The 911,817-nt window shown below is 66.8% G+C and carries 867 protein-coding genes, 11 tRNA genes, 33 pseudogenes and 1 riboswitch (2 of these 912 cut by a window edge); of the genes and pseudogenes, 428 read left to right on the top strand and 483 right to left on the bottom strand.

Annotated elements, in window-relative coordinates; translation table 11 throughout:
* Positions 1–565 carry the 5' portion of an oxidoreductase gene (locus tag G6N50_RS27825; protein WP_083092975.1) on the bottom strand. 302 nt of this gene lie to the left of the window's left edge, so only the first 565 of its 867 coding nucleotides appear in the window; its start codon is at positions 563–565; the stop codon falls past the left edge of the window.
* 22 nt (positions 566–587) lie between these two features.
* On the opposite strand from G6N50_RS27825, the gene G6N50_RS27820 reads away from it, so the two are divergent.
* The 28 genes and pseudogenes from G6N50_RS27820 (at position 588) to nuoN (ending at position 28,282) form a co-directional block, all read left to right on the top strand.
* Entirely contained in the window at positions 588–1,586 is a 999-nt protein-coding gene (locus G6N50_RS27820; protein WP_083092977.1) for an oxidoreductase, read from the top strand.
* A 78-nt stretch (positions 1,587–1,664) separates the two neighbouring features.
* Entirely contained in the window at positions 1,665–2,636 is a 972-nt protein-coding gene (locus G6N50_RS27815) for an NADPH:quinone oxidoreductase family protein (protein WP_083092979.1), read from the top strand.
* Positions 2,637–2,978: 342 nt separating this feature from the next.
* Entirely contained in the window at positions 2,979–4,076 is a 1,098-nt protein-coding gene (locus tag G6N50_RS27810) for a homogentisate 1,2-dioxygenase (RefSeq protein WP_083092981.1), read from the top strand.
* Positions 4,077–4,128: 52 nt separating this feature from the next.
* A complete protein-coding gene (locus G6N50_RS27805) occupies positions 4,129–5,334 on the top strand; it encodes an alpha/beta hydrolase (RefSeq protein WP_083092983.1) in 1,206 nt (401 codons plus the stop codon).
* A complete protein-coding gene (locus G6N50_RS27800; protein ID WP_083092985.1) occupies positions 5,331–6,542 on the top strand; it encodes a CaiB/BaiF CoA transferase family protein in 1,212 nt (403 codons plus the stop codon). Before G6N50_RS27805 ends, G6N50_RS27800 begins: the two co-directional genes overlap by 4 nt.
* The gene (locus tag G6N50_RS27795) at positions 6,539–7,444 is read left to right on the top strand and encodes a hydroxymethylglutaryl-CoA lyase (RefSeq protein WP_083092987.1); all 906 of its coding nucleotides are present in this window, start codon (positions 6,539–6,541) and stop codon (positions 7,442–7,444) included. The genes G6N50_RS27800 and G6N50_RS27795 overlap by 4 nt, the downstream gene beginning before the upstream one ends.
* Before the next feature lie 14 nt (positions 7,445–7,458).
* On the top strand, positions 7,459–8,103 hold the full coding sequence (locus G6N50_RS27790) for a TetR/AcrR family transcriptional regulator (RefSeq protein WP_083092989.1): 645 nt from the start codon (positions 7,459–7,461) through the stop codon (positions 8,101–8,103).
* A gap of 8 nt (positions 8,104–8,111) precedes the next feature.
* Positions 8,112–9,350, top strand: coding sequence for an acyl-CoA dehydrogenase family protein (locus G6N50_RS27785; protein WP_083092991.1), 1,239 nt, complete (start codon positions 8,112–8,114; stop codon positions 9,348–9,350).
* Entirely contained in the window at positions 9,350–10,342 is a 993-nt protein-coding gene (locus G6N50_RS27780) for a phosphotransferase family protein (protein ID WP_142275421.1), read from the top strand. The genes G6N50_RS27785 and G6N50_RS27780 overlap by 1 nt, the downstream gene beginning before the upstream one ends.
* Positions 10,339–10,677, top strand: coding sequence for a DUF6285 domain-containing protein (locus tag G6N50_RS28945; RefSeq protein ID WP_142275422.1), 339 nt, complete (start codon positions 10,339–10,341; stop codon positions 10,675–10,677). Before G6N50_RS27780 ends, G6N50_RS28945 begins: the two co-directional genes overlap by 4 nt.
* Before the next feature lie 25 nt (positions 10,678–10,702).
* Entirely contained in the window at positions 10,703–11,104 is a 402-nt protein-coding gene (locus tag G6N50_RS27775; RefSeq protein ID WP_083092993.1) for a nuclear transport factor 2 family protein, read from the top strand.
* A gap of 33 nt (positions 11,105–11,137) precedes the next feature.
* Entirely contained in the window at positions 11,138–11,674 is a 537-nt protein-coding gene (locus G6N50_RS27770; RefSeq protein ID WP_179970074.1) for a YceI family protein, read from the top strand.
* A 54-nt stretch (positions 11,675–11,728) separates the two neighbouring features.
* Positions 11,729–12,142 (top strand): Rv3143 family two-component system response regulator, encoded by a 414-nt coding sequence (locus G6N50_RS27765; RefSeq protein WP_083092997.1) that lies wholly within the window; start codon positions 11,729–11,731, stop codon positions 12,140–12,142.
* A 443-nt stretch (positions 12,143–12,585) separates the two neighbouring features.
* Positions 12,586–12,963, top strand: a complete 378-nt coding sequence (locus tag G6N50_RS27760) for an NADH-quinone oxidoreductase subunit A (protein WP_066989787.1) — start codon at positions 12,586–12,588, stop codon at positions 12,961–12,963.
* 8 nt (positions 12,964–12,971) lie between these two features.
* Positions 12,972–13,526 (top strand): NuoB/complex I 20 kDa subunit family protein, encoded by a 555-nt coding sequence (locus G6N50_RS27755; protein WP_007772881.1) that lies wholly within the window; start codon positions 12,972–12,974, stop codon positions 13,524–13,526.
* Positions 13,523–14,230 carry an NADH-quinone oxidoreductase subunit C gene (locus tag G6N50_RS27750; protein WP_083092999.1) on the top strand — a complete coding sequence of 236 codons (708 nt, stop codon included), beginning with the start codon at positions 13,523–13,525 and terminating at the stop codon, positions 14,228–14,230. Before G6N50_RS27755 ends, G6N50_RS27750 begins: the two co-directional genes overlap by 4 nt.
* Positions 14,230–15,555: an NADH dehydrogenase (quinone) subunit D gene (gene nuoD, locus G6N50_RS27745; protein WP_083093001.1), complete on the top strand. Its 1,326-nt coding sequence runs from the start codon at positions 14,230–14,232 to the stop codon at positions 15,553–15,555. Before G6N50_RS27750 ends, nuoD begins: the two co-directional genes overlap by 1 nt.
* Complete coding sequence (gene nuoE, locus G6N50_RS27740) at positions 15,552–16,307, top strand: NADH-quinone oxidoreductase subunit NuoE (protein WP_083093003.1); 756 nt, start codon at positions 15,552–15,554, stop codon at positions 16,305–16,307. The genes nuoD and nuoE overlap by 4 nt, the downstream gene beginning before the upstream one ends.
* Entirely contained in the window at positions 16,307–17,647 is a 1,341-nt protein-coding gene (gene nuoF / locus G6N50_RS27735; protein WP_083093005.1) for an NADH-quinone oxidoreductase subunit NuoF, read from the top strand. The genes nuoE and nuoF overlap by 1 nt, the downstream gene beginning before the upstream one ends.
* A 60-nt stretch (positions 17,648–17,707) precedes the next feature.
* Positions 17,708–20,122 (top strand): NADH-quinone oxidoreductase subunit G, encoded by a 2,415-nt coding sequence (locus tag G6N50_RS27730; RefSeq protein ID WP_083093007.1) that lies wholly within the window; start codon positions 17,708–17,710, stop codon positions 20,120–20,122.
* 8 nt (positions 20,123–20,130) lie between these two features.
* Entirely contained in the window at positions 20,131–21,402 is a 1,272-nt protein-coding gene (gene nuoH / locus G6N50_RS27725) for an NADH-quinone oxidoreductase subunit NuoH (RefSeq protein ID WP_163651023.1), read from the top strand.
* Positions 21,395–21,940: an NADH-quinone oxidoreductase subunit NuoI gene (gene nuoI / locus G6N50_RS27720; RefSeq protein ID WP_083093009.1), complete on the top strand. Its 546-nt coding sequence runs from the start codon at positions 21,395–21,397 to the stop codon at positions 21,938–21,940. The genes nuoH and nuoI overlap by 8 nt, the downstream gene beginning before the upstream one ends.
* 26 nt (positions 21,941–21,966) lie before the next feature.
* Positions 21,967–22,755, top strand: coding sequence for an NADH-quinone oxidoreductase subunit J (locus tag G6N50_RS27715; protein ID WP_179970196.1), 789 nt, complete (start codon positions 21,967–21,969; stop codon positions 22,753–22,755).
* Positions 22,752–23,051, top strand: coding sequence for an NADH-quinone oxidoreductase subunit NuoK (nuoK, locus tag G6N50_RS27710; protein ID WP_007772892.1), 300 nt, complete (start codon positions 22,752–22,754; stop codon positions 23,049–23,051). The genes G6N50_RS27715 and nuoK overlap by 4 nt, the downstream gene beginning before the upstream one ends.
* 10 nt (positions 23,052–23,061) lie before the next feature.
* Positions 23,062–24,948 (top strand): NADH-quinone oxidoreductase subunit L, encoded by a 1,887-nt coding sequence (nuoL, locus tag G6N50_RS27705; protein ID WP_083093011.1) that lies wholly within the window; start codon positions 23,062–23,064, stop codon positions 24,946–24,948.
* Positions 24,948–25,025 (top strand): annotated as a pseudogene (locus G6N50_RS29635) (16S rRNA (guanine(966)-N(2))-methyltransferase RsmD); the annotation flags it as partial. The gene nuoL and the pseudogene G6N50_RS29635, both read left to right, overlap by 1 nt.
* Before the next feature lie 102 nt (positions 25,026–25,127).
* Positions 25,128–26,693, top strand: a complete 1,566-nt coding sequence (locus G6N50_RS27700) for an NADH-quinone oxidoreductase subunit M (protein ID WP_083093012.1) — start codon at positions 25,128–25,130, stop codon at positions 26,691–26,693.
* Positions 26,693–28,282, top strand: coding sequence for an NADH-quinone oxidoreductase subunit NuoN (nuoN, locus tag G6N50_RS27695; RefSeq protein ID WP_083093014.1), 1,590 nt, complete (start codon positions 26,693–26,695; stop codon positions 28,280–28,282). Before G6N50_RS27700 ends, nuoN begins: the two co-directional genes overlap by 1 nt.
* Before the next feature lie 21 nt (positions 28,283–28,303).
* Here the strand turns inward: nuoN and G6N50_RS27690 are convergent, their stop codons facing one another.
* The 5 genes from G6N50_RS27690 to G6N50_RS27670 all read right to left on the bottom strand — a co-directional run bounded on the left by G6N50_RS27690 (position 28,304) and on the right by G6N50_RS27670 (position 32,442).
* Positions 28,304–28,696, bottom strand: coding sequence for a hypothetical protein (locus tag G6N50_RS27690; protein WP_232069023.1), 393 nt, complete (start codon positions 28,694–28,696; stop codon positions 28,304–28,306).
* 64 nt (positions 28,697–28,760) lie between these two features.
* Entirely contained in the window at positions 28,761–30,020 is a 1,260-nt protein-coding gene (locus G6N50_RS27685; protein ID WP_083093131.1) for a DUF58 domain-containing protein, read from the bottom strand.
* Between the two features lie 7 nt (positions 30,021–30,027).
* The gene (locus tag G6N50_RS27680; protein WP_083093018.1) at positions 30,028–31,005 is read right to left on the bottom strand and encodes an AAA family ATPase; all 978 of its coding nucleotides are present in this window, start codon (positions 31,003–31,005) and stop codon (positions 30,028–30,030) included.
* Between the two features lie 19 nt (positions 31,006–31,024).
* Positions 31,025–31,507: a hypothetical protein gene (locus G6N50_RS27675; protein WP_083093020.1), complete on the bottom strand. Its 483-nt coding sequence runs from the start codon at positions 31,505–31,507 to the stop codon at positions 31,025–31,027.
* Positions 31,504–32,442 (bottom strand): DUF4129 domain-containing protein, encoded by a 939-nt coding sequence (locus G6N50_RS27670; protein ID WP_163650912.1) that lies wholly within the window; start codon positions 32,440–32,442, stop codon positions 31,504–31,506. Before G6N50_RS27670 ends, G6N50_RS27675 begins: the two co-directional genes overlap by 4 nt.
* A 196-nt stretch (positions 32,443–32,638) precedes the next feature.
* On the opposite strand from G6N50_RS27670, the gene G6N50_RS27665 reads away from it, so the two are divergent.
* Positions 32,639–34,018, top strand: coding sequence for an HNH endonuclease signature motif containing protein (locus tag G6N50_RS27665; protein WP_083093024.1), 1,380 nt, complete (start codon positions 32,639–32,641; stop codon positions 34,016–34,018).
* Here G6N50_RS27665 and G6N50_RS27660 read toward each other — a convergent pair.
* Complete coding sequence (locus G6N50_RS27660; protein WP_083093025.1) at positions 34,015–34,950, bottom strand: SDR family NAD(P)-dependent oxidoreductase; 936 nt, start codon at positions 34,948–34,950, stop codon at positions 34,015–34,017. The two genes, G6N50_RS27665 and G6N50_RS27660, sit on opposite strands and share 4 nt — an antisense overlap.
* On the bottom strand, positions 34,947–35,549 hold the full coding sequence (locus G6N50_RS27655) for a TetR/AcrR family transcriptional regulator (RefSeq protein WP_083093027.1): 603 nt from the start codon (positions 35,547–35,549) through the stop codon (positions 34,947–34,949). The genes G6N50_RS27660 and G6N50_RS27655 overlap by 4 nt, the downstream gene beginning before the upstream one ends.
* Before the next feature lie 46 nt (positions 35,550–35,595).
* On the opposite strand from G6N50_RS27655, the gene G6N50_RS27650 reads away from it, so the two are divergent.
* The 3 genes from G6N50_RS27650 to G6N50_RS27640 all read left to right on the top strand — a co-directional run bounded on the left by G6N50_RS27650 (position 35,596) and on the right by G6N50_RS27640 (position 39,411).
* Positions 35,596–36,747, top strand: coding sequence for a phosphotransferase family protein (locus G6N50_RS27650; RefSeq protein ID WP_083093029.1), 1,152 nt, complete (start codon positions 35,596–35,598; stop codon positions 36,745–36,747).
* On the top strand, positions 36,747–37,862 hold the full coding sequence (locus G6N50_RS27645) for a hypothetical protein (protein WP_083093033.1): 1,116 nt from the start codon (positions 36,747–36,749) through the stop codon (positions 37,860–37,862). Before G6N50_RS27650 ends, G6N50_RS27645 begins: the two co-directional genes overlap by 1 nt.
* Positions 37,863–38,064: 202 nt before the next feature.
* Positions 38,065–39,411: a flavin monoamine oxidase family protein gene (locus tag G6N50_RS27640; protein ID WP_083093035.1), complete on the top strand. Its 1,347-nt coding sequence runs from the start codon at positions 38,065–38,067 to the stop codon at positions 39,409–39,411.
* Here G6N50_RS27640 and G6N50_RS27635 read toward each other — a convergent pair.
* Positions 39,406–40,371, bottom strand: coding sequence for an alpha/beta fold hydrolase (locus tag G6N50_RS27635; RefSeq protein WP_083093036.1), 966 nt, complete (start codon positions 40,369–40,371; stop codon positions 39,406–39,408). The genes G6N50_RS27640 and G6N50_RS27635 overlap by 6 nt on opposite strands.
* 119 nt (positions 40,372–40,490) lie before the next feature.
* Here G6N50_RS27635 and G6N50_RS27630 point away from each other — a divergent pair, with 119 nt between their 5' ends.
* On the top strand, positions 40,491–41,876 hold the full coding sequence (locus G6N50_RS27630) for a flavin monoamine oxidase family protein (protein ID WP_083093038.1): 1,386 nt from the start codon (positions 40,491–40,493) through the stop codon (positions 41,874–41,876).
* Positions 41,877–41,894: 18 nt separating this feature from the next.
* On the opposite strand, the gene G6N50_RS27625 is transcribed toward G6N50_RS27630, so the two are convergent.
* Both G6N50_RS27625 and G6N50_RS27620 read right to left on the bottom strand, forming a co-directional pair.
* The gene (locus tag G6N50_RS27625) at positions 41,895–42,983 is read right to left on the bottom strand and encodes a helix-turn-helix transcriptional regulator (protein WP_083093040.1); all 1,089 of its coding nucleotides are present in this window, start codon (positions 42,981–42,983) and stop codon (positions 41,895–41,897) included.
* A gap of 34 nt (positions 42,984–43,017) precedes the next feature.
* A complete protein-coding gene (locus tag G6N50_RS27620; RefSeq protein WP_083093041.1) occupies positions 43,018–44,184 on the bottom strand; it encodes a glycosyltransferase in 1,167 nt (388 codons plus the stop codon).
* Between the two features lie 180 nt (positions 44,185–44,364).
* Here G6N50_RS27620 and G6N50_RS27615 point away from each other — a divergent pair, with 180 nt between their 5' ends.
* A complete protein-coding gene (locus tag G6N50_RS27615; RefSeq protein ID WP_083093043.1) occupies positions 44,365–45,276 on the top strand; it encodes a chemotaxis protein CheB in 912 nt (303 codons plus the stop codon).
* On the opposite strand, the gene G6N50_RS27610 is transcribed toward G6N50_RS27615, so the two are convergent.
* From G6N50_RS27610 to G6N50_RS27600, 3 genes are read right to left on the bottom strand one after another with little or no spacing between them, the layout of a single operon-like run.
* Positions 45,273–47,114 carry a CheR family methyltransferase gene (locus G6N50_RS27610; protein WP_083093045.1) on the bottom strand — a complete coding sequence of 614 codons (1,842 nt, stop codon included), beginning with the start codon at positions 47,112–47,114 and terminating at the stop codon, positions 45,273–45,275. The two genes, G6N50_RS27615 and G6N50_RS27610, sit on opposite strands and share 4 nt — an antisense overlap.
* Positions 47,115–47,169: 55 nt before the next feature.
* The gene (locus G6N50_RS27605) at positions 47,170–47,928 is read right to left on the bottom strand and encodes an STAS domain-containing protein (protein WP_083093046.1); all 759 of its coding nucleotides are present in this window, start codon (positions 47,926–47,928) and stop codon (positions 47,170–47,172) included.
* A complete protein-coding gene (locus G6N50_RS27600) occupies positions 47,921–48,937 on the bottom strand; it encodes a chemotaxis protein CheB (protein ID WP_083093048.1) in 1,017 nt (338 codons plus the stop codon). The genes G6N50_RS27605 and G6N50_RS27600 overlap by 8 nt, the downstream gene beginning before the upstream one ends.
* Before the next feature lie 98 nt (positions 48,938–49,035).
* On the opposite strand from G6N50_RS27600, the gene G6N50_RS27595 reads away from it, so the two are divergent.
* Positions 49,036–51,138 carry a catalase gene (locus tag G6N50_RS27595; protein ID WP_083093050.1) on the top strand — a complete coding sequence of 701 codons (2,103 nt, stop codon included), beginning with the start codon at positions 49,036–49,038 and terminating at the stop codon, positions 51,136–51,138.
* Between the two features lie 75 nt (positions 51,139–51,213).
* Entirely contained in the window at positions 51,214–51,471 is a 258-nt protein-coding gene (locus tag G6N50_RS27590) for a DUF7218 family protein (RefSeq protein ID WP_083093051.1), read from the top strand.
* Here G6N50_RS27590 and G6N50_RS27585 read toward each other — a convergent pair.
* Positions 51,468–52,043, bottom strand: a complete 576-nt coding sequence (locus G6N50_RS27585) for a nucleotidyltransferase family protein (RefSeq protein WP_083093053.1) — start codon at positions 52,041–52,043, stop codon at positions 51,468–51,470. The two genes, G6N50_RS27590 and G6N50_RS27585, sit on opposite strands and share 4 nt — an antisense overlap.
* A 111-nt stretch (positions 52,044–52,154) precedes the next feature.
* Here G6N50_RS27585 and G6N50_RS27580 point away from each other — a divergent pair, with 111 nt between their 5' ends.
* Genes G6N50_RS27580 through G6N50_RS27560 form a run of 5 tightly spaced genes read left to right on the top strand, consistent with a single transcriptional unit; the run spans position 52,155 to position 56,047 of the window.
* The gene (locus G6N50_RS27580; RefSeq protein ID WP_083093054.1) at positions 52,155–52,880 is read left to right on the top strand and encodes a glycosyltransferase; all 726 of its coding nucleotides are present in this window, start codon (positions 52,155–52,157) and stop codon (positions 52,878–52,880) included.
* A complete protein-coding gene (locus G6N50_RS27575; RefSeq protein ID WP_083093056.1) occupies positions 52,877–53,830 on the top strand; it encodes an acyl-CoA dehydrogenase family protein in 954 nt (317 codons plus the stop codon). The genes G6N50_RS27580 and G6N50_RS27575 overlap by 4 nt, the downstream gene beginning before the upstream one ends.
* Positions 53,827–54,600: a PIG-L deacetylase family protein gene (locus G6N50_RS27570; protein ID WP_083093057.1), complete on the top strand. Its 774-nt coding sequence runs from the start codon at positions 53,827–53,829 to the stop codon at positions 54,598–54,600. The genes G6N50_RS27575 and G6N50_RS27570 overlap by 4 nt, the downstream gene beginning before the upstream one ends.
* Positions 54,597–55,223, top strand: a complete 627-nt coding sequence (locus G6N50_RS27565) for an SAM-dependent methyltransferase (protein WP_232068844.1) — start codon at positions 54,597–54,599, stop codon at positions 55,221–55,223. The genes G6N50_RS27570 and G6N50_RS27565 overlap by 4 nt, the downstream gene beginning before the upstream one ends.
* Before the next feature lie 59 nt (positions 55,224–55,282).
* Positions 55,283–56,047, top strand: coding sequence for an endonuclease/exonuclease/phosphatase family protein (locus tag G6N50_RS27560; RefSeq protein WP_083093059.1), 765 nt, complete (start codon positions 55,283–55,285; stop codon positions 56,045–56,047).
* Positions 56,048–56,051: 4 nt separating this feature from the next.
* On the opposite strand, the gene G6N50_RS27555 is transcribed toward G6N50_RS27560, so the two are convergent.
* Both G6N50_RS27555 and mbp1 read right to left on the bottom strand, forming a co-directional pair.
* Positions 56,052–56,348, bottom strand: coding sequence for a DUF3349 domain-containing protein (locus G6N50_RS27555; RefSeq protein WP_083093061.1), 297 nt, complete (start codon positions 56,346–56,348; stop codon positions 56,052–56,054).
* 167 nt (positions 56,349–56,515) lie between these two features.
* On the bottom strand, positions 56,516–56,752 hold the full coding sequence (gene mbp1 / locus G6N50_RS27550) for a microaggregate-binding protein 1 (RefSeq protein WP_083093062.1): 237 nt from the start codon (positions 56,750–56,752) through the stop codon (positions 56,516–56,518).
* A gap of 235 nt (positions 56,753–56,987) precedes the next feature.
* On the opposite strand from mbp1, the gene G6N50_RS27545 reads away from it, so the two are divergent.
* From G6N50_RS27545 to G6N50_RS27530, 4 genes are all read left to right on the top strand, one after another.
* Positions 56,988–57,791 carry an SDR family oxidoreductase gene (locus G6N50_RS27545; RefSeq protein ID WP_083093064.1) on the top strand — a complete coding sequence of 268 codons (804 nt, stop codon included), beginning with the start codon at positions 56,988–56,990 and terminating at the stop codon, positions 57,789–57,791.
* A 227-nt stretch (positions 57,792–58,018) separates the two neighbouring features.
* Complete coding sequence (locus tag G6N50_RS27540; RefSeq protein WP_083093065.1) at positions 58,019–58,417, top strand: heme-binding protein; 399 nt, start codon at positions 58,019–58,021, stop codon at positions 58,415–58,417.
* Positions 58,418–58,546: 129 nt separating this feature from the next.
* Positions 58,547–59,602, top strand: a complete 1,056-nt coding sequence (locus G6N50_RS27535; RefSeq protein WP_083093067.1) for a DNA topoisomerase IB — start codon at positions 58,547–58,549, stop codon at positions 59,600–59,602.
* Positions 59,603–59,848: 246 nt separating this feature from the next.
* A complete protein-coding gene (locus tag G6N50_RS27530) occupies positions 59,849–61,642 on the top strand; it encodes a thiamine pyrophosphate-requiring protein (RefSeq protein ID WP_083093068.1) in 1,794 nt (597 codons plus the stop codon).
* A gap of 12 nt (positions 61,643–61,654) precedes the next feature.
* Here G6N50_RS27530 and G6N50_RS27525 read toward each other — a convergent pair whose 3' ends face one another.
* Complete coding sequence (locus tag G6N50_RS27525; protein WP_083093070.1) at positions 61,655–62,329, bottom strand: UdgX family uracil-DNA binding protein; 675 nt, start codon at positions 62,327–62,329, stop codon at positions 61,655–61,657.
* A 75-nt stretch (positions 62,330–62,404) separates the two neighbouring features.
* On the bottom strand, positions 62,405–62,965 hold the full coding sequence (locus G6N50_RS27520) for a hemerythrin domain-containing protein (protein ID WP_083093071.1): 561 nt from the start codon (positions 62,963–62,965) through the stop codon (positions 62,405–62,407).
* Positions 62,966–63,197: 232 nt separating this feature from the next.
* Here G6N50_RS27520 and G6N50_RS27515 point away from each other — a divergent pair, with 232 nt between their 5' ends.
* The 3 genes from G6N50_RS27515 to G6N50_RS27500 all read left to right on the top strand — a co-directional run bounded on the left by G6N50_RS27515 (position 63,198) and on the right by G6N50_RS27500 (position 66,520).
* The gene (locus G6N50_RS27515) at positions 63,198–64,184 is read left to right on the top strand and encodes a hypothetical protein (protein ID WP_083093134.1); all 987 of its coding nucleotides are present in this window, start codon (positions 63,198–63,200) and stop codon (positions 64,182–64,184) included.
* A 71-nt stretch (positions 64,185–64,255) separates the two neighbouring features.
* Positions 64,256–65,263 (top strand): sensor domain-containing protein, encoded by a 1,008-nt coding sequence (locus G6N50_RS27510; RefSeq protein ID WP_083093073.1) that lies wholly within the window; start codon positions 64,256–64,258, stop codon positions 65,261–65,263.
* Between the two features lie 285 nt (positions 65,264–65,548).
* Complete coding sequence (locus G6N50_RS27500; protein ID WP_083093074.1) at positions 65,549–66,520, top strand: aldo/keto reductase; 972 nt, start codon at positions 65,549–65,551, stop codon at positions 66,518–66,520.
* A gap of 13 nt (positions 66,521–66,533) precedes the next feature.
* On the opposite strand, the gene G6N50_RS27495 is transcribed toward G6N50_RS27500, so the two are convergent.
* The 4 genes from G6N50_RS27495 to G6N50_RS27480 all read right to left on the bottom strand — a co-directional run bounded on the left by G6N50_RS27495 (position 66,534) and on the right by G6N50_RS27480 (position 72,736).
* A complete protein-coding gene (locus G6N50_RS27495; protein ID WP_083093076.1) occupies positions 66,534–67,301 on the bottom strand; it encodes an SDR family oxidoreductase in 768 nt (255 codons plus the stop codon).
* 93 nt (positions 67,302–67,394) lie between these two features.
* Complete coding sequence (locus tag G6N50_RS27490) at positions 67,395–69,149, bottom strand: sensor domain-containing diguanylate cyclase (protein ID WP_083093136.1); 1,755 nt, start codon at positions 69,147–69,149, stop codon at positions 67,395–67,397.
* Positions 69,150–69,311: 162 nt separating this feature from the next.
* Positions 69,312–71,462 (bottom strand): glycogen debranching protein GlgX, encoded by a 2,151-nt coding sequence (gene glgX / locus G6N50_RS27485; RefSeq protein WP_083093077.1) that lies wholly within the window; start codon positions 71,460–71,462, stop codon positions 69,312–69,314.
* Positions 71,463–71,554: 92 nt separating this feature from the next.
* Positions 71,555–72,736 (bottom strand): zinc-dependent alcohol dehydrogenase, encoded by a 1,182-nt coding sequence (locus G6N50_RS27480; RefSeq protein WP_083093079.1) that lies wholly within the window; start codon positions 72,734–72,736, stop codon positions 71,555–71,557.
* A gap of 99 nt (positions 72,737–72,835) precedes the next feature.
* Here G6N50_RS27480 and G6N50_RS27475 point away from each other — a divergent pair, with 99 nt between their 5' ends.
* Positions 72,836–73,990: an NAD(P)/FAD-dependent oxidoreductase gene (locus G6N50_RS27475; protein ID WP_083093080.1), complete on the top strand. Its 1,155-nt coding sequence runs from the start codon at positions 72,836–72,838 to the stop codon at positions 73,988–73,990.
* A 31-nt stretch (positions 73,991–74,021) separates the two neighbouring features.
* Here G6N50_RS27475 and G6N50_RS27470 read toward each other — a convergent pair whose 3' ends face one another.
* Positions 74,022–74,726 (bottom strand): GAF and ANTAR domain-containing protein, encoded by a 705-nt coding sequence (locus tag G6N50_RS27470; RefSeq protein ID WP_083093082.1) that lies wholly within the window; start codon positions 74,724–74,726, stop codon positions 74,022–74,024.
* A gap of 317 nt (positions 74,727–75,043) precedes the next feature.
* On the opposite strand from G6N50_RS27470, the gene G6N50_RS27465 reads away from it, so the two are divergent.
* Positions 75,044–76,354 (top strand): NAD(P)/FAD-dependent oxidoreductase, encoded by a 1,311-nt coding sequence (locus tag G6N50_RS27465; protein WP_083093084.1) that lies wholly within the window; start codon positions 75,044–75,046, stop codon positions 76,352–76,354.
* 21 nt (positions 76,355–76,375) lie between these two features.
* Here G6N50_RS27465 and G6N50_RS27460 read toward each other — a convergent pair whose 3' ends face one another.
* Both G6N50_RS27460 and G6N50_RS27455 read right to left on the bottom strand, forming a co-directional pair.
* Complete coding sequence (locus G6N50_RS27460) at positions 76,376–76,912, bottom strand: DUF1360 domain-containing protein (protein ID WP_083093086.1); 537 nt, start codon at positions 76,910–76,912, stop codon at positions 76,376–76,378.
* A 64-nt stretch (positions 76,913–76,976) separates the two neighbouring features.
* Entirely contained in the window at positions 76,977–77,342 is a 366-nt protein-coding gene (locus G6N50_RS27455; protein ID WP_083093087.1) for a MerR family transcriptional regulator, read from the bottom strand.
* Between the two features lie 163 nt (positions 77,343–77,505).
* On the opposite strand from G6N50_RS27455, the gene G6N50_RS27450 reads away from it, so the two are divergent.
* Positions 77,506–77,955 (top strand): Hsp20/alpha crystallin family protein, encoded by a 450-nt coding sequence (locus G6N50_RS27450; RefSeq protein ID WP_083093137.1) that lies wholly within the window; start codon positions 77,506–77,508, stop codon positions 77,953–77,955.
* 128 nt (positions 77,956–78,083) lie between these two features.
* A complete protein-coding gene (locus G6N50_RS27445) occupies positions 78,084–78,872 on the top strand; it encodes a PAS and ANTAR domain-containing protein (protein WP_083093089.1) in 789 nt (262 codons plus the stop codon).
* Here G6N50_RS27445 and dosR read toward each other — a convergent pair.
* Positions 78,839–79,495, bottom strand: a complete 657-nt coding sequence (gene dosR / locus G6N50_RS27440; RefSeq protein WP_083093091.1) for a hypoxia response regulator transcription factor DosR/DevR — start codon at positions 79,493–79,495, stop codon at positions 78,839–78,841. The two genes, G6N50_RS27445 and dosR, sit on opposite strands and share 34 nt — an antisense overlap.
* A 246-nt stretch (positions 79,496–79,741) precedes the next feature.
* Between dosR and G6N50_RS27435 the strand changes: the two genes are divergently transcribed.
* Together G6N50_RS27435 and G6N50_RS27430 are read left to right on the top strand one after the other, a co-directional pair.
* Positions 79,742–80,164: a pyridoxamine 5'-phosphate oxidase family protein gene (locus G6N50_RS27435; RefSeq protein ID WP_083093092.1), complete on the top strand. Its 423-nt coding sequence runs from the start codon at positions 79,742–79,744 to the stop codon at positions 80,162–80,164.
* A gap of 74 nt (positions 80,165–80,238) precedes the next feature.
* A pseudogene (locus G6N50_RS27430) lies at positions 80,239–80,778 on the top strand (DUF5931 domain-containing protein); the annotation flags it as partial.
* Here the strand turns inward: G6N50_RS27430 and G6N50_RS29825 are convergent.
* From G6N50_RS29825 to G6N50_RS27395, 8 genes and pseudogenes are all read right to left on the bottom strand, one after another.
* Positions 80,735–80,863 (bottom strand): annotated as a pseudogene (locus G6N50_RS29825) (YiaA/YiaB family inner membrane protein); the annotation flags it as partial. The pseudogenes G6N50_RS27430 and G6N50_RS29825 sit on opposite strands and share 44 nt — an antisense overlap.
* A gap of 45 nt (positions 80,864–80,908) precedes the next feature.
* Positions 80,909–82,183 carry a hypothetical protein gene (locus tag G6N50_RS27425; RefSeq protein ID WP_163650910.1) on the bottom strand — a complete coding sequence of 425 codons (1,275 nt, stop codon included), beginning with the start codon at positions 82,181–82,183 and terminating at the stop codon, positions 80,909–80,911.
* A 3-nt stretch (positions 82,184–82,186) separates the two neighbouring features.
* Positions 82,187–83,383 (bottom strand): cation:proton antiporter, encoded by a 1,197-nt coding sequence (locus tag G6N50_RS27420; RefSeq protein WP_083100197.1) that lies wholly within the window; start codon positions 83,381–83,383, stop codon positions 82,187–82,189.
* A 32-nt stretch (positions 83,384–83,415) separates the two neighbouring features.
* Positions 83,416–84,498, bottom strand: coding sequence for a PDR/VanB family oxidoreductase (locus G6N50_RS27415; protein ID WP_197748041.1), 1,083 nt, complete (start codon positions 84,496–84,498; stop codon positions 83,416–83,418).
* Between the two features lie 2 nt (positions 84,499–84,500).
* Entirely contained in the window at positions 84,501–85,430 is a 930-nt protein-coding gene (locus tag G6N50_RS27410) for an alpha/beta fold hydrolase (RefSeq protein WP_083100195.1), read from the bottom strand.
* A 3-nt stretch (positions 85,431–85,433) separates the two neighbouring features.
* A complete protein-coding gene (locus G6N50_RS27405) occupies positions 85,434–86,342 on the bottom strand; it encodes a metal-dependent hydrolase (RefSeq protein WP_083100203.1) in 909 nt (302 codons plus the stop codon).
* A 34-nt stretch (positions 86,343–86,376) separates the two neighbouring features.
* Entirely contained in the window at positions 86,377–89,628 is a 3,252-nt protein-coding gene (locus G6N50_RS27400; protein WP_083100193.1) for a thioester reductase domain-containing protein, read from the bottom strand.
* A gap of 467 nt (positions 89,629–90,095) precedes the next feature.
* Positions 90,096–91,088, bottom strand: a complete 993-nt coding sequence (locus tag G6N50_RS27395; protein ID WP_083100201.1) for a diacylglycerol/lipid kinase family protein — start codon at positions 91,086–91,088, stop codon at positions 90,096–90,098.
* A 194-nt stretch (positions 91,089–91,282) separates the two neighbouring features.
* On the opposite strand from G6N50_RS27395, the gene G6N50_RS27390 reads away from it, so the two are divergent.
* Together G6N50_RS27390 and G6N50_RS27385 are read left to right on the top strand one after the other, a co-directional pair.
* Positions 91,283–92,164, top strand: a complete 882-nt coding sequence (locus G6N50_RS27390) for an oxidoreductase (protein ID WP_083100191.1) — start codon at positions 91,283–91,285, stop codon at positions 92,162–92,164.
* A 96-nt stretch (positions 92,165–92,260) separates the two neighbouring features.
* Positions 92,261–93,178: a DMT family transporter gene (locus G6N50_RS27385; protein ID WP_083100189.1), complete on the top strand. Its 918-nt coding sequence runs from the start codon at positions 92,261–92,263 to the stop codon at positions 93,176–93,178.
* A gap of 76 nt (positions 93,179–93,254) precedes the next feature.
* Here the strand turns inward: G6N50_RS27385 and G6N50_RS27375 are convergent, their stop codons facing one another.
* A complete protein-coding gene (locus G6N50_RS27375; RefSeq protein ID WP_163650908.1) occupies positions 93,255–94,562 on the bottom strand; it encodes an MCE family protein in 1,308 nt (435 codons plus the stop codon).
* Positions 94,563–94,833: 271 nt separating this feature from the next.
* Positions 94,834–96,126 (bottom strand): MCE family protein, encoded by a 1,293-nt coding sequence (locus G6N50_RS27370; protein WP_163651021.1) that lies wholly within the window; start codon positions 96,124–96,126, stop codon positions 94,834–94,836.
* A 292-nt stretch (positions 96,127–96,418) separates the two neighbouring features.
* Between G6N50_RS27370 and G6N50_RS27365 the strand changes: the two genes are divergently transcribed.
* Entirely contained in the window at positions 96,419–96,955 is a 537-nt protein-coding gene (locus G6N50_RS27365) for a hypothetical protein (RefSeq protein WP_083096120.1), read from the top strand.
* 24 nt (positions 96,956–96,979) lie between these two features.
* Here G6N50_RS27365 and G6N50_RS29820 read toward each other — a convergent pair whose 3' ends face one another.
* Entirely contained in the window at positions 96,980–97,105 is a 126-nt protein-coding gene (locus tag G6N50_RS29820; RefSeq protein ID WP_264028819.1) for a hypothetical protein, read from the bottom strand.
* Positions 97,106–97,376: 271 nt separating this feature from the next.
* Here G6N50_RS29820 and G6N50_RS27360 point away from each other — a divergent pair, with 271 nt between their 5' ends.
* Complete coding sequence (locus G6N50_RS27360; RefSeq protein ID WP_083096122.1) at positions 97,377–97,865, top strand: glutathione peroxidase; 489 nt, start codon at positions 97,377–97,379, stop codon at positions 97,863–97,865.
* Between the two features lie 43 nt (positions 97,866–97,908).
* On the opposite strand, the gene G6N50_RS27355 is transcribed toward G6N50_RS27360, so the two are convergent.
* The 4 genes from G6N50_RS27355 to G6N50_RS27340 form a co-directional block, all read right to left on the bottom strand.
* Positions 97,909–97,985: transfer RNA gene (locus G6N50_RS27355), tRNA-Met, on the bottom strand.
* 86 nt (positions 97,986–98,071) lie between these two features.
* Positions 98,072–98,608, bottom strand: coding sequence for a cupin domain-containing protein (locus G6N50_RS27350; RefSeq protein WP_083096124.1), 537 nt, complete (start codon positions 98,606–98,608; stop codon positions 98,072–98,074).
* Positions 98,609–98,648: 40 nt separating this feature from the next.
* The gene (locus tag G6N50_RS27345) at positions 98,649–99,308 is read right to left on the bottom strand and encodes a nitroreductase family protein (RefSeq protein ID WP_083096126.1); all 660 of its coding nucleotides are present in this window, start codon (positions 99,306–99,308) and stop codon (positions 98,649–98,651) included.
* A 4-nt stretch (positions 99,309–99,312) separates the two neighbouring features.
* Positions 99,313–99,963 carry an HD domain-containing protein gene (locus G6N50_RS27340; RefSeq protein WP_083096272.1) on the bottom strand — a complete coding sequence of 217 codons (651 nt, stop codon included), beginning with the start codon at positions 99,961–99,963 and terminating at the stop codon, positions 99,313–99,315.
* A gap of 98 nt (positions 99,964–100,061) precedes the next feature.
* On the opposite strand from G6N50_RS27340, the gene G6N50_RS27335 reads away from it, so the two are divergent.
* Positions 100,062–101,042 carry a GlxA family transcriptional regulator gene (locus G6N50_RS27335; protein WP_179970072.1) on the top strand — a complete coding sequence of 327 codons (981 nt, stop codon included), beginning with the start codon at positions 100,062–100,064 and terminating at the stop codon, positions 101,040–101,042.
* A gap of 3 nt (positions 101,043–101,045) precedes the next feature.
* On the opposite strand, the gene G6N50_RS27330 is transcribed toward G6N50_RS27335, so the two are convergent.
* On the bottom strand, positions 101,046–104,036 hold the full coding sequence (locus G6N50_RS27330) for a UPF0182 family protein (protein WP_083096129.1): 2,991 nt from the start codon (positions 104,034–104,036) through the stop codon (positions 101,046–101,048).
* 74 nt (positions 104,037–104,110) lie between these two features.
* Entirely contained in the window at positions 104,111–105,133 is a 1,023-nt protein-coding gene (locus tag G6N50_RS27325) for a YlbL family protein (RefSeq protein WP_083096274.1), read from the bottom strand.
* A gap of 104 nt (positions 105,134–105,237) precedes the next feature.
* Here G6N50_RS27325 and G6N50_RS27320 point away from each other — a divergent pair, with 104 nt between their 5' ends.
* The 3 genes from G6N50_RS27320 to G6N50_RS27310 all read left to right on the top strand — a co-directional run bounded on the left by G6N50_RS27320 (position 105,238) and on the right by G6N50_RS27310 (position 109,018).
* On the top strand, positions 105,238–106,632 hold the full coding sequence (locus G6N50_RS27320; protein ID WP_163650906.1) for a zinc-dependent metalloprotease: 1,395 nt from the start codon (positions 105,238–105,240) through the stop codon (positions 106,630–106,632).
* 35 nt (positions 106,633–106,667) lie between these two features.
* Entirely contained in the window at positions 106,668–107,534 is an 867-nt protein-coding gene (locus G6N50_RS27315) for a cyclodehydratase (protein WP_083096133.1), read from the top strand.
* Positions 107,535–107,674: 140 nt separating this feature from the next.
* The gene (locus G6N50_RS27310; protein WP_083096275.1) at positions 107,675–109,018 is read left to right on the top strand and encodes a macrolide-binding ATPase MABP-1; all 1,344 of its coding nucleotides are present in this window, start codon (positions 107,675–107,677) and stop codon (positions 109,016–109,018) included.
* A 10-nt stretch (positions 109,019–109,028) separates the two neighbouring features.
* On the opposite strand, the gene G6N50_RS27305 is transcribed toward G6N50_RS27310, so the two are convergent.
* From G6N50_RS27305 to G6N50_RS27295, 3 genes are all read right to left on the bottom strand, one after another.
* On the bottom strand, positions 109,029–109,301 hold the full coding sequence (locus G6N50_RS27305; protein WP_083096135.1) for a WhiB family transcriptional regulator: 273 nt from the start codon (positions 109,299–109,301) through the stop codon (positions 109,029–109,031).
* A gap of 141 nt (positions 109,302–109,442) precedes the next feature.
* Positions 109,443–109,601, bottom strand: a complete 159-nt coding sequence (locus G6N50_RS27300) for a hypothetical protein (RefSeq protein ID WP_163650780.1) — start codon at positions 109,599–109,601, stop codon at positions 109,443–109,445.
* A 101-nt stretch (positions 109,602–109,702) separates the two neighbouring features.
* The gene (locus tag G6N50_RS27295; RefSeq protein ID WP_163651019.1) at positions 109,703–111,808 is read right to left on the bottom strand and encodes an ATP-dependent DNA helicase UvrD2; all 2,106 of its coding nucleotides are present in this window, start codon (positions 111,806–111,808) and stop codon (positions 109,703–109,705) included.
* 274 nt (positions 111,809–112,082) lie between these two features.
* Here G6N50_RS27295 and mrx1 point away from each other — a divergent pair, with 274 nt between their 5' ends.
* Positions 112,083–112,337: a mycoredoxin Mrx1 gene (mrx1, locus tag G6N50_RS27290; RefSeq protein WP_067833219.1), complete on the top strand. Its 255-nt coding sequence runs from the start codon at positions 112,083–112,085 to the stop codon at positions 112,335–112,337.
* A gap of 9 nt (positions 112,338–112,346) precedes the next feature.
* Here mrx1 and nudC read toward each other — a convergent pair whose 3' ends face one another.
* From nudC to G6N50_RS27270, 4 genes are all read right to left on the bottom strand, one after another.
* Positions 112,347–113,279 (bottom strand): NAD(+) diphosphatase, encoded by a 933-nt coding sequence (gene nudC, locus G6N50_RS27285; protein WP_083096139.1) that lies wholly within the window; start codon positions 113,277–113,279, stop codon positions 112,347–112,349.
* Positions 113,279–114,349 carry a potassium channel family protein gene (locus tag G6N50_RS27280; protein WP_083096141.1) on the bottom strand — a complete coding sequence of 357 codons (1,071 nt, stop codon included), beginning with the start codon at positions 114,347–114,349 and terminating at the stop codon, positions 113,279–113,281. The genes nudC and G6N50_RS27280 overlap by 1 nt, the downstream gene beginning before the upstream one ends.
* A gap of 94 nt (positions 114,350–114,443) precedes the next feature.
* Complete coding sequence (locus tag G6N50_RS27275) at positions 114,444–117,767, bottom strand: ATP-dependent helicase (RefSeq protein ID WP_142275607.1); 3,324 nt, start codon at positions 117,765–117,767, stop codon at positions 114,444–114,446.
* Positions 117,764–120,901, bottom strand: a complete 3,138-nt coding sequence (locus G6N50_RS27270; RefSeq protein WP_083096143.1) for an ATP-dependent DNA helicase — start codon at positions 120,899–120,901, stop codon at positions 117,764–117,766. Before G6N50_RS27270 ends, G6N50_RS27275 begins: the two co-directional genes overlap by 4 nt.
* 106 nt (positions 120,902–121,007) lie before the next feature.
* On the opposite strand from G6N50_RS27270, the gene G6N50_RS27265 reads away from it, so the two are divergent.
* From G6N50_RS27265 to G6N50_RS27255, 3 genes are read left to right on the top strand one after another with little or no spacing between them, the layout of a single operon-like run.
* Positions 121,008–121,211 (top strand): hypothetical protein, encoded by a 204-nt coding sequence (locus tag G6N50_RS27265; protein ID WP_083096145.1) that lies wholly within the window; start codon positions 121,008–121,010, stop codon positions 121,209–121,211.
* Between the two features lie 45 nt (positions 121,212–121,256).
* A complete protein-coding gene (locus G6N50_RS27260) occupies positions 121,257–122,042 on the top strand; it encodes an alpha/beta fold hydrolase (RefSeq protein WP_083096147.1) in 786 nt (261 codons plus the stop codon).
* A gap of 2 nt (positions 122,043–122,044) precedes the next feature.
* The gene (locus G6N50_RS27255; RefSeq protein WP_083096149.1) at positions 122,045–122,356 is read left to right on the top strand and encodes an MGMT family protein; all 312 of its coding nucleotides are present in this window, start codon (positions 122,045–122,047) and stop codon (positions 122,354–122,356) included.
* Here the strand turns inward: G6N50_RS27255 and G6N50_RS27250 are convergent.
* From G6N50_RS27250 to G6N50_RS27240, 3 genes are all read right to left on the bottom strand, one after another.
* A complete protein-coding gene (locus G6N50_RS27250) occupies positions 122,351–123,205 on the bottom strand; it encodes a TIGR02569 family protein (RefSeq protein WP_083096151.1) in 855 nt (284 codons plus the stop codon). The genes G6N50_RS27255 and G6N50_RS27250 overlap by 6 nt on opposite strands.
* A 91-nt stretch (positions 123,206–123,296) precedes the next feature.
* Positions 123,297–124,481 (bottom strand): adenylyltransferase/sulfurtransferase MoeZ, encoded by a 1,185-nt coding sequence (gene moeZ, locus G6N50_RS27245; protein ID WP_083096153.1) that lies wholly within the window; start codon positions 124,479–124,481, stop codon positions 123,297–123,299.
* Between the two features lie 202 nt (positions 124,482–124,683).
* The gene (locus G6N50_RS27240; protein WP_083096154.1) at positions 124,684–125,823 is read right to left on the bottom strand and encodes a DUF3152 domain-containing protein; all 1,140 of its coding nucleotides are present in this window, start codon (positions 125,821–125,823) and stop codon (positions 124,684–124,686) included.
* A 91-nt stretch (positions 125,824–125,914) separates the two neighbouring features.
* Here G6N50_RS27240 and G6N50_RS27235 point away from each other — a divergent pair, with 91 nt between their 5' ends.
* On the top strand, positions 125,915–126,601 hold the full coding sequence (locus G6N50_RS27235; protein WP_083096156.1) for a TetR/AcrR family transcriptional regulator: 687 nt from the start codon (positions 125,915–125,917) through the stop codon (positions 126,599–126,601).
* On the opposite strand, the gene G6N50_RS27230 is transcribed toward G6N50_RS27235, so the two are convergent.
* Entirely contained in the window at positions 126,588–126,857 is a 270-nt protein-coding gene (locus G6N50_RS27230) for a DUF3107 domain-containing protein (protein ID WP_142275609.1), read from the bottom strand. The two genes, G6N50_RS27235 and G6N50_RS27230, sit on opposite strands and share 14 nt — an antisense overlap.
* 223 nt (positions 126,858–127,080) lie before the next feature.
* Here G6N50_RS27230 and G6N50_RS27225 point away from each other — a divergent pair, with 223 nt between their 5' ends.
* Positions 127,081–127,797, top strand: a complete 717-nt coding sequence (locus G6N50_RS27225) for an MmpS family transport accessory protein (RefSeq protein ID WP_083096279.1) — start codon at positions 127,081–127,083, stop codon at positions 127,795–127,797.
* Positions 127,798–127,828: 31 nt separating this feature from the next.
* Here the strand turns inward: G6N50_RS27225 and G6N50_RS27220 are convergent, their stop codons facing one another.
* A complete protein-coding gene (locus G6N50_RS27220; protein WP_083096159.1) occupies positions 127,829–128,548 on the bottom strand; it encodes a ferritin-like fold-containing protein in 720 nt (239 codons plus the stop codon).
* Between the two features lie 280 nt (positions 128,549–128,828).
* Between G6N50_RS27220 and G6N50_RS27215 the strand changes: the two genes are divergently transcribed.
* Together G6N50_RS27215 and G6N50_RS27210 are read left to right on the top strand one after the other, a co-directional pair.
* Entirely contained in the window at positions 128,829–130,361 is a 1,533-nt protein-coding gene (locus tag G6N50_RS27215; protein ID WP_083096160.1) for a DEAD/DEAH box helicase, read from the top strand.
* Positions 130,362–130,377: 16 nt separating this feature from the next.
* Positions 130,378–131,604 carry an Rv3212 family protein gene (locus G6N50_RS27210; protein WP_163650904.1) on the top strand — a complete coding sequence of 409 codons (1,227 nt, stop codon included), beginning with the start codon at positions 130,378–130,380 and terminating at the stop codon, positions 131,602–131,604.
* A 501-nt stretch (positions 131,605–132,105) separates the two neighbouring features.
* Here G6N50_RS27210 and G6N50_RS27200 read toward each other — a convergent pair.
* Both G6N50_RS27200 and G6N50_RS27195 read right to left on the bottom strand, forming a co-directional pair.
* A pseudogene (locus G6N50_RS27200) lies at positions 132,106–132,732 on the bottom strand (transposase); the annotation flags it as partial.
* 178 nt (positions 132,733–132,910) lie between these two features.
* A complete protein-coding gene (locus tag G6N50_RS27195) occupies positions 132,911–133,714 on the bottom strand; it encodes a ParA family protein (RefSeq protein WP_083096166.1) in 804 nt (267 codons plus the stop codon).
* A 119-nt stretch (positions 133,715–133,833) separates the two neighbouring features.
* On the opposite strand from G6N50_RS27195, the gene G6N50_RS27190 reads away from it, so the two are divergent.
* From G6N50_RS27190 to G6N50_RS27180, 3 genes are read left to right on the top strand one after another with little or no spacing between them, the layout of a single operon-like run.
* On the top strand, positions 133,834–134,445 hold the full coding sequence (locus tag G6N50_RS27190) for an acid phosphatase (protein ID WP_083096167.1): 612 nt from the start codon (positions 133,834–133,836) through the stop codon (positions 134,443–134,445).
* Entirely contained in the window at positions 134,442–135,542 is a 1,101-nt protein-coding gene (locus tag G6N50_RS27185; protein ID WP_083096169.1) for an isochorismate synthase, read from the top strand. Before G6N50_RS27190 ends, G6N50_RS27185 begins: the two co-directional genes overlap by 4 nt.
* Complete coding sequence (locus G6N50_RS27180; protein WP_083096171.1) at positions 135,539–136,021, top strand: GNAT family N-acetyltransferase; 483 nt, start codon at positions 135,539–135,541, stop codon at positions 136,019–136,021. Before G6N50_RS27185 ends, G6N50_RS27180 begins: the two co-directional genes overlap by 4 nt.
* Here G6N50_RS27180 and G6N50_RS27175 read toward each other — a convergent pair.
* Entirely contained in the window at positions 135,973–136,404 is a 432-nt protein-coding gene (locus G6N50_RS27175; protein ID WP_083096172.1) for a hypothetical protein, read from the bottom strand. The genes G6N50_RS27180 and G6N50_RS27175 overlap by 49 nt on opposite strands.
* A gap of 176 nt (positions 136,405–136,580) precedes the next feature.
* Here G6N50_RS27175 and G6N50_RS27170 point away from each other — a divergent pair, with 176 nt between their 5' ends.
* Positions 136,581–137,546: a diacylglycerol/lipid kinase family protein gene (locus G6N50_RS27170; protein ID WP_083096174.1), complete on the top strand. Its 966-nt coding sequence runs from the start codon at positions 136,581–136,583 to the stop codon at positions 137,544–137,546.
* 281 nt (positions 137,547–137,827) lie between these two features.
* Complete coding sequence (whiB1, locus tag G6N50_RS27165; protein WP_067833154.1) at positions 137,828–138,082, top strand: transcriptional regulator WhiB1; 255 nt, start codon at positions 137,828–137,830, stop codon at positions 138,080–138,082.
* Positions 138,083–138,152: 70 nt separating this feature from the next.
* On the opposite strand, the gene G6N50_RS27160 is transcribed toward whiB1, so the two are convergent.
* A complete protein-coding gene (locus tag G6N50_RS27160; protein WP_083096176.1) occupies positions 138,153–139,652 on the bottom strand; it encodes a sensor histidine kinase in 1,500 nt (499 codons plus the stop codon).
* Positions 139,653–139,704: 52 nt separating this feature from the next.
* A complete protein-coding gene (locus G6N50_RS27155) occupies positions 139,705–139,920 on the bottom strand; it encodes a biotin/lipoyl-binding carrier protein (protein WP_067833296.1) in 216 nt (71 codons plus the stop codon).
* A 240-nt stretch (positions 139,921–140,160) separates the two neighbouring features.
* Here G6N50_RS27155 and G6N50_RS30190 point away from each other — a divergent pair, with 240 nt between their 5' ends.
* The gene (locus G6N50_RS30190; RefSeq protein ID WP_085976515.1) at positions 140,161–140,235 is read left to right on the top strand and encodes a 50S ribosomal protein bL37; all 75 of its coding nucleotides are present in this window, start codon (positions 140,161–140,163) and stop codon (positions 140,233–140,235) included.
* Between the two features lie 10 nt (positions 140,236–140,245).
* Here the strand turns inward: G6N50_RS30190 and rsrA are convergent, their stop codons facing one another.
* Positions 140,246–140,563, bottom strand: a complete 318-nt coding sequence (rsrA, locus tag G6N50_RS27150) for a mycothiol system anti-sigma-R factor (RefSeq protein WP_083096177.1) — start codon at positions 140,561–140,563, stop codon at positions 140,246–140,248.
* Complete coding sequence (locus tag G6N50_RS27145) at positions 140,560–141,222, bottom strand: sigma-70 family RNA polymerase sigma factor (RefSeq protein ID WP_083096281.1); 663 nt, start codon at positions 141,220–141,222, stop codon at positions 140,560–140,562. Before G6N50_RS27145 ends, rsrA begins: the two co-directional genes overlap by 4 nt.
* Positions 141,223–141,564: 342 nt before the next feature.
* On the opposite strand from G6N50_RS27145, the gene G6N50_RS27140 reads away from it, so the two are divergent.
* Positions 141,565–142,425, top strand: coding sequence for an SDR family oxidoreductase (locus G6N50_RS27140; protein ID WP_083096179.1), 861 nt, complete (start codon positions 141,565–141,567; stop codon positions 142,423–142,425).
* A gap of 18 nt (positions 142,426–142,443) precedes the next feature.
* Here G6N50_RS27140 and G6N50_RS27135 read toward each other — a convergent pair whose 3' ends face one another.
* Genes G6N50_RS27135 through G6N50_RS27120 form a run of 4 tightly spaced genes read right to left on the bottom strand, consistent with a single transcriptional unit; the run spans position 142,444 to position 146,665 of the window.
* Positions 142,444–143,454, bottom strand: coding sequence for a zinc-dependent alcohol dehydrogenase (locus tag G6N50_RS27135; protein ID WP_083096181.1), 1,011 nt, complete (start codon positions 143,452–143,454; stop codon positions 142,444–142,446).
* The gene (locus tag G6N50_RS27130) at positions 143,451–144,644 is read right to left on the bottom strand and encodes a sulfotransferase family protein (protein WP_083096182.1); all 1,194 of its coding nucleotides are present in this window, start codon (positions 144,642–144,644) and stop codon (positions 143,451–143,453) included. Before G6N50_RS27130 ends, G6N50_RS27135 begins: the two co-directional genes overlap by 4 nt.
* A 3-nt stretch (positions 144,645–144,647) precedes the next feature.
* Complete coding sequence (locus tag G6N50_RS27125; protein ID WP_083096184.1) at positions 144,648–145,397, bottom strand: SDR family NAD(P)-dependent oxidoreductase; 750 nt, start codon at positions 145,395–145,397, stop codon at positions 144,648–144,650.
* Positions 145,394–146,665 (bottom strand): alkyl sulfatase dimerization domain-containing protein, encoded by a 1,272-nt coding sequence (locus G6N50_RS27120; RefSeq protein WP_083096186.1) that lies wholly within the window; start codon positions 146,663–146,665, stop codon positions 145,394–145,396. The genes G6N50_RS27125 and G6N50_RS27120 overlap by 4 nt, the downstream gene beginning before the upstream one ends.
* Positions 146,666–146,754: 89 nt before the next feature.
* On the opposite strand from G6N50_RS27120, the gene G6N50_RS27115 reads away from it, so the two are divergent.
* The 3 genes from G6N50_RS27115 to G6N50_RS27105 all read left to right on the top strand — a co-directional run bounded on the left by G6N50_RS27115 (position 146,755) and on the right by G6N50_RS27105 (position 148,464).
* Positions 146,755–147,525: an SDR family NAD(P)-dependent oxidoreductase gene (locus tag G6N50_RS27115; protein WP_083096187.1), complete on the top strand. Its 771-nt coding sequence runs from the start codon at positions 146,755–146,757 to the stop codon at positions 147,523–147,525.
* A gap of 8 nt (positions 147,526–147,533) precedes the next feature.
* Positions 147,534–148,148, top strand: coding sequence for a TetR/AcrR family transcriptional regulator (locus G6N50_RS27110; RefSeq protein ID WP_083096189.1), 615 nt, complete (start codon positions 147,534–147,536; stop codon positions 148,146–148,148).
* Between the two features lie 79 nt (positions 148,149–148,227).
* Positions 148,228–148,464, top strand: coding sequence for a hypothetical protein (locus G6N50_RS27105; protein WP_067833101.1), 237 nt, complete (start codon positions 148,228–148,230; stop codon positions 148,462–148,464).
* Between the two features lie 541 nt (positions 148,465–149,005).
* Here the strand turns inward: G6N50_RS27105 and G6N50_RS27100 are convergent.
* Positions 149,006–149,155, bottom strand: a complete 150-nt coding sequence (locus tag G6N50_RS27100; protein WP_158086086.1) for a hypothetical protein — start codon at positions 149,153–149,155, stop codon at positions 149,006–149,008.
* A gap of 1,239 nt (positions 149,156–150,394) precedes the next feature.
* On the opposite strand from G6N50_RS27100, the gene G6N50_RS30185 reads away from it, so the two are divergent.
* Positions 150,395–150,667, top strand: a complete 273-nt coding sequence (locus G6N50_RS30185) for an excalibur calcium-binding domain-containing protein (protein WP_083096191.1) — start codon at positions 150,395–150,397, stop codon at positions 150,665–150,667.
* Between the two features lie 193 nt (positions 150,668–150,860).
* Here G6N50_RS30185 and G6N50_RS27090 read toward each other — a convergent pair.
* Positions 150,861–150,989, bottom strand: a pseudogene (locus G6N50_RS27090) (integrase core domain-containing protein); the annotation flags it as partial.
* A gap of 52 nt (positions 150,990–151,041) precedes the next feature.
* Between G6N50_RS27090 and G6N50_RS29625 the strand changes: the two are divergent.
* A pseudogene (locus tag G6N50_RS29625) lies at positions 151,042–151,444 on the top strand (transposase); the annotation flags it as partial.
* A 55-nt stretch (positions 151,445–151,499) separates the two neighbouring features.
* Entirely contained in the window at positions 151,500–151,841 is a 342-nt protein-coding gene (locus G6N50_RS27080; RefSeq protein ID WP_083096195.1) for a DUF2834 domain-containing protein, read from the top strand.
* Positions 151,842–151,897: 56 nt separating this feature from the next.
* Here the strand turns inward: G6N50_RS27080 and G6N50_RS27075 are convergent.
* The 3 genes and pseudogenes from G6N50_RS27075 to G6N50_RS27065 all read right to left on the bottom strand — a co-directional run bounded on the left by G6N50_RS27075 (position 151,898) and on the right by G6N50_RS27065 (position 153,782).
* Positions 151,898–153,037, bottom strand: a pseudogene (locus G6N50_RS27075) (IS3 family transposase).
* A gap of 77 nt (positions 153,038–153,114) precedes the next feature.
* On the bottom strand, positions 153,115–153,336 hold the full coding sequence (locus G6N50_RS27070) for a hypothetical protein (protein WP_158086087.1): 222 nt from the start codon (positions 153,334–153,336) through the stop codon (positions 153,115–153,117).
* A 68-nt stretch (positions 153,337–153,404) separates the two neighbouring features.
* Entirely contained in the window at positions 153,405–153,782 is a 378-nt protein-coding gene (locus G6N50_RS27065) for a DUF732 domain-containing protein (RefSeq protein ID WP_083096196.1), read from the bottom strand.
* A gap of 240 nt (positions 153,783–154,022) precedes the next feature.
* Here G6N50_RS27065 and G6N50_RS27060 point away from each other — a divergent pair, with 240 nt between their 5' ends.
* Entirely contained in the window at positions 154,023–154,565 is a 543-nt protein-coding gene (locus G6N50_RS27060) for a hypothetical protein (RefSeq protein ID WP_083096198.1), read from the top strand.
* Positions 154,566–154,822: 257 nt separating this feature from the next.
* On the opposite strand, the gene G6N50_RS27055 is transcribed toward G6N50_RS27060, so the two are convergent.
* Positions 154,823–155,344, bottom strand: coding sequence for a DoxX family protein (locus tag G6N50_RS27055; protein WP_067833719.1), 522 nt, complete (start codon positions 155,342–155,344; stop codon positions 154,823–154,825).
* Between the two features lie 206 nt (positions 155,345–155,550).
* On the opposite strand from G6N50_RS27055, the gene G6N50_RS27050 reads away from it, so the two are divergent.
* Together G6N50_RS27050 and G6N50_RS27045 are read left to right on the top strand one after the other, a co-directional pair.
* Positions 155,551–157,143 carry a pyruvate, phosphate dikinase gene (locus G6N50_RS27050; RefSeq protein ID WP_083096200.1) on the top strand — a complete coding sequence of 531 codons (1,593 nt, stop codon included), beginning with the start codon at positions 155,551–155,553 and terminating at the stop codon, positions 157,141–157,143.
* Entirely contained in the window at positions 157,140–157,754 is a 615-nt protein-coding gene (locus tag G6N50_RS27045) for a MarR family transcriptional regulator (protein ID WP_083096202.1), read from the top strand. The genes G6N50_RS27050 and G6N50_RS27045 overlap by 4 nt, the downstream gene beginning before the upstream one ends.
* A 12-nt stretch (positions 157,755–157,766) precedes the next feature.
* Here the strand turns inward: G6N50_RS27045 and G6N50_RS27040 are convergent, their stop codons facing one another.
* From G6N50_RS27040 to G6N50_RS27030, 3 genes are all read right to left on the bottom strand, one after another.
* Positions 157,767–159,008, bottom strand: a complete 1,242-nt coding sequence (locus G6N50_RS27040) for a WSD1 family O-acyltransferase (RefSeq protein ID WP_232068841.1) — start codon at positions 159,006–159,008, stop codon at positions 157,767–157,769.
* A gap of 14 nt (positions 159,009–159,022) precedes the next feature.
* A complete protein-coding gene (locus G6N50_RS27035) occupies positions 159,023–159,931 on the bottom strand; it encodes an alpha/beta fold hydrolase (protein WP_083096285.1) in 909 nt (302 codons plus the stop codon).
* Between the two features lie 114 nt (positions 159,932–160,045).
* Positions 160,046–160,516, bottom strand: coding sequence for a VOC family protein (locus tag G6N50_RS27030; protein ID WP_083096287.1), 471 nt, complete (start codon positions 160,514–160,516; stop codon positions 160,046–160,048).
* Positions 160,517–160,636: 120 nt separating this feature from the next.
* Between G6N50_RS27030 and G6N50_RS27025 the strand changes: the two genes are divergently transcribed.
* Positions 160,637–161,500: an alpha/beta fold hydrolase gene (locus G6N50_RS27025; protein ID WP_083096203.1), complete on the top strand. Its 864-nt coding sequence runs from the start codon at positions 160,637–160,639 to the stop codon at positions 161,498–161,500.
* Here the strand turns inward: G6N50_RS27025 and gnd are convergent.
* Entirely contained in the window at positions 161,497–162,519 is a 1,023-nt protein-coding gene (gene gnd / locus G6N50_RS27020) for a phosphogluconate dehydrogenase (NAD(+)-dependent, decarboxylating) (RefSeq protein ID WP_083096205.1), read from the bottom strand. The genes G6N50_RS27025 and gnd overlap by 4 nt on opposite strands.
* Positions 162,520–162,533: 14 nt before the next feature.
* The gene (locus G6N50_RS27015; RefSeq protein WP_083096207.1) at positions 162,534–163,943 is read right to left on the bottom strand and encodes a glucose-6-phosphate dehydrogenase; all 1,410 of its coding nucleotides are present in this window, start codon (positions 163,941–163,943) and stop codon (positions 162,534–162,536) included.
* Positions 163,944–164,064: 121 nt separating this feature from the next.
* Between G6N50_RS27015 and G6N50_RS27010 the strand changes: the two genes are divergently transcribed.
* On the top strand, positions 164,065–164,898 hold the full coding sequence (locus G6N50_RS27010) for an adenylate/guanylate cyclase domain-containing protein (RefSeq protein WP_083096209.1): 834 nt from the start codon (positions 164,065–164,067) through the stop codon (positions 164,896–164,898).
* Here the strand turns inward: G6N50_RS27010 and G6N50_RS27005 are convergent.
* A complete protein-coding gene (locus G6N50_RS27005) occupies positions 164,850–165,059 on the bottom strand; it encodes a hypothetical protein (RefSeq protein ID WP_083096210.1) in 210 nt (69 codons plus the stop codon). The two genes, G6N50_RS27010 and G6N50_RS27005, sit on opposite strands and share 49 nt — an antisense overlap.
* Positions 165,060–165,216: 157 nt before the next feature.
* Between G6N50_RS27005 and G6N50_RS27000 the strand changes: the two genes are divergently transcribed.
* Positions 165,217–165,897, top strand: coding sequence for a guanylate cyclase (locus G6N50_RS27000; RefSeq protein WP_083096288.1), 681 nt, complete (start codon positions 165,217–165,219; stop codon positions 165,895–165,897).
* A gap of 7 nt (positions 165,898–165,904) precedes the next feature.
* On the opposite strand, the gene G6N50_RS26995 is transcribed toward G6N50_RS27000, so the two are convergent.
* The 9 genes and pseudogenes from G6N50_RS26995 to ychF all read right to left on the bottom strand — a co-directional run bounded on the left by G6N50_RS26995 (position 165,905) and on the right by ychF (position 171,778).
* Positions 165,905–166,228 carry a putative quinol monooxygenase gene (locus G6N50_RS26995; protein WP_083096212.1) on the bottom strand — a complete coding sequence of 108 codons (324 nt, stop codon included), beginning with the start codon at positions 166,226–166,228 and terminating at the stop codon, positions 165,905–165,907.
* A 362-nt stretch (positions 166,229–166,590) separates the two neighbouring features.
* Complete coding sequence (locus G6N50_RS26990; protein WP_170298338.1) at positions 166,591–167,157, bottom strand: peptidoglycan endopeptidase; 567 nt, start codon at positions 167,155–167,157, stop codon at positions 166,591–166,593.
* 192 nt (positions 167,158–167,349) lie between these two features.
* Positions 167,350–167,661, bottom strand: a pseudogene (locus G6N50_RS29935) (hypothetical protein).
* Between the two features lie 46 nt (positions 167,662–167,707).
* Positions 167,708–168,091 carry a hypothetical protein gene (locus G6N50_RS26985; RefSeq protein ID WP_083096215.1) on the bottom strand — a complete coding sequence of 128 codons (384 nt, stop codon included), beginning with the start codon at positions 168,089–168,091 and terminating at the stop codon, positions 167,708–167,710.
* 106 nt (positions 168,092–168,197) lie between these two features.
* Positions 168,198–168,827, bottom strand: a pseudogene (locus tag G6N50_RS26980) (cation transporter).
* Between the two features lie 167 nt (positions 168,828–168,994).
* Positions 168,995–169,639 carry a class I SAM-dependent methyltransferase gene (locus G6N50_RS26975; protein ID WP_083096217.1) on the bottom strand — a complete coding sequence of 215 codons (645 nt, stop codon included), beginning with the start codon at positions 169,637–169,639 and terminating at the stop codon, positions 168,995–168,997.
* Positions 169,640–169,780: 141 nt separating this feature from the next.
* Positions 169,781–170,239, bottom strand: coding sequence for a hypothetical protein (locus G6N50_RS26970; protein WP_083096219.1), 459 nt, complete (start codon positions 170,237–170,239; stop codon positions 169,781–169,783).
* A gap of 78 nt (positions 170,240–170,317) precedes the next feature.
* Positions 170,318–170,668, bottom strand: a complete 351-nt coding sequence (locus G6N50_RS26965) for a hypothetical protein (protein ID WP_083096221.1) — start codon at positions 170,666–170,668, stop codon at positions 170,318–170,320.
* 18 nt (positions 170,669–170,686) lie between these two features.
* A complete protein-coding gene (gene ychF, locus G6N50_RS26960) occupies positions 170,687–171,778 on the bottom strand; it encodes a redox-regulated ATPase YchF (RefSeq protein WP_083096223.1) in 1,092 nt (363 codons plus the stop codon).
* Positions 171,779–171,921: 143 nt separating this feature from the next.
* Between ychF and G6N50_RS26955 the strand changes: the two genes are divergently transcribed.
* Positions 171,922–173,136, top strand: coding sequence for a DUF6542 domain-containing protein (locus G6N50_RS26955; protein ID WP_179970071.1), 1,215 nt, complete (start codon positions 171,922–171,924; stop codon positions 173,134–173,136).
* 52 nt (positions 173,137–173,188) lie between these two features.
* Here the strand turns inward: G6N50_RS26955 and G6N50_RS26950 are convergent, their stop codons facing one another.
* Positions 173,189–174,187, bottom strand: coding sequence for a 4-hydroxy-3-methylbut-2-enyl diphosphate reductase (locus tag G6N50_RS26950; RefSeq protein ID WP_083096225.1), 999 nt, complete (start codon positions 174,185–174,187; stop codon positions 173,189–173,191).
* Positions 174,188–174,276: 89 nt separating this feature from the next.
* Between G6N50_RS26950 and G6N50_RS26945 the strand changes: the two genes are divergently transcribed.
* The 4 genes from G6N50_RS26945 to G6N50_RS26930 all read left to right on the top strand — a co-directional run bounded on the left by G6N50_RS26945 (position 174,277) and on the right by G6N50_RS26930 (position 177,550).
* Entirely contained in the window at positions 174,277–174,876 is a 600-nt protein-coding gene (locus G6N50_RS26945; protein ID WP_083096227.1) for a lipid droplet-associated protein, read from the top strand.
* Positions 174,873–176,132 (top strand): exodeoxyribonuclease VII large subunit, encoded by a 1,260-nt coding sequence (xseA, locus tag G6N50_RS26940; RefSeq protein ID WP_083096229.1) that lies wholly within the window; start codon positions 174,873–174,875, stop codon positions 176,130–176,132. The genes G6N50_RS26945 and xseA overlap by 4 nt, the downstream gene beginning before the upstream one ends.
* A complete protein-coding gene (locus G6N50_RS26935; RefSeq protein WP_083096231.1) occupies positions 176,122–176,388 on the top strand; it encodes an exodeoxyribonuclease VII small subunit in 267 nt (88 codons plus the stop codon). Before xseA ends, G6N50_RS26935 begins: the two co-directional genes overlap by 11 nt.
* Positions 176,389–176,449: 61 nt before the next feature.
* Positions 176,450–177,550, top strand: coding sequence for a 3-beta-hydroxysteroid dehydrogenase (locus tag G6N50_RS26930; protein WP_083096233.1), 1,101 nt, complete (start codon positions 176,450–176,452; stop codon positions 177,548–177,550).
* Here G6N50_RS26930 and G6N50_RS26925 read toward each other — a convergent pair.
* The 3 genes from G6N50_RS26925 to G6N50_RS26915 are packed head-to-tail and all read right to left on the bottom strand — an operon-like array spanning position 177,547 to position 180,654.
* Positions 177,547–179,091: a carboxylesterase/lipase family protein gene (locus tag G6N50_RS26925; RefSeq protein WP_083096234.1), complete on the bottom strand. Its 1,545-nt coding sequence runs from the start codon at positions 179,089–179,091 to the stop codon at positions 177,547–177,549. The two genes, G6N50_RS26930 and G6N50_RS26925, sit on opposite strands and share 4 nt — an antisense overlap.
* A gap of 27 nt (positions 179,092–179,118) precedes the next feature.
* A complete protein-coding gene (locus G6N50_RS26920) occupies positions 179,119–179,916 on the bottom strand; it encodes a dienelactone hydrolase family protein (protein ID WP_083096236.1) in 798 nt (265 codons plus the stop codon).
* Positions 179,917–179,946: 30 nt separating this feature from the next.
* Positions 179,947–180,654 (bottom strand): DUF4245 domain-containing protein, encoded by a 708-nt coding sequence (locus G6N50_RS26915; protein WP_083096238.1) that lies wholly within the window; start codon positions 180,652–180,654, stop codon positions 179,947–179,949.
* Between the two features lie 55 nt (positions 180,655–180,709).
* Here G6N50_RS26915 and glpX point away from each other — a divergent pair, with 55 nt between their 5' ends.
* Genes glpX through G6N50_RS26900 form a run of 3 tightly spaced genes read left to right on the top strand, consistent with a single transcriptional unit; the run spans position 180,710 to position 184,305 of the window.
* Positions 180,710–181,789 (top strand): class II fructose-bisphosphatase, encoded by a 1,080-nt coding sequence (gene glpX, locus G6N50_RS26910; RefSeq protein ID WP_083096240.1) that lies wholly within the window; start codon positions 180,710–180,712, stop codon positions 181,787–181,789.
* A gap of 26 nt (positions 181,790–181,815) precedes the next feature.
* Entirely contained in the window at positions 181,816–183,228 is a 1,413-nt protein-coding gene (locus tag G6N50_RS26905; protein WP_083096242.1) for a class II fumarate hydratase, read from the top strand.
* 54 nt (positions 183,229–183,282) lie between these two features.
* Positions 183,283–184,305 carry a flagellar basal body-associated FliL family protein gene (locus tag G6N50_RS26900; RefSeq protein WP_083096244.1) on the top strand — a complete coding sequence of 341 codons (1,023 nt, stop codon included), beginning with the start codon at positions 183,283–183,285 and terminating at the stop codon, positions 184,303–184,305.
* A gap of 15 nt (positions 184,306–184,320) precedes the next feature.
* Here G6N50_RS26900 and G6N50_RS26895 read toward each other — a convergent pair whose 3' ends face one another.
* The 5 genes from G6N50_RS26895 to glyA form a co-directional block, all read right to left on the bottom strand.
* Entirely contained in the window at positions 184,321–185,763 is a 1,443-nt protein-coding gene (locus G6N50_RS26895) for an adenylate/guanylate cyclase domain-containing protein (RefSeq protein WP_179970194.1), read from the bottom strand.
* Between the two features lie 156 nt (positions 185,764–185,919).
* Positions 185,920–186,795, bottom strand: a complete 876-nt coding sequence (locus G6N50_RS26890) for a polysaccharide deacetylase family protein (protein ID WP_083096248.1) — start codon at positions 186,793–186,795, stop codon at positions 185,920–185,922.
* A gap of 57 nt (positions 186,796–186,852) precedes the next feature.
* Positions 186,853–188,154 (bottom strand): PhoH family protein, encoded by a 1,302-nt coding sequence (locus tag G6N50_RS26885; RefSeq protein WP_083096249.1) that lies wholly within the window; start codon positions 188,152–188,154, stop codon positions 186,853–186,855.
* Between the two features lie 251 nt (positions 188,155–188,405).
* Entirely contained in the window at positions 188,406–189,233 is an 828-nt protein-coding gene (locus tag G6N50_RS26880; RefSeq protein WP_083096291.1) for an acyl-ACP desaturase, read from the bottom strand.
* Positions 189,234–189,340: 107 nt separating this feature from the next.
* Entirely contained in the window at positions 189,341–190,621 is a 1,281-nt protein-coding gene (gene glyA, locus G6N50_RS26875; RefSeq protein ID WP_083096251.1) for a serine hydroxymethyltransferase, read from the bottom strand.
* A gap of 128 nt (positions 190,622–190,749) precedes the next feature.
* Here glyA and coaA point away from each other — a divergent pair, with 128 nt between their 5' ends.
* Entirely contained in the window at positions 190,750–191,688 is a 939-nt protein-coding gene (coaA, locus tag G6N50_RS26870; protein WP_044487112.1) for a type I pantothenate kinase, read from the top strand.
* A 24-nt stretch (positions 191,689–191,712) separates the two neighbouring features.
* Here coaA and G6N50_RS26865 read toward each other — a convergent pair.
* The 3 genes and pseudogenes from G6N50_RS26865 to G6N50_RS26855 form a co-directional block, all read right to left on the bottom strand.
* Positions 191,713–192,134: pseudogene (locus G6N50_RS26865) on the bottom strand (hypothetical protein).
* 251 nt (positions 192,135–192,385) lie between these two features.
* The gene (locus G6N50_RS26860; RefSeq protein WP_083096253.1) at positions 192,386–193,756 is read right to left on the bottom strand and encodes a hypothetical protein; all 1,371 of its coding nucleotides are present in this window, start codon (positions 193,754–193,756) and stop codon (positions 192,386–192,388) included.
* Between the two features lie 40 nt (positions 193,757–193,796).
* A complete protein-coding gene (locus G6N50_RS26855; RefSeq protein ID WP_083096293.1) occupies positions 193,797–194,585 on the bottom strand; it encodes a (2Z,6E)-farnesyl diphosphate synthase in 789 nt (262 codons plus the stop codon).
* Between the two features lie 170 nt (positions 194,586–194,755).
* On the opposite strand from G6N50_RS26855, the gene trhA reads away from it, so the two are divergent.
* Positions 194,756–195,529 (top strand): PAQR family membrane homeostasis protein TrhA, encoded by a 774-nt coding sequence (gene trhA, locus G6N50_RS26850; protein ID WP_083096255.1) that lies wholly within the window; start codon positions 194,756–194,758, stop codon positions 195,527–195,529.
* 19 nt (positions 195,530–195,548) lie between these two features.
* On the opposite strand, the gene G6N50_RS26845 is transcribed toward trhA, so the two are convergent.
* From G6N50_RS26845 to mca, 4 genes are all read right to left on the bottom strand, one after another.
* The gene (locus G6N50_RS26845) at positions 195,549–195,932 is read right to left on the bottom strand and encodes a nuclear transport factor 2 family protein (protein ID WP_083096256.1); all 384 of its coding nucleotides are present in this window, start codon (positions 195,930–195,932) and stop codon (positions 195,549–195,551) included.
* Between the two features lie 301 nt (positions 195,933–196,233).
* On the bottom strand, positions 196,234–198,249 hold the full coding sequence (locus tag G6N50_RS26835; protein ID WP_083096258.1) for a thioredoxin domain-containing protein: 2,016 nt from the start codon (positions 198,247–198,249) through the stop codon (positions 196,234–196,236).
* Positions 198,236–198,547 carry a hypothetical protein gene (locus G6N50_RS26830; protein ID WP_083096260.1) on the bottom strand — a complete coding sequence of 104 codons (312 nt, stop codon included), beginning with the start codon at positions 198,545–198,547 and terminating at the stop codon, positions 198,236–198,238. Before G6N50_RS26830 ends, G6N50_RS26835 begins: the two co-directional genes overlap by 14 nt.
* The gene (mca, locus tag G6N50_RS26825; RefSeq protein ID WP_083096262.1) at positions 198,544–199,416 is read right to left on the bottom strand and encodes a mycothiol conjugate amidase Mca; all 873 of its coding nucleotides are present in this window, start codon (positions 199,414–199,416) and stop codon (positions 198,544–198,546) included. The genes G6N50_RS26830 and mca overlap by 4 nt, the downstream gene beginning before the upstream one ends.
* Before the next feature lie 112 nt (positions 199,417–199,528).
* Here mca and G6N50_RS26820 point away from each other — a divergent pair, with 112 nt between their 5' ends.
* Positions 199,529–199,963 (top strand): DUF4307 domain-containing protein, encoded by a 435-nt coding sequence (locus G6N50_RS26820; RefSeq protein ID WP_083096264.1) that lies wholly within the window; start codon positions 199,529–199,531, stop codon positions 199,961–199,963.
* A 218-nt stretch (positions 199,964–200,181) separates the two neighbouring features.
* On the top strand, positions 200,182–200,676 hold the full coding sequence (gene greA / locus G6N50_RS26815) for a transcription elongation factor GreA (protein WP_066997513.1): 495 nt from the start codon (positions 200,182–200,184) through the stop codon (positions 200,674–200,676).
* Positions 200,677–200,736: 60 nt separating this feature from the next.
* On the opposite strand, the gene G6N50_RS26810 is transcribed toward greA, so the two are convergent.
* The 5 genes from G6N50_RS26810 to G6N50_RS26790 form a co-directional block, all read right to left on the bottom strand.
* Complete coding sequence (locus G6N50_RS26810) at positions 200,737–201,903, bottom strand: cystathionine gamma-synthase (protein ID WP_083096266.1); 1,167 nt, start codon at positions 201,901–201,903, stop codon at positions 200,737–200,739.
* 11 nt (positions 201,904–201,914) lie between these two features.
* Complete coding sequence (locus G6N50_RS26805; RefSeq protein ID WP_163650902.1) at positions 201,915–202,658, bottom strand: RDD family protein; 744 nt, start codon at positions 202,656–202,658, stop codon at positions 201,915–201,917.
* Between the two features lie 111 nt (positions 202,659–202,769).
* Entirely contained in the window at positions 202,770–204,176 is a 1,407-nt protein-coding gene (locus G6N50_RS26800) for a cystathionine beta-synthase (protein WP_083099863.1), read from the bottom strand.
* 71 nt (positions 204,177–204,247) lie between these two features.
* Positions 204,248–205,315, bottom strand: coding sequence for an alpha/beta hydrolase (locus tag G6N50_RS26795; protein ID WP_083099864.1), 1,068 nt, complete (start codon positions 205,313–205,315; stop codon positions 204,248–204,250).
* 63 nt (positions 205,316–205,378) lie between these two features.
* Positions 205,379–205,552, bottom strand: coding sequence for a hypothetical protein (locus tag G6N50_RS26790; RefSeq protein ID WP_158086122.1), 174 nt, complete (start codon positions 205,550–205,552; stop codon positions 205,379–205,381).
* A 4-nt stretch (positions 205,553–205,556) separates the two neighbouring features.
* Here G6N50_RS26790 and G6N50_RS26785 point away from each other — a divergent pair, with 4 nt between their 5' ends.
* Together G6N50_RS26785 and G6N50_RS26780 are read left to right on the top strand one after the other, a co-directional pair.
* Positions 205,557–206,519, top strand: a complete 963-nt coding sequence (locus G6N50_RS26785; RefSeq protein ID WP_142275805.1) for an SGNH/GDSL hydrolase family protein — start codon at positions 205,557–205,559, stop codon at positions 206,517–206,519.
* Positions 206,520–206,593: 74 nt separating this feature from the next.
* Positions 206,594–207,811, top strand: a complete 1,218-nt coding sequence (locus G6N50_RS26780) for an acetyl-CoA C-acetyltransferase (protein WP_083099894.1) — start codon at positions 206,594–206,596, stop codon at positions 207,809–207,811.
* Between the two features lie 181 nt (positions 207,812–207,992).
* Here the strand turns inward: G6N50_RS26780 and G6N50_RS26775 are convergent, their stop codons facing one another.
* Complete coding sequence (locus G6N50_RS26775) at positions 207,993–208,844, bottom strand: Bax inhibitor-1/YccA family protein (RefSeq protein WP_083099867.1); 852 nt, start codon at positions 208,842–208,844, stop codon at positions 207,993–207,995.
* Between the two features lie 215 nt (positions 208,845–209,059).
* On the opposite strand from G6N50_RS26775, the gene G6N50_RS26770 reads away from it, so the two are divergent.
* From G6N50_RS26770 to G6N50_RS26760, 3 genes are read left to right on the top strand one after another with little or no spacing between them, the layout of a single operon-like run.
* Entirely contained in the window at positions 209,060–210,097 is a 1,038-nt protein-coding gene (locus tag G6N50_RS26770; RefSeq protein ID WP_083099869.1) for an enoyl-CoA hydratase/isomerase family protein, read from the top strand.
* Positions 210,098–210,110: 13 nt separating this feature from the next.
* A complete protein-coding gene (locus G6N50_RS26765) occupies positions 210,111–210,902 on the top strand; it encodes an enoyl-CoA hydratase (protein WP_083099870.1) in 792 nt (263 codons plus the stop codon).
* A gap of 9 nt (positions 210,903–210,911) precedes the next feature.
* Positions 210,912–212,699: an alpha/beta hydrolase gene (locus tag G6N50_RS26760; RefSeq protein ID WP_083099872.1), complete on the top strand. Its 1,788-nt coding sequence runs from the start codon at positions 210,912–210,914 to the stop codon at positions 212,697–212,699.
* Between the two features lie 30 nt (positions 212,700–212,729).
* On the opposite strand, the gene G6N50_RS26755 is transcribed toward G6N50_RS26760, so the two are convergent.
* Both G6N50_RS26755 and G6N50_RS26750 read right to left on the bottom strand, forming a co-directional pair.
* On the bottom strand, positions 212,730–213,167 hold the full coding sequence (locus tag G6N50_RS26755) for a rhodanese-like domain-containing protein (RefSeq protein WP_083099873.1): 438 nt from the start codon (positions 213,165–213,167) through the stop codon (positions 212,730–212,732).
* Entirely contained in the window at positions 213,164–213,769 is a 606-nt protein-coding gene (locus G6N50_RS26750; RefSeq protein ID WP_142275804.1) for a cupin domain-containing protein, read from the bottom strand. The genes G6N50_RS26755 and G6N50_RS26750 overlap by 4 nt, the downstream gene beginning before the upstream one ends.
* Positions 213,770–213,884: 115 nt before the next feature.
* Here G6N50_RS26750 and G6N50_RS26745 point away from each other — a divergent pair, with 115 nt between their 5' ends.
* Positions 213,885–214,328 (top strand): lipoprotein LpqV, encoded by a 444-nt coding sequence (locus tag G6N50_RS26745; RefSeq protein WP_083099876.1) that lies wholly within the window; start codon positions 213,885–213,887, stop codon positions 214,326–214,328.
* 100 nt (positions 214,329–214,428) lie between these two features.
* On the top strand, positions 214,429–215,493 hold the full coding sequence (locus tag G6N50_RS26740) for a patatin-like phospholipase family protein (RefSeq protein WP_232068840.1): 1,065 nt from the start codon (positions 214,429–214,431) through the stop codon (positions 215,491–215,493).
* Between the two features lie 33 nt (positions 215,494–215,526).
* On the opposite strand, the gene G6N50_RS26735 is transcribed toward G6N50_RS26740, so the two are convergent.
* The 10 genes from G6N50_RS26735 to G6N50_RS29815 all read right to left on the bottom strand — a co-directional run bounded on the left by G6N50_RS26735 (position 215,527) and on the right by G6N50_RS29815 (position 224,220).
* Positions 215,527–216,396, bottom strand: a complete 870-nt coding sequence (locus G6N50_RS26735) for a patatin-like phospholipase family protein (RefSeq protein WP_083099896.1) — start codon at positions 216,394–216,396, stop codon at positions 215,527–215,529.
* Between the two features lie 24 nt (positions 216,397–216,420).
* Positions 216,421–217,311 (bottom strand): class II glutamine amidotransferase, encoded by an 891-nt coding sequence (locus G6N50_RS26730; protein ID WP_083099880.1) that lies wholly within the window; start codon positions 217,309–217,311, stop codon positions 216,421–216,423.
* Between the two features lie 25 nt (positions 217,312–217,336).
* Complete coding sequence (locus tag G6N50_RS26725; protein WP_083099882.1) at positions 217,337–217,810, bottom strand: SRPBCC family protein; 474 nt, start codon at positions 217,808–217,810, stop codon at positions 217,337–217,339.
* Positions 217,811–217,861: 51 nt separating this feature from the next.
* Positions 217,862–219,493, bottom strand: coding sequence for a long-chain fatty acid--CoA ligase (locus G6N50_RS26720; protein WP_083099883.1), 1,632 nt, complete (start codon positions 219,491–219,493; stop codon positions 217,862–217,864).
* A gap of 222 nt (positions 219,494–219,715) precedes the next feature.
* On the bottom strand, positions 219,716–220,834 hold the full coding sequence (locus G6N50_RS26715; RefSeq protein ID WP_179970070.1) for a WD40 repeat domain-containing protein: 1,119 nt from the start codon (positions 220,832–220,834) through the stop codon (positions 219,716–219,718).
* A gap of 389 nt (positions 220,835–221,223) precedes the next feature.
* Positions 221,224–221,994 (bottom strand): DUF427 domain-containing protein, encoded by a 771-nt coding sequence (locus tag G6N50_RS26710; RefSeq protein WP_083099887.1) that lies wholly within the window; start codon positions 221,992–221,994, stop codon positions 221,224–221,226.
* Positions 221,995–222,001: 7 nt separating this feature from the next.
* Positions 222,002–222,274 (bottom strand): DUF6295 family protein, encoded by a 273-nt coding sequence (locus tag G6N50_RS26705; RefSeq protein WP_083099888.1) that lies wholly within the window; start codon positions 222,272–222,274, stop codon positions 222,002–222,004.
* A gap of 9 nt (positions 222,275–222,283) precedes the next feature.
* Complete coding sequence (locus tag G6N50_RS26700) at positions 222,284–223,039, bottom strand: dienelactone hydrolase family protein (RefSeq protein ID WP_083099890.1); 756 nt, start codon at positions 223,037–223,039, stop codon at positions 222,284–222,286.
* A gap of 122 nt (positions 223,040–223,161) precedes the next feature.
* Complete coding sequence (locus tag G6N50_RS26695; protein WP_083099891.1) at positions 223,162–223,959, bottom strand: hypothetical protein; 798 nt, start codon at positions 223,957–223,959, stop codon at positions 223,162–223,164.
* 135 nt (positions 223,960–224,094) lie between these two features.
* On the bottom strand, positions 224,095–224,220 hold the full coding sequence (locus G6N50_RS29815; RefSeq protein ID WP_264028815.1) for a hypothetical protein: 126 nt from the start codon (positions 224,218–224,220) through the stop codon (positions 224,095–224,097).
* Positions 224,221–224,310: 90 nt separating this feature from the next.
* Between G6N50_RS29815 and G6N50_RS26690 the strand changes: the two genes are divergently transcribed.
* Complete coding sequence (locus G6N50_RS26690) at positions 224,311–225,489, top strand: serine/threonine-protein kinase (protein WP_163650900.1); 1,179 nt, start codon at positions 224,311–224,313, stop codon at positions 225,487–225,489.
* Between the two features lie 269 nt (positions 225,490–225,758).
* Here the strand turns inward: G6N50_RS26690 and G6N50_RS26685 are convergent.
* Positions 225,759–225,835 (bottom strand) — tRNA-Leu (locus tag G6N50_RS26685).
* Between the two features lie 31 nt (positions 225,836–225,866).
* On the bottom strand, positions 225,867–227,090 hold the full coding sequence (locus tag G6N50_RS26680) for a methyltransferase (protein WP_083100262.1): 1,224 nt from the start codon (positions 227,088–227,090) through the stop codon (positions 225,867–225,869).
* Between the two features lie 205 nt (positions 227,091–227,295).
* On the opposite strand from G6N50_RS26680, the gene G6N50_RS26675 reads away from it, so the two are divergent.
* The 5 genes from G6N50_RS26675 (at position 227,296) to G6N50_RS26655 (ending at position 231,270) form a co-directional block, all read left to right on the top strand.
* Complete coding sequence (locus G6N50_RS26675) at positions 227,296–227,607, top strand: DUF732 domain-containing protein (protein ID WP_158086125.1); 312 nt, start codon at positions 227,296–227,298, stop codon at positions 227,605–227,607.
* A 736-nt stretch (positions 227,608–228,343) separates the two neighbouring features.
* Positions 228,344–229,249 (top strand): PPE family protein, SVP subgroup, encoded by a 906-nt coding sequence (locus tag G6N50_RS26670; RefSeq protein WP_083100259.1) that lies wholly within the window; start codon positions 228,344–228,346, stop codon positions 229,247–229,249.
* 58 nt (positions 229,250–229,307) lie between these two features.
* A complete protein-coding gene (locus tag G6N50_RS26665; RefSeq protein WP_083100257.1) occupies positions 229,308–230,486 on the top strand; it encodes a PPE family protein, SVP subgroup in 1,179 nt (392 codons plus the stop codon).
* 158 nt (positions 230,487–230,644) lie between these two features.
* Positions 230,645–230,941: a WXG100 family type VII secretion target gene (locus tag G6N50_RS26660; RefSeq protein WP_007771418.1), complete on the top strand. Its 297-nt coding sequence runs from the start codon at positions 230,645–230,647 to the stop codon at positions 230,939–230,941.
* 44 nt (positions 230,942–230,985) lie between these two features.
* Complete coding sequence (locus G6N50_RS26655) at positions 230,986–231,270, top strand: WXG100 family type VII secretion target (RefSeq protein ID WP_067128747.1); 285 nt, start codon at positions 230,986–230,988, stop codon at positions 231,268–231,270.
* 230 nt (positions 231,271–231,500) lie between these two features.
* Here G6N50_RS26655 and G6N50_RS29620 read toward each other — a convergent pair.
* Positions 231,501–231,718, bottom strand: a pseudogene (locus G6N50_RS29620) (PPE domain-containing protein); the annotation flags it as partial.
* Between the two features lie 672 nt (positions 231,719–232,390).
* Between G6N50_RS29620 and G6N50_RS26645 the strand changes: the two are divergent.
* From G6N50_RS26645 to G6N50_RS26635, 3 genes and pseudogenes are all read left to right on the top strand, one after another.
* Positions 232,391–233,684, top strand: a pseudogene (locus G6N50_RS26645) (IS3 family transposase).
* A 98-nt stretch (positions 233,685–233,782) separates the two neighbouring features.
* On the top strand, positions 233,783–234,556 hold the full coding sequence (locus tag G6N50_RS26640) for a response regulator transcription factor (protein ID WP_083098015.1): 774 nt from the start codon (positions 233,783–233,785) through the stop codon (positions 234,554–234,556).
* A complete protein-coding gene (locus tag G6N50_RS26635; protein ID WP_083098013.1) occupies positions 234,553–236,073 on the top strand; it encodes a sensor histidine kinase in 1,521 nt (506 codons plus the stop codon). Before G6N50_RS26640 ends, G6N50_RS26635 begins: the two co-directional genes overlap by 4 nt.
* A 3-nt stretch (positions 236,074–236,076) precedes the next feature.
* On the opposite strand, the gene G6N50_RS30180 is transcribed toward G6N50_RS26635, so the two are convergent.
* Entirely contained in the window at positions 236,077–236,163 is an 87-nt protein-coding gene (locus tag G6N50_RS30180) for a 50S ribosomal protein bL37 (RefSeq protein WP_372510011.1), read from the bottom strand.
* A gap of 15 nt (positions 236,164–236,178) precedes the next feature.
* A complete protein-coding gene (locus tag G6N50_RS26630) occupies positions 236,179–236,970 on the bottom strand; it encodes an SDR family NAD(P)-dependent oxidoreductase (protein WP_197748040.1) in 792 nt (263 codons plus the stop codon).
* A gap of 559 nt (positions 236,971–237,529) precedes the next feature.
* On the opposite strand from G6N50_RS26630, the gene kdpA (G6N50_RS26625) reads away from it, so the two are divergent.
* Positions 237,530–239,182: a potassium-transporting ATPase subunit KdpA gene (kdpA, locus tag G6N50_RS26625; RefSeq protein ID WP_083098008.1), complete on the top strand. Its 1,653-nt coding sequence runs from the start codon at positions 237,530–237,532 to the stop codon at positions 239,180–239,182.
* 99 nt (positions 239,183–239,281) lie between these two features.
* Here the strand turns inward: kdpA (G6N50_RS26625) and G6N50_RS26620 are convergent, their stop codons facing one another.
* Positions 239,282–239,770, bottom strand: coding sequence for a DUF6611 family protein (locus G6N50_RS26620; protein ID WP_083098007.1), 489 nt, complete (start codon positions 239,768–239,770; stop codon positions 239,282–239,284).
* On the opposite strand from G6N50_RS26620, the gene G6N50_RS26615 reads away from it, so the two are divergent.
* The 9 genes and pseudogenes from G6N50_RS26615 (at position 239,744) to G6N50_RS26575 (ending at position 249,935) form a co-directional block, all read left to right on the top strand.
* The gene (locus G6N50_RS26615; protein WP_142275695.1) at positions 239,744–240,076 is read left to right on the top strand and encodes a hypothetical protein; all 333 of its coding nucleotides are present in this window, start codon (positions 239,744–239,746) and stop codon (positions 240,074–240,076) included. The genes G6N50_RS26620 and G6N50_RS26615 overlap by 27 nt on opposite strands.
* Positions 240,076–241,422 carry a DUF2254 domain-containing protein gene (locus tag G6N50_RS26610; protein WP_083098004.1) on the top strand — a complete coding sequence of 449 codons (1,347 nt, stop codon included), beginning with the start codon at positions 240,076–240,078 and terminating at the stop codon, positions 241,420–241,422. Before G6N50_RS26615 ends, G6N50_RS26610 begins: the two co-directional genes overlap by 1 nt.
* A gap of 288 nt (positions 241,423–241,710) precedes the next feature.
* A complete protein-coding gene (locus G6N50_RS26605; RefSeq protein WP_142275698.1) occupies positions 241,711–241,794 on the top strand; it encodes a potassium ABC transporter ATPase in 84 nt (27 codons plus the stop codon).
* Positions 241,791–241,880: a K(+)-transporting ATPase subunit F gene (gene kdpF / locus G6N50_RS26600; RefSeq protein WP_142275694.1), complete on the top strand. Its 90-nt coding sequence runs from the start codon at positions 241,791–241,793 to the stop codon at positions 241,878–241,880. The genes G6N50_RS26605 and kdpF overlap by 4 nt, the downstream gene beginning before the upstream one ends.
* Positions 241,880–243,550: a potassium-transporting ATPase subunit KdpA gene (kdpA, locus tag G6N50_RS26595; RefSeq protein WP_083098002.1), complete on the top strand. Its 1,671-nt coding sequence runs from the start codon at positions 241,880–241,882 to the stop codon at positions 243,548–243,550. The genes kdpF and kdpA (G6N50_RS26595) overlap by 1 nt, the downstream gene beginning before the upstream one ends.
* Complete coding sequence (gene kdpB, locus G6N50_RS26590) at positions 243,550–245,700, top strand: potassium-transporting ATPase subunit KdpB (protein WP_083098001.1); 2,151 nt, start codon at positions 243,550–243,552, stop codon at positions 245,698–245,700. The genes kdpA (G6N50_RS26595) and kdpB overlap by 1 nt, the downstream gene beginning before the upstream one ends.
* Before the next feature lies 1 nt (position 245,701).
* Positions 245,702–246,624: pseudogene (locus tag G6N50_RS26585) on the top strand (potassium-transporting ATPase subunit C).
* A gap of 13 nt (positions 246,625–246,637) precedes the next feature.
* Positions 246,638–249,205, top strand: a complete 2,568-nt coding sequence (locus G6N50_RS26580; protein WP_083097998.1) for a sensor histidine kinase — start codon at positions 246,638–246,640, stop codon at positions 249,203–249,205.
* 49 nt (positions 249,206–249,254) lie between these two features.
* Positions 249,255–249,935, top strand: coding sequence for a response regulator (locus G6N50_RS26575; protein ID WP_067834130.1), 681 nt, complete (start codon positions 249,255–249,257; stop codon positions 249,933–249,935).
* A gap of 96 nt (positions 249,936–250,031) precedes the next feature.
* Here the strand turns inward: G6N50_RS26575 and G6N50_RS26570 are convergent, their stop codons facing one another.
* From G6N50_RS26570 to mfd, 8 genes are all read right to left on the bottom strand, one after another.
* Positions 250,032–250,331 (bottom strand): hypothetical protein, encoded by a 300-nt coding sequence (locus G6N50_RS26570; RefSeq protein WP_083097996.1) that lies wholly within the window; start codon positions 250,329–250,331, stop codon positions 250,032–250,034.
* Positions 250,332–250,432: 101 nt separating this feature from the next.
* The gene (locus G6N50_RS26565; RefSeq protein ID WP_083097994.1) at positions 250,433–251,380 is read right to left on the bottom strand and encodes a Ppx/GppA phosphatase family protein; all 948 of its coding nucleotides are present in this window, start codon (positions 251,378–251,380) and stop codon (positions 250,433–250,435) included.
* Entirely contained in the window at positions 251,374–251,862 is a 489-nt protein-coding gene (locus G6N50_RS26560) for a DUF501 domain-containing protein (RefSeq protein ID WP_083097993.1), read from the bottom strand. Before G6N50_RS26560 ends, G6N50_RS26565 begins: the two co-directional genes overlap by 7 nt.
* A complete protein-coding gene (locus G6N50_RS26555) occupies positions 251,855–252,568 on the bottom strand; it encodes an FtsB family cell division protein (protein WP_083097991.1) in 714 nt (237 codons plus the stop codon). Before G6N50_RS26555 ends, G6N50_RS26560 begins: the two co-directional genes overlap by 8 nt.
* 20 nt (positions 252,569–252,588) lie before the next feature.
* Positions 252,589–253,878, bottom strand: a complete 1,290-nt coding sequence (gene eno, locus G6N50_RS26550; protein ID WP_083097990.1) for a phosphopyruvate hydratase — start codon at positions 253,876–253,878, stop codon at positions 252,589–252,591.
* Between the two features lie 57 nt (positions 253,879–253,935).
* The gene (locus tag G6N50_RS26545) at positions 253,936–254,664 is read right to left on the bottom strand and encodes a lytic transglycosylase domain-containing protein (RefSeq protein WP_142275697.1); all 729 of its coding nucleotides are present in this window, start codon (positions 254,662–254,664) and stop codon (positions 253,936–253,938) included.
* A 316-nt stretch (positions 254,665–254,980) separates the two neighbouring features.
* Positions 254,981–256,030: a nucleoside triphosphate pyrophosphohydrolase gene (locus tag G6N50_RS26540; RefSeq protein WP_083097986.1), complete on the bottom strand. Its 1,050-nt coding sequence runs from the start codon at positions 256,028–256,030 to the stop codon at positions 254,981–254,983.
* Complete coding sequence (mfd, locus tag G6N50_RS26535) at positions 256,027–259,689, bottom strand: transcription-repair coupling factor (RefSeq protein ID WP_163650898.1); 3,663 nt, start codon at positions 259,687–259,689, stop codon at positions 256,027–256,029. The genes G6N50_RS26540 and mfd overlap by 4 nt, the downstream gene beginning before the upstream one ends.
* 120 nt (positions 259,690–259,809) lie before the next feature.
* Between mfd and lysA the strand changes: the two genes are divergently transcribed.
* Positions 259,810–261,150 carry a diaminopimelate decarboxylase gene (gene lysA, locus G6N50_RS26530; protein WP_083097983.1) on the top strand — a complete coding sequence of 447 codons (1,341 nt, stop codon included), beginning with the start codon at positions 259,810–259,812 and terminating at the stop codon, positions 261,148–261,150.
* Positions 261,151–261,246: 96 nt separating this feature from the next.
* On the opposite strand, the gene G6N50_RS26525 is transcribed toward lysA, so the two are convergent.
* On the bottom strand, positions 261,247–261,840 hold the full coding sequence (locus G6N50_RS26525) for a TetR/AcrR family transcriptional regulator (RefSeq protein WP_007776775.1): 594 nt from the start codon (positions 261,838–261,840) through the stop codon (positions 261,247–261,249).
* Between the two features lie 220 nt (positions 261,841–262,060).
* Here G6N50_RS26525 and G6N50_RS26520 point away from each other — a divergent pair.
* The 8 genes from G6N50_RS26520 (at position 262,061) to pth (ending at position 268,275) form a co-directional block, all read left to right on the top strand.
* Positions 262,061–262,132: transfer RNA gene (locus G6N50_RS26520), tRNA-Gln, on the top strand.
* Positions 262,133–262,255: 123 nt separating this feature from the next.
* Positions 262,256–263,740, top strand: coding sequence for a bifunctional UDP-N-acetylglucosamine diphosphorylase/glucosamine-1-phosphate N-acetyltransferase GlmU (gene glmU / locus G6N50_RS26515; RefSeq protein ID WP_083097981.1), 1,485 nt, complete (start codon positions 262,256–262,258; stop codon positions 263,738–263,740).
* Between the two features lie 103 nt (positions 263,741–263,843).
* Entirely contained in the window at positions 263,844–264,824 is a 981-nt protein-coding gene (locus tag G6N50_RS26510) for a ribose-phosphate diphosphokinase (RefSeq protein WP_067834148.1), read from the top strand.
* Entirely contained in the window at positions 264,825–265,181 is a 357-nt protein-coding gene (arsC, locus tag G6N50_RS26505) for an arsenate reductase (glutaredoxin) (RefSeq protein WP_083097980.1), read from the top strand.
* Positions 265,182–265,219: 38 nt separating this feature from the next.
* Positions 265,220–265,840, top strand: a complete 621-nt coding sequence (locus G6N50_RS26500) for an LpqN/LpqT family lipoprotein (RefSeq protein ID WP_197748075.1) — start codon at positions 265,220–265,222, stop codon at positions 265,838–265,840.
* Positions 265,841–265,894: 54 nt separating this feature from the next.
* Positions 265,895–266,764 (top strand): oxidoreductase, encoded by an 870-nt coding sequence (locus G6N50_RS26495; RefSeq protein ID WP_083097976.1) that lies wholly within the window; start codon positions 265,895–265,897, stop codon positions 266,762–266,764.
* A 251-nt stretch (positions 266,765–267,015) separates the two neighbouring features.
* Positions 267,016–267,687 (top strand): 50S ribosomal protein L25/general stress protein Ctc, encoded by a 672-nt coding sequence (locus G6N50_RS26490; RefSeq protein ID WP_083097975.1) that lies wholly within the window; start codon positions 267,016–267,018, stop codon positions 267,685–267,687.
* Positions 267,688–267,699: 12 nt separating this feature from the next.
* Entirely contained in the window at positions 267,700–268,275 is a 576-nt protein-coding gene (gene pth, locus G6N50_RS26485; RefSeq protein WP_083097973.1) for an aminoacyl-tRNA hydrolase, read from the top strand.
* An 88-nt stretch (positions 268,276–268,363) separates the two neighbouring features.
* Here the strand turns inward: pth and G6N50_RS26480 are convergent, their stop codons facing one another.
* From G6N50_RS26480 to G6N50_RS26460, 5 genes are all read right to left on the bottom strand, one after another.
* A complete protein-coding gene (locus G6N50_RS26480; protein ID WP_083097972.1) occupies positions 268,364–269,998 on the bottom strand; it encodes a fatty acyl-AMP ligase in 1,635 nt (544 codons plus the stop codon).
* A 344-nt stretch (positions 269,999–270,342) separates the two neighbouring features.
* Complete coding sequence (locus tag G6N50_RS26475; protein WP_083097970.1) at positions 270,343–271,299, bottom strand: 4-(cytidine 5'-diphospho)-2-C-methyl-D-erythritol kinase; 957 nt, start codon at positions 271,297–271,299, stop codon at positions 270,343–270,345.
* Between the two features lie 60 nt (positions 271,300–271,359).
* The gene (rsmA, locus tag G6N50_RS26470) at positions 271,360–272,313 is read right to left on the bottom strand and encodes a 16S rRNA (adenine(1518)-N(6)/adenine(1519)-N(6))-dimethyltransferase RsmA (protein ID WP_083098025.1); all 954 of its coding nucleotides are present in this window, start codon (positions 272,311–272,313) and stop codon (positions 271,360–271,362) included.
* On the bottom strand, positions 272,277–273,404 hold the full coding sequence (locus tag G6N50_RS26465; protein ID WP_197748039.1) for a resuscitation-promoting factor: 1,128 nt from the start codon (positions 273,402–273,404) through the stop codon (positions 272,277–272,279). The genes rsmA and G6N50_RS26465 overlap by 37 nt, the downstream gene beginning before the upstream one ends.
* A gap of 157 nt (positions 273,405–273,561) precedes the next feature.
* A complete protein-coding gene (locus G6N50_RS26460) occupies positions 273,562–274,404 on the bottom strand; it encodes a TatD family hydrolase (protein WP_083097967.1) in 843 nt (280 codons plus the stop codon).
* A 32-nt stretch (positions 274,405–274,436) separates the two neighbouring features.
* Between G6N50_RS26460 and metG the strand changes: the two genes are divergently transcribed.
* On the top strand, positions 274,437–275,990 hold the full coding sequence (metG, locus tag G6N50_RS26455; protein ID WP_083097966.1) for a methionine--tRNA ligase: 1,554 nt from the start codon (positions 274,437–274,439) through the stop codon (positions 275,988–275,990).
* 165 nt (positions 275,991–276,155) lie between these two features.
* Positions 276,156–276,518, top strand: a complete 363-nt coding sequence (locus G6N50_RS26450; protein ID WP_083097964.1) for a PAS domain S-box protein — start codon at positions 276,156–276,158, stop codon at positions 276,516–276,518.
* A gap of 10 nt (positions 276,519–276,528) precedes the next feature.
* Here the strand turns inward: G6N50_RS26450 and G6N50_RS26445 are convergent, their stop codons facing one another.
* The 4 genes from G6N50_RS26445 to G6N50_RS26430 form a co-directional block, all read right to left on the bottom strand.
* Positions 276,529–277,581: a polysaccharide deacetylase family protein gene (locus G6N50_RS26445; protein WP_083097963.1), complete on the bottom strand. Its 1,053-nt coding sequence runs from the start codon at positions 277,579–277,581 to the stop codon at positions 276,529–276,531.
* Positions 277,582–277,594: 13 nt separating this feature from the next.
* Entirely contained in the window at positions 277,595–279,631 is a 2,037-nt protein-coding gene (locus G6N50_RS26440) for a hypothetical protein (protein WP_083097961.1), read from the bottom strand.
* 152 nt (positions 279,632–279,783) lie between these two features.
* A complete protein-coding gene (locus G6N50_RS26435) occupies positions 279,784–280,494 on the bottom strand; it encodes a TetR/AcrR family transcriptional regulator (RefSeq protein ID WP_083097960.1) in 711 nt (236 codons plus the stop codon).
* Between the two features lie 70 nt (positions 280,495–280,564).
* Positions 280,565–281,236: a TetR/AcrR family transcriptional regulator gene (locus tag G6N50_RS26430; RefSeq protein WP_083097958.1), complete on the bottom strand. Its 672-nt coding sequence runs from the start codon at positions 281,234–281,236 to the stop codon at positions 280,565–280,567.
* A 501-nt stretch (positions 281,237–281,737) separates the two neighbouring features.
* Here G6N50_RS26430 and G6N50_RS26425 point away from each other — a divergent pair.
* Genes G6N50_RS26425 through G6N50_RS26405 form a run of 5 tightly spaced genes read left to right on the top strand, consistent with a single transcriptional unit; the run spans position 281,738 to position 288,602 of the window.
* A complete protein-coding gene (locus G6N50_RS26425; protein ID WP_083097956.1) occupies positions 281,738–282,964 on the top strand; it encodes a PPE family protein in 1,227 nt (408 codons plus the stop codon).
* A gap of 55 nt (positions 282,965–283,019) precedes the next feature.
* Complete coding sequence (locus tag G6N50_RS26420) at positions 283,020–283,595, top strand: dTDP-4-dehydrorhamnose 3,5-epimerase family protein (protein WP_083097955.1); 576 nt, start codon at positions 283,020–283,022, stop codon at positions 283,593–283,595.
* The gene (locus G6N50_RS26415) at positions 283,580–285,163 is read left to right on the top strand and encodes a sugar transferase (protein WP_083097953.1); all 1,584 of its coding nucleotides are present in this window, start codon (positions 283,580–283,582) and stop codon (positions 285,161–285,163) included. Before G6N50_RS26420 ends, G6N50_RS26415 begins: the two co-directional genes overlap by 16 nt.
* Before the next feature lie 11 nt (positions 285,164–285,174).
* Entirely contained in the window at positions 285,175–286,638 is a 1,464-nt protein-coding gene (locus tag G6N50_RS26410; protein ID WP_083097951.1) for an oligosaccharide flippase family protein, read from the top strand.
* The gene (locus tag G6N50_RS26405) at positions 286,635–288,602 is read left to right on the top strand and encodes a glycosyltransferase (protein WP_083097950.1); all 1,968 of its coding nucleotides are present in this window, start codon (positions 286,635–286,637) and stop codon (positions 288,600–288,602) included. The genes G6N50_RS26410 and G6N50_RS26405 overlap by 4 nt, the downstream gene beginning before the upstream one ends.
* A 35-nt stretch (positions 288,603–288,637) precedes the next feature.
* Here G6N50_RS26405 and G6N50_RS26400 read toward each other — a convergent pair whose 3' ends face one another.
* Complete coding sequence (locus G6N50_RS26400; RefSeq protein ID WP_083097948.1) at positions 288,638–289,504, bottom strand: hypothetical protein; 867 nt, start codon at positions 289,502–289,504, stop codon at positions 288,638–288,640.
* Between the two features lie 339 nt (positions 289,505–289,843).
* Here G6N50_RS26400 and G6N50_RS26395 point away from each other — a divergent pair, with 339 nt between their 5' ends.
* Together G6N50_RS26395 and G6N50_RS26390 are read left to right on the top strand one after the other, a co-directional pair.
* On the top strand, positions 289,844–290,665 hold the full coding sequence (locus G6N50_RS26395) for a class I SAM-dependent methyltransferase (RefSeq protein ID WP_158086102.1): 822 nt from the start codon (positions 289,844–289,846) through the stop codon (positions 290,663–290,665).
* A gap of 11 nt (positions 290,666–290,676) precedes the next feature.
* On the top strand, positions 290,677–291,720 hold the full coding sequence (locus G6N50_RS26390) for a glycosyltransferase (protein ID WP_083098023.1): 1,044 nt from the start codon (positions 290,677–290,679) through the stop codon (positions 291,718–291,720).
* Positions 291,721–291,724: 4 nt separating this feature from the next.
* Here the strand turns inward: G6N50_RS26390 and G6N50_RS26385 are convergent, their stop codons facing one another.
* The 8 genes from G6N50_RS26385 to G6N50_RS26350 form a co-directional block, all read right to left on the bottom strand.
* Positions 291,725–293,428, bottom strand: coding sequence for an FAD-dependent oxidoreductase (locus tag G6N50_RS26385; RefSeq protein ID WP_083097944.1), 1,704 nt, complete (start codon positions 293,426–293,428; stop codon positions 291,725–291,727).
* Complete coding sequence (locus G6N50_RS26380) at positions 293,425–294,351, bottom strand: aldo/keto reductase (protein WP_083098021.1); 927 nt, start codon at positions 294,349–294,351, stop codon at positions 293,425–293,427. The genes G6N50_RS26385 and G6N50_RS26380 overlap by 4 nt, the downstream gene beginning before the upstream one ends.
* Before the next feature lie 16 nt (positions 294,352–294,367).
* Positions 294,368–295,381, bottom strand: coding sequence for a glycosyltransferase family 4 protein (locus G6N50_RS26375; protein ID WP_083097942.1), 1,014 nt, complete (start codon positions 295,379–295,381; stop codon positions 294,368–294,370).
* On the bottom strand, positions 295,378–296,853 hold the full coding sequence (locus tag G6N50_RS26370; protein ID WP_083097941.1) for an O-antigen ligase family protein: 1,476 nt from the start codon (positions 296,851–296,853) through the stop codon (positions 295,378–295,380). The genes G6N50_RS26375 and G6N50_RS26370 overlap by 4 nt, the downstream gene beginning before the upstream one ends.
* Positions 296,850–298,322 (bottom strand): polysaccharide biosynthesis tyrosine autokinase, encoded by a 1,473-nt coding sequence (locus G6N50_RS26365; RefSeq protein WP_083097939.1) that lies wholly within the window; start codon positions 298,320–298,322, stop codon positions 296,850–296,852. The genes G6N50_RS26370 and G6N50_RS26365 overlap by 4 nt, the downstream gene beginning before the upstream one ends.
* Positions 298,323–298,495: 173 nt before the next feature.
* Positions 298,496–300,193: a hypothetical protein gene (locus tag G6N50_RS26360; protein ID WP_372510010.1), complete on the bottom strand. Its 1,698-nt coding sequence runs from the start codon at positions 300,191–300,193 to the stop codon at positions 298,496–298,498.
* Positions 300,194–300,203: 10 nt separating this feature from the next.
* Positions 300,204–302,069 carry a putative bifunctional diguanylate cyclase/phosphodiesterase gene (locus G6N50_RS26355; protein WP_083097938.1) on the bottom strand — a complete coding sequence of 622 codons (1,866 nt, stop codon included), beginning with the start codon at positions 302,067–302,069 and terminating at the stop codon, positions 300,204–300,206.
* Between the two features lie 161 nt (positions 302,070–302,230).
* Positions 302,231–303,904, bottom strand: coding sequence for a hypothetical protein (locus G6N50_RS26350; protein ID WP_372510013.1), 1,674 nt, complete (start codon positions 303,902–303,904; stop codon positions 302,231–302,233).
* A 390-nt stretch (positions 303,905–304,294) separates the two neighbouring features.
* On the opposite strand from G6N50_RS26350, the gene G6N50_RS26345 reads away from it, so the two are divergent.
* From G6N50_RS26345 to G6N50_RS26335, 3 genes are all read left to right on the top strand, one after another.
* Positions 304,295–305,476 (top strand): NAD(P)/FAD-dependent oxidoreductase, encoded by a 1,182-nt coding sequence (locus tag G6N50_RS26345; protein WP_083097936.1) that lies wholly within the window; start codon positions 304,295–304,297, stop codon positions 305,474–305,476.
* Positions 305,473–306,384: an RNA polymerase sigma-70 factor gene (locus G6N50_RS26340; protein ID WP_083097935.1), complete on the top strand. Its 912-nt coding sequence runs from the start codon at positions 305,473–305,475 to the stop codon at positions 306,382–306,384. The genes G6N50_RS26345 and G6N50_RS26340 overlap by 4 nt, the downstream gene beginning before the upstream one ends.
* A gap of 109 nt (positions 306,385–306,493) precedes the next feature.
* A complete protein-coding gene (locus G6N50_RS26335; protein WP_083097933.1) occupies positions 306,494–307,744 on the top strand; it encodes an aminodeoxychorismate synthase component I in 1,251 nt (416 codons plus the stop codon).
* A gap of 14 nt (positions 307,745–307,758) precedes the next feature.
* On the opposite strand, the gene rsmI is transcribed toward G6N50_RS26335, so the two are convergent.
* Positions 307,759–308,595 (bottom strand): 16S rRNA (cytidine(1402)-2'-O)-methyltransferase, encoded by an 837-nt coding sequence (gene rsmI / locus G6N50_RS26330; protein WP_083097932.1) that lies wholly within the window; start codon positions 308,593–308,595, stop codon positions 307,759–307,761.
* Between the two features lie 24 nt (positions 308,596–308,619).
* Between rsmI and G6N50_RS26325 the strand changes: the two genes are divergently transcribed.
* Positions 308,620–310,215, top strand: a complete 1,596-nt coding sequence (locus G6N50_RS26325) for a dolichyl-phosphate-mannose--protein mannosyltransferase (RefSeq protein ID WP_083097930.1) — start codon at positions 308,620–308,622, stop codon at positions 310,213–310,215.
* Between the two features lie 102 nt (positions 310,216–310,317).
* Positions 310,318–311,164: pseudogene (locus G6N50_RS26320) on the top strand (DUF559 domain-containing protein).
* A 52-nt stretch (positions 311,165–311,216) separates the two neighbouring features.
* On the opposite strand, the gene arcA reads toward G6N50_RS26320, so the two are convergent.
* Entirely contained in the window at positions 311,217–312,428 is a 1,212-nt protein-coding gene (gene arcA / locus G6N50_RS26315; protein WP_083097929.1) for an arginine deiminase, read from the bottom strand.
* A 94-nt stretch (positions 312,429–312,522) separates the two neighbouring features.
* Here arcA and G6N50_RS26310 point away from each other — a divergent pair, with 94 nt between their 5' ends.
* Positions 312,523–313,119 (top strand): alpha-ketoglutarate-dependent dioxygenase AlkB, encoded by a 597-nt coding sequence (locus tag G6N50_RS26310; RefSeq protein ID WP_179970069.1) that lies wholly within the window; start codon positions 312,523–312,525, stop codon positions 313,117–313,119.
* A 119-nt stretch (positions 313,120–313,238) separates the two neighbouring features.
* Complete coding sequence (locus tag G6N50_RS26305; RefSeq protein WP_083100326.1) at positions 313,239–314,225, top strand: IS481 family transposase; 987 nt, start codon at positions 313,239–313,241, stop codon at positions 314,223–314,225.
* Between the two features lie 17 nt (positions 314,226–314,242).
* Here the strand turns inward: G6N50_RS26305 and G6N50_RS26300 are convergent, their stop codons facing one another.
* The 3 genes from G6N50_RS26300 to G6N50_RS26290 all read right to left on the bottom strand — a co-directional run bounded on the left by G6N50_RS26300 (position 314,243) and on the right by G6N50_RS26290 (position 316,810).
* Positions 314,243–314,893 (bottom strand): DUF5642 family protein, encoded by a 651-nt coding sequence (locus G6N50_RS26300; protein WP_083096913.1) that lies wholly within the window; start codon positions 314,891–314,893, stop codon positions 314,243–314,245.
* Positions 314,894–314,920: 27 nt separating this feature from the next.
* The gene (locus tag G6N50_RS26295) at positions 314,921–315,610 is read right to left on the bottom strand and encodes a DUF5642 family protein (RefSeq protein WP_083096924.1); all 690 of its coding nucleotides are present in this window, start codon (positions 315,608–315,610) and stop codon (positions 314,921–314,923) included.
* A gap of 213 nt (positions 315,611–315,823) precedes the next feature.
* Entirely contained in the window at positions 315,824–316,810 is a 987-nt protein-coding gene (locus tag G6N50_RS26290) for a GNAT family N-acetyltransferase (protein ID WP_083096911.1), read from the bottom strand.
* A gap of 309 nt (positions 316,811–317,119) precedes the next feature.
* Between G6N50_RS26290 and G6N50_RS26285 the strand changes: the two genes are divergently transcribed.
* The gene (locus tag G6N50_RS26285) at positions 317,120–317,866 is read left to right on the top strand and encodes a WecB/TagA/CpsF family glycosyltransferase (RefSeq protein ID WP_232068837.1); all 747 of its coding nucleotides are present in this window, start codon (positions 317,120–317,122) and stop codon (positions 317,864–317,866) included.
* Here the strand turns inward: G6N50_RS26285 and G6N50_RS26280 are convergent.
* From G6N50_RS26280 to G6N50_RS26260, 5 genes are all read right to left on the bottom strand, one after another.
* Entirely contained in the window at positions 317,863–318,417 is a 555-nt protein-coding gene (locus tag G6N50_RS26280; RefSeq protein WP_083096910.1) for a D-glycero-alpha-D-manno-heptose-1,7-bisphosphate 7-phosphatase, read from the bottom strand. The genes G6N50_RS26285 and G6N50_RS26280 overlap by 4 nt on opposite strands.
* 8 nt (positions 318,418–318,425) lie before the next feature.
* Positions 318,426–319,043: a D-sedoheptulose-7-phosphate isomerase gene (locus G6N50_RS26275; protein WP_179970068.1), complete on the bottom strand. Its 618-nt coding sequence runs from the start codon at positions 319,041–319,043 to the stop codon at positions 318,426–318,428.
* Positions 319,031–320,047: a GHMP family kinase ATP-binding protein gene (locus G6N50_RS26270; RefSeq protein ID WP_067834235.1), complete on the bottom strand. Its 1,017-nt coding sequence runs from the start codon at positions 320,045–320,047 to the stop codon at positions 319,031–319,033. Before G6N50_RS26270 ends, G6N50_RS26275 begins: the two co-directional genes overlap by 13 nt.
* A 197-nt stretch (positions 320,048–320,244) precedes the next feature.
* Positions 320,245–321,378, bottom strand: coding sequence for a M42 family metallopeptidase (locus tag G6N50_RS26265; protein WP_083096907.1), 1,134 nt, complete (start codon positions 321,376–321,378; stop codon positions 320,245–320,247).
* Between the two features lie 82 nt (positions 321,379–321,460).
* Positions 321,461–322,630, bottom strand: a complete 1,170-nt coding sequence (locus G6N50_RS26260) for an aromatic ring-hydroxylating oxygenase subunit alpha (protein WP_142275635.1) — start codon at positions 322,628–322,630, stop codon at positions 321,461–321,463.
* Positions 322,631–322,720: 90 nt separating this feature from the next.
* Here G6N50_RS26260 and G6N50_RS26255 point away from each other — a divergent pair, with 90 nt between their 5' ends.
* Positions 322,721–323,329, top strand: coding sequence for a TetR/AcrR family transcriptional regulator (locus G6N50_RS26255; protein WP_083096920.1), 609 nt, complete (start codon positions 322,721–322,723; stop codon positions 323,327–323,329).
* A gap of 11 nt (positions 323,330–323,340) precedes the next feature.
* Here the strand turns inward: G6N50_RS26255 and G6N50_RS26250 are convergent, their stop codons facing one another.
* Positions 323,341–323,694: an ArsR/SmtB family transcription factor gene (locus G6N50_RS26250; protein WP_067834241.1), complete on the bottom strand. Its 354-nt coding sequence runs from the start codon at positions 323,692–323,694 to the stop codon at positions 323,341–323,343.
* 171 nt (positions 323,695–323,865) lie between these two features.
* On the opposite strand from G6N50_RS26250, the gene G6N50_RS26245 reads away from it, so the two are divergent.
* Genes G6N50_RS26245 through G6N50_RS26235 form a run of 3 tightly spaced genes read left to right on the top strand, consistent with a single transcriptional unit; the run spans position 323,866 to position 327,216 of the window.
* A complete protein-coding gene (locus G6N50_RS26245) occupies positions 323,866–325,737 on the top strand; it encodes a heavy metal translocating P-type ATPase (protein ID WP_232069020.1) in 1,872 nt (623 codons plus the stop codon).
* Positions 325,738–325,786: 49 nt separating this feature from the next.
* Positions 325,787–326,182: an ArsR/SmtB family transcription factor gene (locus G6N50_RS26240; RefSeq protein ID WP_083096902.1), complete on the top strand. Its 396-nt coding sequence runs from the start codon at positions 325,787–325,789 to the stop codon at positions 326,180–326,182.
* A complete protein-coding gene (locus G6N50_RS26235; RefSeq protein WP_083096901.1) occupies positions 326,179–327,216 on the top strand; it encodes a cation diffusion facilitator family transporter in 1,038 nt (345 codons plus the stop codon). Before G6N50_RS26240 ends, G6N50_RS26235 begins: the two co-directional genes overlap by 4 nt.
* A gap of 4 nt (positions 327,217–327,220) precedes the next feature.
* Here the strand turns inward: G6N50_RS26235 and G6N50_RS26230 are convergent, their stop codons facing one another.
* Complete coding sequence (locus tag G6N50_RS26230; protein ID WP_083096899.1) at positions 327,221–327,832, bottom strand: cation transporter; 612 nt, start codon at positions 327,830–327,832, stop codon at positions 327,221–327,223.
* Between the two features lie 220 nt (positions 327,833–328,052).
* The gene (locus G6N50_RS26225) at positions 328,053–328,886 is read right to left on the bottom strand and encodes a hypothetical protein (protein WP_083096898.1); all 834 of its coding nucleotides are present in this window, start codon (positions 328,884–328,886) and stop codon (positions 328,053–328,055) included.
* Between the two features lie 361 nt (positions 328,887–329,247).
* On the opposite strand from G6N50_RS26225, the gene G6N50_RS26220 reads away from it, so the two are divergent.
* On the top strand, positions 329,248–329,964 hold the full coding sequence (locus G6N50_RS26220) for a Sua5/YciO/YrdC/YwlC family protein (protein ID WP_083096896.1): 717 nt from the start codon (positions 329,248–329,250) through the stop codon (positions 329,962–329,964).
* Positions 329,964–330,710, top strand: a complete 747-nt coding sequence (locus tag G6N50_RS26215) for a hypothetical protein (protein ID WP_083096894.1) — start codon at positions 329,964–329,966, stop codon at positions 330,708–330,710. The genes G6N50_RS26220 and G6N50_RS26215 overlap by 1 nt, the downstream gene beginning before the upstream one ends.
* A gap of 341 nt (positions 330,711–331,051) precedes the next feature.
* On the opposite strand, the gene G6N50_RS26210 is transcribed toward G6N50_RS26215, so the two are convergent.
* From G6N50_RS26210 to G6N50_RS29615, 3 genes are all read right to left on the bottom strand, one after another.
* Positions 331,052–331,744 carry a hypothetical protein gene (locus G6N50_RS26210; protein ID WP_142275634.1) on the bottom strand — a complete coding sequence of 231 codons (693 nt, stop codon included), beginning with the start codon at positions 331,742–331,744 and terminating at the stop codon, positions 331,052–331,054.
* Positions 331,745–332,182: 438 nt separating this feature from the next.
* Positions 332,183–332,247, bottom strand: a tRNA-Ala gene (locus G6N50_RS26205).
* Positions 332,248–332,282: 35 nt separating this feature from the next.
* Positions 332,283–332,453: a hypothetical protein gene (locus G6N50_RS29615; protein ID WP_232068836.1), complete on the bottom strand. Its 171-nt coding sequence runs from the start codon at positions 332,451–332,453 to the stop codon at positions 332,283–332,285.
* A gap of 33 nt (positions 332,454–332,486) precedes the next feature.
* Here G6N50_RS29615 and G6N50_RS26200 point away from each other — a divergent pair, with 33 nt between their 5' ends.
* A complete protein-coding gene (locus G6N50_RS26200; protein WP_142275633.1) occupies positions 332,487–333,122 on the top strand; it encodes a hypothetical protein in 636 nt (211 codons plus the stop codon).
* Between the two features lie 134 nt (positions 333,123–333,256).
* Here G6N50_RS26200 and G6N50_RS26195 read toward each other — a convergent pair.
* The 5 genes from G6N50_RS26195 to G6N50_RS26175 form a co-directional block, all read right to left on the bottom strand.
* Positions 333,257–333,332, bottom strand: a tRNA-Ala gene (locus G6N50_RS26195).
* A gap of 50 nt (positions 333,333–333,382) precedes the next feature.
* The gene (gene sepX, locus G6N50_RS26190) at positions 333,383–334,447 is read right to left on the bottom strand and encodes a divisome protein SepX/GlpR (protein ID WP_083096919.1); all 1,065 of its coding nucleotides are present in this window, start codon (positions 334,445–334,447) and stop codon (positions 333,383–333,385) included.
* Positions 334,448–334,663: 216 nt separating this feature from the next.
* The gene (locus tag G6N50_RS26185; RefSeq protein ID WP_179970067.1) at positions 334,664–335,317 is read right to left on the bottom strand and encodes a GNAT family N-acetyltransferase; all 654 of its coding nucleotides are present in this window, start codon (positions 335,315–335,317) and stop codon (positions 334,664–334,666) included.
* Positions 335,318–335,335: 18 nt separating this feature from the next.
* Positions 335,336–336,625, bottom strand: a complete 1,290-nt coding sequence (glp, locus tag G6N50_RS26180; protein WP_083096887.1) for a molybdotransferase-like divisome protein Glp — start codon at positions 336,623–336,625, stop codon at positions 335,336–335,338.
* 127 nt (positions 336,626–336,752) lie between these two features.
* The gene (locus G6N50_RS26175) at positions 336,753–337,664 is read right to left on the bottom strand and encodes a UTP--glucose-1-phosphate uridylyltransferase (RefSeq protein ID WP_083096885.1); all 912 of its coding nucleotides are present in this window, start codon (positions 337,662–337,664) and stop codon (positions 336,753–336,755) included.
* Between the two features lie 75 nt (positions 337,665–337,739).
* Here G6N50_RS26175 and G6N50_RS26170 point away from each other — a divergent pair, with 75 nt between their 5' ends.
* From G6N50_RS26170 to mscL, 4 genes are all read left to right on the top strand, one after another.
* Entirely contained in the window at positions 337,740–338,339 is a 600-nt protein-coding gene (locus G6N50_RS26170) for a 5-formyltetrahydrofolate cyclo-ligase (protein WP_083096883.1), read from the top strand.
* Between the two features lie 88 nt (positions 338,340–338,427).
* Positions 338,428–338,772 carry an FmdB family zinc ribbon protein gene (locus G6N50_RS26165; RefSeq protein ID WP_083096882.1) on the top strand — a complete coding sequence of 115 codons (345 nt, stop codon included), beginning with the start codon at positions 338,428–338,430 and terminating at the stop codon, positions 338,770–338,772.
* 65 nt (positions 338,773–338,837) lie between these two features.
* The gene (locus G6N50_RS26160) at positions 338,838–339,506 is read left to right on the top strand and encodes an SAF domain-containing protein (RefSeq protein WP_083096881.1); all 669 of its coding nucleotides are present in this window, start codon (positions 338,838–338,840) and stop codon (positions 339,504–339,506) included.
* A 67-nt stretch (positions 339,507–339,573) separates the two neighbouring features.
* Positions 339,574–340,032 carry a large-conductance mechanosensitive channel protein MscL gene (gene mscL / locus G6N50_RS26155; protein ID WP_083096879.1) on the top strand — a complete coding sequence of 153 codons (459 nt, stop codon included), beginning with the start codon at positions 339,574–339,576 and terminating at the stop codon, positions 340,030–340,032.
* Between the two features lie 59 nt (positions 340,033–340,091).
* Here the strand turns inward: mscL and G6N50_RS26150 are convergent, their stop codons facing one another.
* The 5 genes from G6N50_RS26150 to rpmF all read right to left on the bottom strand — a co-directional run bounded on the left by G6N50_RS26150 (position 340,092) and on the right by rpmF (position 344,846).
* Positions 340,092–340,589, bottom strand: coding sequence for a MogA/MoaB family molybdenum cofactor biosynthesis protein (locus tag G6N50_RS26150; RefSeq protein WP_067356524.1), 498 nt, complete (start codon positions 340,587–340,589; stop codon positions 340,092–340,094).
* A gap of 59 nt (positions 340,590–340,648) precedes the next feature.
* Complete coding sequence (locus G6N50_RS26145) at positions 340,649–342,160, bottom strand: S1C family serine protease (RefSeq protein WP_083096878.1); 1,512 nt, start codon at positions 342,158–342,160, stop codon at positions 340,649–340,651.
* A 72-nt stretch (positions 342,161–342,232) separates the two neighbouring features.
* Entirely contained in the window at positions 342,233–343,801 is a 1,569-nt protein-coding gene (locus G6N50_RS26135; protein WP_083096874.1) for a HAMP domain-containing sensor histidine kinase, read from the bottom strand.
* A gap of 16 nt (positions 343,802–343,817) precedes the next feature.
* Positions 343,818–344,504 carry a two-component system response regulator MprA gene (mprA, locus tag G6N50_RS26130; RefSeq protein ID WP_083096872.1) on the bottom strand — a complete coding sequence of 229 codons (687 nt, stop codon included), beginning with the start codon at positions 344,502–344,504 and terminating at the stop codon, positions 343,818–343,820.
* 168 nt (positions 344,505–344,672) lie between these two features.
* Entirely contained in the window at positions 344,673–344,846 is a 174-nt protein-coding gene (gene rpmF, locus G6N50_RS26125; protein ID WP_003872812.1) for a 50S ribosomal protein L32, read from the bottom strand.
* 345 nt (positions 344,847–345,191) lie between these two features.
* On the opposite strand from rpmF, the gene G6N50_RS26120 reads away from it, so the two are divergent.
* The 7 genes from G6N50_RS26120 (at position 345,192) to G6N50_RS26090 (ending at position 354,411) form a co-directional block, all read left to right on the top strand.
* Entirely contained in the window at positions 345,192–346,913 is a 1,722-nt protein-coding gene (locus G6N50_RS26120; protein WP_083096871.1) for an acyclic terpene utilization AtuA family protein, read from the top strand.
* Positions 346,910–348,058 (top strand): acyl-CoA dehydrogenase family protein, encoded by a 1,149-nt coding sequence (locus G6N50_RS26115; protein ID WP_083096869.1) that lies wholly within the window; start codon positions 346,910–346,912, stop codon positions 348,056–348,058. Before G6N50_RS26120 ends, G6N50_RS26115 begins: the two co-directional genes overlap by 4 nt.
* A gap of 91 nt (positions 348,059–348,149) precedes the next feature.
* A complete protein-coding gene (locus G6N50_RS26110; protein ID WP_142275639.1) occupies positions 348,150–349,739 on the top strand; it encodes an acyl-CoA carboxylase subunit beta in 1,590 nt (529 codons plus the stop codon).
* Between the two features lie 5 nt (positions 349,740–349,744).
* Positions 349,745–351,724: an acetyl/propionyl/methylcrotonyl-CoA carboxylase subunit alpha gene (locus tag G6N50_RS26105; RefSeq protein WP_083096866.1), complete on the top strand. Its 1,980-nt coding sequence runs from the start codon at positions 349,745–349,747 to the stop codon at positions 351,722–351,724.
* The gene (locus G6N50_RS26100; RefSeq protein ID WP_083096865.1) at positions 351,721–352,887 is read left to right on the top strand and encodes an acyl-CoA dehydrogenase family protein; all 1,167 of its coding nucleotides are present in this window, start codon (positions 351,721–351,723) and stop codon (positions 352,885–352,887) included. Before G6N50_RS26105 ends, G6N50_RS26100 begins: the two co-directional genes overlap by 4 nt.
* Positions 352,887–353,675 carry an enoyl-CoA hydratase family protein gene (locus G6N50_RS26095; protein ID WP_083096863.1) on the top strand — a complete coding sequence of 263 codons (789 nt, stop codon included), beginning with the start codon at positions 352,887–352,889 and terminating at the stop codon, positions 353,673–353,675. Before G6N50_RS26100 ends, G6N50_RS26095 begins: the two co-directional genes overlap by 1 nt.
* 133 nt (positions 353,676–353,808) lie before the next feature.
* Positions 353,809–354,411: a DUF1707 SHOCT-like domain-containing protein gene (locus tag G6N50_RS26090; RefSeq protein ID WP_083096917.1), complete on the top strand. Its 603-nt coding sequence runs from the start codon at positions 353,809–353,811 to the stop codon at positions 354,409–354,411.
* Positions 354,412–354,421: 10 nt separating this feature from the next.
* Here the strand turns inward: G6N50_RS26090 and G6N50_RS26085 are convergent, their stop codons facing one another.
* From G6N50_RS26085 to G6N50_RS26055, 7 genes are all read right to left on the bottom strand, one after another.
* Positions 354,422–355,270, bottom strand: a complete 849-nt coding sequence (locus G6N50_RS26085) for an aldo/keto reductase (protein WP_083096862.1) — start codon at positions 355,268–355,270, stop codon at positions 354,422–354,424.
* A gap of 68 nt (positions 355,271–355,338) precedes the next feature.
* The gene (locus G6N50_RS26080; RefSeq protein WP_083096860.1) at positions 355,339–357,321 is read right to left on the bottom strand and encodes a vWA domain-containing protein; all 1,983 of its coding nucleotides are present in this window, start codon (positions 357,319–357,321) and stop codon (positions 355,339–355,341) included.
* Positions 357,314–358,699, bottom strand: coding sequence for an ATP-binding protein (locus G6N50_RS26075; protein WP_083096857.1), 1,386 nt, complete (start codon positions 358,697–358,699; stop codon positions 357,314–357,316). The genes G6N50_RS26080 and G6N50_RS26075 overlap by 8 nt, the downstream gene beginning before the upstream one ends.
* A gap of 93 nt (positions 358,700–358,792) precedes the next feature.
* On the bottom strand, positions 358,793–360,376 hold the full coding sequence (gene purH / locus G6N50_RS26070; protein WP_083096855.1) for a bifunctional phosphoribosylaminoimidazolecarboxamide formyltransferase/IMP cyclohydrolase: 1,584 nt from the start codon (positions 360,374–360,376) through the stop codon (positions 358,793–358,795).
* Positions 360,373–361,020, bottom strand: coding sequence for a phosphoribosylglycinamide formyltransferase (gene purN, locus G6N50_RS26065; protein WP_083096854.1), 648 nt, complete (start codon positions 361,018–361,020; stop codon positions 360,373–360,375). The genes purH and purN overlap by 4 nt, the downstream gene beginning before the upstream one ends.
* Before the next feature lie 221 nt (positions 361,021–361,241).
* On the bottom strand, positions 361,242–362,660 hold the full coding sequence (locus G6N50_RS26060; RefSeq protein ID WP_083096852.1) for a cell division protein PerM: 1,419 nt from the start codon (positions 362,658–362,660) through the stop codon (positions 361,242–361,244).
* Between the two features lie 47 nt (positions 362,661–362,707).
* On the bottom strand, positions 362,708–363,622 hold the full coding sequence (locus G6N50_RS26055; RefSeq protein WP_083096850.1) for a DUF5336 domain-containing protein: 915 nt from the start codon (positions 363,620–363,622) through the stop codon (positions 362,708–362,710).
* A 254-nt stretch (positions 363,623–363,876) separates the two neighbouring features.
* Here G6N50_RS26055 and G6N50_RS26050 point away from each other — a divergent pair, with 254 nt between their 5' ends.
* Complete coding sequence (locus G6N50_RS26050) at positions 363,877–364,725, top strand: LLM class F420-dependent oxidoreductase (protein WP_083096849.1); 849 nt, start codon at positions 363,877–363,879, stop codon at positions 364,723–364,725.
* Between the two features lie 5 nt (positions 364,726–364,730).
* On the opposite strand, the gene G6N50_RS26045 is transcribed toward G6N50_RS26050, so the two are convergent.
* From G6N50_RS26045 to sucC, 3 genes are all read right to left on the bottom strand, one after another.
* Complete coding sequence (locus tag G6N50_RS26045) at positions 364,731–366,257, bottom strand: acetyl-CoA acetyltransferase (RefSeq protein ID WP_083096847.1); 1,527 nt, start codon at positions 366,255–366,257, stop codon at positions 364,731–364,733.
* 63 nt (positions 366,258–366,320) lie between these two features.
* Complete coding sequence (gene sucD, locus G6N50_RS26040) at positions 366,321–367,223, bottom strand: succinate--CoA ligase subunit alpha (protein WP_083096845.1); 903 nt, start codon at positions 367,221–367,223, stop codon at positions 366,321–366,323.
* A gap of 13 nt (positions 367,224–367,236) precedes the next feature.
* Entirely contained in the window at positions 367,237–368,400 is a 1,164-nt protein-coding gene (gene sucC / locus G6N50_RS26035) for an ADP-forming succinate--CoA ligase subunit beta (RefSeq protein WP_083096844.1), read from the bottom strand.
* Between the two features lie 324 nt (positions 368,401–368,724).
* Here sucC and G6N50_RS26030 point away from each other — a divergent pair, with 324 nt between their 5' ends.
* Complete coding sequence (locus tag G6N50_RS26030; protein WP_083096842.1) at positions 368,725–369,777, top strand: M23 family metallopeptidase; 1,053 nt, start codon at positions 368,725–368,727, stop codon at positions 369,775–369,777.
* A gap of 1 nt (position 369,778) precedes the next feature.
* On the top strand, positions 369,779–370,369 hold the full coding sequence (locus tag G6N50_RS29045; protein ID WP_179970066.1) for a hypothetical protein: 591 nt from the start codon (positions 369,779–369,781) through the stop codon (positions 370,367–370,369).
* 68 nt (positions 370,370–370,437) lie between these two features.
* Here the strand turns inward: G6N50_RS29045 and pcrA are convergent, their stop codons facing one another.
* On the bottom strand, positions 370,438–372,810 hold the full coding sequence (gene pcrA, locus G6N50_RS26020) for a DNA helicase PcrA (RefSeq protein ID WP_083096841.1): 2,373 nt from the start codon (positions 372,808–372,810) through the stop codon (positions 370,438–370,440).
* Positions 372,811–373,201: 391 nt separating this feature from the next.
* Between pcrA and G6N50_RS26015 the strand changes: the two genes are divergently transcribed.
* Positions 373,202–373,522 carry a chorismate mutase gene (locus G6N50_RS26015; protein WP_083096839.1) on the top strand — a complete coding sequence of 107 codons (321 nt, stop codon included), beginning with the start codon at positions 373,202–373,204 and terminating at the stop codon, positions 373,520–373,522.
* A 79-nt stretch (positions 373,523–373,601) separates the two neighbouring features.
* Positions 373,602–375,266, top strand: a complete 1,665-nt coding sequence (gene pgi, locus G6N50_RS26010; protein ID WP_083096838.1) for a glucose-6-phosphate isomerase — start codon at positions 373,602–373,604, stop codon at positions 375,264–375,266.
* A gap of 3 nt (positions 375,267–375,269) precedes the next feature.
* On the opposite strand, the gene G6N50_RS26005 is transcribed toward pgi, so the two are convergent.
* From G6N50_RS26005 to cobF, 4 genes and pseudogenes are all read right to left on the bottom strand, one after another.
* Positions 375,270–376,019: an SDR family oxidoreductase gene (locus G6N50_RS26005; RefSeq protein WP_083096836.1), complete on the bottom strand. Its 750-nt coding sequence runs from the start codon at positions 376,017–376,019 to the stop codon at positions 375,270–375,272.
* Positions 376,020–376,060: 41 nt separating this feature from the next.
* On the bottom strand, positions 376,061–376,519 hold the full coding sequence (locus G6N50_RS29610; protein WP_232069019.1) for a zinc finger domain-containing protein: 459 nt from the start codon (positions 376,517–376,519) through the stop codon (positions 376,061–376,063).
* Between the two features lie 162 nt (positions 376,520–376,681).
* Positions 376,682–376,924, bottom strand: a pseudogene (locus tag G6N50_RS29605) (DNA-formamidopyrimidine glycosylase family protein); the annotation flags it as partial.
* A gap of 4 nt (positions 376,925–376,928) precedes the next feature.
* Positions 376,929–377,687 carry a precorrin-6A synthase (deacetylating) gene (gene cobF / locus G6N50_RS25995; RefSeq protein WP_083096833.1) on the bottom strand — a complete coding sequence of 253 codons (759 nt, stop codon included), beginning with the start codon at positions 377,685–377,687 and terminating at the stop codon, positions 376,929–376,931.
* A 124-nt stretch (positions 377,688–377,811) separates the two neighbouring features.
* Here cobF and G6N50_RS25990 point away from each other — a divergent pair, with 124 nt between their 5' ends.
* From G6N50_RS25990 to G6N50_RS25975, 4 genes are all read left to right on the top strand, one after another.
* Complete coding sequence (locus tag G6N50_RS25990) at positions 377,812–378,717, top strand: AurF N-oxygenase family protein (protein WP_083096832.1); 906 nt, start codon at positions 377,812–377,814, stop codon at positions 378,715–378,717.
* Positions 378,718–378,953: 236 nt separating this feature from the next.
* Positions 378,954–379,952 carry a DUF4873 domain-containing protein gene (locus G6N50_RS25985; RefSeq protein ID WP_232069018.1) on the top strand — a complete coding sequence of 333 codons (999 nt, stop codon included), beginning with the start codon at positions 378,954–378,956 and terminating at the stop codon, positions 379,950–379,952.
* Between the two features lie 382 nt (positions 379,953–380,334).
* Complete coding sequence (locus G6N50_RS25980) at positions 380,335–381,078, top strand: STAS domain-containing protein (RefSeq protein WP_083096829.1); 744 nt, start codon at positions 380,335–380,337, stop codon at positions 381,076–381,078.
* Positions 381,079–381,195: 117 nt separating this feature from the next.
* A complete protein-coding gene (locus G6N50_RS25975; RefSeq protein ID WP_083096827.1) occupies positions 381,196–382,062 on the top strand; it encodes an LLM class flavin-dependent oxidoreductase in 867 nt (288 codons plus the stop codon).
* Positions 382,063–382,162: 100 nt separating this feature from the next.
* Here the strand turns inward: G6N50_RS25975 and G6N50_RS25970 are convergent, their stop codons facing one another.
* The gene (locus tag G6N50_RS25970) at positions 382,163–382,969 is read right to left on the bottom strand and encodes an enoyl-CoA hydratase/isomerase family protein (protein WP_083096825.1); all 807 of its coding nucleotides are present in this window, start codon (positions 382,967–382,969) and stop codon (positions 382,163–382,165) included.
* 76 nt (positions 382,970–383,045) lie between these two features.
* On the opposite strand from G6N50_RS25970, the gene G6N50_RS25965 reads away from it, so the two are divergent.
* Positions 383,046–383,963 carry an SAM-dependent methyltransferase gene (locus G6N50_RS25965; protein WP_083096824.1) on the top strand — a complete coding sequence of 306 codons (918 nt, stop codon included), beginning with the start codon at positions 383,046–383,048 and terminating at the stop codon, positions 383,961–383,963.
* 57 nt (positions 383,964–384,020) lie between these two features.
* Here G6N50_RS25965 and G6N50_RS25960 read toward each other — a convergent pair whose 3' ends face one another.
* Complete coding sequence (locus G6N50_RS25960) at positions 384,021–385,973, bottom strand: fumarylacetoacetate hydrolase family protein (protein WP_083096822.1); 1,953 nt, start codon at positions 385,971–385,973, stop codon at positions 384,021–384,023.
* Positions 385,970–388,225, bottom strand: coding sequence for an ATP-dependent DNA ligase (locus G6N50_RS25955; protein WP_083096821.1), 2,256 nt, complete (start codon positions 388,223–388,225; stop codon positions 385,970–385,972). The genes G6N50_RS25960 and G6N50_RS25955 overlap by 4 nt, the downstream gene beginning before the upstream one ends.
* A 126-nt stretch (positions 388,226–388,351) precedes the next feature.
* Here G6N50_RS25955 and G6N50_RS25950 point away from each other — a divergent pair, with 126 nt between their 5' ends.
* From G6N50_RS25950 to ku, 5 genes are all read left to right on the top strand, one after another.
* A complete protein-coding gene (locus tag G6N50_RS25950; RefSeq protein WP_083096819.1) occupies positions 388,352–389,881 on the top strand; it encodes a mannitol dehydrogenase family protein in 1,530 nt (509 codons plus the stop codon).
* On the top strand, positions 389,878–390,735 hold the full coding sequence (locus G6N50_RS25945) for an HAD family hydrolase (protein ID WP_083096817.1): 858 nt from the start codon (positions 389,878–389,880) through the stop codon (positions 390,733–390,735). Before G6N50_RS25950 ends, G6N50_RS25945 begins: the two co-directional genes overlap by 4 nt.
* Before the next feature lie 109 nt (positions 390,736–390,844).
* On the top strand, positions 390,845–392,257 hold the full coding sequence (locus G6N50_RS25940) for a mannitol dehydrogenase family protein (RefSeq protein WP_083096816.1): 1,413 nt from the start codon (positions 390,845–390,847) through the stop codon (positions 392,255–392,257).
* The gene (locus G6N50_RS25935; protein ID WP_083096814.1) at positions 392,254–393,162 is read left to right on the top strand and encodes a carbohydrate kinase family protein; all 909 of its coding nucleotides are present in this window, start codon (positions 392,254–392,256) and stop codon (positions 393,160–393,162) included. Before G6N50_RS25940 ends, G6N50_RS25935 begins: the two co-directional genes overlap by 4 nt.
* A gap of 96 nt (positions 393,163–393,258) precedes the next feature.
* Positions 393,259–394,164: a non-homologous end joining protein Ku gene (ku, locus tag G6N50_RS25930; RefSeq protein ID WP_083096813.1), complete on the top strand. Its 906-nt coding sequence runs from the start codon at positions 393,259–393,261 to the stop codon at positions 394,162–394,164.
* An 11-nt stretch (positions 394,165–394,175) separates the two neighbouring features.
* Here the strand turns inward: ku and pstA (G6N50_RS25925) are convergent, their stop codons facing one another.
* The 4 genes from pstA (G6N50_RS25925) to pstS (G6N50_RS25910) form a co-directional block, all read right to left on the bottom strand.
* The gene (gene pstA, locus G6N50_RS25925; RefSeq protein ID WP_083096811.1) at positions 394,176–395,078 is read right to left on the bottom strand and encodes a phosphate ABC transporter permease PstA; all 903 of its coding nucleotides are present in this window, start codon (positions 395,076–395,078) and stop codon (positions 394,176–394,178) included.
* Positions 395,079–395,149: 71 nt separating this feature from the next.
* Positions 395,150–396,124, bottom strand: a complete 975-nt coding sequence (pstC, locus tag G6N50_RS25920) for a phosphate ABC transporter permease subunit PstC (RefSeq protein WP_142275637.1) — start codon at positions 396,122–396,124, stop codon at positions 395,150–395,152.
* 30 nt (positions 396,125–396,154) lie between these two features.
* Entirely contained in the window at positions 396,155–397,267 is a 1,113-nt protein-coding gene (gene pstS, locus G6N50_RS25915; RefSeq protein WP_083096809.1) for a phosphate ABC transporter substrate-binding protein PstS, read from the bottom strand.
* Positions 397,268–397,527: 260 nt separating this feature from the next.
* A complete protein-coding gene (gene pstS, locus G6N50_RS25910) occupies positions 397,528–398,634 on the bottom strand; it encodes a phosphate ABC transporter substrate-binding protein PstS (protein ID WP_083096808.1) in 1,107 nt (368 codons plus the stop codon).
* Positions 398,635–398,894: 260 nt separating this feature from the next.
* On the opposite strand from pstS (G6N50_RS25910), the gene G6N50_RS25905 reads away from it, so the two are divergent.
* The 8 genes from G6N50_RS25905 (at position 398,895) to G6N50_RS25870 (ending at position 406,044) form a co-directional block, all read left to right on the top strand.
* A complete protein-coding gene (locus G6N50_RS25905; RefSeq protein WP_083096807.1) occupies positions 398,895–399,686 on the top strand; it encodes an SDR family oxidoreductase in 792 nt (263 codons plus the stop codon).
* 24 nt (positions 399,687–399,710) lie between these two features.
* Positions 399,711–400,787: an NAD(P)H-dependent amine dehydrogenase family protein gene (locus G6N50_RS25900; protein ID WP_083096806.1), complete on the top strand. Its 1,077-nt coding sequence runs from the start codon at positions 399,711–399,713 to the stop codon at positions 400,785–400,787.
* A gap of 81 nt (positions 400,788–400,868) precedes the next feature.
* On the top strand, positions 400,869–402,110 hold the full coding sequence (locus G6N50_RS25895) for an Nramp family divalent metal transporter (protein ID WP_372509924.1): 1,242 nt from the start codon (positions 400,869–400,871) through the stop codon (positions 402,108–402,110).
* Positions 402,111–403,187 carry a poly-gamma-glutamate hydrolase family protein gene (locus G6N50_RS25890; RefSeq protein WP_083096804.1) on the top strand — a complete coding sequence of 359 codons (1,077 nt, stop codon included), beginning with the start codon at positions 402,111–402,113 and terminating at the stop codon, positions 403,185–403,187.
* Positions 403,188–403,194: 7 nt separating this feature from the next.
* Entirely contained in the window at positions 403,195–404,019 is an 825-nt protein-coding gene (locus tag G6N50_RS25885; protein WP_083096803.1) for an LLM class F420-dependent oxidoreductase, read from the top strand.
* 173 nt (positions 404,020–404,192) lie between these two features.
* Positions 404,193–404,618, top strand: a complete 426-nt coding sequence (locus G6N50_RS25880; protein ID WP_142275632.1) for a hypothetical protein — start codon at positions 404,193–404,195, stop codon at positions 404,616–404,618.
* Between the two features lie 547 nt (positions 404,619–405,165).
* Positions 405,166–405,633, top strand: coding sequence for a hypothetical protein (locus G6N50_RS25875; RefSeq protein ID WP_083096799.1), 468 nt, complete (start codon positions 405,166–405,168; stop codon positions 405,631–405,633).
* 267 nt (positions 405,634–405,900) lie between these two features.
* Positions 405,901–406,044, top strand: a complete 144-nt coding sequence (locus G6N50_RS25870) for a hypothetical protein (protein ID WP_158086091.1) — start codon at positions 405,901–405,903, stop codon at positions 406,042–406,044.
* A gap of 144 nt (positions 406,045–406,188) precedes the next feature.
* Here G6N50_RS25870 and G6N50_RS25865 read toward each other — a convergent pair whose 3' ends face one another.
* Complete coding sequence (locus G6N50_RS25865) at positions 406,189–407,172, bottom strand: GNAT family N-acetyltransferase (protein ID WP_083096797.1); 984 nt, start codon at positions 407,170–407,172, stop codon at positions 406,189–406,191.
* A gap of 567 nt (positions 407,173–407,739) precedes the next feature.
* Here G6N50_RS25865 and G6N50_RS25860 point away from each other — a divergent pair.
* From G6N50_RS25860 to G6N50_RS25845, 5 genes and pseudogenes are all read left to right on the top strand, one after another.
* On the top strand, positions 407,740–408,306 hold the full coding sequence (locus G6N50_RS25860) for a polysaccharide deacetylase family protein (RefSeq protein WP_308204174.1): 567 nt from the start codon (positions 407,740–407,742) through the stop codon (positions 408,304–408,306).
* A 68-nt stretch (positions 408,307–408,374) separates the two neighbouring features.
* Positions 408,375–409,895: pseudogene (locus G6N50_RS25855) on the top strand (APC family permease); the annotation flags it as partial.
* 389 nt (positions 409,896–410,284) lie between these two features.
* Positions 410,285–410,653, top strand: a complete 369-nt coding sequence (locus G6N50_RS25850; protein ID WP_083096794.1) for an ANTAR domain-containing protein — start codon at positions 410,285–410,287, stop codon at positions 410,651–410,653.
* The gene (locus tag G6N50_RS29810; RefSeq protein WP_264028665.1) at positions 410,650–410,778 is read left to right on the top strand and encodes a hypothetical protein; all 129 of its coding nucleotides are present in this window, start codon (positions 410,650–410,652) and stop codon (positions 410,776–410,778) included. The genes G6N50_RS25850 and G6N50_RS29810 overlap by 4 nt, the downstream gene beginning before the upstream one ends.
* A 318-nt stretch (positions 410,779–411,096) precedes the next feature.
* Positions 411,097–412,215 (top strand): CapA family protein, encoded by a 1,119-nt coding sequence (locus tag G6N50_RS25845; protein ID WP_083096792.1) that lies wholly within the window; start codon positions 411,097–411,099, stop codon positions 412,213–412,215.
* A gap of 111 nt (positions 412,216–412,326) precedes the next feature.
* Here G6N50_RS25845 and G6N50_RS29805 read toward each other — a convergent pair whose 3' ends face one another.
* From G6N50_RS29805 to G6N50_RS29930, 4 genes and pseudogenes are all read right to left on the bottom strand, one after another.
* Entirely contained in the window at positions 412,327–412,452 is a 126-nt protein-coding gene (locus tag G6N50_RS29805; RefSeq protein WP_264028666.1) for a hypothetical protein, read from the bottom strand.
* A 129-nt stretch (positions 412,453–412,581) separates the two neighbouring features.
* Positions 412,582–413,016 (bottom strand): CBS domain-containing protein, encoded by a 435-nt coding sequence (locus G6N50_RS25840; RefSeq protein WP_083096790.1) that lies wholly within the window; start codon positions 413,014–413,016, stop codon positions 412,582–412,584.
* Between the two features lie 196 nt (positions 413,017–413,212).
* Positions 413,213–413,656 (bottom strand): Hsp20/alpha crystallin family protein, encoded by a 444-nt coding sequence (locus G6N50_RS25835; RefSeq protein ID WP_083096789.1) that lies wholly within the window; start codon positions 413,654–413,656, stop codon positions 413,213–413,215.
* 636 nt (positions 413,657–414,292) lie between these two features.
* Positions 414,293–414,860 (bottom strand): annotated as a pseudogene (locus G6N50_RS29930) (RtcB family protein).
* A 465-nt stretch (positions 414,861–415,325) separates the two neighbouring features.
* Between G6N50_RS29930 and G6N50_RS25825 the strand changes: the two are divergent.
* A tRNA-Arg gene (locus G6N50_RS25825) sits at positions 415,326–415,398 on the top strand.
* A 54-nt stretch (positions 415,399–415,452) separates the two neighbouring features.
* On the opposite strand, the gene G6N50_RS29600 is transcribed toward G6N50_RS25825, so the two are convergent.
* The 6 genes and pseudogenes from G6N50_RS29600 to G6N50_RS29580 form a co-directional block, all read right to left on the bottom strand.
* Positions 415,453–415,716, bottom strand: a complete 264-nt coding sequence (locus G6N50_RS29600) for a hypothetical protein (protein WP_232068834.1) — start codon at positions 415,714–415,716, stop codon at positions 415,453–415,455.
* Between the two features lie 57 nt (positions 415,717–415,773).
* Positions 415,774–415,905, bottom strand: a pseudogene (locus tag G6N50_RS29790) (integrase core domain-containing protein); the annotation flags it as partial.
* A 13-nt stretch (positions 415,906–415,918) separates the two neighbouring features.
* Positions 415,919–417,031 (bottom strand): IS110 family RNA-guided transposase, encoded by a 1,113-nt coding sequence (locus G6N50_RS25815; protein ID WP_083100310.1) that lies wholly within the window; start codon positions 417,029–417,031, stop codon positions 415,919–415,921.
* Between the two features lie 192 nt (positions 417,032–417,223).
* On the bottom strand, positions 417,224–417,451 hold the full coding sequence (locus tag G6N50_RS29590; protein ID WP_232068833.1) for a hypothetical protein: 228 nt from the start codon (positions 417,449–417,451) through the stop codon (positions 417,224–417,226).
* Complete coding sequence (locus G6N50_RS29585) at positions 417,448–417,696, bottom strand: hypothetical protein (protein WP_232069056.1); 249 nt, start codon at positions 417,694–417,696, stop codon at positions 417,448–417,450. The genes G6N50_RS29590 and G6N50_RS29585 overlap by 4 nt, the downstream gene beginning before the upstream one ends.
* A 145-nt stretch (positions 417,697–417,841) precedes the next feature.
* Positions 417,842–417,994: pseudogene (locus G6N50_RS29580) on the bottom strand (helix-turn-helix domain-containing protein); the annotation flags it as partial.
* Between the two features lie 535 nt (positions 417,995–418,529).
* Here G6N50_RS29580 and G6N50_RS25805 point away from each other — a divergent pair.
* Together G6N50_RS25805 and G6N50_RS25800 are read left to right on the top strand one after the other, a co-directional pair.
* Positions 418,530–418,895, top strand: a complete 366-nt coding sequence (locus G6N50_RS25805) for a hypothetical protein (protein ID WP_142275705.1) — start codon at positions 418,530–418,532, stop codon at positions 418,893–418,895.
* Between the two features lie 134 nt (positions 418,896–419,029).
* Entirely contained in the window at positions 419,030–419,644 is a 615-nt protein-coding gene (locus tag G6N50_RS25800; RefSeq protein WP_083098153.1) for a hypothetical protein, read from the top strand.
* A gap of 601 nt (positions 419,645–420,245) precedes the next feature.
* Here G6N50_RS25800 and G6N50_RS25795 read toward each other — a convergent pair.
* Together G6N50_RS25795 and G6N50_RS25790 are read right to left on the bottom strand one after the other, a co-directional pair.
* Positions 420,246–420,350 (bottom strand): annotated as a pseudogene (locus G6N50_RS25795) (NADH-quinone oxidoreductase subunit C); the annotation flags it as partial.
* 90 nt (positions 420,351–420,440) lie between these two features.
* Positions 420,441–420,636: pseudogene (locus tag G6N50_RS25790) on the bottom strand (NADH-quinone oxidoreductase subunit B); the annotation flags it as partial.
* Between the two features lie 490 nt (positions 420,637–421,126).
* On the opposite strand from G6N50_RS25790, the gene G6N50_RS25785 reads away from it, so the two are divergent.
* The 3 genes and pseudogenes from G6N50_RS25785 to G6N50_RS25775 form a co-directional block, all read left to right on the top strand.
* Complete coding sequence (locus G6N50_RS25785; RefSeq protein WP_169926975.1) at positions 421,127–421,285, top strand: DUF6307 family protein; 159 nt, start codon at positions 421,127–421,129, stop codon at positions 421,283–421,285.
* 138 nt (positions 421,286–421,423) lie between these two features.
* Positions 421,424–421,621, top strand: a complete 198-nt coding sequence (locus G6N50_RS25780) for a hypothetical protein (RefSeq protein WP_083098174.1) — start codon at positions 421,424–421,426, stop codon at positions 421,619–421,621.
* Between the two features lie 107 nt (positions 421,622–421,728).
* A pseudogene (locus G6N50_RS25775) lies at positions 421,729–422,362 on the top strand (pyridoxal-dependent decarboxylase); the annotation flags it as partial.
* Positions 422,363–422,754: 392 nt separating this feature from the next.
* On the opposite strand, the gene G6N50_RS25770 reads toward G6N50_RS25775, so the two are convergent.
* Together G6N50_RS25770 and G6N50_RS25765 are read right to left on the bottom strand one after the other, a co-directional pair.
* The gene (locus G6N50_RS25770; RefSeq protein ID WP_083098147.1) at positions 422,755–423,222 is read right to left on the bottom strand and encodes an Hsp20/alpha crystallin family protein; all 468 of its coding nucleotides are present in this window, start codon (positions 423,220–423,222) and stop codon (positions 422,755–422,757) included.
* Positions 423,223–423,298: 76 nt separating this feature from the next.
* The gene (locus tag G6N50_RS25765) at positions 423,299–423,442 is read right to left on the bottom strand and encodes a hypothetical protein (protein WP_158086104.1); all 144 of its coding nucleotides are present in this window, start codon (positions 423,440–423,442) and stop codon (positions 423,299–423,301) included.
* A gap of 61 nt (positions 423,443–423,503) precedes the next feature.
* Here G6N50_RS25765 and G6N50_RS25760 point away from each other — a divergent pair.
* Positions 423,504–424,286 (top strand): annotated as a pseudogene (locus G6N50_RS25760) (molybdopterin-dependent oxidoreductase); the annotation flags it as partial.
* Between the two features lie 712 nt (positions 424,287–424,998).
* On the opposite strand, the gene G6N50_RS25755 reads toward G6N50_RS25760, so the two are convergent.
* Together G6N50_RS25755 and G6N50_RS25750 are read right to left on the bottom strand one after the other, a co-directional pair.
* On the bottom strand, positions 424,999–426,204 hold the full coding sequence (locus tag G6N50_RS25755; protein ID WP_083098145.1) for a fatty acid desaturase family protein: 1,206 nt from the start codon (positions 426,202–426,204) through the stop codon (positions 424,999–425,001).
* Between the two features lie 119 nt (positions 426,205–426,323).
* Positions 426,324–427,088, bottom strand: coding sequence for a TetR/AcrR family transcriptional regulator (locus tag G6N50_RS25750; RefSeq protein WP_083098143.1), 765 nt, complete (start codon positions 427,086–427,088; stop codon positions 426,324–426,326).
* Positions 427,089–427,275: 187 nt separating this feature from the next.
* Between G6N50_RS25750 and G6N50_RS25745 the strand changes: the two genes are divergently transcribed.
* The 5 genes and pseudogenes from G6N50_RS25745 (at position 427,276) to G6N50_RS25725 (ending at position 429,659) form a co-directional block, all read left to right on the top strand.
* Positions 427,276–427,719, top strand: a complete 444-nt coding sequence (locus tag G6N50_RS25745; protein WP_232068832.1) for a hypothetical protein — start codon at positions 427,276–427,278, stop codon at positions 427,717–427,719.
* A gap of 66 nt (positions 427,720–427,785) precedes the next feature.
* Positions 427,786–427,957 (top strand): annotated as a pseudogene (locus tag G6N50_RS29575) (CsbD family protein).
* 102 nt (positions 427,958–428,059) lie between these two features.
* Positions 428,060–428,239, top strand: coding sequence for a DUF6131 family protein (locus G6N50_RS29570; protein ID WP_083098137.1), 180 nt, complete (start codon positions 428,060–428,062; stop codon positions 428,237–428,239).
* An 83-nt stretch (positions 428,240–428,322) separates the two neighbouring features.
* Positions 428,323–428,769, top strand: a complete 447-nt coding sequence (locus G6N50_RS25730) for a hypothetical protein (protein ID WP_083098135.1) — start codon at positions 428,323–428,325, stop codon at positions 428,767–428,769.
* Positions 428,770–428,843: 74 nt separating this feature from the next.
* Positions 428,844–429,659, top strand: coding sequence for a DUF1206 domain-containing protein (locus G6N50_RS25725; protein ID WP_083098133.1), 816 nt, complete (start codon positions 428,844–428,846; stop codon positions 429,657–429,659).
* Positions 429,660–430,342: 683 nt separating this feature from the next.
* Here G6N50_RS25725 and G6N50_RS25720 read toward each other — a convergent pair.
* The 3 genes from G6N50_RS25720 to G6N50_RS25710 form a co-directional block, all read right to left on the bottom strand.
* Positions 430,343–431,233 carry a universal stress protein gene (locus tag G6N50_RS25720; RefSeq protein WP_083098131.1) on the bottom strand — a complete coding sequence of 297 codons (891 nt, stop codon included), beginning with the start codon at positions 431,231–431,233 and terminating at the stop codon, positions 430,343–430,345.
* Between the two features lie 154 nt (positions 431,234–431,387).
* The gene (locus G6N50_RS25715; RefSeq protein ID WP_083098129.1) at positions 431,388–432,779 is read right to left on the bottom strand and encodes a PPE family protein; all 1,392 of its coding nucleotides are present in this window, start codon (positions 432,777–432,779) and stop codon (positions 431,388–431,390) included.
* Between the two features lie 52 nt (positions 432,780–432,831).
* Complete coding sequence (locus G6N50_RS25710) at positions 432,832–434,061, bottom strand: PPE family protein (protein WP_083098127.1); 1,230 nt, start codon at positions 434,059–434,061, stop codon at positions 432,832–432,834.
* Positions 434,062–435,007: 946 nt separating this feature from the next.
* On the opposite strand from G6N50_RS25710, the gene G6N50_RS25705 reads away from it, so the two are divergent.
* Complete coding sequence (locus G6N50_RS25705) at positions 435,008–435,223, top strand: hypothetical protein (RefSeq protein ID WP_083098125.1); 216 nt, start codon at positions 435,008–435,010, stop codon at positions 435,221–435,223.
* A 59-nt stretch (positions 435,224–435,282) separates the two neighbouring features.
* Here the strand turns inward: G6N50_RS25705 and G6N50_RS25700 are convergent, their stop codons facing one another.
* Together G6N50_RS25700 and G6N50_RS25695 are read right to left on the bottom strand one after the other, a co-directional pair.
* Complete coding sequence (locus tag G6N50_RS25700; RefSeq protein ID WP_083098123.1) at positions 435,283–435,669, bottom strand: hypothetical protein; 387 nt, start codon at positions 435,667–435,669, stop codon at positions 435,283–435,285.
* Between the two features lie 47 nt (positions 435,670–435,716).
* The gene (locus G6N50_RS25695; RefSeq protein ID WP_083098166.1) at positions 435,717–437,243 is read right to left on the bottom strand and encodes a DUF4185 domain-containing protein; all 1,527 of its coding nucleotides are present in this window, start codon (positions 437,241–437,243) and stop codon (positions 435,717–435,719) included.
* A gap of 834 nt (positions 437,244–438,077) precedes the next feature.
* Here G6N50_RS25695 and G6N50_RS25690 point away from each other — a divergent pair.
* From G6N50_RS25690 to G6N50_RS25680, 3 genes are read left to right on the top strand one after another with little or no spacing between them, the layout of a single operon-like run.
* Complete coding sequence (locus tag G6N50_RS25690; RefSeq protein ID WP_083098121.1) at positions 438,078–439,304, top strand: acetyl-CoA acetyltransferase; 1,227 nt, start codon at positions 438,078–438,080, stop codon at positions 439,302–439,304.
* Positions 439,305–439,306: 2 nt separating this feature from the next.
* The gene (locus tag G6N50_RS25685) at positions 439,307–440,821 is read left to right on the top strand and encodes a carotenoid oxygenase family protein (RefSeq protein WP_142275707.1); all 1,515 of its coding nucleotides are present in this window, start codon (positions 439,307–439,309) and stop codon (positions 440,819–440,821) included.
* On the top strand, positions 440,821–441,312 hold the full coding sequence (locus tag G6N50_RS25680; RefSeq protein ID WP_083098117.1) for a VOC family protein: 492 nt from the start codon (positions 440,821–440,823) through the stop codon (positions 441,310–441,312). Before G6N50_RS25685 ends, G6N50_RS25680 begins: the two co-directional genes overlap by 1 nt.
* Before the next feature lie 4 nt (positions 441,313–441,316).
* On the opposite strand, the gene G6N50_RS25675 is transcribed toward G6N50_RS25680, so the two are convergent.
* The 8 genes from G6N50_RS25675 to G6N50_RS25640 all read right to left on the bottom strand — a co-directional run bounded on the left by G6N50_RS25675 (position 441,317) and on the right by G6N50_RS25640 (position 449,228).
* Complete coding sequence (locus G6N50_RS25675; protein ID WP_083098115.1) at positions 441,317–441,751, bottom strand: hypothetical protein; 435 nt, start codon at positions 441,749–441,751, stop codon at positions 441,317–441,319.
* Between the two features lie 46 nt (positions 441,752–441,797).
* On the bottom strand, positions 441,798–442,568 hold the full coding sequence (locus G6N50_RS25670) for a VOC family protein (protein ID WP_083098113.1): 771 nt from the start codon (positions 442,566–442,568) through the stop codon (positions 441,798–441,800).
* Between the two features lie 63 nt (positions 442,569–442,631).
* Positions 442,632–443,126 carry a type II toxin-antitoxin system Rv0910 family toxin gene (locus G6N50_RS25665; RefSeq protein WP_083098111.1) on the bottom strand — a complete coding sequence of 165 codons (495 nt, stop codon included), beginning with the start codon at positions 443,124–443,126 and terminating at the stop codon, positions 442,632–442,634.
* Between the two features lie 2 nt (positions 443,127–443,128).
* On the bottom strand, positions 443,129–443,314 hold the full coding sequence (locus G6N50_RS25660; RefSeq protein WP_083098110.1) for an antitoxin: 186 nt from the start codon (positions 443,312–443,314) through the stop codon (positions 443,129–443,131).
* Positions 443,315–443,379: 65 nt separating this feature from the next.
* A complete protein-coding gene (locus tag G6N50_RS25655) occupies positions 443,380–445,761 on the bottom strand; it encodes a cation-translocating P-type ATPase (protein ID WP_083098108.1) in 2,382 nt (793 codons plus the stop codon).
* A complete protein-coding gene (locus G6N50_RS25650) occupies positions 445,758–447,341 on the bottom strand; it encodes a serine hydrolase (protein WP_083098106.1) in 1,584 nt (527 codons plus the stop codon). The genes G6N50_RS25655 and G6N50_RS25650 overlap by 4 nt, the downstream gene beginning before the upstream one ends.
* Positions 447,342–447,381: 40 nt before the next feature.
* Complete coding sequence (locus tag G6N50_RS25645) at positions 447,382–448,494, bottom strand: MBL fold metallo-hydrolase (protein WP_142275704.1); 1,113 nt, start codon at positions 448,492–448,494, stop codon at positions 447,382–447,384.
* Between the two features lie 2 nt (positions 448,495–448,496).
* Positions 448,497–449,228 (bottom strand): enoyl-CoA hydratase, encoded by a 732-nt coding sequence (locus tag G6N50_RS25640; protein WP_067838231.1) that lies wholly within the window; start codon positions 449,226–449,228, stop codon positions 448,497–448,499.
* 27 nt (positions 449,229–449,255) lie between these two features.
* Here G6N50_RS25640 and G6N50_RS25635 point away from each other — a divergent pair, with 27 nt between their 5' ends.
* The 3 genes from G6N50_RS25635 to G6N50_RS25625 all read left to right on the top strand — a co-directional run bounded on the left by G6N50_RS25635 (position 449,256) and on the right by G6N50_RS25625 (position 452,925).
* A complete protein-coding gene (locus G6N50_RS25635) occupies positions 449,256–450,746 on the top strand; it encodes a carboxyl transferase domain-containing protein (RefSeq protein WP_083098102.1) in 1,491 nt (496 codons plus the stop codon).
* Positions 450,747–450,862: 116 nt separating this feature from the next.
* Positions 450,863–451,573: a two-component system response regulator PrrA gene (prrA, locus tag G6N50_RS25630; RefSeq protein ID WP_083098101.1), complete on the top strand. Its 711-nt coding sequence runs from the start codon at positions 450,863–450,865 to the stop codon at positions 451,571–451,573.
* Between the two features lie 14 nt (positions 451,574–451,587).
* Positions 451,588–452,925, top strand: a complete 1,338-nt coding sequence (locus G6N50_RS25625) for a sensor histidine kinase (protein WP_083098099.1) — start codon at positions 451,588–451,590, stop codon at positions 452,923–452,925.
* Here the strand turns inward: G6N50_RS25625 and arfC are convergent.
* From arfC to arfA, 3 genes and pseudogenes are all read right to left on the bottom strand, one after another.
* Positions 452,922–453,377 (bottom strand): channel accessory protein ArfC, sunset domain variant, encoded by a 456-nt coding sequence (arfC, locus tag G6N50_RS25620; RefSeq protein WP_083098096.1) that lies wholly within the window; start codon positions 453,375–453,377, stop codon positions 452,922–452,924. The genes G6N50_RS25625 and arfC overlap by 4 nt on opposite strands.
* 29 nt (positions 453,378–453,406) lie before the next feature.
* A pseudogene (arfB, locus tag G6N50_RS29565) lies at positions 453,407–453,487 on the bottom strand (channel accessory protein ArfB); the annotation flags it as partial.
* Between the two features lie 12 nt (positions 453,488–453,499).
* Positions 453,500–454,408, bottom strand: a complete 909-nt coding sequence (gene arfA, locus G6N50_RS25615) for a channel-forming protein ArfA/OmpATb (RefSeq protein ID WP_232068831.1) — start codon at positions 454,406–454,408, stop codon at positions 453,500–453,502.
* A gap of 89 nt (positions 454,409–454,497) precedes the next feature.
* Here arfA and G6N50_RS25610 point away from each other — a divergent pair, with 89 nt between their 5' ends.
* The gene (locus G6N50_RS25610) at positions 454,498–454,761 is read left to right on the top strand and encodes a DUF2630 family protein (protein ID WP_083098092.1); all 264 of its coding nucleotides are present in this window, start codon (positions 454,498–454,500) and stop codon (positions 454,759–454,761) included.
* Positions 454,758–456,332 carry a phytoene desaturase family protein gene (locus G6N50_RS25605; RefSeq protein ID WP_083098090.1) on the top strand — a complete coding sequence of 525 codons (1,575 nt, stop codon included), beginning with the start codon at positions 454,758–454,760 and terminating at the stop codon, positions 456,330–456,332. The genes G6N50_RS25610 and G6N50_RS25605 overlap by 4 nt, the downstream gene beginning before the upstream one ends.
* Here the strand turns inward: G6N50_RS25605 and G6N50_RS25600 are convergent, their stop codons facing one another.
* Complete coding sequence (locus tag G6N50_RS25600) at positions 456,333–457,631, bottom strand: citrate synthase (RefSeq protein WP_083098089.1); 1,299 nt, start codon at positions 457,629–457,631, stop codon at positions 456,333–456,335.
* A gap of 158 nt (positions 457,632–457,789) precedes the next feature.
* The gene (pdxH, locus tag G6N50_RS25595; protein WP_083098087.1) at positions 457,790–458,452 is read right to left on the bottom strand and encodes a pyridoxamine 5'-phosphate oxidase; all 663 of its coding nucleotides are present in this window, start codon (positions 458,450–458,452) and stop codon (positions 457,790–457,792) included.
* A gap of 71 nt (positions 458,453–458,523) precedes the next feature.
* Here pdxH and G6N50_RS25590 point away from each other — a divergent pair, with 71 nt between their 5' ends.
* The 4 genes from G6N50_RS25590 (at position 458,524) to G6N50_RS25575 (ending at position 462,230) form a co-directional block, all read left to right on the top strand.
* Positions 458,524–459,648, top strand: coding sequence for a citrate synthase 2 (locus G6N50_RS25590; protein WP_083098085.1), 1,125 nt, complete (start codon positions 458,524–458,526; stop codon positions 459,646–459,648).
* A gap of 52 nt (positions 459,649–459,700) precedes the next feature.
* Positions 459,701–461,164: a serine/threonine-protein kinase gene (locus G6N50_RS25585; protein WP_083098083.1), complete on the top strand. Its 1,464-nt coding sequence runs from the start codon at positions 459,701–459,703 to the stop codon at positions 461,162–461,164.
* Positions 461,161–461,676 (top strand): hypothetical protein, encoded by a 516-nt coding sequence (locus G6N50_RS25580; RefSeq protein ID WP_083098082.1) that lies wholly within the window; start codon positions 461,161–461,163, stop codon positions 461,674–461,676. The genes G6N50_RS25585 and G6N50_RS25580 overlap by 4 nt, the downstream gene beginning before the upstream one ends.
* A gap of 95 nt (positions 461,677–461,771) precedes the next feature.
* Positions 461,772–462,230 (top strand): VOC family protein, encoded by a 459-nt coding sequence (locus tag G6N50_RS25575; protein ID WP_083098080.1) that lies wholly within the window; start codon positions 461,772–461,774, stop codon positions 462,228–462,230.
* Positions 462,231–462,356: 126 nt separating this feature from the next.
* Here G6N50_RS25575 and G6N50_RS25570 read toward each other — a convergent pair whose 3' ends face one another.
* Complete coding sequence (locus tag G6N50_RS25570; RefSeq protein WP_083098078.1) at positions 462,357–464,045, bottom strand: FAD-dependent oxidoreductase; 1,689 nt, start codon at positions 464,043–464,045, stop codon at positions 462,357–462,359.
* 17 nt (positions 464,046–464,062) lie between these two features.
* Positions 464,063–465,088: an AurF N-oxygenase family protein gene (locus G6N50_RS25565; RefSeq protein WP_083098076.1), complete on the bottom strand. Its 1,026-nt coding sequence runs from the start codon at positions 465,086–465,088 to the stop codon at positions 464,063–464,065.
* Positions 465,089–465,334: 246 nt separating this feature from the next.
* On the opposite strand from G6N50_RS25565, the gene serC reads away from it, so the two are divergent.
* Both serC and sepH read left to right on the top strand, forming a co-directional pair.
* Entirely contained in the window at positions 465,335–466,453 is a 1,119-nt protein-coding gene (gene serC / locus G6N50_RS25560; RefSeq protein WP_142275703.1) for a phosphoserine transaminase, read from the top strand.
* A gap of 122 nt (positions 466,454–466,575) precedes the next feature.
* Positions 466,576–467,346 (top strand): septation protein SepH, encoded by a 771-nt coding sequence (gene sepH, locus G6N50_RS25555; protein WP_083098073.1) that lies wholly within the window; start codon positions 466,576–466,578, stop codon positions 467,344–467,346.
* Positions 467,347–467,454: 108 nt separating this feature from the next.
* On the opposite strand, the gene G6N50_RS25550 is transcribed toward sepH, so the two are convergent.
* From G6N50_RS25550 to G6N50_RS25540, 3 genes are read right to left on the bottom strand one after another with little or no spacing between them, the layout of a single operon-like run.
* On the bottom strand, positions 467,455–467,730 hold the full coding sequence (locus tag G6N50_RS25550; protein ID WP_083098071.1) for a DUF2537 domain-containing protein: 276 nt from the start codon (positions 467,728–467,730) through the stop codon (positions 467,455–467,457).
* Between the two features lie 10 nt (positions 467,731–467,740).
* Positions 467,741–468,598: a TrmH family RNA methyltransferase gene (locus G6N50_RS25545; protein WP_083098069.1), complete on the bottom strand. Its 858-nt coding sequence runs from the start codon at positions 468,596–468,598 to the stop codon at positions 467,741–467,743.
* Positions 468,595–469,026, bottom strand: coding sequence for an Rv0880 family HTH-type transcriptional regulator (locus G6N50_RS25540; RefSeq protein ID WP_067835227.1), 432 nt, complete (start codon positions 469,024–469,026; stop codon positions 468,595–468,597). Before G6N50_RS25540 ends, G6N50_RS25545 begins: the two co-directional genes overlap by 4 nt.
* Positions 469,027–469,221: 195 nt before the next feature.
* Between G6N50_RS25540 and G6N50_RS25535 the strand changes: the two genes are divergently transcribed.
* Both G6N50_RS25535 and G6N50_RS25530 read left to right on the top strand, forming a co-directional pair.
* Positions 469,222–469,497, top strand: a complete 276-nt coding sequence (locus G6N50_RS25535) for a DUF2530 domain-containing protein (RefSeq protein ID WP_083098067.1) — start codon at positions 469,222–469,224, stop codon at positions 469,495–469,497.
* A 20-nt stretch (positions 469,498–469,517) separates the two neighbouring features.
* Entirely contained in the window at positions 469,518–469,973 is a 456-nt protein-coding gene (locus G6N50_RS25530) for an SRPBCC family protein (RefSeq protein ID WP_083098065.1), read from the top strand.
* Between the two features lie 236 nt (positions 469,974–470,209).
* On the opposite strand, the pseudogene G6N50_RS25525 reads toward G6N50_RS25530, so the two are convergent.
* Positions 470,210–471,022, bottom strand: a pseudogene (locus tag G6N50_RS25525) (DUF3027 domain-containing protein); the annotation flags it as partial.
* A 79-nt stretch (positions 471,023–471,101) separates the two neighbouring features.
* Here G6N50_RS25525 and G6N50_RS25520 point away from each other — a divergent pair.
* On the top strand, positions 471,102–472,784 hold the full coding sequence (locus G6N50_RS25520; protein ID WP_083098060.1) for an MFS transporter: 1,683 nt from the start codon (positions 471,102–471,104) through the stop codon (positions 472,782–472,784).
* A 20-nt stretch (positions 472,785–472,804) separates the two neighbouring features.
* On the top strand, positions 472,805–473,281 hold the full coding sequence (locus G6N50_RS25515; protein ID WP_142275701.1) for a DUF2771 domain-containing protein: 477 nt from the start codon (positions 472,805–472,807) through the stop codon (positions 473,279–473,281).
* Positions 473,282–473,310: 29 nt separating this feature from the next.
* Here the strand turns inward: G6N50_RS25515 and G6N50_RS25510 are convergent, their stop codons facing one another.
* The 3 genes from G6N50_RS25510 to G6N50_RS25500 form a co-directional block, all read right to left on the bottom strand.
* Positions 473,311–474,315, bottom strand: a complete 1,005-nt coding sequence (locus G6N50_RS25510; protein WP_083098056.1) for a glutathione S-transferase family protein — start codon at positions 474,313–474,315, stop codon at positions 473,311–473,313.
* Positions 474,316–474,373: 58 nt separating this feature from the next.
* Positions 474,374–476,326, bottom strand: coding sequence for an acyl-CoA dehydrogenase family protein (locus tag G6N50_RS25505; protein ID WP_083098054.1), 1,953 nt, complete (start codon positions 476,324–476,326; stop codon positions 474,374–474,376).
* 128 nt (positions 476,327–476,454) lie between these two features.
* Positions 476,455–476,862, bottom strand: a complete 408-nt coding sequence (locus tag G6N50_RS25500) for a cold-shock protein (protein ID WP_065030451.1) — start codon at positions 476,860–476,862, stop codon at positions 476,455–476,457.
* A gap of 164 nt (positions 476,863–477,026) precedes the next feature.
* On the opposite strand from G6N50_RS25500, the gene G6N50_RS25495 reads away from it, so the two are divergent.
* The 4 genes from G6N50_RS25495 to G6N50_RS25480 all read left to right on the top strand — a co-directional run bounded on the left by G6N50_RS25495 (position 477,027) and on the right by G6N50_RS25480 (position 480,062).
* Complete coding sequence (locus tag G6N50_RS25495) at positions 477,027–477,434, top strand: YccF domain-containing protein (protein ID WP_083098052.1); 408 nt, start codon at positions 477,027–477,029, stop codon at positions 477,432–477,434.
* Positions 477,431–478,525 carry a GTP 3',8-cyclase MoaA gene (moaA, locus tag G6N50_RS25490; protein ID WP_083098050.1) on the top strand — a complete coding sequence of 365 codons (1,095 nt, stop codon included), beginning with the start codon at positions 477,431–477,433 and terminating at the stop codon, positions 478,523–478,525. Before G6N50_RS25495 ends, moaA begins: the two co-directional genes overlap by 4 nt.
* Positions 478,526–478,529: 4 nt before the next feature.
* A complete protein-coding gene (locus G6N50_RS25485) occupies positions 478,530–478,808 on the top strand; it encodes a MoaD/ThiS family protein (RefSeq protein WP_083098048.1) in 279 nt (92 codons plus the stop codon).
* Positions 478,809–479,043: 235 nt separating this feature from the next.
* Positions 479,044–479,230, top strand: a riboswitch (cyclic di-AMP (ydaO/yuaA leader).
* A 13-nt stretch (positions 479,231–479,243) separates the two neighbouring features.
* On the top strand, positions 479,244–480,062 hold the full coding sequence (locus G6N50_RS25480; RefSeq protein ID WP_083098045.1) for a transglycosylase family protein: 819 nt from the start codon (positions 479,244–479,246) through the stop codon (positions 480,060–480,062).
* Positions 480,063–480,154: 92 nt separating this feature from the next.
* Here G6N50_RS25480 and G6N50_RS25475 read toward each other — a convergent pair whose 3' ends face one another.
* From G6N50_RS25475 to G6N50_RS25460, 4 genes are read right to left on the bottom strand one after another with little or no spacing between them, the layout of a single operon-like run.
* Positions 480,155–480,580 carry a molybdenum cofactor biosynthesis protein MoaE gene (locus tag G6N50_RS25475; RefSeq protein WP_083098042.1) on the bottom strand — a complete coding sequence of 142 codons (426 nt, stop codon included), beginning with the start codon at positions 480,578–480,580 and terminating at the stop codon, positions 480,155–480,157.
* Positions 480,577–481,059 carry a MogA/MoaB family molybdenum cofactor biosynthesis protein gene (locus G6N50_RS25470; RefSeq protein WP_083098164.1) on the bottom strand — a complete coding sequence of 161 codons (483 nt, stop codon included), beginning with the start codon at positions 481,057–481,059 and terminating at the stop codon, positions 480,577–480,579. The genes G6N50_RS25475 and G6N50_RS25470 overlap by 4 nt, the downstream gene beginning before the upstream one ends.
* Entirely contained in the window at positions 481,056–481,586 is a 531-nt protein-coding gene (gene moaC, locus G6N50_RS25465) for a cyclic pyranopterin monophosphate synthase MoaC (RefSeq protein ID WP_083098040.1), read from the bottom strand. Before moaC ends, G6N50_RS25470 begins: the two co-directional genes overlap by 4 nt.
* Positions 481,587–481,594: 8 nt before the next feature.
* Positions 481,595–481,795 (bottom strand): hypothetical protein, encoded by a 201-nt coding sequence (locus tag G6N50_RS25460; RefSeq protein ID WP_174320979.1) that lies wholly within the window; start codon positions 481,793–481,795, stop codon positions 481,595–481,597.
* A gap of 151 nt (positions 481,796–481,946) precedes the next feature.
* On the opposite strand from G6N50_RS25460, the gene G6N50_RS25455 reads away from it, so the two are divergent.
* Both G6N50_RS25455 and G6N50_RS25450 read left to right on the top strand, forming a co-directional pair.
* On the top strand, positions 481,947–484,205 hold the full coding sequence (locus G6N50_RS25455; RefSeq protein WP_083098036.1) for a helicase-associated domain-containing protein: 2,259 nt from the start codon (positions 481,947–481,949) through the stop codon (positions 484,203–484,205).
* Positions 484,206–484,254: 49 nt separating this feature from the next.
* Positions 484,255–485,904: a DNA repair helicase XPB gene (locus G6N50_RS25450; RefSeq protein WP_083098161.1), complete on the top strand. Its 1,650-nt coding sequence runs from the start codon at positions 484,255–484,257 to the stop codon at positions 485,902–485,904.
* Between the two features lie 16 nt (positions 485,905–485,920).
* Here the strand turns inward: G6N50_RS25450 and G6N50_RS25445 are convergent, their stop codons facing one another.
* Together G6N50_RS25445 and G6N50_RS25440 are read right to left on the bottom strand one after the other, a co-directional pair.
* Positions 485,921–487,066, bottom strand: coding sequence for a thiolase family protein (locus tag G6N50_RS25445; protein WP_083098034.1), 1,146 nt, complete (start codon positions 487,064–487,066; stop codon positions 485,921–485,923).
* Between the two features lie 76 nt (positions 487,067–487,142).
* Positions 487,143–487,556 carry a Zn-ribbon domain-containing OB-fold protein gene (locus tag G6N50_RS25440; RefSeq protein ID WP_083098159.1) on the bottom strand — a complete coding sequence of 138 codons (414 nt, stop codon included), beginning with the start codon at positions 487,554–487,556 and terminating at the stop codon, positions 487,143–487,145.
* A 333-nt stretch (positions 487,557–487,889) separates the two neighbouring features.
* On the opposite strand from G6N50_RS25440, the gene G6N50_RS25435 reads away from it, so the two are divergent.
* Positions 487,890–489,164, top strand: a complete 1,275-nt coding sequence (locus tag G6N50_RS25435) for a condensation domain-containing protein (RefSeq protein WP_142275700.1) — start codon at positions 487,890–487,892, stop codon at positions 489,162–489,164.
* 35 nt (positions 489,165–489,199) lie between these two features.
* Here G6N50_RS25435 and G6N50_RS30175 read toward each other — a convergent pair whose 3' ends face one another.
* The 3 genes and pseudogenes from G6N50_RS30175 to G6N50_RS29560 all read right to left on the bottom strand — a co-directional run.
* Positions 489,200–493,180, bottom strand: a complete 3,981-nt coding sequence (locus tag G6N50_RS30175) for a non-ribosomal peptide synthetase family protein (protein ID WP_408632522.1) — start codon at positions 493,178–493,180, stop codon at positions 489,200–489,202.
* A pseudogene (locus tag G6N50_RS30170) lies at positions 493,119–493,613 on the bottom strand (condensation domain-containing protein); the annotation flags it as partial. The gene G6N50_RS30175 and the pseudogene G6N50_RS30170, both read right to left, overlap by 62 nt.
* A 123-nt stretch (positions 493,614–493,736) precedes the next feature.
* Positions 493,737–509,349, bottom strand: a pseudogene (locus G6N50_RS29560) (amino acid adenylation domain-containing protein); the annotation flags it as partial.
* 355 nt (positions 509,350–509,704) lie between these two features.
* Here G6N50_RS29560 and G6N50_RS25420 point away from each other — a divergent pair.
* Positions 509,705–509,998: a putative quinol monooxygenase gene (locus G6N50_RS25420; protein ID WP_083093969.1), complete on the top strand. Its 294-nt coding sequence runs from the start codon at positions 509,705–509,707 to the stop codon at positions 509,996–509,998.
* A 5-nt stretch (positions 509,999–510,003) separates the two neighbouring features.
* On the opposite strand, the gene G6N50_RS25415 is transcribed toward G6N50_RS25420, so the two are convergent.
* Complete coding sequence (locus tag G6N50_RS25415) at positions 510,004–510,993, bottom strand: LLM class F420-dependent oxidoreductase (protein ID WP_083093591.1); 990 nt, start codon at positions 510,991–510,993, stop codon at positions 510,004–510,006.
* 43 nt (positions 510,994–511,036) lie between these two features.
* Entirely contained in the window at positions 511,037–511,573 is a 537-nt protein-coding gene (locus G6N50_RS25410; RefSeq protein WP_083093594.1) for a TetR/AcrR family transcriptional regulator, read from the bottom strand.
* A gap of 80 nt (positions 511,574–511,653) precedes the next feature.
* On the opposite strand from G6N50_RS25410, the gene G6N50_RS25405 reads away from it, so the two are divergent.
* The 3 genes from G6N50_RS25405 (at position 511,654) to G6N50_RS25395 (ending at position 514,422) form a co-directional block, all read left to right on the top strand.
* Positions 511,654–512,862 carry an FAD-dependent monooxygenase gene (locus tag G6N50_RS25405; protein WP_083093970.1) on the top strand — a complete coding sequence of 403 codons (1,209 nt, stop codon included), beginning with the start codon at positions 511,654–511,656 and terminating at the stop codon, positions 512,860–512,862.
* 69 nt (positions 512,863–512,931) lie between these two features.
* On the top strand, positions 512,932–513,792 hold the full coding sequence (locus tag G6N50_RS25400; protein ID WP_083093596.1) for an LLM class F420-dependent oxidoreductase: 861 nt from the start codon (positions 512,932–512,934) through the stop codon (positions 513,790–513,792).
* 24 nt (positions 513,793–513,816) lie between these two features.
* Positions 513,817–514,422: a class I SAM-dependent methyltransferase gene (locus G6N50_RS25395; protein ID WP_083093598.1), complete on the top strand. Its 606-nt coding sequence runs from the start codon at positions 513,817–513,819 to the stop codon at positions 514,420–514,422.
* Positions 514,423–514,498: 76 nt separating this feature from the next.
* On the opposite strand, the gene G6N50_RS25390 is transcribed toward G6N50_RS25395, so the two are convergent.
* Complete coding sequence (locus G6N50_RS25390; protein WP_083093600.1) at positions 514,499–516,643, bottom strand: 3-hydroxyacyl-CoA dehydrogenase NAD-binding domain-containing protein; 2,145 nt, start codon at positions 516,641–516,643, stop codon at positions 514,499–514,501.
* Between the two features lie 4 nt (positions 516,644–516,647).
* Positions 516,648–517,859 (bottom strand): acetyl-CoA C-acetyltransferase, encoded by a 1,212-nt coding sequence (locus G6N50_RS25385; protein WP_083093602.1) that lies wholly within the window; start codon positions 517,857–517,859, stop codon positions 516,648–516,650.
* A 288-nt stretch (positions 517,860–518,147) separates the two neighbouring features.
* Here G6N50_RS25385 and G6N50_RS25380 point away from each other — a divergent pair, with 288 nt between their 5' ends.
* Positions 518,148–519,335 carry a pyridoxal phosphate-dependent aminotransferase gene (locus G6N50_RS25380; RefSeq protein WP_083093604.1) on the top strand — a complete coding sequence of 396 codons (1,188 nt, stop codon included), beginning with the start codon at positions 518,148–518,150 and terminating at the stop codon, positions 519,333–519,335.
* Here the strand turns inward: G6N50_RS25380 and G6N50_RS25375 are convergent.
* The 4 genes from G6N50_RS25375 to G6N50_RS25360 are packed head-to-tail and all read right to left on the bottom strand — an operon-like array spanning position 519,332 to position 521,872.
* Positions 519,332–519,772 (bottom strand): SRPBCC family protein, encoded by a 441-nt coding sequence (locus tag G6N50_RS25375; protein WP_083093606.1) that lies wholly within the window; start codon positions 519,770–519,772, stop codon positions 519,332–519,334. The genes G6N50_RS25380 and G6N50_RS25375 overlap by 4 nt on opposite strands.
* Before the next feature lie 60 nt (positions 519,773–519,832).
* The gene (locus G6N50_RS25370) at positions 519,833–520,282 is read right to left on the bottom strand and encodes an SRPBCC family protein (RefSeq protein ID WP_083093608.1); all 450 of its coding nucleotides are present in this window, start codon (positions 520,280–520,282) and stop codon (positions 519,833–519,835) included.
* A 58-nt stretch (positions 520,283–520,340) separates the two neighbouring features.
* On the bottom strand, positions 520,341–521,423 hold the full coding sequence (locus G6N50_RS25365; RefSeq protein WP_083093611.1) for a CaiB/BaiF CoA transferase family protein: 1,083 nt from the start codon (positions 521,421–521,423) through the stop codon (positions 520,341–520,343).
* Between the two features lie 5 nt (positions 521,424–521,428).
* Positions 521,429–521,872: an SRPBCC family protein gene (locus G6N50_RS25360; protein WP_083093971.1), complete on the bottom strand. Its 444-nt coding sequence runs from the start codon at positions 521,870–521,872 to the stop codon at positions 521,429–521,431.
* Between the two features lie 65 nt (positions 521,873–521,937).
* Here G6N50_RS25360 and G6N50_RS25355 point away from each other — a divergent pair, with 65 nt between their 5' ends.
* Entirely contained in the window at positions 521,938–523,623 is a 1,686-nt protein-coding gene (locus G6N50_RS25355) for an alpha-keto acid decarboxylase family protein (RefSeq protein ID WP_083093613.1), read from the top strand.
* A gap of 5 nt (positions 523,624–523,628) precedes the next feature.
* Here the strand turns inward: G6N50_RS25355 and G6N50_RS25350 are convergent, their stop codons facing one another.
* The 5 genes from G6N50_RS25350 to G6N50_RS25330 form a co-directional block, all read right to left on the bottom strand.
* Entirely contained in the window at positions 523,629–523,814 is a 186-nt protein-coding gene (locus G6N50_RS25350) for a (2Fe-2S)-binding protein (protein WP_083093615.1), read from the bottom strand.
* Between the two features lie 10 nt (positions 523,815–523,824).
* Positions 523,825–524,451 carry a fatty-acid--CoA ligase gene (locus tag G6N50_RS25345; protein ID WP_083093618.1) on the bottom strand — a complete coding sequence of 209 codons (627 nt, stop codon included), beginning with the start codon at positions 524,449–524,451 and terminating at the stop codon, positions 523,825–523,827.
* Positions 524,448–525,851 carry a FadD3 family acyl-CoA ligase gene (locus G6N50_RS25340; RefSeq protein WP_232068830.1) on the bottom strand — a complete coding sequence of 468 codons (1,404 nt, stop codon included), beginning with the start codon at positions 525,849–525,851 and terminating at the stop codon, positions 524,448–524,450. The genes G6N50_RS25345 and G6N50_RS25340 overlap by 4 nt, the downstream gene beginning before the upstream one ends.
* 88 nt (positions 525,852–525,939) lie before the next feature.
* Positions 525,940–527,130 carry an amidohydrolase family protein gene (locus G6N50_RS25335; protein WP_083093623.1) on the bottom strand — a complete coding sequence of 397 codons (1,191 nt, stop codon included), beginning with the start codon at positions 527,128–527,130 and terminating at the stop codon, positions 525,940–525,942.
* 86 nt (positions 527,131–527,216) lie between these two features.
* Positions 527,217–527,636: a lipoprotein LpqH gene (locus tag G6N50_RS25330; RefSeq protein WP_083093625.1), complete on the bottom strand. Its 420-nt coding sequence runs from the start codon at positions 527,634–527,636 to the stop codon at positions 527,217–527,219.
* 107 nt (positions 527,637–527,743) lie between these two features.
* Between G6N50_RS25330 and G6N50_RS25325 the strand changes: the two genes are divergently transcribed.
* Together G6N50_RS25325 and G6N50_RS25320 are read left to right on the top strand one after the other, a co-directional pair.
* Complete coding sequence (locus G6N50_RS25325) at positions 527,744–528,499, top strand: enoyl-CoA hydratase/isomerase family protein (RefSeq protein ID WP_083093627.1); 756 nt, start codon at positions 527,744–527,746, stop codon at positions 528,497–528,499.
* Positions 528,500–528,567: 68 nt separating this feature from the next.
* Entirely contained in the window at positions 528,568–528,933 is a 366-nt protein-coding gene (locus G6N50_RS25320) for a hypothetical protein (protein WP_083093972.1), read from the top strand.
* Here the strand turns inward: G6N50_RS25320 and G6N50_RS25315 are convergent.
* Positions 528,849–529,568 (bottom strand): TetR/AcrR family transcriptional regulator, encoded by a 720-nt coding sequence (locus G6N50_RS25315; protein WP_083093629.1) that lies wholly within the window; start codon positions 529,566–529,568, stop codon positions 528,849–528,851. The two genes, G6N50_RS25320 and G6N50_RS25315, sit on opposite strands and share 85 nt — an antisense overlap.
* Before the next feature lie 195 nt (positions 529,569–529,763).
* Between G6N50_RS25315 and G6N50_RS25310 the strand changes: the two genes are divergently transcribed.
* On the top strand, positions 529,764–531,062 hold the full coding sequence (locus G6N50_RS25310) for a cytochrome P450 (protein WP_083093632.1): 1,299 nt from the start codon (positions 529,764–529,766) through the stop codon (positions 531,060–531,062).
* 19 nt (positions 531,063–531,081) lie between these two features.
* Here the strand turns inward: G6N50_RS25310 and G6N50_RS25305 are convergent, their stop codons facing one another.
* Genes G6N50_RS25305 through G6N50_RS25290 form a run of 4 tightly spaced genes read right to left on the bottom strand, consistent with a single transcriptional unit; the run spans position 531,082 to position 533,530 of the window.
* On the bottom strand, positions 531,082–531,363 hold the full coding sequence (locus tag G6N50_RS25305) for a cytochrome C oxidase subunit IV family protein (protein WP_083093634.1): 282 nt from the start codon (positions 531,361–531,363) through the stop codon (positions 531,082–531,084).
* 3 nt (positions 531,364–531,366) lie between these two features.
* The gene (locus G6N50_RS25300) at positions 531,367–531,945 is read right to left on the bottom strand and encodes a cytochrome c oxidase subunit 3 family protein (protein WP_083093637.1); all 579 of its coding nucleotides are present in this window, start codon (positions 531,943–531,945) and stop codon (positions 531,367–531,369) included.
* A complete protein-coding gene (locus G6N50_RS25295) occupies positions 531,942–532,748 on the bottom strand; it encodes a hypothetical protein (protein WP_083093639.1) in 807 nt (268 codons plus the stop codon). Before G6N50_RS25295 ends, G6N50_RS25300 begins: the two co-directional genes overlap by 4 nt.
* Positions 532,745–533,530: a hypothetical protein gene (locus G6N50_RS25290; RefSeq protein WP_083093641.1), complete on the bottom strand. Its 786-nt coding sequence runs from the start codon at positions 533,528–533,530 to the stop codon at positions 532,745–532,747. Before G6N50_RS25290 ends, G6N50_RS25295 begins: the two co-directional genes overlap by 4 nt.
* 102 nt (positions 533,531–533,632) lie before the next feature.
* Between G6N50_RS25290 and G6N50_RS25285 the strand changes: the two genes are divergently transcribed.
* A complete protein-coding gene (locus G6N50_RS25285; RefSeq protein WP_083093643.1) occupies positions 533,633–534,229 on the top strand; it encodes a TetR/AcrR family transcriptional regulator in 597 nt (198 codons plus the stop codon).
* 8 nt (positions 534,230–534,237) lie between these two features.
* Here G6N50_RS25285 and G6N50_RS25280 read toward each other — a convergent pair whose 3' ends face one another.
* Positions 534,238–534,627, bottom strand: coding sequence for a hypothetical protein (locus tag G6N50_RS25280; RefSeq protein WP_083093645.1), 390 nt, complete (start codon positions 534,625–534,627; stop codon positions 534,238–534,240).
* A gap of 212 nt (positions 534,628–534,839) precedes the next feature.
* Here G6N50_RS25280 and G6N50_RS25275 point away from each other — a divergent pair, with 212 nt between their 5' ends.
* From G6N50_RS25275 to G6N50_RS25265, 3 genes are all read left to right on the top strand, one after another.
* The gene (locus G6N50_RS25275; protein ID WP_083093647.1) at positions 534,840–535,637 is read left to right on the top strand and encodes a hypothetical protein; all 798 of its coding nucleotides are present in this window, start codon (positions 534,840–534,842) and stop codon (positions 535,635–535,637) included.
* Positions 535,634–536,275, top strand: a complete 642-nt coding sequence (locus G6N50_RS25270) for a hypothetical protein (RefSeq protein WP_083093649.1) — start codon at positions 535,634–535,636, stop codon at positions 536,273–536,275. Before G6N50_RS25275 ends, G6N50_RS25270 begins: the two co-directional genes overlap by 4 nt.
* Positions 536,276–536,406: 131 nt before the next feature.
* On the top strand, positions 536,407–536,928 hold the full coding sequence (locus tag G6N50_RS25265) for an Rv2253/PknI dimerization domain-containing protein (protein ID WP_083093651.1): 522 nt from the start codon (positions 536,407–536,409) through the stop codon (positions 536,926–536,928).
* 57 nt (positions 536,929–536,985) lie between these two features.
* Here the strand turns inward: G6N50_RS25265 and G6N50_RS25260 are convergent, their stop codons facing one another.
* The 10 genes from G6N50_RS25260 to G6N50_RS25215 all read right to left on the bottom strand — a co-directional run bounded on the left by G6N50_RS25260 (position 536,986) and on the right by G6N50_RS25215 (position 549,753).
* Complete coding sequence (locus G6N50_RS25260; RefSeq protein ID WP_083093653.1) at positions 536,986–538,785, bottom strand: MCE family protein; 1,800 nt, start codon at positions 538,783–538,785, stop codon at positions 536,986–536,988.
* Positions 538,786–540,138, bottom strand: coding sequence for an MCE family protein (locus G6N50_RS25255; RefSeq protein WP_083093656.1), 1,353 nt, complete (start codon positions 540,136–540,138; stop codon positions 538,786–538,788).
* A complete protein-coding gene (locus G6N50_RS25250) occupies positions 540,135–541,553 on the bottom strand; it encodes an MCE family protein (protein WP_083093658.1) in 1,419 nt (472 codons plus the stop codon). Before G6N50_RS25250 ends, G6N50_RS25255 begins: the two co-directional genes overlap by 4 nt.
* Positions 541,550–542,668 carry an MCE family protein gene (locus tag G6N50_RS25245; protein ID WP_083093659.1) on the bottom strand — a complete coding sequence of 373 codons (1,119 nt, stop codon included), beginning with the start codon at positions 542,666–542,668 and terminating at the stop codon, positions 541,550–541,552. The genes G6N50_RS25250 and G6N50_RS25245 overlap by 4 nt, the downstream gene beginning before the upstream one ends.
* Entirely contained in the window at positions 542,668–543,690 is a 1,023-nt protein-coding gene (locus tag G6N50_RS25240) for an MCE family protein (RefSeq protein ID WP_083093661.1), read from the bottom strand. The genes G6N50_RS25245 and G6N50_RS25240 overlap by 1 nt, the downstream gene beginning before the upstream one ends.
* Positions 543,687–544,949, bottom strand: coding sequence for an MCE family protein (locus G6N50_RS25235; RefSeq protein WP_083093663.1), 1,263 nt, complete (start codon positions 544,947–544,949; stop codon positions 543,687–543,689). The genes G6N50_RS25240 and G6N50_RS25235 overlap by 4 nt, the downstream gene beginning before the upstream one ends.
* Before the next feature lie 20 nt (positions 544,950–544,969).
* Entirely contained in the window at positions 544,970–545,815 is an 846-nt protein-coding gene (locus G6N50_RS25230) for an ABC transporter permease (RefSeq protein WP_083093665.1), read from the bottom strand.
* Between the two features lie 7 nt (positions 545,816–545,822).
* On the bottom strand, positions 545,823–546,641 hold the full coding sequence (locus tag G6N50_RS25225; RefSeq protein WP_083093667.1) for an MlaE family ABC transporter permease: 819 nt from the start codon (positions 546,639–546,641) through the stop codon (positions 545,823–545,825).
* 383 nt (positions 546,642–547,024) lie between these two features.
* Positions 547,025–548,230 carry a CaiB/BaiF CoA transferase family protein gene (locus G6N50_RS25220; RefSeq protein WP_083093671.1) on the bottom strand — a complete coding sequence of 402 codons (1,206 nt, stop codon included), beginning with the start codon at positions 548,228–548,230 and terminating at the stop codon, positions 547,025–547,027.
* Positions 548,227–549,753 carry an aldehyde dehydrogenase family protein gene (locus G6N50_RS25215; RefSeq protein ID WP_083093673.1) on the bottom strand — a complete coding sequence of 509 codons (1,527 nt, stop codon included), beginning with the start codon at positions 549,751–549,753 and terminating at the stop codon, positions 548,227–548,229. Before G6N50_RS25215 ends, G6N50_RS25220 begins: the two co-directional genes overlap by 4 nt.
* Positions 549,754–550,034: 281 nt before the next feature.
* Here G6N50_RS25215 and G6N50_RS25210 point away from each other — a divergent pair, with 281 nt between their 5' ends.
* The 7 genes from G6N50_RS25210 (at position 550,035) to G6N50_RS25180 (ending at position 556,060) form a co-directional block, all read left to right on the top strand.
* On the top strand, positions 550,035–550,736 hold the full coding sequence (locus G6N50_RS25210) for an SDR family NAD(P)-dependent oxidoreductase (protein ID WP_067832297.1): 702 nt from the start codon (positions 550,035–550,037) through the stop codon (positions 550,734–550,736).
* 58 nt (positions 550,737–550,794) lie between these two features.
* A complete protein-coding gene (locus G6N50_RS25205) occupies positions 550,795–550,995 on the top strand; it encodes a ferredoxin (RefSeq protein ID WP_008253744.1) in 201 nt (66 codons plus the stop codon).
* 46 nt (positions 550,996–551,041) lie between these two features.
* Positions 551,042–552,406: a cytochrome P450 gene (locus G6N50_RS25200; protein WP_083093676.1), complete on the top strand. Its 1,365-nt coding sequence runs from the start codon at positions 551,042–551,044 to the stop codon at positions 552,404–552,406.
* A gap of 123 nt (positions 552,407–552,529) precedes the next feature.
* Positions 552,530–552,925, top strand: coding sequence for a hypothetical protein (locus G6N50_RS25195; protein WP_083093679.1), 396 nt, complete (start codon positions 552,530–552,532; stop codon positions 552,923–552,925).
* A 32-nt stretch (positions 552,926–552,957) separates the two neighbouring features.
* On the top strand, positions 552,958–553,836 hold the full coding sequence (locus G6N50_RS25190) for a hypothetical protein (protein WP_083093682.1): 879 nt from the start codon (positions 552,958–552,960) through the stop codon (positions 553,834–553,836).
* Positions 553,833–554,405 (top strand): hypothetical protein, encoded by a 573-nt coding sequence (locus G6N50_RS25185; protein ID WP_083093684.1) that lies wholly within the window; start codon positions 553,833–553,835, stop codon positions 554,403–554,405. The genes G6N50_RS25190 and G6N50_RS25185 overlap by 4 nt, the downstream gene beginning before the upstream one ends.
* A gap of 266 nt (positions 554,406–554,671) precedes the next feature.
* Positions 554,672–556,060, top strand: coding sequence for an alpha/beta hydrolase (locus tag G6N50_RS25180; RefSeq protein ID WP_083093687.1), 1,389 nt, complete (start codon positions 554,672–554,674; stop codon positions 556,058–556,060).
* Positions 556,061–556,065: 5 nt separating this feature from the next.
* Here the strand turns inward: G6N50_RS25180 and G6N50_RS25175 are convergent, their stop codons facing one another.
* The 3 genes from G6N50_RS25175 to G6N50_RS25165 form a co-directional block, all read right to left on the bottom strand.
* Entirely contained in the window at positions 556,066–557,241 is a 1,176-nt protein-coding gene (locus tag G6N50_RS25175; protein WP_083093690.1) for an acyl-CoA dehydrogenase family protein, read from the bottom strand.
* The gene (locus G6N50_RS25170) at positions 557,225–558,223 is read right to left on the bottom strand and encodes an acyl-CoA dehydrogenase family protein (protein ID WP_083093693.1); all 999 of its coding nucleotides are present in this window, start codon (positions 558,221–558,223) and stop codon (positions 557,225–557,227) included. The genes G6N50_RS25175 and G6N50_RS25170 overlap by 17 nt, the downstream gene beginning before the upstream one ends.
* A 123-nt stretch (positions 558,224–558,346) precedes the next feature.
* A complete protein-coding gene (locus G6N50_RS25165; RefSeq protein WP_083093695.1) occupies positions 558,347–558,964 on the bottom strand; it encodes a nitroreductase family protein in 618 nt (205 codons plus the stop codon).
* 294 nt (positions 558,965–559,258) lie between these two features.
* Here G6N50_RS25165 and G6N50_RS25160 point away from each other — a divergent pair, with 294 nt between their 5' ends.
* The 6 genes from G6N50_RS25160 (at position 559,259) to G6N50_RS25135 (ending at position 564,392) form a co-directional block, all read left to right on the top strand.
* Positions 559,259–559,651: a carboxymuconolactone decarboxylase family protein gene (locus G6N50_RS25160; RefSeq protein ID WP_083093697.1), complete on the top strand. Its 393-nt coding sequence runs from the start codon at positions 559,259–559,261 to the stop codon at positions 559,649–559,651.
* A gap of 82 nt (positions 559,652–559,733) precedes the next feature.
* On the top strand, positions 559,734–560,597 hold the full coding sequence (locus G6N50_RS25155) for an NAD(P)-dependent oxidoreductase (protein WP_372509991.1): 864 nt from the start codon (positions 559,734–559,736) through the stop codon (positions 560,595–560,597).
* Positions 560,598–560,844: 247 nt separating this feature from the next.
* Entirely contained in the window at positions 560,845–561,936 is a 1,092-nt protein-coding gene (locus G6N50_RS25150) for an amidohydrolase family protein (protein ID WP_083093973.1), read from the top strand.
* Between the two features lie 29 nt (positions 561,937–561,965).
* Positions 561,966–563,111: an amidohydrolase family protein gene (locus G6N50_RS25145; RefSeq protein ID WP_083093702.1), complete on the top strand. Its 1,146-nt coding sequence runs from the start codon at positions 561,966–561,968 to the stop codon at positions 563,109–563,111.
* A 1-nt stretch (position 563,112) separates the two neighbouring features.
* Entirely contained in the window at positions 563,113–563,511 is a 399-nt protein-coding gene (locus tag G6N50_RS25140; protein WP_064882584.1) for a Rieske (2Fe-2S) protein, read from the top strand.
* Between the two features lie 14 nt (positions 563,512–563,525).
* Positions 563,526–564,392, top strand: a complete 867-nt coding sequence (locus G6N50_RS25135; protein WP_083093705.1) for an alpha/beta fold hydrolase — start codon at positions 563,526–563,528, stop codon at positions 564,390–564,392.
* A 17-nt stretch (positions 564,393–564,409) separates the two neighbouring features.
* Here the strand turns inward: G6N50_RS25135 and G6N50_RS25130 are convergent, their stop codons facing one another.
* The gene (locus G6N50_RS25130) at positions 564,410–564,883 is read right to left on the bottom strand and encodes a hypothetical protein (RefSeq protein WP_083093707.1); all 474 of its coding nucleotides are present in this window, start codon (positions 564,881–564,883) and stop codon (positions 564,410–564,412) included.
* A 36-nt stretch (positions 564,884–564,919) separates the two neighbouring features.
* Here G6N50_RS25130 and G6N50_RS25125 point away from each other — a divergent pair, with 36 nt between their 5' ends.
* Genes G6N50_RS25125 through G6N50_RS25115 form a run of 3 tightly spaced genes read left to right on the top strand, consistent with a single transcriptional unit; the run spans position 564,920 to position 567,721 of the window.
* Positions 564,920–566,233: an NADH-ubiquinone oxidoreductase-F iron-sulfur binding region domain-containing protein gene (locus tag G6N50_RS25125; protein ID WP_083093709.1), complete on the top strand. Its 1,314-nt coding sequence runs from the start codon at positions 564,920–564,922 to the stop codon at positions 566,231–566,233.
* Complete coding sequence (locus G6N50_RS25120) at positions 566,230–566,526, top strand: ferredoxin (RefSeq protein ID WP_083093711.1); 297 nt, start codon at positions 566,230–566,232, stop codon at positions 566,524–566,526. The genes G6N50_RS25125 and G6N50_RS25120 overlap by 4 nt, the downstream gene beginning before the upstream one ends.
* A gap of 19 nt (positions 566,527–566,545) precedes the next feature.
* Entirely contained in the window at positions 566,546–567,721 is a 1,176-nt protein-coding gene (locus tag G6N50_RS25115; protein ID WP_083093713.1) for an acyl-CoA dehydrogenase family protein, read from the top strand.
* Positions 567,722–567,731: 10 nt separating this feature from the next.
* Here the strand turns inward: G6N50_RS25115 and G6N50_RS25110 are convergent, their stop codons facing one another.
* From G6N50_RS25110 to G6N50_RS25100, 3 genes are read right to left on the bottom strand one after another with little or no spacing between them, the layout of a single operon-like run.
* Positions 567,732–568,688: an LLM class F420-dependent oxidoreductase gene (locus tag G6N50_RS25110; protein WP_083093715.1), complete on the bottom strand. Its 957-nt coding sequence runs from the start codon at positions 568,686–568,688 to the stop codon at positions 567,732–567,734.
* A gap of 12 nt (positions 568,689–568,700) precedes the next feature.
* Positions 568,701–569,444, bottom strand: coding sequence for a hypothetical protein (locus tag G6N50_RS25105; protein WP_083093718.1), 744 nt, complete (start codon positions 569,442–569,444; stop codon positions 568,701–568,703).
* 11 nt (positions 569,445–569,455) lie between these two features.
* A complete protein-coding gene (locus G6N50_RS25100) occupies positions 569,456–570,379 on the bottom strand; it encodes an NAD-dependent epimerase/dehydratase family protein (protein WP_083093720.1) in 924 nt (307 codons plus the stop codon).
* 655 nt (positions 570,380–571,034) lie between these two features.
* On the opposite strand from G6N50_RS25100, the gene G6N50_RS25095 reads away from it, so the two are divergent.
* The 4 genes from G6N50_RS25095 to G6N50_RS25080 all read left to right on the top strand — a co-directional run bounded on the left by G6N50_RS25095 (position 571,035) and on the right by G6N50_RS25080 (position 574,723).
* Positions 571,035–572,690, top strand: coding sequence for a thiolase C-terminal domain-containing protein (locus G6N50_RS25095; RefSeq protein ID WP_083093724.1), 1,656 nt, complete (start codon positions 571,035–571,037; stop codon positions 572,688–572,690).
* The gene (locus tag G6N50_RS25090; RefSeq protein WP_083093727.1) at positions 572,687–573,637 is read left to right on the top strand and encodes an alpha/beta hydrolase; all 951 of its coding nucleotides are present in this window, start codon (positions 572,687–572,689) and stop codon (positions 573,635–573,637) included. Before G6N50_RS25095 ends, G6N50_RS25090 begins: the two co-directional genes overlap by 4 nt.
* Complete coding sequence (locus G6N50_RS25085; RefSeq protein WP_083093730.1) at positions 573,634–574,449, top strand: NAD(P)-dependent oxidoreductase; 816 nt, start codon at positions 573,634–573,636, stop codon at positions 574,447–574,449. Before G6N50_RS25090 ends, G6N50_RS25085 begins: the two co-directional genes overlap by 4 nt.
* Before the next feature lie 94 nt (positions 574,450–574,543).
* A complete protein-coding gene (locus G6N50_RS25080; protein ID WP_197748037.1) occupies positions 574,544–574,723 on the top strand; it encodes a hypothetical protein in 180 nt (59 codons plus the stop codon).
* Here the strand turns inward: G6N50_RS25080 and G6N50_RS25075 are convergent.
* The 3 genes and pseudogenes from G6N50_RS25075 to G6N50_RS25065 form a co-directional block, all read right to left on the bottom strand.
* Complete coding sequence (locus G6N50_RS25075; RefSeq protein WP_158086046.1) at positions 574,720–574,860, bottom strand: hypothetical protein; 141 nt, start codon at positions 574,858–574,860, stop codon at positions 574,720–574,722. The genes G6N50_RS25080 and G6N50_RS25075 overlap by 4 nt on opposite strands.
* A 13-nt stretch (positions 574,861–574,873) precedes the next feature.
* A pseudogene (locus G6N50_RS25070) lies at positions 574,874–575,396 on the bottom strand (hypothetical protein).
* Entirely contained in the window at positions 575,393–576,766 is a 1,374-nt protein-coding gene (locus tag G6N50_RS25065; protein ID WP_372509975.1) for an aromatic ring-hydroxylating oxygenase subunit alpha, read from the bottom strand. Before G6N50_RS25065 ends, G6N50_RS25070 begins: the two are co-directional and overlap by 4 nt.
* Positions 576,767–577,011: 245 nt before the next feature.
* Between G6N50_RS25065 and G6N50_RS25060 the strand changes: the two genes are divergently transcribed.
* The 3 genes from G6N50_RS25060 (at position 577,012) to G6N50_RS25050 (ending at position 579,323) form a co-directional block, all read left to right on the top strand.
* Positions 577,012–577,692, top strand: coding sequence for a TetR/AcrR family transcriptional regulator (locus G6N50_RS25060; protein ID WP_083093733.1), 681 nt, complete (start codon positions 577,012–577,014; stop codon positions 577,690–577,692).
* Between the two features lie 214 nt (positions 577,693–577,906).
* Positions 577,907–579,112, top strand: coding sequence for a cytochrome P450 (locus G6N50_RS25055; RefSeq protein WP_083093735.1), 1,206 nt, complete (start codon positions 577,907–577,909; stop codon positions 579,110–579,112).
* Between the two features lie 10 nt (positions 579,113–579,122).
* Positions 579,123–579,323: a ferredoxin gene (locus G6N50_RS25050; protein ID WP_007777398.1), complete on the top strand. Its 201-nt coding sequence runs from the start codon at positions 579,123–579,125 to the stop codon at positions 579,321–579,323.
* A 3-nt stretch (positions 579,324–579,326) separates the two neighbouring features.
* Here the strand turns inward: G6N50_RS25050 and G6N50_RS25045 are convergent, their stop codons facing one another.
* The 9 genes from G6N50_RS25045 to G6N50_RS25005 all read right to left on the bottom strand — a co-directional run bounded on the left by G6N50_RS25045 (position 579,327) and on the right by G6N50_RS25005 (position 587,005).
* Entirely contained in the window at positions 579,327–579,611 is a 285-nt protein-coding gene (locus G6N50_RS25045; RefSeq protein ID WP_083093737.1) for a DUF1330 domain-containing protein, read from the bottom strand.
* Between the two features lie 29 nt (positions 579,612–579,640).
* Positions 579,641–579,829: a ferredoxin gene (locus G6N50_RS25040; RefSeq protein ID WP_083093740.1), complete on the bottom strand. Its 189-nt coding sequence runs from the start codon at positions 579,827–579,829 to the stop codon at positions 579,641–579,643.
* Positions 579,826–581,097, bottom strand: coding sequence for a cytochrome P450 (locus tag G6N50_RS25035; RefSeq protein WP_083093743.1), 1,272 nt, complete (start codon positions 581,095–581,097; stop codon positions 579,826–579,828). Before G6N50_RS25035 ends, G6N50_RS25040 begins: the two co-directional genes overlap by 4 nt.
* 162 nt (positions 581,098–581,259) lie before the next feature.
* Positions 581,260–581,766 (bottom strand): hypothetical protein, encoded by a 507-nt coding sequence (locus tag G6N50_RS25030; RefSeq protein ID WP_083093745.1) that lies wholly within the window; start codon positions 581,764–581,766, stop codon positions 581,260–581,262.
* Entirely contained in the window at positions 581,763–582,377 is a 615-nt protein-coding gene (locus G6N50_RS25025; protein ID WP_067832178.1) for a TetR/AcrR family transcriptional regulator, read from the bottom strand. The genes G6N50_RS25030 and G6N50_RS25025 overlap by 4 nt, the downstream gene beginning before the upstream one ends.
* A 118-nt stretch (positions 582,378–582,495) precedes the next feature.
* Complete coding sequence (locus G6N50_RS25020) at positions 582,496–583,650, bottom strand: thiolase family protein (RefSeq protein ID WP_083093748.1); 1,155 nt, start codon at positions 583,648–583,650, stop codon at positions 582,496–582,498.
* Positions 583,651–583,655: 5 nt separating this feature from the next.
* Positions 583,656–584,480: an enoyl-CoA hydratase/isomerase family protein gene (locus tag G6N50_RS25015; RefSeq protein ID WP_083093751.1), complete on the bottom strand. Its 825-nt coding sequence runs from the start codon at positions 584,478–584,480 to the stop codon at positions 583,656–583,658.
* Positions 584,477–585,643 (bottom strand): acyl-CoA dehydrogenase family protein, encoded by a 1,167-nt coding sequence (locus G6N50_RS25010; RefSeq protein ID WP_083093754.1) that lies wholly within the window; start codon positions 585,641–585,643, stop codon positions 584,477–584,479. The genes G6N50_RS25015 and G6N50_RS25010 overlap by 4 nt, the downstream gene beginning before the upstream one ends.
* Before the next feature lie 63 nt (positions 585,644–585,706).
* Entirely contained in the window at positions 585,707–587,005 is a 1,299-nt protein-coding gene (locus tag G6N50_RS25005) for an amidohydrolase family protein (protein WP_083093975.1), read from the bottom strand.
* Positions 587,006–587,392: 387 nt separating this feature from the next.
* On the opposite strand from G6N50_RS25005, the gene G6N50_RS25000 reads away from it, so the two are divergent.
* The 8 genes from G6N50_RS25000 to G6N50_RS24965 all read left to right on the top strand — a co-directional run bounded on the left by G6N50_RS25000 (position 587,393) and on the right by G6N50_RS24965 (position 593,551).
* Complete coding sequence (locus G6N50_RS25000; RefSeq protein WP_083093757.1) at positions 587,393–587,911, top strand: carboxymuconolactone decarboxylase family protein; 519 nt, start codon at positions 587,393–587,395, stop codon at positions 587,909–587,911.
* Between the two features lie 16 nt (positions 587,912–587,927).
* Positions 587,928–589,205 carry an aromatic ring-hydroxylating oxygenase subunit alpha gene (locus G6N50_RS24995; protein WP_067832168.1) on the top strand — a complete coding sequence of 426 codons (1,278 nt, stop codon included), beginning with the start codon at positions 587,928–587,930 and terminating at the stop codon, positions 589,203–589,205.
* On the top strand, positions 589,189–589,512 hold the full coding sequence (locus G6N50_RS24990; RefSeq protein WP_067832166.1) for a hypothetical protein: 324 nt from the start codon (positions 589,189–589,191) through the stop codon (positions 589,510–589,512). The genes G6N50_RS24995 and G6N50_RS24990 overlap by 17 nt, the downstream gene beginning before the upstream one ends.
* 3 nt (positions 589,513–589,515) lie before the next feature.
* Positions 589,516–590,763: a metal-dependent hydrolase family protein gene (locus tag G6N50_RS24985; protein ID WP_083093760.1), complete on the top strand. Its 1,248-nt coding sequence runs from the start codon at positions 589,516–589,518 to the stop codon at positions 590,761–590,763.
* Positions 590,720–591,211: a nuclear transport factor 2 family protein gene (locus G6N50_RS24980; RefSeq protein ID WP_083093763.1), complete on the top strand. Its 492-nt coding sequence runs from the start codon at positions 590,720–590,722 to the stop codon at positions 591,209–591,211. Before G6N50_RS24985 ends, G6N50_RS24980 begins: the two co-directional genes overlap by 44 nt.
* Positions 591,208–592,305, top strand: coding sequence for an acyl-CoA dehydrogenase family protein (locus tag G6N50_RS24975; protein ID WP_083093766.1), 1,098 nt, complete (start codon positions 591,208–591,210; stop codon positions 592,303–592,305). Before G6N50_RS24980 ends, G6N50_RS24975 begins: the two co-directional genes overlap by 4 nt.
* A 75-nt stretch (positions 592,306–592,380) precedes the next feature.
* Positions 592,381–593,139, top strand: coding sequence for an acyl-CoA dehydrogenase family protein (locus G6N50_RS24970; RefSeq protein ID WP_179970190.1), 759 nt, complete (start codon positions 592,381–592,383; stop codon positions 593,137–593,139).
* A 142-nt stretch (positions 593,140–593,281) separates the two neighbouring features.
* Entirely contained in the window at positions 593,282–593,551 is a 270-nt protein-coding gene (locus G6N50_RS24965) for a DUF4190 domain-containing protein (RefSeq protein ID WP_083093772.1), read from the top strand.
* 8 nt (positions 593,552–593,559) lie between these two features.
* Here the strand turns inward: G6N50_RS24965 and G6N50_RS24960 are convergent, their stop codons facing one another.
* Positions 593,560–594,735, bottom strand: coding sequence for an acyl-CoA dehydrogenase family protein (locus G6N50_RS24960; RefSeq protein ID WP_083093976.1), 1,176 nt, complete (start codon positions 594,733–594,735; stop codon positions 593,560–593,562).
* A 243-nt stretch (positions 594,736–594,978) separates the two neighbouring features.
* On the opposite strand from G6N50_RS24960, the gene G6N50_RS24955 reads away from it, so the two are divergent.
* The gene (locus G6N50_RS24955) at positions 594,979–595,629 is read left to right on the top strand and encodes a TetR/AcrR family transcriptional regulator (protein WP_083093775.1); all 651 of its coding nucleotides are present in this window, start codon (positions 594,979–594,981) and stop codon (positions 595,627–595,629) included.
* Positions 595,630–595,849: 220 nt separating this feature from the next.
* The gene (locus G6N50_RS24950) at positions 595,850–596,698 is read left to right on the top strand and encodes a mycofactocin-coupled SDR family oxidoreductase (protein WP_083093777.1); all 849 of its coding nucleotides are present in this window, start codon (positions 595,850–595,852) and stop codon (positions 596,696–596,698) included.
* Positions 596,699–596,701: 3 nt separating this feature from the next.
* On the opposite strand, the gene G6N50_RS24945 is transcribed toward G6N50_RS24950, so the two are convergent.
* Together G6N50_RS24945 and G6N50_RS24940 are read right to left on the bottom strand one after the other, a co-directional pair.
* Positions 596,702–597,118 (bottom strand): DUF5313 domain-containing protein, encoded by a 417-nt coding sequence (locus tag G6N50_RS24945; protein ID WP_083093779.1) that lies wholly within the window; start codon positions 597,116–597,118, stop codon positions 596,702–596,704.
* A gap of 20 nt (positions 597,119–597,138) precedes the next feature.
* The gene (locus G6N50_RS24940; protein ID WP_083093781.1) at positions 597,139–597,627 is read right to left on the bottom strand and encodes a MarR family winged helix-turn-helix transcriptional regulator; all 489 of its coding nucleotides are present in this window, start codon (positions 597,625–597,627) and stop codon (positions 597,139–597,141) included.
* An 85-nt stretch (positions 597,628–597,712) separates the two neighbouring features.
* Here G6N50_RS24940 and G6N50_RS24935 point away from each other — a divergent pair, with 85 nt between their 5' ends.
* Positions 597,713–598,543, top strand: coding sequence for an SDR family NAD(P)-dependent oxidoreductase (locus G6N50_RS24935; RefSeq protein WP_083093782.1), 831 nt, complete (start codon positions 597,713–597,715; stop codon positions 598,541–598,543).
* Here the strand turns inward: G6N50_RS24935 and G6N50_RS24930 are convergent.
* The 10 genes from G6N50_RS24930 to G6N50_RS24885 all read right to left on the bottom strand — a co-directional run bounded on the left by G6N50_RS24930 (position 598,540) and on the right by G6N50_RS24885 (position 609,428).
* Positions 598,540–599,349, bottom strand: a complete 810-nt coding sequence (locus G6N50_RS24930) for an SDR family NAD(P)-dependent oxidoreductase (RefSeq protein WP_083093784.1) — start codon at positions 599,347–599,349, stop codon at positions 598,540–598,542. The two genes, G6N50_RS24935 and G6N50_RS24930, sit on opposite strands and share 4 nt — an antisense overlap.
* A gap of 6 nt (positions 599,350–599,355) precedes the next feature.
* On the bottom strand, positions 599,356–601,785 hold the full coding sequence (locus G6N50_RS24925; protein ID WP_083093786.1) for a CaiB/BaiF CoA transferase family protein: 2,430 nt from the start codon (positions 601,783–601,785) through the stop codon (positions 599,356–599,358).
* Positions 601,782–602,768 (bottom strand): enoyl-CoA hydratase/isomerase family protein, encoded by a 987-nt coding sequence (locus G6N50_RS24920; protein ID WP_083093788.1) that lies wholly within the window; start codon positions 602,766–602,768, stop codon positions 601,782–601,784. The genes G6N50_RS24925 and G6N50_RS24920 overlap by 4 nt, the downstream gene beginning before the upstream one ends.
* Positions 602,769–602,770: 2 nt before the next feature.
* Positions 602,771–603,898 (bottom strand): M24 family metallopeptidase, encoded by a 1,128-nt coding sequence (locus G6N50_RS24915; protein WP_083093789.1) that lies wholly within the window; start codon positions 603,896–603,898, stop codon positions 602,771–602,773.
* Positions 603,888–605,141, bottom strand: coding sequence for a M24 family metallopeptidase (locus G6N50_RS24910; RefSeq protein WP_083093791.1), 1,254 nt, complete (start codon positions 605,139–605,141; stop codon positions 603,888–603,890). Before G6N50_RS24910 ends, G6N50_RS24915 begins: the two co-directional genes overlap by 11 nt.
* Positions 605,141–606,202, bottom strand: a complete 1,062-nt coding sequence (locus G6N50_RS24905; protein ID WP_179970189.1) for an amidohydrolase family protein — start codon at positions 606,200–606,202, stop codon at positions 605,141–605,143. The genes G6N50_RS24910 and G6N50_RS24905 overlap by 1 nt, the downstream gene beginning before the upstream one ends.
* Positions 606,203–606,355: 153 nt before the next feature.
* Positions 606,356–607,600 (bottom strand): cytochrome P450, encoded by a 1,245-nt coding sequence (locus G6N50_RS24900; RefSeq protein ID WP_083093792.1) that lies wholly within the window; start codon positions 607,598–607,600, stop codon positions 606,356–606,358.
* Between the two features lies 1 nt (position 607,601).
* The gene (locus G6N50_RS24895) at positions 607,602–607,796 is read right to left on the bottom strand and encodes a ferredoxin (RefSeq protein WP_067736072.1); all 195 of its coding nucleotides are present in this window, start codon (positions 607,794–607,796) and stop codon (positions 607,602–607,604) included.
* Between the two features lie 11 nt (positions 607,797–607,807).
* The gene (locus G6N50_RS24890) at positions 607,808–608,473 is read right to left on the bottom strand and encodes a TetR/AcrR family transcriptional regulator (RefSeq protein WP_083093794.1); all 666 of its coding nucleotides are present in this window, start codon (positions 608,471–608,473) and stop codon (positions 607,808–607,810) included.
* A gap of 145 nt (positions 608,474–608,618) precedes the next feature.
* Positions 608,619–609,428, bottom strand: coding sequence for an SDR family NAD(P)-dependent oxidoreductase (locus G6N50_RS24885; RefSeq protein ID WP_083093796.1), 810 nt, complete (start codon positions 609,426–609,428; stop codon positions 608,619–608,621).
* Positions 609,429–609,800: 372 nt separating this feature from the next.
* On the opposite strand from G6N50_RS24885, the gene G6N50_RS24880 reads away from it, so the two are divergent.
* The 3 genes and pseudogenes from G6N50_RS24880 to G6N50_RS24870 all read left to right on the top strand — a co-directional run bounded on the left by G6N50_RS24880 (position 609,801) and on the right by G6N50_RS24870 (position 613,104).
* Complete coding sequence (locus G6N50_RS24880; protein WP_083093978.1) at positions 609,801–610,565, top strand: SDR family oxidoreductase; 765 nt, start codon at positions 609,801–609,803, stop codon at positions 610,563–610,565.
* Between the two features lie 21 nt (positions 610,566–610,586).
* Positions 610,587–611,308 (top strand): annotated as a pseudogene (locus tag G6N50_RS24875) (SDR family NAD(P)-dependent oxidoreductase).
* 167 nt (positions 611,309–611,475) lie between these two features.
* Positions 611,476–613,104 (top strand): multicopper oxidase family protein, encoded by a 1,629-nt coding sequence (locus tag G6N50_RS24870; RefSeq protein ID WP_142275462.1) that lies wholly within the window; start codon positions 611,476–611,478, stop codon positions 613,102–613,104.
* A gap of 3 nt (positions 613,105–613,107) precedes the next feature.
* On the opposite strand, the gene G6N50_RS24865 is transcribed toward G6N50_RS24870, so the two are convergent.
* From G6N50_RS24865 to G6N50_RS24830, 8 genes are read right to left on the bottom strand one after another with little or no spacing between them, the layout of a single operon-like run.
* Complete coding sequence (locus G6N50_RS24865; RefSeq protein ID WP_083093799.1) at positions 613,108–613,929, bottom strand: alpha/beta fold hydrolase; 822 nt, start codon at positions 613,927–613,929, stop codon at positions 613,108–613,110.
* On the bottom strand, positions 613,929–614,921 hold the full coding sequence (locus G6N50_RS24860; RefSeq protein WP_083093801.1) for a cyclase family protein: 993 nt from the start codon (positions 614,919–614,921) through the stop codon (positions 613,929–613,931). The genes G6N50_RS24865 and G6N50_RS24860 overlap by 1 nt, the downstream gene beginning before the upstream one ends.
* A complete protein-coding gene (locus G6N50_RS24855; protein ID WP_083093804.1) occupies positions 614,905–615,735 on the bottom strand; it encodes a coniferyl-alcohol dehydrogenase in 831 nt (276 codons plus the stop codon). Before G6N50_RS24855 ends, G6N50_RS24860 begins: the two co-directional genes overlap by 17 nt.
* A gap of 40 nt (positions 615,736–615,775) precedes the next feature.
* Positions 615,776–617,077, bottom strand: a complete 1,302-nt coding sequence (locus tag G6N50_RS24850) for an LLM class flavin-dependent oxidoreductase (protein ID WP_083093806.1) — start codon at positions 617,075–617,077, stop codon at positions 615,776–615,778.
* Between the two features lie 2 nt (positions 617,078–617,079).
* On the bottom strand, positions 617,080–618,807 hold the full coding sequence (locus G6N50_RS24845) for an FAD-binding protein (protein ID WP_083093979.1): 1,728 nt from the start codon (positions 618,805–618,807) through the stop codon (positions 617,080–617,082).
* Positions 618,808–618,815: 8 nt separating this feature from the next.
* Entirely contained in the window at positions 618,816–619,733 is a 918-nt protein-coding gene (locus G6N50_RS24840; protein WP_232068829.1) for a 3-carboxyethylcatechol 2,3-dioxygenase, read from the bottom strand.
* Positions 619,681–621,393 (bottom strand): bifunctional 3-(3-hydroxy-phenyl)propionate/3-hydroxycinnamic acid hydroxylase, encoded by a 1,713-nt coding sequence (locus tag G6N50_RS24835; protein ID WP_083093809.1) that lies wholly within the window; start codon positions 621,391–621,393, stop codon positions 619,681–619,683. The genes G6N50_RS24840 and G6N50_RS24835 overlap by 53 nt, the downstream gene beginning before the upstream one ends.
* Entirely contained in the window at positions 621,393–622,256 is an 864-nt protein-coding gene (locus tag G6N50_RS24830) for an alpha/beta fold hydrolase (protein WP_083093811.1), read from the bottom strand. Before G6N50_RS24830 ends, G6N50_RS24835 begins: the two co-directional genes overlap by 1 nt.
* Positions 622,257–622,381: 125 nt before the next feature.
* Here G6N50_RS24830 and G6N50_RS24825 point away from each other — a divergent pair, with 125 nt between their 5' ends.
* Together G6N50_RS24825 and G6N50_RS24820 are read left to right on the top strand one after the other, a co-directional pair.
* Positions 622,382–623,059 carry an IclR family transcriptional regulator gene (locus G6N50_RS24825; RefSeq protein WP_083093813.1) on the top strand — a complete coding sequence of 226 codons (678 nt, stop codon included), beginning with the start codon at positions 622,382–622,384 and terminating at the stop codon, positions 623,057–623,059.
* 14 nt (positions 623,060–623,073) lie between these two features.
* On the top strand, positions 623,074–624,690 hold the full coding sequence (locus G6N50_RS24820; RefSeq protein ID WP_083093815.1) for an FAD-dependent oxidoreductase: 1,617 nt from the start codon (positions 623,074–623,076) through the stop codon (positions 624,688–624,690).
* Between the two features lie 183 nt (positions 624,691–624,873).
* Here the strand turns inward: G6N50_RS24820 and G6N50_RS24815 are convergent, their stop codons facing one another.
* Positions 624,874–626,094, bottom strand: a complete 1,221-nt coding sequence (locus tag G6N50_RS24815) for a sensor histidine kinase (RefSeq protein WP_142275456.1) — start codon at positions 626,092–626,094, stop codon at positions 624,874–624,876.
* A 113-nt stretch (positions 626,095–626,207) separates the two neighbouring features.
* Here G6N50_RS24815 and G6N50_RS24810 point away from each other — a divergent pair, with 113 nt between their 5' ends.
* The gene (locus tag G6N50_RS24810; RefSeq protein ID WP_083093819.1) at positions 626,208–626,861 is read left to right on the top strand and encodes a response regulator; all 654 of its coding nucleotides are present in this window, start codon (positions 626,208–626,210) and stop codon (positions 626,859–626,861) included.
* Here G6N50_RS24810 and G6N50_RS24805 read toward each other — a convergent pair.
* The 3 genes from G6N50_RS24805 to G6N50_RS24795 form a co-directional block, all read right to left on the bottom strand.
* Positions 626,854–627,753, bottom strand: coding sequence for a thiamine pyrophosphate-dependent enzyme (locus G6N50_RS24805; protein ID WP_179970064.1), 900 nt, complete (start codon positions 627,751–627,753; stop codon positions 626,854–626,856). The genes G6N50_RS24810 and G6N50_RS24805 overlap by 8 nt on opposite strands.
* 195 nt (positions 627,754–627,948) lie before the next feature.
* Positions 627,949–628,836: a methylmalonyl Co-A mutase-associated GTPase MeaB gene (gene meaB, locus G6N50_RS24800; RefSeq protein ID WP_083093821.1), complete on the bottom strand. Its 888-nt coding sequence runs from the start codon at positions 628,834–628,836 to the stop codon at positions 627,949–627,951.
* 7 nt (positions 628,837–628,843) lie between these two features.
* Positions 628,844–629,983 carry a thiolase family protein gene (locus tag G6N50_RS24795; protein WP_083093823.1) on the bottom strand — a complete coding sequence of 380 codons (1,140 nt, stop codon included), beginning with the start codon at positions 629,981–629,983 and terminating at the stop codon, positions 628,844–628,846.
* 186 nt (positions 629,984–630,169) lie between these two features.
* Between G6N50_RS24795 and G6N50_RS24790 the strand changes: the two genes are divergently transcribed.
* Positions 630,170–631,024, top strand: coding sequence for a proline iminopeptidase-family hydrolase (locus G6N50_RS24790; RefSeq protein ID WP_083093825.1), 855 nt, complete (start codon positions 630,170–630,172; stop codon positions 631,022–631,024).
* 21 nt (positions 631,025–631,045) lie between these two features.
* Here the strand turns inward: G6N50_RS24790 and G6N50_RS24785 are convergent, their stop codons facing one another.
* From G6N50_RS24785 to G6N50_RS24770, 4 genes are all read right to left on the bottom strand, one after another.
* Positions 631,046–631,816, bottom strand: a complete 771-nt coding sequence (locus tag G6N50_RS24785; protein WP_083093827.1) for an enoyl-CoA hydratase/isomerase family protein — start codon at positions 631,814–631,816, stop codon at positions 631,046–631,048.
* Between the two features lie 63 nt (positions 631,817–631,879).
* Positions 631,880–632,962, bottom strand: coding sequence for an acyl-CoA dehydrogenase family protein (locus G6N50_RS24780; protein ID WP_083093829.1), 1,083 nt, complete (start codon positions 632,960–632,962; stop codon positions 631,880–631,882).
* A complete protein-coding gene (locus G6N50_RS24775; RefSeq protein ID WP_083093830.1) occupies positions 632,949–633,854 on the bottom strand; it encodes an acyl-CoA dehydrogenase family protein in 906 nt (301 codons plus the stop codon). The genes G6N50_RS24780 and G6N50_RS24775 overlap by 14 nt, the downstream gene beginning before the upstream one ends.
* Positions 633,832–635,235, bottom strand: a complete 1,404-nt coding sequence (locus G6N50_RS24770) for a class I adenylate-forming enzyme family protein (RefSeq protein WP_163650895.1) — start codon at positions 635,233–635,235, stop codon at positions 633,832–633,834. Before G6N50_RS24770 ends, G6N50_RS24775 begins: the two co-directional genes overlap by 23 nt.
* A 125-nt stretch (positions 635,236–635,360) precedes the next feature.
* Between G6N50_RS24770 and G6N50_RS24765 the strand changes: the two genes are divergently transcribed.
* From G6N50_RS24765 to G6N50_RS24755, 3 genes are read left to right on the top strand one after another with little or no spacing between them, the layout of a single operon-like run.
* Positions 635,361–635,699 (top strand): 2Fe-2S iron-sulfur cluster-binding protein, encoded by a 339-nt coding sequence (locus G6N50_RS24765; RefSeq protein WP_083093834.1) that lies wholly within the window; start codon positions 635,361–635,363, stop codon positions 635,697–635,699.
* Positions 635,700–635,720: 21 nt separating this feature from the next.
* Positions 635,721–636,035 (top strand): DUF4286 family protein, encoded by a 315-nt coding sequence (locus G6N50_RS24760; protein ID WP_083093836.1) that lies wholly within the window; start codon positions 635,721–635,723, stop codon positions 636,033–636,035.
* A gap of 41 nt (positions 636,036–636,076) precedes the next feature.
* Entirely contained in the window at positions 636,077–637,339 is a 1,263-nt protein-coding gene (locus tag G6N50_RS24755) for an amidohydrolase family protein (RefSeq protein WP_083093981.1), read from the top strand.
* Positions 637,340–637,343: 4 nt separating this feature from the next.
* Here the strand turns inward: G6N50_RS24755 and G6N50_RS24750 are convergent, their stop codons facing one another.
* The 5 genes from G6N50_RS24750 to G6N50_RS24730 all read right to left on the bottom strand — a co-directional run bounded on the left by G6N50_RS24750 (position 637,344) and on the right by G6N50_RS24730 (position 641,837).
* Entirely contained in the window at positions 637,344–637,775 is a 432-nt protein-coding gene (locus G6N50_RS24750; RefSeq protein ID WP_083093838.1) for a nuclear transport factor 2 family protein, read from the bottom strand.
* An 80-nt stretch (positions 637,776–637,855) separates the two neighbouring features.
* On the bottom strand, positions 637,856–638,896 hold the full coding sequence (locus G6N50_RS24745; RefSeq protein ID WP_083093840.1) for a CaiB/BaiF CoA transferase family protein: 1,041 nt from the start codon (positions 638,894–638,896) through the stop codon (positions 637,856–637,858).
* Complete coding sequence (locus G6N50_RS24740; RefSeq protein ID WP_083093842.1) at positions 638,893–639,849, bottom strand: LLM class F420-dependent oxidoreductase; 957 nt, start codon at positions 639,847–639,849, stop codon at positions 638,893–638,895. The genes G6N50_RS24745 and G6N50_RS24740 overlap by 4 nt, the downstream gene beginning before the upstream one ends.
* Positions 639,834–640,259 carry a cobalamin B12-binding domain-containing protein gene (locus tag G6N50_RS24735; RefSeq protein WP_083093844.1) on the bottom strand — a complete coding sequence of 142 codons (426 nt, stop codon included), beginning with the start codon at positions 640,257–640,259 and terminating at the stop codon, positions 639,834–639,836. The genes G6N50_RS24740 and G6N50_RS24735 overlap by 16 nt, the downstream gene beginning before the upstream one ends.
* A complete protein-coding gene (locus G6N50_RS24730) occupies positions 640,260–641,837 on the bottom strand; it encodes a methylmalonyl-CoA mutase family protein (protein ID WP_083093846.1) in 1,578 nt (525 codons plus the stop codon).
* 69 nt (positions 641,838–641,906) lie between these two features.
* On the opposite strand from G6N50_RS24730, the gene G6N50_RS24725 reads away from it, so the two are divergent.
* Positions 641,907–642,731: an SDR family oxidoreductase gene (locus tag G6N50_RS24725; RefSeq protein ID WP_083093848.1), complete on the top strand. Its 825-nt coding sequence runs from the start codon at positions 641,907–641,909 to the stop codon at positions 642,729–642,731.
* Positions 642,732–642,735: 4 nt separating this feature from the next.
* Here the strand turns inward: G6N50_RS24725 and G6N50_RS24720 are convergent, their stop codons facing one another.
* The 4 genes from G6N50_RS24720 to G6N50_RS24705 form a co-directional block, all read right to left on the bottom strand.
* Positions 642,736–643,542 (bottom strand): methyltransferase domain-containing protein, encoded by an 807-nt coding sequence (locus tag G6N50_RS24720; RefSeq protein ID WP_083093850.1) that lies wholly within the window; start codon positions 643,540–643,542, stop codon positions 642,736–642,738.
* Positions 643,543–643,601: 59 nt separating this feature from the next.
* Entirely contained in the window at positions 643,602–644,300 is a 699-nt protein-coding gene (locus tag G6N50_RS24715; RefSeq protein ID WP_083093853.1) for a M15 family metallopeptidase, read from the bottom strand.
* 179 nt (positions 644,301–644,479) lie between these two features.
* On the bottom strand, positions 644,480–644,683 hold the full coding sequence (locus G6N50_RS24710) for a cold-shock protein (RefSeq protein ID WP_067829263.1): 204 nt from the start codon (positions 644,681–644,683) through the stop codon (positions 644,480–644,482).
* Positions 644,684–645,266: 583 nt separating this feature from the next.
* Complete coding sequence (locus G6N50_RS24705) at positions 645,267–645,500, bottom strand: hypothetical protein (RefSeq protein WP_083093855.1); 234 nt, start codon at positions 645,498–645,500, stop codon at positions 645,267–645,269.
* 396 nt (positions 645,501–645,896) lie between these two features.
* Here G6N50_RS24705 and G6N50_RS24700 point away from each other — a divergent pair, with 396 nt between their 5' ends.
* The 3 genes from G6N50_RS24700 (at position 645,897) to G6N50_RS24690 (ending at position 647,268) form a co-directional block, all read left to right on the top strand.
* Complete coding sequence (locus G6N50_RS24700; protein ID WP_083093982.1) at positions 645,897–646,334, top strand: DUF5994 family protein; 438 nt, start codon at positions 645,897–645,899, stop codon at positions 646,332–646,334.
* 240 nt (positions 646,335–646,574) lie between these two features.
* Positions 646,575–646,823 (top strand): LLM class flavin-dependent oxidoreductase, encoded by a 249-nt coding sequence (locus G6N50_RS24695; RefSeq protein WP_142275457.1) that lies wholly within the window; start codon positions 646,575–646,577, stop codon positions 646,821–646,823.
* Between the two features lie 13 nt (positions 646,824–646,836).
* Positions 646,837–647,268 carry a tautomerase family protein gene (locus G6N50_RS24690; protein ID WP_083093859.1) on the top strand — a complete coding sequence of 144 codons (432 nt, stop codon included), beginning with the start codon at positions 646,837–646,839 and terminating at the stop codon, positions 647,266–647,268.
* A gap of 6 nt (positions 647,269–647,274) precedes the next feature.
* On the opposite strand, the gene G6N50_RS24685 is transcribed toward G6N50_RS24690, so the two are convergent.
* Positions 647,275–648,555 (bottom strand): cytochrome P450, encoded by a 1,281-nt coding sequence (locus G6N50_RS24685; RefSeq protein WP_083093861.1) that lies wholly within the window; start codon positions 648,553–648,555, stop codon positions 647,275–647,277.
* A 258-nt stretch (positions 648,556–648,813) separates the two neighbouring features.
* Between G6N50_RS24685 and G6N50_RS24680 the strand changes: the two genes are divergently transcribed.
* The 4 genes and pseudogenes from G6N50_RS24680 to G6N50_RS24665 all read left to right on the top strand — a co-directional run bounded on the left by G6N50_RS24680 (position 648,814) and on the right by G6N50_RS24665 (position 653,902).
* On the top strand, positions 648,814–649,368 hold the full coding sequence (locus G6N50_RS24680) for a TetR/AcrR family transcriptional regulator (RefSeq protein WP_083093983.1): 555 nt from the start codon (positions 648,814–648,816) through the stop codon (positions 649,366–649,368).
* Between the two features lie 188 nt (positions 649,369–649,556).
* A pseudogene (locus G6N50_RS24675) lies at positions 649,557–650,407 on the top strand (mycofactocin-coupled SDR family oxidoreductase).
* A gap of 335 nt (positions 650,408–650,742) precedes the next feature.
* Entirely contained in the window at positions 650,743–652,119 is a 1,377-nt protein-coding gene (locus G6N50_RS24670; protein WP_083093984.1) for a TIGR00366 family protein, read from the top strand.
* Positions 652,120–652,399: 280 nt separating this feature from the next.
* Positions 652,400–653,902 (top strand): rolling circle replication-associated protein, encoded by a 1,503-nt coding sequence (locus G6N50_RS24665; protein WP_012396365.1) that lies wholly within the window; start codon positions 652,400–652,402, stop codon positions 653,900–653,902.
* Here G6N50_RS24665 and G6N50_RS29555 read toward each other — a convergent pair.
* Positions 653,881–654,321, bottom strand: a complete 441-nt coding sequence (locus G6N50_RS29555; protein ID WP_012396366.1) for a hypothetical protein — start codon at positions 654,319–654,321, stop codon at positions 653,881–653,883. The genes G6N50_RS24665 and G6N50_RS29555 overlap by 22 nt on opposite strands.
* A gap of 268 nt (positions 654,322–654,589) precedes the next feature.
* On the opposite strand from G6N50_RS29555, the gene G6N50_RS24655 reads away from it, so the two are divergent.
* On the top strand, positions 654,590–655,174 hold the full coding sequence (locus G6N50_RS24655) for a CAAX protease (protein WP_232068827.1): 585 nt from the start codon (positions 654,590–654,592) through the stop codon (positions 655,172–655,174).
* A gap of 53 nt (positions 655,175–655,227) precedes the next feature.
* The gene (locus tag G6N50_RS24650; protein ID WP_012396368.1) at positions 655,228–655,569 is read left to right on the top strand and encodes a hypothetical protein; all 342 of its coding nucleotides are present in this window, start codon (positions 655,228–655,230) and stop codon (positions 655,567–655,569) included.
* A gap of 425 nt (positions 655,570–655,994) precedes the next feature.
* Here the strand turns inward: G6N50_RS24650 and G6N50_RS24645 are convergent, their stop codons facing one another.
* On the bottom strand, positions 655,995–656,576 hold the full coding sequence (locus G6N50_RS24645; RefSeq protein WP_012396369.1) for a TetR/AcrR family transcriptional regulator: 582 nt from the start codon (positions 656,574–656,576) through the stop codon (positions 655,995–655,997).
* A 66-nt stretch (positions 656,577–656,642) separates the two neighbouring features.
* Here G6N50_RS24645 and G6N50_RS24640 point away from each other — a divergent pair, with 66 nt between their 5' ends.
* On the top strand, positions 656,643–657,836 hold the full coding sequence (locus tag G6N50_RS24640) for a cytochrome P450 (RefSeq protein WP_031349045.1): 1,194 nt from the start codon (positions 656,643–656,645) through the stop codon (positions 657,834–657,836).
* A 12-nt stretch (positions 657,837–657,848) separates the two neighbouring features.
* Here G6N50_RS24640 and G6N50_RS24635 read toward each other — a convergent pair whose 3' ends face one another.
* Positions 657,849–658,535, bottom strand: coding sequence for a TetR/AcrR family transcriptional regulator (locus tag G6N50_RS24635; protein WP_012396371.1), 687 nt, complete (start codon positions 658,533–658,535; stop codon positions 657,849–657,851).
* A gap of 800 nt (positions 658,536–659,335) precedes the next feature.
* Between G6N50_RS24635 and G6N50_RS24630 the strand changes: the two genes are divergently transcribed.
* Both G6N50_RS24630 and G6N50_RS24625 read left to right on the top strand, forming a co-directional pair.
* The gene (locus G6N50_RS24630; RefSeq protein ID WP_012396373.1) at positions 659,336–662,404 is read left to right on the top strand and encodes an MMPL/RND family transporter; all 3,069 of its coding nucleotides are present in this window, start codon (positions 659,336–659,338) and stop codon (positions 662,402–662,404) included.
* 14 nt (positions 662,405–662,418) lie between these two features.
* On the top strand, positions 662,419–663,312 hold the full coding sequence (locus G6N50_RS24625) for an alpha/beta fold hydrolase (RefSeq protein WP_014941273.1): 894 nt from the start codon (positions 662,419–662,421) through the stop codon (positions 663,310–663,312).
* A gap of 115 nt (positions 663,313–663,427) precedes the next feature.
* On the opposite strand, the gene G6N50_RS29550 is transcribed toward G6N50_RS24625, so the two are convergent.
* Together G6N50_RS29550 and G6N50_RS24615 are read right to left on the bottom strand one after the other, a co-directional pair.
* Complete coding sequence (locus G6N50_RS29550) at positions 663,428–663,850, bottom strand: DUF6188 family protein (RefSeq protein ID WP_012396375.1); 423 nt, start codon at positions 663,848–663,850, stop codon at positions 663,428–663,430.
* Between the two features lie 45 nt (positions 663,851–663,895).
* Entirely contained in the window at positions 663,896–664,531 is a 636-nt protein-coding gene (locus G6N50_RS24615; protein WP_023866545.1) for a TetR family transcriptional regulator, read from the bottom strand.
* Positions 664,532–664,912: 381 nt separating this feature from the next.
* Between G6N50_RS24615 and G6N50_RS24610 the strand changes: the two genes are divergently transcribed.
* Entirely contained in the window at positions 664,913–665,512 is a 600-nt protein-coding gene (locus tag G6N50_RS24610) for a TetR family transcriptional regulator (protein WP_031349047.1), read from the top strand.
* Positions 665,513–665,582: 70 nt separating this feature from the next.
* Here the strand turns inward: G6N50_RS24610 and G6N50_RS24605 are convergent, their stop codons facing one another.
* Positions 665,583–666,011, bottom strand: a complete 429-nt coding sequence (locus tag G6N50_RS24605; RefSeq protein WP_012396378.1) for an NUDIX hydrolase — start codon at positions 666,009–666,011, stop codon at positions 665,583–665,585.
* Positions 666,012–666,088: 77 nt separating this feature from the next.
* Between G6N50_RS24605 and G6N50_RS24600 the strand changes: the two genes are divergently transcribed.
* The 5 genes from G6N50_RS24600 (at position 666,089) to G6N50_RS24580 (ending at position 670,147) form a co-directional block, all read left to right on the top strand.
* The gene (locus tag G6N50_RS24600) at positions 666,089–666,883 is read left to right on the top strand and encodes a GntR family transcriptional regulator (RefSeq protein ID WP_012396379.1); all 795 of its coding nucleotides are present in this window, start codon (positions 666,089–666,091) and stop codon (positions 666,881–666,883) included.
* Between the two features lie 99 nt (positions 666,884–666,982).
* Positions 666,983–667,405, top strand: a complete 423-nt coding sequence (locus G6N50_RS24595) for a hypothetical protein (protein WP_012396380.1) — start codon at positions 666,983–666,985, stop codon at positions 667,403–667,405.
* On the top strand, positions 667,402–668,748 hold the full coding sequence (locus G6N50_RS24590) for a cell division protein FtsK (protein ID WP_009954443.1): 1,347 nt from the start codon (positions 667,402–667,404) through the stop codon (positions 668,746–668,748). Before G6N50_RS24595 ends, G6N50_RS24590 begins: the two co-directional genes overlap by 4 nt.
* A gap of 10 nt (positions 668,749–668,758) precedes the next feature.
* The gene (locus G6N50_RS24585) at positions 668,759–668,989 is read left to right on the top strand and encodes a helix-turn-helix transcriptional regulator (protein WP_012396381.1); all 231 of its coding nucleotides are present in this window, start codon (positions 668,759–668,761) and stop codon (positions 668,987–668,989) included.
* Positions 668,990–670,147 (top strand): site-specific integrase, encoded by a 1,158-nt coding sequence (locus G6N50_RS24580; RefSeq protein WP_012396382.1) that lies wholly within the window; start codon positions 668,990–668,992, stop codon positions 670,145–670,147.
* A 32-nt stretch (positions 670,148–670,179) separates the two neighbouring features.
* Here the strand turns inward: G6N50_RS24580 and G6N50_RS24575 are convergent.
* The 3 genes from G6N50_RS24575 to G6N50_RS24565 form a co-directional block, all read right to left on the bottom strand.
* Positions 670,180–670,256: transfer RNA gene (locus G6N50_RS24575), tRNA-Phe, on the bottom strand.
* A 26-nt stretch (positions 670,257–670,282) separates the two neighbouring features.
* Positions 670,283–670,359, bottom strand: a tRNA-Asp gene (locus G6N50_RS24570).
* Positions 670,360–670,388: 29 nt separating this feature from the next.
* Positions 670,389–670,461 (bottom strand) — tRNA-Glu (locus G6N50_RS24565).
* A 124-nt stretch (positions 670,462–670,585) separates the two neighbouring features.
* On the opposite strand from G6N50_RS24565, the gene G6N50_RS24560 reads away from it, so the two are divergent.
* Positions 670,586–670,661 (top strand) — tRNA-Lys (locus tag G6N50_RS24560).
* Positions 670,662–670,701: 40 nt separating this feature from the next.
* Here G6N50_RS24560 and G6N50_RS24555 read toward each other — a convergent pair.
* On the bottom strand, positions 670,702–671,601 hold the full coding sequence (locus tag G6N50_RS24555; RefSeq protein WP_083093863.1) for a class I SAM-dependent methyltransferase: 900 nt from the start codon (positions 671,599–671,601) through the stop codon (positions 670,702–670,704).
* Between the two features lie 118 nt (positions 671,602–671,719).
* Between G6N50_RS24555 and G6N50_RS24550 the strand changes: the two genes are divergently transcribed.
* A complete protein-coding gene (locus G6N50_RS24550; RefSeq protein WP_083093866.1) occupies positions 671,720–672,217 on the top strand; it encodes a nucleoside deaminase in 498 nt (165 codons plus the stop codon).
* 123 nt (positions 672,218–672,340) lie between these two features.
* Positions 672,341–672,544: a zinc transporter Slc39a7 gene (locus G6N50_RS24545; protein WP_083093985.1), complete on the top strand. Its 204-nt coding sequence runs from the start codon at positions 672,341–672,343 to the stop codon at positions 672,542–672,544.
* 21 nt (positions 672,545–672,565) lie between these two features.
* Here G6N50_RS24545 and G6N50_RS24540 read toward each other — a convergent pair whose 3' ends face one another.
* On the bottom strand, positions 672,566–673,639 hold the full coding sequence (locus tag G6N50_RS24540; protein WP_083093868.1) for an oxygenase MpaB family protein: 1,074 nt from the start codon (positions 673,637–673,639) through the stop codon (positions 672,566–672,568).
* Positions 673,640–673,706: 67 nt separating this feature from the next.
* Between G6N50_RS24540 and G6N50_RS24535 the strand changes: the two genes are divergently transcribed.
* The 5 genes from G6N50_RS24535 to phoU all read left to right on the top strand — a co-directional run bounded on the left by G6N50_RS24535 (position 673,707) and on the right by phoU (position 679,696).
* Positions 673,707–674,321 carry a TetR/AcrR family transcriptional regulator gene (locus G6N50_RS24535; RefSeq protein ID WP_142275458.1) on the top strand — a complete coding sequence of 205 codons (615 nt, stop codon included), beginning with the start codon at positions 673,707–673,709 and terminating at the stop codon, positions 674,319–674,321.
* 171 nt (positions 674,322–674,492) lie between these two features.
* Positions 674,493–675,515 (top strand): acyl-ACP desaturase, encoded by a 1,023-nt coding sequence (locus tag G6N50_RS24530; protein ID WP_083093872.1) that lies wholly within the window; start codon positions 674,493–674,495, stop codon positions 675,513–675,515.
* Positions 675,516–675,522: 7 nt separating this feature from the next.
* A complete protein-coding gene (gene dusB / locus G6N50_RS24525; protein ID WP_083093874.1) occupies positions 675,523–676,656 on the top strand; it encodes a tRNA dihydrouridine synthase DusB in 1,134 nt (377 codons plus the stop codon).
* Positions 676,657–676,866: 210 nt separating this feature from the next.
* Positions 676,867–678,969 (top strand): LCP family protein, encoded by a 2,103-nt coding sequence (locus G6N50_RS24520; RefSeq protein ID WP_083093876.1) that lies wholly within the window; start codon positions 676,867–676,869, stop codon positions 678,967–678,969.
* A 58-nt stretch (positions 678,970–679,027) separates the two neighbouring features.
* A complete protein-coding gene (gene phoU / locus G6N50_RS24515) occupies positions 679,028–679,696 on the top strand; it encodes a phosphate signaling complex protein PhoU (protein WP_067829313.1) in 669 nt (222 codons plus the stop codon).
* 26 nt (positions 679,697–679,722) lie between these two features.
* Here the strand turns inward: phoU and pstB are convergent, their stop codons facing one another.
* The 6 genes from pstB to G6N50_RS24485 form a co-directional block, all read right to left on the bottom strand.
* Entirely contained in the window at positions 679,723–680,499 is a 777-nt protein-coding gene (pstB, locus tag G6N50_RS24510; protein ID WP_083093878.1) for a phosphate ABC transporter ATP-binding protein PstB, read from the bottom strand.
* A 13-nt stretch (positions 680,500–680,512) separates the two neighbouring features.
* Entirely contained in the window at positions 680,513–681,427 is a 915-nt protein-coding gene (pstA, locus tag G6N50_RS24505; RefSeq protein WP_083093880.1) for a phosphate ABC transporter permease PstA, read from the bottom strand.
* Positions 681,424–682,458, bottom strand: a complete 1,035-nt coding sequence (gene pstC / locus G6N50_RS24500; RefSeq protein ID WP_083093882.1) for a phosphate ABC transporter permease subunit PstC — start codon at positions 682,456–682,458, stop codon at positions 681,424–681,426. The genes pstA (G6N50_RS24505) and pstC (G6N50_RS24500) overlap by 4 nt, the downstream gene beginning before the upstream one ends.
* A gap of 51 nt (positions 682,459–682,509) precedes the next feature.
* On the bottom strand, positions 682,510–683,634 hold the full coding sequence (gene pstS, locus G6N50_RS24495) for a phosphate ABC transporter substrate-binding protein PstS (RefSeq protein ID WP_083093884.1): 1,125 nt from the start codon (positions 683,632–683,634) through the stop codon (positions 682,510–682,512).
* A gap of 166 nt (positions 683,635–683,800) precedes the next feature.
* Positions 683,801–684,748 (bottom strand): mycothiol synthase, encoded by a 948-nt coding sequence (gene mshD, locus G6N50_RS24490; RefSeq protein WP_083093888.1) that lies wholly within the window; start codon positions 684,746–684,748, stop codon positions 683,801–683,803.
* Positions 684,745–685,509 (bottom strand): winged helix-turn-helix transcriptional regulator, encoded by a 765-nt coding sequence (locus tag G6N50_RS24485; RefSeq protein ID WP_083093890.1) that lies wholly within the window; start codon positions 685,507–685,509, stop codon positions 684,745–684,747. Before G6N50_RS24485 ends, mshD begins: the two co-directional genes overlap by 4 nt.
* A gap of 177 nt (positions 685,510–685,686) precedes the next feature.
* Between G6N50_RS24485 and lmeA the strand changes: the two genes are divergently transcribed.
* From lmeA to G6N50_RS24445, 9 genes are all read left to right on the top strand, one after another.
* Positions 685,687–686,499 (top strand): mannan chain length control protein LmeA, encoded by an 813-nt coding sequence (gene lmeA / locus G6N50_RS24480; RefSeq protein WP_083093986.1) that lies wholly within the window; start codon positions 685,687–685,689, stop codon positions 686,497–686,499.
* The gene (locus G6N50_RS24475; protein ID WP_083093892.1) at positions 686,496–686,915 is read left to right on the top strand and encodes a thioredoxin family protein; all 420 of its coding nucleotides are present in this window, start codon (positions 686,496–686,498) and stop codon (positions 686,913–686,915) included. Before lmeA ends, G6N50_RS24475 begins: the two co-directional genes overlap by 4 nt.
* A gap of 5 nt (positions 686,916–686,920) precedes the next feature.
* Positions 686,921–687,034 carry an Ms5788A family Cys-rich leader peptide gene (locus G6N50_RS30165; protein WP_408632521.1) on the top strand — a complete coding sequence of 38 codons (114 nt, stop codon included), beginning with the start codon at positions 686,921–686,923 and terminating at the stop codon, positions 687,032–687,034.
* Positions 687,035–687,138: 104 nt separating this feature from the next.
* Positions 687,139–687,609: a DUF4395 domain-containing protein gene (locus G6N50_RS24470; protein ID WP_083093894.1), complete on the top strand. Its 471-nt coding sequence runs from the start codon at positions 687,139–687,141 to the stop codon at positions 687,607–687,609.
* A gap of 32 nt (positions 687,610–687,641) precedes the next feature.
* Complete coding sequence (locus G6N50_RS24465; protein WP_083093896.1) at positions 687,642–688,475, top strand: sulfurtransferase; 834 nt, start codon at positions 687,642–687,644, stop codon at positions 688,473–688,475.
* 1 nt (position 688,476) lies between these two features.
* Entirely contained in the window at positions 688,477–688,779 is a 303-nt protein-coding gene (locus G6N50_RS24460) for a DUF1416 domain-containing protein (RefSeq protein ID WP_066865523.1), read from the top strand.
* A 146-nt stretch (positions 688,780–688,925) separates the two neighbouring features.
* Positions 688,926–689,588 carry an FABP family protein gene (locus tag G6N50_RS24455; RefSeq protein ID WP_083093898.1) on the top strand — a complete coding sequence of 221 codons (663 nt, stop codon included), beginning with the start codon at positions 688,926–688,928 and terminating at the stop codon, positions 689,586–689,588.
* A 91-nt stretch (positions 689,589–689,679) separates the two neighbouring features.
* Complete coding sequence (locus G6N50_RS24450; RefSeq protein ID WP_083093901.1) at positions 689,680–692,055, top strand: RyR domain-containing protein; 2,376 nt, start codon at positions 689,680–689,682, stop codon at positions 692,053–692,055.
* A 147-nt stretch (positions 692,056–692,202) separates the two neighbouring features.
* Positions 692,203–693,729 carry a sensor domain-containing protein gene (locus G6N50_RS24445; protein WP_142275459.1) on the top strand — a complete coding sequence of 509 codons (1,527 nt, stop codon included), beginning with the start codon at positions 692,203–692,205 and terminating at the stop codon, positions 693,727–693,729.
* 243 nt (positions 693,730–693,972) lie between these two features.
* Here the strand turns inward: G6N50_RS24445 and G6N50_RS24440 are convergent, their stop codons facing one another.
* A complete protein-coding gene (locus tag G6N50_RS24440) occupies positions 693,973–694,842 on the bottom strand; it encodes an aminodeoxychorismate lyase (protein ID WP_083093987.1) in 870 nt (289 codons plus the stop codon).
* A gap of 98 nt (positions 694,843–694,940) precedes the next feature.
* Here G6N50_RS24440 and ygfZ point away from each other — a divergent pair, with 98 nt between their 5' ends.
* Positions 694,941–696,035 carry a CAF17-like 4Fe-4S cluster assembly/insertion protein YgfZ gene (gene ygfZ, locus G6N50_RS24435; protein ID WP_083093905.1) on the top strand — a complete coding sequence of 365 codons (1,095 nt, stop codon included), beginning with the start codon at positions 694,941–694,943 and terminating at the stop codon, positions 696,033–696,035.
* Between the two features lie 146 nt (positions 696,036–696,181).
* A complete protein-coding gene (locus G6N50_RS24430; RefSeq protein ID WP_082951069.1) occupies positions 696,182–696,367 on the top strand; it encodes a DUF3073 domain-containing protein in 186 nt (61 codons plus the stop codon).
* Between the two features lie 66 nt (positions 696,368–696,433).
* Here the strand turns inward: G6N50_RS24430 and purM are convergent, their stop codons facing one another.
* The 3 genes from purM to G6N50_RS24415 all read right to left on the bottom strand — a co-directional run bounded on the left by purM (position 696,434) and on the right by G6N50_RS24415 (position 699,653).
* The gene (purM, locus tag G6N50_RS24425; RefSeq protein WP_083093907.1) at positions 696,434–697,528 is read right to left on the bottom strand and encodes a phosphoribosylformylglycinamidine cyclo-ligase; all 1,095 of its coding nucleotides are present in this window, start codon (positions 697,526–697,528) and stop codon (positions 696,434–696,436) included.
* 71 nt (positions 697,529–697,599) lie between these two features.
* Complete coding sequence (purF, locus tag G6N50_RS24420) at positions 697,600–699,126, bottom strand: amidophosphoribosyltransferase (RefSeq protein ID WP_083093909.1); 1,527 nt, start codon at positions 699,124–699,126, stop codon at positions 697,600–697,602.
* A 137-nt stretch (positions 699,127–699,263) separates the two neighbouring features.
* Positions 699,264–699,653 carry a sterol carrier family protein gene (locus G6N50_RS24415; RefSeq protein ID WP_083093910.1) on the bottom strand — a complete coding sequence of 130 codons (390 nt, stop codon included), beginning with the start codon at positions 699,651–699,653 and terminating at the stop codon, positions 699,264–699,266.
* Between the two features lie 19 nt (positions 699,654–699,672).
* Here G6N50_RS24415 and G6N50_RS24410 point away from each other — a divergent pair, with 19 nt between their 5' ends.
* A complete protein-coding gene (locus G6N50_RS24410; RefSeq protein WP_083093911.1) occupies positions 699,673–700,887 on the top strand; it encodes an MCE family protein in 1,215 nt (404 codons plus the stop codon).
* Between the two features lie 7 nt (positions 700,888–700,894).
* Here the strand turns inward: G6N50_RS24410 and G6N50_RS24405 are convergent, their stop codons facing one another.
* The 3 genes and pseudogenes from G6N50_RS24405 to G6N50_RS24395 all read right to left on the bottom strand — a co-directional run bounded on the left by G6N50_RS24405 (position 700,895) and on the right by G6N50_RS24395 (position 704,994).
* Positions 700,895–701,524: an Rv0804 family intramembrane glutamic endopeptidase gene (locus G6N50_RS24405; RefSeq protein WP_179970063.1), complete on the bottom strand. Its 630-nt coding sequence runs from the start codon at positions 701,522–701,524 to the stop codon at positions 700,895–700,897.
* A gap of 19 nt (positions 701,525–701,543) precedes the next feature.
* Entirely contained in the window at positions 701,544–703,853 is a 2,310-nt protein-coding gene (gene purL, locus G6N50_RS24400) for a phosphoribosylformylglycinamidine synthase subunit PurL (protein WP_083093912.1), read from the bottom strand.
* 68 nt (positions 703,854–703,921) lie between these two features.
* Positions 703,922–704,994 (bottom strand): annotated as a pseudogene (locus G6N50_RS24395) (phosphotransferase).
* Between the two features lie 159 nt (positions 704,995–705,153).
* Here G6N50_RS24395 and G6N50_RS24390 point away from each other — a divergent pair.
* Positions 705,154–705,759 carry a TetR/AcrR family transcriptional regulator gene (locus G6N50_RS24390; protein ID WP_083093913.1) on the top strand — a complete coding sequence of 202 codons (606 nt, stop codon included), beginning with the start codon at positions 705,154–705,156 and terminating at the stop codon, positions 705,757–705,759.
* Between the two features lie 4 nt (positions 705,760–705,763).
* On the opposite strand, the gene G6N50_RS24385 is transcribed toward G6N50_RS24390, so the two are convergent.
* Entirely contained in the window at positions 705,764–707,071 is a 1,308-nt protein-coding gene (locus tag G6N50_RS24385; RefSeq protein WP_142275463.1) for a M18 family aminopeptidase, read from the bottom strand.
* A 157-nt stretch (positions 707,072–707,228) separates the two neighbouring features.
* Here G6N50_RS24385 and G6N50_RS24380 point away from each other — a divergent pair, with 157 nt between their 5' ends.
* Both G6N50_RS24380 and G6N50_RS24375 read left to right on the top strand, forming a co-directional pair.
* Positions 707,229–708,239, top strand: coding sequence for a Dyp-type peroxidase (locus G6N50_RS24380; protein WP_083093914.1), 1,011 nt, complete (start codon positions 707,229–707,231; stop codon positions 708,237–708,239).
* On the top strand, positions 708,236–709,033 hold the full coding sequence (locus tag G6N50_RS24375; RefSeq protein ID WP_083093915.1) for a family 1 encapsulin nanocompartment shell protein: 798 nt from the start codon (positions 708,236–708,238) through the stop codon (positions 709,031–709,033). The genes G6N50_RS24380 and G6N50_RS24375 overlap by 4 nt, the downstream gene beginning before the upstream one ends.
* A gap of 29 nt (positions 709,034–709,062) precedes the next feature.
* Here the strand turns inward: G6N50_RS24375 and G6N50_RS24370 are convergent, their stop codons facing one another.
* Entirely contained in the window at positions 709,063–710,775 is a 1,713-nt protein-coding gene (locus G6N50_RS24370; RefSeq protein ID WP_083093916.1) for an MOSC and FAD-binding oxidoreductase domain-containing protein, read from the bottom strand.
* 232 nt (positions 710,776–711,007) lie between these two features.
* Here G6N50_RS24370 and G6N50_RS24365 point away from each other — a divergent pair, with 232 nt between their 5' ends.
* The 9 genes from G6N50_RS24365 (at position 711,008) to G6N50_RS24330 (ending at position 718,687) form a co-directional block, all read left to right on the top strand.
* Entirely contained in the window at positions 711,008–711,877 is an 870-nt protein-coding gene (locus tag G6N50_RS24365) for an alpha/beta fold hydrolase (RefSeq protein WP_083093917.1), read from the top strand.
* 59 nt (positions 711,878–711,936) lie between these two features.
* Positions 711,937–712,632, top strand: a complete 696-nt coding sequence (locus tag G6N50_RS29545; RefSeq protein ID WP_083093918.1) for a TetR/AcrR family transcriptional regulator — start codon at positions 711,937–711,939, stop codon at positions 712,630–712,632.
* Between the two features lie 24 nt (positions 712,633–712,656).
* Complete coding sequence (locus G6N50_RS29540; RefSeq protein ID WP_083093919.1) at positions 712,657–713,328, top strand: TetR/AcrR family transcriptional regulator; 672 nt, start codon at positions 712,657–712,659, stop codon at positions 713,326–713,328.
* A 110-nt stretch (positions 713,329–713,438) separates the two neighbouring features.
* Positions 713,439–714,485: a zinc-binding alcohol dehydrogenase family protein gene (locus tag G6N50_RS24355; RefSeq protein ID WP_083093920.1), complete on the top strand. Its 1,047-nt coding sequence runs from the start codon at positions 713,439–713,441 to the stop codon at positions 714,483–714,485.
* Positions 714,486–714,531: 46 nt separating this feature from the next.
* Positions 714,532–715,413, top strand: a complete 882-nt coding sequence (locus tag G6N50_RS24350) for a DUF427 domain-containing protein (RefSeq protein WP_083093921.1) — start codon at positions 714,532–714,534, stop codon at positions 715,411–715,413.
* Positions 715,410–716,009 carry a TMEM175 family protein gene (locus G6N50_RS24345; protein WP_083093922.1) on the top strand — a complete coding sequence of 200 codons (600 nt, stop codon included), beginning with the start codon at positions 715,410–715,412 and terminating at the stop codon, positions 716,007–716,009. The genes G6N50_RS24350 and G6N50_RS24345 overlap by 4 nt, the downstream gene beginning before the upstream one ends.
* 1 nt (position 716,010) lies before the next feature.
* The gene (locus G6N50_RS24340) at positions 716,011–716,703 is read left to right on the top strand and encodes a haloacid dehalogenase type II (RefSeq protein WP_083093923.1); all 693 of its coding nucleotides are present in this window, start codon (positions 716,011–716,013) and stop codon (positions 716,701–716,703) included.
* 55 nt (positions 716,704–716,758) lie between these two features.
* Complete coding sequence (locus G6N50_RS24335) at positions 716,759–718,216, top strand: dihydrolipoyl dehydrogenase family protein (RefSeq protein WP_083093924.1); 1,458 nt, start codon at positions 716,759–716,761, stop codon at positions 718,214–718,216.
* Positions 718,217–718,219: 3 nt separating this feature from the next.
* Positions 718,220–718,687 (top strand): cupin domain-containing protein, encoded by a 468-nt coding sequence (locus tag G6N50_RS24330; protein WP_083093925.1) that lies wholly within the window; start codon positions 718,220–718,222, stop codon positions 718,685–718,687.
* Here G6N50_RS24330 and G6N50_RS24325 read toward each other — a convergent pair.
* Complete coding sequence (locus G6N50_RS24325) at positions 718,681–719,079, bottom strand: VOC family protein (protein WP_142275461.1); 399 nt, start codon at positions 719,077–719,079, stop codon at positions 718,681–718,683. The two genes, G6N50_RS24330 and G6N50_RS24325, sit on opposite strands and share 7 nt — an antisense overlap.
* Before the next feature lie 156 nt (positions 719,080–719,235).
* On the opposite strand from G6N50_RS24325, the gene G6N50_RS24320 reads away from it, so the two are divergent.
* Together G6N50_RS24320 and G6N50_RS24315 are read left to right on the top strand one after the other, a co-directional pair.
* Positions 719,236–720,063, top strand: coding sequence for an Rv0792c family HTH-type transcriptional regulator (locus G6N50_RS24320; protein WP_083093927.1), 828 nt, complete (start codon positions 719,236–719,238; stop codon positions 720,061–720,063).
* A gap of 115 nt (positions 720,064–720,178) precedes the next feature.
* Entirely contained in the window at positions 720,179–720,646 is a 468-nt protein-coding gene (locus tag G6N50_RS24315) for a hypothetical protein (protein ID WP_083093928.1), read from the top strand.
* Between the two features lie 16 nt (positions 720,647–720,662).
* On the opposite strand, the gene G6N50_RS24310 is transcribed toward G6N50_RS24315, so the two are convergent.
* Positions 720,663–721,733 carry an NAD-dependent epimerase/dehydratase family protein gene (locus G6N50_RS24310; protein ID WP_083093929.1) on the bottom strand — a complete coding sequence of 357 codons (1,071 nt, stop codon included), beginning with the start codon at positions 721,731–721,733 and terminating at the stop codon, positions 720,663–720,665.
* A 146-nt stretch (positions 721,734–721,879) separates the two neighbouring features.
* On the opposite strand from G6N50_RS24310, the gene G6N50_RS24305 reads away from it, so the two are divergent.
* Together G6N50_RS24305 and G6N50_RS24300 are read left to right on the top strand one after the other, a co-directional pair.
* Positions 721,880–722,695 carry a lysophospholipid acyltransferase family protein gene (locus tag G6N50_RS24305; RefSeq protein ID WP_083093930.1) on the top strand — a complete coding sequence of 272 codons (816 nt, stop codon included), beginning with the start codon at positions 721,880–721,882 and terminating at the stop codon, positions 722,693–722,695.
* A 28-nt stretch (positions 722,696–722,723) separates the two neighbouring features.
* The gene (locus G6N50_RS24300; RefSeq protein ID WP_179970062.1) at positions 722,724–724,139 is read left to right on the top strand and encodes a WS/DGAT/MGAT family O-acyltransferase; all 1,416 of its coding nucleotides are present in this window, start codon (positions 722,724–722,726) and stop codon (positions 724,137–724,139) included.
* Here G6N50_RS24300 and purQ read toward each other — a convergent pair.
* The 3 genes from purQ to G6N50_RS24285 form a co-directional block, all read right to left on the bottom strand.
* On the bottom strand, positions 724,106–724,780 hold the full coding sequence (purQ, locus tag G6N50_RS24295; protein ID WP_083093931.1) for a phosphoribosylformylglycinamidine synthase subunit PurQ: 675 nt from the start codon (positions 724,778–724,780) through the stop codon (positions 724,106–724,108). The genes G6N50_RS24300 and purQ overlap by 34 nt on opposite strands.
* Positions 724,777–725,016: a phosphoribosylformylglycinamidine synthase subunit PurS gene (purS, locus tag G6N50_RS24290; protein WP_083093932.1), complete on the bottom strand. Its 240-nt coding sequence runs from the start codon at positions 725,014–725,016 to the stop codon at positions 724,777–724,779. The genes purQ and purS overlap by 4 nt, the downstream gene beginning before the upstream one ends.
* A 62-nt stretch (positions 725,017–725,078) precedes the next feature.
* The gene (locus tag G6N50_RS24285; RefSeq protein WP_179970061.1) at positions 725,079–725,813 is read right to left on the bottom strand and encodes an ATPase; all 735 of its coding nucleotides are present in this window, start codon (positions 725,811–725,813) and stop codon (positions 725,079–725,081) included.
* Here G6N50_RS24285 and G6N50_RS24280 point away from each other — a divergent pair.
* Positions 725,790–726,428: an MBL fold metallo-hydrolase gene (locus G6N50_RS24280; protein WP_083093933.1), complete on the top strand. Its 639-nt coding sequence runs from the start codon at positions 725,790–725,792 to the stop codon at positions 726,426–726,428. The genes G6N50_RS24285 and G6N50_RS24280 overlap by 24 nt on opposite strands.
* Positions 726,429–726,452: 24 nt before the next feature.
* Here G6N50_RS24280 and G6N50_RS24275 read toward each other — a convergent pair whose 3' ends face one another.
* Positions 726,453–728,120 carry an FAD-binding dehydrogenase gene (locus G6N50_RS24275; RefSeq protein ID WP_083093934.1) on the bottom strand — a complete coding sequence of 556 codons (1,668 nt, stop codon included), beginning with the start codon at positions 728,118–728,120 and terminating at the stop codon, positions 726,453–726,455.
* 48 nt (positions 728,121–728,168) lie between these two features.
* Complete coding sequence (locus G6N50_RS24270; RefSeq protein WP_083093935.1) at positions 728,169–728,873, bottom strand: DUF2334 domain-containing protein; 705 nt, start codon at positions 728,871–728,873, stop codon at positions 728,169–728,171.
* Positions 728,874–729,028: 155 nt separating this feature from the next.
* Here G6N50_RS24270 and G6N50_RS24265 point away from each other — a divergent pair, with 155 nt between their 5' ends.
* Together G6N50_RS24265 and G6N50_RS24260 are read left to right on the top strand one after the other, a co-directional pair.
* Positions 729,029–730,648, top strand: a complete 1,620-nt coding sequence (locus G6N50_RS24265; RefSeq protein ID WP_179970060.1) for a DHA2 family efflux MFS transporter permease subunit — start codon at positions 729,029–729,031, stop codon at positions 730,646–730,648.
* A gap of 143 nt (positions 730,649–730,791) precedes the next feature.
* On the top strand, positions 730,792–732,405 hold the full coding sequence (locus G6N50_RS24260; protein WP_083093937.1) for a DHA2 family efflux MFS transporter permease subunit: 1,614 nt from the start codon (positions 730,792–730,794) through the stop codon (positions 732,403–732,405).
* Between the two features lie 19 nt (positions 732,406–732,424).
* Here the strand turns inward: G6N50_RS24260 and G6N50_RS24255 are convergent, their stop codons facing one another.
* Together G6N50_RS24255 and G6N50_RS24250 are read right to left on the bottom strand one after the other, a co-directional pair.
* On the bottom strand, positions 732,425–734,572 hold the full coding sequence (locus G6N50_RS24255) for a S9 family peptidase (RefSeq protein WP_083093938.1): 2,148 nt from the start codon (positions 734,570–734,572) through the stop codon (positions 732,425–732,427).
* Positions 734,569–735,459, bottom strand: a complete 891-nt coding sequence (locus tag G6N50_RS24250) for a phosphoribosylaminoimidazolesuccinocarboxamide synthase (RefSeq protein WP_083093939.1) — start codon at positions 735,457–735,459, stop codon at positions 734,569–734,571. The genes G6N50_RS24255 and G6N50_RS24250 overlap by 4 nt, the downstream gene beginning before the upstream one ends.
* Before the next feature lie 52 nt (positions 735,460–735,511).
* On the opposite strand from G6N50_RS24250, the gene G6N50_RS24245 reads away from it, so the two are divergent.
* Positions 735,512–736,150, top strand: coding sequence for a hypothetical protein (locus G6N50_RS24245; protein WP_083093940.1), 639 nt, complete (start codon positions 735,512–735,514; stop codon positions 736,148–736,150).
* On the opposite strand, the gene G6N50_RS24240 is transcribed toward G6N50_RS24245, so the two are convergent.
* From G6N50_RS24240 to purB, 3 genes are read right to left on the bottom strand one after another with little or no spacing between them, the layout of a single operon-like run.
* Entirely contained in the window at positions 736,097–737,119 is a 1,023-nt protein-coding gene (locus tag G6N50_RS24240) for a tellurite resistance/C4-dicarboxylate transporter family protein (RefSeq protein WP_083093941.1), read from the bottom strand. The two genes, G6N50_RS24245 and G6N50_RS24240, sit on opposite strands and share 54 nt — an antisense overlap.
* A complete protein-coding gene (locus G6N50_RS24235) occupies positions 737,116–738,375 on the bottom strand; it encodes a cytochrome P450 (protein ID WP_083093942.1) in 1,260 nt (419 codons plus the stop codon). The genes G6N50_RS24240 and G6N50_RS24235 overlap by 4 nt, the downstream gene beginning before the upstream one ends.
* A complete protein-coding gene (purB, locus tag G6N50_RS24230; RefSeq protein WP_083093943.1) occupies positions 738,372–739,790 on the bottom strand; it encodes an adenylosuccinate lyase in 1,419 nt (472 codons plus the stop codon). The genes G6N50_RS24235 and purB overlap by 4 nt, the downstream gene beginning before the upstream one ends.
* 49 nt (positions 739,791–739,839) lie before the next feature.
* Here purB and G6N50_RS24225 point away from each other — a divergent pair, with 49 nt between their 5' ends.
* On the top strand, positions 739,840–740,586 hold the full coding sequence (locus G6N50_RS24225; protein ID WP_083093944.1) for a DUF429 domain-containing protein: 747 nt from the start codon (positions 739,840–739,842) through the stop codon (positions 740,584–740,586).
* Between the two features lie 7 nt (positions 740,587–740,593).
* Here G6N50_RS24225 and G6N50_RS24220 read toward each other — a convergent pair whose 3' ends face one another.
* Positions 740,594–741,211 (bottom strand): TetR/AcrR family transcriptional regulator, encoded by a 618-nt coding sequence (locus G6N50_RS24220; RefSeq protein ID WP_083093945.1) that lies wholly within the window; start codon positions 741,209–741,211, stop codon positions 740,594–740,596.
* A gap of 61 nt (positions 741,212–741,272) precedes the next feature.
* Between G6N50_RS24220 and G6N50_RS24215 the strand changes: the two genes are divergently transcribed.
* Positions 741,273–742,190 carry an alpha/beta hydrolase-fold protein gene (locus G6N50_RS24215; protein WP_083093992.1) on the top strand — a complete coding sequence of 306 codons (918 nt, stop codon included), beginning with the start codon at positions 741,273–741,275 and terminating at the stop codon, positions 742,188–742,190.
* A 69-nt stretch (positions 742,191–742,259) separates the two neighbouring features.
* Positions 742,260–743,843: a gamma-glutamyltransferase family protein gene (locus G6N50_RS24210; RefSeq protein WP_083093993.1), complete on the top strand. Its 1,584-nt coding sequence runs from the start codon at positions 742,260–742,262 to the stop codon at positions 743,841–743,843.
* Between the two features lie 7 nt (positions 743,844–743,850).
* Here G6N50_RS24210 and purD read toward each other — a convergent pair whose 3' ends face one another.
* Both purD and G6N50_RS24200 read right to left on the bottom strand, forming a co-directional pair.
* Entirely contained in the window at positions 743,851–745,119 is a 1,269-nt protein-coding gene (purD, locus tag G6N50_RS24205) for a phosphoribosylamine--glycine ligase (RefSeq protein WP_083093946.1), read from the bottom strand.
* A 50-nt stretch (positions 745,120–745,169) separates the two neighbouring features.
* Entirely contained in the window at positions 745,170–745,577 is a 408-nt protein-coding gene (locus G6N50_RS24200; RefSeq protein ID WP_083093947.1) for a MarR family winged helix-turn-helix transcriptional regulator, read from the bottom strand.
* A gap of 82 nt (positions 745,578–745,659) precedes the next feature.
* Here G6N50_RS24200 and G6N50_RS24195 point away from each other — a divergent pair, with 82 nt between their 5' ends.
* A complete protein-coding gene (locus G6N50_RS24195) occupies positions 745,660–746,745 on the top strand; it encodes an aldo/keto reductase (RefSeq protein WP_083093948.1) in 1,086 nt (361 codons plus the stop codon).
* Positions 746,746–746,755: 10 nt separating this feature from the next.
* On the opposite strand, the gene G6N50_RS24190 is transcribed toward G6N50_RS24195, so the two are convergent.
* Genes G6N50_RS24190 through G6N50_RS24175 form a run of 4 tightly spaced genes read right to left on the bottom strand, consistent with a single transcriptional unit; the run spans position 746,756 to position 750,287 of the window.
* Positions 746,756–747,184, bottom strand: coding sequence for a carboxymuconolactone decarboxylase family protein (locus G6N50_RS24190; protein WP_044487447.1), 429 nt, complete (start codon positions 747,182–747,184; stop codon positions 746,756–746,758).
* Positions 747,184–748,041: an NAD(P)-dependent oxidoreductase gene (locus G6N50_RS24185; protein WP_083093949.1), complete on the bottom strand. Its 858-nt coding sequence runs from the start codon at positions 748,039–748,041 to the stop codon at positions 747,184–747,186. The genes G6N50_RS24190 and G6N50_RS24185 overlap by 1 nt, the downstream gene beginning before the upstream one ends.
* Positions 748,038–748,787 carry an SDR family oxidoreductase gene (locus tag G6N50_RS24180; protein ID WP_083093950.1) on the bottom strand — a complete coding sequence of 250 codons (750 nt, stop codon included), beginning with the start codon at positions 748,785–748,787 and terminating at the stop codon, positions 748,038–748,040. Before G6N50_RS24180 ends, G6N50_RS24185 begins: the two co-directional genes overlap by 4 nt.
* 30 nt (positions 748,788–748,817) lie before the next feature.
* Entirely contained in the window at positions 748,818–750,287 is a 1,470-nt protein-coding gene (locus tag G6N50_RS24175; protein ID WP_083093951.1) for an aldehyde dehydrogenase, read from the bottom strand.
* Positions 750,288–750,496: 209 nt separating this feature from the next.
* On the opposite strand from G6N50_RS24175, the gene G6N50_RS24170 reads away from it, so the two are divergent.
* The 10 genes from G6N50_RS24170 (at position 750,497) to G6N50_RS24125 (ending at position 759,709) form a co-directional block, all read left to right on the top strand.
* Positions 750,497–751,168, top strand: coding sequence for a TetR/AcrR family transcriptional regulator (locus G6N50_RS24170; RefSeq protein WP_083093952.1), 672 nt, complete (start codon positions 750,497–750,499; stop codon positions 751,166–751,168).
* Positions 751,165–752,382 (top strand): cytochrome P450, encoded by a 1,218-nt coding sequence (locus G6N50_RS24165; protein ID WP_083093953.1) that lies wholly within the window; start codon positions 751,165–751,167, stop codon positions 752,380–752,382. Before G6N50_RS24170 ends, G6N50_RS24165 begins: the two co-directional genes overlap by 4 nt.
* On the top strand, positions 752,383–753,210 hold the full coding sequence (locus G6N50_RS24160) for an SDR family oxidoreductase (RefSeq protein WP_083093954.1): 828 nt from the start codon (positions 752,383–752,385) through the stop codon (positions 753,208–753,210). It begins immediately after the preceding gene.
* Positions 753,211–753,267: 57 nt separating this feature from the next.
* Positions 753,268–754,632, top strand: a complete 1,365-nt coding sequence (locus tag G6N50_RS24155; protein ID WP_163650893.1) for a cytochrome P450 — start codon at positions 753,268–753,270, stop codon at positions 754,630–754,632.
* 5 nt (positions 754,633–754,637) lie between these two features.
* The gene (locus tag G6N50_RS24150) at positions 754,638–754,850 is read left to right on the top strand and encodes a ferredoxin (RefSeq protein ID WP_083093956.1); all 213 of its coding nucleotides are present in this window, start codon (positions 754,638–754,640) and stop codon (positions 754,848–754,850) included.
* A 3-nt stretch (positions 754,851–754,853) separates the two neighbouring features.
* The gene (locus G6N50_RS24145) at positions 754,854–755,408 is read left to right on the top strand and encodes a hypothetical protein (protein WP_083093957.1); all 555 of its coding nucleotides are present in this window, start codon (positions 754,854–754,856) and stop codon (positions 755,406–755,408) included.
* A 198-nt stretch (positions 755,409–755,606) separates the two neighbouring features.
* Positions 755,607–756,734 (top strand): NDMA-dependent alcohol dehydrogenase, encoded by a 1,128-nt coding sequence (locus tag G6N50_RS24140; protein WP_083093958.1) that lies wholly within the window; start codon positions 755,607–755,609, stop codon positions 756,732–756,734.
* A 49-nt stretch (positions 756,735–756,783) separates the two neighbouring features.
* Complete coding sequence (locus tag G6N50_RS24135) at positions 756,784–758,817, top strand: NAD(P)/FAD-dependent oxidoreductase (protein ID WP_264028782.1); 2,034 nt, start codon at positions 756,784–756,786, stop codon at positions 758,815–758,817.
* Positions 758,818–758,830: 13 nt separating this feature from the next.
* Positions 758,831–759,268 carry a ketosteroid isomerase family protein gene (locus tag G6N50_RS24130; RefSeq protein ID WP_083093960.1) on the top strand — a complete coding sequence of 146 codons (438 nt, stop codon included), beginning with the start codon at positions 758,831–758,833 and terminating at the stop codon, positions 759,266–759,268.
* A 36-nt stretch (positions 759,269–759,304) separates the two neighbouring features.
* A complete protein-coding gene (locus tag G6N50_RS24125; protein WP_083093961.1) occupies positions 759,305–759,709 on the top strand; it encodes an HIT family protein in 405 nt (134 codons plus the stop codon).
* On the opposite strand, the gene G6N50_RS24120 is transcribed toward G6N50_RS24125, so the two are convergent.
* Both G6N50_RS24120 and phoP read right to left on the bottom strand, forming a co-directional pair.
* Positions 759,697–761,139, bottom strand: coding sequence for a sensor histidine kinase (locus G6N50_RS24120; RefSeq protein ID WP_083093962.1), 1,443 nt, complete (start codon positions 761,137–761,139; stop codon positions 759,697–759,699). The two genes, G6N50_RS24125 and G6N50_RS24120, sit on opposite strands and share 13 nt — an antisense overlap.
* Positions 761,140–761,179: 40 nt before the next feature.
* Positions 761,180–761,899, bottom strand: coding sequence for a two-component system response regulator PhoP (gene phoP, locus G6N50_RS24115; protein ID WP_083093963.1), 720 nt, complete (start codon positions 761,897–761,899; stop codon positions 761,180–761,182).
* A gap of 157 nt (positions 761,900–762,056) precedes the next feature.
* Here phoP and G6N50_RS24110 point away from each other — a divergent pair, with 157 nt between their 5' ends.
* The gene (locus G6N50_RS24110; RefSeq protein ID WP_067829569.1) at positions 762,057–762,773 is read left to right on the top strand and encodes a hypothetical protein; all 717 of its coding nucleotides are present in this window, start codon (positions 762,057–762,059) and stop codon (positions 762,771–762,773) included.
* Positions 762,774–762,801: 28 nt separating this feature from the next.
* Positions 762,802–762,873, top strand: a tRNA-Thr gene (locus G6N50_RS24105).
* 29 nt (positions 762,874–762,902) lie between these two features.
* On the opposite strand, the gene G6N50_RS24100 is transcribed toward G6N50_RS24105, so the two are convergent.
* The 3 genes from G6N50_RS24100 to G6N50_RS24090 form a co-directional block, all read right to left on the bottom strand.
* The gene (locus G6N50_RS24100) at positions 762,903–763,187 is read right to left on the bottom strand and encodes a hypothetical protein (RefSeq protein ID WP_083093964.1); all 285 of its coding nucleotides are present in this window, start codon (positions 763,185–763,187) and stop codon (positions 762,903–762,905) included.
* Between the two features lie 245 nt (positions 763,188–763,432).
* A complete protein-coding gene (locus tag G6N50_RS24095) occupies positions 763,433–765,319 on the bottom strand; it encodes a hypothetical protein (protein ID WP_083093965.1) in 1,887 nt (628 codons plus the stop codon).
* A 153-nt stretch (positions 765,320–765,472) separates the two neighbouring features.
* Complete coding sequence (locus G6N50_RS24090) at positions 765,473–766,261, bottom strand: DUF732 domain-containing protein (protein ID WP_083093966.1); 789 nt, start codon at positions 766,259–766,261, stop codon at positions 765,473–765,475.
* A 125-nt stretch (positions 766,262–766,386) separates the two neighbouring features.
* Between G6N50_RS24090 and G6N50_RS24085 the strand changes: the two genes are divergently transcribed.
* Complete coding sequence (locus tag G6N50_RS24085; protein ID WP_083093967.1) at positions 766,387–767,343, top strand: lytic transglycosylase domain-containing protein; 957 nt, start codon at positions 766,387–766,389, stop codon at positions 767,341–767,343.
* A 12-nt stretch (positions 767,344–767,355) separates the two neighbouring features.
* Here the strand turns inward: G6N50_RS24085 and G6N50_RS24080 are convergent, their stop codons facing one another.
* The 5 genes from G6N50_RS24080 to G6N50_RS24060 form a co-directional block, all read right to left on the bottom strand.
* On the bottom strand, positions 767,356–767,595 hold the full coding sequence (locus G6N50_RS24080; protein WP_083093968.1) for a hypothetical protein: 240 nt from the start codon (positions 767,593–767,595) through the stop codon (positions 767,356–767,358).
* A 121-nt stretch (positions 767,596–767,716) separates the two neighbouring features.
* Complete coding sequence (locus G6N50_RS24075) at positions 767,717–768,778, bottom strand: MAP_0585 family protein (protein WP_163651009.1); 1,062 nt, start codon at positions 768,776–768,778, stop codon at positions 767,717–767,719.
* 40 nt (positions 768,779–768,818) lie between these two features.
* On the bottom strand, positions 768,819–769,286 hold the full coding sequence (locus G6N50_RS24070; RefSeq protein ID WP_083095508.1) for a lipoprotein LpqH: 468 nt from the start codon (positions 769,284–769,286) through the stop codon (positions 768,819–768,821).
* A gap of 184 nt (positions 769,287–769,470) precedes the next feature.
* Positions 769,471–770,139, bottom strand: coding sequence for a S1 family peptidase (locus G6N50_RS24065; protein WP_083095507.1), 669 nt, complete (start codon positions 770,137–770,139; stop codon positions 769,471–769,473).
* A gap of 88 nt (positions 770,140–770,227) precedes the next feature.
* Positions 770,228–771,103, bottom strand: coding sequence for an alpha/beta fold hydrolase (locus G6N50_RS24060; RefSeq protein WP_179970059.1), 876 nt, complete (start codon positions 771,101–771,103; stop codon positions 770,228–770,230).
* Positions 771,104–771,233: 130 nt separating this feature from the next.
* Here G6N50_RS24060 and G6N50_RS24055 point away from each other — a divergent pair, with 130 nt between their 5' ends.
* On the top strand, positions 771,234–772,730 hold the full coding sequence (locus G6N50_RS24055) for an amidase (RefSeq protein ID WP_083095506.1): 1,497 nt from the start codon (positions 771,234–771,236) through the stop codon (positions 772,728–772,730).
* 18 nt (positions 772,731–772,748) lie between these two features.
* Here the strand turns inward: G6N50_RS24055 and G6N50_RS24050 are convergent, their stop codons facing one another.
* Complete coding sequence (locus tag G6N50_RS24050) at positions 772,749–772,928, bottom strand: hypothetical protein (protein ID WP_083095505.1); 180 nt, start codon at positions 772,926–772,928, stop codon at positions 772,749–772,751.
* A 196-nt stretch (positions 772,929–773,124) separates the two neighbouring features.
* A complete protein-coding gene (locus G6N50_RS24045; protein ID WP_083095504.1) occupies positions 773,125–774,276 on the bottom strand; it encodes a TDT family transporter in 1,152 nt (383 codons plus the stop codon).
* 92 nt (positions 774,277–774,368) lie between these two features.
* On the opposite strand from G6N50_RS24045, the gene G6N50_RS24040 reads away from it, so the two are divergent.
* The gene (locus G6N50_RS24040; RefSeq protein WP_083095514.1) at positions 774,369–774,617 is read left to right on the top strand and encodes a hypothetical protein; all 249 of its coding nucleotides are present in this window, start codon (positions 774,369–774,371) and stop codon (positions 774,615–774,617) included.
* Positions 774,618–774,957: 340 nt separating this feature from the next.
* Complete coding sequence (locus G6N50_RS24035; protein WP_142275579.1) at positions 774,958–776,520, top strand: LCP family protein; 1,563 nt, start codon at positions 774,958–774,960, stop codon at positions 776,518–776,520.
* 31 nt (positions 776,521–776,551) lie between these two features.
* On the opposite strand, the gene G6N50_RS24030 is transcribed toward G6N50_RS24035, so the two are convergent.
* The 5 genes from G6N50_RS24030 to G6N50_RS24010 form a co-directional block, all read right to left on the bottom strand.
* Positions 776,552–777,343: an SDR family NAD(P)-dependent oxidoreductase gene (locus G6N50_RS24030; RefSeq protein WP_083095502.1), complete on the bottom strand. Its 792-nt coding sequence runs from the start codon at positions 777,341–777,343 to the stop codon at positions 776,552–776,554.
* A 13-nt stretch (positions 777,344–777,356) separates the two neighbouring features.
* A complete protein-coding gene (locus G6N50_RS24025; RefSeq protein WP_083095501.1) occupies positions 777,357–778,190 on the bottom strand; it encodes an SDR family oxidoreductase in 834 nt (277 codons plus the stop codon).
* A 101-nt stretch (positions 778,191–778,291) separates the two neighbouring features.
* Positions 778,292–779,227 carry an enoyl-CoA hydratase gene (locus tag G6N50_RS24020; protein ID WP_083095500.1) on the bottom strand — a complete coding sequence of 312 codons (936 nt, stop codon included), beginning with the start codon at positions 779,225–779,227 and terminating at the stop codon, positions 778,292–778,294.
* Positions 779,228–779,339: 112 nt separating this feature from the next.
* On the bottom strand, positions 779,340–780,128 hold the full coding sequence (locus G6N50_RS24015) for an ABC transporter permease (RefSeq protein WP_083095499.1): 789 nt from the start codon (positions 780,126–780,128) through the stop codon (positions 779,340–779,342).
* Positions 780,128–780,820 carry an ABC transporter ATP-binding protein gene (locus G6N50_RS24010; RefSeq protein ID WP_142275578.1) on the bottom strand — a complete coding sequence of 231 codons (693 nt, stop codon included), beginning with the start codon at positions 780,818–780,820 and terminating at the stop codon, positions 780,128–780,130. The genes G6N50_RS24015 and G6N50_RS24010 overlap by 1 nt, the downstream gene beginning before the upstream one ends.
* A 149-nt stretch (positions 780,821–780,969) precedes the next feature.
* Here G6N50_RS24010 and G6N50_RS24005 point away from each other — a divergent pair, with 149 nt between their 5' ends.
* The 3 genes from G6N50_RS24005 to G6N50_RS23995 all read left to right on the top strand — a co-directional run bounded on the left by G6N50_RS24005 (position 780,970) and on the right by G6N50_RS23995 (position 783,279).
* Complete coding sequence (locus tag G6N50_RS24005) at positions 780,970–781,134, top strand: hypothetical protein (protein ID WP_008263763.1); 165 nt, start codon at positions 780,970–780,972, stop codon at positions 781,132–781,134.
* A complete protein-coding gene (locus G6N50_RS24000) occupies positions 781,135–782,616 on the top strand; it encodes an alpha,alpha-trehalose-phosphate synthase (UDP-forming) (RefSeq protein ID WP_083095498.1) in 1,482 nt (493 codons plus the stop codon). It abuts the gene before it with no gap.
* Positions 782,617–782,700: 84 nt separating this feature from the next.
* Positions 782,701–783,279, top strand: a complete 579-nt coding sequence (locus tag G6N50_RS23995; protein ID WP_083095497.1) for a hypothetical protein — start codon at positions 782,701–782,703, stop codon at positions 783,277–783,279.
* 24 nt (positions 783,280–783,303) lie between these two features.
* Here the strand turns inward: G6N50_RS23995 and G6N50_RS23990 are convergent, their stop codons facing one another.
* The 12 genes from G6N50_RS23990 to G6N50_RS23935 form a co-directional block, all read right to left on the bottom strand.
* Positions 783,304–783,795, bottom strand: coding sequence for a mammalian cell entry protein (locus G6N50_RS23990; protein ID WP_083095496.1), 492 nt, complete (start codon positions 783,793–783,795; stop codon positions 783,304–783,306).
* Positions 783,795–784,502: a mammalian cell entry protein gene (locus tag G6N50_RS23985; RefSeq protein ID WP_083095495.1), complete on the bottom strand. Its 708-nt coding sequence runs from the start codon at positions 784,500–784,502 to the stop codon at positions 783,795–783,797. The genes G6N50_RS23990 and G6N50_RS23985 overlap by 1 nt, the downstream gene beginning before the upstream one ends.
* Positions 784,502–786,226 (bottom strand): virulence factor Mce family protein, encoded by a 1,725-nt coding sequence (locus G6N50_RS23980; RefSeq protein WP_083095494.1) that lies wholly within the window; start codon positions 786,224–786,226, stop codon positions 784,502–784,504. Before G6N50_RS23980 ends, G6N50_RS23985 begins: the two co-directional genes overlap by 1 nt.
* An 11-nt stretch (positions 786,227–786,237) precedes the next feature.
* On the bottom strand, positions 786,238–787,392 hold the full coding sequence (locus G6N50_RS23975; RefSeq protein ID WP_083095493.1) for an MCE family protein: 1,155 nt from the start codon (positions 787,390–787,392) through the stop codon (positions 786,238–786,240).
* Positions 787,389–788,828 (bottom strand): virulence factor Mce family protein, encoded by a 1,440-nt coding sequence (locus G6N50_RS23970; protein WP_083095492.1) that lies wholly within the window; start codon positions 788,826–788,828, stop codon positions 787,389–787,391. The genes G6N50_RS23975 and G6N50_RS23970 overlap by 4 nt, the downstream gene beginning before the upstream one ends.
* Positions 788,825–789,889, bottom strand: coding sequence for a virulence factor Mce family protein (locus tag G6N50_RS23965; RefSeq protein WP_083095512.1), 1,065 nt, complete (start codon positions 789,887–789,889; stop codon positions 788,825–788,827). The genes G6N50_RS23970 and G6N50_RS23965 overlap by 4 nt, the downstream gene beginning before the upstream one ends.
* Positions 789,879–790,934 (bottom strand): virulence factor Mce family protein, encoded by a 1,056-nt coding sequence (locus G6N50_RS23960; RefSeq protein WP_083095491.1) that lies wholly within the window; start codon positions 790,932–790,934, stop codon positions 789,879–789,881. The genes G6N50_RS23965 and G6N50_RS23960 overlap by 11 nt, the downstream gene beginning before the upstream one ends.
* Complete coding sequence (locus G6N50_RS23955) at positions 790,934–792,136, bottom strand: virulence factor Mce family protein (protein WP_083095490.1); 1,203 nt, start codon at positions 792,134–792,136, stop codon at positions 790,934–790,936. Before G6N50_RS23955 ends, G6N50_RS23960 begins: the two co-directional genes overlap by 1 nt.
* A gap of 20 nt (positions 792,137–792,156) precedes the next feature.
* On the bottom strand, positions 792,157–792,999 hold the full coding sequence (locus tag G6N50_RS23950; protein WP_083095489.1) for an MlaE family ABC transporter permease: 843 nt from the start codon (positions 792,997–792,999) through the stop codon (positions 792,157–792,159).
* Between the two features lie 7 nt (positions 793,000–793,006).
* On the bottom strand, positions 793,007–793,771 hold the full coding sequence (locus tag G6N50_RS23945) for an MlaE family ABC transporter permease (RefSeq protein ID WP_067832884.1): 765 nt from the start codon (positions 793,769–793,771) through the stop codon (positions 793,007–793,009).
* 236 nt (positions 793,772–794,007) lie between these two features.
* Entirely contained in the window at positions 794,008–794,922 is a 915-nt protein-coding gene (locus G6N50_RS23940) for a 3-oxoacyl-ACP reductase (RefSeq protein ID WP_083095488.1), read from the bottom strand.
* 44 nt (positions 794,923–794,966) lie between these two features.
* The gene (locus G6N50_RS23935) at positions 794,967–795,158 is read right to left on the bottom strand and encodes a ferredoxin (RefSeq protein WP_064951960.1); all 192 of its coding nucleotides are present in this window, start codon (positions 795,156–795,158) and stop codon (positions 794,967–794,969) included.
* A gap of 212 nt (positions 795,159–795,370) precedes the next feature.
* On the opposite strand from G6N50_RS23935, the gene G6N50_RS23930 reads away from it, so the two are divergent.
* From G6N50_RS23930 to G6N50_RS23910, 5 genes are all read left to right on the top strand, one after another.
* Positions 795,371–796,552 carry an acyl-CoA dehydrogenase gene (locus G6N50_RS23930; protein ID WP_083095487.1) on the top strand — a complete coding sequence of 394 codons (1,182 nt, stop codon included), beginning with the start codon at positions 795,371–795,373 and terminating at the stop codon, positions 796,550–796,552.
* 29 nt (positions 796,553–796,581) lie between these two features.
* Positions 796,582–797,679: an acyl-CoA dehydrogenase family protein gene (locus tag G6N50_RS23925; RefSeq protein ID WP_083095486.1), complete on the top strand. Its 1,098-nt coding sequence runs from the start codon at positions 796,582–796,584 to the stop codon at positions 797,677–797,679.
* Between the two features lie 5 nt (positions 797,680–797,684).
* Complete coding sequence (gene fadD17 / locus G6N50_RS23920) at positions 797,685–799,196, top strand: long-chain-fatty-acid--CoA ligase FadD17 (RefSeq protein WP_083095485.1); 1,512 nt, start codon at positions 797,685–797,687, stop codon at positions 799,194–799,196.
* A 56-nt stretch (positions 799,197–799,252) separates the two neighbouring features.
* A complete protein-coding gene (locus G6N50_RS23915) occupies positions 799,253–799,486 on the top strand; it encodes a hypothetical protein (RefSeq protein ID WP_083095484.1) in 234 nt (77 codons plus the stop codon).
* A gap of 110 nt (positions 799,487–799,596) precedes the next feature.
* A complete protein-coding gene (locus G6N50_RS23910) occupies positions 799,597–800,310 on the top strand; it encodes a serine hydrolase (protein ID WP_083095483.1) in 714 nt (237 codons plus the stop codon).
* On the opposite strand, the gene G6N50_RS23905 is transcribed toward G6N50_RS23910, so the two are convergent.
* The 4 genes from G6N50_RS23905 to G6N50_RS23890 are packed head-to-tail and all read right to left on the bottom strand — an operon-like array spanning position 800,296 to position 805,169.
* Positions 800,296–801,846, bottom strand: coding sequence for an acetolactate synthase large subunit (locus tag G6N50_RS23905; RefSeq protein WP_083095482.1), 1,551 nt, complete (start codon positions 801,844–801,846; stop codon positions 800,296–800,298). The two genes, G6N50_RS23910 and G6N50_RS23905, sit on opposite strands and share 15 nt — an antisense overlap.
* Positions 801,843–802,670 (bottom strand): amidohydrolase family protein, encoded by an 828-nt coding sequence (locus tag G6N50_RS23900; protein WP_083095481.1) that lies wholly within the window; start codon positions 802,668–802,670, stop codon positions 801,843–801,845. The genes G6N50_RS23905 and G6N50_RS23900 overlap by 4 nt, the downstream gene beginning before the upstream one ends.
* A 39-nt stretch (positions 802,671–802,709) precedes the next feature.
* On the bottom strand, positions 802,710–803,477 hold the full coding sequence (locus G6N50_RS23895) for a fructosamine kinase family protein (RefSeq protein WP_083095480.1): 768 nt from the start codon (positions 803,475–803,477) through the stop codon (positions 802,710–802,712).
* A 30-nt stretch (positions 803,478–803,507) separates the two neighbouring features.
* Entirely contained in the window at positions 803,508–805,169 is a 1,662-nt protein-coding gene (locus G6N50_RS23890; protein WP_083095479.1) for an acyl-CoA synthetase, read from the bottom strand.
* 34 nt (positions 805,170–805,203) lie between these two features.
* Here G6N50_RS23890 and G6N50_RS23885 point away from each other — a divergent pair, with 34 nt between their 5' ends.
* Positions 805,204–806,067, top strand: a complete 864-nt coding sequence (locus G6N50_RS23885) for a crotonase/enoyl-CoA hydratase family protein (protein WP_372509982.1) — start codon at positions 805,204–805,206, stop codon at positions 806,065–806,067.
* Positions 806,068–806,177: 110 nt separating this feature from the next.
* Here G6N50_RS23885 and G6N50_RS23880 read toward each other — a convergent pair whose 3' ends face one another.
* On the bottom strand, positions 806,178–807,401 hold the full coding sequence (locus G6N50_RS23880) for a cytochrome P450 (RefSeq protein ID WP_083095477.1): 1,224 nt from the start codon (positions 807,399–807,401) through the stop codon (positions 806,178–806,180).
* A 42-nt stretch (positions 807,402–807,443) separates the two neighbouring features.
* Between G6N50_RS23880 and G6N50_RS23875 the strand changes: the two genes are divergently transcribed.
* A complete protein-coding gene (locus G6N50_RS23875; RefSeq protein ID WP_083095476.1) occupies positions 807,444–808,166 on the top strand; it encodes an acetoacetate decarboxylase family protein in 723 nt (240 codons plus the stop codon).
* Positions 808,167–808,315: 149 nt separating this feature from the next.
* Here the strand turns inward: G6N50_RS23875 and G6N50_RS23870 are convergent, their stop codons facing one another.
* The gene (locus G6N50_RS23870; protein WP_067832846.1) at positions 808,316–809,347 is read right to left on the bottom strand and encodes an LLM class F420-dependent oxidoreductase; all 1,032 of its coding nucleotides are present in this window, start codon (positions 809,345–809,347) and stop codon (positions 808,316–808,318) included.
* A gap of 66 nt (positions 809,348–809,413) precedes the next feature.
* On the opposite strand from G6N50_RS23870, the gene G6N50_RS23865 reads away from it, so the two are divergent.
* The 4 genes from G6N50_RS23865 to G6N50_RS23850 are packed head-to-tail and all read left to right on the top strand — an operon-like array spanning position 809,414 to position 813,150.
* The gene (locus G6N50_RS23865) at positions 809,414–810,415 is read left to right on the top strand and encodes a Zn-ribbon domain-containing OB-fold protein (protein ID WP_179970057.1); all 1,002 of its coding nucleotides are present in this window, start codon (positions 809,414–809,416) and stop codon (positions 810,413–810,415) included.
* 15 nt (positions 810,416–810,430) lie between these two features.
* On the top strand, positions 810,431–811,495 hold the full coding sequence (locus tag G6N50_RS23860) for a thiolase domain-containing protein (protein ID WP_083095474.1): 1,065 nt from the start codon (positions 810,431–810,433) through the stop codon (positions 811,493–811,495).
* Entirely contained in the window at positions 811,495–812,694 is a 1,200-nt protein-coding gene (locus tag G6N50_RS23855; RefSeq protein ID WP_083095473.1) for a thiolase domain-containing protein, read from the top strand. Before G6N50_RS23860 ends, G6N50_RS23855 begins: the two co-directional genes overlap by 1 nt.
* 48 nt (positions 812,695–812,742) lie before the next feature.
* Positions 812,743–813,150, top strand: coding sequence for a nuclear transport factor 2 family protein (locus G6N50_RS23850; RefSeq protein ID WP_083095472.1), 408 nt, complete (start codon positions 812,743–812,745; stop codon positions 813,148–813,150).
* Here the strand turns inward: G6N50_RS23850 and G6N50_RS23845 are convergent.
* Positions 813,147–813,671, bottom strand: a complete 525-nt coding sequence (locus tag G6N50_RS23845; protein ID WP_083095471.1) for a gamma carbonic anhydrase family protein — start codon at positions 813,669–813,671, stop codon at positions 813,147–813,149. The genes G6N50_RS23850 and G6N50_RS23845 overlap by 4 nt on opposite strands.
* A 128-nt stretch (positions 813,672–813,799) precedes the next feature.
* Here G6N50_RS23845 and G6N50_RS23840 point away from each other — a divergent pair, with 128 nt between their 5' ends.
* Both G6N50_RS23840 and G6N50_RS23835 read left to right on the top strand, forming a co-directional pair.
* Entirely contained in the window at positions 813,800–814,981 is a 1,182-nt protein-coding gene (locus G6N50_RS23840; RefSeq protein ID WP_083095470.1) for a Rieske 2Fe-2S domain-containing protein, read from the top strand.
* A gap of 5 nt (positions 814,982–814,986) precedes the next feature.
* Positions 814,987–815,457, top strand: a complete 471-nt coding sequence (locus tag G6N50_RS23835; RefSeq protein WP_083095469.1) for a hypothetical protein — start codon at positions 814,987–814,989, stop codon at positions 815,455–815,457.
* A gap of 137 nt (positions 815,458–815,594) precedes the next feature.
* Here G6N50_RS23835 and G6N50_RS23830 read toward each other — a convergent pair whose 3' ends face one another.
* The 7 genes from G6N50_RS23830 to G6N50_RS23800 all read right to left on the bottom strand — a co-directional run bounded on the left by G6N50_RS23830 (position 815,595) and on the right by G6N50_RS23800 (position 821,957).
* Complete coding sequence (locus G6N50_RS23830) at positions 815,595–816,740, bottom strand: sulfotransferase family protein (RefSeq protein ID WP_083095468.1); 1,146 nt, start codon at positions 816,738–816,740, stop codon at positions 815,595–815,597.
* Positions 816,740–817,522 (bottom strand): SDR family oxidoreductase, encoded by a 783-nt coding sequence (locus tag G6N50_RS23825; protein WP_083095467.1) that lies wholly within the window; start codon positions 817,520–817,522, stop codon positions 816,740–816,742. Before G6N50_RS23825 ends, G6N50_RS23830 begins: the two co-directional genes overlap by 1 nt.
* Positions 817,519–818,646 carry a hypothetical protein gene (locus G6N50_RS23820; protein WP_083095466.1) on the bottom strand — a complete coding sequence of 376 codons (1,128 nt, stop codon included), beginning with the start codon at positions 818,644–818,646 and terminating at the stop codon, positions 817,519–817,521. Before G6N50_RS23820 ends, G6N50_RS23825 begins: the two co-directional genes overlap by 4 nt.
* 88 nt (positions 818,647–818,734) lie before the next feature.
* On the bottom strand, positions 818,735–819,013 hold the full coding sequence (locus G6N50_RS23815) for a hypothetical protein (RefSeq protein WP_083095465.1): 279 nt from the start codon (positions 819,011–819,013) through the stop codon (positions 818,735–818,737).
* A 63-nt stretch (positions 819,014–819,076) separates the two neighbouring features.
* Positions 819,077–820,135 (bottom strand): 4-hydroxy-2-oxovalerate aldolase, encoded by a 1,059-nt coding sequence (gene dmpG / locus G6N50_RS23810; RefSeq protein ID WP_083095464.1) that lies wholly within the window; start codon positions 820,133–820,135, stop codon positions 819,077–819,079.
* 51 nt (positions 820,136–820,186) lie between these two features.
* Positions 820,187–821,119, bottom strand: a complete 933-nt coding sequence (locus G6N50_RS23805) for an acetaldehyde dehydrogenase (acetylating) (RefSeq protein WP_083095463.1) — start codon at positions 821,117–821,119, stop codon at positions 820,187–820,189.
* Between the two features lie 52 nt (positions 821,120–821,171).
* On the bottom strand, positions 821,172–821,957 hold the full coding sequence (locus G6N50_RS23800) for a 2-keto-4-pentenoate hydratase (protein ID WP_083095462.1): 786 nt from the start codon (positions 821,955–821,957) through the stop codon (positions 821,172–821,174).
* 72 nt (positions 821,958–822,029) lie between these two features.
* Between G6N50_RS23800 and kstD the strand changes: the two genes are divergently transcribed.
* Together kstD and G6N50_RS23790 are read left to right on the top strand one after the other, a co-directional pair.
* Positions 822,030–823,712, top strand: a complete 1,683-nt coding sequence (kstD, locus tag G6N50_RS23795; RefSeq protein WP_083095511.1) for a 3-oxosteroid 1-dehydrogenase — start codon at positions 822,030–822,032, stop codon at positions 823,710–823,712.
* Position 823,713: 1 nt separating this feature from the next.
* The gene (locus tag G6N50_RS23790) at positions 823,714–824,586 is read left to right on the top strand and encodes a MaoC family dehydratase (RefSeq protein ID WP_083095461.1); all 873 of its coding nucleotides are present in this window, start codon (positions 823,714–823,716) and stop codon (positions 824,584–824,586) included.
* Positions 824,587–824,665: 79 nt separating this feature from the next.
* Here the strand turns inward: G6N50_RS23790 and G6N50_RS23785 are convergent, their stop codons facing one another.
* The 7 genes from G6N50_RS23785 to G6N50_RS23755 form a co-directional block, all read right to left on the bottom strand.
* Positions 824,666–825,505: a hypothetical protein gene (locus tag G6N50_RS23785; protein WP_083095460.1), complete on the bottom strand. Its 840-nt coding sequence runs from the start codon at positions 825,503–825,505 to the stop codon at positions 824,666–824,668.
* 153 nt (positions 825,506–825,658) lie between these two features.
* Entirely contained in the window at positions 825,659–826,828 is a 1,170-nt protein-coding gene (locus tag G6N50_RS23780; protein WP_067832772.1) for a lipid-transfer protein, read from the bottom strand.
* Positions 826,828–827,229, bottom strand: coding sequence for a MaoC family dehydratase (locus tag G6N50_RS23775; protein WP_083095459.1), 402 nt, complete (start codon positions 827,227–827,229; stop codon positions 826,828–826,830). Before G6N50_RS23775 ends, G6N50_RS23780 begins: the two co-directional genes overlap by 1 nt.
* The gene (locus G6N50_RS23770; protein ID WP_083095458.1) at positions 827,226–828,188 is read right to left on the bottom strand and encodes a bifunctional MaoC family dehydratase N-terminal/OB-fold nucleic acid binding domain-containing protein; all 963 of its coding nucleotides are present in this window, start codon (positions 828,186–828,188) and stop codon (positions 827,226–827,228) included. Before G6N50_RS23770 ends, G6N50_RS23775 begins: the two co-directional genes overlap by 4 nt.
* Positions 828,185–829,348 carry an acyl-CoA dehydrogenase FadE29 gene (fadE29, locus tag G6N50_RS23765; RefSeq protein ID WP_083095457.1) on the bottom strand — a complete coding sequence of 388 codons (1,164 nt, stop codon included), beginning with the start codon at positions 829,346–829,348 and terminating at the stop codon, positions 828,185–828,187. Before fadE29 ends, G6N50_RS23770 begins: the two co-directional genes overlap by 4 nt.
* Complete coding sequence (locus G6N50_RS23760) at positions 829,339–830,382, bottom strand: acyl-CoA dehydrogenase family protein (protein ID WP_083095456.1); 1,044 nt, start codon at positions 830,380–830,382, stop codon at positions 829,339–829,341. Before G6N50_RS23760 ends, fadE29 begins: the two co-directional genes overlap by 10 nt.
* Complete coding sequence (locus G6N50_RS23755; RefSeq protein WP_083095455.1) at positions 830,382–831,632, bottom strand: cytochrome P450; 1,251 nt, start codon at positions 831,630–831,632, stop codon at positions 830,382–830,384. Before G6N50_RS23755 ends, G6N50_RS23760 begins: the two co-directional genes overlap by 1 nt.
* A 121-nt stretch (positions 831,633–831,753) precedes the next feature.
* Here G6N50_RS23755 and G6N50_RS23750 point away from each other — a divergent pair, with 121 nt between their 5' ends.
* The 3 genes from G6N50_RS23750 to G6N50_RS23740 are packed head-to-tail and all read left to right on the top strand — an operon-like array spanning position 831,754 to position 833,853.
* On the top strand, positions 831,754–832,917 hold the full coding sequence (locus G6N50_RS23750) for a steroid 3-ketoacyl-CoA thiolase (protein WP_083095454.1): 1,164 nt from the start codon (positions 831,754–831,756) through the stop codon (positions 832,915–832,917).
* Between the two features lie 24 nt (positions 832,918–832,941).
* The gene (locus tag G6N50_RS23745; RefSeq protein ID WP_083095453.1) at positions 832,942–833,334 is read left to right on the top strand and encodes a hypothetical protein; all 393 of its coding nucleotides are present in this window, start codon (positions 832,942–832,944) and stop codon (positions 833,332–833,334) included.
* 60 nt (positions 833,335–833,394) lie between these two features.
* Positions 833,395–833,853: a nitroreductase family deazaflavin-dependent oxidoreductase gene (locus tag G6N50_RS23740; protein ID WP_083095452.1), complete on the top strand. Its 459-nt coding sequence runs from the start codon at positions 833,395–833,397 to the stop codon at positions 833,851–833,853.
* An 81-nt stretch (positions 833,854–833,934) separates the two neighbouring features.
* On the opposite strand, the gene G6N50_RS23735 is transcribed toward G6N50_RS23740, so the two are convergent.
* Both G6N50_RS23735 and G6N50_RS23730 read right to left on the bottom strand, forming a co-directional pair.
* Positions 833,935–834,840, bottom strand: a complete 906-nt coding sequence (locus tag G6N50_RS23735; protein WP_083095451.1) for an SDR family oxidoreductase — start codon at positions 834,838–834,840, stop codon at positions 833,935–833,937.
* A 14-nt stretch (positions 834,841–834,854) separates the two neighbouring features.
* Positions 834,855–835,640 carry an SDR family oxidoreductase gene (locus G6N50_RS23730; protein WP_163650891.1) on the bottom strand — a complete coding sequence of 262 codons (786 nt, stop codon included), beginning with the start codon at positions 835,638–835,640 and terminating at the stop codon, positions 834,855–834,857.
* Positions 835,641–835,709: 69 nt separating this feature from the next.
* On the opposite strand from G6N50_RS23730, the gene echA20 reads away from it, so the two are divergent.
* The 7 genes from echA20 to G6N50_RS23695 all read left to right on the top strand — a co-directional run bounded on the left by echA20 (position 835,710) and on the right by G6N50_RS23695 (position 841,134).
* Positions 835,710–836,468, top strand: coding sequence for a (7aS)-7a-methyl-1,5-dioxo-2,3,5,6,7,7a-hexahydro-1H-indene-carboxyl-CoA hydrolase (gene echA20, locus G6N50_RS23725; protein WP_083095450.1), 759 nt, complete (start codon positions 835,710–835,712; stop codon positions 836,466–836,468).
* Positions 836,465–837,349 carry a cholesterol ring-cleaving hydrolase subunit IpdA gene (gene ipdA, locus G6N50_RS23720; protein ID WP_083095449.1) on the top strand — a complete coding sequence of 295 codons (885 nt, stop codon included), beginning with the start codon at positions 836,465–836,467 and terminating at the stop codon, positions 837,347–837,349. The genes echA20 and ipdA overlap by 4 nt, the downstream gene beginning before the upstream one ends.
* The gene (gene ipdB, locus G6N50_RS23715; protein WP_083095448.1) at positions 837,346–838,092 is read left to right on the top strand and encodes a cholesterol ring-cleaving hydrolase subunit IpdB; all 747 of its coding nucleotides are present in this window, start codon (positions 837,346–837,348) and stop codon (positions 838,090–838,092) included. The genes ipdA and ipdB overlap by 4 nt, the downstream gene beginning before the upstream one ends.
* A 46-nt stretch (positions 838,093–838,138) precedes the next feature.
* The gene (ipdC, locus tag G6N50_RS23710) at positions 838,139–839,224 is read left to right on the top strand and encodes a (3aS,4S,5R,7aS)-5-hydroxy-7a-methyl-1-oxo-octahydro-1H-indene-4-carboxyl-CoA dehydrogenase (protein WP_083095447.1); all 1,086 of its coding nucleotides are present in this window, start codon (positions 838,139–838,141) and stop codon (positions 839,222–839,224) included.
* Between the two features lie 42 nt (positions 839,225–839,266).
* On the top strand, positions 839,267–839,677 hold the full coding sequence (locus G6N50_RS23705; protein WP_083095446.1) for a PNPOx family protein: 411 nt from the start codon (positions 839,267–839,269) through the stop codon (positions 839,675–839,677).
* Positions 839,678–839,749: 72 nt separating this feature from the next.
* Positions 839,750–840,397 carry a SatD family protein gene (locus G6N50_RS23700; protein WP_083095445.1) on the top strand — a complete coding sequence of 216 codons (648 nt, stop codon included), beginning with the start codon at positions 839,750–839,752 and terminating at the stop codon, positions 840,395–840,397.
* Positions 840,394–841,134, top strand: coding sequence for a hypothetical protein (locus G6N50_RS23695; protein ID WP_083095444.1), 741 nt, complete (start codon positions 840,394–840,396; stop codon positions 841,132–841,134). The genes G6N50_RS23700 and G6N50_RS23695 overlap by 4 nt, the downstream gene beginning before the upstream one ends.
* A 13-nt stretch (positions 841,135–841,147) precedes the next feature.
* Here the strand turns inward: G6N50_RS23695 and fadA6 are convergent, their stop codons facing one another.
* The 5 genes from fadA6 to ipdE1 all read right to left on the bottom strand — a co-directional run bounded on the left by fadA6 (position 841,148) and on the right by ipdE1 (position 846,193).
* The gene (gene fadA6, locus G6N50_RS23690) at positions 841,148–842,308 is read right to left on the bottom strand and encodes a steroid 3-ketoacyl-CoA thiolase FadA6 (protein WP_083095443.1); all 1,161 of its coding nucleotides are present in this window, start codon (positions 842,306–842,308) and stop codon (positions 841,148–841,150) included.
* Positions 842,309–842,310: 2 nt separating this feature from the next.
* Positions 842,311–842,931, bottom strand: a complete 621-nt coding sequence (gene kstR2, locus G6N50_RS23685; protein WP_083095442.1) for a TetR family transcriptional regulator KstR2 — start codon at positions 842,929–842,931, stop codon at positions 842,311–842,313.
* A gap of 73 nt (positions 842,932–843,004) precedes the next feature.
* Positions 843,005–844,177, bottom strand: a complete 1,173-nt coding sequence (locus G6N50_RS23680) for a DUF4878 domain-containing protein (RefSeq protein WP_083095441.1) — start codon at positions 844,175–844,177, stop codon at positions 843,005–843,007.
* An 82-nt stretch (positions 844,178–844,259) separates the two neighbouring features.
* Positions 844,260–845,048 carry a (5R,7aS)-5-hydroxy-7a-methyl-1-oxo-2,3,5,6,7,7a-hexahydro-1H-indene-carboxyl-CoA reductase gene (gene ipdF / locus G6N50_RS23675; RefSeq protein WP_083095440.1) on the bottom strand — a complete coding sequence of 263 codons (789 nt, stop codon included), beginning with the start codon at positions 845,046–845,048 and terminating at the stop codon, positions 844,260–844,262.
* A complete protein-coding gene (gene ipdE1, locus G6N50_RS23670) occupies positions 845,045–846,193 on the bottom strand; it encodes an acyl-CoA dehydrogenase IpdE1 (RefSeq protein WP_083095439.1) in 1,149 nt (382 codons plus the stop codon). Before ipdE1 ends, ipdF begins: the two co-directional genes overlap by 4 nt.
* An 84-nt stretch (positions 846,194–846,277) precedes the next feature.
* Here ipdE1 and fadD3 point away from each other — a divergent pair, with 84 nt between their 5' ends.
* The 5 genes from fadD3 to G6N50_RS23645 are packed head-to-tail and all read left to right on the top strand — an operon-like array spanning position 846,278 to position 852,078.
* Positions 846,278–847,813: a 3-((3aS,4S,7aS)-7a-methyl-1,5-dioxo-octahydro-1H-inden-4-yl)propanoate--CoA ligase FadD3 gene (fadD3, locus tag G6N50_RS23665; protein WP_083095438.1), complete on the top strand. Its 1,536-nt coding sequence runs from the start codon at positions 846,278–846,280 to the stop codon at positions 847,811–847,813.
* The gene (locus tag G6N50_RS23660) at positions 847,813–848,958 is read left to right on the top strand and encodes an acyl-CoA dehydrogenase family protein (protein ID WP_083095437.1); all 1,146 of its coding nucleotides are present in this window, start codon (positions 847,813–847,815) and stop codon (positions 848,956–848,958) included. Before fadD3 ends, G6N50_RS23660 begins: the two co-directional genes overlap by 1 nt.
* Complete coding sequence (locus G6N50_RS23655) at positions 848,955–849,908, top strand: acyl-CoA dehydrogenase family protein (protein WP_163650889.1); 954 nt, start codon at positions 848,955–848,957, stop codon at positions 849,906–849,908. Before G6N50_RS23660 ends, G6N50_RS23655 begins: the two co-directional genes overlap by 4 nt.
* A gap of 56 nt (positions 849,909–849,964) precedes the next feature.
* A complete protein-coding gene (ipdE2, locus tag G6N50_RS23650; RefSeq protein ID WP_083095435.1) occupies positions 849,965–850,915 on the top strand; it encodes an acyl-CoA dehydrogenase IpdE2 in 951 nt (316 codons plus the stop codon).
* Positions 850,912–852,078 (top strand): pyridoxal phosphate-dependent aminotransferase, encoded by a 1,167-nt coding sequence (locus G6N50_RS23645; protein ID WP_083095434.1) that lies wholly within the window; start codon positions 850,912–850,914, stop codon positions 852,076–852,078. Before ipdE2 ends, G6N50_RS23645 begins: the two co-directional genes overlap by 4 nt.
* Before the next feature lie 18 nt (positions 852,079–852,096).
* Here the strand turns inward: G6N50_RS23645 and G6N50_RS23640 are convergent, their stop codons facing one another.
* Positions 852,097–852,927: an arylamine N-acetyltransferase family protein gene (locus G6N50_RS23640; RefSeq protein WP_083095433.1), complete on the bottom strand. Its 831-nt coding sequence runs from the start codon at positions 852,925–852,927 to the stop codon at positions 852,097–852,099.
* A 112-nt stretch (positions 852,928–853,039) separates the two neighbouring features.
* Between G6N50_RS23640 and G6N50_RS23635 the strand changes: the two genes are divergently transcribed.
* Positions 853,040–853,528 (top strand): hypothetical protein, encoded by a 489-nt coding sequence (locus tag G6N50_RS23635; protein ID WP_179970056.1) that lies wholly within the window; start codon positions 853,040–853,042, stop codon positions 853,526–853,528.
* Positions 853,529–853,535: 7 nt separating this feature from the next.
* Here the strand turns inward: G6N50_RS23635 and hsaB are convergent, their stop codons facing one another.
* From hsaB to hsaA, 4 genes are read right to left on the bottom strand one after another with little or no spacing between them, the layout of a single operon-like run.
* Complete coding sequence (gene hsaB / locus G6N50_RS23630) at positions 853,536–854,102, bottom strand: 3-hydroxy-9,10-secoandrosta-1,3,5(10)-triene-9,17-dione monooxygenase reductase subunit (RefSeq protein ID WP_083095432.1); 567 nt, start codon at positions 854,100–854,102, stop codon at positions 853,536–853,538.
* Positions 854,103–854,111: 9 nt separating this feature from the next.
* A complete protein-coding gene (gene hsaC / locus G6N50_RS23625; protein WP_083095431.1) occupies positions 854,112–855,014 on the bottom strand; it encodes an iron-dependent extradiol dioxygenase HsaC in 903 nt (300 codons plus the stop codon).
* Positions 855,011–855,889: a 4,5:9,10-diseco-3-hydroxy-5,9,17-trioxoandrosta-1(10),2-diene-4-oate hydrolase gene (gene hsaD / locus G6N50_RS23620; RefSeq protein WP_083095430.1), complete on the bottom strand. Its 879-nt coding sequence runs from the start codon at positions 855,887–855,889 to the stop codon at positions 855,011–855,013. Before hsaD ends, hsaC begins: the two co-directional genes overlap by 4 nt.
* Positions 855,889–857,073, bottom strand: coding sequence for a 3-hydroxy-9,10-secoandrosta-1,3,5(10)-triene-9,17-dione monooxygenase oxygenase subunit (gene hsaA, locus G6N50_RS23615; protein ID WP_083095429.1), 1,185 nt, complete (start codon positions 857,071–857,073; stop codon positions 855,889–855,891). Before hsaA ends, hsaD begins: the two co-directional genes overlap by 1 nt.
* 158 nt (positions 857,074–857,231) lie before the next feature.
* On the opposite strand from hsaA, the gene G6N50_RS23610 reads away from it, so the two are divergent.
* Positions 857,232–858,314, top strand: coding sequence for a ferredoxin--NADP reductase (locus tag G6N50_RS23610; protein ID WP_083095428.1), 1,083 nt, complete (start codon positions 857,232–857,234; stop codon positions 858,312–858,314).
* A gap of 45 nt (positions 858,315–858,359) precedes the next feature.
* Positions 858,360–858,893, top strand: coding sequence for a hypothetical protein (locus G6N50_RS23605; RefSeq protein ID WP_083095427.1), 534 nt, complete (start codon positions 858,360–858,362; stop codon positions 858,891–858,893).
* 3 nt (positions 858,894–858,896) lie between these two features.
* Here the strand turns inward: G6N50_RS23605 and G6N50_RS23600 are convergent, their stop codons facing one another.
* On the bottom strand, positions 858,897–859,574 hold the full coding sequence (locus G6N50_RS23600; protein WP_232068824.1) for a Rossmann-fold NAD(P)-binding domain-containing protein: 678 nt from the start codon (positions 859,572–859,574) through the stop codon (positions 858,897–858,899).
* Positions 859,575–859,593: 19 nt separating this feature from the next.
* Here G6N50_RS23600 and G6N50_RS23595 point away from each other — a divergent pair.
* Positions 859,594–859,875 (top strand): annotated as a pseudogene (locus G6N50_RS23595) (TetR family transcriptional regulator); the annotation flags it as partial.
* Here G6N50_RS23595 and G6N50_RS23590 read toward each other — a convergent pair.
* Complete coding sequence (locus G6N50_RS23590; protein ID WP_083095426.1) at positions 859,872–862,007, bottom strand: acyl-CoA dehydrogenase; 2,136 nt, start codon at positions 862,005–862,007, stop codon at positions 859,872–859,874. The pseudogene G6N50_RS23595 and the gene G6N50_RS23590 overlap by 4 nt on opposite strands.
* Positions 862,008–862,344: 337 nt before the next feature.
* Here G6N50_RS23590 and kstR point away from each other — a divergent pair, with 337 nt between their 5' ends.
* On the top strand, positions 862,345–862,944 hold the full coding sequence (kstR, locus tag G6N50_RS23585) for a cholesterol catabolism transcriptional regulator KstR (RefSeq protein WP_083095425.1): 600 nt from the start codon (positions 862,345–862,347) through the stop codon (positions 862,942–862,944).
* A 6-nt stretch (positions 862,945–862,950) separates the two neighbouring features.
* Here kstR and G6N50_RS23580 read toward each other — a convergent pair whose 3' ends face one another.
* Positions 862,951–864,039 (bottom strand): LacI family DNA-binding transcriptional regulator, encoded by a 1,089-nt coding sequence (locus G6N50_RS23580; RefSeq protein ID WP_083095424.1) that lies wholly within the window; start codon positions 864,037–864,039, stop codon positions 862,951–862,953.
* Positions 864,040–864,162: 123 nt separating this feature from the next.
* Between G6N50_RS23580 and G6N50_RS23575 the strand changes: the two genes are divergently transcribed.
* Genes G6N50_RS23575 through G6N50_RS23550 form a run of 6 tightly spaced genes read left to right on the top strand, consistent with a single transcriptional unit; the run spans position 864,163 to position 869,724 of the window.
* Positions 864,163–865,107, top strand: a complete 945-nt coding sequence (locus G6N50_RS23575) for a metal ABC transporter solute-binding protein, Zn/Mn family (protein WP_083095423.1) — start codon at positions 864,163–864,165, stop codon at positions 865,105–865,107.
* On the top strand, positions 865,104–865,925 hold the full coding sequence (locus tag G6N50_RS23570) for a metal ABC transporter ATP-binding protein (protein ID WP_083095422.1): 822 nt from the start codon (positions 865,104–865,106) through the stop codon (positions 865,923–865,925). The genes G6N50_RS23575 and G6N50_RS23570 overlap by 4 nt, the downstream gene beginning before the upstream one ends.
* Entirely contained in the window at positions 865,925–866,785 is an 861-nt protein-coding gene (locus G6N50_RS23565) for a metal ABC transporter permease (RefSeq protein WP_083095421.1), read from the top strand. Before G6N50_RS23570 ends, G6N50_RS23565 begins: the two co-directional genes overlap by 1 nt.
* A 9-nt stretch (positions 866,786–866,794) precedes the next feature.
* Positions 866,795–867,553, top strand: a complete 759-nt coding sequence (locus tag G6N50_RS23560) for a LamB/YcsF family protein (protein WP_083095420.1) — start codon at positions 866,795–866,797, stop codon at positions 867,551–867,553.
* Positions 867,553–868,479 carry an MBL fold metallo-hydrolase gene (locus G6N50_RS23555; RefSeq protein ID WP_083095419.1) on the top strand — a complete coding sequence of 309 codons (927 nt, stop codon included), beginning with the start codon at positions 867,553–867,555 and terminating at the stop codon, positions 868,477–868,479. The genes G6N50_RS23560 and G6N50_RS23555 overlap by 1 nt, the downstream gene beginning before the upstream one ends.
* 3 nt (positions 868,480–868,482) lie before the next feature.
* Entirely contained in the window at positions 868,483–869,724 is a 1,242-nt protein-coding gene (locus G6N50_RS23550; RefSeq protein ID WP_083095418.1) for an SLC13 family permease, read from the top strand.
* Here the strand turns inward: G6N50_RS23550 and G6N50_RS23545 are convergent.
* Positions 869,721–872,363 (bottom strand): LuxR C-terminal-related transcriptional regulator, encoded by a 2,643-nt coding sequence (locus tag G6N50_RS23545; protein ID WP_083095417.1) that lies wholly within the window; start codon positions 872,361–872,363, stop codon positions 869,721–869,723. The genes G6N50_RS23550 and G6N50_RS23545 overlap by 4 nt on opposite strands.
* A gap of 170 nt (positions 872,364–872,533) precedes the next feature.
* On the opposite strand from G6N50_RS23545, the gene G6N50_RS23540 reads away from it, so the two are divergent.
* Complete coding sequence (locus G6N50_RS23540; RefSeq protein WP_083095416.1) at positions 872,534–873,943, top strand: FAD-dependent oxidoreductase; 1,410 nt, start codon at positions 872,534–872,536, stop codon at positions 873,941–873,943.
* On the opposite strand, the gene G6N50_RS23535 is transcribed toward G6N50_RS23540, so the two are convergent.
* Genes G6N50_RS23535 through carD form a run of 6 tightly spaced genes read right to left on the bottom strand, consistent with a single transcriptional unit; the run spans position 873,940 to position 879,043 of the window.
* Complete coding sequence (locus G6N50_RS23535) at positions 873,940–874,896, bottom strand: glycerophosphodiester phosphodiesterase (RefSeq protein ID WP_083095509.1); 957 nt, start codon at positions 874,894–874,896, stop codon at positions 873,940–873,942. The genes G6N50_RS23540 and G6N50_RS23535 overlap by 4 nt on opposite strands.
* A gap of 38 nt (positions 874,897–874,934) precedes the next feature.
* Complete coding sequence (gene rlmB, locus G6N50_RS23530; RefSeq protein WP_083095415.1) at positions 874,935–875,867, bottom strand: 23S rRNA (guanosine(2251)-2'-O)-methyltransferase RlmB; 933 nt, start codon at positions 875,865–875,867, stop codon at positions 874,935–874,937.
* Between the two features lie 10 nt (positions 875,868–875,877).
* Positions 875,878–877,287, bottom strand: coding sequence for a cysteine--tRNA ligase (gene cysS / locus G6N50_RS23525; protein WP_083095414.1), 1,410 nt, complete (start codon positions 877,285–877,287; stop codon positions 875,878–875,880).
* Positions 877,288–877,336: 49 nt separating this feature from the next.
* Positions 877,337–877,825 carry a 2-C-methyl-D-erythritol 2,4-cyclodiphosphate synthase gene (gene ispF / locus G6N50_RS23520; RefSeq protein ID WP_083095413.1) on the bottom strand — a complete coding sequence of 163 codons (489 nt, stop codon included), beginning with the start codon at positions 877,823–877,825 and terminating at the stop codon, positions 877,337–877,339.
* A complete protein-coding gene (gene ispD / locus G6N50_RS23515; protein WP_083095412.1) occupies positions 877,822–878,538 on the bottom strand; it encodes a 2-C-methyl-D-erythritol 4-phosphate cytidylyltransferase in 717 nt (238 codons plus the stop codon). Before ispD ends, ispF begins: the two co-directional genes overlap by 4 nt.
* Positions 878,539–878,554: 16 nt before the next feature.
* Positions 878,555–879,043 carry an RNA polymerase-binding transcription factor CarD gene (gene carD, locus G6N50_RS23510; protein ID WP_007166539.1) on the bottom strand — a complete coding sequence of 163 codons (489 nt, stop codon included), beginning with the start codon at positions 879,041–879,043 and terminating at the stop codon, positions 878,555–878,557.
* A gap of 289 nt (positions 879,044–879,332) precedes the next feature.
* Between carD and G6N50_RS23505 the strand changes: the two genes are divergently transcribed.
* Genes G6N50_RS23505 through disA form a run of 3 tightly spaced genes read left to right on the top strand, consistent with a single transcriptional unit; the run spans position 879,333 to position 882,459 of the window.
* Entirely contained in the window at positions 879,333–879,893 is a 561-nt protein-coding gene (locus G6N50_RS23505) for a hypothetical protein (RefSeq protein ID WP_083095411.1), read from the top strand.
* Positions 879,894–879,942: 49 nt separating this feature from the next.
* The gene (gene radA / locus G6N50_RS23500) at positions 879,943–881,358 is read left to right on the top strand and encodes a DNA repair protein RadA (protein WP_083095410.1); all 1,416 of its coding nucleotides are present in this window, start codon (positions 879,943–879,945) and stop codon (positions 881,356–881,358) included.
* Between the two features lie 27 nt (positions 881,359–881,385).
* On the top strand, positions 881,386–882,459 hold the full coding sequence (gene disA, locus G6N50_RS23495; protein ID WP_083095409.1) for a DNA integrity scanning diadenylate cyclase DisA: 1,074 nt from the start codon (positions 881,386–881,388) through the stop codon (positions 882,457–882,459).
* 23 nt (positions 882,460–882,482) lie between these two features.
* On the opposite strand, the gene G6N50_RS23490 is transcribed toward disA, so the two are convergent.
* On the bottom strand, positions 882,483–883,292 hold the full coding sequence (locus G6N50_RS23490; protein ID WP_142275576.1) for a hypothetical protein: 810 nt from the start codon (positions 883,290–883,292) through the stop codon (positions 882,483–882,485).
* 124 nt (positions 883,293–883,416) lie between these two features.
* Entirely contained in the window at positions 883,417–884,034 is a 618-nt protein-coding gene (locus G6N50_RS23485) for a carbonic anhydrase (RefSeq protein ID WP_065027970.1), read from the bottom strand.
* Here G6N50_RS23485 and G6N50_RS23480 point away from each other — a divergent pair.
* Complete coding sequence (locus G6N50_RS23480; RefSeq protein WP_083095407.1) at positions 884,033–884,944, top strand: HhH-GPD family protein; 912 nt, start codon at positions 884,033–884,035, stop codon at positions 884,942–884,944. The genes G6N50_RS23485 and G6N50_RS23480 overlap by 2 nt on opposite strands.
* Positions 884,945–884,948: 4 nt before the next feature.
* On the opposite strand, the gene G6N50_RS23475 is transcribed toward G6N50_RS23480, so the two are convergent.
* A complete protein-coding gene (locus G6N50_RS23475) occupies positions 884,949–885,719 on the bottom strand; it encodes an alpha/beta fold hydrolase (RefSeq protein ID WP_083095406.1) in 771 nt (256 codons plus the stop codon).
* A gap of 63 nt (positions 885,720–885,782) precedes the next feature.
* On the opposite strand from G6N50_RS23475, the gene mhuD reads away from it, so the two are divergent.
* Both mhuD and G6N50_RS23465 read left to right on the top strand, forming a co-directional pair.
* Positions 885,783–886,103, top strand: coding sequence for a mycobilin-forming heme oxygenase MhuD (gene mhuD, locus G6N50_RS23470; protein ID WP_007772332.1), 321 nt, complete (start codon positions 885,783–885,785; stop codon positions 886,101–886,103).
* The gene (locus G6N50_RS23465) at positions 886,078–887,442 is read left to right on the top strand and encodes a serine hydrolase (RefSeq protein WP_083095405.1); all 1,365 of its coding nucleotides are present in this window, start codon (positions 886,078–886,080) and stop codon (positions 887,440–887,442) included. Before mhuD ends, G6N50_RS23465 begins: the two co-directional genes overlap by 26 nt.
* A gap of 3 nt (positions 887,443–887,445) precedes the next feature.
* Here the strand turns inward: G6N50_RS23465 and G6N50_RS23460 are convergent, their stop codons facing one another.
* From G6N50_RS23460 to G6N50_RS23375, 18 genes are all read right to left on the bottom strand, one after another.
* Positions 887,446–887,988, bottom strand: a complete 543-nt coding sequence (locus G6N50_RS23460; protein ID WP_083095404.1) for a histidine phosphatase family protein — start codon at positions 887,986–887,988, stop codon at positions 887,446–887,448.
* Positions 887,985–888,776 carry a CbtA family protein gene (locus G6N50_RS23455; RefSeq protein ID WP_083095403.1) on the bottom strand — a complete coding sequence of 264 codons (792 nt, stop codon included), beginning with the start codon at positions 888,774–888,776 and terminating at the stop codon, positions 887,985–887,987. Before G6N50_RS23455 ends, G6N50_RS23460 begins: the two co-directional genes overlap by 4 nt.
* Before the next feature lie 9 nt (positions 888,777–888,785).
* Positions 888,786–889,001 (bottom strand): CbtB domain-containing protein, encoded by a 216-nt coding sequence (locus tag G6N50_RS23450; RefSeq protein ID WP_083095402.1) that lies wholly within the window; start codon positions 888,999–889,001, stop codon positions 888,786–888,788.
* Between the two features lie 234 nt (positions 889,002–889,235).
* Positions 889,236–891,782: an ATP-dependent protease ATP-binding subunit ClpC gene (gene clpC1 / locus G6N50_RS23445; protein ID WP_083095401.1), complete on the bottom strand. Its 2,547-nt coding sequence runs from the start codon at positions 891,780–891,782 to the stop codon at positions 889,236–889,238.
* A gap of 333 nt (positions 891,783–892,115) precedes the next feature.
* Positions 892,116–892,454, bottom strand: a complete 339-nt coding sequence (gene lsr2, locus G6N50_RS23440; protein ID WP_066868403.1) for a histone-like nucleoid-structuring protein Lsr2 — start codon at positions 892,452–892,454, stop codon at positions 892,116–892,118.
* Positions 892,455–892,581: 127 nt separating this feature from the next.
* Positions 892,582–894,078 (bottom strand): lysine--tRNA ligase, encoded by a 1,497-nt coding sequence (gene lysS / locus G6N50_RS23435; protein ID WP_083095400.1) that lies wholly within the window; start codon positions 894,076–894,078, stop codon positions 892,582–892,584.
* A 78-nt stretch (positions 894,079–894,156) separates the two neighbouring features.
* On the bottom strand, positions 894,157–894,972 hold the full coding sequence (locus tag G6N50_RS23430) for a type III pantothenate kinase (protein WP_083095399.1): 816 nt from the start codon (positions 894,970–894,972) through the stop codon (positions 894,157–894,159).
* A 2-nt stretch (positions 894,973–894,974) separates the two neighbouring features.
* The gene (gene panD / locus G6N50_RS23425) at positions 894,975–895,394 is read right to left on the bottom strand and encodes an aspartate 1-decarboxylase (protein ID WP_083095398.1); all 420 of its coding nucleotides are present in this window, start codon (positions 895,392–895,394) and stop codon (positions 894,975–894,977) included.
* Positions 895,394–896,332, bottom strand: coding sequence for a pantoate--beta-alanine ligase (gene panC / locus G6N50_RS23420; protein ID WP_083095397.1), 939 nt, complete (start codon positions 896,330–896,332; stop codon positions 895,394–895,396). Before panC ends, panD begins: the two co-directional genes overlap by 1 nt.
* Positions 896,329–897,240 (bottom strand): Rossmann-like and DUF2520 domain-containing protein, encoded by a 912-nt coding sequence (locus G6N50_RS23415; RefSeq protein WP_083095396.1) that lies wholly within the window; start codon positions 897,238–897,240, stop codon positions 896,329–896,331. The genes panC and G6N50_RS23415 overlap by 4 nt, the downstream gene beginning before the upstream one ends.
* A 115-nt stretch (positions 897,241–897,355) precedes the next feature.
* Complete coding sequence (locus G6N50_RS23410; RefSeq protein WP_163650887.1) at positions 897,356–898,789, bottom strand: DUF6779 domain-containing protein; 1,434 nt, start codon at positions 898,787–898,789, stop codon at positions 897,356–897,358.
* A gap of 123 nt (positions 898,790–898,912) precedes the next feature.
* Complete coding sequence (locus tag G6N50_RS23405; protein WP_083099008.1) at positions 898,913–899,389, bottom strand: DUF3180 domain-containing protein; 477 nt, start codon at positions 899,387–899,389, stop codon at positions 898,913–898,915.
* Positions 899,389–899,937, bottom strand: coding sequence for a 2-amino-4-hydroxy-6-hydroxymethyldihydropteridine diphosphokinase (gene folK / locus G6N50_RS23400; protein WP_083099006.1), 549 nt, complete (start codon positions 899,935–899,937; stop codon positions 899,389–899,391). The genes G6N50_RS23405 and folK overlap by 1 nt, the downstream gene beginning before the upstream one ends.
* Positions 899,938–899,989: 52 nt before the next feature.
* A complete protein-coding gene (gene folB / locus G6N50_RS23395; protein ID WP_083099005.1) occupies positions 899,990–900,391 on the bottom strand; it encodes a dihydroneopterin aldolase in 402 nt (133 codons plus the stop codon).
* Entirely contained in the window at positions 900,384–901,235 is an 852-nt protein-coding gene (gene folP / locus G6N50_RS23390; RefSeq protein ID WP_142275759.1) for a dihydropteroate synthase, read from the bottom strand. Before folP ends, folB begins: the two co-directional genes overlap by 8 nt.
* Entirely contained in the window at positions 901,232–901,834 is a 603-nt protein-coding gene (gene folE / locus G6N50_RS23385) for a GTP cyclohydrolase I FolE (RefSeq protein ID WP_083099001.1), read from the bottom strand. Before folE ends, folP begins: the two co-directional genes overlap by 4 nt.
* Before the next feature lie 16 nt (positions 901,835–901,850).
* A complete protein-coding gene (ftsH, locus tag G6N50_RS23380) occupies positions 901,851–904,289 on the bottom strand; it encodes an ATP-dependent zinc metalloprotease FtsH (protein WP_083099000.1) in 2,439 nt (812 codons plus the stop codon).
* Positions 904,290–904,419: 130 nt separating this feature from the next.
* Positions 904,420–904,833 carry a VOC family protein gene (locus G6N50_RS23375; protein WP_083099026.1) on the bottom strand — a complete coding sequence of 138 codons (414 nt, stop codon included), beginning with the start codon at positions 904,831–904,833 and terminating at the stop codon, positions 904,420–904,422.
* Positions 904,834–904,946: 113 nt separating this feature from the next.
* On the opposite strand from G6N50_RS23375, the gene G6N50_RS23370 reads away from it, so the two are divergent.
* From G6N50_RS23370 to G6N50_RS23360, 3 genes are read left to right on the top strand one after another with little or no spacing between them, the layout of a single operon-like run.
* Positions 904,947–905,906: an alpha/beta fold hydrolase gene (locus G6N50_RS23370; RefSeq protein ID WP_179970055.1), complete on the top strand. Its 960-nt coding sequence runs from the start codon at positions 904,947–904,949 to the stop codon at positions 905,904–905,906.
* Positions 905,903–907,090, top strand: coding sequence for an LLM class flavin-dependent oxidoreductase (locus G6N50_RS23365; protein ID WP_083098996.1), 1,188 nt, complete (start codon positions 905,903–905,905; stop codon positions 907,088–907,090). The genes G6N50_RS23370 and G6N50_RS23365 overlap by 4 nt, the downstream gene beginning before the upstream one ends.
* Complete coding sequence (locus G6N50_RS23360) at positions 907,090–908,103, top strand: zinc-binding dehydrogenase (protein ID WP_083098994.1); 1,014 nt, start codon at positions 907,090–907,092, stop codon at positions 908,101–908,103. Before G6N50_RS23365 ends, G6N50_RS23360 begins: the two co-directional genes overlap by 1 nt.
* A 26-nt stretch (positions 908,104–908,129) precedes the next feature.
* Here the strand turns inward: G6N50_RS23360 and G6N50_RS23355 are convergent, their stop codons facing one another.
* Positions 908,130–909,344: a PPE family protein gene (locus G6N50_RS23355; protein WP_083098993.1), complete on the bottom strand. Its 1,215-nt coding sequence runs from the start codon at positions 909,342–909,344 to the stop codon at positions 908,130–908,132.
* A gap of 13 nt (positions 909,345–909,357) precedes the next feature.
* A complete protein-coding gene (locus G6N50_RS23350) occupies positions 909,358–909,657 on the bottom strand; it encodes a PE family protein (RefSeq protein WP_083098992.1) in 300 nt (99 codons plus the stop codon).
* Between the two features lie 580 nt (positions 909,658–910,237).
* On the opposite strand from G6N50_RS23350, the gene G6N50_RS23345 reads away from it, so the two are divergent.
* Positions 910,238–911,817 carry the 5' portion of an HNH endonuclease signature motif containing protein gene (locus tag G6N50_RS23345; protein ID WP_083098990.1) on the top strand. 4 nt of this gene lie beyond the right edge of the window, so the window shows 1,580 of its 1,584 coding nt (coding positions 1–1,580); it begins with the start codon at positions 910,238–910,240; its stop codon lies off the right edge, out of view.

The following is a 911,817-nucleotide window of genomic DNA, read 5'->3' as shown; positions in this document are numbered from 1 at the left end:
GCGCCGACTCCCGGTACACCAGATTGAATGCGTTTTGCACACAGGCGATTTCGGTGCGCTCCACCGCGTGCAGCAGGCGCTCGCGGTTGACGCTGCTCAGCCCGATCCCGCCGATCAATCCCTGCTCGCGGGCCTCGATCATGGTCGAGAGCTGGTCGTCGAACTGTTGGTCCGGGCCGTCGCTTTCGAATACCCGCAGGTTGACCACGGCCAGTTGCTCGACACCGAGGCTGCGCAGGTTGGTCTCGATGTCACGGCGCAACTCGGCGGGCGCACCGGCCGGCAGCCAGGCGCCGTTGTCATCGCGGCGCCCACCGACCTTGCTGACCAGCGCCAGGTTCTGCGGATAGGGATGCAGCGCGGCACGAATCAGCTCGTTGGCCACGTCGGGACCATAAAACTGGGCGGTGTCAATGTGGTCGACGCCGAGTTCGACCGCGCGGCGCAGCACGGCCAGGGCTTCGTCGCGGTCCCGCGGCGGACCGAACGCATTCGGACCGGGCAATTGCATGGCGCCGAAGCCGACGCGGTTGACTGAAAACCCACCGAGTGGAAAGGGATCCATACGGTGAGGTTAGCGTCGAAGCATGGACACGTTTCAGGCGCTTGTCGCGCGACAAGATGGTGACCGGATAACCGCGTCGGTCGAGACGCTGAACCACTCCGACCTGCCGCCCGGCGAAGTGACCATCCGCGTGGAGTATTCGAGCGTCAACTACAAAGACGCGCTCGCGTTGACCCCGGGTGGCGGCGTGGTGCGCGACTACCCGGTGGTGCCGGGTATCGACCTCACCGGCGAGGTCGTGGAATCGGCCTCGCCCGACTTCGCCGTCGGCGACCCGGTACTGGCCCACGGGTACGCCATCGGCACCGGTCACCACGGCGGCTACGCAGAATACGCACGGCTGCCGGCCGACCAGGTCGTCGCACTCGGCGCATTGAGCCCACACGAGGGCGCCACGATCGGAACTGCGGGCTTCACCGCGGCGATGAGCGTGCAGGCACTGATCGACTGGGGCATCACGCCCGACGCCGGTCCCGTCGTGGTCACCGGAGCCACCGGCGGCGTCGGGTCGGTCAGCGTCGACCTGCTGGCGGCCGCCGGCTACCAGGTGATCGCCTCGACCGGCAAAGCCGAAGCCACCGACCGGCTCAAAGCCCTTGGCGCCGCTGAAGTTATCGGTCGACTGCCCGCCGACCCCGACGCCAAGCCACGGCCGCTCGGTAAGGCGCGCTGGGCGGGCGGGGTGGACTGCGTGGGCGGCGCGACGCTGGCCGACGTGCTCAGCACCATCGACTACGGCGGTGCGGTGGCGGCCAGCGGCCTCACCGGCGGGCCGGCCCTGCGCACCACGGTGCTGCCGTTCATCCTGCGCGGCATCACGCTGCTGGGCATGGACTCGGTGCTGATGCCCATCGGGCCGCGCCGCGAATTGTGGGCCCGGCTTGGTGATTCGCTGCGGCCACCTCACCTGGACTCACTGGTCAGCGACATCGACGTGAAAGACGTCGTCGGCGTGATCGACCAGGTGCGCGCCGGCAAATTCTCCGGCCGGGCCGTGGTGCGGGTCGCGGGCGGTTTCTGAGCCGGCAGTAGGCTGATCGAGCGCTGTTCGGGCGCATTCCCCGACGGCGGCGCCGATGACAGTGACGACGGAGGTGGCATGCGCGCGGTACAGGTGACCCGGCTCGATGGTCCGGACGCGGTCGAGTTGACCGACATCGACGAGCCGTCGGGCGACGGGATCGTCGTCGACGTGCACGCCGCCGGGGTGGCCTTCCCGGACGCCCTGCTCACCCGCGGTCTTTACCAGTACCGCCCGGAGTTGCCGTTCGTGCTCGGCGCCGAGATTGCCGGTGTGGTCCGGTCCGCTCCCGAAGGCGCGCACGTCAGCGCCGGCGACCGGGTCGTGGGCCTGACGATGCTGTCCGGCGGCATGGCCGAGGTCGCGGTGCTGGCCCCGGACCGGGTGTTCAAGCTGCCCGACAATGTGAGCTTCGAGGCGGGCGCCGGCCTGCTGTTCAACGACCTGACGGTGTACTTCGCGCTGACTGTCCGGGGGCGGCTGCAGCGCGGCGAGACGGTGCTGGTGCACGGCGCGGCCGGCGGCATCGGGACCTCGGCGCTGCGGCTGGCGCCGGCGTTGGGCGCCTCCCGCACCATCGCCGTGGTCAGCGCGCAGGACAAGGCCGACATCGCCACGGCGGCCGGCGCGACGGATGTGGTGCTGGCCGACGGTTTCAAAGACGCGGTGAAGGAGTTGACCCACGGCCGCGGCGTCGACATCGTCGTCGACCCGGTCGGCGGCGACCGGTTCACCGATTCCCTGCGCTCGCTCATGCCCGGCGGGCGGCTTCTAGTGGTCGGGTTCACCGGTGGTGAGATTCCCACCGTCAAGGTAAACCGGTTGCTGCTCAACAACGTTGACGTGGTCGGTGTGGGCTGGGGCGCGTGGGCGGGGACACATCCGGGCGCGCTGGCCGAGCAGTGGGCCGGACTCGAGCGACTGCTCACCTCCGGGGAGCTGGCCCCGCCGGAACCGGTGACGTACCCGCTGGAAGAAGCCGGGGCCGCCGTCGCCTCCCTGGAGAACCGCACCGCCAAGGGAAAGGTCGTGCTGCGCGTCCGGGGATAGGCCCGCAAGTGGTCCCATCCGCCACAGTGGTTTCAGTTCGGGGCCAATCGACTGTTTGCCCGCGTTGCAACGACAATCGTCGCGTGTTTTGAGGCCGACCGGAGTTGTCGCTGTGAGGCGGGCAACAAAACGAGTCCTGCCCGGCGGAGACGCCTGTGGCGTTTGTGACCAACGCGGGAGGGCGGCGACGGCGCGCTCACGACGGCTCCGGACGAGGCCTCGCGATGACTCTGACGACGGCCTCGCAGCAACTCTTGTGCCGGCCAAAAAGAGAAAGTAATGTCACTTTCAGTTTTGTACCCTGATCGCCCACCCAGCTGGTCCCCATCGGAGGAGCCGTCCATGGAATCCTTTGTGCACCTGCGGAAAGGCCGAACACCGCGCCGCCTGCACGCCGACCTCGAAGGCCTCAAGGACGACGAGTTGGGCCGGGGCGGATTCACCGGCCGCACCGCCAACCTCTACCGGCGCCACGACCCAACCGCCTACCGGTCGGTCGGCCCGCTGCGGCCGATCGACGTCCTGTCGAGCGAGCTCAAGCCCAGCGACGCCACCGACGCCGACGGCGGGCCCCTGCTGATGTTCAGCAACGACGACTGCCGAATCCTGTTGAGCCGTCGTCACGAGCCGATGCCGTTCTTCGTCCGTCACATCGACGGAGACCTGCTGTGCTTCGTCCACCAGGGCAGCGGTCTGGCCGAGACCGAATTCGGGCCGCTGCGCTATCGGGAGGGCGACTGGCTCTACATCCCCAAGGCATGCACCTGGCGCCAGCTGCCCGACAGCGCGACGACGATGCTGATGATCGAGGCCACCGACGAGTTCCGGGTGCCGCCCCCGGGCGCGCTGGGCCGCCACTTCCCCTTCGACCCGTCGCAGGTGGTCATCCCCGAGCCGGCGCCGGCCGACGAGGCCGACGGCGCCGACGGCGAATTCGAGGTCCGGCTCATCCACGACGGCGGCCCGACAACGCTGTTCTACCAACACAATCCGCTCGACGTCGAAGGCTGGCGCGGGGACAACTTCGCATTCACGTTCAACATCGCCGACTACAACGTGGTCACCTCCGACAGCGTCCACCTGCCCCCGACGGTGCACCTGTTCATGCAGGCCACCGGCGTCTACGTGATGAACTTCCTGCCCAAACCCGCCGAAGGGATTCCGGGTACCGAACGCACACCGTGGTATCACCGCAACGTCGACTACGACGAGATCGCCTTCTTTCACGGCGGCTCGCTCTACGGCATCCCGATGCCACCCGGTTTGATTTCGCATGCGCCCCAAGGGGTTCACCATGGCGCACCGGAGAAGGCCCGCGAACGCGCGCGCCGCAAATTCGACGACTATTCCCGCGTCGACTGGCAGGTGATCGCCATCGACACACGCCGGCGGCTGACCCCGTCGGCCGAGGTACTGGCCCACGACCTAGGACAACACTGATGACCCGCGCCAGCGACGATGCAGAACGAAGTGATGAGGAGGAGCGGCGCCAATGACACAAGCGGTGAAACCCAAAAAGCACGAGTACGACCGGATTCCCTATCTCGTTGCCTTCCAGAACAATTCCGGTGTGCGGGACGTTTACGGCGGCCTGGCCGAGATCACCGTGCTGGAGAGCTACCTGCTCAAACCCAAGGACAGGCCGTCGGACACCGTACTGGTGTTCATGCACCCCATCGGCGGCGGCGCCTACCTGCCGATGATCAACGCGCTGGCCCGGGCCGGCCATCACGTCATCTACTGCAACAGCCGCTTCCGCGGCACCGACTCGGCGCTGCTGATGGAGAAGGTGGTCGAGGATCTCGGCGAGTGCATCAAGGACGCCAAGAAGCGCCTGGGCTACCCCAAGGTGGTGCTGGCCGGGTGGAGTGGCGGCGGATCGCTGTCGGTGTTCTACCAGCAGCAGGCGCAAAACCCGACCATCACGTCCAGCCCCACCGGCGACGGCCCGAACCTCACCAAACTCGACCTGCCCGCCGCCGACGGCATCATGCTGCTCGCCGCGCACATCAGCCGGCACGGCACGCTGACCGAATGGCTGGACGCGTCGATCCTCGACGAATCCGATCCCACCAAACGCGATCCCGAGCTGGACCTGTACAACCCCGACAACCCCAATCAGCCGCCGTACAGCCAGGAATTCCTGGGCCGCTACCGGCAGGCGCAGATCGACCGCAACCGCCGCATCACGGCATGGGTCAAGGACAAGCTGGCCGAGTTGAAATCGTCGGGGCGCCCCGACGCAGATGTTGCCGAGTTCGGCTTCGTCGTGCACGGCACCATGGCCGACCCGCGCTGGCTGGACCCGACCGTCGATCCCAACGAACGCGCCCCTGGCACCTGCTACCTGGGGGATCCTCAGGTGGTGAACATGAGCCCCGTCGGGCTGGCCCGGTTCTCCACCCTGCGCGGCTGGCTTTCGCAGTGGAGCTACGACGACGCGCGTGGCGACGCGGTGGCCTGCGGGCCCGACATCGCGATCCCGGCGCTGGTGATCGGTAACCTGGCGGATGACGCCTGCACGCCCAGCCACACCCGGCGGCTGTTCCAGGCGATCGGACACGATGACAAGGAGATGCACGAAATCCCGGGCGCCACACACTATTACGCGGGACCTGACCAGCGCGACGCGCTGCGGGCGGCCGTCACCATCGTCACCGACTGGCTGGTGCGGCACGACTTCGCGAGCGCCGAATGACCCCCGCCCCAGCCGGACCGCTGGACGGCATCCGCGTGCTCGAGCTGGGCACGCTGATCGCCGGGCCCTTCGCCGGCCGATTGCTCGGCGACATGGGCGCCGACGTGATCAAGGTGGAACTGCCCAAGGCCCCGGACCCGCTGCGCACCTGGGGCCAGGCCGAGCTCGGCGGGCAGCACGTCTTCTGGACGGTGCACGCGCGCAACAAGAAGGCGATCACCCTGGATCTGCGCCACCCCCGCGGCCGTGAACTGTTCTGCGAGCTCGTCGAGAAATCCGACATCGTGGTGGAGAACTTCCGTCCGGGCACCCTGGAAAAGTGGAACCTGGGCTACGACGTGCTCGGTGCCCGCAATCCGGGCATCATCCTGGTCCGGGTGTCCGGCTACGGGCAGACCGGACCCGACGCCACCAAGGCCGGCTACGCCTCGGTCGCCGAGGCCGCCAGCGGACTGCGGCACCTCAACGGTTTCCCGGGCGGGCCACCGCCCCGGCTGGCGCTCTCGCTCGGTGACAGCCTGGCCGGCATGTTCGGCGCGCAGGGCGCACTGGCTGCCCTCTATCGCCGCAGCGTCACCGGACGCGGTCAGGTGGTCGACGTCGCGCTGACCGAATCATGTTTGGCCGTGCAGGAATCCACCATTCCCGACTACGACGTTGGCGGGGTGATTCGCGGGCCGTCCGGCACCCGGCTCGACGGCATCGCCCCGTCCAACATCTACCGCAGCGCCGACGGCTCGTGGGTGGTGATCGCCGCCAACCAGGACACCGTCTTCGCCCGGCTGTGCAAGGCGATGGGTCGCGCGGAGCTGGCCACCGACGACCGGTTCGCCACGCACGTCGCGCGTGGCCGCAACCAAGACGAACTCGACAACATCATCGGCGCGTGGGCCGCAGAACGCCGGCCCGGCGACATCATCGAAACCCTCTCCGCCGCAGGCGTGATCGCCGGTCCGATCAACACGGTCGCCGAGGTCGTCAACGACCCGCAGCTGCGCGCCCGCGACATGCTGGTCGAGCACTACGATGAACGGCTGCAGCGCAACGTCCTGGGGCCGGGCATCGTGCCGGTGCTCTCGGAATCGCCCGGCCGCCTGCGCAACGCCGGCCCCGCGTGCCCGGGCCAGCACAACGACGATGTTTTCATCGGGCTGCTGGGCAAGACGGCCGAGGAGCTCGAGCAGTTGCGCGCCGAGGAGGTGCTGTGACACACGTTCAGATCCGCGAGGTGGCTCTGCGCGACGGTCTGCAGATCGAGTCGCCAATTCCGTTGTCGGCCAAGCTGGAACTGCTGGCCGCGGTGGCGGCGACCGGGGTCCGCGAGGTGGAGGCCACCGCGTTCGTCTCCCCGTCGAAGGTGCCGTCGATGGCCGATGCCGCCGAGCTGGCCGCGCACCTGCACGACTACCCCGACATCGAATTCTCGGCCCTGGTGGCCAGCCCGAACGGCGCCAAGCGGGCCGTCGCCGCGGGGCTGCGCTCCATCGAGTACGTGGTGGCCGCCGACGACACCTTCAGCAAGGCCAACGTCGGGCGCACCAGCGCCGAAGCCACCAAGGCGATCGACGAGATCGTCGCCATCGCGCATGACGGCCCCTCCAGCTTTCCCGTCACCGTCGAAGTCGTCATCGCCACCGCCTGGGACTCGCCGTTCGAAGGGCCCACCCCGCCGCCGCGGGTGCTCGAGATCGCGGCGGCCGCCCGCGACCGCGGTGCCGACCGCCTGTCGATCGCCGACACCATCGGCACCACCACCCCGGGCCGGGTGAGTTCGCTTATCGCACAACTGCGTCCGGTGATCGGCGACCTACCGCTGGGCGGACACTTCCACAACACCCGCGGCTCCGGGCTGGCCAGCGCCTACGCCGCCGTCAACTCGGGGGTGACCCGGCTGGACGCCTCGGTCGGCGGCCTGGGCGGCTGCCCCTTCGCGCCGGGCGCCACCGGCAACATCGCCACAGAGGACCTCGTATACCTTTTGACCGACAGCGGCATCGGTGTGGACGTCGACCTGCAGGCCGCCATCGCCGCGGCCGACGTGGCGAAGTCGTTGGTGGGGCACGACCTGCCGAGCGCCCTGTTACGCGCCGGCGACCGACGGAGACATTAAGTGCAGGGGAACTGATGTCCGCCCCGGAGGCCACCCGCGAGCTGACCGCCAAAGGCCGCCAGACCAGGCAGGCCATCGAGCAGGCCGCCCGGAAACTGTTCGCCGAACGGGGCTTTCACGGCACCACCCTGGCCGACATCACGTCGGCCGCGGGAAAATCGCCGGCGGTGTTCTACCGATACTTCGGCGACAAGGAAGACCTGCTGGCCGCCCTCGCGGAATCATTTTTGCACGAGGTGGTGACGCCGTCGGGTCTCAGCGTTCACCTGCCGGACTCCCCAGACGATGACGCCTTCTTCACCTCGGTGGTCACCGGCTACTGGAACATGTTCAAACAGAACATCGGCATCATGATCGCTGTGGCCCAGCTGGCCGCTACCCAACAGCGCTTCGCGGCCGTGCAGAACGAATTCCGGCGGTTCGGAATGGATCTCGTGGCCGCCTCGGTGCGCCGGGCCCAGGAGCAGGGTTACGGCGCCGAGCTGCACCCCCAGCACACCGCGGCTGCCATCGCGTTGCTGTTCGAGAACTTCACCACCGTGTTCGTCGGATCGTCCGGTCCCGCGGGCCTGGGTGTGACAATCAGCGACGAAGACGCCATCGCGACCTTGTCGATGGTCTGGAAGAGAACCTTGTACGGCGGCCTCACGAGATCTTAGGAGAAGACATGGATTTCACTCTGCCAGAACATCTTCCGGGCGTGCTCGCCGAGATGGACGAGTTCATCGAGGCCGAGATCAAGCCGCTGGAACGCGAACACATCCAATACTTCGACAAGCGCCGCGAGCATGCGCGCACCGATTGGGACAACGACGGGATCCCGACCCGCGAGTGGGAGGATCTGCTCTCCGAAATGCGCAGGCGCGCCGACAAAGCCGGCTGGCTGCGCTATGGATTGCCGGCCTCACTCGGCGGTCGCGACGGCAGCAACGTCGACATGGCGGTCATCCGGGAACACCTGGCGCACAAGGGGCTTGGCCTGCACAACGACCTGCAGAACGAGTCGTCGATCGTCGGGAACTTCCCGCAGGTGATCATGATGGAGCGGTTTGGCACCGACGAGCAACGCAAGGTGTGGTCGGAGGCGTTGATCACCGGGGAACGGTCCATGGCCTTCGGCCTGACCGAGCCGCAACACGGGTCGGATGCGACCTGGCTGGAGACGCACGCCGAACGCGACGGCGACAGCTGGGTGATCAACGGCTCCAAGCGGTTTAACACGGGCGTGCACCGCGCAACCCACGACCTGGTCTTCGCCCGCACCTCAGGCGAACCGGGAGCCGCGTTCGGCATCACCGCGTTCCTGGTGCCGACCGATTCACCCGGATTCAACGTCCCCTATTACTGGTGGACGTTCAACATGCCCACCGACCACGGCGAGGTCGAACTGACCGACGTGCGAATTCCCGCCGACGCGGTGCTCGGCGAGGTGGACCGCGGCCTGGAAGTCGCCCAAACCTTCCTGCACGAGAACCGGATCCGGCAAGCGGCGAGCAGCCTGGGCGCGGCGCAGTACTGCATCGACCGCGCCGCCGAATACGCCGCCGGCAGAACGGTGTTCGGTAAGCCGCTGTCGGTGAACCAGGCCGTGCAATGGCCGCTGGCCGAGCTCCAGACCGAAGCCCAGATGGTGCGGCTGCTGGTGCAATACGCCGCCTGGCATCTGGACCGCGACCACCACATGGAGGTCTCGGACAAGGTGTCGATGGCGAACTATCGCGCCAACCGGCTGGTCTGCGACGCCGCCGACCGCGCCATGCAGGTCTACGGCGGCCTCGGCTACAGCCGGCACGAGCAGTTCGAGCACATCTACCGCCACCACCGTCGTTACCGCATCACCGAGGGCGCCGAGGAAATTCAGATCCGCCGGGTGGCGCAGCGGCTGTTCAAATTCGGCAAGAAGTGATGGACAGCGTCGAGTCAGCGGAACTGGGCACCAAATTGGCTGCGTTGCTGACCGGGGCGCTCGGCGCCGACACCGCGGTCGAGAACCTGCGCGCGTTGACCGGCGGCGCCAGCAGAACCACCTGGGCGTTCGAGGCCGTCACCGACGCGTGGCGTCGTGCGCTGATCTTGCGCACCGGCCCACCCGACGACGTGCACGCGGGCATGGAGCTCGAAGCCAGGACGCAGGCCGCCGCCGCGGCCGCCGGGGCGCCGGTCCCGCACGTGCTGATCGCCGACAATTCGGCGGCCGCGCTGGGCAATCCGTATCTGATCTGTGACGAGATCAAGGGCGAGACCATCGTGCGGCGCATCCAGCGTCAGCTCGACGGCGCCGACGGACACGCTGCGCGCACGCAATTGCTGCAGCAGTGCGCGCAGGCGGTGGCCGCCATTCACCGCGCCGACACGGACATTCCGGATCTGACCCACGAAGATCAACTCGCCGAATGGCGTCAACGCCTCGACGACATGGGCGACACCACCGCAGCCTTCGAATGGGGGTTTCGCTGGCTGGCCGCCCGCCGTCCCCCACCGTCGCCGGCGGTGTTGGTGCACGGGGATTTTCGGATGGGCAACCTCATCGTCGACGGATCGAACCTTGCCGCAGTGCTGGACTGGGAGCTGGTGCACGTCGGCCAGGCGTACGAGGACCTGGCGTGGTTCTGCATCCGGGCCTGGCGATTCGGCGCTCCGGCCAGCCTCGGCGCGGGCGGCCTGGGCAGCATCGAAAGCTTCCTGCGCGCCTACGAGCAGGCCAGCGCGACTACCGTCGACCGGGTGGCGTTTCACTGGTGGCTGGTGCTGGCCACGTTGCGCTGGGGTGTCATCTGCCGCTTCCAGGCCGAACGCCATCTGAGCGGGCAGAACCGCTCGGTCGAGTTGGCCACCATCGGCCGTCGCGTCTGCGAGACCGAATGGGACCTGCTCAACCTGCTCGAGGCGCAGCCATGATCGGCGCATACGGCCGCCCGCTGGCCGCCGAACTCGTGGCCGCCGTTGCCGAATTCCTGGAGAGCGACGTGCGTGCAGCGACCCACGGACAGGTGAACTTCCACGCCAGGGTCGCGGCCAACGCACTGCGCATCGTCGAGCGCGAATTGCTCGATGAAAGCGAGGCGGAATCCCGTGCGGCGCTGGCCGGCCTGGGCTTCGCCGATGAGGAACAACTGGCCGCAGCGATCCGCGCCGGCGAGCTGGACGCGCGGGCGGATGAGGTCACCCCCTGCCTGCGAACCCTGGTACGACGTCGGCTGGCCGTCGCGCACCCCGGATACGACAGTGAATAGCTCGGCGACCAGATAGGAGCCAGACATGTCCGCTTCCAGCACCGCGACGGTCATCGATGTGGCCAACCGCCTGTTCACGGCGATCGAGCGAAGCGATGTCGCCGCGGTGGACGCGATGTGGAGCGGCGACATCGCGGTATGGCGCAGCGGCTCGCGACGCGACGACGACAAGACTCGCGCGATGCGGGTCATCGACTGGTTCATCGGCGCGAGCACGCAACGTCGCTACGAAATCCTCGACCGGCAGGTCTTCGATGACGGATCGGTCCGGGGCTTCGTCCAGCAACACATTTTGCACGCCACCGGGCATGCCGGGCAGTCAATCTCGCTGCGGGTCTGCATCGTGATCAAGGTGGGCACCGACGGCCTGATCGAGCGGATCGACGAATATTTCGATCCCGCCGGGATCGCGCCGTTGATGAACTAGCGCTAGATTCGCCACGACACAATGGGGGTGACGATGACGACTTTGGAGACACTGCTTCACGATCCCGACATGGCCGGCGTGTGGAACCTGGTTCCGGACCGCTCGTCCATCACTTTCAAGGTCAGGAACATGTGGGGCCTGCTGAACGTTAAGGGCCGCTTCACCGAATTCACCGGCGACGGCCAACTGACCGGCAAGGGAGCGGTTTTCGGTCGCGTCGACATCAAGGCCGCCTCGCTGGACACCGGCATCGGCCGGCGTGACAAACACCTGCGCTCGGCCGACTTCTTCGATGTCGACCGCTTCGGGGAGATCAGCGTCGTCGTCACCGCCGTGCACCCGACGAAAGGCAAGGCCGCCGACCTTCGGACCGGCTTCACGATCAAAGGCGTCACCGCCGAGGTGCCGCTGCCCGTCACGATCTCCGAGCTCGACGATGGCTCGATCCGGATCACGGGCGAAACCAAGCTCGATCGAGACCGGTTCGACCTGGGTTGGAACCGGCTCGGCATGATGAGCTCGACGGCAACGGCGGCGGTGGACGCCATCTTCGTGCGGGTATTGCAATAACGATTTCTGCGGGCACCCCGCTGAACCCGGTCCGACACCAGTAGCATCTGCACCGTGCCCGACTCCACCCCCCAATCCAGCGTCGCCCTGCGGATCCTCGTCTACAGCAGCAACGTCCAAACGCGCGAAAGGGTGATTCGCGCGCTGGGCAAGCACCTGCACCCCGATCTGCCCGAGCTGAGCTACGTCGAGGTGGCGACCGGGCCCATGGTGGTGGCGACGATGGACAAGGGCGGCATCGACTTGGCCATCCTGGACGGCGAGGCCACCCCGACCGGCGGCATGGGAATCGCGAAGCAGCTCAAAGACGAACTCGAGACCTGCCCGCCCCTGATTGTCTTGACCGGGCGGCCCGACGACGCATGGCTGGCGTCCTGGTCGCGCGCTGAGGGCGCGGTGCCGCACCCCATCGACCCCATCCTGCTGGGCCGCACGGTGCTCAGCCTGCTGCGAGCCCCCGTTCGCTGACCCGATCGACGCCGCCGCGCCTTTGCCGCGGCCGTTCCTTCCCGACCGCCGGATGCGGCAGTTCTGACCACTTCGGCCTCCGTCGACGCGACAACCGGCGCTAATTCCGATGTTGCTGACGACGGGCCCATCCGCCCTGGCACGCCGCTGATCTTGGGCGCCGCAGCGATCGGCGCGGCGGCATCTTTGCTGATGCTCCCCGAGCGGCGGGTGCGCTGCATCGGGTTCGGCGCCGGGTGTTGGTTTCACCGTCTATCGAGTTTGCGCAGCACAGCGGGACACGGCACCGCCAATACTGGAAAATCCCCACCCCGGGCAAGCGCGCCGCACGCCGCGACGCTATGTTGTAAATCACTGTGACGGGCTCGCGGCCCGGTTCGTCACAGCAGCCCGGTTACCGCCTGGCCGCTGCAGGCGGCTCGTACGACGGATCATGGAGCGAGTTGAACGTCTACATACCCATCCTGGTGCTAGGCGCCATTGCCACCGCCTTTGCGGTGGGCTCGGTGGCGATCGCGAGCCTGGCGGGCCCGTCACGTTTCAACAAGTCGAAGATGGCGGCCTACGAGTGTGGGATCGAACCCACCGAGACATCGGTGAGCGGCCCGCATGCGACAGCCGGGCAGCGCTTTCCGGTGAAGTACTACCTCACCGCGATGCTCTTCATCGTCTTCGACATCGAAATCGTGTTCCTGTATCCCTGGGCGGTCAGCTACGACGCGCTGGGCACGTTCGCGTTGGTCGAAATGGTGGTGTTCATGCTGACGGTTTTCGTGGCCTACGCCTACGTGTGGCGCCGCGGCGGCCTGACGTGGGATTGAGGTAAGTCGTGGGTCTTGAGGAACAGCTGCCCGGCGGGATTCTGCTGTCAACAGTCGAGAAGGTCGCGGGCTACGTCCGCAAGAACTCGCTGTGGCCGGCGACGTTCGGGTTGGCCTGCTGCGCCATCGAGATGATGGCAACGGCCGGGCCAAGATTCGACATCGCGCGGTTCGGCATGGAGCGATTCTCGGCCACCCCGCGACAGGCCGATCTGATGATCGTCGCCGGCCGGGTCAGCCAGAAGATGGCGCCGGTGCTGCGACAGATCTACGACCAGATGGCCGAGCCGAAATGGGTGCTGGCCATGGGCGTGTGCGCGTCATCCGGCGGGATGTTCAACAATTACGCGGTCGTGCAGGGCGTCGATCACGTGGTTCCGGTGGACATCTACCTGCCCGGCTGCCCTCCGCGACCGGAGATGCTGCTGTACGCAATCCTGAAGCTGCACGAGAAGATTCAGGAAATGCCGCTGGGCGTCAACCGGGAAACCGCGATCGCTGAAGCCGAGCAGGCGGCGCTGTCGGCGCGGCCCACGATCGAGATGCGCGGGCTGCTGCGATGAGCTCACCGGACCAAGACCCAGGAGAAGCGATCAGCCGCGCCGACGAAGAAGTCATCGACGTGCGCCGCGGCATGTTCGGCGCCAAGGGCTCGGGTGACACGTCCGGTTACGGGCGGCTGGTGCGCGAAGTCCTGCTGCCGGGCAGCAGCCCGCGGCCCTACGGCGGCTATTTCGACGAGGTGGTCGACGGCCTGGCCGCGGCTTTGCACAAGGACGACGTCGAATTCACCGACGCCATTGAGAAAGTCGTGGTGTACTGCGGCGAGCTGACCTTGCACGTCCGGCGCGACGCGCTGGAGCGGGTCGCGCATCGGCTTCGTGACGAACCGCAGCTGCGCTTCGAAATGTGCCTGGGCGTCAGCGGGGTGCACTACCCGCATGAGACGGGCCGCGAACTGCACGCCGTGTATCCGTTGCAGTCGATCACGCACAACCGCCGCGTCCGGCTGGAAGTGTCTGCGCCCGAAGACGATCCGCACATCCCCTCGCTGTTCGGGATTTATCCGACGACCGACTGGCACGAGCGGGAAACCTACGATTTCTTCGGCATCATCTTCGACGGGCACCCGTCGCTGACCCGCATCGAGATGCCCGATGACTGGCACGGGCATCCCCAGCGCAAGGACTACCCCCTCGGCGGAATTCCCGTCGAATACAAAGGCGCACAGATACCCCCGCCCGACGAGCGGAGAGCGTACAACTGATGAGCACTACCACCGAATCGAAGCAGGACGGCGCCGGCGAGACATTCGTGGTCGCGGGCGGCCAGGACTGGGACAAGGTCGTCGAGGCCGCCCGCGGCGCCGATCCCGGCGAACGCATCGTCGTCAACATGGGGCCCCAGCATCCCTCCACGCACGGGGTGCTGCGGCTGATCCTGGAAATCGAGGGCGAGACGGTCACCGACGTCCGTTGCGGCATCGGCTATTTGCACACCGGCATCGAAAAGAACCTCGAATACCGCTACTGGACCCAGGGTGTCACGTTCGTGACCCGGATGGATTACCTGTCACCGTTTTTCAACGAGACGGCCTACTGCCTGGGTGTGGAGAAGCTGCTCGGCATCACCGACCAGATACCGGAGCGGGTCAACGTCATCCGGGTGATGATGATGGAGCTCAACCGGATCTCGTCGCATCTGGTGGCGTTGGCCACCGGCGGCATGGAACTGGGTGCCATGACCCCGATGTTCGTCGGTTTCCGGGGACGCGAGATCGTGCTGACCCTGTTCGAATCGATCACCGGTCTCCGGATGAACAGCGCCTACGTCCGCCCCGGGGGCGTGGCGCAGGACCTGCCGCCCAACGTGGAGACCGAGATCGTCGAAGGCCTCAAGGGACTCAAGCAGGTGCTGCGCGAAATGGGCGGCCTGCTCAACGAGAACGCCATCTGGAAGGCCCGCACCCAGGACGTCGGATATCTGGATCTGACCGGATGCATGGCGCTGGGCATCACCGGCCCCATCCTGCGCGCCACCGGGTTGCCCCACGATCTGCGCAAGAGCGAACCGTATTGCGGATACGAAAACTACGAATTCGACGTAATCACCGAAGACACGTGTGATGCTTACGGGCGCTACATGATTCGCGTCAACGAGATGTGGGAGTCGATCAAGATCGTCGAGCAGTGTCTGGACAAGCTGAAGCCGGGTCCGATCATGGTCGAGGACCGCAAGATCGCCTGGCCGGCCGACTTGAAGGTGGGCCCCGACGGCATGGGCAACTCGCCGGAGCACATCGCCAAGATCATGGGCGGCTCCATGGAGGCGTTGATCCACCACTTCAAACTGGTCACCGAGGGCATCAGGGTTCCCGCGGGCCAGGTCTACACCGCGGTCGAGTCGCCGCGCGGGGAGCTGGGCGTGCACATGGTCAGCGACGGCGGTACCCGCCCCTACCGGGTGCACTACCGAGACCCCTCATTCACCAATCTTCAGTCGGTGGCGGCGATGTGCGAAGGCGGGATGGTCGCCGACCTGATCACCGCGGTCGCCAGCATCGACCCGGTCATGGGCGGGGTGGACCGGTGACCGGCCCGCAGGGACAGCCGGTCTTCATCCGGCTCGGGCCGCCACCCGACGAGCCCAACGCGTTCGTCGTCGAGGGTGCGCCCAAGACGTATCCCCCCGAGGTGCGGGCCCGGCTGGAGGTCGACGCCAAGGAGATCATTGGCCGCTACCCCAACAAGCGCTCGGCGCTGTTGCCGTTGCTGCACCTGGTGCAATCGCAGGATTCCTACCTGACACCGGCGGGCCTGGAGTTCTGCGGTGAGCAGCTGGGGCTCACCGGTGCCGAGGTGTCCGCGGTGGCGAGCTTCTACACCATGTATCGCCGCGGCCCCACCGGCGACTATCTGGTGGGTGTTTGCACAAACACGTTGTGCGCCATCATGGGTGGCGACGCCATCTTCGACGCCCTGAAGGAACATCTGGGCGTCGGCAACGACGAGACGACCGCCGACGGAGCGGTCACGTTGCAACACATCGAATGCAACGCCGCCTGTGACTACGCACCGGTGGTGATGGTGAACTGGGAGTTCTTCGACAACCAGACGCCCGAGTCGGCCCGCGATCTCGTCGACTCGCTGCGCGCCGGCGAGCCCAAGCCGCCCACCCGCGGCGCTCCGCTGTGCGTCTTCCGCGAGACGTCGCGCATCCTGGCCGGCCTGCCTGACGAGCGTCCCGACCAGGGGCAGGGTGGCGCCGGCGCCGCGACGCTGGCCGGCCTGAAGGTAGCCAAGGAGCACGGCATGGAGGCGCCGAGCGCGCCGGAAGGCCAGTAATGACAACGACTTTCGACACTTCGCAGGCAACGCCGCTGACTCCGGTGATCAGCCGCTTCTGGGACGATCCCGAATCCTGGACCCTCGACACCTATCACCGCCACGGCGGCTACGAGGCGATGAAGAAGGCGTTGGCGATGGAGCCCGACGCGGTGATCGGGTTGGTGAAGGATTCCGGGCTGCGCGGGCGCGGCGGCGCGGGCTTCTCGACCGGAACGAAGTGGTCGTTCATCCCGCAGGGCGACACGGGTGCGGCCGCCAAGCCGCATTACCTGGTGGTCAACGCCGACGAGTCGGAACCCGGTACGTGCAAAGACATTCCGCTGATGCTGGCGACGCCGCACGTCCTCGTCGAGGGCGTGATCATCGCCGCGTACGCGATCCGGGCCAGTCACGCGTTCATCTACGTGCGCGGGGAGGTGCTGCCGGTCCTGCGCCGCCTGCAGAACGCGGTGGCCGAGGCCTACGCAGCCGGTTACTTGGGCCGCGACATCAACGGCTCGGGCTTTGACCTCGAGCTGGTGGTGCACGCCGGTGCCGGCGCCTACATCTGCGGTGAGGAAACCGCGCTGCTGGATTCGCTGGAAGGCCGCCGCGGCCAGCCGCGGCTGCGTCCGCCGTTCCCCGCCGTGGCCGGGCTGTACGGCTGCCCCACGGTGATCAACAACGTCGAGACCATCGCGAGCGTGCCGTCGATCATCGGCAACGGCGTGGACTGGTTCCGTTCGATGGGCAGTGAGAAGTCCCCGGGCTTCACGCTGTATTCGCTGTCCGGGCACGTCGCACGCCCGGGGCAGTACGAGGCCCCGCTGGGAATCACGTTGCGGGAGTTGCTCGCCTACGCGAGTGGTGTGCGCGCCGGGCATCGGCTCAAGTTCTGGACCCCCGGCGGATCGTCGACCCCGTTGCTGACCGACGAGCACCTCGACGTGCCGTTGGACTACGAGGGTGTCGGCGGGGTTGGCTCGATGCTGGGCACCAAGGCGCTGGAGATCTTCGACGAGACCACCTGCGTGGTGCGTGCCGTGCGGCGCTGGACGTACTTCTACAAGCACGAGTCGTGCGGAAAATGCACGCCGTGCCGCGAGGGCACCTTCTGGCTGGACCAGATCTACGAGCGGCTGGAAACGGGCAAGGGCACCAGCGAGGACATCCAGAAGCTGCTGGACATCTCCGACACCATCCTGGGGAAGTCGTTCTGCGCCTTGGGTGATGGCGCCGCCAGCCCGGTGATGTCGTCGATCAAGTTCTTCCGCGACGAATACGTCGCGCACGTCGAGGGCGGCGGATGCCCCTTCGATCCACGAGACTCCATGCTGACGCCGAACGGAAAGGCTTGAGGCGTTTATGACCCGCGACGGCGACGATGCAGAGCGAAGCGATGAGGAGGAGCGGCGCCTATGACCCAGGCGGCCAAAACCGAGACCGGCGATGAGGTGCGTCCGCCGGACATGGTGACGCTGACCATCGACGGCAACGAGATCAGCGTTCCCAAGGGAACTCTGGTGATCCGGGCCGCCGAGTTGATGGGCATCCAGATCCCGCGGTTCTGCGACCACCCGCTGCTGGAGCCGGTCGGCGCGTGCCGGCAGTGTCTGGTCGAGGTCGAAGGCCAGCGGAAGCCGATGGCCTCGTGCACCACGGTCGCAACCGACGACATGGTGGTGCGCACCCAGCTCACGTCGGAGGCCGCCGACAAGGCCCAGCACGGCGTGATGGAACTGCTGCTGATTAACCACCCGCTGGACTGCCCGATGTGCGACAAGGGCGGCGAATGCCCGCTGCAGAACCAGGCGATGTCCAACGGGCGCGCCGATTCTCGCTTCGAAGACGTCAAGCGCACCTTCGCCAAGCCGATCAACATCTCGTCGCAGGTCCTGCTGGACCGGGAGCGCTGCATCCTGTGTGCGCGCTGCACCCGGTTCTCCGAGCAGATCGCCGGCGACCCCTTCATCGACATGCAGGAACGGGGCGCCCTGCAGCAGGTCGGCATCTACGCCAACGAACCGTTCGATTCGTATTTCTCGGGCAACAGCGTGCAGATCTGCCCGGTGGGCGCGCTGACCGGGAGCTCATACCGGTTCCGGGCCCGCCCGTTCGACTTGGTTTCCAGCCCCAGCGTCTGCGAGCACTGCGCTTCGGGGTGCGCACAGCGCACGGACCACCGCCGCGGCAGGGTGCTGCGCCGGCTGGCCGGCGACGATCCCGAAGTCAACGAGGAGTGGAACTGCGACAAGGGCCGCTGGGCGTTCACCTACGCGACCCAGGCCGATGTCATCGCCACTCCCCTGATCCGCGACGCCGACGGCACCCTGCAGCCGGCCTCGTGGTCGCACGCGATCGCCGTCGCGACGAGGGGCCTCGAGGCGGCGCGTGGCCGCACCGGTGTGCTGGTCGGCGGCCGGGCGACTCTCGAGGATGCCTACGCCTACTCCAAGTTCGCGCGAATCGTGCTGGACAGCAACGACATCGACTTCCGCGCCCGGCCGAGCTCGGCCGAGGAGGCCGACTTCCTGGCCGCCCGCATCGCCGGCAAGCCGATCACCGTCAGCTACTCGGATCTGGAATCGGCCCCCGTGGTCGTGCTGGCCGGATTCGAGCCCGAAGACGAGTCGCCGATCGTGTTCTTGCGGTTGCGCAAGGCGGCCCGCAAGCACGGGGTGCCGGTGTACGCGATCGCGCCGTTCGCCACCCGCGCGCTGACCAAGATGTCCGGGCGGCTGATCAAAACCGTTCCCGGCGCCGAGGCTTCGGCGCTCGACGGCTTGGCCACCGGCGAGGTGGGTGACCTGCTCTCCACCGCCGGCGCGGTCATCATGTTGGGCGAACGCCTGGCCACGGTGCCGGGCGCCCTGTCCGCCGCGGCGCGGCTCGCCGACACCACCGGCGCCCGCCTGGCCTGGGTGCCGCGCCGCGCCGGTGAGCGGGGCGCGCTGGAGGCCGGCGCGCTGCCGGGGCTGCTGCCCGGTGGCCGCCCGGTCGACGACGAGAACGCCCGGGCGCAGGTCGCACAGGCGTGGAACGTGTCCGAATTGCCTTCCGGCAGTGGACGTGACGTCGACGCAATCCTGGCCGCCGCCTCCGACGGCACGCTGGGCGCGCTGCTGGTCGGCGGTGTCGAGCCCGACGACTTCACCGACCCGCAAGCGGTGCTGGCGGCGCTGGACGGCGTCGGCTTCGTGGTCAGCCTGGAGCTGCGGCACAGCGCCGTCACCGAACGCGCCGACGTCGTCTTTCCGGTCGCGCCGACGGCGCAGAAGGCCGGTGCTTTCGTCAACTGGGAGGGTCGCTTCCGGCCGTTCGAGGCGGCGCTGCGGAACACCCAGGAAGCCAGCCAGTCCGACCATCAGGTGCTGGACACGCTGGCCGACGAGATGGGCGTCTATCTGGGCATGTCCACCGTCAACACGGCCCGCGAAGAACTGAACGCGCTGCGGCACTGGGACGGCAAGCGCGCCGCGAACCCGGACGTCGCGGCGCCGGAGCCCGCCCAGCCCGCCGCGGGTGAGGCGGTGTTGGCGGGCTGGCGGATGCTGCTGGACAACGCCCGAATGCAGGATGGCGAGCCACATTTGGCGGGCACCGCGCGCAAGCCGGTCGCCCGGCTGTCCGCGGATACGGCCGCCGAAATCGGCGCGGCCGACGGCGACGCGGTCACGGTCAGCACGTCGCACGGATCCATCAGCCTGCCGCTGGTGATCACCGACATGCCCGACCGGGTGGTGTGGCTCCCGGTGAATTCGTCCGGCTCGGCGGTGCACCGCCGACTCGGCGTATCCCTTGGCAGCACGGTGAAAATCGGAGTGGGTTCATGACGACGTCGCTGACCGCATTCGGGCACGACACATGGTGGCTGGTGCTGGGCAAGGCGCTGGCGATCTTCGTATTCCTCATGTTGAACGTGCTGGTGGCCATTCTGCTCGAACGCAAGATCCTCGGCTGGATGCAGCTGCGGCCCGGGCCCAACCGCGCCGGGCCGTGGGGCGTCCTGCAGAGCCTGGCCGACGGAATCAAGTTGGCGCTCAAGGAAACCATCACCCCGGGCGGGGTCGACAAGTTCGTCTACTTCGCCGCGCCGGTCATCTCCACGATCCCCGCGTTCACCGCCTTCGCGTTCATCCCGTTCGGTCCGGTGGTGTCGGTGTTCGGCCACCGCACACCGCTGCAGCTGACCGACCTGCCGGTCGCGGTGCTTTTCATCCTGGGGCTGTCGGCGATCGGCGTGTACGGAATCGTGCTGGGCGGCTGGGCTTCCGGGTCCACCTATCCGCTGCTGGGCGGGGTGCGCTCCACCGCCCAGGTCATCTCCTACGAGGTGGCGATGGGGTTGTCGTTCGCGGCGGTCTTCCTCTACGCGGGGTCGATGTCGACGTCGCAGATCGTCGCCGCGCAGGACCGGGTCTGGTACGTGTTCCTGCTGCTGCCGTCGTTCGTGATCTACCTCATCTCGATGGTCGGCGAAACCAACCGGGCACCTTTCGATTTGCCCGAGGCCGAGGGTGAGCTGGTCGCGGGGTTCCACACCGAGTACTCGTCGCTGAAGTTCGCGATGTTCATGCTGGCCGAGTACGTCAACATGATGACGGTTTCGTCGCTGGCCACCGTCCTGTTCTTCGGTGGCTGGCACGCGCCGTGGCCACTGAACATGTGGGCCGGCGCCAACACCGGCTGGTGGCCGGTGCTGTGGTTCACCGCGAAGATGTGGACCTTCCTGTTCATCTACTTCTGGTTGCGGGCCTCGCTGCCCCGGCTGCGCTACGACCAGTTCATGGGGCTGGGCTGGAAGCTGCTGATCCCGGCGTCGCTGGTCTGGGTGCTGATCGCCGCCGTGATTCGCACGCTGCGCAACCAGGGCTATCAGTACTGGACCCCGATTCTGGTGGTCAGCAGCGTCGTATTCGCCACGGCGATCGTACTTTTGTTGCGAAAGCCGTTTAGCGCGCCGGGTATTCGCGCGCTGGAGAAACAGCTGCGCCGCGAGGCGAAGAAGCTTCCGGCCGCACCAGGCTCCACTCCGGTATTCCCGACACCGCCGCTGCCAGCGGCATCCCAGAAATCGCTGGCGGCCGCGAGCAAGGAGAAAGCACGTGGCTAAATTCTTGGACGCCATAGCCGGATTCGGCGTGACATTCGGATCGATGTTCAAAAAGAACGTCACCGAGGAGTATCCGGAAAAGCCGGGCCCCGTCATGCCGCGCTACCACGGCCGTCATCAACTCAACCGCTATCCGGACGGTCTGGAGAAATGCATCGGCTGCGAGTTATGCGCGTGGGCGTGCCCGGCCGACGCGATCTACGTCGAGGGCGCGGACAACACCGAGGAGCTCAGGTATTCGCCCGGGGAACGCTACGGCCGGGTCTACCAGATCAACTACCTGCGGTGCATCGGCTGCGGCCTGTGCATCGAGGCCTGCCCGACCCGCGCGCTGACCATGACCAATGACTACGAGATGGCCGACGACAACCGTGCCGACCTGATCTACGAGAAGGACCGGCTGCTGGCGCCGCTATTGCAAGACATGCTCGCGCCGCCGCACCCCAGGACCGCCGGCGCCACCGACAAGGATTACTACCAGGGCAACGTGACCGCACACGGGTTGCGGGAAATTCAGCAGGCCGGAGATTCCCGGTGATTGGGTTGACCGGCCACGCCATTGCCGTGGCGTCCAGTTTCACTCAGGACACCATCGTCCGCACCTCCACCGGCGAAGCGGTCGCCTTCTGGGTGCTGGGCGTCGTGGCCGTGATCGGCGCGATCGGGGTGGTAACCGCCGTGAACGCCGTGTACTCGGCGATGTTCTTGGCGATGACCATGATCATCCTGGCGGTCTTCTACATGATCCAGGACGCGCTGTTCTTGGGCGTGGTGCAGGTCGTGGTCTACACCGGCGCGGTGATGATGCTGTTCTTGTTCGTGCTGATGCTCATCGGTGTGGACTCGGCGGAATCGCTCAAGGAGACGCTGCGCGGCCAGCGCATCGCCGGGGTGACGGCCGGTATCGGGTTCGGCATCCTGCTGATCGCCGCCATCGGCAACCTGAGCACCGGCGGCTTCGCCGGCCTGACCACCGCGAACGCCAACGGCAATGTGGAAGGGCTTGCGGCGCTGATCTTTTCGCGTTATCTGTGGGCGTTCGAGCTGACCAGCGCGCTGCTGATCACCGCGGCCGTCGGCGCGATGGTGCTGGCGCACCGCGAGCGGTTCGAGCGCCGCAAGACGCAGCGCGAGCTCTCCCAGGAGCGGTTCCGGGCGGGCGGGCACCCGACCCCGATGCCCAGCCCCGGCGTCTACGCGCGCCACAACGCCGTCGACGTGGCCGCGCTGCTGCCGGACGGTTCGTACTCGAAGCTTTCGGTGTCGCCGATGCTGCAAAGCCGCGGCGCCGACGGCAAGAAGACCCCGTCCCCCGAGCCGAGCCCGAGTCTCTCCCAAGGCGGTACGTCGTGAATCCGGCCAATTACCTGTACCTTTCGGCGCTGCTGTTCACCATCGGGGCCTCCGGTGTGTTGTTGCGCCGCAACGCCATCGTGATGTTCATGTGCGTCGAGCTGATGCTCAACGCGGTCAACCTGGCGTTCGTCACGTTCGCGCGGATGCACGGCCACCTGGACGGGCAGATGATCGCGTTCTTCACGATGGTGGTCGCCGCCTGCGAGGTGGTCATCGGCCTGGCCATCATCATGACCATCTTCCGTACCCGTAAATCGGCGTCCGTCGACGACGCGAATCTACTCAAGGGCTGACGACGCCAACATGACTCAATACACTCCGCTGCTGGTGGCGCTGCCATTGGCGGGCGCCGCAGTCCTGCTGTTCGGCGGCCGACGCACCGACCGGTGGGGGCATTGGCTGGGCTGCGCAACCGCCCTCGCGGCGTTCGGGGTGGGCCTGAGCCTGCTCAACGAGCTGCTGAGCCGCGCCGCCGACGACCGCGTCATCCATCAGAAGGTGTTCAGCTGGATCCCCGTCGGCCAGCTCCAGGTGGATCTCGGGCTACAGATCGACCAGCTGTCGGTGTGTTTCGTGCTCCTGATCACCGGGGTCGGGTCGCTGATCCACATCTATTCGGTCGCCTACATGGCCGAAGACCCGGACCGCCGAAGGTTTTTCGGCTACCTCAACCTGTTTCTGGCCTCGATGCTGCTGCTGGTCGTCGCCGACAACTACGTGGTGCTCTACGTCGGCTGGGAAGGCGTGGGCCTGGCGTCCTACCTGCTGATCGGATTCTGGTACCACAAGCCGACGGCGGCCACCGCGGCCAAGAAGGCGTTCGTGATGAACCGGGTCGGCGACGCAGGGTTGGCCCTGGGAATGTTCTTGATGTTCAGCACTTTCGGCACCCTGTCCTATGCCGGGGTCTTCGCCGGTGCGCCCGCGGCCGGTCACGGCGCGCTGACCGCGATGGGATTGCTGCTGCTGCTGGGCGCCTGCGCCAAGTCCGCACAAGTCCCGCTGCAGGCCTGGCTGGGTGACGCCATGGAGGGCCCCACCCCGGTGTCCGCGCTGATCCACGCCGCCACCATGGTGACCGCCGGGGTGTATCTGATCGTGCGGTCCAACCCGCTGTACAACCTGTCCGCCGATGCGCGACTGGCCGTGGTCGTCGTGGGTGCGGTCACGCTGCTGCTCGGAGCGTTCATCGGCTGCGCCAAGGACGACATCAAGCGGGCGCTGGCCGCATCGACGATGAGCCAGATCGGCTACATGGTGCTGGCCGCCGGCCTCGGCCCGGCCGGCTACGCGTTCGCGATCATGCACCTGCTCACCCACGGCTTCTTCAAGGCCGGGCTGTTCCTCGGCTCCGGCGCGGTGATTCACGCGATGCACGAAGAGCAGGACATGCGCCGCTACGGCGGCCTGCGCGCGGCGCTGCCCATCACGTTCGTCACCTTCGGCCTGGGATACCTGGCGATCATCGGCGTGCCGCCCTTCGCGGGCTACTTCTCCAAGGACGCCATCATCGAGGCCGCGCTGGCCTCGGGTGGCATCCAGGGTTACCTGCTGGGTGGCGCCGCGCTGCTGGGTGCCGGCGTCACCGCGTTCTACATGACACGTGTGATGCTGATGACGTTCTTCGGCAAGAAGCGCTGGGCGCCCAGCGCCCACCCGCACGAGGCACCCGCGCTGATGACGTGGCCGATGATCCTGCTGGCCGTCGGCTCGGTGTTCTCCGGTGGCCTGCTGGCGGTGGGCGGCACCCTGCAGCGCTGGCTCGAACCGGTCGTCGGTAAGCACGAAGAGGTCACCCACGCGTACCCGGTCTGGGTCAGCTCCGCGCTGGCGCTGGGTGTCGTCGTGATCGGCATCGCGGTGGCCTACCGGTTGTACGCGAAGACACCGATCCCGCGGGTGGCGCCGCTGTCCGTGTCGGCGTTGACGACGGCGGTGCGCAAGGACCTCTACGGCGATGCCTTCAACGAAGAGGTGTTCATGCGCCCCGGCGCGCAACTGACTCACGCGCTCGTCGACGTCGACAACGCGGGTGTCGACGGCTCGGTCAACGCGCTGGCGGCACTGGTGAGTTCGACGTCAAATCGACTGCGGGGGCTGCAAACCGGCTTCGCCCGCAACTACGCATTGTCAATGCTGACGGGCGCGGTGCTGGTGGTCGCGCTGATCCTGGCGGTGAAACTGTGGTGAACCGCGCCGGCGACGATGCAGTGGGGGCACCACCCGCTTGCGGGGGACGGAGCGATGAGGAGGAGTGGCGCCGATGAACCGCGCCGGCGACGATGCAGAGCGGAGCGATGAGGAGGAGTGGCGCCGATGAACCGCGCCGGCGACGATGCAGAGCGAAGCGATGAGGAGGAGTGGCGCCGATGAACACCGTTCCGTGGCTGAGCATCCTGTGGCTGGTGCCGCTGGCCGGCTCCGTGCTGATCATTCTGATGCCGCCCGGGCTTCGACAGCTCGCCAAGTGGACCGGTCTGGTCTTCGGCGTACTGACCCTGGCGGTGGCCGTCGTCGTCACCGTCGGGTTCAAGACCGGCGGCGCACCTTACCAATTCGTCGAACGCCACCAATGGATCCCGGCGTTCGGCGCCGGCTACACCCTGGGCGTGGACGGCATCGCGGTGGTGCTGGTGCTACTGACCGCGGTGCTGATTCCAGTGCTGCAGGTGGCCGGCTGGAACGATGGGGGCGAACGCAGCCGCGGCGTGCACGCCTACGTCGCCCTGACGCTGGCCATCGAGTCGATGGTGCTGGTCTCGGTGGTCGCGCTGGATGTGTTGCTGTTCTATGTCTTTTTCGAGGCCATGCTAATCCCGATGTACTTCCTGATCGGGGGTTTCGGCGGCGGGCCCGGCAGGTCGCGCGCAGCCGTGAAGTTCCTGCTGTACAACCTGTTCGGCGGGCTGATCATGCTGGCCGCGGTGATCGGGCTGTATGTGGTGACCTCGCAACACGGTTCGGGCACCTTCGACTTCCGCGAGATCGTGGCGGGCGTCGTCTCCGGCCGTTACGGCGCGGATTCCGCGGTGTTCAAGGCGCTGTTCCTGGGCTTCATGTTCGCCTTCGCGATCAAGGCCCCGCTGTGGCCGTTCCACCGCTGGCTGCCCGACGCCGCGGTCGAGGCCACCCCTGCCACCGCAGTGCTGATGATGGCGGTGATGGACAAGGTCGGCACCTTCGGCATGCTGCGTTACTGCCTGCAGCTGTTCCCCGGCGCCTCAACGTATTTCCGCCCCCTGATCGTCGTGCTGGCGGTCATCGGGGTGATCTACGGCGCGATTGTCGCCATCGGCCAGACCGACATCATGCGGCTGATCGCCTATACCTCGATCTCGCACTTCGGATTCATCATCCTGGGCATATTCGTGATGACCAGCCAGGGGCAGAGCGGGTCGACGCTCTACATGCTCAACCACGGGCTGTCCACGGCCGCGGTCTTCCTGATCGCCGGATTCCTGATATCGCGGCACGGTAGCCGGGCGATCGCCGACTACGGTGGCGTGCAGAAGGTGGCGCCCGTCCTGGCCGGCACGTTCCTCGTCTCAGCCATGGCCACGCTGTCGCTGCCCGGCCTGGCGCCGTTCATCAGCGAATTCCTGGTCCTGCTGGGAACTTTCAACCGGTACTGGCTGGCCGCCGGATTCGGGGTCACCGCGCTGGTGCTCTCGGCCGTCTACATGTTGTGGCTCTACCAGCGGGTGATGACCGGGCCGGTGGCCAGCGGCAACGAGAAGATCGGCGATCTGCGGGCGCGCGAATTAATAGTCGTCGCACCGTTGATCGTGCTGCTGCTCGTGCTCGGCATCTACCCGAAGCCCGTGCTCGACATCATCAATCCCGCCGTCGAGAACACCATGACCACCATCGGCCAGCACGACCCCGCGCCGAGCGTGCCCGTGGGCACCCCCCGGATAGCCGAAGGACGGCCATGATGACCCTCCCCACCCCAAGCATCCAGTATTTCCTGCTGTGCCCGACACTCATCGTGTTCGGCGTCGCCGTGGTGGGTGTCCTCGCAGAGGCGTTCCTGCCCCGGCGAATTCGCTACACCGCACAGGTCACGCTCGCCCTTGGCGGTTTGATCGCGGCGTTCGTCGCGGTCATCGCCGTGAGCCGCTCGATTCAAAGCTCCGGGCGCGCCGCGGTTTTGGGTGCGATGGCGATCGACCGGCCGACGCTGTACCTGCAGGGCACCGTGTTGCTGGTCGCGGTGATGGCGGTCATCTTCATCGCCGAACGCACACAAGCCAAGGCGGACAGCAAGGTCTCGGTGGGGGTCGGTGCGGCCGGCGCGGGCGGCCTGGATTCCTTTACCCCGCAGGCATCGGCGGTGCCCGATAGCGATGCCGAGCGGGAGGCGGAGCGGGCCGGCGCCGCCCAGACGGAGCTGTTCCCGCTGGCGCTGCTGTCGGTCGGCGGCATGATGGTCTTTCCCGCCTCCAACGACCTGCTGACCATGTTCGTCGCGCTGGAAGTGCTGTCCCTGCCGCTGTACCTGATGTGCGGCCTGGCCCGTCATCGCCGGCTGCTGTCCCAGGAAGCGGCGATGAAGTACTTTCTGCTGGGCGCGTTTTCGTCGGCATTCTTCCTCTACGGCGTCGCGCTGCTCTACGGCGCGACCGGCACGCTGCTGCTGACCGGCATCCGCGACGCGCTCGCCGCGCGCGGCGACACCTCGATGGCGCTGGTGGGCGTCGCGCTGCTGTCGGTCGGCCTGCTGTTCAAGGTCGGAGCCGTCCCGTTCCACTCGTGGATTCCCGACGTGTACCAGGGCGCACCCACCCCGATCACCGGGTTCATGGCGGCGGCCACCAAGGTCGCGGCTTTCGGTGCGCTGCTTCGGGTTATCTACGTGGCGCTGCCGCCGCTGCACGATCAATGGCGCCCGGTGCTGTGGACCATCTCCATCCTGACTATGGCGGTTGGCACCATCACCGCGGTGAACCAGACCGACGTCAAACGCATGCTGGCGTACTCGTCGGTCGCCCATGTCGGGTTCATCCTCACCGGGGTCATCGCGGACAACCACACGGGCCTGTCCGCCACGCTGTTCTATCTGTTGGCCTACAGCTTCAGCACCGTCGGCGCGTTCGCCATCGTCGGCCTGATCCGCGACGCCGACGGGGTCGAGGACGCTACGCTCTCGCGCTGGGCGGGGCTCGGACAGCGCTCACCCATTGTGGGCGTGATGTTTTCGATGTTCTTGTTGGCCTTCGCCGGCATCCCCCTGACCAGTGGATTCATCAGCAAGCTCGCGGTGTTCAAGGCCGCCGCCCAGGGCGGCGCCGCGCCCCTGGTGATCGTCGGTGTGGTCGCCAGCGGGATCGCCGCCTACTTCTACGTGCGGGTGATCGTGTCGATGTTCTTCACCGAAGCGACCGAGGACACCCCGCACGTCGTGGCCCCGGGAATTTTGAGCAAGGCCGCGATCGCGGTCTGCGCCGCGGTCACCGTCGTGTTGGGCATCTTCCCGCAGCCGCTGCTCGATCTGGCCGACCAGGCCGCCCAGCTGCTGCACTGACTGCGGCCCCCGGATCAGCGGTCAGCTCATGAACGGCCGGATGGCCAGCAGGTAGATCAGCAACGCCCCGAGCGGGGCGACCAACGGCAACCACGGCAGCTGCAGGGGAAACGACGTCGCAACCAGTCCGGCAAACGTAAACCCAACGGCGCCAACCGCGGTCGGCCAGCTGTCCAGCACCACCGGGGCGGACGCGCCGACCGCATGGCGGCATACCAGGTAGGCGGCCGCGCACAAACCGGACAGCGCGACGAACAACAGCGGCGGGTTTGACAGCACGACGATGACCGAAGCAAGCAGCACGGCAAGCGTTGCGGCGCGACGGAACACAGTGCCGACGGCGACCGCGATCAGCGCCGGCACCCACGCGGCGACCGCGGAGCCGTCCCCGCCATCGGCGGCCAGCCCCACCATGAGCAGGCCGAAACCCGTCGCGAACGCGGGTGCCCAGACCCGCGCCAGCGCTCCCGCATCGCCGTCAGCCACGCAACCTCCCCCGCACCCGGCGGCGCCGATCCGGCAGCACACCCATCGACTGCTCCAAACCGCTGTCGCCCGGCCACGACACGATGTCCACACCGGTGGTGGCCATGTCTCGATACATCGCCGAGCGCTGCAGCGCCCACATCCGGTCCACCAGGGGATCCTGTTCGTCTTCGAACGGCGAGCTGTCGAGAATGTCGACGGCCAGCACGACATGGCCGCGTTTGCGCAAATTGATGAGGGCCAAGGCGAATTCGGTGTCAAGCAGGGTGGAGAACGCGATGACGATCGCCCCGGCGGGAACAGCCGCGCGCGGCGCCAGCGTGCCCGTTGTGCTTTCGAATCGGTCACCGGCATCAAGGACCGTGTCGAGCACCCGATAGAACTGGCGCTGCCCGATGTCGGCGCCCAGCCAGCGCGGGTGGTTGCCCCCGAGAGCGACGATGCCGGCCCGGTCACCGTGGCGCAACGCGGTTTGCACCACTTGCGCGGCGCCGCGGACGACGCGTTCGGTGGCCTCGGTCGCCGGACCCGCGGGCTGCCGGTACCCGTCGATCAGCACCACCACATCGGCGGCGCGATCGGTCAATCGCTGCGTCACGTGCAGTTGGCCGCGGCGCGCACTCACCGGCCAATTCACCGCGCGCAGTTGGTCGCCAGGCACATAGGGGCGAATGTCGGCGTATTCCACGCCCGGACCGATGTGGCGGGTCAGGTGCGTGCCCAACCGGTCGAGCAACTCGGTCTGCGGGATGGGCGTCTGCTGCGGCGGCGTCAACGGAAACACAAAGACCTCGGCGGCCCCGGCGGTGGCCGTTCCGCTGAGCAGCCCACCGCGGGCGACGACGTCGATGCGGGCCTCGATGGAATACCGGCCCCAGCGCTGCGCGGTGGCCGTGACCGTTTTCGCCTGCCCCGCATCGGATTCGGCGATCCCGAGTTCCATGCCCGCAATGTCGGGAACCGTGACCTCTACGGCCGACGTCCCGTCTTCCTGCGTCACCCACACCCTGATGTGCGCCTGCTCGTTTTCGAAGCAACGCTGGGCGGCGGGCTCGCCGTGCACGTGGATCGTCGGGACCGGCCGCTGCCAGCTGATCGAGCACAGCACGCCGAGCAGGGGCGCCGCGAACGCGATCAGCTGCCACTGGGCGCCTATCACGGCGGCGGCCAGCGCAAAACCTGCGCAGGTGGCGATGGCTCGTGTCAATTCCGATGCACGCCAGCGGAACTCGACCGCACCACTGAACGTCACGTCGGGATCATCCCGTCTCTCCGGCACTGGCGCCGGTTCGGGGCACCGGTAAGCGGTGCAACAACTCTCCGATGACATCGGCGCCCTGGATCTTCCGCACCCACATTTCCGGGCGCAGGGTGATGCGGTGTGAGACCGCCGCGATTGCGAGCGCCTTCACGTCCTCGGGGATGACGTAGTCGCGGCCGAGCAGCAGTGCGCGGGCGCGGGCCAGCTGCACCAAGTCCAGTTCGGCACGCGGGCTGGCGCCCACCGCGACCTGCGGATGGTGCCGCGTGGCGTTGGCCAGGGAAACGACGTAGTGCAAGACGTCTTCGTGCACGGTCACCTGCTCGACGGATTCACGCATGGCGAGTAGGTCGTGCGCATCCACCACCTGGTTGACCGTCGGTTCGGCCGAACCGCGTTCGAGGCGGCGGCGCAACATCGAGGTCTCGTCTCGTTCGTTGAGATACCGCAATTCCAGCCTGATCGCGAACCGGTCGAGTTGCGCCTCGGGCAGCGGATAGGTGCCCTCGTACTCGATCGGGTTGTCGGTGGCCAGCACGATGAAAGGCTTTGGCAGCTGGTGTGTTTCCCCGTCGATGCTGACTTGGCCCTCGGCCATCGCCTCCAGCAGCGCCGCTTGGGTTTTCGGCGGCGTGCGATTGATCTCGTCGGCCAGCAACAAGTTGGTGAAGATGGGGCCTGGCCGGAACGCGAAGCGGCCGGACTGCATGTCGTAGATCGTCGAGCCGAGCAGGTCCGCGGGCAACAGGTCGGGCGTGAACTGCACCCGGGTGAATTGCAGCCCCAGCGCGGCGGCGAAGGATCTCGCAATCAGTGTCTTGCCCAGACCCGGCAGGTCCTCGATGAGGATGTGACCGCGCGCGAGGACCGTGGTGAGGATAAGCCGAAGCGCGGAGCGTTTTCCCACCACCACGCGTTCTATTTCGTCGAGGATCGCCTCGCAGTGGGCGGTCGTGGTCGCGGCCGGCAGCGTCATGTTCGGATCGCGCCTCCTGTCATATCTGCTCGAGCTTTTGCAGAATCTCCTGCAGCGCCGCCCGGCCCGGCCCGGGTTGGTGGCCGCTGCTGCGTATCACGTTGTTGGGATTGACCCATTCCCACAGTTCCACGCCGAAGAGCATGCGCCCGGTTGCGTGGAAAGCCGCGGGGTCCTTGGATTGCCTTTGGCCAGTTGTCATCTCGTACCGGCGCGCGAGCATCGGGCGCAGGTGCCGGTCCCAGTCGGCCCGGGTGGACTCCGACCACCGGATGGTCGTCTCGGTGGTGGAAAGCCAGCGGCGCAACGAATCCCCGAGCTCATCGGCGGTCGGCTCCCCATCGGCATCGAGCCCGCGCGCCAGGGCATGGCGAAGGCTGAGCAATACGAGAGCCAGCCCAACACCGGAGGCCGCCAACACCCACCGTCGATCATGCTGGCTCAGCGCCAGCAGCTCTATGCCGATGATGAGGCAAATGCCCAGGCTCGCCGTCTTTTTCATACGGAACTCCGCGAACCCAGTTCGTCGAGGACCACCCGAAGGACGCGCACCGCCATGTCGCGGTGACCCTCGTTCATCACGTGGGGGCTAAACCGCGCCTCGGCGAACAGGTTCACCAATTGGACGGCGTTGTCGGCGTGCAGGGCGTGGTGCTCGACCGCGCGGGCGAGAACCTCGGTCGGGGTGTCGAATTCCTGGGGAACGGCGCCGGGAACACGCGCGAGTTCACGTTCCATCGCGGCATAGCAGGCGATGATCGCCTCTCGCGGCTCGCGGCTGAGGTCGGTCATCTCCGCCAGTCCACGTTCGGCCGCCCGCGCCAGTGATTCCGAGCGCGGCGCCGGCGCCGGGGATTCCGCCGGCTCGTCGGTGACGGCGCGAGCCGGCGGACGCCAGCGCCGCCGCGCCGTGGCGACCGTCCCGACGACCAACATCACCACCATGGCGACCGTGCAGGCAAGCAGGATCCCCAGCATGTTCTGCGAGCCGACGCGAGGACGGTGCGGATGCTGCTGCGACGCCGGAGCGGGCGGATGCGTCGACGGCGCCACGCTGCCGCTATCGGGCGGGGCGGGCGCGACGCCGTGGGGCAAGAACCGGGCCAGCAGCAGCATGATCAGCAGCCAGGCGACGATCACGCCGAGCCCGATCAGCAACACGCGCCAGTTCGGTCGACCCTTGCCGGTGCCGAGCATGTCGGACAATCCTGCGGCACTCGGCGCGGGGGCGCGGGGGTCTCGCAACCGCGCGATCACGGCCACCGCGATCAGCGCAAGCGTCACGGCCAGAGCCGCGACCACGAAGGCCAGCGCCGCGCGGCTGCCCGACTCGCTGCGCATGGCGTCGTGGCGAGCGGGGAGGTAGCCGCGCAGGGCGGCCGCGACCACGAGCAGCAGGACGATCAGGGCAACCGCTCGCCCTGTCGGCTTGTCCATACCAGGCATTGGCACACCACTCGATTGGTTGCCTGCCGCCGCTGCGGCACTGACTTTTCTCATACTTGCACGTCAGACCGCCCTAGGGCCAGGATCGGCGTTCCGGCTTGTGCACAGTCGGTGGTTCATCCACATACTGCGCCGTTGCACTTGGAATCGAACGTATGTTCGATACGGTGGACGTGTGAGTCCTCCGATGAACGCCGAACAGGCGCGAGAGCAAATGTGCTCCGCGCTCGACGCCATCGATGCGGCCCACCGGGTCCTGCGTCAGACCTCGTCGGATGCGGTCGGCAACGCCTTCCGGGTCGACGTCGCCGAACGTCTGGAAGCCCAGGACCGGATCAACCGTGGGCTGATGTACCGGGTCTTCGGCGAAATCGCCGACCCGCCGGACGAACCGGGGTGCGCACCCGCGGTGCGCGCCATGTTGTGGGCGCGGCTTCGCATCACGCCCAGGGAAGTCTCGCGCCGCTTCCGGCTCGCGGCCCGTCTGCGGCCGCGCCGCTCGCTGACGGGCGCACCACTGGAACCCGAGCTCCCGGCGCTGGCGGCGGCTGTGTCCGTGGGCACGGTCGGTGAGGACCATATCCGCGCCGTCTGTGCGGCCGTGGATCTGCTGCCCTCCTGCGTCTCCCCCTCCGACGCGGCGGACGCCGAGCGCACGCTGGTGCGGCATGCGACCAGACTCGACGCCGCCGTGGTCACCAAACTGGGCCAGCGGATTGCCGACTATCTCAATCCCGATGGCCTCTTCACCGACGTCGATCGAGCGCGCCGCCGCGGCCTCCACCTGAGCCCGCAAGGGCCCGACGGGATGTCGCGGCTGACCGGCCTGCTGGATCCCGAGGCCCGGGCCTACTTCGAAGCGCTCGAAGCGGCGGTGCGGCCCGGCCGCCATCAACCGGATTGCCCCGACAGCAATCCCGGGGCGCGCGATGACCGCACGCCGGCTCAGCGCTGCCACGACGCCCTCAAGCTCGGCCTCGAAATCGCCGTCGCCTCAGGCGGTCTCGGGGTACACCGCGGTCATCCCGTCACCGTGATCGCCACTACCACGCTGGCCGAACTCGACCGGGCCGCACGCGCCTCGGTCGACCCGTCGACCCCGATGCCCACACCGGCGTCCACCGGCGGCGGTTCGCGCCTGCCGATGCCGGATCTGATCCGGATGGCCGCCAAGGCGATTCATTATCTGGCCGTGTTCGACGAGCACACCGGCCGGCCGTTGTATCTGGGCCGCCAGAAACGCATCGCCACCGCGGATCAACGGATCATCTGCTACGCCCGGGACCGCGGCTGCACCCACCCCAATTGCCTCGAACCCGGATACCACTGCGAAGTCCACCATGCACACGAATGGGCAGACGGTGGCCGGACCGACGCGGACAACCTGTTCTTCGCCTGCGGATCCGACCACGGCGCGGTGGGCAGGGGCGAATGGCGCACCGTGGTGGACGGCAACGGGCGACTCGGGTGGACCGATGGCGACGGGCCTCCCGACGTCAATCACGCACACCACCCCGACGAGCTCTTGCGCGGCGATCCCGACCCGCCTGAAGGAGCGTCGGCCTAGCCCACTGCGAAGGGCCGAAAGCTGCCGTCGAGCACCTGAAGGTGACCGATGGTGCGTCCGGTGACGTTGGCGGGATCGACGAGAGCCAATTCCACCGCTGCGCGGGCGAATTCGTCCTCCGACGCGGTGTCATCGAAGTTGCGGGCATAGTAGGAAAGCCCCGGCGTGAGAATGGGTTTCGACGGCGACAGCGCGTTGACCGCGATGTTGTGGTCGGTGAGATCGAATGCCGCGCACTGGGTCAGGTGCTCGAGCGCGGCCTTGGATCCGCCGTACCCGGGCAACACCCCGCCGCTGCGGTCGGCGTACGGGCCATCACCGGGCAGTCGCGACGCGACCGAGGTGATGTTGATGATCGAGCCGCCGCCCGCCTCGATCATGTCGCGGCACACCAGCTGCATCAGCTCGTAAGCCGCGAAGACCGCGATCTCGAAATGCCGGCGATATGCGTGCAGGGGCGTGCTGACGAAGCCCGGCCAGCCTGGCTTGGCGGCGGCACTCGCCGGCTTGCCGTCGGCACCCGGTGGCTTGGCAGCGGCACTCGCCGCTTTGCCGTCGGCACCCGGTGGCTTGGTGGCTTCGTCACGCGGCTGTGCGCCGGGCGCCGGTGGCCGGCCGGGTGCGGTGAAGGCCGCGTTGTTGACCAGAATCCCTATGGGGCCCAATGCCTCTCGCGACGACTCCACCAGCCGGGCGACCTGATCGCGGTCGGTCAGATCGGCCCGGACCGCCACCGCACGCCCGCCCGCCGCCTCAATGTCCGCGACCGTCTCGCCGATGGTTCCCGGCAACCGGTCATCCCATACCTCTTCGGTGCGTCCGGCGACCGCCACCGCGGCGCCCTCGGCCGCCAGGGCTAGCGCGATCGCCCGGCCCAGGCCGCGGCTTGCGCCGGTGACGATCGCAGCGCGGCCCGCCAGCCGGCCGGTCATCGCCGCACCCCGTGCACGACGATGGCCGTGGTTTGCTCCACCCACGCATCGTCGAGGTCGTCTTCCGGGCGCAGCAGCATTCGCAGCATCGTCGCTCCCCCAATCAATTCGATCAAGCGATCCGGATCCACATCGGGATGGGCCTCGCCCCGGTCGACCGCCTCACGCAGTCGCAGCCGCACCGCGGTGAACAGGTCCGCGAATCGCGACATCACCCGCGCGTTGAGCGCTGGGTCGGCCGTCATGTCGGCAACCAGCCCGGGCAGCGCGGCGCGCACCACCGGGGTGGTGAACACATCACGGGTGGCCTCGATCATCATCCGCATGTCGGCGGCGATGTCCCCGGCCGGCGACTCCAGCGCGGTCGGGGTCGTCGGGAAGGCCGCCTCGTGCACCAGTTCGGCTTTGCTCGACCATCGCCGGTACAGCGCTGATTTGGTGGTTCCGGCGCGCTCCGCGACGGCGGCAAGGCTGATGTTGGAATAGCCCGTTTGGACAAGCAGTTCCGCGGTCGCCGATAGGATCGCCGAATCGATACGCGGATCGCGCGGCCGGCCGGCGCCGGAGGCCTTGTCAAGGCCGGACGGGTCTGCTTTCATAACGCTACCTACAGTATCGTAATTGCCTCAATGAAGGAGGCACCTTATGGCAACAGAACCGGCGGTCGACAACGTCCAACGGCTCCAGCGATCCAGCCGCGACGTCACGACGCTGCCGACGGTGATGTCACGCTGGCTTTCCACCGTACTGCCAGACGCCGCAAAACCCGAGGTGACCGTGGAAAGCGGCGTGGACTCGACCGGCATGTCGTCGGAGACCATCATCCTGACCACCCGCTGGCAACAGGACGGGCGGCCCATCGAGCAGAGGCTGGTGGCGCGGGTGGCGCCCACCGCCGAGGACGTGCAGGTCTTCCCGACCTACCGGCTCGACCACCAATTCGACGTCATCCGGAAAGTGGGCGAGTTGACCGACGTGCCCGTGCCCCGGGTGCGCTGGCTGGAGAACACCGGCGACGTCCTGGGCACACCGTTCTTCGTAATGGACTACGTCGAGGGCGAGGTGCCACCCGACGTCATGCCATATACGTTCGGCGGCAACTGGTTCGCCGACGCGCCCGCCGAGCGGCAGCGCGAACTGCAGGACGCCACCGTCGGCGTGCTGGCCACGCTGCACTCGATTCCGGATGCGCAGAGCACATTTGGCTTCCTCACCGAGGGGCAATCCGGTGACACGGCGCTGCGCAAGCACTTCAACTGGGTGCGATCCTGGTATGACTTCGCGGTACCCGACATCGGGCGATCCCCATTGCTGGAGCGGACCTTCGACTGGCTGAAAGCCAACTGGCCGGTCGAGGCGGCCGCCGCCGAGCCGGTGCTGCTGTGGGGCGACGCCCGGGTCGGCAACGTGTTGTACAACGACTTCCGCCCCGTCGCGGTGCTGGACTGGGAAATGGTGACGCTGGGGCCGCGCGAGCTCGACGTAGCATGGATGATATTCGCGCACATGGTCTTTCAAGAACTCGCGGGCCTGGCGACGCTGCCGGGATTGCCCGGGGTGATGCGCGAGGAGGACGTGCGCGCCACCTACGCGCGACTGACCGGGATCGAAATCGGCGACTTACACTGGTTTTACGTCTACTCGGGCGTGATGTGGGCGTGTGTGTTCATGCGCACCGGCGCGCGGCGGGTGCACTTCGGCGAAACCGAAAAACCCGACGACGTCGAATCGCTGTTCTACCACGCCGGATTGATGCGACGTTTAATCGGCGAGGGCCTTATCGGAGAGGACCAGTAATGCTCGGACCGCTCGACGAGTTCCCGGTACATCAGATTCCCCAGCCGATCGCCTGGCCTGGCCCCTCGGACCGCAACTTCTACGACCGCTCCTATTTCAACGCCCACGACCGCACCGGGAACATCTTCGTGATCAGCGGCATCGGCTACTACCCCAACCTCGGGGTCAAGGATGCATTCCTGCTCATCAGGCGCGGGGATACCCAAACCGCCGTACATGTTTCGGACGCCATCGACTCCGACCGGCTCAACCAGCACGTCAATGGCTACCGCGTCGAGGTGATCGAGCCGTTGCACAAGCTGCGGATCGTGCTCGACGAAACCGAAGGCGTTGCAGCCGATCTCACCTGGAAGGGGCTGTTCGACGTCGTCCAGGAACAGCCGCACGTCCTGCGTTCGGGCACCCGGGTCACGCTGGACGCGCAGCGCTTTGCGCAGCTGGGCAGCTGGAGCGGACACCTCGTCATCGACGGCGAGGAAATCACCGTCGACCCCAACACCTGGCTGGGCAGCCGCGACCGGTCCTGGGGCATTCGTCCGATCGGCGAGGCCGAGCCCGCGGGACGGCCCGCCGACCCGCCTTTCGAGGGCATGTGGTGGCTGTACGTACCCATGGCGTTCGACGACTTCGCGATCGTGCTGATCATCCAGGAGGAGCCCAACGGGTTCCGCTCGCTCAACGACTGCACCCGGATCTGGCGCGACGGCCGCGTCGAGCAGCTGGGCTGGCCGCGAGTCAAGATCCACTACCGCCCCGGCACCCGCATCCCGACCGGCGCGACGATCGACGCCACCACCCCCGACGGGACCCCGGTCCATTTCGACGTCGAGTCCAAACTGCCCGTCCCCATTCACGTCGGTGGCGGCTACGGCGGCGACTCCGACTGGATACACGGCACCTGGAAGGGCGAAAAGTTTGCCGAGCGCCTGACGTACGACATGACCGACCCGGCGATTGTCGGCCGCGCGGGCTTCGGCGTGATCGACCATGTCGGCCGCGCGGTCTGCCGCGACGGCGACGGCGAGCCGGTCGAGGGCTGGGGCCTGTACGAACATGGCGCGCTGGGCCGGCACGACCCGTCCGGGTTCAAGGATTGGTTGACGGTTGCGCCCTAGACATTCAGACGTCGCGCCGTAGCCGGCCGGACTGGTGGCCGGGCTTGTCGAAATCGCGGGGTCACAGCGCAATTAACATAGCGAGTAACATAGCGAGGTCGGCATATGTTTGCCGTCGCCGTGATGCGAAACGCCCAGCGGTTCGCCCGTGAGCTTGCACAATTCGCCGTGAAAACTGTGGAAATGCGGTTCACTAGACCGCGTGCCAAAACCGCCGCGGATCGTCGACGTTGTCGTGGTCGGTGCGGGCTTCGCCGGACTCGCCGCGGCGCGTGAGCTGACACAGCAAGGCCATGACGTGGTGGTCTTCGAGGGCCGTGACCGGGTCGGCGGGCGGTCGCTGACCGGCAGCGTTGCCGGATTGCCGGCCGATCTGGGCGGCACATTCGTCGGGCCGACCCAGGACGCCGTATTGGCGATGGCCGCCGAACTGGACGTCCCGACCACTCCGACACACCACGACGGCAAGAACCTGATCCATTGGCGCGGGTGGACGCACGCGTATCACGGCACCATCCCCAAGCTTTCGCTGACCGGCCTGCTGGACATCGGTCGGCTGCGGTGGCAGTTCGACAGGATCGCCCGCAGCATCCCGTTGGCGACGCCGTGGGATGCCCGTCGCGCGCGCGAACTCGACGGCCTCTCGCTCGGCGGCTGGCTGCGCTCGGTGCGCGCGACCGCGTCCTCGCAGGACCTACTGGCGATCGTGGCCCGGGTGACCTGGGGGTGCGAACCCGATGACGTGTCGATGCTGCACGCCGCCCGCTACGCGCACGCGGCCGGCGGCCTGGACCGACTGCTCGACGTCGAGGACGGCGCCCAACAGGACCGTTTTCCCGGCGGCACGCAACAGATCGCCGAGGCCGCGGCCGCCGAGCTGGGCGACCGGGTGCTGCTCAACGCCCCGGTGTGGCGAATCGAGCGCCACGGCGCGGGCGTCACCGTCACAACCGCCCTCGGCGAGACCGAGGCCGGGTTCGTCATCGTCGCAATCCCGCCGGCCCATCGCGCCTCGATCGAGTTCACTCCCCCGCTGCCGGCCGAGTACGAGCAACTCGCCCAGCATTGGCCGCAGGGCCGGCTCAGCAAGGCGTACGCGGCCTATTCCACGCCCTTCTGGCGGACGAACGGATTCTCCGGCCAGGCCCTGTCCGACAAGGGCCCCGTTTTCATCACCTTCGACGTCAGTCCGCACCCGGACGGTCCCGGCATCCTGATGGGATTCGTCGACGCCCGCGCGTTCGACTCGCTGCCCAGCGATCAGCGCCGCCGCGACGCGTTGCGTTGCTTTGCAACGCTTTTCGGTGACGACGCGCTCAAGCCGCTGGACTATGTCGATCATCGTTGGGGGGTAGAGGAATTCGCGCCCGGCGGCCCCACCGCCGCGGTGCCACCGGGGTCGTGGACCCGGTTCGGGCCGTGGTTGCGCGAACCGGTCGGGCCGATTCACTGGGCCGGCACCGAGACCGCCGACGAGTGGACCGGGTTCCTCGATGGCGCGATCCGCTCCGGGCAGCGCGCGGCCGCCGAAATCACCGCCCTGCTATGAGCTGATCCGGCGGGTGGCCGCGTTGTTGACCGCCATTTCGGCGAGGGCACGCAACTGCCGGTTCACCTCGCGTGGGTGTTCCAGCATCGAGCAGTGTCCGCCGGGCAGTTCGACCAGCCCCACCAGATTGGGTGCGCTGCGCGCGATCCTGCGGGACTGGCTGATCGGGGTCAGCCGGTCGCGTTCGCTGCCGATGACCAACGTCGGCACGGTCAAGCCGTTCAGATCGAGATGCCGAGACCCCAGTGACGCGACCAGCGCCTTCGCGCATCCGGCCCGCCCCGCCGGTGATGTCTTCTCGAAGAGCTCGTAGATGAGCCTGGCGATACTCGGATCGGCGTCTCGCCCGGTGGCCAGCATCGCCACCGCATAGCGGCTCGGGATGCGGGCTGCGCCCGGGACCGGGAGCCCACCGAACGCGTTGATCAGGGCGCGCCCGGCCAGGACGCGGGCCGGTGACAACCCGTACGGCACCGGCAGCAGCTGCACCTTGCGGATCAGATCGCCGGTGGTGGTGTTGATCAGCGCGACGGCGTCCGCGCGCCGCGGCACCTTGTGCCGGTAGCGCTCCGACCACGCGGCGATGGTGATGCCGCCCATCGAGTGGCCTGCCACCACGGCCCGCTCGTGGGGTGCCAGTGTCGCATCTAGCACCGAATCCAGGTCGGAAGCAAGGTGTTTCAGGCTGTAGCCCTTGGCTCGCGGCGCGCCGCTTCGTCCGTGGCCGCGATGATCGAAGGCGATCACCCGGTGGTCGTGGGACAGGTCGGCGATCTGGTACGCCCACGCCCTGATCGCGCAGGTGATGCCGTGCGTCAAGACAATCGGATAACCGTCGGGCGGCCCGAACACCTCCGCGTGCAGCCGGGTGCCATCGGCCGCCCGGACCGTGACGGTCTCACTCGGGGGCAGCTGGTCGGGGAACGGGTCAACCGGGCGGGCCGATCGTCGAGCACTCATCACCGCTCCCCCCTCGAACGCGGCCCCATTGCCGCAGCTAAGGATGGGACGATCCTATCCCTAATTCGGGTGCGCTTTTGGTAAATCCGGCAAACGTTTCTTATGAGACGCTTAGACCCGTGTCTGGGTTGTCGCGACGGGCATTCTTCGCGGCCGCGACCAGCGTGGCCGGCGGTGGGCTGGCGGCCGCCTGCGCGTCGAACCAACCGACCCGCGCGACCGGGCGCGCGTCCGATCAGCCACCGCCGGACACCGCGTCGGTCCTCGTCGTCGGCGCGGGCATGGCGGGCTTGTCCGCCGCCCGCACCCTTGCCGACGCCGGCCGGCCGGTCCGCGTCATCGAAGCCCGCGGCCGCATCGGCGGCAGGGTGTGCACGGACCGCGACTGGGGCGCACCCCTGGAGCTGGGCGCGTCGTGGATTCACGGCACGACGGACAACCCGCTGACCGAGCTGGCCCGGCGGGCGCGGGCGCAGCTGGCCGGCACCGACTATTACGGGTGGGTCGTGCTCGCGGTCGACCCCGCCGTGGCGCCGCTGGACTACCGCAGCGCCACCTGGCGATCGTTCGTCGAACGGGCGCGCGGTCAGGGCGGCGCGGGAAGTCTGGGCGCGGCGGTGCAAGCCGCCGCCGACAGCGCAAGGCTTTCCGCGGCCGATCGCGCCCAGCTGGCGTTCTACCTCACCACCGAGATCGAGGACGAATACGCCGCCGACGTGAACCAGCTGTCGGCCAACAGCTTCGACAAGGGTGACTTCGCCGGGGGCGACCAGGATGTCATCACGAATGGCTATGACGCCCTGCCGAAATTACTCGCCGACGGACTCACCATCGAGCTGAACACTCCGGTCACCGCGATCGTGCAACGCGACGACGCCGTCATCGTGCGCGCGGGTGACAAGTCGCTCCGGGGTCCGGCCGCGATCGTCACCGTTCCCCTCGGCGTGCTGAAATCCGGTGCGATCACCTTTGATCCGCCGCTGCCCGATGGTCACGCCCAGGCTGTGAAGGCCCTGGGCTTCGGGGCGTTGTCCAAGAGCTTCTTCCGCTTCGATCAACGAACGTGGAAGGTAGAGAACGCTTTCTACCAGTACATCGGACCCGAAGGGGGGCTGTGGTCGCAGTGGTTCACCTTGCCGGGCACCGCCGGTCCCATTGCGGTGGCCTTCAACGGCGGCGGGCGAGGGCGATTCGTGGAGTCATGCGCGCCCAAGGATCTGCTGGCCGGCGCGCTGCCGGTCGCCCGCCGGCTCTTCGGCGACAACATCGCGTTGACGGACGTGCGGACGTCGAAATGGACGGTCGACCCGTATGCACTGGGCGCCTACTCGTTTCACTCGCCCGGCTCCGGCCTGGACGACCGGCGCCGGCTACAGGACCCGATCGGCGACCGGCTTTATCTGGCGGGCGAGGCTGTAGGCGTTGACAATCCGTCCACGGTGACCGGCGCGTTGGTCAGCGGTCGCTACGCCGCGAACCAACTGATGCGCAAACTGAATAGTTGACCGGGGCCGGCCTGGCGATCAGGACGGCGAGACCTGTTGCCTCAGTGTGGTGTGCGGGCTTTCGCCGTAGGTCTGCCGATAGAGCACGGCGAACCGTCCGGTGTGCGCGAACCCCCACCGCTGGGCGATTTCGGTGACGGTAGAGGTAGCGGTGGTTGCTGCCACCAGGTCTTGATGCGCGCGGCCGAGCCGGACGCGACGCATGTACTCCGTCGGGGTCGTGTCGAGCTGCCGGCGGAATAAGTACTGGATGGCCCTGGGCGTCAGGTGCACCGCGGCTGCCACGTCGTTGATGCCGATGTCCTCGGTGGTGTGACGGTGGATGAACGACACCGCCTCCTTGAGCGATTCAGGCAACGCAAGGTCGCTGGCCGGGTCGTTCCTGGTCAGGTTGGACGGGTAGCACTCGAGCAGCGCACCGGCCAGCAGGCTGGCCATCCCCGCGGTGATCAGCGGTTGCTGGGCGGTGTCGGCGGCTGCCAACGTCGCCACCACATAGTCCAGCGCTCGATGCCACGCCTGCACCGCGGCCAGGGACCGCGGCCGCCAATTCACGAATTGGGTTCGTTGCGCCAACGACGTGTGCCAGTCCGCGGCGACTTTGTGCAGCACGTCAGCCTCGACGGTCACCACATCGAAACGTGCACCGTTGCAGTTCAATCCGCAGGGCATGCCATGGGCGATGAGAATCGGGAAGTCCGCGGTCGCCACGGGGCCGCCGGCGACACTCAACGATCCCGCCCGGGGCTGGACCACCACGATGGTGTCGGTCGCCGGGATTTCGAGCGTCGCCCGCCCCCGGATCATCACCTCGTCGACCGTCATCGAACCGGCGTCACTGCGCCGGTGTGACACCGCGCAGTGACTGGCAAGACCAGAAATTTGCCAGCCCGGTTGGTAGGCGCCGGCGAAGAATCGCCGCGCGGTCTGCGGATCGACGGAGCGGAACTGCTTGTATTGCACTGTAACCGGACGTACCACAGAATCCGATCCGAGCGCAGGACCGGCCGGGCAGTAGTCGGGCCGCGTCGCCGCGGGCGCCTCGCCGACACGACCGATCCTCAGCTCTTGGCGACTGTCGTCGATCCCGCTCGTTACGGTGGTCATGGCCGACCCAGGGGCGATACCACAGGCGCCCACATCACCGCGCCGCCGTACCTATCGGCGCTCGATCGTGCAACCCGATGCTTCGGTAAGTGTTCAGCGCGTCGTGCGCGATCCGCTGCCACGCGAAGCGCGACTGCGCACGAGTGCGGCCCGCCGCACCCATGCTCTGTCGCTGGAAGCTCTGGGCGAGAAGCGTTCTCAACGCGGCGGCCAAGCCGGCCGGATTCTCCGGCGGAACTACCAGCCCGGTGATGTCGTCGAGTACGACGTCGGCCAGCACACCCACGTTCGCCACGACCACGACCACCCCACTGGACATTGCCTGCAATACGGCGCCGGCCCGCGGTGGTTGTCGAGGCGTGAACGCCATAACGTCGGCAGACCGGATCAACTTCGGCAGTTCATCATCGGTGACCGTGCCGTCAAAGCGGACGCGATCGGCCACACCCAGCTCCGCAGCGAGATGTCGTAACCGGGCTCGCGCTTCGTCGTGGTCTTGGTTCGTGGCATCATTCTCCGCAACCACCAGCTCCGCACCATGCACCTTGGGTAAAGCGCGGATCGCAATATCGATGCCGTTGCACCACAACGGATTTGGAGTCACGTACAAAATCCGCTGCGGGCCGTTGCGCGATGCCGTCGGACCGGTCGGTGTGTAGCGTTCGGCGTCCACACCGCACGTCAAGGCGGACACTCGTGTCCGGCGGCGACGCAGTCGGGCCAGCGCGTCGACGTCGTCGCTGCTCTCGCCGGTCACCCAGCTCGCGCTGCGGGCCAGCAGCGACTCGAGGCGTTCGCGTTCGGTCTCGTGTTCGGCGCCGGCATGGCCCCGCGATGTAGCGGCCAGCCCGTGGAACGTCTGCACGACGGGGATGCGCCGACGGCGAGCGGCCAATTGCGCGGCCAACCCGCCCAGCCAGCCGTAAGCGTGCACCACGTCGGGTTGCTCGGTTGACCACATCCGGTCGAGTTTCGCGGCCCACTCCCCCACATATGGCAGGACGTCAGCCCACGATGCGGCCTTCCGCGGGCCGACGGGGATCGACACGCGCCGGTAGCCATCAATGGCTGTCTCGGTACGCCGCCCGCCAGCCCGTCGAAGATACACCGTTGCGTCATGTCCCTGGTCCGCCAGCGCGGCACCCAACCGCTCCGGATCCTCGCTTCTGACGTCATCGCCGCTGACAATTGCAATTTTCACTGCAATTCCCTCCGCGCGCCATTCGTCCGTCCACCAATACGAGACGGCATACCCTCGCCGCTACGGGCGAAACGGGCATGGGGGCACCTTCGCATGCCGGCCCGGCATTCGCCTGGCGGACCCTCGACGAGCTGCCCAAACGTGGTGGTGCGGTGGGTCGCCAGGGTGGAGACTGGAGGAATGGCGACTGACGGGCACGGGCCGGGCGTTCAGTTGGTGGCCCTGCTGGCGTCGGCGGGTGGCCTGGAGGCCCTGTCGACCGTGTTGCGGGATCTGCCCCCGGACTTTCCGGCCGCAGTCGTCGTGCAGCAGCACCTGGGCGGTCATTACAGCCTGCTTCCCGCCATTCTGAGCAGGCAGACGGGACGCTCGGTCGCTTGGGCGCAGGACGGAAGCGTGCTGGCATCCGGACAGGTCGTCGTATGTCCCCCCGGGATGCTGCTGCAACTGACTTCGGAGGGACGCTGTCGCCTGCACCAGGCCCCGGCGCATCGGGCGCAGGTGTTCGACGGGCTGTTGGCTTCCATCGCCAGCTCGTACGGGCCAAAAAGCGTTGCCGTGGTGCTTTCGGGTTCCGGGCACGACGGCGCGGCGGGCACCGCCGCGATGAAGCGGGCCGGCGCCGTCGTCATCGCCGAAAGCCCGGAGACCGCCCAATACTCGTCGATGCCGATCGCGGCCGCCCGCGCCGGCGCCGATCTGGTGTTGCGAATCGACGAGATCGGCGCCGTCCTGGCGGGCATTGTCGCAGGGGCGCCACTCCCCGAGCCGCGGGAGTCGCTGGCACCCGTTCCGACGGGCGACGGTGATGCCGCCGTCGCTGCGTCCGACATGTTCGGCCAGCTGTCGCCGAAATATCGGACCAACAGCGCCGAGGCGCGGGGCGAACTCGCCCGCCTGCGTGGGGCCGAACTCGAACGCCGGCGCCAGGAGCTGAGCGTGGGATTCGGCGCCACGCGAGAGACGGTGGCGGCGGCACAACGCAAAGCCGAGGAGTCGCGCTACCGCGCGCAACTGGCGCATCAGGCGGCCGAGGAAGCATCCACGCGGCGAGACCGGCACGTCTCGCGCCGCGAGACCGCCGGCGACTAATCCACGACGTCCAGCAGCAGCAGCGCCCCGGCCACCGTCCCCTCACTCGAACGGAACGACGTGCACCTGATCCGCACCCGGGCTGGGCGGCCTCGCCGGTTGACAGCGTCCACCGTCACTTCACCGGAGCTTTCGGGGTCGACGAAGGCGTTGCCGATCAATGGCCGCACGCCGTCCAGCGGCAGGCCGATGTCCAATGCGGTCAGGCGCGACCCGGTCGTTTCGTCGGCCCGCAGCCCCCAGAGCTCTTCGCAACGCCGGTTCCACAGGATCACCTTCATCTCCCGGTCGACCACCATCAGGCCCATGTCGATCGAGTCGGTCAGCGAGTCCAGGAAGTTCTTCGCGTCGTCCAGTTCCATGCTGCGATCGCGCAGCATGTCATTGATGGTGTGCAGTTCATCGTTGGTGGAATGCAGCTCCTCGTTCATGGTTTCGAGTTCTTCGTTGGTGGACTGCAGTTCCTCATTCGTGGTCTCGAGCTCCTCCACCGTGGATTGCAGTTCTTCGTTGGTGGTTTCGAGTTCTTCGTTCGTGGATTGCAGCTCTTCGTAGGCCGCCTCCAGCTGGCGGTTGGTCTGGACGACCTTGTCCAGCAGCGCGCGCGTCGCGGTGACGTCGAAGAAGACGATCGACACGCCGAGCAGACCGTTCTCGGCGTCGACGAGCGGGTTCACGTGGATCTCGAACCACACCGTCTCGGCACCCGGCCGCTGCCATTTGACGTCCTGGATCCGCGCGGAGCGCCGCTCCACCTTGGCCTGCTCCAGGTAGGCGCGCAGCTCGACGGGGCGGTAGGAGATCTCGAGATCGCGCAGCAGCCGGCCGATGTCGCGCACCGAGAGCCCGAAGATGCTCTCCGCCTGCTGGTTGATCATCGCGACGGTGTCCTCGCCGGACACCACGATCTGCGCCACCGGGCTGGCCCGGAAAGCCAGATCGCGCACCGTCGTCAGGCCGGGCAGGTCGGCGTGGCGTTCGTAGAACACGCTATTCGGGTCGTAGCGATCCACGCCGCCGTGGGACCCGGCCGCCTTGCGGAAGATTCGGTGTTTGAGGTTCAGCGGCGTGAACCGGTCGCCGTGGCTCACCAGCATCTCGGCGTGACCGAGGAACAGGATCCCCTGTGGCGCAAGCGCAAAATGCAGGCGCGCCAACACGCTTCGCTGCGTCTCCGCGTTGAGGTACATCAGGGTGTTGCGGCATACCAGCAGATCGACGCGCGAGATCGGCGCGTCCTTGACCAGGTCGTTGCGGCCGAAGATCACCGCGCGCCGCAGGTCTTTGTGAAAACTGTAGCGGCCGTTGACCTGTTCGAAGTAGCGCGCCAACAGGTCCGGCGGTACGGATTCGACCGCCTTGGCATCGTAGGTGGCGCCGCGCGCCTCGGTGAGCGCGTCCTCGTCGACATCAGTGGCGTAGATCTTGACCCGCTGCCGGAACCCGTCGAAGCCCAGCGCCTCGGCCAGCAGCATGGCCAGCGTGTAGGCCTCCTGCCCCGAGGCGCAGCCGGCGCTCCACACCCGGATCGGATCGTCGGGCCCACGCTCGGCCAGCAGCCGCGGAATGACCTCGGTCCTGACGAAATCCCAGGCGTCCGGGTCGCGGAAGAATGAGGTGACGTTGATCAGGATGGTGTTGAAGAGTGCGGTGAATTCATCCGAACTGGCCTGCAGGAAGTCGAGGTATTCCTCGAACGTGGCGTAGCCCGCCTGATCCATCCGGTGCCTGACGCGGCGCATCAAGGAGGTGCGCTTGTAACCGGTGAAGTCGAAGCCGCGGGAGTCGCGCATATAGCGCAGCAGCGCCTCGAATGCCTCGTCAGTCGTGACGTCCATGCAAGTCCCATCCGATATGGGGTTCACCCGGCGGACTCGAACACTACTCGCGGCGTCAGAACCGGTTTTCCCGCCCGACCAATCCCCACACCGTTTTACCCGACGACGTGGGAGTGGCGCCCCACACCCGGCACAGCGCGGACACGATGGCCAACCCGGAAACGACGTCAGCGCCGCGGTCGGCGTCCTCGTGCCGGCCCGGCAGACGAGAGCTGTTGTCCTCGACCGCGACCGTGACACCGTCTTGATAGCTCTCGACGATCAGCACCGGTGCGCTCTCGGTGTGGTCGAGCACGTTCTCGAGTAACACGGTCGCCACCGTCTCCGCAACCGGGATCACCTCCCGGATGTCCCACTGGGTGAGCCAGTCGGCGATCACACCGCGCGCGACGTCCAGGCTGCTGATGTTTCGCGCAAGGTCGGTGCGTGCCCGCCGACGGACCTGCAGCGATTGGTTTTGCACGGCATCCAGCGCAAGGTCCCGGATGGAATGGACCGGCACGTATCGGGTGATGCCGGCCGCGGCGATTTCGCGCCGCACCTGCGGCTGGGCGCACACCAACAGGATGGGCACGTCGGGCCACACACTGACATGCCAGCGCGCGCTGGTGAATACCGTCCAGGCCGAGCTGGATGGCGCGTGCAGACGGTCGATATCGACGATCACCGCGCGGGGCTCGTCGATCGCGACCTTGATGACGGTGTCGCGGACGGTTCGATAGGTCGAGCTGTCGAGCACGCCCCGCACGGTCAGAATCGGCACGGCCCGATCCGTTTCCAGGTCGATCACGACAGCGGGATCGAGCTCATCCATCGGGCTCACCCCTGGGAGGGGCGGTGGCGGACAACCGGTCGCTGAGCACCGTCAGCGTCTGCTCGGTCTCTTGGGCAATCGAGGTGTAGCGCCGAAAGAGCAGGCCGGGCTCGGTTCTGCCGGCCAGCTCCCGGGCCAGTCTGGCCTTTTCCCGCAGGCTGCGCAGCGCCACGCACAACGCCCCCTCGACCTCGTCGTCGCGGGCGCTGAGCAGGGCGTCGGCCGTCCAGGCATGGCCCACGTGGCAGCGAAAATTGTTTTCGCCGATGGACACCAGCGAGCCGTTGCAATCCGGGCAGGTATAGCCGGACGGTTCGCCCAGTCGTTGGGTGTCGAAGTCAGTCGAGAACCTCGAGGTCATGGCGATGCGGTTCTCCAGTTCCATCGCGGCGTCGCGCTCCACTTCAGGATCCTCAATCTCTCGATGCGACAACTCTTTGAGGACCGCGCCGACGTCGGCCGCCGCGGCCTGCCGATCCACCACGCCCGCGTCGACGGCATTGGTGGGCAACGCCGGGAACAACGCGTCCTCGGGTGACTGGCCGATGGTGGTCCCCCCGCACGAGCGGATCGCGGCCATGCCCAGCACGCCGTCGTCCAGCACGCCGGAGAGCAGTACGCCGATCCCGCGGCTGCCAAAAGTCAATGCCACCGATCGGAACAACGCGTTGATCGCGGGCCGGTGCCCGTTCTCGGTCGGCCCCTGCGACAACAGCACGCGATGATCGGCGACCAGCAGATGGCGGTCCGGGACACCGACGTAGATATGTCCGGGTTCGAGCGGCATGCCGTTTCGGGCGGCAACCGCGGGCAGCGGACCACTGCGATCGATGATGCGAGCCAGGATGCTGGGCGCACCGGCGGGCACGTGCAGCACCATCAAATAGGCGTACGGCACGTCCGACGACAACCCGGCGGCAAGATTCGACAGCGCCTCGACGCCGCCTGCCGACGCACCGATGGCTACCACGCCACGAAGGTCGCCGACTTCTGCCGTTTGGATCACCACTTTCGACTACCCCTGTCAACGGTAGGCAACCGTCGTCATGGTGGATAGGGCCACATCCGTGCCGTTTGCACCGGTCGGGCGGTGGTACCCGACACGACATGGCCACAGACCAGAATCCAAAACAGCGCGACCTGGAGCCGGCGCGGTTCCGCCGTGACACCGGATACCTGACCACCCAACAGGGCGTTCGCGTCCACCACACCGACGATTCGCTGACGGCGGGCGAGCGGGGACCCACACTGCTGGAGGACTTCCACGCCCGGGAGAAGATGACTCACTTCGACCACGAGCGCATTCCGGAGCGGGTGGTGCACGCGCGCGGAGCCGGCGCCTACGGCTATTTCGAGCCGTATGACGACTGGCTGGCGGACTATACCGCGGCGAAATTCCTGATCAGTCCGGGTGTTCAGACTCCGGTGTTCGTCCGGTTCTCCACGGTGGCCGGGTCACGCGGATCGGCCGACACCGTCCGCGACGTCCGCGGCTTTGCCACCAAGTTCTATACCGAACAAGGCAATTACGACCTGGTGGGCAACAACTTCCCGGTGTTCTTCATCCAGGACGGCATCAAGTTCCCCGACTTCGTGCACGCGGTGAAACCCGAGCCGCACAACGAGATTCCGCAGGCGCAGTCGGCACACGACACGCTGTGGGACTTCGTGTCGCTGCAGCCCGAGACCCTGCACACCATCATGTGGCTGATGTCGGACCGGGCGTTGCCGCGCAGTTACCGCATGATGCAAGGTTTCGGCGTGCACACCTTCCGGCTGGTAAACAGCAGCGGTGAAGGAACTTTCGTGAAGTTCCACTGGAAGCCGCGGCTCGGCGTGCACTCGCTGATCTGGGACGAATGCCAGAAGATCGCCGGCAAAGATCCCGATTACAACCGCCGCGACCTATGGGAGGCGATCGAGTCGGGCCAGTACCCGGAGTGGGAGCTCGGCGTGCAGCTGGTCGCAGAGGAGGACGAGTTCAAGTTCGATTTCGACCTGCTCGACGCGACCAAAATCATTCCCGAGGAACAGGTTCCGGTCCGGCCAGTGGGCAAGATGGTGTTGAATCGCAACCCGGACAACTTCTTCGCCGAGACCGAGCAAGTGGCGTTCCACACAGCGAACGTGGTGCCCGGCATCGATTTCACGAACGATCCGCTGCTGCAATTCCGCAACTTCTCCTATCTGGACACTCAGCTGATCCGCCTGGGCGGTCCCAACTTCGCCCAGCTGCCGGTCAACCGGCCGGTCGCCGAGGTCCGCACCAACCAGCATGACGGTTACGGACAGCACGCGATCCCGCAGGGCCGCACCAGCTACTCCAAGAACAGCATCGGCGGCGGCTGCCCGGCACTGGCCGACGAGAACGTGTTCCGCCACTACACCGAGCGGCTGGATGGGCAGGCAATGCGCAAGCGCGCCAAGTCCTTTGAGAATCACTACAGCCAGGCGCGCATGTTCTGGCAGAGCATGTCGCCGGTCGAGGCCGAACACATCGTCGCCGCGTTCGCCTTCGAACTGGGCAAGGTCGAAGTTCCCGAGATCCGTTCGGCCGTAGTGGAACAACTCGCGCGCGTCGACGGTGGGCTGGCCGGCCAGGTGGCGGCGAAACTGGGGCTGCCCACCCCGCCCGAGGAGCCGGTGGACGATCGGGTGGCCGCGTCACCGGCGCTCTCCCAAGTCGGTGTCAGCGACACCATCGCCTCGCGCAAGATCGCCGTGCTGGCCGCCGACGGAGTCGACGTGGTGGGGACCCAACGCTTCATCGGGCAGCTGGGCGAGCGCGGCGCGGTGGTCGAGGTCTTGGCCCCGGTCGCCGGCGGCACCCTGGCCGGTGGATCCGGCGGCGAGCTGGCCGTCGACCGATCGTTCACGACGATGGCTTCGGTGCTGTACGACGCCGTCGTGGTGGCGTGCGGGCCGCGCTCCGTAGCGACGCTGTCCAACGACGGCTACGCCGTGCACTTCGTCACCGAGGCCTACAAACATCTGAAGCCCATCGGTGCCTATGGGGCGGGCGTCGACCTGCTGCGCACCGCGGGGATCACCAATCGGCTGGCCGAGGACACCGACGTGCTCGAGGATCAGGCCGTCATCACCACCACGGCCGCTGCCGACGAGTTGCCGGACCGCTTCGTCGATGAATTCGTCGCCGCGCTGGCCCGGCACCGCTGCTGGGAGCGGCACACCGACCCGATACCGGCCTAAGGACGTGGTTTTTGATGCGGTCGGGGCGGGCATTCAGCACAGTTAGGACGCTCATCGTGGACAGGAGGATGAATCATGCCGCGTTCGTCGATCAAGAATGAAAAGCTGTACCAGGACCTCCGCAAGCAGGGCGACTCGAAAGAGAAGGCCGCGCGGATTTCTAATGCGGCGGCCGGGCGGGGTAAGTCGTCGGTCGCCCGCAAGGGCGGCAAATCCGGGTCTTACCAGGACTGGACCGTCCCAGAACTCAGGAAGCGCGCCAAAGAGCTTGGCATGTCCGGCTATTCGAGCCTGACCAAAGACAAGCTCGTCGCCAAGCTGCGTAATCACTAGCCGGTCAGGCCGAGGCGGTCGGCCAGCACCAAAAACGCGACCGCGTAATCGTTGTCGGCGGTCAGCGCTGTGACGGCCTCCCAGTCGAGCCGTTCGCGCACCGCGCGCACGGCCGGCAGCAACTTGGCGAAGTCGCAGTAATGCTCGTTCAGCGCTCGCAGCTGCTGGACGAGCACCATGGTGGGCGGCAGCACCGGCATGCTGATGGTCAACACGTCGTGCTGTTCGGCCTTGTCCAGCAACCCGGCATCGACGGGCACTCCGTTGAGCCGGTGCAGGACGTCGACCAGCACGTCCGCCCTGCGGGCCTTGAACAGCCAATCCTCCGGCGGGCGCTCGATGGCGAACCCGGCGCCGGCCAGCGTCGCCACGGCCGCTTCTACATCGGACTCCGCCACCACCAGGTCCACATCGTGGCTGGGTTCCGGTGCGCCGTAAGCCCATAACGCGTAGCTGCCGGCCAGGGCGAAGCGTGGCCCGTTCTCCTTGAGTGCCGACGCCGCGCCGCGCAGCGCGTCGCGTAACGGTGTGGTGCACGCGGTTGCGCCCGTGTGAGCTTCAGTGGCTGCCATGGTGCCTAGGTCTTACCCGGCCTGCGGTGGGGGCAACCTGGAACGGGCGGGGCCACCTGAAACGGGTGGTAAGGCTGTTTAACTTACGCCCAGTTGGGAAATCCTGGGGTTATGTCAACCGCCGCGCCACGCGCCTATGACGCTGCCGCCGTAGTGATCCCCGCCCACAACGAACGGGCAAAGCTGCCGGCCTGTCTGCGCGCGGTTCTCACCGCCGCACTGTGTGCGCCGATTCCGGTCACCATCGTCGCGGTGCTGGACGACTCCAACGACGGCAGCGACGAGCTGGCCGGTGAATACGGTCCCGATGTGCACTTCATCAGCGTCGACGTGCACAACGTCGGCACGGCGCGCGCCGTCGGTTTCGGTTACGCCCGATCACTATTGGGCGACGACTGCAGAAGCTGGTTTGCCACCACGGACGCCGACAGTCGGGTGGACCCCGGCTGGCTGGTCCATCAGCTGGGGGTGGGCGCGGACATGGTCCTGGGCGTCGTGCGCGTCACCGACTGGCGTCACCACACCGCCGACGTAGTCGACCGCTATATGCGTTGCTACCAAGCGGAGCCCGTACATGGACACGACGATCACGAGCACATCCACGGCGCCAACATGGGCTTCAGCGCCCGGGCGTACTGGCGTGTCGGCGGCTTCCGCACCTTGCCGACGGGCGAGGATGTCGATCTGGTCGAGCGGTTCGAAAACGCCGGCTATCGCATACATCGAGACACCGAATTGTCGGTGATCACTTCGGCGCGAACCCAGGGCCGGGCGCCCATGGGATTCGCCCATCACCTCAGGCAATTGGGGAGATCGGCGGCGGGTGATTGCGCGTGACGGCGGGTTTGGTCAAACACTGGCTGGAGTCGGGACGACTCGAGCTTCCGCTACCCGCCTCCGGGCGCACCGCCGAGCGCTGGCAACGGCTGGCCCACCTGGCCGAAGACAACATCGTCGCTGCCCGGGTCGCCGAGGCGCACGTCGATGCCGTCGCGATACTGCATGAGCTGGGCGGCAAGCCGCCCGAGCCGGGACAGCTGTGGGGCGTGTGGGCGGCCGAAGCCCCGGACGCGGTGCTGACGGCGACCGACACCAACGGCGCCTTTGTGCTCAACGGCACCAAAGTGTGGTGTTCGGGCGCGGGGTTCTGCACCCATGCGCTGGTGACCGGGCGGCTCGCCGACGGCACCCGCGGCCTGTTCGCGGTGACCGCGACCGACCCGACGGTCAAGGCGTTGCCCAGCACCTGGTGGAACGCCGGGATGGCCGGCAGCGACACCAGGCCGGTCCAGTTCACCAACACTCACGCCGTGGCCGTGGGCGATCCCGGCGAGTACCTGACCCGGCCCGGGTTCTGGCACGGCGCCATCGGCGTGGCCGCCTGTTGGCTCGGCGGCGCCCGCAGGGTCGCCGATCCGCTATATCGTTGTGCCGCAAGCCAATCAGCCGATGCCTACTCGCTGGCGCACTTGGGCGCCGTGGATGCCGCGCTGGCCGCCAGCGATGCGATCCTGGCCGTGGCCGCGAGTCAGGTCGACGACGACCCGTTCGACCGGTCCGGCCGGGCGCAGCTGCTGGCCCGCCGCGTCCGCACGGTTGTGGAACACGCGGTCGACGAGGCCATCACCCGCACCGGACGCGCGTTGGGACCCGGCCCGCTGTGCCAGGATGGCCGGCACGCGCAACGGGTCGCCGATCTGAGCATCTACATCCGGCAAAGCCACGCCGAACGGGATCTGGCCGAGCTCGGGCGACTGGCGGGCCAGCAGACGATGAGGACCCCATGAAAACCCTGCAGGCGGGCAACTGCGCCAGATTCGCGGTCAAACCGCTGACCCACAGCGGCACCCCGGCGCCGTTGTGGCTGGCCGCGTTTACGGACAGGACCCTACCTGCCCTCGACCTGACGGAGTGTCCACAGCTGATCGTGGTCGCCCCGCACCCCGACGACGAAACGCTGGGCCTGGGTGCGACGATCGCACAACTGACCGCGGCGGGAGTTGCCGTCCAGGTGGTCTGCGTCAGCGACGGCGGTGCCGCGCGCGCCGGCGCGTCGGCGTGCGAGCGACTCCGCATGGAAACCATCCGCAAGTACGAATTACGCAGAGCCACAAGTCTTTTAGGGACGCGCCCGCCGATATCCCTGGGTCTGCCGGACGGTGAACTGGCCGATCACGAAGACGGGCTAACCGAGACGCTGACCGAAATCCTCGAGGCCGCCGGTCCGTCAACCTGGTGCGCGGCGACATGGCGGGGCGACGGCCATCCCGATCACGAAGCCGTGGGGCGCGCGGCAGCGACCGCATGCGCGCGCACCGGCGCCGTGCTGCTGGAATACCCGGTGTGGATGTGGCACTGGGCGCTTCCGGCCGACCCGGCGGTGCCGTGGGACCAGGCCTACCGCGCTCCGGCGCCCGGCTGGGCGACGGAGCGCAAGCGCCGGGCCGCGCAACTCTATCGAAGTCAGTTCGAGCCCAACGCAAGGCAATCGGCACCGATTCTGCCGGGCTTCGTGCTTCCCCGACTGCTCGCGGTGGGCGAGGTCGTATTTCGGTGACCGCACGGCTGCCCGACGCCTACTTCGACGAGATGTATGTCGGCACGGATGATCCGTGGCAGCTGTCGACGCGGTGGTACGAACAGCGCAAGTACGCGATCACCCTTGGGCTGCTGCCGAAACGCCGCTACCGAAACGGATTCGAGCCGGGCTGCTCGATCGGAACACTCACCGCCACGCTGGCGCAACGCTGTGACCATCTGACCGCCGTGGATGTCGCCGAGGCGGCGTTGCGCGGCGCGGACACCCGGCTGCGCGAGGCCGGCTGCCGCGAGCGGGTAACGCTGCTGCGCTCGTCGCTGGACGCGGCGTGGCCGGGCGGGCCGTTCGACCTGCTGGTGCTCAGCGAAGTCGCCTACTACCTGGAAGCCGAGACGCTGGCCGAGGTGCTGCGCCGAGAATGTCCGAGGCTGCAACCGGGCGCCAATATCGTTGCCGCGCACTGGCGTCACCCCGTGGCCGATTACCCACTCACCGGCGACGCGGCCCACGACGTCATCGCGCAAACGCCCGGGCTGACGTCGATGGGCCGCTACCGCGACAGCGATGTCGTCATCGATCTGTTCGACACCGGCGACGGCCGCTCGGTGGCCGCTCGCGAGGGGGTTCCCGGCGCGCGCTGATCCAAGGACGGACGTGCCGCAGTGACTGCACGAGGGGGAAAGTGGGTAGGCGAAAACATATGCGTGTGGCGACGTTCAACATCCTGCACGGGCGCACCGTGGGTGACGGCGTCGTCGTCCAGCGGCTGCGCGACTGCGTGAAGCGCCTCGATCCGGACGTGCTCAGCCTGCAAGAGGTCGACTGCGATCAGCCACGCTCCGAGCGCGCCGACCTGACCGCCGCCGCGGCCGAAGCCATGGGCGCGGTGGAACACCGCTTCGTAGCGGCGATTTCGGGCACGCCGGGCGCAACCTGGATGGCCGCCACCGGCCGCGAGACACCCGGCACCGCCGCATACGGTATTGCGCTGCTCTCCCGATACCCGGTCTCCAGTTGGCAGGTCGTGCGGCTACCCCGCATACCGATGCGCTTTCCGATGTATCTGCCGGGGCCCAACCGAATCATGGTCGTCGACGAGGAGCCCCGAGCGGCGGTCATCGCGCAACTGCACACCCCGTTCGGCGGACTCACGGTGGCCAACACGCACCTGTCCTTCGTTCCGGGCTGGAACCGGCGCCAGCTGCGCCGGTTGATTCATGACCTGCGCGGCTTCCCGGGACCGCGGCTGCTGACCGGCGATTTGAACATGACCCCGCAGACCGTGCGCCGCTGGTCGGGCATGCGGGCGTTGGCCACTGCCGAGACATTCCCCGCGGACGTGCCCAACCGTCAGCTCGACCACATCTTGACCGACGATCACCGATTACGGGGCGGTACCGTCCAGGCCGACCCCATGACTATTTCCGACCACCGGCCACTGGTGGTGGACCTGCAACGGGTTTGAGGGTTCAGCCGTCATTGCGGCGCAATTGCACCGCCACCAGGACACGCTCGATATCGTCGGCCGAAGGCATCTCGTCGGTGACCCCGATGATCTCCACGCCGACGTCGGCCCTGTCGATAGGGTGATCGATCGGGCGACGCCAGGGCGTCAGGAGTCTTTTGGCGATGGCGACGACCTCGTCGTCGGACACGCGCCGCGGCAACAGCGCAAGCAACGGCGCGTAGCCGACGTCGGGGTCGTGCGTGGGGTAACCGGCGCGCAGAAAGGCGACCATGCTCGCCACCCGATCTCCCAGGCTCACCTTTAACCTCGCTCATCCGCGCACGCCGCAATGCCTACGGCGGCTCAAACCGGGGATTACCCGGCACGGCGGCTTGAAACCATCGACCGGCGGTCAAGGCCACCGGCATGCCCCACGCGCGAGAAGGGCCCGGCCCGACAATCGGACCGGGCCCCTGTGCTGGTGGCCTACTGGTTTTTCTTCTGACGCTCTTCGGCGGCCTCGGCGCCGGCCCGCGCTGACTCGGCTTCGGCTTCCTTCTTGCCCGCATCGCGCTGGGCGTCGGCTTTGTCTTGCTGGGCCTGGCCCTCTTTGGTCAGGTCATCGCGGCCGAGCACGGCCCCGCCGACCTCTTTGGCCTTCCCTTTCACGCCCTCGACGGCGCCCTTAACCGCTTCCTCCGGACCGCTCTTGTCATCACCCATGGGTTCGACCTCCCTCTCGGTGGTTACCGAGCTTGCGCTCGATGGCACCTACGGCGTTCCCCCAGCACGGCGTGTCAAACGGCCCTGCCCGCAATACCCCTGCACAGTCCGCCCGCGATGTGCGCGTGATCACGTCAGCCACATGTGCGGTCCGAGCTCACGCAGACGCGGACCAAATCAATCGGTTTGAACGCGGTTTTAGCGGGTAGAAACGGCCCGGAAGGGGGTAAAGGCAGTGACCACCATTGCCGTGATAGGGGCGACCGGCATCGCCGGGTCCCGCGTAGTCGCCAGGCTGAAATCGCGCGACGTCGCGATCGTCGAGATCTCGCGTGAGCACGGCGTCGACCTGTTCGACGGGCCCGAGCTTTCGCACGCGCTGCAGGGAGTCGACGTCGTCATCGACGTTTCCAATCCGGTACCGCCCGATGGCCGGTCAGACATCACCCAGACGCTGGCCGCCGCCTCGCGCAACATCGTGGGCGCATCCGCCAGGCAGGACGTGCAGCGCTTGGTGGTGTCGACGATCGCGGGCATCGAAGATCCCGTGTTCGACGGCTTCCCCTACTACGAAGCCAAGCGGGCGGCCAAAGACATCCTGCTCGAGGGCCCGGTGCCGACGACGATCGTCAAGTCGACGCAGTGGTACGAATCCGCCACCAACCACGACGCGGTCACCTGCAACGCCAAAGAGGTGATCGTCGAGGACTGGCTGATTCAGCCCATTGCCGCCGACACCGTCGCCGACGTGCTGGTCGAGGCAGCCCTGGGACAGTCACACACGCCGCGCACCATCACCGGCCCGGACGCCATCCGGTTACCCGACCTGACATCCAAACTGCTTGCCCAACAAGGCGATCGCCGACGGGTACGGACTGTGGAACCCGCGGTCGCCGCGCTGGGCGCCGGAGCGCTGCTGGCTCCCGGCCACGCTGTGGTCGTCGGTCCCGACGTCGAGACGTGGCTGCAGACCATGGCTCCGCCCAGCACCGACGGGCACCACGCGGCGGACGGCGACGGTCGGCCCGGCTCCAGATAACGATCGCGTCACGATCTCGATCACGATTCCCTAAGAACAGGCGCGTTTTCTTAAAAATTCTTCGATCGTATGATCGTTCGCTTAGTAAAAGACCGTCGGAAGGCCGATTCCGGCCCCGGCGTTCGTTGTCAGCGAACACTGCCGATGATCGCCTCCGCTACTTTGGATTTCGAGGATCGGGAGCCTCTGAGAGAAAATCACTTTTGTTTCGAAGGACAACAAAGATCATGAAAATCAGCAGTATTGTGGCGCGCCGGAAAGTGGCCGGGATCAGTGCCGGCTGTCTGCTCGGGGGAATGGCCATGGGCGTCGTCGCTGCGCCATCGGCCGCCGCAGCACCCGACTGCAGCCCCAGCGGTGTGAACAACACGGTTTCCTCCGTCGAGGGCTCCGCCCAGCAGTATCTCGCGGCGCACCCGGGCGCCAACCAGGTGGTGACGGCCGCCTACGGCCAGCCGCGGCCGGAGGCCGAATCAAGCCTGCGCGGCTACTTCACCGGCCATCCGCAGGAGTACAACGACCTGCGCGGCATCCTGGCGCCGATCGGCGACACCGAACGGCAGTGCAATGTTTCGGCGCTGCCGCCCTACCTGGAGTCGGCCTACCAGGAGTTCATGGCCGGCTGACCGGAGTGCGAGACGACCCGCCACAGCGTTGTGGCGGGTCGTTTCCACGTCGGGCGATCGCTGTCCCGTGTGAACAACTTCTCCGGTGGGTAATTGTGCAGTCAGCTACCTCGAACTGGAGGGCGAGAAATGCGACTTCGCCGCAGCGTGCTGAGTGAGCCGGGAATCGCGCGCAAGCGTCGCGGTAAAGGCTTCGCCTATTACCGGCCGGATGGCAAAACCCTCTCGGACCCGCAAGCCCTGCAGCGCATCAAAGATCTGGTCATTCCCCCGGCCTGGAAGCAGGTGTGGATTTCGCCGCACAGCAACGGCCACATTCAGGCGGTTGGTGTCGACGCCGCCGGCCGCCGGCAGTATCTGTATCACTGCGCATGGCAGCAGGAGCGCGCCGAGGAGAAGTTCGACCGCGTGCTGGAACTGTCCACGCGGCTGCCGGCGTGGCGTGCCGAGATCGCCAAAGATCTGACGCGGCAGGGCTTGACCCGCAAGCGGGTGTTGGCGCTGGCACTGCGGCTGCTCGATCGGGGCTACTTCCGCGCCGGCGGCGAGCAGTACGCCGAGGAACACGAGTCCTATGGCCTGTCCACCCTGTTGTGTGAGCATGTGGTGGTCCGGCGCGACGCGGTCGAGTTCGATTTTCCGGCCAAGAGCGGGGTCCGGCGCACCGTGGAGATCGAGGATCCCGAAGTGGTCCGGGCGGTGCGTGCGCTGATGCGCCGGCCCAACCGCACCGAGCGACTGTTGATGTGCCGCACGGCATCCGGGTGGCTCGACGTGCGTGCCAGCGACCTCAACGAGCGATTCAAGGAACTGGTGGGCGCCGACTACACCGTCAAGGACCTGCGGACGTGGCATGGGACGGTGCTGGCGGCCGCGGCATTCGCCGACGCCGACCCCGCAACCTCGCACCGGGTCGCCAAGCGCGTGGAATCTGCGGTGATGAAAGAGGTGGCCGAGGAGCTGGGCAACACCCCGGCGGTGGCACGCGGTTCCTACGTGGACCCCCGCGTCGTCACCGGCTACGAGCAGGGACTGACCATCGCCGCCGCGGCGCGACGCGCCGAACGCGCACGTAAACCCGATGCGGCCCAGGAGATCCTGGACAAGGCGACCCGCATGCTGATCCGGCGAGTAGCCAAGGGATGCGGCGCCGCCGGTGCATCCGCCCCGCCCAAGGCCGCGTGACCGACGCTGATAACTGCCTGAGAGTCGCCTGATCCGCCACGTTTGCGCGAATAACATCGGCGATTGCGGGTAGTCCCGCCCGTGTGGGAAGTGCCATGCCGCCCGCGCGGCGGCAGCCTGCATTGGTCACGCGCGTCAGCGGCGACCGCGATCGGTCGGCCCGCGAGTCGGCGACGCTCATGCAGGTGGTTCAAAAAATAGCCACACACGCCCATCCGTCAGAACCGTCTGCCGAGGAGGCAAAGGATGTCCAAAAAAGAGGTTTCCGACTATTTGCTGGAGCGCTTGCGGGCGTGGGGCGTTGAACATGTATTCGGGTACCCCGGCGACGGCATCAACGGGCTGCTGGCGGCGTGGGGTCGCGCGGACAACAAGCCCAAGTTCATCCAGTCGCGCCACGAGGAGATGAGCGCCTTCGAAGCGGTGGGCTACGCGAAATTCACCGGTCGGGTCGGCGTCTGCGCCGCCACATCCGGCCCCGGCGCGATTCACCTGCTCAACGGCCTCTACGACGCCAAGCTCGACCATGTTCCGGTCGTGGCCATCGTGGGTCAGACCAACCGCAGCGCGATGGGCGGCAACTACCAGCAGGAGGTCGACCTGCTGACCCTGTTCAAGGACGTCGCCAGTGACTACGTCCAAATGGTCACCGTCCCCGAACAATTGCCCAACGTGCTGGACCGCGCGATCCGGATAGCGATGACGCAGCGGGCCCCGACCGCGTTGATCATCCCCAGTGACGTGCAGGAGCTGCCGTACTCGCCGCCCGAGCACGCGTTCAAGATGGTGCCCTCCAGCCTCGGCATCGAGTACCCGGAGATCGCCCCCGACGACACCGCCATCGCCCGGGCGGCCGATGTGCTCAACGCCGGCAAGAAGGTCGCAATCCTGGTGGGCTCCGGCGCGCGCGGCGCCCACGAGGAAGTGGCCGAAGTCGCGGACCTGCTGGGCGCCGGCGCGGCCAAGGCGCTGTTGGGCAAGGACGTGCTGTCGGACGAATTGCCTTGGGTCACAGGTTCGATCGGGTTGCTGGGCACCCGGCCGAGCTACGAGATGATGCGCGACTGCGACACGCTGCTCACGGTCGGCTCCAGCTTCCCGTACACGCAGTTCCTGCCGGAATTCGATCAGGCCCGCGCGGTGCAGATCGACGTCGACGGCCGGATGATCGGCATGCGCTACCCGTACGAGGTCAACCTGGTCGCCGACGCGAAAACCGCACTGCGAGCGCTGATCCCACACCTGCGCCGCAAGGAGGACCGCTCCTGGCGCGAGGGCATCGAGAAGACCGTGGCCCGCTGGTGGGAGACCATGGAGAAGGAGGCGATGGTCAGCGCCGACCCCGTCAACCCGTTGCGGTTGTTCTCCGAGCTGTCCCCGCAGTTGCCCGACAACGCCATCGTCGCAGCAGATTCCGGGTCGTCGGCCAACTGGTATGCGCGCCAACTGAAGTTCCGCGGCAACATGCGGGGATCGCTGTCGGGCAATTTGGCGACGATGGGTCCCGGCGTTCCGTACGGCATCGGTGCGAAGTTTGGCCAGCCGGACCGACCCGTCATCGTGTTCAGCGGTGACGGCGCCATGCAGATGAACGGCATGGCCGAGCTCATCACGGTCAAGCGGTACTGGCAGGAGTGGAAGGATCCGCGACTGATCATCGCGATACTGCACAACAACGACCTGAATCAGGTCACCTGGGAGATGCGTGCCATGGCCGGTGCGCCGAAATTCGCGGAGTCCCAGAACCTTCCCGACATCGACTTCGCCGCATTCGCGGCCAGCCTGGGCCTGAACGCGATGGCCATCAAGGATCCCGAGGAGTTGTCGGATGCCTGGCGCCAAGCGCTGTCGGCGGATCGCCCCACCGTGCTGGACGTCTACACCGACCCCGACATGCCGCCCATCCCGCCGCACGCCACCTGGGAGCAGTTCAAGTCGGCGACGACGGCGGTGCTCTCCGGCGACGAGGATCGCGTGGGCTTCGTCAAGGTCGGCCTGAAGACCAAGGCGCAGGAGTTCTTGCCGCACAAGAAGAGTTGACCCGCGGCCGGGTCAACTCTTCTTGCGCTTGCCGAGTCCGGCGCCCGCGCTGCGCAGGTCGTCGACGAACACCTTGTAGACCTCGTCGTGTTGGTCGCTACGGTCGCGCAACACCGACGACGGGTGAACCGTCGCCACCAGCGTCGGCTCGGGTGTGAGGTGCACGTCGACGGATGAGGGCAGCCGCAGTTGCAGGCCGCGTTGCGTGGACACCCGAAAATCGGCTCCCAGCAACGATTGTGCGGCGGTGGCGCCCAGGCAGACGACGACCTCCGGACGCACCGCCTCGATCTCGGCGATCAGCCAGGGCCGGCACGCGACGACCTCCGTGCGGCTCGGCTTCTGGTGGATGCGTCGCTTGCCGCCTTTGCGGGTGAATTTGAAGTGCTTGACCGCGTTGGTCTCATAGACGACGTCCGGATCGATGCCGGCGTCCTGCAGGGCGCGGGCCAGCAGTCGCCCCGCCGGCCCGACGAACGGCTCGCCGGCGCGGTCCTCCTGGTCACCGGGCTGCTCGCCCACCAGCATCAGCGGCGCGCCAGGATGCCCGCTGCCGAAGACCGTTTGGGTCGCATCCTCGAAAAGTGAACAGCCGTGGCAAGTTTGGGCCGCCTCGCGCAGCGCGTCGAGGTCCCACTCCGCGGGCAGGTAGCGGGCGGCTCCGGGTGCGTTCGATGCTGCGGCCATGAACAACTGTGGCGGCGGAGGGCGTGGTGCCCCGCTCCCCCACCGAACGGGGGTACCACGCCGTGTGCGGCTGAGTCAGCCCTTGCCGATGATGACGTCGCGGGCCCGGTCGAGCATCGTGGCGAACGGTCCGGCGGCCAGGTTGGCCACCTGCGATTCCACTCCGGCGTGTGGGCGGGTGGGAGCGATCGCTTCGGCGAGCTTGGCGGCGCGGCCCATCCGCTCCAGCTCGTTGCCGCTCAATTCCTGGCCCAGCTTTGCGAATTCGTCTTGTTCCTCATGCTGGGCGTGTTCTATGACCGCGTCGCGCAACTTCGTCAGTTCGCGAGTGAACTCCTCGCTGTCGACGTCGAGCTTTTCCAGCTTCCGCAGGACGGTCTTGGCCTCGTGCTCTTCGTGCAGCCGCTTGTCCACCACAGCGGTGCCGTCGGAGATCTTGCGCTTGGCGCGGGGGTGGACGATCTCTTCCTCCGCGGTTTCGTGCACGGCGAGCAGTCGCCGAAGCTCGACGAACGCCTTCTCGCGTGCCTTTCCGGACGCCGCCAGGGTTTCGGCGAACATCGCCTTGATCTGCTGATGTTGACTGACGAGGAAGTCGACCACGTCGGTGGGCGACTTGATGACGGTCGGTGCCACAGTGTCCCTCCCATCTGCTTTGGTTCGACGCGCGGGGCTGTGCGCGCCCGGTGAAACCGGCTACCCGACGGATCCGGCCGCCAAACGGGGTGTGGCCGTGTCCGTGTGGGGTATGTCCTGGACAAACGACGAGAGGAGCAGGCGGTACATGGGCGGCGGATTGGGTTCCCGGGCGGGCCGGCGCGTCCGGGCGCTGTTGCGCTGCGGAGTCGTCGGCGCGGTCGCGGCGGCTATGACGACAGCCTGTTCGCAGCCCGGAGCGTCGCTGGAAAGCGCGCCCGACGTCGAGGTCTGGCGGGCCGGTGCGGCGTTGCACGAGCCGGTGTGGTCGTACCGCATGCACGCCCTGGTCGCGCTCACCGACGATCACCGGCTGGCCGAGGTCACCGCCGGCGATCGCGGTGGCGATGCCAGGACGCGCTTCTCCGCGCCCATGGCGTCCGGGCGCAATCTGCAGATCAGCCGGAAAGACGAGCGGGTGGTGTTCGTGCCGCAGCCCGAGCGCGGCACGGTGGCCGCGGTCGACCTGGAAAGTCTGCGTCAGATCAGCGAATTCGACGCCGGACCCGCCCCGGCGTACCTCTCCGAAGACGCGGGATTGCGGATGCTGCTTGCGCTGTCGTCGGATGGGACGGCGGTGACACCGGTGGACGAATACGGCTACCGCAGGCTGCCCACCGCGATCTCCGGAACGAGCGCGGACAGCATCGACGGAGCGAACCGCGGGCGCGAGCTCGACTACCACCTGTACGGACCGTCCGGCATCCGCCACTTTCAGGGCACGTCGTCGCCCCCGGCACAACGCGGCTCACTAAACTTCGCCGTTGCGGTCTCGGCGGGCGACGGTACCGCGGTCACGCGCAGCTACGTCGCCGGCCCCGACGACAACACACTGCGGGCCGTCGACTCGCGCCGCGGCGGACGGGGATTGGAGCAGCTGGCCAGCGCGCGACTACCGTCGCCGATCCGTGAACTCGGCACCGACGACACCCGGATCTACGCCGCGACCGACCGCGAACTGGTGACGCTCGAAACAGCGAGCTTCACCGGATTTCCGGACGGGCGAATCCCCGTGCTCCGCACCATCGACTACCGCTCGGGGCTGCCTCCCGCCGCGCAGGCGGCCCACCTCTCGGGCATGGCCGTCGGGCCGCACCGGGTCTACCTGACGTTCGCGCAGGCGCCCTACGCGGTCAGCATCGCCAAGCCCCGCCTGTGACGGCCATGGTTTGGGCCCGAGCCCCTGTCGGCTACATTTCGGGCAGGCTCGGCCGCTAAGGAGGCACCGGGGTGACCAACCCGCAGGACCCGTATTGGCAAAACCCGCTGAGCTATGACCCGCTCGGCCGCCTCCCGCCGGCCGAGGTCGAGCCGCCCGTCACACCGCCACCGTCGTTCCCGCCACCGCCCGCACCCGCGCCCTACCGTCCGCCGATCAACACCCTGGCGACGCTGTCGCTCATCTTCGCGTTCCTGTTCGCGCCCGTGGGTGTGGTTCTGGGACACCTCGGGCTGGCGCAGATCCGTCGCACCGGCGAACTCGGCCGGGACCGTGCGCTGGTGGGTGTGACGCTGTCGTACATCTTCATTGCGCTGGCGATCGTCGCCCTGACCGGATGGGCCACGCTGGCCGGTTCCGCCGGTTCGCATCGGGCGTCACCCGGCGGCAGCACGGCCGCCGGGCCCCCGCCGCCCACGGTCCCGCCGGAGACCGTCGCCACGCTGCTGCCCGGCCTCGATGCCTTGCGGAACATCACCGCGGATGCCAACCTCGATGTCGGGCCGACCTGGAACAGCCCCGGTCGCTCCGCGGATGACGGCAGCATCGACCGCCCCGAATGCTGGGGAAGCATCGCCGCCGGCAGCCCGGACGCCTACGCTCCCGGGGCGCTGGCCGGGTATCACGCCGGCGAGTTCACCGACACGCGCAGCATGATGAAGTCGATGCAGGTCATCCAGGGCGTCGCGGCGTTCCGCGATCCGGCCGCGGCCCAGTCGCAGCTGGCCACCCTGCTCGCGGGGTGGCACCAGTGCGGCGGCTCCACCGTCACCGTGACCGCTCCCGGCGGGCAGCCGATCCCGATGTCGGTGAGCGCGCCCGCCGACGCCGGCAACGGCATCACCACCCTGGACCTGACGCCCAAGGGCATCCAGGTGCGCTCGGCGCGGGCGATCGCGACCAAGGCGAACGTCGTCATCGATTTGAACGTGTCCGCCAGCGGCACCACGGACAGTGCGCCGCCCCGCGCGGCCGCGGTCAGCATCGCCAACTACATCCTGGGCAAGATCCCCGGCTGAGCAGCCCACGCGGATCGGCGCCCGGCTCCCCCGCGCTTGCGATCGCCACCAGACCCACGCGTGGCGACCCGCTGCGCCCAGCTCCGCCGCGCTTGCGATCGCCACCAGACCCACGCGTGGCGACCCGCTGCGCCCAGCTCCGCCGCGCTTGCGATCGCCACCAGACCCACGCGTGGCGACCCGCTGCGCCCGGCTCCGCCGCGCTTGCGATCGCCACTAGACCCACGCGTGGCGACCCGCTGCGCCCGGCTCCGCCGCGCTTGCGATCGCCACTAGGCTGAGCGCATGAAATTTGTCGACGTCGACGGGGTCGGCCGGGTCAGCCGGATCGGCTTGGGCACCTGGCAGTTTGGTTCACGCGAGTGGGGTTACGGCGATAGCTACGCGGCCGGCGCCGCGGGCGACATCGTGCGCCGTGCCCGTGCCCTGGGGGTGACGCTGTTCGACACGGCCGAGGTGTACGGCCTGGGCAAAAGCGAGCGGATCCTGGGTGAGGCGCTCGGCGACGAGCGCGCCGAGGTCGCGGTGGCCAGCAAGATCATGCCGGTCGTCCCCTTCCCCGCCGTGGTCAAGCAACGCGCACACGCCAGCGCGCAGCGGCTGGGGCTGGACCGCATCCCGCTGTACCAGATCCACCAGCCCAACCCGGTGTTCCCCGATTCGGTGATCATGCCGGGCATGCGTGACCTGCTCGACAGCGGCAAGATCGGCGCCGCCGGTGTTTCGAACTATTCGCTGCAGCGCTGGCAGAAGGCCGACGCCGCGCTCGGCCGGCCGGTGATCAGCAACCAGGTGCACTTCTCGCTCGCCTACCCGAAGGCGCTCAAGAATCTGGTGCCGTTCGCCGAGCGGGAGAACCGCATCGTGATCGCCTACAGCCCGCTGGAGCAGGGGCTGCTGGGCGGCAAGTACGGTGTCGACAACCGTCCGGGCGGTGTGCGCGCGGTGAACTCCCTGTTCGGCACCGAAAACCTGCGCCGCGTCGAGCCCCTGCTGCAGCTGTTGCGCGACGTCGCGAAGGACGTCGACGCCAAACCGGCACAGGTGGCACTGGCCTGGCTGATCAGCTATCCGGGCGTGGTCGCCATTCCCGGCGCCTCTTCCGTGGAGCAGCTGGAGTTCAACGTTGCGGCCGCAGACATCGACTTGCCCACCGCATCCCGTGACGCGCTCACCGAGGCGGCCCTGGCCTTCCGGCCGACGTCGGCGGCGCGCTTCTTGACCGACCTGGCCAAGGAGAAGCTCGGCCGCCGCTGAGCGACCAGCACGGCTACGACTGGTTGGCCTCGGCGAACGCGGCGGGGCTGGCCGGCGCGCCGCGGGCCACCACCAGCGGCATCGACGTCGACGAGTTGGTCCGCAGGATCGTGTGCACCACGTCGATCAGGTCCTCGACCGGCATCAACTTGCCGGGCATGCAGCCGCGCGACGACCACAGCGGCACCGCTTTCATCGCGAGGTCCATGTCCCAGCCCTCGTTCATGCCGGTTTGTCCGTCGCCCTCGCCGCCCGCGCACTCCCCGACGATCAGGTTGGTGAAGCCGATGTCGGAATGCTCGGCCCGCCACGCCTCCACGAGCCGTTCCAGGGCCGCCTTGCTGACGCCGTACGCGCCCAGGCCGGGCCACGGCGGCCCGAAGGTGCCGGCGTCGGAGGACAAGTACACCGCCTTACCCGCCGACGCGGTCAAGTGCGGCACCGCCGCGGCCGTCACCAGTGACGCGCCGATGACGTTGGTGTCGAAGATGCGCCGCCACGTGTCGGCATCGGTGTCCACCATGCGGACCAGCGGCCCGACGGCGGGTGTGTAGACGATGTTGTCGATGCCGCCGAGAGCGTCGGCGGCACGGTCGATGGCCGAGCGGCAGGATGCCTGGTCGGTGACATCGCATTCGATGGCGATGGCATTCGGGCCGGCGTCCTTGGCCGCGGCCTCGATGCGCTCACGACGCCGTGCGAGCAGCGCCACCTGATCACCGCGCTGAGCGAGACCCACACCTATGCACCGCCCCAACCCGCTGGAGGCGCCAACCACCACTGTCCTTGACATATTCGCCCTCCCTTGTAACGCAAGACGCTGTCGCGAGAAACCTACCGGATGGCATGCGTCGCGTGGTGACCACTCGGCCGCTCAGTTCGGAACGACGGTGTTCCGGTCGCCCGACTTGGCTTGGTACATGGCCTCGTCGGCTCGCGCCGTGACGGCGTCAACGGACTCGGCGGAACGGGCAAGCGTGGCACCGATGCTTAAGGTCGCGCGAATCATGTTGCCGGACAAGTGGATCGGCTCGGCGACCCGACTGCGAATCTTCTCCGCGATCTGGGCGAGCTCTTCGGTGCTGCGGACCCCGGGCAACAACACCAGGATCTCGTCGCCGCCCGTCCGCCCCACCGTGTCGCCGCGGCGAACGCTCGCGCGGATCCGCGCCGCCAGGGTTGCCAGCACGAAGTCCCCCATGCCGTGCCCCCACGTGTCGTTGATCGCCTTGAAGTGGTCGACGTCGCAGAACAAGACGCCGACGTGAGTTCCGGCGGGTTGCGGCTGCAGCAGTGCGGACTCGAGTCGGCTCAGGGCCTCGGCCCGGTTGACCAGGCCGGTAAGGGTGTCGAACCGCGCCAACCGTTCCAGTCGCTGCTCGGCCTCCACCTGGTCGTCGACGACGCGCAGGGCCGCGATCAGCCCGTCGGTGTTGCCCTGTGCGTCGGTGTAGGGCTTTCCGTGACCGTCCACCCAGTGGTAATCGCCGTCGACGGAACACACGCGGAACCGTTGCAGAACCCGTTCACCGTCGGCGATCCTGCGCACCGCGGCCACGAGTTCGTCGCGGTCTTCCGGATGGATGCGATCGGCGAACGCCGAGCCGGTCCAGAGCTGCGGCGGACCGCCCAAGGCGGCCTGCACCGACGGCGAGACCCACGCGATCTCACCCCTGCGAAAGTGCACGATGATGTCCACCGCGTTGTCGGCGAGAATGCGGTAGCGCGCCTCGGCCTCGGCGCGCTCCTTACTGGCCAGTTCCTTTGCGATCAGCAGTTTCTGTTCGCGCTGGCTGAAGTAGAAGGTGACCACGCCGACGACGGTGGTGCCCAACAGTATCGAGAAGGTCCACTCGGCATGATCACCCAGGCCGAGCTCCAGGAAGATCGGCCTCGCCAGGGCCACGACAATCGGGAAGCCGGCGAGGATGCCGGCCAGCCGGACCAGTGACCGCCGGTCGGGTCGGGCGAACAGCCACGCGAGCGGAAAGCGATCGGGACGCGCAAGCGACGTCGCTGCGATGAGCAACAGCAGAGCCGAGGCCGTCGAGAGCGCCTGGCCGGTCGAGGGCGAAACCCCCACCAGCGCCAGCGCGTCGAACAAGTAGGCGCCGACCGTCACGAACGGGATGGCACCACTGCCCCCCAGGCACACGGGCCACACCAGCCGTGTCCCGCGGTCCACCCGGATCAGCGCAACGGCGGCCGCCAGCAGCAGGACCGGCGCCGCCGTCTGTGGACTGGGACGGCCCGGCCAAGACGTTTGCCGCCCGCGCACCACGTCCCCGAACAACACCTGGTCCACGCCGAGCGACCCGACGGACGTGTACTCCAGCAGGATTACGACTGCCAGGACCCCGACCAGGACCGCCAAAGCACGCCCGACCCAGACGCGGCCGCGCGACGGGTGGCCGGATTGCGCCAGAATCGCCGCGCTGAGCGCCGCCAGCCATAACGCGGTCCACGGCGTCATCGGCGGCCAGCTCGGGTAGATCCGCGTCAGTCCGTCGACCCCGGTCGCCCAACCCATCCAGGTCACCGCCGCGACGATCAGCACCGCCAGCGCGGCGGTCCGGGCCGACCGGTTCAGCGCCAGTTCCGGACGCGGCTTTGGGCCGGGCCTGTCCATCGGCTGTTCCTTCGTTGCCGGCAGTCGGGGTATCGGCGGCATCAACATTGTGCGCAAAAAATTAGCCGATGTCGCCTATTCGGCGCGAACAATCCGCTCGATCCGCAGAAACGGGGGATCGCAGCCGCGGCATGCGGCGTATGGGTTTAACCGTGGGAACGGCTAGTCCGAGGGAAGGCCTCGCAGCACCACGGCGGTGTGTGCCTCCACATTGAGCCTGCCTCCGCCGGGCACCTCGTCGGCGGGCGTCGTCTCCTCGGGCCCGGTGTACACCACGACCTGCCAGGATGCGCCGAATTCCTTTGGGGGAAGGGTGAACTCGATCGGCTCGTAGTGGGCATTGAAGCACAACAGGAACGAGTCGTCGAGCACCCGCTGGCCGCGCGCATCGCGGTCGGGAATGCCGTGGCCGTTGAGAAATACCGCGACGGACTTAGCGAAGCTGGCACCCCAGTCCTCGTCGGTCATCTCGGCGCCCTCGGGGGTGAACCAGGAGATGTCGGGCAGGCCATCCTGCCCGCGACGGCCCACCGGCTTTCCGGAGAAGAACCGGCGGCGGCGGAACACCGGATGCTCGGCCCGCAACCCCGAGACCGTCCGGGTGAATTCCAACAGTCCGGAATCGGCACTGTTCCAGTCGATCCAGGTGAGCTCGTTGTCCTGGCAGTAGCCGTTGTTGTTGCCGTGCTGGGTGCGCCCGAGCTCGTCGCCGTGGCAGATCATCGGCACGCCCTGGGACAGCAGCAACGTGGTCAGGAAGTTGCGCTGCTGGCGGGCGCGCAGGTTGTTGACCTGCTCGTCGTCGGTCGGCCCCTCCACCCCGCAGTTCCAGGACCGGTTGTGGCTTTCGCCGTCGTTGTTGTCCTCGCCGTTGGCCTCGTTGTGCTTCTCGTTGTAGGACACCAGATCGCGCAGCGTGAACCCGTCGTGGGCGATGACGAAGTTGATCGACGCCACCGGCCGGCGCGCGGTGTGCTCGTAGAGATCCGCCGATCCGGAGAGCCGATAGGCGAACTCGTCGAGGGTGGCGGGCTCGCCCCGCCAGAAATCGCGGACGGTGTCGCGGTACTTGCCGTTCCACTCGGTCCACTGCGGCGGGAAATTGCCCACCTGGTAGCCGCCCGGCCCGACGTCCCACGGCTCGGCGATCAGCTTGACCTGGCTGACCGTCGGATCTTGTTGCACGAGTTCGAAAAACGTTGCCAGGCGGTCGACGTCGTAGAACTCACGGGCCAGCGTCGAGGCCAGGTCGAAGCGGAAGCCGTCGACATGCATTTCGGTCACCCAATAGCGCAGCGAGTCCATGATCAGCTGCAGCGCGTGCGGATGCCCGACGTTGAGACTGTTACCCGTTCCCGTGTAGTCCATGTAGTACTGCTTGTCGTCCTCGACCAGCCGGTAGTACGCGCCGTTGTCGATGCCGCGCATCGACAGGGTCGGGCCCAGGTGGTTGCCCTCCGCCGTGTGGTTGTAGACCACGTCCAGGATGACTTCGATGCCGGCCTCGTGCAGCGAGCGCACCATGGCCTTGAACTCCTGGACCTGCCCGCCCGGCGTGGTCGCGCTGGAGTACTTGAAGTCGGGCGCGAAGAACCCGATGGTGTTGTAACCCCAGTAGTTGGACAGTCCCTTGTCGATGAGCGTGGAATCGTTGGCGAAGTGGTGCACCGGCATCAATTCGATGGCCGTCACGCCCAGGCTCTTCAGGTGTTCGATGATGACCGGATGCGCCACCCCGGCGTAGGTGCCGCGCAGTTGCTCGGGGATGTCGGGGTGGGTTTGGGTCAGGCCCTTGACGTGCGCCTCGTAGATCACCGTGTCGGCATAGTGGTGGTCCGGCGGCCGGTCGTTGCCCCAGTCGAAGTAGGGGTTGATCACCACCGACTTGGGCATGCTCTCGGCCGAGTCGTCGTCGTTGCGGCTGTCGGGGTCGCCGAAGTTGTAGCTGAACAGCGACTGGTTCCACTCGAAGGAGCCGTCGATGGCTTTGGAATACGGGTCCACCAGCAGCTTGTTCGGGTTGCAGCGCAGCCCCGCCGCCGGGTCGTACGGGCCGTGCACGCGGTAGCCGTAGCGCTGGCCGGGTTCGATGTTGGGGATGTACGCGTGCCAGATGAAGCCGTCCACCTCCGGCAGGGTGACGCGACTCTCGGTTCCCTCGGCGTCGAACAGGCACAGCTCCACCCGCTCGGCCACCTCACTGAATAAGGCGAAATTGGTGCCCGCACCGTCGTACGTGGCACCCAGCGGGTAGGCCCTACCCGGCCACACCTCTCCGGTGGGCGTGGGGGCGGGAGCATCTGCGGAGGTCATGGCGCATTCAATACCCTGCCTACACACCCGTCAAACTGGGCTCGGGCGCCCGGGCCGACGGCGCTAGACGGAAAGCCTTGTGGCAGAAACGATCACGGCTTGAGTATGACCTTCACCGCACCATCCTGCTTCTTCTGGAAGATCTCGTAGGCGTGTGGGGCCTGGTCAAGGGGCAGCACGTGAGTGGCGAAGTTGTCGACACCTAGCGGGTCGTCGTCGGTCAGCAGCGGCATGATGTCGTCGACCCAGCGCTTGACGTTGGCCTGCCCCATCCGCAGGGTCACCTGCTTGTCGAACAGGGTGAGCATCGGCAGTGGGTCGGCCATCCCGCCGTAAACGCCGATCAGCGAGATCGTTCCGCCGCGCCGCACGATGTCGATGGCGGAGTACAGGGCGGACAGCCGGTCTACGCCGGCGGTTTGCATCACCCGCTTGCCGAGCGCGTCGGGCAACAATCCGGCGACCTGTTGCGCCAGTTTGGCGGCCGGCGAGCCGTGCGCCTCCATGCCGACGGCCTCGATGACCGAGTCGGTGCCCCGCCCGTCGGTCAGGTCACGGATCGCGTCACCGAGCGAGGAGTCCAGCCGCCCCAAATCGATGGTGTGGATACCGCGTTTCGCGGCGCGGCCCAGCCGTTCGGGCACCAGGTCGACGGCGATGACGCGGTAGCCCAGGTGGTCGGCGATGCGCGCGGCCATGTCCCCGATCGGACCCAAGCCAAGCACGGTGACCGAGCCCCCGTCCGGGATGTTGGCGTAGTCGACCGCCTGCCACGCGGTGGGCAGCACGTCCGACAAGTAGACGAACCGCGAATCCGGCGGTCCCACAGGGACTTTAATGTGTGTGAACTGGGCCTGCGGGACGCGGAGCAGCTGAGCCTGCCCGCCGGGAACCTCGCCGTAGAGCTCCGAATAGCCGAACAGCGCGGCGCCCATCCCCTGGTCCCTTACCTGGGTGGTTTCGCATTGGGTGTAGAGCTGATGTTTGCACATGTGACAACTGCCACAAGAGATTTGGAACGGGATGACCACCCGGTCCCCAACCCGAAGATCGCCCGTTTCCGTGCCGACCTCCCGCACGATGCCCATGGGTTCGTGACCGAGGATGTCCCCGGGTTTCATGAACGCCCCGAGAATTTCGTACAGGTGCAGATCGGACCCGCAGATGTTGGTCGAGGTGACTTCGATGATGGCATCGGTGGGTTGCTCGATTTTCGGATCGGGCACCGATTCCACCCGTACATCGCGTTTGCCATGCCAAGTAACAGCCTTCATGTGAGGGGCTCATACCCGCCTCGCGTTCGTCGAAACGGCGCAGTCACCACTACCGATCGAGGCCCGATTCAAGCCCCGCGGCGCGGGTATCACCCCGTGATGAATCAGTCGGGAGTCGTGATCGTGGGCAGCGGGCCGACCGGGATTGCCGCGGCAGAGTCGTTCCGTGAACACGACGCCGACACTCCGGTGCGGATTTTCACCGCCGACATCGACCCGCCCTACGCCCGGCCACCGCTGAGCAAAGAATACCTGCGCGGCGAGACGGACGACGTCGACCTGCACCCGCCGCGCTGGTTCGGCGACCGGGCGATCGAGCTCATCGGCGGGGCGCCGGTCCAGCGGCTGGATCTCGCCGAGCGCGCCGTGTATATCGGCGATGAGAGTTACGGCTACGACACATTGATCCTGGCGTGCGGCGCGGCGCCCGTAACACCTCCGTTTCCCGGCGGGGAACGCGCGCTGTTGTTGCGCTCGTTGGCCGATGCCGGCACGCTGCGCGCCGCCGCCGCAAACGCCTCCTCGGCGGTGGTGATCGGCTCCGGATTCATCGGCTGCGAGGCCGCCGCGTCGTTGGCGCTGCGTGGGATTCCGGTGACTGTGGTTGCGCCGGCGCAACTTCCACAGGAGAAGCGGCTGGGCCGCGAGGCCGCCGCGCGGTTGCGCGATCTGGTCAGCGAGGCCGGCGTCCGCCACGTCGGCGGGGTGACGGTCGAGGAAATCACCGAAGCGGGTGTGCGCCTGGACAACGGTGTCACCATCGACTGCGACCTGGTGCTCGCGGCAACCGGTGTGGCGCCGCAGAGCCGGATCGCCGCTGAGGCGGGCCTGCGGGTGGACCAGTCCCGCGTCGTGGTGGGGTCCGATATGGCCACCTCGGCTCCCGGCGTCTACGCCGCCGGCGACGTCGCGCTGGCCTATCACGAAGTCGCCGGTCGCCATGTGGCCACCGAGCACTGGCAGGACGCGGCCGACCAGGGGTCGATCGCCGGCACGTCCGCGGCGGGCCGGCAGGCGAAATGGGATGGGGTGCCGGGCTTTTGGACCACCGTCGGCGACGCCACGTTGAAGTACCATGCCTGGGGTGACGGGTACGAACGCAGCCGGCTGCTCGATCACGGCGACGGCTTCACGGTCTGGTACGACGCGGGCAATGTCGTCGTCGGCGTCCTGACCTACAACGCCGATGACGACTACGACCTCGGCGAGCGGCTCATCGCCGAGCGCCGGCCCGCGCCGGTCCCGATGCCCTGACTCCTGCAAAACCGCCCGGCGAAGGCCACATTCAGCGCCGGCTTTTGAGCGGGTGTTCGGCGTCGATGAGTGTGGCCGCGATGTCCACCACCCGGGTGTTGGACTGTTGCGAGAGCCGAGTGAGCAGCTCGAAAGCTTCGACGGCATCGAGGTTGAAGCGCTCCATGATCACGCCCTTGGCCTGCCCGATGATGTCGCGCGATGCCAGGGCGCTGCGGAATTGGTCCTGACGGCGCATCATCGACCAGGCCAAAGCGATATGTGTGGCGTACACCGTGCCCAGTTCGACGGACTCCGCGCTGAACGCGCGCGGGGTGTCGGCATAGAAGTGGAGCGCGGCCATGCTGCTGCCGTCGATGAACAGCTCGAACGACAAAGCGGAGCGAATCGGGGTCTGCTCGAGCGCATAACGCCGGTAGCGGAGCCAGCGCTGGTCGACGTTCAGGTCGGCGATATGCATGATGTGGTGCTCCCAGGCCGCGGTCAGGCAGGGCCCTTCGCCGAACCTGTTCTGAATCGCGTCCAGCACCATGGGGTAGCGGTGCGTGGCGGCCACGCTGCTGACCGACCTGCGCTTCTCGGCCAGCGTGATTCCCGCATACTGGGCGCCGGTGACGTGGTGTACACCGTTTTCGATGAGTTCGTGCAACCCGGCCGCCGTATCGCACTGATCGCGCCCCACGTTGTTCACCAGCTCGACGAGCTGATTGACGATGGTGGCACTGCCGTCTCGCATAACCATCACCCCTCGATGCAGTCCTAGTCGCGGAGCCCCTGCCCCCACCCCCTGCCATCACGGCGACACCGGCACGTTCGCGAATGCGGACGCCAAACATCGAGTCTATGAGCCATACAGCGAAGCGCAAGGCCGGATAACGAACGCATCGAGCGATGCGCCGGGTCCGGCCTTCAACCGTAGACGAGGTTGGTCAGTGCCTTTTGCCGGAACCCGCGATAAACCTCTCCTGGCCAACGGTTTTCGCGGCGGAGGCCACCACGACGAGGGTATGGGGGGCCGGGACCCGTTCGGCGAAGCCGCCTACACTCGGATCGGTGACCTCCATTGTGATCGTGGGAAGTGGCTTCACCGGATTCACCTGCGCCCGTCGGCTCGCCCGTATCCTGCGCCGACGCCGTGCACCTGTCGACATCACGATAATCTCCCCGGTCGACTACATGCTGTACACACCGCTGCTGCCCGACGTGGCCGGCGGGGTCGTCGATGCCCGCTTCGTCGCTGTCCCCCTGGCCAATTCGCTCAAGGGCGTGCGCGCCGTGCGTGGCCGCGTGGACGGCGTCGACTTCACCCAGCGCACTGTCACCTATTGCGATCCCGAAGAGCGCAGCCATTCCATGTCCTGGGATCGGCTGGTGTTGACGCCGGGCTCGGTGACCCGGTTGTTCGATGTCCCGGGGCTTGCCAGATACGCGCGCGGATTGAAGACCACGGCCGAGGCCCTTTACCTGCGTGACCATTTCGTCGAACAACTGGAACTGGCCAACATCGAGGACGATCCCCGGGTGGCCGCGGCCCGGCGCACCGTCGTGGTGGTCGGCGCTTCGTATTCGGGCACCGAGCTGGTGGCGCAGCTGCGGGCGCTGGCCGACGCGGCGGCCAAACAAATGGGGTTCAACACCGCCCAGGTACGGTTTCTGCTGCTGGACCTGGCCGACCAGGTGATGCCCGAGGTGGGAAAGAAGCTGGGCGACGCCGCGCTCAAGGTGTTGCGCAAGCGTGGTATCGACGTCCGGCTCGGCATCACCCTCAAGGAGGCGCACGCCGATCACGTTGTGCTCAGCGATGATTCGCGCATCGATACGCACACGATCGCCTGGGTGACGGGGGTGACTGGGGCACCGTTGATCCAGGACCTGGGCCTGCCGACCGAAAAGGGCCGGCTCAAAGTGCAGCCCGATCTGCAGGTGCCGGATCACCCCGAGGTGTTCGCGGCCGGTGACGCGGCCGCGGTGCCCGATCTGACCCAACCTGGAAAGGTCACGCCGCCGACCGCCCAACACGCGACCCGGCAGGGCAAAGCGCTGGCCCGCAACGTGGCCGCGAGCCTCGGGTACGGCAGCAGCAAGGAATACAAGCACCGCAACCTCGGCCTGGTGGTCGACCTCGGACCGCGTTACGCGGTGGCGAATCCCCTCAACATCCATTTGTCCGGCCTGCTCGCCAAAGCGGTGACCAGGTCCTACCACCTTTACGCGATTCCACGCGGTGTCAACCGGTGGGCCGTGTCGCTGGCGTACCTGACGGACGCCCTGTTCACCCGCTCCGTCGTCTCCATCGGGTTGTCCTCCGAGAACGACGCGCAATTCACGGCGAGCGAGGGCATACCGATGCCGAAGACGGGTTGACCCGCAGCGTTAACGCGTGCCTCAGCCCTCGGCCGACTGTTGTGCCATCGCGTAGGCGAGCTGCAGGAAGTCCGCGCCGGCCAGCGCGCTGAATACGCCGGCGATGAGCCGGGTGGACCGGGGCGCGAACACCAGGCCTATGGCGAACCCGGTGGCGACCCACATGTCCAGGCAGAACGGGCAGGTCAGCAGCTCGCCGAGGCTGTGCCGGAGCTGGCTTTGCTCCCGGACCTCTTCCTGGACTTCCGCCGGTCCGCCCGTGCCCGCGTACTGCGTGAAGGGCGCCCGCAGCGGGCTGGTCACCGCGTCCTTGGTTAACGTTCGGGACAGTTTGTGGGTGCCCAGGGTGAGGATGAGCAGGTCTTGGACCCGCCACCGCGTCGGTAGCGTGCGCCCGCTGACCAGCGCGGCCAGGGTCGCGACGGCCACAACGGCGCCGTAGACGACCATCACCACCAGGTAGCCGCCCAGCGGCCGGACGTTGTCGCCTCGGTAGGCGTCGGCCTCCTGTCGCGCGCTACCGGCGACCTGAGCACCGGCTTCCGTCAACTCACCCATCGCTTCTCCTCAAAGGCATAGCGGGACGAGTACCCGGCGCCGGCCGGTGCAATCCGCGAGGGCTCTACAGTGTGCCCGGCTCGACCGGTTTCGCCTCCTTCGCGGCTTCTCGCAGAGTGCGGTTGGTGGACCGCAGGTCGGTGTTGGCCGCCGACAGCGTGGCGTTGTGGTCTTCCAGATCGAGGATGCGTGCGACCCCGGCCAGGTTGACCCCCGAATCGACCAGCTCGCTGATGCGCCGCAGCCGCATCAGGTCGTCGGCGCTGTATCGGCGGGTTCCGCCCCGGCTGCGGGCCGGCGTGATCAAGCCGTACCGTTCGTAGAGCCGCAGCGATTGCACCGCGATCCCGGACAGTTCGGCGGCCACCGAGATGCCGTACACGCCATGGTCGGACGAGGGTGCACCCGCGTCGCCGCGGTACTCGGCCATCGCGCATCTCCTTTAGCTCACCGCTCAAGGTCGTTAGCTCACCGCTCAGAAAATCTGTTTAGCACACTTGCATCCGTCTGTCGACGGTGTTATACAAAACCTATGTCATTAGACATAGGAAATTGCCGACCCACCGCTTAGATTGGAGTGAGAGGTGACCACCATGCTGATGCGTTCGGATCCCTTCCGTGAGCTCGACCGATTCGCCCACCAGGTCCTCGGTACCGCCGCCCGGCCGGCGGTGATGCCGATGGACGCCTGGCGCGAAGGCGAGAACTTCGTCGTCGAATTCGATCTGCCCGGCATCGATGCCAACTCACTGGACATCGACATCGAGCGCAATGTGGTGACCGTGCGCGCCGAACGACCGGCCGTCGATCCCAACCGCGAGATGCTGGCGACCGAACGGCCGCGCGGCGTGTTCAGCCGCCAGCTGGTCCTCGGCGACAACCTCGATACCGAGAAGATCGAGGCCTCCTATGCCGAAGGCGTTCTGAGCCTGCACATTCCGGTGGCCGAGCGGGCCAAGCCGCGCAAGATCACCGTCGGCCGCGGCGACACACCCCGGGCCGTCGGAGAAGCTGCCGCCCAGCGCGAGGTCATCAACGCCTGAAAGACCGGCGGGCCGGGCGGCGGTCCCTCCGGCACGCACGCGTGCCGACTCCTCCAACCGCCGCCCGCCGCCGGCCCTAGGCCACCGGTGCGAACGTCCCGCCCGGTACCAGGGAGGTCGGATACACGATGAAATGGGAACTCGACGGCCAAACGGCCAACGTCGAACAAGCCTTGGCCGGCGGCGCTGCGCAACCGGCGGGCTGGTTTCGGTTCTACTTCACCGACCAGCACTGGGAATGGTCCGAACAAGTGCAACGAATGCACGGGTATGAACCCGGCAGCATCACCCCGACCACCGAATTGGTGCTGTCACACAAGCATCCCGACGACCGCGGACACGTCGCGGCCACCATCGAGCAGATAGTCGATACGCGCCAGGCGTTCAGCACTCGCCATCGGATCATCGATACCCGGGGGAACGTGCGCCACGTCATGGTCGTCGGTGACCAGATCTTCGACGACGACGGCGACGTGATCGGAACGCACGGGTTTTACATCGACGTCTCGCCGCCGCACGAGCAGGCGCAGCAGGACGCGATGAGTGTGAAACTCGCTGAGATCAGCGAGAACCGTGCTGGCATCGAGCAAGCCAAAGGCATGCTCATGCTGATCTACGGTATCAGCGACCGTGCGGCCTTCGACTTGCTCAGATGGCTGTCGCAGGAAGCGAACATCAAGCTCCGGCCGCTCGCCGAGCAGATCGCCGAAGACTTCCGACGCGTCAGGTTGGCCAATGAGTCCCAGTCGGAATTCGACCACCTGATGCTGACCGCGCACCAGCGCGTTCAACCCTCCCGCCAAACGAGTAATGCGCGTCTCGAAACAGCGGAAAGGTTTGTGCGACAATCAGATTCGTTGAAATCCGACGGGTCGCGGAACGGTCAATCCGCCGGGGCCGACAGGTTGGACTGCTGATTCACCTTCGACGCGAAGACCGCCGCCTGGGTGCGGCGTTCCATCCCCAGCTTGGCCAACAGCCGGGATACATAGTTCTTCACCGTCTTCTCCGCAAGGAACATCCGGGCGGCGATTTGCCGGTTGGTCAACCCTTCGCCGAGCAGCCCCAGCAGCGTGCGTTCCTGCTCGGTAAGGCGAGACAGCGGGTCTTCCTGATGAGCGGTGCCGCGCAGTTTGGCCATCAACGCGGCGGCCGCCCTGTTGTCCAGCAAGGACTTGCCCGCACCCACCTCTTTGATCGCATGGGCCAACTCCATGCCCTTGATGTCTTTGACGACGTATCCACTGGCGCCGGCCAGGATCGCCTCGAGCATCGCCTCGTCGGAGGTGAACGACGTCAGCATCAGGCATCGCAGGTCCGGATGGTCGGAAACGAGGTCCCGGCAAAGTTCGATTCCGTTGCCGTCGGGAAGGCGAACGTCAAGCACGGCCACGTCGGGCCGCAGTGCGGGTATCCGCGCTTTCGCCTCCGCCACCGAGCCGGCCTCGCCGACGATTTCAAGTTCGGGATCAGCGGCGAGAAGATCGCAGAGACCGCGGCGGACGACTTCGTGGTCGTCGACCAGGAACACTTTAACCATGGCAGGCCCTTTCCTGCTGATCGCGCACACGCCAGAATTGCGACAGCCGAATTCAATATCCCACATTTTCGATTGACAATCAGCAGTGCCGACCGTGCCGCTGGTGTTGGCGAACAACTGGTTCAACGACTTTGGTCCCCGCGGGATGGGACCTTTGGCCGCCGCAATTCGGTGAAGCCGGTCAATAGCCTTGAGGACGCCCCGCGTTGCGAACGCGAAATCGCGCGTTTATGAAGGGATTACCTGATGTCAGCAATCGACCAAGGAGTCGCCATCCTCCCGGTGCACGAATGCTGGGAGCTGCTCGCGGGTGTGACATTGGGGCGGCTGGTGACCTACGCTGACGGTCAGCCCGATATTTTTCCCGTCAACTACGTCGTCCAACGGCGCACGGTGCTGTTCCGCACCGCGGAGGGAACCAAGCTGATCAGTGCGGCGATCAACAATCGGGTGCTGTTCGAGGTCGATGACCACAACGTCGCCGAAGGGTGGAGTGTAGTCATCAGGGGGACGGCGCGTTCGCTGCGCACCCCCGAGGAGCTCGAGGAAGCCGAACGCGCACAGGTGTTGCCGTGGACGACGTCGGAAAAGACGCACTACGTGCGCATCATCCCGGAAACGATCACCGGCCGCCGGTTCCGGTTCGGGTCACGGCCGGGTGATGCCTGACCCGCGGTTCCTTCGAGCCCACGCGCCCCGGGGCGGCCACGTGTTCATGGCCGGCGGCGGGTCCGTCCGCCCTTATGCTGGCCACGATGGCGAATCACGGCCCCGATCCCACGGCGCCGCTGTGGCGCGCGGCGCAAGTGTTCCGGCTGCTGAGCTGCATCTATGCCACCGGCTTCCAGATCGCGATCAACCCGGATCTGCTTCGGCCGGTGCTGGGCTGGGTGCTTTTCGCCGGGCTGATCGGGTGGAGCGCGGCGTGCGGGGTCGCCTACCTGCGCGGGTTCGGCCGCAAACCGGCGTGGGTACTCGCCGAGCTCGTGGTCGTCGTCGCGCTGATGTGGTCGAACAACCTAGTCGCGAGCCCGCACTGGGCGGCCGAGAACCAGACCTGGCCGACGACCCTGTGGGCCAGTAATCCCACGATTTCCGCCGCCATACAATTCGGCCCCGCGGGCGGAATGCTGACCGGCCTGGCGGTGATGGCCACCAATTTCGTCGTCAAGAACTATTTCGCCCTCAAGCTCGGCCACAACGCCACCGTCATCATCGAATTGGCGATCGGCATGGCGATCGTGGCCACGGGTCGAGTGGGAGAAAGTAGATTCCGCCGAGCGCGGCCACGAAGCTGATCGCGAACGCGACGGCGGCCTGAACGAAGAAGGCGGCGGTGGTTTTTGACATGCTGTTGGGAACGGTCATGCCAGTAAGCCTGCGGCAGCGGGCTATTGGCGGGGATCCGTAAGACTACTCAGATTTGGCGGCAAGGCTTGGCGGCGCCAGCAGTGCCGCCGCGCCGCCCGCGGCGCACACGCCGAACAGCGCGGCGACCACCGTCGCCACCTGCACCGGCGCGAACCCGGAGTCCGCCAGCGGTTTGATCACGGCCACCGCGGCCAGCGCGGGCATCAGCAGGCGGACCCACCAGGCCACCACGCTGTCACCGGGAATGCGCGAATTAGCCTCTGTGACAAACACATACAGCGCTATGAGCAGCAGGGGCGCCGCGCCGAGGATGACCACCCCGATCCAGCGCGCACCGTGCGCCGAGACTACGGCGGCAACCACCGCGACGAGCCCCACCACCGCCAGTCGCAGACCGGCGTTCGGTGTCGCCTCGCGCATGACCGCCAGGCCCGCGGCTGCGCGCACCGCGGCCCACCCGGAGACCAGCGCGGCGGCCACGGCCAGCGCGATGGAGGCCACCGCCATCCACCGCCGGCCGTCGTCGGCGTAGAACTCGGGCACCGCCTCGGCCAGCATCTTCGCGCTCCATCGCCACGGCCCCGCCACGCCCCGGTGATCGCCCACCCACACCACCACCGCCGCCACGGCGACCACCACGGTGGCCAGCGACATGGATCGTCCCGGCCTGGCGATGCGCGCGGCGCGGACCGTGAGCAGTTCGACGCCCACCATCCCCAGGCCGAAGCCGACGAGCTGGCCGGACAGCGGGCGCGGTGCTGCGGCCGTCCCGATGACGACGGGGTCGGTGCTCAGCGCGACGAGGGCGGCCACCGCGACCGCGAGGCAGACGTAGAGGAGCAGGCCCGCGAGCACGAGCGGCAGTGCCAGCGACGCCACGACGCGAGTCGGGGCCCAACAGGCGGCGGCTCCGATGAGGAGCGCCGCGGCCGCGGCGCCGACCGGGAGCCACGACACGATCGCGGTTGGGTCGTCGCCGGGCGAAAGCAGCTGCAGCAGCTGCAATCCGAGCGTGGTGGCGAACTTGGCCGCCAACGCCAGGTAGGCGAGCAGCTGAACGAGTCCCGCCGCGAATCCCGCCTTGGGACCCAGGGTGGTGCCGATCAACTCGGCGGTACTGCGCGCGTCCGGCGCATGACCGCGCAACCGCGCCAAAGCGTAGATCACCGGAATCACGACCGCCGCCCCGAGCAGCGCGCCCAACCCGTACGACGCCGCGGACGCGATCACCGCCATACTCAGCCCGGCGGCTCGCCACGTGCCCAGCTCTCCCGACCCGGAATCCGGCTGCGCCGGCGCAAGCAACGATCTCGGCATTGCCTAAGCATGACGTAGCGGGGTCTGCACGGCCTCGCCCGGTTCGGCTGTGTCCTGGCCACGCGCGGCCAGCGTGCCCGCGATCGACGCCGCCGCGACGGTCAGCAGGGCGCCGAACATCAGCGCCGACGCCTCTCCGGCGACCAGGAGGTGTTCCTGGGTGCCGATGGTGGCCGCGGCCACCGGCACGCCGAGCTGCGCCGCCGAAAGAACCCCGAAGGTGAGCGGCTGGCGAAGCAGCCGTCCGGCGCAATGCGCCAGCACCGCACCGAGTCCCAGTCCCGCGCCCAGCAGGATCAGCTTCGGGTGTGCGCCGAGTTCGCGGACCTGCAACGAGGCGCCCAGCCACACGAAGAACAGCGGGCTGAAGAATCCCTCGGTGATGCCGAAAAGTTGGCGCGCCAACCGGCGCGGTTCGCCGACCGCCCCGACCACCAGGCCGACCGCGAAACCCGCCAGCATGATCGACACGTGGGTGGTGACGGCCAGCGCCGCCAGCCCGAACAGCACCAGCAGGCTGGTCCGCAGCTCCAGCGCCAACCGGTGCATCTCGGAATAGCGGTCCAGGCGTTTGCGCCAGCCCTTGCGGTCGACGGTGCGCAGCACCACGAACAGCGCCGCTGCGAAACCCGCCACCGCCAGCGCCCCCAGCGCCGCCGTCGGCGCCCTTTTGATGTCAATCACCAACGGCAGCAGCACAATACAGGAAGTGTCCGCAATGGCGATCTGCGTGGTCACGGACAGTACCTGACGTCCCCGCAGCCCCAGCGAATCGATCACCGGCAACGCCAGCGCCGCCGACGACGAGGCCATCAGGACCGCGTAGAGCGCCGGGTGGCCGGTTCCGAATGTCGCGGCCAGACCGATACCCAGTGCTACCGCGACGCCTCCACTGAGCACGGCGCGCCCCAGGGCCACCGGAAACGCCGAGCGCATCGCGGCCTCGCGGACCGGCACATGGGTGCCCACCACGAACATCACCAGCGCGAAGCCGATATTCGCCAGCACCGCAAACGTCGGGTCGGCGATATCGACCACGTCGAAACCGGTCCTGCCGATCACCAGGCCCGCGACCAATTCACCGACCACCACCGGTATCCGCAGGCGCGGGACCGAAGCCAGGACCGGGCCGGCCATCCCGACAGCGGCGAGCAACGCCAAGGTGTGAAAGCCGAATCCGTTCACCACGCCATTCTGCATGGTGGGAGGTCACAAGTGGCGCATCACCGCGCTCAGGCGTCGATCACCACGCGGCCGTTTTTCGCCCGGGAAACGCAGACCAGCATCTCGTCGTCGCCCTCTGCGGCGCGTCCGCGCCGATCGACCTGCCCGCCAAGCACTTTCACCTTGCAGGTGCCGCAGAACCCCTGCTGGCAGGAGTAGGCGGTGGTCGGGTCGCGATCGAGCATCACGTCCAGGGCCGACCGGTTTTCCGGGACGCTGAGCACCCGTTGGGAGCGGGCCAGTTCCAGTTCGAAGGGAACACCATCGACCACCGGAGGCGGGCCGAAACGCTCATAGTGCAGTGGCGCGTTCGCATGTTCGTCACGCGCGGTGCGCACCGATTCCAGCATGGCGGTGGGGCCACACACGTAGACGGCCGTCGTCGGCCCGGCGTCGGCGAGCAGGTCCGCCGCAGTGGGGAATCGGCCGCGCTCGTCGTCGGCCCACACGGTGACCCGGTCGGGGGCCACCGCCACCACCTCGTCCAGCAACGGCATGTCATCCCGGCTACGGCCGGCATAGACGGCGCGCCAATCGATTCCGCGCTGTTGGGCCGCCTGCATCATGGGCAGGATGGGCGTCACCCCGATGCCGCCGATCACGAACAGCACCTCGCGTTCGTCGGTGACGAGATAGAACGCGTTGCGCGGCCCTTCGAATTCGAATCTGTCCCCCACCGCGAAGGTCTCGTGCATCTCGATCGAACCACCGCCGCCGTCGGCGATGCGGCGCACCGCGATGCGATAGTCGGTGCGCCGGCCGGGCGAACCGCACAGCGAGTACTGCCGGCGGCGACCCGACGGCAGCCGAACGTCGATGTGCGCGCCCGGTGTCCAGGACGGCAACAATCCACCAGCCGGGTCAGCCAGCGTCAACGCGACCACATCGGGCGCCACCAGCTCGCGTTGGGTGACCAACGCGGTGGTGGTGCGCCGCACGGACGCCACGCGTGACGACGTCCACCGGGACGCCGACGCCATGCCGCCGAACAGCGCACCGACCCCGTACAAGGCGGTGTACATGCGGTCGCGTTTGCGACGGCCGTAGAGGTCGGCTGGAATGCTCTCCCAAATAGTCTGTGCCACAATCATCCTCACATCTGGCCGATGCCGCGACGATCGGCGGAATGCGCGATCAGGTCGACCCACTCGCCGGTGAGCCGGGCGATGACGTCGGGGTGCGCGGTGACCACCCAGTGGCCGCCCTCGATCGGGACGACCCTGCCGCCGGCTGGGATGGAGCCGGTAAACCGTTGCAGCGCGGGCGATACGAAATAGTCCTGGCGGGCGACCAGTACCTGCACCGGAACGGTGGTCTGTGGCAGCCGCGCCGGGGGTGACAGGATCGGTGCCGGCATGTTCGCGCGGTACAGGTTGAGCCCGTTGAGGTAGTCGTCTGCCGAGCGGTACGCCGCACCGCGCTCGCTGCCGGTCTTCGATCCGCCGATACGCTCAACCGCTTCAAAGACTTTCACCGTCGCCCCGGACCGGATCGCGAGTTCGGGCAGCCCCGGGCACAGGAAAAACCAGATGTAGGACGAGGCCACGATTTGTTTGACCACGTCGAGGAGCGCGCGCGGCGTGCGCGCTGACCGCAGGAACCTGCCCGCATAGTTCAGATGGGGACCGGAGACCGACGTGAACGAGGCGATCCTGTCCATCACCGAGTCGTCGGTGACCGCCGCCCAGGCCTGGATCGATCCCCAATCGTGGGCCAGCAAGTGTACCGAGTCCACGCCCAGGCGGTCGATCACCGCGCCGACGTCAGCGACCAGCTGCGGCAGCAGATACCCCGAATAGGTTGCCGGCGTTGAGGATTGGCCGGCGCCGCGCACATCGTACGCCACGACATTGAAGCGGCGGCCCAATGTCGTTGCCACCGCGTCCCACACGTGGTGGTTGTCCGGGTAACCGTGGATGGCCAGGATGGTCGGCCGCCCGGGGTCGATGTCGGTGTAGGCGTGCACCGCCAGCCGCACGCCGTCGGAGGCGGCGACCATGGTTGAAGCGAGTTCGGTCGTCATGGTTCAGTGCGACGCGCGGGCGGCGGGTGAGCGGGCCAGGTAGTCGACCGCGCGTCCCACCCCGCCCAGCTGGGACGGGTGGAAACTCGGCGTGTAGTAGGCGCCGATGACCCGGAGGAACTGGAACGGCCCGGGCACCAAACCCCGTCGCGCCGCGCGGAAGTAGTCCAGCCAGCGCGGCTTGGTGCCGGGCGGCAGGTAGGGGTCGACGGAGTACATGAACCGCACGCCGCGGACGAACAACCACAGTAGGGCCGGCGTGATCAGCAGCTGGGTGCGCACCTGCCGCCAATACCCGGCCCGCAGGTGCTTCATGGTGTCGAAGGCGACCGCTTTGTGCTCGACTTCCTCGGCGCCGTGCCAGCGCAACAGGTCCAGCATCATCGGGTCGGTGCCCATGGCGTCGTGCTGCGGGGTGTCGAGAATCCATTCGCCCAGGATGGCGGTGTAGTGCTCCAGCGCGGCGACCATCGACACCCGCTCGAGCAACCAGCTCTGCCGCCGGCGCCGGCTCCACCGCGGCCGGTCACCGATGAGTTGGGTGAATAGCCAACGCATCTGGTCGGTGAACGGCGTCACGTCGATGCCTTTGGCCGCGAAGTGCCCCAGCACCCCCGCGTGCGCCTGGGAATGCATGGCCTCCTGGCTGATGAATCCCTGCACATCGCGCCGCAGTTGATCGTCTTTGATCAGCGGCAAGGTGTCCTTGAAGGCGTCGACGATGAACTCCTCACCCGCCGGCAGCAACAGGTGCAGCACGTTGCAGAAGTGGGTGGTGAAGGGTTCGTTGGGCACGTAGTAGAACGGCAGCGTCGACCAGTCGAAGTCGACGTCACGCGCTTGCAGGACGATCCGCTCGTGGTCGAGCGAGGCGTCATGCGGGCCCGTTGCCTTGTCGTCGACGGTGAACATCGTCGCCACCCCTTTCCGTCGCCAAGTCGTAACGCTAGGCGCTGCGCTGCGCCTCGTCCTCTACCTCAGTGATCAAACGCTCGTTGCGCAAGAACCGGACGAGATGATCGACCGTCTCGGTCAGGGCCGGCTCGCGCAGCCGAACGTTGGCGAGCCTCCGCCGGTGGCGGTACTGGGTATTGTCGTATCGCTTGTCCCGCATCGCCGCGATCTTGTCCGCCGACCGGGTGAGGAAGTCGACCAGCGGATACATCTGGTCGTTCGGCGTGCAGCGGCGGTACAGCTGTTCGGTGAAGGATCCGATGTCGTGGTAGTCGAAGCGATACCCGTAGCGTTCGGACAGGATGCGGGTGACGTCGGTGAGGTTGTAGTAGTCGTCCGCGGTCATGTTGAACACGCTGCCCGACTCGTCCGGCAGGCCCATCAGCGTGACGATGTGGTCCGCGATCAAGTCCGCCGGCAGCAGGCTGATCTGGTTGAGCGCGTTGACGGCGACCCCGTGCTCGATCATGAACGCCGTCAGCCGCACCAAGATGTCGTCCTGGCTGCCGAAACCCGCACGGGTCGGCGAGATCAGCGACGGCCGGTAGATGCGGACGTCGAGTCCCTTGCGCTGCGCGGCCAGTGCCAGCTGCTCGCCGACCCATTTGGTCTGCGAGTAACCGAAGTCCAGACCGGCCATCTTTTCGTTGGCATCCCACTCCCCGACCACCGGCTCGGTGCTCCAGCCGTAGATGAACGTGCTGGAGACGAGGTGGAAAGCCTTGCGGTGGTTGGTCATTGCAAGTCGCAACAGCTCGCGGGTGCCCTCCACGTTGGCGGGCCGCAGGGCGTCGTAAGTACGCACGTAGTTGACCAGGGCGCCGTTGTGCACGACGGCGTCGACGTCGTGCGCCAGTTGCGCGAAGGCCGCCTCCCCGATGCCCAGCGCGGGCTTGGCGAGATCGCCGCAGACGACGCGGACCCGCGCGCGGACGTCGGCCTCCAGTGCCGGCGTCCAGAGCTGGGCGCGGCGCAGCGACGCGACGATGCGGTCCAGGCCGTGCGCGGCGTCGGTGGCGCGCACCAGTGCGTGCACCGTGTAGGAGGTCCGCGCCAGCAGGCTGCTCACCAGGAACGGCCCAAGGAATCCGGTCGCGCCGGTGAGCAGCAGATCGGTGGGCTCACCCGGTCGCGCGGGTGCCAGCTCCGGCAGCGGCAGCGCCGCGTCGGCCCGCATCTGGGCTGCCTCCTGGGCCTCGTAATCGGCGGAGATCTGACCCAGCGCCCGGCGCAGGGCATCGAGTGGCTGCCCGGATCCCTCGCCGAATTGGCTTATCAGCCCGAAGAATTCGGACACGGTCAACCGCTGCAGGAGGCGAGTGTTGACCTCTTCGGCCAGCTCGCCCGCGCCGTTCTCCTCCAGTAGGGCCTGCAGGTCCGTGCGAAGTTCGGCCAGCGCCAGCGAGTCGATGCCGAGGTCGGCGAACGAGCAATCCTCGTCGCCGGCCAGGTCGTAACTCTCGATGAGGTTGCGGAAGCGCTCCAGCGGACCCGCACCCGCGCCATCGTGAGTTCGGTTGACCGACTGGTTGATCCAGCTGGTGAAGGCGGGCAACTCGCCGTCGCGCCACAGCTGGCGCGTCGACGCGCGCCGGATCTTCCCCGAAGTGGTCTTGGGAATGCTGCGCGGCGGCGCGAAGACGATCGCGTGCGGATCGATGTGGCAGTGCCGCCGGATCGCGCGGGCCATCGCCTTGACGTCCGGGAGGTTGTGCTCGTCGCGCACCTCGGCGACGACGATGAGCGCTTCGGACTCGTCGTGCTCGACCGAGAAGGCGGCGACGCAGCCGCTGCGGACCTGCGCGGAAGTGCGCTCGACGACGGCTTCGATGTCGGAGGGGTAGCAGTTGACGCCGCGGACGATGATCAGGTCCTTGCTGCGGCCGCAGACGAAAAGCTCGCCCTCGTAGAGGAAGCCGAGATCGCCGGTCCGCAGATAGGTGTGCTCGTCATCGCCGGTGATGCGGGCGCCGAACATCTCCGCGGTGAGCTCCGGGCGGTTCCAGTAGCCGGCCCCCTTGGACGGCCCGGCCAGCCAGACCTCCCCGACCCGCCCGTCGGGCAACTCCTGCCGCGACTCGGGATCGACGATGCGAACCAGGGTCCCTTCGATGGGCTTGCCGCAACTGACCAGGGCGACCTGGTTGCTGTTCTCCGGCAACGCCTTCTCCACGCGCGCAACGTTGCGCTCCAGCCCGCGCTTGTTGACCGCGATGGTCTGGCGTCCGCGGATCGACACGATCAGGGTGGATTCGGCCATGCCGTAGGCACCGGTCAGCGCCTCGGGCCGCAGACCATACTCGGCGAACCGCCGCCGGAATTGAGCGAAGGTGTTGGCGCGCAACGGCTCCGCCCCCACCACGATGCACTCGAGGCTGCTCAGGTCGACGCCGGCCAATTCGGCGGCCGGCAGCTTGTCCTCGCGCAGGCAGTATTCGAGCGCGAAGTTCGGTCCCGGCGTGTGAGTGGCGCGCACGTCGCTGATCAGCCGCAGCCAGGAGGACGGCCGGGCGAGGAAGTCCAGGGGTGACATCGCGTGCGTGGACCCGCCCAGCAACACGATGTACATGTAGGCCGAGATCAGACCCATGTCGTGGTGCTGCGGCAGCCACGACGCCAGCACGACGTCGCCGGTGAAGGCGAAACCGTTGGCGATGACGTTGGCATGGGTGACGATCACACCCTTCGGATCGCTGGTCGAGCCCGAGGTGTACTGCAGGAAGAGCACCTCACCTGGCGTGTCCGCGACCGGTGCGCCGCCGAACTCCTGCGCACCGTCGGTCGCATACCAGGGCAGCTGCGGCAGGCCGGCGCCGGACTCGCCCGTCCACAGCTTCTCGCCGTGGCGCTGACCGAGCAACAGGCGGAAGTCGTACTCGAACTGCTTCGTCGACAGCACCGCCGTGGCCTGGCAATCGCGGGCGATGAAGCTGAGCTTGGCCAGCCCGGAATCGAAGGACATCGGCAGCGGGGGGCTGACCGGAACGGCGATCACGCCGATGCGGGCGCACGCATAGAGCGCCGCGATCATTTCCAGACCGGGCGGGTAGACCAGCAGCGCACGGTCACCGGACTTCAGGCCGGCCTCCTTGGACAGGTAGGCGGCCAGCTCGCGGCTGCGGTCGGCGAAGGCCTGGTAGGTGTAGTGCTCGAGTTCGCGGCCGTCGGCGTCGACGAACCGGAAGAGGGTCTGGTCCGGCTTCTGCGCTTCCCACATCTGCAGGTAATCGATCAGCGTCTCCATCGTAGGAGTGATCCCCCTTCCAGGTTGGCTCAGCCCGAGAACGACTTACGTCGTGAATATACGACCAATGTAGCGCTGCACTGCCGACCCGAGCAAAACCTCGAGCAGCATTAATGGCCATCGCACACTACATTCTCAGGATAAACTTAAACGTCGGAATCAATTGCACGGATGCTGATCTACGCGTGTACGTACTTCAGTATCTCAGTGGCGTACAACCAGGCATTACCGCCGTCCGGGCCCCTGAAATACTGAACTACGTATCTGCGAATTCACGCATTTCCTATTTCTAACGGTCGCGCGCCGTCGGCCGAAATACGATTTTAACTTCGTTACACGTAGTGCCGAAACTGCAAAGCGAAAAACGCAATTATCCGATGGCATTGGACGGGTCCGGGAAGCCGCGGGCACGGGCAAAACTACCTACGTGCCGGGGGGATCTACGTGACGGCCCCGGGCGGTAGCCGCTAGGCGGGCCGGGCGACGCGGATGCGCGGGCCTGCGCGGGCGACGAGTTTCACGATGCCGAGGAAACGCTCGCCGTCGATGATGGGCGACAGCGGCTCGTCCTCGGCTTCGATGACCATCTCATGGCCGTTGACATCGCGTAGCCCGTCGCCGCGCAGCATGCCGTTGGTCAGGGCCGTCGGAAGCTGCACCACGATCGCGGATGGCCGCAGGTGTCCGGCCTGAAAATGCAGGGCGCCGGGCTCGGAAGCCTTGGGGAACAACCGAAGTGGGCCGCCGATGCGCAGGTCGATCGCGCCGGCGTGCAGCAGGCTGTGCGTGCGCGACGGGACCTCCTCACCGTCGATCACCACGCGCGCTCGCGTCGGTGTAAACAGGATGGACGCGTAATTCGGCGTCTTCACCCGGCTCGGCGCGACCTTGGAGGTGATGTAGTCACCGAAGCTGCGGGCGATCACCCGCGCGACGGCCAGCCGATTGTGATCGGGTGCGTCGTAATACCGGTCGTAGAACCGGTTGCCGACGCCCCCGGCCGCCAGCCCGAAGCAGAGCCGATGAAACCCCTCGCCGTCGGCGGTTGCGCCGTCGAGCACCAACGTGTCCAGGTCCACCTCGGGCGGCGGTTGATCCGCCTTGGCGGCGTCGGTCAGCGCACGGACGATCGCTTCGGGCCGTCCGCGCACCCGGGCCTTGCGCGCGACGGCGTTGACACTGCCGCCGTTGGTCGGGACGAACGCGGGCCAGCGTTGCGGATCGCCGACGCATTGCTCGATCTCGTTGATCAACCAGTGCAGTGCGCCGTCGCCGCCGTCGCCCACCAGGTGGGTGACGCGGGGCGCGAGCTGGCCGATGGTGTCGCGCAGCTCCTCGATCGAGTGCGTCTCGTGCACCTCGCCCCAGGCGCCGACGGTGCGCCGCAGTTCGTCGATGCGGTCGCGGGATGCGGCGCGATTTCGCCGCGCTTTCGGATTGACGATGACGCCTAGATACACGCCGCGAACCCCGATTCGCACCCGACAAAATTCCGCCCCGGTCGGGTGCCAAGCAACCGCTCAGGAGGGATTTCGCTGGTCATCCCAGGCACGATACCCGCGCGCGGCGGGAGATCAGTAACGCTCCTGCATACCGCTGCACGACCCCTCGGCCCGACGGCCACCCTCGCAAGTGCGAAGTTAGGGTGTCTGCCATGGCCGATTGGACCGCAGCCGAGCTGCCCTCGTTCGCCGGACGAACCATCGTCATCACGGGGGCCAATGCCGGGCTGGGCGAGATCACCGCCCGCGAGTTGATTCGGGTCGGTGGCCACGTCATCCTGGCCGTCCGCAACACCGACAAGGGTCGGGCCGCCGCCGCGCGGATGTCCGGCCCCGCAACCGGCACAGCCGAGGTGCGGCAGCTCGACCTGCAAGACCTGTCGTCGGTGCGACGCTTTGCCGACGGCATCGACACGGTCGACGTCCTGATCAACAACGCCGGCATCATGGCCACCAAACACGCGGTGACGGTCGACGGCTTCGAGGGCCAGATCGGCACCAACCACCTCGGCCATTTCGCGTTAACCAACCTGCTGTTGCCCAAGCTGACCGACCGCGTGGTGACGGTGTCCTCGCTGATGCACCACTTCGGCTACATCAGTCTCAAGGACCTGAACTTCGACTCGCGTCCATATTCGGCGTGGCTGGCCTACAGCCAGTCGAAGCTGGCCAACCTGCTGTTCACCAAGGAGCTGCAGCGGCGCCTCGACAGCGTCCCCACTTCGCTGCGCGCGCTGGCCGCCCACCCGGGCTGGTCGCACACGAACCTGCAGGGCAACTCCGGCCGCAAGCTGGGAGACGCGGCGGTCCTGGCGGTCGACCGGATCGTCTCCACCCACGCCGATTTCGGCGCCCGCCCGACGTTGTACGCGGCCTCGCAGGATTTGCCGGGCGACACCTTCGTCGGCCCGCGATTCGGGCTGTACGGCCGCACCCAGCCGACGTGGCGCAACTGGCCGGCAAAGCGCGCCGACACCGCCGCCGCCCTGTGGGAACTGTCCGAGCGGCTGACCGGGACGAAATTCCCGCTCTGACCCGGCTGCGCCGGGGCAACCCGTCGGCGCGCTCGCCGCGCGGGTCGCGGCTAGATTGGATGGGTAGCGCAACCGCACCCATGAGGAGGTATTGCCATGTCCGACGTGCATTTGGCGGCCATCCTCGCCCTGTGCGCCGCGCTGGCGTCCGCGATCGGCAACGTGGTCCGGCAACGGTCCGCGCAGGAGGTCACCGACCAACAAGTGGGCCACCTGACGCTGTTCGGCATGTTGCTGCGCGATAAGCGTTGGTGGCTGGGCGGTTTGGGAGACATCGGCAGTTACGTGTTGCTGGCCGCGGCGCTGGACAAGGGCTCGGTGTTGCTGGTGATGTCGTTGCAGGTGACGGCGCTGCTATTCGCCCTGCCGATCTACGCGCGGATGACCGGTAACCCGATCACCCGCCGCGAGTGGACGTGGGCGCTGGTGCTGGCGGTGGCGCTGGCGGCGCTCATCTCGATCGGAGATCCGACCGGCGGCCAGCAGCGGGCGCCACTGCACACGTGGATCGTGGTGGCCGTGGTGATCGGCCCGCTGTTGTTGCTGGGTTTGCTCGGCGCGCGCATCTGGTCGGATCGCCCGGTCGCGGCGCTGTTGCTGGCGGCAGTGGCCGGCACGTTGTTGGCGGTTTTTGCGGTCCTGATGAAGGGCGTCGTCGACATTCTGGAACACCAGCCAGGCCAGGTGTGGCACAGCTTCGAGCTGTACGCGCTGGTGTTCTGCGGGGCGGCCGGAATGATCTATCACCAATCCGCGTATCGGGCCGGCGCGCTGACCGCCTCGCTGCCGACGATCATCGTGGCCAAGCCCGTGGTGGGCGGCGTCCTTGGCATCCTGGTGCTCGGCGAGACGTTGGAAGCCGGTGGCTGGGAGTGGTTCGTCCTCGCGGTGACGCTCGTCGTGGTGATCGTCGCGACGGTCGGCCTGGCTCGCGGTGAGGCCGCCTCCATGTCGGCCGGCGCGGGGCGTGACGTGAAAGCCAGCGCACGGCAGGAGGCGGCCTCTCAGGCCTAGCGGCCGCGGTCCGTCTTCACACCGAATGGGGTTGCCGGGTAAGCATTTTCACCCGCAGCAACAGCCGGCGGTAGCGCTACGGGTTGATGGTGTTGTCGCCGACCTGGCGGCCCCAGACGTACTCGATCGCATACGGCGATCCGGTGTCCAGGTGGTTGTACGGGGCGATGCTGTTACCGGTGTCCATGATCAGCTCGGGTGCCGGCCACAGATCGCGGGTGATCTTCTGCCAGCAACCCGGGGCGCCACCCGGCCCGCCGCGGGCGTTGAGGCGCGGCAGGTTCTCGGGATAGATGTAGGGGTTGGGCGCGCCGCCGACTACCCCGGCGATGCCGCCGACCAGGGACGCGATGACCGGCACCGCGGACACCGGGTTCGCGATCAGTCCCAGCCCGGAGAGCACCTCGGTGTCCATGTTCAACGAGTAGCCGTTGAAGGCGCCTTCGGCCGCGCCGGTGGCGGGCAGCGCGTCGTAGTTGTTGCGCATCAAGCAATAGATTTCCGGGCTGTAGGTGTCCAGCAGCTGCGCTGTGGGCACCAGGTCTTCGGCGCCGCGCGCCAGATACGGCCCCCCCTTGTTGAACAACTCCGCACCCGTATTGCCGAACCCGGCCGCCGACAACAACGCCTGATCGAAATCCTTTTGCTGGGCGTTGATCGTGCGCGCGGTGACCACCGCATTGTTCAAAAAGTCGAACAGATCCGGCGACGCGTTCGCGTAGGTGTCTCCGAGTGCCGCCAACCGCTGAATGTCCTTGCGCGCCTGCGGCATCTGCGGATTCACATCATCGAGCAACGCGTTGGCGTTCGTCACCGACTGACCGAACTTCTCCCCCAACCCCGTCAACGACTGCGCCGCAGCACTCAACGTCAAATTCAGCTTGACCGGATCAACCTTCTCCGCGATCGAAGTGATCGTCTGAAACAACGTGTTGATCTCCGTCGTCACCGAGCGCGCATCGATCACCGTGTGCGGCGAGATCCGCTGCGGCGACGGATTGGCCGGCGTCGTCAACGACACATACTTGCCACCGAACACCGTCGTCGCCTTGATATCGGCATTCACATTCGACGGAATCAGCTTCAGGTAGCGCGGATACACCTCCAAAACGAACTTCGCCGCCGGCTTCCCATCACGCACCGTCTCCGAAATCGACCCCACCCGGCCGATCTCCACCCCGTTATAAGTCACCTTCGAACCCGGATCCATCACCAACCCAGCCCGCGCCGCCAACATCGTCAACTCGGTCTTTTCGGTGAAACCTCCGCGGAACTGGACGTAGACCAGGCTGAAGATCACCGCGAGCACCGCCAGCACGATCAGGGTGATGAACTTGTAAGGGGGCTCTCGCGAGTCGTTGATCTGAACGGGGGAACCTGCCAAGGCACTACACCGTGCGCCCGAAGATCATGGAGAATTCGACGTTGGGCGGCCACTTGCGCGGTCGGTTAACCAGGGAACCCACCGTCGCCAACCCTGTCCTTCACCTCGGTGCCGCCGCCTTCCGGCGCCGGCCTGTACACATATGCAATAAGACCAGTGAAATGTACCCGACGCGGTGGCACAAACAAAGCAACAGTGAAATACGCGAGCGCACAACATCATCCCGTCAAACGAATTGCGTCGTCGGCAATTCGTTGGGACCTCGGTGTGCCTACGGGTTGATGGTGTTGTCGCCGACCTGGCGGCCCCAGACGTACTCGATCGCATACGGCGATCCGGTGTCCAGGTGGTTGTACGGGGCGATGCTGTTACCGGTGTCCATGATCAGCTCGGGTGCCGGCCACAGATCGCGGGTGATCTTCTGCCAGCAACCCGGGGCGCCACCCGGCCCGCCGCGGGCGTTGAGGCGCGGCAGGTTCTCGGGATAGATGTAGGGGTTGGGCGCGCCGCCGACTACCCCGGCGATGCCGCCGACCAGGGACGCGATGACCGGCACCGCGGACACCGGGTTCGCGATCAGTCCCAGCCCGGAGAGCACCTCGGTGTCCATGTTCAACGAGTAGCCGTTGAAGGCGCCTTCGGAAGCACCGGTGATGGGCACGATGTCGTGGTAGTTGTGCAGAGTGCAATAGATTTCCGGACTGTAGGTGTCCAGCAGCTGCGCTGTGGGCACCAGGTCTTCGGCGCCGCGCGCCAGATACGGCCCCCCCTTGTTGAACAACTCCGCACCCGTATTGCCGAACCCGGCCGCCGACAACAACGCCTGATCGAAATCCTTTTGCTGGGCGTTGATCGTGCGCGCGGTGACCACCGCATTGTTCAAAAAGTCGAACAGATCCGGCGACGCGTTCGCGTAGGTGTCTCCGAGTGCCGCCAACCGCTGAATGTCCTTGCGCGCCTGCGGCATCTGCGGATTCACATCATCGAGCAACGCGTTGGCGTTCGTCACCGACTGACCGAACTTCTCCCCCAACCCCGTCAACGACTGCGCCGCAGCACTCAACGTCAAATTCAGCTTGACCGGATCAACCTTCTCCGCGATCGAAGTGATCGTCTGAAACAACGTGTTGATCTCCGTCGTCACCGAGCGCGCATCGATCACCGTGTGCGGCGAGATCCGCTGCGGCGACGGATTGGCCGGCGTCGTCAACGACACATACTTGCCACCGAACACCGTCGTCGCCTTGATATCGGCATTCACATTCGACGGAATCAGCTTCAGGTAGCGCGGATACACCTCCAAAACGAACTTCGCCGCCGGCTTCCCATCACGCACCGTCTCCGAAATCGACCCCACCCGGCCGATCTCCACCCCGTTATAAGTCACCTTCGAACCCGGATCCATCACCAACCCAGCCCGCGCCGCCAACATCGTCAACTCGGTCTTGGGGGTGAAGGCGCCGCGAAATTGCCCGTACACCAGCGCCAAAATCAGCACGCACACTCCGAGCACGGCGACGGCGATCCACTTGTACGGCGGGGTCCGCTGCGAATTGATCTGCACGGGTGAGCCGGGACCTGAATGTGTCGACAAGACCGCGGCTGCCCCTCACGTCCGCGCCGCGGCCGTCCGGGCGCCGCGGCAACTCACCCCCCGCCTCTGCCAGGGGCTCCCCACACACATGCAATAGCGAAGACCAGTGAAATGTACCGTGACGGCCGCCCTTGTGCGAACCGCCGTTCACAAAATCAACGGGCTCCGCGGCCGGGGATGACGATCACCCGGTTTCCCGGCCCGGGTCTACGCTCGAACAGGACCTCAAACAGGACCTCAAACAGGACAAGGAAGGTGCGCGATGCTCGCAGCGTTCGGATTCGAATCCCTGGGTGTGGTCGTCGGGGACATGTATTTCATCGACCCGTCCCCGCTTGAGGGTCAGGAAACCCCGGAGCAGGGAGTCAGGCTGGAACTGCGCCTCGTCGACCGGTCCGAGCCGCAGGGCTCGATCTATGCCGGCGTGCCGATCGCCTTCACCCGCCCGGTGTGGCGGGTGGATCTGTTCGGGTCCACCGAGAGCCCGCCCGGGACGCTGGACCGGGCCCATCACCACCCGCGGTTCAACGGTTGGGAGCCCAGCCGCCGGCACTTCGTCCCCGAGCTGTCCGCCGACCCGGTGTCCTGGCTGACCGAGCAGCTGGCCGACCCGGCCGCCATCCTGGCCCGCGCCGGCGTCGACGCCGATGAGTTCAGCGAAGACGACATCACCGGACTCGCGGCGGCGGCCCCGGAGATCGTCGCCGCGGTGAAGCGGTTGCTGGACGGCGTGCGCGACGGCGAATTGGCCCCCGCCCCGGCCGAGCCGGTCGCCGCCGCCCGCACCGGTTGGCTCTGAACTTCGACCCGGCCGATCTGCGCGTCAGCCCGACGACGACTGTTCTGGATTTTCGGCCTGCGCCCGGTCTTCGATGCTCCGTAACCGGTTGTCGTGCGCGGCCTGCCAGTGTTGGTCGGCCTGGTCTTGGAGCAGGTCGGGATCGTCCACCCCTTGTATAGCGAATCGCATGGCGGCCCGTTGATAGTCGTTCGCCGCCCGCTCGTGCGCGCGCGGCTCTTTCCCGCGCGGTCCGCGCGGCGTGTCTGGCGGCTTGCCCTCGCGCCAGCGTCTTGCGGACTTCCTTGAGTGTCATGCTGCGGTTTCCGTCGTACATGGCGTTCCCTTGGGAGCTGCCAACAGACTCAATGGCCACATAACCGGTCGCCGGGGACGCGAACCACCGTCGAGTTTCTGGCCACCGTGAGCTAGCGTCGTTGACGTGACACTCAACGACATCGCCTTGACCACCCTCGACGGCCGGCAGACCACACTGGCCGAATTGTCCGACGGCGCAACGCTCGTCGTCAACGTAGCCTCCAAATGCGGGCTGACTCCGCAATACACCGCGCTGGAGAAGCTGGCCAAGGATTACGGCGACCGCGGCCTGACTGTCGTCGGCGTTCCCTGCAACCAGTTCATGGGTCAGGAGCCGGGCACGGCCTACGAGATCCAGGAGTTCTGCTCGACGACCTACGGCGTGACGTTCCCGCTGCTGGAGAAGACCGACGTCAACGGCGAGGACCGCCACCCGCTGTACGCCGAGCTGACCAAGGCCACCGACGCCGACGGCCAGGCCGGAGACATCCAGTGGAACTTCGAGAAGTTCCTGCTCGCGCCCGGCGGTGAGGTGGTGAACCGGTTCCGGCCGCGCACCGAGCCCGACGCCCCCGAGGTCGTCAGCGCCATCGAGGCCGTGCTGCCCCGATAGGCATGAAGACGGCCCCCGGAGAATCTCCGGGGGCCGTCTTACTTGGTAGCGGGGACAGGATTCGAACCTGCGACCTCTGGGTTATGAGCCCAGCGAGCTACCGAGCTGCTCCACCCCGCGTTGGTGAATGCCAGGTTACCGAATCCGCGTCACGGCGACCAAATCGCGGGCTCAGCGGGGGTAACGGCGCCGGTTCGGTGCCCGCCTCAATGGGAAGGCGGGTTCAGCCCGTACCGCTGCGCGATGTCGTCCATCCACGCGGGCGACCCGTACGTCAGCCCGTATTTGTCGGCCAGCTCACCGAACTCGGGCAGCTCGTGCAGCGGCGTGCCGCCGGGGTCGTCGGCGTGCTCGACGAGCAGCTCGCCCAGTTCGCGGAAATAGTTCTCGAAGCCGCCCGGCGTGATGACCTCGATGATGCGGCCCGGCTCGCTGCCGGCGTTCCACATCGCATGCATCTGCCCGCGCGGCTTGGTGATGTAGCCGCCGGGCCCCAGGACCACTTCGCTGTCGTCGGAGCGGAAGCCGATCTCACCCGCCAGGACGATCGAATGCTCGTCCTCCCGGGTGTGCCGGTGCGCCGCGGTGAGCAGGCCGACCGCGAACGGGTGCTCGACGATGGACACCTCGCCGCCGTTGGTCTTGCCGGACAGTTTGAAGACCGCTCCGAAGCCCGGCAGGGCGACGTAATCGCCCTCCCCCGGCTGCACCACGGTCACCCCGATGTCGTTCAACTCGGTCATGTGACTCACCTTCCTCGGAACCCCCCTGCGCCGCAATGCCTTATGGCCAGAGCGGCTGCGGCACCTCGACGCCGAACGGCTTGCCCCAGCCGTTGCGCGATGAAACCTCGTGCACGGGACGGCGATTGGCCGCCACGCCCCACTTGCCCCGCGGGTAGCCGAGGGCCAGCATGGCCGACATCGTCCAGCCCTCCTCGACGGGTACGCCCAGGATTTCGTTCACCTGGTCTTTGAAGTGGCGAAGTGTCATCGTCATGACGCCGCCGACACCTTCGGCGCGCGCGGCGAGCAACGCACTCCAGATCGCCGGGTAGATGTTGGCACCGCCGTAGTCGTCCATCGCAAAGACGAAGAGCAGCAACGGGATCTCTTGGAAATGGTCGGCGAGGTAATCCCCCGAGCCCTTCATCCGGCGCATCGTCGCGGCGTGGGCGACCGGGTCCGCACCCGGCGCCGGGGCCACCATCGTTCCCGTCCTGAAGTTCTCGTATTCCAGGACGCGGGACTTGCGGAACAGTTGCGCGAACTCGCGGATGAGTTGCGGATCGTCGACGGCCACGAAATGCCAGCGCTGGGTGTTTCCTCCGTTGGCCGCGCGAACGGCCGCGTCGAGGATGCGGACCTGCGTGTCCAGCGGAAGGGGGTCCGGCCGCAACCGCCGCATCATCCTGGTGGTGTACAGCGCTTCGTAGACGTCCATTTCGCTACTCCGGCCAGCTGTTGTGCAGGATGTCGTCGACGAAGTCGTCGCGGACGAACGTGGCATCGAAGTGCGCCAGGACGTCGGCGTTCATGGTGCCGTCGGTGGTCCGCGGCCGGTGCTTCATGCCGTCGTTGAACGACGCCAGGATCCGGTTCTTGAAATCCGGGCGCGGGTGGGCGGCGGTCACTGCGGCCAGTGCCTCGGGCGCCAACTGCTCGCGCCCGATGCCGAGCACGTCGACCTCCACGCCGGCCTGCAGCAGGGCGACTTCGGGCGCGAGGAACTCGGGCACGCCGGGCGTGGTGTGCAGCGCGATGCCCAGCCACACCTTGTCGGCGCCGGCCTCGTCGACGCCGTGGGCCGTCAAGAAGTCCCGGGCCGCGTTGGCGCCGTCGACCTCGAAGCGATCTTGGGAGGTGCGGTAGCGCTTTGTCAGGCCGAGATCGTGAAACATCGCGCCGACGTAGAGCAGCTCCAGATCCGGTCGCAGTCCGCGGCGCAGGCCCCGCAGTGCGCCGAAGAAGAACACCCGGCGGGAATGGTTGAAAAGCAACTCGTCCTCGGTGTCGCGGATGAACTCGGTCGCCTCGCGCACCAGCGCGGTGTCGGGCACGTGGATGCCGGCGATGGTGTCGATCGAGCTGGTGGTCATGTCTTCGTCTCCTTCGTTGATCGTTGTCATGAGTGTGCGGCGGCGCGGACGATCCGACCCGCGCCGTTTGGGCCGTCCTGTCCACAGAAAGCGACACAATGGCTTGCGTGGCTGCAGCCAAAGCGCGTTCGCGGGTGGTGGTGATCGTCGTCTTCGACGGGGTGACGCTGTTAGACGTCGCGGGGGCGGGTGAGGTCTTCGTCGAGGCCAACAGGTTCGGCGCCGACTACCAGGTCAAAATCGCGTCCGTGGACGGGTGCGACGTGACCAGTTCGATCGGGACCCGACTGGGCGTCACGGACAGCATTGCGGCGATCGATTCCGCCGATACCGTCATGGTCGCCGGCAGCGACGACCTGCCCCGGCGGGCGGTTGACCCCGCCCTGGTCGAGGCCATCCGCTCGGTGTCGGCACGGACCCGGCGCCTGGCGTCCATCTGCACGGGCTCGTTCGTCCTGGCGCAGGCCGGGGTGCTGCGCGGCCGGCGCGCCACCACGCATTGGCACGACACCCGGTTGTTGGCGAGGGCGTTCCCGGATGTCACCGTCGAGCCGGACGCGATCTTCGTCCGCGACGGCGACATCTTCACCTCGGCCGGAATTTCGTCGGGCATCGACCTGGCGCTGGCGTTGGTCGAAATGGACTACGGGACAGAGCTGGTCCGCGACGTGGCCCGCTGGCTGGTCGTCTACCTCAAACGCGCGGGTGGCCAGTCACAATTCTCGGTGCTGCTCGAGACCGATCCCCCGCCCCAGTCGCCGCTGCGCCCCGTCACCGATGCGATCGCGGCCGACCCCGGCGCCGACTACAGCGTGAAAAAGCTTGCGGCCCTGGCATCCTTGAGCACCCGCCAGTTGACTCGACTGTTTCAATCCGAGCTGGGCATGACCCCGGCGCGCTACGTCGAATTGGTGCGGATCGACTTCGCCCGCAACTCGCTGGAAGCCGGCCGGTCGGTCACCGAGACCGCGGGCATGGCCGGCTTCGGCAGCATCGAAACGCTGCGACGGGCATTCGTCAACCACCTGGGCATCAGCCCGAAGGCCTATCGGGACAGGTTCCGAACGGCCTACGCCTGACGGCTATTTGGTGTTGTTGTATTTGGTGATCGCGTCGTCCAACCGCTGCAGCGCCGCGCCGTAGCCGGCGAAATCGCCCTTCTTCTGCGCGTCCTTGGCCGCGCCGATTGCGGCCTGAATCTCTTGCAGCGCAGCGGATTTAGCTGGGGACAGCGTCACCGATCCGTCGGGCACCGGCGGTGCGGCCACCGGTGGCGGCGATCCCGGCGATCCGGGCGTGGCGGCCGGCGCCGGCGTGATGGCCGGCGGACTGGCTGCGGGAGTACCGGCTTCGGTGGGCTGGATGCCCGTCGCCGCCGCACCCGCGCCCGGACCGAACAGCCCGGTCAGGGCGTCACGCACGGTGGGGCCGTAGCCGATCTTGTCGTTGTACATCATCGCCACCCGGATCAGCCGCGGGTACGACGACGCCGCGTCGCTGGCCCCCGGGGAGGCGTACACCGGTTCGACGTACAGCAGGCCGCCCTGACCCACCGGCAGGGTGAGCAGATTGCCCCACCGGATCCGGTTCTGGTTGTCGCGCCCGATCACACCGAGGTCCTGAGACACCGCCGGATCGGTGGTGATCGCGTTGTTCGCCAGCTTGGGCCCGTTGACCTGACCCGGGATGGTCAGCACGGTGATCCTGCCGTACGTCGCCGGGTCGGAGCTGGCGCTGATGTAGGCGGCCAGATAGTCGCGCTTGAACCTGTTCATCGCGCTGGTCAGCTGATACGACGCCGTATTATCGTTCTTCGCAATGTTTTTCGCGACAATGTAATACGGCGGCTGGTAGCTGCTGGCCGTCGGGTTCGGATCCAGCGGCACGTCCCAGAAATCCGACGTGGAGAAGAACGTCACCGGATCGTTGACGTGATACTTCGCGAGCAGCATCCGCTGCACCTTGAACAGGTCCTCGGGATAGCGCAGGTGCTCGGCCAGCTCCGGGGTGATGTCGCTCTTGGGTTTGACGGTGCCCGGGAAGACCTGCATCCAGGCCTTGAGCACCGGGTCCTGTTCGTCCTGCTGATACAGCGTGACGGTGCCGTCGTAGGCGTCCACGGTCGCCTTCACCGAGTTGCGGATGTAGGAGACCCGCTTGTCGGGTGCCAGCTTGTTGAACGCCACCTCGTTGGAGTCCGCGGTCGCCGATTCCAGTGAGGTGAGTTCGGAATACGGGTAGTTGTCCAGCGTGGTGTAGCCGTCGATGATCCACACCAGTCGCTTGTTGACGATCGCCGGGTACACCGCGCTGTCGGTGGTCAGCCACGGCGCCACCGCCTCCACCCGCCGCGCCGGGTCACGGTTGAACAGGATCTTGCTGTTCGAACCGATCACGTTGGAGAACAAGAAGTTTCGCTCGGCGAACTTGGCGGCAAATACGCTGCGCGACAGCCAGTCGCCGATCGGGACGCCGCCGACCCCGGCGTAGGTGTAGTTCTTGGTTTCGTTGCTGGTCTCGTAGTCGTACTCGCGGTCGTTGCCGTTGCGCCCGACGATCGCGTAGTCGGCCGACGTGTTGGAGATGACCGGCCCGAAGTAGACGCGCGGCTGGTCGAGTTGCGCCGGACCGTCGGACACCACGCCGCCGTTGGCGCCGACGACGTTGACCAGGAACTCGGGATAGCCGCCATTTTGGTTGGGGTCGTTGGCGATTCCCCGCACGGTGTTGGCCGGCGACGCGATGAAGCCATTGCCGTGGGTGTAGACGGTGTGCCGGTTGATCCAGTCCCGCTGGTTGTCGATCAGCCGGTCGGGGTTGAGTTCGCGGGCCGCCACGACGTAGTCACGCAACGCCCCGTTGCGGTCCTGGTAGCGGTCGATGGAGAGCTGATCGGGGAAGTAGTAGAAGTTCTTACCCTGCTGGAACTGGGTGAACGCCGGGCTGACGATCGTCGGGTCGAGCAGCCGGATGTTCGAGGTGGTCGCGCGGTCGTCGGCGACCTGCTGGGCGGTGGCCTGCGCGTCGCCGGTGTAGTTGCGATAGGTGACCTGGTCCGAGGTCAGGCCGTAGGCCTGCCGCGTCGCGGCGATGCTGCGGCTGATGTATTCGCTTTCCTTTTGCGCGGCATTGGGTTTGACGCTGATCTGCTCGACGATCAACGGCCACCCGGCGCCCACGATCAACGACGACAACAGCAACAGGACCAGCCCGATCGCCGGAATCCTCAAGTCCCTGAGCACGACCGCGGAGAACACCGCGGCCGCGCAGATCAGCGCGATCGCCATCAGAATCAGCTTCGCGGGCAGCACCGCGTTGATGTCGGTGTACCCGGCGCCCGTGAAGGGTTTGCCGCCGCGGGTGTGCGACAACAGCTCGTAGCGGTCCAGCCAGTAGGCGATCGCCTTGAGCAGGACCAGCACCCCGACCAGGGTGACCAGTTGGATCCGCGCCGAACGGCTGAGCACGCCCGTGCGACCGGACAGCCGGATGCCGCCAAAAATGTAGTGGGCCAACAGATTGACCACGAACGCCAGAAAGACCGCGACGAACAGGTAGCTGAGCAGCAGCCGGTAGAACGGCAGCTCGAACGCGTAGAAGCCGAGGTCCTTGCCGAACTGCGGGTCCCTGACGCCGAAGTCGCCACCGTGCAGGAACAATTGGATGCGCACCCAATAGCTCTGCGCGACGATGCCGGCCAGCAGGCCGATCGCCACCGGGACTCCGGCGCCCACCAGTCGCAACCGGGACAGCACCAGGGCGCGGTAGCGCGCCACCGGGTCGTTGTCGTTGCTCGGCACGAACACCGGCCGGGTGCGGTAGGCCACCGCCAGCCCGGCGAACACGATGCCGCCCACCAGCAGACCGGCGATCAAAAAGACCACGAACCGGGTGACCAGCACGGTGGAGAACACCGAGCGGTAGCCCAGCTCGCCGAACCACAGCCAGTCGACATAGGCGTCGATCAGCCGCGGACCCGCGAGCAGCAGAGCGATCACACCCAGTGCGATCAGGATCAGAATCCGGCTACGCCGAGTCAGCTTCGGCATCCGTGCGGTGGGCCGCATCCCCACTGGCTACGCTCCCTGATCGATTGCTAGACGGTGACAACTCTACGCATGGCGCTACCCGTGATCGCCGAGGTTCGCTAGCAGCTTGGCGGCTGCCCACCCGAGCCGATCGCGTGCAGCGCATCCACTGCCTGGCCGAGCGTCTCGACCTTGACCAATCGCAGCCCGGACGGATTGTCCGAGCTGGCCTCGAAACAGTTCTTCGCCGGCACCAGAAAAACCGTGGCCCCGGCCGCGTGCGCGGCGACCATCTTGTGGGTGATGCCGCCGATCTGGCCGACCTTGCCGTCGGCCGTAATCGTCCCGGTGCCCGCGATGAAGTTCGACTTGGCCAGGTCGCCGGTGGTCAATTTGTCGACCACCGCCAGGCTGAACATCAGGCCGGCCGATGGTCCGCCCACATTGGCCAGGTTGAAGTCCACGGTGAACGGCGCCCACGGCGCGTCGAGCACGGCGACGCCCAGGAAGCCGTAGTCGCGGTCTTTGTTGGCACCCAGCGTGATCTGTGCCACCCCGGCCGGCTCGTTCTTACGGCGGTAGTCGATGGTCACCACCTGGCCGGGCTTGGTGTTCTTCAGCAATCCGGTGAACTCGTCGACGGTGGCGACCGGGACGCCGTTGACCGCGTCGATGGCGTCGCCGGTCTTGAGCTTGCCCGCCGAGGGGCCCGGCTCGGGGACTTTGGCGACCGTGACGGCCGCCGGGTACTTGAGGTAGCCCAGGGCCGCGTAGGCGGCGCTGTCCTCGGATTGCTTGAAGTCCGCGTTGTTGGCCTTGTCGACGTCCTCGCGCGACTTGCCGGGCGGATAGATGAGGTCGCGCGGCACCAGCTGTTCCTGGTCCGAAAGCCACAGCGTCAGCGCCTCGCCCAGCGTCAAATCGTCGCGCTGGGACACCGTGGTCATGTTGAGGTGGCCGGTCGTCGGGTGCGTCTGGGTGCCCTCGATCGCCACCACCTGCTTGCCGTCGACCTCGCCGAGCGTGTCGAAGGTGGGACCGGGCCCCAGCGACACGAACGGCACCGTCACCACCGCCAGCAACACGCCGAACGCCACGATCGGCACCAGCGCGACCACCAAGGTCAGGATGCGCCTGTTCACGCCGATCACACTAGACGGCGGCCGCGGCGCGGTGTTCAGCTGCAACGTCCGGCTAGGAGGGTTCAGCTACAAGCTGACCCGAGGTCGCGCCGACCGACCCCGTGGTGAGTACCGTTGAGGGTATGGCTGACCTGCCTTTCGGCTTCTCCTCCGGAGACGACCCCGACAAACCCGGGAAAAAAGATCCCGACTCCGGCTCGAACCCGTCCGACCCGTTCGCCGCGTTCGGCATGAGCGGTGAATTCGGCATCGGCGACCTGGGGCAGATCTTCACCCAACTGGGTCAGATGTTCAGCAGCGCGGGCACCGTCGGGCCCGGCGGAACCGCCTCGGGTCCGGTCAATTACGAGTTGGCGCGGCGGGTCGCGACGAATTCGATCGGCTTTGTGGCGCCAGTTCCGGACACCACCAACTCGGCGATCGCCGACGCGGTGCGCCTGGCCGAAACCTGGCTGGACGGGGCCACGGCGCTGCCCGCGGGCACCACCCGGGCGGTGGGTTGGACCCCCGGCGACTGGGTCGACAACACGCTGGGGACGTGGAAGCGGCTGTGTGACCCGATGGCCCAACAGATTTCGACGGTGTGGGCGGCGTCGCTGCCCGAGGAGGCCAAGAGCATGGCCGGCCCCCTGCTGCAGATGATGTCGCAAATGGGCGGCATGGCCTTCGGCTCGCAGCTCGGACAGGCGCTCGGCCGATTGTCCCGCGAGGTGTTGACGTCGACCGACATCGGTTTGCCGTTGGGGCCCAAGGGAATTGCGGCGGTCATGCCCGACGCCGTCGAATCGTTCGCCACCGGGCTGGAGCGGCCGCGCAGCGAGGTGCTGACGTTCCTGGCCGCGCGGGAGGCCGCCCACCACCGGCTGTTCAGTCACGTGCCGTGGCTGTCGAGCCAGTTGCTCGGCGCCGTCGAGGCGTACGCGATGGGCATGCAGATCGACATGTCCGGAATAGAGGAGCTGGCGCGCGACTTCAATCCGGCGTCGCTGTCGGATCCGGCGGCGATCGAAAACCTGCTCGGGCAAGGCGTTTTCGAGCCCAAGGCGACGCCGGCGCAGACGCAGGCCCTGGAACGCCTCGAAACACTGCTCGCCCTGATCGAGGGCTGGGTGCAGGTTGTGGTGGCCGCCGCGCTGGGCGACCGGATCCCCGGCGCGGCCGCGCTGGGCGAGACGATGCGCCGCCGCCGGGCCAGCAGCGGCCCGGCCGAGCAGACCTTCGCGACGCTGGTCGGGCTGGAGCTGCGGCCCCGCAAGATGCGAGAGGCCGCCGCGTTCTGGGAACGCCTGACGGAGGCCGCCGGAGTCGACGCCCGCGACGGCATCTGGCAACACCCCGACCTGCTGCCCGACGCCGACGACCTCGACGAGCCGGCGGGCTTCATCGACCGAGTCATCGGCGGCGACACCAGCGGTATCGACGAGGCCATCGCCAAACTCGAGCGAGAGGGCCAGGGTCCCGACGGACCGAATCCCGACGCCGGCCCTGTGGATAACTGACCGGGCCACCGCCCCGCGCGTGACACAGTTGCGCGGTGACTCAGCAGTGCCAGGCCGCGCTTTCCACCTATGCGCTGGATCCCGCGCTGCCGGTGCTGCTGCGGCCCGACGGCACGGTCCAGGTGGGCTGGGATCCGCGGCGCGCGGTGCTGGTCCGTCCGGCGGGTGGCCTGGCCGCGGCCGAGCTGGCCACGCTCTTGCGATCCATGTGGTCACCGACCCCGCTCTCGGAGTTGCAGCGCCGCGCGCTCGATCGCGGCCTGACCGACGCCGAGGGTCTGCGAAAGCTGGTCGCGCAATTGGTCAGTGCCGGGGTGGCCACCGAATGCGGGCGGGCGCGGGGCCGGGCGGCCTCGGTGCGGATCCACGGCCGCGGGCCCCTCTCCGAGCTGCTGGTGGAGACGCTGCGCTGCTCGGGCGCCCGGATCGCGCACAGCAGCCAACCGCACGCCGCGGTGTCGGCCGACGACGTTGATCTGGTGGTGTTGTCGGACTTCCTGGTCGCCGACCCGCGCATGGTGCGCGATCTGCACAACCAGGGCGTCGCGCATCTGCTGGTGCGGGTGCGGGACGGCATCGGGCTGGTGGGCCCGCTGGTGATCCCGGGCGTGACCAGCTGCCTGGGCTGCGCGGACCTGCATCGCCGGGACCGCGACGCGGCGTGGCCGGCCATCTGCGCGCAGCTGCGCGAAACCGTCGGCGTCGCCGACCGGGCCACCGTGCTGGCGACGGCGGCGCTGGCCCTCAGTCAGGTGAACCGGGTGATCGCGGCCGTGCACGGGCAGGAGGCGGCGGCCGACCCCGGAGCACCCCAGACACTGAACGCGACCCTGGAATTCGATCTGCACTCGGGCGCGATCGTCACGCGGCAGTGGGCCAAACACCCGTTGTGCTCATGCTGAACGCGCAGTTCGGCGGGCACTTCCGTTGTGGCGCTTGGGTTGTGGCTCGCGGCGTGGCGGGGAGATTGGTGGGTCTGAGCTGCACCGACGGAATGTGACAACGAGCGTTGTCTATCTCACTCCACATCGCGCTGGCCATCATGGATGATGGGTGTGTGTCAGACATCAAAAGGGGCCGTGCTGCGCGGAACGCGAAGCTGGCCAGTATTCCGGTCGGATTCGCCGGCCGGGCAGCGCTCGGATTCGGTAAACGGCTGACCGGGAAGTCCCGGGACGAGGTTCAGGCCGAGCTCCTGGAAAAGGCCGCCCACCAACTGTTCACCGTTTTGGGTGAGCTCAAGGGCGGCGCGATGAAGGTGGGCCAGGCGCTCTCGGTGCTCGAAGCGGCGATTCCCGAGGAGTTCGGCGAGCCATACCGGGAAGCGTTGACCAAGCTGCAGAAGGATGCCCCGCCGCTGCCCGCCGCCAAGGTGCACCGGGTGCTCGATGCGCAGCTGGGCACCAAGTGGCGCGGGCGGTTCACGTCGTTCGACGACACCCCGGTGGCCTCGGCCAGCATCGGCCAGGTGCACAAGGGGGTGTGGGCCGACGGCCGTGAGGTGGCGGTCAAGATCCAGTACCCCGGCGCCGACGAGGCGCTGCGGGCCGACCTCAAGACCATGCAGCGCCTGGTCGGGGTGTTCAAGCAGCTCGCACCGGGCGCCGACATTCAGGGCGTGGTCGACGAGCTGATCGAGCGCACCGAGATGGAACTGGACTACCGGCTGGAGGCCGAGAACCAGCGCGCCTTCGCCAAGGCCTATAAGGACGACCCGCACTTCGCGGTGCCGCGGATCGTGGCCAGCGCACCGAAGGTCGTGGTCCAGGAGTGGATGCAGGGCACGCCGATGGCCGAGATCATCCGGCACGGCACCGTCGAGCAGCGCGACCTGGTCGGCACGCGGCTGCTGGAGCTCACCTTCGACGCGCCGCGCCGGCTGGGCATGCTGCACGGCGACGCCCACCCCGGCAACTTCATGCTGCTTCCCGACGGCCGAATGGGCGTGATCGACTTCGGCGCCGTCGCCGCGTTGCCCGACGGCCTGCCGATCGAGCTCGGGATGAGCATCCGGCTGGCCCGCGACAAGAACTACGACCTGTTGTTGCCGACGATGGAGAAAGCCGGTTTCATCCAGAAAGGCCAGCAGGTCTCGGTGCGCGACATCGACGACATGCTGCGCCAGTACGTCGAACCGGTCGAGGTGGAGGTCTTTCACTACACCCGTAAGTGGTTGCAGAAGATGTCCGCCATCGAAATCGACCGCTCGGTGTCACAGATCCGGACGGCCCGGCAGATGGACCTGCCACCCAAATTGGTCATCCCGATGCGGGTGATCATGTCGGTGGCCGCGATCCTGTGCCAGCTGGACGCCCACGTGCCGATCAAGGCGCTTTCCGAAGAGCTGGTCCCCGGCTTCGCCGAACCGGACAACGCGGTCATCTAGGTCCCGCGCGTCAGGCGGCGGCCCCGTCCAGTCGCTGGCCTTTGCGGGGACGCCCGCGGGGCCGCTTAAAGCTCAGCACCGAACCGCGGTCGATGATCTCGCCGCCCCACACACCCCAGGGTTCGGCCCGATCCAGCGCGGCCGCCAGGCACTGGCGCCGGACCGGGCAGCCGATGCAGAGCGTCTTGGCGCGTTCGAGATCGGCCGGGGTGTCGGCGAACCACAGGTCGGGATCGCCGACGTGACACGGCAGGGTTTGTCTGGGGACTGTCGATGCCGACATGTCCTACCACCTACTTCCTGGTCTGGATTGCTGTGCTTGGCAGTGATCCGGACCAGGTCGAAAAGGTGTCGACCGACAACTATGGCCACGGATCCTGGTGACTTCGGGTCCGTGGCCATCTGGGAGAAACCGGGCTGGTGCTTACCTTGCCTTCGGTGTGCCCCCGACATCTACGGACGCGTCGGTCGCGGCGGCGGCGCGATGCTTCCGCGCGGCCGCCGAGGCGGCGGGTGCGGCATGGAAGGTGCCCGCGGCCAGCACCGCGCGAACCACGCCTACACCGAACGCGTCGTTGATCATCGTGGCCACCCTCCTTCTTCCGTAGTGCCGAGTTGCGGTTTCGAGGGTAGACGGTCGCCGCCGATGACCACAACCGATTTTCTGACCTGCGGGTTTACCGGTCAGCGCCCGCGCACCAGCCCCAACACGTCGGGCCCGTACTGCTCCAGCTTGCGCGCGCCGATGCCGGGAATCGCGATCAGCGCCTCCTCGTCGTCGGGCCGCAGCTCGGCGATGGCGATCAGGGTGTTGTCGGTGAAGACGACGTAGGCGGGCACCTTCTGCTCCTTGGCCACATCCAGCCGCCAGGCCTTGAGCCGCAGCAACAGATCCTCGTCGATGTCGGCGGCGCAGGTCTCACAGCGTCGCAGCATGACGGCCGCGGGGGTGGTCAAGTTGTTGTTGCAGATCCGGCAGCGGGTCGCGGCGCCCCGAGGGCGCCGGGCCTTGTTCGGCGCCGCATCGGCCCGCGTCTGCGGTGCGATGCCGTTGAGGAACCGCGACGGCTTGCGGCCCTGGCGCCCACCCGACCTGCGGGCCAGCGCCCAGCTGAGCGCCAAATGTATTCGGGCCCTGGTGATTCCGACGTAAAGCAGCCGGCGCTCCTCCTCGACCGCTTCGCTTTCGGCGCCGTGCGCCAACGCGTGCGAGATGGGCAGCGTGCCGTCGGCCAACCCGACCAGGAACACCGCGTCCCACTCGAGTCCCTTGGCGGCGTGCAGCGACGCCAGCGCGACGCCTTGCACCACCGGTGGGTGCCGGGCGTCGGCGCGCAGCCGCAATTCGGCCATCAGCCCCGGAAAGTCCAGTTGCGGACGTTGGGCCACTTCGTCATCCACCAGCTCGGCCAGCGCGCTCAGCGTTTCCCAACGCTCCCGGGCCCGGGTGCCGTCCGGCTCCTCGGCCGTCAGCCCCAGCGGTTCCAGGACGGCGCGCACCACGTCGGGCAGTGGCTTCTCCAGCGGCTCGCCGCCCCCGCGCTCGGCGGCCCGCTGCAGGGCCAGCAGGGCCTGCTTGATCTCCTGGCGGTTGAAGAACCCCTCGCCGCCGCGCACCTGATAGGCGATGCCGGCCTCGGTCAGCGCCTCCTCGTATATCTCCGATTGCGCGTTGACCCGGTACAGCACAGCAATCTCCGACGGCGGGGTGCCGGATTCGATGAGCCGCTTGATCGACGCCGCGACCGCGGCGGCCTCGGCCGGTTCGTCGGGATGTTCGTTGAACGACGGCGCCGGGCCCGGCGCCCGTTGGCCCACCAGGTGCAGCTTGCTGCCGGCGACCCGGCCGCGCGCCGCGGCGATGGTCTGGTTGGCCAACGAGACCACCTGCGGGGTGGAGCGGTAGTCGCGTTCCAGGCGCACGACCGTGGCGTCGGGGAATCGGCGCGAGAAGTCGAGCAGGAACCGCGGCGAGGCCCCGGTGAACGAGTAGATGGTCTGGTTGGCGTCGCCCACCACAGTCAAGTCGTCGCGATCGCCCAGCCACGCCGTCAGCACCCGCTGCTGCAACGGCGTGACGTCCTGGTATTCGTCGACGACAAAGCAGCGGTAGCGGTCCCGGAACTCCTCGGCCACCGCGGGATCGTTTTCGATCGCGGCCGCGGTGTGCAGCAGCAGGTCGTCGAAGTCGAGCAGGGTGACGTTTTCGCCGCGGGCCTTGAGCGCCTCGTAGGCGGCGTACACGGCGGCGACCTGGGCGGCGTCCATCGGGATGTCCCGGGCGGTGGCGGCCACCGCGGCCGGGTATTCCTCCGGCCCGATCAGCGACGCCTTGGCCCACTCGATCTCGCCGGCCAGGTCGCGGACGTCGTCGGTGCTGGCGTTGATCCGGGCGCGGCCGGCCGCCCGGGCCACGACGGCGAACTTGCTGTCCAGCAGCTGCCAACCGGTGTCGCCGACCACCCGCGGCCAGAAGTACCGCAGCTGGCGGTGGGCGGCCGCGTGGAACGTCAGGGCCGAGACCGCGCCGACGGTGGTGCCCGCCGCGGCGTCGATCATCCGCAGCCTCGAGCGCATCTCCCCCGCCGCCCGCTGGGTGAAGGTGACCGCCAGCACCTGACCGGCCGCGACGTGACCGCCGGCGACCAGCTGGGCGATCCGGTGGGTGATGGTGCGGGTCTTTCCCGTTCCGGCGCCGGCGAGCACGCAGACCGGGCCGCGGGGAGCCAGCACGGCCTCGCGCTGCTCGTCGTCCAGCCCGGCTGTCAATGGATCGGCGACCGTCGGCATGGCGTCCATCTTGACTTCCCATACTGACAGAAGCCCCCGGCACGCCCGACGCATCGCCGGGCTTATGCGGCGGGCTGGCGTGTCGCCCCGGCGAGTCGGGGAAATTTGGTCAGCATCCCGCTTCGCGGAATGCATCGTCGCCGGGCTCACCCCCACCGCCCGCTCCTCAGCATCCCGCTTCGCGGAATGCATCGTCGCCGGGCTCACCCCCACCGCCCGCTCCTCAGCATCCCGCTTCGCGGAATGCATCGTCGCCGGGCTACGTTTACGGGCTATGACCTCTGCCCCGCTCACCGTCTACACGACTTCATGGTGTGGTTACTGCCATCGGCTGATGACGGTGCTCAAGTCCAACGGAATTCCCTACCAGGCGGTCGACATCGAGCATGACGCGGCGGCCGCGGATTTCGTCAGCTCGGTCAACGGCGGCAACAGGACGGTTCCGACGGTGAAGTTCGCCGACGGGTCGACGCTGACCAACCCGAGCGCGGCGCAGGTGAAGGCGAAGCTGGCCGAGGCCGGCAACTAAGCGCCCGCGTCAGTCGATCGCGGCCCAGGATTCGATGATCACGCGGGCGATCGAGATCGACCCGGGCAGCAGGAGACTCGACTCCGACGCGCTGGACCAATCCCCCGCGGCCAGCGCCGCGCGTACCTCGTCGCGGGTGAACCAGGCCGCCTCGGCGATCTCGCCGTCGTTGAACGAGAATTCCTCGGCCGGGTCGCCGACGGCATGAAAGCCGACCATCAGCGAGCGCGGGAACGGCCACGGCTGACTGCCCAGGTATCGCACGCCGCGGACGGTCAGCCCGATCTCCTCGCGGATCTCCCGGGCGACACACACCTCGAAGGATTCACCGGCCTCGACGAATCCGGCCAGTAGCGAGAACATCCGCTCCGGCCACACCGCCTGGCGGGCCAGCACCGCGCGGTCCCCGCCGTCGTGCACCAGACAGATCACCGCCGGGTCGATACGCGGAAACTCCTCGTGACCCGTCACCGGGTTGACGCGCGACCAGCCCGCCCGGGCCGGACGCGTCGGCGAACCGTCCACCGAGCTGAAGCGTGCTCTCTCATGCCAATTCAGCAGCGCGACGGCCGCGGACACCAGCTGGCTGCTGATGTCGTCGAAGATCGGCCCGAGACTGCGCAGGTTCACCACCTCGGCGCGCGCGTCGGGATCGTCCGGAGCCTGCAGCCCGCCGCGGATTCCCCACACGTGGCGGCCGTCCTCGAGGCGCCCCAGAAACACCGCATCCGGCGGCGGCTTGTCGGCCACGTCGGCGGCGGCGCCGAGCACCACCCGGCCGTTGGCGGCCAACACCTGATTGCGCGAATCCACCCGCAGCACGGCCGCATCCGCCCAGCCCGCGGCGGCCGCCTCGACGTCGGTGCGCAGCTCATCGGCACGGTCGGCGCCCACGCGGGACAACAGCGGGACGCTGCGCAGCTGAAAGTCCGCGATCGCCATCAGTGGTCGGCGTTTCGGATGTAGAGCAGCCGGTCGTTGGCCTCGATGGCATCCACTTCCGGCGCACCGATGCGCAGCAGGTGGCCGTCGCGCACCACGCCGAGCACGGTGTCGCGTAGGTGCCGCGGCGATCCGCCGACCTCGGCCTGCTCCACTTCACGCTCGGCGATGGCCAGCCCGACGTCAGGAGTCAGCAGATCCTCGATCATCTCGACAACGCTGGGCGTGGTGGTGGCAAGCCCGAGGAGCCGGCCGGCGGTGGCCGAGGAGACCACCACCGAGTCCGCGCCCGACTGCTGCAGCAGGTGCTGGTTCTCGGTCTCCCGGATCGAGGCGACGATCTTGGCGTTGGGCGCGATCTCGCGCGCCGTCAACGTCACCAGCACCGCGGTGTCATCCCGGCTGGTGGCCACGATGATGGACGCGGCGTGCTGGGCGCCGGCCAGCCGCAGCACATCGGCTTTGGTCGCGTCGCCGTGCAGCGTGACCAGGCCCGCGCTTTCGGCGTGCTCGAGGGTGCTGCGATCGGTGTCGACGACGACGACCTCGCCCTGGGCGGCCTCGTCACTGAGGATGGCGGCGACCGCCGTTTTCCCCTTGGTGCCGTAGCCGATCACGATGGTGTGGTTGCGCACTCTGCTCCTCCAACGCTGAATCTTCCACCCTTGCCGGGACCGCTCGGAGAGCACTTCGAGCGTGGTGCCGACCAACACGGCCAGGAACGCGATCCGCAGCGCGGTGAAGATCAGGGTGTGAACCAGACGTGCGGTTTCGGTGTACGGCGTGATGTCGCCGTAGCCGGTCGTCGACAGGGACACCGCGGAGAAGTACACGCAGTCCAGGAAGGTCAGCGGCTCGCCCCGCACGTCGCGGTAACCGGTGCGGTCCAGGTAGACGATGACGGCCGCGGCGAACAGCACCACCAGCGCGATGCCCAGGCGGCGGGTGATGACGCGGATGGGACTCGCATGCTCTTCGGGGATGCGCACCACGCCGATCAGCTGGTGACCGCGCTGAGCAGTAAGGGTTTCGTCCAGACCGCTCAGCTTCCGGGACCTACCGTTGCCCACGGCGGCCCGTCACCGGCTTGACTTCTGCGCACGAGACACGCACGCGTCTTATGTAACCATGGCCACAGCCGCCTCAATACTCGGGCGGCGCAGGTCACACCCGGACAAGGCGGGAAGCGTCCGGATCCATCAGCAGGCCCGCGACCTCGGCCTCGCTCGGCAACTCGTCGGGGATCACGGTCGTGCGGGCACCCACGTAATGGAATGCGGTGCGCACCGAGGATTCCGGGATGCCGGCCAACGCCGCCCAGGCCGAGCGGTACACGGCGAGTTGGACGGCGGCATGCCGCATCGCTTCCGGCCCGCGTGGGGGTTCACCGGTCTTCCAGTCGACCACCGTGGCGCCACCATCGGGGTCGGCGAAGACCGCGTCGATGCGCCCGCGCACCAGGGTGTCGCCGATCGGCATTTCAAACGGCAGCTCAACGGCGACGGGAGTGCGTGCGGCCCAAGGCGATTCGGTGAAGGCATTCTGCAACGCGGCCAATTCTGCGCTGTCGCCGAAGTCGGAATCCGCCGCGCCCGGCAGATCGCCGAGATCGAACAAACACTCGGCGCCGTAGAATTTCTGCACCCACGCGTGAAAGGCATTGCCCAGCAACGCATGCGGCTCCGGCCGGGACGGCAACCGATGCCGCAGCCGCTGCGCCGTGCCCGCCGGGTCACGCGCCAGGCCGACCAGCGAGCTGACGGACAACTGGCCGGGCAGGACGCGCGGCGGCGGCTGCACCGCCCGGGCACGCTCGGCCAGCAGTGCATCCACGTCGGCGGCCCAGCCGTCCACATCCGCGCCCGGGTCGGCCGTGCCGGAGCGCAACGCCTGAGTCACCAGCGCGGCACCACGCTCGACGTCGTTGCGCCGCGCCGCCAACGGATCGGGCGGCCATACCGCTTCGACGACGTCGTCGCGTAACGGGTTTCGTTCGCCGTCGGCGGGCGGCGGCGACCAATGCTCAACCGACCCGCAGGGATCGGCGGCCGCCGCCGAATCGTCGATGACGGCCTTGATTTCGCACAGGAAGTCCGACGGGCCGCGCGGCTTGATGCCGGTGGCCCCCCAGTGGTGCCCGGACACCAGCAGGGTGTCCTCCGCCCGGGTGATGGCGACATACAGCAATCGCCGCTCCTCGTCGATGCGCCGCTGCTCGAGCTGGCGGCGATGCTCGGAGATCTTGTCCGACAGCTGCTTTCGGTTGGTGACATCCGAGGTATCCATGACCGGGATGCCCAGAGCACCCCCGGCCTCGCGGTCGCCGCGCAGCAGCGGCGGCAGCTCCGCGGCGTCGCTGAGCCAGGTGCTCTTCGACGCCGTCGAGGGGAAGGTGCCGCCGGACAGGTGGGCCACCGCGACGACCTGCCACTCCAGCCCCTTCGCGGAGTGCACGGTGAGCACCTGGACGCGGTCGCGGGCGACCGCCAATGGTGCCGGCGCCAAACCGTTCTCGACCGACTCGGCGACGTCCAGGAATGCCAGCAGCCCGTCCACCGACGTGGACGCCGATGCGTCCGCCGGCCCGGTTGCGGCGTCGTTGGTGCGTTCGGCGTAACCGGCGACGACGTCGGCGAACGCATCCAGGTGCTCGGTGCCGGCCCAGCCGGCGCCGGCCCCCGCCGCGGCCCGGACTTCGCAGTCGATGCCCAGCACGCGGCGCACCTCGGCGACCAGATCTGGGAGCGGATGGCCCAGGTGGGCGCGCAGTGCGCTCAGTTCGGCGGCCAGGGCGGTGATGCGCTGATGCCCGGCGGTCGAATATGCCTCGGCCACACCGGGATCGGCGATCGCGTCGGCCAGGCATACCGCATCGGCGTCGGGGCCGGCCGCACTCGCGATCGACTCGGGCGAGGCCGACTCGGCGGGCTGCACAACCCCGCCGAGCGCACGCGCACGCCGCCACAGCGCCGCGAGGTCGCGGGCACCGAGGCGCCAGCGTGAGCCGGTGAGCACCCGCATCGCCGCCGGACCGGCCGTCGGATCGGCGACCAGCCGCAGCATGGCCACCACCTCGGCGACCTCCGGAATGGCCAGCAGCCCGGCCAGCCCGACGACCTCGACAGGGATTCCGCGAGCACGTAGCGCGTCGGCGATCGGCGCGGCATCGGCGTTGCGGCGCACCAACACCGCGGCCGTCGGCGGGCTGACGCCCTCGTCGCGGGCCCGCTGGTACTGCGCCTCGAGGTGGCCGGCGATCCATTCGCGCTCGGCCGTGACGTCGGGCAGCAAGGCGCAGCGGACGGTGCCGGGCAGGGCATCCGGGCGCGGGCGCAGCGCGTGCACGGCCACCGACCGCCGCCGCGCCTCCACCGACACCGCGTTGGCCACACGCAGGGTCCGCGGCGGATTGCGCCAGCTGGTCCGCAACTCCAGGATCGGCGCCGGAGTGCCGTCGGATCGGGGGAAGTCGGTGGTGAATCGGGGCAGGTTGGTCGCCGAAGCACCGCGCCAGCCGTAGATCGACTGAATGGGGTCACCGACGGCGGTGAGCGCCAGCCCGTCGTCGACTCCAGCGCCGAATAGTGCTGAGAGCGCGATGCGTTGGGCGTGACCGGTGTCCTGATACTCGTCGAGCAGTACCACCCGGTAGCAGCGGCGCAGGTCCTCGCCGACTTGCGGGAACGTCGCCGCCAGCCTGGCCGCCGAGGCCATCTGCATGCCGAAGTCCATCACCTTCGCGGAGCGCATCCGGTCGTTCAGAGCGTCGAGCAGTGGCACCAATTCCGCACGCTCGGTCTGGGTGGCCAGCAGCCGCAGCAGCCATTGGCTGGGGCCGCGGTCCCGTTGATAGGGACCCGCGGGCAGCGAATGGATCAGCCTCTCCAGCTCCACGTGGGTGTCGCGCAGCTGGCTGGTGTCCACCAGGTGCTCGGCCAGTTGCCCCCACAGCCGCAGCACCATCGAGGTGACGGCCGCCGGCGTCTTGTCGGTTCGCAATTCCCCGGGATATTCGTTGACCACGTCGAAAGCCAGCTGCCACAACTCGGTTTCGCTGAGCAGCCGCGTGTCGGGCTCGACGGGCAGCAACAGCCCGTAGTCGCGCAACAGCGAGCCCGCGAAGGCGTGATAGGTGCTGACCGTCGGCGCGCCCTCGATGTCGACGGCCGCGTCACCGCCGGCGCTCGGCACGCCCAGACCGACACCGGCCAGCCGAGCCAGTCGGGACCGGACCCGGCGCAGCAGCTGGGCGGCGGCCTTGCGGGTGAACGTCAATCCCAGCACCTGACCGGGCTCGGCGTAGCCGTTGGCGATCAGCCACACCACCCGCGCGGCCATGGTTTCGGTCTTGCCGGCACCGGCGCCGGCGATGACCACCAGCGGCCCCGGCGGCGCGGCGATGACTGCGGCCTGCTCATCGGTGGGCGGGAAAAGTCCCAGCGCGCCGGCTAATTCGGCGGGGCTGTAGCGCGGCCGCGGCGGGGTCACCGCTGCGGCCCGTCGACGTGGGCGGGGCAGGACGGACGGATGGGACAGTGCGAGCAGCCGTCGTTGCGCCGCGCGATGAACTGCGGGCCGGACGTCGCGTCGGCCGCTCGCGCGATGACGTCTCGCCATTCGTCGCCGGCGGCCGCGGTCAGCGGATCCTGTTCGCGTTCGGCCACTCCGGACGCCCCGGCCTTGCCGAGGTACACGAGCCGCGCACCGCCGGGCTCCGCATTGTCGGTCCCGTCGCCGACCAGGCCCGCGGCCACCGCCAGCTGATACATCGCCAGCTGGGCGTGTTGTTGGGCGTCGTCCTTGCTGACCGGCGTCTTGCCGGTTTTGATGTCGACGATCACCAGCCGGCCGGCGGCGTCGCGCTCCAGGCGGTCGACCCGCCCGCGCAGCCGCACCTCGCCGCCGTCCCCGGTTGCCACGGTCCCCTCAATCTCGACCTCGACTCCGACCTCGGTCAGCGCCCCTCGGGTCTGCGACCGCCACTCGAAGAACGCCTCCAGCATGGCACGGTGGCGGGCCAGCTCGTTGTCCGAATGCCATTGCGCCGCAAAGGGGAGCCGCTTCCAGGCGCGCTCCAGCTCAACCAGCAGTTCCGATTCGCTCCTGAGCGGTTCGGCGATCAGGGCGTGCACCACCGACCCGATCGTCGAGCGCACGTCGCGCGGATTGGATCCGCCGTGCCGTTCGGCCAGCCAGCGCAGCGGGCAGTCGTTGAGGGTCTGCATGGTCGACGGCGTCAGGGTGACGACATCGCCGCTGTCCCGCAGCGGTTCGCTGGTGCTGATCGGGGTCAGGCCATGCCACCCGGAGGGGTCGGCGCCAGGCACGCCGGCTTTGGCCAACCGGGCCAATTGCGTTGCCGCGCAGTCGCGGGCGTGCTCGTCGACCGCCCCGTCGGGCGCGCACACCACACCCCGCAGCCGGCCCACCAGCGCGGCCGCGGACAACACCCGCGGCGCCGAGACCGGTGGTACGCCGGCGACATCGGCGTCGTCGTCCGCCCACTGCGCGATCTCGGCGAAGAACGCAGATGGCAGCGCGGCCTCGCACCCCGCCCCACCGGTGTCGCTGTCGACAGCCGTCACCAGCAACCGGCGCCGGGCCCGGCCCATCGCCGCCACCAGCAGCCTGCGCTCCTCGGCCAGCAGCGGCGCCCGCGCCGAGACGTCCGCGCCGACCCCGTCGAGCACATCCAGCAGCCGGTGGGTACCGAGCACGCCACCACGCGGAACGGTGTTGGGCCACAACCCATCTTGCAATCCGGCGATGATGACGAAATCCCATTCGTGCCCCAGCGCGGCGTGCACGCTGAGCACCCTGACCTGCTCGGCCACGGCGACCGGCTCGGGGCTGACACCCGGCAGTGCCAGCGCGGCGATGTGCTCGACCAGGCCGCGCAACGACGCACCCGAGGTGCGCGACACATAGTCGTCGGTGATGTCGAACAACGCGGTCACCGACTCGAGGTCCCGGGTGGCCTGGGCCGCGGCGGGACCGCCGCGTTCGCTCATCGACAGCCAGCGGCGCTGCAAGCCCGAGCGGTGCCAGGCGGCCCACAGGGTGTAGCGCGGGTCGTCGCCGGCGCGGTGCGAGTGCGCGGCCGCCTCCAGCACCGCGCGGACCTTGCGCAGCGGGGCGACCTGCGGGCCCGCGGGGAGCGCGTCGGCGGACAGCGCCTCGCCCAAAAGTTCGGCGACATCTGCCGATGCGCGATCGGGGTTGGCGCGCTGCAGGGTTCGGCGCAGCTGGCGCAGCGAAACCGGGTCGACGCGACCGATGGGGCCGGTCACCAATGCCAGCGCCTGCTGCGTGTCGAGCCCGTCGGCGGTGGCCAGCAGCACGGTAAGCAACGCCCGCGCCGCCGGCTCCTGGGACAACGGCCCGGGCACCGCGGGCGCGGCCACCGGCACCCCGGCGGCGGCCAATGCGCGCGGCAATCGCGCACCGGCCCGCGGCACCGACCGGACGATGACCGCCATCTGCGACCAGGGCACACCGTCGACCAGGTGTGCGCGCCGCAGCGCGTCGGCGATCGTCGCCGCCTCGGCGTGCGCCGACGCGGCCAGACGCACCGTGACCGATCCCTCGCCCTCGCCGACCCCGTCGATCCGCCGGCCGCCGCTGCCGCCGGGCAACCGGCCGGCGATACCGCTGACCGCGCGCCCCACGGCCGGGGCGCAGCGATGTGACGTCGTCAACGTCACCGACGGCGTGTCGCCGCCGAGCAGCCCAGCGGATTCGCCGCCGCGGAAGCCGAACACCGCCTGGTTGGGATCCCCGGCGATCAGCGCCAGCTCGGCGCCCGCCGCGAGCACCCGAACCAGGCGGGCCGCCTGCGGGTCGAGCTGCTGGGCGTCGTCGATCAACAGGACGCGGATCCGGCCGCGTTCGGCGGACAGCAGTTCGGGGTCGACGGCGAACGCCTCCAGCGCGGCACCCACCAATTCGGCGGCGCCCAACGCGGGCGTGGTGGCCTCCGGCGCGGCTGTGCCCACCGCCGCCCGCAGCAGCATCACCTGCTCGTACTGGCGCGCGAATTGACCGGCGGCGGTCCATTCCGGCCGGCTACAACGACGGCCCAGCCGCTCCAGTTCCTGAGGGTCCACACCGCGTTCGGCGCAGCGGGCCAACAGGTTACGAAGCTCGGTGGCGAAACCCGCGGTGCTCAGCGCCGGCCGTAGCTGGGCCGGCCACGCCGTCGCGGCCCGCGGGCCGTCCTCGAGGTCGCCGGCCAGCAGTTCCCGGATGATGGCGTCCTGCTCGGCGCTGGTGACCAGCCGCGGGGGCGCCTCGCCGGCGCGCTCGGCGGCCCGGCGCAACACCGCGTAGGCGTACCCGTGCACGGTCCGCACCAGCGGCTCGCTCACGGCGGCCCGGCCCGTGTCCGTGGAGCGCGAGCGCAGCAACGCCGTCGTCAGGGTGCCTCGTTCGGCCATCCCCATCCGGCCGGAACCGGTAAGCAGCAGAACCGATTCCGGATTGACCCCCGCGCCGATCTGAGCGACCGCGGCATCGATCAGCAGGCTGCTCTTGCCGGTGCCGGGCCCCCCGAGGACGCGAACTACCCCGCGTGCGCCGGGCACCAGCAGAGCACCCGCGTCGGCGTCCCAGGTGTATGGCATGGCTGCATGCAATCACCAGGGTGTGACAAGTTCGCACTGCCGGCGCGGACGCCGGCTCTTACCCTGGACATCGGAGCGGCCCGAAGAATGGTGAGGAGGGTTCCAGATGACGGACGACGAACGCGGTTTTCCCATCGACGAGGCGCCTGAAGGCGACGCGGCGGAGCAACTGCGGCCCGCCGATTCCGACGACGAGACCGGCCTGGACACCGAGTACCTGGCCGCGGGGGACCGTGAGGCCAACGAGGCCGATGTGATCGAGCAGGCCTACGTCGTCTCCACCGAGGACGATTGGGACGAGGGTGCCTGAGGGCCACCCGCCGCCCCAGGTAGCGGCGGCTGGCACCATCGACGGGTGACCGCGAAGCTGCACGTGCACCGCTACGGCCCGTCCGGTCCGGCTCGGATCCTGGCGTTGCACGGGCTGACCGGCCACGGGCAGCGTTGGCAGCATCTGTCCGGCCTTCTGCCCGGGATCGGCATCGCCGCACCGGATCTGATCGGCCACGGCAGGTCATCGTGGGCGGCCCCGTGGACCATCGACGCCAATGTCGCGGCGCTGGCCGCGCTGCTCGACGAGCAGCCCGACACCCCGGTTGTGATCGTGGGTCACTCCTTCGGCGGCGGCCTGGCGATGCACCTGGCCGCGACCCGCCGAGACCAGGTGGCGGGGTTGCTGCTGCTCGACCCGGCGGTCGGACTGGACGGCGAGTGGATGCGGGAGATCGCCGAGGCGATGCTGTCCTCGCCCGACTATCCGGACGCCGAGGAAGCGCGGATGGAAAAGGTGCACGGCTCGTGGTCCGATGTCCAACCGGCCCTGCTGGACGGCGAGATCGACGAGCATCTGATCACGCTGGCGAGCGGGCGCTACGGCTGGCGGGTCAGCCTGCCGGCGATGATGTCGTACTGGAGCGAGCTGGCCCGCGACACCGTGCTGCCGCCGGCGAACACGCCGACCGTCCTGGTGCGCGCCGAGCGGACCACGCCGCCGTATGTCACCGACACGCTGATCAACGGCTTGGCGCAGCGGTTGGGAGCGAATTTCCGGCTGCTGAACTTCGACTGCAACCACATGGTGCCCTACGCCAAGCCCGACGAAGTCGCCGCGCTGACCCGCGAGCTGTTGGAAGCCCGCTGACCGTGGCGCCGGTGACCGACGAGCAAGTCGAGCGGGTGCGTGCGCTGGTCGCCGCGATCCCGCTCGGCCGGGTCGCCACCTACGGCGACATCGCCACTGTCGCAGGGCTTTCCAGCCCGCGCATCGTCGGCTGGATCATGCGGACCGATTCCTCGGACCTGCCCTGGCACCGGGTGATCACCGCCTCGGGGCGCCCGGCGCGACACCTGGCGACCCGGCAGCTGGAGTTGTTGCGCGCCGAGGGCGTGCTGGCGACCGACGGCAAGATCGCGCTGAGCGAAGTCCGCTACGAGTTCTACAGACCGACGCTATAGCACCAGCCGGACCAGCGCCGCGGTGCGGGCCAGGCCGGGGAACGCCTCGGCGGTGGAGCGCGGGTGCAAGGCGTGGACTGCGAGGCGAAACATCAACGCGCGCAACAACATCTGCGGCCATTCCGGCAGGGCGTTCCAGCGCTCGATGAGCCCGTCGTCGGCCTCCCCCCAGGACAGCGCGTCGATGACGACCACACCGGCCGCCCACGAGGCGGGGCGCCAGTACGGGGTGATGTCGGTGATGCCCGGCGCCGCGGTGCCGACGAAAAGCACTGTGCCGTAAAGGTCCCCGTGGACCAGCTGATTGGGGCTCTTGGTCGGCTTGCGCAGGGTGGCGAGGTGGTGGAGCAGCTCCACCGAGCGCTCGGCGTCCGCCGTCGGAGGGGCCACCCGGGCGCCCGGTGGCACCGCGGCCAACGGACGTTCCTCCCAGGCCGCGCGGTCGGCGGCGATGAAGATGTCGACGTCACCCCACGGCGCCGTGGGCCCCTGGGTCAGGAAGCGGGGTCGCTCCAGTTTGCCCGTCGCCTCGTGCAGGCGCACCGCCGCCGAGACGACTTCGTCATGGCGGGGCTCCGGCGTCCCGGCCACGAAGGTGTCTGCCCGCCACCCGGAAACGACGTAGCGCCCGTCGGTGGAACGGACCGGGCGGGCCAGCCGAACGCCGTCGACGAACAGGGTCTCGCGGACCCGCGCGGACCAGGCCGCGCGCGCGTTGTCGGCCACCAACGACAGGACGACTTCGCCGCACCGCCAGCCGCCCTCCCAGCTGGCACCCAGATAGACGGGTTTCACGCCGGCCAAGCCAAACGCCGACAGCACATGGTCCGGCGGTGGCTCGACTGTCACACCGGTACTCTAAACGAGTCCAACAAGCGGTGATCGCAAGTGCTGCGAAGCCGCGCGCGGCGGGTCGCCGCCGTCTGACAGCCGTTTTCGGTCAGTACATGACCATGTCGGGTTGCATCTGCTGCGCCCAGGCCACGATCCCGCCCTGCAAATGCACCGCGTCGGCGAATCCGGCCTTGCGCAGCACCTCCAGCGCCTGGGCCGAGCGCACCCCCGTTTTGCAGTACAGCACCGGCAGCCGATCGGCCGGCAGCTCTGCCAGCCCCTCACCGGAATTGATCGACGACTGCGGGATCAGCTGGGCCCCGTCGATGTGCACGATGTCGAACTCCACGGGCTCACGCACGTCGATCAGGGCCAGCTTCTTGCCGGAATCCAGCCAGTCGCGCAACTCCCGCGGGGTGATGGAAGACGTGGCCTCGTGCGCCGAGGGCTCGGGCACCACGCCACACAACTGCTCGTAGTCGACGAGCTCGGTGATCTTCGGCCTCGACGCGTCCGACGGATCCCGGCGGATCGCGATGGTGCGGTAGCTCATCTCCAGCGCGTCGTAGATCATCAGCCGGCCCAGCAGGGAGTCGCCGATCCCGGTGATGAGTTTGATCACTTCGGTGCTCATCACCGACGCGATGGAGGCGCAGACGATGCCCAGCACCCCGCCTTCGGCGCAGGACGGGACCGAGCCGGCCGGCGGCGGCTCGGGGTAGAGATCCCGGTAGTTGAGTCCGCGACCGTCCGGCGCGTTCTCCCAGCACACCGAGACTTGGCCCTCGAAGCGGTAGATCGAGCCCCACACGTAGGGCCTTTTCGCCAGCACCGCCGCGTCGTTGACCAGATACCGGGTGGCGAAGTTGTCGGTGCCGTCCACGATCAGGTCGTAGCAGCCGAACAACTCGACGGCGTTGGTGGAGTCCAGGCGGAACTCGTGCAGCCGCACGTCGACCAGCGGGTTGATCGCGGCGATCGAGTCGCGCGCCGAGCGGGCTTTGGACCGTCCGACGTCGGCGACGCCGTGGATGATCTGGCGCTGCAGGTTCGACTCGTCGACCACATCGAAGTCGACGATGCCGATCGTGCCGACGCCGGCCGCCGCCAGGTAGAGCAACGTCGGCGCCCCGAGGCCGCCGGCGCCGATCACCAGCACCCGGGCGTTCTTGAGTCGCTTCTGCCCGTCGACACCCAGGTCCGGAATGATGAGGTGACGGCTGTAGCGGGCCACCTCATCGCCGGTCAGGTGGTCTGCGGGTGCCACCAGGGGCGGCAGCGGCGTCGGCACTGCGAAACATCTCCTCGGTCGGCCTAGCGGTGAGCGTCTACCACCATCACAGCAGCCCGCCGGGGACGCGGCAACGCGCGCCGGCGGGCTGGGTCGATTGCCCGCCTCCTCCTTACGCCGCCGCGCGGCGCACATCGTCGGCGGGCTGGGTCGATTGCCCGCCTCCTCCTTACGCCGCCGCGCGGCGCACATCGTCGGCGGGCTAGGCGATCGGGTACGGCCAGGGATTGAACCGGCAGGTCTTGCCGTCGGCCTTGACGACGTCGGGATCGAACTGCGCCGCATCGTTGTTCGACGTCGAGAACGTCTGCTGCATCATCACCGGCGCCAGGGCGCCCTGCTGCTCGCACGGCTCGTGGTGCAGGTATCCGATGGCGTGGCCGACCTCGTGATTGATCACGTACTGCCGATAGGAGCCGATGTCGCCTTCGAACGGCACGGCTCCCCGTATCCAGCGCGCCTCGTTGATGAAGACACGCGCTTCGCGGCTGGCGCCGAACACCGGGTTGTAGCAGGAGGTTTCGAGCCGGAATTCGTAACCGCAGCCCTCGCGCACGGTCACCGGCGACACCAGCGAGATCCGAAAGTCGGGCTTGCCCCCGGCGGCTCCGTCAACCCGGATGAACGCGAACTGCGGGTTGTGCGTCCAGCCCTTCGGATTGGCCAGCGTCTGGTCGACCATCTGGGCGAAGGCGTCGTCGCCGCCGAACATGATCGGGTCGATGCCGTTCTCCACTTCGACGGTGTACCTGAACACCTTTGCGGTGCCCTGGCCGAACTGCGGTGTGGTGCCCGGCACGACGTGCCACGTCTTGTCGCCCGCTTCGGTGAACGGCCCGCCGTCGGGCAGGGTGCCGGCCGGCAGGTTGGCGTCGAACGCGGCGAGCCCGCGCGGCGGGGCGTCGATGATCGTGGTGCCCACCGCGCCGATCGCGGGCGGACTCTGGATGGGCTGGTTGGCGGTCGGCTTCGGCGCACCGGTGCCGGTCACCGTCTGGTACATGACCACCGCGGTGAGCACCACCAGGACGGGCAGTGCGTAGGCGCGCCAGCCGTAGGTGGAGACAAACCGCCCCAGCCAGGTCTGTTTGCGCCATTGCCGCGGCCGTTCACGGTCGGCCCGGGCCCGTCCGGCCTCCCGTGCCAGGGGGTCGCGCAGCGCCCGCAACGGCTCTCGCCACTCGTCGCGTAACACCGGCACACGACCTGTGCTGCGCGGGGGCCGCGGGGACGTCATTGCCCCAGGATTACACAGCCCGCCACCCGCGCCAGCCGTGGCGCGCCCGAATCCGCCGTCCGACACCGCTTCTGCCTGCGGCGACGACGCTGATGACGGTCGCATCGACCCGGCGGGTAGTAAGGTCTGTGCCACGGGCTGCGAGCGGCTGGCCCGGTTAACGACGGCCGGCCGCGACGAATCAGATGAGGAATCGATGAGCGAACTCGCCAAGGCGCCGGCGCGGCGCGCCGTCAGATCGGGTGACCGCGGTCGGCCGGCGGACGCAGCCGGGGTCTCGAACCGGCGGGGCAACCGGTTGCCCCGCGACGAGCGGCGTGGCCAATTGCTCATCGTGGCCAGCGATGTCTTCGTCGACCGCGGCTACCACGCGGCCGGCATGGACGAGATTGCCGATCGCGCCGGGGTTAGCAAACCCGTTCTGTATCAACACTTTTCGAGCAAGCTCGAGCTGTACCTGGCGGTGCTGGCGCGGCATGTGGAGAACCTGGTCTCGGGCGTGCAGCAGGCACTGAACACCACCACCGACAACCGGCGCCGGTTGCATGCCGCGGTGCAGGCGTTCTTCGATTTCATCGAGCACGACAGCCAGGGTTACCGGCTGATCTTCGAGAACGACTACGTCACCGAACCCGAAGTGGCCGCCCAGGTGCGCGTCGCGACCGAATCGTGCATCGACGCGGTCTTCGCGTTGATCAGCGAGGACTCCGGGCTGGACCCGCACCGGGCCCGGATGATCGCGGTCGGGCTGGTCGGCATGAGCGTCGACTGCGCCAGGTACTGGCTGGACTCCGATCGCCCGATTTCCAAGGCGGACGCCGTCGAGGGCACCGTCCAGTTCGCCTGGGGCGGACTGTCACACGTGCCGCTTACTCGCTCTTGAGGCCCTTGCCGGCGTGCTTGCCGGCTTCGGCGCCGATCCCGAAGCCCACTCGGCGCGCGTCGGCGACGCCGATCTCCACGTAGGCGATCTTGCTGGTGTGAATCAGGAAGCGACGGCCCCGTTCATCGCTCAGCCGGAGCAGACCCGACCCGTCGCTCAGCGCGGCGCTGACCAATTCCTCGACTTCGGCGGGTGTCTGGGCGCTGGCAAGGACCAGCTCGCGCGGACTATCCGAGATACCGATCTTGACCTCCACGGTCACCCCTTCCATGGGTATTGACGCTTTCCGCAGGTGTTGCAGTCCCAGCCCTGTCAGCAGAGGCTAGTGGACGCGGCTGACCACCACCGCCTACAGCCCCACACTTCGCGGTCAGCGAAAGCGGGACCACGGTCGCAGCCCGATAACGATTCGCTTGCAGGTTGTCTCACACACCCGCGCGATAGCCGATCTGTGTTTTCACATGGCTAACTTCGGCACCATGGGTACCACACTGCCGCACCTCGACGACAGGATCCGGGCTTACCCCGACGACGACGTTGACGACGCCTGCGATACCGATCCCTACCTGAACGCCGACTACAACTGGACGGGCTGGCCGGCCGACTCGCGCTGGCGTCCCGCCACGGCGATCGTGGGAGCGGTGGTAGCCCTGGGCGCCATCGCCACCGCCGTCGTCATCAACAGCGGCGACAGCGCGTCGACCAAGGCCACGCTGGGTGCGCCGGTCCCGCACCCGGTGACCTCGGCGCCAGCGACCACCAAGGCATCCGTGCCGCCCAGCGCCGCCCCCGGCCCGTCCCAGTTGCCGGCCGAGACCTTCACCACGGTCACCACACCCAGCGCCGCGCCCACCGCACCGCCTTCGGCGGCAGCGCCCACCGTCGCGCCGCCGCTAGCTGCGGCACCGCCGACGGCCGCGCTGAACCCGCGCACCGTCGTCTACAGCGTGAACGGAACCAAGCAGCTGCTGGACCTGGTGAACATCGTCTACACCGACGCGCGGGGCGTGCCGCAGACCGAGTTCAACGTGTCGCTGCCGTGGTCGAAGGTGGTGGTGCTGAACCCGGGCGTGCAGACCGAATCGGTCGTCGCGACCAGCTTCTACGGTCAGCTCAGCTGCTCGATCTTCAACGCCGCCGGTCAGCGGGTGATCGCGTCGGGCAACAACTCGAACATGGCGACCTGCGCACGCTGAGCCCTATCGCCGCGACCCGCTGCGCTGAGGATCAGCTCAGGCCCAGTTCGTGCATGCGCCGGTCGTGCGTGTGCTGCAGACGGTCGAAGAACGCGTTGAGCTGGCCCAGGCCGCCGGCGCCCGCCATCACCAGGTCGACCAGCTCGTCGTGGTCGGCCAGCAGGTACTGGGCCTGGGTGATCGCTTCGCCGAACAGGCGGCGTGACCACAGCGCCAGCCGGCTGCGCTGCTTGCCGCTGGAGGTCACCGCGGCGCGCACCTCGGCGACGACGAACTGCGAGTGCCCGGTCTCCGCCAGCGCCGCGCGCACCACATCGGCGACCTCGTCGGGCAGGCGGTCCGCGATCTCCAGGTACAGATCAGCCGCCAGGGCGTCGCCCACGTAGGTCTTCACCAGAGCCTCCAGCCACGTGCTGGGCATCGTCAGCCGGTGGTAGTTCTCCAGCGCCGAGACGTACTTGGACATCGCCGGCACCACGTCGACGCCGCGGCTTTCCAGCGCGTCGCGCAGCCGCTCGTAGTGCTGCATCTCGGCGGCGGCCATGCTCGCCATCGATATCCGTCCGCGCAGGTCGGGGGCCATCCGCGCCTCGTCGGTGAGCCGGTAGAACGCGGCGATCTCGCCGTAGGCCAGGACCGCGAACAACTCGTTGACACCCGGGTGATCAGCCGACAGCCGCGGGGCGGGCGAATCGCCGATGCGGTCGGCTTCCGGGTCGGCTTGGGAGGGCTCGCAGGAGGGCCGGGTCATGGCAACACTGTAGTCGGCTGACTTAGCGCGAAATGGGAGCCAGCTGTCGACCAGCTATCATGTAGGTAGATGGCGGCTGTATTTATGCCGTAATTGTTTTTCAAGCCGCTATCGGCGAAATGTGCGTGCACAGCTGGCCCGCCCTGACTGGGGCCCTCCCAGACTGAGCCAGGGCCGGCGACTCGGCGACGTATTCGGAGTCGGAACTCGTGCGCGCGTGACCGCGACAGAGAAATACCGACCCCAACCGATACGTCACCGAGAGGCTATCTACCCACGCATGACCACACTCACCAGCACAACTGAACTGACCTTTGCCCAACTCGGCGTCCGCGACGAAATCGTGCGCGCACTTGCCGAAAAGGGAATCGAAAGCCCTTTTGCCATCCAGGAATTGACCCTGCCGATGGCGCTGGCCGGCGACGATCTGATCGGCCAGGCCCGCACCGGTATGGGCAAGACCTTCGCCTTCGGCGTGCCGCTGCTGCAGCGCATCACCGCCGGCACCGCCGCGCGGCCGCTCAACGGCACACCGCGAGCCCTGATCGTGGTGCCCACCCGCGAGCTGTGCCTGCAGGTCACCGGTGACCTGACGCTGGCGGCCAAGCACCTGACCGCCGAAGACGGCCGGCCGCTGTCGGTGGTCCCCATCTACGGCGGGCGCCCCTACGAACCGCAGATCGAGGCGCTGCGCGCCGGCGCCGACGTCGTGGTGGGCACGCCGGGCCGGCTGCTCGACCTGAGCCAACAGAATCACCTGCAACTCGGCGGGCTGTCGGTGCTGGTGCTCGACGAAGCCGACGAGATGCTCGACCTGGGCTTCCTGCCCGACATCGAGCGCATCCTGCGCCAAATCCCGACCGACCGGCAGTCCATGCTGTTCTCGGCGACCATGCCGGACCCGATCATCACGCTGGCCCGCACCTTCATGAACCAGCCCACCCACATCCGGGCGGAAGCGCCGCACTCGGCGGCCACCCACGACACCACCGTGCAGTACGTCTACCGGGCACACGCCCTGGACAAGGTGGAGATGGTGAGCCGCATTCTGCAGGCCGAAGGTCGCGGCGCCACGATGATCTTCACCCGCACCAAGCGCACCGCGCAGAAGGTGGCCGATGACCTGGCCGAGCGCGGTTTCAAGGTCGGCGCGGTGCACGGCGACCTGGGCCAGGTGGCCCGCGAGAAGGCGCTGAAGGCCTTCCGGACCGGCGATGTCGACGTGCTGGTCGCGACCGATGTGGCCGCCCGCGGCATCGACATCGACGACGTCACCCACGTCATCAACTACCAGATTCCCGAGGACGAGCAGGCCTACGTGCACCGCATCGGACGCACCGGTCGCGCCGGCAAGACCGGCGTCGCGGTCACCCTGGTGGATTGGGACGAGCTGCCCCGCTGGTCGCTGATCGACAAGGCGCTGGGGCTGGACTGCCCCGCGCCCGCCGAGACCTACTCCAACTCTCCGCACCTCTACGCCGAACTGGACATCCCCGCCGAGGCCGCCGGCACCGTGGGCACGGCCCGTAAGCCGCAGGGTCAGCGCCGCACCGGCGACCGCGACGGCAGGAAGCCGGAGCAGAAGTCGGAGAAGCCAGCGCGCCGCTCCGGCACCCGCCGGCGCACCCGTGGCGGCCAGCCCGTCACCGCCCACCCGTCGAACAACGGGTCCGCGAGCAGCAACGGCGAGGCCGCCGCGGAAACACCTGCCGCCTCGCCCCCGGGCAACGCCGGCTCCACCCGACGCCGCCGTCGGCGCCGCAAGCCGGCGGAAGGGCAAGCCGCCACAGCGGCCGCCCCGCACAGCAACTAAAAGCCCACGCCGACGCATGGTCAGACCCGAGCGCCGGACCAAGGGCGACATCCTCGCCGCCGCGGCCATCGCGGTCGTCGTCGCAGCGGTCGCGGCGCTGATCTGGTGGACCAGCGACGCCCGGGCCACCACCAGCCGGCCCGCGGCCGTCCCCGCATCCAACCCGAGCCCCGCCCGGCAGGTGCCGGCCGGTCTGAAACAGCTGTGGAGCGCCGCCAGTCCGGCAACCACCGCCCCGGTCGTGGCCGGCGGGGAGGTCGTCACCGGTGCGGGCCGCCGGATCGACGGGCGCGATCCCGACACCGGCCAGTCCCGCTGGAGCTACGCCCGCGACACCGATCTGTGCGGGGTCACCTGGTTGTACCGCTACGCCGTCGCGGTCTACCGCGACGACCGCGGCTGCGGGCAGGTGAGCACACTGGACGGCTCCACCGGCCGTCGCGGGCCCGCCCGCAGCGGCTACGCCGATCCGCAGGTGCGGCTCTCCTCCGACGGCATGACGGTGTTGTCGGTCGGCGACACCCGGCTGGAACTCTGGCGTTCGGACATGGTCCGGATGCTGACCTACGGCGAGACCGACGCCCGGGTGAAACCGGCGACGCGCGGACTGCACTCCGGATGCAAGCTCTTTTCGGCCGCGGCCAGTTCGCAGGCGGTGTCGGTGCTGGAGAGCTGCGCGAATCAGGCCGACCTGCGGTTGGTGCTGCTGCGCCCCGGCAAGGATGACGACGAACCCCAGCAACACATCGTGGCCGAACCGGGGATCGCGCCGGATTCGGGCGCCCGGGTGCTGGCCGTCTCGGAGAACACCACCGCGGTCTACCTGCCGGCGCCCCAGCCCCGGGTCGACGTGATCGACGAAACCGGCGCCACCGTGTCGAGCACGCCGCTGGCCAAGCCCCCGTCGCGCTCGGCGGTGACTTCCCATCCGGGCACCCTGATCACCTGGTGGACGGGCGATTCGCTGATGGTTTTCGACGCGGGCACGATGGCACTGCGCTACACCATCGCGGCGGGCGGCACGACGGCGCCGCTGGGGCCAGGGGTGATGATGGCCGGCCGGCTCCTGGTGCCGGTCAGCGGAGCCATCGGGCTCTACGACCCGCTCACCGGGGCCAACGAACGCTACATCCCGGTGGACCGGTCGACGAGCGCGCCGCCGGCCGGGAAACCGGTGTTCCCGGCCGTGATCGGATCCCGGGTGCTCGAGCAGCGCGGCGACACCGTGGTCGCCTTGGGCTAGTGAGAACAGGGCCGTCGAGTGTGGGCCTTAGGTACGAAAATGACCCAGAATTCGTCCATATCCCCCATGCTCGCGGGGCCTGGGCCAGACCCGATGGTGGCGACCCGCTGCGCCCGGCTCCGCCGCGCTTGCGATCGCCACTAGACCCGATGGTGGCGACCCGCTGCGCCCGGCTCCGCCGCGCTTGCGATCGCCACTGATATGGGAGACATCTTGTCAAGTGGGCAGGGTGAAGCGGCGGCCGCAACCGTCGTCATGGCCGCCGCTTCGTTGACCAGATAAGTCATTTGTCTGGTGCCGAGCGTGTCGTGTCGACGCGTGTCAGTCTGATATACGCGGGTTGGCTACCGCAGGACGGGACTTTCGAGTCGGAGCGGTCCGCTTGTCTAGATGTCGAGCGTGATCGGTTGTGTTGCAACACGATCGCTCATAGCGGCGACGCGGGTCACTCCAAGACGCTTGCCGGCACCTCGGTGACTCATCTGGACATTTGTGGGCCGCTCAGTCGTCGAGGACGGCCAGCGACCAGCACCATCCGGCCAGCTCACGCGCGATCGCGGCGTTGGCCACCACCGAGCGTTTCTTGCGCTCATCGAAACGCATCCAGCGTTCATGCAGGCGCCGATTACCGGCCTGGCCACGGGCCCGCGCGGCGGGGGATGCGGCATCCCAACGGCGCCGCATCACAGTGCCCGGCCGGTAGGGGGCTCGGTGATGCCAAGCGGCTTCGACCAGCAGTCGGCGGGCATGACCATTGCCGGTCTTGGTCACCGCGCCCTGGGTCCGCGTCGCTCCTGAGGAGTACTCGCTGGGCACCAGCCCCAGGTAGGCGCCGATACTGCGGCCAGTCAGCCGAGACCAGTCACCAATCTCGGCGGCCAGCCCGAACGCGGTCAGCGTGGACACCCCGCGCAGACACCCCAGCCGGGTCACCACCGGGGTGAACTGCGAATCAGCGGCCATCTCGGCGATCGCGGTATCGAGACGCTCCCGGCGCTCGAGGGTGGCCAGCATCGCGTCGAAAGCGGTGTCGTAGGCCAGCTGCAGCGCGGCGCTGTCGAACCGCTGCCGACGCAGCCACCGCTCATGCTCACGGATCCAGGCTCGTCCACCGCAATAGACGATCCCCGGTATCCCCATCCAGACCACACCCGACCACCGATCGCGCGTGCACATCCAACCCAACACTCGTACGCTGAATCTTCACTGGGGCCTCCATCCACATCTGTGGCTCTACTGGCCAGGACCAACTTCCTGACAGCAACCCACGTTCACATGTGGCGAGGCCCCAGCCTCCTCATACCGTCTAGACCTCGACGGCGAAGGTCGGCAGCGGCTTGCCGCTCTTCCAGTGCTTGAGCAACGCCGCCGCCAGCTCGCCGTAGGCCACCGCACCCTTGTTCTTGCGGCCGGCCATCACCGACGAGCCCGAGGCGCTGGCCTCGGCGAACCGCACGGTGCGCGGAATCGGCGGTGCCAGCACCGGCAGGCTGTAGCGGTCGGCGACGTCGAGCAACACGTCGCGGGTGTGGGTGGTGCGCGAGTCGTACAGCGTCGGCAGGGCGCCGAGCAGCCGCAGATCCGGGTTGGTGATCTGCTGGACGTCGGCGACGGTGCGCAGGAACTGACCGACCCCGCGATGCGCGAGGGTCTCGCACTGCAGCGGCACGATGACCTCGTCGGCGGCCGTCAGCCCGTTGAGGGTGAGCACACCCAGCGACGGCGGGCAGTCGATGACCACCACGTCGAACTGGTCGCCGAGCTTGGCCAGCGCGCGCTTGAGCGCATACTCGCGCCCGGCCCGCATCAGCAGCATCGCCTCGGCGCCGGCCAGGTCGATGTTGGCCGGCAGCAGCGTCATCCCCTCCGCCGTCTCGACCAGCGCGGCGTTGGGCTCGACCTCGCCGAGCAGCACCTCGTGCACGGACACCGGTAGTTTGTCGGGGTCCTGGCCCAGCGAAAAGGTCAGGCAGCCCTGCGGGTCGAGGTCGACCAGCAGCACCCGCTTACCCTCGTCGACCATCGCCGCGCCTAGCGAGGCGACAGTCGTCGTCTTGGCGACGCCGCCCTTTTGGTTGGCCACCGCCAATACCCGGGTCCTAGCAGCCATAGGCGCGGTTCTCCCCTCTGCGTCGTCGCCGTGCGCTCAACAACGCCCATCCTGGCACGTTCGCTCGCCGGGCGCTGCGGCCGACGGGCCCGGCATGTCGTCCGGCAGAATCGGTTGATATGGGCTTGCACAACCATCGCCTGGTCCTGCTCCGGCACGGCGAGACCGAGTGGTCGAAATCCGGCCAGCACACGGGCCGGACCGACCTTGAACTCACCGACACCGGCCGCGTCCAGGCCGAGCTGGCCGGCCGCGTTCTGCGTGAACTGAACCTCGCCGACCCCTTGGTGGTGAGCAGCCCGCGAATCCGTGCCCTGACCACGGCCAAACTGGCCGGGCTCACCGTCGACGAGGTCTCCCCGCTGATCGCCGAATGGGACTACGGATCCTACGAGGGGCTGACGACCCCGCAGATCCACGAATCGGTGCCCGATTGGCTGGTCTGGACGCACGGCTGTCCCGGTGGCGAGAGCGTGGCGCAGGTCAGCGACCGCGCCGATCGGGCCGTCGCCTTCGCGTTGGAGCACATGGGCTCGCGCGACGTGGTGTTCGTGGGGCACAGCCACTTCTCCCGGTCGGTGATCACCCGCTGGGTGGAGCTGCCCCTCGTCGAGGGCAGCCGCTTCTGGATGCTGGCCGGCTCCATCGCCGTTTGCGGATTCGAGCACGGCGTGCGACAGCTCGCCGCACTCGGATTGACCAGCCAGCCACAGGCGATCAAACCCGGGTGAGCAACCACGAACCGCCGTTCGCGCTGTGCGGGCCGACGCAAACCCTGCTCGCCGACGGGGTGCGGCGCCGGTATGGCGACGTGGCCGCGGCGCAGGCCGCGCTGCGTTCGGGGGAAACGCCGATTGTCTTGGGCGCGTTGCCTTTTGACGTCGAGCGCCCCGCGGCGCTGCTGACGCCCGACGCGGTGCGCCGCGCCGAGGGACCGCCGGACTGGCCGACCGGCGGGCTGCCGTCGGTGCGGGTGGCCGAAGCCATCCCACCACCGATCGACTACCGGGACCGGATCCGCCGGGCGTGTGAGCAGCTCGCCGCGGTCGACAACCCGCTGCACAAGGTGGTGCTGGCCCGCGCCTTACGGCTGATTGCCGACGCCCCGCTGGATGCGCGGGTGGTGCTGCGCCGACTCATCGCGGCGGACCCCGCGGCCTACGGCTACCTGGTCGATCTGACCGCCGCAGGCGAGAAGTATGCGGGGGCGGTGCTGGTGGGCGCCAGCCCCGAGCTCCTGGTGGCGCGCAGCGGCGACCGTGTCGAATGCCGGCCGTTCGCCGGCTCGGCCCCGCGCGCCGCCGACCCGGACGCCGATGCCGCCAACGGCGCCGCGCTGGTCTCCTCGGCCAAGAACCGTCACGAGCACCAGCTGGTCATCGAGACCATCAAAGACGCCCTGCAACCGCTGTGCGACGAGTTGTCCATCGCCGCCGAACCGCAGCTGAGCAGCACCGCCACCGTGTGGCATCTGTGCACGCCGATCGGTGGACGTTTGCGTGATACATCAACGACCGCAATCGATTTGGCGTTGGCGCTGCACCCCACACCGGCGGTCGGCGGAGTGCCGACCAAGGCCGCGATGCAGCTGATCGACGAGCTGGAAGGCGACCGCGGGTTCTACGCCGGGGCGGTGGGCTGGTGTGACGCCCGCGGCGACGGCCGCTGGGTGGTGTCGCTGCGCTGTGCGCAGCTGTCGGCGGACCGGCGCAGCGCGCTGGCGCGGGCGGGCGGCGGTATCGTCGCCGAGTCCGACCCCGACGACGAAGTCGCGGAAACGACAACGAAATTCGGCACCATCCTGAACGCCCTGGGAGTCGAGCAATGAGCCGGCACATCCGTCGTGCGTTGCGGGAAGACACCGCCGCGATCACCGAGATGATCCACGCGCTGGCCGACTTCGAGCACGCCGCCGATCAGTGCATGGTGACCGAAACACAAATAGCGGCAGCGCTTTTCGGCGATCCGCCGACGGTGTACGGGCACGTGGCCGAGGTGGACGGCGAAAATGCGGCGATGGCACTGTGGTTCGTCAATTTCTCCACCTGGGACGGCGTGGCGGGCATCTATCTGGAAGACCTGTTCGTGCGTCCGGAGTTTCGCCGGCGCGGGCTGGCCAGGGCACTGCTGGCCGCGCTGGCATCCGAATGCCTGCGGCGGGGTTACACGCGGCTGTCCTGGGCGGTGCTGAACTGGAACGCCGACGCCATCAGGCTCTACGACGGCATCGGCGGGGAACCACAGCGCCGATGGACCACCTACCGGCTGTCCGGGCCGTCGCTGGCAGGGTTGGCGGAATCGCCCTGAGCGCCGGCGGCCCAGCGCACCGCGGCGGGACTGAAGAGCAATCCCAGCACGACCAGCGCAACCGCGCCCACCGGAATCCCGAAGCCGGGCTGATGTGATCCGACCGCGAGGTACCACGCCACCGGCAGCAACAGCAGCTGGGTGATCACCGCCAGCCCGCGGCCCCAGCGCTTGCCGAGGATCAGCGCGCGCCCCGCGGCGATCACCGCGGCACCGACCAGGACGAACCACCCCGCCGTCGCCAGGCCGTTGACCACCTGCTGGTCGGCTCCCGCGATCCCGCGCACCACCAACACCACCGCCACGGTCAAAGCCGCAATCCCCTGCAGGACAACGACCAGGCCGGCGCGGCGAACGGAGGTCGGGGCGGCTGGCGGCGTCACAGCGACAGCGTAGTCAGGGCCGCCGTCCGTGCCTTGGCGGTTCCCCACAGCGCGGGCTTAGGCGGCCCGCATCAGCCGATTGCGGCGCTCGCCCCCTCGCCGCTCCGCGGCTGGGGATGCCCCCACCGCCCGCCGCGATGCGGCGCGCATCGTCGCACCGCATAAGCTCGTGCCTCATGCGGGCCGTGCTGATCGTCAACCCCACAGCCACTTCCACCACGGCCGCCGGTCGCGACCTGCTGGCACATGCGCTCAAGAGCCGCCTGCAGCTCAGCGTCGAACACACCAACCATCGCGGTCACGGCACCGAGCTCGCGCAGAAGGCCGTCGCTGACGGGATCGACCTGGTGGTCGTGCACGGCGGCGACGGCACGGTGAGCGGTGTGGTCAACGGCCTGCTCGGCCGGCCCGGGCAACTTCCGACCGGCCCGATACCGGCGGTCGCCGTCGTGCCCGGCGGTTCGGCCAACGTGCTGGCACGGTCCCTGGGCATCTCCGCGGATCCGGTCGCGGCCACCAACCAGCTCATCCAGCTGCTCGACGACTACCAGCGGCGCAGCACCTGGCGGCGGATCGGGCTGATCGACTGCGGCGAGCGCTGGGCCGTCTTCAACACCGGTATGGGCGTCGACGCCGAGGTGGTGGCCGCGGTGGAGGCCGAACGGGACAAGGGCGGCAAGGTTTCCGCGTGGCGCTACATCCGCGCGGCGGTGCCCGCCGTGTGGGCCTACACCCGCCGCGAGCCGATGCTGACGCTCGAACTTCCCGGCCGCGAACCCCTCACCGGGGTGAGCTTCGCGTTCGTGTCGAACTCCAGCCCGTGGACCTTCGCCAACGAACGCCCGGTGTGGACCAACCCCGGCTGCAGCTTCGAGTCGGGCCTGGGGGTCTTCGCGCCCACCACCATGAAGCCGATCCCGACCCTGCGAATCGTGCGGCAGATGTTCGCCAAGCGGCCCACCTTCAACTTCAAGCACCTCATCACCGAGGACGACCTGCCGTGCCTGCGAGTTACCTCCACCGGAGGCCCCGTCGCCTGCCAATTCGACGGCGATTACCTCGGCGTGCGCGAAACCATGACGTTCAAAGCGGTCCCGGACGCGCTGGCGGTGGTCGCCCCTCCACAGCAGAAACGGCACTGACCTGCGATAACGATGCGCCGGCGGCCCGTGCGGGCGAAATTTTCCGGGGAGCAGCCCGTGGAGTGTAGTACAACGGAGTAAGGGCTTGGCTACGAGTTGATCAAAGTGAGATAGCCCACGAGCGAACTCACGCTATTGACATCTGTTGAGCCTGTGAAACGATCAAAAGGTTGCATGCAGAAATTTACGTAGGAGTCCGGACTCCTTTTCCTCTGCACGCGTTAACAGCCGAAGAAAATGGCCGTGCGCCTTGCTGCGCACTCAGTAAGGAGTAAAGACGTATGGATTGGCGCCACAAGGCGGTCTGTCGTGACGAAGACCCGGAGCTGTTCTTCCCGGTAGGGAACAGTGGCCCGGCGCTCGCGCAGATCGCTGACGCGAAACTGGTCTGTAATCGGTGCCCGGTGACCACAGATTGCCTCGGTTGGGCCCTGAACACGGGCCAGGACTCGGGCGTATGGGGCGGCATGAGCGAAGACGAGCGACGTGCACTGAAGCGCCGCAACGCCCGGACGAAGGCCCGCAGCGGGGTATAACCCAGATACCGCAAAACCGTGCGGCCTCGACGAAAGTCGGGGCCGCACCTTTGCGTGCGGGTCACCGGTCCTACAGCAGCAAGCGGGTCCGCCGGCCGATCGGCACCCGTAGCACCACATCGGTGCCGCGGGCGGACGCCTGACGCATGCCCAGGGTGCCGTCCAGCTCGGCCGACACCAGGGTCCGCACGATCTGCAGACCGAGGCTGTCGGAGGTCTCCAGGCTGAATCCTTCCGGCAGCCCGCGGCCGTCGTCGTGCACCACCACGTCGAGCCAGCGCGCGGAACGCTCGGCGCGAATCGTCACCGAGCCTTCCTCGGTCGCCGGGTCAAAGGCGTGTTCGATCGCGTTCTGCACCAGTTCGGTGATCACCATGATCAGCGCGGTGGCCCGGTCGGAGTCCAGCACCCCCAGATCGCCGACCCGGTTGATGCGGATCGGCCGGTCCACCGACGCCACGTCGTTCATGATCGGCAGGATCCGGTCGATGACCTCGTCCAGGTTCACCTGTTCGTCCACCGACATCGACAGCGCGTCGTGCACCAGCGCGATCGACGACACGCGGCGCACCGATTCGATGAGGGCTTCCCGCCCCTCCGCGTTGACCGTGCGGCGGGCCTGCAGGCGCAACAGCGCCGCCACGGTCTGCAGGTTGTTCTTCACCCGGTGGTGGATCTCCCGAATGGTGGCGTCCTTGGATATCAGCGCGCGGTCGCGGCGTTTGACCTCCGTGACGTCGCGGATCAACACCGCCGCACCGGCGCTGGCGCCGTCGACCATCAGCGGCAGCGTGCGCAGCAGCACGGTTGCTCCCCCGGCGTCGACCTCCATGCGCATGCTGCGCCCGCCGGCCACCAGGTCCTGCACATGCTCGGCCACCTCCTGGGCCTCGAACGGGTCGGAGATCAGCGGGCGGGTGACCTCGATGAGGTGGTGTCCCTCCAGCTCGGTGGTCAGGCCCATCCGGTGGTAGGCCGACAGCGCGTTGGGACTGGCGTACGCGACGACGCCGTGCACATCAAGGCGGATGAAGCCATCACCGGCCCGCGGGGTCGAACGCGACATGACCACGTCCCCCACGTCCGGGAACGTTCCCTCCGCGAGCATGTGGACCAGATCGGCGGCGCACTCCCGGTACGCGATCTCCAGCTGACCGGACGCGCGGTCGGCGGCCAACGCAGTCTGATGGTGGGTGAGCACGGCCACCACCTTGCCGCCGTAGCGCACCGGAGACGCCTCGATGTGGGTGCCGGGCAACCACGAATCTTCATGTCCCGCAACGTCATCCCGGTGGGCGGTGCCCGACGCGAATGTCTCGGCCACCAGGCCCAACCGGTCGGATCCGACGGCGGTGCCCACCGCGTCGGTCAGTAGCGCCGTGGGCGCCGTGTTCGGCCGGCACTGCGCCACGCAGACCAGCACGCCGTCGTCGCGGCGCACCCACATCAGGTAGTCGGCGAAGGACAGGTCGGCAAGCAGCTGCCACTCCCCGACCACCGCGTGCAGGTGGTCCACCGCGTTGCCCGGCAGCATGGTGTGTTCGGCAAGCAGATCACCGAGAGTTGACATCGCTGACTCCCCGGGTCGTTCCCGGCGTGTTAATCGAGGGGGCCCCGGACGGCTAGCTGATCACCGCGATGAGGTCGCCCGCCTGGATGACGTCACCCACCGCGACACTGACCTTGCTGACGGTGCCGCCGACTTCGGCCAGGACGGGGATCTCCATCTTCATCGACTCCAACAGCACCACGATGTCGCCTTTGCCGATCTCGTCACCCTCGTTCACCACGACTTCGAGCACGCTGGCCACGATCTCGGCACGCACATCCTCCGCCATCTTCACCCCACTCGTTTCGGCCTTCGCGCAAGGCTGGCTGCTGGTTCATCACGGTTCTATCAGGCCCATTCAGGCTCGGATACATCGAACCACAGGACCGGTCGGGACCGCGGCACACGGGCCCCCGACGGGCCCCCACGAGGGCGAAGACACTGCACAGGACGTCTCGTGAGAGAATGGTCGACAAGCCAACGGGCGCTGGGCGCCTGGTTTGACAAGCAATCACGGAGGATTTTCACCATGGCCAAACGGGGCCGGAAGAAGCGCGACCGCAAGCACAGCAAGGCCAACCACGGCAAGCGGCCCAACTCGTAAAGGGTCGCTACTACGTCTGCGTACCCCGGATGATCGTGGTGCGCCGGATCTCGAGCCGTAGCCGCTCGCGCAATCCCTCGGGGGCCTTCTCGCCCCGGCATTTGGTGGCGATCAGCGCCTTGATCCGCTCTTCGAGCCCGTAGTGCTTGAAGCAGCCGGGGCATGCCTCGAGATGCTGGCGCAGCAGCTCGCGGGTGTCGGGGCCGCATTCCCCGTCGAGCAGCAGCCAGACCTGGCGGATGACCTCCGCGCAGCCGACGCTGCCATGGGATTCGTCGTTGGGGCAGGCATCGGGCGAAGCACCGCCCTGGCCGGAGAACTCGCTCATGACGACACCTCCTCGTGCGTCTGCTGACCGCGGTTGAAGCCCCGCTCCTTGGCAACGTCGGCCAACAGGCCACGCAGCTGCCGTCGGCCGCGGTGCAGCCGTGACATTACCGTTCCGATGGGCGTATCCATGATCTCGGCGATTTCCTTGTACGGGAAACCCTCGACGTCGGCGTAGTAGACGGCCATCCGGAATTCTTCCGGCAACGCCGCCAGCGCCTCTTTGATCTCCGAGTCCGGCAGCGCCTCGAGGGCCTCGACCTCGGCCGACCGCAGTCCGGTGGACGAATGCTCGGCGTTCGAGGCCAGCTGCCAGTCGGTGATCTCCTCAGTCGGATATTCGGCCGGTTGGCGCTGCTTCTTGCGGTAGCTGTTGATATAGGTGTTGGTCAGGATCCGGTACAGCCACGCCTTGAGATTGGTGCCGGCCCGGAACGAGCGGAATCCCGCATAGGCCTTGACCATGGTCTCTTGCAGCAGGTCTTCGGCGTCGGCGGGATTGCGCGTCATGCGCAGCGCACCGCCGTAGAGCTGGTCCAACAGGGGAATCGCGTCGCGTTCGAATCGCGCCGTTAATTCCGCGTCCGTCTCCTCGTGCGCTGCGGGTTCGGGAATCTCGGGCCCCGTCGCGCCGTCGCGGCCATCTTCAGAGTCGGCCATGATCCTCCCGGTCCCTTCTGCGGCGGTGTTCCCGGTGAGCACCGAAAGCGCCCCCGGACTCGCAAGGAGGCCAGCCAACAACTCCTCGCCCAACAGGCTCGTCGCCGTTGACACCACGCTGCTACTCCCAATCTAAAGGCTGACCCCGACACTGTCCGTCCGGGTCCGCTCCACCGCATGTGAGACCGACTTGATCAACAGCGCGCGCGACCCCGCTATTTCCACGCTATTTCCACGCTATTTCGACGCCAGCTCCGGAGCGCGATCTGGCCGCGCGGCGACCCCGGCCGCCCCGATCGGACCCCGATCCGGCCCGATCGGGCGTGGCGTTAGTGTGACGCCATGTCCCACGAAACGTCCCTGCAGGGCAAGACCATGTTCATCTCCGGCGCCAGCCGCGGTATCGGCCTGGCGATCGCCAAGCGCGCTGCGCAGGACGGCGCCAACATCGCGCTGATCGCCAAGACCGCCGAGCCGCACCCGAAGCTGCCGGGGACGGTGTTCACCGCCGCCAAGGAGCTCGAGGAAGCGGGCGGACAGGCGCTGCCGATCGTCGGGGACGTCCGCGACCCGGATTCGGTTGAGGCGGCCGTGGCCAAGACCGTCGAACAATTCGGCGGCATCGACATCTGCGTCAACAACGCGTCGGCGATCAACCTGGGCTCCATCACCGAGGTGCCGATGAAGCGGTTCGACCTGATGAACGGCATTCAGGTGCGGGGCACATATGCGGTGTCGCGGGCGTGTCTGCCCCACATGAAGGGCCGGGAGAACCCGCACATCCTGACGCTGTCGCCGCCGGTGCTGCTGGGCCAGGAATGGCTGAAGCCGACGGCGTACATGATGGCCAAGTTCGGTATGACGCTGTGCGCGTTGGGCATCGCGCAGGAGATGCGCGACGAGGGGATCGCCTCCAACACGCTGTGGCCGCGCACGCTGGTGGCCACCGCCGCGGTGCAGAACCTGCTCGGCGGCGACGAGGCGATGGGACGCGCCCGCAAGCCCGAGATCTACTCCGACGCGGCCTACGTCATCCTCACCAAGCCGGCCAAGGAGTTCACCGGCAACATGCTGCTGTGCGAGGACGTACTGGTGGATTCCGGCGTCAAGGATTTGTCGGTGTACGACTGCATTCCCGGCTCGAAGCTGGGCGTCGACTTCTGGGTGGACGGCGTCAACCCGCCGGGATACACCGGCCCCTAGGGGCGCAGGGGACCGACGTCAGCAGAACGTGACGACGACCTTGTCCGCGGCCCCCGGGGTGTGCGCCAGCTCGAGCGCCTCGCCGACGTTGTCGAACGGGATCCTGTGGCTGACGATCAGCGCGTACTTCTCCCAGTTTGCGACGAGATCCCTGGTCACCTCGAAGATTTCGTCGGGGTAGCCCATCGATCCGAGGATGGTGATCTCGTTGCTCATCACGTTGACGAACTCGACCGGCACCGGCTCCTTGTGCACGCCAACGATTCCCAGGGTGGCGCCCTTCTTCGCGGCGGCCAGCGCGGTGTTGACGACGGCGGGCACCCCGGCCGCGTCGAGATAGATGTCGGTGCCGGCTTTGCCGGGAAACATCGATTCGCCTTGGCCGTGCAATTCGATCAGCCGGGCCACCACGTCCTCTTCGGCGGAGTTGATGACGGCGTCGGCGCCGATCTGCAGCGCCTTCTTCAGGCGGCCCGGGATCAGGTCCGCGACGACAACATGGCCGACACCAAGGGATTTGAAGGCCAGTACGGCGCCCAGCCCGATCGGCCCTGCCCCGAACACGACGACCTTGTCCGTCGGTTCGGGTTGGCAGCGGTTGGCGCCGTGGCGCGCGACGGCCATCGGTTCGTTGAGTGCGGCCACTTCCCACGGTATGTGATCCGGGATCACTTCGAGACTTGTTCCGCGGACGGCATTTTCGATGAGCAGATAGTCGGCCAGCGCTCCGGTGGCGCCGCCGTTGCCGATGATGCCGCTGGGCGCGACCATCGGATTGATGACGACGTGGTCGCCGACGGACAGCCCGGTCACCCGCGCGCCCACCTCGACGATCTCCCCGGCGGGTTCGTGTCCGAGCGGGGTGTGCCCCTGGCGTGGCGGGATGCCGCCGAGGGTGATGTAGAACGCGTCGGAACCGCAGATGCCGCAGGCGCGCATCCGCACCAGCGCGTCGCGCGGGCCGACGCGGGGGCACTCGGTGTCGAGGACCTCGGCCTTGCCCGGCCCGGTGACCACGACTGCTTTCACGGCGTGCCCTCCAGTTCGATGTCGAAGGTCTCGAGATACTCGGCGAAGGTGGGTGCGAGCTGTTCGACGCTCAGGCCGTATTCCTCGAGGCGATAGGCGTTCAGCGCGAATCGGTCCTGGGGGTGCTCGGTGAGCCAATTGCGCATGCGCGCTTCGGTGTCCGCGGTCAGCGGTTCGTCCGCCCACTGGTAGATGCGCCGCATCACGTCCATTGGGTCGCGCATCATCTCGTGGTAGTACATGTGGAAGAACCGTTCGTCGCCGATCCGGTCGCGCACCCGCAGCGGCCGCTCGACGTGGTAGCGCATCTGCCACATCGCGTTGCGACCCATGTCCGTCTGGTCCAGCAGTTCGGTGTTCATCACCAGGCTCTGCGGCAGCCGCCACAGGTTGCACAGCGACCCGGTGGCCTTGTACGGGTCGCGGTGCGCCCAGATCAGCCGCGCGTCGGGGAACACCTTGAGCAGCGCCTCGATGTGCACCGAGTGCGACGGCATCTTCAGGCTCCAGTTGCCGGGCGCGGTGGACTGCAGCACCTGCAGGTACCGCTTCTGGTATTCGTAGGTGCTGCTCAAGTCGGCTTCGTCGAAGAGCCAGCGCGCGTAGCGATCCGTCGGCAGGAACGAATCCCAGGACAGGCCCTTGAAATCCTGGTTGTGGATGAACATGTCCTCGGTCGGGCCGTCGGCGTCTTCCCAGTGCGGCAGCGGCATTTTCGCCTGCGTGACCAGCTCGAGGATCTTGCGCTGCTCCTCCAGCAGGGCCAGGCATCGCGGGTCGGTGCGCAATGTGTCGGTGCCGGCGGGCGGGATGGGTTCCACGCACTGCCAGTGCAGTAGCGATCGCCGGCCCGGGTCCTGGTCGAGCAGGTAGCTGATCACCGTGGTCCCGGTGCGCGGCATGCCGAGCACGATCAGTGGCCGCTCGACGGGCGTGTCCAGCACCTCGGGGTGTGCCGCGATGTAACCGTGCACCTGCATGCGCCGCCCCAGCGCGTTGGTGGCGTCGTCGAGGACCCGTTCGCGGCCGAACGGAGTGAACACCGGTGAGGTGTTGAGCTCGTCCAGGATGAGCTGCAATCCATCCCGCCACGAGTCGGAGTCGATTTCGATGAGACCGGTGCGTCGGGCCGCCAGCTCGAAGACGTCGTCGGTGGTCGAGAGGTCGGCCAGTTCGTTCGGGGCCTTCATCGCTCAGACCGTCAGGTATCCGCCGTCGACGGCGATCGTGCTGCCGGTGATGTAGGAGGCGGCGTCGGTACACAGGAAGAGCGCCGCGCCGGTGCAGTCCTTGGGTGTGCCGGGCCTGCCGAGCGGGGTGTGGAAGCCGATCTCGACGTCCATCACCTCGGGAATCCCCATGGCCGGGTGGGTCATTCGGGTGTCGATGAGCCCGGGCGCGATGGCGTTGACCCGGATCTCGTCGTTGGCCCATCGGCGGGACAGGTTCATCGTCAGGGCGATCAGACCCATCTTCGACGACGCGTAGCCCGGGACGAAGACCGCCGAGCGGAACGCGGACATCGAGACCACGCTGACGACGCTCGCGCCGCCGGACGCCCGGCTGGATTTCAGGCGCTCATGGCAGCGCATGGTCAGCCGCATCGGGCCCAGCATGTTCTGCGTCACCGACGCGACGTAGCCGTCCGGGTCGTATTCGTCGCCCGCGGGATAGGGGCCGCCCGCGTTGTTGATCAGGATGTCCAGTTCACCCAGCGAATCGGCCAGGGCGTCAACGGATTCGGAATCCTGGATCTGGCACTGCCGGTAGGTGAACGCGCCCAGCTCCGCCTCGGGATAGTCTGCGGCCGACCCGCGGGTGCCGGTCACCGTGACCGCGGCACCGGCACCGGCGAACGCGGCGGCGATCGCGTTGCCGATGCCGCTGGTGCCGCCGGTCACCAGCACGTGGGCGCCGGTGAAATCGAAGTTGACGGTGTTCATTCCAATGCCCTTTCTGAGGTCTTCAATTCGTCGGATCTCAGTTCGTCGATGGATTTCGCCAGCCAGGCCTTCTCCCAGAAGTTTTCGGTTCCGGTCAGCAGAACTTCGTGCGCGTCGGCGGCCACCGCCCGGGCCGCCGCATGCAGCGGCTGGGCGGCCAGGACCAGGTCGGTGAGGTGGATGGCCTGCACCGGCCGCCCGGCGGTCAGTTGAGCGCGCGCCGCGTCGGTGAGCGCTTCGGCGCCAGCGGCGCTGACCACGTCGGCGGCGACCGAATCCTGCGCCACGCCATACAGTTCGGTGGTGGATCGATGCCGGAACCATCCGGTGTACATCTCCCAGATGGCCCGTACATTCCAGGAGGTCTTGCCGTAGCCCTCGCCGATGTCGAGCTGCTCGGGCACCTTGACATCGCGCATCGCGGTGTGGATGTCGGCTCCGGAGTTCATCAGTTCGACGGTGCGATCGTGCACCGCCTGCATCCCGTCGCGCATCGCGGTGACTTCCTCGGCGATGCGGTCGGCGCCCTCGATCGGAGCGAAGTGGCCCGTGATCAGTCGCCGCGGTCCGTAATCCAGCACGGTGTTCAACGACTCGATGTAGAGGATCGGATCGCGGTACCTGTCGCCGCGGATGGTCATCAGGTTCGGGACATGGCCGAACAGTGGACCGAACAGATTGCCGCTGAACAGGATTCGATTCTCGGGCAGCCACACCGCCAGCGCGTCGGTGGTCTCGCCCCCTGGCGTCCACGCCACTTCGAAGGCGCGCCCGCCGACCGTCATTCCATGGCGCTGGTCGAAGGTCGTGGTCGGCTCGGGAAACGAGAAGTCGATGGTCGCCGGGTCGATCGTCTTGAAGTGCTCGAGCACGGCGTCGGAAAACTTCTGGAAGGCGAACGACGTCTTGGGCACGCGGTACCCCATGAGCAGCGCGTTGTCGTCGCGCCAGTACCGGTAGTTGCGGTGCATCAGCACTTGGGTTTCCTCGTCGCGCAGCGAGTTCACCCCGCCCCAGTGGTCGGCGTGGCCCTGGGTGACGATGATGGCCCGCGTCGGGCCGGCCACGTCGGCAAAAGCCTTGCGGTGCAAGGGTCCTTCGAAGACCAGCCCGCCGTTGACGATGACCCGCCCCTCGTCGGTGGCCACCGCATAGGAGTTGGAGACCCCCGGGGACATCCAGACGCCGTCGCCCAGGGGTAGCGCGGGGGTGTCCGTCGCCGCCGCGAGATCGCCGGCCCCGGGGCGCTCCCGATGAATCCCAGCCATGACTGGCGATCCTCTACAGTTCTAGAGGTAAAGTCAATATCTTCCGGGATCCCTATCTTCCGGGATCCTTGAGGCGGGAAGGGGTGCTCATGGCACTGCGCGGTCTGGCCGGCAAGGTGGCGGTCGTCGTCGGCGGCGCCACCGGTCTCGGCGCGGCGGCCGCCGCACGGCTGGGCGAGGAGGGCTGCCGGGTGGTCATCGGCGACGTCGCCGCCGACGCCGCGCAGCAGACCGCCGCGCGCGTCGCCGCGGCCGGGGGCACGGCGACCCACGTGGCCTTCGACCTGTCCGACCCGGTGTCGGTCGCGGACCTGATCGACAGTGCCGCAACCACTTACGACGGGGTAGACCTGCTGTTCAACGTGGGCGCCGACATGAGCACCATCCGCGCAGACACCGACGTCGTCGACATCGACTTCGACGTCTGGGACCGGGTGATGGCGGTGAGCCTGCGCGGGTATGCGGCCGCGTTGAAATACGCCATCCCGCAGATGCTCAGCCGCGGCGGCGGGGCGATCGTCAACATGTCCTCGGCGGCGGCGTTCCAGGGCGAGCCCGCGCGGCCGGCCTATGCGACCGCCAAAGCCGGCATCGGCGCGCTCACCCGCCACGTCGCGTCGCGGTGGGGAAAGGACAACATCCGGTGCAACGCTGTCGCACCCGGGTTCACCGCGACCGAGACCATCCGTTCGGTGCCGCAATGGCCGGACCTGGAAGCTGCCGCGCTCAAACGCATCCGGGGACCCCGCGTCGGCGATCCCGGCGACGTCGCCGCGCTGGTCGCCTTCCTGCTCTCGGCCGAGGGCGAATGGATCAACGGCCAGGTCGTCAACATCGACGGCGGCACCGTGCTGCGCTGAGGACGGTCATGGCCACCACCGGAACCCGAAAACGCAACGGCGACGAACGCCGCCGCGACCTGTGCGATGCGGCGATCCGGGTGCTGGCCGAGGACGGCTCGCGCGGGCTGACCCACGGGCAGGTCGACCGCGTCGCCGGTGTCCCCGAGGGCACGACGTCGTACTACTACCGCACCCGCGTGGCCCTGCTGCGCGGCGTCGGCAAGCGCGTCGCGGAGATCGACGTGGCCAACCTGCAGTCCGTGATCGACGAGCCGGTCGATCCGCACTCGCCGTTCGCGCACCTGGCCCGGCTCACCATGATGCAGGCCAACGGATCCGGGCTGATGCTGAACAGAGCGCGCCACGAACTGCTGCTGGGCGCCGCTCGCGATCCGGGCCTGGCCGAAACATCGCAGGTGTTCGTCGCCCGGATCAACGGCATGGCCCGCGACGCCATCGCCCACCTGCAGCCGGACACCCGCGACCCGGCCCTGCTGGCCGCGCAGACCACCGCCGTCACCACGTTCATCGCCGGTGTCTTCACCCGGCTGGCGGCCGGGGACCGAACCGTCGGGGACGCCGGGCAACTCGGTCGCCTGCTAGAAGCGGTGGCCACCGCGGTGGCGCTGCAGCAAACGTAGCTTCCCGACGAAAAGCACTACGCGGTCTGTCCATTCCGCATACGGTTAATGCCGGTTCGTGCTCCCACAGGAGGATTGGATGGACATGAAGCGTTTTGCCGCCGCGGGTCTGCTGGCGTTGGCCGGGCTGCTCACGGTCGGTGTGGGCGTCAGCAACGCCGACACGATTCAGACCGAGGGCAACTACCCCACGCGGGAGGCGTGTCAGAACGCCGGCCCGGGCGTGAAGGCCACGACGCCGGGAAGCTGGAACAACTTCTGGTGCGTTCCGGACCGCAACGTCAACGGCAACTGGAAGTTGGTGCTGAGCAACTGATTCGGCTTCGGCCGGCGGTCGTCATGTTCGCCATGCGTGACACCCGGCTCCTCGAATCACTTGTGTCACTTATGTTTCAGTAGTCCCTGAGCGGCGGTTTTTGAGTGCTGCGGGAGCCGTTGATCGCGAGGCGCTGACGGCCGCCCTGGACACGCTCGACGCGGCGTTCGACGGGGTCGCCGCCTTCGACTGCGAGGCACTGACCCCCCCCAGAGCAACTGGCGTTGTTGCGGCGCTTCGAGCGGCTGCGCCGGCGGATACCGTCCCTGGAACACCCGTTGATCAATTCCATTGCCCGCCAAGCCAGTTCCGCGGAATTGGGCGGCAAGCTGTCCCACGCGAACGTTGTTGTCACCGGTTGTGCAGCGAATTGAAGGGGCACATCGGCAACCTGTACCCACGGCGGGGTTGCACGACTATAGGGCTGTCGATGAGAAGGTGTGTCCGTATTGCGTGGAGACGATCAAGGCAGCAGCCCTCTAATTCTTGCGGCCGGATCGCCCATTCGGCTCACTCCCACCCAGCGAAAACCCGCGGGCTTTCAAAACCATTTACCCAAAAAGGCACCTTTAAACGGTAATTTTTTGGGTTGCGAAGGGTCGGCGGGGTTGGCCTGATAGAGGGCGAGATCATTGGAACCATTCATTAGAAAGTAAATATTGCCAGTAGGGTCGATGATGGCATCTTTCATTGCCCCGACGTTCCTGGGCACGGTAGGACTCAGTGCCTTACCGCATGACTCGTATGTTCGGCTGCCAGGACGAAAGTCGGATAGATACAGGGGTGGTTCCCAATCCGTCTGTTGAATCTCCAACCGTCAGGTACTGCTTGTCATTCAACCATCGGATCGGCCTTCCGCAAATGTCCGAATCCAGCAATCCCATTTGGCCGGCGGTGCTGTTGATCGGCTCGACCTCACCTTGGGGGCCCAGAAAGCCTTCCGCTGAAAAAGGTGCGACAGGGCTGGGGTCTCCTGGATATCCAGTCTGTGTCTTCACGATTTTCTGCGTGTTCAGATCAAACCACTTCCATTGACCACCATTTGTGCCGCGCGCATCTTGGTCCAGAAATACCAGGGGTACCGTCCGCGGCGAATAATGGATTCTTGTGCCGGGGCTTTTGCTGGAAATCACCATTAGTTGGCGCTAGGAGACATGTCACATCTGTGACCTGACCAGTTTGGGTGCCCTTAAAACCGATATGGCCGGCTTCACTGCTCTCCCATACCTGCTTGGTTTTATCGGGACTCCATTGTTGTTCCGTCCGCTGAACCGCCCAGGGGCCAGTGTTGGCATTACACCCAGGGATCGGAAACTTCTACCGGTGTCAACCTCCTCTCCCGTCGTGAGATTCAGCTTCTTGATGTAGGTCACCGACGCACCGGACTCGGCATCGCATTCCCCCACCACTGGACCGTGAAAGTCAGCGCCGGGTGCGCGGGTGGAGGTGGGTGCGGCGGTCAGGGCGGGGGTTGCCGTATGAGGAGCACCTTGAGAGGGACCCGGTGAGGAGCAGCCTGGCATGGAAAAAACTAGTGCCAAAGCCGCGGCGACGAAAGATGTACGGGACAACTACTTTCCAAACCTCTCCGAAATGGGGGTGGCGTTCTCTTTTGCGACGGGCCCGTTCGTTGGAGGCAGCTTGAGGGCTTCTGTGTTGCCGACAGCGAGGTTTGAGAAAAGTTCTGTTGTGGCCTCCAACGCACCCGGCGCGCGCTCGCGGCGCCCTTCGCGAAAGCGTGTCCGCTACACCTACCGACGGCTGTCGCCCACCCCGCTCCCGAGCCGCACCCCGGGGGCGAAGAGCCGCCACCAATCCCAGCTCGCCCCATGATCTAGATCACTTTTCGAACCGACCAAAACCACCGCGAGCGGAGCGAGGGCACGCTACATTTCCCTGCGACCTCACAGTGAGATCGCCATCAGAAGGGATGAATGACACCGTGATTCGCGCGCTATTGGTCGCCGCCGCTGCTGCTGCTGCTGCTGCTGCTGCTGCTGCTGCTGCTGCTGCTGCTGCTGCTGCTGCTGCTGCAGGGATTATCACCGGGGCAACGGTTACTGCTCCCTTGGCAACCGCTAGCGGGCCGTACCGGAACTGCACCGAGGCGCACAAGGACGGGCGGTACAACATCCCGAAGGGTGATTCCGACTACCAGCCCAAGCTGGACCGCGATAACGACGGCATCGCCTGCGAGGGCTAAGTCCGGTTTAATTAGCCCAGCCCGGTCAGCTCCCGGCGCTCATCCAGCAGCGCATCCGCAATGGCTCTTGACGGCAGCAGGATGCCCAGCTCCCCCTAAGGTGCCAACGGCGGCGAGTTGCCACCGTTCAGCACTGTTTAACACGCAATCAGCACTGCTTGAATTGAAGGGGACCCGTTTGGTGGTCCAGTCGCTATGCGGCTTGGGGTTGATGGGTTGTGGTCCACTGTAGAGCGAACTCAGCCGGGGTGAGTTCACCGTGGGCGGAGTGGGGCCGGTTGGCGTGGTAGTCGCGACGCCAGTCTTCGATGATCACGCGGGCTCCCTCGGTATGGCCGTACTCATCGACCGTGAGGGACGTAAGCGAAATGGAGCACGCCCAAGTTGCGATCAGAGGCGTTCGAGACCGACTACGGTGCCACGCATCCCAAGGTGGTCGCCAAGATCGTCGAGGACGCCGACTTGCTGCTGGACTTCTACAAAGTATCCGGCCGAGCACTGGGTTCACCTGCGCGCCGCCAATCCGATTAGTCGATATTCGCGACCGTGCGTTTGACGACCAAAGTGACCAAGGGCCCGCGTTCACGTGCGGCCGGTATTGTCATGGCTTACAAGGTCATTGAGCGCTCATAAGCACGGGTGCGGGCCGCCAACGTCCCGCACCTAGTCGCCTCGTCCATGCCGCGCGGTGTGCTCCAAAAAGGCAAACTGCTCGAACGCCTCATCGACATCACGCTCACCGAACCTATCGAACCAACCGAAACGGAGGTTTCCTGAAACAACCCGATCCACAGGTATTGACAATTGCTCTGATGACCAAATACTGACGGGTATGACCGCTGCTCGAAGAAACCTCTGCATCCTTTACGGTGTGATCGCGCTGGTGGCGCTCATCGCCACCTGGGCGCACAACATCGCGTACTTCTCGGCCGGCGGAGACACGCTCGACTTCCTCGCCAGCTGTTTCGCCAATCACGCGGTCAGCTCAATGACCATCGACCTGACGTTGGTTTCCGTCGCAGTGCTGGTCTTCATGGTTGTCGAGGCACGCAGGACCGACGTCAAGTACCTGTGGGTGTACGTCGTGCTGGGGTTCGTCGTCGATATCAGCGTGGCCGTTCCACTCTTTCTCATCGCCCGGGAGCGGCGTCTGGCGCAGCTCCAGGACGTTTGACTCCGTGCAGGCTGGCACAACCACAACATCATTCCCCACTTTTGGTAGTCCAGTCGCTATGCGGCTTGGGGTTGATGGGTCGTGGTCCACTGTAGAGCGGACTCGGCCGGGGTGAGTTCACCGTGGGCGGAGTGGGGCCGGTTGGCGTTGTAGTCGCGACGCCAGTCTTCGATGATCACGCGGGCTTCCAGCAGGGAGTCGAAGCGCCACGCGTTGAGTAATTCGTCACGCAGCCGGCCGTTGAACGACTCGATCCAGGCGTTTCTGCCACGGCGACCCTGGATCGATGAAAAATGAGCCAGCACAGTGGAATCGGCACCAGTCATGCACGGCGTGCGCCACGAACTCCGGGCCGTTGTCGAACCGCACGTAGTGCGGCGCCCCGTGGGTGAGAGCCAGTCGATCCAACACCTCGACGACACCGTCGGCGCCGATGCGGCGATCAACCTCGATCGCGAGCGCTTCACGGGTGAACTCTCTATCACGTTCAACATCTTCAAAATGCGGCCGTCGGCGGTCGTGTCGAATTGAAAGTCCATCGCCCAGATGGCATTCGGGCGAATCGGCGACATCGCGCCCACAGCGACACCGATACCGGTCAACCGTTTCTTGCGGCGGCGCTGCGGGACCCGCAGGCCCTCGGCACGCCACAGCCGGTGGATGCGCTTGTTGTTGACCTGCCACCCGGGGCGGCGGGCCATCTTCGCGGCTCGCCGCCACCCCCAACGGGGCCGCTCGGTGGAGAACCGGCGCAGCCAGGCCCGCAACTCGGCCTCCTCGGTGGTGATCGGCGCCGGGGTCAGGCGCATTGTGGAGCGGTGGATGCCCACCACGGTGCAGGCGCGGCGCTCAGACACCCCGAACCGGTCGCGCAACGCCGTAACGGCACTGCGCTTGCGGCTCGGGGTTAGAAGTTTCCCGCCGAGATCTCCTTGAGCATGTCGATGTCGAGGGCCTGGTTGGCCACCAGTTTCTTGAGTCGGGCGTTCTCGGCTTCGAGTTCCTTGAGCCGCTTGGCGTCGTTGGCCTTCTTGCCGCCGTACTGGGCCACCCAGCGGTGCCACGTGGACTCCGCAACCTCCAGATGCCGGCAAACCTCAGCCAGCTCCTGACCCGACGCGAGCAGCTTGTTTGCCCTCGGCGAGCTTGCGGATGATCTGATCCGGCGTATGCCGCCGGCGCTTGTTCGATGCCATGTCGTCGTCGATTCTTCCTGCCCGAACACTCGGCCAACAGAGTCCCACAACGACTGGACCACTACGACGGGCTCACCTCAAAATGCCCAGTGCGGCATCGGATCGGACTGGATGGACAACCCGCATGGGTAGGACTGCATCCGCTCCCACTGGCGCTGGTAAGCCTGCGCTGCGTCGGGTGAGAGCCCGGGGGCTGGGCTCGGTGGAGCAGGTGGGGGTGGCGGATCTGCTTGAGCACCTCCGCCACTGAGGATCAGCATGGCGACGGCGGCCGTGGTGACCAGTGTGATTTTCTTCAATTGAATCTCCTTAGCTGCCGCGAGAAGAACCGCCCGAGACAACATGCAGCCAAAGCTTCCGTCAGCTGTTAAGTGTCGCCGTCCCCTGTGCCGCCCGAGACCTGGGCTTTATCCCACGGGCAGTAATTAACGATGGACGCGGCGACTAGATCTGCGGCTTGCTCCCTGTTGATCCAGCCCTCGCCGATCTCTACAGCCTTATCGGCGGCTCGTACCGGGGTTTGTCCGTTGACGTCGATGTCGTAGCACACAGAGTGGCCAAGTTGGATCAGATCGTCGGCACTTTTGCACTTGATTGATCCTTCCCCGCAGCCGAGGCCGTGTTCCGTTAGAAACTGAATAAAGTCAGCATCGTCCGCATGAGCCGGTGCCGCGAAGGCGATTCCAGCCACCGCAACTCCAGTTGCGAAGGCGCGTGTTGCGATCACAGTTGCGCGGGACAACATGCTTGCCAAACCCCCTTGGTGAGGTTCGCGTTGGTGACGTTGCCCGAATTCGCCGATAGAAGCCTAAGCGCGTGCGAGGTTAGGTACATGCGGATTTGTGAAAATTCCTGTAGCAAGTGTCCCCGACCATGTCGTAGCGTTCATCCAGCAGCGCATCCGCCACGTCTATCGACGGCAGCGGCCCGCCGACGTGAAAGGTGCCGGGCCGTCGCTACACGCCGATAGCCTCCGGTTTATGTCGTGGGTTTTGGAGGCGGTCAAGTCTTCGAGAGCCGCGAGGGCCTCAAGTACGTCACTGGTGGTGTGATCGGTTCCGTGGCAACATTCGGCCTGGCGTGGAGGCGTGAGCACCGGCGCAGCCTTGACACCTACCGGGCGCCACAGCGGCAAGCCATCAGCGACATTGTCGCGGCCAATTTCGAGTTCCAGGCCCGCGAGCTCGAGTTGCGTATGGCCGAACTTGAACTGGCCGACAGGCATGCCCATCTGCAGGAGGGTGTCATCGACGACAACGGGCCCGGCCCATCGCCGGCCGCAAAGGCGGCGGCCACTGCGGGGCACGTCCTAAACCATGCGTTTGCGATTGGCAGATTGACCATTGTCGACGCACCATGCTGGGAGGCGCTGGGCGCCGCAACCTTTGAGTTCGAGCGTTTCCGCGCGCTTAAGATCAACGCGCCCGGCTTTCAGAAGGTCGAGGACATAACGGCCCATTACGATTGCCTGGCCGACCGGGCCAACGAGCAACTCGGCCGTGAGCGTACTAGTGATCGCTGCGGTTGATCGGCTGTCGCCTGCGGAGACGCTTCTCAATCCCTGGCGTCGGCGCGCCGGTCGTCGTCGACTCAAACAGCTTGTCCGGGAATCGCTGCAGGCCGATGCGGGCCAACAGATTGCGACGCCGCAGACCCCGCACTACTGACAGCCGCGCCACCAGTCGGCAAGTGGGTGAAGTGTAGTTCGCAGATTCGCGGTCAACCCCGCCCAACACCTTCCACCACCCCGAAAAGGTCCTCGCGGAAGAAGACGATGACCCCTGATCAACCGGCTTGCTTGGCTGGCGGCCGGTAGAAGATGGCCAGCTGACCGATCGCCCCGGCCAGGCCCAGCCCGGCCGAGATCAGCAGGCCCTGCCAGCCGTCCATCCAGTTCTTGCCGAAGATCAGCCAGTCCAGGCTGTACTTGCCGGCCCCCACCGTCGCTACCGCGACCGCACTGACCGCCAGCACCAGGTTGTATTCCCAACCCTCTTTGACGATGAAGAAGCCGTTCGCGCGGTGCACCGTCCAGGCCGCGACCAGCATCAGCGAAACGAAGCCCGCCGCCGGGATCGGGGTGAGCAAGCCGGCGGCCAGGCCCAGGCCGGCGGCCATTTCCGTGCTGGCTGCCACGGTCGCGTGAAACTTACCGGGCTTCATGCCGATGCTCTCGAACCACCGCGCCGTGCCCGGGATGCGGCCACCGCCGAAGAACTTGTTGTAGCCGTGGGCGGCCAACGTCACGCCTAACACCAGCCGCAGGATCAGTAACCCGACATCATGGAACGTGTCATACGAAGTCATATCTGTAAACCTAGATCATCGGCAGGGTGCCAGGGCAATAGCCGCCGAGCAGCTACGTCGCCGAATCCGCAGGTCGGTGTGGGAACATAGCGGTCGTTCCGACGTTGGCCCGATGAGCAGCTACACCACAGAGGGGGTGCACCACGGCTCGTACCGCACGAGGCGGCGCCCACCAACACGCGTCGAGCGCACACGAGGCCCCGCCGATCGAGCATTCCGTGGTGTTGCTGGACGGCAAATCGGGCCACCCGCGGGAGCTGCTGGGCAATAAGGGCCACGGCATCGAGGCGATGCGCCGGCACAGCCTGCCGGTGCCGCCCGCGTTCTGCATCACCACCGCGGTGGGCCTGCGGTATCTGGCCGATCCCGGGGCGACCATGGACGCCGTCTGGGATGCCGTGCTCGACCGGATGCGCTGGCTGGAGGCGCAGACGTCGCGCACATTCGGGCGAGGCCCGCATCCCCTGCTGGTCAGCGTGCGCTCCGGGGCCACCCAGTCCATGCCGGGCATGATGGACACCATCCTCGATCTCGGCATCGACGACGCCGTCGAGCGGGCACTGGCGGTGGACGGTAGCGAAGCGTTCGCCCACGACACCCGCCGCCGGTTCTCGGACATGTATCGGCGCATCGTCGGCGTTGGCGAACACGAATCGGTGCCGTCCGACCCGTACGCGCAATTGCGGGCCGCCATCGAGGCGGTGTTCGCCTCGTGGCACTCACCTCGCGCGGTTGCCTATCGCGCCCACTACCGAATCGACGATCAGCACGGCACCGCGGTCGTCGTGCAGGCGATGGTGTTCGGCAACCACGGCCCCGATTCCGGTGCCGGAGCCTTCTTTTCCCGCAATCCGATCACCGGCGACAACGAACCGTTCGGCGAATGGCTGCCCGGCGGCCAGGGCGACGACGTGGTATCGGGATCGGTCGACGTCGAACCGATCACCGCACTCCGCGACGAGCAGCCGGCCGTCTACGACGAGCTGATCGACGCCGCCCGCCGCTTGGAGCGGTTGGACTCCGACATCCAGGAGATCGAGTTCACCGTCGAGGACGGCAAGCTGTGGCTGCTGCAGACACGGGCGGCGGAGCGCTCGGCGCAGGCGGCGGTGCGCTCGGCGTTGCAGCTGCGGCACGAGGGACTCATCGACGACGCGGAGACACTGCGGCGGGTGACCCCGGCGCATGTCCAGACCCTGTTGCAGCCCGGCCTACAGCCGGAAACACGTTTGGCGGCACCACTTTTAGCCAAGGGTCTACCGGCGTGCCCGGGGGTGGCCTCGGGCACGGCGTACACCGATGTCGACGAGGCACTGCGCGCCGCCGATCGCGGCGAGCCGGTGATCCTGGTGCGCGATCACACCCGGCCCGAAGACGTGTCGGGCATGCTGGCCGCGCAGGGCATCGTCACCGAGGTCGGCGGCGCCGCCAGCCATGCGGCCGTGGTCAGCCGCGAACTCGGCCGGGTGGCCGTGGTGGGCTGCGGCAGCGGGGTCGCGGCAACGCTGGCCGGAAAGCACATCACCGTTGACGGCGGCGAAGGCGAAGTGCGCGAAGGCAATCTGAGCCTGTCGGCATGGTCGGAAGACGATACTCCGGAACTGCGTGAGCTGACGAACATCGCCCGGGGGATCAGCCCGCTGCGTGCCCATGCCGCGGGCGACTACCCGCGGCTGAAGGAAAGCTCCGAAGCGGCCGTGCGCGCCATGCTGGACGGCGGGCATACCGATGTGGTCTCGGCGACGCCATTGATCGTGATGCTGATCGCGCTGCGCCTGGCATCGGGGGCAGCGTCATGACTGAACTGGCTGTGCTGCAAGGGGTTCGGCTCAAGGGTCGGGTGAGTCCTGCCGACCTGGCCGCGACGCTGGGTGCGGACCTCGGCGACATCACCCCCGTTGTCGAGCGGCTGACCGCCGCGGGCCTGCTGACCGGAGGTGCGACGTTGCGGATCACGCTCAGCGGCAGCGAGCGGCTCGCGGGGTTGCTCGCCGAGGAGCGCGAGGGCATGGAGCCGACCGCGATGGCCGCCGCCTATGACGACTTCCGGGCCGTCAACGCCGATTTCAAACGTCTGGTGACGGATTGGCAGCTCAAGGGTGGACCGGCCGGCGTTCCCAACACCCACGACGACGCCGACTACGACGCCGCGGTGCTGGCCCGTCTCGACGATGTGCACGCGCGCGTGATGCCGATCATCGAGGCGGCTGCGGCACAACTGCCGCGGTTGAGCGCCTACGCGATGAAACTGACTGCGGCACTGGACAAAATTAAGGCCGGGGAGACGACGTGGCTAAGCCGTCCGTTGATCGACTCCTACCACACGGTGTGGTTCGAACTGCATGAGGAGCTGATCGTCGCCTCTGGTCTGACCCGCGAAGAGGCGGCCAGATCCGGTGACGCGCAATAGCTCGCGAAATAGCTATAGCGCGGCCTCGAGCAGCGCTACGTAGGCGTCAATGTCCGGGACGGCCGACTCGGCTGCGTGCACGCTGATCGCGATGGTCTGGCCGAGTCCATGCACGCCGTGCGTCAGCCCGATCATCGGCGACAGCGCCGGGTATCCCGACGTCAGCACCGCGCGGGCGCCTCCGAAGCTCAGATCGGCCGCCCCGCGATTGACGCTGGACACCACGGTATTTCCGTACACCTGCGTCGCATTCTCTTGGGCGTCGAATTGTGCTATGCCCCAATGCAACAGCCCGGCCGGCATCGCCGCGAACGCCCGGTCGGCGGCCCGGGTGGCCGGGTGGCCGAAGCGGCGCCGCCCGTTGGCCAGGTCGGCCGCGATCCGCTCGGCGCGGGCTTGGGGTCCGAGCTTTGGGTACAGCCCCACCACGATGTTGCCGAAATGGTTGTGCGCGTGCGGTGTACCGGCTTTGGCCATTGGAACCTCGGCACCCAGCGAATCGGTCTGCTCCCCAATGAGATTGGACAGCGCCTCGGAGACCGCGCTGAGCACGCCGACGGTGACCGTGGGACCGGGCAGCTGCGAACGGTGTCGCACCAACGTCCGCACCGCGCGGGCGCCGTCGGGGCGCGCGTTCGTCGGCAGCAACGGACGCGGCCCGGCCCTGGGAGCGAGCAGGCCCGCGCGGATGTCGCGCTCGCGCCGGTGATGGGTGCGCGCCGCCTGGACGGCGCGCCAGGGCAGGAATCCCGGCCGTGGGCTGGGCACCCGGGGCACGGGGTCGGGCCGGCCGAACAGCCACGCCGCCATCGCCGCGGAGCGGGCGCCGTCGGCCAGCGCGTGCGCGACCTGCAGGACCGCGACGGCGCCGGGCCCGGCGACGCCCGGAATGCCGCGCACCGGGGTGAAGGCGTGCAGCCGCCAGGCCGTACGGCGAATGTCCAGTTGGTCATCGGCGAGGCCGGCGACGGCCGCCAGGACGTCGTCCCAGCTCTGATCGGCGAGGCTGTGGCGGACCACCTGCTCGGGCGTGACCGCCGCGGGCACCCACCGCGGGTAGCGCCATCGGCTTCGGTCGCGGACCCGCATCGTCAGCGCCGGGTCGGCGTTGGCCCGCCGGCAGAGCTGCTCGACGGCGCGCGGGTAATCGGCGGGCTCGCCGTCGAACGCGTAGAGCAGAAACTCGTCGTTGGGGATTTTGGCCGACATCCAGTAGAACTGCGCATCGACCGCCGCCATCCGGTGTCCCGCCACGACCCGACCCCGTGTCAGCCGGGTGAGCCGATGAACCCGAGCACCAGATCGGCGACCTTGTCGGGTTGTTCGAGTTGCAGGAAATGGCCGGCGTGTTCGACGATGGCGACCTCGCTGCCCGCGGGCAGCACCTTCTCCGCCCAACTTGCGAAAGCCGGTGTCATGCAACCGTCGTCGCGGCCATGCAGGTACAGGCACGGCAGCACGGGTTCTTGGGTCCACAGCTGGTTCAATTCGGCATACCGCGCCGAGGGCCGGGTGTTGCGAATGGTGGCGCGGTACGGTCCCAGGGCCGCGCGCCAGCTCTCCGGCGCCCCGATCGCGGCGTCGACGTGCCGCAAGTCCTCGTCGGCGCGATAGCCCGGCGACCACCGCCGCCACAGCAGCGGCAACACCCAGGACGCGGAATGCTCTGGCAGCCAGGGCAATAGGAAGTACATGATGTACCAGCTGCGAAAGGCCTGCCGCGCCACATGGGCGGCCAGCCGGCCCCGCTCTCCAGCGCTACCGCCGCGCCGACGGAACGCCGCCGACGGGGGCACCGACATGATCACCGCCTTAGTGAAGGGGCTGTCGGGCATGGCGGCCAGTCCGGTGCCGGCGATCGCGCCCCAGTCGTGGCCGATGATCACGTCGTTGTCGGTGCCGCCGGCGGCCGAGCGCACCCGCAGGGCGTCGTCCATCAGCGCGCCGACCTGATAGCCGCCGTCGACCGGGATCGACGACGGCGCGTATCCGCGCATGAAGGGCGCGACCACCCGCCATCCCGCCGCGGCAAGCCGGGGAGCCACCTTGCGCCAGCCGTAGGGCGTGTCGGGGAAGCCGTGCAGGCACAACGCGAGGGGGCCGTCCTTGGGGCCCCAGGTGAGGGCCTTGAGGTCCCCCGCGGGGCTGGTCACGTCGATCCAGCCTGGTTCAGCCATGTCCACTCCCTGCTCGACGCCTCCGCAGGGATCAACCTAACCTGTGCGGCCGCACGACGCACCGCCCCGGGTCGACAGAACGTCAAAATATCTCTGTCCCAGCCGTTTTCACCATTACAGCGCGGCGGCCCGTTCCAGCTCGGCGATCATGATCTTGCGCATGCCGTACATCGCCTGGGTGGCCGCCGCCGCGCGCGCCCGATCGGGATCGCCGATCAGTTCGTAGAGGCGGTCCGGGACGATCTGCCAGCTCAGGCCGAAGCGGTCTTTGAGCCAGCCGCATTGTGATTCCTCGCCGCCGTCGGTCAACCGCTTCCAGTAGTAGTCGACCTCGTCCTGGTCCTTGCAGTGGATCGTGAAAGACACCGCTTCGTCGAACGAGAAGTGCGGACCGCCGTTGATGCCGATGAACCGGGTGCCGTCCAGCACGAAGCTGCCCGACAGGACGGTACCGGGCCGGCCCGGTCCGGCGTCGGTGGTCTGATTGAACCCTTCGATGTGGGAGTTCGGGAACACCGAGGTGTAGAACTTCGCGGCCTCCTCCATGTTGTCGTCGAACCACAGCGACGGGGTGATCGAGGGCATGCCGGGGCCTCCTTGATGGTCGTTGGTCTTCGCGATGGATAGACCCCGTCGCCGACAGAAATTCATCGCGTCGTCCACCCGCGGAACAGTGCTTAACCGGCCTATGTAACGTCAGATCGCATGAGTACCGTCAGTAGCAGTCCCGAGACGGTTGAGTTTGCCGGTGTCGACGGGATTACCCTGGTCGCCGACGAATGGAACCGCAGCTCCGACGGTGCCGGGCGACCGAGCATCCTGATGTTGCACGGGGGCGGCCAGAACCGGTTTTCCTGGAAAAGCACCGGCCAGACGCTGGCCGATGAGGGCCTGCACGTGGTGGCGCTGGATTCGCGGGGGCATGGGGACAGTGCACGCTCCCCCGACGCCGACTACGAGATCGAGACGCTGACGGCCGACGTCATGCGGGTGCTGAACGCGATCGGCCGGCCCGTGACGATCATCGGGGCCAGCATGGGCGGGCTGACCGGGATCCTCGCCGCTCACCGGGCCGGACCGGCGAAGGTGACCCGATTGGTGCTCGTCGACGTGGTCCCCCGATTCGAAAAGGGCGGCAGTGCCCGCATCCGGGATTTCATGTTCAGCGGCCTCGACGGCTTCGACTCCCTGGAGCAGGCCGCCGACGCCGTCGCCGCCTACCTGCCCTACCGAAGCAAGCCACGTAGCCCCGAGGGCTTGAAAAAGAACCTGCGCCTGCGCGACGGCCGCTGGTACTGGCACTGGGACCCGGCGTTCATGACCAAGCCGGGCGACGATCCCGAACTGCGCACCGAGAGCTTCGAGCAGGCCGCCAAGAATCTGACGATCCCCGTCTTGCTGATCCGCGGCAAGCTGTCCGACGTGGTGAGCCCCGAGGGCGTACGGCACTTCCTGGCCACCGTGCCGCGCGCCGAGTTCGTCGAACTGTCCAACGCCGGGCACACCGCGGCCGGCGACGACAACGACGCCTTCAGCGACGCGGTGGTCGCGTTCGTCAACCGCCGCTAGTTCGCCGGCTTCTCGGCGTGGCCGCCGAATTGCTTGCGCATCGCCGAGAGCGCCTTGTTGGCGAAGTCGTCGAGCGAGCGCGACGCGAAGCGGGACTGCAGCGCGGTGGTGAGCACCGGTGAGGGCACCCCCTCGTCGATCGCCGCGATGGAGGTCCAGCGTCCCTCCCCGGAGTCGGACACCCGGCCGGAGAACTCCTTGAGATCCGGCGAGTCGTGCAGCGCGATCGCCGTCAGGTCCAGCAGCCAGGATCCGATGACGCTGCCGCGACGCCACACCTCGGCGACGTCGGGGATGTCAAAGTCGTACTGATAGAACTCCGGGTTGGACAGCGGTGCGGTTTCGGCGTCACCCTCTTGCACGTGCTTGCCGATGTCGGCATTGCGCAGAATGTTCAACCCCTCGGCGAGCGAAGCCATCATGCCGTATTCGATTCCGTTGTGCACCATCTTCACGAAGTGCCCGGCACCGGCCGGCCCGCAATGCAGGTAGCCCTTCTCCGCCTGCGCGACCTCGCCGTCCCGGCCGGGGGTGCGCGGCGCCGCGTCGACGCCCGGTGCGACGCTGGCAAAAATCGGCTCGGCGTATGCGAAGGCCTCATCGTCGCCACCGACCATCAGGCAGTAGCCGCGTTCCCGGCCCCACACACCACCGCTGGTCCCGCAGTCCAGGAAGTGAATCCCCTTCTCCGACAGTGTCTTTGCGTGACTGATGTCGTCGCGGTAGTAGGAGTTGCCGCCATCGATGACGATGTCCCCCGATTCGAGCGTCTTGGCCAGCTCGCCGATCACCCCGGTGGTGATCGTCCCCGCCGGAACCATGACCCAGACGAGCCGCGGCGTCGTCAGCTTCTCGGCGAGCTCCTGCAGCGAGGACACTCCGGTGGTCCTGTCCTCCCCCGCCATCGCCTTGACCGCGTCGGGGTTGTGGTCGTACACCACACATTCGTGTCCGTCGTTGACCACGCGGCGGACGATGTTCGCGCCCATCCGGCCGAGGCCGATCATCCCAAGCTGCATCGTGTCCCGTCTCCCTAGTGTTGGTTGGGCGTGCTGCGCGGCAACCACGGCTCTTGCCAGTTGTGGTGACCACGCACCACCGCGTGCGCGGCCTCGGGTCCCCAGGAGCCCTGGTCGTAATGGTGGATTCGGCCCGGCCTGTCCAAGACGGGCTGCACGATGCGCCACGTCTCCTCGATGGCATCTTCACGGGCGAATAGCTGGCGATCCCCGTTGAACGCGGCGTACAGCAACCGCTCGTAGGGCCGGACCGGTTCGCCGAGATCCTCGGCGAACGACGAGTCCAGGTGCACGTCGTGCCACGAATCGCGGGCCTGGGCGGACAACTGCAGCCGCATCCCGGGATCGGGGTCGATGCGCAGCACGATCTGGTTGCACTCGGGCGGCCGGCGGTTGGGCAGGAACGAAAACCCGGGAACGTGGTGCAGAAACATCCGGACCTCGGTGACCTTCTCCGGCAACGCCTTTCCGGCGCGCAGGAAGATCGGCACTCCGGCCCAGCGCCAGTTGTCGATCTCGGTCCGCAGCGCGATGTAGGTCTCGGTGGTCGAATCCTTTGCCACGCCCGCGACGTCGGTGTAGCCGCGGTATTGTCCGCGGACGCAACGCTCCGGATCCAGCGCCGGCATCGCCCGGAAAACCTCGGCCTTCTTGTCGTTCAGGTCGTCGGCGCCCGCGCCGACCGGCGGCTCCATGGCGACCAGCGCCAGCACCTGCAGCAGGTGGTTTTGCACGACGTCGCGCAGTGCGCCCACCGCGTCGTAGAACTTGCCGCGGTCCTCGATGCCGAAGTCCTCGGCCATGGTGATCTGGATCTCGGAGATGCTGTCGCGGTCCCACAGCTTGGCCAGCCCGTTGTTGGCGAACCGCAGGTACTGCAATTCTTCGACCGGCTGTTTGCCCAAAAAGTGGTCCACGCGCAGGATTTGGTCTTCGTCCAGCACCGCGCGTAGCCGCGCGTTGAGGTCGCGCGCCGAGTCCAGGTCGTGGCCGAACGGTTTCTCCACCGCCACCCGCGCCCGCTCCAGCAGGTCCGCTTTCGCCAGGTTCTCCACGATCGGCGCGAACAAGGCCGGCGGCATTTCCAGGTAGTAGAGCGGATGGGAATCCGACGGGATCTTCTTGGCGAGCTGCTTGTAGAGATCGGCGTCGGTGACGTCGCCGTGCAGGTAGGACAGTCGGTCCGCCAGCCGGTCGAAGACGGCGTCGTCGAACTTCTCCCCCGACGCCTTGATGGCATCGCGCGCCCGACCCTGTAGCTGCTCGAGGGTGATGTCGTCGCTGGCCACACCCACGATCGGATGGTTCAGCTCCTTGCGGCGCTCGAGCCGGTACAACGCGCGAAACGTCATTTTTCGCGCCAGATCGCCGGTGATTCCGAAGATCACCAGCAGGTCAGATGGGTTACTGTCGTCCTCGGCCAAAATCGCTCCTCCCGAAAGTCACCTGATCGGCTCCCTTGAGATCACTACCCGCGGCCGGCGGACTCAACACTAGACACTGCAAATTGGGCCGACAAGCTGGGTGGACCGCAGCCTTGGAAGGATGACCGGCATGCATGACGCGCTGCACGTTGCGGTCTACATCCTTGCCGGGATCGCCGCGCTCGAAGGCGTCGCCCTGATCGTGCTGTGGCAGTTGCTCGTGCGCAGTCAGCGGGAGCTCGACGAGTTGCGCCAGCGGACCGATACCCGCAATCAGCTGCTGTCGGGTGGTCGCGAGGCCGTCAAAAGGGTGTGGAACACCGCCAACCTGATGCGCAAGGAGGGTTTCGGCGCGGCGGTGCGCAGCAGCATCGAGGACCTCGCGGACTGGGCGGAAGTCGAGCGACCCGACCTCGCCCGCGTCACCCCGGACGGCCGGGTGGTGATCTTGTTCTCCGACATCGAGGAATCCACCGCGCTCAACGAGCGAATCGGCGACCGGGCGTGGGTCAAGCTGATCAGCTCGCACGACAAGCTGGTCTCGGATCTGGTGCAGCGGCGGTCCGGTCATGTGGTGAAGAGCCAGGGCGACGGATTCATGATCGCGTTCGCTCGCGCCGAACAAGCGGTGCGGTGCGGCATGGACCTGCAGCGTGCGTTGCACAGGGATGCGAATCGCAAGCGGCGCGAGGAGATTCGCGTCCGGATCGGCATTCACATGGGGCGCTCGGTGCGCCGCGGCGAAGATCTGTTCGGCCGCAACGTCGCGATGGCGGCTCGGGTTGCCGCACAGGCGGTCGGTGGCCAGATCCTGGTGAGTCAGCCCGTGCGCGACGCGCTTTCCGACTGCGATGGGATCCGGTTCGACGGGGGCCGCGACGCGGAGCTGAAGGGGTTTTCGGGCACCTACCGCTTGTTCGCCGTCGAATCCCCGGCCGATTCCGAGCCGGACTGAAGGCCGTCCCCGTCGTATTCGGCCAACCGCTGGTGCAGCCGACCGCGGACCTCGTCGGCGGTGTATGCGCGTCGTTTGCGTTCGTCGCGAACCACCAGCACACCCCCGGCGACGACACCGGCGGCACCGGCCAACCCCAGCCACTTCCACACATTGCGCATGACACCAAGGCTATGCGCAGCCGAGTCGTGATGGCCCGGTTGTGATTGACTTGTGTGCCCGCAACGTACGGCAAACGCATCGCGCGTGACGTACCGCCGGGCTGGTATTGGCGACGACAGTGGCGAAAGCTGCAGCGGCGAACGGGCTTACACGACGATGCTCACCTTGAACCAAGCGCTCGAGCAGACCCGCACCGGCGACCTCTGGCTGTTCCGCGGCGGCTCGGGACCGGACCGCGCCATCCAGACGCTGACGAACAGCCCCGTGAACCACGTCGGCATGACGGTGGCCATCGACGACCTGCCGCCGCTGATCTGGCACGCCGAACTGGGTGACAAGCTCGTCGACCTGTGGACCGGAACGAATCATCGTGGCGTGCAACTCAACGACCTTGCGCAATCGGTGTTGCAGTGGTCGCAGCGCTACCACCAACGGTGCTGGCTACGCCAGCTGACGCCGCCGGCCACCCGGGAGCAGGAGAACAAGCTGCTGCGCGTGATCGCGCGGATGGACGGCACCGCGTTTCCGACCACCATGCGCTTGACCGGCCGGTGGCTGCGCGGCCGGCTCCCGAACGCCTACGACTGGACGCGCGGAATCCCGTTCGTGGACAAGAAGGTTCGAGAATCGACGCAGCGACGCAAAGAGCGCCAGCGGCTGGGCCTGGAGGTCGCCTACTGCGCTGAAACGGTGGCCATCACCTATGAGGAAATAGGGCTGCTGACCACGGAGAAGTACGCCAACTACTTCGACCCGGGATCGTTCTGGAGCGGGGACAGGCTCCCACTCACACCGGGTTATGCCCTGGGCGACGAGATCGAAATCGCGCTCGACTAGTCGAAAGCTAGCCAATCGCCATCTCGCCCATCTCCGACCAGCCCGTGGCGTCGATGGTCTGGTTGATGATCTTGGGCGTGGACTTCAGCGCCTGAGGCAGCTCTCGCATCGCTCGCTTGAAGTGATCGCTGTTGACGTGGACACCGCCCGCCTCGTCGTCGCGGAACGCCTCGACCAAGACGTACTCCGCCGGGTTGTTCAGGCTGCGCGACCATTCGAACCACAGATTGCCTTCCTCGGCGCGCGTGGCCGCGGTGAACGATGCGACGAGATCCGGCCACCGGTCGGTCCACTCGGGTTTGGTCTCGAACTTGACGACGATGAAGATCATTGCGGCCCCGCCTAGGTTCGCTGCTTCGGAGTTATGCCCGCCCGGTCTCCGCGGGCAGCGCCAGCCTATCGGCCCGTGGCCGTCGCGTGGCGGGGACAGTAGGACGGAAGTTCGCGGGGTAATGGTTACAGCAAAGTGTGCTCATGCGCCACAGATGGCACATGAGCACACTTTCGCCGCATTACAATCGTGCGTCACTGGTGGCGCGGGTCACACATTGGCCGATAACAGTGACACTTCACAATTCGCCGGACACCGAACCACCGGGGTTGACCGGGCGATACAACTCGCCATTATCCTCCGCGCGAATGCGGCCTATTTGTTATCAATTAGCAATTCCCACGCGGCCTGATAAAGGTAATTCAGGGGGCCGGCGGAGGTGGTGGTGCCGGAGCGTCGATTAAAACGGCCGGCGGCGCAGGGGCGTCCAACGGCGGCTGAGGCGGAGCATCCGGCGGGGGCGGCGGGGCATCCGGCGGCGGAGGCGAGGCATCCGGCGGGGGCGGCGGAGCGAAGAATGGCGGCGGAGCATCCGGCGGTGGCGCGCCACCACCGTCCGGTGCCATCGGGAGGAACATGTGATGCGTGAATCCGGCCTGGTAGGCGCCGGGGCCACCGACGTGGACGCCGCCTCGCTCACCGCTGGAGACCGATGTTCCATCCGGCAGTGTCACCGCGGTGTGGCCACCGTTCCAGCCGATGACCAACGCGTTGGGAGCGGTTCCATATTGGAAGCCGCGCGCCAGCAATGCACCCTCTTCGTTTCCAGTGTTGAATCGATTTCCAAAAACGGGCCTATCGGTTGCCGCATTCGCAATCCACGATGCGAGTCCCGAACAATCGGTCCCGGCGGGCGAATCTCCACCCGCAATATAAGGCGTGCCGGAGACCTGACCGATCAACGACATCAATGTTGCAATAACGACCATGGGCAGGGAGGCTAGCAATAAGATTTATTGCAAACCAAAATTTGTGGCGCAGGTCATTCGCTAAAAGGACAATGACCTGCGCCGCATTTAGAGCCAACTTATTACACACCGGTATATTTTCGGCAGCAAAACACCTGTGGTTCCGAGGTCGGTTTCTGCAGTTTGCCGCGGGCGCGTACCCATGGTCACCGACTAAGCGCCGTCGCCGCCTCGTTCGCTTCGCGCCGTCTCACGGTCGACGTCGGCTTGCTCCCGCCTCGCGCGGGCGCGCATGCCTCGCTCTTCCACGCGTTGCACGCGCTCGCGCTCCGCGGCCGTGCCCTCGCGTTCGTCCGCGCGTTACTCGCGCTCGTCCGCCAACCGCTCGCGCTCGTCCGCGATCCGGTCGCGCTGATCGGCGACCCGGTCTCTTCTACCGGCCTGAAATTCGCGTCGCGTGAGTTCAGCCTCGCGATGGGCCAGGATTTCCTCGCGCTCGTCGAGCGCGTGCTCCCGGCCTTCCAGCTCAGCTGGCGCACCAGTTGCACCCGATTTGGACCGCGGGGTCGGATCAGATCGGCGTCCATATTCCGTTGTTCCAGATTCCCCAGCTACCGGCGCCGGTGGGGTTCCACATCATCTGCGCCCCGGGCGCCCAGGCCGGTTGGGGCGGCTGCGGTGGTGCCCACGCCGGCGGAGGGCCCCAGGGTCCCCACCCCGCGGGGGCCGACGGGCCGCCCGGACGTTGCCAGTCGTGGCAGTGGTTCCAGTCCCAGTCGGAGACATTGCCCCAGGCCGGGTTCCATGGATCGCCCGGGCACCAGTGACCGGTGGGAGCCGGGGCCGGAGCCGCATGGGCGACGGTGCCGCCGGCCAAACCCAGTGCGGACAGCACCAGCGCGCCACCCACCAGGGCGCTCGTAGACCGCCGCACAGCCCGCTTTACAGTCGCCATACCTTCAGAATTTCCCTAGACGGGGATCCGGGCAAGTAGTAATTCGGATTTGGCGGGCGTCCCCGGGCGTTTAGGCACGGTCGGTCGGCGGATGCACGCGGCGGCGTCAGCAGCAATCGCGGCCGCGCCAGGCTTCGATCCCTTCCGAGACGGCGAGGCCGGCGATGACCAGTCCGGCCGCCGCGTCCAGCCATCAGCCGCCAGGCCAGACGGCGAGGACGGCCAGGGTGGCCAGCACTGCGGCGGCCTGGGCTGCGCACAGGTAGTTTTGTGTACCTTCTCCGGCGGTTGCCTGTGATTCCAGCCTTCGGCCCAGTCTCCGCTTGGCCCAACCCAAACCCGGCATGAGCACCAATGCCAGAGCGGTTAGGACGATGCCGATGACCGTGCTCTCCGGACGCGCATGTGTGAGCAGGTTGTGCACCGATTCCGCGGCGATGTACGGAGCGATGAGCCAGAACGAAACCGCGATACCGCGTTGCGCTTGCCGCTCGGCCGTCGCCGACAGGGTGCGCGACCCGGTGAACCGCCAGACGACGATTAAACTCGCCAGTCCTTCGACCGCGCTGCCGAGCGCCCAGCCGGTCAAAGAGATTGAACCCGTTGCGAATCCCTGCCAGAGGCCGAGTGCGCCCTCGGCGCACATCCACAGCAGGCTCGCCCAGGCGAGCCAGCGGGCCCAGCTGGCGGCGCGCGCCCATTCGGCGTCGCGCTCGCCGTCTCGAATGGGCGCCACATCGACGGTGCTGCAGCAGTCACAACCCTGCTCGCACGTGTCACTCACCCGGCAAGGATAGGCGGCCCGTCCTGCGGCGGACTAGACGTTGAACCGGAACGCGACCGAGTTCCGTCACCGATAAACATCTCGCCGCTTTGTAAGTGGTGCACAAGGGAGTCGCCACGTCAGCCCGGCAAGTCGCACACCAAAAGATGGAAGGCGCCTTGGCCATCACCGACGCGCCTGTCCTCAATCTGACCAAAACCCGCCTCGCGGATAGTCGGCACAAGTTCGTCGATGGGGCGCAACCGGAATCCATGGCGGGTGAAGGGCATTTTGGACATCTGATCCGGATCACCAACCCCGAGTACCAGTCGCCCGCCCGGCCGCAGCACTCTAACCAGCTCACTCAGAGCTGCGGCGAGGTCCGGTACGAAATAGATCGTGTTCGTCGAGATGATCGCGTCTAGTGCGGAATCTTCGAGAGGCAGGCTCTCCATCCGACCGGAATACAGACGTAACCGCCCGCGAGCAATGTCGTCAGAGAACCTGCGCTTTGCTTCTGTGAGCATCGTCTCCGACATCTCGACGCCGTGAACAACCGTGCCGTTGCGATCGAGCAAGATGTCGAGTCCGACGCCTCCGCCAAATCCGATGTCGGCGACTTCGGCCGCTGGTCCGCAACCCGTGGCGGCGACCGCAGCGACGACAATTGACCGATTGCCACGGTTGAGCAGCCGTCCGACCACCCGGCCTGCGAACCCAGTTGGTTCACCGAGCTGGCGAGCCAGAGCGGTAAGCGCACGTTCAACAAGCGGCATGGCGATCATTAGACCAGCTGCCGAAACCCGTGTCGCCGAATCTCGATTCCGCGCGATGCCTACTTGCTCACGTTGAACTGGAACTCGACTACACGTTGAACCGGAACTCCACCACGTCGTCGTCGGCCCCGACCGCTCTGGCGGGCCGCGTCACAGACACTCGCCACTATGGAATTGATTGCACACTGGGCAAAGCGGCGGGAGCTTCTCTCGCTGCGACGCGGCGTTCGCGCCGAGGTGGCCCGCGCCCAGCGGCGTCAACTTGACATTGGGGCCAACTGCCTGCAGTCGGGTCAAGCGGCTGGTGATGTGTTGAAGCAATCCGGGCGAACAGTGGTGATTCAGCAACTCGCGGAAGAGGTTGGCCTGCTCCTCGGCCTCGGAAGGCGCGGTCACGAGTTCGTCATCCAGGGAGAGGCGGACGATCCTGCGCACCGCCGCGACGCTGTCCGCGCGGATGGGCTCACCGGCCGCGACGGCCTCCTGCGCCATTTCGGCGTCGCTGAGCCCTCGCTTCATACCCGCAGCGACCTTGCCGAAGCGCGTGCTCGAACGGTTGACAAGGATCTCCTCGATCTCAGCCCGAAATGGCCTCGACTCGTCGGTCACGTCGCCTCCTTCACCACAGTCACGACTTCGATGTAGACGTTGATCCGAACCACGTCCCCGTCGGCCGGCGCTGCTCGTCTACGTCACAGGAATTGTCTTGTGCGTCCACCTCTCTGGCCCAGGAACGTCGTAGCCGAGCTGAATGGCACTCTCAGGGGTGTAACGGTCCTCCAGCCGGGCGATCAGCTTCGACACCTGCGAGGCGCCGCCAGTGGGCGACCGCTCATCGCTGGCCTCCCGCGCCTTTCCGCTCCGACTCACGTACCAGACGCGGCCGGCGTCCGACACGATCACTGCGGCGGTCCGGACACCCTTCCAGTCATTGTGCTTCACGGCCCAGAGCCGCAGTGCATCAAAGTCGTCCGAGTCGGCGAAAGCTGGATGCGAGCCCAGGAAGCCTGCAGATTCATAAAGCCGGTAATGCATCATGCCCCCCTCATCAGACGACTACTTCGACGGCTTTGTTGTTGCCCCGTGTCGGAACTCGACTACGTCGCCGTCGGCCATGACGTAATCCTTGCCCTCCATGCGCACCTTGCCGGCCGCCTTGGCCGCCGCCATCGAACCCGCGGCGATCAGGTCCTCGTAGGAGACGATTTCGGCTTTGATGAAGCCCTTTTCGAAGTCCGTGTGGATCACCCCCGCGGCCTTCGGCGCGGTGTCGCCCTGGTGAATCACCCACGCGCGCGCCTCTTTTGGGCCCGCCGTCAGGTAGGTCTGCAGCTTGAGGGTGTGAAAACCGGCCCGGGCCAACGCATCGAGTCCACGCTCGGTTTGCCCGATCGACTCCAGCAGCTCAGCAGCCGACTCGTCGTCCAGCTCTTGGAGTTCGGCCTCGATCTTCGCGTCGAGGAACACCGCGTCGGCAGGTGCGACCATCGCGCTCAGCTCGGCCTTGCGGGTATCGTCGGTCAGCACGGACTCGTCGGCGTTGAACACGTACAGAAACGGCTTCGTGGTCATCAGATTCAGCTCGCGCAGCAGTGACGTGTCGACGCCGGCCGAAAACAGCGTCTTGCCCGAGTCCAGTACGGCCTGCGCGGCGACGGCCGCCTCGTGCACGGGCTTGCGCTCCTTGTTGTTGCGGGCTTCCTTTTCCAGCCGCGGCACCGCACGCTCAAGCGTCTGCATGTCGGCGAGGATCAGCTCGGTCTCGATCACCTCGATGTCCGAGGCCGGATCGACCTTGCCGTCGACGTGCACCACGTCGTCGTCGGCGAACACCCGCACCACCTGGCAGATCGCGTCACACTCGCGGATGTTGGCCAGGAACTTGTTGCCCAGCCCGGCGCCCTCGGAGGCGCCCTTGACGATGCCGGCGATGTCGACGAACGTCACCGGCGCCGGCACGATCTTCTCGGAATCGAACATCTCGGCCAGCTTGTCCAGCCGGGGATCGGGCAGCGGGACGACGCCCTCGTTGGGCTCGATCGTCGCAAACGGATAATTGGCCGCCACCACGTTGTTCCGGGTCAGCGCGTTGAACAAGGTCGACTTGCCGACGTTGGGCAAACCCACTATTCCCAGGCTCAGGCTCACGGGGAACCAAGTCTAGGGGTCTTGGCGCCGACGGGCGCCGGGGACCGTTGGTCGCCGCCGATCGCGCGCCCCGGGCGTGGCACGCCCGTGATCCCTACGAGGTATTTACGGGCCTTTCGGCCCATTCCCGGTACGGTCTACATGTGTCAGCACAGCGGGCAAGTTCGGCGGTGGAGGGTGCCCACCGTTCGATCCATCCAAAGATCCCAGGTGTCCCCTGGTACGCAGCCCTGCTTATCGCCGTCACCGCGACCGCCATCGGCTACGGAATTGACGCTGGTCACAAGGAACTGACCCACGTCTTCGCCGGCTTCTATATAGCCGGCTGCGTGGCGGCGGTGCTGGCGGTGCGCCAGGATGGCATCTTCACCACGATCATCCAGCCGCCCCTGATCCTTTTCGGCGCGGTCCCGGGCGCCTATTGGCTGTTCCATGACGCCAAAATGGGCCGGCTCAAAGACCTGCTGATCAACTGTGGCTATCCGCTGATCGAGCGCTTCCCGCTGATGCTGGGCACCGCGGGCGCGGTGCTGGCGATCGGGCTGGCCCGCTGGTACTTCGGAAACGCTTACACGCCAAGCACAACCGCGAACACCGTTGAGGACACCGCCGGCGGCGCGGGTGCCGGCGTGAAGTCCTTCTTCAACGGCATCGTCGCCAAAGCGCAGTCCGTGCTGCAGTCCGACGCCGACGCGGACGACGCCGACGACAGCACCGATTCCCCCCGCCGCCACACGTCGGGATCCACGTCGCGGACCCGCCGCACGACGCGCAGCACCCGCACCTCCACGCGTTCGGCCCGGACCCGTTCCCGGCATGCGCGCGAGCCTCTGGGCGACGGGTCCGAACCGGTCGAGCGGCCCGAGCGGCCGAGGCGCAGCACCCGCCGCAGCGCCGCGCCGGCGCGCGACTACGACGCCGCCGAGCCGCCCCGGCGGTCACGCCGCCGACCCCGGCCGGACGCCGACCCCGATCCCCGCGGCGGGCGGGACGCCCGTCGCGAGCCGCGCACCCGCCGCAGCCCGTACGAGCGGCCCACGCCGCGGAGCAGCCGTTTCGACGGCTTCGAGTCCTACCGGGACAGGTACGAGCCGCCGAGCGGCCCGAATTCCGCGGGCCGGTATGAGAACCGCTACGAGAGCCGCGAGCCCTACGAGCCGTCCTACGAACCGAGGCGCAAGCGGCCCCCGTCAAACGGCTCCACCGGGACGCATCACCCCATCTCGCAGGTCCGCTACCGCGGCACCGGTTCGCAAGATCCGCCGCGCGAGCCGCACACCGAGCGCCGCAGCCGCTCGCGGACACCCGGACGGTCGCACGGACAGCCCCCGGCGGAATCCTGGGAGTACGACGTCTAGCGGCGCAGGCGGGTGCGACGGGTCGCCGCCGGTGGTCTGAGCGCTCGGTGGCTCAGCGAACCGACCGGATCTCGCGCGGCAGCGCGAACACCAGGGTCTCCTGCGCGGTCGTGACCGGCTGCACCACGTCGTAGCCGCACTCGGCGAGCCGTGCCAGCACGCCTTCGACCAGGACTTCGGGAACCGACGCACCCGAGGTGACGCCCACCGTGGTGACGCCTTCCAGCCACGCCGGGTCGATGTCGTCGGCCCAATCGACCAGGTGCGCGGCCGCGGCCCCGCCGCCCAGCGCCACTTCCACGAGCCGCACCGAATTCGATGAATTGCGAGAGCCGACGACGATCACCAACTCACACGCCGGCGCCATCGCCTTGACCGCGACCTGCCGGTTCTGCGTCGCGTAGCAGATGTCGTCGCTGGGCGGATCCTGCAGCTTCGGGAACCGTTCCCGCAGCCGCTCGACGATTTCCATGGTCTCGTCGACCGACAGGGTGGTCTGGGACAGCCACACCACCTTGTTCTCGTCGCGCACCGTCACCTTGTCCGCGCCGGCGACCCCGTCGACCAGCTGCACGTGGTCGGGCGCCTCCCCGGCGGTGCCGACGACCTCCTCGTGGCCCTCGTGGCCGATGAGCAGGATGTCGTAGTCGTTGCGCGCGAATCGCCTGGCCTCGTTGTGCACCTTGGTCACCAGGGGGCACGTGGCGTCGATGGTGTGCAGGTTGCGGTCGGCGGCGGCGGCGTGCACCGTGGGCGCGACGCCGTGCGCGGAAAACACCACGATGGCGCCCTCGGGCACCTCGTCGGTCTCCTCGACGAACACCGCACCAGCCTTTTCCAGCGTGCTTACCACGTGCCGGTTGTGCACGATCTCGTGACGCACGTACACCGGTGGGCCGTGCTTCTCCAGGGCGCGTTCCACGGTCTCCACGGCCCTGTCGACGCCCGCGCAGTATCCGCGCGGCTCGGCCAGGAGCACTCGCTTGCGGGCTGGTTCGCCGGCTACCGATCGGACCGCGCCGGGAATCCCCATGTCGATGGTCGGCGGCATGACGTCCAGGGTACTGACTGCCGACACGGGGTTGCCAGCTCGCACCGGTGGGCTTGGAGTTAGCCGCCGCTTAGGGCAATCTTGGACCCATGGGCACTGCACCGTATGGAGTTCGGCTGCTGGTCGGCGCGGCGACGCTCGCCGTCGAGGAGACCATCAGGCTGCCGAAAACCATCCTGATGTACCCGATGACACTGGCCAGCCAGGCGGCGCACATCGTGATGCGCTTTCAGCAGAACCTCGCGGAGCTGGCGATCAAGGGCGACAGCACCCTCGAATCGATTTTCCCGCCCCGGGACGAAAAACCGGAATGGGCGACTTTCGACGAGGACCTCAACGACGCGATCGACGCCGCTAACGGCGCGCCGCAGGACGGCGGTGAGGGCGAGCGCCGGGCCGAGGGCCGGTTCGCGCTGTACTCGGTGGCCGACGCGCACGAGGACGCCAGCGCCCTGACCAAGGGCGCCCGGCAATCGAAGAAGCCGGCCGCCAACGCGTCGGTTCCGCAGCCGGCGGTCGTCGCCGAATTGGACTACTCGTCGCTGACGCTGGCGCAGCTGCGGGCCCGTCTGCAATCGCTGCGCGTGGACGAACTCGAAGCCCTGCTGGCCTACGAGCAGGCCACCAAGGGCCGCGCACCGTTCCAGACGCTGCTCGCCAACAGGATCACCCGCGCGAACGCGAAGTGACCCCGGCCGTTACCTCCGAACCGAATTCCGCCGAGAACCCGTTCCCGGTACGTGCGGTGGCCATCCGGGTCGCGGGCTGGATCGACAAGCTGGGCACCGTCTGGGTCGAGGGCCAGCTGGCCCAGATCTCGATGCGGCAGGACTCCAAAACCGTGTTCATGGTGCTGCGCGACCCGGCCGCCGACATGTCGCTGACGGTGACGTGCCCGCGCGATCTGGTGCTGAACGCGCCGGTGAAGCTGGCCGAGGGCACGCAGGTTGTGGTGCGCGGCAAGCCGTCTTTTTACACGGGCCGGGGCACATTCTCCTTGCGGCTCACCGAGATTCGCGCTGTCGGCGTGGGCGAGCTGCTGGCCCGCATCGATCGGCTGCGCCGGCTGCTGGATGCCGAAGGGCTTTTCGATCCGCGGCTCAAGCGGCCGATCCCCTTCCTGCCCAACATGATTGGCCTGATCACCGGCCGGGCCAGCGCCGCCGAGCACGACGTGACGACCGTGGCGACCGCACGCTGGCCCGGCGTGCGGTTCGCGGTGCGCAACACCGCGGTCCAAGGCCCCAACGCGGTCGCCCAGATCGTCGGGGCGCTAGGCGAACTCGATCGTGACGGCGAGGTCGACGTCATCGTGATCGCCCGAGGCGGCGGCAGCGTGGAGGATCTGCTCCCGTTCTCCGACGAGACGCTGTGCCGCGCCATCGCGGCCTGCCGCACCCCGGTGATCAGCGCGGTCGGCCACGAACCCGACAACCCGCTGTGCGATCTGGTCGCCGATTTGCGAGCGGCCACGCCCACCGACGCGGCGAAGAAGGTGGTGCCCGACACCGCCGCCGAGCAGCGGCTGGTCGACGACCTGCGCCGGCGCAGCGCGCAGGCGTTGCGCAACTGGGTGTCCCGCGAGCAGCGGGCGCTGGCCCAGATCCGCAGCCGCCCGGTGCTGGCCGAGCCGCTGGCGGCGTTGACGGCGCGTGCCGACGAGGTGCACCGGGCGCGGTCGGCGATTCGCCGGGACATCACCCGGCTGGCCGCCACCGAGACCGAGCGGGTCGGCCACCTGAGCGCGCGGCTGGCGACGTTGGGGCCGGCGGCGACGCTGGCCCGTGGTTACGCCATCGTGCAAACCACCGTGCAAGCCATCGGGGCGACGACGAGCCACGTGCTCCGTTCGGTCGATGACGCGCCGGCGGGCACGCGGCTGCGGGTGCGGGTGGCCGACGGCGCCGTGGCCGCCGTGAGCGAAGGACGGACCGATGGCGGGTAAGAACGGCGGGGACGGCTCCCCCGCCCCGAACGAGGGCGAAGTCATTACACCTATTAGTCATCTGGGCTATGAGGCGTGCCGGGACGAACTGATCGAGGTCGTCCGCGTGCTGGAGCAGGGCGGTTTGGACCTCGATGAGTCGCTGAAGCTATGGGAAAGAGGCGAACAGCTGGCTAAACGCTGCGAAGAGCACTTAGCTGGAGCTCGCAAGAAAATCGAGGATGCGCTCGCGGCGGGCGAGGCCGAGGATGGCTGAATTCGGTGATATCGGGGGTCTTGGTTGAAAACTCTTTGCCAACTTGGAACACGTTGCAGTTATGCTCTCAGACATGGGTGATGCATCGCTGACGGCCGAACTCGGCCGCGTCCTGGTCACCGGGGGCTCCGGATTCGTCGGCGCGAACCTGGTAACCACCCTGCTCGACCGCGGGCATCAGGTCCGCTCCTTCGACCGCGCGCCCTCGCCGCTGCCGCCACACCCGCGGCTGGAGGTGCTGCAGGGCGACATCACCGACACGGCCGCGTGCGCCCAAGCGGTCGACGGTATCGACACCGTCTTCCACACCGCGGCGATCATCGACCTGATGGGCGGTGCGTCGGTGACCGACGAGTACCGGCAGCGCAGCTTCGGCGTCAACGTCGGGGGCACCGAGAACCTGGTCCGCGCCGGGCAGGCGGCCGGGGTGCAGCGCTTCGTCTACACCTCGTCCAACAGCGTCGTGATGGGCGGCCAGAACATCGCCGGCGGCGACGAGACGCTGCCTTACACCGACCGGTTCAACGACCTGTATACCGAGACCAAAGTGATCGCCGAGCGATTCGTGTTGGGCCAGAACGGTGTTGGCGGCCTGTTGACGTGTGCGATTCGGCCCAGCGGCATCTGGGGCCGGGGCGATCAGACGATGTTCCGCAAGCTGTTCGAGAGCGTGATCGCCGGGCACGTCAAGGTGCTGATCGGCCGCAAATCGGCCCGGTTGGATAACTCATACGTGCACAACCTGATTCACGGTTTCATCCTGGCTGCCGAGCATCTGACCCCGGGTGGCACCGCGCCCGGCCAGGCGTACTTCATCAACGACGCCGAGCCGATCAACATGTTCGAGTTCGCCAGGCCGGTGGTCGAGGCCTGCGGCGAGAAGTGGCCACGGGTCCGGGTGAACGGCCCCATCGTGCGCGCGGCGATGACGGGTTGGCAGCGGCTGCATTTCCGGTTCGGCATACCGGCGCCGCTGCTCGAGCCGCTCGCCGTCGAGCGGCTGTACCTGGACAACTTCTTCTCCATCGCCAAGGCGTCCCGCGACCTCGGTTATCAGCCCCTGTTCACCACCGAGCAGGCGCTGTCGGAATGCCTGTCGTACTACGTCGAGATGTTCGACCAGATGAAGCGACAAACGCTGGCGGACAAGGCATCCGCCTAGCGGAAGCTCACCATTTCGCTGCCCCACGCCGCGCGGATGTTGGCGTCGACGTCGTGCGCGACGGCGTCGCTGCGGTCGATGATCAGGCAGGAACGGTCGTTCCCCGCATACGGCGTCCATTCCGGCTCGCCGGCCGGGCCCGCGGGCTTCGTGTGCGCGGCGAAATTGATCCATCGGGTGCGCACCCTCTTGGATACCGCCTTGGCGGTTTTGGCACCGCCGAGCTTCAGCGTGGGATCCCTGGGCGCCCCGAGAGTGCCCCAGACGTAAGGCAGTTCGGTGGCGTGCGCGGCGTTGACCAACAGCAGCTTCATTATCGGGGTGGCGTAATCGAACCGGTACAGATACACCGGCGCCACCCGGCTGTGCCCCTCGGCCAGCCACACCGACGGCATCCGGAAGCCGACGTCGGTCGCGATGCTCAAAATCCTTGCCTTGCGCCGCATTCGCGAATACGCCGAGCCGATTACTTCTTCGGTGGGCAACTGCAGATCGGGTTGTTCGGCGGCGATCTGGTTGAACATCGACGTGATCGCGCTCGGAGTGATCGGCATCAGCCGCGACCGCATCAACCGGAAGAGCGCCGCCTCGTGTTTGTTGGTGCCGATGATCAGCGGGACCGGATGTGAGCGGCCCTCTTGCGCGAGCTTGACCGGGTAGTCGGTCAGCACGTCGCCGTCGACGATCGGGACGAAGGCCAGCGTTCCCGGGTTGCGCACCGGCACTTCGTCGAACACCTGTTGCGACGCGGCCAAGATCGCGCTCATCGGCATGTCGACCAGTCGCTGGGATTCCGACGGCGAGACTCCCAGCCGGTCGAGGAAGGCCTGGGCCACCCGTCCGGCGCGTTCGCGGTCGTAAACGGAAGTGGCCGGCGAGCTTTGCGCGATCGCCCTGGCGAACAGCCCCCTGGCCGGCGGGCTGGCCAGCAGCGTGGTGACTATCCCGGCCCCGGCGGACTCGCCGAACAGCGTGACCCGCTGCGGATCGCCGCCGAAGGCAGCGATGTTGTCGCGCACCCACGCCAGCGCCGCCAGCACGTCGCGGAGCCCGACATTCGAGTCGAAATGCCGCCCTGCGCTGTCGACCGACGACAGGTCGAGAAAGCCGAGCGCCCCGAGCCGGTAGTTGACGCTCACCACGACGACGTCGCCGTGGCTGACCAGTCTGCGGCCGTCATAGAGCGTCTGGCTGCTCGACCCCAGGACGTAGGCGCCGCCGTGCACCCAAAGCATCACCGCTTTGGCATCACCGGTCCGGGTGTCAGAGGACGCCCAGATGTTGAGCCGCAGGCAGTCTTCGCCCTGCGCCGCGCCCAAATCCAATGGCATGTTGGGGAATACGGGTTGCGGGCAGGCGGGCCCGAAAGCGGTGGCGTCGGCGACCTCGGTCCACCGCGCGGGCGGTTGAGGCGCCCGGAAACGCAGCTCGCCCACGGGGGCCGCCGCGTACCGAATGCCCTTCCACGCCTTGACACCGTCGTCCTCGATGCCCCGGACCGGGCCGTAGTCGGTGTCGACCACAAGGTCGTCGATCGCCATACGCGTACAAAATCTCCTGAAACGAACTTAGAAAAGGCGTTGCGTGAGGAACTCGACCACTCGCTTGCGGGCCTCGTAGGCGGGATGGCCGTCGACTTCGCGGACCTCGTCGGTGAGCACCGAGTGCGCCATCTTGCCGAAGCCGTGCTGATTGCCGGGGCCCGAATCGATGTCGATCACCTCGAAGGCGTTACCGAGGCGCTGCTTGAGCGTCGCGAACCGCTCGCCGGGTGCCATCTTGTCCTCGCTGAACCGCAGGCCCATGGCGCACAAGCCGTCGTTGGCGCACCGGTCGGCCACGGTGGTCAGCTCGGATTCGCTCAGGCCGGGGTCGCGGCGCCGTGCGGCGCCCAGCGGGAACGGGACCGACGGCTGCGAGAGCACCGGCGCCAGCACGCTGTCGTCGACCGCGGCGGCCAGCGCGAACCCGCCGGTGAAGCACTGGCCGATCACGCCGACGCCCTTGCCCGGCGTCGATGCGTTGAGGTCGCTGGCCAGCGCACGCAGGAACAACGCCACCGGTCGCTGCTTGTTCAGTGCCAGCGCGGCGAATTCCCTTGCCACACAGGCTCGCCCGATGCTGCCGAGGATGTAGCCGGCCGTCTTGGCCTTGCCCGGTTCGCCGAACAATGACGGCATCGCGACGGTGAAGCCGTTGTCCACCAGGTGATTACCCAAGGCGAGCACACCGGGATGGATCCCGGGGAGTTCGGGGATCAGCACCACCCCGGGGCCGCTGCCCTTGCGGTAGATGTCATGGGTGTATCCGCCACCGCTGAACGGTGCCACCGACCATCCGGACAGATCAGCCTCTGGTGCAGTCACGTTGACGATCCCTTTGCTTGCGCGGGCGGGCTAGCGGCTTGGCAAAGGCGGTTGCGATTGCGTCGCCGACGCCAGCGTACGGAATTGATCGGTGTTTCCGGCGCCGGTTATCGCAATTTGGGCGCCGCTCGGGCCACCCAGCCGGGTCGTCCATACCGGCTCGGCGTCCGCGCCGTTCTGGCCGGAACCCTGATAGACCACCCACCTGGTCCCACCGACGTCGACCGTTCCGGTCGGGTAGGCGGACTGATGAATCGAATTGACGAGCTTGTCCTCATCGGCGTTGCTCTGGGTCAGGCTCAGATACATCCCGGTCGGACTGATGTAGCCGACGACCGAGACGGGCGCGTTCACCCGTTGACCGCCGGCGGGATCGGTCCGCCCGCCCTGGATACCGCCGCGGTGGCCGGAGTTGGCCTGCCAGCCGGCGGGCAGCTGCGGTTGGCGGATGGGAAAGCCGAGCGTGGCAGCGTCCGCACGCAGGGCCGCCCCCGCGTCATAGCGCGGGACGGGGCCTTCGTGGTTGCCGAGCTGAAACGAGCACATGCCCAGCATCCCGGCCAGCACGATGCACCCGATGACCAGCGGAATCAGGGACCAGAACATGTCCCGGCCGTCCTGCAACAGCCGGGGTTTGGCCGGCTTCGGAACCGGGCGGGCCGCCGGTCCGGCCTGCGCAGACGGCGTGCCGGCCACGTTCCCATCAAGCTGGGCATTCAGCGGCGGCTCTTCCGTCATCCCCCGAGTATCCCAGTTCCAGCGGACCGATCCGCTTCTGGGACAATCACCAACCATGACAGTTGAGGGCGAACGCTCGTCCGCCGCCACCGGGCGGGCCCCAGCGCAGGGGCGACCGCGCGGTGAGGCGCCCGACCGCAACCTGGCTTTGGAACTGGTCCGCGTCACCGAGGCCGGTGCCATGGCCGCAGGTCGCTGGGTCGGCCGCGGCGACAAAGAGGGCGGCGACGGGGCAGCCGTCGACGCGATGCGCGAGCTGGTCAACACGGTGTCCATGCGCGGAGTCGTCGTCATCGGCGAGGGCGAAAAAGACCATGCGCCGATGCTCTACAACGGCGAGGAGGTCGGTAACGGCGACGGCGCGGAGTGCGACTTCGCCGTCGACCCGATCGACGGCACCACGCTGATGAGCAAGGGCATGCCCAACGCCATCTCCGTGCTGGCGGTGGCCGACCGCGGCGCGATGTTCGACCCGTCGGCGGTGTTCTACATGAACAAGATCGCCGTCGGGCCCGAGGCCGCCAATGTGCTCGACATCACCGCGCCGATCGCCGAGAACATCAAGGCCGTCGCCAAGGTCAAGGCGCTGTCGGTGCGCGACATGACCGTGTGCATCCTGGACCGGCCGCGGCACGCCCAGCTGATCGACGACGTGCGGGCCACCGGTGCCCGCATCCGGCTGATCACCGACGGTGACGTCGCCGGCGCGATCTCGGCCTGCCGGCCGCACTCGGGCACCGACATGCTGGCCGGGATCGGCGGCACCCCGGAAGGCATCATCGCCGCCGCCGCCATCCGCTGCATGGGCGGCGCCATCCAGGCGCAGCTGGCTCCCACGGACGACGCGGAACGCCAGAAGGCCATCGACGCGGGCCACGACGTGGACCGCGTGCTGACCACCGAGGACCTGGTGTCCGGTGAGAACGTGTTCTTCTGCGCGACCGGAGTCACCAACGGCGACCTGCTCAAGGGTGTGCAGTATTACCCCGGCGGCTGCACCACGCAGTCGATCGTGATGCGGTCGAAATCGGGCACCGTGCGCATGATCGAGGCCTACCACCGGCTTTCGAAACTCAACGAGTACTCCGCGATCGACTTCACCGGCGACACCTCCGCCGCCTATCCCCTGCCCTGAACCAACACCAGCGAGGACTGCTACCTATGGCCGATAGCGCCGCCGACACCGAATACCGCATCGAACACGACACCATGGGCGAGGTTCGGGTGCCCGCAAAAGCGTTGTGGCGCGCCCAAACCCAACGCGCGGTCGAGAACTTCCCGATTTCGGGCCGCGGCCTGGAACGCACCCAGATCCGCGCCTTGGGCCTGCTGAAGGGCGCCTGCGCGCAGGTGAACAAGGACCTCGGGCTGCTGGCGCCGGAGAAGGCCGACGCGATCATCGCCGCGGCGGCCGAGATCGCCGACGGCCGGCACGACGATCAGTTCCCCATCGACGTCTTCCAGACCGGTTCGGGCACCAGCTCCAACATGAACACCAACGAGGTGATCGCCAGCATCGCGGCCGCCAACGGTGTGACGGTGCATCCCAACGACGACGTCAACATGTCGCAGTCGTCCAACGACACCTTCCCCACCGCAACCCACATCGCGGCCACCGAGGCCGCCGTGCGTCACCTGATCCCGGCGCTCGAGGTGCTGCACGACGCCCTGGCCGGCAAGGCCCGCGAGTGGCACACCGTGGTCAAGTCCGGCCGCACCCACCTCATGGACGCCGTCCCGGTGACGCTCGGCCAGGAGTTCAGCGGCTACGCCCGCCAGATCGAGGCGGGCATCGAGCGGGTGCGCGCGGCGCTACCGCGGCTGGGTGAGCTGGCCATCGGCGGCACCGCGGTCGGCACCGGCCTGAACGCCCCCGACGGCTTCGGCGCCAAGGTGGTCGAGACGTTGATCGCCTCCACCGGCCTGAGCGAATTGCGCACGGCGGCAAACTCGTTCGAGGCGCAGGCGGCGCGCGACGGACTGGTCGAGGCTTCCGGCGCGCTGCGCACCATCGCGGTGTCACTGACCAAGATCGCCAACGACGTTCGCTGGATGGGCTCCGGCCCGCTGACCGGCCTGGCCGAAATCCAGCTGCCCGACCTGCAGCCGGGCAGCTCGATCATGCCGGGCAAGGTGAATCCCGTTCTGCCGGAAGCCGTTACCCAGGTCGCCGCGCAGGTGATCGGTAATGACGCCGCGGTGGCCGTCGGCGGCCTGTCCGGCGCGTTCGAGCTCAACGTCTACATCCCAATGATGGCCCGCAACGTCCTGGAGTCCTTCAAGCTGCTGACCAACGTGTCGAGGCTGTTCGCCGAGCGCTGCATCACCGGGCTGGCGGCCAATGTCGAGCACCTGCGCGAGCTGGCCGAGTCGTCGCCGTCCATCGTGACGCCGCTGAACTCGGCGATCGGCTACGAGGAGGCCGCCGCGGTGGCCAAGCAAGCACTCAAGGAGCGCAAGACGATTCGCCAGACCGTGATCGACCGCGGCCTGATCGGCGACAAGCTGTCGGAAGAGGAGCTCGACCGGCGGCTCGACGTGCTGGCAATGGCCAAAGTCAAACCCGAGGACTGAGCCCGGCAGTCCGGGGGTGACGGCGGTGGTCGACGAGAGTGAGGGTGGTATTTCATGACGGTTCCTCCCAGCGGTCCCTACGGTCAGGGGCCCTACGGAAGCAATCCGCATGGGCAGGAACCGAATTGGGGCGGACAGCCGCCGGCCGGCGGTCCCGGTCCCTATCCGCCGGGCGGTCCCGGCCCTTACCCGCCGGGCGGTCCCGGTCCTTACCCGCAGGGCGGTCCGTACGCCTACCCGCCGGGTGGCCCGTACCCGTACCCGCTGCCCGGCGCTCCCTACCCGGGCCAGCAGTATCCCCAACCCGGACAGCAGTTTCCGCCGGGCGGCCCGGGCGGCCCCTATCCCCCGGGACCGCCGCCGGGCGGACCGGGCTCGAAGCTGCCGTGGTTGATCATCGCCGGATTGGTCGTACTGGCGGTCATCGCGTTGGTGGCGACGCTGCTGGTGATGAACAGCGGCCATGACAACAAGCCGGCCTCCGCTCCCTCGACAACGAGCACCTCGGTCTCGCAGCCGAAGAACTCCGCGCAGAACGCGACAGACTGCACACCGAACGTGTCCGGCGGGGAGATGCCCCGGACCGACTCGATCGCCGCCGGCAAGCTGTCGTTCCCGGCCAGCGCGGCGCCGGCCGGGTGGACGGTGTTCTCCGACGACCAGGGCCCGAACCTGATCGGCGGCCTGGGCGTTGCCCAGGACGTGCCCGGGGCCAACCAGTGGATGATGACGGCCGAGGTCGGCGTCACCAACTTCGTTCCCAGCATGGACCTTACGGCGCAAGCCACGAAGTTGATGCAATGCATCGTCGCCGGCCCCGGTTACGCGAACGCGCAGCCCACGCTCGGACCGACGAAGTCGTCGTCGATCACCGTCGACGGCACCAAGGCCGTCCGGGTCGACGCCGACGTGACGATCGCCGACCCCAGCCGCAACGTCAAGGGCGACTCCGTGTCCATCATCGCCGTCGACACCAAGCCGGTCAGCGTCTTCATCGGCAGCACACCCATCGGGGACGCCGCGTCGGCGGGTCTGGTCGGCAAGATCATTGCCGCGCTGAAGGTTTCGAAGTCCTGACCCGAGTCGCCTCGGCTAGCTAGCGGGGCCCGCCGGCGCCGAGACGTGGGTGGCCTCCGATCGCCCGCGCAGCACCGTGGAATAGCACTCGGCCCACTGCGCGCGCTCGGCCTCGCTCGCGGCGTCGACGGCGCCCGCCGAACACAGGATCCGCCGGTCGGAGGTTTTGGCGAGGTCAGCCAGCCGGGCGGCTTCATTGACGGCGTCACCGATCACGGTGTATTCGTACCGGTTCTCGGCGCCGACATTGCCGGCGAACACCCGTCCCGCCGAGACGCCGATGCCGAAATCGACCGGCAGCCGCCGCAGTTGGGCGCCGAGCGCACGAGCGGTCGCCAACGCCGACGACGCCGGTTCGCTCGTCGGCAACGGCACCCCGAACACGGCCAGTGCGGCATCGCCGGCGAATTTGTTGACCAGCCCGTGGTGTTCGTCGACGGCGTGCACGACGATCCGGAAGAAGTCGTTGAGCACCGCGGCGACCTCTTGCGGGGGGCGGCTTTCGGCGAGCTGGGTGGATCCCACCAGGTCGATGAAAAGCACCGCCGCTTCGACCACGTCTCCCGACAGCGAGGCCCCCTCGGCGAGGGCACGCTGCGCGACGTCGGCCCCAACATGGCGTCCGAACAGGTCACGCAGCCGGTCCCGCTCGGCGAGCCCGGCCACCATCCGGTTGAATCCCGTTTGCAATCGCCCGATTTGGGACCGTTCGTAGGCGCCGACGTACGTTTCCATCCGGCCGTGCTCGACCTCGGCCATCGCGTCGACGACCTCGCCGACCGGATCCGAGATGGACCGCGAGGTCAAGAGCATGGTCGGCAGTCCTAGCACCAGCGCCGCCAGCGACACCACCAGAATCGGCACATCCAATGATGCGGACTTTTCGATCAACCACCCGTACGAGCGAAGGACGACCAGCGTCGCGATCACGGCAATGGGGAATGCGCTGCACAGGAACCACAGCAGAACCAGCCGCGCGTACACGCTCGGCACCGCCAGCCGTGGCTCGGCGCCCAGCGTGGCGGCCCGCATGATGGGCCGCAGGGTGCGTTGCGCGAGCAACATCGCTGTGCCGGCGGCGGCCGACCCGCCGAGCAGCACACCGAGCACGATGGGCAGCAGAAGCTGGGGCTTGCCAGTGAGATTCAGCAGGATGAAGATCCCACCGCTCAGCGCCCAGGCCGTCACCAGGATCGCCGACTGGCGACCGGCCAGCTTCATTACGGCTTCGCGCTGCGCCGGGGTGGGTTCGTCACCGGCGACATACCAGCGCACGGTGGGAGCCAGGCTGACGGCGCCGGCCACCGCGACACCGACGATGGCCAGCGCGATGAGCACCACCACCGACACCGTGTTCTGGCGCGCGAAGTCCGCGTTGGAGCCGACGGAAGTGTGGCCCCGCAACGGAATCAGGATGGCTGCCGCCTCGACGACAGCCAGGACGTAGGACAGGCTCAGATCGAGCTCGTATTGAAACAACCACCGTCGAAAGGACTTTGGCTGCCCCGTGGCGGGCCGCGCCGCCGGACCGCGCCATGGTCGCGGAAGCCGATCCCGAAGCCATCTCACGGTGATCACCCTACAAAGGTAGCCGCGTGCGGTCCGGAATTCGCTCTACGCACCGTTGTTCGGCCCACCGGAGTTCTGCCCGGGGATGTCGGTGATCGGGAAATTGGGCATCGGTTTCGGCGAGGGCGTGTTGGGCAGCGTGGGGATGTCGCCGGGCGGGATGTCGTGCAGGCCGTTGACGGGCGGACCGTTCTCCCGGCTGCCGTAACTGCTACCGGGAGAACGTGATCCCAGCAGATCGCTGACCGTCACCAGCCGGTAGCCGTTGGCCTTGAGCACCGGGATGAACTGGTACACCAGATCCACGGTGCTCGAGTAGGTGCTGTGCAGCAGGACCACCGAGCCGGGCTTGATGTAGGTCATCAGCATGTAGCGTGTCGCCGCCGTGTTCGAGTCGTTAGCCCAATCGAAAGGGATGACATCCCAGAGGATTTCGGCCAGCCCGAATTGGCCGGCCGCTTGCCGCACCACCGGGTCGGACAAGCCGCCCGCGGGCCGATACAGGGTTGGGGTGCGCCCGGTGGCGGCGGTGATCGCGTCGTTGGCCTTGGAGAATTGGGCGGCGATGTCCTCGCGCGGGATCGTCGTCATGTTGGGGTGTTCCCAGGTGTGGTTGCCGATCTCCATCCCGGCGTCGGCGATGCGCTTGGCGCCGGCCGGGTTGGCGGCCACCTTGTTGCCGATCAGGAAGAACGTGGCCTTGGCGTCGTTCTCCTTCAGGATCTGCAGCAGCCGCTCGTCGAACGGGCCCGGCCCGTCATCGAAGGTCAACGCGACGCACTTGGTGACCGAGCAGCTGAGGTCGTCGGCGCGCGTCACGTGACCCGTGAGCCCGCCGATCACCAGCACCGCGACGGCGGCCGCCACACCGACGACCGTGCGCCAGTAGCGCCAGGCCTGGGTGTCGGGTCGTTTCACCACCGTGGAAGTTTATCGAAGGGATGCCCACCCGGGGTCGAGCGCGCTGGTCAAGCGCCCTCACTGCGGGCCGGCGATCTCCTCGAGCATCTCGGTGACCAGGGCCGCAATCGGCGATCGTTCGCTGCGCAACAGGGTGATGTGGGCGAACAGCGGATGGCCCTTGAGCTTCTCGATCACCGCCGCGACACCGTCGTGGCGGCCCACCCGCAAGTTGTCGCGCTGCGCGATGTCGTGAGTCAGCACCACCCGCGATCCGGTGCCCAGTCTGGACAGCACGGTCAGCAGGACGTTGCGCTCCAGCGACTGCGCCTCGTCGACGATGACGAACGAGTCGTGCAAGGAGCGGCCCCGGATGTGGGTCAGCGGCAGCACCTCGAGCATGCCGCGGGACAGCACTTCCTCCAGCACCGCCGGGCTGGCCAGACCCTCGAGGGTGTCGAAGACGGCCTGGGCCCACGGGCCCATCTTCTCGCTCTCGCTGCCGGGCAGATATCCCAGCTCCTGACCGCCCACGGCGTAGAGCGGGCGGAAGACCACCACCTTGCGCTGGGTGCGCCGCTCCAGCACCGCCTCCAGGCCGGCGCACAAGGCGAGCGCCGACTTGCCGGTGCCGGCCTTGCCGCCCATCGACACGATGCCCACCGACTCGTCGAGCAGCAGGTCGAGCGCGACCCGCTGTTCGGCGGACCGCCCGCGCAGTCCGAACACCTCGCGGTCGCCACGCACCAGCTGGACGCGTTTGTCCGCGTTGACCCGGCCCAGCGCATGGGAGCTACCGCCGAGCAGCCGAACACCGGTGTGGCAGGGCAGGTCTCGCGCCTCCACCAGATCGATCTCGCCATCGGTGAACAGCGCGTCGATGTCCTCGGTGGCGGTCTCGATCTCGCGCATCCCCGACCACCCGGAGGCCACCACGTCTTGAGCGTGGTATTCGTCGGCGGCTAGCCCGACCGCGGCGGCCTTGACCCGAAGCGGAATGTCCTTGCTGACCAACGTGACTCGCTTGCCTTCGGCGGCGAGGTTGGCGGCACAGCTCAGGATCCGGGAGTCGTTGCTGTCGCTGCGGAAACCCGCCGGCAGTACCGACGGGTCCGTGTGGTTGAGCTCAACGTGCATCGAACCACCTTGTGTCCCAACGGGAATGGGCTGATCCAGCCGTCCGTGCATGAGGCGGAGATCGTCGAACAGCCGCAGCGACTGGCGGGCGAACCATCCCAGCTCGTGATGGTGGCGTTTGGCCTCCAGTTCGCTGATCACCACCAACGGAACAACCACCTCGTGTTCGGCGAACCGGCTGCACGCCCAGGGGTCGGACAGCAGCACGGAAGTGTCGATCACGTAGGTCCGGATTTCGGTCACGTAGCGCTCCTCGAGCGGGATGAGCCCGCGCGGACCCGCACAGGCATGTCGACGGGAACCGCAGCACCAGGACCGGGGCCGGTCCTTCCGTTGTGGTGACGGGAGGTGCCGCCCTGGCAGCAGAGCATGACGCTGACCATCGAGATCGACGCTACTCCCGTGGCCGCGTGCGCGCTGTGCAGGCGCGCCGACGTGGCGAGCCGCGGCCGCCGTCGGTTGCGGCCGATGGGGTGTGGCGCGTGCAGGCCGGCTTAGCCGGCGACGAATTGCCGCAGCGCGGGCTCGTCCGCGAGCCCCCATGCGGCGATGCGGTCGGAGACCGCCTGGCGCAGCTGCTCCGGACCGAAAATGCCTACCTTTGCGACGTTCTGCACCTTGTCCTGGTACGCGTCGATGTCGGCCCCGGGCACCTTCAGCTCGGCCGCGCGGGCGGCGATGGCGGCGATGGTCTCGTCGCGGGTGTACTCGAGGCAGTGCGCGACGAGGTTGGAGAAGAAGACTTCATGGCGCCGCTCGTCGCGGGCGATCCGGTCGACGAGGCCGGCCAGGATGGGCTCCTCGAGCCGGGCGGCCAGATTTTCGCAGAACACGGCGTGGGTGCGCTCCACGAATGCCATGTGCACCAGGGTTTCCACCTGCGAGAAGGTGTCGGCGCGGTAGCCCTTCATGACGTACTGGACGCGGGCCTCTTCGTTGGCGGTCGGGTCGACCTCGCGGGTCACCACCAGGTACTCGCGCAGCGCGATGGCGTGCAGGTGCTCCTCGGCGGTCCACCGGCCCAGCCAGCGGCCCCAGTAGTCCTCCAGGATGAAGTGCTCGACCAGCTCGCGGTGGTACGCGGCGAGGTTGTCCTTGAGCAGCAGCATGATCTCGCAGGCGTCGGTCAACGGCCTCGGCAACGTCATCGACGACGGGTCCCAGTCGCGTCCACCGAGGAAGGCGAAGTTCTCGCCCCGTTCGAACGGCACGTAGTCGTGCGCGAACCAGAGTTCTTCGGTGGACAGGTGGCGGTCGATGTTCGCTTCCACGACCGGCTCGAGTTCCAGGGTCAGCGCGTTAGCGACAGGTCTTTGTGCCATGAGATGACCGTAACCCGCGGACACAGGTTCATGAAATCGGCCGGGCCGTGTCGCCGCAACTGGTGACTTTGGTCCTCAATCGCGTGCGGCCGTGCTGTCCGGCCCGGCTAGCGGCCGACCAGCGCCCAGTCTTCGAGGCCGTCGTACAGCGGAAACTCCTGGGCCAGCCGGGTGACGCGCTGCCGCAGACCCGACACGTCGGCCGCGCTGCCGGCCGCCAGCGCGGTGGCGATGACGTCGGCAACCTCGCTGAACTCGGTGTCGCCGAAGCCGCGGGTGGCCAGGGCGGGCGTCCCGATCCGCAGGCCCGACGTGACCATCGGCGGCCGCGGGTCGTTGGGCACGGCGTTGCGGTTGACGGTGATGCCGACCTCGTGCAGCAGATCCTCGGCGGCCTGCCCGTCGAGCGGGGAATTGCGCAGGTCCACCAGCACCAGGTGCACGTCCGTACCGCCGCTGACCACCGACACACCGGCCTTGGCGACGTCGGCGGCCAGCAACCGGTCGGCGAGGATGCGCGCGCCGGAGAGTGTGCGCCGCTGCCGCTCGACGAATTCGGGGGTGCTTGCGATCTTCAGCGCGACGGCCTTGCCCGCGATGACGTGCATGAGCGGTCCACCCTGCTGACCGGGGAACACCGCCGAGTTGACCGCTTTGGCGTACTCCTGCTTACCGAGGATCATCCCCGAGCGGCCGCCGCCGAGCGTCTTGTGAATGGTGGTCGACACGATGTCGGCGTGCGGCACCGGCGAGGGATGCAGCCCGGCTGCGACGAGGCCGGCGAAGTGCGCCATGTCCACCCAGAGCTTGGCGTCGACCTCGTCGGCGATCGACCGGAACGCGGCGAAGTCGAGGATCCGCGGATAGGCCGACCACCCGGCGATGATCACCTTGGGGCGGAATTCCAGCGCCTGCGCGCGCACCGCGTCCATGTCGACGAGGTGCGTCGTCGGGTCGACGCCGTAGAAGCCGTTCTCGTAGAGCTTGCCGGAGAAGTTCAGTTCCATGCCGTGCGTCAGGTGACCGCCGTTGGCCAGGTCCAGGCCCAGCAGCCGCTCCCCCGGTGACATCAGCGCGTGCAGCACGGCGGCGTTGGCCTGCGCGCCCGAATGCGGCTGCACGTTGGCGAAATCGGCCCCGAAGAGCGCCTTGGCCCGGTCGCGGGCGATGTTCTCCACGACGTCGACGTACTCGCAGCCGCCGTAGTAGCGGCGCCCGGGCAACCCCTCGGCGTACTTGTTGGTCAGCACGCTGCCCTGGGCTTGCAGCACCGCGCGCGGCACGAAGTTCTCCGAGGCGATCATCTCGAGGGTGTCGCGTTGCCGGCCCAGTTCTTTGCCGAGCAGCTCGGCGATATCCGGGTCGACCTCGGCCAGCGGGGCGGACATGAGGGACGCCGTGGCGGGGGCAGTGGGACGGGCGTCAGGTGCAGCAGTCACGGCCGCCAGTCTATCCAGCGCCGACTTTTCGACAGCCCAGCCGTCGGGCTTTTCCGCGCTCCTGCAACACTTGCACTATGCCGCGGCTTAGCGAGCCGAGCCCTTATGTGGAGTTCGACCGAAAGCAATGGCGTGCGCTTCGTATGTCGACGCCGCTGGCCCTCACCGAGGAGGAACTGGTCGGCCTGCGCGGTCTGGGTGAACAGATCGACTTGCTCGAAGTCGAAGAGGTTTATCTGCCGCTGGCCCGGCTCATTCACCTGCAGGTCGCGGCGCGCCAGCGATTGTTCGCCGCCACCGCCGAATTCCTCGGCGAACCCCAGCAAAACCCGGACCGGCCGGTGCCGTTCATCATCGGGGTGGCCGGCAGCGTCGCAGTCGGCAAGTCGACGACAGCCCGCGTGCTGCAGGCGCTCTTGGCGCGCTGGGACCACCACCCGCGGGTGGACCTGGTCACCACCGACGGCTTTCTATACCCGAATGCCGAGCTGGACCGGCGAAACCTGATGCATCGCAAAGGGTTTCCGGAAAGCTACAACCGCCGGGCGCTGATGCGGTTCGTGACCTCGGTGAAATCGGGTTCGGACTACGCGTGCGCGCCCGTGTATTCGCACCTGAAATACGACATCATCCCCGGGGCCAAGCATGTGGTGCGCCATCCCGACATTTTGATTTTGGAAGGTCTCAACGTTCTGCAGACAGGTCCGACCCTGATGGTGTCGGACCTGTTCGACTTCGGCGTGTACGTGGACGCCCGGATCGAGGACATCGAGCAGTGGTACGTATCGCGGTTCCTGGCCATGCGGAGCACCGCCTTCGCGGATCCCGAATCGCACTTCCACCACTACTCGGCGCTGAACGACACCAAGGCCGTCGCCGCCGCTCGGGAGATCTGGCGTTCGATCAACCGTCCCAACCTGGTGGAGAACATCCTTCCCACCCGGCCGCGCGCCACCCTGGTGCTGCGCAAAGACGCCGACCACTCCATCAACCGGCTGCGGCTGCGCAAGCTTTGACGCCCGCCGCGGCGGGCCGGCGGATCACGCCGCGAGGCGGCGCAATCCCAGGTACTGCAGCGCCGCGAACGCCGCCGTATACGCGCCGCTGGCCAGCGTCAACGCGACGCCGGTGACGGTCAGTGGCAGCGCTTCGGCGGCCACGATCGACGCCAGCGTGAACGCGACGTTGACCACCACGACGCCGATACCGACCCGGCGCAGGTCCGGCAACGCGCCGAGGCTGAACACCAGCAAGCCGGCGAGCACGAAGACGACGCCCACGCCGTATTCCGAAAGGACGTCAGGCCGGTCAGCGACGAGAGCGGGTCGGCGAGAAACGCGATCACCAGACCGCACAATCCCGTCAGCGTCGCGTCGGCGCGCACGGCAAATCGCAACAGCGAGTCGGTCGAGTCGTAGAGGGGCCGGGTGGTGATGCCTGAGACACCGGTAACAGAGCTCATGTGATTACTCCTCGCGATGGCGGGTTGGGTCGAACAGCTTTGAGGGTGCCGCCAGTGCACTGCCATATCGACTCGTGGCGCTGCCAACTAATGCCACGGATACAAAGACGAGGTGGTTCACCCGCATATTCCCATCAGTGGGTAAATATTTGACACGCGCCAGTCTGCTGGGCTCAGCGGCCCCACGAGTCACAGGAGCACGGGGTACAGCACTGTGCCGCCCGGCAACCGCGGTGACCGAAGTACCCGTTCTAGTCGCTGGGAACCGGGACCCGTCCACGAAGATCGGCGGCGATCAGCCGGGCGGCGGCGTTTTGCCAGTTGTGCAGCGAGCGCTGGGGGACCTCTGTGACGAACCACTGCCAGGCCTGCCGCGCGATGGGATCCAAGCCGGAGGCGGTGGCGTTCTGCGCGTAAGCGCGCACCCCGACGACGTAGGGGAAGTACAGCGAGTTGTAGTAGCGCCACTCTTCGGTGGTGCCGAAGTCGCCGCCGTCGCGCGGCTTCAGCCGCGCGATGCCGTCGGCGAGCACGGCCTTGAGTTCGTTGGCGCGCTCGATCGGATGGTCGGGGGCTCCCCGCGCGGCCAGCCGCCCGTCGATCACCGGCAGTGCGGTCAACGGGCTGGCGACCAGCTTGGTCAGATCGCCGTAGTGTCCCAGGGCCCGCCGGGTGAGCCGAACGAAGGTGACGTCGTCGACGCCGGCGAGCGGGTGCTCCTGCCGCAGCGGCAGCGCCGCCCCGGTATGCCGCAGCGCGGCCCGATCCGCCCGCAGCGCAGGCGATTTCGAGAAGGCCAGCCGGTCGAACACCCCGGCCAGCGGATCCGCGAGCACCTGCACGGTGATCGCGATCGCCAGGCTGGTGAACAACAGCACGGTCAGCGCGGTCTGCGCGCCGGGATCGTGGCGGGTGACCGCCAACCCGATCAGCGCCTGGCCGCCGAAAAGCACCGCCACCACTACCGAACCGGTGAACGAGCGCAGCATGTCGGCGCGCAGCGCCTGGCCCTCGTCGAACGCGTCCCAGAGGGCGACGGCGACCCCAAGCCCCAGGACGTCGCAACTCGTCGACGCCAGCGCGACCCAGCTGGGTACCAGGCCCAACGGAATGATCAGGATCGCGTTGCCCAACGCGAAGAACAGGGTCGCGGTGATGGCGAGTCCGACGGCCGGCCTGGGCCGTCGCGGGCGGCGCAACGCGGCGGCCATCGCGCCGAGGGTCGACACCGAGATCACCGCGAACATCAGCCAGTGACCGGGCCGCAGCGGCCCCTCCACGCTGCCGGCCAGCATCGCCCCGAACAGGGCCAGCGCCGCGACCCCGGCCACGAGCAAGACCTCGCGGGTGCGCGAGCGCCAGCCGTCGCTGGGCCGGGACAGCTCGACGAGCACCGCGAACCACGCCACACCGGGGATGGCCGTCAGGTAGATCTCGACTCGGCTCAGCATCCGAGCGGAGACGGGATTGGCAGTCCGAACCGCGTCCAGCCCCACCACGAGCGCGAAACCGCACAGCCCGATCGCCGCCAGCGCGAGGACGGGTTTGCGCGGGTCGCGGGCCACCAGATACAGGCCCAGCCAGGCGCTCAGCGTGAATACCACCGCCGACAGCGCAGCCATGTTCTTAGTGTGGCACGCGCGCGACGTGCCGTTGAGGCCGCTACTTGCCGTACCGGCGGTGCCGCTGGCTGTAGTCACGCAGCGCGCGCAGGAAATCGACCCGGCGGAACGCGGGCCAGTGCGCTTCGGTGAACCACATCTCCGAATACGCGCTCTGCCACAGCAGAAAACCGGACAGGCGTTGCTCGCCCGAGGTGCGGATCACCAGGTCGGGGTCGGGCTGCCCGGAGGTGTAAAGGTTCTCCGAGATCGCGTCGACCGTGACCGACTCGATCAGCTCTTCGGCGGTCGCGCCGTTGGCAAGTTCCTTGCTTAGCAGGGCACGCACCGCGTCGACGATCTCGCGGCGGCCGCCGTAGCCGACGGCGACGTTGACGTGGAAGGGCGCCACGACCGGGGTGGATTCCACGGCGTCGCGCAGCCGGCGGGCCGGTTCCTCGCCGAGCAACTCGAGATCCCCGACGGTGCGCACGCTCCAACGATTGGCCGGTGCGCAGATCTCCTCCACCACGTCGGTGATGATTTCGATCAGCCCGGCCAGCTCTTCGGGATCGCGTTGCAGGTTTTCCGTGGACAGCAAGTACACCGTGGTCATTTCGATGCCGGCCTCCTGGCACCAACGCAGCATCTCGGCAATCTTGACGGCACCCATCCGGTAGCCGTAACTCACGTCGTCGTAGCCCGCGTCGCGCGCCCAGCGCCGGTTACCGTCGCACAGCACCGCGATGTGGCGGGGCAGGTCGGATTTGGTGGAGGTCAGACCCTGCCGGAGCCGCATTTCGTAGATGCGATACAGCGGCTCTTTGAGACGCGGCGGGATAATTTCCACGAACATCCACCCTACTGCCAGCGGTGATCAATGCACCGCTTCTCATTTCGGCCCGGTCACCTCAGAAGTCGAGACTGTGCCGTAACCATCCCTGACTACTGTGGGTCTTGAACAGCCCCTGGCGACTTTGCCGCCGGCATCGCCCGTTGCGAAGACAAGACACAGGAGACATGAGCAGCCAGACCAGCACCGTCCCCAACCCGGAGCCCGACCACGAGTCGATCGTGCCGGGCAACACCGTCGATCAGTTCGTCGAGGGTGCCGCCCAGTTCCTGGGCAAGCCCCGGATGCGCGGCTGGATCCACTTCGTCTCCGCGTGGCTGGCCATCATCACCGGCGCCACACTGGTGTCGGTGTCGTGGGCGGTCGCCTCGCCCCGCGCCGGCCACTCCACGCTGGTCTACGCCGCGTCCACGGTGGCGATGTTCGCGGTCAGTGCCACCTACCACCGGGTGCACTGGAAGTCAGACGTCGCGCGCAGCCGGATGAAGCGACTCGACCATTCGATGATCTTCGTCTTCATCGCTGGCAGCTACACCCCGTTCGCGCGGCTGGTCATGCCGCAGAACACCGGGGTGCTGGTGCAATGCATCGTGTGGGGCGGCGCGGCGGCCGGCATCACGTTGAAGATGTGCTGGCCGACGGCGCCGCGCTGGGTCGGCGTGCCGCTTTATCTGCTGCTGGGCTGGGTGGCCGTCTGGTTCGCTCCCACGATCCTGCACCAAGCCGGCGTGGCCGCGATGGTGCTGCTGGCGGTGGGCGGCGTGTTCTACAGCGTCGGCGGCATCTTCTATGGGCTGCGCTGGCCCGACCCCTGGCCGCGGACATTCGGCTACCACGAGTTCTTCCACGCCTTCACCGCGATCGCGGCGATCCTGCACTACATCGCCATGTGGTTCGCCGTCTTCTACGCGGGCGACCACGCCTGGCTAGCGGGCGGCTGAGGCTGCGCCGTCACGCCGGCTAGGCCGGGGCGACGTCATCCTGCGGCGACCAGTAGGCCTTCATCGAGGCGATCTTGCCGCTTCCGTCGAAGACCATGACGTCGATGGGCTCGATCACCATCTGGTGCTCGCCCGCGGTCACGGTCAGCCGAAAGTGGAAAGCCGCCTCGTTGCCGGCGACGCGCAGCGTCAGCAGTTCGCATTCGCGCTGCAGACCATCGACCGCGGAGTAGAAACCGTGGATCGCCTGCCGCCCGATGTGCACCTCACCGCCGACCGGATCCTCGACGGTGGCGTCATCCGCATACAGCTCGACCAGATCATCGGCGCTGCCCTTGGCGACCAGTTCGATGTAGCGGTTGACCGTGCTTCTGATCGCGTCGGTCTTGGCGGCATTTGGCATGGGACGCAGGGTAACCCCCGGCGAGTGGTGATCGCCAGCGCGACGCAGCCGGGCGCAGCGGGTCACCACCATCGACTTCAGTGGTGATCGCCAGCGCGACGCAGCCGGGCGCAGCGGGTCACCACCATCGACTTCAGTGGTGATCGCCAGCGCGGCGCAGCCGGGCGCAGCGGGTCACCACCATCGACTTCAGTGGTGATCGCCAGCGCGGCGCAGCCGGGCGCAGCGGGTCACCACCATCGACTTCAGTGGTGATCGCCAGCGCGGCGCAGCCGGGCGCAGCGGGTCACCACCATCGACTTCAGTGGCCGGGAACATCCAGGGCGGCGGCCAGTTCGGGTGCGCCGGTCACCGGCAGGTCGCAGACCTGGCCGCGGCACACGTAGGCGGCGTCGGCGCCTCTAACCCGGGGCCGGCCGGCCAGCAGCGCCGACGAATCCACCTCCCCGCCCACGACGATCGCCCCGCCGGGCGCCAGCCGTCGCGCCTCGGCCAGCAGCGCCGAGGTCGACGGGTCGCAGGCGACCGCGATCTGCAGCGGTCCGCGCACCGCCGCTTCCGCAACGGCCAGCCAGTGTCCGGCCGACCGGGGCGCGCGGTCCAGCAGCACCGAGTGCGCGCCGAGCGAGTCGGACACCGCCCGCAGGTAACGGTGCGCGCGGTCCCCGTCGGCCAAATGCGCGGCGGTCAGCAGCGCCTCGGTGATCGACGACGCTCCCGACGGCGTCGCGCCGTCCAGCGGGTCGGCCGGCCGCAGCACCAACCGCTCGGCGTCGTCGGCGGTGTCGAACCAGCGGCCGGGTTGGTCCCGGTCGGCGAAGTGCGCCAGCGCGGTGTCCAGCAGATCGGTAGCCGCGGTCAGCCAGGCGTCCTCGGCGGTCAGCTGATACAGCGCAAGCAGCCCGGTGGCCAGCATCGCGTAGTCCTCGAGGATGGCCACGCTGTCGCCGACCACGCCGCCCAGGCTGGCCCGTCGCAGCCGGCCGTCGACGACATGCAAATCCAGCAGCGCCCGCGCGCAGCGCACCGCGGCCTCGACGAATTCGGGCTCGTCCAGCGCGACACCGGCCTCGGCCAGCCCGGTGATCGCCAGCCCATTCCACGACGTGACCACCTTGTCGTCGCGCCCGGGCTGGATCCGGCCGAGCCGGGCGGTCAGCAGCGCAGACCGCACGCGTTCCAGCCGCCGTAAATCCTCGACGTCGACCTGCAGCTGCAGCACCGAGGTGCCGTGCTCGAACGTGCCCTCCCGGGTGACCGCGAAAACGCTTGCCGCCCAAGGCGCGTCGTCCGGGCCGAGCACCTCGTTCAGCTGCGCCGGCGTCCAGACGTAGGTCGAGCCCTCGCGCCCGTCGGCGTCGGCGTCCAGCGACGAGGTGAACATGGCACCGTCGGCCAGGTCGTCGAGCAGGAACCGCGCGGTCTGGGCGGTGACCCGGCGCGCCAGCGGGTCTGCGGTACGCCGGGCCCAGTGCCCGTAGGCGCGCAGCAGCAGCGCATTGTCGTACAGCATCTTCTCGAAATGCGGTACCACCCAAGCATTGTCGACGCTGTAGCGGGCGAAGCCGCCGCCCAGTTGGTCATAGATCCCGCCGCGCGCCATCGCGTAGCCGGTGTGCGACACCGCCGCGAGCGCCGCCGGTGACCCGGTGCGCTCGAAGTGGCGCAGCAGCGCCTCGAGCAAGGCCGACGGCGGGAACTTCGGCGCGCCGCCGAAACCGCCGTGAACGGCGTCCCGATCCGTGAGCACGGTGGCGACGGCGTGGTCACACAACTCCGGCGCTATCGACGGGCCGCCGCCCGGAAGTGCCGCAGCCATCTTGCGCAGCTCGCCGGCGATATGGTCGGAGGCCTCCTCCACCTCGCCGCGGCGCTCCCGCCATGTGGCCGATACAGCCGAAAGGAGTTGCAGGAAAGCCTCTTTCGGATAGTAGGTGCCGCAGAAGAAGGGCCGCCCGTCCGGCGTCAAAAAACACGTCATCGGCCAGCCGCCGTGCCCGGTCAGCGCCACCGTGGCGTTCATGTACACCGCGTCGACGTCGGGGCGTTCCTCGCGGTCGACCTTGACGCAGACGAATCCCGCGTTCATCACGGCGGCCACCTCGTCGTCTTCGAACGATTCGTGGGCCATGACATGGCACCAGTGGCAGGCGGCGTAGCCGACGGAAAGCAGAATCGGCACGTCGCGTGCGGCGGCGTCGGCCAGCGCCTCGGCGGTCCACTGCTGCCAATGCACCGGATTGTCCGCGTGCTGGCGCAGGTACGGGCTGGTCGCCAGCCGTAGGGTATTCGTCGAAGCCGGGTCAGCCGGGCTCATCGCCGGGTCCCGGGGCTCGCGGCGAGCCGTCCGCCTGATCCGGGGCGTCGTGCGGGCCGACCGCGTCGGTGCCCTCGTCGGCGGCCTGGTCCGGTTCGGGGTGCTTGGGATCAAACGACTCCGGCACCTTCTTCAGCTGCCGGTTCATCGAACGCAGCAGAAACAGCGTGCTGATCAACAGCAACACCACGATCAGCAGCCCGACCGGGCTGGCCTTACCGAAATCGGGGCCGGTGTGGCGCGGCGGGCCGTCGGCCTGCCAGCCGGCGGCGGTCACGACGAGAAACAGGTGATTCACGCGTCGCTCTCGATTCCGGCGAACAGGTCGTCCTCGGGCAGCCGCACCGGGACCCGCGAGCGCGCCAACTCGAATTCCTCGGTGGGCCACAGCCGTTGCTGCCACGCGATGGGAGCGGCGAAGAAGTCGTGGTCGGGGTCGATCTGGGTGGTGTGCGCCCGCAGCGCGTCGTCGCGCTGGCTGAAGTACGCCGAGCACTCGACCCTGGTGGTGACCCGGGACTCGAACGGATCGTGCTTGGCGTCCCAGTGTTCGAGCCACTTTTTGAACGGGGGCTCCTGACCGTGCTTGATGGCCTCGTCGTGTAGCAGCTGCATCCGCGCCCGCAAAAACCCGTGGTTGTAGTAAAGCTTGGACACCGTCCACGGCTCGCCGGCGTCCGGACACCGCCGGTAGTCCCCGGCCGCCTCGAACGCGCCGAGCGAAACCTGGTGGCAGCGAATGTGATCGGGATGGGGGTAGCCGCCGTTTTCGTCGTACGTGGTCATCACGTGCGGGCGGAACTCGCGGACGACGCGGACCAGGGCCTCGACCGACTCTTCGAGCGGCACCAGCGCGAAACAACCCTCGGGCAACGGCGGCGGGGGGTCACCCTGGGGCAGTCCGGAGTCGACGAAACCCAGCCAGTGGTGCTCGACGCCGAGTATCTCGGCGGCCTTGGCCATCTCGTCCCGGCGGATTTCGGCGATGTGCCCGTGCACCTCGGGCAGGTCCATGGCCGGGTTGAGAATGTCGCCGCGCTCACCGCCGGTCAACGTCACGACCAGCACGCGATGGCCTTCGTCGGCGTAGCGGGCCAGCGTGGCCGCGCCCTTGCTGGACTCGTCGTCGGGGTGGGCGTGCACCGCCATCAACCGCAATCCGCTCACGTGCCCCCTTGTCGGTCCGATGGTCGCCCGGTCTGACCCTATAATTCCAGTTCCGAGTTCGTTGCATGCTGTCGGCCGGTGCCCGGCAGCCGACAACCAGGCATAACCAGGCATGACCGAAACCCCGACTCCACGTCCGGAGGCCCGCTACGGGCGCTCCCGGCTGTCGCGCATCCCCCGGCGGTCGGTGATCGTCACGCTGGGCGCGCTGGTCATCGTGGCCGGACTCGTGATTGCCGCCATCGGTTATCACCGGTTCGGCACGAGCGACGTCTCGGGGACGATGGCGGGCTATCAGGTGATCGACGACCAGACGGCGTCGATAACGATCAGCGTGACGCGATCCGACCCGTCGCGACCCGTGGACTGCATCGTGCGGGTCCGTTCGAAAGATGGCAGCGAGACGGGCCGGCGAGAACTGCTGGTTCCGCCATCGGACTCAGCCACCGTGCAGGTAACGACCACGGTGAAATCCTTTGAACGGCCGTCGGTGGCCGACATCTACGGCTGCGGCACCGATGTGCCCGCCTACCTGCGCGCACCGTGACCTCCCAATCCACGGCGAACTGCAAATATGGAGTCATCAAGTGTTTGCGCGGTGGTAACATGGATGAATGCACGGTTCCGGTTGGGACCGTGTTGCTGCATTAGCGACCGTGAGCAAAACGGAGCGGCAGCACACGGGGAGGGACCCGCAACTCCGGGCAGCGGAGCTAACAGGACTTAACGCGGACTCGCGGAACAACATACGAGGAGCACGACGAGATGACGGACACTTCCGTGACCTGGCTGACCCAGGAGTCACACGATCGACTCAAGGCCGAGCTCGATCAGCTGATCGCGAATCGTCCGGTCATCGCCGCGGAGATCAATGACCGCCGCGAGGAGGGTGACCTGCGCGAGAACGGCGGCTACCACGCCGCCCGCGAAGAGCAGGGCCAGCAGGAGGCCCGCATCCGTCAGCTGCAGGACCTACTCAACAACGCCAAGGTCGGCGAGGCGCCCAAGCAGTCCGGCGTCGCGCTGCCCGGCTCGGTGGTGAAGGTCTACTACAACGGCGACAAGTCCGACACCGAGACCTTCCTGATCGCCACCCGCCAGGAGGGCGTCAACGACGGCAAGCTCGAGGTGTACTCACCCAACTCGCCGCTGGGCGGCGCTCTGATCGACGCCAAGGAAGGCGAGACCCGCAGCTACGTGGTGCCCAACGGCAACACCGTCGAGGTCACGCTGGTCAGCGCGGAGCCTTACCACTCCTAGTCGACTAGCCCCATTGGTGGCGACCCGCTTCGCCCGGCTGCGCCGTGCTCGCGATCGCCACTAGCTGAGCGCCTGGTCGAGATCGGCCAGCAGGTCGGCGATGTCCTCGATGCCGACCGACAGGCGCACCAGATCGTCGGGCACTTCCAACTGCGACCCGGCCGTCGACGCATGCGTCATGGCACTGGGGTGCTCGATCAACGACTCGACCCCGCCCAGCGATTCCGCCAGAATGAACACCCGGGTGTTGGCGCACAGATCGCGGGCCGCCTGGCGGCCACCGCGCATGCGCACCGAAACCATGCCGCCGAAGCCGCGCATCTGCCGTGCGGCGACCTCATGCCCGGGATGTGAGGGCAAGCCGGGATAGAGCACCGTGCTCACCGCGGCATGCCCGGCGAGGAATTCGGCCACGGCCGAGGCGTTTTCGCTGTGCCGCTGCATCCGCAGCACCAGGGTCTTCAGGCCGCGCATGGTCAGGTAGGCGTCAAACGGGCCGGGCACCGCCCCGGCCCCGTTCTGCAGGAAGGCGAAGGCCTCGTCCAGCTCTTTGTCGTTGGTGATCAGCGCACCGCCCACCACGTCGGAGTGCCCGCCGATGTATTTGGTGGTGGAGTGCAGCACGATGTCGGCGCCCAGCGTCAACGGCTGCTGCAGCGCCGGCGAGGCAAAAGTATTGTCCACCAATACTTTTGTTGAACTCTGCTTTCCCAGTTCGGCCAGGGCGGCGATGTCGGCGATGGACAGCAGCGGATTGGTCGGGGTCTCCACCCAGATCAGCCGGGTTCGCGGCGTGATCGCGGCCCCGACGGCGTCGACATCGTCCAGCGGCACGGGTGTGTACTCGACGTTCCACTGCGTGAAGACCTTGTCGATCAGCCGGAAGGTGCCGCCGTACGCATCGTTGGGGATGACCACATGGTCGCCGGGCCGCAGCAGCGCCCGCAGGGCACAGTCGGTGGCGGCCATGCCCGAACCGAAGGCTCGCCCGTAGGCACCCTCTTCGACGGCGGCCAGCGACGCTTCCAGCGCGGCCCGCGTCGGGTTGCCGGTGCGCGCGTATTCGTACCCGCCGCGCAATGCACCGACACCGTCCTGGACGAAGGTGCTGCTGGCGTAGATCGGGGCGTTCACCGCTCCGGTCGCCGGGTCCGGCCGATAGCCGGCGTGAATCGCCTTGGTGGCCAGTCCGGTGAACTCGTGATGTCGGTTGTGGTCGTCGCTCATCGACGACCAGCCTAGGTGACGGCCGGCCTCTCGGAACCGTCGATGGGCAGGCACACCGTCGTCATGATCTTGTCCGCCAGCGTTTGACGCTTCGAATCCCACAGCGGGAAAAAGAATCCGATGAAGCAGATGATCGCGTCGACGAAGTGCGCCAGCGAGCGCACCACCGACATCCCGAAGCCGATGGGCTGGCCGGTGATTTCGCTGACCACTTTGAACTTCATCACCGATTTGCCGACGCTCGAGCCGGTGGTGCCCTGCCGGTAGCCGAAGTTCCAGATCAAATAGAACAGCCCGATGATCGACGCCAGCCACTGCGCCACCATGCCGACGGTCGAGTTCTGGGTGGCGCAGTACTGGTTGACGGCGTACTGCGTGACGTCGGTGATGCAGGCGGTCTGCTGGGTGGCGACCAGGATCGCGGTGCCGATCCCGTGCACGACGGCGTACGGGAGGATGTCGATGATGAACGCCAGCGCACGGGTGAGCCACGGCGTGTAGTCCTGCGTCGGCAACGTGCGGATCGCGGGCCCGGGCGGCGGAGGCGCGTATCCGCCGGCCGACGGCGGGGGCGGCGGATAGGAACCGCCGGGCGGCGGAGGCGGGGGCGGAGGATAGGCACCGCCGGCGGGCGCCTGCGGAGGCGGGGGCGGCGGGGTTTCCTGCCCACCCGACGGGGGCTGAGGCCCACCCGAGGGCCCGGGCGACGAGGGAGGTGGCGGGTAAGCGCCGCCGGGCGGCGGTTGATTGGTCATGGGCAACCTTTCCACTCGGGTCCAGCTGAACTAGGCCGAAACAGTACCCGAGCGCGTCGCGGCCGAGCGAGACGCGCGGCGCGCGCCGGTGGTCACGCGCGGCAACGAGAACTACCGGCGCCCGAACAGCCCCCGGGGTCCCTCGGAGAGGAAGCCCAGCAAGTCATAGCGGGTGATCACCCCGACCGGTTTGCCCTCCTCGACCACCATCAACGCGTCCCAGTCACGCAGCGCCTTGCCGGCCGCGCTGACCAACTCCCCGGCGCCGATCATCGGCAGCGGCGGGCTCATGTGCTGTGCGACCGCGTCGGCCAACTTCGCGCGGCCCTCGAAGACGGCGGACAGCAGTTCGCGTTCGGAGACACTGCCGGCGACCTCCCCCGCCATCACCGGCGGCTCGGCGCCGACGACCGGCATCTGGGACACCCCGTACTCGCGCAGGATGCCGATGGCGTCGCGCACCGTCTCGGACGGGTGGGTGTGCACCAGGTCGGGCAGCTCGCCGGATTTGCGGCGCAGCACGTCGCCGACCCTGGACTGTTCGGTCGACCCGTCGAGACGGCTGCGCAGGAACCCGTACGACGACATCCAGGCGTCGTTGAAGATCTTCGACATGTAGCCCCGCCCGCCGTCGGGCAGCAGCACCACCACGAGCGAGTCCGGCCCGGCCTGCTCGGCGACCTTGAGCGCGGCGACCACCGCCATCCCGCATGACCCGCCGACCAGCATCGCTTCCTCGCGCGCCAGCCGCCGGGTCATGTCGAACGAGTCGGAATCGGAAACCGCGATGATCTCGTCGGGCACCGTGCGGTCGTATGCCTGCGGCCAGAAGTCCTCGCCGACGCCCTCCACCAGATAGGGCCGGCCGGTGCCGCCCGAATACACCGACCCCTCGGGGTCGACGCCGATGATGCGCACCGCACCGTTGGACACCTCTTTGAGGTAGCGCCCGGCGCCCGTGATCGTCCCGCCGGTGCCGATGCCGGCGACGAAATGGGTGACTTTGCCGTCGGTATCGGACCAGATCTCCGGGCCGGTGGTTGCGTAGTGGCTGGCCGGCCCTTCCGGGTTGGCGTACTGGTCGGGCTTCCACGCGCCGTCGATCTCGGTGACCAGCCGATCGGAGACGCTGTAGTAGCTGTCCGGGTGCTCGGGCGGCACGGCGGTCGGGCACACGACGACCTCGGCGCCGTAGGCCATCAGCACGTTGCGCTTGTCCTCGCTGACCTTGTCCGGGCAGACGAACACGCATTTGTAGCCGCGGTGCTGGGCGACGAGGGCCAGCCCGACGCCGGTGTTGCCCGAGGTGGGTTCGACGATGGTGCCGCCGGGCCGCAGCTGTCCGTTGGCTTCGGCGGCGTCGATCATCTTGACCGCGATCCGGTCCTTCGAGCTGCCGCCGGGGTTGAGGTATTCGACCTTGGCCGCCACGATGCCGGCGCCGTCAGGAACGACGGAATTCAGCCGCACCAACGGTGTGCCGCCGATGAGGTCACTGATGTGCTGCGCGATCCGCATGCGTTCATCGTCTCAGGCGGTTTCGCACGGCGCACAACTGCGCTCCGCGGGTTTGCGCGTCGGCCCGCGCCTTACTCCGTGGCCTCGCGGATGTAGTCGCCGATCTGACGCAGCGAGCGCACGGCCTCGGGCACCATCGGCGCGGCCAGCTGGAAGTCGTGAATCTGCCCGGGCCAGACCCGGACCTCGGCCGGCACCCCCACCGCGGCCAGCCTGCTGGCCGCCAGTCGCGCGTCGTGCAACAGCACCTCGGAGCCCGACACGTGAATCAGCGTGCGGGGCAGGCCGGGCTTGATGTGCTCCAGCGGCTCGTAGATCTCTTCGGGCTTCCCGTCGACGATGTTCTTCGACGCGGCGTTGGCCACCAGGACGGCGAGCGCATCGAACGCCCCGGCCGTGAACATCGCGTCGGTCTCGATGTTGGGATGGGCCTGCTTGGGTTCCTTGGCCAGCTGCAGCAGGGGCGAGATCGCCACCAGCGCGGCCGGATCCTCCCCTTCGGCCTGCAGCCGTTGGGCGAGCGTGAGCGCCAGGTAGCCGCCGGCGGAGTCACCGGCCAGCACGATCTGGTCGGGCTGGTATCCGCGCTGCCGCAGCCATTGATAGGCGTCGTGGCAGTCCTCGAGCGCCATCCCCACCGAATTCTTCGGCAGCAGGCGGTAATTGACCACCAAGATGGGTGAGTCGGCGAACTTGGACAGGGCTTCGACCAGCCTGCCGTGGGAGTTCGCCCCACAGGTCAGAAACGCGCCGCCGTGGAGGTAGACGATCACGCGGCGGGTGCCGTCGGCGGGCAGCACCCCGGGGGCGCGAACCAGCTGCGCCGACGCGTTGGGCAGCTTGATGGTCTCGCGGACGGTGGCCGACGCCGGGATCAGCACCCGGGCAGTGAGGTCGATGAGACCCCACGGCCAGGGCAGGTTGGGGACGTGGCTGCCGACCGACAGGATCGGCCGGATGGTCATCCGCGAGGTGAGGTTCGCCAGGCGCGCGGCGACGCTGGGCCCGGATTCCAGGACCTCGACCGGTGCGCCGTCGCTGATCGCGAACTTGCGCGTATGGGTCCGACGAGCTTTCAGGACGTCATGGGCCCGAAGGGTATTTGCCGACGTCCCCGATTCCTTGCTAGGTGCGGTCATGCTCAACACTCCTACGCCTTTGTAGTGCGATACAGCATGTGACGAGGCGACCAAGCGTCTGGTTCAGTTGTTTGCCATGGCGTTCAGCAACCCCTCGACTTCAGCTTGACAGGCGATGCTTAGTGCAACGTATGAAATAGCTGATTCGATACCAGTTTTGCTTCGCTCCGTGATCACTTCGTTTTCCAGCCGCCCGCGCAAACCGCGAAGCCGCTCTAAACTTGGTTGCGTGACCATGCGGCTGCCACGTCGTTCGGCGATCGCCCTGGCCACAGCAGGCGCGCTGGCCTCAACAGGAACCGCCTACCTGGGGGCACGCAGTCTGTTGGTCGGCCAGGCCACTCACGCGCGCACGATCATCCCCAAGTCATGGGACATCCCGCCCCGCGCGGACGGCGTGTACGTCCGCGGTGGCGGCCCGGTGGAGCGGTGGTACCGCGGCATGGCGGTCGATCTGCACCTGATGATCTTCGGCGACTCGACGGCCGCCGGATACGGCTGCCTGAGCGCCGAAGAGGTACCCGGGGTACGGATCACGCGGGGTCTGGCCGAGCAGACCGGCAACCGAATCCGGCTGAGCACCAAGGCCATCGTGGGCGCCACCTCCAAGGGCGTGTGCGGTCAGGTCGACGCGATGTTCGTGGCCGGCCCCCCGCCGGACGTCGCGGTGATCATGGTCGGCGCCAACGATGTGACGGCCCTCAACGGCATCAGCCAGTCGGCGCAACGGCTGGCGTTGTCCGTCCGCAAGTTGCGCGCCCGCGGCGCCGTCGTCATCGTCGGCACCTGCCCGGACCTCGGATTCATCAGCGCCATCCCCCAGCCACTGCGTTCGGTGGCGCACGAGCGTTGCCTGCAACTCGCCCGCGCCCAGACCGCGGCGGTCCGCTCGGCCGGCGGGGTGCCGGTGCCGCTGGCGCAGCTGATGGCGCCGCCATTCCGCGCCACCCCGGACGCTATGTTCTCCGCCGACGGCTACCACCCCTCGGCGCCCGCCTATGCGCTCGCGGCCGATGCGCTGCTGCTCGCCCTCTGCGAAGCGCTGGGCGAGGAGGTGGAGCGTGCGCCGCTGAGCGTGCCGGTGCCGGCGGCGACGCCGGTGCTCGGCCAGCGGCACACCCGCAGCAGCGTGATGTCGCGGCTGTGGCGGCATCCGGCACGCGGACCTGCCCCGTCTTCGTGCCCCGAGGTGGGCAGCGACTAGATTTGGTCTCGCCCGTCGACCGCCCGATGGTGCAGCGAGCCGACCCCCGTCTGTGGGATCTGAAGGGAACAACCATGCCTGAAGCCGTCATTGTCTCAACCGCTCGCTCGCCGATCGGCCGCGCGATGAAGGGGTCGCTGGTCAACATGCGCCCCGACGACCTGACCGTGCAGATCGTGCGCGCCGCGCTCGACAAGGTGCCCGCCCTGAACCCGCACCAGATCGACGACCTGATCCTGGGCTGCGGGCAGCCCGCCGGCGAATCCGGATACAACCTGGCGCGCGTCATCGCCGTCGAACTCGGTTTCGACTTCCTGCCGGGTACCACCGTCAACCGGTACTGCTCGTCGTCGCTGCAAACCTCGCGGATGGCCTTCCACGCGATCAAGGCCGGCGAGGGCGACGCGTTCATCTCCGCGGGTGTGGAGACCGTGTCCCGCTTCGCCAAGGGCAGCGCCGACTCGTGGCCGGAGACCAAGAACTCGCTGTTCGGTGAGGCGCAGGAGCGCTCGGCCGCCGCGGCCGAGGGCGCCGACGAGTGGCACGATCCCCGCGCCGACGACAACATTCCCGACGTCTACATCGCGATGGGGCAGACGGCCGAGAACGTTGCGCTGTTGACGGGCATCAGTCGTGAAGACCAGGACCACTGGGGAGTGCGCAGCCAGAACCGCGCCGAGGAAGCGATCAAGAGCGGGTTCTTCGAGCGGGAGATCACCCCGGTGACCCTGCCCGACGGCACCACCGTGAGCACCGACGACGGCCCGCGCCCCGGTACCACCTACGAGAAGATCAGCCAGCTCAAGCCGGTGTTCCGGCCCAACGGCACGGTGACCGCGGGCAACGCGTGCCCGCTCAACGACGGCGCGGCCGCGGTGGTGATCACCAGCGACACAAAGGCCAAGGAACTGGGCCTGACACCGCTGGCGCGCATCGTGTCCACCGGGGTCAGCGGCCTCTCCCCGGAGATCATGGGCCTAGGCCCGATCGAGGCGACCAAGAAGGCGCTTGCGCGCGCGAAGATGTCGGTCAGCGACATCGACCTGTTCGAGATCAACGAGGCGTTCGCCGTCCAGGTGCTGGGTTCGGCGCGCGAGCTGGGCATCGACGAGGACAAGCTGAACGTGTCCGGCGGGGCGATCGCGCTGGGCCACCCGTTCGGCATGACCGGCGCTCGCATCGCCACCACGCTGCTCAACAACCTGCAGACGCACGACAAGACGTTCGGTCTGGAGACCATGTGCGTTGGCGGCGGCCAGGGTATGGCGATGGTGATCGAGCGGCTGAGCTAGCCGTCTTGCTGGGGTGCCTTTAGCCGGGCGCCCGGGCGTCGCGTGTGAATCCTGGGCGGCGACACGCCGAGCGACCCCGTCCGTCACGTCACACTCAACGCCGTCACGTCGCACTCAACGGCGTCAGCTCACGAAAAAACCGGCACGCCAACGGGGCGTGCCGGTTTTTTCTGTGGCCGAGCTAGTCGTTCTGCAGATAACTGAGCAGACGCAGGATCTCGATGTACAGCCAGACCAGCGTCACGGTCAGACCCAGCGCGATGCCCCAGGCCGCCTTGTCCGGCGCGCCCGCGCGAACCATCTGGTCGGCCGCATCGAAGTCGATCAGGAAGCTGAACGCCGCGATCCCGATGCACACCAGCGAGAAGATGATCGCCACCGTGCCGCCGCTGCGCAGGCCCAGGCCGGTGCCGCCGTTGACGTGGAACATCGCCAGCACGAAGTTACCGAGCATCAGGGCCAGCACGCCGAACATCGCGGCGACCAGCATGCGGGTGAACTTGGGCGTCACCCGGATGGCCCCGGTCTTGTAGACGACGAGCATGCCGAAGAACACCCCGAAGGTGCCCAGGACCGCCTCACCGATCAGCGCGCCGGCGTTGGCGTTCGACACCGAGAAATTGGCGAAGACGAACGAGATGGCGCCCAGCACCAGGCCCTCGAGCACCGCGTAGCTCAGCACGATGCCCGGGTTGTCCTGCTTGCGACCGAAGGTGGCCACCAGCACCAGGGCCAAGCCGCCCAGCCCGCCGACCAAAGCCAGCGGCATGGCCAGCGCCACGTCGCGGGCGACCAGGAAGTAGGAGACCACGGCGGAGAGCGTCAGCACGGCCAGCGTGATGCCGGTCTTGGTGACGACGTCGTCGATGGTCAGCGGACGCGAGGCCCTAGCCTCTTGGTACGGGGCCTGATAAGGAGCCGCGTAAGGGTCGGCGCCGTAGCCCTGCATTGGGGGCGCGCCAGTGCCGAATTGCGCGTATCCGCCCCTCTGCTTAGGCAGCGAACGAAATACCGGGTTGCTTGTCTCCCGCACCGTCGGATCCTCTCTAATTGGCTTCGAGCTGTGCGAACACAATCTCAACGATCGGCGTTGCACCCTGGTTCCCAGCGGACCTGGGCGTTTTCCAGTGGATATGGCCTCCGCCGTTGTCGTCGCGTTAAAGATAACCCTTACCCGCGGGTACCGCGGTGGTCGCGACGATCTAGATTTCTTCCTCGAGGCTGGACCGGCTTAAGGGAGGCAAGGGCGTGAGCGACGAATCCGATGAGGTTCTGACCGAAGTCGAGGGACGCGTCGGCCTGATCACGCTCAACCGGCCCAAGGCGATCAACTCGCTGAATCAGCAGATGGTCGACGCCCTGAGCACCATCCTGACCGGCTGGGCCGACGACGACGCGGTGCGCGCGGTGGTGGTCTCCGGCGCCGGTGAACGCGGACTGTGCGCGGGCGGCGACGTGGTCTCCATCTATCACAGCGCCCGCAAGGACGGCGTCGAGGCGCGACGCTTCTGGCGCGACGAGTATCTGCTCAACGCGCAGATCGCCGAGTTCCCCAAGCCGTATGTGGCGCTGATGGACGGCATCGTGATGGGCGGTGGCGTCGGCGTCAGCGCGCACGCGAACACCCGGGTGGTCACCGACACCTCCAAGATCGCCATGCCCGAGGTCGGTATCGGCTTCATTCCCGACGTCGGCGGCGTTTATCTGCTGTCTCGCGCGCCCGGCGGGTTGGGCCTGCACGCCGCCCTGACCGGGGCGCCGTTCTCCGGGGCCGACGCCATCGCCATGGGCTTCGCCGACCACTATGTCCCGCACGACGACGTCGAGGCGTTCCGCCGCGCGGTCATCACCGACGGCGTCGAGCAGGCGCTGGCCAAGTACGCCGTCGAACCGCCACCCAGTGAGCTTGCCGCGCAACGCAACTGGATCGACGAATGCTTCGCCGGTGACACCGTTGAGGACATCGTCGCCGCCCTGCGCGGCCACGACGCGGGTCCGGCCGACGACGCCGCCAACCTGATCGCCACCCGTTCCCCGATCGCGCTGTCGGTGACCCTGGAGGCGGTACGCCGCGCCGCCAAACTGGAGACGCTCAAAGACGTTCTGGTGCAAGACTATCGGGTGTCATCGGCGTCGCTGCGCTCGCACGATCTGGTGGAGGGCATCCGCGCGCAACTGATCGACAAAGATCGCAATCCGAAGTGGTCGCCGGCGCAGCTGTCCGCGGTCACCGCGGCCGACATCGAGGCGTATTTCGTCCCGGTCGACGACGACTTGAGCTTCTAGAAAGGCGGTTTGGATGACAGACACGGCCCCCAAGACCTACGAGACCATCCTCGTCGAGCGCGAAGAGCGTGTCGGCATCATCACCCTGAACCGGCCGAAGGCCCTCAACGCGCTGAACACTCAGGTGATGAACGAAGTAACCAGCGCAGCAGCCGATTTCGACGACGATCCCGGCATCGGCGCGATCATCATCACCGGCTCGGCCAAGGCGTTCGCCGCCGGCGCCGACATCAAAGAGATGGCTGAGCTGACGTTCGCCGACGCCTTCGGCGCCGACTTCTTCGCCCCCTGGAGCAAGCTCGCCGCGGTCCGCACCCCGACGATCGCGGCGGTGGCCGGGCACGCGCTGGGCGGCGGCTGCGAGCTCGCCATGATGTGCGATGTGCTGATCGCCGCCGACACAGCGAAATTCGGCCAGCCGGAGATCAAACTCGGTGTGCTGCCCGGCATGGGCGGCTCGCAGCGGCTGACCCGCGCCATCGGCAAGGCCAAGGCCATGGACCTCATCCTGACCGGCCGCACCATCGGCGCAGAGGAGGCCGAACGAAGCGGTCTGGTATCGCGCGTGGTGCCGGCCGACGACCTGCTGACCGAGGCCAAGGCCGTCGCAACCACCATCTCGCAGATGTCGCGCTCGGCGGCCAGGATGGCCAAGGAGGCCGTCAACCGCGCGTTCGAATCCACCCTGGCCGAGGGACTTCTCTACGAGCGCAGGCTGTTTCATTCGACCTTCGCAACCGAGGATCAATCCGAAGGGATGGCGGCCTTCGTCGAGAAGCGCGCGCCGAACTTCACCCACCGCTAGGACGCTTGCATGAGCGAACCGGTTTCCGCGACAAACACCGAGACGGACCACAAACCGCCGGACGACGTCGAGGAGTCCGCGGCCCCCGAGCCGGGCGCAACACCACCGGCACCCGCGACGCGAGCCGGGCGCGCAGCGCCCACCCTGCCTTGGACCGAAAAGCCTTGGTGGGTGCGGCATTACACGTTCACCGGCACCGCGGTCGGCGTGGTCTTCATCTGGCTTTCGCTAACCCCGTCGCTGCTGCCGCGCGGCGCCTTGTTCCAGGGACTGGTCAGCGGATTGTCCGGCGCCATCGGCTACGGCTTGGGCGTCTTCGCGGTCTGGCTGGTCCGCTACATGGCCGGCAGGCAATCCAGCCCACCGCCGCCGCGCTGGGCGTGGCTGGTGCTGGTCCCGGTCGGGCTGATCGGCATGGTGCTGATGGCGATCTGGTTCCACGTCTGGCAGGACGACGTGCGCAACCTGATGGGCGTGGAGCACCTGAAGTGGTACGACTACCCCCTGGGCGCCGTGCTGTCGGTGGTGGTGTTGTTCACGGTGGTCGAGGTCGGGCAATTCATCCGCTGGCTGGTCAGATTCCTTGTCGGAGAACTGGACCGCGTCGCTCCATTCCGACTGTCCGCAACGATCGTGGTGGTGGTGCTGGTGACCCTGACCATCACCCTGCTCAACGGCGTCGTGCTCAAGTTCGCCATGCGCACCATGAACCACACCTTCGCCACGGCCAACGAAGAGATGAACCCCGACACCGCTCCCCCGAAAACCCCGCTGCGGTCGGGTGGCCCGGAGTCGCTGGTGTCGTGGGACTCGCTGGGCCGCGAGGGCCGCATCTTCGTGGAGGGCGGTCCGACCGTCGAGCAACTCACCGCGTTCAACGGAGACCCGGCCGCCGAGCCGATCCGGGCCTACGCCGGGCTGGACTCGTCGAAAGGTATCACGGCGGCCGCGGAGCTGGCGGCCCAGGAATTGCAGCGCACCGGCGGGCTGCGACGCGCCGTCGTCGCGGTGGCCACCACCACCGGCACAGGCTGGATCAACGAGGCGGAGGCCTCGGCGCTGGAATACATGTACAACGGCAACACGGCGATCGTGAGCATGCAGTATTCGTTCCTGCCGAGCTGGCTGTCGTTTCTGGTGGACAAGGAGAACGCCCGGCACGCCGGACAGGCGCTCTTCGAGGCCGTCGACAGGCTGATCCGCCAGATGCCCGAAGCCCAGCGGCCCAAGCTGGTGGTGTTCGGCGAGAGTTTAGGATCGTTCGGGGGCGAGGCGCCGTTCTTGAGCCTGAACAACGTGCTGGCGCGCACCGATGGGGCGTTGTTCAGTGGGCCCACGTTCAAAAACACCATCTGGACCGATCTGACGTCCACGCGTGACGCCCGATCGCCGGAGTGGTTACCGATCTACCAGGACGGTAAGTATGTCCGATTCATCGCTCGCGCAAAGGATTTGGCGCGTCCTGACGCGCCGTGGGATCACCCGCGCGTGGTGTACCTGCAGCACGCGTCGGATCCGATCGCGTGGTGGACCCCGGACCTGTTGTTCAGCAAGCCCGACTGGCTGAACGAACCGCGCGGCTATGACGTGCTGCCGCAAACGCGCTGGATTCCGGTCGTCACGTTCCTACAGGTGTCGGCCGACATGGCCGTGGCGGTCGACGTCCCCGACGGGCATGGCCACCACTACGTCGCCGCCGTCGCCGACGGCTGGGCGGCGGTGCTGCCACCGCCGGACTGGACACCGGAGAAAACGGCGAAATTGCGTCCGCTGCTGCACTCCAACGAGACGAGTTAGGTAACGAGACGAGTTAGGTAACGAGACGACTCAGAGCCAGCGGCGCGCGGTGCCGCCGGTGTCCGCGAACACCGGATCGACCCGGCCCCCGGCCAGCTCGCTCAGCACGCCGGCGCCGGCGAGCGCGTGGTAGCCGCCGATGACGTCGGTGGCGCGGTGCAGGCCGATGTCCAGCAGCGCGGCCGCGGCCAGGCTGGACGTATAGCCCTCAGAACACAGGATCACCCATTCGACGTCGTCGCCGACGGCCTGGGGCAGCCTGGCCTCGCTGGTGGGATCGCAGCGCCACTCCAGGACGTTGCGTTCGATCACCAGCGCCGAAGGCACCTCGCCCTCACGAAAGCGCTGGGCCTCCGGCCGGATGTCGACCAGCACCGCGCCGCGCCGCAGCGCGTCGGGCACTTCGGCGGCGGGCAGGCGGCGATACCGGCGCCGGGCGGATCTCACGACGACGTTGATGCGGCTCATAGCGATCCTTCCGGCTGGTCGGTCAGTTCGGTTCGGTTGCGGCGCAACGTCTTACGGTCGGTGATGTCGTAGTACGACATCGCGGTCAGGGGCGGCGAGTAGGCATGCACGCTCAACGTCGGCCGCACCGGCCCCGAGCTGGCGCTCGCCGCGGCGGGCAGTGTCACGGGCACGGTGACGGGCCGGGGCGCCCACACCACGTCGTGCACCCAGCCCAGTGGAAACCCGGCCTGATCGCCGGCGTCGAGCCGACGGCGTCGCAAAGCTCTGCCGTCCCAACGGTATTCGTTCAGCGATCCGGAGATGACGGTCAACGCGCCCAGCGACCCGCCGTGGTCGTGCAATTCGGTCGGGTGGCCGGGCACCCAGCTGATCAGCCAGACGTCGAGTTCCTCGTCGCCGTGGATGCGGGTGAACCAGCGCCGCGACTCGGGTATGCCGCCCTCGGGCAACAGGTGGTCGCGGCGTCCGCTGAGCACATCGTCGGCGGCCCGGTCGGTGGCGTGGAGCAGATCGGGCACTCGCAGCCGGGTGGGGCCGGCGGACGGGACGGAAAGGGTTCGCGGGCGCGGGGCAGCCGCGGTGGCGACGGGCACAGACATCGGGGGAACTCCAGGGAGAAAACGGACAGGGCAAGCGGCGGCGTGTTACGGCCGACAACACTCGCAAAATCCGAAGCGCTCCATCACGGCCGCCAGTGTTGCATAGATTGAGACCGTGCGTTGGTGCGGTGATCGGTCCCGGCGGTGGGGCGCGGTTGTTGTCGCGGTCGTGGTGACGGCGGTTACCGCGTGCTCGCAGGGCGCCCACGGCGGTGCGCCCGCGTCCCCGCCGGCGCGGCAGTCCGGCATCCCCGACGGTCCGGGGTCGGCGCCGGCGGGCTCCGTCGGCCTGTCCCCCGCCGGCGTGACGACCAGGGTCGATGTCCCCGCGGATTCGACCGAAGAGGAGTACTACCAGGCCTGTCACGCCGCGAAAGAGTGGATGGACGCCCAGCCCAAGAGCGACGCGTCGCTGTTCGAGCCCTATTTGTCGATGCTTCAGGCCTCGCCGTCGGGCACCGCGGGCAGCTGGAACGCCCCCTGGTCGAAGCTGACCCCGGCCCGGCAGGCGGCCGTGATCGTCGCCGCGCGCGCGGCCGCCGGCAACGAATGCGGGTAGCGCTGCACCCCGCGATTTCCGCCGCGGCGTAATTGGGATCACGGCTTAAAAAAGTCCCCGCACCGTCCATCAAGGGGTCACTGCCGCGCAAAATGGATGGGTGCCTGACGAACGTCGATCAGAACCGACTCGGGTGGCACTCGCGCTCGGCAGCGGTGGCGCCCGCGGCTACGCCCACATCGGGGTGATCGAGGCCCTGGCGGCGCGCGGCTACGAGATCGTCGGCATCTCCGGGTCATCGATGGGCGCGCTGGTCGGCGGCCTGCAGGCGGCCGGACGGCTCGACGAGTTCACCGATTGGGCCAAGTCGCTCACCCAGCGCACCATCCTGCGGCTGCTCGACCCGTCCATCAGCGCTGCCGGCGTGATGCGGGCCGGCAAGATCCTGGACGCGGTGCGCGACATCCTGGGCCCGGTCGCCATCGAGGAACTGCCGATCCCCTACACGGCGGTGGCCACCGACCTGCTGGCGGGCAAGTCGGTGTGGTTTCAGCGCGGCCCCCTCGACGAGGCGATCCGCGCCTCCATCGCCATCCCCGGCGTGATCGCCCCCCACGCGGTAGAGGGGCGGCTGCTCGCCGACGGCGGCATCCTGGATCCGCTACCGATGGCCCCGCTCGCCGCGGTCAACGCCGACCTGATCATCGCGGTGAGCCTGTCCGGCAGCGAGGCGATCACCACCCGCGAACCGGAGCCGGGCGCCACCGTCGAGTGGTTGACCCGCATGCTGCGGAGCACCTCCGCGCTGCTCGACACGGCCGCCGCCCGGTCGTTGCTCGATCGGCCGACCGCGCGGGCATTGCTGAGCAGATTGGGCGGCCCGGCTGGTGAGTCGGACAGCTGGTCGGACCTCCAGGACGACGAGCAGCCGGCGGCCGGTGACGAGGCCGGCGAACTGCCCGGTGCGGGAACCGAGGTGCCGAGGCTGGGCAGTTTCGAGGTGATGAACCGGACCATCGACATCGCCCAGGCCGCGCTGGCGCGCCACACCCTGGCCGTCTACCCGCCCGACCTGCTCATCGAGGTCCCACGTTCGACGTGCCGGGCCCTGGAATTCCACCGGGCGGCGGAGGTGATCACCGCCGGCCGGGCGCTGGCGCACGAGGCGTTGGAGGCGCTGGAAGTCCAGGGCGCCCAGGACGTCCCGCCCGCGATCGAGCGCTGAGCGGGAGTCAAATCGGTTGCGCGCCAAGCGCCGTCACACGCCCAGGAAGCGTGCGATGGCCGCGGCTTCGCGACGGCCCTGCTCGCGGCCGGCCATCGCCGACGGGATGCGACAGCCCGGATCCAGCGCATTGGGCCCGAAGGCGGCCAACGAATCGCCGTCGGCGAACACGGCGAGCGCCGCGCCCGCGAACGCCGAGACCTCGGCGGCCGGCCCGGCACCGAACGGCGACGGCGTGTCCACGCCCGAGGGCACCAGCACCACCGCCGTATCGCAGTCGGCGGCCACCACGAGATTGACCGAACTGGCGACCCCGCCGTCCATGTAGTGGCGGCCCGCGATCGTCACCGGTGGCCACGCCCCGGGTACCGCGCAACTGGCGGCCACGGCATCGACGAGGTCGACGCCGGAGTCGCGGTCGAAAACGGTCAATTCGCCGGTGGCGACATCGATCGCGGTGAGCCGCAGCTCCCGGTCCGGCCAGTCGTGCGACGGCAACCGCCGCGCGATGACGTCGCGGCGCACCGGCGCGGGAACGGTTTTGGTCGCGAGCGCCACGGCACCGATCCGCTGCATCTGCTGCCGGGTCCTGTCCAGCGACTCCTCGTACGGCTCCGCCAGGGCGGTCAGAAACAGTTCGGTGATGGTCTCGATGTCGACTCCGGAATCGATCTCGGCGGATGACGCGGAGACCTGCCGGTCGAACAGCTCGTCCAGGGAGTGGCCGCTGCTGAGCTGCGCGGCCACCGCCGAACCTGCCGAGGTCCCGACCAGCACGTCCGACTCGGCCAACAGCCGGGCCGCGGTCGGCGACTCGTCTGCGATACCGCGCAGAATACCTGTCTCCCAGGCGATTCCCGCTATCCCTCCACCAGCCAGCACCAGGGCGCGTTTGGTTGTCACGCCCACCAACTCTGCCAAACGGCGTCAGGCCGGCCGTCGGGTGCTCGGCAGGGCGTGCTGGGAGTCCTGCACCGGCGCGCTCAGATCCGTGCGGCGCAGCAGACGCTTGGGCGGGTCGGGCAGCACCAGACTGCGGGTGACGCGTAGCCCGGCGTCGACGTGAACCAGTTCGCCGGGCTCAAGCAGGCGCCAGCGCGCCTCGTCGTCCATGCGTTCGGTGGCGAAGATCACTGACGGCCGGGTGTACAGATGCTCGGAGCGCGCGTGAATTCGCAAGGTGCGCAAGTCGAATTCGGGATCGTGCGCGATCCCGACATCGGAGCGGTCCAGGATGTAGAGCTCGTGGGTGGCCGGGTAGCGCAGCGCCCACATGTCGGTGGCCGTGCTCAGCAGCACGTTGACCGCATAGATCGGGACGTGCTCGGCGAGCCATCGCACGGCGTCGACGAGGCCGGCCGTGATATCGCCGTCGCGCGCCCGGACCGAGGCGGTGATCAACGCGAAGACGCGTTCGGAGTCGGTGTCGCCCAACACCAAATCGTCGGTGCCGACCTCACGCAGCCGCTCGTCGAGGATGTCCAATCCCTCGAGGACACCGTTGTGCGCGAAGATCCGCCCGTCCTGCAGAAACGGGTGGGTGTTGCGGACGTCGAGCGATCCGGTGGTCGCGTAGCGGACATGGGCGATGACGGTCGTGCCGGTCATCTGATGCGCCTCGGTCGCGAATTTCGCGTCCTGCCAGGCCGCGATCGGCTCCTTGTCCAGGTGCGGTCGGCCGTGTTCGTCGAAGATGCCCAGGCCGGTGCCGTCCGGATTTCTCCTGCTCTGCTGGGACAGGCTGTCCGGCGCATCCAGCAGCCAAAAGGTCGCGGTGCACGCGCGATGCCCGGCGTGCAGGCCAAAGAGTCGGCACATGGCTTCCCACGCTAGCGGTTGCGGGTCAGGCCATCAGCAGGGCCGACAGGTCACGCAGCGCCCGCCGCGCGTAGCCCTTCCACATCCTGCCCAGCAGCGGCAGCATCCAGGCCGTCAGCGCCGACCTCGGGCGGATGTCCCAGCGCCAGGTGATCTCGGTGCCGGCCGCGGCGGGCGTGAAGATCCATTCGCCGATGATGTGGTCGACCAGCAGCGCCATCGGGCCGGTGATTTCGGAGAGCCGGTAGCCGAATGACCGGGGCTCCTCGACGCTGGTCAGTTCCTCGCGCATGCTGGCGCCGCCGGCCAGGTGCACGATGCGGGTTTGGCCCGCCGCGTCCCAGGCGCCGGTCTGCTCGCGGACTTCCGCGATCGGCGGGAACGGTCCGTACCAGCGGTGAAACAGCGTCGGAAGCGGAATCGGCAGGGTGCGGCCGAACGCATCCTGCACCGCGACCGGGGTGACGACGGATTGATCGACGACGAGCGAATGTGCCACGGGGATAAAGCCTCTCAGCTCTGCGCGCCAAATTGCATCGGTCTTGCTCGGTCAGTCCCGGGCTTCGACCACCCAATAGCCGTGCTCGGCATACCGCGCCCGGATGGCCTTCTTGTCGTACTTGCCCACGCTGGTGCGCGGAATCTCATCGACGAAAGTCCACCGTTCGGGTAGCCACCACCGAACCACCTTGTCCGCGAGGAACTTTCGCAGGTCCTCGGCGCTCACCGACGAATGCTTGGGCACGATGACCGCCAGCGGTCGTTCCTCCCACCGCTCGTCGGGTACGCCGACGACGGCGGCCTCGAGCACCTCCGGGTGGCCGATCAAGAAGTTCTCCAGCTCGACCGAGGAGATCCATTCCCCACCGGATTTGATGACGTCCTTAGCACGGTCGGTCAGGGTGACGAATCCCCGCTCGTCGATGCGGCCGACGTCCCCGGTGCGCAGCCAGCCGGAGTCGAACTTCGATTCGTCGCGGCCCAGGTAGTAGGAGCCGGCGATCCAGGGTCCGCGCACCTCGACCTCACCGACGGCGTTGCCGTCGTTGGGCAGCACCTGACCGTCGTCGTCGACGATGCGCATCTCGACCCCGCAGACCGGCTGCCCCTGCGTGCCGCGGAAGGCCCAATGCTGGTCCTCCGGGGTGCCCGGTGGGGGCCACGCCATGGTGGCCAGCGGCGACGTCTCCGTCATGCCCCACAGCTGGCGGATCTGGACGCCGTGTTTTTCCTCGAAGGTGCGCATCAGCGACACCGGCACGGCCGAGCCGCCACAGACCACCAGCCGCAGCGACGACATGTCGTGGTCGGGGTCCTCCTCGAGGTAATGCAGGACACCGTTCCAGATGGTCGGCACCGCCCCGGTCACGGTGGGCCGCAGGTCCTCGACCAGCCGAACTAGCGACTCGGGGTCCAGGTGACAGTCGGGCAGCACGAGGTCGGCGCCCGCCATCAGCGCCGCGTACGGCAGACCCCAGGCGTTGGCGTGAAACATCGGCACGATCGGCAGCACGCCGTCGGTGGCGCCCACGCCGATGCCGTTGGTCGTACACGCGCCCATGGTGTGCAGGAAGCTCGAACGGTGGCTGTAGACCACGCCTTTCGGGTTTCCGGTGGTGCCGCTGGTGTAGCACATCGCAGCCGCGGAGTTCTCGTCGATGTGCGGCCAGTCGAACTTGGTGGACTCGCCCTCGAGGACGTCGGCGTAACGCAGCACGGTCTTGCCCGATTCATGCAGAACTCGGGCGTCTTCGTCATCGCCGACCACGATCACCGTGTGCACGGTCTCCAGGTCGGGCAGCACGGGCGCGAGCAGTTTGACCAGTGACGCGTCGACCAGCACCACCTGGTCTTCGGCTTCGTTGGCGACAAACGCGATCTGCTCGGGGAACAGCCGGATGTTGAGGGTATGCAGGACGGCGCCCATCGACGGCAGGGCGAGGTACGCGACGAGGTGTTCGGCGTTGTTCCACATGAACGTGCCCACCCGCTGGTCACCGGTGACGCCGAGCCCGCGCAGCCCGTTGGCCAGTTGCGCGGCCTGCTGTCCCAGTTCCCGATAGGTCGTGCGCCGGTAGCCATCCCCGGTGGCGGTCGTGACGGTGCGTTCACCGTGCACGGTGCAGCCGTGCCGCATGATCGCGGTGATCGTCAATGGAAAGTCCTGCATCGTGCCGTCCATTGATGTACCGCCTCAATCTCGGCACAGCACGTCTGTGCCAATCCGCGAAATGCGGTGCCCCCGCATTCCGGCCGACCGCGTCAACGCCGTAGGCCGCCTCCACCCTAAGCCCGAATTCGGCGAGAGTGACAGCACCCGGCCGGGCCGAGGATCGATGGCGTGGATCCCGTTCCGCCGGCGTCGCTTTGGTCGCCCAGCCGAACGCGGGCCTCGGCCCTACAACTAGGCCAGGGCCAGCTCCCACTCCGGGAGCTCGGGCAGCCAGCCGGCCACCGACAGGTCCCGGTCGGTGGCGCCGACGGGGGTCTGCGGTGGTGCGGTCGAGGCGATCCGCGCCGCGGTGACCACGCCGGAGTAGTCGGCGATGTAGAGGTGGGTGCCGTCGGGGCTTTCCACCACGCAGGACGGGTGCCTGGAGACCACGACCTCGCCGACGACATCCTGCGTGTCGGTGCTCAGCACCGTGATGCGGTCGTCGCTGACCAGGTAGGCCCGTTCGCCGTCACGGCTGAGCGTCATCCGGGTGAGCGGACCGGTGATCTCGGGAATCTTGTGCGTGACGACGATCTTGGTGGCTCGGGTGTCGACCACGTCGAACACTGCCCCCGCGACCGGATCGCAGCTCGCCACGTACACCGTGCCGCCGTCGTGGCTCGGCGCCACATCGCGGACGGGCAGGCCGATGTCGACGACACCGACGATGCGCGACCGGCCGCCGACACGACGATCGTCGGACCGCGTCCGGGTCTCGATCACGGCGAGGCTGCCGCCGGTCGGCGCGTTCATGCCGACGTACAGACGACGCCCGTCGGCGCTGATCCGCACGCATGCGGTGGTGACACCCGGCGCGGTCGCCAGGTCGATGACCTCGAGTTCACCGGTGGTGGTGTCCAGGACCGTCACATCGGCCCCGCGAGCCGCGTTTCGGCTGGCGTAAACGTATTTCCCGTCCGGGCTCACCGTCAGGTCGCTCACGCTGTTCGCGAGCCGATGTGTGGCGATACGCCAGTTCGTGACGACGTCGATGACTTCGATGGCGTCGTAGCCGGGGGTCGCGGTGCTGACGTAGGCATAATTGGCGTCCGCACTGCTCATGGCGATCGCGAAGGGTTCGGCCAGCCCGGTGACGGTGCTCGAGACGCGGCACGCGTTGGCGTCGATGACCGAGACCGCGTTGCGGCCGTAGTTCGTAACCACCAGCCGGCGCCCGTCGGGGCTGATGTCGATGTCGCTGATCGGACCGTTGTGCAACGGGACTCGAGTCACCGAGGTGGCGTCAAGCTCGAAGACTTCGCCGTCTCGATCGTCGTGCGCGGCCGTAGGGCCCGTCACATCGTTCACGCTGGCACCGCCTTTGCTGTGTTGTCGGCTCTGGTGGGCGAAGTGGCGAGACCGCCGATACGTACACGGCAATTGGCCTCCGGCTCCACCGGCTTCAGCACCGAAAGGCGCTGACGAGACTGGTTTTCGGTAGTCTACTGGCCAAAAATCGCCCAACAGCGGTTCGAAATGCTCGACGTTAGCTACGTCACTCCGCGCACTTAGGTTCTGCTCAGACTTTTAATCACGCTGTACTGCACTCGCTTACCCCTAGCGAAAGACAGGCAAACCCGCTTCCGGCGGATTTCATCTGCGCCGCTAACAGCCCACGTGAGCGGCCTAACACCAGTTAAGTTAAGAATTCTCAGGTTTGAGGCGTCGACGAGGGAAAAATCACACCGGCCGCGGCGCTAGCTGAAATGCGTCTGTGGCCGCGCCAACCCGACCCCGTCGACGATGATGTCGAGTTTCTCGTTGTAGAACGCGATCAGACCGGCGATCTGGCCGACCGCCGGAAGTGGATAGTGGTAGGTCCACGCCAAGTCCTGGTGGACGGTGTCACCGACGCGCACCGACCAATAGCCCGACGTTATTCCCTTGTATGGACACAACGTCTGCGTCGCGCTGGGTTCCAGGTGTTCGAACGCGACATCGGTCGGATCGATGTAATACCTTGTCGGCAAACCTGTTTCAAACAGCAGCACGGGACAAACGGTGTCGGCCAAAGCAATTCCATCGATTTCAACCCTGATGTGCCGGTGCGAGCGCAGGGCGTCGACGCGCGAATACGGGTTGCGCGGGTGACCGTAGATCGGCTCGTCTTCTTCGAACCAGCGCAACGCATTCCACTCGAACCTGACCGTCCCGGCCAACGGTCCGCCACCGTGGGTGTCGAATACCCGCGCGGCCGACACATGCGTCTGACCGGCACCCACCAGGGAGTGCAGCCGCGACGGGCCGAATTGCACCTTCTGGGCGTGGTTTTCGTCGTGCAGGGACTCGGAACGAACGTCGGCCAGCGGGATGTAGTACTGGGGGTAGTAGGGGACTTCCCACACGTACCGGGCGGCGGTGGTGTCGAAGACCAGTGCATCGCCGAGATAACCACGGATCCGCCGTGGGGCGGGCTCGATCCTGCCGCGCGCGGCGGCCATCTGAGGGTAGTCGGTTTCGGCGGTCATCGCTGATTTACTGGTGTCTGGAGGCCAGTCCGGCCGGTGCGTGACCGATCGCCCTGCGGATGGCGTCGGCGAGCGCGAGCGCGCTTTCTTCGGTCAATTCCAGAGCCACCCGTGCCGACGGGCCGAGCTGCGGGTTGATCACGTCGATGTTGACCGTGTGGCCGTAGGGGGCATGGACGGGATGGTCGACGTACACCGTCGCGCGGTTGGCGCCGAACCATCCCGTCGCGCCCTTGCCGCTGCCGTCGATATCGACGTGTTCGGTGAGATAGGTGCACATAGCCGGTGCCTAGCCTTTCAGGTAGGTGGTGAAGAACTCGTCGATGCGCTGCCAGCCGTCCACCGCGGCCTCCGGCCGGTACGCCGGGCGGTCGACGGAGAAGAACGAATGGCCCGCGCCCTCGTAGGAGTGGAACTCGTGCGGCTTGTTCAGCTTGGTGAGCTCGGCGTCCAGGGTGGCCACCGCGGGGGGCGCCGGAAACCGGTCGTCGAGACCGAACAGGCCCAACAGCGGGCAGCTCAGGTTGGATGCCAGGTCCAGAATCGGCTTCATGGACTTGGGCATGCCCTCGGGCGGGTCCTCGACGATGAAGGCGCCGTAGCAGTCCACCGCCGCGTCGAACGGCAGCGAGCAGGCCGCGAGGTAGGCGTGCCGTCCGCCCGAGCAGTGACCGATGACGCCGAATTTGCCGTTGGCGCCGGCCAACTTACGCAGGTGCTCCACCGCGCCCGCGACGTCACCGACCAATCGCTCGTCGGGCACCCCGCCGGCGGCCCGCGCCGCGGCGGCCGCGTCGTCGGGCGCCGCACCCGGGGCTTCCCGCGAGTACAGGTTGGGCGCCACGGCGTTGTAGCCGCTGACGGCGATCCGGCGGACGAATTCCTTGGTCTCCCGGTCGTATCCGGGCATGTGGTGGATCCACACGACGCCGCCCCGCGAGCCCTGCGCGAGCGGCACGGCCTGGTAGGCCTCGATCTCGTCGCCGCCGTGGCCGGTGATGGTGATGGTTTCCGCGCGTATGGCGTCGGCGCTGGGTGGGTTCATCGCGACTCCTGTTCTCCGCTCCGGTGGGCATTCCCGTTGTGGCCGCAACCGGATGCGGAGCGCCTGCGGCAGGTCCGGGGCCGCTCCGCCGAGAACCAACGTAGCCGAACCGCGGTGCGGGTTCAGCGCCGCTTGTCGCGCACCTTGTACGTCGAGGGCCACGACTTTCGGGACTCGTCTCCGGTCAACGGAGTTCCCATCCCGCCCACCTTGACAGCGTAGGCCTCCTTGCCCGGACCGACCTCGCGGTTGGCGTGCTCGGTGGCCAGGAAGTAGAGCTCATCGATGGTGGCTTCGTCGTAGGCGACGAACGAGGTTTCCCGCGCGACGTCGTCGATGCCGACCAGCATGCGGTCGGGCAGCAGTCGCGAGGCCACCGCCGCGAGCCCCAGCAGGCCGAAGGGGATGATCCAGTAGCAGAGGAACGACAGCGGGGTCTTCGTGTCCAGCATCAGGGCGGCGGTCGTCCCGGCGGGGCCGGCCAGGATCGGCGGGATCGCCGACGACACCGTCATCCCGGCGAACGTCGCGACCCAAAGCCAGCTCAGGATCGTGACGACCCGGCGGAACAGATCGGTCTTGACGACGTCGGCGGCTTGTTCCGCCGCGGCGAACTCGGCTATGAAGGGCTTGCCGACCAGCATCCCGATCAGCGTCACCAGGAAGATCCCCGCGTTGCTCAGCGGCAGTATCCACCGCTCGAGGAACGATTCACTGAGCGTGAAGGCCAGCACGGCGAGGACCAAAAGCACTGCGGCGGAGGCAAAGTCAAAGAATTGCCACTTCCGGCCCACCACGCCCCCCACGCCCAGGCTGGCGGCGGCGATCACCAGCGCGACCAGGACGGCCGCGGGGAACGGAACGTTACCGACGAGTACCCAATACACGATCCACGGCGCGAGGCCGAACAGCATGCCCATGCTGGGTGAGTGTATGGATGACGATTTTCGGGCCCGTCGGCGGCGGGGCCAAAGTATTGGTCCACGCGGGCGATGGCCGAGGACGGCACCGCATCATGTTTGTCAAAAGCATTATGTTGCAACCGATTCCGTGCACTAGACGGACGGCGCGGTGTTCAGCGCCATCGCCAGAAAATCCAGAAGCCACAGCGACCGGAACAGCGTCAGCCCGAAGTCCTGCACACGCTGCCTGTCCCCCGGCCTGGCGTCGTCGCGCTCCACGGCGGGCGTGTGCGAGTTTTGAGCGGTCGCTGTTCGGGTAACCGACTTCGGCACGACTGTGACCGCAGTGACACGGAGTTAGCAGGGCGAATGGACACCCGGGTGTTGCTCGCCGGCCGCTATGAGGTGCGCGGCAGGCTGGGTAGTGGCGGCATGGCCGAGGTTCGCGACGGGTGGGACACCCGACTTCGCCGGCCGATCGCAATCAAGCTGCTACACCCGGCAGTGTGCGCCCAAAGCGGCATGCGGAATCGTTTTGACGCCGAAGCGCACGCTGCAGCCGCACTCAACCATCCGAATATCGTCGCGGTCTACGACACGGGTGAGCAGGACGGCAGGCCGTTCATCGTGATGGAACGGTTGCCTGGGAAAACCCTGGCTCAGGAGATGGCCCGTGGCCCACTGTCGCAAGCGCGGGTGCGGGCGCTGCTCGACAATGTCCTCGCCGCGCTGAGCGCGGCGCATCGCGCCGCCATCCTGCATCGCGACATCAAACCAGGAAACATCCTGATTTCCGCGGGGGGCGAGAGCCTCAAGGTTGCGGACTTCGGGATTGCCAAGCTTCCGGAGGCGACCAACACGCTGACCGGTCAGATCCTCGGCACCATTGCTTATCTGAGCCCCGAGCGGATCGCCGGTGCGCCTGCTTGTGTAGCCGATGACCTCTATGCGGTCGGCGTCGTGGGTTATGAAGCGCTCGCCGGGCACCGCCCGTTCCCGCAGGAGAACGTGGCCGCGCTCGCCGGCGCCATTCTGCACGGGCGGCCGCCGCCACTCGCCGGGCTGAGGCCCGACGTCGATCCCCGGCTGATCATGGTCATCGAACGGGCGATGGCGTACGACCAAGGGCAGCGGTTTGGCAGCGCCGACGAGATGCGCGCCGCGATGCACGGCCGACGTGACGTGGTCGCAGGCGTGCAAGTCGCCCCGCCGGTGCACCCGGCGACAAAGCCGCTTACGGTGCCGGTGCCCGGCTCGCCCACAAACACTTTCGTCCCGGCACTGGTCCCACCGACGAGCCGCAGGCGAAAGTTGCTGGGCGTTTTGGCGGTCTTGGCGGTACTGATTCTCGTCCCGTTGGCACTCGCGCTTGATGCGTCGTCCTCCCACGCACCCGTTGAGCCGGCGACCACCAGCACGCCGTCGCCGGCTCCGGTCAGTAATGCCCCACCGCCGCCACCCCCGCCAGCACAACAGCCTCCGGCCCCACCAGGGCACGGTCCAGGTAAGGGACACGGCAAGGGCAACGGCGCTGGTCGGGGAGACTAAGCCCGGGCTCGCACAACAGGCCGGACACGAGCAGGCGTGGGCCCGCCCGCCTGCGGGTGTCGATGACCCGAGCGAGGCATCATCATCCAATCCCCTTCCGCTCCAAAGCCTTTCAGCATCACACCATGCTCGAAAACCCGTGCGGTGCCGCTCCTTTCGAGGTTGGCGGCGCACCGGGAGCCGGTCCGGCGCACCTGCCGCGTTCAGCATGCAGCGGGACGTTTGACCAGCAGCGGCGGGCGGTGAATGCGGCCCGAACCGGGCCAACCTGGTGCCCCCAGTCGGACTCGAACCGACACTGGGCGGATTTTAAGTCCGCTGCCTCTGCCAATTGGGCTATGGGGGCCCGGTCGCGAATGTAGCCGACGGGGGGCCGGCTATCCGGTAGGGCCTTTGAGCGCCATGGCCAAAAAGTCCAACCGCCACAGGCCCCTGAACAGCTTGTGCCCGAAATCTTGCAGCAGGGCCCTGTGCTCGTCGGGGACGTCACCCGCGCGTGCCACACATTCGATGATCTCCGCGATGGTGCGGCGGCCGTCGACGTGCTGGACGAAAGGCAGCTGCGCGGGGTTGAGCTTCTGTTTGCCGCCCGGCCAACGGATTTCGTCGCCGGACAACAGGCACGCGGTGCGCAGCAGCGGTACGTAATCGAATGAGGCCGGCAACGCGAAATCGATCGTGTACTGCGCCTTGGGACGTTCCGGGCGGCAGGCCAGGAAGAAGTGGGTGGCGTTGGCCGGCTGCAGGCGTTCCATCACCGACCACAGTTCGGCGTCGGGCAATTGGTTCAACGCCGATTGAAAGCCGCTCACCGGCGTGAGCATGTCGTGCGAGTAGTACGGCGTCTTGTGAAACCATCCCTGGAACGCGAGTCCGGCCGCGGCGACCAGGTCCAGGCATTCCGCGACGGTGTAGCTCCGCGCGCGACTGTGCAGGAACGTATCGACCAGGGCGCCGTCGGAGACGAGGTCGCGCGCCGCTTTCAGATAGCTGCGCACCGGATGGTCGGCCGGCAGCACCGCGACCGCCTCTTTGACCAACTGAACCGAGGCCTCGTCCTGCGACAGCTTGAGGTCGCGAAACACCGACTCGAGCATTTCGACGCCGATCCGGCCGTACTTCGCGTAGAGCATGACCGCCAGGACCCCCTCGCTGCGCAGGCATTGGCCCAGCGCCGTCAGCCCGGCCAGCGGATCGGCCAGGTGGTGCAGGACGCCGCTGGAGACGATGAGGTCGAAGTCGCGCCCGAGCGCCGACGCCTCTTCGATCGGCAGCAGGTGCAGCTCCAAATTCCCCAGCCCGTGCTTGTCCTTCAGCTGCCTCTGGTGATTCAGGGCATTGCCGCTGACGTCGATCCCCACCACCTTGGCGCCGCGGTTCTTAAAGGCGAAGAGGGCGGCCTGAAAGGTGCCGCAACCCGCGATCAGGATGTCGAGGTCCGGCTTGTACTCCCGGTCCGGCCACAACACCCGGTGGGCCCAGAACGGGTCAAACCAATCCCAATGAGTTTCGCTCCAGGCCGCGAGGTCAGCCACCGGGGGCGGATATTCCCACCGATCGTATTGGCGGGAGACACCGTCCCCGCGCGGATCCTCGGTCACTTCGGCGCTGGCTCCTTCGCAACTGGCGGGCCTTCCCGGCATGCCTTGGGTGGTCGCGACAAACTTACAAGCCTCCGCCGGTATCCGGGCGTCAAGAAAACCGCTGGTTAGCTCGTCGAGACAGATTTGCCGGACACAATTAGGATTCGATTCCTGCGCGCCCGAACCGCCACGGAGGAGTCGACGAGTGAAAAAGACGGCACTTTTGGCCGGCCCGGTCGCTGTCGTGGTGGTTGGTGTCGTCGGCATCGTCGCCGCGCCGGTCGCGACTGCCGACCCCGCGGATGACCAGTACCTGCAAACGCTGCATTTGCGCGGCCTCAGCTGGGCGGATGGCGCCGATCAAACGATGATCAATGTGGGGCATGCCGTGTGTACGGACTTCGATGGCGGGGACACGGCGGCCCAGACCATCAGCGATGTGAAGAAGTCGGTCGGGTTGAGCAGCGGCGGCGCCAACATCATCGTGGGCGCGGCGGTTGCGGCGTACTGCCCGCAAAACCGCAGCAAACTGTAGGAGCCGCCGCCAGTGGCAGCGGCACCATCGCCGGGGTGCTGTGACGACCCACTTAACTGCCCGGGGTTCGGGAGCAAGATCCCCTAACCCCTCCCGGCCGCTCGCAAGTTTGCTACCTGACACCTGGAGCAATGCCACTTAATCGCCGGGAGCAAATACCGGCGATCCGCGACGGCCATCCCGTGGTGTGCATCACAGCAGGCCGCACGGCACGCTACTCAGGCAGCCGCCGGAAGCTCAGACCAGTTTGCGCGACACCGGCCCTAGCCGGGCGTCGCCGGAACCGCAACCCACGTCGATCAGACGCACCCGCAACTTCGCGCCGAAGCTCGAACGTCAAGCGGCGCTTGGGGATTTGGCTCCGTTTCGCCATCGCCGGTCGGGTCATCGGGGCCTGGCGCGCGACGGCCGCCCGCCGGCACGGCCACCCGCCCGCAATTAGCCAAATGTCTAACGTGCGGCGCGAACGTGCGTCGACTAGTATCCGCGCGCCACGCGCGATCTCCTGATACGCCACCCGATTTCAGATGACATCACGGTATCGCCCGACAGGAGCTTGTTAAAACTACGACACTCGGCGTTAAGAAGCCGTAAACGGCTGTCACGTGTGCCTTTTCGGCGGGAACGTGGAGTCGGTGGATAGCTAGCCTTTTCCCCAACGCACAGGGGACGTGGCGTGAACACACAGGCCGGCTTATCGCAGGGGGTCGGTCCGTTCCAACACTAGGAGCAACGGATGTCATTTCTGACAACACAAACCGAAGAGATGTTAGCCGCGGAGCAGTTGCTCAGCGGGATCAACACTAACCTGGCGGCGCAGAATGCGGGCGCCGCGTCGGCTACCACCGTGATCGCTCCCGCGGCGGCCGATCCGGTCTCGGCCCAGCAGGCGGCAATCTTCTCGACCTACGGCACCCAGTATCAGGCCGTCGCCGCCCAGGCGCAGGCGCAGCTCGAGCAGTATGCGAGCACCCTGGGCATCAGCTCCAACGCCTACGGCGACACCGAGGCCGTCAACGCGAGTCAGGCCGTGCTGTCGAATCTCAGCGCCAGCCCGCTTGGCACAGCTGCGACCACTACTTCAGGCAGTCCGCTCGACTGGCTTGCATACCTGCTCGGTAGCACAGGCAACGGCACCAACCCGAACATGCTCGGCGGGCTCTTCGGCCTCTCGAGCAACGGTGCCAACATCTTGAACATCGGTGGTGGCAACTGGGCCTCGGCGGGGTCCGACCTGATCGGACTCGCCGGTGGTGGTCTGCTCGACACGTCCGGCGATGCCGCTGGCGCCGGATTGGCCGCGGACGTCGCCGCCTCGCCCGGGCTCGGCGCCACCGCCGCGGCCGGCGGCATGACCGGCATGGGCGGCGTCAGCGCACTGCCGGTGGCCTCAATGGGTTCCGCGACCATGGTCAGCAACCTGGCGGTGCCGCCGAGCTGGGCCGGCGCGCCCGCCCCGGTCGTCACGCCCGTCAGCGCGATCCAAACAGCGGGCTGGACCGCCGCGGCGCCGCAGGCCGGCGCGGGCTCGGTCGTCCCCGGCATGCCCGGGATGGCCTCGGCCGGCCGCAGCAGCGCCGGCTTCGGCGCTCCGCGCTACGGCGTCAAGCCGATCGTCATGCCGAAACCGACCGCCGTCTAAGCAGCGGTCACGGTCACAGACTTCGAATTCGAACAGACAAATAAGGAGCGGGACAAAAATGGTTCTAAGTTTTGCGGCAATACCCCCGGAGATCACCTCCTCGCTCATCTACTCCGGTGCGGGCGCCGCGCCCCTGATGGCGGCCGCGACGGCGTACGCCAACCTGGCCGCCGAGGTGAGCACGACGGCCACCCAGTGGGAGTCGATCATCGCGCTGCTGACCAGCGAGCAGTGGACGGGCGGCGGGTCGGTGGCGGCGGCCGCGGCGGCCCAGCCCATCGTCACCTACCTGACCGAGACGGCGGCGACGCTGGAGCAGGCGAGTGCGCAGGCCACAGCGTCGGCGGCCGCTTTCGAGGCGGTGTTCGCTGCGGTGGTGCCGCCACCGGTGATTGCCACGAACAGGGCCACGCAGGCGGCGCTCGTCGCGTCCAATGTGCTGGGCCAGAACACGCCCGCGATCGTGGCGCTGGACACCCTGTACGCCGAGTATTGGGCCCAGGACGCCGCCGCCATGGCCGCGTATCAGGCGGCCTCAACGGCGGCCGGGACGCTGACCCCGGTGACGCCGCTGACGTCGACCACCGACCCGGCGGCCGCCGCGACCGTGGACAACGCCGCCCTCGCCGGTGGCACGACCAGCGGCACGGCCCAAGCGCTACTCGCCCCCGTCTCCAATGCGGCGGTTTTGACCGCCGCACCCCCCTGGGGGGCGAACACGTTCCCTGGCATTCTGGGCTCGATCGACAATTTCCTCGGCACGCCGGCCGTGTTCAACGGCATCAACGGCGCCGTCAACACCGCGGCCTGGTTCACCATGAACACCATTCCGACGGCGGTGTCGCTGGGCCACACCCTGGGCGCCGTGCCGGCGATCGCCGTTGGCGACGTGGCGCCCGCCGGCGTCGCCGGCATCACCGAAGGCACCATGGTGGGCTCGGTGGCGCCGGGAAGCGGCCTGGGCGCGGCGACAACGGCGGCCGCCGGCCAGGCGTCCATGGTCGGCCGTCTGTCGGTGCCCCCCGGTTGGTCCGCGGCCGCGCCGGCGACGCAGTTGGCTTCGGCCGCCGCCCCGCTCGAGGGCTCGGGCTGGACCGTCGCCTCCGAGGCCGAGCCCGTCACCGCGATGCCCGGCATGCCCGGAATGGCGGCGGCGGCAAAGGGTGCCGGCGCCTACGGGTCCGGCCCGCGGTACGGCTTCAAGCCGATCGTGATGCCCAAGCAGGTCGTCGTCTAGGAGGTCCGCTGATATGGGAAAAGGGGGGTGCATGTCACCCATTTGAGGCGAGCAATTAACCGGTAGGCCGTAATCTCTTTACAACGCGGCCACCACCGCATCAATTACAACTGTTAAGACTTCGGCGAACTGAAGCTTCAAGATAGGAGACAGTCGACATGGCGACACGTTTTATGACCGACCCGCACGAGATGCGGGCGATGGCGGGGCGCTTCGAGGTGCACGCCCAGACCGTTGAGGACGAGGCTCGCAAGATGTGGGCGTCGTCGATGAACATCGCCGGCTCGGGCTGGAGCGGTCAGGCCCAGGCCACCTCGTACGACACCATGGGTCAGGTCAACCAGGCCTTCCGCAACATCGTCAACATGCTCCACGGAGTGCGCGACGGACTGATTCGCGACGCGAACAACTACGAGCAGCAAGAGCAGGCCTCGCAGCAGATCCTCGGCAGCTAACAGTCAAACCGGCTGCTGCCCGACACTTTTAAGGAGCTAAGCAAATGAGCATTAACTACCAGTTCGGCGATGTAGACGCCCACGGTGCGTTGATCCGCGCCCAGGCCGCGTCCTTGGAAGCTGAGCACCAGGCCATCGTTCGCGATGTGCTTGCTGCCGGCGACTTCTGGGGCGGTGCGGGTTCGGTGGCCTGCCAGGAGTTCATCACCCAGTTGGGTCGCAACTTCCAGGTCATCTACGAGCAGGCCAACGCCCACGGACAGAAGGTGCAGTCCGCGGGCAGCAACATGGCCAGCACTGACAGCGCCGTCGGGTCCAGCTGGGCCTGACACCGCGTCTCGATACCGGGGCCGCACACCGATCGGTGTGCGGCCCCGTTTTTCGATGGGCGAATGTTCTCCGGCGCGGGCTAGCCGGCCGCCGGTGAACGCGGAACAGCCAGGGGCGCAGGCCGATTCGGTGAACCGCACCGTCGGACTCGCGGCCGACCATCGCGCCCAGCGGCAGCTTGGACATGCCGGTTGAAATTGCCTGCGACGGCACGGCGCCCACCGATCCCGGCCACATACGGCGCGACCGCGGCCGCCATCGCCATCGATGTCGGGCCCAGCCACTCGTTTGTCAGGGTCGTGATCACCGATTCGTAGCCGCCCGCGGCGGCACTCAGCTCAGCGGCCAGGGCGTCCCAGGCCGCCGCGGCGGCCAGTAGCGAGCCAGGCCCCGGCCCCAGATACATCCGACCGGAGTTGACCTCCGGGGCAACGCGCCGAAATCCATGGCTTGCCTGCCCGCTACCGGAGTTTGCTAACGCGACGGGACGGGGTGGCTGGCGGTGACCGGCGCGGCCGCGGCGAACGGCTGGCGTCCCGAAGGTGGTGCGGCCCCGCGTTGCGGGCTGTGCAAACGGAGCCGGCGGGTGCGGCCCAACCATTCGCGACACCGGTCGGCGTCCATTCGACGGCCGCGAACACCGGCACTACGCGGGGATCATGATTCGCGGTGTGCGCAAGCCTGCCGTCGTAAGCTCCGGGATGTCGCCGCGCATCGGGTCGGGCGTTGCAGTCAGCCCTTCGGGTCTTGCACCCACCGGCGGTAATACGAAAACCAGGTCAATCAACCACTACTCGTAATACGTAACTTGCAGGTAATGGAAATCGGGACCTCGTCGTCCCCCGCCGCCGTGCGTACGTATGGAGCACGGACGGCGCTCGCTGCACTGCAGCTTGTGTGAATTCAACGAATTCTGTTCTTGTACCGTAGATTCGGAGACCCTAGTCTCTGGATGACTAACGGCTTTCCAACCAACAACACTGCATACCAGTATTTTTCAAATTTCGACTTGCCTCAAATCGACCCACTCAGCACATATGAAACTCATATTTGAATCGCATCAGAGGTTGAACCATCCCGCGTTTGATGCGCACCTCCTTCCTTGGGAAGGTGCATGTCATGCCGAGCAAGTACGACCCGCAGACGCGGGCCAAGGCGGTCCGTCTGGTGTTGGAGCACCGTGCTGACTACCCAAGTGAGTGGGCGGCGATCACGGCGGTGTCCAAGCGGTTGGGGATGACGGCCGAGACGCTGCGTAGTTGGATCCGTCAGCAGCAGGTCGACGACGGTGATCGTGACGGTGTCTCCTCGGCGGCGGCCGCTGAGATCCGCGCCCTCAAGCGGCGCAACGCCGAGCTCGAGCAGACGATCGAAATCCTCAAGGCGGCAACGTCTTTCTTCGTGCGGGAGAGCGACCCGCGCAACCGCCGCTGACCAGTTCGGTCTGCGAGTTCATCGCCAAACACAGGCACCGCTTCGGGGTCGCTCCGATCTGCCGCGTGCTCACCGAGCACGGTGTGCCGATCGCCCCACGCACCTTCTACGCCTGGGTCAAGCGGGCACCGTCGAAGCGAGCCCTGTGGGACGCCACCATCAGCGAGGTCTTGGCCGGCTACTACGAACCCGATGAGCACGGCCGGCGCAAGCTGAGTCGCTGTACGGGTCGGTGAAGATGTGGGCACATCTGCAGCGCAAAGGCATCCCGGTGGCGAAGTCCACGGTGGAACGCCTGATGCGCCGAAACGGGTGGCAGGGCGTACGCCGCCAGAAGGCCGTGCGCACCACGATCGCCGACCCGGCGGCGGTGAGGCCACCGGATCTGGTGGATCGCCAGTTCGGGGTGGGCGCACCCAACCAGCTGCTCGTTGCGGACTTCACCTACGTCAAGCTCGTCACGGGGGTGTTCGTCTACGTCGCATTCGTCATCGACGCCTACGCCGGGGCGATCGTGGGATGGGAGGCCTGCGCCTCCAAGCAGACCCAGTTCGTCGAATCGGCGATCCGTCAGGCCGTCGCATTGCGGTCGCGTCAGGGTCACCCGATCGAGGACGCCATCCACCACAGCGACGCAGGATCGCAGTACACCAGCGTGAGATTCGGTGAAACACTTGCCCTTTCGGGCATCCGACCCTCGGTCGGCAGTGTCGGCGATGCCTATGACAATGCTCTGGCCGAGACCACGATCGGACTCTACAAGACTGAGTGCATCCGGCCTGATTCCCCGTTCCGTCGCGGGCCGCTCACCACGGTCGGTGACGTCGAGTACATCACCGCCGACTACGTCGCCTGGTACAACCAGCAGCGCCTCATGCACCGCCTCGGCCGAGTCCCACCCGCCGAAGCCGAAGCCCAGTACTATTCCCAACACGTGACCGACCAACCGGCCGGCTCACAGAACCCCGAGGGTGCATGAAACCCGGGATGCTTCAGGTGATCTGGCGAACACGCCTACATTTGAGAATTCTATGAACTCTGTGACAATCCGGTATGTGTTTGCCAGAATGTAGGAACATGACCGCGATGTCGGGATACACAGGCGCGCAGCGCCCACGCCAAGCCATCCTGGGACAGCTGCCCAGGATCTACCGTGCCGACGGATCACCCATCAGGGTTTTGCTGGTCGACGACGAGCCGGCGCTGACCAATCTGGTGAAAATGGCGCTGCACTATGAGGGCTGGGTTGTCGACATCGCCCACAACGGGCGCGAGGCCATGGCCAAGTTCGAGCGCGCCAACCCCGACGTCCTCGTCCTCGACATCATGCTTCCCGACGTGGACGGGCTGCGAATCCTGGAACGGGTCCGCCAATCCGAGGCGTACACCCCCACGCTCTTCCTCACCGCGCGGGACTCGGTCATGGACCGGGTGACCGGTCTGACCGCGGGCGCCGACGACTACATGACCAAACCGTTCAGTCTCGAGGAACTGGTCGCCCGGCTGCGCGGGTTGTTGCGCCGCTCCGGCCAGCAGCCCACGCCGACCAACGAAACCCTCAAAGTCGGCGACCTCAAGGTCGACAACGCCAGCCGCGAGGTCACCCGCGCCGGCGACCCGATATCGCTGTCCTCCACCGAATTCGAATTGCTGCGCTTCCTCATGCGCAATCCCCGTCGCGCGCTCAGCCGCACCGAGATCTTGGACCGCGTCTGGAATTACGACTTCGCCGGTCGCACCAGCATCGTGGATCTCTACATCTCGTACCTGCGAAAGAAGATCGACTCCGGGCGGGAACCGATGATTCATACCGTCCGCGGGGTGGGGTACATGCTGCGGCCGGCGGAATGACGCGAGACCGCGGCGCCTCGGCGGGGACTTTTCCCCGGTGGTTTCCGCGCTCGCTGCGCCGCCAGCTGTTGTTGGGCGTGCTGGCCGTGGTCAGCGGCGTACTGGTGACAGTCGGAATCGTATTGGTGCTGAGCCTGCGCGGCTACGTCAACGCCATGAGCGACGCCGATGTGGCAGAGTCCCTGGACGCGTTCAGCCACCAGTACACCAAATACCGCAACGGCGAACACGTTTCGCCGCGCCCCGGCACCCCGCCAATCGCTCAGGCAATGCTGGAGTTCACCGGGCAGACGCCGGGAAACCTCGTCGCCGTCCTGCACAACGGCACCGTGATCGGGTCGGCGGTGTTCTCCGAAGACGAACCGAAGCCCGCGCCGGCCGACGTCGTCCGCGACCTGCAGGCGCAATCGTGGCGGGACGGACCGCCGCGCACCGAAATACTCGGCCGGCTGGGGCCCTACCGCGTCGACAGCACCGTCAACGGGTCCGACGTCCTCGTGGTCGGGGTGTCGCAGAACCTCGCCGACCGGATCATCGCCCGCAAACAGCTGACCACCATCGTGCTCACCGCGGCGGCGCTGGTGCTCACCGCCGGGCTCACCGTGTGGGTGGTCGGGTACACGCTTCGCCCGCTGCGCCGGCTGGCGGCCATCGCCGCCGACGTCGCCGCGATGCCGCTGGCTGACGACGACCACCGGATCAGTGTCCGGGTACCGCCGCAGGACACCAACACGCAGAACGAGGTCGGGATCGTCGGGCACGCGCTGAACCGCTTGCTGGACAACGTCGATAGCGCGCTGGCGCATCGGGTCGAGTCCGATCTGCGGATGCGCGAGTTCATCACCGATGCCAGCCACGAGCTGCGCACACCGCTGGCGGCGATCCAGGGCTACGCCGAGCTCACCCGCCAGGACAGTTCGGCGCTGCCGCCGACCACCGAATACGCGCTGGCCCGCATCGAGTCCGAGGCCCGGCGGATGGCCTCGCTCGTCGACGAGTTGCTCCTGCTGTCCCGCCTGGGCGAGGGCCAGGACCTGCAGTCCGAGGACGTCGACCTGGCCGAGGTGGTCAGCAACGCCGTGAATGACGCGACGGTGGCCGCATCGACGCACCACTGGGTCAAAGACCTGCCCGACGGACCGGTATGGGTGCGCGGCGACCACGCCCGGCTACATCAACTGGTCAGCAATCTGCTCAACAATGCCCGCGTGCACACCCCGCCGGGGGTCACGGTGACGACCGGAATCACCTGTCGCCGTGGCGGTCCCGAGGCACCTTACGCGGAATTAACCGTCGCCGACGACGGTCCGGGCATCGACGCCGACCTTCTGCCCATTTTGTTCGAACGGTTCGTTCGGGCGGACAAGTCGAGATCCAACGGCTCGGGCAACGGATTGGGTCTGGCCATCGTCGATTCGATCGTCAAGGCACATCATGGTTCCGTCACCGCGGAATCCACCGAGGGCAGCACGGTTTTCCGGGTGCGGCTGCCGCTGATCGGAGCCGATGGCGCCTGATCGTCAGTTGAGCTTGCCCGAGGCCGGCCGCTTTCCGTGGTTGGCTTTTTTCTTCTTCCGGGCGCGCTTCTTGTCGGCTCGCTTTGACATCACCTTCCTCCTTTTCTAGTGCAGCGCTGACTCAATGAGGTCGGCGCTGAGTTGTTCCAATCGTCTACGCGCGCGGGAGTTTTCCGCGAGCGCTGACGCCTTCGCCGGGCTCAGACCGTCGTAGTAGCCGCCGTCGACCACCGAATACGCGCGCGACGCCAGCGTGGTCAGGATGGGGGCGGCCTCCTCGGCCGGTCGGCCGACGCGGCCGTAGATGCGCAACAGCCCAGTCTCGAATACCCCGGGATGAACACTGAGGGCCGTGAACGAAGCACCGCTGGCCTCGGCCAACGACTTGGTGTGCATCGTCAGCGCAAGCTTCGATTGCGCGTAGGCCGCAAGCGGCCAGTAGTGTTCTCCGGCCAGGTTCTTCCACTTGATGTTTCCACCGCGGTGCATCACCGAGGACACGTTGACAACTCTTCCGCCCGCGCTCGCCAGCCGGGACATTAGTTTCGTGGTCAGCAGGTATGGCGCGAGGTAGTTCACCTGAAATGTCAGCTCTGTGCCGTCTTGGGTGTGGGTGCGTCGCTCAGGTGCGGCAATCGCGGCGTTGTTGACCAACACATCCAGCGCCGGCAGTGTCGCCGCGAGCCTGTCGGCCAGTGCGGCGACCTCTGCCAGGCGGGTGAAGTCGGCGACGACCAGGTATAGGCGCAGCGGTTCTGCGCCGCCTTTCACCAGGCGTGTCATCGCCTTCTCACCGCTGTCGCGGTCCGGGGCATGCAGATATACCGTCGCCCCTGAATCGACGAACCGGCGGGCCGTTGCGTAACCGATGCCGTGTGTGGCGCCTGTGATGAGCACGGCTGGTGAGGTTGAAATAGGTTCGGACATAATAACTTTCGTAAACTAGAAGGTACGACTGCAGACATCGCGCAATATGACGGGACGACGAGTGCGCGATCGAATTACTGGGAACGGGGACGAACAACAAGCGGCCATGGCCGTCAAGCGCAAGCGCTTGGCTCAGCGGCTGATTCGGCGACGATATGGGGGTTCGTCATCCCAGCCCGCACCGTAACGCTCCAACGCAGAAGGCACTGCGATGGCGACAACGGTGGTGCGGGTCATGCGATCCATGACAGCAGACGGGACCGTTGCCGACAGTGCGACTTACGACTTTCTCACGAGATGACCGATTTCCTTGACGAATTTCTTACGGCGAGCCTTGCCACGTCGCACTGGCGCTCTTCCCTTGACCCCGGGGAGGCAGGGCGATCAATATTGCGTCAACGAAGGCGCCTATGGCGTAGGGATTGCGTAACTGCCGGCACCTCGCAGCCATACGCGCCGTAACTTCGCGTCCGAAAGGTCGGGTCTGGATTAAGGGAGCAGCCCCATCAACGATCCGCATCAGTGGTCAATGGCGGCTTGGCTACAGGTAGCCGCGGTTGCCGTCTTGGTCGTGACGCTGCACGTGCCTCTCGGCGGCTACATGGCCGGCGTCTATTCCGACGCACGGCATTGGCGCCTCGAGAAGGTGGTCTACCGGCTGATAGGCGCTCAACCCGGCGACAAGCAGCGCTGGACGAAATACGGCACATCGGTGCTGGCCTTCTCCGCCGTCAGTGTGCTCTTCCTGTACGCGCTCCTCCTGGCACAGACGCGATTACCAGAGCCGTGGGGACGCAGCGGTATGACGCCCGCGCTGGCCTTCAACACCTCAATCTCGTTCGTCACCAACACCAGTTGGCAGAACTACCCCGGCGAAACCACACTCGGGCAGGTAGGGCTGCTGACCGGACTAGGTGTTCAGGCGTTCGCCAGCTGCGCGGTCGGAATGTGCGTCGCCGCGGCGCTGATCCGGGGTCTTTCGCAGTACCGAAGCGAGGAGATCGGAAACTTCTGGGTCGACCTGGTGCGAACGGTGGTGCGCATCCTCATTCCGCTCTCGATCGTCGTCACACTGATCCTGCTCGCGCTCGGGGTGGTCAACAATTTTCATGCGGCGCAGGACATCACAACCATTGCCGGCGGGCGGCAGCCTATTCTGGGCGGCCCCGTGGCCACATGGGAATCGATCAAGCTGATGTCCGGGGACGGCGGCGGCGCCTTCAACGTGAACAGCGCCCATCCTTTCGAGAACCCAACGCCGCTCACGAACATCGTAGAAATCGTTGCGATGCTGGTGATTCCGGTCGCATTCATCCGAACCTTTGGGGTGATGGTCGGCGACAGGAAACAGGGCTGGGCGCTATTTGCCGCAGCCGCAATCTTGTTCGTGATCGGCACCGCGGCACTAACCGCGTCGGATCTCATTGCGAACGGCACCGTGGTCCACGCCGTGGGAGCCCCGACCGACGGCACCGAAACCCGCTTCGGGGTGCCGGGCAGCGCCATCTTCGGTCAGGCCGCAACCGCCAGTGCGGACGGCGCCGCAAACTCCTCGTACGACAGCTACGCCAGCGTCGGCGGAGCGGTGCTGATGCTGAACATGATGCTTGGCGAAGTCGCGCCCGGCGGAGCGGGCAGCGGGCTCTACGGCCTGCTGATGATGACGCTCCTCGCGGTCTTCCTCGGCGGGCTGATGATCGGACGGACACCGGAATACCTCAAGCAGCGGCTCCATGCCCGCCACATGAAGCTCGTCAGCCTCTACATTCTGGCGCTCCCCGCGGCGGTCCTCATCGGCACCGCGGTGGCCGTGGCGCTTCCTGGTGAACGCGCCGCCATGCTCAACACCGGGTCCCACGGCCTCTCCGAAGTGCTCTACGCATTCACCAGTGCCGCGGCCAACAACGGCAGTGCCTTCGCCGGATTGTCCGGCAACACAACGTGGTACAACATCGCGCTCGCCCTCGCGATGGTGATAGGACGGTTCCTGCCGATCATCGCCGTACTCGCGATCGCTGGTACATTCGCGGCCCAGCGGCCCGGTGTCATCACCGCGGGAACGCTGCGCACCCACAGCCCGACGTTCGTTCTCCTCATCGCCGGTGCGACTCTGCTCATCGTCGGGCTCGAATACCTGCCCGCGCTGGCACTCGGACCGGCGGCTGACGCGCTGCCGAGATAGGCGGTCAGCGCGCGTAACGATGTCCCTGCCACCCCAGCAGTGGACAGTCAGCATGACCGCCGCTGCGCGGCGGCTGCCTCCGGAATCGGCGGCAGCGCATCAGGCAAGCTGGATCGCCTCCAGACGCTCGTAGGCATCCCACCATATGGCCTCATGCTCGACCGGTGAGATGGCACGAATCGTCAGCATGCGGTCAGCCTTGATCAGCATGTCGACCAACGTTCGCCATTCGGTGTACCTGCGCAACTCCTGCACGTCGGCGGTGTTGGGCATGAGGATGATCGACAGCGACCTCGCTCGCAAGCTTCCGGCCCGGAAGAAGAGGAGCATGCTGATACCCAGGTAGGCGGACGCCGCGGCCGTCAGCACAGTACCGGGTGAGGCCACCGCGCTGTCAGACATCACGACGCCCAGCAGCAACAGCGCGGCTCCTGTTATCGGCCAACCACGCCACAGCCGTGCCAGCCACCGATCAGTGGTGCTGGCTCCGGGCGGGTAGATGATCAGGCTGTAGCGGCGAACACCGTACCGGCTGACCGTGGCCTCGTACGATCCCCAGGGATGAGCGCCGTCGAACAGGCGCGACAACCAGCCCGGCCCAGAAATTGGCGCCTGAGCGGGCGGGGCAACTACCCGTTCAACGGTTCCGCTTTGAGGCTCACGCATGATTTCGGTCTACGCCGAAGTCAACGGCCGCCGCTGCGATCCGAACAGCATCGCTACGCCCGAGGAACCAATGTTTACGGATCCTTTTCGACCTTCGGCACGACCCGGCGGGCCCGGATCGAATTCGGTGAGTACGACCACTTGCAATTGCCGGTGCCGGTCAGTTATATATCCGCCGTGATGGCGAGCGCTACGGTGTTCATTTGGTGGGCGGCCGCACTGATGTGATGCCACGCCTCAGCATGGTGTGGCCACAGTGGCGGCGCGAAGCGCTGCGCACCAATCTGTGGCTGGTCCCGGCGATCGTAATCGTTGGGGCGCTCGGACTTTTCGGCCTAACGTTGTGGTTTGACCGAGCCGCTTACTACGGCCGGTTTCGGCCTCCTTCGTTCGTGATCAGCGGCACCGCCGACGCGGCGCGCCAAATCCTCACCTCGATTGCGGCTTCCGTGATCACCGTCGTAGGCATCGTCTTTTCCATCACCATCGTGACCTTGACGCTGGCGTCAACACAGTTTGGTCCCCGGATGCTGCGCAACTTCATCCGCGACCGCGGCACCCAGCTCACGCTGGGAGCCTTCGTGGCGACGTTCGTGTACTGCATTGTGGTACTCGTATCGATCGGACCCGGTGATCGAGGCGAATTCGTCCCACACATCTCGATCACAACAGCGTTCGGTCTGGTGCTGATTGACCTGGCTGTGCTGATCTACTTCATTCACCACATCGCGACGCAGATTCAGCTCCCGCAGGTGATCGCCGGCATCGCCAAAGATTTGGCCCAGGCGGTGGCAGCGCAAAGCGAGGACCAGCCGCGATCCTCGACGCGCAGACCTGCGCAGGGCCCCTCGCTCAAGGAGTTGCTTACCAGAATCGAGAGTTCCGGCGGTGTCATCCGCACGCCCAAAAGCGGCTACCTGCAATTCATCCGCCATCCCACGCTGGTCCGCATCGCTACCGAAGCCGACGCTGTGATCCGGCTGCCCTATCGTCCCGGCCACTTCCTCGTCGAAGGCCGTGAACTGGCGAGTGTGTGGCCCCCCGCCGCCGCCGAGCAGGTGGCCGACTACCTCGCCCGCGCTCAGGCGACCGGACCGCACCGCACCCTCACACAGGATGTCGCATTCGGTGTCGACCAGCTGGTGGAGATCGCCATCCGGGCGCTCTCCCCCGCCGTCAACGACACTTTCACTGCGTTGACGTGCATCGACTGGCTCGGCGACTGCCTGTGCAAGATCGCACCGGTATGGTCTCCCACCCAAGTTCATCGCGATCAGCGTGGCTTCATCCGCGTCATCTCCGATCAGGTCAGCTACGAGCGGCTAGTGCAGCGGTCTTTTGAGAAGATCCGCCAGGCCGGTCGCGGGATGCCGGCGGTGATGATCCGCCAGCTCGACACGCTCACAACGATCATGGAACAAACGACCGACCCACAACGCGCGCGAGTTTTGATGGACCAAGCGGGCATGATCGAGCGTGCGAACCGCGAATCGGTTCCCGACGAGTCCGATCGTGCCGACGTGGAGCGGCGATACGGCGCATTACGGACCGTTTACGAACGGCTGAACGAGTAGGTCTGTTCCCCATCGCTCTCAAAGTCCTTGTCGGGGTTGGTCATAGAGCAGAAAAGGAGTTGGCGCTGATGAGGTGCGGGGCAACCTGAGCAAAGGCGGCGGGTTAGAACGGACGTACGTAAAGAAAACGTAAAGGTGCACTGCGGTGGCGTTAGGAAAGTGTCAACCAAAGGCCCTATCCAATACCTCCCAACTAATTTCAAGCTGACCTTGCCTCCGAGTACTGCGCTGTGGCGGACTCGATGAGGTCCTTTCGTATGCAAGTGATTGGCGCGGAACGGAGACAAGATGGGCGTGTTGGTGTACGTCGTGGTCACGGTGGCGATTTTTGCCGTGCTCGGCTTCGCGCAGAAGCTGGTCGAGCGCCTGTGAACTACGAAAATATCGTCGGTTTGGCACTTGCCGTCGTTCTCGCGTTGTATTTGGTCGGCGCCCTGCTGTTCCCGGAGAGTTTCTAGTGAGCACAACGACAGCGGGGCTGATCTTCCTCGCCGTTCTCGTCATTGCACTGGTTGCGGTACATGTGCCCTTGGGGGACTACATGTACCGGGTGTACTCGTCGGATAAGGACTCGTATGTCGAGCGGGCAATCTATCGGCTGATCGGTGTGGATTCCCGCTCGGAGCAGACGTGGGGAGCCTACGCCCGAAGCGTCTTGGCGTTCTCGTCGATCAGCATCCTGTTCCTTTTCGCGTTCCAGCTCCTGCAGGGCAAGCTGCCACTGCACCTGCATGACCCGGCCACGCAGATGACCCCCGGGTTGGCGTGGAACACCGCGATCAGCTTTGTCACCAACACCAACTGGCAGGCCTATTCCGGCGAATCAACCCAGGGCCACCTTGTGCAGATGGCCGGCTTGGCGGTGCAGAACTTCGTTTCGGCCGCCGTCGGCATGGCGGTGGCGATCGCGCTGGTGCGCGGTTTTGCCCGGCGGCGCACCGGCGATCTCGGGAACTTCTGGGTAGACCTGGTCCGGGGCACGCTGCGCATCCTGCTGCCGATCGCGGTCATCGGCGCGATCGTGCTTATCGCGGGCGGAGCGATCCAGAACTTCCACCTGAATGACCAGATTGTGACCACCCTCAACGGCACCCAGCAGACGATCACCGGCGGCCCGGTGGCCAGCCAGGAGGTCATCAAAGAGCTTGGCACCAACGGCGGAGGGTTCTACAACGCGAACTCCGCGCACCCGTTCGAGAATCCGACGACGTGGACCAACTGGCTGGAAATCTTCCTGCTGCTGATGATCAGCTTCTCGCTGCCACGCACCTTCGGGCGCATGGTGGGCAGCACGAAACAGGGCTTCGCTATCGCATCCGTCATGGCGACGCTTTATGGCATCAGCGTGACGTTCATGCTGTGGTTCCAGCTGCAGCATCACGGCACGGTGCCGACCTCGATCGGCTCAGCCATGGAGGGAGTCGAACAACGCTTCGGCATCGCCGACTCGGCGGTGTTCGCCGACTCGACAACGCTCACCTCCACCGGTGCCGTCGACTCGTTCCACGACTCTTACACCAGCCTCGGCGGCATGATCACGATGTTCAACATGCAGCTCGGCGAGGTCGCTCCCGGCGGCACCGGATCCGGCCTGTACGGCATGTTGATCCTGGCGGTGATCACGGTGTTCGTCGCCGGGCTGATGGTCGGGCGCACCCCAGAATACCTCGGCAAGAAGATCAATCCCCGCGAAATCAAGCTCGCCGCAAGCTATTTCCTGGTCACACCGCTGATTGTGTTGACCGGCACCGCGATCGCAATGGCGCTGCCGGGCGAACGCGCCGGCATGGCCAACACCGGCCCGCACGGCCTGGCCGAAGTCTTATACGCGTTCACCTCCGCGGCCAACAACAACGGGTCCGCCTTCGCCGGACTCAGCGTCAACACCAACTGGTGGAACACGGCATTGGGGCTAGCGATGGTCTTCGGCCGCTTTCTACCGATGGTGTTAGTGCTCGCCCTGGCCGGCTCGCTGGCCAAGCAGGGCATGACACCCGAATCGGCGGGCACCCTGCCCACCCATAGGCCACAGTTCGTCGGCATGGTCGCCGGCGTCACCCTGATTTTGGTGGCCCTCACTTTCCTGCCCATGCTGGCGCTCGGGCCCCTCGCCGAAGGAATCCATTGATGACCGCGTCCACCATCGATATGGCTGAGGAGACCCAGCCGACAGCGCACACGAGCACGAAACGAGTCCAGGGCGGCTTGCTGGACCCGAAGATGCTGTGGCGCTCGACGCCCGATGCGCTGCGCAAACTCAACCCGCGCACGCTGTGGCGCAACCCGGTGATGTTCATCGTCGAGATCGGCGCCGCCTGGAGCACCGTGCTGGCCATCATCAACCCGACCTGGTTCGCGTGGCTGATCGTGGCCTGGCTCTGGCTGACGGTGCTGTTCGCGAACCTTGCCGAAGCGGTGGCCGAAGGCCGCGGCAAGGCTCAGGCAGAAACGCTGCGCCGGGCCAAAAGTCACACCTTGGCGCGGCGGCTCAAGAACTACAGGCCCGGCGCGCCGGTCGTGGAGGAAGAGGTCGCGGCGCCGCTGCTACAGCAGGGCGATGTCGTCGTGATCGAGGCCGGACAGGTGATACCGGGTGACGGCGACGTGGTGGAAGGCATTGCCTCGGTAGATGAATCGGCGATCACCGGTGAGTCGGCGCCGGTGATTCGCGAGTCCGGTGGTGACCGTTCGGCGGTCACCGGCGGCACCACCGTGCTCAGCGATCGGATCGTCGTGCAGATTACCCAGAAGCCTGGGGAAAGCTTCATCGACCGAATGATCGCGCTCGTCGAGGGTGCGAACCGGCAGAAGACGCCGAACGAGATCGCGCTGAACATCCTGTTGGCCGCGTTGACGATCATCTTCGTCTTCGCCGTAGCGACCCTGCAACCGCTGGCGATCTACTCGAAGATCAACAATCCCGGCGTCCCAGACACCCAGGCGCTCAACGCGAATGGCGTCACCGGAATCGTGATGGTGTCATTGCTCGTGTGCCTGATCCCGACGACCATCGGCGCGCTGCTATCGGCCATCGGCATCGCTGGCATGGACCGGCTGGTGCAGCGCAACGTGCTCGCCATGTCGGGACGTGCGGTGGAAGCTGCCGGCGACGTCAACACGCTGCTGCTCGACAAAACGGGCACCATCACCCTGGGCAATCGACAGGCCGCGGCCTTCGTCCCCCTCGACGGCGTCACGAACGAGCAACTGGCCGACGCGGCGCAGTTATCCAGCCTGGCCGACGAAACACCCGAAGGACGCTCGATCGTCGTATATGCCAAGCAGCACTTCGGGCTGCGCGCACGCACAGCGGGCGAACTCTCACAAGCCCACTGGGTGGCCTTCTCGGCCGTCACCCGGATGTCGGGTGTCGACCTCGACGGGCACCTGCTGCGCAAGGGCGCGGCCAGCTCGGTCGCGGAATGGGTTCGCGGGCAAGGCGGCAAGGTGCCTCATCAACTCGGCGAGATCGTCGACGGCATCTCCGCCGCCGGCGGCACCCCGCTGGTCGTCGGGGAGGCCGTCAACGGCGAGGCGGCGGTACTCGGTGTCATCCACCTCAAGGACGTCGTCAAGCAGGGCATGCGTGAGCGCTTCGACGAGATGCGCAAGATGGGCATCCGGACGGTGATGATCACCGGCGATAACCCGTTGACCGCCAAGGCGATTGCCGATGAAGCCGGTGTCGACGACTTCCTCGCCGAGGCCACGCCCGAGGACAAGCTCGAATTGATCAAGCGCGAGCAGGAGGGCGGCAAGCTGGTCGCGATGACCGGTGACGGCACCAATGACGCACCGGCTCTGGCCCAGGCCGATGTCGGTGTGGCAATGAACACGGGAACGTCGGCGGCCAAAGAGGCCGGCAACATGGTCGACCTCGACTCCGACCCCACCAAACTCATCGAGATCGTCGAGATCGGTAAGCAACTGCTGATCACGCGCGGGGCGCTGACCACCTTCTCGATCGCCAACGACATCGCGAAGTACTTCGCGATCATTCCGGCGATGTTCGTGGCACTGTTCCCCGGGCTCGACATGATCAACATCATGCGGCTGCACAGCCCGGAGTCGGCGATCCTGTCGGCGGTGATCTTTAACGCGGTCGTCATCGTGGCGCTGATCCCGCTCTCGCTGCGCGGTGTCCGTTACACACCGAGCAGCGCTTCAAAGCTGTTGAGCCGCAACCTCTATGTCTATGGGCTCGGCGGGATCGTCGCCCCGTTCATCGGAATCAAGTTGATCGATCTGATCGTCCAATTCGTCCCAGGGATGTCCTGACATGAAGTTCTCGAATTTCGTCCGCATGCACTGGGCGGCCTTCCGCGCGCTGCTGGTGCTCACCGTGATCACCGGTCTCGCCTACCCGCTGTTCATCTGGCTGGTCGCGCAGCTGCCTGGACTGCACGACAAGGCTGAAGGGTCGATCCTGACCGCGAACGGCAAGCCGGTCGGCAGCCGGCTGATCGGTCAGCTGTTCACGGACAAGGACGGCAACCCGTTGCCGCGGTACTTCCAAAGTCGCCCCTCAGCGGCCGGCAACGGTTACGACCCGCTGTCGTCGAGTGCGAGCAACCTTGGGCCGGAAAGCGTTGTCGACACACCCGCCGACCCCGCACAACTGGCGGCCGGCAAGTCCAAGTCCGACGCGGGCTTCAAGCCGGGCTTGCTGACGACGGTGTGCTCGCGCAGCACCGCCGTGGGCCAGCTCGAAGGCGTCGACGGGTCGCGTCCGTTCTGCACCGGCGGCGGCATCGGTGCGGTGCTCTCGGTGATCGGACCTCGCGATGCCCGCGGCAACGTCATTCACCCCACCCGGGTGGTCAGCGTCAACGAGCCGTGCCAGACGACGCCGGCGCCGTTTGTGACCCTCTACGAGGGCGTGCGGGTCGAGTGCGCGAAGTACGGTGAGGACTACACCATCGGGCAGATCGTGCCCATTCGCGGCGCCGCACCCGGCAACCCGCCGTGCCCGCCGATGCCGTCACCGCTAGTGGCAGCGGCTTGGACCCGAACATCTCACCGGCCTACGCCGACATCCAGGTCGCCAGGGTGGCCAAGGCTCGGCATGTCAGCGCGGACCAGATTCGTGCAGTCGTAGCGCAGTACACCAGCGGCCGCCTCCTTGGGGTCTTCGGGGAGCCTACGGTGAACGTGGTTCAACTGAATCTGCAACTCGATCACAGGTATCCGGTCACGGGCTAGCCTGAAAGGAGGGATGATGGTTGACGTGAGCGTCATCGACCACCCTCCTAAACGTGGTGAGCTGCGCATCTACCTCGGTGCGGCTCCGGGTGTCGGGAAGACATTCGCCATGCTCGGTGAGGCGCATCGCCGGCTGGAGCGCGGGACCGACGTGGTGGCGGGTGTCATTGAAACTCACGGGCGGGCGAAAACCGCTGAGCTGCTTGAGGGCATCGAGTTCGTCCCACCTCGCTACATCGAATATCGCGGCGGCACCTTTGCCGAGCTCGACGTACCCGCCGTGCTGGCGCGCCGACCCCAGGTCGTCCTGGTCGACGAACTCGCACACACCAATACGCCGGGCAGCAAAAACGCCAAGCGGTGGCAAGACGTCGAGGAATTGCTCGATGCCGGCATCACCGTGATCTCCACCGTAAACGTGCAGCATCTGGAAAGCCTCAACGACGTGGTCGCCCAGATCACCGGCATCGAACAGAAAGAAACGATACCCGACTCGATCGTGCGGCAGGCTTCACAGGTTGAACTGATCGACATCACGCCAGAGGCCTTGCGTCGCAGGCTTTCTCATGGCAATGTCTATACGCCGGAACGAATCGATGCGGCGCTGTCCAATTATTTCCGGCGGGGAAACCTCACCGCGTTAAGGGAATTGGCGTTGCTATGGCTGGCCGACCAGGTCGATACCGCACTGGCCAAGTACCGGGCAGAGAACAAGATCACCGACATGTGGGAAGCCCGCGAACGGGTGGTGGTGGCGATCACCGGTGGCCCGGAGTCGGAGACGCTGGTGCGGCGGGCATCCCGGATCGCGTCGAAGTCCAGTGCTGAGCTGATGGTGGTGCACGTCATCCGCGGTGACGGGCTGGCCGGCCTGTCGGAGGCGCGGATGGCGAAGATCCGTGAGCTGGCGAGCAGCCTCGACGCGTCCCTCCATACCGTCGTCGGTGACGATGTGCCCACTGCCCTACTCGATTTCGCCCGTGAGATGAATGCCACGCAACTGGTGATCGGTACCTCGCGGCGGTCGCGGTGGGTCCGTGTCTTCGAGGAGGGCATCGGCGCGAGGATCGTCGAGGTGTCGGGCAAGATCGATGTGCACCTGGTCACCCATGAGGAATCCAAACGCGGCTTTCGCGTGTCCTCGCTGGCGCCCCACGAGCGGCGGGTGACGTCGTGGCTGGCAGCCATCATCGTGCCGTCCCTCATCTGTGCGTTCACCGTCACGACGCTGGACCGGTATCTGGATACCGGCGGCGAAAGCGCCTTGTTCTTCATCGGGGTGCTCCTCGTCGGGCTGCTGGGGGGCGTTGCGCCCGCGGCGCTTTCGGCGGTGCTGTCCGGGTTGCTGCTGAACTACTTCCTGATCGCGCCGCGGCACAGTTTCACCATCGCCGAACCCAACAGCGCCATCACCGAATTGGTGCTGCTGCTCGTCGCGGTCGCGGTCGCGGTGCTGGTCGACTTCGCGACCAAACGCACCCGGGAAGCCCGTCGCGCCTCCCAGGAGGCGGAGCTACTGACGCTGTTCGCGGGTTCGGTGCTGCGCGGCGCCGATCTCGACACGCTGCTCGAGCGGGTGCGCGAGACGTACGCGCAGCGCGCGGTAAGCATGCTGCGCGAGCCCGTCGGTGAGGACCACGCCGCCGGAAAGAAGGCCGACGTCGTTGCGTGCGTTGGCAGGGATCCTTGTGTCACCGTCGATTCCGCCGACACCGCGATCGAGGTCGGCGATGATGAATTCTGGATGCTGTTGGCGGGCAGAAAGCTTTCGGCGCGCGACCGGCGGGTGCTGAGCGCGGTCGCCAAGCAGGCCGCGGGGTTGATCCGACAGCGCGAGCTGGCCGAGGAGGCCAGCCGGGCCGAGGCGATCGTGCGCGCCGACGAGCTACGGCGCTCCCTGCTGTCAGCTGTGAGCCACGACCTGCGTACGCCCCTGGCGGCGGCCAAGGTCGCGGTGTCCAGCCTCCGCGCCGAAGACGTTGCCTTTTCTCCCGCGGATACGGCGGAGTTGCTGGCCACCATCGAGGAGTCGATCGACCAGCTGACCGCCCTGGTTGGAAACCTGCTCGATTCATCGCGATTGGCCGCCGGGGTGATCCACCCAGATCTGCGCCGAGTGTATCTGGAGGAAACGGTGCAACGGGCGCTGATCAGTATCGGCAAGGGCGCCACCGGTTTCTACCGATCCGCCATCGATCGGGTGAAGATGGAGGTGGATGACGCGGTGGTGCTGGCCGACGCCGGGTTGCTGGAACGGGTGCTGGCCAACCTGATCGACAATGCGCTGCGGTACGCGCCCAACTGTGTCGTCCGGGTCAACGCGGGTCGCGTCGGCGATCGCGTTCTGATCAACGTCATCGACGAGGGGCCCGGCGTCCCGCACGGGACCGAAGAGCAGATCTTTGAAGCATTTCAGCGCCTCGGTGATCACGACAACACCACGGGGGTGGGCCTAGGCATGTCGGTGGCGCGCGGTTTTGTGGAAGCCATGGGCGGCAGCATCGCCGCCGGTGACACTCCGGGTGGGGGGCTTACGGTGACGGTGGAGTTGACCGCGCCGCAACCGATGGGCGCCCAATGACCCGCGCCGGCGACGATGCAGAGCGCAGCGATGCGGAGGAGCGGCGCAAATGACCAGGGTGCTGGTGATCGACGACGAACCGCAGATCCTGCGCGCACTGCGCATCAACCTGACCGTGCGGGGCTATGAGGTGGTCACCGCCTCCAGCGGTGCCGGCGCGTTGCGGGCGGCCGCCGAACACAAACCCGACGTGGTCGTCCTCGACCTCGGCCTGCCCGACATCTCGGGCATCGACGTGCTGGCCGGCCTGCGGGGCTGGCTCACCGCACCGGTGATCGTCTTGTCGGCCCGCACCGATTCGTCGGACAAGGTCGAGGCCCTGGACGCCGGCGCCGACGACTATGTGACCAAACCCTTTGGGATGGACGAGTTCTTGGCGCGACTGCGCGCGGCGGTGCGCCGCAACACCGCGGCCTCCGAACTCGAGCAGCCGGTGATCGAGACCGAATCGTTTACCGTCGACCTGGCCGCCAAGAAGGTCACCAAGAACGGCAGCGAAGTCCACCTCACCCCGACCGAGTGGGGAATGCTCGAAGTCCTGGTCCGCAATCGCGGCAAGCTGGTGGGCCGCGAGGAGCTCCTCAAAGAGGTTTGGGGTCCCGCCTACGCCACCGAAACGCATTACCTGCGTGTGTATCTCGCGCAGCTGCGCCGCAAACTCGAGGATGACCCGTCGCATCCCAAGCACCTGCTGACCGAGTCGGGCATGGGGTATCGCTTCGAGGCGTGAACCTCGCGGGCCCGGCCCCGCGCCCCACGACCGGCCGCGTTACACCGGCGGCAGCGCCCCACCTGCAACATGCGTCCCTCCGGATGGGGACCATGCTTATTGCCCGCCTCGTAGCGACAACTTGGCCGCCTCCCGCAACGCCAGCACACGTTGGTGAATTCGATGCTCGGTGCCACGCGGCATGTACCCCGGCGCGTAACGGCCCCGCCCGAGCCGTCGCACCCTGCCGCGCTCGATCTCCCACCGCAGCGCGTCCGAGATCGCCTTAGATGGTCTGCCGCACACCCCAAAGCTGTTCCACTTCAACGCATCGATCAATTCGGCGATGGTCGCCGGCCCATGCACCGCCAGCTGCATCGCGAGCACGTAACGCAACTCAATTCCGCGAAGATTCATCCCCGGACGGTCGCACACGGGTATGACACCGACCGCGTTGTCGCTACAAGGCGGGCAAAAGGTGTGCCCACTTCCGCAGAGACCAGCGTGGCGTATGTGACCTAGTCGGTGATGGACAACACGATGCCGTCCAGGATGTCGTGCTCGCTGACCGTCAGCTCGTCGATGCCCGCACGGGCGCGCAGCTCGCGGGCCAACTCCTCGACCACGATCGCGCCCCCGCCGATCACGTCGGCTCGACCCTCATGCATCGGCGGCAGCGCCGCACGCTCGGCCCGCGTCATGCCGATCAGCCGTTCGCACACCGACAACAGATCATCGCCCGGAACGCGCGAAAGGTGAATGGCCGCAGAGTCATACGTCGTCAAGTCATGGGCCAGAGCGGACAGCGTCGTCATCGTCCCGGCCAGTCCGACCCAGGTCTTGGCCCCCTCGACGGGCACCACACCGAGGGCGACCTCGAGCCGTTCGCGCACCACCTCGCGCGCCGCCGCCACCTCCTCGGGCGTCGGCGGGTCGGAATGCAGGCAGCGTTCGGTCAGCCGCACGCAGCCGATGTCGGCCGAGTAGCTGGCCGTGACCACGTCGGCGCCGACCACGATTTCGGTGGACCCGCCGCCCAGGTCGACGACGACGAAAGGTCCTGCCGCGCTGTCTAACTCGCCGACCGCCCCACGGAACGAGAGCTCGGCCTCCTCGGCGCCGGTGATCACCTCCGCCACCGCACCGGGCAGCACCGCGCCCAACACCTCGGCCGTCATCGCAAAGAAGGCGTCCCGGTTGGCGACGTCGCGCGCCGCCGACGTCGCCACCATCCGGACCCGCTGCGCACCGTGCTCTTTGATCAAGGCCGCGTAATCAGTCAGCGCCGCACGGGTACGAGCTATCGCGTCCGCGGCGAACTCGCCGGTGGCGTCCACGCCCTGACCCAGCCGCACGATCCGCGTCTCCCGATGCACATCGCGCAGCCGGCCACCGTCGAAGTCGGCGATGAGCAACCGGATTGAGTTAGTACCGCAGTCGATTCCCGCGAACCTGCCGTTCACCACTGGCCGGCCACCAAGATCCCGGCCATCGCGGGCTCGTCGGCCAGGATCGCCAGCGCCTCGTCGCCGAACGGATTCACGCCGGGGCCCTTGGCCAGCGAATGGGCGATCAGCACGTGCAGGCACTTGACCCGGTCGGGCATCCCGCCGCCGGAGAACGTGGTCCCCAGCGATTCGATCGCGTCCCGTTCGGCCAGATACGACTCGTGGGCGCGCCGGTATGCGGCGGCCAATTCGGCGTCCCGGCCCAGCCGCTCGGTCATCTCGCGCATCAACCCCGTGGTCTCCAGCCTGCTGGCGGCGGACGTCAGCGCCGGATGGGTCAGATAGTACAACGTCGGAAATGGCGTGCCGTCAGGCAGTTTCGGCGCGGTCTTCACCACGCCGGGTTCGCCATTGGGACAACGGTAGGCGATTTCGAGTACCCCGCGCGGCTCGCGGCCCAGCTGGCGCGCCACCGCTTCCAGGTCGGCACGATCAGCCACCGGGACCCGGGGGATTCGGTGCGGGCGCCGGACCGGGCGATCCCGGTTCGGCCGGAGGGGACGGGGCTTGCGGCGCAGGCGGATTGGCCGGCGGCAGGTGCGGGGCGTCGGCGATGGTATGCCACAGCGACGTGTACCACGGGTCGCTGTTGGCCGGTTTCGCCGACGGGGATCCGGGCTGGGTGGGCTCGGCCGCCGACGGCGGAAGCTGAACCTGGAACGGGATGTCACCGGGCTTGACGAAGCCGAGCCGCTCACGGGCCTGCGCCGCAATGTAGGCCGGGTCGCCGAGTTTAGCCTTCCGCTGCTCCAGATCCGCGACCTGACGGCGCAGGACCGCTTCGGTGGCGGACAGCTGATTCATCTCGGTGCGTTGCGCAAAGTAGGTGCGCACCGGTCCGGCGATGGTCAATGTCAGCACGCAGATCACCGCCGCCAGCACGGCTGCCCGGCGCGCGGTGAAACCCAGCCGTTGCTCGGAGCGCTGCTCGACCGATTCGGCGGCCTGGCGCACGATGGGCTCGACGACATGCTCTTGCTGCGCCCGCGCGGTGTTGCGGCCGGTCTGGTTGGCCGTGGGCGACGTTCGCGACGACGGCTTGGAGGACGGCTTGGCCGTGCGGCGCCCCCGACCCGAATCGCCGGCCTTCCCCGGGCGCGATGCCGGGGAGCGCCGTTTCGAATCGGGCCGTTTCGCGTCAGCCATGTCAGCCGTTGGACGTCAAGCTATTTCGCCTCCACGGCGTACCGTGGGAAGGCCAGGTCACCGGCGTAGCGTGCGGCGTCTCCGAGCGCCTCCTCGATCCGCAGCAGCTGGTTGTACTTGGCGACGCGCTCGCTGCGGGCCGGCGCACCGGTCTTGATCTGACCGCTGCCGACGGCCACGGCCAGGTCGGCGATCGTGGTGTCCTCGGTCTCTCCGCTGCGGTGGCTCATCATCGTGCGATAGCCGCTGTGGTGGGCGAGCGCGACGGCGTCCAGCGTCTCGGTCAGCGTGCCAATCTGATTGACCTTCACCAGCAACGCGTTTGCCACGCCCTTTTCGATGCCCTCTTCCAGGCGTTCGGGATTGGTGACGAAGATGTCGTCGCCGACCAGCTGCACCCGGTCACCGATCGACGCGGTCAAAGTCACCCAGCCATCCCAATCGTCTTCCGACAGCGGGTCTTCGATGGACACCAAGGGATACGAGCCGAGCAGCCCGGCATAGAAATCCGCCATCTGCTCCGCGGTGCGGGCGGCGCCCTCGAACTTGTAACCGGTCCCGTCGGTGTAGAACTCGGTGGCCGCCGCGTCGAGGGCCAGCGCCACGTCCGCGCCGAGGTTGAAACCGACCGACTCGATGGCCCGGCTGATCAGATCCAGGGCCGCGGTGGTGCCCGCCACGTCGGGGGCGAATCCGCCCTCGTCGCCCAGGCCCGTGCTCAACCCCTCCTTCTTCAGCACCGACTTCAGCGCGTGATACACCTCGGCGCCCCAGCGCAACGCCTCGGCGAAACTGGGCGCACCGATGGGCGCCACCATGAACTCCTGGATGTCCACCGCGGTGTCGGCGTGCGCGCCGCCGTTGAGGATGTTCATCATCGGCACCGGCAGGATGTGCGCGTTCGGGCCGCCGAGGTAGCGGAACAGCGGCAGCTCGGCCGAATCGGCCGCGGCCTTGGCCACGGCCAGCGACACGCCCAGGATCGCGTTGCCGCCCAGCCTCGACTTGTCGGGGGTGCCGTCCAGATCCAGCAGCGCCTGGTCCACCAGCCGCTGATCGTCCGCGTTCAGGCCGATCACCGCCGGACCGATCTCGTCCAGCACGGCCTGCACCGCTTTCTGCACGCCCTTGCCGCCGTACCGCTCGCCACCGTCGCGCAGTTCGACGGCCTCGTGCTCGCCCGTCGACGCGCCGGACGGCACCGCCGCGCGGGCAAACGTCCCATCGATCAGGGCTATTTCGACCTCGACTGTCGGGTTACCGCGGGAATCGAGGATCTCGCGGGCCCCGACCTGCTCGATAATCGGCACTGAGTTCTCCTTGCGTCGTCGCCGGTGCGTGCTTTCGCCGGTCAGCGATACATCCTCCTACAGCGGGTGGCCTTTCGCGTAAGCGGTCGCCCAATCGCGGACCGCCCGGGCGTACACACCGGAGTTGTTGTAGGCCCGCAGCGCGGTGATCCAGCCCCGCGGTGTTGCGAGATCCTTTCCGCGCCAACACAGATAACCCGCCGCCGCGAGCGCGGCGTCGTCGATGTTGTCCGGGCTGACGCGGCCGTCGTTGTGGGCGTCGACACCATAAAGTCGCCACGTCTCCGGGATGAACTGCATCGGTCCCATGGCGCGCGTCACACCGTCTCCGTCGGTGACGCTTTCCTCGGCGTCGACGATGCGCAGCGTGCCACCGCTGCCGTCGAGGCGGACGCCCCGAATCGGGGGGCTCACATCGCCGTTGGGCGCCAGCCGCGCGCCGCGGTAGGTGCCGTGGTGGCTCTCGACCTGTCCGATGCCGGCCAGGGTCGTCCAGGCGATATGGCATTTCGGGTTCTCGACTTCGGCCACCCGCGCCGCATACGCGTAGGCCTCGAGCGCGATCACCGGGATCTCCAGCCCCGCCGAGCGTTGTTGGGCCCAGTCCCGCAACTGATCCGCGGGCCGGCCGCTGGCGTGCGTGTCCACCGCCGGCACCGGATCGCCGGCCGGCGGCGGGACGCCGTCGGGAATGAACAGGCTGAGCTGCCAGGTGCAACTGGAGGCCAGAACGATCGCGGTCGCGCCGATCACGGCGGCCGCGCGCATCCAACGCCTCGGCGACACCATGCGCTCCTGAGCTCCCCTAAACTCGCCTGCACCAACTTCCGCCACACCATCGTCCCATGTGTTCGGGCACTACCCGGTTGCCTCGGGCCGTGGCGCACCGGCGTATCGCCGGTTTCAGCTAATCCGTGGTTAGCTGCTGGTCGCTTTGGCTAGCGCGGCCAGACCAACGCCGGCCACGGGGATTCGCAACCTCATCGGCGATATTACCGAGCGCCCGACGACAAATTCGGCAAACATCGCGGTGATCGCTCTCACCCGGGGCCGAAAGCGGGAAATAGGCGCGGCGGCGCCGCCGTACGGGCGTTGCCGCGCGTCAGGCGTCGTCGGTCACGGCGTCGGCGGCGGATTCCTCTTCCACCGCGTCGGCAGCCGGGTCGGCCTCGCCGTCGGTGTGCGGCGCCGGATCCTGCGCCCGATCGTCGACCGCCGGTGCGCCGGCCGGCCAGTGCTCGCGCCATTCGCATTCGGTGATCTCGCCGAGCGGGGCCACGTCGAACTCCACGGGGACGCCGGTGCCGCGGCGCGCGGCCGCAATCGCCCGCTCGGCCGCGTGGACCGTCTCCACGAATTCCAGAACGGCGGTACGCAACGCACTTTCGGCGTCGACATCGGCCGACACCGAGACCGAGGTGATCTCGTCGGGGATCAGGTCGGCGGGCAGCCCGGCTTTGCCGGCACGCGCAATAACCTTCTGGGCCAGCGCCAATGCGGGCTGGCCGGTGTGCACGTCGTCCATCACCGATTTCCGCGGCTTCTCGGCCGCCTTCCGCTCATCCCACTGCGCCAGCTGCTCTTCGAGCGAAATAGGTTGCCCGGCAAGGACTCCCGGTACCCGGTTGCCCAGTTTGCGCATCAGGGTGACGGCGACGTCGTCGATGGTGAAGGGGAGCTGCGCGGCGTCCTCGGCGATGCGGGCGTGAAAGAGGACCTGCAGCAGCACGTCGCCGAGCTCTTCGCGCAACTGCTCGGCGTTGCCGCGGCCGACCGCGTCCAGCAGTTCGTAGGTCTCCTCCAGCAAAAACCTGCGCAGCGAGTCGTGGGTCTGCTCGCTTTCCCACGGCCCGGCGGTGCGCAGTTTGTCCATCATCGCCACGGCGTCGACCAGTCGTTCGCCGCGCGGCGTCTCGGGCGCCGAGATCAGCCGCGCCCCGGCCGCCAGCCGGGCGACGACGGCGGGGTGGTCGCGGTCCGAGGACAGCAGCACCGGGGCGTCATCACCGGAGTGCACCGGGCGCGCCGCGGACAGCGACCAGGGCACCGCGACGGGCATCTCTTCGGTGTATTGCACCTCGCCGGCCAGGTGCTCGATGGCTTCGATGGGCACCAGCGAGGGACGGCGCGGGTCGAACAAGACGACGATCATGCGCGTCGCTCCTCCCCCGTCGTCGCTGCAGGTGAACCCGTTATACCAATGTCTGTCTGCGGTTTGCCCTGCAGTGCCGTCACCAGGTTGGCCACCATCTGCACCAGCTCGACATCGCGCAATCGCGGCGCGCCCACCCCACCGGCGCGCGGGATGGGAACCTGCACCGTGGACGTCGTGGCCCGGTAGCTCGCGGCCGGGTACATCCGCTTGAGGCGCACCTGCGCCGAATCCGGCAGCGTCATCGGCGAGAGCCGCACGGTCGACGCCGACGGCGCGGACACCTCGGTGATGCCGGCGGTGCGGCACAGCAGCCGCAGCCGTGCCACCGCCACCAGCCGCAGGGCCGGTTCGGGCAGCGCCCCGTACCGGTCGATGAGTTCCTCCACGACCGCGTCGATCTCGCCGTCGGAGGCCGCGGCGGCCAGCCGCCGATAGCCCTCCAGGCGCAGCCGGTCGCTGGCGATGTAGTCCGGCGGCAGGTGCGCGTCGACCGGCAGGTCGATCCGCACGTCCTTGGGCTCCTCGGCCGTCGTGACGGTCTGGCCGTCGGCGGCCGCCCGGTACGCCTCCACCGCTTCGCCCACCAACCGGACGTACAGGTCGAAACCGACCCCGGCGACGTGCCCGGACTGCTCGACACCCAGCACGTTGCCGGCGCCGCGGATCTCGAGGTCCTTCATCGCGACGGCCATGCCCGCGCCCAGCTCGTTGTTCTGCGCGATGGTGGCCAGGCGGTCGTAGGCCGTCTCGGTCAGCGGCGCGTGCGGCGGATAGAGGAAGTAGGCGTAGCCGCGCTCCCGGCTGCGGCCGACCCGTCCGCGCAGCTGGTGCAGCTGCGACAGGCCGAAGGTGTCGGCACGCTCCACGATCAGCGTGTTGGCGTTGGAAATGTCCAGCCCAGTCTCCACGATCGTGGTGCACACCAGGATGTCGTATTCGCGGTTCCAGAACCCCTGCACGGTGCGTTCCAGCCGTTCCTCGGGCATCTGCCCGTGCGCGACGACGACCCGCGCCTCGGGCACCAGCTCGCGGATCCGGGCCGCGGTCCGGTCGATCGAGCTGACCCGGTTGTGCACGTAGAAGACCTGCCCGTCGCGCAGCAACTCGCGCCGCAGGGCCGCCGCGACCTGCTTGTCATCGTGCGGGCCGACATAGGTCAGCACCGGATACCGTTCCTCGGGCGGGGTCAGGATCGTCGACATCTCCCGGATACCGGCCAGGCTCATCTCCAGCGTCCGCGGAATGGGGGTGGCGCTCATGGTCAGTACGTCGACGTGGGTGCGCAGCGACTTGATGTGCTCTTTGTGCTCGACGCCGAACCGCTGCTCCTCGTCCACCACCACCAGGCCGAGGTCCTTCCAGCGCACCCCGGTCTGCAGCAGCCGGTGCGTGCCGATCACCACGTCCACCGATCCGTCGGCCAGGCCCTCGATCACGGCCTTGGACTCCGCCGGGTCGGTGAACCGGGACAGGCCTTTGACCGTCACCGGGAACCCGGCCATCCGGTCGATGAAGGTCTGCAGATGCTGGTCGGCCAGCAGCGTGGTGGGCACCAGCACGGCGACCTGCTTGCCGTCCTGGACCGCCTTGAACGCCGCCCGCACCGCGATCTCGGTCTTGCCGTAGCCGACGTCGCCGCAGATCACCCGGTCCATCGGGATCGGCTTTTCCATGTCGCTTTTGACCTCGATGATCGCGGTGAGCTGGTCGACCGTCTCGGTGTAGCCGAACGCGTCCTCCATCTCGGCCTGCCACGGGGTGTCCGGCCCGAACGCGTGCCCGGGGCTGGCCTGCCGCTTGGCGTATAGCGACACCAGCTCGCCAGCGATCTCGCGGACCGCGCGGCGCGCCTTGGTCTTGGTGTTGGTCCAGTCGCTGCCGCCCAGCTTGCTCAGCGCGGGCGCCTGCCCGCCGACGTAGCGCGATAGCTGGTCCAGCGAATCCATCGGCACGTACAGCTTGTCTGTGTTTTTGGCCGCACCACCACGGTTCTTGCTGGAGGCGTACTCGAGCACCAGGTACTCGCGGCGCGCGCCGCCGACGGTGCGCTCGACCATCTCCACGAACCGGCCGATGCCGTGCTGATCGTGCACCACCAGATCGCCGGCGGTGAGCGCCAACGGGTCAACGGTGTTGCGCCGCTTGGCCGCCAGGCGCTTGCCCTCGACGGCCGTCACCCGGCTGCCGGTCAGATCGGTCTCGGTGATCACCACCAACGTGGCGCCGGGAATGATGACGCCGTCGTGCAGCGGCCCCTTGAGCACGCCGACCACGCCGGCCTTGGGTGCCGCGCCCGATTCGAGCATCGCGGCGGGGGTGTCGCATTCGGCCAGTCGTTCCACTACGCGGTGCGCGGTGCCGGTGCCGGGCGCGACGACGACGGCGTGGCCGCCGGTGCTGACGTGTGCGCGCAGCATCGCGAAGATGCCGTCGATGTCGTGCTGATGCCCGCGAGCCGACGGCGCCGCCCGGATATCGAGCTCCATGGCCGACTCGTCGGACAGCTGGCTCAGCGTCCACCACGGATGCCCGGCGCGGGCGGCGGCGGCCCGCACGTCGTCGAGTTCGGCGAACCCCGATCCGCCGAACTGCGCCACGTCGACCGGGGCGTCGGTACCGAGCGCGGCCACCGACCACGACGCCTCGAGGAATTCGCTGCCGGTCTTGATCAGATCAGCGGCCCGGGTGCGGACCTTCTCCGGGTCGCAGAGCAAGACCGGGGTGCGCGGCGCCAATTGGTCGGTCAACAGCACGTGTTCGCCGGGCCGCAACACCGGCAGCAGCGCCTCCATGCCGTCGACCGCGATGCCCTCGCCGATCTTGGCCAGCATGTCAGTGACGCTGCCCGTGATGGCGGGCTCGGTGGTGCGGTGCCGGGCGGCCAGCTCGGCGGCGCGCTCACGCACGTCATCGGTCAGCAGCAGTTCACGGCAGGCCACCGCGATCAGGGTGTCGACCTCGATCTCCGGGATCGAGCGCTGATCGGCGACCGAGAACATCCGCATCTCGCTGACCTCGTCGCCCCAGAACTCGATGCGCACCGGGTGCTCGGCGGTCGGCGGGAAGACGTCGAGAATCCCGCCGCGCACGGCGAATTCGCCGCGCCGGCCGACCATGTCGACCCGGGTGTAGGCCAGCTCGGCGAGCCGGCTGATCACGCCCTCGAATTCGATTTCCGCGCCCACACTCAACGTGACCGGCTCCACCAGCCCCAGCCGCGGCGTCATCGGCTGCAGCAGCGAGCGCACCGCGGTCACCACCACCTGCAGCGGTGGACCCAACCGCGCGTCGTCGGGATGGGCCAGCCTGCGCAGCACCGTCAACCGGGCGCCGACGGTGTCGACGCCGGGCGAAAGTCGCTCGTGCGGCAGCGTTTCCCAGGATGGGAAGACCGCGACGGCATCGCCGAAGACGCCGCGCAGTTCAGCGCTCAGGTCGTCGGCTTCGCGCCCGGCCGCGGTGACTACCAGTAGAGGCCCCAACCGCGCCAGCGCACTGGCGACGAACAGCCGTGCGCTGGCTGGACCCACCAGGTGCAATTCGGCCGGCGACGCGGCCGCGCTGTCGATCAGCTGCTGGAAGGTCGGCGCGGTGAGCGCCAATTCAACGAGCCCCGCGATCGGGGTTTCTGGGCGAGCAGCCCCCGGTGCGGTCATGATGAATTCCATTCTAGGGGCGGCACCGGACACGCCGAACCGCGTCAAAATTGAGCTCGCTGCCGTCAAGGGATCGTAAGAAGAGCCCCACCTGAATACCCGCGGGCGCACGTTGGATTCATGACATTGCTGGACATCCTGCCGTCTCTCGGTCACGCGGCTTCCCCGCGATTCGATCCCGCGATCTGGCCCCTCACCACCCACCCCGACGAGGAGGGCTGGCTGTGCGTCGGCGGCGTACCACTGGCCGATATCGCCGACGAGTTTGGAACCCCGGCCTACGTCATCGACGAAACCGACTTCCGGCATCGCGCCCGCCGGTACCGCAAAACACTGCGCGACGCCGAGATCGTCTACGCCGGGAAGTCGCTGCTGAGCACCGCGGTGGCCCGCTGGGCCCACGAAGAGGGCCTCGGCATCGACGTCTGCTCCAGCGGGGAGTTGACCGTCGCCCTCGCCGGTGGCGTCGACCCGGCACGCATCGTCATGCACGGCAACGCGAAATCGCCCGACGAGCTGCGCGAAGCGGTGCGCGTCGGCGTGGGGCGCATCGTGCTGGATTCCGGCATGGAGATCGCCTACCTCGCCGGCCTGGCGCAACGGCGCCAACCGGTGCTCATCCGGGTCACCCCCGACATCGACATCCACGGGCATCGCGCCGTCACCACCGGCGTCACCGACCAGAAGTTCGGGTTCACGCTGCACGGCGACCGGGCCGACGTCGCGGCCCAGCGGGTGCTGTCGCACCCCATCCTCGACCTCGTCGGACTGCACTGCCACATCGGCTCGCACGTCAGCGACCCCGCCCTGTACGGCGAAGCCATCCGCCGGATGATCGCCGCGATGGCCGATATCCGGGCCCGGCACGGCGTCATCCTCACCGAGCTGAACATCGGCGGCGGGCACGCCATCCCCTACGTCCCCGGTGATCGCGAGCTGAATCTCGAGCAACTGGCCGACGTCGTCGAGAACGTCCTCGACGAGGCCTGCGCCGCCGAGCATTTCCCCCGCCCCCAGCTCGTGGTGGAACCGGGCCGGGCCATCAGCGGCCGGGCGGGCGTGACGCTGTACCGGGTCCGTTCGATCAAGACCCAGCCCGGTGGACGCACCTTCGTCGCGGTCGATGGCGGGATGAGCGACAACCCGCGGGTGTCGCTGTACGGCGCGCAATACACGGCCGCGCTGGCCAACCGGCATTCGCTGGAGCTCAAGCAGCGGGTCACGGTCGTCGGCCGGCATTGCGAGGCGGGCGACGAGATCGCCCGCGACATCGAGCTTCCGGCGGACCTGCATCCCGGCGACCTGCTGGCCGTGGCCTGCACCGGCGCCTACCACCACAGCATGGCGTCGAACTACAACATGGTCGGCCGCCCCGCGCTGGTGGCGGTCAGGGACGGGCGGGCGCGCGAACTGGTTCGCCGGGAGACCGTTGCCGACCTGCTGGCCCGCGACTGCGGCTAGTTCGGGCCGCGCTGGGCTCCGCCCGGTTGCCGAGCGTAAGCGCACTGCGACAAATCAAGCCGAAAATCGCGGTGGGCTTACGCTCGCGACGCCGTGCTACTCGTCCTGCAGCCGCGGGTCGGCTTCCAGGTGGGTCAACCCGTTCCACATCAGGTTGACCAGGTGCGCGGCCACCACTTCTTTCTTGGGCTCCCGGGTGTCGAGCCACCACTGCGCGGTCATCGACACCGAGCCGACGAGCGCCTGGGCGTACAGAGGCGCAAGCCCGGGATCCAGGCCGCGACGGGAGAAATCGCCGGCCAGGATGGAGCTGACCTGGTTGACGGCGTCGTTGAGCAGGCTCGAGTAGGTGCCCGAGCTGATCGCGGCCGGCGAGTCGCGGATCATGATCCGGAAGCCGTCGGTGCGCTCTTCGACGTAGGTGAGCAGCGCCAGGGCGACCCGCTCGACGCGCACCCGGGACCGGTTGTTGGTCAGCGACGAGGTGATGCCGTCCAGCAGCGCCGACATCTCCCGGTCGACGACCACGGCGTACAGGCCTTCCTTGCCGCCGAAATGCTCGTAGACGACCGGCTTGGACACGTTGGCGCGCAGCGCGATCTCCTCGATCGAGGTGCCTTCGTACCCGCGCTCGGCGAACAGCGTGCGCGCGATGCCGACGAGCTGTTGCCGGCGCTCGGTGCCGGTCATCCGGGCGCGCGGCGCCCGCACCTCTTTATCCGGTTCCTTGTCCAGCACGGCCACGTCAATCAGCGTATCGGTCGACAGCCGACCAGCGGCCCGCATCGTGGTCAGACGAGGTCGAGATTTGTCCGACTTCTCATCGGGCCGCAAGCAGCCCGCGCCGTCGTCAGACTAAAGTCTTGTTGGCGCGGTCGGGCTCAACCCGTCGCCCGCCGTGGGTTAGCGATCCGTCGTGGTGTAATCGGCAGCACCTCTGATTTTGGTTCAGATAGTTCAGGTTCGAGTCCTGGCGACGGAGCTTCAATTGCGTGTTGCGATATCCCATCGTTTTTTGCCTTCACCGCAGCTGAAGTGACACGCTTGACGGCGTGCGGCGCTTCCGCGCGCAGTCCGCGCGGGACAAACCCAACGAGGAGGGTTGATGTCGTCTCCCGGTGATACCGCGGTCCTGGTGCTGGCGGCCGGGCCCGGCACCCGGATGCGGTCGGACACCCCGAAAGTCCTGCACACCCTCGGTGGGCGCAGCATGCTGGCCCATCTCCTGCATGCGATCACCAAGGTGGCTCCGCAACACCTGGCGGTCGTTTTGGGCCACGACCATGAGCGCATCGCACCGCTGGTCGCCGACTGGGCCGACGCCCTGGGACGTCCCATCGACGTGGCGCTGCAGGAGCGGCCCCGCGGCACCGGGGACGCGGTGCTGTGCGGCCTGTCCGCGCTGCCCGCCGACTACGCCGGGGTCGTCGTCGTCACCTCAGGCGACACCCCGCTGCTGGACGCCGACACCCTGGCCGACCTCATCGCCAGCCACAGCGCGGCCTCGGCGGCGGTCACGGTGCTGACCACGACGGTGAGTGACCCCAGTGGCTACGGCCGCATCCTGCGCACCCAGGACAACGAGGTCATGGCGATCGTGGAACACGCCGACGCGACGCCCTCCCAGCGTGAGATCCGTGAGGTCAACGCCGGCGTCTACGCCTTCGACACCGCGGCGCTGCGCTCGGCGCTGAACCGGTTGGGTTCCAACAACGCCCAACACGAGCTCTACCTGACCGACGTCATCGCCATCCTGCGCGGCGACGGCCTGGCCATCCATGCCCGCCACGTCGACGACAGTGCACTGGTGGCCGGCGTCAACAATCGCGTCCAACTCGCGCAGCTGGGCGCCGAACTCAACCGTCGCATCGTCGCGGGCCACCAGATGGCCGGCGTCACCATCGTGGACCCCGCCACCACCTGGATCGACGTCGACGTCGCCATCGGCCGCGACACCGTCATCCAGCCGGGGACGCAGCTGCTGGGCCGCACCCACGTGGGTGGTCATTGCGTCATCGGCCCCGATACCACCCTGACCGACGTCAGCGTCGGCGACGGCGCCTCGGTGGTGCGCACCCACGGCACCGCGTCATCCATCGGCGCCGGCGCGACCGTCGGCCCCTTCACCTACCTGCGGCCGGGCACCGTGCTCGGCGACGACGGCAAGCTCGGCGCGTTCGTCGAGACCAAGAACGCCACCATCGGAACCGGGTCGAAGGTGCCGCACCTGACCTATGTCGGGGACGCCGACATCGGCGAACACAGCAACATCGGCGCGTCCAGCGTGTTCGTCAACTACGACGGCGAGACCAAACGGCGGACCACCATCGGCTCGCACGTGCGCACCGGCTCGGACACCATGTTCGTGGCGCCGGTGACGGTCGGCGACGGCGCCTACACCGGCGCGGGCACCGTGGTGCGCAACGACGTCCCGCCCGGAACGCTGGCGGTATCCGCGGGTCCACAACGCAATATCGAAGGGTGGGTGCACCGCAGGCGCCCGGGCAGCGCGGCCGCGCAGGCGGCCGAAGCCGCCGAGAAAGCCGCCGGTCAGGGCGCCGCGGACAGCCCCACACCAGAAGCCGAATAGACACCGTGAATTCGCTAGTCGGCAACCCGGCCACATTTCCGTACGATTCGCTTCGTACGATGGGGCCTTCCATCCCCCACCCCGATATGGCGAGGGCAGCGCGTTGAGCCACGACTGGACCGATAACCGCAAAAATTTGATGCTCTTCTCCGGCCGTGCGCATCCGGAGCTGGCCGAGCAGGTCGCCAAGGAGCTCGACGTCCACGTCACCGCGCAGACCGCGCGGGAGTTCGCCAACGGTGAGATCTTCGTGCGGTTCAACGAGTCGGTTCGCGGGTGCGACGCGTTCGTCCTGCAGTCGGCGCCGGCGCCGGTGAACGACTGGCTGATGGAACAGCTGATCATGATCGACGCCCTCAAGCGGGGCAGCGCCAAGCGGATCACCGCCGTCATGCCGTTCTACCCCTACGCCCGGCAGGACAAGAAGCACCGCGGCCGCGAACCGATCTCGGCTCGGCTGGTCGCCGACCTGCTCAAGACCGCCGGCGCGGACCGGATCGTGACCGTCGACCTGCACACCGACCAGATTCAGGGTTTCTTCGACGGGCCCGTCGACCACATGCGCGGGCAGAACCTGTTGACCGGCTACATCCGCGACAACTACCCCGACGGCAACATGGTGGTCGTCTCGCCGGACTCCGGCCGGGTGCGCATCGCGGAGAAATGGGCCGACGCACTGGGCGGCGTGCCCCTGGCTTTCATTCACAAGACCCGCGACCCGCGGGTGCCCAACCAGGTGGTGTCCAACCGCGTGGTCGGTGAGGTGCAGGGGCGGACCTGTGTCTTGATCGACGACATGATCGACACCGGTGGCACCATCGCCGGCGCGGTGAAGCTGCTGCGCGACGAGGGCGCCGGCGACGTGATCATCGCGGCCACCCACGGCGTGCTCTCCGATCCGGCCGCCGAGCGGCTGGCCGCGTGCGGCGCCCGGGAAGTGATTGTGACGAACACCCTTCCGATCGGCGAAGAGAAGCGTTTCCCGCAGCTGACGGTCCTGTCCATCGCGCCGCTGCTGGCCAGCACCATCCGCGCCGTCTTCGAAAATGGCTCGGTCACAGGGCTCTTCGACGGAGACGCCTAGATGGCTGCCAAGCCAGACCAAGCCGTCATCTACCACAACCCACGCTGCAGCACCTCCCGCAAAACGCTGGACCTGCTGCGCGACAGCGGCTTTGACCCCACCGTCGTCGAGTACCTGAAGACCCCGCCGTCGCGCAGCGAGCTGGCGAAGATGATCCGCGACGCCGGCATCGACGTGCGCACCGCAACCCGCAAGCGCGAATCGCTTTATGACGAGCTAAATCTCGCGGACGCGACCGATGACCAGTTGCTAGACGCCATGGCCGAACACCCCATCCTCATCGAACGCCCCTTCGTCGTCACGCCGAAGGGCACTCGGCTGGCCCGCCCGATCGACGCGGTCCGCGAGATTTTGTGAATCGGGTCGGCAGCCGTGCGGGCGTTGCCGCTGCCGCGATGGTTGCGGCGGCCGTCTCGGTCGCCGGTTGTGCGCCGAAACCGCCGGATTACCAGTCGATCCTGTCGAAAACCTCGACGACCGAAACCACCAAGGCGACCGAGAAGCCGGTTCCCCTGTCGCAGTACCTGCAGAGCATCGGTGTGACCGGACAACCTGTGGCGCCGGGATCCCTGCCCGACCTGACGGTGTCGATACCGACACCCCCGGGCTGGGCGCCGTTCACCAGTCCGAACATCAACCCGCAGACGCTGATCATCTCGCAGGGCGGCAAATTCCCCACGGCTCGGCTGGTGGTGTTCAAGCTGAATGGCGATTTCGACCCGGCCCAGGTCATCAAGCACGGCAACGACGACGCGCAGCTGTTCGAGAACTTCAGGCAGCTGGACGCCTCCGGCGCGCCCTTCAACGGCTTTCCCTCGTCGATGATTCAGGGCAGCTATGACCTCGACGGCATGCGCCTGCACAGCTGGAACCGCATCGTCATCCCCACCGGCTCACCGCCCGCACGCCAGCGTTACCTGGTGCAGCTGACCATCACCGGTCTGGCCAATCAGGCGGCCGCGCAGTCCACCGACATCGACGCGATCATCCACGGATTCGTCGTCGCCGCAAAGTAGATAGACGTCGGGCAACAGGCGGCCCGGGCGTCGTGACCAGTAGTGTTGTCAGCCATGACTGGCTGGACCGCCGCAGATCTACCGTCGTTCGCTGAACGAACCGTCATCATCACCGGCGCCAACAGCGGGCTGGGCGCCGTGACCGCCCGCGAGTTGGCGCGACGAGGGGCCACGATCATCATGGCCGTCCGCGACATCCGCAAGGGCGAGACCGCGGCCCGGAAGATGGCCGGTCAGGTCGAGGTGCGCGAGCTCGACCTGCAGGACCTGTCGTCGGTGCGCCGGTTCGCCGACGGGGTGGGCAAGGCCGATGTGCTGATCAACAACGCCGGCATCATGGCCGCCCCCTTCGCACTGACGGTCGACGGCTTCGAGACCCAGATCGGCACCAACCACCTCGGGCACTTCGCGCTGACGAACCTGTTGCTGCCCAAGCTGACCGATCGGGTGGTGACGGTGTCGTCGATGGCGCACTGGGCCGGACGCATCAACCTCGACGACCTGAACTGGCAGGGACGGCGGTACTCGCCGTGGCTGGCCTACAGCCAGTCCAAGCTCGCCAACCTGCTGTTCACCAGCGAGCTGCAGCGCCGCCTGGCCGCGGCCGGTTCCCCGCTGCGCGCGCTCGCGGCCCACCCGGGCTACTCGCACACCAACCTGCAGGGCGCCTCCGGGCGCAAGCTGGGTGACACGCTGATGTCGGCCGTCACCCGGGTGGTCGCCACCGACGCCGATTTCGGTGCCCGGCAGACCCTGTATGCAGCGTCGCAGGATCTGCCCGGCGACACGTTCGTCGGGCCGCGGTTCGGCCAGGTCGGCCGCACCCAACCGGTCGGGCGCAGCCGGCGTGCCCGGGACACTGCCACCGCGGCGACGTTGTGGGCGCTGTCCGAGCGGCTCACCAAGACCAGTTTCCCGCTCTGAGCCCTGCGTCACGTGGGCCACGGCTGCCACACAGCCCCTTGGCGAGCCGGTGCATGTGACTGGTGTGACGCACCGTCACGCACGCCCCGCGGCCCGGCACGGATTTCCCCTCTGAGGTGCGGATGCGCTAACCTGACCGGGCGTCACGGCGAGGGTGGCTGGCTGGCCAGCACCGTTATCGACGGAGACCGACGAATCGTCGCGACCCCGGCCGTGCCCCGAAACACAGGCGAGCACACAGGAGCGACACGATGGCCAAGCAAGCACTCAACCAGTTGAAGGTCGCGGTCCGCGCCGAGACCGGCAAGGGTGCGTCCCGGCGGGCCCGCCGCGACGGCAAGATCCCGGCCGTCCTCTACGGCCACGGCGCCGACCCGCAGCACCTGGAACTGCCCGGCCATGACTTCGCCGCGGTGCTGCGGCACGCGGGCACCAACGCCGTGCTGACCCTCGACATCGACGGCAAGGAGCAGCTGGCGCTGACCAAGTCGCTCGACATCCACCCCATTCGCCGCACCATTCAGCACGCCGACCTGCTGGTCGTGCGGCGCGGCGAGAAGGTCGTCGTCGAGGTGCGCGTGGTCATCGAGGGCGAGGCCGTGCCCGGCACCCTGGTCACCCAGGACGCCAGCACCATCGAAATCGAGGCCGATGCCCTGTCGATTCCCGAGCAGTTGACGGTGTCGGTTGAGGGCGCCGAGCCCGGCACCCAGTTCACCGCCGGACAGGTCGCCCTGCCCAAGGGCGTCAGCCTGATCTCCGACCCGGAGACGCTGGTGGTCAACGTGGTCACCGCGCCGACGGCCGAGGACCTCGCCGAAGAGGGCGCGGGCGAGGTCACCGAGGAAGCCGCGGCGGCCGAAGGCGAAGAAGAAGAAGGCGAGGCCGGCGAGGAAGAGGCCGCCGAAGCCGAGTCCGAGTAGGCGGATCGCACCGTGGCCGAGCCGTTGCTGGTCGTCGGCCTGGGCAATCCCGGAGACAACTACGCCCGGACCCGGCACAACGTCGGGTTCATGGTCGCCGACCTGCTCGCGGCGCGGATGGGTTCGAAGTTCAAGGCGCACAAGCGTTCCGGCGCCGAGATTGTGAGCGGCCGCCTCGCGGGGCACGCGGTGGTCGTGGCCAAACCGCGCTGCTACATGAACGAATCCGGCCGTCAGGTCGGCCCGTTGGCGAAGTTCTACTCGGTGCCCCCGGGCGACATCATCGTCATCCACGACGACCTCGACCTGGACTTCGGCCGCATCCGGCTCAAGATCGGCGGCGGCGAAGGCGGCCACAACGGTCTGCGTTCGGTCGCTAATGCCTTGGGCAGCAAGGATTTTCAGCGGGTTCGCCTCGGCATCGGTCGCCCTCCGGGACGCAAGGATCCGGCGGCGTTCGTGCTGGAAAATTTCAGCGCCGCCGAACGGGCCGAGGTGCCCACCGTCTGCGAGCAGGCCGCGGACGCCACCGAGTTGCTCATCGAACTGGGTTTAGAGCCCGCGCAGAACCGCGTCCACGCCTGGTAGGCCGGCGGGCACGCCGAGCGTGGGGCCTGTGGACGGATTTCGAGGTGCGGACGTACCTAACCCACACACTCGCCGCAGCAACCCCGGACTAGGTGACCAGGCTGACGGAGGTGGATCGGCGCAGCTTGCCCGACGGCGTCTTCGGGATGGTTCCCGGACCCAACACCACTACGTTGCGCGGCCGCACGTCGACCTCGGCCACCACCTCACGGGCGACCTGGTGCTCGATGCGACGCACCTCGGCCTGGTCCTGGAAGGCGTTGGACTCCACCGCCACGGCGAAGGTCTCGCGCGAGTGGCCGGCGTCCAGCCGCACGGCCACGGCGCAGCCGGGCCGCACCCCCTCGACTCGGCACGCGGCACGCTCGATATCGGTGGGATAGATGTTGCGGCCCGCCATGATGATGACGTCCTTGACCCGGCCGCACACCACCACGTGGCCGTCCTCGGTCAGGTAGCCGAGGTCACCGGTGTCGTACCAGCCGTTCTCGTCCTGCGCCGAGATGAAGCCGCCCATGGTGAGGTAGCCGGGCGTCAGCGACTCGCCGCGCAGCTCGATGACACCGACACCGCGCGGCGGCATCACGTCGCCGTTCTCGTCGATGATGCGCGCCTCGAGGTCCTGCAGCAGCGGACCGAGCGTGGCCAGCCGGCGGGTGTTGCCCTTGGCGGCCGGTACGGCGCGGCGCAGCGCGGCCAGCAGGTCGGCGTCCACCTCGTCGACCACCAGCCCGGCGTTGCACTCCGAGAACGACACGGCCAGCGTGGTCTCGGCCATGCCGTAGGCCGGCAGGATCGCCGCCGGGTTCAGGCCGAACGGCGCGCCCGCGTCGAGCAGGTCCTCGACATCGGCGGGCTCGACGGGCTCGGCCCCGGACAGGGCGAAGCGCAGGGTCGACAGGTCGAAGTCGCCGGGCTTGGCGTTGCGGCGCAGCCGCTTGGCCAGTAGCGCGTAGGCGAAGTTGGGCGCCGCGGTCATGGTGCCCTTGTACTTGTCGATGAGCTTGGCCCACAGCAGGGTGTCGCGCAGGAAGTCCATCGGGGTGACCTTGACCAGCTCGGCACCGAAGTACATCGGGATGGTGAGGAAGCCGACCATGCCCATGTCGTGGAAGCAGGGCAGCCAGCTGACCATGACGTCCTTGTCGACCTCATACTGGGCGCCGATGAACATCGCCTCGGCGTTGGAGTAAATGTTGCGGTGGGTGATCTGCACCGCCTTGGGGGACCCGGTCGAGCCGCTGGTCAGCTGCATCAGGGCTAGTGCGTCCTCGCCGACCTCGACGGGTTCGATGGGTTCCGCCGCGAGCAGGTCAGCCACGGTGAGGACCGTGATGCCCTTCTCCTCGAGCACTGGGATGGCCACCAGGAACGGCTCCGAGACGACGACGGCCTGCGCCTCGATCATGCCGATGACGTTCATGGTGTCCTCGGCCCACACGGCCAGATCCGTCCGCGGCGTGGGCTGGTGCAGCATGGTCAGACTGGCCCCGCGCATCCACAGGCCCTGCGCCGTCGGCGCGATCTCCACCGGGTAGCCGGCGAGCACGCCGACAGCGTCGTCCGGTCCGATGCCGGCGGCGGCCAAGCCACCCGCGATGCGGCGCGCGCGCTCGTGGACCTCGCCCCAGGTGTGGCGGACCGGTTCGTGGGGTTCACCGGTGACCATGCCCGTCGTCACCGACCGGGCATTGCGGTACATCTTCTCGGTAAACCTGCTCACAAAAACCTCCTCGGTTCCAGCGGTTGTCCCAACGCCCGGGATCTCATGTTCCGCCCGTTGGGTAACACTTCGCCGCAAGCACGCAAACACAGTTGGGTGGCGGTTAGGTCTCGGATCGATGATGCGTCCACGCCCGCCGGACCAGAGCGGCCTCGATAAGCGCAAAGCGGGCCCGAGAAACCTTGCCGGGCCCGATGCATTAATCGCCCGCCGGAACGCCCGGCGGACGATGGAATTAAGTGATCTTGCTCAGCGCTTCCCGTCACCGCGCATTATCTTAAACTCCTCTTAGGGAAGCGCCAAACGAATGCGCGAATTGCGGTTCTTTTCACACCTCAGGGGTGTCACACCTCGGTGGGTGCGGGGACCACCCGCGCGCCCACCACCGGCCCACTGGCCACCCGCACCGTGCGGCAGACACCCGCCCCGGACACCTCCGTGCCGACGTCGACGGCCGCGGCCGCCGACTGGCACAGGAAGGCACACGTCGGGCCCGAACCGGACACGATGCCGGCCAGCGCCCCGGCCTGCACACCGGCACGCAACGTCCGCCGCAAACCTGGGTGCAGGCTCACGGCGGCCGCCTGCATCTCGTTGCCGAGCAGCGGCGCCAGCCGCTCGGCGTCGCCCGCGGCCAGGGCGGCCAGCACCGGGCCGGGCGCGGGCAGGCGGGGCGGATCTCCCGCCTCCCGCAGTCGGTCCAGTTCGGCGAAGACTCCCGGCGTCAGCAGCTCACTGTCGGCGAACGCCAGCACCCAGTGAAAGGTGTTGCGGGACAACACCGTCGCCAACTCCTCGCCGCGGCCGGTGCCCAACGCGGTTCCGCCGTGCAGCGCGAACGGCACGTCGCTGCCCAGCCTCGCGGCCAGCATGCGCAGGTCGCGGCGGGGCACGTTGAGTTCCCACAGCGAGTTCATCGCGACCAGCACGGCCGCCGCGTCGGCGCTGCCACCGGCCATCCCGCCGGCCACCGGAATGGATTTGTCGATCATGATCGACACGTCCGGCGCGCGGCCGACGTGTTCGGCCATCAGCTCGGCGGCCTGCCAGGCAAGATTGCGTTCGTCGGTGGGCAGCTTCTCGGCGCCCTCGCCGACGATCTCGAGCGAGAGCACATCGGCATTGCGGACCGTCACCTCGTCGAGCAGGGAAACCGCCTGGAAGACGGTGTTCAGCTCGTGGTAGCCGTCCTCGCGGCGGTCACCGACCGCCAGGTAGAGGTTGACTTTGCCGGGCACCCGAACGGTGACCGACCCGGTGGGCACCCACTGCGCAGCGGTATTGCCGTCAGATGCGGACACCGCAGCAGACTATCGCTGCCGCCGGCCAACCACACGCAATGGCGCCCCGACGCCCGGGCGTCAGCCGGCCGAGGCCCCCTGTTCCGCCGTGTGTGCCGACACCTCGGCGGCGCTGTCCGGCCGGTCGGCGGACCGCTGCAACAACCGCACGAAGTCGTCGATCGAGAGCGTCTCACCGCGGCGGGCCGGGTCGATGCTGGCGGCCAGCAACCGATCCGCCGACTCGTTGCCCGAGCCGGCCCAGGCCACGAACGCGTTGCGACAGGTCTTGCGCCGCTGCCCGAACGCGATGTCGACCAGTTCGAACACCTGCCGGCGGAAGGCTTCGTCGGTCGGCCATGGCGAGGTGGCGTGCCGGTCGATGCGGACCAGCCCGGAGTAGACGCGGGGAATCGGCCAGAAAACGGTCGGCGACACCGTGCCGCACCGGCGGACCTTGCCGAAGAAACGAACCTTGACGCTGGGCACGCCGTACTCCTTGCCGCCCGGCTCCGCGGCCAGTCGCTCGGCGACCTCGGCCTGCACCATGACCGTCACGACCCGAATGGACGGAAACTCGGACAGCAGGTGCAGCAGCGCCGGGACCGCGACGTTGTACGGCAGATTGGCGACGACGGCGGTCGGCGCATCGGCCAGCTCGTCACGGCGCAGGGTCAAGACGTCGCGGTTGACCACCGTGAGGCGCTGGATTTCGCTATTGGAATGCTCCGCGACGGTGTGGGGCAACCGTTCGGCCAGTACCGGGTCGATTTCGACGGCGGTGACGGCGGCACCGCGGTCGAGCAGGGCCAGGGTCAGCGACCCCAGGCCGGGCCCGACTTCCAGGACGTGGTCAGACCGGCTCACCCCCGAGATCGAGACTATCCGGCGCACCGTGTTGGCGTCGTGCACGAAGTTCTGGCCGAGCGATTTCCGTGGCCGAAACTCAAGTTCTCTGGCCAGCCGCCTGATCTCGGTGCGTCCGAGTAGCCGGATGGTCAGCGTGCACCAGCTCTTCCACTGCACACCGGCCACGCGCCCCACCCCTGGCGCTCTCGGGTCACCTCGGCGACGGTGATCTGCTCCTCGCGGCTGGCGAGGTCGGCACGGGAGGCGAACCGCAACCCGCCGTTTCGCTCCCACGTGCCCTGATCGAACTGCACACCGCCGTAATACCCGTTACCGGTGTTGATCGCCCAGTTTCCGCCGGCCTCACAGCTGGCGATCGCATCCCAGATGGAGCCGTCGCTGACCGGAGGCACTTCGGTGCCAGGCTTGGTGCCGATGCGGACCACCGAATCGCGGGCGGGCGTGATCACCGCATTGGCGATCGGCAGCCGGCCGGTCTCGACGCCGTTGACCGTGGCCACCGAGAATGTGACGTCCTGCGTGCCCGGGCTGCCCGGATCCTCGACGACCTGGCGGCTCATGTTCATACCCGGATCTTCGATCCGACGGGCGGTGGGCGGCAGCGGGATCCGCTCGGTGACCTGCTGGATCCGGTTCCGGGTGACCTGGACTTCCATCCCGTCGACGATCGGCGCCGTGGCGGCGGGTACCACCTGGTCGCTCTCGACCAGCGGCGCGCCGGCGGCGCTCAGCAGGCCGGCGACGTTCGGCGCCGCCAGGTGCACCGTGCGGATCGCACCGGCGTCGTTGATGCGGACTGTCTTGGCACTGACGACGGGCAGCGCCATCCCGGCCAGCGGCACGCGGCTGCCGCGGTTGGCAGCGGCCGGGGCGGTGTCGGTCATCGCCAGCTGGGCCAGCGCCTCGTCCACCGTGGATGCGGTGGTCCACACCTGCTTGGTGTCGCGGCCGTCCAGCGAGATCTGCAACGGGCGGCTGCGGCGCAGCACGATCTTGCCGGCGTCGTGCACCGGGACATCACCCGCGGGATAGAGGTCGTCGCGCTCGTCGATGACGAAACCGTTTTCCTCGACGACGTCGATCACCCGCGACTTCATGGTGGTCACCCGCATGGCGACTCCGTCGACGGTCAACGTCACCGTCTTGCACACCGAAACCGCATAACTGCCCGCGAATGCCAGGACCACCAGCAGCCCTCCGACCACGAGCCGCAACATCGGCGAAGGATTCTGATGAAGTTTTGTCAATACACTCAACGCGCGCTACCCAACCCTCAACAACCCACTCATTCAGCAGCAAGTCACAAATTAAGGGCCCGCAGGCCCAACCGTTCGATCACAAGACGGTAACGAACCGGTCAATGTTGGGCAACTCCGACGCGGCGATGTTATAAGAATCGCCTGGTCGTTCACCTCAACCAGTGACCAATCCATACACCCGCTGAGCAGTGCCCGTTGTCGTCTCGGCCAGCTCTTCCGGGCGACGACCCACCAGTTCGGCGATCGCCCGAACAGTATAGGGAAGGCAATAGGGCTCGTTCGCCGTCCCCCGATAGGGATGCGGCGTCAAAAAGGGTGCATCGGTCTCCACCAGCAGCTGCTCCGGCGGTATCAACGGGATGGCCTCGCGCAGGGCGCGCGCGTTGCGGAAGCTCGCGGTGCCGGACAAACTCAGCAGCCATCCGGCGTCCACGCAGCGGCGGGCCATGGCGGCGTCCGACGAAAAGCAGTGAAAGATCACGGCGTCCGGAGCGCCCTCGGCAGCCAGCACGTCGAGCACCTCGGCGTCGGCTTCCCGGTTGTGGATCATCAGCGGTTTGCCGCACCGCTTCGCCAGGTCGATGTGCCAGGCGAACGCCTCCCGCTGCACGGCCGGCTCGGCGCAGCCGTCCAGGCGTCCGGGCCAGTACAGGTCCAGGCCGGTCTCGCCGACGGCCACCACCCTGGGATGGGCCACCAGCCGCTCGATTTCGGCGCGGGCGGCGTCGTCCAGCGCGCCGGCGCGGGTCGGGTGCAGCGCCACCGCCGCATAAACCCGGGGGTCCCAGTCCGCGGCGCGGGTGACCCAGCGCGCCGAGTCCAGGTCGTCGGCGATCGTGACGACCGCGACCACCCCGACCGCCGCGGCGCGGTCCACGATGGCCCGCACCCCCTCGGCGTCTTCGGCGCCGCACGCATCGAGGTGGGTGTGCGCGTCGACAAGCGGGCTCAACGGCTCGGGGGCCGGGGGCGGCTGACGTTGGGAACTCACGCGCACACAATAAGGTGGCCCCAATAAGGTTGAGGGCGATGAGGCCCTATTACGTCACCACCGCGATCACGTATCCCAACGGCGATCCGCACGTCGGGCATGCCTACGAATACATCGCCACCGACGCCATCGCCCGGTTCAAGCGGCTCGACGGGTTCGACGTCCGATTCCTGACCGGCACCGACGAGCATGGCCTCAAGATGGTCGAGACGGCGGCGGCCGAGGGCATTCCCACCGCCGAGCTGGCGCGGCGCAACTCCGACGTGTTCCAGCGCCTGCAGGAGAAGCTGAACATCTCCTTCGACCGGTTTATCCGCACGACCGACGCCGACCACATCGAGGCCTCCAAGGCGATCTGGCGACGGATGCAGGCCGCCGGGGACATCTATCTGGACACCTATTCCGGGTGGTATTCGGTCCGCGACGAGCGGTTCTTCGTCGAATCGGAGACCGCGCTCGTCGACGGGACCCGGATCGCCGTCGAAACCGGCGCCCCGGTGACCTGGACCGAGGAGCAGACCTACTTCTTCCGGCTCTCGGCGTATGCCGACAAGCTGCTGGCCCACTACGAGGCCAACCCGGACTTCATCGGGCCCGAGGTCCGACGCAACGAGGTGGTCAGCTTCGTCTCGGGCGGCCTGCGCGACTTGTCGATCTCGCGCACCTCGTTCGACTGGGGCGTGCAGGTGCCCGAGCATCCCGACCACGTCATGTACGTCTGGGTCGACGCGCTGACCAACTACCTGACCGGCGTCGGCTACCCGGACACCGAATCCGAGCAGTTCCGCCGCTACTGGCCGGCCGACCTGCACATGATCGGTAAGGACATCATCCGATTCCACACCGTGTACTGGCCGGCGTTTTTGATGTCGGCCGGAATCGAATTGCCGCGCAGGGTTTTCGCGCACGGGTTCCTGCTCAACCGCGGGCAGAAGATGAGCAAGTCGGTGGGCAACATCGTCGACCCGGCAACCCTTATCGAGACGTTCGGCGTAGACCAACTCCGCTACTTCCTGTTGCGGGAGGTGCCGTTCGGTCAGGACGGCAGCTACACCGAAGACGCCATCGTCACCCGGATCAACTCCGATCTGGCCAACGAACTGGGCAACCTGGCCCAGCGGTCGTTGTCGATGATCGCCAAGAACCTCGATGGGGTCGTTCCGCAACCCGGTGAGCTGATCGCCGCCGACACCGAGTTGTTGACGACGGCCGACGGGTTGCTGGAACGCGTCCGGGCCGGTTTCGAATCGCAGGCGATGCACTTGGCCCTCGAAGCGGTCTGGCTGATGCTCGGCGACGCCAACAAATACTTTTCGGCGCAGCAGCCGTGGGTCTTGCGCAAGAGCGAATCCGTGGCCGATCAGGCCCGCTTCCGCACCGTCTTGTACGTCACCTGCGAGGCGGTCCGCATCGCCGCGCTGCTGGTCCAGCCCGTCATGCCCGAATCGGCCGGCAAGCTGCTTGATCTGCTCGGGCAGGCCCACGACCAACGGACATTCGCGGCCGCCGGCACCCGGCTGGCACCCGGCACGGCGCTGCCGGCTCCCACCGGTGTGTTCCCCCGCTATCAGCCTGTTTCCCAAGTCGAATGAGCAAGGATCAAACGGCTCGACAATTCGGTTGAGGATCAAGCGAGTTCGACGACGCAGCCAATACTTGTGTGGCACTTTGGACAAAAGAGTCCAACATATGTTCTGGTATAGACCATAATCCTCGGTGTGGAACGACGCCAGAACAGGCAACAGAGCCAATCGCCGATGACGACTCTCAAGGAGCTACCCGCGCTGGTTGTGCTGGAGCGGATCCCGGTTCCCGTACTGGCCATCGGCGATGACGGCAGTATCTTGTTCGCCAACACCGCGTTTGCCGACATGATGGGATACGAACCTGACGAGGCCTTGACGCTGCGATTCGAGCAGATCTTTCATCAGGCCCCGGCGTCGGATTCGCTGCTGGCGACCGTCCACGCCCTCGCGAACATGGTCGTCGAGCTGGCACACAAGGACGGCTCGGTGGTGCGCGCGATGATGAGCAGGTCCGCGGTGCGCCGGGTCGACGACCAATTCGCCCTCGCCGCGTTCCAGGATCTGACCGAACAGCTCTGGGAAGAAGCGCGCTAGCTGTACCCGGTCAGCGGCGCGCCGGGCCGGCGGGTCTGCGCCGGCCCGGCACGCCGCCGGAGACCGTGAGCCGGAAGTGGTCGAACGACGAATTGCCGCCCACCGCCAACCGGGGCAATGCCAGCGGGTCGCAGCGACGATCGGCGAATCCAGGCGCGGTGGACAGCGCCCAGCGCACTCCACGGCGGCGCAACGCGTCCTTGGCTCGGGCGTCGAAATCCTGCAGCCGGCCATTCGGATAGGCGAAAACGGTTGGCGTCAAGCCGGTCTCACGTTCGAGCGCCGCGCAGGAATCGCCAATCTCCTGCTCCACCTTGCCGTCGGCGCACCGGGCGAGGATCGGATGGGTCACCGTGTGCGGGTACAGCGTCACCAGAGGGTCTTTGGCCATGGCACGCGCTTCGTCCCAGGTGAGCATCCGGAACGGGCCTGCGTCGCCGTCGTCGCGGTATCCGAGTGCGCGCAGGATCGCGTCGAGCGTTTCGATGCGTTCGGCGTCGGCGAGGTCCTTCAATGCCTCGACGGCCGCCTCGTAGACACCGCCCCGCTTGGCGCTGCCGTCCAGCGAGCGCGTCCCCAATCCCAGTGCGGCCAAATCTACTTCGGCGGCGTTGCTGCGGGCGATCGCCAACCACAGCCGGTCGGGCCACAAGGTTTCACCGGTGCCGATCGGGCCGGTCGCGACGAACACCGCCGCGGGCAGGTTCAGATCGCGCAGCACCGGCAGTGCGTGTGTCGCGAGGTTGCGGGTGCCGTCGTCGAACGTGATCGCCAGGGCGCGCGGCGGCAATGTCCCGGCGGCAAGGGCGGCGAGGGCCTCCTCGAGCGGCAGGACGTTGAAGTGCCTACGCACGTAGTCCAATTGGCGGCGATACAGCGCCGCGTCGTTGACATGCCAGCAGGGCGGCGACAGCGGTTGGTCTTCCACGCCATGGAACATCAGGATGGCGAGCATGTCGCGGTGTCGTCGCCGGGCCACCGCCGGAACCCCGGCGGCGCAGAGCAATCCGGCCGCGATGTTCTTGATGGTCGGGCGCGCCACGATGTCTGCGACTCGTGCCATCACGCGTCAGACTCTATCGGCGCCGCCAGGATTCGCGTCGCACGCGCCACAGAATCACCCCTGCGCCCACGATGGCCACGGCGACCCAACCCGCGCCGAACCACCACAGCCAGTCGAGGTCGGAATGGCCTCCGGATCCCCCGGCGGATGCGCCGGGCGCCAACGGCGGATGGTCGACGGTCACCGGGTCTTGCCCCGGTACCGACACCACCGCAACGCCTTTGAGCCGTTGCCAGTGCTTGTTGTTGTCGCTCTTGAGCCATCTGATCAGCTCGTCGAGTTGTCCGGGCGCTCCGTTGGACGTCGCGACCAGCAGGGATCGGCCGCGGTTGAAAACCGTTTGGAGAGAAGCGAACCGCAGCACCGGGTCCAGGGTGAGCTTGGCGGGCTTGTCGCCCGACCCGACGGCATTGACGGTGATCGGACCGCTGGGCCCCGCGGCCACCGGGAGCACCACGTCGGACTGGTTCCACCCGTCGGCGGAGACCAGTAGCGCGGGATTGGAGGAATCGATCGCTTGCTTGACGCTGGTGACGGTGGTGTCGATCGGGATCGAGCTGATGCGCTGCAGGCCCACCATGATGTCGAGCGCCCGCACGGTGTCGACGAAGGAGTGCTCGGCGACGCCCACCTGAACCCGCGGCATCAGTGTTTGCGGCACCGATTGAAAACCGTCCGGCACCGGCGGCGCGGCGGGGCTGCTCTGAATGATGCTGTCGCCGCTGATGTTCAGCGTCAGGAGCTGGTTGCCGGGACCGGCGGTGTAGAAGTCTCCGCAATGGCCGATGTTGCTCGCGACGTCGAGCACCAAGTCAACGCTGGTGTATCGCTGTAGCAGTCGGTCCGGGACGTCGACCCACCGGTCGATGTCGCCATGGCCGTCGGTCGGCCAGTGGTCGATGGTGTCCGGGCCGACGGTTACCGCGATCTGCCCGCCGATGTTGTTGGGCGTCGGAGTGTATGAGCCCCGCAGATGCACCCGCACCGAGTGAACGGATCTGCCAAACCGGGTCTGGTCCACTCCGATCGACACCCGTGGCTGCAGTGAAGTCGAGTTGGCAACGGACTGGCCAAGTTCGCGCAGCGTGGCGGTGTCCCCAGGCAATTGCACTTTGGGCTTGGGTGATTCCACCGAGGCCTTGGACGACAGGGCCAAATCCGACAGGTCGCTGAACAGCACGGCCGTGTCCGACTCGTCGGTGCGATTCAGCGGACCCGAAATCAACAGCCACGGCACACCGGAGGAGCCTTGCAGCGAAAGCCCGTTGTCCGGACCCTCTTTGACGACGACCTGACGTTCCAGCGATTGCGGCGGCGCCGGCGGCGCGCCCTGTCCTTCCTGCAACGGGATCACCACGATATCGGGCGCCTGTTTGCCATAGTGCGCGGCCGCGGAGGTGGCGAGTTGAATTGCGGTGTCAGACTCGGCCGTCGACGGCGATTGTGGCAGATATATGGTCAGTTTCCGCAGCACCGGCGGCAAGAAATGCGACACCGTGGTGGGCGGTAATTCGGTGCCCGTGTAGTTGACCGTCCCGTTGGCCAGACGCAGCGGGCTCTCCGGATACAGGCAAGCTCCGTCATTCGGCACCAGATAGGCCCGCAACGTCACCGTCAACCAATTGTCGATCACCTCTGCCCCGCCCAATGGAATGACGATCGGGGCCTGATCGGTGTTGGGCAGATTCAGGCGCGCGAGGGTGCGCTCGCCCTGCGACACGGTGAGCAACCCGGACCGCAGATTGATCGGCAATTCGACGGTCGCATTGAACGCCGCCGGGTTCAGCCCGTGCAGTACCGGAAGGGAAAGCTGCTGGCTGCTCGTCAGGCCCCAGAACTCCAGATTCGCCGAGGCACCAACGTCCGTCATCGACAGCGTCGTCGTGGTTGTCGTCGCCGAAGTCGACGTCGACGTCGAGTCCGACGGCGTGGTCGGGTCGGCGGGCGCACCCCACGATGCCGGAGCGCTCATCACCAAGAATCCGACGACACCGGCCAGCGCAATTAGTCGGCGGAGAGATTTCCGGTACATCACCGGAACAGTATGCATTGTTGAAAGCGCTTCAACCCCAATAACGGAATCGCCGTCGTGGCGACCGCGAAAAGGTATCTCGCACCAGCTCTTCGAAGATCCTGCCATTGCCGGCTATCCGGAACGGATCGTCAAAGAAGGGACGCCAGGGCGAAGGCGCTCATCGGGAACTACTCGGTTTTTGATTCCGCTGCGGCCTGGTCACGGGCGGCCCTGGCCGCCGCATGGCGCATTTCTTCGCGACGCAGGAATTGCTGGAAGTAGGGTAGCGACGCTTCCGAGACAACCCCAGGGAGCAGCAGATTCCATATCTGATGCAAGCGCGCGGTGGGGTCGCCGATGATGTTGCCGATTCGGCCGTGGCTCGATATGGCGCCGGTCACCAACCGCGCCCCGAAGATGGTGCCGATGATCGACGCGCTGAGCACGTCAGGGTCGATTTCGTCACGAAGGTCGCCTTCCTTGATCGCTCGCCGCGCCTCCTGCGCCGTTTCCAGCATCAGGTTCGCGAAGAAGCGCGAGGCCGCTCCGTTGAATCCGCTTAACGCCGTGGCCAATTGCGCGGCCGCGCGGGCCATTTTGTCTGAGCTCAACACCTCGACGATCGTGAATGTGCCGTGTAGCAGGTTTTCCAGCCCCGGCGACGACGCCCCGCAGACGTTGCGGAAAGCGCTCAGCAGCGTGTCCGAGCCTTCCTCGATGATGTTCGCGGCCAACGATTCTTTCGAATCGAAGTGGTGATAGAGAGCGCCCTTGGTCATTCCCGTTCGCTCGATGATGGTGCTCCATCCAGCGGCCGCATACCCGACGTCACCGAACACTTCGATCGCGGCATCGAGGATTTTTCGACGGGTGGCTTCAGACCGAACTTGGCGCGCCATTGTGCACGCACCTCCGGGGTCTCATTGGATGCGCGGATCGCTCATCGCGTTTCACGTTGCCCCGCACCTGCTAGTCGGTATCCGCGGAACTGGTATTGATGGCGAGTGCCGCACGCCGCCTGAGGAATTGGTGGAAGTACTCGGCGCGGTCCGGCTGCAGCACCCCGGTCAGCAGCAGGGACCAGCACTTCTCCAGGTCGCGCAGGAAGCGTTCCGGGTCGTCCAGGTTGCTGGTTTTCCGCAGCCCCATGTGCAGCGAGACCATCAAGCGGCCGAGGTCTTGCGGGTCGCAGTCAGCACTTATGTCGCCCTCGGCCTTGGCTTGCTCCGCGACTCTGGCCAGGGCTTTGATCCATTGGTCGAACAACTTTTCCTGCAGCCCGTCGGCCAGGCCGATCGATTCCATCAGGTTCAGGCCCGACCTGACGACATCGGTCTTGATGTCCTTGATCGCGATCAAATAGGAGAAGTCGATCAGGGTCTCGAGGCCCGAGAGCCCGCGCGACAGCAGGTCCCGCACGGCTTCGGCGCCGGCCTCGGTCTGAAAGTCGATGATCGCGACCGCCAACGCGTGCTTCGACTTGAAGTGGAAGTACATCGCGCCCTTGGTCAGTTCGGCCTCGGCGAGAATGTCGTCGAGGCCGACGTCGTGGTAAGGGCGCCGGGCGAACTGATGGGACGCGGCCCGCAGAATCTGTTGCCGGGTCGCGTCCGCTCGTCCATCGGTCGAATGGGTCGTCATCGCTGTCGAGAACTCGATTTCCCCGTGGCGCGAGTTTTGTCCCGAATGCCCAGGCCGAAGCCGACGCCGCGGGCCGTGCCGCCCGCCGTCACGTCGACAAACGCCTTGCTCCAGCAGGGCACAACTACCTCGGTTCTTCAGGGGTTGGAGCGAACACGTCGCTCAAGATATCCAGTCCACTTCCGAGGTTAGCAGTCATACGGCTGTCCCGGTTGACGCGCGCGTAAATACCTGAGGTCCAGATCACACGCCCTTGTCAAACCATTAGTATGTTTTATACGCTATTGTCAGATCGTCAGTTTGTAATCGGCTCCGAGATCGTATCGACCGTCTCACCGCATAAGGGGAAGCACATGTCGTTCGTTACGGCGAACCGCTGGTCACAGGCCTTACCTGGCCGGCAGACCATGGCTGACCTGCGGTTTGTCGACGCATTGCCGGTCGCTTTCGCCTCTCCCGCCGCCCCCGGCGCCTCGGCCCGACTGACGGCCAGGGCCTGAAATGATCGATTTCGGAGCCCTTCCCCCGGAGATCAACTCCACGAGGATGTACGCCGGCCCCGGCCCGCTCTCGCTGAGCGCCGCCGCGGTGGCCTGGGACGGTCTGGCCGCCGAACTGCATGCCGCGGCGAGCTGCTACCGGTCGGTGATCGCGGGTTTGACCACCCAGCGCTGGCTGGGCCCGTCGTCGCTGACGATGGCCTCCGCCTTCGCCCCGTACATGGCGTGGACGGCCGGGGCCGCCGCGCGGGCCGCGGAATCGGCCGGTCAGGCCCGGCTCGCCGTCGAGGTTTACGAAGCCGCCTTCGCCATGACCGTCCCCCCGCCGGCGGTGGCCGCCAACCGGGCCCAGCTCGCGATGCTGGTCGCGACCAACTTCTTCGGCCAGAACGCGGCGGCGATCGCGGCCACCGAAGCCGAGTACGGCGAGATGTGGGCGCAGGACGCCGCCGCGATGTACGAGTACGCCGCCGGCTCGGCCGCGGCCTGCTCGGTGACCCAGTTCAACCCGGCACCACACGTGACCAACGAAAGCGGGATGGCCCGGCAGGCCGCGGTGGTCGGGCAGATCACCTCGCAAACCGAACAGGCGAATCTCGCGCAGGTGGTGTCCAAGGTGCCCACCGCGCTGCACCAGCTGTCCTCACCGATGACCGCCGGGATCAACACGCTCACCGACGCCGGCGGCACCGCGGGAGGCGCCGCGGGCGGCACGGCCAGTTCGGCGGTCGACTCGGCCACCTCCTCGGCGATTTCCAGCCTGGTGTCCCAACTGCCCAACACCGCCGCCACCTACTTCATGGCCGGAGCCACACCCCTGTACGGGATGTCCTCCATCCTCGGCATGGCCCAGACCGCCCAGGGCCTGGCCAAGGCCGCCAGCGACGGGGCCATGGCGGTGGCGGGAACCGCGGCGTCGGGGGTCGCGAGCGCGGCGAGCAGCGGCGCGGGTGCGCTCGGGTCGCTCGGATCCGGCGTGTTCGGCAGCCTGGGCAGCGCGGCCTCGCTGGGCCCGCTGGCCGTGCCGGCGAGCTGGACCAGCGTGATCCCCGCGGCCAACAGCGCCGTGTCGGCCATGCCCGCCATCAACCTCGCCGGCGCGAACGTGCCGCCGAGCGTCATGGGCTCGCTACCGCGCCTGGCGGCCGCGTCCGGCAAGACGCTCGGACCCCGCTATGGCGTCATCCCGACCGTGATGACGCGTCCGCCCGCCGCCGGATATGCGTGAGCCATCGCATGCGCGACGAGGTTTTCTGCAGGCCCGGTCACAGAAGGAGCGGTAAGTGAAGTACACGCCCACCAACGTCGCCGGGGTGACCATCATCGATCTCGAACTCAGCCGCGACCATCGCGGGTTTTCCTCACGCTCGTTCTGCGCCCGGGACTTCGCCAATCACGGGCTGAATTTCGATGTCACGCAGACGAATATCGTCTTCAACTACACCCGCGGCACCGTGCGCGGCCTGTACCGTCAGGTGCCGCCGCACGCCGAGGCCAAGCTGCTCCGCTGCACCCGCGGCGCCATCGCCGCCGTCGCGGTCGACGTCCGTTCCGACTCTGTGACCTATGGCGACCACGTGATGGTCGAGCTGAACGCCGATGACCACCGGACCCTGTACCTGCCGCCCTATGTCGCCCACGGCTTTCAGACGCAGATCGACGACACCGAGGTCAGCTACCAGGTCAGCGGGCAGCAGCACGCGGTGCCCGATGAGCAGGGGATCCGCTGGGACGACCCCGAATTCGGCATCTCGTGGCCTATCCCGGTCACGGTCATCTCCGAACAGGACGCGAGCTGGCCCGCACGCAAACCCCGATTGGTTCCAGTGGAGCAGGTGGCAACATGCATCAGTCGGTAATGATTCGCAACACGGTGGATGTCATGCCCAGCCGTCGGCCGCTGAAAGCCTGGTCCCCCAGCGTGACCGCGGCGCATCGTGGCGAGACCAGTGCTTCGCCGGCGACCGCGGGTCCGCTGCCTTCGGCCAGTGGCAACGCCTTACGGCGTTGGCAGGACCACTATTCGCAGAATCTGCGCATCAGCGACTCGGTGATCGTCTGCGCCTCGGTGTTGCTTGCGCAGTATGTTCGCTTCGGCGAGATCGCCAACACCTCCGGCTACTCCGACCCGATGATGACGCTGTTCTCCGCCCTCTTCGCGGCGCTGTGGCTGTCGGCCCTCGCGGTATTCCAAACGCGCTCAACGCGAGTCATCGGCGCCGGGATCGAGGAGTACCGCCGGATCGGCACCGCATCCTTCTGGACATTCGGCATCATCGCGATGGTGACGCTGCTCGCCAAGGTCGACTTGGCCCGCGGCTATCTGGCGATCGCGCTTCCGGTCGGGACGTTGGCGTTGCTGGGCAGCCGCAGCGCGTGGCGCAAGCACGTCAACCGCAAGCGCGCGGAAGGCCAGTACCAGACCCGGGTTTTGGCGATCGGAGACCGCCAGGCGGTGACGCACCTCGCGCACGAACTCGCGCGTAGCCCGCTGGCCGGCTGCGTCGTGGTCGGCGTCTGCATCCCCGGTTACGGTCCACCCCGCGGCAACACCCTGACGATCGCGGGCCGCGAGATCCCGATCCTGGGCGACCAGACCCATGCGGCGACGGCGATCGCCAGCTGCGGTGCGGACACCGTGGCCCTGACCCAGACGGATCACTTTGGCATGCACGGGATCAGGGAGCTGATGTGGCAGCTCGAGACGATGAACGTCGACCTGGTGGTGTCGCCCGGTGTCATGGACGTGACCGAGGCGCGATTGACCCTGCGCCTCACCGCCGGGCTGCCGCTGCTACACGTCGACAAGCCGCAATACGAAGGGGCACACCGCTTCCAGAAGCAGGCCTTCGACTTCGTGTTCTCGCTGGCGGCCCTGGTTGCCACCGCGCCGCTGCTCATCGCGGCCGCCGTCGCCATCAAGCTGACCAGCAAGGGACCCGTCTTCTACCTGTCCGAGCGGATCGGAGTCGACGGAAAACCGTTCACAATGCTCAAGTTCCGCACCATGACCGACGGTGCGGACACGCAGATCGAGCAACTGCTGTCACTGAACGAGGGCGCCGACGGCATGCTGTTCAAGATGCGCGAAGACCCACGGGTCACCCCCGTCGGCAAGATTCTTCGCCGGTACAGCATCGACGAGCTGCCGCAATTCATCAACGTCATCAAGGGCGACATGAGCGTCGTCGGGCCGCGGCCCCCGTTGCGGCGGGAAGTGGACAACTACGAAAGTGACGTCAAGCGGCGGCTGCTGGTCAAGCCTGGCGTCAGCGGGTTGTGGCAAGTGAGCGGCCGTTCGGACCTGTCCTGGGAAGAGTCGGTGCGGCTGGACCAGTCGTACGTGGACAACTGGTCGATGTCGGGTGATCTGGTGATTATCGCCAAGACCGTGAAAGCGGTTCTAACAAGCCACGGAGCCTACTAGGCTCGCGAGCCATGACCGAGCCGACGGCACCCGATGCGCTGGTGCCGTCGGTGCCGCTCACGCGGATGGCTCACGCGTTTTCGATCCAGTTGATCTGCCGGGCCCTGGGCATGCTGGCCTCGGTGGTCTCGGTGGCGATGACCGCCCGCTATCTGGGACCCGGACGCTACGGGCAGCTTTCCATCGCCGTCCTCTTCATCGCCATGTGGACCAGCCTGGCCGATCTCGGTATCGCCACCGTGATCGTGCGCCGGGTGACCTCCGGGCGGGGCGACCTGGAACGCTTGGTGCGGATCAACAGCGGCCTGGCCCTGATCTACTGCGTCCCGCTGGCCGTGCTGGCAGCGCTGTCGGGGTTGCTGATTTACCGCGACGCGGATGTGCGAGTGATGCTCGTCGTGCTCTCCGGAGCGCTGCTGATGCAGACCATGGTGAGCCGGTTCGAGCCGGTTTTCCTTGCCACGGTGCGGTTCTCCGCAGTGGCCGTCTCCGACGTTGCCGGCCGGCTGGCGGCCCTCGCCATGGTGGCCTGGCTGGTCGCGGCGCACGCGAACGTCATCTGGTTCGCCGTCGCGCAACTCATCCCGCCGGCCGTGCAGCTGTTGATCCAGGGCGCCGCCGCGATGCGACAGATCTCGGTGCGCCCCATCTTCGCGCAGCGGGAGGCCGCCGACCTGTTGCGGGAAAGCTTGCCGCTCATCGGGTTCCTGGTCGTCGGGCTGCTGTACTGCCGCGCCGATGGGGTGATCCTGTCCCTGCTGAGCACTCATGCCGAGGTCGGCGTGTACGGGCTGGCCTTCACGATCGCGTTCAACACCATCGTGGTGTCGCTGATCTTTCTCAAGTCAACGCTGTCGACCGCGACCGAGCTGTTTGCCCGAGACGTCGGCGCGTTCGCGGGGTTTCTGCGGCGCAGCGTGGAGCTGATGTACTTCGTCGCGGTCCCCGTCGCGGTGGTCGGCGCGCTGCTGGCCGGACCGTTGATCGCGCTGTTCGGTGACAAGGCGTTCGTCGCCCGCGGCACGCCGACCCTGGCGTTGCTGTTCGTAGCGGCCGCGCTGCGATTCGTCAGCGGCACCCTGGGTCAGGGCCTGGTCGCCAGTCATCATCAGCGGATCTTGTTCTGGTTGACCATGGCCACCCTGGTGCTCAACGTCGCACTGAATCTCGCCCTCGCCGGACGGTACGGCGCGGTCGGTCCGGGCGTCGCGCTGGTGTGCACGGAGTTCTTCAACATGGTGGTCAGCACCTGGTGGCTGCGCCGTCATTGCGGCTACCGGACACCGGTGAGGTTCCTGATGCGGCTGCTGATACCGACGGCGGCGAGTGTGGCCGTGGCGCTGCTGCTTTCGGGTCAGCATGTCGTTCTGACTCTGGTCGCGGCCGCCGTCGTCTATCTGGCCACCAGCGCGCTGGTCGGCCCGATCGGCTGGTCGGACTTGACCTCCCTGCGCCGGAATCAGCTGGCGGCATGAAGCACGAATTGGACCGGGCGTATCTGAAGCGCCCGGTCGGCGACCCACCCGAGCTGCCCGCCACGCGTCCCTTGGTGGTGCTGATCGTGAACCGCGCCGGCCGCGAGCCACCGGAGAGCTGCCTTCGCAGCCTCGCCGAGCATGTGCCCGCGCTGCCGGTCTATGTCTACCAGAACGGCGGCGACGATGATCCCGCGTGCGCTCAGCTCGCCGCGAAATACCCTGCCGTGCATTGGGTTTCCGGGGCAGGCAACGCCATTTTCGCGACAGCCTGCAACGCACTGGTGGAGCATGCTCCCGCCGACGCCGACCTGCTGTTGCTGGATCGTAACGCCCGCCTGCTGGGGCCCCTCACCCGCACCCGTGAGTTGCTTCGCCAGCCGACGGTGGCGGCGGTGTCACCGCTCGTGCGTGACGACACCGCACCCGGCCGGGCGCCGTGGGACGTGGCGACCCGTCGCCGCACCGTGGCCCGTGAGCTCAGCGCGGCCGCCGGCCGCTCCGGCGCGCTGCGCCGCACGCCCTTCTCAACGCTGTATGCTCGCCAGCCTCCCGAATCACTGGGCATCGACGGCGATTTGAGCGCGACCTGCCTGGCGATCAACCGCGCGGCCTGGAACGCCATCGGCGGCTTCGACGAGGAGTACTTCGGTTGCGGCGAGGCCGCGGACTGGCAGGCCCGTGCCCGCGCCGCGGGGTGGCGCTTGCTGCTGGCCGACGAACTCGGCGCCGAGCTCGCTAATCCGATCACCGAGCAGGGTGCCGAACACCGACGCGTCGGTGACCTGACGCGCACCAACGCCGCTCTGCTCCTCGAACACCACAACAGCGTTCACCACGCGGACGTCTACCTGGCCGGCACGACGCTGCTGGATCGGGTGCGGCGCTCGAAACGCCAGTCGCGCCATCTCGCCGGTCGGCGCCGTGACCTCCCGGCGATCGTGATCAGCACCAATCGCCTGGTCCACGGCGGCGCTGAGCGACAAAAGACTTTGCTGGCAACCGAATTGGACCGCCGCGGCTATGCGGTGACCATCGTCTGCGTGCAACGCTTCGGTCCGATGATCTCCGAGATCCCGCCGACCGTGCGGGTGGTGCGCCAGCCCTGGTGGGCGCCGGTCGTCGACATCCCCGAAGGCCCGGCGGTGCTGATCACCGCCGACACCAATACCGAAGCGGGATTCGCCACCCTGTGGCGCGCCGCCGGCCGAAACCGCCGCTGGCTGGTCGCTCCGCATGTCCCGCCGGAAGAGGACCGGCCGATCTATTCGCGGCCACTGACGGCCGCGATGCGCCGTGCCGACGGTTTCATCGTGCTGGCGCAACGGCACTGGGACATGCTGGCCGCCACAGACCGGCTCCGGGGCCGGCGATTCATCGCACCCAACGGCGTCGCCGCTCCGGGTGACCCGGCCCCGCGGATCCGCCCCGCCGGTGAGCCGCTCCATCTGGTGATGCTCTCGCGCATCCTCGAGCACAAGAACCCACACGTGCTGATCGAGGCACTCGGTGAGCTCCCCGATTTCCCGTGGCGGCTTTCGGTTTTCGGTGACGGTCCGGATCGTGAGAGGCTGCAGGCCCGCACGCCTCCCGGGCTGCTGAACCGAGTGGACTGGCGTGGCTGGGTCGACGGTCCCGGGACCGCGCTCGCCGACGCCGACCTGTTGTGTGTGCCGAGCCGCTCCGAGGCGTTCCCGCTGGTGATTCTCGAGGCGATGGCCCGCTCGGTGCCCGTGGCGGCGTCAGCGGTTTGCGCCGTCCCGGAAATGCTGGATTTCGGAAGGGCGGGATTTCTCGTCGACCCCGTATCGGTCGCCGGGTGGCGGGACAGCCTGCAAACCATTCTCGCCGATCCCGACGCGCTGTCGGCGATGGGACGGCGCGGCTTCGACCGCATGCACAAGTACTACACGGTCGAGGCGATGACGGACGCCTACCTCGAGGCGATCAACGCCATATGGTGAAAACCCTTCGTAAGGTCCGACTTTCGCCGGACCGGCTAGGGTTTGTCCCCGCCCAGGATCCTTGCCACCGTACGCGGTGAGGTCTTGTGCTGCCCGAACCCGGCGTACAGGAAATAGCGCGGCTCGCAATAAATCTCGTTGATGTCGGTCGGCACGTCGGCGAAATTCTCCGCGAGCGCGGAGTCGATGAAGAATGCATCCGAACCCGAGTGGGAATTGCAGCACACCAACCGGTAGTCGAATTGGGCGAACAGCGCGGCGAAACTGGCCAGCGATGCGCCGAAGTAGTCGTCAGACTGCCAGACGTGCTCGGGGTCGTAGGCGATCTGAAACTTCACCGGCGGCGGAAATTTGCCGTTGTATTCGACGACGAAGAGCTTCGGACGGATGCCGTCCGCCAAGAGTTTCTCGACGAGATAGATGTCGTTGCCGTCCAGATCCAAAGAGATCACGTCCGGCTGCGTGGCGTTGATCCGCTGCAGGCAGGATCGGCTGAGCGCCAGGATGTTCTCCGCGGTGATCCAGGCCTTCTGGTAGGTGAAGCGCGGGCCGTCGCTATAGCTGACCGCCAGATCCTGTCCCCCCACCCAGAAGCCCTTCCAGCCCAGCGCCGCCAGGATCAACGTGTTGTTTTCCGTCCCGTCGCCGACGCCGAATTCGGCAAACACCCCGTCTTCGAGACGGCCGATCCGGCGCAGGATCTCCAGCGTTATGCCGTCCTGGTCGGTTCCGGAGAAGCATCTCTTCCCGGCACGATTCAGCGGATTGGCGTGATTCGCCTTCAACGCTTGAGAATGGTCGAACAGGATCAGATCCTTGAGCTGGTCCCGCGTTTCAGTTCCGGCGATGCGCCGAATCTTCTGCCTGAGCCTCTTTCCGGGCGGTGGCGCGCTGCTGGCCATTAGGCGGTCATCCGGGGTCTCTTTCAAGCAAACATCGAATGGAGACTAAAGCTACCACGCCAATGCCGATGCGAAGTTCTTGTAGCCCCTGCGATTTCCCTCCCCGAATGGCCGGGGCGGCGTCACATCGGGCTCCCCCGTCGGCGCGTCCGGGCCCGCGGGATCGATCGAATAGTCATGGTGCACAACCCATCGTGCTGCGTCGGCGCGGGGGCCGGCGGCCGCGAATTTCCGGGCGGGTTGCCTTGCTCACCGCGCGGAACGTGCCGTAGGTTTTTCACTGTTCTTCTTCCGGCGTCTGCTGACGTCGCGGAGGATGCCCAGGAAGGGTTTGATGCCGTGCTGTGCCGCATCTGCAGTTTCCAGACCAGCCCGGCATTCACGCGCCAGGTGCTCAACAAATACGACTGCAGGTATTACTTCTGCGACAACTGCGGCTGCCTGCAGACCCAAGAGCCGCATTGGCTCGATGAATCGTATGCGAGTCCGCTGGCGGCCGCCGACACCACCATGCTGTGGCGCAACCTGTACCTTTCCCGCGCGATATCGGTGTTGCTGTATTTCCTGTTCGATCACCGCGGCCGGTTTCTCGATGCGGCCGGCGGTTACGGCGTTTTCACCCGGCTGATGCGCGACATCGGGTTCGACTACTACTGGAACGACAAATACTCCCCCAACCTCACCGCGCAGGGCTTCGAGGCGGATGCCGGTCCCGGAGCGCCGTACACGGCGGTCACCGCCTTCGAGGTGATGGAGCACCTGACCGACCCGGTCGGCTTCGTGGCCGGGCTGCTGGAGAGCACCGGTACCGACACGATCATCTTCACGACGGAGCTTTTCGACGGCGGTCCCCCGCCCCCGGACGAATGGATGTACTACGCCTTCGCCACCGGCCAGCACATCACCTTCTACCAGAGACGGACGCTGGAACTCATCGGGAAGCGCTTCGGCATGCAGTTCCACACCTCGAAAACCCGGTGGTGGTTCCTCGGGGGCATGGGGCTGCACATCTGGACACGGGCGAAGGTCAACCCGCTGGCGTGGCGCCTGCTCGCCTCGCCGCGGGTGACGAACCTGTTGCAGGGGTTGCCGCGGCGATCGCTGCAGACACGAATGTGGACCGACGCCGACCTGTTCCTACACGCCGACGGTGGGTTGTGAATTCGCCTCGGGTGCTGTGGCTTTCGCCGTGGACGCGGCCGGCGGTACGCGTCCAGTCCGAGGCGCTGATCCGGCAGGGGGCCGACGTGCTGCTGGTGACCTCCGACCGGCACCCGGAGTCGGACGCCGCCCGTGACTACGAGTTGGTGCTCGACCCGCGGTTCAAGACCGCCGCCACCTGGCCGCCCACCTTCAAGGCCTGGCGCCGCCTCCGCCAATACCGGCCCGACGTGGTGATCGCCGAGATCGTCCGCGACCCGCGTTGGATCGCACTGGCCGGGTCGGCGCCCCGCATTCAGGTGGTTCACGACGACCGTCCCCACGACCCCGGCGAACGGGTCCCTTCCTACGAACGTGCGGTGTTCGACCGCTGGGGCGCCGGCTCGGCGGCCACCATCACCTATTGCGAGTACGTCGCCGCCGGGGTCGCCACCCGCCGCGACGTTGCCGGCACGCCCGTGCACGTGGTGCCGCTCGCCAGTGACATGGACCCGCAGCGGGTTCCACCGTTCGTCGGGCCCGACGGACGCCATGACTTCGTCATGTTCGGCCGGCTCAATCCCTACAAGAATGTCGACGTCGTGCTCGAGGCCTGGCAACGCCACATCGCCGGCGACGGCTGGCACGGTGACAACCTGGTGCTGATCGGGGACGGGCCGCTGAATGCCGCCGCCCTGCCCAAGCACACGCGTTGGCGCACCGGCAGCTACCGCTACGCCGACGTCATTCCCACGCTGGCCGCCGCGAAGGGCTCGATCTCGCACTACCGGCGCGCGTCACAAAGCGGCGTGCAGGTGCTCTCGATGCAGCTGGGGGTGATGCCGGTCGTGTCCACCGCCGGCGGTCTGCCCGAATACCAGCCGTCGGGTTGCCCGCCGATCGGCATCGACGACGTTGTCGGGCTGGCCGCCGCGTTCGACATGCTGGCCGATCCGGTCGTGGCGGCCCGGCGCGGCGCCGAGGCGGCGCGCGACTACGCGCAGCGCTGCGACGTCGACATCGTCGCGCGCCGCTTTCTGGAGGTCATCGCGCAGGTGCTGGCCGGGCGACGCTGACCGGTCAAGCTGTCCTGAAATCTGTCGGCCGGCAAGCGGTTCGGGCCGTAGCGAGGCGATCGGCAAGCCGCACTCCCAGCGCGATCCCGAGCAGCGTCGGGTTGGCCTGACTCGACGTGGGGAGCACCGAGGTGCTCGCGACGTACAGCCCGCGCACCCCGTGCACTTCGAGGTTCGCATCGACGACGCCGCCCTCGGGCGTCCGGGACATCCGCGTCGTTCCGGCCTGGTGATATCCGGCGTGCCCGGCCAAAAACTCCCGTACCAAACCCTCGGCATCGTCGCTCAGCCACTCGACATATCCAACGTTGTGGCGGCGCAGGTGCTCGTCGATGGCGACGATGGCCCGGCGCACGCTGTCGTAGTCGGCGTCGGAGAACTGAATGTGGGTGCGCAGCCTGCGCATGCCGAGGGCGTCGCGGTCGTCGCCCAGCTCGACGCGGCTCTCCCAGTGCGGAAGATGCTCCCCGTGGTAGTGCAGCAGATACCGGTTGTCGGCGCTCTTGACGAAGAAGCCCGGCGCCTTGCGACCCCTGCGGATGAACCGGGCGTAGGAGAACGTCAGCGCAAATCGGATGGAGCCGAACAGGTCTCGCACGATGTTGGTCAGGTGAGCGAGAATCTGCGGCCGCCCGTCGGTATGGGTGTGCTTGGCGCGGATCGCCTCCGCGAGCAGGAACCGGCCGAGCGGGGAGATCAGCGTCAGATACACGCCCGACAGGATCCCGCTTCCGTGGGCAGGATCGCTGATCGGCGGATTAACCAGCCAGACAGCGGCGTTGAGCATTCCGGCGTCGCGCTGCACGGCCGGATCGAGTGTGAAGCGGCGGCGAACGTACACCCCGTCGTTGTCGCGTTCGTAGGCGTGGATGACATCGCCGGTGGTGAACCGCACGCGCGCGACGCGGCCCTCGACGTGTGACATGTACCAGCGCCCGAGGTGCCCGCCCGCATTGCCCAGGCCCGCCGGATGATGACGATCCGAGGCCAGCAGCAGCCGGGTCGCCTCCAGCCCGCCGGTCGCGATGACGTAGTCGGTGGCGACCACTCTGCCCTGGCGGCCGCCGAGTGTCTTGATCACGAGGTGGTCGACCGCGTCGCCGGATTCCGTGGTGACGATCTCGGTGCATGTCAGTCCGGTCCACAGCGTGAGGCAGCGGGCGTCGCGCAGCTCGGTCCGGTACGCGCGGCCGAAACGCGTTGGTAATGCCCAGCGTTCGAGATCGGTGGTGCGTACGTCACCGTCGGGAAGCCCGGCGACCAGGTCTCGGTTCGCGAGGTCCGGGATGTCGCGCGCGTTGAACACCGCCCGTCCGCACGCCGCCCAGTCGCAGGCGCGCTGCAGGTACGGTTCGACGTCTTGGGATCGGATCGGCCAGGGTGCCTGGGCGGTCAGCGGTCGGTCCTCGAAGTCGATCGGGTCGAAGTTGACGCAGCGCCCACCCCACAGCGCGGTGGTTCCGCCGACCTGCCGGCGAATCATCAGGTCGCCACGCGAGTGGAAATAGTCATTCTGACCCGAGTCCAGCGTTGACAGCTCTTGCGCCGCTCGGTCGGTGCGCTCCAGACCGCTTTCGATCAGCGCGACCCGGACTCCGGAGCGGGCGAGTTCCAGCGCGGTCGCGATGCCGATCGCCCCGGCGCCGACGACGACGACATCGGTGTCGATCGTCGTGTTCGTGGTGAAGTCCTGCGGGCCGCGAATCACCGGGCACCGCCGGATCGGAATTCCGCGACGAGAGCCAGAAACCGCGTCGAGATCTCGGCGTCCGGGGGCGACGAGACGGCGTCGGCCGCGTGCGCGACCCGGTTCGGGTCAGTGGTGCTGTACAGAATCGCGCGGCAACCCGTTGCGGCGGCGGATGATCCGAGGATCAGCTTCGCCAACACACCGTCGGCAAGCGGATCGAGATGCAGCGCTTCTTGCCAGCGTCGCGCCAACGCCGCGTCGCTTCGCAACGCCGCCGACAGGGCGGTGTGCGAACCGTTGAGCACGCCGAACACGAGATCGGCGGGACGCGGCGGTGGTTCGAGCAGATGGCCGCGAACCTGGCTGACCCCCTCGGGGGCGAATTCCCGGGCGAAGTCCACCTCGAGCCCCTCGTCTTGAGAGACGCCCCACGCGCGAATCTTGCCCTGCCGGTGGGCGCGTGCGAAGAACTCGCGAAGTTCGGCGCTGTCCACGACGTCTTGCGGCCTGGGGCCGTGCACGAACAGGATGTCGACGTGGTCGACGTCCAGCGCCACGAGGCTCTCATCGAGGCTGCGGGCCGCCGCGGCAGCGTCGTAGACTCGCGCGGACTCGTCGGAGGCCTGGTTCCGTTTGACGGCGCGCCGCAGCGCCGGAGCTTTGCGCAGCAATGCACGCGCGGGCGCCTGAAATCGGCCGAGCCGCCGGGACATGCCGCCGACGTCGATGCCGAACTTGGTGGCCACCGTCACCGCGTCGCGGTCGACGGTGCGCAAGAACCTCCCGAGTTCGGCCTCCGCCTGGCCCAGGCCGTACATCCGCGCGGTGTCGAAGTGGGTGATCCCGTTGTCCACCGCGCTGCCGAGCACGGCCATCCGTTCCTTGCGGGACGGCGATTGCATCAGGCCGCCGCATCCGAAGCCGACCGCACTCAGGTTCAGCGTCGGACCATGCAGCTCAACCCGTTTCACGAGCGCAGCCCTCGTAGATGCGGCGCAGCTGGGCGCCGATGACTTCCGGGCTGCGGGTGGCCGCGACGTGCGCCTGGCCGCGCAGGCCGTCGCGCTCGGCCAGCTCCGGATCACGCAGATATCGTCCGATCGTCTTCGCCAGGGCGGGCGCATCATCAACGGGCACAATCATTCTCGGGTCAGAGGCGATCTGCGCCGTGCCGCCGACGGGTGTCGCCACAAACGGACGCGCGCCGGCGAGTGCCTCGGTCAGGATCATCGGCATCCCCTCGGCGAACGACGGGAGGGTAACCACGCGAACCGACCGGATCAAGTCGCGGACCATATCCGGGTGAACCGGCCCTTCGACGGTCAGGCGCTCGGTCGGCGGTGGGAGGTAGTCGTCGACGACACCGACTATCCGACAATGTCCTTCGATGCCCTCGGCGAGGAGTAGCCGCCACGCCGCCACCAGCGTGTCGACGCCTTTGCGGTGGCCGACGGTTCCCGCGAACAGCACCACGGGCGGCGTCGACCCGGCCGGCGGCGCTTCCCAATCGATCGGAATCGGGTTGGCCACCACCGAAGTCCGCACCCCGGGCGCCACCCATCGCGCGGCGGTACGGGCCTCCTCGGACAGGAGGATTACGTGGTCGGCGTGGCTCAACGTGGCACGAACGAAACGCGAACGCGCATGGGCGAACTCGTGGAAGTCCGAGCCGTGGATGGTGACGACGACGCGGAAGCCCCGGGCTTTCGCCAGCCGGATCAGCGGCCCTTCGCGCAGCCAGGCGCCACCATTGGACATGTGGAAGTGCGTGACGGTCCCGCGGGGCGAGCGGGCCAGCGCGATCCCGGCACGCGCGGTGAGCAACGAATTCTTGGCGTGGTGCCGCCCGTCCCACGTCGGCAGGACCCGGATCTCGTCGGCGCCGATCTTGTTGTCGCGGATGACGCGGATCACCGACTGCGTTCCACCGAAGCTGTACGGGTCGGGCCCCACGTGGGTGACCGCATTCATGTCGCCGCGGCGATTGGCGCCGGCGCGGGCTCGGCGTCGAGTTCGCGTGCCGCACGCTCGCGGCGGCCCACGTTGGCGAAACCCATTGTCGTGCCCAGCGCCAGACCCATCGCCAGGGCGTCCATCGGCATCTCCGGCAGGGGCCACACGGCGGATATCGCGAGCAGGGCGGCGGAGGCGGCCGCACTGATCTTCGACGCCGCCGTTGCGGTGCGCAGCGCGCGGACTATCGGCGTCCCCGCGAACCACACGAACGCCGCCATGCCGACCGCCCCGGCTTTGGCCAGCCACCATTGATAGAAGAGATGAGAGTAGGTGGGGCCCAACGTCCAGGCGAACGCGTTGGGATCCTTCCCGGACGGCAGCTGGTAGGCGTAGCCCAGTCCGTGGCCGAATACCGGTGCCTGCGCGATCGCGTCGTTGAGCCGGGCGACTTCGCGCAACCGGTCCAGTGTCGATTCGTCGGTGGCGAGCGCACTCGCCGAAATCCCGCCGAGCACCCGCTGATTGAACGCGGTGAACTGGTCGCTGAGCCACGACCCGGCATGCGATTGCTGCAGCAAGAACAGCGATCCCGGCACCATGACGGCGAGCACCGCCGCGGTGATCGTGGCGACGACGGCCGTCCGGCGGATGGCCGGCCAGCCGAAGCTGGTGAAGAACGCGACCGCGGCGGCCACCGCCACGGCGATCAGCGTGTTGCGAGCGAAGGACAGTAGCGAAATGATCAGCGCCGGCGGACCCAAGGCGAAAAGCATTGCGGGCCTGACCCGGCCGATGATCGAGGCGGCGACTAGCGCGCTGAGCACCGCGGTGGCCGGCGTCTGGATGGACAGGACGATGCGCAGAGCCTGGCCCGCACCCGTCGCCCCCTCCAGGCTTTCCGCCCGGCCGGCGAGCCGGATGGCGTGCAACGAACTCACGATCGCCATGAACGCCGAGAACCACAGCGTCACGATCATCACGCGGATCGCCCACTTGACGTAGCCGCCGTAAACGACGAACAACGCCAGCAGGAATCCCATGACCATTTCGAGCAGGGTTGCCGATTCCCGCATGACCATGGTGGCTTCGTGTTCGAGCTGAAATCCGACGACGGTGTAGACCAGCACCGTGAACACGAACATCGCCGGCAGCAGAAAATCGGCGAACCGCGGTCTCACGATCGGGATCAGGTAGCAGATCGCCAGCACGGCGGCCACGTGGTAGGCGTAGATCGCCACCGGGCCGATGATCTTGCCGACGTGCAACCCTTCGGGCAGCGCCGCGAACGCCAAGAATAGCGTGACCCCGACCATCCCCTCGGGCTTGACCCAATAGACCACCAGGCAGAACAACGCGGCGATCAGCAGCACTCCCTCGGTGGTTCTGCGCACCGAGAGCACGCCGAAGACGAAGCAGCCGAACAGGAACACCGCCAGCAGCGCGCCATCCACCGCCAGGCGATGGCGACCCGGCAGGTAGGGGATCACGCCGGCCCGCTGACCTTCGTCCGGTAGGCGCGCGTCGCCGCCTTGATGTGCAGGGCGGGACGGGCATCGGTCAGCACGGTGCCGATGACGTCCGCGCCGGCCGCGCGCAACGCGGTCAGCGCGTCCTTGAGCTCGTCGGCGGTGGTCCGGCGGGCCCGCACCACCAGCACCGTGGCGTGAACGGCGCCGGCCAGCAGGGCGGTGTCGGCCGTCGCCAGCACCGGCGGCCCATCGACCACGATCCGGTCGAAGCGCGACGACAGCTCCAGCAGTACCCGGTCGATCACTTCGGGCAGAAACGCGCTGACCGGCGGAGTTTCGCGACGCGCGGACCGCGACGCGAGGGTGAACAACCTCGCCGCGGGCGACTGCTTGACGGCTTCGCCGGCGATGTCCGGGTTGGCCAGCGCGCTGGCGAACCCCTCCCCCGACTCGACCCGCAGCAAACCGGCGATCACGTGCCGGCGGGTGTCGCCCTCGACCAGCAGGACGTCCTCGCCGATTTCGGCGAGTGCCAGCGACAGGTTCAGCGCCGTCGTCGTCGTTCCCTCACCGCCGAACGGCGCCGTCACCAGCACCCGGTGGCCTTCGGGCCCCATCGCCCGCAGCAGCCGGGCGCGCAGGCCCCGCACCGCGTCGTCCAGTGCGCCGTCGCTGCCGAACCGCGGGGTGCCGCCACGCTTACCGGACAGCTCGGCCAGCGTCGGCAGACCCGAGAGTTTCTCCAGCTTCTCCCGGTCGCGCACCGTACGATCGCCGGCCTCCCGGGTCAGCGCGACCGCGATGCCCAGCAGAATCCCGGCGACAAAGCCCATCGCCATGTTGCGCATCGGCACCGGCGTGACCGGATGCTTCGGCACCCGCGGCGGTTCCACCACCCTTGCCCGGGCCAACGGCAATGTCTTGGCCGCCGGTTGCGAGGGGCCCGAAATGTCCGGCGACGGGCCGGGAGTGGGGGCGTTTGTTGGGGTTTCACCCGTATCGGGCCGCGGGCCGTTGGGTGCCGATGCGATCGGACCGTTCGGCGTCAGGTTCGCGCCGAGCGCCGGGACCATGAGGGCGAACTGGTCGGCCATCGCCCCCGCCAGCGCCGCGGCGCGCGCGGCATCGGTGTCCTTGACGGTGATCGTGAAAAGCATTGATTTCGCGGTGTATTTCACCTGCGTCTGGCTCACCAGGGCATCGGGGCTGATCGGAACCTGAAGCTGATTGATCGCACGTTCGGCGACGACACGTCCGCCGGCGATCTGGGCATAGGACGACAGCCGTTCCTGGGCGGCCAGCGTGCCGTTGTACAACTCGGTCAGATCGGTTGCGCTCGGAAACGAGATGAGGATCGTGGCCGTCGACTGGTAATGCTTGGTCTGCAACGCGGTGATGGCTGCGGCGCCGATGGTGCAGGCAAGCACCGCGGCCGCGGCGAGTTTCCAATGTGCAAGAAGAATCTTGACAAAGGTGCGGAAATCCATCCACTAACCTCTCTGGCCGACGCCATACGAATGGCGCCGATTCGATTTATTTCGTATTCGCCGCGCAAAGCTCAGTCCACATTATGCAGCAATCGTCATGCGGCATCGGCGGAATCGCATGCGTGCCCTGCCGCGGGAAATCCCGCACTTTAGCGGCGCCTTCGCACCGCCATTCACTGCCGGGGAGCCGAAGTCAACACGTCGCGCGACACGTCGAGCGTCGCGATCGGATACCACCCGTTGCCGTCGCGTCCGCGGCGTGCCAACCGCATGGGCGGATAGTTCACGACGTGCGACGCACCGGGTTTGTGCTGTTGCCAATCCACGGCGGCGCTCAGCGTGTAGTGGCCGGGCGCCAGGCCGGTCACGTCCACGGCGACCGAATCGGTGTAGGACGCCGGGGCCGGTTCGGTTCCGGATTTGTCCCCGGATTGCCTTTGGGCCAGCGTCTTCAGTGTCACCGTCGCGGGCAGGGTGCGGACCACCGCTCCGGAGAAATCCACCAACCGGTAGCCGGGGACCCAGTTCTCGGTGGCGGCGGCCGAACCGTAGTTGGTCCACACCACCTTCAGGGTCGGCACCCCGTCGCGTACCGATTGCGACCCCGCCTGGGCTTCGGCCGAGTAGCGATAGCCGGCGGCGACATTCGCCTGTGCCCACAGCAGGTACAGCGCCGGGTCCATCGCACTGCCCGAATCCACCGCCGGGAAGTTGTAACTCGACATCATCGACACGTGGTACTTGACGACGTCACGCAGCCCCTTGTCGTAATAGGACCGCGGATCGGTGCCGTCGGGCAGCTGGCACCATTCGGTGATCACCAACGCCGAGGCCAGCCGGTCTTTGAGTTGGCCGACCAGCGGATCCTTCGTCCGCACATAGTAGGAGCCGTCCGCCTCGGCCCAGGTGGGCAACGGCGCGTACACGCCGAGGCAATCCGAGCGGATCCCCACGGGCGCCGACAATTTCTTGGTGACATCGTCGGCGAGCAATTGGCGAACGATTTCCGGGTTCAGCGCGGTGGTCACCAATTGCGTATGGGGGAAGGCGTTTACGTTCGCCGAGACAAGCTGCGCAATGGCAGCCTTGGTGATGCTCTGATCACGAAACTGGCTGTAATACCCCAGCTTTGCGATGCTGTCTTCCGGCGACGGACCCGGCGCGCCCAGCGTGTCACGCAGATAAGCGATGTGGTTCTCGCTGAAATCCCCGTAGCCGGAGAACTCGAACACGCTGAGCCGCTCGTCGCCGTCGTAACGACGGCCCAGGGCGGCCAGCAGTTGACCGAAGGCGTTGAGGTAACCGGAGTCGTTCCAGTTGGGTACTACCTGCGCCACGCCGGGTGTCCACCAATACCGTTGCGGCCCGGTGAGGCTGACGCTGGCATCGGGCATGCCGCGCACCCAGTCGGGCATGGCGATGTTGGTATTGTTCGCGTAGGTGGTGTCGCAGCAGGAGTTGTAGGCGACCACGCGAAGCGTCAGCCGCATGTTCCGGCCGGCCATCTTGGTCAGCGCGTCATCGATGACCCCGAAGTCGAACTTGCGATCATCCGGAGCGTCGGGAGGCAGCGTGCCCGGATCGGTGGGCTGCAGCTGCCGCCACGAAACACGCAAACTGGCATCATCCGACGCCGGCCAGGCAGGGTAGCGCCGCTGCGCGGAATTGCCTTGCGGGAAAAGCGGCATCAACAGGTCTTCGTACTGGCCGCGCAGCGGGTTGGGCACCTCTTGAACGGCCAGCGGTATGGGCGGGCTGACGATGACGGCCATCGGACCGGCGTCGGAGCGGTGGGCGCCACCGCACCCGTTCAGCACCAGCGTCGCGCACGCGACAACGACGGCCGTCGTCAGCCTCAGAGTTCGGACCACCGTTGCGATGCTAGAGCGAACCCAGCGACGACGACTCGCGATCGGCGAGAAACGGCATCGGCATCCAGCGCGCGGACAGCAACGCTTCCATCGCATCGCCGGGGATGGGCCGCGACAGCAGGAAGCCTTGCGCCCGGTGACACCCGTGTTGCATCAAAATCAGTGCGGCAGCGGGTGTCTCGACGCCTTCGGCGACCACTTCCAGGCCAAACGCCTCGGCCAGTCCGATGATCGCGCGGACGATGGCCAGGTCACCGGCGTTGGTGCCCACGTCACGCACGAACCCGGCATCGATCTTGAGCATGTCGACCGGAAGGGACTTCAGGTGGGACAGAACGGCATAACCGGTGCCGAAGTCGTCGATGGCGATCTGCACGCCCACTTCTTTGAGCTCCGCCAAGGTCTTTCGCGTGGTGTCGACGTCGTGCACCACCGCGCGCTCGGTGATCTCCAGGCACACCGATTCGGCGTCGATGCCGAACTCGCCGATCGTCTCGGCGACGCTTTCCACGAAACCACGGCTGATCAGCTGAATGGGCGACACGTTGATGCGCAACATGGCGCCCTGACCGACGCCGTTGGCTCGCCACCGGCTGAATTCGGCGCAGGCGGTGCGCATCACCCACCGGCCCAACTCGGCGGCCAGGTTGGTCGTTTCGGCGACACCGATGAACGCATCGGGCAGCAGCAGCCCCCAGACCGGGTGCCGCCAGCGCACCAGCGCCTCGGCGCCCACGATGGCGCCGGTCCACAAGTCCACCTCGGGCAGGTAGTGCAGGATCAGGCCTTCGCTTTCGATATCGCCTTGCAGGTGCAGCTCGATGTCGTTGCGGAAGGCCCGTTTCAGCGACATGTCGTCGGTGGACACGGCCGTCTGGTTGCCGCCGGCGCGCTTGGCCGTCAGCACGGCCTCGTCGGCCCGCCGCAGCAGATCGGTGCAGTTGTCGATCCCGGGCGTGCCCACCGCCAGCCCGATGCTGACGGTCCGGCTGATCACGTGCCCGCCGATGGTCAGGCGGTCGCACAGCATGGTCGACAGCCGGCGGGCGAACGCCTCGGCATCCTCCGACGTCATCGGCTGGTGCGGGATGACCACGAATTCGTCGCCGCCCAGCCGGGCGATCATGCTCTCGGTTCCCGCGCACTCCTCGATGCGTTGCGCGAACATCCTGATGAACCAGTCGCCCGCGGAGTGACCGAGGTAATCGTTGATCGGCTTGAGCCGGTCGAGGTCGAGGTAGAAGACGGCGACGGGCCCGGTGCTGTGAGCCGTGAGCCGTGCGGTGAGGTGCGCGACCAGCGCCCGGCGGTTGTACACGCCGGTCAGGTCGTCGTGCTCGGCGAGATAGCGGAGTCGTTCCTCGGCGGCGATGCGGGCCTGCAGTTGTGCGAACAACGCGGCGACCGCCTCGAGCGTGTTGATCTCCTCTTGTTTCCACTTGCGGGCGCCGAACTTGACGAAGCCGAGCACGCCGGTGACCGCATCGCCGGACACCAGCGGCGCAACGGCCAGCGAGGGCGACACCGGCGCCCTGCCCTGGTTCAGCGAGCGGCGAAACCAGCCGTTCGGCTGATCCGGCCGGATCACCACCGGCTTCCTGTCGCGCTCGCACTGGGCGAGCACCGAGTCGGCGCCGTCGAACTCGAGATCGGCCATCGGATCCGGATCGGCGGCGTCGGCGCGCTGCGGCCACTCGGCAACCAACACCGAGGCCGGCGCGTCGTGGTCGTGGTGACGCAGGAAACTGGCGTCCACATCGAACTGCTCAACGAGTTGCGCGAGAACCTTTTCACTGACCTGGGTCGCCGTGGACGCGGTGGCCTCCATCAACTGGGTGGCGACAGAGGTGACCACCAGGTCAAGGCTGCGCGGCACGCGAGGGGGTCCTTTAGTTCGCTCAGTTGTTTGCTGGTTGAACCTCGGGCCGCGCGGCGACGCGGCCGAAATCCGTCTGGAAACGGTATCACGCACAGTGCCGTGTAGCAGGCCTTACGACGAGGCGCCGACGGGCGGCGCGCCGCTTCGGCCGCGACCGCTCACTGGCCGTTTGCTGAGGCCGAATCGCTCGGGATGTCCAGTGTGGCAATCGGGTACAACCCCGAGCCGTCGCGGCCGTCCCGGGCCAGCGCCATGGGTGCGTAGTTCACGACGTGCGAGGCGCCCGGTATGTGCTGTTGCCATTCGACGGAGGCACGCAGCGTGTAGTGCCCGGGTGCCAGGCCCGTCACGTCCAAGTGCACCGACTCGCTCGCCGACTCGGGAACCGGCTCCTCCCGGGACGAACTGGATTCGTCGTGAACCAGCTTCTTGAGATTGACGGTCGCGGGCAGGCTGCGCACCACCGCCCCGGAGAAGTCCACCAGCTTGTATCCGGGCGCCCAGCGCTCGGTGGCCGCCGCCGAGCCGTAGTTGGTCCAGACCACCGAGATGGTCGCCACCTTGCCCTGGATCGATTGCGATCCCGGCTTGGCCTCGACCGAATACCGGTAGCCCGCGGAGGTATTGGCCTGGCCCCACAGTTGAAACAGCTTGGGATCCATCGCCGTGGTCGCATCGCTGTCCGGGAAATCGGCGCTCGACGTCATCGACACGTGGTACCGGATGACGTCGTGCAGGCCCTTCTCGTAGTACGACCGGGGGTCGGCCCCGCTCGGCGGTCGACACCACTGGCTGATCACCAGCGCCGTCATCAGCCGCTGCTTGATCGCGTTGACGACCGCATCGTTGGACCGGACATAGTGCGAGTCGCTGGCCTCGGCCCACTCCGGCAGCGGGCTCTGGACCCCGAGGCAGTCCGCGCGGACGCCAACCGGGGCCGCCGATTTCTTGGTGACGTCGTCGTCGAACAGCTGGCGGACGATTTCCGGATTCTGCGGCGCCACCACCAGTTGGGTGTGCGGGAAGGCGTTGACGTTCGCCGCGACCAACTGCGCAATGGAGGCCTTGGTGATGCTCTGGTCGCGGAACTGGCTGTAATAGCCCAGCTTTGCCGCGCTCTCGTCGGGGGTGGGGCCCGCCGCGCCCAGCGAATCACGCAGATACGCGAGTTGGTTCTGGCCGAAGTCCCCGTACCCGGAGAACTCGAACACGCTGAGCCGCTCGTCGCCGTCGTAACGGCGGCCGAGCGCGGCCAGCAGTTGGCTGACGCCGTTGAGGTAGTCGGGGTCGTTGAAGTTCGGCACCACCTCGGTGACGCCCGGCGCGGAACCGTTGGGTGGCACGGGATAACTGGCGGCCGACGGGCGCAGCCAGTCCGGAATCGCGATGTTGGTGTTGCCCGGATAGGAGTCGTTGCAACAGGACTTGTAGACGTACACGCCCAGGGTCAGCCGCATGTTCCGGCTCCCGAGCTTGGCCAGCGCGTCATCGATCGCGCTGAAGTCGAACTTGCGGTCGTCGGGTGCATCCGGGGGCAACGTGCGCGGATCGACGGGTTGCAGCTGCCGCCACGAGACACGCAAGCTGGCGTCGTATGAAGCGGGCCAGGGCGAGTATCGCTGCTGCGACGAATTACCTTGCGGGAAAAGCGGATTCAGCATTTCCTCATATTGACCGCGCAGCGGGTTGGGTATCTCCTGCGCGGTGGGCGGTATGGCCGGGCTGACCATCGCCAACAGCGGCCCGGGGTCGCTCTTACCGCCACAGCCGCTGAGCGCCAGCACCGCGCACACGACAGCGGCCAGCGCGCGTTTCCTCGAGGAACACATTATGGTCACCGGCGTCAGATCACGCCCGACGACAACGGCCCGCGTGGGCTCGGTGACTGCGCCGACGCCGGCGCAGCGTCCCGCCCAATCACAGCGATGGTCGTCGTCAAGGTTGCTTCTCCAATACACACCGATGCGCCTGAAGTGACCCCATATTTCGCGCGTTCCAATGGTGCGTGCATCCGGCCCGGGGCGGGCCACGATTTGGCGTAGCGCAGCGTATCATGCGCGTTTCGGCATGGCTTCGCTGCAGCTCAGCGGGGGTGCGGCCGCAAATCGGCCCACACCCCGGTCCCCTCGCAGTGAGGCGCGTCACAATTGCGGGCGCGCCTGTCACGCTCGGCGGGTCTGCGGTGTCTCAAGGGCACAGGTCCTCACGAAAAGGAGACAGCCATGAAGGCCCCCCAAAGAACGCATGTCGTCGTCGTCGGCGCCGGATACGCCGGAACCCTGGCGGCCAACCACCTGCGCCAGCGTCCGGACGTCGACATCACCGTGGTGAACCCGCGACCGGTCTTCGTCGAGCGAATCCGCTTGCACCAGTTGGTCGCCGACACGGGCACGGCGACCGCCGATTACGCGACGCTGCTCGGCGAGGGGATCAGGTTGGTCGTCGACACCGTCGACCACATCGAGACCGAGGACCGGCGCGTCCTGCTGACCTCCGGCGCGGAGTTGAACTACGACTACCTGATCTACGCCGTGGGAAGCACGGGTGCGACCGCCTCGACGGTGCCCGGCTTCGCCGAATTCGCGCATTCGGTCGCCGACCTGGAAAGCGCGCACCGGCTGCACTACGCGCTCACCGATCTGCCGCTGCCCGCACCCATCACCGTGGTCGGCGGCGGGTTGACCGGCATCGAGACCGCCTCCGAGCTGGCCGAGGGCGGGCGCCCGGTGACCCTGGTCTGCGGCCCCGTCCTCGGTCCGTCGCTGAGCAGGCGGGGCCGGCGCTCGGTGGCCAAGCGGCTGCGCCGGCTGGGCGTCAACGTGCTGGAGTCCGTCGCCGTGGCCGAGGTGCGCTGGGATGAGGTGGTGCTCACCGACGGCGTCGTGCTGCCCAGCGCGGCGACGGTCTGGACGGCCGGATTCGCCGTGCCGGACCTGGCCGCCCGCAGCGGCCTGCACACCGACCCGATGGGCCGGCTGCTCACCGACGAGACGCTCACCAGCATCGACGACGGGCGCATCGTCGCCGCGGGTGACGCCGCCGCGCCGTCCGGTCAGCCGCTGCGGATGAGCTGCCAGGCCGCCGGCCTGATGGGCGCGCAGGCCGCCAACACCGTGCTCAGCCGCATTGCCGGCGACGCGCCCGCGGCGCTGAGCCAGGCGTTCGTCGGGCAGTGCATCAGCCTGGGCCGCACGCACGCCACCGTGCAGTTCTCCCGCACCGATGACACCCCGGTGAACGTGTTCCTCGGCGGCCGGGCGGCGGCGTCGGTCAAGGAAGCGATCTGCAAGGGCACGCTGTGGTCGATCCGCCGGGAGGCCGCCAAGCCCGGTTCGTACCGCTGGATCAAGGGCGGCAAGCGGCCCGCGCCGTCACCCGCCGGCGAGGAGGTCGCCGCGCGATGACGCAAGCACCGACCGGCAGCGGGCACGCCGAACGGTTCACCGTGCTGCGGCCACTGCTGTTCACCATCGCCTACGAGATGCTCGGCTCGGCGACCGAGGCCGACGACGTCTTGCAGGACAGCTATCTGCGGTGGGCGGCGGTCGACCTGGCGACGGTACGCGACACCAAGTCGTATCTGGCCCAGCTGGTCACCCGTCAGGCGCTGAACTCGCTGCGGGCCGGTGCTCGCCGGCGCGAGGATTACGTGGGGCCGTGGCTGCCGGAGCCGTTGCTGCTCGACGAGCAGGACCCGTCGGCCGACGTCGTTCTGGCGGAGTCGATTTCGATGGCGATGCTGGTGTTGCTGGAGACGCTGAGTCCCGACGAGCGGGCCGTGTTCGTGCTGCGCGAGGTGTTCGGGTTCGACTACGGCGAGATCGCCGAGGCGGTGGGCAGGCCGGCGCCCACCGTGCGGCAGGTCGCGCACCGGGCCCGCGAACACGTGCGGGCCCGGCGGAAGCGATTCGACGCGGTGGACCCGGAACGCAATGCCGAGATCACCGCGCAGTTTCTGGCCACCGCGGCCGACGGTGACGTGGAGGCGCTGATCACCATGCTCGCCCCGGACGCCACCTGGACCGCCGACAGCGGCGGCGTGGTGAGCGCCGCCCGCCGGCCGGTGGTCGGCGCCGAAAAGGTGGCCCGCGCCATCGCCGGGCTGATGCGCCGCGCCGCGGCGCTCGGCACGATGCGGGTGGACATGGTGACCTGCAACAGCGCCCCGGCGGTTCGGCTCTACCTCGGCGAACAGCTCGAAGGCGTGATCACGCTGGAGATCGCCGAGGACAAGATCACCAATTTCTACGTGATGCGCAACCCGCAGAAACTGGCCGCCCTGGCCACCGCCCGCGACATCAGCCGCGGCTGAGCGGGGCGATCGCAAACGCGGCGTAGCCGGGTGCAGCGGGTCGCCACCATCCGACCAGCGGGGCGGGCGCCGAGGGTGCGAAACGCCGCCGCTCTGTCAAGCTAGGGCTGTGCGAATCGACCGGCTCGGCGACCTTGGCGCCGCACCCCAGGTGCTGCGCGCCCTGGGTGACGCCACCGGCCGGCTCGGTCTGCCGCCGCCGGCCGCGCTGACCGGCGAATGGTTCGGCGCCCTGGCGGTGATCGCGCCGAGCCTGGCGGTGCGCCCGGTGCGCGCCGATGACGTGTTCGCGGTGCAGGCGCCGCGGACGCCGGAGCCGCACGCGGTGGGCGGTGGCTGGATCGGTTACCTGTCCTATCCCGACCCCGGTGCCGGCGCCCGGCCCAACCGGCTTCCCGAGGCCGCCGGCGGCTGGACCGACTGCGTGCTGCGCCGCGACCGCGACGGCCGTTGGTGGTATGAGAGCCTGTCCGGCGCGCCGATGCCGGACTGGCTCGCCGCCGCGCTGGCGACACCGGCGGCCGAGCCGGGCGCATGCCGGATCGATTGGGGCATCGCCGACCGGGCGGCACATCGCGACGGGGTGCTGGCCTGCCTGGAAGCCATCCGCGCCGGCGAGGTCTACCAGGCTTGCGTCTGCACCCAGTTCAGCGGGACGGTCACCGGCGCCCCGCTGGACTTCTTCATTGACGGCGTCGCCCGGACCTCTCCGGCGCGGGCGGCCTACGTCGCCGGCCCGTGGGGTGCGGTGGCATCGCTGTCCCCCGAGCTTTTCCTGCGCCGGCGCGGGACGCTCGTGACGTCCAGCCCGATCAAGGGCACCCTGCCGCTGGACGCCTGGCCGTCGGCGCTGCGCGCGTCGGCGAAAGAGGTCGCCGAGAACATCATGATCGTCGACCTGGTCCGCAACGACCTGGGAAGGGTGGCGATCGTCGGCACGGTGAGGGTGCCCGAGTTGTTGGTGGTGCGGCGGGCTCCGGGCGTGTGGCATTTGGTGTCGACGGTGTCCGCACAGGTCCCCGCCGAGCTGCCGACGTCGGCGCTGCTGGACGCCGCCTTTCCCCCGGCATCGGTCACCGGGACACCCAAACACCGTGCCCGCCAACTGCTCTCGCAATGGGAGCCTAATAGTCGTGGAATATATTGTGGCGCAATCGGATTGGCGTCACCCGTGGCAGGGTGCGAGATGAATGTCGCGATCCGCACCGTCGAATTCGATGCCGCGGGCGGCGCGGTGCTGGGCGTCGGCGGCGGGATCACCGCCGACTCCGACCCGGACGCCGAGTGGGCCGAATGCCTGCACAAGGCGTCGCCCGTCGTCGGGCTGGCATCCATCGCCGCCGCGAGCCCGGCCGGCTGACCGACGGGCCGCCGTCAGTCGCGGCGGGACTGCAGCACCGCGTCGTAGAGCTGGCGCGAACGCACCCCCGGATGGGCCCCGGCCACCTCACCGCAGGCGTCCTTGATGCGGGTGCCTGCCGCGACCAGCTCCTCGACCTCGGCCACCAGCGACGGCAGGTCGGCGCTCGGGGTGGCCCCGGCCAGCACCACGGTGATCTCACCGAGCACACCGTCGGCCGCCCACGCCGCCAGCTCGTCGAGCGATCCGCGCACCACTTCCTCGTGCACCTTGGTCAGCTCCCGGCAGATCGCGGCCCGGCGGGCGCCGCCGAGCCGGTCCACCGCGTCTCGCAGACAGGACGACAGCCGGCGCGGAGATTCGAAGAACACGCAGGTGCGCCGCTCGTCGGCCAGCGAGTCCAGCCAGGTCCGCCGCGCCGCCGTCTTGCGTGGCGCGAACCCCTCGAAGCAGAACTTCTCGCTCGGCAAACCGGACACGGCCAGCGCGGTCGTCACCGCCGACGGCCCCGGCAGGCATCGCACCGGCAGGCCGGCCTCCACACACGCCGTCACCAGCCGATAGCCGGGGTCGCTGATCAGCGGCATCCCGGCGTCGCTGACCACCAGCACCGTCGCACCCGCGCGGATAGCCTCCAGCACGGAGTCCACCCGGGCGTTCTCGACCCGGTCGAACATGCTGATCACCCGACCGGTGATCCGCACCTCGAGGGCCTTCGCCAGCGTGCGCACCCGACGGGTGTCCTCGGCCGCCACCACGTCGGCCCGAGCCAGGGCGTCCAGCAGGCGGGGGGAGGCGTCCGACGGCTGCCCCAGGGGGGTCGCGCCCAGCAACAGGCGGCCGGTGGTCATGACCGACAGCCTACGATCGACGTGATGACCGCCCCGCCCCGCGAATCACTCTTGAACATGGAGGGTGCCGAACAGGACCGCGCGGTGCCCATCGTCAGCCCCGGGCCGCTGGTGCCGGTGGCCGATTTCGGGCCGACCGATCAGGTCCGCGGCTGGGTGGTAACCGGCGTGATCACCCTGGTGGCCGCGGTGACGCGCTTCCTCAACCTGGGCTCACCCACCGATAGCGGCACCCCGGTCTTCGACGAGAAGCACTACGCGCCGCAAGCCTGGCAGGTGCTGCACAACCACGGGGTGGAAGACAATCCAGGGTTCGGCCTGGTCGTCCACCCGCCCGTCGGCAAGCAACTGATCGCCCTCGGCGAGGCGATCTTCGGCTACAGCGGCATCGGCTGGCGGTTCACCGGCGCGTTGCTGGGCGTGGTCATGGTGGCGCTGGTGATGCGGATTGTCCGGCGGATCAGCCGCTCCACGTTGATCGGCGCGATCGCCGGCGTGCTGGTGATCTGCGACGGCGTCAGCTTTGTCGCCGCCCGGACGGCACTGCTCGACGGCATCCTCACCTTCTTCGTGGTCGCGGCGTTCGGCGCGCTGATCGTCGACCGCGACCAGGTTCGGGAACGGATGCACATCGCGTTGCAGCAGGGCCGCAACGCCGACACGGCGTGGGGTCCGCGGCTGGGTGTGCGATGGTGGCGCTTCGGCGCCGGGATCCTGCTCGGATTGGCCTGCGGCACAAAGTGGTCCGGCCTGTACTTCGTGCTGTTCTTCGGCCTCATGTCGCTGGCGTTCGACGTGGCCGCGCGGCGTCAGTATCAGGTCACCCGGCCCTGGCTGGGGACGCTGCGGCGCGACCTGATCCCCACCGCGTACGCGCTGGGGGTCATCCCGGTGTTGGTGTACCTGGCCAGCTACGCCCCGTGGTTCGCCTCCGAGACCGCTATCGACCGCCACGAGGTGGGCCAGACGATCGGCGCACATTCGATTGTTCCGATGCCCGACGCCATCCGATCGCTGTGGCATTACTCCGCCAAGGCGTTCCAATTCCACGCCGGCCTGACGAATTCCGCCGGCAACTACCACCCCTGGGAATCGAAACCGTGGAGCTGGCCGATGTCGTTGCGGCCGGTGCTCTACGCCATCGACGAACAGAACGTATCCGGGTGCGGCGCCCAATCGTGCGTCAAGGCCGAGATGCTGGTGGGTACCCCGGCGATGTGGTGGTTGGCGGTGCCGGTCCTGGTTTTCGCGTTGTGGCGCATGCTGGTTCGCCGCGACTGGCGCTACGCCGCGGTACTGGTCGGCTACTGCGCCGGCTGGCTGCCCTGGTTCGCCGACATCGACCGGCAGATGTACTTCTTCTACGCGGCGACCATGGCGCCGTTCCTGGTGATGGCCATCGCGCTGATCTGCGGCGACATCCTCTACACCCCCGGCGCCCCGCCCCGACGGCTGCGGCTGCAGGCGCACTCGGAGCGCCGCACGCTGGGGCTGATCGCGGTCTGCGCCTACGTGGCGTTGGTGGTGACCAACTTCGCTTGGCTGTTCCCGATACTCACCGGTCTGCCGATTTCGCAGCAGACCTGGAACATGGAGATTTGGCTGCCCAGCTGGCGCTAGTTCTCGTTGGCCGAGATTGCCGCCATGGCTGTTCTTGCGCGCAGATCACGACCATGGCGGCGATCTCGCTGAGGTGTCAGTGGAGGCACGCATCATAAGCGCGTGACGGGGGTGTTTCTCGGTAGCGATCCGGTGGGACGCGGGGCGATGACGCGAGGTCAATTGCGTTGGAACTACCGGAGAGTCCACCGAAACGTCTACCTCCCGAAACACGCCTCGAGGTCACTGCGGGAGAACATCATTGGGGCGTGGTTGTGGTCCGGCCGCCGGGCAGTCATCGCAAGCCGCGCGGCGGCGGCGCTCCATGGGGCCAAGTGGGTCGACGAGTTCACGCCGATAGAGATCATCGGGCCGTTCAACCATCCACCTCCCGGGATTATCGTTCGCCGTGAACGGCTCGGTGCCATGGACGTCGTTGAACTGGACGGTCTGCCTGTAACCAATCTGGCGCGTACCGCGTTTGACCTCGCTCGGCACCTACCCAGCGCACTAGCAGTCACCCACCTCGACGCGTTGTCCGCCCACCGGTGTCACCGCCGTCGAAGCAATCCCTTTGACCGCCACCCACAAAGGAGCACGAGGCGTGCGCCAGTGTCGAACAGCCTTGACGCTCATGGACGGTGGAGGGCAATCGCCCAAAGAAAGTTGGTTGCGGCTCTTACTCATCGATGCCGGTCTGCCCCGGCCCGTTACTCAGATCCGGGTTACCGATGGCCGCCTCGTGGCTTACCTGGATATGGGTCGGGAACAGCCGATGGTGGCAGTCGAGTACGACGGCGAACAACATCGCACCGACCGAAACCAGTATGTGAAAGACATCCGCCGAGCCGAGATGATCAGTCGGCTCGGTTGGAACGTGATCAGGGTGATCAACGAAGACCGACCTAACCTCATCGTTCAACGCGTGCGCGAGGCGCTGACGCGCCATTCTGCGCCGAGATTGCCGTGAGGGCTGCGCCTAGCGGGCGGAACGCAACCGTAGCGGTGACTGCGACGTCTGGCTACAGCAGATCGCGAGCGACGGGGCAGGACATGCACCGCGGACCGCCGCGGCCGGTGCCCAATTCCGATCCTGCGATGGTCAGCACCTCGATGCCGGCGTCCTGCAGGCGAATGTTGGTCTGCACGTTGCGCTCATAGGCGACCACCACGCCCGGCGCCAGCGCCAGCGTGTTGTTGCCGTCGTCCCACTGCTCGCGTTCGGCGACGACGGGATCCAGCCCGGTATCGATGACCCGCAGCTGGTCGATCTCCATCGCCTTGGCCGCTGCCTCCAGGAACGGGGCCTCGTCGCTGATGGCGACGCCGTCGGGCGTGCGCTGAATGGTGAACGCCGACAACGAGTCGACGATGTTGGCGTACATCACCACCGTGTCGGTGTCGACCATCGTGCACACCGTGTCCAGATGCATCTGGGCGCGCCGCTGCGCGATCGGCACCGCGAGCACCGTGTTGGCCAGGTCGTCGTCAAACAGGCTGCGGGCCAACGCTTCCGCACCGGCCGGCGTGGTCCGCTCCCCCACCCCGACGGCGACCACGCCCGGTGCCAGCAGCAGCACGTCACCACCCTCGACCGGCGCGGTGCGCGACTCGTAGGCACGCCGCACGCCGGTGAACCGCGGGTGATGGGCATAGATCAGATCGGTCAGCGACGCCTCGCGGACGCGGGCGCGCAGCGCCAGCGTCGGGATCACCACCCGGCGACCGATCCAGATCGACGAGTCGCGGGTGAACACCAGGTTGGGCAGGGGGTCGATGACGAAATCGCCGCCGTGATGCATGCGCAGCACCAACGAGACGTCGGTCCGGGTGTCGGCGGGCAGCTCGTTGAACGTCATGCCGGCCATCAGCACCTGGGCCAGCCGGGCCGGCTCGAGTCCCCGCAGGTACGCCGAAAGTTCTTGCGCCAACGGCCCTCCGAGTCGTCGCGCGTCGACGGCGGCCGCGACGCCCTGCATGCGGGCGGCCCCGCTGTGCGTCAGCGCCTCGGTGAGCAGGTCCGACAGCAGCAGCACCTCAACCCCGCGCGACCGCAACAGCGCGGAGAACCGGTCGTGCTCGTCTTGCGCGCGGGCGACCCACGGCAGGCCGTCGAACAGCAGTTGGTCGACGTTGCGGGGGTTGAGCCGGAGCAGCTCGGGGCCGGGGCGGTGCAGGATGACCACGCGCAGCGCGCCGACCTCGGAATTGGTGCCCAGCTCAACAACACCCACAGCTCAACCGTAGCGGCGCCGGGGCGCCCGGTCGCGGTACACGCCCGTCGCGCGCCCCCACGCCATCGAACGAATGTGCGATAAACTCGGTCGCGTGGAGATCGCGGTCCAAGGCTCCCTGTTCCAGCACACCGAGCGCAGACAACTCGGCGACGGCGCGTTCATCGAGATCCGCGCCGGCTGGCTCACCGATGCCGATGACCTGCTCGACGCCCTGCTGTCGACGGTGCCGTGGCGCGAGGAGCGCCGGCAGATGTACGACCGGGTCGTCGACGTGCCTCGGCTGGTGAGCTTTCATGACCTCACGGTGGCCGAGCCGCCGCATCCGGAGTTGTCCCGGCTGCGTCGGCGGCTCAACGACATCTACGCCGGCGAGCTCGGTGAGCCGTTCACCACGGTCGGGCTGTGTTGCTATCGCGACGGCTCGGACAGCGTGGCCTGGCATGGCGACACAATCGGCCGCAGCAGTTCCGAGGACACCATGGTGGCGATCGTCAGCCTGGGCGCCACCCGCTCCTTCGCGCTGCGCCGCCGCGGCGGCGGCCCCTCGCTGCGGCTGCCACAGGCGCATGGCGATCTGCTGGTGATGGGCGGGTCATGCCAACGCACCTGGGAGCACGCCGTGCCCAAGACGACGGCATCCGTCGGCCCGCGGGTGAGTATTCAGTTCCGGCCGCGCGGCGTGCGCTAGCTGTTGCGGGTCATGACGTTGTAGACGCCGACATGGTCGGGATGTGAGGAGGACGGGTCCTTCGGCGGCAGGATGAGAAATCGCCAAACCCCTCGTCCTGAACCTGAAGGAACCCGTCCATGACCCACGGTAATGCTCCGTTGTCCGTTGAAGGCCGTCGCCGCCTCGTTGCCCGCTGCGTTGACCGTCCCATTGCCCACGTAGCTGCTGAGATGGGGATCTCGCGGGCGTGTGCCTCCAAGTGGGTCAACCGGTTCCGACGGTTCGGCGAACTCGGCCTATACGACCGCTCGTCGGCGCCGGTAGGGCAGCCCACGGCCACTGCGGCTGAGGTCATCAGTGTGATCGAGGCGATGCGCCGAGGCCGCAAGTGGTCGGCAACGCGGATCGCATTCGAACTCAATGCACGCGGCATCGTGATCGGCCGGCGCACCGTGAGCCGGCAGCTGGTGACCTTGGGGCTCAATCGGCGCAAGTTCCTTGACCCCAGCGGGGATCTGAATCGAGTACCGCAACGCATCATCGCTCGCTGCCCCGGGCACATGGTGCACGTCGACGTCAAGAAGGTCGGCCGCATCCCCGACGGTGGTGGGTGGCGGGTGCACGGCAAGAACAGCGCCCAGGGCAGAGCCTCGCGAGCGGCCCGCGCCGGCTATGTCTATCTGCATTCCGCGGTGGACGGCTACTCCCGATTGACTTACACCGAAGCGCTCACCGATGAAAAGGCAATCACAGCAATCGGATTTATGCACCGTTCCCGGGTCTGGTTCGCTGCGCACGGGATCGACCGCATCCAACGGATTGTCACCGACAACGGCTCCTGCTACCGCGCCCGCGACTTCGCCCACGTCCTGCACGGCGCACGCCACCAGCGCATCACGCCCTACACCCCGCGCCACAACGGCAAGGTAGAGAGATATCACCGCATCCTGGCCGAAGAATTCCTCTACGCCCGCACCTGGACCTCAGAATCCCAACGCAGCGAGGCACTCAAGGTCTGGAACATCCACTTCAACTACCATCGACCACACTCTGCCGCCGACGGCCAGCCACCAGCATCACGACTCACCACCGGCGTCACCAACGTGGTGACCTCCTACAGCTAGCGGCGCTCGAGCCAGAGTCAGGTACGCACCGCCGTCACCGCATTGACGAGCAAATCGCGCGCGCGTTGGGTGTCGACCGGAGCGACGGGCTGATCGGGAACCACCAGCGGGTTGGCGATGACGATCACCTGGTAGTCGCCGAACGAGGCTGAATAGTCGTAGAGCTCGCCGGTGCGTGGCCCCCCGGGCGTCAGCGCCTGCATGACGCGATGCACGCCCAGCGTGCGGGCGCTGTCGATCTGCGGCACGTCGACCACCTGGACACCGCCCCGCATCTGCGGGCCGGCGAAGGTCACCTTGTTGCAGTCCTTTCCGGGATCGTTGAACGGCAACGCTTTTGAAGTCTCCAGCGCGATCACCACGAACCGGTTGCCGCGGCCCTCGGCGGTGACCGCGGACATGTTGCCCTGCAGGTCCGCCGGCATGTCCGGTCCGGCCGCCACTTTCGCGCAGTTCGCGGGGTCGAATTTCAACCCGTCGGGCAGTTTCCGGCCGGCCAGCAGCTTGGGATCGATGCCGCGTTCGCTGATGTCGTTGACCTTGTACTCGGGCCCAAAGCTGGACTTCACGTCGACGACCTTGTTGATGTCGACCTTCGCCGAGTGGGTGGCCGATGAGCAGCCGGCCAGGACGCAGGCAGCCGCGACCGCGAGCAACATCTTGGACATCGTGGCCAATCTACCCAAGCGGGTAGCTCAACTGCGCAACGTGGACACCGTTTTGGCGAGCAGATCCGCGGCGAATTCCGGTGGCAGCACCGGAAGCGCCGAACCCGGGTCGGTGGTCAGCGTGGTGAACGCGTAGTAGTTGCCCAGATAGGCGGTGAATGTGTAGGTGCGCGAATCTATTTCGGTGCCCGATTCGACGGAGGACCTGACGTCGGCCACCATGCCGACGGTTTCGGCGCCGTCGATGTGCGGCGGGTCGGTGAGGTGGATGTGTACCACGGTGCGCCCGGCGGTCTCCGCCCATTGGGCACACGCGGTGACCAGGTCCGCCGGGAAATCGACCGGCCCCGGCAAAGCCACCACCACCGCGTCCACGATGCCGCCGCTCCCCGAACCCGACACGCCCTGCGCCGACTGGTCGCGCCCGTTGCCGGGGTCGGCCAGGGCCCCGCATTTGGCCGGCTTGGCCTGTAAGTCATCGCCCAGGCTCCAGATCACCCTCGGTGAAGCCGCGCTGGGGATTCCGGTGGTCACCTCGTAACCGGGCGGCAGGTCGCGAACGACCCGTTTGATGTTGGCGGGGTTGACGGCAACGGCGCTCGTCGGAGCGGATCTCGTGGAAGTGGCCGACGGTGCGCGTGCGGATGAGTGACCGCAGGCGGCGATCACCGTCGTGAGCACCAGAATCGACGCCGGGCCAATCCGGAACGGCCGCATGAGGAGTTGATAGCACAAAACGCGACCGTGCCCGGCTTCCCACACCAGCGCCGCGGTGGGCGGAACCACATCGTCAGACGAGTGGCCGGGAAAGGACCACCTGATTCTCGAACGTGCTAGCGCCTGCGCCAGCGGATTCGGAAGTCACCTAATGGTGCTGGGGCTGGCCGCCGTTGGCGCACCGGAACCCGGCGGGAGACCCAGCGCCGGGACTCAGCCGACCGCCTCCATCACCTGCCGGGCCATGCGCTTGATCTGCTCGACCTCCTCACGCCGCAGGTGGCGCGGTCGCGGCACGTCGATCACGGTGGTGATGACGCCGATCTCCTCGCGCTGCCAGACCGCCCCGAAGCGGTCCATGATCGCGCGCATCGGCGCATTGCCGGAAAGCATTCGCGCGGAGAATCTTTCGATTCCGCCGACGTGCGCGGCGATGGACAGCGCGCTGATCAGGTACGTGCCGATGCCGCGGCCCTGGTAGGCGTCGGCGACGGTGAAGGCGATCTCGGCGGTCTTCGGGTCGCTCTCGTCCCGCACGAAGCGCGCGTCGGCCACCGGGTCGTCGCCGTCGGTGACCACCCACACGAAGTGATCGACGTAGTCGACCTCCGACAGGTAGTGCATCAACGCCGGGGTGGGCAGCCGCGGGGTCATGAAACGCCGATACAGCGTGTCGTCGGAAAAGTAGATGTGGCCGTGCACGGTGCGCTCGCTGTCGCCGGGGAGCACCGGGCGCAGCAAGAGCAGCGTGCCGTCGCGAACGCGAATCGGGATCGGCGTGATGAACGCGGCGAGACGCTGGCGCACGGTGCGCAGCAACCGCGGGATGATGTCGGGGACATGGGCCATGCTGGCGAAGGCCTTGGTGTCGCCGATCCAACCGGTCAACGGTTCGGCGGCGGTCACCGTCGCGGTCCGGGGAATGTCACGCAGCAACGCGATCTCGCCGACGATCATGCCCGGGGACGCAAGCTCGGTGATCACGACACCGTCGTCACCGACGTGCTTGATCTCGGCGGTACCCGAGGAGATCAGCAGAAACGACACGGCGTGCTCCCCCTGCCGCATCAGCACCTGGCCGGCCGCGGCGCGCAGCGGCTGCAGGTGGCCCGCCAACGGGGCGAGGTCCTCGACGGGACATCCCTTGAAGATGTCCATCGCCGCCAGCTCGTCCACGCGGGCGCCGGTGAGTCCGGACACCGCTATAGACCGCCGCCCGCAGCATCGCGACACCGTTCTGCGCGTCGCGGTGATGCCATGACCTGCCCGCCTGCTTACCGTCGTTTACCGCACCAGGCCGAAGCTTCCCGGTCGCGGTCGGATGTTGCCCAGGTTATGAGCAGGGCTGCGGCTCGGGCAAGGATCCGCGGCCCAAACGCGGGATCCGTCGGGGCGACGTCCGGCATGATGTTCGGGTCAAGCGTTGCCTGCGGCACGGGCGATCGCGCCGGATGGAGGTCCGAGGTCATTTCACCGAAGTCGGCCGGTGTGGGGCCAACCAAGATTCAGGTGGGCGATCTTTGGTTCGACGCGCTGACGCAACAGGACGTGGTCGACAGCGCGCGCGCGGCCTGGGCGACCGGCCAGGGCGGCTCAATCATCCCGGTGAACATCGACGTGGCCGTGGCGGCCAGCCGGGATGCGGCGCTGGCCGAACTGATAGCCCGGGGCTCCCTCGTGGTGGCCGACGGGATGCCACTGGTGTGGGCCGCGCGCGCCAGGGGCGAGAGGCTGCCCGAGCGTGTCGCCGGCTCGTCGCTGATTCTCCCCCTGAGCGCGGCGGCGGCCGCGGACGGTAAGTCGGTGTATCTGTTCGGAGGCGCCGGCGGGGTGCCCCAGCGGGCGGCCGAGGCGCTGGCGGCGCGGTGCCCTGACCTCCATGTCGCCGGCACGCAGTCACCGGAGTTCGGCTTCGACGACACCGAGGAAGGGACGCGACGGGCGATGGCCGACGTCGTCAGCGCGGCACCCGATCTGGTGTTTGTCGGCTTGGGCTTCCCTCGCCAGGAACGCCTCATCGAACAGCTGCGCCGGGAATTGCCGGGCGCGTGGTTCTTGGCGTGTGGTGGCGGCATCGCGATGACCGCCGGTGTGGTCCGCAGGGCATCGCCGCTGATGCAGCGGCTCGGGTTCGAGTGGCTACACCGGCTGGCGCTCGAGCCGCGGCGGCTTGCCCGCCGGTATCTGCGCGACGATCTGCCGTTCGCGCTCGCGTTGGTGGCCCGCTCGGCGGCCCACCGACTTACCCGAAGCTAGTGCGCCGCTTGAGCATTCACGATGAGCTCGACGGCGGTCGCCAGGTCGTCGACCACGACGTCCGCATCCGCGGACGCCGCAGGACCCGAGCGGAGCAGGATGGTCACCGCTCCGGCCGCCCTGCCCGCCAACATGTCGCTGTCGCTGTCCCCGATGATCACCGACTCGGCCAAATCGAAGTCGTGCTCTTGCGAAGCACGCACCAACATCCCGGCGAGCGGCTTGCGACAGTCACAGCTGCCGGCCGCGTGCGGACAGTGATAGGCGGCATCGAGCCGGGCGCCGTGGCCGGCCAGCAGCTCTTCCAGGCGCCGCTGGACGGCGGCGAAATGTGCTGGCTCGGAGGCCTTTTCGGAGAGCCAACGCTGGTTGGTCACCAACACGGTGCGCAGGCCCGCGGCGTTCAGCGCGGCCACCGCCGCGGCCGCACCCGGCAGCAGCACCAGCTCGGCGGGTGACCGGACGTACTCCCCCTCGGCGGCCTTGACGTTGATCGTGCCGTCGCGGTCCAGGAAGACGGTGCGCACGTTGCGCAGCTCGGGCGCGGCCATCGTCGATGTCAGGACGGCCTGGGAAACAGTGCGGCTTCGACCATTTCGCAGATGGAGTGGCCCAGGTGCAGGCATGCCTCCTGGATCCGCCCGGTGTCGTGGCTGGGCACCCGGATGCAGATTTCGGCGACGTCGGCCACCTTGCCGCCGCGGGCGCCGGTGAGCGCCACGGTCGTCATCCCCGCCTGACCGGCCGCCTCGAGCGCGCGAACCACGTTGGGAGAGTTGCCCGATGTGGTCAGCCCGATCACCACGTCACCGGCACGCCCGGCGGCCAGGACCTGGCGGGCGAACACCTCGTCGTAGGAATAGTCGTTGCCGATCGCGGTGATCGCGGCCGTGGCGTCGGGCAGGCTGAGCGCCGCCAGGCCGGGACGGTCAAAAGCGAAGCGGCCCATGAGTTCGGCGGCCAGATGGCCGGCGTCCTGCGCGGACCCACCGTTGCCGAAGAAGATCACCTTTCCGCCCGCGCGCAGCGCGCTGATCATCACCCGCGCGACCTCGACGGTTTGTGCGGCGGCGTCGCCCTGCTGCATTTGCTGCTTGACCGCGATCGTTTCGGCCAGTCGCTGCTGGACCAGCTCAACGCTCGGCGCGACGACATCCGGCTCGGTCATGCCTGCCATGTGGTCAATCCCTTGCTCTCGAACGCGAATTCGGTGATGGCCGCCCCGGCGCCCTCGAGTGCTTCGATGAGGCGGTGCTTCTTGGCGAAGTCGCAGAACAGCAGGATGTATCCGCCACCTCCCGCCCCGGTGAGCTTGCCGCCCAGTGCCCCGTTCTTCAGGGCGAGGTCGTAGAGATCGTCGATGCGCTCGTTGGTGATGTAGGGCGACATGCGCTTCTTCTGGATCCATGCTTCGCCGAGCAGCGCACCGAAATCGTTCAGCTTGCCGGTCAGCAACGCCGCCTTCATCGCGACCGCCAGATCCTTCTGGGCCCGCAGTCCCGCCAGGGTGTCATCGGATCCCGTTGTTGCGCGGCGGGTTTGGTCCTCGATGACGCGCGCGGAGTCCCGGGTGATGCCGGTGTAGCACAGCAGCAGGCTGAGTTCGAGTTCGAAGGCGGTCTCGTCGCGGATCCGCAGGGGATTGACGATCACGCGGTCGGTGAATTCGATGAAGTTGAAACCCCCGAACGTCGCGGCATACATGTCCTGCATGCCGCCGGCGATGCCCAGGTCGTCGCGTTCGATGGCGCACGCCAGCTGGGCGGTCTCGTACTCGCCCATCGGCACCCGGTAGTGCTCGGCGAGCAGGCCGGTGAGGGCGACCATCATCGTCGACGACGAGCCCAGCCCGGATCCGGGCGGAGCGCTGGAACGCAGCACCAGGTCGTAGCCGTCCGTGCCGTCGCGGCCGAACCGGCGCACCGCGGCCTTGATCAAATCGAGGCTGCCGTCGTAAAGGATCTCGCTGTCGAGCGTCATCTCGTGTGTGGTCTTGAAGTCCACCGACTCGATGCTGACCCGGCGGTCGGTGCGCGGCGCCAACGATCCCTGGGCGTAGCGATCGATGGTCGCCGACAGGACGCAGCCGCCTTCGGTCGCCGGAAACGGCGGAACGTCGGTGCCGCCCCCGGCGAACGAGATCCGCAGCGGCGCTCGTGCGCGGATTCGTGGCCGTGTCATGGGGATTGGCTTTCGAACGGTTCGCTCAACTGACCGGTCCACGTCCCACGCGCGCGATCATCGTCGACTGCTGCCAGACCACGCCCGCCACGCGTTCATCCCATCGTTCGGCCCCAAAGCGTCGTCAGACTAACAGGCTGACCAGCGCGGTTGTCGGGTTTTCGGCGACTTCACCGCGCTCGGTTATGGGCCGGGATTCACACGATTTTTTGACTCGGCTCCAGCACGAAATCGACCACGATCGTGGCCATGTCGTCGATGGCGCGGCGAGCGATCACCTCGTAGCCGTGGGTGCTCAGCGTGGGCAGGCACAGCAGGCCGGCGCGCGCGGCCAGCCCGCCGGCCTTGGAGTGCGACGCGTCGGATTCGAACGCGCCCAGTGCCGCCGGCTGCGGCGACAACCCCCGGTCGGCGGCGATTTTCAGCAGGCAGTCGGCAACCTCCTTGTCGTACACGCACAACGCGTCGCTGTAGCCGATGATCGGCCCGCCGGTGACGCTGGTGCCGTATTCGCGTTCGGTGGGACCGACCTCCAGGGCGAGGGTGAGGTCACCGGGCAGGGTGGCGCTGGCGTAGGTGCCCCCCACCCCGCCGATCTCCTCGTTGGTGGTGAACACCAGGTACACGTCGTCGGCGGGCCGCTGTTGACGCTCGCGCAGCTGGCGCGCGGCGTGCAGCAGCGCGATCACAGCGGCACGGTCGTCCATGAAGTAGGCGCCGACGTAGTCGCCGACCTCGACCAGCGATCTCTTGCTGCGGTCGACGCACACCCGGGTGCCGGCGTGCACCCCCGCGGCGGCCAGCTCGTCGGTGCTGCGGCCGGTGAAGACGTAGACGTGATGCCAGTCCAGCGAGCGGTCGCCCTGATCGGGTTTGGTCTCCCAGATCCGCGGGCTTTCCTGGGTGGTGTGCTCGGAGCCGAGAGTCAGTACGGCGGTGAGGGTTTCGTTGTCACCGAGCACGGCGACCGGACCCAATCCGAAGTTTCCCGGGTACATCGTGCCCAGCTGCGTCAGATGCAGTGTGCCATCGGATTCCACGCGCTTGACGATCATGGACAGTTCGTCCATGTGCGCCATCACCCGCGTGGCGGTGCCGGGTATGGACTCGGTGCGGTGACGGTGGTTGGGCGCCCCGGCATCGCCGGCCGGCGGGTTGGCGGCGATGTATCCGATCAGGTTGCCGGCGTCGTCGGTCCACATGTCGTCGACGACGGATTGCAGTTCGCGGGCGATGACCGCGCGTACCGCGTCCTCCTGCCCGCACGGCCCGTAGGTCCACAACAGTTCTTGCAGCAACTCGCCGGTGTAGTCGCGGTCGCGGTGCTCCATCCGATCCTCTCCGTCAGTGGGTTTCCAGAGGATCAATACCCGCACCGGCCCGCGGCAACCCAACTCGGAGCAACACCGCTGCTCAGGCCAGCGCGACGCCCAGTTCCTGGGCGAACACCTTGATCATGTGTTGGACCGCGATTTCGTTGCGCCCAATGATCATGTGATCGTGCTGGCCATGCCGGACGCCCTCGCCGCATTGGGGCAGCATGGCGAAGTCCTCGTCGCGCACGGCCGCATGCACGCCTTCGAAGACCGCGTCGTAGGCCGCTCTCATCTCGTCGTTGGTGGCGGGGACGCGGCCCATCCAGCTGTGCCGGACCGTGCAGCGGGTCGGCTCACCGGCGGGCAGCATGTCGATGATCTCCACGCCCACCGGGCTGTTGGCCAGGATGAGGTTCGGATACACCCAATAGATCACCCCCATGTTGGCCACCGGGTCCAGCGAAGCCGTGGCGTAGGTGTCCGCGTTGGTGATCCAGGTGAACGGAAATCCGATCCGGTGATGCTTGCCGAATTCGTCGTAGACCATGGTGTTGGCCAGCGTGTTCTGCCCGATGAGGCTGTCGCCGTGCACGTACGGGAAGTGGTATCCCTCGGCGAACGCTTCCAGGGCGGCCTTCCATGAAACGGCGGACGTGAACTCGCGCTGCGTGTGGTAGCCGTAGGACTCGTAGTTCCACAGCGCCAGTTCGGCACCGAAGTCACCGAGATGGGCGTCGAGGTCGATCGTCGCGCCGGCGGTCAGCACCGCCCAGATGAAGCCGTGCCGCTCCTCCGAGGGCAGCTCCACCAGGCCGTAGTCCTTGGTGTCCATCGAGTCGAACCCGGCCCTGCCCGGGACGGTGAACAGCTCGCCCGTGTTGCGATAGGTCCAGGCGTGATACGGGCAGACGAAGCGCGAGGCGTTGCCCGAGCCGCACGCCGGCATGGCGCCACGGTGCCGGCAGTAGTTGAGCAGGACGTGACTGGCCCCGGATCGGTCGCGGGTGACCAGCAGCGAATCCCCCAGCACCGAGCGCACCACGTAGTCGTTCTTGTTCGGCACCTGCGCCGACGGGAGGATGGCCAGCGGCACCCGGCGCAGAATCTGCGATTCCTCGATCTCGGTGATCTTGGGGTCGCGGTAGTAGTGCAGCGGCACCCGCAGTTCCCGCTCGGCCAGATCCGTCGTCTTGTCCAGGGCATGGCGCAGGCCGCGCCGCGTCAGCGCCTCGTCGGTGCCGCTCACCGGGCTGTCGATCGTCGTCACCCTCGTCTCCCTCGCCTCGATGTTCCGGACCATACAATCACTATTGTTTGTATTGTCAAGGTGGCGTCCGGCGTGTGCGACGATCACGCAATGCGCCGGCACGGCTGGTCGGGTGACATCCCGGCCGACGACGATGAGGCGGTCGCGCGCATCCTGAGCGCGGCGCGCAGCGCGATCGACGCGCGCGGGACCGTGAGCGTGTCCGAGGTCGCGTCGGCCCTCGGCGTGACACGGCAGACGATTTACCGGTACTTCCCCACCCACGAGGCGCTGTTGGGTGCGACGGCCCTGTCGTCCGTTGACGGGTTCATGGATCGGCTTGCGGCGCACCTGGGTTCGATCACCGACCCCACCGAGGCGGTGGTCGAGGGCATCGCCTACACCTTCGAGCAACTCGCGCACGACAAATACCTGAGCCTGGTGTTCCAGCCCGGCAAGGCGAGCGCGTTCACCGCGGGAGTCACGTCGGATGTGGCCATTTCGTTCGGCCGGTCGATCTTGCAGCGATTCGACGTCGATTGGGCTGCAGCGGGATTCGTCGAGGGCAGGCTCGACGAACTGGTCGAGATCATGCTGCGCACCCTGCAGTCATTGATCGTCGACCCGGGCCGTCCCCCGCGCACCGGCCCGCAGCTGCGCAGGTTCCTCGAGGACTGGATCGCGCCGTCGGTGCGCGCCCACGCCGCCGTCCGGCACTGAGCGGTCAGCGGCTAGGCCGTCGTATCGGTGGCCCCGAGACGCAGGTGCTCGATGTGGTACACGGCTTCGTCGAGCAGCTGGGCGACGTGGTTGTCGTACAGGCGGTAAACGATGTTGCGGCCGTTGCGGTCGCCGGCGACCAGGCCGAGGGCGCGCAAGAGCCGCAGCTGGTGCGATACCGCGGGTTGTTCCATCCCGACGGCGCTGGATAAGTCCCCGACCGAGCACGGCGATTGCCGCAGCCGGGTGAGGATCATCAGGCGGTTCGGCGAGGCCAGGGCCTGCAGAGTCTCGGCGATCTTGCCCGCCGATGCCGGGTCGAGCATGGCCGGGGGCGTCACCCTGCCGTCGACTCCGTGTCCCATGCCATCCATTGAAGCACGGGCGCATCCATGTATACGATATATGTAGAGTTTTACATGTATACATGTGCAGACTATCTGAACCAGAGGTCCGGAGCAGCTTGGATGACTATTGCCACCGCACAGGGGACGCGCACGCTCGTCGCCGCCAACCGACGGTCAACCCTCCTGGGCATGTGGTCGGTCGCCTCCGTCCGGTGGGCGACGGTTGCGCTGGCCTTGTTTCTTGCCGGGCTGGCCGCCCAGCTCATAGGCGGCCCGTCGTGGTTGCGCTGGACGCTGTATCTGGCGTGCTACGTCACCGGCGGTTGGATGCCGGCATGGGAAGGCTTGCGGGCGTTACGCTCTCGAACGCTCGATGTTGACCTGCTCATGGTGGTGGCCGCCATCGGCGCGGCGAGCATCGGCCAAATCTTCGACGGGGCTTTGCTGATCGTCATTTTCGCCACGTCCGGTGCATTGGAGGATGCGGCGACCAAGCGCACCGAGGACTCGGTCAAGGGGTTGCTCGACTTGGCACCCGGTCGCGCCGTGCGCGTCGACGCCGACGGGGTCGAAGAGTCGGTCATCGCCGAGGACCTCCGCGTCGGTGACGTGGTCAGCGTGCGCCCCGGTGAGCGCGTCTCGGCCGACGGTGTCGTCGTCGATGGCGCCTCCGATGTAGATCAATCGTCGGTGACCGGGGAGCCCATGCCGGTCGCCAAGTCCATCGGCGACGACGTGTTTGCGGGCACGCTCAATGGTGCTGGGGCACTTCGTGTTCGCGTCACCAAAGACCCGTCCGACACCGTGGTCGCCCGCATCGTTGCTCTCGTCGCCGAGGCGTCGGCGACCAAGGCCAAGACGCAACTGTTCATCGAGAAGGTCGAGCAACGCTATTCCGTGGGCGTTGTCATGGCGACGCTCGCCCTGTTCGCCGTCCCCCTGCTACTCGGGGCCGAACTCCGAGTTACGTTGCTCCGGGCGATGACGTTCATGATCGTGGCATCCCCGTGCGCGGTGGTGTTGGCCACCATGCCGCCGCTGCTCTCGGCGATCGCCAACGCGGGACGCCACGGTGTCCTGGTCAAGTCGGCGGTCGCCATGGAACACCTCGCGGACACCACGCGGGTGATCATCGACAAGACCGGCACCCTGACGACCGGGACGCCGCAACTCACCAGCATCGCCGCGATCGACGATCGATACTCCGACGACGACGTCCTCCGAATAGCGGCCAGCGCAGAGCAATTCAGCGAGCATCCCCTGGGGCGCGCGGTCGTCGCCGCGGCGCGCCGGCACGGACTCGCCCGTGCCGAAGTCACCGATTTTCAGGCGCTTCCGGGTCGCGGCGTGCGCGCCCGCCTCGCACAGCAGACGATCGAGGTTCTGAGCCCGCGAGCGTTTCACCACAACCCGTCGGCGGCGGACAGACTGGAACTCCGGGGTACGACCGCCGTTCTTGTGATCGTCGACGGAACGGCGATCGGAGTTCTCGGACTCGACGACACCGTCCGCCCCGGATCGGACGAGGCGATCCGCGCGATCGCGGCCATCACGTCCAACCCGCCTGCCCTGCTGACCGGAGACACCCGGCCGGCGGCGGAACATCTGGCCGCACAGGTCGGGATCACCGATGTCCGCGCCGACCTTCTGCCGGACGACAAGGTCGTCGCCGTACGCCGACTGCAGAACGACGGCCATCGCGTGCTGTTCGTCGGCGACGGCATCAACGACGCCCCTGCCATGGCCGCCGCGCACTCATCAATCGCCATGGGCCGCAGCGGATCCGATCTCACGCTGGAGACCGCGGACGCCGTGACCGTCCGGGACGAACTCGCCACCATCCCCGCGGTCGTCGCGATCGCCCGTCGCGCCCGCCGCGTCGTGATCGCCAACCTCGTCATCGCGGCCACGTTCATCACCGGGCTCGTCGCCTGGGACCTGGTCGGCCACTTGGCCTTACCCCTCGGCGTCGCGGGCCACGAAGGTTCGACAGTCGTCGTCGCGCTCAACGGGTTGCGGCTCCTGAGCGGGCGCGCCTGGCGCGGCGCCGCCGCCGGGTAGCCGCCGAGCGAATGGCTGAGCGCTTTACTGCGTAAGCTACTATCTACGCATGAACGCAGGTAGTGATTCGGTGCTCGCGGATGACCAGGTCGGGTTGATCGTCGAAATCTTCCGAATGTTGGCCGACGCCACCCGGATCCGGGTTTTATATGCGCTGACCGAGGGCGAGTCGTCGGTCAACGAGCTCGCCGAAAAGGTGGACAAGCCCGCACCGTCGGTCTCCCAGCACCTGGCCAAACTGCGCATGGCCCGGTTGGTGCGCACCCGGCGAGCCGGCACCACGATCTTCTACAGCCTGGAAAACGAACACGTCCGCCAGTTGGTGATCGACGCGGTGTTCAACGCCGAACACGCCGGGCCCGGTGTGCCCTCGCACCACCGCGGCGACCCCGGCGTGCGCGGCATCGCGACCGCCAGGGTGCCGCGGAAGGCCAGCGCGCGATGACCGATCGCGACGCCGGGCACAGCCACGGCGGCGACGGGCATTCTCACGACCACGAGCACCACAAAGGGCTGCGCGGGGCGGTCAGGGACATTTTCGCGCCGCACTCGCACGACGCCGCCGACAGCGTCGACAGCGAGCTGGAATCCAGCGCGGCGGGTATCCGGGCCGTCAAGATCAGCCTGCTGGCGCTGGGCGTCACCGCGACCGCCCAGATCGTCATCGTGATCTTCTCCCGGTCAATCGCGTTGGCCGCGGACACAATTCACAACTTTTCCGACGCCCTTACCGCGGTGCCGCTATGGATCGCATTCGCGCTCAGCACCAAGGCCGCCACCCGCCGCTATACCTACGGGTTCGGCCGCGTCGAAGACCTCGCGGGCCTGTTCGTCGTCGCGATGATCACGTCGTCGGCCGTCATCGCCGGCTACGAAGCCGTCACACGGCTCATCCACCCGCGAACCATCGATCATGTCGGCTGGGTTGCCCTCGCCGGCCTGGCCGGGTTCATCGGGAACGAGTGGGTGGCGCTCTACCGGATCAGAGTGGGCAGACGCATCGGCTCGGCGGCGCTGACCGCCGACGGGTTGCACGCTCGCACCGACGGATTCACCTCGCTGGCCGTGCTCGTCGGTGCAGCCGGTGTGGCACTGGGGTTTCCGCTGGCCGACCCGATCATCGGCCTAGTCATCACGCTGGCCATCCTGGCCGTCTTGCGCACGGCCCTGCGTGATGTGTTCCGCCGCCTGATCGATGGCGTCGACCCCCGACTGGTCGACACCGCCGAGGCCGTCTTGGCGGTAAGGCCCGGGGTGCTGTCGGTGCACAGTGTGCGGATGCGCTGGATCGGGCACCGACTGCACGCCGATGCCGAACTCGACGTCGACCCGTCGCTGAGCCTGGCCGATGCGCACCGCATCGCCCACGACTCCGAACACGATCTGATTCATGCGGTGCCGAAGCTCACCACCGCGATGATCCACGCCTATCCCGCCCACGAGGGGAACGCCGCAGAGGAGCACCGCCACAGGGCGTAGGCCGTCAGCGATCCTCGGGCGCGGAGTTGAAGAAGATCTCCTTGACCTCGCGCACTGCGTAGAAAAACAGTACGTAGCCGGCGAGGGGGTCGGCCCACCACCAGCCGATGAGGCTGTTCAGCAACAGACCGCCGAGCACCGCGGCGGCCAGCAGGCCGTCGATGAGGGTCACCCGGCCTTCGGTGGTGAGCACCGGATTGCCGAGCGCGGCGCCGGTTCGGGCCTTGCCGGCCGCGAGCGCGAACATGACCGCGGCCGTGATCGCCGTCCAGGCGATGCCCAATGACGAGTGCTCGGGCCGATATTGAGCGACCAGGACGAACGTGGACTGCACCAGCAGGTAGAGCGCCAGCGCCGCGAACCCGACACCGATGAGACGCAACGCAAAGCGTTGGCGGGCCGCGCCGGTTCCGGAGAGTTCCCAGACGACGACGAGTGAGGCGGCGATTTCGATCAGCGAGTCCAGGCCAAAACCGGCCAGTGCCACCGATTTAGCCCGGATGGCCGCTACCGCGAGGATGCCGGCGCCCACCACGTTCCAGGCCAGCGTCGCGTATTCGAGGGCGAATCCGCGCCGCAAGAGGGACCGGCGGGCGGCATCGTTGAGCTGGCTCATCGGAACCAGTGTCACATGCGCTGATGGCTTCCCGACACGCGCACTTCGCAGTCGGTGCTTGCCAAGCGTTCTGAACTGGTCAAGCTGAATGCCTGAGGTACGATCACCTGTCTGGATTCACTTTGTACACAATGCGGACACAGCGTGGGGCGAAACAGAACGCTCTGCCTCAACCAAAACTCTGACGGGTGGAGGTATCTGCGCCCTCCACCGGCGGAACTTACCTAGCCAGCTCACGCCCGATCAATGCCGCTAGGCGCCGGGCTGCGTGGCTATCCATAATCTTCAGGGTTGCCGGCTCGATCCGCTCAGCCATCTCAAGGCCGCGATCTAAGTCCGCATCACCATATTGGATGAGCAACGGAGGCAGCATCTGCGCCACCATCGCATGTGTGAGAGAACCAACGTATTCGGCGCGGTCAACCTCCTCCCCCAACCCTGAGCGAATGATGCCGACCAGAGCTGCGGCATGGTACTTCGCCATTCTGGTGAAATCGGCTTTCTGCTGCCGGCTCAGCGGGTCAGTCCAGATGATCGCCTGGGCGAGCACGTCGCTCAGCGTAAGGATGACTTCACGCGGGACGATACCCTCGACGTTGAACAACCGCTGGTAACGCGTCATGTAGTGGACGAGGACGGCGATCGTCATAGTCAGACGGTCGAGACGCCCCGTGGGCTCGTCCGAATCGCCCTCGCGTTTCTCCATCATCAGTCTCACCTCGCGTAGCGTCGCGTGAGTCAACTCTTCAACCGCCACCAACGTGAACCGTTGCAACGGTCGCAGCCCGTCGGGGTCCTTCGGAAACCGCTTGTGAAATGCCGCCTCTTGGATCTCGCATCGCTCGCACAGCTTTGCGACGGTGATTGATTCAGTACTCGGGTCCCGCGCGAGTTCCAGGAACGCGCGAAAATACGCCAACCGAGTCTTATAGCGGCGCTTGTCTTTTACTGCATCGGCTCGCAGCTCTCGGACTCGCCGTTGCTTACGCGCAGTGCGCTTTGCGGTTTCCGACTTGAACTTGCGGACGCTGGCGCGATACCTAAATTCAACCATTGGCCATAGTCCCTTCGCCAGGCATTCGAACGGCTCCTACGACCGCAACGTACACGGCATTCGCGCCGTCAGGCGCTATGGATAGTAACAGTATCTTGTTCCCGGTTGACCTGATCTCGGCCCAGCCCTGTTTGGAAAGTAATAGACTCCAAACACTTGACGGCCCACTACATACCCGGCATGATGGAGTCGTTGGTTCTCTTGCACGAACAAGCTGTAAGGTCGCCGAATTACACTGCGGCACTTACGGACTTGCGGCGACGCATCGGCTTCACAGCCGAGAGGCCCGTCAACAGCGACTCGTTCACGAGTCGAGCGCGCGCAGCGCGTGTTTGCATCAGTTTGGCCGACGGAGGCGACCATGTCCGCTGATCCCCTATTCGATGACGAAATTTTGGCCGTAGCGTCAGATCCTCGAGACGTGTGCCACCACCTCGGCCTTGGAGGAATTGCCGTACTTCGCTCGGATACGGTGCCCGCGGCGATCTGTCGCGCATTTTCGCTGCCGACATTGCGCCAGCTGGACGTGCTGCTCGACCACGCAGTAACGCCATATTCGGTCAATTTTTGCGACACACAGTCCGCAATGCGGTGGCTCGAGCCTTCGGCTTCGGACCTGCGGATCCTCGATGGCCTCGTGCCCGGCCGGATAACCCTGGTTAGCCGTGCAGCGGCCGATCCCGTTGCGCAACGACTCTCCAGAGCTCTAAACGCCGATGGGCAGACGCTCGGAGTGCGGGTCTCGAGCAGCAAGGACGAAGCGCGCGTCGCCAAGCTGTTAGGCGGCCCCGTTGTGACTGCGGCGATCAACGTTGATGGCAGGCCGGCGGAGAGTGTCGAGGAGGCTACCAATTACCTACGAAATCGCATGCGCCGTTTGAACATCCGGCAGCGCATCATGGAAGTGCGGGACCGAGCCCGGGCGAAGAACAGCGACCTGTCCACGGTGGTCCGTAATCGCAAAGACGGACGCTTTAGCGTTCTGGAGGTCATCAGATCCGGTGCTGTCGCTGACAAGTTAGTTCGACGCGTTGCCAGTACTCCATGGACGCCCCGAGAGATTGAGGACGTCACCTAATGAACACCAGTGAACGAATCGAGCTCGAAGCAGTTCTTGAAGAGCTCAGAGACATCGCGCCGATCGCATTAAGCGATGAGCAAAGATTGCAGCTCGCATTCGCCGAGGATCTGCTTAAGAGCAGCGATCCCGTCAAGGCTCAGGTCGGAGCAAACACGCTTCGCGCGCTCCATATGACCGCACGGAAGGCTGAAGAAGCCGATTTCCTCCGCGAGCTCGAGGCAGAATTCGTAGGCACCATCGATTCTCAAGGGCTTCACCGAAGTCTTGAATCTGAAATCGCCTCGACCGCAGCCATCTTGACGCCGATGATGTCAGCGCTAGTCAAGCTCATGATGTCTGCATCGTTGGCTATTTGCATTTTCGGCGCGGTCGCGGTGTACAGACTCTCCGGTAGCGACGGGCTGGCAGCTGGATTCTGCCTCCTCACCATAGCGTCCTATTTCTGCGTCATCGTGCATATGCAATGCCGTCTAGTTCAGAATGCACGAGAGGCGGATGAGCGGATGCGCCTCCGGTCGGCGCTCGCCCGACCATTCGCAAAGGCGGTATCGATCGCCGCCGCTCGCGGTGACCTCCAATTGCTCGACAGAATAATGCAATTGATGCCCGATCGGGACTCCGAACACTCGACCACACTGGGCAACGACGACTTGCGTTCGTCCTTGGACGGTTTGGCGATGCTACGCCGACACCCACGCAAGAAATCATCGAACACTCGCGGCATCCGCGTCGACACAATGTAATTGACCACCAGCACTAGTACCCAGACGTCATATCAGACGGCACCGCCGTCGGCGCGCAGGTAGATCCGGCCGGCATCGCCGCATCAGGTGTCGGTCGGGTGAAACACCCACTTCGGCGCGCCAGCCTAAAGCTGCGAACCGGATTGACCGCTTTAAAAGCTTGGCGCTCAACGAGTCTTCGAGGCCTGACCTTCATCGCATCGCAGCAATACAGCGGTGGCGCCGCAGTTCTAGGCATGCGCCGCACCGATCAGGAGTAGCTGTTCGCCTCCGCCGCCGGCAGATTTGAGCTCGTTGCAGCATCGGCGTCAGGGTGACCCCCAGAGCTTCCGACAGGGACGCTACGACGCGATGTGGAGCGTATTGGCCGACCGGGAAGGCACGCGTTTAGGTGTCCCCTCGGTGGACTGCTGCCAGTGAGTGCCGTAGGCGTCAGTGAACTCGATAGTTGCCGAGACCTTGGTGGTGTCCGCTGTCAGCGGGTCATAGCCGACCGCGTCGTCGCGAACCAGAGCCGAACTATCCCCGACCCGAAAGTCGACCACGAACCGTGCCTGCGCTAGTGCCTCTCTCGATTTTGGCACCAGGACCGGTATCGGCCGTCCTGGTGATGTGAAGACAGCTTCAGGCGGCCTGGCTGGCGGCGCGTAGGGAGATTCGAAAGATGCCGACACCAGTGCCACGTCGAGGATTGACAGGTGGCCCCAGTTCTCCACTTCGACCGCGAAGGCCCGTCGAGGGGTTAGGCCATCGATCGTTATACGAACCAGCCGTGCTTGCGCCATGTGCGCCTCGTCGCTCTCGCGGCGACTGTCTTTGCGGCTCCGGTTCGCGATGCCGAGTGCAACGACGGCTGCGACGAATGATCCAGCAGCACCTAGCCACCCCGCCAAAGCGCCTAACTCAATGTGCCACCGGCTAACCGGCCAGCGGCGCTCAGGAATTGCCGTCCATCCCGATAGCGCGACAACTGTCAAGCCAGCCTTGACTGTCAGAAAGGCTGCGGCAATACCTACCGCCGTTCGTACCCGCATGCGACTGAGCGTATGACCACACGCGGTTCAAACGGCCAACATGGCCACCAGAGCCTTGACCCAACCGCCCAGCTATGGGCGTTCGAGAACCAGGCGGCTTCTCGGCGAGGTCGCAGCTGGTGTTGGCGCTGTGGCCGAGTCCAGACAGGGGCGTTGCGGTTCGTTGGCTACAGCAGACCATTACGTCGGCCATGCCGAGTCGGCCTCGATGAATAAAACTCAGTGCTTACGTCGGGCTGCTGTGATCTTGCGCTTGTCCAGAGCGCCGTCGACGGCGGCCTCGACTTTCCCGTTGGCCGCGGCGGAGGCGATTTTCGCCCCTCGGCGGCGTCGCAGCGCAGCGGGTCGCCGCAAATTCGAATGCGCCTATCGAATCCGGCGCGGCACGCACCCGCCTCGTGACCCAAGCAGCAAGGCAAAACCTCTGCTCAAACTTTGTGGAGCTAAGGGGAATCGAACCCCTGACCTACTCGATGCGAACGAGTCCAATTGGGCGTTTGCACGCTCAAGCTGTGTTGGCTGTGACAGAAACCGCCGGTCAGCGGCGTTGGTTGTGTTCGGGCGTCGAAAGCCGTCGCAAGTTCTGCTGCGTACCCATTGCGTACCCGCCGTTACGATTAATTGTCATGGTCAAGCGGGTATCAGAGCCGATGATGAGAGAGAAATCGCCCGTCAGATCTGATGGGCGCAGTACCGTCAGGTCAGCCACCGGCAGGGTGCCGGGGCCCGGGAGGGAGGACCTGTGGCCGTCGACCGGATCGAGCCGAAGAAGAAGAAGAAGAAGTGGCCGTGGCTAGTCGGTGGGGTGTTCTTGTTCTTTGTCATTGTGGGGGCCTGCAACCACTCCGGTGGCAACAACTCGTCCACCGCATCCTCAACACCCTCGGCGGCTGCGAAGAACACGCCCACAGCGACGACACCCTCGGCGGCTGCCAAAAACACGCCCACGGCGACGACATCCCCACCGGACCCCAATAATCCTCCGGTGCCCAACCCGCAGGGCAACACCCCGTCCATCGATGCACACTGGAGCAAAGATCCCGATGGGACTGAGCGGGTCACCTTCAACGAGGGGTCTGGCGAAGGGGATGCCAAGACAGACACCGTGGCCGTTCTCAAGGTGGCGCAGGCCTCTTTCCCCGATGCGACAAGCGTTGTCGTGACCATCACCGGAGACATGTGCGATCCCTATGGCAACTGCCACAATGCTGCCGCGGCCACCTTGGTCTACTCGCACGACACGATGGCCAAGTTCAACTTCAGCGGTGACTACTTCAACCGCTTCAGCACCGAGGGCGAGAAGCACAAGAACCAGATCTGGGCGCTGGCGGACAACTGTGTCACCTTCGCCAACAACTGGAGTTGTGAGCGGCCATGAGCGTCACGCCCGAACCGTCGTCAAATGCTCCTTGCGGGCGGTTCGCCCCCGCCTCCTGCGTACCCACTGCGTACTAAAGAGCCTAGGCTCTCCCCTTGGCTAACGCGAAGAGCCGTGTCTAGCTCGGTGAATTCTGGTGGAGCTAAGGGGAATCGAACCCCTGACCTACTCGATGCGAACGAGTCGCGCTACCAACTGCGCCATAGCCCCTGGTCGCTAGCAGGCTACCAGCCGCGGCTCCAACCGCCGAACCGCGAGCCCTATTCGCCGACGGCGCGCGGCAGGTCCCTGGGCCAACCGAAGGTCCGCATCGCCATCGCGTAGTCCAGGTGCTCGAAGACGGGGTCCTCGTCGTCGATCTCCAGGACCACCGCGCCGGGGCGCCGCAGCCGCGACGGGACCACGTCGTAGTCGCGGTCGTAGGCGTTCTCCACGCCCAGTCGCGCCCGCGCCATCCGCTTCATCCGGCGGTGGCGCACCTTCTCCTCGATGCGCGTCTGGCGCCGCAGGTAGCCCAGGTACAGCAGGGTGATCGCGGTCGCGGTGCCACACACCCACCAGCCGGTCGGCGAGATCTTGAACGCCGCGGTGGCCGAGCCGACCAGGATGACCGCCATCACCATCAGCACCTTCTTGCGGAAGGCGTACTTGCGGGCGCTGACCGCGGCGGCGGTCTTGTTGTCGAACCGGCGCCGCCGCGAAGCATTCCGCGGCATCGGCGCCGGCGCCTCCTCGTCGGCCTCGTCGTCCTCGTCGGCGGGCTCCAGCCCCGACGAGTCCTCGACGTACTCGTAGCTGTCCTCGACCTCGTCGCCGTTCTTGGCGACGGCCTCGGTGTCGGCCTCGTCGTCTTCGGCGGGCTCGATCTCGGCCGTCTCCGGCTCGGCGGCAGCATCGCTGACGCCCACCGGAAGTACGTGGGAATCCTCGACCACATCGACGTCGAGGTAGTCGGGCTCGCCTGCTTCGGCGACGGCCATCCTCATCACGACGGGACGGCGGCGGCTCAGCTCGTCGGTGACGGGGTCGTCGTCCACCTCGTGGTCGCGGTCTTCATCCTCGGAGAGGTCGCGCTCCTCGTCGAGGTCGGTGTCGGCCGAGTCTTCTTCCGGCGGTGTCCAGTTCGGGTCGCTGCGGTGCCCGGCGGCCGGACCGCTGCGCTTGATCAGCCGGGAGTTGCCCCCGCCGTTGAGCACCCGGGTCGCCAAGGCGACGTCGCTGGTGCGTCGCACCGCGTCGCGCTTGCTGACGAGCATCGGCACCAAGACGAACAGCCACAGCACCACGAGCGATATCCACAACAATGACTGCGGGATGCTTGGCATGATGACCTGCTCTCTTCGGTATCCATCCCCCGCGAAGCCCATCGTTGGCCAACGCGGCCGGGTCGTACTGACCAGGACAATTACACACCTGTAATTTGGCTCTCACAAGCACCACGAGTCACTCGTGTCGCGGTAGCCCCAGATCGACAACGATTCGGACTCCCCCCGTGAGCCCCCGAAGGCCGCGTCAAAACCCGGGCCGCTACGGACGAACGGTCACACCCAGCTGGCGTTACCGGCGCGGACCAGCGTCGATGCCACCGATCCGTTGACCTCTTCGACGGTGATGGCCATCAGCAGGTGATCCCGCCACGCCTTGTCGACCTCGAGGTAGCGCTGTAACAGGCCTTCCTGGCGGAACCCCACCTTCGCCAGGACGGCGCGGCTCGCGGCGTTCTCCGGGCGCACGGTGGCCTCCACCCGATGCAACATGACCGGTCCGAAGCAGTGATCCAAGCCCAGCGCCAGCGCCGCGGTGGCCACACCCCCACCGGTGGCCGACCGCGGCACCCAATAGCCGATCCACGCCGACCGCAATGCCCCGTGGGTGACATTGCCGATGGTCAGCTGGCCGCAGAACCGCCCGTCGAGTTCGATGACGTAGGGCAACATCCGCCCCTGCCGCGCCTCGGCGCGCAGACCCGAACACAACGCCGGCCAGGCGGCCACCGCGTGGCGGGTCGTCCAGTCGCCCTCGGAGCTGGGCTCCCACGGTTCCAGATGCGCGCGATCGGCCAGCCGGATCCGGCTCCACTGCGCGCCATCGCGCAGCCGCACCGCCCGCAACCGGACAACACCGGCCGGCACCCGCAGCGGCCCGACGCTCATGGGCCAGCCTGGATGACGGGACGTGGAACGCAACAGGTTCACCGCGTGCAGTCGTTTCGCTCAGCCGCGCTGGGCCAGGAAGGCGACGTCGACGATTTCGCCGGTGCGAATCTGCTCCGCACCGCTGGGCACCACGACCAGACAGTTCGCTTCTGCGAGAGTGGCCAGCAGGTGCGACGACGCGCCCGGGGCGCCACCGAGCGCCTGCACCAGATACTCCCCGCTTTCCTGGTCGCGCATCAGCTGGCCGCGCAGGAAGCCCTTGCGCCCGGCCACCGACGTGATGGGCGACAGCGTGCGCGCCTGCACGATGCGGCGCATCGGCTGACGCTTGCCCAGCGACAACCGGATCAGCGGGCGGACCATCACCTCGAAAACCACCAACGCACTCACCGGGTTGGCCGGCAACAGGAACGTCGGAACGCCCTCCCGGCCCAGCTGCCCGAAACCCTGGATAGATCCCGGATGCATCGCGACCCGCACCACCTCTATCTCCCCGAGCTCGGCAAGCACCTGCCGCACCGCCTCGGCCGCGGCGCCGCCGACCGCGCCGGCGATCACGATCATCTCGGCGCGATTGATCTGGCCCTCGACGATCTCGCGGAGCTCCCGGGGCCCGCCGCCGACGATCCCGACGCGGTTTACCTCCGCACCGGCATCCCGGGCCGCGGCCGCCAACGCATAGGAGTTGACGTCGTAGACCTGGCCGTTGCCCGGGGTGCGCGAGATGTCGACCAGCTCGCCGCCCAGCGCCATGATCGTCACCCGCGGCCGCGGATGGACCAGCACTCGTTCGCGCCCGACCGCGGCCAGCAGCCCGACCTGAGCCGCCCCGATCACCGTCCCGGAGCGCACCGCCACGTCACCTGGCTGCACGTCGTCGCCGGTGCGGCGCACGTAGGCGCCCGACGGCGCACCCCGCAGGATCCGCACGCGCTGCGTCCCGCCGTCGGTCCACCGCATCGGCAGGACCGCGTCGGCCAGCGTGGGCAGCGGGGCTCCGGTTTGCACGCGCACGGCCTGGCGCGGCTGCAACCGGCTGGGGGTGCGCGACCCGGCCTCGACCATGCCCATCACCGGCAGCACCAGGCCCTCACGCCCGTCACCCTCGCCCGACTCGTCGAACGGCGCGGGCAGACTGTCGCTGCCCACCTCGCCGACGCCGAGGACGTCGACGCTGCGCACCGCGTAGCCATCGATCGCGGCCTGATCGAAGCCGGGCATCGGGCGTTCGGTGACCACTTCCTCGGCGCACAGCAATCCCTGCGCCTCGGCGATCGCCACACGTATCGGCCGCGGAGCCACCGCGGCCGCGGTGATCCGGGCCTGCTGCTCTTCCACCGAACGCACAGCGCGCCTCTCTGCCGTCGGGCCGCGCGTGGGGCGACCCGCTCACTGCGCAGGCGGGGCATCCCCGCCCGGGACCGCTACGCGTTCCGCCGGCTCGCCGTCGTCCGCCAGCCGGGTTCTCGCCCGGCTACTGCTCGGCCAGGCCCAATCGCGCCACCAACCATTGCCGCAAATCCGGGCCGTAGTCGTCACGATCCAATGCAAAGTCAACCGCAGCCTTGAGGTAGCCGCCAGGATTTCCCAAGTCGTGTCGAGATCCGCGATGCACGACCACATGCACCGGGTGGCCCTCCGCGATCAGCAACGCGATCCCGTCGGTGAGCTGTACTTCGCCGCCGGCCCCGCGCTCGATGCGGCGCAACGCATCGAAGATGGCGCGGTCGAGCACGTAACGACCGGCCGCCGCGAACAGCGACGGGGCGTCCTCGGCCCTCGGCTTCTCCACCATGCCCTTGACCTTGAGCACGTCGGGGTTGTCATCGTCGGGAATCGGCTCGACGTCGAAAACGCCGTAGGCGCTGACCTCTTCGGGCGTCACCTCGATAGCGCACAACACCGTGCCGCCGTAGTGCGCCCGCACCTTCGACATCGTCCCCAGCACCCCCGTCGGCAGCACCAGGTCGTCGGGCAGCAGCACCGCGATGGAGTCCTCGTCGTCGGCCAGCCGCGACTCCACGCAGCCGATCGCGTGCCCCAGGCCCAGCGGCTCGCTCTGGACGACGGATTCAACCTTGATCAGCTGCGGCGCGCGCCGAACCTTGTCGAGCATCGCCGTCTTGCCGCGCTCCTCCAAGGTGCTTTCCAGCACCAGGTCTTCGACGAAGTGCGCGACGACGCCGTCCTTGCCCTCCGAGGTGATGATCACCAGGCGCTCGGCACCGGCCTCGGCCGCCTCGGCGGCGACCAGCTCGATGCCGGGCGTATCGACAACCGGCAACAGCTCCTTGGGGACCGTTTTGGTCGCCGGCAAGAAGCGGGTACCGAGACCCGCGGCGGGCACGACTGCAGTGCGTGGCACCACCACGTTTGGGCAAGACATCGTTCACACGATAACCCGCATCCCCATCGCCGAGTCGTGTGGCGCGGCGAAAGACCTGGCTGTCATGGTTGACGCATGGCGACCACCAGCAAAGCCGCGTTGCGCGACCAGCTGCTCGCCGCCCGGCGCCGCGTCGCCGACGACGTTCGCGCCGCGGAGGCACGGCAGGTGTGTGAGCATCTGGACGCCCTGGACGGCGTCGTGACCAGCGGGACCACGGTCTGCGCCTACGTTCCGGTGGGCACCGAGCCGGGGTCGATCGAGATGCTCAACACGCTGCTGCGGCGGGCCGGACGAGTGCTGCTGCCGGTCGCGCGGACCGCCGCCGACAACGCGCCGTTGCCGCTGTCCTGGGGCGAATACCGGCCCGGCACGCTGACCACCGCGCGGTGGGGGTTGCTCGAACCGCCGCAGCCGTGGCTGCCGGCCTCGGCTCTGACGGAGGCCGGCGTGGTGCTGGTGCCGGCGCTGGCCGTGGACCGCCGCGGGGTCCGGCTGGGCCGCGGCCGGGGCTTCTACGACTGCTCGCTGGGCGGGCGCGACCCCCACGCGCGGCTGATCGCGGTCGTCCGCGACGCTGAAGTGCTCGACGAACTACCGGCCGATCCGCACGACATCCACATGACCCACGCGCTCACCCCCCGGCAGGGGTTGATCGATCTCGCTTCGCACTGACATATCGGGAATGAGACATGTCACGTGGCGGTTCTAGCACTTGAGACGCTAGAGTGCTAACCAGGTTTGGAATCATCCGGAGGTTTTTGTGCCGACTTACAGCTATCAGTGCACCGAGTGCGAGGATCGCTTCGACATCGTGCAGGCCTTCACCGACGACGCGCTGACCACCTGCAAACGCTGCTCCGGGCGGCTGCGCAAGCGCTTCAACTCCGTCGGCGTGGTGTTCAAGGGCAGCGGCTTCTACCGCACCGACAGCCGCGAGTCCGGCAAGAAGTCGTCGAGCCCGAGCAACGGCTCCTCGTCGAGCGAGTCGGGAGCGAACGGCTCGAGCTCCAGCGAGAAGTCCAGCTCGGGCGAGAAGTCGAGCTCGAGCTCGGGTGACAAGTCGAGCAGCAGCTCCACCACATCCACCGCCGCCGCGACCAACTAAGCGGTTATCCACACCGGCCCCGCCGGCCGTCAGCCCGAACACCGGGTTACGCCTACCGTTACGGAGTGGGCGAATCATCGCTGAACCCAAGCCTGTTGAGCCGCCTGTCGCTGTGGTTGCGCCCGGACTGGACTCGTACCGTGCTGGCACGTCGCATCGCTGCGGGCGGGCTCGTCGTGCTGGCCGGAATCGCGACGCTGCGCTCCAACCCCGCCGGTGACTACGCGCAGGTGGTGGTGGCCGACCATGACCTGCGGCCCGGCGCCGCGCTGACTTTCGCCGATGTTCGGATCGAAAAGCGTTTGGCCGCAACGATTCCCGATGGGGCGCGAGCCGAGCTGAATGCCGTGGTGGGTCTGACGCTGGCCGGCCCGACCAGGCGGGGCGAGGTGCTGACCGACGTCCGGTTGCTGGGTAGCCGGCTGGCGGAGTCGACGGCGGGGCCCGGGGCCCGGATCGTGCCGCTGCATCTGGCGGACGGCGCCCTGCTCGACCTCGTCCGGGTCGGTGACGTGGTCGACGTGCTGGCAGCGCCGGCCGGCAGTTCACCGGACGGCTCCCGGGCCGCCCCCAAGGTGGTGGCCACCGACGCCGTGGTGGTGCTGGTCTCGGCCAAAGAAAAAATTCAAGCCACCGACGGTGACCGCGTAGTGTTAGTTGCGCTGCCGGCTCGTGTGGCGAACACGGTGGCAGGGTCGGCACTGGGCCAGACCGTGACGCTCACCCTGCACTGAGTGCCTGGCCGTTGTTGGTCTGCCAGCCGACAGCAAACTCTGTCCAGTCCCAGAAAGGCCATCCCGAATGCTCAAAGGGTTCAAGGAGTTTCTCTCGCGGGGCAACATCATCGACCTGGCCACTGCGGTGGTCATCGGTACCGCTTTCACCGCCCTGGTCACGCAGTTCACGGACAACATCATCAAACCGTTGATCAACCGCATCGGTGTCAACCAGCAGTCCAACATCGGCATCCTGCGGATCGGTATCGGTGGCGGTCAAGCCATCGACCTGAACAACGTCCTGTCGGCCGCGATCAACTTCGTGATCATCGCCGCGGTGGTCTACTTCGTGGTGGTGCTGCCGTACACCACGCTGCGCAAACGCGGTGAGGTGGAGCCGGCCGACGACGCGCAGGTCGTCCTGCTCAAGGAGATCCGCGACCTGCTCGCGCAAACCAATGGCGATTCGTCGGGCAGACACGGTGGTGTGACCACCACGCCCCCACCGGAGCACGGCCCCCGCGCGGAAGCCGAATCGAAATAACTCGCGCCTCAGTTGCGCGTCGGGCGCACTAGCCGGGCCCAATCGCCAGGCCCGGGGGGTTAAATCTCCAGGCTCGACAACTGCCCGATGATCTGGGCCGCCAACGGATTCAGCGTCGCCATCCCGTCGCGCACCGCATAGCGGGAGCCGGCCAGGTTGACCACCAACGTGCTGCCGGACACCCCGGCCAGACCGCGTGACAGTCCGGCATCGATGATCCCCGCCGACAATCCCGAGCCGCGGATGGCCTCTGCGATACCGAGGATTTCGCGATCCAGGATCTCGCGGGTGGCCTCCGGGGTGACGTCGCGGGGGGTGACGCCCGTCCCGCCGACCGAGACGACCAGGTCCACCCCGCCGATCACCGCGGTGTTCAGCGCGTTGCGGATCTCGATCTCGTCGGCCGCGACCGCGACCACACCGTCGACGACGAATCCGGCCTCGGTCAGCAGCTCGGTCACCAGCGGGCCGTTATGGTCCTCGTCCCCATGAGCGGTGCGATCGTCGACCACCACAACCAGAGCCCGGCCAACTACCAATTCCGCACCCGTTTCCATGGGTGCAACCGTATATCCGAGCTCAGACAATCCCGTCGCCGAGGGTTCGTCCACTCTCACTACTGATCCGCCTTCCCGAGGGTGACCGGCACGGTCCGGCTGCCGCCACCGGCGGCATCCTGGAACGTCAGCGTTATCTTGTCGCCGGGGGCCCTCGAGCGCACGGCCGCGACCAATGCGTCGGCACTGTTGATCGGCCGATCGTCGACTTTGGTCACGACCACGTTCTTGGGAACGCCGGCGGATGCCGCCGCGCCGCCCGCGACGACGTCGACAACCTTCGCGCCGGGGGTGCCCTTGTCGTTGGTCACCTGCACGCCGAGCGATGCGTGGGAGGCCTTGCCGGTGGCGATCAGCTCGTCGGCGATGCGCTTGGCCTGATCGACCGGAATCGCGAAGCCCAGGCCGATCGAGCCGCTCTGGGCGTCCGGCGAGTCGGCGCCCAGGGTGGCGATGGCCGAGTTGACGCCCACCAGCTGGCCGTTCATGTTGACCAGCGCGCCACCGGAGTTACCGGGGTTGATCGCTGCGTCGGTCTGAATCGCGTCCAGCACGGTGTTCTGGTTGCCCGACTCACCGGTGGTGGAGACCGGCCGGTTCATCGCACTGACGATGCCGGTGGTCACCGTCCCCGACAGACCCAACGGCGACCCGATCGCGACGACCGGCTGGCCGACCCGAAGGTCCGACGAGGAGCCCAGCGAGATGGGATTGAGCCCGGAGATGCCCTGCACCCGGATCACGGCGATATCGCTGGTGGGGTCCGCGCCGACCACCGTGAACGGTGCGGTGCGACCGTCAGAGAAGGTCACCGTCGTCTTCGGTGTCGCGCCGCCGGCGCCGCCAGGGGCGCCGGGGGCGCCGGGGGGCGCGGGAGCCGCGGGCGGAGCACCGGGAGGGCCTCCGGGACCCTTGGCCGGTCCCGCCGCGGCGGCGATCACGTGGTTGTTGGTCAGGATGAGCCCGTCGGTGGACAGGATGATGCCGGAGCCCTCTTCGGACTGCCGCCCGATGTCGGTCTCGAGCATCACGACGCTGGGCACCACCTTGGAGGCGACGCCTTCGACGCTGCCCGGTGGCATGTTCGCGGCCGGGACGCTGGGCGCTGCGCCGATGACCCGCCCGGCGCCGTTGCCCGTCGGGTGCGTGCCGATCTCGACGACTGTCGCCGCGGCGCCGCCGATGCCGGCCGACACCACCGCGATGGCCAACGCACCGATGACCAACAGTCCTGTGCGAGAACGCTTTTGGGGTTCCGGCGCGACGGGCATGCCGGGCATCGGGCCCGTGCCGGTGCGTCCGGGAATCGGGCCCGTGCCGGTTCCCCCGGGGATCCGGCCCGGCCCGGTGTTGCTGAAGGGCTCGTAGGGCGGACGAAACTGCGTCGTCGGCGACTGGGACGGCTGCGAGGGCTGCGACCGATAGCGCCAGTCATATTGCTGGTTGTACGGCTGTTGGCCCGGGGCATAGCCGGAGGGCCCCGCATGGCTCGGGACGTGCGCAGGCTGATTCGGCGCGGGGGGGTATCCCGGCTGCTGCGGCGGTGGCGAATACCTCGGGTCATTCGTCATGTCGCTAAGTCGCTCTTCCTTATCTCCAGTGTTTGGGCAAGTCGACGGCTGGGTTCAACAGTAGCTGCAGACCTACCTTGCCCGCGCGGACTGAGAGTCCACTGAGATAACGTTCGCCGATTCCCGAGAGTTCGCCTCATCGCGGGCCACCCCCTGGGTGGGGTCGGTCGCGGCGTCTAGCTGGTCGGTTTGCGGCTCGGCGGCCGCCGCGGCGTACGTCGAGGCGGGGAGGGGCCGGCCGGGCAGCAGCACGTAGAAGGAGGTGCCCGGGGGCTGGCCTCCCGGAACGGTGTCCTCGACGCGCAGCAATCCCCCGTGGTTGAGCACGACCTTTTTGACGATCGCCAGCCCGAGCCCGGAGCCGGGCATGGCCCGTGCCGTCGTCGAGCGGTAGAACCGCTCGAACACCAGGCGGCGCTCCTGCGGCGGAATGCCGGGGCCGTGATCGGCGATCACCAGCTCCGCGTGCGACGGGTCGAGCTGGCGCATCGTGACGCCGACGCGGCCGCCGGGTGGGCTCCACTTGGCGGCGTTGTCCAACAGGTTCAGAACCGCGCGTGACAGCCCGGCGGCGTCGCCGTACATCTGCCATGGCGTCATGTCGACCTCGAAGTGAATGTCGTTGCGCCGCCGCCTGACTCGCTCCAGGCTGCGTTCGACGACATCGGACATGTCGACGGGCTCGTGCACCACCTGGCCGGCATCGTCACGAGTGAGGTCCACCAAATCGCCTACCAGCGTTGACAATTCCTCGATCTGCGCGACGACGTCCGCGCGCAGGTCAACCATCTCCTGCTCGGGCAGGCGCGGCGCTCCCGGTTCCATCGCAGCCATCAGCAGCTCGACGTTGGTCCGCAGCGACGTCAACGGGGTGCGCAATTCATGCCCAGCGTCGGTGACCAGCCGCGCCTGACGCTCCCGGGACTCCGCGAGCGCGCGCAGCATCAGGTTGAACGATTCGGTGAGCCTGGCCAGTTCGTCGCTGCCGAACACTGGGATGGGTCTCAAGTCATCGGTGCGTGCCACCCGCTCGGCCGCTTCGGTCAGGCGTGCTACCGGGCGCAGACCGGCCCTGGTGACCATGCCACCCGCCACTGCGGCGACCGCCACACCCACGCCACCGACGATCAGCAGCACCCAGCGCAGCCTGTTCATCACCGCCTCGGTGGGCTTGAGGCTCTTGGAGATCAGCAGCGAAGTGCCGTTCTGCAGGTGCACGGCAAGGATTCGTTGATCCCCGGCGGTGCGCCGAGACATGAACAAATCACCGTGGATGACCGCTTTTTCCGGCCCGCCGACCGGCAGGGTCTGCCCCGGCTGCTGGGCGGTGTAGATCGCGTGGCCCGGGTTCACCAGCATCGCGTTGACGTCGGAATAGGCGGTGCCTTCGATGGCCTTGCCGGGGTCGGCGGCCAGTGACCCGCTCGCGATCAGCAGTTGCGCCCGGCTTTGCAGCTGGTTGTCGATGTCGCTGTACAGCGCGGCCGAAATCACGGCGTAGACGGCGAAGGCCATCAATACGACGACCATGGCCACCATCGACATCGCCAGCAGCATCACGCGCCACCGCAGCGACAACGACGGCGTCGCGCGCAACGGTGGGCGCAGCGGTGGACGTGGAGGCCGGAAGAACCGGATCATCGGGGGACCCGAATCGTCACGGTGGCGTCTCCCGAAGGACATAGCCCACGCCGCGCACGGTGTGGATCAGCCGTGGCTCACCATCCGCTTCGGTTTTGCGCCGCAGGTAGCCCACGTAGACCTCCAACGCGTTGCCCGAGGTGGGAAAGTCGAATCCCCAAACCTCCTCGAGGATGCGGCTGCGGGTGAGCACCCGGCGCGGATTCGCGATCAGCATTTCCAGCAACGCGAATTCGGTGCGGGTCAGGCTGATCCGGCGCTGCCCGCGGGTGACTTCGCGGGTCACCGGGTCCAGCGTCAGGTCGGAGAACGTCAGCGGCACCGATTCGGCGTCGTCGTCGGGCTTGGTGCGCCGCAGCAGCGCGCGCATCCGCGCCAACAGCTCTTCCAGGGCGAACGGCTTCGGCAGGTAGTCGTCGGCGCCGGCGTCGAGCCCGGCGACCCGCTCGGACACCGAATCGCGCGCGGTGAGCACCAGGATCGGCAGGTCGTCACCGGTGCTGCGCAGCTGACGACACACCTCGAGGCCGTCCAGGCGCGGCATCATCACATCCAGGACGAGCGCGTCGGGGCGATCGCTGGCGATCAGCTCGAGGGCCTCGACCCCGTCATGGGCCAACTCAACGGAGTAGCCGTTGAAGGACAACGACCTACGCAGCGATTCGCGCACCGCGCGATCGTCGTCAACGACCAGTATTCGCACGGCCCTAGTTTCGTCCCACCGCCTGAGACTGGCCTGAGAGGCGCGCCGGTCATCGGGTCAGCGGCGGTCGCAAGCGCGGCGAAGCCGGGCGCAGCGGGCCGCCGCCATCGGGTCAGCGGCGGTCGCAAGCGCGGCGAAGCCGGGCGCAGCGGGCCGCCGCCATCGGGGTCAGCGGCGGTCGAGGTCGATCAGACCGAGACGGGCGGCCTTGAGCAGCCGACGGGGCACTTTGTGCCGCTGACCTGCGACCGTCACACCGACGAGTTCGGTCTTCTCGGCCTTCCACTGCGCGCGCCGGCTACGGGTGTTCGCGCGCGACATTCTGCGCTTGGGTACGGCCATGGTCGGGCCTAACTCCTCGATGTGGGACTTGCTGGTCAACATGTCGCGCGGCGTGGCTGGTGAGCCGAACGGGCGACGATCGCACCTCAGGATAGTCGCTGGTCCGCTTGTCGCCAAAATGGACGCCCCGTGCCGATCGCGTGCCAATCGGCCGCGGCTGACCCCGCTCCGGCGCGCCGAGATTGCCGTGACGGCTGTGCACTGCATCCGGAAACGACCATGCGGGCAATCTCGGCGCGAAAGGGAGCCAACCAGGCATCCTTGACGTGACACCGACGGTACCCGCTAACCTACCGGTTGGTTGATTGGTCCGATCCGGTCGAAATCCCCGAATGGAGGACAGGCATGGCCTCTGCTTCCGGTGCTGCCGGCGCTTCGGGCGCCGTCCGGATCGCGAACTGCTCGGGGTTCTACGGCGACCGGCTGTCGGCCATGCGCGAGATGCTCACCGGTGGCGACGTCGATTACCTCACCGGCGATTATCTGGCCGAACTCACCATGCTGATCCTGGGCCGGGACCGGATGAAGCATCCCGAGCGTGGCTACGCCAAGACCTTTCTCACCCAGGTCGAGGATTGCCTGGGCGAGGCGCGCGACCGCGGGGTCCGCATCGTCGCCAACGCCGGCGGCCTGAACCCGGCCGGACTGGCCGACGCGATACGCGCGCTGGCCGAGCGCCTGGGCATCGACGCCCGGATCGCTCATGTCGAGGGTGACGACCTGTTGCCGCGTGCCGCCGAGCTCGGGCTGGGCACCCCGCTCACCGCGAACGCGTACCTGGGCGCCTGGGGGATCGTCGAGTGCCTCGACGGCGGCGCCGACGTGGTCGTCACCGGCCGCGTCACCGACGCCTCGGTGATCGTCGGGGCGGCCGCGGCGCACTTCGGGTGGAAGCGCACCGACTACGACCGGCTGGCCGGCGCCGTGGTCGCCGGCCACGTCATCGAATGCGGGGTCCAGGCCACCGGCGGCAATTACTCGTTCTTCACGGAAATCCCCGACCTGACCCACGCGGGTTTCCCCTTGGCCGAGGTCAACGCCGACGGATCCTCGGTGATCACCAAGCACCCGGGCACCGGCGGCTTGGTCAGCGTCGACACCGTCACCGCGCAGTTGCTCTATGAGGTCACCGGGGCGCGCTACGCCAACCCCGATGTCACCGCACGGATGGACAGCATCGAGCTGTCCTCCGATGGGCCCGAACGGGTGCGCATCAGCGGCGTGCGCGGCGAAGCCCCACCGCCCACCTACAAGGTGTCGATGAACAGCATCGGCGGGTTCCGCAACTCGATGACCTTCGTACTGACGGGGCTGGACATCGAGGCCAAGGCCGAGCTGGTGCGCCGCCAACTCGACGCCGCACTCACCGTCAAGCCCGCCGAACTGCAGTGGTCGCTGGCCCGGACCGATCACCCCGACGCCGACACCGAGGAAGCCGCGAGCGCGCTGTTGCACTGTGTGGTGCGCGATCCCGACCCGGCCAACGTCGGACGTCAATTCTCTTCGGCCGCAGTCGAATTAGCTCTGGCAAGCTATCCGGGATTTCACGTCACCGCCCCGCCGGGCGACGGCCAGGTGTACGGCGTGTTCATCCCGGGCTACGTTGTCGCCGACAAGGTGCCGCACGTCGCGGTGCGCGCCGACGGTGCCCGCGTCGATATCCCCTGTGCCACGGATACTTTGGAGCTGTTCCCCGCCGCTGTGCCGCCGCTGCCCGAACCGTTGCCGGACGGGCCGACCCGGCGCGCGCCGCTGGGCCGCATCGCGGGGGCCCGCAGCGGTGACAAGGGCGGCTCGGCCAACGTCGGGGTCTGGGTGCGCACCGACGAGCAATGGCGTTGGCTGGCCAACACGTTGACCGTCAAGCTGCTCACCGAACTGCTACCCGAGGCCGGGAACTTCGACGTCACCCGCCACGTATTGCCGAACCTGCGCGCGGTCAACTTCGTCATCGACGGCATCCTTGGCCAGGGCGTCGCCTACCAGGCTCGATTCGATCCCCAGGCCAAGGGGCTGGGCGAATGGCTGCGCGGCCGCTACCTCGACATCCCGGAGAGTCTGTTGTGAATCTTTGGACCACACCCGAGCGCGAACAGCTACGAAAGACGGTGCGCTCGTTCGCAGAACGCGAGATCCTGCCCCACGTCGACGAGTGGGAACGCACCGGCGACCTGCCGCGCGAGTTGCACCGCAGTGCCGGGGCCGCCGGGCTGCTGGGTGCGGGGTTCCCCGAGTCGGTCGGCGGTGGCGGCGGCGATGGCGCCGACGCGGTGATCATCTGCGAGGAGATGCATCAGGCCGGAGCGCCGGGCGGCGTGTTCGCATCGTTGTTCACCTGCGGTATCGCGGTGCCGCACATGATCGCCTCGGGTGATCAGCGGCTGATCGAGGAGTTCGTCCGCCCGACGCTGGCCGGGGAAATGATTGGTTCGCTGGCCATCACCGAACCCGGCGGCGGTTCCGACGTCGGGCACCTGAGGACCTCGGCGGTGCGCGACGGTGACCACTACGTCGTCAACGGCGCCAAGACCTACATCACCTCCGGGGTCCGCGCCGACTACGTGGTGACCGCGGTGCGCACCGGAGGCGCCGGCGCGGGCGGGGTTTCGCTGCTGGTGGTCGAGAAGGGCACGCCCGGCTTCGAGGTGACGCGCAAGCTGGACAAGATGGGCTGGCGGTCCTCGGACACCGCCGAGCTGTCCTATACCGACGCCCGCGTGCCCGTGGCCAACCTGATCGGCGCCGAGAACAGCGGATTCGCGCAGATCGCCCAGGCCTTCGTCTCCGAGCGGATTGGCCTTGCCGCACAAGCCTATTCGAGCGCACAACGTTGCCTGGACCTGACGGTGCGGTGGTGTCGCGACCGCGAAACGTTCGGTCGCCCGCTGATATCGCGGCAGTCGGTGCAGAACACGCTGGCCGAGATGGCCCGCCGCATCGACGTCGCCCGGGTCTACTCGCGCAGCGTGGTGGAGCGGCAACTCGCCGGCGAGGCGAACCTGATTCCGCAGGTGTGTTTCGCGAAGAACACCGCGGTCGAGGCCGGCGAGTGGGTGGCCAACCAAGCCGTACAGCTGTTCGGCGGCATGGGTTACATGGCCGAGTCCGAGGTGGAGCGCCAATACCGGGACATGAGGATCCTGGGCATCGGCGGAGGAACCACCGAAATCCTCACCGCACTGTCCGCCAAACTGCTGGGATTTCAATCATGATTGCACCGCCTCCTTGCCCCCTAGCCGCTTCGCGGCCGGGGGCACCCCCACATCGCTTCGTCGCTCTGCATCGTCGGCGGTGGTCATGACCGTGCTGCAGTCCACCCTCGACAGCGAGGCCGCCGTCTTCACCGACGCGGCGTCGGCGGCCATCGCGAAACTCCAGGAGATCGACACCGAGCTGGCCAATGCGCTGGCTGGCGGCGGTCCCAAATACGTTGAGCGCCATCATGACCGCGGCAAGCTGACGGCGCGCGAACGCATTGAATTGCTCGTCGACCAGGATTCGCCGTTCTTGGAGCTCAGCCCATTGGCGGCCTGGGGCAGCGCCTTCAAGGTCGGCGCCAGCACGGTCACCGGCATCGGCGTTGTCGAGGGCGTCGAATGCATGATCGTCGCCAACGACCCGACGGTCAAAGGCGGCACCAGCAACCCGTGGACCCTGAAGAAAATCCTGCGGGCCAACCAGATTGCCTTCGAGAACCGGCTCCCGGTGATCTCGCTGGTGGAATCCGGCGGCGCCGATCTGCCCACCCAGAAGGAGATCTTCATCCCCGGCGGACGAATGTTCCGCGACCTAACCCGGCTCTCGGCGGCCGGGATCCCCACCATTGCTTTGGTATTCGGCAACTCCACCGCGGGCGGTGCCTACGTCCCGGGCATGTCGGACCACGTGGTGATGATCAAGGAACGGTCCAAGGTATTCCTCGCGGGTCCCCCGCTGGTGAAGATGGCCACCGGCGAGGAATCCGACGACGAATCACTCGGTGGCGCCGAAATGCACGCCCGGGTATCCGGTTTGGCCGACTACTTCGCCGTCGACGAAGTCGACGCGATCCGGATCGGCCGGCGCGTTGTCGCCCGGTTGAACTGGATCAAGCAGGGGCCGAAACCCAAACCGGTCACCGAGCCGCTCTTCGACACCGAGGAGCTCATCGGCATCGTGCCCGCCGACCTGCGCATCCCGTTCGATCCGCGCGAAGTGATCGCCCGCATCGTCGACGGTTCCGAATTCGACGAATTCAAGCCGCTGTACGGGTCCTCGCTGGTGACGGGCTGGGCCCAGCTGCACGGCTATCCGATCGGCATCCTGGCCAACGCGCGCGGGGTGCTGTTCAGCGAGGAGTCCCAGAAAGCCACCCAGTTCATCCAGCTGGCCAACCGCTCCAACACGCCACTGTTGTTCCTGCACAACACCACCGGCTACATGGTGGGCAAGGACTACGAAGAGGGCGGGATGATCAAGCACGGTTCGATGATGATCAACGCCGTGTCCAATTCGACGGTCCCGCACATCTCGCTGCTGATCGGCGCCTCCTACGGCGCCGGCCACTACGGCATGTGCGGTCGCGCCTATGACCCGCGGTTCCTCTTCGCGTGGCCCACCTCCAAGTCCGCGGTGATGGGCGGCGCGCAGCTTTCGGGCGTCCTGTCGATCGTGGCCCGCGCGGCCGCCGAGGCACGCGGGCAGCAGGTCGACGAGGAGGCCGACGCGGCGATGCGGGCTGCGGTCGAAGGCCAGATCGAAGCCGAGTCGCTGCCCCTGGTGTTGTCCGGGATGCTCTACGACGACGGGGTGATCGACCCGCGAGATACCCGCACCGTGTTGGGAATGTGTCTGTCCGCCATCGCCAATGGCCCGATCAAGGGAACGTCGAACTTCGGCGTCTTCCGGATGTGAGCCCCATGCTTACTCGAGTGCTGGTCGCCAACCGGGGTGAGATCGCCCGGCGGGTGTTCGCCACCTGCCGACGGCTCGGCCTGAGCACAGTCGCCGTCTACACCGAGCCGGACGCCGGCGCCCCGCACGTCGGCGAAGCCGACGCCCGGGTGCGGCTGGACAAGACCAACGACTACCTCAACGCCGAGGCCATTATCGCCGCCGCCCGCTCCGCGGGCGCCGACGCGATACACCCCGGATACGGGTTCCTCTCGGAGAACGCCGACTTCGCGGCCGCCGTCCAGGACGCCGGCCTGACGTGGGTGGGGCCGCCGGTGGACGCGGTGCGCGCGATGGGCTCCAAAATCGAGTCCAAGAAGCTGATGGCCGCCGCCGGCGTCCCCGTGCTCGACGAACTCGACCCCGACACCGTCACCGAGGCGCAGCTGCCGGTGCTGGTCAAGGCCTCCGCGGGCGGCGGTGGCCGCGGGATGCGGGTGGTGCGCGAATTGTCTGCTCTCGCCGGCGAAGTCGCCGCAGCCAGCCGGGAGGCGCAGTCGGCCTTCGGCGACCCGACCGTGTTCTGTGAGCGCTATCTGCCCACCGGACACCACATCGAGGTTCAGGTCATGGCCGACACCCACGGCACCGTGTGGGCGGTCGGGGAACGCGAATGCTCGATTCAGCGCCGCCACCAGAAGATCATCGAAGAGGCGCCGTCGCCGTTGGTCGAGCGCACGCCGGGCATGCGCGCCAAGCTGTTCGACGCGGCTCGGCTGGCCGCCGAAGCCATCGGTTACACCGGGGCCGGGACGGTGGAGTTCCTGGCCGACGACGACGGCGAGTTCTACTTCCTGGAGATGAACACCCGGCTGCAGGTCGAGCACCCGGTGACCGAGGAGACCACGGGGCTCGACCTCGTCGAACTACAGCTCGCGGTCGCCGACGGCGACCGGCTCGATACCGACCCTCCCGCCGCTCAAGGGTATTCGATCGAGGCCCGGCTCTACGCCGAAGACCCCGCCAAGAACTGGCAGCCGCAGGCCGGCCTGGTGCACGCGTTCGACGTGCCGTCGGTGCGAACCCAGTTCGGCTCGCTGGGACAGCAGACCGGGATCCGGCTGGATTCGGGCATCGTCGACGGGTTCACCGTCTCGATCCACTACGACCCGATGCTGGCCAAGGTCATCAGCTACGCCCCGACGCGCCGGCAGGCGGCGCTGGTTCTCGCCGACGCGCTGGCGCGCGCCCGCGTGCACGGGGTGCGCACCAACCGCGATCTGCTGGTGAACGTGCTGCGCCATCCGGCGTTCCTCGACGGCGCCACCGACACAGCGTTTTTCGACACCCACGACCTGGCGCGGCTGGCGGCGACGCTGGGCGATACCGCGGTGGTCCGCCTGTCCGCCGTCGCGGCCGCACTCGCCGACGCCGCGCACAACCGCGCCGTCGCCCCGGCGCTGGGCGCCGTTCCCAGCGGCTGGCGAAACCTGGCGTCCGGCCACCAGGTCAAGGACTATCGCGACGACGCGGGTGACGAGCAACGGGTTCAATACCGTTTCACCCGAACCGGTTTGGTGCTGCCCGACGACCGGTCCGTGCGACTGGTGTCGGCCACCGCGACTGACGTCGTGCTGTGCGCGGACGGCGTCGACCACGGATTCTCGGTCCGGCGCTACGATTCCGACGTCTACGTGGATTCCGCACGCGGACCGGTGCACCTGATCGCGCTGCCGCGCTTCCCCGAACCCGGTTCGACCGTCGAAAAGGGCTCACTGGTGGCGCCGATGCCCGGCAGCGTCATCCGGCTCGGCGCCGCCATCGGCGACACCGTCACCGCCGGGCAGCCACTGATTTGGCTGGAAGCCATGAAGATGGAACACACCATCGCCGCCCCGGTCGACGGGGTACTCGCCGAGCTCAATGTCAAGACCGGTCAGCAAGTCGAAGTTGGCGCTGTGCTGGCAAGAGTGGAAGCGCCGCAAACAGAAGGAGATCCCGCATGACCGACACCAGCTTCATCGAGAGCGAAGAACGTCAGGCCCTACGGAAGTCGGTGGCGGCGTGGGCCGCCAACTACGGCAGCGAATACTACCTGCGCAAGGCCCGCGCGCACGAGCACACCGACGAATTATGGTCGGAGGCGGGCAAACTCGGCTTCCTGGGAGTCAACCTGCCCGAGGAGTACGGCGGCGGCGGCGCCGGCATGTACGAGCTGTCGCTGGTGATGGAGGAAATGGCGGCCGCGGGCAGCGCGCTGCTGCTGATGGTTGTCTCGCCCGCCATCAACGGCACCATAATCAGCAAGTTCGGCACCGAGGAACAGAAGAAGCGCTGGATCCCCGGCATCGCCGACGGAACCCTGACGATGGCGTTCGCCATCACCGAGCCGGACGCCGGGTCCAACTCGCACAAGATCACCACGACCGCCCGCCGCGACGGCACCGACTGGATCCTCAAGGGCCAGAAGGTCTACATCTCCGGCATCGACCAGGCGCAGGCGGTGCTGGTGGTGGCCCGCACCGAAGAGGCCAAGACCGGCAAGCTGCGCCCGGCGCTGTTCGTGGTGCCCACCGACGCGCCGGGCTTCACGTTCACGCCGATCGAAATGGAACTGATCAGCCCCGAACGCCAGTTCCAGGTCTTCCTCGACGACGTCCGGCTGCCCGCCGACGCGCTCGTCGGCGCCGAAGACGCCGCCATCGCACAGCTTTTCGCCGGGCTCAACCCCGAGCGCATCATGGGCGCGGCGAGCTCGGTCGGGATGGGACGGTTCGCCCTTAACCGGGCCGCCGAGTACGTCAAGACCCGCCAGGTGTGGGGCACGCCGATCGGCGCGCACCAGGGCCTGTCACACCCGTTGGCGCAGTGCCACATCGAGGTCGAGCTGGCCAAGCTGATGCTGCAGAAGGCCGCCACCCTGTATGACTCCGGCAACGACATGGGCGCGGCCGAGGCCGCGAACATGGCGAAATACGCTGCGGCCGAGGCGGCCACGCGGTCGGTGGACCAGGCCGTGCAGTCAATGGGCGGGAACGGGCTGACCAAAGAGTACGGCGTGGCCGCCATGCTCACCTCCGCGCGGCTGGGCCGCATCGCTCCGGTCAGCCGCGAGATGGTGCTGAACTTCGTCGCGCAGACCTCGCTGGGCCTGCCCCGAAGCTACTGATGAACGCGCTCGTCGAATACGCCGGGCCCGCCGACACGGGCGGCCCGTATGCGCGGCTGACGCTGAACTCGCCGCACAACCGCAACGCGCTGTCCACCACCCTGGTAAACCAGTTGCACCAGGGGCTGCGCGACGCCTCGGCGGATCCGGCGGTGCGGGCGGTGGTGCTGGGCCACACCGGCGGCACCTTTTGTGCCGGTGCGGATCTCAGCGAGTCCGGCGGGGGTGACGACGACGACCCTTTCGACATGGCCGTCGCCCGGGCCCGGGAGATGGCCGCCCTGATGCGGGCCATCGTCTCCTCGCCGCTGCCAGTGATCGCCGCCATCGACGGGCACGTCCGTGCGGGCGGGTTCGGTCTGGTGGGTGCCTGCGATATCGCGATCGCCGGTCCGCGCAGCACCTTCGCGCTGACCGAAGCCCGCATCGGCGTCGCCCCGGCGATCATCTCGCTGACCCTGCTGCCCAAACTGTCGGCGCGGGCCGCGGCGCGCTACTACCTGACCGGTGAGAAGTTCGACGCCGGCCAGGCGGCCGAGATCGGATTGATCACCGAAGCCGCCGAGGACGTCGACGCCGCGGTCGACAAACTCATCGCCGATATCGGCCGGGGTTCGCCTCAGGGCCTCGCGGCTTCCAAGGCACTGACGACGGCCGACGTGCTGGCGGGATTCGACCGCGACGCCGAACGGCTCGCCGAAGAATCGGCCCGCCTCTTCGTGTCCGACGAAGCCCGCGAAGGCATGCTGGCGTTCCTGGAGAAGCGCGCGCCCAACTGGACGAGTTAGCCAGCCAAGAAGTTAGCCAGATGTCAAACAGTGGGTCCGGCCGCACGGCCGCCGGCGCGAACCGGGCCGTCGCAAGGTTGCAGTTTCGCCAATACTCTTGCAGCAAAACCTGGACGTCGTAGGCTCGTGGGTGATGAGCAACTCAACGCAACGGGATGCGGAGGACACGCGCGGCGACCCGTCGCGCGCGGGTGACACTGATCGCATCCAGACTGCGCAGTTGCTCGCCTATGCGGCCGAGCAGGGCCGCCTGCAGCTGAACGACTACGAAGACCGTTTGACCAGGGCTTACGCGGCGACGACGTATGCGGAGCTGGATCGGCTGCGCGCCGATCTGCCGGGGACGCCGATAAGCCCGCGCCGCGGCGGCAAACCCAATCCGGCGCCGTCTACGCTGCTGCTGGCGTTGATGAGCGGCTTCGAGCGCCGTGGCCGATGGAACGTGCCCAAGAAGCTCACCACCTTCACCCTGTGGGGCAGCGGGGTGGTCGATCTGCGCTACGCCGACTTCACCTCGACCGAGGTCGACATTCATGCGATGTCGATTATGGGTGTGCAGAACATTTTGCTGCCGCCCGAGGTCAACGTCGAGGTGCACGGCCGCGGCGTGATGGGAAACTTTGACCACGCCGTGCTCGGCCAGGGCACCCCCGGGGCGCCGACGGTACACATTCGCGGCTTCTCGCTGTGGGGCGGTGTCGGAATCATCCGCAAAGCCCGCCGGCCGCGCGGCTAGCGGCAGCCCTCTAGTCGGGCACGTAATCGAAGGTGTCGGGGTTGGGGCCGTTGCGTCCGGACTCGCCCTTGTCCAGCGCGGTGATCGCCTCCATGTCGGCGTCGTCCAATTCGAAGTCGAACAGCTCGAAGTTTTCTTTGACCCGTTCGGGTGTGACCGACTTGGGGAAGACGATGTCACCGCGCTGAATGTGCCAGCGCAGCACCACCTGCGCGGCCGTTTTGCCGCGTGCGTCGGCGACGCGGTTGATCACCGGATCATCGAGCACCTTGCCCTGCGCGATGGGCGCCCATGCCTCAATGGCGATGCCGTGGTTGCGTGCGTACGACCGGACCTCGGTGTTGCCGAAGTAGGGATGTAGCTCGACCTGGTTGACCGACGGCACGGTTTCGGTCTCGTTGGCGAGCCGATCCAGTTGTGCGACTTGGAAATTCGAGACACCGATGCTGCGGGCGCGTCCGTCGCGCGCGAATTCTTCGAACACTTTCCACGTCGAGACGAAGTCGCCGTCGTAGAGCGTGGGCAGCGGCCAATGGATGAGAAACAGGTCGAGGTAATCGGAATCCAGCGCCTTCAGCGTCTGGTCAAAGGCGCGGCGCGCATCGTCGGGCTGGTGAAATCCGTTGTTGAGCTTGCTGGTGACGAAGACGTCGCCGCGGTCCAGACCCGCTTCGCGAATGCCTTGTCCGACTTGCTTTTCGTTCCCGTACATTTCGGCGGTGTCGATGTGCCGGTAGCCGATCTCGAGCGCGGTCTTCACCGCGGCCGCCGTCTCGTCCGGCTTGATCTGGAACACACCGAAACCCAGCTGCGGAATGCCCACACCGTCGTTGAGTTCGATCGTTGGAACCTTGCTCATGCCTCTCCTCCTTCTCGGTCCGTGTACCCGGTCAAGTGAGCACCTACCCCCGCTTCGGCGAAAGTGGGCTAACGGCGGCGTCGGGACCGGAGGTAGTCGCCGACCACGGCCGCTCCCAATCCGTCGAGATCGGGTACCACGACCCGTCCCTCGACGCGCCGGGCGACCTGGTCGATGAACCGGGCCAGCCCCGGGTCGCTGCCCAGCCGGAAGATGGTGATCTGGGCGCCCAGGCGCGCCATCTCGTCGAAGCCGCGCACGGTGTGGGCGATGGTCCGCGGGTGCGGCGGGTAGTCGAAGAACACGGTCGTGCCGTCGCCGTCGAAGTCCTCCAGGTGCGCGGTCGGCTCGCCGTCGGTCACCACCAGCACCACGGGCTGCGCGTTGGGATGGCGGCGCAGGTGACGACCGGCCAACGCCAACGCGTGATGCAGGTTGGTGCCCTGCTCGTAGACCCCTTCCAGGCCGGTGAGCTCGGCGGCGGTCACCGTCCGGGCGTAGCGACCAAAAGCGATGATCTGCAAGGCATCCGAACGAAAACGCGTGCACACCAGGTGGTTGAGCGCCAGCGCCGTCTGCTTCATGGGCAGCCAGCGATTCTCCATCACCATGGAGAAAGAGGTGTCGACCAGCAGCGCCACCGCGGCCTGCGTACGTGTCTCGGTCTCGGAGACCTCGACGTCGTCGACGGTGATCTTCAACCGCCCGTCCGGGCCGTCCAGGGTGGCGGTTCCCGATTGCCGCAGAACGGCGTTGGTCAGCGTACGGGAGATGTTCCACGGCTCGGTGTCGCCGAATTGCCAAGGCCGCGTGGCCCCGGTGAGCTCGCCGGCCGCTCCCGCGCGCCGATGGTCGCGCTCGCCGCGGCGTCCCGAAAGTTGTTGTACGACATCGCGCAGCGCCGTCTCGCCCAGCCGGCGCATGGCCTTCGGCGACAGCCGCCACTGGCCGTCGGAGCCGCGGTCCAGGAAGCCCTGATTGACCAGTGCGCGTTCCAATTCGGCAAGCGTGCGGGCGTCGACGGCCGCCTGATCGCCGAGCTGGCGCGCCAGCGCGTCGAGGTCGACGTCGTCCATGCTGGCGCCCGGGTAGCTCTGCGAGAGTTGCTCGGCCAGTTGCTCCAGCTCCGCGATGTCGGACAGCGCCTGGGTGCCCTCCCCCATACCGAAGGGGTTGTCACCGGAGAACTGTTCGGACCCGCTCCAGTCCTCCCCGGGCCGCGCCGCTTGCAGGTGTGCGTCGAGCCGGTTCAGCGCCTGCATCAACGATGGGGAGCCAAATGCCTGCTGCGCCAGGGCATCCAGCTCTGCGCGTTGGTCGGGGCTCAGGCTGTTGCGGAAACGCTGCGCGGCCGCGGCGCGTTTGGCCAGCGAGTCCAGCAACTCTTCGACATTGCGCGGGTTCTCCGGAAAGAACTCGCCGTGTTTGTCCATGAAGTTTTCGAAGTCTTGCTGGGTGTCCTCGCTGCGGGCGTGCTTGTCCAGCAGATCGTTGAGGTCGTTGACCATGTCGTTGACCCGCTGACGATCCTCGTCGGTGGCGCCTTCCAGTGCCTGCTTCATGCCCGCGAAGCGTTGATCGAGCATTTCGCGGCCGAGCAGATCCTTGATCTGGTCATACTTTTCGCGGGCCTCGCCGCTGCGCCAGTTGTAGTCGGAGAGCTCTTGGACGGCCTTGGCCGGCGACGACGGCAGCGCGTCCAGCTGCAGTTCGCCGAAGCGGGCGTCGTCATCGAGGGCGCGGGCCAGCTCCTTGCGTTCGGCCAGCACGGCCTCGTCCAAAAGTTTCTTGATCTCCTGCAGGGTTCCATCTAAGTTGTTGCGCCGCAACAACTCCCGCCGTCGCCGGTTGGCCTCGGCGGCCAACCGGTCCGCACCGGGCATGTTGTTGGTGCCGCGGCGCAGCAGCTCGGACAGCGCACGGCGCGGCGACGTGCCGGCCATGACGTCCTGGCCGATCTGTTCGAGCGCCTCGCGCAGATCCACCGGCGGGGCAAGCGGGTCGGGCCCGCCGGTGTACGCCGAGTAGCGCGAGGAATGGCCTTTAGCCATAGACGGTTTGACCCTCCCCCGATACCTTGTCGATGCGCTTGGCCAGATACAGGGCCTCGAGCGCGAGTTCCAGCGCCGCGGCGCGTTCGCCTTCCGACTGCGCACCGACCTTGGCCGCGATCTTCTCCACCACCGGCAGGCTCGGGACCGCGGCCAGGACGTCCTTGGCCGACACCCGCTCACCCGTCGTCACCGCCGAACCGCCCTCGACCGCGGACACCAACGAACCGACGTCGATGCCACCCAGCACCCGCGACGCGGTGTCCGCGGTCGCCCGGCGCAGCAGATGTTCCAGCACGGCCTGTTCGCGGCCTTCCTCGCCGGACTCGAATTCCAGCTTGCCGCGCAGCACGTCGATCACCGTGCCCAGGTCGACCACCCGGGCCACCGGATCGGTCTCCCCCAGCACCGCGCCGCGGTGCCGCGCGGCCGCGGCGACGGTCTCGGCCGCGGCAATGGCGAACCGCGCCGACACCCCGGAGCGTTGATCGACGGAGTTGGACTCCCGCAGGTAACGGGCGAACCGGGCGATGATCTGCATCAGGTAGTCGGGCACCTGGGCGGACAGGTGCGCCTCCTGCGCGATCACGCCGACTTCCGCGTCGAGCTCCTGGGGATAGTGGGTGCGGATCTCCGCGCCGAAACGGTCTTTCAGGGGGGTGATGATGCGGCCACGGTTGGTGTAGTCCTCGGGGTTGGCGCTGGCGACCACCAACACATCCAGGGGCAGCCGCAGCGTGTAACCGCGGACCTGGATGTCACGTTCCTCCATCACGTTGAGCATCGACACCTGGATGCGCTCGGCGAGGTCGGGAAGCTCGTTGACCGCAACGATGCCGCGGTGCGCCCGCGGGATCAATCCGTAGGCGATGGTCTCCGGATCCCCCAGGCTGCGGCCCTCGGCGACCTTGATCGGATCGATGTCGCCGACCAGGTCGGCAACGCTGGTGTCCGGGGTGGCGAGCTTCTCGGTGTAGCGCTCGCTGCGGTGCTTCCAGTCCACCGGCAGGTCGTCGCCCAGGGTCGCGGCCTTGCGGATCGATTCCGGGGTGATCGGCCGGTACGGGTGCTCACCCAGTTCGGCACCGGCGATCACCGGCGTCCACTCGTCGAGCAAGCCGGTCAGCGCGCGCAACAGCCGGGTTTTACCCTGGCCGCGTTCGCCGAGCAGAACGAAGTCGTGGCCCGCGATCAAGGCCCGCTCGAGCTGGGGCAGGACGGTGTCCTCGAAACCCAGAATGCCCGGCCAGATGTCATCCCCCGCGGCCAGCGCGGTGAGCAGATTTTCGCGGATTTCCTGCTTGACTCCCCGTTCACGATGACCGGCGGCGCGCAGTTCGCCGACGGTCCGGGGCAGGTTGCTCGGTGACGTCACCACTCCACGCTACGACGCGCGCTCGCACGAGTCATGCCAAGGGCGTTCACTGCGCGCTTATTGACAACAGATGCGCCACCCGCGCGGCGGCGCAACTCAGTGGGCGAAGTGACGCGCCCCGGTGAGATACAGCGTGATGCCGGCTTTGGTGGCCGCCGCGGTCACCTCGTCGTCGCGCACCGATCCGCCGGGGTGCACGATCGCCTTCACTCCGGCACCGGTCAGCGTCTCGAGTCCGTCGGGGAACGGGAAGAACGCATCCGAAGCCGCGACCGCGCCGAGCACCCGATCGCCGCCGCGTTCGACGGCCAACCGCGCGGCGTCGACCCGGTTCACCTGACCCATGCCGACGCCGATGGTGGCGCCGCCGCCGGCGATCACGATCGCGTTCGATTTGACCGCGCGACAGACGCGCCAGGCGAACACCAGGTCCGCGAGCGTCGCCGGATCCGCGGGCGAGCCGGTGGCCAGGGTCCAGTTCGCCGGGTTGTCGCCGTGCGCGTCGAGCTCGTCGCGCTGCTGCACCAGCAGTCCGCCGCTGATCGGCCGGAGCTCGGTGCCGCCGGTCAGCGGCTCGGAGGCCACCAGCACCCGGATGTTCTTCTTGCAGGTCAACGCCTCCAGGGCGGCCGGCTCGTAGGCGGGCGCGACGATGACCTCGGTGAAGATGGTGCTGACGTACTCGGCCATCTCCAGGCTGACTTCGGTGTTGGTCGCGATGACGCCGCCGAAGGCGCTCAGCGGATCGCATTCGTGCGCCTTGCGGTGTGCGTCCGCGACCGATGCGGACGAGATGGCGATCCCACATGGGTTGGCGTGCTTGATGATCGCCACGCACGTCTGTTCGTGGTCGAAGGCGGCCCGCCAGGCCGCGTCCGCATCGCTGAAGTTGTTGTAGGACATCTCTTTTCCGTGCAGCTGCTCGGCCTGCGCCAGTCCCGGCCACGCGCCGGGGTCGCTGTACAGTGCCGCCTGCTGGTGCGGATTCTCGCCGTAGCGCAGCATCGCCGAGCGGCTCCAGCTGCGGCCCAGCCATTTCGGGAAGGTCGTCGGCGGGTGTTCGGGAGCCAGCGTCGACTCCATCCAGCTCGCTACCGCGATGTCGTATTCGGCGGTGTGTTGGAAGGCCAGCGCGGCCAGCTTCTTGCGCTCGGCGAGGGTGAAGCCACCCCCGCGTACCGCGGCGAGCACTCCGTCATAACCCCGCGGGTCGGTGATCACCGCCACGCTCGGATGGTTTTTCGCCGCGGCACGCACCATCGACGGCCCGCCGATGTCGATCTGTTCGACGCATTCGTCGATGCTCGCCCCGGAGTCGACGGTCTCGGTGAACGGGTACAGATTGACGACGACGAGCTCGAACGCTGCGATGCCCAGCTCCTCGAGCGCCGCGGCGTGCTCGGGCTTGCGCAGGTCCGCCAGCAGTCCCGCGTGCACGCGAGGATGCAGTGTCTTGACCCGGCCGTCGAGCACTTCGGGAAAGCCGGTCAGCTCCTCGACTCGGGTCACCGGAATGCCTTTGTCCGCAATGACCTTCGCCGTGGATCCGGTCGAGACGATCTCGACGCCCGCACCCGCCAGGCCCTGGGCGAGGTCGACCAACCCGGTCTTGTCGTACACGCTGATCAAGGCACGCCGGATCGGCCGTTTGGCGTCTTCCCGCCAGTCGTCGGTGCTCATCGGTTGGTCGCCTTTCGTCCGATCGTCGCTCTTCTCCCGACCAGGGTCAGGCCGCCCGTTGCGATCGCGGCCACCACGTCCACCAGTAGCTTCCGTTCGGTGACTTTGATGCGTTCGTGCAGGGTCTCTTCGGTGTCGCCGTCGAGCACCGGAACGGATTCCTGCGCCAGAATCGGCCCGGTGTCCGTCCCGGCGTCCACCAGGTGCACCGTACAGCCAGTGACCTTCACACCGTAGGCCAACGCGTCGGCCACCCCGTGCGCGCCGGGGAACGCCGGCAGCAACGCGGGATGGGTGTTGATGACGCGACCATAGAATCGCGAAAGAAACTGCGGCCCAAGGATTTTCATGAATCCAGCGGAGACCACCAGGTCGGGCGAGTGTGCGGCGGTGGCCTCGGTGATGGCGGCGTCCCAGGCGGGGCGGTCCGGGTGATCGCCGAGCCGGACGGTGAAGGCGGGCACGGAGGCGGCCGCGGCGATCTCGGTGGCCAGGCAGTCGCGGTCGGCACCGACGGCGACCACCCTGGCCGGGTAGTCCGCGACGGCCGACGTCAACAAGGAGTTGAGCAGCGATCCGGTGCCCGACGCAAGTACCACTACCCGTGCCGGTGCGTTCGGGGGCACATGGAGCGGTTCGACCACATCGGCGAGCCTAGCCCGACGACGATGCGCGTCGCGCAGCGACGTGAGGTGGGGGCACCCCCCGGCGCAGCCGCGAGGAGGAGAGTTGGGCAATCGACTACGGCGACGTCGTCGCCCCGGCGATCAGGCTGGCCGCACCGGAATTGCCCGCCTCTGAGCGACAATCACCGGGTACCGCACTCGCCCGCAGTGCGGTTGTCGCTGCGAGGCGGGCACCACGACTAATCCCCGGAATCCCGCTCGCTCGCGTCCCGCTCCGGTTCGCCGGGGGGCGGCCCGCCGTCGTCGTCGACCGGCGCGTGATGCTCGGTGGAGTCGCCCGGCGGCACACCGCTGGACTCGCCCGGCGGCACATCGTTGGACTCGCCCGCGTCGGCCGGCAACTGGCCGGCCGGGTCCACCGGAGTCGCCGCCTCCGCCTCCTCGGTCAGCCGATCGTCGTCGAAAACGCCCGCGAAGTCCGCGGGCTCCTCGGGCGCCGGCGCGGGTTTGGGCTTGAGCCGTCGGGGACGACGCCTGATCCCTCCGGTCATCAGCACGGTGACCCCGCCGACAACCGTGAACCAGAAGAAGACACCGATGAGCAACGTGCCCTGGTCCACGCCGACGTGGCCGAAGTTACCCAGCTGGCCGCTGCCGGCGTACGCGATCAAGGACATCACCAGCGCCCCCGCGACCGCGGCGACCAGCAGCTTGGCCGCGGCCGCGAGCGGTGGCAGCGCCCGCCGGGCGCATTGCTGGCCGACCGCCACACCGGACGATGCGCCGATGATCAGCAGCGCCACCCAGACCGGCCCCAACGGAGGCCTGGGCACCGCGGCCAGCACCGGCAAGGCCGGGATATCACCACCGAACACGGTGAACGAACTGAAGGTCGCGAACCCGATGTGCGCGCTGGACCCGACGGCCATCGCCGCGGTGCCCACAATCACGTTGGGCGCGTAGAGGATTGACAACACGGTGAGGCTGAACTCGCCGAAGATGGAATCGGTGATGCCGTAGAGCTCCTGCATCGTCGACCAGTGCACGACCAGCGATCCGGCCGTCACCAGTCCGGACAGCCCGAGCAACGCCAACAGACCGGCGGACGCGGCGCGCAGGGAATCGCCCAGCCAAAACGGCAGCGGCGATGTCGCCAAGGCGCGCGGCCCCACCCGCGACCACACACCGATCCCGGCGCCGGCGGCGTGGACCACGAGCACGCTGAGGAACGCGCGCAGCGCGCTGGGGGTTTGCAGCTCGGTGATCACCGACGACGCGTCGTGAATGACCGCCAGGGCGATCGCCGTCATGAACAGCGGGCCGCCCAGCGCCGAGGCGGCAACCCAGCGAACGACGAGCCACGACGAGTAGGGCGTGGTGGCCCGCGCCGTGCTCCGCGCGGTAGCCCAAATCATCAGGAAGACCGGCAGCAGCGGCATCACACCGAGTTCGCGGCCACCGATCGAGACCGGCACCTGGTGTACGCCCAGCCACATGCTGGCGATGGCGCCCAGGGCGCCGGTCATGTCGCTGTTGGCGATCAACAACTGGATCAGCGTGACCGCGGCGATGATGACCAGCGCCACCACCGCAGGGGCGAACGCGACCCTGACAAGGTCACGCGCCTGGCGAGCGCCCGCCGCCCGGTTGTCCTCCACCCGTGTCACTCTGGGGCACGTCCCCGACTAGGCGCGACAGCGCACGGTTAGGCGGGCGCTGGCCCAGACGGTGACGACGGCGACTGCTGCTCCTGGCCGAACTGCTGGCCCCCACCCTGCTCGGAGAAGTTTGCCGTCGGCGAACCGGCGTCCGATCCGCCGACGTTCGGCGGCGGGCTGAAGCTGGGGAAGCCGGTGGGCGGCGTGGACGGGCCCTGCTGCTGCGCGGACGGCTGAGGACCCGACTGCGGCGCGGGCTGAGCGCCGAACCCGCCGGTCGGAACGCCACTCTGGGTGGGTGCCGCGCTCGGCGAATAGCCGCCGTACTGCGAACCGTATCCCTGCGGCGACTGTTGCTGGCCCGCGTGCTGCTGGGCGCCGGGCTGCTGACCGTAGTAAGGCTGCTGCTGACCGTACTGACCGTATTGGCCGTACTGGTTGTACTGCGCGTAAGGGTCGTACTTTGGCCGCGGCGCCGGCGCGGTGATCACCCCGGAGTCCAGTAGGACCACGACGACCGCGGCGATTGCCTGCAGCACGACGGCCGCCACCAGCGGCCACATCGCCCAGCCGATCGCGAAACCGGCGGGCAGGTTGATCGTCTCGGTGATGGCCAGCAAGGCGCCCAGAATCGCGATGACCGCGACGATTCCCGCATAGCTCTTGGTCTTCGGCAGCAGGCTGAGCCCGGCGAGCAGCGCAGCCAGCACCGCAACCACGACCGCGGTGCCCGCGTCGCCCGCGCGGCCGCCGATGCCCGGGCCGAGGTCGGCGCCGATGGTGAACGTCGGGCCGAAGTTCAGGAGGTACGCCGCCAGACCCAGGACCACCACCGCGATGTTGAGGTAGAACGGGAGCTTGCTCGTTCCGTCGTCGTCCTTGGCGAAGGACGGTGTGCCGCCCGCATAGGCGCCGCCGGGTTGCGCCGGTGGGTAGCCCGGGCTTCCGGGAGAGTAGGTCATGGCTCCTCCTGTTGCTTCCAGTGCCTTGAACTGCCTAGCGGCCGCCACGGTTGCAGTGCAACGCTGTGCTTCCAGGCGCCTCGCTGCGTTAGCGACGCGGTCGATCACCCACGCTAGCGCACGTGCGGCAACCCGTGCCGTTGCCATCGGCTTGGATGGCGGGGCCCACACCGCCGGCGCGGCGAGGCCCTCGCGAGACGGTCCGTTTCACCACGGCTTGCTCAGCGGAGGTAGAACACGTTCTAATTCTCTGCATGGATTACGGGCTTGTGCTTTTTACCAGCGATCGTGGCATCTCTCCGGCGAAGGCCGCGAAGCTCGCCGACGACCACGGTTTTCAGACCTTCTACGTGCCAGAACACACCCACATTCCGGTCAAACGCGAGGCGGCTCACCCCACCACGGGGGACGAATCGCTGCCCGACGACCGCTACATGCGGACACTAGACCCATGGGTGAGTCTGGGCGCGGCATGCGCGGTCACCTCGCGGGTGCGGCTGTCCACCGCGGTGGCCCTGCCGGTCGAACACGACCCGATCACGTTGGCGAAAAGTATTGCCACCCTTGACCACCTGTCGGGCGGACGGGTCAGCCTGGGCGTCGGGTTCGGCTGGAACACCGACGAACTCGCCGACCACAACGTGCCGCCGGGCCGTCGCCGCACCATGCTGCGCGAGTACCTCGAGGCGATGCGGTCGCTGTGGACCGAAGAGGAAGCCAGCTACGACGGTGAGTTCGTGAAGTTCGGCCCGAGCTGGGCCTGGCCCAAGCCGGTGCAGCCGCACATACCGGTGCTGGTGGGCGCCGCGGGCACCGAGAAGAACTTCAAGTGGATCGCCCGCAGCGCCGACGGCTGGATCACCACCCCACGCGACTTCGACATCGACGAGCCGGTGAAGCTGCTGCAGGACACCTGGGCGGCCGCGGGGCGCGACGGCGCTCCCCAGATCGTGGCGCTGGACTTCAAGCCGGTGCCCGAGAAGCTCGCCAGATGGGCCGAACTCGGGGTGACCGAGGTGCTGTTCGGCCTGCCGGACAAGTCCGAGGACGAGGTCGCCGCCTACGTCGAGCGCTTGGCGAACAAGCTCGCCGCCCTCGTCTGAGACGCTCAGGCCGGCGCGGCCCGGTTGTCCTTGTCCGTCGGGCGCACCACGATCGACGCCCCGAGCGGCTCGCCGTCGCTCAGTAGCCCGACCAGATTGGCGTCCTCGGTCAGAGCCAGGAAGCGGCTGCCGTCGTCGTCGAGGCGGCCGATGATGACGCCGGTCCGGACCGGCCAGTCGTAGCGCACGGTATAGGTCTCGATGGTCGCCGGACCGTCGGCCTTGACGGTCACCGGCACCTTGGGCCGGGCGGCGACCTCGGCACGCAGTGCGGCGCTGTTGTCGGGCTTCCAGTTCACCGGAGTGGTCGAGTACACCCCGACGGAGTACTTGCTCATGATCCCGCCGTTGGCGGCGACCAGGCCGAATTGTCCAGGTAGATCCCGCATTTCGCTGACCGTCTCGGCGATGCCGTGCAGCGAGTAATTGTTGCCCGGTCCGCCGAAGTACGGCAGGCCGCCGGTGAGCGTCAGCCCGCGCGGGTCGTCGGTGGCCAGACCCGTGCCGTCGCAGAAGTTGAACACCGGCACCGGGAAGCAGCTGTACAAATCGAAGGTCGACACGTCGTCGATGCCGACACCCGCGCCGGCGAGGGCTTCCCGGACCGCCAGCACCGAGGCCGAGTTGTAGGTCAGGTCGACGCGGTCCAGCAGCGGCTGGTCCACCATGTCGGCGTGGCCGTGCAGGTACACCCAGCGCTCCTCGGGCACGCCGAGCCGGCGGGCGGCGGCCACCGACATCAGCAGCGCGGCCGCGCCCTGGTTCACCTGGTCGCGGGCCACCAGCAACCTCGGGTACGGATCGCAGATCATCCGGTTGGACGCGGTCACGGTGATGAGCTCGTCGACGCCGCGCTCCACGGGCGAGGACGCGAACGGGTTCTTCGCCGCCACCTTGGTGAACGGCGCGAACAGCTCACCCATCTGGCGGCGGTAGTCGGCGACGCTCAGGCCCAGCCGGGCGCGTCGGGCGTTCTCCAGCAGCCCGTACTGGGCCGGCGCTCCGATCAGGCCGTGCGCGACGGTGTAATCGTCGAACAGACCCTCGTAGCCGAAGCCGCGGTCCTCGAGGGAACCCTCGACCGTGTCGGAGTGGTCCGGCTTCTCCCGGTCGGCGAAATACCGAATGCTCGAGGTGTTTTCGGAGCCGAAGATCATCACGACCTGGGCCTCACCCGTGGCGATGACGCCGGCGAACTCGGTGACCAGATGCTGGGGGCCCTGGCCGCCGATCGGCTCGAGAACCGCGCGGGCCGGTGCGGCGCCGATCCGCTTGGCCACCGACCTCGGGTAGTTGTTCGACTTGCCCATCGGCGCGGGTGTCCGCCCGGAGAGCTCGAACTGGCGGATCGCGGCGACGGTGTCGATGGCCGCGGCGACGGCGGCGGTGTCCGCCCCGCAGTCATGCAGTGCGGCCCGCGCCGCGGCCGTCGCCAATGCCACCGACGACATCCCGCGGTAGCCGGAGTCCTCGATGCGCTCGGTGAACTGCCCCACACCGACGATGACCGGGGTGCTCGGGTCGAGATTCATAGACCCACTATCTACCGGCGCAGCCCCGTGGCCCAAATCGGGCCCAGGGGACGCGATAGATCGCTACAGGTTCTGCAGGATCTCCCGGGCCAGCGCGGCGGTCTCCGACGGCGTCTTGCCGACCCTGACGCCGGCCGCCTCCAGGGCCTCCTTCTTGGCGGCCGCGGTGCCCGACGAGCCGGACACGATGGCACCCGCGTGGCCCATCGTCTTGCCCTCCGGCGCGGTGAATCCCGCGACATAGCCGACGACAGGCTTGGAGACGTTGGCCTTGATGTAGTCGGCCGCGCGCTCCTCGGCGTCACCGCCGATCTCCCCGATCATCACGATGACCTTGGTGTCGGGGTCCTTCTCGAAGGCCTCGATGGCGTCGATGTGGGTGGTGCCGATCACCGGGTCACCACCGATGCCGATCGAGGTGGAGAAGCCGAAATCGCGCAGCTCGTACATCATCTGGTAGGTCAGGGTGCCCGACTTGGACACCAACCCGACCGGGCCAGGTCCACTGATGTTCGCCGGGGTGATGCCCGCCAGCGCCTCACCCGGGGTGATGATGCCGGGGCAGTTCGGCCCGATGATCCGCGTCTTCTGACCGTTGTCGACGTTGTAGGCCCACGCATAGGCGCTGTCCTGCACCGGAATTCCCTCGGTGATGACGACCAGCAGCGGGATCTCGGCGTCGATGGCCTCGATGATCGCGTCCTTGGCGAATTTCGGCGGCACGAAGACGACGGACACGTTGGCGCCGGTCTCCTTCATCGCTTCCGCGACGCTGCCGAAGACCGGGAGCTCGACGTCCTTGCCGACCGGATCCACGTGCGACACGGTGGTGCCGGCCTTGCGGGCGTTCACCCCGCCCACCACCTGGGTGCCGGCCTTGAGCATGAGTGCGGTGTGCTTGGTGCCCTCGCCGCCGGTGATGCCCTGGACGATGACTTTGGAGTCCTTATTCAGGAAGATCGACATCTCTTTGAGTCCCTTACTTGTTCGCCAGCTCGGCGGCTTTGTCGGCACCGGCGTCCATGGTCTCGGCCTGGATCACCAGCGGGTGGTTGGCTTGGGCCAGAATGCGGCGGCCTTCGTCGACGTTGTTGCCGTCGAGCCGGACCACGAGCGGCTTGTTGGCCTCGTCCCCGAGCATGTTCAGCGCGGTCACGATTCCGTTGGCGACGGCGTCGCAGGACGTGATGCCGCCGAACACGTTCACGAACACGCTCTTGACCTGCTTGTCGTTCAGGATCACGTCGAGCCCCGCGGCCATCACCTCGGCCGACGCGCCACCACCGATGTCGAGGAAGTTGGCCGGCTTGACCCCGCCGTGCTTCTCGCCGGCGTAGGCGACGACGTCGAGCGTCGACATCACCAGGCCCGCACCGTTGCCGATGATGCCGACCGAGCCGTCGAGCTTGACGTAGTTGAGGTCGTGCTCCTTGGCCTTGAGCTCCAGCGGGTCGGTGGCGTCGCGGTCTTCGAACTCGGCGTGGCCGGGCTGACGGAAGTCGGCGTTGGCGTCCAGCGTGACCTTGCCGTCCAGCGCCAGAATGCGGTCTTCGGGGTCGCGCACCAACGGGTTGACCTCAACCAGGGTGGCGTCCTCGGCGACGAAGACCTCCCACAGCTTGTTGATGGTGACCGCGGCGGCGTCGAGCACCTCGGCGGGCAGGTGGCCCTGCTCGGCGATGGAACGCGCGGTCGCCAGGTCGACGCCCTTGACGGCGTCCACCGGAACCTTGGCCAGTCGCTCGGGCTTGGTGGCGGCCACCTCCTCGATTTCCATGCCTCCTTCGACCGAGCACATCGCCAGGTAGGTGCGGTTGGCGCGGTCGAGCAGGAAGGAGATGTAGTACTCCTCGGCGATGTCGCTGGCCTCGGCGACCAGCAGCTTCTTCACGACGTGTCCCTTGATGTCGAGACCGAGAATGTTCTTGGCGTGCTCGTAGGCGTCGTCGGGCGTCGCCGCGTACTTGACGCCACCGGCCTTACCGCGACCGCCGACTTTCACCTGCGCCTTGACCATCACCGGACGACCGATCTCGGTGGCGATCTCCCGAGCGCCCTCGGCGGTCTCGGTCACGCGTCCCGGCGTAGTCGGTACGTTGTGCTTGGCGAACAATTCTTTTGCTTGATATTCGAAAAGGTCCATGGACTCTCTGTCTTCGCTCGACTCAACTACTAGGCCTCGTGGTGGGCGGTGCCGCAGTCGGCAACTCGCACGGACGAACTGTATCCACCCCTCAAACGGCTGCTCCCGCCGCGTCCGCCGATGTGGTACAGCTCACGGGCTATGGGTTGACCGTCCGCGTGATCCAAATCACAATTCGGGCCGGATTGTGCAGCGAGGTTGCCAGTCGCGCGCGTTAGCGGATACCTTCCTAGGGGTCCAGATAACGTTATGGTCACGATACGAGGACATTTCAGGTTGCCCCAACACCGAATTGCCCGGCCTTCCGCCGTGACTGAAGGCGTCGTGAGGGTAGGTCGCGCGGCAGGCGCCCGATGGGCGGATGCACCGCATCGCACCGAGGTCACCGAAATCCTGCCGCTCGACGGCCTCGATTTCGACGACTTCGACTTCAGCGACGACGCGAGCGATCTCGGCGACCTGGACTTCAGCAACGACTCGACGTTCGACAACGCCGCGCAGGTGCTGCTGGCGCCCGAGCTCGACGACCTGCACGCTTCCGACGATCTTCGCCCGGACTGGCTGGCCGCACCCGTCACCGAGGTGCTGCCGCGGGTGATCATCGAGCCGCGCACCGAGCGGCGGCTCGATCGCCCGCACGCCGCCGACGTCATCGGCGTCGCACGACGCGGCGGGCAGCACCGCAAGCAACCGACCAGCGCGGCCCGGGGCCGCCTGCTGATCTCGGCGATGGCGGCCGGTGCCGCCGCCGCGGCGGCCCACACGGCCACCAGCCACGCCGACACCCCCAAGACCGACGCCGTGCTCACCGCCAACGCATCCGCACTCACCGGCGGGGCGGGCAGCAACACCGTCCGCGGCCCCCAGGTGATCGCCGCGGACCGGGCGGCCACCGCCGCGCTGCACAACCAGGAGCTGGCCAAGGGCGTCGCCTTCGCCAACGATCGCGCTCAGCGCGAGGCGCGGTTGTCGCAGCCGCTCTACGTCATGCCGACCAAGGGGATCTTCACCTCCAACTTCGGCTACCGCTGGGGCGTGCTGCACGCCGGTATCGACCTGGCCAACTCGATCGGGACACCGATCTACGCGGTGTCGGACGGCGTCGTCATCGACTCCGGTCCGGCCAGCGGCTACGGCATGCTGGTCAAGCTGCGCCACGCCGATGGCACCGTCACGCTCTACGGCCACATCAACACCACGCTGGTCAGCGTCGGTGAGCGGGTGATGGCCGGCGATCAGATCGCGACGATGGGCAACCGGGGCAATTCCACCGGCCCGCACCTGCATTTCGAGGTGCTGCAGGGCGGCACCGAACGGATCGACCCTGTGCCGTGGCTCGCTAAGCGTGGTCTTATGGTCGGCAACTACGCTGGTTGAGGTGACCGCGCCGAACGAACACCCTTCCGGTCCGCAACCGCCCGAGTCCGCGCCACAGCCCGAGTCGCCCTCCGACGTGCGGACACGAATCATCCGGCGTGCGCCGACCGGGCCCATACCGACCACGCCGGACACCCCCACCACCCATTTCGTCCCGCAACCGTCGCCCCACCGGGCGGGTCCTCGCGCGGGCCGCGGCGGCTATGCCGGAATGCCGGCCCTCGAACCCACCGACCGAACGGCCGTCGCCGCCTGCGCGGTGAGCATCGTCAGCGGCTGGGCCACATCGGTGGTGGCCACCGACCTGATCGCCGGTTGGTGGCGAACCGACCGCCTGTTCTGCATCGCGGTGGCGTTCCTGGCCCTGGTGTTCGCGGGCACCACGGTGTCGGGCGTGATCATGCTGCTGCAACGCCGATCGATCAGCCGCTACCTTTTGATGGCCGGCGCGCTGGTCGCCTTCCTTACCTACATCGGCGTGTTCATCGCCGGCGCCCGGGTCGCGTGGGTGGTGCATTTGCTGCCGGTATTGCCGATCGCCACGGTGGTGCTGGTCATGCTGCCGCAAACCAAACGCTGGCTGGACGCCTGACCTTCGCCGAACGCGAACTCGCCGCGGCAATTTCGGCGATTTCTCGCCGTGAGTGCACGGTCGGCGAGCTAAAGCTTGCTGATCGGGGCGTGATTGTGCATCAGTTTCACCCGCCCCGAGCTGCCGAAGTCGATCAGCGACATCGCCGATTCCCCGACGCCGGACACTTCCTCGACCCGGCCCAGCCCGTACTTGTCGTGCGTCACCCGGTCGCCGGGCTCGAGTACCAGTAGCGGGCGCTTGCTCATCCCCGAGCGGGTCGGGGACGGACGTGGCGTGCCGAACCGGCCGGCGCCACTCACCGGCGCGCTGAACGACGACACCGGGGCGGTGCGCCGCCAATCGATGAGTTCTTGCGGAATCTCCTGCAGGAAGCGCGATTCCGGGTTGAGCATGGGCTGCCCCCAGGAGGACCGGACGATGGCCCTGCTGAGGTAGAGCCGTTGCCGCGCCCGGGTGATCCCCACGTAGGCCAGACGCCGCTCCTCGGAGAGTTCGACTGGATCATCCAACGACCGCATGTGGGGGAACATTCCGTCCTCCCAGCCGGTGACGAACACCACCGGAAACTCGAGCCCCTTTGCGGTGTGCAGGGTCATCAGGGTGACCATGCCGGCGCCGTCCTCGGGAATCTCGTCGCTGTCGGAGACCAGTGAGACCCGCTCCAAGAACTCGGCCAGCACGCCGGTGTCCGGCACGTCTTCGTCTTCGGGGGTTTGCAGGGACTCGCCCAGCGCCGCCGCGTTGGCCCGGTCGGTGCTGAATTCGTGTGCCACGCTGACGAGTTCGTTGAGGTTGTCCAAGCGCGCCAGTTCCTGGGGATCGGTGGAGGATTCCAGTTCCCTGCGGTACCCGGTGCGTTCGAGCACCGACTCGACCAGATCCCCGAGATCGTCGTCCAGCCGGCCGCGCAGCTCGTCCAGCAGCTCGACGAAACCGGCGATCGCCTTCTCCGCACGCGAATTCAGCATCGGCACTTTGCCTTCGGCCGCGGCCACGAGCGCGTCGGCGAAACTGGACCCGGTGTTCTCGGCGTACACCGCCACGCACGCCTCGGCACGATCGCCGATGCCCCGGCGCGGGGTGTTGAGGATGCGCCGCATGCTGACCGCGTCCCCGGGGTTGTCCAGCACCCGCAGATAGGCGACGACGTCGCGGATCTCCTTGCGCTCGTAAAAGCGCACTCCTCCAACGACTTTGTAGGGTATCCCGGCGCGGATGAACACCTCTTCGAACGACCGCGACGAGTTGTTGGTGCGGTAGAAGACGGCGACGTCGTTGTAGGTGATCTCGCCTTTCTCGGCGAGCGCATCGATCTCCTCGGCCACGAATCGAGCCTCGTCGTGTTCGTTGTCGGCGACGTAGCCGACGATCAGCTCGCCGGCGCCTTCGGCGGTCCACAGTCGCTTGTCGCGGCGCCCGGAGTTGCGGGCGATCACCGAGTTGGCCGCGGACAAGATGTTTTGCGTCGAGCGGTAATTCTGTTCCAGCAGAATGGTTGTCGCGTCCGGGTAGTCGCGTTCGAAGTCTTCGATGTTGCGGATGGTGGCTCCGCGGAACGCGTAGATCGACTGGTCGGCGTCGCCGACCACGCACAGCTCCGCGGGCGGCACCTCATCGGATACCTCGTCACTGCCGGCCCCCGGGCCGGCTCCGGCGAGCCGCGCTGGACCGCCGCGGCCGGCCAGTTCCCGCACCAGCACGTACTGCGCGTGGTTGGTGTCCTGGTACTCGTCGACCAGGACATGCCGGAACCGCCGCCGGTAGTGCTGAGCAATCTGCGGGAAGGCCCGCAGCACCGCCACGGTCTCCCCGATCAGGTCGTCGAAGTCCAGCGCGTTGGCCGCCCGCAGCCGCCGTTGGTATTCGCCGTAGACGCTGGCCACCGTGCGGGACAACTCGCCGGAATCGTCGGTCAGCTTGCCCACCGCCTCGGCGGGGTCGATCAACTCGTTCTTCAGGTTGGAGATGGCGTTGGCAAGCAGCCGCGGCGAGTAGCGCTTGATGTCGAGCCCCATGTCCCGCCCGATCATCTGCAGCAGGCGCCGTGAGTCGTCGGCGTCGTAGATGGAGAAGTTGGAGTTGAGGCCCTCGATCAGGGACGCCTGGTTGCGCAGGATGCGCACACAGGTCGAGTGGAACGTGGACACCCACATGGCGCGGGCCCGGTTGCCCACCAGGCGCACCACACGTTCCCGCATCTCGGCGGCGGCCTTGTTGGTGAACGTGATGGCCAGCACCTGACCCACACCCACCCCGCGTTCGGCGATCAGGTAGGCGATGCGGCGGGTCAACACCGCGGTCTTCCCCGAACCCGCGCCCGCGACGATCAGCAGTGGGGAACCCTCGTGCACCACCGCTTGGCGCTGTTGCGGATTTAGGCCCGCGAGCAGTTGATCTGCCTCGGAGGCCGGCTTTACATCTGTTGCGTGCACACTCATGTCAGTCCAAACTTACCGCCGCCCACTGACGCGCAGCGCCTTGGCATCAGACCAGGCTAGTGGCCGAAGTGGCGGGGCGGCGTCATGCAGACTACCGACAATCCGGCGTGTCGGAGTGCAGTTTCCGAACCGCGGTTTGCCCTGGGACCCAATTGCGCCCGAGTCCAAAGGCGCAGCTTAGACCCGTTTTTTTGCGCGCCCACAGTTTTTGATGGCACACTCGACTCGTGCTCAACCTGCAGTGTCGGCGACGCTCTTCCACCCAGGAGTGGCGCCGCCGATCTTTCTACGGGTACCGGTTCGCGGTGCTCGTGGTCTAACTGCTTCCGCAGAGCCCCGTGGTCCGATCTCGGCACTCGGGGCTCGCCTTTTGTGTAAGGCCCGATACTGCATGAGACCAGAACCGCCACATCGCGACAAAGACGCGGAGTCAGCTGAGATGGAGATCGAGATGGCGGAGGCCCACGAGGTCACCGACATAGACAAGTTGCGCCACGAGATCGACCGGCTCGACGCGGAGATTCTCGCCGCGGTGCAGCGGCGCACCGAGGTGTCACAGGCGATCGGCAAGGCCCGGATGGCGTCCGGTGGCACGCGGCTGGTCCATAGCCGTGAGATGAAAGTGATCGAGCGCTACAGCGAGCTCGGCCCCGAGGGCAAAGACCTGGCGATCCTGCTGCTGCGCCTGGGCCGAGGCCGGCTCGGTCACTGACCTCGCCGGTTCACGGTCCGGCACGCACGGCTCGCCGCTACACCTGGCTCCGTCACGTCCGAGCCCATAGGGTCGAAGCATGACCTCAGTGCACACCATCCCCGACATCACCGCCACCCCGGCGTGGGACGCCCTGCGCAGGCATCATGAACAAATCGGCGACACCCATCTGCGCCAGTTCTTCGACGACGATCCCGAACGCGGCCGCGAGCTGACCGTCTCCGTCGGCGACCTCTACATCGATTACAGCAAGCACCGCATCACGCGAGAAACGCTGCGGCTCTTGGTCGATCTGGCGCGCACGGCCAACCTCGAAGAGCGCCGCGACCAGATGTTCAGCGGAGTGCACATCAACACCTCCGAGGATCGCGCGGTCCTGCACACCGCGCTGCGACTCCCCCGGGATGCCGAGCTGACGGTCGACGGCGAAAACGTCGTCGAGGATGTGCACTCGGTGCTCGACGCCATGGGCGACTTCACCGATCGGTTGCGCAGCGGTGAATGGACCGGAGCCACCGGGAAACGAATCAGCACGGTGGTCAACATCGGCATCGGTGGATCGGACCTCGGCCCGGTGATGGTCTACCAGGCGCTGCGCCACTATGCGGATGCGGGGATCTCGGCGCGCTTCGTCTCCAACGTCGACCCGGCGGATCTGATCGCCACATTGGCCGACTTGGATCCCGCCACAACGCTTTTCATTGTCGCGTCGAAGACGTTCTCGACGCTGGAAACCCTGACCAACGCCACGGCCGCCCGCCGATGGATCACCGACGCCCTCGGCGACGCCGCGGTGTCCCAGCACTTCGTCGCCGTCTCCACCAACAAACGCCTCGTCGACGACTTCGGCATCAACACCGACAACATGTTCGGCTTCTGGGATTGGGTCGGGGGCCGCTACTCGGTGGACTCGGCGATCGGCCTGTCGGTGATGGCCGTCATCGGTCGAGAAGCGTTCGCGGACTTCCTATCCGGATTCCACATCGTCGACCGGCATTTCAAGACCGCGCCGCTGGAGTCCAATGCGCCTGTGCTGCTTGGACTTATCGGCCTGTGGTACTCCAACTTTATGGGCGCGCAATCGCGCGCCGTGCTGCCGTATTCCAACGACCTGGCACGTTTTGCCGCCTATCTGCAACAGCTGACCATGGAATCCAACGGCAAGTCCACCCGCGCGGACGGCAGCCCGGTCACCACCGACACCGGTGAAATCTTTTGGGGCGAACCGGGAACCAATGGGCAGCACGCGTTCTACCAGTTGCTGCATCAGGGCACCCGGTTGGTGCCGGCCGACTTCATCGGGTTCAGCCAGCCCATCGACGACCTGCCGACCGCCGAAGGCAGCGGCAGCATGCACGACTTGTTGATGAGCAACTTCTTCGCCCAGACCCAGGTGCTGGCCTTCGGCAAGACGGCCGAAGAGATCGCCGCCGAAGGCACGCCCGCCGACATCGTGCCGCACAAGGTGATGCCCGGTAACCGGCCGTCGACCTCGATCCTGGCCAACCGGCTCACGCCGTCGGTCATGGGCCAGCTGATCGCGCTGTACGAGCACCAGGTCTTCACCGAGGGCGTGATCTGGGGCATCGACTCGTTCGACCAATGGGGCGTGGAGCTGGGCAAAACCCAGGCCAAAGCCCTGCTTCCGGTGATCACCGCGGACGGCTCGCCGGCGCCGCAGTCGGACAGCTCCACCGACGCCCTGGTGCGCCGCTACCGCAGCGAGCGCGGGCGAACCAGCTGAATCTCAGGCGAACATCTTGGTGAGCTGAGGCGGCAGCACCCGCATCAGTTGCACCAGCGGTGCCCACGGCCACCACGGGACCGCGGCCCGCCCGGGCTCACGCTCCATGGCGGCGACGAGGGCGTTGACCCCAGTTTCGTTGTCCACCATCAACATTGTGCTGTTGGACTTGGCCGTCATCTCCGACTCGATGTAGCCGGGCTCGATGACCGACACCTTGACGGGCCCCTTGGCGTACTCGGCGCGCAGCGACTCACCCAGTGAGCTCACCCCGGCCTTGCTCGCCGCGTACGCCGCCTTGACGCCGGGCACACCCTTGTTGCCGAGCACCGACGAGATCAGCACCAGGTGGCCAGAACCGCTTTTGTTGAACATCTCCAGCGCGATCTCGATCTGCACCAGCGCGGACACCAGGTTGGTCTCGATCGTGGCCTTGTTGGCCCACAGCTTGCCGGAGCCCAGCTTTGCTCCCTTGCCGATGCCGGCATTGACGACAATGCGGTCGATGCCGCCCAGCTCGTCGCTGAGTTCGGCGAACACCTTGGGGACGGCCTCGTGGTCGTTGACATCCAGTGCGGCGACCGCGATCTTGATGCCGGGATACTTCTGCGACAGCTCGGCTTTCAGCTCATCGAGCCGGTCGGTGCGACGCGCACACAGTGCAAGGTCGCGGCCTTTGGCGGCAAACGCGCGCGCCATGCCGGCGCCCAGTCCGGAGCTGGCACCGGTGATAAGGATCTTCTGGCGAGTCATCGGGGCAGCATATCGACAGGTGTCAAGTCGCGGCCGGGCGACTACTTCAGCAACCGCGACATCCGCCGGTCGGCAAGTATTTTGCCCCCGGTCTGACACGTCGGGCAGTACTGGAAAGACTTGTCCGCGAACGACACTTCGCGCACGGTGTCCCCGCACACCGGGCAGGGCAGCCCGGTGCGCGCGTGCACCCGCAAGCCGGAGCGCTTCTCGCCCTTGAGCGTGGCCGCCCCCTGGCCGACGGATCGGCTTACCGCATCGGTGAGCACCGAGACCATCGCGTCGTGCAGCGCGGCGAGCTGCTGATCGGACAGCTTGCCGGCCGTGGCGAACGGTGAAATGCGCGCGACGTGCAGAATCTCGTCGCTGTAGGCGTTGCCGATGCCGGCGATCACCTTCTGGTCGGTGATGACGGTCTTGATCCGGCCGGTGTTGCCGGCCAACAGATTGCCCAGCGCGTCGACGTCCAGATCCAGCGCGTCGGGCCCGAGCGTGGCGATGCCGGGGACCTGCGCCGGGTCGTCGACCAGCCACACCGCCAGCCGCTTCTGGGTGCCGGCCTCGGTGAGGTCGAAGCCGGGCGCGTCACCGGGCGTGCCCAGGTGCACCCGCAACGCGATCGGGCCCTTGCCGGGCCGCAGCGGCGCCGCGGCCAGCTTGTCGGACCACCGCAACCAGCCCGCACGCGACAGGTGGGCGATCAGGAAGAGGGTGTCGGTGCGCAGACCCAGGTACTTGCCCCACCGCTCGGCCCCCACCACGGCCTGGCCGTGCAGCGCGCTGATCGGCGGGTCGAACGTCTTCAGCACGGACAGCGCGGCGATGTCGACCCGGCCGACCGTCAGCCCGACGGCATGGCGCCGTAGATGGTCGACCAGCGCTTCGATCTCGGGTAGTTCGGGCACGGTTTCAGTGTGCCGGTCTGAGCAAATAGGTGTCCATGATCCAGCCGTGCCGGGCGCGGGCTTCGGCCCGCAGCGAAACGATGCGGGGTCCCACCTCGCCGACGGTGCCCGCGACCAGCAGTTCGTCGTCGGTGCCGAGGTAGGCGCCCCACCAGATTCGGGTGCCCGGCGGACAGACCTGGAAGGAGCAGTCGGCGTCGAGCATCACGACGGCGGTTCCCGGGGCCGGCCCGTGCGTGCGCAGTTGCCGCCCGGTGGTGATCACAACGGGTTCGCCGACCTCGTTGAGCGGGATGCGGTGCCGGGCGGTCAGCGCCTGCACGGCGGTGATGCCCGGGATGACGTCGAACGTGAAGTCGACGCGGCCCGCCACCGCGTCGAGGATGCGCAGGGTGCTGTCGTAGAGCGACGGATCACCCCAGGCCAAGAACGCGCCGACGCCATCGGGACCCAGCTCGGCGGAGATGGCGTCGGCCCAGATCTGCGCGCGGGCGGCGTGCCAATCCGCAACCGCGTCACGGTAATCGGCTTGCCGGTTGTCGGGGTCGGCCCGCTTGGGGTCGGGCAGCTCGACGAAGCGGTAGCGCGGCTCACGGATGAACCGGCCGCAGATCTCGCGTCGCAGCGCCACCAGATCGCTCTTCTGCTCGCCCTTGTCCATCGCGAAGAACACCTCGGTGTCGTTGAGCGCCTCGATCGCCTGCACGGTCACATAGTCGGGATCGCCGGCACCGATGCCGATGACATGGATGTGCCGGCCCACTACTCCGCCTCCTGATGCTTGTTGCCCGTCAGATTGCCGAATCGCAACCTCCAGCATCTAGTCGGGACCACAAGTACCCAGTACCATGGGTACCGTCTGCAGCACCAATGGAGGGACGCCTGCGATGACCACTCCGGTGAAACCAGCTGGGCCGAGTCGTGAGGACTTCGCGGAGCGTCTGCTGCGCGGATCGGTCAAAAAGTCCTACGAGCCCGTCGTCGACATCGACTGGGACGCCGAGCTGGACCCGGACAAGTTCTATCTGCCGCCCCGGCTGGTGTCGCTCTACGGCACGCCCATGTGGGACGAGATGACCCGCGAGCAACAGATCGAGCTGTCCCGCCAGGAATTGGTCAACACGCTGTCGGCCGGCATCTGGTTCGAGAACATGCTCAATCAGGCGCTGCTGCGCACGATCCTGCACGAGGACCCCACCAGTCGGTCGACGCATTACAAGCTGACCGAACTGGGCGACGAGACCCGCCACATGGTGATGTTCGGCAAGGCCATCGAACGCATCGGCGCCAAGCCGGTGCGGCCCAAGCGGTTTCACCGGATGATCATCAATGCGCTGCCCTTGGCCTTCCAGCGTGGCTCGATGCTCTGGGTGGCCGCACTGATCGGCGAGGAGATCTTCGACTCGCTGCAGCGGCAGATGATGGACGACCCGGAATTGCAGCCGATCATCCAGCGGCTCATGCGTATTCACGTCACCGAAGAGGCGCGCCACATCCAGTTCGCGCGCGACGGCGCCCGCAAGCGGGTCGCCGAGATGCCCCGACTCAACCGCTGGTTCATGGCGAACATCAACGGCCTGGGCGGCTACTTCTTCAACTACCTGTTCAGCAATCCGATCCCTTATGCGCGAACGGGTCTGGACCCCAAGCGGGCCCGCCAGATCGCGCGCACCAGCCCGCATCGCCGCGACATGCAGGTTGCCGGTTTCGCTCCGCTGGCGGCGTTTTTGACCGAGGTCGGGCTGATGGGACCGATCGCGCGCCGCGGCTGGCAGCGCAGCAGGTTTCTGTGACGCCGGCGCGGGATCGCACCGAGCGTCGTTGCCGCATCGCCGTCGCCGGAGCGGGCGTCTGCGCGAAGAGCGTCCAAAGCGCCTTGCCGGCAGCCGGTTTCACCGACCGAGTGACGCTGGACCGACCCGTCCGGCGCGCACGCTTTGACGACGGCTCCGATAGCTGGCTGTTGACCACGGCGGAGGGCGAACAAATCCGGGCCGACGTCGTCGTCGCCGCCGACCGCCCGGTCCAGCTGCCCTGGCTGCCCCCCATCGCCGGGCGCGACGAATTCGGCGGGGCGTCGTTTCACGCCGCGGCGTGGGATTGCGGATTCGATCCGGCCGGCAAGCACATCGCGGTGGTCGGCACCGACGCCGCGGCGGCCCACCACCTCGGGTGGCTGGTGCAAAAAGCGGCATCGGTCACCGTCTTCGCGCACGCGCCGCGTCGCGTCGTGACCGACATCCCGGTGTGGTCGACACGCGCCAAACGCTGGCTGCGGGGCCACGCCCGGACGGTCGGCCGGCCTCGGGTCGCGATCGCCGCGTCGGCAATCGATGTGGTGACCACCTCAGGCGTGCGCACCGTCGACGGCGCCGATCATCGTGTCGACGCCATCATCTACGGCACCGGCTTCGTCATCCCCGAGGACGTCGCCGACGAGGCCTTGGTCGGTGCGGCCGGACTGCCGATCCGCCAGGCGTGGCACGACGGCATGGAGCCGTTCTGCGGAGTGGCGATTCGCGGCTTTCCCAACTACTTCTTCCTCACCGGACCCGATCCGGACGCGTCGGCGCGCTACGTCGTCGAGTGCCTGAAAGTCATGGAGCGCACCGCCAGCGGCCGCATCGAGGTGCGTGCGAGCAGCCAGCAGGTGTTCAACGAGCGCGCTCAACTGCGCCCGGCCGAGCCGCCCCCCGTGGAGTCGGCCTTCGACCTCTCGGCCAGCGCGCCGCACGGCGATGACACGTACGACGGAACCGCCACGCTGGAGATCGCCGGCACGTGCCACTCCGTGCGGGTCCGGCTCACCGGCCATCTGGACCCGATCGATGGCCACTACCACTGGCAGGGAACCGTATTTGGTTCTCCGACCGGACCCTTGTCCGGCGACATCTTCAAGCGGGCGCGGACCGGCACGCTGACGGTCGGCCGGTACAGCGCGCCGGCACGCATCGTCGAACAGACACCGTGGGGGACGCACTCGGTCGCCGGAGTGGGCGCTCCCCCCTACGCGCTCAGCGATCACTGACCGAGATGCGCGCCGGCTGACCCCCGTCGCGGCGGTTGGTGCCTTTGCGCTGGTGAACGCCCTGTCTTCGCGCATCCGAATAAGTTTGGCGGCGCGCGCCGCGTGGTAACCCCGATAAAAGCGCGTCCTGGGCATTGGACTCCACAGCACGTAGCAGCTGTGCGGTCCAATTCCTGATGGGTGGGGAGGGGGACGCATGATGCTTTCGCTGTGGCATTGCGGCACGGGTTTAAGGGGATTCCGATCGCAGCCTGCAATTTCCGGCTGTGTTCAGGCCAGTCCCGCCGAAGTAGACTTTTGCCGCTGAGAGCGGATACTCAAGCAATCGGCCCGGCAGAATGCGAGGAGCGTAAATGGAACCGGACGCCAGGACCGAGTTGGGATGAGCCCGGTGGCCGTTGCGATGCGGACCGATGACTCAGTAGCCGTTCTCACCGTCAACGGCGAGCTTGACGCCGCCAACTCCACCGCACTTCGCGAACGCATCCTCAAGGCCGCGCTGGACAACGTCGCCGCCGTCGTCGTCGACGTCTCCGGGCTCAAGGTGCAGGCCGAATCCACCTGGTCGACCTTCGTGAGCGCGTACTGGCAGGTAGGCAGCACCCTGCACGTTCCGATCGTGTTGGTCTGCACCGATCGAGCGGCCCGCGACGCGATCACCCACAGCGGCGTCACCCACTTCATGCCGCTCTATTCCGGTGAGAAAGCAGCCATGAAGGCGCTCGGCCAGAACAGCCGTCGGCCGGTGCGGCGCGCCGATGTGCAGCTGCCCGCCGACCTGACCAGTCTGCGCGAGTCACGGCGCATGGTCCGCGAATGGCTCACCACGTGGTCGCAGTCCAAGCTCATTCCGGTGGCCCTGGTGGTGGTCAACGTGTTCGTGGAGAACGTGCTGGAACACACCGCCAGCGTTCCGGTGGTGCGAATCGAAGCCCAGGGCACCACCGCGACCATCGCGGTGTCCGATGCGAGCAACACCCCCGCGGTGCGACTGCCGTCGCCCCCCAAGGGCATCGATGTGTCCGGGCTGGCGATCGTCGACGCGTTGTCGCGCGCGTGGGGCAGCACGCCCACCGCGTCCGGCAAGACGGTGTGGGCGGTCATCGGCCCTGAGAACCAGCTCTAGCCCGAAACCCACCGCCCTGGTCGGCAAGTCGGTGCCGGCCGCGCCCATCCGCCGGTTGTGCTGAAACTAGAACACGTTCTAATGTCGAGTGACGACCCCTCCAGGAAGGCAGATGACGTGCGGTTTACCTACGCAGAGGCGATGACTGACTTTAGGTACTACATCCCGCTGGCCAAGGCGGCCGAGGCGGCCGGCTACGACGCCATGACGATCGCCGACAGCATCGCCTACCCCTTCGAATCCGACTCGAAATACCCCTACACCCCGGATGGCAACCGCGAGTTCCTGGACGGCAAGGAGTTCATCGAAACCTTCGTGCTGACATCGGCATTGGGTGCAGTGACCTCAACGCTGCGGTTCAACTTCTTCGTCCTCAAGCTGCCCATCCGGCCACCGGCGTTGGTGGCCAAGCAGATCGGGTCGCTGGCGGCGATGACCGACAACCGCGTCGGTTTCGGCGTCGGCACCAGCCCGTGGCCCGAAGACTACGAACTGCTGGGTGTCCCGTTCGCCAGGCGCGGCAAACGGATGGACGAATGCATCGAAATCATCCAGGGCCTCACCACCGGTGACTACTTCGAATTCCACGGCGAGTTCTACGACATCCCCAAGACCAAGATGACACCGGCTCCCACCAAGCCCGTCCCGATCCTGATCGGCGGTCACGCCGACGCGGCCCTGCGGCGCGCCGCGCGCCTGGACGGCTGGATGCACGGCGGCGGTGACCCCGAGGAACTCGACCACCTACTGGCCAAGCTCAAGAAGTTCCGCGAAGAAGCCGGCAAGACCGGTCCGTTCGAGATCCATGTCATCTCGGCCGACGCCTACACCGCCGACGGCATCAAACGGCTCGAGGACAAAGGTGTCACCGACGTCATCGTCGGCTTCCGCATCCCCTACATCAAGGGCAAGGACACCGAACCGCTGGACAGCAAGATCCGCAACCTGGAGATGTTCGCCGAGAACGTGATCGCGAAACTCTGACGCGGCGGTCGCAAGCGCGGCCGCGGCGATCGCAAGCGCGGCCGCCGCGATCGCAAGCGCAGCGTCGCCGGGCGCAGCGGGTCGCCGCCATCATGCACCGTTACAGCACATCCCATTTCGGGGCGCGCTTCTCCCGGTGCGCCATGGCAGCCTCGACCGGGTTGTTGGTGAAACCGCTGAGGATCTGGGTGCGGTTCTCGATCTCGATCGCGTGGCGCAGACTGGGCGCGTCCAGCGCGGCGTTGAGACCAATCTTGGTCTGCCACACGCCATAAGCGTTGTTATCGGCGATCTCGCGGGCTTTGCGCAGCGCGGCCGGCATCAGCTCGTCGGGGCCGACGACCTCGTGGACCAGCTTGATGCGATAGGCCTCGGCCGCGTCGATGATGCGCCCGGTGAGCATGAGTTCGCGGGCCACCCCGGCGCCGACGATCTTCGGCAGCAGGTAGCTGGTGCCCATGTCCATGGACGAAAAGCCCGCCTTGATGAACACCGAACCGAACCGGGCCTGCTCGGAGGCGACCCGGATATCGCAGACCAACGCGAAGGCCAGGCCGCCCCCGACCGCGACACCGTTCACCGCGCCGATCACCGGAATGTCCATGTCGTAGATCCGGGTGTACAGGTTGGCCAACCGGACCTGGGCGTCGTAGTTGACCTTGAACGCCGGGGTGGTCGGCTTGTTCGTCGTCCACGGCTGCCCGGTGCCGCTCAAATCGGCGCCGGCGCAGAATCCGCGCCCGGCACCCGTCAGGATCGCCACCCTGAACTCGCCCGTGTCCAGCACGTCCAAGGCCTCGTCGACGCCGTCGATCAACGACCCATCGATGGCGTTGAGCCGTTCCGGCCGGTTCAGGGTGATGCAGGCGATGTTGTCTTCGAGACGTTCCAGTGTCACTGCGGGCATAGGGGAACCGTAGGCGACGAGCCCCGTTCACCGATCAGGCCTACCGTGGTTTTGCCACCACAACGAAGGAGAAGCCATGGCACGAACCGAAGGTGACACCTGGGACCTGGCCAGCAGCGTGGGCGCCACCGCCACCATGGTCGCCGCCGCCCGGGCGGCCGCCACCAAACGCCCACAACCGGTCATAACCGATGAGTTCGCCGAGCCGCTGGTGCGTGCCGTCGGTTTGGACGTGTTCACCAAGCTGGCCAGCGGTGAACTCGATTCCGACGACCTCGAGCAGGGCGTCGGGTTTCACCGGATGGTCGACACCTTCGCCGCCCGCACCCGGTATTTCGACGACTATTTCGCCGCGGCCGGCCAGGCCGGGCTCCTCCAGGTCGTGATCGTGGCATCGGGTTTGGATTCGCGCGCCTACCGGCTGCGGTGGCCGATCGGGACGACGGTGTACGAGATCGATCAGCCCGAGGTGATCGCGTTCAAGACGGCGACACTGGCCGAGATCGGCGCGGCCCCCACAACCGAACTCCGCACCGTCGGTATCGATTTGCGGGAGGACTGGCCGGCGGCGTTGCAGGAGGCGGGCTTTGAGCCGGCGCATCCCACGGCATGGCTCGCCGAGGGGGTGCTCATCGGATGGCTGCCGCCGGAGGCCGAGGTTCGGCTGCTCGACTCCATCATCCCGCTGTCCGCCGAGGGCAGCCGGTTCGCCGCCGACTACGGATCGGTGACCGGGACTTCGGAAGAGGCCCGTGAGCAGGACCGCCTGATGACCGAGGGCTGGCGACGGCAGGGACTCGAGATGGACCTCACCAGCTTGACGTACCCGGGCGAGCACACCGACGTCGCCGCACATCTACACGACAACGGCTGGGAAACCACCGTATCCACGCTCACCGATTTGTTCTCCGCTGCCGCGCTGCCCAAGCTGGGGCAGGCCGCGCAGCAGGTCCCGAACACGACCATCAAATTCGTTCGGGCCGTGCGGGTTTAGCGCCCGCTGAGCCACCGAGTGTGGGGCCTGTGCACGATTTTAAAGCGATAACCGTGCCTATGGCCCACACTCGGCGCCTCGTTTGGCCAGCCACTCGGCCTGCATCACCAGCAGGGCCATGACCTCCAATTGCGGTGTCTGCGGGTCGAGTTCGCGGTATCGCTGATAGACGTTGACGACCACGCGCTCGGCGTCCAGCCAGGTCGCGTACTCGCCGAGGTCGATGGTGTCGGCGGCCTCGGCCCACGACAGGCCCCTGCGGTACGCGGCTTCGGCCTGGTCGGCGACATGCACGAGATAGCTACGCACCGCGCGGATTCCATCCGGATCGGTGACCGGCCCGTGGCCGGGCACCACCGTCGGCGCATCCAGCGCGATCATCGCGTCACACGCCGCGACCCAGTTGGCGATCGGGCCTGCCCACACGATCGGGGTGCAGCCGATGAACAACAGGTCGCCGCCGAACAGCACGCCCGCGTCGGGCACGTGCACCACCGAATCGGCGGCGGTGTGCGCGGGCCCCAGATTCAGCACATCGATCCGCCGGCCACCCACCTCGACGCGCACATTGCGCTCGAAAGTCTGATCGGCGTTGCGCAGGGTGATATTGCTGAAGTCGAAGTGCCCGAAACGTTCTCGCGTGTACGGGGTTGCCACCGGCCCGAGGTTGGCGGTTTGCGCCATGGCCAGCATCTCGGGTGCCATCCCGTGCGCGATCTCCTCGGCGGTACCGTGCGCGGCGATGATGCGCACCGACGCGTCGAGCAGTTGGTTGCCGTGGGTATGGTCCCCGTTGGAGTGGGTGATCACCGCATCGGTGATCGGCGTCGAGTCGGTGACGGGCCGCATCGCGGTGAGCATTTCGCGAGTCAGGGCCAGGTCGAACAGGGTGTCCACCAGCAGGGAGGCGCCCTCGCCGGCGATCAGCCCGGCGTTGCTCCACCCGTAGCCCCCATCCGGCAGCGTCCACGCCCACACCCGGTCGGCGACCTGATGCAGCCCGCGGGTGTAAGGCACCCGGGCCGGCGCCCGGTTGACCCGCGGCGCGGCGGGCGCGGCATCCGGATTGGTTCGCGCGGCCAACGCGTGCGGCGGGCCGCTCGCCCGAACGGTTTGCCGGGTCTCCCCCAAGCCCTGGACGCGGAGTGTGACGACGTCGCCGTCGTGCAGCCAGCCGGGAAACGATTCCAGCGCTGCGGGATTGAGGTGCTCGACCAGCGTGCAGGTGGGCACCGTCCCGGAGCCGATGACGTCACCGGGATTGAGTGTGACGCCGCGCGAGGCATAGGAGATGACTTCGCCGAAGGTCCAGTCCATCTGGGCCGTCGACCCCGCGCCGATGACGGCGTCGTTGACCAGGGCGGTGACCTGCAGGTCCAGCCTGCCGTCACGGCGGTACGGCTCGAGCTCGTCGGGGGTAACCAGGTAGGGACCCAGCGTGACCCCGCTGTCCTTGCCCTTGCCCTGCCCGATCCCCAATTGGCTTTCCATCTGCTGAAGGTCGCGCGCGGACCAGTCGTTGAAGATGGTGTAGCCGATGATCGCCTGCTCGGCCTGCTCGACGGTGAGATCCCTTCCACCGGACCCGATCACCGCCGCGATCTCCAACTCGAAGTCCTGCCAAGCACTTCCGGGCGCCGTCGGGGCGTCGTCGTAGGGACCGAGAACGGTTGCCGGACAGGCGAAGTAAAACGCCGGGATCCGATACCAGGTGTCGGCGAGCACCCGCCCGGCGCCCAGCGCGGCTTGGCAGTTGCGCATATGGTCGAGGAAGCACAGCGAGTCCCGGATCGACGGCGGACGCGGGATCGGCGCCAGCAAGCGCGCATCCGCCAGCGGCACCGTCGCCGCCGGGGACCGCTGCACCTCCTCCCCAGCCTGCCGCAATCCCACAGAGCCGCGCGCAATCAGCTCACGCAGCGTCACTCCCGACGGCATCGCATAGATGGTGTCGCCGGAGAGGACCCCGACGCGCTCGCCGTCATCACCTTCGTAGGTAACCCATTTCACTCGCGTACCACCTCACTCGGTTCCTTGTCCGGCCGCAGCCCCCGCCAACTCGATTGGCGGAGCCGGTCATCCGGGGTCCACTCGCTGTAGCGCACCTCCCCCACCAGGACGGGCTCCACGTATGTCACGCCGCGCGCCTCGATCCTGGGTAACGGTGGGCGGAAAGGGGATTCGTCGGTGTGCAACGGTGCCAGGGTCTTCTTCAGGCTGGCCAGGTCACGATCGGTGAAACCGGTACCGACTCGCCCGGCGAAGTGCAGGCCGCCGTCGACCGGTATTCCCATCAGCAGCGAGCCGATGCCGCTGCTGCGCCCACCCTCCCCCGCCTTCCAGCCGCCGATGATGACTTCCTGTGTGTTCCAGTGCTTGTCCTTGATCCAGGATGCCGAACGGCGGCCAGGCTGGTAGGTGGAGTCGCGCTTCTTGGCGACCACGCCCTCCCAGCCGTGCTCACCGGAGTGCTTCAATGCCTCTTTGCCGTCCCCGGGCAGCAGCTCCGGGACAATCAGGCTGCTGCCACTGGCCAGTGTTTCCAACAACTTTCGCCGGTCTTGATAGCGGGCCCGCAGCAGCGAGCGACCATCGAGATACAAAACGTCGAACGCCCAGAATTCGACGCGGCTGCCGCGGCCACGGTTCTGCATCGCGTGAAAGCTCGGCACGCCCGACGCGCCCAGAACGACGGCCTCCCCGTCGAGCACCACATGGTGGTCGGCGAGATCGTCTGCCAGCGACTGTAATTGCGGATATTCGTTGGTGACCTCGCGGCCCCGACGGGACCGCACCCGCAGGACGCCGTGGTCCATTTCGACCAACAGCCGGTAGCCATCCCATTTGCCTTCGAACGCCCACTGACCCGCCTTGAGCGCCGTCACCGAACCGTGGGTGGCCAACATGGGGGCGATCGTGTCGAACTCGAAGACCTTTTGATCCTTCATTCGGTGCGCCAGCCACTGGTCGCCGTTGGTCTGAATCAGCGCATAGCGGCCCGAGACCTTGCTGCCGTGCAGATTGACGATCACCTCGTCGTCATGGAACTTCTCGGCCTCATAGGTTCCGGAGTCCCAGATGATCACCTTCCCCGCGCCGTACTCGCCCTTGGGGATGACGCCTTCGAACCCGCCGTACTCCAGCGGATGATCCTCGGTGTGGACCGCCAAATGGTTCACCGAGGTGGTCTCGGGCAGGTTCTTCGGCACCGCCCAGGACACCAGCACGCCGTCTCGCTCCAGCCGGAAGTCGTAGTGTAGCCGACGGGCGTGGTGCTCTTGGATGACGAAGCTGTTCCCTTGTCCGACAACGGGTTTCGACGGTGGGACCGGCTCGGGGGTTTTCGAGGCGTCGCGCATGCTGCGGTACTTGGTCAGGCGGTCCGGGACCGGCGCATCCTGGTCGAGCGGTGCCAGCAGATCGCCGTCGCGGGCGACCCGGTCCAGCACTTCGTCGTAACGCAGCTGGCGCAGCGACGGGTCGTCGAGTTCCTCCCAGGTGCGCGGCGCCGCGACCGTGGGGTGTTCGCGTCCGCGCAGCGAGTAGGGCGCGATGGTGGTCTTGGAGCCGTTGTTCTGGCTCCAGTCCAGGAAGATCTTTCCGGCGCGCAGGCTCTTGGTCATGGTCGACGTCACCAGCTTGGGCATCGTCTCCTCCAGCTGTTGCGCAACACGTTTGGCCAGTACCGTGGCGCCCTTACTGCTCACCGGTTCCTGAAGCGGCGTGTAGAGGTGCAGGCCCTTGCTGCCGCTGGTGAGCGGATATGTGGTCAGCCCGATTTCGGTGATCAGCTCGCGGACGGCGCGGGCTACCTCGGCCAGCTGGGCCATGGTCACGCCTTCCCCGGGATCGAGGTCGAACACCAGGCGGGTCGCCGGGCCGGGTTTGAGTTCCTCGGCATTGCTCCGGGTCCACTCGACGACGAACCGCCACTGCGGCACGTGGACCTCCAGCGCAGCCTGTTGCGCGATCCAGGCCAGCCCGTCGACGCTGTCGATGATCGGGTAGGTCGTGGTCCCGGACCGGTGGGAGACACTGGCGCGAGGCAGCCAGTCGGGGGCCGAGGAAGCCAGCTGCTTTTCGAAGAACGAGGACTCCTCGACGCCGTTGGGCCACCGCTTGCGGGTGGCCGGGCGTCGCGCGATGTGCGGGACCATCACCTCGGCGATCCGGGTGTAGTAGTCGAAGATGTCCCGCTTCGTGGTCCCGGTGGCGGGGTAGAGCACCTTGTCAGCGTTGGTGAGCTTCACCCTCGGCGCCATGTCCTCAACTTACGCGTTTGAGCAGCGATAATGGCTTCCCACCACGGATGATGTCTCAAACGTAAATTTCTGTGACATCGTTCACGAACGTGTTAGATCCGCCGGCGCCCCGGGCACCGAACACAGATGCGCATAATCCCCTGGCGTCCAGAAGGTGGCGTCCCCCTCAGCAATGCGACCCTCCGACTACATTCCCAGCGAATCGCGGTGCCCACTTATGACCGCTCGGCCCTGCAGCGCGGTGTCGTCCACATCGGTGCGGGCAACTTCCACCGCGCACATCAGGCCGTCTATTTCGACGACCTGGCCCGCTCCGGCATCTCAGGACGATGGGGAGTCACCGGCGTCAGCCTCCACTCCCCCGACCTCAAAGACTTGCTGACGACACAAGATGGGCTGTACACCGTGGTGCAGCGTGGCCACGACCGCCAGACCGCCCGCGTAGTCGGCTCGATCGGCTCCGTGCATTACGCACCGAATGACGGCGCGGCCGTCCGCGCCGCCCTGGCCGATCCCCTAACCCGCATCGTGAGCCTGACCATCACCAGCAACGGATACTTCCTGAACCCGGTCACCGACGAGTTCGACGCCGACCACCCCGACGTGCGCGCTGACGTCGTCGCGTCTCATGGCGCCTCCGGAGGGTACGCCACCGCGTGGGGATATCTGACCGAAGCGCTGGACCGGCGTCGCCGCGCCGGCATCGCGCCGTTCACCGTGCTCTGCTGCGACAACATCCCCGGCGACACCCAGCCGGCCAGAACAGCGCTGGTGTCGTTCGCCGCGTTGAAGGACCCGGGGCTCGCCCGGTGGATCGACACGTATGTGGCGTTCCCGTCGACAATGGTCGATCGCATCACCCCGCAGACCTCCAAGTCGGAGCGCAAGTTCGTCGAGCAGACGTTCGGCGTCGCCGACAAATGGCCGGTCGTGACCGAGCCGTACTGCCAATGGGTGATCGAGGACGCCTTCAGCAATGGGCGGCCGCCGCTCGACGAGGTCGGTGTCGAATTCGTCGCCGATGTCCGCGACCACAAGCTGATCAAGACCCGTCTCCTCAACGGAACCCACATCGCGCTCGCTTGCTTGGCCACCCTGGCCGGCTACCAGCGCACCGACGAGGCGATGCGGAACCGCGCCATCTTCGATTACGTCGAGGCGCTGCTGCGCGACGAGATTCAGCCGCTGCTGCCTCCCGTCCCCGGGATGAACACACCCGAGTACCGGGACACCTTGCTCGACCGCCTCAGCAATCCTCGAATGAGTGACCAGTTATCGCGACTGGCTCGACGGGGAACGAGCAAGATAGCGCAGTTTGTGATGCCCTCCCTGCAGGAGGCGATCGCGCAGGGCAGGCCCCACACACTGCTGATGTTGGCCGTCGCCGGGTGGGCCCGCTATATGCGCGGCCACGACCTGCAGGGACGCAAACTCCGCCTCGAAGACTCGCAGGCGATACCGGTGGCTAGGTTGGCCAACATGGCCGGCACCAACGCCGACCCGCTGCTCGAGCACGAGCTGTTCGCCGAGGTACGCGCGGTTCCCGGTTTCGCGGAGCGGCTGGGCGAGATGATTGCCGACATCGACGAGCGCGGTGTGGTGCCCACGTTGCGGGACGCGCTGCGCAATGACGAGCGGGAGTTGGTGACGCGATGAACGGCGGACTGACCTTTGTGCGCCCCTTCGACACGGCGCCGATCACCACCCTGCTCTGCGACGCCGACGACAACCTGTTTGGTTCGGAGCGGCCGGCGTTCGAGGCGTCGACCGAGGTGACGAATCGTTTCCTGGCCAGGTTCGGCGTGACGGCTCCGCTCAGCTCCGAGGAGTTGCGCAAGCGGGCAGTCGGGAAGAACTTCCGCAACACCGCCCTCGACCTGGCGGTGCAGTGCGAAGTGCCGCTCGATCCGGCATTGACCCGGGGCCGTCCCGGCGCGGTGGTCGCCTCGGCCGCCGACGTGGCGAGCAGCGACGTGTTGTGCGCCGACGAACTCGAGCAGTGGGTGCGCGACGAGCGCGAACGGGTCACGGCTCATCTGGCCGCCACCCTGACGCCCGATCCGGAGGTGCTGGAACCGCTGCGTGCGCTCGCGAAGCACTACGTGCTCGCGGCCGTCAGCTCCAGCGCCACCAAGCGCCTGCTGGGTTGCTTCGCCGCCACCGGTCTCGACTCGCTGATCGCGGAGGCGGTGACCTTCAGCGCGGAGGATTCGCTTCCGGTGCCGACAAGCAAACCCGACCCGGCGGTGTACCTGCATGCCGGCCAGGCGCTGGGCGTCGCGGCCGAACAAGGGCTGGCGATCGAAGACTCCGTGGCCGGCGTGGGGTCCGCGGTCGCCGCGGGCTACGCCACCGTCGGCAACCTGATGTTCGTGCCACCTGACGAACGGGATTGCCGCCGAACGGATTTGATTGATGCCGGCGCAGTCGCGATCACCGATTCGTGGCGTGCGCTTGCTGATGTCCTGCTGACCTCGGCCGTGCCGGCTGGAGGTTCCCCGCTCACGTAGGGCATCGACCGGTCAGTTGCCGCTGGGCTTCGTCTCGTGGCCGTCATACCGTCGAGAGGTGCCGCGGGCCCGGTAAAGATCGGGGCCGTGGCCCGGGAGGAGTTGGCCAATGGTGGCTAGCGCGATCAACCTGAACAACGCGTCGCTCGCCGAGCTGCCGATCGACGCGCCGACCTATGACCGTGGCGGCGTGACCGTCGGCATCGCTCATATCGGGGCGGGTCACTTCCACCGGGCGCATCAGGCTGCGTACATCAACCTGTTGCTGCAGCAGGGCCTGGCTAACGACTGGGGCATCTGCGGGGTCGGGGTGATGCCCGCCGACTGGACCATGCGCGACGTCCTCAACGGTCAGGACGGGCTGTACACGCTGATCCTGGAGAATCCCAACGGCAGCCGGGACGCCCAGGTGATCGGCTCGATCGTTGACTACCGCTACGCCCCGGACGATCCGGAATCGGCGTTGGAGGTGCTCGCCGCGCCGTCCACCCGGATCATTTCGCTGACCATCACCGAGGGTGGGTACCGCGACCCCGATGGGCCGGCGTTCGCGTTGATCACCGCGGCGCTCGGCCGGCGGCGCGATCGGGGCATCCCCGCGCCGACGATCGTCTCCTGCGACAACATCGAGAACAACGGTGAGGTCGCCAGGCGTACCGTGCTCGCCAGCGCCGAACGCATGGATCCCGAGTTGGCCGAGTGGGTGGCGGAATACGCCCGGTTCCCGAGTTCGATGGTCGACCGCATCACTCCGGCAACGACTTTGGAGATGGCGGCGGAAGTGCGACGCGACTTCGGCGTCAACGACCGGTGGCCGGTGGTGGCCGAGCCGTTCACCGCCTGGGTGATCGAAGACGACTTTGCCGATGGCCGGCCGCCGCTGGAACAAGCGGGGGTGCTGATGGTCGACGATGTGCGCCCGTACGAGCTGATGAAGCTGCGGCTGCTCAACGCGGGGCATCAATGCCTGGCCTACTTCGCCCATCTGTGCGGCTTCCAGTTCGTCCACGAGGCGGCGCGCGATCCGCTGTTCGCCGAGTTCTTGCTCGCCTACTTCGACACCGAGGCCATCCCCACGCTGCCGCCGGTGCCGGGAATCGACCTGCATGAATTCGCCCGCACGCTGGTCGAGCGGTTCGCCAACCCGGCCGTGCGCGACACCGTCGCGCGGCTGTGCGCCTACTCGTCGGACCGCATCCCGAAATGGCTGTTTCCCGTCATCTGCGACAACCTGGCCAACGACGGACCGGTTCAACTGGCTGCCGCGGCGGTGGCCAGCTGGGCCCGGTACGCCGAGGGTGTCGACGAGTGGGGCAAGCCGTACGAGGTGTTGGACCAGCTGGCGGACTCGCTCATTCCGATCGCCCGGTCGCAGCACCAGAATCCCACCGCCTTCGTTGAGGTCACCGCGGTGTTCTGCGACCTGGCCCACCAGCCGCGGTTTGTCGAGGCGTACTGCTGGGCGCTGGATTCGTTGCACAGCAAGGGAGCTCGGGCAACGCTGGAGGCTTTGGTGCGATGACCCGCGGGCTGGTGATCGGCGAGTCGCTGATCGATATCGTCGACAGCGAAGAGCATGTCGGTGGCAGCCCGCTCAACGTCGCCGTCGGACTCGGCCGGCTGGGCCGCGACGTCGACTTCCTGACCTGCATCGCCGACGACTCGTATGGCCGCCGCATCATCGACTACGTCGAAGCCGCAGGAGTGCAACTGGTTTCAGAAAGCCGGACCGCCGAGCGCACGGCGACCGCGCGGTCGACCATCGCGGAAGACGGGTCGGCCGACTATGTGTTCGATCTGGACTGGCAACTCTCCGGAACGCCGCCGGTGGCCCCGCCGCTTTTCGTCCACACCGGATCGATTGCCGCCGTGCAGGATCCGGGCTGCCTCGCGGTCGCCGCGATGATCGATGCTTATCGCGTCTCGGCCACGATCAGCTTCGACCCCAACGTGCGGCCGTCGCTGGTCGCCGACCGGGACCTGGCCGTCGCGCGCATCCAGCATCTCATCGAACGCAGCGACATCGTGAAAGTCAGCGAGGAAGACCTGCACTGGATCGACCCCACTCGCTCGCCCGACCAGATCGCGCAGACGTGGTTGCGGTTGGGGCCGGCCGTCGTGGTTGTGACGATGGCCGACCGGGGTGCGGTGGCTTTCTGCGCAGCGGGGGTCGCCCGGGTGCCGACGCGCGCAGAGCGCGTGGTCGATACCGTCGGCGCCGGTGACTCCTTCATGGCCGGTCTGCTCGACGCGCTATGGGGAGCAGGATCGTTGGGCGCCGACCGGCGCACCGAGTTGCACGGGATCGACGTGGACGCGCTGACGACGGCGCTGCAGGCAGCGAGCCTGTCCGCGGCACTCACCGTCGGCCGCGCGGGAGCCGACCTGCCGGATCGGGCCGCGCTGGAGGCCGCCTCGCGCCGCTAGGCGCTTATCCGGATCTTCGACAGCCCGGCCGGACAATCCCAGGTCGTAGCCCTGTCGTGCTGTTTTGCCACCGGGCGTACGGGCATACTGACTTGCATGCGCTCCATCTGGAAGGGTTCCATCGCGTTCGGGCTGGTGAACGTCCCGGTCAAGGTGTACAGCGCCACCCAGGACCACGACATCAAGTTCCACCAGGTACACGCCAAGGACAACGGCCGCATCCGCTACCAACGCGTGTGCGAGGTGGACGGCGAGACCGTCGAATACCGCGACATCGCCCGGGCCTACGAATCCGACGACGGCCAGATGGTCATCATCACCGACGACGACATCGCCACCTTGCCCGAGGAACGCAGCCGCGAGATCGAGGTGCTGGAGTTCGTGCCGGCCAGCGAGGTGGACCCGATGCTGTTCGACCGCAGTTACTTCCTGGAGCCCGACTCCAAGTCATCGAAATCCTATGTGCTGCTTGCCAAGACGCTTGCCGAGACGGATCGGATGGCGATAGTTCATTTCACGTTGCGTAACAAGACCCGGCTGGCGGCCTTGCGCGTCAAGGACTTCGGCAAGCGCGACGTGATGGTGGTGCACACGTTGTTGTGGCCCGACGAGATCCGCGACCCGGACTTCCCCATCCTGGACAAGAAGGTCGAGATCAAGCCGGCCGAACTCAAGATGGCCGGTCAAGTGGTGGAGTCGATGGCCGAGGACTTCAATCCCGACCGCTACCACGACACCTACCAGGAGCAGCTACAGGAACTGGTCGACGCCAAACTCGAAGGCGGAGAAGCGTTTACCACCGAGGAGCAGCCGAAGGAGCTGGACGAGACCGAAGATGTTTCCGATCTGCTCGCCAAGCTGGAGGCCAGCGTGAAGGCGCGCTCCGGCAACGGCAAGGCACCCGCGAAGAAGGCCGCGGCGAAAAAGGCGCCCGCGAAGAAGACGGCCGCCAAGAAGGCTCCGGCGAAGAAGGCGGCATCGAAAGCGTCGTCGAAGTCCTGACCCGCCCCGGGTCAGCGCCTGCGGGTTGCCAGGAAGCGGGTCAGCGCCGCGACGATGTTGATCACGGCGACCATGATGATCAGAGTCAGCGCCGCACCCCAGATCCGCAGGAAACCGGCGTGTTCGGGGTTGGTGAGCTCGGTGTAGATCAGCAGCGGCAGTGAAGCCATGTTGCCGTGGAAGATGTCGACGTTGATCGATCGGCTGTAGCCGACCAGCACGAGCACCGGCGCGGTTTCGCCGATCACCCGCGCGACCGACAGCAAAATGCCGGACACGATGCCGGGCATCGCGATCGGGAAGACGATCCGCACGATGGTCTTCCATTTGGACACACCGAGCGCGTAGCTGGCCTCACGCAGGTCGTCGGGCACCAGCCTGAGCATCTCCTCGGCGGAGCGCACCACCACCGGCAACATCAACAAGACCAGGGCCAGCGACACCGCGAACGAACTCTGCTGGAAGCCCAGGGTGGCGATCCACAGGCTGAAGATGAACAGCGCCGCCACGATGGAGGGCACTCCGGCGAGCACGTCGACCATGAACGTCGTCAGCCGCACCAGCCGTCCCGACCCGTATTCCACCAGGAAGACCGCGGTCATCAAGCCCAGCGGCACGGCCAGGGCCGCGGCCACCCCGGCCTGCACCAGCGTGCCGTAAAGCGCGTGGTAGATGCCGCCGGCGAATTGCTCCGGCAGCACGCCGTGCAGCGAGTGGGTCCACCAACCCGACCGTGTGACGGCGTACCAGCCTCGTGCGATCACGATCGACAACACCCAGATCAGCGGGACCAGCGCGATGCAGAAGGAGCCGAGGAAGAAAAGCGTCGCGGCGTTGTTGGTGATTCGGCGCCGCAAGCTCAGCGGCCTGAACACCTCGACTTTGACCGGACGGTCAAGGGCCTCAACGGTCACGAGCGCCGCTCCTCATCATCGCTTCGCTCTGCGTCGTCGCGCCGCGCGCCATGAGCGCTCCTCATACCCACTCATCCGTTGACCTTGCCGCCGGCGATCGCGCGGGCGAGCGCGTTGACGATGAACGTCAAGACGAAGAGCGCGAATCCCGCCGAGATGTAAGCCCCCGTGGGCAGCGGCGAACTGAACTCGGCGGCCGCGGAGGCGATCTTCGAGGCGAACGTGTAGCCCCCGTCGAACAGCGACCAGTTACCCGGGCGGGCCGCCGAACGCAGAATGATCAGCACGGCGACGGTCTCGCCCAGCGCCCGGCCCAACCCCAGCATCGAGGCCGCGATCACACCGCTGCGGCCGAACGGCAGCACGGTCATCCGCACCACCTCCCATTTGGTGGCGCCCAGCGCCTGCGCCGCCTCCATTTGGATGTGCGGGGTCTGCCGAAAGACTTCGCGCGAGACGGAGGTGATGATCGGCAGGATCATCACCGAGAGCACGACGGCGGCGGTGAAAATGGTGCCGCCACCGGCCAGCGAAACGTTGCCCTGTTTGAACAGGAAGAACCATCCGAGATGGCGGTTCAGAAACGCGGCCACCGGTTCGATCTGGGGGGCGAGCACGAAAATCCCCCACAGCCCGAAGATGATCGACGGCACCGCGGCCAGCAGATCCACCACAGCGCCGAACGGGCGCGCCAGCCGCTTGGGCGCGTATTGCGTCAGGAACACGGCGATGCCGACCGCGACGGGGACGGCCAACACCAGCGCGCTGAGCGAACTGAGCACCGTGACCATGAGCAGGTCGCGGATCCCGAACGCGAGCTTGTTCGGGTCGCTGGTGCTGAATTTGGCGCTGGTGAAGAAGTTCGCGTGGTTGACGCGCAACGACGGGACGGCGCGCAGCAACAGGAACAGCGCGATCAACAGGATGGCGATCACGATCGTCGAGCCCGCAGCGGCGGCGCTCAACTTGAACAGGCGATCAGCCCGCCGCCCCACGTGTGCACTCAGCGTTGTTAGTGCCGGCTTCTCCGTGGTCGACGGGCTGATTGCTGTTCCTCGTGTCACAACCACTTCAGGTTATGTGATGGCGTTGATGGACGTAGACAGCCTCGACTTGAACGCGTCGGGGATCGGGATGTAGCCGTTGTCGGCCAGACCGTTCTGCCCGGCACCGATGGTGCTCTGCAGGAACGCCTTTACCGCCGTACCGACCTGCGCGTCGGGGTACTTCGAGCAGACGATTTCATAGGTGGCCAACACGATCGGGTAAGAACCGGCCTGGGTCGGCTTGTAGAAGGACAGCGTGTCGAGCACCAGGTCGTTGCCCTGGCCGGCGATCTTGGCTCCGGCAATGGTCTTGCCCACCGAGTCCGCACTGATCGGCACCGCGTCTGGGCCGGCGGAGGTGATGATTTTGGCCATGTTCAGCTTCTGCGCCTGAGCAAACGACCATTCGTTGTAGGTGATGGATCCCTCGGTGGCCTTGATCGCCGCTGAGGTGCCGTCGTTGCCCTTGGCTCCCTCGCCGACACCGCCCTTGAAGGTCTTTCCGGCGCCCTTGCCCCACGCACCGTTGGAGGCGGCATCGAGGTATTTCTGGAAATTGTCGGTGGTGCCGGATTCGTCGTTGCGGAACACGACGTGAATCGGCTCTGCGGGCAACGTGGCACCCGGGTTGACGGCCTGGATCGCGGGGTCATTCCACATCGTGATCGCGCCGTTGAAGACTTTGGCGGCCGTGGAGCCATCCAGGCTCAGTGAATTGAGACCGTTGACGTTGTAGGTGATGGCGATTGGGCCGAAAACCACCGGCAGGTTCAACGCCGGCGAACCGCAACGCTGCTGTGCCGCGGCGTATTCGTTGGGCGCCAGCGGCGAATCGGAACCACCGAAATCGGTCTGCTTGCCGTTGAATTCGCTGATTCCCGCGCCGGATCCGTTGGCGGTGTAGTTCAACGTCTGTCCGGGGCAGGCCTGCTCGAACGCGTTGACGAATCGGGTCATCGCGTTGGCCTGAGCCGTCGAACCACTGGCCTTGAGGGCCTTCTTGCCGCCGCAGCTCACGTTGCCCGACGAGGAGCCGCTCGTTGCGCTCGCGCCGGTCCGGTTGTTATCGCTTCCGCATGCCGACAACACCAGCGCGCCGGCGCTCAGGACACTCAGCACGGCGCCAAATCGATTGAGTTTCAATTCGCTTCCTTACGGTAGGGATGAAACAGGATCGCCGCCGGTCGGAGGCGTTGCGCCCCGACCAGCCCGTCTCGCAGCCACGAAGCTAACAGTAACAAGGTAAACGTTGAGCAAATTGTTCGGCGTTCACGGCTGAACGCGATGGAACCCGGCGGCGACTTGGGCGAAAACCACACTCGACACCGCCCCGAGACGGTACGACGGCAAAGAAATGCTTGTGCGTTTACCGCGTCCGCCGCGGCCGCAACCCGTTCTCGAAATCACGAGATCGAGTTGATGGATTCCGACAGCCGTGACTTGAATGACCCGGGCACCGGGATATATCCATTGTCCGCAAGACCGTGCTGCCCGGCGCCAATGGTGCTCTGCAGGAACGCTTTTACCGCCGCGCCCACCTGCGGGTCGGGGTACTTGGAGCACACGATCTCGTAGGTGGCCAACACGATGGGGTAGGAACCGGGCCGGGTCGGCTTGTAGAACGAGAAGGTGTCAACGACCAAATCATTGCCCGGCCCGGTGAGGGTGGCACCGGAAATCGTTTTACCGACCGAATCCGCACTGATCGACACCGGGTTTGGTCCGGCCGAGGTGACGATCCTGGCCATGTCCAGTTTCTGCGCCGAAGCAAACGACCATTCGTTGTAGGTGATCGCACCCTCGGTCGCTTTCACGGCGGCCGATGTGCCGCCGTTGCCCTCGGCGCCCTCGCCCACCCCTCCGGTGAAGGTCTTTCCGATGCCCCTGTCCCAGACACCGTCGGAGGCCGAGTCCAGATATTTCTGGAAATTGTCCGTGGTGCCGGACTGGTCGCTGCGGAACGTGACGTGGATGGGCTCGGCCGGCAGTGCGGCGCCGGGATTCAGCGCCCGGATAGCGGGATCGTTCCAGACGGTTATCGCGCCCTTGAAGATTTTTGCGGTGGTGGGGCCGTCGAGGATCAGCGAGTTGACGCCCCGGACGTTGTAGGTGATGGCGATCGGTCCGAAAACCACCGGCAGATTCAATGCGGGCGAACCGCATCGCGTCTGGGCGGCGAAGTATTCGATCGGGGCCAGCGGCGAATCCGAGCCGCCGAAATCGGTTTGGTTCCCGGTGAATTCACCGATGCCCGCGCCCGAACCGGTGGGAGTGTAATTCAGCGTTTGGCCGGGGCAGGCCCGCTCGAACGCGTTGACGAAGCGGGTCATCGCGTTGGCCTGAGCCGTGGATCCGCTGGCCTTCAGGGCCTTCTTGCCGCCGCAACTGACCTGGCCCGACGGGTTTGCCCCGCGTCCCCACGCTCGGGTGTCGTCACTCCCGCATCCCGACAACACCAGCGCACTGGCCGTCAGGACACTCAATGCGGCACCAAAATGCTTGCGCCTCAAGTTACTTCCTCGCGGTGTCCACACACATGATCGCCGCCGTTCAGCTAACAGCATCAAGGTTAACGGCGCGCGAATGGCGACGCAGCGCAGGCGGGAGAAGGTCAGCGCAGCGCGGGGCCCGTGCGCGACCGCCGGAGCACAGTCGGAAAATCGTACCGCCACGCCCGTATGCAAAAGTAGAACCTGTTCCAGAAATGCGCGATCCGAGACGGCGCGGCTTGCTACCGTGTCGGCTGACACCGAAACGAAGAGAGGCCGCCATGATCCTTGACAGGTTCCGTCTCGACGACAAAGTCGCCGTCATCACCGGTGCAGGCCGCGGCCTCGGGGCGGCCATCGCGCTGGCGTTCGCCGAGGCGGGTGCGGACGTTCTCATCGCCTCACGCACGCAATCCCAACTAGAAGCCGTCGCCGAACAGGTCCGGGGCGTCGGACGCCGGGCCCACGTCGTGGCCGCCGACCTGGCGCATCCCGAGTCCACCGCGGAGCTGGCCGGCCAGGCCGTTGAAGCGTTCGGGAAACTAGACATCGTCGTCAACAACGTCGGCGGGACCATGCCCAACACGCTGTTGACCACGTCGACGAAGGATCTCAAGGACGCCTTCACCTTCAACGTCGCCACGGCCCACGCGTTGACGCTGGCGGCGGTGCCATTGATGCTCGAGCACTCCGACGGCGGCAGCATCATCAACATCACCTCGACCATGGGCCGGCTGGCCGGGCGGGGTTTCGCGGCCTACGGCACCGCCAAGGCCGCGCTGTCGCACTACACGCGGCTGGCCGCCCTGGATCTGTGCCCGCGGATTCGTGTCAACGCGATCGCACCCGGATCGATCCTGACCTCCGCGCTGGACGTGGTCGCCTCCAACGACGAGCTGCGTGCGCCGATGGAGAAGGCCACACCGATGCGCCGCCTCGGTGACCCCGTCGACATTGCCGCTGCCGCAGTCTATTTGGCCTCCCCCGCCGGCAGCTTCCTGACCGGTAAGACACTCGAGGTCGACGGCGGCCTCACCTTCCCCAATCTCGACATCCCCGTCCCGGACCTGTGACCCCCCACCGCTAAGGAGCCAGTCATGCCCATCCCCGTCGTCCAATTGGGCACCGGCAACGTCGGTATCCACGCGCTGCGGGCGCTCATCACCAATCCGCAGTTCGAACTGACCGGCGTCTGGGTGTCTTCCGACGCCAAGGCCGGCAAGGACGCGGCGGAGCTTGCGGGGCTTGCCAATTCGACAGGTGTGCTTGCCAGCACCGATCTGGATGCCGTGCTCGCCACGGGGCCGCAATGCGCCGTGTACAACGCGCTGGCCGACAACCGGTTGCCCGAGGCGCTCGAGGACTACCGGCGCGTCCTGGCGGCGGGAATCAACGTCGTCGGCAGCGGCCCGGTCTTCTTGCAGTATCCGTGGCAGGTGATTCCCGAGGAGCTCATTAAGCCTCTGGAAGACGCAGCGCGCGAAGGAAATTCAAGCCTCTACGTGAACGGTATCGATCCTGGCTTCGCCAACGATCTACTGCCGCTGGCACTTGCGGGCACCTGCCAGAGCATCCAGCAGATCCGCTGCATGGAGATCGTCGACTACGCCACCTACGACAGCGCCGCGGTCATGTTCGACGTGATGGGCTTCGGCAAGCCACTGGACGAGATTCCCATGCTGCTGCAGCCCGGCGTGCTCAGCCTCGCCTGGGGGTCGGTGATCCGGCAACTGGCGGCGGGACTCGGTATTTCGCTGGACGAGGTCACCCAGAATTACGTCCGCATACCTGCGCCCGAGGACTTTGACATCGCCTCGGGTCATATCGCCAAGGGCACCGCCGCGGCGCTGCGCTTCGAGGTGTTCGGCATGGTCAACGGCGAGCCCGCCGTCGTCCTCGAACATGTCACCCGGCTGCGCGAGGACCTGTGCCCCGACTGGCCGCAGCCCGCCCAGGAGGGCGGCTCCTACCGCATCGAAATCACCGGCGAGCCGTCCTACGCCATGGACGTCTGCCTGAGCAGCCGCAAGGGCGATCACAACCACGCGGGCCTGGTGGCCACCGCGATGCGGGTCGTCAACGCCATCCCCGCGGTGGTGGCCGCCCCGGCCGGCATCGTGACGACGCTCGACTTGCCCCTGATCACCGGCAAGGGGCTCTACCTCCCGCAGTGAACCCGAGAGTGGAAACGCCGTGGCCGCTGCGGGTGGCGCAGGGATGTTCGACTAACCTCACTTTCTTATTCGGTGATGTGAATCGAGGTCGACACGTTGGCACAGCGCACCCAGGGCTCGCTCAAGGGCAACTGGTATTTGCTGGGGCCCGCGTTCGTCGCCGCGATCGCCTACGTCGACCCGGGAAACGTCGCGGCCAACGTCAGCGCCGGGTCGCAGTACGGCTACCTGCTGCTGTGGGTCATCGTGGTGGCCAACGTGCTGGCGGGCCTGGTGCAGTACCTGTCGGCGAAGCTGGGGCTGGTCACTGGGCGCTCCCTGCCCGCCATGATCGGCAAGCGGATGGGCCGGCCGGCGCGGTTGATCTACTGGGCGCAGGCCGAACTCGTGGCCGTCGCCACGGACGCGGCCGAGGTCGTCGGCGGGGCCATCGCGTTGCACATTCTGTTCAGCTTGCCGCTGCTGGCCGGCGGGCTGATCACCGGTCTGGTGGCGCTGCTGTTGCTGGGAATTCAGGACCGGCGCGGACAGATCATTTTCGAGCGTGTCATCACCGGCTTGCTGCTGGTCATCGCGATCGGATTCGCGGCGAGTTTCTTCGTCAAGACGGCCCCTCCGGAGGAGATGCTCGGCGGGCTGATTCCCCGGTTCCGCGGCGCCGAGAGCGTCCTCCTGGCCGCCGCCATTCTGGGCGCCACCGTGATGCCGCACGCCGTGTACATGCATTCGGGCCTGGTCCTCGACCGGCACGGGCATCCCGACGAGGGGTCACATCGCCACCTGCTGCTGCGCATCACTCGCTGGGATGTGGTGCTGGCGATGGCAGTCGCCGGCACCGTGAACGCCGTGATGCTGCTGATCGCCGCGATCAACCTGCAACACCGCGACGTGAGCGCCTCCATCGAGGGCGCCTATTCCGCGATTCACAACACGCTGGGCCCGACCATCGCGGTGCTGTTTGCCGTCGGGTTGCTCGCATCCGGTCTCGCGTCGTCCTCGGTCGGCGCCTATGCCGGCGCCATGATCATGCAGGGGTTGCTGCACCGGTCGATCCCCATGCTGCTGCGCCGGTTGATCACCCTGGTGCCCGCCCTGGTGATCCTGGCGGTCGGCTTCGACCCCACCCGGGCGCTGGTGCTTTCCCAGGTGGTGTTGTCGTTCGGAATACCTTTTGCGGTGCTGCCTTTGATCAAGCTGACCAGCAATCGCGAGCTGATGGGTGGCGACGTCAATCACCGCGTCACCACGATTCTTGGCTGGGCCATCGCCGTATTGATTAGTCTGCTTAACGTGGTGCTGATCTGGCTGACGGTGACCGGCTGAATGCCGGCCCGCCGGCACCTTTATTTCGCATACGGATCGAACCTGTGCGTCAGGCAGATGGCGCAACGCTGCCCCGACGCCGCGCATCCGCGGCCGGCGGTGCTGGCCGATCACGACTGGCTGATCAACCAGCGCGGCGTGGCCACCGTCGAACCGCTCGCCGGTAACCGGGTCTACGGGGTGGTGTGGCAGATCTCCGACGGCGACCTCGCGACGCTGGACAGCGCCGAGGGCGTGCCGGTGCGCTACCGGCGCGACCAGATGACGGTGCACACCGACGACGGGCCGGCACCGGCCTGGGTGTACATCGACCACCGGGTGACCCCGGGCCCACCCCGGCCGGGTTACCTGCCCAAGATCATCGACGGCGCCACGCAGCACGGGTTGCCGCAGCGCTGGGTGGACTTCCTGCGCCGCTGGGATCCCGCCGGCTGGCCACGTCCGAAATCGTCGTCGGTGTCCGGGCTTGGGCCACAGTCGCTATCGGCATTGCTGCGCGAACCGGAGGTGACCGAGAGCAGCCAATTACGTTCGCGCTTCGGGTTTTTCGCGATCCATGGTGGCGGGCTGGAAGAGATGACCGATGTGATCGCCGATCGCGCCGCCGAGGCCGCCGGCGCGTCGGTGTACGTGGTGCGCCATCCCGATCATTACCCGCATCACCTGCCGTCGGCGCTGTTCGATCCGGCCGAGTCCGCGCGGCTCGCCGCGTTCCTCGATCATGTCGATGTCGCGGTGTCGCTGCACGGGTATGGCCGCGACGGTCGCAGTACCCAGCTGCTCGCCGGTGGCCGCAACCGGGCGCTGGCCGCGCACCTCACCCGGCACATCGAGCTGCCCGGCTACCGGGTGATCACCGACCTCGACGACATCCCGCCGGAATTGCGCGGCCTGCACCCGCGCAACCCGGTGAACAGGGTGCGCGACGGCGGGACTCAGCTGGAACTCTCGGCGCGGGTCAGGGGGATCAGCCCGCGCAGCCCGCTGCCCGGTGACAACGGTTTGTCGTCGGTCACCAGCGCCCTGATCCAGGGGTTGGCGGACGCCGCCCGTAGTTGGTCAATGTCGGAACGTTGAACGGAGATTGTTGGTGGCCAAGGATTTTCGCTTCGGAATGAGCATGCGTTTCTTCAAGACGCGCGAGGCACTGCTTGACAAGGCCAAGCGCGCCGAAGACGCCGGCTTCGACATTCTCTGCGTGCCTGACCATTTGGGCGCGGCAGCACCGTTCCCGACGCTGACCGCGGTCGCGATGGTCACCACCACTCTGCGGCTGAGCATGTACGTGCTCAACTCGGCGTTCTACAAGCCGGCGCTGCTCAGCCGGGACATGCAAGCCCTCGATCTGCTCAGCGACGGCCGTCTCGAAATCGGGCTCGGCACCGGCTATGTCCGGGAGGAGTTCGAGGCCGCGGAGATCCCGTATCCCAGTGCCCGCGAGCGGGTCGACTACCTCGAACACATGACGAGCTATCTGAAGGAACACCACCCGTCGACGCCACTGATCATCGCCGGCAACGGCGACCGGGTGCTGACCATCGCCGCCCGCAACGCCGACATCATCGGGCTGACCGGCGCCAAGGTGCGCGCCGTCGATGACCCATTCGCCGAGCGCGTCGAGTTCGTCCGCAACGCGGCGGGCGACCGGTTCGACTCGCTCGAGCTGAACCTGGCCATCACGGCGATGCCGCGGGTCGGGGAGACCGAGCCCGACCTCAAGCTGACCCGCACCTACTCGCCGGAGTTGTCCGATGAGGAAATCCTGTCCATGCCGTCGGTGCTCAGCGGTTCCCCCCGTGAGATCGCCGGCACACTATCCGCCTACCGCGAAAAGTACGGCGTTTCTTCCTTCACCGTGCAGGACAACAACATCGACAACTTCTCCAAGGTGATCGCCGAACTGCGGTGACCGCCGCGGCGATTTATCGGCGGGCGTGCCGGTAAGCTCAGGCCCGTCCGCCCCGACGTGTTGGCTTCGAACTGCGCCTCGCTCCAACGGGCCACCGCGGCACCAGCAAATGAACCCATGACATGACCTTCGACTCTCACCAACAGCGGCCCGGTCAACACACACTGCACATCATGACCACACGCGACAAGCCCGCCCATAACTGGCGCGACGTGGCCGAACGGCTCACCGCTGAACAGATCGCCCAGCTCGAACGCATGGAAAGCGATGGACCGCAGATGCTGCTGGAAATGGCGCAGGGCTGGGCGGCCGACAACATCACCGCTGCGGTGCCGTTGAAGGAAATCGCGCCACCCGCCGGCGCGGTGCGCACGTTCCATTGGCAGCTCGACAGCAGCTGGTTCCGCGACTTCGAGGGCACCAAACGCCACGGCGGGCAGGCCTATGTTCAGATCTGCGGACGACAACAGGCCGACGGCTCGGCGCGGCGGTGGATATCCGTGCATGCCCGCCACTTGGACGCGCTGGACGCGGCGGCGGCCCGCGAACTAGCGGCGGCGCTGGCAGAAGCGGCCGACGAGATTGAACGCTTCGACTGAACCAACTCAGACCGCCACGCGGTCATCCTGAATTGGGCACGGGCGGTTTCGGCATCGATCGTCGCGGCGCCGTTGCGGTAGTGGCGCGGCCCGGGCAAAGGTTCGCATCGCGGCATGTGCGCGCGACCGCCGACCGCGAATCGAACGCGTTGCCGATCTTGTTGGTCATCGGCTTGCGCAACCGAGACCGGTTGTCGTGGAAACCGTCTCGAGCATTTCGACTTTCGACCAGTAGACGGGCAACCACTTGGCCGAAAAGCGCTTCCTCGTCGTGCACTCATCACAGTGAGCGATTCATGTGCCAAAGCAGAGCCGCCACAACCGATACGACAACCCCACAGGCGACTTTGCCCCGCTGGTTCTCGACTCATGCCCGCGGCGTGTCAGCAAGTTCCGCGGAGGTGCGGGGCCAAACGATCGGGACTTCCGACTCTATCGCTCGATGCGCCGAAGCGATCAGATACCCCTATGGGGATTTGAAATCTCAAATGATGACCGTGAGGTTCTTCATCTCGACCAATGAGAGACGCTATACAGAGGTGCAGCCATGAGCTCTTCAACACAGACCCCGGCTAGAACGCGCATGTTCGCCCGAGTGATCGGCCCCTTTCTCGTCATCATCACCGCCACGGCGATCGCGCGCGCCTCGGAGATGCCAACGCTACTGACGGATTTCCGGTCGAACCCCGTGTGGTCCTGGGTGACTGGCGCCTTTGTCTTGCTGAGTGGATTAGTCGTCATCGCTCTTCATCAGTATTGGCAAGGCGCTGCCCAGGTCATGGTGTCACTCCTAGGATGGCTGACGGCACTGAAAGGGTTCTCCCTCATAGCCTTGCCCCAAACCTATTTGTCGTTTGCCGGCGCCGCGGTGGGCGCGGTCACCTGGTGGCGACTGGGCTTCATCATCATGGCACTGGTGGGGCTTTACCTGACTTTCGTTGGGTGGTTTCCCGCGCCGAGTCGCCCTGTGGCACAGGCGGAAAGCTCAGCCCCCGATGTCCCCCGCGCTGCGTGAGGCAACGCCGGAGCAGACCAGTTAACTTACGGCGGATTCGAGTTCGGCCCATTTGGGGCCTGCGGGGTAGTCGAATCCGGCGTGTCTGGAGCGTGTTGCGTCAACCCGTCCTGGACTATTGACGCCCGGGCGCATCTGGGTCGATAAGAGCGCAATTCCAATAGATTTCGCGCCCATAGCCGGACCTTTGCGCAAGGTCATTCGACGTCCGGTTCCCCCGACAGGCGCAACAGGGCGTTGCGCGCGGTGTGCTGCTTATGAAGCGGCGTGGCCGCGTGCCACCTGGTCGCCAGTTCGCGCCGCGAACGGCGCGGCCCGAGCGAGATCGTGCTCGCCGAGCGTTTCGGGGACGACGTCGGCACCAAGGACCCCAGCCATCCGATCGGCTACGCGGCAGGTATTGCCGTGTGATTTCGGAACACAGACGATCAGCGACGTCACGGCGCAACTCCTCCTCTGAGAACAGGGGCCGGACGGATCCATGCTGCGTCGACATCTCGCCGCCAGGTAAGGGCGCAAAGGCACCAAAGCCCGGGGCGTTGGTCCCTTACAGTCTCAGTCGAACGCGTGGATCACCTGGCGGGCCACTTGTTCGATCCGCAGGCGCGTGTCGTAATCAAGGGGTAGGTCATCGAGGTCCGGGATATCCCCCGCCGTGGTTATCACCCCGTATTCCTCCTGGCCCCAGCGGGCGTTGACCTTTTCACCCAACGCGCGCGCGGGCGGGTTATCGGAAAGCACCCGGGCGTGAAACCGCCTGATTCCGTCCACGCGTGCGGCTATCGCCAGCGCAACGAGCAGCAGTGTCCCGAGTCCGCGGCCCTGGTAGGCGTCCGCCACGGTGAGGGCAACCTCCGCCGAGGTTGGGTCGTCTTCGTCCCGGACGAAGCGGGCATCGGCGACGGCCGGCCCGTCACCGCCGTCGGTGACCACCCAGACGAAGTGGTCCACGTAATCGACCTCGAACAGGTAGGCCAATCGTGCCTCGGTCGGGGCACCGCCCTGGTATCGCCGGTACAGAGTCTGCCGCGAGAATGAACCACTGCTATGGAACCGCTCGGCATCGCCGGGCAGGACCGGGCGCAGAAAGAGCCCATCGCCGTGTCCCGTCAATACCGGGATCGGCGCGATGTAGGCGGCCAAGCGCTGACGCGCGGTGCAGACCATCCGCTCGGCGACGACCGGCATGGCCAGCATGCACTCGAACGCCCGGTTGTATCCGCGATAGCCACACACGTCATCTTTCGCGAGCACCGTCGCCGTCCTGGGTTGATTTCGCAGCAAGGCAATTTCGCCGACAATCGACCCCGGCAACAGCTCGGTCACCACATCCTGGCCCTCCGGGGCGACGTGTCGAATCTCGACTCGACCCGACGTGATGATCGAAAACGAGGCCGCTATTTCCCCCTGCCGCATCAGCACCTCACCCGCGGCCGCACGCAGGGGCTGCAGGTGGACGGCCAATGCCTCAAGGTCCTGCGCCGGTATATCGGCGAACACATCCAGCCCCGCCAGCTCCTGGCTGCTAACGGCGCTCATGCCCGGCCTCTTGGCAGCCCGGCGTCAGAGCCCGATTCATGCCAGGCGGACGGCAACTGCCGACGGTGATCGGTGGATGCACGGCTCATCTTCAATTCCAGTGTCGCTGTGTTCCCTACGCCATTGCTGCGCAATGCGTGTTCTTCGGATGTACGGTATGCGACCGGCGCCGGCCAGCGCGCGGGCAATTCGTGGGTGAAGGCTGTGACAAAGGACCGTTAATCGACCTGGAGATGCGGCGGCAGACCTATGTGTTTGCCGCGATTCATCACGCCGGTTACGGAACCGAACTTCGCACCCGGCCAGCAGTCCTGACCTTCGGCCGCGATCGCCATGGTGCGGGAGCCTTATGGCAAGGCGCACAACGAAAGACAGGATCTTCCCCCGGGTCGTGGCGGGCAGTAGCGTTGACTCATGAAGAACATGGATCGCCGTGCACTGCTGTGCGGCATCGCAATCGCCGTGCTGGCCGCGGCCAGTCGGTCCCCGACCGCCCGAGGATTTCCGACCCAGAAAGTGCCGCACCCTGTCGGTGTGCTCACCCGGCTACCGGGGGCCGATAACCGGTTGGCGCTGACCATCGACGACGGAGCCAGCGTGCAGGTAGTGGGCGCGTTTGCCGATTTTTGCCGCGACAGCGGGATCCGGTTGACGTTCTTCGTCAACGGCGCCAACAGTTCCTGGTCGGTCAACGCACCCGCGCTACGACCGATGGTCGATGCTGGTCAAATCCAGATGGGAAACCACACCTGGTCGCATCCCGACATCACGCGTATCGGTTCGGCGGCGGTTGCCGACCAGATCCGTCGCAACGCTGATTTCTTGCGCAACACCTACGGGGTTGACGGAACCCCCTATTTCCGGCCGCCCTACGGGCGGCACACGCCCGCCACGGACCGGATTGCGGCCGATCAGGGCTACACCACCATCACGCTGTGGAGCGGCAGCATCGGCGATGACGTGCCCCTCAGCGATGCAAGTTTGATCGCTGCGGCGCAAAAATCGTTGCAGCCCAACCAAATTGTGCTGGGTCACGCCAACCTTCCCACCGTCACCCATTGCTTCCCCCAGCTGATCGACATCATCCACAGCCGCAACCTGCAAACCGTGACCCTCAACGACGTCTTTGCCTAGGAAGGGTTATGCGGAGGGGTGGGGTGAGCAAGAGTGAGGTCACGGTCGGCCCAGACGTTAAGGCCGCGATGACGACCGTCAAAAGCAAAGGCCTCAGGGGCGGCGCGCTGGGCCTGATCTCCGGCGTCGTGGTCGGCTTGGCGTCCATGGCGCCGGCCTACAGCCTTGCCGCGACACTGGGTCTCATCGTGGCCAGTGGCGGCGGGCAGCTGGCCGGGGTCAAAGCCCCGGCCGTCATTCTGATTTCATTCGTCCCGATGTACTTGATCGCCATCGCCTACCGGGAGCTGAACAAGGCCGAACCGGACTGCGGTACCACGTTCACGTGGGCGTCGCGGGCATTCGGACCGATCGTTGGATGGCTCGGCGGTTGGGGCATCATAGCCGCGGAAGTAATTGTGATGGCCAACCTGGCCGCGATCACCGGGGCGTACTCACTCAGGTTCGTCGGTGACTTGGACCGGCATTCGCTGGCCGACCTGGTCAACAGCAGATTTTGGTCGACAGTCGCGGGCGTCTTCTGGATTGTGATGATGACCTATATCTGCGACCGCGGCATCGAGGTTTCGGCCAGATTGCTGTACCTCCTGCTGTCCGTTCAAATCGTGGTGCTGATCGTCTTTTCGGTGGTCGCGCTGGTCAAAACGTTTAGCCATACCGCCCAGGGCTTTTCGGTGCATCCGTCGCTGTCCTGGTTCTGGCCGGGCGATGTTGATTTCGGGACGATCATCGCCCCGGCGGTTCTCATGGCCATCTTTATGTACTGGGGCTGGGACACTGCGGTGGCATGTAACGAGGAGTCCGACGACCCCAGCCACACACCGGGCCGCGCCGCCATCATCTCGACGTTCCTACTGCTGGCGACCTACACCCTGGTGACCGTGTCGGCCGTGGCCTTTGCCGGTGTCGGGACGCAGGGTATCGGACTGGGCAACCTGCACAACTCGAAAGACATCTTCGCGTCCATCGGTCCGGAATTGTTCGGCAACGGCGTCCTCGGCAAGGTTGCACTGCTGTTGCTCGCGGCATCGATCCTGACGTCTGCCCTCGCGTCGATGCAGACGACGATCTTGAAGACCGCGCGCACCACCCTGTCGATGGGGGCCTACAGAGCGCTGCCTGACTCGTTCGCACGGATCCACCGCCGCTACCGCTCGCCCACCACGTCGACCATCACGGTCGGCATGGTGTCGATCCTTTTCTATGTCCTGTTCTCGCTAGTCGGCGAGAACCTGCTGTCCGCGCTGATCGGATCGGTCGGGTTGATGATCGCGTTCTATTACGGGCTTACCGGTTTTGCGTGCACGTGGTACTACCGCAATACCGTCACGAGGTCAGTGCGGGACTTTATGATGCGGGGGCTCCTCCCATCGCTGGGCGGCATCTGCTTATTACTGGTTCTCGTCTACGGGCTCATCCAATACGCCAAGCCCGAGTGGCTGACCGATGACAACGGCCACGACATCACGATCCTCGGGTTCGGCGCCGTCGCCGCGGTCGGTATCGGCGCGACGGCGCTCGGAGCGATCCTGATGGTGTTCTGGTGGACGATGGCGCCGGGTTTCTTCCTGGGCCACACCATGACACGCGAACCCACCGCAGCGATTTCCGATGGAGACGTCGTTCGACCGGCGGGGCGATAATCGCTTCGTGGCGGCTCAGGATTTGTCGCCGAATACCGCCCGATGTGGCTGCGCAACGACGAATGACCATCGGGGATAGGACTTCGGCCCCTACCGGTCGACCACACACCGCCGAAAGATCCAAACGATAGCGACATAGCGACATAGCGAAGTGAAGATGTGGCCGTCCCGTTAGGCACCAGGCGCAGGCATCCGCCATCGACAGCGATGGCCCAGAGTTATCTGGGTTGGCCGGTTAGAAAAGGAAGTTCACTGTTGCAACCGCAGACAGGCAGTGCCTCTGCGGCAACAGAACTCGACCCAGTCGAAACAACCGTGGAGCAAGGGAGCGCACCATGAAGCCAACAGCACAGACCGATCACCGCCGGGATCCGCGCCGCAGCGGCCAGCGCAGTCTCGGCACCGCCGAGGGTGTACTGGTTGCCCTACGTCATTGCAGCCGCAATGAGGCGTTCATCAACATCGTCCAAACGGCCAAACAGCACAGTGTGGCCCCATTGGAACTGGCCGATGCGCTCGTGACAATCGCCGAAAACGATGTGACCCGCTACTTCGATGACGCGGTCATTGCGGCCGTTGACGAAGCCTGGGGCGCCCTCTTAGGCGGCGGCCCCGGCTACGACGGTGACCGCGAGCAAGCACAACAGCCGCAAGTGACATGTGCACATCCGCGGCTACCCAAACTGATGAGACTCCAACCGTGATCGAGCCGATTTCGCGCGCCAACGAAGCCGACTTCGCCGAGCAAGCGCGGCCACTGGATCATGACGGGCAATGCGACGCGGCACCCGACCGGCTCGGCAACAACTGGGGATACCGACGTGACTGACCAATTCGACCAGAAATTGCCGGTCCGGGGTGACGATGACGAACACCCACCGGCTACCAGCCATGCTGCGGCAGGGCCGGTCACCGGCCGTGTTTTCTGGCCTGTCTGGGAATCCAGTTCGCTTGCAACACAACAGTCGTTCATCGACGACATGGCATCCCGGAACGAGCTATACCGATCAAGCAGGTGGTAACCGGTGACGGGGACGAGCAACACCGCGGTGATTCGACAGGCAGTTCGGCCGAATCACTCTTCTGGTCGCGCACGACTCGCATCCGTACGACGACCTCGGGGTCGCCACGATCGGCGATCGGATTCATGATTGCCCAGTCCGGCCGTGGCCGAACGATTTTCCTGTGCGGTGACGTCATGACAGGACGTGGCGTCGACCAGATACTGCCCCACCCGGGAGACCCCACGTTGCGGGAGCCCATGACTGACGCCCGCAACTACGTGACATGCGCCGAGAAGGCCAGCGGCCCAATCCCCCGGCCAGCGGACTTCGCATGGCCATGGGGAGAAGCGCTGGCATTAGTAGACCGGTTCGCACCGGACTTCCGGTTGATCAACCTCGAGACCACCATCACCGCCGACGGCGAGTTCGCACACGGCAAGTGTGTGCACTACCGCATGCACCCCGACAACATGGCGTGTCTAACCGCGATCCGGCCAGACATTTGCACGCTGGCCAACAACCACATCCTCGACTTTGGGCGGCGCGGTCTTCTCGACACGCTAGAGACGCTGAGTGGGGCCGACATCACGCATGTCGGTGCTGGGCTCGATTCCGAACACGCCGAACGCCCCGCGGTCGTGACCCTGCCCGACGGACATCACGTCGTGATTGCCGCCGGCGGCACGGAATCCAGCGGCATTCCCCGCAGTTGGGCCGCGACCGCGGCCCGGCCAGGCGTCGCCTTCATTCCGAACCTGTTCAATCGCACCGCCACCGAGATGACCGACCGGGTACTTGCGCTAAAACAGCCCGGCGACATCACGATCGTATCCCTGCACTGGGGGTCCAACTGGGATTACGACGTTGCGCGCAGCCAAGTTCGCTTCGCGCGCCGACTGATCGACGCCGGGGTCGACGTCGTGCACGGGCACTCGTCACACCACCCACGACCGATCGAGGTTTACCGCGGCAAGCTCATCCTGTACGGCTGCGGGGACGCCATCAACGACTACGAAGGTATCAAGGGCTTCGAGGCCTACCGCAATGAACTGCGGCTTCTGTACTTTGCCTCGCTCGACCCCGACACCGGCAACCTCACCACTTTGCGTATGACGCCGATGCGGGCCCGCAGAATGCGGCTCGACCGCGCCTCACGCCAGGACAGCGAATGGCTGCGCTCCACCCTCGAGCGCATCAGCCGGCGTTTCGGAACGTATGTCACCCTCGACCACGATGCCAACCTCATCGTCCACGGGTCGTGATTCCACGGCGGTCCGGACCGCGCCGAAGTCCCAGTCCTGCAGGATCTTCCGTCGCCGCGTGTGCGGTCGTGGCTGGCGCTGGTGAGTGTGCGAAGTACCCAATCCGTGTTGTCATTTTGACTTGTCTTCGGGGGCCGAACGTTGCGGTTTGCGCTCCTTTGCCTCCCTGCGTAAACGAAAGTACATTTCTGCGCCGAGCAGACGTTTGATGACCTCGAGGTAATGGTTGTCAGCCATGTGCGCTCCTCATTTCTCGCCGGCCAGTTTCTCTCCGCGCTCGCGGGTCGCGCGCATCGCAGGGCCGCCGGTGCGAAGCCCGCTGCGAGGCCACAGTGCCTTCGAGCCCACCGCGCGCTGCGGGACGACTCAGTGGCTGGTGATGGCCGTCTGCGCACAAATAGCCTTCACGAACTGGGCGATCGCATGCTCGGGAAGATGGCGTGCGATATCGGCTTCGCTGACGATTCCCACCAACCGGTGGCTATCAATAACCGGTAGCCGGCGGATCTGATGCTCCTCCATGACGTTGAGCATCTCTTCGACACTGGCCTCGGCGTCGACGCGATAAGTGCTGCTCTGGGCCAGCTCACCTGCGGTTACGGTGTTGGGATCGCGGCCGGACGCGATGCACTTGATGACGATGTCACGGTCGGTGATCATTCCGTGCAGACGGTCATCATCGCCGCAGATCGGCAGGGCGCCTACACCCAGATCGCGCATGTGCTCGGCGGCGGCGGTCAATGTTTCGTGCTCGCCCACACAGGTGGCTCCGGCGTGCATGATTTCACGCGCAGTGGTCATAACTTTTCTCCTCTGGACGCCGGGATATGTCGGCTGATAGTCGGAACCTAAGGCGATAGGCCGGGCACCTGTAGGGTCCTTGGGCCCTTCGTGAGAACAACCACGGACCCAGCGGAAAGCCGTTGTGCGCAGCAGCACTCAGGGTGCGCCCGTAGCAGCGCCTTAACGGGGACTCTGCGCCCACCAGGCATGTGGGTCAGCTGGCAACTCGCACGGCGATGTGCCTTTCGGCGGCCGCGTCGGATGTCTGTTGGGGAACGGCCACGTCCACGGTCAGGATGCCTTTGTCGTAGCTGGCTTTGATGTCATCTTCGTTGGCGCCGGCCGGCAAGGTGACCGAGCGGGTAAACGAGCCGTAGCGGAATTCCGAGCGGCCCTTGGCTTCCGACTTCTCGCTGCGTTCAGCCTTGATCGTCAACTGGCCGCCCTGCACGATGATGTCGATATCCTTGGCCGGGTCAACGCCGGGCAGTTCGGCGCGCAACAGGTAGTGGCCGTCAGCCGTCTCATCCTCAAGCCGGATCAGATGGCCTGGACGCAGCGTCGCCGGTGAGGGAAAGCCGGTCCATAGATTCGACCAGAAATCAGACCAGTCCGGCAGCCACGAATGAGGTTGCCGACGCACAGGGAGATCGGTCATGACTCTCCTTTGGTTGTTGGTGTTGTGGGACTTACCGTTCGATTCTTCATCGTCTGCACCGGCATTCGGTAGGGGCCGAGGTCCTCATCCGCGGGGACATTTGCCGGCGTCACGCGGCGATCGTGTTGGCCGGCGCAGTTGTCGGCTGATTATTGGTGACCGGCACTTCGTCGCGGGTTCGCGGGATTGCGCGCTCCGGGCCGGAGGCGGACCGTCACGGGACGCGGCGTCGGCGATCTTTGGTCAATAGTGGCCCGCCGGCACGTACACGACGCGGAGAATGATGGCCGAGATAGTGAGGCCGAGGAAGGAGGGAGCATGGTCGCCGACCCCCAGTGCGCCCGCTGCAAACAACCCATCGAACCGGGATGGCTCTACCTGGTTGCGCGTCGCCGCGGCCAAGCCCCGACGGACGACGACGGCGCAGTTTTTTATTCATGTGCCTGATGAATGCCCGGGGGCCTGGAGAGCACGTTCCGCGCACCTAGCCCAGGTGGTTGTCGCCTTTGCGTGCCAATCCGCGTGTGATGCCACCGGTCCGACCAACCGGCCGCGAGCAGGTTGGCGACTGAATGATGTGGTACCGCAGGCTCAATTGACGTGCACTGGGTGTTGTGCGACCGCTGATTCTCGTTGTCAGCCTTTCACCACACCAAGGGGGACGAGGCGGGCGACCTTGCGGGCCAGCCCGGCGCGGTCGCTTGTTTCGATAACAGCGTCGATGTCCTTGTAGGCCTCGGGTTTTCCTCGGCCAGCCCCCTGCGGGATTTGCCGTGCACGAGGATGCCGGCATCCGCGAGGCTTCTGCGCAATGCCTCGGCGTTGGTGTGGCGGGCGGCTTGGTGGCGGCTTTGCACTCTGCCGGCGCCGTGCGCGGTGGAATAGAAGGCGGGGTTATCGGGGACACCGGTCAGCACGTAGGAGGCGGTTCCCATGGTGCCGGGGATGAGCACCGGTTGTCCGACCGCGGCCAGGTCGGCCGGCACGTCGGGATGGTGCGGCGTAGCGAGCGGGTTGCGCCCTTGCGGTGCACGCACAGTGTGCGTGTCTGGCCGTCGACGAGGTGGTCTTCGATCTTGGCGAGGTTGTGCGACACGTCGTAGAGCAGATCCAGCGATGTCGCGATTTCGTGCTCGAACACCCGACGGGTTGCTTCGGTCAGTAATTGTCGGTTGGCGCGTCCGTAGTTGGCCGCCGCGGCCATCGCGGCCAGGGCGCTGCAGGCGCCGCTGGATGTTCTTGTGGTGCACTGATCGAAACGCGATAGCCAAACCCTGGCCAGCACGTGGGCGGCCAAGCTGCTATCTCGATGCTTCCCCATGAATGAGGTAGCGATCGTCATCGGCGGCACCGGAGTGCGCTGCGCCTATGCAGCGATCACCGCGACACTCTCGCTCGTCGTGCCGGGATTCGTATTGGGCTGCAACGCAATCGCGGCTTACCTTCGTCGGCGACACCAATCCAAAGAGCGAGCCGCCTAACGCCGACCGTCACCACGCCCGCCCAAGCGTCGCGTGGCGATCGTCCTGCCCGCTACACTTGCACCCGCCGCACCCCCCGACGACCAGGCCTACCGCCGGGAACGGCAACAGGACGTCGAGAACACCACGAAAGCCGCCCAGCGCTTCCACCGGCTAGGTACTAGTCGGGTATTCAGAAGACGTCCCGCGCCCCCGTAGCTCAGGGGATAGAGCACGGCTCTCCTAAAGCCGGTGTCGCAGGTTCGAATCCTGCCGGGGGCACGATTGTCGTGTCTCGGGACATCGTTGACAGGTGTCCCGAGACATGGTTTACACCTATTGCCTGTTTTCGGGGCTGTTTCCGCATTTGACGCCGCGGGGTTGGTAGTCGCGGGTGGGGTCTAAGACGAGTTTGCGGATGAGTTGGCCGGTGTGGCGGTCCACGACGCGGATGTCGCGGTCGTCGATGAGCACGGTGACTTTGGTGCCGGTGCGGCGCTTGCCCAGGCCAATGTGGTGCAGGCGGCTGTTGTAGCGGATGGTGATGGCGCCGGCGGCGTCGATGGTGTCGGTGCGTATGCGGCAGTGGGCGGGGATCACGTAGCCGGTTGTGGTGGCTTTGGGGCGGTGAGTGTAGGCCTGGGTCGGAGTGCGTCTGTGGAGTGCACGGTATGGTCGGTGCTGGTTGTAGTAGACGCGGAATTGGTCGCAAAGGTGTTGGAGTTCAGCGATTGTGGCCGCGGGATGTGCAGTTAGGCATTTCTTTTGAGTTTGGTGGAAGCGCTCGATGCTCCTATGTTTGTCAAGCGGCGGTTTGGTGGGGTTCAGCTGCTGGCGTTGAGGTTGCCTGTGGGCGTGGGAGATTGGCGTAGATTTCGCGGGCGATGTAGCGCTTGAGGCAGCGGATGATCTCGCGTTTGGTGAGTCCTTCGTTGGTGCGGCGTTCTACGTAGGCGCGGGTGGGTTCGTGGTGTCGCAGTCGCACGATCGTAACGATGTAGAGGGCACTGTTGGCCTGTCGGTCGCCGCTGCGCGATAGCCGGTGTCGGCCGGTCGTGCGGCCGCTGCTGGCGGGCTGTGGTGCCACGCCGCAGAGTTTGGCGAAAGCGGCTTCGTCGTGGATGCGTTCTGGATTGTCTCCGGTGGTGACGAGGAACTGGCCGGCCAGCTCGACACCGACGCCGAAGAGCTCAACGAGATCAGGTGCGGCGGCGCGAACGACGACCTCAATTTGTTTGTTGAGTGCTTTGATTTCGCCGTCAAGAGCCTTCCACCTGCGGGCCAGGTCGCGAAGGGCGGTCTTGATGCTGGCCATCAGCAGGCGCTCGGGGTGAGCACACAGGTGAGCGAAGTCGGTGGTTTCGGGCCGAAGACCGAGGCAACGATTGATCAGGGTTCGCTTGGTCAGCGTGACGAGCTCGTCGCGCAGCGGCGATGGGGCGCCGATCATGATCCCGAACAAGGTGTTGAAAGTTTGGGTTCGGGCCTTGACTGCGCTGCTGCGGGTGACACGTAAAGTGCGGATCACTTCGACCATGCCGCACTTGGACTTTGGTGTCGCGGTCGAGGTTTGGCCGAGTACGGCACGGGCGATCTGCTCGGCGTCGAGACGGTCAGACTTGCCGTCCATTCGTCGAGCGATGCGGTTAGGTCGGTTTACCTCGATGACTCGTTCGCCGGCGGTCGTCAGGGCGCGAGTCAGCGTTGCACCGAATGATCCGGTGCTTTCGACGCCGATCGCCTCAAGTGCTCCGTGCGTGCGCATCCAAGACAGCAGCGCGTGGTAGCCAGCGTCGGTCGCAGGGAACTCCTGATGACCGAGCAACCGACCGTGCTGGTCGATGACCGCGGCGTAGTGAGTGTGCTTATGCGTGTCAACGCCACCGATGACAGTCTCGACTTCTGTTGCGATCATGGAATTCGCTCCTCCGTTAGGGCCAATCTGACGGTTGGGCGAACCGGCCGGACGGAGCGACAGGTCTGTGACGGGGCTTCTAGTCCAAGCTCCTATCAGGTCAGATCCGTCTGGCCGGTGCGCACCGCGACGCTGCACCGGCGTCGACCGACAAATCGAACGCAGGACACCTTGGTCACACCTTGGCCGGGGTCAGGCCGACCGGTGCAGCGTCGTCGATAAGTCTTCACAGACTTTTCCGCAGGTCTGTGGATGGTAGGGCCGGCTGGTCAGGTAGGTGATGCCCAGTGTGCCTAGGGTGATTTCCAGGGCGGTACGGCCGCCGCGTCGGGGTGCTCCGGTGAAGATGGCGCCGTTGTCGGTGAGCACCGAGGCGGGTGGGCCCCAGGTGGTGAAGGCGGTGGTGAAGGTTGCGGTCACGTCGGGGCCACTGATGTTGCGGCGGCCAGGCTGGCGATGGCCAGACGGGAGTGGTCATCGATGATGTTGAGGATTTCCACGCCGCCGCCGTGGGCGAGGTGCCAATCGGTGACGTCGGCTTGCCAGCATTGGTTGGGCAGGTCGGCGCAGAAGCGCTTCCAGGAGGAGCGGGGCCGTTTGTGCGGTTGGGGTGTGACGAAGCCACGACGCTTTAAGATTCGCCAGATGGTGGAGACGGCAGGCACATTCGTGATAGTGGGGTTGGTGGCGAGATGGGCGGCGATGGTGTCGGCGCCGGCATCTAGACCGCGTTTGGTCAGGGTCTTGCGTAGCCGTACGGTGCGCTCTTCGACCTCTACGGTGACGGCTTGAGCTGTGGTGCGGACGCCGTGAACGCGGGAGGTAGGCCGCGTCGCCGTCGGCCTCGTAGCGTTTGCACAGTTGTTGGATCCACTGCCGGGAGACGCCGTAGTCGCGAGCGACTTCGGTTTTGCTGCGTCCTTCCAGTACCACAGCGGTGATGACGAGCTGCGCGTTCGACATGGCTGACCTCCCCAGCTTGCAGAGGTGTCAACTATGTCGCGAGACAGCTGCCAACTATGTCCTGGAATCAAACACTGTCAGGGGCACCACTTGAACAGCGCAAATGCTGATCCGTGCAAGATGCGTGAAATAACGGGCACCTGAAACAACAGCCTGGCCACCGCCGACCGACCGGATCGGTAGCGCGGGGTGCCTGGGTCGGGTCCCAGGTCGCGTTGCAGGGGTCCAGTACCCGCACGGGTCCGCGTACCACCGGGCACCCGCACCGCCCTGCAGCCCCAGCTGCAGCGCCACCAACCCACCCGCCTTCACTGATCCGCGACCGGGCGCGCCAGGTGCTCGCCGGCAGCGACGGCACCACCTGGCAGGACCGCCAGGGCGCAGTGCGGGCACTCAACATCGCGGCGCGTGTGCTGGCGCTGCTATGACCCAGGGGACCCCAATGATGGCCGCCTGGGTGGACTGGCCAAAATCACTTTCTTAAATTTTGGCCCGGGGCTGGCCCCACCCCCATACCCTGGATCGACTACAGGGGATGGGGGAACCCGATGAAGACAGCCATGACAGCGGCACTGGCAGTCGTGGCCGTCGTCCTTATCGCACCGGCAGCGCACGCCGACCCTGGCCTTTCCCGTCGAATACCTGCACTGTGATGCGCGGGCTACTCAACGGGAATCCGGCTCACGACATGGTCATGTTCGGCTACGTCGTGCAGACGATGAACGACAAGCTAGGCATCCCGAAACCCGAGGCGTCGCACATCGTCTCGCAACACATGCAGCAGGGATGCCCAGACCTTTGGGCAGATGTCGTCGCGGCGTTCAACGCAGGCGACACCTGCCCGGCTGATGGGCATCCGACATGTTCGCACCCCACCGTGACGGAATCGCCGGAAGGCTGAATCTGCCCGAACGAAAAGGGGAACCGCCTGCGTGCTGGAATCCAAGTCTCCCTTTCAAGCTTGATCGGGTGCGCTATGCCCCCAGCGCAGCGGCCTAACCACCACCAACATCAACACCAGGGAGAAACGAGAGTATGCGTAACACCGTCAAAGCGATTGGCGCGGCGCTGGCCGCTGTGGCAATCACCAGCTGCAGCAACCCGCAACCAGTCACCAGCGGCGGCGGCACCACCGCCGCCAGCGTTACGGCACCGACCACCACCGACGCGGATGGCAATCCACCTGGCTGGAAGACCTGGGGCTACATCAGCTACCCGCTGCACCTGAACGGGTTGACGTTCAAAACGTTTGAGCAGGAACCGTTCACCGGCAACCGGCTACCACCCAACCCGGACCTGTCCAACCCCGTAGTGGCCAACTGGTTCAATCCGTATCCGCGCCCCACCAGGTGGTTCGATGCCCGCTACACCAACGACCGCGACGGGTCCAACGTCAAGCTGTACGCGCTGGGCTGGCCCAACACCGAAACGCGCACCATGCACTCCGGTGTGCGCGCCAACATGGACAGCATCACGGCTGGGGACCGAATCACCGATGGCAGTTGCCATCCCACCTGGTGCGCCCAGCTGGGCACCATGGCAGGCCCGTCCTGGGTGTTCATCGTGGCCGCTGATCTGCCAAGCGAGGACGTGTTGAAGCAGTTCATACAGACCGTCGTCGCCGCGCAGAACCACGTTGGCGGCAACTAGCCACCACCCACCAACCAGCTGCGGGCCGTCCAACTGGGCGGCCCGCAGTGCTGTCCAGGCCCCACCTCATTGTCGACAGCGCCCCGCACGGTCCCAGTCAGCTCGACGCGGATAGCGCCGGATGGTTTGTTGCCCGGCTCCAAGAATCGATTGAGGAGTTAGCACGGCTAGCGGCGGTACTGGGCAGGCAGATCGGTCTCGAAGTTTCCATTTCGATTACAGCACGAGGGGATTCACAATAACGGACGATAATGCTGCCGACATGCTGATGCGTTCCGCGCACTTTATTGTCGAGCAGTCCATGAACCTGACCCTTGACCGCCAAGTCGATGGACAGGTGGAGGTTAATCACTTACTCACCCATCCGCCCGCTCGATCCGAATGACCCGCGGTATGGACCAACAATTCAGGGAAACCGTATCGGATCATTGGCCATGATGAGCGACGAAGCAGCCGGTTTATTCCGCGCCTACGCCGAGTTACTGGAAGCAACCGCTGACGAGACTGAAAGCTGATGGCTACCAACGGTTATGCGGATCTCCCGCAAAAGTGGGTGAGCTGGGAACCCGCACAGCGCCAAATCATCCAAAAATGCAGCCGCATCGAAGTAGCCGCCGTAGGGCCGGGGGCTGCTGCCCGGGAGAGTGACCTCTCGCACCAGCCGTCCGTATCCGGAGGTGTCACCGGTATCGGTGACCCCGAACATGCCGCGGCGAACGTTGATCACTTCGCCCCCCGGGGGGAAGTGCCCCGTCGGGGGTGCTGATTGTTTGTTTCGGGTAGTGCTCTGGCGAGCTCATCGCAGCAGTCCACGCATCTCGATCGTGGGCCTGGCCGCCAGCGCCGCCTGCTCGGCTTCGGCGATGGCGCGCTCCCGGTTGACGCCCAACGGCATCTCCTAAATCTTCTCTCGTGCAACTTGAGGATCGCGTAGCATCTCCGGACGCGGCGGGCAGCCCGAGGAGGTAGATGTCCACCGGCACCACGTGATTAGAAGGCAGAGTGCCGCTCGCCGGATACCTTGCTCAGCACGACATCAGCGTCAACTGCGTGTTGCAGGACGCCAACGGACCACTGACTTTTGCGGTACGCCCGAACGGCAATGGGTTTCAGCTGGGCGCTGCCCCACCTCGTTTGAGCGGCCGACGGTTGCCGTCGGGGCGAACGTCACCCACTAATGCGGTCGACCACATCCCGTCCTACGTGGGGGATTCGGCGACCTGGGAGAGATCAGCGAGGCGCTGCTTCCTCCTTGCCGACGGTGCTTGCCGGGCGTCACGCGTGGCAGGCCGATCAGACGCTGCGCCGGGCGATCGAGATCCTCGACGGGGCCGTGCTGAATCCGAACATCTGTCCTTCCAAAATCGGCAAACGCAATACCCGCATGCTCGTCGCGCACCCGCTGGCCGCGAATCGGCGTAAGGTCATCAGTATCGAGCAGCTCGGTTGCGAGCGAACATGCTCGACTACAAAGGAAATTCGATGGCTTCGCCTACAAAGTTTCGCACTCCCTATGAGATTCGTCTCCAACTCGTCACGGACACCATCAGCGCCCACTCCAAGCTGGGCAACGACGCGGCAGGCAAACTCGCCGTACACGTCCTGCATGCCCTGAACTCAATTCCCGAGAAGGTGCGCTGAGCAACGGCCCGCTGGGCTTTAAAATCAATGACCGCACGGATTTCCTGATTGGTGTGCGTGCCTTGGTCCTGCTGATCCGACGTGGATGGGCCGCATTATTTCGAGCTGGCATCACCGGCTCATCTGGAGGTTTTGACCATGACCGTTACCGTGACTCTCGCCGACGGCGGGACCGACAAGTACATGCGATTCGGCGACAGCTACATCGAGCACAAGGACGGCACCTTGGACGTGATACGGGGCGGCGCGAAACACGCGTACCGCTACGAGCCGAGGCAGTGGACCCACGTCGACGGCGATCACAGGAGATCGATGAAGCGCGGTTTCTGGCGTTGATCACTCTCAGGGCCGACGTCGGTGACCCCATTCATTAGAGGGTTTGATCGACGCCGTGAGACCTTGAAATGCGCGGCGGACCTCGCCGTACACAACTGCGCAACATCGGCGGATTCATGGTGCCGTTTTTGCAGCCGGATCTGGTGTGGGATTTCCGGCTGCCACGGGTGGTGTCGATCAACGTCAGCGGCCACAAGTACGGGCTGACCTATCCGGGCATCGGCTTTGTAACCGCGAACACCTGCCCGAGGACTTGGTGTTCCGGGTGAACTACCTCGGCGGGGACATGGCGACGTTCACCCTGAACTTCTCCCGGCCGGGGAACCAGGTCATCGGCCAGTACTACAACTTCCTGCGGCTGGGTCGCGCGGGCTACACCCAGGTGATGGGGTGCCTGTCGTCGACGGCGCGCTGGCTGGCCGACGAGTTGCGCAAGGGCAAGCACTTCGAGGTGATCTCCGACGGCTCGGCGATCCCGGTGGTCTGCTTACGGCTGGCCGGCGATTTCGGCTACACCGAGTTCGACGTCTCCATGCGCTTCGGTCCCACGGCTGGCAGGTACCGGCCTACACCATGCCCGCCGACGCGACCGACGTCACGGTGCTGCGCGTCGTAGTGCGCGAAGGCTTCTCCGCCGACCTGGCCCGGTCACTGCGCGACGACATGGTGTCGGCGCTCGCCAGCCTGGACGACCTCAACCCCGGCGGCCACTTCAACAACCAGCGGCCCTTCGCCTACTAAGCCGCACGCACGCACATTCACAAACGCAGAAGCACTCAAGCCAGCGGGCCGAGCACACATAATGACCCTATGACCAGTACTGCACGATCATCCTTGGAGCCGCTCGCTTCTGCCGATAGACCGCAGCACAGCGGACGGATCGTGGTCGGCGTCGACGGGTCGCAGGGATCGTTGACGCCGTACTGTGGGCTACCGCACCAATAATCGACTCTCGCCTGGGCGATGTCGTTCGCTACCCGACGCCCACAGACATGGGTACGCGTGACCGTCGGTGTCCACGAATAGTCCGATACGAAGTTTTGAGACGCTCGTATGTCGTCTATTCCGACACATGACAAATCAGGGACTGTTGGGGCCCGGCATGACCCGCCTGGACCCGGCCGGTAGAGAGGTTAGGTCGTGGTGTGTTGGTCGGATGAGTCGCTGGGCTCGACGATCTTTGTTTCCTCACGTGCCCCGTGGCTGATCTCGATGCGGCGCGGCTTGGCCCTTGCCGCCACGGGGAGGGTTACCGTCAGCACCCCGTTCTGATAGGTGGCGGCGATGTGGTCGGCGTCGATGTCCTGACCGAGGGACAGGCGACGCATGTAACTGCCGGTGAAGCGCTCGGAGCTCAGCCACTGCACGTCGTGTTCGGTGCGTTCGCTGCGTTGTGCCGTCACGGTGAGAATGCCGCCATCAACGCTGACGTCCACCGAATCGGGGTCCACGCCCGGGAGGTCGGCGTGAAGCACGTAGTGATCGCCGGAGCGGTAGAGGTCCATCGGCATGGCCAGTGGGGCTCGGGCGGAGCCGGGCGATGTACCGAGCAGTTGCGCGGCGAGTCTGTCGATGTCACGGAATGGATCGGGATGAAGCACAGCAACCAACCTCCTAGATGTCGGTTGCCGCACCGCGCCATCGCGACGGGTGTCAGCTGGCTGCGCTCCTTCCGGTTTAGCACTCCACCTGCGCGTGCACCAGGGGTGTCGGCGCTGCGACCAGGTCTTCGGCGATGAGGACCCTGGTGTCCAGGATCGTCATCCACATGAAAGGGGCCAGACGCGCCTGGATCTGCTCGTCGATGTCGGTTGCGCGCACAGAAATTTGGTGATGGTCGGCGAGATGCCCGTCGAACGCTCGACCCAACTCCTGTTGGGCCTATTTCGTGTTCTTCATCGTTGTCCACGTCACGCTGGTCTTCACCACCGAAGCTTTGCGCAACTTCAACCACATGTTCGCCACCCGTGACGACAACAGCTGGGTCGGGTTCTGGATCTTCACCGCGGCCATGGTGGTGGTGGCCATCGGCTGGGTGGCCGCAACGCCGTTCACCTATCGTCACCCCCGCGTGGTGCAGCAGGTCGGCTACGCGCTCATCGGGCCGCTGCAGCGGCTGTTCGAGCACACCGACCCCGAGCCGGGCGCGTTCACCGAGAAGGACATCTCGCCGTACTTCTGGCACCACGGCACTTACCCGCAGACCGTTGAGTACAAAGAGTTGGAGATGAACAACTTCGTGAATTGGCGGCTGCGAGTCTGCGGTCTCGTCGAGCACCCGACCGAGTTCTCGCTGGCGGACTTGCATGACCTCCCCTACCACGAACAGATCACCCAGCACTTCTTCATCCAGGGTTGGTCGGGTGTCGCCAAATGGGGTGGCGTGTCGATACAGACGATCGTGGACATCGTCAAACCGCTGCCCGAGGCCAAATGGGTGGGCTTCTACTCGCTAGGCCCCGGCGCCGACGGCGGAATCTACTACGTCGCACACCCGATCGAGCAGACGAGCCACCATCTGACCATGCTGGCCTACGACATGAACGGCGAACCGGTCAGCTACGGCCACGGGGCGCCGCTGCGACTGCGTAATGAATTACAACACGGCTTCCGGCATGTGAAGTGGCTCAAGGGCATTGAGTTCATCGCGCACTACTGCGAGCTCGAGCAGATCATCTGGTCCGCCGACAGCGAGGAAGAACTGCAACGGATCGAACAACTTCTGCGCATCTTCTATCCCAGCACATACTCAAACACCCTGGGCGGGATCAGTTTTGTTGACGGCGTCGACCCGGATGACATCCGTGTATTGATCACCTACCCGACTCCGCAACAGCTGCCACGCGAGGTCATTGACAGACGATTCCGGTGACGAGCCAATGAGATTCGTTCCTTCAAACTGACTGCGAGGCCGCCCTCACCGCGCATGTCACCGTCGGCCCGGGGGTGTCGATCCGTTCAGATTTCGATTGGCTTCAGGTTACGACGACGGGTTGGGGCGCGTACCCGTGAAGTGCCGCCTGTATGGAAGCGGGTCGGAGCCGTCGACGTATTCGCACAGCCCGGTGCGACCATTACGCATCCCGATCGGGTGGACATCGGCCAGGTTTGGTCTTGGGTAAACCATTCGCGGCACTTTGACGGGACCCCATGAACTCATCCAAGAGATACGAGAGTCGGTTCTGTGGGTGTAGGCCGTAGCGTAGCTCGCTGGGCGCTGGAGCCGAGCGCTGAGTGCGCTCGGGTGGTAGTGGTACTCCTGTTTCCGTTGCTGATGACACCCGTACGTGGGCCGGGGACCACAGGTTTGCACCTGATGTAACCATCGCTGCTTGGGCTATGCGCCGCCGCTGATCCATGCGCTGGCGCCGATTCCTTTAGCCCCGTATTGCTGTACCCAATCGAGATCGCCTGCTGCTGTCGTCGCCCATGCCCAAGATGTGCCATCGTTTCGCGATATTGCGGAATCTGTCTTCCGACGCCGTCTCGGGCGCATCATCGGAGGTGGCGGCGAGGAACCGATCCGGAAGCGCCAGCTTGAAAATGGTGCGCAAGGTGAGCAGGTACTGGCGAGCCAGCGGTCCGGTCGTATACGGCAGGTCATAGGTGGCGCACACGGCCTGGACCCGTTGGGCGATCTGCGCGTAGCGGTTGCTCGGCAGATCAGGGAAAAGGTGGTGTTCGATCTGGTAGCAGAGGTTTCCACTGAGGAACGCCAACACCGGCCCGGCGCGAAAGTTCGCGGTACCCAGCATTTGTCGCAAGTACCATTCGGGCTTGGTCTCATCCTCCAGCGCGGCGGGGGTGAACTTCTCCGCGCCGTCCGCGAAATGCCCGCAGCAGATCACCACGTACGCCCACACATTGCGTAGCACGTTGGCGGCCACGTTCGCTGTGAGCGTGCGGCGCCATCGTCGAAGGCTGAGCGCGGGAAAGAACACATAGTCCTTGCCGGCCTGTCGGGCAATCTTGCGGATCAGTGCTCGAGTGTGGGCGGATCTCTCGGCGTCGGTCGCCGCGCGATCATGCTGCGAGTGCAGGCCCTGCGATGCGATGCCCCATTCGAACATGCTGGCCAACAACACGTTTCGCAAAGGCTGGAGCAGATTACCCAGCCGCCACTGCTGGTCGCGGGTGACCCGCAACACACCGTATCCGAGGTCGTGGTCCACGCCGATGACGTTGGTGAACACGTGGTGGCGATAGTTGTGGGAATACCGCCACTGCGACGAGACACCCGCCATGTCCCACTCCCAAGTACTGGAATGGATTTCGGGGTCGTTCATCCAATCCCATTGCCCGTGGCCAATGTTATGGCCGAGTTCCATGTTCTCGATGCTCTTGGCCACAGCGAGCGCCGTAGTGCCGAGCGCCCAGCCGATCTTGCTGCGGCTGCCGGCGATAACCAGCCGGCCGGCGACGTCGAGTAATCGCTGAAAGGCGATGGCACGCCGGATGTATGAACTGTCCTTTTCACCGCGTGACTCCTCGATGTCGCGGCGGATCACCTCCAACGCGCGCCCAAGCCCCTCGAGGTCTGCCTCGGTGAGATGGGCGTATTCGGCTACGTCTGCTATTGCCATCGACGCCTCACCGACATTCCGGCGAGGTGGCGCGCGACCTACTGGCGGGCCGACGAAACATGCTGGGGGAAATGGAGTGCGCCAGCATCATGGTCACCTCCCTTCTTGGTGGTGTGTGGTTACGTCGATCCGGGTGTGGGCTCCTGCGCCCGCGCGCCGTCGGGTAAGCCGAGTTGGACGGTCAGCCCGCTGAGCAGAATGTCGAGTCCGCGATCGAGTTCGGCCAGCCCGTCGTAGCGGGCCCAGGTCGGTGCGAGCTCACGTAAGTGGGGGAACTCGCCGATGGGCAGCCGGTGCAGTCCGAGCCGCAACACGTGGTCGGTTTCTTCGGGGCGTTCGACGATCTCCTGCAGTTCGGTCAGTACATGGCCGTAGAGGAACCCGAACAACGTCCGGTACACGTGCAGCGCGTCGGCTCCGGTGACCCCGGCCCCGGTCAGCAGCGCGAGGACGTCTTCGAGGTGCCGCAGGATGCCCGGCGGCCGCATCCCCAGCGGCGTCGCGAGCGGCCGAGTGACCAGCAGCGGCACCACGTTTGGGTGTGCGCGCGCTGCGTCGCGGAAGTCGTGGGCGAAATTCCGCAACCCCGCCGCCCAGTCCGCCGTGGTGGTGTCCAGCGACAGCCCTTCGAAGATCAACTCGACCACCCCGTCGAGCACCGCGGCCTTGCTCGACACATGCCGATACAGCACCATTGGATCACGGCCGACCGCCTCGCCGAGGCGGCGCATCGACAGCGCGTCGACGCCATCACGGTCGATGATCTCCAGTGCACACAGCAGAACCGCTGCGCGAGTGATCGGTCCGTTCTCGCCGTCCTCCTCGGTGGAGTCCGGCGTCTGGGCGGCCCGCCCGGAACGGGGTCTCGTCGGCGGTTGGGTCATCGGTTACGCACCTACTCCTTCTGTCGATATGGTCAAGCACTGAAGTCTTCATCGTAGGCCTACGACGTTGACGGGCAATCCCGGCCCTCCGAGACAGCATAGTATTACGCCGTAGGTCTATGACGTTGACAGCACGGCGATTAGGGGTGTCTACTGGAGTTCTAGCACCAGGATTTGAGGCGTCCCCATGATCGTCATCGTTGGATTGGTTGTCCTACTTGCCGCGGTGATTGTGGGGTTCACCGGAGTATTGACCAATGCCGGGGCCGCGCACCCGTTGACCGAGAACTTCGCCGTGTTCGGCTATCACGTCACCGGGTCGACCGGCACGCTGTTCCTGTTCGGGATCGTGGTCGGTGCCGTGGAAATGCTGGGTCTTTCCGTGTTGCTGGCCGGCGCGCGGCGCACCGCACGCCGCGGCCGCAACGCCCGACAGAAACTCAGAAGCTCTCAACGTGAAACCGCGTTGTTGAACCAAGACCGCGACCGCTTGCTCGACAACCAGCGGCACGTCGGCGCCGCCAGCGGCTCAACGATGGCCGCGACCCCCCGTCGCAGAAGTCCGCTGCTCGGCCGCTTCTCGCGAGATCGACAACCCGACAGAACCACCCACGTCGATACCACTCATTAGCCACTGGAGCCGTCGATACCGTCAGCCCGCAGCCAGGCCTGTGATCAACGAAACGAGGAAGCAGCAATGAGCATCGGTAAGAAGATCGCCCACAGCCGAAGCCGCCAAGGGCGCCACCAAGAAGTACTTGGGACGCGCCACCGGCAACACCCGCTTACGCAGCGAGGGACGCGCCGATCAGATCAAGGGAAACACCAAACAGGCAGGAGCCAAACTAAAAGACGCCTTCAAACACTGACCCCTACCTTTTGCACTGACCCCCACTTTTTGACCCGTACCTTCCAAGTATTTCTGCGAAATCCGCGCAACCCAAATCGAACATCGAAACGAGCTAAACGTCATAATCGTTCTCGGAATCATCCTTATCGTCCTCGGACTCCTGTTGCCCGCCCTCGTCCCTACCTTCGCCTACGCCCATATTTGCTTAATCATCGGGATCATCCTCCTCGTCGTCGGCCTGCTACTGATGCTGATGGGACGGATGGGACACGCCGTCGGCGGCCGCCGCCACTACTACTAAACCGACGACCTCTGAACCATCGACAACGTTCAACCAACAACGTTCGACCAACTCAACATGTTCAACCAACTCCAGGAGCCAACATGACTACCAGCACTATCATTTTGATCGTCGTCGCGGTCGTGGCAATTGTGCTCATCGCCGCACTCGTGTGGGTGGCGCGCAACAAACGCAACCAACACCGCCACATCGAAGCCGGCAAGATCCGCGATCAGGCCAGGGAGGAATCACTCCACGTCAGGCAGCGCGAAGCACTCGCCGACGAGACCGCTGCCAGGGCCCGCGCCGCCCAGGCCGAAGCCGACGTGAAGTCGGCCCAAGCCTCGGGTTTGCAGCAGCAAGCCGCCGCGCACCGCGGCGAGGCGGCGACCTCTCGCGACGAGCTGAACCAGCAGTTCGCGCGGGCGGACAAGATGGATCCACACTCGCAAGCCAGCGACGCAGCGCACGAAGACTCCAAGGCCCCGGACGCGCGTTCAGGACCCTCGGCGAGCAATCACCGGCCACCAGCGACGCCCAGAACGGGGTGAGATGCGCGAGCACCTCACACGCGACATCTCGCACGGCAGCACCGCTTGATCCGGCACGGTTAGGAGCGCCCGCAATGTCTGCTTACGCCTCGTCCTTGACCGCGACACAGATAGCCCAAAACAGCTTCTTCGAACGATTGGCCCGCGCCGGCTATCTCGTGAGCGGTCTGCTGCACTTGGCGATCGGCTACCTCGCCGTCCGGATCGCTTTCGGGAGCGGCGCTGGCAGCGCCGACCAATCGGGGGCGCTAGCGGCAGTGGCAGGCAAACCGGGCGGCATCGTCGCCCTCTGGGTCGCCGTGTTCGCGTTTTTGGTGCTGGCGCTTTGGCGGCTAGTCGAAACATGCCTCGGTCGTTCGACCGAGGCCAAATCCCAGGGCGCAACGGCGGAAGTCCTGGATCGGGCGAAGGCCTTTGCCTTGGCGGTAGTTTATTTCGCGCTCGCATACTCCACGATCGGATTCGCCCGGGGCGGCGGAAAGTCCACCGGTGACCAGAACGCGGCGATGAGCGCACGCCTGATGCAGACCGGCGCCGGCACTATGGGACTCATCGCCGCTGGCATCATCATCGTCGCGGTGGGCGGATATCACGTCTACAAGGGAGCCAGCCGGAACTTTCTCGACGATCTCAAAGGCAACGCCAGCAAGCTGGTGCGACGACTGGGCATGGTCGGCTACATCGCCAAAGGCCTGGTCATCGCCGGCACCGGGGTACTGGTCGTCGTCGCGGCGAGCCGTGCGGAACCGAGCACGACCACCGGACTCGACGGGGCCCTCAAAACACTCGGGGCCCAACCCTTCGGAGCTGCGCTCCTGATCGCTGCTGGCCTGGGAATTATCACCTATGGCCTGTACAGCCTCGCCATGGCCCGATATACCAAAATGTAAGTGGGTCTAGCGGATGAGCTTGCCTAGCCGACCCGTCGCCACAATCCTCGCCGGGCAGACGTGCGGACCCGCCGTAGGCTGCGAAGCGGAAGTGTCTGAAGCTAGCGGTTAGGGGGCTTCAGAGCTCGTTGAGACACACCGGACAGAGATTTAGAAGTCGACGCTACCTCCACCCACAAGGCGGCCAGCTGTACTCGGCAGGAACGTTGTTAACGATTTAGCTGCGAATGGGGAGGACCTCCGGGCTTAGTGGAGATGTCTGACGTCTCTTCTAGTCCACGGAGGTCCTCGTGTCCCTCGGCGCCATGCTCACTGGAATAGGTGCGGGCGCCTTGTGCAACTTGGTGTCTGGGCCGATGTAGGCAGCCTGCACCTCCCCGACGGGAGTTACCGTAGCCGCCCGAATCTGCGCCGTCCACGTGCCATGTAATCGACCCGTTCCGTGCAGGATTCGTGCAACCCAAATGTCCCAATGTGGCTGACCATGACTATAAATGCCGGACGGCGAAAAGGGAGGAAAACACTGGTGAAGGCCACAACGCGGTACGTCAACACGGCCGCCGACCTCAGGCGCCTAACAAATTCGAATCCCGCCGGGGGCGCTCTGAACAGGGGCACTCGTGTACTTGCAACGCATCTCTATATACGGGTCGTCAGCACATCCGTGATTTGCGCACGCGCCGCTATGGCTCGCGGGCGACAACGACCACAGTCCGCGCCGAGCGCGCAACGGCCGTGCTCACCGAACCCAACATCATGCCCGCGAATCCGCCGCGACCGTGGCTGCCCACCACCACGAGTTGCGCGGACTCCGAGTGCTCGACAAGCTGACGCGCCGGCTGATCGCGCACCACCACACACCGCACCGTGACATCGGGATAGCGCTCCTGCCAGCCGGCGAGCCACGTGGTCAGCGCCTCGTGTGCTGCCACCTCCATCGGCCCGAAATCCAGACCCGGCACTTCCAACATGCTGACGTCCGACCACGCATGCAGTGCCACCAGATCCACACCTCGGCGGGAGGCCTCGTCAAAGGCGATCTCGGTCGCCCGTTCCGATGCGGAGGAACCGTCGATCCCCACCAGCACCGGTGCCTGCGCGGGCGGCGGCGGGGCCTCATCGTGGACGACCGCGACCGGGCAATGCGCATAGTGCACCAGGCCAGTGCTGACCGACCCGAACGAGGCCCGACCGAACGCGCCCTCGCCCTGGCACCCCACGACCATCATGTCCGCGATCTTGGACTCATTGACGAGGGTGGAAACGACCGGACCGTGCACCACCACGCTGTACACGAACGGCGGACCGTGGTCGCCGGTGCTGTCGGCGACCGCCCTGCGCGCATCTTTGAGAACCCGCCTCGCTTCGTCGTCCTGCTGCTCGAAATAGCCTTGAGGAATCGGAATCTCCGGCCACGGTGCAATCGCCGGCACGACCGGTGCGACAACATGCGTGAGTGTCAGCGGAACGTTGCGTATCGCGGCGTCGACCGCCGCCCACTCGGCCGCGGCCATCGACGAGGCTGAGCGGTCGACGCCGACCAAGATGCCACGATGGGTTCCGGGGTCAGACATTTCGTTCTCCTGCCCTGGGTCGTTTTGGCAGCTTCACGCATGACCATAGGACGCCAGTCACAGAAGATCAGGTGGCATTGGTCACCGATTTGCCCGACTAACAGCCCTACGCCCGGCAACGGCGCGAACGGCAACCAGGTCGGGACGAGATCCGCTACCCCCAGGTAGCGCGCGGTGGTGTGGCCTTGGACTTGTCGGCGGAGGACAAGTGCACGGCGTGGACGCCCGGTTTCGTGGCCAGCTGGTCCAAAAGACTTTCCAGATGCGCCTTATCGGTGTGCCAGTGCTGGACCGCCTCCGGCGTCTGCTGCAGTTCCGCGAGGACAGCCTTGAGCTTGTCCGGGGTCTTGCCGTCGGCGTCCGACGGGCGGCGGCCTGAACCGCGCCCGGCGCTTGCGGTAATCCCGCGGGGCACCGCACCGCCCAGGGCGCTTCCGGCCAAGCCCGCCAGGGCCATTTCCCCCACGATGCCACTCGTAGCCGCTGCGACCGTCGGGGCGGCCCCCGCGGTGGTGCACTCCAGCACGGTGGCCGCCAGCTTGACCCCCGGGCTGGCGACGGCCCAGGCCGGGGGCACGGACAACGCTCCGGCCAGGCCCGCGCCGCCGACACCCGCCGACACGGCAGACGCCCCGGCCGCCCCGATCGTCTGCGTGCTCGACCCAAGCGCGGCGAACAGCGGCCCCTCGAGCTCGACCGCCGTGTCGCTCCAGGTCCGTGCCGTCACCACGAGGCCCAAGCTCAGGCTGAGCAACGTGTCGTTGACCGGACGGATCGCCTTGGTGACGAACTCGACGTTCGCGGCAATCCGGGCCAGCGGTGTGGAATTCAGGTTGTTCAGCCAGGTCGCCAACGACGACGCCGGCGACGCTGGATCCGCCGCGGGAGATGCGGCGGGCGATGCGAGGCTCTGCAGCGTTCGCGGAGTCGACGACATCAGCTGCGACAAGGCCGACTGCGCGTTGGCGGGCGCGGTGCCGGCGGCTTGGGCGACCGCGCCTGATTGGCTGGCCGTACCACCCGGGTTGGTGGTCTGCGGCGCCGAGCTGAACGGCGTCATCTGTACGGCAGACGCCGAGGAACCGGCGTAGCCGTACATCGCCGCCGCGTCTTGCGCCCACATCTGCCCATACTCCGACTCGGTGGCCGAGATCGCGGCAGTGTTCTGTCCCAGAACGTTCGTGGCCACCAGTGACGCCAGCTGACTGCGGTTTTCCGCGATCGCCACCGGGGGCACCGTCGCCATGAATGCGGTCTCGTACGCGCCGGCCGCCGCTCGGGCCTGGGAGGCGGCCTGCTCGGCTCGCGCGGCGGTGTCGCGCATCCACTCCACGTAGGGTGCGGCCGCTGTCGCCATGGCTGCCGATGACGGGCCCTGCCAACCGCTGGTCAGGTTGGAGATCACCGACTCGTAGGATGCCGCCACGGAGTGCAGCTGCGCGGCCAACCCATCCCAGGCCGACGCGGCGGCCAACATTGATCCCGAGCCGGGACCTATGTACATCCGGCCGGAGTTGAGCTCCGGGGGCAGTGCTCCGAAATCCATTGGTACTCCTTGATTCTTTGTGACTAGTTCGAAGGTGAGATGCCGGCGCCGGCTATTCCTGGGCGTCGTCGGCGTTGATGACGATGATCGTGGCGGTGGTGGCCGCCTGCCCGAATGCACTGCCCCCGATGGCCATCCCGCGAGCAGAGCCGCTCCCGGTAGCGCCAACGGCCCGGCCGGCCAGGCCCGAAGCGGCCAAGTTGCCGAACAGTGACCCCTGCCCATCCGCCGCGACGACCGCCGGTGCGCCGGCAAAATTCGTTTGCGGCAACACCGCGGCGACCGTCCGGATTTCCGGGGCGGCCGCAGCCCATCCCGGTGGCACCGACAAACGCCCGACCACGCCGGCGCGACCCGTGCCCGTGGGAATTCCGGCTCCGCCGGGGGCCACTGAGCGCACCACCCGCGTCCCCGAACCGAGGCCCCCGCCCAGCGACTTCAGCTTCGATCGGTCCCTGTCGAGCCGTTGTCGCGCGCTGTTTACATTCGCCACGTTTTGGGGCACCAGGTAGTTTTCGACCCCCAGCAGGTACGGGCTGCCACCAATGCCGTACAGCGACACGGGGCCCAGCGGGCCCGTGAGGGCCGAGTCGAACGCCGACAGCAGCGACGGTGGGTCAGCGGCGGTGGGCGTCGTCAGGCTTTGCAACGATTTCGGGACGGCCGACATCAGTTGCGGCAGCAACGATTGCGCATTGGTTGCCGCCGAGGCGCCGGTGGACTGCGCGACGGCGGCGGCTTGTCCCGCCGTCCCGGCCGGGTTGACGGTCCGCGGCGGCTGGCTGAATGGCATCATCTGCGTGGCCATCGCCGAGGAGCCGGCGTAGCCGTACATCACCGCGGCATCCTGGGCCCACATCTCCGCATATTCGGCCTCGGTGGCCATGATCGCCGAAGTGTTCTGACCGAGAAGGTTGGTCGCGATCAGCGCCATCAACCGTGCACGGTTGGCTGCGACTATCGGTGGCGGGACCGTCGCGGCGAACGTGGCCTCATAGGTGGACACCGCCGCTCGGGCCTGATTGGCGGCTTGCTCGGCTTGGCCGGCGGTCGCACTCATCCACGCCGTGTACGGCGCTGCCGCGGCTGCCATCGTGCCCGACGAAGGACCACGCCAGCTGCCGGTCAGGTCCGCGATCACCGACTCGTACGACGCCGCTGCGGCGTGCAGCTGTGCCGCCAACCCGTCCCACGCCGCCGCGGCCGCCAGTATCGGCCCCGCACCCGGGCCGGCATACATTCGGCCGGAGTTGACCTCTGGTGGTAGAGCTCCGAAATCCATTGCTAATCCTCATGATTACTGCTCGACGGTCACGTTCAAAGCGCTCCCGCGCTCGTTGAATTGATGAACCCGCGTCTCCGGTATCCGCGCACTGGCGCCACGCAGAGCGCTGTGCTGCGGGCGACCAAAGCTGCCTGCCGCTCCGACCGACTGGTAGCGCGTCATGTCAACACGCCTACCGAGGCGGCATTGCTTTTATGGCACAAGGCATTCCGACGAATTACAATCCGTGGCCAGATCCCCGGCCGCGAGCGCCTCAGCAGCCTGCGGTACGTGGTGATGGCTACAACAGTTCCTCGGCCGTTGCACGATGCATCGCTTGCGTTGCAGAGCAACGCGTTCGCGACATGACAAGCTCGACCTCGAGGCTAGGATCCCCTGTTGCGCCACGGGCGATGCCGTCTGCGTTGCAAATAGGATTCGACTCGGCGATTATGCGTGCTGGCAATGACTTCGATTGCGCGCCAGCTATCTTGACGCGTTTGCTCCGCACTGAGAGCTGCTACGCAGTTGGGTGCCTGGGCGAAGCGATGGACGGGCTGTCGGGTGCGACTCGGGCCACGCACACCGATCCCAGGGGCGCTGAGAGCAAACGCTGGAGGCAAACCCCCAACGAGAGACTTCATTGCAGTGCTCCCGCACGGCACCGATGCCGCAACAAATTCCCCGCTCTGGCAGTAGATGACTGAATGCGATCGTACTTTTCTTTGTGACGCCCTGTCCAGCTTGCGTTCACCAACTGCGTTTAGCATGTTGCGCTTTCCCAGACTCCCCCAACTGCCTCCCGCAATCCAAGCCTCCGCCGCGCATCGGCTGCCCCGGGCCGGCAAGAGAAATTAGGGTCCCACCAAGCGCACGAAACAGGACTAGCATCAATACCGTGCGTGCGAGGAAAGAAACGTAGCGCCCGTCGCTTCGTGAAGGCAGAACACGTAACGAGCCTGCGATGCGGAAGCTGGTCGCGACACTGACGGCCGTTGGGGCCTTGATGCTCAGCGGGGCTGTCGCTCGCGCCGAGAACCAGCCGGCACCGCCTCCTCCCGCCCCGTCGTTCTACGCACCGAAGTGCCTGAGTTTCGACCCCATTCCGCCGGCACACTGGAACTACCTGCCGTGCGGTTGGACGACCGACGGCAAGCGGTGGATTCCTCCGCCGCCATAGCTGACACTCCCTGACTCACATCGGCGACGGCAGCGATGCGAAAAGCTCTCAGCCGCTAGCTAACTGGCTTTGAGGTGTCCACCTCCCCGGCAACTGACGCCGCAGACGCCCGCATCCCCCCGGGCGTCTGCGAGCGAAAGTGCCTGGTCGATCGGAACACCACTGCAATCCAGGCCGTTGACCACCAGGCCCAGGCTGATCGCACCGTCGGCGCGGGTGCCTTCGATGCACACCTCGATGTCGCGGAGCCCCGGCCTACCCGCGGTCCAGAAATCCGGACGGTGACCGTCGAACACCGTGTGGGCGTCCGCACCGTCGGCACCCTCGCGCCCGGAGATCTCGCCCGCCGACGACGCGGGTACGTCGTCGGGTAACGCCGCCGCCGCGAGAGGAGTGAGCGGGTCGGCGAGGCCGCAACAATTGTCGTGATACTGCAAGGCGATCATCGTCGCCCTCCTCTCACTCTGGCCATCGTTGTTCGACGGCAACGTCTTTACGGCAGCACGGTGTGCATCAGCATCACGTCGTATGCCGACCACAACGACAGGTTGAAGTACAGGTCTCGGCCCGACGACCAGGGATGGATCATCGGCGCATAGATACCACCGGGCATCTGGAACGACGACACCAGCGGTTGCTCGGGGCTCCATGGCCCCTGCGGCGTCGGGGCGGTCCGTGCCACGACGTCGTTGCTGCCGCCGTCGGTGTAGAGCACCAGGTATTGCTTGAGATAACTGTTGTACTGGGCCGACATCTCGCCGACCGGCCCCGGGAAAATCGGTGTCGCCGCGCCCGGATTGTTCGCAACCCAGTGGCCGCCGTTGTCGCCGTTCCAGTATTGGTACTTGGTCAGGTCGGGTAGTTGGTTCGGTGGAACGCGGGACAGGAATGCCGCGCCGCCACGTCCCGACGGGGTGCCGAACTGGTAGAGGTAACCGTCGTTGCCCTTCATGAACGCGCCCATCTGGAAATTCTCATTTCCTGGCGTAAACCCAGCTCCCGGAATGGCATCCGGCGAGGCCGTACGGATGGTGGTCGGGAAGATCCCCCAGTTCTGGCCATTGTCGTTGGACCTGGCGATCGCCGAGTAGTTCGTCGACCATTCGCCGTCGTGGCCCCATTGGCGGATCGACATGTAGCTCATGTACTGGGTTCTGCCCATGGACATCGCCGCGGTCGGAATGATGCCCGTTTCATGTGCCGCCTTGTGGATGGTGTTGACGACCTGTTTGGAAAGCCCGGGCGCCCAGACCGGCGACCCGGAATACCTGTCGTTCGGCACACCGTCAGCGATGTGAATTCCCTTGGACAGATCGTGATCGTTGCTGCGGAACAGCGTGTTGTAGCGCCACTGCTGGCCGTGCACCTTGCAATAACCGAAGGTATCACCGAAAGCCATCAGAACCTGGCGGTTGGCGGGATCGCCGTTGTCCCAAGCAATCCCGAGGTCGGTACCCGAGATGCTGAAGCGTTGCAAAGTCTTGTTGGGGCCGTTCGGTCCGGTCACCCAGTCGACGAGCGACGTCGGAGCCCCCGCGATGGAAGGAGGCGGCGGCCCCGGCTCGGCCTGGGGCTGCGGCATCGGCGCGGCGTTCGGGCGCAGCTGGTTGGCATTCGGCGGTAATTGCGGGACGCCGGGCGCGGGCGGGTTCGGCCCGGGCGGCAATACCTCGGCTTGCGGGTACATCGGCGCGGACGGGTCGGGTCCCTCGGCTCGCGGGTGCACCGGTGCGGAGTACTGCCGGCCCGGCGCGACCGGCTTGAGCAACGACGAGATCAGCGGACCCAGCCGCGGTAGCGGCGCCTGGTCATTCGTGTGGCTGGGCCTGCGCCCGGTCGGCGGCTGGACGACTGGCTGCGGCGCGGGCATGGCCGGCGGCGCGGCGGGCGGTTCCACATTCGCTTCGGGCGCCCCGCACGGAGTCGCGTTAGCGGTCGGCGCGGGCCCCACCACGAGGACGAATCCGATCGCGGCCGCCGACGCCATCGAGAGCGACACACTTCGCAGAAACGCCGACATGTAGCACCTTTCGGGATAGGACACCGGTCCTTAGCGAGCTCATGTGACGATAGTTATCCCCGAGGCATATGTGACTAGTGATGCGCTGATAGGTATCCATCCGTGACCGTGTCGCAACGCGGCGATTCCCACCGCAGCGCCCCTAACATACGATTAGCTACCTGCCCGTATGGGCAGCTAAGAAGCGCCGACTGCTTTGCCATCATCGCGGCCATCCGCATTCCGCGGGCAACCGCCGCGGTGCCACGATGGTGCACGGGCCGGCGCCACCCGAGATATGGGCGACGCCCCCGGCGCCCCGGCTGTCGCTAAGAGGCGGGCACTCATCACACGGGCCTGCGCCAGCCGCGCCGCGGCGGGGTGAGGGGCGCCGATACTTTGCTGGGCGGCCGCCAAACAAACCGAACGTCCGCGCGCAAGGCTCGCGCGTCGAGCGCTTCTGGAGCCCGGTCGTGGCGCGACCGGCGCGTTGTGCCACCGCCGCGCATCGGTACGAGCGCACCACATTGCCCCAGCTCAACCGTGCGGCCGGCCGACCCGTCGGGGACCGTGCGCACACCCGGACAATGCGAATCGTCATTCACCCGACGCAACGCCTGCGACGTGTCACACTCAAATTGATTGGGTCAGCATGTTTGTCGACCGTCATCGGTGGCAATGATCCAACAGAGGCGAGCGTGTTGGCCGGCCTTCGCGCCCGTCTAGGTCCCGTCGGTTCAGCCCGAGAGCCGACGGGGCCGCCCTTTTTCGGGCCCTTTCACCCAACCCACGCCAGTCGGCGCGGGCTCGGCGATAGCCCTCAACAACCCCGCCGCGCGGGAGTACCGTCGGCGTATGGATGGGTCGACCGGTGTGTGGATTCTCGGCGGTTACCAAAGCGATTTTGCTCGCAACCTCCACAAGGAAGGCCGCGACTTCGCCGCGTTGACCGCCGAGGTCGTCGACGCCACGCTAACCGCGGCCAAGATCGACGCGACCGCGGTCGGGGTGGTGCACGTCGGTAACGCCTTCGGCGAGATGTTCGCCCGCCAGGGCCACCTCGGGGCGATGCCCGCCACGGTCTGCGACGGCCTTTGGGATACCCCCGCATCGCGACACGAAGCGGCGTGCGCCTCTGGCAGCGTGGCGGCGCTGTCGGCGATGGCCGACCTGCGATCGGGCGCGTATGACTGCGCGCTGGTGGTGGGGATCGAGCTGGAGAAGACCGTCGCGGGTGACACCGCCGCGCAACATCTGGGTGCGGCGGCGTGGACCGGTCACGAGGGGGCCGACGCCCGCTACCTGTGGCCGTCCATGTTCGCCCAAGTTGCCGACGAATACGACCGCCGGTACGGCCTGGACGACGCGCACCTGCGGGCGATCGCGCAGCTCAACTTCGCCAACGCTCGGCGTAACCCTAACGCCCAGACCCGCAAATGGAACGTTCCCGACCCGATCACCGACGATGATGCGACCAACCCGATCACCGAAGGCCGGTTACGACGATTCGACTGCAGCCAAATGACCGACGGCGGTGCGGGATTGGTGCTCGTCAACGACGCCTATCTGCGCGATCGTCCCGATGCGCGCCCGATCGGCCGCATCGACGGCTGGGGCCACCGCACCGTCGGGCTGGGCCTGCAACAGAAGCTGGACCGCGCAGATGGTGACCCGTACGTCCTGCCCCACGTGCGGGCGGTGGTCCTCGACGCGTTGCGCCGCGCGCAGCGCGGCCTCGACGACGTCGACGGTTTCGAAGTGCATGACTGTTTCACCCCCAGCGAGTACCTGGCCATCGACCACCTCGGGTTGACCGGGCCGGGAGACTCGTGGAAGGCCATCGAAAACGGCGAGATCGAGATCGGCGGCCGGCTACCGATCAACCCCAGCGGCGGACTGATCGGCGGCGGACACCCGGTCGGCGCCACCGGCGTGCGGATGCTGCTCGATGCGGCCAAGCAGATCAGCGATGCCGCCGGCGAGTATCAGGTCGACGGCGCGCAGACCTTCGGCACCCTGAACTTCGGCGGCAGCACCGCCACCACAGTCAGTTTCATCGTCAGCCGCACCAAAGGCTTATGACCATGGATGTTGAGATCGTCGCAAAGTTCCTGTCCACCTTGCCCGAAGACGACGACCACCCCTACCGCACCGGACCGTGGCGCCCGCAGACCACCGAGTGGGACGCCGACGACCTCGCCGCCGTGGAGGGCGAGATCCCTCCCGACCTGGATGGCGTCTACCTGCGCAACACCGAGAACCCGCTGCACCCGGCATTGAAGACCTATCACCCGTTCGACGGCGACGGCATGCTGCACGTGGTCGGATTCCGGGACGGAAAGGCCTTCTACCGCAACCGATTCATCCGCACCGACGGATTCCTGGCCGAGAACGAGGCGGGCGAGCCGCTGTGGCCGGGTCTGGCCGAGCCCGTGCAATTGGCGCGGCGCGAGCAGGGGTGGGGCGCGCGCACGAAGATGAAGGATGCGTCGAGCACGGACGTCATCGTCCACCGCGGTATCGCGCTGACCAGTTTCTACCAGTGCGGCGACCTGTATCGGATCGACCCGTACTCGGCCGCCACGCTCGGCAAGGAGTCGTGGAACGGGGGCTTCCCGGCCGACTGGGGCGTCTCCGCACATCCCAAGGTAGACAACAGAACCGGTGAACTGCTGTTCTTCAACTACAGCAAGCAAGAGCCGTACATGCATTACGGTGTGGTCGACGAGCGCAACGAGCTGGCGCACTATGTCGACATCCCGCTACCCGGTCCGCGGCTCCCCCACGACATGGCGTTCACCGAAAACTACGCCATTCTCAACGACTTTCCGTTGTTCTGGGATCCCCAGCTGCTCGAGCACGACGTGCACCTGCCGCGCTTCTATCCCCACATGCCGTCGCGGTTCGCGGTGATCCCGCGTCGTGGCGCCACCCAAAACATTCGCTGGTTCGAGGCCGACCCGACGTTCGTGCTGCACTTCACCAACGCATACGAGGACGGCGACGAGATCGTGCTCGACGGCTTCTTCGAAGGCGATCCGTCCCCGCTTGACACCGGAGGGACGAAGTGGGAGAAGCTGTTTCGCTTCCTCGCCCTGGACCGCCTGCAGGCCCGGCTGCACCGGTGGCGCCTCAACATGGTCACGGGCTCGGTGCGAGAAGAGCGGCTGTCGGAGTCCATCACCGAGTTCGGCACCATCAATCCCGGCTACGCGGGCGGCGACTACCGCTACACCTATGCCGCCACCGGCAAGCCAGGCTGGTTCTTATTCGACGGCCTGGTCAAACACGACCTGAGCACCGGCACCGAGGAGGGGTTCTCGTTCGGTGAGGGCGTCTACGGCAGCGAGACCGCGATGGCGCCGCGCGTGGGCGCCACCGGCGAAGACGACGGCTACCTGGTCACCCTCACCACCGACATGAACGCCGACGCCTCCTACTGCCTGGTGTTCGACGCCGCCCGGGTCGCCGACGGCCCTGTGTGCAAACTTCAACTGCCGGAACGTATTTCCAGCGGCACCCACTCGACGTGGGCGCCCGGTGCGCAATTGCGGCGCTGGGACACCGCCGACTCGGCCGCCGGCGCGATCGGACTGTGATGAGCACCGACCAGCACAAGCACGCGCGCCGCCACACGCACTGGCCGCCGCAGCTGGCGCCGATCGGCGCCATCCGCTTCGCGCGTCGCTCCTCACGCTTCGCCGAAACGGTGGGGTTCTACCGCGATCTGGTGGGGCTGCCGCTCTATGAAACCTTCGGGGACAGCTACGGAAGCAACGGCGCGATCTTCGGGCTGCCCAGCTGGAACCTCACCATGGAGATCGTGGAGGCCGTCGAAGCGGTCCAGGTGGACCATCACGAGCAGCTGTGTCTGTACTTTCCCGACCCACAGGCGCAACATGCCGCCGTGACACGTCTGCGTGACGCGGGCGTCGAACCCGTCGAACAGCACCCGTACTGGGCGGCCACCGGTGCGGTTACCTTCCGCGACCCGGATGGACGCGAAATCGTGTTCGCGCCGTTCGTATTCGGCGTCAACGAGCCCGAGAACAGCGGCACGTCCGGAACGCACGAATTTCCGTCAGGCTGAGGGTTCAGCGGCCGGACCGGCCGGAAGCCAAGGCGGCGATCACGGCCACCAGCGAGCACGCCACCGCGCAGACCGCGGCGCCCGCACCGACGTACAGGCCGTATTCGGCCGACACCGGCGGGTTGACGTTGAGTCTGTAGTACCACACCGTCAGCGCGACGATCAGCGACGAGATCAACAGTGCGGCAACCGAAGCGAGCTTCACCGACAGGCCGCGGCCCATCATCGCGCCGACCACCAGCAGCGTCGAGGCCAACAGCACGATGAGCTGGCCCGCCCCGAACCCCCGGGGCAGTTCCAAGTTGCCGTGGGCGCCGCCGATGGCGTTGGACCAACCCCCGCCGTTCACGGAGGTGCTCAGCCACGGCAGCCAGGCGCTCGCCGACACCAGCACCGCGAAAAACGCCACCAGCCAACCCGGGCGCAGTCGGCGATTCATGCTAGCGAGATTAACGGACCCCGACACCGGCCCGTCGGCTGACGCGCTAGGTCTGCAGCGAGGACAGGTTGAAGACCGCACCCATGGGATCGCTCGCCGCGGCCAGCCGCCCGTACGGGGTGTCCTCGGCGCCGCGCACCACCATGCCGCCGTTGCCGGCGATCACCCGCAGGGTCTCGTCGACATCCTCGGCGCCGAAGAAGATCACCCAGTTCGACGGGATTTCCGGTGGCAAGAATGCGGCGCCGTCCATCACCCCGAGTAGATCCTCACCGCCGAGTCGCGCTGTGCTGTAGCGAAATTCGTCGGTGTCGGAAACGGGCTCGACCTGCCATCCAAGCACGTCGCGGTAGAAGTCGAGGGCCGCGCCGTAGCCGCGCGTGGTCAGCTGGTGCCAGACCGGCGAGCCAGCGGCCCCGATCAGCTCGAACCCGCGATGCTCTAGCGGCTGCCACAACCCGAACGCCGCTCCGGCAGGATCGGTCGCCACGGCCATGTGGCCCTTGGCGGGTACCTCCATCGCCATGCACACCTGACCACCGGCCGCGGTGACGGCGCCCAGCGTCGTGTCGATGTCGGCGGTGTGGAAATAGGTGGCCCAGTGGTCGGGCGACCCGGCTTCGGGCCGGTTGGCCATGATGCCGGCCACCGGATGACCGTCCTTGGCGACGTTGACGTATCCGCCGTACTCGGGTCCGGCGGACTCGAACGTCCAGCCGAAGACCTCGCCGTAGAACTCCTGGGCGCGGGCAACGTCGGACGTGGTCAGATCGATCCAGCACGGGGCGCCCAGCGGAGCGCAGTCACGGGTAGGCACGGTGACCTCCTGGTGGTGTCTGGCCCCGGAAAAAGAGCTTCACACTATCGACTGCTGCCGAGCCTAAAACTCATCGGCGCCACCGCAACGACGAGACCCACCGTCTCCGTTCGTACTCGGGTCGGGCCGGGTGAATACCATTACGAAGTTCTCCAACGACTGATTGATATCGCCGCGCAGGGCCGCGGCGACGATCATGCCGATGGGGCCGAACAGCGCCGGGCCGCCCAGGTGCACATCGAAGCTGACGATGGAGCCGTCGACCGTGGGCTGAATCTTCGCCAGCAGCTTGACCTTGACCCCGCCGACGCCGTCGCCGTTGAGCGTCATGCCCTCGGGCGGCTTGTAGCGCACCACCGTCCACTTGATCCGGTTGTGCATGCCCTTGACCTCGACGATCGACTCGACGACCGTGCCCTTCTCGATCTCGTCGGGCAATCTGCTGCGCCACACGCGGTGGATGGTCAGCCAGTCCTTGAACCGGGACAGGTCGGAGGCATGCTGCCAGGCCACCTCGGGTGGCAGCGGGACATCGATGGATCCGGAAAGCTTCGCCATTGCTACTGCTGGTCGCCGGTGTCGGCGGCGCCGGTGGCCTTCCTGGCCTGCTCCTGCACCTGTTGAATGGTGTCGGTGTACTTGCCCTGCGTCTTCTCGTCGACGAACTCGCCGGCCTTGTCGATCGCCATCTCGACCTTGTCGGCGTTCTGCGACAGCAGGTCCTTCGCCTTGTCCAGGAAACCCATGCGCCCTCCCTTTCCCCGGCATCGTACTTGCCCGGTGACAACGTACTTGCGGTGAGTTCGCGCGCTCAGCGCCACAACCGCGGCTGCACCCCCAGCACTTTGGCCCGGATCCACCAGGTGGCCTCGATGGCGGCGGCACCCAACACACCGATGCCCAGCGCGGTCGAGGTCACCACGACATTGGACGGGTCGAGCAGGAACTCCTTGCGCGCCAGCGGCAGGCTGAAAATCACCACATAGGCCAGGCCCGAAGCGATTACCAGCGCCACCCGCCACCACTCGTAAGGGCGCGCCACCACCGCCAGCACCCACAGCGCGGTCATCAGCAACGTGATGAGGGCCGCGGTCGACGCCTGATCCTGCTGGACGAAGGTCGCATGACGGCCGTGGTAGGCCAGCAGGTAGGAGGCGAACGTCGCGGTGCCCACGATCAGTCCGGAGGGCAACGCGGAGGTCAGCACCCGGCGCACGAAACCCGCGTGGGCGCGTTCGTTGTTGGGCGCCAGCGACAGGATGAACGACGGTATTCCGATGGTGAACCAGGCCGCGATGGTGACGTGGATGGGCTGGAACGGATACAGCAGCGGGTCGGCTTTGAGCGGTTTGGCGAGCAGGCATTCGATGCCCACCAGCAACGCCAGCAGGACCGAGTACACGGTCTTGGTCAGAAAGAGGTTGGCAACGCGCTCGATGTTGCCGATCACCCGGCGTCCCTCGCCGACCACGTAGGGCAGTGTGGCAAACCTGTTGTCCAGCAAGACGATCTGCGCAACGGCGCGAGATGCCGGGCTGCCCGCGCCCATCGCGACACCGATATCGGCGTCCTTGAGCGCCAGCACGTCGTTGACGCCGTCGCCGGTCATCGCCACGGTGTGGCCGTGTGATTGCAGGGCACGCACGACGGCGCGCTTCTGGTCCGGCCGGACCCGGCCGAAGGTGGTGTGGGTGTCCAGCGCGTCGGCCAATTTCGCGGGCTCGGAGGGGAGCCGGCGTGCGTCCATCGTCTCGCCGCGCAACCCGAGCTTGCCGGCGACGGCGCCGACCGAGACGGCGTTGTCCCCGGAAAGCACTTTGACCGAAACACCTTGCTCAGCAAAGAAATCCAGCGTCTGCCCGGCATCCGGACGCACTTTCTGCTCGAGGACCACCAGCGCGACGGGAGTGACGCGGCCCGGCGCGTCGGGGTGGTCGACGGCCACGTTACTGGCGCCGAGCAGCAGGACCCGCAACCCCTGCGCCCCGATCCGCTCGGCCTGATCGGCCGCCGCCGATGCCGGCTCGAGCAGCACGTCCGGAGCTCCCATCACCCAGTTGCCATGGTCGTGAAACGACACACCGCTCCACTTGGTGGCCGACTTGAAAGGTGCTGTCGCCGTGGCGGTCCAGCCGGTCGGTTGGTGATAGGTCTCGGCGATCGCCCGCATGCTCGCGTTGGGCCGGGGATCGGCTGCGGCCAGCGAGGCCAGCACATCGGCGATCTGCCGCCCGGATTGGTCGAGCTCGTCCACCCGCGCGACCCGCATGCCGCTTTCGGTCAGGGTGCCCGTCTTGTCCGCGCAGACCACGTCGACCCGCGCGAGTCCCTCGATGGCGGGCAACTCCTGCACCAGGCACCGGCGCTGACCGAGCCGGACGACCCCGACCGCGAACGCGACCGACGTCAGCAACACCAGTCCTTCGGGCACCATGGGCACCAGTGCGCCGACCGTGCGCAGCACGGCCTGCCGCCAGTCCGCGTGCGTGGTGAACAGCTGGGTGTAGATGGTGAGCAGACCGGCGGGCACCAACAGGTAGGTGATGAACTGCAGGATGCGGTTAATGCCGTTGCGCAGTTCGGATTTCACCAAGGTGAACTTGCTGGCCTCCTCGGCGAGCCTGGTCGCATACGCGTCCGGCCCGACCTTGGTGGCGCGGTAGGCGCCGCTGCCCGCGACGACGAAACTGCCCGACATCACCGGGTCGCCGACGGCCTTGGCGATCGGGTCGGCCTCACCGGTCAGCAGCGACTCGTCGACTTCCAGGTTCGCCTCTTCGACGATCTCGCCGTCGACCACGACCTGATCGCCGGGACCGAGCTCGATGATGTCGTCGAGCACCACCTCGGCGGGCGGCACCGCCCGAACTCCGGATTGCCTGCGCACCAAGGGTTTCGCCTGTCCCACGATCGCGAGCTTGTCCAGTGTCTGCTTGGCCCGGATCTCCTGCACCATGCCGACGACACTGTTGGCGACGATCAACAGCCCGAACATCCCATTGATCACCGAGCCCGTCGCCAGCACGATCAGCAGCAACACCCCGAGGATCGCGTTGATCCGGGTGAAGACGTTGGCCCGGACGATGTCGGTGATGCTGCGCGTGGCGCGCTCGCGCACCGCATTGCTCTTGCCGTCGGCCACCCGCTGCGCCACTTCGGCGTCGGTCAGGCCAGACGTATGGGTGAGAGTCATCGGATGAAGGTTTCCAGCTTGTTCGAGTCGTAGTACTCCAGGTTCAACGTGTTGCCCGCGAAAACAGCTTTGGAAACCGTTCCGGGAGGCGCGTTTTCGTCGGTCAGCGAGAAGGTGAAGGTGTCGCCGTCCCAGTGGGTGAGGGTGACCGTCCGGTTCTTCGGACCCATCGCCAGCTGCAGCGCGCCGTCGTGGTCGGTCATGACGGCCGGACCCCAGTAGTCGCTGGCGTAGCTGCCGACGTAGTCGCTGAGCGGTCTGGCCGGGGCGGGGTTGGCCGGCGGCCGCTTGCCGACCAGCGAGCCCACCGGGTTGTTCAGCCAGCCGATCGCCTTCTTGTACAAGGGCCCCCAATCCTCGCGGATCTGACCGTACTGAACGAGATCCATGAACTCGGCGGTCAGCGTCTCCGGGATGCCGTAGGGCGCGGCGTTGGTCAGCGCGATGATGCCCAAATCCTCGGAGGGCAATACCACGAAATTGGTCGCAGCACCCAAATCGAAAGCGCCCGAATGGCTGTACTCGGTGCGTCCCGACGAATCGACCGAGGAGTTGAAGCCGTATCCGTAAAACCCGGTGCGCGCCTGCGGTGTTTTCGCCGGCGCCGACACCACCTGCGGGCTGGTGGCAGGCAGCAGGGCTTCCGGCGACGTGATCCGCCGGCCGTTGTAAGTTCCGTTGCCCAGCAACATCAACAACCAGCGAGCCATGTCGTTCACCGACGAGCTCACGCCGCCCGCGGGCGACTGGGGATCCGGGTTCCGCTGGAAACGGGCCTGCCACTTGTCGTCGATCTTGATGTGGTTGACCGCGTGATTGGGCCTGGCGATGAAGTCGGCGAACCGCGAACTGGTCGACGTCATTCCCAGCGGGCGATAGAGCACCTCATCGGACAGGTCTTCCCATGGTCTGCCCGCCGCGGCCGCCACCGCCTCCGCACCGGCGGTGATCCCATAGTTGGTGTAGGCGTAGCTGATTCGGAAGGGATCCAGCGGCAGGTACTTGAGCCGCTCCAGCGTCTGTCGACGGTCATAGCCCAGGTCTTCGAGTTTGTCACCGGCGTGGTCGGGCAGCCCGGAGCGGTGCGAATACAGATCGCCGACGGTCACATGGCCGGTGGCGTAGGGATCGCTCAGCGTGAACCACGGCAGCTTGGATGCGACGGGCGTGTCCCAGGCGACGACGTTGTCGCCCACTTCGTGCGCGATCACCGTGGCGCCAACCGATTTGGACACCGACGCCAGCTGGAAGACGGTGTCGGCGTCCACCCTGTTGTCCTGGCCATGACCCTTGCTCACATCCTTGACGCCGAAGCCTTTGGCGTACAACACTTTTCCGCCGTGGACCACGGCTACGGCCATCCCCGGGATGCCGGTGCTTTTCATCAGGTCGCTCACCAGCCCGTCCACCTTGGCGACGGCTTCGTCGATGCGGCCGGCGGGGATCGCCACGGCGGAGACCTCATTGGGCGGCGCGTCGGAAGGCGCGGACGGCGGGCCGGCGGTCGGCTGGGTTGAGCCGCATCCCGTCAACCCGAGCAGGGCCGCGGTGACGGCGGCCGCGACCGCACGTTTGGTCATGCGCGAACCCTAGCGCGGTGACGATGCGCGCCGCGTGAAGCTACAGCCGCCACCAGGGGCCGGATTTCTCCAATGCCGCAGGGTCGAGGCGCTGACCGGGCAACGGCACCGCCACGTTCACCTGCTCGGGCGCGGCGGCGGCCAGCAGGCGCTCAACCGGTTCCGCCCACGGGTGCGGGGCCAACCGGAAAGTGCCCCAATGGATCGGCACCAGCAGTCCGCCGTCGGTGACGTCCAGGTGCGCCCGCACCGCCTCCTCGGGGTTCATGTGGACGTCCGGCCACGCCGTGTTGTAAGCCCCGATGGGCAGCAGGGTCAGGTCGAACGGCCCGTGATCGGCACCGATCTGCGCGAAGCTCTTGGTGTAGCCGGTGTCGCCGCCGAAGTACGCGCGATGCGTGGGCCCGACGAAGGCCCACGATGCCCACAGCGTCGTATTGCGGTCCAGAAAGCGTCCCGAGAAATGCCGCGCCGGCACGCAGACCACCGTGAGCTCAGCGACCTTGGCGCTTTCATGCCAGTCGAGCTCGATGATGCGGTGCTCGAGTATCCCCCACCGGCGCAGGTGGGACCCGATGCCGAGCGGCACCACGAACGGCGCCCGCTGGGTGCGGGCCAGCGCCAGGACGGTGTTCATGTCGAGGTGGTCGTAATGGTCGTGGCTGATCACCACCGCGTCGACGGCCGGCAGCGCCTCGAGTTGGATCGGCGGCGGGTGCAGCCGCTGCGGGCCGACGACGTCCGACGGCGAGCACCGGTCGCTCCACACCGGGTCGGTGAGCACCCGGTAACCGTCGATCTCCAGCAGCGCCGTGGAATGGCCGAACCAGCTGACGGCCAGCCGGCTCGGATCGGCGTCGACGATCCCCGGCGACGCCAGCGGGATCGGTCCCTTCGGCCGGCTGCCGCCCCGGTTCCCGATCAGCTCCCACGCGATGAGCCGCAGTTGCTCGCGGTCCATCTTGGCGTCCGAGGCGGGCTCTACGTTGACGAAGACCCCGTCGCGGTAGTGCGGCGACGCGGCCGTCACCGCCGCGATCGAGGCGGGGTGGGCGCCGAGGGCGTCCGGCGCGCCGTGCAGCGCCCGCACCAGCCAGCCACCGGCCGCCAGCGACGCCGTACCGGCGACCAGCCGCACCGCCCCCCGCATGATCGTCAGGCCCCCTGAAACTTCGGCGGCCGCTTCTCGATCCGGGCGACCTGGGCTTCAACGACGTCTTGGCTGCTCCAGGCCTTGTCGAAGAGTTCCTTGTGCACCGGACCGGCCTCTTCGATGGCGCCGTCGTCGTTGAGCACGCGCTTGGCGTGCTGAATCGCCAGCGGGGCCAGGCCGGCGATCTCGGCGGCCCAGGCCTGCGCGTCGGCGAGTGTCCCGATGCGGTTGGCCATCCCGGTTTGCAGCGCCACGTCGGCGGTCAGCTTCTCCGCCGTGAGCAGCATCGCCCGGGCCCGGCCGTGACCGACGAGCGAGGACAGTCGCCGGATACTCCAGTTGTCCAGGGCCAGGCCATATTTCGAGGTTGGGAACTGAAAGAATGCGTCTGGTGCGACGACACGCAGGTCGCACTGCATGGCCAGCTGCAGGCCGGCGCCGATGGCCGGACCATTGATGGCCCCGATCACCGGAATCAGCGTGGCGTCGAGCACCCTGTGCAGCTCGATGAGCCGGTCGGGGTAGTCGGCCGCGAAGGCGTCACCGCTGAGGTCCGCGCCGGCGCAGAACACCGTTCCCTGACCCGTCAGCACGATCGCGCGGGTCGCGCCGTCACCCGCCTTCAGTACGGCCTCACGCAGCTCCTCGACCAGCTGCGAGTTCAGGGCGTTGCGGCGCTCGGGACGCTGCAGTTCGATGGTCATCACGGCTTCGGCCTGGGTAACACCGATCATGGCAGCCACCCTATATAGCCTCGTCCCGTGAGTCGTACTACGGCCGGTCAACTACGCGATGCGGTGCTGGATCGAGATTCCTTCCTCCGCTGGGACAGAGAGCCGCTCGCCGTGCCGGTCAGCGCGTCCTACGCCCACGAGCTGGCCGACGCCCGGGCGGTGACGGGGTTGGACGAGGCGGTGCTGACCGGCGAGGGACGCATCTTCGGGCGCCGGGTCGCGGTGGTGGTCTGCGAGTTCGGCTTCCTGGGCGGCTCGATCGGGGTGGCCGCGGCCGAGCGGATCACCGCCGCGGTGCAGCGCGCGACGGCCGAGGAGTTGCCGCTGCTGGCCTCGCCGAGCTCCGGCGGCACCCGCATGCAGGAGGGCACGGTCGCGTTTCTGCAGATGGTGAAGATCGCCGCGGCCGTGCAGCTGCACAAACAGGCGCACCTTCCCTACCTGGTCTATCTGCGCAATCCGACCACCGGCGGGGTTTTTGCGTCCTGGGGCTCGCTGGGCCATGTCACGGTCGCCGAGCCGCGCGCTTTGATCGGCTTCCTGGGCCCGCGCGTGTACCAGCTCCTCTATGGCGAGCCGTTCCCCGAGGGCGTGCAGACTGCGGAGAATCTGCAGCGGCACGGCGTGATCGACGGCGTCGTCGCGCTGGACGAATTGCGCCCCATGCTGGATCGCGCCCTGACGGTTATCGCCGATGCTCCCGCGCCACTGCCCGCCCCGGCGCCCCCCGAACCGACGCCCGATGTCGCGGCGTGGGACTCGGTGGTGGCGTCGCGACGGCCGGACCGGCCCGGGGTGGGGCTGTTGCTGCGGCACGGCACCACCGATCGGGTGCTGCTATCGGGGACAGGCCAGGGCGAGGCGGCGACCACGCTGTTGGCGCTGGCCCGATTCGCCGGCCAGCCGGCGGTGGTGCTGGGCCAGCAGCGACTGACCGGTGGCTTGGTGGGGCCCGCCTCGCTGCGCGAGGCGCGGCGCGGTATGGTGCTGGCCGCCGAGCTGCGCCTGCCGCTGGTACTGCTGATCGACACGGCGGGGCCGGCGCTGTCGGCCGAGGCCGAACAGGGTGGGCTGGCCGGCCAGATCGCCCAATGCCTGGCCGAGCTGGTGACGCTGGATACCCCGACGGTGTCGGTGCTGCTGGGCCAGGGCAGCGGCGGGCCGGCGCTGGCGATGGTGCCCGCCGATCGGGTGCTGGCGGCGCTGCACGGCTGGCTGGCGCCGCTGCCGCCGGAAGGCGCCAGCGCGATCGTCTTCCGCGACACCGATCACGCCCCCGAACTCGCTGCAGCACAAGGCATCCGATCGGTTGACTTACTGGAGTCCGGAATCGTCGACGCGATCGTGCCGGAGCATCCCGATGCCGCCGACGAACCGGTCGAGTTCGCGCAGCGATTGTCGCGTGCCAGCGCCGCCGAGGTGCAGGCGTTGCGCGAGCTCCCCGCCGCCGAGCGGCTGACCGCCCGGATGCGGCGCTACCGCAACATCGGTTTGCCCCGGGTGGGTCTCGACACGTAAACCACGCACCAGACACGCCGACGCAGGTGTGTGTGGTTGGCGTCTCGCGCCGGTACGACGCCCCCGGGCGAGACAGCGGTGCAGCCTCCCACAGCCATAGTCGACAATCAGGCAAAATGGGCGGCATGGACATAGGAGCTGGCTCACCGCGGGTGTTGGTCGTCGACGACGATTCAGATGTGCTCGCATCGCTCGAACGCGGTCTGCGGCTGTCCGGATTCGAGGTGTCGACCGCTGTCGACGGCGCCGAGGCGCTGCGCAGCGCCACCGAGACGCGCCCGGACGCGATCGTCCTCGACATCAACATGCCGGTGCTGGACGGCGTCAGCGTCGTCACGGCGCTGCGCGCCATGGACAACGACGTCCCGGTCTGCGTGCTGTCCGCCCGCAGCTCGGTCGACGATCGGGTGGCGGGCCTCGAGGCGGGGGCCGACGACTACCTGGTCAAACCCTTCGTGCTGGCCGAACTGGTCGCGCGGGTCAAAGCGCTGCTGCGCCGTCGCGGCGCCACCGCCACGTCCTCCTCAGAAACCATCACCGTCGGTCCGCTGGAAGTCGACATTCCGGGCCGGCGCGCCCGGGTCAACGGCGTCGACGTCGACCTGACCAAGCGGGAATTCGACCTGCTGGCGGTGCTGGCCGAACACAAGACCGCGGTGTTGTCGCGCGCGCAGCTGCTCGAGCTGGTGTGGGGTTACGACTTCGCCGCCGACACCAACGTCGTCGACGTGTTCATCGGATATCTGCGCCGCAAGCTGGAGGCCAACGGGGGCCCCCGGCTGCTGCACACCGTCCGCGGCGTGGGATTCGTACTGCGCATGCAGTAACCGCATCGAAGGCCATGAAGTTCTTGTCCCGGATCCTGACCCGTACGCCGTCGCTACGGGCCCGGGTCGCGGTCGCGACGGCCATCGGCACCGCGATCGTGGTGGTCATCGCGGGGGCCGTCGTGTGGTTCGGCATCACCAGCGCCTGGAAGGAACGCCTGGATCGCCGCCTGGACGAGGCGGCGGGTTTCGCCATCCCCTTCCTGCCACGTGGACTCGACGGCATCCCCCGGACCCCGAACGATCAGGACACCGTCATCACGATTCGCCGCGACGGCCAGGTCAAGTCCAACTCGGACGTCACGTTGCCGCCGCTGGATGTGGGCTACGCCGACACCTACATCAACGGGGTGCGCTACCGAGTGCGAACCCTGGAGGTCGGCACCCCGCAGCCGGCGACGGTGGCGGTGGGCGCGACCTACGACGACACGATCGCCCAGACCAACAACCTGCATCGCCGGGTGATCCTGATTTGCGCGCTCTCGATCGGTGCGGCGGCGGTATTCGCCTGGCTCCTGGCGGCTTTCGCGGTGCGACCGTTCAAACGTCTGGCCCAGCAAGCGCGCTCGATCGACGCCGACGAGCGGCCGCAGGTGGCGGTGCGCGGCGCCAGCGAGGCCGTCGAGATCGCCGAAGCCATGCGGGGCATGCTGCAGCGCATCTGGACCGAACAGGACCGGACTAAGGACGCGCTCGCGTCGGCCCGCGACTTCGCCGCGGTGTCCTCGCACGAACTGCGCACTCCCCTGACCGCGATGCGCACCAACCTCGAAGTGCTGTCCACCCTGGACATGCCCGACGACCAACGCAAAGAGGTGCTGGGCGACGTCATCCGCACCCAGTCGCGGATCGAGGCGACGTTGACCGCGCTCGAACGGTTGGCCCAGGGCGAACTATCGACGGCCGACGACCATGTGCCCGTCGACATCACCGAGCTGCTGGACCGCGCCGCCCACGACGCCATCCGGATCTATCCCGGGCTCGACGTTTCGCTGGTGCCGTCACCCACCTGCATCATCGTCGGGATGCCGGCCGGGTTGCGCCTCACCGTCGACAACGCGATCGCCAACGCCGTCAAGCACGGCGGCGCCACCCAGGTCCAGCTGTCGGCGGTCAGCTCGCGCGCCGGCGTCGAGATCACCATCGACGACAACGGCAGCGGCGTGCCCGAGGATGAGCGCCGAATCGTGTTCAATCGGTTTTCCCGCGGATCGACAGCCTCCCATTCCGGGTCGGGGCTGGGGTTGGCGCTGGTGGCACAACAGGCCCAGCTACACGGCGGGACCGCCATGCTGGAGAACAGCCCACTGGGTGGCGCGCGGCTGGTGCTGCGACTTCCGGCCCCCAGCTAGCGCCGCCGGCGATTGTGCGCGCTGTCCCGCCACGGTGTGAAACCGGCCTGCTCGGCGGACTTCTCGTCGGTGAACCAGACCTGGGCGGTGGTCGAGTCGTAGGTCGGATCGTCGGGCGTGAGGTACAGCTTGCGGTCCAGGCGGGCTTTGACCAAGTATCCCGTCGGCCCCCCGCCGTCGGGGCCGGCGTCGGCGGAGCCCGGACCGTATGGCGCACGCGGCGGCGCCGGAATCTTGCCGGTTCGTGGATCTTTGGCGATCGGGATTTCCGTGGTGCGCCGTTCGGTGGCCGGGATCTTCGTGGTGCGCTCCTCAGTGACCGGGATCTCGGTGGTGACGGGATCCGATGACTTCGTCACCGGCGCTTGGCTTTTGACGGACTTCAGCGCGAGCGTCAACACCAGCCCCAGCCCGAAGGACACGCCGACAAGCCACCAGTGCAGGTGGCTCATCGGCCCGCACCTTTCCTGAAGCGGTTGCGCAGTGTGGCGATGACCCAGGCGACGGCCGAGCCCGCCAGGAAAGCCAGCAGGTACCACAACCATTCGATGACGAAGTCCATGCCGAATGCTCCTCAGCCGACCACGATTTCGACCCGGCGATTCTGGGCGCGACCGTCGTCCGTGCCGTTGGGGGCGACCGGGTTGGCCGAGCCGAAACCCGCGGTGGTCAACCGGTCGGCGGGCACGCCATGGGCTTGCAGAAACGCCGCGACGGTTTGGGCGCGCTCTTCGCTCAACGGGACGTTCAGGCTCGCATTGCCGATGTTGTCGGCGTAGCCGTTGATGGCCGCATGCGCGTTCGGGCACGCCTTGAGTTTGTCGGCGACCCGGGTCAGCACCTGCTCGTCGGACGCGGTCAGACTGTCGACGTTCGATTCGAAGGTGAGTGTTCCGTCGGTCAGGGTGTTGATCGCCGATTGCAGGTTGGTGCACGACGCCGCGGCAGTGGGCGGCGCGGCCGGTGCCGGTGCCGGTGCGTTAACGACAAGATTGTCAACGACATTCAGGTTGGACCAGATGCGTTTGGCATCGGCGTCGATGGTGTTCGTTTGGTCGGGCGAGGCCGCGGTTCCCGCCAATGTGATGGTGTCTTTGCCGACCGTGAGGGTGAAATCGGCGATCGACGCGCTGTCGGTGAAAACGGGCTTGGCCTTGGCGAAGTCGAGCGCATCGACGGCGGGATTGATGCGGATCTGGTCGACGACGTTGACGCCGGGACCCAGTGCGGCGCCGAGCACCTTCAGCAGTGCCGCTTTGGCGGAGTCATCGGGGAATTCTCCCGTCACGGTGACGCTGTTGCCGGTGCGGGCCATGGAGAACGCCGCCAACGAAAACTTCGGCACACCAGCGCTGGTCGAGGGCGCCGACGACACCCGGGCGGACTGAGATCGTGCCGACAGCCCGTAGCCGATCACGGCTATCAGGAGTGGGATGACCGCCAGGGCGATCAGCCACGGCAGGCCGGGCCGTTTGACGCTCACGATGGCCCTCCCTCACGTCGCCCGCCCGCTTGCCAGGCGATATGCAGCCTACCGATTCACCCCCTCCCTGGCCGGGGCACACTGGAGCGATGGCCAACGGCAGTAAACCCACGGACAACGAAACCCTGGCAGTGATCCGCGACCTGGTGGCCCAGGAGAAAGAGCTGCGGGCCCGGCTGCAGCGCGGGGACATCGACACGACGGAAGAACACGACCGCCTGCGGCGGGTGGAGGTCGAACTCGACCAGTGCTGGGACCTGCTGCGGCAGCGCCGGGCATTGCGCGAGACCGGCGGTGACCCAAGAGAGGCGGAGGTGCGTCCGCCCGACGAGGTCGAGGGTTACCTCAGCTGAGCGACCACGCGACCGAAGTCGACGCTTTAGTTATCGGGGGCGGCCACAACGGTCTCGTCGCGGCCGCCTACCTGGCCGGCGCGGGTCTCCGGGTGCGCCTGTTGGAACGGCTGGGGCACGTCGGCGGCGCCGCCGTCTCGGCGCAAGCCTTCGACGGTGTCGGCGTTCGCGTGTCGCGCTACTCCTATCTGGTCAGCCTGCTGCCTCCGCGCATCGTCGCCGACCTGGTCGCCGCGGTGCGGTTGGCCCGGCGGCCGTATTCGTCGTACACGCCCGACCCCGCGACCGGCGGCCGCGCCGGGCTGCTGATCGGGTCGCCCGGTGACACCTTTGCCGGCATCGGCGCCGCCGCGGATGCGCACGGTTTCGCCGACTTCTACCGACGCTGTCGGCTGGTGACCGAACGACTGTGGCCGACATTGCTCGAACCCCTGCACACCCGCGAGGGCTCCCGCCGGCACGTGGTCGAAGGTGGCGATCGCCGCGCGGCGGCCGCGTGGCAGGCGGTGATCGAGGAGCCGATCGGACATGCCATCGTCGACGCGGTGCGCAACGACGTGGTTCGCGGGGTCATCGCGACCGACGCGCTCATCGGCACCTTCGCCCGCCTCGATGATCCGTCGCTGACACAGAATGTCTGCTTCCTGTATCACGTGCTCGGCGGGGGCAGCGGCGACTGGGACGTCCCGATCGGCGGGATGGGCGCAGTGACCGCGGCCCTGGCCGCGGCGGCCGTCCGTCGTGGCGCCGAAATCACCACCGGCGCAGACGTTTACTACGTCGATCCCACCGGCGAAGTGCGCTACCGCGCCGGCGGGGACGAACATCTGGTTCGGGCCCGATTCATCCTGGCCGGCGTCACACCGACGGTGCTGGCCGGGCTGCTCGGCGAACAACCGGCGCCGGCGGCCGCCGGCGCGCAGGTCAAGGTGAACATGGTGCTGCGCCGGCTGCCCCGGCTACTCGACCATGGCGTCACACCCGAGCAGGCATTCGGCGGAACATTTCACGTCAACGAGACCTGGACGCAACTGGATGCGGCGTATGCGCAGGCCGTCGCCGGTCAACCGCCGAATCCGCTGCCGTGCGAAGCCTATTGCCACTCGCTGACCGACCCCAGCATCCTGTCGGCCGAGCTGCGCGACTCGGGCGTCCAGACGATGACGGTGTTCGGCCTGCACACCCCGCACTCGCTATTCGGCGGCGCCGATCCCGACGCGCTGCGCAAACAACTGACAGACGACGTACTGGCGTCACTCAATTCCGTTCTGGCCGAACCGATTCAAGACTTACTGCTGAAAGACGCACAGGGCCGGCCGTGCCTCGAGACGACGACCACGCTGGATCTGGAGCGCACCCTAGGCATGAGCGGCGGCAACATTTTCCACGGCGGCCTGTCCTGGCCGTTCGCCGAGGACGATGACCCGCTGGACACCCCGGCACGACAATGGGGAGTGGCCACCGCGCACGAACGAATCATGCTGTGCGGCTCGGGAACTCGCCGCGGCGGAGCGGTGTCGGGTATCGGCGGGCACAACGCCGCGATGGCGGTGCTGGCGTCGCTGAGCTAGCTAGCTGCGCGCGTCGATGGTGACGTAGTCGCGCTCGGTGTAGCCGGTGTAGATCTGGCGGGGACGGCCGATCTTGCTGTCGCCCTCGTCGTGCATCTCGCGCCAGTGCGCGATCCAGCCGGGCAGCCGCCCCAGCGCGAACAGGACGGTGAACATCCGGGTCGGGAAGCCTAGCGCCCGGTAGATCAGACCGGTGTAGAAGTCGACGTTGGGGTAGAGCTTGCGCTCGATGAAGTAGTCGTCAGTGAGCGCGGCCTCTTCGAGGTGCTTGGCGATGTCCAGCAGGTCGTCGTCGCCGCCGAGCTTGGCCAGGATCTTGTCCGCCTGCTCTTTGACGATGCGGGCGCGCGGGTCGTAGTTCTTGTAGACGCGGTGACCGAAGCCCATCAGCTTCACGCCTTCTTCGCGGTTCTTGACCTTGCGCACGAATTCGCTGACGTCGTCGTCGCTTTGGCGGATCTTCTCGAGCATCTCGAGCACGGCCTGGTTGGCGCCGCCGTGCAGCGGCCCCCACAGCGCGTTGATACCACCGGAGATGGAGGTGAACAGGTTGGCCTGCGATGACCCGACCAGCCGGACCGTCGACGTCGAGCAGTTCTGTTCGTGGTCGGCGTGCAGGATGAGAAGCATGTCCAGCGCCCGAACGATTTCGGGGTCCGCCTCATACGGTTCCGCGGGCAGCCCGAACGTCATGCGCAGGAAGTTCTCCACCAGCGTCAGCGAGTTGTCCGGGTACAGGAAGGGCTGGCCGACCGACTTCTTGTAGGCGTAGGCCGCGATGGTCGGCAGCTTGGCCAGCAACCGGATCGTCGAGAGCTCGACGTCCTCGGTGTCCATCGGGTCGAGCGAATCGGGGTAGTAGGCGGAGAGCGCGTTGACCGCACTGGACAGCACCGGCATCGGGTGGGCGTTGCGCGGGAAGCCGTCGAAGAACCGCTTGAGGTCCTCGTGCAGCATGGTGTGCAGTTGGATCCGCTTGGTGAAGTCGGCCAGCTGCTCCGTGCTCGGCAGCTCCCCGTAGATCAGGAGGTAGCTCACCTCGATGAAGGTCGACTTCTCGGCGAGCTGCTCGATCGGGATGCCGCGGTAGCGCAGGATGCCCGCGTCGCCGTCGATGTAGGTGATGGAGCTCTTGCACGACGCCGTGTTGACGAAGCCGTTGTCGAACGTGGTGTAGCCGGTCTTGGACAACAACGAGCCCAGCGCGATGCCGTCGGCGCCGTCGGTGGCGCTGACAATCTGCAGGTCGGTCTCGCCGCCCGGGTACTTCAAAGTGGCGGTGTCGTCGGTGTCTGCCACGAGAACCCCTTTGCGCTCTGGCTGATATGGCTGCTGACTTGGTGCTTACTGCTGAAGGTAGTCGTTACGACGATGAGGCGCCTGCCCGGGGTCGAGTCCGCTGGTCACGCCAGCAATCGGTCCGGTCACGCCGCCGCGCAACGTACATCATCAGCGGGTTAGGGCTGCAGGCGCTCCACCCGATCTCCGGTGACGCGGATGCGGTTATGGAGTCGATTTTCCCGGCCCTGCCAAAACTCAACCACCTCCGGGGCGATGAGGTAGCCGCCCCAGCCCGGCGGGACCGGAACCTGCTCGCGGTCGGCGAAGCGGGCGGTCACCTCACCCAGCTGCTCGAGCAGGGCCGCCCGGGACGCGATCGGTTGCGATTGGTGCGACGCCCAGGCCCCCAGTTGCGACCCGCGCGGCCGCTTGGACCAGTAGTCCTCGGTGGCCTGCGCGGCGACCTTGCGCACCGGGCCGCGGACGTGGACCTGACGGCCGAGCTGATACCAGGGAAACGTCGCCGAGGCGTATGGCGTCGCCGCCAGATCGTCTCCTTTGGCTGAGTCATAGTTGGTGAAGAAAGTGATCCCGGTCTCGTCCACGCTCTTGCACAACACCGATCGGCTCGCCGGCCTGCCATCGGCGGTGACGGTGGCCAGCACCAACGCGTTGGGCTCAGGCACGCCCGACCGCTCGGCGTCGTCGATCCACTTGCGCAACAACGGAACCCAGCCGTCGCTGAGCCAATCCGCGTCGAGGTCTGGACTGCCGTCTTTTTCCACCGAGCCGTATTCCACCCGCATCCGTTGCAGGTGCTCGCCTTGTGGTCCTGCCATCGCGTCAACGCTACCGGCGCTTGCTACCGGCCGGTAGCGTCGACCCGATCATGGGGTGCGAGAATTTTCCCATGACTGCTGTGGTCCCCGAAGACTTTGTCCCCGGCCTCGAGGGCGTGGTCGCCTTCACCACCGAAATTGCCGAACCGGATAAAGACGGCGGCGCATTGCGCTATCGCGGTGTCGACATCGAAGACCTGGTGACCCAGCAGGTCACCTTCGGCGACGTGTGGGCATTGCTGGTCGACGGCAAGTTCGGCCACGGGCTGCCGCCCGCCGAGCCCTTCCCGCTGCCCATCCACACGGGCGACGTGCGCGTCGACGTGCAGGCGGGCCTGGCGATGCTGGCCCCGATCTGGGGGTACAAGCCGCTGCTGGACACCGACGGCGCCACCGCCCGCGACCAACTGGCCCGGGCATCGGTGATGGCGCTGTCCTACGTCGCGCAGTCGGCCCGCGGCATTTACCAGCCCGCGGTGCCGCAGCGGATCATTGACGAATGCGAAACGGTGACTGCCCGTTTCATGACGCGGTGGCAGGGCGAGCCGGACCCACGGCACATCGAAGCGATCGACGCCTATTGGGTCTCGGCCGCCGAGCACGGCATGAACGCCTCGACGTTCACCGCGCGGGTGATCGCCTCGACCGGCGCCGACGTGGCGGCGGCGTTGTCCGGGGCGATCGGGGCGATGAGCGGCCCGCTGCACGGCGGTGCCCCGGCGCGGGTGCTGCCGATGCTCGAAGAGGTCGAGCGCACCGGTGACGCGCGCGGCCTGGTCAAGAAGATCCTGGACAGCGGGGACAAGCTGATGGGCTTCGGGCACCGGGTGTACCGCGCGGAGGACCCGCGGGCACGGGTGTTGCGCGCTACCGCCGAGCGGCTGGGCGCGCCGCGCCACGAGGTCGCCGTCGCGCTGGAGCAGGCGGCCCTGGCCGAGCTGCGCGAGCGCCGTCCGGACCGGGCCATCGAGACGAACGTCGAGTTCTGGGCCGCGGTGATGCTGGACTTCGCCCGAGTACCGGCCAACATGATGCCGGCGATGTTCACCTGTGGACGTACCGCCGGATGGTGCGCACACATCCTCGAGCAGAAACGGCTCGGCAAGCTGGTCCGCCCGTCCGCGATCTACGTGGGCCCCAGCCCGCGCAAACCGGAAGCCGTCGAGGGCTGGGACCGCAGTCTCACCAACGCCTGAGCCGCGGCGTCGGGACCCAAACTTTTTGGTGATCACTCAGTAGGATCGCCCCATGCCCTTGGGGAATGGCGCCGTCTTCGCCGGCTACACCATTGAGGGTCTACTCGGCTCGAGCGCGACGGGCGACGTATACGTGGCGCGGCATCCACGATTGCCGCGACTGGACGCGCTGAAGGTGCTGCCCGCCTCGTTGACCGGTGACGCGGACTTCCGGCAGGGGTTCGACCGGGACGCGGACCTGGCGGCCACGCTGCGGCATCCCAATATCGTTGCCCTACACGACCGCGGCGAATTCGACGGCCGGCTCTGGATTGCGATGGATTACGCACAGGGCACCGACGCCGGACGCTTGCTGCGCGAACGGCACCCCTACGGCATGGCCGCACGCGACGTGCTGGAGATCGTCACGGCCGTCGCGGACGCACTCGACCACGGTCACCGACGTGGAATCGTGCACCGCGATGTCAAACCCGGGAAAATTCTGCTGACGCAATCCGATTCGGAGCCACGCCGAATCCTGTTGGCCGACTTCGGCATTGCCCGCTACACGGATGCCATCAGCGGTTCAACGTCGACCGGCGCCGCCGGCCTGGCCAGCTACGCCGCGCCAGAACAGCTGATGGGCGGTCCCCTCGACGGGCGGGCCGATCAATACGCCCTGGCCGCCACGGCCTTTCACTTGCTGACCGGTGTCGCTCCGTACGCCGACACCGGCCCGGCTGCGGTCGTCGCCAACCATCTCAACGCGCCGGCACCGCTGCTGGCGCACCGACGCCCCGATCTGGCGCCGCTCGACCCGGTGCTGTCGAAAGCGATGAGCAAGGATCCGGCGCAACGCTTTTCGCGGTGCGTCGACTTTGCTCGAGCCCTCAGCGAGTCGATCAATGCCGCTGGCGTGCAGTGGAATCCAACGACCACGCCGTGGCCGGCGGGCCCGCAGGCGATGGGTGCGCCGCCGATTCTGACGGCCGGCCCCTGGCCCGCGATGCCTCCCATGCCGCCGTATCCGGGACCGGCGCCGCGACGACGAGTGCTCGCGGCCGTCCTGGTGCCGCTGGTGCTCACGGTCGTGTTGCTGGGCGCCGGCGCGTTCACCGGGACGCAAGTGTTGCGTCCGCGGCCACAGCCGTCGACCGCCGCACCCCAGTGGCAGCCGTACGTCGACTACGCCAAACAGTTCGCCGGCTGGCTCAGCAGCCTGAGCCCGCAGTCCGCCGACAGCGACATCCAACGCCTCCTCGACGGATCGATCGGCGAATTCCACGACGACTTTGCGAAGTCGCGCAACGACTTCCTCAAGACCGTCGTGGATTCCAATGTGTCGACCCAAGGGAGCGTGAACGCCGCGGCACTCGAGTCGATCAGCGGCACCAAGGCGCAGGTCCTGGTCGCCGCGACCTCCAACGTCACCAACAAGGCGGGCGCGACGCAAGACCCGCGAAAGTGGCGGTTGGAGCTGCGGGTCGAGCAGGTCGGTGCCACCTACAAGGTGTCCAAAGTGGAATTCGTGTCATGAGGTCCGGGCTGCTGGGGCGCATCGCGTGGTGGGCGGTCGTTGTCGTCCTCACTGTCACCACACTGGCCGTGACGGCATTGGGCGTTCGGGAAATGCGGCTCAAGAGTCAGCAACCGCCGCCGGTGGCGGACCAATTCGCCGATCGCCAGGCGGCCACCCGGGCCGCGAGCACCGGGACGGTCAAGTTGCTGAGCTACACACCGGACACCCTCGACCAGGACTTCAACGCCGCCAGCGCGATGCTGACCGGCGACTTCCTCGCCTATTACCGGCAGTTCACCAGCCAGGTCGTCGCGCCCGCCGCGCGGCAGAAGCGGGTGACCACCAAGGCCACCGTCCCGCGCGCCGGGGTGGAAACCTTGTCCACCGATGCGGCGGCCATCCTCGTCTTCGTCACCCAGACGACGACGTCGGCGGATCAACCCGCGCCGGCGGCCACCTCCAGCTCGGTGCGGGTCGGCCTCGCCAAGGTGCAGGGACACTGGCTGATCAACAGCTTCAACCCGGTGTGACGAACTAGTTCGGGGCGGCGCGATGAGAATTGCCGCGGCGTCCGGTCAATACTTGTGATCCCTCACGGGGCGAACGCGACACAAGGAGAACCAACATGGCGATCAACATCGAACCCGCACTGTCCCCGCACCTGGTGGTCGACGATGCCGCCGCGGCAATCGACTTCTACGTCCAGGCCTTTGGGGCCCAGGAAATGGGGCGCGTGCCGCGTCCCGACGGCAAACTGGTGCACGCCGCGGTGCGCATCAACGGCTTCACGGTGATGCTCAACGACGACTTCCCGGAAGTGTGTGGCGGCAAGTCGATGACGCCGACATCGCTGGGCGGCACCCCGGTGACGATCCACCTGACGGTCACCGACGTCGACGCCAGCTTCCAGCGCGCGCTGGATGCCGGTGCCACCGTGGTGACCCCGTTGGCAGACCAGTTCTGGGGCGACCGCTACGGCGTGGTCGCCGACCCGTTCGGCCACCACTGGTCGCTGGGGCAGCCGGTACGCGAGGTCAGCATGGAAGAGATCTCGGCGGCGATGGCCGGGCAGGGAGCCGGTTAGTGGCGATCGCGAGCGCGGCCGTCGCGATCGCAAGCGCGGCCGTGGCGATCGCAAGCGCGGCGTAGCCGGGTCGGCGGGTCGCCACCACAGCTCGTAGCCGGGCGCGGCGGATCGCCACCATCGGGACTAGCCGAGCAGCCGATCAAGCAGCCGGCGTCGCGGTGGCGGCGCCAGCTGCGCGGTGGCGGCGGCCGCGAGCATGGCGGAGACGTCGGTGAACTTGTTGCGGGGCCGCCCGCCGTCGCTGCCGCGCGCGATCTCGGCGGCGTCGATGGCGCGCCATCCCGCCGCGTCGATCGCGTCGGGCTGACGGGCGCGCACCAGGCTGGCCAGCTCCTCGGGTTTGGCCGCCGGATCGGTCAGCTTGCCGGAGTTGAAATCGGCGACCAGGGCCTGCACGGTCTGCAATGAGCAGGACTTGTTGGTGCCGATGAACCCGCTAGGCCCCCGCTTGATCCAGCCCGCGACATAGGCGCCGCGCACCGGTTCACCGGAGGCGGGATCGACGACGCGACCCGCGTCGTTCGGCACGACGGCCGACGACTCGTCGTAAGGAAGATCGCGAATCGGCTTGCCGCGGTAGCCGATCGACGTCAGCACCATACCCGTTTCCAGCAGGCGCGTTTCGTCGGTGCCGGTGACCGAGAACTCCATACCGGTGGCGCGCTGGTCCCCCAGCACCCTGCTCGGGGTGAGCCGATACGCCAGCCTGATCCTCGGGCGCGAGGACGGCGCCGAATCGTCGCCGAGCGTGCTCAAGATTTCCAGCTTGCGCTTGGTCAACGCGTCCGAAGCGGTCGCGAGGTCGGCGGCCACCAGCTGGTGGTCGGCCGCGCTGAGCACCACTTCGGAGCTGCCGGTAAGCCCGATCAGCTCCGGCAGCGTGAACGCCGACTGGGCGGGTCCGCGCCGGGCGGCGATCACCACCTCACGCACCGCCGAGGCCCGAAAGGCCGCCAGCGCGTGGTCGGCGATGTCGGTGCGAGCCAGGTCGTCGGGATCCGCGGTGAGCAACCGGGCGACATCGAGGGCGACGTTGCCGTTGCCGACGATCACCGCCCGCTCGTGGCTGAGATCGACTGGCAAATCGGTGAAATCGGGATGCCCGTTGATCCATGCGACCAATTCGGTTGCCGTTCCGGTCCCGGGCAGGCCCATGCCCTCGATGTCCAGGCGGCGGTCATCGGGTGCGCCGACGGCGTACAGCACGGCGTGGTGGTGAGCCAACAGGTCGGCGTGGCTCAGCTGCTTGCCGACCTCGACGTTGAGATAGAACCGGAACCGCCGATCACCGGCCACCTTGTCGAACAGCCGGGTGACCCGCTTGGTGTTCTGGTGATCGGGGGCCACCCCCGCGCGCACCAAACCGTAAGGGGTAGGCAGCTTCTCAAAGACGTTGACGCGCACGCCGTGCTGAGTCAGCAGTTCGTCGGCGGCATACATCGCCGCCGGCCCCGATCCGACGATGGCCACCGTCAACGGCGTACGACGGGCGTGCACCTTCGCGGCCGGGATCACCGATGCCAGCTTTGACGTCGGCGGCAGCTTCTCGTCCTTCGGCCGGTCCGGATAGAAGGACGCATTGATCTCGATGAAGGGCAGCTGCTTGACGTCCAGCCGGCTGTCGGGCGCGATCGCGCCGACGGGGCATGCGCTCACGCAGGCACCACAGTCGACGCACGCCACCGGATCGATGTAAAGCATCTCCGAGGTGGCGAAGCCGGGCTCATCCGGTGTCGGGTGAATGCAATTCACCGGGCACGCGAAAACACAGGACCCGTCGTTACAGCACGACTGGGTAATAACGTGCGGCATAGAGGAACTCGCAGTGGTTACGCGGCGGGGACCGCGGCCAGGTGCTGGCGCTGCGGCTCGCTGCGGTACCGCGACGGCTTGCCGTTGATCCTGCACAACCGCCACATCAACCGCGCGGAGCGCGTGTCCATCAGGCCGGTGTCGTAGGCCAGCATCCGCACATCACCGAACATGTCACTGAGCCACTTACGCGATTCCGGCGACCGGAAGAACAGTTCCTTTTTGACGTCACGCGGGATGTCGAACTCCTGCCAGAACGCCTTGGGCGGCACCACGATTGCGCGACACAGCGCCTTCATGGTCAGCGGCAGATACAGCGCGGTCCAGAATCGTTGCCTCTTGGTCAATTCCGGCACCCGCTTGCGCAGGAATTCGTGGGCGAACGAGATGTGTCGGGCCTCCTCGGCCACGTGGATGGCCATTACCCGCTCCATGATGGGGTGCAGCGACTTGCCTTCGCGCAGAACGTTTTTCTGCGTGTGGTCGATCGGCTCCTCGCCGGCGAGCACCCCGATGAAGAATGCGACCGGCAGCGGGCCGGCCACCAGCGGCACCAACGGCGAGAGCCACTTGAGGATTCGCGGCATGCCCGGCACGTCGGCGCCGATGCGGTTCACCATCTCTTGGAACATCATGGTGTGGTTGCACTCTTCAACCGACTCGTGCAGGCAATACCGGTATTCCGGCGACCCGTTGGGCACCCAGAACGTGTAGTTCATCAGGCCCCGGATCAGGATGGACTCGAAGTGCAGACCCACCTTGGCCACGTTGGCCTGGCGCCACATCCCGATCTTGATCTTGCGCTCGTCCGACTGCGCCAGATACCAGGGATGGCGACCCAGCGGATCGGTCGTCGGCAGGATCCACCGCGGATCGTTTTCCGTGACGGCGAATTCTGGTGACTCCCAATCGATATCGGTGTACGGATTGAAATTACGCCGCACCGACCCCTCGGACAGGGTGGCAAGCATGTTGACGTATTCGGCGTCGTCGCGCACTTCCATGTTGCTTCGCCAACGCCGGACTAATCGCGTCCTAGCCATATTTAGGCCTCCCCAACGAGGTTTACATTTGGCCGTACTGTGTCCAGACAGTACCGCAGGTACCGGATATTTCCTAGGCCCCCTCTAGGCACTGTGACCTGACCGGTGGTCATGAAATTTTTATGCCCCAGATCACACGCGACCAAACGTCCGAGCGCACCCGAACAGGCCTTTTGCCCCGGCGACGGGGGCCCACAGCCGGGCCTCCGCACCGGCCCGTCGGGTCGGCTCACTACCCTGATGAGCATGGCTGACCAGCTCGAGATCCCCGCTGACATCAAACCCCGCGACGGCCGCTTCGGGTGCGGCCCGTCCAAGGTCCGACCCGAACAATTGCAGGCGCTGACCACGACCGCCGCCCCGTTGTTCGGCACCTCGCACCGCCAGGCACCGGTCAAGAATCTGGTGGGCCGGCTGCGGTCCGGTCTCGCCGAGCTGTTCTCCGTGCCCGAGGGCTATGAGGTCATTCTGGGCAACGGCGGCGCAACCGCGTTCTGGGATGCCGCGGCGTTCGGCTTGATCGACAAGCGTTCGTTGCACCTGTCCTTCGGCGAGTTCAGCTCCAAGTTCGCCTCCGCGGTCGCCAAGAACCCCTTCATCGGCGATCCCGTCGTCATCAAGGCGGACGCCGGCAGCGCACCCGAGCCACAAAGCGACCCCTCGGTGGACGTGATCGCCTGGGCGCACAACGAGACGTCCACCGGCGTCGCGGTGCCCATCGCCCGGCCCGCCGATTCCGGCGAGGCGCTGGTCGTCATCGATGCGACCTCGGGCGCCGGCGGGCTGCCGGTCGACATCGCCGAGACCGATGCCTACTACTTCTCTCCGCAAAAGAATTTCGCCAGCGACGGCGGCCTGTGGCTGGCCGTCATGAGCCCTGCGGCGCTGGCCCGCGTCGAGTCCATCGCCGCCTCCGGCCGCTGGGTTCCCGACTTCCTGTCGCTGCCCATCGCCGTGGAGAACAGCCTGAAGGACCAGACCTACAACACCCCGGCGATCGGCACCCTGGCGCTGATGGCCGAGCAGGTCGACTGGATGCTGGGCAACGGCGGGCTGGACTGGGCCGTCAAGCGCACGGCCGACTCGTCGAGCCGGCTGTACTCCTGGGCCGAGGAGCGGTCCTACACCACGCCGTTTGTCAGCGACCCCAAGCTGCGCTCGCAGGTGGTGGGCACCATCGACTTCGCCGACGACGTCGATGCCGCGGCTGTCGCGAAGATCCTGCGGGCGAACGGCATCGTCGACACCGAGCCGTACCGCAAACTCGGCCGCAACCAGCTGCGGGTGGGGATGTTCCCGGCGGTGGACCCCGACGACGTCAGCGCCCTGACCCAATGCATCGACTGGGTCGTCGAGCGCTTGTAACCGGGCGGCAATCGACAGGCAACCACACCGCGTGTCAGCACAGGTGATGGGCGGTTGCTGGACTAGAGTGCGCACGTGACGGGTCCGTCGCTGACCTGCACGGAGCCTGCGAGGAGATAACCATGCGGGAACTCAAAGTGGTTGGGCTGGATGCCGACAGCAAATATGTCATCTGCGAGGGTGACGATCCCGCGGAGCAGTTCAAGCTGGCGGCCGACGACCGCCTGCGAGCGTTGCTGCGCGAGGCGGCCCTGTCCTCTGAGCAACCGCAGCTCGAGATTGAAGTCACCAACATGCTGAGCCCCAAAGAAATTCAGGCCAAGATTCGCGCCGGCGCCTCCGTCGAGCAGGTCGCCGCGGCGTCGGGTTCGGAGGTGTCGCGGATCCGCCGCTTTGCCCACCCGGTGCTGCTGGAACGGTTCCGCGCCGCGGAGTTGGCAACCGCCGCACATCCGATGCTGGCCGATGGTCCCGCGGTGCTGACCCTGCTGGAGACGGTCAGCGCCGCCCTGGTAACCCGGGGGCTCAGCCACGACAAACTCAGCTGGGACGCCTGGCGCAACGAAGACAACCGCTGGACGGTGCAGCTCGCGTGGAAGGTCGGCCGTTCCGACAACCTCGCGCATTTCTGCTTCTCTCCGGGCGCCCACGGCGGAACGGTCACCGCCATCGACGACGCGGCCAGTGCCCTGATCGACCCCACCTTCGAACGCCCGCTGCGCCCGGTGGCCCGGGTGGCCCACGTCGACTTCGAAGAGCCGGCGAAGCCGCCCGTCGCGGAAGCACCGGTCGCGGAGCCCGACGAAAAGCCCGTGCACACCCGCCGGGGCAAGCCGGTCATCCCGGCATGGGAGGACGTGTTGCTCGGCGTGCGCTCGGGCGGACAGCGCTAGGGCCGACGGTGGCGACCCGCTTCGCCCGGCTTTGCCGCGCTCGCGATCACCACTAGTCCCGACGGTGGCGACCCGCTTCGCCCGGCTTTGCCGCGCTCGCGATCACCACTAAGCGCGACCCGCCGCCAAGGCGAGCAGCACAACCCACGCGCCCGCGGCCCCCACTGCGGCACCGAACACGAACCAGCGCAGCACCGGCGTACGCCGCCACCCCCACAACGTAGGCGCCAAACCCCCGGCGGCCACCACGTTGAGCCCGATGGCCAGCAGCGCGTTCACGCGCACCAGCCCCAGACTGAGCACCACGATCGCGGCGCCCGTGACCGCCGCGACGAATGCGGTCACCGTCAAACCCGTTGCCCAGGGCACGGACTCGTCTCTCATCAGCCGGAGCCTAGCTTGGCTGTCCATCGCCACCTCCCGTCGCCGAGCGGGCCCGCTCGTAGAACGCCAACGCCGCCGCCGTCGCGACGTTGAGCGAGTCGGTGCCCCGCGACATCGGAATACGCACGCGCACATCACTCAACCGCAGGGTGGCCGGCGTCAGCCCCGGCCCTTCGGCGCCGACCAACACCGCGACGCGTTCGTCGCGCGCGGCCGTCATCGCCTCCGGCAACGCGCATGCGGCGCCTTGCGGGGTCATCGCCAGAAGCCGAAAACCGTTCTCCCGCAACGTCGCAAGCTCGGCGGGCCAACGGGTTGCGTGCGCATACGGCACCAGCAGCGCGTGGCCCATCGACACCCGAACCGCGCGGCGGTACAGCGGGTCGGCACAGCCGCTGCCGAAGACCACCGCGTCGACGCCGAGCCCTGCCGCGTTGCGAAAGATCGAGCCCAGGTTCTCGTGGTCGTTGACCCCTTCGAGCACCGCGACGGTGCGGGCCCCGGCGATCACCTCGGCGACGCTGGGTTCGGGCGCCCGCCGGGCGGCCGCCAGCACGCCGCGGTTGAGATGAAAGCCGACCACCCGGGCCATGACGTCGGCGGAGGTCCGGTAGAACGGCACGGCGCCGCCGGCCAGGTCGTTTTCGAGCTCTGCGAGCCGGCGGTCGGTGCCCAGCAGGGCATGCGGGTGAAACCGTGAGGCGAGCATGCGCTGCACCACCAGCACACCCTCGGCGATCACCAGCCCCTTGCCGGACGGCAGATCGGGACGGCGATCGACGCTGTTCAGGTCGCGGAAATCGTCGAGCCTCGGATCGTCGGGGTCGTCAACGTCCTGAATATTCAGGGCTTCGGTCCGGTAACTCACGGGCCTTCGTCGACCAGGGCCAACATCAGGTCGGCCGCGCTACGCAGGGTGTCGCGTTGTTCGCTGTTCAACGTCGCCAGCCGCTTGGCGAGCCACTCCTGGCGGGCACGGCGGTTGGCCTTGACCAGCTCGGCCCCGGACTCCGACACCGAGACGAGCACCTGCCGGCCGTCGACCGGGTGCGGCGCGCGGTCCACCAGTCCCATTTCGGCCAGCGACGCGATCACCCGGGTCATCGACGGCGGCCGGACGCGTTCGCGAATCGCCAGGGCACCGGGCGTCATCGGGCCTTCGTTGGTCAGCATCGCCAGCGCCGACAGCTGGGACAGGGACACCGGCGACGACGGATTCCGAAACCGCAGTTGGCGGGCCAGCCGCATAACAGCCAGTGACAGGTCGCTGGCCAGCCGCGCATCGCTGTCAGGCATGGCGCGAGGTTACACGGCAGGCCGAGAAACCGGGACACCAACCGGTGAACGAGCGGTGTTGATCCCTTTCGCTACGCTGCGGGTTTTTCATCGAAATGCTTCCGCGCGGGTATCACGTTCGGCCGGGTCGGGTAATTCACATCGGCTCGTGGGTGCGCCGCCCGCGGACACCGGCGGCGGGTTATGTTAAGCGCGATGTCTGCCGAACCCGGTCACAACCCCACCGCGCCGCCGCTGCCGGCCGCGCTGCTGCAGGTGTGGCCGTTCATCGCGCTCGGCGCGTTGGGTTGGCTGTCCGCGGTGGCGGCCGCTTTCCTGGTGCCCGCCCTGCAATGTTGGCGTCCGGTGGCCCTGGCCGGGCTGGGTGTGGGGGTGCTCGGCACGAGCATCTTCCTGCTGCAGCTCGCCGCGGCCCGTCGCGGTGCACGCGGCGCGCAGGCCGGCCTCGAAAACTATCTCGACCACAAGTAATTCGCACCCCTGGAGGAGCGATGGTAGCCCCGCTGTTGCAAGCCCACGTCGACATCAACGCACCGGTCGCCACGGTGTGGGGATTGATTTCCGACCTGCGGCGAATGCCGCAGTGGAGTCCGCAGTGTCGTTGGATGAAGCCCTTCGGCCCGGTGCGTCAGGGCACCCGGACCCTCAACCTCAACCGCCGCAAGCGCATGTTCTGGCCGACCACGTGCACGGTCGTCGAGATCGTTCCCGACCGCAAGCTCGCGTTCCGCGTCGACACCAACAACACCATCTGGAGCTACGAGCTCGAGCCCAGCGGCGAGGGCACCCGGCTGATCGAGAGCCGTCACGCCGAAAACGGCGTCACCGCGTTTTCGAACCTGTCGGTGAATGCGCTCTTCGGCGGGACAGCCAACTTCGAGCGTGAATTGCTCGACGGCATGAACGCCTCGCTGGCGCGCATCAAGGCCGCCGCCGAGACCGGCTAGTCCGTCGTTTCGCTCTGCGGCGGCTGCTGGCCTTCCGGCGTCTCGGCCGGTGTCTCGGGCCGAGACGCCTGGGTCGCCGGTTCTTGGGCCGCCGGTTCCTGGGCCGCAAGTTCTTGGATCGCGGACTCCTCGGTCGCGGGTTCTTGAGTCGCGGACTCTTGAGTCGCCGGCTCTTGGGTCGCGGATTCCGCCTGCGCTTCCGGCGCCTCCGACGCTTCTCCAGACGGCGCCGACGGCTCGACCGGTGCCTGGGTGAGGTCCAGCAGGCCGTCGTCGTAGGGCTCGTACGCCGGCGACCCGGTGCCCGCCGGGGCCGGAGTGTCCGAGTGAGCACCGCAGCCGTACAGCTTGTCGACGATGTGCCCGTCGGCCGACAATTCGTTGCCGCACACCCCGAACAGCGCCCCCAGGGATCCCGACAGCGGCAGGAAGAAACCGCAGTCGAGGCACACCCGCTTGGTGGATCGCGCCATCGGCGAGTCGGGGCCGTAATCGCCGGTGCGCCAGCGTTCGGCCGCGTCCGCGCGGCCCTCGGCGCTCATCACCCAACGCCGGCCCAACCCGATCTCGGCGGCGGTCTCGTCGACCTGAAGGTCCCCGCTGGCGGTGTAGCCGGGAACCAGCCGAGGATCGTCGGTGGCGGGCGCCAGCAGATCGCCGGGACTCAGATCCCCGGGCCGCACCCGGTGCTCCCATGGCACCCACTCGGGTGCCAGCAATGCCGTCGGCCCCGGTACCAGCACCACCTCGCTGATCGTGGCGTGCTCGGCGCCGGGATAGGCCGCCACGACGACCGCCCACTGCCACCCCTGGTAACCGGGCAGGTGCGCCAGGAACCGGTGGGTCGCGGTGTTCGGGTCTTCGTAGCCGACGCCCAGATAGTCGCCGACCATCTCCGGCCCGCTGAACTCCACGACGGCGGCCCTCGCCTGGTCTGCCGCGCCCGTGAGCACCGCCGCCAAGCCCTCCGGCCAGTCGTCCACGGTTGCCACGGCGGATTCCACGGAGGGCTCCTCGCTGGGTCTGGTCACGCTGCCTTCTTTCTGCATTGCGTTTCCAATACTAGGTTGGCGAGCCACACCCCGTTACCTGCAGACGCACGGAGTCGGCATAGGGGAGAATCGGAACGTGTCTGGACGGCGGCAAAACGATCCGGGCCGTGTGCCCTCTCAGCGGGGCCGCCGGCCCCGCAACGGCGCCGCCTCCCAACATCCGGGCGCGGCCAACTACCCTGCCGGCGACAGCACCGATCGGCGCACGCGGCGCCCGTCGCCGATGCCGAGCGCCAACCGCTATCTGCCGCCGCTGGGCCATCAGCCGGAGCCGGAGCGCAGCAGCGGCACGGCGTCTCGCGGTCCGGTCTCCGGCGAGCGGATCACCGTCACCCGCGCCGCCGCGCTGCGCAGCCGCGAAATGGGCTCGCGGATGTACTGGATGGTGCAGCGCGCCGCGACGGCCGACGGCGCCGACAAGTCCGGCCTGACGGCGCTGACGTGGCCGGTGGTGGCCAACTTCGCCGTCGACGCCGCGATGGCCGTCGCGCTGGCCAACACATTGTTCTTCGCCGCGGCCACCGGAGAGAGCAAGGGCCGGGTCGCGCTGTACCTGTTGATCACCATCGCGCCGTTCGCCGTGGTCGCACCGTTCATCGGTCCGGCGCTGGACCGGTTGCAGCACGGCCGCCGCGTTGCGCTGGCCGCGTCGTTCGCCCTGCGCACCGCACTGGCGGTGCTGCTGATCATGAACTACAACGGCGCCACCGGCAGTTTCCCGTCGTGGGTGCTCTATCCGTGCGCGCTCGCGATGATGGTGTTCTCGAAATCGTTCAGCGTGCTGCGCAGCGCGGTGACACCACGGGTGATGCCGCCGACCATCGACCTGGTGCGGGTCAACGCCCGGCTGACCATGTTCGGCCTGCTGGGCGGCACCATCGTCGGCGGTGCCATCGCCGGTGGTGTGGAATTCGCCTGCACCCACCTGTTCAAGCTGCCCGGGGCGTTGTTCGTGGTGATCGCGGTGACGATCGCCGGCGCCACGCTGTCCATGCGGATACCACGCTGGGTCGAGGTGACGGCCGGTGAGGTTCCCGCCACGTTGAGCTACCGCCAGGACAGTGAACCGTTGCGGCGCAGCTGGCATCAGGAGGTCAGCGGCGCGCTTCGGCAACCGTTGGGCCGCAACATCATCACCTCGCTATGGGGTAACTGCACCATCAAGGTCATGGTGGGCTTTTTGTTCCTGTATCCCGCGTTCGTCGCGAAGGCCCATCAGGCCAACGGCTGGGCCCAGATCGCCATGCTCGGCATGATCGGCGCCGCGGCGGGGATCGGCAATTTCGTCGGCAACTTCACCAGTGCGCGCCTGAAGCTGGGCAGGCCCGCCGTGCTCGTGGTGCGCTGCACGGTCGCGGTGAGCGCGGTCGCGCTGGCCGCCGCGGTGGCCGGCAACTTGATGCTGGCCGTGATCGCCACCCTGGTCACGTCGGGGGCCAGCGCCATCGCGAAGGCGTCGCTGGACGCGTCGCTGCAGAACGACCTGCCGGAGGAGTCCCGCGCATCGGGCTTCGGGCGCTCGGAGTCGACGCTGCAATTGGCCTGGGTCCTCGGCGGCGCGCTGGGCGTGTTGGTGTACACCGAACTGTGGGTCGGCTTCACCGCGGTCACTGCGCTGCTCATCCTGGGCTTGGCGCAGACCCTTGTCAGCTTCCGCGGCAACTCACTGATTCCCGGCCTGGGAGGAAATAGACCGATTATGGTCGAGCAGGAGGGCATGCGCCGGGGTGTCGGCGCTTCGGCGGTGGTAGCCGAGTGAAACCCGGAAGCAAGCGGGGGATGGCCGTGCTGCTCGCCTGCCTGGTGGCCCTCCTGTGCGTCGGCGCCGGCGTCGGCACCTGGCTGCTGGTCGGCCGCACCGGACCGCGGCACCCCGAGATCAGCGCTTATTCACACGGTCACCTAACCCGGGTGGGGCCCTACCTGTACTGCAACGTGCTCAACCTCGAGGACTGTGAGACGCCGCAGAATCAGGGCGAGCTGCGGGTCAGCGAGCGCTACCCGATTCAGTTGTCGGTACCCGATGCGATCTACCGGGCGCCGTGGCGACTGCTGCAGGTATATGACGACCCCACGAACACCACCAGCACCATCTTCCGGCCGGGCACCCGGTTCGCCGTGACGATCCCCTCGGTCGACCCGCATCGCGGGCGGCTGGCCGGGATCGTGGTGCAGTTGCTGACGTTGGCGGTCGATCCCGCCGGCGAGCTTCGCGATGTCCCACACGCGGAATGGTCCGTGCGGCTGACCTTTTGAGGATCAGCCGCGCGGCTCATCGGCGTGGCTCAAGCCCCGTGGCCGGCGGGTACGCGTTCACCATCGACCGGCGGCCCGGGCGGCGTTCCGGCGCCAAAAGGCTTGCCTCCCAAGCTTTCTCGCCCGTGCGGGGATAGCCAGCCGGTCAGGTCGGGACCCTTGGGCACGATCCGGGTGGGATTGATGTCGGCGTGCACGATGTAGTAGTGCTGCTTGATCTGGACGAAGTCGACGGTGTCACCGAAGCCCGGCGTCTGGAACAGGTCGCGCGCGTAGGCCCACAGCACCGGCATCTCACTCAACTTGCTGCGATTGCATTTGAAGTGCCCGTGATAGACCGGGTCGAAGCGGGCCAGTGTGGTGAACAACCGCACGTCGGCCTCGGTGATGGTGTCGCCCAACAGGAATCGCTGATTGCTCAGCCGCTCGCTCACCCAATCCAGCGCGGTGAACAACCGGTCGTAGGCCGCTTCGTAGGCCTGCTGTGAACCGGCGAACCCGCATCGGTACACACCGTTGTTGATTTCGGTGTAGACCCTCTTGCTCACCTCATCGATTTCCGCGCGCAGGTGCTCGGGATACAACTCGGGCGCTCCGTCGCGGTGATAGGCCGACCACTCCGTCGAGAGATCCAGCGTCATCTGCGCGAAGTCATTGGTGACCACCGCACCGGTTGGAACATCGACGATCGCCGGGACCGTGATCCCTTTGGGGTAGTCGGGAAAGCGCTTGAAGTAGGCGTCCTGCAGCCGCGGAATCTTCAGCACCGGGTCGACGCCGCCCGGATCGAGGTCGAACGTCCAACTGCGCTCGTCGTGGGTGGGGCCGCAAAAGCCAATGGAGAGAACGCTTTCCAGGCCCAACAAGCGGCGCACGATGATCGCGCGGTTCGCCCACGGGCACGCCCGGGCGACGACCAGCCGATACCGGCCGGGCTCTACCGGGTACCCGTCGCGCCCGTCGGCAGTGATGCGGGTGGTGATGTAGTTGGTGTCGCGGGTGAATTCGCCCGTCCCGGCAACGTAGGTGGCCATGACGACAATTCTGCCCCAGCGACGGCTGTCGATGAACTAGGAGAAATCGAACGCGAAGCTACAGATTCGCCTCCGACGGCGCGGACACCGTCAAAAATCGCCGGGCCAAATTGGCCTCGGTCGACTCGCCGGGCTCCCAGTGCGCGATCCAAGGCCCGGTGCCTTCTGACTGGTCGACGATCCCGTCCTCCAGCCAGGCGTAACGGCCCTCCAGGACATTTTGGGTCAGCTGAACATCGCTGCCGTCGGTGTTGGTCCACAACGAATGGAACAACGCTTCGACGCGGAGGGTCGCCTGCTGGCAGAACGTCTCGGCCAGCTCGTACGCCTGTTGACCGACGGTGGGATCGGCGACACGCTGGCCCTCGGCGCGCACGCACGCCGCGGACATCGCGAACAGCTCGGCACCGATATCGACGATGCGCCCGAGGAATCCCTGCCGTTGCTCCAGTTTGGCCTGCCAACGCGCCATCCCGTAAAAGGTATTACGGGCCAACTTGCGGGATGAGCGTTCGACGAACCGGAGGTGCGTCGCCAGCGGGCCGAACTCGTTGTACGCCCCTGGTCGCTGACCTTCGCCAAAGACCAGCTGTGGCAACCACTTCGCGTAGAATCCGCTGGCGCCGACCGCGGCGGCGGCCTTCTGCCGCAAGCCGGTGTCGGGTTTGGCGAGGTCGCCGGCCGCTGCGAGGTGGGCATCGACCGCCTCGCGGGCGATGAGCAGCCTCATGATCTCACTGGATCCTTCGAAGATGCGGTTGATCCGCAGGTCCCGCACCACCTGCTCGACGGGCACCGCGCGCTCACCTCGCGCGGCCAACGACTCCGCGGTCTCATAGCCCCGCCCACCGCGGATCTGCAAAACCTCATCGCCGACGGTGCAGGCCATCTCGCTAGCCCACAACTTGGCCAACGCCGCCTCGATGCGGATGTCGTTGCGTCCCTCGTCGGCCATCTGCGAAGACAATTCGAGCACCGCATCAAGCGCGTAGTTGGTCGCGGCGACGAACGAGACCTTGCCGGCCACCGCTTCATGTTTGGCCAGCGGCTTGCCCCACTGCACACGCTCACCAGACCATTCGCGGGCGATCTTCAGCGCCCATTTGGACGCTCCCGTCGCGGTCGCCGGCAGCGACAGCCGTCCAGCGTTGAGGGTGGTCAACGCGATCTTGAGCCCGTCACCTTCGCGGCCGATCAAATTTTCGCTGGGCACCCGAACCTGGTGCAGCCTGGTCACGCCGTTCTCAATACCGCGCAGCCCCATGAACTTGTTACGCCGCTCCACGGTGATCCCCGGCGAATCGGCCTCGACCACGAATGCGCTGATTCCACCCCGGTGCCCGTCGCTCTTGGGCACCCGGGCCATGACTACCAACAATTCGGCGACCACGCCGTTGGTGGTCCACAACTTCACACCCTCGAGTTCGTAAGCCTTCCCCTCTTCGACGGGTGTGGCCGTCGAGGCCAAGCGTGCCGGGTCTGAGCCCACGTCTGGTTCGGTGAGTAGGAACGCCGATATAGCCCCAGCAGCACACCGCGGCAAGTACTTCCGCTTCTGTTCCGGGGTTCCGGCGAGTTTGAGCGGCTCGGGTACTCCGATCGACTGATGAGCCGACAGCAGTGCGCCGAGACTGGGATGAACGCTCGAAATCATCATCAGTGCGCGGTTGTAGGCAACTTGCGACATGCCCAGCCCGCCGTATTCGGACGGAATTTTCATGCCGAAACAACCCAATTCGGCCAGGCCCTTCACGTATTCATCGGGAATCTGCGCGTCGCGCTCGATGACACGGCCGTCGACAGTGTCCAGAAATTGCCGCACCTTGTCGAGAAACGCACGGGTGCGCTCCTCGTCGGCATCGGACGGTTTGGGAAATGGGTGTATCAGCTCTAACGGAAAATGACCAAGGAACAACTCTTTGGCGAAGGACGGTTTATCCCAACCACTTTCGCGAGATTCCTCGGCGAGAGCTCTCGCCTGCTCCTCGGTGACCTGCGCTTGCTGTGACATCGCAGCCTCCTTGCTAACGACTCACACGACGTGTGGGCAGCCACTACCGGCCCGAATACCACACCTACGGAGGTCGAAGTTACCACCCGGTAGCTTCAAGGCGCAGTCGGTTCTGAGTCACCGGCCGGCTAGGCGTCGAGTTCCCGCGCCACGGCCTTGACCACCTCGGAAACCCGACGGGCGGTCTTGCGGTCCGGGTAGCGACCCTTGCGCAACTCGGGCTGCACGGTGCTTTCCAGCAGCGTGATCATGTCCTCGACCATGCCGTGCAGCTCGTCGGGGCTGTGCTTGTGTTCGGCGGGCGCCTCGCGACGAGTCTTGGTCAGGCTGGGCGGCGGCTCAATCAGCTTGAGGCTCAACGCTTGCGGTCCGCGCCGTCCGGAGGCGATGCCGAACTCCACACGCTGGCCCGCCTTGAGGCCCTCGACCCCGGCGGGCAACGCCGACGAGCGGACGTAGACGTCTTCACCGTCCTCTTGAGACAGGAAGCCGAAGCCCTTGTCAGCGTCGTACCACTTAACCTTGCCCGTCGGCACTGGTCTCACCTGCTTGTCTAGCGGATCAATTGAAATAGGCAACGCAATAAGCGTCCCGCCTGCGCAGGACGCCGTATTAGGAGTCTGATCCTACTCGGATGCCCGGGTAACGAGCACCCCGTTATCGGGTACTCGGTACGCTTGGTGGTATCTGCGGAGGAGATATGCGCCTGATCCTGAACGTCATCTGGCTAGTCTTCGGCGGCCTGTGGATGGCCGTCGGATACCTGGCTGCGGCGCTCATCAGCTTCGTGCTCATCATTACCATCCCGTTTGGCTTCGCGTCGCTGCGCATCGCCTCGTACGCCCTGTGGCCGTTCGGCCGCACCATCGTGGACAAGCCGACCGCGGGGTCCGGCGCCCTGATCGGGAACGTCATCTGGGTGGTGCTGTTCGGCGTCTGGCTGGCGATCGGCCATCTGGTCAGCGCGGCGGCGATGGCGCTCACGATCGTCGGCATTCCGCTGGCGCTGGCCAACCTCAAACTGATTCCGGTGTCATTGATGCCGCTGGGCAAGGAGATCGTGCCGGTCAGCTCGCCACCCCACTACATGCCGCCGGTGGCCGCATGACCCTGACAGCGTTGGGTGTCCCGACGGTGCCGAGCCGTGCCGACGGCGCTGCCGGTGACCGTGCCGTCCCGACGGATGCGCCCTCGGCCGGCCCGTTGGTGGACACCTATGGGCGGGTCGCCACCGATCTGCGGGTCTCGCTGACCGACCGCTGCAACCTGCGGTGCAGCTATTGCATGCCGGCGGAGGGCCTGAACTGGCTGCCCGGTGAGCAGTTGCTCACTGCCGCCGAGCTGGCCAGGCTGATGCACATCGCCGTCACCCGGCTGGGGGTGACCAGCGTGCGGTTCACCGGCGGCGAACCCCTGCTGGCGCGCCACCTCGAGGAGGTGGTCGCCGCGGCCGCCGCGCTGCAGCCTCGCCCCGAGATCTCGCTGACCACCAACGGTGTCGGGCTGGCGCGGCGCGCCGCCGGGCTCGCCGCCGCCGGCCTGAACCGCGTCAACGTCTCGCTGGACAGCGTGGACCGGCAGAACTTTGCGGCCATCACCCGACGGGACCGGCTCGACGACGTGCTGGCCGGCCTGGTCGCCGCCAACGAGGCCGGCCTGCGGCCGGTGAAGGTCAACGCCGTGCTCGACCCCGCCACCGGACGCGAGGACGTGGTGGGACTGTTGCGGTTCTGCCTCGAGCACGGCTACCAATTGCGCGTCATCGAGCAGATGCCGCTGGATGCCGGGCACCAATGGCGCCGCGACGCGGCGCTGAGCGCCGACGACGTGCTGGCGGCGCTACGCCCACACTTTCGGCTGAGGCCCGACCCGGCACCGCGCGGATCGGCGCCCGCCGAGCTCTGGCTGATCGACACCGGCCCGGGCACACCGAACGGAAAGTTCGGCGTCATCGCCTCGGTCTCGCACGCCTTCTGCGCGGCGTGTGACCGCACCCGGTTGACGGCCGACGGCCAGATTCGCAGCTGCCTGTTCGCCGAACAGGAGACCGACCTGCGGGGGCTGCTGCGCGGCGGTGCACCCGACGACGCGATCGAGGCGGCGTGGCGCATCGCGATGTGGGGCAAGCCCGCCGGTCACGGCATCAACGACCCGAACTTCATCCAGCCCGACCGCCCGATGAGCGCGATCGGTGGCTAGCCCCATGGGACAGGCTCCTGTCCAAGCAAACGGAATCCAGGTGACGGTGCGCTATTTCGCGGCCGCCCGCGCGGCCGCCGGCGTCGAGTCGGAGACGGTGGTGCTGCGCCCCGGCACGACGGTCTCCGAGCTGGTCGACCGGCTCGCCGTTCGCGGGTCTCGCCTGGCCACCGTGTTGACCCGGTGCTCGTACCTGCGCGACGGGATCGCCGTCCGCGACGAGACCGCGGCGTTGCAATCCGGTGACACGATCGATGTTCTGCCGCCCTTTTCCGGCGGCTGAAACTGTGAAATACGTCACGTAACGGAACGATAACGGCGCGATCACGCTCCGATATCGCCCCTCATGACCTGCGCAAACATTGTGTGCTCCTGCGGTTTTCGCAGATGGCCGAGAGGGAAACGCCGGGTTTCGCAGAACGTGACGCGACCAACAGAAACCGTTACCGTCTCCGAAGGCTCGCCAGCCATCCCGATTGGCGGACCTCCCCTCCCTATCGCGCCGAGCTCCATCCAATAGGCGGGGGCCACCAAACTACATGGATGGAGACGGGGGACCCACCGGTCCACCGTGATCGGACTGGGGCCGCTCGCGGCTCCTAGGGGTGAAGCCGGCGTCGTCTCGCTTTACAGACCACGTTGGCCGGGTGGCCTCTCCAACCCGAACCCGACAGCTGACCTCGCAGGCGCGTGACGAGAGAGGAATACACCGGCGCGTATGAGTGGACGTCACCGTAAGCCCAGCAGTTCGAACATCAGCGTTGCCAAGATCGCCGTTACCGGCGCAGTTCTTGGTGGCGGCAGCATCGCCCTTGCCGGCCAAGCGGCCGCGGCCACCGACGGCGAATGGGATCAGGTAGCCCATTGCGAATCCGGCGGCAACTGGGCCATCAACACCGGCAACGGCTACCACGGCGGCGTGCAGTTCAGCGCAAGCACCTGGGCCTCGCACGGCGGTGGCCAGTACGCCCCGTCGGCCGAACTCGCCACCAGGGAACAGCAGATCGCCGTCGCCGAGCGGGTGCTCGCCACCCAGGGTCGTGGCGCTTGGCCCGTGTGCGGCGGCCCGTTGTCGGGTCCCACCCAGCGTGAGGTGCCCGCGCCGGCCAGCCTGGACGCGCCCGGAATCAACGGCGCCCCGGCGCCGCTGGCGCCACCCGCGGACGCGCCCCCGCCGGACGCTCCGCCGCCCCCGCCGCCCGCTCCGGTGCAACTGGCCTCGTTCGACCGGCCGGCGCCGCCCGACGCTCCGCCACCGCCGGCGGACCTGCCGCCCGCTCCCCCGGCGGACGCCGTTCCGCTCGCGCCTCCGGTGGACCTGCCGCCAGCACCTCCGGCCGACGCGCCGCCGCCCGCACCCCTGGCGGACGCACCGCCCGCGGTGGACAGCGACTTCCACGGTTTCGTACCGGCCGGCATGCCGCAGCATGTCGCCGACGCCGGCTACACCCAGCAACTGTGGGACGCGATCCGGGCGCAGGACGTTCAGGGAAACGACGCGCTGGACGCTCTGGCACAGCCGTCGCCCGGCGCCTGACACCGCCACACTCCCCGCACGCCCCGAAAACCCTCCTGTTCGGGGCGTGTCGGGCACGCGGACCATTCCGGCGGCCGACCGCGCCTAGGGCGTCAGGCCGAGCCCACCCACTCTTCGGTGCCGTCGGCGAAGAATTGGTGCTTCCACACCGGTAGCCGGGCCTTGATGGTGTCCACCAGGTGCGCGCAGGTGGCGAACGCGGCTTGCCGATGATCGGCTGCGACCGCCGCCACCAACGCCGCCTCCCCGATGCGCAGCGCGCCAATTCGGTGGCTGGCGGCGACGGCACGCACGCCGCTGGATTGCTGGGCCACGTCGGCCACCACGTCGGCGATGACCTGGTCGGCCGAAGGGTGCGCGGAGTACTCCAGCCGCACCACCCGCCGTCCGCCGTCGTGGTCGCGAATCATGCCGACGAAGCCGACGACGGCCCCGGCCGACTGATGGCCCACCAACTCCTCATGTTCAGCCAGCGAAATCGGGTGCTCGGTCATGGCTGCGCGCACGACGAGTGTCATCGCTGGTGATCTTTGCCGGCGAGTTGATCGAGCGCGTGGTCCAGCACATCGGCGAGCACTCCAAGGCCGTCGCGCACCCCTCCGGGCGAACCCGGCAGGTTGACGATCAGGGTCTGGCCGGCTACCCCGCACACCCCCCGCGACAGCACCGACGTGGGCACCTTCGGCAGGCCCGACTGGCGGATCGCCTCCGCCAGCCCCGGAATCAGGTAATCGACGACGGCCACGGTCTGGTCCGGCGTGCTGTCGCTGGGCGAGATGCCGGTGCCACCGGAGGTGATGATCAGGTCGACGTCGGCGTCGATCGCCGTGCGGAGCGCCTTGCCGACCGGCGGCCCATCGGCGACCACCTCGGGCTGCACGGCCGAAAAGCCCCGCTCTGAAAGCCATTCGGCGATGATCGGACCGCATCGGTCGTCGTACACCCCCGACGACGCACGGGTCGAGGCGATGATGACGCGGGCTGAACGGGAGCTCATGGGCGCGCCCACCTTCCGGTTTTGCCGCCTTCCTTGCGCAGCACTCGAATGTCGTCGATCCGTGCCGCCGGGTCTACCGCCTTGATCATGTCGTAGAGCGTCAGCCCCGCGACGCTGACGGCCGTCAACGCTTCCATCTCTACCCCCGTGCGGTCGGTGCTTCGCACCGTTGCGATGATCTCGATCTCAGACTCGCCCACGGTGAAGTCGATGTCGACCCCCGTGAGCGCGAGCTGATGACACAGCGGGATGAGGTCGCTGGTGCGCTTCGCGGCCTGAATGCCGGCCACCCGCGCCGTGGCCAGCGCGTCGCCCTTGGGCAGGCCGCCCGTCGAGATCAGCGCCACCACCTGCGCCGACGTGCGCAGGACACCCGCGGCGACCGCGGTGCGCTTGGTGGCCACCTTCTCGCTGACGTCAACCATGTGCGCCGCCCCGTGGTCGTCCAGGTGTGACAGGGCGCCCGAGCCGGAATCTCCCGACGCCCAGGTCGCCGGGGCTTTGGAGGCGTCAGAGGCCCTGGCCATCCGGAGGCCTACCGATTGACGACGGTGACCGGGTGCAGGTAGGGCAGATCGGTGGAGGGCAGCGGGAACACCAGCTCGCCGAAGGGCGACAGCGCACCCGTGCGGTCGGTCACGAGTTCACTGACCGCATGGTCGTCGGGGTCCGTCGTCGGCCAGCCGTTGTCGACGTACTTGGTCTTGCGTGCTTTGCCCTCAGCAGTGTCAGCCACGTGGTCCATTCTGACAGGTGGCCCAACGGCATGTGGCGCAAGACCGGAGTTCGAGACGCGTTGCCGTCGCCGCCGTCGGTCACCGCCCTGGTGAGCGGATGGCTCGTCGCGGTCTGCTGGGCAGCCGCAACCTGCTTTACGCTGGTCAGCAATGACCGAGAACACCCCGGATATCCCGCTGGGGTCGTGGCTGGCCGAGTTGTCCGATGAGCGGCTGATCCGACTGTTGGAATTGCGGCCGGACCTCGCCCAGCCCCCACCCGGCAGCATCGCCGCGCTGGCCGCGCGCGCCCAGGCCCGCCAGTCGATCAAGGCCGGCACCGACGACCTCGACTTCCTGCGGCTGGCCGTACTCGACGCGCTGCTGGTGCTGCAGGCCGACGCCGAGCCGGTGCCGACCGCCAAGCTGCTGGCGCTGATCGGCGACCGCGCCCCTGAAGCCGACGTTCTCGACGCGGTCGACGACCTCCGGCAACGCGCCCTGGTCTGGGGAGAGGCCGCGCTGCGGGTGGCCGCCGACGCCGTGACGGGAATGCCATGGCATCCGGGCCAGGTCATGCTCGAGGACTCCTCGCGCAGCGCCGAGCAGATCGCCGCCTTGATCGACGACCTCAACCAGGCGCAGCTCGACGTTTTACAGAAACTCCTCGAGGGCTCCCCTATGGGCCGCACCCGCGACGCCGCGCCCGGCGCCCCCGCCGACCGGCCGGTGCCCCAGCTGCTGGCCATGGGCCTGCTGCGGCGCATCGACGCCGAGACGGTGATCCTGCCCCGCCACGTCGGGCAGGTGCTGCGCGGCGAGCAGCCCGGCCCCATGCTGTTGACCGCGCCCGACCCGGTGGTGTCGACCACCACGCCCGGCGACGCCGACGCCGCGGCCGCCGGGGCCGTCATCGACTTGCTGCGAGAGGTCGATGTCCTGCTCGAAACCCTTTCCGCCGCACCGGTTTCCGAGTTGCGCAGTGGCGGCCTGGGCATTCGTGACGTCAAGCGGCTGAGCAAGGTTACCGGCATCGAAGAGCCGCGGCTGGGTTTGATCCTCGAAGTAGCGGCGGCAGCCGGATTGATCGCCAGCGGCATGCCCGATCCCGAGCCGGTCAACGGCGAGGCACCGTACTGGGCGCCGACGATCGCCACCGACCGGTACGCCGCGATGTCGGCCGCCGAGCGCTGGCAGCTGTTGGCCGGCAGCTGGCTCGACCTGCCCGGCCGGCCGGCGCTGATCGGCAGTCGCGGCCCTGACGCCAAGCCCTACGGGGCCCTCACCGACGGCCTGTACTCCACGGCCGCCCCGCTGGACCGCCGGCTGTTGCTCGGCATGCTGGCCGAGTTGCCACCCGGCGCTGGCGTCAACGCCGCGGAAGCCTCGGCCGCGCTGATCTGGCGGCGTCCGCGGTGGTCCAAGCGGTTGCAGCCCGGGCCCGTCGGTGATCTGCTCACCGAGAGCAACGCCCTGGGCCTGGTCGGCCGCGGCGCGATCAGCACGCCCGGCCGCGCGCTGCTGGACGACGACGGCGATCCGCGGGTCGCGATCGATGCGATGAACCGGGCACTGCCCCAACCGGTCGACCACTTCCTGGTGCAGGCGGACCTGACCGTGGTCGTGCCCGGGCCGCTGGAACGCGACCTGGCCGAGCAGTTGGCCGTCGTGGCCACCGTCGAATCGGCCGGCACCGCGATGGTGTACCGGGTCAGCGAGCAGTCGATCCGGCATGCACTCGATGTCGGCAAGACCCGCGACTGGATGCACTCCCTGTTTGCCAAGCATTCCAAAACGCCGGTGCCCCAAGGGCTTACCTACCTCATCGATGATGTCGCGCGACGGCATGGGCAGCTGCGGATTGGCATGGCCGCGTCGTTCGTGCGCTGCGAGGACCCGGCGCTGCTGGCCCAGGCAGTGGCCGCACCGGCGACCGAAGAGGTGCAGTTGCGGGCCCTGGCGCCAACGGTCGCGGTGTCGCCGGCGCCGATCGGCGAGGTACTCGTCGCGTTGCGGGCCGCGGGCTTCGCTCCCGCGGCCGAGGATTCCTCGGGCGCCATCGTCGACGTCCGTCCGCGCGGCGCCCGGGTGGCCACACCGCAGCAGCGCCGGCCGTATCGCCCGGTCCGGCGTCCCAACAGCGAGAGCCTCAACGCGGTGGTCGCGGTGCTGCGCAAGGTGACCGCCGCCCCGTTCGGCAACATCCGCGTCGATCCGGCGGTCACCATGACGCAGTTGCAGCGCGCGGCCAAGGAACAAGACACTCTGGTGATCGGTTATCTGGATGCGGCGGGCGTGGCCACCCAGCGGGTCGTGTCGCCCATCACCATCAAGGGCGGCCAGCTGGTGGCCTTTGACTCCGCATCCGGACGGCTGCGGGACTTCGCCATCCACCGCATCACGTCGGTCGTGTCGGCCACCGGCCGATAATGGTTGGCATGCCCGCCGAGATGAACACAGCTGAGGAGGAGTGGCGCCATTGACTGACGGACCGTTGATCGTGCAGTCCGACAAGACGGTGCTGCTCGAGGTGGGCCACGAGCAGGCCGGTGCGGCGCGCGCCGCGATCGCGCCGTTCGCCGAGTTGGAACGTGCGCCCGAACACGTGCACACCTACCGCATCACCCCGTTGGCGCTGTGGAACGCGCGCGCCGCCGGTCATGACGCCGAACAGGTGGTCGACGCGCTGGTCAGCTTCTCGCGCTACGCCGTGCCCCAACCGCTGCTGGTCGACATCGTCGACACCATGGCCCGCTACGGCCGCCTGCAGCTGGTGAAGAACCCCGCGCACGGCCTGATGCTGGTGAGCCTGGATCGAGCGGTGCTCGAAGAGGTGTTGCGCAACAAGAAGATTGCCCCGATGCTCGGCGCCCGGATCGACGACGACACCGTCATCGTCCACCCCAGCGAGCGCGGCCGCGTCAAGCAGATGCTGCTCAAGATCGGTTGGCCCGCCGAGGATCTCGCGGGTTATGTCGATGGTGAGGCGCATCCGATCAGCCTGGCCCAGGACGGCTGGCACCTGCGCGACTATCAGCAGATGGCCACCGACTCGTTCTGGTCCGGCGGGTCGGGCGTGGTGGTGCTTCCGTGCGGCGCCGGTAAGACGCTGGTAGGGGCGGCCGCGATGGCGAAAGCCGGTGCGACAACGCTGATTCTGGTCACCAATATCGTCGCGGCGCGGCAATGGAAACGCGAGCTAATCGCCCGCACGTCGCTCACCGAGGACGAGATCGGCGAATACTCCGGCGAACGCAAGGAGATCCGGCCCGTCACCATCTCGACGTACCAGATGATCACCCGCCGCACCAAGGGCGAGTACCGGCACCTTGAGCTCTTCGACAGCCGCGACTGGGGACTGATCATCTACGACGAGGTCCACCTGCTGCCGGCGCCGGTGTTCCGGATGACCGCCGACCTGCAGTCCAAGCGGCGCCTGGGCCTGACCGCCACGCTGGTCCGCGAGGACGGCCGCGAGGGCGACGTGTTCTCCCTGATCGGCCCGAAACGCTACGACGCGCCATGGAAGGACATCGAGGCGCAGGGATGGATCGCGCCCGCCGAGTGCGTCGAGGTGCGGGTCACCATGACCGACAACGAGCGGATGATCTACGCCACCGCCGAACCCGACGAGCGCTACAAGCTGTGCTCGACGGTGCACACCAAAATCGCTGTGGTCAAATCGATCCTGGCAAAGCATCCTGGCGAACAGACCCTGGTGATCGGCGCTTATCTCGATCAGCTCGACGAACTCGGTGCCGAGCTGAACGCCCCGGTGATCCAGGGATCCACCCGCACCAAGGAACGCGAAGAACTCTTTGACTCCTTCCGCCGCGGCGAGCTGTCCACTTTGGTGGTGTCCAAGGTCGCCAACTTCTCCATCGACTTGCCGGAAGCCTCTGTGGCAGTGCAGGTCTCGGGAACATTCGGATCACGCCAAGAGGAGGCGCAACGGCTGGGCCGGCTGCTGCGGCCCAAGTCCGACGGTGGCGGCGCCATCTTCTATTCCGTGGTGGCGCGCGACAGCCTGGACGCCGAGTACGCCGCGCACCGGCAGCGCTTCCTGGCCGAGCAGGGCTACGGCTACGTCATCCGCGACGCGGACGATCTTCTGGGTCCGGCGATTTAACCTGAAGCTCAGCGATTTAAAGCGACAGAATGGTCGCCGATGCGGTGCCGGGCGCGCCGTACACCTGGGCCAGACCGACACGCGGGTCGCCGGGTACCTGACGCTCCCCCGCCTCACCGCGCAACTGCCGCACCAGTTCGTGCACCTGCCGCAGTCCCGACGCGCCAATCGGCTCGCCGTTGGCGATCAGCCCGCCGTCGGTGTTGACCGGCATCGAGCCGTGGATCTCGGTGGCGCCGTCGGCCAGGAGCTTCTCCTGCTCGCCGTCGGCGCACAGACCGGTCTCGGCCATGTGGATCACCTCGGCGCCGGCGTCGGTGTCCTGCAGCTGCGCGACGTCGATGTCCTCCGGGCCGATACCGGCAGCCTCGTAGGCCGCCTTGGCGGCATACACCGTCGGTGAGGCGTCCTCGTCCAGCGGCGCCGACGTGGCGTGCACCTCGTAGGCACCGAAGCGCCGGGTCCGAATCTCGCAGGCGCGCACGTAGACCGGCTTGTCGGTGAATTTCTCGGCCATATCCGCGCGGCACATGATGACCGCGGCGGCGCCCTCGTCGGGCGCGCAGAACATGTACTGCGTTAGCGGGTAGTTGAGCGCGGGCGAGTTGAGGATCTCCTCGACGGAGATCTCCTTGCGCCGGAAGGCATTCGGGTTCAGCGCACCATTGCGGAAGTTCTTGTTGGCCACCCGCGCCAGTGTCTCCTGCGAGATGTTGTGGTCGTGGATGTATTTGTTGGCCTTCATCCCGAAGAACTTGGTGGTGACGAACTGACCGTTGTTGGCGTACCACTGCGGCAGCGCCAGCTTGGCGGGGTCATCGGTGAACGCGCCGCGCGGATGCTTGTCGAGTCCGATGGCGATGCCGATGTCGTACTTGCCCAGCCGGATGGTGTCGGCGGTCTGCTGGATCGCGCTGGCCGCGGTGGCGCAGGCGTTGAACACGTTGGTGAACGTGATGCCGGTCAGGCCGACCAGGCGGGTCACCGCGTCGGGATTGGAGACTTCGTAGCTGCCGCCGAAGCCGAACTGGATGTCCTTCCAGTCCACGCCGGCGTCCTTGAGCGCGAGCTGCACGGCCTCGGCGCCCATCTGCATCGCGGTCTTTTCGAACCTGCCGAACGGGTGGAGGCCCACGCCGATGATGGCGACGTCGTTGGTCATCTCAAATCCTCCCTGGATAGATGGTGGCGACCCGCTTCGCCCGGCTGCGCCGCCCTCGCGATCGCCATAGGTCCGTCTAGACCGGCTGGAACGCGAAGGTCATAATCTCGGCGCCCTCGTCGTCGGTGGTGAGCGGCACCATGATGAGCTCGACTTCCTGCCCGAACTGCAGCTTGGCCGGGTCGTTCTCGGTCAGCCGGCCCTCGACGCGGATGACGTCGTCGAGCTGGACCAACCCGACGCCGAACGGCACGAAGTCCTTGCCGGTCGGGCCGGCATAGGGGGCTCCGGGCGGGAAGCCCTGGGTGGTCCACGCCACCAGCGTCCCGCGGCGGGGCAACAGCACCTCGGACATCTCGCCGGCGCTGCACCGCGGGCACCACTGCTGCACCGGGAAGGTGGTGGCATCACAGCTGCCGCATCGGCTGCCGATCAGCTGCGGGCTCTCATCGGGCCAGGTAGAGATCTCGGGGGCAAGTGCCTTCTGCATCGAGGGATCCTCCAGGATCGTCCACAATCCGCCAACAGAATATTGCTCACTGAACCGTATAACAGGTTTCCGAAAAGTGGAAACCGCATTCTCGGAAGCGACCGGGACGCTTGGTGGCGCGCCCGCGCGCAAGCATCGGTTCACCGACACCGAGTCGGTGAACCGGCTGCACCATGGTGGTCGGCCCCAGTCGTGGAACACCATCCGTTCGGAAGCCGTAGCGGTCAGGTATTCACGGCCCGGGGCGGGCCGACCGGCCCATATTTTGAGGTATACCAAGAGTTCTCAACTGGGCCTGATGAGCCGGTACGCTTAAAAGCCATCGTGCGCGCTTTGCCGATCAACCTGGAGAGCGATATGGACGTAGGCCGTGTTGGCAGCTTGCTCATCCACGCACTGGAGCCGGTACTGCGTGGCGAAGACATCGCATTCGTGGTCAAATTTCGCGAAGACTACGATCCCGATCGCTTGTGGGCTTCCTACGAATCTCTGGTGCGGCGAAACGCTGCCTTACAAGTAGGCCTCAAACCTATTGGTAAGTCCTATTCGTGGGAATCTGTCGATTCTGCCGAGCTCACCGCCGCCCTCGACCAACAGCGCGCACACTTCTCACAGCCATTCTCCTTCGAGGAATTACTTTTGCCCGCTCATGCCCTGCGGCCCCCGTTACCCATTCAGGTCTCGCGGGTCGGGGATAGGGAAGTCTGCTTCCAGATGAGCCACGCGTTCACCAGCGGACGCGGCGCCCTGCAGTGGATCGAATATTGGCTCGCCACCACCGACGGTGAATGCGCCACTGTTGACCAGAAAGCGGACCATACAGCGGGCCGCTTCCATTCCACCGCCCCTCTAGTCGGACTGACTCTGTTGCCGTTCTATTTCCTCAGCTTTCTCGCAAGGGCGGGTCTGAAGCAAGCCCGCAAAACAGTCGACCTCACCCATGGCAAGACGCCGATTCCCCACGATAAGGGCTACGCGTCCCGGACGTATCGATTCTCTGAGCAGGAGACGACTCGGATCCTGGACAAGGCCCACGCCCTTGGTCTCTCGCTTCACCAATACGTTTGCCTCGCGGTCGGCGAAGCAATGCTCTCGGCCCACCCCGAGAAATCGCGCGTCTGTATCGCCGTCCCCACCGATCTCGCCCGCTATTCACCCGGTTTGCCACATACCGTACCCGGCAATTTCACCGGCAGCCTGTCTGTGCAATTGCGGCGCGGAGCGCCGCTGCATTCACAGGTCGCCCGGCAATTTCGCTGGTTTCGCTGGGGAATCGATTACTGGCTCACCCGGGTCATCGGTTTCTTGTCCGCTAACCAGCAGAAACTTTTAAGAACCGGTGCCCGTGCTGCGTCGCTTCCTGTCCTGCACCGCGGACCGTTTCAGGACGTTTCCTGCGCCGTGACAAACATCGGTAGCATCAAATCTCCGGCAATCTGCGCTCAGGTCGAGTCCGGCACCGGCACCACCAAATCCCAAACGGTTCTTTTCACTGTATTCAGGTTGCACGGCCGCCTCACCGGCAATGTCACATTCGCCAGGGACCTCTATGACGCTGATGAAGTATTCGCCATTGCCGATGCCGCTCTGGCGAAGCTTGATTCGTGACGCGAAATAGCCGTATGCGAACGTCCTCAAGCGGCCTAAAGCAATCCGAGCCGCTGTAGGTCGGTCACATATTTGATGATGATCGGTGCCGAGACGTGCGGGATGTCCGGGCTGTCCTTGTCAGGGCCGACTTTCGCCTCTTGCACCGCAGCACGGAATCGGTCGGCCGACGCGAGGAAGCCGCGCGCCGGTCGTGCCGGCCGAAATTCGATCGAATGATTGGAGTTTCGCAACGGCAACGCCGACAGCGGCGAGTGCTGACGCTGTCGTTCCGGCAGGGCACGCAGGGCGGTCTCAAACCGCTGTAACCACTCCCCGAAGTCATCGATGCGCTCGATCGGGTAACCGGCCTCGATCAACCAGTCGACGTACTCGTCGACTCCGATGCCGTCGTCATGCGGATTCATCACGTGATAGGTGTCGAACCCATCGATTGCCCGAGCACCCAGCGTGGTGATCGCCTCGGCGACGAATTCGACGGGCAACCCGTCAAAGTGTTCCCGTCGCCGATTACCTTGGGCGCCAACGGGGTAGAACGAAGTCGGCGCTATGCCGGTGGCTACCAGGCCCAGCACCATCCGAGTGAATATGTCCGACACGTTCAGCTGACCCGCATAAGTGGTGCCGGCCAGGATCATGCCGCAACGGAACACTGTGACCGGCAGCCCGCACAGGTCGTTGGCCTCGCGCAGCAGCACCTCGCCGGCCCATTTGCTGGTTCCGTAGCCGTTGACGTTGCCGCCGTTGTTGATCCGCGCGGGGCTGATGACGCGGATGTCGGCATCCTCGGTGAACGCCGACGGCTCAATCTGGTCGCCCACGTTGGCCGTCGACACGTAGATGTAAGGCTTGAGCTTCGTAGTGAGAGCGCACCGGATCAGTTCGGCGGTCCCCACTACGTTGGGCCCGAACAGCTCGGCGTAGGGCAGAACGCTGCTGACCACGGCCGCGGGATCGACGATCAGATCGACGGTGGCGGCCAGCCGCTGCCAGGTCTGCTCGTCCACGCCCAAGTTCGCCTCGCTTTTGTCGCCGGCAATGACCTGCAGATGATCGGCAGCCAACTCCTGGAAGTGGCGTAATAGTTTCAGGTCGCCACTGTCGAACGTCTTTTCCAGACGCCGCCGCGCATCTTCGTTGGACTCCGCTCGCACCAGACAGATCAGGATGCCGCCGACCGATTCCATGCGCTCGAGCCACTGCAGGGCCAGATACCGCCCAAGGAAACCGGTCGCCCCGGTCAGCAAGACTGTCCGCACCTCGGCGCTCGGTCCGGGCAGCGTCGGCGCGCCGTTCAGGGTTGCGGCGTCGATGAACTTGTCCAACGTGAGATCGCCCGCGTAGACCTCAACGGCGTTGCGGCCGTGCACGGACGCAAAGCTGGGGCCGGTAAGCGGGGTTGCTTCCATCGAGCCGCCATCGCTCTCCAACTGCTGACTCAGGCATGACACCGACGGCGCGTGGAACACGGTGGACACCGCCAAGTCGGCATCCAGGCTGGTGTTGATGGTGGCGATCAGGCGCATCGCCGACAGCGAGTCGCCACCGAGATCGAAGAAGGAATCGTCGACCCCGACGCGCTCGAGCCCGAGTACCTGGGCGTAGATGCCGGCCAGGGTTTCCTCGAGAGGACTGGCCGGGGCGCGGTAGCGGTCGGCATCCTGGTATTCGGGTGCCGGCAGGGCGTGGGTGTCGAGTTTGCCGTTGGGTGTCAGCGGCAGTGTCTCCAGCACCATCACCGTGGTCGGGATCATGTAGGGCGGGAGCCGGTTGGTCAGCTGAGCGCGGATCTCGGCAGAGTTGGCGGTCCCGGTGATGTAGCCCACCAGCCGTTTGTCGCCGGGCCTGTCTTCGCGGGCGATCACCACCGCCTGATCGATCCCCTGCAGCGCAAGCAATGCCGCCTGCACCTCGCCGAGTTCGATGCGGTAACCGCGGATCTTGACCTGCTCATCGGCGCGCCCAACGTATTGCACCTGCCCGTCATCACCCCACCGACCCAGGTCGCCGGTGCGATACATCCGTGTTCCCAGCCCGCCGAACGGACAGGCCACAAATCGCGACGCCGTCAACCCGGCCCGGCGCACGTACCCTACGGACACTCCGCGACCGGCCAGGTACAACTCTCCGACTACACCGGTCGGCACCGGCTGTAACCACTTGTCCAGCAAGAACATTGCGGCACCCGAGATCGGCGAACCGATCGGCACCGCCGAACCCGGGACCAGTGGCGTACTGATCGAGGCACATACCGTGGTTTCTGTCGGTCCGTAGGCATCGACCATCACCCGCCCCGGCGCCGCCCACCGCTCCACCACCTCAGTCGGGCAGGCCTCCCCGGCCACCACCAACGCAGCCGACTCCAACCCCTCCGCCGGCAGCATCGCCACCGATGACGGTGTCTGGGTCAACACGCTGACCTTTTCTGCGGCCAGCAACGCGCGGAAGTCCTCCGACGAGGCGGCCACCGACTCCGGCACCACCACTAACCGCCGACCCTCCAGCAGCGCACCCCAGATCTCCCAGACCGAAAAGTCGAAGGCGGAGGAATGACACTGCGTCCACACGCGCCCCGGTGGCAGCGCTTGATCAAGTGACTCGATCAGCCAGGCGACGTTGTAGTGCGGAATGGCAACACCTTTCGGGGCTCCCGTGGTACCCGACGTGTAGATGATGTAGGCGATGTTCTCCGCCGCCGGCACCGCGAGGGCGGTACGGGGCTGAGCCCCGAGAGCGCCATCGCAGGCATCCACCACCGGCACATCCCAGCTGTCCAGTCGCGGACGCAGATCGGTGGTGGTGATCGCGGCAATCGGCGTGGCGTCGGTGAGCATGAAGTCGATCCGGGCATCGGGCAGGGCGGGGTCGATCGGCACATAGGCCGCCCCGGTTTTGAGCACCGCCAGCATCGCCACGATGGCCTGCGCGCACCGGGGGAACAGCAGCGCCACGCATTGTCCCGGGGCGGCTCCGTAGTCGCACAGCAAGTACGCCAACCGGTTTGAGGACTCGTCGAGCTCCCGATACGTCATGGAGCGGCCCTGGAAGCTCAGCGCGATCGCCTCGGGAGCGCACCCGACTTGGTCGGCGAACAACACCGGAACCGATACCCGTGCCGGTGCGGGCCGGGTCAACACCGCCCGGTTGCCCCACTCGTTCAGGCGGGCACGCTCGGCCGCGTCGAGCACATCGATCGACGACAGCCGCCGCGTTGGGTCGGCGGTCATTGCGATTAATACTCGCCGTAAACGCTCGACGAGTACTTCGATGCTGGCCGCATCGAAGACGTCGGTGCGGAATTCCACCGTCCCGTCGATCCCCGCCGGCGCACCGGCCTCGTCCCATTGTTCGGACAGGGAGAACACCAAATCCACCCGGGCGGTATGGGTGTCGACCGGCAACGGCGTGACCTGTACATCACCCAAGCCCAGTTCCGGGGTGCCGTTGTTTTGCCAGGCCAACAACACCTGCACCAACGGATGATGGGTCAAACTTCGGGTCGGGTTGAGCCGCTCCACCAGCACCTCAAAAGGCACACCCTGGTGCTCATAGGCGGCCAGGCTGCGCCGACGCACCTGACCCAGCACCTCCGCCACGCTGGGATCACCGGCCAGATCCACCCGCAACACCAACGTGTTGACGAAAACCCACCAACTCATCGAGTGCTGAATCACCCCGCCCGCGATCGGGAACCCCACCGCCACATCAGAACTCGCACTGAGCTTGGACAGCAGCACCGCCAGGCCAGCCTGGACCACCATGAAACTGGTCGCGTTATGCTCCCGAGCCACCCGAGCCACCCGCTGCTGCAACTGCGCCGGCCACCCCACCGCCACAGCGGCACCGACATAATCGGCCACCAACGGATAGGGCCGATCAGTCGGCAACTCCAGCCGCTCAGGCATCCCCGCCAACGCGTCCTGCCAATAGGCCAGCTGTGCGTTGATCCGGCTGTCAGGATCGGCCAAATCCCCCAACTGAGTGCGCTGCCACAACGTGTAATCGGCGTACTGCACCGCCAATGCACCCCGGCGCGCGCCCGGCGCACCGGCTGGCATAGGCGACGCCCAGATCGCGCACCAACGGCCCCAACGACCAGCCATCAGCCGCGATATGGTGCACCACCACCACCAACACATGCTCATCGTCGGCGACACGGAAAAGCGTTGCCCGTAATGGGCTCTCGGCAGCCAGATCAAACGTATAGCGCGCCGCCGCGTTAACGGCCTCGTTCAGCTGGCTTACCGCCCAACCGGTGCTATCAACAACGCACCCGACATCGGCGCGCTCAACCGGCACCACCACCTGCTGCGGAACCCCATCGACCGCAGGGAACAACGTGCGCAGACTCTCGTGGCGGCCCACCACATCGGCCAACGCCGCACCCAACGCGTCGGCGTTCAGGGACCCGTCCAGCCGCAACGCCGCCGCCATGTTGTAGACCGCCGAGGCACCCTGCAGCTGGGCGAGGAACCACAATCGATTCTGGGCAAACGACAACGGAACCACCGCCGGCCGCTCCCCCGCGACCAGTGGCTGCACTCGATCCGCGCCCTCACCAATCCGCAGCACCAACTGCGCCACCGTGGGCGCCTCGAACACCGCACGCACCGAAAGGCCCTCATCCACAGTGGTATTGATGGCCGCGATCAACCGCATCGCCGACAGCGAATCGCCACCCAACTCGAAAAACGAGTCGTCCACCCCGACCCGCTCGAACCCCAGCACCTGCGCATAAATACCGGCCACAATCTCCTCGACCGCACTGCCCGGGGCCCGATACGCCTGCGCGCCGTACTCCGGTGCCGGCAAGGCGCGCTTGTCGAGCTTGCCATTGACCGTCAACGGCAACGCCGCCAACACCACCACCGCCGCCGGCACCATATAGGCCGGGAGCCGCTCGACCAGCTGAATACGCACTTCGGCCGGATCGGCAGTCCCGGTCACATAGGCCACCAGACGCTTGTCGCCGGGCGTGTCTTCGCGGGCGATCACCACCGCCTGGTCGATCCCCTGCAGCGCAAGCAATGCCGCCTGCACCTCGCCCAGCTCGATGCGATACCCACGGACCTTGACCTGCTCATCGGCACGCCCCAGATACCGCAACTGCCCGTCAGCACCCCACCGCACCAAATCCCCGGTGCGATACATCCGCGTGCCGACCCCACCGAACGGACACGCCACAAACCGCGACCCAGTCAAGCTGGGACGGCGCACGTAACCAAAGCTCACCCCGGCACCGGCCAGATACAACTCCCCGACCACCCCAGCCGGCACCGACCGCAACCATCCGTCCAGCACAAAGAAGGCCGCCCCCGCTACGGGCGAGCCGATTGGTGGCACTCCTGCTCCAGGTGTCAACGGCGCACTGATCGCCGGGTACCACGTCTCGGTCGGGCCGTAGGCGTTGATCATCACCCGCCCGGTAGCCCACCGGTCCACCAACTCGGGCGGGCACGCCTCACCGGCCACCACCAACGCCGTCGATTCCAACCCGCACGGCGACAACATTCCCGCGGCAGAAGGGGTCTGGCTTAACACACTGACCCGTTGGTCGACCAGTAAGGCGTGAAGGTCTTCCGGTGAGCGCGCCACCTCTTCGGGCACCACGACCAACCGCCCGCCGCGCAGCAGCGCGCCGAAAATCTCCCATACCGAGACATCGAAGACCAACGAATGCCACTGGGACCACACCCCCGCGCGCGGCAGGCCCCCATTCAGTGATGTCAGCAACTGGGTCACGTTGTGGTGCTTGACCGCAACCCCTTTGGGGACACCGGTGGTCCCGGAGGTGTAGATCAAGTAGGCGATATCGTCCGGGTGCGGCGGCGCTAGCGCCGCGCTGGGTTGGGTGCGCACGGCGGGGTCGTTGACGTCAAGCACCACCACGTCATCCCCGTCGAGCCGCCCGGCCAGATCAGCGGTGGTGATCGCGGCGACCGGCGCGGCATCGGTAAGCATGAACCCGATCCGCGCCGACGGCGACGCTGGGTCGATCGGCACATAGGCCGCCCCGGTTTTGAGCACCGCCAGAATCGCCATGACAGCCTGGGCTGAACGCTCCAACAAAAGCGCCACACAGTTACCGGGGTTCGCCCCGTGGGTGGAAAGCAAGTGCGCCAACCGGTTTGAGGCCTCGTCAAGCTCGCGGTAGGTAAGCGAGTAGTCCTGGAAGGTCAGTGCGATCGCCTCGGGTGCACGCACCACCTGCGCGGCGAACAACTCCGGGATCGATACCCGTGCCGGTGCGGGCTGGGTCAGCACCGTGCGGTTGCCCCACTCAGCTAGGCGGGTGTGCTCGGACGTGTCGAGCACATCGATCGAGGACAGCCGCCGGGTGGTGTCGGCGGTCATTGCGTGCAGTACCCGCTCGAACCGCTCGACGAGTGTGTCGATGCTGGCCGCATCGAAGACGTCGGTGCGGAATTCCACTGCCCCGCCGATCCCCGCCGGCGCACCGTCCTCGGTCCATTGTTCGGACAGTGAGAACACCAAATCCATTCGGGCGGTGTGGGTGTCGGCCGGCAACGGCGTGACCTGCAGATCACCCAATACCAGGCGGGCGGCGGGATCGCTACTGCGCCAGGGAAGGTTCTGCCAGGCCAATAGCACCTGCACCAGGGGTTGATGGGTCAACGACCGCGTCGGGTTGAGCCGCTCCACCAACACCTCAAAAGGCACGTCCTGGTGCTCATAGGCGGCCAGGCTGCGCCGACGCACCTGACCCAGCACCTCCGCCATGCTGGGGTCACCGGCCAGATCGACCCGCAACACCAGCGTGTTGACGAAAAATCCGATCAACTCATCGAGCGCCGGATCACCCCGCCCCGCGATCGGGAACCCCACCGCCACGTCAGAACTGGCACTGAGCTTGGACAGCAGCACCGCCAGGCCAGCCTGGACCACCATGAAACTGGTCGCGTTATGCTCCCTTGCCACCCGAGCCACCCGCTGCTGCAACTGCGCCGGCCACTGCACCACCACACTGGCACCCCGATAATCGGCCACCAACGGATAGGGCCGATCAGTCGGCAACTCGACCCGCTCGGGCATCCCGGCCAACGCGTCCTGCCAATAGGCCAGCTGTGCGTTGATCCGGCTGTCAGGATCGGCCAAATCCCCCAACTGAGTGCGCTGCCACAACGTGTAATCGGCGTACTGCACCGCCAATGCAGCCCACCCCGGCGCGCGCCCCTCACACCGGCTGGCATAGGCGACGCCCAGATCGCGCACCAACGGCCCCAACGACCAGCCATCAGCCGCGATATGGTGCACCACCACCACCAACACATGCTCATCGTCGGCGACACGGAAAAGCGTTGCCCGTAATGGGCTCTCGGCAGCCAGATCAAACGTATAGCGCGCCGCCGCGTTAACGGCCTCGTTCAGCTGGCTTACCGCCCAACCGGTGCTATCAACAACGCACCCGACATCGGCGCGCTCAACCGGCACCACCACCTGCTGCGGAACCCCATCGACCGCAGGGAACAACGTGCGCAGACTCTCGTGGCGGCCCACCACATCGGCCAACGCCGCACCCAACGCGTCGGCGTTCAGGGACCCGTCCAGCCGCAACGCCGCCACGATGTTGTAGACCGGTGACGGCCCTTGGAACTGGGCGAGGAACCACAATCGATTCTGGGCAAACGACAACGGAACCACTGCCGGTCGCTCCCCCGCGACCAGTGGCTGCACTCGATCCGCGCCCTCACCAATCCGCAGCGACAGCTGGGCCACCGTGGGTGCCTCGAACACCGCACGCACCGAAAGGCCCTCATCCACAGTGGTATTGATGGCCGCGATCAACCGCATCGCCGACAGCGAATCGCCACCCAACTCGAAGAAGGAGTCGTCCACCCCGACCCGCTCGAACCCGAGTACCTGGGCATAGATCCCGGCCAGGATCTCCTCGACCGGAGTGTCTGGGGCACGGTATCGATCGGCATCCTGGTAATCCGGTGCCGGCAGGGCGCGCTTGTCGAGCTTGCCGTTGATGGTCATTGGCAACGCCGCCAATGCCATGACCGCGGCCGGGACCATATAGGCCGGGAGCCGCTCGACCAGCTGGGTGCGCACTTTGGCCGGATCGGCAGTCCCGGTCACATAGGCCACCAGACGCTTGTCGCCGGGACGGTCCTCGCGGACGACCACCACCGCCTGCTCCACCGCATCGAGTTCGGCAAGTGCGGCTTGGACCTCGCCCAGCTCGATGCGATACCCACGGATCTTGACCTGCTCATCGGCACGCCCGACATATCGCAACTGCCCGTCAGCACCCCACCGCACCAGATCCCCGGTGCGATACATCCGTACTCCGGTCCCACCGAACGGACACGCCACAAACCGCGAGCCGGTCAACGCGGACCGGCGCCAGTATCCAGACCCCGTGCCCCGGCCCGCCAGGTACAACTCACCGACCACGCCCACCGGCACCGGCCGCAACCAGTCGTCCAGCACAAAAAAGGCGGCGCCCGTCACCGGCGAACCGATAGGTGGGAACCCCAACCCCGCTGCAAGCGGTGTGCTCTTGGATGCCCACATCGTGGTTTCGGTCGGACCATAGACGTTGACCATGACCCGCCCGGGTGCCCACCGATCTACCAACTCGGGAGGGCAGGGCTCGGCGCCGATCACCAACGCCGCCGCCCCCAACCCGTCAGGTGAGAGCACCCCCACCGCCGACGGAGTCTGGGTAAGCACGCTGACCTGTTCAGCAACGAGTAAGGCGTGGAAGTCTTGCGGTGAGCGGGCCACCTCTTCGGGTACCACGACCAGCCGCCCACCGTGCATCAGCGCGCCCCAGATCTCCCAGACCGAGAAGTCGAAGGCATACGAATGGAACTGCGCCCACACCTGACCCGGCGCCAGCTCCACCCCGATTTCCAGTGAGTTGAATAGCTGAGTGACGTTGTGCTGCGCGACGGCCACGCCCTTAGGCATGCCGGTGGTCCCGGAGGTGTAGATGATGTGGGCGATGTCTTCGGGGTCCGGTAGCGGTAATGGGGTGCTGGGTTGGGTGCGCACGGCGGGGTCGTCGATGTCGATGACCGCAAGGTCGTGCCTGTCGAGCCGCCCGGCCAGATCGGTGGTGGTGATCGCGGCAATCGGCGTGGCGTCGGTGAGCATGAAGTCGATCCGGGCATCGGGCAGCGCGGGGTCGATCGGCACATAGGCCGCCCCGGTTTTGAGCACCGCCAGCATCGCCACGATGGCCTGCGCGCACCGGGGGAACAGCAGCGCCACGCATTGTCCCGGGGCGGCTCCGTAGTCGCACAGCAAGTACGCCAACCGGTTTGAGGACTCGTCGAGCTCCCGATACGTCATGGAGCGGCCCTGGAAGCTCAGCGCGATCGCCTCGGGAGCGCACCCGACTGGTCGGCGAACAACACCGGAACCGATACCCGTGCCGGTGCGGGCCGGGTCAACACCGCCCGGTTGCCCCACTCGTTCAGGCGGGCACGCTCGGCCGCGTCGAGCACATCGATCGACGACAGCCGCCGCGTTGGGTCGGCGGTCATTGCGATTAATACTCGCCGTAAACGCTCGACGAGTACTTCGATGCTGGCCGCATCGAAGACGTCGGTGCGGAATTCCACCGTCCCGTCGATCCCCGCCGGCGCACCGGCCTCGTCCCATTGTTCGGACAGGAGAACACCAAATCCACCCGGGCGGTATGGGTGTCGACCGGCAACGGCGTGACCTGTACATCACCCAAGCCCAGTTCCGGGGTGCCGTTGTTTTGCCAGGCCAACAACACCTGCACCAACGGATGATGGGTCAAACTTCGGGTCGGGTTGAGCCGCTCCACCAGCACCTCAAAAGGCACACCCTGGTGCTCATAGGCGGCCAGGCTGCGCCGACGCACCTGACCCAGCACCTCCGCCACGCTGGGATCACCGGCCAGATCCACCCGCAACACCAACGTGTTGACGAAAAACCCCACCAACTCATCGAGTGCTGAATCACCCCGCCCCGCGATCGGGAACCCCACCGCCACATCAGAACTCGCACTGAGCTTGGACAGCAGCACCGCCAGGCCAGCCTGGACCACCATGAAACTGGTCGCGTTATGCTCCCGAGCCACCCGAGCCACCCGCTGCTGCAACTGCGCCGGCCACCCCACCGCCACAGCGGCACCGACATAATCGGCCACCAACGGATAGGGCCGATCAGTCGGCAACTCCAGCCGCTCAGGCATCCCCGCCAACGCGTCCTGCCAATAGGCCAGCTGTGCGTTGATCCGGCTATCAGGATCGGCCAAATCCCCCAACTGAGTGCGCTGCCACAACGTGTAATCGGCGTACTGCACCGCCAATGCAGCCCACCCCGGCGCGCGCCCGGCGCACCGACTGGCATAGGCGACGCCCAGATCGCGCACCAACGGCCCCAACGACCAGCCATCAGCCGCGATATGGTGCACCACCACCACCAACACATGCTCATCGTCGGCGACACGGAAAAGCGTTGCCCGTAACGGGATCTCGGCAGCCAGATCAAACGTATAGCGCGCCGCCGCGTTAACGGCCTCGTTCAGCTGGCTTACCGCCCAACCGGTGCTATCAACAACGCACCCGACATCGGCGCGCTCAACCGGCACCACCACCTGCTGCGGAACCCCATCGACCGCAGGGAACAACGTGCGCAGACTCTCGTGGCGGCCCACCACATCGGCCAACGCCGCACCCAACGCGTCGGCGTTCAGGGACCCGTCCAGCCGCAACGCCGCCGCCATGTTGTAGACCGCCGAGGCACCCTGCAGCTGGTCGAGGAACCACAATCGATTCTGGGCAAACGACAACGGAACCACCGCCGGCCGCTCCCCCGCGACCAGTGGCTGCACTCGATCCGCGCCCTCACCAATCCGCAGCACCAACTGCGCCACCGTGGGCGCCTCGAACACCGCACGCACCGAAAGGCCCTCATCCACAGTGGTATTGATGGCCGCGATCAACCGCATCGCCGACAGCGAATCGCCACCCAACTCGAAAAACGAGTCGTCCACCCCGACCCGCTCGAACCCCAGCACCTGCGCATAAATACCGGCCACAATCTCCTCGACCGCACTGCCGGGGCCCGATACGCCTGCGCGCCGTACTCCGGTGCCGGCAAGGCGCGCTTGTCGAGCTTGCCATTGACCGTCAACGGCAACGCCGCCAACACCACCACCGCCGCCGGCACCATATAGGCCGGGAGCCGCTCGACCAGCTGAATACGCACTTCGGCCGGATCGGCAGTCCCGGTCACATAGGCCACCAGACGCTTGTCGCCGGGCGTGTCTTCGCGGGCGATCACCACCGCCTGGTCGATCCCCTGCAGCGCAAGCAATGCCGCCTGCACCTCGCCCAGCTCGATGCGATACCCACGGACCTTGACCTGCTCATCGGCACGCCCCAGATACCGCAACTGCCCGTCAGCACCCCACCGCACCAAATCCCCGGTGCGATACATCCGCGTGCCGACCCCACCGAACGGACACGCCACAAACCGCGACGCCGTCAGATCCCCCCGGCGCACATACCCGATCCCCACGCCCCGGCCCGCCACATACAACTCACCGACCACGCCCACCGGCACCGGCCGCAGCAACCCATCCAAGACGAAGAAACCGAAATGACCCAACGGCACCCCGATGGGGCTGGCATTGATCTCGACGTCACCGTCGACGATTTGCCGGAACGAAGCATGCACCGTCGTCTCGGTGATGCCATACATGTTGATCAGGCTCGGTAGTCCCGGGTGAGTGACCAGCCATGTGGCGAGGCGTTGTGGTTCCAGCGCTTCGCCGCCGAAAACCACAGTCTCAAGCTTTAGCTGACCGCTCAACGCGGGCTGTAGCACATCGGCACGTTGTAACGCATAAAAGGCCGAGGGGGTCTGGCTTAAGACGGTGACTTTCTCGGTGACCAGCAAGGCGTGGAAGTCTTGCGGTGAGCGGGCCACCTCTTCGGGTACCACGACCAGCCGCCCACCCCCAAGTAGCGCACCAAAGATCTCCCAGACCGAGAAGTCGAAGGCATAGGAATGGAACTGCGCCCACACCTGACCCGGCGCCGAGCCGAGGTCGAGTGACGCCAAGAGTTGGGTGACGTTGCGGTGGGTGACGGCCACGCCCTTAGGCATGCCGGTGGTCCCGGAGGTGTAGATCAGGTAGGCAATATCGTCAGGCTGCGGCGGCGCTAGCGCCGCGCTGGGTTGGGTGCGCACGGCGGGGTCGTCGATGTCGATGACCGCAAGGTCGTGCCTGTCGAGCCGCCCGGCCAGATCGGTGGTGGTGATCGCGGCAATCGGCGTGGCGTCGGTGAGCATGAAGTCGATCCGGGCATCGGGCAGGGCGGGGTCGATCGGCACATAGGCCGCCCCGGTTTTGAGCACCGCCAGCATCGCCACGATGGCCTGCGCGCACCGGGGGAACAGCAGCGCCACGCATTGTCCCGGGGCGGCTCCGTAGTCGCACAGCAAGTACGCCAACCGGTTTGAGGACTCGTCGAGCTCCCGATACGTCATGGAGCGGCCCTGGAAGCTCAGCGCGATCGCCTCGGGAGCGCACCCGACTTGGTCGGCGAACAACACCGGAACCGATACCCGTGCCGGTGCGGGCCGGGTCAACACCGCCCGGTTGCCCCACTCGTTCAGGCGGGCACGCTCGGCCGCGTCGAGCACATCGATCGACGACAGCCGCCGCGTTGGGTCGGCGGTCATTGCGATTAATACTCGCCGTAAACGCTCGACGAGTACTTCGATGCTGGCCGCATCGAAGACGTCGGTGCGGAATTCCACCGTCCCGTCGATCCCCGCCGGCGCACCGGCCTCGTCCCATTGTTCGGACAGGGAGAACACCAAATCCACCCGGGCGGTATGGGTGTCGACCGGCAACGGCGTGACCTGTACATCACCCAAGCCCAGTTCCGGGGTGCCGTTGTTTTGCCAGGCCAACAACACCTGCACCAACGGATGATGGGTCAAACTTCGGGTCGGGTTGAGCCGCTCCACCAGCACCTCAAAAGGCACACCCTGGTGCTCATAGGCGGCCAGGCTGCGCCGACGCACCTGACCCAGCACCTCCGCCACGCTGGGATCACCGGCCAGATCCACCCGCAACACCAACGTGTTGACGAAAAACCCCACCAACTCATCGAGTGCTGAATCACCCCGCCCCGCGATCGGGAACCCCACCGCCACATCAGAACTCGCACTGAGCTTGGACAGCAGCACCGCCAGGCCAGCCTGGACCACCATGAAACTGGTCGCGTTATGCTCCCGAGCCACCCGAGCCACCCGCTGCTGCAACTGCGCCGGCCACCCCACCGCCACAGCGGCACCGACATAATCGGCCACCAACGGATAGGGCCGATCAGTCGGCAACTCCAGCCGCTCAGGCATCCCCGCCAACGCGTCCTGCCAATAGGCCAGCTGTGCGTTGATCCGGCTGTCAGGATCGGCCAAATCCCCCAACTGAGTGCGCTGCCACAACGTGTAATCGGCGTACTGCACCGCCAATGCAGCCCACCCCGGCGCGCGCCCGGCGCACCGGCTGGCATAGGCGACGCCCAGATCGCGCACCAACGGCCCCAACGACCAGCCATCAGCCGCGATATGGTGCACCACCACCACCAACACATGCTCATCGTCGGCGACACGGAAAAGCGTTGCCCGTAACGGGATCTCGGCAGCCAGATCAAACGTATAGCGCGCCGCCGCGTTAACGGCCTCGTTCAGCTGGCTTACCGCCCAACCGGTGCTATCAACAACGCACCCGACATCGGCGCGCTCAACCGGCACCACCACCTGCTGCGGAACCCCATCGACCGCAGGGAACAACGTGCGCAGACTCTCGTGGCGGCCCACCACATCGGCCAACGCCGCACCCAACGCGTCGGCGTTCAGGGACCCGTCCAGCCGCAACGCCGCCGCCATGTTGTAGACCGCCGAGGCACCCTGCAGCTGGGCGAGGAACCACAATCGATTCTGGGCAAACGACAACGGAACCACCGCCGGCCGCTCCCCCGCGACCAGTGGCTGCACTCGATCCGCGCCCTCACCAATCCGCAGCACCAACTGCGCCACCGTGGGCGCCTCGAACACCGCACGCACCGAAAGGCCCTCATCCACAGTGGTATTGATGGCCGCGATCAACCGCATCGCCGACAGCGAATCGCCACCAACTCGAAAACGAGTCGTCCACCCCGACCCGCTCGAACCCCAGCACCTGCGCATAAATACCGGCCACAATCTCCTCGACCGCACTGCCCGGGGCCCGATACGCCTGCGCGCCGTACTCCGGTGCCGGCAAGGCGCGCTTGTCGAGCTTGCCATTGACCGTCAACGGCAACGCCGCCAACACCACCACCGCCGCCGGCACCATATAGGCCGGGAGCCGCTCGACCAGCTGAATACGCACTTCGGCCGGATCGGCAGTCCCGGTCACATAGGCCACCAGACGCTTGTCGCCGGGCGTGTCTTCGCGGGCGATCACCACCGCCTGGTCGATCCCCTGCAGCGCAAGCAATGCCGCCTGCACCTCGCCCAGCTCGATGCGATACCCACGGACCTTGACCTGCTCATCGGCACGCCCCAGATACCGCAACTGCCCGTCAGCACCCCACCGCACCAAATCCCCGGTGCGATACATCCGCGTGCCGACCCCACCGAACGGACACGCCACAAACCGCGACGCCGTCAGATCCCCCCGGCGCACATACCCGATCCCCACGCCCCGGCCCGCCACATACAACTCACCGACCACGCCCACCGGCACCGGCCGCAACCAGTCGTCGAGAACAAACAGCGCCGCGGTCGCTACCGGTGACCCGATGGGTGCCTCACCGGTCCCGACTGCAAGCGGAGCACTCATCGATGCATACACCGTGGCTTCGGTGGGGCCGTATGCGTTGATCACCACTCGGTCGGGCGCCCAGCGGTCCACCAACTCGGCCGCGCAGGTCTCGCCACCGAGCAGCAAGGCCACCGAATCCAACCCGCAGGGCGACAACATGCCCGCGGCAGAAGGGGTCTGGGTGAGGACGTTGATCTGTTCGGCAATCAGTAAGGCGTGGAAGTCCTCCGGCGAGGCGGCCACCTCTTCGGGCACCACGACCAACCGCCCACCACCTAGCAACGCAGCCCATACCTCCCACACTGCGAAGTCGAAGGCATACGAGTGACACTGCGTCCATGCTTGCGCCACCGGCAGATGCGTCGGCAATGACGCCGCTAGATGAGTCAAGTTGCGGTGGGTGATGGCCACCCCTTTGGGTACGCCGGTGGTGCCCGAGGTGTAGATCAGGTAGGCGATGTGGCCTGGGTGCGGCGGCGGCAAAGCGGTGCTGGGTTGGGTGTGCACGGCGGGGTCGTCAATATCGATGACCGTAAGTTCGTGCCTGTCGAGCCGCCCGGCCAGATCGGTGGTAGTTATAGCGGCAACCGGAGCGGCATCGGTGAGCATGAATTCGATCCGGGCATCAGGCAGGGCGGGGTCGATCGCCAGGTAGGCCGCCCTCGCTTTCAACACCGCGAGCATCGCGGCAATCGCCTGGGCCGAGCGCTCCAAACCCAGCGCCACACACTGCCCCGGCCGCACACCCCGGTTAATCAGCAAGTGCGCCAACCGATTTGAGGACTCGTCGAGCTCCCGATACGTCATGGAGCGGCCCTGGAAGCTCAGCGCGATCGCCTCGGGAGCGCGCGCGACTCGGTCAGCGAACAACACCGGAACCGATACCCGTGCCGGTGCGGGCCGGGTCAACACCGCCCGGTTGCCCCACTCGTTCAGGCGGGCACGCTCGGCCGCGTCGAGCACATCGATCGACGACAGCCGCCGCGTTGGGTCGGCGGTCATTGCGATTAATACTCGCCGTAAACGCTCGACGAGTACTTCGATGCTGGCCGCATCGAAGACGTCGGTGCGGAATTCCACCGTCCCGTCGATCCCCGCCGGCGCACCGGCCTCGTCCCATTGTTCGGACAGGGAGAACGCCAAATCCACCCGGGCGGTGTGGGTATCGGCCGGCAACGCGCTCATCTGCAGATCACCCAAGCCCAGTTCCGGGGTGCCGTTGTTTTGCCAGGCCAATAACACCTGCACCAACGGATGATGGGTCAAACTTCGGGTCGGGTTGAGCCGCTCCACCAGCACCTCAAAAGGCACGTCCTGGTGTTCGTAGGCGGCCAGGCTGCGCCGACGCACCTGGCCCAGCACCTCCGCCGCACTGGGATCACCGGCCAGATCCACCCGCAACACCAACGTGTTGACGAAAAACCCGACCAACTCGTCAAGCGCCGGATCACGTCGGCCGGCGATCGGGAACCCCACCGCCACATCAGAACTCGCACTGAGCTTGGATAACAACACCACCAGCGCGGCTTGGACCACCATGAAACTGGTCGCGTTATGCTCCCTTGCCACCCGAGCCACCCGCTGCTGCAACTCGACCGGCCACTCCACCGCCACAGCGGCACCGGCATAATCGGCCACCAACGGATAGGGCCGATCAGTCGGCAACTCCAGCCGCTCGGGCATCCCCGCCAGCGCGTCCTGCCAATACCCAAGTTGGTGCGCGATGGGACTATCGCTGTCATCGAGATCACCGAGCTGCGTGCGCTGCCACAACGTGTAATCGGCGTACTGCACCGCCAATGCAGCCCACCCCGGCGCATGCCCGGCGCACCGGCTGGCATAGGCGACGCCCAGATCGCGCACCAACGGCCCCAACGACCAGCCATCAGCGGCAATATGGTGCACCACGACCGCCAACACGTGTTCGTCGTCGGAGATACGGAAAAGTGTTGTCCGTAAGGGGATCTCGACCGCCAGATCAAACGGGTACCGCACAGCGGAGTCGATGGCTTCATTCAACCGCGGTGTCGGCCAGCCGCTGGCATCGATGACCTGCCAGCCGAAATCGGCCCGCTCAACCGGCACCACCACCTGTTGGGGTATGCCTTCGGGGGCCGGGAACAGCGTGCGCAGACTCTCGTGGCGGGCCACCACATCGGCCAACGCCGTACCCAACGCAACGGCACCGAGCCGCCCGCGCAGCCGCAACGCCGCCCCGATGACATAGACCGGTGACGGCCCTTGGAACTGGTCGAGGAACCACAATCGGTTCTGGGCAAACGACAACGGAACCACCGCCGGCCGCTCCCCCGCCACCAACGGCTGCCACCGATCCGCGCCCTCACCAATCCGCAGCACCAACTGCGCCACCGTGGGCGCCTCGAACACCGCACGCACCGAAAGGCCAGCATCCACACCGGCATTGATGGCCGCGATCAACCGCATCGCCGACAGCGAATCGCCACCCAACTCGAAAAACGAGTCGTCCACCCCGACCCGTTCGACCCCGAGCACCTGCGCATAAATCCCGGCCAAAATTTCCTCGACCGCACTGCCCGGGGCCCGATACCCGCCATCGGTGTATTCCGGTGCCGGCAGGGCAGGGGTATCGAGTTTGCCGTTGACCGTCAACGGCAGCGCCTCCAACACCACCACCGCCGCCGGGACCATATAGGCGGGGAGTCGCTCGGTCAGCGCGGCGCGCATCTCGGCCGGGTCGGCGGTCCCGGTCACATAACCCACCAGACGCTTGCCGCCGGGGCGGTCCTCGCGGACAACCACCACCGCCTGCTCCACCCCGTCGAGCCCGGCCAACACCGTCCGCACCTCGTTCAGCTCGATGCGATACCCGCGGACCTTGACCTGCTCATCGGCACGCCCCAGATACTGCATCTGCCCGTCTGCACCCCACCGCACCAAATCCCCGGTGCGATACATCCGTGTTCCGGCCCCGCCGAACGGACACGCCACGAACCGCGATCCGGATAGTGCGGACCGGCGCCAATAACCGCACCCCACCCGGGCACCGGCCACGTACAGTTCCCCCACCACCCCGGCCGGCACCGGACGTAACCATCCATCCAGCACAAACAACGCCGCGCCCGACACCGGCGAACCGATCGGCACCACGTCCGAGCCCGGCTTCAACGGCGCACTGATCGCCGCACACACCGTGGTTTCGGTGGGACCGTAAGCGTTGAGCATCACCCGCCCGGGTGCCCAACGGTCGACCAGCTCTGCCGGACAAGGCTCACCGCCCAGCAGCAAAGCCACCGATTCCAGCCCCTGTGGCGTTAACATGCCCGCGGCAGAAGGGGTTTGGCTCAACACGCTAACTTGTTCGCGGATCAGTACGTCGTGGAAATCCTCCGGTGAGGCGGTCACCTCTTCGGGCACCACGACCAGCCGCCCACCACCTAGCAACGCGCCGAAGATCTCCCACGCCGAAAAGTCGAAGGCATAGGAATGGCATTGGGTCCACGCCCGGCCCGGCGCCGAACCGAGGGTCAGAGTCGACAACAGCTGGGTGACGTTGTGGTGCGTGATGGCCACCCCTTTGGGCACGCCGGTCGTGCCCGAGGTGTAGATCAAGTAGGCGATGTCGTCGGGCTGCGGCGGCGGCAAAGCGGTATTGGACTGGGCGTCCACATCGGGGTCGTTGACATCTATGACCGCCAGATCACGCCCGCCCAGCCGGTCGGCCAGTCCGGCGGTAGTGATGGCGGCGGCCGGCGCGGCATCGGTGAGCATGAAATCGATCCGGGCATCGGGCAGGGCGCGGTCGATCGGCAGGTACGCCGCCCCGGTCTTCAGCACAGCCAGAATCGCCACGATCGCCTGCGCTGAGCGTTCCAACACCAGGGCAACACACTGCCCCGGCCCCACTCCCCGGCTAATCAGCAAGTGTGCCAACCGGTTAGCAGCCTCGTCCAGCTCCCGATACGTCATGGAACGGCCTTCGCAGGTAACCGCCATCGCTTCCGGGGCCCGCGCGACTTGGCCGGCGAACAACACCGGAACCGACACCGCCGTCGTCACCGCGCCGGTCAACGCCGCGCGGTTGCCCCACCCATCCAGGCGGACATGCTCGACCTGATCCAGCAAATCCATCGATGACAACCGACGCGTGGGCCCGGTGATCAGGGCGGCCAACAGCCGCTCCAAACGCCCCGCTAAATCGCGGACACCACAATCGGGGAACAACTGGCCGGCACCCTGGGTGGTAAGAAAAAGCCGGTCTTCGTCCCTGAAGAAGGCCAGCCCAAATTGATCGACGATCCCCGAGTGAGTCAGGGTCGCCGTTGTCGCAGCATCGGCGAAATGCGACATGTGGGCTGCCGGAATGAAATTGACGACTACCCTATTCGACAGCTCCCCTGGGATACGCGAACGCCCCGCAGTCTCGACAGTGTGAACCGGGAAACGCTGATGCTGCAGCGCTTCCCGGATTCGCGCGTCGACGTGTGCGCAAAAACCAGCGGCCGTGGATCCCGGCGCAGCTTCGAACACCAGAGGCACTACCCCGGAGATCATTCCGGGGACCGTCTGTACCTCCGGACGTACCCGCCTGCTTACCGGAAAATCCAGCGCTACCTTCGAACCCTCGGTGTGACACCCGTGCACCAGCAGCGCGCACGCCGCCGTAATCACGGACGACCGGCGCACCCCCAGCGCCCGCGACAACTCGTCGATCCCGGCAACGACGGAAGGGTCTAATTGAACCGGCGCAGAAGACTCACCAGGATCACGCCCGTCTGCAACGTGCGCGAACCAGGAACGCGATTCACTTTCCGGCGGAGGGTTTTCCGTCCAATAGGTCTGGTCATCGAGGTAATCGTCGGATGCCTCGTACGCCAACTCGCAATCGATCAGCTCTCTTAGTGAACCAAAAAAAGCAGGCGAAATCTGAGCGCCCGAAGCAATTGCAGAATAGACATCTGTGATTCGATGACAAACGAGTGCAAGGCCGATTCCGTCGACGACTATGTGATGGCAGCACGCGAACAAATAGAATTCGTCAACCTTTGTCTGCAGCAACGCAAATTTAAACAGCGTGCCGCTCAGCGGCATCAGCGTTTGCTGGATCGATGACGCCAGCCGGTAAGCGTCCTGCGCAGGATCCTGCGACCCCATCAGATCGTGGCACGCGAGGTCAATGTCCGGGTACTCAACCACCTTTTGGAACACTTGGCCGTCGACCTGGAAGAAGGCGGCGCGAAGTGGTTCGGCCTCGTACACAACTTGACGGATCGCCGACTCGAGCAAACCGCGGTCGATCGTGCCGTCGATTCGCAGAAGCACGCCCAACTGCCACTTGGCACCAAAGCGGCCGGTTGCCTCCGCGAGCCATATATCCAGCTGTCCCCGTGTCAGCGGAAGCATCCGCTCATCGGGATTCATCCGAAGCCCCTCCCACCCACACGATTTGGCCTCATATGACGATTGTCTTGATCCACCGTGTATCTGTAGCGAATGGCACCTGGCGGAGTTGCACTGTGCGGGCGGCTGTTTGGGGCCGCTCGACTACCGTCGTGCGCCCCCTATCGCGAAGAGGACGCTACCATCGCGATGGCCGTCGGATCCGACCTTTGGAAACTTTTAGCGTTACTCGAATTCCCTGGCCACGCGACAGTGAGGCACTCTATTGAATTGGGGCGACTACCTAGACTCGGTGACGGGCGCTGAACCCCGGATTAAGGAGACGATGATGCCGATCACGGTGCTACTCGAACTGAAGATCAAGCCCGGCGAGGTCGCCGCGGCACGCGAGGTCATGGGCCGGGCGCTGCAGGACACCCGGGCGTTCGACGGCAATGTCCGCACCGACGTGCTTGTCGATGAGGAAGACGAAGCGCACTGGATCATCTACGAGTTGTGGGAGACGGTCGAGCACGACGAGGCCTACCGCGCGTTTCGTGCCGGCGAGGGCAAGCTGACGGAGCTGCCGCCTTTGCTGGCCGCGCCTCCGGTCAAGACTCGGTACGTCACCAGCGACATCTAGCGCGATCAGCTCAGCGCCGGCATGACCTCTCGTTCGAACATCTCGATACCGGAACGGTCGTAGGCGGCCTCGGGGAAGTAGCATATGGCATATTCGCACCCGAGGTCACGGAGCTTGGTGAGCCGCTCGATGACCTGTTCGGTCGTGCCCGTCGCCGAGTCCGGCCCGCTGGTGCCGGCGATCATCGCATCCGCGGAGGCCTCGCTCACGCAGCCGACCAGGCGGTCGCGGACGCGTCGCAGCCGATCTTTGACGTCGGCCTCCGACGTGCCCACGATGGCGTTGACGTTGACCGAACGCACGACGGCGTCGAAGTCGGTGCCCACGTTGCGGCAGTGCTCGGCCAGCACCTCGGACTTGTGGGCGAATGCCTCCGGCTCGGGAGTGAAGTTGGTGTACTGCGCGTACTTGGCGGCGATACGCAACGTCACCTTCTCGCCACCACCGGCGATCCACAGTGGAATCCCGTTGTCCTGCAGGGGCTTAGGCGCGACAATCGCACCGTCGACCTGGTAATGCTTGCCGTCGAAACTGACTTTGCCGTCGCGCCAGGCATCGCGCATGATCTGCACGCCCTCGTCCAGCCGGCCCAATCGCACGCCCGCCGAGGGGAATCCGTAACCGTAGGCCCGCCATTCGTGTTCGTACCAGCCGCCGCCGATGCCCATCTGAATGCGGCCACCGGAGATGATGTCGGCCGTCGCGGCGACCTTCGCGAGGTAGACGGGGTTGCGATAGCTCATCGCGGTGCACATCTGGCCGAGTTTGATCCGCGACGTGGTGGCCGCGTACGCGGCCATCAGCGACCACGCCTCGTGCGTGGCTTCTGCGGTCGGGACCGGCACGGTGTGGAAATGGTCGTAGACCCACAGCGAGTCCCAGCTGCCCTTGTCCGCGTGGTCAGCCAGGTCGCGCATCACCGCCCAGTGCTTTTCCGGTTCGATGCCGACGAGATCCATTCGCCAGCCTTGCGGAATGAAGAGACCAAAGCGCATACCAAGGGACTCTAGCCCGGCGACGATGCGGTGGTAGCTGGCGTCAGCGCCCGAGCGCGTCGAGCGCGGCCGCAACTGCTTTCTCGCGCAGCTCCTCCTGGGGCGCATCGGGAAACTGCACGCAGCAGTCCTGCAGGCCGCCGAACGCGACCACCGCCCGAGTAGACTGGGCGAGTGTCGGCTTCTTACCGAACACCAGCCCGGCCAACCGCTCACGCCACGCCAGCACGGTGTCGATGAGGTCGAGGTCGATCAGTGTCGACAGCTCGGTCAACAGCAGGACCAGATCCCGGCGGTGCCGGTAGTGGAAGTCGAAATAGCCCTCCAACAGTTCGTGCACATCGTTGCGGTCGCGGCTCTCGTGCTCGGCGACGAACCGTTCGCCCTCGTCGATCAGCGGCACCAGAATGCTGCGCACCAGGTCTTCGCGCGACGGAAAGTGGTAGTACAACGCGGGTTTGGTGATGCCCAGCCGGTTCGCGATGTCCTGCAGGCTGGTGCGCTGCACGCCCCGTTGCAAGAACAGCTCGCGGGCGACCTCTTGAATGCGCTCACGAGTGTCCGACCGGGCCCTGCTCACCCCCCGAGTTTATCTGACTTACCGATAGGTAAGTGGGTTGTTATGCTTACCGAACGTTAAGTAAGTGTTAGGAGGTGATCATGCGGATCCTCATCTCTGGCGCCAGCATCGCCGGCCCGGTCCTGGCGTACTGGCTGACCCGGTACGGCTTCGACGTCACCGTCGTGGAGCGCTCACCGGCGCTGCGCAAAACCGGCGGTCACGCCGTCGACTTGTTCCGTCCCGCAATGGAAATCTCGGAGAGAATGGGTGTCCTCCCACGCATCGAGGCACTGGCCACCGGAACCGACCGGCTGACGATACGCCGGGAAGGCCGGACGAAGGCCACCCGGATCGATCTCACCAAGATCTACGCCGCCACCTCCGTCCGGCACGTGGAAATCATGCGCGACGACCTGAGCGAGATCTACTACGACGCCGCCCGCGACGACGTCGCGTACCTGTTCGGCGACTCGATCACCGCGATCGAGCACGACGGCACCGTGACGTTCGAGCACGGCCCGGCGCGCACGTTCGACGTCATCGTCGGCGCCGACGGGTTGCACTCCAACGTTCGGCGCCTGACGTTCGGCGAGGAGGCCGAGCTGACCCGCTTCCTCGGGGGATACCTGGCGGTGTTGTCGGCGCCCAAGGCGATGGCGGAGTCCGGCGAGATGGTGACTCACGTCGGTGTCGGCAGGTTGGCCGCGATCTACACCGCCGATCACCTGGACGACGCGCGCGCCGTGTTCATGTTCCGCAGCAAAGAGGAATTGGACTACGACCACCACGATGCGTTGCGGCAGAAGGAATTACTGCGTGGCGCGTTCGCCGGGATGCACGACCAGGTGGACAGCTGGCTGGGCGAACTCGAGCGCACGCCCACCTTCTACTTCGACTCGATCACCCAACTGCGCACCGACCGGTGGTCGCGCCGTCGGGTCACCCTGGTCGGCGACGCCGGATACTGCCCGGGCCCCGCGGTGGGCGGCAGCACCAGCCTCGCGGTCCTCGGCGCCTATGTCCTGGCCGGAGAACTCGCCGAGGCCGACGGCGATCACCTGCGCGCCTTCGCCGCCTATGAACTACAGATGCACGAACCGGTGCATCGCAGCCGTACTTTCGCCCGCGGCGCCGCCAAGGGCATCATCCCAGGTTCACGAATTGGATTGTGGGCGTTAACCCGTGGCGCTCAACTGGTCTCGGCGATGCCGGGATCGGTGTCCCGATCGTTGGCGAAGCTCAACACCAAGGGCGTCCGAATGCACGATTCGATGCCGGTGCCCGAATACACCGGAAGCGACGTCTGACAGCATGTCCTGTAGAGCCGCGGGCCCGAGTAGCCGCGGCCGGCGCGCGCCACGAAGGGAAGGCTGCACATGGAACTGACCGGCGTTGGAATCTGGAGCAGTCAGCTGCGTTACGGCGATCCCACCGAATCCGCCGAGGCCGCAACTGAACTCGACGAACTGGGCTTTCCGGCGCTCTGGATACCCGATGTCGGCGGGCCGGTGTTCGACGCGGTGGGTGATCTGCTCGGCGCGACCAAGCGGACCGTGATCGCCACGGGAATCCTGAATCTGTGGATGCATTCGCCCGGCGATACCGCCGAGTCCTACGCGACGCTGACCGCCGAGCACGGTGACCGCTTTCTGCTGGGAATCGGCGTCAGCCACGCACCGCTGATCGATGCAGGCCAACCCGGGCGATACCGCAAACCGCTGGCGGCGACGGCCGCATTCCTGGACGGTTTGGACGCCGCGCCGCGGCCTGTCCCCACCGAGCGCCGGGTGCTCGCCGCGCTCGGCCCGAAGATGCTGACGCTGTCGGCTACCCGCGCCGGCGGCGCCCACCCGTACCTCGTCACGCCCGAGCACACCGCTTCTGCTCGTTCGACTTTGGGCCGGGGCCCCTTGCTGCTTCCGGAACAGACGGTGATCCTGACCGACAGCGCCGACGAGGCCCGCCAGATCGGAACCGATTGGCTGCGGGCGTATCTGGCCCTACCCAACTACGCCAACAACCTGCTGCGCAGCGGGTTCTCCGAAGACGACCTGTCGCAGGTGAGCGATCGGCTCTTCAACGCAATCATCGCGTGGGGCGATGAAGAGGCGATCATGCGCCGCGTCGCCGAGCATCGTTCCGCGGGCGCCGACCACGTCTGCGTCCAGGTGCTGCTGGCCGATCCCCGGGCATTCCCGCGGGAGGAATGGCGCCGCATCGCGGCCGCCTCCCGATAGGGAACCCAGGGCCTAGGGTGAGCTATGGCTTCCAAACAGACGCTATTCCGGATCTTTTACCGCATCGGTTTCACCCCATGGGATGGCCATCCGCTCGCGCAGAGCGTGCGCGATCTGGTCGAGGGAACCCGCGACGCGGCCGCGCTGCCCGCCGGGGCGGCCCTGGAGGTCGGCTGCGGTACCGGTGACTGCTCGATCTATCTCGCCCAACACGGCTGGAAGGTCACCGCGGTTGACTTTGTGGCCAAACCCCTTGAGCGGGCACGCGCCAAGGCCGGCGCGGCCGGCGCCGTGGTCGACTTCGTCCAGGCCGACGCCACGCAGCTGAGCCAGGCCGGCATCGGCGCGGACTTCGGGTTGATCGTCGACAACGGGTGCCTGCACAACATGAGCGACGCGGATCGCGACGCCTACGTGCGCGAAATCAGCGCCCTGGCGGCACCCGGGGCGCGGCTGCTGATCGTCGCGTTCGTGCCGGGCGGTCGGGTCGGGGTGCGTGGAGTCGACCGCGCCGAGATGGAACGACGATTCACGCAGAGCTGGACGCTGCTGTCGGCGGGCGCGGAACGCGAGCTGGACCGCGCCGAGAAGACGCCGGCGTGGTACTACCTGTTCCAAAGGCGCCGTTAGCCTTTCGCGACCACCGCACGAAGAAGCCCCCGAAACCTCGTTGTTTCGGGGGCTTCCGCGCGTGCGTGGCGCAGGATTAGCTCAGCGACGCCGGCGGCAGGAAGCGGTCGCCGTACTTGGCGGCCAATTCCTTGGCACGGGCCACGAAGGCTTCCTTGCCGATACCGCCCGCACCCTGGTAACCGACGATGAACTGCGCGCTACCACCGGTGTAGGGCGGGAAGCCGATGCCCATGATCGACCCGATGTTGGCGTCGGCGGTCGACGTCAGCACGCCCTCATCCAGGCACTTCTGCGTCTCGAGCGCCTCGGCGAACAGCATGCGATCGATCATGTCCTGCAACGGGATCTGCGCGCTACCGGACTTGAACGTCTCGCGCAGGCCCGGCCAAAGGCGGGTCCGCTTGCCGTCGTCGTACTCGTAGAAGCCCGCGCCCTTCAGCCGCGAGGGACGACCGATCTCGATCATCTTCTCGACGACGGCCTCGGCCGGGTGCGGCTCGTAGGTGCCGCCCGCGTCCTCGACACCCTTACGGGTGGCGGTGGCAATCTTGTGCATCAGCTCCAGGTTGAGCTCGTCGGACAGCTGCAGCGGCGGTGCCGGGTAGCCGGCCTGCGAGCCGGCGTGCTCGACGCTGGCCGGCTCCACACCCTCGCCCAGCATCGCCAGCGCCTCGTTGACGAACGTGCCGATGACGCGGCTGGTGAAGAAGCCGCGGCTGTCGTTGACGACGATCGGGGTCTTGCCGATGGCCAGCGTGTAGTCGAAAACCCGGGCCAGCGCCTCGTCAGAAGTCTTCTCACCCTTGATGATCTCGACCAGCGGCATCTTGTCGACCGGAGAGAAGAAGTGGATCCCGATGAAGTCCTCCTGGCGCTTCACGCCGGTCGCCAGACCGGTGATCGGCAGCGTCGAGGTGTTCGAACCCAGCAGCGCGTTGGGCTCGACGATGTCCTCGATCTCCTGGAAGACCTTGTGCTTGAGTTCCTGGTTCTCGAACACGGCCTCGATCACGAAGTCGACGCCCTTGAAGGCCTCGGGGTCGGCGGCCGGGGTGATGCGGTCCAGCAGTGCCTTGCTCTTCTCCTCGGTGGTCTTGCCACGCTGAAGCGCCTTGGCCTCAAGCTTTTCCGAGTAGCCCTTGCCCTTCTCGGCGGCCTCGCGGCTGACGTCCTTGAGCACCACGTCGAAGCCGGCCTTGGCCGAGACGTAGGCGATGCCCGCACCCATCATGCCCGCCCCCAGCACACCGATCTTGTTGATCTTGACCGGCTCGATGCCGTCGGGCCGCGACCCACCGCCGTTGATGTGCTGCAGGTCCAGGAAGAACGCCTGGATCATATTCTTGGCGACCTGGCCGGTGACCAGCTGGGTGAAGTAGCGGCTCTCGATGCGGCTGGCGGTGTCGAAGTCCACCTGCGCGCCCTCGACGGCCGCGTCCAGGATGGCCCGCGGCGCCGGCATCGGCGCGCCCTTGAGCTGCTTCTTGAGCAACGCGGGGAAAGACGGCAGGATGCCGGCCAGCGCGGGGCTGGACGGGGTGCCGCCGGGCATCTTGTAACCCTTTTTGTCCCAAGGCTGTTCGTGTGAGTCGGGGTTGGCCTTGATCCACGCTTTGGCGGCGGGCACCAGTTCCTCGACCGAGCCGACGAGCTCGTCGACCAGACCGATCTCCTTGGCCTTGTCCGGCTTGAAGCGGGTGCCCTGCGACAGGATGTTCATGAACGCGTTCTGGATGCCGAACATCCGCACGGTGCGGGTCACCCCGCCGCCGCCGGGAAGCAGGCCCAGCGTGACCTCGGGCAGGCCGACGACCAGGCCCTTGACGTCCGCGGCGATGCGGTGGTGACAGGCCAGCGCGATCTCCAGGCCGCCGCCGAGCGCGGCGCCGTTGATGGCGGCCACCACCGGCTTGCCCAGCGTCTCCAGCGCGCGCAGGTCTCGCTTGACCGACTCGACGGTGTCGAACGCCTCACCGGCGTTCTCCGGGCCGAGGTTGATCATGCCCTTCAGGTCACCGCCGGCGAAGAAGGTCTTCTTCGCACTGGTGATGACCACACCGGTGATCGAATCCTTCTCGGCGGCAAGGCGTTCCACGGCGTTGTGCATGGACTCGCTGTAGTGCTCGTTCATCACGTTGGCCGACCCGGTGGGGTCGTCCAGGGTCAGTGTGACGATGCCGTCGGCGTCCTTGTCCCACTGAATGGTGTTCTCTGCCATGGTCTTAAACCCTCTCGATGATGGTGGCGACACCCATGCCGCCGCCGATGCACAGCGTGATCAGCGCGCGACGAGCGTTGCGGCGCTCGAGCTCGTCGACCATGGTGCCGGTGATCATGGCGCCGGTGGCGCCCAGCGGGTGGCCCATCGCAATGGCGCCACCGTTGACGTTGAGCTTCTCGTCCGGGATGTTGAGGTCCTTCTGGAACTTAAGCACCACCGACGCGAACGCCTCGTTGAGCTCGAAGAGATCGATGTCGTCGACCGTCAGGCCCGCACGGTCGAGCACCTTCTGCGTGGCCGGGGTCGGGCCGGTCAGCATGATGACCGGGTCCGAGCCGCTGGTGGCGGTGGCCACGATGCGGGCCCGCGGGGTCAGCCCCTGCGACTTGCCCGCAGCTTCCGAGCCGACCAGCACCAGCGCAGCGCCGTCGACGATGCCGGAGCTGTTGCCGCCGGTGTGGACGTGGTTGATCTTTTCCACCCAGTGGTACTTCGTCAGCGCCACGTCGTCGAAGCCGCCCATCTCACCGATGCCGTCGAACGCGGTCTTCAGCTTGCCCAAGCCTTCCAGGGTGGTGTCGGGCCGCATGTGCTCGTCGTGGTCGAGGATGACCAGGCCGTTCTGGTCGCGCACCGGCACGACCGACTTGGCGAAGTAGCCGCCTGACCAGGCCGCCGCCGCTTTTTCCTGCGAGCGCAGCGCGTAGCGGTCGACGTCCTCGCGGGAGAAGCCCTCGATGGTGGCGATCAGGTCGGCGCCGATGCCCTGGGGCACGAAGCCGATCTGGTAGTTGGTCTCGGGGTCGGTCGCCCAGGCGCCGCCGTCGGAGCCCATGGGGACGCGGCTCATCGACTCGACGCCGCCGGCCAGCACCAGGTCGTCCCAGCCGGACCGCACCTTCTGGGCGGCGGTGTTGACGGCCTCGAGGCCGGAGGCGCAGAACCGGTTGAGCTGCACGCCGCCGGTGGTCTCGGGCAGGCCGGCCGCCAGCACGGCGGTGCGGGCGATGTCGCCGCCCTGGTCACCGACCGGGGACACGACGCCCAGGATCATGTCGCTGATCAGGTTCTCGTCGAGGTCGGGGTAGCGCCGGCGGAGCTCGTCAACCAGGCCGACGACCAGGTTGAGCGGCTTGACCTCGTTCAGCGAGCCGTTGCGCTGCTTGCCCCGCGGGGTGCGGATGGCCTCATAGATAAAAGCTTCTTCGGACATGACGACTTCCTGTTCTCCGAATTGGGTTCGAATCCGTCTTCAAGACTAGGTCCCGCACCACCCTAACAGGGGCCCCGGCCAACCTGTTGGTTGGGCAAGACCGCGCAGCTCACAGGCGCCCTGTTAGGCATACCACGCCCTCGCTGGGCTGATGGCTGCCATGTCCGGCCGAATGTGAAACTAACTTCACGCTCGACGCCGAATGTGCACCTAACTTCGCGCTGGGCGGGCCGGGCGCCACGCTGGCGTGACACCCGCAGACGCCCGCCCCGCCTAAGCTCGTCCACCATGACGGTGTCGCGACTGCGCCCCTACGCGACCACGGTGTTCGCCGAGATGTCGGCGCTGGCCGCGCGGATCGGAGCGGTGAACCTCGGTCAGGGGTTTCCCGACGAGGACGGGCCCCCGGCCATGCTGAAGGCCGCCCAGGAGGCCATCGCCGACGGCGTCAACCAGTACCCACCGGGCATCGGCATCGCACCGCTGCGCCACGCGATCGCCGCCCAGCGGCAGCGCCGCTACGGCATCGAGTACGACCCCGACACCGAAGTGCTGGTGACGGTCGGCGCGACCGAGGCCATCGCCTCGGCGGTTCTGGGCCTGGTCGAACCCGGCTCCGAGGTGCTGATCATCGAGCCGTTCTACGACTCGTACTCGCCGGTGGTGGCGATGGCCTCGGCGCAACGGGTGGCCGTGCCGCTCGTCCCCCATGGCCGCGGCTTCGCGCTGGACGCCGACGCCCTGCGCCGGGCGGTGACCCCACGGACCCGCGCGCTGATCGTCAACTCGCCGCACAACCCAACCGGAACGGTGCTCAGCGCCGACGAGCTGGCCGCCATCGCGGAGGTCGCGGTCGCCGCCGACCTGTTGGTGATCACCGATGAGGTGTACGAGCACCTGGTCTTCGACGGTCGGCAACATGTTCCGCTGGCCGGCTTCGACGGCATGGCCGAGCGGACGATCACGATCTCGAGCGCGGCCAAGATGTTCAACTGCACCGGCTGGAAGATCGGATGGGCTTGCGGCCCAGCACAACTCATCTCCGGGATGCGCGCGGCCAAACAATATCTGAGCTACGTCGGCGGCGCGCCGTTCCAGCCGGCGGTGGCCTTGGCGCTGGAGACCGAGGACGCCTGGGTCGCCAGCCTGCGCGCCACCTTGCAGGCACGGCGCGATCGACTGGCCGCCGGCCTGATCGACGTCGGGTTCGAGGTGCACGACAGCGCCGGCACGTACTTCCTGTGCGCGGATCCGCGTCCGCTGGGCTACGACGACAGCAGCGCGTTCTGCGCGGCGCTGCCGGAAAAGGTTGGAGTGGCCGCGATCCCGATGTCGGCATTCTGCGACCCGGCCGCGACGCACGGTCCCGCCGACGTGTGGAATCACCTGGTGCGCTTCACCTTCTGTAAACGCGACGACACCCTCGATGAGGCCATCAAGCGCCTGACCGCGCTGAAAAACGGGTCAGCCGGTTAACCCAGGGCCCCCATCACACGCTTGCGCAGGCCATCCAGCGCGGCATGAAGGATTTTGTTGCCGGCCGAGCGCACCCAGAACCCGGGCAGCGGCGCCCGGAGCTCGATCGTGAGGCTGAATCGCACCCGGGTCTTGTCGTCGCCCTCACGCTCCAGGTTGTATTCGCCGTGCTGAGCATGTTGCTGGGCGGTCTTCTGCGCATCCCAGACCATCCAGTCGGGGCCCCAGTGATATTCGACCATTTCGGTGTCCGCGATGCCGCCGACTCTGATCGTCATCTTGACGTGGTGTGGCAGGCCGTCGGGATATCTGTCGACGACTTCGACCCGCTTGTGCAACGGGGACCATAAGGGCACGGCGTCCATGTCGGCCAGCGCCTCCATGATCGCTCCCGGGGGCGCCTCAATGACAATCTCTGACGATGCGCGTATGGCCACCGCCTACTAGTTAACAACAGCGACGCCGCCGACGGAGGCGAAAATCGCGGACGATTCCGGCTATTCGGACTCGGCCGAACCGCGGTTCACCAAGTCGCACAATCCCTTGACCGCCGCGTCGAGAACGCTTTCACTTGCCCGCCGCACGATGAAGGCGGGCATGGGCCGGCCGGGTTCGACGGTGATGTCGAATCGCACCCGGGTCTGGTCGACCCCTTCGGGCTTGAGCGTGTACTCGACGTGCTGCCCGTGCTGCTGGGAGGTTCCCTTGGCGTCGTAAACAACCCAATCGGGGCCCCAGTGATATTCCAGGACCTCTTTGTCCACCAGCCCGAGAATCTTGATGGTGGTTTTGACATGGTGGGGCCGTCCGTCCGGATACCGGTCGATGACTTCGATGTGTTTGTGCAGCGGCGACCACGATGACAGGACGCCGACATCTGTCAGCGCCTCCATGACCACTTCTGGCGGCGCGTTGACAACAAATTCCCGTGATGCTTTTACGGCCACTGAGGATCAACTTAGCAACGCCGACCCCGAAACGGACCGATTCAGCGTAAACAGTTTCCTACCAGTTGATTTCGCTGAGCGGCGTGGTCGCCGCCGGCGGCCCTCCGACCGGTCCGGCCGGGGTCCGCGAAAAGCGCGGGGCGGGCGCGGCCTGGTCGGCCCCGTGGGCGGTGATCACCGTGGACCGCGCCCGCAAGTGCTCGTCGGCGGCGGCCTCAGTCCACGTCAGCACCGGGGTGACACACGCATCGGTGCCGGCGAAGGTCTGCGCCCATTCGTCGCGCGCCCGGCTGGCGAACCGTCGGGTGAAGACCGCGCGCATCTGGGGATAGGAAGCTCTGTCGTGTTGGGCGGGCACGTCGTCGGGTGAGAGGCCAAGCCCATTGAGCAAGGCCGCGAAGAACTGTGGCTCGATGGCGCCGACGGCGACATATTTACCGTCGGCGGTCTCGTAGCAGCCGTAGAACGGGGCGCCGCCGTCGAGCAGAAACGATTCGCGCCGGTCGCGCAGTGCGCCAGTGGACTTCATGGTCCACATCATCTGGGCCAGCAGGCTGACCCCGTCGACCATCGCCGCGTCGATCACCTGTCCCTGGCCCGAACGTTCCCGTTCGTAGAGGGCGACCGCGATGCCGATCACCACCAGCATGGAGCCACCGCCGAAGTCGGCGACCAGGTTCAGCGGCGGCATCGGTGGCCGGTCGGCGTAGCCCAGCGCCGACAGCGCACCGGTCTGCGCCAGGTAGTTGATGTCGTGACCGGCGGTCGGCGCCAGCGGCCCGTCCTGTCCCCACCCGGTCATCCGCGCGTAGATCAGCCGCGGGTTGACCGCCGCGCAGTCGTCCGGCCCGATGCCGAGCCGCTCGCAGGTGCCGGGCCGGAAGCAGTCCAGCAGCACGTCGGCCTTGGCGACCAGGTCCAGCAGCGCTCGCGGCTGCGTCTTGACGTCCAGGTCGACGATCCGCTTGCCGCGGTGCAGCAGGTCGCGGTCCTCGGCCGGCATCCCCAAGCCGCCCGCTGGCCGGCGCACCCGCACCACGTCGGCACCCAGATCGGCGAGCAGCATTCCCGCGTGCGGCCCCGGCCCGATGCCACCGAGTTCGATGACCCTCACCCCGGCCAGCGGCGCGCCACCGCTCACCGGGGCTACTTGCCTTTCTTCACCTTGAGCACCCGATCGCGCAGCGCCTTGGTTGCCGAATCGATCGTTCCCTTGACGGCACGCTTGAGCACGAAGCCGGGCAGCGGCACGTTCGGGTCCGCGAGAAGCTCGAACTTGACCAGGGTCTCGGCGCCTTTGGGCACCAGGGTGTACTTCCCGTCCTGCGCCTTCTGCTGCGAGGAGCTGACCAGCTTCCAGCTCACCACATTGTCGCCCCACGTGTAGGCGACCACTTGTTCGTCGGTGATCCCGGCGACCTTGACCTTCATCCTCACTTGGCGGGGACGCCCGTCATCGCCGGTGTCGAGGATCTCCGCACTCTGATGCGGCTCCGACCATTCGGGCATCGCTTCGAAGTCGGCGATGACGTCCAGAATCTCCTCCGGACTGGCTTCGATGACGATGTCGCGGGATTCTTTGAGTGCCATGGCCCGCACGATACTGGCACGGCGTCTCACCCGGAACGGATTCGACCGAGCGTACCGTCGTGCCTGTGACTGATGCCGCGACCGATCCCGCATACACCGTCGGTGACTACCTGTTGGACCGTCTCGCCGAGCTCGGCGTTTCGGAAATCTTCGGCGTTCCCGGCGATTACAACCTGGAATTCCTCGACCACATCATCGCCCACCCCAGCATTCGTTGGGTCGGCAACGCCAACGAGCTCAACGCCGGATACGCCGCCGACGGGTATGGTCGGCTACGCGGAATGTCGGCCTTGGTAACGACATTCGGCGTCGGTGAGCTCTCCGCAGCCAACTCGATCGCGGGCAGTTATGCCGAACAGGTGCCCGTCGTGCACATCGTGGGCGGCCCGTCCAAGGATGCCCAGGGCACCCGTAGGGCGCTGCACCATTCGCTCGGCGACGGGGACTTCGAGCACTTCTTCCGGGTCAGCCGCGAAATCACTTGCGCCCAAGCCAATCTAATGCCCGCGACGGCCCGCCGCGAGATCGATCGGGTGCTGTCCGAGGTGCGCGAGCAGAAGCGTCCCGGATACATCCTGCTGTCCACCGACGTGGCACGCTTCCCCACCGAGCCGCCGCAGTCGCCGTTGCCCCGCTACACCGGCGGCACCAGTCCGCGCGCGCTGGCGATGTTCGTCGAGGCCGCGACCGAACTCATCGGCGACCATCAGCTCACCGTGCTCGCCGACTTGCTGGTGCACCGGCTGCAGGCGATCAAAGAACTCGAGGCGTTGCTGGCGGCCGACGTGGTGCCGCACGCCACGTTGATGTGGGGAAAGAGCCTGCTCGACGAGAGTTCGCCGAACTTCCTCGGCATCTACGCGGGGTCCGCCAGCGCGCCGGCGGTGCGCACCGCGATCGAAGGGGCGCCCGTGTTGGTCACCGCCGGCGTGGTCTTCACCGACATGGTCAGCGGCTTCTTCAGCCAGCGGATCGACCTGGCCCGGACCATCGACGTCGGCCAATATCAGAGCAGTGTGGCCGGAGAAGTCTTCGCGCCGTTGGAAATGGGCGCCGCGCTGGAGTCGCTGGCCACGATCCTGGTCCGCCGCGGAATCTCTTCGCCTCCGGTGGTATCGCCGCCGGCCGAGCCACTGCCGCCGCCCCCACCGCGCGACCAACCGCTGACGCAGAAGATGTTGTGGGACCGCCTTTGTGTCGCCCTCACACCGGGCAACGTGGTGCTCGCCGACCAGGGCACCTCCTTCTACGGCATGGCCGACCATCGGCTGCCGCAGGGAGTCACCTTCATCGGTCAACCACTATGGGGCTCAATCGGTTACACGTTGCCCGCCGCGCTCGGGGCGGCGGTGGCGCATCCGGAGCGCAGGACTGTGTTGCTCATCGGGGACGGCGCCGCGCAACTGACCGTCCAAGAGCTCGGCACCTTTTCACGCGAGGGCCTCTCCCCCGTCATCGTGGTGGTCAACAACGACGGCTACACCGTCGAACGGGCGATCCACGGCGCGACCGCGCCGTACAACGACATCGTGAATTGGAAATGGACGGACGTGCCCCACGCGCTGGGCGTTACCGACCACCTGGCGTTTCGGGTCCAGACCTACGGCGAGCTCGACGACGCCCTGACCGCCGCCGCGGAGCACCAGGACCGCATGGTGTTCGTCGAGGTGATGTTGCCGAGGCTCGAAATCCCCAACCTGCTCGTCGAACTCGTCCAACCGACGTCACCGGACGGCAGCCCGAGGCGCTGAGGGATCTAGCGCGAGTTCGGGGGCCGATCCGGGGTCGACGATCGCAGTATGGCCTGCACGGTCCGCCGGCAGCGACCGCAATCGGCGCCCGCTCCGCAGGCCTGGGCGACTTCCTTCGTCGTCGACGCACCGCACGAAACCGCCTCGGTCACGGCGTGACTGGTGACTCCGTTACACAGGCACACGTACAACGGCGAATCCTCAGTCCGCCTCGATGCGCATCATGTCGAAGAATCGGCCGACGAACACGGGCGGGTAGGCGCCGATGCCCGCCCCAGACATCCACTGCGCCGCGGCGTCGGGGTGGTCGATCCAGCGCCGCGCGCTTTCCTCGTCGGGCAACTCCTGCAGGATCAGCACTTCGTGGTCGTCGTCGAAAGCCTGGAATACCCACGTCTTTCGGATGCCGGCCGTGGTGAATCTGTCGATCGCCGTGCTGACTTCGGAGGTCAGCAGGGAGACGTCGTTGACGGACGCGATGGTGGCCACCACGACGCCGGGTACCGCCGGGTCTTGCTGCGGCTGCGCGATGAACCTGTCGACGATCTCGCCGGCGAAGACCGCGGGGATATCCTCGACGCCGGCCTCGTCGAACCAATCGAAGAAGACCCGGGAGCGCAGCAGCTCCACGATGGGCTCACGGCTGTGGACGCCGATCATCACCAGCACTCGGCCGTGGTCGTGGGTCGAGGTGTAGACCAGCACGTGGTGCGCGCCGATATCGGCCAGGGCGGCTTTATTGCGTTCCAGCAGCGGCCACACCCGGGTCGGGTCCGGCACACGGTAGTCGGACGCGATCACCATCGAATGGATGTCGCCGTTGTTCATCGAAGTTGGTCCTTCATCACTTTCCCGGTCGCGTTGAGTGGGAGTGAATCAAGGAACTGTACCGTGCGCGGCACCTTGAATCCGGCCATGCGGTCTCGACACCAGTCGATCAGTTCGTCGGTGCCGACGTCACCTTTGCGGACCACAAACGCTTTGCCCACTTGGCCCATCCGTTCATCGGGGACGCCGATGACGGCAGCCTGGGCGACGGCCGGGTGGTTGATCAGGAAGCCTTCGATCTCGGCCGGATAGGCGTTGAATCCGCCGACGATGAACATGTCCTTTTTCCGGCCGACGATGCGCAACCGCCCGGTCTCGGTGAAGTCCCCCAGATCTCCGGTGTGCAGCCAGCCTCCCCCGTCGATCGCTTGGGCGGTGGCCTCCGGTTCGTCGAGATACTCCTTCATGACTCCGTAGCCGCGGACCAGCACCTCGCCGTCGTCGGCGATGCGCACCTCGACCCCGTCGCACGGCACGCCCGCGGTGGTGGCGACGTCCTCCGGGGAGTCGCCGCGCAGGGACAGGGTGACGTTGCCGGCCTCGGTCAGCCCGTAACCCGTCATCAACGTCTGGAACGGCAGTTCGTCACGGATGCGGCGCACCAGTTCGACGGGAATGTCGGCGGCTCCGGTCACTCCCGCACGCAAGGACGACAGCTTGGACTTGTCCTTGACCATCAGCAGCGAGTGATACAGCGTCGGCGGACCGGGAAGCATCGTAATGCGTTCGCGTTCAATGAGATCCACCACGGCGTCGACGTCGAACACCGCGACGGGCAGCATCGTCGCCCCGCGCAGGAAAGAGGTGACCAGGCCCGCCTTGAGCCCGAACGTGTGGAAGTACGGGTTGATCTGCAAGTAACGGTCGCCCTCGCGCAGGTCGGCGAGCGTCGCCCACTCCTCGTACATGCGCAGCGTTTGGCCGTGGCTGAGCATCGCGCCCTTGGGACGCCCGGTCGTGCCCGAGGTGAAGATGATGTCCGAGGTGTCGGTGCCGCTCACCGTCCGCTCGAATGGTGAACCGCTGGATAGGAAGTCGGACTTCAGATCGATGACCGGCACCCCGGCGGGCGCGGTGTAGTCCTGGTCCAGGAACCCCTTCTGCACCAGGACAGCCTTGACGCCACTGCGGGCGATGATGTCGCCCGCTTCTTCGGTCTTGAACCGCGTATTGACCGGGACGAGCACGCCGCCCGCGGTGAGCAAGCCGAATGCCGCGATGATCCACTCGGCCGAATTGGGCGCCCAGATGGCGACGCGGTCACCCTTCTCGATGCCGAGGTCGGCGAAAGCGCCCGCGGCGCGACGGATTCGCTCGACGATCTCCGTGAAAGTTAGGCGCAGCGGACCGTCAACGACTGCTTCCGCGTCGCCGAAACGGTCCGCCGCGCTCAAGACCATCTCGGGGATGGTCTGCCAGGTTGGGCTAGATCCGATTGGCCGGCTCCTCCTCATCGCGCTTCGCGCTCCGCATAGTCGCCGCCCGGCGTCACACCGAGACGAGTCGACCGAGGTTGCCGCCCATGATCTTCGCCTGGTCCTCAGTGGACAGGTGCGACAGCGCCTCGATGTAATAGGTCGGCTCCGCCAGCCCCTCCGGGTGCGGCCAGTCCGAGCCGTAGAGCACCTGATCCACACCGACCAGGTTGACCAGATCGTCGATGCCGTCCTCGAAGAACGGGCTGACGTGAATCCGGCTCTTGACCATCTCGACCGGGTCGCTCGGGAACGCCTCCGGGGCCTTGCGGAAGACCTCCGCCAGACCGTCCAGCAGCGGGGTCATCCACTTCGAACCGGCCTCGACGATCGCGACCTTCAGCTTCGGGTGGCGGTACAGCGCGCCGTGAATCACCCACGACCCCACCGAGTCCTGGATCGGCCGCCACTCGTTGAGGATGCCCATCGCGTTGGTCTGGAATGGCAGCATCTCCTGGTCGGCGCCGTCCCACTCCGAGGTGTACCGGGAGTAGCCGCTGTCGCTGGAGTGCATGCCGACAAGCACGTCGTGCTCGACGACCCGCTCCCAGAACGGGTCGAACTCGGGCACCGCGAACGACCGCGGACCGCGGTAGCCGGGGACCGGCGCCGGGCGAATCAGGATGGCGCGGGCGCCACGCTTGACCGCCCACTCCAGCTCCTCGATCGCCTTCTCGACGATCGGCAAGGTGATGACTGGTGTGGTGAAGATGCGGTTCTGGTAGTTGAAACCCCAGACCTCGTCCAGCCACTCGTTCAGCGCGTGGACCAGGACGTGGATGGCGAGCGGGTCGTCACGCAGACGCTCCTCCAGGAGGCTGGCCAAGGTCGGGAACATCAGCGTCTTGTCCAGGCCCAGCTCGTTCATCGTCTCCAAGCGTGGGCCGGGCTCGAAGAACGCCGGGATGGCGCGCATCGGCTCACCGAACAGCTCGCGCTTGCTCTTGCCGTCCGGGTTGCCGTACTTGAAGTACTCCTCCCATGCGCCCGGCCGGGCGACGACCTCAAAGGTCGGGTTGGGAATGTAGTTGCTGATCTGGCCGCGGATGGCGATCTTGGTACGACCGTTGATCTGCACGTACTGGACGTAGTCCTTGTACTCCTTGGGCAGGAACTTGGTCAGCGCCTCCGGCGGCTCGTACAGGTGGTTATCCGCGTCAAAGATCGGGAACGGGACGTCCACCTTGTGGGACAACTGGCCCATGAGATCCTCCTTTGCAATTTGTGAGAATACTATTCTCTACAGGCGCCTAATCGCAACGTGCCCCGCCGATCCGGAATTCGACGAGATCAGCACTTCACGACGATCTTGAACGTGGCGGTCGCCGGTTCGCCTGATTTGTTCGTCTTCTGGCCGTCGGCGGTGCCGGAGACCGTGAATTTGTCACCTGCAATGCTCATGTCCGCACTGCCGGTACCACCCCGCGAGTACATCCCGCTGAACCCACCCAGGTTCTGGATGTGTACGGACTCGGCGATCGCCGGTTGCGCACTCTCGTTGATGACCACCTTGGCTCCGGAGAAATCGCTGCCGATGTCGATCATCCGGGTCCACTCCACCTGACCGCACTTCACGATGTGGAAATTCCGGTCGATACCGTTCACGGTGACCGATGCCGTGCTGGCGAGTTGGGTCGGTGGGCGCGACGTGCACGCCCCGACCACGGCCACGGTCAGGACCGCAACGGCGACCACGCTTCGGTTCCGCATCGAGTCACCTCCATCCTCGCTGACGAAAGTTCTTGGGCCTGCAGCGATGATGTTATTCTCGCGAAAAGAGAATGCCAATATCGGGTTCCTGCGAGGAGCGATAACACATGGTGGACCTGGAGATCGACGACGGGCTGGCGGTGGTCACCATCGACCGCCCGCACGCGCGCAACGCCATCGGTCTGGACACCATGGACCAGCTGGAGAAGGCGCTCGATGCGGCGGCGGGCGCGCGGGCGCTGGTAATCAAGGGCGCCGGGGACAAAGCCTTCGTCTCCGGGGGCGACCTCAAGGAATTGAGCGCGCTGCGGACCGAGGAGGACGCTGCGGCCATGGCCCGGCGGATGCGGTCCATCTGCGATCAGCTGGCAGACTTCCCCGCCCCGGTCATCGCCGCGCTCAACGGCCACGCGTTCGGCGGCGGCGCCGAAGTCGCTGTCGCCGCCGACATCAGGGTGGCCGCCGACGACATCAAGATCGCCTTCAACCAGGTGCAGCTGGAGATCATGCCGGCCTGGGGCGGCGCCGAGCGACTGGCCGCGCTAATCGGCAAGAGCCGGGCGCTGCTGTTGGCCGGGTCGGGAAAGGCGCTCACCGCGGCCGCCGCCGAACGCATCGGCTTGGTGGACCAGGTCGTGCCCCGCGACGTCTTCGACTCGCCCGACCAGGGATGGCGATCCGTCGCACGGTCGCTGGCGCGCCGGCCCGCGGCCGAGGTAAAGCGCGTAATCCGCGGAGTTTCCCCTGAGGAGGCGATAGCATCCTTCGCACGACTATGGGTAGCTGACCCGCACTGGCAGGCCGCAGAACGGGTCATGAACCGCAACGCCAAACCGCGCGCGGCAGCCGGAGGAGCGTCATGACGAGCATCAGGACCTTGCTGAACGTCGGCTCCATCGTGTCGTTGGCTTCTCTATTGGCGGCAGCCGGCGTGGTGTCGGGAAGCGGACGCGCACACGCCGATGACCCGGTCATGCATCACGTCAAGTACACCGTCAGCGCGCAGAATCCGATCTATACAGACATTTATTACCTGGACCACCAGCCGGACAAATTCTCCGATTACAGCCACAACCCCTACTCGTTCACACCGCACGTCGACGTCGACATCGCCCCGGGCAAGCCGTGGAGCTTCGATCTGGATATGTCGAACCCCGACGTATACGCGATGGTCGTGGCGAGCACGGGCACAGAGCCCGGCACGCCGGGACTTCACTGCGATCTGGCGGTGGACGGATCCGTCGTCGTATCCAAGGACGGCCCCAAAGGCGTGCTCTGCTCGCTGCGGAACTGGTGAACCAGCCAGGTCTCCGGTACACCCTCGATCGGCTGCGGTTCGCCTTCCAGGCGCCGCAAGTAGTTCTCGACCAACTCCAGCGTCTCGGCATGGCCGGCGGACATGCCGATCGCCTGCTCGAGCACCAGAAAGCGCGACAGGCTGCTCATCAGCACCGTCCACACCACCGGAGAAATGTCGATGTCCTGGCCCTCGTCTTGGATCCTGGAGCCGTAGCGTTCCAGCGCCGTCGCCACCGCTTGGCGCTGTTCTTCGCGAAAACGTTCTGCGTAATACGCGATTTCGGCCCGCATGTCTTTGCGGTGATTGGCCAGTGCCATGAATTCCATGGAAATCCGGGTGAAGGCGGGATCGGTGCCGAATCTCCACAGCGCCCACAGCGGCTGTGGCAACTTCAGCATTTGCGCGTGGGCTTCGAGCGCTTCTTCCGCCCGGCGACGGAAGACTTCCAGGAACAGCTCTTCCATGGTGCGGAAGTAGTAATGCACCAGCTGAGGCTTCAGCCCGGCCTTGTTCGCGAGGCGGCGCGACGTGACCGCGGCATAGCCCTCCTCGAGCATCAGCTGCTCGGCGGCATCGAGCAGCAGAACGCGATTTTTCGCGTCCGGTGCCCCGATTCTGCGGGCCGATGTCATGTCGTTGCTCCGTACTGTGTGCCATCCCGTGCCGACCACACGGATCGTATCGTGGCGCGGCGCCCTCGACCTTGACCCTGACATTACCGCCATGCTAAGCAGATGCTCAGCAGATTTTCGATCTCGTAATCGGGCGGCGGTATCGCGGTGCCGCCGAACAACACCGGTAAACCCAGCCCAGGGAGACGCATTCCGATGAGCACGTACGACTCGATCGACTTCTTCACCGATCCGTCACTGGTCCCAGATCCGCACCCGTACTTCGACTACCTGCGCAGTCAAAACCCGGTATTGCGTCTTCCGCACTACGGCGTCGTCGCGGTCACCGGCTACGACGAAGCCTGCGAGATCTACAAGGACCCGGACACGTTCTCCAACATCGTCGCGCTCGGCGGCCCCTTCCCGCCGCTCCCGTTCACGCCCGAAGGCGACGACATCACCCCCCAGATCGACCAGCATCGCAGCTCCTTCCCCATGTTCGAGCACATGGTCACCATGGATCCGCCGGACCACACCAAGGCCCGGTCGGTGCTCGCCAAGCTGCTGACCCCGAGCCGGCTGAAGCAGAACGAGGAGTTCATGTGGCGCCTCGCCGACCGTCAGCTCGACGAGTTCCTGCACAACGGCGAGTGTGAGTTCATCGCCGAATACTCAAAGCCCTTCGCCACCTTGGTGATCGCCGACCTGCTCGGCGTCCCGGAATCCGACCACAAGGAGTTTCGTAAAGTCTTGGGCGCCGACCGACCCGAAGCGCGGGTGGGTGCCCTCGACCACGAGTCCGTCGGCATCAATCCGCTGGAGTGGCTCGACGACAAGTTCTGCAACTACATCGAGGACCGGCGGCGTGAACCACGCGGCGACGACGTACTGACTCACCTGGCGGAAGCGAAGTATCCGGACGGATCGACGCCCCCGGTGATCGAGGTGGTCCGCTCGGCCACGTTCCTCTTCGCCGCCGGACAGGAGACCACGGCCAAGTTGCTCAGCGCCGCCCTGCAAGTGCTTGGTGACCGGCCCGACATCCAGCAACAGTTGCGTGAGGACCGCAGTCTGATTCCCGGGTTCATCGAGGAATCGCTGCGCATGGACAGCCCCGTCAAGAGCGACTCGCGGCTGGCCCGCAAGGCAACCACCATCGGCGGTGTCGACATCCCCGCGGGCACCGTGGTGATGATCCTGCCGGGTGCAGCCAACCGCGACCCCCGCCGGTTCGAGAACCCGCACGAGTTCGACCTGCGCCGCAAGAACGTTCGCGAACACATGGCGTTCGCCCGCGGCGTGCACTCCTGCCCCGGCGGCCCGCTCGCCCGCGTCGAGGGCCGTGTCTCGATCGAGCGGATCCTGGACCGGATGCCGCACATCGAGATCAACGAGGCCCATCACGGGCCTGCCGCGGAGCGTCGCTACACCTACGAGCCGACCTACATCCTGCGCGGCCTGAGCGAACTGCACCTGTCGTTCGCCACGGCGGACGCGATCGCGCCGGTGGCATAGGGCTTTTCGCTCGCGAGCGCTACCTGACCTGCATGCCGGCGAAGTAGCAGCCGAGCAAGACGATGCCGATCAGCACCACCCACGCGTCGGTGAGCCGGCACAGCAGGACCGGTGCGTCTCGCACCTCCATGAACTCGCGAAAGATGATGCGCACCTTGACCAGTGCGATGACGATGACGCTCGACGTCACCACGGCGCTGGATTTCAGCGCACCGTCGACGGAGCGGTCTATCCACAGATAGCCCAGTGTCAGCGCGGCCAGGATCACCCAGACAACCAGCAGCCTCTTATTGAATTTCACTGCTCACCTCACCACGTAGAGCAGCGCAAAGATGAGCACCCAAAGGAAATCGACGGTGTGCCAATACGTTGCGCCGGTTTCGACGAGTTCCTGGGAGCGCCGCATCGGACTGCGAAGTTGATAGACGATGACGCCCAGGACGACGAAGCCGATCAGCAGGTGCACGAAGTGGATCCCGGTGAGAAAAAAGTAGTACATGAAGAAGTCGTTGCTGGCCACGCCGTTTCCCGTGTGAACCAACCGAGCCCACTCAAACACCTTGAGGAAAAGGAACACAACGGCGAGCGCTGCCGTGATGAGGACATCCCTGAGAGCCGCCCGATAGGCGCCGGCGCGTGCCGACTGAACACACCGCGCCACCGACCACGAGCTGAGCAATAGGAACAACGTATTGAAGACTCCGACGCGCAGGTCGAGGTGCGCCTGCGACTGCAGGAAGAGCTCGGGATTGCGGCCCCGCGAGAACAAGTAGAAGCCGAAATACGCTGTGAAGAGCAGGGTCTCGAATAACACGAAGGCCCACATGTCGGGTTGGCCCGGCACGGCCCTGACGCCTCCGCGCTTGTCGGCCAGGTCGGTCACTGCGCAACCGCCTTCCTGCGCGGCGGGACCGGCAGCTCGCCGGTGCCGAAGTCTTCGCGGCGGATCATCTGAAACAGCATGACGATGAACGTGACTTGGTAGATGCCGAACACCACCATGTCCAGCCACCAGGCGATCTCGCCATCCCACGCGAACACGCCGCGCCGGAAGATCCAACAGGGCGCCACGACGACCTCGGTCAGCGCGTTGCACAGGTTGAGATAGCCGAACCACTTGGGGAACACGCGATTCTTGTCGAGCAGGATCGCCACCATCCAGATCAGCGAGCCGATCAGGAACACTCCCATGGTCCCGTCAAAGGACAGGAAGGCGAAGTCGTAGAGCCAACCGATCAGTCGGGGGTCGCGGTCCGGCCGCAGCGTGCCGACGATCAGCGCGATGTTGAGCAGCAGCATGCCGGGAACCGCGCTGAGCGAGTAGATGAGCAGATACGAGTAGGCGAACGCGCGGCTGACGGACATGCGCCGCATGGAATACGCGATCAGGGCGTTGTTGGTGGCGATCAAGCCGCTGATGGCGAAGATGATGCCGAAACCAACCGGGATCCCCAGGTGGCGTTCGGAGAACCAGCGCACCTGCGTGGCGAGGTCCCAGGTGGGCTCCGGCGGGGGCTGGACTTGCGCCACGATGAAGAACATCGGGAAGAACAGGTTGTAGAAGAACAGCAGTGCCGCCCAAGCCAGCCAAAGCTCGCGCTTGGGGCCGTGCCATAGGTGCCACCCGATCCGGCGATACAACGGCCCAGACGGGGGCGCGGTCGGTGGGGTGATCACCGCGCTCATGCGGTGATCACTTCGTCTGCACGCCTTGGGTTTTCGGCCCGCTCCCGGTAGATAGACTGCCCCAGCACGACGCCCATCACGACGATCCAGACCGCGATGGCAACGTTCTTCACCCAGAACGACAGGAAGCCGTCCCACGCCAGCGGGCCGGTCAACGAGACTCCGACAAAAGCCGCGGGCACCAGAGCGGCCGCCACCACGAGGTTGAAATGGGCCACCCAACGGCTGAATACCGGGCGCGGCTGATCGTCGAAATAGATTGCCACGGCCAGGATTACGCTTTGCCCGATCAGAAACGGCACCAGGATGGTGAAGGTCATCCAACCGAGATCGTTGAGCAGTTGAGTCAGCTCGGGGCTTCGCTCCGGGCGAAAGGCGGCCAGCAGCCAGCAGACGTTGGCGACGAGAAACAGCGTCGGGCCGCCGGCCGCGCACCCCAGCATCGCGTAGGAGAAGATCGGTGTCCGGTGCGCCATGCGGCGGATCTGCAGCACGATCAGGGCCAGGATCGGCACGAGGCACACCCCGAACCAGTTGAACAGGATCATGCTGGAACGGATCTGAGGAATGTGCGACGGATCGCGGTAGAAGGCGGCCACCTGCTCCGCGGGCATGGTGGGCGACATCGGCGGGTTGAATCCCGGGAACAGGAAGAAGGACGCGATCCACAAGATCAGCGCCGCCGGCAACGTCCAAAGCAGGATCAGCTCGCCGTCGGTCCGCCGCGGCGCGGTTCGCGCGGATTGGCGACCGTCTGCATCGTTCCCACCGATGTCGGACATCGGTACTCCTTCCCCGCACGAAATCGCTGCCAGAACTCGGCTAGTGAGCGAAGCTAGCCGATCGGCTAGCTTACGGTCAAGAGCGTCGTCTAGTCTCGGTGCGTGGGAACAGCACGGCAGCCGGTCACCGGTGAGCAATTCTGGCTGATCGAGCACAGCGCTGCGCGGACCCGGGTACTCGATGCCGCGTTGGACCTGTTCGCCACACACGGTGTCAGCGGTACGTCGCTGCAGATGATCGCCGACGCCGTCGGAATCACGAAAGCTGCCGTCTACCACCAATTTCGGACCAAGGAGCAGATCGTCATCGCCGTGACCGAGCGCGAACTCGGCCGGCTCGAGCCGGCGCTCGAGGCGGCCGAAGCGTACGACGACGGGCCTCAAGCACGAGATGCGTTGTTGGTGGGCGTGGTTGAGATGGCCGTGCGTGACCGCCGGTTGGTACGCACGTTGCAATTCGATCCCGTTGTAGTCCGGCTGCTGGCCGAGCACAAGCCATTTCAGGTTTTCATGGACCGCTTGTATCAGGTCCTGCTGAGCGATGCTGGTCTAGACGGGCGGATCGAAGCCGCCATGTTCTCCGGCGCGCTCAGCACCGCGGTCATGCATCCGCTGGTTGCCGACATCGATGACGACACGTTGCTCGAACGGGTTACCGATTTGAGCCGCCGCCTGCTCGGCCTGCCCCGCAAGCCCTGAAGTGACTGCTACGTGTCGGCGCGGACCCAGCTCGATATGCCGTCGTGAGCGATACAGATCAGGAACAGACCGTCAGGCGCCTGCGCGACGTAGTTCAGATAGTTCTGGCAGTCGGCGTTTTCGTCCTTGACCCCCGCCATCGGAGGTGAGCGGAACCATCGGGGCTGGTATCGCCTCGGCGAGCCGCAGAACATCAGCCGTCCGGGCTCAGAGGCGAAGGAAACGTATCCGTCGGCGACACCGAAGGCGTAGTAGGTGGTGTTGTCACACGGTGCACCTAAGACCTGATGGGGCATGATGCCCGGGGTGCAGGTGGGGTAGTCGCAGACGGTCGGCCCGGCCGTGGCTGGCGGCGCCGCCACCGCACCAGCGCCGAGCAACGCGGCAACCAGAGCCACGATTGATCGCACCCGATTACTCTGCCACACCTGAAAGGAAAATTCTCCTGGTTGGAGAACATCACCTGGACCGACCGGCGGTAGGAGCCGGGCCATCCCGAAAACCACTCCACCGCATCCCCGGCGAGCGAGTATTTCCGCATGTAAGGGGCACAAAGGCGGCCATCCGGTGACGGCGTTGAGCCCAGGCCGGAGTGATAAGCTGCTTCTCCGTGCACGATCCGGAGAGGCCCAACGCCGACGATCGTGGTGACCCGAGGGATGTGAGAAATCCCGACGAACCACGGTCAAGCCCAGGGGCCGGCAGCGGCGATGTAGCGGCCGCGTCAGAAGGGGACCCGGAAGACGAAGTTGCCAAGGCCGAAGCGCGCGCCGAGGCGGCTCGGGCACGCCTGGAAAGCCTGCGCGGGGCAGCCGAAACCGGGGACGCGGAGGACGCCCACGATGTCGAGCAGCGACCCGCGGCGTCGACCCGGAGACGGCTACGGTTGCCGCGGCGTCCCAGGCGGCCACGGTGGCTCCGGCGCCCAAGGCGGAAGACGGTAGCCGCCGGCATCGGCATCGTGCTCTTCTCCACTTCTCTCGCCGCGAGCGGCTACATGCTGTGGCAGCACCACACCGCGGTGCATAATCGCCAACTCGCCGCGGAGTTCAGTGCGGCCGCCCGGCAAGGGATCACGGCTTTCATGTCGATTGACCCCGATCATGCCAAGGAGAGTGTCCAGCGCACCATCGATGCCTCCACGGGCGACCAGAAAGACCAGCTATCCGTGCTGTCGACCCTGATGGTCCAGAAGGCCGAGGAGACCAAGGTCGGCACCAAGGTCACCATCGAAGCCGTCGCCGTCGAGTCGTTCAGTGACAATTCGGGAGTCGTGCTTGTGGCGGCGAAAACCGATCCAATTGGGCCGGATAACGCCAAACCGCCACCGGCCTTGTTTCGGCTGAGCGTCAATCTGGACCGCGACGACGGCAAGCTCAAGATGTCGAAAGTTGACTTCCTGCGATGACTCTCGAACCCGACTCGTCGCCGGACGGCACCGAAAAGGCGATTGACGGCGCCCACCCTTCACCCGCCGACGACGACGGTCTGGCGCCCGCCGGCGCGGGACCGGCACGCTTGCGCCGGCTGGCAGCGATTCGGCGCGGGGCCCGCCGGTATTCGGCTAGGTGGCGTTCGATCCTCGCGACAACGCTGGTTATTGCCGCAGTGGGAGTCGCTGCCGGCGTGTACGTCATCCTGTACCGGCCGGATCAGCAGGTCGGCGACGCGGCGGCGCACCGGGCGATCCAGGCGGCGTCAGATGGAGCCGTGGCGGTGTTGTCGTATTCCTACGACCATTTGAACCGCGATTTCAGCAACGCGAAATCACATCTCACCGGCGACCTGCTGGCCTATTACAGCAAATTCAGCGACGATGTCGTCGCGCCGACGGCGCAGAAGGGTCAACTGACGGCGTCCGCCAAGGTGATTCGGGCCGCAGTCTCGGAATTGCATCCCGATTCGGCCGCCGTGCTGGTTTTCGTCGACCAGACCACGAAAAGCGCGCAAAAGAAGGATCCCGAGAACACCCAGAGCAGCGTCCTGGTCACGCTGTCAAAAGTCAACGGCTCCTGGCTGATCGCGAAATTCGACCCGGCCGGATGAGCGCGGCAGATCTTGTGCTAACCATTAACCGGCGGCCCGAAGCGGTGTAACGTCATCGCTCGAGAGCGCCGCAACCGACGGCGAAAAGGTGCCGTAGGCACTCTCGGATTACGCGGTTCGAGGAGCACCTGATGCGTTCAGTCAAGACACTCACCACCGCAACGCTGGTGGCTGCCATTGCATTCGGCGGTTTGAGCACTGCATCAACGGCCCGGGCGATAACCAAGGAAGACGTGGCGATCAACGGGACTTTCCGCGCCACATCCATTGGGGATTGGGCCCAGAGAAATGACCAGTACTTCGGCGAACCGACGGTCTACCAAACGTGGACGATCAGTTCGACGTGCGAGTCAACCATGGAATGCCACGGCACGGTGACGAGCGACCAGGGCTGGAGCGCTCCCCTCTATATGAAAGATGGGGAGATGTGGAAGGTGAGGCGCGAAGTGCCGGACTGGGAGCGGTGCGAGGACGGTACCGCGTTCCCCGGGGTACAGACCTTCTTTTTCTACCCGGTGAACGACAATGGTGGATTCCAAATCGGGTCGCGAGTCCTCTCGGGCAAGGACAAGACGGTCGGCCCAAGCGGTGCCTGCGGGCAAAACAATTGGCTTGATATCGCGATGCCGTTACGCCTCGACCAGCTCTCCTGACGGGGCGGTCGTAGCTTCATTCCCCCGCCCCTCGGGTTGCTTCGCCGCAGGGTGAATTCAGGTGGGAAGCATGTCCTTCCACGTCTTGGGCGCTTTCGGAGCAACGAGGTCCGACTGCTGGTACAGCTTTCCGTCCGGACCGACATAGCGACCGGTGCGCGAATCGTACTTTGCCACCACGACCGAGGGCGCGGGCTTAGATGCGTTGGCCCCGAACGAGCTTGGAGCGGCCTGGGGTCCTCCACCGCCGGCCGTGTCGGCCGGTGCGGGATTGGCCGGTGCGGGGTTGGCCGGTGCGGGGATGGCAGGTGCGGAATCGCCCGGCGCGGGGTCGGGAGAAAAAACCGGTGCCGGCGGCGCGGCGGGCCGCGGAAGTTCCCCCGCCACGGGGACGTCGAGCGGCGCGATGGGCGGCAGGTCCGCCGACATTCTGGACATGGGTAGCGACGGGCCCGACGACGGCGATGGCGGAACGGCGGCTCCCACCGTGCCCGGCGGCGGATTTTCTCCCCGCGGCCCCGCCGGGGTGCCGCGCGGAACCGCCCCCGGCGGCAGCGGCGTGCCCTCGACCGGGCCGAAAATCCTGTCATTGGTGGTGATCCGGTCATCGGGCGGGACACCCTGGGCTAACAGATTGGGATCCAGCGGATAGGGACCGAGGGTGTGCTGGCGCATCGCCAGCGGCATGTACGGCTTGTCGCTGTTGCAGATTTCGACAGTCGGCGCGCGCTTACCCGGGTGACCCATGCAGGGATAGTTGCGGGCACCGCGAACCGCGATCGGTGAGTCCTGCGGGAGTTTGCAATACAACCCGTCCGGTGTGTCGATGTCGGTGAGGTCGTCCGGGGATCGCCAGGTATTGGGTGGCATGAAGCCGACCGTGCAGATAGGCGGATCGTCGACCGTGGCTGCGAAGTCGCCGTAAGCCCTTCCGTCGGGATGGTTTTCACCCTGCGCGGCCTGTTCGATCGCGACCCCCGACGGCAGCAACACCAGTAGCTGCTCGATCGAGGGGTGGTAGGTGATGCCGATCTGCCCGATGGTGGTCAGGTTGGCAAGCAACACCGGCAGCGTCGGTTTGATTTGTTCGAGAAGCCGGGATGCTTCGTTCGCCGTATCGGGACCGGTCTGCAGGATCGTGCGGAAGTGAGAATCGTTGTTCACCAACGTATCCGAGATGCCCGCGAAGCTGCGCGCCCACGTCCTGATCGAATCGGTGGTGCGCGCCTGGGTGTCCAGCAGCGGCCCGGTGTCTTCGGTGAGGGCTTTGGTGCGATCGACGACGCCGTTGGCGTCGCGGGACAACGTCTTCGAGGAGTCGATCAGTGACCCCAGGTCGTAACCGGTGCCGTTGAAGCCCTGGAAGGACTCATCCAGCAATTGGCCGAGTTTGGTCTTCGGGATGCTTTGGACCAAGGCATTGACCTGCTCGAGCATCGGGGCGACCGGCTGCGGAATTGTCGTGTCGCGCACGGCGATTACCGAGCCGTCGTGCAGGTAGGGTGGCGAATCGGTTTTGGGCTGCAGGTCTACGTACTGTTCACCCACCGCGGAGACACTGAGTACCGCGGCTGTCAGGTCCGCGGGGACTTTAGGTGAAGTGCTCAACGAGAGCGTGGCTTTCGCGCCGGTCGGCGTCAAACCCACGGCGGTGACCTTGCCGAGCTGAACCCCACGATAGGTCACGTTGGAAAATCGATACAGGCCGCCGGTGGCCGGCAGCTCCAGGGTCACCGTCATCCGGCCGATGCCCAACAGCGTCGGCGCTTGGATGTAGAACAGGATCATTGAGATCACGCCGATGGTTCCGGCGATCGTGAAGATCGCCAGCTGAATACGAACGAAGCGCGTCAGCATCTATCCACCGGCTCCCGTTCCAGGCGCCTCCGCGGGCGCGGGCATTTGACCAAGACCCGCGTCGGGCAGCGGAGCCGCAGCCGGCGGGGGGCCGGGCAGCGGAGCCGCACCAGGCGGTGGCCCGGGCAGCGGAGCCGCAGCCGGCGGCGGTCCGGGCAGCGGTCCATAGTTCCCCGGTCCCGGTGCCGGTACCGCACCCGGCGGTGGTGGGGGCAGCGGCAACGCGTTGGGATCGATCCACGGCGGCCTCAGCGGGTTGTGCAGAGGATCGAGTGTGTAATTCAAGCGATAGGGGTCCCCGGGCACCGGTGGCACGGGCATACCCGCCTGCCCCCAGTGGGTTCCCAGGAACAAGCCCTTCTTGAGCCGGGGAATCGTTAGGTCGAAATCGAAATGCAGGTTGAAGAAGTCGCCTCGGACCGCTCGGTCGACGAAGTTCTGGGTGAACGGGAACACGAACGACGCCGCGACCGCCGCGCCGAAGTCCGGTCCGACGTCGGCGAGCGCCTTGATGGTCGGCTCCAGGTTTTTGAGGTTCTTGACCAGGTCGGCCTGGGAGTCGTTGACCAGCCGGGTGGCGGTGTTGCTGAACACGCGAAGGTGGTCCAGGGCTGCCGTCAGACGAGGCCGCTCCTTGATCAACACCTCGAGCGCCGGCGGTATCTTGTGCAGCGCATCGGTGAGGACGTCGCGTTGGTCGGCGAAAGTGGCCGACAGACGATTCAGCGCCTGGATGGAGGCGACGATGTCGTCCCGCTGGTCGTCCAGTGTTCCGACGAACGTGTCCAGACGGGTGATCAGATCGCGCACGGCGCCCTCGTGCCCGGACAGGGCGGCCGAGAAATTGTGGATGACCTCCCCGATCTGTCCCAGTCCACCGCCGTTGACGACCGCGCCCAGCGACGACAGTGTCTGCTCGGTCGACGGGTAGGCCGATGACCGGCTGAGCGGGATGGTGGCGCCCGGCTGCAGCCGTCCGCTTCCCTCCTGGCCCAGCGGCGTATTGAGCTCCACATGCATCGAGCCCAGCAGGCTGGTCTGACCGACGGTGGCTACCACGTTGGCCGGAACGACCACATCGCGCTTGACCGAGATCTCGACGTCGGCGTGCCAGCCTTGCACCCGCATCGCACCCACACTGCCGACGACGACATCGTCGATCATCACCGGCGAATTCGACTCCATCGTGCCGACATTCGGGAGTTCGACATGGTAGATTTTGGCCCCCGGCCCGCGTCCGACCGCACCGGGCAGCGGTAGTGAATTCAGGCCGTGGAACGCGCATCCCGTCGACGTCAACACCACGCAACAGCCGAGGGCGAACACCCGGCGAGCGACCACCCGGGCGATCATTGTTGTGGCCCGTCTGCCGGCAACAGCATGCCCGAGGTGCTGGGCGCCGGTGGTGGTGGCACCGGTGTCGACGGTGGCGGCGGCAGCGGCATCGCCGCGCCCGGTATCCGCTCCGGCGGCACCGCCCCCGGGGGCCCCACCGGATCACCCGGCAGACCGGTGAAGGCCGAGACTGCGGGCGGGATCTCTGGTGCCGCGGGTTTCGGGCCCTCGCCGCCCGGCGCCAGGCGCGGCTCGGTGTAGAGAACCCTGGACGGGTCAATCGACTTCGCTATGAACGGGTTGATCGGGATTGGCGAGTTGTTCCAGCTGGTCTGCCGCAATCCGGGACCGAGGAACAGGGAGCAGAGCTTGCCCGATTCGACCGCGGTGATGTTCTCGATGGCGCCGATTTGCGTGCAGCCCGGAGTGGACAGCAGAACCTGGCCGCCCCAGGTGGGGTTCGCCATATTCATCAGCCCGAATCCTCCCACGATGGTTCCGGTGTCGGCGTTGTAGTCGTTGAAGAAGTTGCCGAACGCGTTCGGCGCCGCGTGCAGGATGTTTTCCAGGGCCATGTGGTGATCGACCAGGTTCTGCGTGACATCGGCCAACCGGGCGATCTGCTCGCTGGTCTGATTGCGAGTCCCCGCGATGAATCGCTGCACCTCACCGACCGCGGTCGACAGATCGGTCAGCGCCGCGTCCAGGTCGGATTTGCTGTCGTTTACCACGCTGGTGAGCGTGGCCAGGCGACCGTTGAACTGTTCGATCTGCACGTTGCTGTCGCGCAGTGCGGCGACGAAGGTCTGCAGGTTTTTGATGATGTCGACGATGTTGCCGCTGCCGTTGGCGAGGATCCGTCCCACGCCCGACAATTGACCGAGTGTTTGCCGCAGCTTGTCGCCGTTGCCGTCGAGCGCGTTGGCGGCGCTGTCGATGAACCGGCCCACCGACGTGCCCGATACCCCGCTCTTGGGTCCCAAATCCGTTGCCAGCCGCATCAACTGGGTTTTGACCTCGTCCCACTCGACCGGCACTGCGGTCCGTTCGACCGGGATAACCGCACCGTCGTGCATGACCGGCCCGGTGTCGCGGTAGGCCGGCGTCAGTTGGACGTAGCGGGAAGCCACCAGGTTCGGGGCGACGATAACCGCCTTGGCGTCCGCCGGGATGGGCACGTCGTGGTCGACGGTGAGAACCATCTTGGCCTGGGTGCCTTGCGGCTGAATGGATTTGATGTTGCCGACTTTGACACCCGAAACCCGCACCTCGTCATGGGGATAGATCGCGGTGGCGGTGGTGAAGTAGGCGGTGATCGTTCGTGGGCCGAAGAACGTGTTACGAACGACCACGGCGGCGCCGGCAACGATCAGCCCGACCAGGACAACCGCCGTCACGGCCGCCAGTCGCTTGCGCGGGATCCGGGAGGTCATTGCGATCCTCCGATCCGTCCGCCCAACGTGCAGCCAGGGCACAGTGGAATGGAGTTGTACGGCCAGGGGGTCAGTGCCCGAGGCACCGGTGATGGGAAGCCGGGACCCTTGGAAGTATCGAAGGTGCGGAATCCCCAGAGGTAGTCGACCAGCTCCTGGAAGAGTTGCGGGATAAGGAAGTTCGGGGCGAACGCCTGGTAGGCGTACATACCGGAGATGGCCTCACCGACAGTGATCTGGAATTTGGCGAGACCCGGCAGCGCTTTGCCGATGTTGTCGCGGTTCTTCTCCAGCACCCCGGTCACCCTGTTCAGCCGCTCCAGCGTCGGGGCCAACGTGCTTTCGTTCTCGTGCACCAACGCCGTCAGCTGCTTGGCTACCACGGACGTGTTGGCCAGCAGGTCCACGATCTCTTGCCGGCGTGCGACCAGCACCTGCAGCAGGGAATCGGAGTTGAGGATGAGCTTGTTGACCTGCATGCTGCGTTCGGAAAGTATGCCGGTGACGTCGCCGGCACTCTTGAAGAGTTCGCCCAGGTTCTTGTTGCGGCTGTTGAGGGTTCGTGACAGCCGGGTGAGCGCGTCGAAGGCCGGCCCCATTTGGGGAGCGATCTGGTCGAGCGTCGCCGCCAGCGTGTCCAGCGATTGATTAAGCGCCGTGGTGTTGGTGCCGGCCGTGTCCGAAGTCAGGTCGCTGACCGCTTCGGTCAACGAATACGGCGAGGACGTGCGCGAGACGGGGATGAGAGCCATCGGGTGCATCGTGCCGGTGCCGGCGGACTCCACCGTCAGCATCCGCTCGCCCAGCAGCGTGCCCGTGCGGATGTGCGCGGAAGTCTCCGAGCCGAGCAGGATGTTGCCCTTCATCGCAAAGGTCACCAGGGCATCGCCGTGGCGCAGCTTCACATCCGACACCGTGCCGACCTTCATCCCCGACACGATTACGGGGTTGCCCGTCGCAAGGCCGCCGGCTTCCGTGAACAGCGCCTGATACCTGACCATCGTCGCCCATTGGATGAAGCGGTCGGGCGACAGGCCGACCAGGATGACCATCACCGCCAGGATGACGCCGATGAGGCCGGGCTTGACGAGCTGAGCTCCGCGATACTTGAGCATCAGGGTTCTGTGCACCTTCCTGCATCTGACCTGAAGATATTGGCGCGCACGGTCTTGCCGTTGAGATCCGTGCCGCGGAGCCCGAACTGGCAGATGTAGTACGGGATGGTGGCGCCGTTCACGCCGAGCCGCACCAGCTTGCGGTAGTTCTGTGGCGCCTTCTGGAGTGCGGCGTCGAGGCGGTCCTTGTCGCCGTCGAGTATCGGCGCCAGCCGATTCAACTGAGCTATGGTGCCGGACAGCGGCGGGCGGGCCTCGGCAAGCAGATCCGCCAGCGAGGCGGTTCCCTTGTCCAGTGCATCAATGGCCGATCCGATGGTGTCGCGGTCATTCGACAGCCCGCTGACAAGCTGCTCGAGGCGGTCGATCGCGCCGGAGAACTGTTTGCCGTCATTGGAAACCGTGCCGATCACGATGTTGAGGTTGTCGATCAGTTGCTGCACGGTTTGATCGTTGTCGGCCAAGGCGTTCGAGAACGATGTCGTCTTGGCGAACAGCGAGTCGAGAGTCCCGCCCTGGCCCTGGAAGACCTGCAGCAAACCCGATGTCAGGGCGTTGACGTCGCGCGCATTCAGGCCCTGGGTGACGGGTTTGAGTCCGCCGAGCAAGAGATCGAGGTCAAGCGCCGGCGCCGTGCGGTTGACGGGAATCTGCCCGCCGGCCGGCAGATGCTTGGGCGAGCCCGGACCATCGACGAGCTCGAGGTAGCGATCGCCCACCAGGTTGAGGTAGCGGACCGCCGCCCTGGTGCCCTCGGTGAGAACGACGCTGCGGTCGGCGTCGAACTTCACCACAACTTTTTTGTCCGGCTGCAACGAAACGCTGTTGACCGTGCCCACCCGGATCCCGGCGACCCGCACCGACTGGCCCGTCTTCAGACGCGACACGTCGGTGAACACCGCCGAATACTCGGTCGTCGCACCCGTCCGGTACTGGCCGAAGATGAAGAACAAGAAGGCGGTCAGCATCGCCATCACGACCGCGAAGATGCCGAACTTGATCAGCGTGGCGCGCGTTCTCATCCGGGTTGTCCGATCTGAGCGGAGTTGCGTGGCGGGCCGGCGATCGGTCCGTACAACAACTGTTTGAGGAGATCGGAGTTGATCAGCAGCTGTGGGTTTCCGTAGTTCACCGGGTTCGCGCCGGTATCGGTAATCAATTGCGGCGGGGCCGTATTGAACGGCAGATGCGGCAGACCCACGCACTGCGGGCCGCCGGTCGCCGCAACCTTGGGCAGGTTTGTCGGGTACCGATAGCGTTCGGCGCCCCAGGTGAGACTCGCCGAGATGTTGATGCTCGGTTCCGACAACGGCGCCCCGTGCGCTATCTGTATGAGCCCGCCAAAAGCACAGGTAAGCGCTGGGTTGTACTCGTTGGTCAGATCGGTGGTCGGCACCAGCAGATGCAACACATCCGTCAGCGGTTGGCGGTTCGTCGACAAGACGTCGTTACCGATGTCGGCCAAGCCGATCGCGCTGATCAGCAACGCATCCAGGTTGTGCTGCTCATCCACGAGGGTCTTGCTGATCCGGGTGGCGTTGGCCGCGGTCTTCACCAGGTCCGGTGCCGCGTCGGCATAGGCGTTGGACACCGCCGGCAGAACCGCGAGGTCATGACGGAACGCGGGAAGGCTCGGCTCCAGCCTGGCCAGGAACGAGTCCAGGTCGCTCAGGGACTGGCCGAGCTGTGGGCCCCGCCCACTGAACGCCTGTGCCAGCGCACCCAGCGACTCGTTGAGCTTCGGCGGATCGATATGGCTCAGGACCGACACCAATTGCTGGAATACCGTGTTGATTTCGACCATGACGTGCTGGCCCTGCAGCGTCTGGCCGCTGTGTAGCCGCTGCGCCGAGGGCTGGTCGGGTTCTACCAGTTCGACGGATTTTGCGCCGAACACCGTCGATGACGCGATATTCACGAGCACGTTGCCGGGGATGAAGTGCAACTGCGAGGGGTCCATCGCCAAGTGGATGGCCGCTTGGCCGTTGGGCAGGGATTGGATGGAGGCGACCTTGCCGACCTGCACGCCGCGCATCTTGACCTTGGCGTCCGGGTTCATCACCAGGCCGGCTCGTTGCGAGATCACGGTCACCGGCACGGTTTCGGTGAAGGAGCCCTGGAACAGGCCCACCGCCACGGCGAAAATCAGGCCGATGATAACGACGGTGGTCAGGCCGAGCAGGGGTGGCACATAATTACGTCCGGCCGGCGGTCGCGCATGGCCGGTGCGCGCGGGTCGACCGGCGACCGCGCCGCGACCCGCTGGCACACTCTGCGTCATTGCCGTTCCACCTCCTGAAGCTAACCGGATAGGTTGAAGTTGCCGTTCGTACCGTAAATAGAGAGCGAGACCAACAGCGTTACCGACACCACGACGATGAGCGAGGTGCGGACCGCGTTGCCGGTTGCATTGCCGACACCGGCCGGCCCCCCCGAAGCGAAATAGCCGTAGTAAGTGTGGATCAGCAGAATGGTGAGCGCCATCAAGATGGCCTGCAGGAACGACCACAACAGGTCGATCGGGTTCAGGAACGTGTTGAAGTAGTGCTGATACAGACCCTGCGACTGTCCGAGCAAGAACGTCGTGGTGAACTGGCTGGCCACGAACGACAGGATCACGGCGATGCTGTACAACGGCGTGATGGCCATCATTCCGGCCAGGATCCTGGTGCTCACCAGGTAGGCGACCGGCCGAATGGCCATGCTTTCCAACGCATCGACTTCTTCATTGATCCGCATGGCACCTAGCTGAGCGGTCACGCCGGCACCGAAGGTGGCCGCGAGACCGATCCCGGCGACCACCGGTGCCGCGATACGCACATTGATGAACGCGGACAAAAAGCCCGTCAGCGCCTCGATGCCGATATTGCCCAGCGAGGTGTAGCCCTGGATGGCCAGTGTGCCGCCCGCCGCCAGCGTCAGGAAGCCGACGATCACAACGGTTCCGCCGATCATCGCCAAAGTGCCCGCGCCCATGCTGATCTCGGCAATCAGTCGAATAACTTCGCGGGTGTAATGTGTGGCCGCGAAAGGCACCCCGGCGAGCGCTTTGCCGTAGAACAGGGTGTGGTCGCCGATCCGCCCCATGAAGGCGACCGGCCTCTCGAGTTGGCGGGTTAATCGCGGATATGCAGCCCTCAGCGCCATAGTTGCCCTACTTCGCCGTCATCTTGATGCCGATGGCGGTAACCACCACGTTGACGACGAACAGGGACATGAAGGCATAAACCACGGTTTCGTTCACCGCGTTGCCCACCGCCTTGGCGCCCCCGCCGGTGATCGACAGACCCCGATAACAGGCGACCAGTCCGGCGATGAGGCCGAAAAGCGCTGCCTTGACGCACGAGATGACCACCTCGGGCACGCCGGTGAGCAAGGTGATACCCGCGGCGAACGCGCCGGGATTGACGTCCTGGACAAACACCGAAAAGACGTAGCCGCCAAGGACGCCGATGATGACGACGAGGCTGTTTAGCAAGAAGGCGACCAATCCGGAAGCCAGCATGCGCGGTGTAACCAACCGCTGTATCGGATTGATGCCCAACACTTCCATCGCGTCGATTTCTTCACGAATCGTTCGCGACCCCAGATCCGCACACATTGCCGTGGCACCCGCGCCCGCCACGATCAAAACCGTCACCAGCGGGCCGAGCTGGGTGACCGCGCCGAACGCGGCACCCGCGCCGGACAGGTCCGCCGCGCCGAGCTCGCGCAGCAGGATGTTCAGCGTGAAGCTGACCAGGACGGTGAACGGGATCGCCACCAACAAGGTGGGAGCCAGTGACACCCGCGCGACAAACCAGGACTGCTCCAAGAACTCCCGCCACTGAAACGGGCGGCGGAACAGGAACTTGACCGCGTCGGCCGACATGGCGAACAAGGCGCCGACGGCTTGCATGGGCCCCGACAGATCCCATTTCAGTTTCAGCTGAGGCAATCCGGCTGACCAGTGGTCAGCCCCCTTAGTCGCCATCGGCGGCAGCCCCTTCCCACGCTACGAGACCGACAGTCTTGTTGTCGCGCAACGGGTGAGGTAGATTCGGCAGAATCGACAGCTGTGAAGGCGCGCTGACGAGGGCGAAATGCTCAGCGGGCAGCCACTTTCCGGTAGCGGTATGCGATGTGACAGCCGCAAGTTTGCTCACGCCAAATCTCCGTTCCGTCGTGTGAGTTGGCGCTGCAAAACGAGGGGCTCCACGTCTTGAAGCGTCCGGCGATTATGACTCATGCCGCGTCCAGGCGGAGCGAAAAATGCATAACCGTTATCGCGCATTTCGCGGTCGGCGCCATGGCGCAAGACAACTGCGTCCCAACGGAAGCGACGTTCGGCTCAAGCATGTCAGGGCTGCTCCGGTTCTAGGTGACGGCACCGGCCGTCTTGAGTTCGATGATGCGGTCCCAATCAAGGCCGAGCTCAATCAGGATCTCGTCGGTCTGCTCAGCGAATCCGGGGGCCGGCCCGGTCTGTGGCGCTGCGACGTCGAACTGTACCGGGTTGGCCACCAGCTCGAGTTCGCCCGCCTGAACCATGTACTCGTTCGCACGGATCTGCGCGTCGTCGGCGGCCTGCAGGGTGTCCTGCACCGGTGCCCACGGCCCGGACAGCGTGGCGAAGCGCTCGCTCCACTCGGCGAGCGTGCGCGCAGCGATGGCTTTGGTCAAGAGCTCCACCGCGTCGGGCGTATTGGCGGCGATGTTCTCCACCGTGTCGAAGCGGGGGTCATCGGCCAACTCCGGCAGGTCGACGTGACGGCACACGTCGGCCCAGAACTTGGTGGGCTGCATCATCACGAAGGAGATGTAACGGCCGTCGGACGTCGTGTACAGCCCAACCAGTGGGTTGTTGGGGGCACCGTGCACGCCAGGCGGCGGCGATTCCAGCCGCTGACCCAAATGCTTTGTCAGCGCGACGGTATGCCCCAGCGACCACAGGCCGCTGCCCAGCAGCGACACGTCGACCACGGACGGTTCGCCGGTGCGCTCGCGTTTGAGCAGCGCTGCCGCGATGCCACCCGCGAGGTTGGTACCCGAGATCGTGTCGCCGTACGCCGGTCCCGGCGGCGCGATCATGCCGGGCATGCCCGCCGGTGTGATGGTGGCGGCGGTTCCGGCCCGGCACCAGAAGGCGGTCATGTCATAGCCGCCTTTGGTCGACTCTTCGCCCCGCGGGCCGAGCGCACTCCCGCGCGCGTAGACGATCTTCGGGTTGATCGCCCGGATGTCTTCGACGTCGATGCCGAACTTCTTCCGGTGGTCGGGCAGGAAACTGGTCAGGAAGACATCGGCGCGGCGGGCCAGTTCGTAGAGCACTTCCTTGCCCTCGGGCACCGACATGTCCAGCCCGATACTGCGCTTGCCGCGATTGGCGTGCTCGATGTTCGGGTTGGGGTCGCCTTCGACGCGAAGCATCCCGGTCTGCCGGAGCCCGCGCTGTGGATCACCGGTCACCGCGTGCTCGACCTTGACCACGTCGGCGCCCCATTCGGCGAGGACCGCGCCGGCCGACGGAACGAAGCCGTACATGGCGACTTCGAGGACGCGGATGCCTTCGAGCGGCCTCATGCGCCGGCTCCTTTCGCTGAGACGGCTGGCACGGCAAAGGTCTTGCTCTCCAGGAACTCTTCGAGTCCGGCCACCCCCATCTCGCGGCCCACGCCCGACTGCTTGAAACCCCCGAAGGGAGCGTCGGCGCCGAAGTAGTTGCCACCGTTGATGGAGAAGGATCCGGCGCGGATCCGGCGCGCCACGGCGAGCGCCCGGTCTTGGTCGCGGCTGAACACCGCGCCCGCCAGCCCGTAAATCGAGTTGTTGGCGATGCGCACGGCATCGTCGTCATCGTCGAACGCGATCACCACGAGCACCGGCCCGAAGATCTCGTCCTGCGCGATCTCGCTGTCGGGGTCGACATTGGTCAGCAGCGTCGGCGCATAGAAGTAGCCCGGATCCAGTCGCCTGCCACCGGTGACCAGGGTCGCCCCGGCGGCCACCGCGCGTTGCACCATGCCGTCGACCTTGTCGCGCTGTTGCTCGTTGATCAGCGGCCCCATATAGGTCGTGGGGTCGGCCGGGTCGCCGTGTCGCACCTTGGCGAAATTCTGCGCGATCAGTTCGACGATTTCGTCGTGATGCGACTTGGGCACCAGCAGCCGGGACGTGAGTGCACACCCCTGGCCGGCATGCGTGACCATGCTGAAGGCCGCGAACAGGGCGGCGTTGGCGAAGTCGGCGTCGTCGAGCATGATGGCTGCCGACTTGCCGCCCAGCTCCAGGAAGACGCGCTTGACGGTGTCGCTCGAGGCGGCCATGATCTTGCGTCCGACCGCGGTCGATCCGGTGAAGGTGATGACGTCGACGTCCGGGCTGGTGGTCAGCGCGACGCCCGACGCGGGATCCGACGAGCTGAGCACGTTCACCACCCCGGCGGGGATGTCGGTGTGGTTGGCGATCAGCTCGCCGAGCGCCAGAGTGACCAACGGCGTGTCCGGTGCGCCCTTGAGCACGACGGTGCATCCGGCGGCCAGCGCCGGGGCGAGCTTCGCCAACGCGAGCTGATTCGGATAGTTGTAGGCGATGATGGCGCCGACCACACCGGCGGCTTCCTTTTCCACCCAGCGGTGGTGACGCATGCCCCGCGATTCTCTTTCGCCGAGGTCTTCGGAGAACTCATAGGTGCGCAGCAGGTCCGCATAGAAGCGCACGATGCCGATCGGGTCGTCGAGCTGGGCGCCCTGGGTCAGTGCACGGGTGGCGCCGACTTCGGCGATGGTGAGCTCGCGCAACTCGTCGGCGTGGTCGACGAGCGCCCGGTGCAACTGATCGAGGCAGCGGATCCGCAGTTCGACATCGGTGGGCCAGCTGGTGGTGTCGAACCCACGGCGGGCCGCCGCGATCGCCGCTTGCGCCTCGGCGCCACCGGCGTCCGGCGCGTGCCCAATGACCGCACCCGTTGCGGGATTGACCGAGGGGAATGTCTTGTCGGCGCTGACCAGCCGGCCATCGATCAACAGGCGGCGGTCGACGTGGGACTCAGGCGCGGCACCCGCGACGGTCTGCGCGACGGGCTCTGCCGTGTCCTGGGCAGGCATTCCGTACCCCCTAGTGTGGTGGCGATCACGATAATTTCATTCTCTTCCCCGGCGAATCTTACATTCGAGTTTCGATAATTCAAGAAAGTCTCAGGAATGACATCGACCCGCTGACCTGGGCCGCAAACGGCCGTAGGCTGTCGGCCTGGGCCTCTCCGCGCAGGCTGGAGGCGGTGTTGCGCGCGTGTTGCATGGCGCTCCACGCGGAGAGTAAGGTTCTCATAATTGTAAGGGAGATTCTTTGTGACTGAAATGGCCCCCTTCGGAGTAGAGGCCTCAACATGAAGACTGCGGTAGTCACCGGTGGCGGATCCGGCATCGGTCTCGCTGTCGTGCAACGCCTGCGCGCCGACGGTTTGAATGTCGCCTCTATCGACCTGCGTCCGTCGGAGGGTGACTTCGCTTTCACCGCCGACGTGACCGACCGGTCGCAACTGGACGCGGCGCTGTCGGCCATCCGCGCCCAGCTCGGTCCGGTGACGGTTCTGGTCAACGCCGCCGGGCTCGACGGTTTCAAGAAGTTCAACAACATCACCTTCGAGGACTGGCACCGGGTGATCGACGTCAATCTCAACGGCGTCTTCCATACCGTCCAGGCGGTGCTGCCCGACATGGTCGAGGCCGGGTGGGGCCGCATCGTCAACATCTCGTCGTCGAGTACGCATTCCGGTGCGCCCTATATGAGTCACTATGTGGCGGCCAAGTCGGCGGTCAACGGCCTCACGAAGTCGCTCGCACTCGAGTACGGGCCCAAGGGCATCACGGTCAACGCGGTGCCGCCGGGCTTCATCGACACCCCGATGCTGCGTGCCGCCGAGAAGAACGGATTCCTCGGCGACATCGATGAGACCATCGCGCGGACCCCGGTGCGCCGGATGGGCACGCCCGAGGACATCGCGGCGGCATGCGCGTTTTTGGTGTCCGAGGAAGCCGGCTACATCACCGGTCAGATCCTGGGCGTCAACGGCGGTCGAAACACCTAGGCGGTGTCGATTCGTCAGCGGTGTCCGGCAACCAGCATCAGGTGAGAGGAGAGAACCCGTGAAGGTTTGGGTGGATTCAGAACGGTGCCAGGGCCACACCCTGTGCGCGATGATCGCTCCGGAATCGTTCCAGCTCAGCGACATCGACGGCAGCTCGTCGGCGATCGACGAGGTGGTGCCCGCCGATCGCGAAGATCAGGTGCGGGAAGCCGCGCAGTCCTGTCCGGAGCAGGCCATCATGATCACCGACGACGCCTGAGCGACACCAAGTCCTTGGCTACCGAAACACGTAGGGAGACAGAGCGTTGAGTGTCGACGACGTCGTCAACGACAGCGACCGCAAGAAGAACCGGTACCACTTCGACCGGCATTCCTCCGAATACCGGTCGCAGTTCAAGGCGATCACCGAAGAGATGCACGCCAAATGCCCCATGGCCTGGACGGACACCTATGGCGGCCACTGGGTTGCGGCCGGCAGCCACGAGGTCTTCGAGCTGGCCCGCTGCCCCGCCGTCTCCAACGATCACGACATCCACGGCGAACGACGCGGCTACAAGGGCATTTCGATCCCCACGGCCAGCCGCGTCAGCGCGGTGCGCGGCGGGATCTTGGAGATGGACGACCCCGAGCACCGCACCTATCGAACGGTGCTCAACCCGTACCTGTCACCCGCGGCGATCAAGCGCTGGGAACCGTTCATCGACGACGTCACGCGCGCCTGCCTGGACGAGAAGATCGAGAGCGGCCGCATCGACTTCGTCGACGACCTCGCCAATATCGTGCCCGCCGTCTTCACGCTGGCGATGCTGGGCATCCCGCTGAAGAAGTGGAACATGTACAGCGAGCCGGTGCACGCCGCGGTGTACACCCCCGAACACTCCCCCGACATCGAGCGCGTCACCGCGATGCACCGGGAGATGGGTCTCGACATGGTCAACAGCATGATCGAGATCCGCGCGAACCCGCGGCCCGGAATCGTCAACGGCCTGCTCGAGATGCGCATCGACGGCGAGCCGGCCCCGGAGCTGGAAATCCTCGGCAACCTGGGCCTGGTTATCGGCGGCGGCTTCGACACCACGACCGCCCTGACCGCGCACTCGCTGGAATGGCTTTCGGAGCACCCGGAGCAACGGCAGCTGCTCAGCGACGAGCGCAAAACCCTGCTCGACCCCGCGACCGAGGAGTTCCTGCGCTTCTTCACCCCGGCGCCCGGGGATGGCCGGACCTTTGCCGACGACACCGAGCTCGACGGTACACAGTTCAAAGAGGGTGAACGGCTGTGGATTTCGTGGGCGATGGCCAACCGCGACCCATCGGTCTTCCATGACCCGGACGAGATCATCCTCGACCGTAAAGGCAATCGGCACTTCAGCTTCGGGCTGGGTGTTCACCGCTGCATCGGCTCGAACGTGGCGCGTACCGTGTTCAAATCCATGTTGACCGCGGTCCTGGACCGGATGCCCGATTATCGGTGCGATCCGGAGGGCACCGTCCACTACGAGACCATCGGTGTCATCCAGGGCATGCGCAAGCTGCCGGCCACCTTCACGCCGGGCCGCAAGGTCGGAGCGGGCCTGGACGAGACGCTGGAGAAGCTGCAGCGCATCTGCGATGAGCAAGAACTCGCCAGGCCGATCACCGAACGCAAGGAATCCGCGGTCATCGACTGAGCTGCTCACAATGTCTACGAGTGGGCCTGTTCAGCGTGACCACACCCTATATTTGGGGCAATTGCGCGAGCAGAGACGGGAGACGCAACGGTGAAGACTTTCGCAATGAGCCTTGCACTTGCCATGGCCGCGCTGACTGTCACGCCGAGCGCCCACGCGGACATGCTGTATGCCAACTACCACGTGGACACCAACCGAGATCCCGGCCACTTCTGGGTTTGGTCGATCAACCCGTGCGTCCAGGCAACACCGGGATGCTTGCAGGTGTACGCAACTCCGCAGCCCAACGGGCAAGCGGCGCCGTGGAGGGGAGAGGCCCACCTGGCCGACGGCCGCTACACCATGGCCGCTGACGACCCCTTCGGTGTGCGCTGCGTGGTCCAGTTCTTTCCCTCGCACGACGTCTACTCGTGGGATGCGGTGACGCTGGCGGGTCAGGTCGACTCGACGTTCGACACGGGCTGCGGTGGCGGACCCGGGGGCAGCAACAGTTACCCGTTCTCGCTCGTGCGATTCTAGCCGCGTGAGACTTACAGGAGTCAGTAAGCACGATGGCTGAGGCGAAGAAACCGCCGCAAGATCCGACCACCTCGAACGCCGACACGTTGGCGCTGATCGCGGAAGCCGAGGCCGAGGCTGCCGAAGCCGAAGCGCTGGCCGCCGCGGCGCGTGCACGCGCCCGTGCCGCCCGGCTCCGCCGCGAAGCGCTGGCCGAAGCCGAGAAAGAGGCCGAGGCAAAGGCCGCCGAGGAAGCCGGCGCCGCCGACGAAGAAGCAACCGGCACCGCCGAAGCGAAGGCCGACGAGGCCGACACGGAGTCCGACGACGTCGCCGACACCGCCGCGGCAACCGACTCCGACGAAGCGGAGACCGAGGAAGAAGTCTCCGACGCAACCGAAGACGCGGAATCGGAATCCAAGCCGACCCGCCGGCGACGCCTGCGGTTGCCAAGCTTGTCCGTGACGTGGAAAGCCGCGGCCATCATCCTCATCTGCGCTTTCGTCGCGGCCAGTGGATACATGATGTGGAACCGCCATGAAGTCACCGAGCGTCAGCAGCGCGAAGCGAACTTCAAGGCGGGAGCCAGACAAGGTGTCGTCAACCTGACTTCCATGGACTTCAATAAAGCCAAGGAGGATGTCCAGCGGGTGATCGACAGCTCGACGGGCCAGTTTCGGGACGACTTCCAGGCGCGTGCAAAAGATTTCACGACCGTCGTCGAGCAGTCCAAAGTTGTCACCCAGGGAACCGTGAATGCGGCGGCTGTTCAATCCATCAATGGAGATTTCGCGCTGGTCCTCGTCGCGGCGACATCGCACATCACCAACGCCGCGGGCGCCAAAGACGAACCACGCAATTGGCGGCTCAAGGTGACCGTCAAAGACGACGGCGGGCAATACAAGATGTCTAACGTGGAGTTCATTCCATGACCGAGGACAAGCCCGGCATCGACACCGACGACGACTCGGCCGAACAAATCGACCTCAATGAAAGTAGCGCTCCACGCGCGCGGCGCAAGGTGAAAGCTTTTCCGGTGATTCTGATTGCGCTGCTGCTGCTTTCCGGTGGTGCGGCGACGTGGCTGTACTTCAAGCAGTACCGGCCGGATAGACAGACCGACGTCGGCGTCGCGAGCGCGGTCGCCAATGCGGCGTCCGATGGAACGGTCGCGTTGCTGTCGTACTCACCCGACTCACTCGACAAAGACTTCGCCGCCGCAAAGTCGCATCTCTCGGGAGATTTCCTGTCGTACTACAACCAGTTCACCGAGCAGATCGTTGCTCCGGCGGCCAAACAGAAGTCGCTGAAAACCAGCGCCCGGGTGCTGGGGGCCGCGGTTCAGGAGTTACATCCGGATTCGGCCGTCGTGCTGGTGCTGGTCGACCAGAGCACCACGAGCAAGGACAACCCCGACCCCGCGATGGCGGCCAGCAGCGTGCTGGTGAGCCTGACCCGGGTCAACGGCACCTGGCTGATCACCAAATTCGACCCCGTCTAGAGCTCGTTAAGCGCGCTGGGCCAACCCTCGGCCCGTTGAGTGTGAACCCACGGCTTTGACCGTGCGCTCAGGGCGACGACACGCCGACGGCAACCGCCGTGGCTGCACACTCAACGCCGTGCTTTCACACCCGATGTAGCGAACCCACGGGCTCCGGCGCCGGCCGCCGCGTCTGGGACCAAGAATCCACCAAGAATTCGCCGAGGTCGGCGTTCGACCCTTTTCTCACGCAGCTGAATCGCTGGCAGCCGAGAGGAGGAATTGCCATGTCGCTACTGGGCAACCACATATCTCTGATGCACGGTTGGGTGCCGATCACGGCCCAGATCGCCACGCCGATCACGCTGGGGCTGGCCGCCGGCTGGCGCTCGCGTCGTTGGCGCCTGCTGTGGCTGCCTGCCGCCGCGGTCGTGGGAATCATGGCGGCCCTCGGGGCGCACTCCTACATCGCCGACGGTGCCAGCAAAGCGGCCCCGGGCGCGCTGTACGTGTGGATCGCGCTGGTCGGCATGGCCGCGGCGGTGCTGATCCTGGGCTGGCGCGGTGCGCGGTGGTGGCGGCGTGGGCTGTCCATCCTGGCCGTGCCGCTGTGCCTGCTCTGCTCGTTGCTCGTGCTCAACCAGTGGGTCGGCTACTTCCAGACCGTGCAGAGCGCATGGAATCAATTCACTTCCGTTCCGCTGCCCAACCAGACCGACAAGGCGACCGTCACCACGCTGGCGGCGAAGGGTTCCAAGCCGCCGCACGGCAGCCTGGTGCCGGTGGTGATTCCCGACGAGGCCTCGCATTTCCAGCATCGCGAAGAACTGGTCTACCTGCCGCCGGCATGGTTTGCCAGCTACCCGCCGCCGCAGCTGCCGACGGTGATGATGATCGGCGGCATGGTCAACACGCCCGCCGATTGGGTGCGCGCCGGCGGGGCGGTGGACACCGTCGACGCCTTCGCGGCCGGGCACGGCGGCAACGCGCCGGTGCTGGTGTTCGTGGACCCGGGCGGGGCGTTCGACAACGACACCGAATGCGTCAACGGAAGCCGGGGCAACGCCGCCGACCACCTGACCAAAGACGTTGTCCCATATATGGTCTCGAACTTCGGGGTCAGCCCCGACCGGTCCCGCTGGGGCGTCGTCGGCTGGTCCATGGGCGGGACCTGCGCGGTGGACCTGACCGTCATGCACCCCGACATGTTCAGCTCGTTCGTCGACATCGAGGGCGACCTGACCCCGAACACCGGAACCAAGGAACAAACCATTGCCAACCTCTTCGACGGCGATGCCGACGCGTGGGCGAAGTTCGACCCGACCACGGTGATCAACCGCCACGGCCGCTACACCGGCGTATCCGGGTGGTTCGCCATCTCGTCGGGTGGTTCACCGCGTCGCGACATCACGGCCGTCGACACCGCCGCGATGGCTGTCGCCGGCCGGGCCGCCGCCGCTGACCCGGGTAACCAGGCCGCGGCTGCCTCGTCGCTGTGCGGGCTGGGCCGGGCGAACGGCATCGAGTGCGCGGTCATCGCCCAGACCGGAAAGCACGACTGGCCGACGGCCGGCATGGCCTTTTCCACCGCACTGCCTTGGCTGGCCGGCCAGCTGCACACCCCGGGCGTAAACCGGATTGCGTTGCCCAGCAACGTCTCTCAGCAGGACCTCTGACCGCGCTAGCCGCGCGGCAGGCCGAGCACCCGCTGGGCGATGATGTTGCGCTGAATTTCGGAGGTGCCGCCGGCGATGGTCCCGGAGAAGCTACGGGCGTAGCGCTCGAACCAGCTGGCGAAGTAGTGGTCGAGGTTCATGTGCGCATACGGCCCCGTCAGCCCGGGGTGCACGAGCCCCTCGGATCCCGCGGAGGTCAATGCCAGTTCCATGCCACGCAACTCCGCTTCGGACCCGAGCAACTTGAGCACCGAGATCGCCGCGACGTCGTCCTCGCCGCGCGCGGCGCGGGCCAGGGCCGCCGAACCCAACAGGCGCAGCGCCTGCTTGTCCATGATCGTGCTGGCGTACTGGTCGCGCTCGACCTCGGTGCTGGGATGGAAGTCGTCGATCATGTTCTCCAGGCGATCGGCGAAACCCAGCCACATCATGGTCCGTTCGTGCCCCAACGATCCGTTGGCCACCCGCCAACCCTGGTCGAGCTCGCCGACCAGGTTCTCGGCCGGCACCCGCACGTCGGTGAAGAACACCTCGTTGAAATCCAGATCGTCGATACCGCAGATCGACGGGAATGGCCGGCGCACCAGACCCGGGGTGTCGGTGGGGATGACGAGCGCGCTGATTCCCTTGTGCTTCGGCGCATCTGGATTGGTGCGGACGAAGGTCAACAAGACGTCGGCGTCGTGGGCACCCGAGGTCCACACCTTCTGCCCGTTGACCACGAAGTGGTCGCCGTCGCGCACCGCGCGGGTGCGCAGCGACGCCAGGTCGGAGCCCGCACTCGGTTCGCTCATCCCGAGTGAGGCGGTGATCTCGGCCCGCAGGATCGGCACCGCCCAGCGCCGCTTCTGCTCGTCGCTGCCGAACGACAACAGCGACGCCCCAACGATGTTCACGCCCTGCGGGTTGAAGCTGTGGTAGATCCGGCGGCGGCTGAGTTCCTCGAGGTAGACGAACTGCTGAATGACCGACGCGTTGCGACCGCCGAATTCCGGCGGCTGACTGGGCAGCAGCCAGCCGTTGTCGAACAGCAGCCGCTGCCAGTCGCGTGCCCACTGCGGCATGTGCGAGACCGACCGGGGACGCTCAAGCGTTTCGCTTGCGGGAGGCAGGTTTTCGTCGAGAAAGGCCGAGAACTCCGCCCGGAACTCCTCGACGTCGGAATCAAAAGTCAGCTGCACGGTATTCCTCCGCGATCCGCGCCCGGTGCTCCGCCGCGCCGCCGAGCATCAGCTCACCCGCTTTGGCGCGTTTGAGCGCGAACTGCAGATCGTTCTCCCACGTGAATCCCATTGCGCCGTGCAGCTGTAGGCCGTGCCGGAACACCAGCGACTGGCACTCCCCCGCCGAGGCCTTGGCCATCGCGGCCGCCAGCCGGCGTCGGGGGTCGTCGGCCGCGATCGTCAACGCCGCGAAGTAGGCCAGCGCCCGCGCCCGTTGCACGGCGACGTGCATGTCGGCCGCCTTGTGCTGGACGGCCTGGAACGAGCCGATCGGCACGCCGAACTGCTGACGGCTTTTGACGTGCTCGAGCACCAGATCGAGGATGCGCTGGCAGGCACCGACCATCGTGATCGCCATGCCGGTCAGCGCAAAATGGTGGGCGCGCTCCGCGTCGACGGTCAGCCGCTCGCTGTCGGGCACCCGAACCTCCGCGAACGACAGGTCGGCAACGTGCAGCACCGGGTCGAACACCGCCGAACGCCGGGCCGACACCTGACTGGACTCGACCAGGAACACCCCGGCATCGGTCACCACCGCGAGGCGATCCGCGCGATCACCGTCGAGCACGTGGCGTGCCGTGCCGTCCAGCACCCAGCCCTCGGCGTCACGATGCGCCGCGATCCCGCTGTAGACCGCGGTGCCCGACTGGTGTGGGTCGAATCGGTCCGCGGCCAGCGGCGCGAACTGGCTCATCGTCGCCAGGAACGGAGTGGGGTCGGTGGCGCGGCCGAGCTCTTCGAGCACGATGGCCAGCTCGACGGCGCTGTCCGCATCGCTGAGCTCGGTCCAGCCCTGGTCTACATACGATTTCCACAGCGGGCTGGGGTCGACGCCCTCCTCGGCCACGCTGCGCACCAGCGACGGTGGGCACTGTTTCGCGACGGCGTCGCGCACGGTGTCCTGCCACAGTCGCTGATCAGCATCGAACTCCAACAGCATCCGCGCCGCCTCTCGTCGTGACTGTGAGGGGAGAATAACATTCTCGGTTGCGGAAGTAATAATCTCGTAAATCGGGCATGGGGTCACCGGAAGGCCGGTGACGGGTGGAATTCCTCCGGCACCCTAGGTGCTGGTCACGAGGCCGTCGGCGGCGTTGTCCCAGCGGTCGAGGTTCACGAACTCGGCCAGCGGGCGACGCCGCAGCGGCCCATGGTTGCCCTTCGGCCACCCGACCACGATGTGGCCGGCGACCATCCAGCCCTCGGGGATCCCGACGGCGTCCCTGAGCAGCTGCTCCCCGCCGTACGAGGCCCAGCTGGTCAGGCAGGCGCCCAGCCCCTGGGCGCGCGCGGCCAGCAGAAAGTTCTGCATGGCGGGAAAGATCGAACCGCCGAGCAGGAGTTCCGACGCCGTCGGGTAGTGCGCCTGGGCGAACAGCACCGAGGTGAATTCACCGGCGCGGTCGTGCAATTCGTAGGTCGCACGGTAGGTGCGGGCGCGGCGGCTGTTGTCGTCGGCGGCGGGCCGGCTCATACCGTAGACCGGCTCGATCACTTCCAGGGCGTGCGCGGCGGCCTTGGCCACCACGGCACGCTGCTCGGGTGACCGCAGCACCACGAAACGCCATCCCTGGGCATTGGCGCCCGAGGGAGCCCACCTGGCCGCCTCGAGACACCGCACCAGGGTCGCGTCGTCCACCGGCTCGTCGGTGAAGCGCCGGATCGTTCGGGCCGTCGACATCACTTCCCAAATGTCCGCGCTTGCTCCGGTCACTGCTTCTCCTCAACGTCTAGAGTCGCGACAGGACCTGCACTGCGAGCACATGTATTCCCAACCGCCACAGAATAATTGAGCGTAAAGCCAACTTCCAGCGGTCCCCGGGCGGGAACGAGGACACGAGCGGGCAGGTCCATGTGAACCTCGACTGTAGACGCCACGGGGCGGCGACGGTGCAAGACTGCCTCAGGCAACCGGAATTTCGGCGGCGCACACACGGCAGCAACGGGGCCACTCCCCGAATCGAAGGAGGAAGCATTGGATCGCGAAACCTACCAGCGGGGTCTCCACATCCGCTCCGAGGTGCTGGGCGAGGAGTACGTCAAACGCGCGCTGGCCGACGCCGACGACTTCACCGGACCCCTGCAAGATCTCGTCACCGAGTACTGCTGGGGAGCCGTGTGGGGCCGCGAGGAGCTGCCGCGAAAGACCCGCAGCCTGCTCAACCTGGCGATGATCTCGGTGCTCAATCGGCCCAACGAACTGCGCACCCATGTCAAGGCGGCGCTGACCAACGGTGTCACCCGGGAGGAAATCCGCGAAGTCTTCCTGCAGGTGGCCATCTACGCCGGCGTGCCGGCCGCCGTCGACAGCTTTCGCATCGCGGGTGAGGCGTTCGCCGAACGGGATCGGGACCGTGGCGATCGGTAGCGCGGCGAAGCCGGGCGCAGCGGGTCGCAACCATCGAGATTAGGAGCGCATCGTGGAGGTCGGGTTCATCGGGCTGGGAAACATGGGCTTCCCCATGGCATGTCGCCTCATCGAAAAGAAGCACGACGTCGTCGCTTTCGACACGCGCAGCGAGGCCCTCGAGCGCGTCGTCGCCCTGGGGGCGCGCCCGGCGTCGTCGCCCAAAGAGGTCGCCGATCACGCCGAGACGGTACTGGCCAGCCTTCCCACCCCGGGCGCGTCACTCGAGGTGGCAACCGGCGCCGCGGGCGTGATCGAAGGCGCACGGGTGCAGCGTTACGTCGACTTGTCCACTGTCGGTAGCCAAATGGCGGTGCAGATCCATGGCGTTCTGGCCGAGCGCAACATCGTGGGGATGGACAGCCCGGTCAGCGGGGGTGTCGGCGGGGCCGAGAAGGGGACGCTGGCGCTGATGGTGTCCGGCCCGCACGACGAATTCGCTGTCGTACGAACCGTGCTCGAGGCCTTGGGCCGGCCGGTGTATGTCGGCGACAAGCCCGGTTCGGCGCAGACGATGAAGCTGGCGAACAACATCCTGGCAGCGAACGTGTTGGCCGCGACCGCGGAGGTTGTCGTGATGGGCGTCAAAGCCGGCCTCGACCCCGGCGTGATGATCGAGGTGCTCAACGCGGGGTCCGGCGCGACGAGCGCAAGCCGCGACAAGTTCCCCCGCGCGATCCTGCCGCGCACCTTCGACTACGGCTTTGCCACCGGGCTGATGCTCAAAGATGTACGTCTTTATCTCGACGAGGCCAGAGCGCTCGGCGTGCCCGCAGTGGTCGCGGAGACGACCGGCCGGCTGTGGGAGGCACTGGCTCGCGATGAAGGGCCCGATTCCGATTTCACGACGGTGATCAAACCGTTCGAGCGGGCCGCCGGCGTGACGGTGGGCGGGCCTTCGGATTAGCCCGTCGGGCCGGCCGGGTTGGTGATAACCCCGCGAATCGCACCCGTCCCCAACCGAGAGAATGGTATTATCCTCATTGAAGAACGCTACTTGCCGAAGTAATGACGAAACGCCCGCTACCAGGGGCGATGATTAAACGAAATGCTTACCGGAACCCCATTGATAGACGATTGAAGAAAATGTTAGATTGGCTAGCATATGACCTTGCACGACCTGCGTTGGCCGCCGGAGCCGAAGGGTGGGTCTGGTGATCACACACGCTGACGGGACAAGCACACCGCTGATCGACGCGAGCGTGCACATCTTCTTCCCGTCCAATAAGGCGCTGCGCAAAACCCTGCGCGAGCCGTTCAAGAGCCGCGGCTTCCCCGACTACGAGATGGACTGGTACGGCGCCCCCGGCGGTGAGTACGCGCCCAACACCGAGGGCCCCGACCGCCATTACCCGGGTTCGGATCCGGAATTCGTTGCAAATGAACTGTTTTCGAAGCGCGGTGTCGATGTGGCGGTGCTGCATCCGATGGCCCGCGGCATCATGCCGGACCGGCACCTGGGCAGCGCGCTGCATGCCGCGCACAACGAGATGATGGTGTCGAACTGGCTGGACTCCGGCGAGTTCGGCCAGCGTTTCCGCGGCACCATCCGGGTAAACCCCGACGACATCCCCGGCGCGCTGCGCGAGATCGAGAAGTGGCGTGCGCATCCACGCGTGGTCCAGATCGGCGTCCCGCTGCAGTCCCGTGAGCTCTACGGCAAGCCCCAGTTCTGGCCGATCTGGGAGGCCGCCGTCGATGCCGGCCTGCCCGTGGCCGCACACATCGAGGTCGGCTCGGGCATCGCTTTTGCGCCGACGCCAAACGGGAACACCCGGACCTACGAGCAGTACGTCAGCTTCATGGCGCTGAACTACCTGTACCACCTGATGAACATGATCGCCGAGGGCGTGTTCGAGCGCTTCGACGGCCTCAAGTTCGTCTGGGGCGACGGCGCCGCGGACTTCGTGACGCCCTTCATCTGGCGCATGGACACGTTCGGCCGGCCGCACCTGGAGCAGACACCGTGGGCGCCGCGCATTCCCAGCGACTACCTGCCCGGTCACGTGTATTTCGTTCAGGGCAGCCTGGACGGACCCGGCGACGTCGAGTTCGCCGGCGAATGGTTCGGCTTCACCGGCAAGGACGACATGGTGATGTTCGGTTCGAGCTATCCACACTGGCAGTGCGGTGATGTCAAGAAACTGCCCAGCGCGTTGTCCGCCGAGCAGCGCGAGAAGCTGTGCTGGCGCAACGCGGCGCAGCTCTACGGCATAGACATTCCCGCCGGGGTGGGCGCACAGTAGAAGTACGACGTGAGACCGAGGAGTTTCAGATGACGTTGACCCATTCGCAGGAGCGGGCTCCCGCTGCCGAGCGTATAGCCGTCCGGTGCGTCGACTCGGATGTCCACCCGGCGCCCAAGCGCGGAGAGCTCCTCCCCTACCTCCCCGAGCCCTGGCGCAGCAAGTACTTCCTCACCCGGAACGTGGGCGAGCAGATCTACTACGACGCCCCCGACTACGCGCACTCCTACGCGATGCGGGTGGACACCTTCCCGCCCAACGGCGAATTCCCTTGCAGCGACCCGGACTTGGCGTTTCGCCAGCTGATCATGGAGGCCGGCGCCGACATCGCGATACTGGAGCCCGCCGCCTACCCGGCCCGCATTCCCGAAGCGCAGCACGCGATGTCGTGTGCGCTCAACGACTGGCAGGCCAATCACTGGCTGGACAGCCACAACAACTGGCACCAGCGGTGGCGCGGGTCGATTTGTGCCACGATCGAGGAGCCCGAAGAGTCCGTGCGCGAGATCGAGCGCTGGGCCGGTCATCCCTACATGGCGCAGATTCTGATCAAAGCCGAGCCGCGGCCGCCGTGGGGCAATCCCAAGTACGACCCGATCTGGGCGGCCGCCACCAAGCACGACATCCCGGTGAGCTGTCACCTGTCGCGCAGCCACTTCGACGAGCTGCCGATGCCGCCGGTGGGATACCCCAGCTACAACCACGATTTCATGGTCACCTACTCGCTGCTGGCCGCGAACCAGGTGATGAGCCTGATCTTCGACGGCGTGTTCGACCGGTTCCCGACGCTGCGGATCGTGTTCGTCGAGCACGCGTTCACCTGGATCCTTCCGCTGATGTGGCGCATGGACGCGATCTACGAAGCACGCAAGTCGTGGGTGGACATCAAGCGCAAGCCGTCGGAGTACGTGAAGGACCACATCAAGTTCACCACCCAGCCGCTGGACTATCCCGAAGACAAAACCGAGTTGACCCGGGCGCTGGAATGGATGGAGTGCGAGAAGATTTTGCTCTTCTCCTCGGACTACCCGCACTGGACGTTCGACGACCCGCGCTGGTTGGTCAAGCACCTACCCAAGCACGCCCGCGACGCGGTCATGTACAAGAACGGCATCGCGACCTATCACCTGCCCGAGACCGTTCCGGTTCTCGAGGGTCAAGTCCGGGTGCTCTGAGTTGACGGAAGAAACCAAGCGGCCCGAGCCACGTCTCGCCCAGGGCCGCGAGCATGTCGTCGCGACGGTAGACGAAATCCCGCCGGGCACACACAAACTGGTACCGATCGGGCGGCACGGCGTGGGCGTCTACAACGTCAACGGCACCTTCTACGCCATCGCGAACTACTGCCCCCACCAAGGCGGCCCGCTGTGTTCGGGACGGGCCCGGGGGCGCACGATCGTCGACGAGACCGCGCCGGGCGACTCCGTCATGGTGCGCGACCTGGAATACATCTACTGCCCTTGGCACCAATGGGGTTTCGAGCTGGCGACCGGCACCACCGCGGTCAAGCCGGAATGGAGTATCCGTACCTATCCGGTGCGCGTCGTCGGGAACGACGTTTTGGTTCAGGCCTAACTACAGGAGAATCGGTGCCATCTATTGAGATCAACGGGGGAAACGTCGTCTACGAAATCCTCGGTGACTCTGGCGATCTCATCGCCCTGACGCCGGGCGGCCGGTTCAGCAAGGAGATCCCCGGCCTACGTCCGCTGGCCGACGCCCTGGCGGCCGGTGGCTACCGGGTGCTGCTGTGGGACCGGCCGAACTGCGGCGCCTCGGATGTGCAGTTCTACGGCCAGAGCGAGTCGCATATGCGCGCCGAGACGCTGCACAAGCTGGTGACCGGCCTGGGCTTTGAGCACTGCATCCTGGCCGGAGGTTCCGGCGGGGCAAGGGATTCCATGCTGACCACGATGCTCTACCCCGAGATGGTCACCAAGCTTGTGGTGTGGAACATCGTCGGTGGCACCTACGGCACCTTCGTGCTCGGCTCCTTCTACATCATTCCCAGCATCCTCGCGGTCCGCGGCACCGGCATGGACGGCGTGGTGAAGGTGGCCGAATGGCGTGAGCGCATCGAGGAGAACCCGAACAACAAGCAACGGTTCCTCGACTTCGACAAGGATGAGTTCCTGAAGTTGATGTTGCGCTGGCTCAACGCCTTCGTCTCCAAGCCGGGACAGACCATTCCGGGCGTCGAGGACGAGATGTTCGACCGGATCAAGGTCCCCACGTTGATCATTCGCGGCGGCGAGAATGACATGGATCATCCGAAGCGGACGTCGCTGGAAGTCAGCTGCCTGATCAAGGGGTCGAAGCTCATCGACCCGCCGTGGCCCGAGGACGCCTGGGAGCGTGCGTCCGAAGACCGCGCCGCGGGCAGGGTGCAACACTTCAACATGTTCGACACCTGGGTGCAGGCGGCACCTGCGATTCTGGAATTCCTGGGCTCGTAATGGCGCGAAACGGTGCATCACCGAGTGTAGATGTGGACCTCGCAGTTGAGCGACGCCTCCAGCGCCGTGTGGACGCGGCTTTCCGGAATCCGTTCGAGATCCTTCTCGCGCAGCGTCACGTGGACGATGTCGAATCCGTCATCGCCGGGCATGCGCTCGATGTCACCGGTCAGCCCAAAGGCGGACAGCACCCCATGGGCATCGTCGTCGGTCCCGCGGCTGACAAACGTGATTACGCCGGGAATGGGCGTGGCGTCAAACGCTCTGGCGCACAGCCCGATTGCGGTGCCTTTGGCCGTGTCGCCGTCTTCGGCCGCGATGAGCAATTCCACTTCGCGGCGGCTTGCGGGCATGGACGTCAGATCGTTCTCGACCATGTCGGCGCCGGCCGCCGCAACGTGCTCGAGGAGCGCCGCCATGCCGTCACGTAGTTGTGCGGGCGTCAGCACGCCTTTCGGGTCGACGTTGACCCGCACCACCGCAGTTCGCATGTGCGCAAGCCTAACTAAGACGATGGCAGGCCAGCTTTGAACACCACCCAGTCCACCACCACCATCACCACCGCGACCTTCCCCGGGTGCACACCGCGGCTGCTGTGTGAGCAAGCCCAGGGCCGAGAAGACCTGGTCGCCTATCGCAAGCTCGGCGGCTACCGCCCGCTCGCCGATGCCGATGAATTCCTGAGCGAAGTCGACGCCAGCGGTCTCGTCGGCCGTGGCGGTGCGGCGTTTCCGCTGGCGGTGAAGCTGCGGACGGTGCGCGACAACGGGCGCTTCATCGTGGACACCGGCGGACCCGTCGTCGTCGCTAATGGCGAGGAGGGAGAACCGGCTTCGGTCAAAGACCGCTGGCTGCTGCGCAACCGCCCCCACCTGGTCCTGGACGGATTGCGGTTGGCCGCGGCGGTGGTGGGCGCCGACCGCGCCTACGTGTATGTGTCCGACCCGGAGTCGGCGCACAGCGTGGAATCCGCGCTCGGCGAACTGGAGCCCGACGCGCTCGGGGTCGCGATCGAAATGCTCACCGTGCAGCCGGGATACGTTGCCGGCGAGGAGACCGCGGCGGTGCGGGCGATCAACGGCGGTCCGGCCAAGCCGACGGACAAACCGCCGCGCCCCTTCGAAACGGGAGTCGACGACCGGCCCACGTTGGTGAGCAATGTCGAGACCCTGGCGAACCTGCCCTACCTGCAGGGCCACGGTTCGGCGGAGTTCCGGTCGCAGGGCACGACGCTGTCGCCGGGCACCTTTTTGGCCACCATCACCGGGGCCGGTAAGCCGCCGGTTCTCTACGAGCTCCCCCTCGGCCTACCGTTCACCGAATTGCTTGTGTTGCATGGGGTTTCGGCCGAGCAGGTGCGGGGCGCGTTGATGGGCGGGTACTTCGCCGGGTTGCTCAACCGCTCCGTGTTGGAGACGACCCTGGACCACGAGACGATGCGACGTGTGGGCAGCGGTCTGGGCTGCGGCGCGATTTCGGTGATCACCGGCGACTGCCCCGTTGCGGTGGCGGCCTCGGTGCTGGCCTACTTCGACCGCGAAAACGCCGGGCAATGCGGATCGTGCTTCAACGGGACGGCGGCGATGGCCGCGGCCGCCGGTGCGCTGCGCGACGGCGCCGCGACGACCGAAGATGTCGAACGGTTGCGCCGCTGGTCGGTGCTGCTGCGTGGACGCGGCGCGTGCGCAACGCTGGATGCCGCTACCAATGTTGCGGCCGGCCTGCTCGATCAGTTCCCGGACGAAGTCGATGCGCATCTCGGCGGCAGGTGCCCGGACTGTGCCCGCGGCGCGTTCCGCGCCGACCGTCCCTACGAGGCGGAACCTGTGAGGCACGCATGAAAATCCGTCTGGACCGCACCATTTGCGACGGCTTCGGCATCTGCGCCAAACACGCGCCGGGGTACTTCTCGCTGGACGACTGGGGGTACGCATCCCTGATCGGGGACGGCACCGTGGCGGAGTCCGATCGCGACGCGGTGATGCGGGCGCTGCTCGACTGCCCGGTACACGCCATCGCGGAGATCGGTGAACGCACCTCGCCTTCCCATAACCCGCCGCTCGCCGACAGCGAGGATCCGGCCGAGCACCTGAAAACCGAAGAGAACGAGGCGGAGTGGGGATTCACGCGTTGAGCCGCTCTAGGTCTGGACCGTGCAACTCACCTTTGACGCCGAAGTAGAGGCCTTCCGCGCGGAGTTCGTCGGCTTTCTCACCGAACATCTCCCGACGCAGGCTCAAGCCGCGGAGCGGCCCTCGTCGACGTCACACGTTCCCGAATGGTCGCGCCGCTGGCAGCGGCTCCAGTTCGACCACGGGTGGCTACTGCCGGGCAACCCACCGGAATTCGGCGGCCGCAACGCAAACATTCTGCAGCAGTTCGTACATCGCGAGGAGCTGTCGCGGCGCCGGATCTATCACTGCTTCAACCCCCAAGGCGTCGGCATCATCGCGGCGTCGCTGTTGTCCTTCGGCACCGAGGAGCAGAAGCGGCGCTGGGCCGTCCCGATCCTGCGCGCCGAAAAGACCGCGTCGCTCGGTATGAGTGAGCCCGGCGCCGGCTCCGACCTGGCCGGGCTGCGGACGAAGGCCGAGTTGGTCGGTGATGAGTTCGTGGTCAATGGGCAGAAAGTTTGGACTTCCGGCGCCCACGACGCCGACGTCATCCTGACCTTTGTCCGCACGGACCCGAACGCGCCCAGACACAAGGGAATCAGCGCGCTTCTCATCCCGACCGACACGCCCGGGCTGGTGCGTCGGCCCTTCCCCTCGGTCTACGATTCGGGCGAACTGGACTTCAACGAGGTGTTCTTCAACGATGTCCGGGTGCCCGCGGACAACCTGCTCGGCCCGCTTAATGGCGGATGGCGGGTGGCCAACGGCTCGCTCGGCCACGAACGCACCCTGATGTGGATGGCCTTCGCGAACCGGCTCGAACAACTGCTCGAGGACTATCGGCCGGCGGACGAGGTCAACGCCGACCACTACGCCACCATCGTGATGGATTATTACGCGCTGCGGCTGCTCGGGTCGGCGGCGCTCGGTCGGGCCGCCCGCGGCGAAGTGGACGTGGCAGCTTTATCGGTGCTCAAGGTGTTCGGGTCGGAGGCCGAACAGAGCGCGCTGCGGCACGCACTGGATGCGGCCGGGGTCGGCGGGCTGCGCGACAAGATGCTGACGGCCCCGTACAACCCTTATACGCCCGATCTTTTCACGGCCAGCTGGTTCGCGCGCTACATCAGCAGCTACGCGGGCACCATCGCGGGCGGGACGTCGGAGATTCAGCGCAATATCATCGCTCAGCGCGTCCTCGGCCTGCCACCGCGCTGATCTCAAGTGCTCACAAGCTCGGGCAGAGCGATGACAGGAACTCCTGAGTTCGACGTCGCGATGCGGTCCGCTCGCCAACGTCCTTGCCCAGCGGCACGATTCGCACCGCCAGGTCGGTGACGCCCGCGTCCCGATACCGGCGCAGCCGCTCCAGGACGGCCGACTCGTCACCGGCCGCCATGGTGTCGCCGACGTCCTCGGCATCACCCTGCTGCAGCAGCCGCACATAGTTCGGCGAGAAATCCGCGTGCCCGAGTACCTCGCTGGCGTAGCCGCGCGCATCGTCTGTCTCGTCGGTCGAGCAGAGCGCGACGGGAACCCCGGCGACGATCCGGGGCGCGGTACGCCCGGCCCGGTTGGCCGCCGCACTGATGCGCGGAACGACGTGGTCTTGGATCGCGCGCTCGTCCGCCATCCACAGAACGGTGCCACCGGCCCGCTCGCCCGCGAGTTGCAGCATGGTCGGCCCGAGCGCCGACAACAGCACCGGCATCTCGAACGCGTCTGTGATGTCGACCGGCGAATGGACGCAATAGTTTTCGTTGTCGACATCGACAGTTCCCGGTCCGGCGAAGGACGCGTCGAGCACGTCGAGGTAGTCACCCATCAAGCGCGCCGGGCGGTCATAGGGCAATCCCAGTTGCGAGTTGACGATCCAATGATGCGAGGGCCCGATCCCGAGTGTGAACCGCCCCCCGCATGCAATCTGGGTGGTCAACGCTTGTTGCGCCATGATCATCGGATGGCGGGTCTGAATCGGAACGACGGCCGTTCCGATCTCGATGCGATCGGTGGCCTGCCCGATCAGGGTCACGGCGGTCATCGCGTCGAGGTAGCCGGGGACCTGGGGCATCCAAAACGCCGTGAAACCGTCGCGTTCGGCCGCGACGGCATCGGCGATCAGCCCGCCAAGCCGATCAGCGCGCGAACGCTCCTTGTCCGAGCCAACCATCAAGCCGATGCGCATGCAGCCCCTCTCCTACGGCACATACCGACCCCACTCGTACGGGACCATCGCGAAAAACGGTGCGGCGAATAGAGGTTCGATGCCCGACTCGGCCCAGCGGGCCTTCAGCACCGGCCGCAGCCGTTCCGCGGTGGCGATCGGATCCTCGTCGAGGAAGCAATAGGTGATCGTCTGATTCTCCTGTGCGCTGGCCAAGCTGGCGTCGACCCGACGCGACAATGCGGACCAGACACCGGCGACACCATCGACTTGCACCAGCGGGTCCAGCGCTGCCGATCCCCGCTCGACCAAGACGAACGCGCCGCGCACGGGTAGCCACGGCAGGACGTCCGACCCGACCTTGACCCCGGGTGCTGCCATCCTTTTTCGCACGTTGTACACGCCGCGCTCGACCGGTGGCAGCAGCGGCAGTTTGCGGCCGGCATTCCCGAGTGCCGTGGACAGTTCGTTGAAATCGTGAAGTCCGGCGGTGTCGGTGAAGAAGTACGTCATCACGTGGTCGACCGCGTCCAAAGGTCCCTCGCTGAGCGCGCGTGCGGCGCGACAGGCCGGTGTTGACACCAGGCGCAACGAGGCGCGGACCGCGGCCAGCCGGTGTTGCTCCGGGCGGTGGTCCAGGCTGTGCCAGCGCAGGTACTCGGCGTCGTTGCCGTCGGGGTGGCGCGTCGCCATGGAGACGAACAGGGTGGTGATCTCGCCGTTGCCGGTGGCGAGAATCTCGGTGACCTCGTCCGACGGCGTGCCGGGAAGATGCATGGCGTCAGTCCTCAGTCTCTCGGCGAATCGTGTTCAGACAGCGGGATTTCGGGATGGCGCGCCGCGACCATGCGCCGGAACCCGTCACGCCACGGCACCCTCGTCCTGCCCAGGACGTCGTGCATGTGGGTGACATCCGGCCACAGCGGGGTGTGCGCCTGGGGTGTGTATTCGAAGATCGGCTCGACGCCGACCAGCTCACCCATGTACGCGCAATACTCCTCGACGCTTACGGTTTCGCTGCCGGCCCAATTCACCACGACGGGCGGCACCGCGGCGACTTCCATGGCGCGGATGCCGAGTTCTACGTAGTCGTCTTCGTAGATCGGGTTGTAGTTGTTCGGCTTGTCGGGGTGCAGCCGAATGGGCTTGCCCGCCAACATCGCATCGAGACGATCAGCGGGCGCACCACCTTCCGGCCCGTACGTTGAACAGATCCGGATGATGGTCAACGGAACGCGGAAATGCCTGGCGATCCAGGTGCACACCGCTTCCGCCGCAACCTTGGAGATGCTGTAGTTCGCGCGCAGCGGCACCCCGGGTGGGTCGGCTTCGGTCAGCGGTTGCCGGCCTTGGTAGGCGTAGATCGAGCCGGTCGAACAGAAGACGAAACCCTTGGCGCCGCGACAATGGTACAGCAATTCGCCCGAGTTCTGCGCGTTGGTTTCCACGCAGCGGTTCCAGTCCTCAATGCCGGTATCCACCGCGGCGTGAAATACGTAGGTGAAATCCTCAGGGAGACTGGAGAAGTCACCGGCGCTGACGTCCAGCGCGATCGGTTTGATGCCGGCATCGACGAGTTTCTGCCGGGCTGCGGGATCTTTCAGGCGCGCGGCGCCCCAGACCTCGTTTCCTGCCGCCGCCAGGGCGCGTGCGATGGGAAACGCGATCTTGCCCGTTGCCCCGGTGATCAGGATCTTCTCCGCGTCGAGCAACCAGCCCTCCGAATGTTAAGTACTTGATATCGCTTGGAGCATAACTCCCGGCCGCACGGAATTACCACGAGGACCGGTTTCGGTGTTGTCGCTCGTAAATGTTGATCTGGTCGTGGCGGTAGCAACGGCATAAGCCGACACCAGCCAAGACCGGGATGGCCCCAATGGGAGGCCCACCATGAGGTGGTTTTTTCGTCGTCTGACCGCTGTCGTCGGGGTCGCCTTCGGAGCGCTGTCGGTTGCAATGATCGCAACCCCGGGAATCAGCTCGGCGGAGTGCGATCGCAGTGTGTCGTGGAATCTGGCGACGAGGGAGTGCCAACCGCGGCCGGCGCCGCCGGCGTGGTACACACCCCCGCCGCCATACGCGCCGTCATTCGCGTCGTCGGAGGTGCCGCCACCTCCGCCTCAGCCGTGGTGGACATCGGATGCCCCGATCTGGAGCGTCCGCTATCACCAGTGGGGCGTTTACGTAGGAGGCGCCTGGGTGCCGCTGTGACGGGCCGACGGGGCGTCCACTCCCGCCTGGTGTGCCAGACGAGCACTGACAACACCATCTGGATCGAGCCTGCTTGGCAGTGATAACGTAATTCTCCGATTCGTATAACGGGCCTACCAAGGTGCGCCCAGGGACCGTTCGACTCCCGGAGGTGACGTGTCAGCAGCACCGGGACGCCCGCTGCCCCTGATCACGCAGGAAAACGAATTCTTCTGGACGTCGGGCGCCGACGGTAAGCTGCGCCTGCAGGCATGCAAGGCCTGCGAAGCCCTCATCCATCCGCCCGCTCCCGTGTGCCGGTACTGCCGCTCGCGTGATGTGGGCGTGCGGGAGGTCTCCGGCAGAGCGACGCTCGCCGGATTCACCGTCAACGAGCGGTTCAGCCTGCCCGGGCTGGCAGCGCCCTACGTGATCGCGCAGGTGGCGATCGCCGAGGACCCCCGCGTGCGATTGACCACCAACATCGTGGAGTGCGACTTCGATGACCTGGAACTCGGCCAACAGGTCGAGGTCGTGTTCGAGCAGGTCGAGGACGTCTGGTTTCCGCTGTTTCGGCCGGTGCCGAACGCCCAGCCCGGTGAGTTGCCTGTCGACGACATCGCGCCGGAGCGGTTCGGCGAACACGTCCGGCCGATGCTCACCACGGAGAAGTTCGAAGACAAGGTCGCGCTGACCGGGATCGGCATGTCGCCGATCGGACGCCGGCTGATGCAGCTGCCCCTGGCGCTGACGGTGCAGGCCTGCGAAGCGGCCATCGCCGACGCCGGCCTGACGTACGCCGACATCGACGGCCTGTCCACCTACCCCGGCGCGATCAACGTCGGCGGATTCGGCGAGGGCGGCGTCACCGCGCTCGAGGCCGCGCTGGGCATTCGGCCGACGTGGCATAACGGCGCCATGGAGACGTTCGGCCCGGGCGGCTCGGTGATCGCCGCGATGCTTGCGGTCGCCTGCGGGCTGGCGCGTCACGTGCTGTGCTTCCGGACGCTGTGGGAAGCCACCAACGGCGAGCTGATGAAGCAGGGCAAGATCGCCCCTTCGATGGGCCGAATGTCGGGCTGGCAGATGCCATTCGGCGCCACGTCTGCGGCGCACACCTTGGCGATGAACGCGCAGCGGCACTTTCACCGCTACGGCACGACCAAAGAGACGCTGGGCTGGATCGCGTTGAATCAGCGCGCCAACGCCGAGCTCAACCCGACCGCCATCTACCGGTCGCCGATGACAATGGACGACTACCTCAACGCGCGCCCCATCACCACGCCGTTCGGGCTGTACGACTGCGACGTGCCGTGCGACGGCGCCATCGCCGTCATCGTCTCGGCCGTCGACGCCGCCCGCGACCTGGCCAAGCCGCCGGTGCTGGTGGAAGCGGTGGGGACGCAGATCGTCGAGCGACTCGACTGGGACCAAAGCACTCTCACCCACGAACCGCAGGTCCTGGGGCAGGCGGCGCACGTGTGGACGCGTACCTCGCTGCGGCCCGCCGACGTCGACGTCGCCGAGCTCTACGACGGCTTTTCCTTCAACTGCCTGTCCTGGATCGAGGCGCTGGGATTCTGCGGGATCGGCGAGGCCAAGGAATTTTTGCACGGCGGCAAGAACATTGCGCGCGATGGCCAACTGCCGCTCAACACGCACGGAGGTCAGCTGTCGCACGGCCGCACCCATGGCATGGGTCTGCTGCATGAGGCCGTCACTCAGTTGCGCGGCGAGGCCGGTGACCGCCAGGTCGCCGACGCCCGCGTTGGGGTCGTCAGCAGCGGCGGCCTCACCCCCAGCGGCGTGATCCTGCTGCGGGCCGACGCATGAGCGCCGCTCCCCGTCCCCGGCTCGTCATCGTGGACGGGGTACCGATGTCGGCGTTGATTGCCGAAGCCGACGAACCCAAAGCCGTGATCGTGGCAATCCACGGCGGCGGCACCACTGCGATGTATTTCGACTGCCCGGGCCACCCGTCGTATTCGCTGCTGCGGACCGGTGCGGCAGCGGGATTCACCGTGGTGGCGATCGACCGACCGGGTTACGGCAGTTCGGCGCCCTATCCGGAGGCGATGGCCGAAGGCGAGCAGCGGGTCAACCTCGCTTTCGGCGCGGTCGAGCGCATCATCGGCGAACGACCAAGTGGCGCAGGCGTGTTCGTGATGGGTCATTCGGGCGGCTGTGAACTGACCTTGCGGATGGCCGCCGACGAGCGGGGCGCCGAGCTGCTCGGCATCGAACTGGCCGGCACCGGCCGGCACTACCACCCCGCGGCCAAGGAAATACTCAAGACGGCGACCCGCGAGCGCCGCCCGTCGGGCATGCGCGACCTGCTGTGGAGCCCGGAGCACGTGTATCCGCCCGAGGTCCTCGACGGCGCGACGGTATCACCGTCGGCACCGGCGTATGAGGACCAGATGGTGTCGGACTGGGCCCGTCAAACCTTCCCGTCGCTGGCTCCCGCCGTGCGGGTGCCGGTGCACTTCAGCGTCGCCGAGCACGAAAAGGTCTGGCAGACCGATGATTCGGCGGTGCAGGAGATCGCAGCGATGTTCTCCGGCGTCCCGCGCTTCGCCCTGCATCGGCAACCCGACGCGGGCCACAACATGAGCCTCGGCCATACCGCCCCGGACTACCACGCGGAGGTTCTTGCGTTCGCCGACGAGTGTGTCGCCGCGGCACCCCCCTCGAGCGTGAAACTAACTTCACGCTCGAGCCCCGGCGTGAAACTAACTTCACGCTCGGCGCAGAAAGCAGAGGGAGAAGCTGCCGGATGAAAGTCGGGTTCATCGGTCTGGGCAGCCAGGGTGGCCCGATGGCGCGGCGGATCGTCGACGGCGGCTACGAGACGACGCTGTGGGCGCGCAGACCCGCAACCCTCGAGGCGTTCGCCGACACGGCGGCCAAAATCGCCGAGTCGCCGGCCGAGCTGGCCGCGGCCAGCGATCTGGTCTGCCTCTGCGTGGTTGGCGACGCCGACATCGACGAACTCGCCTGCGGCGAAAACGGGTTGCTGTCGGCGATGAAACCGGGCAGCGTCATCGCCGTGCACAGCACGGTGCATCCGAAAACCTGCCGAGATCTTGCGAATAAGGCGGCTTCCCAGGCGGTTTCGGTCATCGACGCCCCGGTGAGCGGGGGCGGTGGCGCGGCGGCCGAGCGCCGCCTGTTGGTGATGGTCGGCGGCGACACCGACGTCGTCGAGCGCTGTCGTCCGGTGTTCGAAACTTACGCCGATCCCGTCGTTCACCTCGGCGAGCTGGGTTCCGGACAGACCACCAAGCTGCTCAACAACTTGTTGTTCACCGCCAACCTGGCCACCGCGGCAACCGCCCTGTCACTGGCCGAGGCGCTCGGTGTCGAGCCGGACCGTCTTACCGAGGTGATCTCCCGCAGCAGCGGAAACAGCTTCGCGCTCAACGCCCTTGGCGGTATTGGCAGCCTGGACCTGCTGGCCGGGGTCGCGGGAGGGCTGCTGCAGAAGGATGTCCGGCTGGTGGTCGACCTCGCCGACCGGGCCGGGGCCAACGGCGGCGCTGTGCTCGACGCGGCCGACGCGGCGCTCGCCCTGATGAACCACCCAAGGTGAGAGTCGGACTCATCGGCTCGGGGCGGATGGGCCGCCCCATGGTGGATCGTCTAATTGCGGCCGCTGGCGCCCCGACAAGGCCTATCGGGATTACGTGGCGGGCAACATGATCGGCACGCCCGAGGCGCCAGTGGAACACCATCACATCCGCAAGGAGATGGTGGGCGAATACGAGATGCTCGCGAACATCAGCTTCGGTGGGTTGCCGTATGAACTTGTCTACGAGCAGCTAAAGCTGTTCGCCGACAAAGTCATGCCGGATCTCAAGGGCTAGACAGCGGGACCAGTGCCGACCGAGAAGCCGGGCTTTTTCGCCTCGCCCACAAGGCGTTTGGTGACCAGCCCGTAATCCAGGACCGTCCGGGAACGGCCGACGTGGTCGTCGATGACGTCGCGGATATCTCTTGGCACTATGTGACCTCCCTCAGACGGTGACGCCGGCGCCCGCTAGGCGCCGCTCGAGCGCCTCCACGTATTCCGATGTGCCGTGGAAGGGCCCGTGGACGCCGATCGCGACATCGAGGAAGGCGCTGTACTCGTCGTTGACATGGGTTTCCCAGCGCGCGACTTCGCCGTCGTCGTTCGTCTCGACGAAACTGTAGGAATAGAACCCCATCTTGGTTCCCTCGTTGGTGTGCCCTTCCCAGCGAGTCTTCATGACGAAGCCGTTGTCGGCTGGCCAGTACTTGAAACCGGCCGGCTTCCAATCCGGAAAGGTCAGCGAGTACGCCTTGGCCTCCATGGTCGAGGCCCTCGCCGACTCTTCGGGAACTCACTCGACTGGAAACCTTGGTCACCGGCGAAGTACGGGAGGCGTAGACGGCACCGGAGGCGAACTTCCACGCATCGACGAAGGCCTCACCGTCTTGGATACCTTGGCGAAGATAGGCGTTGCGGTACGCCTCCGCCATGCGACGGTGCAGCGCGATGCGCCCTTTGAGCGTCAGAGTCGTTTCACGCCGTCGGCCAGGTAGCGGTCCAGGACCGAGTGGTAGTAGGCAATGACGACCTCCTCCTTCACCAAGGACATGTGTCCCAACCTGCTGTTGCGCAGGCCGATCTGCTGGCGCGGCATCTGCTCGTAATCCTGTTGCAGCGCCTCGAAATATTTGTGGCTCCCCGGCTCGTCCACGTCGATAAGATTGGCGCGGAACGCATTCCGGTGCTCCTCCGGAAGGTACATGTAGCTGCTGACGTGCCAGATGCACCGGTTGGGATCGCCGCCCGGGTGCGGCATGGCCATGATCACGTGGCACTCACCGGCACGAACCGTCATGAAGAAGTTGGGAAACAGCACCCAGCCCTGGTTGTCGCTCATCTGCGCGTCGGTCAACCCGCCGACGTCCAGGCCCATCCCCGTCAGGGTGTCCCGGGTGGCCTGCTGCAGCAGCTTGCGGGGGTTGACACCCTCGGGGAAGTCCACCGAGCCATCCGCGGCGCGATATTCCTTGACGAGTTCCTCGAAGCGGGGCAACACCGCGGCCGTGGACGGAAATGTCTCGGGAAGATCCATGATGCCGTCGACCTGCGCTTGGGCGCCGGCACCTTGGACCTCGAACGGCGCAACGGCGACACTATGGGTCTCGAAGAAGCGGTATCGACTCTTGCTCGGGTCTATCTCGATGACGCGAAGCAGCTGCGGGTGAATCCCGGAGATGTGGTAGCCCTCGTTGAAGGCGTCCATGACGACCTTCCAGTTGCAATCGATGGCTTCGCGGACGTCCATGACCGTGGTGAACTGGTCAAGGTGATAGGGCGCCAGCAGGTCGGCCACTTCGGGACCCAGGAACTCGGCGAGCGGCACCGCGTCGGGATCGGGGTTCAAGAAGATAAACCCGCCAAAGGTGTCGACGGGCACCTGCAGCAGCCCGTTCTCGCCCTTCTCCTCGGGGGTGATGACGTTCTCCCGCTCGCGCAGGGCGCCGCGCATTTTGCCCTCGAGGTCGTAAGACCACAGGTGGTATTGGCACAGGAATCCCCGCTTGGCATTCCCGGTGCCCTGGCACAACACATTGCCGCGATGACGACAGGCATTGACGAAGCCCCGTAGCTGGTTGTCCTTGCCCCGCACGATGATGAAGGACTGGTCGAAGATTTGATACACCTTCCAATCGCCAACCTTGGGCAGGTCGTCGACTCGGCCCACGATCTGCCAGACCCGCATCCAGATCGCTTCCCGTTCGCGCTGCTGGAATCCGGCGGAGGTGTAGCGATCGGTGGGGATGCGCATCGGATAAAGGTCGTGGTCGTCGGGCAGCGCACCGACGGTGTCCACCCATTCGCCCGGTCGCGCAGTTTCGACGAAATCCGTTGACATCGGCCTGGTCCTCTCCTGAATGCGGCCGCCAAGAGCTGTGGCACGCATCACCTTATACGCACACGTATGTTAGATACAAGAATGTATATCTCCATTCACGGTTGCCGCGGTCCGGTACGCCTCGGTCGGCCCGAACATGGGCGTGGGTCACGAGCAGATGCACAGCCGCATCTCGAACAGGGGGTGGTATGCGCGGTAGCCCGGCAACGCCTTCATGGCGGGGGCCGATCTGGGAGAATGGCCCGATGGCGCAACGCTGGACCAGGGAACGACGCCTCGAGCACACACGCGGACTGCTGCTGGACGCGGCCGAGGAACTGTTCGCGCGCAAGGGTTTCAGCGGCAGCGCCCTCGAGGAGATCGCCGACGCGGCCGGATACACCCGGGGCGCCATCTACGCCCATTTCGGCGGCAAGGAGGAACTGTTCCTGGCGGTCATCGAACGCAATCGCCAGCGGTTCCTGGACGGATTCGCCGACGTAATCTCTTCCTCCCATCGGCTCGACGAGCTCGACCTCGACGAGTTGGCCAACCGCTGGAAGGCGTTGATGCACAAAGCCGGCGCCGACCAGGCGGCGCTTGGACACGAATTCACCCTCTTCCTGATGCGCAGCCCCGAAGCCCGCGAACGCCTGGCCACCCAACGACTCGAGATGGTTCATTGGCTCAGCGAGTACCTGACCGAAGGCGTGGCGCGCCTCGGCGGGGCGTTACGCATACCGGCAACCACCATGGCCCGGGTACTGCTCGCCACGAACGAGGGCGTCACCCTGGCCAGCCAGCTCGATGGCGAAGACCTCTACCGGGCGTGGCTCGAAATGATCATTTCCAGCATCGAACCGGCCGACGAGTCCACCGACCAGCATTCCGAGAAGCCCATAAAACACAGCCCGCCTGTTTCGGCGGGCAGCGCAAAGCGCCGTTGAGCCGAATCACCTCCCGGTTGAGGTCGATGGGCCCCGCGATTCCACCTCGACGATGGCCGCCGACGGGGGCTGCTGCGCTGGTGGCATCGGTGCGGACATAACAGGCAGTGTTTTGGTTCTTTTCGCGCCGTCATGAAACCGCTACCGTTAGCTTTACAGTCAACGACTCGGCTGTAACGGTTTCAGCCCGGACCTCGCCGCTGAGGAGGATGTAGTGACAAAACCGAAGGTCGTCTTCGATCCATACTCCGAGGACTACTTCAACAATCCGTTCGACACCTATCGGCGGATGCGCGAGGAAGCGCCACTGTATTACGACGAAAAAGAGGACTTCTACGCGCTGACCCGCCACGAGGACGTCTCGGCCGCGTTCAAGGATTTCGAGACGTATTCCTCGGCGCGCGGCTGCGACCTGGCGATGGTGCGCCGGGGCATCTCCCCCGAGCAGAAGTCGATCATCTTCATGGATCCGCCCGAGCACCGCCATATGCGCAGCCTGCTCAATAAGGCGTTCACACCTCGCGCGATTCAATCGCAGCGCGAGACGATCATCGAGGTGATCGACAAGTACCTGGGCGCCGTCGACCCCGACAACTTCGACGTCGTGCAGGACTTCTCCGGGCCTTTCCCGGTGGAGGTCATCACCCGGATGGCCGGGGTGCCGGAAGAGTACCGCCAGCAGGTCCGCCACTGGATCGACACCAGCCTGCATCACGAACCCGGCCAGATCGAGGTCAGCGAAGCCGGCATGCAGGCCAACATCGACACCGCGATGTACTACTTCAGCCTGGTCCAAGAGCGGCGCCAGGAACCGCAGGACGACATGATCAGCCGGCTGATCGCGGCCGAAATCCCGGGCGAAGACGGCCAGCTGCGCAAACTCGACGACATCGAGATCTGTGGGTTCGCAACCCTTCTGGGCGGTGCGGGTGCCGAGACCGTCACCAAACTTATGGGCAACGCGGCCGTGATCTTCGCCCGCAACCCCGATCAGTGGCAGAAGCTGCAGGAGGACCGGGACAAGATCCCCGGGGCGGTCGAAGAGCTACTGCGCTACGAGGGCCCGGTGCAATACAACGTCCGCTACACCCTCAAGGAGGCACACGTCAGCGGTGGCGTGATCCCGGCCGGCAAACCGGTGTTTCTCTGCGGCGCCGCGGCGAATCGCGACCCGGAGGCCTTCACCGACGCCGACACATTCGACATCGAGCGCGACCAGACCGAGGCGCAGCACCTGGGCCTCGGGTACGGGATCCACAGCTGCCTCGGCGCCGCGCTAGCGCGCCTGGAGAGCAGGATCGCACTGGAGCGGCTGCTCGACTTCATGCCGCGCTACGAGGTGGACTGGGCGGGATGCACACGGGTCAACATGCAAAACGTCGCGGGCTGGAAGAACGTGCCCGTCAGAGTGCTTCGGTAAGGGGACCACGATGACAAAGAAGATCGAAGTCGATTGGGGACTCTGCGAGAGCAACGGCGTCTGCATGGGCATCAACCCGGACATCTTCGAACTCGGCGACGACGACATGCTCACGGTCCACCAGGAAGAGGTCACCCCGGAGAACGAGGCGGATGTGCGCGAGGCCGTTCGTCAGTGCCCTCGGCAGGCGATATCCATCGTCGGGGAGTAGGTATCAGAACCCGGCGAGAATGACGGCGTTGCAGTCGGCCGCCGCCTGCCGCAATTTCGCTGCCTTCTGATAGCCCTCGGACTCGTACCACGCCCGGGCCGCGTCCACCGATTCGAATTCCAGCACGACAGTCTGGTCGCCGTGCCAGTCGCCCTCAATGACTTTGGGCGCGGTATCCACCGCAAGAATGGTGGCGCCGCTCATCGCCGATCCCGCCGCTTGAGCGTAGGCCTTCATGCCCTCAGGATCTTTGATCGCCTCAGTCAGGATCACATACCCTTTTGCCACTCGAATCTCCCTAATCGCCCGTGTATTGGTTAATTCTCGCTGATCGCCTGCTCAGGACAGCATTGGATTGCCTCCTGGGCGGCGGACTCCAATTCCGTTGGGACATCAGAATCTATCGCCTCGGCGTAACCGTCGTCGGTCAGGCTGAACACGTCGGGGCACAGCGTCAGACACATGCCGTGACCGCGACACCGCTGGTCGTCTACCCAAACTTTCATGACGGCGTGAACTCCAGGTGCAATTCGGTCAGGCCGCGCAGGATGTAAGTCGGAACGTATTGGTAGCGACGGTCATTCGCTGGGCCGTGAATCTCTTCGTCGATCCTGATGTCCGATGTGCGGTCGAGCAACCGTTCGATCGCCACCCGAGTTTCGGCGCGCGCCAACGGCGCGCCCGGGCAGCTGTGAATGCCGCGGCCGAACGAGATGTGCTGGCGTGCGTTCTTACGGGCCGGATCGAAGGTGGCGGGATCGTCGAACCGGCGCGGATCACGGTTGGCGGCCGCCTGCACGATCATCACCGTGGTGCCGGCGGGCAGGTCGACGCCGCCGACATTGACGGGCACCCGGTTCATCCGGAAGTCGCCCTTGACGGGGCTCTCGTGGCGCAGCGACTCTTCGATGAAGTTGGGAATGAGGCTGCGGTCCTTGCGCAGCTGCGCCTGAATGTCGGGGCGTTCCCCGAGCGTCTGCAAGGAGGCCCCGAGCAGCCGCACGGTGGTCTCCTGGCCGGCGGAGAAGACGTTGCTGGCGACGCGGGCTACGTCTTCGACCTGCGGGACGGAACCGTCGGGATAGGTGGCGGTGGCGAGGCCGGTCAGCACGTCGTCGCGGGGCGCGCTGCGGCGGTCCCGGACGTAGTCGGAGAACAGGCCGTAGAGGAATTCCAGCGGGCTGTGGGCCAACGACCCCTTGGTGCCACCGATGCCGCCACCTGCGTGCTCAGCGATGCCCTTAACGAACTTGTCGCGATCTTCCAGGGGCACGCCGAGCAGGTCGGCGATGACCAGCAGCGTGAACGGGCTCGCGAAGCCCTTGATGAATTCGCCGTGCCCTGGCGCCAGGAAATCGTCGAGCGCCTGGTCGGCCAGCGCCCACATGGCGTCCTCGTTCTCCTTGAGGCGCTTGGGGGTGATCAGCCGCATCATCAGGGAGCGGTGATTGGTGTGGGTCGGCGGGTCGAGCGTGGGTAGCTGGTCGCTGAACGGCAACTCGTCGCGGTGTTGCTCGATCAGCTCGGTGATGTCGTCGCCTTCGATCGGAACCGGAAAGCCGGGGAATGGGCCGGTCACCGAGATGCATGAGGACCACGTCTCGGCGTCGTTGAGCACCGCACATGCCTCTTCCCAACCGGTGATCATGGTGACGTCGTGATGGCTCTCGCGGGTGACGGGGCACCGCTGGCGCAGCGCCTCGTAATAGGGGTACGGGTCCTCGATGAGCTCGGTGCCGCGGAAGAAGTCCAACTCGGAGAATTCGTTCGCCATCTCCTGCTCCTTGATCTCGGCTAGTGAGAATGTGCCTCTCGCGGATGAGTATTACATTTTCACACGGGGTGGTGGTCGTCAACGACGGGGCCCGGCCCGGACGTCGATTGCGCGACGAATCGCCCGGCCGCCGTCCCGGTTACCTGCGGTTGGCCGCGCCGGTCAGCTGGCGGGGATCAGGTCAGCAGCGACCGAAGGCCAGGCCAGCAACCCGCTGCGGAACGTCTCGACGTGACCGATCGGGGCATACGGAAGCGCCGCGGCCGCCAGGGCCTGGGCCTTGAACGTCTGCGCGGCCATGCTGAGCTGGTGTTGCACCAGGCCGACGCTGTCATCGAGTTCGGATGGCCAGTTCTCGCCCCACAGCGTGACCTCCGTGACGCCGTGATCGAGGGCCTGCAGCACGCCTTGCCGCACCCGGGAGTCGCAGCCGAACAGGTCCGCCGCGGCCGCCAGGGCCTGCGGGCGGGTGCGCGATTGCACCGAATCCAGCGCGTCTTCGAGGTCGAGTACCTGGGCGCCGACGATCTGCAGCGGCCGGTCATCCGGGTGGTCGGCGACGAGCACGGTGACGTCCCATCCCGCCATCGACCGGTCGAAGATCCAGCCGCCGGCGAATCTCACCACGTCCACGACGGTGGCGGCGACGACGTCGAGCCGGTACCTCATATCGTCTCCGGCTTCTTCGGGGGCGCGAAGTCCCGCGCCAGTGTTTCGGCGTACTGCTTGAACGCCTCGGCTAGCGGTATCGAAGGATCGAGCAACCATGTGGTTTCCATTCCGTGGACGAAGGCGAGGATTTCTACTGCCTTGACGGCGGGGTCTATGTCGTCGCGGTAGCGGCCATCGGCCTGACCGCGACGGATGAGATCGGCGACGATGTCGGTCGCGGCCCGGTGCCGGGCGAGCATGCGGTCGTGCAACGGAGCCTCGGGCAGGATGTTCTCCACCAGCAACACCGTGAACGTGCCCACCAGTTCGGGGGCCCGGTGAAAACGGTCCGCGACCGCGGCGATCTGGTCGAACAGGTCGCCGGTCCGGTCGGCGTGGGTGTCGTCGTCGAGGTCGCGGGCGTCCAGCACGGCGTGCAGCAGCTGCTCCTTCGATTCAAAGTGATGCAGCAGCCCCGCCGGGGTGACCCCAGCCTCGCCTGCGATCTGGGCCAAGGTGGTACTGCGCCACCCGTTGCGGGTGAGCAGTCGTTGCGCGACGTCGAGGATCCGCTGTTTGCGGTCCTCCCCCTTGGCGAGAAGCGTGTCGTATCGCCGTGCGACGGGCAAAGAACCCCCTCAGTGGTACGGGCTGCCAAAACAACCTAGTGAACAAACAGTAGGTTAGTTTGTCCGCTATGACAAGGGTCACCTGCTCTTTGCTTTTCGACGCGTTAGACCGCCGCCGTCAGCCCACCAGTTCCACCAGGGTTGCGTTGGCGGTGCCGCCGCCCTCGCACATGGTCTGCAAACCGTAACGAATCCCGTTGTCGCGCATGTGGTGTGCCATGCGGGTCATCAGCACCGCCCCGGAGGCGCCCAGCGGGTGGCCCAGCGCGATGGCGCCGCCCAGCGGGTTCATCGCGGCCGGGTCCGCCCCCGTTTCCGCCAGCCACGCCAGCGGCACCGGCGCGAAGGCCTCATTGACCTCGAAGACACCCACGTCGGACAGCGCGATGCCGGCCTTGCTCAGCACCTTCTCGGTCGCCGGGATGGGGCCCGTGAGCATCAGCACCGGATCCGCCCCGGTGACCGCGCCGGCCAGGTATCGCACGATCGGGGTCAAGCCCAGCTCGACAGCCATCTCGGCGGTGGTCACCAGCAGCGCGGCCGCACCGTCGGAGATCTGTGAGGAGTTACCCGCATGGATCACGCCGTCTTCGGCGAAGGCCGGCTTGAGCGTGCCGAGCTTCTCCACGCTGCTGCCGCGCCGCACGCCTTCGTCGGCGGTGAGGACGTTGTTGTCGGCTCCGTCGACGAACACCGGCACGATCTGGTCGGTGAATGCGCCGCCGTCCTGAGCCGCGGCGGCCCGCTCGTGGGATTCGACCGAGAATTCGTCGAGCCGGGTGCGGGAAAATCCCCACTTCTTGGCGATCATTTCCGCCGACAGGCCCTGGTTGAAGGAGAAATCGTCATAGCGGGCAAGGACTTTCGGGCCGTACGGCATACCGGTGGCCCGGGCCGAACCGAGCGGAACGCGGCTCATGACCTCGACTCCGCCGGCCACGACGACATCCTGCTGGCCGGACATCACCGCCTGCACCGCGAAGTCCAGCGCCTGCTGGCTGGACCCGCAGGCGCGGTTGACGGTGGTCCCGGGAATGCTCTCGGGCCAACCGGCGGCCAGGACCGCGTAGCGGCCGATGTTGCTGGACTGGTCGCCCACCTGGGACACACATCCCCAGACCACGTCGTCGATGATCTCGGGCCCGATGCCGGTGCGTTCGACGAGCTCGGTGAGGACGACCGCGGAGAGGTCGGCGGCGTGCATGCCGGCCAGGCCGCCGTTGCGCTTCCCCACCGGCGTACGCACGGCCTCGACGATGACTGTTTCACGCATATCTCTTACTCCGTTTGCTTCTCGCCCGTATCCGGTTCTTTTGACAGGGCCCACCGACCAGTAAACGATGGCTCTCGTCGCTGCGCGAAAGCGGCATAGGCAGCGGCCGCGTCTGTGGTTGCGAAGTTGACTCCCTGGGCGCGGGCCTCGTTGGCCAGGGCGTCACGCAGGGTGCGGTCGGCGCCCTCGTTCAGCAACGCCTTGGTGTGGGCCAGTGCGATCGGCGGACCGGCCGCCAGTCGGCTGGCGAGATCGTCGACGAAGGCGTCGATTTCAGCAGCCGACACCACCCAGGTCACCAAGTTGAGGGCGCTGGCTTCCTCGGCGTCTATCGTGTCCGCCAGCAGTGCGAGCCGCTTGGCCTGTTGCAAACCAACGATTTTGGGCAACAGCCACGAGCCGCCAAGATCGATCGACAGGCCACGCTTCGAAAAAATCTGGCAGAACCTCGATTCCGGCGTGGCCACCACCAAGTCACAGCCCAGCGCCAGGTTCCAGCCCGCCCCGACGGCCACCCCGGTCACCTTGGCAATCGTGGGAACCGACAGCTCGTGCAAGGCCAGCGCCACGTCGGTGAGGCGCTGCAACTTGTACTGCGGATGAATGTCCTCGGGAGCCGAGATGTCCGCGCCGGAGCAGAAGCTTCCCCCGGCACCGGTGATCACTAGTGCGCGCACGCTGGGATCGTGGCCGGCGGCGTCCAGGGTGTCCCGCAGGGCAACCCACAGTTCGGGGTTGATCGCGTTCTTTCGGCGCGGCCGGTTGAGCGTGAGGGTGCGTACTCCGTCGCGGTCGTCCGACAGCAGCACGGGGCCGTCGTGCGCGGTCAATAGCTCCTCGGCAATTTCAGGACGTTGGCTCCCAGGAAGTTCAGAATCATCTCCTGGCTGACCGGCGCGATCTTCATCAGCCGGGCCTCCCGGAAGTAGCGCGTGATGTGGTACTCCTCGGCATAACCCATGCCGCCGTGGGTTTGCAGCGCCCGGTCCGCGGCCGCAAAGCCGGCATCGGCACAGAGATACTTTGCGGTATTGGCTTCGCGCCCACAGGGTTTGCCGTTGTCGTACAGCCACGTGGACTTGCGCAGCATGAGTTCGGCGGCGTCGAGCCGGGCCAGCGAATCGGCGAGCGGGAACTGCAGTCCCTGGTTCATGCCGATAGGCCGGCCGAAGACCTCACGCTCGTTGCCGTACTTCACCGCCTTTTCCAGCGCCACCCGGCCGATGCCCAAGGCCTCGGCCGCAATCAGCATCCGCTCCGGGTTGAGGCCGTCGAGGATGTACTGAAAGCCCTTGCCCTCCTCACCAATCCGGTCCTCGACCGGCACCTCGAGGTTGTCGATGAACAATTCGTTGGAGCTGACGGCGTTGCGGCCCATCTTGCGGATCGGGCGGATGTCGACGCGGCTGCGGTCGAGATCGGTGAGGAACAGCGTCATCCCGTCAGTCTTCTTGGTGACGTCGTCGTAGCTCTGCGTCCGGGTGAGCAACAGGATCTTGTCGGATTCCATCGCCTTGGAGATCCAGACCTTGCGTCCATTGACGATGTACCGATCGCCGTCGCGCTTGGCGAACGTGGTGATGCGCGAAGTGTCAAGCCCGGCACCGGGTTCGGTGACGCCGAAGCAGACGTGCACCTCGCCGGTCGCGACGGCGGGCAACGTGCGGGCCTTGAGGTCATCTGAGCCGTGCACCACCACCGGCTGCATGCCGAAGATGGACAGGTGGATCGAGCTGGCGGCGTTCATGGCGCCACCGGACTTGGCGACCTCCTCGAGCAGGATCGTCGCTTCGGTGATGCCCAGCCCATGGCCGCCGTATTGGGTGGGGATGGTCATCCCCAACCAGCCGCCGTCGGCGATGGCGCGGTAGAACTCGGTCGGAAATTCGTGCGCCTGGTCTTTTTCCATCCAGTACTGGTCGTCGAATTTCCCCGCCAGCTCCGCGACTGACCGACGGATCAGTTCCTGGTCATCGGTCAGCTCAAAGTTCATTCCAGCGCCGGGCACTGCTCTAGTCTCCTTCGATTCGAAATGCACCGGCGTTGCGGTGACGTGTCAGTCCTTGTTGCCGGTAAGGGCTTTCGCGTTGGCCGCGAAATCCGCGAAGGACGAGCCGCCACGGGTGTCCTTGTCGTGGCCCGCCGCCTTTATGGACACGTCGTGACCCTCGGCGGCCTTGCGCAGCGCACCAACGGTCGCCTGTTCGCGCGAAATGTGGGTGAACGGGTCGAACGAGTACCACCGCATGGCGTTCTCGTAGGTCATCTTGTTGATCTCGTCGTCGGGAACGTTGTTGAGGGACAACACATCCCACAACTCTTCGGGTGCACCGGGCCACATCGAGTCGCTGTGCGGGTAGTCGGCCTCCCAGCAGATGTTGTCGATGCCGATCATGTTGCGCAGCGCCACACCGACCTTGTCGCTGATGAAGCAGGTCAGGAAGTGGTCGCGGAAGACCTCGCTGGGCAGCTTGCCCTTGAAGTCCTGGTGCGTCCAGGCGGAGTGCATCTCGAAGGTACGGTCCGCGCGCTCCAGGAAGTAGGGGATCCAGCCGGTTCCACCCTCGGACAGCGCGATCTTGAGGTCCGGATACTCCTTGATCGGCTTGGACCAGAGCAGGTCGGCGGCGGCCTGCACGATGTTCATCGGCTGCAGCGTGATCATCACGTCCATCGGCGCGTCCGGTGCGGTGATGGCCAGCCGCCCCGAGGAACCGATGTGCACGTTCATCACGGTGTCGGTGTCGCACAACGCCTTCCACAGCGGGGCCCAATAATCGTCGTGGAAGCTGGGGTAGCCCATTGCGGCCGGGTTCTCGGTGAAGGTCAGCGCGTGCACACCCTTCTTGGCGACCCGTCTCACCTCGGCGGCGCACGCCTCGGCGTCCCAGATGACCGGTATCGCCATCGGGATGAACCGCGCCGGGTAGGCGCCGCACCATTCGTCGATGTGCCAGTCGTTGTAGGCCTGCACCAGCGCGATCGAGAAGTCGTTGTCGTCGGTGGCGAACAGGCGGCCCGCGAAGCCTGGGAAGGAGGGGAAGCAGATCGAGGCCAGGATGCCGCCGGCGTTCATGTCCTTGACGCGCTCGTCCACGTTGTAACAACCCGGCCGGATCTCGTCGAGCCCCGTCGGCTCGATGCCGTACTCCTCTTTGGGCCGTCCGGCCACCGCGTTAAGCGCCACGTTGGGGATGACGGTGTCGCGGAACTTCCACATGTCCGAACCGTCGGCGTTGTGCACCAGCCGGGGAGCGTCGTCCTGATACTTCTGCGAAAGGTGGTTCTTGAACATGTCAGGCGGCTCGACGGTGTGGTCGTCGACGCTGATCAGGATCATGTCTTCTTTGTTCATGGCCGTCCCTTCCATCGGATCCATCGGATCGATTGCAGCCTCGGCGAATCGCTGTCCCGTGCCAAGATCACTAAAATGAAAACTATCTTCTCGCCAGGCGAGAATCAACATCCAGCACTTGCTGACGCGGTCCGCAGCCGCCTGACCAGCGGCCGAATGAGACTGCGGATTTCTTGCTGCCGCGCGCCAGTGCGATGAGGTAGTACGCGGCGTGCCAGACCGGCGCGTGGCCCCGGCCGGGTTTTCCGCTGTCAGCGCCCGGGTGAGCCGGTCACTGTCCACCCTCGCGCCCGCCCGGCACGTCGACATTGACCGGACGCGCGTTTCGTGCCAGTCTGTTAGTTGCAAATGAGAATCCGATTCTCTTTCACCGAGAGGACACCGCTAATGCGCTTGCGGCCGTTGCCCGCCGATCGGTGGGACGAGGCTACCCAGCAGGCGCTCTCGGCCATGCACGAAGCGGACACCAACAACGCGCTTTCGACCTTGGCTCACCACCCGGCGCTGGCCAAGGCGTTCCTTCGATTCAACGTCCACCTGTTGACGTCGTCCACGCTGCCGGCCCGCATCCGCGAACTGGCCATCCTGCGGGTGGCCCATCGTCGCCAGAGCACGTACGAGTGGTCCCACCACGTCAGCATGGCCAAGGACGAAGGGATCACCGACGACCAGATCGACGCGGTCAAGAGAGGTGAAGCCGCCGACCCATTCGATCGCGCGGTGATCACCGCGGTCGACGAACTCGAAGAGAAGTCACAGATGTCCGACCAGACCTGGGCGGCACTCGGCGAGCGCCTCAACGACCAGCAGCGCATGGATTTCATCTTCACGGTCGGTTGCTACGCGCTGCTGGCCATGGCTTTCAACACTTTTGGCGTCGAGCTCGAAAACGCCGATCAGCACTGACAGGAAGGTAAGAACGTTGCCCCACTTCCCCAAGCCAGCCGCCGGCAGCTGGACAGAAAACTACCCGGAACTGGGTACCGCGCCGGTCGACTACACCGACTCGATCGACCCGGCATTCTTCGAGGCCGAACGCGACGCGGTCTTCAGGAAGACGTGGCTGAACGTCGGTCGCGTCGAGCGCCTCCCCCGCACCGGCAGCTACTTCACCAGAGAGCTGCCGTCGGCCGGCAAAGGCACGTCGGTGATCATCACCAAGACCAAGGACGGGACCGTTAAGGCGTATCACAACGTCTGCCGCCACCGCGGAAACAAGCTGGTGTGGAACGATTTTCCGAACGAGGAGACCTCCGGCACCTGCCGGCAGTTCACCTGCAAGTACCACGCCTGGCGCTACAGCCTGGACGGTGACCTGACCTTCGTTCAGCAGGAAGAGGAGTTCTTCAACCTCGACAAGAGCAACTATGGGCTGGCGCCCGTCCGCTGCGAGGTGTGGGAAGGCTTCATCTTCATCAACTTCGACGACAACGCGGCGCCACTGGTCGACTATCTCGGGCCGCTCGCCAAGAGCATCGAGGGCTACCCCTTCGGCGAGATGACCGAGACCTACTCCTACCGAGCCGAGGTCGGCAGCAACTGGAAGCTGTTCATCGACGCGTTCGTCGAGTTCTACCACGCGCCGATCCTGCACCAGGGCCAGTACACGAAGGAAGAAGCCGCCAAGATCCAGAAGTTCGGCTACGAGGCGCTGCACTACGAGGTGGCCGGCCCGCACAGCCTGCAGTCGACCTGGGGCGGTCAGGCACCGCCCCCGGACATGTCCATGGTCAAGCCGTTGGACCAGGTGTTGCGCAGCGGGTTGTTCGGTCCGTGGGACAAGCCGGAAATCATCGAAAAGCTTGAGTTGCCACCGGGTGTCAACGTGAAGCGGGTGCCGCAGTGGGGCATCGACTCGTGGCTCTTCTACCCCAACTTCATGCTGCTGATCTGGGAGCCGGGCTGGTTCCTGACCTACCACTACTGGCCTACCGCGGTGGACAAGCACATTTTCGAGTCCACGCTGTATTTCGTGCCGCCGCGCAACGCCCGCGAGCGCCTGGCCCAGGAGTTGGCCGCGGTGACGTTCAAGGAGTACGCGCTGCAGGACGCCAACACTCTGGAAGCGACCCAGACCATGATCGGCACCCGGGCGGTCAAAGAGTTCCTGCTGTGTGACCAGGAAGTCTTGATCCGTCATCTGCACAAGACGACCGGTGACTACGTGAAGGAGTACCAAAACAATGGCGCTACCGTCTGAATTCGCGGCCCTGGAGCCGTATTTGGATTGGGATCTGGCCACCGAGCCCGAGCGTTACGCCAAGCGGCTGGCATCCTCGATGGCCGAGATGCAGGCGTTCTACGACGTCGCGTTCCCCAAGTTGAACGATGTCATCGAGTACTGCGACAAGTTCCCGCTGGACGACCTTCCCGATGATGCCAAGAGTTTGATGCACATCATGCAGTCGCTGGTCATGGTGTCGTTCCCGATCGAGGCCTGGAAGCAGCCACGCGTCCCCGACAGCGGCGCGGCGTGGGTTGAAGTGATCCGGGAACCGGTGATCTGACAAGTGTTGACGCTCAAGGCCGCTGGACTACTTGACGTCGATGCCGGCGAAATCGTGTCGCCCGGCATTCTGCGGGTCGACGGCGACCGGATCATCGGCGTCGGCGGGAAACGCGAAGGCGACATGATCGACCTCGGCGACCAGATCCTGCTGCCGGGTCTGATGGACATGGAGGTCAACCTCCTGATGGGCGGCCGCGGCGAGAAACCCGGGCTGTCCATGGTTCAGGACGACCCACCGACGCGCGTATTGCGTGCGGTCGGCAATGCCCGGCGCACATTGCGCGCCGGGTTCACCACGGTGCGCAACCTCGGCCTGTTCGTCAAGACTGGCGGGTACCTGCTCGACGTCGCGCTGAGCAAGGCCATCGACGCGGGCTGGATCGACGGGCCGCGGGTGGTGCCGGCCGGGCACGCGATCACCCCGACCGGTGGGCATCTGGACCCGACGATGTTCGCCGCGTTCGCACCGCATGCGCTGGAGTTGACGGTTGAGGAGGGCATCGCCAACGGGATCGACGAGATCCGCAAGGCCGTGCGCTACCAGATCAAGCACGGCGCCGAGCTGATCAAGGTCTGCTGCTCGGGCGGCGTCATGTCGCTGACCGGTCCGCCTGGTGCCCAACACTATTCGGACGAAGAGTTACGCGCGATCGTTGACGAGGCCCACCGCCGCGGGCTGCGCGTCGCCGCGCACACACACGGCGCCGAAGCGGTCAAGCACGCCGTCGAGGCGGGCATCGACTGCATCGAGCATGGATTCCTGATTGACGACGAGGCCATCGCCATGATGGTCGAGCACGAAACCTTTCTGGTCAGCACCCGGCGCCTGGCCGACGGCGACGCGATGGACGTCTCGCACGCCCCGCCGGCGTTGCAGGCCAAGGCCGCCGAGATGTTCCCGAAGGCGCGCACCTCGATACTGGCCGCCTACGAAGCCGGCGTGAAGATCGCGATCGGCACCGACGCCCCGGCGATACCGCACGGCAAGAACGCCGATGAGCTCGTCACGCTCGTCGACTGGGGCTTGCCACCATTGGCGGTCCTGCGCGCCGCCACGGTGACCGCGGCCGAGTTGATCAACGCCACCGATCGAGGACGACTGGCCCACGGCCAGCTCGCAGATATCATCGCGGTGCCGGGAAACCCGTTGGAGGACATCACGGTTACCCAACACGTCAGCTTCGTCATGAAAGGCGGCAAGGTCTATGTCGACACCAGATCAGACCAACAGCGGACCAAGCAGAACTGACGACCTGGTCGAGATTCAGCAGATGCTCGGCCGCTACGCGGTCACCATCACCCAGGAAGACATCGAGGGTCTCGTCGCCGTCTTCACCCCCGACGGCACCTACAGCGCCTTCGGCGAGACCTACAGCCTGAGCCGGTTCCCGGAATTGGTTGCCGCGGCCCCAAAGGGCTTGTTTCTCACCGGAACCGCGGTGATCGACCTGGACGGCGACGCCGCCAGCGGCACCCAACCGCTCTGCTTCATCGACCACGCCACACATGACATGCGGATCGGCTACTATCGCGACACCTACGTGCGAACCGCCGACGGGTGGCGACTCAAGACCCGCGCCATGACCTTCATCCGCCGCAGCGGTGTGCACGACTCCGGACGCGCACACGCCATCGGGCGACCCGCCGGTGACTCTGCGGCCCAGGCAGCGACCGAAGGAGCCGACCCATCGAAGTGAATGTCGAGCAGTTCCGGGCCGACCTGCGCGCATGGCTCGACGACAATGACCTGACCCCTGAGCACGACCACTCCCTGCAGGGGCACATGCGGCAGTTCGCCCGGGTCAGCCGCGCGCTCTATGACGCCGATTGGATGCGGTTCGGCTGGCCGGTCGAGGTGGGTGGACTGGGCGGCCCCGCGCTGCTGCGCGCGATCGTCGGCGAAGAGGTGGTAGGCCGTCGCCTCGCCGAACCCGGCCCCTACTCGATGCTCGAGGTGCTCGCGCCCACCATGATCGATTACGCGCCGGCCGAGCTGGCCAAGGAAATGGTGCCGCGCCTACTCAGTGGCGAAGAGCAATGGTGTCAAGGCTTTTCCGAGCCGGGTTCGGGCAGCGACCTGGCGTCGCTGACCACTCGCGCGACGCAGCAAGGCGATAACTGGATTGTCAACGGGCAAAAGGTCTGGACCAGCTTCGCGCAATTCTCCACCCGCTGCGTCCTGCTCACCCGCACCGCACCCGGGCACGACGGCATCACCGCTTTCTTCGTCGACCTCGATACCCCGGGCATCACCATCCGTCCGCTGCGGACGATGCACGGTGTCGACGAATTCTGCGAGGTGTACTACGACGACGTGGTGATCCCGGCCAGCAGGATGCTGGGCAAGCCCGGGGATGGCTGGCAACTGGCCATGGACCTGCTGCCCTATGAGCGTTCCGCCTGCTTCTGGCAGCGAATCGCCTACCTCTACTCGCGTTTCGACGATCTGATCACCACGGCGTCCGAAAGCGGGGAGCCCGACGAATCCGCGCTCGGCGGAGCCTATTTGGCGCTTCACACGTTGCGTTGCCGGTCGCGCGCCACTCAGCACCGGATGCGCGACGGGGCCCGGTTGGGACCTGACACCTCCGTCGACAAGGTGCTGCTCGCCTCCGCGGAGCAACGGCTCTACGACACTGTCCGCGACATGTTGCCGGGAACGCTCGAGCTCGAAGACGCCCCGTGGCGCTCGGAATATCTGTACTCGCGCGCGGCGACGATCTACGGCGGCACCGCCGAGATCCAGCGCAACATCATCGCCCGCCGGCTGCTCGACCTCGGGAAGGAGTGAACCGTGGCCCACACCGCAGACACCGAGTCCGACCCCGAATCGCTGCGCCTGCTGGCAGATTCGCTGCGCACGACGATGAGCGCCGCCTCGGGCGCCAAGCTGGACGCGGCGCTGACCGACCTCGGCTGGCGCGACATGCTCGACGAAATGCCCGATATCGCAATCCCTTTGGTGTTCAAGCTGCTCGGCGAGACCGGCGCGCACGCACCCGTGCTCAACGACGTGGTGCTGTGCGCGGCGGGCGATGCGCCTGGGGGCACGATGCCGCTGCCGTTCGCCGGGGGGTCCTGGGTGCTGTGGGAGCGCCGCGACCACTCCGGCTCGGCGATCGACGAGCTGCTGCCGATACATCCCGCGCCGCAAGGGGACCCGTTGCCGTCAGCGGCGCTGTATGCCGGGTGGCAGGCCCTGGGATGGTGGCTGGTTGGCACCAGCCGCGCCATGCTGTCGCTGGCCCGCCAGCACGCCGTGGACCGCGTTCAATTCGGTCGGCACATCAGCTCATTCCAGGCGATCAGGCACCGGCTGGCCGAGACACTCGTCGCGATTGAGGGCGCCGAGGCCACACTGCAGACCGCCACGGAATGTGACGATCCGCAGGGAATGGCTTGCATGCTGGCCAAGGCCGCGGCCGGTCAGGCGGCGCTCACCACCGCACGGCACTGCCAGCAGGTGCTCGGCGGTATCGGCTTCACCGCCGAGCACCCGCTGCACCACCACATCAAGCGGTCACTGATTCTGGACGGACTGCTGGGTAGCTCTCGAGAATTGACACGCCAAGCCGGAAAGGCGGTCGTGGCGGCCGGATCCGCGCCCCGGCTCGCGCAGCTCTAACGAGACGCTTCCGAAGCCGCGCGGGCACCACCGGGTGCGGGGCCGCGGTACACCCGATTTGTTGTTCCTTGGGTGACGCTCGGAGCAGACTGGGCGCGGAGCACAACCGGCACCTGTCGTCGACCCGAGGAGGTGGGGAGTCATGAGTCACCCCGACGCACCGCGAAACGAGGTCGGCGTCGCCTCGGTGCTCCTGGGTCTGGTCGGACTCATCACCTGCTGGTTGCTGCTCGGAGTGCCCTTTGGCATCGCGGCGTTGGTGACGGGCGACATCGCCCGGCGAAGGGTCGCCCGCGGGGAGGCGAATAATTTCCGAACTGCCGTGACCGGCATGGTGTTAGGGGCGATCGCGATAGTGGCGGGTCTGGCCGCCATTGGCTACTACGCTCAACTGGACGCCCGGAATCACTGACGCGCCCATCAATTGCGCGGTAACCCGAGTACGCGTTCGGCGATGATGTTGCGCTGGATTTCCGACGTGCCGCCGGCGATGGTAGCTGCGAAGGTGCGGGTGTACCGGTCGAACCAACTGCCGTAGTGGCTGTCCAGGTTTAGCGGGGCGAACGGGGCGGTGACCGCACGCAATGCCAGTCCGTCGCCGTGCTTGGCGTTGAGGGCGTCCTCACTGGCGCGTTGCATCGCCTCCGAGCCGAGCAACTTGAGCACCGACTGGGCGGGTACGTCCTCTTCGCCGCGCGCCGCTTTGGCCAGCGTCGCCGACCCCAGCAGCCGCATCGCGTAGAAGTCCATCACCAGGGTCGCGTAGTGATCCCGCTGCACGGGACCCGAGGGATTGGACTCGACGGTCAACGCGTGCAGCATGTCGGCGTAATCCAGCCACAGCATCGCGCGTTCGTGGCCGAGCGAACCGGTTGCGACGCGCCAGCCCGCGTTGAGCTCCCCCACTAAGTTTTCGGCCGGCACCCGCGCGTCGGTGAAGAAGACCTCGTTGAAGTCGACGTCTTCGATGTCGCCCACCGAGGCGAACGGGCGACGGACCACGCCGGGGGTGTCGGTCGGGATCAGTAAAGCGCTGATGCCCTTATGTTTTGGCGCGTCCGGGTCGGTGCGCACAAATGTCAGCAACACGTCGGCGTGATGGGCGCCCGATGTCCATACCTTCTGCCCGTTGACGACGAATTCCTCACCGTCACGCACGGCGCGGGTCTTCAGCGACGCGAGATCCGAGCCCGCGCCGGGTTCACTCATTCCCAGCGACGCGGTGATCTCCGCGCGCAGAATCGGCACCGCCCATCGCTGCTTCTGTTCAGGCGTGCCGAACGACAGCAATGACGCCGCGATGATGCCGACACCCTGCGGATTGAAACTCTGATAGATCCGCCGTCGCGACAGCTCTTCCTGGTACACGTATTGCTGCAGCAGCGTCGCGTTGCGCCCACCGAACTCCGGCGGGTTGCCGGGCTGAAGCCACCCGCTGTCGAACAGCAAGCGTTGCCACCGGCGGGCCCACTCCGGGATGTCCGAACTCGACTGCGGCCTCGCGAACGCCTCAGCCTCGGAAGGCAGATGCGCGTCGAGGAAAGCAACGAATTCGGCCCGGAACGCCTCCACGTCGGCATCAAACGTCAGCTGCACAGCACTTCCCGGAATGGTCCCGAGCACACCCGCGCCGGCGGTAGATCAAGGTTTCCGCCGACGGCGTGGTTCACTCTTGCGATTACGCTTCCATACACACGTCTAAGAGAATAGTATTCTCGCAGTAAGAAAGTTACAATCTCGGACACGTGATCCGTGAGGGGGTTGAGCGCAGCGATGTCACGGCGTTCTCCGGTAGAGTCCAACCATGTTCTCCCCTCGCGGCAATCGCCTGAGCCGGCCGTGACCAATCCAAGCGAAGAACCGGCCTGGAAACAGCGAGCGGTCGAGCGGTCCATCAAGACGGCGAAATTGCGCGCGGCGCAGCGTGTTCAGCGCTTCCTCGATGCCGCCCAGGCCATCATCATCGAAAAGGGCAGCACGGACTTTACCGTGCAGGAGGTCGTAGACCGCTCCCGCCAGTCGTTGCGCAGCTTCTACCTGCAATTCGACGGCAAGCACGAGTTGCTGCTGGCGCTCTTCGAGGATGCGTTGAGCCGATCGGCCGACCAGATCCGCGCGGCCACCGAGAGCCACACCGATCCGCTGGAGCGCCTGCAGGTCGCCGTCCAGCTTCTGTACGAGGCGTCCCGCCCGGACCCGACGGCCAAGCGCCCGCTCTTCACCGACTTTGCCCCGAGGCTGCTGGTGACACACCCGGCCGAGGTCAAAGTGGCGCATGCACCGCTGCTGGCGTTGCTGACGGAACTGATGGAGGCGGCGCACGACGCCGGCAAGTTGCGCAACACCATCAATCCCAAGCGGGTGGCCGCCATGACCATGCAGACCGTCATGTTCATCGCGCAGTCCAGTGGCGGGCCCGACGACGCGACGATGCACCCCATCACCGCCGAAGAGGTGTGGGATTTCTGCTCACGTGGATTCGTCGCGTAGCACCCCACCCTTCCCCCGTCTCACGGTGAGCAAATAGCGCACGTCGTTTGCCGGTGAGAATGAGATTCTCTAATATCTAGAATCACAAATAGCCGAAACGGATTCGTCATTGACACCCGTGACGGCCGAATGACAGAGTTCAAGGGCGGCAAGACCCGTGGTCCGGGAACGCGTTTGTCCCGGGAGGCGTGCCGATCAATAGTCAGGAGTTGAGGGAGCCATGACCGGACGTGTTGAGGGCAAAGTCGCTTTCGTCACCGGAGCGGCACGCGGTCAGGGCCGCAGCCACGCGGTGCGATTGGCCCAGGAGGGGGCCGACATCATCGCGGTCGACATCTGCAAGCCCATCCGCGAGGGCGTCGTGGACACCGCGATCCCGGCGTCGACACCCGAAGACCTCGCCGAGACCGCCGACCTGGTCAAGGGGCACAACCGCAGAATCTTCACGGCCGAAGTCGACGTGCGCGACTACGACGCACTCAAGGCGGCGGTGGACAGTGGCGTCGAACAGCTCGGCCGGCTCGACATCGTCGTGGCCAACGCCGGAATCGGCAACGGCGGCGAGACTTTGGACAAGACCAGCGAAGAAGACTGGACAGAGATGATCGACATCAACCTGGCCGGCGTGTGGAAAACAGTGAAAGCCGGTGTGCCGCACCTTCTGGCGGGCGGCCGCGGCGGATCCATCATCCTGACCAGCTCGGTGGGCGGGCTCAAGGCCTACCCCCACACCGGCCACTACGTCGCGGCCAAGCACGGTGTCGTCGGATTGATGCGCGCCTTCGGAGTTGAGCTGGGGCAGCACATGATTCGCGTCAACTCCGTGCACCCGACCCACGTCAAGACTCCCATGCTGCACAACGACGGCACCTTCAAGATGTTCCGCCCGGATCTGGAAAACCCGGGCCCCGACGACATGGCGCCGATCTGCCAGCTGTTCCACACGCTGCCGATCCCCTGGGTCGAACCGATCGACATTAGCAACGCGGTGCTGTTCTTCGCCTCGGACGAAGCGCGCTACATCACCGGCGTGACCCTGCCCGTCGATGCGGGCAGCTGCCTGAAGTAGTCCCTAGAAGGGGCTGCTGTTGGACTGCCACTCCGCCGATTCGGGTCGCGGCCCGTAACGCCGGATGTAGTCCTCGTGCATCCGCGCCTGCTTCTGGCGGGTGATCACGTCGACCAGGTTTGGATCCAGTCCATGGACCGCCAACCGGTGCCGACGCCAGACCTTGTTGAGGGCAAGGGTTATCAGCAACGCCCAGATGTAGAGCGGCGCGGTCATCTCGGTGTGTACGTAAAGCGATGCGGGCAGCAGCCAAAACGGGGCGAGGACCAGCAGGGGCGGTATGGACCACCTGATCATGTGCCGGCGGATGGCCCCCTCCCCTGCCAGATCGCGCGCGACCCAGCTGCGCATCGAGTCGGGCAGTCGCCGGCCGTAGGAATAGCCGATGTATTGCCAGAGATTGGGTTTCGCTGCGGTCATGGTGGCTCCTCGGGGTGGGGTCAGGATTGAAGGGCGCCGACCGCCACGGCGGCGGCGTTGATGCGGGTGAGGACCCGATGCAGGTTCTCGAGTTCGGCCAGCTCGACACCCAGCCGTGCCACGACGGCCGACGGAATCTCTAGTGCCCGCTCCCGCAAGGCAATTCCGCGCTGCGTGAGCGTCACGTCGGTGGCGCGCTCGTCGGCCGAATTCTTGGCGCGAGTGATCAGCCCCTGCCCCTCCAGGCGCTTGAGCATTGGCGAGAGCGTAGCGGAATCCATCTGCAAGGCCGCGGCGATCTGCTTGACCGACAGCGGGAACTGGTCAGCCGCGGGGGTTTTGCGGTGGTCCCACAGCGCCAGCATCACCAGGTATTGCGGATGGGTCAGGCCCAGCGGTTCCAAGAGGGGCCGATACACCGCCAAGACCGCCCGGTTCGTCGTCGCCAGCGCGAAGCACACCTGGTGTTCGAGTGCCAGCGGATCGATGTCGCGTGTGGGGGCGGCCATATATGTATGGTGCCCTAATAGTTAGCGTCCTATCTACATGATGTCTCTCACACCGGTACCGGCGCGGGTAATACGCTCGGAACCTATGGACGATTTGCAGGGACGCGGCGCAGTCATCACCGGCGGTGCAAGCGGCATCGGTTTGGCCACCGCCACCGAATTCGCCCGCCGCGGCGCCCGCGTGGTGCTCTCCGACGTCGATCAGCCCGCGCTTCAGCAGGCGGTGAATCGGTTGCGCGGCGACGGTTTCGACGCGCACGGCGTGATCTGCGATGTTCGGCAGCTCGACGACATGGTCCGCCTCGCCGACGAGTCCTTCCGGCTGCTGGGTCAGGTCGACGTCGTGTTCAGCAACGCCGGCATCGTCGTCGCGGGACCGATGGCCCAGATGAACCACGACGACTGGCGCTGGGTGATTGACATCGACCTGTGGGGATCGATCCATGCCGTCGAGGCTTTCGTGCCGAGGCTGATCGACCAGGGCAAGGGCGGACACATCGCGTTCACCGCGTCCTTCGCCGGCCTGGTGCCCAACAACGGCCTCGGGACCTACGGTGTTGCCAAATACGGCGTCGTCGGGCTCGCGGAAACATTGGCTCGCGAGCTCAAGCCCAACGCCATCGGAGTTTCGGTGCTGTGCCCGATGGTGGTGGAGACCAAGCTGGTCTCCAACTCCGAACGGATCCGCGGCGCGGATTACGGACTGTCAGCGACGCCGGAAGGGGCCTTCGGTCCGCTGCCGACGCAGGACGAGGCGGTCAGCGCAGACGACGTCGCCCGCCTGACGGCCGACGCGATTCTGGCCAACCGCCTGTACGTGCTGCCGCACGGGGCCGCCCGGGATTCGATCCGGCGCAGGTTCGAGCGCATCGACCGAACCTTCGATGAACAGGCCGCCGCGGGCTGGACCCACTAGCTCGCCGGGCCCAACCGGTAGTCGCCGGTTTGGGGATCGTGGTACCAGCCGCTGGAGGCCTGGGTGCCGCCGTCGATGTGCAGCGTCTGCCCGGTCAGATAGGCGGACATGTCCGAGGCCAGAAAGACTGCGGCACTGGCGATCTCGTCGACATGACCGGGGCGTCCCAGCGGCACGATATTGCCCATCGCGCTCGTCGCCGCCTCGCCACCAAGGCGCGCCAGCCCCTCGGTGAGCGTGATGTCGGGCGCTATCGCGTTGACCCGGATCCCGTGCGGCGCCAGTTCCAGCGCCGCGGTCTTGGTGTAGTTGATGACACCGGCCTTGGCGGCGGCGTAGGCCGCGTAGCCCGGTGCGGCTCGGACGCCCTCGATCGAGGTGAGCGACATGATGCTGCCGGGCAGACTCGCGGACACCATCTGGCGGGCAATCCGCTGGCTGCACAGCAGTACGTGGCGCAGGTTGGCACGATAGAGCGCATCCCAGCCGTTCTCGCTGGTTTCCAGCAACGGCGAGGAGAACACGCCGCCGGCGTTGTTCACCAGGATCGTCGGGGTGCCCAGCTCGGCGCCGGTGCGCTCCAGGGCGGCGTCCACCTGTTCGCTGTCTCGGACATCGGTGACGATGCCCAGGGCGCCGATGGATTCCGCTGCCTGCGCGCAGGTTTGCGGGTCGCGTTCCCAGATCGCCACCCGGGCACCGAATGCCGCCATTCCGGCCGCGATACCGCGGCCGATGCCCGCTCCCCCACCGGTCACCACCGCGACACGGCCGGTGAGCAGAATGTTCGAAGGATCGATTGCCACCGTGGGTCAGCTCCTCGCGCGCATGGCTGGTGCGTTTCCGATCACGCCGTCGGCTTCCAGGCCGGCGATCTCCGCCTCGGACAAGCCGAGCCCGGACAGCAGCTCGCGGTTGTGCTGCCCCAGCAGCGGAGCATGCGCGGTGTGGAACTTGTGGGGTCCGGCTGAGAACCTCATCGGCACGGTGCTGAGCCTAGCCCGGCCGTTGACCGGGTGGTCGACCTCTTCGAAGAAATCCCGAAACGCCAACTGATCCAGTTCTGTTTGCCGGTGCGGTTGCATGACTTTGGCCACCGGGACGCCGGCATCCCAGAGCGTCGCAACGATTTCGTCGCGGCTGCGGTGCTCACACCACGCCGCGAGTTGCTTGTCGATGGAATCCTGGTGTGCGCGCCGGCCGGCGTCGGTCGAGAGCTCGGGATCGGTTGCCCAGGCCGGCGATCCGAGTGCCCGGCACAGGCTCTCCCACTGATGGTCGGCGGCCACCGCGATGGCGACCCAGCTGTCAAGTCGGCCGAATTCGTCGATATCGGCGCTCAGATAGAGGTTCTGTGGCGCGGCGGTGGGCCCCCGGTTGCCGGCGCGCTCCAGCAGGGCCCCGTACGCCGAGAACTCGATGACCTGCTCGGCGGCGATGCTGAGTGCGGCATCGACCATCGCCGCCTCGACGAACACTCCCTCGCCGGTGCGGCGCCGGTGCTCCAGCGCCAGCAGTATCGCGTTCAACGCGTGCACACCCGCGTTGGGATCGCCGACCGAATACGGGTCGTACGGCGTGCGGTCCGGGTAGCCGGTAAGCCAGCTCACGCCGGACGCGGATTCGATGACGTAGGCGAATGCCGGGTTGTCACGCCAGGGGCCTTCGAGGCCGAAGCCGGGCATCCGGACCATCACCACGTCCGGTCGAATCGATTGCACGGCGGCGAAATCCAGACCGATCTGGTCCAGTACTCGCGGCGTGAAGTTCTCGACGACGACGTCGCAGGTGGCGATGAGCTCCCGCAGTAACTCGCGGCCGCGCGAGCTCTGCAGGTCCAGGGTCAGGCCCTTCTTGTTGGTGTTGAGGGCCTCGAAGATTGGCGACTTTTCCCACCACTGGTCCTCGGTGATCGGCACGCCTGCGATCATCCGGGTGCCATCCGGGCGACGGGTGGATTCGACGTGGATGACCTCGGCGCCGAGCAGGGCCAGAGCGTGGGTGCAACAGGGTCCCGCCCAGAACGTCGTCATATCCAACACCCGAACGTCACTGAGCGGCAGCGCTTTCGCCACGCCGGTCGGCGCCGGCCGCGCCGCGAGATTCGCCGCGCGGTACCGCTCGGTGTGCTCCCCCAGCCGCGGCGCGGGCCGCGGCCCGCGCAACTGCGCCGGCCGCATCCGATACGGGTGGCTCGGCTGCTGAAATCCGTCACGCGGATTGCGGACGAAAGATTCGCGCTGCACAAACTGATCGAACGACGTGACATTGGCGCCGGTGGCGACGGGAGCGTTGGGGATACGGAATGCCGAGGCCAGTTCGCGGATTTCGTCGACCGGTGTGTTCGCCAGCCAGTCGAAGATCTCCTCGGCGTGGATGTTGGCCTGCTCGGTGATCGACAGCGGCGAATTCTCGTCGATCCATTCCGGGTGACCCACCATTGCGCACAGGTCGAACCACTGCTGCGCCGTCCCACAACCGAGATCCACCAGGCCGTCTTTCGCCTGAGCCACCCCCGGAATCGTCGGGCGCCGCATGTCGCGCCACGGTCGCCCGAGCAGCTCGAAATAGGAGACGGGGTAATACGTCAGGCACAGAATCTGCGTCTCGAGCATCGAGAGGTCCAGCAGTTCGCTTGCCCCGCCGTCGATTCGGCGCCATCGGGACGCCAACGTGGCCGCGCTCGCGTAGGCGCCGGCCAGGTATTCGCCGACCTGACCGCCGACGAAGATCGGCGGGCGCTCCTGTTCGCCGCGGCCGAGCCCGACGATTCCTCCCGACCACGCCTGCAGGGTGAACTCGGTCGCCGCGCGGTCTCGCCAGGGGCCTTCCAGCCCGAACGGGGTAATCGAGGTGACCGTGAGACTGCGATGGCGGGCATGGATGGCGCGCGGCGAAAAGTCCGGATGCTCGGCCACTTTAGAACCCGCAGACCACACCACCGCGTCAGCGGACGCCAGCAATCGGTTCACCAGCTCGCAGTCGCCGTCACGGGAGGGATCGGCGACGACGCTGTGTTTTGCCCCGGCCAAGAAGCTGAACAAGGCGCCATCCCCGCCGGGCGGGATGGCGCCGCCCGAGGCCGACCACGCACGCAGCGGATCACCCTCTGGCGATTCGACTTTCACGACGTCGGCGCCGCCGTCGGCGAGCAACCTCGTGCAGTAGGCGCCCGCTATCCCGGTGGACAGGTCGATCACCGTGTAGCCGGTCAGGGGCGGTTCGACGCGGTGTGGCGTCACGATTTCTTTTTCTTCGCCGAGGTGTCTTTACCGCCGCGCGCCTTCTTACTCAGCCGCCATTCGGCGGGAAACTTATCGTCGTTGTCCTTGACGGCATTGCCCAGGCCCCGCTTCATCGCGTCGTCGAGCATCAGCTCGTCGCCGTCATCCGGGCGGACGTGGGCTCCCAGCGACTCGAAGACGCCGCTGAGCATGCTGCCCAGATATTCGCCCTGGAACTGCTTCATGATCTCGAAGAAAACCTTCTGCATGAACACCGTGTCGGTGGGACGGTTGCTGGCGCATGCCGACGCGTATCTCTCCACCTCCGCCTCGAGTTCATCCCGCGGTACCACGCTGTTGAGGAAGTTACAGTCATACATCTCGGCGGCGGTGAAAGCCCTTCCGGTGAAGACCATTTCCTGGAATTTCCGAATGCCCATGGTTTGCGCCCACCACCACATGCGGGGGCCCCAGCCGTAATACCGAAACGACGGATGCCCGAACAGCGCGTCGTCGCTGGAAATCACCAAATCGGCGTCCGCCGCCTGGTAGAAATGCCAGCCGTAGCAATAGCCCTTGGCCTCGAGGATGCTGATCTTCTTGAAGTCCTGCAGGCCGCGGATGCCCGAGTTCGGGTTGGCATACCACTGGCCGAGGCTCGCGCCATTGCGGAACGAACCTTGCGGCGGATACCTGACGTCGTCGGGGTCGATGCGGTATTCGGCCAGCCGTGGGCCTTGGTCGGCCGCATCGCGCACCCGCATCACCTCGGCCAGGTCGGCGCCCGAGCCGAGGTCGTCGCCCGCCCCGCGAACCACCAACACCTTCACGTCGTCGTCAATGTTCGCCTGGTGCAACAAGTCCGCGTAACGCAGGCGCGCGGCGATCGTCGGCGCGTTGAGGTAGTCCGGCCGGTCGAACGTGATGGTCGCGATCCGGGTCGCGGCGTCCTTGTGGTACCGAATGATCTCTTCGGCCGCGGGCTCCGAGGGGTCGGGCATGGCTAGGGCTGCCAGAACGGGCTCGCGGTAAGCACTTCGGGACCCTGCGCGGTGATCAGGACCGCTTCTCGCCCGAAGACCGCGCCGACTCCTTCTTGCCACACGTATCCCGTCACGGCCAGCACCATGCCGGGCTCCAACCGCTCGTCGGCCGCGGTCTCGGGCAGGTGCGGGGAGACGACAGGGGGGTCGAACCCCATGCCCAGGCCGCGGGCCACCGGCATCGGCGGCTCGGGCTCGCCCGCCGCCCGGTAGGCGGTTAGCAGTTCTACCGCGCCCGCCCCGGGGCGGCACGCGCCGATCAGGTTGTCCCACAGGCGCGCCCAACGGCCCTGCAGCGCCGCGGCGCCGTTGGGCGCTTGCCGGATGTCGGCGGGCCAGGTCCGCCCCACTTCGCCGATATAGCCTCCCGCTAGCACCCCGGCGGAGAATGCCACCAGATCACCGTCCGCGATACGGCCTTCGCGGTTGGCGCGCTGCCAGGGGTGCTTGCGCGAGGTCACCCACGCGACATCTTGATTCGACGGGGTGCTCACACCCCCGGCCGCGGAGGCCTCCAACAAGACGCCGGCCAGTGCCTGTTCGGTCACCCCCGGCCGCAACTCCGACACCGCGGCCGCCAGCGCGGACTCGGCCACCGCGATGGACGCTCGCAGCGCGGCGATCTCCTCGTCCGTCTTGATGCGGCGGGCGGCGCGCATGGCCAGCTCGCCGTCCACCAGTTGCGCGTTCGGAAACGCGGTCGGCAGGAGCTGCGCGAAAACCGGTGAGAGCGCATCGGTTCCGACCCGCCGGGCGGTCGCCGCGCCGTCGATGCGCTGTAGCGCCGCCATCGTGTTCATCGGGTTCCACGAGATGCCGTAGAGGTTCTCGTGGGGGATGTCTTCGGGAACGCCCTCGTCCCAGGTGCTGAGGAGGTGCACCGCACCGGTCTCACGAACCAGCACGCAGGTCGGGCCGAACGGCCGGGTGCCGGCCACCCACAGTTGCGGCGCCCCGGTCACGTAACGGACATTGGCTTGCCGGCCGAGGACCAGGATGTCGAGATCGTGCGCCGCCATCTGCTCCAGCGCCCGCTGGCGGCGCCCCAAGCGCAGCGTGCGCTCGTCAGGGCAAACTTCAACCGACATGGGAGCCATAGGGGTCATAGGGGTAGTTGGTCAAACGAATCCAGCCTTCCTCGGTAATCACCAGGACCTCTTCGCTGCGATAACCGCCGGTCCCGTCCTCCCACACGACGGGTTCCAGAACCAGCACCATCCCAGACTGGAGGACGAAATTCTCGTCGAAGTCCTGGCCGAGATCTGTTCCGATCATCGGCATTTCGGCGGCGTTGACGCCAATGCCATGGCCCAGGTAGAAGTGCGGAAGCCACGGTTTGATGCCGCCATTGGCCTTGATCGCGGCCCGTCCCAGATCCGCCGCGGTGGCACCGGCCTTGGCAACACCGAGCACCGCGCTCATGATCTCGAACCACTTGTCGAACTGCGCCTGCTGACGCGGCGACGGATCCCGCCCAACGATCCAGGTGCGCCCGAAGTCCGAGCAGTAGCCCTGATAGGTGATGCTGACGTCGGTCCACAGCACGTTACCTTCGGCAAGCTCGCGTTCGGTGGTCAGCAGTGGCAGCGCCAGGTCGCCGTGCGTGGTCCATACGCCCTCGGCTTTGCTCGGCGGCATCACCTGCCAGATCGGTTCGAGCATGCTGGCGGTGGCGCCCAGCTCGAAGGCGCGGCGCAAAAAGCTTGCCGACAAATCCATCTGGCGGATTCCGGGGGCCAGGCTCTTCTGGACGTCGACCATCGCCTCGTCGGTGATCTGGATGGCCGTGCGCATGCAGGACAATTCATCCGGCGTTTTGACCGACTTCGCGGCGCTGACGATGGCCGCGGCGTCAACGGGTGGGCCACCGGGGAACAGCAGCTTCGCGGCGCGCGACATGGCGCCGGTCAACTCGTCGACCGCGACTACCGCGTTGGCCGGAATGAGGCCGGCCAGCTGACGTGCGAAATGCCGTACTCCCTCGTCGAATTCGAGATACACCGGCCCGTGCAGATGATCGGCAGGCAAGTCCGATTCCTGCGACGCTCCCTCCCGGAACGGCAGGTACAGGTGCGGCGACGTGTCGTCGGCGAGCACCACCGCCACCGGACGCTCGACGTAGGACAGGCCGGCGTCGCCCAGTGGCCAACTGGCGCCGGTCGCATACGTCACCGCGTTGTTGCCCAGCAGGATCATCGCGTCGACACCACGTTCGGTCATGGCCGAACGCAGCCGGGCCCCCGTCTCGCGGCGCAGGCGGGCCAAGTCGGCTTGTTCTGGAATCACCAGTCCATTGCCGCTGCCGGTGTCCAGTTGCGCAAGGGTCGTCACTACAGCCCCAGGAACTTCGTGACGTTGCCGCTGACGACTTTCACCGCGTTTTCCGGCCCAACGGCGTCGACCACGGCCTTGAGCGACTTCTCGGAATATCCGTAGGTGCTTTCGTTATGCGGATAGTCGCTGGACCACATCACCTTGTCCACCCCGATCTGGTCGATCAGCTGCAGACCCAGCGGGTCGACCATGAACGAGGCGCTCATGTGGGTGTCCCAGTAGTAACGCACATCGTGCTGCAGCGGGCGGTTGAACATGTGCTGGTACGATGCAACCAAGTGCTCGGCATCTTGCAAAGCCCAAGGCACCCAGGCGATCCCACCTTCGAACCAGCCGATCCGCAGCCCGGGATGATCATCGAGGATCCCGGTGAAGAGGTATTTGGCGAACTGCTCGCGGAAGCCGTCGATATTGATCATCATGCCGACCACCACGCTGTTGTACTGACACGGGGTTTTCGGCGGGGTCTCGCCGATGTGGTGGGTCACCGGAAGGCCGGCGTCTTCGATCTCGTCCCAGACCGGCTTCATCGCGGTGCTGCCGTAGTCGATCACGTTGCCGTCGTCATCCTTGCCCGGGTTCAGGGGCAGCAGGAAGGTCTTGAGTCCCAGCGACTTCAATTCAGCCAGCGTTCGTTTGGCGCCTTCGGGCTCCCACCAGTTGATCAGGCCCGCGCCGTAGAAGCGGCCGTTGGAACGCTCCTGTAGATCGGCGATGTATTCGTTGTAGATGCGGAAAGCGAGTTCGCGAAGTTTCTTGTCCGGGTAGTGGAAGAGCGCCAAGATCGCGTTGGGAAACGCCAATTCCTTTTCGACGCCGTCATCGTGCAGCTCTTGAATCCGGGCCTCGATGTTGGTGCTGGCGGCGCCGGGCAGGTCGTCGTACTGCATCAGCACGGCACTGAAGTCGCCCGGCAAGAATGACTGTCCCTTGCGGCCGACTTGGTAGGCGCCGTCCTCGTACCAGATCCGCGGCGCCTTGTCCTTCAGATCGTCGGGAAAGCGTTGGTAGAAAATGTCATCCGCCAACGAGATGTGGTTGTCCGCCGAGAAGACCACGGTTCCCTGCGGCAGGCCGACATCGCTGCCCGCGGCGTGGCCACGCCGATCCTTCGGAGCGCCGTAACCTCCGGGCGGGTAGAGCGTGCTTGTGCGAGTCGTCATCATTGACCCTCCATTCGGATCCGCATTTTTGATAAGTAGCGGGCTGGGCTACCAGGTCACCGGCAGTTCGTAGACGCCGTAGGCGAGTCGGTCATCCTTGAACGGAACCTCCTCGATCGGAATGGCAAGTTGCAGCGTGGGAATGCGCCGGGCCAGGGTGTGGAAGACGATCTGCAGCTCGGCCCGGGCCAGCTGCTGCCCCACGCACTGATGTCGGCCGTAGCCGAATGCGACGTTGCGGTCGGCGCCGGAGCGGTGCAGGTACAGCCGGTCCGGTTCGGCGAATGCGTCCGGATCCCAGTTGGCCGGAGCCAGATCGATGATGATGCCCTCGCCGGCACGGATCGTCTCGCCGGCGATGTGGATATCTTCGAGCGCGACGCGGCGCTGACCGTTCTGGATGATACTGAGGTAGCGCAGCAGTTCCTCGACCGCACTGGCGACGACCTTCGGATCTTCGGCATCGCGGATGACGGCCAGCTGGTCGGGATTTTCCAGCAGGGCGAGCACGCCGAGGCCGATCATGTTGGAGGTGGTCTCGTGTCCGGCGATCAGCAGGCCGGTGCCGAGCTGGGCGGCCTCCTTGACGCTGAGCTCGCCGGCCTTGACCCGCTCGGCGAGGTCGGAAACCGCGTCCTCGGCCGGGTTCTCCATCTTGGCCTCGACCAGCTGGGCGAGGTATTTGTTCAGGCTCATCGCGCCTTTGACGGTGTCTTCACCGGTGGCGTAACGCGCCAGGCCGACGTTGGCGTGGTGCTGGAACAGGTCGGCGTCTTCGTAGGGGACCCCCAGCAGCTGGCTGATCACCAGCGACGGCACCGGGAGCGCCAGCGCGGTGACGATGTCGGCAGGCTGGGGTCCGGCGAGTATCGCGTCGATGTGCTCGTCGGTGATCCGCTGAATGGTCGGGCGCAAACCCTCAACCCGCTTGAATGTGAAGGGCTTCGACAGCATGCGCCGGAACCGGGTGTGCTCTTCACCGTCGGCGGTGAAGACCGACCGGGGGCGCTTGTGCACCGTCGAGAGCATGCCTTCGTTCCAGTGCGGGAAGCCGGGCTGGCGGTCATCGACGCTGACTCGCGAATCCGAAAACAGCTCGCGCACTTGCTCGTAGCCCGTGATGAGCCACGGGGTGCTGCCGTCCCAGATACGGACCCGGGACAGCGGCCTGGCTTGGGCCAGTGCCATGACATCCGGCGGTGGGGCGAACGGGCAACGCGGCTCCCTGGCCATCGGATAGTCCGGGATATCGGAGGTCTGCTCCGCCGCGGTGCTGGTCAATGTGTCTGACATGTCATTCCTCGATGTGGATGGCAAGCGCGGGACAGGCCGCCGCCGCGCGCCGCGCACCTTCGGCTTGCTCGGACGTCGGATTCGGATTGAGTAAGACGACGACGCCGTCGTCATCGCGCTGGTCGAACACTTCGGGCGCATTCATCACGCAGTTCCCCGAAGAAGCGCAAACATCTTGGTCTACAGTCACTTTCATCTGCGAGCCCTTCACTCGTACGCCGTCACGGGCGCCAGCCACAGGCCCACGATCGCGTCGATGAGCCCCGATGCCGCGGCTCGCCATGAACGATGAAACGTCGATGCGCCCGCGGCAAGCGCGCGTTCACGGTCGGCGCAGGTGTGCATCAACAGGTTTCGGGCCATGATGTTGCGTTCGAAGTGCACCTCGGCCGGTAGCTCGGGCAGGCAGCGGTTGATGCCTTCGACGACCTGGACCAGCGACCGGGAGCTGAGCGCGCCCTTGACGATGATGTTGTAGTAGGCGGGGTCGGTCATCGCCTGAGCCGCGAAACGCGCGTACCAGGTCGGGTTTCCGAGCTCCTCCAGGTGATCGGTGAGCGGGCGCACCAAACAGGCCACCCAGTTGCGCATCTCGGTCGAACCACCCGTGTCGAGGAGCTCTGTCACCATCCGTTCGCGCAGCTGCTCGACGGGGCCGCGGTGCTTCTGCTCGATCGCCCGCACCAGGTCGGCCTTGGTGCCGAAATGGTAACCGACCGCAGCGTTGTTGCCCTGACCGGCGGCATCGCTGACCTGGCGATTCGACACCGCGAACATGCCGTGCTCGGCGTACAGCCGCTCGGCGGCCGCCAGGATCGCCTCCTGGGTGGAACTGGCCCGATCGGTGCGAACGGTCCGGCCGGCGATGGTCATTGGATCAGTCAACCCCGTGCCCGGGGTTTAAGTCAAGCGATTGATTTAATGGGTGGCCGCCGCCACGCGCGGGCCGACGGTGACCGCATCGTCACGCTGGAGCCCGCCCGGGACCGCACGGTCACGTGCGGGCCATTCGATGACGTCATCCCTCGCGCTTTCGGGACGTGCTCACGTTGCCCGCCACGGTGCCACCGTCCACCGGCAGCACGGTCCCGGTCACATAACGCGACCGGTCCGTGGCGAAATACAGCGCCGCCTCGGCGACGTCATCGGGGGTGCCCTCGCGCTTGAGCGGGCGATCATCCCGCATGCGCTGGCGGATCCGTGCCTCGAATTCCTTCAGCTGCTCGGGGTCCCTGCCGGCCGCGGACTTCCCCAAAATGGGGGTAGGGATACTGCCCGGCGCGATGGCATTCACCCGAATCTCGTGGTAGGCCAGCTCAATTGCCGCGGACTTGGTGAACTGAATGACGGCCGCTTTGGACGCGCGATAGATCATCACGCCGCCGCCGGCCTGGATGCCGCCGATCGAGGTGATATTGATGATCGATCCGCCACCGTGTTCGGCCATGTGCCGCGCGGCATCTCGGGTGCCCGCCATCACGCCGAGCACGTTGACCCCCATCACGCGGTGAAAGTCGGCGAGGTCGTCGTCGAGCAACTTGCGTAATGGGCTGGACATCCCGGCGTTGTTCACCATGACGTGCAGGCCGCCGAACCTTTCGACGGCACCGGTTACCAATGCTCCCACCTGTTCGGGGTCGGCCACATCCGTCTGCCGGAACACTGCGTTGGCACCGAGCGATTTCGCCAGCGCCTCGCCTCGGTCGGTCTCGACGTCGGCGATGACGACTCGCGCGCCCTCGGCCACAAACCGTTCCACCAGACCGCGACCGATGCCCGAGGCCCCGCCAGTGACGATCGCGATCTTGCCGTCCAACTCGTTAACCACACCAAGAGTTAATCGGCGTATGCCGCGTTAAGTCAAGCAGTTGATTTAATACCCGGCATGCCAGGCGCTCACCACCATGCCGGCGCCGGGCCCTCGGTAATGTCGAACAGCAAATCTTCTTCCAGCGGCGGTACGGGTGAAAATTCAACAGGCACTACCTCTGCGTGGCCGGCGTACGGAATGCGCGGCGCTCAATCTGCTGGTGTCAAGCGCCCGCTCGGGCCAAAGCCAGGTCTTGGTGCAGACAACTCCGGGGTTGCGACCTGGCCCCCTGAGTCGGATATGACTACGGACTTTCCAGGGTTCCGACCGAGGCCCGCGGGGGCCATGCTGAAGGGGCCAGTTGATCGGGAGACTCGGAAAGGCGTGATCATGAAGGTTCTGGTAATCGGCGGTAGTGGGCTCATCGGATCGCAGGTGGTCGCCCAGCTCACCGAGCTGGGGCATGAGGCCGTGCCGGCCTCGCCGAGCTCGGGGGTCAACACCATCACCGGCGAAGGTCTGTCCGAGGCTGTCGCCGGGGTTCAGACGGTGGTGGACGTGTCCAACTCCCCGTCCTGGGCCGACGACGACGTCTTGAACTTCTTCACGACCTCGACTCGCAACCTGCTCGAGGCCGAGCGTGCCGCCGGAGTCCATCACCACGTCGCGCTGTCGATCGTGGGAGCCGATCGGGCCGCTGCCAGTGGCTACATGCGGGCCAAGGTCGCTCAGGAAAAGCTGATCACGGAGTCCGGCGCACCGTACACGATCGTGCGGGCCACGCAGTTCTTCGAATTCGTTGGGGGCATTGCCGATTCGATGGCCGACGGGGATACGGTTCGCGCCCCGCATGGCGCGTTCCAACCGATTGCGGCCGTCGATGTCGCTACCGCCGTCACCCGCGCGGCTATCGGTGATCCGGCCGGGCTCGTCAATATCGCCGGCCCGGAAAAGCGCGGCATGGACGACTTCATCCGTACTCGGTTCGCCGCAACCGGCGACACCCGCCAGGTGGTGACCGACCCGGATGCCGAGTACTACGGCGCGGTGCTCGACGATCGGATGATCGTTCCGGTCGAGGGCGAGGAAGTCACCCTCTACCCCACTAAGTTCGGCGACTGGCTGGCCGCCCAGGTGCCCAGCGACGCCAAGTAGGCGTCCGGGAAGTCGACTCGGATGGAGCTGATGGATCAGACCGCCGTCATCACCGGTGGGACGGCGGGCATCGGACTGGAATCTGCGCGACTGCTCGCAAGCGAAGGAGCCACGGTCATCATCTCGGGCCGCGACCGGGCCAGGGGTGATCAGGCGGTCGAAGCCATCGGTGCGAACGCACGGTTCGTTCAGGCCGACATGGCCGACGCCGAGTCGGTGAATTCGCTTGTGCAGCAGTGCGGCGAGGTCGACATCATCGTCAACAACGCCGGCAGCTTCCCGTCCGCGTTGACGGTCGACCAGGACATGTCGGTGTTCGAGACGATGTTCAACACCAATGTCCGCGGCGCCTACTTCCTGATCGCAGGCCTGATTCCGGGGATGCTGCACCGCGGTCGCGGCAGCATTGTCAATGTCACCACCATGGCCGCGTTCAAAGGCATCCCCGGCGCCTCGGGCTACAGCGCCTCCAAGTCCGCGCTGGAGTCGCTCACCCGCACCTGGGCCGCCGAGTTCGGGGCGGCCGGGGTGCGGGTGAACAGCGTGGCACCGGGTCCCACCCGCACGCTCGGGGTAGCCGCGGCTTGGGGGACGTGAACGAAGAGCTCGGGCGGGCGCTGCCGCTCGGCCGCACCGCGTTCGCGTCCGAGATCGCCGAGGCCGTGCTCTTCCTCAGTTCACCCCGGGCCAGCTTCATCACCGGTTCCACGCTGCATGTCGATGGCGGCGGCGCGGCCGTCTAGCCGTCAATTTCCCAGATGTGTTCGCACGTACTCACTTTGACGAACGCATCCACTCTATTCGGTGCGGTGCGCCACGCGATGATCGGAGGGTCTAGCGCTCGCGGTTGCGCTCCGCCTAGCATCCAAGCACGAGAATGTTGGGACGACCCCAAGACGAGGAGCACCGATTGCCCGTGCAGCCCACAAGCGGAATCCCCGTCGGCAGAACCCAGCTCACCAGACGCGGTTTCATGGTCGCCGGTATCGCCGGTGGATTGGCGCTGACGGCGTGCAGTCAATCGAAGCTCAAAGCGTCGGGCAGTGCCCGGATGGCCGCCGCGATCGCCGAAGCCGAGGCGGCCCGGCCGCATAGCGGTCGCACCGTGACCGCCAAGCTGACGCCCCAGGCGGTGGACGTCGACCTGGGTGGACCGGTAGTCCGCACACTCGCCTTCGGCAACAGCATCCCGGGTCCGGTGATCCGCGCCAGCATCGGCGACGAGGTCGTGGTGACGGTGTCGAACCGCCTCGATCACCCGACGTCGGTGCATTGGCACGGCATCGCCCTGCGCAACGACATGGACGGCGCCGAGCCGGCCACACCCGACATCGCAGCCGGCCGCGACTTCACCTATCGGTTCTCCGTGCCGAACTCGGGTACCTACTGGGCACATCCGCACACCGGGCTAGACGAGGACACCGGGCTCTACCTGCCGGTCATCGTCGACGACCCGACCGAGGGCAACTACGACGCCGAATGGATAGTCGTCCTTGATGATTGGACCGATGGCGTCGGGAAGAGCCCAAAGCAGCTCTACGGCGAACTGAGCAACCCGAACAAGCCACCGCCGGGCACGCCCGAAACGACCACGTCGACAACGCCGACTACGACCGAGACATCCCCTACTACGACAACCGAAACGACGACGACCGAAACGACGTCGGCCAGCCCGACAACCTCGACAAGCCCCGCAGCGGCACCTGCAGCGGCAGGTGTCGGCACCAGCGATCTGCTCGGCGGCGACGCCGGAGACATCGCGTACCCGTACTATCTGGTCAACGGCCGAATCCCCGCTTCCCCCGTGACCTTCAACGCCAAGCCCGGACAGCGCATACGGATTCGCTTCATCAACACCGCCTCCGACACCACGTTCCGGGTCGCACTGGCCGGGCATGCGATGACGGTGACTCACACCGATGGGTACCCAGTGGTGCCCGCCCAGGTCGACGCCCTGCTCATCGGCATGGCCGAACGTTACGACGTCATGGTGACCGCCGCGGACGGCGTCTTCCCGCTGGTCGCGGTCGCCGAAGGCAAGAACGGCCTGGCCCGCGCGTTGCTCTCCACGGCCGCGGGCAGCGCGCCCGACCCGCAATTCCAGCCGGGTGAACTCACCAAGCGGTTGGGCACCGTCGAAATGTTCACCGCCACAACGCCGGTGAACCTGGGTCGCCCCGACCCCAACCTCAACCTTCCGGTTGTCCTGGGCGGCAACATGATGCAGTACAACTGGACGATCAATGGACAGCCCTACGGCAAGACCAATCCGCTGCACATCCAGCAGGGCCGGCGCCCCACCATCACGTTTGACAACACAACGATGATGTATCACCCCATTCATCTGCACGGGCACACGTTCCAGGTGCTCAGGGCCGACGGCAGCCCGGGCGCCCGCAAGGACACCGTCATGGTGCTGCCCAAGCAGAAGCTCGTTGCCCTCCTGGTTGCCGACAATCCCGGAACCTGGGTGATGCACTGCCACAACACCTATCATCAGGTCGCGGGAATGATGACCCGCCTGGACTACGTCTTCTGACGGTCAGAGCCCGCCCAGGAAATTCATCAGCAATTCGTTGACCACCCAGGGTTGCTCGATCTGGGGGCAATGTCCGGCCTTGTCGACCACGACCGAGCGGGCCCCGTCGATCTGCTTGGCGATCTCGGCGGCCCAGCCGGCCGGAAGGAGCTTGTCACCTCCCCCTTCGACGACAAGCGTTGGTACGCCGATGCGTTCGTAGGCTCGCGCACTCGACGGCGTCCCGGACGAAGTTGCGCCGGGCCGGCGGAATCTGGCCGCGGCGACGGCCTCCCATGCCCCCGGCGCCGTGCCCGACTCATAGCGACGCCGCACGTAGTCGTCGTCATCGGGATAGCCGGAGTCGAAGAACAGCGCTTCGACGATGCGGCGCATCGCCGGCAACGTCGCGTCAAAGCTTTGCAGCGCCTCGAAATACTCGTTCTGCTGGATCTCTCCGCCGCCGCAAATGATCACCAGACTGCGGACTGGGAGCAACGGCGTGTCCGACGTGGCGTCAGTGAGCAGATTGATGGCTCCCATCGAATTACCCACGAAATGCGCCGAGTCGACGCCGAGCAATTCGCACAACCGCGCCACATGGCGGATCCGCATGCCGCGGCCGTCGACGAAGTCGATGACCTTCGCCGAACTTCCATACCCGAGCATGTCCGGGGCCAGCACCCGATAGCGTGCTGCCAGCGCGGGAATAGTGCGTTCCCAACCGAGTTCGGCGCTGGCGCCGAACTCGCCGCCGTGCAGCAGCACCACCGGATCGCCATCGCCGGCCTCCAGGTAGCCGGTGGTCAGGCCGTCCACCAGCATGGTTCTGCGCTGAAAGTCCATCACTTGATCGCGATGGGATTGACCGGGGAGCCGACCGCGCCGACCACCCGCAGGGGCGGTGCGACCAGCTGGAACTCGTAGACGCCGTCGGCGGCGCAATCCTCCGCGAGCGCCGCGAGATCCCAGTACTCGCCGAAGATCATCCCCATGTCGCGTAGGCAGAGCAGATGCAGCGGGAAAGTTATCCCGTCGACCCCGGATACGAGGTCTTCGACCTGAAGGTTGTCTGCGGCGACGGCGGCGATCTGGTGATCATGCAGCCACTGGGCGCATCGCCAGTCCAGTCCGGAATAACCTTCGGTCTTGTTTCCGGTCATGAGAAACCTTGTCCACCAGCCGGTCCGGATCACCACAATGTCGCCCGGCTCGATTGTCACGCCCTGCGCGCGGACCACGTCGTCGAGTTCCTCCGGGGAAATCGGGTTTCCCGCTTCGAGGAAGACCTCGGCACCGCGATGGCGAACCAAGTCCAGCAGCACACCCCGGGAGGTGATGCCCTTGACGTCAACCTTGTCGATGCCACAGTGGTAGGCGCCCAGACTGGTCACCGAATCCGCCGCGAAGCCGTTGTAGAGGTAATCGTCGTAGTAGACGTGCGACAGCGCATCCCATTGGCTTGCCGCCTGCAACGGCATGATGATGATGTCGTCGTTGAAGCGGAACGGGTTGTCGGCCGTCATGTAGCTACTCAACTGCTGGGCCAACGGATTACGTGGCCAGCTGGGCCCGTACTTGGCCAGCGTGTGCACGTCTCCGCCATCGACGGTCATGATGTGCACCGGGTTATGCCGAAACTCGAAGGCGCCTTGCGGACCGGAGGCGCCGAAGTCGACGCCGAGCGGAAACACCTTGCCATGCCTGACCAGGCCGGCCGCCTGGGCGACCTTGTCCGCGGTAATGAAGTTCAACGTGCCGAGCTCGTCGTCGTTCCCCCACCGCCCCCAATTGGAGACGTCTCGCGCGACCCGCCGAAAATCAGTCAAGTCGGCCATCGGCCCGCCCTTCCTCGAGTTCACGGGCGATTGCGGCGCCCACGTTTCCGCCGTCCACCCACAACACCTGGCCCGAAATATAGCTGGCGGCATTGCTATTCAGGAAGAGCAGTACCGAGGCTTGCTCGGCGGGACCGGAAACACGACCCAGCGGTTTGGGAATGTCGTCGAGAAAGCCTTGCCCGTAGGCCGTGCGCAGCTGGTCCAGGATCGGCGTCTCGGTGACCCCGGGACCGGTGCAGTTGATGCGGATTCCCCGCGCGCCCAGCGGTGTTGCGCCGCGCATGGTGTACAGGATGATCGCTTCCTTGGACAACTGGTAGCCGGTGCCCAGCGCATCGGGATTCCCGGCGCACCAGTCGATGCCCTCCCGCATCGACGCGGTATGAAGCAGCGGCGCCACCTCCCGCAGATGCTCCCGGTATCCGGCCGCCGCAAGCGATGACACGCTCACAATGGACGACCCCACAGGCATCTTCGGGATCAGCGCCTCGGTGATGTGACGCATCCCCAAGAAGTTGATGGTCACGACCCGTCGCGGATCGCCGATCCCTGATGACACACCCGCAACATTGAACAGCGCATCAACTGGGTCCGTGACCGCGGCCACCGCCGACTCGATCGACGTTTGATCGGCCAGGTCGATTTCGTGAAACTCATCGATAGCGATGTCGGGTTGCCGCTTGTCCAGCCCGACGACCTCGGCCCCAAGCTCGGCGAGCTGCCGGACCACGTGTTCGCCGATGCCGGAAGCACACCCGGTGACCACCGCACGGCGGCCGTCGTAGCGCCACAGCTCGTCGATGTCTCGCAAGGCTCGCCCCGAAATCCTCCGACTCAGATGCCTTCCGGCACTACTTCTGCTGTTCCTTTGCGCGCTGTGCGGCCTGGACGCGGCCTTCGTTGATCTCCGCCATGGCTTCGGGGATCTCGCTGGCGGTGAACTTACCGCCACGACCAGTCGGGAGTCCACCAAACGAGTAATCCTCGTCGAATTGCGGTGCGGTCGATTTCGGCCGGCGTGCCTCCACCTTCTCGATGACGGGTTCGAGCCGCTTCGCCTTTTCCACCACCGCCTTGGCGTCGCGCTCAATGAATTCGGGGAGCACCTCTTTGCCCATCAGCTCGATGGATTCCATGGTGCCCTCGTGGCTGCGCGGGTTGAGCAGCAAGATGATCTCGTCGACGCCGCTTTCTTCGTAGCCGCGCAGGAACTCGCGCACCGTGGCCGGAGATCCGATGGCACCGCGGCCCGGCCCGTACGCCAGCGTCGGATCCTTTTCCACCTCTTCGAGATAGCGCTTCCACACCCCGGTCCGTCCCGGCGTGTGCACTCCCGTCATGTAGTAGTGCATGATTCCGAACGAGAAGAAACCGCCGCCCTGTCCGAGCCGCTGCAGCGCCTGCTCATCGGTCTTGGCCACCATCATCGAGAGGTCACCGCCGATGGCCAGGATGTTCGGGTTGATTCGGGGAGTGACCGGGACACCGTTCTCCTCGAACTCTTTGTAGTAGCCGTTCACCCGCTCGGTCAGCGGGCCGGGCCCGGTGTAGGCGAAACTCAAAGCCCCGATCGCCTTTTGGGCGGCCATCTGCACGCTGGCGGGTCGCGTGCAGGCGACCCAGACCGGCGGATGCGGCTTTTGCAGCGGCTTGGGAACGACGTTGCGCGCCGGCATCTGGACGTGTTCGCCGTTGAAGCCGGTAAACGGCTCTTCGATCATGCAGCGGATCGAAACCTCGAGGGCCTCTTCCCACTGTGCCCGCTTGTCGGCGGGGTCGATGTTGAATCCGCCGAGTTCGCCGACCGACGATGATTCCCCGGTCCCGAATTCGACGCGACCGTTGGACAGCAGGTCGAGGGTGGCGATGCGTTCGGCCACGCGGGCGGGGTGATTGACCACCGGCGGCAGGTGCATGATCCCGAATCCCAGCCGGATGTTCTTGGTCCGCTGGCTGGCCGCGGCCAAGAAGATCTCCGGTGCCGTCGAGTGGCAGTACTCCTCGAGAAAATGGTGCTCGGTCAGCCACACGGTGGAGAATCCCGCTTTGTCGGCGGCCTCGACCTCGTTGAGACAGTCCTGCAGCATGACGTGTTCGTCGTCGGGCGCCCAGGGCCGCGGCAGAGCGAATTCGTAGAACAGTGAGATTTTCATCCTTACCTCCTATGAGTATTAATGGCTCGGTTGGCCGCTTGGGCCGCAACGTGTTTCGCCGCGACATAGCCGAAGGTCATGGCTGGGCCGATGGTTGCCCCGGCACCGGCGTAGCTGCGGCCCATCACCGGCGCGGAGGTGTTACCCACCGCGTAGAGTCCATGCACCACGGTGCCATCGGCCCGCAGCACGCGGGCGTGCTCGTCGGTCAGCAGCCCGCCGGAGGTCCCCAGGTCTCCGAGGACGATCCGGAAGGCGTAGTACGGCGGATCGCCGAGCGGATACAGGTTCGGGTTGGGCAGGGTGTGGTCGCCGTAGTAGTTGTCATACACGCTGTCGCCGCGGTTGAAGTCGTCGTCGTGTCCCTTGCGGGCGAGTTCGTTGAAGCGGCGGGCGGTTTCGGCAAGCTGGTCCGCGGGCACGCCGATCTTCGCCGCCATCTCGTCCCATGTCATGGCCGCTTTGACCACACCCGATTCCAGCCAGGCCGACGGGATCTTCCGGCCGGTGGGCACCGGCGCCCCCGGGATCTTGGGTATCGGCAGGTGGCCCCCGACGACGTAGCGATTGAACGATCTGTGGTCGGTGATCAACCAACACGGGATGTGGGTGATGCCGGACCTCTGGCCGTCGATCATGGCGTGACCGAAGTCCATGTAGGGGGCCGCCTCGTTGATGAAGCGCTTGCCCGCGCCGTTGACGATGAACTGCGCCGGCATCATCCGTTCGTTGAGCATGAATTGCATGCGGCCATCCGGCCACTGGATCGCCGGGAACCACCAGGCTTCGTCGAGGAGGTCCGTTGCCGCGCCGACCTTTTGGCCGGCGCGGATGCCGTCGCCCATGGCCGCGGGATTGCCGAAGCTCCAGTCTTGGTCCACCTCGGGCAAAAGTTCCTTGCGCCAGGCGAGGTCGTGGTCGAAGCCACCGGACGCCAGGATGACGCCCAGGCGGGCGCCGACCCGCTGCGACTTGCCCTCTCGTTCCACCACCGCACCGGTGACCGCTCCGTCGGCGTCAGTGAGCAGCTGCACCATTGGCGAGTCCAGCCAGAGCGGGATGCCGCGTTCCCTCAGCGCCAACCGGAGCCGGGCCGCCAGCGACTGCCCGATCGCGGCCATCCGCTCGCCGAACACCCGGGCCCGGACCATCCGTGAAATCAACTTCAGCAGCACACCTTTGCCGGCCCATGACTGCCTGATCCGGTAAAACATGCGCAGTTCCTTGGGGCCCAACCAGATTCCCTTCGGGGCCAGCGCCAGGGGCTGCAACAGCTTCTGCTCGTCGGGGCCCAACTTCCGCAGGTCGATGGGCGGCACGTTGATGGTGCTGCCCAGTTCGGAGCCGCCGGGCAACTCGGGGTAGTAATCGGCATAGCCGGGCTTCCACACGAATTCGAACCACCCGGACAGGTGCTCCAAGAATTGCAGCATTTGTGGTGCGGTCTCGACGTATTGCCGCAGCCGCGCCTCGCTGACCAGGCCCTCGGTGATCTGTTTGAGGTAGTCCACGACGGCCTCGGGCGAGGGCACGTAACCCTCCCGCCGCTGGGCGGGAGCTCCGGGCACCCAGATTCCGCCGCCGGACAGGGCGGTGGAACCCCCGAAGTGGGAGGACTTTTCGATCACCAGCGCGTCAAGCCCGGAGGCCTGCGCCGTCAGCGCGGCCGTCATACCGCCACCGCCGGACCCGACGATGACCACGTCGACGACGTGGTCGAAACCGTCCAATGCCGCCGTCACTTCGGAATCGCCGTTCTGATGGCGAAACCGGCGATCAGTTCGGGCGCGGGTTTGTAGTACCGTCCGATGGTCTCGTAGGGCCCCGCCGCTTCCAGCGCCGCGAACGCCGCTACCCAGGTACGGATTTCCTGCGCGGAACTGCCGCCCTCGTGGGCGACAAACGAATTCGACCACCCATCCAATTCGCTCAGCCATCCTCCGTCGATGATTTCCAGGAATCGGTGGTCCCACGTCGGGTTGAGTGCCTCCAGTTCGCTCTCCCCGGTAGCGAAATTCCTGGCCGCGTCGATGACGGCGGCTTCCCGGGCCTGGCGCTGTTCGGTGGTCATCGGCCTGCCATGCACGATCCGCTCCAGCACCGGCGCAGGTGCGGTTGCCAGGGTCGGCACTGGCGGACTGTGCGAGAGTCCACCGGAGCCCAAGATCAGAACTCGCTTGTCCAGGGTGGTCAGGTAGCTGCCGACGGCGGTGCCGAGCGCACGGCAGCGATGCATCGGCCCCAGCGGCACCCCGATGGCGTTGACGAAGATCGGTATCACGGGACGCGAGGTGGCGTTCCCGAAGAGCTTCTCGAGCGGCTGCACGGTGCCGTGATCGACGTCCATGCTCGCCGATACCGCGACGTCGATGCCCGCGTCGAGAACCGCCTTCGCGCAGTCGGACGCAAGGGTTTCCGGCACGTTCAACGCGCCGGCGTAGGTGCCGTAATCGCCTACCCCGCAGGCGCTGGTGCCGATGCAGAAGGGCGGCATCACCTTGTAAAAGAAGCCGTTGTAGTGATCCGGCGAGAAACTGACCACCAGTTCGGGGTCATACTCCTCGACGAAGCGTCGCGCTTGCGCAATCGCGCCTTCGATGTCGTCAAGCAGGTCCTGCGACGGCCCCGGAAGATTCAGGAGAGGGCTGTGCGACATACAGCACAGAGCCAGTGTCACTTTGGAAATCACCTCCTCGCGGCGTGAGTGCGAGCGCATCAAGGAGTGCGGCGCTCAGATCGGGTGCGCGCTGAGCGATGCAGGCACCCGCGATGCAGCGGTCGGGGCGTAGGAACAGCACCGATTCGGAGTGGGCGTCGAACCAAGATTTGAGCTCACCGTGCCGATCGCCGACGACCACGACATCGGGGTCGTCGTGTCCGGTCCAGTGCAGCTGGGTCGCCGGCCGGAGCGCAAAGAACCGGGCGCCCAGCGCCTTCCAGTTCGCGAACGCTACATCGCCGAGAATCTTGCGCGGGTTGTTGTTCCAGCACAACACGGCGAACCAGGTGCCGAGCACGTCGTCGAGCAGTACGTTCTGCTGGTCTCGGGTGTCGACGCGCGGCTGGATGAACAGCGTTCCCACCGGCGAATCGGTACCGCCCGGCGCGGCGTGCACGACGGCGCCGTGCTCGTAGCGGGGCATCGGCTTGAACCGCATTTCCAGCACATATCGCTTGAGCGACGGCACGACCGACGCCGACCGCACCAGAAGGTCCCGCGCGGTTGCCACCCGGCGGTTGGTCGGCGAGATCACCCGCCCCACCATGGTGGACAGGTCGATCATCGCGCGGGCGTGCTTGCGACGTTCCACGTCATAGGTGTCCAGCAGCGTGTCCGCGGCCCGGCCGTTCACCACCGCGGCGAGCTTCCAGCCCAGGTTCGCCGCGTCCCGGATCCCGCTGTTGTAGCCCTGCCCCTGCCATACCGGCATCAAGTGAGCGGCATCGCCGGCCAGCAGCAGCCGGCCCTGGCGGAACGCGCCGGCGATCCGTGAGTGGTGGGTGTACACCCGGCGCCGGATCACGTCGACCCGGTCGGGGTGGGGCACCATCCGGGCCAGCATCTGCGTCAGGAACGCCGGGTCTTCGGCCTGTTCGTCGGTCTCGTCGACGTGAATCATGAACTCGAAGCGGCGAATTCCGTGGGCGATAGAGATCGAGGCATACGGACGTTCGGGGTCGGCGCCGACCTCGCTGTTGGGGTGCCCGAGGGGGTCGTTGGCGATGTCGACGACCAGCCACCGTGTCGAGGACGTCGTTCCGTCGAAGGACACTCCCATCACCCGGCGGGTCATGCTGCGGCCGCCGTCGCACCCGACCACGTAGCGCGCCCGCACCCTGGCGCTATCCCCTTCGCCACCAAGCTCGACCGTGACGCCGTCGGTTGTTTCCGCGCAGCCGGTCATCGGCCTGCTCCACCGCACCTCGACGCAATCGAATCGGTCGAGACCGGCCAGCAACTCGGCGTCGACGAGCGGTTGGACGAACCCGTTGCGCTTGGGCCAACCGAAACGCGCGTCGGGTGGGGCCATTTCAGCAAGCACCCGGCGCTTGGCGTCGAAGAAACGCAGAATCTGGTTGGGGACCGTATGCGGCAGGACACGGTCGACCAGGCCGATCGACTGGAAGGTGCGCAACGACTCGTCATCGAGGCCGACGCCGCGCGGATAATCGATCAGGCTATCGCGTTCGTCGACCAACAACGTTCGAACACTTTGCAGACCAAGGATATTGGCCAGGGTTAGACCGACCGGGCCCGCGCCGACGATGACAACGTCGACGTCGACGCCTGGTGTCTGGTGCCCGTCGGTTGCCATCAGCGCCCTAGCAGGAAGTCGAGATGCAACTGGTTGAACGTCTTGGCGTCCTCGTACTGCGGCCAATGACCGCACCCGGGCATCACTTCGAAGCGAGCGCCCGGAATCATCGAGGCCATGCGACGACCCTCCGTCACGTCGGCGGTGGGGTCGTCACTGGTCCACAGCACCAGCGTCGGGGCGATGATCGACCCGTATTCGTCCGGGCCGAGGATGTTGCGCGCCCGAATCTCCGGATCTTGCAACGCCATGATATCGCTCATGGCGGAGACGAATCCCGATTGGCGATAGACCCTTTGGCGGCTGGCAACCAGGTCGTCGTACGCCTTAGACTTGTCGGCCATCAGCCATTTGATGCGCGCTTGCACCGTTTCCCAAGTCGGGTCCTCGGCGGCGGCCATGGACAGCGTGATGATCCGTTGCATCACCACGGGATCGGCCTGCGAGCCACCGGCGGTGTTAAGCACCAGTCGCTTAACCACATCCGGGTGGTCGACCGCGGTACGGGCGGCCACCCAGCCGCCGAGCGATTCGCCACTGATGCACGCGCGATCAACCCCGATGGTGCGCAGCACCGCCATCAAGTGCTCGACGTAGTGGCGGACTTCCAGCGGATGTCCCGGCTTGTCGGTGTACCCGTGGCCGAGCATGTCGATCGACCAAGTCCAGAAATGCTCGGCGTGCGCCGCCAGATTGCGGACGTAGGCCTCGGCGTGGCCACCGGATCCGTGCAGTAGCACCAGCACCGGCTTGCCGGGATCACCGGCACGCAGGTAGCGGGTACGCACGCCTCCGGCGTCGAGGTAGCCCTGCTCAAACGCGACGCCCTGGAGATCGCTCCAGATGCTCTCGAACTCCGCCACGGTGCTGTCCGGCCTCCAGATCGGGAAATCTCGTTCTCGTTTTCGGCTTACTCGGTGTGCTAATATCGCACACTGATGTGCGTTATATATCGAGCTTCGCTCTCACGGGAAGGTCTGTCAAGGCCGTGACCGGGTCCGGTACCGGTTCGCAGACCCTGGCCAGGGGTCTGACGGCGCTGCAGATGGTGGCGGACTCCCCCAGAGGACTGACGGTGCAACAGCTCGCCGATCAGGTGGGGGTGCACCGCACCATCGCCTACCGATTACTGACGACGTTGGCCGAGTTCCGACTGGTGGCCAAGGGAGAAGACGGCCGCTACCGGCCGGCAGCGGGCCTGGCCGTGCTCGGCGCTTCCTTCGACCGCAATGTGCGCCAGGTGAGTCTGCCGACGCTGCGCGCGCTGGCCGACGAGCTCGGCACCACCGTGTCCCTACTCATCGCCGAAGGCGACCAACAGGTGGCCATCGCGGTGATCGTGCCCAGCCATGTCGCCTACCAGCTTTCGTTTCACGAGGGCAGCCGATACCCGTTGGATCGCGGCGCCGCCGGGATCGCCCTGCTAGCGTGCATGCCTCCGCGCCCGGGCGAACGCGAGCTGGTTTCCCGTGCGCGCGAACGTGGTTGGGTGACGACCTACGGTGAAATCGAGCCGAATACCTACGGGCTGGCCGTGGGGGTGCGCCGCCCGGTGCCGTCCCCGCCAACGTGCATCAACCTCATCTCACACCGGGAAGACGTCGTGATGCGCGGCAAGGATGCGGTAGTCAAGGCCGCCAAGGAGTTGTCGGAGCTACTGAGCTGAAGGGATAGCAGTCCATGTCATGGGACCACGAAGTCGACGTCGTCGTGCTCGGCAGTGGCGGCGCCGGCCTCACCGCCGCGCTGACCGCGGCCGTAGCGGGCGCGTCGGTGGAGGTCTACGAGAAGGCCCCGACCGTCGGCGGGACCACCGCCGTCTCCGGCGGCATCGTGTGGATCCCCGCCCACAACCGTTCTCCCGACGGTGAATTGACGCCCGCCGACGCGTTGCGGTACCTGCGCGCCCAGTCACTCGGGTCGATGGACGACGAGTTGGTCGAAACGTTCGTGCGGACCGGCCCGGCGATGCTCGATTTCATCGAGGCCCACAGCGGCCTCCAGTTCGAGATCGCCACCGGCTTTCCCGACTATCGTCCCGAGTTGCCGGGGGGGCAGCCGACCGGCGGCAGGTCGCTGAGTGCGGCCCCCTTCGACCTGGCTCAATTGGGCGAATGGGCAACCCGGATCACGTCTTTCCCGGCCGACTGGTCGAACGTCGGTTTCGACGCCGAGACCAGGGCGCGCCTGCACGCGGCGATCGACGAACGTACCGGCCACCTGTGCGTTGCGGGCACCGCGTTGACCGCGGGGCTCCTCAAGGGACTGCTGGACGCCGGGGTGACCCCGCACACCAACGCCCGGGCCGAAGGACTCATCGCCGAGGATGGAGAAATCACCGGTGTGCGGGTGGCCCTGCCGGATCGGACCATCAGGGTTCGCGCCCGGCACGGGGTCATCTTGGGCACCGGGGGTTTCGAGTGGGATCCGGCTCTGGCACAAGCCTTTCTGCGCGGACCTATGCACGGCGCGGTGTCGCCGCCCAACAACACCGGCGACGGTCTGCGCATGGCGATGGAGCACGGCGCCGCCCTGGCCAACATGGGCGAAGCGTGGTGGGTGCCGATCGTGCAAATCCCGGGCGACACCATCGAAGGCAAGCCGCGCAGCCGCAGCGTGCGGCTGGAAAGAACGCGGCCGCGCAGCATCATCGTCAACCAGGCCGGCCGGCGATTCGTCAACGAGGCGTGCGATTACAACTCGATGGCCGGCGCCTTCCACTACCTGGATCCTCGCGGCGGCTATGTCAACGACCGCGGGTGGATGGTCTTCGATTCGATTCACCTGCAGCGCTACGGATTTCTCGGTATCGAACCCGGGCAACCCGTCCCGGACTGGTTCTGCGAATCGGCCGACCTTGCCGAGTTGGCCGCCAAGGCCGGCATCGACGGCGACGGATTGACCCGCACCGTCGAGAACTGGAATCGTCAGGTGGCCGCCGGCGCGGACCCCGACTTCGGGCGCGGCTCCAGCGCCTACGACGGCTACTGGGGTGACGAGAGCGCAACCACGCCGGCCGGCAGGACACTGGGCCCTATCGACACCGCCCCGTTCTACGCGGTACCGGTGAGCATCGGTGCGATGGGCACCAAGGGCGGACCGCGCACCGATCACGATGCCCGCGTTCTGCACGTCGGCGGCGAGCCGATACCGGGCCTGTTCGCGGCGGGCAATGCGATGGGCGGTGTGACCGGGCGGGCCTACGGGGGTGCTGGCGGAACCTTGGGCCCGGCAATGGTTTTCGGCTATCGCGCGGGTCATGCTGCCGCCACCGGGAAGTCGGTCGACCTGAAGTAGCCGGGTTGACTTGGGTCGGGCTTCCGACGCGGCGCAGCCGCCGCCTGACCGACCAATGGTCGAGTTTCGTATAGCGCTAGCGCCGCTGCTAGCACGAATCAAACTCGCCTTATCCCAGACTGTCGGTACCTGTGTGGTTGATGTGACGTTGATGGTCTGTTCCGGTCTTCGGCGCCCAGAGGGCTAATTCTTGAGCGGCACTTCGACGCAGACGTGGGTGCCCACCCGGGCATCGAGAAACATCAGGGCGCCCCCGGCGGCCTCCACCCGGGCGCGGTGCGACGCCAGCCCGATGTGCCCCTCCCCGAGGCGGCGCGCCACCGTCTCCTGGCTGAACCCCACGCCGTCGTCGACCACATGCAGAACGCAGGTGTGGTCGGTGATCCCGAGCATGACCGACGCGTTGCGGGCCGCGGCATGTTGCGCGACGTTGGAAAGCAATTCACGCACCACGCCGAATACGACCGGGTCGACGTCGTTGCGCGTCGAGTATTCGATGTCGGTGGTGATGTCGATGCCGGAACGCTGTGCGGTGAACTCCGCGAGTTGCTGCACCGCGGCGCCGAGCCCGACCTGCTCGAGGACCGCCGGATGCAACTCGAAGGTGGCCTGCCGCAATCGTTCCGAGGCCGACTGCAAACCTGCCAGTGCCCGGTCCACACGTTCGTCGCCGTTCAGCGTCGCGTCCAATTCGACCAACTCTTGGCGCACCGCCAGGATGTCTTGCAGGGGTCCGTCGTGAATGAATTCCGAGATCCGCCGTTGCGACACGTCCGAGGCATTCATCGTCTGCGCGAGCAGTTCCTCCCGCAGCGCGCTCAGGCCGGCCACCGAGCGGATATGACGCTCCTCGATGCGCACCACCAAGAAAGCCGCGCAACAGAGGAATGCGTAGAGCAGGAACCGAAATCCGGCCTCCGACAACCGGACCGCGCTCGACATCACCGGATCTTGTAGCACCGCAATGGCGAACCCGAGCATCGAGAAGATCAGCACCACCGCCGCCCGGCGGGAGGAGACGTCGAGTCCCAACAGGACCGGCAACATCGCCATGATCAGCAGCGGATAGATCCCGTTGGTGGACAACAGCTGGAAGACCGTCAGCGCGACAACGTCGATGACGGTGAACGCGAACGGCTCCAGCCGGCCGATCACGACCAAGCGGCCCAATCCGATCCATCGACGGAACGGAGCGAAAGCCAATCCCAGCGCGCAGAGCGCGACGAGTGCGTACAGCCCGATCAGCACGCTTTCCTGTGGCCACTCCGACCGGCTGGTGCCGACGGCCATGGCCGCCACCATGAGGCCGACTACGCCCAGCCGGAGCACCGAGCCGATGCGATACGAGCGCAATTGGTGAATCGCGCGCACGCGTTCCAGTTCTGCGTCACCGGCTACCGCCACCCGATCACCGTACTCATCCGGGTCTGCCGCACCGAAGCAAACTGCAAAATGACTCATCGTGGCGGCCAGAGAATGCGAACGCCGCTGTGGGGCAAACCGCTACACTCATCGCCATGGTCTGCGCGGCTACCCCCGAAACGGTGCGGGTGGTCGTCGGCGACGATCACCCGCTTTTTCGGGAAGGCGTCGTGCGCGCGCTGTCGTCGAGCGGCTCGGTCCGCGTCGTCGGTGAGGCGGAAGACGGCTCTGCCGCTTTGGAATTGATCAAGTCGCACGTGCCCGACGTCGCGCTGCTCGACTACCGGATGCCCGGCATGGATGGCGCCCAGGTGGCGGCGGCGGTGCGTACGCAGGGTTTGGCCACCCGGGTGTTGCTGATCTCGGCACACGACGAGCCGGCGATCGTGTACCAGGCGCTGCAGCAGGGAGCGGCCGGCTTCGTGCTGAAGGACTCGACGCGCAGCGAGATCGTCAAGGCCGTGCTCGACTGCGCGCAGGGTCACGATGTGGTGGCGCCCACGCTCGCCGGTGGCCTTGCCGCCGAGATCCGGCAGCGTGCGGAGCCGACGGCGCCGGTGTTGAGCGCGCGCGAGCGTGAGGTGCTCAGTCGGATCGCGCGAGGCAAAAGCGTCCCCGCGATTGCCGGTGAGCTCTTTGTGGCCCCCTCGACGGTCAAAACTCATGTGCAACGCCTCTACGAGAAGCTCGGTGTCAGCGATCGCGCGGCCGCCGTCGCCGAGGCTATGCGCCAAGGTCTGCTCAGCTAGCGGCCGACCAGGGCTTCGACTTTGGCACGGACGCGATCTGCTGCGCCCGCACCGATGCTTTTGCGGAGGCCACGGCCTCGGCCACCAGATGGCGTGCCCCGCGTTCCACCTCGCAGAGGCGCGTGGCGTTGCAACCGGCGGCGATCAGCTGCCGACTTACGAAAACCAACGGGTCGACGGCAACGGGATGATTCGTGTGGTACGTGATCGCCTCAACCAGCGCGGGCCCACCGCCGACGCTCGCCTGGTGCACCGCTTCGGCGACCGCGTCGGCCACCGCCACAACGTCCCTGCCGTCGACCGGCAGCATGGGCATCGCGTCGTACTCGTAGGCGCGCCGGCGCGCGCTGGCTCCACCGCGGATGTTTTCCACGACGAACACGACCGGTAGCCGCCATTGCGCGGCGATCCTGGCGGCAGTGGTGAACTCGACGGAGTTTGTGTCGCGGCCACTGATGACACACAAACTGACCTTGCCTGCACCGGCCAGTCGCTGGACATTGGCGTCACCCAGCGCGAAGAGCGTCGATTGCCCCAGCACACTTTCGTTGGCCAGTGTTCGTTTCCAGTCGGCGGCCCCCCCGAATCGTCGGCGCTTCGGTCCAACCATTTCGGCGATGGCGGGGCCGAGCGGTAGGGCCAGGGTGACCTGTTGAGCGTGCCGGAACTGCGGGGTGGCCGCGTTGACGAGGTCACCCGGCCGAAGCGCCGCAACCGTGCCGACGGCCACCGCCTCCTGCCCGAATTCCGCCCGTCCGGCGTCGTCGATCGGGCCGTCGATACGTAGGTCCTCCAATGCCATGTCGAGCAGCCGCAAAACCCACATTCGGCGGTACAGCTCCAGCCGGTCGTCACCGACAACTGCTGCCGCGGCCTCGGGGGTGCAAGTCATGCCGATCTCCTAACTCTCAAGCGATCTGCTTGGCGCCGGCCAGAGCACCGCGATGGACGAATCCAATCGTGGGCCCAGCGGGTCGCCGCGTTGGACACAGACTCAACGTAGGGCGATCGCGCGGGTCGTACCTCCGCCGATCGGCCCGTAAAGGGGGTGAATGCCCGTTCCCCCGATCGGGGGACACGCGGGCCGTCAGTCGGTTTGGGGTGCCGGCGGTGCGATCAGCTGATCGGCGGCTGTGTACGGGTCTTGGTCGCCGTCGACGACCGCCTCGGCGAGCCGGTCGAGATCGGGCTGGGCCCGCAGCCGGGTCTGCGCCAGCGACAGGATCTGCGCTCGGGCGCGGGCTAGGCGGCGGGCGCGGCTGTCGGTGCGGCGGTGGTCCTCGATGGCGGCCATCAGGTCTTCGACGCCCTCGCCGCGGGCGGCGATCAGCGAAACGATGGGGGCACTGGTTTCGGCCCGAAGGTCCCGCACCGTCTGCTCGGCGCCGTCGCGGTCCGCCTTGTTGACCGCCACGATGTCGGCGACTTCCAGCACGCCCGCCTTGGCGGCCTGAACCGCGTCGCCCGCCCCGGGATTCAGGATGACGACGGTCGGGTCGGCGACGGCGGCGATCTCGATCTCGGACTGCCCCACCCCCACCGTCTCGAGCAGCACCACGTCGTAACCGATCGCCCCGAGCAGCCGGATGGCCGCCGGAACCGCGGCGGCCAGACCGCCGAGATGGCCGCGGGTGGCCACCGAACGAATGAGAACGTCAGAGTCGTTGATATGTGCGGCCATTCGAATTCGGTCGCCCAGCAGCGCTCCCCCGCTGAACGGGGACGACGGATCCACCGCCAACACCGCCACCCGGCTGCCGCGCTCGCGGTAGGCCCCGACCAAGGCGGCGACCGTCGTCGACTTCCCCGCGCCGGGTGGTCCGGTGATGCCGATGACCGGCCCCATGCCCTGCGGCGCGGGACCGATGCTCGCCAAGACCTCGTCGCGCTGCTCGCCCTCGACCAGGCTGAGAAGCCGACCGGCCGCGCGGGGAGATCCGTTGCGCGCGCGGTCAATCAGATCGGCGATGATCATGTACGCATCATGGAGCCGCGACCTCGATCACCGTCGCCGAACCCATCCCGCCGCCCGCACACATCGCCGCGACGCCGATGCCGCCGCCGCGGCGGCGCAATTCGTGCACCAGGGTGACGAGAATCCGGGCTCCGGTCGCCGCGACGGGATGCCCCAGCGAGCAGCCGCTGCCACTGACGTTGACCTTGTCGGGGTCAAGCTCGAGCAGTTTGATGGTGGCCACGCACATGGCGGCGAACGCCTCGTTGATCTCGAAAAGGTCCACGTTCGAGGTCGAAAGGCCCGCGCGTGCGAGGGCTTTCGGGATCGCGTCGACGGGCGCCAAGCCGGTGATCGCTGGGTCGACGCCGACGGACGCCCAGGACCGGATGGTGGCCAGCGCGGGCAGCCCGAGCCGGTCGCTGGCGATGACCAACGCCGCAGCACCGTCGTTGGCGCCGCAGGCATTGCCGGCGGTGATCGAGAAGCCCTCGATCTCGGGGTGCAGCGGCTTGAGCGCGGCTAGCTTTTCCATGGTGGTGTCGCGGCGCGGGTGCTCGTCGACCGAGAACAGGCCGTGCCGCGTCTCGATCGGGATGATCTCCTCTTTGAAGCGGCCTTCGTCGATGGCGGCGATGGCATTGCGGTGCGACCGCAGCGCCCACGCGTCCATCTCCTCGCGACTCACGCCGGCTTTGACCGCGGCGTTCCAGCCCACGGTGATCGACATGTCCATGTTCGGCGCGTCGGGCCGGTCCGGGTGGGTCGGCGGGAACCAGTCGACCCAGTCGCCGTCCACCTGGATGCGGGAGCGCGGCGACGTCGACGCCGCATTCACGCCGCCGGCGATGATGAGCTCGTCCATCCCGGCCCGCACGCTGGCCGCCGCGCTCTGCACCGCCGCCTGCCCGGCCGCGCAGTGTCGGTTGTTGGCCAGACCGGGTACGTGGGATAGCCCGGCCGTGATGGCCGCGTGGCGGGCGATCACGCCGCCGCCGTAGAGGCCCTCGCCCAGGATCACGTCGTCGACCTGCGCCGGGTCCAGATCCTTCGCCGCTTCGCTGACCACGTGGTGCGCCAGGTCGAACGCACTGGTGTCACGCAGTGTCCCCTTGCGGGCGGTGCCGATAGGGGTGCGCAGGGCGGACACGATGACGGCTTCGGACACGAGTCTTCTCCAGTTCATCAAGCAGGTGCGGGGCTCGGAGAGCCGTTCGCACATTCACGAGAACACTATTCTCTCAGTAGGAGAGTACGAGTTGCAAGGAGGGACCTTCAGGTTCAGTCCGTCGGTGGGTGGCCGAGACTGCCTACACTGCTGCTGGTGACGGACGCGACGACTGCGCGGGAAGGGATGATCGCAGTCCCGGGCGGGGAAGTTTGGTTCAGGCGCACCGGCGGCGGCGCGGGTCGTCCTTTGCTGGTCATTCACGGCGGGCCAGGTTTACCGCACACCTACCTGCGGTCACTGGGGCGGTTGGCGACGGAGCGCGAGGTCATCTTCTGGGATCAGCTCGGCTGCGGAAACTCCAAATGCCCACCCAACCGCGAACTTTGGACGATGGAGCGCTCGGTGGCCGAGGTGGACGCCGTGGTGCGAGCCCTGGATCTGGACCGCTTCCACCTCTTCGGCAACTCCTGGGGCGGGATGCTGGCCCAACAGTATGTGCTCGACGCGGCGCCCGCCGGCGCCGCGGGCCTGACCATTTCCAATAGCATCGCGTCCATCCCGGAGTTCGCGAAGATGGTGGCGCGCTTGAAGTCCGAACTGGACCCCGCTACCCAGGCCGCCATCGACCGGCATGAGGCCGCCGGCAGCACGCACGCGCCCGAGTATCAGGCCGCCATCCGAACCTGGAACGAGACCTACCTGTGCCGGCTACGCCCGTGGCCGCGAGAGCTCGAGGATGCGTTCCGCAACATGGGCGCCGAAGTCTTCGAGACCATGTTCGGCCCCAGCGACTTCCACATCGTGGGGACGATCCGGAACTGGGATGTGGTCGACCGGCTCAGCGAAATCGCCGTGCCGACACTGGTACTCGCGGGCCGGTACGACGAGTGCGTGCCCGAACACATGTGGGAAATGCACCAGCGGATACCGGGTTCAAAGTTCGAGCTGTTCGAGGCCAGCGCGCACATGCCGTTCATCGAGGAGCCGGACAAGTTCGATGCGGTGATGCGCGACTTCCTGCGCCGGCATGATGCCTGAGGCCGTCGCGCGGTTACAACCTCAGTTCTTCTTGGCCGCGTTGAATTTCGCGACGTTGGCGCGGAAGTCCTCGGTCACGAACGACTGGCTCTCGGCCGACAGCGCATAGTCCAGACTGGCGAGCACGGCCCGCTCCAGATGAATGTTGAGCACCCGCTTGGTGCTCTCCACCGCCTGCTGCGGCAGCTCCAAGATCTTTTTGGCGCTGGCGATCGCCTCCGCAACCGGGTCGTCCGCAATGTGATTGGCCAAGCCGAGTTCGACGGCCCGCTGTGCGCTGATCCGGGTGCCGGTGAGGGCGAATTCCTTGGCCAGCAGCAGGCTGATGTGCAGCGGCCAGGTCAGCGGTCCACCGTCGGCGGCCACCAGACCGACCTGCACGTGCGGGTCGGCCAGATAGGCGCTTTCGGCGATGTAGACGATGTCGCTGAGCGCCACCAGGCTGCAGCCCAGCCCGACGGCGGGGCCGTTGACCGCCGCCACCACCGGGATTCGGCAGCGGGCCATGCCCAGCACGATCTCGCGCCCATCGCGGATGGTTTTGGCGCGCAGCTCAGCATCGTTCGCAAGCTCCTCCAGATACGTGAAATCGCCGCCGGCCGAAAACGCCCGGCCGGCACCGGTGATCACTGCGGCGCGGGCCGTGGGGTCATCGGTGAGTCGCTGCCAGAGCCGCGCGAGTCCGACGTGCAGGTTGTCATTGACCGAGTTGAGCGAATCCGGGCGGTTGAGCGTGATGATGCGCAGGGCACCGTCGGACTGAACGTCGATTTCGGTGGGCATGTCGTACACGTCAGACTCCTTCGATGGTCGTGACCCGCTTCACCCGGGCTTCGCCCGCGTTCGCGATCACTCCTACAATCCCAAGATCCGTGAAGCGATGATGTTCTTTTGAATTTGTGATGTCCCGCCCATGACGCTCTGCGCCCGGCTGTACAGGTAGGCACTCAGCAGATCGGGATCGCGCGTTCCCGCGACGGCGAGGGCCGCATGCCCGACGGATTGTTCGACCCAGGTCATCAGCAGCTTGTCGAGCGAACCGTCCGAGCCGTGCGATACCCCGTCGAGCTGTTCGGAGAGCCGGCGCCGGACGTGATGGGTCAGCATATCCGACTGCACCGCGGCCCACGCCAGCTCCTCGGGCACTTCACCGTCGTTGCGCGACAACAGCTCTCGGACGAGCTTGCCGTAGCGGGCCGCATAGCCGAGCGTGGACGGCTCGCGTTCGTGCCCGACAACCGTCATGGCCACGGCCCAGCCGTCACCGGGAGCGCCGACCATCCGGTCCGCCGGCACCGTCGCATCGTCGAAGAACACCTGGCCGAATTCGTTGGTGACGCCATTGATCATCTGCAGCGGGCGCTGTTGCACGCCAGGCTGTTTCATGTCCAGAACGAACGCGGACAGGCCGCGGTGGCGCTTGGCGCCGGGGTCGGTGCGCGCTAGCAGGAGACACCGGTCGGCGACGTCGGAGTAGCTGGTCCAGATCTTGTGTCCGTTCACCACATAGTTGTCGCCCTCCAGGCGAGCGGTGGTGGACAGCGACGCCAGATCCGAGCCGGCGCCCGGTTCGCTGAAGCCCTGGCACCAGCGTTCGGTGCCGTTGATGATGCCGGGCAGGAAGCGCTTGCGGAGCTCGTCGCTGGCGTGGGCGCCGATGCCGTACACCAGATAACCGACGCTGGGGCGCGGCGGCGCGCCGGCCCGCACCAGCTCCTCGTCGACGATGACGTCATAGACCGGTGCCAGGTCCTGGCCGCCCCAGTCGCGTGGCCAGGACAGGCCGAAGAAGCCGTTCTCGTACAGGGCACGATGCCAGTCGGCCATGCGCACCCAATACTCGTCGCCGGAGCCCGAGAACTCCTTGGCGTTGGCCGCAAGCCACGTGCGCAGCCGCTCGCGGAAGGCGGCTTCGTCGGGTGAGTCACGAAAGTCCAAGATCGATCTCCTTCAACGCGACCGGCCACAGCTCGGTCGATGTGAGCGCACGGCGCAGGTAGACGTGCGCCACGCATTCCCAGGTGTTGCCGATACCGCCGTGCACCTGGATGGCCGTCTCGCAGACGGTGCGGGTGGCGCGCGCGCAGTAGACCTTTGCGATTTGCGCGGCCCGAATGGCCTCGGCGGGGGGCAGCTCGTCGACGGCCCACGCGGCATGCCGCGCCACGCTCACCGAACCCTCAATCAGCGCAAGGCTTTCGGCCAGCAGGTGCGCGATGGCCTGGTACGAGCCGATCTGCTTGCCGTACTGTTCGCGGATCTTGGCGTAGTCGCACGCGACGGCGTGCGCGCCCCGGGCAACGCCGACCAGGTCCGCCGTCGTGGCGACCAGCGCGAGGGCCCGCCACTGCTCGGCAACCTCAAAGGGCACCTCCCCCAGCGTCTCCGGCGATCCCGCGATCGTCGCGTCGGCCCGGGTCAGATCGACGCTCTGCGGTGCGACCTGCACATCGACCGCGCGGACCGTGCCACCCGAGAGCGACAGGGCACGCCGGGCACCGCGGGCGTCGACCACCCGATCGTCGACGGCCACGGTCGCCGCTGCCACGTCGGCGCCGACGTGGCGGCCCAGGTCGTCGGCGAGCACCGGACCGAGGAACGGTGTGTCCACCAGCCGGCGGCCGAATTCCTCGGCCACGATGGCCACTTCGACACCCGAGGCCCCGTCGGAACGCAAGGACCGCCAGCCGGTGTTCTCGATCTGCTTGTCCAGGCGCGTGATTCGAGCCTGGTCGTCGAGATCCTGCACCGCTGCCGGCCCGAGATCGTCGGCCAGCTTGGCGGCGGCATCGCGTAATTGCTGTTGTTCAGCTGTCAGACGTACATCCATAGTGCTCCTTCAGCACTCGACGCAGCACCTTGCCGGAAGGCAGGCGGGGAATTTCGGGGACGAACACCACCCGGCTCAGATGTTTATATGACGCCAGTCTTTCGTCCACCATGGCGGTCAGTTGGGTCGCATCGACGGGAGCGGATGCGGCGACCGCGGCGACGACGGCCTCGCCGTTGAGTCCGTCCGGAATCCCGAACACCGCGCAGTCTTTGACGGCCGGATGACCGTGCAACACCGTCTCGATTTCGGCGGGCGCAACCTGGAAGCCGCGCACTTTGATCATCTCTTTGAGGCGGTCGGTGATTTGCAGCCAACCGCCGGCGTCGAGCCGGCCGACGTCTCCGGTGCGGTACCACCCGTCGAGAATCGCCTCGCCGGTCGCTTCGGCCGGGAGGTAGCCGGCCATCAGCGACGCCGAGCGGGCCTGAATCTCACCGACCTCGCCCGGTCCGACGGGCTCGCCGGTTTCCAGTGAGACGACGCCTAGGTCGACACCGGGCACTGCCCGCCCGACGGTGTCGAGCCGCGGGTCATCGATCGGATTGCACGCTACGACAGGCAATTCCGTGGTCCCATAGGCCGGAAGCCAGCCGACTCCGGTGCGCCGGGTCACCGTCTCTGCGACGTGGGTGTTGACCGGCGTCGCCCCCCACATGATGTAGCGCAGCGACGACAGGTCGTAGGACTCGAGGTCCGGGTGCGAGGCGATGGCCAGCGCGATGGGGGCGACCGCCATTTCGACTGTGATGCGGTCACTTTCGATGTGCTGCAGCACCCGGTCGACGTCGAATCGGGGATGTAGCCGCACGCAGGCGCCGGTCTCCCACGCGGTCAGCAGGTTCAGCAGTCCCAGAATGTGTGACGGCGGCGTCGCAACCTGGATCCGGTCGCGGTGCGTCAGTTGCAGCGCTTGGCGCCAGTGCCGCACCGCCTCGTCCAGCGAGGCGTGGGTGTGGCGGACGGCCTTCGGCAGGCCGGTGGTGCCGGAACTGAACACCAGGACCGCGTCGGCCGCAGGGGGCGGCGAGCCCCCCCTCGGCTCTGCGGGCGGGCCCGGCTCGTCCAGATGCAGCATCGGCGTCAGACCGGCCAGTACCGGATGGTCCCCGACCGCGTGCGCGGGGCCGGTCAGCGCAAGCGCATGGTCGACCTCGTCACGCTTCCACGCCGGACTGATGAGCACCGCCGTGGCGGCCAGTCGCCAGATAGCGAGAACCACGGCGAGGAAGTCCGGGCGATTGGAGGCCATGACGGCCACGCGCCGGCCTGCGGTAACACCGTCTTTGGCCAGGGTCGCGGCCCATCGGTCGGCTAACGCGTCGAGTTCGGGCACGCTGAATCGCCGTTCCTCGAACACGAGCGCTGCCGGCTCGGTCACGTCCCGTCCTTCCCTGACAGACCGGGCTGACCCGACATCCATACAGTCTTGAGAAGATGCTGTCGCTTCGTGAGAATAGTATTCTCTATACTGAAGAATGCAAGACGGGAGAGGGGGCGGTCTCAGTGACGGTCACCCGGATCATCGAGGAGACCCCACGGGTGACAGATCCGGCATCAAACGGCTCCGGCGGCGGCACGGTGACGATCCATCTCGACCGCAAGAAGGTCTCGGTGCCCATAGTCCCAGGCGAGACTTTGCTGGAGACCGCGCGGAGGGCCGGGCTGGAACCGCCGTTCAGTTGCGAGGCCGGCAACTGCGGCACCTGTATGGCCAAGCTCGAAGAGGGCCATGCCACCATGCGGGTCAACGACGCTCTCGAACCCGACGAGGTCGCCGAAGGCTACATTCTGACGTGCCAGGGCGTTCCGGATACGGACTCGGTCACGGTGCGCTACGAGTAGCAGCCAGGAGAGGTTTCCAAGATGGCCAAGGGCATCATCCTCGTGGAGAGCCGCCCCAGCTCGCCCGAGCGCGAGCAGGAGTACAACACCTGGTACGACGAGGTGCACCTGGGTGAACTCGTGGCCCTGGACGGTTTCGTCTCGGCGCGCCGGTTGCGGCCCGTCGACGGTGACGGACCCTACGTCGCCATCTATGAGATCGAGGGCGATGACCTACAGGCGATTCTGGACAACATGATCGCCAACGCGGGACAGCTGCACATGTCCGGCGCTCTGCAGTTGGACCCGGCGCCGATTCCACGATTGCTCGAGACCACCACGGAGTGCAGGGGCTGACCGAGTTCGGGTCGAGTCGCTTCGCGGGAGAGGACTGCTTGATGAAGGTCGATGACCTGATTTTGGTGAGCATTGACGACCACGTAGTCGAGCCGCCGGACATGTTCCTCCGGCATGTGCCCGCCAAGTACAAGGCCGAGGCCCCGATCGTCGTGACGGACGACAAGGGCGTCGACCAGTGGATGTACCAGGGCAGGCCGCAGGGAGTGAGCGGGCTCAACGCCGTGGTGTCCTGGCCGGCCGAGGAATGGGGCCGCGACCCAGCAGGTTTCGCCGAGATGCGGCCCGGTGTCTATGACGTCCACGAACGCGTCCGGGACATGAACCGCAACGGCATCCTGGCGTCGATGTGCTTCCCGACGTTCACGGGCTTTTCGGCCCGGCACCTCAACATGACGCGCGAGGACGTCACGCTGGTGATGGTGTCGGCCTACAACGACTGGCACATCGACGAGTGGGCCGGCTCCTACCCGGATCGGTTCATCCCGATCGCGATCCTGCCGACCTGGACTCCCGAGGGCATGTGCGCCGAGATCCGCCGCGTCGCCGCGAAGGGCTGCCGGGCGGTCACCATGCCGGAATTGCCGCACCTGGAAGGACTTCCGAGCTACCACGACGAGGACTACTGGGGCCCGGTGTTCCGCACGTTGTCCGAGGAGAACGTGGTGATGTGCCTGCACATCGGCACCGGCTTCGGGGCGATCAGCATGGCGCCCAACGCGCCGATCGACAACCTGATCATCCTGGCCACCCAGGTTTCGGCGATGTGCGCCCAAGATCTGCTGTGGGGCCCGGCGATGCGCAACCATCCGGATCTGAAATTCGCCTTCTCCGAAGGCGGTATCGGCTGGATTCCGTTCTACCTGGACCGCAGCGACCGCCATTACACCAACCAGAAGTGGCTACGCCGCGACTTCGGCGACAAGCTGCCCAGTGACGTCTTTCGTGAACACTCGCTGGCCTGCTACGTCACCGACAAGACGTCGCTGAAGCTGCGCCACGAGATCGGTATCGACATCATCGCCTGGGAATGCGACTACCCGCACTCCGACTGCTTCTGGCCGGACGCGCCCGAGCAGGTGCTCGCCGAGTTGACCGCCGCCGGCGCCGACGATTCCGACATCAACAAGATCACCTGGGGCAACGCCTGCCGGTTCTTCGGTTGGGACCCGTTCGCCCGGACTCCTCGCGAGCAGGCGAATGTTAAGGCGTTGCGCGCCAAGGGAAGTGACGTGGACGTGTCCATCCGGTCGCGCGCCGAGTGGGCGCGTCGGTATCAGGAAAAGCAGTTGGCGGCGCGGTAGGCCGCTACGTCAGCCCCGTCGGCGGGTTGACGAACCAGACGCTTTCCTCCCGCAGGCTGCGGCTGCGCCAGCCGTCGGCCGTGCGCGTCAGCTCGTGGTGGTAGTAGCCGCCGCAGTAACTCAGGTCCGTCATTCCCGGCAACTGCATCGGGTTGTAGAACATGGCCCGCACCGTCGCGACATCTTGGTCAAGGGCCAGGATTTCGACGTTGGTGATGTAGTGCATGGACATCGGGATCGCGCCGAAGCCTTGTTCCAGCCACGCGGCCACTTCGTCGCGCGGGCCAGTCGCGGCACCCGCGGAGGAGTAGTCGATGTGCGCGTCCTCGGTGAAGACCGATCGGTACAGATCCCAGTCTTTGGCGTCGACGGCACGGGCGTATCTATTGGCGGCGGAAGCTCGGGTACAAGGGAGTTGGATGCGATCACATTGCACCCGGCTCGTTGCCGAGTGTGCGGCTAATTCACGCTCGGCCGCGAGTGTGAAGCTAACTTCACGCTCGGCGGCAATCGCGTCTAGCCCTCCGGTAGCTCCGGCGGGGGCCGGTACTCGGGCTGATACCCGGAGACGTGGATCGGGCTTCCCACCAAACGGAACTCGCCCGCTGTCACAATCACTTCCGGGGTCGCCTCGAGCGCCTCGGGCAGGGTCCGGACGGCGGCTGCCGGAACCCCCAAGGGACGCAGTCGCCGTTCCCATCCGACGGCGCTGTCGGTAGCCAGCATCGCCATGACGATGGTCAGCACTTCGTCGCGGCGGGCGACCCGCTCGGCCATCGTTTCGAAACCCCCGATGCCCGCTTCGGCGGCGAACGACTTCCAGAAGCCGTCGTGGGTGATGAACAGCGCCAGATACCCGTCAGCGGTTGGAAAAAGCTGGGCCGGAACGTAATAAGAGTGCGCCCCGTGTGGGCGGCGCTGAGGCTCGACGCCGTCGTTGAGATAAGCGGAGGCGTGGTAGTTCAGCTGGGACAGCATGACGTCGCGCAGCGACACATCCACCTGGCCCCCGGTGCCGGAGATGATCTTGGCCAAAAGCCCCAGCGCCGCGGTCATTCCGGTGGAGTTGTCGGCCGACGAGTAGCCGGGCAGCGTCGGCGGGCCATCGGGGTCGCCGGTCAGCGCGGCGGTGCCGACGCCGGCCTGCACCACGTAGTCGAACGCCGGATCGTCGCCTCCGTACAGACCGAAGCCGGTGATCGCGACGCAGACGATCCGCTCGTTGTGCCGCCGCAATGTGTCGTAGGTCAGACCCAGCCGGCGGATGGCCGACGGTTTCAGGTTCACCAGCAGCGCGTGGGAATCGGCGACCAGCTCGCCTAATCGCTGTTGTCCCGCATCGGAATTCAGGTCCAGCGTGATGCTGGACTTGTTGCGGTTCAGGCTGGCGAAGTAGGTGGCGCCGACGCTGCGGGAGATCTCGCCGCCGGCGGGTTCGATCTTGGTGACCTCGGCACCGAGATCGGCCAGCAGCATGGTCGCATACGGGCCCGCCAGCATGGTGCCGACCTCGAGGACGCGAATCCCGGCCAGCGGTCCGGCGTTGTTCGGAGTCAACGCAATTCCGCCGCGAGTGAGGCGATCATCTCGCGGGTGCGGCGCTTAGAAGCCACCAGCTCATCGCGGTTGTCACCGATCGGCAGCAGCCGCACCGACAGATCCGTCACACCGGCGTCGGCGAATCGCCGCATCCGGGCCAGGATCGCCTCCTCGTCGCCGGCGGCACACAGATCACCGACGTCACGGGCATCGCCGCGGTCGAGCAGGCGTTGATAGTTGGGTGACACTTCGGCTTCGCCCAGAATGCGGTTGGCTCGCTCCTTGGCCTCGTCGACCTGCCCGGGTGCGCAGAGGCATACCGGGATGCCCGCAACGATCCGCGGTGCCGGGCGTCCCGCGTCGGCGGCGGCCTTGGTGATCTTCGGCGCGATGTGATCGCCGATCGCGCGCTCATCGGCCATCCACAGCACGGTCCCGTCGGCGAGTTCGCCGGCGATCTGCAACATCACCGGCCCCAGCGCGGCGACCAGGACCGGCATCGGGGTATCGGCCCCGATCGCCAGCGGATTGTGCACCGTGAACGAATCATTCTCGACGTCAACCGGTCCCGGGCCGGCGATGGCGGCGTTGAGCACCTGAAGGTAGTCGCGGGTGTAGGCGGCCGGCTTCTCGTACGGCAGGCCGAGCATGTCCCGGATGATCCAATGGTGCGACGGGCCAACACCCAGCGCCAGCCGTCCACCGGCCATCGCATGCGTCGAGAGCGCCTGGCGGGTAAGGGCGATCGGGTGCTGGGCCTGCAGCGGCACCACCGCGGTACCGAGCTCGATGCGCGAGCTGTGCGCGGCCATCAGCGACACCATGGTCAGGCAGTCGAAGTCGTTGGGCACCTGCGGCATCCATGCCGTGTGCAGACCCGCGGATTCGGCCCATTCGATATCGGAGGCCAGTTTGTCCACCTTGCGGGCCATGTCGCCCCGCTCGGCGCCGATCATCACTCCGACGCGCATGGTTCCTCCGTGACGGGTTCCGGGGTTCCGGTCAGTGCGCGGATGTCGCGCACCAGGTCGTCCAGCGGTGTCCCGGTAGGGAATACCGCGGCGGCACCGGCGGAAAGCAGCTTGGGGACGTCGGCATGCGGGATGGTGCCCCCGACGACGACGGCGATGTCGGCGGCGTCCGCGGCGCGTAACGCTTCCACGGTGCGCGCGGTGAGCGCCAGATGGGCACCGGAGAGAATGCTCAGGCCGACCACCGCGACATCTTCCTGCACCGCGATCGAGGCGATGTCCTCGATGCGCTGCCGGATGCCGGTGTAGATGACCTCGAACCCGGCGTCACGCAGGGTGCGGGCGACGATTTTGGCGCCGCGGTCATGCCCATCCAAGCCGGGTTTGGCAACAAGAACGCGCACGGCCATCTAAAACACCACCGGTTGCTGGAATTCGCCCCACACTGCCTTGAGCGCGGAGACCATTTCCCCGACCGTGCAGTAGGCGTTGGCGCAGTCGATCAACTTGTGCATCAGGTTGTCATCTCCCTCGGCGGCGCGCGACAGCGCCGCAAGGCTGGATTTCACTGCGGCCGAGTCTCTTTCGGCCTTGACTTTGGACAGCCTCTTCAGCTGCAGATCACGTCCTTCGGCATCGAGCTCGTAGGTGACGACATCGTGTGCCGGCTCCTCGGTGACGAACCGGTTGACCCCGACGACCGGGCGGGTGCCGGCCTCGACGTCCCGATGCAAGTTGAAGGCTTCGTCGGCGATCAGGCCCTGCAGGTAACCGTCCTCGATGGCCTGGACCATCCCACCGTGCCGCTCGAGGTCGGACATGATCTCGATGATGCGCTCCTCGGTGGCATCGGTCAGCGCCTCCACGAAGTATGAGCCGCCCAGCGGGTCGGCGACGCTGGCGACGCCGGTTTCGTGCGCCAGGATCTGCTGGGTGCGCAGCGCCAGTGTGGTGGTCTCCTCGGTGGGCAGGGCGAACGGTTCGTCCCAGGCCGCGGTGAACATCGATTGCACACCGCCCAGCACCGCGGCCATCGCCTCGTAGGCGACCCGGACGATGTTGTTGTGGGCCTGGGGCGCGTACAGCGACGCGCCACCACAGACGCAGCCGAACCGGAACATCGCCGCCTTGGCCGTCGTCGCCCCGTACCGCTCCTGCACGATGGTCGCCCAACGGCGGCGCCCCGCACGGTATTTGGCGATCTCCTCGAAGAAGTCTCCGTGGGTGTAGAAGAAGAACGAGATCTGCGGTGCGAACTGGTCGATCGTCATGCGGCCGCGCTCGACCACGGTGTCGCAATAGGTCACCCCGTCGGCCAGCGTGAACGCCATCTCCTGCACCGCGTTGGCCCCGGCGTCGCGGAAGTGCGCCCCGGCCACCGAAATCGCGTTGAACCGGGGAACCTCGGCCGCGCAGAACTCGATGGTGTCGGCGATCAGTCGCAGCGACGGCTCCGGCGGCCAGATCCAGGTCCCCCGCGAGGCATACTCCTTGAGGATGTCGTTCTGGATCGTCCCGGTGAGCTTGGCCCGCGGTATCCCCTTTTTCTCGGCGGCGGCGACGTAGAACGCCAGCAGGATCGCCGCCGTTCCGTTGATCGTCATGCTCGTGCTCAGCTTGTCCAACGGGATGCCGTCGAACAGGATCTCGAAGTCGGCCAGGGTGTCCACCGCGACGCCGACCCGGCCGACCTCCTCGCCGAACTCGGGGTCGTCGGAGTCGTAGCCGCACTGGGTGGGCAGATCGAGCGCCACCGACAGCCCGGTGCCGCCCTGATCCAGCAGGTAGCGGTAGCGGCGATTCGATTCCTCGGCGGTGCCGAATCCGGAGTACTGCCGGAAGGTCCAGAGCTTCCCGCGATAACCGGACGCGAAGTTACCCCGGGTGAAGGGGAACTCCCCCGGCTGCGGAGGCTCCGCGCTGACGTCCGCCGGCCCGTATACGGGCTGCAGCGGGATACCTGACGGAGTGTGGGCCGTATTATCCATCGGTGAATAACGTACTTGCAAAAAAAGAGAATGCCAATACCACAGCTTGACCAGGTAAAGGGAGGCTCAATGCCTAACGGTTCGCTCGTCGATCGCACCGTCGTCATCTCCGGTGGCAGCCGCGGAATCGGGCTCGCAATCGGAATCGGTGCGGCCAGGCAAGGCGCCAACGTGGTGCTCCTGGCCAAGACCGACACCCCCCATCCGCGCCTGCCCGGAACGGTGCACACCGCCGCCGCGGAGGTCGAGGCCGCCGGCGGCAAGGCGCTGGCGGTCGTCGGTGACGTGCGCCGCGAGGAGGACGTACAACGCGTGGTCGACGCGGCGGTGGGGCGGTTCGGCGGCGTCGACGTCTGCGTCAACAACGCCAGCGCCATCGCGGTGGAACCGACCGCCGTGCTGTCGGCCAAGAAGTACGACCTGATGCAGGAGATCAACCTGCGCGGCACCTTCCTGCTGACCAAGGCCTGCGTGCCTCATCTGGAGAAGTCCGCCAACCCGCACGTCCTCACCATCTCGCCACCGGTGAACATGAACCCCCGCTGGCTGGGCGCCCACCCCGCCTACACGCTGTCCAAGTACGGCATGACGCTGCTGTCGCTGGGCTGGGCGGCGGAATTCACCGACGCCGGGATCGGCGTGAATTGCCTTTGGCCGCAGACGTATATCGCCACCGCCGCGGTGGCGAACATGGCCGATGGGGACAAGTTGGCCGAGTCGTCGCGCAGTCCGGAGATCATGGCCGACGCCGCCGTAGAAATCATCACGCGGCCCAGTAGGGAAACCACCGGAAACTGCTACATCGACGCCGACGTGCTGCGATCCGCCGGCGTCGCGGACCTGTCCCGGTACGGCGGCGGTGACCACCCCATCCCCGACCTCTTCCTGGACTGAAGGCCTATGCGCGGCAGATGATTTCACCGTGCGGGATGGCGATCCAGCCATCCGGGGCGCCGGCCCATTCTCGCCACCCGGCGGAGATCTCCTCAAGCTGGGCGGTGCTCGCCAGCCCGAGGCTCACTAGGTCACGCGCCACGGTTGAGTGCAGGATGCGGTCGGCCCACATTCCGCCCCACCAGTCGCGCGTTGCGGGCGTGGCATAACACCACAGGCTGCCCGTGGGCGTGATGTCGTCGAATCCCGCCTGCCGCGCCCAGGACAGCAGCCGCCGGCCCGCATCCGGTTCGCCGCGGCTGGCGCGCGCGACACGTTGGTAGAGGTCTCGCCACAGGTCGAGCACCGGAAGCTCCGGATACCAGATGAATCCCGCGTAGTCGGCGTCGCGGGCCGCCACGATGCCGCCCGGCACACACACGCGCCGCATCTCGCGCAGGGCGGCCACCGGATCGGCGGCGTGCTGCAACACCTGATGCGCGTGGACGACATCGAAGGCGCCGTCGGGAAAGTCAAGGTGGTGGATGTCGGCGGTCACGAACGAGACGTTGGACAGATCGCGCTTCTCGACCTCGCTTCGGGCAACGCTGAGCACGTCGGTGGCCTGGTCGACGGCGGTCACCGATCCAGGTGCGACCAGTGCGGCCAGATCGGCGGTGATGGTGCCGGGTCCGCAACCGACGTCGAGCACGGACAGCCCCGGCTTCAGATGCCCTAGCAGGTACGCCGCGGAATCCTGGGCGGTGCGGCGCTGATGACTGCGCAGCACCGACTCGTGATGTCCGTGCGTGTAACTGGCCCGGTCGTTCATGCCGCAAGCTTACCGACGGCAAGTCATAATATGAAACTAGTGTCTCACCATATGAGATGCTAGTCGACGGGGACGTTGAGAATCGGACGGTCGACGCCGGCCCCTGGGCCGTCGAAGTGCCACCACTCGCCGGAGTAGGGCGACAATCCGCCGTACTTCATTGCGTCCCGCAACTGCGTCCGGTTCGCCTGAGCGTCGGCGCTGACACCCTGCGTCGCGAATGCCGTTGCGCGCGGCGAGAAATCGTCGAAATCGGTACCCATATCGGCCAGGCACAACCCACCCGCATGACGCTCGGGCGGGCACTGTGGTTGCACGCTGGTGAACGTGACGTCGACCGATCGTCCCGACTCATGGCTGCGGGCGTACGCGCCCGGCCGTGCCACCCAGGCCGGGTTGGGAACCACGTTGAACATCCTGACCTGAACGTCGTGCGGCCGATAGCAGTCCCAGAACACCAGCAGGTGACCCTGCGGGCGCAACGCACCGGCCGCGGCGGCGAGGCCGGGGGCCATCGATTGGTGCACAAGGCATCTCGCGTCGGAAGGATACAGCTGGGTGTGAGTGAAGTTGTTCGTCGTCGCGTAGCGTAGGTCGAGCACCGCGTCTGGAACGACGGTGCGGATGTCGACGAATCCCGCCGCTCGCGCGGCGTCGCTGACCGGCGGCACGTCGGGGCCGGCGTTCGCGATGCGTGTCCCGGTTAACGAGACGAGCGCCAACGCGATTGCCAACCGCAGCACCAGCGCGAGACGCATGCGGTCATTATCCGGGTTCATCGATCCGGATGGGTTAAGTACCGGATGATGTCGCAGGCGGGCGACGGGACCAACGGCCCGGCTGCGGCCCACAGCCGGGGAAACCACAGCGCCCGAATACACCGGTGGGACCGGTACGAAGGATCCGCACCAGCCCCACCGTGATGTATGTGAAGTTCTTAGACGGCAGTGACGCCTACCGCCTGGGGTCCTTTGGCTCCTTGCTCAACCTCGAACTGAACACGCTGGTTCTCCTCGAGCGAGCGATAGCCGTTTCCCTGGATTTCGGAGTAGTGGACGAAGAGGTCTTTCGTGCCTTCGTCAGGGGTGATGAAGCCGAAGCCCTTTTCACCGTTGAACCACTTCACAGTTCCCTGTGCCATTTACTTACTTCTCTCATTCAAATGCGGATGTACCAAACACATCCATACGGCCTCAGAGTAGCACGGGACCGCCTATTGTCTTGAAACCGTTGTGGTGCTCACGAATTCAGCGCTACATGGGCTTGAACAGCCGCTACGCGCCTGTGGTGCAGCCTAGTCCGCGCCAGAACCGCCTCCTTCGGGGCGCGCAACGGTGTAGAGCACCGCTTGACCGACCACAGCGGGCACGGTGCCGACTGCCTGTACAGTGGAGATGAACCGCTCTCTGGCGGTCAACCGCGAATCGTGAACGAATTACCAATGACATCGCCGTGCGATTCGATCCTCGTCCGACCGTAAGTTAGCACTGCGTATCGGCCGAACTCCTCATTCGGAAGGACACCTATGGACACATCGAACCTGTTTTCTCATCCCGAGGCACCGAAGCACGTCGCTTCGGGCGAATCCTCCGGGAAACCGGTCGAGAACCCGACGTTTTCGGACCAACCCGATGCCGATGCTCTCCGTTCAGAGAGACGGCGACGGTAATCGGCTTAGAGAGCGCTCGAGGAGGTGCCCCAAGGGGAAGCTACGCCGCACGATGTCAGGAAGCTTTGGCGTACCTGCGGACTAATTCATCTTCGCCGAACGTACTGGTTCGCTGCTGGCCGTTGTCGTCTCGGCTGAAAAATGTCCACTGCCGCGGCCCGCTCTGCGGACCACTGATCATCTTGACGGTCAAACGCAGTTCGGTGGGACGCCGCGTGCCGATGATGTCACCGACCCGGATCTGCGACGGATGGATCTCGATCGCGTCGCACCAGTTCTCTATTGCCATGTAATACGCCCTCACTGTTGCCGTCACCCTACCCGCAATCCCGATCCAGGGTGGGAAGATGGCGAGCATCGCCCATTCATCCCTTGCGGCGCAAGGACGTTGGAATCCCCACGAAGCCGACGGGCAAGGCCGCGCCGCGCTTGCGCGCTCTCGTTGCGTACCCAACCGCCCCGGTCGCCCACTGGTGGCGTAGCGTCGAACGCGAGCCGTTCGTTGTCAGCGGTGGTCCACCGCACCATCGGCGCGGACGACACCCACCGGGCAATGTGATTCCTCCGTCTATCCCGCGTCCGCGGGCCCGACGACACCGAGCGCGAAGGAACCGCCCATGGGTGATGCAGGCCCGGCTATCGGGGGCGCGACTTGCCAACTGAGGTACTTCCGATGAGCTACGCGATCGGGAGCCGACGCCAAGCCAATCCCATCCGGTTATCGGTGGCTCGCGAGCTCGGCCGCCACATTGACGGTGCGTGGTGGCCGCGCGCAGATCGCATCACCAACGAATTGCCCGAGCTCGTTGCGGTCCTGACTCCGCTGCTCGGAGGCGTCACAGCCATCAACGTGAATTGGTCGTCGCTCCAACGACCACCCGATCTCAACTGGCCGGGATGGGAAGGCAAACGCCAGCACGTCATGACGGTCAGCGGCGCGCAGGCCTGCGCCAACCTGCTGGTCGTCTCCTACGCGACCCACAGCGCATTGGCCCTGATGGTGCTGCGCCATGCGGCAAACCTACCCATTACGGGTGCTGACCGCGTTAAACCTGCATTCATAGCCGCAGACTCGATCCTGCGGGCCGCACACCAACAGCGTGAACGTGCTACCGGCAGCTAGCCAGCCACCAAACGTCGTCGCGACCGTTCCGAGCGGATTAGCGCGCGGCGGCGGCGTTGCCGCTGCACAGGTCCGGCAAGAGCGCCCCACGCACCGCTGACCGCTGCGTCGAGGACGTCGACGATTGCTGAGATGTAGACGCGGTGGGGCAGAACCATTGATGCGCTGGTGACCATCAATTATGGTCGGGTAGCCGATCGGCTAGTCTCCGGGCCGGCGGTTCGCGAAGGAGCGACGGCGATGGTCAAATTCGGCTTATACGAGAAGACAGCGCTCTCCAACGCGGCGAGGGTGCCGCGGTCGCTCGTAGCAGAGCTGTTTGCGGTGGGAACACCCGACGAGGTGATCGGACAGATCGCGGAGTTTCGTGACCACGGCCTGCGTTACCTCGTCGTGGGCAATGCCGGTGCGATTCAACCGAGTCTGCGCAAGAGCGCATCCGCAACCATGCCCGACATCAAGGTCGTTCGGGGCTTGAAGAAGCTGTGAGGAGGGTGCCGCAATGCCGATGATCGACCTGACCTTCGTGCGCGGCTCGGCGGATGAGGAAGCGCTGAGCCGATTGGCCGACGAATTGGTCACCGTGTTGCTGCGGGCCGAACGTGCGCCGGACACACCGTTTTTGCGCGACAACACCTGGGTCTACCTGCACGCCAAAGACTCCACCGAGCTTTCGGTGGGCGGCCGCGGTCCGGGTGCCGCCCGGTTCAGGATCGACCTGACGGTGTTCGAAGGTGCGCTGTCCAAGGAGCGCAAAGAGCAGCTGGCCGCCGACGTGCACGCTGCGGTTTGCGCCGCGGCGGGAATCGACCCACGGGGCCAACGGGCGTTTCACGTCTGGACGTTGATCCACGAAATCCCCGAAGGAAACTGGGCCGGCGGCGGCAACATCATCTACTACCAACAGGTTAAAGGCCTTGCGGCACAAGACTAACGATCGTCAGTCGGCCTGCGTGAACTCGATGTACAGCTCCTTGAGCCCGCGCAGCAGGAAGGTGGGCTCGTAGCGGTACTCCCGGTTGGGCGGCAGGCCGTGCTTGGCCTCGCTGATCCGGATGTCGCGCGTGCGGTCCAGGAGACGGCTGATGGTCACCTGGCCTTCCACGCGCGCAAGCGGTGCGCCTGCGCAGGTGTGGATTCCGCGACCGAAGGCGATGTGCTCACGAACGTTCTTCCGATCGACCTGAAATTCATTCGGATTCTCGAATCTTCGCGGATCGCGGTTGGCCGCTCCCAGGCACAGCATGATGACCGTGCCGGCCGGGATCCGCACTCCGCCCAGGGTGGTCGTCTTGCGAGCCAGCCGGAAGTCGACCTTGGTCGGGCTCTGCATGCGCAGCGCCTCTTCGATGAACGAGCCGACCAGGCTTCGGTCGGCGCGCAACCGCGCCTGCAGTTCGGGCTGGTCACCGAGAACCTCAACCGCGGCGCTCAGCAGCTTGGTCACGGTCTCCTGGCCGGCCGCGAACAGGAAGGTGGCCGGTCGGACGACCTCCAGTAGCGGTGGGGTCGAGCCATCGGGGTAAGTGGCGGTCGCGAGACCGGTCAGCACGTCCTCGCGGGGGCGTTCCCGCCGGTCGGCGATGTAGGCGCCGAACAGGTCGTCGAGGTACTGCAACGGATTGCTGCCCACCGGTTCGTGATCGAGTGCCCCCACCCTGGCGCCCGGCGCGTTACCGGCCCCGAGATTGCGGCGGATCTCTGGGCGGTCCTCGTCCGGCACCCCGAGCAGATCGGCGATCGCCAGCGTCGCGAACGGCTTCGCGTACTCGCCGAGGAACTCACACTGACCGTTGGCGATGAACTCGTCGAATTGCCGATCGGCCAACCGCCAGATGTAGTCCTTGTTTTCCTGCAGCCGACGCGGAGTGAGCAGCCGCCCTAGCAGGGAGCGCGCCTTTTCATGTTCGGGCGGGTCCATGACGACCATGTGCTCGAAGATCGGGAATTCGTGGCGGTGCGCTTCGATCTGGTCGCCGATGTCATCCCCTTCCGGGGTGAACGGCAGCGGGGGAAACGGACCGCCGATCGCGTTCACCGCGGAGAACGAATCGACGTCTTTGAAGCCGGCCTGGACTTCCTGGTACCCGGTGACGGCCACGACTCCGTAATGCGGCTCACGGAACACCGGGCCCCGGCCGCGCAGATAATCCCAGTAGGCATAGGGATCTTGCGCGATGTCGGCGTCGGTGAAGTAGTCGACGTCGGCGAGTTCAGTCATGAGTTCAATTCCTTTTCCCGGCCTGCAGAGCGGGGCAGCACGCCGAAGCGCCCTCGGTGGCCGCGGCGATGGGTTGTGAACAGGCGGTCACCTTCATCCCGACTCTTTGCGTACTAATAAACTGATCGATCGACCAAATTGTTAGGATGCGGTATGCCTACCACGGATCGCGCAAACCGGTCAAGCAAAGCGGGTGCGCCCAATCCGCCAGCGACCCGCCAGATCAAGAAGAGCGCCGAGGCCGGGGCGCGCGGCAAGCTGATCGAGGCCACCGCCCGACTCATGCGCGAGGAAGGCTACGCCGCGGCCACGTCCCGGCGCGTGGCAGCCGAGGCAGGCGTCAAGCAGGCCCTGGTCTACTACTACTTCCCGACGATGGACGATCTGTTCGTGGAGGTGCTGCGGGCCGGTGCCGAGACCGCGCTGGCGCGCATGCGGGCACTGCTGACCGAGGACGATCCGCTGCGAGCGCTGTGGGTGATGAACAGCGACTCCGCCGTGACGGCGTTGAATGCCGAGTTCATGGCACTGGCCAACCACCGCAAGGCAATTGGCGCCGAGCTGAAGGCCTACGCCGAGCGAGTACGCGACATCGAGACGGCGGCCGTGACGATGGTGCTGCGCGCCAATCACATCGATCTCGATAAGTATCCACCGGTGGCGATCTCGATGCTGATCGCGCAGGTGGCGCGCAGCCTGTGCAACGAAAGCGCGGTCGGCGTCACCCAAGGGCACGACGAGCTACGCGGATTCGTCGAACGCCAGATGAGCCTGCTGAAGACACCCGCGGCCACCCCGGCGCCGCGCGGCTAGCACCGGCCGGCCGCTTCGGGTGAGCGGCGCGTCGCGTCGGCGCCCAGGCATCGCGTCGCGCGGTGGTCGGTTGGCAGCACGGGCGAATGGTGCCACCCTTCCTGATCGGTCGACAAATAATTCAAGGTCGACAGACAGGCGCGCCGGGCCATCGTCATCCCGGCCGCTCGGATCAGTGAGGTGCAGTCATGGGCGGAAGAGTTGAGGGCAAGGTTGCGCTGATCACCGGCGCCGCCCGGGGCCAAGGCCGCAACCACGCGGTGCGGTTGGCGCAGGAGGGCGCCGACATCATCGCGGTCGACATCTGCTCGCCGATCAGCAGCAGCAGCAGCAGCAGCGAGATTCCACCATCGACGCCCCCGATGACCTGGCCGAGACGGCCGACCTGATCAGGGGCCTCAATCGGCGCATCGTGACCAACGAGGTCGACGTGCGTGACTACGACGCCCTGAAGGCGGCGGTGGACAGCGGAGTCGAACAGCTGGGCCGGTTGGACATCATCTGCGCGAATGCCGGAATCGGCAACGGCGGACAGACTCTCGACAAAACCCGGGAAGACGACTGGCGCGACATGATCGACGTCAACCTGTCGGGCGTCTGGAAGACCGTCAAAGCTGGTGTGCCGCACCTGATTTCTCAGGGTCAGGGCGGATCGATCATCTTGACCAGCTCGGTCGGCGGACTCAAGGCCTACCCGCACACCGGTCACTACATCGCGGCCAAGCACGGCGTCGTCGGCTTGATGCGCGCTTTCGCGGTGGAACTCGGCCAGCACTTCATCCGGGTGAATTCCGTTCACCCGACCAACGTGAACACACCGATGTTCATGAACGAGGGAACGATGAAGCTGTTCCGGCCCGATCTGGAGAACCCCGGCCCCGACGACCTCAAAGTCGCCGCGCAGTTCATGCACGTGCTGCCCGTCGGCTGGGTCGAGCCGATGGACATCAGCAACACGGTGCTGCTCCTGGCGTCCGACGAATCACGTTACATCACAGGCCTTCCGGTCACCGTGGACGCCGGGAGCATGCTCAAATAGCGGCAGCGCACGCAAAAGAAGCGGCCCCGCGCAAGCTCCACTAGGATCGCCAGTGCCCGCGGTCGAACGCGAGCTGACCACACCAAACAAAGGGGTCGATCTGCGAACGATGGCCGCTGGGCGATGGCGATGCGCGCTCCGAATACGAACCCCGCGCGCACTAGAGTCCCCCGCCCAACCAGCCGCGGTCACGATCGACTTCGACGCCCACCGAACACGAGGGCAAGTCGATGACGACGAGCGAAGAACCCAAGGCCGCGACCGAGGCGCCCGAGGCCGAACCTGAACAGCCAAGCGCGCCAGACGAAGAACGTAAACCCAGACACGGCGGCGTCATCCAGGCTTTCACCGCGCTCTGTGTCCGGTATGTCGAACGGCTGATGCCCGACCCCTACCTGTTCGCGGTCATCCTCACCGTCATCGTCGCCGCGCTGGTCGCGCTCTTGGTGCACGGCGCCTCGCCCAGCGGCATGCTCAAGGCCTGGTACGGGGGTGTGTGGGGACCGCAGAATATCTTCACCTTCGCCTTCCAGATGGTCTTGATACTCGTGACCGGCTACACGCTCGCCGAGGCACCGGTTCTGAAGCGGGCCATCGTCTACATCGCGAACAAGCCGAGGAACCAGGTACAAGGGGCCCTCCTGTGTTTTGGCGTGAGCGCTGCACTGTCCCTGCTGAACTGGGGACTCGGGCTGGTCGCCGGGGCACTGATCGCCCGCCAGGTCGCGAAGCGCTTCACCGACACACATTTCGGCTACCTCATCGCGGCAGCATTCATGGGTTTCATCGTCTGGACGCAGGGACTGTCGTCATCGATCGCGCTGGCGAACACGGACGACGGCAGCCCAATCAACGTGATTCACAAGATGACTGGCACCACGGTGCCGCTGAAGCTGACGATCTTCCAGCCCTACAGCTGGCTGTCGGTGATCGTCGTGCTGGCGTTGCTCGCGCTTGCGATCTGGCGCATGCACCCGGCGCAGAGCCTTGCGCCCGATCCGGCTGTGTTCGAGGACGAGGACCAGTCCGAGGGCAAGACCGAGGGCAAGCGATCGTTCGCCGAATGGCTGGAAAACCAGTGGATTCTCAACGTCTTCGTGTTCGCCGCGGGCATTACCTACTTCTGGCTCAGCGGCTTCGCGCTGAACATCTCGTCGATGATCATGTTGTTCACGATCACGAGTGCGCTGCTGCACCGCACGCCCATCCGGTTCATCCGCGCGTTTACCGGCGCGGCGAAGGTGTCTGGTCCACTGCTGCTGCAGTACCCGCTGTACGGCGGTTTGGTCGCGTTGCTCGGCTACGCGCCCCCGCAGGCCGCCGGCAAGGCCGTGCCCCTGCAGACGCTGCTGGCCCACGGGCTCGTGAGCGGCGCGACGCAGTACACGCTGCCGTTCCTGACCTTCGTCGGCTCGTTGATCATCAGCTTGTTCGTGCCGTCCGGCGGCGGGCACTGGGCCGTGCAGGGCCCGATCGCGATCGACTCTGCCCGGGCGGTCGGTCAGACCTCGCCGGGCTACCTCGGGTTGATGTCCATGGCCGTCGCCGTCGGCGAGGGGGTAGCGAACATGATCCAGCCCTTCTGGTTGCTGCCCCTGCTTGCGATCGCGAAACTCAATGTCCGCCAGGTGATGGGCTTCACGATCGTCGCGTTCTTGATCGGGTTGGCGGTCTTGGGTGCGACCACTCTGATTGCGCCTTACGTGGTTTGACGCCGCGCCAGACCGAGGGCATTGCACTCGCCAGATCTGTGGTGGCCAGGGGCGGGATCGAACCGCCGACCTTCCGCTTTTCAGGTGGGCGGAACGGCCGCTGGCCTGCGGCTTAACGACACCCATACGTCAAATACGGCGCGCTGAGCGCGTCTGACGCAGGGTGCTCGTCCGACGATCGGACAAGAACCGGACACGGTGACAGCACTCCCGTCAGGGAACCCATCATCGCCCGTCACCCAGGGACGCGCGCCGCGGGCTCCCGGGGAGCAGGCACCCGATGCCCAGCATCACGAGGTCGAGCGCGCATTCAACGAGCGCGATTGCGGAGCGACCCACTCTTCGCCCGGGCACGACCCGAACGGCCAGCCGGAACACGGACGGAGTCGCGGACGCCGGTAGACCGCGAGGGCCCGAGGCCGGCACGGCCGGAGGGCGCGAGAGCGGTAGCGGTCGGTCGGACGGTGGGAGCGACGTAGACGGTGTTCCGGCTGGGACCAACGGGCTTGTTATATGTGCCAAAAGTGTCCGCGACAGCATCGAGGGCGGCGCCGATGCGGAACTGTCGGCCGCAGATGCGCTGGGGCTGCGGTTCCCGAGCTCCGACTTGGTGGCCTCGGCGGCAGCGCTGTTTGAGCCGGCACAGCCATGGGCAGACGGGCAAGACCGTCTCGGGGTGGAACCGGAGTCCGGCCGGTTCCGGATCACGATCGGCCCCGGTGTAGTCCGCCTCGGCTGGACCAGTCCTGTGCGTGCGGAGAAGGCATCGGAGCGGTCAGTCGACCGTCACCGGCTGGATGTGGCCGCCGAGGAGGACCGCATAAAGACGGGCCGTAACATGTCCAACCCGCCTGGGCGAGCGATCACGGAATGGTCTCGCAAATCTCGTGCCGCGATGTGCCGCACCTTCGCCGAGCTCGACTACACACCGCTGGTGGAATGCGGCCGTGTGCCAGCGATGGTGACCCTGACCTACCCAGGCGAATGGCAATCCGTTGCGCCAGACGGCGCCAGTGTGAAACGACATATGGCCTTGTGGCGCAAGCGGTTTCAACGCGAATGGGGTGAACCGGCCCGCTATATCTGGAAGCTCGAATTTCAACGCCGCGGCGCACCACACATTCACTTGTGGATGACTCCGCCGCCCGCTGTGGGGCGATCAGGTCGCACGTTCCGAGACTGGCTGTCGCAGGAATGGGCAAACATTGTCGGCCATCCAGATCCGGAACAACGCGCGCGTCACTTGCTCGCCGGCACGGGGATCGACATCCTCAACGGATTGCGTGCGTGCGATCCCAAGCGCCTGGCCATTTACTTCACCAAACATTCTTCGCCGAATACGTTGGGCGACAAGGAATACCAGCATGTCGTGCCTGAGTTGTGGCAGCAGCCCGGACGTGGTCCCGGAAGGTTCTGGGGCGTCTACGGACTCAAAAAGGCCATCGCGGTCGTCGAGATCGCCCAGGACGCGTACCTGGCAGCGCGCCGAATCGTGCGGCGGTGGTCACGTAGCCAAGCGATCTACAGCAATCCTGCCAGCAGCTTCCCCACCGCCGTCGTGCCGCGCACGGCCACTCGGCTGGTCCCACGTGTTGGTCGGAACACCGGTGCCGTGACTCATCGGAGGGTGCGACGACGACGAGCCTTCTGCAACCAAGGCGGCGTCGCCGGCGGATACGCGCTAGTGAATGACGGGCCGGCGTTCGCATCCCGACTCGCGACAGCGTTACTTGGCACGGCGGTTAACACGCTTGCGGCACCTCACCCCGGCAATTGCGTGTGATTGCGCAACGCCTCGGTGGCGGCTTGAGCCGCGCCGCAGGCTTCGGTGAAGGCATGACGAGCTCTGTCGAACGCCTCCATCACTTCGAGAGCGTGATTGGGGTTGATAATCGCCCAGTTCAGCCTCGTAGACAAAGAACGGACGATGTCGGCGATCGTCAAACCTGTGCCAGCCAGCCGATTGACAACCCAGTTGACCACCGCGGGATCGCCCACATCGGCTCCGAAGGCATCAATGTCGAGCGACAACGTGCACATTTGCGCATGCAGATATTCGGCCTGTGCGACGAAGGGTGCCGAGTCGCCCCAACGCGCGAAGTCAGGGACACCGGGTTCAGTGGGCTGGCCGGGCGGCGTGGGCCAGAGTTCTCGAACCATCCCCAAAGTGTAGGCATGAACGACCGCCAGGGTGGCCGTCATGCTGGCCACCGTATGGACGATGACGAACGCGGGGGCCCCTCGACCAAATAGCAAAGAACCCGGGTCGACCGCGAGGGTCGAATACCGGGCTCTTCTGAATTCTCAACCAGAACATCCCTGGGGATGCAACTCTGGCCTTTATGTAGAGGATTCTACACGGCCGCCGTGTCGACCAGCAACGCCGTGGTTGACTGCCTGCATGGCGGTGCCGTACGGGCCTTGGGTCGAGAGCTGGTTTAGTTCCGACCGGTTCGCAACCTACTTGAGAATGGCGGGCCACGACAGGTCTCGTGCCTTGGCGTTGTACGAATGGAGCACCAGCCTGAACGCTGCCCTGCTGCACGACTTCGCCCACCTGGAGGTCGGACTCCGAAACATGTATGACACCGCTCTAAAGGGGGCGGTCGCAGGTGGCGACATCCACTGGCTCGACAGCACTTCGGCCGATCACCTGTTCCCCCGAAGTGTGGCCGGGAACGCACGAACGCATCGCGACATCGCCACTGCGCGTGACAATGCTGGCGGGAACGCGGCGCCGGCCGGCAAGGTGATTGCCGAGCTAACGTTCGGTTTCTGGGTCTTCCTAACGTCACGTCGGCACGAACCTCTCGTCTGGCTGCCGCATCTAGCACACGCTTACCCCAGCGGAACCCACCGCGTGCAACTGCACAATGGTTTGAGTGACCTTTTGAAGGCCCGCAATCGGGTTGCTCATCATGAGCCGGCGACCGCTCGTTCGGGGCGCGAGATAATCCGCCGAATCCGCGGTCACGCCCGATACATATCGGCGGAGCTTGCCCAACACATCGATGCAACGAGCACCGTCGAAACCATCATTCGGAACCGGCCATAGCCAACTGTCGCGGCGAAGGCCAGAAGTCGGCCCTGTGATGGTGTGATCGTGGCATGACGGACGTTCAGGTGGAGCTGCCCACCAGCGAAGCGAATCGACTCCGAAAGTGGGGATCTCTGTGGCTGGACCTTCTCCGCGCCGATATGGTCCTGCATGAACGTCAAAACCTACCGGAGACCGCCGCCAACGCCTTCACACGGCGCGCTCTGTGGGAGTCTGCGGTCATCACCTATGGGCGCATGGCGTTCAGCGACAAGAAGCGCAAGCTTGCCCATGACGAGTTGCTGAGAGTATCTGGAGGAGAGAAGGCGGTAGCATTCCACGACCAGCTCACCCGCTGGCGCCACGACCACTGTAGGTTCCAGTTTTACGTGGCGGATTTCCAAACTTCGTGACGTAGAAATGGCGGATCCGCCACAAAGATGGGAAAACGAGTTAGTAGCGCTAGGCATTGGGTGTTGCGCTGGCTCTGCTCAGCCACTCTTAGTGTGGCATCATTGAACGTGTGAAGTGTGTTCTGCTGCAGGCACATTGGCGGTTGTAATTGCCGAATCGCCCTGCGTCCGCTAGGCAGTCTCGGGTAGGGCATATCTGACCGGCGTAGATTGCCAATGACGTGCGTATCCCGTCCTTCATGAGGGACAGCAGGCGCAGGTCAGCCATAGCCACACAGTCCCTCGTCCGCTACACAGCAGCCAGTGCGCTGTGAAATCCTGCCGCCGTTGCTCGTGTTGGTCGGGTGGACGTATTCCGAACCCGCGGTATTCCTGCGAGATGTCGTGCCGGGCTTGCCGGTCCCAGATTGGTCCCCCAGGGGCAGCTAGCGTGGCCGTAAGCCGATAAACGCGACGTCGTGGATTGTTCGCGCGATTAGCTCTTCGTTGAGCGCATCGTCGGTGATGAGGTAGGTCAGTGCGCTGATCGTGACCGCACCGAATAGGGCGATGGCGGCAGCTCTGGGTTTGTCGAGTGCCACGAGTGAGCCGTCGGCGGCACCCGCCCGAAGCAAGGTCTCGACGGGTTCGAAGTAGGCAGTGGTGATCATGTCCGCGATGGCGGGCATGCGGGCGGCGCGGCCCAGTTCCCCGATGAGGGCGCGACAGACCGCGGGCCGCTGGGCCATCACGCGCAGTTGAGCATTGATGACGGTGTGCAGGCGTTGGGCGGCGGTGCCGTCTGCCTCGACGATCGCGGTGACCTCGTCCGCGACGTGTTGTAGGACGTCTTCGAGCAGGAAGGCGAGTATTTCTTCTTTACCGGCGAAGTAGTAGTAGAGCGTGGCCTTGGCGATGCCCGTGGTCGCGGCCACGTCTTCGATCTTTGTGTCGTTGAGTCCGCGCTCGGCAAAGAGTTCGGCCGCAGCCGGCAACCGTTCGGAAATCTGAGCGGGAATCTTACGCATAAAGTCCTCCCCTCGGTTTAAACTCTCAGTCTAAACCGGTGTTCTGCAATGTGGCAGGAGACGCTCATGTCGACCGTACAACTTCGCTACGACCCCTTTGACCCGGAAATTCAGGATGACCCCTACCCCGTCTACCGGCAGCTACGCGACGACGCACCCGTCTACCACGCCACCGATACCAACACGTGGGTACTGAGTCGCCACGCAGATGTCATCAGCGCGCTGCTGGACCATCACAGCTACTCGTCGGTCGACGGAGTATTTCCGACTCCGCCGGGCTCGACTTTTCGCGAATCGCTGCTGCCGATGATGATTTTGATGGATCCCCCGCGACACGATCAGCTGCGGGCATTGGTGAGCAAAGCCTTCACACCACGCCGAATCGCGGCGCTGACGTCCGCGATCGAGGACCTCGCTGATCACTTGACGGGCGGCCTAATACAGGAAGCAGGTTCGGCCGATTTCGTCGCCGACTTCGCAGCTGTACTACCAGCGATGGTGATCGCTGATTTGCTCGGTGTGCCGCGCGAGGACCGCACACAATTTCGGCAATGGTCGAACGCGCTGGTGCAATCCAATCCCACCCACGGCGAGACCGGCGAGGCTTTGGCAGCCGCGGCCGCGATCTATGGGTACTTCACCGATTTCCTCGCCGACCGCCGCCGCCAACCGCGCGACGACTTGATGTCAGCGTTGGTGTGTGCCGAGATCGACGGAAAGCACCTCAGTGACGACGAACTGCTTGGCTTTTGCCTGCTGCTGCTGATCGCGGGTCATGAGACGACGTCGAATCTGCTGGCCAACGCCGCGGTGGTACTGGCCGACTATCGCGACACCCGCCGCCAGCTGGCTGGCGATGAGAGCTTGCTCGGGGCAGCCGTTGAGGAGTTGCTGCGGTATGACTCACCGGCGCAAGGACTTTCGCGAACGTTGACCCGCGACGTCACAGTGCATGGCGTCAGGATGTCCGCCGGTGAATCGGTGCTGTTGTTGTTCGGCTCGGCTAATCGTGACGAACGCGTGTTCGCCGATCCCGACGTATTTGATATCGGGCGCAAACCCGAACACCAAGTGGCATTCGGCAGGGGCATTCACTTCTGCCTCGGCGCGTCGTTAGCGCGGATGGAGGCCCGGATTGCGTTGCGTGCCCTGCTGGCCCGGGTGCCCAACTGGGAGGTCGACCTAGAGCGCGCGCAACGCCTGCGGTCGGGCCCCATCCGAGGTTATCTGTCGTTGCCGATCTCGTGGTCGGCGAATTAGCCGCGCTGCAGGCTAGTCGGAGCCGCTGCGGCGCGAAACTGGTTTACGGCTGACGGCCCGCTGTGCGGGTTTATCTGCCTGGCGGCGGTGCGCGACGAGGAAGTCATCGACGATGCGCTCGCAGTCTTGACGATCGATGGCACGCAGCCCGGTGAGGCGGGCGAACGCCACAGGCCCGATGAGTTGACACAGGATCAGCTCCATGTCGAAGTCATCCAGGTCGGCGCGAGCTTCGGGGCTTTGCAACAGGGCAACGAACGGTTGTCGATATTGGTCGATGATCCGCGCGCGCAGCGCGTGTCGGTCCTGGGTTTCCTGGGTGCCGTCGGGTGTTGGGCCAAGCGCGACCCAAGCCAGGGTGGTGACATGCAGCGGGGCTTCCTGGAACAGCGTGGCCTGTCGGCTCAACAGTTCGATGAGTTGGTCGCGCATAGATCCCGTCGCCGGTGGCGGGTGGACTTGCGGCAGGAGCCGCTCAAATGTGGCGGCCAGCAGTTGGGTGGAGCTGCTGAAGTGGCGGTACAGGGTCGTCCGCGCGACTTTGGAGGCCTTGGTGACGGCATCGATGGTGACGGCTTCGATGCCGCCGGCGCTCAGGAGTTTGGTGGCCGCATCCAAGAGCCGGGTTCGTGAGCGCAGCCGGCGCGGGTCAACGTCGTCATCGTCGTCGACCGGGAATTCCAGGGTGTCACGCTCCACGTAGTCACCGTAAACCTCACGCGTACCCAGCCCGCACCGAATCGCCCCTGCATCGGTCGATTGATCTGGACTCTAGGCAACTAATGCTACCTATAGTAGCGTAGCGCTACTACTAGTACCCTTTCTTGTAGGGGTCTGTGCGGGGAAGGAGGGAGCATGATCGGGCAGTGGGTCGGACAATCCCGGGTTGAGCAGCCCCAGGGCGTGGCTACCACAGGCCGATTCGTGTGGCGGACGAACGAACTCTGCCGGCGGGCGCGAGGGGGAATCGTGCACTCGGGCGGGGCTGGTCGGCGATGAATGTCGCGCTTGCGCTAACCAAGACGCATGTGTGGGCGCTCGGGGTTCGCGATTTCAGGCTGGCCCGCCGCGCTATCACCCGGCGCCTACACCCACGGCCGCCGGTCGACGACCAAGGCCGCGTTCGTCCCCGTCACTACCCCCCTCGCTCGTGCTCTTACTTGGACGACGAGTTGATGAACCGGGAAATGTATGACCACGTGCGCGAGGAGCCAATCAGGTTGATATCCCGGCTGGGATTTCGCCTGCGCCGTTGATGAAACTATCACAGTGCGGAGTGCATCGTTATTGCCAAATCAACTGTGCGCAAAGGGATCACGTATCGCTATACCGGACATGCTGGACAGTCGACGGCGCGTTGGCCACCGCCCGAAGCTGCTGGTTGCGCGGCGGCGATCGGAGTGATTCGGTCACCGGTGGCAGTTTTGCCGGGCAGGCGGAAGGGTACTAGTAGTACTGTTGCGATACCGTTGGTTTCTTTTGAGGTAGCGGGGCGGGGGATGGCGGATTACGGGTGGGTTTCTTCGGGTGTGGCGACCTTGAGTCGCCCCGTTCGGGAGCGACTGCAAAAAGTGGCGGCCGGTGAGGGCGCATACAGCGATCGGCTGGCCCGCCTGGCGGGTTTCAGCATCCGGCATAAGGTGCTGATCATCGGCATGTGGGTGGTGACCGCCGCCGCCCTGGCGGTGCTGTTCCCGCAGCTGGAAACCGTTGTTAGACAGCAGTCGGTGAATCTCATACCGCGCGATGCGCCATCGCTGCAGACGGTAGACCGCATGGGCGCGGCCTTCGGCGAGCAGGGATCCAAGACAACGATATTTGTCGCGATGGAGGATCCGGCGGGCCTGACTGCGCCGGTGCGCCAGCGCTACAACACCATGATTTCGCGATTGCGTGCCGACTCGGAGCACGTACGCCTGGTTCAAGACTTGTTGGCCGACCCCGTCACCGCAAGCCAGGCAGTCAGCCAAGACGGCAAAGCCTGGTATGTACCGGTGGGAGTGGCCGGAACGTTGGGCGATGTCAAAGCTGCCGAATCGGTCCAGGCGGTCCGCACGATCGCCGCCCAAGCATTCAGCGGCTCACCCACCAATGTTCGCGTCACCGGGCCCCCAGCCACCTTCCACGATCAAATCGCCTCGGCCGAAGAGGATTTGGTTGTCATCTCGATCGCGACGGCAGGCCTGATCGCAATGATCTTGCTGGTCGTGTATCGGTCGGTGTTTACCGCCTTGCTGCCACTGCTGGTCATCGGTGTAAGCCTGGCAGTGGGGCGCGGAGTGCTATCGGCGTTGGGCGAATCGGGCATGCCGGTATCGCAGTTCACCATCGCCTTCATGACGGTGATCCTGCTGGGTGCCGGCACCGATTATTCGGTGTTTTTGATCAGCCGATATCACGAGCAGCGACGCCAAAACGTTCCGCCGGATCTGTCGGTGATCAACGCGACCGCCACCATCGGGCGCGTGATTTTGGCTTCGGCCGCCACCGTGGCGTTTGCGTTTCTGGCCATGGTGTTCGCGAAGTTGAGCGTGTTCGCCGCGTTGGGTCCGGCGTGCGCTATCGCCGTCTTTGTCGGATTCGCGGCCACGGTGACGTTATTTCCCCCGGTGTTGGCGCTGGCGGCCAAACGCGGCATCGGTGAACCCAAGGCAGATCGCACTCGCCGCTACTGGAACTGGATCGCCGTGGCGGTGGTCCGTCGACCCGTGCCGCTATTGGTCGCCAGTCTGGCGCTGGTGCTAGGCCTGGCAGCCGTCGCGCTGACTATGCACATCAGCTACGACGATCGCCGAGGACAGCCGGCGACCACGGCCAGCAATGAGGGATATCGACTGCTGGACAGGCACTTTCGCAAGGACGCCATCGTCACCGAATTCATGGTCGTCGAATCGCCCACCGATATGCGCACCAGCAAGGCCCTGGCCGACCTGGATGAAATGGCCTCTCGGGTCTCGCAACTGCCCGGCGTCACCAAGGTCTCCGGTGTCACCCGGCCGACGGGCGCGCGTCTGGACCAGGCTCAACTGTCGTGGCAAAACGGCGAGATTGGCGACAAGATGGCCGGCGCGGTCGCCAAGGGCGACGCACACAAGGATGACCTGGCCAAACTCACCCACGGCGCCGACCAACTCGCCGGCGGTCTCGCGCAACTGGACACCACCTTGCGCACCGCGTTGACCCCGTTGACCGGACTCCTCACCCAAGCCCAATCCAGTGGATCCCAAGTCCAGCGGTTCCGTCCGCTGCTACAGCAGCTTTCGGCTACCGCCCCGGCCGTCGACCAAGCCATCCGAACCGGTCCGGGACTGCGCCAGCAAGCCGACCAGGCCCAAAACGCGATCGCCGCCATCGACCCGCTCGTCGGTGCGCTCAACACCTCCCCGTGGTGTGCGACCACACCGGAATGCACCCAACTCCGCGACCAGGTCCAGATCCTGGTGACCCTGCGCCATACCGGCTTCTTCAACCAGCTCGCCAACCTCGGCGACCTGTACCAGCCCGGCAGCGACACCGCGGCCGGCACCGTGGCCGACGTCCAAAACACAATCACGTCGCTGGACAAGACTTTCGGAGCGCTCGGCGACCCCGCCGACCTGGCCGGCAACATCCGCCGCCTCCAAAGCGGCATCAGCCAACTCGCCTCCGGCGCACAGGCGCTCGCCACCGGCGTGCATACACTCGCCGACAGCAACATCGAAATGCTGTCAGGCATGAGCCAAATCGCCACCCAACTGCAGAATTCCGCACGAACCACCGCCGGCTCCGACAACGCCAGCGGCTTCTACCTGCCCACCAATGCCTTCGAGAACCGCCAATTCGCCGACGTTGCAAAGCATTTCCTGTCACCCGACGGAAAAACCGCACGTTTCGCCATCGAATCCAGTTACGACCCCTACAGCAGCGACGCGATGAACCTCGCCCACAAAATCACCGAGGTCGCCGATGCCGCACGACCCAACACCTCGCTGGCCAACGCCACGGTGTCGATGGCCGGATTCCCCGCCGTCAACTCCGACATCCAACGCCTGCTTTCCGCCGACTTTCATCAGCTGGCCTTTGCGACCCTCGTCATCGTCGGCCTCATCTTGGTCGTATTGCTGCGCGCCCTGGTCGCCCCGCTCTACCTGTTGGGTACCGTCGTGCTCAACTACGGCGCCGCGCTCGGACTGGGAACCCTCGTCTTTCAATATGGCCTTGGCAAGGAAATCGCCTGGCCCGTACCGCTTCTGGCGTTCATCATCCTGGTCGCCGTCGGCGCCGACTACAACATGCTGCTCATCTCGCGACTACGCGAAGAATCTGCCCACAACATTCGCGTCGGCGTCCTGCGAACCGTCGCAAACACCGGCTCAGTCATCACTTCGGCCGGGCTCATCTTCGCCGCCAGCATGTTCGGCCTGATCGCCGGCTCCATCGCGATCATGATCCAAGCCGGATTCATCATCGGCTGCGGCCTACTACTGGATACCTTCGTCGTTCGCACCCTCACCGTTCCCGCGATCGCCACCCTGCTGCGCGAAGCGAGCTGGTGGCCGCAACGGAAACCCCTGACTCACAACGGCTGACCACATCGGACCACATGACGATTAGCCAGGGGCGCATCCGCACCAGCGACGGGATCACCCTCGTGGCCGATTGCTACCGCCACGCCGCGACTCGCCCCGTCGTGTTGCTGCTCCACGGCGGCGGTCAGAACCGTCACGCATGGGCCACCACCGCTCGCCGACTCCATTCCCACGGCTACACCGTCGTCGCCTACGACACACGAGGTCACGGCGACAGCGACTGGGACCCCAGCGGACAATACGACGTCGAACGGTTCGTATCCGATCTGATCTCGGTACGAGACCACGTCAGCCCCGACAGTCCCCCCGCCGTCGTCGGCGCGTCGCTGGGCGGGCTGATCATCCTCGCTACCCACCTGCTGGCCCCACCCGACCTCTGGGCAGCCGTTGTCCTGGTCGACATCACCCCACGAATGGAATTTGATGGGGCCCATCGCATCGTGTCATTCATGGCCGCACACCCCGACGGATTCGGCACGCTCGATGACGCCGCCGATGTCATCGCCGAATACAACCCACGCCGCGCGCGACCCGAAAATCTCGACGGCCTGCACAAGGTTCTGCGCCAACGGAGCGACGGGCGATGGATCTGGCGCTGGGACCCCGCCTTCATCAGCTCCAACTTCGATGTCCTGCAAGGCAATCTCATGACCGGCAGCGAGGAGTTCGACGCCATCAGTGGATTTCTCGCCGACGCAGCACGTCGAATCACGGCCCCAACGCTGCTAGTACGCGGCGCACTGTCAGACGTCGTCTCCCAGGACACCGTCAACGAATTCCTCCAGCTCGTCCCACACGCCGAAACGACGGACGTCACCGGGACCGGTCACATGGTTGCCGGCGACAACAACGACGCGTTCACCGCCGCGGTCACCGACTTCCTCGACCGCACAATGGGGATGACATGAAGATCCAATCAATGGACACGGCCCGCCCTGCTATTGATCTCGTTGAATTCGACGAATCCGGCTGCCATTACGACTAAGCGCTCCAGATTGTTCCCTACGCCCCGCATGTAGTGATTTACGTAGTATCTAAGTCGTCGTCTTCGGCAGAAAGGTCGTGCCGAACCGCTCGGACTCGGCCCCGAGGCAGACACGCCATGTAGCCATGGCCTTTGCCATAGAGTTCCCACGCGGTCGCTGCTGCATCTGGGAGGACATCGATGCGGTGTCCGCGGGAGAACCCGAGATGGAGCGACCCGTCATCGTCGAACCAGGCCCGCGTGCATACCGCTCCGGCAAGGTCCAACAACGTCCGCTCTTCCGGCGAAAGGTGGGCGGGGTCGATCAACACCTCTTCCTCGGGCCAGGCTCCTACTGCAGGAAGCGTCAGCCGCATCGGACGGGAGATTACGAGCTCGCTGTAATCGTCGAGGTCGAGTACCAGGCCACCTTGCAGTGAGACTCGCTGAACAGTGCACTGCTCGATCCATTGTGCAGGCATAGCCGCTCCCTTCGACACGTCAGCGGAGCCACACTTATAAGACTTCTAGTATCGCAGCGATACTGTCGGTATTGCTAGAGATCGTTGGCGCCCGCCCACATCAAGAACAAGTCGCATAGCTCCGTCGATGCACTCGCGTGTCTGCTCCGCTGTTGCCCGGCCGCCGACGAAGGCCATCAAGTTGGCCAGCCAGATATCAGCGATGAGCCCTGCGATCTGTCGCTCGTGGATTCCTTCCGTACCGCCACTCAGTGCCCGCGCCAGCATGCTTTCGATCAGATCGGCGGCATGTTGGGCCGCCAGAGCTTCATCGGTGCCAGCAGTAACGAATGCGCGAACCACGGCCTCGGTGAGCTTCACATTTTGCTGCCATTCGTCGTGAAGCCGCCGAGTCAAGGATTCCACTCGCCGAATCGGGGACGCCGCACACGTGCTCCAGTCGCGTTCTTCATCCAGGCGCACGAACTCGCGGGCGAGCAGCGTCACCAGCAGGTGGGTCTTCGACGTGAAATGGTCATACACCGACCCGACCGTGACGCCGGCTTGCTTGGCGACCGATTTGAAGTGGACCGCCTTGAAGCCGCCCAACGTTGCGACCGCCCGGGTGGCGTCGAGGACTGCTGCGCTGCTCGCGGTGTGTGCCCCTGGACGAGACATCGCGGCCTCTACCTCAGCCAACAAGACACAGACCTCTACTGGGGGATGGACCTAGCAACCTGAGGCTTGCGGAGCGCCACTTCTCAGCGGAATGTCGACAACCCGGACAGCACCGAGAACGGCAGGCACGAGCGCACTGTTTGGCGACCGATATAGCCAGCGCCGAATTTGCGCCATGCCGAGCCGGTGTGAAACCTGAGCCCGATTGGCGGGCACCTGTGGCCGCGGCTACTCGCGAATATTCGTGAGGCGACCGCCATTCCCGTGCAATCCGCGTCGCCTGCCTCGGTCCCCGACATCGCGACACCAGCAAAACAACCCCTAGTACTGTTGGTTTCGCTACGCTACTGTTCGTACCATAGCGCAGAAGGAAGCCTGGAATGTCGGATTGACGAAGGCGATGTCATGCCCTCCGCAAACACTGGCTCGTTAAGGGACCGACGCCGCGCCGAGTTGCTCTCGCAGATCCAGGGAACCGCACATCAACTTTTTGCCGAACGTGGATTTGCTGCGGTGACCACCGAGGACATCGCTGCCGCTTCCGGGATATCCATCAGCACGTACTTCCGCTACGCGCCTACGAAGGAAGATCTGCTGATCGCCCCCTTGCGGCAAACGGTCGCTGAAATCGTTGCCGCCTATGGCACTCAGCCATCGGACCAATCAGCAGCCGACGCGCTGATCGCGTTGTTCGCCGAAACCGCGTGGGACAAAACCAATCCGAAGCCGCACTACTGGCAACAAGCCATACTGACCGCCCCCCACCTACTGAGCAAATCGGCACTGATCAGCGATAACGATGGCCGCAAGTTCATCGAACTCGTCGCTGCACGGATGGGCGTCGATGCAGGGTTGGACATTCGTCCCTCGCTGCTTGTCCACACGGCCTTGGCCACCGCACAATTCATACTTCGACGCCGGCTGAGTGAAGACACTAAAACGAGACCACCGCTCCACGTTGAGTTGGAACGGGCCTTGAGGGTTACGTTGGCTGGATTCGACTGAGTGCAGACCGCTTTGGAAGTCCGGGCCGTACGGTTGGCCAACTGCCCGGCAATCTGGTCCGTCATAACCTTTAACCTGAAACGACATTTACTCCATCATGGGCGCGGGAGTGCGGATCTTCATCGAATGCATCTAGAACCCGCACTGCGAAGGCAGGGCTCATCTCACCCTCAACTTGTTCTTTCGTCATCCAACGGACTTCCCGAGCTTCGGCAGTCGGGTGCGTGTCGCCGGCGGCAGGACCGCACCGGTAAACCAGCGCGACAATGCCCTGAGTAAGGTTCTTGTAGACCCCGGTGAGACGTTGCACTGTGACCTTCAATCCAGTTTCTTCGAGCACTTCGCGTCGAACGCCGTCCTCGAAGGACTCGTGCAGTTCGAGTACTCCGCCGGGAGCCTCCCAGCGGCCGTTGTCCTCTCGCCGGATGACGAGAACCCGACCGTCATCCCGTACAACGACCCCGGCGACACTGACCGAGTGCTTTGGCGTAGTTCCCATCGTTGGTCTCCATTGTTCGACGCCGGCAGACGTGACACCGGTTGACTGGCTTCCTAGACTAGTCGTCTAGACATGTAATGGAAGGCTGCCGGGTGCTGCAACTTGGACAAATCGATCGCACCGATGACAAACCACCGTATCGGCAGATCGCGAGCATGTTGCGGGAGGCGATCAGTTCCAGTCGGTTCCCGCCTGGGGAACGACTGCCGTCCGAGGCGGAACTGATCGAGCATTTCGGTGTGGCCCGCATGACCGTAAGACAGGCCATGCAGGAGCTTCGTTCCGACGGACTCGTCATCTCGCAACACGGCCGCGGAGTGTTCGTCCGGCCGACGCCACCAATCCGCAGGCTGGCGTCGGATAGATTCGCACGACAGCATCGCGCCGAAGGAAAGGCGGCTTTTTCCGTCGAGGCAGAGAAATCTGGCTACTCGCCGCAAGTCGACAATATCGCCGTCAGCCGCGAGAAGCCGAATTCGTTTATAGCGGAACAACTTCGAATATCAGCCGACGATGACATCGTCGTGCGATCGAGGCGTTACCTGGCGAATGGACGACCCGTTGAGACGGCCGTCTCGTACATTCCGGCGGCATTTGCCGAAGGCACGAGGATCGAGCAGGTGGATACCGGACCCGGTGGTATCTACGCGCGCTTAGAAGAGCACGGTCATGTGCTTGCTCGCTTCACTGAAGAAGTCGCCGCTCGGATGCCCACTCCTGAAGAACGGCGGCAGCTGGAGCTCGACTCGGGAGTTCCGGTGCTGACGGTGCTGCGAACCGCTTACGACACCAATGACGTGGCGGTGGAGGTCTGCGACACCGTGAAGGTGGCCTCCGCCTACCTGCTCGAATACGAGTTCCCGGCCCGCTGAGCGCAAAGTCTCACACGAATCACGTGTCGGCCGTTGCACTCCTCTAGACGACTATGTAACCTCAACTTGTCTAGAGCAGTTCTACGAAAGGTCGACAAAATGTCTGTGCCGAAGTGGCTCACGCTGTCTCACCAGCAGGTCTTCCCACACAAAGCGTTCGTGGTGTCCGACGTGACGCCGGTGATCGATTACGAGCGGTCAACGAAAGACAACAAGGTTCAGGCGACTGATCGAGAATCAGGCCTGCCGTTGTGGCAGGTGGAAGTCCTCGACGGCGATCCGGCCGCGAGCAAGCGGGCACGCACCCTGACCGTCAAGTTCGCAACGCCAAAGCAGCCTGTGTGCCCACCGAACACTGCCGGAATGCCTTTCACACCAGTGATTTTCGAGGGGCTGTGCGTGTTGCCGTACGTAGACCGTTCGAGCGAATCCGGCCGCATTGCGTGGTCGTTTCGGGCCTCGGGCATGACCGCGGACACCGGCAAGGCGGGGTCCTCAGCGGCAGACCGGGCGTCAGCATGAGTCAGTACGACCCCGTAGTACCTAGCGATCCGTATTCGATTCCAGATCCCGACGCCGGGACGGACCTCTTTGACCTCACGCACGTGCTGACGGTCGGCGCCACGTGGCTCACCGCGGTGACCGGGGTGGTCACCCTTTCGCTCGTCGTTTGGAGACTGCGTTCGCCCGCCACATTTAGGCGCTATGTCGCAACCCCTGCGCGGCGGGCCCGATGGCTGCTATGGGCGTTGATTTCCTGGCCACGAGTTGCCAAGGCCTGCGGGCTGTCGACTTCCGAGCGCGTGGCAGGTACGGACTCGCAGGGCAAGACCACGACGAAGACGGTTTGGACCCACCCTCGCCTTCTCGGAGTGAGCATCTCCGATCACTGTCTGCACATGACCGTCCGCACACGAACGGGCCAGACAGTCGATGACCTCGAAACCGCGGTCCCCGCAATCCGCGACGCTGTCGGGGCACATTCCGCCCGTTCCACGGTGGTTGCACCCGGGACGGTTCGCATGGAATTGGTTATGCGACAACAGCTGTCGGCCATCGAAACTGCTAGACGGCCAACCTGCACCGAGGCAACTGCCGTTAAGATTGGCCGACGCGAGAACGGCTCGGCTTGGATTCTCCGCGTCGCTGGCCTCCACACCCTCACTGTTGGGTGCTCAGGGGCGGGCAAAGGCTCCATTTTCTGGGGCATCGCAGGCGGACTGGGCCCAGCCGTCAAGTCAGGAACCGTCCGGCTGTTCGCCGTCGACCTCAAGTACGGGATCGAAGTGTCAGTCGGCTCCGCCCTATTCAGCAAGATTGCGACAACCGAGGTCGAGGCCGCGAGCTTGCTAAACAAGTTGGAGGAGCTGCTGGATAGCCGTGGCCGCAGGATGGCTGGCCGAGCACGTTCGCACACACCGAGCGCCGCCGAACCGCTAGTCGTGCTGCTTATAGATGAATTGGCGGGCTTGACCGCGTACATGACGGACGCCGCCCTGAGGAAGCAAGTTGCGGGCTCGCTCTCACGCATTCTGACGAAGGGCAGGGCCGTAGGCATCGTGGTCGCCGCCTTCATGCAGGACCCTCGCAAGGAGATTCTGCCCATGCGCGGGTTGTTCACCCAGACCGTTGCATTGCGGCTGCGTTCACGCGACGAAGTCGCGATGGTTCTGGGTGATGGCCTCGCTGATGCCGCACCCGCGCACCGCATCAACCCGAGTGAACCTGGGACCGGATACGTCATCGCCGAAGACGGATCAACGATGCGAGTACGTGCCGACTACTGGCCAGATTCGTTAATCCGTTCTGTTGCACAAGAATACGGTCTCACTTGCCAAAGACCCACTGGCCCCACAGAGAACTGAGGACAGCGGCATGGCAATTCTTGGCATCAACGCCACCACCGCAATAGCGACCTTTCCAGAGCTGCTGACAGCGGAACAGGTGGCGGAGCTGCTTGGCGTGTCCACTGCCACCGTGAGCCGATGGGGCGCGCTACGCGTACACGGCGCAGATGTGGGGCCGCCGTGCTACACGCTATCCGATCGCGTAAGACGTTGGGACGCAGCGGAAGTCCGCGCGTGGCTCAAGCAGGTGCGCCGCTAAGTGGCCGGATCAGTACCGCGCGGCATCCGAAAGCGGACGAATTCAGCCGGCCAGGCGCGCTACCAAGTGCGCTACCTGGTGCGCGATCCAAACTCCCCGTCAGGATGGGTCGAGACGTCATCGACGTTTGCCACCATGCGGGAAGCGCGCGCGTTCAAGGCCGATCGCGACGGCGAGGCGGCGATCGGCGCCCGACGATTCGACCCCAGACTTGGCCGCGCCAGCCTCTCCGCTATCTGGACGCAATACAGCGCATCGAAGCAGCCGGCCGTTTCCCCCAAGACGTGGAGCGGCTACGCGCAGCATTGGGAGCTACGTATCAGCCCGCGCTTCGGCCATGTCCCGGTTGACGAGATCAGCCGGAAGGACGTGCAGCAGTTCATCGGCGGCCTCACCGTGGGCCCGTGGGCCAAACTCGCCACGCTCCGGCTGCTGCGCTCGATTCTCGACATGGCTCGCGAGGACGGCCGAATTCACATCAACCCGGCCCAGGGTGTGTCATCCGGTCGGATTCCGGCGCGGGAACGTCACCGCTACCTCTCCGCCACGGAAGTCGCCGCCCTGGCACACGCCTGCGGCGACCAAGGCGACATCGTCACAATCCTGGCCTTTACCGGTCTGCGCTGGTCCGAACTCGTCGGCCTGCGCGTCGGCGACATCGACCTCAAAGCACGCCGCCTCTACGTCCGCCAAGCCGCCCCGGACGTAGAGGGCCGAATCATCGTCGGGCCGCCGAAAACTCGCGCAGCCGTCCGAACCGTCCCACTCCCCCGAATCGTCATCGACGCGCTGAAGCCACGAATCGAAAACCGCTCGACTAAAGAGCAAGCGATCACATCACCAAATGGCGGCTTCCTGAGATCAAACAACTGGCGCAGACACACCCACTGGAACAAAGCCCTCAAGAAAACCGGCCTGGCGCCGCTGACGATCCACGACCTCCGCCACACGTACGCCAGCCTCGCCCGCAAATCCGGGGCCGACCTCCGCTACGTCCAGAAGACCATGGGGCACTCGACCCCGACCGTCACCGCCAACATCTACAGCGACCTCTACTCAGACGAACTCGACCACGTCGCTACGAATCTCGACCGGCTCAATGACGTCGCCAAAGACCAGGCGAACGGACAGGAACCGGACACACCGAAACATCCATAGAGTGCTGTCACCGCGTCCGTGCAGCTCAAGATTGGTGGCCAGGGGCGGGATCGAACCGCCGACCTTCCGCTTTTCAGGCGGACGCTCGTACCGACTGAGCTACCTGGCCGGAAGGCAGCGAATGCATCGCCGCGCTGGCGACCCTGACGGGACTCGAACCCGCGACCTCCGCCGTGACAGGGCGGCGCGCTAACCAACTGCGCCACAGGGCCTTGCTGCTGCTCCGCGTCACCGCGTCGCGTACCCCCAACGGGATTCGAACCCGTGCTACCGCCGTGAAAGGGCGGCGTCCTAGGCCACTAGACGATGGGGGCCAGAACCGAATCACTCCGGGGTACTCGCAACGTGGTTTCGTTGGGAGCCACGTCAGCTTAGGTCACGGTGTGCCCAATCCTCAAACGAGCCGCGTTTTCGGTCCAAGTATCCTGAATCTCCGCGGCCCCTATAGCTCAGTTGGTAGAGCTACGGACTTTTAATCCGCAGGTCCTAGGTTCGAGTCCTAGTGGGGGCACCACGACGCGCACGGCCCAGGCCGTGGGCACTCCGATCACGGCTCATCGCCCGAGCACCGCGCTGCTGTACGTGACGTCGGCGAAGGCCGCGGCGACGTCGTCGTCGGCGTAGACAAACCCGTTGGCGGCATGCAACTCCGCAATGGTTTTCGACGAGGTCTGCCAGCCGCGCTGGCTCAGGTGGTCGACGATGTGGCTGCGCTGCCCGTGATAGACCAGATCGTTGAAGTCGATCTCGAAGCCCAGCTCGCTCATCCGGTCGTGATGGGCGCGCCACCGCGGGTCGGCGAAAACGGCAGTGTCAGGGACGAATTCGAAGGCGAGGCGGCTGCCGGGAGCGCTCAGCGTCGTGATGTTGTCGAACAGCGCGTCCTGGGCTTCGTCCGGAAGGTAGACCAACAGGCCTTCCGCGCTCCATGCCGAGGGGGCCTGCGGGTCGAATCCGGCTGCCTGCAGGGCCGAGGCCCAGTCGTCGCGCAGGTCGATGGCAACGGTGCGCCGCTCCGCGGTCGGCTCGGCCCCCAGGTCGCCCAGCGTCAGGGTCTTGAATTCGATCACCTCCGGCATGTCGACCTCGTAGACGACCGTTCCCTCCGGCCACGGCAGCCGGTAGGCCCGGGAATCGAGGCCCGATGCAAGGATCACCACCTGGCCGATGCCGCAGCGGGTCGCGTCCAGAAAGAATTGGTCGTAGAACCGGGTCCGGCAGGCCATCCCCTGCGCCATGCGCTGTGGATCGAACTCCGTGTTCCCGCCGGCCGCGATTTCGCCGTTCACCAGCCGGACGTAGACGTCGATCCCGACGGCCCGCACCAGCGGCGCCGCATAGGGGTCCTCGATCAACTTCGCGTCCGAAGACAGGGCCCGCTGGGCGGCCACCATGGTCGCCGTCGCCCCGACACTCGTCGCAAGATCCCAACGATCACGTTCGGTGCGTGCCATGGTGCCGCCTTCAACGGGTCACGAAAAACATAGACAATCTACTTAGTATCACAGGGCCGCAGCCCGGCCCGCGGGACTACTCTCCGACGTATCTGCTCCCGTTCACGCCGGAGGACCCGTGACCGATTTCGCACAGCGGACGATCGACCTGGCTCGCCGCAACGTGACAGAGGGTGGCCGCCCGTTCGCAACGGTGATCGTCCAGGACGGCACGGTGCTCGCCGAGAGCGCCAACAAGGTCGCCCAGACCAACGATCCCACCGCCCACGCCGAAATCCTGGCGATCCGCGACGCCTGCATGAAGCTGGGCACCGAGCACCTCGTCGACGCCACCATCTACGCGCTGGCCCATCCGTGCCCGATGTGCCTGGGCTCGCTGTATTACTGCTCACCCAAAGCAGTCGTTTTCCTGACCACCCGGGACAGCTACGAGCAGTACTACCTCGATGACCGCAAATACTTCGAGTTGTCCACGTTCTACGACGAATTCGGCAAGGAATGGGACCAGCGACGGCTGCCCATGCGCTACGACCCCAGAGACAACGCGGTGGAGGTTTATCGGCTCTGGAACGAGCGCAACGGCGGCCGCCGGTCGACGGTCGTCCCCTCGGCCTGAACCGCGTCCTTGGCAGCGGGACCAACCTTCACTAGTATTTGCGTATACATGCAGATAGCGGCAAAGACCGGGGCGGGCGCGGGCCAGCAGCCACACGGCATTTCACCCGAGGAGAGAACACCGGTGAACGAACAGCACACCCACGACGCGCCGCACGCGCACGAACACCGGCACGGGGACGTGACCCACGCCCACGCTCACACGAGCCACGAACATGACCACGTCGAGCACGAGCACTCACACGCTCACGCCGACGGCGCCGAACACACCCACCAGCACGTGCACCAGGCGGGCCTGGAGGAAGTTCACGGTCACCCCCACGCATAACGCGGACGGCGCCAGCGCGGCTCAGGACACCACCGGGCAGTAATGCTTGGGGTCGCCGCGCTCGTCTTCGGGCGGCAGGTTGCGCGCCGGGGTTTGCACCAATGGCGTATCGAGGGGGATCCGCCCGCTGGCGCGGTCCAAGCCGGCCCGGGCCCGCGGGTGCTTGCGGAACCTGCTGGGCACCAGGGCGAACACGCCACGAACGACGTCCCCGAAGCGCCGGTGCAGCCACTCGTCGCGCTGTGACCACCGGTAGCCCATCAGCTCCCGCACCGGTGGGTCGTACAGGCCGACCGTCACCCAGACGAAAAACGGCGCCAGCAGCTTGCGCTGCGCGGCCCACAGGAAGTCCGGAATCCACTGCGCGAATGGGGGTTTCGGTAGCTCGGTCAGATCGAGGACGGCCCGGGCCGCCCAATTGTTCTCCAGCACATTGCGGCACATGTGGTCCCAGTAAGCCTGGAAGTCCTCCCAGGAATCCGGCACCGGCCGCATGCTCATGCCGTACATGCGGTACCACTCGACATGTTCATCGAACAGCTGACGCTTCTGTTCCTCGGTGATCCCGCCGCAAAACCGTTCGGCCACATGAATGGTGCCCATAAAGAAGGTGGAGTGCGCCCAGTAGAAGACGTCGGGGTTCAGCGCGTGGTAGCGCCGGCCCTGGTCGTCGACACCCTTGATGTCGGTGTGGTAGTCGCGGACCTCGGCGCCGGTGACCGGCGCGCGATCACCGTCGAAGACGACTCCGCCGATGGGATACAACGAGCGCAGCAGACGCGGCCAGCGCTCGCGGAAGAACGTGGAGTGATCGATGACCGCCGCGCCCAGCTGCGGATGCAGGTTCTGCATCGACCCCGCCCACGGCCCCTGCAGCATGCCCCGCCAGTCCCCGAAGTACCGCCAGGTCAGCGAATCGGGCCCCAGCGGTGCCGGGGGCGCGTCGTACCCCGCCGGGGACACCGGGCAGCCGCCCGCGACACCGTCGGAGGCGTCGGTCGGCCCGGCCGAAACCGACTGCTCAGCGGTGGCGACGACATCGCCGCCTGCGACGTCGCTGGTCAGAGGGCGCGATGCGGACGTATCTTGAGTCACTATTGGATCCCTGTAGGTATCGTGAATTTTGACTACAACCGTTGTCACTTTAGAGCTTAGGAGCGATGTGCAGACGGGTCAACGACGGGGGCGCTGGACCGGCGTCCCCTTGGAGAGTCGCCTCGCGCTTCGCCGTGACAACCTCATCGGCGCCGGCGTGCAGTTGCTCGGCAGTCCGGGCGGGCCGGCGCTGACCGTGCGCGCCGTCTGCCGGGAGGCCGCACTGACCGAACGCTATTTCTACGAAAGCTTCGCCGACCGTGACGAATTCGTGCGCGCGGTCTACGACGATGTCTGCACGCGCGCCATGACCACCCTGACGTCGGCGACGACCCCGCGGGAGGCCGTCGAGCGATTCGTCGAGCTGATGGTCGACGATCCGGTTCGCGGTCGCGTGCTGTTGCTGGCGCCGGCGGTGGAACCGGTTCTGACCCGCTCCGGCGCGGAATGGATGCCCAATTTCATCGACCTGTTGCAGCGCAAGCTATCCCGGATCGGCGACGCCGTACTGCAGAAGATGATCGCCACCAGCCTGGTCGGCGGCCTGTCGAGCCTGTTCACCGCCTATCTGCACGGTCAGCTGGGCGCCACGCGCAAACAATTCATCGACTACTGCGTCAACATGCTGTACATCACGGCCGCGCCGTACGTCCCGGCGGGCGAGTTGGGCAAGTCGCAGTAACGCGCGTTTTCTTTCGCGTCGCATCGGCAAGTCGTACAACTATACGTAGAGACCGTGTCAGCTTGAAACCGGCATCAAACCGTCATCTGCCGCGCCGGACGGGGAACTTGATGCTACTGAAGTACACAGATATATTGACTGCTACCCATCGACACAGATACTGGAGGGCCTATGTCAGCCGAGCTGACAAACCTACAGCTGCTGCAGGAACTCGAGCCGTTCGTCGAGAAATACCTGAACCGGCACGAGAGCATGCACAAGGACTGGAACCCGCACGACTACATCCCGTGGTCGGACGGTAAGAACTACTACGCGCTCGGTGGGCAGGACTGGCACCCCGAGGAGAGCAAGCTCTCCGACCTCGCCCAGGTGGCGATGGTGCAGAACCTGATGACCGAAGACAACCTGCCCTCGTATCACCGCGAGATCGCGATGAACTTCGGCATGGACGGCGCGTGGGGCCAGTGGGTCAACCGGTGGACCGCCGAGGAGAACCGGCACGGCATCGCGCTGCGCGACTACCTGGTGGTGACCCGCGCGGTCGACCCGGTCGAGCTGGAGAAGCTGCGCATCGAGGTGGTGAACCGGGGATTCAGCCCGGGTCAGAACCAGCAGATTCGCGCCGACCTGTTCGCCGAGAGCCTGTTCGACTCCGTCATCTACGTGACGTTCCAGGAGCTGGCGACGCGGATTTCGCACCGCAACACCGGCAAGGCCTGCAACGAGACCATCGCTGACCAGCTGCTGGCCAAGATCTCGGCCGACGAAAACCTGCACATGATCTTCTACCGGGACGTCAGCGAGGCCGGTTTCGAGGCCTGCCCCAACCAGGCGATGCGATCGCTGCACAAGGTGTTGCGCAACTTCCAGATGCCCGGCTACCAGGTGCCCGAGTTCCGCCGCAAGGCCGTCGTCATCGCCGTGGGCGGCGTGTACGACCCGCGCATCCACCTCGACGATGTGGTCATGCCGGTGCTGAAGAAATGGCGCATCTTCGAGCGCGAGGACTTCACCGGCGACGCCGCCGCGATGCGCGACGACCTCGGTGTGCTGATCAAGGAGCTCGAGCAAACCTGCGAGAAATTCGAGATCTCGAAGCAGCGCCAGCTCGAGCGGGAAGTCCGCACCGGCAAGAGGACCACCGCAGCCGAGCTGCATCTGACCGCGGGCACGCTGACCATGAGCCGGCGGTAACCAAGCGGTGCGCATCGGTTCCATCGCGCTCGCCAGCCCGGTGGTTCTGGCACCGATGGCGGGCGTGACCAACGTTGCATTCCGGACGCTGTGCCGCGAACTGGAGCAAGCCAAGGCCGGCACCGTCAGCGGGCTGTATGTCTGCGAAATGGTAACGGCGCGTGCGCTTGTCGAGCGCCATCCGGCCACCATGCACATGACCACGTTCACGCCCGACGAGTCGCCACGCTCGCTGCAGCTCTATACCGTGGACCCCGCGACCACCTACGCGGCCGCCAAGATGATCGCCGACGAGGGCTTGGCCGATCACATCGACATGAACTTCGGCTGCCCGGTGCCCAAGGTGACCAAACGCGGCGGCGGATCGGCGCTGCCCTACAAACGGCGGCTGTTCGGCCAGATCGTCGCCGCGGCGGTGCGCGGTACCGAGGGCACACAGATCCCAGTGACCGTCAAGTTCCGCATCGGCATCGACGACGAGCACCACACGCACCTCGATGCCGGGCGCATCGCCGAAGCCGAGGGGGCCGCGGCCGTCGCGCTGCATGCCCGGACGGCGGCGCAGCGCTACTCCGGCACCGCGGACTGGAAAGAGATCGCCCGGCTCAAAGAGCATGTGCAGACGATCCCGGTGCTCGGCAACGGCGATATCTACGACGCCAGCGACGCGCTGACGATGATGGCCACCACCGGATGCGACGGAGTCGTCATCGGCCGCGGCTGCCTGGGGCGGCCCTGGCTTTTCGCCGAGCTGTCGGCCGCATTCACCGGTGGCCCGCCGCCCACGCCGCCCACCCTGGGCGAGGTCGCCGACATCGTCCGCCGGCACGGGCAGCTGCTGGCCGCGCACTTCGGCGAGGACAAGGGCATGCGCGACATCCGCAAGCACGTCGGCTGGTACCTGCACGGTTTTCCGGCCGGTTCCGAGCTGCGCCGGGCGCTGGCGATGGTCAAGACGCTCGACGAGCTGGATTCCCTGCTCGACCGGTTGGACGGCGCCGTGCCGTTCCCGGACGAGGCGACCGGCCCTCGCGGCCGGCAGGGTTCCCCGGCGCGGGTGGTGCTGCCGGAGGGGTGGCTGGCCGATCCCGACGACTGCACGGTGCCCGCGGGCGCCGACGTCATGCACTCCGGAGGCTGAGCCGGGCGTCTCGAAATCGCGTCCGGAGCGATAACTCAGTACGATGTGGGCTTTGTTGCACGCGCTCGGGTAGCGGATGGGTTCGGTGCCGCTGCACGGGGGTGACAAGAACTGGTTGGCACGAGCCGCAGCGCCCACAATGCAGCGTTGCGCTGACATTACGCAGGGACACGCTGACGTCTGCAGCAGAGCTTCGGAGGCCGGTAGGACATGAGTGACGCCGAGAGCGACGCCACTCGTAATGGTCGGCACGGCCCGGGCGGGACGCACGCGCACCCGATCGCGCCGAATCCCGCGCCGTTGGGCGCGGCTCCCTGGGAGCGATTCTTCGAACCGCCCGCCGACGACGGCCTGCACCGATGGCAGCCCGAGGCCCCGATCGAGCGCATCGAGCCCGTAGAGCCCGTAGAGCCCGAGCAGGGCGGATGTCACACCGGCGGGGGCCTCAGCGTTGCCGATCTGATCGCCAAAATCGGTGCCCCCGCCCGGCCCGTTCACCATCGCGCCGCTCCCGAGGGTCCGGCGGACGAGCCGTACGAGGCCGACCGTTCGGACGTCGAGCCGTCTGGGGCGCAGCAGGCCTTGCCGATCGAGCTGCAGAAAACACAGGTGATCGACGACCTGGCCTACTCCCTGGACGCCGTCGCCGAGCTTCGCGCACTCGAGGCCGCGGACTATCCGAACGACGACGACCCGGACGACCCGGCCGCCGACTCCGTCGACACCGGTGAGGAGAAGCCCAACCGCCGGCGCCGTCCGCTGCTGGTGGCCGCGCGGTCGACGGCGGCCCTGGCTGCCGTGCTGGCCCTGACCATGACCGGCGGGGCGTGGCAATGGAGCACGTCGAAAAACGCCCGGCTGAATACGATCAGCGCGCTGGACCAGAACTCCAGCGACATCCGCGATCCGAGTGGACAGAACGGCGACGAGGACTTCTTGATCGTCGGTCTCGACTCGCGCTTGGGCGACAACGCCAACATGGGCGCCGGTACCACCGACGACGCCGACGGAGAACGCTCGGACACGGTCATGCTGGTCAACATCCCGGCGAACCGCAAACGCGTGGTGGCGGTGTCGTTCCCCCGCGACCTGGCGATCACCCCCATGCAATGCGAAGCGTGGAACCCACAAACCGGCAAGTACGGGCCCCTCTACGACCCGAAGACCAAGACGTACGGCCCGAAGACCATCTACACCGAGACCAAGCTGAACTCGGCGTTCGCGTTCGGCGGTCCGAAGTGTCTGGTCAAGGAAATCCAGAAGCTGTCCGGCTTGAGCATCAACCGCTTCATCGCCGTCGACTTCTCCGGCTTCGCGAAAATGGTCGACGCGCTCGGCGGGGTCGAGGTCTGCTCGAGCACGCCGCTGCACGACTACGAGCTGGGAACGGTCCTCGAACACGGCGGACGCCAGGTCCTCGACGGCTCCACCGCCTTGAACTACGTGCGGGCACGCCAGGTCACCACCGAGGTCAACGGCGATTACGGCCGGATCAAACGCCAGCAGTTGTTCTTGTCGTCACTGCTGCGGTCGTTGATCTCCGAAGACACGCTGCTGGACCCCAACAAGCTCAACAACGTCGTCAACATGTTCATCAGCGACACCGTCGTCGACAACGTGAAGTCCAAGGATCTGGTGCAACTCGGTCAGTCGTTGCAGGGCATGGCGGCCGGGCACGTCACGTTCGTCACCGTGCCCACCGGGGTGACCGACCAGAACGGCGACGAGCCACCGCGGATGGCCGACATGCGGGCGCTGTTCGATGCCGTCATCAACGATGATCCACTGCCCGAGGAAAACGACCAGAACGCACAGAATTTGAGTACGTCTCCGACGAAGGGCCCGTCGAAGGCGCCCACCACGAAGAAGTCGCCGGCGCCGGCGCCGGAAGCGCAACGTGAGCAGGTCACGACGACCTCGCCCGGCGGGGTGACGGTGCGGGTTTCCAATGCGACCACCCAGAGCGGTCTGGCGGCCACCGCGACAACACAGCTCAAGCGGGACGGCTTCAACGTGATGTCACCCGACGACTACCCGAGTTCGGTGGGCGCGACCACGGTGCTGTTCTCGCCCGGAAACGAAGAGGCCGCCGCCACCGTCGCGTCCTCGTTCGCCAATGCGAAAGTCCAGCGGGTTTCCGGCTACGGGCAGGTCGTGCAGGTGGTGTTGGGCCCCGACTTCAAGTCGGTCACCACTCCCTCGCCCAGCGGTTCGTCGATCAGCCTGCAAATAGAACGCGGCTCGAGCAACGCACCAGCCAAGCTGCCCGAGGACCTGACCGTCACCAACGCGGCCGACACCACCTGCGAGTAACCGCTTTTGACGGCGCTCCGCCGCCCGTTCGGGCCCGGAAGACCGTACGCTTGACGATATGCGGACCGCCTACCACGAGCAGCTCTCGGAGTTGTCGGAGCGTCTCGGCGAGATGTGCGGCTTGGCGGGAATCGCCATGGAGCGGGCCACCCAGGCTCTGCTGCAGGCCGACTTGGTGCTAGCCGAACAAGTCATCTCCGATCACGAAGCCATCGCCGCGCTCAGCGCGCGCGCCGAGGAAAGCGCCTTCGTACTGCTGGCATTACAGGCACCGGTGGCCGGTGACCTGCGGGCCATAGTGAGTGCCATCCAGATGGTGGCAGACATCGACCGGATGGGTGCGCTGGCGCTGCACGTCGCCAAGATCGCCCGCCGGCGCCATCCCCAGCACGCACTGCCCGAAGAGGTCAACGGCTACTTCGCCGAAATGGGCAGCATTGCAGTCGAATTGGGCAACAGCGCCCAAGAGGTGGTGTTGTCGCGCGACCCGGAGAAGGCCGCCCGGATTCGCGAAGAAGACGACGCCATGGACGATCTCCACCGGCATCTGTTCTCGGTGCTGATGGACCGGGAATGGAAGCACGGCGTCGCAGCCGCCGTCGACGTGACGTTGCTGGGCCGGTTTTACGAGCGCTTCGCAGACCACGCCGTCGAGGTGGCCCGCCGGGTCATTTTCCAGGCGACCGGCAAACTGCCCGAGGAAGACGCGAAACCCGCTTCGCAGTAAGGGAACACCGCGCCCGCGGCCCCCCGCTAGCCGAACCGGCCGGAAATGTAGTCCTCGGTCGCCTTCTGAGTCGGGTTGGAAAAGATCTTCTCGGTGTCGTCGACCTCGATCAGGCGCCCCGGTTTTCCGACCGCCTCCAGGTTGAAAAACGCCGTGTAATCGCTGACTCGGGCCGCCTGCTGCATGTTGTGGGTGACGATGACGATGGTGTAGTCCTGCTTCAATTCACTGATCAGCTCTTCGATGGCCATCGTCGAGATGGGGTCCAGCGCGGAACACGGCTCGTCCATGAGCAGCACATCGGGTTGCACGGCGATGGCCCGCGCGATGCACAGGCGCTGCTGCTGCCCGCCGGACAGTCCGCCGCCGGGCCGGTCCAACCGGTCCTTGACCTCATCCCACAGGTTTGCCCCGCGCAGCGAGTACTCTGCCGTCTCGTTGAGGACCTTGCGGTTGCGCACGCCCTGCAGCTTCAGGCCGGCCACCACGTTGTCGCGAATCGACATGGCGGGGAACGGGTTCGGGCGCTGGAACACCATCCCGATGGCCCGGCGGACGCCGACCGGGTCGACGCCTGGGCCATAGATGTCTTCGTCGTCGAGGAGCACGCTGCCCTCGACGCGCCCGTCGGGCACCACCTCGTGCATCCGGTTGAGCGTGCGCAGCACCGTTGTCTTGCCGCAACCCGACGGACCGATGAACGCCGTCACACTGCGGGGCAGAACCGACAGCGTCACATCCGCGACCGCGTGAAACGCGCCGTAATAGATGTTGACGGCCTTGAGGTCCAACCGTTTGGCCACTTAGTGCTCCTGCCTATGACTTCCTGGCGCCGAGGAATCTGGTTATCACTCGGGCCGCGATGTTAATGGTGGCGATCACCAGGATGAGGGTTAGTGCGGCACCCCACAACCGGTCCGTCGGGATGGGGTTGAGGCTTGCGCCCGCCGACGTCTGATTGAACATCATGCCAGGTAGCGTGCCCATGAAGCCGCTGAAGATGTCAAAGTTCATCGACTGTGCATAACCCACGAGGATCAGCAGCGGCGCCGTCTCCCCCATCACCCTGGCCATCGCCAGCAGTATCCCGGTGACGATGCCGGATAGCCCGGTGGGGATGACCACCCGGGTGATGGTCTTCCACTTGGTGATGCCCAGCGCGTAACTGGCCTCGCGAAGATCCACCGGCACGATCCGCAGCATTTCCTCGGTGGCGCGCACGATCACCGGCAGCATCAACAAGACCAGCGCCAGCGACACCGCGAACTGCGACCGTGGAAGACCCAGCGTGGCCACGCACAGCGCATAGATGAACAGCGCCGCCACGATCGATGGCACTCCGCTCAGGATGTCGACCATGAAGGAGGCCAGCCTGCCCAACGCGGTGCCGCCACCGTATTCGACCAGATAGATCGCGACCATGAGGCCAAGCGGGATCGAGATGACGGCGCATACCAGTCCCTGCAGCACGGTGCCGACCAGCGCGTGGTAGGCGCCGCCCCCGGTCACGAATGCCGTCATCCCCGCCTGCGAGTGCGACCACCACACCGTCGACGCGATCGCCTTGAATCCCTTGGCGACCACCGACCACAGCACCATCACCAACGGAGTCACAGCGATAAGCAACGACAGCGAAACCAGTCCGGTGGCAACGCAATTCGTGACGCGGCGGCGGCGGCTGAGCGGTGAGAAAGTCCGCGACTTGAGTGGGCGGTCCAGCATCGACGTCATCGGACGCCCTTTCGGCCCGTCCCGGCGACGGCTCCCCGGGCCATGGCGTCGACCACGAAGGTGACCACGAAGAGCGTCAGCCCGGCGGCGATGTACGCGCCGGCTTGGTACGGATCGTTGAATTGGGCCGCGGCCCCGGCGATCTTGGTAGCGAAGGTCGAGCCGCCGTCGAACAGCGACCAGCCGAACGCCGACTGGGTGCCCCGCAAGATGATCAAAAGCGCGACCGTCTCGCCCAGGGCGCGGCCCAGCCCCAGCATCGAGCCGCTGACATACCCCGACCGGCCGAACGGCAGCGTAACGGTCTTGACAACTTCCCAACGGGTGGCGCCGAGCGCCAGCACGGCCTCGATCTGATCCTGCGGTGTCTGGACGAACACCTCCCGGGTGACCGCGGTGATGATTGGCAGAATCATCACCGCCAGGACGATCCCGCCGGTGAAGATGGTGCCGCCACCAGCGGCCGACGCGTTGCCACTGGCGAACAGGAAACACCAGCCCAGGGACCGGTTGAGCCAGATGGCGACAGGGCGCAGCTGCGGGGCCAACACGTACAGGCCCCACGCCCCGTAGATGATCGACGGGACCGCGGCCAGCAGGTCGACCGAATACGCCAGCGGTGTGGCCACCCGCCTCGGTGCGTACTGGGTGATGAAGACGGCCACGCCCAGCGCGACCGGCATAGCCAGCGTCAGCGCGAACAGCGACACGAACACAGTGACCGGCAGCAGGCTGGCAATCCCGAAGTGCATCGCCGAGGTGTTGGTGGTGACCCAGTTGCCGCCGTAGCTGAAGAAGTTCTCGCGATTGCGCTGCAGCGCCGGTATCGCGCGGCCCAGCAGGAAGGCCGCGATCGCGGCGATCACCACGACGATGAACACTCCCGACGACTGCGCGAGCCAGCGAAATATCCGGTCCGCGACATGCGGTCGCCCCTGCCCCCAGGGGCTGGTGGGTGTTGCCGGCGACCCCGGGAACGGCGCGGCGACCACCGCACCCGAACCCGCGTCGGTGGGATTCGGCGTTGTCACTGGGATCCCGCCACAGTTCTGCTGTCGCTCCTTGACACCCGATTCAATTCGTTACTGCAACGCATTGATCGCGCTGACCAGTCGCTCCCTGACCTTATCGGGCAGCGGCACGTAGCCGGCCGAGGAAAGCTCGCCCTGCGCGTTGTTAGCGGCTACGGCGAGGAACGATTTGATGGCCGCCGAGGTCTGCGCGTCGTAACCCTTGGAGCACACGATCTCGTAGGTGACCAGCACCAACGGGTAGACGTCCGGCTCCTCGGAGCTGTACATGGCCTTGAGGTCGAGCACCAAGTCGTCGCCCTCGGCGAGGAATGTTGCCGCCTTTACGGCGTTTCCGGCCGTGTCGTTGGTCAGCGGAATCACGCCCCCGCGGGTCGCGATCTTCGCGTAGGGCATGGCGGCCTGGTCGGCGAAGCCCTTCTCGACGTAGCCCACGCTGCCCGGGGTGGCGCGCACCGCCTGAACGACGCCGGCCGACTTCTCGGCACCCTCGCCGACGCCCCCCTGGAATTCCGTCCCGACTCCTTTGGCCCAACTCTGCGGCGCGGCGGCGGTCAGATACTTCTGCACGTTGTCGGTGGTTCCCGACGAGTCGGTGCGGTAGATCGGGGTGATCTTGGTGTCGGGTAGCGCCGCACCCGGGTTCAGGGCCGCCAGGATCGGGTCGTTCCACCGGGTTATCTTGCCGCTGAAGATCTTGGCCAGGGCATCGCTGTTGAGCACCAGGGCCGGATTTCCGGGCAGGTTGTAGGCGATCGCGATCGGCCCGAAGACCAGCGGCAAGTCCCACGCCGGGTTCCCGTCGCAGCGTTTGGCGGCCGGGCCGATCTGGTCCGCGACCAAGGGGGAGTCCGCGCCGGCGAAATCGACGTGTCCGGCGATGAATTGCTCGCGGCCGGCGCCCGACCCGGTCGGGTTGTAGGCCAGAGCCTTGCCCGGGCAGTACTGGCCCCAGACCCGGTTGAACACCGTGATCGCGTTCTCCTGCGCGGTGGAACCCTCCGCCGTCAGCTTGTCCTTGCCGCCACACCCCGCCGTTCCGGTGGCCGCGGAGACGCTGGGCGGCGCGGGCCCGCGGCGGTTCTCGTCGCTACCGCAGGCAGTCAGCGTGCCGGCGCCCAGTGTTGTTGCCAACGCCACGGCGGCTAGCGCCCTGCCCTGCCTGTCGAGCCTCACCGATCTCGCTTTCTTGACGCGTCGCGAACGCATGTGGGCGCCGCCGGCCTCTCCTCCTGTGAGGTTGCCAAGTCCGGGCGAAAGTATGCGCCGACGCGGCCCACAGCCACGTCGTTGTGGCCACGACCAGATTAACGACCTGGTTGAATACGCCTCGTACCCGCGGTCAGTTAACCCGGGGAACAGCCGCATATGCGGTGTCGACGCTGTAGGTGGAAAAACCCAAGCGCTGGTAGGTGCGCACGGCGACGACGTTGTCGGACTCCACGTAAAGCATCACGGTGGGTTCGGCGGCGCCGGCCAGGCGCCGCCCCAACCAGTCGATCCCGATGGCGGTCAACGCCTGCCCGAGGCCACGCCCCTGCGCGGACGGGTCGACGCCCACCACGTACACCTCGCCGAGGCCGGGCCGATCGAGGTGCACCTTGGTCCAGTGAAAGCCCAGCAGCGTGCCGGCTTGATCGCCACCGGAGTCGTCGAACGCGAGAAACAGGCCCGCAGGGTCGAACCACGGTTCGTTGCGCCGATCCGCCAGTTCGACGTCCGTCCAGCCGCCCTGTTCGGGATGGTGGGCGAACGCGGCATTGTTGACCCGCAGCAGCTCGGCGTCGTCGGCCGTGCCCGCGTAGGTGCGAATTTCCACCCCGGGCACCGCGGGCACGGTGTCGGGCAGACCGCGCAGCGAGCGTCGCATCTGCATGAGTTCGCGCACGGGGGCCAGGCCCAGCGCCGACGCGGTCGCGCGGGCCGGCTCGAGCGTCCCGTGCGCCCAGAACCGGTTGCCTGCACCGGTTCTGGCCAGCGCCGCGCGCGCCAGTGTGGACCCGATGCCGCGCCGACGAGCCTGCGGGTGTACCACGAGCTCGGCCATCCCGGTCTCCCCGTCGCGCGGTGGGCTCAGATTGAGGTAACCGATGATTGCGTCGGTGGCCGTCGTGGCGCCGGACGCGGAATTCGTGATCAGCAGATGCTCGGTGCGGTCATGCCCGAGCTCGCGCAGTACCTGTTCGCCGACAGGGGCTACGCCATCGAATTCGGTTGCCGCACCGATAAGTTCGCGTACACCCTGCTGCTCTTCGACGGTCAGCGTCCGGCGCCAGTCAAGCGAAGTCACTGCGTGTGCAACGGATCGACCAGCGGATCTTGGACGTCCTGCGCGTCGGATTCGGATTCGGCGCCGTCGGGTTCGGCAACCGGCGCGCGGCCGCGCGCGGGCCGCACCGCCTTGTAACCGACGTTGCGTACCGTGCCGATCAGGGCCTCGTACTCGGGACCGAGCTTGGCCCGCAGACGACGAACGTGCACGTCGACGGTGCGAGTGCCGCCGAAGAAGTCGTACCCCCACACCTCGTGCAGCAGCTGCGCGCGCGTGAAGACCCGCCCGGCATGCTGGGCCAGGTATTTGAGCAATTCGAATTCTTTGTAGGTGAGATCCAGCGGGCGACCCCGCAGCCGGGCGGTGTAGGTGCCTTCGTCGATCACCAACTCGCCCAGGCTCACCTTGCCGGCACTCTCCTGGTCCGCCAGCCCGCCGCGACGGCCGACCACCAGCCGCAGCCGGGCGTCGACCTCGGCGGGCCCGGTGGTGGGCAGCAGGATCTCGTCCAGACCCCAGTCCGGGCTGACGGCCACCAGGCCGCCCTCGCTCACCACGGCCAGCACCGGAACCGACCGGCCGGCCGTGCTCAGCAGGCGGCACAGGCCACGCGCCGACGACAAATCGGTGCGCGCGTCGACGATCACCGCATCCGCGGTTCCGGCCTCGAGCAGCGAAGCGGGTTCTGGCGGCGCCGTCCGGACGGTGTGCGGAAGCAGGGACAACGACGGCAAGACCGGGTCGGGATGAAGCTCCGAGGTCAGCAGTAGTAGCTCCAACTAGCCCCTCCAGCTCGGGGGAACGCCATCTCCCAAATTCACAACGCCATTAAGCGTTAGTTACCAGGTCACCTAACGATAACGTGTCACCTGGTTTTTTCGCGTGGCAGACAGACCAGTGTGAGCCCCGCCACGACCGATCCGGCGGCGACGGACTCCTGGGCGTTAGGCCACAATGTGCGGGTGCGCAAGGTGCTGACTGCTGTGACCGCGACGGCGATCCTGGTTGCGGTCCTGGCCCTGGGCGCGATTGGTTTCGACTACGGGACCAGCATCTATGCCGAATACCGGCTGTCGTCAAGTGTCCGGAAAGCGGCCAAGCTCGGCACCGATCCGTTCGTGGCCATCGTGGCCTTCCCCTTCCTTCCGCAGGCGATGCGGGGCAACTACAGCCAGGTGGAGATCAAGGCCAACGCCGTCGACCACGCGATGACCGGCCGGGCCACCCTGGAGGCCACGATGTACGCGGTGGACCTGGCCCAGGCATCGTGGCTGATCAGCCCGGATGCAAAGCTCGCGGTGGGCAGGCTGGAGAGCCGGATCATCGTCGACTCGACGCACCTGGGCCGGTTCATGGGCGTCAGCGACCTGATGGTGGAGGCACCGCCCAAGGAAACCAACACCTCCACCGGCGGCGTCACCGCATCGGGCATCTCGGACAGCCACGGGCTGGTGTTCACCGGGACACCCAGATCGGCGGGCTTCGATCGCCGGGTCAGCGTCTCGGTTGACCTCTCGATCGCCCCGGATGACCCGGCGACGCTGGTTTTCACCCCGACCGGCGTCCTCACCGGATCCGACACCGCCAACCAGACCGTGCCGGCGGACAAGCACGACGCCGTGCTGCACGCCTTCAGCGGACGGCTGCCCAACCAACGGCTGCCCTTCGGTGTCGCACCGACCACCGAGGGGGCGCGGGGATCCGACGTGATCATCGAGGGCATCACCCATGGAGTAACCGTGACCCTCGAGGCGTTCAAGCAGTCATGACCGTCATCGTCGTGACCGTCGCGGTGCTCGCCGCCGCAACCCTGGCCGGGTGGTTGCTGACCCGTCGCTCCGGAAGCATCCGGGAAATCGATTCGCGGCCGGACCGCGACACCGACGCCGACATCGCGGCGCTGGGGCTCTCCGACACCGGGCCGACCGTGGTTCATTTCAGCGCCCCCTGGTGCGGACCATGTGATCGGGTCCGCCGGGTCATCGAACAGGTCTGCGACGACCTGGGCGATGTGGCCCACGTCGAGGTCGACCTCGACGCCAATCCGGAGACCGCACGCCGGTATTCGGTCCTGTCCCTGCCCACCACGTTGATCTTCGACCTCGACGGTCGGCAGCGATACCGCACCTCCGGAGTGCCCAGCGCCGCCGACCTGCGGTCCGCGCTGAAACCGCTGTTGGCTTGACCACCGTGTCATTGGGTAAGCTGACCGACGTGTCAGCCCGCCTCGAGCCCATGCTCACCCAGCGCCGCGCAGTTGACCTGTGCCGCACCGCGGGCTGTTGTTGTTGCTGTTGCTGCTGAGTAGCCGCGCTTTCGCGTAGCACTCGGAGCGGCCCGGATCCACACCGTGGCACGTCTCCATTCGTCATTTCCGTCAGCAAACAGGGGCATCGAGGAGCAGTACCTTGCCAAGCAGCAACACCATCACGCAGCCCGACCTGGTCGATGTGCGTGGACCGCGATTCGCCGCCTGGGTCACCACCGCAGTCTTGGTGTTGGCCCTTGTCGTGTCGGCGGCAAGTCCGCCGGCCGCGGCGGTGATCCTGGTCGTCCAGGCCGTCATCTTCGCCATCGGCGCGGCCGGTGGCCCGCGCAAGCATCCGTACGGCCGGATATTCGCAACCGTCGTCGCGCCCCGGCTGGGCCCGGTGCAGGATCGCGAACCGACCGCACCGCTGAAGTTCGCCCAACTCGTCGGCCTGATCTTCGCCCTGCTGGGAACGGCCGGCTTCGCCGCCGGCGCCGTCCTGGCCGGCGTCATCGCCACCGCGGCCGCCCTGGCGGCCGCGTTTCTCAATGCGGCCTTCGGCATCTGCCTGGGTTGCCAGCTCTACCCGCTGGTGGCCCGTTTCCGGCGCCCCGCGCGTACCACCTGACCTGCTGTAACAAAAGCGAAAGGATCCACTCCATGGCACGCTCCGACGTCCTGGTCTCCACCGACTGGGCTGAGAGCAATCTCGACGCCTCGGGCGTCGTCTTCGTCGAAGTCGACGAGGACACCAGCGCCTACGACGCCGGCCACATCCCCGGCGCGATCAAGCTGGACTGGCGCTCCGATCTGCAGGACCCGGTCAAACGCGACTTCGTCGACGCCCAGCAGTTCTCGAAACTGCTCAGCGAGCGGGGTATCGCCAATGACGACACCGTGATCCTCTACGGCGGGAACAACAACTGGTTCGCCGCCTACGCGTACTGGTATTTCAAGCTGTACGGCCACGACAAGGTCAAGCTGCTCGACGGCGGCCGCAAAAAGTGGGAGCTCGACGGTCGCGCGCTGTCCAGCGACCCCGTCAGCAGGCCGGCGACGTCGTACACCGCCGCCGCACCGGACAACAGCATCCGGGCGTTCCGCGACGACGTCATCGCGGCCATTAACGTCAAGAACCTGGTTGACGTGCGCTCCCCCGACGAGTTCTCCGGCAAGATCCTGGCGCCGGCGCACCTGCCGCAGGAGCAGAGCCAGCGGCCCGGCCACATCCCCGGCGCCATCAACGTGCCGTGGAGCAGGGCCGCCAATGAGGATGGCACCTTCAAGTCCGACGACGAGCTCGCCAAGCTCTACGCCGACGCAGGCCTCGACGGCAAGAAGGAAACGATCGCCTACTGCCGCATCGGCGAGCGTTCGTCGCACACCTGGTTCGTTCTTTATGAATTGCTCGGGCATCGGAATGTGAAGAACTACGACGGCAGTTGGACGGAATACGGCTCCCTGGTGGGTGCCCCGATCGAGTTGGGAAGCTGATATGTGCTCTGCACCGAAACAAGGAGTGACGTTGCCCGCCAGCGTCGACCTGGAAAAGGAAACGGTGATCACCGGCCGCGTCGTGGACGGCGACGGTCAGGCGGTGGGTGGCGCGTTCGTCCGCCTGCTGGACTCCTCGGACGAGTTCACCGCCGAGGTGGTGGCGTCGGCCACCGGTGACTTCCGGTTCTTCGCAGCTCCGGGATCCTGGACCCTGCGCGCGCTGTCCAAGGCCGGTAATGGTGACGCCGTGGTGGCGCCGTCGGGTGCCGGCATCCACGAGGTCGACGTCAAGATCGCCTGACCCACCAGCCGCCCCCGACGGGGACGCCGCGGGACTAATAGACTTGTCGCCGTGGTGTTGTTCTTCGAAATCATGCTGGTGGTGTCGGTCGTGGTGATCTCATGGTTCGCCCTGTACACCCTCTACCGGCTCATCACCGACGAGTCGTGACCCACTCCGGCGACGACCCATTGAGCTCCGCTAGCTCCGGCGACCGGGCGGTGGCCGCCGCCGCTGAACGCGCCAAGCTGACCGCCGGGCGCAACGTCCCCTCCTACGATGACCTGCCCTTGCCCGCCGACACCGCCAACCTGCGCGAGGGCGCCGATCTGAGCGATACCTTGCTGGCGCTGCTGCCGCTGGTCGGCGTCTGGCGCGGCGAAGGCGAGGGCCGTGGACATGACGGGGACTACCGGTTCGGCCAGCAGATCGTGGTCTCGCACGACGGCGGCGACTACCTGAACTGGGAAGCCCGCTCCTGGCGGCTCAGCGAGGAGGGCGACTACGAAGAGCGGGGCTTGCGCGAGAGCGGTTTCTGGCGCTTCGTCAACGATCCGGACGACCCCGGCGAATCCAACGCGATCGAACTGCTGTTGGCACATTCGGCGGGCTACGTCGAACTGTTCTACGGCCGCCCTCTGACCCAGTCGTCATGGGAGCTGGTCACCGATGCGCTGGCCCGCAGTAGGTCGGGTGTGCTGGTCGGCGGCGCCAAACGCCTCTACGGCATCGTCGAAGGCGGCGATCTGGCCTACGTCGAGGAGCGCGTGGACGCCGACGGCGGTCTGGTCCCCCATCTATCGGCGCGGCTGTCCCGGTTCGCCGGTTAGCAACCGGCCCGCGGCCGACTTTTCTGCGTGTACTGTTCGACGTCCGAGCGTCCGATGGTCGACGATATGCCCGGGAAGGGAGGTCGGTCGGATGCGTCCCACGCGGTCACCCTCGCGCCTTCTGCACCGGGCGGTCAGCGCGACCGGCCTGCTGCTGATCCTTTATCTGGCCGTCCTGGATTTGCAGCCCGCGGTCCTCGACGCGCTGCCGCCGTCGCTCAATTGGTTCGGCCGGCCGGGATCGATGCCGACACTGGCGATCGTGGTCACCGTGCTGATCGCGGCCTGCGTGCTGACCTTCCGCTCGGACAGCAGCCACCGGGTGGTGGGGGTTTCGTTCACCGTGATCGCTGCGCTCGTCAGCATGGGCGCGGTGCTGGGCCTCACCTCCTATTGGGGATGCCACGACGCCAACCATCCGGCCTTCTTCACCCCGCTGATGGCGACGGCCAGTCTGGTCAAGGGCGGCACCGGCGACTTCTCGGTGAGCGGGCGAACCTGCCCCAACCCCACGCCGGTCGGGCTCGAACTGGCCCGGATCGCAGCGCTGGCGGCGATTTTCACCGGACTGGGCGGCGTGGTCGTCGGCGTGTTCCGGTCCCAGGTGGATCGCCTGCGAGCCAACCTGGCCGACTCCGTCACGGCCATCGTCGGTGTCGACGCTGACACCCAATCGATGATCAGCGCGGTCGCACGGACCCTGGACCGCCGCACCACGCTGGTCGTCATCACCGGCGCCAGCGACGACCGGGTGGCACGGGCCCGCAGGCAGGGTGCCCGGGTGGTGTTGGTGGACTTCAACACCCCGTCCACGCTGGTTTCACTTCGGCTGTGGCGCAACCTTTCCCGTCTTTACCTGATGGCACCCGACCCGGCGATCAACCTGCTGTGGCTCGACCTGATCAGCCACCGGCTCGCCGAGGTCGCCCACAAGCGGCGGTTGCCCCTCATCGTGCGCATGGACGACCCGTGGCTAGCTCAGGCGTGGCGCGCCCAGCAGTTCGGCGGATCCGACACCCGGTGGGCGGCCGACGTCGTCGGCAAATACGAGGTGACCGCCGGCAGGCTCCTCGATGCCATCGGCGCGACTCATCGAACGCAGCGCGTATTTGTCTGCGGCACATCTCAATTGACTCTTGCGCTGTGCGCCAATCTGACCCAGCGCGCCCTGGAGCGCGACTTCTACACCCCACCCGACGCGGTCCCGTTGCCCGCGCTCACCCTCGTCGAACGCGACGCCGAGGATTACCTGGCCGATCACGAGTTCTACCGGCAGCAGGCGGGATTCATGTCGGACGGACCGGCCATCGACGCGGTGGCGGAGGCGCCGACCGTACCGGCCATGCTGAAGTTGATCGGCGAGGCCGACCCCGCCACGTGCGCGGTGATCTTCGTGGACGCCCACGCCGCGACGACGGCCGCCCGACTTGCCGCCCGGTTCCCCGAAATGCCCATCCACGCTTCGGATCTCAACACCAGCATCAGTGACGACTCGATCCGGGTAGTCGGCCGGCTGCAGTCCTACTCGCTGGTGCTCGACACCCAGGAGGGCCAGGTACAGGACGCCTGGGAGCGCGCGGCACGGCTGATCCACGAGCGCTACGTCTCGACGATCGACCCGGCGGCGCCGCGGTCGGCGGCCGCACTGCCGTGGGCCGAGCTCAACGAGTTCTACCGCGGGTCCAACCGCCGACAGGTGCGCAACGCGCTGTGGATGGTGGAACAGATTGCCGGACATACCTGGAATACCTGGGGCAGTCCGCCGGCTCAGCTGTCCGGACGCGACATGGCGGGATTGGCGCCGTTGCAACAGCTGGCGTTGATGGGCTTCGATGACGACGCGGCGATGAGCATGGCCAAAGCGGAGCACGAGGACTGGTGTCGCTACTACCGCCGCAACGGCTGGAAGTACGGTTCGCCGCGCGACGACTCGCGCAAGATCCACGACAAACTGGTCGACTGGTCGACGGTCGAGACCAACCCGGATCTGCTCAACGCCGCGGTCCGCAGTCTGGCCGGCACCTTGTGGAGCCTGCGGCAGCTGGGCTTTCGCTCACGCCCACTGTGGCAATCCTTTTCCCGGGTGGGGACGGTCAGCGCGGAGCAGCGCAGCGCCGGCTGGACGTGGACGTCGGATTCGGGTCACACCATGCGCGCCGAGGCCGGCGATTGGGCGATCACCGAAGACGGCAAGCTCTGGTCGGTGCGCGACGACATCTTCCGCGACACCTACGAACCCGCCGGCGATGGCCGGTGGCGACGCAAGGGACGGGTGCAAGCCCGCCCGGCCCAGCCCGGCGAGACCATCGACACCCTCGAGGGACCCACGATCGCGGCCGACGGCGACTGGGTGGTACGCGGGCGGGCGGGCGAGCAATGGCCGGTCCCCGGTGCGGAATTCGCGCGCCGCTACGCCGAAGTCCGCCCGTCCGAAGAAGCCCGAGTTCTCGACGCCTCCGACGGTTAGGTTTCGACCGCCAGCAACCCAAATGGCAGTGAATTTGCGCCTTCTGATAGGGCCCAACACTGATACGGTATCGGCGCACGTGCAATAGCCGCCGCATCCGGGGCTTTCGCCCGAGTGAGTTCGCTCCATCTCACCAAGGAGACTTCGATGGCGCTGTTCATCAGCTACTCGAGCCAAGACCGGGCGACGGTCGATGCCCTGACGAGCGCCCTTCGGCGCGGACAGCAGCAGGTTTGGTTCGACCAGGAACTCGGCGGCGGCGAATCGTGGTGGAACAAGATCTTGGAGCAGATCCGCTCGTGCGACGTGTTCATCGTCGCGCTGTCGAACAACTGGCTGCAGTCCAAACCCAGTCAAGCCGAGTTGCGCTACGCGCGGGCCCTGAACCGGCCGATCCTTCCGGTCCGCATCGGCGACGTCGACAGCATGCGCGTGAATCCCCTTGCCGCATTGCAGATCATCGACTACCGCGAGCCGACCGTCGACGCCGGCATCCAACTGGTCACCGCGGTGCACGCCCTGCAGGGCAAGCCGGTGCCGTTGCCCGACCCGCTGCCCGAAGACCCGCCGGTGCCGTTCGGGTACATCACCCGGCTGGGCAACATCCTCGCCGAAAAGGAGCTGAGCCCCCAGCAGCAGACACAACTGCTCATCGAACTCCGGTCGGGCCTCGACGAGGACGGCGAAGACCCCAGCGCTCGCGGCGATATCGGCCAGCTGCTGCGCATGCTGCGCCTGCGCCACGACGTCACGTACCGCACCCGAACCGAAATCGACAACGTGCTGGCCGAAATCGAGGCCAAGAACAACGCGGGGGGCAGCCCGGCGGCCGCTGCGTCGACACAGTCCACGCCAACCGTCGCGAAGGCGCCGGCTGGCGCGGCACCGGCCGGCGGACCGTCGACCAAGGCCCCCGTCCCACCCGCGGCGGGCGGCGGATCCAACAAGTGGCTGCTGGTCATCGGCGGCACCGCCGTCGCCGTGATCGCGGTGATCGCGATCGTCGTCGTGCTGGCGATGCAGGGCGGCAAGACCAAAGCGCCCAAGGCGGGCTCGAATTCGGCGCCGGCCGCCGGCGCGGGGCCGACGGCGACCAACGGATCTAATACGTCGAAGCTGGACTCTTATCTGCTTGGGCCCGCCGAGATCGGTCCCATCATCGGCGACCAGGACCTGGTGGTCTCCGAGAAGGCCGGACAGCTGCGCAACCTGCGGGCAACGCTGTCCAACCCGAACTGCAAAAACGCCTGGGAGCCCATCGAAAGCTCGAACTATCAGAACGCCGACGGCTACACCGCCGTCAGTGGGCAGGCCGTGCACACCGCCGGCGAAAGCCCGCCGCACCGTGTGTACGAAGCCGTCGCGGCGTTCTCGTCGCCCGAGAAGGCCGCCGCGTTCGTGCAGGCGACGGTCGACAAATGGAAGGCGTGCGCGGGGCAGTCGATCACGATGAGCTTCAACGGCAAGTCGTATGGCTGGACATTCGGTGACGTCACCGGAGCTCCGCCGAAGATCTACCAGCAGCGAACCCAAGCGGACGGAACCCGGGTCTGCCATCACGCGCTGCACGCGGCGTCCAACGTGGTCGTCGACTTGTTGGTGTGCGGCCCGGACGCCGGCACCGGTCAGGCCGGCAAGATCGCCGGGGACATCGCCGCGAGGGTGAACCAGTAACCGCTCCAGACATGGAGCGGCCCCCGAGCCGTGTTCCTGGTTGGACAAAAACCGGAAGCTCGGGGGCCGGGTGACTGCGGGGAATTCGCTAGCGCACGTGTGACGCCAGCTCTTCCGAGCAGGTGCTGCTAGCGCGCAGCCACCTCACATGTCCATGAAGCTATCAATTTCGCGGACCACCTCCTTCCTTGTGTACGGCCGACCGTACCCGCGAATCGGCCAGCCGACAACAGAATTCAGCGCTCAGCGATCGCTGACGATGGCGGCGTCGATCAGTTCGGCGAATTCCGCGGCCATCGGGGACGTTTGCAGTGGGCGGCCGTCGAGTGTGTGCACGCGGGCCGCCAAGGTCATGCTGGAGATCAGCCAAACACCTTGGGCGGCATCCAGATCCGCGACGCGCAGCGCCCGGTAGTCGCAGTCGTACCCCTTGTCCCTGGCCACCTCGAAGAGGGCTTGCTGGGTGGTGCCGCGCAGGATCGGGTACCACGGCGGCGGTGTCAGCAGGCACGGCTGACCGTCCGGAGTCTCGGCGGCGGTGGCGATCACCACGGTCGAGCGGGGCCCTTCCAGGATGTAGCCGTCCGTGCTGACGAAGATCACGTCGCCGGCGTCTCGGCGGGCGGCATGGCGCAGGGCGGCCATGTTGACCGCGTACGACAGGGTCTTGGCGCCGGCCAACAGCCACGGCATCGCGTCGACACCGGTGGCGGGCAGCCCGCGGTCGAGCGTGATCGCCGCCAGCCCGCCACGCCGGACCGCCGTCACCCGTTCGGGAACGGGGTTGACCATGACGTAGGCCGTCGGCACCGAACCACCCTCGCGGCCGCGGCTGTAGATCAACCGCATCGCGCCCTCGTCGGCGTTGCCCGCGCACCACTGTCGGGTGGCTACCTCGATCGCGCTTCGCCAGCGCGGCAGATCCGGCGCGGGCAGATCGGTCATCGCGGACGACTGGGTCAGCCGCTGCAGATGCGACTCGATCAGACAGGCCCGGCCGTCGCGGACCAACAGCGTCTCGAAGACGCCGTCGCCGCGGACCGCCGCCAGGTCGTCGGCGTGCAGCAGCGGCGCATCCGGCGAATGTATTTCGCCGTCCAGCGTGACAATCACTCCCGTCCGGCCGGCCATGGTCGAGAAGCCTATCCAATGAGGTCGATCTCACGACCGCGAGCGGGCGGAGCGACTGGCGCGGTCCGTAGAGTTGACTCGTGAGCCAACCCGTCCCCGCCCCCGAAACCGGTCCCGACGCCGGTGCCGTCTGGCATCACGGCGATCCGCTGGGCGAGCAGCGTGCCGCGGAGAACGAGGCGGTATTGGTCGACCGCTCGCACCGCGGTGTCCTCACCTTGACGGGGAAAGACCGGCAGACCTGGCTGCACAGCATTTCGACGCAATTCGTCAGTGACCTTCCCGACGGCGCCAGCACGCAGAACCTCAGCCTCGACGGCCAGGGCCGCGTCGAGGATCACTGGATCCAGACCGAGCTGGCCGACACCACCTACCTCGACACCGAACCGTGGCGGGCCCAGCCGCTCCTGGACTACCTGCGCAAGATGGTGTTCTGGTCCGAGGTCACCCCGGCCGGCGCGGACCTGGCCGTGCTGTCGTTGCTCGGCCCGAAGCTGGCCGACCAGGCGGTTCTGCACGCGCTCGGGGTGGATGCGCTGCCCGCCGAGCTGACCGCGGTTCCCGCCGGTGATGGCTTCGTGCGGCGGATGCCGGGCGCCCCGGCCGGCCAGATCGAACTGGACCTGCTGGTCCCGCGCGCCGCGGCCGTCGAGTGGCGGACTCGCCTGACGCAGGCCGGTGTGCGGCCCAGCGGGGTGTGGGCTTACGAAGCCCACCGCGTCGCGGCCCTGCGACCCCGCCTCGGCGTCGACACCGATGAGCGCACGATCCCGCACGAAGTGGGCTGGATCGGTGGCCCCGGCACCGGGGCCGTCCATCTGGACAAGGGCTGCTACCGGGGGCAGGAGACCGTCGCACGGGTGCACAACTTGGGCCGACCGCCCCGGATGCTGGTGCTGCTGCATCTCGACGGGTCGGTGGACCGGCCGTCGACCGGTGAGCCGGTGCTGGCCGGCGGCCGCACGGTCGGCCGCCTCGGCACGGTGGTCGACCACGTGGATCTCGGGCCGATAGCGCTGGCGCTCGTCAAGCGTGGGCTGCCCGCCGAGACGGAATTGGCGACCGGCCCGGAGGCCTCGGTGGCTGCGGCGATCGATGCCGATTCGCTGCCCGCCACCGAACAGATCGGCGCCGGACGGTTAGCTGTTGAACGGTTGCGGGGCGGTGCGGGATAATGAACGGTAACGTCCGCCACAGCTAGCAGGGGGCTCCACCGCTCAGTAGCGAGGCACGGTAAACTGTCAGCAGGACAAAATGACACCAGGAGATCGGAGCCGCCTACTCGTTAGGCCGCTCCGTTATTGCGCGAGGGGGTTCCCCCATGGGCCGCGGCCGGGCTAAGGCAAAGCAGACCAAGGTTGCTCGAGAACTCAAATACAGTTCTCCGCAGACCGACTTCCAGCGGCTTCAGCGCGAGCTGTCAGGGTCGGATTCGGATGAATCCGCGGACCTGGACAGCGACGGATCCGACGAAGCCTGGGATAACCAGGACAACTGGCGTCGCTAGACCAACGCCCCGGCGCCGATGCGTAGTGCACGGGCGCCGCGTTAGTTCGGCCGAAGTGCGAGCTTCCTAAAACCTCGGGTGCTGACCGGCCATCTTGGCCCGCGGGCCCTCTTTTCCGCCTTTGCCGACGGTGCCCAGTACCCAGCAGTCCAGATGCCGTGCGGTCAGGATGGCCAAGGCGCGGTCGGTGTCCTCGGGAGCCACGATGGCGATCATCCCGACGCCCATGTTGAACGTCTTCTCCATCTCCTCCCGCGTCACCCGGCCGCGTTGGGCGATCATGGCGAACACCGGCGCGGGCGTCCAAGTGCCGCGGTCCATCTCGGCGACCAGCCCGTGCGGGATGACGCGCTGCAGATTGCCGGCCAGTCCGCCGCCGGTGACGTGGCAGAAGGTGCGGACGTGGGTTTCGGCCGCGAGCGCCAGGCAGTCCTTGGCGTAGATGCGGGTGGGTTCGAGCAGCTCTTCGCCCAGGGTGCGGCCGAACTCCTCCACGTAGCCCGCGAGATTCATCCGGTCGATCTCGAGCAGCACCGTGCGCGCCAACGAATAGCCGTTGGAATGCAGACCGGACGAGCCCATCGCGATGATGACGTCGCCGGGTTTGACACGGTCGGGCCCCAACACGTCGTCGGCCTCGACGACACCGATACCGGTGGCCGAAATGTCGTAGTGGTCCGGTTCCATCAGACCGGGGTGTTCGGCCGTCTCTCCGCCCAGCAGCGCGCAGCCGGCCCGCACGCATCCCTCGGCGATGCCACTGACGATGGCGCTCAGGCGTTCCGGCACCGTCCGGCCCACCGCGATGTAATCCTGCAGGAACAACGGCTCGGCGCCGCACACCACGAGGTCGTCGACCACCATCGCGACCAAGTCCAGCCCGACGGTGTCGTGCTTGTCCATCGCCTGGGCGACCGCCAGCTTGGTGCCGACGCCGTCGGTGGACGCCGCGAGCAGCGGCTCGCGGTAGTCGCCCCGTAGCGCGAACAAGCCGGCGAATCCGCCCAAACCGCCCCGAACCTCGGGTCGCGTGGCTTTCGTGGCCAGCGGCTTGAACAATTCGACGGCGCGGTCGCCGGCTTCAATGTCCACCCCGGCCGACGCGTAGGTGATGCCCTGATTGCCGTGGTGGCGGTCGGGGCTCTTTCCGGGATCCGTCATCGCGATAAAGGCTACCGGGCGGCGCTGACGGCCGGTATCAAACGTCGGTCAAGAACTGCAGTCGAGCGCTCTCAGTGCACAACCGGCACTTCGTCGGCCGCAAGATCGTCGAGCCCGGCGCCGCGGGCGGCGTTGGCGAGCATGTGCTCGATGACGTTCTTGCCCAACGCGGTTTCCCCGGGCAGTTCGATCGGATACTGGCCGTCGAAGCAGGCGGTGCACAGCCGCGACGCCGGCTGCTCGGAGGCCGCGACCAGGCCGCGCAGCGAGATGTAACCCAGCGAGTCGGCGCCGATGGCATGCCGCACCGCCTCGAGCATCTCTTTCTTGTCTTCGACCGCGTTGGCGATCAATTCCGCGGGTGACGGGAAGTCGATGCCGTAGAAGCAGGGCCATTTGACCGGGGGTGAGGCGATCCGCACGTGCACTTCGACGGCACCGGCCTCGCGCAGCATCCGCAGCAGGGCGCGCTGGGTGTTGCCGCGCACGATCGAGTCGTCGACGACGATGAGTCGCTTACCCCGGATCACCTCGCGCAGCGGGTTGAGCTTCAGCCGGATACCGAGCTGGCGGATGGTCTGCGACGGCTGGATGAAGGTGCGCCCGACGTAGGCGTTCTTCATCAACCCCTGGCCGTAGGGAATGCCCGACTCCTGCGCATATCCGACCGCGGCCGGGGTGCCCGACTCGGGCACGCCGATCACCAGGTCGGCCTCGACGGGGCGTTCGCGGGCCAGCCGTCGACCGATCTCGACCCGCGTCGCGTGGACGGACCGGCCGGCGATCGTGCTGTCGGGTCGGGCCAGGTACACGTACTCGAAGACGCAGCCCTTCGGGGTGGGGTTGGCGAAACGCGTCGAGCGCACGCCGTCGGCGTCGATCGCCAGCAGTTCGCCCGGCTCGATGTCGCGCACGAAGGAGGCGCCCACGATGTCGAGCGCCGCCGTTTCCGAGGCCACCACCCAGCCGCGGTCCAGCCGTCCGAGCGAAAGTGGCCGCACCCCATGCGGGTCGCGGCACGCGTACAGGGTGTTCTCGTCCATGAAGGTCAGGCAGAAGGCGCCGCGCACGGTCGGCAGCAGATCCAGCGCCGCCTGCTCCAGGGTGGAATCCGCCGCGCCGTGGGCCAGCAGCGCACCCAGGATGTCGGAGTCCGTCGTCGCCGGCGCCGGTGCGCGCCGGGCGATCAGCCCCTCGTCGCGTGCGCGGGCGGCCAGCTCGGCGGTGTTGACCAGGTTTCCGTTGTGTCCCAGCGCAACCCCGGTGCCGGCCGCTGTGTTGCGGAACACCGGCTGTGCGTTTTCCCACGTCGTGTCGCCCGTGGTCGAGTAGCGGCAGTGGCCGATGGCGACGTGGCCCTGCATGGCCGCCAGCGTCTGCTCGTCGAAAACCTGGCTGACCAGGCCTAGGTCCTTGAAGACCAAAACCTGGGATCCATCGGCGACGGCGATGCCGGCGGCTTCCTGACCGCGATGCTGCAACGCGTACAAGCCGTAATAGGTGAGTTTGGCGACGTCCTCGCCCGGGGCCCAAACCCCGAATACACCGCATTCTTCACGGGGTGCGTTGAAGTCCTCTTCGGGTTCCTGGACGGTCACGATTAGGCAGCTCCCCGGGGAACGGTTGGTGACGTACCGGAGTCTACGGGCACTGGAGCCGCGCCGCCGAATCCGTCGGGCGTGTTGAACGACGAAATCCCACCCCGAAGAGCTAAACCTGCAGTTCAGGGTTACATTCAGCCCACATCGAACAGGGGCAGGCAGTGTTCAATCTCACCGGCGCGGGAGCCGGAAAGGCGCAGCGCACCGGTGAGCTTCGCGTCGGCGAACGACGAGATTCCGGTGGCCAGCAGCAGCCAGGTCCGCGGTTCGGTTTCCACCACGTTGGGCGGGGTGCCGCGGGTGTGCGCGGGCCCGGCGATGCACTGCACCGCGACGAACGGCGGGATCCGCAGTTCCACGCTGCGCCCGGGCGCCACCGCGGCCAGGGTGCGGGCGGTCAGCCGAACGGCCGTCGCCAATTCCTGCCGGTCGGGGATCGGACGGGATTCGTCGCGCAGCCAGTCCGCGACGGCCAGCACAGCCTGCCGGGTCTTGGCCGGATCGGCTTTGTCGCGGGGGGCCATACCCTAGGGTCTCAAAATCATGGAGCCCCGTCGCTCGAGGGCGCGGCCGCCGTACAAGACCGCCGGCCTGGTGACGATCGTGGTCACGGGGCTGATCGGGTTGCTCCTGTACCTGCAATTTCGGGGCGACCTCACGCCGACCACGAAGTTGACGATGGTGGCCGCCCGGGCGGGCCTGGTGATGGATCCCGGCTCCAAGGTGACCTATAACGGGGTGCAGATCGGCCGCGTGTCGAGCGTCTCGGAGACCACGCATGACGGCCGGCCGGCGGCCAAGGTCATCCTGGACATCACCCCGAAATACATCAAGCAGATCCCGGCCAACGTCGCGGCGGCCGTCAAGGCGACCACCGTGTTCGGCAACAAATATGTCGCGCTGAGCTCGCCGAAAAACCCCGCGGCGCAACCGATCACCCCCTCGATCGTGATCGATGCGACGTCGGTGACAACCGAGTTCAACACCCTCTTCGAGACGCTCACGTCGATCGCCGAGAAGGTCGATCCGGTCAAGGTGAACCTCACGCTCAGCGCGGCCGCGCGGGCGCTGACCGGATTGGGCCAGAAGTTCGGCGCCTCGCTGACGAACGGCAACGCCGTCCTCGACGACCTGAACCCCCGGATGCCCGCCCTGCGCAACGACATTCAGCGGCTGGCGGCGCTGGGCGATACCTACGCGCGAGCCTCACCGGACCTGTGGGACGCGCTCGACCACGCGGTGACCACCGCGCGCACACTCAATTCCCGGCAACGCGACCTCGACGCCGCGCTGCTGGCGGCCGCCGGATTGGGCGACGCCGGCGCCGACGTCTTGGGCCGCAGCGGGCCCTTTTTCGTCCGCGGCGCGACCGACCTGGTTCCCAGCAGCCAGCTGCTCGACGAATATAGTCCCGAAATCTATTGCACCATCCATAATTTCGATGAGGTCGCACCACGAATCCACAACGCGTTGGGGGATAACGGCTACTCGCTGGGCGCCCACGCGTCGGGCGCCATCGCGGGTGCCCCCAACCCGTACATCTGGCCGGAGAACCTGCCACGAACAAATGCCAGAGGCGGTCCCGGCGGACGGGCGGGCTGTTGGCAGAAGATCACCCGCGAACTGTGGCCCGCCCCCTTCCTGGTGATGGACACCGGCGCGAGCATGGCTCCCTACAACCACTTCGAACTCGGGTCGCCGCTCGCGGTCGATTTCGTGTGGGGCCGCCAACTGGGCGACTACACCATCAATCCCTGACGGCTGGTCAGCGATTCGGGGACTTCGCGGCCAGCACGGCGATGGCCCCGGCCTCGTTGATGGCCAGGTGCGCCAGCATGGGCGCGGCCAGGCTGCCGGAGCGGTCGGCCAGCCAACCGAAGAGCCAGCCCGCGATGCCGGTGACCAGCACGGTGGCGGCCACCGGCTCACCCGTCGCGCGCGCGTCGGCGACGTGCGAGAGGCCAAAAGCGCTGGCCTGCAACAACCGTCCACCGCGTGCTCCGAACGCGGCGGAGCCTGCGGCGGCCAGCGCCCCACGGAAGGCGGACTCCTCCGACCACACGGTGCCCACGGGTATCCGCCACAGCAGCCAGTCCGGCGCCGTCGCCGGCAGCTCGCGGTCGGCCATCGATTGGCGCACCGGCGGTAGCAGCGTCGTCGCGGCCACCGCACTCGCCGCCGAGGACGCCGCCAGTGCGCCCAGCCGCAAGCCTGACGATAGCCGGGGCGGGCCCAGGCCCAGCGGCGCCCGCGTCACCCACACCAGCAGCCCGCCCGCGCCGGCCTGCAGCACCGCCCGCCACGCGGCCGGCAATCGCGGACCGACGAAGCTCCAGCCGACCAGCGCGGCGGCCAAGGACAGTGCGCCGGCCTGACGGAAATGCCTGGCCGACATCAGGATTCGCTGCGCGCACTCATCCGAAGAGCCGCGGCAGCACCGCCTCGGAGGTCTCGCGCAGTTCGGCCAGCGCAACCGTGAACAGTCCCTGGACCTCCACGGCGTCGGAGGCCTGGTCGACGACGCCGATGCGCACCGCCGGCAGTTCCCGCGCCTCGCACATTGAACGGAACCGGCTCTCCTCGGTGCGCGGCACCGCCACCAGCACGCGGCCCGCCGACTCGGAGAACAACATCACAAACGGATCGGCATCCTCGGGAAGCACAATGCGACAACCGGTTTCACCGGCCAGCGCGGCTTCGACGACGGCCTGCGCGAGGCCGCCTTCGGACAGGTCGTGCGCGGCGGACACCAGTCCGTCGCGCGATGCCGAACGCAGCACCTCGGCCAGCAGCTTCTCGCGGTCCAGGTCGACCTTGGGCGGCACCCCGCCCAGATGGTCGGCGGTCACCTGCGCCCAGATCGAACCGTCGAACTCGTCGCGCGTATCGCCCAGCAGCAGCAGGGTTTCGCCCGGCTCGGTGCCCAGGCCGGTGGGGATGCGCCGGGCGACGTCGTCGATGACGCCGAGCACCCCGACCACCGGGGTGGGCAGGATCGCCGTCGACCCCGTTTGGTTGTAGAAGCTGACGTTGCCGCCGGTCACCGGAATCCCCAGGGCCACACAGCCGTCGGCCAGGCCCTGCACCGCCTGGGAGAACTGCCACATCACTCCGGGGTCTTCGGGCGAACCGAAATTCAGGCAGTTGGTCACCGCGACCGGGGTCGCCCCGGTGACAGCGACGTTGCGGTAGGCCTCGGCCAGTGCGAGCTGGGCGCCGGTGTAGGGATCCAGCTTCGTGTAGCGGCCGGACGCGTCGGTCGACAACGCGATGCCGCGGCCGGTGGATTCGTCGACGCGCAGCACACCGCCATCGGCGTGCTCGGCCAGCACGGTGTTGCCCCGCACGTACCGGTCGTACTGCTCGGTGATGAATGCCCGGCTGCACAGGTGCGGACTGCCCAGCAGGGCAAGCAACGTGGCGCGCAGCTCGTCACCGGTGGCCGGTCGCGGCAGCCCCGCCGAGCCGTCCGCATTCAGGGCGTCCTGCGTTTCGGGGCGCGCGACCGGACGCTGGTAGACGGGGCCCTCGTGGGCGACGGTGCGCGGCGGGACATCGACGACCGTCTGGCCGTGCCAGGTGATCCGCAACCGGTCGCCGTCGGTCACCTCGCCGATCACCGTCGCCAGCACGTCCCATTTACGGCACACGGCCAAGAAGGCGTCGACGTTGTCCGGGGTGACCACCGCGCACATCCGCTCCTGGGATTCGCTGCAGAGGATCTCCGCGGGCGTCATCCCGGTGGTGCGCAGCGGCACGGTGTCGAGGCGGATCGCCATCCCACCGTCGCCTGCCGACGCCAATTCCGAAGTGGCGCATGATAATCCGGCGCCGCCCAGGTCCTGGATGCCGACCACCAGGTGACCGGCGTACAGCTCGAGGCAGCACTCGATCAGGACCTTCTCCATGAACGGGTCGCCGACCTGAACCGAGGGCAGTTTCTTGCGGGCCGGTCCCCCGCCGTCTTCAATATCAAACGTGTCCGAGGCCAGCACCGACACCCCGCCGATGCCGTCCAGCCCGGTGCGGGCACCGAACAGGATGATCTTGTTGCCTGTGCCCGACGCGAAGGCCAGGTGCAGGTCCTCCTGGCGTAAGACGCCGACGCACATGGCGTTCACCAACGGGTTGCCGGCGTAGCACGCATCGAAGACGGTTTCGCCGCCGATGTTGGGCAGCCCCAACGAGTTGCCGTAGCCGCCGATGCCGCGCACCACCCCGTCGACCACGCGACGGGTGTCCGGGGCGTCGGCCGCGCCGAACCTCAGCTGGTCCATCACCGCGACCGGTCGCGCGCCCATCGCCATGATGTCACGGACGATCCCGCCGACACCGGTGGCCGCGCCCTGGTAGGGCTCGACGTAGGACGGGTGGTTGTGCGACTCCACCTTGAAGGTGACCGCCCAGCCGTCGCCGATGTCGACGACGCCGGCGTTCTCGCCGATGCCGGCCAGCATGCCGGTGCGCATCTCGTCGGTGGTGGTCTCGCCGAAGTAGCGCAGGTGCACCTTGGACGACTTGTAGGAGCAGTGCTCGCTCCACATCACCGAGTACATCGCCAGCTCGGTGTCGGTGGGGCGGCGGCCCAGGATCTCGCGAATGCGCTGGTATTCGTCGTCTTTGAGACCCAGCTCGGCAAAGGGTTGCGGCTCGTCGGGACTGGTGGCGGCGTGCTCGACGGTGTCGATAGCCTGGGTGCGCGCACTCGTCCCGGAGACAGTCACGCCAGACAGTCTAGGGCTGAGAGGCCGGCCGGCGCCCAGATGGCCGGGCCGCTGTCGGGCGGGCGCGCCTAGCCGGCAATCCGGGCCAGCGCCGCGGCGGTATCCAGGTCGGCATAGGCGAACGAATACCGTTGGGCCAGCGCCAGAGCGATGTCGGGGCGCTGCCACAGCTCGCCGGCGCTGGCCGTGCACAGCCACAGCGTCAGGCCGTGCGCGACCGAGGCCCGGTACCCCAACCAGACCTCGTCGAAGCTCGGCATCTCCTCGCTCGGCAGGCCGAGGGCGCCGCGGTACTCCTCGAGAAGATCGCGCTCGCTGCGGCGGCGATCCTCGACGGTAAGGGCGCCCTGCAGGAAGTAGCCCAGGTCGAGCGACCAGTTGCCCCGCCGCGCCACCTGCCAGTCGAGGAAGCCGACCTCGTCGCTGGGCAGCAGGTAGGTGTTGCCGATGTGGGGGTCGCCGTGCAGCAAGGTCTGCGGCGAGGCGGTCAGTGTCCTGACGTAGGGCTTCCAGACCGATTCGATGAGCTCGACGATGGTCAAGGAGGTCACCGCGCGGGGCGCGTCGGCGCCGAGGCGCTCCAGCGCGGCCGGCAACGGCGCCATTTCCATGCCGTCCCAGGGCAGGAACGGTTCAAGCCATCCGAGCGCGGGCTCGGCGGCCAAGCGTTCACCCCAGTAGCGGCCGTGCATGCGGGCCAGGCCGCGCACCCCGGTGGCGACCTGCTCGACGGTCATCGGCCTGGTGCATCGCGGGGATCGGCGCCCCGCGCGGTGAGGTCTTCCATGACCATCACGAAGTCGTAGGCGGCCTCGTCGATCAACGCAGTGTAGATGTGGGGATGCTCGAGGGGCAGCTGGACCCCGCAGGTGAACAGCCGCGGTTCGTGGAACATGCCGCTGGTCATGCGGATCATCTCTTTGTGGGCGGGCTCCGCGCCCTTGACGAACACCGACCCCGGTCCGCTGCCGCTGCGGTACGTCACACCCAGGCGGGCGCGCCGGTTGGTGCCGTCGTCGCGGGCTTCCACGTTGACGGTGTCCACGTCGGCGCCGGGGTGGTCGGCCGCCAGCGCCGCCGACATCCAGTGCGGCGTGATGTCATCCCAGGTCTTGGGCACCGACAACGAGACGGCATTCATGGTTTGGACCCCTTCGTCACACCGCGAGCGAGAAACGACACGTATCGTTTCTCTACACTGTCATGGGTGAACGTAACCCGAACGCCCGCCCGCATGCCAGTACCGGATCGGTTTCCGCGGTTGGCCGGCGCATCCGGCGCGGCCACCTAGGCTCGGCGCATGCCTGACGAGCGGGTCGGCCGACCCCGGGACAGCCGGCTGCATCACGCGATTCTCGACGCCACGCGCGAGCTGCTGACCACCGGCGGCTACGCCGACCTGTCGATGGAAAGCGTTGCCGCCCGCGCGGGCGTGGGAAAGAAGACCCTGTACCGGCGGTGGCCCTCGAAAGCGCCGTTGGTCGCAGAAGCGGTCCTGGCGGCCTACGGCGGATCCGGCTCGTTTCCCGTCGCCGAGACCGGAGACCTTCGCGCCGACCTGAAGGCCTGGCTGCGCGAGCACGCCGCCTTCCTGGCCGAGCCACCGAACGCCGCGTTGGTGCGCGCGCTCATCGCCGCGGCAGCGGCCCGCCCGGCCGACGGCGACGATCTCTACCAGCAACTCAGCGTGCCGCAGCTGGCCGGACTGATGACACGGCTGCGCCGCGCGGTCCAGGACGGCGACCTGAGCGCCGACGCCGACCTGGACGCCGTCGCGCACGCGCTGGTCGGCACCATGCTCTTTCGCGCGTTGACCCACCGGGGCACCGGCGAGTTCGTCGGCGGCTCAAGCTCTTTCGATGGGTTGCTCGACGCGCTACTGCGCGGCGTGGCCACGCCCGACTGAGGCGTCAGGCCGGCGCCAAGAACGCCTGCATCGCGGCCGAGTAGGCGGCCACGTCGTGGGCGCCCATCAACTCGCGCGCGGAGTGCATCGCCAGCTGCGCGGCGCCGACGTCCACGGTCGGGATGCCCGTCCGCGCCGAGGCCAACGGTCCGATCGTCGACCCGCACGGCAGGTCGGCTCGGTGTTCGTAGCGCTGCAATGCCACCCCGGCCTGCCGGCAGGCCAGCGCGAACGCCGCGGCGGTGCGGCCGTCGGTGGCGTAGCGCAAGTTCGGGTGCACCTTCAGCACCGGCCCGGCGTTGACCGCGATCGGGTGGCTGGGCTCGTGCCGCTCCGGGTAATTGGGATGGGTGGCGTGCGCCATGTCCGCCGAGGCCAGCAACGATGCCGGCAGCCGGCGCAGGTAGTCCTCGCGGGTACCGCCCGCGGCCAACACGATTCGCTCCAGCACGGTGCCCAGCAAGTCGGACTGTGCGCCGTGGTCCGACGACGAACCGACCTCCTCGTGGTCGAAGAGCACCAGCACCGGCAGATAGGACGGTGCTCGTTCGACGGCCAGCAGCGCCTCCAGCCCCGCATAGCAACTGGCCTGATTGTCCAGCCGGGGCGCACTCAGCAGGGCGCCGTCGGCGCCGATCATCGTGGCGGAGGTCAGGTCGTGGGTCATCAGGTCGGCGGCCAGCACGTCGCCCGGCGCCACCCCGGCGCGCTCGGCGACGAAATCGACGAATGACCGCATGGTCTCCCCGACGCCCCACACCGCATTGACGTGCCGCTGCGGATCCAGCGTCAGCGACTTGCGGTCCTCGGCCAGATGGATGGCCAGCTGCGGCACCCGAAGAATCGGCTCGTCGATCCGCACCAATTGGTGCGCGATCCCGCCGTCTTGACCGTCCGCCCGCACCGACAGGCGCCCGCTGATTCCCAGATCGCGGTCCAGCCAGGAGTTGAGCCACGCGCCCCCATAGGGTTCCAGTGCCACCATCCGCCAGCCGGCGATCACCCGGTCGGGATGCTGTTTGACCCGGAGGTTGGGACTGTCGGTGTGCGCACCGATGATCCGGAACGGGCCGTGCGCCCCGTCCGAATTCCAGGCCACCAGCGAGCCCGCCCGCACCGTGAAGTAGCGCCCCGGCTCGGACGGCCAGTGTTTAGCTTCGCTCAGTTCGGTGTATCCGGCAGCGATCAGCCGAGCGGCCACCGTGGCGCACACATGAAATGGCGACGGAGAGGCGTCGATGAAATCGCAGAGTCCTTGCGCACTCGCTGAGGACTTCGCTTGGTTTCGAGGCCCGCCGGACATGCTGAACATCATGGCTGTCCGCCACCGGACGGTCCACGCTAGGGTCGGTTGCGCGCTCCTTGCTCGCTCCACTTCGTGCGCTCGCCGTCGCCACGCTGGGTTCGATTGCGCGCTCCTTGCTCGCTCCACTTCGTGCGCTCGCCGTCGCCACGCTAGGGTCACCAACGTGCCCCCCGTCCAACCGCAACCCATCCTCGCGCCGCTGACCCCCGCGGCGATCTTCCTGGTGGTGACCATCGACGACGGCGGAGAGGCGACGGTGCACGACGCGCTGCCCGACATTCCCGGCCTGGTGCGTGCGATCGGTTTCCGCGAACCCCAGAAGCGGTTGTCGGCGATCGCCTCGATCGGCTCCGACGCCTGGGATCGCCTGTTCTCCGGACCGCGTCCCGCCGAATTGCATCGGTTCCCCGAGCTGAAGGGACCGCGGCACACCGCTCCCGCCACGCCGGGGGACCTGTTGTTCCACATCAGGGCCGAGAGCCTGGATGTCTGTTTCGAACTGGCCGACCGGATCCTCAAAGCGATGGCCGGCGCGGTCACTGTGGTCGACGAGGTGCATGGCTTTCGCTACTTCGACAACCGTGACCTGCTCGGATTCGTTGACGGCACCGAGAACCCGGACGGCGCGTTGGCGGCCAGTGCCACCGCGGTCGGCGACGAGGACCCCGACTTCGCCGGCTCTTGCTACGTGCACGTGCAGAAGTACCTGCACGACATGTCGTCGTGGAATTCGATTCCGGTCGCCGAGCAGGAGCGGGTGATCGGCCGCACCAAGCTCGATGACATCGAGCTCGATGACGACGTCAAGCCGGGCAACGCCCACGTCGCCCTCAATGTGATCACCGACGACGACGGCACCGAGCTGAAGATCGTGCGGCACAACATGCCGTTCGGCGAGCTCGGCGAAAGTGAATACGGCACATATTTCATCGGCTATTCGCGCACGCCGAAAGTCACCGAACAAATGCTGCGCAACATGTTCCTCGGCGATCCGCCCGGCAACACCGACCGCATCCTGGACTTCTCCACGGCCGTCACCGGCGGATTGTTCTTATCCCCCACCCTCGACTTTCTCGATGACCCGCCGCCGCTGCCCGCAGCACCGGCGGCGGAAACGCCTGTTGCACAGGGCGGCTCACTTTCGATCGGCAGCCTGAAAGGAACCACTTCATGAACAACCTCTATCGCGACCTGGCACCGGTCACCGAAGCCGCTTGGAAGGAAATCGAAGTGGAGGCGGCACGGACCTTCAAACGCCACATCGCCGGACGCCGGGTCGTCGACGTCAGCGAGCCGGGCGGCCCGGTCACGGCCGCGGTGAGCACCGGTCGGCTGACCAACGTGGCGTCACCCACCGACGGCGTGGAGGCTCACCTGAGGGAGAGCAAACCCCTTGTCCGGCTGCGGGTTCCGTTCACCCTGTCGCGCTACGAGATCGACAACGTCGAGCGCGGCGCCAACGACTCCGACTGGGACCCGGTGAAGGAGGCCGCCAAGAAGCTGGCGTTCGTCGAAGACCGGGCCATCTTCGAGGGCTACTCCGCGGCGTCCATCGAGGGCATCCGCTCCGCCAGCTCGAACAAGTCGCTGACCCTGCCCGCGGATCCGCGCGAGATTCCCGACGTCATCACCCAGGCGATCTCCGAACTCCGGCTGGCCGGTGTCGACGGCCCCTACTCGGTGCTGCTGTCCGCCGAGGTCTACACCATGGTCAGCGAGACGACCGAACACGGCTACCCCATCCTCGAACACATCGACCGGCTGGTTCCCGGAGACATCATCTGGGCCCCGGCCATCGACGGCGCCTTCGTGCTGACCACTCGCGGCGGCGACTTCGACCTGCAGCTCGGGCACGACGTGTCGATCGGGTACACCAGCCATGATGCGGACACCGTGCAGCTGTATCTGCAGGAGACCCTGACCTTCCTGTGCTACACCGCGGAGGCGTCCGTCCCGTTGACCCCGTAGGAATAAATGTCCGCGGGCCACGGACTCTCCTAGAGGTCCAGCACCACATCGGTTTCCGGGACCGCCGAGCAGATCAGGACCGACCCGTCGCCGGGTGACTCCAGCGGTCGCTGAACGTAAGTGGTCGTCCCGTCGACGATGCCGGTGACGCACACGTGACACACCCCGCTTCGACAGGAGAAGCGGGTCGGCACGTCGCAGGCTTCGGCCAGATCGAGGATGCTCCGGAAGCGGGGTGGCCAGTTGACCGTTAACCCGCTGCGCGCGAACGTGATCGCCGGCCCGGTGCCCGGCGGTCCGACGGGCGGGTGCGGTGGCCTGCGCTCCTCGGTGTCGACAATCCCCGGGTTGATCGCCGGCAGCGCGCCGAACAGCTCGCTGTGCATGCGGCCCGGGTCGAAGCCCATGCCGGCCAAGCCATCGCGCATGTCGGCCATGAATTGCGTTGGACCGCAGAGGTAAACGGTGGCACTTACGGGCAGACCCAAGGCCACGAGGGACTCGCGGCCAAGGCGGCCCTGCGTTGCCGTGTAGAAGACCTGCTGTTTGGCGTGTGGTAACGACTCGATGAGCGTTGTGACCTCCTCTGCGAACGCCTGGGTTTCGCGATTGCGAGTGGTGTGCAGCCACCAGATGTCACGGCGGCTGCCGGCGGCGGCCAGCGCATGCAGCATCGCCAGTACCGGAGTCGCGCCGATTCCGGCGGAGAACAGGACGACCGGTCCGCTGTCGTCGGTGAGGTAGAAATCGCCACGTGGGGCCGCCGCCGCTATCAGCGACCCGGGCCGGATGTAGGCGTGCAGCCATCGGCTCACCACACCGTGATCCTCGCGCTTGACGCTGATGCGATAGGACCCGGTGGAGGAATCGTCCGACAGGGAGTAGCTGCGCAACGGTGCGGGCTCGCCGGCGCCCGCGATCTTGACCGTCAAGTACTGGCCCGGAAGCGCCGGCGGCAATGGATTCTGGTCGTCGGCTTCCAGCCGGATCGAGAGCACTTGTGCACTCTCCCTGCGGGTTTGGGTGACGCGCAACGACCGAAATCCCGGCCACCCGGGTTCGGCTCTCACGGGTGGCGCTAGCGCGGAAACCGCGCCCTCGTGTGCGGCAAGCAGGTCGTGAAAAGACTGCTGCCAGCCCGGACTGAGCCCCGGAACGTCGACGGCCTTGCGCAGCGTTTCGACGTTGCGGTCGGGTAGATAGAGCAGGGCGTCGACGTCGGCGACGCTGAGTTCGTGACGGCCGCGGCGCGTCCGCACGATGTCGTCGCCGGCCCGCACGTGTCCCTCGGTGATCACGCGAAAGTAGAAGCCCGGACGATGTTGGGAGACCAGGAGGTTGGGCATATCGGGCTCGTCAAGCCGGATGCCGACGCGAAAGCAGGTGACGCGCGGCTGGGTAACCTCGAATTCGGCATCGCCGATGCGGTAGCGGTCGCCGATGCAGACGTCGTCGTCGGCGAGCCCCGTGACGGTGAAGTTTTCGCCGAAGTGACCCGGCCGTAGGTCGTCGCGACCCAGGTAGATCTTCCAGAAGTCATAGGACTCGCTCTGGTACACCATGACCGCGCGTTGTTCCCCGCCGTGACCGGCGAGGTCGCCTTGGCCGTCACCGTCGATGTTCAGCCGGCGCACCATGACCGGCCCCGCGACGGGGGTCTTCCAGATCCCGGTGTACACGGTCTTATCCCGCCAGTGCACGTCTTTGGGCGTGCCCACGTTTACCGAAACGAGCCTGCCCACTGTGTCACCTCGAACCAGCCCCTATCGCGCGAGCCGTCAACTGGGATGATCGGCCCAGAATATGGCAGGCCGGTGTGCTGGGCAACATATTCGGTTCGCGGACTGTTGCCTCTCGCCGGTTTGGTGCATACTGGGTCGTATAACCCAGAACCTGAGCGCTGGGTTTCGCACACCTTCATCGGACGCCACCACGACGCTCGGTGCCGAATCCTGTTGAGTCAGGGGGAACCTCGTGCCTGCCGTTCATCATCGATACGCCACCGCCGACGGCCATCGGCTCTTCTATCGCGAGGCCGGGGATCCCGCCGCTCCCGCGGTGGTGCTCCTGCATGGGTTTCCCACCAGCTCATACATGTTCCGCCGCTTGATCCCGGCCCTCGCCGACCGCTACCACGTCATCGCGCCCGATCACCTGGGGTTCGGCCTGTCCGACGCCCCACCGGTCGAGGAGTTCGACTACACGTTCGACGCGCTGACCGACCTCACGGCGGGTCTGCTGCGAAGCCTGGGCCTCGACCGGTATGCCATGTACGTCCAGGACTACGGCGCGCCGATCGGCTGGCGACTCGCACTGCGCGACCCATCCGCGATCACCGCAATCATCAGCCAGAACGGCAATGGCTATGACGCGGGATTCGTCGAAAGCTTCTGGAAGGTCGTGCAGGCGTACCAACAGGAGCAGACGGCGGAAACCGAGGCGCCGGTGCGGCAGTTCCTCACCCTGGACGCCACCCGGTGGCAGTACCTGACCGGGGTGGCCGACGAGACGCTGGTCGATCCCGACTCGTGGTATCACGACTACTCGCTGCTCTCCCGCCCCGGCAACGATCTGGTGCAGCTGAAGCTGTTTCGCGATTACGCCACCAATGCGCCGATGTATCCGCGCCTGCACGAGTACTTCCGCGCCACCCGGGTGCCGCTGCTTGCGGTGTGGGGGCGCGGCGACGAGATCTTCGGGCCGGCCGGCGCCGAAGCGTTCGCCGACGACCTGCCCGAGGCCGAGATCCACCTGCTCGACGGCGGGCATTTTCTGTTGGAGTCCGCGGGCGAGGACGTCGCCCGGTTGATCCGGGGCTTCCTAGCCAGGCGACTCCAGGCCTGATCCCGATGTATGGGCTGGATATCCCATAAATGAAGGGACTCCCGGGTTAGCCTGACGCGATGGCCCATCCCGATGTTCACGACGAACAACGGTTGACCGCCAAGGGGCGGGCCACCCGCGACCGGATCGTGCAGGCCGCCGCCCAGCTGATCGTCACCGAGGGCCTCTCGGCGTCCAACATGGAGAATGTGCGGCGCGCGGCCTCGGTCAGCGGCTCACAGCTTGCCCACTATTTCGCCGACAAGGCGGCACTGATCCGCGCGGTGATCCGCCGCCAGATCGGTGTGGTGCTGGATTTTCACCGCCAGCCCACGCTTCGGGGCCTGGGTTCTTTTGACGACTTCGAGCGGTGGGTCAACCTCAACATGCGCTTCCTGCGTCGCATCGGGTACTTCGGCACGCCGACCTATCACGCGCTGGCAGCCCAGTTGGCGAAATCCGACGACACGACGCGCGACGCCTTGGCGACCGGTTATCGACAGTGGGTCGACCTGTTGCAGAGCGCAATTCAGCGAATGAAGGATGACGGCCTGCTGGTCGCCGATGCCGACCCACGGCAACTCGCGTGGGTGATCGTCGCCGCGCATCAAGGGGGCGGCGTGTTGACCTTCACCTACCAAGAGGAGTGGCCGCACGCCGACGCGATTCGTTTCGCGGTGAACTACCTGCGCATGTTCGCCACCAACAGCGCCGAGCGGGCGCCGCGTCCGCCGCGGCGGTCGCGGGTCCGCCGCCCGGCACGGCAAGCCGGCTGAACCCTCCGCGCCCAAGATGCCAACATGACCGAACAGCCCTCATCGCGGTTCACCCGCAAGGGAATGGCGACGCGCGCGCGCATCATCGAGGTCGCCGCCCGGCTGATGTTCGAGCGCGGCGTCGCCAACACCAGTGTCGACCAGGTGCGCCGCACCGCCGGGGTGGGCGGATCCCAGATCTCGCACTACTTCCGCGATAAGCGCGACTTGACCCGGCACGTCGTCGAGGCGCGCCGAAACAACGTGCGGGCGTTCCACTCTCAGCCGCGGTTCGCCGGCCTGGACAGCTTTGATGCGCTGCAGGCGTGGGCGGATGCCTGCGTGTCCGACATCGACGCCGTGTACCGGGTCGGGGGTTGCGTCTACGGATCTCTGGCGGGCGAATTGATCGAGGCCGACCGCGAGATGCACGACGACCTCGCCGCGGGATATGACCAATGGATAGAACTGTTTCGGGCGGGCCTCGAGTCGATGCGCGAGCGCGGCGACCTGCGCCCGGACGCCGACCCGCGGCATCTGGCCGTATCGCTCGTCGCCGCACACCAGGGCGGCGCGATGCTCACCCACGCCACCGGCGATCCGCAACCGCTGCGGGCCGCCGTCAATGCCGCCGTCGACTACGTGCGCTCTTTCGCGCCCCAACCCCCGTCGCGCGAGGGGCGATCCACGTCGTCGCGCGGCCGACGTAAAGCCTGACGGCGCCGCTCCCCTGGACATAGTGGGAAGGTGCGCCCATAATAATGGGTCAGATGGCCCATTCAGTGCCGATTGACCGAGCATCGCTGACGATCTGGAGGGGGCGGTACGTGGCTGCCACCGATTCGCCCCAGCTGCCCACCGCGCCCGCGGTGGTGCGCGAACAACCCGGCGGCGAAACCATGCGGGCGATCATCCTGGAACGGTTCGGCGGACTGGACAGCCTGGTCTACTCCGACATCCCCAAGCCGTTGCCCAGGGACGGCGAAGTCGTCATCGCGGTAAAGGGTTTCGGCATCAATCACGCCGAACTTCACATGCGTCGGGGCGAATGGGCAGAGGCCGCCGAGGTCAGCGGGATCGAGTGCGTCGGCATCGTCGACTCATGTCCGGGAGGCGAGTTCCCGGTCGGCGCCAAGGTGGCCGCACTGATGGGCGGCCTTGGCCGGACAATCAACGGCAGCTACGCCGAATACACTCGCGCGCGCGCAGCAAATGTCGCCCTCTTCGAGTCGGACCTGCCCTGGTCGGATTTGGCCGCCTTGCCCGAAACTTACGCGGTCGCCTGGACATGCCTGTTCCGCAACCTCGACCTGAAATCCGGACAGACGTTGGTGTTACGCGGCGCGACCTCATCATTCGGCCAAGCCGCACTCAAGATGGCGGTCGCCGCCGGAGCGCGGGTCATCGCTACGGCGCGGCGCAGCGATCGCTTCCCGATGCTGGAGCGGCTCGGCGCTTCGCGCGTCGAGCCGGAGAGGCGCGACCTCGCCGGCCACATCGCCGAAGCCAAACACATCGACGCGGTCCTGGACCTGGTGGGCAACAGCACCATCCTCGACTCCCTCGACATGTTGCGGCGCGGCGGCACGGCGTGCCTGGCCGGATGGCTGGGCGGACTAGATCCGATCGGTGATTTCAACCCGCTGTTGCGTATGGCCAGCGGTGTGAACTGGAACTTCTTCGGCAGCTTCATCTTTGGGACACCGGGTTTTCCGCTCTCCGATGTGCCCCTGCAAGACATCGCCCGGCAGGTCGCCGACGGCGAGCTGGATGCAAAGCCGTCACACGTCTTCTCATTCGACCAGATTCGCGAGGCGCACCGCGTGATGGAGGCGGGTGAAGCCGGCGGGAAGATGGTCGTCGTCATGCAGTGACGCGACTTCGGGGCCGGCAGATTTCGTTCGACGAAGGGACACGACGATGGGGCTGGCATGGCAGCAGGGTCCGCTTGCGACCGGCTCGGTAGGACATTTCCTGACAGAGCAGCCGCTGCCAACACGGTTGCTCTTCGCCGAGCCACTACGGCGACGAATGAGAGTTCGCTTCGGGGACAGCTGGATAGCCGACAGCGAAGACGTGATCTTGTTGCACGAGCCGGGCCACTACCCCGTGGCCTACTTTGCGCGCGGTGATATCGAGGCCGGAATTCTGGTGGCCGAGGACCGCGTGACACAGCACCGCGATCTCGGCGCGACGCAGTGGTTTGCGGTCAAGGTCGCAGAGCGCGAGGTTAGTCACGCGGCGTGGCAACACACCGAGCTTGCCTCTCATGCCGCCGTTTTCGATGGCCGGGTGGCGTTTGCCTGGCGCGCGATGGATGCCTTTTACGAAGAAGAGGAACGGATCGTCGGCCACGCCACGGACGCCTATCATCGCATCGACATCCGCTCCACAGCACGTCATCTCGTGGTACGGGACGGTGACCAGGTGATCGCCAACACCCACCGTCCGCTGGCGCTTTATGAATCGGGTTTTGCGCCTCGGTGGTACGTGCCGCGCGACGACGTCGACGAGTCCACCCTCAAACCCGTTGATGTACAGACGTTTTGCCCCTACAAGGGAATATGTTCTTACTACGACATCGGCAGCCACCAGCGCGCGGCGTGGTCCTACGTCGACGCTTGGACGGAGGTCGCAAGGGTCCGCAACCTGGTCTCCTTCGAACCGGACAAGATCAGCGTGCAGCTTGACGACAGGCAACTGCGGCTGGAACCCGGCCAGACCGTGATCCCGCACGGCGTCGACCGCGGACTCGACACGGACGAGGTCTTACCGAAGAACCCGACCGGTCGTGCGTCATGAGGGCGTCCGCGCGGAAAACCGGTCCAGACCGGCTGGGAGCTTTCTCCGACGGGGTGTTCGCCGTACTCATCACGATCCTCGTCCTGGAGCTCAAACCACCGAAGGCCTTCACGTTCAACGCGTTGCTGCCTGAGTGGCCCACCGGGCTGAGTTATGTTGTCAGTTATGTCTTTATCGCGATCGTGTGGGTAAACCATCATCACCTGTTCGGCTATGCGGAGGTGGCGACGCCGCGACTGGTGTGGGCGAACTTCGCGCACCTGTTCTCGGTGTCACTGATTCCGATCACCACCGAGTGGATCGCCGATAGTCGGCTGGCCGCAGCGCCCGTGACCTTGTATGCGTCGGTGTTCGTGCTCGTCAACATCACCTATCTGGCCCTGTGTCAAGAAGTGGTCGATCGGCCCGCCCATGAGGACCTCACGCAGCGCGTGCGACGACTCTTGCGGATGAGATCCTTCTTCACGGTCGGTGTCTTCGCTGCGGCGGCAGTCGTCGCACTCAGGTGGCCGGCAGCCGGGATGGTATTGATCTGCCTGTGCCTGGCCGGGTATCTGCGGCCGGACATCCCCTCCACGAGGAATGCCGAGTCCTAGCATGCCGAAACCGTCCATCCTGGTCTTCGACGTCAACGAGACGTTGCTCGATATCGAGTCCATCGCACCGCTTTTCGGCGAATTGTTCGGTGACGATCGCGTGTTGCGGGAATGGTTCGCGCAATTGGTCATGTACTCGATGACCATCACGCTGGCCGAGCATTACGTGACGTTCCCGGTGCTTGGCCAGGGGGTGCTGCGCATGCTCGGGGATATCCATCGGGTGAACATCACCCAAGGCGATCTGGACCGGCTGAAGACCGCACTGCTCACCATGCCGGCACACCCGGATGCCGCCGACGGGCTTGTCACCCTACGTGACAAGGGTTTTCGGCTGGTCGCCTTGACCAACTCCCCGCCCAATCCGGACGGCCCGACGGCACTGCAGAATTCCGGGCTGGCGGGCTTCTTCGAACATCAACTGAGCGTCGATGCGCGCAGCGCTTTCAAACCGTCGCCCGCCGTCTACCGGTACGCGTGCGAGACGGTCGGGGTCGCCCCCGCGGACTGCATGATGGTGGCCGCGCATGTTTGGGACACCATCGGCGCCCAGAATGTCGGATTCAGTGGAGCCCTGATCACGCGGCGCGGCAACGCGCCACTGCCGGTCGACGGCCTGCCGCAGCCGGACATCGTCGTCAGCGATGTGCGCGGGCTCGCCGAGAGCCTCATCGACGGATCCGCCGAGCGCTGACGGGGGTCCCCTTTTAGGGCCATGGCCACCTACCCATGCGAAAGGATCGTCGATCATGGCATCAGCCACCGGAGGAGACTTCGACGTCATAGTGCTCGGCGCCGGACCGATCGGCCAGAACGCCGCCGAACGTGCCCGGGCCGCAGGCCTTCGTGTGGCTCTGGTCGAACGCGAACTCGTCGGCGGCGAGTGCTCGTATTGGGCGTGCGTGCCCAGTAAAGCGTTGTTGCGCCCGGCCATTGCCCTTGCCGATGCCCGCCGCATCGACGGCGCGCGGGACGCGGTCACCGGCTCGATAAATGTCGACGGCGTGTTCGGCCGCCGCAATCGCTACGTCAGCGACTGGGACGACAGTGGCCAGGCAGACTGGGTCGACGGAATTGGTGCGACGCTGATCCGGGGGCATGGGCGATTGGACGGCCCGCGCCGAGTCACCGTCACCAACGGCGACGGTGAAGGGGTGAAATTGACCGCACGGCATGCGGTTGTCGTGTGCACCGGAAGCCGCTCGGCGTTGCCCGATCTGCCGGGCATCACGGAGGCGAAGCCATGGACCAACCGGAAAGCCACCGATAGCAGTGTGGTCCCGCAGCGCCTGGCCGTCGTGGACGCCGGGGGCGTGGGCGTCGAAATGGCGACGGCCTGGCAGGGCTTGGGCTCCCAAGTGACATTGCTGGCACGCGGTCCGGGACTGCTGCCCCGGATGGAGCCCTTCGTGGGCGAGCTGATCGGACGCGGGTTGACCGATGCCGGTGTCGACGTGCGGCTCGGGGTCTCGGTTCGCGCGCTGCGCCGGCCGGACGACCCCCACGTGATCCTAGACCTGGACGACGGCACCGAGTTGCAGGTCAACGAGGTCCTTTTCGCTACCGGCCGTGCGCCGCTGACCGACGACATCGGCCTTCAGACAGTGGGTTTGACGCCGGGCAGCTGGCTCGAGGTGGACGACACCTGCCTGGTTCACGGAGCCGACGAGGACGGCTGGCTCTACGCGGCGGGCGACGTGAATCACCGGGCGTTACTAACTCATCAGGGCAAGTATCAGGGCCGGATCGCGGGTGCTTCGATCGGAGCCCGCGCAGCGGGGAAGCCATTGGACACCAAACCGTGGGGTGCGCATGCGACGACCGCCGACCATCACGCGGTGCCGCAGGGCTTCTTCACCGACCCCGAGGCCGCCGCCGTCGGACTGACGGCTCAACAAGCCGAACAGGCCGGATATCGAGCCCGCGCGGTCGATATCGAGATCGGTGATGTGGTGATGGGTGCGAAGCTCTACGCGGATGGCTACACGGGCCGCGCGCGGATGGTGGTCGACCTGGATCGCGGCCACCTGCTCGGCGTCACCATGGTCGGCCCGGGCTGTATCGAGTTGCTGCACTCGGCCACCATTGCCGTCGCCGGGCAGGTTCCCGTCGACCGGCTGTGGCACGCCGTACCGTGCTTCCCGACGATCAGCGAGCTGTGGCTCAGACTGCTCGAAGCGTATCGGGAGGTCTCGGACGATAATTGAGTAATGGCCACCTCAGATGGATTCCATCCGGACTTCGACGACACGGCGACACCGGTCGCACGCAACCGGGTACGCCACATCAAGGCGTCCGAGATCAGCTCCGATACCGCACAGTCGGAGGGGCTGCGGCGCTTCGCCGCCCTGTCCGGCCGGTCGGTCGGAGCGGAGAAGCTCTGGATGGGTGAGACACACGCGGCGCCGCAATCGGCCTCGGATAACCATCATCACGGTGAATCGGAGACGGCCATCTATGTACGAAGCGGAAACCCGGAGTTCGTCTTTCACGACGGCACCGACGAGGTTCGCATCGCGGCCGCGCCCGGCGATTACGTCTTCATCCCGCCTTATCTGCCGCACCGGGAGGAAAACCCCAACCCCCACACCACCGCCGAGGTCGTGATCGCCCGCAGCACCCAGGAAGCGATCGTGATCAATCTTCCCGCGCTGTATCCGCTGGCCGGGCCTCAGTAGACGGCGATCTCGATCAGGTTCCCGTCGATGTCACGGCAGTAGTGCGAGGTCATCTCCCCCAGCACCCCCACCCTGGTCACCGGTCCGGAGATCACGTCCACTCCACACGCGGCGAGATGAGTGCGAACGTCATCGGGGCTGGCTCGGGTGACGAAGCACAGGTCTTCGGAACCGGCCGCCTCGATGGACCCGGTGAACCAGTCGGGATCGTCGGCGAGCGCGCCGACGGGTCGCAGGTTGATCTTCTGATCGCCGAAGCGCAGCGCCGTTCTGCGCGCCGGCCCGAACGTCTCGCGGCGCATGCCCAGCACCCGTTCGTACCACGCGGCGGTGGCCTCGACGTCGCGGCAATTCACGACGATGTGGTCGAACCGTTCCACGACGATCGACACCTTCGGCCCTCCTGACCCGCGCGAATCTGCAGCCGCCCGCTGGTCGGGCGGCACACACACGAAAAGCATTCTGTACCAGATTAATCCGCACTGTTGGTCGCCCGCGCCGGCAGCCATTGCTTTACGGCCGGCGAATAGGACGTTTTAATACATTTCGTGGCCCCTGACCAGTTGGACCTCGACGTTGCCGACCTCCGGATCTCCCGCGGCAGCGTGCCGGCCAGCACCCAACTCGCCGAAGCCCTCAAGGCGGCCATTGTCCAACAACGGCTGCCCCGCGGCGCGCGCTTGCCCACCGAGCGAGAACTCATCGATCGCACCCGCGTGAGCCGGGTGACCGTGCGCGCGGCGGTCGGGCTGCTCGAACGGCAAGGATGGCTGGTGCGCAAGCAGGGCCTGGGCACCTTCGTGGCCAACCCGGTCAAACAGGAACTCGGACCCGGCGTGCGCACCATCACCGAGGTGCTGGCCAGCTCCGGGATCACGCCGAACGTCGATGTCCTGTCGCATCGCGTCGAAGACGCGCCGCAGCGGATCGCCGACACGCTGGGCCTGTCGAAAGTCCTGTGTGTGCACCGGCGTTTTCGCGACGGCGACCAGCCCCTCGCGCTGATGATCGCCTACCTGCCACCGGGATTGGGCCACGCCGTGGAACCGCTGCTGACGAGCGCAACCGATGAGCAGACCGCGCAGGCGTTGGAAAGCACCTACACCATGTGGGAGCGGCGCCTGGGCATTCCTGTCGCCCGGGCCAGCTACGACATTCATGCGGCCGGCGCATCGCTGGAGGTGGCCGGCGCTTTGAAGCTACCGCTCGGGTCTCCCGTCTTGGTGCTCGAACGCACCAGCTACGGCCATGACGACAAGCCGCTCGAGGTCGTGGAATTCCACTATCGTCCCGAGCGATACAGGTTTTCGGTCACGTTGCCGCGCATCATGCCCGGCACTGAGGCCGGTATCGTCGAGCGGCGCGAACCCACCTGAGCGCGGGGGAAAATACTGCCGGCCGGCACTCACTCAGCGAATTCTCAACAGATTCTTCGGTGCCGCATCGCTCGACTCCAAGCATTCCCAAAGTCACCGGCCGCACCATCAATCCATGACGAATGAGCAGCTGTGCGCAAACCTGGTCGAACGGTACCTGCGCACCCGCGGGCGGCGCTATTTTCGTGGCCACCACGACGGCGAATACTTCTTCGTCACCAACGCCCCGCGGCGCTTGCACGTCCACTTCGAGATCTCTCCCGCACACGACGATGTGTTGATCATCCGCGTCACTCCCGGGCGCTATTTCCCGGCGGCCGACCGCCCCTGGTTGACGTACTTCTGCGACAGGTGGAACCGTCTTGACCGCCAGGTCACCGCGATCGTGCACGGATCATCTGATCCCCGGCGTATCGGCGTCATGGCCCGCAAGTCGCAATGGATCCGACGCGACATCTCCTTCGGCGATTTCGCGTCCTTCGTCGACCGGACCATCGCGGACGCCACCGAACTCTTCGAGGAGCTGAGCCCCACCGTCGAACTGCCGTCCACGGAACGGCCGTTGCTGCGCGACGCCGGCTGACGTCGCGCCCGGCTACCTACCTCGCCGGAGCGTCCGGGCGTGGCTCGCCCAACTTCGCCCGGATCGCACCCCACGGATCGGCGAAGCGTCCGGGGGTATCCCGGTAGGCCGCACGGCTTTTCAGGAACTGCCGCGCGAGCGGCGAGATCAGCCGCATCGGGTAGCGGCGCCACCCGGCAATGGCTCGCATCTCGTCGAGCATGTCCGGCCACGAGTGGCGCTGAAATTGCAGAACCTGTTGGGCGCGAACGGTGTCCATCCAGTCGGTGACAAACCAGTCGTCGTCGCTGTCCGGATCGCCCGGCCGACCGCCGGGCAGGACATCGACCAAACCGCGCGCGGCGGCCAGGGCCCTTCCGACATCGCCCTGCCGGAGCCGGTGTGACTCGTCACCGGCGATCAGCAGCGTCTCACCGGCGACGTCCGCTGTGACCGCCGCGGCGAACGCACGCGCGACATCGCGGACGTCGACGGTATGGATGCGGCCGTCGGTCGGCAGGGCGCTTTCGAAGAACAACGCATCGACGCTGAACGGCATGGCGTCCGGTTCCACGCTTATCACCCCGGCCAGTCGCAGGATGACCCACTCGAGATTCGAGGCCCGGATGTGCTGCTCCGCCTCGGCCTTGTGCGCGCCGTAGAGGTCGGCCGGGTTCATCGGGGAGTCCGGGCGTAACAGTTCATGATGGCGATAGGGGTTGCGCGCGCCGTACACGGCGTTGCTCGACGCCTCGACGAACCGCACCGGGTGTGGCCGCGACTGCGCCGCGCGCAGCAGCGTGACGGTCGCGTCGACGTTGACGCGGCGCCCCACTGCGGGCCGGCGATAGATCAGCGGCGGGATCACCGCGGCCAAATGGACGATGGCGGTGGGTGAGGTCTCGGCGAGCAGGCGATCAACCTGACCGGCGTCGGTCAGATCCGCCCAGTGCGCCTCGGCGCCGGCCGGCAGCGTCCTCGCGGCTTTCCGCTGGGCGGCGGAGCCCAGGTCGGCCGCGACGACGCGATGGCCGTCGGCAACCAACCGGCGCACCGTTTGTGAGCCGACGAGGCCGAAACCTCCAGTAACCAGAACCTTTTCGGACATGCTCCCCACCGGACGGTCGCCCCCCAGCAAACGGATATGACATTCTCTTAAACGGAGAGTAGCATATGTCAATCAGCGCCTGAGGTTTGAGACCGGCGTCACACCGGCAACAAGTAGCAAAGGGCACGGACGGACAGCGGGGAGCCATGAAGGGCAACGGTGTGGACGCGGCGGACAACCACGAAACCGCCAAGTGGGATCCGGCTTTCACCGAGCAGGTCACGAAAGTGCTCGGACCGGCCATCAAGCGGTACTACCGGGCCGAGGTGCGAAACATCGACAACGTCCCGTCCTCGGGTGGCGCCCTGGTGGTCTCCAACCACTCGGGCGGCATGCTGACCCCGGACGTGCTGATCTTCTCCCCGGCCTTCTACGAGAGGTTCGGTTACGACCGCCCGGTCTACACCCTGGGCCATTACGGGCTGTTCATCGGGCCGCTGGACGGCTGGCTGCGCCGCCTCGGGGTCATCGAGGCCAGCCGCGAAAACGCCGCCACCGCCCTGCATTCCGGCGCGGTGGTGTTGGTGTTCCCCGGTGGTGACTACGACTCCTACCGGCCGACGTTCAACGCGAACACCATCGACTTCAACGGCCGCACCGGCTACGTCCGGACCGCCATCGAAGCCGGGGTGCCCATCGTGCCGGCCGTCTCCATCGGCGCCCAGGAGACCCAGTTGTTCCTGACCCGCGGCAACTGGCTGGCCCGCAAGCTGGGGCTGACCAAGGCCCGGATGGACATCCTGCCGATCAGCGTCGGGTTCCCGTTCGGCCTGAGCGTGATCTTCCCGCCCAACGTGCCGCTGCCCGCAAAGGTGGTCACCGAGGTTCTCGAGCCGATCGACGTCAGCGCCCGGTTCGGCAATGACCCCGACGTCGACGAGGTCGACGCCCACGTACGCGCCGTCATGGAGGCCGCGCTCAAGCGGCTGGCCGGGCAGCGCCGGTTCCCGATCCTGGGCTGACGGTCCCCGATGCCGCGGGAGGTGGCGCGTGAAACGACTCAACGGCATGGACGCGATGCTGCTCTACAGCGAGACGCCCAACCTGCACACGCACACGCTGAAGGTGGCCGTCATCGACCCCGCCGACTACGACGGCGACTTCGGCTTCGAGGTGTTTCGCCACCATGTGCGCCGCCGGCTCCATCTTCTGGAACCGTTGCGCTACAAGCTCGTCGACATCCCCTGGCATTTGCATCACCCGATGTGGCAGGAGGACTGCGACGTCGATCTGGACTACCATCTGCGGCGCGTGCGGGTGCCCGCACCGGGCGGGCGGCGCGAGCTCGATCAGGTGATCGGCGAGGTGGCGTCCACGCCCCTGGACCGCACTCGCCCGCTGTGGGAGTTTCATTTCGCCGAGGGACTGGCCGGCGGCCGATTCGCCCTGATCGGCAAACTCCACCACGCGCTGGCCGACGGTGTCGCCTCAGCCAACCTGCTGGCCCGCGCGATGGACCTGCGCGATGGGCGCACCGACGAGCGTGACAACGACGAAGCCGGTGTCACCACGTCCAATGCCGACCTGCTGCGGGCGGCGGCGCGCGACCATGTCCGGCAGATCGGCGAACTGCCCGGACTGCTCAAGGACGCGGCCGTCGGGATGATGCGAGTGCGCCGCCGGTCCCGAGAGCGCGGGGATCACCCCGACCTAGCCGATCCGTTTGATGCGCCGCCGACCTTCCTCAACCATGTCGTCTCCCCGCGGCGCTGGTTCGCCAGTGCGTCGTTGTCACTACCGGAGGTCAAGGCGACGGCAAAAGCGTTGGGTATCACGGTCAACGACGTGGTGCTGGCGATGGCGGCCGGTGGGTTGCGGACACTCCTCCTGGCTTATGACGGCGCGGCCGAACGCCCGATCATCGCCTCGGTGCCGACGGCCACCGACAAGTCGGACCGGATCACCGGCAATGAGATCAGCGGTCTGATGATCTCGCTGCCGGTCCATGTCGACGACCCCACGGAACGGGCCCGGCTGGTCGCCCTGGCCACCAAGATCGCCAAGGAAGACCACGAAGTCCTCGGCCCGGAGCTGTACGGGAAAATGATGGCCTATCTTCCGACCGCGTTCGCTCCCGCCGCATTTCGGTGGCTGGGCCTGCGCGACGCGCCGAACAAGCTGATGAACGTCGCGGTGTCCAGCGTGATGGGGCCGCGCGAGCGGGGCCACTTCGGCGGCGCGGCCGTCAGCGAGATCTATTCCACCGGCGTGCTTTCCCCCGGCGCCCCGGTCAACATCACCGTGTGGAGTTATGTGGACCGGCTCGGCGTCGCGGTGCTCACCGACGACCGGACCTTCAAGGATCCGCACGAGGCAACGGATGCCATCAGCGCATCCTTCGCCGAATTACGCGATGCCGCAGGCGTTTCCACTCAGCCCGCGAGCACCCCGTCCAGCACCGAATAGAACAGCCCCAGGCCGTCATCGGAGGGCCCGGTCAGCGCTTCGATGGCGTGCTCGGGATGCGGCATCAGGCCCACCACGCGGCCGTTGGCGGAGCTGACCCCGGCGATGTCGTGCAGCGAGCCGTTGGCGTTCTCGTGGTACCGGAACACCACCCGCCCCTCACCCTCGAGCTCCTCGATCACGCCGGCGGGCGCCACGTAGCGTCCCTCGCCGGACTTCAGCGGGACCAGCAGGTCGGCGTCGGGCTCGAAACGCGACGTCCACGCCGTCGAGGTCGAGGCCACCCGCAGCCACACGTCGCGACAGATGAAGTGCAGACCCACGTTGCGAGTCAGCGCGCCGGGCAGCAGCCCGGCCTCGCAGAGCACCTGAAAACCGTTGCAGATACCCAACACTGGCATGCCGCGCCGCGCGGCGTGCACCACCTCGGTCATCACCGGGGCGAACCTGGCGATCGCCCCGGCGCGCAGGTAATCACCGTAGGAGAAGCCGCCGGGCACCACCACGGCGTCGACACTCTTGAGGTCGGCGTCGGCATGCCACAGGTTGACCGCCTCGGCCCCGACGCGGCGCGCCGCGCGGGCGGCGTCGACGTCGTCGAGCGTGCCGGGAAACGTGATGATCCCGATGCGCGCCGTCACTGCGTCTCCCGGCTGATCGTCCAGTCTTCGATAACGGTGTTCGCCAGCAGCGATTCCGCTATCTCGGCGAGCACCGAGTCATCGACGCTGTCGTCCACTTCGAGCTCAAATCGCTTGCCCTGCCGCACTTCCGAGATTCCCAGATGTCCGAGGCGACCCAGCGCGCCCACGATCGCCTGACCCTGCGGGTCGAGAATCTCCGCTTTGGGCATCACGCTCACGATCACCCGGGCCACCGGCGCTCCTCCTCAGTTGGCGGTTTCGGCGCCAACTCTACCGGCGAACGCCCAGCCAGGGGTTACGGGCACGACGCAATGTAGGCCTCGCACAGGGGTGCGCTCATGGCGTTGAGCACGGGATCGTCCGCCATCGCCGGCCACGCCACCTGCGGCGGCGCCGTCGACCACAGCGTGACCTCGCTGATCGTGCTGCTGGCCGGGTGGGCGAACAGGTAGGTGTGCATCACCACCGGGCCGCTGATCACGGCGGCCATCCGATTCGCTTCGTCGCTGGTCAGCGACGGTGATTCCTGCGGTGCGCGCTGCTGGCAGGCCCGCAACGCGGCGACGGCGTTGCCGAACGCGGTGGCCGCGATCGCGCCGCCGTGGGCCGTATCCCCGCGCCAGTGCAGGACCTGGGCCTGCAGCTGCCATTGCCCGTCCGGATGCTGAACCGTCGAGCGAGCCGCGACCGCCGAGTCGCGAGGGTCCTGGGGTAGCGCCGGCGCGGCGCACAGCTCCTCGAACCGGAAGTGCGGCCCGGGCGCCGAACCGGTCGTCTGCACGGCCTGGGCGGCGAGCGCGGGCCAGTGATACACCGTGTCCAGCGGCACGGCATGCTGATCGATCCACGCGGTATTCGGGATGCGGTCACACACCCCAGGGCAAGTCTCCGGGTCCCCGTGCGCAGGAATGACGACGATCAGAGCAACTGCGAAACTGCCGGCGACCAGGAACGTGGCCACGATCACGCGCATCGGCAGCTTGTCCATCAAGGCACAATCGTAGATATGCAACTGACGCATTTCGGCCATTCGTGCCTACTTGCCGAGTTCGACCACACCCGCGTGCTCTTTGACCCCGGTACCTTCGCGCACGGCTTCGAGGGAATCACCGGCCTAACCGCCATCCTGATCACCCATCAGCATCCCGACCATGTCGACGCCAAACGGCTGCCCGCATTGCTCGAGGGTAACCCGGACGCGGCGCTTTATGCCGACCCACAGACCGCCGCGCAATTGGGCGCGCCCTGCCGCGAGGTCCACGTCGGCGACGAACTGCAGATCGGCGAGCTGACGGTTCGCGCCGTCGGCGGCAAACATGCGGTCATTCACCCGGAAATCCCTGTGATAGAGAACATTTCGTTTTTGGTGGGCGATGCCGACCATCGTGCGCGATTGATGCATCCCGGCGACGCGCTGTACGTGCCCGACGAGCCGGTGGACGTGTTGGCCACGCCGGCGGCCGCACCGTGGATGAAGGTGTCCGAAGCCGTCGATTACCTGCGTGCGGTGGCACCGGCGCGTGCCGTTCCGATCCACCAGGGGATCATCGCCCCGGATGCGCGGGGCATCTACTACGGACGGCTCACCGAGATGACCACCACCGACTTCCAGGTGCTACCCGAAGAAGACGCCGTCACGTTCTAGCGGTCGGGTTCGCCCCGCACCCGGCTAGGTGATGTCGTCGGCGGCGCCGCGGCCGGCGGCGCGGCCCGAGAAGATGCAGCCGCCCAAAAACGTGCCCTCCAGGGCGCGGTAGCCGTGCACGCCGCCGCCACCGAACCCGGCGACCTCGCCCGCGGCGTACAGACCGGTGAGCGCCGTGCCGTCCGCCTTCAGCACCCGGGAGGCAAGGTCGGTTTCGATGCCGCCCAATGTTTTTCTGGTCAGGATGTGCAGCTTGACCGCGATCATCGGTCCCGCCTTCGGATCGGTCAGCCGGTGCGGCGCCACCACCCGGCCGAGCCGGTCGCCCAGATAATTGCGGGCGGCGTGGATCGCGGTGATCTGACCGTCCTTGCTGAACTTGTTGGCGACCTCCCGATCCCGGGCGGTGACCTCGGCCTCCACCGTGGCGTAGTCCAGCGGCTGCACGTCGGGCAGCTTGTTCATCGCGGTCACCAAGTCGCGCAACGAGTTTGCGCTGACGAAGTCCACGCCTCGGTCGACGAACGCCTGCACCGGCGCCGGCGGCCCGGAACGCGCCCGGTTGCGCAGCAGCTCGCGAACGCTCTGTCCGGTCAGGTCGGGATTCTGCTCCTGCCCGGAGAGCGCGAATTCCTTCTCAATGATCTTGGCGTTCAACACAAACCAGGTGTAGTCGGATCCCGATTTGGTGATGTATTCCAAGGTGCCCAGTGTGTCGAAACCGGGATAGAGCGGTACCGGCAAGCGCTTGCCGCCCGCATCCAGCCACAGCGAAGACGGGCCCGGAATGATGCGGATCCCGTGCAGCGGCCAGATCGGGTCGTAGTTGGTGATGCCCTCGGTGTAGTGCCACATCCGGTCGGGGTTGATCACCCGCGCGCCCGCCTGCTGCGAGATGGCGATCATCCGGCCGTCGACATGGGCCGGCACCCCGCTCAGCAGTTGCTCGGGGACGCGACCCATGCGCTTCGGCCAATTCTTGCGTACCAGCTCGTGGTTGGCGCCGATGCCACCGCTCGTCACGATCACCGCACTGGCACGAAATTCGAACTGCCCTATCGATTTTCGCGAAGACGCGACTCCCCGCGCCGTGGCCGAGTGCTCCAGCACCGTGCCGCGGACACCGGTCACGGCCTCGCCCTCGACGATCAACTCGTCGACCTGATGGCGATGGGCAAAGCGCACCGTCGAGCGGTCCCGCAGCTGACGGGCGAATATCTCCACCAGCGCCGGCCCGGTGCCCCAGGTGATGTGGAAGCGGGGAACCGAATTGCCATGTCCCAGTGCGTCGTACCCGCCGCGCTCGGCCCAGCCCACCAGCGGGAAAAGCTTGAGCCCCCGTGAACGCAGCCAGCTGCGTTTCTCCCCCGCCGCGAAATCCACGTAGGCGTGCGCCCATTGGCGTGGCCAGTAGTCCTCGGGGCGGTCGAACGCCGCCGTACCGAGCCAGTCCTGCAATGCCAGCTCGTGGCTGTCGCGGATACCCAGCCGGCGCTGCTCGGGGCTGTCGACGAAGAACAGACCACCGAAGGACCAGAAGGCCTGCCCGCCCAGATTGGCGCTGTTCTCCTGGTCGACGACGAGCACCCGCAAGCCGCGATCCACCAGTTCGCAGGCGGCCACCAGGCCGGCCAGCCCCGCTCCGACGACGATGGCATCAGTGTCGAACCCCGCAACCGAAGAATCGCTCATGCCGGACCAGGGTAGTGCCCGCGACCAGCAGGTCAGGCAGTCGCTTCGTCAGGCGGCGTCGAGCACTGCCTTAGCGCGGTCCCAGCGATACACGGTGGGCGCGCAGTCGTGCATCAATGCAAGGTCAACCGCGTCCACCATGGCCTGCAGCGGCCCGGGTTTCCGGAGGTGGCGCGCCGCGACCGCGACCCGCACGACACCGCCGCGACGGGCGATCCGCTCGGCGGACAGCACCACCATCCGGCACCACCACGGCTCGGTGAGGAAGCCTTCGCCGATGCCGAGGACGCGTGCGCGGACGGTGCTGTGGCGCACCAGGTCGGTGATCCCGTGCAGGTCGGCGAGCAGGCGGAATCCGTTGTCCGGCAATGCTTTGACAACGCCGGGTGACACCACCCAGCCGGGCGCGGCGAACAGCCGGGTACGCAGCCCGAGGTGCTCGAGCACCCGGTCGGCGGCCATCAATCGCAAATTGGCCTCGTGTGCCCGCAGGATCGCGAATTCGCCACGGCGCTTCTTGGTGGCCGCGTCGTCGTAGCCGTGCAGCACGATGGCGTCGCCGCCGGCGCGACGGGTGGTCAGCCAGTCGACGGTTTGCGGGTCGTGGTCGAGCCGGTAGTCACCGGACAGGCGGGGAGCCACGAGCAACGACACCGGTACGTTGCGGGCATCCATGTGCGCGCAGAACGCCTCGACGTCGGGCAGGGTGCGTTCCCCAATCCCCGAGACCGAGACGATCAATTTTCCAGACACACCAGCAGTTTGCCGATCCCAAGTGTCGGAATGGTGAAGGACACGCAGACAGCAGGCGTATATGCGTTCGCCCAAGAGGGCTGGTTACTTTGGCCGCAGCGACAGCAGCGCAGATCACGACCGCCGCGGGCGTCAGCGGCTGTGATCTGTTCGATATGCTAAGCAACGCCATGGATGAGGCCTCGTACGCAGCGGCCAAAACGCCGCTGCCCCACGCCCGCCCCGGGCAGCCGGCCGTCGAAGAACGGGAATATCCCGACAAACTCGATGCCCCGCTGTTGCGGATCTCCGGCGTGTGCATCTTGGCCACGGTGATGGCGATCCTGGATGTCACGGTGGTCAGCGTCGCGCAACGCACCTTCATCGATCAGTTCGCGTCCTCGCAGGCTGTCGTGGCCTGGACGATGACCGGCTACACGCTCGCCCTGGCGACCGTGATCCCGATAACCGGGTGGGCGGCCGACCGGTTCGGCACCAAACGGCTCTTCATGGGTTCGGTGGTGGCGTTCATGCTTGGCTCGCTGCTGTGCGCGATCGCATCAAACATCGTGCAGCTCATCGGTTTTCGCGTGGTACAGGGAATCGGTGGCGGCATGCTGCTGCCATTGGGATTCATGATCCTGACCCGCGAAGCGGGCCCGAGACGGCTCGGGCGCCTGATGTCGATCCTGAGCATACCGATGCTGCTCGCCCCGATCGGCGGGCCGATCCTGGGCGGCTGGCTGATCGACGCCTCGAGCTGGCGGTGGATCTTTCTGATCAACGTGCCGATCGGATTTCTGACCATCGCGCTGGCCGCCATCGTGTTCACCCGGGATCACCCGGCCCGGTCGGAAACCTTCGACGCCGTCGGCGTGCTGCTGCTCTCGCCGGGCCTGGCAACGTTCCTGTTCGCGGTGTCGTCCATCCCGGGCCGCGGCACCGTCGCCGACCGCCACGTGGTGCTACCGGCGGTGATCGGGCTGGCGTTGATCGCGGGCTTCGTCGCGCACGCATGGCACCGGGCCGATCACCCCCTGATCGACCTGCGCCTGTTCCGCAATCCCGTGCTCACCCACGCCAACGTGACGATGCTCGTCTTCGCCGGCGCATTTTTCGGCGCCGGCCTGCTGCTCCCGAGCTACTTCCAGCAGGTGCTGCACCAAACGCCGATGCAGGCGGGCGTGCACATGATCCCTCAGGGACTGGGCGCCATGCTGACCATGCGGCTGACCGGACCGCTGGTAGATAGGCAGGGCCCGGGCAAGATCGTGCTGGTCGGGATCGCGCTGATCACCGCCGGCCTGAGCGCCTTCGCCTTCGGGGTGGCCACCCAGGCCAACTACCTGCCCACGCTGCTGGTCGGGCTGGCGATCATGGGCCTGGGCATGGGCTGCACCATGATGCCGCTGTCGGTCGCATCGGTGCAGGCGCTGGCGCCCCATCAGATCGCCCGGGGAACGACCCTGATGAGCGTCAGCCACCAGGTGGGCGGCTCGATGGGAACCGCGCTGATGTCGATGATTCTGACCAACCAGTTCAACCGGAGCCCGAACATCGGTGCAGCAAACAAGCTCGCCGCCCTGCATCAGAAGGCGGCGATCGACGGCGTGCCGGTGAACCCGTCCGCGATCCCCCTGCAGTCACTTGCTCCCGGATATTCCAGCAATCTGGTGCACGATCTTTCCCACGCCTATGCCGCGGTCTTCGTGATTGCCGTCGTGCTGGTGGTGTGCACCGTGATTCCGGCGTCGTTTCTGCCGAAAAGGCCGGCAAGCGAAACGGCCGGCGAATAACATAAATCGTCCCGATAGGCGCGCGACCTGCCCGTTTGCCGATTTAACGTCGGTCCGAGACGCAATCTGCGCAGTACTGAATTACATGCGTGCGAATACTCGAATACGAGTAAAAACCCTTCAGCCGGGGCAATCCTGCGGATATGCTCAGCGGCGCCATGCAGAAGACCCGTTCCGCAGCTCTCACCGTCCCGTTGCCCACCACTCCGGGACCGTCCCTGCGCTCCGACGAGTACCCCGACAAGCTTGACGCCGCGCTGTTCCGGATCGCCGGAGTGTGCGGGCTGGCCTGCATCATGGCGGTGCTGGACAGCACGGTCGTCGCCGTCGCGCAGCGCACCTTCATCGCGCAATTCGGGGCCACCCAGGCCATCGTCTCGTGGACGATCGCCGGCTACATGCTCGCGTTCGCGACCGTCATCCCGATTACCGGGTGGGCGGCGGATCGGTTCGGCACCAAACGCCTGTTCATGGGTTCGGTCCTGGTGTTCACGTTGGGATCGTTGCTCTGTGCGGTAGCGCCGAATATATTGCTGCTGATCCTGTTTCGGGTAATCCAGGGCATCGGCGGCGGCATGCTGTTGCCGCTCAGTTTTGTCATCCTGACGCGCGAGGCCGGACCCAAGCGGGTCGGCCGCCTGATGGCGGTGGGCGGAATCCCGATTCTCTTCGGCCCCATCGGTGGGCCCATCCTGGGCGGCTGGCTGATCGGCGCCTACGGCTGGAAGTGGATCTTCCTGATCAACCTGCCGATCGGGCTGACGGCCTTCGCGCTCGCGGCGATCATGTTCCCCAAGGATCGCTCGGCCCCATCGGAGGCCCTCGACATCACCGGCGCCCTGCTGCTGTCGCCCGGCGTGGCGATCTTCTTGTGTGGGGTGTGTTCGATCCCGGGCCGGCACACGATCGCCGACCGTTACGTGCTGGGCCCGGCCCTGGTCGGACTGGCCTTGATCGCTGCATTCATCCTGCATGCCTGGTATCGCACCGACCACCCCCTGATCGACCTGCGGCTGTTCCGGAATCCGGTGGTCACCCACGTCAATGTGACGCTGCTGGTGTTCGGGGCCGCCTCGGTCGGCATCGGGCTGCTGGTGCCGAGTTTCTTTCAGATCGCCGGCCACGAGACGCCGATGCAGTCCGGCCTGCACATGCTGCCGATCGGGATCGGCGCGGTCCTGACCATGCCCCTCGGCGGGGCCGTCATGGACAAACGCGGTCCCGGCAACATCGTGCTGATCGGGCTGCCGCTCATGACGGTGGGCCTGGGGGTCTTCACCTACGGAGTCGCCACGCGGGCCGCCTACTCACCGGTCCTGGTGACGGGGCTCGCGATCGTGGGCCTGGGCATCGGGCTGACCACCACACCGCTGTCCGCGGCGGTCATGCAGGCGCTGGCGCCGCATCAGGTCGCTCGCGGAACGACGCTGCTCAGCGTGAACCAACAGGTGGGCGGGTCCATCGGGGCCGCGCTCATGGCGGTGATCCTGACCAATCAGTTCAATCGCAACGAGACCCTGATGGCGGCGAACGAAGTAAGCGGGGTGCGCGCGGGCGCCGGCAAGCGGGGCCTGCCGGCCGATCCGTCAGCCGTCCCGGGGCACCCGTTGACTCCCGATCTGGCCAGCCACGTGTCTCACCACTTGGCGCACGCCTATACGACGGTGTTCGTGATAGCCGCCGTGCTGGTGGCGTTCACCATCATCCCGGCGTCGTTTTTGCCGAAGAAGCCGCCGAGCCTGCCGTCCGGCGAATAGCCTGACCGCGGCCGTGTGGCTAGCTGCCGGACATCATCTGGGCGCCGCCATAGCGGTCGGGCTCGGCGACGGCTAACAGCCACGCGTACTGGAAGGCGGCTTCCTCCCAACTCTTGTAGCGGCCGCTGACACCGCCGTGCCCGGCGTTCATCTGGGTCTTCAACAGGACCGGGCTGCCGTCGACGTTGGCGTGGCGCAGTGCCGCAACCCACTTGGCCGGCTCCACGTAGTAGACCCTCGTATCGTTCAGGGACGTCATCGCCAAAATCGCCGGGTACCGCTTGGCCTCGACATTCTCATATGGCGAATAGGACTTCATGTAGGAGTAGACGTCCTTGTCCGCCAGAGGGTTTCCCCACTCGTCCCACTCGGTGACGGTCAGCGGCAACGAGGGATCCAGAATGGTGGTCAGCGGGTCGACAAACGGCACCTGCGCGAGGATTCCGGCGAACAGGTCCGGCGCCAGGTTGGCCACCGCCCCCATCAGCAAGCCACCGGCGCTGCCCCCCAGTGCCACCAGCTGACGCGGTCGGGTGACCTTCGAGTCCACCAAATGTTTTGCGACGGCGACGAAGTCGGTGAAGGTGTTCTTCTTCTCCAGGAGCTTGCCGTGCTCGTACCACAGCCGGCCCATCTCGCCACCGCCGCGGACGTGGGCGATCGCGAACACCATGCGGCGGTCCAACAGCGACAACCGGGCGATGGAAAAGCTCGGGTCGGTGCACAACTCGTAGGCGCCGTAGCCGTAAAGCAGTGCGGGCGCCGGGAATTCGATATCCGCTCGGTGCACGATGGACACCGGGATCCGGGCGCCGTCATCGGCGACCGCCCAGTCGCGCCGTTCCACATAGTCGTCGGGCCGATAATCGCCGAGCACGGGCTGCTCGCGCAGCAAGGTGCGTTCCCCGGTGGCGAGGTCGATGTCGTAGACCCGCGCCGGAACGATCAGGGATCCGGCCCTGATCCGCAGCTTGGGCGCATCCCAGTTGGGGTTACCGGCCAGACCGGCCGACATCAGCTCGGAGTCGAACGAAATCTCTTCGGGCTCACCATATGTGCCGTCAGCATTGATGGGCCACAGCTGCAGCCGGGGCAGCGCCTCCCGCCGATGGCTGACGACGAGGTGGCCGGCGAATGCGTCCACCGCGTCCAGCCGCGCATCGTCGCGGTGCGGGATCAGTGTGCGCTGCTGCGTCGGGTCGCTGACCGGCGCCTCGGCGAGGGTGAAGTTGACCGCGCCATCGTTGTGCAGGATCAAAAACCGGTCCTGCCCGCCGATCACCGCGTGCTCGACCGAATACTCGACGCCCTCGCGGCGCGGCAGCACCACGGTGAACGGTGCCTGCGGATCGGCAGCGTCGGCGTAGCGATACTCGGAGGTGATCGAGGATCCGGAGGCGATGAGAACGTAGGCCTCGCTGCGCGTGAGCCCCACACCGAGCCAATACTTTTCGTCGGCTTCGTGATAGACCAGCGCGGGCTCCGTACCGGAGCCCACCCGATACCGCCACACTTTGTCGGGACGGTGGGCGGCATCCAGGGTCAGGTAGTACACGGTGCGGTTGTCGGCGGCCCAGGTCGCGCCTGCCCCGATATCGGCGATCTCGTCGGGATACAGCTCACCGGTGCGTAAGTCCTTGAACCGCAACGTGTAGCGCTCATCACCGACGATGTCGACCGAATACGCGAGCAGGTTTCCATTCAGGCTCACCGTTGCGGCACCGAGGGAGAAGAACTCGTGCCCCTCGGCTTCGGCATTGGAATCGAGCAGAATCTGCTCGCCCGGGATCTCGGTGTTCTCGTCCAAGGCGGGCGGATCCCAGTCGTCGGAGCCGCTTATCGGACAACGGCACTGGACGCGGTATTGCTTGCCCTCGAAGGTGCGCGCGTAGTACCACCACTCGCCCTGCCGGGTCGGTACCGACAGATCCGTCTCCTTGGTGCGCGCCTTGATCTCGTCGAAAATCTGCTGCCGCAGCGGCTCGAGGTGGGCGGTCATCTGATCGACGTAGGCGTTCTCGGCCTCGAGGTAGGCGATGACCTCGGGGTTGGCCTTTTCACGCAGCCACTCGTACGGATCGATGAAGACGTCGCCGTGATACACACGCCGGCTCTCCACCCGCTTGGCGACAGGGGGTTCCGACCCGTTCAGGTGCGTTTCGGTCATGCGCTGGGACCGATCCAGTCGCCGAAGCGCAAGCCGGAAATGCGTTCGTAGGCGTCGATATAACGGTCACGAGTGGCCTCGATGATGTGCTCCGGCAGCGGCGGCGGGGGTTGCGAGCCATGCCGGTCCCAGCCGGAGTCGGGACCCGTCAGCCAGTTGCGGACGAACTGCTTGTCGAAGCTGTTCTGGACCACACCAACCTGATATTCGTCGGCCGGCCAGTACCGCGACGAATCCGGCGTGAAGATTTCGTCGGCGAGCAGTAGGTTGCCGTCGCGGTCGGTACCGAACTCGAACTTGGTGTCCGCGATGATGATTCCCTTCCGGAGTGCGTGATCGGCGGCCTGTATGTAGATCTGCAAAGTGCGGTCGCGCAACTGGTTGGCGCGCACCCCGCCGACCATCTCGATCACCCGCGCGAACGGGACGTTCTCGTCGTGATCCCCCAGCGCGGCTTTCGTCGCGGGGGTGAACAGCGGTTCGGCGAACCTACTGGCTTCCACCAATCCCGGCGGCAGCGTGATGCCGCAGACCCGCCCGGTGGCCTGGTAGTCCAGCAATCCCGAGCCGGTCAGGTAGCCGCGCGCCACGCATTCCACCGGAAGCATTTCCAGCCGGCGCACCACCAGCGCGCGGCCCCGCACCTCGTCGGGGATGCGTGGATCGTCCGGCGGCCCGGCCAAATGGTTGGGCGCGTCGACCAGGCCGAAGAAGAAGACGCTCATCGCGGTGAGGATGCGGCCCTTGTCCGGGATGGTGCTGTCCAGGACGAAGTCGTACGCCGAGATCCGGTCGGTGGCGACCAGCAACAGGTGCTCGTCGTCGACGCGATACAGCTCGCGGACCTTGCCGCTGGCCAGATGCTGATAGTCGGACAGTGCAGGCATCCGGTCAGCCTATCGGGCACCTGCAAACGGGCTTTGTGCTGGGATCGGGGCTATGACACCGCGGTTTCTGCCCTACTCCACCAGGCCCGGCCGGCTGGCCGCCCAGCTGCTCAGCGACTTCGCCGTCGTCGTGTGGACGGTGCTCTGGCTGGTCGTCGGGCTGGCCGTCTACGACGCCATCGCGACCATCGCCGACGCCGGGCGGCAGGTCGCGAGCGGCGCGGACGGGATTGCCGGCAACCTGGCGTCCGCCGGCCACGGCGCCCAGCACATCCCGGTGGTGGGTGACACGGTCAGCGAGCCGCTCAACTCCGCCAGCCAGGCCGCGCTGGACGTCGCGGCCGCGGGCCACAATCTGGACAGCGCGGCGAGCTGGCTCGCGGTGCTGCTTGCGATGGCGGTCGTGGCGCTCCCGATCCTCGTTGCGGTGCTCCCCTGGCTCTTTCTGCGGCTCCGGTTCTTTCGGCGCAAGTTGACGGTGACCGCGTTGGCGGCAACCCCGGCCGGCGCGCAGTTGCTTGCGCTGCGCGCACTGACCCACCGCCCGCCGCGGAAACTGATCGCCGTCACCGCGGACCCGGTCGGCGGTTGGCGCCGTGAGGATCCGGCCACCATCGGCGCCCTGGCCGCGCTGGAGCTACGGTCGGCCGGAATCACTCTTAGCGGGTTTGCGCAGCACGGCACGAGCTAAGAGCAGCAGCCCGGCCACGACCACAATGAGCCACGCCGCCAACGCATCCCAGAAGAACACCAGCGAAACGGTGAGCAGCGGGTGTTGGCCGAGCTCGACCGCCATGGCGAAGCTGGCCGCCGAGTACATGCCCAGCGGGAACACGAACGCCCACCACACGCCGGTGAATTGCAGCATGTTGGGATGCCGCCTGATGCGGTGCAGCGCAAAGTAGATCAGCGGCGGTATCCACAAAGTGGCCGTCACCCAGGTCACGATGCTGATCGCGCGCACCGGACCGGCCAGCCAGGCGGGGGCCACGGCGTGGATGGTGTCGCCGGCCAGCGTCGCAATCGCCATGCCGCCCATCAGGATCCACGTGTCGGGTTCGAAGCCGTCGCGGTCCTGGCGTTCGTTGACGACACGCCAGAGGGTCAGCCACGTCATCAGGCCGTAGATGCACAGCGCCGCCACCCACCCAGCCACGGCGACCGCCAGCCACCAGTGATGGCCGGTCTGCCGGGCCGCCCGGGCGATCACGATCGCCAAGCCGGACGTGCCCACACTGCCCAGCTGCCAGGGGCCGTGGGCGCGGTCGCGCAGCTCTGTCCACCGGTGCGCCAGCATGTTTCGCGCGCTGAACAGGATCAGCACCAGCCAGGCCGCCAGGGCGACCACGCCGAGCACCCGCGCCATCCACACCTTGGACGACAGGCGAGTGTCGATCACCGCGCAGGCGGCGACGAAAGTGATCAGGCGCAGGGTGACGTCGGGATCGGTCAGATCCCACCGCAACTTCTGGCCGGGGATGGCGGCCTTCGCGACGACTAGCGCAACCAGAAACACCAGCCCGACCGTGGCGATGACACCCATCGTGTCGCTGATCAAGCGGTATCCGTGATCGTGCGCGCCGATCGACAAGATTCCCGTCGCCATCACCGCGGCGAACACGTCGGGTGAGGGCTCGACATCGGCGAACCGGATCGTCACGGGTGTTCGTGCAGCTCCACGATGAGGTGTCGAATGCCGGTGTGCCGGTTGCTGCGGGCCCATTCGACCGGACGGACGACCTGGACCCCGCCGAACCGGGACAGCAGCTCTTCGAACAGGACACGCAGCTCCAGCCGGGCCAGATTGGCGCCCAGGCAATAGTGCACACCCTGGCCGAACCCCAGATGCGGATTGGGCTTTCGGGCGATATCGAATTCGTCGGCGTTCTCGAACACGCCGGCGTCACGATTCGCCGAGCCTTCCCAAATCTGGATTTTCTGCCCGGCCTCGATCGATTGGCCGCCCAGCGTGACGTCGCGGGTGGCGGTGCGGCGCTTGGAGGGCGACGGCGACGTCCACCGCACCATCTCCTCGACGGCCGTGGGCAGTGCGTCGAGATCGCCACGCAGCGAACGCAATTGGTGCGGATGATTGGCCAGCGCCAGCAGGCCACCCGCGACCGCGTTGCGCGTGGTCTCCGCGCCGGCGCTGAACAACAAGCTGAAGAACAGGTACAGCTCGAGGTCGGACAGCGCGGACCCGCCGGCGTCGTCGAGCATCGCGTTCGCCACGACCGACAACATGTCGTCGGTCGGGTTGTCGCGCTTGGCCGCGATCAGCTGCTGGCCGTACTCGTACATCCGCGACCCGGCCTCTTCGACCGACGTTCGCGGCGAGAGCTGCGATAATGTGGCCTTGCGCGAACCACCGAAATCGAACTGCGGCTCGATGGCCTCGAACAACCAATGCCGTTCGGATTCAGGGACTCCCAGCAGGATGCAGATCATCTGCATGGGCAGCTCGGCGGCGATGTCGACCAGGAAGTCGATCGGCTCGCCCGGCACCACCGCGTCCAGCAGCCGGCGCGCCCGGGACCGCAGGTCATCCTCGACCAGCCGGATCATCCGCGGCGTCAGACCGGAGCTGACCAGCCGCCGGATCTGCGAATGCCGCGGATCGTCCATCATGTTGAGCACCTGCCCGGCGATCGCCAGGTCCTGCAGCAGGGTGCCCCCATATGGCCGCGAGCCCCCGGTGACCGATGAATACGTCACCGGATCCTTGAGCACCTCAAGCGTTTCCGCGTACGTGGCGACCGACCAGAAGCCCTCGCCGTCGGGGGTGTTGTCGGTCGGTGGGTGCCAGTACACCGGCGCCTCCCGCCGATGGATGGCGAACAGGTCGTGGGGAAATCCGTTGGCGAAGTTGTCCAGATCGGTGAAGTCGATCTCGGCGAGCGCGCCGGCCAGCGTCACAGGATCGCACCCGGGGCATATTTGGCCGCGTCCGGGTAGCGGCTCACCAAGGCGTCCACCTGGGCCGCCACCTCGTCAACCTGGTCACCGGCGGCGCCGGTGAAGGCCTTCTTGTCTGCCAGCGCGGCGTCCAGCGCCGCCCGGTCCAGCGGCAGCCGCTCGTCGGCGGCCAGCCGGTCCAGCAGGTCGGGTTCGGCTCCGTGTTCGCGCATGGCCAGCGAGGTTGCCACCGCGTGTTCGCGGATCACGTGATGCGCGGCCTCGCGGCCCATGCCGGCGCGCACCGCGGCGATCAACACCTTGGTGGTGGCCAAAAACGGCAGGTAGCGGTCCAGCTCGCGACCGATCACCGCCGGGTAGGCGCCGAACTCGTCGAGCACCGTCAGGAACGTCTCGATCTGCCCGTCGATGGCAAAGAAGCTGTCCGGCAAGGCAACTCGGCGCACCACCGAGCAAAACACGTCGCCCTCGTTCCACTGCGCACCGGCCAGTTCGGCGGCCATCGAGGCGTACCCGCGCAGCACCACCTGCAGCCCGTTGACCCGTTCGCAGCTGCGCGTGTTCATTTTGTGCGGCATCGCCGACGAGCCGACTTGCCCTTCGGCGAAGCCCTCGGTGACGAGCTCGTGCCCGGCCATCAGCCGGATGGTGTGCGCCATCGACGACGGTCCGGCGCCCAGTTGCACCAACGCCGAAAGCACGTCGTGGTCCAGCGAACGGGGATACACCTGCCCGACGCTGGTCAAAACCGTTGCAAATCCGAGGAATTCGGCGGCGCGCTGCTCGAGTTCGGCCAGCTTCGCCGCGTCGCCGTCCAGCAGGTCGAGCATGTCCTGCGAGGTGCCCATCGGCCCCTTGATGCCGCGCAGCGGGTATCGGTCGATCAACTCCCGCAACCGGGTCAGGGCGATCAGCGTCTCCTGTGCGGCCGACGCGAACCTCTTGCCCAACGTGGTGGCCTGCGCGGCGACGTTGTGGCTGCGGCCGGCCATCACCAAGTCCCGATAGGCCACGGCCCGCTCGGCGAGCCGCGCCGCGACCGCCACGCCGTGCCCGAAGACCAGCTCCAGTGAACGCCGGATCTGCAGTTGCTCCACGTTCTCGGTCAGGTCGCGACTGGTCATGCCCTTGTGCACGTGCTCGTGACCGGCCAGCGCGTTGAATTCCTCGATGCGCGCTTTGACGTCGTGGCGCAGCACCCGTTCGCGACCCGCGATCGACGTCAGGTCGACGTCCTCGATCACCCGCTCGTAGTCGGCGATCGCTTCGGACGGCACCGGGACGCCCAGTTCCGCCTGCGCGCGCAGCACCGCCAGCCACAGCCGGCGCTCGGCGACGACCTTGGCCTCCGGCGACCAGATCGCGACCATCTCGGCGCTGGCGTACCGGGCGGCCAGCACGTTCGGAATGCTCACTTGGTCCTCACGAACACACAGCTTACGGTCGCGGTCATAGCCTATGCGGATGTACTTCGCTGGCGTCGACCTCGCGTGGGCGGGCCGCAACCCGACCGGCGTCGCCGTGGTCGACCCCGGCGGCGCCCTGGTGAGTGTTGGCGCGGTCCGCCACGACGACGAGATCCTGGCCGCGCTGCACCCCTATGTGCAGGGCGATTGCCTGGTCGCCTTCGACGCGCCGCTGGTGGTGAACAACCCGACGGGCCAGCGTCCGGCCGAGACCGCACTCAACCGCGACTTCCGTAGGTATGAGGCCGGAGCTCACCCCTGCAACACCGGAAAACCCGAGTTCGCCGACGGCCCGCGCGCGGGCCGGCTGGCCGCGGCGCTGGGCCTGGATCCGGATCCGCGATCGCCGTCGGCCCGGCGCGCCATCGAGGTCTACCCGCATGCGGCGACCGTCGCGCTGTTCCGCCTGGAACGGACCCTCAAATACAAGGCAAAGCCCGGACGCACCGTTGACCGGCTCAAATCCGAGCTGTCGCTACTGATGGCCGGCGTCGAGCGGCTCGCGCAGGCCCCGATTCCGCTGCGCGTCGCGGGGCACGGCGACTGGATCATGCTGCGCCGGGCCGTCGCGGCCGCGCAACGCAAAAGCGAGCTGCGCCGCGCGGAAGACCCGGTCGACGCCGTGATCTGCGCCTATGTTGCCCTGTACGCGCAGCGCCGCCCGGACGACGTGACGATCTACGGCGACCTCGACACCGGCTACATCGTGACGCCGTCGCTGCCGGCGGATCCGATGCGCGCGTAGCGGTCGGTCAGATCTGCACGGGTCGCTGATCGATCGGCGCGAGCACCTCGATGAGATCGACCACCGCCCCTTGGGCCGCCGCGCGCGGATCCCGCCCCTCCACCAGGGCCGACACCACCGAGCCGTCGACCGCGCAGAGCAACGTGCACACCAGCTCGATGTGCACCGAGCGGCCCGACCGCTCGATGGCCTCGGCCACCGCCTCGGCGCGCTGGCGCAGGCTGCGACGCATGGTCTCGCGCAGCGCGGGCAGGCGGGTGCACGCGACGTGGCGCTCGTAGCGCGAGATCAGCTGCTCGGTAAGACCCGGGCCGGACACGTCGCCCACGAGCAGATCGGCCAACACCTCGGCGATGGTCTCCGGTCCCCGGCGCCGCCGCGACAAGGCGCTGACCCGTGACCGCAACTGCGCCACCTCGATCATGGCGATGTGTTCGACGGCGCGTGCGATCAGATCGTCGAGGGACGAGAAGTAGTAAGTGGTGGACGCCAACGGCAGTCCGGCCCGCCGCGCGACCGCCCGGTGCCGCACCGCCTCGAACCCGCCCTCGGCCAGCAGCTCGGCGGCAGCGCTGACGAGCGCATACCGTCGACGTTCTCCTTTTGGAGTGACCGCTGCTGTCACGACTAGCCATCGTGCCAGCAAAAGTGGTACTGCATTGCCATTTCAGCCAAACGGCCAAGGCATAATGGCCCGCATGCCCGACTTGAGCCGACGCGCCGTGCTGGGTCTCGGCGCCAGCGCGGCCCTCGGGGCGATGGGCGCCTACGGCCTCGACATCCTGTTAGCGCCGCGCACATCTCACGCCACGCCGGTATCGACGGCCGGCACCCGGATGCCGTTGGCGCCGGCTCCGCGCCCGCCCCGCGAACCCGCTCCCCCGGCGGCGCCCGCGCCCACCATGGTGACCGGTTCCTTCGTCTCCGCCGCGCGCGGCGGAGTGAACACCAACTGGGCCATCGCGCGTCCGCCCGGCCAGACCAAGCCGCTGCGACCGGTGATCGCGCTCCACGGCAAGGGCAGTGACGCGTCCACCGTGATGGCCGGCGGCGTCGAGCACGGTCTGGCACAGGCCGTCGATGCCGGACTGCCACCGTTCGCGGTGGTCGCCGTCGACGGCGGCGGCAGCTATTGGCACAAGCGGGCTTCCGGCGAGGACAGCGGTGCCATGGTGCTCGACGAGCTCATCCCGATGCTGGGCAACCAGAATTTGGACACCTCACGGGTGGCGTTCCTGGGCTGGTCGATGGGGGGCTACGGCGCGTTGCTGCTCGGCGGTCGGCTGGGACCGGCCCGTACCGCGGCGATCTGCGCGGTCAGCCCGGCGCTGTGGATGTCCTCGGGTGCGGCGGCGCCGGGAGCCTTCGACGGGCCGGATGATTTCGCGGCGAACTCGGTGTTCGGCATGCCAGCCCTGGCCTCGATCCCGATCCGGATCGACTGCGGCGATAGCGATCCGTTTTACTCCGCGACCAAGCAGTTCATTGCGCAACTGCCCAATCCGCCGGCCGGTGGCTTCTCTCCCGGTGGGCACGATGGCGCGTTTTGGAGCTCGCAGTTGCCCGCCGAGTTGACCTGGATGGCGCCGCTGCTCACGGCGTGAGGACACCTCGAGCGTCACGCCAGGGCGGCGGTGGGCGCCGAGCGTGACGCCGGCGTTACCCTCGGGGAAGTGAGCACGCCTTTCGAGTGGAACTTCCCGTACGCCTGGCCGCGCAAGCCCATCTTGGCGGAAAACGTTGTGTGCACGTCGCAACCGCTTGCCGCCCAAGCGGGCCTGCGGATGCTCGCGCAGGGCGGGAGCGCGGTGGACGCGGCGATCGCGACGGCCATCACCCTGACGATCGTGGAGCCGGTGTCCAACGGCATCGGTTCGGACGCGTTCGCCATCGTGTGGGATGGCCGGCAACTGCACGGGCTGAACGCCTCGGGCCGCTCGCCCGCGTCCTGGACGCCGGATTACTTTGGCGGCGAACCCGTTCCAGTCCTCGGCTGGAACTCGGTGACGGTGCCCGGCGCCGTGTCGGCGTGGACCGAACTGCACGCCAAGTTCGGCAAGCTGCCGTTCGAGCGGCTCTTCGAGCCGGCAATATCCTACGGCCGCAACGGCTTTCCGGTTTCACCGACCGTCGCCGAGCAATGGGCCGCGCAGGTGCCGCTGTTCCGGGACCAGCCCGGTTTCGCCGAGGCATTTCTGCCCGGCGGGCGAGCACCGAAGCCCGGCGAGCGATTCAGCCTGCCCGATCATGCGGCCACGCTCGAAACGATCGCCGCGACCAATGGCGAAGCGTTTTACCGTGGCGAACTGGCGGCCAAACTCGAGGCGCACGCGCTGGGCAACGACGGCGCCATGCGGGCGAGTGACCTGGCGGCCCACCGCGCCGACTGGGTGGGCACGGTCGCCGGCGGCTACCGCGGCTACACGGTGCACGAGATCCCGCCCAACGGGCAGGGCATCGTCGCGCTGATCGCCCTGGGCATTCTCGAGCACTTCGAGATGGCCGCGCTGCCAGCCGATTCCGCTGACAGCGTGCACCTGCAGATCGAGGCGGTGAAGCTGGCCTTCGCCGACGCCCAGGCCTACGTCGCCGACATCGAGCACATGGCGCTGCGGCCGGAACGCCTTCTGGACGGGGAGTACCTGAAGGGTCGCGCGGCGCTGATCGATCGCGGGCGCGCCAGACCGGCGTCCGCCGGGGCGCCGACCGGCGGAACCGTTTATCTGACCGCCGCCGACGCCGCGGGGGTGATGGTGTCGATGATCCAGTCCAACTACATGGGCTTCGGTTCGGGCGTGGTGGTCCCGGGCACCGGCATCGCGCTGCAGAACCGGGGTGCGAATTTCACTGCGGCCCTGGGGCATCCGAACAGCGTGGGCCCGGGCAAGCGCCCCTACCACACCATCATCCCGGGGTTTGTGACCAAAGACGGAGCCCCGGTCATGAGCTTCGGGGTGATGGGCGGAATGATGCAGCCCCAGGGTCACGTGCAGGTGATGGTGCGCATCGCCGACCACGGGCAGAACCCGCAGGCGGCATGTGACGGACCGCGGTTCCGGTGGGTGGAGGGCATGCAGGTCAGCTGCGAAAAGGGTTTCCCGGTTGCAACGCTGGACGAGTTGCGCCGGCGCGGACACGATCTGGTTGCCGTCGACGACTACAACCAGTTCGGCAGCTGCCAGGCGATCTGGCGTCTCGAGGGTGGCTACCTGGCGGCCAGCGATCCGCGCCGGGACGGTCAGGCCCTGGGATTTTGAGGGCCTTCTAGACGCGGATCTTCCCCTCGGCCGCCAACTGCGCGATGTCGCTGCGGAAATGACTGCCCGGCAGTCGGATTGAGCGGACGACTTCGTAGGCTTTGGCCCGTGCGGCCGTCAGGTCGGTGCCCGTCCCCACCACCGACAGCACTCGACCCCCCGACGAGACGATTGCGCCGTCGTCGCGGCGCGCCGTTCCGGCGTGCAGCACTCCGTCGGCTTCCGAGCCGACGATGACGTCTCCCACGCGGGGGCGTCCGGGATAGCTCTCCGCCGCCACCACCACCGTCACCGCGGCACCGTCGTGCCAGCGCAGCTCGCCGAAGTCCGCCAAGGTACCGCTGCCCGCCGCGTACAGCAGCTGCCCGAGCGGCGATTCCAGCAGCGCCAGTACCGCCTGTGTCTCGGGATCGCCGAAGCGACAATTGAATTCGACCACCGCAGGCCCATTCGCGGTGATCGCCAGACCGGCATACAGCAATCCGCTGAACGAGCTTCCCCGCGCAACCATCTCGGCCGCAACAGGTTCGACGACGTTGCTGACCACGTCGCGATACACCTCGTCGGGAAGCCACGGGACCGGTGCGTAGGCACCCATACCGCCGGTATTCGGCCCGCTGTCGCCGTCACCGACACGCTTGAAGTCCTGGGCGGGAAGCAGCGGCACCACGGTTTCGCCGTCGACGACGCAGAACAGCGACACCTCCGGGCCGTCCAGGTAGGACTCCAACAGCACCGGGTGCCCCGCCTCGAGCAGCCCGGCGGCGTGCGCGCGCGCGACGCCGCGATCCGGGGTCACCACGACACCCTTACCGGCGGCCAGGCGGTCGTCCTTCACCACCCAGGCCGCATCCCCCGCCGGTGGGCCGAACCGGTTCAGGGCGCTGTCCAAAAGCGCGGGGCTATCGACGATTTCACTGTTCGCGGTGCGCACCCCGGCTGCGGCCATCACCTCTTTGGCGAAAGCCTTGGAGCCTTCGATGCGAGCGGCGTCCTTGCTGGGGCCGAAGCAGACGATGCCCGCGGCTCGCACCGCGTCGGCGACCCCGAGGACCAGCGGCACCTCGGGCCCGATGACCACGAGGTCGGCACGGACCTCGCGGGCCAGGGCGACGACGTCGTCCGCCGAGGTGATGTCGACGTCGTGCTGGTCGGCCAGCCGAGCGGTGCCTGCGTTGCCCGGAGCGATCGCCAGCCCCGTGACCTGCGGGTCTTTGCGAAGCGCCAACAGCAACGCATGTTCACGGGCACCGGAACCTATCACCAGGACACGCACGACACGTCAGACTAGCCCGGTCACCGGGCGCACGCCCACAGTCCCCGCATTCAGAGGATCTTCTCCAGCAGCCCCTTGAGGTCGTTGCGCTGCGCCGCGGTGAGCCGTCCGAGGCGCTTGTCGAACTCGTCGGAGAGCAATGTCAGCCCCTTGCGGACTGCTTGGCGCCCTGTCGGGGTGAGCAGCAGCCGGTGGCGGCGCAAATCGGACTGGTCGATCTCACGACGCACGAACCCTGCGGCCTCGAGCCGCTTGAGGTAAAGCGTCACCGTCGCCTTGGGCATGCTCAGCGTCGCGGCCAACTCGGCCGGGTAGGGGTGCTCGGCGATCTCGGCGAGCAGGAACAGCTCCTTGGACTCGAGGCCGAGCGCGCAGATATCGGCCTCGGCGCACGAGATGACCGAGAGCAGGACCCGGTAGTTCAGTGACCAGATTCTGGCCGCATCGACCGCAGACATCGACTTGCCAGATCGTTCAGCTATGAACTAGTTTTGTTATGAACAACCTCATAGTCGAACAATCTACCAGGGAGCGGGCGCCATGACGCTGGACCGATACGTGACACTCGGGCGGTCCGGTTTGCGCGTCAGCCCCCTGTGCCTGGGTGCGATGACGTTCGGCGAAGACCTGGGCTGGGGCACCAGTGTCGAAGAGTCGCAACAGATCATCGACCGCTACATCGAACTCGGCGGCAACTTCATCGACACCGCCAACTTCTACACCCGAAGCCACTCCGAGAAGATCATCGGTGACCACATCGGTCGCCACCCCGCCCGTCGCGATCGGCTGGCGATCGCGACCAAGTTCAGCGGCAACCTGTATCCGGGTGATCCCAACGGTGGCGGCTCGGGCCGCAAATCACTGATCAGCGCGTGCGAAAACTCGTTGCGGCGCCTGCAAACCGACTACATCGACCTGTACTGGCTGCACATCTGGGACGCGAACACCCCCATCGAGGAGACCATGGCGGCGCTCGAGGACCTCGTTCGGGCCGGCAAGGTGCGCTACATCGGCGTTTCGGATACCCCGGCGTGGAAGATCGCCCAGGCCAACCTGATCGCCCGCTTTCGCGGCTGGTCGGCGTTCGTCGGGCTGCAGGTCGAATACTCGCTGCTGGAGCGCACCATCGAACAGGAGCTGGTGCCGATGGCGTCCGAATTCGGCCTCGGCATCACGCCGTGGTCGCCGCTGAAGGGCGGCGTCCTCAGCGGCAAGTACACCCGCGCCAATAGCGGGCGGCACAGCGCCGACCGCGGCGCCATGGTCGACGCGTTCCTCAACGAGAAGACCTACGCCGTCATCGACGAACTCGAGGCCATCGCGCGGGCGCACGAAACCAACGTCGCCAGTGTCGCGCTGGCCTGGGTCCGCGCGCAGCGCGCCGTCTCGTCGGTCATCATCGGGGCGCGCCGGCTCTCCCAGCTCGAGGACAACGTCCGGGCCGTCGACGTGAGCCTCGAGGCCGGCGAGCTGGCGCGGCTGGACGCGCTGACCAAACCGAGGTTCGGGTTCCCGCACAACATGCTCGAAATGGCTCCGGGCATCATCAACGGCGGAACGACGGTCAACGGGGTCGCCGGGCCGATCTCGGAGTACGTGATGCCCGAAGGCGTTCAGCCGTACTGAGATTGGCGCGTCACTCGCCCGAATGCATCTTCAACGCGGCATCCACGTTGGCCTTCTTGTCCTCTCCGGAGCCCTTCGCCGCGGCCTTCTTGCGTTTGGCGACGACGGCGTCGACGGCGCCGTTGAGTGCCGAACCCAGCGGGAATCCCAGGTAGTGGGTGAGGAAGACGGCCATCTCCTTCAGTTCGGTCTCGGTGAGCTCGCCGTTGAGAAGTGCGGCGTTGATCTGGATTTCGGCCAGGTCGCGGTTTCCGATGGCGGTCACCGCCGTCAGCGTCATGATGCGCTTGTCGCGCATCGACAATCCCGGTCGCGTCCAGATGCTGCCGAACAGGTGGTCGACGGTCAGGTCGAAGTACGCATCGCCTTCGATATTGGGCATCTCCCAGCCGTAGACCTCATTCATCTTGGCGAGGCCCTTGCTGCGCAACTCGTCCATTACGCCTCTTTCTCCGTGTGCGGTACCCCGAGGCCCGCGGCCAATCGCTGGTAGGCCAACTCGGCGAACGGCAAATCGACCGACACCGATTCGCCGAGAGCCAACGCCAGGCTCAGGTCCTTCTCCCCCAGCCCGCGGGCATGCACGAAGGACTGATACAGGAAGTTCTCCGGCTCAAGATCTTTCATGTTGTCGCGCACCATGATCGCCCCCGGGCCACCGGTGAGCGCGTCGGTGTGGCGCACCACCCGGCCCAGCGCCTGCAGATCCAGACCGGCGGCCTCGGCGAGTTTCATGGCCTCGCATGCCACTGCGTACGAGGTGAACGTCAACATGTTGCGGGCCAACTTCATCCGGGTGCCCGCCCCGGGCTCACCGGCATGAATGACCATGGCCGCCCAGTGTTTGAACACCGGCTTGATCCGCTCGTAGACCTCACGGTCGGCGCCCACCATGGTGGCGAGTTCGCCCTTCGCCGCCGCGGCGGCCCCGCCGCTGACGGGCGCGTCGACGATATGGATGCCTTGCGGTTTGAGTTCGGCCGCGAGTTCGACCGCGGTGCTGTCGCTGATGGTCGAGTGGATCGCGATCACGGTCCCGGGCTTGGCGTGCGCCGCCAGCTCGCCCACCACCTCCCGCACCTGGGCGTCGTTGAGCACGGTGATGTGAACGATGTCGGCAGCCGCGACGTCGGCGACGCTGTCGGCCACGCCGGCGCCCCTTTCCACCAGCGGGGTCATCGCCTCGGTCCGGATATCGTAAACCGTTACCCCGCCGGGCCATTCGGTCATCTTCGTGGCCATCGGCGCGCCCATGTTGCCCAAGCCGATGTAGCCGAGCTTCAGATCGTTACTCATGACCGTATTATCTGCCCGCCGTCGACGTTGAAGATCTGCCCGGTGATCCATTGGGCCTCATCCGAGAGCAGAAACAGGCACATGCCGACCAGGTCCTCGGGAGTACCCATGCGCGACAACGGAAGTCCCTTGACGATGTCGTCCACCATCTCCTTGGGCGTGGTGGTCCGGTTGGCCTCGGTGTCGATGGGCCCGGGTGCGATCGCGTTGATGCGGATGTTGCGACCGCCCAGCTCCCGCGAGAGTTGTTGGGTCAGGCCGTTGATGCCGACCTTGGCCAGGCCGTAGTAGTTGGAGTACAGCCACGCGGCCGTGGACGACTGGTTCACGATCGCCCCGCCACCGCGCTTGCTCATCTTCTTGTAGACCGCTCGGGTGCACCACAGCGCGCCATCGAGATTGACGCTCATGAACTTCTTGTAGTACTCGGGGTCGATGGTGAGCAGGAAGTCCAGCTTCATGCCCCCGAAGATCGCCGCGTTGTTGACCAGGTAGTCGATGCCGCCGAACTCGGCCAGCGTGCGATCGGCCATCGCCTTGGCCGACTCCGGGTCTGACACGTCGACTGGGATGCTGATGGCGGTCCCGCCGTCGGCGACGATCTGCTTGGCGACCGCGTCGGCCGCCTCGGCGTTGATGTCGGCGATCACCACCGCGGCGCCCTCGCGGGCGAGCGCCTCGGCGTACGCCTGCCCGATGCCACCACCGGACCCGGTGACGATGCCGACTTTATTCTCGAATCGCATGTTTTCCTCTCGGTCGCCTAGTTGGCGCGGTCACTGCACGGCTGTGGCAATGGTTTTGATTTCCAGGTATTCCTCGAAGCCGGCCAGGCCCATCTCGCGTCCGTTGCCGGATTGCTTGTATCCGCCGAACGGCGCGTCGGCGGAGTACCAAACACCGCCGTTGACATTGACGGTGCCCACCCGCATCCGCGACGCGAAGTTGGCGGCGCGTTCCGGGTCGGCGCTGAACACGGTGCCCGACAGGCCATATGGCGAGTCGTTGGCGATGCGCAGCGCGTCGTCGTCGCCGTCGTAGGCGATCACGGTGAGCACCGGCCCGAAGATCTCCTCACGGGCGGGCCGGGCGTCGTTGGTCAGGCCCGCGATCACGGTCGGTTCGATGAAGAACCCGACGTCCTTGTCGGCCGGGCGCCCGCCGCCGCAGGCGAACGTCCCGCCCCCGGCGATCGCCAGATCGAGGTAGCCTTGCACCCGCTCCCGCTGCCGAGCCGAAATCACTGGCCCGCAGACGGTTCCGGGGTCGTTGGGGTCGCCGGGCTTGATCGAGCCCATGGTGCCCGCCGCGATGGCGACGGCCTCGTCGTAGCGGGCCCGCGGCACCACCAGCCGGGTCGTGATGGCGCAGCCCTGGCCGGCGTGCATGGCCGCGGTGAACGCCGACATCGAGCACGCACCGCCCAGGTCGGCATCGTCGAGGACGACGAACGCCGACTTGCCGCCCAGCTCCAGAAACACCCGCTTGATCGTCGCGGCGGCGTCGCCCATCACGCTGCGGCCGGTCGCGGTCGATCCGGTGAACGAAACCATGTCCACCCGACGATCTTTCGACAGCAGCGCCCCCACTCTGTGGTCGTCGGACGTGATGATGTTGACGACACCGGGCGGGAACTCGGTGTGTTCGGCGAGGATCTCGCCGAGCACCGCTGCGCACCAGGGGGTGTCCGGTGCGGGCTTCAGCACTACCGTGTTGCCGGCGGCCAGCGCGGGGGCCAGTTTGGCGAGATTGATCTGGTGCGGGAAGTTCCACGGGGTGATGGCGCCGACGACACCGACGGCCTCCCGCGCGATCGTGCGCCGGGTGGGGATGCCCATCGGCGATGCCTGGCCGAGGTCGACGTTCCACTCGTAGGATTCGGCGGTGTCGGCCGCAAAGCTGAGGTCACCGACCGGTCCCTCCAATTGGGCGGCCGAGGTGAGCATCCGCGGGGCGCCGACCTCGGCGATGGTTATGTCGCGCAGTTCTTCGATGTGGTCACGCATCGCATCGCGCAACTGCCGTATGCAACGCACCCGCAATTCGGCGTTGCGGGACCAGTCCGTCTCGTCGAACGCGCGCCGCGCGGCGTCGATGGCGCGGTCCATGTCGCTGGCGTCGGCGTTGGCGGCCACGCCGAGCACTTCCTCGGTCGCCGGATTCACCGTGGGAAAGTTTCCGGCGCTCCCGGCCGACAGCTTGCCGTCGATGAAGAGTTCACTCACGCCGTCGGCCAACAAGGCCATGTCCCGCTCCCGTCTGCGCGCGGCAACCCGGCACGCCAATCTAGTGGACAGTTGTCCGATATTGCCCGATCGAACCATAGCCGCCCGGTCGTCGGCGGTGCAAGAGCCGATCTCGAATACCAGCCGCAATCCGCAGAGAAATGCCGATTAAGCAGTGTATTCTCGGATCGGGCTTGCTTCGCGATGATCCGATCCACTAGCTTGGACATGTGTCCAGCGACGCACTGGTGACGATTGCAACCGACGGCGGCCGCGAGGCCGGTCAGCCGGCGCGCAACCGTCGCCAGGAGGAGACCTTCCGCAGGGTGCTCGCGGCCGGGATCGAAACCCTGCGCGAGAAGTCCTACGCCGATCTGACGGTGCGCGCGGTGGCGGCCCGCGCCAAGGTCGCCCCGGCTACCGCCTACACCTACTTCTCGTCGAAGAACCATCTGATCGCCGAGGTCTACCTGGACCTGGTGCGGCAGGTCCCGTACTTCACCGACGTCAACGACCCGATGACCACCCGGGTCGAACAAGTGCTGCACCACCTGGTCCTGGTGGTCGCCGACGAACCCGAGGTCAGTGCGGCCTGCACGACGGCGTTGCTGAGCGGTGGTGCCGACCCCGCGGTGCGTGCCGCGCGCGAACGAATTGGCGCCGAGATCCATCGCCGGATCACGTCCGCGATGGGTCCCAACGCCGACCCCACCGCCGTGTCCGCGCTGGAGATGTCCTTCTTCGGGGCGCTGGTTCAGGCCGGCAGCGGCGAATTCAGCTACCGCGAGATCGCCGACCGGCTGGCCTACGTGGTACGGCTCATCCTCAGCGGCACCGGGCGGACGAGCCAACCGACAAGCCCCGAAGCAACCCCCGAACGATTAGGTGGAGACGCACGATGACCGTCCATGTGGGCGACCACGAGCTGGTCCTGGATCCCTACGACTACGACTTCCACGAAGATCCGTACCCGTACTACAAGCGGCTGCGCGACGAGGCCCCGCTCTACCGCAATGACGAGCTGAAGTTCTGGGCGTTGTCGCGCCATCAAGACGTGCTGCAGGGATTCCGCAACAGCACAACGCTTTCCAACAAGTACGGCGTCTCGCTGGACCCGGCGTCGCGCGGCCCGCACGCCAGCAAGACGATGTCGTTTCTCGCGATGGACGATCCCGCCCATCTGCGGCTGCGGACGCTCGTCTCAAAAGGCTTCACCCCACGCCGAATTCGCGAACTCGAACCGCGGGTGACCGAGATCGCCACGCAGCACCTCGACACCATGCTGGAAAAGGCCAAGGACGGTGCGGTCGAATACGTCGACGAGTTCGCCGGGAAGCTGCCCATGGACGTCATCTCCGAACTGATGGGTGTGCCGGAGAAGGATCGCGATCAGGTGCGGACCTGGGCCGACGGCGTGATGCACCGGGAGGAGGGCGTCACCGACGTGCCGCCGGAGGCCGTCGAGGCTTCGCTCAACCTGATCGTCTACTACCAGGGGATGGTGGCCGAGCGGCGCGAGAAGCTGACCGACGATTTGACCTCGGCGCTGCTGGAAGCCGAGATCGACGGCGACCGGCTCACCGACGACGAGGTCCTGGGCTTCATGTTCCTGATGGTGATCGCCGGCAACGAAACCACTACCAAACTGCTTGCCAATGCCGCATTTTGGGGCCACAAGAACCCCGATCAGCTGACGCCGGTCTACGACGATCTATCGCGGGTGCCGCTGTGGGTCGAAGAGACCCTGCGCTTCGACACCTCCAGCCAGATCCTGGCCCGCACCGTGTCCGGCGAGTTGACCCTCTACGACACCACCATTCCCGAGGGTGATGTCCTGCTGCTGTTGCCCGGTTCCGGGCAACGCGACGAGCGCGTCTTCGACCGCCCCGACGACTACCTGGTCGGGCGCGAAATCGGGCCCAAACTATTGAGTTTCGGTAGCGGCGCACACTTCTGCCTCGGCGCGCATCTCGCGCGGATGGAGGCCCGGGTGGCGCTCACCGAGTTGTTCAAGCGAATCCGCGGCTACGAGGTGGACGAGGCCAACGCCGTCCGCGTCCATTCGAGCAATGTCCGCGGATTCGCTCACCTACCAATGAGCGTGGAGGTCCGCTGAATGCCCCGCTTTGAACCCTTGCCCGAACGCCGGCCCGCCATCGTGGCCGGCGCTTCCTCAGGCATCGGAGAGGCAACCGCCATCGAGCTCGCGGCGCACGGTTTCCCGGTCGCCCTGGGCGCCCGGCGCGTCGAGAAGCTCGACGACATCGTCGGCAAGATCAACGCCGAGGGCGGCGAGGCGGTCGGATTCCACCTGGACGTCACCGACCCCAACTCGGTGAAATCCTTTGTCGCACAGTCGGTCGACGCGCTCGGCGACATCGAGGTGCTGGTGGCCGGCGCGGGTGACACCTACTTCGGAAAGCTCGCCGAAATCACCACAGACGAATTCGAGTCGCAGCTGCAGATTCACCTCGTCGGCGCGAACCGGCTGGCCGCCGCGGTGCTGCCCGGCATGCTGGAGAGGCAGCGCGGGGACCTGATCTTCGTCGGCTCCGACGTGGCGCTGCGCCAGCGTCCGCACATGGGGGCCTACGGTGCGGCCAAGGCCGCGCTGGTCGCGATGGTCACCAACTTCCAGATGGAGCTCGAGGGCACCGGCGTGCGGGCCTCGATCGTGCACCCCGGCCCGACGAAGACGTCGATGGGCTGGAGCCTGCCGGCCGAGAAGATCGGTCCGGCTCTGGAGGACTGGGCCAAGTGGGGACAGGCCCGCCACGACTACTTTCTGCGTGCGGCGGATCTGGCACGCGCCATCACGTTCGTCGCCGAGACACCGCGCGGTGGCTTCATCGCGAACATGGAGCTTCAGCCCGAAGCCCCGTTGGCCGACAAGAAAGATCGCCAGAAGCTAGCGCTCGGCGAAGAGGGGATGCCAGGACAATGACTTCTTCGCGAATCGACGATGCGGCGCGCAGCATTCGCGCCGAGGAGGAGTGAGCAAGTGACCACTGCTACCGTGCCGCGGGTTTCCGGTGGCGAGGAGGAGCACGGACACCTCGAGGAATTCCGCACCGACCCAATCGGTTTGATGCAGCGCGTCCGAGAGGAGTGCGGCGATGTCGGCTGGTTCCAGCTGGTCGACAAGCACGTCATCCTGCTGTCCGGCGCGGGGGCCAACGAGTTCTTCTTCCGCTCCGCCGACGAGGATCTCGACCAGGCCGAGGCCTACCCGTTCATGACGCCGATCTTCGGCAAGGGTGTGGTGTTCGACGCCAGTCCCGAGCGGCGCAAGGAGATGCTGCACAACTCGGCGCTGCGCGGCGAGCAGATGAAGGGCCACGCCGCCACCATCGAGGGCGAAGTCAAGAAGATGATCGCCAACTGGGGTGGGGAAGGCGAGATCGAACTGCTCGACTTCTTCGCCGAGCTGACCATCTACACCTCGACCGCCTGCCTTATCGGGCTGAAGTTCCGCGAGCAGCTCGACCACCGGTTCGCCGAGTACTACCACGAGCTGGAGCGCGGCACCGACCCGCTGTGTTACGTCGATCCCTACCTGCCGATCGAAAGCTTCAAGCGCCGCGACGAGGCGCGGGTCAAGCTCGTCGCGCTGGTGCAGGAGATCATGGACCAGCGGCTGGCCAATCCGCCCAAGGACAAGGCCGACCGCGACATGCTCGACGTGCTGGTCTCCATCAAAGACGAGGAGGGCAAGCCCCGGTTCTCCGCCGACGAGGTCACCGGGATGTTCATCTCGCTGATGTTCGCGGGTCACCACACCAGTTCGGGGACCTCGGCGTGGACGCTGATCGAGTTGATCCGCCACGCGGGAGTCTACGCCGAGGTGCTGGCCGAGCTCGAGGAGCTCTACGCCGACGGCCAGGAGGTGAGTTTCCATGCGCTGCGCTCGATTCCGAAGCTGGACAACGTGGTCAAGGAGACCCTGCGCCTGCACCCGCCGCTGATCATCCTGATGCGGGTCGCCAAGGGTGAGTTCGAGGTCGAGGGCTTCCCGATTCACAACGGCGACTACGTCGCGGCATCGCCGGCGATCTCGAATCGGATTCCCGAGGACTTCCCCGACCCCGACGCGTTCAAGCCCGATCGCTACAACAAACCCGAGCAGGCCGACATCGTCAACCGGTGGACCTGGATTCCGTTCGGGGCCGGCCGGCACCGCTGTGTCGGCGCCGCCTTCGCCCAGATGCAGATCAAGGCGATCTTCTCGGTCCTGTTGCGCGAGTACGAGTTCGAGATGGCACAACCGGCGGACAGCTATCACAACGACCACTCCAAGATGGTCGTGCAGCTCGCCCGGCCGGCAAAGGTCCGCTACCGCAAGCGCAGCGCAGCGCGTAAGGAGTAACTCCGATGGGCGGATTCAGAATCGAAGCGGATCTGGATTTGTGTCAGGGCCATGCCATGTGCGAACTGGAGGCGCCGGACTACTTCCGGGTGCCCAAGCGGGGCAAGGTCGAAATCCTCGACCCCGAACCGCCCGAAGACGCCCGCGACGAAGTCGAGCGCGCGGTCGATATGTGCCCAACGCAAGCACTATTCATCAAAGATGATACGGGAGAATGACTTATGACAGGGCAAGCGTCACACTCGCGTGCAGACCTCGAGGCATGGGTCGACCGCTGGCTGCAGGCCAACAAAGACTGCGAAAAGTCCGGTGACTGGCGGCCGTTGGCGGATTTCTACACCCAGGACGCCACGTACGGCTGGAACATCGGTCCCAAGGAAGACGTGATGTGCGTGGGCGTCGACGAGATCCGCGACGTCGCCCTCGGCCTGGAGATGGAAGGTCTGGAGAACTGGGTGTACGAGTACCAGAAGGTACTCATCGACGAGAAGCAGGGCGAGATCGTCGGCTTCTGGAAACAGATCGTCAACAAGAACGACGGCACCCAGGACGAGATCTACGGCATCGGCGGCAGCTGGTTCCGCCTCAACAGCGACCAGCAGATCGAATGGCAGCGCGACTTCTTCGACTTCGGTCACGTCGCGTACATGTTCGGCAAGCTCATCGAGTCCGGCGACCTGAGCGAGGGCATGCAGAAGCGGATCGAACGCAGCATCGCCGGCGAAAAGCTGCCCGGCTACTACCCGCTTGGCGAAGCCCCGGTCCCCATCTGGTGAGTGGGTCCAATGGCGGCGACCCGCTGCGCCCGGCTCCGCCGCGCTTGCGATCGCCGCGGAGCCAACCAAGCATTTGATTTGTTGCACGCGCTATGCTGACGCGACAAGGGTGCCTGTGGCACCCGTCACCTAGCTGGCCGACATGAAGGGGCCGGTCAGCTCTGATCAATTCAAAGGCGAAATGGGGTCAGGACCATCGTGAAGACAAAAGGCGCACTGATCTGGGAGTTCAACCAGCCCTGGTCCATCGAGGAAATCGAGATCGGCGACCCGCAAGCGCATGAGGTCAAGATCCAGATGGAAGCGGCGGGCATGTGCCATTCCGACCATCACCTGGTCACCGGCGGTATTCCGATGGCCGGTTTCCCGGTGCTCGGCGGTCACGAGGGCGCGGGCATCGTCACCGAGGTCGGTCCCGGCGTGGAAGACATCGCCCCGGGTGACCACGTCGTGCTGTCGTTCATCCCCTCCTGTGGGCAGTGCCCGACCTGTCAGGCCGGCATGCGCAACCTGTGCGACCTGGGCGCAGGCCTGCTGGGCGGAGAGGCGGTCTCCGACGGCACCTTCCGCATCCAGGCTCGCGGCCAGAACGTCTACCCTATGACGCTGCTGGGCACGTTCTCGCCGTACATGGTCGTGCACCGCAGCTCGGTGGTGAAGATCGACCCGTCGGTCCCGTTCGAGGTCGCCGCGCTGGTCGGCTGCGGCGTCACCACCGGCTACGGTTCGTCGGTCCGCACCGCTGACATCCGGCCCGGGCAGGACGTCGCCATCGTCGGCGTCGGCGGGGTCGGCATGGCGGCGCTGCAGGGAGCCGCCAACGCCGGCGCGCGCTACATCTTCGCGATCGACCCGGTTGAGTGGAAGCGCGACCAGGCGCTGAAGTTCGGCGCCACCCACGTCTACCCCGACATCATGGCCGCGATGGCGGGCATGGCCGAGGTCACCTACGGCCTGATGGCCCACAAGGTCGTGGTCACCGTGGGCGAGCTGCACGGCGCCGACGTGGACAACTACCTGAACATCACCCAAAAGGGCGGCACCTGCGTGCTGACCGCCATCGGCAGCCTGCTGGACACCAACGTCAACCTGAACCTGGCGATGCTGACCCTGATGCAGAAGAACCTGCAGGGCACCATCTTCGGTGGCGGCAACCCGCAGTACGACATCCCGCAGCTGCTGTCGATGTACAAGGCCGGCAAGCTGAACCTGGACGACATGATCACCCGCCAGTACAAGCTGGAGCAGATCAACGACGGCTACCAGGACATGCTGGACGGCAAGAACATTCGCGGCGTCATCCGGTTCACCGACGCCGACCGGTAAACCACCGGTCATCGGCCGCGTCCATTCAGTGACCGGCTTCGGCCACCTCATGGCGCCGGGACGAATCGGCGCCATGACGGTGCGCAACCGCATGGTCATGTCTCCGATGGAGACGATGTACGGCACACCGGACGGGCTGCCGTCGGAGCGCACCCGCGACTATTTCGCGGCGCGCGCCCGCGGCGGGGTCGGGCTGATCACGTTGGGCGCCACCGGGGTTGACCACCACCACCCCGAGACTCCCGGGGGTTTGCATCTGGGCACCGATGACGCGGTGGGTGCGCACCGGGCGTTGGTGGAGGCGGTGCACGAGCACGGCGCCAAGATCCAGCCCCAGATCGTGCACGCCGGGCCCGACGGCCTGGGGCCCGAGATCTTCGGGGTCACCTCGCTGGGCCCGTCGGTGATTCCGTCCTACCTCACCGGGCGGCCGTCGGCCGAGATCACCACACAGCAGCTCGCCGCGGTGCTCGATCTGTTCAAGGCCGCGGCCCGGCGTGCCGTCGAGGCCGGCTACGACGGCATCGAGCTGCACGCCGCGCATGGCTACATGCTGCTGGGATCTTTCCTTGCCCCGCAACGCAATCGGCGCACCGACGACTATCGCGGCGACTCGGCGCGCGGCCGGGTACGGGTGGTGCTCGAGGCGCTGGCCGCGATCCGCTCCGAGGTCGGCGATGCCCTGCCGATCACGCTGCGCATCTCCGGGTACGAACGCGTCGCCGGTGGCCGGGCCATCTACGAAACCGCCCGGCTGGCACCCCAACTCGTCGCCGCCGGCGTCGACGCGTTCCACGTCAGCGGGGGGGTCATCGATCGGCTGGTCACCGGTATGGTCAACGGCGCCGACGACGGCGACGAACTCAACGTCGGCGCCGCGGCCGCCGTCAAGCAAGTGGTCGACGTGCCGGTGATCGCCGTCGGCCGCATTCACGAACCGGCCCGCGCCGAACAGATCCTGGCCGACGGCCGTGCCGATTTCATCGCCATGGGGCGTCCGATGCTGGCTGACCCGGACTTGCCCCGCAAAGTTCTGTCCGGGGAAGCTCACCGGGTCCGTAAGTGCATCTCCTGCGAAAACTGCATCGACGCAATGGAACAGCGCTTCTCGGTCGACTGCGCCGTCAATCCGCGCACCGGCAAGGAGCGACAACTGTCCGCGGCGCGCGCGGCCCGCACCAAGCGTGTGGTGGTGATCGGCGGCGGACCGGCGGGCCTGGAGGCCGCCCGCGTCGCCACCGAACGCGGCCACCGCGTCACGCTTTTCGAGCGCAGCGCCGCACTGGGCGGGGCGCTGCGCTGGGCGTCGGTGCTGCATCCGGAGAACCAGCCGTTTCTGCGCTACCTGTGCGACGAGCTCAAGGCCGGCACCACCGAGGTGCGGTTGGGCCACGCGGCGTCGGTGCACGACGTCGTCGCGGCCGCACCCGACGCGGTGGTGGTGGCCACCGGCGGGCGCGTCGCGGTGCCACCGATCCCCGGCGCCGATCACGCGCACGTACTCACCGGGCCCGGACTACGCGAATTACTCGGCGGCCGTGCGCAATCCGGCGCTGCCGCCTGGCAGCGCGTCGGCGCCTCGGCGCTGTCGGGCTGGCGGCAGCGGCTGGTGCGGGCCGCCGCGATCCGGTTCGCCAGCCGGGCTTGGATGCCGCTGGGACGCCGGGTCGTCATCGTCGGCGGTGACCTGGTTGCCCTCGAATTAGCGGAATTCCTTGCCGGCCGGGGCCGGTGGGTGACCATACTCGAGGCCGGCAGAGACATCGCTCCCGAAGTGGGCAACAAGCGCAAGACCGAACACATGGACCGTCTCGACCGGCTGGTCGTCACCGTGCACGTCCGCGCGGCCACCGATCGCATCACCGCCGATGCGGTGGTGTTCACCCCCGACGGGGGGACCACACGGCAGTTGGGCGCCGACAGCGTCGTGCTGGCCGGCACGGTCGAGCCCGACACCACCCTGTTCGACGCCCTCGCCGGCGCCCTGCCCGGCGCCGAGGTGCACGCCGCCGGCGACTGCACCGGACTCGGCCTGATCCGCAAAGCCACCGAGGAAGGCGCGCGCGCCGCGTGCGCTATCTAGTGACAGGAGAGAAATGACCGAAACCGCGAAAGCTCAAGAATCCCAGGCGTCCCCGGCCCTGGCCGCGTCGCAGTCGTCGTGGCGGTGCGTGCAAGCGCACGACCGCGAGGGCTGGCTGGCGCTGATGTCCGACGACGTCGTCATCGAGGACCCGATCGGCAAGTCCGTCACCAACCCCGACGGCAGCGGCGTCCGCGGCAAGGAGGCCGTCGGCGCCTTCTTCGACACCAACATCGCCGCCAACCAGCTCTCCATCACCTGCGAGGAGACCTTCCCGTCGAGTTCGCCCGACGAGATCGCCCATATCCTGGTGCTCGACAGCAAGTTCGAAGGCGGCCTCACCAGCTCGGTGCGCGGGGTATTCACCTACAAGGTCAACGACGCCGGTCTGATCACCAACATGCGCGGATACTGGAACCTCGACATGATGAAGTTCGGCCAGGAGGGCTGAGCGGGGCCGTCTGATCGCCGCACATATGCTGGGCCCATGGCGTCGATCTTCACCAAGATCATCAACCGTGAACTCCCTGGCCGCTTCGTCTACGAGGACGACGACGTCGTCGCGTTCCTGACGATCGAGCCGATGACGCAGGGGCACACGCTCGTCGTGCCGCGCGCCGAGATCGACAATTGGCAGGACGTCGATGGCCCGGGCTTCGCCCGGGTCATGGCCGTGAGCCAGTTGATCGGCAAGGCGGTGTGCAAGGCCTTCAGAACCGAGCGGTCCGGCGTGATCATCGCCGGGCTGGAGGTGCCTCACCTGCACGTGCACGTCTTCCCCACCCGCAGCCTCAGCGACTTCGGCTTTGCCAACGTCGACCGCAACCCGTCGGCGGAATCGCTGGACGAGGCCCAGGCCAAGATCAAGGCGGCGCTGGCTCAGTTGGCGTGAACCGGCTCGTGCGCGGGGACGTCACTGATGCGCGGCAGCATCACCCGGAAGCAGCATCCTTCGCCGGGCGCGGTGGTCACGCTGACGACGCCGCCGTGCGCCCGCACCAACGACTCGACGATGGATAGCCCGAGCCCGGTGCCGCCGCTGGCCCGGGCCCGCGACGAGTCGGTGCGATAGAACCGCTCGAACACCCGCGACGCGTCCTGCTGGTTCATGCCGGGACCCTGGTCCGCCACTTCGAGCACCGCGTCGTCGCCGTCGGTGCCGACCCGCACGGTGACGGCGGCGGTTTCCGGGGTGTGCTGCAAGGCGTTGGCGATGAGGTTGCTCAAGACCTGCCGGATGCGCGGCTCGTCGCCGAGCACCTCCGGGGTGCCGGGACCGTCGAGGACCTCCAGGGTGATGGTGCGTTTGGGGTCCATCGCCTGCCCGTCGTGTACCGCGTCGCTGGCCAGCGCCAGCAGGTCCACCCGATGGTGTTCGAGCGGTCGTTGCACATCGAGGCGGGCCAGCAGCAGCAGGTCGTCGACCAGCAGGCCCATCCGGGAGGCCTCGCTTTCGATCCGCGACAACAGCATCGCGACGTCACGGGCGGCGCCCTGCCGATACAGTTCCGCGAAGCCGCGGATGGTCGTCAGCGGGGTGCGCAATTCGTGGCTGGCGTCGGTGATGAAGCGCCGCATCCGGTCCTCGGAACTGCGGGCCTTTTCTGCCGAGGACTCCGAGGACGCCAGCGCTTCCTGGATCTGCGCGAGCATTCCGTTGAGCGCCAGCGACAGCCGGCCCACCTCGGTTCGCGGATCTCGTTCCGGCACACGGCGATCCAGCTGGCCCGCGGCGATGTCCGCGGCGGTGTGCTCGACCTCGGTGAGCGGGCGCAGACTGCGCTGTACCACCGCGAAACTGGCGATTCCGACCACGGCCAGCACCACCACCCCGATGCCCATCTGCAACCAGACCAGCGAGCTGACCGTGTGCTGAAGGTCGGACAGGTCGATCGCAACGGTGATCAGCCCGTGCGGGCCGTGCACCGAGACAGCGCGCCATTGAATGTCCGAGCCGTGCACCGAGGGCAGCGTCGTGGGGTTGGGGCCCACGTCGTTGTCGGCCGGTAACGCCGGTTCGGCGTTGCGGTCGTTGATGGCGGTGAACGGGGTCCCGTCTATGCTGACGCCGCGCACGTAGAACTTCGATGGCGGCCGGCCCGGGTCGGGTCCCTCGTAGGGCGGCGGCGACTCCCGCCGCGGGGCCTGCGCCCAGCCGCGGGACGCGTCGAGCAGGGTGGAGTCGATGCGGCTGACCAGGCTGTGCCGCAGGATCGACGTCACCGCGATCCCCGAAACCGCGAGGCCGCAGGCGACCAGGGCCAGGGTGGCGGCAACGAGCCCTAACCGCAGGGGCACTCCACGCCGAGGCTTGGTGACCATCTGCCTACTTCTCCGCTAACACCGCTGGCCGCTGTCCGGCTCAGCGCGGTTCCCGCAATACATAGCCCACTCCGCGCAGCGTGTGCAGCAGTCGCGTCTCCCCGGTGTCGATCTTGCGGCGGAGATACGACACGTAGGACTCCACGACATTGACGTCACCTCCGAAGTCGTAACGCCACACGTGGTCGAGGATCTTCGGCTTGCTCAACACCGTGCCCGCGTTGATGACAAAGTAACGCAGCAGGGTGAATTCGGTCGGCGACAGCGAGACCGGCTGACCGGCCTTCCACACTTCGTGGGTTTCTTCGTCGAGCTCGATGTCGGCGAAAGTGAGCCGTGCGCTGCGCGGTTCGGCCCCGCCCTTGCCGGCGCGGCGAAGGATGACCCGCAACCGGGCAACGACCTCTTCGAGGCTGAACGGCTTCGTCACATAGTCGTCGCCGCCCAGCGTCAGGCCGGCGATCTTGTCCTGCAAGGAATCCCGGGCGGTCAGAAACAACGCCGGCGCCTCGATGCCGTCGGCGCGCAGCCGCCGCAGCACCCCGAAGCCGTCCATGCCCGGCATCATCACGTCGAGGATCACCGCGTCGGGACGCGCCTCGCGCGCCCGATCCAGAGCTTGGGCGCCGTTGGTTGCCGTATAGACCTCGAAGCCCTGGAATTTCAGACTCACCGAGAGCAGCTCGACGATGTTGGCTTCGTCGTCGACCACGAGGACGCGAGCCTCGGGTTTCGTGTCGTTGGGGGTTGCCGCTGTCATCAGATGCTTCTGTCCCTTACTTGAACGTTTGCTATGTGATGGTTGTGCACTTGCTGAAAGCTCAGTGCCAGCCGTCTGATAGTAGTCTGCCAGGAATCGTCGCATTGCCTTGGGACGTCTAGGGCTTGCCGGCCCGAGTCGTGAATAGACTCTTGGAATGAACCTCGCCAAAAACATCGTGTCGGCCGCGACCGCGCCCGCCCGGGTGGGGCTGGCCGCCGCGGACGCGAGTTTGACCGTCGCGAGCGCGGCCGTCGGCGTGGCGAAGCGAGCGCTGGGTGACGGCGGGACCGGCGGCACCAACGCGATGACGTCCATGCTCGGGATCGACGACGCGATCGTCCGGGCCAATCGGCTGGCCAGGTTGCTCGACGACGACGCCCCGCTGGGCCGGGCGGTGGCCCCGGACGGCCCGATCGATCGCCTGCTGCGCCCGGGCGGGGTGGTCGACATGCTGACGTCTGAGGGCGGCCTCCTCGACCGGCTGACCGCCGAGGGCGGCGCCTTGCATCGCACGCTGCAGCCCGGCGGGCTGGCCGACCAGCTGGTCGCCGAAGAGGGGTTGATCGAGCGGCTGCTGGCCGAGAACGGGCTGGCCGACCGGCTGCTCAGCGACGGCGGCCTGGTCGACAAGCTGACGGCGAAGAACGGACCGCTGGATCAGCTCGCCGACGTCGCCGACACCCTGGCCCGGCTGACGCCCGGGATGGAGGCGCTCGAGCCCGCCATCGCCACCCTGCAAGACGCCGTCATCGCGCTCACCATGGTGGTCAACCCGCTGAGCAACATCGCTGACCGGATCCCGCTGCCGGGACGGCGGCGTCCCTCGTCGCGGCCAGTACGCTCAGCACGCGTGATCGACAGCGACCAGTGACCGATTAGGCTGGGTCCGGTTTCACCCCGCCTCCTTAGCTCAGTGGTAGAGCACTCGCCTTGTAAGCGAGCGGTCGTCAGTTCAATCCTGACAGGGGGCTCCGAACCTGTTTTGCGTCGGCGCGCAACGTCATCCGTCAGCGGCGTCCGCTGCGGCGATCAACGCCCTGCCCAGCTTCCGGGCTTCGGCCGGCGCGATGATCGGGGTATCGGGACAGTCGATGACGACCTGGCACTCCGCGCGCCCGTCAACGAATTGCCGCCCGATGACGGAGACCACGATATCGACCGGTGGCCCGTCGCCGGCGTGGTTGATACTCCACTCCGGGCCGTCGAACACCCTGAAGGCTGCCCCGATGTTGTCCCACTCGTCGACCATGGTTGCCCCTGTCGGCGGTGCCAGCTTGGTTTTCATGGCTAGATCGTTTCCGCGATCCCGGGCGCGGGCACGAGTAGTGCAGTACTCCACTTGTGCTGACACGGTCAAAATATCGCTAGGCCTGACTGATGATGAGAACCTGCGGGTCCAGCTGCTGACGCTCTCACCCGGGCCGAAAATGCAGTTGAATTCCTGACTGGGGGCGCCGACGCCCGGTCCCCGTCAGCGCCGGTAGAGACGGTCAGCAATCGCACGCATTCCGCTGCCGGCCACGCGCCGGCCTACATGCGATCGAGTGTGTGAAATTCGGGGGCCCCAAACCAATTTTTGGCAAGGTCTGCCCTGGCATCATTTATGACGTTCTCGGCCGAGCCGTCCCGCAGCGCCACCTCCAGCAGCCCGTAATATGCCCAGCCGTTTCCGGGAAATGTTCCCGTCGGCATCTCGCCGGGACCGGCCCCCTTGCCTTTCAGGCTCTCCAATAGCGAGTCCCTGGCCCAGGCCAGATACGCCCCAGCCGCCGCGGGGCCTTCGGCGTCCGCCCTCCGGATCAGGATCGAGGCCAGCGTCTGGCGCGCGGGGTAGGGCCACAACGGAGGCTCGTCGTAGTCCAGGGCGTCCTGGGTTTTGACGGCGTGATCCGCATCGGTAACCGCAGCGCCCCAATCACCCTTCGAGGCCTCCACCCGCGCGTGCCCCAGATCACGCAGGATCGCGGCCAGACACAGGCTGGGTTTCGGTAGATCCTGGGCAATATCGCAGTTCGCGTTCCGTTTGCCCTTGTCGGACACGTACTTACGATATGTGGCGACATCGGCATCGAGTCTGTCGGTAGACGGCTTGGAGGCCTTTCCCCAGATATCCGCCATCAGTTGCGTGAAATCGTAGGCGATGTTGGCGAACGGCTGACGATTGATAGCATCTGGTTTCGTGAAGTTGCGAATATCTGCCGGGCTGGAGAAATTCAGCTTTGTCAAGTAATAGGCGGCTCGGTATTCGTCCGCGCGGAATCCGTTCGCCTTGTCCGGCAACGATTGAAGCAGCTTGTCCGCGTAAGGGTTGATGTCGTGGCCTTCGTCGCCGCTCAATGTTGCGGCTGCGAGTACGAAATGAATATTGTGGAGGTAATATCCGTATTTGTAGCGGTCGCCATCCGGGCGATATAAATCCGGCTCGGTCGCGAAATACCTGTCGTCCGCATCGGTCGCTTCTTTGTTGGCCCTGATCGCGTTCCGCATGTCTCCCATGCGGAAATAAATGTGCGACGGCATGTGGACCAAATGACCCGAATTCGGCGCCAATGGCGCCAACCAGTCTGCGTATCGACGAGCCACGGCCGGCGTGCGCGACTGCTCCATGAGGTGGATATACCAGTGGATGGGTCCTTCGTTTCGCGGAGATTGGACGAATCCCAAAGCCCTCTCGAGATAATTCTTCGTCTCTAAGATCCGCGGATCGACCCGCTTGCGGTCGTCCCAATAATGCCATGACGTTATGTTCATCGCCGCGTCGGCGAGGAGGGTTATGGCGGTGGGGTCGTCGGTGGCGAAGTTATCCACCACTTCCTTCATCCCGCGATAATAGGCTTCGTTGCGATCCATCTGGCATTTCTTGAGAGAATCAGACTTTCCGCAATCCCGATAGCGGTCGAACAACGCGTGAATGATTTCCCAGTCTTCACGGTTCGGCTTTTCTTGGGTGGCACGGCGTAGCGCATCATTCGCCGCATCTCGGTCGGGCTCCGATTGTTTGCCTAGATTGAGGTCTACTCCCAGCACGAGCGCTTGAGCCCAATAGCATGCCGAGCAAGGAATTCCATTGTCCTCGGCTTCGTGAGCCGCCTTTTTGAATGCGCGATAGGCTTCGCGGTTGTTGAAACCAAAGTAGAATCGCAAGCCCTGATCAAAATAATCCTGCCCCCACGGCACGTGCCAATGCGCGCTTCCGATGTAGGGATACAACGGCGGATCAGGATCATGCTTCGTTAACTTAACCAAAGGACAGGGCTCGGTCGCCATCGCCATGGCGTCCATACCGTCATCCGTATCCATGTCGGTAGCGGACGCCCCACAGGTATCTGTCGGTTCGCAAGAGGGGGAGCATGCGCCAACTGTCAAAACGACGATAAGTGCAGCTGCCGGCAATCTGTTGCGGAATAGATTGAACATGATTTCCCCCGTACCATGCCGGCAAAATCATTGGGACGAACGGCATTTTATTCTGCAGACGGGACGCGGCGCGGCAATATGACCGAAGCGCTTCGCGGAAATCCGATCGCTGAAAAGGTCAGCCTTCGGCCGAGCAGGACGCGCGTGCCCGGATTACGGGTGGCCCGGAAGCTTGTCCAGCCCACCCCGAATGTCTTGCAGATTCCCTTGGATGCCTTGCAGGTTCCGTTCAATGTCCTGCAAGTCGGATAACGATTTCTGATAATCCGGCTGCGTTGGGTCCGGGCCCTTGGGTCGAGACTGCGGGCAGTACGCGACGATGGCGCCCGCGGTGACGTCCGTGCTTTGCTGGGCGTCCCAGATCGACGTTCGCTGCACGGACTCGACCGCGTCCGCGAAGTTGGGTTGGTGCGCCAGAAAGTCGCAGACCGCGTGCCCGTGGGCCATCACGTAGTCCTGACTGGGAATCGGCACGCCTTCCCGCCGCAACGCGGCGATGAACGCCGAGTCGACGGCGCTGATTGCCGGAGCGGATGCCTTCGGTGCAACCGGCGTGGAGGGTGCGGCCGAAGGCGGGGGGTCCTCCGATTGTGCGGACGTATCGGGCCGGTGCAGCGCGAACATCACCACCACCGCGGCGAGGGCGGCTACCACAGATAACGGCAATGCCGCGAAAAGGCCCACGCGCCGCAGCGCGGCACCCGTTCGGCGCCGCCGCGTGAGGGTGCGCGTAGTGCCGTCCCGCGCCGTGGCGGCGGCGGCGAACTCGGCTTCCCAGTCCTCAACCGCGTCGACCCCAGACAGCCCCGCGCCGTGGGCCAAGATTTCGTCGAGCAGTGCGTCGGCCTCCAGGGACGAGGGCTGACCACCCTGCTCGCGGATCGCTTGACGCCGCAGCGCGATGAGCCGCAATTCCGAGTCGATCTTCTCGCGGTCGCGCATATCAACCAGTTTGAGAGCGCCGAGCGATTGTCACAACACTCGACGTACAGAAAGCCGTCACCTCGTTGAAGTCACGCGGTCCGATGCGACAGACTCGCTGTGGGCCAACCGTTGGGATCGAGGCAATGATCACCGTGAGCCGTAACCGGCGCACCGCGCCGCTCGTCGTCGGCGCGATCATGTTCGCGCTCGTCGCGTGTTCGGCGTCGCATCCATCGACCGCTACCGGCCCGAGCCCGACGACCCGCGCCGCCGCGCCACCGCCACCGACGACGCGCATGGTGCCCGCCGACGCGGGTACGCCCGGCGGCGCGCAGCCTCGCCTCGCATCGGACCCCGCCCAGGTGGCCGACGACCTTGTCGCCGACGAGCGCGCGCTGCGCGACCCGGGGACACCGGAGCCGGCGCTGACGGCGGCGGCGCATCGTGAGCAGGCGGCCTACCGCGCCATCGGCCGCCACCCGGAATGGGATGCCACCACACGCCCGCGCATCCCGCCGGAGTTGGCCGATGTCTACGACCGCAACGTCGACGCTCGTCGGCAACTCACGGCGCTGACCCCGGTGCGGGCAACCCTGCCCGCATGGCGTATCGAGCCGCCGGCACCGGCCGACGAGCTGATGAACTACTACCACCAGGCGGAGGCGGAATCCGGTGTCGGCTGGAACTACCTGGCCGCCATCAATTTCGTCGAGTCGCGCTTTGGCAGCATCGTCGGTGCGAGCACCGCCGGCGCTCAGGGACCCATGCAGTTTTTACCCTCGACGTTCGCCGGCTACGGCCAGGGCGGTGACATCCACTCACCCCACGACAGCATCCTGGCGGCGGGCCGCTACCTGGCCGCAAACGGGTTTGCCAACGACCGCGATCACGCCATCTACGGCTACAACCACGCCACCGAATATGTGCGAGCGGTCGACCAGTACGCGGCGCTGATCGCGGCCGATCCCGCGACGTTCGCCGCCTATTATCGGTGGGACGTTTATTGCCTCACGACGGCCGGCGACGTGCTGCTGCCCATAGGCTACGACGCGTCGTCTCCGACCCCGGCCGCCGATTACGTGGCGGCCCACCCGCAGTAGACGTTCGCGACGTCAGACGTACTTGCGGGCGATGTCCTGCAGGTGCGATCGCACATTTTGGCCGGTGGCCTTCTCAAGTCTGATCCCCAGCTCGCCGGCGAGATTGACAAAACCCATCAACAGCATGATGTCGCCGTCAGGGTCATCGATCACGTTCTCGACCAGCCGGTTCCAGGTGAATTCGTGGCCGCTGTCGGACGACCAGGCCGTCACGACGTCGATGGCCCGGCGAACGTTCTCTCTCACGTCCATCTACCAGAGCCTGCCATGCCGGTGCTCCCGCCGCAGGGTCGAGACGAAGCCCGAAGACGGCTCGGCGGGCGCGCCGAACGACGGCTGCGCCCGCCGACACCGACGGTCGATCGGTAAGGGATCAGTACAGCGGAACCCAAACCCCGAAGAACCAGTAACCCCAACCGCCGTACTGCCAGTTGTAGACCGGGATGGCGGTGAAGGTGTTGTAGTTGAACGGTCCGAAGTCGCCCCGTGCCGCCGCCACGTCACGCGGCGGTCCGCCCCACGGCCGGTTCCAGCCCCCCGGAGGCGGCGGACCGTCCCAGCCCCCTGGGGGCGGCGGGCCCTCCCAGTGTGGCGGCGGGTGGCCGGGGGCCCGGCCGTCGTTCCAGCCGTAGCCGTGCTCGCGCGGTGGTGGGGGCGCCCCGCGACCCGGGATGCTGAATTGGACATTCGGGCCGGCAGGGCCACCTATCTGCGCGTTGGCGGTGACCACGTCGTGGCGCGGGATGTACGCCGGGTGCGGAGGCTGTGTGGCCGGCGGATTCAGCGCCTCGTACCGCTGCCTGTTGTTCGGCGGCGGGTTTTGACCGTGCTCGTCGGGCGGGGTGTTCTGACCGGTCTGCGGCGGGTACTGCCCATGCTCATTGGGCGGAGTGTTCTGCCCCGTCTGGCCCGGGTACTGACCGTGCTCATTGGGCGGAGTGTTCTGCCCCGTCTGGCCCGGGTACTGACCGTGCTCATTGGGCGGAGTGTTCTGCCCCGTCTGGCCCGGGTACTGACCGTGCTGGTTGGGCTGCGGAGTGTTCTCGCCACCCTGCGGCGGGTTGGTCTGCCCACCTTGCGGGGGGTTGGTCTGCCCACCTTGCGGGGGGTTGCTCTGACCGCCCTGCGGGGGGTTGCTCTGCCCGCCCTGCGCGGGGGCGCTCTGACCGCCCTGCGCGGGGGCGCTCTGCCCGCCCTGCGGGGGGTTGGTCTGCCCGCCCTGCGCGGGGGCGCCACCACCACCGCCGCCGGGCGCGGGCGCACCACCACCGCCGCCGGGCGCGGGCGCACCACCACCGCCACCGCCGCCACCACCGTGGCAATTCGGGCACGGCGGCGGGTCGAGCGGAGCCGAGTAGGCCGACCCGGCGTTCAGAGTCGCCGCGGAGATACTCAGGCCAGCGGCCAACGCGGCGGCGCTGACGACACGTTTCATAGACATAGCTGCGTCCCCTCTTGGGAGTTATCGGCCTGCACTACGGGCAGGTGAAGTCCAACTCGAATGGCTTGGTTACCTGCTGCGGTTGCTGCGGGTTGCTCATGTCGGTGCCGGTAGCGGTGCCCTTGATCGCCCAGACCTTGCCGTTGACCGCGGCCCCCGCATTCCCGCTCTGGTTGGGCGCGGCGTCGGAAAAACCGAGTGCGACGCCGTTTACGGTGCCCAAACCGACGGAGTGCACCAGCGGCGGATTGCCGTTGCTGACCACTGCGCCCAGTCCGGCGGTCGGGTCACCGATGCCGATGTTGATGTTGTCGCCCGCGGCGGTGCAGGTGACCTGCCCGCTGATGTTTTGGTTCTGACCGTCGACGGTGAGCACCGGACCCGCTGGCGCCGCAGACGACGAGCTGGACGATCCGGTACTCGACTTGTTGCTCGAACATCCGGCGCTGGCCGCGATCACCAGGGCCACGCCGGCTACGCCGACCACGATCCCACGCTTCACTACTGCTTCCCTTCGTGTCGCTGGTTCCGCTGCCTCTTCACGTTGGCCGCGTCGATACGGGTTGGACTACCTGGGTCCCTGCGGACCGACGCGATACGCCGGTCCACCTGATACCCGGTACTCGAGAAATGCAAACGCCACGTTACGTGCCCCTCGATGGCCTGCTCACGCTGCCGTGCACCGCTCATGGAAGGACGCGAAGCCCCCACTTTCCCAGCAGCGGATTGATCAGCATGAAGTAGGTCGTGTAGTCATCCCCGTCGGGCGACGACATCAACAGCCCGACCGCGCTGACGGTGCCGTCCGGATTCATCACGAACCCGGGACTGCCGCTGTCGCCGTCCAGGCTGAACACGCTGGCCTCCACGACGTCACCATTGATGCCCTTGACGGCACCGCACGTCTCACCGGTCACCGCGCCGATCTTGCAGAACGGCATTCCGACCTGAATCTGCTGGCGGCTCAACACATCCCGAACCTGATACCTGCCGCCGACGTCGCCGACCGGCATGCCGACACTCGGCTCCAGACGGATGATCGCGGCGTCTCGCTTGTCACCCTCATGCTCGCTGGCGGAGATTCTGCCGAGCGGAGCATCGTTGCCGTACGTCCATTCGGCGCCGTCGTGCGCGTCGCAGTGCCCGCTGGTCATCAGGTAGTAGCTTCCGTCGGAACCCTGTGCAGCGAATCCTGCTGTGCACCTACCGGATTCATGATCGACTCCGATACCCGGCGCCGGCGGCGGCGACGGCAGAGCCGGGGGCGGCGCTGCCAGGGCGGTTTTCGCCACCGTCGTCGCGGCCACCATCACCGCCCCCAAGAGTCCCAACCCCCGCAACAACGGTATGGTCACGCCGTCCCCCTCCGCTTACGCCCGGCAGATAGTATCAGCGATGCCAACCTGAAATGAGGTGGCGGCCAATCTGTTCCGTGCACGTAGTTCACCCAGCGTCGACATGCCGAGCGAGGAAGTCCAGCACAGCGTCGGCGAAAATGTCGTTGCGATCGCCGGCCACCATGTGTCCCGCGCCGCGGACATCGGTGAATTCGACTTGCGGGAAACGCGCAAGGAATTCGTCGGCACGATCCTGGCTGACCAGGTCGCTCATCTGACCACGGATCAGCAAGATGGGCACCCCGCTGCGCAGGATCGCCGCGACGGCTGCGTGCATCCGATCGGGATCGGTGACCTCAAAAGGAGGGAAAGCCGCAGTGCCGCTGATGAACTGGGGATCCCAATGCCAATACCAGCGATCGCCACGGCGACGCAGGTTGGTGGTCAGGCCTTCCAGATCGGTTGGTCGCGGCCGGTGCGGGTTGTATTCGGCGATCGCATCGGCGACCTCGTCGAGTGAGCTGAAGCCCGACTCCACCCGGTCCGCCATGAAAGCGTGTATCCGGTTTGCCCCCGACTGGTCCATATTCGGCACGATGTCCACCAACACGACCGCACTGGCGATGCCCAGGGACAGCTCCCCGGCGAGCAGCATCGACGTGAAACCACCCAGGGAGGCACCGACCAGAACCGGCTGGGGGGGCAGCGTGCGCAGCACCTCTTGAACATCAGCGGCGAAACTGACGACGCGATAGTCGCCGTCGTCGGACCAGTCCGATTCGCCATGGCCCCGCAGGTCGACGGTGACGGCCTGCCACCCGCGCGCGGCGACGGCGGCGGCCGCCTTGCCCCAGGACCGGCGGGTCTGGCCGCCGCCGTGCAGGAAGACCACGGCGCGCGCGTGCGGATCCCCGAGGCGGTCGGCGACGATCTGAACGCCGCCGGGACCCTGGATCGTGAACGGTTCGGCTGCCGTGGGCATCAGGTGATACTAAGGCGCCCCCACGAAATGGTCGCGTTGGCTTAACGTCAACAACATGCGGCGGCGTCAATAAGTAGGACCTCGGCCAATACCGGTGCCGCGAGAATCGGACCGGAGTGAAGGAGAAGGCATGCGTCTCGACGAGTACATGTCGCTGGATGCGACCGCTTTGGCCGAGCTGGTCGAGCGCAAGGAGGTCACTGCGGCGGAGCTTCTCGCATTGGCTCGGCAACGGGCGGATGCGGTGAATCCCCGGCTGAACGCCATCGTGTGCCGCCTCGACGACGCCGCCGACCGGCAAGCCGCCGACCCGAACCTGAGCGGACCGTTCGCCGGTGTGCCATTCCTGCTCAAAGACCTCGGCCAGGAATACCGCGGCTTTGCGACCTCGTGCGGGTCCCGCTCGCTGGCCCATGACGTGGCCGACCGGCACGCGCTGGTCACGCAGCGGTTCCTCGATGCGGGCCTGGTGATCTTCGGGAAAACCAACACGCCGGAATTCGGGGCCAAGGGCGTGACGGAACCCGACTATTGGGGACCGGCCCGCAACCCGTGGAACACCGGGCACACGCCCGGCGGCTCGTCGGGCGGATCCGGGGCGGCGGTGGCGGCGGGCATCGTTCCGGCCGCAGGCGCCAACGACGGTGGCGGATCGATCCGCATCCCCGCCGCCTGCAACGGGCTGGTCGGCCTCAAGCCCAGCCGGGGATTGGCGCCCTACGGCCCGCAGACCGGTGAACTGATGCTGGGTATGGCAACCCAGGGGGTGGTTTCGCGCACCGTGCGCGACAGTGCGGCACTGCTCGACGCGATCGTCGGACCCGATCCGAGCGCCGCCTACCGAGTTGCGCTGCCCGACAATCCCTTTGGGGAGCAGATCAAGCATCGTCCGGGGACGCTAAGAATCGGGTACTCGGCACGCTCGGCCATCAACGAGAAGCCGGACCGCGAGGCCGTCGCCGCGGTCGAGAAGGCCGCGGCCCTCCTTGCCGAATTGGGCCATCGGGTCGAAGAGGTCGCACCGCCCTACGACGACGCCGCGTTGGGGCGGGACTTTTTGACCATCTGGTTCGCCCAGTTGCACCAGCAGGTCGCCGACATCAGACAGCGAACCGGCGCGCGCGACAGCGACTTTGAAGCCGACACTCTGGCCATCGCCGAACTCGGCCGGTCCGGCGGCGCACTGCCGGTGATGTCCGCGCTGGAAAACAGGAACGCCTATATCCAATCCCTGGCGGCGTTCCACGACAGCTACGACTTCTTTTTGACCCCCACCCTGGCCACCCCTCCCCTTGCGGTCGGTGCCACGGCGACATCGGCCGTATTGCAGCGGGTGGCACGGCTAATCAGCAAGGCACGAGCCGGAAAACTGATGGCGCTCAGCGGAATTCTCGATGACCTCATCCAGGAGAGTTTGGGCTGGGTGCCCTACACGCAGCTGGCCAACCTCACCGGCCGCCCGGCGATCAGCGTGCCGCTGCACTGGACGGATGCCGGACTTCCGCTGGGTGTGCAATTCGTCGGGACGCTGGGCGCAGACGGCGATCTGCTGCAGTTGGCCGCGCAACTCGAAGAGGCGCGCCCCTGGGTCCACCGGCATCCGGCGCCCGCCGCGACACCGAATTAGCCTTGCGCTGAAGGGATTTTACGCAAGGGGGCCAGCGTCTTCGGAGCCGCGTTGTCCTCGCCCCCACAGGCCGGCGAAGCGCCGGGCGATGTTGCCCAGGCGGCCACCCGCGTGCTGCGAGGCCTTGATGCGGCCGAGGGCTTCTCGCCCCTCGCTCGCGTAGTCCTTGACCGTTTCGTCGCCTTCCTCGGCACGCATGTCTGCCTCCAATGGTGTTGTTGTTCCGGCGCCTGACGCTGTGGCGTCAAGCCCTCGGGCGGTTCGGTCGGCGCGAGCCGATCCGGCGTCTGCCGCTCTGGCATCTCGCAACGGCCCGTTGCGCTGGCTCCGCCTGTTCGCGCTCAACGCGGCGTACCCGCCGCACCCGGGCACCCAAACGCGCGCGGCAACGCTCCTAGCGGCGGGCCGGGTCCTTGTGCGCCTTGATCGGCGCCGTGCTCGGCGGCAACCTGAGCAGGTTGCCCCGCATGCTGCCCCGGGCGGTGCGAACCGTCACCAGCAGCCAGGTGAACAGCAGACCCGCGTAGGCGATGGCCGCCGCCAGCCGGAATGCCGGCAGATGGGTGTGCCCGGCGAGCTGGGATGTCCCGGTGACGAAAGTCCCGACCGGGAAGGTCAGGCTCCACCAGGTCAGAGCGAACGGCATTCCCCGGCGCAGCGTGCGAACCGTCAACGCGCTGGCAAGCGCGATCCACAACACCGCGAACCCCCACACCGGCACCCCGTAGAGGATGGCGAAGGCGTTCAGGTCCTCGGCCAGTTCCGGGTCAACGGCCAACGCCGCGTTGGCTCCCAAAAGCCCTGCGGCCGTGATGGATTGTCCAAGCGGGCCCAACACGATCCACAACGTCGGCACCCGCGCGGAACCCGAGGTGCCGTACAGGGTCAGGCGGCTCCAGATCATGGCGATGATGTTCAACGACGCCACCACGGACAACCCGAACATCGCGTAACAGCCGTACAGCATGGTCGTCCGCCCGGTGCCGGCCGCCATATGCGGGAGCAGTAGCGCCCCCGTCGCCGCGGTCACCATGGGCGGAACGACCGGCATCAGCCATCCACCGAACGCCGCGTCCGGCTCGACGTCGTGCTGGGTGAACATGAGGAACGGGATGCTGACGGCGGTGAACAGCCCGCCGAGCGTGCCGGCGATCCACAGCACCCAGTCCAGGTCGACGGCGATGCGCTCGCCGAGCAGGTCCCTGCCGACCAGCACGGCTCCCCCGCCGACCGTCATCAGCGCCATCGGGGCGGCGCCGTAGAAGTGCGCCATCTGCGGATTGCGGGCGTGGGTGCGCGCCACGGTCGGATGGCGCAACCAATGGCCACCCACCAGCACGATCAGCGCCACCAGCAGCACGGCCGCGATCACCCAAACCACTTGGGCGAACGCACGCAACCCGACGATGTGGACGGGCAGGGTGGCGCCGGCGGTCGCGACGATCCCGGTGCCCATCACCGAGGCGAACCAGTTGGGTCCGATGTTGCCGAGTACCTCGACACGCGTGTGCGCGGGGGATCCGTCGTGCGGGTGTGCGGTGGCCACAGCTGAAGAACCCTACTGCGCCGCGCGCCAAAACCGCTGGATCAGCCGCTTACACTCCAACCGTGATCAATCCGGCGCAACACCGGTCGGCGCTGCACAGGATTCCGCTATTCGTCGGCATTGCCGTCGTCGTGCTGCTGGCCATCCTCGCGGTACCCATCAAGCAACGATGCGGTGCGCCGGGCTGTTCGTGCGCCTCGGCGGTGGATACCGGCGGCAACATTCACTACTACTACGAAGTCGAGCCGGTCGGCGTCTACCTCGCTGAGATCGTCACGGGCACCAACATCACGCTCTTTTACACCTCGGGCGAGGACCTGGTCAGAGCCGATAGCCGATGATGGTGGTTTGCTGGCCGATTTGATGCGGTGAACGCCCGCCGGGCCGTATCCGCCCGGTAACAAGTTCGGCTCTATCCGGGCGGCGATGTGGCCGGCCCGAGACCGTGCGGAGACCATTGTGGCCGGCCCCGGGCAAAACATGCTGGTAGAGCCCGGATGGCACGCGAGATCAGCGCCTGGTTGGTGCCGCGAATGTGCTCCCACCGACCGTGTGACGGGTGCTCTCGATTGGGGGCTTCACAGCAAGCTAACGCATACTTGTCACCATGCTTGAAGCGACATCGCCGCAAAGCACCGTTGCGGTGCCTGGTGATGTGCTGGGCGTGGGCAGAGGTTTGTGATGGCCCGCTCGGGCGGCGCCCATCGCCGTCATCGAGCCGTCCGTCAGCCCTCCCGTTTCCGTAAGGGGCTGACGCGCACCCTGGGCGCTCTCGTCTCCGTGGCCGCGGTGGGGCTGACCGGGGCGGGCTACTACGTGGCGCACGGCGCGCTGGGCGGCATCACCGTGTCGAACGCCCTGCAGCCCGACGACCCGCGGTCCAGCGGCGACAACATGAACATCCTGCTGATCGGGCTGGACTCCCGTAAGGATCAGGACGGCAACGACCTGCCCAACTCGATCCTCAAGCATCTGCACGCCGGTGATTCCGACGACGGTGGCTACAACACCAACACGATGATCCTGGTGCACGTCAGCGCCGACAACAAAGTCGTCGCCTTCTCGATCCCCCGCGACGACTGGGTGCCCTTCACCGGAGTCCCCGGATACAACCACATCAAGATCAAAGAGGCCTACGGGCTGACCAAACAGTACGTCGCCCAAAAGCTGGCCAACCAGGGCAACAGCACTCAAAAGGAACTTGAGACCAAGGGCCGCGAAGCCGGCCGGGCGGCAACGCTGCGCGCGGTCCGGAGCCTGACCGGTGTTCCCATCGACTACTTCGCCGAGGTCAATCTGGCGGGGTTCTTCGACCTGGCGCAGACCCTCGGCGGCGTCGACGTGTGCCTCAATCACGCCGTCTATGACTCGTATTCCGGCGCCGACTTCCCGGCCGGCCGCCAGCGGCTGGACGCGTCCGAGGCACTGTCGTTCGTCAGGCAGCGGCACGGCCTGGAAAACGGGGACCTTGACCGCACCCACCGCCAACAGGCGTTCATCTCGTCGGTCATGCAGGAGTTGCAGGCCTCGGGCACCTTCACCAACATCGACAAGCTCAAGAACCTGATGGCGGTGGCGCGCAAGGACGTGGTGCTCTCGGCGGGCTGGAACGACGACATGATCCAGCGGCTCGGCGGACTGGCCGGCGGCAACGTCGAGTTCCGGACGCTGCCGGTGGTGCGCTACGACACCATCGACGGCCAGGACGTCAACATCGTCGACCCGGCAGCCATCAAGTCCGAGGTGGCTCAGGCCATCGGCGCCGAGACACCGACGACCGCGCCGACCACCACCGCCGTGAAGCCCGATCCGTCCACGGTGGTCGACGTGGTGAATTCCGGCAGCATGAGCGGTCTGGCGACCGAGGTGTCGCGCGCGCTCAAGAAGAAGGGCTACACCCCGGGTCAGGTCCGCGACCGTGAATCCGGCGACCCGACCACCACCACGGTGGAGTATGGCGCGGGCGCGCAAACCGATGCGCTCAACTTGGCCAGCCTGCTCGGCGTGGACGCGCCCAAGCAGCCCAGCCCCAGCGTCGCGGCCGGGCACATCCGGGTCACCGTGGACACCAATTTCACGATGCCCACAGCCGACGAGACCCAGATGGACGACACGACGAGCACCAGCTCCAGCACCACGTCGACCAAGGCCAAGAGCTACTACTACAACGGCACGACCACGACCTATCCGACACCCGATCAGGGCAAGCCGATCGACGGCGGCGGCGTGCCCTGCGTCAACTAGCGCCTATCGCAAGCGCAGCGGGTCGCCGCCATCAGGCGTGCGTGCCGCCGTCCATCCGAATTTCAGTGCCCGTGATCCAGGCGCCGTCGTCCGAGACCAGCATGGCGATCACACCGGCGACCGCTTCGGGTCCGGCCATCCCCGCGCCGCTGGATTCCGTCGTGGTCGGCAGGATCGGCATCAGCCGGGGAAACAGCGACCAGTCGGCGTCCTTGGGGATGTATCCGCCGGTGGCATCGGTGATCCCGGACTTGATGCTGCCCGGGGCGACGCACGCCGCGCGCAGACCGTCCTTGGCGTATTCGAGCGCTAGCGAATGGGTGAAAGCCTGGATGCCGCCCTTGCTGGCCGCGTAGGCGGCCATATAGGGATGGGCGAACGAGGCCGACGTGGAGCTGAAGTTCACGATCGCGCTGCGGGGATTGGCTAGCAGGGACGGCAGCGCTTCCCGGACCACCAGAAAGGTGCCGGTCAGGTTGACGGCGATGATCCGATTCCACTGCTCGAGGGTGGTCTCGTGGGTGTGCCAGGCGCGCAGGATGCCCGCCGCGTTCACCAGTGAATCCAGACCGCCGAGCTTCTCGACGGCCGAGCCCACGCCGTCGGTCACCGAGTCCTCGTTGCCGACGTCGATCGGCATCGTGGTGAGCCGGTCGGCGGTGCCGGCCTCTTGGGCCCGTGCCCGGGTGTTGTCCAGGCCGTCGGCCGCGACGTCCGCGGCCGCGACGGCGGCGCCCTCGTCCAGTAACCGCAACGCGCTGGCCTGACCGATCCCGGAAGCGGCGCCGGTGACCAGGATCCGCTTGCCCTCAAGCCTTTTCATCTGATCCTCCTGGCTAGACCACTCCGCGCAGCGCGTCGGCGCCGTACATCTGCTCCATCATCGAGGAGTAGTCCGGACCGCGGCGCAGAATGTGTCCACCGTCGACGTTGATGCACTGGCCGGTGATCCAGGTGGCCGCGTCGCTGAGCAGGAACATCGCCAGGTTGGCGACGTCTTCGACCTCTCCGACCCGCGGCAGCGGTGTGCACAGCGCATAGTCGCCGCTGATCTCCGGTGACTGGATCACGCTCGCGTCGACCAGATCGGTGCGGATCAGACCGGGCCGAATGCTGTTGACCCGCACCCACGACGGGCCGAGTTCGTCGGCGGCCAGCATCATCATGTGGTCGATCGCCGACTTGGTGACCCCATAGGGCCCGAACCAGCGGTGGGTGTTGCTGGCCGCGATCGACGAGATCCCGATGAACGAGCCGCCACCGCCGCGCACCAGTTCGCGCCCGACATGCTTGAGCACGTACATGGTGCCGTTGACGTTGAGGTCGACGGTGTTTCGCCACGCCTCCGAGTCGGTGTGGGTGATCGGCCCAACGGTCAGTGAGCCGCCCGCGCAGTGCACCGCGCCGTCCAGCCGGCCGTGCCAGGCCGTCGCGGCGTCGACCGCACGCACCACCTCGTCCTCGTTCGTGACGTCCGTGGGCTCGTAACGAATGGAGCCGTCGCCGGGCAGGGCTTCGATCTCCTTGACGGCCTCCGCGAGCCGATCAGCGTTGCGGCCGACGATCATGACGGAGGCGCCGGCCGCGACCAGCCCGGCGGCCACGCCCTTGCCGATTCCGCTGCCGCCACCGGTGATCAGATAGGTCCGGTCTTCGAACGAAAGCTGCACTCGAGGCCCTTTCAAACTGGAACAAGTTCTAGCTATAGAAGCATGTCCCCTCGGGGTGAATATCGCTACCCCCGGTCTCGTTAGACCCCCGCTGCGCGGCGCTACGGCGTATCGCGGCGAGCCACCTTCGTCGGCTTGGCGTCACGCCAATCCTCGACGTGCGGAGGCTGGCCAACCGGCCACCGGTTCTCGTTGAACGCCGCCCAGTGAGCATGCCCCAAAAGGTGCACGTGGAACGCGTGCCGCAGCGCCTCGGTGTAACCCATCGCGTCGGAGGCGGCGTTGACCGAATCCTTGATGAGCAGCGACGCCATCGTGGGCCGCTCGGCGATGCGTCGCGCGAATTCGAGTGTCTTTTCCTCTAATTCGTCGACAGCGAAAACCTTGGACACCATGCCAAGCCGATAAGCCTCGTCGGCGTCGATCGAATCCCCGGTCAGCAGCAGCTCTTTGGCCTTGCGTGGTCCGAATTCCCAAGGGTGGGCATAGTATTCGACGCCCGGCATACCAAGCCGTACCGCGACGACGTCGCTGAACTTCGCATTGTCGGCCGCGACGATCAGATCGCAGGCCCAGATCAGCATCAGGCCGGCCGAGATCGCGTTGCCCTGCACCTGGGCGATGGTGATTTTACGCAGATCGCGCCAGCGGCAAGTGTTTTCGAAGAAGTAGTGCCACTCCTGGTGGTACAGCTTCTCCATGATGGGCTCAAGCGTGGCCCCGCGCGAGCGGAAGCTCGGGTGCTGCCCGGGTCCGGGTGCCCGCTCGGCCAGGGCCTGCTCGGAGCCCAGGTCGTGGCCGGCGGAGAAGTTCCTGCCGCGCGCCGCGAGGATCACCACGCGAACCGTGTCATCGGCCTCGGCTCGGCCGAACGCCTCGTCAAGCTGGACCAGCAGGCCTCGACTCTGCGCGTTGTGGGCCTCAGGCCGGTTCAGCCAAATCCGGGCGATGCGGCCCTCGTCGAGGGTTTCGTAGGCCACCAGCTCCGGGGAGTTGGCGTCAGCCGCCCCGGTGTCGGCTTGCTCGGAGACTGTCATTCCGCCCACCTCGTTCGTCGTTGAATTAGCCTTATTTAGGAGATTACGGCCAGTGTGTAACCGGCACGCGCTGGGGTGATCGGCTGCCGGACCCCTGTCGACCACCGCGTTCTCACCCGGCGGTCTCGGGCCGCCGGCCCAACGGCAGCAGCCGATGGTCGCGGGTGAACACCAGCCGGACGATGCCCAGCGCGACGACCACGGTGGTGGCCGCGACCGAACCCAGGATCAAGAACATCACCACGGCCTGCACCAACACCGCCTGCAACGGCGGCACCCCGGCGAGGATGAGGCCGGTCATGGCGCCCGGCAGGAACACCAGCCCGGTGGCTTTGGTCGTCTCAATCTGCGGAGATATCGCCGAGCGCAAGGCGATTCGCAGATACGGCGACGCGGCCTGCCGCGACGGTTGCGCCAGCGCGAGGCGGGCTTCGACCTCGTCGCGTTTGTCGCGCAGCTCGTCGACCAACCGCCGGGCCACCAACACCATGGCGGTCATCGAGTTGCCGATCATCATGCCGGCGACGGGTACCAGGGTGCGCCCCTGCAACGGGAACACCCGCAGGCCGAAGATCACCCCGAGCGTCACCACCGCCGCGCCGGCGAACGCGGCCACGGCCAGCGGCGCAAACCGCGGTACCTCCGGCGCCCTGCGGCGGGCGACATCCCCGGCGTAGGCCACCATCCCGGCGACCCACGCCCACGACCACCACAGCGACCGGCCCGGCTCGAACAGCAGGGTCAGCGCACCCCCCACGAGCAGCAACTGCACCAGCGCGCGGGCCGCGGCCCACAGCAGCTGCCGCTCCAGACCCAATCGCCGCCACAGCGAGATCCCGGCCGCGAATGCCACCAGAATCAGCGACGTCGCCAGGCCCACCCAGCCGACTTGGCCGTGCATCACGCCCCAGGACCGTCGCCGGGCTTGGCACCAACCGGGCCCAACCCCCGGCTGCGACCGCACTCCAGGCGCAGGACCCGGTCGGCGGCCCTCTCCACCTGCGCCGAGTCGTGGGTGACCCACAGGGCGGGGATGCCGTCGGCCGCCAGGTCGCGCACCGCGCGCTCGATGACTTCGGCCGCCTCAGTGTCGACGGCGGAGGTGGGTTCGTCCAGCAGCAGCACCTGGGGCTGTGCCAACAGGGTGCGGGCCAGGCACACGCGCTGCGCCTCGCCACCCGAAAGCCCGGCCACGTCGCGGTCCAACCACGATCCGGTCAACGCCACCCGGGCCAACGTTTCCCGCATCCGCGCGTCGGACGCGTCCGGGTCCGCGGCGCGCAGGTTGTCGGCGACCGTGCCCGGAAATGGCGTCGGACGCTGGAAACACATGCCCACCCTGCGCCGCAGCCACAGCGGATCGAGCCCGGCGATATCCGACTCATGGAAGGTCGCCCGCCCGCTGGTCGGCAGCTCCAGGCGGTTGCACAACCGAAGCAGGGTCGATTTGCCCGAGCCCGACGGTCCGAACACCGCCGTCACACCGTGACCCGGAATGGCGGCGGTCAGCCCGTTCAGGGCCCGCCTTCCTTGCCGCTCGACGACGACATCGAAGAACTCGAACACCGTCTCGTCGGCACCCTCATCGACCACCTACTTATCCTGCACCACCGCGTCGACGGCCGATCACGTCTTCGCGAGCGGCGCCGCGAACCCCTGCAAACCAGCCATAAATGCGGCCGGCACCCGTTAGCTGGTGAGACGGCCTGTGAGCGGTCACGAACGTCGCCTACAGTTAAGTCATGCCTACGAAATCTGATCCCGGCGAAATCGGCGACGTCGAGCCGGTGGCGGACAGCACTGCGAGCCAGGCCAGGCGGGTCGTCGCGGCGTACGCGAACGACGCCGACGAGTGCCGGGTGTTTCTGTCCATGCTGGGTATTGGGCCGGCGAAGCTCGACGCGTAAATGTCTCCCGGGGGAGGGCGCAGCTCGAAGGCCGCCAAGTACGGGAATTCCGACTTCGTCGTAGTCGCCAACCGGCTGCCGGTGGACCAGGAGCAGCTTCCCGACGGCACCACGGCGTGGAAGCGCAGCCCCGGGGGACTGGTCACGGCCCTCGAGCCGCTGCTGCGCCGCCGCCGCGGCGCGTGGGTGGGCTGGCCCGGGATCGTCGCCGAGGACACCGACGGCGAGGACGAGCCCATCCTCCAGGATGATTTGGAGATTCGGCCGGTCAGGCTGAGCCCCGACGACGTCGCCGAATATTACGAGGGCTTTTCCAACGCCACGCTGTGGCCGCTGTATCACGACGTCATCGTCAAACCGATCTACCACCGCGAGTGGTGGGACCGCTACGTCGACGTCAACCGCCGCTTCGCCGAAGCCACCTCCCGTGCCGCCGCAGAAGGCGCGACGGTCTGGGTGCAGGACTACCAGCTGCAGCTGGTCCCCAAAATGCTGCGCGAACTGCGACCCGACCTCACCATCGGCTTCTTCCTGCACATCCCGTTCCCGCCCGTCGAGCTGTTCATGCAGTTGCCGTGGCGGACCGAGATCGTCGAGGGCCTGCTCGGTGCCGATCTCGTCGGGTTCCATCTGGCCGGCGGTGCGCAGAACTTCCTGTTCCTGGCCCGGCGGCTGACCGGCGCCAACACCTCGCGCGGCGCGGTGGGCGTGCGGACGCGCTACGGCGAGGTGGAGCTCGACTCCCGCGTCGTCCGGGTGGGTGCCTTTCCCATCTCCATCGACTCCAGCTCCCTCGACCGGGCGGCCCGCCACCGCGACATCAAGCGCCGCGCCCGCGAGATCCGCGCCGAGCTGGGCAACCCCCGCAAGGTGCTGCTCGGCGTCGACCGGCTCGACTACACCAAGGGCATCGACGTTCGGCTGAAAGCCTTTTCGGAGCTGTTGGCCGAGGGTCGCGCCAAGCGCGACGACACGGTGCTGGTCCAGCTCGCGACACCGAGCCGCGAACGGGTGGACAGTTATCAGCAGCTGCGCAACGACATCGAACGCCAGGTCGGCCACATCAACGGTGAATACGGCGAAGTCGGACATCCGGTGGTGCACTACCTGCACCGGCCGGTCCCCCGCAACGAGCTCATCGCGTTCTTCGTGGCCGCCGACGTCATGCTGGTCACCCCGCTGCGGGACGGGATGAACCTGGTCGCCAAGGAGTACGTCGCGTGCCGCAGCGATCTCGGCGGCGCGCTCGTCCTGTCCGAATTCACCGGCGCCGCCGCCGAACTCCGGCAGGCATATCTGGTCAACCCGCACGACCTCGAAGGCGTCAAGGACACGATCGAGGCCGCGCTGAACCAATCCGCCGACGAGGGGCGCCGCCGGATGCGGTCCCTGCGCCGCCAGGTACTCGCTCATGACGTCGACCGCTGGGCGAGGTCGTTCCTCGATGCGCTCGCCGAAGCCCGACCCGGTGACGCCGATTAGCGCGCACGCGCACGACCCCATGGTGTTGGCACCCGAACGCTGTGATACTCAGATGCAGCGTCGAACGTGAAGGAGGGGAATCAGATGAAGCTCCGTCACGGCATGGCCGCGGGTGCCGGCATCGTCACGGCCGTCGCGGTGGGGATCGCGCTGCAATCCGGTGAACCGGCCAAGGCCGTCGGGCCACCGGCCGACGGCACGTACAACTTCAACGAGGCGGGCGTGTCCGGGGTCACCTGGACGATCTCGGCGCTGTGCGATCAGCCCTCGGGCACCCGGAACATGAACGACTATTCCGACCCGATCGTGTTCGCGATGAATTGCGCGCTGAACATCGTGAGTTCGACGCCCGAGCAGATCAGCACCGCGGACAAGCAGCAGAACTTTGGTGGCCGGGCCCGGATGTCCAGCATGCTGTGGACTTTCAAGGTCGACAAGCCCGACGGTGTGGCCTGCCCGGGCGGCGGCACCGCGCCGTCCACGGACACCTTCGCGTTCAGCGACGAGACGATGAGCGGCACCCACACCACGTTGCACGGTGCCGTGTGCGGGATGCAGCCGGGAATGAAGAAGGAACCGTTCTCGCTGGCGATGACGGGGCCGCCGCCCAGCCCGATAAATCGTTACCCGTTGTACTGCAACGGCATTGCGATGTGCTACTGACCTGATGGTCGATTGCCGGCGGGGCTAGATCGGCGTGATGTAGGCGATCAGCCACTGCTTGCCGATCTTTTTGAAGTCCACCCGCAACCGGCTGCCGTCATACAGCGGCTGGCGCGACTTGTCGGTCACGGTCCGGTTCATGAAGACCATCACCGACGCCGACTCCCGCTTGGCCGACATCACCCCTACGCCAACGACATTGGCCTGCACCACGACTTCGCGCTTCTTAGCCTCGGGGATGATCTGGTTGTTGGCGCTCTTCTGGAACTCCGCGCGATAGTCGGGGGTCAACAGCGGATACGCCGCCGACAGGCTCCGCTCAACGGTTTGGTAGTCGTACGCGAAAACCTCGGGAATCTCCTTGGCCGCCAACCCCGGCAGCACCGCACGCGCCGCCTGCTCGCCGCGGGTCTGCACTCTGTCCCAGTACATCCAGCCGGCCACCGCGGACAGCCCAACGAACGCCACGGCCAGGAGGTAACCCGCGACGATCAGCAGCCAACGCCGCCATCGCATCAATTGCCTCCGTCGGGATATTTCAGGTCGTAGCCGGTCATCTTCCCCGCGTCGTCCTCGTGCACGATGACACGCAGGCGATAGGGCATGGACGGCTTGTTGACCCCGTCGATGTCGGCCACCGTGACGCGCACCGACACCAGCACCGACGCGTTATCGGTAACGGCGTCAATGCCTTCCAGCGCTGCGCCGTTGATGACGGCTTCCGACGTCGCATTGGTGGAGCGGAACAGGCCCTTTAGGTTCTCGACGTTGTTGTTCGCGCCGAGCATGCCGCGCAGCGGGCCGCTGGTGCCGTTGACGAACCGGTTCACGCTTTCGTCGATGTTGTCCTGCTTGTAGCTGAACATGTTGACCACCGTCTGCGTCGCGGTGTCGACGAAACGCTGATCGCGCGCCCGCGCCGCGGTGGCGTGGTGCTGCGAAACGAGCAGCACCGCCACACAACCGGCCAGCGCCCCGACCGCCAACAGTGCCGCCACGAAGGAAATCCACGCGACCCGCACGCGGTGCGGCTGCCGTCGGGGCGGCGGCTTGATGGACTTGAGGGTCTTGACGGGTTTGGCCGGCCGCTTCGACGCGGCCGGAACCTCGGTCTGGACCGTGACGTCCCGGGGCGGCTCACCCTTGGCCGGACCCGCCGCGCGCGAGGCTCGCCGACGAACGCGCGGCGTGATTGTCGGTTCGTCTGCCACGGCAGGGTCCATTACATCGGCCTTGGATCAAGCATGAGGTCCACCCAGTTCTCGGCGCCGGATGTGCCAGTGGCGCCGGCCGCGAAGATACCAGTGCCACCGGCTGGATCGACAAACGCGCCGGTCTTCTGGTCATAGGTGGCGTAGGCGGGGCCGCTGGCCTGCGGCTGTCCCCCGGGCGGCGGGCCCCACGGCTTCTCCGGTCCCGGGCCGGCCGGCGGAGGGTTGATCCCCTCCGGCGGCGCCGGCGGAGGCAGCCACTTCGGGTAGGGAAGCTGGGGCGGCACCGGCGGTACCCCGGGCGGCTGCCACGACGTGAACGGCGGTGGCGGCCCGTTGTCATTCGGCGGCGGCGGATCGAACGCCGGCTGCTTGTTGGGCAGCGGCCCCGGCCCGGGCACCACGCCCGGGGGCGGCGGGCCGACGACGGGTGTACCCGGATCGGGCTCGGCGCCCGGCGGGATATACGGGAAGTGGTTGGGCGGCAACACGTTCAAGCCGTTGGTCACCGGGGTGTCGTACGGCACCGGCGGGCCGCGCCACGGGTTGCGGCCGATCGGCACATAGCCCTTCGGGTCGCGACATAACTGGATCGTCGGGGCGCGCTTTCCAGGGAACTCCTGGCACGGGTAGTTGCGGGCGCCGCGCACGGTGCTGGGATCGTTTTGCGCGGTCTTGCAGTACATGTCCTTGGGCAGCTCACGCACCGTCTCGTCGGCCGGGGTGCGCATCAACGGCGGCGGCAGGAAGCCGACCGCGCACGGCGGCGGGTCGTTGAGGTCAAGCTTGAAGTCCAGCTTGGCGCCTTCGTCTTGCGGCATACCGCCCGCGGCGGTGGTGATCGCGGCGAACAGCGCCGGCAAGACGACCAGCAGCTGCTCGATCGACTTGTGGTAGATCACGCCGACCCGGCCGAGGTTGGCCAGGCTGGCGGCCAGGGCCGGGAAGGAGGGACGGATGCCGGAGAACGCGGTGCTGGCCTCGTCGGTGGCGCCCGGGGCGGTGGCCAGGGTGTCGCGCAGCTGCGGATCGGCCTGCCGCACCTCGGAGGTGAACCGCGCCAGCCCGTCGGACAGCGACTTGATGTCACCGCCCGCGCGAATCTGCGCCTGCAGGAACGGGCCGGCCTGGTCGATCAACTGCGAGACTTGCGGATAGTTCGCGTTGGCCTCGTCCACCAGCAGTCGGGCGGACTCGAACAGCCGGGCCAGCTCGGGCCCGGAACCGTTGGCCGCAAGGAACGTCTCGTGCAGCAGCTCACGCAGCCGGGTATCGCCCAGGCTGTTGACCAACGTCTCCGAGCGCTTCAACAGGTCGGCGACGTCCTGGCCGATCCGGGTGTTCTTCCGCTCGATGAGAGATCCGTTGCTCAACTTGGTCGATGCCGGCGAGCTCGGCGGCACCAAATCGATGTACTGCTCGCCGACGGCCGACACACTCTTGACGGTGGCGGTGACGTTCGACGGGATGGCGGTCCCGCTGTTGAGCCGCATGCCGGCGATGACCCCGTTAGGGCTCAGCCCCACCGACTCGACGCGGCCGACGGCGACACCGCGGTAAGTGACGTTGGCGTTCTTGTATAGCCCGCCGCCGGCAACGAAATCGGCACTCACGCCGTAGGTTCCGATACCGAACGTCGCGGGCAGCCGCAGGTAGAAGATCGCCATCACGGTCAGGGTGATGGCCGTGATCACGGCGAAGATCCACAGCTGGATCTTGGTCAGTCTGTCATGCATGCGACCGCCCCCTACTGTCCCGAAGCCGTGCCGGGCGGAATCTTGAACGGATCCGCGGCCTGTCCGGACAGGTTGGCCATTTCGCCGGTCAAGAAGTCCGGCGGGTTGAGGATCTCGTTCATGTGGGCCATGTTCGGGTCGAAATAGGCCGTGGTGAAGAATGTTTCACCGAGGCGGCGCAGGGTGAGGTCGAAGGTGGTGAACACGTTGAGGTAGTCGCCGCGCACCGCCTGCTTGATACCGAAGTTGGGGAACGGGAACGTCAGCAACAGCTGCAGCGATGTGACGAAGTTCCGCCGGTTGTCGTTCAGCACCTTAACAACCGAATACAGGTCCTTCATGTCGGCGGCGAAGTCCACCTTGGTCTTGGCCAGAATGTGCGAGGTGACATTCGCCAGCTTGTGCAGCGCGGCGAAGGCCTCGACGATGTGGCCGCGGTTCTTGTTGAGCACGCGAATCGCCTCGGGCAGCGTGTCCAGCGCCCGGCCCAGGTTGTCCTTATCGTGCGCCAGGGTCGCCGAGAACCGGTTCAACCCGTCGACGGCATCGATGATGTCGTTGACCTGACGGTTGAGTCCCGACGTGAGTTCGGCGAGCCTGGGGATCAGGTCGACGAACTGGTCCTGCCGGCCGGCGACGGCCCGGTAGGTCTCGTCGGTGATCTCTTCCAGGGCACCGACATTGCCCTTGTTCACCACCACGCCGAGCGCCGAAAGCACTTCCTCGGTGGTGGGATAGCGACCGGTGTTGGCCTCCGCGATCTTCGACCCGTCCTTCAGCTTGCCGACGGCCGGCTTGTCCTTCGGGCGGGCCAAGTCGACGTGCATCGAGCCGAGCAGCGACGTCTGGGCGACCGTCGCGGTCGAGTTGGCGGGCAGCACGACGTTCTTGTCCAACGCCAATTTCACTGCCGCATAGAACGATCCGTCGGCCCGCTGCTCGGCCGTAATGCCGGCGACGCTGCCGACGGTGACGTCATCCACCATGACCGGGGAGTTCTGCGGCAGGGTTGCCACGTCGGGCAGCTCGACGGTGATCGAGTAGGCGCCGCTGCCGTGGCCCGCGGTGCCGGGCATCGCCACCGAATTCAGCCCGTTGAATTGGCAGCCGGCCAGCAGCATGCCGCCCATCGCCAATCCGCCTGCGCGCAACCACAATCGGTTCATCCGCCACCGCCCAGGTCGGCCGTCAGCCCGCCGGGCGCCTGGCCGGGAGGCGGACCCGGCGGCGGACCGAACGCGCTTCCGGGAGCGGGACCCGGGGCGGGGGCCGCACCGGCCGGCGCCGGGCGCGGTGCGGGACCGGCCTGCGGTGCCGTCGGGACCAGCAGGGCCTGCAGATCCGCCGGGTTCTGAGCGGCGGGCGGCGTCTGGGCGCCCTTGGCCGGGATCCAGGTCAGCTGCGGCACCGGAGTGGCCGACTTGGCCTGGGTTTCCGGGGTGTCGTAGATGATCTGGCCCTTGTACGCCGTAATCGTGTTGAGCGGGTGGAACATCAGCGGCGGGTAGTTCACGGTGAGCCGGCGCAGCACCGGGCCCAGCCGCTCACGGCAGAGTTCGGCGCGCTTGAAGTAATCCGGCGCCCGGGGTCCGCCGGCAGTTTCGAAGGACCCACCGCAGATGAACTGCACGGGGTTGGCGAATTCCGGTATCGACAGGAGGCCGTTGAGCGTGCCCTGCGCCGGGTCGTAGATGTTGTAGAAGTTGGCGATACCCGGCCCCGCCACGTGCAGCACCTGCTCGATGTTGTCGCTCTGGTCGCTCAACGTCTTCGCGAAATCGTTGAGGTTGTTGACCGTGTCGACGATCGTCGAGTTGTTTTCGTGCAGGAACCCACGGATGTCCGACAGCGCTTTGTTGAGGGTCCCCAGCGTGGTGTCCAGGTGGCGCGAGCTGTCGGCGAGCACCTGCGACACCGAGGCGACGTTCCCGGCGAACTGGACGATCTGCTCGTTGCTGGACGACAGCGCGTTGACCAATACCTGCAGGTTTTTCACCGTGCCGAAGATGTCACCACGCGAATCCCCCAGTCGCCCAGCGGCTTGCGAGAGCTCGCGCAACGCGTTGTGGAAGGACACACCCTTGCCGTCGAAGGTGTCCGCGGCCTGGTTGATCGCCGCGCCCAACGGTCCCTGCATCGATCCGGCCGTCGGGCCGAGTTGGACGGCCAGCTGGGTCAGCGACTCCTTGACCTCGTCCCATTCCACCGGAACGGCGGTGCGGCCCGGGCCGATGCTGGCGCCGTCGGCCATCTCCGGCCCGCCGGTGTACGCCGGTGTCAACTGAATGAACCTGGCCGCCACCAGGTTTGGCGACATGATGATGGCCTTGGCGTCCTTTGGGATCTTCACGTCCTTGGACACCGACATGGTGATCTTGACGTCGGACGGCCGCGGGTCGATCGTGTCGATGGTGCCGACCGGGACGCCGAGGATGCGCACCTGGTCACCGGGATACAGGCCGACCGCAGAGGTGAAGTAGCCGACGATCTTGCGGTTATTCGCTTGCGACGAAAGCACGTACACGCCACCCACCAACACCGCGACCAGCGCGATGATGGTGGCGTAGCGCAGCCCCCTGCTACCGCGGATCCGCTGCATCATGGTGACTTCGGCCTGATGATCCAGCGTTCCTGAATCAAACCGCGCAGGTAGTCGGCGAGGCTGGCAGGCATCTTGCCGGGCTGGTAGAAGAAGTCGAACATGGTGGCCAGCAGCGGCGCCGGGATCACACCGTAGACGTTGACGTTGAAGCCCGGACCGGAACCGACCACCTCACCGAGCTCGGTGGCATAGGTGGGCAGGCGCTTGAGGGCCTCGGTGATGTAGTCGCGACGCTCGTTGAGGTTGGACAGCACGTCGTTGAGCTTGTTCAGGGCCGGACCGAATTCCTTGCGGTTGTCGGCGACAAAGCCGGAAATCTGCGTCGAGAGGTCCTGGATCCCCGAGATCAGCTGGGCCAGGGCGCCGCGCCGTTCGTCGAGGGCCGCGAACAACTCGTTACCGTCATCGACCAGTTTGTTGACCTGATCGGCCCGCTGCGACAGCACACCGGTGACCGACTTCGCATGCGCCAGCAGGCTTTGCAAAGCCTCGTCGCGGCGGTCCAGGGTGCGCGACAGCGATGTCACGCCGTCCAGCGCACCGCGCAGCTGCGGGTTGGCATCGTGCAGGGTGTCGGTCAGCACGTTCAGCGCCTTCTCGAACTGCGGCTTGTCCAGGTTGTTGGCGTTCTGACCCAAATCCTCGAGCGCGCCGGCGAGCGTGTACGGCGTCGTCGTGCGGCTGAGCGGGATGGTGGTTGCCTTCCCGCCACCGGCAGGGGTCACTGAGATGGAGCGCTCACCGAGGATAGTGTCGGTGCGGATCGCGGCCAGCGACTGGTCCCCGACGCCGACGTGGCGGTCGACGCTGAAGCTGATCTTGGCGCTGTCGCCGGCCAGACCCACCGAGGTCACCTTGCCGACCTTGAAACCCGAAACGTAAACTGCGTTACCGGGATTGATGCCCCCGGCGTCGGTGAAGTAGGCGTCGTAGATCTTGCCCTGCGGCCAGAACGGCAATCCGGCGTAGCCGAACGCGATAAGCACGACACACACCACCAGCACCGCGCCGAAGATTCCGGTGCGCAGTGGATCACGCTCACGCCTTGCGTTACTTGACAAAAGCACACCTCCCCTTGCTGGGATCCACCGGGCCACCGAGCGGCAGCAGGATGTCGCTACCGGCCGGGCCGTTGATCTTGATCGTGACGGAGCAGAAGTAGATGTTGAAGAACGAGCCGTAGGCGCCGAGGGCGGCCAGCCGCAGATAGTCCTCGCCCAGCTGCTCGACGTCGTTGTTCACCTCGGCCTTGCGGTTGTCCAGCTCGGTGGCCAGCGGGCGGGTGTTCTCCAGGATGCCCTGCAGCGGCCGGCGTGAATTCTTCAGCAGCTGAGTCAAATCCGTCGTCGTCGACGCCAGCGGTGGGATGGCACCCGCGATGTCGTCCTTATGTTCTGCAAGCCCGGTGATCAGTTGCTGCAACTGGTCGACGCTGGCCGAAAATTGCGCGCTGCGTTGATCCACGGTGGTCAGCACCGTGTTGAGGTTGTTGATCACGTCGCCGATGAGCTGGTCACGCTGACCCAGCGCCGAGGAGAACGCGCTGGTGTCGGCCAGCACGTTCGACAACGCTCCGCCCTGGCCCTGCAGCAGCTGGATGACCGCGCTGCTGATCGTGTTGACCTTGTCGGCATCTAGGCCCTTGAGGACCGGTCGCAGTCCGCCCAGCAGGGCGTCGAGATCCAGTGCGGGCTGGGTGTGTTGGCTGTTGATCGTCGCGCCGGCCGGCAGCTTGCGCAGCTCACCGGGGCCCGAGGTGATCTCCAGGTATCGGTCACCGACCAGGTTTTCATAGCGGATCACCGCGCGCGTGGACGAATAGAGCGTGTAGCGCTTGTCCACCCCGAACTTCACGTCAATGGTGTTGTCAGGGTTGAGCTTGATGCCCGACACCGCGCCGACCGGCACCCCGGCGATGCGCACCTTCTGGCCCGACTTCAGCCGGGACACGTTGGTGAACGTTGCGTGGTAGGTGCTTTCGGGGCCGAACCGGAAGTCACCGAAGACCACCACCAGGCCCGCCGACACCAGCAGCATGACCACCGCGAAGATGCTGACCTTGATCATCATCTCCCGGTGCGACGGCATTCCCGAACTGTCCGGCATCAGAAGTCGTCCCGTTCCGCGAAAGCGCCGTGGAACAAGAACTGCAGCGTCGACGGCGCGTCGAACTGCAATTCGGTGAACGGCTCGTACGGAATGTTGGCATTGTCGGTGACCAGGAACGGCGAGCGGAAGAAAGAGCTACCGGTCTGCTTGGTCGGGAGGTCGGGCAGCCCACGGCAGTTCGGACCGCCGGAGGCGTTGACTATCGGCAGGGATTCCGGGTAGGTGTACGACGGCGCGCCCAGCACGAAGCTCGACGAGGTGAAGAGGCCGGCTTTGACGGTACCGATCAACGGGGCATATTCCTTGATACCGCGCTCGATGCCGGCGAACAGGCAGCCGAATTCGGGCGAATAGTCGGCGGCCACCTTCAGCGGGGCACGCAGCCGGTTGATGGCAGCGATGAAGTCTTGTTCGGCCGGCGCCAGCGTCTCATAGGCGTTGTTGGCCAGGCCGATCGTGGCCAGCAATGTGTCGTTCAGGTTCTTCTGCTGGTCGACGACGGTCTTGTTGATGGTCGGCAGGTTGTCGATCACAGCGGTCAGGTCGGGCGCGGCGTCGGCGTAGGTGTTGGCCACGACGGCGGTTTTGCGGAAGTCCTCCTGCAGCGCGGGCAGCTTCGGGTTTGCCTGGCGCGTCAGCGTATTCAAGCCGGACAGGATGCCGCCCAGGTCGTCGCCGTGACCGCGCAGGCCCTCCGCGAATGCGCTGAGCGTGCCGTTGAGTTCGACGGGGTCGATCTTGTGCAGCAGGTCCATCAGCGACTGGAACAAGGTGTTGACTTCCAGCTGCACCGAAGAGGCCGCGACGTGAGCGTCGGGACGCAGGGACGTGGGCGAAGGCGCTTGCGGGGGAATGAATTCCACCGCCTTGGCACCGAAAATGGTGTTACCCGCGATGTGCACCGTCGCATTGGACGGGATGAAATGCATGTCGTCGCTGTTGATGCCCAGCGTCAGCCGCGCCTGGTCGCCGGAATAGTCGATGGCCTCGACCTTGCCGATCTGGATGCCCCGGTATTTGACCTTGGCGCCCTGCTCCATCACCAGCCCCGCCCGCGGCGCCGACACCGTGACGGTGTCGATCGATGCGAAGGCCGCTGTGTAGGAAAGATAGGTCAGCACAGCGAAAGCCACCATCAGGCTGGCCAGCACTGCTGCTGCCAGCCGGACGGTTGTGCGGCGCGAGTCTGTCTCTGCCATGTCCCTTTTAAGCGATCCTCTTACCCGGAGAGGTTGAAGTTACCGGACGCCCCGTACACAGCGAGCGAGATGAACAAGGTGATGACGACCACGACGATCAGCGAGGTCCGCACGGCCTGGCCGACCGCGATGCCGACCCCGACCGGACCACCGTGGGCGTTGTAGCCGTAATAGGTATGGACGAGCATCACCGCGATGGACATCACGATGGCCTGAAGGAACGACCACAGCAGGTCGGACGGAATCAGGAACGTGTTGAAGTAGTGGTCGTAGAGACCCTTTGACTGCCCATTGATGTACACCGTGGTAAAGCGGGCGGCGAAGAACGCGGCCAGCACCGACAGCGAGTACAGCGGGATGATCGCGATGAGGCCGGCGATGAGGCGGGTTGATACCAGGTAGGACACCGAGTGCACCGCCATGCATTCGACGGCGTCGATCTCCTCGGACACCCGCATGGCTCCCAATTGGGCGGTGGCACCGGCACCGATGGTGGCCGCCAGCGCGATGCCGGCGATCACCGGCGCGACGACCCGGACGTTCAGGAATGCCGACAGGAACCCCGTCAGCGCCTCGATGCCGATGTTGCCCAGCGACGAATACCCCTGCACGGCAATGACACCGCCGGAGGCCAGGGTCAAAAAGGCCGCCACCCCGACTGTGCCGCCGATCATGACGAGGGCTCCCGCACCCATCGTCATCTCGGCGATCAGCCGGACCGTCTCCTTGCGGTAGCGTGTGAGCGCGTTCGGGACGTAGCGCATGGTCTGCCCGTAGAACAGCGCCTGCTCGCCGAAGTCATCGACCGGCTCCTGCAACCGGGAGGCGAGGTTGCGCAGCCGGTAGGCGACGTCGTAGCTCATCGAGTACTCACTTCGCCGAAATTCGCACGCCGATGGCCGTCATCACCACGTTGATCACGAACAGACAGATGAAGGCGTAGACCACGGTTTCGTTGACGGCGTTGCCGACGCCCTTGGGCCCGCCCTTGACGGTCAGGCCGCGATAGCAGCCCACCATGCCGGCCATCACGCCGAACAGCAGGGCCTTGACTTCGGCCAACACCAGCTCGCGCAGCCCGGTCAGCACCGTCAGGCCGTTGATGAAGGCGCCGGGGTTGACGCCCTGCAAAAAGACGGAGAACACGTAGCCACCGGAAAGGCCGATGGCGCAGACCAATCCGTTGAGCAGCAGGGCCACCACCGTGGAGGCCAGCACGCGGGGCACGACGAGCCGCTGGATCGGGTCGATGCCGAGGACCCGCATCGCGTCGATCTCCTCGCGGATGGTGCGGGCGCCGAGGTCGGCACAGATCGCGGTGGCGCCGGCGCCCGCGACGACGAGCACGGTCACCACCGGACCCAGCTGGGTGATGGTGCCGAAGGCCGTGCCGGCACCGGACAAGTCGGCGGCACCGATCTCGCGCAGCAGGATGTTGAGGGTGAAGGCCACCAGAACGGTGAAGGGGATGGACACCAACAGCGTGGGGACCAGCGACACGCGCGCGATCATCCACGTCTGATCGAGAAACTCACCGAATTGAAACGGCCGGCGAAATGCTGCCCGGCCGGTGTCCATCATCATTTCGAAAAATCCGCCGACGGCGCGGGCGGGGACCGCAAGTTGCTCAATCAACTCCGGTTCCCCCCTCGATTGGTCTCGGCGAAGTCTATGTCTGGCCTTTACGTCGTCTAAGGTCACACTGGGCTCGGTGTGAGCCGGATCATATTAACTCAGAACAACTTCACCATGTCAATGAACAGCGCTTCTTTATCCAAACCGTTAATTCGGCAGGTCAGAAGCACTTGGCACGTGTCAAACTGACACACGTTCTACCTGGCGATTTCCCCCAATCAACCAGCCGTCAGAGGCTATTGCTCCATCAGTGCGCCGGCCGAAAAATTGTGCTCAGGATCACGGCCAGCAAAGTAATTCTGGAGCGTCGAACTCAGCTGAGCAGGGTCCCAAGCGGCACCCTCGGCGCTGAATTTGTGCTCCACGGTCGGCGCAGCGACCAGTGTCACCTGTGGACCGTAGACGATGAACACCTGACCGTTCACCTCGGCGGCCGCCGGGGACGCCAGGAACTTAACCAGATTGACCACATGCTCGGGCGACAGCGGGTCGACGCCGCCGGCCTCGACCTCCGGTGCCTCGCCGAAAACGTCGGCCGTCATGGCGGTGCGGGCGCGGGGGCAAATGGCGTTGGCGCACACGCCGTACCGGCCCAGCGCCCGCGCGGCCGTCAGGGTCAGCGAAATGATGCCCGCCTTGGCCGCGCCATAGTTGGCCTGCCCAACCGGACCGACCAACCCGGCCTCCGATGCGGTGTTGACGATCCGCCCGAAGATCTGGCCGCCGGCGTCCTTGGCCTTGGAGCGCCAGTAGGTCGCCGCGTTGCGGGTCAGCAGGAAATGTCCGCGCAGGTGCACGGCGATGACCAGATCCCATTCCTCATCGGACATGTTGAACAGCATCCGGTCGCGGGTGATCCCGGCGTTGTTGACCACGATGTCGAGGCCACCCAGCGAGTCGGCCTGAGCAACCAATTCGTCGGCGGTGGCGCGTTCGCTGATGTCGCCGGCCACGGCGACGGCCTTCGAGCCGGCGGAGTTGATTTCGTCGATGACGTCGGAGGCATCCAACGCCGCGGCGATGTCGTTGACGACGACGGTTGCGCCTTGGCGTGCCAGGCCGAGCGCCTCGGCGCGTCCCAGACCCGCGGCCGCACCGGTTACCACCGCGACCTTTCCGGAGAGATCGGTCGCGTTCGTGCTGCTAGTCAATTTATGAATACCTCTAGTTTCGGGTTACGCGCTCTGGGCTCGGATTAGTCGCCGCGCAGGAGTGCTGCGCGCGGGCACTCAGCGATCGCTTGCTCGGCCAACTGCTCCTGATCGGCGGGAATCGGGTCGAGCTTCACCACCGCGTAGTCCTCGTCGTCCAGGTCGAAGATATCTGGGGCAATTCCCAAGCACACTGCGTTACCTTCGCACCGGTCACGGTCCACGATCACCCGCACAGCACCCTCCTTGAACCTGGCCTTCAGCTGAGAACACGCCCCACCAGTATGTAGGTCCACCATAGGACCCTGACACCTCTGGGGAAACGGTCGCTGGATTCCGAGACTAGAACGTGTTACAACCGGGAAGACGAACGGGTAGCCGTTGGTCGAACTGCAGCCTATGACGAGGCTGGTTCCTCCGAACGTCGTTAACTTCAAGGACGGCCGAAATGCGTATCAGTTACACCCCGGAACAAGAGGAGCTGCGTCGCGAGCTGCGGTCGTACTTCACCGAGCTGATGACCCCCGAGCGCCGGGAGGCGCTGACCTCGTCGGGCGGCGGCGAGGTCGGGACCGGCACCGCGTACCGCGACACCGTCGCGCAGATGGGCAAGGACGGGTGGCTCACCCTGAACTGGCCCAAGGAGTACGGCGGTCAGGACCGCTCCCCGATGGACTCGCTGATCTTCACCGACGAGGCCGCCATTGCCGGCGTGCCGGTGCCGTTCCTGACCATCAACAGCGTGGCACCGACCATCATGGCGTTCGGCACCGAGGAACAGAAAAAGTTCTTCCTGCCCAAGATCGCGGCCGGTGAACTGCACTTCTCCATCGGCTATTCCGAGCCCGGCGCGGGCACCGACCTGGCGAACCTGCGCACCACCGCGGTCCGCGACGGTGACGACTACGTCATCAACGGGCAGAAGATGTGGACCAGCCTGATCGCCTACGCGGACTGGGTATGGCTGGCGGTGCGCACCAACCCCGAGGCCAAGAAGCACCGCGGCATTTCGATGCTGACCGTGCCGACCACGGCCGAGGGTTTCTCCTGGACGCCGGTGCACACCATGGCCGGGGTGGACACCAGCGCCACCTATTACTCCGACGTGCGCGTGCCGGTGACCAACCTGGTCGGCGAGGAGAACGGCGGCTGGAAACTGGTGACCAACCAGCTCAACCACGAGCGGGTCGCCCTGGTCTCGCCGCAACCGATCTTCCTGGCCCTGCGCGAGGTTCGTGAATGGGCGCAAAACACCAAGGACGCCGGCGGCGCCCGGCTGATCGATTCCGAGTGGGTGCAGATCAACCTGGCCCGGGTGCACGCCAAGGCCGAAGTTCTCAAGCTGATCAACTGGGAATTGGCATCGGCGGCCAACGAAGCCCTGTCGCCCGCCGACGCGTCGGCGGCCAAGGTGTACGGCACCGAACTGGCCACCGAGGCCTACCGGCTGCTGATGGAGGTGCTCGGTACCGCGGCAACGGTGCGCCAGAACTCGCCGGGCTCGTTGCTGCGCGGCCGGGTCGAGCGGATGCACCGGGCCTGCCTGATCCTGACCTTCGGCGGCGGCACCAACGAGGTGCAGCGCGACATCATCGGCATGGTCGCCCTCGGCCTGCCCCGAAACCGCTGAGCCGCTACGGAATAGAAGGACGACGTTTCATGGATTTCACCACAACCGAAGCGGCGCACGACCTCGGCAACCTGGTCGACACCATCGTGGACTCGGTATGCACCCCCGAACACCAACGTGAGCTCGACGGGCTCGATCAGCGGTTCGACCGCGACCTGTGGCGCAAGCTGATCGACGCGGGCATCCTGTCCAGCGCGTCGGCTTCGTCGCTGGGCGGCGACGGCTTCGGCGCGCTCGAGCAGATCGCGATCCTGGTCGCGCTCGGGCACCAGCTGGCCGCGGTGCCCTACCTGGAGTCGGTGGTGCTGGGAGCCGGAGCGCTGGCCCGGTTCGGTTCCGAAGAGCTGCAACAGAGTTGGGGCGTGCCGGCGGTCAACGGCGACAAGACGCTCAGCGTCGCCCTCGACGGTGAGATGGGCGAGGGCCCGGTGCAGGCGACCGCCGCCGGCTCCGGCTACCGGCTGACCGGAACCCGCACCCAGATCGGCTTCGGTCCGGTGGCCGACGCGTTCCTGGTCCCCGCCGAAACGGACTCCGGCACCGCGGTTTTCCTGGTCGCCGCCGACGCGCCCGGCGTCAAGGTGACCGCACTGGAAACGACCGGCCTGGGCAGCATCGGGCACCTCGCACTGGACGGGACCGAGGTGGACGACAGCCGCAAGGTCGGCGGCGCAGAGGTCGTGGCGTGGCTCGGCACGCTCGGCACCTTGGGCCGCAGCGCTTTCCAGCTCGGGGTGCTCGAGCGAGGTCTGCAGATGACGGCCGAATACGCGCGAGAGCGTGAGCAGTTCGACCGCCCGATCGGCAGCTTTCAAGCGGTGTCGCAGCGACTGGCCGACGGCTACATCGACGTCAAGGGATTGCGGCTCACGCTCACCCAGGCGGCCTGGCGAGTCTCGGAAGACATTCCGGCCGAAATCGACGTCGCCAGTGCGGCGTTCTGGGCGGCGGATGCCGGTCACCGGGTGGCGCACACCATCGTGCACGTGCACGGCGGCGTCGGCGTCGACACCGATCACCCCGCGCACCGTTACTTCCTGGCCGCCAAAGAGATCGAGTTCGCGCTCGGCGGCGCCACCGGTCAGCTGCGCCGGATCGGCCGGGAGCTGGCCGAGACACCAGCTTAGGCGCAATGGAACTCACCGATAACCTGACGGTCACCAGGCTGCTGGAGCCGCTGACCGAGATCGACGATCGGGGTGTCTACTTCGAGGACTCGTTCACCAGCTGGCGCGACCACCTGCGGCATGGTGCGGCGATCGCCGCGGCGCTGCGGGCGCGGCTCGACCCCGCCCGGCCGCCGCACGTCGGCGTGCTGTTGGAGAACACTCCCTTCTTCTCGGCGATGCTGGTGGCCGCGGGAATGTCGGGCATCGTGCCGGTGGGGCTGAACCCGGTACGCCGCGGTGAGGCGCTGCAGCGTGACATCGACAGGGCCGATTGCCAATTAGTGCTGGCGGATTCGAAATCGTCTGAGCCGCTGGGCGACATCGAGCACCTGAACGCCGACTCTCCCGAGTGGGCCGACGAGGTCGCCGCGCACCGCGACGCGCCGCTGTCTTTTCAATCCGCCTCGCCGGCGGATCTGTTCATGTTGATCTTCACGTCGGGCACCAGCGGCGAACCCAAGGCGGTCAAGTGCAGCCACGGCAAGGTCGCGATCGCGGGCGTGACGATGTCACAGCGCTTCGGACTCGGCAGCGACGACGTGTGTTACGTGTCGATGCCGCTGTTCCATTCCAACGCGGTGCTGGTCGGCTGGGCGGTGGCGGCGGCCTGCGAGGGCTCAATGGTCTTGCGGCGCAAGTTCTCCGCCTCGAACTTCATCGTCGATGTGCGTCGCTACGGCGCCACCTACGCGAATTACGTGGGCAAGCCGCTGTCGTACGTGCTGGCCACGCCCGAGCAGCCCGACGATGCGGACAACCCGCTGCGCGCGGTCTACGGCAACGAGGGCGTGCCCGACGACATCGAGCGGTTCGGGCGAAGGTTCGGATGCGTGGTGCAGGACGGGTTCGGTTCCACCGAAGGCGGCGTGGCCATCGCGCGCACCCCCGAGACACCGGCGGGTTCGTTGGGCCCGCTCCCGCAGGGAATCGACATCATCGATCCCGACAGCGGCGCCTCATGCCCGCCGGGCGTGGTCGGGGAACTGGTCAACACCGCGGGGCCGGGCCGCTTCGAGGGTTACTACAACGATGAGGCCGCCGAAGCCGAGCGGATGGCCGGCGGGGTGTATCACAGTGGTGATCTCGCCTACCGCGACGATGCCGGCTTCGCGTACTTCGCTGGGCGGCTGGGCGATTGGATGCGGGTCGACGGCGAAAACCTGGGCGCGGCCCCAATCGAGCGGGTGTTGCTGCGCCACCCGGACGTCTCCGAGGTCGCGGTATACCCGGTGCCCGACGCGATTGTCGGGGACCAGGTGATGGCGGCGTTGGTGCTGGCCCCGGGCAAAGAATTCGATGACGAGAAATTCCGTGCCTTCCTTTCCGAGCAACCGGACCTGGGACCCAAGCAGTGGCCGGCGTACGTGCGGGTCAGCGCCGAGCTCCCGCGGACGGTGACCTTCAAGGTGCTGAAACGACAGTTGGCCGCTCAGGGTGTCGAGTGTGGCGACCCGGTCTGGAAGATCCGCCGCTAGCGCCCGGGCGGGCGTTGCCGCCGGATGCGCCGTCGTAGCAGTAAACTCAGCGCTTGATGAAAATCCGTGAAGTGATCGCCGGCTCGATCCTGGTCGGGTCGCTGGGTGGCGGCGCGCTCGGGCTGGGCGCCGGTTTCGCCGCCGCCGAGCCGGCCCCGCCGCCTCCTCCACCGCCTCCACCCCCTCCGTTGGTGTGGTCACCGCAGACGCCGGACCCCCAACCGTGGGAAGCGCCACCCCCGCAGGACCCGAGGTTGCCGCTGCCACCGCTCCCGCCGTCGGGCCGATGATTTCGACCGGCACACGTTTTGGCTGCCCGAACACAAGGAGACGCGATGGTTGATGCGCCGGTCGCCCACTTCGGCGCCATCGTCTCGCACGCCGACGGCGAGACCGGCGCATGACCGCACGGCCTCTCGAACTCGCGCTGGAAGCGAGCTTTGACCAGCTTGCCGCCGCTGTCCCGGCCAACGTCGGCGTCGCGATCGCCCGGCCGGACAGGACGTTCTCCCTGGGCAGCTGGTGGTCGGGCGTGGCATGGTCGACGATCAAGGTGCCCTTGGCGATAGCGGCGTTGCGCAACGATTGGCTGGGCGCACGCGATCTGGTCGTGAAAGCCATCACCGAATCCGACAACCGAGCGTCCGAACAGTTGTGGTCGCAACTGGGCGAGCCGGTGAACGCGGCGCGGCGGGTTCAGGCCGTGGTGGCCGAGGGCGGTGACACCGCGACCGTGGTCGAGTCACGCCGGCTTCGCCGTGGTTTCACCGCTTTCGGTCAAACCCAGTGGAGCATGCAGCGCCAGGCACGGTTCGCCGCAGAGCTGTCGACAATCCCCGACGCCGTCGAAGTGATTGACCTGATGCAGCGGCTGGTCGCCGGTGACCAGTGGGGCCTGGCCGCCAAAGGCCTTGCCGCGAAGGGTGGTTGGGGGCCGGGCGTGCGCGGCGAGTACCTGGTCCGCCAATTCGGCATCGTCCCCACCCCCTCCGGGCAGTGGGGTGTGGCACTGGCAGCGGATGCGGACGACGGCGCGTTCGAAACGGGCGTCGACGTGATCAATACGCTGACGGACTGGCTGCTGAACCGGCTGCCGACCCTAGCCCGTTATTGACGGCACCATGGCTTCGATCAAATGCGGCCCGGCTTCGGCGAACGCCGCGCGCAGCGCATCGGCCAGTTCCTCGGCCGTGGTCACGCGCCGGGCGGGCACTCCCATGCCTTCGCTGATCTTTACGAAATCCATTGCCGGATCGGATAAATCGAGCAGGGAGAGCGCTTCGGGGCCGGGTGCCGACCCGGCACCGACGCGTTGCAGCTCAATCCGGAGGATGTCGTAGGCGCCGTTGTTGTACAGCACGGTGGTCACGTTGAGGTTCTCCCGCGCCTGGGTCCACAATCCCGAAATCGTGTACATCGCCGAACCATCCGATTCCAGACACAGCACCGGACGATTCGGCGCGGCCACCGCGGCGCCGACGGCCGCCGGGATGCCGTAGCCGATCGCCCCACCGGTCAGGGTCAGCCAGTCGTGCGCCGGCGCCCCGGCGGTTGCCTGGGCGAGCAGCACACCCGAGGTGTTCGACTCGTCGACCACGATCGCCCCCTCGGGCAGCAGCGCCCCGATCACGTCTGCGGCCGACGCGGAGGTCAGCGCACCCGTCGGCAGCGCAGGACGCGATGCGGCCGCCACCGGCGCCTCGGTGCCGGGCGCCACCCGATCGGCCAGGGCGATCAAAGCGTCTGCCGCACCGCTGTATTCGGCGAGCACATGCACCTCGCAGCCGGCCGGTACCAGGTCGCTGGGCATGCCGGGGTAGGCGAAGAACGACACCGGCGACTTCGCGCCGGCCAGCACCAGATGCTTGGCGCCGTCCAACTGGGCGGTCGCGGCTTCGGCGAAATATGCGAGCCGGTCGACCGCGGGGACGCCGGCGCCGCGCTCCAGCCGGGTGGGGAAGGTTTCGCACAGCACGCGCGCGCCCGTCGCCGCCGCGATGCGGGTGGCCGCCGCCAGCCCGGCACGACGGGTGGCGTCGCCGCCCACCATGATCACGGTCGGCTCCCCGGACTGGAGCACCTCGAGTACCTCGGGCGCCAGCAGCGGATCGGCACCGGCCGGTTGTGCCTCGAGGTTGGAGAACAGCTGGGCGCCGTCGGACCAGGAGACGTCGGCGGGCAGGATCAGTGTCGAGATCTGCGAACCCCATCGGCTGGCCGCGATGCCCTCGACGGCATCGGCCGAAACCTGGGAGGCGTCGCTGGTTCGCCGCACCCATCCCGAGACGCTGCCCGCGAGCGCGTCGATGTCGGATTCCAGTGGGGCGTCGTACTTTTTGTGGTACGTAGCGTGGTCGCCGACGACCACCACCATCGGCACCCGCGCGCGGCGCGCGTTGTGCAGGTTAGCCAGGCCGTTGCCCAGCCCGGGCCCCAGGTGCAACAGCACGGCCGCCGGGCGATCGGCGATGCGGGCATAACCGTCGGCCGCGCCCGTGGCGACGCCCTCAAACAACGCCAGCACGCCGCGCATCCGCGGGACGGTGTCCAACGCCGCGACGAAGTGCATTTCCGACGTGCCCGGGTTGGCGAAACACACGTCGACGCCGCCGTCGACCAGGGTGTTGATCAAGGCCTGGGCACCGTTCACTGCACTGCCTCCAGTCGGAAAACTCGCTCGGCGTTGCCGCGCAGGAAATCTCGGCGAGCCTCTTCGGACAGCCCGAGTTCGTCCAGCCCCGCCAACGCGTGCTCGTGGGTGATCATCGGATAATTGGTGCCGAACAATACCTTTCGCTGCCCGGTACCGGTCTTCATGAATCTGACGAGTTCTTCCGGCAACCGCTTGATCGTGTACGCCGAGGTGTCGATGTAGACGTTTTCATGCTTGCGTGCCACCGCGACCATCTCTTCGGTCCACGGGTAGCCGACGTGGCCGCAGACGATCACCAGCTCCGGGAAATCGAGCGCCACCTGATCGATGTAGGGAATCGGCCGGCCGGTCTCCGACGGGCGCAACGGGCCGGTATGACCGACCTGGGTGCAGAACGGCACCCCGGATTCCACGCACTGCGCGAACAGCGGATAGTAGCGGCGATCGGTGGGCGGGGCGTTCCACAGCCACGGCACCACCCGCAGGCCGACGAATCCTCCGTCGGCTATCCGGCGCCGCAGCTCCCGGACGGCTTCCATCGGGCGGTCCAGGTCGACGGCGGCCAGGCCGGCCAGCCGGTTCGGGTGTGCGGCAACCCATTGCGCCACCTCATCATTGGAGACCAGGTCGTCGCCACCGGGCCGGCACCAGGCGCTGAGCACACCCAATTCGACGCCTGCGGCGTCCATCGACGCCAGGGTCGCCTCGATCGGGATGTCGGTATCGGGGATCGACCTGCCCGTCCACCGCCGCAGGGATGCCAACATGTCGCTGCGCAAGAACCGCGCAGTCGGATGCTGCATCCACACATCGATCGTCATGCGATTCGACTCTAGACCGGGGCCGGCTGCCCGCCGAGATCAGCTGCTCAGCGCGGCGCGGGCGCAGTCGTGCGTCTGCTGCGCGTATCCGCCGCCGAACAGGACGACGTGCGCCAGCAGCGGGAAGAGCTGATGCAGGGCGGTACGGTCGCGCCAGCCGGGTCGTAGCGGCCGCACCCGCTGGTAGCCGTCGACCACGGCGTCGTAGTGCGGACAACCGAACAGCGCGAGCATCGCCAGATCGGTCTCGCGGTGACCGGCGTGCGCGGCCGGGTCGATCAGCACCACACCGCCGGGCGTCCACATCACGTTCCCGCTCCACAAATCGCCGTGCAGCCGCGCCGGCCGGTCGTCGTCGTCGAAATCGCCCGCGCGGCAACGGGCCGCGACGGAGTCGACGGCGTCGCGCGTGGCGGCATCGAGCCGCGGGGCCGCGAGATCGGCCATCGGGGCCAGCCGTTCCTCGGCGTAGAACTCCCCCCAGCGCCGGTGCCGGCGCAGCGACATCGGCAAGGGCTGCGACAGCGGCCCGAAAAAGCCGGGCCCGTCCCAGCCGTCCGGCCCCGCGCCGAACGCCGGGGCGCCGGCGTCGTGCGTGACGGCCAGTCGGCTGCCGAACGTGCGCGCCGCCTCGGGGGTGGGGCCGACCGATTCGAGGCGCCGCAGGGTCAGGCCCGCCTCGTCAACGGAGACGACCTCCGCACACGGCACACCACCGTCGACGGCGGAAAGCCATTGCAGCCCCGCGGCTTCGGCCGCGAAGAAACCGGCGGGCACGCCCGCACGGTGCTTGACGAAGTCGGTCACACCGCGCGCGGGGCTAGCGCTGGAAACGCATCAGGCGGTCGCGTGCGCGGCGTGCACGTCGTCGGCCGGGCGGGCCTCGGTCTGCTCCTTGGCCCAGCGGTAGTCGGGCTTACCCGCGGGCGACCGCTTCACTTCGTCGACCAACCACAGGCTGCGCGGCACCTTGTATCCCGCGATCTCGGAGCGCACGAAGCTGTCCAGCTCCGACAGCGCGGGGCGGGTTCCCGGGCGGGGCTGCACGACGGCGGCGACGTGCTGCCCGTACCGGGCGTCGGGCACACCGACCACCAGGGCGTCGAAGACGTCGGGATGACCCTTGAGCGCGGCCTCGACCTCCTCGGGGTAGATCTTCTCGCCGCCGCTGTTGATCGATACCGAGCCACGGCCCAGCATCGTGACAGTGCCGTCCTCCTCGACCGTCGCGTAGTCACCGGGGATGGCGTAGCGCACGCCGTTGATGGTCTTGAACGTCTCGGCGGTCTTCTTCTCGTCCTTGTAGTAGCCGACCGGGATGTTGCCCTTCTTCGCGATGAAGCCGCGCACCCCGGAGCCGGGCTTGACCTCGTTGCCGTCCTCGTCGAGGACGACGGTGCGGTGGTCGATGGTCACGCGCGGGCCGCCGCTGTGCGCCGCGTCCTTGGCGACGATGCTGGTGCCCCCGAATCCGGTCTCCGAGGAGCCGATGGAGTCGGTGATCACCCGGTTGGGCAGCAACTCGAGAAACTTCTCCTTGATGCTCGGCGAGAACAGCGCCGCGGTAGAGGCGAGCAGGAACAGCGACGACAGGTCGTACGCCTCTTTCCCTTCCGCGCCTTCCTGCGCTGCCAGCAGCGCGTCCAGCAGCGGCCGCGCCATCGCGTCGCCGGTGAAGAACAGCAGGTTCACCTTGTGCTCGTGAATCGTGCGCCACACCTCGTCGGCGTTGAATTCCGGTGCCAGCACGGTGGTTTGGCCCGAGAAGATCGACATCCAGGTGGCCGACTGGGTGGCGCCGTGGATCATCGGCGGAATCGGGTGGCGGACCATCGGCGGGTTCTCCGCGGCGGCCTTGGCCAGGTCATGCTCGTCCTTGACGAATTCGCCTGTGGCGAAGTCGGTTCCGCCGAACAGCACCCGGTAGATGTCCTCGTGGCGCCACATCACGCCCTTCGGGAACCCGGTGGTGCCGCCGGTGTACAGCAGGTAGATGTCGTCGGCGCTGCGCTCGCCGAAGTCGCGTTCGGGTGAGCTGTTCGCGATCGCCGAGTAGAACTCGACGCCGCCGTAGCGCTGGAAGTCGTTGTCGCTGCCGTCCTCGACGACCAGGATCGTCTTGACGTTGGGGGTCTCGGGCAGCACGTTGGCCACCCGGTCGGAGTACTGGCGCTCGTGGACCAGCGCGACCATGTCGGAGTTGTCGAACAGGTAGCGCAGCTCGCCCTCGACGTAGCGGTAGTTGACGTTCACCAGGATGGCGCCCGCCTTGATGATGCCGAGCATCGCGATGACGATCTCGATGCGATTGCGGCAGTACAGCCCGACCTTGTCGTCCTTTTTCACCCCCTGCTCGATCAGGTAGTGAGCCAGGCGGTTGGCCTTCTCCTCTAGCTGGGCATAGGTCAGCTTCTCGTCGCCGCAGATCAGGGCGACACGATCGGGCACAGCGTCGATGGCGTGCTCTGCAAGGTCGGCAATATTCAAGGCCACGGCCACCAAATTAGAACGTGTTACATTTCGAGGCAAGCTCGTGCCCATTGTCGAGGGAAAGGCGGTAGCCGTGACCGTGGAGAATGCCGGAACCCCAGCAAACACAGGAAACGGGGAAACCGGACCCGACGCGCTGATCGAACAGCGTGGTCACACTCTCATCGTGACCATGAACCGGCCGCACCGCCGCAACGCGTTGAGCACGGAAATGATGGAAATCATGGTCCATGCCTGGGACCGCGTCGACAACGACGACGACATCCGCTGCTGCATCCTGACCGGTGCCGGTGGCTACTTCTGCGCGGGCATGGACCTCAAGGCAGCAACCCAGAAGCCGCCGGGTGAGTCCTTCAAGGACGGCAGCTACGACCCGTCGCGAATCGATGCCTTGCTCAAGGGCCGCCGGCTCAAAAAGCCGCTGATCGCCGCCGTCGAGGGCCCGGCCATCGCCGGGGGCACCGAGATCCTGCAGGGCACCGATATCCGGGTCGCCGGCGAGAGCGCCAAATTCGGCATCTCCGAGGCCAAGTGGAGCCTGTACCCGATGGGCGGATCCGCCGTCCGGCTGGTGCGCCAGATCCCCTACACCGTGGCCTGCGACCTGCTGCTGACCGGACGGCACATCACCGCCGCCGAAGCCAAGGAGATCGGCCTGATCGGCCACGTCGTTCCCGACGGGCAGGCGCTGACCAAGGCGCTCGAGATCGCGGAGGTCATCGAGAACAACGGGCCGTTGGCCGTGCAGGCGATCCTCAAGACGATCCGCGAGACCGAGGGCATGCACGAGGAAGAGGCCTTCAGGCCCGACACCGCCAACGGCATCCCGGTGTTCCTCTCCGAGGACTCCAAGGAAGGCCCCCGCGCGTTCGCCGAGAAGCGCAAGCCCAACTTCAAGAACCGCTAGGGCGTCATTTCGGCGAGCGTAAGCCCACTGCGAAATCTTCCGCGATTTTCCGCAGTGGGCTTACGCTCGCGAACGGGAGGCGCAACAACGCTCACGCCCGGGCGCACGAATCAGCCGAGCAGCGGGGCGCTCGGGGTGAACACCACCGGCATTGCTTCCAGGCCGCTGACGAAGTTCGCCGGGCGCAACGGCAGGGTCGAGTCGTCCTCGGCCAGCCGGAGATCCGGCAGCCGCTTGAGCACCCGCTCGGTCATCATCGACAGCTCCAGCCGGGCGAGCTGGTTCCCCAGGCAGAAATGCGTCCCGAAGCCGAAAGCCATGTGGCTGTTGGGGTTACGTCGGATGTCGAACGTGTCCGGCTCATCGAACACCGACTCGTCGAAGTTGCCCGACTCGAACAGCAGCATGATCTTCTCGCCCTCACGCAGCGAGGTGCCGTGGAATTCGGTGTCGGCGGTCAAGATTCGGCACATGTTCTTCACCGGCGAGGTCCAGCGCAGCATCTCCTCGATGGCGCCAGGCAGCAACGAGGGGTCGCGCACCAGGGCATCCCACTGGTCGCGGTGGCGCACCAGCTGCTCGGTACCCCCGCTCAGCGTGTGCCTCGTGGTTTCGTCGCCGCCGATGAGGATGAGCAGCGTCTCCATGACGATCTCGTCATCGGACATCCGCTGCCCCTCGACCTCGGCGTTCACCAGGATGGAGAACAGGTCGTCGGTGGGCTCGGCTCGCCGCTTGGTGATGATGTCCATGGTGAACGCGGTGTAGGCGGCGAAAGCGTTCATCACGCTCTGGGCGACCTCCGATTCCGGGTCGATGTGCGAGCTCAGCCCGCACACCAGGTCGTCGGACCACTTCAGCAGCATGCCGCGTTCCTGGGGCAGCACGCCCAGCATGTCGCCGATCACCGCCATCGGTAGCGGGGCGGCGATGTCGCGAACGAAGTCACACTCGCCGCGCTCACATACCGCGTCGATCAGGGTGTCGCACAGCTTGGCGATGGACGGTTCCTTCTCCTTCACCCGCTTGCGGGTGAAGCCGGCGTTGACCAGCTTGCGCCGCACCAGGTGTGCCGGATCGTCCATGTCGATCATGTAGGGCATGCCGGGCTGATCGGGACGGATGCCGCCCGTGCTGGAGAACAGTTCCGGATTGCGCTCGGCGTCGAGGATGGCTTGATAGGTGGTGGCACCGGCCAATCCATTGCGATCACGAAACACCGGCTGGTTGGCCCGCATCCAGCGATAGGCCTCGCGCGACGTGTGACGGTCGGCGTAGAAGTTGCCGTCGGTCAGGTCGATGTTCGAGATCGCTTCCGGGATGGTCGAAGTCATCTACAGCCTCCATATGTTGACGAACGGATTACAGTAACCGGCATGCCTGAGTCACAACACGTAGTTGCGGGGACAGTCCTCACCATGCCGGTGCGGATACGAAAAGCCGAGGTGCACACCGCGATGTTTTCGGTGGATGCGCAAGCCGCACAACGCCTTATCGACTACAGCGGCCTGGAAGTCTGCCGGCACCGCCCCGGCCGGGCGGTGGTGAACCTGATGCTGGCGCGCTATATCGACGGCGATTTGGGGCAGTACAACGAATTCGGCACCTGCGTCATGGTCAACCCGCCCGGCTCGACGGCGCGCGGCTGGCGGGCACTCGGTGATGCGGCCGCGTTCATCCATCATCTGCCCGTCGACCAGAGCTTCACCCTGGAGGCCGGACGGTCGATCTGGGGATTCCCGAAGATCATGGCGGACTTCACCGTTCGCGAGCGCGGCCGATTCGGATTCGACGTCAGCGCCGACGGCGCGCACATCGCCGGCATCGACTTCGCCCGCGGATTGCCGGTGCCCTCGATGTTCACGTCCCGGCCGCAGGTTCTGAATACCTACACCTTTGCCGACGGCACCACCCGGGAAGTGCCCTGGGAGATGCGGGTGCGCGGGCTGCGCGGTCAGCTCGGCGGGGCGACGTTGCGACTGGGCGATCACGCCTACGCCAAAGAGCTCGCGTCGCTGGGCCTGCCGAAGCGGGCGATGGTCTCTGGATCTGTCGGCCACGTCGAGATGACATTCGGCGACGCCCACCCGCTCGGCTGACCGGCCGGGCCGGTGCCGAGTGCCCGGCTGCTCCTTCTCGCGCCGCGCGCTCTGCATCGTCGTCGGGCGGGTCATCCGGACAATCTAGAACGCGTTCTAGACCCCTGGCAAGAAAACTAGAACGCGTTCTAGTTTGTTGTGCGCGGGTGTCAGATCAGGGTCGCCAGCTCGCGGACCTGCTCCGTACTGCGACCGGACACCACCATCATGGTCACTCCGGCAGCCTCCCAGGCCTTGATCTGCTTACGCACGTAGTCCATGTCGCCGACGATCGCCGCGTCGTCGATCACCTCGTCGGGGATGATTTCGGCGGCCTTGTCCTTCTGGTTGCTGCGGAACAGTTTGGTCACATCGTCCACCACTTCGGCGTAGCCCATCCGGCGGTACACGTCGGCGTGGAAGTTGGTGTCCTCGGCGCCCATCCCGCCCATGTAGAGCGCGATGTAGGGCTTCATGGCCGCGAACGCGGCGCTGCGGTCCTCGGTGATGACGATGTTGGCCGTCGCGCAGATCTCGAAGTCCTCGCGGCTGCGGCGTGCGCCCGGGCGGGCGAAGCCCTCGTCCAGCCACTCGTTGTAGGTGTCGGCCATCCGCGGCGTGTAGAAGATCGGCAGCCAGCCGTCGCAGATCTCGGCGGCCAGCGCGACGTTTTTCGGCCCCTCGGCGCCCAGCATGATCGGGATGTCGGCCCGTAGCGGATGGGTGATGGGCTTGAGCGGCTTGCCCAGGCCCGTGGTGCCCTCGCCGGTGCGCGGCAGCGGATAGTGCGGGCCGTCGCTGGTCACCGGCGCCTCGCGCGCCCACACCTGGCGGATGATGTCGATGTATTCGCGGGTGCGGGCCAGCGGCTTGGGGAATGACTGGCCATACCAGCCCTCGACCACCTGCGGCCCGGAGACGCCGAGCCCGAGGACGTGCCGGCCGCCGGAAAGGTGGTCGAGCGTCAGAGCCGCCATCGCGCAGGCCGTCGGGGTGCGGGCGGACAGCTGGACCACCGAGGTGCCCAGCCGCACCCGCGACGTCGACGAACCCAACCACGCCAGCGGTGTGTAGGCGTCCGATCCCCACGCCTCGGCGGTGAAGACGGCGTCGTACCCGGCCTCCTCGGCCGCGGCGACGAGCTCGCCGTGGTTCTGCGGCGGCTGAGCGCCCCAATACCCCAGCTGCAATCCCAGCTTCATAGTCACTCAACCCTTCCGGCCGACCCGATGTTGAATCCGTTCTTAGAACCTGTTCTACTCGATGGCGTGACAGCCAGCTCGAGTAGCCCGCCCCTGATGGATCACCCTGAGCCACCGCTCTCCGCGCCACTGACGTTGTCCTTCGACTACACCCGTTCAGTCGGCCCCACGCTGAGCAAGTTCTTCACCGCACTGCGTGACCGCCACGTCCTGGGTGTGCGCGGATCGGATGGCCGGGTGCACGTTCCGCCGGCGGAGTATGACCCGGTCACCTATGAGCCGCTGGGCGAGATGGTACCGGTGTCCAGCGTCGGCACCGTGGTCTCGTGGACCTGGCAGCCCGAACCCATCGAGGGCCAGCCACTGGACCGGCCGTTCGCGTGGGCGCTGATCAAGCTCGACGGCGCTGACACCCCGTTGATCCACGCCGTTGACGTTGGAGCCGCCGGTCCTTCCGCCATCAAGACCGGCGCCCGGGTGCACGTGCACTGGGTCGACGAGCCGGTGGGCGCCATCACCGACATCGCGTATTTCGCGCTCGGCGAGGAAGCCGAAGCCGTCGCGGAGCAGCCGGACGGCGACAAAGAACCGGTGACCATGATCGTCACCCCGATCTCGCTGACCATTCAGCACACCGCCTCCCACGAGGAGAGCGCCTACCTGCGCGCCATCGCGCAGGGCAAGCTGCTGGGCGCGCGCACCGGCGAGAGCGGCAAGGTTTACTTCCCCCCGCACGGCGCCGACCCGGCCACCGGCCAGCCGACGACCGAGTTCGTGGAGTTGCCGGACAAGGGCACCGTCACGACGTTCGCGATCATCAACATCCCGTTTCAGGGTCAGCGCATCAAGCCGCCCTATGTGGCGGCTTACGTACTGCTCGACGGAGCCGACATCCCCTTCCTGCACCTGGTCGCCGACATCGACGCCCACGAAGTACGGATGGGCATGCGCGTCGAGGCGGTGTGGAAACCCCGCGAGGAGTGGGGATTTGGCATCGACAACATCGAGTACTTCCGGCCGACCGGGGAACCCGACGCCGAGTACGACACCTACAAGCACCACCTGTAAAGGGCTTACCTGCACATGAGCGCTCGCAACGTTGCGGTGGTCGGCTTTGCCCACGCGCCGCATGTCCGCCGCACCGACGGCACCACCAACGGTGTCGAGATGTTGATCCCGTGCTTCGCCGAGCTGTACGAGGAGCTGGGCATCAGCAGGACCGATATCGGCTTCTGGTGTTCCGGGTCATCCGATTACCTTGCCGGACGGGCATTTTCGTTCATCTCGGCGATCGACTCGATCGGCGCCGTCCCGCCGATCAACGAATCGCACGTCGAGATGGACGCGGCCTGGGCACTTTACGAGGCCTACATCAAAATCCTCACCGGCGAGGTCGACACCGCGCTGGTGTACGGCTTCGGCAAGTCCTCGGCCGGCATTCTGCGCCAGATCCTGACGCGGCAGACCGACCCGTACACCGTCGCGCCGTTGTGGCCGGATTCGATTTCGATGGCCGGGCTGCAGGCGCGCCTCGGGCTCGACAGCGGCAAGTGGAACGAAGAGCAGATGGCGCGCGTGGCCTTCGACTCCTTCGCCAACGCGCGCCGGGTGGACAATGTGGAGGGGTCGATCAGCGTCGCCGAACTGCTCGAGCGGCCGTTCTTCGCCGAACCGCTACGCCGTCACGACATCGCTCCGATCACCGACGGCGCCGCGGCGATCGTGCTCGCGGCCGGTGACCGGGCACGCGAACTGCGCGAAAACCCCGCCTGGATAACCGGAATCGAACACCGCATCGAAACCCCCTCGCTGGGCGCGCGCGACCTCACCGAATCCCCGTCGACCAAGGCCGCGGCCCACGTGGCCACGGGCGGCAGGACCGACAACCTCGACGTGGCCGAGATCTGCGCGCCGTTCACCCACCAGCACCTGATCATCGAGGAAGCCATCCGGATACCGGGCCCGACCAAGGTCAACCCGTCCGGCGGCGCGCTGGCGGCCAACCCCATGTTTGTCGCCGGCCTCGAACGCATCGGCTTTGCGGCACAACACATCTGGAACGGCTCGGCTGAGCGGGTGCTGGCGCACGCTACCAGCGGGCCTGCGCTACAACAGAACCTGGTCGCGGTGATGGAAGGAAAGAACTGATGGCCGGTGCAGGGCCGAACGTTGCTGCGGTACTAGGTACCGGGCAGACGAAGTACGTCGCCAAGCGCAAAGACGTTTCGATGAACGGCCTGGTGCGCGAAGCGATCGACCGCGCGCTGGAAGACTCCGGGTCCACCTTCGACGACATCGACGCCGTCGTCGTCGGCAAGGCACCGGACTTCTTCGAGGGCGTGATGATGCCCGAGCTGTTCATGGCCGACGCCATGGGCGCCACCGGCAAGCCGATGATCCGGGTGCACACCGCGGGTTCGGTCGGCGGATCCACCGCGGTGGTGGCCGCCAGCCTGGTGCAGTCGGGCAAGTATCGGCGGGTGCTCGCGATGGCCTGGGAGAAGCAGTCCGAGTCAAACGCCATGTGGGCGTTGTCGATTCCGATCCCCTTTATCAAGCCGGTGGGCGCGGGCGCGGGCGGGTACTTCGCGCCGCACGTGCGGTCGTACATCCGTCGCTCCGGGGCACCGTTGAACATCGGCGCCATCGTCGCGGTCAAGGACCGGCTCAACGGCGCCCGTAATCCGTTGGCGCATCTGCATCAGCCGGACATCACCGTCGAGAAGGTGATGGAGTCCCCGATGCTGTGGGATCCGATCCGGTACGACGAGACCTGCCCCTCATCCGACGGTGCCGCCGCCGTCGTGATCGGCAATGAGGAAGCCGCGGAAGCCCGCTTGGCGCAAGGACATCCGGTCGCCTGGATCCATGCCACGGCGTTGCGCACCGAGCCGCTGCAGTTCGCCGGGCGCGACCAGGTCAGCCCACAGGCCGGCCGCGACGCGGCCGCGGCGCTGTGGAAGGCCGCCGGCATCGAAAGCCCCATCGACGAGATCGACGCCGCGGAAATCTACGTGCCGTTCTCCTGGTTCGAGCCGATGTGGTTGGAAAACCTCGGGTTTGCCGCCGAGGGCGAAGGCTGGAAACTTACCGAAGCCGGCGAGACCAAGATCGGCGGCCGGTTGCCGGTCAACCCGTCGGGCGGCGTGCTGTCGTCGAACCCGATCGGCGCCTCGGGCCTGATCCGCTTTGCCGAAGCGGCCATCCAGGTGATGGGCAAGGGCGGCGACCACCAGGTGCCCAACGCGCGAAAGGCCTTGGGGCACGCCTATGGCGGCGGCTCGCAGTACTACTCGATGTGGGTGGTGGGCGCCGACAAGCCCGCGGCCCAGAAGGTAGATGCGTGAGCGCGCCGACGACGACGCAGAGCGCAGCGATGCGAAGGAGCGGCGCCGGTGACTGAGCATCCCGCGCACGAGGCCGGCCGCCGCTCCCGCGAGGCGGTGGCGGCCCGGGACAAGGACGCCTGGCTGGCGGTGTTCGCCGACGACGCCATCGTCGAAGACCCGATCGGGCCCTCGGTGTTCGACCCCGAGGGGGTCGGGCACCGAGGCCGCGACGCGATCTCGGTCTTCTGGGACAAGGCGATTGCCCCCACCACGAAGATCGAGTTCTTCTTCCGCGACACCTACCAGTGCGGCAACGAGGAAGCCAACGTCGGGCACATCCTCATCACGACGGGTGAGTACCAGACGACAGCCGAGGGCGTGTTCACCTACAAAGCCGACGCCGAGGGCAAGATAGTGGCCCTGCGCGCCTACTGGGAGATGGAGCGCGCGGCGGCCAACACGCGCAAGATCTAAAGCGGTTCCAGCCCGGCCAGATGCCGTTGAGCGAGGTCCCGGTAGGCCTGCGGGTTCACCTTCACCCACATTTCGGCGCCGGTCCCGGCGACCGGGCCCCGGATCTGAGCGGGTGCGCCGACCGCCAGCATCCCGGCGGGAATCTGGGTGCCGGCCGTCACCAGTGAGTGCGCGGCGACCAGGCTGCGCGCACCGATCACCGCACCGTCCAGAACCGTGGCGTGGTTCGCGATCAGCGCCTCAGGCCCGACGTGGACCCCGTGAATGACGCACAGATGCGCGACCGTCGCGCCCGGACCGATGTCGACCGGGATACCGGGCGGCGCGTGCAACACCGATCCGTCCTGGACATTGGCGCCTTCGCGCACCACGACGGGCCCGTAGTCGCCGCGCAATACGGCGTTGAACCAGACCGACGCCCCGGCCTCCACCACGACCTCGCCGATCAGGGTTGCCGTCGGGGCCACAAAAGCGGTGGGATCGACCCGTGGCGCGCGGCCCTCGAACGCAAACAGCGGCATCGTTTAGATATACCCCCGCTCCCGCATACGCCGCCCGGTGCCCCGGCCAGGCTCGCCTTCGTTGCGCGCCCCCGCCGCAAAACTGTAACGTGTTCTAGTTAGAGGCGTAGTGAGTTGGAGGTGACAGGGTGAGTACCGACACCAAGGCGGTCGGCATCCGGGAAATCGATCCCGGCGCATTGCCGACCAGGTACGCCCGCGGTTGGCACTGCCTGGGGGTCGCAAAGGACTTCCAGGACGGCAAGCCGCATGCGATCGAGGCTTTCGGCACCAAGCTGGTGGTTTTTGCCGACTCGCAGGGCGAGCTGAAGGTCCTCGACGGCTACTGCCGCCACATGGGCGGCGACCTGTCGGAGGGCACCATCAAGGGCGACGAGGTCGCCTGCCCGTTCCACGACTGGCGCTGGGGCGGTGACGGCCGCTGCAAGCTGGTCCCCTACGCCAAGCGCACCCCCAAGACGGCCCGCACCCGGTCGTGGACGACGGACGTGCGCGGCGGCCTGCTGTTCGTCTGGCACGATCACGAAAACAACCCGCCGGACCCCGCCGTGCGCATTCCCGACATCCCGGAGTCGCACAGCGACGAGTGGACGGAGTGGCGGTGGAACCGCATCCTCATCGAGGGGTCCAACTGCCGCGACATCATCGACAACGTCACCGACATGGCGCACTTTTTCTACATCCATTTCGGGTTGCCGACGTATTTCAAGAACGTCTTCGAGGGTCACATCGCGTCGCAGTTCCTGCACAACGTGGGCCGGCCCGACGTCAATGATCTGGGCACGTCCTACGGTGAGGCGCATCTGGATTCCGAGGCGTCCTACTTCGGGCCGTCGTTCATGATCAACTGGCTGCACAACAGCTACGGCGGCTACAAGGCCGAGTCGATCCTGATCAACTGCCACTACCCGGTGACCCAGAACTCTTTCGTGCTGCAGTGGGGCGTCATCGTCGAAAAGCCCAAGGGCATGGACGAAAAGATGACCGACAAGCTGTCGAAGGTATTCACCGAGGGCGTCAGCAAGGGCTTCCTGCAGGACGTCGAGATCTGGAAGCACAAGACCCGCATCGACAATCCGCTGCTGGTCGAAGAGGACGGTGCGGTCTACCAGTTGCGCCGTTGGTATCAGCAGTTCTACGTCGACGTCGCCGACATCGAGCCGGAAATGGTGGAGCGCTTCGAGATCGAGGTGGACACCACCCGCGCCAACGAGTACTGGAATGCCGAGGTCGAGGAAAACCTCAAGGCCGCCAAGGACTCCGACGCGGACCAGGCGGTTCCTGACGACGTGCCGGCCAAGCAACACTAAAAATCATGGGCGACGATCAGCCGGCGGTACCTGACGTCGATCAGCTTGCGCGGTCGATGTTGTTGCTGCACGGCGATCATCATGATCACGACGAGCATCCGGCCGGCCCCGAACGCAAGGGCGGTGCGCGTTCCGGTTTAGCGTCGAAATCAAGAGATTTCGCCGATGACCCGCAGCGCGCCGCAGCCGTTGCCGAGGCCAGTCGCGCCGACCGCGAGCGGTACCTCAACTCGGGTCTGCTGCCGGTGGACTGCCGGTTCTGCCACGTGCGGGTCACCGTCCGCAGGCTCGGGCCGGGGCACACCGCGGTGCAATGGAACACCGAGGCCTGGCAGCGCTGCGCGCATTTCACGGAGGTACGCGAGTCCGGCGGCAACACCGCGCGCACCCGGTCGTGTCCCAAATTGGCTGACAGCATTGAGCATGCGGTCGCCGAGGGCTACCTCGACGCCGACGACGAACCGGACCAGGACTGATCCCCCGGCACGCCCGCAACACCGCCCGCGCCAGGCACCGGCTCTCCCCCGGGCGTCGCACCCGCATCATCGGTCCCGCGTCCGGGAGCACTGGTCTTATGCCCGCCGGAGCACGGAAACCATTGTGGCGCCCGTGATCACAGGTCCGCGAACCGCTCCTTGACCGTCTCGGTGCTGAGTCCGTAGTCGGCCAGCGAGTAGGTGTGCTTCGGCGCCCGCGCTCCAGACTGGCTGTCGGCGTGTGTTTTCTCCATGGCCGCTTTGGCCTCTTCGGTCAACGTCAGGCCGAAGTGCCGGTAGATGTCGGCGACGGTGCCCATCGGGTCGGCGATCAATTCCTTATAGTCGACGTCGTAGAACTGGGACGGGCTGTATTTGGCCCGTGCGGTGTTGAACCGCTCCAGCCCCCGTGACCAGGTTTCCATTGCGTCAGCGCCGATTTGGGCTCCGGTGAATGACGTCGACCATCCCTCGGCGGTGTGCTGCGCCAGCGAGCACATCGAGGCCATGATCGTCTCGACCGGACGATGAGTCTGAATCACCAACGCGTCGGGATAGGTCGCCATCAACGCGTCCAGCGCGAACAGGTGGCTGGGATTCTTGAGCACCCACCGCTTGTCGGCGTCGTTGAGACCGATCAGCTGAAGGTTGCGGCGGTGCCGCTGATACGACGGCGTCCAGTCCTGCCGGGCCAGCCACTGCGAGTAAGTGGGCAGGTGCGCCAGGGTTTCGTAGGACGCCGAATGCAGCGACTGCCGCAGCAGCTGCCAGCACTCCTCCAGCTCGTATGCGGCCATGAAATGCAGACCCGTGTAGTCCGGGTTTTCGGCATGGTGCTTGTTGAACTGCGCGTTCAGTTGGCTGTAATACGGGTTGGAATCCCAGGTTTCACGAGGCGGCCGTGGCTGCGGAAATTCGGCCAACCACAGATGCAGGCCCTGGTGCGCGGGATCGGCGCCAAGAAGCCGATGCAAGGCAGTGGTGCCGGTGCGCACCAGACCGGTGACGAATATGGGGCGTTCGATGGCGACGTCGGCGTACTGCGGGTACTGCTTCCAGGCGGCCTCGGACAGCAGTCGCGCCACCAGCGCACCGCGCAGGAAGAAGCGATTCATCTTGCTGCCCAACGGCGTCAAGTCGGCGTCGCGCCGGTAGGAGTCCAGCAGCACTTCCAGCGCTTCAAGGTAGTTGTCGTCGTTACTACCGAAATCGTCCAGCCCGATCATCTTGCTTGCCGAAGCTTTCAGGTCGTCAACGGTGCCGACATCGGTGCGTTCTGCCATTAGGTGTGGTACTCCCCGCAATTGACGTCCAGGGTCTGCCCGGTGATGCCGCTGGACAGGTCGCTGGCCATGAACAGGATCGCCGAGGCCACCTCGTCCTCGGTCGGCAGCCGCTTCAGGTCGGAGCCGGCCGCGGTGGCCTCGTAGATCTGCTCGGCCGTGGTGCCGTACTTACCGGCCTGGTGGTTGAAGTAGCCCTGCAGTGTCTCGCCCCAGATATAGCCGGGTGCAACGGAATTGACCCGGATCCCCTGCTCGCCAAGCTCGGTGGCCAGCGAATGCGACATGGACAGCAGAGCGGACTTGGCCATCTTGTAGGCGCCGTATTTCGCCTGCGAGTGCCGCAGCACCATGGAATTCACGTTGACGATCGAGCCCTTGGACTCGGCCAGCGCCGGCGTGAACCCCTGGATGAGCCGCAGTGCGCCGAGCGCGCTGAGTTCGATCGCGTCGCGGATATGCTGGAAGCTGGTGCCCGAGAACGGTTTCAGCGACGGCACCCGGAAGGCGTTGTTAATCAGCACATCAACCTTGCCGTAGGCCTCCAAGGTGGCATCGACCAGGTTGCTCACCTGGTCGTCCTCGGTGATGTCGGTGCGCACCGTTGTCGCACGGCCTCCGAGGTCGACGATCTGCTTGGCGACGTCGTCCAGGCGTTCGACGGTGCGGGCCGCCAGCACCAGGTCGGCGCCCTCTCGCGTGCATCGGTGCGCCAGCGTCGTGCCCAGACCCGGGCCGACGCCGCTGATCACCACTACCTTGCCGTCGAGCAACTTCGTCATCCCAGCATCCTCGCCTGAATCTGTTGGTGGCGCAGCGCGATCCGGGAGCGCCAGTCGTCCTCTGAAATCTTGTTCTGATCGAAATACGGCAGCACGGCCGGAACCTTGTCGATGTCGACCACCTCGACCGTGGGACCGTCGGCGTCGGCGAGCTCGCGCGACACCCGCTGCCAACGGAACTGCAGGAAGCCCCGCCGATGGCCGAGCGTCTCCACCCAGTTGGTCACTCCCGGGTTCTGGTCGGCGACGACGATGCGCACCTTGCCGTCCGGATCCGCCTGTGCCTGAGTGTTGTTCAGGGAGGTCTGGTGGTTGATGTAGTCCAGCGAGATGTACCAGAGGCTGCCCAGTTGGAAGCCGAGGTAGGGCGCGTCGGTGACCGGGATGGTGATCACCATCGCCTGATCGGGCCGCAGGTCGAAGTGCCCGACGGACGAGTATTGCGTGGCCAGGCCGCCGGGAGTCAGTCGCGGCGGGACCATGGTGTTGACCGGGAGGTCCAGGTAAAACCACTGAGGGAATTGGAGCCACGTCTTCACCCGTTGCACCAACTGCTTTGCCGCTGTGGCATAACGCTTTTCGATGAGCTGACGGGTCAACGGAGGCGGTGCGGTGCCCGCCGTGTCCGTGCGGGCGATGGCCAGCGTGCCGCGCTGCGCCGACCAGTCGCCATACACCTCGCGGATCACCAGTTGCCCCGGACTCGTCGGGCGCACCCGCCACTCGAAGCTGCCGTCGGGCGCTATCTCGAGTTCGCGGTCGTCGAACGCGGCCTGGCTGACGGGCACGAAGTCGTCCGTGTACTCGCCGCCGAGCAGCTGGAAACTCAGGTCGGTGGTGGTACCGCGCCTGCCGGTGACCACGTACTCGTGGTCGGCGTGCACCCGGGTGCCGAAGTAGAGGGTATCGGGATTGTCGAGGCCCATCTTGGTGAACGGCCCGGTGCCCGACTGCAGGAAGGGATGGTCGCGGTCGTAGTCCACGGCCAAATGGATGCAGCCCGAGATACAGCCGGCTAGATACTGCAGCCCTTCGAGCAGGTCGGCTTCGGTCTCGATGAACGGCGCGTCGGCCACCAACTGCTCGGCCTCTGCGATCGCGGCGGTGAGGGAATCAGAGAACACGCCTAGACGCTAGAACGTGTTCTACTTTTTCGTCAATGGCGAACATTCCCGCGCGTCGCCCGCGGCGTTCAAGGACGACGCCGACTCACTAGGGAGGGCACGCGTGGGAAAGGTCGATCAGGTGCTGGCGGACGTCGGGATGCCGATTGAGGTAGTCGATGACGTTGCCGTTACCGCCCTCCGCCTCCGACTTGGCCTGCAGTTGCTGGTGGAGGTCGGGATGCCGCTGCAGGTACGAGTCGATGGATGAACCCACGTCCTGATTGCACGGTTGGGCGTTAGCCACTGGCAGCGCAATCATGGTCGCAGCGGTAGCGGTTAGCAGCCCCCCGGCGAGCAGGCCGACTTTCTTCGATGTCGTGCTCATGCCACCTCAGCGTACTCGCGATAGCTATGCGGGACCTGTGCGGAGTGCCGCCAAAATCCCGGGCTATGTGGTAGCCGCGGCGCCGCTTTCTTGCTCGCGCTTGATCTCCAGCGCGATGTCGATCAGCTGGTCCTCTTGGCCGCCGATGAGTTTGCGCTGGCCGGCGCGGTGCAGCAGCTCATGCGGTGGGACGCCGTAGCGCTCACCCTGCCGGATGGCGTGCTTGAGGAAGCTCGAATAGACGCCGGAATAGCCCATGATCAGCGCGTTGCGGTCGAGCAGGCACTCGGCGGGCATGGCGGGGGCGACCACCTCTTCGGCGGCGTCGGCGATGTCGAAGAAGTCGATCCCGGTCTTCACGCCGATCTTGTCGAACACTCCGATCAGCGCCTCCACGGGCGCGTTGCCCGCCCCGGCGCCGAACCGGCGGCAGGAACCGTCGATCTGCTTGGCGCCGGCCCGGACGGCCTCGACGCTATTGGCCACGCCCAGCCCGAGGTTCTCGTGGCCATGAAAACCAACTTGAGCGTCCGACCCCAACTCGTCGACCAGCGCGGCGACCCGGTCGCGCACGCCTTCGAGGACCAGCGCTCCGGCCGAGTCGACCACATAGACACACTGGCAGCCGGCGTCGGCCATGATGCGGGCCTGGGCGGCCAGCTTCTCAGGCGGGATGGTGTGGCTCATCATCAGAAACCCGACGGTTTCCAGGCCGAGTTCGCGGGCCAGACCGAAGTGCTGGATCGACACGTCGGCCTCGGTGCAGTGGGTGGCGATCCGGCAGATCGACCCGCCGTTGTCCTGGGCCTCTTTGATGTCTTCCTTGGTGCCGACGCCGGGCAGCATCAAAAAGGCGATCTTGGCCTCTTTGGCCGTCTCGGCGGCCAGCTTGATCAGTTCCTGCTCGGGGGTCTTGGAGAACCCGTAGTTGAAGCTCGACCCACCCAGGCCGTCGCCGTGGGTGACCTCGATGACGGGCACACCCGCGGTGTCCAGGGCGGCCACGATGGCGCCGACCTCGTCCTTGGTGAACTGGTGACGCTTGTGGTGCGAGCCGTCCCGCAACGACGTGTCGGTCATCCGGACGTCCCAGATCGGGTTGAAGAAAATGTCACCGGTCATGGCGCCACTCCTCCTCATCGCTTCGCTTTGCATCGTCGACGGCGCGGGTGCTCATGATTGCGCTCCTCCGGCCGTCGCGCTCAAGGACTCCTTGGCGATCTCCTCGCCGACCTTGGTCGCCGCGGCGGTCATGATGTCCAGGTTGCCCGCATACGAGGGCAGGTAATCGCCGGCGCCCTCGACCTCGACGAACGTGGTGACCAGCGCCTGGCCCCCGGAGTTGATCGACGGGTCGTCGAACTGGGGCTCGTTGAGCAGCCGGTATCCCGGCACGTAGGTCTGCACCTCGGCCACCACGTCACGGATGGACTTGGCGATCGCATCCCGATCGGCGTCCTCGGGGATGGCGCAGAAGATGGTGTCGCGCATGATCATCGGCGGGTCGGCGGGGTTGAGGATGATGATCGCCTTGCCGCGCTTGGCGCCGCCGATGGTCTCCACACCCCTGCTGGTGGTCTTGGTGAACTCGTCGATGTTGGCCCGGGTGCCCGGCCCGGCCGACAGCGAGGCGACCGAGGCGACGATTTCGGCATACGGCACGCCCCCGAGGTCGGCGACCGCGCGCGACACCGCGTAGACGATCGGAATGGTCGCCTGCCCGCCGCAGGTGATCATGTTGACGTTCGGTGCGTCCAGGTGCTGGCGCAGGTTGGCCGGCGGGATCACCGCCGGACCCACGGCGGCCGGCGTCAGATCGATGGCCCTGATCCCGGCGGCCTCGTACTTGGGTGCGGCGTCGCGGTGCACGTAGGCGCTGGTCGCCTCGAACACCAGATCGGGCTTCTCGGACTGCGCCAACAGCCAGTCCACACCCTCGTGGGTGGTCTCCAAACCCAGCTTGCGGGCCCGGGCCAAGCCCTCGCTTTCCGGGTCGATGCCGACCATCCAGCGGGGTTCCAGCCAGTCCGATCGGAGCAACTTGTAGAGCAGGTCAGTGCTGATGTTCCCCGACCCGACAATGGCCACGGTCGCCTTAGTCGGCATGATGCTCCTTTTCGAAGCGTTCGAGATTTAAGTTAGACGATTTAATTCGAGCCTATTCGAACGATAACCGCACCGAACCGAGGCCCGCGAAGTCGGCCACGAAGTTGTCGCCGGGGTGTGCGTCGATCGCTCGCGTGCAGGACCCGGGCAGCACCACGTCGCCCTTGCGCAGCCGCACGCCGAAACCGTCCACCTTGCGGGCCAGCCAGGCCACCGCGGTGACCGGGTTACCCAGGACCGCGTCGGTACGGCCTTCGGCGACGACCTCACCGTTGCAGCGCAACACGGCGTCGATGCCCTTGATGTCGATCTCGCTCGGGGAAACACGGGCCTCACCGAGCACGAAGCCCGCCGACGAAGCGTTGTCGGCGATGGTGTCGCACAGTTCGATCTTCCAGTCGGTGATCCGGGTGTCGATCAGCTCAATGGACGGGACCAGTGCCTCGGTGGCCGCCAGCACGTCGTCCTCGGTGCAGCCGGCGCCCGGCAGGTCCGCGTTGAGGACGAAACCGACTTCCACCTCGACCCGCGGGTACAGATAGCGATTCGCCTTGACCGGGATGTTTTCGAACAGCTGCATCTCGTCGAGCAGATGTCCGTAGTCCGGCTCGTCGACGCCCATCATTTGCTGGATCGCCAACGACGACAGGCCGACCTTGTGGCCCAGCACCCGGGCCCCCTCCGCGACTCTCTGCCGGATATTGATCAGCTGAATCTCGTAGGCGTCGACGACGTCGATGTCCGGGTAGGCGGCGGTGAGCGGGGCGATCGGCTCGCCGCTTCGCTCGGCTTGCGCCAAGTCGGCAGCCAGCTCGTCGCGAGTAGCAACACTGAGCATTTTTCCAAGTCTCCTCGTACGGTCGACCGGGCCAGTAGCGGTCGCCCCGGGCAATTCTATAACGTGTTCTACATGTCAGCGCAGGAGTACGACGTCGTCGTGGTCGGGAGCGGCGGAGCCGGCATGGTCGCCGCCCTTACCGCCGCTCACCGGGGTCTTTCCACCATAGTCATCGAGAAGGCCCCGCATTTCGGCGGCTCGACAGCGCGGTCGGGCGGCGGCGTTTGGATCCCAAATAACGAAGTGCTCAAGCGTGACGGGGTCCGCGATACCGCCGAGGCCGCCCGCACCTATCTGCACGGGATCGTCGGCAGCGTCGTCGAGCCGGAACGCATCGACACCTACCTCGAGCGCGGACCCGAAATGCTGTCCTTCGTGCTGAAGCACACACCGTTGAAGATGTGCTGGGTACCGAAGTACTCCGACTACTACCCTGAGTCGCCGGGCGGGCGCGCCGAGGGCCGATCGATCGAACCGAAACCGTTCAACGCCCGCAAGCTCGGTGCCGACGAATCGGGCCTGGAGCCGGCGTACGGCAAGGTTCCGCTGAACGTCGTGGTGATGCAACAGGATTACGTGCGGCTGAATCAGCTGAAGCGCCACCCCCGCGGTGTGCTGCGCAGCCTGAAGGTCGGTGCCCGCACCATGTGGGCCAAGGCGACCGGCAAGAACCTGGTCGGCATGGGCCGGGCGCTGATCGGGCCGCTGCGGATCGGGTTGCAGCAGGCCGGGGTTCCGGTGGTGCTCAACACCGCGCTCACCGACCTCTACGTCGAAGACGGCGTGGTGCGCGGTGTCTACGTGCGTGGCGCCGACGACGCCGAATCGGGTGAGCCCCGGCTGATCCGGGCCCGGCGCGGCGTGATCCTGGCCTCGGGTGGGTTCGAGCACAACGAACAGATGCGGGTGAAGTACCAGCGCGCGCCGATCACCACCGAGTGGACCGTCGGCGCGGTGGCCAACACCGGCGACGGAATTCTGGCGGGCGAAAAGCTCGGCGCCGCACTGGATATCATGGAAGACGCCTGGTGGGGGCCGACCGTTCCGCTGGTGGGTGCACCGTGGTTCGCGTTGTCCGAGCGCAACTCGCCGGGGTCGATCATCGTCAACATGTCGGGCAAGCGGTTCATGAACGAATCTATGCCCTATGTCGAAGCGTGCCATCACATGTACGGGGGCGAATACGGCCAGGGGCCGGGACCCGGCGAGAACATTCCCGCCTGGCTGGTGTTCGACCAGCAGTACAGGGACCGCTACATCTTCGCGGGATTGCAGCCCGGACAACGCATTCCGCGTAAGTGGTTGGAGTCCGGCGTCATCATCCAGGCCGACACACTGGCGGAACTGGCGCAGAAAGCCGGCCTTCCGGTAGACGAATTCAACGCGACCGTGGAACGTTTCAACGGATTCGCACGCTCAGGCATCGACGCCGACTTCCAGCGCGGCGAGAGCGCCTACGACAAGTACTACGGTGACCCGACCAACAAGCCGAACCCCAACCTCGGCGAGATCAGTCACGCGCCGTATTACGCGGCCAAGATGGTGCCCGGCGACCTGGGCACCAAGGGCGGCATCCGCACCGACGTGCACGCCAGGGCGCTGCGCGATGACGGCAGTATCATCGAAGGCCTTTACGCCGCGGGCAATGTCAGCGCTCCGGTGATGGGCCACACGTACCCCGGCCCGGGTGGCACCATCGGTCCGGCCATGACGTTCGGCTACCTGGCGGCGTTGCACATCGCGGAGGAGTGCTGAGATGCCAATCGACGTAGACGTTGCGCTGAACGCTGAGCTGGATCCCATCGAATTCTCCTGGGCCAGCAGCGATGTTCAGCTCTACCATCTCGGCCTGGGCGCGGGCGCCGATCCGATGGACCCGCGTGAACTGCGCTACCTGATTGATGACACCCCGCAGGTGCTGCCGACGTTCGGCAACGTGGCCGCCACCTTCCACGCCACCAAACCGCCGACCGTGAAGTTTCCCGGCATCGACATCGAACTGGGCAGGGTGCTGCACGCCAGCGAGCGAGTCGAGGCGCCAGCTCCGCTCCCGCCGTCCGGCTCGGCCAAGGCCGTCACCCGGTTCACCGACATCTGGGACAAGGGCAAGGCTGCGGTCATCTGGAGCGAGACGACGGTGACCGCACCTGACGGCACACTGTTGTGGACCCAGCGCCGGTCGATCTTCGCCCGCGGCGAGGGCGGATTCGGCGGCGAGCGTGGCCCGTCGACCTCGGACGGCGCGCCGGACCGGGCCCCCGATCTCGAGGTCGACATGCCCATCCTCCCGCAGCAGGCATTGCTCTACCGGCTGTGCGGCGACCGCAACCCGCTGCACTCCGATCCCGAATTCGCTGCCGCCGCAGGCTTTTCACAGCCCATCCTGCACGGGCTGTGCACCTACGGCATGACCTGCAAGGCGATCACCGATGCGCTACTTGACGGCGACGCCGGCGCGGTGGCGGCCTACGGCGCGCGTTTCGCCGGGGTGGCCTTCCCCGGCGAGACGCTCAAGGTCCGCATCTGGAAGGACTCGACGTCTTCTGAAGGCCGCTTCCTGGCCAGCGTTGTCGCGCCCTCGCGCGACAACGCCGTCGTGCTCTCCGGCGTCGAACTGGTGCCCGCGTAGGTCGTTTCGCCTCCCGCCTTACTTCAGCAGGGCGAGCGTGAAGCTAACTTCACGTTCGAGGTCGAGCGTGAAACTAACTTCACGTTCGGCGGGCGAGGGCAGCGCGGACTCGCCGGACAATGTCGGCAGGCCGATCCGCTGCGACGACGCGGATCACGATCCAGCCCTTGTGCTGCAAACTCTCCAATCGCCGGATATCCCAAGCGAATTGGGACCGATCGCTGCGGTGCTGATCTCCGTCGTACTCCACTGCGACCTTGACGTCCTCCCAGCCCATGTCCAGATAGGCAATCGCCTGGCCGAATTCATTGCGGACCGGGATTTGCGTCTGCGGCCGCGGTAGTCCAGCCTCCACCAGAACCAGCCGTAACCACGTCTCCTTCGGGGACTGCGCTCCTGCGTCAAACAGAATGAGCGCCCGGCGTGCGCGTGCGATGCCGCGCCGTCCTGAGTAGCGCTGAGCAAACAGCTCTACATCAGCAGCCTTGAATTCCGCCGCACGAGCCAACGAGTCGATAGCGGCGACCGCGCTCGTGGTTGGGTACCAGCAACCGAGATCGAGCACTGTCCTGGCCGGCGTAGTCACCGGAACACCGGTAACGATGGTGATCTCGTCTTCCTCTATGGAGTCCCCGCGCGTATGAATACCCGGCAATCGGTGGCGGTTCGCATGGATCAATTCGACCGTCGTCGTGCCGTCTACCCACTTACAACCGTGCAAGGCGGCAGCAGACAGACCGGCGACAACTCCTCGCCGCTTTGCCCAAAGCCATCCCGCTTTCGCGCGCAATGCGGCAGTTACTTCTACATCCCGATTGACATAGACATCCCGGAACAGCCTGGTGTAGCGGGTAGCTAGCTGACTTCTGGTCAGCGTTCCATCAGCAATGGCTTCGCTACCAAGGAACGGCTCAGCCATCGCCGCAGCGTCGCATGCCATGCAGCTGACGTCACTTCACCCGGCGAGCGTGAAACTAACTTCACGCTCGACCGCGAACGTGAAACTAACTTCACGCTCGGCGGTCGAGGGTGGAGACCGAGAAGGCCGCGAGGGCCGCCCGCCAGCCGAGGGTTAGCCCAGGATGAGGCCCGATGTGGGAACGCCCGTGCCCGCGGTGACCAGGACGTGCTCGACGTCCGGCACCGGGTTCACCGACGTGCCCCGCAGTTGCCGCACGCCCTCGGCGATGCCGTTCATGCCGTGAATGTAGGCCTCACCGAGCTGACCGCCATGCGTGTTGATCGGCAGCCGGCCGCCGATTTCAATGGCGCCATCGGCGATGAAGTCCTTCGCCTCGCCCTTGCCGCAGAATCCCAACTCTTCCAACTGAATCAGTGTGAAGGGGGTGAAGTGGTCGTAGAGCACGGCGGTCTGGATGTCGGTCGGCTTCAGACCGGATTGCTGCCACAGCTGCCGGCCCACCACGCCCATCTCGGGCAGGCCGAGCTCGGGCCGGTAGTAGCTGACCATCGTGTACTGGTCGGGGCTGGAGCCCTGCGCCGCCGCCTCGATGATCGCCGGTCGCTGCTTGAGGTCCTTCGCGCGCTCCGGCGACGTCACCACGATCGCGACAGCTCCGTCGGTCTCCTGGCAGCAGTCCAGCAGCCGCAACGGCTCGGCGATCCACCGCGAATTCTGGTGGTCCTCAATGGTTATCGGCTTCTCGTAGAAATACGCCTTCGGGTTCTTGGCCGCATGCTTGCGGTCGGCCACCGAGATCGCACCGAAGTCGCGGCTGGTCGCACCGGACAGATGCATGTAGCGCTGGGCGATCATCGCGACCTGGGCGGCCGGGGTCGACAACCCATGCGGATACGAGAAGGAGTTGTCGGCCGCTGTCGAATCCGCTTGCACCCCGGCGTTTCCCACCAGCCGGGTCTGGACCTGACCGAACCGCATGCCCGAGCGCTCGTTGAACGCCCGGTACGCGACGACGACGTCGGCCACCCCGGTGGCCACCGCGATCGCCGCCTGCTGTACGGTCGCGCACGCGGCGCCACCGCCGTACCCGATCTGCGAAAAGAACTTCAGGTCACCGATGCCGGCCGCGCGCGCGACGGCGGTCTCGTTGTTGGTGTCCATCGTAAAGGTGGTCAGGCCGTCGACATCCGACGGTGAAAGACCCGCGTCGTCCAACGCATCCAGAACCGCCTCGGCCGCCAGACGCAGCTCGCTGCGGCCCGAGTCCTTGGAGAAGTCGGTGGCACCGATACCGACGATCGCGGCCTTACCCGACAACATCAGGCACCCCCGATCGTCAGCGTCACGTTCGCGATGACGTGGTCGCCAAGGCTGTTGCGGCCGAACACCTTCAGCGTGACCAGGCCGTCATCAACAGCAGTTACCTCACCGGAGAACGTGACGGTGTCGTAGGCGTACCACGGCACGCCAAGCCGCAGCCCGATCGATTTGATCAGCGCCGTCGGGCCCGCCCAATCGGTGACGTAGCGCTGCACCAAGCCGGTGTCGGTGAGGATGTTGACGAAGATGTCTTTGGAACCCTTGGCCTGGGCCAGGTCCCGGTCGTGGTGCACGTCCTGAAAGTCCCTGGTGGCCAGGGCCGTTGAGATGATGAACGTCGGCGTACCGTGCAGCTTGAGCTCGGGCAGGGTGGTGCCCACTTCGACAACGGGTGCGCTCATGCTTGATCTCCCAGAGGCTCCCAGGCGTAGAGGCTCCATTCCGGGCCGGACTCGCCGGCCGGGAAGTCGATATAGGTTGCGCGCACCGGCATTCCGATCTTGATCTCGGCGTGGTCGACGTTGCGCAGCTCACCGAGCATCCGAACGCCCTCTTCCAGTTCGATCAGTGCGATCACGAACGGCAGCGTGCGTCCGGGCACCTTCGGCGCGTGGTGCACCACGTAGCTGAACACCGTGCCGCGACCACTGGCCACCGCGTAGTCGATGGGCTCGGCCTTGTCCTGCCACACCGCCGGCACCGGCGGATGCCGCAGGGTGCCATCGGCAAGACGCTGGATGCGTAGCTCGTGCGCCTTGACGCCCTCCCAGAAAAAGGCGGTGTCGCGCGACACCGCCGGGCGCATCATGGCGTCGGCGTCCAGGTCCTGCGGGACGGAGCCGACGGCGCCGGAATCCTCGCGGGGCCTGAATTTCAGGATGCGCCAGGCCATCTCGGCGACATCCTCGTCACCGACCCGCCAGGTGATGTGCTGGTTGATGAACCAGCCCTCACCGAGTCCAGTCTGCTTGGGGCCGACCACGTCGCGCATCTCGGAGTAGACGGTGACCTGCTCGCCAGGACGCAGGTACCGGTGGTAGGTCTGTTCGCAGTTGGTCGCGACCACCCCGATGTAACCGGCCTCGTCGAACAGCTGCATGATCGGGCCCATGGGGTCGTCGGTCGGGCGTTCCCCGCCCAGGCCGAACATCGTCCACACCTGAATCATGGCCGGCGGCGCAACAATCCCCGGGTGTCCCGCCGCGCGAGCGGCGACCTCGTCGACGTAGATCGGATTGCGGTCGCCGAGCGCCTCGACCCAGTTGTTGATCGTCGGCTGGTTCACGGGATCCCGGGCATCGCGCGGCGCAGCGACAACGGTGGCGGTGATCTCCGCGACCGCTTCCTTGATATCGGTCATCGAGGCACCCTCGGCACCTTGAGGCCGGCCGCCGCGATCATCTCGCGCATGACTTCGTTGACACCGCCACCGAAGGTGATGACGAGGTTGCGCTTGGTTTGGGAGTCCAGCCAGTTGAGCAGGTCGGAGGTATCCGAGTCGGCGGGGTTGCCGTACTTGCCGACGATCTCCTCGGCCAGTCGGCCGATGTACTGGATGCGCTCCGTGCCAAAGACTTTCGTCGACGCGGCGTCGGCGACGTTGATCTCCTCGCCCGCGGCGGCCACCTGCCAGTTCAGCAGCTCGTTGATCCGCCACATCGCATGGATCTCACCGAGCGCCCGCCTGACGTCCTGGTGGTCGATCGGCGTGACGCCGTCGCTGCCCGGCTTGGACGCCCAGGCGTGCACCCGGTCGTAGATGCCGGCGGTGCGGCCCGCGGGGCCCAGCATGACCCGCTCGTTGTTGAGCTGGGTGGTGATCAGCCGCCACCCGCCGTTCTCCTCGCCGACCAGCATGTCGGTGGGGACCCGCACGTCGTTGTAGTACGTGGCGTTGGTGTGGTGGGCGCCGTCGGACAGGATGATCGGTGTCCAGGAGTAGCCGGGATCCTTGGTGTCGACGATCAGGATCGAAATGCCCTTGTGCTTCACGGCTTCCGGGTCGGTGCGGCAGGCCAGCCAGATGTAGTCCGCGTCATGGGCACCGGTGGTGAAGATCTTCTGACCGTTGACGATGTACTCGTCGCCCTGACGAACGGCGGTGGTCCGCAGGGACGCCAGGTCGGTTCCCGCCTCGGGCTCGGTGTAGCCGATCGCGAAGTGCACCTCCCCGGCCAGGATCGCCGGCAGGAACTTCTCCTTCTGCGCCTCGCTGCCGAACTGCTGCAGGACCGGGCCGACCGTCTGCAACGTGACCGCGGGCAGCGGCACATCGGCCCGGTGCGCCTCGTTGACGAAGATCGACTGCTCGATCGGGCCGAAGCCCAATCCGCCGAACTCCTTTGGCCATCCGACGCCGAGCTTGCCGTCCTGACCCATCCGCCGGATCACCGCGCGGTAGGCCGCGTTGTGCCGGTCCTGCTCCATCGCCTTCATCTCGTCGGACGAGATCAGGTTCGAAAAGTATTCCCGCAGTTCCGCTTGCAGCTGCCGCTGCTCCGGAGTCAGGTCTATGAACATTGCGCTCCCACCAGGTCGCGGCCTCCGAGGAGGTCAAGGCGCAGTGAAGAACCGCCCAGCAGCCGGGACAGGTCCTTGATCGTGGAGTAGTACCGGTGCATCGGATAGGTGATGTCCATCCCCATCCCGCCGTGCAGGTGATGGCAGATCTGCATCACCGGCGGCGCCTGCGAGGTGATCCAGTAGCCGAGGACGTCCAGGTCGTCTTGTACTTGAGGGGCGGATCCGCCCCTCTCCGACAGCCCCCAGACGACCGACTTGGCCACCAAATTGATGGTGCGCGAGGCGATGTAGACCTCGGCGAGCTGGGCGGCCACGGTCTGGAACGTCGACAGCGGCTTGCCGAACTGCTTGCGGTTGGCCACGTAGTCGGCGGTCAGACGCAGCGCCCCGGCCACCAGCCCGTCGGCGTAGGCGCCGATGGCGGCCAGCACCAGCTGGTTGACCCGGGGTGCCCCGGCGCCCGCCAAAACGTCCGTGTCTTCGATCATGACGTCGGCGAACGTGACCGTGTACTCCTCGGAGTCGTTCGAGGTCGGGGTCCGGACCACCCCGACCCCGGTTGCCTTCGGCGACACCACGACGACCGCGCTGTCGGCGGTGACGATCATCCAGTCCGCCGACGCGGCATACGCCACACCGACTTTGGTGCCCGACAACTTGCCGTTGGCGAACGTGGTGGCGGGCCGGTCGGGCAGCGCCGTACCGGGCTCGTTGAGCGCCGCGGTCAGCACACCGCCCTTGGGGACGGCCGCCAGATACCGGTCCTGTTGTTCCTCGGAGGCCAGGTCCAGCAGCGGCACCACACCGAAACCCAGTGTGGCCAGGGCCGGTGTGATGGCGCCGTGGCGACCGATCTCGGTCAGCACAGTGGCGACCTCGGGCAGACCCACGCCGTCGCCGCCGAGACGTTCGGGCACTGGCAGCGCCGTCACGCCGCCGTTGACCAAAGCGTCCCAGCTCAATTCGCGCTCGGAGACCGACGTCACCACATCGGCGACGGCCTGTTGCGTCGCGGTGAGATCGAAGTCCATCAGGACGTCACCGCGGGCTTCCCGGCGTAATCGACCTGCCAATGCTTGATGCCGTTGAGCCAGCCCGACCGCAACCGCTCGGGCTCACCGATCGGCCTGAGATCGGGCATGTGGTCGGCGACCGCGTTGAAGATCAGGTTGATCGTCATGCGGGCCAGGTTCGCACCGATGCAGTAGTGGGCCCCGGTGCCGCCGAATCCGACGTGCGGGTTCGGGTCACGCAGGATGTTGAAGCTGTGCGGGTCGTCGAAGACCTCTTCGTCGAAGTTGGCCGACCGGTACGACATGACTACCCGCTGACCCTTCTTGATCTGCACGCCGCCCAGCTCGGTGTCCTCGTTGGCGGTGCGCTGGAAGGCCGAGACCGGGGTGGCCCACCGGATGATCTCGTCGGCCGTGGTCACCGGGCGCTCCTTCTTGAAGAGCTCCCACTGATCGGGGTTGTTCGCCATCGCGATCATGCCGTGGGTAATCGAGTTACGTGTCGTCTCGTTGCCCGCCACGGCCAGCATGACCACGAAGAAGCCGAACTCGTCGTCGGAGAGCTTCTCCCCGTCGATGTCGGCCTGGATAAGCGTGGTGACGATGTCGTCGGTGGGGTTCTTGTTGCGCTCGGCCGCCATCGCCATGGCGTAGGTGATGAGCTCCATCGACGACTGCGCGGGATCGACGTGGGCGTACTCGGGGTCGGTGCCGCCGGTCATCTCGTTCGACCAGCGGAACAGCTTGTCGCGATCCTCCTGGGGAACGCCCAGCAGACCCGCGATGGCTTGCAGCGGCAGCTCGCACGAGACCTGCTCGACGAAGTCGCCGCTGCCCTCCTTCGCGGCGGTCTCGGCGATGTTCTGGGCACGCTGGGCCAGTTCGGCTTCCAGGCGTCCGATGGCCCGCGGCGTGAACCCGCGGGAGATGATCTTGCGCAGCCGGGTGTGGTGCGGCGCGTCCATGTTGAGCATGACGCTGCGCTGCAGCTCGACCTGCTCGCGCTTCATCTCCGGCGGCCAGGTGGGGATGGCGCCGTTCATCCAGCTCGAGAAGATGTCGCTGCGCTTCGACACCTCCTTGACGTCGGCGTGCTTGGTGACGATCCAGTATCCGTGGTCCTCGAAACCACCCGCGCCATTCGGAATGTCGACCCAGTGGATCGGCTCTGCCTTACGCAGCTGGGCGAGTTCCTCGACCGGCAACCCTGCGAGGTTGACGTCGGGGTCGAGAAAGTCGAAGTCAGCGGGAATGTTGGGGGGTGCCATGTGTGTGCGCTCCTCAATTGCAACGTGTTCTAGTGCCAGTAAAACACGGCTCCTGCGCAGATAAAAGGCAGGTCACCATCCTCGCTTGTCAGACTAATGAAACGTGTTCTAGCCTGACGGAATGGGTAACCCTGTCATCGTTGAAGCCACTCGTAGCCCAATCGGCAAGCGGAACGGATGGCTATCCGGCCTGCACGCTACCGAGCTGTTGGGCGCGGTCCAGAAGGCGCTGGTCGAGAAGGCCGGCATCGACGCCGGCGACGTCGAACAAGTGATCGGCGGCTGCGTGACACAGTTCGGCGAGCAGTCCAACAACATCAGCCGGGTCAGTTGGCTCGTCGCCGGGCTGCCGGAACACGTCGGCGCGATGACCGTGGACTGCCAGTGCGGCAGCGGGCAGCAGGCCAACGGCCTGGTCGCCGGTCTGATCGCCGCGGGTGCCATCGACATCGGCATCGCGTGCGGAATCGAGGCCATGAGCCGCGTCGGGCTCGGCGCCAACGCCGGTCCCGACCGCACCGTCCTGCGGCCCGCGTCGTGGGACATCGATCTGCCCGACCAGTTCACCGCGGCCGAGCGGATCGCCAAGCGGCGCGGCATCACCCGTGAAGACATCGACGAGTTCGGCCTGGCGTCCCAGACCAAGGCCAAGCAGGCCTGGGAAGAAGGCCGCTTCGACCGCGAGATCTCCCCCATCGAGGCGCCGGCGCTCGACGAGAACAAGCAACCGACGTCCGAGCGCGTCACCATCAGCCGTGACCAGGGCCTGCGCGAAACCACGCTGTCGGGCCTGTCCGCGCTGAAGCCGGTCCTCGAGGGCGGAATCCACACGGCGGGAACGTCATCGCAGATCTCCGACGGCGCCGCGGCCGTGCTGTGGATGGACGAGGACAAGGCCAAGGCGCTCGGCCTGAAGCCACGCGCCCGCATCGTCAGCCAGGCGCTGGTCGGGGCCGAACCGTACTACCACCTGGACGGACCGGTGCAGTCGACGGCGAAGGTGCTGGAGAAGGCCGGGATGAAGATGGGCGACATCGACATCACCGAAATCAACGAGGCATTCGCGTCGGTGGTGCTGTCGTGGGCACGGGTGCATGACCCGGACATGGCCAAGGTCAATGTCAATGGCGGGGCCATCGCGCTGGGCCACCCGGTCGGCAGCACCGGCAGTCGGCTGATCACCACCGCGCTGCACGAGCTGGAGCGCTCCGACCAGACCACCGCGCTGATCACGATGTGCGCTGGCGGCGCCCTGTCGACCGGCACCATCATCGAGCGCATCTAGCGCTCGGTCGTTGTCAGCCTTCCGGTGGGCGTCTCCGACGAAAGCCGCATCGCTGCGGCGCAGTCCTACATCGACGCGTTAGTCAACCATGACGGTGACGCCGTTCCATTCGCTGCCGGCTGCACCCGCGTCGAGCAGGGAATCAAGAACGGTTTCTCCGGAAATCACCTGCGGCGCAGCCTCAATCGCGGGCTGCAGTACCGGTTGCTAGTGGGCACGACGCCACCGCACTACCGCATCGACGGCGACCGGGTGCGCGCGGTGTACACCGTGCTGACCAAGGCGGCTTTCGGCGGCCGGCGACTCGCGGCGCACGTCAACGAGACCTTCGTGATTCCGGCCGAAAGCGCAAGCGGGAAAGCCGAAATCCACCACATCACGGTTCGCTTCCATCCTTTTATTCAGCGGCGCCGGTAACGACGCAGCCCGCAAAGCGGGCTGCGGAGGAGCCGGCCAGGTCGAGCACAGAGGAGCATCATGCCCAAACCGAAGCCACGATCACTGAATGCCCCCTGGGTCGGCTTCATCATCAAATGGATGGCCAAAGGCAACACGTGGATCTATAAGCGCAGCAACGGAAAATTCGGTGGCACCTTCCAGAAGGCCCCCGTTGCGCTGCTCACGACCACGGGCCGCAAGACCGGCGAACCGCGGGTGAGCCCGCTGCTCTATCTGCGCGAAGGAAACCGGGTGATCCTGGTCGCCTCCAAAGGTGGCAGCGACAAAAACCCGCTGTGGTACCTCAACCTCAAGGCCAATCCCAAAGTCTCCGTCCAGATCAAGGACGAGGTGCTGCAGCTGCAGGCCCGCGATGCCACCGAGGCGGAACGCGCCGAGTACTGGCCGAAGTTGGACGCCATGTATCCCTCGTTCGGCGACTACCGGGCCTGGACCGATCGGGTCATCCCCGTTGTCATCTGCGACCCCTTGGCCTAAACCGGCAGCCGTGCCGAGCGTGCACGCACTGCGCGAAATCGACGAAAACTTCGCGCTGAGTGCACGATCGACCCACGCAGTCTAGGCGCCGTAGACCGGGACCGGCCGGCGCGCCTTGGCGAGCAGATCGGCGACAACGCGCCCCAGTTCGGCGGGATCCCACCTCGCGCCCTTGTCGATCTCCGGCCCGTGCGCCCAGCCCTCGGCGACGCGAATCTTGCCGCCCTCGACCTCGAACACCTTGCCGGTGACGTCGCGTGATTCGGCGCTGCCCAGCCAAACCACCAGCGGGGAAATGTTTTCCGGGGCCATGGCGTCGAAATCCTGGTCCTGCGTCGCCATCATCTCGGCGAACACGGTCTCGGTCATCCGGGTGCGCGCCGAGGGCGCGATGGCATTGACGGTGACGCCGTAGCGCCCCATCTCGGCGGCGCCGACCAAGGTCAGCGCCGCGATGCCGGCCTTGGCGGCGCTGTAGTTGCCCTGCCCGACGCTGCCCTGCAGCCCGGCACCCGAACTCGTGTTAATGATCCGGGCGTCAACGGTTTTGCCCTCTTTGGACAGCCCGCGCCAGTACGACGCGGCGTGGCGCATCGTGGCGAAGTGCCCCTTGAGGTGCACGGCGATGACGGCGTCGAACTCCTCTTCGCTGGTGTTGGCCATCATCCGGTCGCGCACGATGCCGGCGTTGTTCACCAAAACGTCCAGCCCGCCGAAGTTTTCGACAGCGGTCTGGATCAGACTCGCCGCCTGGTCCCAATCCGCGATGTTGGATCCGTCGGCGACGGCTTCGCCACCGGCTGCGGTGATTTCGTCGACGACGCTCTGGGCGGCGCTGCCGCCGCCGGCCGGTGAGCCGTCCAGGCCCACCCCGATGTCGTTGACCACCACGCGCGCACCCTCTTCGGCGAAGGCCAGCGCGTGCGCGCGACCGATCCCGCCGCCCGCTCCGGTGACGATGACGACGCGGCCGTCAACCACTCCCATAGTCCTTGTCTCCTCTACTTGATCGCGCTGGCGTTCGTGGTGGCCAGATAGTGCGGCGGCTCGCCGCCGCCGTGCACCTCTAACGAGGCTCCGCTGATGTAGGACGCCACGTCGGACGCCAGAAATGCTGCGGCCCACCCGATGTCCTCAGGCTTGGCCAGCCGCCCGAGCGGCACATTCTTCGAGATCGCGGCGATGGAGTCGGCGTCGCCGTAGAACAGCTCGGACTGCTCGGTTTCCACCATGCCGACCACGCAGGCGTTCACCCGGACCTTCGGACCCCACTCCACCGCCAGCGTCTGCGTGAGGCTTTCCAGGCCCGCCTTGGCGGCCCCGTAGGCGCCGGTGCCCGGGCTCGGCCGCCGGCCGCTGAGACTGCAGATGTTGATGATCGACCCACCCCGCTGCTGGCTTTGCATGTGAGTGTTCGCGTGTTGCGAAACCGACAGCGCGCCAATCAGATTGAGTTCGATGATCTTGCGGTTGAACTTGGCGCTGGACTCTGCGGTCAGCACGTAGGGCGATCCCCCGGCGTTGTTGACGACGACGTCGAGCCGCCCGTGCCGGTCCACAATGGTGCCGATCAAGCCCTTGACGGCGTCGTCGTCGCGGACATCGCAGGAGTGGAATTCATAGGGCAGGCCCTCGACCTCGCGTCGCGCGCAGGTGACGACGATGGCGCCCTGCTCGGCGAAAACGGAGCTGATGCCGGCCCCCACACCGCGGACACCGCCGGTGACGAGAACCACCCGCCCGGCCAGCCCCAAGTTGATGGCGTCGGATGCTTCGGCGCGAGTCACTGTGCTAGCGTACCAAGCAAGTGCTTGCTTAGGTAGTTACCCCCCAAGCCCACACAAGGAAGTGGCACCTTGCCCATCACATCCACAATCACCGAACCGGGCATCGTCGCGGTTACCGTCGACTTCCCGCCCGTCAACGCCATCCCGTCGCACGGCTGGTTCGAACTGGCCGACACCATCACCGCGGCCGGCCACGATCCCGAGACCCACGTGGTGATCCTGCGCGCCGAGGGCCGCGGCTTCAACGCCGGGGTCGACATCAAGGAGATGCAGCGCACCGAGGGATTCACCGCGCTGATCGATGCCAACCGCGGCTGCTTCGCCGCGTTCCGCGCGGTCTACGAGTGCGCGGTGCCCGTCGTCGCCGCTGTGAACGGGTTCTGCGTCGGCGGCGGCATCGGGCTGGTCGGTAACTCCGACGTCATCGTGGCCTCCGACGACGCCACCTTCCGGCTGCCGGAGGTGGAACGCGGCGCCCTCGGCGCGGCGACGCACCTGTCGCGACTCGTTCCGCAGCACCTGATGCGGCGGCTGTTCTTCACCGCGGCCACCGTGGACGCCGCCACCCTGCATCACTTCGGTTCGGTGCACGAGGTGGTGCCGCGTGACGAGCTGGACGAGGCCGCGCTGCGCGTCGCGCGCGACATCGCCGTCAAGGACACCCGCGTCATCCGGGCGGCCAAAGAGGCGCTTAACCTGATCGACGTGCAACGCGTCAACTCGAGTTATCGCATGGAGCAAGGGTTTACGTTCGAGCTCAATCTGGCCGGGGTCGCCGACGAGCACCGCGACGCGTTCGCCGGCACGACGAAGGGCGAGAAGTCTTGAGCGACAAGAGAACCACCTTGGACGAGGCCGTGGCGCAGTTGCGCAGCGGCATGACGATCGGCATCGGCGGCTGGGGATCGCGGCGCAAACCCATGGCGTTCGTGCGCGCCCTGCTGCGCACCGACATCACCGACCTGACGGTGGTCACCTACGGCGGACCGGATCTGGGGCTGCTGTGCTCGGCCGGCAAGGTCAAGCGCGTCTACTACGGCTTCGTCTCGCTGGACTCGCCGCCCTTCTACGACCCCTGGTTCGCCAAGGCCCGCACCAGCGGCGCCATCGAGGCTCGGGAGATGGACGAGGGCATGCTGCGGTGTGGCCTGCAGGCCGCCGCGCAACGCCTGCCGTTCCTGCCGATCCGGGCCGGGCTGGGCAGTTCGGTCCCGGACTTCTGGGAGGGCGAGCTGCAGACGGTGACCAGCCCGTATCCGGCACCCGGGGGCGGGCACGAGACGCTGATCGCGATGCCGGCGCTGCGTCTAGACGCCGCGTTCGCACACCTCAATCTCGGTGACGCGCAAGGCAATGCGGCCTACACCGGGATCGACCCCTACTTCGACGACCTGTTTCTGATGGCCGCCGACAAGCGCTTCCTGTCGCTGGAGCGCATCGTCTCCACCGAGGAGTTGGTCAAGGCCGTCCCCCCGCAGGCGCTGCTGGTGAACCGGATGATGGTCGACTCCGTGGTGGAGGCTCCGGGAGGCGCCCACTTCACCACTGCCGCACCGGATTACGGCCGTGATGAGAAGTTCCAACGGCATTACGCCGAGGCCGCCTCGACCGAAGACGGGTGGCAGCAGTTCGTCGCGACCTACCTGTCGGGCACCGAGGACGACTACCAGGCCGCGGTTCACGCGTTCGCAGAGGAGGCCGCCAAGTGAGCAGCACCCGCGCCGAAGTGTGCGCAGTCGCCTGCGCCGAACTGTTTCGGGATGCGGGCGAGATCATGGTCAGCCCGATGACGAACATGGCGTCGGTCGGTGCGCGACTGGCGCGGTTGACCTTCTCGCCGGACATCCTGCTGACCGACGGCGAGGCGCAGCTGCTGGCCGACACCCCGGCCCTGGGCAAGACCGGGCACGTCGAGGGCTGGATGCCGTTCGGGCGGGTCTTCGAAACGCTGACCTGGGGGCGGCGGCACGTGGTGATGGGCGCCAATCAGGTTGACCGCTTTGGCAATCAGAACATCTCGGCATTCGGTCCGCTGCAGCACCCGACCAGGCAGATGTTCGGCCTGCGGGGCGCGCCGGGCAACGCGATCAACCACGCCACCAGCTACTGGGTGGGCAACCATTCCAAGCGGGTGTTCTGCGAGAAGGTCGACATCGTCTGCGGAATCGGCTGGGACAACGTGGACCCCGACAATCCGGCGTTCCGCTTCGCCAACACCTACCGGGTCGTCTCCAACCTCGGAGTGTTCGACTTCGGCGGGCCCGAGCGCACCATGCGTGCGGTGTCCCTGCATCCCGGGGTGTCGCCCGACGACGTCCGCGAGGCCACGTCGTTCGAGGTGCACGGCGTGGACGAGGCCGGCGAGACAAGGCTGCCGACCGACGAAGAGCTCCGGGTCATCCGCGAGGTGATCGACCCGAAGTCCCTGCGCGACCGAGAGATACGTTCATGATCATTCCGCCTCCTCATCGCTTCGCTCTGCATCGTCGGCGGTGGCTATGAAGTTGCGCACGCCGCTGACCGAGCTGGTCGGTGTCGAGCACCCGGTGGTGCAGACCGGGATGGGATGGGTGGCCGGCGCCCGGCTGGTCGCCGCCACGGCCAACGCGGGCGGGCTGGGCATCCTGGCTTCGGCCACCATGACGCTCGACGAGCTGGCGACGGCCATCAGCAAAGTCAAGGCCGCCACCGACAAGCCGTTCGGGGTGAATATCCGCGCCGACGCCGCCGACGCCGGCGACCGCGTCGACCTGATGATCCGCGAGGGCGTGAAGGTGGCGTCGTTCGCGCTGGCGCCCAAGCAGGAGCTGATCGCCCGGCTGAAAGAGGCAGGCGCCGTGGTGATTCCGTCGATCGGTGCGGCCAAGCACGCACGCAAGGTCGCGGCCTGGGGCGCCGACGCGATGATCGTGCAGGGCGGCGAGGGCGGCGGCCATACCGGCCCGGTCGCCACGACCCTGCTGCTGCCGTCGGTGCTGGACGCCGTGCGGGGCACCGGAATACCGGTGATCGCGGCGGGGGGATTCTTCGACGGGCGCGGGCTCGCGGCCGCGCTGAGCTACGGCGCCGCCGGCGTGGCGATGGGCACGCGCTTCCTGCTCACCTCGGATTCGACCGTGCCCGACGCGGTCAAGCGGCGCTACCTGGAGGCGGCGCTGGACGGCACCGTCGTCACGACGCGTGTCGACGGCATGCCCCACCGGGTGCTGCGCACCGGCCTGGTCGAGAAGCTCGAGGGCGGTTCGCCGGTACGGGGTCTGACCGCGGCCGTGCGCAATGCCGCCAAGTTCAAGCACATGTCGCAGATGACCTGGCGGTCGATGATCAGCGACGGCCTGGCGATGCGCCACGGCAAGGAGCTGACCTGGTCGCAGGTGGTGATGGCGGCCAACACCCCGATGTTGTTGAAGGCGGGGCTGGTTGACGGCAACACCGACGCCGGGGTGCTCGCCTCGGGCCAGGTGGCGGGCATCCTCGAGGACCTGCCGTCGTGCGCCGAGCTGATCGACTCGATCGTGCGCGACGCGATAGCTCACTTGAAGGCCGCGACGGCACTGATCGAAGAACCGTCAGCGGTGGACTAACGGCCCTGGCGGTGGCCGGCAGCGCGGCGTCACCCTGAATGGATGATGAAGCTGGCTCCGGGATCTTGGCCCACTCCGCTGTTGAACGCGGTTCGCACTTCCAACAGATATCTGCTCAACCCGCTGATGTTGCGGCTGGCCGGCCGCAAGAACTGGTATGCGGCGGCGATCCAGCACACCGGGCGGCGGTCGGGCAAGCAGTACAGCACACCGGTCGTGGCCGAGCGGATCGCTGACGGCTTCCTGGTACCACTGCCCTACGGCGCCGGCGTCGATTGGCTGCGGAACGTCCTTGCTGCGGGGCGAGCGGTCATCCGGTCCGAGGGCGAAGACTACGACGTGGTGCAGCCCGAGATCGTCGATTCCGGGTCCGCCCTGCCGTTGCTGTCGGCTCGACGGCGACGCACATTCGAGCGGGTCGGCATCGAGCAGTACCTCAAGGTCAAGGTCTGACCGACAAGTCTCCCACCCGCGCCACATTAAGCTATTTGCTGAATTAGGCAAGAATGAAGCTATAATCTTCATATGGCTAAGGTGAAGCCCCCGTCTTCACTGCGTGCGACCGTGATCGGGGACGTGGTGGGCTCCCGGCGCGTCGGCGATCGGCCGGCACTGCATCGACACGTCGCCGCCGCCCTGCGCCAGATCGCCGAGGGTGCGATCGACCCCCCGGCGTTCACCGTCGGCGACGAGTTTCAGGGCAGTTATCCGACCGTGGGCGCCGCGATCGATGCCGCCCTGTCGCTGCGGCTTGCCGTCGGCACCGAAGTCGATGTCCGGTTCGGCATCGGCTGGGGCGCCGTCACCATCCTCGATGCCGACGCGGGAATCCAGGACGGGCCGGGCTGGTGGAGCGCGCGAGAGGCCATCCAGCACACCGCCGAGGCGCAGCGGCAGCCCGGCTTCACGCTGGTACGCACGACGTTCCGGGCGGACGCCGGCACACGCAGCGACGCCGCCGCGGTCAACGCGGCCCTGATCTGTCGGGACCATCTGCTTGGATCGCTCGATGAGAGATCGTTGCGCATCGTGAGGGGGTTGATGACGGGCCGGACCAAAAAGGAGCTAGCCGCCGACGAGGGCATCAGCCCGTCGGCGGTGTCGCAGCGCGCGAGCCGTGATGGACTGGATCTGATCGTGCTTGCCGGCCAATATCTTCGGAGTCTGCCGTGAGCGCCATCGCCGTGTTGCTCATCGCACTCGGAGTCACCGACCTCTTCCGGCGCGCGATCCGCGCGTTCTGGCCGCCACTGTTGATCGGACCCGTCGTGGTGCTGACGTGTGCGGGGCTGGGCGCCTTGTGGCGCGCCGGCGACATCCCGCTGCTGGTGCTGGTGGCCGCGGCGGTAGTCGCCTGGGAATGGCTGTGCGCGTGCAGCGAGCGCAGCGGCAGTCGGCAAGCCGCACCGTTGGCCGTCTTCGCCTCCGCGCTGGCGCTGCTGGCGGTGTCGTCCGGCTGGTCCTCGCCGGCCGGTGGCATCGTCGCGCGGTGGTCGGCCTGGGTTCACCTGCCGCTCAGCCACGTCGCGCCGACCCGGTTGCTGATGCTCGTCGGTGTGGTCCTTGTCCAGTTCGCGACCGCAAATCAGTTGGTGCGCTTGGTGCTTGGCTCCGTGGGCGCGGTGCGCCCGGCCGGCGAGCCACAGCCGTCGGACCGGCTCAAGGGCGGCAGGCTGCTCGGACCGATGGAACGCCTGCTGATCCTGAGCCTGGGCGTCGGCGGACAGGTGGCCGCGGCCAGCGCCGTCGTCGCCGCCAAGGGCATCATCCGGTTTCCGGAATTGAACGCTCAAACGAACCGCAACGGCGACGTCGGCATCGACGAGGTGACCGAGTACTTCCTAGTCGGCAGCTTCACCAGCTGGCTGATCGCCCTGGGCGGCATCGGTCTGGTTGTGGTGACCCGCTAAGCGGCGCAACGGGTTACAGCCGCTCGATGATCGTGACGTTGGCGGTGCCGCCGCCTTCGCACATCGTCTGCAGACCGTAGCGGCCGCCGATGCGCTCCAGCTCGTTGAGCATGGTGGTGAACAGCTTGGCGCCGGTGGCACCCAGCGGATGGCCTAGCGCGATCGCGCCACCGTTGGGGTTGACCTTCTCCGGGTCCGCCTTGACTTCCTTGAGCCAGGCCAACACCACCGGCGCGAAAGCCTCGTTGATCTCAACGGTGTCGATGTCGTCGATGGACAGCCCGGTCTTGTCCAGCGCGTAGCGGGTCGCCGGGATGGGACCGGTCAGCATGAAGACCGGGTCGGCGGCGCGCGCGCTGATGTGATGGATGCGGGCCCGCGGCGTCAGATTGTGCTCCTTGACAGCCTTTTCGGACGCGAGCAGCACGGCACTGGCGCCGTCGGAAATCTGGCTGGCCATGGCCGCCGTCAGCCGGCCACCCTCGACCAGCGGCTTGAGCCCGGCCATCTTCTCCAGCGACGACTCGCGCGGTCCCTCGTCAACCCGGAACGGCCCGGATTCCGTTTCGACGGTGATGATCTCGTTGTCGAAATGGCCACTCCGGATGGCCGCGAACGCGCGCTCGTGACTGGTCAGCGCGTAGCGCTCCATCTCTTCGCGCGACAGGTTCCACTTCTCGGCGATCAGCTCCGAACCGCGGAACTGCGAGATCTCCTGGTCGCCGTAGCGGTGCAGCCACTGCTTGGATTCGTTGGTCGGAGAGGTGAATCCGAATTGCTCGCCCACCGTCATGGCCGACGAGATCGGGATCTGGCTCATGTTCTGCACGCCGCCGGCGACGATCAGATCGGCCGTGCCGGACAAGACCGCTTGGGCGCCAAAGGAAATGGCCTGCTGGCTGGAACCGCACTGCCGGTCGACGGTCACGCCGGGAACCTCTTCGGGATAACCGGCGGCCAGCCACGAGAGCCGGGCGATGTTCCCCGCCTGCGCGCCGATGGCGTCGACACATCCCGCGATCACGTCGTCAACGGCGGCGGGATCGACGTCGACCCGGTCGAGCAGTCCGCGCCAACCCAGGGCGCCCAGATCGACCGGATGAATTCCGGACAGCGATCCGCCGCGCTTGCCGACCGCGGTACGCACAGCGTCGATGACGTACGCCTCAGGCATTTTCAGACTCCTTCTTCAATCTTTTTTGATTCCGCAGTAATCCCGCCAAGAACGATGGCGAGGTATTGCTGACCGACTTGCTCGGCGGTGAGCGGCCCGCCCGGCTGATACCAGCGCACCGACACCCACGTGGTGTCCCGGATGAAGCGGTAGATCAGATCGACATCGAGGTCGGGCCGGAAGCAGCCCTCCTCGACGCCCTGATTGAGCAACTCGAGCCACATCTTGCGCTGTTGCCGGTTCATGTCCTCGATGTAGGAGAACCGGGGCTGGGACAACAGCCGTTGGGCTTCGTCCTGGTAGATGACGACCTGCGCGTGCCGGTGCTCGATCGCCTCGAACGACGCCATGAACAGTCCCTTGAGCCGCTCCAGCGGGTTGGCCTCGCTGTCCACGATCTCGCGGTAGCGCGCGAACAACCAGTCCAGGAAACTGCGCAACAGCTCGTCGACCATCTCCTCTTTGGAGGAGAAGTGGTGATACAGGCTGCCGGACAGGATGCCGGCGCTGTCGGCGATATCGCGGACCGTGGTGGCGCGCAATCCGCGCTCGGCGAACATGGTCGCGGCAAGCTCCAGTAGCTCGTCTCGCCGGCTGTTGGCCTGACCGGGCACTCGGTCCACCCGAACAGAGTATCAACCAAGCGCTTGCTTGGCCACCGAGGTGTTGTTTCCCGTGCCCGGCGCGCCGAGAGCGTCAGCGCAGCGAGACCGCCGGTGGGTTCTGCGACTCGTCGGCGTTGCCGGACACGAACGCGTTCACCACGCTCGTCTTGGTGCCGCCCGAGCGGGTCTGGGCCGTCAACGGGAAGTTGACCGACCCGGAGAAGGACGCCTCGAGACGGAAGGGGTCGAAGAGGTTGATCTTGATGCCACTGATGTCCGGCTTGCCCCACGCCGCGGTCCCGTCCACCAGGTCGTAGTCGAAGGCGTGCTGGGGGCAGTCGGCCGGTCGAAGTTGGTTCGAGTTCGCGCAATTCGCCAGCGCCGCCGAGATCGCCGAGCTGGTCGCAGACAACCCCTTGTCGCTGAGTTTGAATTCCAGGTCGTTGAAATACGCCCCCGATGCCGTCAGATTGTCAAGCAGGAAGGGCTTTTTGGGGTTGACGGCCAAATTCGGGTTGCTGCTGCCGACGCCCAGCCACCCGGGAAAGACGTACACCGGCGCGGTGCCGACGGGCTTGCCGAAGAACGTCGCGGTTTTGACGGCGGCCTGCTCGATGCCCGCGTTCAGCGTGTCCACCTTGATCGCGGCGTGGTCGAGCTTCCAGTCGTTGCCGGCCTTCTTGATCGACATGGTCACGTCGGAGGTGTTGTCGCCGAACTTCGCCGAAACGTGCACCTGCCCGAAACCAAAGCTGTGAGCGGAGTTGTCGTCGAGGATCTTGATGTCGGTGATCGGCCACCGCGCGATCTGCCGTTTGAGGATGTCGTCGGTCAGAAACTCTTTCGACGCCGGCTGGTCGGTGCTGTAGGTCAGCGCGGCCTGCGCGTCCCCGCGGGCGAGCGCTTCCAGGTAGCCCTTGGCGGCGTCACCGGCGCTGCCCGATCCGCCGCCGCTGCTGACCGCGATCACGGCGATGACGATCACGACGAGCACGGCGGCGGCCACGCTCAGCCCGATGATCAACGGCTTGCGATTGCGTCGACCGGGACCACCGTGCGGCCCGTCGAAGTGGGCGACGGTGACCGGCGGTGGCGAGGACCACGGCCCGTACGCGGGCTGCTCGAAAGGGGTGGCCTGGCCTGGTTGCCCCCACTGGTGCGGCCAGCCGGCGTCGGATTGCCAGGGGGCGCCCGGAGGCTGGCCGGGGGTGCTTGCGGGACTCGGGTTCTCACCCCACGGCCGGTGACCCGGTCCTTCGCTCACAGCACCCTCCCACCTGCCTCAACCGCGTTGGTCGACAATTGTAAACACGTCGCGGCCACGCGCTAGTCAGCGATATCGCAGCTCACGGGTGCTGGCTGGATACCGAGATGACCTCGCCGGTGAGGTAGCTGGAGTAGTCGCTGGCGAGAAACGCGATGGTGGCCGCCACCTCCCACGGCTCGGCGGCCCGCCCGAAGGCCTCGCCGGCCGACAGCCGGTCGAGCAACTCCGACGACGACGTCTTCTCCAGGAACTTGTGCCGCGCGATGCTCGGCGACACCGCGTTGATCCGGACGTCGTACTCGGCGGCTTCGATTGCGCTGCAACGGGTCAGCGCCATCACCCCGGCCTTGGCGGCGGCATAGTGCGACTGCGAGTGCTGGGCACGCCAGCCCAGGACGCTGGCGTTGTTGACGATCACCCCGCCGTGCGGCGCCTCGCGGAAGTAGCGCAGCGCCGCGCGGGTGGCGCGAAACACCGACGTGAGGGTGACGTCCAGGACGCGGTCCCATTCCTCGTCGGTCATGTCGACCACCGGCGTCTGGCCGCCCAGCCCGGCGTTGTTGACCAGGACGTCGATGCGTCCCATCCGCGCGGTAGCCGATGCGAACAGCGCGTCGATCTGTGCGGTGGACGTGACGTCGCACAGCACGCTTTCGACCCGGCCCTGCCCGAGTGCGGCGAGCTCTTGGGCGGTCTCCCCCAACCGGCGTTCGTGGTGATCCGAGATCACCACGTCAGCCCCCTCGGCCAGCATCCGCCGTGCGGTCGACGCGCCGATGCCGGTGCCCGCGGCAGCGGTCACGACCACGACCTTGCCCTGCAAAAGTCCGTGTCCGGCAATCTCTTTGGGGGCTTCGGACAGACTCATCCTTTGACCTCTCGAGGTAGGCCGAGCACCCGCTCGGCGATGATGTTGCGCTGGATCTCGTTGGACCCGCCGTAGATGGTGTCGGCGCGGGTGAATAGGAACAGCCGCTGCCATTCGTCGAATTCGCCGTCGGACAGCGTCAGCCCCGGCTTGCCGATCACGTCCATGGCCAGCTCACCCAGACTGCGATGCCAGTTGGCCCACAACAACTTCGACACGTTGTCCTGGCCGGGCTGCTCGACGTCCATGGTGGCCAGGGCGTAGCTGCGCATGGCCCGCAGGCCCGTCCACGCCCGGGTCAGCCGCTCGCGGATGAACGGGTCGTCGGCGGCACCGGTGCGCTGGGCAAGCTCGGCCAGGTTGGAAAGCTCACGTGCGTAACGGATTTGCTGTCCGAGTGTCGACACGCCGCGCTCGAAGGTCAGCGTGCCCATGGCAACCCGCCAGCCGTCCCCGGGCTCGCCGACCACCAGGTCGGCCGCGGTGCGGGCGTCGTCGAAGAACACCTCGTTGAATTCCGAGTCGCCGGTCAGCTGGATGATCGGTCGCACTTCGGCGCCCGGTTGGTCCAGCGGCACCAGCAGATACGACAGGCCGGCGTGCCGCTTGGAGCCCTTCTCGGTGCGCGCGACCACGAAGCACCACTGCGCCCAGTGCGCCAGCGACGTCCACACCTTCTGGCCGTTGATCACCCACTCGTCGCCGTCCAGTTCGGCGGTCGTCGCCACGTTGGCCAGGTCGCTCCCGGCGCCCGGCTCCGAATAGCCTTGGCACCACAGCTCGGTGACATCGAGGATCTTCGGCAGGAAACGCTGCTGCTGCTCGGGCGTCCCGAAGGCGATCAACGTCGGGCCGAGCAGCTCCTCGCCGAAGTGATTGACCTTGTCCGGGGCGTCGGCCTTGGCGTACTCCTCGTAGAAGGCGACCCGGTGCGCGGTCGACAGACCCCGGCCGCCGTGCTCTACCGGCCAGCCCAGGCAGGTCAGGCCGGCCTTGGCCAGGTGCTGATTCCATGCCCGGCGCTCTTCGAACGCCTCGTGCTCGCGTCCAGGCCCACCGAGACCCTTGAGAGCTGCGAATTCGCCGACCAGATTGTCGGCGAGCCACTGCCGGACCTCCGCCCGGAACTCCTCGACGTCCTGCATGCCCTGTAGGCTAACCTACCAAGCACTTGCTTTGTTAGGCCGTCGCCGACTGCAGGCCGCGGACCGAAGTTCGAGGAGCATCCGATGACCGACGATCCGCGCACGGTGCCCGCGGCGCTGGATCGTTTTGCGGGCCAACTCCCCGACCACGACGCGTTGATCACCGAAGACCGGTCCTTCACCGCCGCCGCGCTGCGCGACGAGGTGCACCGGGCCGCCGCCGCCCTCATCGACCTCGGCGTGCGGGCGGGCGACCGGGTGGCCATCTGGTCCCCGAACACCTGGCACTGGGTGGTGGCCTGCCTGGCCATCCACCACGCCGGGGCCACGATGGTGCCGCTGAACACCCGCTACACCGCCGACGAGGCCAGCGACATCCTGGCCCGCACCGGCGCGCCGGTGCTGTTCGGGATGGGCCGATTCCTGGGCCACGACCGCGTCGCCGACCTGGACCGTGCGGCGCTGCCCGCGCTGCGGCACATCGTGCGGATCCCGGTCGACGCCGACGACGGGACGTGGGACGAATTCATCGCCCGCGGCGGCGACCTCGACGCGGTCGCCGCCCGTGCGTCCGCCGTCGAACCCGACGACGTCAGCGACATCCTCTTCACGTCCGGTACGACCGGCCGCAGCAAAGGCGTGCTGTGCGCGCACCGGCAATCGCTGTCGGCCTCGGCGGCCTGGGCGGCGAACGGCAAGATCACCAGCGACGACCGCTACCTGTGCATCAACCCGTTCTTCCACAACTTCGGCTACAAGGCCGGCATCCTGGCCTGCCTGCAGACCGGTGCGACGCTGATCCCCCACCTGACCTTCGACCCGCTGCGCGCGCTGCAAGCCATCGAGCGGCACCGCATCACCGTGCTGCCCGGGCCGCCCACCATCTACCAGACCCTGCTGGACCACCCGGCACGCAACGACTACGACCTGAGCTCGCTGCGGTTCGCGGTGACCGGGGCCGCGACCGTGCCGGTCGTCCTGGTCGAACGCATGCAATCCGAACTCGACATCGACATCGTGCTGACCGCCTACGGGCTGACCGAGGCCAACGGCATGGGAACCATGTGCCGCGCCGACGACGACGCGGTCACCGTCGCCACCACCTGCGGACGTCCGTTCGCCGACTTCGAATTACGCATCGACGCAAGCACTCCCGGCGAAGAGGGCGAGGTCCTGCTGCGCGGGCCGAACGTGATGCTGGGCTACCTCGAAGACCCGGAGGCCACCGCGGCCGCCATCGACACCGACGGGTGGCTGCACACCGGTGACATCGGCGCCGTCGACGCCGCCGGCAACCTGCGCATCACCGACCGGCTGAAAGACATGTATATCTGCGGCGGATTCAACGTCTACCCCGCCGAGGTCGAGCAGGTACTGACCCGGATGGACGGCGTGGCCGACGCCGCGGTGATCGGGGTTCCCGACGAACGGCTCGGCGAAGTCGGCCGGGCGTACTTGGTCACCCGGCCCGGCGCCGAACTCGACGAACAATCCGTGATCGCTTACGCCCGTGAGCATTTAGCGAACTTCAAGGCACCGCGGTTGGTGCGGTTCGTCGACGCGTTGCCGCGCAATGCGGGCGGCAAGGTGCTCAAACCACAACTGCGAGAGCAAGGCTGATGGATCTGGAACTGGACGAAGACACCTTGGCCTTCCAGGCGGAGGTGCGGGAATTCCTGTCGGCCAACGCCGATTCGATCCCGACGAAGTCGTATGACAACGCCGAAGGCTTTGACCAGCATCGGCATTGGGACCGCGTGTTGTTCGACGCCGGCCTGTCGGTGATCACCTGGCCGAAGAAGTACGGGGGCCGCGACGCGCCGCTGCTGCACTGGGTGGTGTTCGAGGAGGAGTACTTCCGGGCGGGGGCGCCGGGCCGGGCCAGCGCCAACGGCACCTCGATGCTCGCGCCGACGCTCTTCGCGCACGGCACCGAAGAACAGCGCGACCGGATCCTGCCGAAAATGGCCAGCGGGGAAGAGATCTGGGCCCAGGCGTGGTCGGAGCCCGAATCCGGCAGCGACCTGGCGTCGCTGCGCTCCACCGCCACCCAGACCGACGGCGGCTGGCTGCTCAACGGCCAGAAGATCTGGAGCTCGCGAGCGCCGTTCGCCGAGAGCGGTTTTGGGCTCTTCCGCTCCGACCCCGGCGCCGAGCGGCACAACGGCCTGACGTACTTCATGTTCGATCTGAAGGCCAAGGGCGTCACGGTCCGGCCCATCGTCCAACTGGGCGGCGACACCGGCTTCGGCGAGATCTTCCTCGACGACGTCTTCGTGCCCGACGAGGACGTGATCGGCACCCCGCACGAGGGCTGGCGGGCGGCCATGAGCACCTCGAGCAACGAGCGCGGCATGTCGCTGCGCAGCCCGGCCCGCTTCCTGGCCACCGCCGAGCGGCTGGTGCAGCTGTGGAAGGACAGCGGCTCACCGGACGCATTCGCCGACCGGGTCGCCGACGGCTGGATCAAGGCGCAGGCCTACCGGCTGCAGACCTTCGGCACGGTGACCCGGCTGGCCCTCGGCGGCGAGCTGGGCGCCGAATCGTCGGTGACCAAGGTGTTCTGGTCTGACCTCGACGTCGAATTGCACCAGACCGCCCTGGATCTGCTCGCCGCCGACGGGGAGCTCGCGAGCCGGTGGACCGAGGGTCTGCTGTTCGCGCTGGGTGGCCCGATCTACGCCGGCACCAACGAGATTCAGCGCAACATCATCTCCGAGCGGTTGCTGGGACTGCCGCGCGAAAAGCCGGGGGGCAAGAAGTGAAATTTGCGCTAGACGAACAGCAGCGCGACTTCGCGGCCAGCATCGACGCGGCGCTCGGCGCGGCGGACCTGCCCGGCGCGGTGCGCGCCTGGTCCGCGGGAGATACCGCACCGGGACGCAAGGTCTGGGAGCAGTTGGCCAACCTCGGCGTCACTGCCCTGGCCGTGCCGGAGAAATTCGACGGCATCGAGGCCGATCCGGTCGACCTGGTCGTGGCCGTCGAGCGCCTCGGGCGGTGGTGCGTACCGGGGCCGGTGGTCGAATCCATCGCTGTGGCACCGGTCTTGCTCGCCTCCGACGATCACGCCGAGCGCTGCGCCGCACTGGCGTCCGGTGAGCTGATCGCCACCGTCGCGCTGCCGCCGCAGACACCGCGCGCCGTCTCCGCCGAGGTGGCCGGTCTGGTGCTGCTGGCCACCGAGGAGGGTGTTACCGAGGCGACACCGGGTGACGTACACGAGTCCGTTGACCCCAGCCGAAAGCTCTCCGACGTGGCCGCGACCGGCAGAAGCTGGCAGGTTCCGAAAGGAATAGTCAAGCGCGCCTACCAGTTCGGCGCATTGGCGACCGCGGCGCAGCTGATCGGGGCGGCCGAGGCGCTGCGCGACGGTGCGGTCGACTACGCCAAGCAACGCACCCAGTTCGGCCGGGTGATCGGCTCGTACCAGGCGATCAAGCACAAGCTCGCCGACGTGCACATCGCCATCGAGCTGGCCCGGCCGCTCGTGTATGGCGCGGCCCTGACGATGGACCCGCGCGACGTCAGCGCGGCCAAGGCGGCCGCATCCGAGGCGGGCCTGCTGGCGGCGCGCTCGGCGCTGCAGACCCACGGCGCAATCGGTTTCACCCAGGAGCACGACCTGTCGCTGTTGCTGCTGCGGGTGCAGGCACTGCGATCCGCGTGGGGGACGCCGGAGGAACATCGGCGGCGAGTGCTGGAGGCGCTATGAGTGCGATGAGTCGCGCCGCGACGATGCAGAGGAAGCGATGAGAAGGAGCGGCGCCCATGAGTGAAGAACGGCAGATGCTGGCCGAGACGGTCGCCGCCCTGGTCGCCAAGCACGCCGCGCCGGCGGCGGTGCGTTCGGCCATGGAATCCGACCGCGGCTACGACGAATCGCTATGGCAGCTGCTGTGCGAACAGGTCGGCGCCGCGGCGCTGGTGATACCCGAGGAGTTGGGCGGCGCGGGCGGCGAATTAGCTGATGCCGCAGCCGTTTTGCAGGAGCTGGGCCGCGCCCTGGTGCCCTCTCCGCTGCTGGGCACCACGCTGGCCGAGCTGGCGCTGCTGAGCGCGACCGAGCCGGACGCCGCGACGCTGGAAGGCCTGGCCGAGGGCGCCTCGATCGGCGCGCTGGTGCTCGACGCCGACTACGTCGTCAACGGCGACATCGCCGACGTCGTGGTCGCCGTCGAGGACGGACAGCTGAGCAGGTGGACCCGATTCGCCGCGGAGCCCGTCACCACGATGGACCCGACCCGGCGCCTGGCACGCCTGGCAGCCGAGGAAACCGAGCCGATCGGCACCGACCCGGGCCTGGCGGACAAGGCGGCCGTCCTGTTGGCGGCCGAGCAGATCGGCGCCGCCGAACGCTGCCTGGAACTAACCGTCGAATACGCCAAGGAGCGAGAGCAATTCGGCCGGCCGATCGGTAGTTTCCAGGCGCTCAAGCACCGGATGGCCGACCTGTACGTCACCGTCGCCGCGGCGAAGGCCGTCGTCGCTGATGCCTGCGATGACCCCACCCCCACCAACGCCGCAGCCGCCCGCCTTGCGGCCACCGAGGCGCTGAACACCGTGGCCGCCGAAGGCATCCAACTGCACGGCGGCATCGCGATCACCTGGGAACACGACATGCACCTGTACTTCAAGCGTGCCCACGGCAGTGCACACCTGCTCGATTCGTCGCAAGAACTGCTTAAGCGACTGGAATCCGAGGTACTCAACACGCCGTGACCGACCGTGTCTCGCTGCGCGCCGGCATCCCACCGTTCTATGTGATGGATGTCTGGCTGGCGGCCGCGGAACGGCAGCGCAGCCACGGCGACTTGGTCAACCTGTCAGCGGGTCAGCCCAGCGTGGGAGCGCCCGAGCCGGTGCGAGCGGCCGCGGCCGCCGCAGTGCATTCCAACGAGCTGGGTTACTCGGTGTCGTTGGGCACCCCCGAACTGCGTGCCGCGATCGCCGCGGACTACCAACGCCAACACGGGCTCGACGTCGAACCCGACGCGGTGGTGATCACCACGGGCTCCTCGGGTGGCTTCCTGCTCACCTTTCTGGCCTGCTTCGACGTCGGCGATCGGGTGGCGCTGGCCAGCCCCGGCTACCCGTGCTACCGAAACATCCTGTCGGCATTGGGATGCGAGGTGGTGGAAATCCCCTGCGGACCACAAACCCGCTTCCAGCCGACCGCGCAGATGCTCGCCGAGCTCGATCCCCCGGTGCAGGGTGTCATCGTCGCAAGCCCGGCCAACCCCACCGGCACGGTCATCGAGCCGGCCGAGCTGGCCGCCATCGCCTCCTGGTGCGACGCGTCCGGGGCGCGGCTGATCAGCGACGAGGTCTACCACGGTTTGGTCTATCAAGGAGCTCCGCAGACCAGCTGCGCGTGGCAGACATCGCGAAACGCCGTGGTGGTCAACAGCTTTTCGAAGTACTACGCGATGACCGGCTGGCGGCTGGGCTGGCTGCTGGTGCCATCCGAGCTGCGCCGCGCGGTGGATTGCCTCACCGGGAACTTCACCATCTGCCCGCCGGTGCTGTCGCAACTCGCCGCGGTGGCGGCCTTCACCCCGGAGGCGACCGCCGAAGCCGACGGCCACCTGCACCACTACGCGACCAACCGCTCCTTGGTGCTCGACGGGCTGCGCAGCATCGGCGTCGAGCGGCTGGCCCCGACCGACGGCGCGTTCTACGTATATGCCGACGTCTCGGGTTTCACCGACAACTCGATCGCGTTCTGCTCAAAGTTGTTGGAAGAGACCGGCGTTGCGATCGCACCGGGAATCGACTTCGACACCGCGCGCGGAAATTCGTTCGTGCGGCTGTCCTTCGCGGGCCCTACGAACGACATCGAGGAAGCCGTGCGCCGCCTCGGCCCCTGGCTTTCATCCCGCTAGCGACGGCGGACGGGTCGCCTACGCGTCGAGCACCCGCTCGATGTGCGCCTCAAGCGCTCCGCGGTCGCCGATGCCCGTAACGTCGATGCCGAACCGCTCACCGAGGACGTCGACGACCGCCGCCGCGTCGTCGAGGCGGATCTTCTCGCTACCGTCGGCGCGGTGGATGGTCAGGTTCCGGCCGGCCAGGTTGTACCGCGCGTCGTCGGTGGTCAGCGCCGCCATCAGGCCGGTCACGAATATCGACGACGGGTGCGTGGAGACATACCAGCTGCCCACCTTCAGATCGACCTGCGGCACGGTCTGGGTGCCGAATACGTACAGCGGCTGCCATTCGCCCCGGACCAGCGCTTGCAGGACCAGGCCGTCACCGCGGTCGTTCAGCCGGTACGGCTCGTGTGTGGTCTGCTGGGCGTTCCCGGTCTGCAAGCGAATGGGAGAGGTCAGCGTCTGGCCACCGAAGCCGACGTCGACCAGAAACGAACCCTGCGAGCCCGGGAACGTCACCGCCAGCACCGTGTGCGTCTGGGCTCCGGGCGGCGTGTCGGGCGGCAGCATCCACACCACCCGGCCGGCCAACCGCCGCACCCGGAACCCGATCTCGGCGAGCGCGTAGCCCATCAGCCCATTTTGCTCGTAGCAGTAGCCCCCGCGGCGCCGGTGGACCAGCTTGTCGGTCAGGGCTTCCGGGCTCAGGTCGTGGACCGGCACTCCCGTCAGCGGATCAAGGTTCTCGAACGGGATCGAGGCGGTGTGCGCGGTCATCAGATCCTGCAGCACCTCGAGGGTCGGCTCGGCGGCGCCCCGGTAGCCGATGCGGATGAAGTACGCGTCGAGATCCAGCGTCATGACCCCATTCTGGCCCGTGGTGTCGGGCCGAAGCGGTGGTTTCAATCGTGCCGAATGCGGCAACCCGCCGAATTGGGCCTTAGAGCTCCCCTTACCGACAACGGAGCCCATCATGAACACCGTCTGGATCGTCATCGCCGTAGTTGTGGCTGTCCTGGTGATCGCCGCGCTCGTCATCGCGGCCCGCGCCGCGACCAGGCGCCGCCACCAGCGGGAGGCCGAGAAACTTCGCGAACAGGCCAAGCTGGAAACCGCCAAGGTCGAGCGCCGCGAGGCGCTGGCCGCCGAGACGGCCGCGAAAGCACGTGCCGCGCAGGCGGAAGCCGAGGCCAAGGCGGCAGAGGCCGCCCGGCTGCAGGACCGGGCGTCGGCGCATCAGACGGAAGCCGCGTCCTCGCGCCAACAGCTGGACGAGCAATGGCAGCGTGCCGAGAGCCTCGACCCGAGGGTGAAGGCCGAAAAGGACGCGGCTGCCGGCGAGGTCGGCCCCGACCGCGACGCCGCGTGGAGCCAGGAGCAGCCGATCCCGGACAACTCCCCCACGGTGAACCTGTCGGGCGAACACCGCGACGCGGGGACCCAGCGCGGCGCGACCACGTAGCAAGCCGCTACAGCCAGGTGTCCTGGGTGGTGGTCGTCAGGAACGCTTCCAGGTCGTCGCGCCACTGCGCCGGCGTCGTCTTGTCCGGTTCGATGCCGGTGTATTCACCGCGATAGAACAACAGCGGCCGCGGCTTGATCTTGGGGGCCTCCGAAAGCGATTGCACCGCACCGAAAACCACGAAGTGATCGCCGCCGTCATGCGCGGAAGCCACCGTGCAGTCGATGTAGGCCAGTGAACCGTCGATGATCGGTGATCCGAGTTCGGAAGGGTGCCAGTCGATCCCGGCGAACTTGTCGGGCTCCTTGGAGCCGAAGCGGGCCGAGACGTGCTTCTGCTGCTCGGTCAGCATGTTGACGCAGAACTGGCCGCTGGCCTCGATGGCCTTCCACGACCGCGACACCTTGGTGGGGCAGAACAGCACCAGCGGCGGATCAAGCGACAGCGCCGCGAAGGATTGGCAGGCGAAGCCGACCGGAACGTCCTCGTGCACGGTGGTGATGATGGTGATCCCGGTGCAGAACTGGCCGAGCACGCTGCGGAACGTGCGCGGATCGATCGGCGCGGCAGTCATACCCCGAATTTAACCCTTGAAGCCGACGCTGAAGTCGTGGCCCCACAGGCTGATCGCGGTGCTCTCCCGGGCGATCCAGTCGTCGTCTGCGACTCTCCTTCCCTCACAACCGAATTCGACGTCGAATCCACTTGGCGTCTTCATGTAGAAGGACAGCATCAGGTCGTTGACGTGGCGGCCCAGGGTCGCCGACATCGGCACCTTCTTACGCAGCGCCCGGTCCAGGCACAGCCCGACATCGTCGGAATTCTCGACCTCGACCATCAGGTGGACGATGCCGCTGGGGGTCTGTCCGGGCATGAAGGCCAGGCTGTGGTGGCGAGGGTTGCAGCCCAGGAACCGCAGCCAGGCCGGCGGTCCGTCGGCGGGACGGCCGACCACCTGGGGCGGCAGCCGCATCGAGTCACGCAGCTTGAAGTCCAGCACGTCGCGGTAGAAGTGCAGCGTCTCTTCGTCATCCCGGGTGGTCAGCACCACGTGCCCCAGGCCCTGCTCCTCGGTGACGAACTTGTGTCCGTACGGGCTGACCACCCGGCGGTGTTCGAGGGCCGCCCCGTGGAAGACCTCCAGGCAGTTGCCGGACGGGTCGGCGAACCGGATCATCTCGTCCACCCGGCGATCGGCCAGCTCGGCGGCGGTGGCCTCCTTGTAGGGCGCGCCCTCGATGTCGAGCCGGTTCCGGATCTCTTGCAGGCCAGCGGCGTTCGCGCACTCCCAACTGGCCTCGATGAGCCGGTCCTGCTCGCCGGGCACGATCACCAGCCGGGCGGGAAAATCGTCCATCCGCAGATACAGCGCGCCCTCGCCTGTGCCATTGCCCTCAACCATGCCGAGGACCTTCAGGCCGTACTCGCGCCAGGCCGCCATGTCGGTGGCCTCGATACGCAGATAGCCCAGAGAACGGATGCTCATCGCGCACCTCCCAGGAAATCGATGGTGAGCCTGTTGAACTCGTCGAATTTCTCCACCTGCGCCCAGTGCCCACATTGCCCGAAAACGTGAAGCTGGGCGCGCGGAATGGTTTTCAGTGCGACCAACGCACCGTCCAGCGGGTTGACCCGGTCCTCGCGGCCCCAGATCAGCAGCACCGGCTGACGCAGCCGGTGCACCTCGCGCCACATCATGCCGAGCTCGAAATCGGCTCCGGCGAACGACATTCCCATCGCCCGCGTCGCCGTCAGCGATTCGGGCGTGCTGGCCAGCTCGAAACGCTGGTCGATCAATTCGTCGGTGATCAGTTTCTGGTCGTAGACCATCACCCGCAGAAACGCCTCGAGGTTTTCGCGGGTGGGTTCGGCGGAGAACTTGCCCAGTCGTTTGACGCCCTCGGTCGGGTCGGGGGCGAACAGGTTGACGCTCACCCCGCCGGGCCCCATCAGCACCAGGCGTCCGGCGTGGTCGGGGTAGTCGAGGGCGAACCGCACCGCGGTGCCACCCCCGAGCGAATTGCCAACCAGCGGAACACGTCCCAGGCCCAGCTGATCGAAGAGACCCGCCAGGGCCCGCGCCGCGTAGTGGTTGAACTGGCCGTGCTCGGCGCGCTTGTCGGAGTGGCCGTACCCGGGCTGGTCGACGGCCAGCACGTGGAATTGCTTGGCCAGCACCGGGATGTTACGCGAGAAGTTGGTCCAACTCGCCGCGCCCGGGCCGCCACCGTGCAGCAGCACCACCGTCTGCTCGTTGCCTTCGCCCGCTTCGTGGTAGTGCAGCTTGAGCGGACCGTCGACGTCAACCTCGGCGTACCGCGAAGTCGATTCGAAGGTTATCTCTTCGGTTGCCGAGGTCATCAGACCATCGTGTCGCCCGGGGGCAACCCGAACTCGTTGTTCCCGAAGATCTGGTAGGCCCGCTCGGGGTCGTTGGCCGCATGCACCCGGCCGGCGTGTGCGTCGCGCCAGAACCGTTGCACCGGTTGGTCGTTGCCCAGGGCGGTGGCTCCGGAGGCCTCGAACAGCCGGTCGATGGAGGCGATCGCACGCCCGGTGGCGCGCACCTGGTCACGGCGGGCGCGGGCACGCAGATCGAACGGGATCTCCTTGCCGGCGGACAGCAGCGCGTACTCGTCGGCGACGTTGCCGCTCAGCTGGCGCCACGCCGCGTCGATGTCGCTGGCCGCCTCGGCGATGCGGACCTTGGCGAACGGGTCGTCCTTGGCCTTTTCGCCGGCGAACGCCGCCCGCACCCGCTTGCCCTGATGCTCGACGTGCGCGTCGTATGCCCCGTAGGCCATGCCGACGATCGGCGCCGAGATGGTGGTGGGATGCATTGTGCCCCAGGGCATCTTGTAGACGGCGGCGGTGTTGGTCTGATATCCGCCCGCGGTGCCGTCATTCATCGCCTTGTAGGACAAGAACCGGTGCCGCGGCACGAAGACGTCCTTGACGACGACGGTGTTGCTGCCGGTGCCCCGCAGGCCGACGACGTGCCACACGTCGTCGATGCGGTACTCGCTGCGCGGGATCAGGAACGAGCCGAAGTCGACCGGGCGGCCGTCCTTGATCACCGGTCCGCCGAGGAACGCCCACGTGGCGTGGTCGCAGCCCGAGGACCAGTTCCACGATCCGTTGACCAGGTAGCCGCCGTCGGTCACCACGCCCGCGCCCATCGGAGCGTACGACGACGAGACCCGGGTCGCCGGGTCCTCGCCCCAGACCTCCTCCTGCGCCTGCTGGTCGAACAGGGCCAGGTGCCAGTTGTGCACGCCGATGATCGAGCTCACCCAACCGGTGGATCCACACGCGCTGGCCAGCCGCCGGACCGCCTCGTAGAACAGCGCCGGATCGCACTGCAACCCGCCCCACTGCTCGGGCTGCAACAGGGTGAAGAAGCCCACCTCCTGCAGATCCTGGACGGTCTCGTCGGGGAGCCGCCGCAGATCTTCCGTCGCCTGAGCGCGTTCCCGGATCCGCGGGAGCAGATCATCGATGCCAGCCAAAACCGACTGCGCATCACGCTGTTGAATGGACGTCACTTACGTTTGCCTCCTGCGCCAGACTTACTCAGCGGACTTACACCAGAGACTAGAACACGTTCCGATTTGTGTCGAGCAGGGTATTCCTGCGGCTGGTAGCGATACGAATCCACTTTTCTGTAACATGTTCTAGTTGCGACGAAAGGAAGGGACGGGCCTTGACCGAGGCGATTCCCGACGAGCCACTCGGTGACCACGTCCTTGAACTGCAGGTCGCCGAGGTCATCGACGAGACCGACGACGCGCGGTCGCTGGTGTTCGCGGTACCGGACGACGCCGGAGACCCCGACATCCCGCCCGAGCGGCTCCGGTACGCGCCGGGCCAGTTCTTGACGCTGCGCGTTCCCAGCGAGCGCACCGGGTCGGTGGCCCGCTGCTATTCGTTGTGCAGCTCGCCGTTCACCGGCGATGCGCTCACGGTCACGGTCAAACGCACGGCGGACGGTTACGCGTCCAACTGGCTGTGCGACCACGCGCACAAGGGCATGCGGATCCACGTGCTGGCCCCGTCCGGCAACTTCGTGCCCAAAACGCTGGGCGACGACTTCCTGCTGATGGCCGCGGGCAGTGGGATCACCCCGATCATGTCGATCTGCAAGTCGGCGCTGGCCGAGGGCGGCGGGCAGGTGACGCTGGTCTACGCCAACCGCGACGACCGCTCGGTGATCTTCGCCGACGCGCTGCGCGAGCTGTCCGCCAAATATCCCGACCGGCTGACGGTGCTCCACTGGCTGGAATCGCTGCAGGGCCTGCCCGGCGTGACCGCGCTGGCCAAGCTGGCCGCCCCCTACACGGATCGGCCCGTCTACATCTGCGGCCCGGGCGCCTTCATGGATTCAGCGAAAGAAGCGCTGGAAACGCTGAAAGTTCCTGCGCCGCAGATCCATATCGAAGTGTTCAAGTCGCTGGACTCCGATCCGTTCGCGGCGGTGAAGATCGAGGACACCCCGGAGGGTGACGAGCCGCCGGCGACCGCGGTGGTGGAACTCGACGGCGAAACCCACACCGTGTCGTGGCCGCGCAACGCCAAGTTGCTCGATGTGCTGCTGGCCAAGGGCCTCGACGCGCCCTTCTCCTGCCGCGAGGGTCACTGCGGTGCGTGTGCCTGCACGTTGCGCGGCGGCAAGGTGAGCATGGAAGTCAACGACGTGCTCGAGCAGCAGGATCTCGACGAGGGCCTGATCCTGGCCTGTCAATCTCACCCCGAATCTGATTCGGTAGAAGTCACCTACGACGAGTAGTCGCGGGTTAAGTTCACCCTGGGGTCGGAGCGAAGGGGAGCATCGATGATGCGGCTGGTATCGGGATTCGCGGTCGTCGCAGTGCTGCCGATGTTTCTGCCGGCCGGTGTGTGCGCGGCGGCGAGCAACACCGCCACCACGCTGTTCCCGTTGGACGGACCCAACCAGCTGGAGACGCGGGCCATCCTCAACTGCTTCAAGGCCGACGGCCATTGCGACTTCACCGCCGGGGCCGACATGCTGACGCCGGACGGGGTGACCGGCTTCCCGCCCGGGCTGTGGGCCCGGCAAACCACCGAGATCCGGTCCTCGAACCGGTTGGCCTACCTCGATGCGCACGCCGACGACCAGTATGAGCGGGTGCACAAGTCGATGGGTTCCGACGAGATCACCACGATCTACATGGGCGAGGGCCCGCCGGAGAAGTACCAGACGCACGGGCGCATCGACTCCACCGATTGGCAGACGGGCCAGCCCAAGACGGACAACAACGTCATCGCGTGCACCCACATCCAGGTGGTCTACTCCGGGGTCAACATCACGTCCCCGAGCACCTGCGCGGTGACCACGTTCTCCTGACCCCTACTCGGCGTAGGCACCAGTCTCCAGGTCTTCGAGCAGGCTTGGACCGGTCGGCTTCCAGCTGAATCGTTGGCGGGTCAGCGCGCTGGACGAGGGCTGGTCGGCGGCCGAGATGGGGCCGAGCGGTCCGAAGCTCTCGGCCGGGGCGGGCTCGGCGGGTAGACCGAGGCGGCGGCCGATCACCTCGGCGATCGCCCGCATCGGATCCCCCTCGTCACCCACCGCGTGCGGTACCGAGCCGGGCGGGGCCTGTTCGAGGGCGAGCCGGAACAACGTCGCGGTGTCGTCCCGATGCACGGCCGGCCAGCGTTGGGCGCCGTCGCCGACGTAGGCCGACACACCGCGCTGTCGCGCGGCCTGAATCAGCATGCCGGCGAAGCCGTAGCGCCCGCCGGCGTCGTGGACCGACCGCGGCAGCCGCACCACGGCCGACCGGACGCCGCGCTCGGCGAGTTCGACGACTGCCTGTCCGGTGCGGCCGCGCCCGGCCATCGGCCCCTCGACGTTGAACGGATCGTCTTCGGTGCTGGGACGTCCGGGCACCGCCGGGGTGCCGTTCGCGAGCACCAGCGGCTTGCCGGTGCCGACCAGCGCGGCGCCGAGCGCGGCCACCGCACGGGCTTCGTCGCCGATCGCGTCCCCGGCACGGGTGAAGTCGTGCGAGAACGCCAGGTACACAACGCCGTCCGTTTTGCCGGCCGCGGAGCTCGCGCCCCGGCTCAAGGCCGCGATCGCCGCCAGCGCCGAACTTCAAGAACGCAACGCGCTCAAGCAGATTGGGCTGGCGCAGGCGATGGTCCACGCGCTGCAGGCGCGCGGCGTGCCCGAGCCGACCGCCCTGTTGGCCGCCGAGCTCGGTGCGCTGGCGTTCCAATCGGCCTACGCCCGCTGGGCCGAACCGGGCGAAAGCGGAGACCTGGGCTCCATGACATGCGAGGCGTTAGACGAATTACGTTCTGCCGCATCGGATCTCAGCTAGCGCGGCAAACCGAGAAGCCGCTCGGCGGCGACGGTGAGCAGGATCTGCTCGGTGCCGCCGGCGATGGTGAGGCAGCGGGTGTTGAGGAAGTCGAACACCGCCTGGTTGTGCACCAGGCCGCCGCCCTCGGACACGTCCATCGTGTATTCGGCCAGGGCCTGGCGGTAGCGGACCCCGATGAGCTTGCGCACGCTGGACTGCGCCCCGGGATCTTGGCCGCCCACGGCCAGCTGAGCGATCCGCTGATCCAGCAGCGCGCCGGTCTGCGCGGCGATGATCAACCGTCCCAACCGGTCTTGCTCCGCGGCGTCGAGGTCGAGCTCGGCGAGCAGCTTGAGCAGCTCCTCCATCGGGTTGCCCAGCGCCGTTCCGTTGGCCATCGCGACCCGCTCGTTGGCCAGCGTGGTGCGGGCCAGCCGCCAGCCGTCGTTCACCTCGCCGACGACCAGTTCGTCGGGAACGAACACGTTGTCCAGGAACACCTCGTTGAACAGGGAGTCACCGGTGATCTCGCGCAGCGGGCGGATCTCGATGCCCGGCGAGCTCATCTCCACCAGGAAGTAGGTGATGCCTTTGTGTTTCGGCGCGTCCGGATCGGTGCGGGCCAGGCACACGCCCCAGCGCGCCTTGTGCGCCGCCGACGTCCACACCTTCTGCCCGGTCAGGTTCCAGCCGCCCTCGGTCCGGACCGCCTTGGTGCGCAGCGACGCCAGGTCCGAGCCGGCTCCCGGCTCGGAAAACAGCTGACACCATAGGAATTCGCCCCGGGTGGTGCCCGGCACAAAGCGCTCGACCTGTTGCGGCGTGCCGTGCTCGAGGATGGTCGGCGCGGCCCACCAGCCGATCACCAGATCGGGCCGGGCCACCCCGGCCGCCGCCAGCTCCTGATCGATCAGCAGCTGCTCGGCCGGGCCCGCGCCGCGCCCGTAGGGCGGCGGCCAGTGCGGCGCCTGCAGGCCCGCCTCGGCCAGCGCGGCCTGCCGCTCCTGCTCGGGCAGGTCCGCGATCTTGGCGACGGCGGCGGTGATCTCCGGCCGCTGATCCTCGACCTCGCTCAGGTCGATACCCAACCGGCGTCGCACCCCGCCCTGAGTCAGCGCGGTGATGCGGCGCAGCCAGGTCTCGGCCCCGCCCAGGAATCGGCCGATGGCGTGCGCCCGGCGCAGGTACAAGTGCGCGTCGTGCTCCCACGTGCAGCCGATACCGCCGAGCACCTGGATGCAGTCCTTGACGTTGGCCTTCACCGCGGCGATGCCGGTGCCCGCGGCCAGGGCCGCGGCGATGGAGAACTGGGATTCGTCGCCCTCGGCGGCGGCGCGCGCGGCATCGGCGGCGGCCACCTCGGCCTGCTCGGCACGGCACAGCATCTCGGCGCAGATGTGCTTGATGGCCTGGAAGCTGCCGATCGGCTTGCCGAACTGCTCGCGGACCTTGGCGTAGTCGACGGCGGTCTCCAGCGACCATCGGGTGATGCCGGCCGCCTCGGCCGCCAGCACCGTCGCGGCCAGCTCCTCGACGCGGTCGGGGGTGTCCGACACGACCGTGGCAGGGGCCGAGTCCAGCACCACCCGCGCCAACGGCCGGGAGAAGTCGGTGGCCCGCAGGGGTTCGATCTGCGCGCCCTCGCCGCCGGTGTCGATCAGCAGCCACTTCCCGTCGGCCGGCGCCAACAGGACGGCGCCGTCGGCGACGCCCAGCGCGAACGGCAGGCTCCCCGAGGCCTTCGACGTCGCGCCGTCGAACCGAATGTCACCCTGCAGCGCCAGCCCGGCGAAGCGCTCCCCGGCGGCCAGCGCCGCCAGCAGCTCCGGGTCCGACCCAGCCTCGGAGAGGACCAAGGTGGCCAGCGCGGTGGTGGCGACCGGGCCGGGAACCAGCGCTTTGGCCGCCTCCTCGACCATCGCGCACAGGTCTTCGATGCTGCCGCCCGCCCCGCCTGACTCCTCCGGGATCGCGACACCGAAGATCCCCAGCTCGGCCAGCCGGGAGAACACCGGCCGCCAGGCGTCGGACTTGCCCTGCTCCACGTCGCGGATCGCCGCGGTGCCACCCGGCCCCGACGTCGAATTGCGGGCCCAGTCGCGCACCAGGGCGCGCGCGGCAAACTGCTCGTCGGTGACGGTCGCTACCACCCTGAGGACCTCCGCGTCCTTGACTCGACGGGGCCCGCGGACCCCTGTCTTGATTGTGCGATCACCCGCAAGCGGGTATCTCTTCCACCACGGATTGGCACGCAACCCGCTCCCCGCACACTAGAACGTGTTCTAATAGTGCCAGTGATCGACCGTCAAGTCGAACGGCATTACAGCAGCACATGCGCTTGTCCGCGGCGGTGTGGAGGTGGGAAATTAACACGCAGAATGCGTATCGTTTGCAAACGAACCGCGCGGAACAGGAGCAAACCGTCACATGCCAGCCAACGCAAATTCGAGCCGAGTTTCTGACTCGCAGCCGCGCGAGGTCATAAACGTGGCGGTACTGGCGGAGTCCGAACTGGGGTCGGAGGCGCAGCGGGAACGCCGCAAGCGCATCTTGGATGCCACCATGGCCATCGCCTCCAAGGGCGGCTACGAGGCGGTTCAGATGCGGGCGGTGGCCGATCGCGCCGATGTCGCGGTGGGGACCCTGTATCGGTATTTCCCGTCGAAGGTGCACCTGCTGGTGTCGGCGTTGGGCCGCGAGTTCAGCCGCATCGACGCCAAGACCGACCGCTCGGCGATGGCCGGGGGCACGCCCTTCCAGCGACTCAACTTCATGGTGGGCAAGCTCAACCGCGCGATGCAACGCAATCCCCTGCTGACCGAGGCGATGACGCGTGCCTACGTGTTCGCCGACGCGTCGGCCGCCAGCGAGGTCGATCAGGTCGAGAAGCTCATCGATTCGATGTTCGCGCGCGCGATGGCCGACGGCGAACCGACCGAAGACCAGTACCACATCGCCCGGGTGATCTCGGACGTGTGGCTGTCGAATCTGCTGGCGTGGCTGACCCGGCGGGCCTCGGCCACCGACGTCAGCAAGCGGCTGGACCTGGCCGTGCGGCTGCTGATCGGCGACCAGGACTCCACATAGCCCGGCTCAGGCCGGCGGACCGGCGGTGCGGCCCCGGACGAGCTCGGTGTCCAGGAGCTCGACGGCCGGCAGGCCCGGCGTGCCTGTCCGTGGCGGCTTCAACAACAGCTCGCCCGCCCGGCGGCCCTTCTGCAGGCTGGGCTGCGACACCGTCGTCAGGCCGCGGTTGATGGCGTCGGGAACGCCGTCGAATCCGGTGACGGTCATCTGGCCGGGCACGTAAATGCCATGTGCCCGGAGGTAATCCATCGCGGACAGCGCCAAGATGTCCGCGGTGCACATGAGCGCGGTGATCCGCGGATTGGCCTCCAGCGCCACCTTGGCTGCCGCGCCGCCCGATTCGGGTAGGTGCTCGTAGCTTTCCACCACGGTCAGCGAATCGGGGTCGACGCCGGCGGCCGTCATCGCCTCCCACACGCCGATGATGCGCTCGCGTTGCACGTCGAAGGTCGGCGAGCGCAACCGGTCGGTGCCCACCAGGCCCTGGCGCCGGTCGCGGCCCAGCCGCATGGTCAGCAGCCCGATCTCGCGATGCCCCAACCCCAGCACATAGTCGGCGAGCTCGCGCATCGCCGCCCTGTCGTCGATGCCCACCCGCGAAACGCCGGCCAGCCCCTTGGGTTGGTCGACCACCACGACCGGCAGCCGGCGCTGCAGCACCACTTGCAGGTAGGGATCCTCGTCGCACACCGAATACACCACGAAGCCGTCCACCCCGGCCGAAAGCACCGCGGCGGAACCGTCTTTGAGGCTGCGACTGGGCCCGACGGCCACCAGCAGCAGCCCCTGCCCCAGCGCTTCGCACGACTGCGCCACCCCGGTGACGAAGTCCCGCGCGGCGGGGTCGCTGAAGAAGTAGGTCAGGGGTTCGGCCATCACCAGACCGACCGCGCCGGCCTTGCGGGTCCGCAACGATCGCGCCACCGGGTCGGGCCCGGCGTACCCCAGCCGCTTGGCCGTCGCGAGCACGCGCTCGCGGAGGTCCGGGGAGAGCTGATCGGGCCGGTTAAAGGCATTCGAGATCGTCGTGCGCGAAACGTTGAGCTCGTCCGCCAGCGACGCCAGAGTCGCACGCCGGCGCGGTGTGGGACTCACGTTCGGTGAGGCTACAGCGGATCGGGGCCCGCGCGTACGCGCTTCCCACTTGCGGCTTTGTAATGGAAACGATTTTCATTAGTATGTAGGATCGGCCGACTGGCCGGCAGGAGGAAATCGGGCGTGCGCACTGCACTGACGCGGCATCGAACGGCTAGGGCCAGAACTGCCGATGCGACGCGATGGCTGGCGGCCGCGCTGGTGTTGGCCGGCGGGACGGTGCTCACCGGCTGCAGCGGCGCCGCGCATTCACGCGCGCTTTCCGTCGTCGCCTCCACCGACGTCTGGGGCAGCGTGGCGCGTGCCGTCGCGGGCCGCCATGTCGCCGTGAATTCCATTCTCAGCGGGGCGGACGTCGACCCGCACTCCTATGAGGTCAGCCCCGCGGATGCGGCCGCGATCGCCGATGCCCCGCTGGTCGTGTTCAACGGCGGCGGGTACGACGGATGGGTCGACGACGTGCTGGCCCACCACCCCGAGGCCAAGCCGATCGACGCCTACTCGTTCCTGGCGAACGACGGACAGGCCCGCAACGAGCACGTCTTCTACGACCTGGGCGTCGCCAAGTCGGTCGCGGCCACCATCGCCGAGCGTCTCGCGACGATCGACCCGGGCAACGCCGCCGACTATCGGGCCAACGCCGCCACGTTCGGCCGCGACGCCGACTCCATCGCCGGCGCCGAACACGCGATGGCGACCACCAATCACAACACCCCGGTGGTCGCGACCGAACCGGTCGCCTTCTACCTGCTGAAGGCGTCAGGCCTGGTGAACCTGGCCCCGCCCACCTTCGAGGCGGCCGTCGAGAACGAGACCGATCCCGCTCCGGCCGACATGGCGAGGGTCCTCGACCTGGTCGACCGGCGTCAGGTGGCGGCGGTGCTGGTCAATCCGCAGACCTCCACGACCGCGATCAATAGCTTGCGCGATGCGGCGCGGCGCGCGGGTGTCCCGGTCACCGACGTGTCCGAGACGCTGCCCGACGGCGCGGATTACCTATCCTGGCAACGCAATACGGTCAACCAGCTGCAGTCCGCCGTGCACTCGAGCCGGCCCCTGCCGTCATGAGCCTCGAACCCGTCGCGGCCATCGAAAACCCCACCGAGACCGTTTCGCTGCGCGGGGCCCGGCTGTCGTTCGGTGACCGGGTGCTGTGGGACCACCTCGACCTGTCGGTGTCGCGCGGCGAGTTCATCGCGGTGCTGGGCCCCAACGGCAGCGGCAAGACGTCACTACTCAAGGTGCTGCTCGGGCAGCTGGCGCTGAGCGCCGGCGCCGGGCTGGTGGACGGCAAGCCGATCACCTCGGGCAGCGGGCGCATCGGCTATGTGCCCCAACACCGTCCGATGGACGCCGACGTGATGCTGCGCGGCCGCGACCTGGTTCGGCTGGGTCTCGACGGGCCGCGCTGGGGCGCCGTCCCGCTGCGGTCCGCCGACCGGGCCCGCCGGCGCGCGGCCGTGCGGCAGGCGCTGCGCCAGGTCAACGGCGAACACCTGGCCGACGTCCGGGTCGGAACGATGTCCGGCGGCGAGTTGCAGCGGGTGCGCATCGCCCAGGCCCTGGTCAGCGATCCGCTGTTGCTGTTGTGCGACGAACCGCTGCTGACGCTGGACCCGGCCAACGCCAAGCTGGTGTCGGCGCTGATCGAACGGCGCCGCCAGGACGCTGCGACCACGGTCATCGTCGTCACCCACGAGATCAACCCGATTTTGCCGTACGTGGACCGGCTGCTCTATCTGGTCAACGGCCGGTTCGAGATCGGCACCGTCGAGCAGGTGATGACCAGTCAGACACTCTCGGCGCTGTACCAATCCGACATCCAGGTGTTGAAGGTCAAGGACGGCTACGTGGTGGCCGGCGCTCGCGATGACGGGCACTGCTGATGGAGCATCGGCTCGCCGGCCTGCTGGACCATCTGTTTGCCTTCGACATCACCGCGCACCTGCTCGGCCACGACTTCGTGCAGCAAGCGCTGGCGGCGGCCGCCCTGCTCGGACTGGTCGCCGGGCTGATCGGGCCGTTCATCGTGATGCGTCAGATGTCGTTCGCCGTGCACGGTTCCAGCGAATTGTCGCTGACCGGAGCCGCATTCGCGCTGCTGGTCGGGCTCGGAGTGGGTCTGGGCGCGCTGATCGGCAGCGCGCTGGCCGCGGCGCTGTTCGGGGTTCTCGGGCGGCGCGACCGGGAGCGCGATTCGGTGATCGGCGTGGTGCTGGCGTTCGGGTTGGGCCTGGCGGTGTTGTTCATCCATCTCTACCCGGGCCGCACCTCGACCAGTTTCGCCCTGCTGACCGGTCAGATCGTCGGGGTCGGCTACACGGGCCTGACCATGCTGGCGCTGGTCTGCGTGCTCGTCATCGCCGTGCTGGCAACGTGTTACCGCCCGCTGCTGTTCGCCACCGCCGATCCCGACGTGGCCGCGGCCCGCGGTGTGCCGGTCTACGCCCTGGGCATCGTGTTCGCCGCATTGGTCGGCGTGGTCGCGGCCCAGGCGGTGCAGATCGTCGGTGCGCTGCTGGTGATGTCGCTGCTGATCACACCGGCGGCCGCGGCGGCCCGGGTGGTCGCCTCGCCGGCGGCGGCGATCGTGACCTCCGTGGTGTTCGCCGAGGTGTCCGCCGTCGGCGGCCTGGTGCTGTCCCTGGCGCCCGGCGTGCCGGTGTCGGTGTTCGTCGCGGGCATCTCGTTCCTGATCTATCTGGTCTGCTGGCTGATCGGACGCCGCCGAGAGGCCGCCGCATAAGCTGGGTGGGTGGCCCCCATCGACCTCAACGCCGACCTGGGCGAGGGCTTCGGCGTCTGGAGCCTGGGTGACGACGACGCCATGCTCGGCCTCGTCACGAGCGCCAGCGTGGCGTGCGGTTTCCACGCCGGCGACCCCGCGGGCCTGCTGCGGGTGTGCCGAACGGCCGCCGAGCGCGGAGTCCGCATCGGAGCGCAGGTGAGCTATCGCGACCTGGCCGGGTTCGGCAGGCGCTTCATCGACGTCACCGCCGAAGACCTCATCGCCGACGTGGTGTATCAGATCGGCGCGCTGCAGGCCATGGCGCACGCGGCGGGCTCGACGGTGTCCTATGTCAAACCGCATGGCGCGCTGTACAACACGATCGTGACACACACCGAGCAGGCTGCCGCCGTGGCCGAGGCGGTGCGCCTGGTGGATGCCGGGTTGCCGGTGCTGGGCATGGCGGGCTCGGCGTTCTTCGACGAAGCTGATCGCCGCGAATTGCGGACGGTCGCAGAGGCTTTCGCCGATCGCGCCTACCACCCCGACGGCCGGCTGGTGTCCCGAGGGGAGCCGGGCGCGGTGCTGCAGGACCCGGCGGCGATCGCCGACCGGATGGTGACCATGGTCGGCTCGGGGCAGGTCACCGCGATCGACGGCACCCAGCTCGCCCTGAAAGTGGAATCGGTTTGCGTGCATGGCGATTCGCCGGGAGCGGTGCAGATCGCCACCGCCGTTCGCCACCGCCTCACGACGGCCGGCATCGAAATCAGGGCCTTCTGCTGATGCGCCTCAAACTCGGGCGTCCCGATATCGCGCGGTACGCGGACCGGTTCGACACGCCCGCCGCCGAACCCGACGGGCTCTCGGTGACCTGGATGGGCGTGGCGACCCTGTTGATCGATGACGGCTCGTCGGCGTTGATGACCGACGGTTACTTCTCCCGGCCGAGCCTGGCCAAGGTCGCGGCCGGCAAGGTGGCACCCTCGGCCGCGCGCGTCGACGGATGCCTTGCCCGGGCCAAGGTTTCGCGGCTGGCGGCGGTCATTCCGGTGCATACCCACATCGACCACGTGCTGGACTCCGCGCTGGTCGCCGACCGCACCGGCGCCCAGTTGGTCGGCGGGCAGTCGGCGGCCAACGTCGGGCGCGGATACGGGCTGCCGGTAAACCGGATCGTCGTCGCGGTCGACGGCGAACCGATGCGGTTGGGTGCCTACGACGTCACCCTGATCGAATCGCACCACTGCCCGCCCGACCGCTTTCCCGGCGTCATCGACGAACCGGTGACGCCGCCGGTGAAGGCGTCGGCGTACCGCTGCGGGGAGTCCTGGTCGACGCTTGTGCACCACCGGCCGACGGGCCGGCGGCTGCTGATCCAGGGCAGCGCCGGCTTCGTCAAGGGCGCCCTGGCCGGCCACCGCGCCGACGCCGTGTACCTGTCCGTCGGGCAGCTGGGCCTGCAGCCGCGGTCATACCTGGTCGACTACTGGACCGAGACCGTCCGCGCGGTCGGGGCCCGCCGGGTGATCCTCATCCACTGGGACGACTTCTTCCGCCCGCTGACAAAGCCGTTGCGCGCGTTGCCCTATGCCGGCGACGACTTGGATGTCTCCATCCGTATCCTCGACGAGCTGGCCGCACAGGACGGTGCTTCGGTGCACCTGCCCACGGTGTGGCGGCGCGAGGACCCGTGGAGCGAAGCGGTCTAGACGTTGGCCCTGACGCTTGCGCTGTTGCTGCTTGCTGTTGTCCTCGCGTTCGCCGTCGCGCGCCCCAAGGGCTGGTCCGAGGCGTTGGCGGCGGTCCCGGCGGCCCTGATCCTGATCGCGGTCGGCGCGATCTCGGTCCAGCAAGCGGCGAAACAGATCGCGGAGCTGTCCGGGGTGGTCGCGTTCCTGGGCGCGGTGCTGGTGCTGGCCAAGTTGTGCGACGACGAGGGCCTGTTCGAGGCCGCGGGCGCGGCGATCACCCGCGGGCGCGTCGGCTCGGGCGGCCTGCTGCGGCGGGTGTTCGTCATCTCCTCGGTGATCACCGCGGTGCTGAGCCTCGACGCCGCGGTGGTGCTGCTGACCCCGGTGGTGCTGGCCGCCGTCCGCCGTGAGCGCACCCGGGTGCGGCCCTACGCCTACGCCACCGCCCATCTGGCCAACGGCGCCTCGCTGTTACTCCCGGTGTCGAACCTGACCAACCTGCTGGCCTTTCACACCGCCAACATCTCGTTCACCAAGTTCACGTTGGTGATGGCGGCACCGTGGCTGGGCGCGGTGGCCATCCTCTACGTGATCTTCCGGTGGTTCTTCGCCAAGGACCTGCGCGTGCAACCGGACCCGGAGCAGCAGGGCGCGCCCCCCCGCCCTCCGGTGTTCGTGCTGGTGGTCGTCGCACTCACGCTGGCCGGGTTCGCGGTCGCCCAGTCCGTGGGCGTCGCACCGGCCTGGGTGGCGCTGTGCGGCGCCGCGGTGCTGGCGGTGCGCAGCCTGCGCCGTCGGCACACCTCGGTGTCCGACATCGTGCGGTCGGTGAACGTGTCGTTCCTGGTGTTCGTGTTGGCGCTGGGCGTCGTGGTGCAGGCGGTCATGCTCAACGGGATGGACAGGGCGATGTCGGCGGTGCTGCCGTCGGGTTCGGGCCTGCCCGCGCTGCTCGCCATCGCCGCGATAGCCGCCGTGCTGGCCAACGTGGTCAACAATCTCCCCGCCACCCTGGTGCTGCTGCCGCTGGTCGCGCCGAGTGGGCCGGTGGCGATTCTGGCGGTGCTGATCGGGGTGAACATCGGCCCCAACCTGACCTACGTCGGTTCGCTGTCGAACCTGTTGTGGCGGCGCGTGTTACGGCAGCACGACGTCGACGCCGGGGTCGGCGAATACACCCGTCTCGGCGTGTGCACCGTGCCCGCCTCGCTGGCGGTGGCGGTGCTCGCGCTGTGGGCCTCGGCCCGGCTGCTGGGACTCTAGGGCGTGCGCGGCGCGCAGGGGCCCGATCGGATGATCGAGGCCAGCTCCTCGCGCGACTGCGCCCCCACCCGCTGGCAGGCCCGGTACACGTGGCCCTCCACGGTGCGCACCGACATCACCAACTTCTCGGCGATCTCGCGGTTGGACAGGCCGGCCACCACGAGTTCGACGACATCGCGCTGCCGGCCGGACAGCTTCAGGCCCGTCGGAGTGTGCAGCGCCGGCGTGTGCAGGCCGCCGCACTCGTCGGCCAGCTCTCTGGCCAACGCCGCGGCGTACAGGCCGCGGCGATGGTGCTGGTGTTCGTCGAACACCACTGACGCCTGTGCCGCCGCGTCGGCGGCAGCGACCCGATCGCCGATCTGCCGGTACGCGGCCGAGGCCGCCAGCAGGCCCTCGGCGTCGCGTGCCGACAACGCCTCCGCATGCGACGCGACGGCATCGGCCAGCGGCAGCGACAACGCCTCGGCCAGCTCCCGCGCCCGCGCCGCCTGTGTGGCATCGCCCCACTGCGCGGCCGCCTGTATGCAAGCCAGCTCGTGCGTGGGCTGGCCGCGGTCGCGGGCAAGCCGCGCCGCCTCCCCGACACATGCCACGGCCTCACCCAACCGGCCGCCGGCCGCCATCGCCCACCCGTCGGCCAATGACAGGCCGGTGTGCATGAACAGAAATTCGGCCGGCACACACGAGCGCGCGCCGACAACCGCCTCGTTGGCCTCGGCGGCATCTCCGAGCTTGGCGTGCGCCTCGGCCAGGGCGAAGTAGCTCGCCGGACGCAAACCCGTTGTGACGGAGTGCCTTTCAACTCCTGCCACGGCCTCGTGCACCAGCCGTGCCGCCTCGGCGACGGCGCCGCGGGCAAGCTCGGCGTTGCCCGAGAGCAAGGCCAGATTCGCATACGCCAGGCCCGGGATGTCACGGGACGAGTCAGCCAATTGTTTTGCTGTGCTGACGAATTCATCGATTCGACCGGTCAACCGGCAGGCGCGTCCGTAGACGGCGCCGAACCAGAACCGCATATGCGATGCCTGAAACGACGTCGGCGCACGCCGCAACGCCTGCTCGGCCACGCTGGGAAGCTCGTCGACCCGACCCAGCGCCCCCATCGCCATGATCAACGCCAGCGAGGCCATCATCGTGTGGAAGCCGGGCAGTTCGGGGAAATCCAATGCGGCCCGAGCCTTTTCGGCCGCTAACTCACAGCGCGCCGCCGCCGCATCCAGGCACGCCTGCACCGCCAACCGCTCCGCCCGCTGGGCCAGTGTCTCGGAATCGAGCGAAGCAAGACCGTCGAGGATCGCGGCCGCCTCGGTGGGGTTGAAGAGATTCCACGTCAAGTTGGCCGCCCGCACGGTCGCCCAGTGGTGGCCGTCGGGCAGGTCGCTGTCGGCCATCGCGCGCAGCGCCGACTCGGCCGGCTCGCCCCGCCCCAGCAGCACCAGGTTCATGGCCCGCACCCCCGCCGCGCCGGGCGCACCGGCCTGGGTGGCGGCGGTGGCGAACCGGTCGGCCAGGTCCAGATCCAGCAGGGTCATCGCGTGCCGTGCCGCTTCCAGGTACAGCGCGGGGTCGGGATCGAGGTCCGACTCGAGACGCAGCAGCGCGCGGCGCACCGTGGCCTGTATGTCGGCGTCGCCGTCCTCGCCCAGCCGCACCGCCAACCTGCCCCGGATTTCCGACAGGTACAGCTCACCGGCGCTCGCCCGGCGCAGCTCACCGAACAGCGGGTGGGCCAGCCTGGCCGTCAACCCGGCGCCGGTGCGTTCGATGCTCACCAGGCCCATCCGCTCGGCGGCCGCCAGGTCGCTGCGCCGGGCCAACTCGCACAGCACCTCTACGGCCAGCGGCTCACACTGCGACAGCGTGTCGATCACCATCGCCATTTCCGGGCTGAGTCGACCCATCTGACGGCCCACCGTGTCTGACAGGCTCGCCGAGACCGCGACATCGCCGTCCCACATCCATACCCCGGCCGTCTTTCGCATCCGCCCGGCGGCCACCTGGTCGGCCAGCAGCTGACGCAGGAACAGCGCGTTGCCGCCGGTCAGCTTCTGGAACCGCGTTGCGCTGCGCGCATCGACCGGACCGTCCAGCGTGCCCTCGATGACCTCGCGCGTCGCGGCGGCCGTAAACGGTTCGAGATCAAGCCTTTCCAACAGCCCGTCTTTCCACAGGGCCGTCACGGCGTCCGGTTCTTCGCTGCCGGTACGCACGGTGACCACCAGCCGGATGCCACCCGACTGCGCCAGCTGGTGGACGACGAGTGCGGAGAGTCCGTCGAGCAGATGCGCGTCGTCGACCCCGACCAGCACCCGGCGCTGACGCTGTTGTGCGACAAACGAATTGATCACGCGTCGTACGTCGGCCAACGGATCCGACCGTGCCTCGTTCATGGCCTCGGTCATCGCGCCGATGAACGCGCCCAGCGGCAGCGCCTGCGCCGAGTCGGTGCCGACGATCCACCGGGTCCGCTCCCCCGACGCCTCGGCACGCCGCAGCACTTCGTGGGCGAGCCAGGTCTTACCCACACCGGCGGGTCCGGCGATCAGAACGCCCGTGTGGTTGCCGCCCGCAGCCAGGGCGCGGCGAATGCTTCCCAATTCGCTGTCGCGCCCGGCCAGCGGCTCGGCGCCGATCACTCGGCGACTATAACTTTGCGCGAGCGTTGTTCGGGTTGCTTTGTGCGGCGTTAGGTGGCCTGGCGTGGGGTCGCGTCGTGGCAATGACGTAGTCGACTACGCTGTCGGCCCCCGTTTCGGGCCATGAGCATGGTTTTTGTCAAGTAGGCGCTCAACACAGGCGGTGGGCTATGGCAAAGATCGGTAATCACGCGCTGGTATTGGGAGCGAGCATGGCCGGTCTGGCGGCCGCGCGATCGCTCAGCGATTTCTTCGGCACGGTCACGGTGCTGGAGCGCGATCCGCTGCCGGACATCCCTCCCGAAACCGCCGCCGCCCGCCGGGGCGTGCCGCAAGGTCGCCACCTCCATGGCCTGCTGCCGCGCGGCGCCCTGGCACTCGAGCAGTTGTTCCCCGGGGTCCTCGATCAGCTGGTGATCGACGGCGCGCACCACCTGGATGGCCGCGATCTTTCGCAGCTGTACTACCGATTGGGCGAGCATCTGATGGTCCGCTCGGGCGGCGCCCCTTCGTTCGACGTCTATCTGGCCACCCGGCCGTTCCTGGAAGAACACGTCCGAGCGCGACTCCGTCGCATGCCCAACGTCACGCTGCTCGACGAGCACGACATCGTGGACTTGACCACGGCACCGGATCGCCGCCGGGTGACCGGCGCCCGTGCGGTCAACCGCCGCACCCGCGAGAACGTCACGTTGAGCGCCGACCTGGTGCTCGATGCCACCGGGCGCGGCGCCCGCACCCCGGCGTGGCTGACCGCCTTGGGCTACGAGCGGCCGGCCGAGGTTCACGTACCGGTTCACCTGACCTACGTGAGTCAACGCCTGCGCATGGCACCGGACGCGCTGCACGAATTCGGCGTCGTCGTCGGAGTGACACCGGGCCGTCCGTACGGGCTGGGGCTGCTGCGCTCGGAGCACGACACCTGCATGTTGACCGTCTTCGGCATAGCGGGCCACGGGCCGCGGCCGGACCTGGCGTCGATGTGCGAGTTCGTCGAGGACTGCGCCCCGGCCCATCTGCTGGCCGCGGTCCGGGCCGCCGAACCCATCGGCGAGACCACCCGGCACTGTCAACCGTCGAGTCAGTGGCGCCGCTACGACAGGTTGCAACGCTTCCCGGAAGGCCTGCTGGTGATGGGCGACGCGATCTGTAGCTTCAACCCGATCTACGGTCAGGGCATGACGGTCGCCGCGCTGGAGGCATTGGCGCTGCGCGACTGCTTGTCCGGCGGCACAGCAGATTTGGCGCGGCGATTCTTCCGTGCCGCCGCGGTGCCGATCCGCCAGGCGTGGGAGCTGTCGGCCAACCCGGACCTCTGCCTGCCCGAAATCGAGGGCACGCCGCCGCTTCTTACCCGGCTGCTCAACGCATACATCGAGCGCATACTCACCGCGACCGAATACGACCCCGTCGCGGTCGATCGGTTCGTCAGGGTCACAGCGCTGATCGATCCCGCCACCCGGCTGCTCCGCCCGGGCATGATGTGGCGGGCCGCCCTGGCCAACCGCCGCCGGCCGCGGCGCGGCGACGCGCAGCCGGCCGGCGCGCCCAGCGACCTGGTCGGCAGCGTGGCCCCCTAGGGCCGCACGTACGCCGGCGGCAACGGCATCGACAGTTCGGCGAGCACGCCACGCAACAACGTCGGGTAGTCGGTGATGATGCCGTCGACCCCGAAGCCGATCTGCCGACGCATGGCGGCGGCGTCGTTGACGGTCCATGGAATCACCTTGAGCCCCAGGGCATGCGCGCGGTCGACGTAGGGCTCACCGGTGACCAGCCGATAGTCCGGAGAGACGATGCCGGCGCCCACCATCCGCGCGCCGATCAGGGGGTCGCCGACGAGCGTGGGATTTTCGCCGGCCAGCCAGGGCGAGTCCGGGGCCCAGGTCTGCTCGTTGTACAGGGCCACCAACGGAATCGACGGTTCGGCGCGCCGCGCCAGCGGCAGGGTGCGCCAGTCGAAGCTCTGGATCTCCACGCGGTCGACCTTCCCCGCGGACCTGACCGCGGCCAGTATCACGTCGACGAACTCTTGCGGCGCGGCCGATGAGCCGGGGCGGTCGGCATCCACCTTGGTTTCGATGTTGTAGCGCATCGCGTCGGCACGGTAGGAGTCGGCGAGCGAGAAAACCTGCGGCAACGTCGCTATCTTGTTGCCGCGCACCACTTCGGCGTTCGGGAACTCATCGAGCCGCTTGCCACAGTCGAGCGTCGAGAGCTGCGCCAGGGTGAGCTCGTGCACGAGCTTGCCGACGTACGGGTACTGCGGGTCGCCGGCGAACGCGGGCGCGGTGTCGGCGCACTTCTCGGCCTGGATCGTCGGGTCATGCCACACCAGCGGTTGGCCGTCCCTGGTCAGGACGATGTCGAGTTCCAGTGTGCTGACGCCCAATTCGATCGCCTTGGCGAACGCACGCCGGGATTCCTCGGTGGTCTCCCCGCGTCCACCCCGGTGGGCCTGAAGGTCGAAGTCGGGCGTTTGGGCCCGGGCAGCGCCGACCGGCAACACCGCGACGGCCAGCAGCACCGCCAGCACGGCGCGAAGGCGTGCGGGCCGGCCGGGCACCGGGGTTAACCCCTGCGCTGGCGCGTGATTTCGGCGAGCACCACCCCGGCGGCCACCGATGCGTTCAGCGATTCGGTGTCCCCCGCCATCGGGATGGACACGACTTCGTCGCAGTTTTGCCGCACCAACCGCGACAGCCCCTTGCCTTCGGACCCCACCACGACCACCAGCGGATCGGTGCCGTCCATGTCGTCGAGCGTGGTGTCACCGCCGGCGTCGAGCCCGATCACCCGCAGCCCGCGTCCGGCCCAATCCGTCAGTGTCCTGGTCAGATTGGTGGCGCGCGCCACCGGGATGCGGGCCGCGGCCCCGGCGCTGGTGCGCCAGGCCACCGCCGTCACCGAGGCCGACCGTCGCTGCGGGATCAGCACACCGTGGCCGCCGAATGCGGCCACCGAACGGACGATGGCACCCAGGTTGCGGGGATCGGAGATGTTGTCCAGCGCGACCAGCAGCGCCGGCGGCGAGGCGATCGCGGCGGCAACCAGGTCGTCGGGGTGGGCGTAGTTGTACGGCGGCACCTGCAACGCGATGCCTTGATGCAGGTGGTTGCCGGTCATCCGGTCCAGGTCGGTGCGCGGTACCTCCAGAATGGAGATGCCCAAATCGGCGGCGCGGGTGACGGACTCGGTGAGGCGCTCGTCGGCGTCGGTGCCCAGCGCCACGTAGAGCGCGGTGGCCGGCACCCCGGCCCGCAGACACTCGAGCACCGGGTTGCGGCCCAGCACCGTCTCGGCTTCGTCGGTGCGGCCCCGTGCCGGCCGGCGGCTCTGGGTTTTGGCGCGCTTGGCGGCCGGATGGTTGGGGCGCAGATGCGCGGGTGGGGTGGGGCCCCGGCCTTCCAGGCCGCGGCGGCGCTGGCCGCCCGAACCTACGGTTGGGCCCTTCTTGGTGCCCTCTTTGCGTATCGCCCCACGGCGACGCGAGTTGCCGGCCATCTACTCGGCCCTACTTGTCGTCACCGGCCTGCAGCGACCACTGCGGCCCGTCGGCGGTGTCGGTGACCTCGATGCCGGCGTACTTGAGCCGGTCGCGAATCTCGTCGGCGAGCGCCCAATTGCGTTCGTCGCGGGCCTTCTGCCGATTCTCCAGCTCCGCCCGGACCAGCACGTCGACCGCGGCCAGCGCCGCCGATGTCTCGTCGCGGGTTTCCCAGCGTTCGTCGAGGGGGTCGCAGCCCAGGATGCCCATCATCGCGCGGATCGCGCGAGCATGATGCAACGCGCCTTCGTGATCGCCGGAGTCGAGCGCCCGGTTGCCCTCGGCGCGGGCCTGGTGCACTTCGGCGAGCGCGGCCGGCACGGCCAGGTCGTCGTTGAGGGCCTCGGCGAAGCGCGGGGTCCATTGCCCGGGCTCGACGCCACCGACCCGTACCCTCACGCGGTGCAGGAATTCCTCCACGCCGACATAGGCTTTCACCGCGTCCTGCAGGGCGTTGTCGGAGAATTCCAGCATCGACCGGTAGTGGGCGCTGCCCAGGTAGTAGCGCAGCTCGGCGGCGCGCACGCGCTGCAGCAGCGCCGGTATGGCCAGCACGTTGCCCAGCGATTTGCTCATCTTCTCGCCGCCCATGGTCACCCAGCCGTTGTGCAGCCAGTAGCGGGCGAATCCGTCGCCGGCGGCGCGGCTTTGGGCGATCTCGTTCTCGTGGTGCGGGAAAACCAAATCCATTCCGCCGCAATGGATGTCGAATTCCTGTCCTAGATACGTGCGGGCCATCGCGGAGCATTCCAGGTGCCAGCCCGGGCGTCCCCGGCCCCACGGGGTGGGCCAGGACGGTTCACCGGGTTTGGCGGCCTTCCACAGGGTGAAGTCACGCTGATCGCGCTTGCAGGTGGCCACGCCCTCGCCCTGATGGACGTCGTCGATCTTGTGACCGGACAGCTGCCCGTACTCCGGGTAGCTGAGCACGTTGAAGTAGACGTCGCCGCCGGCGGAGTACGCGTGCTCGGTTTCGATCAGCCGTCCCATTAACTCGACCATCTGGGTGATGTGCCCGGTGGCGCGCGGCTCGGCCGACGGCGGCATCACGTCCAGAGCGTCGTAGGCGGCGCTGAAGGCGCGCTCGTAGGTGGCCGCCCATTCCCACCACGGCCTGCCCGCCGCTGCCGCCTTGTTGAGGATCTTGTCGTCGATGTCGGTGACGTTGCGGATGAACGCGACGTCGCAGCCGCGCGCGATGAGCCAGCGGCGCAGGATGTCGAAGGCCACCCCGCTGCGGACATGGCCGATGTGCGGCAAGCCCTGGACGGTGGCGCCACAGAGGTAGATCGAGACCTGGCCCTCGCGCAGCGGAACGAAATCACGCACGGCGCCGGCTGCCGTGTCGTGTAGCCGCAAACGGGCGTGATCGGTCACGACGTGCCAGCTTACCGGGTAGTTCCCCGGCGCCCGGCGCTGCGCGGGCTTACCCGGTGGGGACCACCAGCGCGGTGGCGATCGCGGCGAGGCCCTCACCGCGTCCGGTCAGCCCCAACCCGTCGGTGGTCGTCGCCGACACCGAGACCGGCGCACCGAGCAATTCCGACAGGAGCCGCTGCGCCTCGTCGCGGCGTGGACCGACTTTCGGCCGATTCCCGACGACCTGCACGGCGGCGTTGCCGACCCGGAAGCCGTGGCGCGACGTCAGCTCCGCGACATGACGCAGCATGTCGGCGCCGCTGACCCCTTTCCAGCGCGGATCGTCGACCCCGAATACCGCACCCACGTCACCCAGCCCGGCCGCCGACAACACCGCGTCGCACAGCGCGTGCGCGCCGACGTCGCCGTCGGAATGACCGGCGCAGCCGTCGGCGTCGGCGAAGAGCAGACCCAGCAGCCAGCACGGCCGTCCGGGCTCGATGGGGTGCACGTCGACGCCCAGGCCGACCCGGGGCAGGGGAAGCGGCGCGTTCACCGGCGCACGACGGTCTCGGCCAGCAACAAATCGAGCTGGGTGGTGATCTTGAAGGCCAGCGGGTCGCCGTCGACCACCTGGACCTGCCCGCCGACATGCTCGACCAGCGACGCATCGTCGGTGAAGCCGGCCATGCCGGCGCCGGCGCGATAGGCGCGCAACAGCAGATCGGTCGCGAAGCCCTGCGGGGTCTGCACGGCTCGCAGCCCGGCGCGCTCCGGCGTCCCCAGGACCACCCCGTTGGCGTCCACGGCCTTGATCGTGTCATGCAGGCGCAGCGCGGGCACGACGGCCTGGTGACCGGCCCGCAGCGACTCCACCACGCGCGCGATCAGCGCCGGGGGGGTCAGCGCCCGCGCGGCGTCGTGCACCAGCACGAACTCGGGGGCCGCCGCCGAAAAGGACGCCAGGGCCGCCAGGGCCAGGTTGACGGATTCGGTGCGGTCGGGCCCGCCGGCGACGACGGTCGCTCGCCCCGCGGCGACGTGGCCGCCCAGCACCTGCGTGGCTTCGTCGATCCGGTCGGCGGGAACCGCCACCACGACGTGATCGACGACCCCGGATTCCAGCAGGCCGGTGACCGCACGCTGCAGCAGCGTGCGGCCGTCGACCACACAGAATGCTTTCGGAATTCCTGCGGCCAGTCGTTTGCCCGACCCAGCGGCGGGGACGACTGCGACTACGTTGCCTGAGGTGCCCTTCTCCGGGGCCACCGAAGCGTCAGGGCCTTCAGGAAGCGGCGGCCAGAACCTCGTCGAGGATGGTCTCCGCCTTGGCGTCGTCGGTGCTCTCGGCCAGCGCCAATTCACCGACCAGAATCTGACGGGCCTTGGCCAGCATCCGCTTCTCGCCCGCCGACAAACCTCGCTCCTGGTCGCGACGCCACAGGTCGCGGACAACCTCGGCGACCTTGTTGACATCGCCGGAAGCAAGCTTTTCGAGGTTGGCCTTGTAGCGGCGCGACCAGTTCGTCGGCTCTTCGGTGTGCGGGGCGCGCAGCACCTGGAAAACTTTGTCGAGACCTTCTTGTCCGACGACGTCGCGCACACCGACGTACTCAGCGTTATCGGCGGGAACTCGAACCGTCAGGTCTCCCTGCGCCACCTTCAAGACGAGATACTCTTTTTGTTCCCCTTTGATCGTCCGGGTTTCGATCGCCTCGACTAACGCAGCACCGTGATGCGGGTAAACAACGGTGTCGCCGACCTTGAAGATCATCTGATTCGAGCCCCTTTCGTTACTTCATCCTAACACGGCCGCCTAACTACGCGCGAAGCAACGATGCAGGTCAGGGGCACAACACGCGCAGACTAGGGGTTGACATGGGGACCAAGTCGTGCAGTGCAGCACATTACCAACGCGATCGAAGCGGCCCGGCGGCGGCCTATTTGAGGCCCATTTTCGCGCTCCTGCGCTGGTCTGGCGCCCCGCGGTATCGCGCGCGAGACGTTCCTACTACTGTGCATAGTTGCATCAGTCGAATCGGCTCAGCAGGAGGCCTGAGAGAGTGAACCGCTTCAAGATCCGCCTCGGCCTGCCCGTGTTCGCCGTGGCCGGCGTGCTTGCCGTTCTGGTTGCTCTGCTCAGCGGTTGCGGAGCCGGCCAGGTCTCGCAGATGGCGGTCCAGGAGCCGGCCGTCAACGGCAACAAGGTCACGTTCAACCACGTGGCGCTGCGCGACATCCGGATCCAGGCCAACCAGACCGGCGACTACCTGCAGCCGGGCCGGACCGTGGACCTGGTGCTGGTGGCGGTCAATCAGTCGCCGAGTTCGGCCGACCGGCTGGTCGGCATCACCAGCGACATCGGCACGGTGACGGTCAGCGGCGACCCCCGGCTGCCCGCCGGCGGATCGCTGTTCATCGGCACGCCGGAAGGCCAGAAGGTGGCGCCGGGCCCGGTGGGCGCCCACACCGCGGCGGCGAGGGCCACCGTCAATTTGGCCAAACCGATCTCGAACGGCCTCACCTACAACTTCACCTTCAATTTCGAGAAGGCCGGGCAGGCCACGGTCGCGGTGCCGATTTCGGCCGGCCTGATGCCGCCGCAGCAAAACCAGGCGGGCTAACCGCCTGTCGTGACGCGGGCTTGTCGTAGCGGCTCGATACCGTCATGACGTGGCAACTGCGCGCTCCCAATATCGCTGTTCCGAATGCCGTCATGTCACGGCGAAGTGGGTCGGCCGCTGCCTGGAGTGCGGCACCTGGGGCACCGTCGACGAGGTCCCGGTCCTCAGTGCGGTCGCCGGCCGCCGCGCCGGCCTGGCCGCGGCGTCCCCGGCCGTGCCGATCACTTCCATCGCGCCCAACGCGAGCCAGCACCGCACGACAGGTGTAGACGAACTCGACCGGGTGCTGGGCGGCGGCGTGGTGCCCGGCTCGGTGACGCTGCTGGCCGGCGATCCGGGTGTGGGCAAGTCGACACTGCTGCTCGAGGTCGCGCACCGCTGGGCGGAATCGGGCCGCCGCGCGCTGTACATCTCCGGTGAGGAGTCCGCCGGCCAGATCCGGCTGCGCGCGGACCGCATCGGCTGCGGCGGCGACGAGCTGTACTTGGCAGCAGACTCCGACCTGCACACGGTGCTCGAGCACATCGCCACGGTCAAGCCGGCCCTGGTGATCGTGGACTCGGTGCAGACCATGTCCACCACCGAGGCCGACGGCGTGGCCGGCGGTGTCACACAGGTGCGCGCGGTGACGTCGGCGCTGACCGCCGCGGCCAAAACCAACGGGGTCGCGCTGATCCTGGTCGGGCACGTCACCAAGGACGGGGCCATCGCCGGGCCGCGCTCGCTGGAGCATCTCGTCGACGTCGTGCTGCACTTCGAAGGCGACCGCAACGGCTCGCTGCGGATGGTCCGGGGGATCAAGAACCGGTTCGGTGCGGCCGACGAGGTGGGGTGTTTCCTGCTGCACGACAACGGGATCGACGGCGTCGCCGACCCGTCGAACCTGTTCCTGGACCAGCGTCCGGCGCCGGTCCCCGGCACCGCGATCACGGTGACGCTCGACGGAAAGCGACCGCTCATCGGCGAGGTGCAGGCGCTGCTGGCCACGCCCGCGGGCGGCTCGCCGCGCCGCGCCGTCAGCGGCATCGACCATTCCCGGGCCGCGATGATCACCGCGGTGCTGGAAAAGCACGCCAGACTGCCCATCGCCGCCAACGACATCTATCTGTCCACGGTCGGCGGCATGCGGCTGACCGATCCGTCGTCGGATCTGGCGGTCGCGGTCGCGCTGGCCTCGGCGCTCACAAGCCTGCCGCTGCCCACCACGGCGGTGATGATCGGCGAGGTGGGCCTGGCCGGAGATCTCCGGCGGGTCAGCGGCATGGAGCGGCGGCTGAGCGAAGCCGCGCGCCAGGGGTTCAACATTGCGCTCATCCCGGATGGCGACGACCCCCGGCGCGAAATAGTGCCCAGCGGGATGCGGGCACTGCGGGCGCCCACCATCGTGGCGGCGCTCGAGCACATGATCGACATCGCCGACCACCGCGGCGGCACGCCGGCAGGCCCGCGACGGCTGGACGCGTGACGCGTCGGGCCTGAAGAATGACACGTTGTGACTCGTCCGACCCTGCGTGAGACTGTCGCCCGCCTGGCTCCTGGCACCGGGCTGCGTGACGGCCTGGAACGTATTCTGCGTGGCCGTACCGGCGCGCTGATCGTGCTCGGCAACGACGAAGCCGTCGAGGCCATCTGCGACGGCGGCTTCGCCCTCGATGTGCGTTACGCGCCCACCCGGCTGCGTGAGCTGGCCAAGATGGACGGCGCCGTCGTGCTGTCCACCGACGGCAGCCGCATCGTGCGGGCCAACGTGCAACTGGTTCCCGATCCGTCGATCGCCACCGACGAGTCGGGAACCCGGCACCGCTCGGCGGAGCGGGCCGCGATCCAGACCGGGTATCCGGTGATCTCGGTGAGCCACTCGATGAACATCGTGACCGTCTACGTGGGCGGGGAGCGCCACGTGGTGGCCGATTCGGCGACCATCCTGTCGCGGGCCAACCAGGCCATCGCCACCCTGGAGCGCTACAAGATCAGGCTCGACGAGGTCAGCCGGCAGCTGTCGCGCGCTGAGATCGAGGACTTCGTGACCCTGCGCGACGTCATGTCGGTGGTGCAGCGGCTCGAGCTGGTCCGGCGGATCGGCCAGGTGATCGACAACGACGTGGTCGAACTCGGCACCGACGGCCGCCAGCTACGGCTGCAGCTCGACGAGCTGCTGGGCGGCAACGACAACGCCCGCGAACTGATCGTGCGCGACTATCACGCCAGCCCGGAGCCGTTGTCCGAGGCGCAGATGACGGCCACACTCGACGAGCTGGACGCGCTGTCGGATGCCGAGCTGCTCGACTTCACGATCCTGGCAAAGGTTTTCGGCTATCCGACCACCACCGAGGCGCAGGATTCGGCGGTCAGCCCGCGTGGCTACCGTGCGCTGGCCGGCATTCCGCGCCTGCAGTTCGCCCACGCTGACCTGTTGGTCCGCTCGTTCGGGACGCTGCAGAACGTGCTGGCGGCCAGCGCCAGCGACCTGCAATCGGTCGACGGCATCGGCGCGATGTGGGCACGCCATGTGCGGGAAGGCCTGTCGCAGCTGGCGGAGTCGACGATCACCGACTCATTGAGCTAGGTGCGCGCTGATGCGCGTCGGCGTCAGCCGGCCGGCGGCGGGGCCATCGGCGGCGCCTCCGGCTGCGGCACGGCGCCCGGCTGACCCGGTCCGGGTGCCGGGCCCGGTGGCGGTGGCGGCTGGTTCATGATGAACGGCACCGGCATCGAGCGCAGATTGCCCAGCTGCACCACGAGGTTGTAGGTGCCCGGCCCGATCGCCGGCCGCGGCAGCGGGCAGTGCGGCGCCGAGCCCATTCCCGTCCACGTCACCGCGGTGGTCACCTGCTCGCCCGGCGTGAAGGTTTTGATCAGCGTCTCGTTGGACGGCGCGCAGTCCAGGTTGGACCACAACCGCTTGTTGTCCAGCGAGTAGACGTAGGCCGCCAACACCGCGGCGCCGACGTCGCGCTTGCAGGCCACCAGGCCGATGTTGGTGACGACCATGGTGAACTTCGGCTGGTCGCCGATGAAGTACTGGGGCGCGTTGGTCAGGCCCTTGACCGCCAGCGTCGAATCGGGGCAGTCGTCGCCCTCCTTCAGCACCGGCGGCGGCTGCACCGCGGCGGTGGGTGTGGGGGTCTCGGGGTTCTGCCCCTGCGCCGGCGGCGCCACCGGAGCGGGGCCCTCGGGACCCGCCGGTGGGGGCGCCTGGGGCGCAGGCGATCCCGGCTTGTTCTGCGCGGCGCTGGCCTTGTCGGCATTGGCGGGCTTGGCTCCCCCGCTATGCCCCATGAAGGCGATGACGATGGCGGCCACGATCCCGATCACCACGACCGCGATGCCGATGGCCAGGCCTCTGCGCCGCCAATAGATCTCCGTGGGTAGCGGGCCACGCGGTTCCAGATCGAGCACGTTCGCAGCGTAGGCCCAGGTCACATCGATTCGGCTGACCCGCCTCGGCGTGTCGCCAGGTTTGCTGGCCGACCGGCGTGTAGTGGCGCCGACGAGCGCGGCCCCACGGGTGCCCTATTCGGCGCTATTCACCTATGTCGCCGGCGTGATCGCACAACTCGGCCCGCCCGTCCGCAAGGTGGTAGGTGACCCCCGCCACCGCTACCGTGCCCGCGGCCACCCGCTCGGCGATAATCGCCGAGCGAGACGTCAGTTGCGCAACGGTCTCGCAGACGTGGCGCTTCTCGAACTCGTCCACGCGGCTCAGGCCCTCGCGCCGGCCCATCAGGATCGAGGGGGCCACGCGCTCCACCACATCACGCACGAAACCGCCGGGGATGGTGCCGTCGTCGATCGCGGCCAGCGCCGCCTTGACGGCGCCGCAGCTGTCGTGACCCAGCACGACGATCAGCGGCACGTTGAGCACCGCCACGGCGAACTCGATGGAGCCCAGCACCGCCGAATCGATGGCCTGCCCGGCGGTGCGCACCACGAACATGTCACCCAAGCCCTGATCGAAGATGAGCTCGGCGGCAACTCGGCTGTCCGCGCAGCCGAACACGACCGCGGTGGGACTCTGACCCGCGGCCAGGCTCGCTCGGTGCTCAACACTTTGGCTGGGATGCTGCGGCTTACCGGCGACGAATCGCTCGTTACCCTCTTTGAGTGATTTCCACGCGGTTACCGGACTGGTGTTAGGCATGGCTGACATCATGCCGCATCCGCCGGTGAACGGACGGCCAAATGTTCCGGCCGACAAGTTGATCGATTGGTACGACCGGTCGAGCCGCGATCTGCCGTGGCGCGAGCCCGGGGTCAGCGCCTGGCAGATTCTGGTCAGCGAATTCATGCTGCAGCAGACGCCGGTATCGCGGGTGCTACCGATCTGGACGGATTGGGTGCGGCGCTGGCCCACCGCGTCGGCCACAGCGGCGGCCAGCGCCGCCGACGTGCTGCGCGCCTGGGGCAAGCTGGGCTATCCGCGGCGGGCCAAGCGATTACACGAGTGCGCCATCGTGATCGCGCGCGATCACGGCGACGAGGTTCCCGGGGACGTCGACACCCTGCTGACGCTGCCCGGCGTCGGCAGCTACACCGCCCGCGCCATCGCCTGTTTCGCCTATGGACAGCCGGTACCGGTGGTGGACACCAACGTGCGCCGGGTGGTGGCGCGCGTGGTGCACGGCCAGGCCGACGCGGGCGCACCGTCCGCGACGCGGGACCACGCCGACGTGTCGGCGCTGCTGCCCGCCGACGGGACGGCACCGAGATTTTCCGTCGCGCTGATGGAACTGGGCGCGACGGTGTGCACCGCGCGCACGCCGCGCTGCGGGCTGTGTCCGCTGGGCCGGTGCGCGTGGCGGGACGCCGGCCATCCGCCCGCGCAGGGCCCGGCCCGCCGCGTTCAGACCTACGCCGGAACCGACCGTCAGGTTCGCGGGCGGCTGATGGATGTGTTGCGCGCCAACGATTCTCCGGTGACCCGCGCTCAGCTGGATGTGGCTTGGCTGACCGATACCGCGCAGCGCGACCGGGCGCTGTATTCGCTGCTGGCCGACGGCTTGGTGACCCAGACGCGCGACGGCCGGTTCGCGCTGGCCGGCGAGGAGTAGCGCATCAGGCCGGCGAACGCGGCGCCGCCAGAAACGACTCGACCGCCTCGCGGTACAACTGGGGCGCCTCGTCGTGAATCAGGTGACCGGCTTCCGGGACCTTCAAATACGTTGTCGCGAAGCCAATTTCGGCCATCTCTTGCATCTGCCCGGGCGGGGTGACCGAATTGCCGGCCTCGATGAGCAGCGCGGGCACACGCACGTCGCGCCACTGCGTCCAATAGTCGCGGGTGCCCCACTCCGCGGCGATCTCGATCCACCGCGCGGTGTGACCGTGCAGCCGCCAACCGGTTTCGGTGCGGTCGAAGGCCTCCAGGAAGTATTGCCCGGCGACGGGCCCGAATTCGGCGTAAACCTGTTCGGCGGTGTCGAATTCGACCGGAAGGGCGTGCAGCCACGGCTCCCAGGGGCCGGTGGTCCGGTCCCGGAAGTCCGGCGCCATGTCCTCGAGTACCAGCGCGGAAACCAGCTCGGGGCGCTCGGCCGCCAGACACCAGGAGTGCAGGGCGCCCATCGAATGCCCGACCATCCGGGCCGGCACCGCCAGCGCGCTCACGGCGTCGGCCAGATCGGCCACGAACCGTTCGGTGCTGATCGGGTGCGGATCGTCGACGTCGCGGCCGCGGTGCCACGGCGCGTCGTAGGTGTAGACGGTGCCGAGCCGGCTCAGCCAGGGCAGCTGCCGCGGCCAGGTGGTCCCCCGCCCCATCAGGCCGTGCACCAGCACCAGCGGCTCACCGAACCCCCCTTGGCAAGTCAGCAGATGGCTGGGCATAGCACCATCTTGCGTGCACCGCCCACGACCCGAGCACGGGGATGGGCGGGGTAGCCTAGCGGCATGTCGCCAGTGGTGAAGATCAACGCAATCGAAGTACCCGCCGACGCCGGCCCGGAGCTGGAGAAGCGGTTCGCCCACCGGGCGCACGCCGTCGACAACCAGCCCGGCTTCCTCGGCTTTCAGCTGCTCCGCCCGATCAAGGGCGAGAACCGCTACTTCGTGGTGACCCAGTGGGAATCCGAGGAGGCATTCCAGGCGTGGGCGCAGGGGCCCGCCATCGAAGCACACTCCGGTGAACGGGCGAAGCCGGTGGCGACCGGGGCGTCGCTGCTGGAATTCGAGGTTGTGATGGACGTTGCCGGCAACAAGCAGGCTGGCTAGCGGGCTGTCGGCCTGGCGCCGGGCCTTGACGCTGAGCGCGGCCGCCGCACTCGTAGTGACATTGGCGCCCGGTTGCGGCCCCAATCCCTCCCCGCAGGCGAACGCGGCGAATCCAAGTCGGCAGATCGACACCCGGACCCCGCCCGGCATCCGGGCCCAGCAGACGCTGGACATGCTCAACTCGGACTGGCCCATCGGCCCGGTCGGGGTCCGCACCCTCGCCGCACCCGACGAGGTCGAGTCGGTGGAAACCACCATGGAGGCGCTGTGGTGGGACCGTCCGTTCGCCCTTGACGGCGTCGACCTCGGCGCGAACGTGGCGACCCTGCACCTGACCTCGTCCTACGGTGCGCGGCAAAACATCCGGATTCACACCGACGACGGCGGGTGGGTGGATCGGTTCGATCTCGACACCCAGGCGCCCACGATCAACTCGTGGCACGACATCGACGCGGTGCTGAGCAAGACCGGTGCGCGCTACTCCTATCAGGTCGCCAAGGTCGACGACGGACATTGCGACCCGGTGGCGGGCACCAACACGCGCAAATCCTTGCCCCTGGCATCGATTTTCAAGCTGTACGTGTTGCATGGGCTGGCGGGCGCGATCAAGGAAGGGACGGTGTCCTGGGATGACCAGCTGACCGTCACCGACAAAAGCCGGGCGGTCGGCTCCTCGGGATTGGCGTTGCCCGCCGGGGCGCATGTTTCGGTGCGCACCGCCGCCGAGAAGATGATCGCCACCAGTGACAACATGGCGACCGACCTGCTGATCGGGAAGATGGGCACGCACGCCATCGAGGAGGCGCTCGCCACGGCCGGCCATCACGACCCGGCCAGCATGACCCCGTTCCCGACCATGTACGAGTTGTTCTCCGTCGGGTGGGGCAGGCCGGACCTGCGCAACCAATGGGAGCACGGATCGCCGCAAGTCCGCGGGCAGCTGCTGGAGCAGGCGAATTCGACGCCATACGACCCTGATCCGATGCGGGCCCACTCGCCGGCGTCCTCTTACGGGGCGGAGTGGTACGGCAACGCCGAGGACATCTGCCGGGTCCACGCGGCGCTGCAGGCCGACGCGGTCGGCAAGGCCGCACCGGTGCGCGAGATACTCTCCGCGGTCGCGGGTATCCAGCTCGACCGCAATACCTGGCCCTACATCGGCGCGAAAGCCGGTGGGCTGCCGGGCGATTTGACGTTCAGCTGGTACGCCGTCGACAAGACGGGCCAGCCGTGGGTGGTCAGCTTTCAGCTGAACTGGCCGCGCGATCACGGCCCGACCGTGACCAGCTGGATGCTGAAGGTCGCCAAACAGGCCTTCGCGCTGATCGCGCCGCGCTGAGGCTCACAGGCGCAGCGTCCAACGGCCATCCCGGAAGTGCATGACGACGCGGCCGACGGGTGCGACGTCGATGCGCCAAAACGATGCCGGGGCGATGTCCAGCGCCGCAACGATCGCCGCCCGGATCACCGCCGGGTGCGTCACCGCGACCGTGCGTAATGGGTTGGCGGTCAACGACTCCAGCCACCGCGCCACCCGGGAGACCAGATCGGCGATCGACTCACCGCCGTGCGGCGCGGCGACCGGCCGACTCAGCCACGCCTCGAGTTCCCCGGACGGCAGTGTCGCGAGCGCCCCCCCGCGCCACCGTCCGCAGTCGAGATCTGCCAGTAGCGGTTCAGTTTCGGCTTGCAGGCCAAGCAGATCCGCGGTCTGCCGGGTGCGCCGTTCGGGTCCGCACAGCTGACGCGGTGCCGCGCCGGCGTCAACCGCCTCGACCTGTCGTCGGCCGATCGCGTTCAGCGGTTCGTCGGCGGGAAAACGCCCGTCCGCCATGGCGTCCGTCATGCCATGCGAGAGCAGGGTTAGCCGGACGACCTCGGTCACGCCGCGATGCTCGACGCCCGCCCGCCGTGGGCCCGCTCCGAAAGCAGCCGCCCACTGATCGTCGCGAAAACCAGCCCGATGCCCGCCCACAGCACCAGCTGCGTGGCCAGCGAGAGCAGCCTGAACTCGTAGAGGACCTCGGCGGGGAAACCCGGATAGACGATCGTGCCCGCGGCGTCGCGCAGCGGTTCGGGGATCTCGTCCACGCCGGGCAGCAGCACCGACACCACGACGATGGCCACCAGGTACGCGCCGGCCGCGAGCAGTCGCGCGTTCCACGCGCCGAACCGGGCGGCCAGTCGCCGCGCCAGCCATACCGCGCCGATGGCCAGCACCACCGACACCGCCACCATCGCCAGGTACCAGCCGGTGCGCGCGCCGATCGTGTCGGCCTGTCCGACCGCCGGTGGGTTCGGCGGATATTTCAAGAACGGCACCACGTACACCGCCCCGAACGCCCCGGCCGCCAAAAGCAGCGAAAGTGCTTGCGGTCGGGCAATTTCCGTGCGGGCGTGTACGACGCTGAACAGGACGGCGAACAGCGCGCCCATGGCCAGGCCAAAGATCAGCACACCGAATCCCAGTCCGGGGCCCGCTTGCACGCCGCGGCTGAACAACTCGGCGCCGTGCTCGTGCACGCCATGCGCGTTCTCGGCGTCGGTGCGGCCTTCTTCAAAAGCGATTGCGCGGCCTATGACGGGTTCGGCGCACAGGCGGGCGAAGACGAACGCCAGCACCGCACCGAGCGCGCCCGCCACAAGACCGCCCGCGATAAGGCGTTTCTCCACGAGACGGGGTCAGTGGCAGGGGAAGCCGAGTAGGTGCCGCGCGTCGTGCACGAACTCGTGCACGTGCGAGTCGCTGCCGAACAGCGAGACTGCCCCCTGGTCGATGCCGACGAAGTACAGGGCCAGCAACGCGAGGAAGACGGTCGCCGCCGGCCAAAGTGCGGTGCTCGCCGCGGACAGATTGACCGATCTGGTGCTGCGCCCGGTTAGCTGCGGGTGGGACACAATCGACTCCTTCTGGGGATTACGCGTCCCCGCTGGGGTATGACGGGTCCCGGGTCTGACTTTGGACAGTGGCGCGACCGTTCTGGACTTTCACCAGATTCCGGTACCCGTCGATGACAACGGTCAGTGTAAACCCCGCGGTTTGCCGAGCAACCGGTGATCGATTCAGTCTTCGTGCAACGAAAAACGGGCGGTCAGCCCCGGTTGAGACTGACCGCCCGTTTCTGCTGGTCGTTACTGCGCGTCCGGCCCCGGGTCGGCGGCGCTATGCGCCCCGGCCTTGGCCAGGTCCGGCTCGGCCGGCGGCTTGCGGGTTCCGATGAAGGTGAACGTCGCGTCCTCGCCGGCGCTTTCGCCGTCCCAGTCGGCGACGTCGACCGTGACGACCTGTCCCGGGCCGACCTCCTCGAAGAGGATCTTCTCGGAGAGCTGGTCCTCGATCTCGCGCTGGATGGTGCGCCGCAGCGGGCGGGCACCCAGCACCGGGTCGAAGCCGCGCTTGGCCAGCAAGGCCTTGGCCTTGTCGGTCAGATCGAGGGCCATATCCTTGCTCTTGAGCTGGTTGGCGACCCGGCTGATCATGAGGTCGACCATCTTGATGATCTCGTCCTTGGTCAGCTGGTGGAAGACGATGATGTCGTCGATGCGGTTGAGGAACTCCGGCCGGAAGTGCTTCTTGAGCTCGTCGTTGACCTTCTGCTTCATCCGCTCGTAGTTGTTCTCACCGCCACCCTGGGTGAAGCCCAGGCCGACCGGCTTGGAGATGTCCGACGTGCCGAGGTTCGACGTGAAGATCAGCACGGTGTTCTTGAAGTCGACCGTGCGGCCCTGACCGTCGGTGAGCCGACCGTCCTCGAGGACCTGCAACAAGCTGTTGTAGATCTCCTGGTGGGCCTTCTCGATCTCGTCGAACAGCACCACCGAGAACGGCTTGCGCCGCACCTTCTCGGTGAGCTGGCCGCCCTCTTCGTAGCCGACGTATCCCGGCGGGGCACCGAACAACCGCGACGCGGTGAACCGGTCGTGGAACTCGCCCATGTCGATCTGGATGAGCGCGTCGTCGTCGCCGAACAGGAAGTTGGCCAGCGCCTTGGACAGCTCGGTCTTACCGACACCGGACGGTCCGGCGAAGATGAACGAACCCGACGGGCGCTTGGGGTCTTTCAACCCGGCCCGGGTGCGGCGGATCGCCTTCGAGACGGCCTTGACGGCGTCCTCCTGGCCGATGATCCGCTTGTGCAGCTCGTCCTCCATGCGCAGCAGCCGGGTGGTCTCGGCCTCGGTGAGCTTGAACACCGGGATGCCGGTCCAGTTGCCCAGCACCTCGGCGATCTGCTCGTCGTCGACCTCGGCGACCACATCGAGATCGCCTGAGCGCCATTGCTTTTCGCGCTCGGCACGCTGGCCCACCAGTTGCTTCTCGCGATCGCGCAGGCTGGCCGCCTTCTCGAAGTCCTGGGCGTCGATCGCCGATTCCTTCTCCCGGCGCGCCTCGGCGATCTTCTCGTCGAACTCGCGCAGATCTGGCGGCGCGGTCATCCGGCGGATCCGCATCCGCGCGCCCGCCTCGTCGATCAGGTCGATCGCCTTATCGGGCAGGAACCGGTCGTTGATGTAGCGGTCGGCCAGGGTGGCCGCGGCGACCATCGCGCCGTCGGTGATCGACACCCGGTGGTGCGCCTCGTAACGGTCGCGCAGACCCTTGAGGATCTCGATGGTGTGCTCCACCGTCGGCTCGCCCACCTGCACGGGCTGGAAGCGGCGCTCCAGCGCGGCGTCCTTCTCGATGTACTTGCGGTACTCATCGAGCGTGGTCGCGCCGATGGTCTGCAGCTCGCCACGGGCCAGCTTCGGCTTCAGGATGCTCGCGGCGTCGATCGCGCCCTCGGCAGCGCCGGCACCCACCAGGGTGTGCAGCTCGTCGATAAACAGGATGATGTCGCCGCGGGTGTTGATCTCCTTGAGGACCTTCTTCAGGCGCTCCTCGAAATCACCGCGGTAGCGGCTGCCCGCCACCAGCGAACCCAAATCCAGCGTGTAGAGCTGCTTGTCCTTCAGCGTCTCGGGAACCTGCCCGTGCACGATGGCCTGGGCCAGGCCCTCGACGACGGCGGTCTTACCGACGCCGGGCTCGCCGATCAGCACCGGGTTGTTCTTGGTGCGCCGGCTCAGCACCTGCATCACCCGCTCGATTTCCTTCTCGCGGCCGATGACCGGATCCAGCTTGCCCTCCATTGCCGCGGCGGTCAGGTTGCGCCCGAACTGGTCGAGCACCAGCGAGGTGGACGGGCTGCCGGATTCGCCGCCGCGGCCACCGGTGCCGGCCTCCGCGGCTTCCTTGCCCTGGTAGCCGCTCAGCAACTGGATGACCTGCTGGCGCACCCGGGTCAGCTCGGCGCCCAGCTTCACCAGCACCTGCGCGGCCACGCCCTCACCCTCACGGATCAGGCCCAGCAGAATGTGCTCGGTGCCGATGTAGTTGTGGCCCAACTGCAGTGCCTCGCGCAGGCTCAGCTCGAGAACCTTCTTGGCGCGGGGCGTGAACGGAATGTGTCCCGACGGCGCCTGCTGGCCCTGGCCGATGATCTCCTCGACCTGGCTGCGGACGCCCTCGAGTGAGATGCCCAGCGACTCCAGCGACTTCGCCGCGACGCCTTCACCCTCGTGAATCAAACCCAGCAGGATGTGCTCGGTGCCGATGTAGTTGTGGTTGAGCATCCGGGCCTCTTCTTGCGCCAGGACGACGACCCTGCGGGCACGGTCGGTAAATCTTTCAAACATCGGGTTACCTGCTCTCCCTCACATCGGTACAAACCTGTTAGCGGCCCCACTGAGAACCAAGCCGGTCCCCTGTGGCCGGAATCGCGTACCTGTCTCCACTGTAATGGTCGGCTTGCCAGCGGGCCTAACCTTGCCGTGCGTTCTTCGCTGCGGACCCGCTCGGCATTCCGGGGCCAATCTCACCTGCGACTGCCTGCGGCGTTGCGCGCCGTAACTGAAGAAACGTCGCGAGGTTCCGATTCGTTTCCGCAAGCCGCCCGACGATTGTTTCGCGCCCAGCGAAATGACAAACCGGCGCCCGGGCTCCGAGCCCGGGCGCCGGTCTGAGGACTGCTAGGTCGCCGCGTGGAATGCGTCGATCACGTCGGCCGGAATGCGGCCGCGCGTCGACACGTTGTGCCCGTTCCGACGAGCCCAGTCGCGGATGGCTGCACTCTGCTCACGATCGATCGCGCCACGGCCCCGGCCCGAGCCGGAACGCCCGCGCCGACGGCCGCCGACGCGGCGCCCGGCCTCCACCCATTGCTTCAGATCCCCGCGCAGTTTCGCGGCATTCTTGGACGAAAGGTCAATCTCATAGGTCACCCCGTCAAGCCCGAATTCCACCGTTTCGTCGGCTGCGCCGGCACCGTCGAAATCATCGACCAAGGTGACGGTCACTTTTTTTGCCATTGGCTTACCCTCGCATTTCGTCCTGAGCGGTTACTGAGCAGATTGGATCGGCCTCCCCGGTCACCAATGTGCCATAACAGCGCAGCATACTCAATCTGTACGGAATCCGCACAGTTGGATTTTCCAACTACGCTTGCGGGCGAACAATCGGGAACAAAACTGTCTCTCGAATTGACAGTCCGGTCAAAGTCATCAACAGCCGGTCGATACCCATTCCCGTTCCGGTACATGGCGGCATCGCATACTCGAGTGCTGCAAGAAAGTCTTCGTCGAGCACCATGGCTTCGTCGTCGCCGGCCGCGGCCGCGCGGGCCTGCGCGGCGAACCTGTCACGCTGCACCACAGGGTCGTTCAGTTCGGAGTACCCGGTGGCCAGTTCGACTCCGCGCAGATACAGGTCCCACTTCTCGGTGACGCCCGCGATGCTGCGGTGCTGACGCGTCAAAGGCGTTGTCTCGACCGGGAAATCCCTCACAAATGTGGGCGCGACGAGCGCGTTGCCCACCGTGTGCTCCCACAGTTCCTCGACGATCTTTCCGTGTCCGTAGCCCCGGTCACGGGGGATCTCGACACCGAGCTGATCGGCGATGCCGAGCAATCGTTCGACCGTCGTCTCCGGTGTGACCTCTTCACCGAGTGCCCCCGACAGTGACGGGTACATTTGTATAGAAGCCCATTCTCCGTCTATGTCGTAGACACTGCCGTCGGGTAGCGGTAGTTGTCGGGTTCCGATCGCTTCGTCGGCTACCTCTTGAATAAGCTCCCGCGTCACTACTGCCGAATCGTCATAGGTTCCGTACGCCTGGTAGGTCTCCAGCATGGAAAATTCCGGAGAATGGGTGGAATCCGCACCCTCGTTTCGGAACACTCGATTTAGTTCGAAAACCCTGTCGAAACCACCTACAACGCAGCGCTTGAGGAACAGTTCGGGTGCGATCCTCAAGTAGAGATCGATGTCTAGCGCATTGGAATGGGTGATGAAGGGTCGCGCGGCCGCGCCACCGGCCAGCGTCTGAAGTATTGGGGTTTCAACTTCGAGAAACCCGCGGCGTTCCAATGCGTTGCGTATCGCACGGATGACGGCAATACGCTGCCGCGCTACAGTGCGCGCCTGCGGGCGGACGATCAGGTCGACGTAGCGCTGCCGCACCCGCGCCTCTTCGCTCATGTCCTTGTGCGCGACGGGCAGCGGACGCAGCGACTTGGACGCCATCTGCCACGAGTCGGCAAGGACGGACAATTCGCCGCGGCGTGAGCTGATCACGTTGCCGTGCACGTAGACGATGTCACCGAGGTCGACGTCGGCCTTCCAGGCGTCGAGGGATTGCCGGCCGACTTTGTCGAGGCTGATCATCACCTGCAGGGCGGTGCCGTCGCCCTCCTGCAGCGTGGCGAAGCAGAGTTTGCCGGCGTTGCGGGCAAAGATGACCCGGCCGGCGACGCCGACCACGTCTTCGGTTGCGGTGTCGACCGGCAGGTCGGGATGGGCGGCACGGACCTGCGCCAGCGTGTGGGTGCGTTCGACGGCGACCGGGTAGGGGTCGTGCCCCTCGGCGAGTAACCGAGCGCGCTTATCCCGGCGAATCCGGTACTGCTCGGGAATGTCTGCGTCGTCGGCACTCACGACGTGCCAGCTTAAAGGACTGGGCTCTGGGGCCGTGCCGACGGCTTTGTGTGCGCGCCGCGGTGCGCGGCCGGTGTGTCAGCGTGCCGGCTTCAACCGGCCGCGCTGGGCGTCACGGTTGCGTTCGAAGATCAGCCGCAGGCCGTGCAGGGTCAGGTGCTGGTCGTAGTGGCTGACGGTCTGCAACTCGGGCAGCAGCAGCGGCGCGTTGTGACCGGTGGCGATGATCGCGACGTCGTCGCCGGCAAAGCCGTCCACGTCCTCGCGGATGCGTCCCACCAGGCCGTCGACCAGCCCGGCGAAGCCGAACACCGCGCCCGCCTGCATGCATTCGACGGTGTTCTTGCCGACCACCGAACGGGGACGGGTCAACTCCACCCGGCGCAGCGCGGCCGAGCGGGCCGCGGCGGCGTCGGAGGACACCTGCAATCCGGGCGCGATCGCGCCGCCGAGGAATTCGCCCTTGGCCGACACGACGTCCACACAGATCGAGGAGCCGAAGTCGATGACGATTGCGGGGCTGTTGAATCGGTGAAAAGCCGCCAGACAGTTGACGATCCGGTCGGCGCCGACCTCTTTGGGATTGTCGACGAGCAGCGGGATGCCGGTGCGCACCCCGGGTTCGATCAGCACGTGGGGCACCGACGGCCAGTACTGGTCGAGCATGAGCCGCACCTCGTGCAGCACCGAGGGAACGGTGGACAGCGCCGCGGCGCCGGTAAGCCGCTCGGAATCGTCGCCGATCAGACCGTCGATGGTCAGCGCCAACTCGTCGGCGGTGATTTCCGCCTCGGTGCGAATGCGCCACTGCTGCACGACTTTTGCGTGCTCTTTGGAGCCCGATATCAGCCCGACGACGGTGTGGGTGTTACGGACGTCGATCGCCAGCAGCACGGCTACCGCGCAACGATCCGGGGATCCAGTAGCTCGGCCGCATCGGCGGGCACGAATGCCGGATCGTGACCGAGGTCGATCGGCTTGTTGTCGGCGTCGACGAAGACGATCCGCGGCTGGTACGACCGCGCCTCCGCCTCTTCCATGGTCCCGTAGGCGATCAGGATCACCAGGTCACCCGGGTGGACGAGATGTGCTGCCGCACCGTTGATTCCGATCACACCGCTGCCGCGTTCGCCGGTGATCGCGTAGGTGACCAGCCGGGCACCGTTGTCGATGTCGACGATGGTCACCTGTTCGCCCTCGAGCAGGTCCGCGGCGTCCATCAGATCGGCGTCGATGGTCACCGAGCCGACGTAGTGCAGGTCGGCCTGCGTGACGGTGGCCCGGTGGATCTTCGACTTGAGCATCGTCCTTAGCATCAATTCCTCCAAGGTGATTGGGCGTAATTGTGGTGTCCGTCCGGCCCAGCGGTGCCGGCGGGTGTTTCAATCTGCATTTCGATGTTGTCCAGCAGCCTTGTGGTGCCCAGCCGGGCCGCAACCAGCAGCCTGGCCGAACCGTTGGCGGGTGCCGGGCCGAGCCCGGCGTCACGCAGCTCGAGGTAGTCGACGGTCAGCGCGGGCACGGCGTCGAGCACCGCGCGCGCCGCCGCGAGTGCGGCCGCGGCGCCGTGGTGCGCGGCGTGTGCACCGGCCGTCAGCGCCGCCGAAAGCGTCACGGCCAGTTCGCGTTGCGTGTTGTCCAGGTAGCGGTTGCGCGACGACATCGCCAGGCCGTCGGATTCCCGAACCGTCGGCACCCCGACGACCTGCACGTCGATGTTGAGGTCGGCGACCATCTGGCGGACCATCACCAGCTGCTGATAGTCCTTCTCGCCGAAGAAGATCCGGTCCGGCCGCACGATCTGCAGCAGCTTGCACACGACCGTCAACATCCCACCGAAATGCGTTGGGCGCACGGCTCCTTCGAGTTCGGCGGCCAGCGGACCGGGCTGCACGGTGGTGCGCAGACCGTCGGGATACATCGCGGCCGCCGTTGGGGTGAAGACGATTTCGACGCCCTCGGAGCGCAGCAATGCGACGTCGTCATCCAGGGTGCGGGGATAGGCGTCGAGGTCCTCACCCGCGCCGAATTGCAGCGGGTTGACGAAGATCGACACGACGACCACCGCACCGGGCACCCGCTTGGCCGCGCGCACCAGCGCCAGGTGCCCGTCATGCAGCGCGCCCATGGTGGGCACCAGCATCACCCGGCGCCCCGTGTGCCGCAGCGCGCGGCTGACGTCGGTGACATCGCGCGGGGCGGAGTAGACGTTGAGTTCGCCGGCGGTGAAGGCCGGTGACCTGCCGGGTCTCATGGCGCCAGCACCGCCAGCACATCCTTGGGGGCGTGCGCGCGCTGGGCGGTGCGCAGGGCGTTCACCCGGTACGCCTGAGCCAACTCCGGCCCGACCTGACCCAGCGCGGCCAGGTGCCCGGCGACCGCGGCCGCGTCGCCGCGCGCCACCGGGCCGGTGAGCGCGGCCTGCCCGCGTTGCAGGGTGTTCTCCAGCGCGGCCCTGGCCAGCGGCCCGATGATGCGTTCGGCGATGCCGCCCGGCTGGTCGTCGACGGACTGTTGGCCAAGCAGTTCGCTGCCGCGCAGCGCGGCGCGCAATGCGTCGAGCGCGTCGGCCAGCACGGTCACGATGTGGTTGCCGGCGTGGGCCAGCGCGGCGTGGTAGAGGACGCGCGCCTCCTCGGCGACGCAGAAGGGCTCCCCGCCCATCTCCAAGACCAGCGATTGCCCGATCGCGTATCCGACTTCGTCGGCCGCGGTGACGCCGAAGCAGGCATCCGCCAGCCGGCTGATGTCTTCATCGGAACCGGTGAACGTCATCGCCGGGTGAATCGCCAGCGGGATGCACCCGTCCCGGGCCAGCGGCTCGAGAATGCCGATCCCGTTGGCGCCCGACGTGTGGACCACGATCGTTCCGGGACGCACCGCCGACGTCGCGGCCAACCCGGAAACCAGGCCGGCGAGTTCGCTGTCGGGAACCGCGAGCAGCAACAGCTCGGCACCGGCGGCCACGTCCGGCGGCGTCGCCACCGGGGTGTCGGGCAGCCGGCGCTGTGCCCGCTGCCGCGACGCATGGGAGATGGCGCTGCACGCCACCACGACGTGGTCCGCGCGCTCCAGCGCGACACCGAGTGCGGTGCCCACCCGGCCGGCCGAGATGATGCCTACCTTGAGCCGAGCCGGGCGCAGACCGTCGAACTGCACCATCGCAGACGACCTCACAGATATCTTCGTTCGTTCCGGTCCCACTTGGTGGGTACCGTTCGGTCACTACGACTGTAGTCGATTACCAGGCATTACCCAATGTGAGGAAGCTCCCAGCTCAGCCTTCGCGGCGACGGCGACGGCCGCCCTCGGAGGGCTGCACCTGCAGGCGGGCCAGCAGATCGGCCACCGACTGGCCGCCGGTTGAGGCGCCTTCTCCCCCGCCTTCGGGGTCCTCCTGCTGCGGGTCACCACCGTGCCGGGGCGCCTGCTCCGGCGCCGGCGGCGGCGCCAGGCGCGGTGGTGGGGGCGCACCGGCGGGCGGGCCCGGCTGCATCGGGGGAGCCGACGGCGGGGGCGGCGTCGCGGCGGCCGGAGGGGGTGCGGCCGGGGGCTCGTTGGTGGGTCCGAAATTGCGCGCACCGTAGTCGCGGTACTCCGTCGAGTGGCGCGACCTCGCCCGGCGCCCGGAGTCTCCATACGGCGGTGGCGGCACCGGCTCGACGGGCAGGCCGTCCCAGGCCTCGTCATCGCCCGAATGCCGGGCACGCCGCCGCCCACCGGCCGATTCCTCGGGTGAATCGGCGCCGGCCCAATTACTGCCCGGGGCACCCGGCGGCAACCACTGCCCTTCCGCGGCGGCCGGCTGCCAGCCCTGGCCTTGCCAATGCGCATGGGAATGTGGCTGAGGTTCTGGCACCGGTTCCGGTTCGGGCTCCGGTTGCGGCTCCGGCTGGAACTGGGCTGCCGCCGCCGGGGCCGGTGGCGGCGGTTGGTGACGAGGCTCGAACCGCGGTTCCGCCGATCCCGCATACGGGGACTCTTCGGCGTACGAGGGCTCCTCGGCGTAGGCCGGATCCTGGGCCGGTTCGTACTGGTAGCGGACCCGCTCACGCCGGGACGGCTGCTGCCGAGGCGGCATCAGCGGTTCCTCGGGCACATCGATAATGGCGTCGTCGCCGCGGCCGGAGTTGTCCTGCGGCACCGTCGTGACCCGGTCGCTGGGCACCCAGTCGACCGGGGTGTCGCGGGGGTTCTCGCCGTTGCGATCCCACTCGCTGTACGCGCGCTCCGGCTGCGGCTCGGGCTCGGGTGTCCCCCCGAGGGCCGGGCGGTGCGCCAGGTCGGTGTCGAACAGGATTTCCAGGCTGGTCCGCAGGGCGGAAAGTTCCGCGCGCAACTCGGCCAAATCGTCGGCGGCCTGAGCGCGCAGCTCGGAGGCCAGCTCGCGGCGCAGCTGGGACTCGACGGTCAGTTCGTATTCACGCCGGGCCGAGATCTCCCGGTCCAGCTGTAGGTCGTAGACCAGCTTGAGGTCGCGGACTCGGGACTGGTCGGCGTCGCTTTGACGGCGATAGAGCACGGACACGAAGGCGCCGGCGACTGCGGCCCACAGCGCCAGGATTACAGCCAGCTTGAGAAGTTCCACCCGATTGGTGAAAACCAATGCGGAACTGGCCCCTATCGCGAGGACCAGCAACGTCGTCAAGAGCACCCACCCCGGCCTGCGGCCGCCGCGCCGGACCCGGGCGCCGCGGGACAGAACGGTCATGGCCCGAGAGTACCTGCGCGAGGTCAATCCGCGTGTCGCGCGGCTCCGGCGATTCTCGCGCGGCTTGTCCGCAAGGACGCATGAGTCGATTGCCCGGTGACCGGTGGCAATCCCGGCGCGGGGCTAGCTTTCCGCACCCTCGCCGTGCTCGGTCTGATCCGGCGGCGACTTGCAGCAGTGTTGCAGCCACAGCGCGGCGACGAGCAGCGCCAGCGCGCTGACGGCCGCCACCACCGCGCCCGAGGTGTCCTCGGCGGCGGCCCGCAACCAGGACTTGCGCGGCAGGAAGTACACCAGGACGCCGACCCACCAGCCCAGCATCAACGCTCCCACCCAGGCCGAGGCCTTGGCGACCACCAGGCTGCGTGCCACGGCAAGCGGATGCAGCCAACCCGGCCCGGACCCGATTTCGCCCTCGTTGATCTTGGCCCGCACGTAGCGCGCCCAGAGCGCCTCGATGACGGCCACCGCCAGCAGCGACAGCCCGGTCCACACCGTGATCCGCGGAAACCACCGGTAAAGACCCGTGACCAGTAGGTACCCCACCACGGCTGCGCCGACCACCGCGGCGGTCAGGTCACGCTTGCGGGTGGGTCCCATCAGGTCGTCGGCCCGGGATCGACCGGCGACTTCCCGTTGGGCGCAAGCTTCAAGCCGGTCAGCCGGACGCCGTCCCGGTCGGCCGCTTCCAGCTGGGCGAGTAGGCCGGCGACGGGCTGCGGCCCGTCGGCCAGCGTCAGCCGCGCATCCGGGTCGACATCCAGCCACGGGATGAGCACGAACGCCCGCAGGTGGGCGAGCGGATGCGGCAGCGTGAGGTTGTTTTCCCGGGAGATCACTTCGGTTGGGCCGTAGCAGGCGATCAGGTCCACGTCGAGGGTGCGCGGGCCCCAGCGCTCACCGCGCACCCGGCCCGCGGCCCGCTCGAACTCCTGCGCGCGGCGCAGCCAGCCCTGCCCGTCGCGGGCCGGATCGTCGGCGATCAGCACCGCGTTGAGAAACGGCGCCTGATCCACCCGGCCCCAGGGGTCGGTCTCGTACACGGGCGACACGGCCCGCACCGCCTCCCCCAGCCCGTCGACGACCGACTGCAACCGCGCCAGCCGGTCACCCAGGTTGGAACCGATGGACAGCACGACTCTGGTCATGGGCGCCGCTCCTCAATGCCGGCCGAGCCGGCATCATCGTCGTGGTAGCGCGTCATAGCGCCCCGCCCGCCGGAACCACCGAACCGCGGCCGCCGCGGCGCGACCGCCGCACCACCACCGCGACGTCGGCGAACTGTTGCGGGATCGGAGCCTGCGGCTTGTGCATCACCACCTCGACGGCGTGCACGCGCTCGTCGTCCATCACCTGGTCGGCGATCTGGGCCCCGACGGTCTCGATCAGATTGCGCGCGGGGCCGGCCACCACGTCGGCGGCGAGCTGGGCCAGCGCGGCGTAGTCGTAGGTGTCCGCCAGGTCGTCGCTGGCGGCGGCGACGGCGAGGTCGATCCACACGGTGATGTCGACGACGAAGTCCTGACCGTTGGTGCGCTCGTGGTCGAAAACTCCGTGTTGTCCGCGAACCTGCAACCCGCGCAACTCGATTCGATCAGCCATTGTCTCCAGCCAGTTTCGTGTGCGACCCGCCGGTCCAGGCCGCTACGACCTTGAGGGCATCGACCGTGGCCCGCACATCGTGCACTCGCACCCCCCAGGCCCCGTGCAATGCGGCCAGTGCGGAGACCACCGCGGTGGCCGTCTCGCGCCCATCGGGCGGTCGCGGCGAACCGTCTGCCCCGGCTAACAACGTACCGAGGAACCGTTTGCGCGATGCGCCCAGGAGTACCGGGATGCCGGTGGCGACCAACTGCGGCAGGGCATGCAGCAGCGCCCAATTGTGTTGCCCGGTCTTGGCGAACCCCAGTCCGGGATCGATCATCAGCTGACCGGGGTCGACCCCGGCGGACACCGCTGCGTCGACGCTGGCCAGCAGCTCGGCGAGCACTTCGGCGACCACGTCGCGGTAGCTTGGGGCCGCGTGCGGACGCTCGGCCGACACCGAGCGCCAATGCATCAGCACCCAGGGCACTTTCGCGTCGGCCAGCAGCGGCGCCATCGCGGGATCGGCGCGGCCACCGGACACGTCGTTGACGATCCGCGCTCCGGCGCACAGCGCCGCCCGCGCGACATCGGCGTGCATGGTGTCGATGCTTACGGTAATGCCTTCTGCCGCAAGGTTTTTTACAACGGGGACGACCCGGGCCGTCTCGACGTGAGGATCGATCCGCGTGGCACCGGGCCGGGTCGACTCTCCCCCGACGTCAACGATTTCGGCGCCGTCGGCGACCAGGGTCAAACCCTGCGCCACGGCCTTGTCGGGATCGAGATAGCGGCCGCCGTCGGAGAACGAATCGTCAGTGACGTTCAGAACTCCCATTACCTGCACAGGCGCCAAACTCACTTATGCAGGATCAGGTCGAGCGCCTCGGCTCGAGAAGCCGCGTTGGTCTTGAAGAGGCCGCGCACCGCCGAGGTGGTGGTGACCGCCCCGGGCTTACGTACACCGCGCATCGCCATGCACAGGTGCTCGGCCTCGACCACGACGATCACGCCTCGCGGATTGAGCTTTTTCACCAGGGCGTCGGCGATCTGGCTGGTGAGCCGCTCCTGCACCTGGGGCCGCTTGGAGTACAGGTCGACCAACCGCGCGATCTTCGACAGGCCGGTGACCCTGCCGTCGTTGCCCGGGATGTAGCCGACGTGGGCCACACCGTGAAACGACACCAGGTGGTGTTCACAGGTGGAGTACAGCGGAATTTCCTTGACCAGCACCAACTCGTCGTGGTCCTCGTCGAACATCGTGTTCAGCACGCTGTCAGGATCGGTGTAGAGCCCGGCGAACATCTCGCGGTAGGCGCGGGCGACGCGGGCCGGCGTTTCCCGCAGCCCGTCGCGGTCGGGGTCTTCGCCGATCGCGTGCAGCAACTCGCGAACCGCGGCCTCGGCGCGATCCTGATCGAACAGCCGCGTCGTGGTCATCGCAGTGTCCGGCAGCGCCATCGAATCCTCCGTTTGCTCAGCCGTGAGCCGGCGGGTTGGACCGGCTCACGTCATCATCCTGCCGGTCCGGCGAACCACCCTCCGGGGCGGGTTGGCCGGGCGGCGGATACGGCGGATATGGCGGGTAGGCCGGACGTGCCTGACCGGGGTGACCCGCGCCGCCCTGCTGACCGGGATAACTTTGCTGACCGCCCGGATATCCCTGCTGTCCGGGATATCCCTGCTGCGGGCCCGGGTAGCCGCGCCCCGGCTGCGGCCAATAGGGCTGCTGTCCGGGCTGCGCTGGCGGGTGCCGGTATGTCGGCTGTTGTTGCTGCGGCGGCCATCCCGGCGCGCGCCAGCCGGCCGGGGCGCCATAGTCGGGTTGGGTGGGCCCCTGCGGCTCTCCCTGGCGACTGCCGTCGCCTTGAACACCATGAGAACCGTTGCTGCCGTTGGCGTTTCTGTCGGCCTCCACCCGTGCGGCCGCAGCGGCTTCGCTGGCCCGCGCGATAGCCGCCTTGAAGGCGGGCTCGGGGGTCGGCGGCGGCCATGGGTCGCCGCGCTCGATGGCGAGTTCGCCGGGGGTCTTGATCGGCGGCTTGTCCGACGGGATACGGCCGCCGAAGTCGTCGAACATCGTGAGCCGAGGCCGTTTTTCGACACCGGAGAAGATGCTTTCCAGCTCGGCGCGGTGCAGGGTTTCCTTTTCCAGCAGCTGGCCGGCGAGGATGTCGAGAATGTCGCGGTATTCGGTGAGGATCTCCCACGCCTCGGTGTGGGCGGCCTCGATCAATTTGCGGATCTCGTCGTCGATGTCGCGGGCGACCTCGTGCGAGTAGTCCGCCTGCGTTCCCATCGTGCGGCCCAGGAACGGGTCGCCGTGCTCCGAACCGTATTTGACGGCACCGAGTTTGGAGCTCATCCCGAATTCGGTGACCATCGCCCGCGCGATCTTGGTCGCCTGCTCGATGTCCGACACCGCGCCGGTCGTCGGCTCCCGGAAGACCAGCTCCTCGGCGGCGCGTCCGCCCATGGCGAACACCAACTGCGCGATCATCTCCGAGCGGGTCCGCAGGCCCTTGTCTTCCTCCGGCACCGCCACCGCGTGCCCGCCGGTGCGTCCACGCGCCAGAATTGTCACCTTGTAGATCGGCTCGATGTCGGGCATCGCCCAGGCCGCCAGGGTGTGCCCGCCCTCGTGATAGGCGGTGATCTTCCTTTCCTGCTCGCTGATGATCCGTCCCTTGCGGCGCGGCCCACCGATCACCCGGTCGACCGCTTCCTCCAGCGCGGCGCTGGTGATGACAGTGCCGTTCTCGCGGGCGGTGAGCAGCGCGGCCTCGTTGATGACGTTGGCCAGGTCGGCGCCGGTCATGCCGACGGTGCGCTTGGCCAGCCCGGCGAGGTCGGCGTCCGGGCCGATCGGCTTGCCCTTCGAGTGCACTTCGAGCACCGCGCGACGACCCGCCAGGTCCGGGTTGGACACCGGGATCTGCCGGTCGAAGCGGCCGGGCCGTAGCAGGGCCGGATCCAGGATGTCCGGCCGGTTGGTGGCGGCGATCAGGATGACGCCGGCCCGCGGGTCGAACCCGTCCATTTCGACCAGCAGCTGGTTCAGCGTCTGCTCGCGCTCGTCGTGACCGCCGCCCAAGCCCGCGCCGCGCTGGCGTCCCACCGCGTCGATCTCGTCGACGAAAATGATGCACGGGTTGTTCTGCTTGGCCTGATCGAACAGGTCGCGCACCCGGGACGCACCGACGCCGACGAACATCTCGACGAAGTCGGAGCCGGAGATCGTGAAGAACGGAACCCCGGCCTCCCCGGCAACGGCGCGGGCCAGCAGCGTCTTGCCGGTCCCCGGCGGCCCGTAGAGCAGCACGCCTTTGGGGATCTTGGCACCCAGCGCCTGATAGCGGCCCGGGTTCTGCAGGAAGTCCTTGATCTCGTAGAGCTCCTCGACCGCCTCGTCGACACCGGCGACGTCGGCGAACGTGGTCTTGGGCATGTCCTTGGAGAGCTGTTTGGCGCGCGACTTGCCGAATCCGAAGCCCATCCGGGCGCCGCCCTGCATGCGGGAGAACATCACGAACAGCCCCACCAGCAGCAGTAGCGGCAGGACGTAGACCAGTAACTCGCCCAGGATGCTGCCCTGGTTGACGACGGTGCTGACCTTCGCATTCTTGGCGCTCAGCGCGTTGAACAGGTCGACCGCGTAGCCGCTCGGGTATTTGGTGATGACCTTGTCGGAATTGTCGGTGTCACCGTTTCCCTTTTTCAGGGTCAATCGCAGTTGCTGCTCGCGGTCGTCGATCTGCGCGCTCTTGACATTGTCGCCGTTGATCTGGGACATCGCCACGGACGTGTCGACGGGCTTATAGCCGCGGGTGTCGTCGCTGAAGTAGAAGAACGACCAACCGAGCAGCACCACGACAGCAATTGCCGTGATGGTGCGAATTACGTTTTTCCGGTTCATCAATCATCGGCCTTGCCGGCCAGGTCCTTCCCCGATATACACGCAGCTGGAAAAGTCCAGGCTACCGCTAGTGGCGATCGCCAGCTCCGGTGGAGCCGGGCCCTCTCAGTTAACGACGGGCAGTTCCCGACTACTCGTAGTACCGGGCCTCGACCACGTTGCCGTCCGGATCGGCGAAGTAGCACCCCTGCGGCGCCCACCCGCGCGCGCCGAAGCTCCGGTTCAACCGCGCCCCGGTATCCACCCCTTCGGCCTGCAGCCGCCGGTCCAGCGCGTCGAATTCGGCCTTCGACATTGCCAGGCAGACGTGATTCACCGGATGGCCGGCACTGCCCTCGGCCCGGGTCAAAGTCTCGGTCGCCGGGATGCCTTCGGCGGGCATCAAGTCGATGATGGAGTCCGCGCAGATCCGCACGCTCGGAAACGGTGCGTCGCCGGCGTCGAATTCGGCGAAGCGGACCGGTTCCAGCCCGACGACGCGCGTGTAGAAGTCCATCGCCACCCGCGGATCGTTCGTCCAGAGCACCACATGGTCCAGTCGCATCAATTCGAGTATTCCCGCCTTCCGGCGTTTCAGTGGGCAACCGAACGCCATTCGGGTAAGCCACACCGGTTCGGGGCCTTCTCAGCCCGCAACCGTTGTGCTTTGGTGAGACGGTGCCCCCAACCGAACGGTTAGTAGATACCAATGGTGTGCGGCTACGGGTGACCGAAGCGGGCGACCGCGGCGCACCCGTGGTGCTCCTGGCGCACGGCTTTCCCGAACTGGCCTACTCCTGGCGCCACCAGATACCCGTCCTCGCCGAAGCCGGCTACCACGTTCTGGCACCCGATCAGCGCGGCTACGGCGGTTCGGATCGTCCGGAGGCCGTCGACGCCTACGACATTCATCAGTTGACCGCCGATCTGGTCGGTCTGCTCGACGACGTCGGCGCGCAGCGCGCCGTGTGGGTCGGGCACGACTGGGGCGCCGCCGTGGTGTGGAACGCCCCGCTGCTGCACCCGGACCGCGTCGCGGCCGTCGCCGCCATGAGCGTCCCGGTGACGCCCCGCCCACACGTGGCACCAACGACGGCGTGGCGCAAGACCTTCGGCGACAACTTCTTCTACATCCTGTACTTCCAGGAGCCCGGCGTCGCCGACGCCGAATTGAACGCCGATCCCGCCCGGGTGATGCGACGCATGATGGGAAGTTTGCGATCCGGCAAGGATGCGCTGGTGCGGATGGCCACCCCCGGTCCGGAAGGCTTCATCGAGCGCCTGCCCGAACCCGACGGGCTGCCGGAGTGGATAAGCCAGGACGAGCTCGACCACTACATCGCCGAGTTCACCCGCACCGGTTTCACCGGCGGCCTGAACTGGTATCGCAACTTCGACCGCAACTGGGAGACCACCCCCGAGCTCGACGGCGCGAAGATCTCGGTGCCGTGTCTGTTCATCGGCGGGACGGCCGATCCCGTCCTGTCTTTCACCCGCGCCGACCGCGCCTCCGACGCGATCTCCGGCCGGTACCGACAGGTGATGATCGACGGTGCCGCGCATTGGCTGCAGCAGGAGCGCCCCGACGAGGTGAATGCGGCCTTACTGGAATTTCTCAACGGATTGGAGCTGCAATGAGCGCGCCGCTGCGTTTCGGTGTTTTTATCACCCCGTTTCACCCGGTCGGCCAATCCCCAACGGTGGCACTGGAATACGACATGGAACGCGTCGTCGCACTGGATCGGCTCGGATTCGACGAGGCCTGGTTCGGCGAGCACCACTCCGGTGGCTACGAGCTGATCGCCTGCCCGGAGGTGTTCATCGCGGCAGCCGCCGAGCGGACCAAACACATCCGGCTGGGCACCGGGGTGGTGTCGCTCCCCTACCACCATCCACTCATGCTGGCCGACCGCTGGGTGCTGCTGGACCACTTGACCCGCGGCCGGGTGATGTTCGGCACCGGTCCCGGCGCGCTGCCCTCGGACGCCTACATGATGGGCATCGACCCGATCGAGCAGCGCCGGATGATGCAGGAGTCCCTCGAGGCGATCCTGGCGCTGTTCCGCGCCGCACCCACCGAACGCATAGACCGTCACTCCGACTGGTTCACCCTGCGCGACGCGCAATTGCACATCCGGCCATACACCTGGCCCTACCCCGAAATCTCCACGGCAGCAATGATTTCACCATCGGGGCCCCGATTGGCCGGCGCACTCGGCACCTCGCTGCTGTCGCTGTCGATGTCGGTGCCCGGCGGCTACGCGGCGCTGGAAACCACCTGGGACGTGGTCCGCGAACAGGCCGCGAAGGCCGGCCGCGACGAGCCGGACCGGGCCGACTGGCGCGTCTTGAGCATCATGCACATCGCGGACAGCCGTGAGCAGGCCATCGACGACTGCACTTACGGGCTACAGGATTTCGCGAACTACTTCGGCGCCGCGGGATTCGTGCCGCTGGCCAACAGCGTGGAAGGCACCCAGACGCCACACGAATTCGTCGCCGACTATGCGGCCAAGGGAAATTGCTGCATCGGCACGCCCGAGGATGCCATCGCCCACATCGAAGACCTGCTCGACCGCTCCGGCGGCTTCGGCACCCTGCTGATGCTGGGTCACGACTGGGCCTCGCCGCAAGCGACGTACCACAGCTATGACCTGATGGCGCGCAAGGTGATTCCACACTTCAAACGACAGCTCGAAGCGTCCCGCTCGTCGCATGATTGGGCGAAAGGCATGCGCGACCAGTTGATCGGCCGGGCGGGCGAGGCGGTGGTCAAGGCCATCACCGAGCACGTCGACGAGCAGAAAGACGCGGTGCACTGATGCGCGCGGCAGTGCTGCGGGATGGCCGCATGGTTTACCGGGACGACGTGCCCGACCCGATACCCGAAGCCGGCCAGGTGCTGGTGGGCGTGCGGGCATGCGGAATCTGCGGCTCCGACCTGCATTTCGCCGCCCACGGCGCACAGGTGCTGGAAATGAGCGATCGGGTCGCCGGCGGCACGGGCGCGATGCACGTCGACCTGGACCACGACATCTTCATGGGTCACGAGTTCAGCGCCGAGATACTCGAAGCCGGCCCCGACACCGAGACCCATCCACCGGGCACCCTGGTGACATCGTTGCCGGTGCTGTTGTCCGCCAAGGGCGTTGAACCGATCGTCTACAGCAACAGCACAATCGGCGGCTACGCCGAACGGATGCTTCTCTCGGCGCCGCTGCTGCTGCCCGTCCCCAACGGCCTGGACTTCAAACATGCCTCCCTCACCGAACCCATGGCGGTGGGCCTGCACGCGGTCAACAAGTCCAACATCGCGCCCGGCGAGGCGGCCCTGGTGCTCGGCTGCGGCCCGATCGGGATCGCCATCATCGCATCGCTTCGGGCACGTGGGGTCGAAACCATTGTGGCATCTGATTTTTCGCCTAAACGACGGGAACTGGCCACCGCGATGGGGGCCCACCAGACGCTGGACCCGGCCCAGGGTTCACCCTTCGACACCGTCAAGCCCGCGGTGGTGTTCGAGGCGGTCGGCGTGCCCGGCATCATCGACGACGTGCTCCTTCGGGCGCGGCCCGGCACCCGCCTGGTGGTCGCCGGCGTGTGCATGCAACCCGACACCGTCCATCCGTTCTTCGCGATCGCCAAAGAGATCAACGTGCAATTCGTACTGGCCTACACCCCCGACGAGTTCGGCGATTCGCTGCGCGCCCTGGCCGAGGGCGAGATCGACGTCAACCCGCTGATCACCGGCGAGGTCGGCCTCGATGGGGTCGGCGCGGCGTTCGACGACCTCGCCGACCCCGAGCGGCACTGCAAGATCCTCGTCACGCCCTGACGGTCGTCGGTCGCCGGGTTGCCTCATTACCCCCCGGCCGGCGGATGCGCCACCATCGTGGGCTTGAACCCGTACCGGGGGGCGGCGAAGTGAGTTGCCAGGCCCCGGCCGGCGCCGCTACCCAACATCGGCAACCCGCCTACCGCGTTGGTGCCGGGCACTGCGGCGGCCACGCTCTCGACGCCTCCGAGCGTGGCGATCGTGGGCGTCGCGGTTGGCGCGGCAGCGGCCCACGCCTGCGGTACCGACAGCGCCCCGATCGACACCGACCTGCCCAGCGCGCTTCCCATCCCGGCGCTCGACAGCGTGGCCGGCAGAACCGTCTCGGCGGCCCTTCCGACACTTTCCACCGCCTTCGCAGCGCCCGCCGCGGCCTTCGGCACCAGCGATTGACCCAGGCCTTCAATGTCTTTGAAGATCGTGACGAAGAGCCTGGTCGGGGACACCCACTCTTTGAACAAGTCGATGGGCGTGCCGGGATGCAAGGTCGACGATCCGGTGAGCGTCTCGAGCAACGCGCCCGCCCATCCAGGTAGCTCCACGGTTCCCCCGGCGAACGGATTCGTCACTGCCTGCGTCATCGCCTGGGGTCCGGAAAGCTCTGACAGCGCACCGGGAAGTGCCTGCGTCAGCGTCGCAAGCACCCCAGTGTCCGTGGCCGTGGCCCCAACCGCTTGCGCGACCGCGGCACCCTGGGCGGCAAGCCCGCCCGGATTGGTGGCGGGCACGGGCGGGTCGAACGGCGGCAGCGTCGAGGCCGCCGCCGAGGCTCCGGCATAGCCGTACATCGCGGCCGCGTCCTGGGCCCACATTTCGACGTACTGCGCCTCGGTCGCCGCGATTGCCGGTGTGTTCTGGCCGAGAACGTTCGTCGCCAGCAGAACCGCCAGCAACTCCCGGTTGGCCACGACCTCCGCCGGCGCGACCGCCACGGCGAGTGCGGTTTCGTAAGCACTCGCTGCCGCCGCAGCCTGACCGGCGGCCTGTTCGGCTCGTTCGGCAATGCCGTTGAGCCATGCGATCTGAGCAGCCGTGGCAGCGGCCATCGAAGCCGCCGCCGGACCCAGCCAGGGCCCGTCGGTCAGCTGGCTGACCACGGACAGATAGGACGATGCCGTCATGAGCAACTCGGCGGCCAACGCATCCCAGGCCGCGGCCGCGGCCATCATCGGCTCTGCGCCGGGCCCGGCATAGATCAATGCCGAGTTGACCTCGGGCGGCAGTTGCGCGAAATCCAGCATGACTCCCCGTCGCCTAACCGACGATCTCGGTGTTGGCGGCCTCGGTAGCCGCGTACGAACCCGCGGCAATCCCGAGGGTCGTCGCCAACTGCTGCTGGACCCATGCTGCCTGTGCGCTGATTGCCTGATAGAGCTGGGCATGCGCGGCGAACTGGGCGGCCGTCAGGGCCGACACCACGTCCGCGGCGGCCGGAGCCACCGATGTTGTCGGGCCGGCCGCGGCCGTGTTTCCGGCCAATAGCGCCGCGTTGATCGAGTGCAGTTGGCTGGCCGCCGCACTCAACTTCTCCGGTTCCGCGATCACGATCGACATTCGCATTCCTTCCTGATTGCTCTTTGCGTCAACAACTTTCAGTGAATCGACTCCGCCACCGCTGCGAATCACCGGACACGTTAAGCCACCGCCCTTCGGGTATTGCCATGTCACGAGGGGTCTGTTAATCCTCGATTCGGTCGGCGTTCATGTGATTCGTGGCAGATTGCTGAGCGCTTCCGGGGACTATATGAGTGCCACTGCAAGCCTGGTTCGAGTTCGATATGACTGAGCCACCAATCGATTTGAGTCACCATTGATGAAACCAGCCTGGAGTGTGGTCGCGAGCTCACCGCCCGTGACTACGACACCTGTTGATGCACAGGGTATTTCGACTGTTCCTCAATGGCAGGCGAACGTCTTCTCACCATCCCGCAACGCACGCGCCGCATCGGGCCTCGGGGGGGCGCGGTGGGATGCGCAGAGAGCCAGCACATACACCCGGCCCGTGCCGGTGCGCCGGCGTAACGGCTCATAACGAATACAGATGCTCTACCGTCGGCACATCAGAGTTCGGCATGAACCCGTGTTCCGTCTCGGCACACCCGGATTGTCGGTACTCCGCGCTAATATCGAACGTATGTTCGAGAGCTTGTCGGATCCCGCCGCGCTGGTGGCGGTGATCGCGTCCACGCATCGGGAGGAATCGATGCTGGTGGCCCGTCGCCTTTCGGCGGTGGCGGCGTTGCTTGGGCATCGCGTGGCGACCGCTCAACAGGCCGACCGGGAGTACGCGGAGATCGCCGGCTTCGAGCAGACCGCCGCCGAGGTCGCCGCCGCGATGAACCTCTCCCCCATGGGCGCCAGTTACCTGGTGTCGTATGCGGAGGCGCTCGACATCAGGTTGCCCAAGATCGGGACCCTGCTGGCCGAGGGCCGAACTGATTGGCGCACAGTGCGGTTGATCATCAGCCGTACCGATCTGGTCACCGACCACAAACTGATCGCCAAGATTGACCGTTCGCTGGCCGACCGCATCGGCAACTGGCACGGCTGGTCTAGGCAACGGATAGTCAACGCCGTCGACGCCGCCGTGCGGACCGCCGACCCCGACGCCGCCCGCGAGCGCCGCCTCGCCGCCGAGGACGACCGCCACATCGGAATCAGCGCCTCCGACAATGGGATGGCGGAGATTCACGGCTCAGTCGCGGCCTCAGCCGCCGCCGCCTTCGACCGACGACTGTCCCAGCTCGCCAAACAGGTGTGCCCGGCGGACACGCGAACCATGGACCAGCGACGAGCCGACGCGCTCGCCGCGCTGGCTGAAGGCCGTGGATTGGCCTGCGCCTGTGAACAACGAGAGTGCCCCGCCCGCGCGGGCGACCACGACCCCGCTGGTGAACAGGCCGGGGCGCGCGTCGTCATCAATGTGGTGGCCAGCGAGCAAACCGTGCACGCCAATGGGACCGAGCCCGGCTATCTGGAGGGCTATGGGGTCATCGATGCCGAGCAGGTACGCCAATTGGCCGCCGCGGCATCGGTGCTCATCGCCGATCCGGTGACGAGCCCGGTCGAGGCACTGCGTTATCAACCTTCCGCGGCACTGGAGCGGGCCGTCCGATGCCGGGATCTGACCTGCCGCTTCCCGGGATGCAGCCGGCCCGCGGTGGTCTGCGACCTCGACCACACCGTTCCGTTCAACCACCAGAATCCCTCGGCGGGCGGTCCGACCACGGCAGAGAACCTCAAATGCCTCTGCCGCCAACATCATCGGCTCAAAACGTTCGGTGGCTGGCGCGACAAGCAACTTGCCGACGGCACCGTGGTATGGACGTCGCCGAGTGGACGGACCTATCGCACCTCGCCCGCCGGTGCCGACCTCTTCGCACAACCGCGCCGACCGGCTTGCGTGGCGCCCGCCCCGAACCGGCGAATCAGATCACAGCAGCGCAGCGCACGAATTGCGCGAGCCCGCAAACACAATCGCGAGCAAAGGCCGATCAACGAGGCCCACCTGCGGCTCGAACAGGCGCGAAAAGAGGAGATCGAAGCGCGCAAATTCCGAAATCACATGCGCGACATGCTGTTCCTTTTCAAAGGCACCCCGAGCACCAGCCCGTATTGCACCTGGGTGAACGATCCCAGGGAACCGGAAGAATTGCCGCCCGATTGGATGCCCGACGAGGCGGTGCTGCAGCCCTTGCCGGACGACCCACCCTT

It is taken from the genome of Mycobacterium mantenii (assembly GCF_010731775.1).
Classification (GTDB): Bacteria; Actinomycetota; Actinomycetes; order Mycobacteriales; family Mycobacteriaceae; genus Mycobacterium; species Mycobacterium mantenii.
The sequence above is the reverse complement of the archived record's forward strand: the minus strand, read 5'-3'. Positions and strand labels throughout refer to the sequence as shown.

What these genes read in the sequence shown, in the direction of transcription:
- G6N50_RS24685 (WP_083093861.1), bottom strand. Translation starts at nt 648,555, where the DNA reads ATGACTGAACTCGCCGACGTCGACTACTTCACCGACGCCGACATCGCG.
- G6N50_RS25335 (WP_083093623.1), bottom strand. Translation starts at nt 527,130, where the DNA reads ATGGGCCAGTTGTCCCACAAGGTGGACGTCCCGTTCCCGATCTTTGAC.
- G6N50_RS27295 (WP_163651019.1), bottom strand. Translation starts at nt 111,808, where the DNA reads ATGCCGACGGTCGCCGATCCATTGACAGCCGGGCTGGACGACGAGCAG.
- G6N50_RS24080 (WP_083093968.1), bottom strand. Translation starts at nt 767,595, where the DNA reads ATGGACGTGAGAGAGAACGTTCGCCGGGCCATCGACGTCGTGACGGCC.
- G6N50_RS25310 (WP_083093632.1), top strand. Translation starts at nt 529,764, where the DNA reads ATGAGCACGTACGACTCGATCGACTTCTTCACCGATCCGTCACTGGTC.
- G6N50_RS27405 (WP_083100203.1), bottom strand. Translation starts at nt 86,342, where the DNA reads ATGTTCACCGTCGACGACAAGGCAACGGGCCCGCATGACGCCTCGCTC.
- G6N50_RS23985 (WP_083095495.1), bottom strand. Translation starts at nt 784,502, where the DNA reads ATGGACCCTGCCGTGGCAGACGAACCGACAATCACGCCGCGCGTTCGT.
- G6N50_RS26790 (WP_158086122.1), bottom strand. Translation starts at nt 205,552, where the DNA reads ATGGTCACGCAACCAAGTTTAGAGCGGCTTCGCGGTTTGCGCGGGCGG.
- G6N50_RS24640 (WP_031349045.1), top strand. Translation starts at nt 656,643, where the DNA reads ATGTCGACCGTACAACTTCGCTACGACCCCTTTGACCCGGAAATTCAG.
- G6N50_RS25665 (WP_083098111.1), bottom strand. Translation starts at nt 443,126, where the DNA reads ATGGCGAAGCTTTCCGGATCCATCGATGTCCCGCTGCCACCCGAGGTG.
- G6N50_RS23485 (WP_065027970.1), bottom strand. Translation starts at nt 884,034, where the DNA reads ATGCCTAACACCAGTCCGGTAACCGCGTGGAAATCACTCAAAGAGGGT.
- G6N50_RS26525 (WP_007776775.1), bottom strand. Translation starts at nt 261,840, where the DNA reads ATGACCGGCACCGAGCGCCGGCAACAGCTCGTCGGCATCGCGCGCACG.
- arsC (WP_083097980.1), top strand. Translation starts at nt 264,825, where the DNA reads ATGGCTGCCAAGCCAGACCAAGCCGTCATCTACCACAACCCACGCTGC.
- G6N50_RS23570 (WP_083095422.1), top strand. Translation starts at nt 865,104, where the DNA reads ATGAGCCTCGAACCCGTCGCGGCCATCGAAAACCCCACCGAGACCGTT.
- G6N50_RS23975 (WP_083095493.1), bottom strand. Translation starts at nt 787,392, where the DNA reads ATGAACCGATTGTGGTTGCGCGCAGGCGGATTGGCGATGGGCGGCATG.
- glgX (WP_083093077.1), bottom strand. Translation starts at nt 71,462, where the DNA reads ATGACCTCCGCAGATGCTCCCGCCCCCACGCCCACCGGAGAGGTGTGG.
- G6N50_RS23785 (WP_083095460.1), bottom strand. Translation starts at nt 825,505, where the DNA reads ATGGCTGAGCCGTTCCTTGGTAGCGAAGCCATTGCTGATGGAACGCTG.
- G6N50_RS23805 (WP_083095463.1), bottom strand. Translation starts at nt 821,119, where the DNA reads ATGCCGACTAAGGCGACCGTGGCCATTGTCGGGTCGGGGAACATCAGC.
- nuoN (WP_083093014.1), top strand. Translation starts at nt 26,693, where the DNA reads ATGACCCTCCCCACCCCAAGCATCCAGTATTTCCTGCTGTGCCCGACA.
- G6N50_RS27770 (WP_179970074.1), top strand. Translation starts at nt 11,138, where the DNA reads ATGACGACTTTGGAGACACTGCTTCACGATCCCGACATGGCCGGCGTG.
- kdpB (WP_083098001.1), top strand. Translation starts at nt 243,550, where the DNA reads ATGACCGCGTCCACCATCGATATGGCTGAGGAGACCCAGCCGACAGCG.
- G6N50_RS23775 (WP_083095459.1), bottom strand. Translation starts at nt 827,229, where the DNA reads ATGAGCGCACCCGTTGTCGAAGTGGGCACCACCCTGCCCGAGCTCAAG.
- G6N50_RS24195 (WP_083093948.1), top strand. Translation starts at nt 745,660, where the DNA reads ATGACGCTGGACCGATACGTGACACTCGGGCGGTCCGGTTTGCGCGTC.
- G6N50_RS24860 (WP_083093801.1), bottom strand. Translation starts at nt 614,921, where the DNA reads ATGGCCGACTTGACTGATTTTCGGCGGGTCGCGCGAGACGTCTCCAAT.
- G6N50_RS23415 (WP_083095396.1), bottom strand. Translation starts at nt 897,240, where the DNA reads ATGGTGCAGTTCGACGGTCTGCGCCCGGCTCGGCTCAAGGTAGGCATC.
- G6N50_RS27605 (WP_083093046.1), bottom strand. Translation starts at nt 47,928, where the DNA reads ATGGATGAGCTCGATCCCGCTGTCGTGATCGACCTGGAAACGGATCGG.
- G6N50_RS23790 (WP_083095461.1), top strand. Translation starts at nt 823,714, where the DNA reads ATGCCAATCGACGTAGACGTTGCGCTGAACGCTGAGCTGGATCCCATC.
- G6N50_RS26705 (WP_083099888.1), bottom strand. Translation starts at nt 222,274, where the DNA reads ATGTGCACCTATCTCACCGAACACGTCGATATCGACGGCAGCGGCAAG.
- G6N50_RS25155 (WP_372509991.1), top strand. Translation starts at nt 559,734, where the DNA reads ATGGGCTTCCCCATGGCATGTCGCCTCATCGAAAAGAAGCACGACGTC.
- G6N50_RS25695 (WP_083098166.1), bottom strand. Translation starts at nt 437,243, where the DNA reads ATGTCGGCGTTTCTGCGAAGTGTGTCGCTCTCGATGGCGTCGGCGGCC.
- G6N50_RS26325 (WP_083097930.1), top strand. Translation starts at nt 308,620, where the DNA reads ATGACCGCCCCGCCCCGCGAATCACTCTTGAACATGGAGGGTGCCGAA.
- G6N50_RS25660 (WP_083098110.1), bottom strand. Translation starts at nt 443,314, where the DNA reads ATGGGTTTCCTGGACAAGGCGAAGGACCTGCTGTCGCAGAACGCCGAC.
- G6N50_RS29545 (WP_083093918.1), top strand. Translation starts at nt 711,937, where the DNA reads ATGGCCCATCCCGATGTTCACGACGAACAACGGTTGACCGCCAAGGGG.
- G6N50_RS24920 (WP_083093788.1), bottom strand. Translation starts at nt 602,768, where the DNA reads ATGCCCGACCCCTCGGAGCCCGCGGCCGAAGAGATCATTCGGTACCAC.
- G6N50_RS24990 (WP_067832166.1), top strand. Translation starts at nt 589,189, where the DNA reads ATGGCGCTACCGTCTGAATTCGCGGCCCTGGAGCCGTATTTGGATTGG.
- G6N50_RS27305 (WP_083096135.1), bottom strand. Translation starts at nt 109,301, where the DNA reads ATGTCGGCATCGACAGTCCCCAGACAAACCCTGCCGTGTCACGTCGGC.
- G6N50_RS26300 (WP_083096913.1), bottom strand. Translation starts at nt 314,893, where the DNA reads ATGTCCAAGATGTTGCTCGCGGTCGCGGCTGCCTGCGTCCTGGCCGGC.
- G6N50_RS27750 (WP_083092999.1), top strand. Translation starts at nt 13,523, where the DNA reads ATGAGCTCACCGGACCAAGACCCAGGAGAAGCGATCAGCCGCGCCGAC.
- G6N50_RS27475 (WP_083093080.1), top strand. Translation starts at nt 72,836, where the DNA reads ATGAATCAGTCGGGAGTCGTGATCGTGGGCAGCGGGCCGACCGGGATT.
- G6N50_RS27700 (WP_083093012.1), top strand. Translation starts at nt 25,128, where the DNA reads ATGAACACCGTTCCGTGGCTGAGCATCCTGTGGCTGGTGCCGCTGGCC.
- G6N50_RS26570 (WP_083097996.1), bottom strand. Translation starts at nt 250,331, where the DNA reads ATGAATCTTCGCGGAATTGAGTTGCGTTACGTGCTCGCGATGCAGCTG.
- G6N50_RS23540 (WP_083095416.1), top strand. Translation starts at nt 872,534, where the DNA reads ATGGCAAAGATCGGTAATCACGCGCTGGTATTGGGAGCGAGCATGGCC.
- hsaC (WP_083095431.1), bottom strand. Translation starts at nt 855,014, where the DNA reads ATGAGCATCCGTTCTCTGGGCTATCTGCGTATCGAGGCCACCGACATG.
- G6N50_RS27415 (WP_197748041.1), bottom strand. Translation starts at nt 84,498, where the DNA reads ATGATTGTGGCACAGACTATTTGGGAGAGCATTCCAGCCGACCTCTAC.
- G6N50_RS25755 (WP_083098145.1), bottom strand. Translation starts at nt 426,204, where the DNA reads ATGGCAATAGCAGACGTAGCCGAATACGCCCATCTCACCGAGGCAGAC.
- metG (WP_083097966.1), top strand. Translation starts at nt 274,437, where the DNA reads ATGAGGCCCTATTACGTCACCACCGCGATCACGTATCCCAACGGCGAT.
- G6N50_RS25475 (WP_083098042.1), bottom strand. Translation starts at nt 480,580, where the DNA reads ATGACACTCGTCGTGCGCGCAGCCATGACCGAGCACCCGATTTCGCTG.
- G6N50_RS26795 (WP_083099864.1), bottom strand. Translation starts at nt 205,315, where the DNA reads ATGACCGCACCTAGCAAGGAATCGGGGACGTCGGCAAATACCCTTCGG.
- G6N50_RS25850 (WP_083096794.1), top strand. Translation starts at nt 410,285, where the DNA reads ATGAAGCCAACAGCACAGACCGATCACCGCCGGGATCCGCGCCGCAGC.
- G6N50_RS27580 (WP_083093054.1), top strand. Translation starts at nt 52,155, where the DNA reads ATGTCAACCGCCGCGCCACGCGCCTATGACGCTGCCGCCGTAGTGATC.
- G6N50_RS26805 (WP_163650902.1), bottom strand. Translation starts at nt 202,658, where the DNA reads ATGACCAATCAACCGCCGCCCGGCGGCGCTTACCCGCCACCTCCCTCG.
- G6N50_RS26750 (WP_142275804.1), bottom strand. Translation starts at nt 213,769, where the DNA reads ATGTCTGTGCCCGTCGCCACCGCGGCTGCCCCGCGCCCGCGAACCCTT.
- G6N50_RS25290 (WP_083093641.1), bottom strand. Translation starts at nt 533,530, where the DNA reads ATGTCCGACATCGGTGGGAACGATGCAGACGGTCGCCAATCCGCGCGA.
- G6N50_RS25880 (WP_142275632.1), top strand. Translation starts at nt 404,193, where the DNA reads ATGACCACACGCGACAAGCCCGCCCATAACTGGCGCGACGTGGCCGAA.
- G6N50_RS25420 (WP_083093969.1), top strand. Translation starts at nt 509,705, where the DNA reads ATGCCGATCACGGTGCTACTCGAACTGAAGATCAAGCCCGGCGAGGTC.
- G6N50_RS24940 (WP_083093781.1), bottom strand. Translation starts at nt 597,627, where the DNA reads ATGGCCGCCCCCACACGCGACATCGATCCGCTGGCACTCGAACACCAG.
- sepX (WP_083096919.1), bottom strand. Translation starts at nt 334,447, where the DNA reads ATGCCAAGCATCCCGCAGTCATTGTTGTGGATATCGCTCGTGGTGCTG.
- G6N50_RS25295 (WP_083093639.1), bottom strand. Translation starts at nt 532,748, where the DNA reads ATGAGCGCGGTGATCACCCCACCGACCGCGCCCCCGTCTGGGCCGTTG.
- G6N50_RS24255 (WP_083093938.1), bottom strand. Translation starts at nt 734,572, where the DNA reads ATGACCGAAACGCACCTGAACGGGTCGGAACCCCCTGTCGCCAAGCGG.
- G6N50_RS24015 (WP_083095499.1), bottom strand. Translation starts at nt 780,128, where the DNA reads ATGCACGGCCAAGTCGGCTGGGTGGGCCTGGCGACGTCGCTGATTCTG.
- G6N50_RS23950 (WP_083095489.1), bottom strand. Translation starts at nt 792,999, where the DNA reads ATGAGCTACGACGTCGCCTACCGGCTGCGCAACCTCGCCTCCCGGTTG.
- G6N50_RS24390 (WP_083093913.1), top strand. Translation starts at nt 705,154, where the DNA reads ATGCCTGACGAGCGGGTCGGCCGACCCCGGGACAGCCGGCTGCATCAC.
- G6N50_RS27500 (WP_083093074.1), top strand. Translation starts at nt 65,549, where the DNA reads ATGAAATTTGTCGACGTCGACGGGGTCGGCCGGGTCAGCCGGATCGGC.
- G6N50_RS24945 (WP_083093779.1), bottom strand. Translation starts at nt 597,118, where the DNA reads ATGACCGCAGCGAAACCCAATCTCTGGCAATACATCGGCTATTCCTAC.
- G6N50_RS25680 (WP_083098117.1), top strand. Translation starts at nt 440,821, where the DNA reads ATGAGCACCGACCAGCACAAGCACGCGCGCCGCCACACGCACTGGCCG.
- G6N50_RS26050 (WP_083096849.1), top strand. Translation starts at nt 363,877, where the DNA reads ATGGATTACGGGCTTGTGCTTTTTACCAGCGATCGTGGCATCTCTCCG.
- G6N50_RS26055 (WP_083096850.1), bottom strand. Translation starts at nt 363,622, where the DNA reads ATGACCTACTCTCCCGGAAGCCCGGGCTACCCACCGGCGCAACCCGGC.
- G6N50_RS25800 (WP_083098153.1), top strand. Translation starts at nt 419,030, where the DNA reads ATGCGTAACACCGTCAAAGCGATTGGCGCGGCGCTGGCCGCTGTGGCA.
- G6N50_RS23880 (WP_083095477.1), bottom strand. Translation starts at nt 807,401, where the DNA reads ATGACTTCGACCATCCCGGAAGCGATCTCGAACATCGACCTGACCGAC.
- hsaD (WP_083095430.1), bottom strand. Translation starts at nt 855,889, where the DNA reads ATGACCTCGGCAACCGAAGAGATAACCTTCGAATCGACTTCGCGGTAC.
- G6N50_RS26670 (WP_083100259.1), top strand. Translation starts at nt 228,344, where the DNA reads ATGTCATTTCTGACAACACAAACCGAAGAGATGTTAGCCGCGGAGCAG.
- G6N50_RS25030 (WP_083093745.1), bottom strand. Translation starts at nt 581,766, where the DNA reads ATGAGGTACCGGCTCGACGTCGTCGCCGCCACCGTCGTGGACGTGGTG.
- G6N50_RS25010 (WP_083093754.1), bottom strand. Translation starts at nt 585,643, where the DNA reads ATGAACTTTGAGCTGACCGATGACCAGGAACTGATCCGTCGGTCAGTC.
- G6N50_RS26690 (WP_163650900.1), top strand. Translation starts at nt 224,311, where the DNA reads ATGGACACCCGGGTGTTGCTCGCCGGCCGCTATGAGGTGCGCGGCAGG.
- G6N50_RS26090 (WP_083096917.1), top strand. Translation starts at nt 353,809, where the DNA reads ATGAGCAACTCAACGCAACGGGATGCGGAGGACACGCGCGGCGACCCG.
- G6N50_RS29550 (WP_012396375.1), bottom strand. Translation starts at nt 663,850, where the DNA reads ATGCCTGCACAATGGATCGAGCAGTGCACTGTTCAGCGAGTCTCACTG.
- G6N50_RS25130 (WP_083093707.1), bottom strand. Translation starts at nt 564,883, where the DNA reads ATGCGAACTGCGGTGGTGCGGGTCAACGTCGACCCGAAAGGCGTGCTG.
- G6N50_RS24790 (WP_083093825.1), top strand. Translation starts at nt 630,170, where the DNA reads ATGATCGCAGTCCCGGGCGGGGAAGTTTGGTTCAGGCGCACCGGCGGC.
- G6N50_RS27155 (WP_067833296.1), bottom strand. Translation starts at nt 139,920, where the DNA reads ATGGCGGAGGATGTGCGTGCCGAGATCGTGGCCAGCGTGCTCGAAGTC.
- G6N50_RS25060 (WP_083093733.1), top strand. Translation starts at nt 577,012, where the DNA reads ATGGCGCAACGCTGGACCAGGGAACGACGCCTCGAGCACACACGCGGA.
- G6N50_RS25360 (WP_083093971.1), bottom strand. Translation starts at nt 521,872, where the DNA reads ATGGCACTCAAAGAATCCCGCGACATCGTCATCGAAGCCAGTCCGGAG.
- moaA (WP_083098050.1), top strand. Translation starts at nt 477,431, where the DNA reads ATGACCCTGACAGCGTTGGGTGTCCCGACGGTGCCGAGCCGTGCCGAC.
- G6N50_RS25170 (WP_083093693.1), bottom strand. Translation starts at nt 558,223, where the DNA reads ATGCTGTTGGAGTTCGATGCTGATCAGCGACTGTGGCAGGACACCGTG.
- G6N50_RS27335 (WP_179970072.1), top strand. Translation starts at nt 100,062, where the DNA reads ATGGCTTGCGTGGCTGCAGCCAAAGCGCGTTCGCGGGTGGTGGTGATC.
- G6N50_RS24775 (WP_083093830.1), bottom strand. Translation starts at nt 633,854, where the DNA reads ATGGATGTACGTCTGACAGCTGAACAACAGCAATTACGCGATGCCGCC.
- G6N50_RS26610 (WP_083098004.1), top strand. Translation starts at nt 240,076, where the DNA reads ATGCCACGCCTCAGCATGGTGTGGCCACAGTGGCGGCGCGAAGCGCTG.
- G6N50_RS24340 (WP_083093923.1), top strand. Translation starts at nt 716,011, where the DNA reads ATGCCGAAACCGTCCATCCTGGTCTTCGACGTCAACGAGACGTTGCTC.
- G6N50_RS26810 (WP_083096266.1), bottom strand. Translation starts at nt 201,903, where the DNA reads ATGAGCGACGACCACAACCGACATCACGAGTTCACCGGACTGGCCACC.
- G6N50_RS27010 (WP_083096209.1), top strand. Translation starts at nt 164,065, where the DNA reads ATGACCGGCATGCATGACGCGCTGCACGTTGCGGTCTACATCCTTGCC.
- G6N50_RS26915 (WP_083096238.1), bottom strand. Translation starts at nt 180,654, where the DNA reads ATGACGGAAGAGCCGCCGCTGAATGCCCAGCTTGATGGGAACGTGGCC.
- G6N50_RS24020 (WP_083095500.1), bottom strand. Translation starts at nt 779,227, where the DNA reads ATGACAGTCTCCGAGCAAGCCGACACCGGGGCGGCTGACGCCAACTCC.
- G6N50_RS23970 (WP_083095492.1), bottom strand. Translation starts at nt 788,828, where the DNA reads ATGATGCAGCGGATCCGCGGTAGCAGGGGGCTGCGCTACGCCACCATC.
- G6N50_RS24000 (WP_083095498.1), top strand. Translation starts at nt 781,135, where the DNA reads ATGTCTCCCGGGGGAGGGCGCAGCTCGAAGGCCGCCAAGTACGGGAAT.
- pgi (WP_083096838.1), top strand. Translation starts at nt 373,602, where the DNA reads ATGACCTCAGTGCACACCATCCCCGACATCACCGCCACCCCGGCGTGG.
- G6N50_RS27030 (WP_083096287.1), bottom strand. Translation starts at nt 160,516, where the DNA reads ATGCCCTCGATCACCCCGTCGCTGTGGTTCGACGACAACATGGAGGAG.
- G6N50_RS24730 (WP_083093846.1), bottom strand. Translation starts at nt 641,837, where the DNA reads ATGGATAATACGGCCCACACTCCGTCAGGTATCCCGCTGCAGCCCGTA.
- purM (WP_083093907.1), bottom strand. Translation starts at nt 697,528, where the DNA reads ATGACGGATCCCGGAAAGAGCCCCGACCGCCACCACGGCAATCAGGGC.
- G6N50_RS27680 (WP_083093018.1), bottom strand. Translation starts at nt 31,005, where the DNA reads ATGACGCTGCCGGCCGCGACCACGACCGCCCACTGCGAGGCGATCCTC.
- G6N50_RS24160 (WP_083093954.1), top strand. Translation starts at nt 752,383, where the DNA reads ATGCCCCGCTTTGAACCCTTGCCCGAACGCCGGCCCGCCATCGTGGCC.
- G6N50_RS26925 (WP_083096234.1), bottom strand. Translation starts at nt 179,091, where the DNA reads ATGGCGATCGACGACCTTGTGGTCGACACCGACTACGGCCCGGTCCGG.
- G6N50_RS26640 (WP_083098015.1), top strand. Translation starts at nt 233,783, where the DNA reads ATGACCGCGATGTCGGGATACACAGGCGCGCAGCGCCCACGCCAAGCC.
- G6N50_RS25035 (WP_083093743.1), bottom strand. Translation starts at nt 581,097, where the DNA reads ATGGCGAACGAATTCTCCGAGTTGGACTTCTTCCGCGGCACCGAGCTC.
- G6N50_RS27690 (WP_232069023.1), bottom strand. Translation starts at nt 28,696, where the DNA reads ATGGTGGGGCTGGCCGCCGATGGCGGGGACGGCTCCGCGGTCGCCGCG.
- G6N50_RS24595 (WP_012396380.1), top strand. Translation starts at nt 666,983, where the DNA reads ATGTCTGTGCCGAAGTGGCTCACGCTGTCTCACCAGCAGGTCTTCCCA.
- G6N50_RS25445 (WP_083098034.1), bottom strand. Translation starts at nt 487,066, where the DNA reads ATGACCAACGACGTCGCCATCATCGGCGTGGGCCTCCACCCGTTCGGC.
- G6N50_RS24150 (WP_083093956.1), top strand. Translation starts at nt 754,638, where the DNA reads ATGGGCGGATTCAGAATCGAAGCGGATCTGGATTTGTGTCAGGGCCAT.
- nuoL (WP_083093011.1), top strand. Translation starts at nt 23,062, where the DNA reads ATGACTCAATACACTCCGCTGCTGGTGGCGCTGCCATTGGCGGGCGCC.
- G6N50_RS25480 (WP_083098045.1), top strand. Translation starts at nt 479,244, where the DNA reads ATGAGTGGACGTCACCGTAAGCCCAGCAGTTCGAACATCAGCGTTGCC.
- G6N50_RS27350 (WP_083096124.1), bottom strand. Translation starts at nt 98,608, where the DNA reads ATGACCGAGTTGAACGACATCGGGGTGACCGTGGTGCAGCCGGGGGAG.
- G6N50_RS25565 (WP_083098076.1), bottom strand. Translation starts at nt 465,088, where the DNA reads ATGGCTAGGACGCGATTAGTCCGGCGTTGGCGAAGCAACATGGAAGTG.
- G6N50_RS26500 (WP_197748075.1), top strand. Translation starts at nt 265,220, where the DNA reads ATGGTTGCGGCGGCCGTCTCGGTCGCCGGTTGTGCGCCGAAACCGCCG.
- G6N50_RS26660 (WP_007771418.1), top strand. Translation starts at nt 230,645, where the DNA reads ATGGCGACACGTTTTATGACCGACCCGCACGAGATGCGGGCGATGGCG.
- G6N50_RS27450 (WP_083093137.1), top strand. Translation starts at nt 77,506, where the DNA reads ATGCTGATGCGTTCGGATCCCTTCCGTGAGCTCGACCGATTCGCCCAC.
- G6N50_RS26175 (WP_083096885.1), bottom strand. Translation starts at nt 337,664, where the DNA reads ATGTCTTGCCCAAACGTGGTGGTGCCACGCACTGCAGTCGTGCCCGCC.
- G6N50_RS25240 (WP_083093661.1), bottom strand. Translation starts at nt 543,690, where the DNA reads ATGAGAACGCGCGCCACGCTGATCAAGTTCGGCATCTTCGCGGTCGTG.
- G6N50_RS24520 (WP_083093876.1), top strand. Translation starts at nt 676,867, where the DNA reads ATGAGTGACGCCGAGAGCGACGCCACTCGTAATGGTCGGCACGGCCCG.
- G6N50_RS26275 (WP_179970068.1), bottom strand. Translation starts at nt 319,043, where the DNA reads ATGGCAGGCATGACCGAGCCGGATGTCGTCGCGCCGAGCGTTGAGCTG.
- G6N50_RS27065 (WP_083096196.1), bottom strand. Translation starts at nt 153,782, where the DNA reads ATGTTGTCCCGCGCAACTGTGATCGCAACACGCGCCTTCGCAACTGGA.
- G6N50_RS24705 (WP_083093855.1), bottom strand. Translation starts at nt 645,500, where the DNA reads ATGGCAATAGAGAACTGGTGCGACGCGATCGAGATCCATCCGTCGCAG.
- G6N50_RS25255 (WP_083093656.1), bottom strand. Translation starts at nt 540,138, where the DNA reads ATGATCGCCCGGGTGGTCGCTCGCCGGGTGTTCGCCCTCGGCTGTTGC.
- G6N50_RS26405 (WP_083097950.1), top strand. Translation starts at nt 286,635, where the DNA reads ATGAAGCACGAATTGGACCGGGCGTATCTGAAGCGCCCGGTCGGCGAC.
- G6N50_RS26845 (WP_083096256.1), bottom strand. Translation starts at nt 195,932, where the DNA reads ATGCCAAATGCCGCCAAGACCGACGCGATCAGAAGCACGGTCAACCGC.
- G6N50_RS26255 (WP_083096920.1), top strand. Translation starts at nt 322,721, where the DNA reads ATGCGCCGGCACGGCTGGTCGGGTGACATCCCGGCCGACGACGATGAG.
- G6N50_RS24035 (WP_142275579.1), top strand. Translation starts at nt 774,958, where the DNA reads ATGGCCCGCTCGGGCGGCGCCCATCGCCGTCATCGAGCCGTCCGTCAG.
- G6N50_RS24145 (WP_083093957.1), top strand. Translation starts at nt 754,854, where the DNA reads ATGACAGGGCAAGCGTCACACTCGCGTGCAGACCTCGAGGCATGGGTC.
- nuoD (WP_083093001.1), top strand. Translation starts at nt 14,230, where the DNA reads ATGAGCACTACCACCGAATCGAAGCAGGACGGCGCCGGCGAGACATTC.
- panC (WP_083095397.1), bottom strand. Translation starts at nt 896,332, where the DNA reads ATGAGACCCGGCAGGTCACCGGCCTTCACCGCCGGCGAACTCAACGTC.
- G6N50_RS23800 (WP_083095462.1), bottom strand. Translation starts at nt 821,957, where the DNA reads ATGCTCAGTGTTGCTACTCGCGACGAGCTGGCTGCCGACTTGGCGCAA.
- G6N50_RS26410 (WP_083097951.1), top strand. Translation starts at nt 285,175, where the DNA reads ATGACCGAGCCGACGGCACCCGATGCGCTGGTGCCGTCGGTGCCGCTC.
- fadD3 (WP_083095438.1), top strand. Translation starts at nt 846,278, where the DNA reads ATGACCGACGATCCGCGCACGGTGCCCGCGGCGCTGGATCGTTTTGCG.
- G6N50_RS23640 (WP_083095433.1), bottom strand. Translation starts at nt 852,927, where the DNA reads ATGACGCTGGATCTCGACGCGTACTTCATCCGCATCGGCTACCGGGGC.
- G6N50_RS25260 (WP_083093653.1), bottom strand. Translation starts at nt 538,785, where the DNA reads ATGCTGACGCGCTTCGTTCGTATTCAGCTGGCGATCTTCACGATCGCC.
- G6N50_RS25935 (WP_083096814.1), top strand. Translation starts at nt 392,254, where the DNA reads ATGACCCGCGGGCTGGTGATCGGCGAGTCGCTGATCGATATCGTCGAC.
- G6N50_RS24585 (WP_012396381.1), top strand. Translation starts at nt 668,759, where the DNA reads ATGGCAATTCTTGGCATCAACGCCACCACCGCAATAGCGACCTTTCCA.
- G6N50_RS26965 (WP_083096221.1), bottom strand. Translation starts at nt 170,668, where the DNA reads ATGATGCATTACCGGCTTTATGAATCTGCAGGCTTCCTGGGCTCGCAT.
- G6N50_RS27425 (WP_163650910.1), bottom strand. Translation starts at nt 82,183, where the DNA reads ATGCCGAGATCGTTGCTTGCGCCGGCGCAGCCGGATTCCGGGTCGGGA.
- G6N50_RS26240 (WP_083096902.1), top strand. Translation starts at nt 325,787, where the DNA reads ATGAACGCAGGTAGTGATTCGGTGCTCGCGGATGACCAGGTCGGGTTG.
- G6N50_RS24850 (WP_083093806.1), bottom strand. Translation starts at nt 617,077, where the DNA reads ATGAAAATCTCACTGTTCTACGAATTCGCTCTGCCGCGGCCCTGGGCG.
- G6N50_RS25900 (WP_083096806.1), top strand. Translation starts at nt 399,711, where the DNA reads ATGCCCATCCCCGTCGTCCAATTGGGCACCGGCAACGTCGGTATCCAC.
- G6N50_RS26230 (WP_083096899.1), bottom strand. Translation starts at nt 327,832, where the DNA reads ATGAGCCAGCTCAACGATGCCGCCCGCCGGTCCCTCTTGCGGCGCGGA.
- G6N50_RS25390 (WP_083093600.1), bottom strand. Translation starts at nt 516,643, where the DNA reads ATGGCAGAGAACACCATTCAGTGGGACAAGGACGCCGACGGCATCGTC.
- kstD (WP_083095511.1), top strand. Translation starts at nt 822,030, where the DNA reads ATGTCAGCGCAGGAGTACGACGTCGTCGTGGTCGGGAGCGGCGGAGCC.
- G6N50_RS24600 (WP_012396379.1), top strand. Translation starts at nt 666,089, where the DNA reads ATGGAAGGCTGCCGGGTGCTGCAACTTGGACAAATCGATCGCACCGAT.
- ipdE1 (WP_083095439.1), bottom strand. Translation starts at nt 846,193, where the DNA reads ATGCAGGACGTCGAGGAGTTCCGGGCGGAGGTCCGGCAGTGGCTCGCC.
- G6N50_RS27560 (WP_083093059.1), top strand. Translation starts at nt 55,283, where the DNA reads ATGCGTGTGGCGACGTTCAACATCCTGCACGGGCGCACCGTGGGTGAC.
- G6N50_RS27730 (WP_083093007.1), top strand. Translation starts at nt 17,708, where the DNA reads ATGACCCAGGCGGCCAAAACCGAGACCGGCGATGAGGTGCGTCCGCCG.
- G6N50_RS26555 (WP_083097991.1), bottom strand. Translation starts at nt 252,568, where the DNA reads ATGGCTGACGCGAAACGGCCCGATTCGAAACGGCGCTCCCCGGCATCG.
- G6N50_RS27675 (WP_083093020.1), bottom strand. Translation starts at nt 31,507, where the DNA reads ATGAAAAAGACGGCGAGCCTGGGCATTTGCCTCATCATCGGCATAGAG.
- G6N50_RS25625 (WP_083098099.1), top strand. Translation starts at nt 451,588, where the DNA reads ATGAAGTTCTTGTCCCGGATCCTGACCCGTACGCCGTCGCTACGGGCC.
- G6N50_RS24305 (WP_083093930.1), top strand. Translation starts at nt 721,880, where the DNA reads ATGAAGGGCAACGGTGTGGACGCGGCGGACAACCACGAAACCGCCAAG.
- G6N50_RS25225 (WP_083093667.1), bottom strand. Translation starts at nt 546,641, where the DNA reads ATGGCGACTAAGGGGGCTGACCACTGGTCAGCCGGATTGCCTCAGCTG.
- G6N50_RS27145 (WP_083096281.1), bottom strand. Translation starts at nt 141,222, where the DNA reads ATGGCCGACTCTGAAGATGGCCGCGACGGCGCGACGGGGCCCGAGATT.
- G6N50_RS23365 (WP_083098996.1), top strand. Translation starts at nt 905,903, where the DNA reads ATGAGCGCGCCGCTGCGTTTCGGTGTTTTTATCACCCCGTTTCACCCG.
- G6N50_RS24880 (WP_083093978.1), top strand. Translation starts at nt 609,801, where the DNA reads ATGAAGGTTCTGGTAATCGGCGGTAGTGGGCTCATCGGATCGCAGGTG.
- G6N50_RS24345 (WP_083093922.1), top strand. Translation starts at nt 715,410, where the DNA reads ATGAGGGCGTCCGCGCGGAAAACCGGTCCAGACCGGCTGGGAGCTTTC.
- G6N50_RS25415 (WP_083093591.1), bottom strand. Translation starts at nt 510,993, where the DNA reads ATGCGCTTTGGTCTCTTCATTCCGCAAGGCTGGCGAATGGATCTCGTC.
- G6N50_RS25235 (WP_083093663.1), bottom strand. Translation starts at nt 544,949, where the DNA reads ATGACGCAGAGTGTGCCAGCGGGTCGCGGCGCGGTCGCCGGTCGACCC.
- G6N50_RS25395 (WP_083093598.1), top strand. Translation starts at nt 513,817, where the DNA reads ATGGCTTCCAAACAGACGCTATTCCGGATCTTTTACCGCATCGGTTTC.
- G6N50_RS27105 (WP_067833101.1), top strand. Translation starts at nt 148,228, where the DNA reads ATGGACATGAAGCGTTTTGCCGCCGCGGGTCTGCTGGCGTTGGCCGGG.
- G6N50_RS25215 (WP_083093673.1), bottom strand. Translation starts at nt 549,753, where the DNA reads ATGCCTGCCCAGGACACGGCAGAGCCCGTCGCGCAGACCGTCGCGGGT.
- ftsH (WP_083099000.1), bottom strand. Translation starts at nt 904,289, where the DNA reads ATGAACCGGAAAAACGTAATTCGCACCATCACGGCAATTGCTGTCGTG.
- mscL (WP_083096879.1), top strand. Translation starts at nt 339,574, where the DNA reads ATGCTCAAAGGGTTCAAGGAGTTTCTCTCGCGGGGCAACATCATCGAC.
- G6N50_RS25250 (WP_083093658.1), bottom strand. Translation starts at nt 541,553, where the DNA reads ATGACCTCCCGGATCCCGCGCAAGCGACTGGCGGCCGTGACGGCGGTT.
- G6N50_RS27340 (WP_083096272.1), bottom strand. Translation starts at nt 99,963, where the DNA reads ATGACCACCAGCTCGATCGACACCATCGCCGGCATCCACGTGCCCGAC.
- G6N50_RS27570 (WP_083093057.1), top strand. Translation starts at nt 53,827, where the DNA reads ATGAAAACCCTGCAGGCGGGCAACTGCGCCAGATTCGCGGTCAAACCG.
- G6N50_RS25005 (WP_083093975.1), bottom strand. Translation starts at nt 587,005, where the DNA reads ATGAACAAAGAAGACATGATCCTGATCAGCGTCGACGACCACACCGTC.
- G6N50_RS26575 (WP_067834130.1), top strand. Translation starts at nt 249,255, where the DNA reads ATGACCAGGGTGCTGGTGATCGACGACGAACCGCAGATCCTGCGCGCA.
- ipdF (WP_083095440.1), bottom strand. Translation starts at nt 845,048, where the DNA reads ATGAGTCTGTCCGAAGCCCCCAAAGAGATTGCCGGACACGGACTTTTG.
- G6N50_RS23915 (WP_083095484.1), top strand. Translation starts at nt 799,253, where the DNA reads ATGAAAATCCGTGAAGTGATCGCCGGCTCGATCCTGGTCGGGTCGCTG.
- G6N50_RS24130 (WP_083093960.1), top strand. Translation starts at nt 758,831, where the DNA reads ATGACCGAAACCGCGAAAGCTCAAGAATCCCAGGCGTCCCCGGCCCTG.
- G6N50_RS25050 (WP_007777398.1), top strand. Translation starts at nt 579,123, where the DNA reads ATGACAAAGAAGATCGAAGTCGATTGGGGACTCTGCGAGAGCAACGGC.
- G6N50_RS24980 (WP_083093763.1), top strand. Translation starts at nt 590,720, where the DNA reads ATGTCGACACCAGATCAGACCAACAGCGGACCAAGCAGAACTGACGAC.
- G6N50_RS25090 (WP_083093727.1), top strand. Translation starts at nt 572,687, where the DNA reads ATGAGCGCCGCTCCCCGTCCCCGGCTCGTCATCGTGGACGGGGTACCG.
- G6N50_RS23405 (WP_083099008.1), bottom strand. Translation starts at nt 899,389, where the DNA reads ATGGGACCCACCCGCAAGCGTGACCTGACCGCCGCGGTGGTCGGCGCA.
- rsrA (WP_083096177.1), bottom strand. Translation starts at nt 140,563, where the DNA reads ATGAGCGAGTTCTCCGGCCAGGGCGGTGCTTCGCCCGATGCCTGCCCC.
- G6N50_RS25405 (WP_083093970.1), top strand. Translation starts at nt 511,654, where the DNA reads ATGCGGATCCTCATCTCTGGCGCCAGCATCGCCGGCCCGGTCCTGGCG.
- G6N50_RS26835 (WP_083096258.1), bottom strand. Translation starts at nt 198,249, where the DNA reads ATGAGCCCGGCTGACCCGGCTTCGACGAATACCCTACGGCTGGCGACC.
- G6N50_RS24630 (WP_012396373.1), top strand. Translation starts at nt 659,336, where the DNA reads ATGGCGGATTACGGGTGGGTTTCTTCGGGTGTGGCGACCTTGAGTCGC.
- G6N50_RS27615 (WP_083093043.1), top strand. Translation starts at nt 44,365, where the DNA reads ATGGCGACTGACGGGCACGGGCCGGGCGTTCAGTTGGTGGCCCTGCTG.
- G6N50_RS27420 (WP_083100197.1), bottom strand. Translation starts at nt 83,383, where the DNA reads ATGCAGAATGGCGTGGTGAACGGATTCGGCTTTCACACCTTGGCGTTG.
- G6N50_RS24245 (WP_083093940.1), top strand. Translation starts at nt 735,512, where the DNA reads ATGACACCGCGGTTTCTGCCCTACTCCACCAGGCCCGGCCGGCTGGCC.
- G6N50_RS25470 (WP_083098164.1), bottom strand. Translation starts at nt 481,059, where the DNA reads ATGAGCTCCCGTTCAGCCCGCGTCATCATCGCCTCGACCCGTGCGTCG.
- G6N50_RS26635 (WP_083098013.1), top strand. Translation starts at nt 234,553, where the DNA reads ATGACGCGAGACCGCGGCGCCTCGGCGGGGACTTTTCCCCGGTGGTTT.
- glmU (WP_083097981.1), top strand. Translation starts at nt 262,256, where the DNA reads ATGTCGTCTCCCGGTGATACCGCGGTCCTGGTGCTGGCGGCCGGGCCC.
- mfd (WP_163650898.1), bottom strand. Translation starts at nt 259,689, where the DNA reads ATGACCGCACCGGGGGCTGCTCGCCCAGAAACCCCGATCGCGGGGCTC.
- G6N50_RS24610 (WP_031349047.1), top strand. Translation starts at nt 664,913, where the DNA reads ATGCCCTCCGCAAACACTGGCTCGTTAAGGGACCGACGCCGCGCCGAG.
- serC (WP_142275703.1), top strand. Translation starts at nt 465,335, where the DNA reads ATGGCTGACCAGCTCGAGATCCCCGCTGACATCAAACCCCGCGACGGC.
- fadA6 (WP_083095443.1), bottom strand. Translation starts at nt 842,308, where the DNA reads ATGCCTGAGGCGTACGTCATCGACGCTGTGCGTACCGCGGTCGGCAAG.
- G6N50_RS25890 (WP_083096804.1), top strand. Translation starts at nt 402,111, where the DNA reads ATGCCGGCCCGCCGGCACCTTTATTTCGCATACGGATCGAACCTGTGC.
- G6N50_RS27385 (WP_083100189.1), top strand. Translation starts at nt 92,261, where the DNA reads ATGTCCGACGTGCATTTGGCGGCCATCCTCGCCCTGTGCGCCGCGCTG.
- nudC (WP_083096139.1), bottom strand. Translation starts at nt 113,279, where the DNA reads ATGGCGATCGCGGACTTTCAGCTGCGCAGCGTCCCGCTGTTGTCCCGC.
- G6N50_RS25510 (WP_083098056.1), bottom strand. Translation starts at nt 474,315, where the DNA reads ATGGCCACCTACGTTGCCGGGACGGGCGAATTCACCCGCGACACCAAC.
- G6N50_RS26730 (WP_083099880.1), bottom strand. Translation starts at nt 217,311, where the DNA reads ATGTGCCGACTCTTTGGCCTGCACGCCGGGCATCGCGCGTGCACCGCG.
- G6N50_RS26495 (WP_083097976.1), top strand. Translation starts at nt 265,895, where the DNA reads ATGACTGGCTGGACCGCCGCAGATCTACCGTCGTTCGCTGAACGAACC.
- G6N50_RS26490 (WP_083097975.1), top strand. Translation starts at nt 267,016, where the DNA reads ATGGCCAAGCAAGCACTCAACCAGTTGAAGGTCGCGGTCCGCGCCGAG.
- G6N50_RS23740 (WP_083095452.1), top strand. Translation starts at nt 833,395, where the DNA reads ATGCCCAAACCGAAGCCACGATCACTGAATGCCCCCTGGGTCGGCTTC.
- G6N50_RS23605 (WP_083095427.1), top strand. Translation starts at nt 858,360, where the DNA reads ATGATGCGGCTGGTATCGGGATTCGCGGTCGTCGCAGTGCTGCCGATG.
- phoU (WP_067829313.1), top strand. Translation starts at nt 679,028, where the DNA reads ATGCGGACCGCCTACCACGAGCAGCTCTCGGAGTTGTCGGAGCGTCTC.
- glpX (WP_083096240.1), top strand. Translation starts at nt 180,710, where the DNA reads ATGACAGTTGAGGGCGAACGCTCGTCCGCCGCCACCGGGCGGGCCCCA.
- G6N50_RS26755 (WP_083099873.1), bottom strand. Translation starts at nt 213,167, where the DNA reads ATGAGCCGCATCAACGTCGTCGTGAGATCCGCCCGGCGCCGGTATCGC.
- G6N50_RS24260 (WP_083093937.1), top strand. Translation starts at nt 730,792, where the DNA reads ATGCTCAGCGGCGCCATGCAGAAGACCCGTTCCGCAGCTCTCACCGTC.
- G6N50_RS24590 (WP_009954443.1), top strand. Translation starts at nt 667,402, where the DNA reads ATGAGTCAGTACGACCCCGTAGTACCTAGCGATCCGTATTCGATTCCA.
- G6N50_RS24555 (WP_083093863.1), bottom strand. Translation starts at nt 671,601, where the DNA reads ATGGCACGCACCGAACGTGATCGTTGGGATCTTGCGACGAGTGTCGGG.
- G6N50_RS24755 (WP_083093981.1), top strand. Translation starts at nt 636,077, where the DNA reads ATGAAGGTCGATGACCTGATTTTGGTGAGCATTGACGACCACGTAGTC.
- G6N50_RS26905 (WP_083096242.1), top strand. Translation starts at nt 181,816, where the DNA reads ATGGCCGATAGCGCCGCCGACACCGAATACCGCATCGAACACGACACC.
- G6N50_RS25345 (WP_083093618.1), bottom strand. Translation starts at nt 524,451, where the DNA reads ATGAACAACGGCGACATCCATTCGATGGTGATCGCGTCCGACTACCGT.
- G6N50_RS24935 (WP_083093782.1), top strand. Translation starts at nt 597,713, where the DNA reads ATGGACGATTTGCAGGGACGCGGCGCAGTCATCACCGGCGGTGCAAGC.
- dmpG (WP_083095464.1), bottom strand. Translation starts at nt 820,135, where the DNA reads ATGACCGGTGACATTTTCTTCAACCCGATCTGGGACGTCCGGATGACC.
- lysA (WP_083097983.1), top strand. Translation starts at nt 259,810, where the DNA reads ATGACATTGCTGGACATCCTGCCGTCTCTCGGTCACGCGGCTTCCCCG.
- G6N50_RS26605 (WP_142275698.1), top strand. Translation starts at nt 241,711, where the DNA reads ATGGGCGTGTTGGTGTACGTCGTGGTCACGGTGGCGATTTTTGCCGTG.
- G6N50_RS24060 (WP_179970059.1), bottom strand. Translation starts at nt 771,103, where the DNA reads ATGCCCACGGCAGCCGAACCGTTCACGATCCAGGGTCCCGGCGGCGTT.
- G6N50_RS27190 (WP_083096167.1), top strand. Translation starts at nt 133,834, where the DNA reads ATGGGCTTGCACAACCATCGCCTGGTCCTGCTCCGGCACGGCGAGACC.
- G6N50_RS26450 (WP_083097964.1), top strand. Translation starts at nt 276,156, where the DNA reads ATGACGACTCTCAAGGAGCTACCCGCGCTGGTTGTGCTGGAGCGGATC.
- ipdE2 (WP_083095435.1), top strand. Translation starts at nt 849,965, where the DNA reads ATGAGTGAAGAACGGCAGATGCTGGCCGAGACGGTCGCCGCCCTGGTC.
- G6N50_RS23355 (WP_083098993.1), bottom strand. Translation starts at nt 909,344, where the DNA reads ATGCTGGATTTCGCGCAACTGCCGCCCGAGGTCAACTCGGCATTGATC.
- G6N50_RS27535 (WP_083093067.1), top strand. Translation starts at nt 58,547, where the DNA reads ATGCGACTTCGCCGCAGCGTGCTGAGTGAGCCGGGAATCGCGCGCAAG.
- G6N50_RS25725 (WP_083098133.1), top strand. Translation starts at nt 428,844, where the DNA reads ATGTCTGCTTACGCCTCGTCCTTGACCGCGACACAGATAGCCCAAAAC.
- G6N50_RS24225 (WP_083093944.1), top strand. Translation starts at nt 739,840, where the DNA reads ATGTACTTCGCTGGCGTCGACCTCGCGTGGGCGGGCCGCAACCCGACC.
- G6N50_RS24810 (WP_083093819.1), top strand. Translation starts at nt 626,208, where the DNA reads ATGGTCTGCGCGGCTACCCCCGAAACGGTGCGGGTGGTCGTCGGCGAC.
- G6N50_RS24200 (WP_083093947.1), bottom strand. Translation starts at nt 745,577, where the DNA reads ATGTCTGCGGTCGATGCGGCCAGAATCTGGTCACTGAACTACCGGGTC.
- G6N50_RS23375 (WP_083099026.1), bottom strand. Translation starts at nt 904,833, where the DNA reads ATGCGACTGGACCATGTGGTGCTCTGGACGAACGATCCGCGGGTGGCG.
- G6N50_RS26400 (WP_083097948.1), bottom strand. Translation starts at nt 289,504, where the DNA reads ATGGCCAGCAGCGCGCCACCGCCCGGAAAGAGGCTCAGGCAGAAGATT.
- G6N50_RS25180 (WP_083093687.1), top strand. Translation starts at nt 554,672, where the DNA reads ATGTCGCTACTGGGCAACCACATATCTCTGATGCACGGTTGGGTGCCG.
- rpmF (WP_003872812.1), bottom strand. Translation starts at nt 344,846, where the DNA reads ATGGCCGTACCCAAGCGCAGAATGTCGCGCGCGAACACCCGTAGCCGG.
- G6N50_RS25380 (WP_083093604.1), top strand. Translation starts at nt 518,148, where the DNA reads ATGACGGTGTCGCGACTGCGCCCCTACGCGACCACGGTGTTCGCCGAG.
- moaC (WP_083098040.1), bottom strand. Translation starts at nt 481,586, where the DNA reads ATGGCCAGGGCCTCTGACGCCTCCAAAGCCCCGGCGACCTGGGCGTCG.
- nuoF (WP_083093005.1), top strand. Translation starts at nt 16,307, where the DNA reads ATGACAACGACTTTCGACACTTCGCAGGCAACGCCGCTGACTCCGGTG.
- G6N50_RS26015 (WP_083096839.1), top strand. Translation starts at nt 373,202, where the DNA reads ATGAGACCAGAACCGCCACATCGCGACAAAGACGCGGAGTCAGCTGAG.
- G6N50_RS25955 (WP_083096821.1), bottom strand. Translation starts at nt 388,225, where the DNA reads ATGGCGCCGAGGGTGAAGCTCACCAACGCTGACAAGGTGCTCTACCCC.
- G6N50_RS23925 (WP_083095486.1), top strand. Translation starts at nt 796,582, where the DNA reads ATGGATTTCACCACAACCGAAGCGGCGCACGACCTCGGCAACCTGGTC.
- G6N50_RS27240 (WP_083096154.1), bottom strand. Translation starts at nt 125,823, where the DNA reads ATGCGACCGTCATCAGCGTCGTCGCCGCAGGCAGAAGCGGTGTCGGAC.
- G6N50_RS27400 (WP_083100193.1), bottom strand. Translation starts at nt 89,628, where the DNA reads ATGGAGACGCTGATCGATTACCTGCAGATGTGGGAAGCGCAGAAGCCG.
- G6N50_RS27805 (WP_083092983.1), top strand. Translation starts at nt 4,129, where the DNA reads ATGACACAAGCGGTGAAACCCAAAAAGCACGAGTACGACCGGATTCCC.
- G6N50_RS27610 (WP_083093045.1), bottom strand. Translation starts at nt 47,114, where the DNA reads ATGGACGTCACGACTGACGAGGCATTCGAGGCGCTGCTGCGCTATATG.
- G6N50_RS25185 (WP_083093684.1), top strand. Translation starts at nt 553,833, where the DNA reads ATGACCGAGGACAAGCCCGGCATCGACACCGACGACGACTCGGCCGAA.
- G6N50_RS25220 (WP_083093671.1), bottom strand. Translation starts at nt 548,230, where the DNA reads ATGAGGCCGCTCGAAGGCATCCGCGTCCTCGAAGTCGCCATGTACGGC.
- meaB (WP_083093821.1), bottom strand. Translation starts at nt 628,836, where the DNA reads ATGATCATCGCCGATCTGATTGACCGCGCGCGCAACGGATCTCCCCGC.
- G6N50_RS25455 (WP_083098036.1), top strand. Translation starts at nt 481,947, where the DNA reads ATGACCGAGAACACCCCGGATATCCCGCTGGGGTCGTGGCTGGCCGAG.
- carD (WP_007166539.1), bottom strand. Translation starts at nt 879,043, where the DNA reads ATGATCTTCAAGGTCGGCGACACCGTTGTTTACCCGCATCACGGTGCT.
- G6N50_RS24895 (WP_067736072.1), bottom strand. Translation starts at nt 607,796, where the DNA reads ATGAAAGTGACTGTAGACCAAGATGTTTGCGCTTCTTCGGGGAACTGC.
- G6N50_RS26615 (WP_142275695.1), top strand. Translation starts at nt 239,744, where the DNA reads ATGAGCGCCGTCGAACAGGCGCGACAACCAGCCCGGCCCAGAAATTGG.
- G6N50_RS27215 (WP_083096160.1), top strand. Translation starts at nt 128,829, where the DNA reads ATGACCACACTCACCAGCACAACTGAACTGACCTTTGCCCAACTCGGC.
- G6N50_RS27180 (WP_083096171.1), top strand. Translation starts at nt 135,539, where the DNA reads ATGAGCCGGCACATCCGTCGTGCGTTGCGGGAAGACACCGCCGCGATC.
- G6N50_RS27820 (WP_083092977.1), top strand. Translation starts at nt 588, where the DNA reads ATGGACACGTTTCAGGCGCTTGTCGCGCGACAAGATGGTGACCGGATA.
- G6N50_RS23735 (WP_083095451.1), bottom strand. Translation starts at nt 834,840, where the DNA reads ATGGGAGTGGTTGACGGCCGCGTCGTCATCGTCACCGGAGCGGGCGGC.
- G6N50_RS26425 (WP_083097956.1), top strand. Translation starts at nt 281,738, where the DNA reads ATGATCGATTTCGGAGCCCTTCCCCCGGAGATCAACTCCACGAGGATG.
- G6N50_RS25675 (WP_083098115.1), bottom strand. Translation starts at nt 441,751, where the DNA reads ATGAATCGCCGACTGCGCCCGGGTTGGCTGGTGGCGTTTTTCGCGGTG.
- G6N50_RS25835 (WP_083096789.1), bottom strand. Translation starts at nt 413,656, where the DNA reads ATGACCGATCTCCCTGTGCGTCGGCAACCTCATTCGTGGCTGCCGGAC.
- G6N50_RS25315 (WP_083093629.1), bottom strand. Translation starts at nt 529,568, where the DNA reads ATGACATCGGCCCGCAGAATCGGGGCACCGGACGCGAAAAATCGCGTT.
- G6N50_RS25040 (WP_083093740.1), bottom strand. Translation starts at nt 579,829, where the DNA reads ATGAAAGTTTGGGTAGACGACCAGCGGTGTCGCGGTCACGGCATGTGT.
- G6N50_RS23995 (WP_083095497.1), top strand. Translation starts at nt 782,701, where the DNA reads ATGAAGCTCCGTCACGGCATGGCCGCGGGTGCCGGCATCGTCACGGCC.
- G6N50_RS27490 (WP_083093136.1), bottom strand. Translation starts at nt 69,149, where the DNA reads ATGGACAGGCCCGGCCCAAAGCCGCGTCCGGAACTGGCGCTGAACCGG.
- G6N50_RS27530 (WP_083093068.1), top strand. Translation starts at nt 59,849, where the DNA reads ATGTCCAAAAAAGAGGTTTCCGACTATTTGCTGGAGCGCTTGCGGGCG.
- G6N50_RS26975 (WP_083096217.1), bottom strand. Translation starts at nt 169,639, where the DNA reads ATGATCGCCATGCCGCTTGTTGAACGTGCGCTTACCGCTCTGGCTCGC.
- G6N50_RS25690 (WP_083098121.1), top strand. Translation starts at nt 438,078, where the DNA reads ATGGATGGGTCGACCGGTGTGTGGATTCTCGGCGGTTACCAAAGCGAT.
- G6N50_RS24530 (WP_083093872.1), top strand. Translation starts at nt 674,493, where the DNA reads ATGTCAGCCGAGCTGACAAACCTACAGCTGCTGCAGGAACTCGAGCCG.
- G6N50_RS25965 (WP_083096824.1), top strand. Translation starts at nt 383,046, where the DNA reads ATGGCACGAACCGAAGGTGACACCTGGGACCTGGCCAGCAGCGTGGGC.
- G6N50_RS23875 (WP_083095476.1), top strand. Translation starts at nt 807,444, where the DNA reads ATGCCTGAGTCACAACACGTAGTTGCGGGGACAGTCCTCACCATGCCG.
- G6N50_RS27100 (WP_158086086.1), bottom strand. Translation starts at nt 149,155, where the DNA reads ATGAAAGATGCCATCATCGACCCTACTGGCAATATTTACTTTCTAATG.
- G6N50_RS24330 (WP_083093925.1), top strand. Translation starts at nt 718,220, where the DNA reads ATGGCCACCTCAGATGGATTCCATCCGGACTTCGACGACACGGCGACA.
- kdpA (WP_083098008.1), top strand. Translation starts at nt 237,530, where the DNA reads ATGGCGGCTTGGCTACAGGTAGCCGCGGTTGCCGTCTTGGTCGTGACG.
- G6N50_RS26880 (WP_083096291.1), bottom strand. Translation starts at nt 189,233, where the DNA reads ATGGCACAAAGACCTGTCGCTAACGCGCTGACCCTGGAACTCGAGCCG.
- G6N50_RS29555 (WP_012396366.1), bottom strand. Translation starts at nt 654,321, where the DNA reads ATGACGGCCACCCTGGCGGTCGTTCATGCCTACACTTTGGGGATGGTT.
- G6N50_RS27785 (WP_083092991.1), top strand. Translation starts at nt 8,112, where the DNA reads ATGGATTTCACTCTGCCAGAACATCTTCCGGGCGTGCTCGCCGAGATG.
- G6N50_RS26720 (WP_083099883.1), bottom strand. Translation starts at nt 219,493, where the DNA reads ATGGACGGCACGATGCAGGACTTTCCATTGACGATCACCGCGATCATG.
- G6N50_RS25700 (WP_083098123.1), bottom strand. Translation starts at nt 435,669, where the DNA reads ATGATCGCCTTGCAGTATCACGACAATTGTTGCGGCCTCGCCGACCCG.
- G6N50_RS25940 (WP_083096816.1), top strand. Translation starts at nt 390,845, where the DNA reads ATGGTGGCTAGCGCGATCAACCTGAACAACGCGTCGCTCGCCGAGCTG.
- G6N50_RS27045 (WP_083096202.1), top strand. Translation starts at nt 157,140, where the DNA reads ATGACTGAACTGGCTGTGCTGCAAGGGGTTCGGCTCAAGGGTCGGGTG.
- pcrA (WP_083096841.1), bottom strand. Translation starts at nt 372,810, where the DNA reads ATGAGTGTGCACGCAACAGATGTAAAGCCGGCCTCCGAGGCAGATCAA.
- G6N50_RS27590 (WP_083093051.1), top strand. Translation starts at nt 51,214, where the DNA reads ATGCCGCGTTCGTCGATCAAGAATGAAAAGCTGTACCAGGACCTCCGC.
- greA (WP_066997513.1), top strand. Translation starts at nt 200,182, where the DNA reads ATGACGGACACTTCCGTGACCTGGCTGACCCAGGAGTCACACGATCGA.
- G6N50_RS26445 (WP_083097963.1), bottom strand. Translation starts at nt 277,581, where the DNA reads ATGGCACGAGTCGCAGACATCGTGGCGCGCCCGACCATCAAGAACATC.
- G6N50_RS25745 (WP_232068832.1), top strand. Translation starts at nt 427,276, where the DNA reads ATGATCGTCATCGTTGGATTGGTTGTCCTACTTGCCGCGGTGATTGTG.
- G6N50_RS26270 (WP_067834235.1), bottom strand. Translation starts at nt 320,047, where the DNA reads ATGACACGGCCACGAATCCGCGCACGAGCGCCGCTGCGGATCTCGTTC.
- G6N50_RS27775 (WP_083092993.1), top strand. Translation starts at nt 10,703, where the DNA reads ATGTCCGCTTCCAGCACCGCGACGGTCATCGATGTGGCCAACCGCCTG.
- G6N50_RS25585 (WP_083098083.1), top strand. Translation starts at nt 459,701, where the DNA reads ATGCCCTTGGGGAATGGCGCCGTCTTCGCCGGCTACACCATTGAGGGT.
- G6N50_RS26945 (WP_083096227.1), top strand. Translation starts at nt 174,277, where the DNA reads ATGGGCACTGCACCGTATGGAGTTCGGCTGCTGGTCGGCGCGGCGACG.
- whiB1 (WP_067833154.1), top strand. Translation starts at nt 137,828, where the DNA reads ATGGATTGGCGCCACAAGGCGGTCTGTCGTGACGAAGACCCGGAGCTG.
- G6N50_RS24125 (WP_083093961.1), top strand. Translation starts at nt 759,305, where the DNA reads ATGGCGTCGATCTTCACCAAGATCATCAACCGTGAACTCCCTGGCCGC.
- G6N50_RS24430 (WP_082951069.1), top strand. Translation starts at nt 696,182, where the DNA reads ATGGGCCGCGGCCGGGCTAAGGCAAAGCAGACCAAGGTTGCTCGAGAA.
- G6N50_RS25165 (WP_083093695.1), bottom strand. Translation starts at nt 558,964, where the DNA reads ATGTCGACGGCCCGAACGATCCGGCGCTTCACCGACGAGCCGGTGGAC.
- G6N50_RS24835 (WP_083093809.1), bottom strand. Translation starts at nt 621,393, where the DNA reads ATGGCAACCGACGGGCACCAGACACCAGGCGTCGACGTCGACGTTGTC.
- G6N50_RS24310 (WP_083093929.1), bottom strand. Translation starts at nt 721,733, where the DNA reads ATGTCCGAAAAGGTTCTGGTTACTGGAGGTTTCGGCCTCGTCGGCTCA.
- G6N50_RS24275 (WP_083093934.1), bottom strand. Translation starts at nt 728,120, where the DNA reads ATGAGCGATTCTTCGGTTGCGGGGTTCGACACTGATGCCATCGTCGTC.
- G6N50_RS26780 (WP_083099894.1), top strand. Translation starts at nt 206,594, where the DNA reads ATGCCTGAAGCCGTCATTGTCTCAACCGCTCGCTCGCCGATCGGCCGC.
- G6N50_RS23410 (WP_163650887.1), bottom strand. Translation starts at nt 898,789, where the DNA reads ATGACCGTTCTGTCCCGCGGCGCCCGGGTCCGGCGCGGCGGCCGCAGG.
- G6N50_RS24690 (WP_083093859.1), top strand. Translation starts at nt 646,837, where the DNA reads ATGCCGATGATCGACCTGACCTTCGTGCGCGGCTCGGCGGATGAGGAA.
- G6N50_RS23955 (WP_083095490.1), bottom strand. Translation starts at nt 792,136, where the DNA reads ATGGCAGAGACAGACTCGCGCCGCACAACCGTCCGGCTGGCAGCAGCA.
- folE (WP_083099001.1), bottom strand. Translation starts at nt 901,834, where the DNA reads ATGGCGCTGCCGGACACTGCGATGACCACGACGCGGCTGTTCGATCAG.
- G6N50_RS24460 (WP_066865523.1), top strand. Translation starts at nt 688,477, where the DNA reads ATGTGCTCTGCACCGAAACAAGGAGTGACGTTGCCCGCCAGCGTCGAC.
- G6N50_RS24180 (WP_083093950.1), bottom strand. Translation starts at nt 748,787, where the DNA reads ATGCGATTCGAGAATAAAGTCGGCATCGTCACCGGGTCCGGTGGTGGC.
- G6N50_RS27110 (WP_083096189.1), top strand. Translation starts at nt 147,534, where the DNA reads ATGGCCACCACCGGAACCCGAAAACGCAACGGCGACGAACGCCGCCGC.
- G6N50_RS24385 (WP_142275463.1), bottom strand. Translation starts at nt 707,071, where the DNA reads ATGTTCAGCATGTCCGGCGGGCCTCGAAACCAAGCGAAGTCCTCAGCG.
- G6N50_RS27455 (WP_083093087.1), bottom strand. Translation starts at nt 77,342, where the DNA reads ATGGCCGAGTACCGCGGCGACGCGGGTGCACCCTCGTCCGACCATGGC.
- rlmB (WP_083095415.1), bottom strand. Translation starts at nt 875,867, where the DNA reads ATGGCCGGCAACTCGCGTCGCCGTGGGGCGATACGCAAAGAGGGCACC.
- G6N50_RS25730 (WP_083098135.1), top strand. Translation starts at nt 428,323, where the DNA reads ATGACTACCAGCACTATCATTTTGATCGTCGTCGCGGTCGTGGCAATT.
- G6N50_RS23700 (WP_083095445.1), top strand. Translation starts at nt 839,750, where the DNA reads ATGGCTAAGGTGAAGCCCCCGTCTTCACTGCGTGCGACCGTGATCGGG.
- G6N50_RS27345 (WP_083096126.1), bottom strand. Translation starts at nt 99,308, where the DNA reads ATGGACGTCTACGAAGCGCTGTACACCACCAGGATGATGCGGCGGTTG.
- G6N50_RS24970 (WP_179970190.1), top strand. Translation starts at nt 592,381, where the DNA reads ATGAGCGCCGCCTCGGGCGCCAAGCTGGACGCGGCGCTGACCGACCTC.
- G6N50_RS25085 (WP_083093730.1), top strand. Translation starts at nt 573,634, where the DNA reads ATGAAAGTCGGGTTCATCGGTCTGGGCAGCCAGGGTGGCCCGATGGCG.
- G6N50_RS29540 (WP_083093919.1), top strand. Translation starts at nt 712,657, where the DNA reads ATGACCGAACAGCCCTCATCGCGGTTCACCCGCAAGGGAATGGCGACG.
- G6N50_RS23870 (WP_067832846.1), bottom strand. Translation starts at nt 809,347, where the DNA reads ATGAAGCTGGGATTGCAGCTGGGGTATTGGGGCGCTCAGCCGCCGCAG.
- G6N50_RS25650 (WP_083098106.1), bottom strand. Translation starts at nt 447,341, where the DNA reads ATGACCAAACGTGCGGTCGCGGCCGCCGTCACCGCGGCCCTGCTCGGG.
- G6N50_RS25550 (WP_083098071.1), bottom strand. Translation starts at nt 467,730, where the DNA reads ATGAGAGACGAGTCCGTGCCCTGGGCAACGGGTTTGACGGTGACCGCA.
- G6N50_RS26440 (WP_083097961.1), bottom strand. Translation starts at nt 279,631, where the DNA reads ATGCATACTGTTCCGGTGATGTACCGGAAATCTCTCCGCCGACTAATT.
- G6N50_RS24915 (WP_083093789.1), bottom strand. Translation starts at nt 603,898, where the DNA reads ATGTCGGTTGAAGTTTGCCCTGACGAGCGCACGCTGCGCTTGGGGCGC.
- G6N50_RS26375 (WP_083097942.1), bottom strand. Translation starts at nt 295,381, where the DNA reads ATGAATGCGGTCACCCACGTGGGGCCCGACCCGTACAGCTTCGGTGGA.
- G6N50_RS26930 (WP_083096233.1), top strand. Translation starts at nt 176,450, where the DNA reads ATGCTCTCAGACATGGGTGATGCATCGCTGACGGCCGAACTCGGCCGC.
- G6N50_RS23860 (WP_083095474.1), top strand. Translation starts at nt 810,431, where the DNA reads ATGAGCGCTCGCAACGTTGCGGTGGTCGGCTTTGCCCACGCGCCGCAT.
- gnd (WP_083096205.1), bottom strand. Translation starts at nt 162,519, where the DNA reads ATGCAGCTTGGGATGATCGGCCTCGGCCGGATGGGCGCGAACATCGTC.
- G6N50_RS27310 (WP_083096275.1), top strand. Translation starts at nt 107,675, where the DNA reads ATGGATGATGGGTGTGTGTCAGACATCAAAAGGGGCCGTGCTGCGCGG.
- G6N50_RS23845 (WP_083095471.1), bottom strand. Translation starts at nt 813,671, where the DNA reads ATGCCGCTGTTTGCGTTCGAGGGCCGCGCGCCACGGGTCGATCCCACC.
- G6N50_RS26250 (WP_067834241.1), bottom strand. Translation starts at nt 323,694, where the DNA reads ATGGGACACGGAGTCGACGGCAGGGTGACGCCCCCGGCCATGCTCGAC.
- G6N50_RS25485 (WP_083098048.1), top strand. Translation starts at nt 478,530, where the DNA reads ATGGGACAGGCTCCTGTCCAAGCAAACGGAATCCAGGTGACGGTGCGC.
- G6N50_RS25530 (WP_083098065.1), top strand. Translation starts at nt 469,518, where the DNA reads ATGGTAGCCCCGCTGTTGCAAGCCCACGTCGACATCAACGCACCGGTC.
- G6N50_RS26340 (WP_083097935.1), top strand. Translation starts at nt 305,473, where the DNA reads ATGACGCAAGCACCGACCGGCAGCGGGCACGCCGAACGGTTCACCGTG.
- G6N50_RS23555 (WP_083095419.1), top strand. Translation starts at nt 867,553, where the DNA reads ATGCGCCTCAAACTCGGGCGTCCCGATATCGCGCGGTACGCGGACCGG.
- G6N50_RS24175 (WP_083093951.1), bottom strand. Translation starts at nt 750,287, where the DNA reads ATGGCCTTGTTGGCCGACGGCGTGAGTGAACTCTTCATCGACGGCAAG.
- G6N50_RS27650 (WP_083093029.1), top strand. Translation starts at nt 35,596, where the DNA reads ATGGCAACAGAACCGGCGGTCGACAACGTCCAACGGCTCCAGCGATCC.
- G6N50_RS25990 (WP_083096832.1), top strand. Translation starts at nt 377,812, where the DNA reads ATGACCACTCCGGTGAAACCAGCTGGGCCGAGTCGTGAGGACTTCGCG.
- G6N50_RS23900 (WP_083095481.1), bottom strand. Translation starts at nt 802,670, where the DNA reads ATGACGATCGATGTGTGGATGCAGCATCCGACTGCGCGGTTCTTGCGC.
- G6N50_RS25330 (WP_083093625.1), bottom strand. Translation starts at nt 527,636, where the DNA reads ATGCGGAACCGAAGCGTGGTCGCCGTTGCGGTCCTGACCGTGGCCGTG.
- G6N50_RS24740 (WP_083093842.1), bottom strand. Translation starts at nt 639,849, where the DNA reads ATGCGCGTCGGAGTGATGATCGGCGCCGAGCGGGGCGACATGGCCCGC.
- G6N50_RS24410 (WP_083093911.1), top strand. Translation starts at nt 699,673, where the DNA reads ATGGAGCCCCGTCGCTCGAGGGCGCGGCCGCCGTACAAGACCGCCGGC.
- G6N50_RS25570 (WP_083098078.1), bottom strand. Translation starts at nt 464,045, where the DNA reads ATGCCGCACGTTATTACCCAGTCGTGCTGTAACGACGGGTCCTGTGTT.
- G6N50_RS24335 (WP_083093924.1), top strand. Translation starts at nt 716,759, where the DNA reads ATGGCATCAGCCACCGGAGGAGACTTCGACGTCATAGTGCTCGGCGCC.
- G6N50_RS26235 (WP_083096901.1), top strand. Translation starts at nt 326,179, where the DNA reads ATGACCGATCGCGACGCCGGGCACAGCCACGGCGGCGACGGGCATTCT.
- G6N50_RS24350 (WP_083093921.1), top strand. Translation starts at nt 714,532, where the DNA reads ATGGGGCTGGCATGGCAGCAGGGTCCGCTTGCGACCGGCTCGGTAGGA.
- G6N50_RS24190 (WP_044487447.1), bottom strand. Translation starts at nt 747,184, where the DNA reads ATGGACGAGTTGCGCAGCAAGGGCCTCGCCAAGATGAATGAGGTCTAC.
- G6N50_RS24120 (WP_083093962.1), bottom strand. Translation starts at nt 761,139, where the DNA reads ATGGTCACCAAGCCTCGGCGTGGAGTGCCCCTGCGGTTAGGGCTCGTT.
- G6N50_RS26995 (WP_083096212.1), bottom strand. Translation starts at nt 166,228, where the DNA reads ATGATCTTCATCGTCGTCAAGTTCGAGACCAAACCCGAGTGGACCGAC.
- G6N50_RS24280 (WP_083093933.1), top strand. Translation starts at nt 725,790, where the DNA reads ATGCAACTGACGCATTTCGGCCATTCGTGCCTACTTGCCGAGTTCGAC.
- G6N50_RS23910 (WP_083095483.1), top strand. Translation starts at nt 799,597, where the DNA reads ATGACCGCACGGCCTCTCGAACTCGCGCTGGAAGCGAGCTTTGACCAG.
- G6N50_RS23835 (WP_083095469.1), top strand. Translation starts at nt 814,987, where the DNA reads ATGGGCGACGATCAGCCGGCGGTACCTGACGTCGATCAGCTTGCGCGG.
- G6N50_RS26985 (WP_083096215.1), bottom strand. Translation starts at nt 168,091, where the DNA reads ATGGCGACTGTAAAGCGGGCTGTGCGGCGGTCTACGAGCGCCCTGGTG.
- G6N50_RS23830 (WP_083095468.1), bottom strand. Translation starts at nt 816,740, where the DNA reads ATGGCAGAACGCACCGATGTCGGCACCGTTGACGACCTGAAAGCTTCG.
- G6N50_RS25575 (WP_083098080.1), top strand. Translation starts at nt 461,772, where the DNA reads ATGGCGATCAACATCGAACCCGCACTGTCCCCGCACCTGGTGGTCGAC.
- rsmI (WP_083097932.1), bottom strand. Translation starts at nt 308,595, where the DNA reads ATGACCACCGGCCGCCTGTTGCTGGGCGCGACCCCCCTGGGGCAGCCG.
- G6N50_RS25590 (WP_083098085.1), top strand. Translation starts at nt 458,524, where the DNA reads ATGACTGCTGTGGTCCCCGAAGACTTTGTCCCCGGCCTCGAGGGCGTG.
- G6N50_RS27025 (WP_083096203.1), top strand. Translation starts at nt 160,637, where the DNA reads ATGAGTACCGTCAGTAGCAGTCCCGAGACGGTTGAGTTTGCCGGTGTC.
- G6N50_RS23980 (WP_083095494.1), bottom strand. Translation starts at nt 786,226, where the DNA reads ATGCATGACAGACTGACCAAGATCCAGCTGTGGATCTTCGCCGTGATC.
- G6N50_RS25145 (WP_083093702.1), top strand. Translation starts at nt 561,966, where the DNA reads ATGACGTTGACCCATTCGCAGGAGCGGGCTCCCGCTGCCGAGCGTATA.
- G6N50_RS27445 (WP_083093089.1), top strand. Translation starts at nt 78,084, where the DNA reads ATGAAATGGGAACTCGACGGCCAAACGGCCAACGTCGAACAAGCCTTG.
- G6N50_RS27080 (WP_083096195.1), top strand. Translation starts at nt 151,500, where the DNA reads ATGACCGCTGCTCGAAGAAACCTCTGCATCCTTTACGGTGTGATCGCG.
- G6N50_RS25065 (WP_372509975.1), bottom strand. Translation starts at nt 576,766, where the DNA reads ATGTCAACGGATTTCGTCGAAACTGCGCGACCGGGCGAATGGGTGGAC.
- G6N50_RS25270 (WP_083093649.1), top strand. Translation starts at nt 535,634, where the DNA reads ATGACTCTCGAACCCGACTCGTCGCCGGACGGCACCGAAAAGGCGATT.
- G6N50_RS25750 (WP_083098143.1), bottom strand. Translation starts at nt 427,088, where the DNA reads ATGACCCAACCGCCGACGAGACCCCGTTCCGGGCGGGCCGCCCAGACG.
- G6N50_RS29805 (WP_264028666.1), bottom strand. Translation starts at nt 412,452, where the DNA reads ATGGCTGACAACCATTACCTCGAGGTCATCAAACGTCTGCTCGGCGCA.
- G6N50_RS25865 (WP_083096797.1), bottom strand. Translation starts at nt 407,172, where the DNA reads ATGAGCGCCGTTAGCAGCCAGGAGCTGGCGGGGCTGGATGTGTTCGCC.
- G6N50_RS24075 (WP_163651009.1), bottom strand. Translation starts at nt 768,778, where the DNA reads ATGAAACGTGTCGTCAGCGCCGCCGCGTTGGCCGCTGGCCTGAGTATC.
- G6N50_RS26540 (WP_083097986.1), bottom strand. Translation starts at nt 256,030, where the DNA reads ATGATCGTCGTCTTGTTCGACCCGCGCCGTCCCTCGCTGGTGCCCATC.
- G6N50_RS24900 (WP_083093792.1), bottom strand. Translation starts at nt 607,600, where the DNA reads ATGTCAGACACATTGACCAGCACCGCGGCGGAGCAGACCTCCGATATC.
- sucC (WP_083096844.1), bottom strand. Translation starts at nt 368,400, where the DNA reads ATGGACCTTTTCGAATATCAAGCAAAAGAATTGTTCGCCAAGCACAAC.
- G6N50_RS24445 (WP_142275459.1), top strand. Translation starts at nt 692,203, where the DNA reads ATGGCGCTGTTCATCAGCTACTCGAGCCAAGACCGGGCGACGGTCGAT.
- G6N50_RS26220 (WP_083096896.1), top strand. Translation starts at nt 329,248, where the DNA reads ATGTCCGCTGATCCCCTATTCGATGACGAAATTTTGGCCGTAGCGTCA.
- G6N50_RS25540 (WP_067835227.1), bottom strand. Translation starts at nt 469,026, where the DNA reads ATGCCTGACAGCGATGCGCGGCTGGCCAGCGACCTGTCACTGGCTGTT.
- G6N50_RS25685 (WP_142275707.1), top strand. Translation starts at nt 439,307, where the DNA reads ATGGATGTTGAGATCGTCGCAAAGTTCCTGTCCACCTTGCCCGAAGAC.
- G6N50_RS25505 (WP_083098054.1), bottom strand. Translation starts at nt 476,326, where the DNA reads ATGTCACAGCAAGCGCAGGTCACCGAGGAGCAGGCGAGAGCTCTCGCC.
- G6N50_RS26765 (WP_083099870.1), top strand. Translation starts at nt 210,111, where the DNA reads ATGACAGACACGGCCCCCAAGACCTACGAGACCATCCTCGTCGAGCGC.
- G6N50_RS24030 (WP_083095502.1), bottom strand. Translation starts at nt 777,343, where the DNA reads ATGAAAAGGCTTGAGGGCAAGCGGATCCTGGTCACCGGCGCCGCTTCC.
- G6N50_RS25265 (WP_083093651.1), top strand. Translation starts at nt 536,407, where the DNA reads ATGCGTTCAGTCAAGACACTCACCACCGCAACGCTGGTGGCTGCCATT.
- G6N50_RS27005 (WP_083096210.1), bottom strand. Translation starts at nt 165,059, where the DNA reads ATGCGCAATGTGTGGAAGTGGCTGGGGTTGGCCGGTGCCGCCGGTGTC.
- G6N50_RS25705 (WP_083098125.1), top strand. Translation starts at nt 435,008, where the DNA reads ATGCGGAAGCTGGTCGCGACACTGACGGCCGTTGGGGCCTTGATGCTC.
- G6N50_RS24655 (WP_232068827.1), top strand. Translation starts at nt 654,590, where the DNA reads ATGGCGGGCCACGACAGGTCTCGTGCCTTGGCGTTGTACGAATGGAGC.
- G6N50_RS23475 (WP_083095406.1), bottom strand. Translation starts at nt 885,719, where the DNA reads ATGCCCAGCCATCTGCTGACTTGCCAAGGGGGGTTCGGTGAGCCGCTG.
- G6N50_RS26225 (WP_083096898.1), bottom strand. Translation starts at nt 328,886, where the DNA reads ATGGTTGAATTTAGGTATCGCGCCAGCGTCCGCAAGTTCAAGTCGGAA.
- G6N50_RS26120 (WP_083096871.1), top strand. Translation starts at nt 345,192, where the DNA reads ATGGCCTCTGCTTCCGGTGCTGCCGGCGCTTCGGGCGCCGTCCGGATC.
- G6N50_RS25440 (WP_083098159.1), bottom strand. Translation starts at nt 487,556, where the DNA reads ATGCAGAAGGCACTTGCCCCCGAGATCTCTACCTGGCCCGATGAGAGC.
- G6N50_RS24760 (WP_083093836.1), top strand. Translation starts at nt 635,721, where the DNA reads ATGGCCAAGGGCATCATCCTCGTGGAGAGCCGCCCCAGCTCGCCCGAG.
- G6N50_RS24315 (WP_083093928.1), top strand. Translation starts at nt 720,179, where the DNA reads ATGACGAATGAGCAGCTGTGCGCAAACCTGGTCGAACGGTACCTGCGC.
- G6N50_RS26665 (WP_083100257.1), top strand. Translation starts at nt 229,308, where the DNA reads ATGGTTCTAAGTTTTGCGGCAATACCCCCGGAGATCACCTCCTCGCTC.
- G6N50_RS27655 (WP_083093027.1), bottom strand. Translation starts at nt 35,549, where the DNA reads ATGAAAGCAGACCCGTCCGGCCTTGACAAGGCCTCCGGCGCCGGCCGG.
- G6N50_RS24650 (WP_012396368.1), top strand. Translation starts at nt 655,228, where the DNA reads ATGACGGACGTTCAGGTGGAGCTGCCCACCAGCGAAGCGAATCGACTC.
- G6N50_RS24110 (WP_067829569.1), top strand. Translation starts at nt 762,057, where the DNA reads ATGAACCTCGCCAAAAACATCGTGTCGGCCGCGACCGCGCCCGCCCGG.
- G6N50_RS27265 (WP_083096145.1), top strand. Translation starts at nt 121,008, where the DNA reads ATGACGGACGACGAACGCGGTTTTCCCATCGACGAGGCGCCTGAAGGC.
- G6N50_RS23825 (WP_083095467.1), bottom strand. Translation starts at nt 817,522, where the DNA reads ATGACGAAGTTGCTCGACGGCAAGGTAGTGGTGATCAGCGGCGTCGGC.
- G6N50_RS26135 (WP_083096874.1), bottom strand. Translation starts at nt 343,801, where the DNA reads ATGATCCGGTTCTTCCGGCCTCCACGTCCACCGCTGCGCCCACCGTTG.
- G6N50_RS24965 (WP_083093772.1), top strand. Translation starts at nt 593,282, where the DNA reads ATGAGTCACCCCGACGCACCGCGAAACGAGGTCGGCGTCGCCTCGGTG.
- G6N50_RS23755 (WP_083095455.1), bottom strand. Translation starts at nt 831,632, where the DNA reads ATGGCACCCCCCAACATTCCCGCTGACTTCGACTTTCTCGACCCCGAC.
- clpC1 (WP_083095401.1), bottom strand. Translation starts at nt 891,782, where the DNA reads ATGTTTGAAAGATTTACCGACCGTGCCCGCAGGGTCGTCGTCCTGGCG.
- G6N50_RS27410 (WP_083100195.1), bottom strand. Translation starts at nt 85,430, where the DNA reads ATGACGACCGAACTCGCTTCAACCATGGTCGCCGCCTCCGACGGCGTG.
- G6N50_RS26005 (WP_083096836.1), bottom strand. Translation starts at nt 376,019, where the DNA reads ATGACTCGCCAGAAGATCCTTATCACCGGTGCCAGCTCCGGACTGGGC.
- G6N50_RS27435 (WP_083093092.1), top strand. Translation starts at nt 79,742, where the DNA reads ATGTCAGCAATCGACCAAGGAGTCGCCATCCTCCCGGTGCACGAATGC.
- G6N50_RS27270 (WP_083096143.1), bottom strand. Translation starts at nt 120,901, where the DNA reads ATGCCATACACCTGGGACGCCGACGCGGGTGCTCTGCTGGTGCCCGGC.
- G6N50_RS23635 (WP_179970056.1), top strand. Translation starts at nt 853,040, where the DNA reads ATGAACACCGTCTGGATCGTCATCGCCGTAGTTGTGGCTGTCCTGGTG.
- G6N50_RS26145 (WP_083096878.1), bottom strand. Translation starts at nt 342,160, where the DNA reads ATGACGAATGACCCGAGGTATTCGCCACCGCCGCAGCAGCCGGGATAC.
- G6N50_RS27365 (WP_083096120.1), top strand. Translation starts at nt 96,419, where the DNA reads ATGCTCGCAGCGTTCGGATTCGAATCCCTGGGTGTGGTCGTCGGGGAC.
- G6N50_RS24605 (WP_012396378.1), bottom strand. Translation starts at nt 666,011, where the DNA reads ATGGGAACTACGCCAAAGCACTCGGTCAGTGTCGCCGGGGTCGTTGTA.
- G6N50_RS27035 (WP_083096285.1), bottom strand. Translation starts at nt 159,931, where the DNA reads ATGGCTGAACCAGGCTGGATCGACGTGACCAGCCCCGCGGGGGACCTC.
- G6N50_RS26280 (WP_083096910.1), bottom strand. Translation starts at nt 318,417, where the DNA reads ATGGCCGCGCCCGAGCTGCGCAACGTGCGCACCGTCTTCCTGGACCGC.
- G6N50_RS25640 (WP_067838231.1), bottom strand. Translation starts at nt 449,228, where the DNA reads ATGATCGGTGTTACCCAGGCCGAAGCCGTGATGACCATCGAACTGCAG.
- G6N50_RS27470 (WP_083093082.1), bottom strand. Translation starts at nt 74,726, where the DNA reads ATGCGAGACGGCAGTGCCACCATCGTCAATCAGCTCGTCGAGCTGGTG.
- G6N50_RS24375 (WP_083093915.1), top strand. Translation starts at nt 708,236, where the DNA reads ATGAACAACCTCTATCGCGACCTGGCACCGGTCACCGAAGCCGCTTGG.
- G6N50_RS27055 (WP_067833719.1), bottom strand. Translation starts at nt 155,344, where the DNA reads ATGACTTCGTATGACACGTTCCATGATGTCGGGTTACTGATCCTGCGG.
- G6N50_RS27540 (WP_083093065.1), top strand. Translation starts at nt 58,019, where the DNA reads ATGAAAATCAGCAGTATTGTGGCGCGCCGGAAAGTGGCCGGGATCAGT.
- G6N50_RS23480 (WP_083095407.1), top strand. Translation starts at nt 884,033, where the DNA reads ATGGCTGACATCATGCCGCATCCGCCGGTGAACGGACGGCCAAATGTT.
- G6N50_RS27665 (WP_083093024.1), top strand. Translation starts at nt 32,639, where the DNA reads ATGAACGCCGAACAGGCGCGAGAGCAAATGTGCTCCGCGCTCGACGCC.
- G6N50_RS25105 (WP_083093718.1), bottom strand. Translation starts at nt 569,444, where the DNA reads ATGCATCTTCCCGGCACGCCGTCGGACGAGGTCACCGAGATTCTCGCC.
- G6N50_RS24055 (WP_083095506.1), top strand. Translation starts at nt 771,234, where the DNA reads ATGCGTCTCGACGAGTACATGTCGCTGGATGCGACCGCTTTGGCCGAG.
- G6N50_RS26580 (WP_083097998.1), top strand. Translation starts at nt 246,638, where the DNA reads ATGATGGTTGACGTGAGCGTCATCGACCACCCTCCTAAACGTGGTGAG.
- G6N50_RS27660 (WP_083093025.1), bottom strand. Translation starts at nt 34,950, where the DNA reads ATGACCGGCCGGCTGGCGGGCCGCGCTGCGATCGTCACCGGCGCAAGC.
- G6N50_RS24715 (WP_083093853.1), bottom strand. Translation starts at nt 644,300, where the DNA reads ATGCGTCTCGCGCTGGTGCTGCGGTTGGCAATCGCGTTGGCGCTCGTC.
- G6N50_RS26345 (WP_083097936.1), top strand. Translation starts at nt 304,295, where the DNA reads ATGAAGGCCCCCCAAAGAACGCATGTCGTCGTCGTCGGCGCCGGATAC.
- G6N50_RS24265 (WP_179970060.1), top strand. Translation starts at nt 729,029, where the DNA reads ATGCTAAGCAACGCCATGGATGAGGCCTCGTACGCAGCGGCCAAAACG.
- G6N50_RS24840 (WP_232068829.1), bottom strand. Translation starts at nt 619,733, where the DNA reads ATGTCGCACAGCCCTCTCCTGAATCTTCCGGGGCCGTCGCAGGACCTG.
- G6N50_RS27585 (WP_083093053.1), bottom strand. Translation starts at nt 52,043, where the DNA reads ATGGCAGCCACTGAAGCTCACACGGGCGCAACCGCGTGCACCACACCG.
- G6N50_RS25815 (WP_083100310.1), bottom strand. Translation starts at nt 417,031, where the DNA reads ATGATCGCAACAGAAGTCGAGACTGTCATCGGTGGCGTTGACACGCAT.
- G6N50_RS26100 (WP_083096865.1), top strand. Translation starts at nt 351,721, where the DNA reads ATGACCGACACCAGCTTCATCGAGAGCGAAGAACGTCAGGCCCTACGG.
- G6N50_RS25715 (WP_083098129.1), bottom strand. Translation starts at nt 432,779, where the DNA reads ATGGATTTCGGAGCACTGCCCCCGGAGCTCAACTCCGGCCGGATGTAC.
- ku (WP_083096813.1), top strand. Translation starts at nt 393,259, where the DNA reads ATGCGCTCCATCTGGAAGGGTTCCATCGCGTTCGGGCTGGTGAACGTC.
- coaA (WP_044487112.1), top strand. Translation starts at nt 190,750, where the DNA reads ATGCCGCGGCTTAGCGAGCCGAGCCCTTATGTGGAGTTCGACCGAAAG.
- G6N50_RS26045 (WP_083096847.1), bottom strand. Translation starts at nt 366,257, where the DNA reads ATGAATCTCGACCCGAGCACCCCGGTCATCGTCGGTGTGGGGCAGTTC.
- G6N50_RS24475 (WP_083093892.1), top strand. Translation starts at nt 686,496, where the DNA reads ATGACCGTCATCGTCGTGACCGTCGCGGTGCTCGCCGCCGCAACCCTG.
- G6N50_RS26295 (WP_083096924.1), bottom strand. Translation starts at nt 315,610, where the DNA reads ATGCGGCCGTTCCGGATTGGCCCGGCGTCGATTCTGGTGCTCACGACG.
- mbp1 (WP_083093062.1), bottom strand. Translation starts at nt 56,752, where the DNA reads ATGGGTGATGACAAGAGCGGTCCGGAGGAAGCGGTTAAGGGCGCCGTC.
- G6N50_RS27595 (WP_083093050.1), top strand. Translation starts at nt 49,036, where the DNA reads ATGGCCACAGACCAGAATCCAAAACAGCGCGACCTGGAGCCGGCGCGG.
- G6N50_RS24135 (WP_264028782.1), top strand. Translation starts at nt 756,784, where the DNA reads ATGGCGCCGGGACGAATCGGCGCCATGACGGTGCGCAACCGCATGGTC.
- G6N50_RS27120 (WP_083096186.1), bottom strand. Translation starts at nt 146,665, where the DNA reads ATGGCTGGGATTCATCGGGAGCGCCCCGGGGCCGGCGATCTCGCGGCG.
- sucD (WP_083096845.1), bottom strand. Translation starts at nt 367,223, where the DNA reads ATGTCGATCTTCCTGAATAAGGACTCCAAAGTCATCGTCCAGGGCATC.
- G6N50_RS24090 (WP_083093966.1), bottom strand. Translation starts at nt 766,261, where the DNA reads ATGCGCGACCGCGAGAAGATCGACTCGGAATTGCGGCTCATCGCGCTG.
- G6N50_RS27225 (WP_083096279.1), top strand. Translation starts at nt 127,081, where the DNA reads ATGGGTACCACACTGCCGCACCTCGACGACAGGATCCGGGCTTACCCC.
- G6N50_RS26170 (WP_083096883.1), top strand. Translation starts at nt 337,740, where the DNA reads ATGGCGACCACCAGCAAAGCCGCGTTGCGCGACCAGCTGCTCGCCGCC.
- pstA (WP_083093880.1), bottom strand. Translation starts at nt 681,427, where the DNA reads ATGACGTCGATGCTGGACCGCCCACTCAAGTCGCGGACTTTCTCACCG.
- G6N50_RS25515 (WP_142275701.1), top strand. Translation starts at nt 472,805, where the DNA reads ATGGCCGTGCTGCTCGCCTGCCTGGTGGCCCTCCTGTGCGTCGGCGCC.
- G6N50_RS23660 (WP_083095437.1), top strand. Translation starts at nt 847,813, where the DNA reads ATGGATCTGGAACTGGACGAAGACACCTTGGCCTTCCAGGCGGAGGTG.
- G6N50_RS26365 (WP_083097939.1), bottom strand. Translation starts at nt 298,322, where the DNA reads ATGGATTTCCGCACCTTTGTCAAGATTCTTCTTGCACATTGGAAACTC.
- G6N50_RS23565 (WP_083095421.1), top strand. Translation starts at nt 865,925, where the DNA reads ATGGAGCATCGGCTCGCCGGCCTGCTGGACCATCTGTTTGCCTTCGAC.
- G6N50_RS25190 (WP_083093682.1), top strand. Translation starts at nt 552,958, where the DNA reads ATGGCTGAGGCGAAGAAACCGCCGCAAGATCCGACCACCTCGAACGCC.
- G6N50_RS25610 (WP_083098092.1), top strand. Translation starts at nt 454,498, where the DNA reads ATGGCCAACGGCAGTAAACCCACGGACAACGAAACCCTGGCAGTGATC.
- G6N50_RS24805 (WP_179970064.1), bottom strand. Translation starts at nt 627,753, where the DNA reads ATGACTTGCACCCCCGAGGCCGCGGCAGCAGTTGTCGGTGACGACCGG.
- G6N50_RS27170 (WP_083096174.1), top strand. Translation starts at nt 136,581, where the DNA reads ATGCGGGCCGTGCTGATCGTCAACCCCACAGCCACTTCCACCACGGCC.
- G6N50_RS27160 (WP_083096176.1), bottom strand. Translation starts at nt 139,652, where the DNA reads ATGTCAACTCTCGGTGATCTGCTTGCCGAACACACCATGCTGCCGGGC.
- G6N50_RS24100 (WP_083093964.1), bottom strand. Translation starts at nt 763,187, where the DNA reads ATGAAAACCAAGCTGGCACCGCCGACAGGGGCAACCATGGTCGACGAG.
- G6N50_RS26820 (WP_083096264.1), top strand. Translation starts at nt 199,529, where the DNA reads ATGACCGAAACCCCGACTCCACGTCCGGAGGCCCGCTACGGGCGCTCC.
- G6N50_RS25970 (WP_083096825.1), bottom strand. Translation starts at nt 382,969, where the DNA reads ATGCCCGCAGTGACACTGGAACGTCTCGAAGACAACATCGCCTGCATC.
- G6N50_RS24890 (WP_083093794.1), bottom strand. Translation starts at nt 608,473, where the DNA reads ATGACCATCGCCGGCCGGACCGTTCGCACCGATCGGGCCAGTTCCACC.
- G6N50_RS26210 (WP_142275634.1), bottom strand. Translation starts at nt 331,744, where the DNA reads ATGCGGGTACGAACGGCGGTAGGTATTGCCGCAGCCTTTCTGACAGTC.
- G6N50_RS24865 (WP_083093799.1), bottom strand. Translation starts at nt 613,929, where the DNA reads ATGGACTTTCAGCGCAGAACCATGCTGGTGGACGGCCTGACCACCGGC.
- G6N50_RS25120 (WP_083093711.1), top strand. Translation starts at nt 566,230, where the DNA reads ATGAAAATCCGTCTGGACCGCACCATTTGCGACGGCTTCGGCATCTGC.
- G6N50_RS24095 (WP_083093965.1), bottom strand. Translation starts at nt 765,319, where the DNA reads ATGTTCAATCTATTCCGCAACAGATTGCCGGCAGCTGCACTTATCGTC.
- G6N50_RS25655 (WP_083098108.1), bottom strand. Translation starts at nt 445,761, where the DNA reads ATGACTCTCACCCATACGTCTGGCCTGACCGACGCCGAAGTGGCGCAG.
- G6N50_RS27195 (WP_083096166.1), bottom strand. Translation starts at nt 133,714, where the DNA reads ATGGCTGCTAGGACCCGGGTATTGGCGGTGGCCAACCAAAAGGGCGGC.
- G6N50_RS27800 (WP_083092985.1), top strand. Translation starts at nt 5,331, where the DNA reads ATGACCCCCGCCCCAGCCGGACCGCTGGACGGCATCCGCGTGCTCGAG.
- G6N50_RS27515 (WP_083093134.1), top strand. Translation starts at nt 63,198, where the DNA reads ATGACGACAGCCTGTTCGCAGCCCGGAGCGTCGCTGGAAAGCGCGCCC.
- G6N50_RS25535 (WP_083098067.1), top strand. Translation starts at nt 469,222, where the DNA reads ATGTCTGCCGAACCCGGTCACAACCCCACCGCGCCGCCGCTGCCGGCC.
- G6N50_RS25875 (WP_083096799.1), top strand. Translation starts at nt 405,166, where the DNA reads ATGAGCTCTTCAACACAGACCCCGGCTAGAACGCGCATGTTCGCCCGA.
- purH (WP_083096855.1), bottom strand. Translation starts at nt 360,376, where the DNA reads ATGAGCACCGACGACTGGCGGGAAGACGCCAAACGGCCGATCCGGCGT.
- G6N50_RS25980 (WP_083096829.1), top strand. Translation starts at nt 380,335, where the DNA reads ATGAGCCCGGTGGCCGTTGCGATGCGGACCGATGACTCAGTAGCCGTT.
- G6N50_RS26430 (WP_083097958.1), bottom strand. Translation starts at nt 281,236, where the DNA reads ATGACGACCCATTCGACCGATGGACGAGCGGACGCGACCCGGCAACAG.
- hsaB (WP_083095432.1), bottom strand. Translation starts at nt 854,102, where the DNA reads ATGACTGCCGCGCCGATCGATCCGCGCACGTTCCGCAGCGTGCTCGGC.
- G6N50_RS25785 (WP_169926975.1), top strand. Translation starts at nt 421,127, where the DNA reads ATGGCTTCGCCTACAAAGTTTCGCACTCCCTATGAGATTCGTCTCCAA.
- G6N50_RS25110 (WP_083093715.1), bottom strand. Translation starts at nt 568,688, where the DNA reads ATGCGCATCGGCTTGATGGTTGGCTCGGACAAGGAGCGTTCGCGCGCT.
- G6N50_RS26990 (WP_170298338.1), bottom strand. Translation starts at nt 167,157, where the DNA reads ATGGTCGTTATTGCAACATTGATGTCGTTGATCGGTCAGGTCTCCGGC.
- G6N50_RS25400 (WP_083093596.1), top strand. Translation starts at nt 512,932, where the DNA reads ATGGAACTGACCGGCGTTGGAATCTGGAGCAGTCAGCTGCGTTACGGC.
- G6N50_RS24050 (WP_083095505.1), bottom strand. Translation starts at nt 772,928, where the DNA reads ATGCGTGCCGAGGAAGGCGACGAAACGGTCAAGGACTACGCGAGCGAG.
- G6N50_RS24465 (WP_083093896.1), top strand. Translation starts at nt 687,642, where the DNA reads ATGGCACGCTCCGACGTCCTGGTCTCCACCGACTGGGCTGAGAGCAAT.
- prrA (WP_083098101.1), top strand. Translation starts at nt 450,863, where the DNA reads ATGGGCGGCATGGACATAGGAGCTGGCTCACCGCGGGTGTTGGTCGTC.
- G6N50_RS27460 (WP_083093086.1), bottom strand. Translation starts at nt 76,912, where the DNA reads ATGGGTGAGTTGACGGAAGCCGGTGCTCAGGTCGCCGGTAGCGCGCGA.
- G6N50_RS27130 (WP_083096182.1), bottom strand. Translation starts at nt 144,644, where the DNA reads ATGAAGGCCCCGAACGAACTGGCCGACCTCTCGACCACCGACGACGTC.
- G6N50_RS24285 (WP_179970061.1), bottom strand. Translation starts at nt 725,813, where the DNA reads ATGGCCGAAATGCGTCAGTTGCATATCTACGATTGTGCCTTGATGGAC.
- G6N50_RS24725 (WP_083093848.1), top strand. Translation starts at nt 641,907, where the DNA reads ATGCCTAACGGTTCGCTCGTCGATCGCACCGTCGTCATCTCCGGTGGC.
- phoP (WP_083093963.1), bottom strand. Translation starts at nt 761,899, where the DNA reads ATGACAGCGGCAACCCCCAACGACACGAAACCCGAGGCTCGCGTCCTC.
- G6N50_RS25710 (WP_083098127.1), bottom strand. Translation starts at nt 434,061, where the DNA reads ATGGATTTCGGAGCTCTACCACCAGAGGTCAACTCCGGCCGAATGTAT.
- G6N50_RS25230 (WP_083093665.1), bottom strand. Translation starts at nt 545,815, where the DNA reads ATGGCGCTGAGGGCTGCATATCCGCGATTAACCCGCCAACTCGAGAGG.
- G6N50_RS26085 (WP_083096862.1), bottom strand. Translation starts at nt 355,270, where the DNA reads ATGAGCAAGGTTCCAACGATCGAACTCAACGACGGTGTGGGCATTCCG.
- G6N50_RS23760 (WP_083095456.1), bottom strand. Translation starts at nt 830,382, where the DNA reads ATGGACTTCGATCTCACCGCGACGCAACAGGCCGTCGCCGATGTGGTG.
- G6N50_RS25340 (WP_232068830.1), bottom strand. Translation starts at nt 525,851, where the DNA reads ATGGTCTTGAGCGCGGCGGACCGTTTCGGCGACGCGGAAGCAGTCGTT.
- G6N50_RS27790 (WP_083092989.1), top strand. Translation starts at nt 7,459, where the DNA reads ATGTCCGCCCCGGAGGCCACCCGCGAGCTGACCGCCAAAGGCCGCCAG.
- G6N50_RS24950 (WP_083093777.1), top strand. Translation starts at nt 595,850, where the DNA reads ATGACCGGACGTGTTGAGGGCAAAGTCGCTTTCGTCACCGGAGCGGCA.
- G6N50_RS25245 (WP_083093659.1), bottom strand. Translation starts at nt 542,668, where the DNA reads ATGCTCAAGTATCGCGGAGCTCAGCTCGTCAAGCCCGGCCTCATCGGC.
- mhuD (WP_007772332.1), top strand. Translation starts at nt 885,783, where the DNA reads ATGTCGCCAGTGGTGAAGATCAACGCAATCGAAGTACCCGCCGACGCC.
- pdxH (WP_083098087.1), bottom strand. Translation starts at nt 458,452, where the DNA reads ATGGCAGGACCACAAGGCGAGCACCTGCAACGGATGCGGGTGGAATAC.
- G6N50_RS25805 (WP_142275705.1), top strand. Translation starts at nt 418,530, where the DNA reads ATGGGGGAACCCGATGAAGACAGCCATGACAGCGGCACTGGCAGTCGT.
- G6N50_RS26305 (WP_083100326.1), top strand. Translation starts at nt 313,239, where the DNA reads ATGACCCACGGTAATGCTCCGTTGTCCGTTGAAGGCCGTCGCCGCCTC.
- G6N50_RS26900 (WP_083096244.1), top strand. Translation starts at nt 183,283, where the DNA reads ATGACGGTTCCTCCCAGCGGTCCCTACGGTCAGGGGCCCTACGGAAGC.
- G6N50_RS27220 (WP_083096159.1), bottom strand. Translation starts at nt 128,548, where the DNA reads ATGACCCGGCCCTCCTGCGAGCCCTCCCAAGCCGACCCGGAAGCCGAC.
- G6N50_RS26415 (WP_083097953.1), top strand. Translation starts at nt 283,580, where the DNA reads ATGCATCAGTCGGTAATGATTCGCAACACGGTGGATGTCATGCCCAGC.
- trhA (WP_083096255.1), top strand. Translation starts at nt 194,756, where the DNA reads ATGAGCAGCCAGACCAGCACCGTCCCCAACCCGGAGCCCGACCACGAG.
- G6N50_RS24005 (WP_008263763.1), top strand. Translation starts at nt 780,970, where the DNA reads ATGCCTACGAAATCTGATCCCGGCGAAATCGGCGACGTCGAGCCGGTG.
- G6N50_RS25020 (WP_083093748.1), bottom strand. Translation starts at nt 583,650, where the DNA reads ATGCGTGAAACAGTCATCGTCGAGGCCGTGCGTACGCCGGTGGGGAAG.
- G6N50_RS27780 (WP_142275421.1), top strand. Translation starts at nt 9,350, where the DNA reads ATGGACAGCGTCGAGTCAGCGGAACTGGGCACCAAATTGGCTGCGTTG.
- folB (WP_083099005.1), bottom strand. Translation starts at nt 900,391, where the DNA reads ATGGCTGATCGAATCGAGTTGCGCGGGTTGCAGGTTCGCGGACAACAC.
- G6N50_RS25000 (WP_083093757.1), top strand. Translation starts at nt 587,393, where the DNA reads ATGCGCTTGCGGCCGTTGCCCGCCGATCGGTGGGACGAGGCTACCCAG.
- G6N50_RS26080 (WP_083096860.1), bottom strand. Translation starts at nt 357,321, where the DNA reads ATGGCTAAAGGCCATTCCTCGCGCTACTCGGCGTACACCGGCGGGCCC.
- glyA (WP_083096251.1), bottom strand. Translation starts at nt 190,621, where the DNA reads ATGTCCGCCCCGCTGGCCGAGGTCGACCCGGATATCGCCGAGCTGCTC.
- G6N50_RS25845 (WP_083096792.1), top strand. Translation starts at nt 411,097, where the DNA reads ATGATTGCCCAGTCCGGCCGTGGCCGAACGATTTTCCTGTGCGGTGAC.
- G6N50_RS26215 (WP_083096894.1), top strand. Translation starts at nt 329,964, where the DNA reads ATGAACACCAGTGAACGAATCGAGCTCGAAGCAGTTCTTGAAGAGCTC.
- G6N50_RS25905 (WP_083096807.1), top strand. Translation starts at nt 398,895, where the DNA reads ATGATCCTTGACAGGTTCCGTCTCGACGACAAAGTCGCCGTCATCACC.
- G6N50_RS26245 (WP_232069020.1), top strand. Translation starts at nt 323,866, where the DNA reads ATGTGGTCGGTCGCCTCCGTCCGGTGGGCGACGGTTGCGCTGGCCTTG.
- G6N50_RS30180 (WP_372510011.1), bottom strand. Translation starts at nt 236,163, where the DNA reads ATGTCAAAGCGAGCCGACAAGAAGCGCGCCCGGAAGAAGAAAAAAGCC.
- G6N50_RS27235 (WP_083096156.1), top strand. Translation starts at nt 125,915, where the DNA reads ATGAGCGAACTCGCCAAGGCGCCGGCGCGGCGCGCCGTCAGATCGGGT.
- G6N50_RS26435 (WP_083097960.1), bottom strand. Translation starts at nt 280,494, where the DNA reads ATGGCGCGCCAAGTTCGGTCTGAAGCCACCCGTCGAAAAATCCTCGAT.
- G6N50_RS24415 (WP_083093910.1), bottom strand. Translation starts at nt 699,653, where the DNA reads ATGGCCCCCCGCGACAAAGCCGATCCGGCCAAGACCCGGCAGGCTGTG.
- G6N50_RS23705 (WP_083095446.1), top strand. Translation starts at nt 839,267, where the DNA reads ATGATGAAGCTGGCTCCGGGATCTTGGCCCACTCCGCTGTTGAACGCG.
- G6N50_RS26950 (WP_083096225.1), bottom strand. Translation starts at nt 174,187, where the DNA reads ATGCCGCCGACCATCGACATGGGGATTCCCGGCGCGGTCCGATCGGTA.
- G6N50_RS23770 (WP_083095458.1), bottom strand. Translation starts at nt 828,188, where the DNA reads ATGACCGATATCAAGGAAGCGGTCGCGGAGATCACCGCCACCGTTGTC.
- G6N50_RS27000 (WP_083096288.1), top strand. Translation starts at nt 165,217, where the DNA reads ATGCTCACCTTGAACCAAGCGCTCGAGCAGACCCGCACCGGCGACCTC.
- G6N50_RS23990 (WP_083095496.1), bottom strand. Translation starts at nt 783,795, where the DNA reads ATGCGATGGCGGCGTTGGCTGCTGATCGTCGCGGGTTACCTCCTGGCC.
- G6N50_RS25950 (WP_083096819.1), top strand. Translation starts at nt 388,352, where the DNA reads ATGCGCATAATCCCCTGGCGTCCAGAAGGTGGCGTCCCCCTCAGCAAT.
- G6N50_RS26695 (WP_083099891.1), bottom strand. Translation starts at nt 223,959, where the DNA reads ATGGGCATGCTGTTCGGCCTCGCGCCGTGGATCGTGTATTGGGTACTC.
- G6N50_RS24185 (WP_083093949.1), bottom strand. Translation starts at nt 748,041, where the DNA reads ATGAGTAACGATCTGAAGCTCGGCTACATCGGCTTGGGCAACATGGGC.
- G6N50_RS24165 (WP_083093953.1), top strand. Translation starts at nt 751,165, where the DNA reads ATGACCGTCCATGTGGGCGACCACGAGCTGGTCCTGGATCCCTACGAC.
- fadD17 (WP_083095485.1), top strand. Translation starts at nt 797,685, where the DNA reads ATGGAACTCACCGATAACCTGACGGTCACCAGGCTGCTGGAGCCGCTG.
- G6N50_RS24720 (WP_083093850.1), bottom strand. Translation starts at nt 643,542, where the DNA reads ATGAACGACCGGGCCAGTTACACGCACGGACATCACGAGTCGGTGCTG.
- folK (WP_083099006.1), bottom strand. Translation starts at nt 899,937, where the DNA reads ATGACCAGAGTCGTGCTGTCCATCGGTTCCAACCTGGGTGACCGGCTG.
- G6N50_RS24085 (WP_083093967.1), top strand. Translation starts at nt 766,387, where the DNA reads ATGATCACCGTGAGCCGTAACCGGCGCACCGCGCCGCTCGTCGTCGGC.
- ipdC (WP_083095447.1), top strand. Translation starts at nt 838,139, where the DNA reads ATGAAGTTGCGCACGCCGCTGACCGAGCTGGTCGGTGTCGAGCACCCG.
- G6N50_RS23360 (WP_083098994.1), top strand. Translation starts at nt 907,090, where the DNA reads ATGCGCGCGGCAGTGCTGCGGGATGGCCGCATGGTTTACCGGGACGAC.
- G6N50_RS23815 (WP_083095465.1), bottom strand. Translation starts at nt 819,013, where the DNA reads ATGAGCACGACATCGAAGAAAGTCGGCCTGCTCGCCGGGGGGCTGCTA.
- G6N50_RS27635 (WP_083093036.1), bottom strand. Translation starts at nt 40,371, where the DNA reads ATGAGTGCTCGACGATCGGCCCGCCCGGTTGACCCGTTCCCCGACCAG.
- G6N50_RS25580 (WP_083098082.1), top strand. Translation starts at nt 461,161, where the DNA reads ATGAGGTCCGGGCTGCTGGGGCGCATCGCGTGGTGGGCGGTCGTTGTC.
- G6N50_RS27125 (WP_083096184.1), bottom strand. Translation starts at nt 145,397, where the DNA reads ATGAACACCGTCAACTTCGATTTCACCGGCGCCCACGTGCTGGTGACC.
- G6N50_RS27525 (WP_083093070.1), bottom strand. Translation starts at nt 62,329, where the DNA reads ATGGCCGCAGCATCGAACGCACCCGGAGCCGCCCGCTACCTGCCCGCG.
- G6N50_RS24625 (WP_014941273.1), top strand. Translation starts at nt 662,419, where the DNA reads ATGACGATTAGCCAGGGGCGCATCCGCACCAGCGACGGGATCACCCTC.
- G6N50_RS26760 (WP_083099872.1), top strand. Translation starts at nt 210,912, where the DNA reads ATGAGCGAACCGGTTTCCGCGACAAACACCGAGACGGACCACAAACCG.
- G6N50_RS24250 (WP_083093939.1), bottom strand. Translation starts at nt 735,459, where the DNA reads ATGCCTGCACTGTCCGACTATCAGCATCTGGCCAGCGGCAAGGTCCGC.
- G6N50_RS26710 (WP_083099887.1), bottom strand. Translation starts at nt 221,994, where the DNA reads ATGACCGCCGAAACCGACTACCCTCAGATGGCCGCCGCGCGCGGCAGG.
- G6N50_RS23750 (WP_083095454.1), top strand. Translation starts at nt 831,754, where the DNA reads ATGGGTAACCCTGTCATCGTTGAAGCCACTCGTAGCCCAATCGGCAAG.
- G6N50_RS27670 (WP_163650912.1), bottom strand. Translation starts at nt 32,442, where the DNA reads ATGGACAAGCCGACAGGGCGAGCGGTTGCCCTGATCGTCCTGCTGCTC.
- G6N50_RS26860 (WP_083096253.1), bottom strand. Translation starts at nt 193,756, where the DNA reads ATGGCTGCGCTGTCGGCGGTGGTATTCACGCTGAGCGCCTGGCTGGGC.
- sepH (WP_083098073.1), top strand. Translation starts at nt 466,576, where the DNA reads ATGCGGGAACTCAAAGTGGTTGGGCTGGATGCCGACAGCAAATATGTC.
- G6N50_RS23780 (WP_067832772.1), bottom strand. Translation starts at nt 826,828, where the DNA reads ATGTTGTCGGGTAAGGCCGCGATCGTCGGTATCGGTGCCACCGACTTC.
- G6N50_RS25495 (WP_083098052.1), top strand. Translation starts at nt 477,027, where the DNA reads ATGCGCCTGATCCTGAACGTCATCTGGCTAGTCTTCGGCGGCCTGTGG.
- G6N50_RS24710 (WP_067829263.1), bottom strand. Translation starts at nt 644,683, where the DNA reads ATGGCACAGGGAACTGTGAAGTGGTTCAACGGTGAAAAGGGCTTCGGC.
- G6N50_RS23350 (WP_083098992.1), bottom strand. Translation starts at nt 909,657, where the DNA reads ATGTCGATCGTGATCGCGGAACCGGAGAAGTTGAGTGCGGCGGCCAGC.
- G6N50_RS24735 (WP_083093844.1), bottom strand. Translation starts at nt 640,259, where the DNA reads ATGGCCGTGCGCGTTCTTGTTGCCAAACCCGGCTTGGATGGGCATGAC.
- G6N50_RS25385 (WP_083093602.1), bottom strand. Translation starts at nt 517,859, where the DNA reads ATGTCCGAAGAAGCTTTTATCTATGAGGCCATCCGCACCCCGCGGGGC.
- G6N50_RS26655 (WP_067128747.1), top strand. Translation starts at nt 230,986, where the DNA reads ATGAGCATTAACTACCAGTTCGGCGATGTAGACGCCCACGGTGCGTTG.
- G6N50_RS23930 (WP_083095487.1), top strand. Translation starts at nt 795,371, where the DNA reads ATGCGTATCAGTTACACCCCGGAACAAGAGGAGCTGCGTCGCGAGCTG.
- G6N50_RS25840 (WP_083096790.1), bottom strand. Translation starts at nt 413,016, where the DNA reads ATGACCACTGCGCGTGAAATCATGCACGCCGGAGCCACCTGTGTGGGC.
- arfC (WP_083098096.1), bottom strand. Translation starts at nt 453,377, where the DNA reads ATGAGCCACCTGCACTGGTGGCTTGTCGGCGTGTCCTTCGGGCTGGGG.
- G6N50_RS27140 (WP_083096179.1), top strand. Translation starts at nt 141,565, where the DNA reads ATGTCCCACGAAACGTCCCTGCAGGGCAAGACCATGTTCATCTCCGGC.
- G6N50_RS26935 (WP_083096231.1), top strand. Translation starts at nt 176,122, where the DNA reads ATGGCGGGTAAGAACGGCGGGGACGGCTCCCCCGCCCCGAACGAGGGC.
- G6N50_RS24405 (WP_179970063.1), bottom strand. Translation starts at nt 701,524, where the DNA reads ATGTCGGCCAGGCATTTCCGTCAGGCCGGCGCACTGTCCTTGGCCGCC.
- G6N50_RS23855 (WP_083095473.1), top strand. Translation starts at nt 811,495, where the DNA reads ATGGCCGGTGCAGGGCCGAACGTTGCTGCGGTACTAGGTACCGGGCAG.
- G6N50_RS24665 (WP_012396365.1), top strand. Translation starts at nt 652,400, where the DNA reads ATGCCCAGCATCACGAGGTCGAGCGCGCATTCAACGAGCGCGATTGCG.
- fadE29 (WP_083095457.1), bottom strand. Translation starts at nt 829,348, where the DNA reads ATGTTCATAGACCTGACTCCGGAGCAGCGGCAGCTGCAAGCGGAACTG.
- G6N50_RS27300 (WP_163650780.1), bottom strand. Translation starts at nt 109,601, where the DNA reads ATGATCAACGACGCGTTCGGTGTAGGCGTGGTTCGCGCGGTGCTGGCC.
- G6N50_RS27390 (WP_083100191.1), top strand. Translation starts at nt 91,283, where the DNA reads ATGGCCGATTGGACCGCAGCCGAGCTGCCCTCGTTCGCCGGACGAACC.
- mrx1 (WP_067833219.1), top strand. Translation starts at nt 112,083, where the DNA reads ATGACCTCTGCCCCGCTCACCGTCTACACGACTTCATGGTGTGGTTAC.
- G6N50_RS28945 (WP_142275422.1), top strand. Translation starts at nt 10,339, where the DNA reads ATGATCGGCGCATACGGCCGCCCGCTGGCCGCCGAACTCGTGGCCGCC.
- lsr2 (WP_066868403.1), bottom strand. Translation starts at nt 892,454, where the DNA reads ATGGCAAAAAAAGTGACCGTCACCTTGGTCGATGATTTCGACGGTGCC.
- G6N50_RS27480 (WP_083093079.1), bottom strand. Translation starts at nt 72,736, where the DNA reads ATGAAGGCTGTTACTTGGCATGGCAAACGCGATGTACGGGTGGAATCG.
- G6N50_RS24450 (WP_083093901.1), top strand. Translation starts at nt 689,680, where the DNA reads ATGCGTCCCACGCGGTCACCCTCGCGCCTTCTGCACCGGGCGGTCAGC.
- G6N50_RS26095 (WP_083096863.1), top strand. Translation starts at nt 352,887, where the DNA reads ATGAACGCGCTCGTCGAATACGCCGGGCCCGCCGACACGGGCGGCCCG.
- G6N50_RS27625 (WP_083093040.1), bottom strand. Translation starts at nt 42,983, where the DNA reads ATGACCACCGTAACGAGCGGGATCGACGACAGTCGCCAAGAGCTGAGG.
- G6N50_RS25945 (WP_083096817.1), top strand. Translation starts at nt 389,878, where the DNA reads ATGAACGGCGGACTGACCTTTGTGCGCCCCTTCGACACGGCGCCGATC.
- G6N50_RS26800 (WP_083099863.1), bottom strand. Translation starts at nt 204,176, where the DNA reads ATGCGGATCGCGCAGCACATCAGTGACCTCATCGGCGGCACACCGTTG.
- dosR (WP_083093091.1), bottom strand. Translation starts at nt 79,495, where the DNA reads ATGGTTAAAGTGTTCCTGGTCGACGACCACGAAGTCGTCCGCCGCGGT.
- G6N50_RS25325 (WP_083093627.1), top strand. Translation starts at nt 527,744, where the DNA reads ATGGTGGACCTGGAGATCGACGACGGGCTGGCGGTGGTCACCATCGAC.
- G6N50_RS24645 (WP_012396369.1), bottom strand. Translation starts at nt 656,576, where the DNA reads ATGCGTAAGATTCCCGCTCAGATTTCCGAACGGTTGCCGGCTGCGGCC.
- G6N50_RS24820 (WP_083093815.1), top strand. Translation starts at nt 623,074, where the DNA reads ATGTCATGGGACCACGAAGTCGACGTCGTCGTGCTCGGCAGTGGCGGC.
- G6N50_RS24695 (WP_142275457.1), top strand. Translation starts at nt 646,575, where the DNA reads ATGGTCAAATTCGGCTTATACGAGAAGACAGCGCTCTCCAACGCGGCG.
- G6N50_RS27645 (WP_083093033.1), top strand. Translation starts at nt 36,747, where the DNA reads ATGCTCGGACCGCTCGACGAGTTCCCGGTACATCAGATTCCCCAGCCG.
- G6N50_RS27115 (WP_083096187.1), top strand. Translation starts at nt 146,755, where the DNA reads ATGGCACTGCGCGGTCTGGCCGGCAAGGTGGCGGTCGTCGTCGGCGGC.
- G6N50_RS26105 (WP_083096866.1), top strand. Translation starts at nt 349,745, where the DNA reads ATGCTTACTCGAGTGCTGGTCGCCAACCGGGGTGAGATCGCCCGGCGG.
- G6N50_RS25720 (WP_083098131.1), bottom strand. Translation starts at nt 431,233, where the DNA reads ATGTCTGACCCCGGAACCCATCGTGGCATCTTGGTCGGCGTCGACCGC.
- G6N50_RS25780 (WP_083098174.1), top strand. Translation starts at nt 421,424, where the DNA reads ATGACCGTTACCGTGACTCTCGCCGACGGCGGGACCGACAAGTACATG.
- G6N50_RS27210 (WP_163650904.1), top strand. Translation starts at nt 130,378, where the DNA reads ATGGTCAGACCCGAGCGCCGGACCAAGGGCGACATCCTCGCCGCCGCG.
- G6N50_RS25210 (WP_067832297.1), top strand. Translation starts at nt 550,035, where the DNA reads ATGAAGACTGCGGTAGTCACCGGTGGCGGATCCGGCATCGGTCTCGCT.
- panD (WP_083095398.1), bottom strand. Translation starts at nt 895,394, where the DNA reads ATGCTAAGGACGATGCTCAAGTCGAAGATCCACCGGGCCACCGTCACG.
- G6N50_RS27815 (WP_083092979.1), top strand. Translation starts at nt 1,665, where the DNA reads ATGCGCGCGGTACAGGTGACCCGGCTCGATGGTCCGGACGCGGTCGAG.
- G6N50_RS25195 (WP_083093679.1), top strand. Translation starts at nt 552,530, where the DNA reads ATGGCCGCGCTGACTGTCACGCCGAGCGCCCACGCGGACATGCTGTAT.
- G6N50_RS26700 (WP_083099890.1), bottom strand. Translation starts at nt 223,039, where the DNA reads ATGAACCCACCCAGCGCCGACGCCATACGCGCGGAAACCATCACCATC.
- G6N50_RS30185 (WP_083096191.1), top strand. Translation starts at nt 150,395, where the DNA reads ATGAATGACACCGTGATTCGCGCGCTATTGGTCGCCGCCGCTGCTGCT.
- G6N50_RS26150 (WP_067356524.1), bottom strand. Translation starts at nt 340,589, where the DNA reads ATGGAAACGGGTGCGGAATTGGTAGTTGGCCGGGCTCTGGTTGTGGTG.
- G6N50_RS27810 (WP_083092981.1), top strand. Translation starts at nt 2,979, where the DNA reads ATGGAATCCTTTGTGCACCTGCGGAAAGGCCGAACACCGCGCCGCCTG.
- G6N50_RS23960 (WP_083095491.1), bottom strand. Translation starts at nt 790,934, where the DNA reads ATGCCGGACAGTTCGGGAATGCCGTCGCACCGGGAGATGATGATCAAG.
- G6N50_RS26265 (WP_083096907.1), bottom strand. Translation starts at nt 321,378, where the DNA reads ATGGAGCACCGCGACCGCGACTACACCGGCGAGTTGCTGCAAGAACTG.